The organism is Streptomyces sp. NBC_00510 (genome assembly GCA_036013505.1).
In the GTDB taxonomy this organism is placed as follows: Bacteria; Actinomycetota; Actinomycetes; order Streptomycetales; family Streptomycetaceae; genus Actinacidiphila.
In genome coordinates this window covers 8,943,021-9,863,750 of record CP107851.1, presented here as the reverse complement: position 1 = coordinate 9,863,750, position 920,730 = coordinate 8,943,021, and the positions used below count along the sequence as shown (strand labels likewise).

Annotated in this window: 810 protein-coding genes, 2 tRNA genes and 27 pseudogenes (1 of these 839 cut by a window edge); 449 read left to right on the top strand and 390 right to left on the bottom strand. The window is 72.4% G+C overall.

Going from position 1 to position 920,730, the window contains the following annotated elements; all coding sequences use genetic code 11:
- The 3 genes from OG937_44980 to OG937_44970 form a co-directional block, all read right to left on the bottom strand.
- Positions 1-196 carry the beginning of an IS256 family transposase gene (locus tag OG937_44980; protein ID WUD78367.1) on the bottom strand. It extends 1,058 nt beyond the left edge of the window, so the window shows 196 of its 1,254 coding nt (coding positions 1-196); the start codon lies at positions 194-196; the stop codon falls past the left edge of the window.
- A 217-nt stretch (positions 197-413) separates the two neighbouring features.
- A complete protein-coding gene (locus OG937_44975) occupies positions 414-1,427 on the bottom strand; it encodes a helix-turn-helix domain-containing protein (protein ID WUD78366.1) in 1,014 nt (337 codons plus the stop codon).
- 337 nt (positions 1,428-1,764) lie between these two features.
- Entirely contained in the window at positions 1,765-1,986 is a 222-nt protein-coding gene (locus OG937_44970) for a hypothetical protein (GenBank protein ID WUD78365.1), read from the bottom strand.
- Positions 1,987-2,540: 554 nt separating this feature from the next.
- Between OG937_44970 and OG937_44965 the strand changes: the two genes are divergently transcribed.
- Positions 2,541-2,912, top strand: a complete 372-nt coding sequence (locus tag OG937_44965) for a hypothetical protein (protein WUD79077.1) — start codon at positions 2,541-2,543, stop codon at positions 2,910-2,912.
- A 274-nt stretch (positions 2,913-3,186) separates the two neighbouring features.
- Complete coding sequence (locus tag OG937_44960) at positions 3,187-3,726, top strand: phosphate-starvation-inducible PsiE family protein (protein WUD78364.1); 540 nt, start codon at positions 3,187-3,189, stop codon at positions 3,724-3,726.
- Here the strand turns inward: OG937_44960 and OG937_44955 are convergent.
- The 5 genes and pseudogenes from OG937_44955 to OG937_44935 all read right to left on the bottom strand — a co-directional run bounded on the left by OG937_44955 (position 3,700) and on the right by OG937_44935 (position 10,063).
- Positions 3,700-5,874 carry an FUSC family protein gene (locus OG937_44955; protein WUD78363.1) on the bottom strand — a complete coding sequence of 725 codons (2,175 nt, stop codon included), beginning with the start codon at positions 5,872-5,874 and terminating at the stop codon, positions 3,700-3,702. The two genes, OG937_44960 and OG937_44955, sit on opposite strands and share 27 nt — an antisense overlap.
- Positions 5,875-6,184: 310 nt before the next feature.
- Positions 6,185-7,346, bottom strand: a pseudogene (locus OG937_44950) (glutathione-independent formaldehyde dehydrogenase).
- Between the two features lie 310 nt (positions 7,347-7,656).
- Complete coding sequence (locus OG937_44945; protein ID WUD78362.1) at positions 7,657-8,700, bottom strand: hypothetical protein; 1,044 nt, start codon at positions 8,698-8,700, stop codon at positions 7,657-7,659.
- Between the two features lie 496 nt (positions 8,701-9,196).
- Positions 9,197-9,586 (bottom strand): annotated as a pseudogene (locus tag OG937_44940) (cyclic nucleotide-binding protein).
- A gap of 63 nt (positions 9,587-9,649) precedes the next feature.
- The gene (locus OG937_44935) at positions 9,650-10,063 is read right to left on the bottom strand and encodes a hypothetical protein (GenBank protein ID WUD78361.1); all 414 of its coding nucleotides are present in this window, start codon (positions 10,061-10,063) and stop codon (positions 9,650-9,652) included.
- 5 nt (positions 10,064-10,068) lie between these two features.
- Here OG937_44935 and OG937_44930 point away from each other — a divergent pair.
- Together OG937_44930 and OG937_44925 are read left to right on the top strand one after the other, a co-directional pair.
- Positions 10,069-10,314 (top strand): annotated as a pseudogene (locus OG937_44930) (winged helix-turn-helix domain-containing protein).
- Positions 10,311-11,666 (top strand): HAMP domain-containing histidine kinase, encoded by a 1,356-nt coding sequence (locus tag OG937_44925; protein WUD78360.1) that lies wholly within the window; start codon positions 10,311-10,313, stop codon positions 11,664-11,666. The pseudogene OG937_44930 and the gene OG937_44925 overlap by 4 nt, the downstream one beginning before the upstream one ends.
- A 50-nt stretch (positions 11,667-11,716) precedes the next feature.
- On the opposite strand, the pseudogene OG937_44920 reads toward OG937_44925, so the two are convergent.
- The 3 genes and pseudogenes from OG937_44920 to OG937_44910 form a co-directional block, all read right to left on the bottom strand.
- Positions 11,717-12,725 (bottom strand): annotated as a pseudogene (locus tag OG937_44920) (UvrD-helicase domain-containing protein).
- 1 nt (position 12,726) lies between these two features.
- On the bottom strand, positions 12,727-13,689 hold the full coding sequence (locus OG937_44915; GenBank protein WUD78359.1) for an IS481 family transposase: 963 nt from the start codon (positions 13,687-13,689) through the stop codon (positions 12,727-12,729).
- A gap of 51 nt (positions 13,690-13,740) precedes the next feature.
- Positions 13,741-14,985: an IS701 family transposase gene (locus tag OG937_44910; GenBank protein ID WUD79076.1), complete on the bottom strand. Its 1,245-nt coding sequence runs from the start codon at positions 14,983-14,985 to the stop codon at positions 13,741-13,743.
- Between the two features lie 155 nt (positions 14,986-15,140).
- On the opposite strand from OG937_44910, the gene OG937_44905 reads away from it, so the two are divergent.
- Positions 15,141-16,067 (top strand): phosphotransferase, encoded by a 927-nt coding sequence (locus tag OG937_44905; GenBank protein ID WUD78358.1) that lies wholly within the window; start codon positions 15,141-15,143, stop codon positions 16,065-16,067.
- An 872-nt stretch (positions 16,068-16,939) separates the two neighbouring features.
- On the opposite strand, the gene OG937_44900 is transcribed toward OG937_44905, so the two are convergent.
- A complete protein-coding gene (locus tag OG937_44900; protein WUD78357.1) occupies positions 16,940-17,374 on the bottom strand; it encodes an SUKH-4 family immunity protein in 435 nt (144 codons plus the stop codon).
- A 942-nt stretch (positions 17,375-18,316) separates the two neighbouring features.
- Here OG937_44900 and OG937_44895 point away from each other — a divergent pair.
- Entirely contained in the window at positions 18,317-18,658 is a 342-nt protein-coding gene (locus OG937_44895) for a hypothetical protein (protein WUD78356.1), read from the top strand.
- A gap of 190 nt (positions 18,659-18,848) precedes the next feature.
- On the opposite strand, the gene OG937_44890 is transcribed toward OG937_44895, so the two are convergent.
- Positions 18,849-19,619: an SDR family oxidoreductase gene (locus OG937_44890; GenBank protein ID WUD78355.1), complete on the bottom strand. Its 771-nt coding sequence runs from the start codon at positions 19,617-19,619 to the stop codon at positions 18,849-18,851.
- Positions 19,620-19,978: 359 nt separating this feature from the next.
- A complete protein-coding gene (locus tag OG937_44885) occupies positions 19,979-20,584 on the bottom strand; it encodes a TetR/AcrR family transcriptional regulator (protein WUD78354.1) in 606 nt (201 codons plus the stop codon).
- A gap of 200 nt (positions 20,585-20,784) precedes the next feature.
- Between OG937_44885 and OG937_44880 the strand changes: the two genes are divergently transcribed.
- From OG937_44880 to OG937_44855, 6 genes are all read left to right on the top strand, one after another.
- Positions 20,785-20,955 (top strand): tautomerase family protein, encoded by a 171-nt coding sequence (locus OG937_44880; protein WUD78353.1) that lies wholly within the window; start codon positions 20,785-20,787, stop codon positions 20,953-20,955.
- A gap of 173 nt (positions 20,956-21,128) precedes the next feature.
- Complete coding sequence (locus tag OG937_44875; GenBank protein WUD78352.1) at positions 21,129-22,535, top strand: amidase; 1,407 nt, start codon at positions 21,129-21,131, stop codon at positions 22,533-22,535.
- A 357-nt stretch (positions 22,536-22,892) separates the two neighbouring features.
- Positions 22,893-23,396, top strand: a complete 504-nt coding sequence (locus OG937_44870; protein ID WUD78351.1) for a helix-turn-helix transcriptional regulator — start codon at positions 22,893-22,895, stop codon at positions 23,394-23,396.
- A gap of 97 nt (positions 23,397-23,493) precedes the next feature.
- Positions 23,494-24,036: a hypothetical protein gene (locus OG937_44865; GenBank protein ID WUD78350.1), complete on the top strand. Its 543-nt coding sequence runs from the start codon at positions 23,494-23,496 to the stop codon at positions 24,034-24,036.
- 1,206 nt (positions 24,037-25,242) lie between these two features.
- Positions 25,243-26,160 (top strand): helix-turn-helix domain-containing protein, encoded by a 918-nt coding sequence (locus OG937_44860; protein WUD78349.1) that lies wholly within the window; start codon positions 25,243-25,245, stop codon positions 26,158-26,160.
- 332 nt (positions 26,161-26,492) lie between these two features.
- Complete coding sequence (locus OG937_44855) at positions 26,493-27,734, top strand: hypothetical protein (GenBank protein ID WUD78348.1); 1,242 nt, start codon at positions 26,493-26,495, stop codon at positions 27,732-27,734.
- A gap of 220 nt (positions 27,735-27,954) precedes the next feature.
- Here OG937_44855 and OG937_44850 read toward each other — a convergent pair whose 3' ends face one another.
- Positions 27,955-28,425 carry a DUF4241 domain-containing protein gene (locus tag OG937_44850; GenBank protein ID WUD78347.1) on the bottom strand — a complete coding sequence of 157 codons (471 nt, stop codon included), beginning with the start codon at positions 28,423-28,425 and terminating at the stop codon, positions 27,955-27,957.
- A gap of 508 nt (positions 28,426-28,933) precedes the next feature.
- On the opposite strand from OG937_44850, the gene OG937_44845 reads away from it, so the two are divergent.
- The 4 genes from OG937_44845 to OG937_44830 all read left to right on the top strand — a co-directional run bounded on the left by OG937_44845 (position 28,934) and on the right by OG937_44830 (position 33,830).
- On the top strand, positions 28,934-29,407 hold the full coding sequence (locus tag OG937_44845) for a VOC family protein (GenBank protein ID WUD78346.1): 474 nt from the start codon (positions 28,934-28,936) through the stop codon (positions 29,405-29,407).
- A 236-nt stretch (positions 29,408-29,643) separates the two neighbouring features.
- A complete protein-coding gene (locus OG937_44840) occupies positions 29,644-31,074 on the top strand; it encodes an NAD(P)/FAD-dependent oxidoreductase (GenBank protein WUD78345.1) in 1,431 nt (476 codons plus the stop codon).
- 455 nt (positions 31,075-31,529) lie between these two features.
- Positions 31,530-32,726 carry an epoxide hydrolase gene (locus tag OG937_44835; protein ID WUD78344.1) on the top strand — a complete coding sequence of 399 codons (1,197 nt, stop codon included), beginning with the start codon at positions 31,530-31,532 and terminating at the stop codon, positions 32,724-32,726.
- Positions 32,727-33,146: 420 nt separating this feature from the next.
- Positions 33,147-33,830, top strand: coding sequence for a hypothetical protein (locus OG937_44830; GenBank protein WUD78343.1), 684 nt, complete (start codon positions 33,147-33,149; stop codon positions 33,828-33,830).
- Positions 33,831-33,847: 17 nt separating this feature from the next.
- Here the strand turns inward: OG937_44830 and OG937_44825 are convergent, their stop codons facing one another.
- The gene (locus OG937_44825; GenBank protein WUD78342.1) at positions 33,848-34,327 is read right to left on the bottom strand and encodes a MarR family transcriptional regulator; all 480 of its coding nucleotides are present in this window, start codon (positions 34,325-34,327) and stop codon (positions 33,848-33,850) included.
- A gap of 511 nt (positions 34,328-34,838) precedes the next feature.
- On the opposite strand from OG937_44825, the gene OG937_44820 reads away from it, so the two are divergent.
- The 6 genes from OG937_44820 (at position 34,839) to OG937_44795 (ending at position 41,424) form a co-directional block, all read left to right on the top strand.
- On the top strand, positions 34,839-35,813 hold the full coding sequence (locus OG937_44820; protein ID WUD78341.1) for an alpha/beta hydrolase: 975 nt from the start codon (positions 34,839-34,841) through the stop codon (positions 35,811-35,813).
- 555 nt (positions 35,814-36,368) lie between these two features.
- A complete protein-coding gene (locus OG937_44815; protein ID WUD78340.1) occupies positions 36,369-36,641 on the top strand; it encodes a hypothetical protein in 273 nt (90 codons plus the stop codon).
- Positions 36,642-36,846: 205 nt separating this feature from the next.
- Positions 36,847-39,627, top strand: coding sequence for an AAA family ATPase (locus OG937_44810; protein ID WUD78339.1), 2,781 nt, complete (start codon positions 36,847-36,849; stop codon positions 39,625-39,627).
- Between the two features lie 80 nt (positions 39,628-39,707).
- Entirely contained in the window at positions 39,708-40,424 is a 717-nt protein-coding gene (locus OG937_44805) for an alpha/beta hydrolase (protein WUD78338.1), read from the top strand.
- 158 nt (positions 40,425-40,582) lie between these two features.
- Positions 40,583-40,717, top strand: a complete 135-nt coding sequence (locus OG937_44800; GenBank protein ID WUD78337.1) for a hypothetical protein — start codon at positions 40,583-40,585, stop codon at positions 40,715-40,717.
- Between the two features lie 374 nt (positions 40,718-41,091).
- The gene (locus OG937_44795) at positions 41,092-41,424 is read left to right on the top strand and encodes a hypothetical protein (protein WUD78336.1); all 333 of its coding nucleotides are present in this window, start codon (positions 41,092-41,094) and stop codon (positions 41,422-41,424) included.
- Between the two features lie 274 nt (positions 41,425-41,698).
- Here OG937_44795 and OG937_44790 read toward each other — a convergent pair whose 3' ends face one another.
- Entirely contained in the window at positions 41,699-42,277 is a 579-nt protein-coding gene (locus OG937_44790) for a restriction endonuclease (protein WUD78335.1), read from the bottom strand.
- Positions 42,278-42,780: 503 nt separating this feature from the next.
- On the opposite strand from OG937_44790, the gene OG937_44785 reads away from it, so the two are divergent.
- The 4 genes from OG937_44785 to OG937_44770 all read left to right on the top strand — a co-directional run bounded on the left by OG937_44785 (position 42,781) and on the right by OG937_44770 (position 46,848).
- Positions 42,781-43,455, top strand: coding sequence for a hypothetical protein (locus OG937_44785; protein ID WUD78334.1), 675 nt, complete (start codon positions 42,781-42,783; stop codon positions 43,453-43,455).
- A gap of 347 nt (positions 43,456-43,802) precedes the next feature.
- Entirely contained in the window at positions 43,803-44,813 is a 1,011-nt protein-coding gene (locus tag OG937_44780; GenBank protein ID WUD78333.1) for a helix-turn-helix domain-containing protein, read from the top strand.
- A gap of 703 nt (positions 44,814-45,516) precedes the next feature.
- Complete coding sequence (locus OG937_44775; GenBank protein ID WUD78332.1) at positions 45,517-46,518, top strand: helix-turn-helix domain-containing protein; 1,002 nt, start codon at positions 45,517-45,519, stop codon at positions 46,516-46,518.
- Positions 46,519-46,599: 81 nt separating this feature from the next.
- On the top strand, positions 46,600-46,848 hold the full coding sequence (locus OG937_44770; protein ID WUD78331.1) for a hypothetical protein: 249 nt from the start codon (positions 46,600-46,602) through the stop codon (positions 46,846-46,848).
- A 242-nt stretch (positions 46,849-47,090) separates the two neighbouring features.
- On the opposite strand, the gene OG937_44765 is transcribed toward OG937_44770, so the two are convergent.
- From OG937_44765 to OG937_44755, 3 genes are all read right to left on the bottom strand, one after another.
- Positions 47,091-47,288 (bottom strand): hypothetical protein, encoded by a 198-nt coding sequence (locus tag OG937_44765; protein ID WUD78330.1) that lies wholly within the window; start codon positions 47,286-47,288, stop codon positions 47,091-47,093.
- 709 nt (positions 47,289-47,997) lie between these two features.
- Positions 47,998-48,657 (bottom strand): hemerythrin domain-containing protein, encoded by a 660-nt coding sequence (locus OG937_44760; protein ID WUD78329.1) that lies wholly within the window; start codon positions 48,655-48,657, stop codon positions 47,998-48,000.
- A gap of 513 nt (positions 48,658-49,170) precedes the next feature.
- Positions 49,171-49,815, bottom strand: coding sequence for a dihydrofolate reductase family protein (locus OG937_44755; GenBank protein WUD78328.1), 645 nt, complete (start codon positions 49,813-49,815; stop codon positions 49,171-49,173).
- A 555-nt stretch (positions 49,816-50,370) separates the two neighbouring features.
- Here OG937_44755 and OG937_44750 point away from each other — a divergent pair.
- On the top strand, positions 50,371-52,458 hold the full coding sequence (locus tag OG937_44750; GenBank protein ID WUD78327.1) for an NPCBM/NEW2 domain-containing protein: 2,088 nt from the start codon (positions 50,371-50,373) through the stop codon (positions 52,456-52,458).
- Between the two features lie 249 nt (positions 52,459-52,707).
- Here the strand turns inward: OG937_44750 and OG937_44745 are convergent, their stop codons facing one another.
- A complete protein-coding gene (locus OG937_44745) occupies positions 52,708-56,043 on the bottom strand; it encodes a S8 family peptidase (protein WUD78326.1) in 3,336 nt (1,111 codons plus the stop codon).
- A gap of 1,031 nt (positions 56,044-57,074) precedes the next feature.
- On the opposite strand from OG937_44745, the gene OG937_44740 reads away from it, so the two are divergent.
- Both OG937_44740 and OG937_44735 read left to right on the top strand, forming a co-directional pair.
- Entirely contained in the window at positions 57,075-60,869 is a 3,795-nt protein-coding gene (locus tag OG937_44740) for a S8 family serine peptidase (protein ID WUD78325.1), read from the top strand.
- Positions 60,870-61,375: 506 nt separating this feature from the next.
- On the top strand, positions 61,376-62,689 hold the full coding sequence (locus tag OG937_44735; protein ID WUD78324.1) for an AfsR/SARP family transcriptional regulator: 1,314 nt from the start codon (positions 61,376-61,378) through the stop codon (positions 62,687-62,689).
- 159 nt (positions 62,690-62,848) lie between these two features.
- On the opposite strand, the gene OG937_44730 is transcribed toward OG937_44735, so the two are convergent.
- The 4 genes and pseudogenes from OG937_44730 to OG937_44715 form a co-directional block, all read right to left on the bottom strand.
- Positions 62,849-63,214: a DUF2267 domain-containing protein gene (locus OG937_44730; GenBank protein ID WUD78323.1), complete on the bottom strand. Its 366-nt coding sequence runs from the start codon at positions 63,212-63,214 to the stop codon at positions 62,849-62,851.
- A gap of 188 nt (positions 63,215-63,402) precedes the next feature.
- Entirely contained in the window at positions 63,403-63,585 is a 183-nt protein-coding gene (locus tag OG937_44725; protein ID WUD78322.1) for a hypothetical protein, read from the bottom strand.
- A gap of 379 nt (positions 63,586-63,964) precedes the next feature.
- Positions 63,965-64,374: pseudogene (locus OG937_44720) on the bottom strand (GNAT family N-acetyltransferase).
- A gap of 34 nt (positions 64,375-64,408) precedes the next feature.
- Positions 64,409-65,806 (bottom strand): MFS transporter, encoded by a 1,398-nt coding sequence (locus tag OG937_44715; protein ID WUD78321.1) that lies wholly within the window; start codon positions 65,804-65,806, stop codon positions 64,409-64,411.
- 104 nt (positions 65,807-65,910) lie between these two features.
- Between OG937_44715 and OG937_44710 the strand changes: the two genes are divergently transcribed.
- Entirely contained in the window at positions 65,911-66,519 is a 609-nt protein-coding gene (locus OG937_44710) for a TetR/AcrR family transcriptional regulator (protein WUD78320.1), read from the top strand.
- Positions 66,520-66,835: 316 nt separating this feature from the next.
- On the opposite strand, the gene OG937_44705 is transcribed toward OG937_44710, so the two are convergent.
- Positions 66,836-67,810 carry a GlxA family transcriptional regulator gene (locus OG937_44705; protein WUD78319.1) on the bottom strand — a complete coding sequence of 325 codons (975 nt, stop codon included), beginning with the start codon at positions 67,808-67,810 and terminating at the stop codon, positions 66,836-66,838.
- A gap of 97 nt (positions 67,811-67,907) precedes the next feature.
- On the opposite strand from OG937_44705, the gene OG937_44700 reads away from it, so the two are divergent.
- The 3 genes from OG937_44700 (at position 67,908) to OG937_44690 (ending at position 69,738) form a co-directional block, all read left to right on the top strand.
- On the top strand, positions 67,908-68,414 hold the full coding sequence (locus OG937_44700; protein WUD78318.1) for a hypothetical protein: 507 nt from the start codon (positions 67,908-67,910) through the stop codon (positions 68,412-68,414).
- A gap of 40 nt (positions 68,415-68,454) precedes the next feature.
- On the top strand, positions 68,455-68,847 hold the full coding sequence (locus OG937_44695) for a hypothetical protein (protein WUD78317.1): 393 nt from the start codon (positions 68,455-68,457) through the stop codon (positions 68,845-68,847).
- Positions 68,848-69,243: 396 nt separating this feature from the next.
- Positions 69,244-69,738 (top strand): hypothetical protein, encoded by a 495-nt coding sequence (locus OG937_44690; protein WUD78316.1) that lies wholly within the window; start codon positions 69,244-69,246, stop codon positions 69,736-69,738.
- 745 nt (positions 69,739-70,483) lie between these two features.
- Here the strand turns inward: OG937_44690 and OG937_44685 are convergent.
- The 3 genes and pseudogenes from OG937_44685 to OG937_44675 all read right to left on the bottom strand — a co-directional run bounded on the left by OG937_44685 (position 70,484) and on the right by OG937_44675 (position 73,209).
- Positions 70,484-70,810: a hypothetical protein gene (locus OG937_44685; GenBank protein ID WUD78315.1), complete on the bottom strand. Its 327-nt coding sequence runs from the start codon at positions 70,808-70,810 to the stop codon at positions 70,484-70,486.
- Positions 70,811-71,365: 555 nt separating this feature from the next.
- Positions 71,366-71,765: pseudogene (locus tag OG937_44680) on the bottom strand (MFS transporter).
- Between the two features lie 943 nt (positions 71,766-72,708).
- Positions 72,709-73,209 carry a hypothetical protein gene (locus OG937_44675; protein WUD78314.1) on the bottom strand — a complete coding sequence of 167 codons (501 nt, stop codon included), beginning with the start codon at positions 73,207-73,209 and terminating at the stop codon, positions 72,709-72,711.
- 448 nt (positions 73,210-73,657) lie between these two features.
- On the opposite strand from OG937_44675, the gene OG937_44670 reads away from it, so the two are divergent.
- The 3 genes from OG937_44670 (at position 73,658) to OG937_44660 (ending at position 83,576) form a co-directional block, all read left to right on the top strand.
- Complete coding sequence (locus OG937_44670; protein WUD78313.1) at positions 73,658-82,324, top strand: DNRLRE domain-containing protein; 8,667 nt, start codon at positions 73,658-73,660, stop codon at positions 82,322-82,324.
- Positions 82,318-82,860: an SMI1/KNR4 family protein gene (locus OG937_44665; protein ID WUD78312.1), complete on the top strand. Its 543-nt coding sequence runs from the start codon at positions 82,318-82,320 to the stop codon at positions 82,858-82,860. Before OG937_44670 ends, OG937_44665 begins: the two co-directional genes overlap by 7 nt.
- Positions 82,861-83,078: 218 nt before the next feature.
- Positions 83,079-83,576, top strand: a complete 498-nt coding sequence (locus OG937_44660; protein ID WUD78311.1) for a hypothetical protein — start codon at positions 83,079-83,081, stop codon at positions 83,574-83,576.
- A gap of 24 nt (positions 83,577-83,600) precedes the next feature.
- Here OG937_44660 and OG937_44655 read toward each other — a convergent pair whose 3' ends face one another.
- Positions 83,601-84,476, bottom strand: coding sequence for an IS5 family transposase (locus OG937_44655; GenBank protein WUD78310.1), 876 nt, complete (start codon positions 84,474-84,476; stop codon positions 83,601-83,603).
- 189 nt (positions 84,477-84,665) lie between these two features.
- Between OG937_44655 and OG937_44650 the strand changes: the two genes are divergently transcribed.
- Both OG937_44650 and OG937_44645 read left to right on the top strand, forming a co-directional pair.
- Positions 84,666-85,202, top strand: a complete 537-nt coding sequence (locus OG937_44650; protein WUD78309.1) for a hypothetical protein — start codon at positions 84,666-84,668, stop codon at positions 85,200-85,202.
- Positions 85,203-85,239: 37 nt separating this feature from the next.
- Positions 85,240-87,585: a bifunctional polysaccharide deacetylase/glycosyltransferase family 2 protein gene (locus tag OG937_44645; protein WUD78308.1), complete on the top strand. Its 2,346-nt coding sequence runs from the start codon at positions 85,240-85,242 to the stop codon at positions 87,583-87,585.
- A gap of 59 nt (positions 87,586-87,644) precedes the next feature.
- On the opposite strand, the gene OG937_44640 is transcribed toward OG937_44645, so the two are convergent.
- A complete protein-coding gene (locus tag OG937_44640; protein ID WUD78307.1) occupies positions 87,645-88,307 on the bottom strand; it encodes a response regulator transcription factor in 663 nt (220 codons plus the stop codon).
- A complete protein-coding gene (locus OG937_44635; protein ID WUD78306.1) occupies positions 88,304-89,431 on the bottom strand; it encodes a sensor histidine kinase in 1,128 nt (375 codons plus the stop codon). Before OG937_44635 ends, OG937_44640 begins: the two co-directional genes overlap by 4 nt.
- Before the next feature lie 226 nt (positions 89,432-89,657).
- On the opposite strand from OG937_44635, the gene OG937_44630 reads away from it, so the two are divergent.
- Positions 89,658-90,017 carry a DUF6223 family protein gene (locus tag OG937_44630; GenBank protein WUD78305.1) on the top strand — a complete coding sequence of 120 codons (360 nt, stop codon included), beginning with the start codon at positions 89,658-89,660 and terminating at the stop codon, positions 90,015-90,017.
- A 262-nt stretch (positions 90,018-90,279) separates the two neighbouring features.
- Here the strand turns inward: OG937_44630 and OG937_44625 are convergent, their stop codons facing one another.
- Positions 90,280-91,107 carry a helix-turn-helix transcriptional regulator gene (locus tag OG937_44625; protein WUD78304.1) on the bottom strand — a complete coding sequence of 276 codons (828 nt, stop codon included), beginning with the start codon at positions 91,105-91,107 and terminating at the stop codon, positions 90,280-90,282.
- A 239-nt stretch (positions 91,108-91,346) separates the two neighbouring features.
- Between OG937_44625 and OG937_44620 the strand changes: the two genes are divergently transcribed.
- Both OG937_44620 and OG937_44615 read left to right on the top strand, forming a co-directional pair.
- A complete protein-coding gene (locus OG937_44620) occupies positions 91,347-92,102 on the top strand; it encodes an SDR family oxidoreductase (GenBank protein ID WUD78303.1) in 756 nt (251 codons plus the stop codon).
- Positions 92,103-93,037: 935 nt separating this feature from the next.
- Positions 93,038-94,414, top strand: a pseudogene (locus tag OG937_44615) (IS1380 family transposase).
- 801 nt (positions 94,415-95,215) lie between these two features.
- Here OG937_44615 and OG937_44610 read toward each other — a convergent pair.
- From OG937_44610 to OG937_44560, 11 genes and pseudogenes are all read right to left on the bottom strand, one after another.
- The gene (locus OG937_44610) at positions 95,216-95,443 is read right to left on the bottom strand and encodes a hypothetical protein (protein ID WUD78302.1); all 228 of its coding nucleotides are present in this window, start codon (positions 95,441-95,443) and stop codon (positions 95,216-95,218) included.
- Positions 95,444-96,871: 1,428 nt separating this feature from the next.
- On the bottom strand, positions 96,872-97,285 hold the full coding sequence (locus tag OG937_44605; GenBank protein WUD79075.1) for a CoA-binding protein: 414 nt from the start codon (positions 97,283-97,285) through the stop codon (positions 96,872-96,874).
- Between the two features lie 715 nt (positions 97,286-98,000).
- Positions 98,001-99,830, bottom strand: coding sequence for a choline/carnitine O-acyltransferase (locus OG937_44600; protein ID WUD78301.1), 1,830 nt, complete (start codon positions 99,828-99,830; stop codon positions 98,001-98,003).
- Positions 99,827-100,735, bottom strand: coding sequence for a class I SAM-dependent methyltransferase (locus tag OG937_44595; GenBank protein WUD78300.1), 909 nt, complete (start codon positions 100,733-100,735; stop codon positions 99,827-99,829). Before OG937_44595 ends, OG937_44600 begins: the two co-directional genes overlap by 4 nt.
- A 68-nt stretch (positions 100,736-100,803) precedes the next feature.
- A complete protein-coding gene (locus tag OG937_44590) occupies positions 100,804-101,673 on the bottom strand; it encodes an arpA protein (GenBank protein WUD78299.1) in 870 nt (289 codons plus the stop codon).
- 180 nt (positions 101,674-101,853) lie between these two features.
- Positions 101,854-102,542: pseudogene (locus OG937_44585) on the bottom strand (transposase).
- 82 nt (positions 102,543-102,624) lie between these two features.
- The gene (locus OG937_44580; GenBank protein WUD78298.1) at positions 102,625-103,065 is read right to left on the bottom strand and encodes a CBS domain-containing protein; all 441 of its coding nucleotides are present in this window, start codon (positions 103,063-103,065) and stop codon (positions 102,625-102,627) included.
- Between the two features lie 605 nt (positions 103,066-103,670).
- Positions 103,671-104,384 carry a deoxynucleoside kinase gene (locus OG937_44575; protein ID WUD78297.1) on the bottom strand — a complete coding sequence of 238 codons (714 nt, stop codon included), beginning with the start codon at positions 104,382-104,384 and terminating at the stop codon, positions 103,671-103,673.
- Positions 104,385-104,646: 262 nt separating this feature from the next.
- Positions 104,647-104,821, bottom strand: a pseudogene (locus tag OG937_44570) (IS5/IS1182 family transposase).
- A 74-nt stretch (positions 104,822-104,895) separates the two neighbouring features.
- Positions 104,896-105,243, bottom strand: coding sequence for a fic family toxin-antitoxin system, toxin component (locus OG937_44565; GenBank protein WUD79074.1), 348 nt, complete (start codon positions 105,241-105,243; stop codon positions 104,896-104,898).
- Positions 105,244-105,284: 41 nt separating this feature from the next.
- Positions 105,285-105,596: a hypothetical protein gene (locus OG937_44560; GenBank protein WUD78296.1), complete on the bottom strand. Its 312-nt coding sequence runs from the start codon at positions 105,594-105,596 to the stop codon at positions 105,285-105,287.
- A 316-nt stretch (positions 105,597-105,912) separates the two neighbouring features.
- Between OG937_44560 and OG937_44555 the strand changes: the two genes are divergently transcribed.
- Positions 105,913-106,446 (top strand): GNAT family N-acetyltransferase, encoded by a 534-nt coding sequence (locus OG937_44555; protein WUD78295.1) that lies wholly within the window; start codon positions 105,913-105,915, stop codon positions 106,444-106,446.
- 271 nt (positions 106,447-106,717) lie between these two features.
- Here the strand turns inward: OG937_44555 and OG937_44550 are convergent, their stop codons facing one another.
- A complete protein-coding gene (locus tag OG937_44550; GenBank protein ID WUD78294.1) occupies positions 106,718-107,749 on the bottom strand; it encodes an RIO-like kinase in 1,032 nt (343 codons plus the stop codon).
- 626 nt (positions 107,750-108,375) lie between these two features.
- Here OG937_44550 and OG937_44545 point away from each other — a divergent pair.
- Positions 108,376-109,845 carry a DEAD/DEAH box helicase gene (locus tag OG937_44545; GenBank protein ID WUD78293.1) on the top strand — a complete coding sequence of 490 codons (1,470 nt, stop codon included), beginning with the start codon at positions 108,376-108,378 and terminating at the stop codon, positions 109,843-109,845.
- 301 nt (positions 109,846-110,146) lie between these two features.
- Positions 110,147-110,887 (top strand): class I SAM-dependent methyltransferase, encoded by a 741-nt coding sequence (locus OG937_44540; protein WUD78292.1) that lies wholly within the window; start codon positions 110,147-110,149, stop codon positions 110,885-110,887.
- A 136-nt stretch (positions 110,888-111,023) separates the two neighbouring features.
- On the opposite strand, the gene OG937_44535 is transcribed toward OG937_44540, so the two are convergent.
- Positions 111,024-111,614: a TetR/AcrR family transcriptional regulator gene (locus tag OG937_44535; protein WUD78291.1), complete on the bottom strand. Its 591-nt coding sequence runs from the start codon at positions 111,612-111,614 to the stop codon at positions 111,024-111,026.
- 111 nt (positions 111,615-111,725) lie between these two features.
- Here OG937_44535 and OG937_44530 point away from each other — a divergent pair, with 111 nt between their 5' ends.
- Positions 111,726-112,736, top strand: a complete 1,011-nt coding sequence (locus OG937_44530; protein ID WUD79073.1) for an NADP-dependent oxidoreductase — start codon at positions 111,726-111,728, stop codon at positions 112,734-112,736.
- Here the strand turns inward: OG937_44530 and OG937_44525 are convergent.
- Positions 112,733-112,908, bottom strand: a pseudogene (locus tag OG937_44525) (IS982 family transposase). The gene OG937_44530 and the pseudogene OG937_44525 sit on opposite strands and share 4 nt — an antisense overlap.
- A gap of 486 nt (positions 112,909-113,394) precedes the next feature.
- On the opposite strand from OG937_44525, the gene OG937_44520 reads away from it, so the two are divergent.
- Together OG937_44520 and OG937_44515 are read left to right on the top strand one after the other, a co-directional pair.
- A complete protein-coding gene (locus OG937_44520; protein ID WUD78290.1) occupies positions 113,395-113,868 on the top strand; it encodes a VOC family protein in 474 nt (157 codons plus the stop codon).
- Positions 113,869-114,150: 282 nt separating this feature from the next.
- Positions 114,151-115,590 (top strand): NAD(P)/FAD-dependent oxidoreductase, encoded by a 1,440-nt coding sequence (locus OG937_44515; protein WUD78289.1) that lies wholly within the window; start codon positions 114,151-114,153, stop codon positions 115,588-115,590.
- A 181-nt stretch (positions 115,591-115,771) separates the two neighbouring features.
- Here OG937_44515 and OG937_44510 read toward each other — a convergent pair whose 3' ends face one another.
- Complete coding sequence (locus OG937_44510) at positions 115,772-116,437, bottom strand: maleylpyruvate isomerase family mycothiol-dependent enzyme (GenBank protein WUD78288.1); 666 nt, start codon at positions 116,435-116,437, stop codon at positions 115,772-115,774.
- 198 nt (positions 116,438-116,635) lie between these two features.
- On the opposite strand from OG937_44510, the gene OG937_44505 reads away from it, so the two are divergent.
- Positions 116,636-117,244: a helix-turn-helix domain-containing protein gene (locus tag OG937_44505; protein ID WUD78287.1), complete on the top strand. Its 609-nt coding sequence runs from the start codon at positions 116,636-116,638 to the stop codon at positions 117,242-117,244.
- On the top strand, positions 117,241-118,554 hold the full coding sequence (locus tag OG937_44500) for an MFS transporter (GenBank protein ID WUD78286.1): 1,314 nt from the start codon (positions 117,241-117,243) through the stop codon (positions 118,552-118,554). Before OG937_44505 ends, OG937_44500 begins: the two co-directional genes overlap by 4 nt.
- Before the next feature lie 122 nt (positions 118,555-118,676).
- On the opposite strand, the gene OG937_44495 is transcribed toward OG937_44500, so the two are convergent.
- Genes OG937_44495 through OG937_44485 form a run of 3 tightly spaced genes read right to left on the bottom strand, consistent with a single transcriptional unit; the run spans position 118,677 to position 122,113 of the window.
- The gene (locus OG937_44495; GenBank protein ID WUD78285.1) at positions 118,677-119,555 is read right to left on the bottom strand and encodes a methyltransferase domain-containing protein; all 879 of its coding nucleotides are present in this window, start codon (positions 119,553-119,555) and stop codon (positions 118,677-118,679) included.
- Positions 119,556-119,607: 52 nt separating this feature from the next.
- Positions 119,608-120,657 (bottom strand): family 2 encapsulin nanocompartment cargo protein terpene cyclase, encoded by a 1,050-nt coding sequence (locus OG937_44490; GenBank protein ID WUD78284.1) that lies wholly within the window; start codon positions 120,655-120,657, stop codon positions 119,608-119,610.
- Positions 120,658-120,673: 16 nt separating this feature from the next.
- Complete coding sequence (locus OG937_44485) at positions 120,674-122,113, bottom strand: family 2B encapsulin nanocompartment shell protein (GenBank protein WUD78283.1); 1,440 nt, start codon at positions 122,111-122,113, stop codon at positions 120,674-120,676.
- Positions 122,114-122,962: 849 nt separating this feature from the next.
- Between OG937_44485 and OG937_44480 the strand changes: the two genes are divergently transcribed.
- Positions 122,963-123,832, top strand: a complete 870-nt coding sequence (locus OG937_44480; GenBank protein ID WUD78282.1) for an LLM class F420-dependent oxidoreductase — start codon at positions 122,963-122,965, stop codon at positions 123,830-123,832.
- 330 nt (positions 123,833-124,162) lie between these two features.
- On the opposite strand, the gene OG937_44475 is transcribed toward OG937_44480, so the two are convergent.
- The 3 genes from OG937_44475 to OG937_44465 form a co-directional block, all read right to left on the bottom strand.
- Positions 124,163-125,401, bottom strand: a complete 1,239-nt coding sequence (locus OG937_44475) for a serine/threonine-protein phosphatase (protein WUD78281.1) — start codon at positions 125,399-125,401, stop codon at positions 124,163-124,165.
- Positions 125,402-125,793: 392 nt separating this feature from the next.
- Positions 125,794-125,934, bottom strand: a complete 141-nt coding sequence (locus OG937_44470; protein WUD78280.1) for a hypothetical protein — start codon at positions 125,932-125,934, stop codon at positions 125,794-125,796.
- Positions 125,935-126,140: 206 nt separating this feature from the next.
- Complete coding sequence (locus OG937_44465; GenBank protein WUD78279.1) at positions 126,141-127,355, bottom strand: FAD-dependent monooxygenase; 1,215 nt, start codon at positions 127,353-127,355, stop codon at positions 126,141-126,143.
- A 64-nt stretch (positions 127,356-127,419) separates the two neighbouring features.
- Between OG937_44465 and OG937_44460 the strand changes: the two genes are divergently transcribed.
- On the top strand, positions 127,420-128,025 hold the full coding sequence (locus OG937_44460) for a PadR family transcriptional regulator (protein ID WUD78278.1): 606 nt from the start codon (positions 127,420-127,422) through the stop codon (positions 128,023-128,025).
- Positions 128,026-128,052: 27 nt separating this feature from the next.
- On the opposite strand, the gene OG937_44455 is transcribed toward OG937_44460, so the two are convergent.
- The 3 genes and pseudogenes from OG937_44455 to OG937_44445 form a co-directional block, all read right to left on the bottom strand.
- The gene (locus OG937_44455; protein ID WUD79072.1) at positions 128,053-129,411 is read right to left on the bottom strand and encodes a glycoside hydrolase family 47 protein; all 1,359 of its coding nucleotides are present in this window, start codon (positions 129,409-129,411) and stop codon (positions 128,053-128,055) included.
- Positions 129,412-129,597: 186 nt separating this feature from the next.
- Positions 129,598-130,842 (bottom strand): annotated as a pseudogene (locus OG937_44450) (transposase).
- A 181-nt stretch (positions 130,843-131,023) separates the two neighbouring features.
- Positions 131,024-131,986, bottom strand: a complete 963-nt coding sequence (locus tag OG937_44445; GenBank protein WUD78277.1) for a WYL domain-containing protein — start codon at positions 131,984-131,986, stop codon at positions 131,024-131,026.
- Between the two features lie 90 nt (positions 131,987-132,076).
- On the opposite strand from OG937_44445, the gene OG937_44440 reads away from it, so the two are divergent.
- A complete protein-coding gene (locus tag OG937_44440; GenBank protein WUD78276.1) occupies positions 132,077-132,763 on the top strand; it encodes an alpha/beta hydrolase in 687 nt (228 codons plus the stop codon).
- A gap of 88 nt (positions 132,764-132,851) precedes the next feature.
- Here OG937_44440 and OG937_44435 read toward each other — a convergent pair whose 3' ends face one another.
- A complete protein-coding gene (locus OG937_44435) occupies positions 132,852-133,970 on the bottom strand; it encodes an NUDIX domain-containing protein (protein WUD78275.1) in 1,119 nt (372 codons plus the stop codon).
- Between the two features lie 351 nt (positions 133,971-134,321).
- On the opposite strand from OG937_44435, the gene OG937_44430 reads away from it, so the two are divergent.
- Both OG937_44430 and ppsA read left to right on the top strand, forming a co-directional pair.
- A complete protein-coding gene (locus tag OG937_44430; protein WUD78274.1) occupies positions 134,322-136,685 on the top strand; it encodes a glycoside hydrolase family 95 protein in 2,364 nt (787 codons plus the stop codon).
- Between the two features lie 278 nt (positions 136,686-136,963).
- On the top strand, positions 136,964-139,561 hold the full coding sequence (gene ppsA / locus OG937_44425) for a phosphoenolpyruvate synthase (protein WUD78273.1): 2,598 nt from the start codon (positions 136,964-136,966) through the stop codon (positions 139,559-139,561).
- A 73-nt stretch (positions 139,562-139,634) separates the two neighbouring features.
- Here ppsA and OG937_44420 read toward each other — a convergent pair whose 3' ends face one another.
- Positions 139,635-140,633 carry an alpha/beta hydrolase gene (locus OG937_44420; GenBank protein ID WUD78272.1) on the bottom strand — a complete coding sequence of 333 codons (999 nt, stop codon included), beginning with the start codon at positions 140,631-140,633 and terminating at the stop codon, positions 139,635-139,637.
- 49 nt (positions 140,634-140,682) lie between these two features.
- Entirely contained in the window at positions 140,683-141,000 is a 318-nt protein-coding gene (locus tag OG937_44415) for an antibiotic biosynthesis monooxygenase (protein WUD78271.1), read from the bottom strand.
- A 143-nt stretch (positions 141,001-141,143) separates the two neighbouring features.
- Between OG937_44415 and OG937_44410 the strand changes: the two genes are divergently transcribed.
- From OG937_44410 to OG937_44385, 6 genes are all read left to right on the top strand, one after another.
- The gene (locus OG937_44410; GenBank protein ID WUD78270.1) at positions 141,144-142,034 is read left to right on the top strand and encodes an AraC family transcriptional regulator; all 891 of its coding nucleotides are present in this window, start codon (positions 141,144-141,146) and stop codon (positions 142,032-142,034) included.
- A 347-nt stretch (positions 142,035-142,381) separates the two neighbouring features.
- Positions 142,382-143,488 carry a maleylacetate reductase gene (locus OG937_44405; GenBank protein WUD78269.1) on the top strand — a complete coding sequence of 369 codons (1,107 nt, stop codon included), beginning with the start codon at positions 142,382-142,384 and terminating at the stop codon, positions 143,486-143,488.
- Positions 143,481-144,368: a hydroxyquinol 1,2-dioxygenase gene (locus OG937_44400; protein WUD78268.1), complete on the top strand. Its 888-nt coding sequence runs from the start codon at positions 143,481-143,483 to the stop codon at positions 144,366-144,368. Before OG937_44405 ends, OG937_44400 begins: the two co-directional genes overlap by 8 nt.
- On the top strand, positions 144,349-147,270 hold the full coding sequence (locus OG937_44395; protein ID WUD78267.1) for a transcriptional regulator: 2,922 nt from the start codon (positions 144,349-144,351) through the stop codon (positions 147,268-147,270). The genes OG937_44400 and OG937_44395 overlap by 20 nt, the downstream gene beginning before the upstream one ends.
- 106 nt (positions 147,271-147,376) lie before the next feature.
- Positions 147,377-147,856 (top strand): flavin reductase family protein, encoded by a 480-nt coding sequence (locus OG937_44390; protein WUD78266.1) that lies wholly within the window; start codon positions 147,377-147,379, stop codon positions 147,854-147,856.
- 86 nt (positions 147,857-147,942) lie between these two features.
- Positions 147,943-150,198, top strand: a complete 2,256-nt coding sequence (locus tag OG937_44385; GenBank protein WUD78265.1) for a LuxR C-terminal-related transcriptional regulator — start codon at positions 147,943-147,945, stop codon at positions 150,196-150,198.
- Here OG937_44385 and OG937_44380 read toward each other — a convergent pair.
- A complete protein-coding gene (locus tag OG937_44380; protein ID WUD78264.1) occupies positions 150,171-151,685 on the bottom strand; it encodes a 4-hydroxyphenylacetate 3-hydroxylase family protein in 1,515 nt (504 codons plus the stop codon). The two genes, OG937_44385 and OG937_44380, sit on opposite strands and share 28 nt — an antisense overlap.
- 159 nt (positions 151,686-151,844) lie before the next feature.
- On the opposite strand from OG937_44380, the gene OG937_44375 reads away from it, so the two are divergent.
- The 16 genes from OG937_44375 (at position 151,845) to OG937_44300 (ending at position 168,488) form a co-directional block, all read left to right on the top strand.
- Positions 151,845-154,670 (top strand): AAA family ATPase, encoded by a 2,826-nt coding sequence (locus tag OG937_44375; protein ID WUD78263.1) that lies wholly within the window; start codon positions 151,845-151,847, stop codon positions 154,668-154,670.
- A gap of 630 nt (positions 154,671-155,300) precedes the next feature.
- Entirely contained in the window at positions 155,301-155,894 is a 594-nt protein-coding gene (locus OG937_44370) for a malonic semialdehyde reductase (protein WUD79071.1), read from the top strand.
- 232 nt (positions 155,895-156,126) lie between these two features.
- Positions 156,127-156,603 (top strand): cupin domain-containing protein, encoded by a 477-nt coding sequence (locus OG937_44365; GenBank protein WUD78262.1) that lies wholly within the window; start codon positions 156,127-156,129, stop codon positions 156,601-156,603.
- Between the two features lie 47 nt (positions 156,604-156,650).
- The gene (locus tag OG937_44360; GenBank protein ID WUD78261.1) at positions 156,651-157,295 is read left to right on the top strand and encodes an RraA family protein; all 645 of its coding nucleotides are present in this window, start codon (positions 156,651-156,653) and stop codon (positions 157,293-157,295) included.
- Positions 157,296-157,678: 383 nt separating this feature from the next.
- Positions 157,679-158,497: an aldolase/citrate lyase family protein gene (locus OG937_44355; GenBank protein WUD78260.1), complete on the top strand. Its 819-nt coding sequence runs from the start codon at positions 157,679-157,681 to the stop codon at positions 158,495-158,497.
- Entirely contained in the window at positions 158,494-159,225 is a 732-nt protein-coding gene (locus OG937_44350) for a 3-oxoacid CoA-transferase subunit A (protein ID WUD78259.1), read from the top strand. The genes OG937_44355 and OG937_44350 overlap by 4 nt, the downstream gene beginning before the upstream one ends.
- A complete protein-coding gene (locus OG937_44345) occupies positions 159,222-159,884 on the top strand; it encodes a CoA-transferase subunit beta (protein ID WUD78258.1) in 663 nt (220 codons plus the stop codon). Before OG937_44350 ends, OG937_44345 begins: the two co-directional genes overlap by 4 nt.
- Positions 159,881-161,035 carry a thiolase domain-containing protein gene (locus OG937_44340; protein ID WUD78257.1) on the top strand — a complete coding sequence of 385 codons (1,155 nt, stop codon included), beginning with the start codon at positions 159,881-159,883 and terminating at the stop codon, positions 161,033-161,035. The genes OG937_44345 and OG937_44340 overlap by 4 nt, the downstream gene beginning before the upstream one ends.
- A complete protein-coding gene (locus OG937_44335) occupies positions 161,032-161,424 on the top strand; it encodes a Zn-ribbon domain-containing OB-fold protein (GenBank protein WUD78256.1) in 393 nt (130 codons plus the stop codon). Before OG937_44340 ends, OG937_44335 begins: the two co-directional genes overlap by 4 nt.
- Entirely contained in the window at positions 161,421-162,332 is a 912-nt protein-coding gene (locus OG937_44330) for a hypothetical protein (GenBank protein WUD78255.1), read from the top strand. Before OG937_44335 ends, OG937_44330 begins: the two co-directional genes overlap by 4 nt.
- 49 nt (positions 162,333-162,381) lie before the next feature.
- Positions 162,382-163,737 (top strand): MFS transporter, encoded by a 1,356-nt coding sequence (locus OG937_44325; GenBank protein WUD78254.1) that lies wholly within the window; start codon positions 162,382-162,384, stop codon positions 163,735-163,737.
- Positions 163,738-163,758: 21 nt separating this feature from the next.
- Positions 163,759-164,970: a hypothetical protein gene (locus OG937_44320; GenBank protein ID WUD78253.1), complete on the top strand. Its 1,212-nt coding sequence runs from the start codon at positions 163,759-163,761 to the stop codon at positions 164,968-164,970.
- Positions 164,936-165,934: a cyclase family protein gene (locus OG937_44315; protein WUD78252.1), complete on the top strand. Its 999-nt coding sequence runs from the start codon at positions 164,936-164,938 to the stop codon at positions 165,932-165,934. The genes OG937_44320 and OG937_44315 overlap by 35 nt, the downstream gene beginning before the upstream one ends.
- A gap of 32 nt (positions 165,935-165,966) precedes the next feature.
- A complete protein-coding gene (locus OG937_44310; GenBank protein WUD78251.1) occupies positions 165,967-166,911 on the top strand; it encodes a DUF6282 family protein in 945 nt (314 codons plus the stop codon).
- A gap of 59 nt (positions 166,912-166,970) precedes the next feature.
- The gene (locus tag OG937_44305; GenBank protein WUD78250.1) at positions 166,971-167,753 is read left to right on the top strand and encodes a helix-turn-helix domain-containing protein; all 783 of its coding nucleotides are present in this window, start codon (positions 166,971-166,973) and stop codon (positions 167,751-167,753) included.
- 111 nt (positions 167,754-167,864) lie between these two features.
- Positions 167,865-168,488, top strand: coding sequence for an isochorismatase family protein (locus OG937_44300; GenBank protein ID WUD78249.1), 624 nt, complete (start codon positions 167,865-167,867; stop codon positions 168,486-168,488).
- A gap of 64 nt (positions 168,489-168,552) precedes the next feature.
- On the opposite strand, the gene OG937_44295 is transcribed toward OG937_44300, so the two are convergent.
- Complete coding sequence (locus OG937_44295; protein ID WUD78248.1) at positions 168,553-169,728, bottom strand: alpha/beta hydrolase; 1,176 nt, start codon at positions 169,726-169,728, stop codon at positions 168,553-168,555.
- A 287-nt stretch (positions 169,729-170,015) separates the two neighbouring features.
- Here OG937_44295 and OG937_44290 point away from each other — a divergent pair, with 287 nt between their 5' ends.
- On the top strand, positions 170,016-170,492 hold the full coding sequence (locus OG937_44290; protein ID WUD78247.1) for a MarR family winged helix-turn-helix transcriptional regulator: 477 nt from the start codon (positions 170,016-170,018) through the stop codon (positions 170,490-170,492).
- A 4-nt stretch (positions 170,493-170,496) separates the two neighbouring features.
- On the opposite strand, the gene OG937_44285 is transcribed toward OG937_44290, so the two are convergent.
- Positions 170,497-171,276 (bottom strand): SDR family oxidoreductase, encoded by a 780-nt coding sequence (locus tag OG937_44285; GenBank protein WUD78246.1) that lies wholly within the window; start codon positions 171,274-171,276, stop codon positions 170,497-170,499.
- Positions 171,277-171,460: 184 nt separating this feature from the next.
- On the opposite strand from OG937_44285, the gene OG937_44280 reads away from it, so the two are divergent.
- Positions 171,461-172,003, top strand: a complete 543-nt coding sequence (locus OG937_44280; GenBank protein ID WUD78245.1) for a hypothetical protein — start codon at positions 171,461-171,463, stop codon at positions 172,001-172,003.
- 107 nt (positions 172,004-172,110) lie between these two features.
- Positions 172,111-172,638 carry a DinB family protein gene (locus OG937_44275; GenBank protein ID WUD78244.1) on the top strand — a complete coding sequence of 176 codons (528 nt, stop codon included), beginning with the start codon at positions 172,111-172,113 and terminating at the stop codon, positions 172,636-172,638.
- Positions 172,639-172,661: 23 nt separating this feature from the next.
- Here OG937_44275 and OG937_44270 read toward each other — a convergent pair whose 3' ends face one another.
- Complete coding sequence (locus OG937_44270) at positions 172,662-174,170, bottom strand: FGGY family carbohydrate kinase (GenBank protein WUD78243.1); 1,509 nt, start codon at positions 174,168-174,170, stop codon at positions 172,662-172,664.
- A gap of 290 nt (positions 174,171-174,460) precedes the next feature.
- On the opposite strand from OG937_44270, the gene OG937_44265 reads away from it, so the two are divergent.
- Together OG937_44265 and OG937_44260 are read left to right on the top strand one after the other, a co-directional pair.
- Positions 174,461-175,099 carry a hypothetical protein gene (locus OG937_44265; protein ID WUD78242.1) on the top strand — a complete coding sequence of 213 codons (639 nt, stop codon included), beginning with the start codon at positions 174,461-174,463 and terminating at the stop codon, positions 175,097-175,099.
- A 238-nt stretch (positions 175,100-175,337) separates the two neighbouring features.
- Complete coding sequence (locus OG937_44260; protein ID WUD78241.1) at positions 175,338-176,087, top strand: 1-acyl-sn-glycerol-3-phosphate acyltransferase; 750 nt, start codon at positions 175,338-175,340, stop codon at positions 176,085-176,087.
- A 113-nt stretch (positions 176,088-176,200) separates the two neighbouring features.
- Here OG937_44260 and OG937_44255 read toward each other — a convergent pair whose 3' ends face one another.
- Positions 176,201-176,569 carry a hypothetical protein gene (locus tag OG937_44255; protein ID WUD78240.1) on the bottom strand — a complete coding sequence of 123 codons (369 nt, stop codon included), beginning with the start codon at positions 176,567-176,569 and terminating at the stop codon, positions 176,201-176,203.
- 74 nt (positions 176,570-176,643) lie between these two features.
- Between OG937_44255 and OG937_44250 the strand changes: the two genes are divergently transcribed.
- Both OG937_44250 and OG937_44245 read left to right on the top strand, forming a co-directional pair.
- Positions 176,644-177,195: an SDR family NAD(P)-dependent oxidoreductase gene (locus tag OG937_44250; GenBank protein WUD78239.1), complete on the top strand. Its 552-nt coding sequence runs from the start codon at positions 176,644-176,646 to the stop codon at positions 177,193-177,195.
- Between the two features lie 73 nt (positions 177,196-177,268).
- Complete coding sequence (locus OG937_44245) at positions 177,269-177,412, top strand: hypothetical protein (GenBank protein WUD78238.1); 144 nt, start codon at positions 177,269-177,271, stop codon at positions 177,410-177,412.
- Here OG937_44245 and OG937_44240 read toward each other — a convergent pair.
- Positions 177,402-178,130, bottom strand: a complete 729-nt coding sequence (locus tag OG937_44240) for a DinB family protein (GenBank protein ID WUD78237.1) — start codon at positions 178,128-178,130, stop codon at positions 177,402-177,404. The genes OG937_44245 and OG937_44240 overlap by 11 nt on opposite strands.
- Positions 178,131-178,254: 124 nt before the next feature.
- Complete coding sequence (locus OG937_44235; GenBank protein ID WUD78236.1) at positions 178,255-179,280, bottom strand: NlpC/P60 family protein; 1,026 nt, start codon at positions 179,278-179,280, stop codon at positions 178,255-178,257.
- A 422-nt stretch (positions 179,281-179,702) separates the two neighbouring features.
- On the opposite strand from OG937_44235, the gene OG937_44230 reads away from it, so the two are divergent.
- Positions 179,703-180,059, top strand: coding sequence for a hypothetical protein (locus OG937_44230; protein ID WUD78235.1), 357 nt, complete (start codon positions 179,703-179,705; stop codon positions 180,057-180,059).
- 53 nt (positions 180,060-180,112) lie between these two features.
- Positions 180,113-181,177, top strand: a complete 1,065-nt coding sequence (locus tag OG937_44225; protein ID WUD78234.1) for a hypothetical protein — start codon at positions 180,113-180,115, stop codon at positions 181,175-181,177.
- Between the two features lie 98 nt (positions 181,178-181,275).
- On the opposite strand, the gene OG937_44220 is transcribed toward OG937_44225, so the two are convergent.
- Positions 181,276-182,523: a phosphodiester glycosidase family protein gene (locus OG937_44220; GenBank protein WUD78233.1), complete on the bottom strand. Its 1,248-nt coding sequence runs from the start codon at positions 182,521-182,523 to the stop codon at positions 181,276-181,278.
- Between the two features lie 170 nt (positions 182,524-182,693).
- On the opposite strand from OG937_44220, the gene OG937_44215 reads away from it, so the two are divergent.
- Positions 182,694-182,876 carry a DUF6210 family protein gene (locus OG937_44215; GenBank protein ID WUD78232.1) on the top strand — a complete coding sequence of 61 codons (183 nt, stop codon included), beginning with the start codon at positions 182,694-182,696 and terminating at the stop codon, positions 182,874-182,876.
- 139 nt (positions 182,877-183,015) lie between these two features.
- Here the strand turns inward: OG937_44215 and OG937_44210 are convergent, their stop codons facing one another.
- From OG937_44210 to OG937_44165, 10 genes and pseudogenes are all read right to left on the bottom strand, one after another.
- Positions 183,016-183,459, bottom strand: coding sequence for a DUF6210 family protein (locus tag OG937_44210; protein ID WUD78231.1), 444 nt, complete (start codon positions 183,457-183,459; stop codon positions 183,016-183,018).
- 107 nt (positions 183,460-183,566) lie between these two features.
- Entirely contained in the window at positions 183,567-184,202 is a 636-nt protein-coding gene (locus tag OG937_44205) for an NADPH-dependent F420 reductase (protein WUD79070.1), read from the bottom strand.
- 94 nt (positions 184,203-184,296) lie between these two features.
- Positions 184,297-185,049, bottom strand: a complete 753-nt coding sequence (locus tag OG937_44200; protein WUD78230.1) for an SDR family oxidoreductase — start codon at positions 185,047-185,049, stop codon at positions 184,297-184,299.
- Positions 185,050-185,517: 468 nt separating this feature from the next.
- Positions 185,518-186,111, bottom strand: a complete 594-nt coding sequence (locus OG937_44195; GenBank protein ID WUD78229.1) for a TetR/AcrR family transcriptional regulator — start codon at positions 186,109-186,111, stop codon at positions 185,518-185,520.
- Positions 186,112-186,197: 86 nt separating this feature from the next.
- A pseudogene (locus tag OG937_44190) lies at positions 186,198-187,456 on the bottom strand (Ig-like domain-containing protein).
- Complete coding sequence (locus tag OG937_44185; protein ID WUD78228.1) at positions 187,453-188,259, bottom strand: hypothetical protein; 807 nt, start codon at positions 188,257-188,259, stop codon at positions 187,453-187,455. The pseudogene OG937_44190 and the gene OG937_44185 overlap by 4 nt, the downstream one beginning before the upstream one ends.
- 377 nt (positions 188,260-188,636) lie before the next feature.
- Positions 188,637-189,869 (bottom strand): CU044_5270 family protein, encoded by a 1,233-nt coding sequence (locus tag OG937_44180; protein ID WUD78227.1) that lies wholly within the window; start codon positions 189,867-189,869, stop codon positions 188,637-188,639.
- Positions 189,866-190,444 carry a sigma-70 family RNA polymerase sigma factor gene (locus OG937_44175; protein ID WUD78226.1) on the bottom strand — a complete coding sequence of 193 codons (579 nt, stop codon included), beginning with the start codon at positions 190,442-190,444 and terminating at the stop codon, positions 189,866-189,868. Before OG937_44175 ends, OG937_44180 begins: the two co-directional genes overlap by 4 nt.
- Before the next feature lie 220 nt (positions 190,445-190,664).
- On the bottom strand, positions 190,665-191,429 hold the full coding sequence (locus tag OG937_44170) for an SDR family oxidoreductase (GenBank protein WUD78225.1): 765 nt from the start codon (positions 191,427-191,429) through the stop codon (positions 190,665-190,667).
- 109 nt (positions 191,430-191,538) lie between these two features.
- Positions 191,539-193,026 (bottom strand): MFS transporter, encoded by a 1,488-nt coding sequence (locus tag OG937_44165; protein WUD78224.1) that lies wholly within the window; start codon positions 193,024-193,026, stop codon positions 191,539-191,541.
- Positions 193,027-193,332: 306 nt separating this feature from the next.
- Between OG937_44165 and OG937_44160 the strand changes: the two genes are divergently transcribed.
- The gene (locus OG937_44160; GenBank protein WUD78223.1) at positions 193,333-193,953 is read left to right on the top strand and encodes a TetR/AcrR family transcriptional regulator; all 621 of its coding nucleotides are present in this window, start codon (positions 193,333-193,335) and stop codon (positions 193,951-193,953) included.
- Between the two features lie 66 nt (positions 193,954-194,019).
- Here the strand turns inward: OG937_44160 and OG937_44155 are convergent, their stop codons facing one another.
- Both OG937_44155 and OG937_44150 read right to left on the bottom strand, forming a co-directional pair.
- Positions 194,020-194,466 carry a nitroreductase family deazaflavin-dependent oxidoreductase gene (locus OG937_44155; protein WUD78222.1) on the bottom strand — a complete coding sequence of 149 codons (447 nt, stop codon included), beginning with the start codon at positions 194,464-194,466 and terminating at the stop codon, positions 194,020-194,022.
- A gap of 105 nt (positions 194,467-194,571) precedes the next feature.
- Positions 194,572-195,276, bottom strand: a complete 705-nt coding sequence (locus OG937_44150) for a hypothetical protein (GenBank protein WUD78221.1) — start codon at positions 195,274-195,276, stop codon at positions 194,572-194,574.
- A gap of 221 nt (positions 195,277-195,497) precedes the next feature.
- Here OG937_44150 and OG937_44145 point away from each other — a divergent pair, with 221 nt between their 5' ends.
- A complete protein-coding gene (locus tag OG937_44145) occupies positions 195,498-197,120 on the top strand; it encodes a flavin monoamine oxidase family protein (GenBank protein WUD78220.1) in 1,623 nt (540 codons plus the stop codon).
- 80 nt (positions 197,121-197,200) lie between these two features.
- Here the strand turns inward: OG937_44145 and OG937_44140 are convergent, their stop codons facing one another.
- The 9 genes from OG937_44140 to OG937_44100 form a co-directional block, all read right to left on the bottom strand.
- A complete protein-coding gene (locus OG937_44140; GenBank protein ID WUD78219.1) occupies positions 197,201-198,064 on the bottom strand; it encodes a hypothetical protein in 864 nt (287 codons plus the stop codon).
- A 286-nt stretch (positions 198,065-198,350) separates the two neighbouring features.
- Positions 198,351-198,992: a class F sortase gene (locus tag OG937_44135; protein ID WUD78218.1), complete on the bottom strand. Its 642-nt coding sequence runs from the start codon at positions 198,990-198,992 to the stop codon at positions 198,351-198,353.
- A 5-nt stretch (positions 198,993-198,997) separates the two neighbouring features.
- Positions 198,998-199,678, bottom strand: a complete 681-nt coding sequence (locus OG937_44130; GenBank protein WUD78217.1) for a DUF4142 domain-containing protein — start codon at positions 199,676-199,678, stop codon at positions 198,998-199,000.
- Between the two features lie 357 nt (positions 199,679-200,035).
- The gene (locus OG937_44125) at positions 200,036-200,767 is read right to left on the bottom strand and encodes a pyridoxamine 5'-phosphate oxidase family protein (GenBank protein WUD78216.1); all 732 of its coding nucleotides are present in this window, start codon (positions 200,765-200,767) and stop codon (positions 200,036-200,038) included.
- Positions 200,768-200,945: 178 nt separating this feature from the next.
- Positions 200,946-202,217: an MFS transporter gene (locus tag OG937_44120; GenBank protein ID WUD78215.1), complete on the bottom strand. Its 1,272-nt coding sequence runs from the start codon at positions 202,215-202,217 to the stop codon at positions 200,946-200,948.
- Positions 202,214-203,365 (bottom strand): PLP-dependent cysteine synthase family protein, encoded by a 1,152-nt coding sequence (locus tag OG937_44115; protein WUD78214.1) that lies wholly within the window; start codon positions 203,363-203,365, stop codon positions 202,214-202,216. Before OG937_44115 ends, OG937_44120 begins: the two co-directional genes overlap by 4 nt.
- A gap of 115 nt (positions 203,366-203,480) precedes the next feature.
- Positions 203,481-203,921 carry a hypothetical protein gene (locus OG937_44110; protein WUD78213.1) on the bottom strand — a complete coding sequence of 147 codons (441 nt, stop codon included), beginning with the start codon at positions 203,919-203,921 and terminating at the stop codon, positions 203,481-203,483.
- A 61-nt stretch (positions 203,922-203,982) separates the two neighbouring features.
- Complete coding sequence (locus OG937_44105; GenBank protein WUD78212.1) at positions 203,983-206,382, bottom strand: glycoside hydrolase family 65 protein; 2,400 nt, start codon at positions 206,380-206,382, stop codon at positions 203,983-203,985.
- Positions 206,383-206,495: 113 nt separating this feature from the next.
- Complete coding sequence (locus OG937_44100) at positions 206,496-207,377, bottom strand: universal stress protein (protein WUD78211.1); 882 nt, start codon at positions 207,375-207,377, stop codon at positions 206,496-206,498.
- 205 nt (positions 207,378-207,582) lie between these two features.
- On the opposite strand from OG937_44100, the gene OG937_44095 reads away from it, so the two are divergent.
- The gene (locus OG937_44095; protein ID WUD78210.1) at positions 207,583-208,260 is read left to right on the top strand and encodes a CBS domain-containing protein; all 678 of its coding nucleotides are present in this window, start codon (positions 207,583-207,585) and stop codon (positions 208,258-208,260) included.
- Positions 208,261-208,417: 157 nt separating this feature from the next.
- Entirely contained in the window at positions 208,418-208,687 is a 270-nt protein-coding gene (locus OG937_44090; protein WUD78209.1) for an SHOCT domain-containing protein, read from the top strand.
- 35 nt (positions 208,688-208,722) lie between these two features.
- On the opposite strand, the gene OG937_44085 is transcribed toward OG937_44090, so the two are convergent.
- Together OG937_44085 and OG937_44080 are read right to left on the bottom strand one after the other, a co-directional pair.
- Complete coding sequence (locus tag OG937_44085) at positions 208,723-210,156, bottom strand: ATP-binding protein (protein ID WUD78208.1); 1,434 nt, start codon at positions 210,154-210,156, stop codon at positions 208,723-208,725.
- Complete coding sequence (locus OG937_44080) at positions 210,153-210,860, bottom strand: response regulator transcription factor (GenBank protein ID WUD79069.1); 708 nt, start codon at positions 210,858-210,860, stop codon at positions 210,153-210,155. The genes OG937_44085 and OG937_44080 overlap by 4 nt, the downstream gene beginning before the upstream one ends.
- A 185-nt stretch (positions 210,861-211,045) precedes the next feature.
- Here OG937_44080 and OG937_44075 point away from each other — a divergent pair, with 185 nt between their 5' ends.
- The 12 genes and pseudogenes from OG937_44075 to OG937_44020 all read left to right on the top strand — a co-directional run bounded on the left by OG937_44075 (position 211,046) and on the right by OG937_44020 (position 222,103).
- Positions 211,046-212,407 carry a ferredoxin reductase family protein gene (locus OG937_44075; protein ID WUD78207.1) on the top strand — a complete coding sequence of 454 codons (1,362 nt, stop codon included), beginning with the start codon at positions 211,046-211,048 and terminating at the stop codon, positions 212,405-212,407.
- 10 nt (positions 212,408-212,417) lie between these two features.
- Positions 212,418-212,861 carry an FMN-binding protein gene (locus tag OG937_44070; GenBank protein ID WUD78206.1) on the top strand — a complete coding sequence of 148 codons (444 nt, stop codon included), beginning with the start codon at positions 212,418-212,420 and terminating at the stop codon, positions 212,859-212,861.
- Entirely contained in the window at positions 212,854-213,621 is a 768-nt protein-coding gene (locus tag OG937_44065; GenBank protein WUD78205.1) for an FAD:protein FMN transferase, read from the top strand. The genes OG937_44070 and OG937_44065 overlap by 8 nt, the downstream gene beginning before the upstream one ends.
- Positions 213,622-213,770: 149 nt before the next feature.
- The gene (locus OG937_44060; protein ID WUD78204.1) at positions 213,771-214,412 is read left to right on the top strand and encodes a CBS domain-containing protein; all 642 of its coding nucleotides are present in this window, start codon (positions 213,771-213,773) and stop codon (positions 214,410-214,412) included.
- Positions 214,413-214,530: 118 nt separating this feature from the next.
- Positions 214,531-215,598, top strand: a complete 1,068-nt coding sequence (locus tag OG937_44055; GenBank protein ID WUD78203.1) for a zinc-dependent alcohol dehydrogenase family protein — start codon at positions 214,531-214,533, stop codon at positions 215,596-215,598.
- A 25-nt stretch (positions 215,599-215,623) separates the two neighbouring features.
- The gene (locus OG937_44050; protein ID WUD78202.1) at positions 215,624-216,286 is read left to right on the top strand and encodes a pyridoxamine 5'-phosphate oxidase family protein; all 663 of its coding nucleotides are present in this window, start codon (positions 215,624-215,626) and stop codon (positions 216,284-216,286) included.
- A gap of 21 nt (positions 216,287-216,307) precedes the next feature.
- Positions 216,308-217,228, top strand: coding sequence for a universal stress protein (locus tag OG937_44045; protein WUD78201.1), 921 nt, complete (start codon positions 216,308-216,310; stop codon positions 217,226-217,228).
- Positions 217,229-217,592: 364 nt separating this feature from the next.
- Complete coding sequence (locus tag OG937_44040; GenBank protein ID WUD78200.1) at positions 217,593-218,225, top strand: CBS domain-containing protein; 633 nt, start codon at positions 217,593-217,595, stop codon at positions 218,223-218,225.
- 346 nt (positions 218,226-218,571) lie between these two features.
- The gene (locus OG937_44035) at positions 218,572-219,240 is read left to right on the top strand and encodes a pyridoxamine 5'-phosphate oxidase family protein (GenBank protein WUD78199.1); all 669 of its coding nucleotides are present in this window, start codon (positions 218,572-218,574) and stop codon (positions 219,238-219,240) included.
- 118 nt (positions 219,241-219,358) lie between these two features.
- Positions 219,359-219,870 (top strand): annotated as a pseudogene (locus OG937_44030) (response regulator transcription factor).
- A gap of 108 nt (positions 219,871-219,978) precedes the next feature.
- A complete protein-coding gene (locus OG937_44025) occupies positions 219,979-220,953 on the top strand; it encodes a hypothetical protein (GenBank protein WUD78198.1) in 975 nt (324 codons plus the stop codon).
- Positions 220,954-221,476: 523 nt separating this feature from the next.
- Positions 221,477-222,103: a hypothetical protein gene (locus OG937_44020; protein ID WUD78197.1), complete on the top strand. Its 627-nt coding sequence runs from the start codon at positions 221,477-221,479 to the stop codon at positions 222,101-222,103.
- A 90-nt stretch (positions 222,104-222,193) separates the two neighbouring features.
- Here the strand turns inward: OG937_44020 and OG937_44015 are convergent, their stop codons facing one another.
- The 4 genes and pseudogenes from OG937_44015 to OG937_44000 form a co-directional block, all read right to left on the bottom strand.
- The gene (locus tag OG937_44015; protein ID WUD78196.1) at positions 222,194-223,354 is read right to left on the bottom strand and encodes an LLM class flavin-dependent oxidoreductase; all 1,161 of its coding nucleotides are present in this window, start codon (positions 223,352-223,354) and stop codon (positions 222,194-222,196) included.
- Between the two features lie 26 nt (positions 223,355-223,380).
- On the bottom strand, positions 223,381-224,577 hold the full coding sequence (locus tag OG937_44010; GenBank protein WUD78195.1) for an SfnB family sulfur acquisition oxidoreductase: 1,197 nt from the start codon (positions 224,575-224,577) through the stop codon (positions 223,381-223,383).
- The gene (gene ssuE, locus OG937_44005) at positions 224,574-225,131 is read right to left on the bottom strand and encodes an NADPH-dependent FMN reductase (protein WUD78194.1); all 558 of its coding nucleotides are present in this window, start codon (positions 225,129-225,131) and stop codon (positions 224,574-224,576) included. The genes OG937_44010 and ssuE overlap by 4 nt, the downstream gene beginning before the upstream one ends.
- A gap of 65 nt (positions 225,132-225,196) precedes the next feature.
- Positions 225,197-225,379, bottom strand: a pseudogene (locus OG937_44000) (dimethyl sulfone monooxygenase SfnG).
- Between the two features lie 398 nt (positions 225,380-225,777).
- Between OG937_44000 and OG937_43995 the strand changes: the two are divergent.
- The 3 genes and pseudogenes from OG937_43995 (at position 225,778) to OG937_43985 (ending at position 228,306) form a co-directional block, all read left to right on the top strand.
- Positions 225,778-226,686 (top strand): LysR family transcriptional regulator, encoded by a 909-nt coding sequence (locus OG937_43995; GenBank protein ID WUD78193.1) that lies wholly within the window; start codon positions 225,778-225,780, stop codon positions 226,684-226,686.
- A gap of 116 nt (positions 226,687-226,802) precedes the next feature.
- Positions 226,803-227,189 (top strand): annotated as a pseudogene (locus OG937_43990) (ABC transporter ATP-binding protein).
- 52 nt (positions 227,190-227,241) lie between these two features.
- Positions 227,242-228,306 carry an LLM class flavin-dependent oxidoreductase gene (locus OG937_43985; GenBank protein ID WUD78192.1) on the top strand — a complete coding sequence of 355 codons (1,065 nt, stop codon included), beginning with the start codon at positions 227,242-227,244 and terminating at the stop codon, positions 228,304-228,306.
- 48 nt (positions 228,307-228,354) lie between these two features.
- Here OG937_43985 and OG937_43980 read toward each other — a convergent pair whose 3' ends face one another.
- Complete coding sequence (locus tag OG937_43980; protein ID WUD78191.1) at positions 228,355-229,143, bottom strand: SAM-dependent methyltransferase; 789 nt, start codon at positions 229,141-229,143, stop codon at positions 228,355-228,357.
- A gap of 638 nt (positions 229,144-229,781) precedes the next feature.
- Between OG937_43980 and OG937_43975 the strand changes: the two genes are divergently transcribed.
- Both OG937_43975 and OG937_43970 read left to right on the top strand, forming a co-directional pair.
- Positions 229,782-233,360: a S8 family serine peptidase gene (locus OG937_43975; GenBank protein ID WUD78190.1), complete on the top strand. Its 3,579-nt coding sequence runs from the start codon at positions 229,782-229,784 to the stop codon at positions 233,358-233,360.
- A gap of 460 nt (positions 233,361-233,820) precedes the next feature.
- Positions 233,821-237,252 carry a discoidin domain-containing protein gene (locus OG937_43970; protein ID WUD78189.1) on the top strand — a complete coding sequence of 1,144 codons (3,432 nt, stop codon included), beginning with the start codon at positions 233,821-233,823 and terminating at the stop codon, positions 237,250-237,252.
- A gap of 88 nt (positions 237,253-237,340) precedes the next feature.
- On the opposite strand, the gene OG937_43965 is transcribed toward OG937_43970, so the two are convergent.
- A complete protein-coding gene (locus tag OG937_43965; GenBank protein ID WUD78188.1) occupies positions 237,341-238,795 on the bottom strand; it encodes an MFS transporter in 1,455 nt (484 codons plus the stop codon).
- Between the two features lie 165 nt (positions 238,796-238,960).
- On the opposite strand from OG937_43965, the gene OG937_43960 reads away from it, so the two are divergent.
- From OG937_43960 to OG937_43900, 13 genes are all read left to right on the top strand, one after another.
- Positions 238,961-239,401, top strand: a complete 441-nt coding sequence (locus OG937_43960) for a MarR family transcriptional regulator (protein WUD78187.1) — start codon at positions 238,961-238,963, stop codon at positions 239,399-239,401.
- Between the two features lie 166 nt (positions 239,402-239,567).
- Positions 239,568-240,320 carry an SDR family oxidoreductase gene (locus OG937_43955; protein WUD78186.1) on the top strand — a complete coding sequence of 251 codons (753 nt, stop codon included), beginning with the start codon at positions 239,568-239,570 and terminating at the stop codon, positions 240,318-240,320.
- 208 nt (positions 240,321-240,528) lie between these two features.
- The gene (locus OG937_43950) at positions 240,529-241,227 is read left to right on the top strand and encodes an SDR family oxidoreductase (GenBank protein ID WUD78185.1); all 699 of its coding nucleotides are present in this window, start codon (positions 240,529-240,531) and stop codon (positions 241,225-241,227) included.
- A 170-nt stretch (positions 241,228-241,397) separates the two neighbouring features.
- Positions 241,398-241,769 (top strand): ClpX C4-type zinc finger protein, encoded by a 372-nt coding sequence (locus OG937_43945; protein ID WUD78184.1) that lies wholly within the window; start codon positions 241,398-241,400, stop codon positions 241,767-241,769.
- 143 nt (positions 241,770-241,912) lie between these two features.
- Positions 241,913-242,383 (top strand): potassium transporter TrkA, encoded by a 471-nt coding sequence (locus tag OG937_43940; protein WUD78183.1) that lies wholly within the window; start codon positions 241,913-241,915, stop codon positions 242,381-242,383.
- Positions 242,384-242,385: 2 nt separating this feature from the next.
- Positions 242,386-243,624 carry a cation:proton antiporter gene (locus OG937_43935; GenBank protein ID WUD78182.1) on the top strand — a complete coding sequence of 413 codons (1,239 nt, stop codon included), beginning with the start codon at positions 242,386-242,388 and terminating at the stop codon, positions 243,622-243,624.
- Between the two features lie 199 nt (positions 243,625-243,823).
- Positions 243,824-245,050, top strand: a complete 1,227-nt coding sequence (locus OG937_43930) for an MFS transporter (GenBank protein ID WUD78181.1) — start codon at positions 243,824-243,826, stop codon at positions 245,048-245,050.
- A 194-nt stretch (positions 245,051-245,244) separates the two neighbouring features.
- On the top strand, positions 245,245-246,258 hold the full coding sequence (locus tag OG937_43925) for an RNA polymerase subunit sigma-70 (GenBank protein ID WUD78180.1): 1,014 nt from the start codon (positions 245,245-245,247) through the stop codon (positions 246,256-246,258).
- 5 nt (positions 246,259-246,263) lie between these two features.
- Positions 246,264-246,545, top strand: coding sequence for a hypothetical protein (locus OG937_43920; protein WUD78179.1), 282 nt, complete (start codon positions 246,264-246,266; stop codon positions 246,543-246,545).
- Positions 246,546-246,557: 12 nt separating this feature from the next.
- Positions 246,558-247,013, top strand: a complete 456-nt coding sequence (locus tag OG937_43915) for a DUF6069 family protein (GenBank protein ID WUD78178.1) — start codon at positions 246,558-246,560, stop codon at positions 247,011-247,013.
- 126 nt (positions 247,014-247,139) lie between these two features.
- Positions 247,140-247,676, top strand: coding sequence for an NUDIX hydrolase family protein (locus OG937_43910; GenBank protein ID WUD78177.1), 537 nt, complete (start codon positions 247,140-247,142; stop codon positions 247,674-247,676).
- A 189-nt stretch (positions 247,677-247,865) separates the two neighbouring features.
- Positions 247,866-248,891 carry a hypothetical protein gene (locus OG937_43905; GenBank protein ID WUD78176.1) on the top strand — a complete coding sequence of 342 codons (1,026 nt, stop codon included), beginning with the start codon at positions 247,866-247,868 and terminating at the stop codon, positions 248,889-248,891.
- Positions 248,892-248,958: 67 nt separating this feature from the next.
- On the top strand, positions 248,959-249,399 hold the full coding sequence (locus OG937_43900; protein WUD78175.1) for an ATP-binding protein: 441 nt from the start codon (positions 248,959-248,961) through the stop codon (positions 249,397-249,399).
- Positions 249,400-249,484: 85 nt separating this feature from the next.
- On the opposite strand, the pseudogene OG937_43895 reads toward OG937_43900, so the two are convergent.
- Positions 249,485-249,802, bottom strand: a pseudogene (locus OG937_43895) (SDR family NAD(P)-dependent oxidoreductase).
- Between the two features lie 45 nt (positions 249,803-249,847).
- Here OG937_43895 and OG937_43890 point away from each other — a divergent pair.
- Positions 249,848-250,005: pseudogene (locus tag OG937_43890) on the top strand (IS5/IS1182 family transposase).
- Positions 250,006-250,022: 17 nt separating this feature from the next.
- On the opposite strand, the gene OG937_43885 reads toward OG937_43890, so the two are convergent.
- On the bottom strand, positions 250,023-250,607 hold the full coding sequence (locus OG937_43885) for a TetR/AcrR family transcriptional regulator (GenBank protein WUD78174.1): 585 nt from the start codon (positions 250,605-250,607) through the stop codon (positions 250,023-250,025).
- 77 nt (positions 250,608-250,684) lie between these two features.
- On the opposite strand from OG937_43885, the gene OG937_43880 reads away from it, so the two are divergent.
- Positions 250,685-251,464 (top strand): SDR family oxidoreductase, encoded by a 780-nt coding sequence (locus tag OG937_43880; GenBank protein ID WUD78173.1) that lies wholly within the window; start codon positions 250,685-250,687, stop codon positions 251,462-251,464.
- Positions 251,465-251,690: 226 nt separating this feature from the next.
- Here OG937_43880 and OG937_43875 read toward each other — a convergent pair whose 3' ends face one another.
- On the bottom strand, positions 251,691-254,171 hold the full coding sequence (locus OG937_43875) for a tetratricopeptide repeat protein (protein WUD78172.1): 2,481 nt from the start codon (positions 254,169-254,171) through the stop codon (positions 251,691-251,693).
- Positions 254,172-254,349: 178 nt separating this feature from the next.
- On the opposite strand from OG937_43875, the gene OG937_43870 reads away from it, so the two are divergent.
- Positions 254,350-254,805 carry a carboxymuconolactone decarboxylase family protein gene (locus OG937_43870; GenBank protein WUD79068.1) on the top strand — a complete coding sequence of 152 codons (456 nt, stop codon included), beginning with the start codon at positions 254,350-254,352 and terminating at the stop codon, positions 254,803-254,805.
- 527 nt (positions 254,806-255,332) lie between these two features.
- Positions 255,333-255,680 (top strand): hypothetical protein, encoded by a 348-nt coding sequence (locus OG937_43865; protein ID WUD78171.1) that lies wholly within the window; start codon positions 255,333-255,335, stop codon positions 255,678-255,680.
- 111 nt (positions 255,681-255,791) lie between these two features.
- On the opposite strand, the gene chvE is transcribed toward OG937_43865, so the two are convergent.
- The 3 genes from chvE to gguA form a co-directional block, all read right to left on the bottom strand.
- Complete coding sequence (gene chvE, locus OG937_43860; GenBank protein WUD78170.1) at positions 255,792-256,904, bottom strand: sugar ABC transporter substrate-binding protein; 1,113 nt, start codon at positions 256,902-256,904, stop codon at positions 255,792-255,794.
- A 79-nt stretch (positions 256,905-256,983) separates the two neighbouring features.
- Entirely contained in the window at positions 256,984-258,282 is a 1,299-nt protein-coding gene (gene gguB / locus OG937_43855; GenBank protein WUD78169.1) for a sugar ABC transporter permease, read from the bottom strand.
- Positions 258,279-259,826, bottom strand: a complete 1,548-nt coding sequence (gguA, locus tag OG937_43850; GenBank protein WUD78168.1) for a sugar ABC transporter ATP-binding protein — start codon at positions 259,824-259,826, stop codon at positions 258,279-258,281. The genes gguB and gguA overlap by 4 nt, the downstream gene beginning before the upstream one ends.
- 265 nt (positions 259,827-260,091) lie before the next feature.
- Between gguA and OG937_43845 the strand changes: the two genes are divergently transcribed.
- A complete protein-coding gene (locus OG937_43845; GenBank protein WUD78167.1) occupies positions 260,092-261,282 on the top strand; it encodes an ROK family transcriptional regulator in 1,191 nt (396 codons plus the stop codon).
- A gap of 83 nt (positions 261,283-261,365) precedes the next feature.
- Here OG937_43845 and OG937_43840 read toward each other — a convergent pair whose 3' ends face one another.
- The 6 genes from OG937_43840 to OG937_43815 form a co-directional block, all read right to left on the bottom strand.
- Entirely contained in the window at positions 261,366-261,995 is a 630-nt protein-coding gene (locus OG937_43840) for a TetR/AcrR family transcriptional regulator (GenBank protein ID WUD78166.1), read from the bottom strand.
- On the bottom strand, positions 261,995-262,879 hold the full coding sequence (locus OG937_43835; GenBank protein WUD78165.1) for a class I SAM-dependent methyltransferase: 885 nt from the start codon (positions 262,877-262,879) through the stop codon (positions 261,995-261,997). Before OG937_43835 ends, OG937_43840 begins: the two co-directional genes overlap by 1 nt.
- Positions 262,880-262,964: 85 nt before the next feature.
- A complete protein-coding gene (locus OG937_43830) occupies positions 262,965-263,588 on the bottom strand; it encodes a histidine phosphatase family protein (GenBank protein WUD78164.1) in 624 nt (207 codons plus the stop codon).
- Between the two features lie 93 nt (positions 263,589-263,681).
- Entirely contained in the window at positions 263,682-264,521 is an 840-nt protein-coding gene (locus OG937_43825) for an MBL fold metallo-hydrolase (GenBank protein ID WUD78163.1), read from the bottom strand.
- Positions 264,522-264,529: 8 nt separating this feature from the next.
- The gene (locus tag OG937_43820) at positions 264,530-265,045 is read right to left on the bottom strand and encodes a hypothetical protein (GenBank protein WUD78162.1); all 516 of its coding nucleotides are present in this window, start codon (positions 265,043-265,045) and stop codon (positions 264,530-264,532) included.
- A gap of 81 nt (positions 265,046-265,126) precedes the next feature.
- Positions 265,127-266,128, bottom strand: a complete 1,002-nt coding sequence (locus OG937_43815; protein WUD78161.1) for a LuxR family transcriptional regulator — start codon at positions 266,126-266,128, stop codon at positions 265,127-265,129.
- Positions 266,129-266,380: 252 nt separating this feature from the next.
- On the opposite strand from OG937_43815, the gene OG937_43810 reads away from it, so the two are divergent.
- Positions 266,381-270,136, top strand: coding sequence for a S8 family serine peptidase (locus tag OG937_43810; protein ID WUD78160.1), 3,756 nt, complete (start codon positions 266,381-266,383; stop codon positions 270,134-270,136).
- 144 nt (positions 270,137-270,280) lie between these two features.
- Here OG937_43810 and OG937_43805 read toward each other — a convergent pair whose 3' ends face one another.
- The 6 genes from OG937_43805 to OG937_43780 form a co-directional block, all read right to left on the bottom strand.
- Positions 270,281-271,984, bottom strand: coding sequence for an ABC transporter family substrate-binding protein (locus OG937_43805; GenBank protein ID WUD78159.1), 1,704 nt, complete (start codon positions 271,982-271,984; stop codon positions 270,281-270,283).
- Positions 271,985-272,082: 98 nt separating this feature from the next.
- On the bottom strand, positions 272,083-274,197 hold the full coding sequence (locus OG937_43800) for an ABC transporter ATP-binding protein (protein ID WUD78158.1): 2,115 nt from the start codon (positions 274,195-274,197) through the stop codon (positions 272,083-272,085).
- Entirely contained in the window at positions 274,194-275,213 is a 1,020-nt protein-coding gene (locus OG937_43795; protein ID WUD78157.1) for an ABC transporter permease, read from the bottom strand. The genes OG937_43800 and OG937_43795 overlap by 4 nt, the downstream gene beginning before the upstream one ends.
- Positions 275,214-275,249: 36 nt before the next feature.
- The gene (locus OG937_43790) at positions 275,250-276,218 is read right to left on the bottom strand and encodes an ABC transporter permease (protein WUD78156.1); all 969 of its coding nucleotides are present in this window, start codon (positions 276,216-276,218) and stop codon (positions 275,250-275,252) included.
- Between the two features lie 387 nt (positions 276,219-276,605).
- Positions 276,606-279,884 carry a GH92 family glycosyl hydrolase gene (locus OG937_43785; GenBank protein WUD78155.1) on the bottom strand — a complete coding sequence of 1,093 codons (3,279 nt, stop codon included), beginning with the start codon at positions 279,882-279,884 and terminating at the stop codon, positions 276,606-276,608.
- A 768-nt stretch (positions 279,885-280,652) separates the two neighbouring features.
- Positions 280,653-281,384, bottom strand: a complete 732-nt coding sequence (locus tag OG937_43780; protein ID WUD78154.1) for a hypothetical protein — start codon at positions 281,382-281,384, stop codon at positions 280,653-280,655.
- 79 nt (positions 281,385-281,463) lie between these two features.
- On the opposite strand from OG937_43780, the gene OG937_43775 reads away from it, so the two are divergent.
- Positions 281,464-281,985: a GNAT family N-acetyltransferase gene (locus OG937_43775; protein WUD78153.1), complete on the top strand. Its 522-nt coding sequence runs from the start codon at positions 281,464-281,466 to the stop codon at positions 281,983-281,985.
- A gap of 6 nt (positions 281,986-281,991) precedes the next feature.
- On the opposite strand, the gene OG937_43770 is transcribed toward OG937_43775, so the two are convergent.
- Positions 281,992-282,960: an alpha/beta hydrolase gene (locus OG937_43770; protein ID WUD78152.1), complete on the bottom strand. Its 969-nt coding sequence runs from the start codon at positions 282,958-282,960 to the stop codon at positions 281,992-281,994.
- 239 nt (positions 282,961-283,199) lie between these two features.
- On the opposite strand from OG937_43770, the gene OG937_43765 reads away from it, so the two are divergent.
- Positions 283,200-284,114 carry an LLM class flavin-dependent oxidoreductase gene (locus OG937_43765; GenBank protein WUD78151.1) on the top strand — a complete coding sequence of 305 codons (915 nt, stop codon included), beginning with the start codon at positions 283,200-283,202 and terminating at the stop codon, positions 284,112-284,114.
- A 24-nt stretch (positions 284,115-284,138) separates the two neighbouring features.
- On the opposite strand, the gene OG937_43760 is transcribed toward OG937_43765, so the two are convergent.
- Positions 284,139-284,477, bottom strand: a complete 339-nt coding sequence (locus OG937_43760; GenBank protein WUD78150.1) for a macro domain-containing protein — start codon at positions 284,475-284,477, stop codon at positions 284,139-284,141.
- 35 nt (positions 284,478-284,512) lie between these two features.
- On the opposite strand from OG937_43760, the gene OG937_43755 reads away from it, so the two are divergent.
- From OG937_43755 to OG937_43745, 3 genes are all read left to right on the top strand, one after another.
- On the top strand, positions 284,513-285,397 hold the full coding sequence (locus OG937_43755) for a hypothetical protein (protein WUD78149.1): 885 nt from the start codon (positions 284,513-284,515) through the stop codon (positions 285,395-285,397).
- Positions 285,398-285,550: 153 nt separating this feature from the next.
- Positions 285,551-286,702 (top strand): methyltransferase, encoded by a 1,152-nt coding sequence (locus OG937_43750; protein WUD78148.1) that lies wholly within the window; start codon positions 285,551-285,553, stop codon positions 286,700-286,702.
- 50 nt (positions 286,703-286,752) lie between these two features.
- Complete coding sequence (locus tag OG937_43745) at positions 286,753-287,196, top strand: archease (GenBank protein WUD78147.1); 444 nt, start codon at positions 286,753-286,755, stop codon at positions 287,194-287,196.
- A 43-nt stretch (positions 287,197-287,239) separates the two neighbouring features.
- Here OG937_43745 and OG937_43740 read toward each other — a convergent pair whose 3' ends face one another.
- The gene (locus OG937_43740; GenBank protein ID WUD78146.1) at positions 287,240-288,652 is read right to left on the bottom strand and encodes an RtcB family protein; all 1,413 of its coding nucleotides are present in this window, start codon (positions 288,650-288,652) and stop codon (positions 287,240-287,242) included.
- Positions 288,653-288,866: 214 nt separating this feature from the next.
- On the opposite strand from OG937_43740, the gene OG937_43735 reads away from it, so the two are divergent.
- From OG937_43735 to OG937_43710, 6 genes are all read left to right on the top strand, one after another.
- The gene (locus OG937_43735) at positions 288,867-289,223 is read left to right on the top strand and encodes a PRC-barrel domain-containing protein (protein ID WUD78145.1); all 357 of its coding nucleotides are present in this window, start codon (positions 288,867-288,869) and stop codon (positions 289,221-289,223) included.
- Positions 289,224-289,260: 37 nt separating this feature from the next.
- A complete protein-coding gene (locus OG937_43730; GenBank protein WUD78144.1) occupies positions 289,261-289,428 on the top strand; it encodes a hypothetical protein in 168 nt (55 codons plus the stop codon).
- Between the two features lie 129 nt (positions 289,429-289,557).
- Complete coding sequence (locus tag OG937_43725) at positions 289,558-291,438, top strand: transketolase (protein WUD78143.1); 1,881 nt, start codon at positions 289,558-289,560, stop codon at positions 291,436-291,438.
- 334 nt (positions 291,439-291,772) lie between these two features.
- On the top strand, positions 291,773-292,813 hold the full coding sequence (locus OG937_43720; protein WUD78142.1) for a hypothetical protein: 1,041 nt from the start codon (positions 291,773-291,775) through the stop codon (positions 292,811-292,813).
- A gap of 176 nt (positions 292,814-292,989) precedes the next feature.
- On the top strand, positions 292,990-293,439 hold the full coding sequence (locus OG937_43715) for an SRPBCC family protein (protein WUD78141.1): 450 nt from the start codon (positions 292,990-292,992) through the stop codon (positions 293,437-293,439).
- Between the two features lie 145 nt (positions 293,440-293,584).
- A complete protein-coding gene (locus OG937_43710; GenBank protein ID WUD78140.1) occupies positions 293,585-294,025 on the top strand; it encodes an ATP-binding protein in 441 nt (146 codons plus the stop codon).
- A 24-nt stretch (positions 294,026-294,049) separates the two neighbouring features.
- Here OG937_43710 and OG937_43705 read toward each other — a convergent pair whose 3' ends face one another.
- From OG937_43705 to OG937_43670, 8 genes are all read right to left on the bottom strand, one after another.
- Positions 294,050-295,309 carry a hypothetical protein gene (locus OG937_43705; protein WUD78139.1) on the bottom strand — a complete coding sequence of 420 codons (1,260 nt, stop codon included), beginning with the start codon at positions 295,307-295,309 and terminating at the stop codon, positions 294,050-294,052.
- Positions 295,306-296,103: a hypothetical protein gene (locus tag OG937_43700; GenBank protein ID WUD78138.1), complete on the bottom strand. Its 798-nt coding sequence runs from the start codon at positions 296,101-296,103 to the stop codon at positions 295,306-295,308. The genes OG937_43705 and OG937_43700 overlap by 4 nt, the downstream gene beginning before the upstream one ends.
- A 194-nt stretch (positions 296,104-296,297) precedes the next feature.
- Entirely contained in the window at positions 296,298-296,771 is a 474-nt protein-coding gene (locus OG937_43695) for a hypothetical protein (protein WUD78137.1), read from the bottom strand.
- A gap of 103 nt (positions 296,772-296,874) precedes the next feature.
- Positions 296,875-297,123 (bottom strand): hypothetical protein, encoded by a 249-nt coding sequence (locus OG937_43690; protein WUD78136.1) that lies wholly within the window; start codon positions 297,121-297,123, stop codon positions 296,875-296,877.
- 176 nt (positions 297,124-297,299) lie between these two features.
- Positions 297,300-300,158 carry an FAD-binding oxidoreductase gene (locus OG937_43685; protein ID WUD78135.1) on the bottom strand — a complete coding sequence of 953 codons (2,859 nt, stop codon included), beginning with the start codon at positions 300,156-300,158 and terminating at the stop codon, positions 297,300-297,302.
- 42 nt (positions 300,159-300,200) lie between these two features.
- Complete coding sequence (locus OG937_43680) at positions 300,201-301,379, bottom strand: anhydro-N-acetylmuramic acid kinase (protein WUD78134.1); 1,179 nt, start codon at positions 301,377-301,379, stop codon at positions 300,201-300,203.
- 84 nt (positions 301,380-301,463) lie between these two features.
- Complete coding sequence (locus OG937_43675) at positions 301,464-303,050, bottom strand: sodium:solute symporter (protein WUD78133.1); 1,587 nt, start codon at positions 303,048-303,050, stop codon at positions 301,464-301,466.
- Positions 303,051-303,058: 8 nt separating this feature from the next.
- The gene (locus OG937_43670; GenBank protein WUD78132.1) at positions 303,059-304,054 is read right to left on the bottom strand and encodes an ATPase; all 996 of its coding nucleotides are present in this window, start codon (positions 304,052-304,054) and stop codon (positions 303,059-303,061) included.
- A 205-nt stretch (positions 304,055-304,259) separates the two neighbouring features.
- Between OG937_43670 and OG937_43665 the strand changes: the two genes are divergently transcribed.
- The 5 genes from OG937_43665 (at position 304,260) to OG937_43645 (ending at position 309,602) form a co-directional block, all read left to right on the top strand.
- Entirely contained in the window at positions 304,260-305,210 is a 951-nt protein-coding gene (locus OG937_43665; GenBank protein WUD78131.1) for a MurR/RpiR family transcriptional regulator, read from the top strand.
- Positions 305,211-305,268: 58 nt separating this feature from the next.
- Positions 305,269-306,165, top strand: coding sequence for an N-acetylmuramic acid 6-phosphate etherase (gene murQ / locus OG937_43660; protein WUD78130.1), 897 nt, complete (start codon positions 305,269-305,271; stop codon positions 306,163-306,165).
- A 118-nt stretch (positions 306,166-306,283) separates the two neighbouring features.
- On the top strand, positions 306,284-308,662 hold the full coding sequence (locus OG937_43655) for a SpoIIE family protein phosphatase (protein ID WUD78129.1): 2,379 nt from the start codon (positions 306,284-306,286) through the stop codon (positions 308,660-308,662).
- A 102-nt stretch (positions 308,663-308,764) separates the two neighbouring features.
- Positions 308,765-309,139 carry a DUF488 family protein gene (locus OG937_43650; GenBank protein WUD78128.1) on the top strand — a complete coding sequence of 125 codons (375 nt, stop codon included), beginning with the start codon at positions 308,765-308,767 and terminating at the stop codon, positions 309,137-309,139.
- An 82-nt stretch (positions 309,140-309,221) separates the two neighbouring features.
- Entirely contained in the window at positions 309,222-309,602 is a 381-nt protein-coding gene (locus tag OG937_43645) for a thioesterase (protein ID WUD78127.1), read from the top strand.
- Between the two features lie 15 nt (positions 309,603-309,617).
- Here OG937_43645 and OG937_43640 read toward each other — a convergent pair whose 3' ends face one another.
- The 5 genes from OG937_43640 to OG937_43620 all read right to left on the bottom strand — a co-directional run bounded on the left by OG937_43640 (position 309,618) and on the right by OG937_43620 (position 313,622).
- Positions 309,618-310,202 (bottom strand): hypothetical protein, encoded by a 585-nt coding sequence (locus tag OG937_43640; protein WUD78126.1) that lies wholly within the window; start codon positions 310,200-310,202, stop codon positions 309,618-309,620.
- A gap of 78 nt (positions 310,203-310,280) precedes the next feature.
- On the bottom strand, positions 310,281-310,454 hold the full coding sequence (locus OG937_43635) for a hypothetical protein (GenBank protein ID WUD78125.1): 174 nt from the start codon (positions 310,452-310,454) through the stop codon (positions 310,281-310,283).
- Between the two features lie 119 nt (positions 310,455-310,573).
- Entirely contained in the window at positions 310,574-311,359 is a 786-nt protein-coding gene (locus tag OG937_43630; GenBank protein ID WUD78124.1) for an SDR family NAD(P)-dependent oxidoreductase, read from the bottom strand.
- 5 nt (positions 311,360-311,364) lie between these two features.
- Positions 311,365-312,882, bottom strand: coding sequence for an MFS transporter (locus OG937_43625; protein ID WUD78123.1), 1,518 nt, complete (start codon positions 312,880-312,882; stop codon positions 311,365-311,367).
- Between the two features lie 44 nt (positions 312,883-312,926).
- On the bottom strand, positions 312,927-313,622 hold the full coding sequence (locus tag OG937_43620) for a type 1 glutamine amidotransferase domain-containing protein (protein ID WUD78122.1): 696 nt from the start codon (positions 313,620-313,622) through the stop codon (positions 312,927-312,929).
- A 129-nt stretch (positions 313,623-313,751) separates the two neighbouring features.
- Here OG937_43620 and OG937_43615 point away from each other — a divergent pair, with 129 nt between their 5' ends.
- Positions 313,752-314,723 (top strand): LysR family transcriptional regulator, encoded by a 972-nt coding sequence (locus OG937_43615; GenBank protein ID WUD78121.1) that lies wholly within the window; start codon positions 313,752-313,754, stop codon positions 314,721-314,723.
- Positions 314,724-314,783: 60 nt separating this feature from the next.
- Here OG937_43615 and OG937_43610 read toward each other — a convergent pair whose 3' ends face one another.
- Positions 314,784-315,281 (bottom strand): hypothetical protein, encoded by a 498-nt coding sequence (locus OG937_43610; protein WUD78120.1) that lies wholly within the window; start codon positions 315,279-315,281, stop codon positions 314,784-314,786.
- A gap of 224 nt (positions 315,282-315,505) precedes the next feature.
- Between OG937_43610 and OG937_43605 the strand changes: the two genes are divergently transcribed.
- Entirely contained in the window at positions 315,506-319,225 is a 3,720-nt protein-coding gene (locus tag OG937_43605; GenBank protein WUD78119.1) for a S8 family serine peptidase, read from the top strand.
- Between the two features lie 118 nt (positions 319,226-319,343).
- Here OG937_43605 and OG937_43600 read toward each other — a convergent pair whose 3' ends face one another.
- Positions 319,344-319,973: a TetR/AcrR family transcriptional regulator gene (locus OG937_43600; protein ID WUD78118.1), complete on the bottom strand. Its 630-nt coding sequence runs from the start codon at positions 319,971-319,973 to the stop codon at positions 319,344-319,346.
- Between the two features lie 92 nt (positions 319,974-320,065).
- On the opposite strand from OG937_43600, the gene OG937_43595 reads away from it, so the two are divergent.
- Positions 320,066-321,028: a zinc-dependent alcohol dehydrogenase family protein gene (locus OG937_43595; GenBank protein ID WUD78117.1), complete on the top strand. Its 963-nt coding sequence runs from the start codon at positions 320,066-320,068 to the stop codon at positions 321,026-321,028.
- Positions 321,029-321,078: 50 nt separating this feature from the next.
- On the opposite strand, the gene OG937_43590 is transcribed toward OG937_43595, so the two are convergent.
- Complete coding sequence (locus tag OG937_43590; protein ID WUD78116.1) at positions 321,079-321,702, bottom strand: TetR/AcrR family transcriptional regulator; 624 nt, start codon at positions 321,700-321,702, stop codon at positions 321,079-321,081.
- Positions 321,703-321,911: 209 nt separating this feature from the next.
- Between OG937_43590 and OG937_43585 the strand changes: the two genes are divergently transcribed.
- On the top strand, positions 321,912-323,348 hold the full coding sequence (locus OG937_43585; GenBank protein ID WUD78115.1) for an aldehyde dehydrogenase: 1,437 nt from the start codon (positions 321,912-321,914) through the stop codon (positions 323,346-323,348).
- Positions 323,349-323,580: 232 nt separating this feature from the next.
- A complete protein-coding gene (locus tag OG937_43580; protein WUD78114.1) occupies positions 323,581-323,811 on the top strand; it encodes a hypothetical protein in 231 nt (76 codons plus the stop codon).
- 58 nt (positions 323,812-323,869) lie between these two features.
- Here OG937_43580 and OG937_43575 read toward each other — a convergent pair whose 3' ends face one another.
- Together OG937_43575 and OG937_43570 are read right to left on the bottom strand one after the other, a co-directional pair.
- Complete coding sequence (locus OG937_43575) at positions 323,870-327,676, bottom strand: carboxypeptidase regulatory-like domain-containing protein (GenBank protein ID WUD78113.1); 3,807 nt, start codon at positions 327,674-327,676, stop codon at positions 323,870-323,872.
- A gap of 133 nt (positions 327,677-327,809) precedes the next feature.
- The gene (locus OG937_43570; protein WUD78112.1) at positions 327,810-328,361 is read right to left on the bottom strand and encodes an RNA polymerase sigma factor; all 552 of its coding nucleotides are present in this window, start codon (positions 328,359-328,361) and stop codon (positions 327,810-327,812) included.
- Between the two features lie 45 nt (positions 328,362-328,406).
- Between OG937_43570 and OG937_43565 the strand changes: the two genes are divergently transcribed.
- Positions 328,407-329,801: a serine/threonine protein kinase gene (locus OG937_43565; protein ID WUD78111.1), complete on the top strand. Its 1,395-nt coding sequence runs from the start codon at positions 328,407-328,409 to the stop codon at positions 329,799-329,801.
- Between the two features lie 113 nt (positions 329,802-329,914).
- Positions 329,915-330,664, top strand: a complete 750-nt coding sequence (locus tag OG937_43560; GenBank protein ID WUD78110.1) for a DUF4232 domain-containing protein — start codon at positions 329,915-329,917, stop codon at positions 330,662-330,664.
- A 15-nt stretch (positions 330,665-330,679) separates the two neighbouring features.
- On the opposite strand, the gene OG937_43555 is transcribed toward OG937_43560, so the two are convergent.
- Positions 330,680-331,387 (bottom strand): TMEM175 family protein, encoded by a 708-nt coding sequence (locus OG937_43555; protein ID WUD78109.1) that lies wholly within the window; start codon positions 331,385-331,387, stop codon positions 330,680-330,682.
- 159 nt (positions 331,388-331,546) lie between these two features.
- Here OG937_43555 and OG937_43550 point away from each other — a divergent pair.
- The 3 genes and pseudogenes from OG937_43550 (at position 331,547) to OG937_43540 (ending at position 333,908) form a co-directional block, all read left to right on the top strand.
- Positions 331,547-331,979: pseudogene (locus OG937_43550) on the top strand (VOC family protein).
- 80 nt (positions 331,980-332,059) lie between these two features.
- Positions 332,060-332,965, top strand: coding sequence for a LysR family transcriptional regulator (locus OG937_43545; GenBank protein ID WUD78108.1), 906 nt, complete (start codon positions 332,060-332,062; stop codon positions 332,963-332,965).
- A 73-nt stretch (positions 332,966-333,038) separates the two neighbouring features.
- Positions 333,039-333,908, top strand: coding sequence for an alpha/beta hydrolase (locus tag OG937_43540; protein ID WUD78107.1), 870 nt, complete (start codon positions 333,039-333,041; stop codon positions 333,906-333,908).
- Between the two features lie 29 nt (positions 333,909-333,937).
- Here OG937_43540 and OG937_43535 read toward each other — a convergent pair whose 3' ends face one another.
- Entirely contained in the window at positions 333,938-334,546 is a 609-nt protein-coding gene (locus tag OG937_43535; protein WUD78106.1) for an ABATE domain-containing protein, read from the bottom strand.
- 164 nt (positions 334,547-334,710) lie between these two features.
- Here OG937_43535 and OG937_43530 point away from each other — a divergent pair, with 164 nt between their 5' ends.
- The 3 genes and pseudogenes from OG937_43530 (at position 334,711) to OG937_43520 (ending at position 337,588) form a co-directional block, all read left to right on the top strand.
- On the top strand, positions 334,711-335,571 hold the full coding sequence (locus OG937_43530) for a DUF427 domain-containing protein (protein WUD78105.1): 861 nt from the start codon (positions 334,711-334,713) through the stop codon (positions 335,569-335,571).
- 71 nt (positions 335,572-335,642) lie between these two features.
- Positions 335,643-336,359, top strand: coding sequence for an SDR family oxidoreductase (locus tag OG937_43525; protein WUD78104.1), 717 nt, complete (start codon positions 335,643-335,645; stop codon positions 336,357-336,359).
- A 2-nt stretch (positions 336,360-336,361) separates the two neighbouring features.
- Positions 336,362-337,588 (top strand): annotated as a pseudogene (locus OG937_43520) (cytochrome P450).
- Here the strand turns inward: OG937_43520 and OG937_43515 are convergent.
- Entirely contained in the window at positions 337,581-338,234 is a 654-nt protein-coding gene (locus tag OG937_43515; GenBank protein ID WUD78103.1) for a DUF2238 domain-containing protein, read from the bottom strand. The pseudogene OG937_43520 and the gene OG937_43515 overlap by 8 nt on opposite strands.
- 160 nt (positions 338,235-338,394) lie before the next feature.
- On the opposite strand from OG937_43515, the gene OG937_43510 reads away from it, so the two are divergent.
- A complete protein-coding gene (locus OG937_43510) occupies positions 338,395-338,868 on the top strand; it encodes a carboxymuconolactone decarboxylase family protein (GenBank protein WUD78102.1) in 474 nt (157 codons plus the stop codon).
- A 26-nt stretch (positions 338,869-338,894) separates the two neighbouring features.
- On the top strand, positions 338,895-339,818 hold the full coding sequence (locus tag OG937_43505; protein WUD78101.1) for an RNA polymerase sigma-70 factor: 924 nt from the start codon (positions 338,895-338,897) through the stop codon (positions 339,816-339,818).
- A 27-nt stretch (positions 339,819-339,845) separates the two neighbouring features.
- Here OG937_43505 and OG937_43500 read toward each other — a convergent pair whose 3' ends face one another.
- Positions 339,846-340,265 (bottom strand): hypothetical protein, encoded by a 420-nt coding sequence (locus OG937_43500; protein WUD78100.1) that lies wholly within the window; start codon positions 340,263-340,265, stop codon positions 339,846-339,848.
- Positions 340,266-340,326: 61 nt separating this feature from the next.
- Between OG937_43500 and OG937_43495 the strand changes: the two genes are divergently transcribed.
- The 3 genes from OG937_43495 to OG937_43485 are packed head-to-tail and all read left to right on the top strand — an operon-like array spanning position 340,327 to position 342,118.
- Entirely contained in the window at positions 340,327-340,926 is a 600-nt protein-coding gene (locus OG937_43495) for an N-acetyltransferase (GenBank protein WUD78099.1), read from the top strand.
- A gap of 2 nt (positions 340,927-340,928) precedes the next feature.
- Positions 340,929-341,834, top strand: coding sequence for a DMT family transporter (locus OG937_43490; GenBank protein ID WUD79067.1), 906 nt, complete (start codon positions 340,929-340,931; stop codon positions 341,832-341,834).
- Entirely contained in the window at positions 341,780-342,118 is a 339-nt protein-coding gene (locus OG937_43485) for a hypothetical protein (protein ID WUD78098.1), read from the top strand. Before OG937_43490 ends, OG937_43485 begins: the two co-directional genes overlap by 55 nt.
- A gap of 39 nt (positions 342,119-342,157) precedes the next feature.
- Here OG937_43485 and OG937_43480 read toward each other — a convergent pair whose 3' ends face one another.
- Complete coding sequence (locus tag OG937_43480) at positions 342,158-342,652, bottom strand: PaaI family thioesterase (protein WUD78097.1); 495 nt, start codon at positions 342,650-342,652, stop codon at positions 342,158-342,160.
- A 94-nt stretch (positions 342,653-342,746) separates the two neighbouring features.
- Here OG937_43480 and OG937_43475 point away from each other — a divergent pair, with 94 nt between their 5' ends.
- Positions 342,747-343,214 (top strand): helix-turn-helix transcriptional regulator, encoded by a 468-nt coding sequence (locus OG937_43475; protein ID WUD78096.1) that lies wholly within the window; start codon positions 342,747-342,749, stop codon positions 343,212-343,214.
- Between the two features lie 326 nt (positions 343,215-343,540).
- Here OG937_43475 and OG937_43470 read toward each other — a convergent pair whose 3' ends face one another.
- Positions 343,541-344,647, bottom strand: coding sequence for a helix-turn-helix domain-containing protein (locus OG937_43470; GenBank protein WUD78095.1), 1,107 nt, complete (start codon positions 344,645-344,647; stop codon positions 343,541-343,543).
- A 345-nt stretch (positions 344,648-344,992) separates the two neighbouring features.
- Positions 344,993-345,049, bottom strand: a pseudogene (locus OG937_43465) (hypothetical protein).
- Positions 345,050-345,429: 380 nt separating this feature from the next.
- On the opposite strand from OG937_43465, the gene OG937_43460 reads away from it, so the two are divergent.
- Together OG937_43460 and OG937_43455 are read left to right on the top strand one after the other, a co-directional pair.
- Positions 345,430-345,876, top strand: coding sequence for a hypothetical protein (locus OG937_43460; GenBank protein ID WUD78094.1), 447 nt, complete (start codon positions 345,430-345,432; stop codon positions 345,874-345,876).
- A gap of 33 nt (positions 345,877-345,909) precedes the next feature.
- Positions 345,910-347,172: an MFS transporter gene (locus tag OG937_43455; GenBank protein WUD78093.1), complete on the top strand. Its 1,263-nt coding sequence runs from the start codon at positions 345,910-345,912 to the stop codon at positions 347,170-347,172.
- Between the two features lie 104 nt (positions 347,173-347,276).
- On the opposite strand, the gene OG937_43450 is transcribed toward OG937_43455, so the two are convergent.
- The gene (locus OG937_43450) at positions 347,277-348,908 is read right to left on the bottom strand and encodes an FAD-binding oxidoreductase (GenBank protein ID WUD78092.1); all 1,632 of its coding nucleotides are present in this window, start codon (positions 348,906-348,908) and stop codon (positions 347,277-347,279) included.
- Between the two features lie 116 nt (positions 348,909-349,024).
- Between OG937_43450 and OG937_43445 the strand changes: the two genes are divergently transcribed.
- Positions 349,025-349,636, top strand: coding sequence for a TetR/AcrR family transcriptional regulator (locus OG937_43445; GenBank protein ID WUD78091.1), 612 nt, complete (start codon positions 349,025-349,027; stop codon positions 349,634-349,636).
- 33 nt (positions 349,637-349,669) lie between these two features.
- Here the strand turns inward: OG937_43445 and OG937_43440 are convergent, their stop codons facing one another.
- Positions 349,670-350,410, bottom strand: a complete 741-nt coding sequence (locus OG937_43440; protein WUD78090.1) for a sulfite exporter TauE/SafE family protein — start codon at positions 350,408-350,410, stop codon at positions 349,670-349,672.
- A gap of 255 nt (positions 350,411-350,665) precedes the next feature.
- Between OG937_43440 and OG937_43435 the strand changes: the two genes are divergently transcribed.
- From OG937_43435 to OG937_43410, 6 genes are all read left to right on the top strand, one after another.
- Positions 350,666-352,303, top strand: coding sequence for a phosphodiester glycosidase family protein (locus OG937_43435; GenBank protein ID WUD78089.1), 1,638 nt, complete (start codon positions 350,666-350,668; stop codon positions 352,301-352,303).
- A 136-nt stretch (positions 352,304-352,439) separates the two neighbouring features.
- Positions 352,440-353,549 (top strand): serine/threonine-protein phosphatase, encoded by a 1,110-nt coding sequence (locus tag OG937_43430; GenBank protein ID WUD79066.1) that lies wholly within the window; start codon positions 352,440-352,442, stop codon positions 353,547-353,549.
- Positions 353,550-353,591: 42 nt separating this feature from the next.
- The gene (locus tag OG937_43425) at positions 353,592-353,813 is read left to right on the top strand and encodes a hypothetical protein (GenBank protein WUD78088.1); all 222 of its coding nucleotides are present in this window, start codon (positions 353,592-353,594) and stop codon (positions 353,811-353,813) included.
- Between the two features lie 70 nt (positions 353,814-353,883).
- Entirely contained in the window at positions 353,884-354,579 is a 696-nt protein-coding gene (locus OG937_43420) for a TetR/AcrR family transcriptional regulator (protein WUD78087.1), read from the top strand.
- A 41-nt stretch (positions 354,580-354,620) separates the two neighbouring features.
- The gene (locus OG937_43415) at positions 354,621-355,826 is read left to right on the top strand and encodes a cytochrome P450 (protein WUD78086.1); all 1,206 of its coding nucleotides are present in this window, start codon (positions 354,621-354,623) and stop codon (positions 355,824-355,826) included.
- 24 nt (positions 355,827-355,850) lie between these two features.
- Positions 355,851-356,072 carry a ferredoxin gene (locus OG937_43410; GenBank protein WUD78085.1) on the top strand — a complete coding sequence of 74 codons (222 nt, stop codon included), beginning with the start codon at positions 355,851-355,853 and terminating at the stop codon, positions 356,070-356,072.
- A 13-nt stretch (positions 356,073-356,085) separates the two neighbouring features.
- Here the strand turns inward: OG937_43410 and OG937_43405 are convergent, their stop codons facing one another.
- The gene (locus OG937_43405; GenBank protein WUD78084.1) at positions 356,086-357,033 is read right to left on the bottom strand and encodes a N(4)-(beta-N-acetylglucosaminyl)-L-asparaginase; all 948 of its coding nucleotides are present in this window, start codon (positions 357,031-357,033) and stop codon (positions 356,086-356,088) included.
- Positions 357,034-357,722: 689 nt separating this feature from the next.
- On the opposite strand from OG937_43405, the gene OG937_43400 reads away from it, so the two are divergent.
- Positions 357,723-358,631 (top strand): DivIVA domain-containing protein, encoded by a 909-nt coding sequence (locus tag OG937_43400; protein ID WUD78083.1) that lies wholly within the window; start codon positions 357,723-357,725, stop codon positions 358,629-358,631.
- A 107-nt stretch (positions 358,632-358,738) separates the two neighbouring features.
- Here the strand turns inward: OG937_43400 and OG937_43395 are convergent, their stop codons facing one another.
- Entirely contained in the window at positions 358,739-359,485 is a 747-nt protein-coding gene (locus OG937_43395) for a class I SAM-dependent methyltransferase (protein ID WUD78082.1), read from the bottom strand.
- Positions 359,486-359,630: 145 nt separating this feature from the next.
- Here OG937_43395 and glgA point away from each other — a divergent pair, with 145 nt between their 5' ends.
- Together glgA and glgC are read left to right on the top strand one after the other, a co-directional pair.
- Positions 359,631-360,836, top strand: coding sequence for a glycogen synthase (glgA, locus tag OG937_43390; protein ID WUD78081.1), 1,206 nt, complete (start codon positions 359,631-359,633; stop codon positions 360,834-360,836).
- Positions 360,837-360,860: 24 nt separating this feature from the next.
- Positions 360,861-362,078 carry a glucose-1-phosphate adenylyltransferase gene (glgC, locus tag OG937_43385; protein ID WUD78080.1) on the top strand — a complete coding sequence of 406 codons (1,218 nt, stop codon included), beginning with the start codon at positions 360,861-360,863 and terminating at the stop codon, positions 362,076-362,078.
- A 30-nt stretch (positions 362,079-362,108) separates the two neighbouring features.
- Here the strand turns inward: glgC and OG937_43380 are convergent, their stop codons facing one another.
- Positions 362,109-362,552 (bottom strand): hypothetical protein, encoded by a 444-nt coding sequence (locus tag OG937_43380; protein WUD78079.1) that lies wholly within the window; start codon positions 362,550-362,552, stop codon positions 362,109-362,111.
- Positions 362,553-362,845: 293 nt separating this feature from the next.
- Between OG937_43380 and OG937_43375 the strand changes: the two genes are divergently transcribed.
- Both OG937_43375 and OG937_43370 read left to right on the top strand, forming a co-directional pair.
- Complete coding sequence (locus OG937_43375) at positions 362,846-363,871, top strand: permease (protein ID WUD78078.1); 1,026 nt, start codon at positions 362,846-362,848, stop codon at positions 363,869-363,871.
- Complete coding sequence (locus OG937_43370) at positions 363,868-364,614, top strand: TIGR03943 family protein (protein ID WUD78077.1); 747 nt, start codon at positions 363,868-363,870, stop codon at positions 364,612-364,614. Before OG937_43375 ends, OG937_43370 begins: the two co-directional genes overlap by 4 nt.
- Before the next feature lie 14 nt (positions 364,615-364,628).
- Here OG937_43370 and OG937_43365 read toward each other — a convergent pair whose 3' ends face one another.
- The 3 genes from OG937_43365 to OG937_43355 all read right to left on the bottom strand — a co-directional run bounded on the left by OG937_43365 (position 364,629) and on the right by OG937_43355 (position 365,692).
- A complete protein-coding gene (locus OG937_43365; GenBank protein WUD78076.1) occupies positions 364,629-365,048 on the bottom strand; it encodes a PPOX class F420-dependent oxidoreductase in 420 nt (139 codons plus the stop codon).
- Between the two features lie 198 nt (positions 365,049-365,246).
- Complete coding sequence (locus tag OG937_43360) at positions 365,247-365,492, bottom strand: hypothetical protein (protein WUD78075.1); 246 nt, start codon at positions 365,490-365,492, stop codon at positions 365,247-365,249.
- The gene (locus OG937_43355; GenBank protein ID WUD78074.1) at positions 365,489-365,692 is read right to left on the bottom strand and encodes a hypothetical protein; all 204 of its coding nucleotides are present in this window, start codon (positions 365,690-365,692) and stop codon (positions 365,489-365,491) included. Before OG937_43355 ends, OG937_43360 begins: the two co-directional genes overlap by 4 nt.
- Positions 365,693-365,846: 154 nt before the next feature.
- On the opposite strand from OG937_43355, the gene OG937_43350 reads away from it, so the two are divergent.
- Entirely contained in the window at positions 365,847-366,854 is a 1,008-nt protein-coding gene (locus tag OG937_43350; GenBank protein ID WUD78073.1) for a zinc-binding alcohol dehydrogenase family protein, read from the top strand.
- A 75-nt stretch (positions 366,855-366,929) separates the two neighbouring features.
- A complete protein-coding gene (locus OG937_43345) occupies positions 366,930-367,223 on the top strand; it encodes a hypothetical protein (GenBank protein WUD78072.1) in 294 nt (97 codons plus the stop codon).
- 70 nt (positions 367,224-367,293) lie between these two features.
- On the opposite strand, the gene OG937_43340 is transcribed toward OG937_43345, so the two are convergent.
- Entirely contained in the window at positions 367,294-367,755 is a 462-nt protein-coding gene (locus tag OG937_43340; GenBank protein WUD78071.1) for a group III truncated hemoglobin, read from the bottom strand.
- Positions 367,752-368,132: a hypothetical protein gene (locus OG937_43335; GenBank protein WUD79065.1), complete on the bottom strand. Its 381-nt coding sequence runs from the start codon at positions 368,130-368,132 to the stop codon at positions 367,752-367,754. Before OG937_43335 ends, OG937_43340 begins: the two co-directional genes overlap by 4 nt.
- Before the next feature lie 229 nt (positions 368,133-368,361).
- Between OG937_43335 and OG937_43330 the strand changes: the two genes are divergently transcribed.
- The 5 genes from OG937_43330 to OG937_43310 all read left to right on the top strand — a co-directional run bounded on the left by OG937_43330 (position 368,362) and on the right by OG937_43310 (position 370,942).
- A complete protein-coding gene (locus OG937_43330) occupies positions 368,362-368,676 on the top strand; it encodes a hypothetical protein (GenBank protein WUD78070.1) in 315 nt (104 codons plus the stop codon).
- Positions 368,652-369,035, top strand: a complete 384-nt coding sequence (locus OG937_43325) for a class I SAM-dependent methyltransferase (protein WUD78069.1) — start codon at positions 368,652-368,654, stop codon at positions 369,033-369,035. The genes OG937_43330 and OG937_43325 overlap by 25 nt, the downstream gene beginning before the upstream one ends.
- Before the next feature lie 309 nt (positions 369,036-369,344).
- Positions 369,345-369,770: a hypothetical protein gene (locus tag OG937_43320; protein WUD78068.1), complete on the top strand. Its 426-nt coding sequence runs from the start codon at positions 369,345-369,347 to the stop codon at positions 369,768-369,770.
- A gap of 413 nt (positions 369,771-370,183) precedes the next feature.
- Positions 370,184-370,531 carry a S26 family signal peptidase gene (locus OG937_43315; protein WUD78067.1) on the top strand — a complete coding sequence of 116 codons (348 nt, stop codon included), beginning with the start codon at positions 370,184-370,186 and terminating at the stop codon, positions 370,529-370,531.
- Positions 370,532-370,678: 147 nt separating this feature from the next.
- Positions 370,679-370,942: a helix-turn-helix transcriptional regulator gene (locus OG937_43310; protein ID WUD78066.1), complete on the top strand. Its 264-nt coding sequence runs from the start codon at positions 370,679-370,681 to the stop codon at positions 370,940-370,942.
- A gap of 90 nt (positions 370,943-371,032) precedes the next feature.
- On the opposite strand, the gene OG937_43305 is transcribed toward OG937_43310, so the two are convergent.
- Both OG937_43305 and OG937_43300 read right to left on the bottom strand, forming a co-directional pair.
- A complete protein-coding gene (locus tag OG937_43305; GenBank protein ID WUD78065.1) occupies positions 371,033-372,880 on the bottom strand; it encodes a glycoside hydrolase family 15 protein in 1,848 nt (615 codons plus the stop codon).
- 89 nt (positions 372,881-372,969) lie between these two features.
- Complete coding sequence (locus OG937_43300; protein ID WUD78064.1) at positions 372,970-373,569, bottom strand: hypothetical protein; 600 nt, start codon at positions 373,567-373,569, stop codon at positions 372,970-372,972.
- A 167-nt stretch (positions 373,570-373,736) separates the two neighbouring features.
- Between OG937_43300 and OG937_43295 the strand changes: the two genes are divergently transcribed.
- Both OG937_43295 and OG937_43290 read left to right on the top strand, forming a co-directional pair.
- Positions 373,737-373,928, top strand: coding sequence for a hypothetical protein (locus OG937_43295; protein ID WUD78063.1), 192 nt, complete (start codon positions 373,737-373,739; stop codon positions 373,926-373,928).
- Positions 373,929-373,950: 22 nt separating this feature from the next.
- Positions 373,951-375,780, top strand: a complete 1,830-nt coding sequence (locus tag OG937_43290; protein ID WUD78062.1) for a glycoside hydrolase family 15 protein — start codon at positions 373,951-373,953, stop codon at positions 375,778-375,780.
- A 409-nt stretch (positions 375,781-376,189) separates the two neighbouring features.
- Here the strand turns inward: OG937_43290 and OG937_43285 are convergent, their stop codons facing one another.
- On the bottom strand, positions 376,190-376,753 hold the full coding sequence (locus OG937_43285) for a GNAT family N-acetyltransferase (protein WUD78061.1): 564 nt from the start codon (positions 376,751-376,753) through the stop codon (positions 376,190-376,192).
- 187 nt (positions 376,754-376,940) lie between these two features.
- On the opposite strand from OG937_43285, the gene OG937_43280 reads away from it, so the two are divergent.
- Both OG937_43280 and OG937_43275 read left to right on the top strand, forming a co-directional pair.
- Positions 376,941-379,490, top strand: coding sequence for a SpoIIE family protein phosphatase (locus OG937_43280; protein WUD78060.1), 2,550 nt, complete (start codon positions 376,941-376,943; stop codon positions 379,488-379,490).
- 139 nt (positions 379,491-379,629) lie between these two features.
- A complete protein-coding gene (locus OG937_43275) occupies positions 379,630-380,577 on the top strand; it encodes a DUF748 domain-containing protein (protein WUD78059.1) in 948 nt (315 codons plus the stop codon).
- Between the two features lie 27 nt (positions 380,578-380,604).
- Here OG937_43275 and OG937_43270 read toward each other — a convergent pair whose 3' ends face one another.
- Complete coding sequence (locus OG937_43270) at positions 380,605-381,582, bottom strand: alpha/beta hydrolase (GenBank protein WUD78058.1); 978 nt, start codon at positions 381,580-381,582, stop codon at positions 380,605-380,607.
- Between the two features lie 244 nt (positions 381,583-381,826).
- Here OG937_43270 and OG937_43265 point away from each other — a divergent pair, with 244 nt between their 5' ends.
- On the top strand, positions 381,827-382,033 hold the full coding sequence (locus tag OG937_43265; GenBank protein ID WUD78057.1) for a hypothetical protein: 207 nt from the start codon (positions 381,827-381,829) through the stop codon (positions 382,031-382,033).
- Here OG937_43265 and OG937_43260 read toward each other — a convergent pair.
- The 3 genes from OG937_43260 to OG937_43250 all read right to left on the bottom strand — a co-directional run bounded on the left by OG937_43260 (position 381,994) and on the right by OG937_43250 (position 384,740).
- Positions 381,994-382,836, bottom strand: coding sequence for a prephenate dehydratase (locus OG937_43260; GenBank protein ID WUD78056.1), 843 nt, complete (start codon positions 382,834-382,836; stop codon positions 381,994-381,996). The genes OG937_43265 and OG937_43260 overlap by 40 nt on opposite strands.
- A 217-nt stretch (positions 382,837-383,053) precedes the next feature.
- A complete protein-coding gene (locus OG937_43255) occupies positions 383,054-383,755 on the bottom strand; it encodes an SDR family NAD(P)-dependent oxidoreductase (protein ID WUD78055.1) in 702 nt (233 codons plus the stop codon).
- A 112-nt stretch (positions 383,756-383,867) separates the two neighbouring features.
- Entirely contained in the window at positions 383,868-384,740 is an 873-nt protein-coding gene (locus OG937_43250) for an oxidoreductase (GenBank protein WUD78054.1), read from the bottom strand.
- Positions 384,741-384,983: 243 nt separating this feature from the next.
- Here OG937_43250 and OG937_43245 point away from each other — a divergent pair, with 243 nt between their 5' ends.
- Positions 384,984-385,376: a DUF1330 domain-containing protein gene (locus OG937_43245; protein WUD78053.1), complete on the top strand. Its 393-nt coding sequence runs from the start codon at positions 384,984-384,986 to the stop codon at positions 385,374-385,376.
- Positions 385,377-385,383: 7 nt separating this feature from the next.
- Here the strand turns inward: OG937_43245 and OG937_43240 are convergent, their stop codons facing one another.
- Positions 385,384-386,301, bottom strand: coding sequence for a helix-turn-helix transcriptional regulator (locus OG937_43240; GenBank protein WUD78052.1), 918 nt, complete (start codon positions 386,299-386,301; stop codon positions 385,384-385,386).
- 183 nt (positions 386,302-386,484) lie between these two features.
- On the opposite strand from OG937_43240, the gene OG937_43235 reads away from it, so the two are divergent.
- Genes OG937_43235 through OG937_43225 form a run of 3 tightly spaced genes read left to right on the top strand, consistent with a single transcriptional unit; the run spans position 386,485 to position 388,876 of the window.
- Positions 386,485-387,423, top strand: coding sequence for an alpha/beta hydrolase (locus OG937_43235; protein WUD78051.1), 939 nt, complete (start codon positions 386,485-386,487; stop codon positions 387,421-387,423).
- 39 nt (positions 387,424-387,462) lie between these two features.
- On the top strand, positions 387,463-388,125 hold the full coding sequence (locus OG937_43230) for an MBL fold metallo-hydrolase (protein ID WUD78050.1): 663 nt from the start codon (positions 387,463-387,465) through the stop codon (positions 388,123-388,125).
- 28 nt (positions 388,126-388,153) lie between these two features.
- Complete coding sequence (locus OG937_43225; protein WUD78049.1) at positions 388,154-388,876, top strand: hypothetical protein; 723 nt, start codon at positions 388,154-388,156, stop codon at positions 388,874-388,876.
- 2 nt (positions 388,877-388,878) lie between these two features.
- On the opposite strand, the gene OG937_43220 is transcribed toward OG937_43225, so the two are convergent.
- Positions 388,879-389,523, bottom strand: coding sequence for a class I SAM-dependent methyltransferase (locus tag OG937_43220; protein WUD78048.1), 645 nt, complete (start codon positions 389,521-389,523; stop codon positions 388,879-388,881).
- A 70-nt stretch (positions 389,524-389,593) separates the two neighbouring features.
- Here OG937_43220 and OG937_43215 point away from each other — a divergent pair, with 70 nt between their 5' ends.
- Positions 389,594-390,163 (top strand): DinB family protein, encoded by a 570-nt coding sequence (locus OG937_43215; protein ID WUD78047.1) that lies wholly within the window; start codon positions 389,594-389,596, stop codon positions 390,161-390,163.
- Positions 390,164-390,215: 52 nt separating this feature from the next.
- On the opposite strand, the gene OG937_43210 is transcribed toward OG937_43215, so the two are convergent.
- Positions 390,216-391,148 (bottom strand): oxidoreductase, encoded by a 933-nt coding sequence (locus OG937_43210; protein ID WUD78046.1) that lies wholly within the window; start codon positions 391,146-391,148, stop codon positions 390,216-390,218.
- 99 nt (positions 391,149-391,247) lie between these two features.
- Here OG937_43210 and OG937_43205 point away from each other — a divergent pair, with 99 nt between their 5' ends.
- Positions 391,248-391,808: a TetR family transcriptional regulator gene (locus tag OG937_43205; GenBank protein WUD78045.1), complete on the top strand. Its 561-nt coding sequence runs from the start codon at positions 391,248-391,250 to the stop codon at positions 391,806-391,808.
- A gap of 314 nt (positions 391,809-392,122) precedes the next feature.
- Positions 392,123-392,944 (top strand): DUF1684 domain-containing protein, encoded by an 822-nt coding sequence (locus OG937_43200; protein ID WUD78044.1) that lies wholly within the window; start codon positions 392,123-392,125, stop codon positions 392,942-392,944.
- Positions 392,945-392,956: 12 nt separating this feature from the next.
- Here the strand turns inward: OG937_43200 and OG937_43195 are convergent, their stop codons facing one another.
- The 5 genes from OG937_43195 to OG937_43175 all read right to left on the bottom strand — a co-directional run bounded on the left by OG937_43195 (position 392,957) and on the right by OG937_43175 (position 397,513).
- Positions 392,957-394,240, bottom strand: a complete 1,284-nt coding sequence (locus tag OG937_43195) for a M48 family metallopeptidase (GenBank protein ID WUD78043.1) — start codon at positions 394,238-394,240, stop codon at positions 392,957-392,959.
- A gap of 121 nt (positions 394,241-394,361) precedes the next feature.
- A complete protein-coding gene (locus tag OG937_43190; protein WUD78042.1) occupies positions 394,362-395,750 on the bottom strand; it encodes a CoA transferase in 1,389 nt (462 codons plus the stop codon).
- A 30-nt stretch (positions 395,751-395,780) separates the two neighbouring features.
- Positions 395,781-396,644: an acyl-CoA thioesterase II gene (locus OG937_43185; protein ID WUD78041.1), complete on the bottom strand. Its 864-nt coding sequence runs from the start codon at positions 396,642-396,644 to the stop codon at positions 395,781-395,783.
- Between the two features lie 119 nt (positions 396,645-396,763).
- On the bottom strand, positions 396,764-396,991 hold the full coding sequence (locus OG937_43180) for a hypothetical protein (protein ID WUD78040.1): 228 nt from the start codon (positions 396,989-396,991) through the stop codon (positions 396,764-396,766).
- 9 nt (positions 396,992-397,000) lie between these two features.
- Positions 397,001-397,513: a DUF4863 family protein gene (locus OG937_43175; protein ID WUD78039.1), complete on the bottom strand. Its 513-nt coding sequence runs from the start codon at positions 397,511-397,513 to the stop codon at positions 397,001-397,003.
- A gap of 214 nt (positions 397,514-397,727) precedes the next feature.
- On the opposite strand from OG937_43175, the gene OG937_43170 reads away from it, so the two are divergent.
- The gene (locus OG937_43170) at positions 397,728-398,900 is read left to right on the top strand and encodes a serine/threonine-protein phosphatase (protein ID WUD78038.1); all 1,173 of its coding nucleotides are present in this window, start codon (positions 397,728-397,730) and stop codon (positions 398,898-398,900) included.
- A gap of 21 nt (positions 398,901-398,921) precedes the next feature.
- Here OG937_43170 and OG937_43165 read toward each other — a convergent pair whose 3' ends face one another.
- Together OG937_43165 and OG937_43160 are read right to left on the bottom strand one after the other, a co-directional pair.
- The gene (locus OG937_43165) at positions 398,922-399,623 is read right to left on the bottom strand and encodes a nitroreductase family protein (protein WUD78037.1); all 702 of its coding nucleotides are present in this window, start codon (positions 399,621-399,623) and stop codon (positions 398,922-398,924) included.
- A gap of 114 nt (positions 399,624-399,737) precedes the next feature.
- Positions 399,738-400,406, bottom strand: coding sequence for a TetR/AcrR family transcriptional regulator (locus OG937_43160; protein ID WUD78036.1), 669 nt, complete (start codon positions 400,404-400,406; stop codon positions 399,738-399,740).
- 219 nt (positions 400,407-400,625) lie between these two features.
- Between OG937_43160 and OG937_43155 the strand changes: the two genes are divergently transcribed.
- The gene (locus OG937_43155; GenBank protein WUD78035.1) at positions 400,626-401,507 is read left to right on the top strand and encodes an alpha/beta fold hydrolase; all 882 of its coding nucleotides are present in this window, start codon (positions 400,626-400,628) and stop codon (positions 401,505-401,507) included.
- Between the two features lie 86 nt (positions 401,508-401,593).
- Here the strand turns inward: OG937_43155 and OG937_43150 are convergent, their stop codons facing one another.
- Positions 401,594-402,826: an FAD-dependent oxidoreductase gene (locus OG937_43150; protein WUD78034.1), complete on the bottom strand. Its 1,233-nt coding sequence runs from the start codon at positions 402,824-402,826 to the stop codon at positions 401,594-401,596.
- 114 nt (positions 402,827-402,940) lie between these two features.
- Between OG937_43150 and OG937_43145 the strand changes: the two genes are divergently transcribed.
- Positions 402,941-404,164 carry a cytochrome P450 gene (locus OG937_43145; protein ID WUD78033.1) on the top strand — a complete coding sequence of 408 codons (1,224 nt, stop codon included), beginning with the start codon at positions 402,941-402,943 and terminating at the stop codon, positions 404,162-404,164.
- A 101-nt stretch (positions 404,165-404,265) separates the two neighbouring features.
- Here OG937_43145 and OG937_43140 read toward each other — a convergent pair whose 3' ends face one another.
- From OG937_43140 to OG937_43130, 3 genes are all read right to left on the bottom strand, one after another.
- Complete coding sequence (locus OG937_43140) at positions 404,266-404,736, bottom strand: SPW repeat protein (protein WUD78032.1); 471 nt, start codon at positions 404,734-404,736, stop codon at positions 404,266-404,268.
- Positions 404,737-404,878: 142 nt separating this feature from the next.
- Positions 404,879-405,268: a hypothetical protein gene (locus tag OG937_43135; GenBank protein ID WUD78031.1), complete on the bottom strand. Its 390-nt coding sequence runs from the start codon at positions 405,266-405,268 to the stop codon at positions 404,879-404,881.
- A complete protein-coding gene (locus OG937_43130) occupies positions 405,265-405,549 on the bottom strand; it encodes a ribbon-helix-helix domain-containing protein (GenBank protein ID WUD78030.1) in 285 nt (94 codons plus the stop codon). Before OG937_43130 ends, OG937_43135 begins: the two co-directional genes overlap by 4 nt.
- 125 nt (positions 405,550-405,674) lie before the next feature.
- On the opposite strand from OG937_43130, the gene OG937_43125 reads away from it, so the two are divergent.
- The 3 genes from OG937_43125 to OG937_43115 all read left to right on the top strand — a co-directional run bounded on the left by OG937_43125 (position 405,675) and on the right by OG937_43115 (position 407,890).
- The gene (locus OG937_43125; protein WUD78029.1) at positions 405,675-406,340 is read left to right on the top strand and encodes a 1,4-alpha-glucan branching protein; all 666 of its coding nucleotides are present in this window, start codon (positions 405,675-405,677) and stop codon (positions 406,338-406,340) included.
- Between the two features lie 75 nt (positions 406,341-406,415).
- On the top strand, positions 406,416-406,994 hold the full coding sequence (locus OG937_43120; GenBank protein ID WUD78028.1) for a hypothetical protein: 579 nt from the start codon (positions 406,416-406,418) through the stop codon (positions 406,992-406,994).
- Between the two features lie 101 nt (positions 406,995-407,095).
- Positions 407,096-407,890, top strand: coding sequence for an SDR family oxidoreductase (locus OG937_43115; GenBank protein WUD78027.1), 795 nt, complete (start codon positions 407,096-407,098; stop codon positions 407,888-407,890).
- 7 nt (positions 407,891-407,897) lie between these two features.
- Here the strand turns inward: OG937_43115 and OG937_43110 are convergent, their stop codons facing one another.
- On the bottom strand, positions 407,898-408,758 hold the full coding sequence (locus tag OG937_43110; protein WUD78026.1) for a phosphotransferase: 861 nt from the start codon (positions 408,756-408,758) through the stop codon (positions 407,898-407,900).
- 46 nt (positions 408,759-408,804) lie between these two features.
- Between OG937_43110 and OG937_43105 the strand changes: the two are divergent.
- Positions 408,805-409,259: pseudogene (locus OG937_43105) on the top strand (GNAT family N-acetyltransferase).
- Between the two features lie 27 nt (positions 409,260-409,286).
- Here OG937_43105 and OG937_43100 read toward each other — a convergent pair.
- The 4 genes from OG937_43100 to OG937_43085 all read right to left on the bottom strand — a co-directional run bounded on the left by OG937_43100 (position 409,287) and on the right by OG937_43085 (position 413,006).
- Complete coding sequence (locus OG937_43100; GenBank protein ID WUD78025.1) at positions 409,287-409,997, bottom strand: hemerythrin domain-containing protein; 711 nt, start codon at positions 409,995-409,997, stop codon at positions 409,287-409,289.
- Positions 409,998-410,153: 156 nt separating this feature from the next.
- Positions 410,154-410,540: a hypothetical protein gene (locus OG937_43095; protein WUD78024.1), complete on the bottom strand. Its 387-nt coding sequence runs from the start codon at positions 410,538-410,540 to the stop codon at positions 410,154-410,156.
- Positions 410,541-410,637: 97 nt separating this feature from the next.
- Positions 410,638-411,702 carry a dipeptidase gene (locus tag OG937_43090; GenBank protein ID WUD78023.1) on the bottom strand — a complete coding sequence of 355 codons (1,065 nt, stop codon included), beginning with the start codon at positions 411,700-411,702 and terminating at the stop codon, positions 410,638-410,640.
- Positions 411,699-413,006: an amidohydrolase family protein gene (locus tag OG937_43085; GenBank protein ID WUD78022.1), complete on the bottom strand. Its 1,308-nt coding sequence runs from the start codon at positions 413,004-413,006 to the stop codon at positions 411,699-411,701. The genes OG937_43090 and OG937_43085 overlap by 4 nt, the downstream gene beginning before the upstream one ends.
- Before the next feature lie 99 nt (positions 413,007-413,105).
- Here OG937_43085 and OG937_43080 point away from each other — a divergent pair, with 99 nt between their 5' ends.
- Together OG937_43080 and OG937_43075 are read left to right on the top strand one after the other, a co-directional pair.
- Positions 413,106-413,864, top strand: a complete 759-nt coding sequence (locus OG937_43080; GenBank protein WUD78021.1) for an IclR family transcriptional regulator — start codon at positions 413,106-413,108, stop codon at positions 413,862-413,864.
- On the top strand, positions 413,861-414,811 hold the full coding sequence (locus tag OG937_43075; protein ID WUD78020.1) for an NAD(P)-binding domain-containing protein: 951 nt from the start codon (positions 413,861-413,863) through the stop codon (positions 414,809-414,811). Before OG937_43080 ends, OG937_43075 begins: the two co-directional genes overlap by 4 nt.
- Before the next feature lie 13 nt (positions 414,812-414,824).
- On the opposite strand, the gene OG937_43070 is transcribed toward OG937_43075, so the two are convergent.
- Entirely contained in the window at positions 414,825-416,069 is a 1,245-nt protein-coding gene (locus OG937_43070; protein ID WUD78019.1) for a transposase, read from the bottom strand.
- A gap of 183 nt (positions 416,070-416,252) precedes the next feature.
- Here OG937_43070 and OG937_43065 point away from each other — a divergent pair, with 183 nt between their 5' ends.
- The 4 genes from OG937_43065 to OG937_43050 are packed head-to-tail and all read left to right on the top strand — an operon-like array spanning position 416,253 to position 420,366.
- Complete coding sequence (locus tag OG937_43065; protein WUD78018.1) at positions 416,253-417,452, top strand: CoA transferase; 1,200 nt, start codon at positions 416,253-416,255, stop codon at positions 417,450-417,452.
- Positions 417,449-418,318, top strand: a complete 870-nt coding sequence (locus OG937_43060; protein WUD78017.1) for a CoA ester lyase — start codon at positions 417,449-417,451, stop codon at positions 418,316-418,318. Before OG937_43065 ends, OG937_43060 begins: the two co-directional genes overlap by 4 nt.
- Before the next feature lie 57 nt (positions 418,319-418,375).
- On the top strand, positions 418,376-419,008 hold the full coding sequence (locus OG937_43055; GenBank protein WUD78016.1) for a TetR/AcrR family transcriptional regulator: 633 nt from the start codon (positions 418,376-418,378) through the stop codon (positions 419,006-419,008).
- Positions 419,005-420,366 carry an MFS transporter gene (locus tag OG937_43050; protein WUD78015.1) on the top strand — a complete coding sequence of 454 codons (1,362 nt, stop codon included), beginning with the start codon at positions 419,005-419,007 and terminating at the stop codon, positions 420,364-420,366. The genes OG937_43055 and OG937_43050 overlap by 4 nt, the downstream gene beginning before the upstream one ends.
- A gap of 115 nt (positions 420,367-420,481) precedes the next feature.
- Here the strand turns inward: OG937_43050 and OG937_43045 are convergent, their stop codons facing one another.
- The 3 genes from OG937_43045 to OG937_43035 form a co-directional block, all read right to left on the bottom strand.
- On the bottom strand, positions 420,482-423,754 hold the full coding sequence (locus tag OG937_43045; GenBank protein ID WUD78014.1) for a family 78 glycoside hydrolase catalytic domain: 3,273 nt from the start codon (positions 423,752-423,754) through the stop codon (positions 420,482-420,484).
- A gap of 67 nt (positions 423,755-423,821) precedes the next feature.
- Positions 423,822-427,223 (bottom strand): twin-arginine translocation signal domain-containing protein, encoded by a 3,402-nt coding sequence (locus OG937_43040; GenBank protein WUD78013.1) that lies wholly within the window; start codon positions 427,221-427,223, stop codon positions 423,822-423,824.
- A 68-nt stretch (positions 427,224-427,291) separates the two neighbouring features.
- Positions 427,292-429,889 (bottom strand): glycoside hydrolase family 127 protein, encoded by a 2,598-nt coding sequence (locus OG937_43035; GenBank protein ID WUD78012.1) that lies wholly within the window; start codon positions 429,887-429,889, stop codon positions 427,292-427,294.
- Positions 429,890-430,387: 498 nt separating this feature from the next.
- Between OG937_43035 and OG937_43030 the strand changes: the two genes are divergently transcribed.
- Positions 430,388-431,293, top strand: coding sequence for an oxidoreductase (locus tag OG937_43030; GenBank protein WUD78011.1), 906 nt, complete (start codon positions 430,388-430,390; stop codon positions 431,291-431,293).
- 28 nt (positions 431,294-431,321) lie between these two features.
- On the opposite strand, the gene OG937_43025 is transcribed toward OG937_43030, so the two are convergent.
- Positions 431,322-432,248: a universal stress protein gene (locus OG937_43025; protein ID WUD78010.1), complete on the bottom strand. Its 927-nt coding sequence runs from the start codon at positions 432,246-432,248 to the stop codon at positions 431,322-431,324.
- Positions 432,249-432,570: 322 nt separating this feature from the next.
- Between OG937_43025 and OG937_43020 the strand changes: the two genes are divergently transcribed.
- Positions 432,571-433,233, top strand: coding sequence for a pyridoxamine 5'-phosphate oxidase family protein (locus OG937_43020; GenBank protein ID WUD78009.1), 663 nt, complete (start codon positions 432,571-432,573; stop codon positions 433,231-433,233).
- 230 nt (positions 433,234-433,463) lie between these two features.
- Here OG937_43020 and OG937_43015 read toward each other — a convergent pair whose 3' ends face one another.
- Positions 433,464-434,351, bottom strand: a complete 888-nt coding sequence (locus tag OG937_43015; protein ID WUD78008.1) for a universal stress protein — start codon at positions 434,349-434,351, stop codon at positions 433,464-433,466.
- Between the two features lie 100 nt (positions 434,352-434,451).
- Positions 434,452-435,024 (bottom strand): hypothetical protein, encoded by a 573-nt coding sequence (locus tag OG937_43010; protein WUD78007.1) that lies wholly within the window; start codon positions 435,022-435,024, stop codon positions 434,452-434,454.
- Between the two features lie 225 nt (positions 435,025-435,249).
- Here OG937_43010 and OG937_43005 point away from each other — a divergent pair, with 225 nt between their 5' ends.
- Positions 435,250-436,158, top strand: a complete 909-nt coding sequence (locus tag OG937_43005) for an alpha/beta hydrolase (GenBank protein WUD78006.1) — start codon at positions 435,250-435,252, stop codon at positions 436,156-436,158.
- A 198-nt stretch (positions 436,159-436,356) separates the two neighbouring features.
- Here the strand turns inward: OG937_43005 and OG937_43000 are convergent, their stop codons facing one another.
- From OG937_43000 to OG937_42990, 3 genes are all read right to left on the bottom strand, one after another.
- A complete protein-coding gene (locus tag OG937_43000) occupies positions 436,357-437,463 on the bottom strand; it encodes a type III polyketide synthase (GenBank protein ID WUD78005.1) in 1,107 nt (368 codons plus the stop codon).
- A 380-nt stretch (positions 437,464-437,843) separates the two neighbouring features.
- The gene (locus OG937_42995) at positions 437,844-439,049 is read right to left on the bottom strand and encodes a cytochrome P450 (GenBank protein ID WUD78004.1); all 1,206 of its coding nucleotides are present in this window, start codon (positions 439,047-439,049) and stop codon (positions 437,844-437,846) included.
- Between the two features lie 162 nt (positions 439,050-439,211).
- Positions 439,212-439,367 (bottom strand): DUF6131 family protein, encoded by a 156-nt coding sequence (locus OG937_42990; GenBank protein ID WUD78003.1) that lies wholly within the window; start codon positions 439,365-439,367, stop codon positions 439,212-439,214.
- Positions 439,368-440,002: 635 nt separating this feature from the next.
- Here OG937_42990 and OG937_42985 point away from each other — a divergent pair.
- Both OG937_42985 and OG937_42980 read left to right on the top strand, forming a co-directional pair.
- Entirely contained in the window at positions 440,003-441,364 is a 1,362-nt protein-coding gene (locus tag OG937_42985) for a glycoside hydrolase family 16 protein (protein ID WUD79064.1), read from the top strand.
- Between the two features lie 199 nt (positions 441,365-441,563).
- On the top strand, positions 441,564-441,773 hold the full coding sequence (locus tag OG937_42980; GenBank protein WUD78002.1) for a hypothetical protein: 210 nt from the start codon (positions 441,564-441,566) through the stop codon (positions 441,771-441,773).
- Positions 441,774-441,834: 61 nt separating this feature from the next.
- Here OG937_42980 and OG937_42975 read toward each other — a convergent pair whose 3' ends face one another.
- Entirely contained in the window at positions 441,835-441,966 is a 132-nt protein-coding gene (locus OG937_42975; GenBank protein ID WUD78001.1) for a hypothetical protein, read from the bottom strand.
- A gap of 432 nt (positions 441,967-442,398) precedes the next feature.
- On the opposite strand from OG937_42975, the gene OG937_42970 reads away from it, so the two are divergent.
- The gene (locus OG937_42970; GenBank protein WUD78000.1) at positions 442,399-442,671 is read left to right on the top strand and encodes a hypothetical protein; all 273 of its coding nucleotides are present in this window, start codon (positions 442,399-442,401) and stop codon (positions 442,669-442,671) included.
- A 77-nt stretch (positions 442,672-442,748) separates the two neighbouring features.
- Here OG937_42970 and OG937_42965 read toward each other — a convergent pair whose 3' ends face one another.
- Both OG937_42965 and OG937_42960 read right to left on the bottom strand, forming a co-directional pair.
- Entirely contained in the window at positions 442,749-443,276 is a 528-nt protein-coding gene (locus tag OG937_42965) for a GNAT family N-acetyltransferase (GenBank protein ID WUD77999.1), read from the bottom strand.
- 88 nt (positions 443,277-443,364) lie between these two features.
- Positions 443,365-444,231: a GNAT family N-acetyltransferase gene (locus OG937_42960; protein WUD77998.1), complete on the bottom strand. Its 867-nt coding sequence runs from the start codon at positions 444,229-444,231 to the stop codon at positions 443,365-443,367.
- Positions 444,232-444,417: 186 nt separating this feature from the next.
- On the opposite strand from OG937_42960, the gene OG937_42955 reads away from it, so the two are divergent.
- Positions 444,418-445,695, top strand: a complete 1,278-nt coding sequence (locus OG937_42955) for an MFS transporter (GenBank protein WUD77997.1) — start codon at positions 444,418-444,420, stop codon at positions 445,693-445,695.
- 242 nt (positions 445,696-445,937) lie between these two features.
- Here OG937_42955 and OG937_42950 read toward each other — a convergent pair whose 3' ends face one another.
- Complete coding sequence (locus OG937_42950; protein WUD79063.1) at positions 445,938-446,264, bottom strand: hypothetical protein; 327 nt, start codon at positions 446,262-446,264, stop codon at positions 445,938-445,940.
- Between the two features lie 121 nt (positions 446,265-446,385).
- On the opposite strand from OG937_42950, the gene OG937_42945 reads away from it, so the two are divergent.
- On the top strand, positions 446,386-446,610 hold the full coding sequence (locus OG937_42945; GenBank protein ID WUD77996.1) for a hypothetical protein: 225 nt from the start codon (positions 446,386-446,388) through the stop codon (positions 446,608-446,610).
- A gap of 19 nt (positions 446,611-446,629) precedes the next feature.
- Here the strand turns inward: OG937_42945 and OG937_42940 are convergent, their stop codons facing one another.
- A complete protein-coding gene (locus tag OG937_42940; protein ID WUD77995.1) occupies positions 446,630-448,699 on the bottom strand; it encodes a SpoIIE family protein phosphatase in 2,070 nt (689 codons plus the stop codon).
- 189 nt (positions 448,700-448,888) lie between these two features.
- On the opposite strand from OG937_42940, the gene OG937_42935 reads away from it, so the two are divergent.
- Positions 448,889-449,473 carry a type 1 glutamine amidotransferase gene (locus tag OG937_42935; GenBank protein WUD77994.1) on the top strand — a complete coding sequence of 195 codons (585 nt, stop codon included), beginning with the start codon at positions 448,889-448,891 and terminating at the stop codon, positions 449,471-449,473.
- 12 nt (positions 449,474-449,485) lie between these two features.
- Here OG937_42935 and OG937_42930 read toward each other — a convergent pair whose 3' ends face one another.
- Both OG937_42930 and OG937_42925 read right to left on the bottom strand, forming a co-directional pair.
- Entirely contained in the window at positions 449,486-450,145 is a 660-nt protein-coding gene (locus OG937_42930; protein WUD77993.1) for a response regulator transcription factor, read from the bottom strand.
- Complete coding sequence (locus tag OG937_42925; protein WUD77992.1) at positions 450,142-451,098, bottom strand: HAMP domain-containing sensor histidine kinase; 957 nt, start codon at positions 451,096-451,098, stop codon at positions 450,142-450,144. The genes OG937_42930 and OG937_42925 overlap by 4 nt, the downstream gene beginning before the upstream one ends.
- 266 nt (positions 451,099-451,364) lie before the next feature.
- Between OG937_42925 and OG937_42920 the strand changes: the two genes are divergently transcribed.
- Both OG937_42920 and OG937_42915 read left to right on the top strand, forming a co-directional pair.
- Complete coding sequence (locus OG937_42920; protein ID WUD77991.1) at positions 451,365-451,646, top strand: DUF3040 domain-containing protein; 282 nt, start codon at positions 451,365-451,367, stop codon at positions 451,644-451,646.
- A gap of 159 nt (positions 451,647-451,805) precedes the next feature.
- A complete protein-coding gene (locus tag OG937_42915) occupies positions 451,806-453,386 on the top strand; it encodes a multicopper oxidase domain-containing protein (GenBank protein WUD77990.1) in 1,581 nt (526 codons plus the stop codon).
- Between the two features lie 28 nt (positions 453,387-453,414).
- On the opposite strand, the gene OG937_42910 is transcribed toward OG937_42915, so the two are convergent.
- Complete coding sequence (locus tag OG937_42910; protein WUD77989.1) at positions 453,415-454,698, bottom strand: hypothetical protein; 1,284 nt, start codon at positions 454,696-454,698, stop codon at positions 453,415-453,417.
- Between the two features lie 273 nt (positions 454,699-454,971).
- Here OG937_42910 and OG937_42905 point away from each other — a divergent pair, with 273 nt between their 5' ends.
- The 4 genes from OG937_42905 (at position 454,972) to OG937_42890 (ending at position 459,907) form a co-directional block, all read left to right on the top strand.
- Positions 454,972-457,065, top strand: a complete 2,094-nt coding sequence (locus OG937_42905) for a SpoIIE family protein phosphatase (GenBank protein WUD77988.1) — start codon at positions 454,972-454,974, stop codon at positions 457,063-457,065.
- Between the two features lie 125 nt (positions 457,066-457,190).
- Positions 457,191-457,751, top strand: coding sequence for a hemerythrin domain-containing protein (locus OG937_42900; GenBank protein ID WUD77987.1), 561 nt, complete (start codon positions 457,191-457,193; stop codon positions 457,749-457,751).
- A gap of 179 nt (positions 457,752-457,930) precedes the next feature.
- Positions 457,931-458,467: a hypothetical protein gene (locus OG937_42895; GenBank protein WUD77986.1), complete on the top strand. Its 537-nt coding sequence runs from the start codon at positions 457,931-457,933 to the stop codon at positions 458,465-458,467.
- A 93-nt stretch (positions 458,468-458,560) separates the two neighbouring features.
- Positions 458,561-459,907 carry an aromatic acid exporter family protein gene (locus OG937_42890; protein WUD77985.1) on the top strand — a complete coding sequence of 449 codons (1,347 nt, stop codon included), beginning with the start codon at positions 458,561-458,563 and terminating at the stop codon, positions 459,905-459,907.
- 36 nt (positions 459,908-459,943) lie between these two features.
- Here OG937_42890 and OG937_42885 read toward each other — a convergent pair whose 3' ends face one another.
- Both OG937_42885 and OG937_42880 read right to left on the bottom strand, forming a co-directional pair.
- On the bottom strand, positions 459,944-460,771 hold the full coding sequence (locus OG937_42885) for an alpha/beta hydrolase (GenBank protein WUD77984.1): 828 nt from the start codon (positions 460,769-460,771) through the stop codon (positions 459,944-459,946).
- 135 nt (positions 460,772-460,906) lie between these two features.
- Positions 460,907-461,503, bottom strand: coding sequence for a TetR/AcrR family transcriptional regulator (locus OG937_42880; GenBank protein ID WUD77983.1), 597 nt, complete (start codon positions 461,501-461,503; stop codon positions 460,907-460,909).
- A gap of 203 nt (positions 461,504-461,706) precedes the next feature.
- On the opposite strand from OG937_42880, the gene OG937_42875 reads away from it, so the two are divergent.
- Together OG937_42875 and OG937_42870 are read left to right on the top strand one after the other, a co-directional pair.
- Complete coding sequence (locus tag OG937_42875) at positions 461,707-462,621, top strand: NAD(P)-dependent oxidoreductase (protein WUD77982.1); 915 nt, start codon at positions 461,707-461,709, stop codon at positions 462,619-462,621.
- Complete coding sequence (locus tag OG937_42870) at positions 462,618-463,484, top strand: hypothetical protein (GenBank protein WUD77981.1); 867 nt, start codon at positions 462,618-462,620, stop codon at positions 463,482-463,484. Before OG937_42875 ends, OG937_42870 begins: the two co-directional genes overlap by 4 nt.
- 8 nt (positions 463,485-463,492) lie before the next feature.
- Here OG937_42870 and OG937_42865 read toward each other — a convergent pair whose 3' ends face one another.
- Both OG937_42865 and OG937_42860 read right to left on the bottom strand, forming a co-directional pair.
- Positions 463,493-463,894 carry an SsgA family sporulation/cell division regulator gene (locus OG937_42865; GenBank protein WUD77980.1) on the bottom strand — a complete coding sequence of 134 codons (402 nt, stop codon included), beginning with the start codon at positions 463,892-463,894 and terminating at the stop codon, positions 463,493-463,495.
- Positions 463,895-464,045: 151 nt separating this feature from the next.
- Positions 464,046-465,365, bottom strand: a complete 1,320-nt coding sequence (locus OG937_42860; protein ID WUD79062.1) for a serine/threonine-protein phosphatase — start codon at positions 465,363-465,365, stop codon at positions 464,046-464,048.
- A 349-nt stretch (positions 465,366-465,714) separates the two neighbouring features.
- Here OG937_42860 and OG937_42855 point away from each other — a divergent pair, with 349 nt between their 5' ends.
- On the top strand, positions 465,715-467,259 hold the full coding sequence (locus tag OG937_42855; protein ID WUD77979.1) for an FAD-dependent oxidoreductase: 1,545 nt from the start codon (positions 465,715-465,717) through the stop codon (positions 467,257-467,259).
- Between the two features lie 18 nt (positions 467,260-467,277).
- On the opposite strand, the gene OG937_42850 is transcribed toward OG937_42855, so the two are convergent.
- Positions 467,278-470,031, bottom strand: a complete 2,754-nt coding sequence (locus tag OG937_42850; protein ID WUD77978.1) for an AAA family ATPase — start codon at positions 470,029-470,031, stop codon at positions 467,278-467,280.
- An 868-nt stretch (positions 470,032-470,899) separates the two neighbouring features.
- Positions 470,900-471,487, bottom strand: coding sequence for a TetR/AcrR family transcriptional regulator (locus OG937_42845; GenBank protein ID WUD77977.1), 588 nt, complete (start codon positions 471,485-471,487; stop codon positions 470,900-470,902).
- Positions 471,488-471,706: 219 nt separating this feature from the next.
- Here OG937_42845 and OG937_42840 point away from each other — a divergent pair, with 219 nt between their 5' ends.
- Entirely contained in the window at positions 471,707-472,981 is a 1,275-nt protein-coding gene (locus OG937_42840) for an MFS transporter (GenBank protein ID WUD77976.1), read from the top strand.
- A 70-nt stretch (positions 472,982-473,051) separates the two neighbouring features.
- On the opposite strand, the gene OG937_42835 is transcribed toward OG937_42840, so the two are convergent.
- The gene (locus tag OG937_42835) at positions 473,052-473,504 is read right to left on the bottom strand and encodes a lipocalin-like domain-containing protein (GenBank protein WUD77975.1); all 453 of its coding nucleotides are present in this window, start codon (positions 473,502-473,504) and stop codon (positions 473,052-473,054) included.
- Positions 473,505-473,627: 123 nt separating this feature from the next.
- On the opposite strand from OG937_42835, the gene OG937_42830 reads away from it, so the two are divergent.
- Both OG937_42830 and OG937_42825 read left to right on the top strand, forming a co-directional pair.
- Positions 473,628-474,257: a cysteine hydrolase gene (locus OG937_42830; protein ID WUD77974.1), complete on the top strand. Its 630-nt coding sequence runs from the start codon at positions 473,628-473,630 to the stop codon at positions 474,255-474,257.
- A 1-nt stretch (position 474,258) separates the two neighbouring features.
- Positions 474,259-475,836, top strand: coding sequence for an aldehyde dehydrogenase (NADP(+)) (locus OG937_42825; GenBank protein WUD77973.1), 1,578 nt, complete (start codon positions 474,259-474,261; stop codon positions 475,834-475,836).
- Positions 475,837-475,855: 19 nt separating this feature from the next.
- On the opposite strand, the gene OG937_42820 is transcribed toward OG937_42825, so the two are convergent.
- Together OG937_42820 and OG937_42815 are read right to left on the bottom strand one after the other, a co-directional pair.
- Complete coding sequence (locus OG937_42820) at positions 475,856-478,504, bottom strand: tetratricopeptide repeat protein (GenBank protein ID WUD77972.1); 2,649 nt, start codon at positions 478,502-478,504, stop codon at positions 475,856-475,858.
- 62 nt (positions 478,505-478,566) lie between these two features.
- Positions 478,567-479,592 (bottom strand): terpene synthase family protein, encoded by a 1,026-nt coding sequence (locus OG937_42815; protein WUD77971.1) that lies wholly within the window; start codon positions 479,590-479,592, stop codon positions 478,567-478,569.
- A gap of 262 nt (positions 479,593-479,854) precedes the next feature.
- On the opposite strand from OG937_42815, the gene OG937_42810 reads away from it, so the two are divergent.
- From OG937_42810 to OG937_42800, 3 genes are all read left to right on the top strand, one after another.
- The gene (locus OG937_42810) at positions 479,855-480,397 is read left to right on the top strand and encodes a hypothetical protein (protein ID WUD77970.1); all 543 of its coding nucleotides are present in this window, start codon (positions 479,855-479,857) and stop codon (positions 480,395-480,397) included.
- Positions 480,398-480,474: 77 nt separating this feature from the next.
- Entirely contained in the window at positions 480,475-481,254 is a 780-nt protein-coding gene (locus OG937_42805) for a class I SAM-dependent methyltransferase (protein WUD77969.1), read from the top strand.
- Between the two features lie 22 nt (positions 481,255-481,276).
- A complete protein-coding gene (locus OG937_42800) occupies positions 481,277-482,236 on the top strand; it encodes a GNAT family N-acetyltransferase (protein ID WUD77968.1) in 960 nt (319 codons plus the stop codon).
- A gap of 38 nt (positions 482,237-482,274) precedes the next feature.
- Here OG937_42800 and OG937_42795 read toward each other — a convergent pair whose 3' ends face one another.
- Together OG937_42795 and OG937_42790 are read right to left on the bottom strand one after the other, a co-directional pair.
- Entirely contained in the window at positions 482,275-482,541 is a 267-nt protein-coding gene (locus OG937_42795; GenBank protein ID WUD77967.1) for a hypothetical protein, read from the bottom strand.
- A gap of 78 nt (positions 482,542-482,619) precedes the next feature.
- Positions 482,620-483,429: an NAD(P)-dependent oxidoreductase gene (locus OG937_42790; protein WUD77966.1), complete on the bottom strand. Its 810-nt coding sequence runs from the start codon at positions 483,427-483,429 to the stop codon at positions 482,620-482,622.
- A gap of 257 nt (positions 483,430-483,686) precedes the next feature.
- On the opposite strand from OG937_42790, the gene OG937_42785 reads away from it, so the two are divergent.
- The 3 genes from OG937_42785 (at position 483,687) to OG937_42775 (ending at position 488,737) form a co-directional block, all read left to right on the top strand.
- Positions 483,687-484,835, top strand: coding sequence for a hypothetical protein (locus OG937_42785; GenBank protein WUD77965.1), 1,149 nt, complete (start codon positions 483,687-483,689; stop codon positions 484,833-484,835).
- Between the two features lie 80 nt (positions 484,836-484,915).
- Entirely contained in the window at positions 484,916-485,854 is a 939-nt protein-coding gene (locus OG937_42780) for a GNAT family N-acetyltransferase (protein WUD77964.1), read from the top strand.
- Positions 485,855-486,637: 783 nt separating this feature from the next.
- Positions 486,638-488,737: a PhoX family phosphatase gene (locus OG937_42775; GenBank protein WUD77963.1), complete on the top strand. Its 2,100-nt coding sequence runs from the start codon at positions 486,638-486,640 to the stop codon at positions 488,735-488,737.
- A gap of 49 nt (positions 488,738-488,786) precedes the next feature.
- On the opposite strand, the gene OG937_42770 is transcribed toward OG937_42775, so the two are convergent.
- From OG937_42770 to OG937_42735, 8 genes are all read right to left on the bottom strand, one after another.
- The gene (locus OG937_42770) at positions 488,787-489,797 is read right to left on the bottom strand and encodes an LLM class flavin-dependent oxidoreductase (GenBank protein WUD79061.1); all 1,011 of its coding nucleotides are present in this window, start codon (positions 489,795-489,797) and stop codon (positions 488,787-488,789) included.
- Between the two features lie 105 nt (positions 489,798-489,902).
- Complete coding sequence (locus OG937_42765; GenBank protein ID WUD77962.1) at positions 489,903-491,147, bottom strand: cytochrome P450; 1,245 nt, start codon at positions 491,145-491,147, stop codon at positions 489,903-489,905.
- Positions 491,147-492,400, bottom strand: coding sequence for a cytochrome P450 (locus OG937_42760; protein WUD77961.1), 1,254 nt, complete (start codon positions 492,398-492,400; stop codon positions 491,147-491,149). The genes OG937_42765 and OG937_42760 overlap by 1 nt, the downstream gene beginning before the upstream one ends.
- Positions 492,397-493,041 (bottom strand): ATP/GTP-binding protein, encoded by a 645-nt coding sequence (locus tag OG937_42755; protein ID WUD77960.1) that lies wholly within the window; start codon positions 493,039-493,041, stop codon positions 492,397-492,399. The genes OG937_42760 and OG937_42755 overlap by 4 nt, the downstream gene beginning before the upstream one ends.
- Positions 493,022-493,381, bottom strand: a complete 360-nt coding sequence (locus OG937_42750; protein WUD77959.1) for a DUF742 domain-containing protein — start codon at positions 493,379-493,381, stop codon at positions 493,022-493,024. The genes OG937_42755 and OG937_42750 overlap by 20 nt, the downstream gene beginning before the upstream one ends.
- On the bottom strand, positions 493,378-493,821 hold the full coding sequence (locus OG937_42745) for a roadblock/LC7 domain-containing protein (GenBank protein WUD77958.1): 444 nt from the start codon (positions 493,819-493,821) through the stop codon (positions 493,378-493,380). Before OG937_42745 ends, OG937_42750 begins: the two co-directional genes overlap by 4 nt.
- On the bottom strand, positions 493,818-495,350 hold the full coding sequence (locus OG937_42740) for an ATP-binding protein (GenBank protein ID WUD77957.1): 1,533 nt from the start codon (positions 495,348-495,350) through the stop codon (positions 493,818-493,820). The genes OG937_42745 and OG937_42740 overlap by 4 nt, the downstream gene beginning before the upstream one ends.
- Before the next feature lie 460 nt (positions 495,351-495,810).
- Entirely contained in the window at positions 495,811-497,103 is a 1,293-nt protein-coding gene (locus OG937_42735) for an MFS transporter (GenBank protein ID WUD77956.1), read from the bottom strand.
- A 120-nt stretch (positions 497,104-497,223) separates the two neighbouring features.
- Here OG937_42735 and OG937_42730 point away from each other — a divergent pair, with 120 nt between their 5' ends.
- The 3 genes from OG937_42730 (at position 497,224) to OG937_42720 (ending at position 501,913) form a co-directional block, all read left to right on the top strand.
- The gene (locus OG937_42730) at positions 497,224-497,820 is read left to right on the top strand and encodes a TetR/AcrR family transcriptional regulator (protein ID WUD77955.1); all 597 of its coding nucleotides are present in this window, start codon (positions 497,224-497,226) and stop codon (positions 497,818-497,820) included.
- 25 nt (positions 497,821-497,845) lie between these two features.
- On the top strand, positions 497,846-498,811 hold the full coding sequence (locus OG937_42725; GenBank protein ID WUD77954.1) for a phosphotransferase: 966 nt from the start codon (positions 497,846-497,848) through the stop codon (positions 498,809-498,811).
- 195 nt (positions 498,812-499,006) lie between these two features.
- Positions 499,007-501,913 (top strand): M4 family metallopeptidase, encoded by a 2,907-nt coding sequence (locus tag OG937_42720; GenBank protein WUD77953.1) that lies wholly within the window; start codon positions 499,007-499,009, stop codon positions 501,911-501,913.
- Between the two features lie 59 nt (positions 501,914-501,972).
- Here OG937_42720 and OG937_42715 read toward each other — a convergent pair whose 3' ends face one another.
- Positions 501,973-502,899: a hypothetical protein gene (locus OG937_42715; protein ID WUD77952.1), complete on the bottom strand. Its 927-nt coding sequence runs from the start codon at positions 502,897-502,899 to the stop codon at positions 501,973-501,975.
- Positions 502,900-503,028: 129 nt separating this feature from the next.
- On the opposite strand from OG937_42715, the gene lepB reads away from it, so the two are divergent.
- The 4 genes from lepB (at position 503,029) to OG937_42695 (ending at position 507,975) form a co-directional block, all read left to right on the top strand.
- Positions 503,029-503,775 (top strand): signal peptidase I, encoded by a 747-nt coding sequence (gene lepB / locus OG937_42710; GenBank protein ID WUD77951.1) that lies wholly within the window; start codon positions 503,029-503,031, stop codon positions 503,773-503,775.
- A gap of 132 nt (positions 503,776-503,907) precedes the next feature.
- Positions 503,908-504,696, top strand: a complete 789-nt coding sequence (locus tag OG937_42705) for an IclR family transcriptional regulator (GenBank protein ID WUD77950.1) — start codon at positions 503,908-503,910, stop codon at positions 504,694-504,696.
- A gap of 472 nt (positions 504,697-505,168) precedes the next feature.
- A complete protein-coding gene (locus tag OG937_42700; GenBank protein WUD77949.1) occupies positions 505,169-506,431 on the top strand; it encodes a serine/threonine-protein phosphatase in 1,263 nt (420 codons plus the stop codon).
- A 59-nt stretch (positions 506,432-506,490) separates the two neighbouring features.
- A complete protein-coding gene (locus OG937_42695) occupies positions 506,491-507,975 on the top strand; it encodes a serine/threonine-protein phosphatase (GenBank protein ID WUD77948.1) in 1,485 nt (494 codons plus the stop codon).
- A gap of 121 nt (positions 507,976-508,096) precedes the next feature.
- Here OG937_42695 and OG937_42690 read toward each other — a convergent pair whose 3' ends face one another.
- Positions 508,097-511,546 carry a S8 family serine peptidase gene (locus OG937_42690; protein ID WUD77947.1) on the bottom strand — a complete coding sequence of 1,150 codons (3,450 nt, stop codon included), beginning with the start codon at positions 511,544-511,546 and terminating at the stop codon, positions 508,097-508,099.
- Between the two features lie 169 nt (positions 511,547-511,715).
- On the opposite strand from OG937_42690, the gene OG937_42685 reads away from it, so the two are divergent.
- Together OG937_42685 and poxB are read left to right on the top strand one after the other, a co-directional pair.
- Positions 511,716-512,711 carry a LuxR C-terminal-related transcriptional regulator gene (locus tag OG937_42685; protein WUD77946.1) on the top strand — a complete coding sequence of 332 codons (996 nt, stop codon included), beginning with the start codon at positions 511,716-511,718 and terminating at the stop codon, positions 512,709-512,711.
- A 264-nt stretch (positions 512,712-512,975) separates the two neighbouring features.
- Positions 512,976-514,715, top strand: coding sequence for a ubiquinone-dependent pyruvate dehydrogenase (gene poxB / locus OG937_42680; GenBank protein WUD77945.1), 1,740 nt, complete (start codon positions 512,976-512,978; stop codon positions 514,713-514,715).
- 41 nt (positions 514,716-514,756) lie between these two features.
- Here the strand turns inward: poxB and OG937_42675 are convergent, their stop codons facing one another.
- Entirely contained in the window at positions 514,757-515,635 is an 879-nt protein-coding gene (locus OG937_42675; GenBank protein WUD77944.1) for a DMT family transporter, read from the bottom strand.
- A 133-nt stretch (positions 515,636-515,768) separates the two neighbouring features.
- Here OG937_42675 and OG937_42670 point away from each other — a divergent pair, with 133 nt between their 5' ends.
- Complete coding sequence (locus OG937_42670; protein ID WUD77943.1) at positions 515,769-516,209, top strand: GNAT family N-acetyltransferase; 441 nt, start codon at positions 515,769-515,771, stop codon at positions 516,207-516,209.
- A 67-nt stretch (positions 516,210-516,276) separates the two neighbouring features.
- Here OG937_42670 and OG937_42665 read toward each other — a convergent pair whose 3' ends face one another.
- Both OG937_42665 and OG937_42660 read right to left on the bottom strand, forming a co-directional pair.
- A complete protein-coding gene (locus tag OG937_42665) occupies positions 516,277-517,038 on the bottom strand; it encodes an MBL fold metallo-hydrolase (GenBank protein WUD77942.1) in 762 nt (253 codons plus the stop codon).
- Positions 517,039-517,191: 153 nt separating this feature from the next.
- Positions 517,192-517,395, bottom strand: coding sequence for a cold-shock protein (locus tag OG937_42660; protein ID WUD77941.1), 204 nt, complete (start codon positions 517,393-517,395; stop codon positions 517,192-517,194).
- Positions 517,396-517,950: 555 nt separating this feature from the next.
- On the opposite strand from OG937_42660, the pseudogene OG937_42655 reads away from it, so the two are divergent.
- The 9 genes and pseudogenes from OG937_42655 (at position 517,951) to OG937_42615 (ending at position 533,716) form a co-directional block, all read left to right on the top strand.
- Positions 517,951-518,694 (top strand): annotated as a pseudogene (locus OG937_42655) (AfsR/SARP family transcriptional regulator).
- 342 nt (positions 518,695-519,036) lie between these two features.
- Entirely contained in the window at positions 519,037-521,280 is a 2,244-nt protein-coding gene (locus tag OG937_42650) for a TOMM precursor leader peptide-binding protein (GenBank protein WUD77940.1), read from the top strand.
- Positions 521,270-523,192, top strand: coding sequence for a TOMM precursor leader peptide-binding protein (locus tag OG937_42645; protein WUD77939.1), 1,923 nt, complete (start codon positions 521,270-521,272; stop codon positions 523,190-523,192). Before OG937_42650 ends, OG937_42645 begins: the two co-directional genes overlap by 11 nt.
- Positions 523,193-523,243: 51 nt before the next feature.
- Positions 523,244-524,887 (top strand): nitroreductase family protein, encoded by a 1,644-nt coding sequence (locus tag OG937_42640; protein WUD77938.1) that lies wholly within the window; start codon positions 523,244-523,246, stop codon positions 524,885-524,887.
- Positions 524,888-524,943: 56 nt separating this feature from the next.
- Positions 524,944-527,664, top strand: coding sequence for a lantibiotic dehydratase family protein (locus OG937_42635; GenBank protein ID WUD79060.1), 2,721 nt, complete (start codon positions 524,944-524,946; stop codon positions 527,662-527,664).
- Complete coding sequence (locus OG937_42630) at positions 527,661-528,746, top strand: lantibiotic biosynthesis protein (protein ID WUD77937.1); 1,086 nt, start codon at positions 527,661-527,663, stop codon at positions 528,744-528,746. The genes OG937_42635 and OG937_42630 overlap by 4 nt, the downstream gene beginning before the upstream one ends.
- Before the next feature lie 1,373 nt (positions 528,747-530,119).
- Positions 530,120-531,034 carry an ABC transporter ATP-binding protein gene (locus OG937_42625; GenBank protein WUD79059.1) on the top strand — a complete coding sequence of 305 codons (915 nt, stop codon included), beginning with the start codon at positions 530,120-530,122 and terminating at the stop codon, positions 531,032-531,034.
- A gap of 1 nt (position 531,035) precedes the next feature.
- Positions 531,036-531,797 carry an ABC transporter permease gene (locus tag OG937_42620; GenBank protein ID WUD77936.1) on the top strand — a complete coding sequence of 254 codons (762 nt, stop codon included), beginning with the start codon at positions 531,036-531,038 and terminating at the stop codon, positions 531,795-531,797.
- Entirely contained in the window at positions 531,794-533,716 is a 1,923-nt protein-coding gene (locus OG937_42615) for a TOMM precursor leader peptide-binding protein (protein ID WUD79058.1), read from the top strand. The genes OG937_42620 and OG937_42615 overlap by 4 nt, the downstream gene beginning before the upstream one ends.
- Positions 533,717-533,804: 88 nt before the next feature.
- On the opposite strand, the gene OG937_42610 is transcribed toward OG937_42615, so the two are convergent.
- The gene (locus tag OG937_42610) at positions 533,805-533,978 is read right to left on the bottom strand and encodes a thiazolylpeptide-type bacteriocin (protein ID WUD77935.1); all 174 of its coding nucleotides are present in this window, start codon (positions 533,976-533,978) and stop codon (positions 533,805-533,807) included.
- 222 nt (positions 533,979-534,200) lie between these two features.
- On the opposite strand from OG937_42610, the gene OG937_42605 reads away from it, so the two are divergent.
- A complete protein-coding gene (locus OG937_42605) occupies positions 534,201-535,508 on the top strand; it encodes an amidohydrolase (GenBank protein WUD77934.1) in 1,308 nt (435 codons plus the stop codon).
- 272 nt (positions 535,509-535,780) lie between these two features.
- Entirely contained in the window at positions 535,781-536,716 is a 936-nt protein-coding gene (locus OG937_42600; GenBank protein ID WUD77933.1) for a hypothetical protein, read from the top strand.
- On the opposite strand, the gene OG937_42595 is transcribed toward OG937_42600, so the two are convergent.
- Both OG937_42595 and OG937_42590 read right to left on the bottom strand, forming a co-directional pair.
- On the bottom strand, positions 536,681-537,925 hold the full coding sequence (locus OG937_42595; protein WUD77932.1) for a SpoIIE family protein phosphatase: 1,245 nt from the start codon (positions 537,923-537,925) through the stop codon (positions 536,681-536,683). The genes OG937_42600 and OG937_42595 overlap by 36 nt on opposite strands.
- Positions 537,922-539,472, bottom strand: a complete 1,551-nt coding sequence (locus tag OG937_42590) for a CHASE3 domain-containing protein (GenBank protein ID WUD79057.1) — start codon at positions 539,470-539,472, stop codon at positions 537,922-537,924. The genes OG937_42595 and OG937_42590 overlap by 4 nt, the downstream gene beginning before the upstream one ends.
- 238 nt (positions 539,473-539,710) lie before the next feature.
- On the opposite strand from OG937_42590, the gene OG937_42585 reads away from it, so the two are divergent.
- The 11 genes from OG937_42585 (at position 539,711) to OG937_42535 (ending at position 547,540) form a co-directional block, all read left to right on the top strand.
- Positions 539,711-540,091, top strand: coding sequence for a hypothetical protein (locus OG937_42585; GenBank protein ID WUD77931.1), 381 nt, complete (start codon positions 539,711-539,713; stop codon positions 540,089-540,091).
- On the top strand, positions 540,091-540,522 hold the full coding sequence (locus OG937_42580; GenBank protein ID WUD79056.1) for a response regulator: 432 nt from the start codon (positions 540,091-540,093) through the stop codon (positions 540,520-540,522). Before OG937_42585 ends, OG937_42580 begins: the two co-directional genes overlap by 1 nt.
- Positions 540,523-540,626: 104 nt before the next feature.
- Entirely contained in the window at positions 540,627-541,085 is a 459-nt protein-coding gene (locus OG937_42575) for an ATP-binding protein (protein ID WUD77930.1), read from the top strand.
- A 152-nt stretch (positions 541,086-541,237) separates the two neighbouring features.
- Positions 541,238-541,804, top strand: coding sequence for an NAD(P)H-dependent oxidoreductase (locus tag OG937_42570; protein WUD77929.1), 567 nt, complete (start codon positions 541,238-541,240; stop codon positions 541,802-541,804).
- A 54-nt stretch (positions 541,805-541,858) separates the two neighbouring features.
- Positions 541,859-542,713 (top strand): protein phosphatase 2C domain-containing protein, encoded by an 855-nt coding sequence (locus OG937_42565; GenBank protein ID WUD77928.1) that lies wholly within the window; start codon positions 541,859-541,861, stop codon positions 542,711-542,713.
- A gap of 9 nt (positions 542,714-542,722) precedes the next feature.
- Complete coding sequence (locus OG937_42560; protein WUD77927.1) at positions 542,723-543,952, top strand: serine/threonine-protein phosphatase; 1,230 nt, start codon at positions 542,723-542,725, stop codon at positions 543,950-543,952.
- 130 nt (positions 543,953-544,082) lie between these two features.
- A complete protein-coding gene (locus tag OG937_42555; protein WUD77926.1) occupies positions 544,083-544,703 on the top strand; it encodes a DUF1349 domain-containing protein in 621 nt (206 codons plus the stop codon).
- 17 nt (positions 544,704-544,720) lie between these two features.
- On the top strand, positions 544,721-545,080 hold the full coding sequence (locus tag OG937_42550; protein ID WUD77925.1) for a hypothetical protein: 360 nt from the start codon (positions 544,721-544,723) through the stop codon (positions 545,078-545,080).
- A gap of 254 nt (positions 545,081-545,334) precedes the next feature.
- Positions 545,335-545,760, top strand: a complete 426-nt coding sequence (locus tag OG937_42545; GenBank protein ID WUD77924.1) for a hypothetical protein — start codon at positions 545,335-545,337, stop codon at positions 545,758-545,760.
- 317 nt (positions 545,761-546,077) lie between these two features.
- A complete protein-coding gene (locus tag OG937_42540; protein ID WUD77923.1) occupies positions 546,078-546,713 on the top strand; it encodes an aldehyde dehydrogenase family protein in 636 nt (211 codons plus the stop codon).
- Positions 546,710-547,540: an aldehyde dehydrogenase family protein gene (locus OG937_42535; GenBank protein WUD77922.1), complete on the top strand. Its 831-nt coding sequence runs from the start codon at positions 546,710-546,712 to the stop codon at positions 547,538-547,540. The genes OG937_42540 and OG937_42535 overlap by 4 nt, the downstream gene beginning before the upstream one ends.
- Here OG937_42535 and OG937_42530 read toward each other — a convergent pair.
- Positions 547,524-548,174 carry a TetR/AcrR family transcriptional regulator C-terminal ligand-binding domain-containing protein gene (locus OG937_42530; GenBank protein ID WUD77921.1) on the bottom strand — a complete coding sequence of 217 codons (651 nt, stop codon included), beginning with the start codon at positions 548,172-548,174 and terminating at the stop codon, positions 547,524-547,526. The two genes, OG937_42535 and OG937_42530, sit on opposite strands and share 17 nt — an antisense overlap.
- A 158-nt stretch (positions 548,175-548,332) precedes the next feature.
- Here OG937_42530 and OG937_42525 point away from each other — a divergent pair, with 158 nt between their 5' ends.
- Complete coding sequence (locus OG937_42525; GenBank protein ID WUD77920.1) at positions 548,333-549,733, top strand: aldehyde dehydrogenase family protein; 1,401 nt, start codon at positions 548,333-548,335, stop codon at positions 549,731-549,733.
- A gap of 22 nt (positions 549,734-549,755) precedes the next feature.
- Here OG937_42525 and OG937_42520 read toward each other — a convergent pair whose 3' ends face one another.
- The gene (locus OG937_42520) at positions 549,756-550,622 is read right to left on the bottom strand and encodes an alpha/beta hydrolase (GenBank protein WUD77919.1); all 867 of its coding nucleotides are present in this window, start codon (positions 550,620-550,622) and stop codon (positions 549,756-549,758) included.
- 248 nt (positions 550,623-550,870) lie between these two features.
- Here OG937_42520 and OG937_42515 point away from each other — a divergent pair, with 248 nt between their 5' ends.
- Positions 550,871-551,620 carry a hypothetical protein gene (locus tag OG937_42515; protein WUD77918.1) on the top strand — a complete coding sequence of 250 codons (750 nt, stop codon included), beginning with the start codon at positions 550,871-550,873 and terminating at the stop codon, positions 551,618-551,620.
- Between the two features lie 42 nt (positions 551,621-551,662).
- Here OG937_42515 and OG937_42510 read toward each other — a convergent pair whose 3' ends face one another.
- The gene (locus OG937_42510) at positions 551,663-552,586 is read right to left on the bottom strand and encodes an RNA polymerase sigma-70 factor (GenBank protein ID WUD77917.1); all 924 of its coding nucleotides are present in this window, start codon (positions 552,584-552,586) and stop codon (positions 551,663-551,665) included.
- A 436-nt stretch (positions 552,587-553,022) separates the two neighbouring features.
- Here OG937_42510 and lexA point away from each other — a divergent pair, with 436 nt between their 5' ends.
- Positions 553,023-553,721, top strand: a complete 699-nt coding sequence (gene lexA, locus OG937_42505; protein ID WUD77916.1) for a transcriptional repressor LexA — start codon at positions 553,023-553,025, stop codon at positions 553,719-553,721.
- A gap of 20 nt (positions 553,722-553,741) precedes the next feature.
- On the opposite strand, the gene OG937_42500 is transcribed toward lexA, so the two are convergent.
- Together OG937_42500 and hemC are read right to left on the bottom strand one after the other, a co-directional pair.
- Positions 553,742-554,416: a ThuA domain-containing protein gene (locus OG937_42500; protein WUD77915.1), complete on the bottom strand. Its 675-nt coding sequence runs from the start codon at positions 554,414-554,416 to the stop codon at positions 553,742-553,744.
- An 88-nt stretch (positions 554,417-554,504) separates the two neighbouring features.
- Positions 554,505-555,440 carry a hydroxymethylbilane synthase gene (gene hemC, locus OG937_42495; protein ID WUD77914.1) on the bottom strand — a complete coding sequence of 312 codons (936 nt, stop codon included), beginning with the start codon at positions 555,438-555,440 and terminating at the stop codon, positions 554,505-554,507.
- 306 nt (positions 555,441-555,746) lie between these two features.
- Between hemC and OG937_42490 the strand changes: the two genes are divergently transcribed.
- Entirely contained in the window at positions 555,747-557,309 is a 1,563-nt protein-coding gene (locus OG937_42490; GenBank protein WUD79055.1) for a phospholipid carrier-dependent glycosyltransferase, read from the top strand.
- Between the two features lie 48 nt (positions 557,310-557,357).
- On the opposite strand, the gene OG937_42485 is transcribed toward OG937_42490, so the two are convergent.
- Positions 557,358-558,281 carry an SAM-dependent methyltransferase gene (locus OG937_42485; protein WUD77913.1) on the bottom strand — a complete coding sequence of 308 codons (924 nt, stop codon included), beginning with the start codon at positions 558,279-558,281 and terminating at the stop codon, positions 557,358-557,360.
- A 203-nt stretch (positions 558,282-558,484) separates the two neighbouring features.
- Here OG937_42485 and OG937_42480 point away from each other — a divergent pair, with 203 nt between their 5' ends.
- Entirely contained in the window at positions 558,485-559,396 is a 912-nt protein-coding gene (locus OG937_42480; GenBank protein ID WUD77912.1) for an NUDIX hydrolase, read from the top strand.
- Positions 559,393-560,253 (top strand): aminoglycoside phosphotransferase family protein, encoded by an 861-nt coding sequence (locus OG937_42475; GenBank protein WUD77911.1) that lies wholly within the window; start codon positions 559,393-559,395, stop codon positions 560,251-560,253. Before OG937_42480 ends, OG937_42475 begins: the two co-directional genes overlap by 4 nt.
- A 19-nt stretch (positions 560,254-560,272) precedes the next feature.
- On the opposite strand, the gene OG937_42470 is transcribed toward OG937_42475, so the two are convergent.
- On the bottom strand, positions 560,273-561,649 hold the full coding sequence (locus OG937_42470) for an APC family permease (protein ID WUD77910.1): 1,377 nt from the start codon (positions 561,647-561,649) through the stop codon (positions 560,273-560,275).
- Between the two features lie 20 nt (positions 561,650-561,669).
- Positions 561,670-562,545: a carbon-nitrogen hydrolase family protein gene (locus tag OG937_42465; protein ID WUD77909.1), complete on the bottom strand. Its 876-nt coding sequence runs from the start codon at positions 562,543-562,545 to the stop codon at positions 561,670-561,672.
- 101 nt (positions 562,546-562,646) lie between these two features.
- On the opposite strand from OG937_42465, the gene OG937_42460 reads away from it, so the two are divergent.
- Complete coding sequence (locus OG937_42460) at positions 562,647-563,432, top strand: FCD domain-containing protein (protein ID WUD77908.1); 786 nt, start codon at positions 562,647-562,649, stop codon at positions 563,430-563,432.
- 83 nt (positions 563,433-563,515) lie between these two features.
- Positions 563,516-565,093, top strand: coding sequence for a Na+/H+ antiporter (locus tag OG937_42455; GenBank protein WUD77907.1), 1,578 nt, complete (start codon positions 563,516-563,518; stop codon positions 565,091-565,093).
- 15 nt (positions 565,094-565,108) lie between these two features.
- Here the strand turns inward: OG937_42455 and OG937_42450 are convergent, their stop codons facing one another.
- From OG937_42450 to OG937_42425, 6 genes are all read right to left on the bottom strand, one after another.
- Positions 565,109-565,381, bottom strand: coding sequence for a UBP-type zinc finger domain-containing protein (locus OG937_42450; protein ID WUD77906.1), 273 nt, complete (start codon positions 565,379-565,381; stop codon positions 565,109-565,111).
- A 113-nt stretch (positions 565,382-565,494) separates the two neighbouring features.
- Positions 565,495-566,022, bottom strand: coding sequence for a GNAT family N-acetyltransferase (locus OG937_42445; GenBank protein WUD77905.1), 528 nt, complete (start codon positions 566,020-566,022; stop codon positions 565,495-565,497).
- A 106-nt stretch (positions 566,023-566,128) separates the two neighbouring features.
- Complete coding sequence (locus OG937_42440; protein WUD77904.1) at positions 566,129-566,701, bottom strand: peptidase; 573 nt, start codon at positions 566,699-566,701, stop codon at positions 566,129-566,131.
- A gap of 2 nt (positions 566,702-566,703) precedes the next feature.
- Entirely contained in the window at positions 566,704-566,913 is a 210-nt protein-coding gene (locus OG937_42435; GenBank protein ID WUD77903.1) for an HTH domain-containing protein, read from the bottom strand.
- Between the two features lie 87 nt (positions 566,914-567,000).
- Positions 567,001-567,360 (bottom strand): DUF6204 family protein, encoded by a 360-nt coding sequence (locus tag OG937_42430; protein WUD77902.1) that lies wholly within the window; start codon positions 567,358-567,360, stop codon positions 567,001-567,003.
- 348 nt (positions 567,361-567,708) lie between these two features.
- Positions 567,709-568,803: a serine/threonine-protein phosphatase gene (locus OG937_42425; protein ID WUD77901.1), complete on the bottom strand. Its 1,095-nt coding sequence runs from the start codon at positions 568,801-568,803 to the stop codon at positions 567,709-567,711.
- A gap of 203 nt (positions 568,804-569,006) precedes the next feature.
- Between OG937_42425 and OG937_42420 the strand changes: the two genes are divergently transcribed.
- The 9 genes from OG937_42420 to OG937_42380 all read left to right on the top strand — a co-directional run bounded on the left by OG937_42420 (position 569,007) and on the right by OG937_42380 (position 581,726).
- Positions 569,007-569,384, top strand: a complete 378-nt coding sequence (locus OG937_42420) for a DUF2255 family protein (protein WUD77900.1) — start codon at positions 569,007-569,009, stop codon at positions 569,382-569,384.
- Between the two features lies 1 nt (position 569,385).
- Positions 569,386-570,057: an SDR family NAD(P)-dependent oxidoreductase gene (locus OG937_42415; protein ID WUD77899.1), complete on the top strand. Its 672-nt coding sequence runs from the start codon at positions 569,386-569,388 to the stop codon at positions 570,055-570,057.
- A 173-nt stretch (positions 570,058-570,230) separates the two neighbouring features.
- Complete coding sequence (locus OG937_42410) at positions 570,231-570,971, top strand: SDR family oxidoreductase (protein WUD77898.1); 741 nt, start codon at positions 570,231-570,233, stop codon at positions 570,969-570,971.
- 29 nt (positions 570,972-571,000) lie between these two features.
- Complete coding sequence (locus tag OG937_42405) at positions 571,001-572,170, top strand: cysteine desulfurase (GenBank protein WUD77897.1); 1,170 nt, start codon at positions 571,001-571,003, stop codon at positions 572,168-572,170.
- Between the two features lie 94 nt (positions 572,171-572,264).
- Positions 572,265-575,558 carry a formate dehydrogenase-N subunit alpha gene (fdnG, locus tag OG937_42400; GenBank protein ID WUD77896.1) on the top strand — a complete coding sequence of 1,098 codons (3,294 nt, stop codon included), beginning with the start codon at positions 572,265-572,267 and terminating at the stop codon, positions 575,556-575,558.
- Positions 575,555-576,574 carry a 4Fe-4S dicluster domain-containing protein gene (locus OG937_42395; GenBank protein ID WUD77895.1) on the top strand — a complete coding sequence of 340 codons (1,020 nt, stop codon included), beginning with the start codon at positions 575,555-575,557 and terminating at the stop codon, positions 576,572-576,574. Before fdnG ends, OG937_42395 begins: the two co-directional genes overlap by 4 nt.
- The gene (gene nrfD, locus OG937_42390; protein ID WUD77894.1) at positions 576,571-577,590 is read left to right on the top strand and encodes a polysulfide reductase NrfD; all 1,020 of its coding nucleotides are present in this window, start codon (positions 576,571-576,573) and stop codon (positions 577,588-577,590) included. The genes OG937_42395 and nrfD overlap by 4 nt, the downstream gene beginning before the upstream one ends.
- Positions 577,591-578,575: 985 nt before the next feature.
- Complete coding sequence (gene selA / locus OG937_42385) at positions 578,576-579,922, top strand: L-seryl-tRNA(Sec) selenium transferase (GenBank protein ID WUD77893.1); 1,347 nt, start codon at positions 578,576-578,578, stop codon at positions 579,920-579,922.
- A gap of 1 nt (position 579,923) precedes the next feature.
- Positions 579,924-581,726 carry a SelB C-terminal domain-containing protein gene (locus tag OG937_42380; protein WUD77892.1) on the top strand — a complete coding sequence of 601 codons (1,803 nt, stop codon included), beginning with the start codon at positions 579,924-579,926 and terminating at the stop codon, positions 581,724-581,726.
- Positions 581,727-581,747: 21 nt separating this feature from the next.
- Here OG937_42380 and OG937_42375 read toward each other — a convergent pair.
- Positions 581,748-581,841 (bottom strand) — tRNA-Sec (locus tag OG937_42375).
- Between the two features lie 119 nt (positions 581,842-581,960).
- On the opposite strand from OG937_42375, the gene selD reads away from it, so the two are divergent.
- Positions 581,961-582,989 (top strand): selenide, water dikinase SelD, encoded by a 1,029-nt coding sequence (selD, locus tag OG937_42370; protein WUD77891.1) that lies wholly within the window; start codon positions 581,961-581,963, stop codon positions 582,987-582,989.
- An 88-nt stretch (positions 582,990-583,077) separates the two neighbouring features.
- Entirely contained in the window at positions 583,078-584,031 is a 954-nt protein-coding gene (locus OG937_42365) for a serine/threonine dehydratase (protein ID WUD77890.1), read from the top strand.
- Positions 584,032-584,281: 250 nt separating this feature from the next.
- Here the strand turns inward: OG937_42365 and OG937_42360 are convergent, their stop codons facing one another.
- The 5 genes from OG937_42360 to OG937_42340 all read right to left on the bottom strand — a co-directional run bounded on the left by OG937_42360 (position 584,282) and on the right by OG937_42340 (position 587,858).
- On the bottom strand, positions 584,282-584,941 hold the full coding sequence (locus tag OG937_42360) for a TetR/AcrR family transcriptional regulator C-terminal domain-containing protein (GenBank protein WUD77889.1): 660 nt from the start codon (positions 584,939-584,941) through the stop codon (positions 584,282-584,284).
- A gap of 25 nt (positions 584,942-584,966) precedes the next feature.
- Positions 584,967-586,070: a DNA alkylation repair protein gene (locus OG937_42355; GenBank protein WUD77888.1), complete on the bottom strand. Its 1,104-nt coding sequence runs from the start codon at positions 586,068-586,070 to the stop codon at positions 584,967-584,969.
- 21 nt (positions 586,071-586,091) lie between these two features.
- Entirely contained in the window at positions 586,092-586,586 is a 495-nt protein-coding gene (locus tag OG937_42350; protein WUD79054.1) for a helix-turn-helix transcriptional regulator, read from the bottom strand.
- A gap of 99 nt (positions 586,587-586,685) precedes the next feature.
- Positions 586,686-587,045, bottom strand: coding sequence for a nuclear transport factor 2 family protein (locus tag OG937_42345; protein WUD77887.1), 360 nt, complete (start codon positions 587,043-587,045; stop codon positions 586,686-586,688).
- A gap of 27 nt (positions 587,046-587,072) precedes the next feature.
- The gene (locus OG937_42340) at positions 587,073-587,858 is read right to left on the bottom strand and encodes an SDR family oxidoreductase (GenBank protein ID WUD77886.1); all 786 of its coding nucleotides are present in this window, start codon (positions 587,856-587,858) and stop codon (positions 587,073-587,075) included.
- Between the two features lie 160 nt (positions 587,859-588,018).
- On the opposite strand from OG937_42340, the gene OG937_42335 reads away from it, so the two are divergent.
- Entirely contained in the window at positions 588,019-589,287 is a 1,269-nt protein-coding gene (locus OG937_42335; GenBank protein WUD77885.1) for an FAD-dependent oxidoreductase, read from the top strand.
- A 245-nt stretch (positions 589,288-589,532) separates the two neighbouring features.
- On the opposite strand, the gene OG937_42330 is transcribed toward OG937_42335, so the two are convergent.
- Complete coding sequence (locus OG937_42330) at positions 589,533-590,549, bottom strand: Thaumatin pathogenesis-related protein (GenBank protein WUD77884.1); 1,017 nt, start codon at positions 590,547-590,549, stop codon at positions 589,533-589,535.
- Positions 590,550-590,760: 211 nt separating this feature from the next.
- Between OG937_42330 and OG937_42325 the strand changes: the two genes are divergently transcribed.
- Entirely contained in the window at positions 590,761-592,647 is a 1,887-nt protein-coding gene (locus OG937_42325) for a sigma-70 family RNA polymerase sigma factor (protein WUD77883.1), read from the top strand.
- A gap of 227 nt (positions 592,648-592,874) precedes the next feature.
- Here OG937_42325 and OG937_42320 read toward each other — a convergent pair whose 3' ends face one another.
- The 4 genes from OG937_42320 to OG937_42305 are packed head-to-tail and all read right to left on the bottom strand — an operon-like array spanning position 592,875 to position 596,707.
- Positions 592,875-593,873 carry an ABC transporter substrate-binding protein gene (locus OG937_42320; GenBank protein WUD77882.1) on the bottom strand — a complete coding sequence of 333 codons (999 nt, stop codon included), beginning with the start codon at positions 593,871-593,873 and terminating at the stop codon, positions 592,875-592,877.
- An 8-nt stretch (positions 593,874-593,881) separates the two neighbouring features.
- Positions 593,882-594,904, bottom strand: coding sequence for an amidohydrolase (locus OG937_42315; GenBank protein WUD77881.1), 1,023 nt, complete (start codon positions 594,902-594,904; stop codon positions 593,882-593,884).
- Positions 594,894-595,595: a 4-carboxy-4-hydroxy-2-oxoadipate aldolase/oxaloacetate decarboxylase gene (locus OG937_42310; protein WUD77880.1), complete on the bottom strand. Its 702-nt coding sequence runs from the start codon at positions 595,593-595,595 to the stop codon at positions 594,894-594,896. The genes OG937_42315 and OG937_42310 overlap by 11 nt, the downstream gene beginning before the upstream one ends.
- The gene (locus OG937_42305) at positions 595,592-596,707 is read right to left on the bottom strand and encodes a zinc-binding dehydrogenase (GenBank protein ID WUD77879.1); all 1,116 of its coding nucleotides are present in this window, start codon (positions 596,705-596,707) and stop codon (positions 595,592-595,594) included. Before OG937_42305 ends, OG937_42310 begins: the two co-directional genes overlap by 4 nt.
- A 108-nt stretch (positions 596,708-596,815) precedes the next feature.
- On the opposite strand from OG937_42305, the gene OG937_42300 reads away from it, so the two are divergent.
- The gene (locus tag OG937_42300; protein ID WUD77878.1) at positions 596,816-597,766 is read left to right on the top strand and encodes an ABC transporter substrate-binding protein; all 951 of its coding nucleotides are present in this window, start codon (positions 596,816-596,818) and stop codon (positions 597,764-597,766) included.
- A gap of 23 nt (positions 597,767-597,789) precedes the next feature.
- Entirely contained in the window at positions 597,790-598,263 is a 474-nt protein-coding gene (locus OG937_42295) for an RpiB/LacA/LacB family sugar-phosphate isomerase (protein WUD77877.1), read from the top strand.
- Positions 598,264-598,303: 40 nt separating this feature from the next.
- Here OG937_42295 and OG937_42290 read toward each other — a convergent pair whose 3' ends face one another.
- Genes OG937_42290 through OG937_42280 form a run of 3 tightly spaced genes read right to left on the bottom strand, consistent with a single transcriptional unit; the run spans position 598,304 to position 610,128 of the window.
- Positions 598,304-607,681: a hypothetical protein gene (locus OG937_42290; GenBank protein ID WUD77876.1), complete on the bottom strand. Its 9,378-nt coding sequence runs from the start codon at positions 607,679-607,681 to the stop codon at positions 598,304-598,306.
- Positions 607,678-609,795 (bottom strand): serine protease, encoded by a 2,118-nt coding sequence (locus tag OG937_42285; protein ID WUD77875.1) that lies wholly within the window; start codon positions 609,793-609,795, stop codon positions 607,678-607,680. Before OG937_42285 ends, OG937_42290 begins: the two co-directional genes overlap by 4 nt.
- Positions 609,796-609,816: 21 nt before the next feature.
- Complete coding sequence (locus OG937_42280; GenBank protein ID WUD77874.1) at positions 609,817-610,128, bottom strand: hypothetical protein; 312 nt, start codon at positions 610,126-610,128, stop codon at positions 609,817-609,819.
- 372 nt (positions 610,129-610,500) lie between these two features.
- Between OG937_42280 and OG937_42275 the strand changes: the two genes are divergently transcribed.
- Positions 610,501-611,007, top strand: a complete 507-nt coding sequence (locus OG937_42275) for a hypothetical protein (GenBank protein WUD77873.1) — start codon at positions 610,501-610,503, stop codon at positions 611,005-611,007.
- On the opposite strand, the gene OG937_42270 is transcribed toward OG937_42275, so the two are convergent.
- Positions 610,967-611,872, bottom strand: a complete 906-nt coding sequence (locus OG937_42270; protein WUD77872.1) for a LysR family transcriptional regulator — start codon at positions 611,870-611,872, stop codon at positions 610,967-610,969. The genes OG937_42275 and OG937_42270 overlap by 41 nt on opposite strands.
- Positions 611,873-611,985: 113 nt before the next feature.
- On the opposite strand from OG937_42270, the gene OG937_42265 reads away from it, so the two are divergent.
- The gene (locus OG937_42265; protein WUD77871.1) at positions 611,986-613,257 is read left to right on the top strand and encodes an MFS transporter; all 1,272 of its coding nucleotides are present in this window, start codon (positions 611,986-611,988) and stop codon (positions 613,255-613,257) included.
- Positions 613,258-613,348: 91 nt separating this feature from the next.
- Here OG937_42265 and OG937_42260 read toward each other — a convergent pair whose 3' ends face one another.
- From OG937_42260 to OG937_42240, 5 genes are all read right to left on the bottom strand, one after another.
- On the bottom strand, positions 613,349-614,206 hold the full coding sequence (locus tag OG937_42260; protein ID WUD77870.1) for an alpha/beta hydrolase: 858 nt from the start codon (positions 614,204-614,206) through the stop codon (positions 613,349-613,351).
- 27 nt (positions 614,207-614,233) lie between these two features.
- Positions 614,234-615,079, bottom strand: a complete 846-nt coding sequence (locus OG937_42255) for a 3-methyl-2-oxobutanoate hydroxymethyltransferase (GenBank protein WUD77869.1) — start codon at positions 615,077-615,079, stop codon at positions 614,234-614,236.
- 11 nt (positions 615,080-615,090) lie between these two features.
- Positions 615,091-615,591 (bottom strand): 3-methyl-2-oxobutanoate hydroxymethyltransferase, encoded by a 501-nt coding sequence (locus OG937_42250; protein ID WUD77868.1) that lies wholly within the window; start codon positions 615,589-615,591, stop codon positions 615,091-615,093.
- A gap of 1 nt (position 615,592) precedes the next feature.
- On the bottom strand, positions 615,593-616,879 hold the full coding sequence (locus OG937_42245) for an aromatic ring-hydroxylating dioxygenase subunit alpha (GenBank protein ID WUD77867.1): 1,287 nt from the start codon (positions 616,877-616,879) through the stop codon (positions 615,593-615,595).
- 91 nt (positions 616,880-616,970) lie between these two features.
- Positions 616,971-617,294, bottom strand: coding sequence for a (2Fe-2S)-binding protein (locus tag OG937_42240; protein WUD77866.1), 324 nt, complete (start codon positions 617,292-617,294; stop codon positions 616,971-616,973).
- Between the two features lie 142 nt (positions 617,295-617,436).
- Here OG937_42240 and OG937_42235 point away from each other — a divergent pair, with 142 nt between their 5' ends.
- The 11 genes from OG937_42235 to OG937_42185 all read left to right on the top strand — a co-directional run bounded on the left by OG937_42235 (position 617,437) and on the right by OG937_42185 (position 631,652).
- The gene (locus OG937_42235; protein ID WUD77865.1) at positions 617,437-618,198 is read left to right on the top strand and encodes a 2,3-bisphosphoglycerate-dependent phosphoglycerate mutase; all 762 of its coding nucleotides are present in this window, start codon (positions 617,437-617,439) and stop codon (positions 618,196-618,198) included.
- 91 nt (positions 618,199-618,289) lie between these two features.
- Positions 618,290-619,426 (top strand): ethanolamine ammonia lyase-activating protein, encoded by a 1,137-nt coding sequence (locus OG937_42230; protein ID WUD77864.1) that lies wholly within the window; start codon positions 618,290-618,292, stop codon positions 619,424-619,426.
- Positions 619,427-619,454: 28 nt separating this feature from the next.
- The gene (locus OG937_42225) at positions 619,455-621,056 is read left to right on the top strand and encodes an ethanolamine ammonia-lyase reactivating factor EutA (protein WUD77863.1); all 1,602 of its coding nucleotides are present in this window, start codon (positions 619,455-619,457) and stop codon (positions 621,054-621,056) included.
- 315 nt (positions 621,057-621,371) lie between these two features.
- The gene (locus OG937_42220) at positions 621,372-622,481 is read left to right on the top strand and encodes an extracellular solute-binding protein (GenBank protein WUD77862.1); all 1,110 of its coding nucleotides are present in this window, start codon (positions 621,372-621,374) and stop codon (positions 622,479-622,481) included.
- A 48-nt stretch (positions 622,482-622,529) separates the two neighbouring features.
- Entirely contained in the window at positions 622,530-623,639 is a 1,110-nt protein-coding gene (locus OG937_42215; GenBank protein WUD77861.1) for an extracellular solute-binding protein, read from the top strand.
- 6 nt (positions 623,640-623,645) lie between these two features.
- A complete protein-coding gene (locus OG937_42210) occupies positions 623,646-625,451 on the top strand; it encodes an iron ABC transporter permease (protein WUD77860.1) in 1,806 nt (601 codons plus the stop codon).
- 17 nt (positions 625,452-625,468) lie between these two features.
- Entirely contained in the window at positions 625,469-626,605 is a 1,137-nt protein-coding gene (locus tag OG937_42205; protein ID WUD77859.1) for an ABC transporter ATP-binding protein, read from the top strand.
- A 3-nt stretch (positions 626,606-626,608) separates the two neighbouring features.
- Positions 626,609-627,829, top strand: a complete 1,221-nt coding sequence (locus tag OG937_42200; protein ID WUD77858.1) for an MFS transporter — start codon at positions 626,609-626,611, stop codon at positions 627,827-627,829.
- Positions 627,830-627,910: 81 nt separating this feature from the next.
- Positions 627,911-628,978 (top strand): cupin domain-containing protein, encoded by a 1,068-nt coding sequence (locus OG937_42195; GenBank protein WUD77857.1) that lies wholly within the window; start codon positions 627,911-627,913, stop codon positions 628,976-628,978.
- Between the two features lie 16 nt (positions 628,979-628,994).
- Positions 628,995-629,903, top strand: a complete 909-nt coding sequence (locus OG937_42190) for an AAA family ATPase (GenBank protein ID WUD77856.1) — start codon at positions 628,995-628,997, stop codon at positions 629,901-629,903.
- Between the two features lie 228 nt (positions 629,904-630,131).
- Positions 630,132-631,652, top strand: a complete 1,521-nt coding sequence (locus OG937_42185; GenBank protein ID WUD79053.1) for a CehA/McbA family metallohydrolase — start codon at positions 630,132-630,134, stop codon at positions 631,650-631,652.
- A gap of 91 nt (positions 631,653-631,743) precedes the next feature.
- Here OG937_42185 and OG937_42180 read toward each other — a convergent pair whose 3' ends face one another.
- Both OG937_42180 and OG937_42175 read right to left on the bottom strand, forming a co-directional pair.
- A complete protein-coding gene (locus tag OG937_42180; protein ID WUD77855.1) occupies positions 631,744-632,766 on the bottom strand; it encodes a cupin domain-containing protein in 1,023 nt (340 codons plus the stop codon).
- 176 nt (positions 632,767-632,942) lie between these two features.
- A complete protein-coding gene (locus tag OG937_42175) occupies positions 632,943-633,728 on the bottom strand; it encodes a FadR family transcriptional regulator (protein WUD77854.1) in 786 nt (261 codons plus the stop codon).
- Positions 633,729-633,839: 111 nt separating this feature from the next.
- Here OG937_42175 and OG937_42170 point away from each other — a divergent pair, with 111 nt between their 5' ends.
- From OG937_42170 to OG937_42160, 3 genes are read left to right on the top strand one after another with little or no spacing between them, the layout of a single operon-like run.
- The gene (locus OG937_42170) at positions 633,840-634,607 is read left to right on the top strand and encodes a class II aldolase/adducin family protein (GenBank protein ID WUD77853.1); all 768 of its coding nucleotides are present in this window, start codon (positions 633,840-633,842) and stop codon (positions 634,605-634,607) included.
- Positions 634,608-634,620: 13 nt separating this feature from the next.
- Positions 634,621-635,718, top strand: a complete 1,098-nt coding sequence (locus OG937_42165) for a hypothetical protein (protein WUD77852.1) — start codon at positions 634,621-634,623, stop codon at positions 635,716-635,718.
- Positions 635,719-635,769: 51 nt separating this feature from the next.
- A complete protein-coding gene (locus OG937_42160; GenBank protein ID WUD77851.1) occupies positions 635,770-636,165 on the top strand; it encodes a GNAT family N-acetyltransferase in 396 nt (131 codons plus the stop codon).
- Positions 636,166-636,197: 32 nt separating this feature from the next.
- Here the strand turns inward: OG937_42160 and OG937_42155 are convergent, their stop codons facing one another.
- Positions 636,198-636,980 carry a maleylpyruvate isomerase N-terminal domain-containing protein gene (locus OG937_42155; GenBank protein WUD77850.1) on the bottom strand — a complete coding sequence of 261 codons (783 nt, stop codon included), beginning with the start codon at positions 636,978-636,980 and terminating at the stop codon, positions 636,198-636,200.
- Between the two features lie 179 nt (positions 636,981-637,159).
- On the opposite strand from OG937_42155, the gene OG937_42150 reads away from it, so the two are divergent.
- Positions 637,160-638,059 carry a LysR family transcriptional regulator gene (locus tag OG937_42150; protein ID WUD77849.1) on the top strand — a complete coding sequence of 300 codons (900 nt, stop codon included), beginning with the start codon at positions 637,160-637,162 and terminating at the stop codon, positions 638,057-638,059.
- Positions 638,060-638,112: 53 nt separating this feature from the next.
- Here the strand turns inward: OG937_42150 and OG937_42145 are convergent, their stop codons facing one another.
- Together OG937_42145 and OG937_42140 are read right to left on the bottom strand one after the other, a co-directional pair.
- On the bottom strand, positions 638,113-638,865 hold the full coding sequence (locus tag OG937_42145; protein WUD77848.1) for an SDR family oxidoreductase: 753 nt from the start codon (positions 638,863-638,865) through the stop codon (positions 638,113-638,115).
- A gap of 305 nt (positions 638,866-639,170) precedes the next feature.
- Positions 639,171-639,677: a tetratricopeptide repeat protein gene (locus OG937_42140; GenBank protein ID WUD77847.1), complete on the bottom strand. Its 507-nt coding sequence runs from the start codon at positions 639,675-639,677 to the stop codon at positions 639,171-639,173.
- Positions 639,678-640,003: 326 nt separating this feature from the next.
- Here OG937_42140 and OG937_42135 point away from each other — a divergent pair, with 326 nt between their 5' ends.
- Positions 640,004-640,504 carry a lamin tail domain-containing protein gene (locus OG937_42135; GenBank protein WUD77846.1) on the top strand — a complete coding sequence of 167 codons (501 nt, stop codon included), beginning with the start codon at positions 640,004-640,006 and terminating at the stop codon, positions 640,502-640,504.
- 22 nt (positions 640,505-640,526) lie between these two features.
- Here the strand turns inward: OG937_42135 and OG937_42130 are convergent, their stop codons facing one another.
- The 6 genes from OG937_42130 to OG937_42105 all read right to left on the bottom strand — a co-directional run bounded on the left by OG937_42130 (position 640,527) and on the right by OG937_42105 (position 646,487).
- Positions 640,527-641,492 (bottom strand): sigma-70 family RNA polymerase sigma factor, encoded by a 966-nt coding sequence (locus tag OG937_42130; protein ID WUD77845.1) that lies wholly within the window; start codon positions 641,490-641,492, stop codon positions 640,527-640,529.
- Positions 641,493-641,576: 84 nt separating this feature from the next.
- Complete coding sequence (locus OG937_42125; GenBank protein ID WUD77844.1) at positions 641,577-642,344, bottom strand: hypothetical protein; 768 nt, start codon at positions 642,342-642,344, stop codon at positions 641,577-641,579.
- Positions 642,345-642,378: 34 nt separating this feature from the next.
- Positions 642,379-643,152, bottom strand: coding sequence for a MerR family transcriptional regulator (locus OG937_42120; protein ID WUD77843.1), 774 nt, complete (start codon positions 643,150-643,152; stop codon positions 642,379-642,381).
- 146 nt (positions 643,153-643,298) lie between these two features.
- A complete protein-coding gene (locus tag OG937_42115) occupies positions 643,299-643,958 on the bottom strand; it encodes a class I SAM-dependent methyltransferase (GenBank protein ID WUD77842.1) in 660 nt (219 codons plus the stop codon).
- Between the two features lie 25 nt (positions 643,959-643,983).
- Positions 643,984-644,865, bottom strand: a complete 882-nt coding sequence (locus OG937_42110) for a diacylglycerol kinase family protein (GenBank protein ID WUD77841.1) — start codon at positions 644,863-644,865, stop codon at positions 643,984-643,986.
- A 29-nt stretch (positions 644,866-644,894) separates the two neighbouring features.
- Positions 644,895-646,487, bottom strand: coding sequence for an FAD-binding oxidoreductase (locus tag OG937_42105; GenBank protein WUD77840.1), 1,593 nt, complete (start codon positions 646,485-646,487; stop codon positions 644,895-644,897).
- Positions 646,488-646,560: 73 nt separating this feature from the next.
- On the opposite strand from OG937_42105, the gene OG937_42100 reads away from it, so the two are divergent.
- Together OG937_42100 and OG937_42095 are read left to right on the top strand one after the other, a co-directional pair.
- Positions 646,561-647,160 (top strand): TetR/AcrR family transcriptional regulator, encoded by a 600-nt coding sequence (locus OG937_42100; GenBank protein ID WUD77839.1) that lies wholly within the window; start codon positions 646,561-646,563, stop codon positions 647,158-647,160.
- Positions 647,161-647,183: 23 nt separating this feature from the next.
- Entirely contained in the window at positions 647,184-648,746 is a 1,563-nt protein-coding gene (locus OG937_42095; GenBank protein ID WUD79052.1) for a glycerol-3-phosphate dehydrogenase/oxidase, read from the top strand.
- A gap of 13 nt (positions 648,747-648,759) precedes the next feature.
- Here the strand turns inward: OG937_42095 and OG937_42090 are convergent, their stop codons facing one another.
- Positions 648,760-649,386: a TetR/AcrR family transcriptional regulator gene (locus OG937_42090; GenBank protein ID WUD77838.1), complete on the bottom strand. Its 627-nt coding sequence runs from the start codon at positions 649,384-649,386 to the stop codon at positions 648,760-648,762.
- A gap of 144 nt (positions 649,387-649,530) precedes the next feature.
- Between OG937_42090 and OG937_42085 the strand changes: the two genes are divergently transcribed.
- Together OG937_42085 and OG937_42080 are read left to right on the top strand one after the other, a co-directional pair.
- Positions 649,531-650,037 (top strand): ATP-binding protein, encoded by a 507-nt coding sequence (locus OG937_42085; protein WUD77837.1) that lies wholly within the window; start codon positions 649,531-649,533, stop codon positions 650,035-650,037.
- 103 nt (positions 650,038-650,140) lie between these two features.
- Positions 650,141-650,986 carry a thioesterase family protein gene (locus tag OG937_42080; GenBank protein ID WUD79051.1) on the top strand — a complete coding sequence of 282 codons (846 nt, stop codon included), beginning with the start codon at positions 650,141-650,143 and terminating at the stop codon, positions 650,984-650,986.
- A 34-nt stretch (positions 650,987-651,020) separates the two neighbouring features.
- Here OG937_42080 and OG937_42075 read toward each other — a convergent pair whose 3' ends face one another.
- The 4 genes from OG937_42075 to OG937_42060 form a co-directional block, all read right to left on the bottom strand.
- The gene (locus tag OG937_42075; GenBank protein ID WUD77836.1) at positions 651,021-651,971 is read right to left on the bottom strand and encodes an ornithine cyclodeaminase family protein; all 951 of its coding nucleotides are present in this window, start codon (positions 651,969-651,971) and stop codon (positions 651,021-651,023) included.
- Positions 651,968-653,101 carry a pyridoxal phosphate-dependent aminotransferase gene (locus OG937_42070; GenBank protein ID WUD77835.1) on the bottom strand — a complete coding sequence of 378 codons (1,134 nt, stop codon included), beginning with the start codon at positions 653,099-653,101 and terminating at the stop codon, positions 651,968-651,970. Before OG937_42070 ends, OG937_42075 begins: the two co-directional genes overlap by 4 nt.
- A complete protein-coding gene (locus OG937_42065) occupies positions 653,098-653,745 on the bottom strand; it encodes a PAS domain-containing protein (GenBank protein ID WUD77834.1) in 648 nt (215 codons plus the stop codon). The genes OG937_42070 and OG937_42065 overlap by 4 nt, the downstream gene beginning before the upstream one ends.
- A gap of 69 nt (positions 653,746-653,814) precedes the next feature.
- Positions 653,815-654,669 carry a class A beta-lactamase-related serine hydrolase gene (locus OG937_42060; protein ID WUD77833.1) on the bottom strand — a complete coding sequence of 285 codons (855 nt, stop codon included), beginning with the start codon at positions 654,667-654,669 and terminating at the stop codon, positions 653,815-653,817.
- Between the two features lie 547 nt (positions 654,670-655,216).
- Here OG937_42060 and OG937_42055 point away from each other — a divergent pair.
- A complete protein-coding gene (locus tag OG937_42055; GenBank protein ID WUD77832.1) occupies positions 655,217-655,579 on the top strand; it encodes a DUF1330 domain-containing protein in 363 nt (120 codons plus the stop codon).
- 22 nt (positions 655,580-655,601) lie between these two features.
- Here the strand turns inward: OG937_42055 and OG937_42050 are convergent, their stop codons facing one another.
- Positions 655,602-656,279, bottom strand: coding sequence for a FadR family transcriptional regulator (locus tag OG937_42050; protein ID WUD77831.1), 678 nt, complete (start codon positions 656,277-656,279; stop codon positions 655,602-655,604).
- A gap of 3 nt (positions 656,280-656,282) precedes the next feature.
- Between OG937_42050 and OG937_42045 the strand changes: the two genes are divergently transcribed.
- Positions 656,283-657,530, top strand: coding sequence for an MFS transporter (locus tag OG937_42045; GenBank protein WUD77830.1), 1,248 nt, complete (start codon positions 656,283-656,285; stop codon positions 657,528-657,530).
- Between the two features lie 22 nt (positions 657,531-657,552).
- Here the strand turns inward: OG937_42045 and OG937_42040 are convergent, their stop codons facing one another.
- Complete coding sequence (locus OG937_42040; GenBank protein ID WUD77829.1) at positions 657,553-658,245, bottom strand: SDR family NAD(P)-dependent oxidoreductase; 693 nt, start codon at positions 658,243-658,245, stop codon at positions 657,553-657,555.
- 151 nt (positions 658,246-658,396) lie between these two features.
- Between OG937_42040 and OG937_42035 the strand changes: the two genes are divergently transcribed.
- Positions 658,397-658,672: a hypothetical protein gene (locus OG937_42035; protein WUD77828.1), complete on the top strand. Its 276-nt coding sequence runs from the start codon at positions 658,397-658,399 to the stop codon at positions 658,670-658,672.
- A 48-nt stretch (positions 658,673-658,720) separates the two neighbouring features.
- Here the strand turns inward: OG937_42035 and OG937_42030 are convergent, their stop codons facing one another.
- From OG937_42030 to OG937_42020, 3 genes are all read right to left on the bottom strand, one after another.
- On the bottom strand, positions 658,721-660,181 hold the full coding sequence (locus OG937_42030) for a CocE/NonD family hydrolase (protein WUD79050.1): 1,461 nt from the start codon (positions 660,179-660,181) through the stop codon (positions 658,721-658,723).
- Positions 660,182-660,196: 15 nt separating this feature from the next.
- Positions 660,197-660,475, bottom strand: a complete 279-nt coding sequence (locus tag OG937_42025; GenBank protein ID WUD77827.1) for a hypothetical protein — start codon at positions 660,473-660,475, stop codon at positions 660,197-660,199.
- A gap of 123 nt (positions 660,476-660,598) precedes the next feature.
- Positions 660,599-660,892: a hypothetical protein gene (locus OG937_42020; GenBank protein WUD77826.1), complete on the bottom strand. Its 294-nt coding sequence runs from the start codon at positions 660,890-660,892 to the stop codon at positions 660,599-660,601.
- A gap of 16 nt (positions 660,893-660,908) precedes the next feature.
- Here OG937_42020 and OG937_42015 point away from each other — a divergent pair, with 16 nt between their 5' ends.
- Positions 660,909-662,240, top strand: a complete 1,332-nt coding sequence (locus tag OG937_42015; protein WUD77825.1) for an MFS transporter — start codon at positions 660,909-660,911, stop codon at positions 662,238-662,240.
- 108 nt (positions 662,241-662,348) lie between these two features.
- On the opposite strand, the gene OG937_42010 is transcribed toward OG937_42015, so the two are convergent.
- From OG937_42010 to OG937_42000, 3 genes are all read right to left on the bottom strand, one after another.
- On the bottom strand, positions 662,349-662,909 hold the full coding sequence (locus OG937_42010) for a DinB family protein (protein ID WUD77824.1): 561 nt from the start codon (positions 662,907-662,909) through the stop codon (positions 662,349-662,351).
- Positions 662,910-662,974: 65 nt separating this feature from the next.
- On the bottom strand, positions 662,975-663,427 hold the full coding sequence (locus OG937_42005; GenBank protein WUD77823.1) for a MarR family transcriptional regulator: 453 nt from the start codon (positions 663,425-663,427) through the stop codon (positions 662,975-662,977).
- A 42-nt stretch (positions 663,428-663,469) separates the two neighbouring features.
- Complete coding sequence (locus tag OG937_42000) at positions 663,470-664,177, bottom strand: SDR family oxidoreductase (protein ID WUD77822.1); 708 nt, start codon at positions 664,175-664,177, stop codon at positions 663,470-663,472.
- 246 nt (positions 664,178-664,423) lie between these two features.
- Between OG937_42000 and OG937_41995 the strand changes: the two genes are divergently transcribed.
- From OG937_41995 to OG937_41985, 3 genes are all read left to right on the top strand, one after another.
- The gene (locus OG937_41995; protein WUD77821.1) at positions 664,424-664,798 is read left to right on the top strand and encodes a nuclear transport factor 2 family protein; all 375 of its coding nucleotides are present in this window, start codon (positions 664,424-664,426) and stop codon (positions 664,796-664,798) included.
- Between the two features lie 31 nt (positions 664,799-664,829).
- Positions 664,830-665,390 (top strand): hypothetical protein, encoded by a 561-nt coding sequence (locus OG937_41990; GenBank protein ID WUD77820.1) that lies wholly within the window; start codon positions 664,830-664,832, stop codon positions 665,388-665,390.
- A 390-nt stretch (positions 665,391-665,780) separates the two neighbouring features.
- Positions 665,781-667,499, top strand: a complete 1,719-nt coding sequence (locus OG937_41985) for an IMP dehydrogenase (protein WUD77819.1) — start codon at positions 665,781-665,783, stop codon at positions 667,497-667,499.
- A gap of 52 nt (positions 667,500-667,551) precedes the next feature.
- On the opposite strand, the gene OG937_41980 is transcribed toward OG937_41985, so the two are convergent.
- Together OG937_41980 and OG937_41975 are read right to left on the bottom strand one after the other, a co-directional pair.
- A complete protein-coding gene (locus OG937_41980; GenBank protein ID WUD77818.1) occupies positions 667,552-667,947 on the bottom strand; it encodes a GNAT family N-acetyltransferase in 396 nt (131 codons plus the stop codon).
- A gap of 512 nt (positions 667,948-668,459) precedes the next feature.
- Positions 668,460-668,634, bottom strand: a pseudogene (locus tag OG937_41975) (helix-turn-helix domain-containing protein).
- A 269-nt stretch (positions 668,635-668,903) separates the two neighbouring features.
- On the opposite strand from OG937_41975, the gene OG937_41970 reads away from it, so the two are divergent.
- From OG937_41970 to OG937_41955, 4 genes are all read left to right on the top strand, one after another.
- Positions 668,904-671,360, top strand: coding sequence for a SpoIIE family protein phosphatase (locus OG937_41970; GenBank protein ID WUD77817.1), 2,457 nt, complete (start codon positions 668,904-668,906; stop codon positions 671,358-671,360).
- Between the two features lie 397 nt (positions 671,361-671,757).
- On the top strand, positions 671,758-672,663 hold the full coding sequence (locus OG937_41965) for a TIGR03619 family F420-dependent LLM class oxidoreductase (GenBank protein WUD77816.1): 906 nt from the start codon (positions 671,758-671,760) through the stop codon (positions 672,661-672,663).
- 115 nt (positions 672,664-672,778) lie between these two features.
- Positions 672,779-672,997, top strand: a complete 219-nt coding sequence (locus OG937_41960) for a hypothetical protein (GenBank protein ID WUD77815.1) — start codon at positions 672,779-672,781, stop codon at positions 672,995-672,997.
- 217 nt (positions 672,998-673,214) lie between these two features.
- Positions 673,215-673,793 (top strand): TetR/AcrR family transcriptional regulator, encoded by a 579-nt coding sequence (locus OG937_41955; protein WUD77814.1) that lies wholly within the window; start codon positions 673,215-673,217, stop codon positions 673,791-673,793.
- Positions 673,794-673,808: 15 nt separating this feature from the next.
- Here the strand turns inward: OG937_41955 and OG937_41950 are convergent, their stop codons facing one another.
- From OG937_41950 to OG937_41935, 4 genes are all read right to left on the bottom strand, one after another.
- Positions 673,809-674,102 carry a hypothetical protein gene (locus OG937_41950; GenBank protein WUD77813.1) on the bottom strand — a complete coding sequence of 98 codons (294 nt, stop codon included), beginning with the start codon at positions 674,100-674,102 and terminating at the stop codon, positions 673,809-673,811.
- On the bottom strand, positions 674,084-674,254 hold the full coding sequence (locus OG937_41945; GenBank protein WUD77812.1) for a hypothetical protein: 171 nt from the start codon (positions 674,252-674,254) through the stop codon (positions 674,084-674,086). Before OG937_41945 ends, OG937_41950 begins: the two co-directional genes overlap by 19 nt.
- Positions 674,255-674,363: 109 nt before the next feature.
- Positions 674,364-675,821, bottom strand: coding sequence for an IS607 family element RNA-guided endonuclease TnpB (gene tnpB / locus OG937_41940; GenBank protein ID WUD77811.1), 1,458 nt, complete (start codon positions 675,819-675,821; stop codon positions 674,364-674,366).
- A complete protein-coding gene (locus OG937_41935) occupies positions 675,818-676,393 on the bottom strand; it encodes an IS607 family transposase (GenBank protein WUD77810.1) in 576 nt (191 codons plus the stop codon). The genes tnpB and OG937_41935 overlap by 4 nt, the downstream gene beginning before the upstream one ends.
- A 240-nt stretch (positions 676,394-676,633) precedes the next feature.
- Between OG937_41935 and OG937_41930 the strand changes: the two genes are divergently transcribed.
- Both OG937_41930 and OG937_41925 read left to right on the top strand, forming a co-directional pair.
- Entirely contained in the window at positions 676,634-677,218 is a 585-nt protein-coding gene (locus OG937_41930) for a hypothetical protein (GenBank protein ID WUD77809.1), read from the top strand.
- A 120-nt stretch (positions 677,219-677,338) separates the two neighbouring features.
- Positions 677,339-678,550, top strand: a complete 1,212-nt coding sequence (locus OG937_41925; GenBank protein WUD77808.1) for a beta-lactamase family protein — start codon at positions 677,339-677,341, stop codon at positions 678,548-678,550.
- A 70-nt stretch (positions 678,551-678,620) separates the two neighbouring features.
- Here the strand turns inward: OG937_41925 and OG937_41920 are convergent, their stop codons facing one another.
- Positions 678,621-679,982 carry an MFS transporter gene (locus OG937_41920; GenBank protein WUD79049.1) on the bottom strand — a complete coding sequence of 454 codons (1,362 nt, stop codon included), beginning with the start codon at positions 679,980-679,982 and terminating at the stop codon, positions 678,621-678,623.
- A 180-nt stretch (positions 679,983-680,162) separates the two neighbouring features.
- Between OG937_41920 and OG937_41915 the strand changes: the two genes are divergently transcribed.
- Positions 680,163-680,291, top strand: a complete 129-nt coding sequence (locus OG937_41915; protein WUD77807.1) for a hypothetical protein — start codon at positions 680,163-680,165, stop codon at positions 680,289-680,291.
- A gap of 65 nt (positions 680,292-680,356) precedes the next feature.
- On the opposite strand, the gene OG937_41910 is transcribed toward OG937_41915, so the two are convergent.
- The 6 genes from OG937_41910 to OG937_41885 form a co-directional block, all read right to left on the bottom strand.
- A complete protein-coding gene (locus tag OG937_41910) occupies positions 680,357-681,592 on the bottom strand; it encodes a hypothetical protein (GenBank protein WUD77806.1) in 1,236 nt (411 codons plus the stop codon).
- The gene (locus OG937_41905; GenBank protein ID WUD79048.1) at positions 681,589-682,803 is read right to left on the bottom strand and encodes a bifunctional glycosyltransferase family 2/GtrA family protein; all 1,215 of its coding nucleotides are present in this window, start codon (positions 682,801-682,803) and stop codon (positions 681,589-681,591) included. The genes OG937_41910 and OG937_41905 overlap by 4 nt, the downstream gene beginning before the upstream one ends.
- A 136-nt stretch (positions 682,804-682,939) precedes the next feature.
- On the bottom strand, positions 682,940-683,461 hold the full coding sequence (locus OG937_41900; GenBank protein WUD77805.1) for a cellulase: 522 nt from the start codon (positions 683,459-683,461) through the stop codon (positions 682,940-682,942).
- Positions 683,462-683,471: 10 nt separating this feature from the next.
- Positions 683,472-683,981 carry a SigE family RNA polymerase sigma factor gene (locus tag OG937_41895; GenBank protein WUD77804.1) on the bottom strand — a complete coding sequence of 170 codons (510 nt, stop codon included), beginning with the start codon at positions 683,979-683,981 and terminating at the stop codon, positions 683,472-683,474.
- Positions 683,982-684,991: 1,010 nt separating this feature from the next.
- Positions 684,992-685,333 carry a hypothetical protein gene (locus tag OG937_41890; GenBank protein WUD77803.1) on the bottom strand — a complete coding sequence of 114 codons (342 nt, stop codon included), beginning with the start codon at positions 685,331-685,333 and terminating at the stop codon, positions 684,992-684,994.
- A gap of 74 nt (positions 685,334-685,407) precedes the next feature.
- The gene (locus OG937_41885) at positions 685,408-685,779 is read right to left on the bottom strand and encodes a hypothetical protein (GenBank protein ID WUD77802.1); all 372 of its coding nucleotides are present in this window, start codon (positions 685,777-685,779) and stop codon (positions 685,408-685,410) included.
- Positions 685,780-685,937: 158 nt separating this feature from the next.
- Between OG937_41885 and OG937_41880 the strand changes: the two genes are divergently transcribed.
- The 6 genes from OG937_41880 (at position 685,938) to OG937_41855 (ending at position 689,900) form a co-directional block, all read left to right on the top strand.
- On the top strand, positions 685,938-686,348 hold the full coding sequence (locus tag OG937_41880) for a phage holin family protein (protein WUD77801.1): 411 nt from the start codon (positions 685,938-685,940) through the stop codon (positions 686,346-686,348).
- Positions 686,345-686,761, top strand: a complete 417-nt coding sequence (locus OG937_41875; GenBank protein ID WUD77800.1) for a DUF3618 domain-containing protein — start codon at positions 686,345-686,347, stop codon at positions 686,759-686,761. Before OG937_41880 ends, OG937_41875 begins: the two co-directional genes overlap by 4 nt.
- A complete protein-coding gene (locus OG937_41870; protein ID WUD77799.1) occupies positions 686,758-687,024 on the top strand; it encodes a DUF4235 domain-containing protein in 267 nt (88 codons plus the stop codon). The genes OG937_41875 and OG937_41870 overlap by 4 nt, the downstream gene beginning before the upstream one ends.
- Before the next feature lie 712 nt (positions 687,025-687,736).
- Complete coding sequence (locus tag OG937_41865) at positions 687,737-688,450, top strand: STAS domain-containing protein (protein WUD77798.1); 714 nt, start codon at positions 687,737-687,739, stop codon at positions 688,448-688,450.
- Positions 688,451-688,548: 98 nt separating this feature from the next.
- Positions 688,549-688,767, top strand: a complete 219-nt coding sequence (locus OG937_41860; GenBank protein WUD77797.1) for a DUF5133 domain-containing protein — start codon at positions 688,549-688,551, stop codon at positions 688,765-688,767.
- Between the two features lie 41 nt (positions 688,768-688,808).
- The gene (locus tag OG937_41855) at positions 688,809-689,900 is read left to right on the top strand and encodes a glutamate--cysteine ligase (GenBank protein WUD77796.1); all 1,092 of its coding nucleotides are present in this window, start codon (positions 688,809-688,811) and stop codon (positions 689,898-689,900) included.
- A gap of 48 nt (positions 689,901-689,948) precedes the next feature.
- Here the strand turns inward: OG937_41855 and OG937_41850 are convergent, their stop codons facing one another.
- Positions 689,949-691,472, bottom strand: a complete 1,524-nt coding sequence (locus tag OG937_41850; protein ID WUD77795.1) for an aldehyde dehydrogenase family protein — start codon at positions 691,470-691,472, stop codon at positions 689,949-689,951.
- Between the two features lie 173 nt (positions 691,473-691,645).
- On the opposite strand from OG937_41850, the gene OG937_41845 reads away from it, so the two are divergent.
- Together OG937_41845 and OG937_41840 are read left to right on the top strand one after the other, a co-directional pair.
- Complete coding sequence (locus tag OG937_41845) at positions 691,646-692,932, top strand: GAF domain-containing protein (protein WUD77794.1); 1,287 nt, start codon at positions 691,646-691,648, stop codon at positions 692,930-692,932.
- Between the two features lie 91 nt (positions 692,933-693,023).
- On the top strand, positions 693,024-694,076 hold the full coding sequence (locus tag OG937_41840) for a sulfite oxidase (GenBank protein ID WUD79047.1): 1,053 nt from the start codon (positions 693,024-693,026) through the stop codon (positions 694,074-694,076).
- Positions 694,077-694,094: 18 nt separating this feature from the next.
- On the opposite strand, the gene OG937_41835 is transcribed toward OG937_41840, so the two are convergent.
- Positions 694,095-695,219, bottom strand: a complete 1,125-nt coding sequence (locus OG937_41835) for a hypothetical protein (protein WUD77793.1) — start codon at positions 695,217-695,219, stop codon at positions 694,095-694,097.
- A gap of 89 nt (positions 695,220-695,308) precedes the next feature.
- Between OG937_41835 and OG937_41830 the strand changes: the two genes are divergently transcribed.
- The gene (locus OG937_41830; protein ID WUD77792.1) at positions 695,309-696,196 is read left to right on the top strand and encodes a helix-turn-helix transcriptional regulator; all 888 of its coding nucleotides are present in this window, start codon (positions 695,309-695,311) and stop codon (positions 696,194-696,196) included.
- On the opposite strand, the gene OG937_41825 is transcribed toward OG937_41830, so the two are convergent.
- Entirely contained in the window at positions 696,193-696,939 is a 747-nt protein-coding gene (locus tag OG937_41825; GenBank protein ID WUD77791.1) for a GNAT family N-acetyltransferase, read from the bottom strand. The two genes, OG937_41830 and OG937_41825, sit on opposite strands and share 4 nt — an antisense overlap.
- 236 nt (positions 696,940-697,175) lie before the next feature.
- On the opposite strand from OG937_41825, the gene OG937_41820 reads away from it, so the two are divergent.
- Positions 697,176-698,948: an MOSC and FAD-binding oxidoreductase domain-containing protein gene (locus OG937_41820; protein ID WUD77790.1), complete on the top strand. Its 1,773-nt coding sequence runs from the start codon at positions 697,176-697,178 to the stop codon at positions 698,946-698,948.
- 103 nt (positions 698,949-699,051) lie between these two features.
- A complete protein-coding gene (locus tag OG937_41815) occupies positions 699,052-699,903 on the top strand; it encodes a hypothetical protein (GenBank protein ID WUD77789.1) in 852 nt (283 codons plus the stop codon).
- Positions 699,904-700,021: 118 nt separating this feature from the next.
- On the opposite strand, the gene OG937_41810 is transcribed toward OG937_41815, so the two are convergent.
- Together OG937_41810 and OG937_41805 are read right to left on the bottom strand one after the other, a co-directional pair.
- Entirely contained in the window at positions 700,022-702,553 is a 2,532-nt protein-coding gene (locus OG937_41810) for a right-handed parallel beta-helix repeat-containing protein (protein WUD77788.1), read from the bottom strand.
- Between the two features lie 12 nt (positions 702,554-702,565).
- On the bottom strand, positions 702,566-721,804 hold the full coding sequence (locus OG937_41805) for a hypothetical protein (GenBank protein WUD77787.1): 19,239 nt from the start codon (positions 721,802-721,804) through the stop codon (positions 702,566-702,568).
- Between the two features lie 182 nt (positions 721,805-721,986).
- On the opposite strand from OG937_41805, the gene OG937_41800 reads away from it, so the two are divergent.
- Both OG937_41800 and OG937_41795 read left to right on the top strand, forming a co-directional pair.
- Positions 721,987-722,853 (top strand): hypothetical protein, encoded by an 867-nt coding sequence (locus OG937_41800; protein WUD77786.1) that lies wholly within the window; start codon positions 721,987-721,989, stop codon positions 722,851-722,853.
- A gap of 48 nt (positions 722,854-722,901) precedes the next feature.
- Positions 722,902-723,201: a hypothetical protein gene (locus tag OG937_41795; GenBank protein ID WUD77785.1), complete on the top strand. Its 300-nt coding sequence runs from the start codon at positions 722,902-722,904 to the stop codon at positions 723,199-723,201.
- A 106-nt stretch (positions 723,202-723,307) separates the two neighbouring features.
- Here OG937_41795 and OG937_41790 read toward each other — a convergent pair whose 3' ends face one another.
- Genes OG937_41790 through OG937_41780 form a run of 3 tightly spaced genes read right to left on the bottom strand, consistent with a single transcriptional unit; the run spans position 723,308 to position 729,583 of the window.
- Positions 723,308-727,804: an FtsK/SpoIIIE domain-containing protein gene (locus tag OG937_41790; GenBank protein WUD77784.1), complete on the bottom strand. Its 4,497-nt coding sequence runs from the start codon at positions 727,802-727,804 to the stop codon at positions 723,308-723,310.
- Positions 727,805-727,823: 19 nt separating this feature from the next.
- Positions 727,824-728,993 (bottom strand): hypothetical protein, encoded by a 1,170-nt coding sequence (locus OG937_41785; GenBank protein ID WUD77783.1) that lies wholly within the window; start codon positions 728,991-728,993, stop codon positions 727,824-727,826.
- Positions 728,990-729,583, bottom strand: coding sequence for a sigma-70 family RNA polymerase sigma factor (locus OG937_41780; GenBank protein ID WUD77782.1), 594 nt, complete (start codon positions 729,581-729,583; stop codon positions 728,990-728,992). The genes OG937_41785 and OG937_41780 overlap by 4 nt, the downstream gene beginning before the upstream one ends.
- A 172-nt stretch (positions 729,584-729,755) precedes the next feature.
- Between OG937_41780 and OG937_41775 the strand changes: the two genes are divergently transcribed.
- Positions 729,756-730,742: a ricin-type beta-trefoil lectin domain protein gene (locus tag OG937_41775; GenBank protein WUD77781.1), complete on the top strand. Its 987-nt coding sequence runs from the start codon at positions 729,756-729,758 to the stop codon at positions 730,740-730,742.
- A 117-nt stretch (positions 730,743-730,859) separates the two neighbouring features.
- On the opposite strand, the gene OG937_41770 is transcribed toward OG937_41775, so the two are convergent.
- A complete protein-coding gene (locus tag OG937_41770) occupies positions 730,860-731,780 on the bottom strand; it encodes an SIS domain-containing protein (GenBank protein WUD77780.1) in 921 nt (306 codons plus the stop codon).
- 168 nt (positions 731,781-731,948) lie between these two features.
- Positions 731,949-732,737 carry a DeoR/GlpR family DNA-binding transcription regulator gene (locus tag OG937_41765; protein WUD77779.1) on the bottom strand — a complete coding sequence of 263 codons (789 nt, stop codon included), beginning with the start codon at positions 732,735-732,737 and terminating at the stop codon, positions 731,949-731,951.
- Positions 732,738-732,868: 131 nt separating this feature from the next.
- Here OG937_41765 and OG937_41760 point away from each other — a divergent pair, with 131 nt between their 5' ends.
- Entirely contained in the window at positions 732,869-733,702 is an 834-nt protein-coding gene (locus OG937_41760; protein WUD77778.1) for a class II fructose-bisphosphate aldolase, read from the top strand.
- Between the two features lie 25 nt (positions 733,703-733,727).
- Here the strand turns inward: OG937_41760 and OG937_41755 are convergent, their stop codons facing one another.
- Positions 733,728-734,486 (bottom strand): hypothetical protein, encoded by a 759-nt coding sequence (locus tag OG937_41755; GenBank protein WUD77777.1) that lies wholly within the window; start codon positions 734,484-734,486, stop codon positions 733,728-733,730.
- A 149-nt stretch (positions 734,487-734,635) separates the two neighbouring features.
- Between OG937_41755 and OG937_41750 the strand changes: the two genes are divergently transcribed.
- Together OG937_41750 and OG937_41745 are read left to right on the top strand one after the other, a co-directional pair.
- On the top strand, positions 734,636-736,099 hold the full coding sequence (locus OG937_41750) for an MFS transporter (protein WUD77776.1): 1,464 nt from the start codon (positions 734,636-734,638) through the stop codon (positions 736,097-736,099).
- Between the two features lie 124 nt (positions 736,100-736,223).
- The gene (locus tag OG937_41745; GenBank protein ID WUD77775.1) at positions 736,224-737,105 is read left to right on the top strand and encodes a GNAT family N-acetyltransferase; all 882 of its coding nucleotides are present in this window, start codon (positions 736,224-736,226) and stop codon (positions 737,103-737,105) included.
- Between the two features lie 39 nt (positions 737,106-737,144).
- On the opposite strand, the gene OG937_41740 is transcribed toward OG937_41745, so the two are convergent.
- The 3 genes from OG937_41740 to OG937_41730 all read right to left on the bottom strand — a co-directional run bounded on the left by OG937_41740 (position 737,145) and on the right by OG937_41730 (position 739,540).
- Positions 737,145-737,378, bottom strand: a complete 234-nt coding sequence (locus tag OG937_41740) for a hypothetical protein (GenBank protein WUD77774.1) — start codon at positions 737,376-737,378, stop codon at positions 737,145-737,147.
- Positions 737,379-737,807: 429 nt separating this feature from the next.
- Positions 737,808-738,521: an SDR family oxidoreductase gene (locus OG937_41735; protein WUD77773.1), complete on the bottom strand. Its 714-nt coding sequence runs from the start codon at positions 738,519-738,521 to the stop codon at positions 737,808-737,810.
- A gap of 104 nt (positions 738,522-738,625) precedes the next feature.
- Positions 738,626-739,540, bottom strand: coding sequence for a LysR family transcriptional regulator (locus OG937_41730; protein WUD77772.1), 915 nt, complete (start codon positions 739,538-739,540; stop codon positions 738,626-738,628).
- A gap of 203 nt (positions 739,541-739,743) precedes the next feature.
- Here OG937_41730 and OG937_41725 point away from each other — a divergent pair, with 203 nt between their 5' ends.
- Positions 739,744-740,364 (top strand): TetR/AcrR family transcriptional regulator, encoded by a 621-nt coding sequence (locus OG937_41725; GenBank protein ID WUD77771.1) that lies wholly within the window; start codon positions 739,744-739,746, stop codon positions 740,362-740,364.
- A gap of 66 nt (positions 740,365-740,430) precedes the next feature.
- Here OG937_41725 and OG937_41720 read toward each other — a convergent pair whose 3' ends face one another.
- The 8 genes from OG937_41720 to OG937_41685 all read right to left on the bottom strand — a co-directional run bounded on the left by OG937_41720 (position 740,431) and on the right by OG937_41685 (position 749,065).
- The gene (locus OG937_41720; GenBank protein WUD77770.1) at positions 740,431-740,874 is read right to left on the bottom strand and encodes a VOC family protein; all 444 of its coding nucleotides are present in this window, start codon (positions 740,872-740,874) and stop codon (positions 740,431-740,433) included.
- 142 nt (positions 740,875-741,016) lie between these two features.
- On the bottom strand, positions 741,017-741,802 hold the full coding sequence (locus OG937_41715) for an alpha/beta fold hydrolase (GenBank protein WUD77769.1): 786 nt from the start codon (positions 741,800-741,802) through the stop codon (positions 741,017-741,019).
- 70 nt (positions 741,803-741,872) lie between these two features.
- Positions 741,873-742,424: a dihydrofolate reductase family protein gene (locus tag OG937_41710; protein ID WUD77768.1), complete on the bottom strand. Its 552-nt coding sequence runs from the start codon at positions 742,422-742,424 to the stop codon at positions 741,873-741,875.
- Between the two features lie 39 nt (positions 742,425-742,463).
- Entirely contained in the window at positions 742,464-744,080 is a 1,617-nt protein-coding gene (kdpA, locus tag OG937_41705) for a potassium-transporting ATPase subunit KdpA (protein ID WUD79046.1), read from the bottom strand.
- An 8-nt stretch (positions 744,081-744,088) separates the two neighbouring features.
- Complete coding sequence (locus OG937_41700) at positions 744,089-744,931, bottom strand: potassium-transporting ATPase subunit C (GenBank protein ID WUD77767.1); 843 nt, start codon at positions 744,929-744,931, stop codon at positions 744,089-744,091.
- A gap of 2 nt (positions 744,932-744,933) precedes the next feature.
- Complete coding sequence (gene kdpB, locus OG937_41695) at positions 744,934-747,093, bottom strand: potassium-transporting ATPase subunit KdpB (protein ID WUD77766.1); 2,160 nt, start codon at positions 747,091-747,093, stop codon at positions 744,934-744,936.
- A gap of 210 nt (positions 747,094-747,303) precedes the next feature.
- Positions 747,304-748,641: a diaminopimelate decarboxylase gene (lysA, locus tag OG937_41690; protein WUD77765.1), complete on the bottom strand. Its 1,338-nt coding sequence runs from the start codon at positions 748,639-748,641 to the stop codon at positions 747,304-747,306.
- A gap of 13 nt (positions 748,642-748,654) precedes the next feature.
- Entirely contained in the window at positions 748,655-749,065 is a 411-nt protein-coding gene (locus OG937_41685) for a hypothetical protein (protein WUD77764.1), read from the bottom strand.
- Positions 749,066-749,302: 237 nt separating this feature from the next.
- Between OG937_41685 and OG937_41680 the strand changes: the two genes are divergently transcribed.
- From OG937_41680 to OG937_41670, 3 genes are all read left to right on the top strand, one after another.
- Positions 749,303-749,845 carry a universal stress protein gene (locus OG937_41680; protein ID WUD77763.1) on the top strand — a complete coding sequence of 181 codons (543 nt, stop codon included), beginning with the start codon at positions 749,303-749,305 and terminating at the stop codon, positions 749,843-749,845.
- Positions 749,846-750,096: 251 nt separating this feature from the next.
- Positions 750,097-750,762, top strand: coding sequence for a DUF1707 domain-containing protein (locus OG937_41675; protein ID WUD77762.1), 666 nt, complete (start codon positions 750,097-750,099; stop codon positions 750,760-750,762).
- 84 nt (positions 750,763-750,846) lie between these two features.
- Positions 750,847-751,074, top strand: a complete 228-nt coding sequence (locus OG937_41670) for a hypothetical protein (protein ID WUD77761.1) — start codon at positions 750,847-750,849, stop codon at positions 751,072-751,074.
- A gap of 9 nt (positions 751,075-751,083) precedes the next feature.
- Here the strand turns inward: OG937_41670 and OG937_41665 are convergent, their stop codons facing one another.
- Complete coding sequence (locus tag OG937_41665; protein WUD77760.1) at positions 751,084-751,635, bottom strand: helix-turn-helix domain-containing protein; 552 nt, start codon at positions 751,633-751,635, stop codon at positions 751,084-751,086.
- Between the two features lie 68 nt (positions 751,636-751,703).
- Here OG937_41665 and OG937_41660 point away from each other — a divergent pair, with 68 nt between their 5' ends.
- Positions 751,704-752,636: an alpha/beta hydrolase gene (locus tag OG937_41660; GenBank protein ID WUD77759.1), complete on the top strand. Its 933-nt coding sequence runs from the start codon at positions 751,704-751,706 to the stop codon at positions 752,634-752,636.
- Here the strand turns inward: OG937_41660 and OG937_41655 are convergent.
- On the bottom strand, positions 752,633-753,151 hold the full coding sequence (locus OG937_41655) for a GNAT family N-acetyltransferase (protein ID WUD77758.1): 519 nt from the start codon (positions 753,149-753,151) through the stop codon (positions 752,633-752,635). The genes OG937_41660 and OG937_41655 overlap by 4 nt on opposite strands.
- A gap of 102 nt (positions 753,152-753,253) precedes the next feature.
- Between OG937_41655 and OG937_41650 the strand changes: the two genes are divergently transcribed.
- The 4 genes from OG937_41650 (at position 753,254) to OG937_41635 (ending at position 756,268) form a co-directional block, all read left to right on the top strand.
- Positions 753,254-753,655, top strand: a complete 402-nt coding sequence (locus tag OG937_41650; GenBank protein ID WUD77757.1) for a hypothetical protein — start codon at positions 753,254-753,256, stop codon at positions 753,653-753,655.
- A 104-nt stretch (positions 753,656-753,759) separates the two neighbouring features.
- Positions 753,760-754,410 carry a DUF3105 domain-containing protein gene (locus tag OG937_41645; protein ID WUD77756.1) on the top strand — a complete coding sequence of 217 codons (651 nt, stop codon included), beginning with the start codon at positions 753,760-753,762 and terminating at the stop codon, positions 754,408-754,410.
- Entirely contained in the window at positions 754,407-755,045 is a 639-nt protein-coding gene (locus OG937_41640) for a DUF305 domain-containing protein (protein WUD77755.1), read from the top strand. Before OG937_41645 ends, OG937_41640 begins: the two co-directional genes overlap by 4 nt.
- A 212-nt stretch (positions 755,046-755,257) precedes the next feature.
- Entirely contained in the window at positions 755,258-756,268 is a 1,011-nt protein-coding gene (locus tag OG937_41635; protein WUD77754.1) for a cation diffusion facilitator family transporter, read from the top strand.
- Between the two features lie 8 nt (positions 756,269-756,276).
- On the opposite strand, the gene kdpB (OG937_41630) is transcribed toward OG937_41635, so the two are convergent.
- Complete coding sequence (gene kdpB, locus OG937_41630; GenBank protein ID WUD77753.1) at positions 756,277-758,421, bottom strand: potassium-transporting ATPase subunit KdpB; 2,145 nt, start codon at positions 758,419-758,421, stop codon at positions 756,277-756,279.
- Between the two features lie 441 nt (positions 758,422-758,862).
- On the opposite strand from kdpB (OG937_41630), the gene OG937_41625 reads away from it, so the two are divergent.
- Positions 758,863-759,681 carry an SDR family NAD(P)-dependent oxidoreductase gene (locus OG937_41625; GenBank protein ID WUD77752.1) on the top strand — a complete coding sequence of 273 codons (819 nt, stop codon included), beginning with the start codon at positions 758,863-758,865 and terminating at the stop codon, positions 759,679-759,681.
- 192 nt (positions 759,682-759,873) lie between these two features.
- Positions 759,874-760,659, top strand: a complete 786-nt coding sequence (locus OG937_41620) for a GNAT family N-acetyltransferase (GenBank protein WUD77751.1) — start codon at positions 759,874-759,876, stop codon at positions 760,657-760,659.
- Between the two features lie 99 nt (positions 760,660-760,758).
- Here OG937_41620 and OG937_41615 read toward each other — a convergent pair whose 3' ends face one another.
- From OG937_41615 to OG937_41575, 9 genes are all read right to left on the bottom strand, one after another.
- Complete coding sequence (locus tag OG937_41615; GenBank protein ID WUD77750.1) at positions 760,759-761,442, bottom strand: response regulator transcription factor; 684 nt, start codon at positions 761,440-761,442, stop codon at positions 760,759-760,761.
- Positions 761,439-764,003 (bottom strand): DUF4118 domain-containing protein, encoded by a 2,565-nt coding sequence (locus OG937_41610; GenBank protein WUD77749.1) that lies wholly within the window; start codon positions 764,001-764,003, stop codon positions 761,439-761,441. The genes OG937_41615 and OG937_41610 overlap by 4 nt, the downstream gene beginning before the upstream one ends.
- 100 nt (positions 764,004-764,103) lie before the next feature.
- On the bottom strand, positions 764,104-764,727 hold the full coding sequence (gene kdpC / locus OG937_41605) for a potassium-transporting ATPase subunit KdpC (protein WUD77748.1): 624 nt from the start codon (positions 764,725-764,727) through the stop codon (positions 764,104-764,106).
- Between the two features lie 19 nt (positions 764,728-764,746).
- The gene (kdpB, locus tag OG937_41600) at positions 764,747-766,780 is read right to left on the bottom strand and encodes a potassium-transporting ATPase subunit KdpB (GenBank protein WUD79045.1); all 2,034 of its coding nucleotides are present in this window, start codon (positions 766,778-766,780) and stop codon (positions 764,747-764,749) included.
- A gap of 83 nt (positions 766,781-766,863) precedes the next feature.
- A complete protein-coding gene (gene kdpA, locus OG937_41595; GenBank protein WUD77747.1) occupies positions 766,864-768,528 on the bottom strand; it encodes a potassium-transporting ATPase subunit KdpA in 1,665 nt (554 codons plus the stop codon).
- A complete protein-coding gene (kdpF, locus tag OG937_41590) occupies positions 768,528-768,617 on the bottom strand; it encodes a K(+)-transporting ATPase subunit F (protein WUD77746.1) in 90 nt (29 codons plus the stop codon). The genes kdpA (OG937_41595) and kdpF overlap by 1 nt, the downstream gene beginning before the upstream one ends.
- 563 nt (positions 768,618-769,180) lie before the next feature.
- Positions 769,181-770,686: an aldehyde dehydrogenase family protein gene (locus tag OG937_41585; protein ID WUD77745.1), complete on the bottom strand. Its 1,506-nt coding sequence runs from the start codon at positions 770,684-770,686 to the stop codon at positions 769,181-769,183.
- A 112-nt stretch (positions 770,687-770,798) separates the two neighbouring features.
- Positions 770,799-771,818, bottom strand: a complete 1,020-nt coding sequence (locus tag OG937_41580; GenBank protein WUD77744.1) for a helix-turn-helix transcriptional regulator — start codon at positions 771,816-771,818, stop codon at positions 770,799-770,801.
- A gap of 128 nt (positions 771,819-771,946) precedes the next feature.
- On the bottom strand, positions 771,947-774,856 hold the full coding sequence (locus tag OG937_41575; protein ID WUD77743.1) for a M4 family metallopeptidase: 2,910 nt from the start codon (positions 774,854-774,856) through the stop codon (positions 771,947-771,949).
- A 362-nt stretch (positions 774,857-775,218) separates the two neighbouring features.
- On the opposite strand from OG937_41575, the gene OG937_41570 reads away from it, so the two are divergent.
- The 3 genes from OG937_41570 to OG937_41560 all read left to right on the top strand — a co-directional run bounded on the left by OG937_41570 (position 775,219) and on the right by OG937_41560 (position 777,958).
- Positions 775,219-775,971 carry an SDR family oxidoreductase gene (locus OG937_41570; protein WUD77742.1) on the top strand — a complete coding sequence of 251 codons (753 nt, stop codon included), beginning with the start codon at positions 775,219-775,221 and terminating at the stop codon, positions 775,969-775,971.
- A 291-nt stretch (positions 775,972-776,262) separates the two neighbouring features.
- Positions 776,263-777,012, top strand: coding sequence for a glucose 1-dehydrogenase (locus tag OG937_41565; protein WUD77741.1), 750 nt, complete (start codon positions 776,263-776,265; stop codon positions 777,010-777,012).
- Between the two features lie 88 nt (positions 777,013-777,100).
- Positions 777,101-777,958: a TIGR03620 family F420-dependent LLM class oxidoreductase gene (locus OG937_41560; GenBank protein WUD77740.1), complete on the top strand. Its 858-nt coding sequence runs from the start codon at positions 777,101-777,103 to the stop codon at positions 777,956-777,958.
- Positions 777,959-777,970: 12 nt separating this feature from the next.
- On the opposite strand, the gene OG937_41555 is transcribed toward OG937_41560, so the two are convergent.
- The 3 genes from OG937_41555 to OG937_41545 are packed head-to-tail and all read right to left on the bottom strand — an operon-like array spanning position 777,971 to position 779,045.
- Positions 777,971-778,135: a hypothetical protein gene (locus OG937_41555; protein WUD77739.1), complete on the bottom strand. Its 165-nt coding sequence runs from the start codon at positions 778,133-778,135 to the stop codon at positions 777,971-777,973.
- Positions 778,136-778,161: 26 nt separating this feature from the next.
- Positions 778,162-778,764 carry a TetR/AcrR family transcriptional regulator gene (locus OG937_41550; GenBank protein WUD77738.1) on the bottom strand — a complete coding sequence of 201 codons (603 nt, stop codon included), beginning with the start codon at positions 778,762-778,764 and terminating at the stop codon, positions 778,162-778,164.
- Positions 778,765-778,814: 50 nt separating this feature from the next.
- A complete protein-coding gene (locus OG937_41545) occupies positions 778,815-779,045 on the bottom strand; it encodes a hypothetical protein (GenBank protein ID WUD77737.1) in 231 nt (76 codons plus the stop codon).
- A 200-nt stretch (positions 779,046-779,245) separates the two neighbouring features.
- Between OG937_41545 and OG937_41540 the strand changes: the two genes are divergently transcribed.
- The 3 genes from OG937_41540 to OG937_41530 are packed head-to-tail and all read left to right on the top strand — an operon-like array spanning position 779,246 to position 781,691.
- Entirely contained in the window at positions 779,246-780,871 is a 1,626-nt protein-coding gene (locus OG937_41540) for a SulP family inorganic anion transporter (GenBank protein WUD79044.1), read from the top strand.
- Positions 780,868-781,269, top strand: coding sequence for a pyridoxamine 5'-phosphate oxidase family protein (locus OG937_41535; GenBank protein ID WUD77736.1), 402 nt, complete (start codon positions 780,868-780,870; stop codon positions 781,267-781,269). The genes OG937_41540 and OG937_41535 overlap by 4 nt, the downstream gene beginning before the upstream one ends.
- A gap of 11 nt (positions 781,270-781,280) precedes the next feature.
- On the top strand, positions 781,281-781,691 hold the full coding sequence (locus tag OG937_41530) for an ATP-binding protein (GenBank protein ID WUD77735.1): 411 nt from the start codon (positions 781,281-781,283) through the stop codon (positions 781,689-781,691).
- A gap of 13 nt (positions 781,692-781,704) precedes the next feature.
- On the opposite strand, the gene OG937_41525 is transcribed toward OG937_41530, so the two are convergent.
- Both OG937_41525 and OG937_41520 read right to left on the bottom strand, forming a co-directional pair.
- Positions 781,705-781,860, bottom strand: a complete 156-nt coding sequence (locus OG937_41525; GenBank protein WUD77734.1) for a DUF6126 family protein — start codon at positions 781,858-781,860, stop codon at positions 781,705-781,707.
- Positions 781,857-782,249: a metalloregulator ArsR/SmtB family transcription factor gene (locus OG937_41520; GenBank protein ID WUD77733.1), complete on the bottom strand. Its 393-nt coding sequence runs from the start codon at positions 782,247-782,249 to the stop codon at positions 781,857-781,859. Before OG937_41520 ends, OG937_41525 begins: the two co-directional genes overlap by 4 nt.
- 137 nt (positions 782,250-782,386) lie before the next feature.
- Here OG937_41520 and OG937_41515 point away from each other — a divergent pair, with 137 nt between their 5' ends.
- A complete protein-coding gene (locus tag OG937_41515; GenBank protein ID WUD77732.1) occupies positions 782,387-782,896 on the top strand; it encodes a DinB family protein in 510 nt (169 codons plus the stop codon).
- 31 nt (positions 782,897-782,927) lie between these two features.
- Here the strand turns inward: OG937_41515 and OG937_41510 are convergent, their stop codons facing one another.
- Together OG937_41510 and OG937_41505 are read right to left on the bottom strand one after the other, a co-directional pair.
- A complete protein-coding gene (locus OG937_41510) occupies positions 782,928-783,932 on the bottom strand; it encodes an MBL fold metallo-hydrolase (protein ID WUD77731.1) in 1,005 nt (334 codons plus the stop codon).
- Positions 783,933-784,015: 83 nt separating this feature from the next.
- A complete protein-coding gene (locus OG937_41505; protein ID WUD77730.1) occupies positions 784,016-784,912 on the bottom strand; it encodes a class A beta-lactamase-related serine hydrolase in 897 nt (298 codons plus the stop codon).
- Positions 784,913-784,942: 30 nt separating this feature from the next.
- Here OG937_41505 and OG937_41500 point away from each other — a divergent pair, with 30 nt between their 5' ends.
- The 8 genes from OG937_41500 (at position 784,943) to OG937_41465 (ending at position 793,272) form a co-directional block, all read left to right on the top strand.
- On the top strand, positions 784,943-785,914 hold the full coding sequence (locus OG937_41500; protein WUD77729.1) for a LysR family transcriptional regulator: 972 nt from the start codon (positions 784,943-784,945) through the stop codon (positions 785,912-785,914).
- Positions 785,915-786,013: 99 nt separating this feature from the next.
- Positions 786,014-786,823 (top strand): DUF427 domain-containing protein, encoded by an 810-nt coding sequence (locus OG937_41495; protein ID WUD77728.1) that lies wholly within the window; start codon positions 786,014-786,016, stop codon positions 786,821-786,823.
- Between the two features lie 44 nt (positions 786,824-786,867).
- A complete protein-coding gene (locus OG937_41490) occupies positions 786,868-787,380 on the top strand; it encodes a molybdenum cofactor biosysynthesis protein (GenBank protein WUD77727.1) in 513 nt (170 codons plus the stop codon).
- A 131-nt stretch (positions 787,381-787,511) separates the two neighbouring features.
- The gene (locus tag OG937_41485) at positions 787,512-788,465 is read left to right on the top strand and encodes an endonuclease/exonuclease/phosphatase family protein (protein WUD79043.1); all 954 of its coding nucleotides are present in this window, start codon (positions 787,512-787,514) and stop codon (positions 788,463-788,465) included.
- Between the two features lie 411 nt (positions 788,466-788,876).
- Entirely contained in the window at positions 788,877-789,791 is a 915-nt protein-coding gene (locus tag OG937_41480; GenBank protein WUD77726.1) for a hypothetical protein, read from the top strand.
- Positions 789,792-790,007: 216 nt separating this feature from the next.
- On the top strand, positions 790,008-791,582 hold the full coding sequence (locus tag OG937_41475) for an alpha/beta hydrolase (GenBank protein ID WUD77725.1): 1,575 nt from the start codon (positions 790,008-790,010) through the stop codon (positions 791,580-791,582).
- Between the two features lie 136 nt (positions 791,583-791,718).
- The gene (locus OG937_41470) at positions 791,719-792,603 is read left to right on the top strand and encodes a DMT family transporter (GenBank protein WUD77724.1); all 885 of its coding nucleotides are present in this window, start codon (positions 791,719-791,721) and stop codon (positions 792,601-792,603) included.
- Between the two features lie 105 nt (positions 792,604-792,708).
- Positions 792,709-793,272 carry a hypothetical protein gene (locus OG937_41465; GenBank protein ID WUD77723.1) on the top strand — a complete coding sequence of 188 codons (564 nt, stop codon included), beginning with the start codon at positions 792,709-792,711 and terminating at the stop codon, positions 793,270-793,272.
- A gap of 6 nt (positions 793,273-793,278) precedes the next feature.
- Here the strand turns inward: OG937_41465 and OG937_41460 are convergent, their stop codons facing one another.
- Both OG937_41460 and OG937_41455 read right to left on the bottom strand, forming a co-directional pair.
- On the bottom strand, positions 793,279-793,494 hold the full coding sequence (locus tag OG937_41460; protein WUD77722.1) for a hypothetical protein: 216 nt from the start codon (positions 793,492-793,494) through the stop codon (positions 793,279-793,281).
- A 153-nt stretch (positions 793,495-793,647) separates the two neighbouring features.
- Positions 793,648-793,770: a hypothetical protein gene (locus tag OG937_41455; protein ID WUD77721.1), complete on the bottom strand. Its 123-nt coding sequence runs from the start codon at positions 793,768-793,770 to the stop codon at positions 793,648-793,650.
- 370 nt (positions 793,771-794,140) lie between these two features.
- On the opposite strand from OG937_41455, the pseudogene OG937_41450 reads away from it, so the two are divergent.
- Positions 794,141-794,398: pseudogene (locus tag OG937_41450) on the top strand (helix-turn-helix domain-containing protein).
- 264 nt (positions 794,399-794,662) lie between these two features.
- Positions 794,663-795,109: a helix-turn-helix transcriptional regulator gene (locus OG937_41445; GenBank protein WUD77720.1), complete on the top strand. Its 447-nt coding sequence runs from the start codon at positions 794,663-794,665 to the stop codon at positions 795,107-795,109.
- Between the two features lie 126 nt (positions 795,110-795,235).
- Here OG937_41445 and OG937_41440 read toward each other — a convergent pair whose 3' ends face one another.
- Together OG937_41440 and OG937_41435 are read right to left on the bottom strand one after the other, a co-directional pair.
- The gene (locus OG937_41440; GenBank protein ID WUD79042.1) at positions 795,236-795,682 is read right to left on the bottom strand and encodes a nitroreductase family deazaflavin-dependent oxidoreductase; all 447 of its coding nucleotides are present in this window, start codon (positions 795,680-795,682) and stop codon (positions 795,236-795,238) included.
- A 216-nt stretch (positions 795,683-795,898) separates the two neighbouring features.
- A pseudogene (locus tag OG937_41435) lies at positions 795,899-796,399 on the bottom strand (alpha/beta hydrolase).
- Positions 796,400-796,542: 143 nt separating this feature from the next.
- Between OG937_41435 and OG937_41430 the strand changes: the two are divergent.
- Together OG937_41430 and OG937_41425 are read left to right on the top strand one after the other, a co-directional pair.
- Entirely contained in the window at positions 796,543-797,112 is a 570-nt protein-coding gene (locus OG937_41430; GenBank protein WUD77719.1) for a hypothetical protein, read from the top strand.
- Positions 797,113-797,229: 117 nt separating this feature from the next.
- Complete coding sequence (locus tag OG937_41425; GenBank protein WUD77718.1) at positions 797,230-799,035, top strand: S8 family serine peptidase; 1,806 nt, start codon at positions 797,230-797,232, stop codon at positions 799,033-799,035.
- A 126-nt stretch (positions 799,036-799,161) separates the two neighbouring features.
- Here the strand turns inward: OG937_41425 and OG937_41420 are convergent, their stop codons facing one another.
- From OG937_41420 to OG937_41405, 4 genes are all read right to left on the bottom strand, one after another.
- Positions 799,162-799,758 carry a ferredoxin gene (locus OG937_41420; GenBank protein ID WUD77717.1) on the bottom strand — a complete coding sequence of 199 codons (597 nt, stop codon included), beginning with the start codon at positions 799,756-799,758 and terminating at the stop codon, positions 799,162-799,164.
- A 49-nt stretch (positions 799,759-799,807) separates the two neighbouring features.
- Positions 799,808-800,422, bottom strand: coding sequence for a class I SAM-dependent methyltransferase (locus OG937_41415; GenBank protein ID WUD77716.1), 615 nt, complete (start codon positions 800,420-800,422; stop codon positions 799,808-799,810).
- Complete coding sequence (locus tag OG937_41410; protein ID WUD77715.1) at positions 800,385-801,596, bottom strand: serine/threonine-protein phosphatase; 1,212 nt, start codon at positions 801,594-801,596, stop codon at positions 800,385-800,387. The genes OG937_41415 and OG937_41410 overlap by 38 nt, the downstream gene beginning before the upstream one ends.
- Positions 801,597-801,768: 172 nt before the next feature.
- The gene (locus OG937_41405; GenBank protein ID WUD77714.1) at positions 801,769-802,200 is read right to left on the bottom strand and encodes an ATP-binding protein; all 432 of its coding nucleotides are present in this window, start codon (positions 802,198-802,200) and stop codon (positions 801,769-801,771) included.
- A 198-nt stretch (positions 802,201-802,398) separates the two neighbouring features.
- Between OG937_41405 and OG937_41400 the strand changes: the two genes are divergently transcribed.
- The gene (locus tag OG937_41400) at positions 802,399-803,163 is read left to right on the top strand and encodes a DUF2071 domain-containing protein (GenBank protein ID WUD77713.1); all 765 of its coding nucleotides are present in this window, start codon (positions 802,399-802,401) and stop codon (positions 803,161-803,163) included.
- Positions 803,164-803,188: 25 nt separating this feature from the next.
- On the opposite strand, the gene OG937_41395 is transcribed toward OG937_41400, so the two are convergent.
- From OG937_41395 to OG937_41360, 8 genes are read right to left on the bottom strand one after another with little or no spacing between them, the layout of a single operon-like run.
- Positions 803,189-803,587, bottom strand: coding sequence for a gas vesicle protein K (locus OG937_41395; protein ID WUD77712.1), 399 nt, complete (start codon positions 803,585-803,587; stop codon positions 803,189-803,191).
- Positions 803,584-803,799: a gas vesicle protein gene (locus OG937_41390; protein ID WUD77711.1), complete on the bottom strand. Its 216-nt coding sequence runs from the start codon at positions 803,797-803,799 to the stop codon at positions 803,584-803,586. Before OG937_41390 ends, OG937_41395 begins: the two co-directional genes overlap by 4 nt.
- Positions 803,796-804,614, bottom strand: a complete 819-nt coding sequence (locus OG937_41385) for a GvpL/GvpF family gas vesicle protein (protein ID WUD77710.1) — start codon at positions 804,612-804,614, stop codon at positions 803,796-803,798. Before OG937_41385 ends, OG937_41390 begins: the two co-directional genes overlap by 4 nt.
- On the bottom strand, positions 804,607-805,056 hold the full coding sequence (locus tag OG937_41380) for a gas vesicle protein (GenBank protein ID WUD77709.1): 450 nt from the start codon (positions 805,054-805,056) through the stop codon (positions 804,607-804,609). The genes OG937_41385 and OG937_41380 overlap by 8 nt, the downstream gene beginning before the upstream one ends.
- Positions 805,057-805,070: 14 nt before the next feature.
- On the bottom strand, positions 805,071-805,325 hold the full coding sequence (locus OG937_41375; GenBank protein ID WUD77708.1) for a gas vesicle protein GvpG: 255 nt from the start codon (positions 805,323-805,325) through the stop codon (positions 805,071-805,073).
- Positions 805,326-805,340: 15 nt separating this feature from the next.
- On the bottom strand, positions 805,341-806,054 hold the full coding sequence (locus OG937_41370; protein ID WUD79041.1) for a GvpL/GvpF family gas vesicle protein: 714 nt from the start codon (positions 806,052-806,054) through the stop codon (positions 805,341-805,343).
- Positions 806,055-806,056: 2 nt separating this feature from the next.
- Positions 806,057-806,536: a gas vesicle structural protein GvpA gene (gene gvpA, locus OG937_41365; GenBank protein ID WUD77707.1), complete on the bottom strand. Its 480-nt coding sequence runs from the start codon at positions 806,534-806,536 to the stop codon at positions 806,057-806,059.
- 29 nt (positions 806,537-806,565) lie between these two features.
- Positions 806,566-806,928 carry a gas vesicle protein gene (locus OG937_41360; protein WUD77706.1) on the bottom strand — a complete coding sequence of 121 codons (363 nt, stop codon included), beginning with the start codon at positions 806,926-806,928 and terminating at the stop codon, positions 806,566-806,568.
- 126 nt (positions 806,929-807,054) lie between these two features.
- Here OG937_41360 and OG937_41355 point away from each other — a divergent pair, with 126 nt between their 5' ends.
- A complete protein-coding gene (locus tag OG937_41355; protein ID WUD77705.1) occupies positions 807,055-807,810 on the top strand; it encodes a histone protein in 756 nt (251 codons plus the stop codon).
- A gap of 336 nt (positions 807,811-808,146) precedes the next feature.
- Here OG937_41355 and OG937_41350 read toward each other — a convergent pair whose 3' ends face one another.
- Positions 808,147-808,803, bottom strand: a complete 657-nt coding sequence (locus tag OG937_41350; GenBank protein ID WUD77704.1) for a class I SAM-dependent methyltransferase — start codon at positions 808,801-808,803, stop codon at positions 808,147-808,149.
- Between the two features lie 148 nt (positions 808,804-808,951).
- On the opposite strand from OG937_41350, the gene OG937_41345 reads away from it, so the two are divergent.
- Complete coding sequence (locus tag OG937_41345; protein WUD77703.1) at positions 808,952-810,118, top strand: aminotransferase class I/II-fold pyridoxal phosphate-dependent enzyme; 1,167 nt, start codon at positions 808,952-808,954, stop codon at positions 810,116-810,118.
- 155 nt (positions 810,119-810,273) lie between these two features.
- Positions 810,274-811,368 carry an NAD-dependent epimerase/dehydratase family protein gene (locus tag OG937_41340; GenBank protein ID WUD77702.1) on the top strand — a complete coding sequence of 365 codons (1,095 nt, stop codon included), beginning with the start codon at positions 810,274-810,276 and terminating at the stop codon, positions 811,366-811,368.
- A gap of 42 nt (positions 811,369-811,410) precedes the next feature.
- On the opposite strand, the gene OG937_41335 is transcribed toward OG937_41340, so the two are convergent.
- Positions 811,411-812,379 carry a YihY/virulence factor BrkB family protein gene (locus OG937_41335; protein ID WUD77701.1) on the bottom strand — a complete coding sequence of 323 codons (969 nt, stop codon included), beginning with the start codon at positions 812,377-812,379 and terminating at the stop codon, positions 811,411-811,413.
- An 84-nt stretch (positions 812,380-812,463) separates the two neighbouring features.
- The gene (locus OG937_41330; protein WUD77700.1) at positions 812,464-812,985 is read right to left on the bottom strand and encodes a hypothetical protein; all 522 of its coding nucleotides are present in this window, start codon (positions 812,983-812,985) and stop codon (positions 812,464-812,466) included.
- 118 nt (positions 812,986-813,103) lie between these two features.
- Between OG937_41330 and OG937_41325 the strand changes: the two genes are divergently transcribed.
- The 5 genes from OG937_41325 (at position 813,104) to OG937_41305 (ending at position 817,455) form a co-directional block, all read left to right on the top strand.
- Positions 813,104-814,567: a helix-turn-helix domain-containing protein gene (locus OG937_41325; GenBank protein WUD77699.1), complete on the top strand. Its 1,464-nt coding sequence runs from the start codon at positions 813,104-813,106 to the stop codon at positions 814,565-814,567.
- A 104-nt stretch (positions 814,568-814,671) separates the two neighbouring features.
- Positions 814,672-815,187, top strand: coding sequence for a methylated-DNA--[protein]-cysteine S-methyltransferase (locus OG937_41320; GenBank protein WUD77698.1), 516 nt, complete (start codon positions 814,672-814,674; stop codon positions 815,185-815,187).
- 11 nt (positions 815,188-815,198) lie between these two features.
- Positions 815,199-815,939, top strand: coding sequence for a 2OG-Fe(II) oxygenase (locus OG937_41315; GenBank protein ID WUD77697.1), 741 nt, complete (start codon positions 815,199-815,201; stop codon positions 815,937-815,939).
- On the top strand, positions 815,936-816,772 hold the full coding sequence (locus OG937_41310; GenBank protein ID WUD77696.1) for a hypothetical protein: 837 nt from the start codon (positions 815,936-815,938) through the stop codon (positions 816,770-816,772). The genes OG937_41315 and OG937_41310 overlap by 4 nt, the downstream gene beginning before the upstream one ends.
- Positions 816,769-817,455 (top strand): alpha-ketoglutarate-dependent dioxygenase AlkB, encoded by a 687-nt coding sequence (locus OG937_41305; GenBank protein WUD77695.1) that lies wholly within the window; start codon positions 816,769-816,771, stop codon positions 817,453-817,455. Before OG937_41310 ends, OG937_41305 begins: the two co-directional genes overlap by 4 nt.
- Here the strand turns inward: OG937_41305 and OG937_41300 are convergent.
- Positions 817,409-818,623, bottom strand: a complete 1,215-nt coding sequence (locus OG937_41300) for an MFS transporter (protein WUD77694.1) — start codon at positions 818,621-818,623, stop codon at positions 817,409-817,411. The genes OG937_41305 and OG937_41300 overlap by 47 nt on opposite strands.
- 74 nt (positions 818,624-818,697) lie before the next feature.
- Here OG937_41300 and OG937_41295 point away from each other — a divergent pair, with 74 nt between their 5' ends.
- The 3 genes from OG937_41295 to OG937_41285 all read left to right on the top strand — a co-directional run bounded on the left by OG937_41295 (position 818,698) and on the right by OG937_41285 (position 821,149).
- A complete protein-coding gene (locus tag OG937_41295) occupies positions 818,698-819,669 on the top strand; it encodes an ArsR family transcriptional regulator (GenBank protein ID WUD77693.1) in 972 nt (323 codons plus the stop codon).
- A 17-nt stretch (positions 819,670-819,686) separates the two neighbouring features.
- Positions 819,687-820,190 (top strand): Lrp/AsnC family transcriptional regulator, encoded by a 504-nt coding sequence (locus tag OG937_41290; GenBank protein WUD77692.1) that lies wholly within the window; start codon positions 819,687-819,689, stop codon positions 820,188-820,190.
- Between the two features lie 122 nt (positions 820,191-820,312).
- Complete coding sequence (locus tag OG937_41285; GenBank protein WUD77691.1) at positions 820,313-821,149, top strand: amidinotransferase; 837 nt, start codon at positions 820,313-820,315, stop codon at positions 821,147-821,149.
- A gap of 60 nt (positions 821,150-821,209) precedes the next feature.
- Here OG937_41285 and OG937_41280 read toward each other — a convergent pair whose 3' ends face one another.
- Both OG937_41280 and OG937_41275 read right to left on the bottom strand, forming a co-directional pair.
- Entirely contained in the window at positions 821,210-821,629 is a 420-nt protein-coding gene (locus OG937_41280) for a PaaI family thioesterase (protein ID WUD77690.1), read from the bottom strand.
- Between the two features lie 35 nt (positions 821,630-821,664).
- Positions 821,665-823,254 (bottom strand): MFS transporter, encoded by a 1,590-nt coding sequence (locus OG937_41275; GenBank protein ID WUD77689.1) that lies wholly within the window; start codon positions 823,252-823,254, stop codon positions 821,665-821,667.
- Positions 823,255-823,355: 101 nt separating this feature from the next.
- Here OG937_41275 and OG937_41270 point away from each other — a divergent pair, with 101 nt between their 5' ends.
- Entirely contained in the window at positions 823,356-823,841 is a 486-nt protein-coding gene (locus OG937_41270; GenBank protein WUD77688.1) for a helix-turn-helix transcriptional regulator, read from the top strand.
- A gap of 33 nt (positions 823,842-823,874) precedes the next feature.
- Here OG937_41270 and OG937_41265 read toward each other — a convergent pair whose 3' ends face one another.
- Together OG937_41265 and OG937_41260 are read right to left on the bottom strand one after the other, a co-directional pair.
- The gene (locus OG937_41265; protein WUD77687.1) at positions 823,875-824,843 is read right to left on the bottom strand and encodes an SDR family NAD(P)-dependent oxidoreductase; all 969 of its coding nucleotides are present in this window, start codon (positions 824,841-824,843) and stop codon (positions 823,875-823,877) included.
- A 45-nt stretch (positions 824,844-824,888) separates the two neighbouring features.
- Positions 824,889-825,917, bottom strand: coding sequence for a LacI family transcriptional regulator (locus OG937_41260; GenBank protein ID WUD77686.1), 1,029 nt, complete (start codon positions 825,915-825,917; stop codon positions 824,889-824,891).
- A 444-nt stretch (positions 825,918-826,361) separates the two neighbouring features.
- On the opposite strand from OG937_41260, the gene OG937_41255 reads away from it, so the two are divergent.
- The 3 genes from OG937_41255 to OG937_41245 all read left to right on the top strand — a co-directional run bounded on the left by OG937_41255 (position 826,362) and on the right by OG937_41245 (position 830,067).
- Positions 826,362-827,606, top strand: a complete 1,245-nt coding sequence (locus OG937_41255; GenBank protein ID WUD77685.1) for a glycosyl hydrolase — start codon at positions 826,362-826,364, stop codon at positions 827,604-827,606.
- A gap of 133 nt (positions 827,607-827,739) precedes the next feature.
- Positions 827,740-829,143 (top strand): Si-specific NAD(P)(+) transhydrogenase, encoded by a 1,404-nt coding sequence (gene sthA, locus OG937_41250; protein ID WUD77684.1) that lies wholly within the window; start codon positions 827,740-827,742, stop codon positions 829,141-829,143.
- Between the two features lie 147 nt (positions 829,144-829,290).
- On the top strand, positions 829,291-830,067 hold the full coding sequence (locus OG937_41245; GenBank protein WUD77683.1) for a class I SAM-dependent methyltransferase: 777 nt from the start codon (positions 829,291-829,293) through the stop codon (positions 830,065-830,067).
- A 27-nt stretch (positions 830,068-830,094) separates the two neighbouring features.
- Here OG937_41245 and OG937_41240 read toward each other — a convergent pair whose 3' ends face one another.
- The gene (locus OG937_41240) at positions 830,095-830,355 is read right to left on the bottom strand and encodes a hypothetical protein (protein ID WUD77682.1); all 261 of its coding nucleotides are present in this window, start codon (positions 830,353-830,355) and stop codon (positions 830,095-830,097) included.
- Between the two features lie 140 nt (positions 830,356-830,495).
- On the opposite strand from OG937_41240, the gene OG937_41235 reads away from it, so the two are divergent.
- Positions 830,496-831,944, top strand: coding sequence for an alpha/beta fold hydrolase (locus tag OG937_41235; protein ID WUD77681.1), 1,449 nt, complete (start codon positions 830,496-830,498; stop codon positions 831,942-831,944).
- 42 nt (positions 831,945-831,986) lie between these two features.
- Here OG937_41235 and OG937_41230 read toward each other — a convergent pair whose 3' ends face one another.
- Positions 831,987-832,919 carry a 2-dehydropantoate 2-reductase gene (locus OG937_41230; GenBank protein ID WUD77680.1) on the bottom strand — a complete coding sequence of 311 codons (933 nt, stop codon included), beginning with the start codon at positions 832,917-832,919 and terminating at the stop codon, positions 831,987-831,989.
- Between the two features lie 68 nt (positions 832,920-832,987).
- Here OG937_41230 and OG937_41225 point away from each other — a divergent pair, with 68 nt between their 5' ends.
- Entirely contained in the window at positions 832,988-833,620 is a 633-nt protein-coding gene (locus OG937_41225; GenBank protein WUD77679.1) for an ABATE domain-containing protein, read from the top strand.
- Positions 833,621-833,629: 9 nt separating this feature from the next.
- Here the strand turns inward: OG937_41225 and OG937_41220 are convergent, their stop codons facing one another.
- The 3 genes from OG937_41220 to OG937_41210 all read right to left on the bottom strand — a co-directional run bounded on the left by OG937_41220 (position 833,630) and on the right by OG937_41210 (position 836,507).
- Positions 833,630-834,529 carry a LysR family transcriptional regulator gene (locus tag OG937_41220; protein WUD77678.1) on the bottom strand — a complete coding sequence of 300 codons (900 nt, stop codon included), beginning with the start codon at positions 834,527-834,529 and terminating at the stop codon, positions 833,630-833,632.
- Positions 834,530-834,666: 137 nt separating this feature from the next.
- Positions 834,667-835,626 (bottom strand): dehydrogenase, encoded by a 960-nt coding sequence (locus OG937_41215; protein ID WUD77677.1) that lies wholly within the window; start codon positions 835,624-835,626, stop codon positions 834,667-834,669.
- Positions 835,627-836,045: 419 nt separating this feature from the next.
- Positions 836,046-836,507 carry an ATP-binding protein gene (locus tag OG937_41210; GenBank protein ID WUD77676.1) on the bottom strand — a complete coding sequence of 154 codons (462 nt, stop codon included), beginning with the start codon at positions 836,505-836,507 and terminating at the stop codon, positions 836,046-836,048.
- Between the two features lie 173 nt (positions 836,508-836,680).
- On the opposite strand from OG937_41210, the gene OG937_41205 reads away from it, so the two are divergent.
- Positions 836,681-836,917, top strand: coding sequence for a DUF397 domain-containing protein (locus tag OG937_41205; GenBank protein ID WUD77675.1), 237 nt, complete (start codon positions 836,681-836,683; stop codon positions 836,915-836,917).
- A gap of 89 nt (positions 836,918-837,006) precedes the next feature.
- A complete protein-coding gene (locus OG937_41200) occupies positions 837,007-837,915 on the top strand; it encodes a helix-turn-helix domain-containing protein (protein WUD77674.1) in 909 nt (302 codons plus the stop codon).
- Positions 837,916-837,967: 52 nt separating this feature from the next.
- On the opposite strand, the gene OG937_41195 is transcribed toward OG937_41200, so the two are convergent.
- Positions 837,968-838,783 carry an SAM-dependent methyltransferase gene (locus OG937_41195; protein ID WUD77673.1) on the bottom strand — a complete coding sequence of 272 codons (816 nt, stop codon included), beginning with the start codon at positions 838,781-838,783 and terminating at the stop codon, positions 837,968-837,970.
- A 238-nt stretch (positions 838,784-839,021) separates the two neighbouring features.
- On the opposite strand from OG937_41195, the gene OG937_41190 reads away from it, so the two are divergent.
- A complete protein-coding gene (locus tag OG937_41190) occupies positions 839,022-839,309 on the top strand; it encodes a DUF1905 domain-containing protein (GenBank protein ID WUD77672.1) in 288 nt (95 codons plus the stop codon).
- Between the two features lie 24 nt (positions 839,310-839,333).
- Here the strand turns inward: OG937_41190 and OG937_41185 are convergent, their stop codons facing one another.
- Positions 839,334-839,807 (bottom strand): hypothetical protein, encoded by a 474-nt coding sequence (locus OG937_41185; GenBank protein ID WUD77671.1) that lies wholly within the window; start codon positions 839,805-839,807, stop codon positions 839,334-839,336.
- A 122-nt stretch (positions 839,808-839,929) separates the two neighbouring features.
- On the opposite strand from OG937_41185, the gene OG937_41180 reads away from it, so the two are divergent.
- A complete protein-coding gene (locus tag OG937_41180) occupies positions 839,930-840,292 on the top strand; it encodes a VOC family protein (protein ID WUD79040.1) in 363 nt (120 codons plus the stop codon).
- Between the two features lie 70 nt (positions 840,293-840,362).
- Here the strand turns inward: OG937_41180 and OG937_41175 are convergent.
- Positions 840,363-840,437: transfer RNA gene (locus OG937_41175), tRNA-Trp, on the bottom strand.
- A 95-nt stretch (positions 840,438-840,532) separates the two neighbouring features.
- Here OG937_41175 and OG937_41170 point away from each other — a divergent pair.
- A complete protein-coding gene (locus tag OG937_41170; protein ID WUD77670.1) occupies positions 840,533-840,841 on the top strand; it encodes a MarR family transcriptional regulator in 309 nt (102 codons plus the stop codon).
- Positions 840,842-841,686: 845 nt separating this feature from the next.
- Here OG937_41170 and OG937_41165 read toward each other — a convergent pair.
- Together OG937_41165 and OG937_41160 are read right to left on the bottom strand one after the other, a co-directional pair.
- On the bottom strand, positions 841,687-842,271 hold the full coding sequence (locus OG937_41165; GenBank protein ID WUD77669.1) for a DinB family protein: 585 nt from the start codon (positions 842,269-842,271) through the stop codon (positions 841,687-841,689).
- 605 nt (positions 842,272-842,876) lie between these two features.
- Complete coding sequence (locus OG937_41160) at positions 842,877-843,317, bottom strand: hypothetical protein (GenBank protein ID WUD77668.1); 441 nt, start codon at positions 843,315-843,317, stop codon at positions 842,877-842,879.
- A gap of 497 nt (positions 843,318-843,814) precedes the next feature.
- Here OG937_41160 and OG937_41155 point away from each other — a divergent pair, with 497 nt between their 5' ends.
- From OG937_41155 to OG937_41125, 7 genes are all read left to right on the top strand, one after another.
- Positions 843,815-844,093, top strand: coding sequence for a DUF6510 family protein (locus tag OG937_41155; GenBank protein WUD77667.1), 279 nt, complete (start codon positions 843,815-843,817; stop codon positions 844,091-844,093).
- A gap of 79 nt (positions 844,094-844,172) precedes the next feature.
- On the top strand, positions 844,173-844,607 hold the full coding sequence (locus OG937_41150) for a nuclear transport factor 2 family protein (protein ID WUD77666.1): 435 nt from the start codon (positions 844,173-844,175) through the stop codon (positions 844,605-844,607).
- Positions 844,608-844,677: 70 nt separating this feature from the next.
- Entirely contained in the window at positions 844,678-845,874 is a 1,197-nt protein-coding gene (locus OG937_41145) for a serine/threonine-protein phosphatase (protein ID WUD77665.1), read from the top strand.
- Positions 845,875-846,082: 208 nt separating this feature from the next.
- Positions 846,083-846,736 carry a VanZ family protein gene (locus tag OG937_41140; GenBank protein WUD77664.1) on the top strand — a complete coding sequence of 218 codons (654 nt, stop codon included), beginning with the start codon at positions 846,083-846,085 and terminating at the stop codon, positions 846,734-846,736.
- 172 nt (positions 846,737-846,908) lie between these two features.
- Positions 846,909-847,175: a DUF6400 family protein gene (locus OG937_41135; protein WUD77663.1), complete on the top strand. Its 267-nt coding sequence runs from the start codon at positions 846,909-846,911 to the stop codon at positions 847,173-847,175.
- Complete coding sequence (locus tag OG937_41130) at positions 847,162-847,392, top strand: phage terminase large subunit family protein (GenBank protein WUD79039.1); 231 nt, start codon at positions 847,162-847,164, stop codon at positions 847,390-847,392. Before OG937_41135 ends, OG937_41130 begins: the two co-directional genes overlap by 14 nt.
- Positions 847,393-847,507: 115 nt before the next feature.
- Positions 847,508-848,629: a chemotaxis protein gene (locus OG937_41125; protein WUD77662.1), complete on the top strand. Its 1,122-nt coding sequence runs from the start codon at positions 847,508-847,510 to the stop codon at positions 848,627-848,629.
- Between the two features lie 95 nt (positions 848,630-848,724).
- Here the strand turns inward: OG937_41125 and OG937_41120 are convergent, their stop codons facing one another.
- Complete coding sequence (locus tag OG937_41120) at positions 848,725-849,168, bottom strand: SRPBCC family protein (GenBank protein ID WUD77661.1); 444 nt, start codon at positions 849,166-849,168, stop codon at positions 848,725-848,727.
- 215 nt (positions 849,169-849,383) lie between these two features.
- Here OG937_41120 and OG937_41115 point away from each other — a divergent pair, with 215 nt between their 5' ends.
- Positions 849,384-850,901: a S1 family peptidase gene (locus OG937_41115; GenBank protein WUD77660.1), complete on the top strand. Its 1,518-nt coding sequence runs from the start codon at positions 849,384-849,386 to the stop codon at positions 850,899-850,901.
- A gap of 41 nt (positions 850,902-850,942) precedes the next feature.
- Positions 850,943-851,674 (top strand): class I SAM-dependent methyltransferase, encoded by a 732-nt coding sequence (locus OG937_41110; protein WUD77659.1) that lies wholly within the window; start codon positions 850,943-850,945, stop codon positions 851,672-851,674.
- On the opposite strand, the gene OG937_41105 is transcribed toward OG937_41110, so the two are convergent.
- Complete coding sequence (locus OG937_41105) at positions 851,641-852,567, bottom strand: DMT family transporter (protein ID WUD77658.1); 927 nt, start codon at positions 852,565-852,567, stop codon at positions 851,641-851,643. The two genes, OG937_41110 and OG937_41105, sit on opposite strands and share 34 nt — an antisense overlap.
- A gap of 72 nt (positions 852,568-852,639) precedes the next feature.
- Here OG937_41105 and OG937_41100 point away from each other — a divergent pair, with 72 nt between their 5' ends.
- Together OG937_41100 and OG937_41095 are read left to right on the top strand one after the other, a co-directional pair.
- A complete protein-coding gene (locus tag OG937_41100) occupies positions 852,640-853,608 on the top strand; it encodes a LysR substrate-binding domain-containing protein (GenBank protein WUD77657.1) in 969 nt (322 codons plus the stop codon).
- Positions 853,609-853,662: 54 nt separating this feature from the next.
- The gene (locus OG937_41095) at positions 853,663-854,178 is read left to right on the top strand and encodes a DinB family protein (GenBank protein ID WUD77656.1); all 516 of its coding nucleotides are present in this window, start codon (positions 853,663-853,665) and stop codon (positions 854,176-854,178) included.
- A 300-nt stretch (positions 854,179-854,478) separates the two neighbouring features.
- On the opposite strand, the gene OG937_41090 is transcribed toward OG937_41095, so the two are convergent.
- The 3 genes from OG937_41090 to OG937_41080 form a co-directional block, all read right to left on the bottom strand.
- Entirely contained in the window at positions 854,479-855,057 is a 579-nt protein-coding gene (locus OG937_41090; protein WUD77655.1) for a dihydrofolate reductase family protein, read from the bottom strand.
- 68 nt (positions 855,058-855,125) lie between these two features.
- Entirely contained in the window at positions 855,126-856,628 is a 1,503-nt protein-coding gene (locus OG937_41085) for an MFS transporter (protein WUD77654.1), read from the bottom strand.
- Positions 856,629-856,702: 74 nt separating this feature from the next.
- The gene (locus OG937_41080) at positions 856,703-857,674 is read right to left on the bottom strand and encodes an aldo/keto reductase (protein WUD77653.1); all 972 of its coding nucleotides are present in this window, start codon (positions 857,672-857,674) and stop codon (positions 856,703-856,705) included.
- A gap of 276 nt (positions 857,675-857,950) precedes the next feature.
- Here OG937_41080 and OG937_41075 point away from each other — a divergent pair, with 276 nt between their 5' ends.
- The 3 genes from OG937_41075 (at position 857,951) to OG937_41065 (ending at position 862,260) form a co-directional block, all read left to right on the top strand.
- Positions 857,951-858,598: a peptidoglycan-binding protein gene (locus tag OG937_41075; protein WUD77652.1), complete on the top strand. Its 648-nt coding sequence runs from the start codon at positions 857,951-857,953 to the stop codon at positions 858,596-858,598.
- A gap of 76 nt (positions 858,599-858,674) precedes the next feature.
- On the top strand, positions 858,675-859,958 hold the full coding sequence (locus OG937_41070; GenBank protein ID WUD77651.1) for a SpoIIE family protein phosphatase: 1,284 nt from the start codon (positions 858,675-858,677) through the stop codon (positions 859,956-859,958).
- Between the two features lie 106 nt (positions 859,959-860,064).
- Positions 860,065-862,260 carry an FUSC family protein gene (locus OG937_41065; protein WUD77650.1) on the top strand — a complete coding sequence of 732 codons (2,196 nt, stop codon included), beginning with the start codon at positions 860,065-860,067 and terminating at the stop codon, positions 862,258-862,260.
- On the opposite strand, the gene OG937_41060 is transcribed toward OG937_41065, so the two are convergent.
- Positions 862,220-862,732: an HD domain-containing protein gene (locus tag OG937_41060; GenBank protein ID WUD77649.1), complete on the bottom strand. Its 513-nt coding sequence runs from the start codon at positions 862,730-862,732 to the stop codon at positions 862,220-862,222. The two genes, OG937_41065 and OG937_41060, sit on opposite strands and share 41 nt — an antisense overlap.
- A gap of 41 nt (positions 862,733-862,773) precedes the next feature.
- Positions 862,774-863,469 carry a type 1 glutamine amidotransferase domain-containing protein gene (locus tag OG937_41055; GenBank protein ID WUD77648.1) on the bottom strand — a complete coding sequence of 232 codons (696 nt, stop codon included), beginning with the start codon at positions 863,467-863,469 and terminating at the stop codon, positions 862,774-862,776.
- 106 nt (positions 863,470-863,575) lie between these two features.
- Between OG937_41055 and OG937_41050 the strand changes: the two genes are divergently transcribed.
- Positions 863,576-864,538, top strand: a complete 963-nt coding sequence (locus tag OG937_41050; GenBank protein ID WUD77647.1) for a LysR family transcriptional regulator — start codon at positions 863,576-863,578, stop codon at positions 864,536-864,538.
- A gap of 64 nt (positions 864,539-864,602) precedes the next feature.
- The gene (locus OG937_41045) at positions 864,603-865,538 is read left to right on the top strand and encodes a MerR family transcriptional regulator (GenBank protein ID WUD77646.1); all 936 of its coding nucleotides are present in this window, start codon (positions 864,603-864,605) and stop codon (positions 865,536-865,538) included.
- Positions 865,539-865,557: 19 nt separating this feature from the next.
- On the opposite strand, the gene OG937_41040 is transcribed toward OG937_41045, so the two are convergent.
- Positions 865,558-866,127 (bottom strand): PadR family transcriptional regulator, encoded by a 570-nt coding sequence (locus tag OG937_41040; GenBank protein ID WUD77645.1) that lies wholly within the window; start codon positions 866,125-866,127, stop codon positions 865,558-865,560.
- A gap of 140 nt (positions 866,128-866,267) precedes the next feature.
- Here OG937_41040 and OG937_41035 point away from each other — a divergent pair, with 140 nt between their 5' ends.
- Positions 866,268-866,690: a nuclear transport factor 2 family protein gene (locus tag OG937_41035; protein WUD77644.1), complete on the top strand. Its 423-nt coding sequence runs from the start codon at positions 866,268-866,270 to the stop codon at positions 866,688-866,690.
- Positions 866,691-866,739: 49 nt separating this feature from the next.
- Here the strand turns inward: OG937_41035 and OG937_41030 are convergent.
- A pseudogene (locus OG937_41030) lies at positions 866,740-867,171 on the bottom strand (epimerase).
- A gap of 83 nt (positions 867,172-867,254) precedes the next feature.
- Between OG937_41030 and OG937_41025 the strand changes: the two are divergent.
- From OG937_41025 to OG937_41015, 3 genes and pseudogenes are all read left to right on the top strand, one after another.
- Positions 867,255-867,506, top strand: a pseudogene (locus OG937_41025) (WHG domain-containing protein).
- Positions 867,507-867,550: 44 nt separating this feature from the next.
- A complete protein-coding gene (locus OG937_41020; protein ID WUD77643.1) occupies positions 867,551-867,748 on the top strand; it encodes a WHG domain-containing protein in 198 nt (65 codons plus the stop codon).
- 117 nt (positions 867,749-867,865) lie between these two features.
- Positions 867,866-868,876, top strand: coding sequence for a questin oxidase family protein (locus OG937_41015; protein WUD77642.1), 1,011 nt, complete (start codon positions 867,866-867,868; stop codon positions 868,874-868,876).
- A gap of 32 nt (positions 868,877-868,908) precedes the next feature.
- Here the strand turns inward: OG937_41015 and OG937_41010 are convergent, their stop codons facing one another.
- Positions 868,909-869,871 carry a lytic polysaccharide monooxygenase gene (locus tag OG937_41010; GenBank protein ID WUD77641.1) on the bottom strand — a complete coding sequence of 321 codons (963 nt, stop codon included), beginning with the start codon at positions 869,869-869,871 and terminating at the stop codon, positions 868,909-868,911.
- A 186-nt stretch (positions 869,872-870,057) separates the two neighbouring features.
- On the opposite strand from OG937_41010, the gene OG937_41005 reads away from it, so the two are divergent.
- From OG937_41005 to OG937_40960, 10 genes are all read left to right on the top strand, one after another.
- Complete coding sequence (locus tag OG937_41005; protein ID WUD77640.1) at positions 870,058-871,674, top strand: serine/threonine protein kinase; 1,617 nt, start codon at positions 870,058-870,060, stop codon at positions 871,672-871,674.
- A complete protein-coding gene (locus tag OG937_41000; GenBank protein ID WUD77639.1) occupies positions 871,671-872,456 on the top strand; it encodes a hypothetical protein in 786 nt (261 codons plus the stop codon). The genes OG937_41005 and OG937_41000 overlap by 4 nt, the downstream gene beginning before the upstream one ends.
- A gap of 448 nt (positions 872,457-872,904) precedes the next feature.
- Positions 872,905-875,505 (top strand): phosphopantetheine-binding protein, encoded by a 2,601-nt coding sequence (locus tag OG937_40995; GenBank protein ID WUD79038.1) that lies wholly within the window; start codon positions 872,905-872,907, stop codon positions 875,503-875,505.
- A 31-nt stretch (positions 875,506-875,536) separates the two neighbouring features.
- The gene (locus OG937_40990; GenBank protein ID WUD77638.1) at positions 875,537-878,791 is read left to right on the top strand and encodes an amino acid adenylation domain-containing protein; all 3,255 of its coding nucleotides are present in this window, start codon (positions 875,537-875,539) and stop codon (positions 878,789-878,791) included.
- Positions 878,788-879,822, top strand: coding sequence for a TauD/TfdA family dioxygenase (locus tag OG937_40985; GenBank protein WUD77637.1), 1,035 nt, complete (start codon positions 878,788-878,790; stop codon positions 879,820-879,822). The genes OG937_40990 and OG937_40985 overlap by 4 nt, the downstream gene beginning before the upstream one ends.
- Complete coding sequence (sbnB, locus tag OG937_40980) at positions 879,819-880,889, top strand: 2,3-diaminopropionate biosynthesis protein SbnB (GenBank protein ID WUD77636.1); 1,071 nt, start codon at positions 879,819-879,821, stop codon at positions 880,887-880,889. The genes OG937_40985 and sbnB overlap by 4 nt, the downstream gene beginning before the upstream one ends.
- A gap of 226 nt (positions 880,890-881,115) precedes the next feature.
- Complete coding sequence (gene sbnA / locus OG937_40975; protein ID WUD77635.1) at positions 881,116-882,225, top strand: 2,3-diaminopropionate biosynthesis protein SbnA; 1,110 nt, start codon at positions 881,116-881,118, stop codon at positions 882,223-882,225.
- 233 nt (positions 882,226-882,458) lie between these two features.
- On the top strand, positions 882,459-882,881 hold the full coding sequence (locus OG937_40970; protein WUD77634.1) for a hypothetical protein: 423 nt from the start codon (positions 882,459-882,461) through the stop codon (positions 882,879-882,881).
- A gap of 148 nt (positions 882,882-883,029) precedes the next feature.
- Entirely contained in the window at positions 883,030-884,421 is a 1,392-nt protein-coding gene (locus OG937_40965) for a PI-PLC domain-containing protein (protein WUD77633.1), read from the top strand.
- Between the two features lie 2 nt (positions 884,422-884,423).
- Positions 884,424-886,367, top strand: a complete 1,944-nt coding sequence (locus OG937_40960; protein ID WUD77632.1) for a glycoside hydrolase family 5 protein — start codon at positions 884,424-884,426, stop codon at positions 886,365-886,367.
- Positions 886,368-886,428: 61 nt separating this feature from the next.
- On the opposite strand, the gene OG937_40955 is transcribed toward OG937_40960, so the two are convergent.
- Complete coding sequence (locus tag OG937_40955; protein WUD77631.1) at positions 886,429-887,868, bottom strand: family 16 glycosylhydrolase; 1,440 nt, start codon at positions 887,866-887,868, stop codon at positions 886,429-886,431.
- A 231-nt stretch (positions 887,869-888,099) separates the two neighbouring features.
- On the opposite strand from OG937_40955, the gene OG937_40950 reads away from it, so the two are divergent.
- The 4 genes from OG937_40950 to OG937_40935 all read left to right on the top strand — a co-directional run bounded on the left by OG937_40950 (position 888,100) and on the right by OG937_40935 (position 890,864).
- Positions 888,100-888,942 (top strand): GntR family transcriptional regulator, encoded by an 843-nt coding sequence (locus OG937_40950; GenBank protein ID WUD77630.1) that lies wholly within the window; start codon positions 888,100-888,102, stop codon positions 888,940-888,942.
- 99 nt (positions 888,943-889,041) lie between these two features.
- A complete protein-coding gene (locus OG937_40945) occupies positions 889,042-889,644 on the top strand; it encodes a DUF4328 domain-containing protein (GenBank protein ID WUD77629.1) in 603 nt (200 codons plus the stop codon).
- A gap of 14 nt (positions 889,645-889,658) precedes the next feature.
- Positions 889,659-890,393 carry a PhzF family phenazine biosynthesis protein gene (locus tag OG937_40940; GenBank protein ID WUD77628.1) on the top strand — a complete coding sequence of 245 codons (735 nt, stop codon included), beginning with the start codon at positions 889,659-889,661 and terminating at the stop codon, positions 890,391-890,393.
- Positions 890,394-890,423: 30 nt separating this feature from the next.
- Positions 890,424-890,864 carry a DUF5959 family protein gene (locus OG937_40935; protein WUD77627.1) on the top strand — a complete coding sequence of 147 codons (441 nt, stop codon included), beginning with the start codon at positions 890,424-890,426 and terminating at the stop codon, positions 890,862-890,864.
- A 43-nt stretch (positions 890,865-890,907) separates the two neighbouring features.
- Here OG937_40935 and OG937_40930 read toward each other — a convergent pair whose 3' ends face one another.
- Complete coding sequence (locus OG937_40930; GenBank protein WUD79037.1) at positions 890,908-891,984, bottom strand: serine/threonine-protein kinase; 1,077 nt, start codon at positions 891,982-891,984, stop codon at positions 890,908-890,910.
- A gap of 166 nt (positions 891,985-892,150) precedes the next feature.
- On the opposite strand from OG937_40930, the gene OG937_40925 reads away from it, so the two are divergent.
- Positions 892,151-892,606 carry a hypothetical protein gene (locus OG937_40925; protein ID WUD77626.1) on the top strand — a complete coding sequence of 152 codons (456 nt, stop codon included), beginning with the start codon at positions 892,151-892,153 and terminating at the stop codon, positions 892,604-892,606.
- A gap of 11 nt (positions 892,607-892,617) precedes the next feature.
- Here the strand turns inward: OG937_40925 and OG937_40920 are convergent, their stop codons facing one another.
- Positions 892,618-893,001 carry a hypothetical protein gene (locus OG937_40920; protein WUD77625.1) on the bottom strand — a complete coding sequence of 128 codons (384 nt, stop codon included), beginning with the start codon at positions 892,999-893,001 and terminating at the stop codon, positions 892,618-892,620.
- Positions 893,002-893,171: 170 nt separating this feature from the next.
- Between OG937_40920 and sigJ the strand changes: the two genes are divergently transcribed.
- Positions 893,172-894,125 (top strand): RNA polymerase sigma factor SigJ, encoded by a 954-nt coding sequence (gene sigJ / locus OG937_40915; protein ID WUD77624.1) that lies wholly within the window; start codon positions 893,172-893,174, stop codon positions 894,123-894,125.
- 9 nt (positions 894,126-894,134) lie between these two features.
- Here the strand turns inward: sigJ and OG937_40910 are convergent, their stop codons facing one another.
- From OG937_40910 to OG937_40895, 4 genes are all read right to left on the bottom strand, one after another.
- Complete coding sequence (locus OG937_40910) at positions 894,135-894,494, bottom strand: nuclear transport factor 2 family protein (GenBank protein ID WUD77623.1); 360 nt, start codon at positions 894,492-894,494, stop codon at positions 894,135-894,137.
- Positions 894,495-894,596: 102 nt separating this feature from the next.
- Positions 894,597-896,240 carry a M4 family metallopeptidase gene (locus OG937_40905; protein ID WUD77622.1) on the bottom strand — a complete coding sequence of 548 codons (1,644 nt, stop codon included), beginning with the start codon at positions 896,238-896,240 and terminating at the stop codon, positions 894,597-894,599.
- A 239-nt stretch (positions 896,241-896,479) separates the two neighbouring features.
- Positions 896,480-897,262, bottom strand: coding sequence for a crotonase/enoyl-CoA hydratase family protein (locus OG937_40900; protein WUD77621.1), 783 nt, complete (start codon positions 897,260-897,262; stop codon positions 896,480-896,482).
- A 36-nt stretch (positions 897,263-897,298) separates the two neighbouring features.
- Complete coding sequence (locus tag OG937_40895; GenBank protein WUD77620.1) at positions 897,299-898,495, bottom strand: alginate lyase family protein; 1,197 nt, start codon at positions 898,493-898,495, stop codon at positions 897,299-897,301.
- 294 nt (positions 898,496-898,789) lie between these two features.
- Here OG937_40895 and OG937_40890 point away from each other — a divergent pair, with 294 nt between their 5' ends.
- Positions 898,790-899,584, top strand: a complete 795-nt coding sequence (locus OG937_40890) for an oxidoreductase (protein WUD77619.1) — start codon at positions 898,790-898,792, stop codon at positions 899,582-899,584.
- A gap of 121 nt (positions 899,585-899,705) precedes the next feature.
- Here the strand turns inward: OG937_40890 and OG937_40885 are convergent, their stop codons facing one another.
- Positions 899,706-900,143, bottom strand: a complete 438-nt coding sequence (locus tag OG937_40885; GenBank protein ID WUD77618.1) for a subtilase-type protease inhibitor — start codon at positions 900,141-900,143, stop codon at positions 899,706-899,708.
- Between the two features lie 298 nt (positions 900,144-900,441).
- Positions 900,442-902,010, bottom strand: a complete 1,569-nt coding sequence (locus OG937_40880) for a cellulose binding domain-containing protein (GenBank protein WUD77617.1) — start codon at positions 902,008-902,010, stop codon at positions 900,442-900,444.
- A 263-nt stretch (positions 902,011-902,273) separates the two neighbouring features.
- On the opposite strand from OG937_40880, the gene OG937_40875 reads away from it, so the two are divergent.
- The 17 genes from OG937_40875 (at position 902,274) to OG937_40795 (ending at position 919,015) form a co-directional block, all read left to right on the top strand.
- Complete coding sequence (locus tag OG937_40875; protein ID WUD77616.1) at positions 902,274-903,986, top strand: hydrogenase maturation protein; 1,713 nt, start codon at positions 902,274-902,276, stop codon at positions 903,984-903,986.
- A gap of 132 nt (positions 903,987-904,118) precedes the next feature.
- The gene (locus OG937_40870) at positions 904,119-905,204 is read left to right on the top strand and encodes a hydrogenase expression protein HypE (GenBank protein ID WUD77615.1); all 1,086 of its coding nucleotides are present in this window, start codon (positions 904,119-904,121) and stop codon (positions 905,202-905,204) included.
- A gap of 66 nt (positions 905,205-905,270) precedes the next feature.
- The gene (locus OG937_40865; GenBank protein ID WUD77614.1) at positions 905,271-907,055 is read left to right on the top strand and encodes a nickel-dependent hydrogenase large subunit; all 1,785 of its coding nucleotides are present in this window, start codon (positions 905,271-905,273) and stop codon (positions 907,053-907,055) included.
- Positions 907,052-907,573 carry a hypothetical protein gene (locus tag OG937_40860; GenBank protein ID WUD77613.1) on the top strand — a complete coding sequence of 174 codons (522 nt, stop codon included), beginning with the start codon at positions 907,052-907,054 and terminating at the stop codon, positions 907,571-907,573. The genes OG937_40865 and OG937_40860 overlap by 4 nt, the downstream gene beginning before the upstream one ends.
- On the top strand, positions 907,570-908,217 hold the full coding sequence (locus OG937_40855; GenBank protein WUD77612.1) for a DUF5947 family protein: 648 nt from the start codon (positions 907,570-907,572) through the stop codon (positions 908,215-908,217). The genes OG937_40860 and OG937_40855 overlap by 4 nt, the downstream gene beginning before the upstream one ends.
- Positions 908,214-908,864, top strand: a complete 651-nt coding sequence (locus OG937_40850; protein WUD77611.1) for a DUF6084 family protein — start codon at positions 908,214-908,216, stop codon at positions 908,862-908,864. The genes OG937_40855 and OG937_40850 overlap by 4 nt, the downstream gene beginning before the upstream one ends.
- Positions 908,861-910,225: a hypothetical protein gene (locus OG937_40845; GenBank protein ID WUD77610.1), complete on the top strand. Its 1,365-nt coding sequence runs from the start codon at positions 908,861-908,863 to the stop codon at positions 910,223-910,225. The genes OG937_40850 and OG937_40845 overlap by 4 nt, the downstream gene beginning before the upstream one ends.
- Positions 910,222-910,740, top strand: a complete 519-nt coding sequence (locus OG937_40840) for a hydrogenase maturation protease (GenBank protein ID WUD77609.1) — start codon at positions 910,222-910,224, stop codon at positions 910,738-910,740. Before OG937_40845 ends, OG937_40840 begins: the two co-directional genes overlap by 4 nt.
- Positions 910,741-911,053: 313 nt before the next feature.
- A complete protein-coding gene (locus OG937_40835; protein WUD77608.1) occupies positions 911,054-911,452 on the top strand; it encodes a hydrogenase maturation nickel metallochaperone HypA in 399 nt (132 codons plus the stop codon).
- Positions 911,453-911,457: 5 nt separating this feature from the next.
- Complete coding sequence (gene hypB / locus OG937_40830; protein WUD77607.1) at positions 911,458-912,249, top strand: hydrogenase nickel incorporation protein HypB; 792 nt, start codon at positions 911,458-911,460, stop codon at positions 912,247-912,249.
- Positions 912,249-914,642, top strand: coding sequence for a carbamoyltransferase HypF (hypF, locus tag OG937_40825; GenBank protein ID WUD77606.1), 2,394 nt, complete (start codon positions 912,249-912,251; stop codon positions 914,640-914,642). The genes hypB and hypF overlap by 1 nt, the downstream gene beginning before the upstream one ends.
- Entirely contained in the window at positions 914,642-914,938 is a 297-nt protein-coding gene (locus OG937_40820) for a HypC/HybG/HupF family hydrogenase formation chaperone (protein ID WUD77605.1), read from the top strand. The genes hypF and OG937_40820 overlap by 1 nt, the downstream gene beginning before the upstream one ends.
- Entirely contained in the window at positions 914,935-916,059 is a 1,125-nt protein-coding gene (gene hypD, locus OG937_40815) for a hydrogenase formation protein HypD (protein WUD77604.1), read from the top strand. Before OG937_40820 ends, hypD begins: the two co-directional genes overlap by 4 nt.
- A gap of 55 nt (positions 916,060-916,114) precedes the next feature.
- Positions 916,115-917,128 (top strand): hydrogenase expression/formation protein HypE, encoded by a 1,014-nt coding sequence (hypE, locus tag OG937_40810; protein WUD79036.1) that lies wholly within the window; start codon positions 916,115-916,117, stop codon positions 917,126-917,128.
- Between the two features lie 97 nt (positions 917,129-917,225).
- Positions 917,226-917,597 carry a low affinity iron permease family protein gene (locus OG937_40805; protein ID WUD77603.1) on the top strand — a complete coding sequence of 124 codons (372 nt, stop codon included), beginning with the start codon at positions 917,226-917,228 and terminating at the stop codon, positions 917,595-917,597.
- Between the two features lie 277 nt (positions 917,598-917,874).
- Entirely contained in the window at positions 917,875-918,312 is a 438-nt protein-coding gene (locus OG937_40800) for a sortase (GenBank protein ID WUD77602.1), read from the top strand.
- 241 nt (positions 918,313-918,553) lie between these two features.
- Complete coding sequence (locus tag OG937_40795; protein WUD77601.1) at positions 918,554-919,015, top strand: DUF5709 domain-containing protein; 462 nt, start codon at positions 918,554-918,556, stop codon at positions 919,013-919,015.
- A 40-nt stretch (positions 919,016-919,055) separates the two neighbouring features.
- On the opposite strand, the gene OG937_40790 is transcribed toward OG937_40795, so the two are convergent.
- Positions 919,056-920,630: an MFS transporter gene (locus OG937_40790; GenBank protein WUD77600.1), complete on the bottom strand. Its 1,575-nt coding sequence runs from the start codon at positions 920,628-920,630 to the stop codon at positions 919,056-919,058.
- Positions 920,631-920,730 lie beyond the last annotated feature (100 nt).

Here is a 920,730-nt window from a genome sequence, read left to right as displayed (position 1 = left end):
TCCTGGGCCGGTGGTGGCCATTGCGTACGACCAGGCGCCGTCCGCGCTCGTCGGTCTCGGCAGCCAACTCGGCTATGTACTGGTTGACTTCCGCCTCCAACGCGGCGGCCAGCATCCGGCGGGCGCCCTCGCGGACGATCTCATCGATCAGGGAGCCGGACGCGATACTGCCGTCGGCGTTCACTACGCTCAGCACGGGCGTGCCTTCCCGACCCGCGCTGCGAACGCGGGCCTACTCGGAGACCTTCAAGGGATCATCGGGAAGGTACGCCCTCCGCGTGCCTCCCCGCACCGCTCCACAGGTTCCGAGCATTGCTCTGCGCCGAGCCATCCAAGGCCAAGGCCGCAGACGAGCCTGCCTGATCCACGCATGCGCCCGCATCGCGTGGCGCGGATCGGTACGGCAGCACCGATCACCCGCTGTGTTGGTGAGAGGGGAGATCGAAGGCCTGCAAAGGATCAGTCTGCAGGACGCCGGTCTGCCGCCACTCCATGGGAGACACGCCGTAGACCGAACGGAAGGTGCGGCTGAAGTGCGCGTGGCTGGCGAAGCCCCAGCGGTGTGCGACGGCCGCCACGGTCTGCCCCGCGAGTTCCGGGGATACGAGGTCCCTTCGGCATGCCTCGAGTCTGAGGCGCTGGATCCAACGGCCGACGGTCATGGGCTCGTCCTGGAAGAGCTGGTACAGGTAGCGAACGGAGATGTGGTGTTCGGCCGCGAGCGAGGCCGGGCAGAGTGCGGGGTCTTGCAGGTGGGCGCGAATGTAGCTGCGCAGGCGTCCCAACAGGTCCACCTCCGCCGCAGGCGTGGCCGCTTCGTCCTTGATGTTGCCCTGCAGGGCGACCAGGGCCGTCAGCACGTCGACGATCCCCCGCCTGAGGTAGTCCTTCGGAGTCGGCGCGTAGATGCAGTGATCCGTCATCGTGACGAGTCCGTTCACGTACGACGCGAGGATTCCACTGATGCCTTGGCCGGTTGAGTAGGTCCGGCCGGTGGCCAGGCGCAGTGCCGAGTCGGGGAGATCCAGCATCTCGCGCGGGACTGTGACGAGATGCCGTCGTACCGGGCCGGTGAACTCGACGGCGTAGGGCCTGCGGGTATCGAGGATGACGAACTCGCCAGCGGCGACCGGGGTCTCCTGGCCGTCCTGACGCGCGACGCCGGCACCGGTTCGTTGGAGGCTCACCACCAGCGACTCGTCGCCGTCCGCGGCGATGAGCGGCGCGGTCCGGGCCAGCCGTTGCGGGCTTGTCTCGATGACGCCGGCTTGCACGCCCGCCACGCATGCCCGTCGAATGGCGCCATGGATCATGGCCTCTCCCAGGCTACGGACCTCCATCTGGATGAACGCCTGGCCCACGGCGTCTGCCCAATACTCGGTCCGCTCGTCGGGCGGTTTGATGTCAGTGCGGAATGCTTGGATCACGATGCCCTCGCAAATTGCCAGGGAGCCATTGCGTTCCCGAGACCTGCGCAACGCGTCCACGCATCGCGCGACGCCGGGAAGCCCGTACCCTGCCAACGGTAAAGCCCAGCCGCGGTCACCGACCGCCTCCCGGGCGAGACTGCGGGGCACCCCCAGACATGCGATCGGGAAACTGCGGGAAAACCCGGATACCCCGGCCGGCGAGTTGTGCCAGAGTCCGGCGCTGGGAGACCCGAGCCGCGCACGAGGCGATTCGGGCCGCGCTCCGCCCAAGGTGGAGGAGGGCGAAGCCGCGTCCCATTTCTACCTCGTTCACGAGGGTGTCAATCCCGCTGGTTCACAGGCTGGCCATGACCCGGGTGGCTGATTTGTCGCTGGCGTGCCCTTCCAGTGCGGCCCACTCGGCGACGTCGAAGGGCCAGCGCGTGTCGGCGTAGGCGATGACGACGTGGCGGCCGTCCTGCCGGACGGTGTGCTGCGGGTCGCCTGGCTCGCTCCCGGCGGCCACCACAGCGGCGGCCGAAGAAGCGTTGCGGCACTTCAGGCGGGTCTTGGGCATGGTCAGCGCTCCTGCATTCGCTGGTCGATACGGCGGATGATGCTGTGCGGGAGCCTAACCCGGAGGGTGATCAACCTCTTCCGGTAAGCCGCATTCGGCGCAAAATGGCCGTCACCGGCCCGGAGCAGCAGCCCGCGCGGCGAACTGCCCCGGCTTGCACGCTGTCGGTATGCGCGCGATCTGGACCGGCTACGTCAGCTTCCGGCCTGGTCACCATCCCCATCCACCTGTACTCGGCGACCGAGGAGCACGGCACCGGATTCCACCAGGTCCACGTGAGCGACGGAGCCCGCATCCGGCACCGCAGGGTCTGCGAGCGCGAAGACGTAGAGGTCCCGCAGTCGGAGATCGCGCGGCTGGGAGCGCCCCGACGGCCGCACCATCGTGCTCCTCGATGAAGACCTGGCCGCGCTCCCCCTCCCGACGAAGCGCACCGTCGACGTCCTCGGCTTCGTCGACGAGCGAGACGTCGACCCGGTGCTCTACTCCCGCCCCTTCTGGGCGGCGCAGCCGGCGAACAGGGCCAGCGCCCGTACGCGCTCCTGGTCGAAGCGCTGGCCCGGCACGGGACGGTCGCCGTCGCCAAGGTCACCTTGCGCACCCGGGAACGGCTGGCGGTCATTAGGCCACGCCACGGCATGCTCGTGCTCCACACGCTGCTGTGGCCGGAGGAGATCCGCGAACCAGACGACCTGTCCTCGAACGCCCCGGTGACAGACCGGGAACTGGAGCTCGCCGAGCTGCTCATGGACGAGCTCGCCGGAGTGGACATCGCCGCACTGCACGACGACTACGCGGCCGCGCTGGAGCAGCTGGTGGCCGCGAAGATGACCGGCGCAGGCCTGGAAGAGCCCGAGGAGCCCGTGCCGGCCGTGGACCTGATGGCGGCGCTAGAGGCGAGTATCCGGGCGGCAAACAAGCGCTAGCTGTATTGACCGGGAGCGTTGTTCACGCGGGTGATGGGTGGGTGGCCGCCGAGTGCGGTGTGGCAGCGGTGGTGGTTGTAGTGCACGAGGGCACCGCGGGCCTCGTTCGCCGGTAGCCGATTTCCAGGAAACCAAATACCCGGAATTCTAATGAGGCACTGACCCTGCGAATTTATAGGCGATCTGAGCAGGCGTTCAGGGACACGTGGCACCGACGAAATGCTGTCCACCCGTTCGGCAGCACGCCGCGCCTATGGGCCGGGGGACCCCTAGCATGCTGACTGTGCGACTCATTCTCCCGAAGATCGAGGGCGGCGGCCGGCTACAGGGCCTCCTGCAGCTCATCGAGGACGGCATCCATCTCGTCGTCGCGGCGCTCCTCGTGCTGCTGGCGGGGCTTCTGACTGTCGGGGTCGTCCATGACGTCATCAGGTCGATCCAGGGGCCGTACCGCGAGGAGACGGTCGTTCTCTCCGCCCTGGACAACGGCCTTGTGCTGTTCATCGTGGCCGAACTGCTCCACACCGTCCGCCTCACCATCAGGAACCAGACCCTCGACGCGGAGCCGTTCCTCGTCGTCGGCCTGATTGCCGGCATTCGCAAGGTGCTCATCGTGACGGCCGAAGCGGAGAAGTCCTTCCGGTGGAACGTCGAGGGGATCGAACTGCTCATCCTGGCGGGGCTAATCCTCGTGATGGCGACAGCGGGGTACGTGTGGCGGCGCTCGACGCGGCCGGGAGACTACTTCCCGCTTCAGGAAGCGCGGCGCTACCCACCGCCGGCGCCGTCACCCACCCCGGTGAGCGGGGCCTGATCCGTCACCTTCCGCCGCCACGGCTGCCCGCACCCGCTGCTCCTCGCGTGCAGAGCCGACGTCCCGTTCCAGGGGTGTGCGGCTGACGGCCGTCGTGAGGTCCTCCAAGGCCCGCTTCTGCAGTTCCGCCCCGCGCCGCACCACCGTGCTCCGGTCCCCGGCGGCGGCGCCCTCCCACGCGTGGAGCGCCTCCTCCACGCGCCCCCAGTCCGGAATCCGGTGCTCGCGCACGTCGTCTGCCGCCTGCGCGGTGTCCGCCTCCAGGGCCTCGGCGAACCGCTCCGCCTCGGGGATGAAACGGCTGTCGGCCCGCGGGACGTGGCTCTCCATGAGCATCGCCGCCCGGCCGAAACCCTTAAGCGCCTCCTGCGCCTCCTCCGCCTCGCGCGACGTCAGACCCCTGTGGCGGACCGGTTCCTGCCTTGCCCGGTCGTAGGCCTCCTGCCAGGCGGCACGTGCCTCCCTGCTAGCCAACAGTGCCCTGCGCATGTCGGCGCGATGCTCCCGGGTCGGTTCGGCGTAGCTGCGCAGCACCGCGGCCGCGTAGCGGCCGTTGGCGGCGAGCCAGTCCGCAAGCCGGCTCGGCAGCCGGGGCGTCTCCCATGCGGGGAACACCACGTACACCAGCATGGCCAGGGCCCCGCCGAGCAGGGTGAGCACCACCCGCTCCGGGACTGTCTGCTCCCATGCCTGGCCACCCATGCCGAGCAGGAAGACGACGTACGCGGCAGTGAAGCACTGGGAGTAGGCGTAGCCGGTACGGATCAGCGTGTACGACAGGCCCGCCGAGACCACCGCCAGCGCGCCGAGCACGTTGGCGTCCGGGCCGATGATCTGCACCATCCCGGTGGCGAGCGCGACCCCGGCCAGGGTCCCGGCAAGACGGGCCACCGCACGCGCGTACGTCCGGTGGAAGTCCGGCCGCATCACCATCACTGAGGCGATGGGTGCCCAGTAGCCGTGGTGCAGGGGTAGCCAGGCAGCGATCAGATAGCCGAGTGTGGCCACCGCCGCCAGGCGGATGGCGTGCCGCAACACGGGCGAGTCCCGGCGGAGCTCACGGCGGACCGCCCGGACGACGACCGGGAGCAGCCGGAACATTGTCGGACGCACCAGAAACTGGGCGCTCGCGGTGCCGGGCGGCGTGGGCGTCTTCCCGCGCGCGCCGCTCCCGGCGATCTCCAACGCCTCGCCGAGTAGTTCCACGAGCTGCTCGGCGGCCTGCCGGGCGGGCCCCTCCAGCACCTCATGCTCGTCGTCGACACGCAGGACGTCCGCGCTCCCGGGCGGCACCTCGGCGGGAGTGCCGCGGCGGATCGAACGGGCGGCCGCGTCCAGGACGTCGGCGGCCGCATTGAGCAACTCCCGCGCCCGGTCCCGCCCGGGTCCCTCCGACGGGGCGCCGACGTCCGGGTCGGCGAGGGCGGCGACGACCGGCCGAATGCGCTCGGCCAGGCCCCGCGGGCCATGGAGGGCTGGGGGACGGGTGCGGGCCTGTGATGGCGTCACGGCGGCCGCGTCCCGGGCCGTCATCAACGGCTCCGGGTCGAACGGGGCGGTCGGGTCGTGCCGCAGCCGGCGGGCGTAGTCCGCCACGGCGGCCAGGGCGTCGGCGAGCGCGTCACGATGCGCCCCCCACCGGCGGATCGGGAACAGCAAGATCAGCACGGCCTGTGCCACGCCCCCGAGCGCGATGATCCCGGCGTGCTCCAGGGCGCGCCCGACGCTCGTCGGCAGGGTAATGGTCACCAGCATGCTGCCGACGGTCGTGGCTGCGACGATCCCAGCGGTCGATCCGACGGCCCACGCCATCCCTGCGAGAAAGGCCCATATGGCCAGAAGTGGGAGGAACGTCACGAGTCGCCCCGCTGCCAGGTAGCCCACGAAGGTGCTGAGCGCCAGGCCCGCGCCCGCGCCGAGCGCGATCACCTTGCGTGGACGCCAGGTGCGCTGGAAGGTGGCCCCACCCGCGGAGTAGGCACCGAGGGCGGCGGACGCGGCGTACGCAGGGGAAACCAGCCACAGCGCCGGCCCGACGACGATCGCCACCCCAGCAGCCGTGCGCAGCGCGAGCAGGGGCTCCAGCCGCGTCTCCTCGATCGTGAGCCCGGATCGCAGGGCCTCCCCGAAGGCCCGCAGCCACGTCACGGGTGTGAGCCTAGCCGGAACGCCCTGCCGGGTCGCGTCGGCCTGGTTGAGCTGCGGCAGCCGTCAGGCAAGGAAGCCTCCCGCACGGGCCCAGGAACAGGGCGGCGGCAGCCGCTGGGGCGGGGTGCTGCCACTGCGGACACTGCTGGGCGTCCACCGTCCGTTCCACCGGGCCGGAGCGCGGGCGATCGCTGCCGGCTCAGAGCGCAGGCGATCGTCGCCCGTCCAGCCCCGGCCGAAGCCAGGGCGATCGCCACCCGACTCCCGGACCGGCCCGGGGGAACGGCCGGGACGGCGGCCCTCGGGTCCCTTACCCCTTGTGGCCGTTGCCGTGTCCGTTCGGATGCAGGACCACCTTGGTCCAGCCCTCGTCACGGGCGTCGAAGTGCTCATAGGCGGTGGGGGCCTCGTCCAGGCTGAGCTCGTGGGAGACGACGAAGCTCGGCTTTGCCTTCCCGCCGGCGATCAAATCCCGCAGCGCCCGGTTGTACTTCTTCACCGGCGCTTGCCCCGTGCCCATGTGCTGGCCCTTGAACCACATCATGCCGAAGTCGATCGGGACCTTGCCCTGCGCCTCCAACTCCCCCTGGGCCTTGGCACCGCCGGGGTCCTGGGGCAGGAACACGCCCACCACGCCGATGTCGCCCGTGAACCTGACCGAGTCGATCAGTCCGTTGATCGTGAGGCTGGCGTCCTCGTGTCCCTTGGGATCGTGTGCCTGGTAGCCGACGCACTCACAGCCGTTGTCGGCGCCCAGACCGAGCGTGGCCTCCTTGACGACCTCCGCAGGCTCCTGCTCGGCGGTATTGATCGGGATGGCCCCGATCTCCTCCGCCTTGCGCAGCCGGTCGGGCTGGTGGTCGGCTACCCAGACACGGCCGGCGCCCTTGAGGAGGGCTGAGTAGGCCGCCATCAGCCCGACGGGACCGGCCCCGAAGACGATCGTCTGGTCGCCCGGTTTGACGTGGGCCATCTCGGTGGCGTGATAGCCGGTGGGGAAGACGTCGGCGAGCATCACATAGTCGGTCTGCCGGTCGGCGGCGTCCTCGCCCAGACGCAGCGCGTTGAAGTCGCCGTAGGGCACGCGCAGCAGTTCCGCCTGGCCGCCCTGGTAAGGGCCCATGTCGGCGAATCCGTACGCGGCTCCGGCGAGGGCCGGTTCCGGCTGCATGGTCAGGCAGTAGTTGGTCAGACCCCGCTCAGCCGCAGGCGATGTTGAAGGGCAGGACCACATACTGGCCGACCTGGACCTTGCGGACGGCCGAGCCGACCTCCACGACCTGGCCCATGTTCTCGTGTCCCAGGGTGCGGCCAGACTCGAACGAGGTGCGGCCCTCGTACATGTGCAGGTCCGAACCGCAGATGTTGGTGGAGGTGATCTTGACGATGATGTCGCAGGGGTGCTCGATCTTCGCGTCCGGTACGTCCTTCACTGTGACCGTTCGCGGGCCTTCATATACCGCTGCTTTCATGATGGCTTCCTTTGGTGCCGCGGCATGAGCGCAGCACGGCAGGGACGGAGACGGCGCAAAGGGCCTGACTCCCGGGAGTTGGTGCGACGGGGTCCGCGGCTCCGGCATGCCTCTGTGGGCTGTTCACACGGTTCAGATGGAACGGTGGTCCCGCAGTTGGGCCGCCAGGCGGAGCCCCGGCGCTCCGGCGGCGTACCGTCCGAGTCCCCGTCGGCCCATGACGCGAAATAGCCACGCACCGATCGACCAGCGGAATCTTCGGACCCGGACGACCACCAACAAACGACGCATCTCCAACTCAGGTTACCAGCTAGTCACCCTGGTCGTCCTGGAGCATGTGGCGACGTTCCTGTTCGCGCTTGGAGTAGGCGGCTGCCCGGATCGCCTCGTCGCTCTCCAAGCCTGATCCCAGCGCGCCGCCCACGGTGGCGACCGAAGCAACGAACCATGACAACGTCAAGTATTCCGCGGCGTGCAGCGGGGTTCGTGTCACGGAAGCGAACACTTGGCCGTTGATGATGAACAGAGCCCACACCAGGTTGATGACAATCAAACCGCCGTAGCAGACGAGCACCCCGATACCCACGGTCACGACCGTCGAGGCGTTGTAGAGCCTCGCCCTCTGCCTCGCCTCCGGCGAGACCTCTGTTGATCGATGCCACAGCTGCGCGTCGATGATCAGCCAGCCGATCATGAGCCCGACAGACCCGACCATGGCGATCACGAGGCGTGGCGCGCTCAGGTACTCGGCCAGGCTCCAGATGGTGGAGTTCACGGTGGCGACTGCTCCCGTGGCGAGTGCGGCCGCCAGGGCTTTCGACAAGCCCGGCACCAACCGCCACGGCCGGTTGGCGCGGACCATACCGATGAGCACCCTCAGGTGACCGCGCGGCCCGCTGACGACGTACCGAAGATCAGCGGTCTCCTCCTCTTCGACCGGGCCCAGGTGAATAGGCGCGAGACGACTGACGAAGGGCCCGAGCAGCGGCTGATTTTGCGAAGGTCCTCCAGCCCCGGTGGCCCGCGGACCCGCCAAGCCAAGCACGGCTTCTTCCACGGCCCGCAGGGCCCTCGCCTGCAGACGCAAACCCCCCAACGGAGGAAGAGACAGCAGCGCCAAACCGTGTTCGTGACTCAGATCCACAACGAGCTTGCGCCCGTGTGATTGGAGCGGGAGGTCGGTGAGGGCCACAACAATGTCCCAGTTCTCAGCTCTTCCGCGGTCCATGATCCGGCGCATCAAGGTGGGCGGGTCCTCGGTCCCTGCGGTGAAGGGCTCACTGACCACCTCGACGTCGAAACGTCGGCCCTGGCCCGACTTGTCGGCGAGCCGAGTGGGAAGTGTCTGCGCCATGCGCTGCGCGATCTCCGTCGGCGCATCCGGATCCGCCAGGAGAGCTACGACCGTAACGCCCTGAGGCGACACCCGCATGACTGGGCCCTTCTCGTCGGCTGCCCCGTGATCGCAAGTGCCCACAGGATGCCCCCGAGGTGACGTCGACGCCGTGTGACACGCTGGCCCCCGCCAGCAGGTGCAGGAGGTAAGGCCAGATCTCCTCCACCTTGATTCATCGGCATCACCTGCCTCCACGCCATGCTGTTCGTGCTCGTTGAGTCACCGCAGCGTTACGGCTCACACCGGAGTCGTTGCACCCGCTCGCCGGGCACCAGCCCGATGCTGGGTCTACCTCTCCCTCGCTCGGTTCATCCCGTCACATGGAAACCGTCGGCGTTTCGCTGGACGCAGGCCGGCAGGACGCCCGGGGGGTGGGCCGGGCGGCCTACGGGTCGTCAGGGAGAGAGCCAGCGGCAGGACAGGGACCGGCCCGTCACCGGCCGGCGCCCCTGGACTAGGGGCCAGTGGAGCGGACCAGATTTCCCGTCTTTCCCCGGTGCTCGTGCACGAGGCGGATCGCCATGGCACCCTCACCGGTCGCCGAGGCCACCCGCTTGACCGAGCCGCTCCTGACGTCGCCGGCGGCGAAGACCCCGGGAAGGGTGGTCTCCAGCAGCAACGGACCCCGGCCGAGCGAGTCCCACAGGGTCGGGTCGGCCGCCGCCTGGGCGTCGGCGCCGGTGAGGATGAAGCCGTTCTCGTCCAGGGCCAACACGCCCTTGAGCCATTCCGTGTGCGGCCGGGCCCCGATGAACACGAATAGCGCCGCGACCCGCAGCTCCCGGCGCTCACCGCTTGCGTTGTCCTCCACCATCAGCGACTCCAGCTTCTCCTCCCCGGAGGCACGCCCCTTCGCGGGCCGTCGGGCGGAACGCCCGGCCGCGACCTGCTGAAACCCCGGCAGCGGTCAGCGGCCCTGGCCGCCGCGCTGCGGGCGCGGGCGGCGACGCTGCTGAGGCGGCCGGGGAGAGCGTCGGCGCGGCGCAGGGTCCTCGGCGCCGGCGGGAGCGGAGAACAGCGGCGCCGCCGAGAATCCGCCCGCCACGCTTGCGCGCGCGTGCGCCTGCGCCGGAATCGGCGCCGTCGCGGCGGGCTTGGCCGCCGCCGGACGGGGACGAGCGGCGGTCCCCATCGGCTTGGCGTGCGGGATGAGCGGGGCACAGACCTGGCAGACCTCTTCCACCGTCCACACTCGGCCGACCGCGGGGTCATGACGCAGGATCAGCACGACGCCGCCCGCGCACAGCACCTTGGTGTCGCCGTGGGCGGTGCACTGGCGGGCGCGGCAGTGGCAGGCCGCTTCGGGCCGGATAGTGGCCACCCGGGCGTGGGCGGACGCTGGAACTCACGCGTACCGAGTACGCCCTGCTGGAACTGTTCTTGCGTAACCCGCGACGAGTGCTGAGCCCATCGCTGATCTTCGAGGCGGTGTGGGGGTACGACTTCGGTCCCTCGTCCAATGCGCTGTGGGTCTACATCAGTTATCTGCGCGGCAAGTTGGAGGCCGGTGGAGAGCCGCGGCTGCTGCAGACGGTGCGGGGACTGGGCTATGTGCTGCGGGAGGAACCGTGACCCTGCGCAACAGGGTCGCGCTGGCCGGTGGTGCCGTGGTCTGTGCGGCCCTGGTGCTGGCCTCGCTGATCATCTATCCCTCGCTGAGCGACGGTCTGCACCGGCAGAGTGACGACGTGCTGGTGTCCGCCGCTGACCGGGACGCCTCGCAGTTGCTGAAGGAATTCAAGTTCAAGGTCCAGCAGATGGAACGGGAAGGCACACGTCTGACGGTGCCGACCTCACCGGTCACTGTCGGCTCCACGCAGTTGCAGTTCATGGTCCCGCCGGTCGCCCCCGGCCCGGGCGGCGGCTTCATTCCCCTCACCAAGCACGACGTCCAGGTGGCCCTGGGCAAAGCGCCGGCGTATTTCCAGGACGCGGAGTTCGAGGGGCTGAGCTACCGGGTGTACACCGCGCCGCTCACCGACTGGGACGGCGCGCTGGTCCGGGCCTCCATCCGTCAGTCGGTCGTCGGCTCCACCCTGGACCGGCTCACCGCCCTGCTCGCCGTGATCACTGCGGGCGGCACCCTTCTGGCCGCCTTTGGCGCCCGGCTGCTGGCCAGCCGGGTACTGCGCCCGGTGCGGCGGCTCACCGAGACGGTCGAGCACGTAACGGCAACGCAGGATCTGACGGCGCGCATCGACGTGCGGGGCCGCGACGAGATTGCCCGGCTCGCACGCTCCTTCACCGCGATGATGGCGGCAGTGGAGGAATCGGTGAGGGCCCAGCGACGGCTCGTCGCCGACGCGTCGCACGAGCTCCGCACTCCGCTCACGAGCATCACCACCAATCTGGAACTGCTCAGCGAGAGCCCCGGCCTGGCCGATCCGCAGGCCCCTGCCCTCGTCGAACAGGCCCGCACGCAGGCCCAGGAACTCCGGGACCTGGTCAACGACCTGGTGGAGCTCGCCCGCTACGGGCAGCAGGACGTCCACACCGAGGACACCCGCCTCGATCTCCTCGCCGAGCGGGTCGTGGCCCGCACAGTCCGGCGCAGCCCCCGGGTATCGCTCCGCACGGAGCTGGCCGAGTGCCTGGTACATGCCGACCCCGAAGCGTTGGAACGCGCCGTCGGCAACCTCGTCGACAACGCCGTCAAATGGAGCCCGGATGGCGGCGAAGTGCTGATCCAGGTGTCCCCCGACGGCACGCTCACGGTCACCGACCAGGGACCGGGGATCCCGGTGGACGACCTGCCCTTCGTGTTCGACCGGTTCTACCGCTCGCCGTCCGCCCGGTCCCTCCCCGGGTCCGGACTCGGGCTCGCCATTGTCAAACAGGTCGCCGACACCCACGGCGGCACCATCACCGCCGAGCCGCTGGACCACGGCCTCCGCATGCGGCTGTCCCTCCCGCCCCTGGCCTGACCGACCGGGTGGGCGTGCAGTTCGAGGGCGTGACGTTAGTCGGCCACCTGCTAGGGGTTGCCGTCGGGGTGATTGTTGATCCATTCCAGGCCGCCGAGGTCAAGGCGGATGCGTGCGCGGGTGACGGCGACGTAGGCGAGGCGGGCGTCGGCGTCGGCGTCGTCGATCGGGCCGGGCAGGGGGTTTCCGTGCTCGTCGATCTCGTCGCTGTCTTTGGGTGGGTAGAAGTCGTCGGCGATCTCGACCTGGGGCCATTCGCGGCCCTTGGATTTGTGCGCGGTGGAGATCGTCACCTGCGCGTCCTGCTCGCGGACGAGGCGGTTGACCGCGGCCAGGACGGCATCGGTGCCGTGGTGGTCGACGAGGTCGACCAGGGGCTGCAGGTCACTGCCGGCGGGGTCGCGCTCGGCGTAGTCGTGCAGTTGGCCCCAGGAGGTGAACAGCACCAGCTCGGGGTGGCAGGTGCGGCGTCCGTCCTGCAAGTCCCGGGCGGCCAGCGCCAGAGCGCGCAGGGCCTGGCCTCCCCCGACCAGCGCCACTCTGCGGCCCTTGGCGAGGAAGCGCAAAATCTGGGCCATGGCACCGATGTTCCTGCGGCACAGCACCGCGTCCGGCCGGGCCACCTTTCCGACCCTCGGTGGGGATCGCTCGGCTGCCCTCCAGGCGGATCGGGGCGTCGGCGATCGCCAGCCACCGGTTGGCCTCCAGCGCGAGGATGGGACCGAAACGAAAAGACTGCGTCAGCGACAGGGAGATGCCGTCGAAGCCGGTCATGACGTCCTTCGCGCCACGCCAGCCGTAGATGGCCTGCGCGGAATCCCCCACCATGACCAATTGGGCATGGCCGCGCTGGTTGAGCAGCACCTGTTCCAGGACGGGGTTGGTGTCCTGGGCTTCGTCCAGGAGCACGAAGTCGGTGGGGAGTTTCGGGTCGCACAGGGCCCAGATTTTCAGGCAATGATCGTGTTCAAAGCGGACCGCGCCGGTGTCGGGGTGCTGCAGGTCGGCCCAGGCGGCGCGGGCGTAAGGCAGGATGCGGCGGGCGAACTCGGCGTGCATGCTAGCTGTATTGACCCGGAGCGTTGTTCACGCGGGTGATGGGTGGGTGGCCGCCGAGTGCGGTGTGGCAGCGGTGGTGGTTGTAGGTGTGGAGGAAGTCTGTCAGGGCTTCGGTCCGTTCGGTGTTGCTGGTGTAGGGCCGTAGGTAGGCCCATTCGTCGAGCAGGGTGCGGTTGAAGCGTTCGACCTTGCCGTTGGTCTGCGGCCGGTAGGCGCGGGTGAGCTTGCCTGTCGCACCAAGGTCGGCAAGGGCGTGCTGCCAGGCGAAGCTCTTGCGGTAGGGCCAGGCGTTGTCGGTCAGGACCCGCTCGATGCGGTCGATGCCCGAGGCTGCGAAGAACGCCGCGGCCCGGCGTAGAAAGCCTGCGCAGGTGGCGGCCTTCTCGTCTGCGTGGATCTCGCTGTAGGCGAGACGGCTGTGGTCGTCGATGGCGGAGTGGACGTAGTCGAAGCCCATGCTGCCGCGCCGGGGGCGGGCGGCCTGGCGGCCGAGGACCTTGTGGCCGCCGCCGTCGGGGATCCGGCCGAGCTTCTTGACGTCGATGTGGATCAGTTCGCCTGGGCGGTCGCGTTCGTAGCGGCGGATGACCTGGCCGGTGGGCCGGTCCAGGTGGGCCAGCCGGTTCAGGCCGTGGCGGGTGAGGATCCGGTGGACGGTGGAGGCGGGCAGGCCCAGGATCGGGCCGAGACGTGCGGGGCCGAGTTTGTGGGTCTGGCGGAGCCGGCAGACCCGGGCCTCGACGGCCGCCGGGGTTCGATGTGGTGTGGTGCGGGGCCGGCTGGAGCGGTCGGCAAGGCCTGCCTCGCCCTCGGCTCGCCGGCGGCGGCGGCGGACCCATTTGTGGGCTGTGGCGCGGGAGATGTCCATTTCGGCGGCCACATGCGCGACAGGGCGACCTGCGCAGACACGTTCGACCAGCAGCCGCCTGCCGTGAACGGTCAGCCGGGCGTTGCGGTGGGACACGAAGACCTCCGTGTGGTGCAGTCCTAGTACTCCAGCCGTAGATCGTGATGTTCATGCCTGATTCGCAGCTTGTCGTCGGTAATGACTCGCGTGGGCGCGGGCTTGATGGCGACGTCGCCAATGGGACCAGCTCAGCCGGTGAGTCACGTCGTGGACGGTCCGGGCCACGAGCGTGGTGAACAGGCGCTGGATCTCGTTGCAGGTGAGGGGGATTAGGGTGGTTGGTCCGGGGTGCTTGCCGTGCTCGTCAGCTCGGACGACGGCGAGGAAAGCGTGGGCGAGCATGGCGAGGGTGACCCAGCGGTGCCAGGAGTTCCAGCGGCGGACCTGGTGCTCGTCCAGGCCGGCCAGACCCTTGCCGGCCTGGAAGGTCTCCTCGATCGTCCAGCGCCGTCCAGCTACGCGCACGAGCTCGAACAGCGAAACGGGGTGCGGTGAGAAGCAGCGGTAGAAGGCGAGCTCGCCGCTTCGCTGGTTGCGACGGACCAGCATCCACCAGTGCCCGGGCCGCCCGGCCGGGCCCTCGGTATCGAAGACTGCCCAGTCGTAGAACCGCACGCCCTTCGCGCCCGCTCCGGCGGACAATCGCTGCCACGCCCGCTTCGGGATGCGCGTGACCAGGTCCTTCACTGGAAACCTGCCCGCGCGTGTGGTCACTCGGTGGGTGCTGGAAACCGCCAAGACATAGCCGATCGGACGGGCCTCCAGTGCCGCCTGTAGGTGCGGGTTGTCCCCGTAGACCTCATCTCCGGCGACCCAGCGTGCGGGCGTGCCCGCCTTCAGCGCCCGGTCGATCATCTTGGCTGCGAGTTGGGGCTTGGTCGCGAAGGCCAGGTCGCCGGGGATTCCGGCGGTGCGGCATCGCTCGGGGTTGTCGGTCCACGAGCGCGGCACGTACAGGGCCCGGTCAATCGCGGCATGACCGCGCGCTGCGGAGTAGGCCAGGTAGACGGCGACCTGGGCGTTCTCGATCCGGCCGGCGGTGCCGGTGTACTGGCGCTGCACGCCGACGGTCGCGGTTCCCTTCTTCAGGTCTCCGGTCTCGTCAACCACGAGCACTGCCTGGTCGTCGGCGAGGTGCTCAACCACGTAGGCCCGCACGTCGTCGCGGACGGAATCGGCGTTCCACTTCGCGCGGTGCAGCAGGTGCTGCATGCCGTCCGGCGTGGCGTCGCCCGCATGCTCAGCCAGGGTCCAACAGTTCTTCCTCGGCAAGTCGGACAGCAGGCCGAGCACCAGGGCCGTTGCACGGCGACGTGGTTCGACGCGCACGAACCGGCCCGCGATGCGGCCCATCAGCTGATCGAACATCCCCCGCCAACGGGCGGGCACTACGCTGTGACCCGCGACAACCGCTTGATCTTCAGTCTTCACGCACCGATGATCAATGGTGGCGCCACCGCCGTTAGTCGAGCCCACCAGCAAGATCACCGTCAACGGCTGGAGTACTGATGACCGACTTGCGGCAAGCCCACGATGCCGCTCGCGCGATCGCGGTAGCGACCCTCGGGCGCGACCCCGGCGTCATGACCACCGCTGAGAGCAGCTCCCATCACGTGTATGTCAGCTCGGACGTCGTCGTGAAGATCATCGATGCCGACGGCCACTCGCGACTGAACCGAGAGATCACGCTTGCGCCCCACCTGCCAGCCGGCCTGACAGCCCCACTGCTCGGTAGCGGGCTTCACCACCTCGGGACTCGAGACGTTCGCTACGCCTGCTACGCCCGTGTGCCGGGGACGGCTCCCGGTATGGGCATGCCCGGCATCGACGGCGTGACCGCCCGCCTTTTGGCGGAGGAAGCAGTCCAGCGGCTCAACGCACTGCACAGCTGGATGCCCCCGGGCCACGTCGAACGCACACTCAGAGAATCTCTCGACCACGGCGGGTTCACCAGCCGGGCCGCGCTCTTTGCCGAGGTTGAGAGCCTCGCCGCCCTCGACCAGCACGAAACCGTACCTCGCCGTCTGCTCGACGGCCTGACGGCGATCGCGGAGCGGGCACCGCTGCATGCACGAGCAGTTGTCCCGGTTCACGCAGACTGTCACTGGGACAACTGGCTCGCGTGCGACCAAAGCGTGACGGCCCTGCTGGACTTCGAATGGGCTCGCTTCGGCGAACCGGTTGATGACTGGTTCTTCCTGGCCCGCTTCAGCGGGCCGCACATGGAGACCGTACTCGACGTCATCGCCCGCGCAACGACGACCTCTCTGGAAACTCTCCGAGCAGAATGCGAGGTCCGCGAGGCGACTTACCTCGCTTCCGACCTCCGCACCGCGCTGGAACACCCTGATACCTCTGCGCAGATGGCTGCCGCGAGACTCCGTGAACTCGAGGAACTCATCGTAGGACGCTACTGGTGGCAACACACCCAGTGATACCAGCTGTGGCAAGCAATGAACGTCGGCCCATGCCACCGACCGCACGTGTGCGAGCACGGTGTCGACTTTGCCCCGACGAACATGCCAACCATCCCGGCCCAGACTGACTGACACCACTGAAGATCACGATCTACGGCTGGAGTACTAGACAGCTCCACCACACCGGAGGTCTTCGCTTTGATCAAGCCCGGACCGGTGTCAACAACGCCCGTGATCAATACACCTAGGCTGTGCCGTATCACCTGCTGGCTTGCAGGTGCCAGCCGAGGCGTTGCGCAAGGCGAAAGCAGCTTTGGTCCAGCTGTACCGCGCTACCTACACCAGCGCCGCGGCCAAGGATGAGCTTCTCCTGCTCGCAGCAGCCAACCTGCCCCGCGCTCAGGGCGGCGCAGCGCAGCTGACTCACTCGGCGCTTCGGCCACACGAGCAGAGTCGTCCGGGAGCACTCTGGGGGCCCGGCAATGTCGCCCACCCATGCCTCGCGGGTGCGCAAGAGGTACTCGGAAGCCAAATCCCCTGGACTCCACGTGTCATGGCAGAAGCGGCAGGTCGGCCCAATCTCTTCTCCGACAACAAGCGCCCACTGTGTGCAACTTGGGCGCTCCAGCGTGCGGTCTTGGCAGTTCTTCACGTCCCCGCGTAGCCGTCAACCGCCGCTTTGAGAATATGGCCTAACCGGCTCACGTAACAGGCTGACTCCCGCTTCTCGACTTCAGACACCGGCGACGATTACTTGGCCCTAACGGTCAGGTCAAACCCGCGCGTTCGCGACGCGACGACCTCACCGTCTACCGCAGCCAATAGAACGCGCCCACCCTGTCGCCCTTTGCTACCTCGGTTGCATGATTCAAGTTCAATCACAGCAACTTCTAATTCCCAGGATAATCACCGATGGACACATCGGAGATAAAATCACTCCAAAAGGTCCCCTCGGCAATTGCAGGAGGGTCGACACCTCGAACAATCTCTTCCAAACTCTCGGCCGCCATTTCGCATTCCTCAATCTCCGACTCTTCGATATAAAATAAAGACCTGTCGGCAATCCATTGCACGCACTCATTGAAATGCTGGAGTGAGGAATTTGCGAAGACTAGATTATCCAGACTCGCCCCCGCAAAGATAAGACCGGACCCTTTTTGCAGATACACACCCACATGGTGGCGCAGTCGCCAAAATTGGTAGTACACGTTTCCGTCCGTCGATCCGAGTCGCTCCAATCGGTCGTTTGCCTCATAGCTAAAGAAGGCCGCCGGCACCTCCAGCACCAAGCCGTCTCCAGCCACTGCAGTCAATTCAAATTCCATTGCCAACCCGATTCCGGCTCGCGCCCCTAAATCGCCGCGACCCCAAAGGACTCGACACCTATTTCGCGAACAGTATATCTATCGCCTTTTTGAGCTCGGCATTCGCCTTTCCCTGTACGGCTTTGTTCGAATTCCAGTCGAATGACCAACTTACATTCTTTATCCCAGCACTTGCGAGCTTACCAATACAGTTGTGCGAAAACCGTGCTACCCGGCGCCGGAACCGTCATCATCACCAACACCGACGGAGTCGGCTGGAAAAACAAAATCACCATCGGCTGACGAGCACCACTCGGCGCTGCCCCGCGATCGCACCCTCCCGGTCGCCGGGCAGCGCCACGCCGCTGTCACCACCCCGCCGCACGGCCGGGGTCATTCTCGTAGGCTCCCCCGGGCCTCTCAACACATCCGCAGCAGTCTCAAGCAAGGTGGGACACTGCCTGGGCAGGCGCGCACACGATCACAAGACCACTGCCCCTGCTGTCTCAACTCGTCTGCGGCCCACCAGAGAGACACCCCGCCGATCCCATAGATGTCCTGAGACACAACACTGGCGGTGGGGGCGGCGTCTGCCAGGGACCGGCCACGTCATAAAGCTGGGCGGCACGAGGGGGAGTTTGAGTCTGTCGTTTCCCGATCAGTTCAACGTGAAGGCAGTCCTGCAGAAGGACTGGCAGCACGTGCCGTTCGGCACGAATGTACTGGCTGGCCTCATCGGCGGGATTGACACATTCCGTCGTGAGCTGGAGCAGCAGCGCCGTTCGCGCAGTCTGGGGCCAGCGATGCTGGGTGCGTTCTTGTGGGTGGACGATGCCGCGTTGCTACGGCGGATCGCCGAGTATCCGGCGGCGTGTGTGGTGGTGCGCAAGCAGTCGCGGGACAGGCGCCAGCAGGATCGGCTACAGAAGGTGGCGCAGGCGGTCGAACACGCTGCAGGTTTCCGTGTCCGGGCGCTGCCTGAGCTGCAGGAGCTGGGCTTCCACCGGGACGGCAGACCCCCGGCTTGCCAATCAGGAACGGCTCTTCTTCGAGATCTGCGCACAGGCACTGTGGGGCCGGTGCGTAGCCGTCCCCGCCCTCGACGGACTCGTCAACGACTGGCTGGAGCCACTCGCGGCCGCCGAGATCGCCACAGGGACCGACCCCGCCCTGGCCCGCAACCGTGCCAGGCTGGGACTCGGCGCCGTCCGCGGACTGCTGCTCGACCTGCTTGCCACCGGCGACCACGACGGCGTCAACGCGGCAATGGAAGACTTCCTCCGGCTGTACTACAGCCCAAAGTAACCAAGCCTGTGGAGGGCGATGGGACCCGGGGATCAGCTCGGTCTCTTGCCGGTGCGGCCCTTGGCCTCATGGGGCGCCCGCGGTGGGGCCTGGGAGGAGCGAGGGGTGCCGTGCCCCGGTGGTGGGCCGGTGGCGTCGAGTCGGGCTCCGTGGGGCGCGGCTTGAGCGCCTGTGATGTGTCGGGGCGCGGCTACCAGTCCAGGTGTGCGGCGAGGAAGGGCGTGTGGTCGGGTGCGGCCTTGCGTGCGCTGAGGATGGTCTTCGCGCTTTCGCCGACGGGGATGCGGAAGGGGGCCTTGTCGCCCGCGGCGATCGTTGCTGTCACGACGTCGGCGACGTCTTGGACGGAGACGGGTGCCGCGCGGAACGGGCCGATTTTGTCCAGCAGGGGGCGATAGGGGTTGCTGTCGTCGAGGTGGACCTGGGCGCGCTCGGCGCCCCCGGAGGTCACTGCGGGTGGCTGCACGACGTGCACGGACACACCGAAGCGGCCGGTTTCGATGGCGAGGACCTCGGCGAAGGCCTCCAGGGCGTGCTTGGTCGCGCTGTAGGCGCCGATCAGCGGGATCACGAGGCGGCCCTGGATGCTGGACATGAAGATCAGCTGCCCGCTCCCGCGCCGGCGCATCTGGGGCAGGAGGCCCTGCGCGACGCGGAGGGCTCCGAAGGTGTTGAGCTCGAACAGGTCGCCCAGTGCGGCGAGCGGGATCGTCTCGAGCGGTGCTCGCACCGTCGCTCCGGCGTTGCTGAGCAGGACATCGACGTGGCCGGCCTTGGCCAGCGCCTGGTCGACCGAGGCCTGGTCGGTGACATCGAGTGGCAACTTCTGTGCCACCGGCAGGTCTTCGAGCATGGACACGTCGCGGGCCGTGGCGATGACCTCGTGGCCTTGTTCGTGCAGCGCTATCGCGGTGCCCTTCCCGATGCCCCGGGACGCGCCGGTGATGAGTACGCGAGTCATGGATGGAACCTCTCTTTTCACTGGCGGGCGGCCCGTGGTGGGCGGCACGCGACGAAAGACGTCGCCGATCGGCTGCGGTTGCCGGTCACCCGACACCAGATACTATGTAGGTCAACATACATAATTTGCTGGCGTCAAGAACGCGGAGGCCGACCCGGCGATCCGGCGGGGCGCTCGCGGGCACCAGCGCGGTCTGTGCTCCCACGCGCGAGCCGGGCTTCTGGGGGGGTTTCAGGCCGTACGTGGTCATCGCAGCGCAAGGGCGTGGCGGCCGGACACGCCAAGGGGCGGGGACGACGCGGGGTGGCACCTAAGCGGCCCCGCCTGGGGGTGGCGGGCCGGGCCGGTGCCCGCGGGCTTCAGGTGCGGATGCGGTCGGTGCTCTTCGGGGACACGCTCACGGCGTGGCTGACCAGTACGGTGCGTACCGCCTCGTACGGAGTGGGGCTGCGCAGGGCGCGGGAGGTGATCATCGCTCCCTCGATGCCCGCGATCACGGCGTCGGCGAGCACTCTCGCAGGGGCGCGCTCCACGCCGAAGGCGACGAAGTGGAAGGCGAGCCGGTCGGTCATCTGCGAGAAGGCCCTGCGGCCGGTTTCGGCGATGTCGGCCGAGTCCCGCGTGGCGCCCTCGGTGATCAGCGGGGCGACGGCGCAGCCTCGCCCGTAGTCGCTGGCGATCATGCCGTCGCGGCCCAGTTCGACGTAGAGCTCGATCAACTGGCCTGCGGAGGTGGCCTGCCCGGCGGCTCGGTCGATGATCTCGACCTGCTCGAAGGCGTGGGCTTCGGCGGCTTCGATCGCCAGCTGCGTCTTGCCGCCGGGGAAGTGGAAGTAGACCGAGCCGCGGGAGGTACCGCTGAGCTCGAGCACGTCGGAGAAGGCCGTCGCGTTGTAGCCGCGCTGCCGGATCAGCTCCTTGGCGGCCTGCACCATCTTCTGTTTGGCGTCCGTTCGCCTTCCCACTCCCGCACCCTCTCCACGTAGCATGTATGCTGACCTACATAGTATCTGTACGGGGCGGTAAGCCCAAGAGCGCAGCCACCTCGATCGAGGAGGAGCCTCTCGTGCCTTTCGTTGAAGTCTCACCGCCGCCTCATGGCCGGCCTGCCGCTCCGCCTCGATGCAGTCTCGCGGGCGGCGTACGAGGCACTGGTCACCGAACGGTGCAGGAAGCCCAGCCCGGGGACGGCTTCCCGCTCGTCCACCGGCACGACCCCGGCGACATGATCCTCAGCCGCGACTTCCGATTCGATCCCCGCTGCGAGGAGTGGATCGTCGTGTCCATCACGATGACCTTCCCGCTGCCGCAGGCCCTCGGATCGGGGCGGGCATGATCGCGAAGATCCATGGCAGCCCCAGCCGGCTCGGCCGCGCCATGACGGTCACCCGCCAGGTCCTGCACGCCTGACGAGCCCCACTGCCTGCGGCTCACCGAGCCCGGGCGGCACAACAAAGAGCAGACCGGTCTCAACAGGTGGAGCAGACCGGTCTCGGACAGGGATTCATCATGACCACCGATCTCATTCACTTCGACGCGAGCGAACTCGCCGAGCTGATCCGCACCGGGAAGGTGTCTTCCGCCGAGGTGGTCCAGGCGCACCTCGACCGCATCGAGGCCGTCAATCCGCGGCTCAACGCCATCGTCACGCTCGCCGACGGTGCACTGAAGGCCGCAAGGACGGCGGACGAGGAGCTTGCGGCGGGCGGGGACGTGGGGCCGCTGCACGGCGTGCCCTTCACGTCCAAGGACTCCTTCGACACCGCCGGAGTGCTCACCCAGCGCGGTTCGCCGATCTTCGCCGGGCGCATCCCGGACACCGATGCCACCGCGGTGGCGCGCATGAAGCGGGCCGGAGCGATCCTCCTGGCCAAGACCAACCTCCCGGAGTTCTCGTACTGGGTGGAGTCCGACAACCTCCTCACGGGCAGGACGAACAACCCCTGGGACCTCAACCGCTCCTCCGGCGGTTCCAGCGGCGGGGAGTCCGCGGCGATCGCGGCGGGGATGTCGCCGCTGGGACTCGCCACCGACCTGTCCATCTCGGTGCGCGGGCCGGCGGCCGACACCGGTGTCGTGTCCTTCAAGCCGACGCACGGGCGTATCCCCATGACGGGGATCTGGCCGCGCGAGCCGCGCCGTGACTGGCACGTCGGTCCCATGGCCCGCAGCATCCGCGACCTCGCGCTCGCGTACGGGCTGCTGGCCGGCCCCGACGGCGCCGACGGCTTTGCCACCGCCCCCCGCGAGTTCGACGCCGGCCTGGGCGCCTGGCCGGACCGGCCCGTGCGCGTGGGCTGGCTGGTCGACTCCGGACTCGGTCCGACCGACGCAGAGGTCGCGGCAACGGTGCGGGCGGCCGCCGACGCCCTGCAGACAGCCGGAGTACCGGTCGACGCCGTCAACATCCCGGCCCTTGAGCGGGACAACCCTCTCGAACTGTTCAACCTGCAGCACGTCATGGAGGTGAAGCCGGCCTTCCGTCAGGTCACCGCAGGGCACGAAGACCAGATGTTCACCTACTCCAAGACGCTTGCCGCCATGCCCGACACGTCCGTGGAGGACTACGTCCGGGCCGAACAGGGCATCGAGCGGCTCCGGGACGGATTCGCGGAGTACTTCCACCACTACGACATCCTGCTGCTCCCGGTGACGACGATCCCCGCACACGAGCACCAGCTCGGGCAGTTCACCCTCGACGGCCAGACCGTCGGTCCCTTCCACGTGTCGTCAACGACCGTCCCGTTCAACCTGACGGGACTGCCGGCCCTGTCCATGCGGTTCGGCACCAGCAGCGACGGCATGCCGATCGGCGTCCAGCTGGCGGCTACCTGGCACGCGGAGTCGACGATCCTGCACATCGCCTCGCTGCTGGAGACACTCAGCCCGGTCCGCGACCAGCACCCCGCCCTCTGACAACCGGGAGCGAATCCCCACGACTGCACGAAGGGCTCCCACCCCAAAGGGGTGCTACGGCGCCGACTGGAGCATGAAGCAGCCGCGCACCAGTGACCGGTCCCCTTGACGGACAGGCGTGCACGCAGTTCTGCGGTGACACCGGGGCCGAAGCAGCGGTCTGTGCTGGCGGTCCTGGTGACCGGGCCGCCCGCGGGGGCGCCTTGTTGCACGCGGCGTGAAGCCTGCCCGGCCACCTCAACCGCATCGGCCACCTCCGCCACATCGGGCTCCACGGTCACATCTCGGGGACGACGACAGCCTCGCACCCGGCGGCAAAGGTCGTAGGCTTGCGTTAAGCAAGTCTGGAGGTGCGAGGTGCCGGGACCCCGCCGCGGAACCGCCGATGGACCGTGTCCGATCGGACGGGCCGCCGACATCCTGGGCGACCGGTGGACGTTGCTGATCATGCGCAACGCCACCATCGGGATGACGCGCTTCGACGAGTTCAAGGCCGAACTGGACATCGCCGACAACGTCCTGTCCAACCGTCTGCGGCAGCTCGTCGAGTCGGGACTGCTCGCGCGCACCCCTTACCGGCCCGAGGGCGGCGGCCGGACCCGCGAGGAGTACCGGCTGACGCCGGCGGGTGAGGACCTGCTTCCCCTCCTGCACGCCATGATGGTGTGGGGGAACAGCCACAGCGAGTCCGCGTCACCGACGCAGCCGATGCGCCTCGTGCACAGCGTCTGCGGGCAGTCGTTCGAACCCGGCCGCCGCTGCCCGCGCTGCCGCAAGCGGGTGCCGCGCTCCGAGACCGCCTGGGTCAGGCCCTGGCGAAGCGACCTCGCCCAGGTCCTGGGCGCCGCCGGGACCCCGTGAACCACCCCCACAATGCCCGAAATGCTGGCTTTTGTTGAGAGAGTCCGTCCTGCGTCCTAGACTGGCTCCTACAAGACAAGCCAGAAGGGAGCCGGTCATGGTCCACCACACCACGACGACGCACCCCACGATCCGCGCACTCCCCCGCTCCGTCACCCGACTGGAGATCCCGGCCGGAACGAACTACAAGCAGTTCCGGGCCCGCTTCGAGCAGGCCGTCCCACCGCTCGACTACCGGCGCACCTTCGAGCTCGTCACCGAGCAGGCTTCATGGAGCGCCGTACGCCAACTCGCGGACGAGAGCGCGCCACTGGGGTTCATGATCTACTGGAAGTTCGACGCCCAGCCGCTGTTCGGCGTGGCCGGCGACCAGGCCCGCTGCACCGAGTACCTGATGGGCAATCACACCATCGCCGAGCGCATGTACCGGCACGATGCCGGGGCCCTGATGTACGCGCCCCTGCGCACCACGATCCACGAATCCCCCACAGGCGAGGCGGTTTTCGCCATCGACCGCCCCAGCGACACGGTGAGCGCGCTCGGCCGGCCCGAGATCACGGAAGTGGGACGCGAACTGGACCGCAAGGTCGGCGCGCTTCTCGCCCACCTCGGCGTCCCCGTGCCCGACGAACTGACCTGACCAGCCGGCAAGGCCCCTGAGCATTCGGACCGCCGCGCCGGCGGCCGACCTCGGCGCGCTCGCGCGGCCCGCGGCCTCACGCCGGATCCGGGCGAGGACGTGGACCGCGTCACGAGTCGCCGGGTACACAGCGATGTGTGTCCCCGTGGTCACGCCCGCAAGGACGGAACCTGCTCGCCAGTCCACGGCAGATTGGAACTGGAACTGGCACTTCGTTTCCAGGAGCTCGGCCCAGATCTCACGAAGTCGCGCGCTTCCAACCGCTGCAATGCCGATCAAAACGTCGCCGAATGGCTCCCCCGAACACGGCGGCACGCTGCCCGTACCTCACCGACTGGCGAAGGCGCACCCGGGACGGTGCGACATCCGGACAGATCACACAGACACCCGGCCCGGGGCTCGATCCGCCCCGTAGGCACAGTCCGAGCGCCACAGTTCATCGACGCCGGATGCCCGCCCTGGGAAATCGGCCCCTGCATGCTGCGCGCGGCCCCCATCCATCGCTACGGCCTCCCACACGGGGTACGGTCGCACGTCGTGCCGAACGGATACCCCACCGCCCGCAGACGGTGCCGGATGCCAGGACACCTCGATGCCGTGCTCCTGCACCAGGGCTTCCAGGCCGCCGGGGTATCTCTGGCCTCCGATGACGAAGTCCCAGTCGCCACTGGCGCGGCGGCGGAAGGAGCCCAGGACCAGGGCTGTTTCGCCGCGGCGGCCGTCGGTCGCGGCAGGCTCGATGGGGGCTGCCGCGGCCGGTGCGGATTGCTCCCTGATCCCGCCGATGACGTCAGGCGTGTATGCCTCGTTGTTGGTATGTCGCAACGTGTTGTGCCCGTGCGGCGATGACAGCTGCCTGGTTACGGCACCTTCATTGCGTGGGCGGCGTGCCATGCTGGTGGCAGACCCGATCGTCTCCCCGCACCGACCGCATTCAGCAGGGTTTCCCGTCGGCAGTAGCGGACCGCCAGCCCTCACCGGCTCCGGCCGTGCGCGGTCGGTCGGGTGGCCGTTGTGGCTTCACCTCCCCCATCTGGCTGCAGCCGCAATGTGGGTTCGCTGCCAGCTCCTGTCCGGCGTGGGCCAGAGCAGCGTGTCGCTCAGTGACCCGCTGTCACTTTTCCGGAAACGTCCCAGTCCCAGTTCCTGCATGCGGTGCCATGCTGGACACGTGGCTCATGGAGAGGTGAGCACGGGGGTGGGGACATGGATGACCACACGGTGATCGGCCGGGTGACGGCAATCCTCGAAGTGGTTGCAGCGGGATTAGGTTCGTGCTCGCTGGCGCGGCTGGCGGCCGAGACCGGCATCCCCAAGCCGACCGTACGCCGCCTCGCCAACCATCTCGTCGCGGAACGTGTCCTGTCCCGGGACCCGCGGGGCTACCGGCTGGGTGTGCGTCTGGTCGAGTTGGGCAATGCGGCGACCACGCAGCTCGGCACTGCGGAGGCAGCAGCGCCCTTCGTCCATGAACTGCATGAACGGACCCGCCAGATTGCTTGGGTCGCGGCCTTCGACGGCGAGGGGCTGGTCATCCTCGACACGGCTTATCCGCCGGAACACGCCTCCTTGATAGCCGCGACCTGGCGCCCGCGTGTGGTCCTCGGGCCAGCGGCAGTCACCGCCGCTGGGCACCTGCTGCTGTCCCTGCGTCCGTCCGAGGCGGACCAGGTCCTGCGTGGGGGCCTGGCCCGGCTGACCCCGCATACCGTGACCAACCCCCGGCACCTGCAGGGCCGGCTGCAGCGCGTCGCCGACACCGGCATCGCCTACGAACGCGAAGAGACCCAGCTGGGCTGGTGGTGCGGAGCAGCTCTGGTGCGCGCCCCTGCCGGAACCTACGCCTTCGGGTTGATTTCACCGGTGCGTGCAATCCCCATGACCCGCGGTATCACCCAGCTCCGTCGCGCCGCTGAACACCTCCAACGCGAGCTCACGTCCCCGACCGGCCGCCGTGCCATCCCCCCGGCGGTGAAGGCAAGAAGCTCCGCCCTGCCGGCTCCTGTCCGGTTCGGCGTGCTCAGCGCCAACGCCCCTCGTACGGGCGCCGGCACCAGCCCGCCGACCGCGGCAAGGGGCGCCGGCCCGTCCAGTGCCCGCCCAGAATCCTGGCGGCCGCAATGACGTCCGCACCCCCGGCTCCAGGAGCAGCTGCCGTCGGGGGCACAGGGACAACCGGCTGTGAGCCGCCGTGGCCGCTGACGGTGCCGCGGATCACGCCGGCGCCAGAGCTGGAGTCGGCCTGTGCAGGGCCTTCGCTGCCGGCCATCAGCAGCTCAATAGCCGACCGGCAAGCTCACCACACGGCATCCGGCGTTCGGGGGAAGGGAAAGCCGCCCGGCCACCTATGCAACAAGCCGCCCAGCGCGGCATCAAAAGGCACCTGCGTAAAGGTAGATCGTCCGGGTCATGCTCACTGTCAATGAACTCACAACGTGTCACGATCGGGGGGCGAAATGGGGCAGCTGGAGGCCTTGGAGCCGCAGCGGATAGGAAGCATCTTCCGTTCGTTCGAGCCGACCGATTTCCGCCCGGTGATGCGTTGGATACGCAGGCTGCCGCGGTCACGCCGGCCGGCGGCCCGCACGATGATCCGCCTTCTGTACTTTCCGCTGACGGCCAAGACAAAGATCTTGCTGATCAGCGGGGCTTTCGCTGTCACGCTGCTGGGCTTGGCTCAAGCCGGTGGAGTGCTGGGGCCGCCGGCCGGCACGGACAGGCGGTGGGCCCTGAGTTATCTCGGTTCCGACGCCACCGACCTCAGCGGGGTGAGCCTGTCGTTGCTTCAGGACCTGGCCGGCCTGGTCATACTGGCGGTCATCTTCATCACGCCGGTCTTCTGTTGCCAGCAGGTACAGGCGATCGCCGAGTTCGTGCAGATGAACGAACGCAACGGTGGCGCGGCACGCCTGCTCGACGAGCGCTCGATCCGCCGGCTCAACGACTTGGTCCGCAAGACCAACAAGTGGTTCCGGGTACTGGGCCGCAAGCGGGTCTCCGCGCCCATCATGCTGGCCATGGCCATCGGCACCGTATCGCTGTACGCCTTCGTGAACACCCACGGGCTCATGGAGACATGGAACCCGACCGCACTGCCCGACCGCGTGTGGCGCTCGAACGTGTACGACGCCTGGTGGGCCAACTGGCACACGCACCCCGAGATGGCCATCGCCCTGTGCGTGGCCGGCACCTACGCCTTCTACTTCCTGTCCAAGCAGCTGGTGATGGGCGTCGTCTTCACCAGCTACCTGTACCGATCCTGGATCCTGGGCTTCGGGGTGACCCCGAACACGGAATACAACAGCGACGGCTTTCAGGGACTGCGCCCGCTGCGCCGGTTCATGCTGTGGACCTACGGCTCCGCCCTCGCCCATCTGATCGGCCTGCTGATCCTCTTCACCGTCTGGCTGCCGGCAACCCCCTGGATGGTGTTCCTCATCCTGGCGGTGATGATGGTGGACATGGCCGTGATCGTCTATCCATCCTCGATCGGCTACCACTCGGCGCTGGCAGCCAAGCAGGCCTACGTGCAGTCCCTGCACGAACACCACGGCTCCGATGAGAACGTCGACGAGGCCGTGGCAAAGGTCTGGTCCCAGCCGGTGCTCCCGGTGACGACCCGCAAGGCCATGACCGGCATCGCGCTCTACCTGTTCGCCCCCGCAGTACCCGCCCTGTTCGCAGTCCTGTTCCAGTAGCGCCGGGCACGTCCACGCGGTTCGGGACGGCTGCGGCGTCCTCTCCACTTCAGGCACACACAAGCGTGACCCTCTATGGAGGTCATGGAACTGCGCGGCAACCCCAAGGCCCTTGATGGGGATTCTTGAAGGCACCCGGGGATGCCCTTCGTCTCACTCGATCACGTCCTCAAGCGGGTGGGGAAGTTCAGCCCCGCCGAGGCCCGGTGGGCCGCGCCAGTCAAGCCTTGGCACCATGCATGCCGCTGGTTACGACGATCGCTGCCACGTCGCCGGTCTTCGTGCGGCCCAGCCAGACGACGCCGCCCGACTCTGCCGTGAACGTGACCAGATCGGCTCGTAGCGACTCGTCGGTCACCCGCTCGCAGCAGTCGGGCAGCTGTTCGGACTCTCGCGGCACCGGCACGCCGTCCACAAACGCGCGAAACGGCGCGGTCAAGGCCCTCCACGCGCCGGCGTCGGCGAAGCAGCCCACGTTGGCGTCGGAGCCAAAGCCGATCCGCTCACCCGACTGAAGCCGGTCGATGTCGTCGTCGACGCCCAGGCCCATTTCCCACCCGGCCACGGGGTCGTCGCTGATGCACAAGCGGGTCGCGGCGCACTCGACGCCGTCGAAGTGTTCCCCGAAGAATTCGTACGGGCCCGCCGTCCACGCGATCTCCACCCGGTAGGTGCCCGGGGGAATCCGCACCGCCGGCTCCCGTGGAGGCCTCGTCGGTAAGGGCCGGCCCGGCGGGCGGATCCATGAAAGGGGTGCTGTTCGCGATCCTGGGCTTTCAGCGGGGGCAGCGTAGGCGTCGGCGCCGAATGCGCCGCACGCAAGGGGCCCATGTGACGCCAGGGATCCGTACGCGCGGTCGCATCAAGGCGTGGGGAAGGGTGTGTCGCAAAGGGACGTATCCGCTGCGACCTGCGGAAACCCGAGGGATTACCGCCGGTGAAGCATTTTTCGATCAAGAAAATACCTTTGGCAATCGTTAAGTTTGCAAGTGTTGCTTGCGTCAAAGCTAAATGGCGGGTACCTTTCCGGTGTGGGTCGGAGTCGGCGGTAATCGGCTGACCCCCTTGCCCGATCGCATGCCCGTTGTGGCAGCAGGGCTGTACGCGCCGCTGTGCCGGCGCCTTCACATCGATGAACACGTGGCGCAGCGAGTGCTGCCCTTTCGCCATTCAGAAATCCCTATCCGAAGGACGTCCCCGTGGACTTGAAGCTCGAAATGATCGTGCTCCCCGTCTCCGACATCGACCGGGCCAAGGCCTTCTACGAGAAGGTCGGCTTCCGTCTCGACGTCGATTACACGGCCAGTGACGACTTCCGGGTGGTGCACCTGACCCCGCCCGGCTCCGAGTGCTCGATCATCTTCGGCGAGGGGATGACCGGCATCCCGGCGGGCGCGTTCCAGGGCCTGTACCTCATCGTGTCCGACATCAACGAGGCGCACGCAGAGCTCGCGGCTCGCGGCATCGACGTCAACGAGATCTTCCACGACGAAGGTGGTCTCCTCCACCACGGCCACGGGGGCGGCAGGTGCGTCCACGACGGCGAAGGGCAGCGACGCATCACCGGTATGCACCCCGAGCGCGCCTCCTATGGTTCCTACCTGACCTTCAGCGACCCGGACGGCAACGGCTGGGTGCTCCAGGAAGTGAGCAAGCGGCTCCCTGGCCGCTGACCTCGCCCCAGCCGGCCCTCCACCCGATGCCGGACCGGACTGTGCGGTCAGCCGCCGGTCCCCCTGCTACGTCCGGCGCACCACCACCGGCTCACACACCCCGACGGTCGCCACGGGAGTCCGTCGACGGGCTGCCCGCCCCCCTTTCGTCGCAGGCGACCGTGAGCGCGCGCGTGGGCAGTCATCCGGGCCCTGCCATTCCCGACCTGATTCCCCCACACCCGTACGGAGCAGTGATGAACGAGACCACCCGCACTTACGACGTGATCGTCATCGGCGCAGGGCCGGTGGGCGAGAACGTGGCCGAACGCGCTCGTGCCGCCGGGCTGAGCACCGTGATCGTGGAGCGTGAACTGCTGGGCGGCGAGTGCTCGTTCTGGGCCTGCGACCCCAGCAAGGCGCTGCTGCGCCCGGTGGTGGCGCAGGCTGACGCGCGCCGGGTGCCCGGGCTTGGTCGGGCGGTCGCCGGGCCGCTGGACGCCGGGGCGGTCCTGGCTCACCGCGACAAGATGGCCTCCTACTGGAAGGACAAGGACCAGGTCGACTGGCTGGAGTCGGTCGGCGTCGATCTGGTCCGCGGGCACGGCCGGCTCGACGGCCCCCGAACGGTCCGCGTCGAGACCGCCGGCGGGGGCACCGTCGCGCTCTCGGCGCGGCATGCCGTGGCCGTGGCCACCGGCACCTACGCGGCTGTGCCCGCGCTTCCCGGCTTGGACACCGTCCGTGCGTGGACCAGCCGTGAGGCGACCAGTGCCGGCAAGGTCCCCGGACGCCTGGCCATCGTCGGTGGCGGTGTGGTGGCCGTCGAGATGGCCACGGCCTGGCAGGCGCTCGGCTCTGAGGTGACCCTGCTGGTTGCCGGGGACGGGCTGCTGCAGCGGATGGAATCCTTCGTCGGCCGGTTGGTGACGGACGGCCTGCGTGAGGCCGGCGTCGACGTCCGGTTCCAGACCTCCGTGGCCCGCCTGGCGCGTGAGAACGGCGAGGTCCAGATCGCCCTCGCCGACGGCGGGCACCTGGTGGCGGACGAGATCCTGTTCGCCACCGGCCGGGCCCCCAACACCTGGGACCTGGGGCTGGAGACGATAGGTCTCACCCCGGGCGACTGGCTGAAGGTGGACGACACCTTCCGGGTGACCGGCGTCGCCGACGGCTGGTTGTACGCCGTCGGCGACGTCAACCACCGCGCCCTGCTGACCCACCAGGGCAAGTACCAGGCCCGCATCGCCGGGGCCGTCATCGGGGCGCGTGCGGGCGGCGAGGTGGTCGACGACACCCTGTGGGGTGCGCATGTGGCCACCGCCGACCACATGGCCGTTCCGCAGGTGGTCTTCACGCATCCGGAGGTCGCCTCCGTCGGTATGACCACTCACGACGCCGTGGGTTTCGGGCACCGGATCAGGGTGGTCGACTACGACCTGGCGCACGTGGCGGGTGCCCACCAGTACGCCGAGGGGTACCGGGGTCAGGCCCGCATGCTCGTCGACCTCGACCGTGGCACCGTGGCCGGCGTGACGTTCGCCGGGCCCGGCGTGGCAGAACTCGTGCACTCGGCCACTGTCGCTGTCGCCGGCGAGGTGCCGATCGACCGGCTCTGGCATGCCGTGCCCGCCTTCCCCACGATCAGTGAGATCTGGCTGAGGCTGCTGGAGACCCACCGGGGCTGAGGCGCCAGGGCCGGACGTGGGGGTCCCAACGCTTCCGGCGTTCGCCGCCGCACGTTGATTCACCCCGCGTTGCGCTGCCCCGTGCCGTAGAGCCCTTCCTGCGGATCGTTCCGCGCACCTGTCGCGGGATTCACGCCTTCCCCCTGCGCCCTGCCGGGCGACAGTTTGGCAAGGAGCGCGCCGCTGCCGGCAGGTCGTGGGTCGCGTGACTGTCATGACTGTGGCTGCCGCTACCGCGTCACGTTACCTAGGAACGACCCCACCGCCGCTACGGAATCTAGGTCACGTTCCGGATTACCGGGCTTACAGCCCGCGCCCATGATTGAAGTGCGCCGGAAACAGGAGCGGGCCACAAGGCCTCAGCCGGCCGGCGGGATCGCAAGTCGCGGAAATCTCGGCGAACTTCGTGTCGCCCGCCTTTCCTGCTCAATCATTTAGACCTTTGGGAGACCATCATGTCCGTCACCACCGACCGACACGCCATCCGTCCGTTCACCGTCCAGTTCTCCGAGGCGGAGCTCGCGGACCTGCGCGCACGCATCGAGGCGACGCGCTTCCCTGAGAAGGAGACCGTCGAAGACCAGTCTCAGGGCACCCAGCTCGACACGGTGCGCAAGCTCGCGGAGTACTGGGCGAAGGAGTACGACTGGCGCAAGGTCGAGGCGAAGCTGAACTCCTACCCGCAGTTCATCACCGAGATCGACGGGCTGGACATTCACTTCATCCACGTCCGCTCGAAGCACGAGGACGCGCTGCCGGTCATCGTGACGCACGGCTGGCCGGGCTCGGTCGTCGAGCAGCTGAAGATCATCGAGCCGCTGACCAACCCCACCGCCCACGGCGGCGACGCCTCCGACGCCTTCCACGTGGTGATCCCCTCGATGCCGGGCTACGGCTTCTCCGGCAAGCCCGCTGCCAAGGGCTGGGGCCCTGAGCGCATCGCCCGCGCCTGGGGTGAGCTGATGAAGCGCCTGGGCTACACCAAGTACGTCGCGCAGGGCGGCGACTGGGGCGCGATCGTCACCGACCTGATGGGTGCGCAGGAGCCGCAGGGCCTGGCCGGCATCCACACCAACATGCCCAAGGTGATTCCGGCCGACATCGACGCCGCGCTCGCCAAGGGCGACCCGCTGCCCGAAGGCCTGTCGCTGTCCGAGGAGGAGCAGGCCGCGGTCGAGCAGCTCGGCTTCGTCTACCGGCACGTGTACTACGCCTACATGATGGGCGACCGCCCGCAGTCCCTGACCGGGCTGGCGGACTCCCCGGTCGGCCTGGCCTCTTTCATGCTCGACCACGACGCGAAGAGCCTGGCCCTGATCACCCGGGCTTTCGACGGGGTCGACGAGGGCCTGTCCCGCGATGACGTCCTGGACAACATCACGCTGTTCTGGCTGACCAACACGGCGATCTCCGCGGCACGCCTGTACGCGGAGAACACCACCTCGTTCTTCGGCATCAACAACGTCAAGCTCCCGGTCGCCGTCAGCGCCTTCCCCGACGAGCTCTACCAGGCCCCCAAGAGCTGGACCGAGCAGGCCTACCCGAACCTCGTCCACTACAACCGGCTCCCCAAGGGGGGTCACTTCGCCGCCTGGGAGCAGCCGGAGCTGTTCGTGAACGAGGTCCGCACGGGCTTCCGCTCGATGCGCTGACGCATCGGCCCGTGCCCTATCGCGCGCACAGGCCGTAGCCCGGCGGGGCGGCCGAGCGGCTCGGTATCGAGCTGCCCGGCCGCCCCGGGTCACGCGGCCCCGGGCCGTGGACTGCCCCACCGGTGCCTGCGCGCGCCGGACACCACGTCCCTGCACCTGATCGCCGTGCCGTGACCGCCGCACCGGTGATGGCCGCCGCCCATTCCCTTCCACCGAGAAGGGGTTTCTTGTCGGTTTGGAGAAACACATGTCCTCAGCAACAGCGGTGTCCGTTGACACTGCATGCCTGCCGGTCACCACGGACCACGTGAAGGGCCGGCATCGGGGGAAAGCGGCATCCGAACGTCTGCGAGACCTCTGGCCGGCCGGACACGGGCGGCACCGCCGCATCGCAGCGGTCGTCTCCGCACCAGGACGGACATGAACGGCTCCCCCTCCCGCATCGATCCCGTCCACCCGGTCAGGTGCATGGGCGAAGGGGACGGTGGCAGTGCTGTGATCCGGCAAGCGGCCTGCGGGGAGACCGTACTCGCGCGGTTCGACCGTGAGGCCATGCCCTTCCTCGGCCGGCTGTACGCAGCCGCGACGCAGATGGCGTGTGGCCATGCCGACCCCGACGACCTGGTTCAGCGCACCTACCAGCGGGCATTCGAGGCGTTCGAGACGCTGCCCGAGGGAGCCGGCCTGAAAGTCCGGCTGTTCCGGATCCTTGCCGACACCGCGCTCGACGCCTTCGGCGAGCCGAACCGGCCCGGAGGCTTGGTCTTCCAGCCCACGGCAGAACGCCCGCAAGAGGTCTCCGGTGAACCGACCGTGGTCCCTGACGACCACGCGGCCCGGGTCACACAGGCGCTGGACCTGCTGCCCGACGAGGAAGTGTCCGCCGCGCTGCGGCGCCTGCCGGCCGAGGTGCGGATCGTGGTGTACCTGACCGACGCCGAAGACTTCAGCGCCGCCGACGTCGCGGAGATCCTGGGCATCTTCCCGGGCAGTGTGCGATCACGTCTCCGCCACGGACGGAGCCTTCTCCTTGAAACGCTCACGGCCGCCGCCCATCGGCGCGGGCTGCTCGGCGAACTGCGAGATTGTGTCCCTGACGACTGACGTCTCCGCACGGGGACTTACCGGCTTGCGGTGACGTTCGCCGTCAGGCGCTCCAGGACAGCCTTGACATCCGCGGCCTCCGTCGGGGTGAGGCCTGCGGCCTGCCCGATCGTGGCCGGAATGACGCGCGCACGCTTCCGCAGTTCGACGCCCTCTTCGGTGAGGCTGATCTGCACCGAACGCTCGTCGTTCGCTTGGCGCTCGCGCCGGACCAGACCGTGGGCCTGCAGGCGCTTGAGCAGCGGCGTCAAAGTGCCGTAGTCGAGTTGCAGGAGCTTGCCCAGCGATTTGATGGGCAGCGCACCGTGTTCCCACAGCACCAGCATCACCAGGTACTGCGGATAGGTCAGGTCGAACTCTTCCAGCAGGGGCCGGTAGCGGTTGGTCAAGGCCCGCTGCGCCGCGTACAGGGCGAAACACATTTGGTCGTCGAGGAGCAGGCTGACCTCATCGGCCTCCGCCGCCGGCTGCTCAGCGGCGGACTGGTTCTCGCTCATCGCAACTCCTGTCCGCATAATACTTGCGCACTAAACCGTACACCTCACAACTTCCACGCAGGCCATTATATTGCGCGCACTTAAAATTGCCACGCTGGGTCGTAGGACCGGTGCGTGGAGTGGTGCCGAAAAGGGCCGTGTGAATCATGTGCCAGGTCCCGCCTCGCCCGCCAGGGCCCCGGCTTGGCGGGCGATGCTCCGCGGGTGAGCCCCGGCCATCGCCGAGAGGCCGTTGTCTTGCTGCCAAGGCGGCATTGCCGAGGGCGCTGATGTCACCAAGTGCGGCGAGGGCATTCCGCGTCCTTAAGGCGGGCCGCTTCCCGGCGGCGCACGGCCGCATTCAGGGTTCACAGTCACATTACCGATGCCGCAGGGCACGCTTCCGCGGTTGGATCGCAGGCAGCGTCTGTGCGCAGGGCGGGCCGGGGAGACCGGCAGGGGACGCGGCCCGCTACAAATCCGGCTCCCCCAGCCGGCACGGATTCTCTTCTCCCCCCACCAGGAGTACGTGATGCCTGAGTACGTCCCCTTGCAGCAGCCGGTTCTTGAACCGGCTGCTCGCGAGTTCACCGAAGCCACCGCGGCCCCGCCGTTCCCCTTTGATCTGGGACCGGCGGCAGGCCGTAGGGCGCTGGAGAAGGTGCAGGCCGTGGAGCACCACCATCTTGAGGTGGAGGACAGCTGGGTCGCAGTTTCCGGCGGGCCGAAGGGAAGCGTCGCGGTGCGCCTTGTGCGCCCGAGGCAGGCTGACGGGCCGCTGCCCGCCGTCTTGTACATCCACGGCGGCGGCTGGGTCTTCGGGGGCACGCGCACCCACGACCGCCTGGTACGTGAACTGGCCATCGGCGCGCGGGCTGCCGTGGTCTTCCCCGAGTACAGCCTTTCTCCCGAGGCCCGCTACCCCCAGGCGCTGGAAGAGTGCTACGCGGTCGCCCGGTGGGTGTCCCGCCACGGGAGTGAGCACGGCATCGACCCCACACGAGTGGCCGTGGCCGGCGACTCCACGGGCGGCAACCTCAGCGCAGCCCTGACATTGCTGGCCAAGGAACGCGGAGATGTCTCCTTCCGCCATCAGGTGTTGTTCCATCCCGTCACCGACGCGGACTTCGGCACACCCTCCTACCGCCAGTTCGCCGAGGGCTACTTCCTGCGCCGCGATGTCATGCAGTGGTTCTGGGACCAGTACACAACCGACGAACGGCAACGCGCACAGATCACGGCCAGCCCGCTGCGCGCCACCGAGCAGGAGCTCGCCGGCCTGCCCCCGGCCCTGGTCATCACCGCGGAAGCCGACGTCCTGAGGGACGAAGGCGAGGCCTACGCCGAGAAGCTGCGCGCTGCCGGAGTCCCCGTGACCGCGACCCGCTACGAGGCGACCATCCACGACTTCGTCATGCTCAACGCGCTGTCGGCAACCGATGCGGCCCGCAAGGCGGTCGCCCAGGCCGTGGCCACCCTCCGGCAGGCACTTGGCACCGAGAGCTGACTCCAGGCGAGCCTGCGACGCCGTCGCGGTTTGCCACAGCAAGCGGCCTTGCACAACGAACCCTCATCGGCGTTGCCGCTCCGAGAGACCAAGCGCACACGGGACGGGACCTCGCCCGCCATGGCCGGCGAGACGGTGATGCGGATGCCCGGCTGACAGTCCAGGGGAAGCGCACGCCGGGCGCCGCAGTCCAGCAGCCGCGCAACCGCCCCAGTCTCGTCGGGCACCGGGACCCAGACGTTCAAGCCCTACCGGCCGCGCGCCGCGACACCCGGCCGGAGGCGGCCACGGACCCGGTCGACGCGTGACCTGATCACCGATGAGGACGGCCGGCCGTCGTTTGCGACCGCAGGTCTCACCGGCGGAGCGGCTTGGTCCTCCGCAGCAGCACCATGTCCCGCGTCCCGTGTATTCTCCTAGTGCAAACACCGATATGCACTAGTTCAAAGGTCCCTGATCATTTCTGTCTCGCTCTCCACTGCCGATGCGTACGCGGCCGCCAGCCGCACCGTGCCGACCCGGGGCCGAGGACGGACCTGCTGCGACCACGACCTGGTGCCCTCGATCCCCGATGCGGACCACCTCCGCCGCGTTGCCCCCGTCCGCGACGGGACGGCCGCCGCGCCGCCGGTCCTTCACGCCGGCGCCGGTGAACCGCTCTGCGTGCACGGCCCCACCGGTTCCCGTCCGCCGGGCAACACCGGCGAGGAGGCCGGGCTCCCCCTCCGGCCGGAACCGCCGCCGGGGGCCGGCACCCATCGGGCACCCGAGATCGTCGACGACCTCGACATGCCGGTCACCGGCCCAGGCCACCTCGCCGGACGCTGACCGCAGTCCGCACACGGGCCCAGCCCCTGGCCGCCGCCCGGCCGGCGAACGGCCGGCTGCGGCCGCGCACGACTTCGGCCGGCACGGTCGGCCCTACCGCGGTACCCCGTCCAGGCGCTGCACGTCGGCCCCCGCGCCGGGCGCCGCCGAGCAGCCCTGCCCCCATGCCCATCCCCTGGCTCGCGAGAAGAAACGGAGACAAGCAGTGATCGGTAGTGACTCTTCCACACGCGATACGACCAATGCGCTGATCGGTCGGGACCGCGATCTGCACACGATCCGCGAGCTCGCGGGCGTCGGCACCGTAGGCGGAGCCTTGCTGGTCTCGGGGGATGCCGGGGTCGGGAAGACAGCAGTGCTGGACGCCATCGCGGCGGGAGCCCGCGCCGAGGGCGCCCGGGTACTACGAGCCGCCGGTGTGGAGTTCGAGGCGAACTGCAGTTACTCGGGTCTCCACCAGGTCCTGTTCCCCTTCCAGCGCGAGATCGAGGATCTGGAGGTGCCCTTCCGCGAAGCCCTACGCGTGGCACTCGGCTTCGAAAGCGGCTCACCGCCCCAAATGCTGATGGTCTCCAACGCCGTGCTGCTCCTGCTGCAGACGGTCGCGGCCGGAAACCCGCTCGTCCTGGTGATCGACGACCTGCCCTGGCTGGACCAGGCCAGTGCGGCCGTCCTGGGCTTCGTCCGACGACGGGCGGTCGGCATCGGTGTGAGCTTTCTCGCCGCGTCACGTACCGGGGTACAGAGCCTCAACGACTGCGGTGCCCTGCCCGAATACCGGCTGCAGCCGCTGGACGACGAGTCGGCTGCCCGCCTGGTCGCCCACAGGTCCCCCCACCTCGTGCCCAGCGCCCGCCGGCGCCTGCTGACCGTGGCGTGCGGCAATCCGCTCGCCTTGCTGGAACTGCCGTCCGCCCTGCCGACCACGCAAGGGCCCGCAGGCGGCGACGTCCCGCCCGTACTGCCGCTCAGCCAGCGCCTGGAAGAGGTGTTCGGCTCCCGCGTCACCAGCCTGCCGCAGCCCTCCCAGCGCCTGTTGCTGCTTGCCGCGCTGGAAGGTGTCGGGGACCTCGGCGTCCTGCAGGCCGCTTCCAGGCGCACCGATGACGGCTATGACCTGGAGGACCTGGGACCTGCCGAACGCGACCAACTGGTCCACATCGACGAGGTCGCGCGACGGCTGAGGTTCCGCCATCCGCTCATCCGCTCGGTCGTGGTGGAGAACTCCACCAGTAGCCAGCGGCGCGCGGTCCACACGGCGCTGGCCCAGGTCCTGGTGGACCAGCCTGAGCGTCGGGCCTGGCACTTGGGCGAGGCCACCTTGGAGCCGGACGAGAACGTGGCCGCCCTGCTGGAAGACGCGGCGCGTGTCACGCTGCGCCGCGGCGACGCCGTGGGCGGCATGCGCACCCTGCTCCGGGCTGCGGACCTCACACCGCCCGGAGTTGGCCGCAGCCGCCGCCTCGCCACCGCGGCCTACATCGGCGCCGAGGCCACCGGGTCGCTGCACAGCGCCCAAAAGCTCCTGGACGACGCACGGCACACGATCGCGGATCCCAAGAGCTCCTTGCACTCGGCCGCGGCCGCCGCCGTTCTCATCCTGAACAGCGACAGCGACATCGACACCGCGCACACTCTGCTGGTCGACGCGATCGAAGCCGGGACCCACGGGTATGACGCCGCGGACAAGTCGCTCATCGACGCTCTGCACACGCTTGCACTGGTGTGCTTCTTCGGTGCCCGGCCCGAGCTGTGGCAGCCCTACTACCGCGCACTGGACAAGCTGACGCCCAAGGCCCCGCCGGTGCTGTCCGCGCTGGCCAAGACCTTCTCCGACCCCGCCCGCACAGGGGCCGCGGCCTCGGGCGAACTCGACGAACTGATAGCGCAGCTGACCGACGTCACCGACCCGGTCCAGCTCCAGCGAACCGGCTCGGCAGCCCTGTACGTCGACCGCCTCGGCGACGTCCGGGAAGCACAGTGGCGCATGGTCCGCATGGGACGAGACGGCGGTCCGGCACGCCGGCACATGGCCGGACTGATCCACCTCACCCTGGACGACTACCTCACCGGGATGTGGGACGAGGCAGCGCAACTCGCCGAAGAAGGCCTCCAGTTGTGTACCGCCCACGGCTACACAGGTTTTGCCTGGTACTTCCACTACGCCCAGGCCCTCCTGGCCGCTGCCCGAGGCGAGGCCGACCGCGCGGACGCGGCAGCCGAGCAGGTCATTCACTGGGCGACCCGCCGCAAGGCGTTCGGCGCCGCACACTACGCACACCACGCCGCAGGGCTGGCGGCCCTGGGGCGCGGTGACTTCGCCGACGCCTACGAACACGCCACCGCCATCAGCCCCGCCGGCCACCTCGCCTCGCACGCCCCGCACGCGCTATGGGCGACGATGGACCTGGTGGAAGCGGCCATGCGGACCAACCGGCACCAGGAGGCCGCCGCCCACGCCCAGGCCATGCGCGAAGCCGGCATCACCGAACTGTCCTCACGGCACGCCCTGCTCACCCACGCCTGCACCGCCCTGAGCACCACCGACGACGACCAGGCCCTGCAACTGTTCGCCCACGGCCTTGACGTACCCGGCGCCGGGCGGTGGACCTTCGACTTCGCCCGCGTCCAGCTCGCCTACGGCGAACGGCTGCGGCGCGTCAGGGCCACCACCGAATCCAGGGGACCGCTGGCAGCAGCACTGTCCGCCTTCCAACACCTGGGGGCCCATCCCTGGACGGAGCGTGCCGAGACCGAACTACGCGCCGCCGGCTCCGCCAAGCGGAGGCCCAGTGGCGCCAATCCGCACACGCTCACCCCCCAGGAGCTGGAGATCGCCCGGCTGGCGGCCTCGGGCCTGACCAACAAACAGATAGCCGAGCGCCTGTTCCTCTCCCACCGCACCGTGGGCGCCCACCTCTACCAGATCTACCCCAAGCTGGGCATCACCTCCCGAGGCATGCTCCGCGACGCCCTCGAAGCCTGACCCCCCGTCATCTACCTCCTCACACCACCCGAGCAGCAAGAGGCCGGGCCCTGCCACTTCACTTCAGAAAGACCCAGCACGTGAGCACACTTCCCACCCTCGTCCTGGTCCACGGCGCCTGGCACGGCACCTGGTGCTGGCAGCCACTGGCCGAGCAACTCCCCGACCTCGACATACGTACCGTCGCCCTGCCCAGCAGCGGGCAGGACCCGGCAGTCCTGGGGGGCCTGTACGACGACGCGGAGGCGGTGGCCAAGGCCATCGCGGCTGCCGGCGGACCGACCGTGGTGGTCGGCCACTCCTACGGAGGATGCCCTGTCACCGAAGCCGCCGCGGCAGCCGGCAACGTCGAGCGCGTCATCTACCTCAGCGCCCTGATGCAGGACGCCGGCGACTCGGTCCTGTCCCTGGTCGGCGGCGTCTATCCGCCCTACTGGGACGTGCACGAGGAACCCCAGGGCCACGCCGGCCACGGCTACTTCGAAGCGGCCCAGGCTACGCACGTGCTGTACAACGACGTCGAACCGCACCTGGCGCAGCAGGCAACCGCCAAACTCGGCCGCCAGTCCCTGGCATCGGTCACCCAACCCCTCACCCAGGCCGCCTGGCGCACCATCCCCAGCACCTACATCCTGTGCGAGCAGGACCTGGCCATCCCGCTGCCGCTCCAGGAAGCCATGGCCACCCGTGCCCAGCGCACGGTCCGGCTGCGTTCCGGGCACAGCCCGTTCCTCTCCCAGCCGGCCGAACTGGCCCGCATCCTCCGGCAAGAACTCGCCCTCCGGCCACCGCAGTAGTACTCACCTGCAGTCCGGCAGACGCCGGTCACCGTGCCCGGCGATCCGGTCTGCGCGGGTCCGCGATTCCCCACGGCGCAACTCATCGACTGCAGCCACGTGAAGGTCCGCGACGGCCAGGTCGCCAACCTGCCGGTCCACGTCGCCTCGCAGTCACCGTGGACGGCACCCGCGACACCCTCGGCCTGTGGGCCGGCGACCGCAGCGGGGTTTCCCTCCAACCCGGTTACCTCTTCCGGCCCTGCGAACTGGCGGTGTCTGCCGAGTCCTTCAGCATCCAGCGCTGCACGTGAGAACCGGCGGCCCGTGCAGGTTCAAGCGCTCTGTCGACCAGGTCCTCGTGCCGTCAGACTGGGTGTTTGAACCCTCCCCCTGCTGAAGCAGGGGGATTCCTGGCTCAGGAAGCCCCGCAAGTCAGCGACCCGCAAGGTCTTACTCCCTCAACACCAGCCGGGACGGAACCTGCCCGGTTGCGTACGGCACAGCTGAGGTGGCTCGTGCTTGGTTTCTCGCAACGCGCCGTCGCGCCGGCTTGGTTCTCGCTCAGCACCACGCACACGCTACCCGACGGTCTTTCGCCCTGAGGGCGAAACCCCCTTCCTGCCCTGCTCCGCAGGGGTCCGATTCCACCCCAGCCTGAAGGCCGGGGCATCCTCGGAGGAACCTGGTGAGCGAGTTGTGGAGCATGCTGGCCGCGCCAGGCGGAGCGGTGGCGACCACGTTGATCGGTGTCTTCGTCGGCAGTGTGGTCAGCAGGCGCGCTCAGGACCGGCACTGGGTCCGGGAACAGCAGGCGGCTGTTTGCGCACGGGTGCTGCGGGAGTCGTCAACGGTGCTGGTGGATCTCAGCGACATGGAGTCCTCCCGCCCCGAAAGCATCCCGCAAGGTGTGGTCGTGGCGACCAGCATCGACTGGCGACCATGGAACGAGGCACTGAGCATGGTGAAGCTCGTCGCCGACAAGGACATCGCAGAGGCGGCCCATGCCCTGGACGAGTAGATCTGGCGCGTCCACATCGCGGTCAAGCGCGGCCTGGCCCCCGATGAGGACTGGTTCGCATTGCGCTCGCGCATCATTGCCGCACAAGGCGACTTCATCACCGTTTCCCGCCGCAGACTGTCCCTGACAGGGGACCCGCTCCCCCGGCTGTCCGGCAGGCCAGCCCCGGACGACCCCGTCTGGACCCCGTAGGCCGCGCACCCGGGGGCCGACCGGCGCCAGCCGTACCCGCCCGATCGAGAGGTGCAGCCGCGGCGGTGGTGACGGAGTCCTTTCAGCGTCCGGGGTGAGGCTTGCGGTGGGTACCGGACCGGGCGATGTCCAGATCAAGGAACGACGTCAGGGACGTGCCGCTGTTCCAGAATCCGAGCAGGTCGGTGTCGATGAGCGTCAACTGCTGCTTGCTCGCGAACGCGCGGGCCGGGGAGGTGTATTTACAGGAAGCGACGAAGACCGGAACGTCTGCCCCGTGTTCGGCGCGGGCGGTGCCGTTGAACGTCTGGATGTCCCGGCTGCCGACCGAACGGTGCCGGGCGTAGCGCTTGCACTGGATCACGAGTTTCCTGCCATCGGGCAGGTAGCCGATGACGTCGGCGCCCAGGTCGCCGGCGCTGCCTACCCGGCGGACATCGGTGCAGCCGTCCCGGCGGCACAGCATGGTCACGTACTCCTCGAATTCCCGGTCGTTCATCCGCCAGACCTGGTCCAGCGATTGAACGGCTTGTAGCTGCGCCTGTTCTGCCAGCCGGATCCGTTCTGCAGCAGCCTCCCGGCGGCCCGCCCGCACCAGCCCCGCCACCACCGCAACTACAGCCACCGCGACTGACGCCGTCACCAGCCAGACCACAACCATGACCGGTCCCCCTCCCCCAACACCGGTTGACCCCGCGTCCCCTCATCTCTCCCCCGATCCGGTCCCGGCCTACCCCAGCAGGACCGCGCCGACCGCGGCTTCGAGAGGGCCGGCTCCGCCGGCAGGAGACGCTTGTGCTGCCCTCACGCGCACTTCCGCCAGGCGCAGGCCCCTGCGCAGGCGCCGGACAATCTCCTGGATGCTCACGCGCCTCAGTACTCGCTTCGTCCGTCCGACCGCGAAACGAAGGCCCCCAACTACGCGCAATTGCACGTGCCTTCATGGCGCCGGCGTCGTTGTAAAAGAGACCTTGAATAGGGACGGGGATCCAGTACCCCAAGGGCACGGGTCACACTGCTCGACGGCTCCTCGCCGCTCTACGGGGCACCAACAAGGCTGCCACAAGGGGCTCGATACGGGCTGCCTGGCACGCAACAACAACACACATTGACTCGCGGGTAGGTACTATCCGGCAGCACCACCCCATACACACCAGGAGTGTCGTGTCCAACAACAACACCATTCAGGACCGGTATGCGACGCGTCTCGCAGAGGACCTGGACAACAACGCCGGCGAGCAGGAAAAGGTCCGCACGCAGCTCGCGGAACTCCAAAGCCGGCTGGCTCGGCTCGAGCAGGAGCAGGCGTGGTTGGCCCAGCTACAAGGATCGGTGGCCGGCGCCTCAAGCGTGGTCGTGGAGGAAGAACCGGCAGGTGAAGCGTCTGCCGACAAGGCCGAAGAGCCGAAGGTGACGCCCGCCGCCCAGCAGGTGCCGCGTCCCCGCGGGCGAAAGAAGTCGGCCGGTGAGCCGGCGGCCCGAAAGGCCACCAAGAAGACGCCTGCCCCCAAGACGGCCAGGAAGCCGAAGCCCGGCAGCTCACCGTCGAGCACGGAGCCGACGCTGCGCAGCCTGGTCGTGGACATACTGGCGGGAAGCAGCGAACCGCGCATGGTCAGTGAGTTCGTCGACGCCCTGGCCAAGCAGCACCCGCAGCGCGCCACGCCGAGCGCCCCGGTCGTGCGTAACACCCTGGAGGCGCTGGTGGCCAAGGGCCTCGCCGAACGCGCCCGCCGGCAGGGCAGCGTCTTCTACACCCCCATCACACCCTCGGCCACCAACGCCGGTAACGCGGCGGAGGCGTCCGCAGTCGCAGAACCGGTCCCGGCAACAGGCTGACCCCGAACGCGTGTGGCAGGAGGTGGCGGGCCTTCTGCCACAGGCTGTGGATCGACCGATCTTCCGCGGAGCACCGCCATCCCCATCGTGGTTCACCCAGGAGAGCACCGCGAATCCAACCTTGTGCCGTCCGGGCCCGGGCCCGTCCCGGCGGTGCCGCCGTGCGCCGCGGCCCGCTCGCGCAGCCCGATCAGACCCTGCCCCGTGCCCCCGCCCAGCCGACCGCACGGCCACGCAGAGATAAAGGTTCACAATACAGTAAAAGCCGCAAAATGCATCACTTGCCGCAGTACCGTGGAGACCTGTCCCAGCGCGCAGCCCCGCGACCAGTTCTGGAGGAGGCCCGCATGGCAGATCGACTCGACGTGGCGTCGCTGGCTCCCGGCGATCGCGCGGACGCGATCCGTGAATTCTCGTGGTCCATCAACGGCCGCATAGAGGTGGACCTTCCCCCGGACCCGCATCACCTGAGGGCCAGCGCAACCACCAACGCGGTGGGGTCGGTGAAAGTCTCGGAGATCGGCTGGAACGTGGCCCGCCTGCGCCGTGCTACCGCCTCGGTGGACGAGGACATGGAGCCGCACGTTCTCGTCCATCTCCAGGAAGCGGGGGTCTCCGCCTTCCACCAGGGGGGAAGGCAGGGTGTGATCCGGGCGGGAGATCTCGCGGTGCTCGAGAACGCGAAGCCCTACGAGGTCTTTTTCCACGGCACGATGCATTCGGTCCTCGTGCGCGTTCCCACGCACGTCCTGGGGCTTCGGCCCTCCCTGCTCGACCAGGTCACAGCTGTACGACTCAGTTCGCAACGCCCCGTCGTGGGTGCCACAGCAGCGCTTTTCACCCGGCTGGCCCGTAACCGGGCCGCTGTCGGCGAGGCTGAGACCGCCCTGTTCGCACAGCCCTGTGTCGACCTGATCAGGGCTGTGGTCAGCATGATCCCAGGCCGTGACGATCTGGCCAGAGCGCCTCTGAACAGCACACTTCTTCTCCGTGTTCAGGAATACGTCCGCCTCCATTTGGCAGAACCCGACCTGACTGCGGCGCGCATCGCCGCCGAGCATCACGTTTCCGTACGCCAGCTCTACCTGACCCTGTCCCGGGCGGGAATCAGCCTCGGCGAGTGGATAAGGACGCAGCGCCTCGAAGAGTGCAAGAGAGAACTCGCATCGTCGGTGCATCAGTTCATGACGATCGAGGCGATCGCCCACCGGTGGGGGTTCGCCAGCGCGGCCCACTTCAGCCGGGTGTTCAAGGCGGCGTACGGTGTGAGCCCCCGCGAGTTGCGGTGGCAAACATGCGGCAGTCAGACCGGACTTCCACCGGCAACAATGCCTTCCCGCCAGGGAACTCCGGCCTAATCTGCGGGACCGTCACCGGGCCCGACCGGCGGCGAAGAAGGAGCCGCCCGCTAGAGCAGGCCGAAGCCACGAGACACCCGCCCCGAAAGCCCGGGCAATGTAGCAAGCAAGGGGCAGGAGTGGTCACCGCACGACGCTCACCCGTCAGCCCAGGTAATCGAGTGGACAAAGCGCGGCGTCGCCGACTCTCTTACCGTAGGCGGCACACCGGTCGTCGCCTTGCCTATGCGTGCGCGATCTGTCCGATGACCTGTCCTTTCGTGCACGAGCTCAGGTCCGGTTCCCAGCCCCAAGGAGTCGGCCACCGCAGTCCGGGCATTTCAGCGGCGGGACGTGCCGCCGACACCGCGCGGCCCCACGAGGATACATACGCGTTACTTCGCTCAGCGCGATACCGAAAATACAGAGCGTGTCCTCCCCGCTGCCCGTCACGGCAGTGAGACCGAGGGGGCTCCGGCCAAGCCGGTTGACGTCCACGGAACGTGCAACGACATTCGGAGTCGCACGCGGCTGCACGGCGGGAAGCCCGCAGTCTCCGGTTCGCACAGCTGCGGATACCCCACGGACCTGCCCGGACCGCCGTCGGCGATCCCGGGGAAATTTTACGGTGGGCGCAGAGAGGGGCTCCCCGGAGCCTCCTGCCCCGGTCGCGTGCACGCGAGTCCAGGAACCGGATGCCTTCAGTCCCGTTCAGGAGGACATCATGATCGCATTCTGCACAGACATCCAACCGCTCGCCGAGCGGGCCGAGTACTGGAGGGACGCCGTCCATAAGGCGTTCACCCGGCTGGAGATCCGCACCCAGGGGCCGGCCAAGCTCCACGGGGCGATACGCCAGGCCTGCGTCGCCGGCGTCCAGGCGGGCTTCCTCGAGGCGAGCCCGCAACGGATGGCACGCACCGCGCCGCTCATCGCCGCCGACGGCGACGGCTCGCTGATCGTGAGCCTGCAACGCACCGGCGGTAGCGTCGCGGCCCAGGACGGCCGGGAAACGCCGGTGGCCGCCGGGGAACTCGTCATCCTCGACAGCCGTAGGCCCTTCGCCTTGAATTTCAGCGGGCCGGTGCGGCAGCACGTGGCCACGGTCCCACGGCAGCTGCTGGACCTCCCCGACTCGCTCCTGCGCCTGGCCACCGGCCGCAACTACTCCCCCGGCAACGGGATCGGTGGGATCCTCGCCTCCTACATCGACGGGCTCGTGACGACGACGGAACACTGCATCTGCGCACAGGACGCGAAGCGGTTCCTGCGGCAGGGCATCATCGACGTGCTCACCGCCCTGATCGCCCTGGAGGGAAGCTCAGGGGAGCAGGCCACGGTGGAGCGGACCCTGCTGCAGCGCGTCCGCGCGTACATCCGCGCCCACCTGGACGACCCCGCGCTCTCCCCGGCATCGGTCGCGGCCGAGCACCACATCTCCGTCCGCTACCTGTACCAGCTCTTCCAGGACGAGCCCGTGACGGTCGTCCGGTGGATCCAGCGCCTGCGGCTGGACGCCTGCCGCAGGGACCTCGTACGACCGGAACTCGCGAGACACACGGTGGCGGCCATCGCGCACCGGTGGGGCTTCGCCAGCCACGCGCACTTCAGCCGCACCTTCCGTGCCGTCTACGGCCACTCCCCCGCGCAATGGCGGCAGACCGGCATCCCGCAGGCCGTACCCCAGCAGACGACCGGCCCACCATCCCGTCAACCCGACAGGTGACAAACCCGCGGTCACCCGTAGTGCCCAGCCCCTCCTCACCCGACCTGATCTGCCGCGGGGTTCACGCAGGAGGTAGGGGAGGTGCACCAGGAGGCGGTGCCGGTGTTCGGCCGGCTCATCGTGCGCCGGCAGCGCCTGGGGTTCATCAAAGTCCGCCGAGGAACGACCTGGGACGCGGCCACCGTGGGCACACAGGTGCCGGCCGATCAGGTCACCGCCCTCGCACGAGACCCGGCCGTCTGGCGGTACGAGGAGCAGCCGGCCGTCGCCATCACCGCAGTGCTCGGGGACCGGGACATCACCGGGCTGGAGGCAGGCATCGGCGCGTAGCCGGCGCGGCCAAGCGGACTGCAGGGACGCCGCCTTTGAGGCCGTCCACCTGTGGTGTCCGTCGTGGCCCGTGGCCTGGCGGCGCGGCTACCGCTTGCATGGCAGCCTCATCGAGAACCGCCGGCTCTTGGCCGGTGCCCCGGGCCAGGCCGCCCCTGCGGGGGGGCAGAGCCAGGGCAGGACTCAGCCGGTGACACCCAGGCCGGACATCGCAGTGCCATCCACGCCGAACCTCACGTGTGTCACCGGTCGTACTTGTCGGTGTACTGCGGCCCGTCCGTCTCGGCCTTGCATCCCTCACTGTTGGTGGGCATGCCGTGGGAGACCACGAGGGCGTAGGACTGCGGGACGAAGTCGCAGCCCTTGCCAGACCACTGGGACGCAAGGAACGTCCAGCCGACGGCAGCGGCGGCGAGCGTGTACTTCGTCTTGGCGTTCATACGAGATCACGCCTCGGTTACGTAGGGTAATCGTGACCCGACTAGGGGTTATGCGTAAGTATGAACGGATTGCGCTCATATGCGCACCCCGGCCTCGGGACCGGCACACCCCAGGGCAGTCACCGCACGGGGCCCGGAAAGCCGTCGCCGCAGGTCAAGCCGCACGGCGGTACCTGTTGGGGACGCCACCGAGGATGCGGGTGCGCAGGAGACCGCGAACGGGTGGTTTCGTTCGTCTTCGCACCGGCCTCCACCTGGGCGAGGGCCACGACATGGCCGTGGGTGACCAGCGGCAGCAGGTGCCGGCACGCCGAGGTGGAACGCGCCCAGCCCTTGGGCGCTTTGCCGTCGAGGGCAACCACGGCGCAGCCGCCCGGGCGCGGGCGCGACCGGCTGCCCCGTGGCCTTGGTGCCGGTGGCGGCGTGGTGCCGGCCAGCCGGGTAGGCGCCAACCGCCCGGTCCAGGCATCACCGTCCATGGCGCCCAGCACGCGCCGGTCGTCACGGGCGAGGGGGTGCGCCGCCACCCAGGCAGAAGACGGCCGATACCGAGGACCGCCGGCAGTCCGCCCGAGGCCCTGGCACTCCATTCGACGTTCCTGGCAGCACTGCCGTAGGCGGTGGGCAGCTGCGGTTCCCGCCGACGTAGGCGTGCCGCCACCCACCCAGTGCCATCGGGCCGGCGTGGGACCGGCCCGAGCAGGCGTGGTCAGCGGGTGACGCGCGGCGGGGTGGCGGTGCCATGCACCCGCTTGGCGTGCCTGGCGTACAGGCGCGGCGCGAGGAACGGCAGGATCAGCCGCGCGGGCGGCGGAGCCTCGGCGAGGACCGCTTTGATCACCTCGGGGTCGCCCTCGTACATCGCCATGCCGAAGGCGAGCGGCAGGGCCTTCTTCGGCACTTCGCTCATGCCGTGCTCGCCGAGCTGCTTCCACTCGGCCGCGGTGACGTACTTCTCGGCCAGGGGGAGGATCCGCTGCTCCTCCATCGCCATGTGCTCCCGCAGTGCGGCCAGCAGCCGGTCGAAGGCCTCCGCGAGCTCGTGCCCGCCGTGTGCGGTGGACCGCCACTGCGGCAGCAGGCGCAGCGCCTGGCTGTTGGCGGCTTCGATGGTGTGATGCTGCTCCTCCATCAGCGGCACGATGGCCTCGGCCTCGGCCCCGCCCCGCTGCTGCAGCAGCGGCCACAGGATCACGTCCTCGCCCTCATGGTGGAAGTGCAGGAGGCCGCAGACGAGCTCGGCGTGGGCGCCCACGACCTCCGAGCGCTGGACGTCGTACGGCGCGACGTCCCGCACGAGTTGCGGGAGCAGGCCGAATTCACGCCGGATCATGGTGTGGGCCATGTACATGTCTCGCACATCGGCCATGGGTTCGTCGGTGCTCGGGTTCACGGGTCCTCGATCGCTGGTGGAACAGCCGACCTCTGCGGCCGGCGAGGAAAGCCTGATCGCGCAGGACACCGGGTGTATAGAACCTCGGCGCCAACAGGACCTGCCGGGTGGCGAAGGATCCGCGGCCGGCGTGTCGTCCTGCGGCACCACCCTCGCCCTGGCCGGACACCGCCGCTGCCGGATCGGGTCGCCATGCATCCGGCACCCGTGGCGAGAGGGGTCGTGGCCCGGCCGAAGGTCATCACCGAGCTCAGCGACCGGTCCACCTCACAGGCCCAGCCCACTCCCGCCACCGCAGCCATCTTGGACAGACCCAGGACCTGCACCGCCACCTGAGCCGGCGCAACGCCAACGCCACACCCTCCACCGCCACCGCGACGTACTCACCGCCCACCGCGAACCAACGCGCCGGCATCCGCCGCGAGGAGAGCATCCGCCGGAGCGGACGCCCTCTCGCAGCCGCAGCCCGAATCCGGATGGGCCCGGGTGTCAGCGTCGCCAGAACAGGTGGTGCGTCACGCCGCTCGGGCTGGGCACGACCTCCAGGTGGAACCGGTCGAGCAGTTCCTCGGGGGACTCCCACAGGCGCAGTCCCGACCCGAGCTTCACCGGCGCGACCGCCACATGCAGGGTGTCGACGAGGCCGGCGTCAAGGAACGCCCGGATGGTGGTGACCCCGCCGCCAAGGCGCACGTCCCTGCCCTGCGCCGCTTCCCGCGCCCGTTCCAGGACCGTGGCCGGGTCGCCGCCGACGAAGTGGAACGTGGTGTCGGAGAGCGTGAACGAAGGACGCTGGTGGTGGGTCATGACGAACACCGGCGTACGGAACGGAGGCTCCTGCCCCCACCAGCCGCGCCACTCATGGTCGCTCCAGGGCCCGCGCTGGGGCCCGAACTTGTTGCGGCCCATGATCTCGGCGCCGATGTTGCGTGCGAAGTCCCGCGTGAAGTAGTCGTCCAGGCCCCGGCTACCACCGGGGTCGGTGCGCATCGGCCAGCTCGCCGTCGCACCGGCCCAGCCGAACAGCCGCTCGGGACGGTCACAGCCGAACGGCCGCTCCAGGCTCTGGTCCTCACCGGCACCGATCCCGTCACTCGAGACATTGAAGTTCATCACTCTCAGCAGCTGATCCACGATCTTCCTCGCCAGGTCCTGTTCGTCTTCATGTGCGGCAGGCCGCCGCACACGAAGACGTCGAACAGGACACGGCCGGATCGACAGCAGCCCGCAACCTTTTTCAGGGGCTGCGTCAGGACGCAACCCCCCTGCGGTTCGGCGCATGTCGCCAGGTTCGCGTGCACTGCACCGACAGCACCGGCGGCACGGGGTTCGCCACGGTTGAAGCCGTCAGCAGCCAGCACCGGACGTTCGTGCGCGAATGCCCGCAAGCGGGAACACCCCTCGCCCATCCAGCCATACGCCACATCTGACACCAGATCAGGCACGACCTGACGGGACGCTGTTGGGGGGTGCCCCGACCGAGTCCAATCAGTAACTCTTAATTTAGGAATTATTATTGACGCGCGCCGGTAACCGCTGCAGGATCCCTGGAAACAAGATCGCAACAGGCGCGCGGGCATGGAGCGGTCCGGGAACCGGCCGCCGCACCCTCCACCAGGGGGCGGCGCCACGGGCTCACGGCCAGGACGCACCGGCACGCCTGATCGATCGGACAGCGAAGGATCCGATGTGAAACGACATCTCACCGCTCTCCTCGCCCTGGTGACCGGCGCATTGGCCGCGGCCGTGCCCGCGCCCGCCCAGGCCGCCCCGGCCGCCGCCGGCGCAGCCGTCACGGCGCCGGCATCCGCGCAGGTGCTGAGCCCGACGCCGTACATGGGCTGGAACACCTACTACGCGTTCGGTGGCGATCCCACCGAGGCCGAGATCAAGTCGACAGCCGACTTCCTGGTCAGCAGCGGCCTGCGCGACGCCGGCTACCAGTACGTATGGATCGACGGCAACTGGGCGGCACCGACCCCGCGCAGCGCGGCCGGCGACCTGACGCCCAACCCCGCTCAGTTCCCGAACGGGCTGTCGCCGCTGGTCGACTACATCCACTCCAAGGGCCTGAAGGCCGGCATCTACACCGACGCCGGCCCGTACATCCCGGGCAAGTGCGGATTGGGCAGCCACGGCTACTACCAGCGTGACGCGGACCAGTTCGCGGCCTGGAAGTTCGACGCGGTCAAGGTGGACTACCTCTGCGGGATCGCCGCGGACCTCGACCCCAAGACCGTATACACCCAGTTCGCGCAGGCGCTGCGGAACAACGCCAGCAAGCGCCCCATGATCTTCAACCTCTGCAACCCGGTGACCTCCCCGGACTGGGGCAACTACCCCGAAGAGCAGCAGTCGACGTACTCCTGGAGCTACGCCCCGAAGATCGCAGAGTCCTGGCGGACCTACACGGACGTGGGCTTCGTCGACGAGATCAAGTTCAAGGACGTGCTGCGCAACTACGACGCGAACGCGCGGCACCCCGAAGCCGCCGGTCCCGGGCACTTCAACGACCCGGACTACCTCGGGCCCGAACACGGAATGTCCGACGAGGAGTTCCGTACCCAGATGACGCTCTGGTCGGTGGCGGCTGCCCCGCTGGTGATCGGCAGCGATGTCACCAAGCTGGGCAAGACCTCGCTCAGCACTCTCTCCGACCCCGACGTGCTCGCGATCAACCAGGACCCCGCCGTCGTCCAGGCCGTCCGCGTCGGCCCCGCCGGCACGACGGAGACCTGGGTGAAGCGGCTCGCCAACGGTGACCGTGCCGTGGTGCTGCTGAACCGGGGCGACAGCCCGGCGACGCTGACCGCGAAGGCGTCGGCGGTCGGGCTGTCCGGGGACCGGTTCACCCTGAAGAACGCCTGGACCAACCAGGTCACCGAGAGCGCCGGCACCATCAGTGCCGCCGTCCCCGCCCACGGCGCGGCCCTGTTCCGGGTCGGCCGAGCCACGGGCAAGCCCGGTGTCCCGCACGTGGTGGCCGGTCTGCCGCAGGTCACCCAGGTCGGCGGCGACACCGTGCCGGCCGGGACCGCCCCGATGGTCGCCGGCGGCGACCAGGCCCGGGTCGAAGTCACCGTCCGCAACGACGGCGCGCAGCCGGTCTTCACCCCGCGGACCGAGCTGACGGTGCCCGCCGGCTGGACCGCCCGACCCCTCGGCACCGCGCCGAAGCTACTGGACTCCAACCGTTCGGTGACCTTCGCCTTCACCGTGACCCTGCCGGCCACCGCCGCGCCGGGCAGCACCGCGCTGACCGCCACCACGTCGTACGAGGTGATTGGCAAGAAACGGCTGCAGCAGGAGACGACCGCGCCCGTCGTGGTGGCACCGGCCGCACCGGACGGCGACGTCGTGCTGTCCCACCACCAGTGGATCAGCGCCACCAGCGGATGGATGAGCCCCACGGTCGACCTCAGCGTCGGCGGCTGGTCCCCGATCAGCATGCTCGGCCAGGTCCACCCGACCGGTATCGGGGTCGCCTCGCCCTCCACCATCCGCTACTACCTCGGCGACCAGTGCAGCCGGCTCACCACCACCGTCGGCATCGACGACGCGGTGCGCAACGTCGGCCCGGAAGGCGGCACGTCGACCTTCCAGGTCATCGGTGACGGCAAGGTGCTGTTCGACAGCGGTGTCCTGACCCGCGACGACACCCGCCAGGCCGACGTCGACCTGACCGGCGTCCGGGTCCTCGACCTCGTGGTCGGCGACGCCGGCGACGGCGGCTACAACGACCGCGCCAACTGGGCCGGCCTGAACGCCACCTGCTGAACCCCGACGGCCGCGCCCAGGTGACACCACACCTGGGCGCGGCTGATCCGCCACAACACCACGACGCCGTGGCGCGCAGTACGCGCCACGGCGCCGCCATGCCACGACACCAGGCCACCAACCCCGAAACAGGCCGGCCCGGGCTGGTTGCGGGCCCGGTGTGGCCGGAGGTCGTTGCAGTGGCTCCGGTAGGCCGGAACCGCGGCGGGCGTGAGCCCTGGGCCGCGGTTCCGGTCCTGCGGGGGCGGGTTACTTCGTCAGGTAGGCGTCGATGATGGTCTCGTCGACGGTGTTGCCCTGCTTGTCCACGGCTTGGGCCTTGAACGAGACGCTGCCGCCGGCCTTGGGGTTGGTGACCTGGACCCGGCCGTCGCAGACGTTGAGCTTCTGCCAGTTGACTCCCTTGTCGTAGGAGGCCCACACGCTCAGGGACTTGAGGTTCCGGCCCGCAGCGGTGCCGTGGACGGTCACCGGCACCCACGTCTTGCCCCGGGCCTTGCCCGTGTTGTCGAGGGACAGGGCGGGGGTGAAGCGCACGACGGAGGTCGGGAGCTTGGTGATCCCCGGAGCGTACTCGGAGGAGAACGTCCAGCTCGCGGTCAGGCTCGTGGAGACGTCGGCGACCGTGCCGCGCTTGACCGAGGTGGTCAGCCGGTAGTCGGCACGTTCGTTCTCCGCGACATAGAAGACGTCCAACGGGTTGAGGCTGATGTTGACGAGCTCGCCGTTGCGGTAGAGGTACGTTCGCGCGCTCTCGATCGGCGAGTGGTTGTTGCTGAAGTTCCCCTCGCTGTCCGAGAAGAGCGGAAGCCGCCCGTCGATCGCCTCGTCCGCCCGGAGCAGCCCGATGAGTCCGGCGCCCTCCGGGAGATCCGGCCCGAAGACACCGACGTTGAACACGTGCTCGTAGGAGCGCCCGGGCTTGAACGTCCTCGCGAGTGCGTCATAGCTGGACTCGTAGGAGTCGTTCGCGTCGACCTGCATGAAGCCCAGCTGCCACGCGTTGGTCCCCGAGAGCAGGTGCAGGGTGCCGGTGTAGGGCAGGCCGTGTACGGCACCGAGGCCGGCACCGCCCTCGGTGATCGGCGTGACGAACCCGAACTTGCCCTTCGCCGGTGCTCCGAGCTTCACCTGGACCTTGGCGAACTCCCCGGACTTGGCGTGGTGGGTGAAACCGGTGAGGTAGCGGTCACCGGTCGGCTGGTACACCAGGCTGTACTCGTCGTGGCCGTTGACGCCGGTGGCGAAGCTGACCGCGAGCTGCTGGGTCAGTGTGTCGCCCGCGGGCGCCTTGGGGCCGAGGTGGGCGGTGCGGTACTTCGCGAGGGAGCTGGTGAAGACCCCGTATAGGGTGTCGGAGCCGTCGGGCAGCTCGATGCCCGCGCTGAAGTGGCCGAATATCTGCTGGGCGGAACGGTCGGGGACGGTGATGTCGAGCGCCTTGGCGGTGCGTGCGTCCACCGTCACCGTGGTGTCCTGGGTGAGGTCGAGGTTGGGCTGGTTGAACCAGTCACCGCCCTGACTGTAGGTGCCCTCCGGGTCCACGCGGACCATGCTGTTGAGGAAGTACCGGCCCTTGGGGAGACGCACCGAGTACGTGTCGCCGTACAGCACGGCACTGGCGCCCTTGGCGAGCCCCGACAGGCCCTGCAGCTGGGCGTCCCAGGCGGGGGCGGGCGCGGGCTCGCCCTTGCGGTCCAGGGGCTTCACCGTGACGGTGTACATCTCCGACTCGCGGTCCACGGCCAGCGCGGTGCCGACGGTCTGCCCGTCGCCGGTCGCCGTGAGCCGCCCGGTGAAGGCACCGGTCGTGTCACCGCCGAGGCGGGTGTCGGCGGTGACCTTCACGGTCGCCTCGCCGTGCGCCGGGACGGTGACCTGGCCGTCGGTGGTGAACATCCCGGCGGGCGCGGGGGTGCCGTCAGGTCCGGTGGCGTCCACGGTCAGCTTCAGGGTGACCGGGGAGTCGCCCGAGTTGCGGTACGTGAGGTTTTTCGCGAGCGGCTGGTCGTCGGTGTGCGGCCACTGCGCGAGTCCGTACGAGAGCGAGGTCTCGCGGGCGACGACGGTCTGCTTGATCGCCTTGCGCAGGTCGACCCGGCCCGAGCCCTGCTCGAAGGGCGTGTACCCGCCGGGCGTCGTCGAGGAGACCAGCGCGTCCTTGATGTCGTCGCCGGTCCAGTCCGGGTGCTGCTGGGCGAGGATGGCGGCGGCGCCGGCGACGTGCGGGGTGGCCATCGAGGTGCCGTTGAGCGCCATGTAGCCGTCTGCGACGGAAGGGGCGACACTGGCCAGGTAGCTGTCGTGCGCGGCCGCGGCCCCGATGGCCACGCCGGGCGCCGTCAGATCCGGCTTGATGCCGCCGTCACCGACACGCGGGCCGGTGCTGGAGAACGGGGCCAGCTTGTCCTGCTTGTCCACCGCGCCGACGGTGAGGGCGGCGTCGGCGCTGCCCGGCGAGCCGACGGTGCCGGGGCCCTGCTCGCCGGTGTTGCCCGCCGCGATGACGAAGAGGGTTCCGCTCTCGGCCGACAGCCTGTTGACGGCCTCCTCCGCCGGATCGATCTCCGGTGAGTCCCAGGTGCCCAGGCTGAGGTTGACGACGTCCGCCTTCTCGGCGACGGCCCACTCCATGCCCGCGATGATCTGCGACATGCTGCCGCTGCCACTGTCACCGAGGACCTTGCCGCTGAGGATGCGGGCCCCCGGCGCCACACCCTTGTACGTGCCACCGGACTTGGCTCCGGTGCCGGCCGTGATCGACGCGACATGCGTGCCGTGACCGAACCGGTCCTCGGCGTCCGGCGAGTCGGAGAAGTTCCGCTCGACGACGACCTGTCCGGCCAGATCGGGGTGCGTGGTGTCGACACCCGTGTCGAGAACGGCGATACGCGTACCAGTGCCGTCAAAACCGGCCGCCCAAGCCTCCGGGCCGCCGATCTGGGGGACGCTCTTGTCCAGGCTCGCCTGCACGACGCTGTCCAGCCACACCGAGGCGATACCCGGAGCGACGGTGCGCTTCGCGGCGCCGGCCGCCCCGTCGGTGACCGCCGCCCACAGTTCCGCGGTGCCGTTCGCGGGCGCGGCGACGGCGTCGGCGTTGACGCTCGGCAGCGTGCGCTCGACCTTGGCACCGCCGGTGGAGCGCAGCGCCGTCCTGGCCGCCGGACGGGCCGCGTCGTACATCACGATGAGCCGCAGGTCATGGCGCTGCTCGTAGGCCGGCGAGCTCAGTGTGGTGATGTCGAACAGACGCCGGTCCACCCGGCCGCTCTGGACGAGGCTCCGGGCGTCGTCGGGCATGGCGTAGGTGTGGCCGTCGCGGGTCTCCACCCGGATGGGTATGTCCTCCCGGCCCTTGGCGGGACGCGCGGCGACGATCTCGCCCTTCGCGTTCACCGCGATGCGGTCACCGGTGATCAGTGGAATCCACCGGTGCGCGCCGGTCCCGGCCGGAGTCCCCTTGATCTCGGGACCCGTTCCGAAGGCCGAGGCCGAGGCCGAGAGCTGTGCGGCCGACGATGCCGTGCCGGTGGGCGCGGAGAGTGCCAGGGACGCCGACGGGGTAGCGGCGACCAGCAGCATGCTGATTCCCAAGACCGTGCCGAGCGCAGGTCTCTTGGACGTGAATTTCACGGTTTCCTCTCGCTCATTCACCCCGCGCCGACGCGTGGATTTCACGGTGGACTTGGGGTGCGCCGCACAGCGAAGCACCAGTCCCGAGAGGGTGTCAACGGGTTGATCTTGGATAGACGAATGATAAACTGGTCGTCAACCGGTTGGTTATCCACCGCATTAGCGAACTTTTCAACCCCAACCTGCCCGCTGTCCCCGCTTTCAGGCCGGAATCCGCAATTTCCCCGCCCGCCTCTCTCGGTACGGCCGGATTCGAAGAGGTCATTCGGGGAGCGCGCGTCCCAGTAGTGCCGTGTCCGGACCACCGCGTCAGGGCAACGTGCGCTCGCGCCCGACCAAGCCGCCGAACGGTGTCGACGTACCCGCCGAGCTTGGACGCGCCGCGGACCAGTTCGCGGGCGGCGGCGAGGGCGGGCCCATGCAGCGATCCCGGCCGCCCGCGTCCGGGGCCCGGGTCGTAGCCGAGTTCGGCGACGACCGCACACGATGTGCCGAGGCCAGGGCGGTGAAGGCCTGCGCCGGCGCGGCCCCGGTGGCCCGCGGATCAGGCGGCTGCCATGCCGTGGTGGCCGGTACGGTCAAGAACCGGCGCCCGGCCGCCGCCGGCTGCATGTGGGCTTTCGCCGCCCCCCGGTGCCCGTCACCCCGAGCCCGCTGTACCGCCGCTCTGCGGATCCTCGTTCAACGAGATCCTCGGCTTCCTCTTCCTCCCGTCCAGCGGCCGGCGCCCCGATCGGCCGGAATTCCAACGTCCTGTTGGACGTGCTGTGGCTATCCGGGTACGGCCATTCGGGAACTTGCGGGAGGCCGGTCGGGCAGCGCAGATGACCCTTTTGGTCACATGCAGGCATCGGCGCAAAGGTGACATGGCGTCAAAGTGACATGCCGGTGATCTCGACACGACCGGCCGGAAGCGGATTCATTCGTCTTTGGTATTTCGCATATCCGCTGGTTCATTTTCAGTTCGGTTGGGAGCTCCTTTGCCTGCTTCACCTGTACGCGGCCGAAGGCTGACGGCGCTCGGCATCGCCTTGGCGCTGCTGCCGTCGCTCGGCGCGGTCACAGCCTCCGCCACTCAGACCGGTGCCCATACGGCGGACACCGCGCTCCCGGCGGGTGTGGCGATCCGCAAGGACGCCGGCGATCCCCGGACCATCACGTTGATCAACGGCGACAAGGTGACCGTCACGGGCGCCGGCCAGTCCGCGGTCACGTCGCTGGAGGACCCCGAGGGCCGGCCGGTGTCGGCGTACTCCGTCACACACGACGACGAGACCTTCGTGTACCCGCAGGAGGTGCTGCCCTACGTCTCGGCGGGAATCCTCGACGAGGACCTGTTCAATGTCACGCGGCTGCTCGCCGACGGCTACGACGACACGCGTAGCGACCATCTGCCGCTGATCGTCCGCTACGCCGACGCGGCCCGCGCGCGCAGCGCCGCCTCGCTGCCCCAAGGCGCCGTGCGCCTGCGGACGCTGACCAGCCTGCAGGGGGCCGCGGTCGCGCAGAAGCGCGACGAAGCCGGGAAGTTCTGGGACGCGCTCACCAAGAACGTGAACACCTCCGCCCTCGCGCGCAGCAGCACGCTGGGTGGTGCGGTGACCTCCAAGCGCGCCCCGGCCCCGCTGCTCGCCGGCGGTATCCAGCGTGTCTGGCTGGACGGCAAGGTGAAGGCCGATCTGGCCGACTCCGTCGCGCAGATCGGCGCGCCCGAGGCCTGGGAGAGCGGTGACACGGGCCAGGGCGTGGACGTAGCGGTGCTGGACACCGGCGTCGACGCCGGCCATCCCGACCTGGTCGGCCAGGTCGCGGCCGCCGAGAGCTTCGTCCCCGACGAGAGCGTCGTTGACCACCACGGGCACGGCACCCACGTCGCTTCGACCATCGCCGGCACCGGCGCCGCGTCCGACGGCAAGGAGAAGGGCGTCGCCCCCGGAGCCCGCCTGCACGTGGGCAAGGTCCTCGGCAACTCCGGGGCGGGCCAGACCTCCTGGATCCTGGCCGGCATGGAGTGGGCCGTACGGGACCAGCACGCCAAGGTCGTCAGCATGAGCCTGGGCGGCGAGCCGACCGACGGCACCGACCCGATGAGCGAGGCGGTCAACACGCTCAGCGCCGAGACCGGGGCACTGTTCGCGATCGCCGCGGGCAACACCGGCCCGCGAGGAGCGGTCAGTTCACCCGCCGTCGCGGACGCGGCGCTGGCCGTCGGCGCGGTCGACTCCGCCGACCGGCTGGCCTCGTTCTCCAGCCGCGGACCCCGCGTCGGGGACGGCGCGCTCAAGCCGGAGATCACGGCTCCCGGCGTCGGCGTGCTGGCCGCCCGGTCGCAGCACGCGTCGGGTGAGGGCTCATACACCACCATGAGCGGCACGTCCATGGCCACCCCGCACGTCGCGGGCGCCGCCGCCCTCGTCGCGGCCGCGCACCCGGGCTGGACGGGGCAGCAGATCAAGGACGTCCTGGTCAGCACCACCAAGGCCACGCCCGACTACTCCGCCTACGACGCGGGCAACGGCCGCTTGGACGCCGCGGCGGCCGCCAAGGCCGACGTGTACGCCACCGGAGTGGTCGACGCCGTGCAGGAGTGGCCGCCGACGCCGGGGGTGAACGTCGACCGCAAGGTGACGTACACCAACGACGGCGACACTCCGGTCACCCTCGACCTCGCGGTCGAGGCCGGCACGGCCCCCTCCGGCCTGTTCACGCTGTCTGCTCCGCGGGTGACGGTGCCCGCACACGGCACCGCCGCGGTCACCGTCACCGCGCACCCGGACCGCGGCGAGGAGGCCATGCTCTACAACGCCCGGATCGAGGCCGCCGACGGCGGCTTGGTCAAGCTCGCCACGGCCTTCGGTCTCGTCACCACGTACGAGCTGCACGACCTCACGATCGCGGCCAAGGACCGCTCCGGCAAGCCCGTCACCGGCGACTACTGGGTCGTGCTTCAGCAGGGCAACCGACCCGGGATCACCATGGCGGGATTCGTCGCCGGATCCGTGACCGTGACCATGTACTCCGGGCCCTGGTCGGTCGTCGCGGCCATCCCGGTGGAGGGCGCCCATGGTCCGCACTCGCGCGGCCTGGCCCTGGTCGCCGATCCGGAGTTCCGTCTCGACGAGGACGCGACGCTCACTTTTGACGCCTCCAAGACCCGCCGGGTCACCGCGGTCACCCCGAAGGAGTCCGTCACCACCTACATGCGGGTCGACTACAACCGCACGCTCGAGGCCTCCGGCACCCACAAGCTGTCCTTCTACCAGTGGCCCACGTACGACAGCGTCTGGGCGCTGCCCACCGGCGAGAAGGTCGCCGAGGGCGAATTGACCATGCGGACCCGCTGGCGCAACGAGCAGCCCCCGCTGAAGCTCGCCTCCCGGCAGGAGGCCGTCGACGACATCCTCGTACGACGCGGCGCCACCCCGCTGCACAAGGGCACGAGCCGGCTCGACGCGGTCTACGCAGGGCAGGGCGCGGCGGCGGACTACAAGGGCCTGCGGGCCAGCGGGAAGGCCGCTGTCGTGGTCCGCAACGACACGGTCACCGCGAGCGAGCAGGTGGCGGCCGCCGCAGCGGCCGGGGCCAAGCTGCTCATCGTCGTCAACGACGGCGAAGGACGGCTGGACCCCCGCACCCAGGCCACCCCGCCGCTGACCGTCGTCACGGTCGGCAAGGACCAGGGCGACCGCCTGATCCGCCGTGCTTCCGCCCCCGGCGGCACGGAGCTGAAGGTGTTCTCCAACCCCACCACCGAGTACCTGTACGACCTGGCCGACGCCTGGGAGGGCGCGGTGCCGGCGGACACGGTCTACCGGCCCGCAGCCAAGGACCTGGCCAGGATCGACGTCGCGTTCAAGAACTACCGGCAGGCCGATGCCCGCGAGACCCGCTACGCCGTCTGGCCCGACGCGCCAAGCCTCCGCGTCGACACCGAACTCCCGCGCCCGGCGCAGGGAACCCGCACCGACTGGGTCTCCACCGGATCCGGCGTCCGGTGGGCGCAGGCCGCGACGGTGCTCGGCGAGATCAGGATCCTGGCCCCGCCGCGGACCTACAAGGCCGGCACCACCACCTCCGACGAGTGGTTCGCACCCGTCACCCGGCCCCGGATCAACACCTCCTTCCCCGGCACATTCAACTTCCGGCAGGACGACTTGCTCTTCGTGAACGTTCCGGGCTGGGGTGACGCCGGCACCGGTCGCGAGGGTTACGCACTGACCCCGGACGCCCGGGCCACCGCCTCGCTCTACCAGGGGGACACCCTCCTCAATTCCAGCAGTGGTACCTTCACCGTCGCCACCGGTCTGAGGCCCGAGCGGCAGGCGTACCGGTATGTGCTGGAGACCGCCCGCGGCGCATGGGGCAACCCGTTCTCCACGGCGACCCGGACGGAGTGGGACTTCACCTCCGCCGCCGGGGCGCAGTACGAGGGCCGCGCCGTGGCGCTGATCCAGCTCGACTATGCCGTCGACACGGACCGCGACGGCAGAGCGCGACGTGACGCGTCCCTGACCGTCACCGCCGAGCACCCGCCGACGTCCGACCCGGGCCAGGACATACCGCCCTCCTCGGCCATCGGGAAGGTCGGCCTGGAGCTCTCCTACGACAACGGCAAGACCTGGCACAAGGCCAACGTGACGCGCAAGGGAGACGGCTGGCGCACCACCCTCGACGCCCCGAGGAAGGCCTCTCACGTCACCGTTCGCGCCACGGCCGCCGACGACCGGGGGAACGCCGTGCAGCAGACCATCACCAGGGCCTTCGGCCTGAGGTGACCTGAACCGCACACCCGAGTGGGCCCGGGACGGAACACCGTCCCGGGCCCGCTGCGCCGGCCGGAGGGATGCGACTCGATCCGCCACCATCGAGTCGTCACATCCACGCCGGGCACGTCGTCTACCTGGCGTGAACACATGGGAAACCGATGGGTCGCTCGCACTGCCGCGGCTGCCGGTGCGTTCGCCGGCCCAGCCTGGGGCCAAGCTGGGCGCTGCTGCGCGATGGCCGACGCCGCCCGCACCGGCCACTCGTTTCGTGATCGGCATCGGTTGTCGGCCGCAAGGGATTGCCCGTGCCGGGTTCCGGACCTCGATGGCTTCCTTGCCTCAAGAGCGCCCGAGCGGAGACCGGACCGGCCTATCACAACGCGACTGTGCGGCAGGGGCTGTGCACGGGGCACGCGCACACATCGCTGCCGCATCGCTTGTTCCAGGGGATCCGCCGCCCCGCAGCCACCACCGCTGACGAATCGAGGCTGGGATCGAGAGGGAACAGTACCAAGGTGAGCGAACACTTCTGGTTCACGGTGTTGGGCCCAGTACGTGCCCAGCGCGGCTCGACAGAGATCGAACTGGGATCCCGTCAGCAACGCGCGGTCCTTGCGGTGCTCCTGCTGCGGGAGAACGGCCATGCCTCGCTCTCCGAGTTGATCGAGGCGGTATGGGGGACAGCTCCTCCACGTACGGCCGGGCAGACAATCCGCACCTATATACACCGTTTGCGGAAGAGTCTGGGACCGGCCCACGATGCGGGCACCTCGTTCATCGTCTCCGCGGGTGATGGCTATGCGCTGCGGGTCTCCCCGGACCAACTGGATCTAAGTGTGTTCCGTCAGCGGGTTGCGATGGCCGAGGGGGCCGTCGGAACGGGACACCACGCCAGAGCCATAGCTCATCTCCGCGATGCCCTCGACCTGTGGTGCGGAGAACCGCTGGCCGGAATTCCCGGAACGTACGCGATGTCTCAGCGCAACCGCCTTGAGGCGCTGCGCCTCGTCGCAGTCGAGCGACGCATCAACGTGGAATACGAGCTCGGCCGGTTCGGCGAGGCCACCGCGGAGCTTTTCGATCTGGTCGCCAAACACCCCCTGAACGAGAGATTCAGGGAGATGCTGATGTTCTCTCTCTGTAAAACCGGGCGGCAGGCAGAGGCGCTTGCGGTGTACCGAGAGGTGTGGAATCTCCTCTCGGAGGACCTGGGCGCGGAACCCGGCCCCCGGCTGCAGGTCCTCCATGAACGTGTCCGGAGGGCTGACCCCGAATTGTTGGTGTCGGACATATTTCCTGATCCTGAAGTCGGCCCCGCCGTCCCCGGGCCCCCAGCCGGAACCGTCCTCGGGGTGTCACCACCCCGGGCTCCGTCCCCGCCGCCCGCCGACTTGCCGACTGTGGTCGGCCGTGACAACGAATTCGGCCTGATCGACGCCCTGTTGGCAGTCGATGCACAAGGTGATGCCACCATGGCGATCGGCGTGATCGTCGTCATGGCCCGAGCCGGCAGGACCACCCCCGCGGTGGTCTGGGCACACCGGATCGCACATCGGTTTCCCGATGGGCACATATATCTTGATCTGCGCGGATGTGATTCCTCCAGCCCGGCCATGACTCCGATGGAGGCATCCGGATCGATACTCCGGTCCCTCGGGGTCGCCTCGTCGCTGCTCCCGTCCGACTTGGAGGGCCGGATAACGCTTTATCGCACTCTGCTCTCCGGCCGGCGGATACTGCTGGTACTCGACAATGCCCGTGACGCGGAACAGATACGCCCTTTGCTGCCCGGCACGCCGAGTTCGCTGGTGGTCGTCACCAGCGGCTGATCTCCATCTTCGACCTACCCCCGGCGGTGCGGCGTGCGACGTATGTGCCGTCCACCCGTCGGGGTCCGTCCAACGAACGGCGCTGCCTCACTTTCGGTGGTGCCGGAGGGTGGTGAGGCGTCGCCCCATGTCCACATCAACGACCTGGACGCCGAGTCGTCACGTGATCGTCCGGACAACTCCCAGGGGGGAGACGACGGCCAGGACCGTGCAGGCGTCCCAGCGCGCGGTGGCGAGGGTGCCGCCGGTACGAGAGGCGAGGTCGTCGATGAAGCCGCTCCCGGTGAGAGGCTCGACGTCGGGGATCTCGGCGGTGAAGACACGGACCGCCTCGACGGGCAGGCAGCCGGCCAGGGCGACGCGCTCGTCGCCGACCACCTGACGTCCGAGTGCGGCCAGCACCGCGCGTACGGCCTCCTCGGCGCGTTCCCGTGTGGGGTAGGCGCCGTCGTACCGCACCCTCTCCGGCATCTGGGGGAACGTCATGGCCGCGGCGGGCCGTCCCTTGTGAGGCTGGGGGACCATCGGTGACCTCCGTGTGGTGACTCGTGGGCCGACTTCCGGCCGTCCGGCCCCCCCGTCACCCAGAGCGAAAGGTCGCTCGCCCCGCACAGTCCGTACAGAGGCGACCGCCAATCGCGCACACCGTGGGTTCTGCGGGCCCTTCCCATCACCCGAGGGATTCGGCAGGAGCCTCGGCAGGGCCGTCGACTTCACCGTCCCGGGTCCACCGCTTGTGGACCCTGCGGATGCTCGGTCTCCTTCACCAGCTGGATGATCACCTCGGAGTCCGGATTGCCGTAGAGCCCGACGTACTTGCGGTATGCGCGCAGCGCCGTGTCGTCGTCGTCCCAGGCTCCCGTGACGGTCGGGCCACCGGGGTGGTTCCCTGTCAAGTTCTTCAGTGCAACCCGGCGGTGCTGCAGACTCATGCGGCATGGCGGCGGTCACGCTTCAGACCGCGGCCTGCAAGTCCGAGCGGAACGACCGGCCGGCCCCGCGCTGCGGTGAACGCCGGGACGAGGAAGACGGCGGCCGGTTCGAGAAGGAGCACGAGCGGCAGCAGGGCCCGTCCCGCCGGTGTGGATGATCATCAGGAACCCACCAACCACAGCCGGTCGTCCCCTTCGGCCTCTAGGCCGTTGTGCAGGCCACGCCGGGCTGCTCTGCGGGAGCCAGGTGTTCGGCACGCCGCTGTACAGCCGGCCCGCGGCGACGTGCCTTGCATCTGCGCCCTACGGCTTCAGTCGTGCTTACCGGGGGCTGTGCACGGTCCATCACCCGGTACATGCCGATGGAGTCGTGCATGGTGGTGGCGGCGAAGCCGAACTTTTCGTAGAGGTGGCGGGCGGGGCCGTCCGCGATCAGCGAGACGTAGGCGGTCGCGGGGCCCGGTGTTCCAGTTCGTCGGTGAGAGCGGCCATGATGCGCCTGCCGAGGCCGCGTCCTTGGTGTCCGGGGTGAACGCATATGTCGACGATCTGGAACGCGGTACCGCCGTCACCGATGATGCGGCCCATGCCGATCGGCTGCCCCTGATGGTGGACGAGCACGCCGTACCAGGTGTTGGGCAGGGCAAGCGCAACCGCCTCGGGGGCTTTGTCCGAGAGGCCGGCCTCGGTGCGCAGCCGGCGGAAGACCTCGACGGAGGGCACACCGGGACTCAACTCGTAAGGGTCGTACACGCCGGTCTCCTTTCTGGTGCGGGCGGGCTTTGGCCTACTGGTTCTTGGCTGGGATCAGCCACAGAGCGATGACGGCGGAGGCTGCGGCCATGCCCGTGGCGGCGAGAAACGCGTTGTCGAAGCCGGAGGCGGCTTGGGCGCCGGCGTGGACGGCGATGCTCGTGGCGGCGGCGGTGGAGGCGGCCGCGGCTCCGACCGAAGCACCGAACTCGTGGAAGGTGCTGACGATGCCTGACGTGACCCCAGCCTCGTGGGGTGCGACGCTGGCCAGTGCGGTGGCGGAGGCGACGACGAACAGGGCACCCAGTCCCGCCGCGGCGACGCTCACCCCGGTGACCATCGCGGTGGTTCCGGACCAGAGCACCGGTACGAGGAACCCGGCCGCTGCCACGGCCAGGGCGGCCACAGCCAGCAGTCGTGCTCCCATCCGGCCGATCAGGGTGCCGGCGACGGTGGCGGCGGCCATGGTCAGCAGCGCCACCGGCAGGAACAGCACGCCGGTCATCAGGGCGCCGTGGCCCTGGCGGTCCTGGAGGTAGAAGGAGCCGAGGAAGAAGACCCCCACCATCAGCGCGGTGGCGACGGCGATCACGAAGGTGCCCGCCACGACCGGGCGCCGGCCGAGCAGGCGCAGGTCCATCAGCGGTGCGGCCGCCCGGCGTTGCCAGGTGGCGAAGGCGGCGTAGGCGGCGGCTGCTGCGGCAACCAGGGCAATGGTGGCGGCGTTGACCCAGCCGTGGTCGCCGGCACGAATGAGGGCGTAGATGAGGGCACCGGTCGCGGCGGCCACCAGGGCGGCGCCGGGTATGTCGAGCGAGCCGGTGGCCGCGCGCGGCAGGCGGGGCAGGATCCGGGCGAGCAGGACGAAGACGATCACGCCGACGGGGACGTTGATGAAGAAGACCCAGGCCCAGCCAGGGCCTGCGGTGATCAGTCCGCCCATCAGCACGCCGAGGGCGGCTCCCCCGCCACCGAGTGCCGACCAGATGCCCAGCGCGCGGTTGCGTTCGTCGCCGTCGAACAGCCGCACCACCACGGACAGAGCGGCAGGCGAGAGCATCGCGGCGCCCGCCCCCTGGACGATCCGGGCGGTGAGCAGCAGCGGGGCGCCGGTGGCGAGTCCGGCGGCCAGGGATGCGACGGTGAAGACGGCAAGGCCGGCCAGGACGACCCGCTTGGGGCCGAACAGGTCGGCGGCCCGGCCGCCGAGCAGCATCAGGCTGCCGAAGGTGAGGGCGTATCCGCTGACCACCCAGGTCAGTGCCGCGCGGTCCAGGCCGAGTTCGGCGCCCATGTGAGGAAGTGCGATCGCAACGACGGTGACGTCGAGGATCAGCATCAACTGGGCGAGTCCCAGCAGGCCCAGGGCCGGCCAGCGCATCGGATGCGGTGTCTGCGATGCGCTGTGGGTGGTTGTTTCCGTGTCGCTCATGACGCTCAACCCCTCATCACTAAACCGTACAGCGATGTTCAGGTTATACACCTGAGGGGTCCAAACCAAACAGGGTTGTTCGAGTTCTGGGGTATCGTGGGCACATGAGCAGCAAGAACACCACCAAGCGCGCCGACGCTCTGCGCAGCATCGAGGCGATCGTGCAGGCCGCGGCCGAATGCCTCGGGCGCAACCCGGACGCGAGCCTGAGCGAGATCGCGCGCGCCGCGGGTGTGGGCCGGGTGACGCTGTACGCGCACTTCACCTCCCGGGCGGAGGTCGTCGATGCGGCGATGAGCCGCGCCCTCGACCGGGGCAACGAGGTGCTGGACGCAGTCGACCTGACCGGTGATCCGCTGCTCGCCCTGGAGCGCTACATCGAGGCCGGCTGGCACCTGGTGGACCAGGCGCAGGCACTGCTCGTCGCCGCCCAACGGGAGCTCCCCGCAGGACGTATCCGGGAGTTGCACGCCGGACCCGCCGCCCGGGTCGAGGCGCTGATTGCCCGCGGACGGGCCGAGGGCGCCTTTCGTACGGACCTGCCCATCGCCTGGCTGGTCAATGTCCTGCAGGCGGTCATGCACAGCGCGACGGAAGAGATCCGCGCCGGCCGCCTGAACCCAGACCGCGCGGCCAGCCACATCACGGCCACGGCGCTCGCCGCCTTCACACCGCCGGGCACCCCGGTACCCGAGCCCCGCGGCGGAGCGTGACACCGGCGGCCCTCCGCGAAAAGCTCACCGGCAGGTCCAGAATCAGCCCCGGATAGCAGCGTGTACGCATCTGGACGGCGTCCCCGGACGGCTGCCGTTCCCGCACCGCTTCTCATCCAGTTGTCCCCAACCAGCACCCGCGGAAGCCGCCCCCTCGGTCAGCGGCCGCCGGTGGATGTCCGGCGATCGCGCTCGTAGCCCCCGTCGGTCGTCGGGCCCGAGGTGACGGTGCCGCCGAACTGGTCGACCCAGTGCCAGATCCACCCGGCGGGCGGGTCGTGCGGAGAAGAGCCGTGAACGATGAGGTGACTTCGAATTACTTTGCGGAGAGCCTGGTCTGTGTCGCCCGGTAGCGCGATGGCGAGATTCCGTATCGGCTGGTGAAGGCCTGGCGCAGCGTCTCGGTGGAACCGAACCCGCACCGAGTGGCCACGCCTGCCAGCGGAAGCACGGTGGACGCCAGCAGGTGAGCGGCCGCCTCGGTGCGGGCCTTGCGCACGAACCGGGCCGGCGACTGCTCGAGGTGTTCCACGAACAACCGGGTGAGGTGGCGTGTGGTCACACCTGCGCGAGCCGCCAAGGCGGTCACGTTCAGGTCGTGGTCCAGATGGCTCGTTATGTGCTCGACGAGCTGTCGGACCACGTCGTCCCTGGGCGGCGGGGAGGCGGTGAACAGGCTCATCTGTGCCTGGTTTCCCGGCCGCTGCAGGTAGGTGACCAGATCCCGCGCCACTCGGCGAGCGAGCTCGGCACCGTGATCCTCCTCGATAAAGGCAAGCGTGAGATCCAGGGCACTGGTGATGCCCGCCGCCGTATAGACGTTCCCGTCGCGGATGTAAATGGGGTCGGAATCCACGGTGATCTTCGGGTGTTGTGCGGCAAGCCGGGATGCGAACCGCCAGTGCGTGGTGGCGCGGCGCCCGTCCAGCAGTCCGGTGGCGGCCAGGATGCCGGCCCCGGTACACACCGAGGCCACCCGGCGGCTTTCTCCGGCCAGGCGGCGGACGTGGCCGACGAGCCGCTGGTCGGCGGCGGCCCGCTCATGTCCCAGGCCGCCCGATACGATCAAGGTGTCGAGCGGACCGGTGAGTCGTTCAAGGGATTGCTGACTTTGCAATGTCAGGCCCGAGCCACAGGTGATCGGTTTGCCGCCCGGACCTGCCACACTGACGCGATAGGGGCGGGCGGGAGTCCCGATCTGATTCGCCATCCCCAGGCTCGTGGTGACGCAGGCGATGTCCAGCAACTCGGCCGATTCGTACCCGACGATCACGATCAGACGTTCGTCCACGCGGCGACCCTACAGCGAAGAGACAGGCACCCCAGGATTCCGGACATCTCATGGGCCGCCGCCTTCTCGTGGGACCGGCCTGGCCAACAGTGGAGTCATGACCGACACCACCGCTTCGGGTGATCCCTTGATGATCGGCTCCGCTCAGGACGACAAAGCCCCTTCCACCTGCGGACGGGACGGTTCCAAGACCGCCACCGCCGGCGTCGCGGCCATGCTCAAGCACCGATGGCCCACATGGCTCGCCCTCGTGTTGGCGGTCGCCACATTCGCCGACGGCCTCCCGGCTCTGGAGTTCCTGGCGTGGCTCCTCATCGTCATGCCGGTCTGCTACCTGATCTTCGGGGCGCTGCGCGGGGAGCTCCGTAAGGCAGGCGCGCTCGTGCTCCAGACGGCAGGGCTGCTCGGCTTCGGTGCCCTGGCCATGGTGGCGCTGGCAATGGCTCACGGCTTCGGCTGGTACGTCCTGGCAACCGGCTGGCTCGGGCACGCCGCCTGGGATCTGCTCCACCACCGCACCAAGGCGGTTGTCCCCCGGGCGTGGGCGGAGTGGTGCTTCGTCGTCGACCTTCTCGGCGCCGCCGCGATGATCTTCATTCAGTAGCCGTACGGCCCTGGACCGCGACACCCTCGACCCGGACCTGGTGCACACCGAGATCCTCGACGCCGTGGCGGACCTGGCCCATCAGCCCCGCGAGCACCGTCAGGTCGCCCGGCGCATCGCTCTCGGCGTGTCCTTCTCCGGTAGCAGCAGCATGTCCCGGACCCTGGCCAAGCCGAGCGCGTCCACCGACGACCCGCGTGACACGGCGATGAAAGCGTTCGAACGTCTCGGCCTGGAACGGGCCCGGGTGCGCGGAGTCTCGGTCCGCCTCGAGCACGGGGTGGACGCGGCAGGCACACCACAGCAGCTCAGCCTCGACCCCGGGCAGGAGAACAGCCGGCGCCTGGACCCGGTCGACGACCGGGTCAACGCGCGCTTCAGGCCGGGCACCGTCACCCGGGACGCACTCGCCCACCGCCGCCACAACGCCTGACCCTGGCCGACGCCGGTCGGCATCGCGCGGGGCGCTCGTTGAAACTCCCCACTTCGTTGAACGCTGGACGAAGTAGGGCGACATCGGCCTTGCGAATCGAAGAGGCCCTACCCCTCCTGAGGTAGGGCCTCTTGGCCGTCTGCACGGGCCTCTTCGGGCCGCTGCACACGGGCTATCGGCGCATGCTCTCCTTGATCGGGAGCGAGACCGGACGACATACCGTCCTACAGGCGGGATGTCAGGATCCGACGCGGATCGGCCCCGCGTCCGATCGGGTCGTCTTTCTGCTCAGCCCATGCGCGCCTGATGTACCTGGCTTCCGATTGAGCCATGAATGAAGCGATAAGTGGGATTAATTGCCGCTTGTCACTCCATCGAGCTCGAAGGAGACGCACGATGCGTCGTTTCAAGGCAATGGCGCCGGTCGCGGCCACGGCGCTCGCCGCGGTCCTCGCCTACGGACCGCTCGCGCAGGCCACCTCCCCGGACCGCGACCCCGGCCCGCATGGTGACGGCGAGAAGGTCATCAAATTGGACGACTCCGTGAGGGAATTCGCCGCCATCGACGTGGGTGGCCCGGGCATGAGCCTCGGCGACGAGGCCATCGGCTTCTCTGACTTCTTCCAGAACGGTCGCAAGGTGGGCACCGGCGGCTTCGTCTGCACCGTCATCAGCCTCCAGAAGAGTCTGCGGCAGTGCGAATCCACCCTCCGGCTGGCCCAGGGCGACATCACCCTGCAAGGCTTCGCGCCTTTCATCGTCAGCTTCCCGACCAGGTTCACGCTCGCGATCACCGGCGGTACCGGCGCCTACCGCGACGCCCGTGGCTACATGGACGGCGTCAACATCGACTCCTCACATGCCAGGCTGACCGTCCACCTCACCAGGTGACCTCCGGGTACCGCTCGCCACGGCCCGGGGTGCGGCGGAACCGGAACGCAGGGGCGGCCTAACCCCGCCGCACCGCCGCATGACGCTCCGCGTCCGGAAACCGGGACCGGAAGCGAGACCCGCCCGCGCGGGAGCGCGCGCCCGCCGCCGTCACCGTATGCGACAAGCCGAAGGGCCCAGGTCACCGAGGTGACCTCGGCCCTTCGTCCTCTCCAGGCCCTGCGCGCCAAGCAGCACGGCGGCGAGGCCTCGGCTCAACTCCTCATCGATGAAGCCGAAGTGATCGAGGGGAGCTGGTCGCCGCCCAACAGGAAGGCCGGGCACCGGACACGGCGTGAGGCGATGGGTCTGGCAGCAGATGAGGGCAGCGGCGGTTCCCGCGGCGATCGCCGTGGCCGGAAGCACGACAGCGGACCTGGTCACCCAGCTCGGTCAGCCGATCGGCGCCTGACCGATCCGTCTATCCCTCCCAGCCCCGCGCGAGCTCCGACTGCGGAACCTTGCTGTCCTCACGCTCGCAACGGTTCTCGTCACGCGCTCCAGAAGGAAAGGCCCAGGCCGGAGGATGGCTTCCCGACCTGGGCCTTGTGCCGTCCAGCGCAATACAGCCGTCCGTATCCGTCCGCAGCGTCCTCGTCGTCCTTCGCTGTCAGCCGGTTACGGCGCTTGGGGCTGCTCGGCCTTCCCGTTCACCGCGCCTGGCGGTGCGGTGAACGGGCCAACCTGCCCTGGCGAGCACTCGCCATCAGGCCACGCAACGGGCGAAGACCTGCACAGTGCCTGAGGTCTTCGCCTCGTTTTGGAATGTGATCTGCCACTGTGTGGCGCTCATCGCACGGTTGTCCGTCACGTCGATGCTGGCGGAGGACACCTTCCAGCCACCGCTGACGGCATTGGTGCCCGCAGGGCAGGTGACAGTGACGGTCTTGCTTTGGTTGGCCGCAATCGACCCGACCGGACTGTTCACGGTGTCGGGGGACGAGGCGGTCACTTCCACAGCCAGCGCAGGGGACGCCAGGCTAAGCGCCAGGGCGGGGGCGGCGGCCAGAGCGAGGAGCTTGGTGCGGGTCATGGTTCGACCTCCTTGAGTGGCTCGCGCATTCGCAACGAATCGAACGCACGACCACCAGACTGAGCGGGGCGGAGGGGAACCGCCATTCGATACCCCCATAAGAGTGACGAAATGCCTACCATTGTTTATTGATCGTGGCCGAGTGCGAGAAGCAACCGCCGACCGAGCGCTGATGCAAGGCTGTTTGCCTGGCTTCTTTGGCCGGTCCAGCCTGGCGCTTACTCGAACAGTGCCTGGCTCAGGACGGCGCGCATGCGTCGCTGCCCGATGGCGGTCCCGATTTCGGGCCCTGACGGGTCACCGCGCAGGCCTCCGCAGAGGACTACGGTCCGGGTGCTTTGCAGCATGTCCCACATCTGGTCGGTCATCCGCACTGCACCGGCGTCGAGGCTCTGGGTCGCGTGCCCCTGACCGCAGGAGTGGAAGATGCCCTTCCAGGACCGGGATGCGGTGTGGAAGATGGCGAACCAGTCCGAGCGGGCTTCGGGCGGTTGCGGGTGGTGCCATACCGGCCAGACGTTGGCGGTCTCCAGATGGCGCAGGCCTTCGTTCTTTTTACAGCCCCGCTCGCAACCGTGTCACTGCGGCAAGGACTCTGGCAATGACCGACAGAGCCGCCAGAAGCTTAAAGAGTGCTGGGTAGCCGCCAAGGGGTGGCGCAAGGGCGCGGTGGCGAAGGGGGCAAGGCGGCGGCGATGGCGAGAGCGATCACCAGCGGGAGAGAACACGGGGTGAGGGCTAGGGCTGCGGTGGTGGATCCGCCAAGGGCGATGAGGGTGGCGGTGCGGGTGGTGACACTCGTGTGGCGGGCGAGGGTGGCGTAGAGAGTGCGGCCGAGGGTTTGCCCAGCGCCGCCGAGGCCGAGGGCCCAGGCTGCTGTGGTGGTTGAGGTGCCGCGTTCGGTGAGGAGGGGGACGAGGGCGATGACGACGGCGTACATCGCGAACCCGGAGATGATCACGGCCTCGGTCAGACTGCTACGCCGGAGCCTTCCCGCTCATTCGTGCGGGACCGATGACGAGGCGGCCGGACGACCCGGGAACTGCAGCGCTCCGTGCTGTGGCTGTTGCCGGGCCCGCCACGCGGAGCCCACCCTTGATGGCGAGCACAGCACCGGCCCCCAGGCCCTGGAGGTGGCGGTGGGTACAGGCTGTTCCCGTCAGTCCGCGCGTTGTTCGTCCTATCTGCGTTGTGAGCGCAGACCCTGTTCCACCTGGCAAGGGCCACGCAGTATTGCCCGCCTCGGTCGCACTGCCATCACCTATCGCGGCTGCCTGCGTTGGTCCGTCGCGGCCTGACTAACGGTTGTCGGACTGCTGGTGGGCGGCGGGGTCGCAGGGGTTTTGTCGTCGACCGGGGTGGTCGCTGCTGTTGTTGCTCTGACCTGGGTGGCATGGACGTTGCGGATCATGCGACTCGCGCCCACCTCCCCAACCCCTGGTGGCGGCCCGGGGCCAGGTGGCGCTAGCGTCTGCGAGCCGCGTCGACCCAAGCCCTGGCCGCCGGGCGACACCATCGCTCTGCCCTGGCCGGAGGATCCCCCGAACGGGGCTGCCGCGATCGCCTGACGGCCCGCTCGCCAACCGCCGGGCCTACTGCCTGCGGCTGTCAAAGGTGGTACCCAACGCCAAAAGCCCAACGGCCACATCCTCTCCCGCTCACCCCTCCGCGACGTCCTAGAAGCTGAGTCGATGCTCCGGGGCGTCCAGGGCAAGGCTGGCCCAGGCCGGCGCCGCGTTACCCCCGCCGAAGCAGCCGCATGGGCCGCCCGGTGGGATGTACGGGCCTGCGAGCCGTGCAAACCCAATCTGCAGACCACAGGCCGTTAACAGTTTCTGTTCCGCTGTTCCTGGGCGGAAGAGGTCCCTGTGCGGCCGAAACGCGGTTGGTTGCGCACGTCAGGGTGCGGTGGAGGAGGCAGCCGTCCGACAGTTGGCACGGGCGAAGGGCCCCTGAGCGGTGGCTTGTTGAACTGGTTTGCCGTGCAAAACGAGGGTGCACGTGGCAGTGCCGCCGTCTTTTCCGAGGATGACGGAGATGCCGGTGGAGCGGGCGGCAGGATCCAAGTCGGCTTGTTCGTGCCATGGCAGACGGGTGGTGACGGTGCGCAGGCGGCCGTCGGCGCCCGGGTAAGCGATTTGTGCCAGGCCGTGTCCGCTGACGGTGAAGCCCGCGGGGATAGTTGCCGGGCTCCTGCGCTGCGAGGAGGCATCGCCGTCGCTCGAGTGGTTGACGATAACGGTTACTGCAAGCGCAGCGCAGGCGAGGGTGACGATGCCAGCGACGAGGATACGGACTCGGCTGCGCCCTGGGACTACCCGGCCGGCTCCTGCGGCGGCTGCGGCGGCGTCCCTGCTGCTGTCCGGGGCTTTCGTGTCACCGACCGTGTCCGGTTCCATTCCTGGATCTCCTCGCTTACCGATGTGTCTGAATGCCTCGCGGACTGTGCTGCACGTACCGGTGCCGATTACAGCCAATGCCGTCGAGGGGCGCAAGGGCCGGAGTGATAGATGCCGTTCATCCTGTTCAGGGTCAAGTACGCCCCTCAATAAGACATATGGGGATTGCCATGGCTGGCGAGGACGGGGCGAGGGTCAAGAGTTCGTCAACGCCAAGCAATGAAGATCTTTTGATAGACGGACAATCGTCGTGAACTACCGCTCCAGCTACCGGACTTGCGTCGGTTTTATCGATTACGTGAGCCTGCTTGACCCGGACGCTCACATGGTGTGACAGTCCGCTCGCTGATCACGAGTCACTCGTGGTCGAGGCAACATGACGGTCGGTCACGGCCCATTCCGTGGCCTATTTTGTGCTGCCATTTTCCAGTCACTGACAGGAGTTTTGATGGGAAGACGGCTACGAATAGCGGCGACTTTAACTGTCGGCGCATTGCTGGGGTCTGTGGTGCAGACTCCAGCGTTCGCCGTGACGCCTTCGCCCGGCGGACACGGTCCGGGGATCGTGGACTCGGTGAAGAGCTGGTTCGGTGCTGATCGCAAGCTGCCGATGCCGCCGGTGGGTCCGAAGGATGCGATCGCCGATCGACAGAAGCTGCCCGTCGGCAAGAAGCTGCCGGCAGCGCACCGCGTGAAGGAGCTGACGGCCAAGCGGACCCCGTCGGCGCGCTACTGGAAGATGTCCGACGGGCGGACACAGGCCGAGTACGCGGCGGTTCCGCTAAGTTACCACGCGGCTGACGGCTGGAAGGCCATCGATACCGAGGTCACGGGCACCAGCCGCTCGGGGTTCGCGTTCGCCAACACCACGAACCTGGCCCGGACGTACTTCGGTTCACGTAGCGACAACCTGCTGCGGTTCGAAGTGGACGCGAAGCACACGGTCACGCTGGGACTGGCCGGCACCGCCAAGTCCGTCGAGTCGGCGGCGAAGGGCGACACGGTCACCTACCGGGATGCGACCGCGGGTGCGGACTTCGCATACCGGGTCGGGCGCGGTGAGGTCAAGGAGGATATCGTCCTCTCCAAGGCCCCCAGCAGCCCCGTGTCCTTCACTTTCACTCTGAAGACCGACAGTTTGACGCCCCGCCAGAACAAGGATGGCTCGATTTCCCTGTTCGGAGGGGATGAGTCGGGCCGTGCGGTTGCGGTGATCCCGGCCGCCGTGATGTTCCAGGCCCCGAAGAACGCCGACAACGCTGTCATCGATCTCACCCGTGGCCCCGTTTCGCAGAAGCTGACGCGGGACGGCTCAGCCTGGCGGATCACGCTGACACCGGATGCGAAGTGGCTGGCCGCACCAGACCGCCGGTTCCCGGTGACGGTGGACCCGACGATCGTGCTCTCGCCAACGCCGTCGACGTCGCAGGACGTGATGATCGACTCCTCGCAGCCGACGACGAATCTCAACGGTGTCGGCGGGGCCAGCACGGGTAACTGGCAGCTGGGTGTGGGGACGACCGCCACGGGCAAGCTGCGGTCGCTGCTGCAGTTCCCGCTGACCGGTATCCCGGCCGGTTCGAAGATCGATGCGGCGCGGCTGGGGGTCTATTACAACCAGGCGCACACCACCAACTCCAACAGTGTGCCGGTCGAGGCGCACCGGGTGACCGGGGCGTGGACCGCGACAGGTGCCACGTGGAACAGCACGAACGCGTTGTCGGGTGAGCTGTCGGGAACGACGGTGCAACTGGACGACGGGGACGCGGGCACGGCGGCGAACGGCTCGTGGCCGTACTCGACGAACGGCGCCTTCACGCAGTACGCAATCAACCAGGATTACGCGTACAACAAGGACACCATCGCCGGGGCCACCTACACCTGGCAGCCGACGGTGCCGGAGACCGACTCCTATCGGGTGGATGTGCACTCCATCCCGGCGACGGACCGGGCCACCAACGCGCCGTACACGGTGACCTACAACGGCGGGACCTACAACACCACCGTGGACCAGTCCGCGGGCACCGGTGGGGTGTGGACCTCGCTGAACAACGGCGGTGAGCTGTCGTTCTCCAAGGGCACGGCCGGCAAGGTCGTCCTAGGCGACGGACCGGCCTCCGCGACCACCGCGGTCATCGCGGACGCGGTACGACTGGTCAACCCCGCCGTGGTGTCGAAGGCGGCGGGCACGTACGACAAGTGGCACAGCATCCCGGTCACCGACACCGTGCAGAAGTGGGTGGACGGTACCGCCACCAACTACGGATTCATGCTGCAGACCACAAACGAGTCCACCCTCGGCCAAGGCGGTCCGCTCTACGAGGCGGGCGAGTACGGCTACGGCGGCGAGACGGCGGCCTATCCGAAGCTGACGGTGACCTTCGGCCGGGTCGGTGTCGCGGTGAACGCCCCGACGAAGATCCACGCGGATGGTGCGGAACTGTCCTGGCCCGCGTATGTCGACCCGACCCCGGGTGGTCCCACGGGTGACGACCTGGCCGAGTACCAGGTGCACCGCAGTGTCTTCCAGGGCTTCACCCCGACGGCGGCGACACTGGTCGCGCCCGTCGCGGCGGGCACGACGAGCTTCACCGACACCACGGCGGTGCCCACCCCCGCGGACTCCGCCGACGACTTCCACGCGGTGTACTACGAGGTCGCGGTCAAGACGAAGGACGGGACGGTCATCGGCGGTCCGGTCCAGCTCGCGGACCTGCCGAAGGCGGGGCAGACCCGGCAGATCATCCAGTCCGGGACGGGCTACGCCGATACCACGCTGTCGTCGACCCAGCCCACCACCGGGCACGACACCATCTCCAGCGAGGGCGTCAACCAGAACTGGCTGACTGTCGGTAACAACTCCAGCACCTTCGGCAAGACCCGTGCGGTGCTGAAGTTCCCCACCACCTCACTGCCCGCCACCGCCCGGGTGCTGTCGTCGCAGGTACAGGCCTTCTCGACGATCACCACCAACACCGGCGGCGGCTCGGCCGTCTACGAACTCCACGGCCTGACCAAGGACTTCGACGAGGCCACCGGCAGTTGGAACAACTACACCGGTACCACCGCGTGGACCACGGCGGGCGGTGACTACGCCTCCACCGTCTCGGACATCGTCACCACCGTCACCAACGACCCGAAACGTCAGTGGTGGGATGCCACCAGCCTCACCCAGGGCTGGGTCACCAGCCCCTCCTCCAACCACGGCGTGCTGCTCAAGGTCAAGGACGAGACCACCGGTGGCCCGCAGGAACGCTCGGTCTTCCTCTCCTCCGAGACCAGCGAGGCGCAGCTGCGGCCGCAGCTGATGGTCACCTATGTGGATGCGACGACGGCCTCGACGTACTACGCGCCGCAGGTCCCGTCCCGGATGACGCCGGGCACCGCCTATACCGCCGACGTCGACCTGACCAACACCACCAGCACCACGTGGACCGCGGCTGCTCAGCAGCTGTCTTACCGCTGGACCCTGGCGGACGGTACGGACGTCACCAACGGCGGCAACCAGATCAAGACTGCCCTGCCCCAGGACATTCTCCCGGGCCAGACGGTGACGGTCCACGCGCAGGTCAAGGCGCCGACCAACGCCGACTCGGGCCAGCCGACGAACAAGCGGACGGCGTACACGCTGACCTGGGACACCTGGAACAAGACCAACTCCACCTGGAACTCCGCCACCGGCGGTGTGCCGGGCCTCGCGCAAGCGGTCAGGATCGAGGACCCGACCTCTGACGAGATCGGTCTGGAGAAGTTCTACTCCTACACCGGCAAGAGCACCGGCGCGGGCTCGTCGGTCATGAACAACCTGGCCTCGGGTAACAGCGTCTGGCAGTACAACGCGTTCACGAACCCGGGCCGCGGCCTGAGCACGTTCGCCCGGTTCGCCTACAACTCCCTGGACACCTCCGACACGGTGATGGGCCCGGGCTGGTCTGCGCAGGCCGCCGCGCCGATCCGGCTGGGCGCCGCGCTTGACTTCCACCCCAACCCCAACCCCACCGAGGTCACCCTGACCGACGGTGACGGCACGGCGTCGGTGTTCACCAAGCAGGCCGACGGCAGCTTCAAGGCCCCGGCGGGTGTGCATTACAAGCTGGCGATGAAGGGCGGGGTGGACTGCACCCCGGACAAGGACAACACCGCCGACGCCTGGTCGATGACCCGGCCCGACGGGACGCGGTTCTTCTACGACTGCGCCGGCTACGTCACCTCCGTCGTCGACAAGAACGGCAACACCCAGCTCTTCACGTACGAGCACCGCAAGTCCAACAACAAGCCGGTCGAGTTCCTGCAGTACATCACCGACCCGGCCGCCCGGCAGACGCTGACCGTCACCTACTTCAACAAGGGTGACGCCTACCAGTACGTCGACGCCGCGGGTGCGGTCCAGTCGGGCACCAACCTGACCAACCCGAAGATCATCGACCACATCAAGTCGATGACCGACATCTCCGGGCGCCAGTTGACCTTCCTCTACACCACGCAGGGCCTGATGGCCCAGCTCACCGACGGCGCTGGCGCCACGCAGCCGAAGGTGTTCAAGTTCACCTACGACGCCACCCAGGGCGCCAAGAACGTCAAGCTGGTCAAGATCACTGACCCGCGCGGCAACGCCACCAACATGGCGTACTACGCCCCGCAGGCCGGCGACGACCCGAAGTACCACTGGTGGACCAAGACCGTCACCGACCGTCTGAACGGCACCACCGACTTCACCTACGCCGCCGACGGCACCACCCCGGCGTTCACCGACACCTCCGTCAAGGACGCCGAGAACCACACCACGGTTTACATCGCCGACGACTTCGGCCGCCCCGTCCAGACGACGAACGCCAAGTCCCAGACAACGAAGATGAGCTGGGACGCGGACAACAACGTCACCTACCTGGAGGAGGCGAACGGCGCCAAGAGCACGTTCTGCTACGACCAGAAGACGGGCTACCCGCTCTGGCAACGGGACGCGGAGAGCAACAAGAACGGTATTCCGCCCTCGAGCGACTGCGCGCTGGGCACCTACCCCGCCAACGCGTCGAAGTACGAGTACCAAACGCGCCTGGACGGCTTCTCAGCCGACCTGTTCCGCAAGACCTCACCGGAGGGCCGTATCTGGCAGTTCGGTTACGACACTTTCGGCAACCTGAAGACGGTCACCGACCCCAAGGGTGTCGCCACCCCGACGGCCGCTGATTACACCACCTCTTACGAGTACGACGCCTACGGCGAGCTGACCAAGGCAACCGACGCCAACGGTAACCCGACCACCAACAGCGACTTCGGCCCGACTGGTTACCCGAACACGATCACGGACGCCCTCAGCAAGTCGACGACCTACGTATACGACGAGCGCGGCCAGGTCACCCAGGTCACCGACGCCCTCGGCAAGAAGACAACCCAGACCTATGACACCTACGGGCGTCCGATGGTCAAGACGGCACCCAAGGACCAGGCTGCCGGCGTCGTGATCACCACCCCGGCTCCGATCTACGACGCCAACGACAACGTCACCACCACAACCGCGCCGAACGGTGCGGTGACGACGGCGGTGTACGACAACGCGGACCAACTCCTGTCGGACACGGCACCGAAGGACACGCCGACCGGCCCGGAGCGCAAGACCGCCTACACCTACAACAAGACCGGTCACCTGAGGACGATCACCACGCCCAAGGGGACCGCGACGACCGCGGACCCGAACGACTACGTCACGACCCACAACTACGACGAGATCTACCAGCTGTCCTCCGTGGTCAACGCGACCGGCGACAAGATCTCCTACGAGTACGACAACGTCGGCAACCTCGTCACGGTCATCAACCCGAACAAGAACGCGACCGCCGACACCACCGACTACACCAGCAAGACCGCCTACGACCTCAACCACCGGCGCATCTCGCTCACCGACGCGCTGGGCAAGACAAACTCGCGTACCTATGACAAGGACTCGCTCGTCGTCGCCTCCAAGGACGCCGAGAACAACGAGACCCTGATCACCTACGACGAGCGTGGCAAGCAGAGCGAGGTCAAGGTCCCACACCAGGGCACCAGCCCCGGCATCACCTACCGCTCGACCAAATACGAGTACGACCAGATCGGCAACACCACCAAGGTGATCACTCCGCGCGGTGTGACGACGGCGAACACCGAGGACTTCACCTCCAGGACCGAGTACGACGCGCTGAACCGCCCGGTCAAGCAGTTCCAGCCGTACGACCCGGCGGACACCCGCTACAACAATGCGAACGTCTACACCCAGACGTTCTACGACGCGGTGGGCCGGGTCTCCAAGACCTCGATGCCGCCGTCCGAGGGCCAGACGGTCCGCAACGACGCCACGTACACGTACTTCGACAACGGCTGGGCCAAGTCGATGACGGACGCGTGGGACATCGTCACCACCTACGACTACGACGAACTGGGCCAGCAGACCGCGCGGACCCTGACCTCGGCGGGCGGCTCGTCCAACCGCACGATGAACTGGTCGTTCTACCCGGACGGCAAGTTGAAGTCGAAGACCGACGACGGTGTGCCGGTCGGCAGCGCGGTTCCGCTGGTCGACAACACCGACACCCAGAACACCAGCTCCACCGGCACCTGGACCCACGCCAGCCTCCCCGGCCAGCAGGGCTTCGACCACCAGGTCCACGCCGCCGGGACCGGGACGGACGCGTTCACCTGGACGCTGAACATCCCCAAGGACGGCACCTACACCGCTTATGTGCGCTACCCCCAGGTCGCCGGGGCCGCGACGACCGCGAAGTACACGGTCACCAAGTCCGACGGCACGACCACGAACGTGACTCGCGACCAGAGCACGACCGCGGGCACCTGGGTCAGCCTCGGTACCTTCGCCCTCACCCAAGGCAACGCCGCCAAGCTGCAACTGTTCCAGAACAGCGGCGGCGCAGTCGTCGCCGATGGCGTCAAGCTGGTGCGGGACAACTCGGCCGACACCGACAACGAGAAGCACACCTTCGCCTACGCCTATGACGTCAACGGCAACCTGACGTCGATCAACGACACCTCACCCGGTGCGGCGACAGACGCCTACGCCATCGACTACACCGGCCTGGACCAGATCCAGAAGGTCACCGAGGCGCTCGCTGGGCAGGCCAAGAAGACCACCTCCTACACCTACGACGCCAACAGCCAGCCGGAGACGGTCACCCATCCCGACCAGTTCTCCCGCTACACCTACGACGCACGTGACCTGACCCGGACAATCTCCGTCGGCACGACACCCACGGACACCTCCCCCAAGGTCTCGTCGTACACGTACACCGACCGCGGCCAGGTCCTGCAGGAGACCAAGGCCAACAAGAACACCGTCGACTACACCTACTACCTCGACGGAACGACCAAGAGCACCACGGAGAAGAAGGCCAACGGCAACCTGGTCGCATCGCACTCCTACGCCTACGACGCCAACGGCGGCATGGCGCAGGACGTGGCGAGGAAGATGAACGCCGACAACCACGCGGCGTTCCTCGACTCGACCACCGACTACACCTACGACCCGGTCGGCCGGCTCGCCATGTCGGTCAAGACGGGCAACGGTGCGGGCACCGACACCTATGTCCATGACGACAACGCCAACGTCATCAGCCAGACGGTCAAGAACACCACCACGTCCTTCACCTACGACCGCAACCGGGTGCTGAGCTCTTCCGTCTCCGGTACGTCGTTCCAGTACAACTACGACCCTTTCGGCCGCCAGGAGTCGGTCACCAGCAACGGCAAGGTCGTCGGGCGCAGCGTGTACGACGGCTTCGACCACGTAGTCGAGTCCCAGAAGATGGACGGGACCGGCGCGATGAAGTCGACGACGTTCACCTTTGACCCGCTCGACCGCACCCTGTCCAAGACCGCCGACGGCAAGACCACGGACTTCGAATACCTGGGTCTGTCCAGCGAGGTCCTGGACGAGAAGGTCGCCGGCCAGCTGTCCAAGTCCTTCCAGTACAGCCCGTGGGGCGAGCGGCTGTCCCAGGTCAAGCAGAACACCGACGGCACGACCGAGGACTCCTACTACAGCTACAACAGTCACACCGACGTCGAGGCGCTGACCGACAAGAACGGTGACACCAAGGCCACATACGGCTACACCGCCTACGGAAGCGACGACACCTCCGAGTTCACCGGGATCGACAAACCCGACGTCCAGAACCCCACCAAGGAGGACTACAACCCGTACCGGTACAACGGCAAGCGCTGGGACGCCCAGTCCGGCACGTACGACATGGGCTTCCGTGACTACAGCCCAGGCCTCAACCGGTTCACCACTCGGGACATGTACACCGGCGCGCTGGCCGACATGGGCCTCGGCGTCGACCCCTTCACCGGAAACCGCTATGCCTTCGGCGGCGGCAACCCGGTGAGCAACGTCGAAATGGACGGCCACTTCGCCCTCGTCGACGATCTGGCCGAACTCGCCGTCGTGGCCGTCGCGGTCACGGCGATCGTGGCCTACGAGGTCGTGGTGAACGACGAGGACGTGCAGACCGCCATCAGCGACACCATCGACTCGATCTCGGACGGCATCCACGACCTGTTCGAGGACGACGAGCCGGAGCCGGCCCCGACCCCCCGGCCGCGTCCCGCGCCCCGGCCGACGCCCGACACGGACAACAAGCAGCGGTGTGACAGCGAGCCCAAATCCTCCCGCTTCCAGTACCAGCCGCTGGACGGGGCGGGCCGTTCTCAGGGTGCTACCGCGTTGATCTGCCCGAGCGACCTCAAGGCCCCGCTCGCGGACAGGGACACCGGCACGGTGAACGTGTACGGGTTCCCAGACCCCGCGCAGAACACCCCCAGGTCGGGGAAGGGGAACATCTTTGACCGCACGCACATCGTCGGCGACAAGGTGGGCGGCGACTGGGTGAACGAGAACCTGTTCACCGGGTTCTCGCGCATGAACAAGAGCGGCATGCGGCGTTGCGAGATCAAGATGGAGCAGCAGCTCGCGGCCGGAAAGTGGGTCATGTACACGGGCAAGCTCAACTACAGCCACACCACGGGAATACCGGACAGCATCACGATGTCCGCCTACACCGAGGACGGAGTATTGTTCAACAGCGTCTTGGTCCAGAACAGCACGGATTGGCAGACGACATGCTGAGGGTCGAAGAACTGGAGGCCGCGCTTCCGTCGATGACACGGTGGCGTGTGCCTGGTGGGCGCAACGTGGACTGGACCGCCCTCGAGGCGACCCTCGGGACGGCGCTGCCCTCGGACTTCCGCTCTCTGGCGGAGGCGTATCCGGTCTTGGTCGTCGACGACTTCCTGACGGTCTCCGCTCCCCGGCCCGGTGCCGAGGCGTCATGGGCGTCCGCGTCCAGGGAGGACGAGATCCTTCAGGATCTGTACGAGATGGGCGACACCGAGGGCTACGTTCCCTTCCCACAGCCGGGAGGCCTGATCTCCTGGGCGGAGTCCAATTCGGGGGACTCCTTCTACTGGCGGACAAGCCCTGCGGACCCGGACGCCTGGCCCGTGGTCGTCCGCGGAGACAACGGCGACTGGTCGGAGTTCCCGGTCGGCGTTGTCGAGTTTCTGGCCGGCGTGTACGGGCGCACCATCCACGTGCCGGGCATGCCCAGGGACTTTCCCAGCGACGACCCGCAGGTGCTGGGCCTGAGCGATCGCATCGACTGATCGGCAGCTGATCCGCAGGCACATGTGAACAGCGATCGCCCCCGGGGTTCCCGGGGGCGATCGCCATTCAGCGGTTGCGCGACTTTTGTGACCATTTGGGGGCATTAGGGCCTGTTACGAAAGTGGATTTCTGCAAGAATCACCCCTCCCTGCGCGAACGCGGCTCTGGGCAGCGGTGAGCGCCGCCACGCAGCGACTTTCGAACATGGAGCAAGCAGATGGGGTACTGGGGTTCCCTTGTCGTCGTTCGCCATCGGCATCCGCTGGGTGAGGTGGCGGCCTTCACTGACGGGGTGCGCATGGAGCTGCTCCAGGAGCGCGCTGATGACTGGCGGCTCTGGTCATTGGAAGGGCGGACCTCGCTCGATGAGGAGAGTCTCATCGAACTGGTTGACGTCACTGGCCATCCGGTTCTTGCCGGATTCGTCATGGACAGCGACTGCCTTGTGCTGGAAGGCCGGACCAGGGACCAGGAAACCTGGCGCGCATGTCTCGATCGGACAGCTATGTCCGCCTACATGGCAGAGGATGGCCAATCCGTCGACGACTGGTTCTTGGGGCCGGAGGAGGCTGCGGAGCGTGCTGTGGCCTGGGCGCGGGCGGCTGGCCTGACCCCGGCGCCCAAGGCGATCGCCGATGTCCTGTCGAAGCGGTCCGACCCGTTCGTGGAGGATCTGTTCCAGGAGTTCATGGACGGCTTGGGCATTGAGCTCTGAACTGCCGCGGGCGAAGCGTGCCGATCACAGCCACTCGTTGATGGCCGCTACGAGGACAGTGGCCTCGTAGCGGACCGCGAGCTTGTCGTACCGGGTGGCGACGGCGCGGTGTCTTTTGAGGCGGTTGATCCCGCACTCGACTGCATGACGCTCGCGGTGGTCGACCGGGTCGAAATGCGGTGGCCTGCCACCGTGCGAGCCTCGCTTCCTGTGGTTGCGCGCCTGGTCGGCCTTGTCGGGGATGGTGCAGCGGATCCCGCGGCGGCGCAGGTAGCCGCGGTTCTTGCGGGAGGCATACGCCCTGTCCGCCCGCACGCGATCAGGGCGGACACGTGGCCGGCCCGGCCCGATGCGGGGCACACGGACCTTCTTCAGTACGGGTTCGAACTGCGGCGAGTCCCCGCGCTGTCCAGCCGTCACCACGATCGACATGGGCTTCTGACCTTGCTCGACGGCCAGGTGCAGCTTGGTGGTGAATCCGCCGCGCGACCTTCCCAGCCCGTGATCACCAGGCTCGGTGAACAGGCCACCCGGTGGTTCCTTCTGCAGGTCACCCCGCTTCCGGGCCCCGGCCGCATGCTGATGGGCACGGCAGACCGTGGAGTCGACGCTCAGGTCCCACGTGATCGCACCCTTCGCATCGGCCAGAGACTGGAGCCGGGTCAGGACGCGGTGCCAGGTGCCGTCCCGCTGCCATCGGCGGAACAGGTCGTAGACCCGGCCCCACGGCCCGTACTCGACAGGCACGTCCCGCCACGGAACACCGGTCCGGACCCGAAACCGTATGCCGTCGATCAGCCGCCGTCGCGGCCAGACCGGCGGCCACCCCGCCTTCATTCCTTTCGGCAACAACGGCTCCAACACCGCCCACTGCTCGTCCGTACGATCTCCCCGACCCATGAACCGTGATCATCCAGCACTCAAGATCCACTTTCGATACACGGCCTAGGGCTCTGCGCCCACACGATGGGTCGGATCGTGCCTGGGCATGACGAAGCTGATGGGGCTCGTTGACCGCTTTCGGATATGACTTTCCGGAAATAATAGGACGGTCGCTGTGCGGTCGGCCGAGCTGTATCCTCCGCGTTCGTGCAGACCAGCCCCCGTTCCGATACGGCGTCCCGAAGCCGGGCGCGTCACGGCGCGCCCCGCGAGACCGCCGCCACGCGACCTGTCTTCGTCGACCCTTCCGGTCGGCGGCAACGGCGGGTGCGCCGACTCGGCTGGCTGCTGGCTCTGCCCGCCGGCGCGTACGTCGCCCTGCTGCTGAGCGCCGCCCTCGGGGGTCCGACGGTCTCCGCGCCGTATCTTCCGCTCCCCGCGTCCGACCACCGCCCGGGTGTCTCGGGACCCGGCGTCTCCGGGCCCGACCGGGGCTCACCGACCTCGGTGAGCAGCCAGGGCAGCGCGCGACCCAGCCGTGCGGGGACCAGCACGACCGGAGCCGATGCCCGTCCGGCGCCGGCCGCCACGGCGACCGCTGTGGCGGTCACCACGCCTCCGGCCTCGGCGCCCAGCGCCAAGCCCTCCGCCGCGACGACGCCACCGGCTGCCCAGGCGACCCACGGCAAGAGCACGGCCACTCACCCCGCCCCGGCCCACAGCACTGGCGGCGGCCGCCCCTGACCCGGGCAGCCGATCCGCCGTCGAAGAGAGTCCCCCGATGTCGCACGCCCACACCCACGCCGCTACCCCTCGTTCCCGCAGGCGGGGTGACCGTCGGGGAGTCGCCCGCAACGCGCCGCTGCGCACCCACTGGCTGCTGCTGACGGTGCTCGTCCTGACGCTCAGCGCGGCCCTGCTCATCCAGGGCTACACGCAGCACACGTTCGGCATCAGCGATGACTCCGCATCGGCCGGTGGCCCTTCCGACCACGTGCCCGCCGGCGTCACCCACGGCGGTCCGGTGATCGACAGCGCGGCGGCCACGCCCCGCACCGCCCGCCCCCGGCCGCACACCATCGCCCTCACCTTCGACGACGGCCCTGACCCGACGTGGACGCCGAAGATCCTGGACGTGCTGCGACGCCACCACGTCCACGCCACCTTCTTCGTCGTCGGCACCGAGGTCGCCGCGCACCCGGAGGTGGTCCGGCGCATTCTCGCCGAGGGGCATCAGCTCGGCGTCCACACCTTCACGCACGCCGATCTCGCGGGCATCCCTCCCTGGCAGCGCTCGCTCGAGCTGCGTGAGGCCCAGCTGATGCTGGCCGGAGCCACCGGAAACACCAGCTCGCTGCTGCGCCCGCCGTACTCCTCCACCAACGAAGCCCTGGACAACCAGGATTGGGAGGCGATCCGGGCGGCCGGAGCGGATGGCTACCTGACCGTACTGAGCACGCTCGACAGCCAGGACTGGCAGCGGCCGGGGGCGGACCGGATCGTGTCCAACTCCCTGCCTCACGGGACCGCCGGCCAGATCCTGCTCATGCACGACGGCGGCGGGAACCGGGCCCAGACCGTCGCCGCCCTCGACCGGCTGCTGCCGAAGCTCGCCGCCCGCGGTTTCACCGTGACGACCGTCGGTGCCGCCGCGGACGTCCCGACGGCCGTCAAGCCGGTCGCGGCCAAGGACCACTGGCTGGGCCTCGGCCTCATCGCGGCACTCGACGGCAGCGCGTGGGCGCTGCGCATTCTCGGCTGGCTGCTGTACGCGGCCGGAGCGCTCGCGCTGTTGCGCGCCGGTGCGGTGCTGTTCGCCGCCCGGCGTCACATCCGCCGGCGCGGCACCGCGTGGGGGCACCCGGTCACCGCGCCCGTCAGCGTGATCGTGCCCGCCTACAACGAGAGCGCAGGCATCGAGGCCGCGGTCCGTTCGCTGCTTGCCTCCGACCACCCCGTCGAGGTCATCGTGGTGGACGACGGCTCCACGGACGGCACGGCCGACCTCGTGGAAGCGCTGCGTCTCCCCCACGTCCGCGTCATCCGCCAGGCGAATGCCGGCAAACCCGCGGCCCTCAACACCGGGATCGCCGCCGCCTCGCACGACCTGCTCGTCATGGTCGACGGCGACACGGTCTTCGAGCCCGATGCGGTCCGCATGCTGGTGCAACCCCTCGCCGACCCGCGGGTGGGCGCCGTCTCCGGCAACGCCAAGGTCATCAACCGCGGCGGGCTGCTGGGCCGTTGGCAGCACATCGAGTACGTCGTCGGCTTCAACCTCGACCGTCGGCTGTTCGATCTCGCCGAGTGCATGCCCACCGTCCCCGGGGCCGTCGGTGCGTTCCGGCGTGAAGCGCTGCTCCGGGTCGGCGGCGTCAGTGACGCCACGCTCGCCGAGGACACCGACCTGACCATGGCACTGTGCCGGGACGGCTGGCGGGTGGTCTACGAGGAGAACGCGATCGCCTGGACCGAGGCGCCCGCATCCCTCGGGGCGCTGTGGCGGCAGCGTTACCGCTGGTGCTACGGAACATTGCAGGCGATGTGGAAGCACCGGGGCGCCCTCGTCCAGTCCGGCGCGGCAGGCAAGCTGGGCCGGCGCGGCCTGGTGTATCTGCTGCTCTTTCAGGTCCTGCTGCCACTGCTGGCACCGGTCGTCGACATCTTCGCCGTATACGGGCTGATCTTCCTCGACCCGTTCCGCATCCTCGGACTGTGGCTGGCGTTCCTGGCCCTCCAGGCCGCGATGGGCTTCTACGCCTTCCGCCTCGATGGCGAAAGCTCCCGTCCGCTGTGGAGCCTGCCCCTGCAGCAGTTCGTCTACCGCCAACTGATGTACCTCGTGGTCATCCAATCGGTCGTGACCGCGACCGCGGGATCGCGGCTGCGCTGGCAGCGCATGGAGCGCTACGGCAGTCTCTCGGTACCCGTCCAGACGCCGACGCCGGAGCCTGGACCGGCGCAGCCCGTCTCCGCCGCCACCGCCACCGGCCTGGCCGACTCCTGGATCCGCGAGGCCCGCTCCCCCGGAGGTACGGCCGACGTTCCGTACCTCCACAACGGGCAGACACCGGGCCTGAGCCACGAGCACGGCGGACCGCCCTGGGACACCCGACCCGGCTGGTAACCCGTCTGGCAGTTCGGCCCCGTTAGCGTTTGGCCGCCGCCCGGATGCTCTCCTCCACGTCAGGAGTTGCGCGGAGCAATGAGGCCGGATTCGTAGGCCAGTACCACGAGTTGGGCGCGGTCGCGGGTGTGGAGCTTGGTCATGGCCCGGTTGATGTGGGTCTTCGCCGTCAGCGGGCTGATCACCATTCGGTCGGCGATCTGGTCGTTGGACAGCCCCTGCGCGACCAGGACGACGGCCTCGCGTTCGCGGCCGGTCAATTCGGCCAAGCCGGTGTCGGCGACGGCGGAGATCGGCTGGGTAACGTAACGGTTGATCAGCTTGCGGGTGATGGACGGCGCGAGCAGCGCGTCACCGCGGGCGGCGACACGCACAGCGTGCACGAAGTCGTCCGGCACGATGTCCTTCACGAGGAAACCGGCGGCGCCGGCACGCAGCGCGTCCAGGATGTACTCGTCCATCCCGTAGTTGGTGACGATGACCACGTGCACCTGAGCCAGGGCCGGGTCCGCGGCGATGCGCCGGGTGGCCTCGATGCCGTCGACGACCGGCATCTGGATATCAATCAGCACGACGTCGGGCAGGTGCTGTTCGGTCAGCGCCAGGCCCTCCGCGCCGTCGGCGGCCTCGGCCACCACCTCGATGTCGTCTTCGAGGTCGAGGAGTGCGCGGAATCCGCTGCGAATGAGCGGCTGGTCGTCGACCAGCAGGACACGGATCATGAGGTGTGGTCCAGGGGGAGTTCGGCTTGGACGGTGAAGCCGCGCTCGCTGCGCGGCTGCGCGAGCAGCCGTCCGCCGAGGGCGGTGACGCGTTCACGCATGCCGAGCAGACCCAGGCCGTGCTTCGGCACTGTGTCCGGCGTGGCCTTGCCGTCGTCATCGACCTGGATGGCGAGTGAGTCGGCCCGATAGTCGATGCGGACCGACGCGGTCGCGGCGGAGGCGTGCCGGGCGATGTTGGTCAGCGCCTCCTGAACGATCCGGTAGGCGGTCCGGCCCACCGCGGCCGGCAGGTCGGTCCGCGGTCCCTCGATCGTCAGCGTCGTCGCAAGGCCCGCGCTGTTCGCCTGCTCCACCAGCTCCGGGATGTGGTCGAGCCCGCGGGGCGGGGTGGTGTCGTCATCACGCAGCGCCTCCAGGGTGGCGCGCAGTTCCCGGGTCGCCTCACGTCCGGCTTCCTGGATGGCCAGCAGGGCCTCGGACACCTGTTCACCTCGCCTACGAGCGACGTGAACGGCGACCTCGGCCTGCACCTTGATGATCGAGATCTGGTGGGTGAGCGAATCATGCAGCTCCCGCGCGATGTGCAACCGCTCCTCATCCGCACGGCGCCGCGCGGTCTCCTCCCGGGTGCGCTCGGCTTCGTCCGCCCGTCGCTCGGCCTGCCGCAGCGCCTCCCCCGCGGCGAATGCGGCGATCAACCAGGCAACCTCGAGGACGTGGCGGGCCTGTGCCAACGCCTCGCCCGCAGGCCCGTCGTGGAAGACCAGGGCAGTGAGCTGAAGAGCGACCAACATGGTCACGGACGCCGCCACGGTGACGGCTCGGTGCCCGGCCCGCACCGCGCCGTACACCGCGACCAGGTACGGGACGGAGAGCACGTCAAAGCCGGCCGCCTGATACCCCACCGCACACAGCCCGGTAATGACCAGGACGGTCAGCGGAGCGCGGCGACGCGCGGCCAGCGCGAGGCCGCCGGCCGACAGCAGCGCGTAGCCGATCACGTCAGGGCTTGTGCCGGGGTGCGCCTTGGGCAGCCCGGTGCTCAGCAGCAGGGCCGCCACACCGAGGGCGATCGCCCAGTCTCCGACACCGGCCGGGACGCCGAACCGTCCTTTGGTCATGCGCGCACCTTAACCGGGTGTCGCTGCGGGCAAATCCCGCTCGTGGACGAGCGGGACGCCACCGCGCCCGCAGTATCCACACGGTTTCTGCCACATCCGCAGCAGGCGTCTGCGGCACGGGCGGCAGCGCAAAGTGCCTGCGTCTGCTGGACGACCGGCGGTGCGGTCGGCAGACATGCTCAAGGCACAGCGACACCTTGAAATTGCCGTGCAGAAGGGGAGAGACATGAGCGCATCAGACGTCTTGATGGCGGCTGCCGAGGGCGGAGTCATCGGCGATGGGCGGACGGGGGCCAACCTGGCCCTCGGGGTGGGGCTGGTCGGCGTGGCCATCGGCTGGCTGGCCCTCGCCCGTGCCGCCGCACGGATCAGCACCGGCAACGCGCGCACCGGCGCCATGTCGGCCATGGCGGCGGGGCTGGCCGGCACGATCCTGGCAGTGCTGCACCTGGCCACTTCCAGCGGCGGTCCCGGCACCGGCAACGGCCTCGTCGGAGCCATCGCGGCCATCCCATTGGGACTGATCGCCATCCTCCTCGGCCGCCGGGCGCTGACCCGCTCCCGCCGCACCGTACCGACCGGCTGACCACAGCGAATACGAGCGCGGCCGGACACGGTCGGCCGCGCGTCGCGAGACCGCGCCTGATGCCGTAGGCGACGGCACCAAGAGGGAGCACCGCAGCCCCGGAGATCACCGGAGACGGGCGGGGGCGAAAGCCAGTCTCCCGGAGTACTAGTTCAGCGAATAGCCATGGACAACTTTATAGATAGTTTACAATCTCCTCAAAGGATGACCTGCCCCTGCTCAAGGGGATGGCAAAACGGTTCGACAAGGTCTCATAGAAGGCCTAAGAGATCAGGGAGTCCAGCAGTCGCAGGCGTTGCGCAGAATCGGAGCCGTGTGCGGCGCCGAGGAAGACGACGCGCTGCCCGGAATTCTCCCCCACTTCCAAAGTTTCCTCGTTCAGAGTCAGGCGGCCGACCATTGGATGGTCGATCTCGTACACTCCGTGCGTACATCGACTGACTGGGTGGGCGGCCCAGAATCGGGAGAACTCCGAACTCTTAATGCTCAGCTCACCGATCAACTCGGCAAGCTGAGTGTCGTTAGACATGTCAGTGGTGGCCATTCGCAGGTAGGCAGCAACATCCCGGACCTGGTCGGCCCAGTTGACCATGAGGTCGCGCATCGCTGGTTCGAGGACCACCTGTTTGGCCAGGTTGACCCGCTGCCCCTGAGTTAGGCCGAAGAGCGCATAGCCGAGCCGGTTCGCGCCGAGCAGGTCCATATGTCGTCCGACGACCAGTGCCGCTTGCTCACTGTTGCTCCCGACCAGTGCGAGCAACGAGTCGCGGATCTTTTCGGGCCCGAGGTCTCGTTGGGCGAATTGCCCGGGTGAGGCCAGGCGCAGCAGGTGAAGTCGTTCGTTGTCTTTGAGGCGCAGCGCGTTGGCGATCGCTTCCATTACAGATTCGGAAATTTGGTGGCTTTCTCCCTGCTCGATGCGGGCGTAGTAATTCACACTCACACCCGCGAGCAAAGCCACCTCCTCGCGCCGCAGACCCGGAACCCGCCGAACTGTCCCGTATGTCGGAATATCCAACTCGGCAGGGGTCAGCGCCGCCCGCCGCGACCGCAGGAAGTCGCCGAGTTCCATGTTTCGCTGCTCGCTCATGCCCCCATCCTGCGCTTCCACCCTCGGGACAGCCAACCCACCCCATGGGTACCCACAACGTGGTGAGGCGCCGCACCCACCTGTTGGGCCAGTCTCTTGCACATGACCAAGCGGCCCACCTGCGTCACGCGGACCCGTCGCCGACGAGATTGTCGCCGCGCCGCGATGCTGCGTGGCACATGTGTGAGCACGCTGGCACTTGTCCCACCGAACTGCAGTAAATGATTGTGAGGGCACTCATGCATCAGAAGCTCACAGGTCAAGTCGCCCTGGTGACAGGCGGCTCGCGCGGGATGGGGGCAGCCATTGCCGCAAGGCTCGCGGCTGATGGCGCCGACGTGGCATTCAGTTACGCGGCCGACCCTGAGAAGGGCAAGAAGACCCTCGCGGCCATCGAAGCAACCGGCCGTCGCGGATTGGCTGTCCAGGCTGACCAGGCCGACCCCGCACGAGCACAGCATCTCGTCCGCCGAGTCGCCGATCACTTCGGTCGACTCGACATCCTTGTCAATAATGCGGGAGTTCATGTCACGGGAACAGTCGACGCGCCGGATCGCGACCAGAACCAATTCGACCGACAGTTGGCCATCAACCTTCAATCCGTTGTCAGTACGGTGGTCGCCGCGGCGCCCCTCCTGACGACGGGAGGGCGGATCGTCTCCATCGCCTCCAATGGATCCGCCACCACCAGGGTGCCTTTCCCTGGTCTCTCCGACTATCTGGCGACGAAGGCTGCGGTCGTCACCTACACCAAGGGCTGGGCGCGCGATCTCGCCCCACGCGGCATCACCGTCAACGCGATTCAGCCCGGCGCGATAGACACCGATATGAACCCAGCTGATGCGGAAGATGCCTCGTTCGTCACATCACTCACCCCGATGGGGCGGTTCGGGCGCCCCGAGGAGATTGCCGCCGCCGTCTCCTTCCTCGTCGGGCCGGAGGCTGCATTCATCACCGGAGCCAGCCTTCCGGTCGACGGCGGTTTCAGCTGCTGACCACCGCCGGCTTGTTCTTGCAGATCATCGAATTCGGCTGTTCTAACAACCGGACAATGTCCTGATTGCCGAGCAAGAGTCGTTGTGCCAGCGGCACCACATCCATTGACACAGCAACGGCTATCCGATGGCGGCCGAACAATTTGCATCGACCTTTCCGAGGGTCCGCCGACGGAGTCGGCGGACCCTCTCGCGGACCAATGCTGGGGAAGGCACATGCGCTCCCCACCCGAGCGTCGTTCCTCGCTGGATCGAAGAGTGCGTTGTCGAGAGGATAGACAGAAAGTAGTCGCCTCTTGATCAGTCGCGATAGATGTGCTCAAGAATTGCCGCGATCCTGACGTCGGCGCCGGGCCGGGCCGGGCCGCGGGGAGGACGCCGCCGACGGCGAAGCCGAAGTAGGCCCGCGCGTCCATCCTGCGGGACCACGGGAGGCGCCCGCGGATACCGACTCGGACTGGACGCACCGGCTACGAGTCGTCCAAGCTCGCGTGACAGCGTGGGCAGGGCGTCACGTCGGGCATACGGAACGCAATCTCGACCTCACGCGGGGTGAGCCAATCGCCGGCTGCGTCCGGGCAGTCACCGCGGTGGACCACACCACGGAGCGTCCCGCCCCTGGGTACGTGCTGGAGGCGAAAGCCGACTGCAAAGGAGCCCTCGCGTTCTGCTGACGTAGGTGCGGAGGGCTCACCTGACTCTTCGGTCTCGCGGATCTTGGCGTCGACCGCGTCAATCTGTAGCTGCAGGTAGAGGCGGATCACGTGCAAGGCATCCAGATCAGGAGGCAGGTCACCCACATGACAACTCTAACCTCGCGCTTTCAGGAGTGCGGGTGTCCGAGGCTTGATCAAATAAGCGAGGAGTGCTGCTGACCTGGGACGATGGGACTTGTCTAGGGTCCTGTTCGTCGTCAGGAAAGCTGCACTCCTCAGGTGAAGAAGAGTATCGGGTCCTACCCGCATGTCCGTGTCGAGGGCGGCGGTCGTGGGGTGGCCTCCCAAGCGGGTGGTGTGTTGCTCGTCGAAACGCTCCGCAAGACCGGTCTCGACCGGGCGATATCGACAGCGTTGACGCCGTGGCGCAAGCCGCGGGCGGTGCACAACCCGGGCAAGATCCTGCTCGACGTAGCGCTCGCGGTCGCGCTGGGCGGGGACTGCCTGGCCGACGTCGGCATGCTGCGGGCCGAGCCCGCGGTGTTCGGGTCGGTTGCCTCCGACCCGACCGTGTCCCGGCTGATCGACACCCTTGCCGCAGGCGGCGAACGCGCTCTGGCCGCGATCCGCACAGCCCGTGCCCGAGTGCGCGAGCACGTCTGGCAGGTGGCCGGCCCCGCGGCACCGGACGCGGGCGGGCAGGTGACCGTGGACCTGGACGGGGTGCTGGTCATCGCGCACTCCGACAAGCAGGACGCCGCCGCGACGTGGAAGAAGACCTTCGGGCACCACCCGCTGATGGCCTTCGTCGACCACGGCCCGGGCGGATCCGGCGAGCCGGTCGCAGGTCTGCTGCGGCCGGGGAACGCGGGCTCCAACACCGCCGCCGACCACATCGAAGCCGCCCGACTCGCCCTGGCCCAGCTCCCGAAGCGGTTCCGGCGCGGACGGCAGACCCTGATCCGCACCGACTCCGGCGGCGGCACCCACGCGTTCCTGGCCTGGCTCGCCCAGCCGGGCCGGTGGCTGTCGTACTCGGTCGGCATGACCATCACCGAGCAGATTCACCAGGCCGTCCTCAAGGTGCCCGCCTCGGCCTGGACACCGGCCATAGAACCGGGCGGCGAGATCCGCGACGGCGCCTGGATCGCCGAACTCACCGGGAACATCCTCACCGGCTGGCCGAAGGGGATGCGGCTGGTCGTCCGCAAAGAACGACCCCACCCCGGAGCGCAGTTGCGCATCACCGACGCCGACGGCATGCGGCTCACCTGCTTCGCCACCAACACCCCCGACGTCCCGATCGCCGAACTGGAGCTGCGGCACCGCCGACGGGCACGCGCCGAAGACCGCATCCGTGCCGCACGCGCCACCGGCCTACGGAACCTCCCCCTCCACGACACCGCCCAGAACCAGATCTGGCTGGAGATCGTCCAGATCGCCCTGGACCTGCTCGCCTGGATGCCGATGCTCGCCCTCACCGGCCCCGCCCGTTGCTGGGAACCCCGCCGGCTGCGGCTCCGGCTGTTCTCCACCGCCGCCCAACTCGTCACCACCGGACGGCGCCGCATCCTCCGCCTCGCCGCCCACTGACCCTGGACCGACCTGATCACCCAAGCCCTGCACCGCCTCGCAGCCCTGCCGAACCCAGGCTGACCAGCAAACTTCCCACCCCTACGAACGCACCACCCCGACCGGAGCCGTGGAACCCGGCGCCCACCCGACGCGACAGCCGGGCCCACCGCCTGCCCACCACCAGCCCGAACACCGAAACGGCCCGCCAGAAGAAACCGACGGACCGTCACGAAACATCGAGGCTAATGGCGGTCAGTGGGTTGAGCGAGCGGAGCCGGAGGGGCACCCCTTCAGTGACAGCCACTCGGCGACGAAGTGCCCCGCCCGAATCGCTCAGTTGTCAATCGCCTGAGTGAGAATGGCAGTTGCCGCAGGCCCTGTTGTCGGCGGCAACTCGTTATGCGACGCAGTGCCTCTCAAAGCAGATGAAGCTGCGGGGCCGGGCGTGCGGCTGGCTGGGCGCAGGCACGCGGTGCCGGCGGTAGCCCGCACAAGTGGGGCGACCCCGCCGTGGACAGGGCGGTGAACGCCGACGAGGTCGCGCGGAGCGCCCGACCGGTCCTCACCACGTAACCGGACGGGCTGCTGGGCCCGAGGATCCGTGGCCGCGTCTTCGGCATGGCGGGATACCTGATGCCCTTCGCCCAGACCAACAGCTACGTCCAGAGTTTCGGCTTCTGGGGCGGCCGGTGGGAGATGAGCTAGGACGCGATCGATCCCTTCGGATTTCATAAACTGGTGGAGCCCCCCAAGGACACGGGTGGCATCTGCGACCCGAATGCGGGGAACTGCGCCTGAGACATGCGAGTTCCAGTGACACCCCGGTACCGGCCGGCTGGCCAACCGCGCCGGGTGCCGGTGCCAATTCTGCCCGGCACCCGGTCACTGGGCCGCCAGCTGAGCCGCCTGGTAGGCGTCCCACAGCGGCTGCACCACCGTGCACTGACGAGCGGCCCCATCCCGGCACGTGGAGCACGAGGTGGCATGGTCCAGCCACGCCCGGTACGCCGCCTGAACCGCCTGGTTCACCTGCGCCACACGGGCCCGAACCACGGCACCGGGCCCCGAGCCGGTCTCCAGCCAGCGCTCCGTGAACCCGGACTCCCCCATGACCAAAAACTCCTCAACCTCACCGGATCCCGCATCCGGCCGGCCCCAGCAGCAGACCCCCAATGTATCGACACGTTGCCCGGCACATCTCGAACTGTCGCATCATCTGCACATCTCCGGCGACTTGACAGTGCAACTGGCCGGATCCTTTCGCCCCGTACCCCCTGCGGCAACGAGGAACCCGACTCGCGCGATCCCCGCCGGGCAGCACCTAATACGCGAGCACGAGCGCCCGGGCTCCCCCATCCACTCCACCCGCCCCGCGGCCCCGCACCAGACCGGGCGGCCCTCCCACCAGGGCCATCCCCGATCGCGCACAGCAACCCCACCTGACCAAAGCCTCAGCCCCCTGCCCCCAGTGCCGGCACCCTCCCCCGGACCGCCCACACTCACCCTCCGGCGCCGGCAGCCGTGCGGAGCCCGCCATCGTTATGAGACGCCGGCAGCACACGGAACGTGCGGCCACATCAGCACCAGGGCCGGAAAACGCGTCCGAGAATGCTGATAGGGCTCGTTGAAGTTGGTTCTGGCCGCAGTTTGGTGAAAGGCACTGCCCGGGCAAGACCTGGGCCGCCAAAGTGAAGTGCGATCCGGCTCGGCAGGCCGTAGCGTCCTGGGATGAGCAGCTTCAACACGCACCACAGACGGGTCTACGACGAAGGCCTGCCCGCGCGTGTCCGGCATACAAATCTGAGGTCGTGCCTTGTCCACTTCGCGCCTTACGGCTTCCGAGCCACCTATCACCACCTCTGCCTCAGCGCTGGCATTCCCAAGAATCCGGAGAAGGATCCGAACTCGCTGATACGCGCCGTCGCGGAGCTGCACCACGCCCGACAGCTCTGGCTCGCTGACGAACGTGGTGCCTATGCCAACAGCCGCCGGACAAAGCACGTGGCTTTCGGCAGGCGAAAGCAGACCAGTCATGGCGAGGCTGGCAGCGTGGGTGGGGGAACATTGCCTACTGCCCCGAGCCGACGATCCATCCCGGCGAGCCGCTGCCGGTGGTCGTCGAGCGGGTACTCAGTTCGCCGGTCCCGCTCGATGAAGCTCCTGCCCTGACGTGCCGGGTATGCGGAAACCCGAACAACACCAGCGACTGGCACGACGGCCTCCATTGGATCCATCAGCTGTGCAGGCAATGCGGGGTCAGCCTCGCAGTGCAGCCCGCCGACGCACCCGACCCGCAGTTGGCAGCCGATCACGCCCGGCAGTGGATAGAAATCTGGAGGCTGCGCAACGAATCCCCTCGCAATCGGAGCTGAGTTTCCGCACGAAGGTGGCGTCACGGTCAATGCACACGCCGTCTGGTCCATCGACCACAGGGCCACGGCGCAACCTGCCGAAACAACCCGCACCCTGAAAGGGATGCACCCCGGCCGGGCACCCACCTCAGTGATGCGTGATCGCGCCGGGGCCGGCCGGGAAGCGTCAGCCCAGCCCCAGCCGGGGTATCTCCCGCCCCGGGGAACGGTCCATCACCATCAGCAGGCCCGCATCGCGTGTCCTTGCGTAGGCGGCCTCGTCAATGACGTCCAGCTGGAACCAGACCGCCTTGGCACCGATCGCCACCGCCTGGTCCGCGATACCCCCGGCAAGGGCGGAGTTGACGAACACGTCCACCACATCCACCGCAAAAGGGATCTCCGTCAGCGACGCAAAACCCGGCTCGCCGTGCACCGTCTCGGCCTTCGGGTGCACGGGCACCACCCTCTTACCCAGACGCTGCAACTTCCCGGCCACGCGATAAGCGGCCCGTTCGGGATTGTCAGACAAACCCACCACAGCCCACGTATCGCCGGCAGCAGTCAGGATCCGCCTGATCGTCGCGTCATCGCCATACACCGTCATACCCGACACCCCCTGCGCTCCGCACCGCTTACCGCCAAGCACACGATCACGGGAAGAGCCAGGTCCTTGGACTTCGTCTGCCACATGCAACAACCCTAACCCGCCGGAATACTGTATGCAATGACGCGTGCTGAGCTCCCGCCCCGATGAACGGCAGCCGCCCCCGCGCCGATGCATTGGACGGGGCCTCTCCGTGAACGGAACCCAACACCCCACCCGCGCCCGGGCACTGACCCCGCGCACTGTCCCCCACCCCGATGGGTCGCCGCAGGGCCGACTCCCACCCGGCAACACACCACCCGTCGGACCGAGGTACCGGGAGCTTCACCCGGTCAGGAGGCCGCGGCCTGGCCCACTGCAAGGAACCGGCGAACAACCTCACGCACACCTTCGACGAGAAGGCGGCCTCCAGCGCGGCCGTGAGCAGCCCGCCACAACCGATCGCGCGCCTCCCCCTCCAGCGCCACCAACCGAACCGTGCGCCGGCAACAAGCAGTGGCCTTCCCGACAAGGCACAGCGCATCGGGTTGGCCCACGAAGCGCTCGTGGGCGTCAGGCGTAACTCGACTTTGTTCCTCTGCGCCCGGGCCCGGATCACACCCGGAAGAAGCCGGGCCTGCCGTTCCGGGTGGAGTGTGGTGCACGCACACATGGTGCCCGGCCCGGTCCGCCACCCGCTGCGGGCGGCGGACCCATGGGCAAGGTCAGTTCAGGTCCCGGACCGTTCGGAGGCCAGCAGGTCGCACAGTTCGGCCACCGCCTCGCGGAGCCTGTCGGCGAATGCGCGCATCTGGTCGGCCTCCGGCAGCGGTGTGCTCAGGTAGAGGTGGAACCGCTCGGGCAGCAGGACATAGGCGACTCCGATGCAGCGGCTGCTGGTCGACCCGAAGCCGAAGTACTGGATGCTGGCGGACGGGGCGGAGCTGGTGCTCAGGTAGTCGTCCCGCATCGTCAGCCAGCCCGGGGTCCGGTACAGCGCGGGCTGCTCGGTCACTCCCAGCTCTGCCCCGCGCCGGCGCTGGATCAGTTCCAGCTCCCACAGGTGCTGCTCGGGCACCTGCCCTGCCTGACACTCTTTCGCGCGTTCCGCATGCCTGCCTGCGGCGGCCCGGAACGCGGCGCGCCGGGTCGCCGCGTCCGCCGCCGGGTCGTCCATCGCGGTCACGAAGGCGCGCATCTCGGGGGTGACGACGCGCATCGCCTCGGTCCGCCCGTGGCGGTACTGGCGGGTGGCGATCGATTCGTACGTGGCGCCCAGCAGCCCCTTGGCGCGCCAGTGGGCGAGCTGGTAGGCGACCTGGACGAAGGCGTCCGGCGACGCGCCCAGCGCCTTGGCCGTGTTGCTGCCGAAGTCGCTGAAGGAGACGGTGGTGGTGGCGGTGTTCTCCCCGTATGCGGCGAACGCTTCGGCGGCGGAGCGCACCTGGGCGCGCAGGGCGTCGTCCAGCTCGAATACGATGGGCTCCAGGGCCGGTTGGCCCTGGGGGCGGGCTACTGACTGCCGGGACTGCTCCTCGGCCGGGGTGCCGAGCAGGGCATCGGTGAAACTGAGAATGGTGGTGCCGTCCAGCTCGCAGTGTTCGACGTTGATGCCTGCCCGTCCGTCGGCGAACACGATCACGGACACGGCCTTGTCGAACCAGCGGTTGCCGCGGTCTCCGTAGAGCAGCTCGTCGCAGGCGTCCTGGATGTCCGAGGGCGCGAAATCCTCCAGGCAGACGCAGAACAGCGCGGTCTCGATGTCGTCCAGTGCCTGCGCGTTGGACGGGTGGCGGGCGAGGAGGGACTCGCGGGTGGCCGCCCATTCGGCGCGGGCCATGGTGGTGAGGTGGCCCACCGAGGTGTCCGGGCCGGCCGGCTCGGAGCCGGCCTTCATCACGGCGCGCAGGCCGGTCTCGAGGTCGTCCAGGCTGTGCGGGACGCCGTCGGGGCCGAGTACGTCCAGCCGGAACATGCTTCCCCGGTGGAAGACGACGATGTGGCGGGCCCTGGACGGGCCGGGCGACTGCTCGCTGTAGGGGGCGCGGACGATGTCCTGCTGCGCGCCGGGGATCCGGGTGGTGGAGAACAGGAACTTGTTCTGCACCATCGACTGGGGCCGGCCGCGCAGGGTCACCGGCGGGATGAGCTCCTGGTCGAGCTGCCGCTTGTAGTTGAGGGCCGAGGCGATGAGTCCGGCCGCCCGCTCCACCTGCGCCTGGCCGGTGTCCTGGAACAGGAAGAAGAAGTTGGCGTTGAGCGCGATCCGGTCCCTGCGGCCCAGGTAGCGGTACGGCCAGAAGGTGTCGAGCCAGCTGTGGACGCCGTCTGTGGCGTCGTACTCCTCCAGCGCGGCGTGCAGCACCCGGCCGGGGCTGTCAGGCCGCAGGAAGGCGGCCACCTCCGCCTCGGTCGCTGCCAGTTCCTCGGCGGTCAGCAGCGGCGCGCACCACGCGAGGAACCTCTCGCAGCTCGCCTCCAGCGTCGGCAGCGGCACGCGCGGCAGGCCGTCCTCCTGGGCGAAGGTCGCGACCGCTGCGCTTTCCTGACTGGTGTTCAATTCTGCTCTCTTCTCGAATCGTGCGGACCTGTGGTGTCCTCGCGGGAGGCGAGCCCTCCGGCCTGAGGCCCCGGTGTGCCGTCGTCCGGCCGGGAGATGTAGAGCTGTGCGTGGAGCCAGCCTTCCGCCTCCAGACCCCGAGCATCCACCCCGGCGGCCGACATCGTCTCGAGTACGAGGGCCTGTTCCTCCGGGGAGGCGAACCGTCGCTGTTTGAAGGCCTCGTCGACCCGGATCGTTCGGTACCCCAGTTCGGCCAGGGCGCGTTCGACGGGATCGAACGGGAACATCCGGAGCACGAAGTGCGCCATCCAGGGCCTGCGGCCGCCCTGCGCCCGGACCACGTGGGTGAGCGTCCGCTCGGTGACGTATCCGAGGCACCCCGTGGAGATGATCAGGTCCGTCCCGGCGAGCTGGGCGCGCTGCGGGGGCGTGGGGTCGTGCCGCTCCAGGTCGGCTTGCACCACGGCGTCGAGGAATCCGGCCTCGAGCGCGTAGGACAGCGCGCTGCCGGAGGTGTCCAGGCCGACGAAGCGGATGTCCTGCGCGGGCCGCCGGGACCGGGCCAGCTCCCGGTCCCGGGCCAGGAGCTCCGTGCGCGTCCGGGCATCGGCCGTGGTCGCGGCACCGCCTTCCGCGTCGCAGTAGCGCGCGTACAGCTCGTCCATGGTCGCGTCGTACTTCAGCAGGGCGGCGTTGATCCCGTAACTGCAGCCGATGTCCAGTACCTGCGGCACCGCGACGTGCCGGGACTCCCGGTACTCCTTGATGAGCTTGGCGAAGTAGGGCTTGGCGTGTTGCGGCACGCAGTAGCCGAGCGGGCGGAGCTCGCGGAAATAGCTGCGCGGATCGGGCTGGGTGTAGATGTGGTCAAGGGAGACCTTTCCGGTCGTGTCGAAACGCACGGGGCTCTCTTCCTCCGTGGATTGCAGAGTGGGGGAAACGGCCGGCGACTGCGGGATCTCGCCGCCCGTTAGTCCAGCAGCCGGTCGCCCCGTACGGCCCGGCCCTCGGCCGCCAGGTGCTCGGGCAGGACCCGGCCGAAGAGCTGCCGGGTCCGGGCCACGCTCCCGATGACGCCGGGGCGCTCGCTGTAGGCGAAGATCGCGGAGTGGCGCGCGGCCTCGCCGCGCACGGGGCTCACGCGGTGCAGGGAGTAGCGGCCCTTGAACAGCTGCAGGTCGCCCGGTTGCAGGGCGAGCCGCCGGATCACATGCTCGCCCCCGCCGTCCAGCACGTGCCGTACGTCGTCGAAGCACTCGTTCTGGGCGGACCTGATGTTGGGGCAGTACTCGAAGACGCCGCCGGCCTGCGCCTCCTGCGTGAGCATGCTCACGGTGAACTCGTTGGTGTCGAAGTGCCACGGGTGCTCCATGCCCGGCAGGACGACGTTGAGGACCAGTCCGGAGAGCGGGTCGGCCAGCTCGTGCAGCCGAGGGAGTCCGAAGCAGCGGGCGACGAAGTCCTGGAACGCCGTGTCGGAGTAGAGCCGGCTGATGAGGGAGCTCGCGGGGACACGGTCCCGGGCGACGAAGGCGTTGCCCCGCTGGAACGTCCTGCGGCCGGGGTGGTCCTGCGGCAGCTGCGAGTCCACCGCGATGTTGTAGACGTTGACCGTTTCGACGTCGAAGTGCGCCATGGGGGCGATGGCCGAGCACTCCTGCCGCAGGACGTCGCGGAGCGACGGGCGGATGAAGTCGGGGAGGACGGTGCAGCCGAGAGCGGCCAGTTCGCGCCGGGCGTGGGAGACCACCGCCCGCCCTCCGGCGCTGTCGAGTTCTGTCAGGGGATACCGAGCGGTGTCGACCACTTGGTCAAGCGCGATGGCTTTCGAGGTGCTCATGCGACCCTCTCCGCGTGCGGGCAGACCGTCCTGGGGGATGCTCGATCCCCCCTGGCTCGTCGGCAACTCCATCGAGAGGTACCCGGGTTGAAGCTCTCATAGTGGCCGCGACGTTGTCTGTAACACACGACACTGGGTGGTCGAGTCCGCCCAGCCGCCCGGTCGCCGGTCCGCAGGGGTGCAGAGGTTCTTCCACCGGTGCCGGCGGTTCGCTGACCTGACCGCAGCGGGGAGGGCCCGGCGGAAGGCCTCGCCGTCCGCGCCGGAGCCGTCTCGGCAGACGGTCCCGACGCCGGGGTGCCGGCGCAGTCACCGCTCAGGGCGTCGGCGTCGCGGCCCGGGAGTACGTCGACCCGTTCCCCGGTCTCGACGTCGGTCGGAATCGGCGGCGTAGCAGTGGCGGCGCTTGAGCGCGAAGTCGTCGACGCCGACACGCGCGGCAATCGCAGCAGGCGGCGTTAGCCGGGCGGTCGACCGGGAGATCGCCACGGTGTCAGGGGGCGGGAGAGGCGAGGCACCGCCCGCCCCGTTAACTCCATGGCCACTGAGCCGAGTTGGTCGGCGAGTCGGCGTGTGCGCCGCTGGCAGCGTTCGATCAGTCCGGGCAGGACCTGTTCACGGAACGTCTGCTGGGGGCAGCCCAGGACCAGGCAGACCAGGCGCCGGCCCCGTACCGACACCACGACCCGGCCGCCGTCCGCCGGCACATCGGCCTCGGTACGTCGGTGGAAGCCATGCACCCCGAGCGTCGGCTTCCCGCACGCAGGCCACGGCACCGGCTGGTCCCGGGTCCGGATCGACACCCGGATGACCTCGGCCTCGTCCGCCACCCCCTCGACGACCGGCGACGAAGGTCCCGAAGGTGGCAGCGCGCGGTGCGGGCCCGCGGGTCCGTAGGGGCTCCACCGTTTCGCGGGGTCCGGACCTCGATGGGTAAGGCCGCCGCCCCGATCAGGCGTTGACGTACACCCGGGTCACGAATTCCGCGATCTGCGTGTCTGTGAGGTTGCGCGCGAGGTCGGCTTCGCTGATCATGCCGACCAGTTGGTGCCCCTGTTCCGTGTCGATCACCGGCAGACGCTTGATCTGATGCTGCTCCATCACCTGCAATGCCTCATCGGCACCGGCGCTCGCGTCGATCCAGCGCAGGTTTCCGGCAAGGGTTCCCGCCTGTACCGTTGCCGGGTCGATGCCCTCTGCGTCGCACTGGACGACTATGTCGCGGTCGGTGATCAGGCCCGTGAGCCTGTTGTCGTCCCCGCAGATGGGCAGGCATCCGACGTTCAGGTCGCGCATCATCTTTGCCGCTTCCTGAAGCGACTGGTGCGCGCCGACGCATTGGACTCCGCCGGACATGATGTCCCTGGCGGTGAGCTGGTCGTTGCCCTTCATGGCTTTCTCCTTCGCCCGCGAAGGCGGCGCGCGGTCCAGGGTTGCACGTGCCTGCGTTCCTGGCTGTCCGGTCCGGTTGCCAGCGGATGCTCATGAGGCTGCCCGGAGACATCTCGTCGATCGTTTCGTACGCCCTGGCGTCGCTCCGGGCCCCTGCTGCAACCTGTCGTTGAGGGGGAAGGGCGCGCTTTCGAAGGCACCCCTCTTTCCAGGATCGGCTCCGTCCATACGGCTCGCATCTGCAGGGGACCTGTCCTGCTGCGGTCTGTGGCATATGCGTCCCGCGGTGTGGTGCAACCCGGCTCGGCCGTGCGGTGGTGGTCGTCGGGTGTCTTTCACTATCCGCCGGTCAGAGCGGGGGTTCCAGGGCCTGAACAACGACGCCGTGATCCTCACCGGCTGCCGAGTGGCCGCAGCAAGCCGCTGACCCTCACCCAGAAAGCCGAGGCCGCGCTGACGGCGCCGACGGGATCAGTCCGGAAGCACAAGGTCGCGCGGCGGATTGACGTAGCCCCCTCTCGGAGAAAGGCCACGGATCCACCCCCGCTCACAGGGATGGATCCGTGGCCTTTCGGGACGTGGGGCGACTGGAGGGTGTCCGCCGCTCAGGCGCAGACCGCCGCGGGCGTCTCGCATTCGGCGGTCTCGCCGGTGGCATTCGCCCGGTGCCCGACCGCCGCCAGGGCGTCCTTGACCTCCCGCGCCACGCGGGCCGCGTCCTCGGGGTTGTTCACCACATCGGTGTGATTCATGTCGACGACGAGGACCTCGCTGGCCGAGTAGTGCTTGTGCACCCAGTCGTCGTAGCCGGACCACAGCGTCCGGTAGTACTCGACGAGGCTCTCGTCCTGTTCGAAATCTCGGCCCCGCAGCCCGATACGGTGCAGCACCGTCTCGAAGTCCGCCTTGAGATAGACCATGAGATCGGGTGCCTTGCGGTACGGCAGGCCGTCGATCTCGCGCATCATCTCGTCGAGCAGCCCCTCGTACACCCGCATCTCGAGGGAGCTGATCCGGCCCAGGTCGTGGTTGACCTTGGCGAAGTACCAGTCCTCGTAGATGGACCGGTCGAGGACGTTGTCGCCCTGCCTGTACGCCTCCTTGATCGAGGCGAACCGCGTCTGCAGGAAGTAGAGCTGAAGCAGGAAGGGGTACCGCTTGGCCTGGATCTCCTCGGGGCTCGCCGTGTAGAAGAGCGGAAGGATCGGATTGTCTTCCACGCTCTCGTAGAAGACTTCGCTGCCCAGTTCCTTGGCGAGCAGTTCGGCCACACTCGTCTTGCCGATTCCGATCATGCCTCCGACGCAGATCACTGACATACCTCACATCTCCGTGGCGGGTCTTCTGTTCACGGGCGGGTGGGCAGGGCGCCCCAGACCACTTGGACGCGCGTCGGCGGTCACGCGATTCCCGGGATCTTCATGATCAGCGTCGTGTCGTCCCCGTCCGGACCCAGGCCCTGACGCCGGCCGCTCTCCTCGACCGGCCGGCCTGGCCGTTCCGCAGTCGCCACACAGCAACGAGCCGCAGCCCCCCGCGGCCGCCCTGAAGTTTAACTGATCGTTTCAGAATGACGTACGGGAGACGTCGCAGGCAGACGATGCTGCGGGCGAGTTCCGGCAGGCCCTGGCGGAGGCCGGCGCGGCGCTCGTCACGGGTCCGGAGGCGCTTGGACTGTGGAGCCGGGCAGAGGTCCCCTCGACGACCAGCGGATCGCGCCCGGGCCGGATTCGGGCGCGACGCCGCGTCGCGCGATTCAGGAGGCCGACTCCCCGAGCGCGCTCCCGGTACTACACGGTCGAAGGCGCCCCCTCACTTCGGCGAGCTCTTTCAGGCGGTGCCCCATTGGCGAAGTTGCAGGGCGATCTCCTTGACGGACTTCTCGCCGGAGATGGCGTCGCGGACCAGGACAGCGGCGTCCTTGGGCGGGTAGGTCAGGGTGTGGCCGTTCACGCGGAGGAACGCGACTGCGGCGAGCCATCCGAACTGGCCGTTGGAGTGCTCGAGGGCCGGGAGCCTCACCAGGGTGTGGAGCAGCGCGGCAGCCTTGAGCCAGATCGAGCCGTAGACATCCCGGCCCATGGCCTCCGCGCGGTGGCGGGCGACCGCGGCGGGAAGTACTCCCAAGTCGTCGGCCTGCGGGTCGCCGAGAATGTGCTCGGCGACCTGCAGCAGCATCGGCACCTCCGCGTAGATCACCCCGTCGGGGCGGGGTGTGCTCACGCGGCGGTCCCGTGTGCCTGGTCGCCGTCGAGCTCGGCCAGGCGGCGGCCGGCCTCCGCCTCCGCGGAGCGGCGCTCCTCGTTCGGACGTCCGTCCTCCGGCAGGATCTCGGCGAACGCGTCCTTGACGTGGGCGTGCGCCTCCACCGCGGCCTGCAGGAATTCGTTCGGGACGGCGTTGGCGAAGCTGAGGGCGGCCCGGCGGATGTACTCGCGGGTGGACAGGCCCGCGGCCGTGGCCGCACGGCGCACCTGGTCCAGTTCGTCATCGTCCGCGAAGGGGACGTTCATACCCTTGGATGTCGGCATGTACTGACGGTACCGCCAGTACAACCGGGGCGCGAGTGGTTCAGTGCTTCCGGGCCAGGTCCGCACCGTGTCAGGAGAGACGGCGAGACGAACCGCACCCCAGCCCCTCTGCGGATCCGGCCCCGTCCGAGCGGGGAGAGGCCTCCGGGAGGTTCTGCCCGCGGTCGATCCCCCACGACGAACGTCCCGCGCACCCGTCCGCCGTGGGGCCATGGGCGAGGGCCCGCGGCTGTACATGCCCCGAGGTGGGGCGGGCACGGCGTCTGCCGCCCCACCCCGATTACCGTTGCGGCTTTGCCTTCGACAGGATGAACCCATGACCGAGATCCAGACCCCCCGCCTGCTCCTGCGCCGCTGGCAGGACGACGACCTGGTCCCCATGGCCGAGATCAACGGCGACCCGCAGGTGATGCGCTGGGTCGGCGACGGCTCCGTACGCGACCTGGAACATACGGCGGAAGCCATCGAGCGGTGGGAGGAGGAGTGGGACGAGGAGGGCTTCGGTCTCTTCGCCGTCGAGATGCTGGCCTCGGGTGAACTGGCCGGTTTCACCGGCCTGTCCCTGCCGGAATTCCTGCCGGAGGTGATGCCCGAGGTGTCCGTCTGCTGGCGGCTGGGCACGCAGTTCTGGGGTCAGGGCTACGCCTCGGAGGCCGCCCACGCCACGATGGAGTTCGCGCTCCAGGACCGTGGCCTGGAACGCCTGATCGGCATCGCCCGGATCGGCGACGACGCCTCGGAGAACGTCATGCGCAAACTCGGCATGGCGCCGCAACGCGAAACCACGCACCCGGAGTACGGTTTCCCGCTGCGCGTCCACGCCATCGACCTCACCGAATTCCACGCCTGAGCCCGACCGGCCGTCCCCGCCAAGAGGCCGGGACACGCCAGCACAGGCCGCGGTCGGCCACCGGCCTCTATCGACAGCATGCGGTCGACCGGCCTGCGGAGACACCTGGACCGCGACTGCCACACAGCGGCCGGCCCGCAGGCCGTCCCGTGCAAGGCGCGCAGCCCCCGCCGGCGCGGGCCCGGGAGCGGCTCCCGGGCCCGCGTCGCGCGTCGGCGGGTGTCGGCGTGCGTGCCAGGCAACTGGGGACGCGCCGATTCACAGACGACGTTCAGCCCAGCCGTGCGTCAAAGGCCAACGCCCGCGCCAGCTCCTCGACACGCCGCTCGGCGAGGCCCCTGGAGACGAACCAGGCACCCACGTTGCGGACATCGCGCTCCAGGAAGGACAGACCCCGCGGGTTCGCGACGACGTCGACGATCTGCGGCACATCGATGACGACCAGTCGGCCCTCGTGGACAAGGATGTTGTAGGCCGACAGGTCGCCGTGCGCATAGCCGTCACGCGCGAGCACGGACAAGCTGCGGCCCAGTTGCTCCCACAGATCCTCCAGATCGACTTCTTCCGAGCGGAGCTGGGCGAGACGTGGCGCGGCCGTCCCCGACCGGTCGCCGATGAACTCCATCAGGATCTCGGTCCCGAGGATCTGCACGGGGTACGGCACGGCCACCCCCGCCGACCACAGCCGCGACAACGCCGCGAACTCGGCGCCGGCCCACTGGCCGGCGATGGCCTCCTTGCCGAAAGCCGTGCGCTTGGCCATCGCCCGGCTGATCCGGGACTCCTTGTGGGCACGCCCTTCCAGGTATCCGGAGTCGCGGTGGAACATGCGGTGCTGTCCGTCGCGGTAGCGTTTGGCGGCCATCAGGGTGCGGCGGTCGGTTCCGGGCACCGCCCGTTCGATCAGGAAGACGTCGGCCTCTTTGCCGGTCTTGACGATCCCGAGTTCGAAGTCGACGGCGGCCAGGTCCGTCACCACCCACGCGGGGCGCGGCTCGGGGCCCTTCTCGGTCGGGGTCGACCGATCCCAGGTGGACCAGCGGTCACCCTCGGCAGGGCCGTCGGTTGAGGGGCCGGGAGTTGGTTCCTCGAGGATGTCCTCGTCGTCTTCGGCACCGGTCTCGAAGACGGTGGAACCGGCGTCCGCGGTGCTGCGGGCATCCCCGACCGCCGAGGGCCGGCGTGCCGCGTACTCGGGGAAGGCCTCCTCGAAGGCCTCGTCAGCGTCGCGGTGACCACGTCGTCTGGTGCCCTTGGGGCGGATACGGGTGAAGGACTCGCCGTCGGCAAAGCGCTCACGCATGGTGATGATCTCCAGTGGAAGGACCCACCGAACGGAGCGTCAGCGAACGCGCGTCGTCAGCCGGTGGGCAGGTAGCGAGAAAAGGCGTCTGGCGCGCACACACGAGCGCGCCGCGTCAGGGCGGCGTCCACGAAGACGCACCTCCTCTCCCACTACGCCGGGCCGTTATTCACGCCCGGCACTCCAGATCGGCACGATCTTAACCAGCCCCGCACACCGCGCAACCGGTTTTCTCAGGCCCCCGCAGGCACGGCTTGACGATCAATCGCCCCGAGGAGCTGCCGGAGGGGACGACCCCGCATTGCGCGGGCGCTCCCGGGCACCGGGTACGCCGTCGTCCCGGCCGGTCCGGAAGGGCTTCGCCGCGGCTGCGGACGGGCGCCGCCCCGCGCGGGACCGCGGACCGCCGGGGAAATCGGACCGGGCGGGTAAACTCGTGGGGAAGTGCGATCCGCGGACGTCGGTACCCCGGCGCCGGCACGCACGACGCAGCTCGACCCCACGCCGTACGGACGGGACCACCCGCTGTCGGTCACCGTCTTGTCTTCGGCTCGTTCTGGCGACTCCCCGGCCGCGCATCCACCGGGAATTCCCTCGATGCGTGCCCCGTCGAGGAAGGTTCGCCCATGAACCGTACGCCCCGGAACGACCAGCGCTCCGGCCAGACCGGCCGTTCCCGCCCGCAGATTCCCGGCCGCTCCGGCGGCAAGGGGCGCCCCACGTCCCCACAGGGCGAGTTCGCGGCACCCGCGACGACGACCCCGGCCCTGCCGCCGATGACGGCGTTCACCGAGCTCCGGCTCCCGCCGGCCCTGCTGAAGACCCTGACCGACCTCGGCGTGGACGAACCGTTCCCCATCCAGGCCGCCACCCTGCCGGACGCGCTGGCCGGCCGGGACGTGCTCGGCCGGGGACGCACCGGCTCGGGCAAGACCCTGGCCTTCGGCCTGCCGCTCCTGACCCGTACAGCCGGGCAGCGTGCCGAGCCCAAGCGGCCCCGCGCACTGGTCCTGGTGCCCACCCGTGAACTGGCGCAGCAGGTCACCGAAGCACTCACCCCCTACGCCCGGGCGCTGGACCTCAGGCTCGCCACCGTGGTCGGCGGCCTCTCGATCGGCCGGCAGGTCGGAGCGATCCGGGCGGGGGCCGAGGTCGTCGTCGCCACGCCCGGACGTCTGAGCGACCTCGTCGCGCGCCGTGACTGCCACCTGGACCACGTGCGGATCACGGTCCTGGACGAGGCGGACCAGATGGCCGACCTGGGGTTCATGCCGCAGGTCACCGAGCTGCTGGACCAGGTGCGGGCCGGCGGCCAGCGGATGCTGTTCTCGGCCACCCTCGACAACAACATCGACCTCCTGGTCCGTCGCTACCTGACCGATCCGGTGGTCCACTCGGTCGACCCCTCGGCCGCGACCGTCGTCGCCATGGAACACCACGTGCTGTACGTCCACGCCGCCGACAAGTACGCCACCGCCACCGAGATCGCCGCCCGTGACGGCCGGGTGATCATGTTCCTGGACACCAAGCACGCGGTCGACCAGTTCACCAGGCACCTCGAGGGTTCCGGTGTCGCGGCGGCGGGCCTGCACAGCGGGAAGTCCCAGCCGCAGCGCACCCGGGCCCTCGCCCGGTTCAAGAACGGCGAGGTGACGACCCTGGTGGCCACCAACGTCGCCGCCCGCGGCATTCACATCGACGACCTGGACCTCGTAGTCAACGTCGATCCTCCCGGTGACGCCAAGGACTACCTCCACCGCGGCGGGCGGACCGCGCGGGCCGGCCGGTCCGGCCGGGTGGTGACCCTCGTGACCACTCACCAGCGCCCCGACATGACCCGGCTCATGTCCGACGCGGGCATCCGGCCGACGGTCACCCAGGTGCGTTCCGGCGACGCGGCGCTGAGCCGGATCACCGGGGCCAAGGCCCCGTCCGGCGTTCCCGTCGCCGGCGCACCGGCCGCGCAGGCGCCGGCACGCGGTGGCGCCCCGTTCCGCGGCCTGGGCACACGCCCCGGCCGGGAGTCGCGCAAAACGGCCGAGGCCCGCCAGATGGCCGCGGCCCGCGAGGCCGCCCGCATCCGCCGGGGCAACTGACCCCACGCACGCTGCGCCGGCCCACCCGTCGACGCGCCGCCATTCGGCGTGCTCGTCCGGAGGCGGGCGTCCGGCAAGCGGCATCGGTACGAAGGCCGTCGAGCAGGAACGCGACGCCGCGGCGCCAGACATCGGGTGCGGCGCTCGCGGAGGCACGGGCGAGTAGGGCGTTGGTCGACGCTCTGCACACGGCGATGCGTTCCGACTTCGCCGCGAACAGAGCGCCGGGGCAGCGGCGTTCACCGAGAAGACGGCTCCATCAGCAGAGGTCGGTGGTGAGCGACGGGGCATACTGTCCGTCGTGACGACGTATGACCACATCGGCGCGACCTACAGTCACACGCGGCGACCGGATCCCCGGATCGCTGCCCAAATCCACGAGGCGCTCGGCGATGCCGCCACCGTCATCAACGTGGGTGCCGGCGCCGGCTCCTACGAACCACCGGCAACGGTGCTGGCGGTTGAACCCAGTTCCTTGATGATCGCCCAACGCCCGACCGGATTCGCGCGGGCCCTGCAGGCATCGGCGGAGTCGATTCCCATCGCCGACGACTCGGCCGACGCGGTGATGGCGCTGCTGACCGTGCACCACTGGACCGACCTGGAAGCCGGCATCGGGGAACTCCTTCGGATCGCCCGGCAGCGCGTCGTCGTCTTCACGTGGGACCAGGACATCTTCCGCAGGTTCTGGCTGCTGGACGAATACCTGCCAGAGGTGGCCGCGTTCGACGGCAGACGGGCCGTCCCGATCGACCGGATGGTTGCGCTGCTCGGAGGCGCGCGCATCGAGACGGTCCCGGTCCCGCACGACTGCACCGACGGATTCGGCGCCGCCTTCTGGCGCCGACCTGAGGCGTACCTCAACCCGAAAGTGCGATCCGGCATATCGATGCTCGCCCAGACCGGTGAGGAGGTCCTCCGCCCGGGCCTGGCCCGGCTGTCCAGCGACCTGTCTTCCGGGCTGTGGCACGAACGCCATGCTGACCTGCTGAACCGCGAAACGCTCGACGTGGGCTACCGACTTCTCGTAGCCGACCTGTAGGAACAGGCGGGGGCAGGTCCGTGCCTTCCGCCCGGATCGCCTGCCAACTGTGCGACATCGGCGTATGAGCGGTCGTGGTTCGCCTCCCGCGATGCGAAAGGCCGAGTTCGCCGGCTCGCGTACGCGACGAATCCAGCTACGGGCGGGAGGGCGGCGTTCCCCCCTCGGCATCGCTGCTCGCTGCGCTGGTGAGGATCGCGCTTGCGACAACGTCGAAGAGGTGATCGGCGCGTGGCGCGAGCGAGGGTTGATCGCCGAGCCAGGCGAGCGCCGCTACCAGGGCGAACACATCGTCGCCGTCCATGTCGGTCCGCGCGGTGCCGGCGGCCTGGGCACGGGTGAGGAGCCGCGCGCCGGCCGCGCGCAGCGTGACGCACGACGCGTGGAGTGCGGACTCGGTGTCCTCGATGGCGGCTGCCATCAGCACCACAGCGCCCCGGTACTCGGTTGTCCACGCGACGCAGTCGCGCAGCCACGATACGAGGGCGTCGTCGGGCGAGCCGGCCGTTTCGAGGGCGCCTGCCTTGGCGGTCAGCTCGTCGAAGCTCGTGCGGAGCAGGGCGTCGAGCAGCGCCTCGCGCGTCGGGAAGTGACGGAGCAGCGTCGCGAGTCCGACATCGGCCCTGCGCGCGATGTCGCGCAGTGACACGTCGACGCCTTGCTCGGTGATGGCGGTGCCCGCTACTGCGAGCAGGTGGTCGCGGTTCTTCCTGGCGTCGGCCCGCATCTGCCCCCCTTGACTATCCGGATCAGTGGTCCATATATTCGGATCAGTGGTCCGGTTATGTGGATCGCTGATCCGAATGAGTCTATCCCGCAGCGCGGGCAGGAGAGAACGATGCCGAAACACACGATGAGGGCGGTCCGGCTCCATGAGCACGGCGGTCCTGAGGTTCTGCGGTACGACGAGGTGCCGATGCCCGAGCCGGGGCCGGGTGAGGTGCTCGTTCGTGTGCACGCGGTCGGCGTCAATCCCCCCGACTGGTACCTGCGCGACGGGATGTCCAACCTGCCTCCGGAGGTGAGGCCGAAGTTCAGCCTGCCCGTGATTCCGGGGACGGACCTGTCGGGCGTCGTCGAGGCCGTCGCCGCGGATGTGGACGGCTTCTCCGTCGGGGACGAGGTCTTCGGTCTCCTTCGCTTCCCCAGCTTCGACGGCAGCACCTACGCCGAGTACGTGGCCGCGCCCGCGTCGGACCTCGCGCTCAAGCCGGCCGGCATCGATCACGTGCACGCCGCCGGGGCGCCCATGGCCGGGCTCACGGCGTGGCAGTTCCTGATCGAGCTCGGACACGATCACCCGTCGCCCTTCCAGGCGGCGCAGCACCGTCCGGTGCCACTCGACGCCGACACGACGGTGCTCGTCAACGGCGCCGCGGGGGGCGTGGGACACTTCGCGCTTCAGCTGGCGAAATGGAAGGGTGCACGGGTCATCGCGGTGGCGTCGGGCGCACACGAATCCTTCCTGCGCGAACTCGGCGCCGACGAGTTCATCGACTACACCAAGAACCGTCCCGAGGAACTCGTGCACGACGTCGACCTCGTTCTCGACGCCGTCGGCGGCCCCCACAGCAAGCGCTTCCTGCACACGCTCAAGCGCGGCGGCTCCCAGTTCCCCGTGTTCTTCGGCGAATTCGACGAAGAGGAGACCGCGAAGCTGGGCGTCACCGTCACGGGCACCCAGGTCCGCTCGAACGGCGCGCAGCTTGCCGAACTGGCACGCCTGCTCGAGGCGGGCACGGTCCGCGTCGCGATCGACAGCACGTTTGCGCTCACGGATGCCCGAGCCGCGCACGAACGCGCCGCCCGAGGGCACATCCGGGGGAAGATCGTGCTCACAGTCGCTTAGGAACGAGCCGTTTCACCGACGCGCAGGTGGTTGTGCCCGATGGCGGCGGTCAGGCGAGGAGTCGCTGCAGGACGCGGACAGCCACGCCGCCGGGTGTGCAGCCGCGGTGGCGTTCGAGGTCGTTCCGGCCCCTGAGGGTGTCGTTGACCGACTCGATCAACTGCCGCAGCGGATTGAACAGCTGCGCTCCGGTCCGTTCGGGTTCGCCCGTGCGGGCCGGAGCGCAGCGGGTGCACATTCGTCAGCTGTGCCAGTCGGCGTTCGGACTCGCGTCGTAGTGATGCCGGTCGCCGATCGGTGTCCGGCCCGGGCGGTGGGCGGTCAGCCGGGTCCAGGCGTCCAGGTTGCCGATCCGGACGGCAAGGTTGCACAACGCCAGGGAGGACCGTGAGCCGGGTTGGCTGTGCTCACGAAGAACCGCCGGCCCAGGCCACCCGGAGCTGAGCGCTTTTTGATATTCCTGGCGCCTGAAAGACGGCGGATTCGATATTCGCCTCCGAAGCACCCACCACTCATTACTCGGCGATGGGGCTGGGGGGACCTGCCAGTACCTGGACCAGCAGGCCAGGGCCAAGGCAGGCCTGCTGGACCGCTCCGGGGCGCCCTTTCGGCTGGTTCTCTGGGATGCACGCAGTCGTCAAGAACCAAGGATTTCCCCATGAACCTGAAGCTCGAAATGATCGTGCTGCCCGTCTCCGACACCGACCGGGCCAAGGCCTTCTACGAGAAGGTCGGATTCCGCCTGGACGTCGACTACACGGCCAACGAGGAATTCCGGGTCGTGCACTTCACGCCGCCCGGCTCCGAGTGCTCGATCATTTTCGGCGAGGGAATGACTCCTATCGCACCCGGCTCGTTCCAGGGCCTGTATCTCATCGTCTCCGACATCGAGGAGGCCCACGCGGAGCTCGTCGGCCGCGGCATCGAGGTCAGCGAGATCTTCCACGACGCCGGCGGGCTGCTGTACCACGGCCACGAGGGCGGGGACGTCACTTACGACCGTGTCGGCCAGAAGCAGCTGGCCGGGCTGCATCCCGAGCGCGCCTCCTACGGCTCCTTCCTCACCTTCAGCGACCCGGACGGCAACGGATGGGTGCTCCAGGAGGTCTCGCAGCGCCTCCCCGGCCGCTGACCGCCCCACGAAGCCACCGCAGGCTGGCACCGGACCGCCGGGCGAGCGCAAGGGTTGCTCTCCGCCGCCCGGCGGTCCGGTGCGGCGGGCGCCGAGAGACGGCTTCGCCGCCGTGGTCGCCCCATCCCGTGACCGCCCCGTCGACCCCGTGTGGTGCGGCGGCCCCGACGCCGTCCGGCAACGGGGGAACGGCGAACGCGGCCGCAATGGACCTTGGACGCCGGAGTGTCCGACCGAGTCACCGAAGCAATGAGGAACGCAACAGTGAGGAACGCAGCAGTGATGAACGAGACAACCCGCACCTACGACGTGATCGTCATCGGTGGGGGGCCGGTCGGCGAGAACGTGGCCGAACGCGCCCGCGCCGCAGGGCTCAGCGCCGTGATCGTGGAACGCGAACTCCTCGGCGGTGAGTGCTCGTTCTGGGCCTGCGACCCGAGCAAGGCACTGCTCCGGCCGGTGGTGGTGCGGGCTGACGCGAGCCGCGTACCCGGACTCGACCCGGCGGTGGCCGGCCCGCTGGACGTCGAGGCGGTCCTCGCACACCGCGACAAGATGTCCTCGTACTGGAAGGACGAGGACCAGGTCGACTGGCTGAACTCGGTCTCCGTCGACCTCGTACGCGGCCACGGCCGCCTCACCGGCCCCAAGCAGGTGGCCGTGCAGACCCCTGAGGGCGACACCATCGCCCTGGCCGCCCGGCACGCCGTCGCCGTCTCCACCGGCACCCGCGCCGCCCTGCCCCCGATCCCCGGACTCGACACCGTCCGCCCCTGGACCAGCCGCGAGGCCACCAGCGCCGACAAGGTGCCCGGCCGCCTCGCCGTCGTCGGAGGCGGTGTGGTCGCCGTCGAGATGGCCACCGTCTGGCAGGCGCTCGGTTCCCAGGTCACCATGCTCGTCCTCGACGACGGACTCCTCGAGCGAATGGAGCCGTTCGCCGGCGAACTGGTCACCGACGGACTGCGCGAAGCGGGCGTCGACATCCGCTTCAACACCAGCGTCACCTCCTTGGCCCGCGAGGGCGGCGAAGACGGCGAGTTGCGGATCACGCTCTCCGACGGCGGGCAGCTGGCCGCGGACGAGATCCTGCTGGCGACCGGCCGCGCCCCGCAGACCCGCGACGTCGGCCTGGAGACCGTCGGTCTCACCCCCGGCGACTGGCTGACCGTCGACGACACCTTCCGCGTCACCGGCGTCGACGGCGACTGGCTCTACGCCGTCGGCGACGTCAACCGCCGCGCGCTGATGACGCATCAGGGCAAGTACCAGGCCCGGATCGCCGGCACCGTCATCGGCGCCCGCGCAAAGGGAGAGCCCATCGACGACGCCCCCTGGGGCACGCATGTCGCCACCGCCGACCACGCGGCCGTCCCCCAGGTCGTCTTCACCACCCCCGAGGTCGCCTCCGTCGGCCTGACCAGCCGCGAGGCCGAGCGGAGCGGGCGCCGCATCGAGGTCGTCGACTACGACCTCGCCCACGTCGCCGGCGCCCACCAGTACGGCGAGGACTACCGCGGCAGGGCCCGCATGCTCGTCGACACCGACCGCAACACCGTGGTGGGCGTCACCTTCGCCGGCCCCGGCGTAGGGGAACTGGTGCACTCGGCCACCATCGCGGTCGCCGGCGAGGTGCCCCTCGACCGGCTCTGGCACGCCGTCCCCGCCTTCCCGACCCTCGGCGAAGTCTGGCTGCGTCTGCTGGAGACCTACCGCGGCTGAGTACGCTCCGGCCGGCATGCGGGGGCGGTTCTGGCCCCCGCCGGCTGACTCGGTCGCGTCCAGGTGAGGAGCGATCCTCCTCTCCCGGTGGCCGGTGGCGCTGCGGGGGCTCGTGAAGCCCCCGCAGCGCCCGCGTACGGAGCGGGAAGCACTCCACACGTGGGAGGGTCGGGGCATCGGATCACGCTGTCCCGCAGCGACTGCGGAGGAGTTCCACACCGGGGCCTGCGAGGTCGTCGCAGTAGGTCGCGCGCCCGGTCGTGGCCATGATCAGGGCCATGGTGGGGCCGGACACGAGCGGCCCGGAACCGGTGGCGAACGGGCCGTCGTCCGCGACGAGTCGCAGTCCGCCGATGCGGCCCTTGGCAAGGACCACGAGGTCCGAACCCTGGTAGTACTCGGCGACCTGCGTGACGACCTGGACCGGATAGTCGTGCCGGATACCCAGCGGGCGCCGGATGTCCTCTCCGTGCACGATCGTTTCACCCAGCATCGCCATGGCAGGCAAGGGAGGCTTGGTGGTGCTCGGGACGACATGCCGGAATCGCTCGAGGGTCTCGGCCGGAGTCGTACCCAACTGCTCGGCCAGCCGCATGGCCACCTGTTTGTCGAAGTCGAACCTGCAGCGGATCACTCCCGCCATCCAGCGCACGGCATTGAGGCTCGCGCCCGCGGTCAGGTGGGCCAGCACCTCACGTACCGTCAAGCCGGTGCACAACGACGGCGTTGCCCAACGCTCGTCCGTCAGATCTGCGAGATCGGCCGCCAGCGCCGCTCGCTCGGCGTGGATCAGGGGCCAGACCCCGGTCCCGCGGCTGCGGTCTGCTGTCAGTCCCGGATCGGTCATATGGCCAGGTCTCCTGTCACGGGTCGCGCTCTGCGGCAACGGCATTCACCAAGGAGACTCCGGCTCCAGCGCAAAGTCATCGCCCGTGCGCGGCCTATCCTCCGGCACCCGTACCTGGATCTCCCGCGCACCGGCAGCGGCCCGGAACGGAGATGTGAGACTTGACTCTCACAATATGTGAGAGGAGACTCTCACGTCATGGATGCCGGTAACCGTCTGGGCGATGTCGAGATCACCGATCCGCGGGCGATGCGGGCGCTGGCGCACCCGGTGCGGCTGGCGATCCTCGAACGCCTTCAGCGGCACGGGCCGGCGACGGCGACACAACTCGCGCCCGGTGTGGGGGCGACCCCGTCGGTGACCAGCTGGCATCTGCGGCATCTGGCGGGCTTCGGGCTGGTCCGCGATGCCGAGCCCGGCCCGGACCGTCGCCAGCGGCGGTGGGAGGCGGTGGCGCGCGGCTTCCGGTTCGAGGCGCCGGAGGACCCGGAGGACGAGGAGGGCAGGACTGCCGCGCGAGTCCTGTCCCGGGAGATGTTCGTGCGCTCCGCGGACCTGGCGAACCGGTGGGCTGCCGAGGTCGAGCCCGATCTCGAACCGGAGTGGCTGCGGCGTGCGGGTCTGGCCAACACCCGCGTCGTCGTCTCCGCCGACGAACTCGCCGCCATCGAGGACGCGATCGAACGCGTCCTCGCGCCCTACGTGACGCGTGACGAGGCCGCGCGTCCGGCCGACGCCCGCGGCGTCCGGCTGCTGCGTTACGCCCTGCCCGAGGGCGCCGAGGAGCAGACCGGCAGGACGTCATGAGCGCCGCGGACCAGGCCGTACCCATACCGCTCTGGCGTGACCAGAGGTTCCGTCGTTTCTGGGCCGGCCAGTCGGTCTCGCAGTTCGGCGACCGGATCACCGAACTGGCCCTGCCGCTGATCGCGGTGGGGGCGCTGCACGCCTCGGCCCATCAGGTGGCGTGGCTGACCGCGCTCATCTGGGCCCCGAACCTGCTCGGGACCGTCCTCGGTGCCTGGGTCGACCATCGCGTCCACAAACGGCGCCTGATGGTTCTCGCCGACCTGGCGCGCGCCGCAGTACTGCTCTCCCTCCCCGCTGCCTATCTGCTGGAGGCGGTGACGCTGGGGCAGTTGTACGCCGTGGCGCTACTGACGGGCGCCGCAGCGGTGCTGTTCAACACCGCCTATCCGCCGTTCTTCGCCCACCTGGTGCCCCGGTCCTCCTACGTGGACGCGAACAGCAAGCTCAGTACCAGCCGGTCGGCGTCATACGTCGCCGGCCCGGCGATCGGTGGTGCTCTGGTCCAGGCGCTGACCGCTCCCGTCGCCGTCGTCGTCGACGCCCTGACGTTCCTCGCGTCCGCGATTCTGGTCGGTCGGGTATCGATCGCCGAACCGCCGACCGTCCCTGACCGAGCGACACCCCCGCTGCTGCGGCGTGCCAGGGAGGGACTGGCGTTCGTCATCCGTCACCCGGTGCTGCGGGCGAGTCTCGGGTGCGTGGCGACCATCAACTTCTTCACCTTCGTCACGGGCACCGGACTGATGGTGCTGTTCGCCAGCCGGAACCTCGGACTGACCGCCGGAGTCATCGGCATGGCGTTCGGGATCGGCGCCACCGGCTCGCTCCTTGGCGCGGTGATCGCGCCGAAGGTCTCGCGAAAGCTCGGCATCGGCCGCACCATCGCCGTGGGCGCGGTGTTGTTCCCGGCACCGATCGCCATCGGCGCTGCCGCGGGCGGTCCCCTGTGGGCTCGCGTCGGAGCCTTGGCCCTGGCCCAGTTCCTCTCCGGCGTCGGCGTCATGCTCTTCGACGTCAACCTCAACTCCCTTCAGGCGGCGGTGATCCCCGATGGCATGCGCAGCCGGGTGGCGGGCGCGTACAGCACGATCAACTACGGCGTACGCCCTGTGGGCGCCGTCCTCGGCGGCCTCCTCGCCACCCTCATCGGCCTCCGGGTGACCCTCCTCGTCGCCGCCGTCGGCGGAGCGCTGTCGCTGCTCTGGCTGCTGCACTCGCCGATACCACGCATCCACTCCCTGACCCCCGACCATCCGGTCACTCCGGACAGCGGCACGGACCGGGACGCGCAACCATCGCCTACCTGACCCGCTACCGAAGCATCCGGGTCCGAGCGTGGGCCCCGCTGCCGAAACGGCTGCCCCTCACCGGCGCGATGGTCAAGCGCCGGTGAGGGGCGGTTGCCCGTGGGTGTCGCCGTGTAGAAGGGTCAGACCCGGTCGGCCGCGATGAGCAGGTACTGGAAGCTGCCGTTGCGGTAGGCGGTCAGGAACGTGTCCTCGATGCCGGTGACCAGGTGGTCCGCCTGCTTGCGCAGCTCCCAGTAGGGGATCGCGGCCTCGGTCAGGTCCTCCACGTGGACCGGTACCAGCCGGTGGCGCGCCATCGCCCGGAAGTACGCGGAGCGCGGGTGGATGTCGCAGATGTAGTGCGCGTTGATCAGGGACACCTCACGCGAGGCCTGACCGTAGGTGTCGTTGTAGCAGCCGGTGACGGTCACGTACCGTCCGCCGCGGCGCAGCAGACGGGCGTGCTCGGCGAACAGCAGGTCCAGCTCGACGTACATGGTGGACTCGTTGTTCCAGGACGCCGCGTACCCGCCGGTCTCGAAGCCCGTGTCGAGCATGTTGCGGTGGTGGTAGCGGACCTTGTCGTCGATGCCCCGGGCACGGGCCTGGTCGTTGGCGAAGTCAGCCTGTTTGGTGGAGAGGGTGACCCCGTCGGCGTGGCAGCCGTAGCGAAGATGCGCCACGACACTGCCGCCGCCCCGTCCGCAGCCGGCGTCGAAGACGCGGTCGGCCGCGGAGAGGTTCCCCAGGTTGGAGGCGAGCAGTTCGGCCTGGGCGTGCTCCAGGCGGTGCAGTTCGGCGGTGATGCGCTTGCGCCGCCGGCCGGGATCGGGTTCGTCGAGGACCGAGGTGTCGGCCTCACCGATGCCGTAGTGGTGGTGGTACAGGTCGTCGATCTTTCCGAGTTCGAGGTTGACCGGGTTCTCCTCGGCGTTCCAGTAGTCCGCGATCCGGCTCTGGTAGGTGGACTGGGCCGGGACCGGAAGGACCGCGGGCCGGACGGCAGGGGCGTGGGTCAACTGTTGCTCCTCGTGGTGCAGGTGCCATGTGCCGGTGGGTCACAGGCGGCGGTTACCAGTAGTCGGGCAGGTGGTAGCGGTGGCTGTTGGTGGCGTGCCACTCGTGGTTGCCGGACACCCAGGCGGCGAGCCCCCGGGCGTAGCGCTCCACGAGGGGCGAGGTGGCGGAGAGCAGGGCCGATTCCTCTTCGAAGGCCGCCATGATCGTGTTGTGGATCTCGACCGACCGGAGGTAGGCGGCCTTCAGCCCGCACCGCTCGTTGGCGGCGACGACCTGGGGCAGGTTGAGGTGTGCCGGGTCGCTGGCCAGCTCCTTGGTGAAGGAGTACAGGTCGTTGACGATCGTCGTGGCGTTGCAGGCCAGGGCCGTGATCCGCTGGATCTCGGGGCGGGCGTAGGCCTGCTCGGGCAGTTCGTAGCCGTCCACGGCGTCCACGATGGACAGGCACGGGCGGAAGTTGTTGAACTGCCGCATCACGAGGTACTCCCAGACCTTCGGCACGTAGCGGGTCTCCGCCCAGGCGGCCTCGGCCAGGTAGCCCAGGTGCAGCCGGGCGACGTCATGCACGAACCGGTCGGTCTGGCTGGGTGTGGCCAGGACGGCGAAGTCCCGCAGCGCGAGGTGGTAGGAGCGCAGCGGGCCGTCCGCCCGGACACCTTGCCGCCACTCCTCCTCCAGTGCGGGGGTGCCGTGGTACGGGTCGAGTGCCGACTGGGCGATGACCAGTCGTCCGCCGAGGCCCTTGCGCGCGCCCCCGCGGCCCTCGTCCTCCTCGCAGTAGCAGGAGTCGACGATGTTCTCGGCGAGCAGCAGCTTGCCGGCGGCGGTGAGACGCTCCAGGTCGGCGGCCCCCGGGTGCTGGAGCACGACGGCACGGCCGAACTGGAAGCCGGCGAAGTCGCCCTGCCAGGCCGCCGGGAACAGGTCGTTGGCGCGGGCCCAGGCCTCCACGCGCAGGTCGACCTCCTGCACCTTCTCCGGGTCGGCGGGCACCGCGGGCCGGTACAGCAGCCCGGGGATCGCGCCGTGGCGCCGCGCTCTCGCGCTCCGGGCGGGGCTGGGGGGTCCGGGCAGGGTGAAGGCGGTGGGGTGTGTGGTCACGGGGTGCTCCAGGCCGTCATTCGGGGAGCCGGCCGACCTGGACGTTCTCCAGGATCCCTGCCGCGTCGGGCACGAGGATGGCCAGCGAGTAGTAGGCGGTGACGAGGTAGCTGATGATCGCGGCGGAGTCGATGCCCATGAACCGGACGTTCAGGCCCGGCTGGTACTCCTCCGGGATGCCGGTCTGGTGCAGGCCGACGACGCCCTGGTCGGCCTCGCCGGTGCGCAACGCGATGATGCTGGTGGTCTGGTCGTCACTGATCGGGATCTTGCCGCAGGGCAGGATCGGGACCCCGCGCCACGCCGGCACGTCGTGGCCGTCGAGGCTCGCGGTGCCGGGCATCAGGCCGCGCCGGTTGCACTGCCGGAAGAAGGCGGCGATCGCCTTGGGGTGGGCGAGGAAGACCTTCGTCTTGCGGCGCATCGACAGCAGCTCGTCCATGTCGTCCGGGACCGGCGGGCCGGCGAAGGTGCTGACCCGCTGGCCGTAGTCGACGTTGTGCAGGAGGCCGAACTCCCGGTTGTTGACCAGCTCCCACTCCTGGCGCTCGCGGATCTCCTCGACGGTCAGGCGCAGTTGCTGCTCGGTCTGGTCCATCGGGTCGTTGTAGAGGTCGGCGACGCGGCTGTGGAGCCGCAGGACGGTCTGGGTGAGGGACAACTGGTACTCGCGCGGGGCGAGGTCGTAGTCCACGAAGCCGCCCGTCAGCGTCGGCTCGCCCACGTGGCCGGCCTGCACCGGGACGTCGGCCTCGCCCTTGCGGTTCATCGGCCGGTGCTGCCGGTCGACGTAGGACCGCAGATGCGCGCCGAGGGAGGGCGCCCGCTGCGTGAGGTCCTCGACGGCGGCCCAGGGCATCGCGAGGACCACCCCGGCCGTCTCGGCCCGCACCGAGGCCGACCACAGCGGGTCGGGCTGTCCCACGGCCTCGTCGCCCAGTTGGTCGCCGTCCGTGACGACCCCGATGATCCCCTCGTCGCCGTACTTGCCGCAGGTGTAGCGCGTGAACCGGCCGTGGACGACCAGGTACACCTCCGTCACGGGCTGGCCGGCCTCGAAGAGCACCTGTCCGGCGCGCACCTCCTGGGGCCGGAAGTGGCCGGCGATCTCCCGCAGGACGTCCGTGTCGGGGTAGCCGCGCAGGATCGGCAACTCCGTGAGCGACTGCGGGATGACGCGGATGTCGTCGCTCCCGTTGTGCTCGAAGTGCACACGGCCACGGTTCGTGCGCAGTTGGAGGCGCCGGTTGACCCGGTACGTGCCGCCCTTGACGTCCACCCACGGCAGGGCCTTCAGCAGCCACCGCGAGGTGATGGCCTGCATCTGCGGTTCGGACTTGGTGGTCGTGGCGAGCTGGCGTGCCGCGCGGGTGCTCAGACTGGTGAGCTGCTCGGCCGCGGGATCAGCGGCGGGTTCTTCGACGGCGGGACCGGTGGCGCTGTCCAGTGTGGACACATTCCCTCCAGCAGGGCTGGTGAACGAACACGGGGCGACCGCCGCGGTCGGTGACGACGTGACGGCGGCGACCCCGTGATCCACTCAATCAGGACGGTCCGGGCGCGGGGTACGGCGTGAACGGGGCGGATCAGCGCTCCGGGGGTGGCAAACCTGCTGTTGGGGGCGGGGGTGGCCGACAGTGTGCTCCTGCGCCTCCGGACCGCTTCCGTGAGCCGTGTGACATCACCCTCCGGAGAAGATTCACCACCACGAAACCACCGCCAAAACACCCGGGACAACAAAACACCGATGCACCTCGCCCCTGATGCCGCCCCGCGCCCCCGCCCAGCCGCCGAAGACCGACGGCGCCCCGGCGAACGTCGGGCCTGGCCGAGGAATCGATCTCCCTGGACTTCTACGCCGGGCACGGCTTCGGTGCGGAGATCGAGCTGATCCCCTCCGGCCGAACCTGCCGCCCTGCGCGCTGCGGCCCTTGGCAATACGGTCGAGCGAATGCGGAACGGTTCAGATGGAGCGTCAAGAAGGCGCGTCGCGATATGACGGCGCTCACCACCGGCTGACGGGCCGACGGGAGAATCCATGAAGGCCAACCATGGCGCCGAAGTTCTATCCTGCGACGTGACGTCGTCCTTCTGCTGATCCCCGCAAGGCACCCACGAGGGCCCGCCGGCTCACCGGCGGACCCGTCGCGTTCGACCGAGCCGGCTGCGGGGGGGGAACATCACGCGGACACCGGCGGTGGCCTCGTCCGTCCAGGTGACGCGACACGCCGCCTCCACGCGCTGCGTGCCACGTCACCCGAACGCGTCCGCGCTTCGCACCTAGGGTGACGCCAGGAGGTGGCGGATGCGAGTGGGGTTGCACGCGCTCGGCATCGGTGACGGTGCCCGCCCGGAGGTCATCAGGACGGTGGCCACAGCCGCGGAGACGCACGGCTTCGCCAGGCTCTGGTGCGGCGAGCACGTGGTGCTCGTGGACGCACCCGCCTCCCGCTACCCCTACTCCCCGGACGGCCGGATCGCCGTACCCGCGGACGCGGACTGGCTGGACCCGCTGCTCGCCCTCAGCTACGCGGCGGCCGTCACCAGCCGGATCGGGCTCGCCACCGGCGTGCTCCTGCTGCCGGAGCACAACCCGGTCGTGGTCGCCAAACAGGCCGCCACACTTGACGTCCTCTCAGCCGGACGCTTCTGCCTCGGGGTCGGGGCCGGCTGGTCGGCCGAGGAGTTCGCGGCACTCGGGGTCCCCTTCGCCGGGCGCGGGCGGCGCGCCGAAGAGTACCTCGCCGCGATGCGCGCCCTCTGGACCGAGGATCCGGCCTCCTTCGCAGGCGAGTTCACCCGCTTCGACGCGATCCGGGTCAACCCGAAGCCGCTGCGCGGTGGCCGGCTCCCGGTCGTGGTCGGCGGCCACAGCGACGCCGCCCTGCGCCGCGCGGTCAGGCACGCCGACGGCTGGTACGGCTTCAACGTCCCGGTGGCCGACGTCGGCTCGTGTGTGGCCGTCCTCGCCGACGAGTGCACCCGCCAAGGTCGCGCCTTCGACGAGCTCACGGTTGCCGTCGCGTTGAGTGACGGCACGCCGGAGCACCTGCCCGCCCTCACCGAAGCGGGCGTCTCGGAACTCGTCGTCGTCGGCGCGCCCCCGCCTGCTCCCGACGCGGCGGCCACCTGGGTCGCGGAACTCGCCCGGACGTGGATCATCCGGAATGAGTGACCGTGTTCGGTCACCGCGCTGACCGGCTGACCCCAGCCCTCCACGCGCAAGCCTCGTGAACCGGAGCCCGCACACCAACAAGGCTGCCGACCGACAAGCCTTCCGGGGTTGCGAAGCCGACGCGCGACCCCGTACACCCCATGGGCGGTGCGTCAGATGCGTCCTTCTGCGAAGAGCCGCACCAAAACCTCCATGGCCGGACCCTGCGCTGGACGGACCGGACGATAATGCCGGGACGTCGATCCGCGGTCCCCGCCGGTGGACCGTGGTGACCGACCAGTCCCCGTCGTCAGAGCCCCGGCACCGGCACCGTCCAGGAGAGCTCGCTGATCACGGCTGCTGCCTTCTGCGGCCGGCGGAGGCTTTCTCGATGTCTGCGCCGGAGCTGACGTGCCGCTGGGTCTCCTGGGGGCCGTGCCAGTCCAGGCACATCACGGTGGCATCGTCTTCGAGCTGGCCGCCGGCGGCTTCCCGGACTGCGGACGTCAGCGTCAGCGCGGTCTCGCGTGGATGCAGGTCCCGGGTGCGCTCCAACAGGGCAAGCAGGTCGACCTTCTGCCCATGGCGTTCGAGCATGCCGTCGGTCAGCATGAGCAGACGGTCGCCGGGGCGCAGATCGATGTCCTGAACCCGGTAAGGGTGCGGCGCGTACACGGAGAGCCCGAAGGGATGGTCCACCTCGCAGGTGATCACCTCCGCGACCCCCTTGCGTACGTGCAGTGGCCAGGGGTGACCGGCGTTGACGAGCTGGGCCTGCCCGGTGTGGAGGTTGATCCGCAGGAGCTGCCCGGTGGCGTGACCCTGGCCGTGGTCGGCCAGGGCCTGGTCGGCCCGACGGGCCTGCTCGGCCAGGCCGGCTCCTGCACGGCGCGCGCCGCGCAGAGCACCCACCAGGACCGTGGCGGCCAGGGCGGCGTCGATGTCGTGCCCCATGGGGTCGGTCACCGACAAGTGCAGGATGTCCCGATCCACGGTGTAGTCGAACGTGTCGCCACTGAGGTCTTCGGAGGGCTCCAGACTCCCGCACAGGGTGAACTGCGCGGCCTCGCAGGACAGCGACGCGGGCAGCAGCTGATACTGGATCTCTGCTGCCAGGGTCGGGGGCCTGGAGCGTTTGCCCCAGGTGTAGAAGTCGGTGAAGCGCCCGTTGGCGATCACGACATAGGCCAGGGCATGGGCGGCTTCCCCGACGACATCAAGGACATCTTCACCGCAGTCAGTCGGCAGGAGCAGCTCCAGCAGTCCAATGGCGTCCCCCCGGTTGGTGACCGGTACGATCATTCGCTGTCCGCGGCTCGTCGCCTCTTGATACAGCCGCTGGGTACGGATCACCTGCTCGTAGACGCTGCCGAACAGGGGGATCCGTTCCGCTTCCCTCTCACCCCCCGCTGCCCCGGCGGTGGACAGCCGCGCCACCGCCTTGCCCGTCAGGTCCACGATGAGGAAAGAGACCTTCGTAGCCTGAAAACGCCGCCGCAGGTCCTCCGCGACCACGTCGACAGCATCCGCCGGCGCCGCTGTCTCGGCCGCCGTCAGCAGCCGGGGAAGTCCACTCTTTCCAGCACTCACGGCCGCGGTCCCTTCGACCAGCCCTCTCACACCAGCTTGGCCACCGCAGCGGTGAGCGTCAATCTGTGCCCGCTCACGGCAGAAGTCGGCACAGGGAACTCCGCGGGTCCCTCAGGCATCAACCGCAACAGGGGCCCCAGCCGGCCCTGCCTGTCGGAGTCACCAGCCACCCCGCGACCGGCGCCTACGACGGTGAGCAGCGTCCGGTCCCTATGGCAGGCGTCGCCGAATCCCTCTGGCTTCGGCCCGGGGTCGGGCATCCGAAGTTGTCCAAGGGACAGGTCTGCTCAGCTCGCCACGAGGATGCCGACTTCGGCGTCGGTGGCCGAATGGCTGCGGATCAGGTTGCCGCAGAGCCCGGCCGTCGAGGCCGTGGCCCGGCCCCTTGCGTGTCACGCTCGCCAGGAGCGGATGCGTTCGGCGGCGGCGAACACGTCGACCTTGCCGCTGACGATGTCGCGGGCGAGCTCCACCGGGGCGCAGGGCGCGTTGAGGGTGTGGCCGCCGGCCGTCATGTAGGCCACCGCGGCCATCGCGCCGAGCAAGGCGTTGCGAGCGGGGAGGGGCGGAGATGGACAGCAGCGAGCCCACAGCAAGAGTCACCCTGCGTTGCATGACGGCCATATTCAGTAGCCGACCGGGTGATCTCTCCCCCCGGGCGCCGATCGGCCGGGGCATCAGCGCGCCTGACGATCGGGACGTGGACCGGGGCGGCGGTCGGCTCAGCCGGTTCCGGCCGTCACGCCACCGGGGCGTCGAAGTCGATCGGGTACCGGAACTGCCAGGCGTTCTTCTCGGGCTTCATCAGCTTGAACATCGTCGGCAGCAGCGCGTCGCGGATCACCCGCGCGACCGGGCCGGCCGCCTTGCGGGCGTTGGTGCGGGCGGTCTCCTTGATGATCCGCTCCACCCTGGGCCAGCGCAGTTCCTCGTAGCGGGCCAACGCCTGAGGCAGGGGCAGGTCGCGCAGGCAGCGGGCGAGTTCGACGGAACTCTCCGCGGCGAGCGAGGCGCCCTGGCCGGAGCTGGAGGAGGGCGCATGGGCGGCGTCCCCGGTGAGGACCATCCGGCCGCGGCTCCAGCGCACCGGCTGCGGCATGCTCTCGGTGCTGCCGGCGAAGAGCATGGTCTTCGGGTCGGTGGCCGCCAGCATCCGTCCGGCCGGGGTGGCGTCGCCTTCGCAGACCTTCGCCAGGTGTTCCAGCCAGTGGGCGCCGCCGCGCTCGCGCTGCTCGTTGACCGAGAGCGGCTGGGCCACCGGCAGGTTGATGAACCACAGGCCCGTGCCGTCGGCGAAGACCTGCCAGGCGAAGAAGCAGCGCTTGCCGAAGGTCATGTGCATCATGCCGTCGGTGGGCGCGACGCCGGCGTCGGCGACCATGGCGCCGAACCCGGCCGTGCCCGCGAACTGCGGTGCGGAGGCGGTCGGGTCGATCAGGCCGCGGACCGTGGAGCGCAGTCCGTCCGCGCCGATGAGCACGTCCGCGGTCGCCGTGCTGCCGTTCGCGAAGCGCGCGGTGACACCGTCGGCGTCCTCGCTCGCGTCGACGATGCGTCTGCCGTAGACGGTGGCCACGCCCCGCTCCTGGGCGGCCTCGCGCAAGGTACGGAACAGCTCCGCGCGGAACACGAAGCGCGTCGGATCGATACCGGGCAGCGTGCCGAACTCGGCCAGCTTCCTGCCGTTCCAGCTCTGCAGCACCATGCCGTTCATCTCGGTGCTGACCGCGCGGATCGCGTCGCCCACGCCGATCGCGTCGAACGCCTGGAATCCGTTCGGCGCCAGTCCCATGCCGCCGCCGACCTCGTCGGCCGGGCCTTCGTACGCCTCGAAGACCGTCGCCTCGATGCCCGCCTGCTGGAGCGCCATCGCGGTGACGGGACCGGCGATGCCGCCGCCGATGACCAGTGCGGATCGGACCTTGCCGTTCGTGGTGCCAGTCGAGTTCGTCATGACTTGATAGTTGCACTGCAACTAGTCTCCGGTCAACTAGTTCGACCGTGGGTAGCATCGAGCCATGAGCACTGCGCCCCGGAGTTCCCCCCTCGCCCTGACCGTCCTGGCCCTGCTGCACTACAAGCCGCTGCATCCCTACGGCATCCAGCGGCTGCTCAAGGAATGGGGCAAGGACCAGGTCGTCAACGTCGGTCAGCGGGCCGGCCTGTACCGGACCATGGAGCGCCTGCTCGCCGCCGGGCTGATCGCCGTCCGCGAGACGGGCCGGGACGCGCAGTACCCGGAGCGCACGGTCTACGAGGTCACCGAGGCGGGCAGCGAGACGGCGCACCGCTGGCTCGACGAGATGCTCTCCACGCCGAAGCAGGAGTTCCCCGAGTTTCCCGCCGCACTGTCGCTGATCATGATGCTGACGCCGGAGGCACTGCGGGATGCGCTCGGCCGCCGCGCCGAAGCCCTGGAGGCCGCCCTCACGAAGCACGACGCGGACCTCGCCCGGGAAGCGGACAGCGGGCTGCCGCGGATCGCGACGCTGGAGCTGGGGTACGTGCGCACGATGACGGCGGCGGAGCTGGCATGGGTCCGGGGCGTCCTGGCCGATTTCGCCGACGGACGCCTGGCCTGGTCACCCGAGGAACTGCTCGCACACGCGGGCGATGACGGGTGATCACCGGGGCGGCCGGGCAGTGCCGCGTCACTTCCCGGCAGGGCCTCCGGTGCCGGGGTCCAGCAGCCCGCGCAGGACGTTGCCCTCCGTCGTCAGATAGCTGGAGCGGTAGTCGAAACGGCGCGCCCGGGCGAACAGCAGGAAGTAGTACTTGGCGTTCTCGCTGAACCAGTACGCCGGGGTCAGGTCCCCCAGCTTCATCGGGGACGCCGTCACGTCCCGGACGACCGTGTAGCCGTTGGGGACCTTGCAGTAGCGCTCCTGGCGGCCGAACATCTCGCGGGCGCGGGCGCGGTACAGCTCCTTCCCGGTGGTGAGCCACAGGAGCAGGCAGGAGTTGGCATACTCCGGGCGCAGCGGATAGGACGGGTCGATCGCGCGCAGGGTGCGGTAGTCGAAGAGGTCCGGCGGCAGGCGGAAGGTGTCGAGCGCGGCGGTCCAGCTGTCGAGGTAGCTCTCGCCGCCGGCGAGGCGGCCGCTCTGGGCGAGCAGGCCGGCGTAGAAGGCGGTCAGCCCGGACTCGACGTGGCCGGCGGGGCGGCCCGTGGCCATCTGCGCCTGCCGGAACCACAGCCGCCCGGTGTCCCGGTCGGCGAGGTACCTGAAGATCCCGGCGGTCAGCGTGGTGTACCAGGTGTGCAGTTCCTCGTCGCCGTACAGCGCCCAGCCGTGCCACAGACTCTCGTAGAAGGAGTCGACCGGCGGATCGAGGGTGGCGGTGGTACCGGTCCACGCCCCGGTCTCGACGTTCATGCTGGTGCCCACGAGGTCCAGCCGCGAGCGGCGTTCGTAGACGGCACGCAGCGCCCGCTTGGCCGCACCGTAGTACGAGCGGTCGCCGGTGAGCCGGGACAACTCCCCGAACTCGGTGATGCAGCTGCCGATCTCGGCGAGGTAGTTGACCCGGCCGCCGACCGCGCCCGTGGAGAGGTTGACGTAGCGGTAGGGGGCGCCCGTGGGCGACTTGACGAAGGCGGGCATCAGCCGGTCCGCGAGGTCGCGGGCCAGATCCAGCAGCACGGGTTCCCTGGTCGCCAGGTACCCCGACAGCAGCCCGCCGACCAGCCGGATGATCGATTCGAAGACCTGGACCGGCACGTCCTGATCGAGGACGAGTTCGTTGCGCACCCAGTGGACGGCCGCGGCCAGGTCCTCGTCCAGCTCCATCAGGTACAGCGTGTCGAGCGCCTCGACGATCGTCAGGCCGAACGTGTGACCCCGGGCGAAGAAGTCCGCACCGCAGCCACGCAGCGGCCGCAGCTCGTCACGGCCCCAGGCCAGCCGTCGGTAGGCGTCCCATGCGCGGCGGAACGAGGCGACGACCTCCTCACCCAGGTCCGCGTACGGATCGGACGCGGCGTCGGCAGCCGCACCGGCCAAGGGCACAGCCGGAACGGCGGCGACCGGCGTCAAGGCGGCGACGGCACTCAGGAGCCTGCGTCGTGACACTCCATCAGGACCCGTGAAAGTTCTCATAACCGCACACATGCCCCAAAGGCGCGATCCTCTTTCCCGGCCCTACGGGACATCACCACATTGACGGGACATCCTTCCGTTGACAACCTCCCCGCCCTATAGGACGGGGATTCCTGGCTCACGTGGGCTGGGGACCAGCGGTCCACCAGCGCTTACACGATCGGCACCAGCCGGGTTGAGACCAGCCCGGACCAGCATCACGCGGGCGGAGTTCTTGTCCCTGGGAGACACGGCTCCGCACGCGGTGCAGGTATAGGTACGTTCCAAAAGAGGAAGTGCGTGCTTGGTTCTCGCTCCGCACGACGCACAATCCATGGTGGTGTGCGCGGGATGCACCAGGCGGACGTCCCGCCCGTGCTTGCGGCCCATCTCGATCAGAGCCGTCTTCGTGGCCCCGATCGCCGCGTCCGCCGCCTTGCGCGCCATCGTGGTCTTCGCGAGGAACTTCGGCCGGAAGTCCTCCACCGCGAGCACGTCATGGTCGGTCACGACGCGCTTGGCCCACTTGCGGGCAGTGTCCTGCCGCCGACGCGCCACCTTCTTGTACAGCTTCGCCGCCTGATGCCTGGCCTTGCGGTAGCCCCTGGACCCAGCCTGCCCACGAGCAGGCTTACGGCGAGCCATCATCTTCTGGTACCGCGCGAGACGCTGCACGGCGGTCTTCCCGTGCTAAGCGTGCGGCAGGTCGTGGGCGTCGCTGGTGGTGGTCGCGGTCTCACGCACGCCCCAGTCCACGCCGATCACAGCGCCGGTGGCAGGCAGCGGCTCAGGGGCAGTGGCCACGACGAACGAGGCATACCAGTGGCCGAGGCTGTCCCGGTACACCCGCACCGACGTGGGCTGGCTGGGCAGGTCGCGGGACCACACCACCGACACGACGATGCCGCCGGCCAGGTGCAGGCGTCCGTCCTTGAGCCTAAAACCGCGGGTGGTGTAGTTCAGCGACGGGGCGGCCTCGCGCTTGCGCTTGATGCGGGGCATCCCGGCCCGCTGCCTCATCGGCAGCCTCGCCGCGATGTCCTTGATCGCTTTGGTGCGGGATATGGCGAAGTCCCGGATGACCTGCTGCTGCGGCACCGAGCTGCCCTCCCGCAGCCACGCCATCGACCGCCGCGCCTCGGTCAGCATCCTGTCCAGCTGCGCGGGACCGCACGTGGCCTTCTGCTCGGAGGTCTTGTTCAGGCCGTGGACCTTGCGGGACACCGCCACACACTCGTTCCACACCCACCGGCAACGCGCCCACTCCGCCTCCAGACCGGCACCCGCCGACGACGACACCCGCAGCCGATAGGTGAACCGGGCATACCCCGACCCCTGCCCGGCCACCACCGCCGTCGTCATGCCCGGGAATCTAACAGCCCCCACCGACAACGAAGGAGAGCGCAGGTCAGAACAGACACGCAGAGAGCTCCGCCGCTTCGCGGCTCCCACTCAAGGACCCATTCCGCCACGGCCTGAAGGCCAGGGCACCCTGGGAGAAATCAGGTGACCGGCTCAAGCGGCGACGCCGGCCCCGTAGCGGTCAGGAGCTTTCCGCCACCGCGGCGGCGAGACGCGCCACGAGCGCCGCAACCGCGGCACGCAGCTCTTCCCCGCCCTCGACGCGGAAGGCGAACGGCACCCTTGCCAGCCATTCCTGCGCGTACATGTCCGGGTTGCGGGTGCTGCCGACCAGCACGCATCCCTCCCCCGAGGGCTCCAGGCGCCCCATGGGCGGCCGGATCCACGGGGCCACCTCGGCCAGGGGCGCGTCGAACACCACGCGAGTGGAGAACTCCCACCCCAGACCCAGGTTCTCCTCGAGCGCCGCCACCGGGTCCAGGCCCTCGGGCGGCTCGAACCCGTGCCCGGTCGGCCGGACCGCACGGATCCGGTCGAGCCGGTAGGTGCGGATCGCGTCCGCACGATGGGAGTGGCACAGCACGTACCAGCGCCCGTAGCGGACGACGATGGACCAGGGATCCACCTCCGCCTCCCACTCGTTGCCGGCCTCACTGCGGTACGTGACCGACACGCGCCGCCGGGCCGCGACGGCGTCGACGAGTTCGCTGGTGATGGCCGGATCGGGGCGCGCCGCGTACGGGTCCCCTGCGGTCGACGCGTACTCCCGCAGGAGCGCCGCCTGTTGGCCGACGCTCTCCGGAAGCGCCTTGACGACCTTGCCCAGGGCGGTGCCGACCAGGTCGTCGGTGTCGGCCACGGCCGGCTGGGCGCCGAGCACCGCCATCACCAGGCCGAGGGCCTCGGACTGCGTGAAGTGCACCGGAGGCAGCCTCGTCCCGCGGCCCAGCCGGTACCCGCCGTGCGGCCCCCGGGCCGACTCCACGGGGATGCCGGCCTCCCGGAGGATCCCGACGTACCGGCGCGCGGCGCGCTCGGTGACGCCCAGCCGTACGGCGAGTTCGCCGGCCGTCGTACCGGGGCGGGTCTGGAGGATCTCCAGGGCGCGCAGCGCCCGCGCGGTGGGGCTGAGGTCGTTCGGCACGGGAGCAGGTTAATCCGAATGAACCGGCAGTGGATCGTCCGGATCTCCTCCTACGGTGGCGTCCACGAAGTTGGAGAAGGGAAACCGACCATGGACATCCTGCTCATCGGCGGCCTGTGGCTGAACGGATCCGTGTGGGGCCGCGTCGCGCCCGCGCTGGAATCGCTCGGCCATCGCCCCGTGCCGCTCACCCTCCCGGGCCAGGGGGACGGCTCCGTGTCCGCCACCCTCGACGACCAGTTGGCGACGGTGCTCGCCGCGGTGGACGCCGCACCCGGCAAGCCGCTGGTGGTGGGGCATTCCGCCGCCTCCACGCTGGCCTGGCTGGCTGCCGACCGGCGGCCGGAGCGGGTCGCCAAGGTCGCCCTCATCGGTGGTTTCCCGACCGCCGACGGTCAGCCGTACGCCGACTTCTTCGAGGTGACCGACGGCGTCATGCCCTTCCCCGGCTGGGGCCCCTTCGAGGGGCCGGACGCCGCCGACCTCGACGACGGGGCCAGGCGAGAGCTGGCGGCCGCCGCGATCCCGGTGCCCGCAGGCGTGTCCAAGGCAGTGGTGCGACTGACGGACGAACGGAGGTTCGACGTCCCGGTCGTGGTCGTATGCCCCGAGTTCACGCCCCCGCAGGCGCAGGAGTGGATCAGCGCCGGTGACATCCCGGAACTCGCCCGGGCCAAGCACGTCGACTTCGCCGACATCGAATCGGGCCACTGGCCCATGATCACCCAGCCCGCCGAACTGGCCCGGATCCTGGCCCGGGCAGCCGACGCGGCCTGACGGGGGGTCCACCGGGCCCGGACGCAGACCGGCGGAGATCATCCGGACCGCGGTGACCAAGGGTGACCCGCCGAGCTGCAACGAGAACTCATACGTCGCGGCGGGCCCGCACGGCCCCGGTTCCCCACAGGGGATGGAGCCGGGCGGGTGGGTGCTCGATCGGCAGGTCGGGGCGCCAGGTGGTCAGGCACTGGGCACTGGGGACGAACAGGCCGTTCGGGAGCCGGTCGAGCGGCCACCACCGCCAGTCGCCCACGCTCTCGCCGGGTTGGTCACCCGGCTCGCCGTCCCATGCGGTGATCACCGCGGCCACGGTCGCCCGCAGCATGCCCTGGGCCTCGTCCAGGAGCAGGCCGAGCAGCTCGACGTCCTCCTCGCGTACGGTGCAGCCGGTTTCCTCCTTCACCTCGCGGGCGGCGGTGCCGGCGAGGGACTCCCCCCTTTCCACCGAACCCCCGGGCAGCTCCCACGTACCCCGCCGGTGCCGGCCCAGCAGAAGACCGCGGGGGCCGTGGAGGATCGCCCCGACGCCGAGGGCGGTGTTCGGCGGCGGCGGGCCGGTGGTGCGGGGGCGGCTGGTGGCCCGGATGCGCCGACGTACGCGGAACAGGCGGCAGGACGTCGGGACACCCTCTTCCGGCGCGTCCAGGACCTCGATCCGCTCGACGACGAAGCCGTGCTCCTCCAGCAGGTCCCGCCACAACTCCGGTGTCAGGACCCACATCTGCACGATGAGCTGCCCGCCGCCCGCCAGGGGCAGGATCTGCGGGCGGGCCGTGACGGTGTCCGAGGGGCCCTGGCCGTCGGAGGCGGTGTGCAGGACCGAGAACACCAGCCTGCCGCCCGGTGCCAGCGCGTCCGCGACGGCGGGCAGCAGCCGGCGCGGGTCGACGTACGCGAAACCGTGGACGGAGTAGATCACCTCGTACGGATCCGCCCGCCGCAGATGGTCGACCGCGTCGGCCAGGATCAGGCGCAGCCCGGGTACGGCGGAGTAGCGTGCGGCGGCGCGCTCGTACTGGGTGGGCGAGGCTTCGACGGCGTCGACGTCGGCACCGTGCGCACGGACCAGATGGGCGGCATGCCTGGCCAGGCCCGAGCCCCCGTCCGGCCAGAAGCCCCAGGAGATGTCGTCCGCGTCGGGAACGTCGGTGCCCCTGGCCACGTGGTGGGCCCCGTAGGCGGTCCAGGCGTCGGCGTTCGTCACTTCCGCAGGATCCACAGTGCTGTTCTTACCCACGGTGCGGCCGCGCCTGCCCATGACGGCCATTCGACACCACACCACGCGCCGCCGTCGATGAGCGTGCGTGCCCTGGAACCCGACGAGCCGTCAGAACGCCTTCATCGTCGCACCGTAGACATCCGACCTACTCGCGTCACGGAGCCTCGAACCTCGCGCCAGAGATGGGGATATCACGGACTAAAAGTCCATAAGATCAACAGCGACAAGGGCAAAGGTCGGGTTAATTTGGCACCAGCCGTTGACATGGGCGAAACAAGTTGATTATTTATGAATACTTTTCGTGGGCTGCTGTGACCCTGGAAGGGAACCCTTGCCGTGTCCGCTTCTTCCCGACGTGACTTCCTCCGCCTGGCCGGCGCCACCAGTGGTGCTCTCGCCCTGTCGAGCGGCCTCTACCCGTTCGCCGCACATGCCGCTCCCGCCCGTCCGACCAGCGTGGACATCGTCCCGGAGGGGAAGGCCACGTCGATCTGGTACCGCACGCCCGCCAACGAGGCGCGCATCATCCAGGAGGCACTGCCGGTCGGCAACGGCCGGCTGGGCGCGCTCGTCGGCGGCGATCCGGCGGACGACTTCCTCTACCTGACCGACGGCGCGTTCTGGACCGGCGGCACCAACGACACCCTGACCGACGACGGCCAGTTGCCGTACGGTCCGGACGACTTCGGCAGCTTCGGCCTCCTGGCCAAGCTCCGGATCGCGTTGCCCGGCCACTCCGGCAAGGCGGTGAGCAAGTACCGTCGCCGGCTCGACCTGAGCAACGGCGTGGTCTCCGCGGAGTACCTGCACGAGGGCAACCTCCACCGGCGCGAGGTGTACGCCAGCCATCCGGACGACGTGGTCGTCGTCCGGCTCAGCGGCGGGCCGCACACCGGTACGGTCTCGCTGGCCGGCACGCACGGCGAGACCACCGCGGGCGGCAGCGGGAACGTGTCGTTCGCCGGGACGCTGAAGAACGGTCTGCGCTACGCGGCGGCGGTGACCGCGGTCAGCGCGTCGGGCCGGGTCAGTGTGGAGGGCGACAAACTGTCCTTCGCCGGGTGCCGGGAGCTGCTGATCGTGGTGTGCGGCGGCACCGACTACTCCCCCGACGCCGCGAAGAAGTTCCGCGAGCCGGGCACCGATCCCCTCGCGGTGGCCCGCGCCAAGATCGCCGCCGCGGCGAAGGTGTCCGAGAACGAGCTGCTCAAGACCCACGTGTCCGACTACCACCGGCTCTACAACCGGTTCAGCATCGACCTGGGCGAGTCGTCGGCGCTGCAGCGGTCCCTGGACTCCTGGTCGCGCATCGCCGTGAGGTACACCGACGCGACCACGCCGGACCCGGAACTGGAGGCCGCCTACGTCCAATACGGCCGCTACCTGACGATCACCGGCTCCCGCGACTGGCTGCCGATGAACCTGCAGGGCATCTGGGTGCACAACAACAACCCGGACTGGTACGCCGATTACCACACCGACATCAACGTCCAGATGAACTACTGGCTGGCCGACCCGGCCGGCCTGGGCGAGAACGCGTACGCCCTCGCCCGGTACTGCGTGTCCCAGCTGCCGGTCTGGACCGACGTCACCAAGCGGCTGTACAACGACGAACGCAACCGGTTCCGCAACAGCACGGGGAAGATCGCCGGCTGGGCGGTCGCGTTCTCCACCAACATCCACGGCGGCAGCGGCTGGGCCTGGCACCCCTCCGGCAACGCCTGGCTGTGCAACTCCCTGTGGCGGCACTACGAGTACAGCCAGGACCGCGCCTACCTGGAGCTGATCTACCCCGTCCTGAAGGGGGCCGCGGAGTTCTGGCAGGCGCGCCTGATCAGCACGACGGTCACCGGGACGGACGGCACGTCCCAACAGGTCCTGATCGACGACACCTCCTGGTCCCCGGAGCACGGTCCGGACGGGAAGGGCAACACCTACGGGCAGGAACTGGCGTGGGAGCTCTTCGAGGAGTTCAAGGCCGCCTCCCGCGTGCTCCACCGGGACACCGAGCTGGCCGCCGAGCTGAGCGCGATGCAGGCCAAGCTCTACCTGCCCCGGGTCAGCCCGAAGACCGGCTGGCTCGAGGAGTGGATGACCCCCGACAACCTCGGCGAGGTCACGCACCGGCACCTGTCTCCGCTGATCGGCTTCTACCCGGGCGACCGGATAGCCGCCGACACCAGCCCGCCGGAGCTGCTCGAAGGGGTCCGTGCCCTGCTCACCGCGCGCGGCATGGACAGTTTCGGCTGGGCGTGCGCGTGGCGGTCGCTGTGCTGGTCCCGGCTGAAGGACGCGGAGAAGGCCTACCAGCTGTACCTGACGGTCCTGCGGCCGTCCATCACCAACGGCAACGGCACCTCGGCCAACTGGTTCGACATGTACAGCCAGGGCAGCTACACGATCTTCCAGATCGACGCGAACCTGGGCGGTGCCACCGCCGCGCTGGAGATGATCCTCTACTCGCGGCCGGGCGTCATCGAGCTGCTGCCCGCACTCCCCCAGGCCTGGGCGGCCAAGGGTTCCGTGACCGGCGTCGGCGCCCGCGGCGGCTTCGAGGTGGACCTGTCCTGGCGCAACGGCAAGGTGACCGAGGCGACCGTCCGCAGCACCGGCGGGACCGCCACCGAGCTGCGCGCCGGCGCCTTCCGCAAGCAGCTCACCCTCAAGCCCGGCAAGTCCGTGACGATACACATCCCCTAGCCACGGTCTTCGCGACGGCCTGCCGGTTCCCCCGGCGGGCCGTTTCGCATTCCAGGTTCCGTTCCGCGGCCGCATCCGTGGGCCGGTGGGACGTCCGGCCGGTTCCAGCGGACGGGAAAAAGCAAAGGCAAGGAGAAGTCTCTCCTTGCCACTCTCAAGGTATAGCGCACCGGGGGGCTTGCGGCAAGGCCCGGGGGGTGGCGCACAATCGTCGGCCGAGGCCACAACCTGCGGAAATGAGGGCACGACGTGCGTGTGTTGTCGACGGAGGTATCGCGTTGAGCGAGCAGTACGTGATCGATCTGCACGAGGTCGACGAGACGCGGGTCGCGGTCGTCGGCGGCAAGGGCGCGCACCTGGGCGGGCTGTCGCGGATCGACGGCATCCGCGTGCCGGACGGCTTCTGCGTGACGACGGACGCCTTCCGGCGGATCATGGCGGAAGCCCCGTCGATCGACGACCGGCTCGATGAGCTGTCGCGCCTGGACCCGGACGACCACGAGGCGATCCGCACGCTCAGCGCGCAGATCCGCCGGGCCATCGAAGGGATCGCCATCCCGGACGATCTCGCGGCGGCGATCGCCCGCCCGCTCACCCGGCTCGGCGAGCAGGCCGCCTACGCCGTGCGGTCCAGCGCGACGGCGGAGGACCTGCCGACGGCCTCCTTCGCCGGCCAGCAGGACACCTATCTGAACGTCGTGGGGCCGGCGGCGATCCTCCGGCACGTCAGCCGGTGCTGGGCCTCGCTGTTCACCGAGCGGGCCGTGACCTACCGGCGGCGCAACGGCATCGACCACCGTACGGTCCACATGGCCGTGGTCGTGCAGCAGATGGTGTTCCCGCACGCGGCCGGCATCCTGTTCACGGCCGACCCCGTCACGGGCAACCGGAAGCTCGCCACCGTGGACGCCGGCTTCGGCCTCGGCGAGGCCCTGGTCTCCGGCCTGGTGAACCCGGACGTCTTCACGGTGCGGGACGGCGAAGTCGTCACCAAGGCGATCGCCGCCAAACAACGTGCCGTTCACGCCCTGCCGACCGGCGGCACGCACGAAGTGGCCATCGACGCGCAGCGGCAGGAGCAGCCGGCGCTGACGGATGCGCAGGTCGTACGGCTCGTGCAGCTCGGGCGGCGGATCGAAGCGCACTTCGGCCGCCCGCAGGACATCGAATGGTGCCTGGTCGACGACTCCTTCCAGATCGTTCAGAGCCGGCCGATCACGACGCTGTTCCCCATCCCCGAGGCCGGGGACGAGGAGAACCACGTCTACGTATCCGTCGGCCATCAGCAGATGATGACCGACCCCATGAAGCCCCTGGGGCTGTCCATGTGGCAGCTGACGGCCATGGCGCCGATGCACACGGCCGGCGGGAGGCTGTTCGTCGACGCCACCCGGCGCCTGGCCTCGCCCGCGAGCCGCGCCGCCCTCCTGGACGTCATGGGGAAGGGCGATCCACTGGTCAGGGACGCTCTGGAGACCGTCCTCGACCGCGACGACTTCGTCCCGTCACTCCCGGACGCACCTCCCGGCGGGCTCCCGTTCGGCGCTGCTCCCGCCCCGATCGCGACCGATCCGGCCATCGTCACCGAGCTGATCGAGCGCAGCCAGGTGTCCATCGCCGCCCTGGAGCGCGACATCCAGGCGAAGACCGGCCCGGCGCTGTTCGACTTCCTGCTGGAGGCCTTCGAGGAGCACAAGCGGGCCCTCGGTGATCCGCTGAACATGCAGGCGATCATGGCGGGGATGGAGGCCACCTGGTGGCTCAACGACAAGCTGCAGGAGTGGCTGGGCGAGAAGAACGCGGCTGACACGCTCACGCTGTCCGCCCCCGACAACATCACGTCGGAGATGGGACTGGCGCTGCTCGACGTCGCGGACGTGATCCGCCCGCACGCGCAGGTGGTGGCGTTCCTGCAGGGCGTGCAGGACGAGAGCTTCCTGGACGAGCTGCCGAAACTCGCCGGGGGGACCGAGGCACGCGACGCCATCGAGGGCTACCTCGACCGGTACGGCATGCGCTGCGTCGCCGAGATCGACATCACGAGGCCGCGCTGGCGCGAGCGCCCCACCACGCTCGTGCCCGTGATCCTCGACAACGTCAGGAACTTCGAGCCGGGCGCCGCCGAGCGGCGCTTCGAGGAAGGCCGGCAGAAGGCGCAGGAGAAGGAACAGGACGTGCTGGCACGCCTGCGGGCCCTGCCGGACGGGGACCGGAAGGCCGACGAGGCCAAGCGGATGATCGACCGGGTCCGAACTTTCATCGGGTACCGGGAGTACCCGAAGTACGGCATCGTCAGCCGCTACTTCGTCTACAAGCGGGCCCTGCTGGAGGAGGCCGAACGCCTCGTGCAGGCCGGCGTGCTCGCCGAGAAGGAGGACGTCTTCTACCTCACGTTCCAGGAATTCCACGACGTCGTGCGCTCGCACCAGGTGGACGCCCGGCTCATCCAACAGCGCAAGGACGCGTTCCGGTCGTACCAGGCGCTCACACCGCCCCGGGTCCTCACATCGGACGGCGAGGCCCTCACCGGGGCGTACCGGCGCGACGACGTGCCGCCCGGCGCCCTGATCGGCGTACCGGTCTCCGCCGGGACCGTCGAGGGGAGGGCCCGCGTCATCCTCGACATGGCGGAGGCCGATCTCGAGGCGGGCGACATCCTGGTCACGACCTTCACGGACCCCAGCTGGTCGCCGCTGTTCGTCGCCATCGCGGGCCTGGTGACCGAGGTGGGCGGTCTGATGACACATGGCGCGGTGATCGCCCGGGAGTACGGCCTGCCGGCCGTCGTGGGCGTGGAGCAGGCCACCCGGCGGATCCGGGACGGACAGCGGATCCGCGTGCACGGAACCGACGGGTGCGTCGAGATCCTGCCGTGACGGAGAGGGGGTGGTGCGCCGGGATTCCGGCGCACAACCCCCCGCACCCATTTCGGGACCCACGCGTGCGGCGTTACGCGGCGGGGTGGGGGGACAGGAGCCGGGCGAGCCAGTCGGTGCGGGTCCGGCGGGCCGTGGCCGAGATGCGCGCCTGCGGGTACAGGGCGTCGAAGCCGTGGAAACCGCCTGCCCAGACGTGGAGTTCGGCTTGGCCGCCGGCCGCCCAGATGCGGGTGGCGTAGTCGGTGTCCTCGTCGCGGAAGACCTCGGCGGAGCCGGTGTCGACGTAGGTGGTCGGCAGGCTTGAGAGGTCGTCGGCCAGCGCGGGCGAGACGTACGGGGACACCTCGTCGTCGGTGCGGTCACCGAGGACCGCGCGCCATCCGAACGCGTTCATCTCCCGGGTCCAGACGCCGGGCCCGCCGGAGTACTGGCGGCTGGAGGCGGTGGTGTCGCGGTGGTCGAGCATGGGGCAGATCAGCATCTGGGCGGCGATGGCGGGGGTGCCGAGGTCGCGGGCCATCAGGGTGACTCCGGCCGCGAGTCCGCCGCCCGCGCTGGCGCCGGCGACGACGATCCGGGCGGGGTCGATGCCCAGTTCCTCGGCATGTTCGGAGATCCAGAACAGCCCCTGGTAGCAGTCCTCGACGAGGGTGGTGCCGGTGGCCTCGGGGGCGAGCCGGTAGTCCACGGAGGCGACGACCGCGCCGAAGGTGTCGAGCCACTCCAGCGGGATGTCGATCTGTGAGAACCGGTCGCCCATGACCATCCCGCCGCCGTGCATCCAGTAGATGCAGGGTGCGGCCGTGCTGCGATCGGTGTTCGCGGGGCTGAACACCGACAGGGGAAGAGGGGTACCGTCCTCGGCCGGCACGGTGATCTCGCGCCGGTCGATCCGACGGTGGGCGGTGAGGGAGTCGACGGGTGGCGACGGCATCCGGCGCAGTTGCGCGAGTACCTCCGGGCTGAGCTGGGACATCAGCGGCATGTCGGCCAGGAGATCGCGCAGTTCGGGGTCCAGGGCGGGTCGCGGCGTGGTCGTGGAGGTGGTCGCGGGCATGCTCGTGGTCATGGTCGTGGGCCTTTCGTGGGGTGGTGACGGACGCAGCGGCGTCCCGGCTTCAGAAGGCGGCCTTGCCGCGGACCGGGACGTAGTCGGTGTATGCGGGCTCTTCGGCCAGCAGTCCGTCGATCTGCGCCACGATGGCCTGGGCGGCCTCGCCGGCGAAGATCCGGTGGTGGTCCTCCTCGCTGGTCCATCCCTCGGTGACGTGGACGACGTCGGGATCGGAGGCGGAACGGGAGACGAGGTAGACGAGGCAGTGTTCGCTCGCGCCGGGGCTGCCCTCGTTCAGCCCGGTCAGCAGCAGGTCCACCAGCCGGTCGCCCGTTCCGGGCCTGGCGGTCAGGGTGGCGTTGAAGCCGTACTGCACAATCATCGATTCCTTCTTCCCGGTGATGGAGTGGAGTGGTTCCATTCAACCGAGCTGACCTGCGGAAACGTTAGAACGATGCTCGCTCGTCCTTGCACGTTCCTCTCATTCGGGGGAGCTGCCGCACGCAGTGGTGCTGCAATGGGCGCATGCCCTTCGAAGAGCTCCGCACCCTGCTGGCCCGGCACGCCCGCTCCGACTCGACCACGGACATCGACGGCGTCCTGGTCTCGAGGGTGGACCGGCCGGATCCGCCGGCGCCCTCGACGTCCGGCACGGTGCTCGCGGTCATCGCCCAGGGCGCCAAACGCCTCGCGCTGGGCGACCGGGTCTACGAGTACGGACCCGGGCAGTACCTGGTCGCATCCGTCGACCTGCCCGTGACCGGGCAGTTCACCCAGGCGGACCCCGACCGGCCGGCGTTGGGCTTCGGGCTGACGCTGGAACCGTCCGCCGTCGCCGAGTTGCTGTTGCAGGCCGGCCCGGGGGACATCCCCCGGGCCGGCGGGGGCGCCCCGTCGGGGATCGCCGTCAGCGACGCCCCGGCGCCGCTGCTGGACGCGGTGGTCCGGCTGTTGCGCCTGCTCGACGAACCCCGTGACCGCGCCGTGCTGGCCCCGCTGGTCAAGCGCGAGATCCTGTGGCGTCTGATGACCGGCGAGCAGGGTGCGGCGGTGCGCCAGCTCGGCCTGGCCGACAGCGGCCTCAGCCACGTCTCCCGGGCCGTGCGCTGGATCCGCGAGCACTATGCCGAGCCGTTCCGGGTCGAGGACGTGGCGCGTCGCTCCGGGATGAGCGTCTCCGCCTTCTACCGCAACTTCCAGGCGGTGACGGCGATGAGCCCGATCCAGTTCCAGAAGCAGATCCGGCTGCAGGAGGCACGGCTGCTGCTCGCCACCCACCCGGGCGACGTCACCGGAGTCGGCCAACGCGTCGGGTACGACAACCTCTCGCAGTTCAGCCGCGAGTACCACCGCCAGTTCGGCGCTCCCCCGAGCCGGGACGCCGCCCGCATGCGGAACACCGCGCAGACCCCGTAGGCGCGCAAGGGAGCGGGGACGAGGGCCTGTTGGGGCCGCCGGTGGGCGGTGCGCCATCGGCGGCCCGGCCTTGCTCGGTACTTGACCGCTGTCGGAACCGGAGCCTTTCCGTCGTCCGTGCCCACGGTGGCGTTTCCGCTGCACTCCTCCGTGGGCGGCCCGCACGCCGCGCGCATCACCAGTATGGGTGATATCCGCTGCGGTCCCCGGATCCAGGGAGCCGGCCGTTCGTCGCGTGAATGGGGTAATCGGCGCCGTGCGCGCGCGATCGCGCGAAACATTCATTGACGCATCACTGCGCGGCCGATGAGACTCCATTTCCGGTAAAGAATGTGCAAGGGGCAACTATGAAGTCGTTCGTGCATAGAGGACAGATCACGAAAGTGGTCTTCGGCAGCGGAACGCGCAAGGGGCTCGCCGACGAGGTCAGGGCGCTGGGACGCGGCCGGGCCCTCGTGCTGTGCACCCCCGGCCAGACCGACCAGGCCCGGGAGGTGAGCGGGCTCCTCGGCCCGGTCGCCGCCGGGGTGTTCGACCAGGCGGCCGCGCACACGCCCGTACCGGTCACCGAGAAGGCGGTCGACGCGGCCCGCGCGGCCGGCGCGGACTGCCTGGTCGCGGTGGGCGGCGGCTCGGCCATCGGGCTCGGCAAGGCCGTCGCGCTGCGCACCGGGCTGCCGCAGCTCGCCCTTCCCACCACCTACGCGGGTTCGGAGATGACCCCGATCCTGGGCGAGACCCAGGGCGGTGCGAAGACCACCCGGCGGCTGCCGGAGATCCTGCTCGACACGGTCGTGTACGACGTCGACCTCACCATGACCCTGCCCCCGCACGTCGCCGCGGTCAGCGGGCTCAACGCCATGGCGCACGCCGTGGAGGCGCTGTACGCCCAGGACGGCGACCCGCTCGCCTTCCTCACCGCCGGTGAAGCCCTGGACGCCCTGGCCGCGGCCCTGCCGGCGATCCTCCGGGATCCCGCGGACACCGAGGCGCGCGCCGCCGCGCTGTACGGGGCCTGGCTGGCGGGGACCTGTCTGGGCACCGTCGGCATGGCCCTGCACCACAAGGTGTGCCATGTCCTGGGCGGTTCCTTCGGCCTGCCGCACGCGGAGACCCACGCCGTCGTGCTGCCGCACGTCATCGCGTACAACGCCCCGGCGGCCGGGGCGGCCATGGCCCGGATCGGCCGGGCGCTGCCCGGCGCCGACCCCGCCACGGCGGTCTTCGGCTTCGCGGGCGGCATCGGCGCGCCCCGGGCGCTGCGTGACCTCGGCATGCCCGAGTCGGGCATCGGCGAGGCCGCCGACCTGATCGTCCGGGACGGCTACTGGAATCCGCGGCCGGTGCGGCGGGACGCCGTGCGCGACCTCCTGCAACGGGCCTGGGCGGGCGAACCGCCGCGCCGGGCCGCTTCCGACCATTCCTCCGACCCGACGGGAGCCCGTCATGCGTGACCTCACCGATTCCACCATCACCGAGGCCGTCGTCTCCACGGTCAGCGGCGCGAAGGACGACCGCCTCGCCGAGATCCTCGAGTGCCTGGTCCGGCACGCGCACGACTTCGTCCGTGAGACCGGCCTGACCGAGCAGGAGTGGGCACGCGGCGTGGACTTCCTCACGCGTACGGGGCAGAAGTGCACCTCCACGCGGCAGGAGTTCATCCTGCTGTCCGACGTGCTGGGGATCACGATGCTGGTCGACGCGCTCGGCAACCGGCGGGCGCAGGGATCGACGCAGAACAGCGTCCTCGGTCCCTTCTTCCGTGACGACCGCCCGCAGGCGGCCGACGGCGCCGACATCTCCGAGGGGCTGCCGGGCACGCCCTTGTTCTTCGAGGGACTGGTGACCGACGACCACGGCGCGCCGGTCGCGAACGCGGAGATCGACGTCTGGCACAGCGACGCGGACGGCCACTACGACGTGGACGTCCCCGGCCTGTCCGACCCGGCCATGCGCGCCCTGCTGCGCACCGACGGCGAGGGGCGCTTCCGCTTCCGTTCGATCCGCCCGTCGAGCTACCCCATCCCCGACGACGGTCCGGTGGGCGAGATGATGCGGGCCACCGGCCGGTCCGTGATGCGGCCGGCGCATCTGCACGTCATGATCGCCGCCGAGGGGTTCCAGCGCGTGACCACGATGCTGTTCCCCTCCGACGACCTGTACCTCGACCAGGACCCGGTCTTCGGCGTCAAGCAGTCGCTGGTGACGCAGTACGCGAGCCACCCGGCCGGCACCGGTCCGTACGGCACGCGGACCGACCAGCCGTACACGCTGCTCCGTCACACCTTCGTGCTCGAGCCGGGACGGTCGGCTCATGACCCACGGCCTTCCTGACGGGCGGCGCCCGGCCCTGCCGGACCTGCCGGCGCACGTCGTGCCCCGGCCGCGGGTGACCCGCCGCATCCTTCAGGCGCTGGCGGGTCATCCGGTGCTGGTCGTCGCGGCCTCCGCCGGGGCGGGCAAGACCACCGCGGTGCTCCAGGCGGCACGGGCCCTGCCGGGCCCGGCCGCCTGGATCCCCCTGGGCGGGCTCCCCGCCGGGGACGGCACCGGTGAGGTGCTCCGCGCCCGTCTGGCGGAGGCGGTGTCCGCCGCCGGCGCGGGGCCGCCCGTGCTCGTGGTCGACGGGCTGGAGCACGTCGCGGGCCGGTCCACGGCCGAGGAGGCGCTCACCGCGCTCGTCGTGGAACCGCCGCGGGGGCTGCGGCTGGTGCTCGTCACGCGCGCGGAGCCGCCCCAGGGCGTCGGAGGGCTCGCTGACGTCCATCGCGTGGCGTTCCTCGACGACACCGACCTCGCCTTCGACGTCTCCGAGGCGGCCCGCGCCCTGCGTCGCACCGGGCAGGACGGCCAGGCGCACTCCCGGGTGCGGACCACCGGGGGCTGGGTCACCGGTGTCCTGCACGACTGGTGGGCCACGGACCCCGCGGCCGCGCCGGGCAGACTCGACCTGCTCTCCTCCGACCTGCTGCGGCAACTCACCGAGAACGAGACGGCGCTGCTCGTGGCCACCAGCGTGCTGGACGAGGTGACCGCCGAGTCCGCCAACGCGCTGGGGCTGTACGGGCCGGACCGGGTCATGGCCTCCCTCCGCCACCGCCGGCTGCCGCTGACCTGGTCCCGCGACGGCACCTGCATGCGGGCGCTGCCACGGTTCCGTCAGTACCTGCGCAAACGCGCCGATGCCATGGAGGAGGGCGCCCGGCGCGAGCTGAGACGCCGGCACGCCGCATTGCTGGAGACGGCGGGCCGTCACGAGGACGCCGTCACCGAACTGCTGATGGCCGGGGAGTCGGCGGCCGCCCGGCGCGCCGCAGAACAGGTCCTGCCCGGCATCCTGGACCGGCTGGACCTGACCACGGCCGAGAGCTGGCTCGACCGGATGCGGCCGGTGCCCGGGCCGCCCGCCCCGGGGCTGGCGTCCGCCGCGCTGCGCGTCGCGTTCGGCCGTGAGCAGTGCTGGCGCGGGCTGCGGCTGGCCGACCACCACGGACGGTCCTGGTGGGGCCGGCTGCCCGAACAGCCCGGCGGCAGCGAGGACCTGGCGCTGCTGGTGTGGTGCTTCTGGCACGCGGGCAGGCTCGACGAGGCCCGGCGGATGCTGCAGGTGATGCCCCCCGGCCGCCACCGCGACATCGCCGCCGCCCTCATGTCGCTGGCGGACGGCGGCCCCCTCACCCCGCTCCCGCACCTGCGGGCCGACGCCGCGGGCCCGGTCGAGGTCATGCTGATGCGGATCGCCTACATGGGCGGACGGCTCGCCGAGCTCCAGGACGATCCCGCCCCGCGCGGTGCCTGGCGCCGGGCGACCGGCGCCCCGTGGACCGTCGCCGCGCTCCGCGCGACCGGCCGCATCTCCCAGGCCGGCGAGATGTACGCGTCCCTCGGGGACGGCCCCCGGCCGGTGTGGCTGACCGCCATCGACGACGTGGAGCTGATGGCCGACCTCGGACGGCGCGAGGAGGCCTGGGCCGCGCTGGCGGCCGGGCGCCCGGCCATCGCCGCGACCGGCTCCCGCGTGTACGAGATCCTCAGCCTGCTGCTGGAGGCCAAGCTCGCGCTGCGGCTCGACCGCGACCTGGCGCGGGCCGCCCGGGCGCTGACTGCGGCCGGCCGTCGGGGCAGCGCCCGCTACGCCTTCACCGGAGAACTGTCCGGCACGTGGCGCGGCCTGCAACTGCTCCTGGCGGGCCGGGACCAGGAGGCGGCCCGCCAACTGGCCGACGCGGTCGCCGACATGACCGCGGGCGACCGGCTGCTGGAACTGCCCACCGCAGCGGTCTACTTGAGCGAGGCGATGTGGCGCGCCGGTGACATGGAGGCCGCGGACGCCGCGGCCGACCTGGCCCTGGGGGTGGCCGCCGCCCAAGGCGGCCGCCATCTGCTGCTGCAGGCGCTGGACGACATGCCGGCGGTCGCCGTGCGCAGGGCCGACGCCGAGCCCTCGCACTCCTCGCCCTGGCACGAGCTGGTGGCGGCGCGGTCCTCCGGCCCGGCGCTCAGCACCCCCGCCGCACCGCGTCTGGTCCTCGAGGAGTTCGGGGCGGTCCGGCTGTCCGTGGACGGGCGGGAGGTGCACCCGCGCCTGGCCAAGAGCACCGAGCTGCTGGCGTTCCTGCTGGCCAGGCCCGCCGCGACCGCGCGGCGCCCGCTGCTGCTGAGCGCCTTGTTCCCCGGCCGGAGCGACGCCGCGGGGCGCAGCTACCTGCGGCAGGCGGTGTACCGGCTGCGGGAGGTGCTTCCGGAAGGTCTGGCGCTCCTGCAGGACGGTGACGTCTACCGGCTGACGCCCGAGGTGTCCGCGGCGGGCTCCTCGGGCACCTTCCGGCGGCTGCTGGCCGAGGCCGGCAGGCAGGACGGCGAGCACCGGTTCCACACCCTGCTGCAGGCGCTGCGGACCGCGGGGCGCGGCCCGTACTTCGAGGGCGTGTCCACACCGTGGCTGGACGCCCGGCGCGAGGAACTGGCGGCCGCGCTCATCCAGGCGCAGGTCGACGCCGGCGCCGTCGCCCTGCGCCTGGGCCGGATCCGTGAGACGCGGGAGCTGGCGGGAGCGGCGCTGGAACGTGATCCGTACCGTGAGCAGGCCTGGCGGCTGGCGCTGGCCGGCGCCGAGGCGGCCGGGGACGACGACGAACTCATCGAGCTGTACCGGGGTTACCTGCGGGCCATGGCCGATCTCGGCGTGCGCCCGTCGGAAGAGATGAGACGCCTGGTCGAGCGGCTGCGCCGATGAGCCGTGAACCCCCGGCCACACTGCGGTTTCCCTCCTATTAACAGGTGGCGGCGCACAGTTCACCACGTCCACCAGGGCTCGGCACACTCCTTCCCGGAGGTCTCCCATGACTGAAACCCTCGACATGACCGTCGCCTTCCGCGCCACGATGGGACGCCTGGCCACCGGGGTCAGCGTCATCACCACGCGGACCGCAAGCACCCCCGTGGGCATGACGGCCAGTGCGGTCTCCGCACTGTCGCTGGACCCGCTGCAGCTGATCGTGTGCATCGGCAACCACCTGTTCACCCGCACCGCGATCGCCGAGCACGGACGCTTCGCCGTCAACGTCCTGGGCGAGGACTGCGAACACCTGGCCCGCACCTTCTCCGCTCCGGTGAAGGACCGCTTCGCGGGCGTGAGCGTCGACGAGGACCACGGCGTGCCGGTGCTCAAGGACGCGATCGCCACGATGGTCTGCGACGTCTCCCAGGCGCTGCCCGGCGGCGACCACACCATCTTCGTCGGCGATGTCCGGCACTTCGAGCACAAGGCGCAGGCCCGTCCGCTGCTCTATTTCGCGGGCGGATTCGGCGTCCTGAGCTAGGTCCTGTCGTCACAGTCCCCCCGGTGCCCGGTGCCGTGTCGTGCCCGCCGGGCACCGGGGACCCTAACGGCCCGGTGGGAGGCTCCTTGAACACCATTGCCGAGTACAAGCTCCACCCGCCCGCGCGGCCACGGCAGTTCGTGCCGCGGCCGCGGCTGCTGCGTCGTCTGGACGCCGCGGTGGAGCCCGTGGTCGTCGTCTCGGCGCCGCCGGGCGCCGGGAAGAGCGTGCTGCTCGCCGACTGGGCCCGCGCCCTCCAGGCCCGTGACGGCCAGGTGGCGTGGCTGGAGCTGGACGCGTACGACAACACCCCGGCGCGGCTGTGGGCCGGGATCCTCACGGCGCTCCGCCCGTTCCGGCCGGGGCTGCCCACTCCCCCGCCCGCCGCGGCATGGACGCTGGAGGTCTGGGTCGAGGACCTGCTGCCCCGCATCCTGGCGGCGCCGGCGGGCGGATCGCCGCTCACCCTGGTGCTGGACGGGGTGGAGTGGCTCACCGACCAGGCGGCCCTGCGCTGCCTGGGGGACTTCCTGACCGCGCTTCCCGCCGGCATGCGGGCCGTGCTGGCCACCCGCCACCTCCCCGGGGCGCCGGTGCCGGCGCTGCGCGCCCGGGGGCTCGCCGCCGACCTCGCAGCGGACGAACTGCGCTTCACCCCCGAGGAGACGGCCGCCCTGCTGGCGAGCCGCTCCGGCGGCCCGGTGGACGAGCGGAGCGTGCGCGAGCTGTACCACCTGACCGAGGGATGGGCGGCGGGCCTGTGCATGCTGGGGCGCACGCGCGCCGGGTCCGCGGCCGACGCCCGTCCCGGCGGGCCTGCCGTCGACGGCGCCCGCGCGGTCGCCGACTACCTCGGCACCGAGGTCCTGGACCGGCTCACCACCGAGCAGCGCGCCTTCCTGCTGCGCACCAGCGTCCTGGACGAACTGAGCCCGGAGTCCTGTCATGCCGTCACGGGCAGCGACCGCGCCGGAGTGCTGCTGCGCGACCTCGCGCGGACCGTGCAACTGCTCGTGCCCTCGGGTACGGCTGCGGGGGCCTACCGGCACCACCCGGCGTTGCGCGCGCTGCTGACCGGGGTCCTGGCCACCGAGCAGCCCGGTGGGGCCGCGGCACTGCACCACGCGGCCGGGCACTGGTACGGCGAGCGGCGTCGGACGACGCCCGCCGTACGGCACTTCGTGCAGGCCGGCGACACCCCCGGCGCGCTGGCGGCCGTCCTGCAGGCCTGGGAGGAGACCCTGGCCGCGGGCCGGACCGCGGACGTCGCACGGTGGCTGCGCATGCTGCCGGCTCGCGCGGTCCGCGCCGACGCCCGGCTGTGTGTCGTGGCGGCGATGACCGCGTTGTGCGAGGGCGATCCCGAGGCGGCCGAGCGGTGGCTCGACGTGGCGAAGGCCCGGCCGTGCGGGCCGGGCACCGTGGGGGAAGGGGGAACGGTGGCGCAGGCGGGGGCCGTTGCCCGTGCCCTCGTCCGCTGTCTGCGGGGGGAGGGCCCCGCTCAGGTCCGGCTCGACGGGGCGGACGTGCGCCGTCCCGCCGCGCTGACCGCCTGGCGGGCGCTGGCCTGCGTCGCCCAGGGCACCGCACTGCTGTGGCAGGGGCGTACGCAGGAGGCGGACGCCCGCCTGGCCGAGGCGGTCCGCGACGCGCACGGCGCTCGGCACTCGCTGGTCCTGGTCCGCGCCCTGGGCTCGCGGGCCCTGTGCGCGTATCTGGACGGGAACCGGGAACGGGCGCGCACCCTGGTGGAGCAGGCGCTGGAAACGGCCCGTGCCGAGGGTCTGACCGGCCACTTCACCGCGGCGCCCGCCCATCTGTGCCATGCGGGACTGCTGTTGGAGGACCTTGCCCGCGCCGAGGCCGCCGATGCCCTGTCCGGCGCGACACGGGCGCTGACGGCGACCGTCCACGGCGGCGAGCCGCACTTGTGGGCGCTGGCCGGCGTCGTCGCGTCGGGTCTGCCGCGCGGCGTTCGCGGCGCCGTCCCCGTGTCCGTGCCTGAGGAAGGCGGTGCCGTTCCGGAGGTGCTGGGCGGTCTGCTCGCGCGCCTTGGCACGGCACGGCCCGAGCCGGCCACAGCAGCAGCACCGGTGCCGCGAGCGCAGGACCTGTCCCCCGGGGAACGCCGCATCCTGCGCGCCTTGTGCGGTCCGCTGACGCTGCGGGAGATCGCCGCCGAGCTGCATGTGTCCCGCAACACCGTGAAGACCCAGGTCAGTTCCCTCTTCCGGAAGCTCGACGCGCACAGCCGCAGCGGCGCGGTGGCCCGGGCCCGGGAGTGCGGCGTGCTGCATCCCGGGCCCGGCACCTCCTACGACGCGTCCTGCCGGCGGGCGTAATCCGCCTGGGCCGTGTACGCGGTGTCCTTCTCCTCGGCGGGACCGTCGATGCCGCACACCTTCCGGGCGAGGTCGGCGATGGGCCCGCTCGGGGACAGTTCGGCGCGCTTCATGGTGAGCGTGCGGATCGCCAGCAGCGGCGTGCCGTTGAAGTTCTCGAAGGTGCTGATGCGGTCGCCCCAGTCGGACAGGAACAGGTCACGGATCACCCGGCTGATCTTCAGCCGGTCGTGCGGCCTGCCGACCGGGCCGGTCTGCAGTGCCTCCAGCCAGGGCCGCAGCTCCGGGCGCTGCCACTGCCCCTCGGTGGGGAAGATCAGCGAGGCGCGCCCGGCCAGGTCGATCACCTCGTTGACCATGCGGGCGATGTTCTCCAGGTAGTACGCCCTGCCGTAGTCGAACATCAGGACGTTCGGCTTGTACAGGCCGCCCGGGGTGGTGAAGCCCTCGTCCTCGCAGGCGAGCACATGGGCCTTCAGCGTCTGGTGGAACCCGGCGAACTGCGAGATGCGCGCCTGCACCGGGGGCAGCTGGTAGGTGCCGATGTGCTCGGTGATCAGCAGGGTCAGTCCGAGCATCAGCTCGGCGCGCACCATCTGCCGCACGAGCGCCTGGTAGTGCAGCCAGTCGAAGACGCGCTGCGGGTACAGCGCGGCGTGCTGGGGGTTGCCGATGTGGAACACCCGGTCCCAGGGGATCAGCACGTCCTCGAAGAGGATGACGCTGTCGAGCTCGTCGCCCTGCGAGGCGAGCGGGTGCTCGACGTCCTCGCCGTCGCGGACGTTGCTCTCCCGGCAGATGATGGTGACGCCGGGCGCGTTGGGCGGGACCGCGCCGAAGATGACCTGCTCCGGCTGGATGCCCGGGCGGTAGAACACGCCGATGTGGATCCAGTCGCCGAAGGCCGCGCCCGTGCCGATGGCCTTGACGCCCCGCACGGTGATGCCCTCGTCGGAGGTGGCCACGACCTTCAGCGCGGGCGATTCCGCCTGGGCGGACTCACGGGAACGGTCGGTCTGCGGGTCCACGAACGCCGGCGTCGTGTTGAGGTCGCCGTCCCGTGCCTGCCGCCAGAAGTCGAGGATCCCCGCGGTGAGGTCCCGGCCGTCGGTCCCCACGGCCTGGCTGCTCCAGGGCTCGGGGTCGTCGACGTAGGTCAGCAGGACGTAGTTGTTGACGTCGGGGGTGCGCGGGGTGGCGCCGCCGCCCAGCTCGTGCAGCACGGTCTCGATGTAGCGCCGCTTGCGCTTCAGGTCGTCCTTGCTGCGGTGCTGGAACCACGTCATGGACCGGCGGACACCGTCCTCGTCCACGAACGTCATGACGTCCTGGAGGTCCGGGCGGTGGTGCAGGTCGTAGAACTCGGCGATCCGCCGGGCGTACGCCCTGGTCTTCGGGTGCGTGGCGACGTTGTCGACGAGCTCGTCGCCCACCCACACCTTCCGGCCGTCGTCGAGTGCCGCCAGGTATTCCTTGCCTGTACGCACGTCGTGCTCCTTTCCGGGACACGGGATCTGGATGGAATGCAGCCTGCGCCCCAACGGGGTGAGAGCGAGCCCCGCCGCGGCACATCACCCCGGGTGAAACCGCCGGTCACAGGCCCTCCGGCATTGAGGAGGCCCGGTCCCGTGCGGCACGATTGCGGCATGCACGATGCGGTCTCCCGGACGACGCACTCCCCCCACCTGAGGGGCCGCGACGACGAGATCGCCGCCCTGCGCGCGGCCCTGGACGGGGTGCTCCGCGGGGAAGGCGCGTGCGTGCTCGTGGAGGGCGCGTCCGGCACCGGCAAGAGCGGACTGCTGACCCACCTGGGAGAGCTGGCGGGCGCGGCCGGGTTCGACGTCCTGTGGGTACGGGCCGACGAGCTCGACCAGTACGCCCCACTGGCCGCGCTGTACGCCGCGGTGCACGGCCCCTCCGCCGGCGCCGGCCGGGCCCCCGACGCCACCGGCGACCGGCGGCTGTGGCTGCTGGACGGCATCACCGACGCCCTGGAGGACCGCGCGCAGCGCGCCCCGGTGGCGGTCCTCGTCGACGACGCGCAATGGGCGGACCCGGCCACCTTGTTCGCCCTGCGGACGCTGCCCGGGCGGCTGGCGGCCTCCCGGGTCCTGTGGGTGATCGCCGTACGCTCCGGCACCGAACGGACCGACGTCACCCGGATGAGCCGTACGCTGCGAGACCGGGGGGCGCGCGGGCTGACCCTCGGGCCGCTCCCGCCCGTGGCGCTGCGGCAGCTGGCGGCGGACGTCCTCGGGGCGGCGCCCACCCCCGCCCTGTCCCGGCTGCTGGACGGCAGCGCGGGCAACCCCTTCCTGGCGATCGAACTCCTGCGCTCGCTGCGCGACGCCGACGCCGTCGGCATCCATGACGGCACCGCGACCCCTCTGACCCAGGAGATGCCCGCCGGATTCCGGCGCAGCGTCCAGCAGCGGCTGGACCGGCTCCCCGAGGACGCACGGCATCTGCTGCAGATCGGCTCGGTGCTGGGCCGCGCGTTCGACCTCGGCGTCGTCGCCCGGATGCTCGGCAGGCCCGTCGGCGGGCTGCTGTCCGCCGTGGACAGCGTCCTGGGCGCACAACTGCTGGTCAGCGCGGGCCGCCGGTTCGCCTTCCGGCACGACCTGATCCGGCAGGCCGTCCACGACGACCTCCCGCTGCCCGTGCGCGTGGCCCTGCACCGGGAGGCCGCCGACGCCCTGCGCGACGGCGGCGGCGACCGGGCGGAGATCGCCTGGCACCTCGTCCTCGCCGGCGGCACCATCGACGACGCGTCCGTGCACACCCTGACCACCGCGGTCCGGGAGCTGTCGCGGACCGTCCCCGGATCCGCCGCCGACCTCGCACGTCAGGCGGCGGACCTGCTGCCCGCCCACGACCCGCGGCGCGTCGAACTGCTCACCCACGCGGCCGAACTGCTCGGCTGGACCCGGCGGGTCAACGAGGCCCTCGAACTGGTCGACGCCACCATCTCCGACGGACTGCGACCCGCCCAGGAGGCCGCGCTCCGGCTGGTCGGCGGCGAGATCCACCAGGCGGCGGGCGACGACGCGGCCGCGATGAGCCATCTGCGGCGGGCCCTGGAGCTGCCCGACCTCCCGCAGGACCTGCGCGTCCGGCTGCTCAAGGCCAAGGCGACCGCCCACATCCACCGCCGCGAGATCGCGGCCGCGGAGGAGACGGACACCGGGCTGGTCGAGGCGGCGTACCGCAGCGCCGACCCGGCCGTCGTCGTCAGCGCCATGGTCTTCCAGTCGCAGACCGCCTTCTACCGCGGCCACCTGGCCCGCGCCCTCGAACTCGCCGAGAACGCATCCGGACGGGCCGCCACGACCGCCGACGGCCTGCGGCTGCGGCCGCCCCGCATCCCGGCGCTGTGGCTCGCCATCGTGATGCTGTCCACCGACCGGCTGGAGGACGCCCCGCGGGTACTGCGCGAGGGCCAGCGCTCCGCCGAATCCCTCGGCCTGGGCTGGTCACTGCCCCACTGGCACGCCTGCCGGGCCATCGCCCTGCTGGAAGGCGGCGCCCTGGACGACGCGGCCGTGGAGGCCGAAGCCTGCCTCACCGTCGCCGCGGAGCTGGAGACGGCCCGCGCGGTGCCCCTGGTCCGCGCCCTCCTGGCCCTGGTCGACACCGCGCGCGGCGACCTCGCCCAGGCCGGTGCGCATCTGCGGGCCGCGACGGCGGCCGCATCGGGCGGCACCCCGTACGGCCCGTGGACGGCGCTCGCCCACGCCCGCCTCCTGCAGGCCCAGGGCCACGGCACGGCGGCGGCCGAGGCACTCGGCGCCTTCTTCCACGCGGGCGACCGTACGGCCTGGCTGCTCTGTCTGCCCCCCGGCCACTGGCCGGCCCTGGCGCGTACGGCGCTGCGCGGCGGCGACCGGGCGACGGCCGAGGCGGTGGCCACGGTCGTGCGCGCCGTGGCCGAGGAGAACGGCGGCCAGGACGTCGTCCTGGCCGTACGGGACCACATCGACGGGCTCCTCCACGACGACCCCGCGGCACTGGGGGCGGCCGTCGCCGGGCACCGTCTCGGGGGCCGCCTCCCGGCGGTTGCCGCGGCACACGAGGACCTGGGCACCCTCCTGGCCGCACACGGCCGCACCGATGCGGCGGTCGCGTCGCTGGAGGAGGCCGCGCGGCTCACGGCCGCGGCCGGGGCCCTCCACGACAACGAGCGCGTCCGCCGCCTCCTGCGGGACCTCGGCGTACGCGCCTCCGGGATGCCCCGCCGCGCGGCCGCCACCTCCGGCTGGGACAGCCTGACCGAGTCCGAGCTGAAGGTGGTGCCCCTCGTCGCGGAGGGACTCACCAACCGGGCCATCGCCGACCGCCTCTACCTGTCCGTCCACACGGTCAACACCCACCTGAAGCACGTCTTCACCAAGCTGGGCATCAACACCCGCGTGGAACTGACCCGGTTGGCGGTGGAACGGACCCGCGTCGGCACCGACCGGACCTGACCGCGGCCTGATCGCGGCCTGATCGCGGCCTCACCGCGCGGGCCGCCAAGATCCCTTGAATGGGCGATGCCCGCCCATGCCCCTCCTCCCGATGCTGGTGGCGGGGCAGGCCTCCGGTCCGGTGGCCGCCCCACTCAGTTCCGGGAGTGAGGGACCATGACGACCGCGCGCGGATACCGCGGCTCTCTCCAGGGCATCGTGGCGGCCGGCGCGGCACCCCACGGCTACACCCTGGCCCTGTGGACGGCCACCGCCGTGACCGCGTCCGCACGGGACACACCGTCCGGCGCGGAGGTGCTGGCGCTGCTCACCGGCGCCACGCTCACCTACGTCGCGGTGGGGGCCGCCGCCCACGGCGGCCCCGGGCGTCCCCTGGCCCGCACGGCACCACCGGCCGGCCCCGTCTGGGCCGCACTGCACCTGCCCACGGTCGCCCTCGGCGCCGTGCTCAGCTCTCTGCTGGCGCACGTCCTGTCCGGCCCCCTGCTGTGGGGCCTGGTGGGGGCCACCGCCACCGGCGTGTACCTGCTCGGCGCGGGCGCCCAGTTCTGGTGGGCCAGGACCGTACGGCGCCTCTCACCCCCGTCAACCGGACCGACCGTACCGACCGTACCGACCCGAGGAACCGCCATGACGCTCGTACTCGACCCCGCCGCACAGGACCTGCTCTTCCGTGAGGCCCGCACCGCCAACACCTTCACCGACGCCCCGGTCACCGACGAGCAGGTCCAGGACATCTACGACCTGGTCAAGTACGGCCCGACCTCCATGAACCAGCAGCCGCTGCGGGTGGTCCTGGTCCGTTCCGAGGACGCCCGCGCGCGTCTGGTGCAGCACCTGGCCGAGGGCAACAAGAAGAAGACCGCGACCGCGCCGCTGGTCGCCCTGCTCGCCGCCGACAACGAGTTCCATCAGGAACTGCCCGCAGTCTTCCCGCACTTCCCGCAGGCCAAGGACGTGTTCTTCGCCGAGCGCGCGGTCCGCGAGCGCTCCGCCGCCCTGAACGCCGCACTGCAGGTGGGCTACTTCATCGTCGGCGTCCGCGCCGCCGGGCTCGCCGCCGGCCCGATGACCGGCTTCGACGCCGACGCGATCAACAAGGAGTTCTTCCCCGACGGCGACCACTCCGTCCTCGCCGTCGTCAACATCGGCAACCCGGGCACGGACGCGTGGTTCGCGCGCAACCCGCGACTGGCCTACGACGAGGTCGTCAGCACCGTCTGACGCCGGGCACGAGGATGGGCGTGCTCAAGCCCCCGGGGCCGATCCCGGGGGCTTGAGCCATTTCGCGCGGGCCGAATTCAGCCCGATCGTCAGTCGACAGCAAACCAGGCGGAGGGGCCGATTCCGCTTTAGGATCCTCGATGGGTCGGCTGCCGCAGTGGATTCGCATTCCGGAACCCTTCGTATTGCGCGCCGCACATCGCAGAATTCGAACAGGAATAGGAGAGCCGCCATGACCCCGATGGCGTTCCGTCGTGGCATTCTCGCTTTCGGCCTCACCATGGCGGCTGTCGCCGCATGCGCCCCCGCGGCGAAGGTCGGCAACGGCGAGGCGCCGGCTGCCGTCGTCGCTCCGGAAACGTCCATGCGGCCGACCGACAAGCTGTCCGTCCTGCTCGAGCAGGCACTCCCGAACGTCAAGGGCAAGACGTTCACCTCAGCGGTCGTCGACTACCCGCCCGATGGGAGTACGCCCCCGCATCGGCACGGGGATGCCTTCGTCTACGCCTACGTGCTCAAGGGCACGGTGCGCAGTCAGCTCGCCGGAGAGCCGGTTCACACCTACCGCAAGGGTGAGTACTGGGTCGAGCCGCCGGGCGCCCACCACGTGCTGTCGGAGAACGCCAGCCGAACGGAGCCCGCGCAGTTGCTGGTCGTCTTCATCAGCAACACGGGGGATGCGATCAAGGTCGACGATCCGTCGAGCTAAGGCATCGGTTGCGGTCGGCACCGCCACGGCAAGCTCGGAGGAGAAGCATGAGCAGCCATGACGACGCGGATTACGCGGCCAGGGCGGCACGGCTGGGCTGCGCCACGCTGGTGGACGCGATGGGCCGGGTCCACAGCCATCGCGCGCACATCCTCGCCCTGTCCAGCCCTGATCCCTCCAGGACGCTGTTCGGACCGGCCGTCACCATCGCGTACCTGCCCTACCGCGACGATCTGCCGCAGGCCGGGATCGGCTTCGGTGAACTCTTCGACCAGGCGGTCGGCGACGACCCGGCCGGTAAGGTCCTCGTGCTGTCCAGCGGCGGGTACCCGGACATCTCGCACGGTGGCGGTACGAAACTGTCCCGGGTCAAGCGTCACAAGCTCGCCGGTGTGCTGGCGGACGGCAGGCTGCGGGACTTCGCCCAACTGCGCGACCACGGCTTCGCGTCATGGTGCCGGGGCGAGGCGACGCGCTGGGGCGGCGACGTCGTCATGCCGTACGCGGCCGGCGTCGCCGTCGAAGTCGCGGGGGTGTGCATCACTCCCGGTGATTACGTCTTCGCCGACGCGGCGGGAGCCGTGGTCATCCCTCAGGCCGGCTTGGAGCGGGTGTTCCAGGAGGCGGCCAAGGTCGAAGCCGAGGACGCCGAGTCCGTCGCCCGGCTCCTCGACGAACGCCCACCCCGGTAGCGGCGCAGGTTCCCGGCGGCCGCAGGCCACACGTCCGGCGCCCGTGCCTGTCGCACCGTCGGGCAGGTCGCCTCGGTACCGCAGACTGCGACAGGTCGCGCAAACGGACCGGCGCGACGGCTGACCGCCGTCATCGCCGGCACGCACCGCGAACGAGGTTCTGCCTGCGTGCTGTCATCGACGCCCGGGCCGGCTCCCGCCAACGGCCGGGTCCCGCTCGCCGCCTGCGGCGCGAGCGGACTTGACGTGCCGTTCGGCCCGTGGACGGCCGTGGCCTGACCCGGATGCGGCCGTCGTTCCGGCAATTTTTCGATCCCGTCCTCTCCCTTGCCCGGTCGGGCCATCGGTGCCATGCTGCGTATCGCGAACAGGGTGTTCGCAATATGAACTCGCTCTGGCACCGCTCATCGACGGAGATCGTGATCATGTTCCAGCAGCTGTTGAAGTCAGCCGGCCCGCCCGTGGTCGGCACGTTCGTCAAGATCCCCTCACTGGAGATCGCCGAGATCATCGGCACGGCGGGGTTCGACTTCGTCGTGATCGACACGGAGCACGCCCTGCTCTCGGTCCGCGACGTGTACTCCCTGGTGGTGCTCTACTCCCGGATGGACGTCGCGCCGCTGGTCCGGATCACCGACCACGGATACGGCGACGCCCAGCGCTACCTCGACGCGGGAGCGGCCGGGATCCTGGTTCCCCACGTCTCCAACGCCGCGCAGGCGGAGACGACGATGAAGCAGTTCCTGTTCCCCCCCGCCGGTACGCGGGGGATGGGACTGGCAGCCCGGGCCGGATTGTGGGGCAGCATCAGCGGCGGGGCGGCCGAGTACGTGCGCGCGGGTCAAGAGGACGTCGCACGGATCGCGATGGTCGAGGAGCGGGAGGCGGTCGAGGACATCGAGGCGATCCTCACCGTCCCCGGCGTGGACGCCGTGTTCATCGGGCCCGGTGACCTCTCGCTGAGCCTCGGGGTGCCCGGCGGCTCGCCGGCCGTGCACGACGCCGTGACCAGGTCGATCAAGGCCGCGGTCCGCGCGGGCGTCCCGGTCGGCACCGTGGCCCAGGGCGAGGAGCAGATCCGCTTGCGGGCCGAACAGGGCTGCCGGTTCATCCTGGTCGGCAACGACACCGGGATGATCTCCGGAGCCGCCCGGCGGACGCTGTCACAGGCGCAGGACGCCCTGCCGGTGGCCGTCCGATGATCGACAAGATCCGGCCCAGTGCCGCAGACTCCCTGACCCGCATCCGCAGCGGAGCGTCCGTCGCCATCGGAGGGTTCGGCCAGACCGGCGTGCCCGTCGACCTGATCGACGCGCTCTGCGACCGCGATGTGCGCGAGTTGCACGTCATCGCCAACAACGGCGGCCGGGGACTGCCCGGCGAGCGCGGGATCGGCAGGCTGCTCAAGGAGAACCGGGTCCGCAGGCTCTCCTGCTCCTTCCCGGTCAACCCCGACTTCTTCCGGCGGTACTTCGCCGGCGACGTCGAGATCGAACTCGTGCCGCAGGGCACCCTCGCCGAGCGGCTGCGTGCCGGAGGTTCGGGCCTCGGCGGGTTCTACACCCCGACCGCGGCCGGGACGATGCTCGCCGACGGCGGTTTCGTGGTCCGTTACGGCGAAGGGGGCGTGGCGCAGGAGACGCTGACGGAGAAGGAGAGCCGGGTGATCGACGGCCGTACCTACGTGCTCGAGGCGCCGTTGCGCCCGGATTTCGCCCTGGTGAAGGCGCACGTGGCGGACCGGTACGGCAACCTCCGGTTCCGGCTCGGTGCCCGCAACTTCAACCCGCTGGCCGCGATGGCCGCCCGCACCACGATCGTGCAGGCCGACCACGTCGAACGCGGCGGATCCCTGCCGCCCGACGACATCCACCTGCCGGGTCCCTTCGTGGACCACGTCGTGGAAACCACAGGGGAGCCGGTGCGATGACCACCACACAGCAGGGCCTGACCAGGGCGGAACTGGCCCGCCGCGTGGCCGACGACCTGGTGGACGGCTGGTGCGTGAACGTGGGCATCGGTGCGCCGCTGCTCCTGCCGGAACAGACCACGCCCGGAAGGGAGATCGTCTACCACAGCGAGCACGGACTGCTGGGCGTCGGCCCGGCGCCGCAGGGCACGCCGGACCCCGATGTCACCGACGCGGGCAAGAACCCCGTCACACTGCTCGAGGGTGCGGCCTCCTTCGACTCGTCGCTGTCCTTCGCCATCGCCAGAGGCGGCCGGTTGGACCTGTGCGTTCTCGGTGCGCTGCAGGTCGGTGAGAACGGCGACCTGGCGAACTGGCTGGTCCCCGGCGGCAGCCCCGGGGTGGGCGGCGCGATGGACCTGGTGGCCGGCGCCCGTCGCGTCTGGGTGATGATGACCCATCTCGACAAGCACGGAGAACCCAAGCTACGCAAGCGGTGCAGCTTCCCGCTCACCGGACCGGGCGTGGTCGACCGCGTCTACACCGACCTGGCCGTGTTCGAGTTCGTCGACGGCGTCCTGACGCTGCGCGAGTGCGCCCCCGGCATCACCCCGGACCACGTCGCCGCAGCCACCGAGGCGACCCACACCGTCGATCTGCGAGGGGGCCAAACCGCATGACCAGGCAGGTGTCCGTACGCATAGCCGGTGCCTTCGAGCATCCCTTGCGCAAGATCCCCGACCGGACCGTGCCACAGGTGATCGCGGAGGTCGCCTACGGCGCGCTCGGCGACGCCGGGCTCGGTCTGGCGGACGTCGACGGCTTCTTCTGTTCGGAGGTCCCCGGGCTCGGCTCGATCGCGATGGCCGACCACCTCGGACTGACGGACCTGTCCTATGTGGACGTCACGGAGGCCGGCGGCGCCTCCTACCCCATGCACGTCGGACACGCCGCAGCCGCCGTGGCGAGCGGCAAGTGCCATGTGGCCCTGGTCGCCATGGCCGGACTCCCGCTGGGCGGTGGCGGCACCACCGGCGGTGCCCGTGGTCCCGAGCACCCCTATGAGGCGGGGTACGGCATCACCGTGCCTGCCGGATACGCCCTGGCGGCACGCCGGCACATGCACGAATACGGCACCACCTCCGAACAGCTCGCGGAGATCAAGGTGGCGGCCGCGCACCACGCGCAGCACAACCCGCATGCGCTGCTGCGCAAGCCGGTCACGATCGAGGAGGTGGTCAACTCCCCGATGATCTCGGACCCGTTGCGCCGGCTGGACTGCTGCGTGACCACCGACGGCGGCGGCGCACTGGTCGTCGTGTCCGAGGAGGTCGCCCGCACGCTCCCCCGCCGCACGGTGAAGGTCCTGGGACACGGCGAGACGGTGAAGCACAGCGCGATCGGCCGGATCGACCTCACCCACACCGGCGCCGCGGTGTCCGGGCCACGCGCGTTCAGCGAGGCGCGGCTGACGCCGCAGGACGTCGACTACGTCTCGATCTACGACTCCTTCACCATCACCGTGCTGATGAGCCTGGAGGACCTCGGCTTCTGCGAGAAGGGCAAGGGGGGCGCCTTCGTCACCGACGGCACCCTGCGCGCCGACGGCCGGCTGCCGTTCAACACCGATGGCGGCGGCCTGTGCAACAACCATCCGGATTCCCGCGGCGGCATGATCCGCACCATCGAGGCCGTCCGCCAGTTGCGCGGTGAGGCGGCACCGGAGGTCCAGGTGCCGGACTGCCGGATCGCACTGGTCCAGGGCCACGGCGGCAATCTCGGCTTCCGTACCGCGGCGGCAACCCTGTTGCTCGGATCGGAGGACGCATGACCCCGCACGACCCGGTCCTCTCCCGCCTGGAGGAAGGGCTGGCCGAGGGCCGGCTGGAACTCCCCCGCTGCACCGGCTGCGGCACGCTCGTCTGGTACCCGCGCGCCCGCTGCCCGCACTGCATGTCGGACGGCCTCGCCTGGGAGGCGTTGTCCGGCACCGGCACCGTCCACTCCTACACCGTCAACCACCGCGGTCAGGGCGACCACGCCGGAAAGGGTCCCTTCGTCATCGCCTACGTCGAACTGACGGAAGGCCCTCGTGTCCTGTCCCACCTGGACGTCGACCCGGACTCGCTGCGTGTCGGCACGCCCGTGCGGCTCAGCCGGGGGCTCGACCAGGAAGGACGCCTGCACCTGCGTTTCGAGCACCTCGAGGAGAACCCGTGACCTACACCAAGGACGATCCGCGCTCCGCACTGTCCGCGAGGACACCCCAGAGGTCCGGCGAGGCGATCGCCGCACCGGAGTTCCTCGACTTCTCCGTCACCGCCCCCGACGCCGTCACCGAGGCGGGCAGCCGGCAGTGGATCGTCCGGGGCCAGAACTTCGTACTGATCCACACCCAGCCCGAGCCCGGCGACACGATCTTCTCGGCCGAGCTGGCGTCGGAACAGGTCGTGCTGCTGATCGACGGGAACAGCTCGCTGCGCGGCTCCGGATCGGGCGAGGAGCACGCGGTCGACGGTCCGGCACTGGTCGTCGTCCCGCCCGGTTCCAGTGAGATCGTCAGCACGGGCACCGGACCGATCGTGCAACTGATCCAGTCCGACGAGGTCGAGTGGGCGAAACGGGCGGCCAACGCCGACCGGTACGCCGAGCCGCACCCGCGGGTCGCGCCGCTGGAGCCGTGGCCGGAGCCGGTCGGCGGCTACCGCTGGCGCACCTACCTGATGGCCGACGTGCCGGAGGACCCGCAGCGTTTCGGCCGGCTCTTCCGCACCCGCGCCTTCATGGTCGGGTTCTTCAAGCCGGGCGACGGTCCCCGTGATCCGCACCGGCTCTCGCCGCACACCCACGACGACTTCGAACAGTGCAGCCTGGTCGTCGCGGGCACCTACATCCACCACATCCAGACGCCGTGGGGCCCCGACGCCACGGCCTGGCGGCCGGAGGACCACGCCCGCGTCGGCAGCCCCTCGGTCGCCATCATCCCGCCGCCCACCGTGCACACCTCGCAGGCCATCGGGTCCGGCGTCAACCACCTGATCGACATCTTCGCCGGCCCGCGCCACGACTTCTCCGCACAGCCCGGCTGGGTGCTCAACGCCGACGAGTACCCCGCCCCGGTCAACTGACCCCGGCCCACCAGACACCGTGCCTTCAGCGCCGAAGGGACCCCTTGCCATGTCCTCCACCACCGAAGTCAAGGCCAGATCGACCGACTCCGACCTACGGGCCCGCAGACGGCGGGCGATCACCAGCGCCTGGGCCGGTTTCGCCGTCGACTCCTACTCCATCTACGTGGCGTCGACGGCCCTGCTGCCCGCCATGGTCTACTTCCAGTCGAACCTCTCCCCCAGCCAGCTCTCGGTGTTCGTCGGCATGACCTTCGCCGCGACCCTGATCGGCCGGCCGATCGGCGCCCTGCTGTTCGGTCACTTCGCGGACCGGATCGGCCGGCGCAAGGTCGGGTCGATCACCATCTACGGGTTCGGCACGATCTCCCTGCTCATCGCGCTGCTGCCGGGCGCCGAGGTGGTCGGCCCCACGCTGGCCACGACGCTGCTGATCGGGCTGCGTTTCATCGAAGGCATCTTCCTCGGCGGGGAGTACACCGCCGCCACGCCGATGGCCCTGGAGTACGCACCCCAGGGGCGCCGGGGATTCACCGGCGCGCTGATCCAGTGCTCGGCCAGCGGCGGCCCGTTCTTCGTGGCCATGCTCACCTCTATCGTCCTGCTGTTCGCGCCGAACGCCGGGCTGCACTCGCCGTACGTCCAGTGGGGCTGGCGGATCCCGTTCTTCATCGGCGCCCTGCTGTCCTGGGGGGTCGCCTGGTTCCTGCGCCGGCGGGTCGAGGACTCGGACGTCTACAAGGAGACGGCACGGTCCAAGTCGCCGTTGCGCGACATGCTCAAGGGCTCGTCCGGCCGGGCGTTCCTGCAGTCCTACCTCATCATGACCGGCGTCTTCTTCGCGGTGAACATGCTCGGCAGCGTCATGCCGCAGCTGCTGCTGTCCAACGAGGGCTACACCGCGTCCGACCTCGCGCACACCCAGCTGATCAACGCGTGGCCGGGCATGGCGACCTACCTCTTCTACGGCTGGCTGAGCGACCGGATCGGCCGCAAGCGGGCGCTCTACATCGCCGCGACGACCACGGTCCTGCTGACGCCGGTCACGCTCACCCTGATGGGCAGCGGGAACGTGCACGGCTGGCTCGGGCTGACCGCCCTGGCCTCGCTGACGAATGTGTTCATCGTCGGCTCGCTGGGCGTGCTGCCGGCCTACATCAACGAGCGCTTCGCCACCGCGGTCCGATCGTCGGGCTGGGGAGTCGCGTACAGCACCGCGGTCGTCATCCCCGCGTTCTTCTCCTACTACCAGCTGTGGCTGGCCCATCTCGTGCCCTTCCACTACACCGCGGGAATCCTCTCCGCGTTCGGCGGACTGATCATCCTGTCGGCCGTCATGGCCGGGCCGGAGACCCGCGGGGTCGACCTGAACACGGTGGGCGAACGAGCCGGCGCCACGGCATGACACTCCCCACGAAGGCCAGGTATGCGCCCGGACAGGAAATCCACGCCCGTCGCCGTAGCCGTCTTCGTCCTGCAGACCGCGGGCAGCGGTGTGGCGGTGTACGGCATCCCGGTCTACATCGCGGCGTTCCTCCGCTCGGGCACGGTGAGCGCGGCCGGGCTGTCCCTGGCGAGTACCGGGTTCTTCGTGGTGGGCGCCCTGACCGGGCCGTTGTTCGCCCGGCTCGGACAGCGCAGGCCGAACCTGGTGATGCTGGGCGCGGTGCTGGGCGGGACGGCGGCCATCACGGCGATGGCCGTCCGTCCCACCGGGATCGTCGTCATCGCCGCGTTCTCGACGCTGGGCGCCGTCTTCAGCGGCGGACTCGTCGTGGTGGGGACGATAGTGCTGGTGCGGGTCTTCGACGGCAGGCCCTCGGCCGGGATGGCACTGGCGACCTCCGGGTCCTCGGCGGGCGGCATCCTGGTCTCTCCGGTGCTGGCACTGCTGCTGACCACCCAGGCGGCCCTCACCCGGTCGTTCCTGGCGATCGCGGTGGGGTTCCTGGTGATCGGCTGCGGCGCGCTGGCGCTCGGCTCCTGGGCGACGGCACGGCCCTCGCCGGTGCGTGCGCCCGTCGTCCCGGCGAGTCCGGTGCGGCTGCTCCGGCACTGGCCGTTGGTCGTGGCGTTCAGTCTGGTCAGCGCCTCGCAACTGGGCGCGACCTCGTACATCGTGGCGACCGGGCTGTCCCGGGACTTCACCGGCGCGCGCATGGCGGTCTCGGTCGCGACCGCGGCGGCCGTCGCCTCGCGGTGGATCGGCAGCGCCGGCATCCGGCGGCTGGGCCTGCACCGCTGGACGGTGACCAGCTTCTGCGCGCAGGCCGTCGGGGTCGCCCTGGTCGGGGTGGCGCCGTACGGGTGGGTCCTGTTCCTCGGGGCCGTGCTGATCGGGCAGAGCCTGGGCATCACCATCCTGATCCGGTCGCAGGTGATCGTGGAGCTGTTCGGGATCGACGACTTCGCCCGGAAGTTCGCCCAGTTCCAGACGTGGACCAGTCTGGGTTCCGCGGCCGGGCCGCTGGTCCTCGGCCAGATCTACTCGACCACGCAGGACTACGTCCTCGCGTACCTCACGTTGTTCGTGCTCAACGCGGTGGCGGTGCCGTTCCTGCTGCCGTGGATGCGCACGCCCCGACCCCGACCCTGGAGAACCGATGAAGTCCGGCACCCCGACCGTTCCGCGATATGAGGAGCTGCTGCGCCGCACCGACGCCCCGCCGGGGTCGTCGTGGCACGTGTTCGGCCCGGGCGACCAGCTCGGCACGCTGAACTTCCTCACCCCGCAGACGGCCCTGGACGGCGCGGCGCTCGTCCGGCGCGGCCGGGTGTTCAACCTGGACTATCCGCTGAACACGTTCGTGCCCAGCCTGGCCGGCACGCGGCCGCCGACCGCGCACCACATCTTCGCCAACAACCCCCATCACCGGGACGACTGGCTGGACTCGTTCTACCTGCAGTCCACCTCCCAGGTGGACGGGCTGCGGCACATCCGCCACCCCCGGCACGGCTTCTACGGGGGCGTCGAGGAGTCCGACATCGACGTGGGCACTCCCTCGCTGGGCATCCAGCTCCTCGCCGAGAAGGGCATCGTGGGCCGGGGCGTCCTGCTCGACGCCGTGCGCTGGTTCGACAGCATCGGTGAACCGCTGGCGCCCGACGCGCCGCGGGGCATCACACCGTCCGAACTCGACGCCATGGCCCTGCACTTCGGGGTCGAGTTCCGCCCGGGCGACATCCTGCTGCTCCACACCGGATGGGCCGGGCACTGGCTGAACTCCACACCGGAGCAGCGCGCGGCGCGCACCGGCAGCCCGGGCCTGCACCAGTCGGAGGAGATGCTCGCGTGGCTGTGGGACCACCGGATCTCCGTCGCCGCGTCGGACAACGGCGGGCTGGAGTCGTTCCCGGTCGATCCGGGCTCCGGCTGGGTGGACCCGGACGAACCGCCGCCCCTGCGCGGCCCCTCCCACAACGGCATGATGCACCGCCCGCTGATCGCGCTGCTCGGCCTGATCATCGGCGAGCTGTGGCAGCTCGGCGAACTGGCCGAGGACTGCGCCGCGGACGGGGTCTACGAGTTCCTGCTGACGGCCAAGCCGCTCAACCTCCTGGGAGGGGTCGGATCACCGCCCAACGCGCTGGCTGTCAAGTAGCCCTGCCCCGAACACAAGACAAGGACGAACGCATGACGCAGACCGTGAACGAACTGTGGGACCCGACGCTGGACGCCGACCGGCTCCAGGCCGACCCCGAGGTGGACGAGTTGCTCACCGGCGCCGTCGACCTGCACACCCACCCCGGCCCCAGTCCGTTCCCCCGCCGGATGTCCATCATCGACGCGGCCACCGACGCCGCCTCCCTCGGATTCCGCGCCCTGGTGGCCAAGTCGCACCACCACAGCATGCAGACCGACATCCTCGCGCTGGAACAGGCCGGGCTGCAGGACATCCCGGTCAAGGTCTACGGGGGCGTCGCGCTCAACCACACGGTCGGCGGGCTCAACCCCTACGCCGTCGAACTGGCCCTGCGCATGGGCGGCAAGGTCGTGTGGTTCCCGACCATCGCCTCCCGGGCGCACCTGGAGTTCCACGCGCACCACCACAGCGGCTTCCCGGTCGCGGGCGTACCGCTGCGGGAGAACGAGCCGATCAGCGTGCTCGACGGGTCCGGCAGGCTCAACGCCGCCACCCACGACATCCTCGACGTGATCGCGGCCGAGTCCGCCATCCTCAACTGCGGGCACCTGCCGGCCGACGAGATCGACGTGCTGATCCCGGGCGCGCTCGAGGCGGGCGTGACGCGGATCGTGGTCAGCCATCCCGACTTCGTCCTCGGCGCCTCGTCCTCGAGCATCGGCGACTGGTGCCGCAAGGGCGCCTTCGTGGAGCACTGCCTGGCGATGCTGGTCGGCCGGGAACCGAAGGCCGAGCCGTTCGGCCGGATCGCCGAGTTCTACCGGGCGGCCGGTCCCGGCCGGACGATCCTCTCCTCCGACCTCGGGCAGAAGGGCAATCCGCTGCCGGTCACCGCGTACCGCAGGATGGTCCGGGTGCTGCTGGACCAGGGCGTGGCACCCGACGACATCAGGTCGATGACGGGAGGAAACGCCGCTCAACTGCTGTCCATTTGAACCCCGAGCCGGTCGCTCGGTAGAGTCCGCTCGACGTGCAAGCGACGTGAGGAGCGGGCTTGACCAGCGGGGGCGGTACCGGCGACATCCAGGCGGTGCACCGCGTCGCGGAAATCCTGCGGCTGTTCACCCTCAACAAGCCGAAGGTCACCGTCGCCGAGGCCGCCGCGCAGATCGGCCTCAACCGGACCACCCTGCACCGCTACTTCACCTCGATGGTCCTCGACGAGATCCTCGAACGCGCGCCGGACGACGCGTCGGCGTACATGCCCGGGCGCCTGCTGCTGCAGCTCGGCGCCGTCGCCCAGGGCCAGCGGCGGGTGCTGGACATCGCTCCTCGTCACATGGACACGTTGTCGGTCGAGACCGGCCGGTCGGTGGTGCTGTCCTTGTGGGGCGCGTCCGGTCCCGTGGTCTCGCTCGTCTCGGAGGCCGGCACCCACCCGATCCTGATCACCGTCCGGATCGGCTCGACCCTGGGGTCCGACTCGGCGCAGACCCGCCTCTTCGTCGCGCTGTCCAAGGACGAGGAGAGGGTGAAGAGGTACCTGGCCCGGATTCCGGACGAGGCGCGGACGACGCTCGAGGGCACGCTGGAGCCGTGCCGGTCCCGCGGCCTCAGCCGGATCCGGGTGCCCTCGATCGACGGCGTGGTACTGGCCGCGGCCGTCTTCGACGAACACGACGTCGCCGCCACGGTGGCCTTGGTGGGCACCACCTCCTCATTGCCGGAGCACGCGACGGAGATGGAGTCGGCGCTCCTGCGGACGGCCGCCGCCATCACCGAGGAGCTGGGCGGCTCCGGTACCCGCGACGCGGCACTGGGCGACCCGGGCGTCTGAGCCTGTCGCTCGGCCGCTTGCACACGGCCGGGGCGCGAGTTAGCGTCGAATATAGTCACTTATGTTGACTATCGAGGTGTGTCCATCTCTCCGGCTGCAGGAGCGTGCACCATGCCGGACAACAAGTTCCATGAGTTCCTGACCCCCGACAACAGCGCCCTCGTCCTGGTCGACCACCAGGTGGGCCTCTACAGCGGCGTGCGGGACACCGGTCTGCTGGAGCTCAAGCACAACGTGGTGGCCTTGGCGAAGGCGGCACAGGTGCTCGGGGTCCCGACCGTCGTCACCACCACCTCCGCGGACAGCCTGTGGGGTCCGCTGATCGGCGAACTGGCCGAAGTGCTGCCCGACGGGACCAAGGTCATCGACCGCAGCACGGTCAACGCCTGGCACGACGACCGGGTGCGTGAGCGCATCACGTCCACCGGACGCGGCAAACTCATCTTCTCGGGCATCTCATTGGAGGTGTGCGCGACGCTGCCCGCCATCGCGGCCGCCGCGGAGGGCTACGACACCTACGTCGCGCTCGACGCGTCCGGGACGTTCTCCGGCGCCAAGCGGGAGGCCGGCCTCATCCGGCTCCAGCAGGCGGGTGTCATCGTCAGTGACTACGCCACGCTGATGGTCGAGATCCTCGGCGACAACGCCTCGGCCAAGGCCGCCGAGGTGTACGCGGCCCTCGACATGCCGTTCGCCGTGCTCGTCGGCCAGATCTCCGCCGCGTACGGCACGTAGCGCCGCGCGTCTTGTCCCGGTGCCGCCATCGGCCCCGGCACCGGGATGACGCATGTCGGCTCGGCTACTCGCCGGTCTGCTGCCGCAGCCGCTCGTCGAGCCAGGCACGAGCCACGCCCCAGGCGTGCCCGTCCGGGTCGATCACGTCGAAGTGGTCCGCTCCGGGTGACACGACGAGCGTGACGTCCGCTCCCTTGGCCGTGGCCGCTTGCGCGTAGGTCTCCGCGTAGGCCGGCGGGATCACCTCGTCGGCCGAGCCGTGGATGACCAGGACCGGGACCCCGCCGTCGGCGAGTTCGACGGGGGAAGCGACCGCGTACCGGTCGGCGTGTTCCGCGACGCTCCCGCCGAGCAGCAGGCGGACGATGCCGTCCCCTGCCTGGGCCGCCACCGCCGGCCACACGTCGGTGTGGGACGGCGGCGGCGCGTTGGGCGGGACGTCGGCATCGGAGTCCGTCATCCCGTTGCCGAGTGCCACCGAGTCGGCGTGGACCAGGTCCAGCACGCCGGCCAGCGACACCACTGCGATGGGCTTGATCCTGGGACGCGCGCCGGGAACGCCGTCCGGCAGGGCGGAGCGGTGCGCGACCCATGTGGCCAGGTGCCCGCCCGCCGAGTGTCCGACCACCAGAACACGGCTCGCGTCGACCGCCGGGTCGAGGTGGGCGACGGCGTCCACGGCCGCCGCCATGTCGTCGAACGTCCCCGGCCACCCGCCGCCGGGTTCGCCGATCCTGCGGTACTCCACGTTCCAGACGGCGTAGCCGTGTGCCACGAGGTCCTCGGCCAGCGGTACGACCTGCCGGCGGTCGAACATGGCCGTCCACCATCCGCCGTGCACCAGGACCACGACGGGGAAGGGCCCGTCGCCCTCGGGGAGGTACAGCTCCCCGAGCTGGGACGGCTCGGGTCCGTACGCGACGGTCCGCACGGCTCGGGAGCCGTCGGCCGCGTCGTCGTAGCGCACACCGCTGTCCGCGCTGACGAGCCGGTCGATCGTGGCGAAGAACGCGGCGATCTCGGGGAGGTTGCCCCCCTTCGCGCGTGACTCGTCGAAGGCCAGGGCGTCCGCCCATTCGACGACGTCCAGCCAGGTGTCGTCGGCGACGCGCACCAGGCGTGCGCCGATGAAGCCCCTGCGGTCCTTGCGGAACGCCGACAGCATGCCGGAGCGCGCCGACAGCATGTCCGACGTCCTGTCCGGTGCGACGACGAACGTCGTCAGCTCGATCACAGACATCCTCAGCTCCTGACGGGTGATGCACGGAACACGATTAGTGAGCAAACTTGATAGTCACTGATCTTGACTATTCAACCTTAGGTGTCCGCGGGGACGGCGGCAAGCGAGAGCGGAGGCAGGGAGGAGGGCCGTGCGTCATGTGCGTGGTCATCCACCGCGGTGAACACACGGGCGGTGCGCCCCGGATGCACAGCGGGCACCCGGCGAGGCCGCCACACTACGATCGACCATAGTGAGGGACTCCAGACGCAAAGGGGTGGCCGGCCGTGCGGCGCAGTGAACGGAAGGTGACGGATCCCGACATCGGGATCATGTCCGCACGCCTGCTCTTCTCGGTCCAGAAGGAACTCTTCGAGAAGCTCGCCGAACAGGGCCATCCCGAGCTGCGCCCCCAGCACGGCGCGGTGCTGGGATACATCGACGAAGAGGGCAGCCGGGCGACGGAACTGTCCCGGCTGTCCGGGGCCCACAAACAGGTCATCGGCAATCTGATCGACGAACTCGAAGCCCTGGACTACGTGGAGCGCCGCCCGGACCCCAGTGACAGGCGCGCGAAACTGATCGTGCCCACCGCCCTGGGACGCGACCAGATGCGCAAGTCCGACGCCATCGTGGCCGCCATCGAGGAGCGTCACGCCGAGGAGATCGGCAAGCAGGAGTACGCACGCTTCAAGGACGCGTTCCGGCGGATCACCACACTCCAGACCGAGCAGTTCGACGAGGTCACGACACCCCGGCGGCGGCGCCCGGCGGCCGGGGACTGACCGTCTACAGGCGGGCGGCCATCCCGCCGTCTATCGCGAGCGCGGCTCCGGTGATGAACCCGGTCTCGTCGCTCAGCAGGAACGCCGCGAACGCGGCTATCTCCTCCGCCCGGGCCATCCGCCCGAGCGGGTGCATCGCTTCGGCCGAGCGCCAGGAGTCCTCCGGTGCCAGGTCCGGGTCGGCCCGCGCAAGAGCCCGCGACAAGGGCGTGTCGACGCCGCCGGTGACCAGGGCGTTGACCCGGACGCCGGCCGCGGCCGCGTCCAGCGCAGCCGACTGGGTGAGTCCTATGACGCCATGCTTGGCCGCGTTGTAGGGGGCCATGTGCGGGTAGGCGGCGACGCCGCAGACGGAGGCGTTGTTCAGGATCGCGCCCCCGCCGCTCGCCTGGAGCGCGGGTATCTCGTACTTCAGGGCGTAGAAGACGCTGGTGAGGTTCAGCTCCAGGTCCGCGTGCCAGGCCCCGCTGTCGACCTCGGTGACCCTGCCGTCCGCGGTGGGGGCGCCCGCGTTGTTGAACGCGCCGTCGAGCCTGCCGTACCGGCTCAGCGCCTGCCCGACCGCCTCCTCCACATCGGCCTCCACGGTCACGTCGGTGGGTACGAAGGTCGCCTCGCCTCCGGCGGCCTTGATGTCGGCCGCCAGCGCCTCACCGACCTCCCGGCCGCGTGCCGCGAGGACGAGCTTCGCGCCCTCGCCCGCGACGCGCTCCGCCGTCGCCCAGCCCATGCCCGAGGTGGCCCCGGTGATCAGGATGACCTTCTCTGCGAAACGTGCGTACACGATCACTCCCATGGCCGGTCGGGCCGGAAGGTGGAACTCCCACGCGAAACAGAAAGTAATAAGTCTTGATTGTCGCAATTTGTACCATTGAGGCTAAACCGCTTCGCGCCCGGCGGCAACCCTGCCGAAACCGCTCCACCGCCCTAGGCTGACTGTTGTAGGGCAAGCCAGAAGGGAGCAGGTCATGGCCGACAACGCCACGACGACGCACCCCGCGACCCACGCACTCCCCCGCTCCGTCACACGACTGGAGATCCCGGTCGGAGAGGACTACGAGGACTTCCGCGCCCGTTACGAACAGGCCGTTCCCCCGCTCGACTACCAGCGCACCTTCGAACTGGTCACCGAAAGGGCGACGTGGAGCGCCGTGCGCGACCTGGCGGACGAGAACGCGCCACTGGGGTTCATGATCTACTGGAAGTTCGACGCCCAGCCGCTGTTCGGCGTGGCCGGCGACCAGGCCCGCTGCACCGAGTACCTGATGGGCAACCACGTCATCGCCGAGCGCATGTACCGGCACGATGCCGGGGCCCTCATGTACGCCCCCCTGCGCACCACGATCCACGAATCCCCCTCCGGGGAGGTGCTGTTCGCGATCGACCGCCCCAGCGACACGGTCGCCGCGCTCGGGCGGCCCGAGATCACCGACGTGGGACGCGAGCTGGACCGCAAGGTCGGAGACCTCCTGCGTCATCTCGGCGCCCCCGTGCCCGAGGAGCTGACCTGACCAGGCGGCGCTCGTAGGTCCCCGGCTCGCGCTGTCGTACCCCCGGCGTAACATCCGCCCGGAGTCGGGATTGCGGTGTGCGGTGTGCGGCTGACGGAGGCGCGTGGATGACGAGCACGACGGCGGAAGCCGAATTCGACGCCCTCAAAGGCGCCCTGGACCGGCAGCGGCAGCATGTCCTCGGGATCCTCGCCGGCCTCTCGGAGGACGACCTGCGGCGGCCGGTACTGCCCAGCGGCTGGAGCTGCCTGGCCCTGGTGCGCCATCTGACCCTGGACGTCGAACGCTTCTGGTTCTCCGGCGTCATCGCGGGCGAGCCGGCTGTGGCCCGGCAGCTCACGGCGGGGGCGCAGGCACACTGGTCCGTGCCCGGGACGATGAGTGCCGAGGTAGTCTTCGCCGACTACCGGGCGGCCGTCGAGCGCGCGGACGCCGTCCTGGCCTCCACGGCACTCGAACAGCCGCCTGCCGCCTGGCCCGAGGAGATCTGGCCCGACTGGCGGCTGCCCGACGTGCGCCACATCCTGATCCACGTGCTCACCGAGGTCGCCTGTCACAGCGGCCACTTGGACGCCGCCCGCGAACTGATCGACGGCACGACCTGGCTCGGCGGCGACCCCTACGCCCGTGACTGACCGCAGCGGGGTGTGACGGCCCGTCAGGAAGTCGAGGGGTCCGACCCGGCGCCCGCGATTCCCGCGGCGTCACGCTGGAGGCGGGCGAGGGCGTGGACCGTGTCGCGGGTCGCCGGGTACAGGCCCCGGTAGAGGCTGTGCAGCCTGTCGTACGCAGCCTCCGTGGCCGGGTCCGGTACGCACTGCTCCTGGACGGGGTTCCACGTCGCGGTGGCCGTTCCACCGTCCCATTGGGCGGCGAGCCGGGCGGCCCCGTAGGCGGCTCCGACGGTGACGCTGGGGATGTCCTGGGGCAGCCCGGTGACGTCGGAGACGATCTGCGTCCAGAGCCTGCCCTGCGTGCCCCCGCCGACCGCGACGACCCGCTCGATGTCGGCGCCCGCCTGGCACATGGCCTCGATGTTGTGGCGCACGCCGTGAGCGGTGGCCTCCAGTGCGGCCCGGTACAGGTCGCCGCGGGTGTGCTCGACGGTCAGACCGGCGATCACCCCGCGAGCGTCGGGGTCGGCGATCGGTGTCCGCTCACCGGCGAAGTACGGGAGCATCGCGAGCCCGCGCGCGCCGACGCCGCTGTCCGCGGCCTCCGCCAGCAGGTCCGCGCGGTCGGCTGAGCCGAACAGGCCGCGCAGCCACTCGGTGACCGCGCCGGAGGTGGCCATGCCGCCGGCGAGTGAGCGCGTGCCCGGGAAGGCGCCGACGGTGCTCCACAATTCGGGCACGCGCAGTTGCCCGGTGACGGTGGCGATGAGGAACATCGTCGTGCCGTACATGAGCATCAGGTCGCCCGGTCGGGTCGCGTCGACGCTGACGGCCTCGGCCCAGGCGTCGATCGTTCCGGTGAGGACGGGTGTGCCCGGCGGGAGCCCGGTTGCCGCTGCCGCCCCGGCCGTCACCGTGCCGGCCTGGTCACCGGGCCAGCGAAGCTCGGGCAGTTCCGCGTGCGGCCACACCGCGTCCACCCAGGGGCGGTACCACTCCTGCGCCCGGGTGTCGTAGAAGGGGACCGACTGGCTTGCCGAGTGGTGGTCGAGCACGTAGGCGCCGGTGAGCCGATGGGCGAGGAAGGAGGCCGGCATGAACAGCCGCCGTGCGGCGCCGAACACCTCGGGCTCGTGCTCGGCCACCCAGGCCACCTTCGGCCCCACCGCCTGTGTGGACAGCACGCTGCCGCAGCGGTCGAGGACGGCGCGGCGGCCGAGTTCGGCGTCGAGCCGGGCGATCTGCGCGACGGCCCGCGTGTCCACGCCGTACAGGACGGCCGGACGCAGCGGCCGGTTCGCGGCGTCGGCCAGAGCGACGCAGGGGCCCATGCCGCTGACGCCGACCGCCTCCACGCGCGTACCGCCGGACAGGAGGTCGCGGGTGATGCCGCAGAACTCCCGCCACCACACCTCGGGGTCCATCTCGACGTGTCCTGGTCTCGGGCGGGAGACGGTGTGCGTGCGAACGGCGGTCGCGATCACCGTGCCCGATGCGTCGACCAGGACGCCCTTGCTGCTGGATGTGCCGACGTCGACACCGAGAAAGGCCATACCTGCATGTCACCACACGGGTGGGCCGTGACACCGAAAACGCGGTCCTGCTGTGGACAGGTGCGCATCATTCGTCGCCGGCCCCGCCTCCCGCGTCCCGGCCGCACCCTTCGCGTCGCGCGCCGAAGGCGCCCTGCCCGCTTGCCCGGATAGCGGCCCGAGTCGTCGGCGGGGACATCGGGCGGAGGCGACGGGCCAGGCTGCACACGGCCGCCCGGCCGGCCGCCTCCGCCCGTCGGCTCCGGTAAGTCGGGGGACGGAGCGCCGCGGGCCTGGTAGAACAGGCGCCGATGGGCATCCGGGAGCGCGACCGCAAGGTGTACCGGCCGCTGCGGCGGGCCGGCCTCGAGGTGATCCCGAACGCCGTGCCGGACGGCACGATGCCGTTCGTCCACGGGTACGCGACCGAGGACGTGGACGGCAGCTTCTCCCACCCGTACGACACCCCACGTCTCGTCGAGCGGCTCAACGAGGACTGGTACGACCTCGCCGTCGCCTCAGGACTTTTCGACCATCGCCGCGAATTCCTCGTCCAGCTTCCGCAGGGCGCCCGAACGCACCAGGCCGCCCTGTGGAACCTGCACAACGGCAGCCACGTCGCGCCGGCGGTCTGGTCGCGGGTCCGGCTCCTGGAGCGCTGGGACATCATGGGACGGGGCGCGGCATCGGCGTTCCTCGGTGTCCACGCGGGCCACCCCGGCTTCGCCATGATGGCGCTCGACGGCAGCGTGTACCTCTGTGCCTCGACGGGCGAGGTCGGCGTCGACGTGCTCACGGTGCGCCACCCGGACCGCTCGGAGAACGTCCTGCGGCACCTGGAGTGGATCGTGCTTGACGACAGCCCGTACGTCATCCGCGAGTTCAAGGAGCGGATCGCCGTCTGGCTCGCCGGCCGCACACCGGACGCCGTCGGCCTTCCGGGCGGCTGACGCCGCAATCCAGGGGGCGGCAGGCCGGGGGCGGGGGCGACGGCCGGGAGGCAAGTTGATCGTTGCACCACACACCCATTAGGCTCTTGCCTAATCAAGTAAATTGTCGGACGTGCAGGGCGCTCCCGGCGAACGGTGAGCCGACGAGGACGCCTGACACGCCACCGGTCTGCCACGCACCGGGGAACGACAGGAACGAGCGGCCGGTCAGCGCCGCGCATGTGAGGGAGGAACCGGGGTGTCCGGCAGATCACACAGCCCCTACGGCTTCTGGTACCGGCTGGCCGCGGGCATCGCGAAACCCGTGCTGTTCGTCCTCGTCAGGCGCCGGTGGCGCGGGCACGAGCACATACCCGCCGAGGGCGGTTTCATCACCGCCGTCAACCACATCTCGTACTTCGACCCGCTCACCTACGGGCACTTCCAGTACAACAGCGGTCGGCCGCCCCGGCTTCTCGCCAAGGCATCCCTCTTCACCATCCCTTTCGTCGGCACGGTGCTGCGCAAGACCGGCCAGATCCCCGTCCACCGTGGAACCGCCGACGCCGCGCTGGCGCTCCGTGACGCGATCGCCGCCGTCAACGAGGGCGAGTGCGTCGCGGTCTACCCGGAGGGCACCGTCACGCGCGACCCGCACCTGTGGCCGATGGCCGCCAAGACCGGTGCGGCACGCATCGCGCTGACGACCGGCGCGCCCGTCATCCCGGTCGCCCAGTGGGGCGCGCACCGGATCGCACCGCCTTACGCGCGCGGGGGACGCGGCAACCGCCGGGTGTGGCTGGTACCCCGCCAGACCGTGCACGTCGTGGCGGGACCCCCGGTCGACCTCAGCCGCCACCACGGCAAGGAGCTCACGCCGGGCGTTCTGAAGGACGCCACGGAGGACATCATGACCGCCATCACCGCGCTCCTCGCCGACATCCGCGCCGAGCAGCCGCCCGCCGAACGCCACAGCGTGCGCCGTGCGGCACGCCGGCGCGCCGAGTGACCCGCAACGCTGCGGGGCCGCGCGCAGCGGCAACGGGTACTGCCCGCAGGTGAGTTGGGCGCCGGCCGTGTCGTGATCGCCGCCAACCGGTCGCTCACGGCACGCCACGTGCGCTATTCGCGGCCCCGCCCCCGCGCCGGGGTGCGCGCCGTCACGATGGGCTCGAGCAGCCGCCGCGGGGTGTTGATCGCACTGGAGACGGGATCGTCGTCGGTCCCCTGAGGCTGGAAGCCCGGTCCGGGTTCCATGCGGACTTCCGGGACCGGGACGGCCGCACCGCATTCCTGGCAGCGTCCATCGGGGTCGAGGAGACCCCCGTCGAGGTCATGGCGGATGAGGCGCTTGGTTCCGTTCGGGGAGTAGGCCGGGGCGAGCTGCGCAGCCGCGAGCATGTGGTCGAAGGGCTTACCGCGGCCCCGGCAGCCCTCCAGAAGCTCTTCGACGGCACGAACACGGGCAAGCTCCTCGTGCGCGTCGGCCACCCCTGACCCACCGGTGCCGCGCGGGCCGCCCGGCCGTCCGTGGCGCATCGCCCACTGCAATGAAGAGGTCGATCATGTCGTCCGTACTCATCACCGGCGCGTCCAAAGGCATCGGGCGGGCCATCGCCGTCGAGCAGGCGGCTCGGGGCCATCGCGTGATCGCCACCGCACGCCGCCCGGAGACGCTGGCCGACCTCCCCGCCGACCGGCGCCTGCGGCTCGACGTCACCGATCAGGAGAGCGTCGACCAGGCCGTCCAGGACGCCGGCGAGGTCGACGTCCTGATCAGCAACGCCGGGGAGACGGTACGCGCGCCCCTGGAGAGCGTGCCGCTCTCGGAGGTCGAGCGGCTCTTCCGGCTCAACACCCTCGGAGCGCTGCGGGTGGCGCAGGCGGTGCTGCCCGCCATGCGCGAAAAGGGGGCGGGTCGTCTCGTGTTCGTCTCCAGCATCCAGGGGCGCCTGGTGCTGCCGATGATCGGCCCCTACGGCGCCAGCAAGTGGGCGCTGGAGGCGCTCGCCGAGACGCTCGCCATCGAGACGGGTCACTTCGGCATCAAGGTGAGCGTCGTGCAGACCGGCGCCGTCTCCTCGGGGGGGCGGGGAGCGCGCCAAGGTCTTCCTTAAGGAGGACGATCCCTATGCCCCGCTCTACGCGGCCCTGCCCGTCCTCCGAGGTGAGCTCATCACCCCCGAGGACGTGGCCGCCGCGGTGGCCGACACGATCGAACAGCCCGCGCCTGCGCTGCGCGTGCCGGTCGGCGCGCCTGCCGAGCAGGTGTTGCGGGCCCGCAAGGAGGCCCCGGAGAACGAGCCCTTCCTGACGGCGAAGATCAACTGGTAAGGGTCCCGGAGGCACCCTTGGCCCGCCACAGGTCGCGGAGCAGGGCGATCTCGGCCATGTGGTGGATGAGTTCCAGGTTGCCGCCCGCCAGCACGCCGACGAACGGCTCGTCGGGGTCGGAGCCGTACGGGTACTGCGAGAAGCCGATCGTGTCGAGCTGCTCGTCGGTGACGGTGGCGACGCTCTCGCGCCAGCGGTCGATCACCGCCCAGAACCGCTGGAGTGCCACGGCCGCGGAGGGCGTGAAGTCCACGAGCAGCTTGGGCTCGTGCCGCCGTTGGCCGAAGGTCCACTCCCATCCGCCCGCGAAGCAGAAGTGCATGTGCCCCAGGCGCCACGCGATGGTCGTGACCGGTGTCCGGTCGGGCTCCGGCGGGCCGGTGTGGGCCAGGACCTGCTCGACCCGTTCGACGCTCACGCTCCAGTCCTCGGCGATCTTGTCGACGGTCATGCCTCCTGCGGCCTGCCGGGCCACCTCCGCGTACTCGCTCGCCGGGATGTCCGGGGCGCCCAGGTCCAGCACCCACTCCCCCGGACCGAACGCCCTGGGTGTCGTCGCCTCACCCCGGCGCCGGATCGACCAGCAACCGGGCACGGGCTCCCACAGGTACTCCTCGTCGCCGAGCCCCGCGAGCCGCACCTGGGCCATCTCCCGGGCGTGGTCGAACTGGTCGAGCAGCAAGCCCAGCCGGTCGGTCCGCGCGCCCTCTGTCGGCATGTGTCCGGCTCCCTCCGCGGTCGCGTTTCGTCACTGCGCCCAGGCGAAGCTAACGGCTCACTTCACGGGACGCGACTGATTTCCCGGCCCGTGCCCTCAGCGCTCGGCGCAGGGCACAAGGCGCTCAGATGCGGACGCCGAACTGGAACGGCATGTTGTTGATGGACTCGTAGCGCACGAGCGTGCCGGTGCGCGGCGCGTGCAGGACCATGCCGTTGCCCGCGTAGAGGCCCACGTGATGCAGGTCGCCGTAGAAGAGGACGAGGTCGCCGGGCGCGAGTTGGCTCATCGACAGACGGGTGCCCGCGTTGGCCTGCAACTGGGAAGGCCGCGGTATGTGTGCGCCGGCCTGGGCGTAGGCCCAGGAGGTGAGGCCGGAGCAGTCGAAGGCATTGGGACCGGACGCGCCGTAGACGTACGGCAGGTTGAGCTTGGTCTTGGCCGCGGCGAGGGCGGCGGCGGCGAGGGAGGAGGCCGGGGTGTCGTTGCCCAGGTCGACGCGCTCGTTGGAGCGGTTGGCGCGGGCGTCGGCGGCGGCGAGGGAAGCGCGCTGTGAGGCGGTCAGCGAGTTGAGGAGCTTCTGCGCCTCGGCGAGCTTCGCCTGGACTTCCTTCTTCTTCTTGCCCAGCTCGGTGCGGGTCTCGTCGAGCTCGTTGAGCTTGCTCGCGGCCTCCGCCTTCTGCTGGTTGAGGGTGCGCTTCTTCTCCGCGATCTGCTGGAGCGCCTCGGCCTGCTTGGTGCTCAGCTGGTCGAGGGTGGACGCCTTGTCGAGGTAGGTGTCCGGGTCGGCGGAGAGGAAGAGCTGGAGCGTCGGGTCGATGCCGCCGCTGCGGTACTGGGCGCTGGCCAGGGTGCCGAGGTCGTCCTGGAGGTCGTTGAGCTCCGACTGCTCGCGGGCCACCTCGTCCTGCAGGTCCTCGACCTGCTTCTGCAGCTTCTGCTGCTTCTCCTTGGCGCCGTTGAACTTCTCGGTCGCCTGCTCGGCCTGCTCGTAGAGACCGTCGACCTTGGCCTTGACGCTCTTGACGGACGGCTTGGCCGGCGCGGCCTGGGCTGCCTGCGCGGACAGGGCGACGGCTGCGGCGGCGGTCGCGGTGAGCACGGTGACACGTGTGCGACCGGCCTGCTTGGGACGACGGTGGGACGCCACTGGCGCGAGCTCCTTCTTCCTCCGGCCGCCTGGCGCACGCGTACGGCACTTGAGAATCGGCGGGAACCTCCGCCGCCATCCCGAATGGATGACCGACCGGTCAGAGGTTCGAGTCACGACACTAATCATTGATTCGCGACCGAATCAAACCCCTGGAGGGAAAAGGCCGTCCAGCCACTATTTCTTTACCCGCACCATCCTTCTCCACCGATGTGGCGCAGGTCACACCCCGAAAAGTTGCCTCAATATCGGGCGCATTTCAGCCACATCGGCATCGGCCCCGGATACGCGCCATCAATACCCCTGACGGGTTTCCCGCATTCGGGCCGCCGTGAATTCCGTCTTTCCGGTGACCGGCGTCGGGTCCGTGCAGGGCGGGCGGTAGCCTCTTCTCTGTCCGCGAAGGAGGGGGGATCCACCAAGTGAAGTCCTTGGGAAGCCTGTTGCTGTCGGCGGGGACATCCGCCGCCATGTTCGTCACCTGGGTCTACGGGACGTTCTCCGGTGGCATGGACGTACGGGAGACCTGCGAACTCGTCGCGGGCGAGCGTTACGATCCCGACTACAGAGCAGCACACTTCCAGGAGTTCGCCCAGGTCTTTCCCCTGCACAACAAATGCAACGCCTCATACGACCTGGTTCCGGGATGGGTCAACGCGGCCATCCTCGTCCTGGCTCTGGCGACCGTGGTGCTTCTGGGCAAGGCCAGCGCGGGGACCGTCAACCATTTCAGGTACCGTCGACGCGCAACGGCACCCTCTGTCCCCGCCGGCAGCTGACCATCACATGTGCGCAAGGGGCTGTGTCAGTGCCCCGCCGCATACTGACGCCCATGCAGATGACGGAGCACACACTCGCTCAGGCATGGCAGCGGACGGTCGCGGGTTCCGACCTGCTCGACGACGCCATGCTCCCGCCGATCGGCACGTCCCCCGACCAGTACGCACAGCGCGCGGGCCACCGTGGCGGCCTCCTCCTCGTCCTGGACGAGGACGGCACGGTGCACGGCTACAACGGCCCCTACCAGGAGGTCTTCGCCACCCGGGACGTGGACCGAGTGCTGTACTACGCCGCCGAGCAAGCGGTCCGTCACCTCGCCGAGCACATCGTGGCCCGCTCCCCCGGCCAGGGCCCCGTCGGCAACCTCGTCGCCGGGCAGGCGAAGATGCTGGAGGAGATCAATCCCGCCTGGGGAAGCCGATTCCGCAGCGGCGGCGTGGACGGAACACGGGCACGCCCGTGCGGACGCGACCCGCTGGAAGGCCTCGCCTGGATCGCCCGGACCTGGCAGGATCAGGACCCGTACACCAACCTCGTCTTCTTCCGCGGCGAGGACGTCAGCGCCGAGGAGATCGCGCTGCTGTACGGAGCCGACCCGGAGCATGTCGCCGACGGGACACGTCGGTCGGACCTGCACCGCATCGACGGCCACGGCCGTGACCACTGGGACACCGCCTGGAAGTCCTGCTGCTTCGGGCAGGCGGGCGACTGGGCGTTCCTGATGTACCACGAGACGCCGCCCGGCAACCGGGCCGGCAGAGCGGCACTCTCCCGGCTCGGGGTCACCGAGACGGTGTGCCTGAGCGCCTGCTCCGCGAAGGCCATCTACACCTTCGACTACACGCGCGACGGCGACCGTGTCGACGACGACTGGGGCGCACTGGAACTGATCTGGTACCACCGGGGCCAGGCCCCCTACTACCGGGGCGGCCGGCTCGACTTTCTCAACCAGGCCATACGCCGTGCCGAACTGGACCACCCCGAGCTGACCGACGCGTTCGAACTGTACTTCCACGCCCTGGACGACGCGCTCGGTCTGCGACTTCCCCAAAAGGACATCGAGGAGGGAACGGTCCGGGCCGCGCTGTGGGCACCCCCGGACGAGGGCCGGGGTTGAGGGCCCGGCAGGTCCGGCGCCCGGGACGCCGACTCCGCCGGCCCGGCGCGCCCGCGCGTGCACCCGGGCAGCGGCGACGCCACCCGGGTGCGGCCGGGTCAGTCGCGCGAGAACAGCCCGATGCCTTCGGGAATCGCGCGCTCGGCGCCGCCCGTGGGATGGTTCCGGACGACCGGCGCGCCGGACACGGGGTCACGGGTCACGAGGGTGGAGGAGCCGCCGCCGTCCAGGTTCACGCCGTCTTCGGCGCCCACGGCCTGGAAGACTCCGGCCAGTTCGGCGACCGTCAGTCCGGCGCCCGCCTCCGCGCTGCCGTCCAGCACCAGGAGGTGGAGCAACCGGCCGTTGTCGCCGATGGCGGCTCCGGTCCTGGTCGCCACGGCCTTGTCGTCCAGGCCGGGCAGCGGCGCGCCGTCGCGCAGGACGGGGTACCCGCCGACGGCGAACTTCAGCCGCTTGCCGCTGGTGCTCCGCAGCTTGTCGGAGACGTGGACGCGCTCGCCCACCCGGAGCGTACGGAGTGCCGCCGCCCCGCCCTCGCGGCCGACCAGGACCACCGTGCCGGGTTCGATGGCGCCGGCGCCGATCGTGTCGGACCCGGAGACCACCCGGCCGTCCCGCACGGTCACCTCATAGGCGTCCGTGGTGCAGGCGGCAGCGCGCAGGGTGTCGGTGCCGCACACGGCGCGCCGGCGCGACACGTCTCCCCACCGCGAGTCGAAGGCACCGATCCCGCCTTCGGGGATCGCGTACTGGTTCAGCCCCTCGAGGTCGAACCGCTTGCCCTTCTGGGCCCGTACCGTGCCGTCGAGGGTGAGCTCGTCCAGCCGCGCCTTGTGGTTGTAGCCGACGCCGATGACATCGCGGGTCGACGTCCCGGGGGGCAGACCCGGCCCGAAGCGCTGACCGTTCGGTACGGCCGCCTTGAGCGCCACACCGTCGGAGATCGCCGGTCCGACCGCGGAGCCGGTCGCCTGGACGCCAGGGTGCTGCGTCTCGTCGATGTTGAAGAAGTCGGCGTTGACACCGGCCACCGCGCCCTGTGCCGCGGCCAGTTGGGACAGCTTGGCGCGGGAGGCGACCTTCCCCGGTGAGAGCAGGCCCACCGAGACATGGCGGTCGCGCAGATCGGCGGTGACCACATGGCCGGTGACCGTGCCGTGCGACGCGGTCACCGAGAAGGACTGGTAGGTGATGCCCGGCGCGATCGTCACGCCGTCCGCCACCCGGACCCGCTCGACGGCGTCCGCCTGGCCTGCCCCTGCGCCGAACAGCATCGTCGTCGTCGTGATCAACGCCGCCGCGGAAACGGCTGCCCCGCGGACCCGACCGATCGTTCTCGTCATCTGATGTCCCGTCGTATGTGCGTGCATGACGCACGAGTACTGGCGGAGCCATCAGAAGGGGCTTGAAAGACGTGCTGGTGGCAATTTCCTGACGGGTCGACGAATCCTGGCGGGCCGTGGGCTACATCTCGTCCGCCGCAGGGGTGTTCAGGTCGTTGAGCTCGCGGCCGGTGACCCTGAAGACCGGGGCCATGAGTTCCCGGCGCTTCGCCTTCCTCGCTCCCGACGGCACCACGGAGGAGCCGCATCCCCTGCGGCTGGACGAGAGCCGGATCCGTGAGGCCGACGAGGCCTGGGTACCGGTGATCACACCGGACGGCCCCGCGGTGCTGGTGTGGTTCAACTCGGACTGAACGCCGCGATCAGCCATTCGCCTTGTGCTCGCTGAACCAGGCCCCGCCGGCGCACGGTTGTTCTCCGGTCGAGCGAAACGCCGCTCGGCGACCGACTCAGGCGTCCTGATCTGGTCCACCCACCGACGTTTGGGATCGTCTAATCGGAGTTCTCCCACACGAGTACCCCGGGGCCATCCGGTGTCACGACCGGAACCCACGCCTCGTCCACCTCGGAGAGCCGGGATTCGTCGAGCATCAGCGGCGCAGGGAAGACGTCGTCCCGGTTCGCGGAGCCGAAGACGTGGAAGGCGACCGCTGCCCTCAGCCGATCGAGCAGGTCCGCCGGCCAGTCCAGCCCTCTGGCACCGGTTCCCTGCAGCTCCCCGACGAAGATCTCCTTCAGCTCGTCGTCCAGCCCCCGCCCGAAGACCGGGATCAGGAAACCTTCTTGCTCGTACTGGATGCAGCCGTACCCCCCACCCTGGTTCTGGTAGACCACGCCGGTAGGTGCCGCCACGATGACGAAGACCCAGCCCTGACCGGAACCCGTGTCAAGAGGGTCAAGGAAGATGTGCCGCTTGCCACCACCTGCATCGGTCATGATCAGGAGGATCGCACAGAAGTGCGTGGGGACATGGACGAGGTGACCGTCTTCACGACGCGGGGCGCCCAGGTGAAGTAACCGAACCACCTCGCCCGACGTCCTGTTCAGAACCGGACGAGGTCGAGCGTGGGGAGCGGTCCACCCGGGAACTGCTGGAGCGCGCCGCCCCTGGCGAGGCCGCCGAGGTCGATCACGGCGAACCCGGCGGATTCCAGCAGCCGGCTGACGACGGCCCGGGCTTCGGGTGCGTCGCCGGAGACGAACTGGACGCGCCGGCCGCCTTCGCGGTGCGGATCCGCGGCGAGGAGCGCGGGCCGCCAGGTGTTGAGGGTCTTCACCACGCGGGCACCCGGGAGAAGGTCCTGGACCACCTCGCTCGACGTGCTGCCGTGCAGGTCCGCGGGTACGAAGTCGGGGGCTTGCAGGGGGTTGTTGGTGTCGATGACGATCCGGTCGTTCCACGGTCCCAGCCCGGCGACCGCCCCGGGGATGGACCGCCAGGGGACGGAGAGCAGCACCACGTCGTGCTGGGCGGCCTCGGCTACGGTGCCGGCCGAGGAACGGGGTCCGAAGTGTTCGACGAGCGACGAGAGGGACCCGGGCCCCCTGCTGTTGCTGAAGACCACCTCGTGGCCACCGCGGAGGAAGGCGGTGGCGGACGCTTGGGCGATGGCGCCCGCGCCGATGAATCCGATGCGCATGGTGACTGCTGCTCTCTGTGGTTGGTCGGTCCCTGGGATGGGCGGGGACTGACGCGGCGTGTTGCGCGCCGTCGCCGGTCCCCGCCGCTGGTCGTGCGTCCGGGCGGCCGTAAGCCGTCGCCGGCCGCGGCACTCATGCCGAGAAGCCGCCGTCGACGAGCAGCATCGCGCCCGTGACGAAGGTGGCGTCGGGGCCGACGAGGAAGGAGATCGCCCCCGCGACCTCCTCGGGCCGTCCGAAGCGGCCGAGCGCGTTCATGGAGCGCTGGATGTCGGCGAACGGTCCGGTGTCGGAGTTCATGTCGGTGCCGACCGAACCGACCTGCACGGAGTTGACGGTGATCCCCCGAGGGCCGAGGTCCCTGGACCAGCCGCGGGTGTAAGCGTCCACGGCGGCCTTCGTCGCCGCGTAGTCGCCGAGTCCCTGGAAGGGCGCGCGGTCGGCGGCCGTCGAACTCATGGAGACGATCCGGCCGCCTTCGCCCATCACCCGGACCGCGGCGCGTGTGGTGGCGACGAGGCCCTGGACGTTGATGGCGAACTGGCGGTCGAAGGAGTCCACGTCGATGCCCTCGGCGTCCACCTGGCCGGTCACGAACACGCCGGCGTTGTTGACGAGGATGTCGAGGCGGCCGAACGAGTTCATCACCAAGTCGACCAGGTGCGCGGCCTGTTCGGAATCGGACTGGTCCGCGGCGAAGGCGGCGCCGCGCACTCCGTGCGCCTCGATCGCCTTCACCACCTCCTGGGCCTTCTCGGCCGACGCCTGGTAGCTGATGCCGACGTCGGCGCCCTCACGGGCGAGCCGGACGGCCGTCGCGGCGCCGATACCGCGGGATCCGCCCGTGATCAGCGCGACCTTGCCGGTCAGTGCTCTGTCGGTCATGGGTCCTCCTGTCCCCGGCCACGCCGTGGCCGGGTTCGCATGAGTGGTGGTGGGGCCGGCCAAGTCGCCGGACAGGCGCCTGTCCCGACGGGGCGGCGCCGACGCGCGAGGAGGTGCGGTCCGCAGGTCGCGGCGGCGATGCACGGCCCGCGCGAGGGTTCGCGCTCACGTTCGCGGATGCGGTGCGATCCGTCCGTGAGGCTCCCCGGATGTTTTATTGAGCGTGCGCTCAATATATAGCTCCGGCCATCGGGCCTGTCAAACACCCGGGACATGCCGGGCGAGGGGGCTGGTCCGGGGTGCGCCGCGCGCTCGCTCGGCAACCTGCCGGCGAGGACCCCCGCAACGCCCTGCGGGCGGGGGTGGGTGGACGCAGACGCCTCTGCGTGGGCGCCCCCACGGGTACGGACGGACCGCACCCCTCGGCCCGTCGCCGGGTCGAGGGGTGCGGGAATCACCGCCTGCGGCTCATGCCTCCCAGGGCAGCCGGCGCATCGCCAGGTCGACGAGGCTCAACAGCGTTCCGCGGTCGGCGCCGGATGCCGCCTCGACGGCGATGCCTTCGGCGAGGGCGACCACGTACCGTGCGGCGACGCGGCCGTCGACGCCCGCGGGAAGCTCTCCGCTCGCCTGGGCCACGGCGAGGCGTTCGGCGAGCATGACCTGGGCGGCCTTGCGGCGGGCGCAGAGGTCCTCGGCGACCTCGCGGGACTCGTCACTGGTGGCGAGCGCCCCCTGCACCAGCAGGCAGCCGGCCGGAGTGGCCTCTCCGGTGGCGCTCTCCGCGGCTCCGGTGAGCCAGCGGCGGATGACCTCCCGGACGCTGTCCGCCTCGAGGCCGTCCGGGCCGTAGGAGAAGACGGTGGCGACGTACCGGTCGACGACCTGCTTGAACAGTCCGGCCTTCGACCCGAAGGCGGCATAGATGCTGCCCGGCTTCAGGCCGGTCGCTTCGGTGAGGTCGGCCATGGTCGTGCCTTCGTAGCCCTTGGCCCAGAAGACGTTCAGCGCCGCCTGCAGGACCTCGTCGACTTCGAACTGGCGGGGTCGCCCCCTGGCCATGACTCACCTCCGAATTGTGAAGTGCCCGTTCAATATAACGCGTGCCGTCTGCACCGGGCCATCGGCGGCCGGCCCGGCAGGCGTACCTACGCGAGGGCCGAGCCGGCCTTCCACTGCTCCCAGGGCATGTTCCAGCCGTTGAGGCCGTTGTCGGGCGCGATGGTGTGGTCGTGGGAGTGCTTGACGACGACCACGTCGCCGATGAGGGAGTTGCTGTAGAACCACGCCGCGTCCTGCCCGGAGTCGCCGCCGCCTTGGACGTCGTTCAGGCCCACGCAGCCGTGGCTGACGTTGGAGTTCCCGAAGACGGAGTCGTCCGCCCAGTAGTTGCCGTGGATGAAGGTGCCGGAGGTGGACAGGCGCATCGCGTGCGGGACATCGGGGATGTCGTACTCCCCCGCGTATCCCACGGTGGCGCCGTCCATGCGGGTGGAGATGAGCTTCTGGGAGATCACCATCTGCCCGTTGTACGTGGTGCTGCCCGGTGCGCCGGAGGTGATCGCGATCGTGCGGACGGTGCTGCCGTCGCGCTCGACGCGCATGGTGTGGGCGGCGGCGTCGACGGTGGAGACCTGACGGCGGCCGACGGTGAAGCGGACCGTCTTGTCCTGGGTCCCGTAGGCGTTCGCGGCGCCCTTCACGCCGTCCAGGCGCAGGCTCAGGGTGACCTCGGTGTGCGCCTTCCAGTACGTCTGCGGACGCAGGTCCAGGCGCTGGTCGCCGAACCAGTGGCCGACGACCTCCTGGCCGCCGTCGCTGGTGACGCGTATGCCGCGTTCGACGGCCGCCTTGTCGGTGACCGGCTTGTTGAAGGTCAGCGACACGGGCATGCCGACGCCGACGGTCGAACCGTCCTCGGGGTGAAGGTGCCGATGAGGCGCTCGTCCTTCGTGAGCGTGGTGAAGGACAGGCGCCGGGTCTGCGTCCGGCCGGCTTCGTCCGAGGCGTGGACGACGAGCCGGTACGAGGTGCCGTGGGCCAGGGTGCCGTCCGGGGACCAGCGGCGGTGGTCGGCGGCCACGGTGCCGCGTACCGGATCTCCGGCCGCGGTGGTGAGGGTGACGGACGAGATCTTCCCGCCGGAGACCTCGACGTCGCCCGCGCTGCGGACGGATGCGTGCCGCTCGCCGTCGGCGGCGCCCGTGGTGAGGCGGAAGGCGGCCGACGCGGCCCGCAGCTCGGGCGAGGAGGCCGCGGACGGCGCCGTCCCTTGCGCGGCGGGCGCGGCGGCGGGCTGCTGGCCCGCGCAGGCGGTGAGCACCGACGCCCCGGCGACGGCAAGGGCGATCACGGTGCGGTGGGGAAGGGACGACACGCTTACTCCTGTGGACCGCGGAACTGTCATCGGGCGAGAGAGGCCGCGTCGCCCATGACGACGACGGGGTGGTCGGCGGGCTCGAGGGCCCGCAGCAACTGCTTCATGTGCGACTTGGAGAGGCTGACGCAGGCATGCGTGGGGCCGCCGTGGTCGACGTGGATCCATATCCCGCCGCCGCGGTTCGCGCCCATCGGCTGGGCGCCGTTCATCGGCGACGTACCGGGCTGGCGGTTGTAGTTGATGGCGATGACGTAGTCGAAGGAACCCGCGAGCGACTCGCCCTCGAAGCCGACGCCGCTGATGGAGAAACCTCCGGAACGGTGGTAAGGCAGCTTGGTGCCGGGGTCGGCCAGGAGTCCGCCGGCGTCGGTGAGACCGAACACCCCTATGGGGCTGTGCAGGTCGCCGGCGTAGTGCTCGTCGGTCCAGCCCTTGTAGCCGTTGTGCGCGGCCCATTCCGCACCCGGACGCCAGCCGCCGTCGACACGCTCCCAGAGCACGACCTTCGAGGACGACGACTTCTTGCCGGCTCCCGTGACCAGGACGACCTGCCGGGTGCGGGCCGGGATCTGCGACAGGGTCTTGGGGCCGAGCCCCGGCAGTTGGGCGGGGTACTGCGGCTTCGGGGGCTGCGGCGACACCGTCGTCCGCGGTGTGGCGGGGGCGCCCGCCGGCTGACCGGTCGCCGGGTCGGGGGCGTCCTGGACGACGGAGGCCGTCTCGGGGGAAGGGGTGGGGTTCGCCTCGGGTACGTGCTGATAGGCGGCGATGCCGAGCGAGGAGACGATGACCGCCGCGGTCGCGGATATGTAGGGCCTGTGGAGGCGCATGGGTGCTGGCTTTCTCACGAGGGCGGGAAGTCGGGGGCGGCCCCGTGGCGGGGCGCGCGGTTCCGGCCGGGGACCGGATGGTGTCGGTGGGCGATGCGGCATGCCGGGCATCGCCGCCCGTGTCATGGGCGCGGCCCTGGGCCGCGAAGGGGGTCTCACACCCGTTCAACCGGGCGGACTCCAGTTCGGGTTGCCCGGATGTCGGGGACCCGGGCCGGGACGCCGGGGACACGGGACATGCCGGTCATGCGGGCCGGCGCCCCGGGAACCGCCGCGTCGACTCAGCGGCGGATCCCCGGGTCCGTCAGTCGGTGCTCGACGGGGCGAGTCACCTTTGTGCGTGCTCCTGGTGGGCCGAGGAGAGCTCGGCCGCGAGCTCAGCTGCGGGCGTTCTTCGGCACGGTGATCTGGTGCTCGCCCCAGCTCATCCGGGTGGTCGCGTTGTAGTTCACCGTCGTACCGGCGCCGAGCCCGGCTTCCTTGGCCCGGGCGGACGGTTCGGCCAGTACGAGCACGTCACTGAGCATGGCGCCGGTGGACGGATCCACGATCAGCCGCTCCCGCGTCGTGCCCAGCGGTCCCGGGTAGCTGATGGGGAAGTCGACCCCGACACCCTCGCGTCCCAGGGGATCGGTGACCTGCCCGGTCACCCGGACTCCGGGCAGCTCCGCCATCACCCGGTACGCGGCCGCCCGGACGCCGGGCTTCACGGGCATCGTGATGAGGTTGCCCGCCTGGCGCAGGATCCAGGCGCTGCGCGCCGAGGCGCCGGTGTCGGCGCCGCCGTCCTGCGCGTACAGCCGCTCCAGGTGGCGGCGTAGTTCCGCGCTGGTGGAGGGCAGTGCGCGCAGGTCCTTGTACGTGACGTTGTGCGGGCCGACGGCGTAGATCTTGTCGTCGACGTTCGTCCTCATGACCATGGGCCGCCGCCCGGTGCCCATCACGGTGCTGAGCCTGCCGGTCCCGTTCTTCTTCCCGACCTCGAACTCCACCGTGCCGGGCGAGCCCGCGGCCTGCCAGCGGGCCTTGTCGGCCGCGGTCCGGGGCTCGGTCACGGAGTCCAGGCCGGAGACCATCAGGCTCCCGGTTCCGGGCCGCACGCCCACCGACCACTCGTCGGTCGACGCGCTGCGCACGGCGAAGAGGTGGCCTTCCTCACCGGCGACGTCCACGTTCTCCGAGCGCGTGGTCGTCTGCCAGTACGTTCCCTCGGCGACCGAGGTCTCCGCCTGCTTGGCCGCGCTGAGCAGCTCGATGTGGCCGTCGACACGGATGTCCGCGCCGGTGCCCGGGACCTCCGTTCCGGTGGAGGACCGCGGCTGGGCGGCCTGCCCATCCGCCGGCTCCTGCCAGTCGAGCGTGCTCACGGCCACCACGGACGCCGCCACCGCTGCCAGGGCCACCGCTCCCAGCGGCCGGAACCCGCTCCTGCGGCGCGGCGCGAGGAAGCGTGCCGCGGGGCCGTCCGTCGCTCCGGCGACGATGCGGGCGAGGTCCTCCCGCTTCCGGACGGGGTCCACGAGCCGGGACGGGTCCATTTCGTCGGGCCGTGCGTCCGCGAGCACCTTCATGACGTCGGGCCGCCCGGACGGCTTGTGGGTGTTCTTCACGCGGGTGCTCCTTGGCGGTGAGTGGGGTACGAGGTCTCTGCGGAGGGCTCGGACGGCGGCTCTGCCACGGGCTCTGCCTGAGGCGCCGCGTCCAGGGCCTTCTCCAGTCGGCGGCGCGCCCGGAACAGCCGGACGGTCAGCGTCGCGGTGGTGCAGTCCAGGACCTGGGCCGCTTCCTTGGCGCTCAGGCCGTGCCAGGCGATCAGCGTCAGCAGTTCCCGGTCGGCCTCGGGCAGGCTCGCGAGGGCCTGCAGCGCGTCGTGCCGGTCGGTGACCTGCGCCGCGACGTCACCGGTGTCGGTCCGGGCGCCGCTGCTGATGCGCTGTGCCTCCTCGGCGGCCAGGAGGTACTGGTGGGCGTCCCGGCGACGCAGTTCGCGCACCAGGTTGCGGGCCACGCCCAGGAGCCACGGCAGTGCCGGATGAGGGATGTCCCGCACCCGCCGCCAGGCGACGGTGAACGTCTCGCTGGTGATGTCCTCCCCTACCTGCCGTCCGACCAGGCTGGTGGCGTAGGCAAGGACACGCGGATAGCACTCCTCGTAGACGTCCCTGAAGCGTTGGGCATGTGTCACGCGCCGTCCCCTCATCTCGGCTCTCTCACCATGCAGTGAGCGCCGCGGCGCGTTTCTTACATCCCGGATCGAGAAATTCCGTCGATGTGGTCCACATCACGCCGGAGAATCGGACCCTGACACCGACTGACCCGGAAAGCGGCGTGAAGGCGGGGATCCGCCGCCCCCCAGCCATCGGGGGCGGCGGATCCCCGCCTTCACGCACCGCCGGTCCCGGCGGTCAGTAGCCCGCGGTCAGGGCGCCGTCGATGGCGAGGGCCGCGCCGGTGATGAACGGGCTCTCGTCGCTGAGCAGGAATGCGGCGAACGCGGCGATCTCCGCCTCGTCCGCGGCGCGGCCGGTCGGCTGCTGGTTGAGGAGGGCGCTCGCGGCCTCCGGGTTGCTTGCGGTGAAGCCCTGCCACAGGGGGGTGTTGACCAGGCCGGTCACCAGGGCGTTGACCCGCACGCCGCTCTTGGCCGCGTCGAGCGCTGTGGAACGGGTGAGGCCCACGACGCCGTGCTTGGCGGCCGCGTAGGCGGCGGCGCCCGGGTCGCCCACCACGCCTACGACGGAGGCGTTGTTGACGATGGAGCCGCCGCCGCTGGCGACGATCGCCGGGATCTCGTGCTTGAGGCTGTGGAAGACGCTGGTCAGGTTGAGGGCGATGACGCTGTCCCAGAAGGACGCGTCGATGTCCCCGATCGCGCCCTGGCTGTTGCCCCCTCCCGCGTTGTTGAAGGCACCGTGAAGACCGCCGAATTCCGTGACGGCGACATCGACCAGGTGGGCGACCTCCTCCTCGACGGTCACGTCCGTCGGGACGAACAGGGCCGTACCTCCTTCCCGGGTGATCTCCGCCACGGTCGCCTCGCCGCGCTCCTTGTCGCGGGCTCCGATGAGCACGGTCGCCCCCTCGGACGCGGCGCGCTTCGCGAAGGCCGCGCCCATGCCGGAGGTGCCTCCGGTGACGATGACGACCTTGGACTGCAGGCGGTGGGACATGGGGTCTCCTTTCGTTGCCCGGCATGGCACGCGAAGGTCACGGGATGCCGGGGGTGGGTGTTCGCGGGATACGGAGCCGCGGGCTTCGCCGGTTGCTCCGTCCCGCTGGTCAGTGGACGGGTGCCGGTGTTCCCGGGGCTTCCGCCGTGGCGGGGGTCGCGCTGTGGCCCGGGCGGGGGGCGTTGACCGCGACGAGTGAGAACAGGGCGGACAGGAGCAGGAATCCGGTGGCCCACCAGAAGGCCGTGCTGAATCCGTGGACCAGCGCGGCATCGGTCACCGCTCGGCCGTGGCCACCGTGTCCGTGGGTGGCGAGGTAGGCGGTGGTGGAGCCGGCGGCGACGGTGTTGAGCAGGGCGGTGCCGATCGAGCCGCCGACCTGCTGCGAGGTGCCGACCATGGCGGAGGCGACGCCCGCGTCCTGGGGGGCGACCCCGTGGGTGCCCAGGCTCATGGCGGGCATGAAGGCGGTGCCGATGCCGAGGCCGGTGATGATCTCGGCGACGGCGAGCAGGGCGTAGGAGCTGTCCGCGTCCAGCAGGGCGAGCAGGAGCACACCGACCGCGCTGACGAGGTAGCCGGCGGTCATCAGCAACCCGGGGCGCATCCTCGCGGACAGGCGGGTGCCGAGGACCATGGAGCCGAAGCCCTGTGCGACTCCCAGCGGCACGAACGCCAAGCCGGCCGCGATCGGGGAGTACCCCTTGACCAGCTGCAGGTAGTAGCTGAGGAAGAGGAACATGCCGAACATGCTCATCACGCCGAAGGCGACCGACAGGTAGGCGCCGGCGCGGTTGCGTCCGGTCAGCACGTGCAGCGGGAGGAGCGGCGACCTGATCCTGCTCTGCGTGATCAGGAAGGCCAGGAGCAGCACCACGCCGGCGAGGAGCATGGTGACGGTGACGCCGGAGCCCCAGCCGCGGCTCTCGGCCTCGGAGAAGCCGAAGACCAGGGCAACCAGCCCGAGCGTGGCGAGGACGGCGCCTGGTACGTCGATGCGGCTGCCCTTCTGCGCGTCGGGGATGTCGTGCACCACGGTGAGGGCGCCGATGATGCCGATGACGGCGAACGGGATGTTGACGAACATCGACCAGCGCCAGTTCAGGTACTCGGTGAGGACCCCGCCCAGGAGCAGGCCGAGGACACCGCCTGCGGTGGCGATGGCCCCGTAGATGCCGAAGGCCTTGGCTCGTTCCCTGGCGTCGGTGAAGGTCAGGGAGATCAGGGCGAGTGCGGCGGGCGCCAGCAGTGCGCCGAAGACGCCTTGTCCGGCCCGGGCGACGAGCAGGGTGCCGAGGTTGGCCGCGGCGCCACCCAGTGCGGAGGCCAAGGCGAAGCCGACGAGGCCGATGGTGAAGGTCCGCTTGCGGCCCAGCAGGTCGCCCAGGCGGCCGCCCACGATGAGCAGGCCGCCGAAGGCCAGGCCGTAGGCGGTGATGACCCACTGGCGGCCGCCGTCGGAGAAGTGCAGGGCCTGCTGGGCGGAGGGCAGTGCGATGTTCATGACGGCGCTGTCCAGGAACACCATCAGCTGGGCGATGGAGATGAAGAGCAGCGCCGCCCAGCGGCGCGGATGGGGATGGCTTGGTGCAGGCATGGGAAGGGGGATCTCTCGTGCGGGAGGAGGGGGTGAGGGGAGCATCGGGAAGCGGCGCCCTGTGACGGCACCGCCCCGAGGCCATGTGGGGGGGCCGGTCAGCGCGGTGTGCGGGGGACTCCATGGACGTCGCCCCGCCCCGCCGGCGTAAGCGGACCGGGTGGTCATGTTGACCGTAACACGGAAGCGGACCGGGTGGTCATGTTGACCGTAACACGGAAGCGGACCGGGTGGTCATGTTGCCGGTCACAATGTGACCGGGCGGTCCGGTTGTTCTACAGTGGCCCCGGAAGAGCGGAGGACGTCATGACGAACCCGGCAGCCAAGCCGATGCGCAGCGACGCCGCGCGCAGCAGGAAACTGCTGGTGAGCGCCGCGTCCGAGGCATTCGCCGAGCACGGCACGGAGGTGTCCGTGGCCCAGATCGCGGAGCGGGCGGGGATCGGCAAGGGAACCGTGTTCCGGCACTTCCCCACGAAGGACGATCTTCTGGCGGCGATCGTCTGCGAGAAGATGCACGCCCTCGCCGCGACCGGTGAGCACCTCACACAGGCCGAGGACCCGGCGGAGGGGCTGCGCGAATTCATGAGCGCCGCCGTCGAGCTGCAGGTCCAGGACCGCGCCTTCTGCCAGGTCGTCCACGGGGTGGCCGATGATCACGCCGAGGTGCGCGAGAGCCAGGAACGGGTGAGCGCCGTCACCGAGGCCCTGACCGACCGGGCCCGCCGGCACGGTGCCGTCCGCCAGGACATGACCGGGCAGGACGTCATGCTGCTGATGAGCGGGATCCCCCTGACCGTCTCACGTGTGCACACGACGCAACCGCACCTGTGGCGGCGCTACCTGCGCCTGGTCTTCGACGGCATGCAGACCGGCGACGGCCCGGTGCTGCCGGGCCCGCCGCCCCACGCCGGGACCCCGGACTGACGCCGCCGGCACACGGACAACGGCCGCCGCCCCCTCGTGGGGCGGCGGCCGTCGAGGCGGGGCAGGTCAGTGGGGTGCGGCCGCCGGCTCCAGGACGAAGACCGGGATCTCCCGGTCGGTGTTCTTCTGGTACTCCGCGTAGTCGGGCCACGCCTCCACCGCACGGTCCCACCACGCGGCGCGCTCGTCGCCAGTGACCTCACGGGCCGTCATGTCCTGGCGCACGGGGCCGTCCTGCAGTTCCACCCGGGGGTCGGCGACCAGGTTGTGGTACCAGACCGGGTGCTGGGGGGCGCCGCCCTTGGAGGCCACGACCGCGTAGCTGCCGTCGTGCTCCACGCGCATGAGCGGTGTCTTGCGGATCCTGCCGGACTTGGCGCCCAGCGTCGTCAGCACGATCACGGGCTTGCCCCGCAGCGTGGTCCCGTCGGTCCCTCCGGAACCCTCGTACAGCTCGACCTGGTCCCGGACCCATTGCTCGGGGCTCGGCTGGTACTCACCGACCAAAGGCACGTCGTTCTCCCATCTCGGCATGCGACATCGACAACCTCAACATCCTCACCCACCTCGCACCTTCCCGGCGGCAGCCCCGCTTCGCGCCGCCGGTACCGCCGGCGATCACCCGGATGGCGGCCGCGCGCCCGGCGGGAGCGCGAGCCGAGCGGCGGCGTCGGGCAGGCCCGCCGGTTGCGGGAGCACGTCGCCGCACGGGAGCGGATCGCGTGAAGCACCGCCCGCGCAGGCGGCCACTGCCTCGTACAGGCCATCGAACCCGGTCTCCAGGGGACCGAGTTCCACGAGGCCGGGGAGACCGATGGTCTTCTGACCGGGACACCGTTCGTCGAGCACGCGGGTGGGTAGCACGTAGAAGGTCCACTGGCCGAGGTCGAGCGGGTCAAGGGTCTGCTTCTCCTGGTGGCGCAACAGGCAGAAGACGTACACGTCCGAGTGACGCAGTGCATCCACCGAAGTGGTGTTCGTCGGGGCGTCCCAGCCGCATGCCGGTGCGATGGAGAACGAGATCCGGGAAAGCCGGGATTGCGCCCACGACTGCAGGTACGCCGCCGATTTGACCTCGACGCGCCATCCCGCGGGCGTACGGATGTCGACGGAGTCCCATTCGGTGCGAGTACCGTCCGCAACGCCCAAGGCCGTGGCGACGAGATACTCGGCCAGGACGCCTCGCATGGTGTTGTTGGCCAGGTCGGAACACGCCCAGCGCCAGAACTCGCCGAGGGTCGCGACGGATGCGCCGTCGGCCCTGATCGGCTCGCTGCCACTGCGGCGCCGGATGACCTGCGCGCCAAGCCCGACACGGTCCATGCTCTTCCCGCCGTCCGCCCACTGCCGTAACGGCGACAGAAGTACCACAGCCTGCGGTGCTCCACCGGGTGGCGGCTCCGCGGACCCCTTTCGGCTGGGTTTCGCGTCCGTTCACACACCCGCGGCACGCGAAATCGCTCTGTCATGTTCCGGCCACGCCATCCGTAACAGGCCGCCCTGAAGATCGGCGTGCACACCGGCAGATCGAGAGAGGGCGACTCATGACACAGGGGCAGCCGACAGGACTCGACCGCAGGGGATTTCTGCGCGCCGTCGGCATCACCGGCGGCGCCGGGGCGATGTTCGCCACCATGGGCGCGCTGGGGCTCGCGCCGACCGCCGAGGCGGCCGGACGCGGCGCCGACTTCCGCGCGCCGAGCGCGGCCGACTTCCACCTCACCGGACGCAGGGCGGGCAAGGTCGTCGTCCTGGGCGCGGGCCTGGCCGGGCTGACGGCCGCGTACGAACTGGGCAAGGCCGGATACGACTGTACGATCCTGGAGCCGCGCGACCGGCCCGGCGGCCGCAACTACACCGTGCGCGGCGGGGACACCCACACCGACCTCGACGGGCGTACCCAGACCGCCCGGTTCTCCCAGGGCCAGTACCTCAACGCCGGGCCGGCCCGGCTGGCCCAGTGGATGGTCACCCTCGACTACTGCCGGGAACTCGGCGTCCCCATCGAGGTCTTCACCAACGCCAACGCCGACGCGTACATCTACCACGAGTCAGCGGGCATGCCGCCCGGGCAGCCGGTGCGGTACCGCACCGCCAAGGCCGACACCTTCGGGTACGTCAGCGAACTCCTCGCCAAGGCCACCGACCAGGGCGCGCTGGACCAGGAACTGACCGCCCAGGACAAGGAGCGGCTGCTGTCGTTCCTGGAGGGCTTCGGCGAGATCGGCGGACGGGCCGAGGGCTGGGCGTACACCGGCGGTGCCAACCGGGGCTTCACCACCTGGCCCGGCGCCGCCGGCACCCCCGGGAGCCTGCTCGGTGACCTGCCCACGGCCTCCGAGGTCTTCGCCTCGGGTGTCGGGCGGCACTTCGCGTTCGAGTTCGAGTACGACCAGGCGATGCTGATGTTCCAGCCGGTCGGCGGCATGGACCGGATACCCGGGGCCTTCGCCCGCGCCATCGGCGATCACCGGATCCGCTACGGCTGCCAGGCCACGTCGCTGGTGCAGTCGGCCGGCGGCGTCACCGTCGGCTACATCGACCCCACCGGACGGCAGCGGCAGGTCGAGGCGGACTACTGCGTCGCGGCCATGCCGCCCCATCTGCTCGCCAAACTGCCGCACAACCTCGGTCCCGACGTGCAGACCGCGCTCACCACCATCCGCCCCTCGTCGGCCGGCAAGATCGGCCTGGAGTACCGTAGCCGCTGGTGGGAGACCGACCACCGCATCTACGGCGGCATCACCGAGACCGACCTGGATCTGTCCCACATCTGGTACCCGTCCTACGGTCACCACGGCAAGCGCGGCGTCATCGTCGGCTACTACAACACCGGGGCCAACGCCGACGCCTACGCCGCGCTGACCCCCGCCGGGCGTGAGGCCCGCGCGGTCATGCAGGGCGTGAAGATCCACGGCGAGAAGTACCGGAGCGAGTTGGCGAACTCCTTCTCCATCGCCTGGAAGCGCGTCCGCCACCTCGAAGGCGCCTGGCACAGCATCCCGGGCGGCACCGACGCCGCCGTCTACAGACCCCTGAACGAACCCACCGGACGCGTCCTGTACGCCGGCGACTGGCTGTCCTACATGGACGCCTGGCAGCACGGCGCCATCCTCTCCGCCCGCAAGGCCGTCACCGCGTTGCACAGCCGGGCCCTGAAGGCCTGACCGCCCGTCGCCACGGGCAGAGGCGCTCGGCCGGGGAAACCCGGCCGAGCGCCCGTCCACGCCGCTCGCGGCCTACTTCGTCAGGTAGGCGTCGACGATCGTCTCGGTGACGGTGTTGCCCTGGCGGTCGGCCGCCTCCGCCTTGAACGAGACGGTGCCGCCCGCCTTGGGGTCGGTGACCTCCACCCGCCGTCGCGGACGGCCGTCTTCTCCCAATGGGCGCCCTTGTCGTCGGAGACCCACACCTTGAGGGACTTCAGGTTCCGTCCCTCGGCGGCGCCCTCCACGGTGACCGGCACCCGCACCTTGGCCCGCGCCCTGCCCGTGTTGTCCAGGGACAGCGCGGGGGTGAAGCGCACGACGGAGGTGGGGATCTCGGTGATCCCGTCCGCGTACGCGGAGGAGAACCTCCAGGACGCGGTCATGCTCGTGGAGACGTCGGCCGCCGCGCCGCGGGTGACGGGGGCGGTGAGCCGGTAGTCGGCCCGCGCGTTGTCGGCGACGTAGAAGCAGTCGAAGGGGTAGATGCTCTGGTAGACCAGCTCGCCGTTCCGGTACAGGGTCGTCAGCGCGCTCTCGTAGGGCGAGTTGTTGTCGCTGAAGTTGCCGCTGCCGTCGGAGAACAGCGGGACCCTCCCGAGGAGCGCCTCGCCGTTGCGGACCAGCCCGGCGCCTTCCGGCAGGGAGGGGCCCGAAGACGCCGACGTTGAACACGTGTTCGTAGGAGCGTCCCGGCTTGAACGTCCGGGCCGCGGCCTCGTAGCCGGTCTCGTAGGAGTCATGGGCGTCCACCTGGGTGAACAGCAGCGTCCAGGGGTGCCCGCCGACAGCAGGTGGAGGGTGCCGGTGTTCGGAAGCGGGCGCTCGATGCCGAGGCCGCTGCCGCCGTCCGTGACCGGTGTGACGAACCCGAGCTTGCCCTTGGCCGCCGCTCCGACCTTCATCGTGACGTCGGCCGGCGCGTGGTGTGCTGGGTGAAGCCGGTCAGGTACGTGTCGCACGTGGGCCGGTACACCAGGGTGTAGTCGTCGCGTCCCTGGACGCCACGCTCGGCTTCGGACGAGTCACCCCGGGCCCGTTGTTCGCTCGACACGGAGGAGCTGACCACGCGCAGACCGGGCCAAGGCAGGGTGCGCCTGGTGTGGCGTCCCGCGACCGGCAGGTGGCACATACGGGGCCATTGATGGGCGGCTCGGTTGCCCGGGCACTACGCTCAGCCATCAGCTCCGGCTACCCCCACCGCATGCTCGGGCGAAGCGGGCCGGGGGTGCGTTCTTCGGTCGGCGTTGCGTACAGAACTAGGTTGCGTTCGTAGCGGCGTGCCGCGCGATCGTAGGGACCGGCGCATGTGATCAAAGCCAGCCGGTGGGGGCCGGCGCGTGTGAAGAGGTCACGTGGCAGATGCTCCTGCTGGTACGTGCGCCGGGCGGTGACCCGATACAGGCGTACCTTGGCGTCCGCTCCTGTCACTGTGATGGGGCCTCCCACGGGTATGTCGTACAGTGCGGCGAAGGTGCCCAGCCCGTCTTCGCGGCTGTCGACATGACCCGCTATCAAGACCGTGCCGGTCGCCGCGCCCAGCGGAGCCCCCAGTGCCCACCATCCGCCGGTGTGGAGGTTTTCCGGCAGGTCGAGAGCACCGTCGGCCCGGGCGGCGACAGGTACGACGACGGCGTCGAGACCGGCTGGGCCATGGATGCGGGTGGGTGGCGACGCCTCTTGGCCGTCAAAGGCGGGGCGGTGCACACCGACGGGCAGGGTGCCCGAGTCGGTGACGCCCAGTTGTGGCGTCGTCCACGTCAGCCAGCCGGCGGCCGCCGCGCTCAGACCGCAAAGTGTCATCACAGCGGCGGCCGACCGGTGGCGTTCCACGGGTTCTAGCTCTTCCCGGCCGTTCGGCGGCGGATGCGCAGGAGCCAGGCCGCTCCGCCGGCGGTGAGCAACGCGCCTCCGGCCACGCCGACCAGGCCCGCGGTGGTGGCCGAGCCTTGCGCGGCGGCGAACTGGCCCCCTGATCCAGCGTGGACCATGCCGGTGCCCGAGGGGGCGTGGCAGGTGCCGCCGCGGACCATGTCCAGGTGCATCGCCACCACCGGACGGGCGCTGCGGGCGGCTGCCACCACTTCGGCGTTGCTCCCCGCCTTGATCTCCTGGTCGATCAACGCGAGGGTCTCGCGGTGCCCGACGTCCTCGGTGCTGAGCCATGCCGCGTCGTACGCCGGGCTGCCCGCCTTCGCCTGCACCTCGGCCAGCCCCTTGTCCTGCGCGGTGGATGTGGACGGCGGCAGCGTCACCTTCAGCTTGCCCGCGAGCATTTTCACATCCGCGTCGAGCTTGCTGTGGTCTTGGACGAGCACCTCGCCGACCTGCTTCACGCACTCGGTCGTCGCGTGACCCTGTGCGTCGTTCCCAGCCGCGATCTCGGCGAGGTTCCCTTGGTGGATCTGCGTCAGGAACGTCGTGTCCTGGTCGGTCAGCCCCGCAGCGAACGCCTGGGGCGTTGCTATGCCGGACAATGCCGCCGCTGCCACGGCGGCAGCAAGCAGTCGTGTACGCATCGGTACTGCTCCCTTCGAGCCGGTGGGGCTGCAAGGCGGCACCACACCGGTGGTCAGAACGGGGCGCATGGCACAGCGCCCCCGCACAGATGGCTGCCACCCCGGCACCCAGCCGTACCGATGAAGTCCGGTGGGTCACCCGTCGAGCCGATGTGCGCGTGCTCTGGCCGTGAACGACCGCCCAGCCGCATCGCCGGTGCATCGCCAGACGGTGATCCTTGTGAGTCCGCCGGTCGTGTCGCCAGCGCGAACCGATTCGGACTCCGACTTCAGGACGAGGAGCAGCCCACGGCCGGTCTGCGGGACCACCCGGAGCCCCGGGCGACGGTGCGTCGCCCGGGGCCTCACACGCCCGCGTTACTCGGCGTGCCGCGGCGCCTGGTCCTCGGCCGCCGGCAGTGACCGGATGGCGCGGCCGCTCACCTCGCGCGGCACGACGCGGATCCACAGCTCCCGCGTTCCCCCGGCCCAGGGCTCGGCCCCGGGACGCCGGGCGAGGGACTCCACGACGGCGGCGTCGGTGATCCGGTCGGCGGTGCCCGCCACCAGGACGCTCCAGCCGACACGGCTCACCTCGTCGACATGGTCGGTCTCGAAGGCGAGCTTCGTGCCGGACGCGACCGCTGCCGCGCCGGCCGGATCCGTCCGGTAAACGACCGTTCGCCCATCCACCAGGAAGTTGACCGGCACCAGTACGGGAGGGTCGTCCCCGGTGTCCGGCTCCGGAGCATGGGCCACCCGGCCGATTCCGTGCGTGCCCAGCCGTTCCCAGCACTCCTCCTCGGACAGCCGCTGCAGCACCGGACGGGCCGCCGGCCCACCCCGTCCCGGCGGCGCCTCGCGCGAGCCGAGCGCCAGCTCCTCGTACGACACCCCCAGCACGGCGGCCAGCCGCATCAGCGCGGCGGGGTCGAAACCGGTGCCCAGCTCCTCGACCTGCCGCAGGTACACGATCGACATCCCGGCCCTGGTGGCCAGCTCCTCGCGGGACATGCCCAGCTGCTCCCGCCGCACCGCGACGCGGCCGGCCACGCTCTCACCGTCGAAGGAGCCGCCGCCCGCCGAGCCGGGCCGGTCCGGACCACCCATCACTGCCGCTCACCACCTTCGTCCCGTCTCCCTTCAGCGCAGCAGACCCATCGGCAGCCCGCCAGTCCAGGGACGGGGCCCTTCGGCCCTGACGACGGGCCGTCCGGCCCCGGAGGACGGCCCCGGCTGGACGCGCGGAGCCGTCCCCGGCCGGAAACGCCCGGGAGGCGGTGGGCGGTCAGGCGAGGGCGGGTTCGCGCTTGACCGGGGCGAGTCCCCCGGCCCGGGACAGGAGCTGGACGCAGGCGGCACAGAGCAGGCCGGTCATGGTCAGCGTCAGCCAGGGGAGCCACGGCTTGCCGCTGTGGTCGGCGAGGTCCCAGATGGCGCCGGTGGCGAGGTTGCCCAGGGTGATGCCCAGGCCGGAGACGGTGTTGTACCAGCCGTAGTGCGTGGCGACGAGGCGCTCTCCGGAGAGGGTGACGATGGTGTCCATCTCGAAGGGGTAGACCACCGCGGAGCCCACGGCCAGGACCGCGACGGCGATCACGAGCAGGGCCACCGCGAGACCCGCGTCGAACGTCCCGCCGGACGGGTCGGGGCTCACGGCCAGGGGCGTGAAGGCCAGACCCATGAGGAGGATCCCGCCGACGATGGCCTGCGGTCCGGTCCAGCGGGCACGGACCCACCCGGTGATGCGGAGCTGGCCGAGGACCGACACGACCGCCGAGACGATGAACAGGCCGCTGGTGACGGCCTGTCCGCCGGTGCCGAGGAGTGCGTGGGCCTGCAGGGGCAGGGCCAGGTAGACCTGGAAGGACAGCACGTACGAGCCGACCATGGCCAGGGAGAACAGCATGAACGGCCGGTTGCCCAGCACCTGCCGCCAGGAGCCGAGGACGCCGGCCGCCGCGCCGGGGCCGGCGCCGCGTTCCGGCCGCCGGTCGGGCAGGGCCCGGCACTGCAGGACGGTCAGCACGGCGAAGACGGCCGCGGCCGTCAGGCACACGGCGCGGAAGTCCAGGGCGAGCAGGGCCAGGCCGACCAGCGGGCCGATCAGGACGCCCGCCTGGTAGAAGACGTTGAACAGGGCGAAGCCCTCCACCCGCCGATCCCCGGCCTCCACGGCCAGATAGGCGCGGACCGCCGGGTTGAACAGCGCGCCGGCGAACCCCGCGGCGGCCGAGGCCGCGACCAGCGCGGGCAGGGAGTCGACCAGCCCCAGCAGCGCGAAGCCGAAGGTGCGCAGGGTGCAGCCGATGACGATGGGTGCCTTGTAGCCGAAGCGGTCGGCGATGGTGCCGCCGAGCACGAACATGCCCTGCTGGGAGAAGTTCCGTACGCCCAGGACGAGGCCGACGGCCCAGGCGGCCAGGCCGAGGCCGCCGGCCAGGTGGTCGGCGAGGTAGGGCATGAGCATGTAGAAGCCCAGGTTGATGGCGAACTGGTTGGCCATCAGCAGCCGGGCCGGGGTGTCGAAGGAGCGGGCCTGCCGCCACAGCCCCCTCACCGGGCGGCCTCGAAGGACACGCCGCCGAGTTCGCCGTCGGGCGCGTCGGCCAGTGGGTCCACCACGGTGGTGCAGCGGGTCCAGCGGTCGACCACCGTCTCGCCCGGCTGGGCGATCTCCTGCGGGTGCTCGGCCGGTTCGTGGTGGAGCAGGCCGTGGTCCCGGCAGTAGGCGTCGTCGAAGACGGTGCCGACGTAGCGTTGGGGGCCGTCGGGGAAGATCGTCACGATCCGGGTCTCGGCCGGCAGCGTACGGGCCAGCCAGCGGGAGACCAGGGCCACCGCACCGACGCTCCAGCCGCCGGTGGCGTAGTGGTCGCGGGCGAGGCGCCGGCAGGCCCACACCGCCTCGCCGGCGGCGACCCAGTGCACCTCGTCGAAGGCCGGGTAGTCGACGTTGCGGGGATGGATGCTGCTGCCCAGACCCCGCATGAGCCGGGCGGCGGGCGGCTGGCCGAAGATCGTCGACCCCGTGGTGTCGACACCGACCAGCCGCAGGTGCGGGAAGAACGCGCGCAGCCGGCCGCTTACCCCGGCCGAGTGTCCTCCGGTGCCGACACTGGCGACCAGCACGTCGATGCGGCCGAGCTGGGCGACGAGTTCGTGGGCGAGGGCCGCGTAGGCGGCGACGTTGTCCGGATTGTGGTACTGGTCCGGGCACCAGGCGCTCGGATCGGCGGCCAGGAGGTCCCGCACCCTGTCGCGGCGGGCCTGCTGCCAGCCGCCGAGGGCGTGCGGTTCGGCGACGATGTCGACGGTCGCTCCGTAGGCGGTGAGCAGGGAGACCATGGACGGTTCCATGCCGGGGTCGGTGACCGCCGTGACCGCGTGTCCGTGCACGGCCCCCGCGAGGGCGAGCCCGAGGCCGAGCGTGCCGCTGGTGGACTCCACGATGCGGGCACCGGGGAGGAGTTCGCCGCGAGCGCGGGCCGCCTCGATCATGTACAGCGCGGAGCGGTCCTTGATGCCGCCGGGGTTGAAGCCCTCGAGTTTGGCCCAGAAGCCGCGGCCGTCGGGGACGAAGGGCGATCCGACCCACAGCACGGGCGTGTTGCCGACCAGCCCGGCCGGAGTGCGGCGCGGGGGCGCGGTGGCGGCGAGGAGTTCGGCCGGGGACGCGGGCGTGCCGGGGTGAGGGAGGGTGCTCATACGGTTTTCTCCTGCGGCCGTCGCCGTGGCGCGGCCGTTGCTCGTACGGATCCGGGGGCGCGTGGAGCCGTGCCCGCTGCGCGGTGCGCGGTGCGGCGGGCGGGCTGGGGCCCTGTCAGGTCCGCGATACGCAGAGCAGACTCAGTGTTCCGGGGCCGGAACGGGTGGGTGCGCAGGGCCGTCCGGCGCCGGTGGCCCCGGCCTCATGGGGGTGGATGGCCGGCGCCGGTACGGGAGGTGCCGCCCCGATGCCGGAAACCGTGGGGGTGTCGGCCAGTCGGGGGCGGGGATCGGGGAGCCGGTCGAGGGCGACTCCGCACAGGGCGTGGTGGTCGGCCGGCGGTCCGTCGCCGCGGGCGACGTCCTGGTCCGGGCGTGTCGCGGTGTCCTGTGGCTGGCACGGGGCCGCCGCGGCGGGACCGGCGGTGAGGGTGTCGCGACCCGTGCGGTCCGGCCCGTGCGCGCAGGCCACCAGGTGGATGCTCGTGAACACGAGCACGCCCAGCAGCAGGAGCACTCCGCGAAAGGAGATGCGCCGACCCGCTCGCCACGTCATGTCACGAATCGTAGTCGATCAGTTGCCCTGTGCTGCAAAGGGCCCGCGCTGCGGACCCATTTCATCGGGCCGGCAGGTCGAGCAGGCGGAAGCGACCGGGCGGGACGGACCAGGTCCGGCCGCCGAGGCGGATGCGGACCGGTGCCCCCGCGGAGGCGGGGACGGCGACGCTGATGCGGCCTCCGTCGACGTGGATCCGCACACCCCAGTGACCGCGGTAGCGGACTGTGAAAGCGAAGCGCGACAGCTGCGGCAGCGGCGCCGGATCGAGCCACAGGGCGTCCTCACGGGCTTCCAGGCCCGTCAGGCCGCGCTGGACGAGGTCGAGGGTGCCGGCCATGGCGCCCAGGTGGATGCCTTCCTCGGTGGTGCCGCCCTGGACGTCGGTGACGTCCCCGAGCAGTGCCTCCTGCGCGCAGGACCATGCGTCGGCCCGATGGGCCCGGGCCAGCACCCAGGCGTGCACGACTCCGCTGAGGGTGGATCCGTGGCTGGTGCGCCGCAGGTAGTGGTCGACCGTGGACCGCCACGTACCGTCGTCCAGCAGATACCCCAGACGCCCGAACAGGCGGTGCAGTTCGGTGGGAGGGAACAGGTAGCCCAGCATGAGCACGTCGGCCTGCTTGGACGCCTGGTAGCGGTTGACCGAGTCCCCCTCGGCCTCCAGGATCCGGTCCAGCCGGCGGATGTCCCCGTACCGGGCCCGGTAGCCCGCCCAGTCCAGTTCCTCCAGCCCGTCGTAGCCGGCGAACTGGCTGATCACGCCGGCGTGCCAGGGGACGTACAACTTGCGCGAGACGTCCTCCCAGCGGTCCGACTCCTCCGGGCCGAGGCCCGTCCGCTCGCGGAGTTCGTCGCGGCGCGGCGCGGGGAGGGTCCGCCACAGCTCCAGGGTCCGGTCCAGTACCCAGGCGGCGGTGACGTTGGTGTAGGTGTTGTCGTCGACTCCGGGCGTCGCGGAGCCGGGGTTGGCGTCGTGGTACTCGTCGGGTCCGACGACGCCGCGGATGCGGTAGCGGCCGCCGGTGTCGCAGTCGGGGTCCCAGGTGGCGCGGCAGGCCCAGAAGCGCGCGATCTGCAACAGCATCTCGGCGCCCTTGGTGTACAGGAACTCCGTGTCGCCGGTGGCCTGGCCGTACCGCCAGATGTTGTAGGCCACGGCGGAGCCGACGTGGTGCTGGAGCCGGGTGTGGTCCGGCAGCCAGCGTCCCGAGCGCGGGTTGAGGTGGAGGGTCTGGGTCTCCTCGCGTCCGTCGCTGCCGCTCTGCCACGGGTACATCGCTCCCGTGCACCCGGCCTGTTCCGCCGCCCGGCACGCCTCCTCCAGACGGCGGTGGCGGTACTCCAGCAGCCCCCGGGACACCTCGGGGAAGTGCAGGTCGAGGTAGGGCAGGACGAAGAGCTCGTCCCAGAAGACGTGTCCGCGGTAGGCCTCTCCGTGCAGTCCCCTGGCGGGCACGCCCACGTCCAGCCCGGCGGTGTGCGGGGAGAGGGTCTGCAGGACGTGGAAGGTGTGCAGCCGCAGGATCCGTCCGGCGTCGCCGGATACGTCCAGGCCTGCGCGGCGCCACAGCCGCGCCCAGGCGGCGGCGTGCGTGGCGAGGAGGCCGGCGAAGTCCGGGGCCCGTTCGACGCGGTCGAGGGCGGCGTGCAGCGGGTCACTGATCGCCGGGTCCCGGGTGGTGTGCAGGGCCACGGTCTTCTCGACGACGGCCGGCCGGTCCGGCGCGACCGGGACGGTCAGCCGGTGGACCGCGGCGCGCTCCCCCGCCTCCAGTGAGCGGGCGGCCGCCGGATGCGTCATGGCGCGTGTACGGACGGCGAGCGCGATGCCGATGTCGGAGGCGCTCGTACGGCACCGCAGCCAGACCGTGTCCGGTTCGGAGGTCCCGGTGTGCGTCCGGGTGAGGTGACGGCCGTTCAGGTCCCGGTAGCGGGCGACCCCCGCGTTGCCGACGTCGCCGTCGAGCGCGGACTCGACCTCCAGGTCCGCGGACCAGTCGCCCTCCGCGCGGAAGACGGTGCGCAGTGCGGCGAGGTGCGGGTCGTGCATGTGCACCAGCCGGGTCTGCTCGACGGCGAGGATCCGCCCGCGCGGGTCACGCAGCCGGAACGCCCGCGTCAGGGTGGCCCGTTGGAGGTCGAGGTCCTGCCGGTGCTCCAGCAGCGAACCGTCGTCGGGGGTGAACCAGGCCCCGCCGTCCCCGAGCCTGAACCGCAGGGGCAGCCAGTTCGGCAGGTTGACCAGGTCCTCGTTCTGCACTTTCCGCCCGGCGACGGTGGAGTGGAGCCGGTTGTAGCAGCCGGCGGCGTAGGTGCCGGGGTAGTGGTGGGGGCCGGCCACGGTCTCCGGGGCGGCGCCGCGGGTGGCGAAGTAGCCGTTGCCCAGGGTGCACAGCGCCTCGCGCAGGCGCTCCTGGGCGGGGTCGTACCCCTCGTACGACCAGGTCCACTCCCCCATCGTCTCCCCTCTCCGGGATCCGGCGGCACGGGACGGTTCGGCAGGGCCTTCCCGTCCAGTCTCCCCTGGATGCACCGGGCCCGCCCGAGGAGCGGGACGGCGGCACGCGCAGGTCACACGGGCTGAGGGACGACGGCGACCGGGCACGGGGCGTGGTGGAGCATCGCGTGGTTGACGGGGCCCAGTTGAAGCCCGAACGCACTGTCGCGGCGGCGGGCGCCGACGACCAGCAGGTCGGCGTCGTCCAGTGTCTCGAGCAGGACCTTGCGGGCATGCCCCTCGCCCGTGTGCCGGCGGTGGCGAACCCCTGGGTGGGCGGCCGCCGCGGCGCGCAGGGCCTGGTCGAGGTGCTCCTCGGCGCGGCGCCGGTGTGCCGTGACGGCTTCGTCCTCGTAGCCGATCCACTCGGCTCCCTCGCCCAGAACCATCCGCCAGGCATGGACCGCCCGCACCCCGCAGCCATGCAACTCGGCCTCGGAGAAGGCGAATTCCACGGCCGCGACGGAGTTCTCGTCCGGGCCCACGCCGAGCACGATCCAGTGCTCGCCGTCGCGGGCTCCGCTTTCGTCGCGGTCACCCCGCACCACGACCACCGGGCACTCCGCACGGCCGGCGAGGGTCAGGCCGACGGAGCCCAGCAGCAGGCCCGCCATCTCGCCGCGGCCGCGGTGGCCCACCACGAGTGCGCTGGCACGGGTCCCCTCGCGCAGCAGTCCGTACGTGGTGTCCTCCGCCAGTACCTCTGCCGAGACCTCCAGGCCCGGACGGCGCAAGCGGGCCCGTTCCGCCGCGGACTCGGCGATCTGCCGGGTGAGCTCCTGCTCCTCGGTGGGTTTCCGGGTGGAGGCGAGTGCCCGTCCCTCGTACCGCTCCCACAAGGAGGCGTGGACGATCCGCAGCGGAAGGCCGCGCACTGATGCCTCGTCCGCGGCCCAGTCGACCGCTTCCAGGGCGGAGTCCGAGCCGTCGGTTCCCACGACCAGGGGAAGCGCCATGACCTCCACCGCCTCTCGATGCTGTGGTCGCCGTGTTGCCGCCGACACTGCCGGGCGCGGACCGGTACGCCCATGGGCCGCTCGGCCCGTCCGGAGGGACACCCGGCCGTGGCGGTGACCCCACCGGCCCATGTCGGGCCCCGGTGGACGCGACCGACAGTGGGACCGGACCGTACAGGACCAACCGCGCAGGGAGGCGGGGACGATGTACCACCGCAACGTCGGCGATCTGATGACCAAGGCGGTCGTATCGGTACGGCCGGACACGTCGTTCAAGGAGATCGCGAGGCTGCTCGCGGAACACGACGTCACCGCCGTCCCCGTCGTGGACGAAGGGGACCGCCCGGTGGGCGTGGTGTCGGAGGCCGACTTGCTGCGCAAGGAGGCGGGGCTGCCGGACCCGGCCGGCCTGCTGCCCGCCCGGCACCCGCGCCCGGGCGAGCGTTCCCGCATCGCCGCCACGACCGCGGAGGGGCTGATGAGCAGTCCGCCGACCGTCGCGCGGCCGGAGTGGTCCGTGGTCGAGGCGGCCCGGGTGATGGAGCGTCGAGGGGTGAAGCGACTGCCCGTGGTCGACGGGACGGGCCGGCTGGTCGGGGTGGTCAGCCGCACCGACCTGCTGCGGGTCTTCCTCCGCAGGGACCGCGCCATCCGTGAGGAGATCACCGGTGAGCTGCTGGTGAAAACCCTGGGACTTGCGCCCGACGCCGTGACCGTCCAGGTGGCCGAGGGGAAGGTCACCCTCGAGGGCGTGGTGGACCGCCGCAGCCTCGTGCCGGTGGTCCTGGAGCTGTGCCGCGGCGTGGACGGCGTCGTCGACGTCGAGGCGAGACTGGGTTGCAAGGCCGACGACACCGTCCACCCTGCCCCCGCGCACCGGTGAACCGTGCCGGCGAAGGTCGTGGGTCGGAGGGCCGGCCGGCAGGCCCCGTCCGCATGCAGGGGTGCCCACCGGCTTGACGACACCCACGGGCGAGCCGTCGACGCCACGCCCCACGGCGTCACCGACGACCGGCTGCGCACCATGTGAGGAGCACGCCATGTTTGTCTACGACCACATGAACGGCTGGGGCTGGGCCCTGATGTCGCTCGGCTGGCTGGTGCTGCTGGTCCTCGTCGGCCTGGCGGTGGCCGTGCTGGTGCGGCGCACCGCCGACGGCGGTCCCGGCCGGGCTCCCGACCGGCGTGACCCGAGTCCGCGGGAACTCCTGGCCGAGCGGTACGCCCGCGGCGAGATCGACGACGAGGAGTACCGGCGGAGGCTGGAGGTGCTGGAGCGAGCCGCCGGTCACGGGCAGGAGTCGAGGTGACCGAACGCGGCTCGCGGGCAAGATCCACACGGTGGTCAGCCGGACACGACGGGAAGCGTCACCCGGAAGGCGGTGTGCCCGGGGCGGCTGGTGACCTCGACGGTGCCGTGGTGGGCGGTGACGATCGCGTGGACGATCGCGAGTCCGAGGCCGGTACTGCCCGTGCTGCGTGAACGGGCCTGGTCGGCACGGACGAAGCGGGTGAAGACCTCGGGCTGGAGTTCCGCCGGGATCCCGGGCCCGTCGTCGCTGACGGTGAGACGTGCGCCGTCGGCGTCCGAGGCGAGGGCGACCGTCACTTCCGTACCGGCCGGAGTGTGGGTGCGGGCGTTGGCCAGGAGGTTCACGAGGGCCTGCTGGAGACGGTGGCCGTCCCCGGGCACCACGACGGGCTCCTCCGGAAGGTCCAGGGACCAGCGGTGGCCCGGTCCCGCGGCGCGGGCGTCGTCGACGGCGTCGAGGACGAGCCGGGTCAGGTCGACCCGTTCGTGCTCGAGCGGGCGTCCCGCATCGAGACGGGCCAGGAGCAGGAGGTCGTCGACGAGGTGCGTCATGCGCTGCGACTCGGACTGGATGCGTTCGAGGGCGTGGCGGATGCCGGCCGGGACGGGGCCCCGGTGGCGAAGGGCGAGTTCGGCGTGGCCCCTGATGTTCGCGACGGGGGTGCGCAGTTCGTGGCTGGCGTCGGCGGCGAAGTGCCGGAGCCGTTCCTCGCCGGCTTGGCGCCGGACCAGGGCGTCCTCCACGTGCCCGAGCATGTGGTTGAGCGCGGCGGCGACCCGGCCGACCTCGGTGCGCGGGTCGGTGTCCGGCAGGGGCGTTGGCATGGCGAACTCGCCACTGGCCAGGGGCAGCCGGGTGACACCGGACGCGTGCTCGGTGACCCGGTGCAGGGGGCGCAGGCTGACCCGGACCCACAGGGTCCCGGCGACGCCCGTGGCGAGGAGCGCCGCGCCGAAGACCACGGCTTCCACGGCTTCGAGGCGGTGCAGCGTCGCTTCCACGGGGTGCAGGGGGAGACCGGTGAGCAGGACGTCGCCGTCGTCGCCGCGGACCGCCGTGACGCGGTAGGCACCGAGCGAGGCGATGCGGATGCTGTGTCCCCTTCCGTCGACCGGGACGCCGGTCAGGGCATGTCGGTCTCCGGCGGAGAGCGCCAGGGGGCGGTCGGCCGCGTCGTCGACCACGGCGGCATGGGTCACGTCGCCACCCAGCAGGCGGGCACCGAAGGTCGCGTCGGCCTGCCCCCGGGTGTCGGGGCGGTTGTCCGCGTCGGGCGTCCTCTCGTGCTCCAGGCTGGCCGCGAAGCGCCCGCCGGCGGCGGTGAGCTGCTCGTCCAGTCGTCCCAGCAGGAAGCCCTGGAGCGCGAGGACCGTGGTGACGCCCACGGCGGCGCACGCCACGGCCAGCAGGACGAGGAGCCCGGCGGTGAGCTGTCCCCGCAGGGTGCGGAGCGGAAGCCGTCTCATGGTGCCTCGGACTTGAGGACGTATCCGACGCCCCGGACCGTGTGGATCATCGGGGGCCGTCCCGCGTCGATCTTCTTGCGCAGATAGCTGATGTAGAGCTCGACGACGTGGGCCTGGCCACCGAAGTCGTACGCCCAGACCCGGTCGAGGATCCGGCTCTTGGAGAGCACCCGGCGCGGATTGCGCATGAGGAACCGCAGCAGCTCGAACTCGGTCCGGGACAGTTCGACCAGGGTGCCGGCCCGGCGGACCTCCCGAGCCTCCTCGTCCATCGTGAGGTCGCCGACCACCAGCCGGTCCACGTCGGTCCCGGCGGTCATCCCGGCCCTGCGGAGCAGACCGCGCAGCCGGGCGATGACCTCCTCGAGGCTGTAGGGCTTGGTGACGTAGTCGTCGCCGCCCGCCGTGATGCCGGCGACGCGGTCCTCGACCGCGTCGCGGGCCGTCAGGAACAGCACGCACACGCGGTCGGCGTCGCGCCGCAGCTCGCGCAGGACGTGCAGGCCGTCGGCGTCGGGCAGCATCCAGTCCAGGACGACCGCGTCGGGGCGGAAGTCGCGGGCGGTCGCGAGCGCGGACGCCCCGTCGGCGGCCGTCCGCACCTGGCAGCCCTCTCCGGCCAGGGCGGCGGAGAGCACGTCGGTGACATCGGGCTCGTCGTCGACGACCAGGACGCGCACCGGGCTCCCGTCGGGCCGGTGCATGCCGGGGGGTGCTGTGCGGCTCTCTTCCATGGTGAGTACAGCATCCCTCGCGCACGTGCCCCGGAGGCCCCGGGGAACCTCTGCGTTTCCTCTGAGTTCCCGCTGGGCGGCCCGGATCAGAGGAAACACAGAGGTTCGGTGGCGATGCTGGGGCGCCCGACGACGATGACGCTCCTGGGAGCCCCATGGCCACCACCTCCACCACCGCCCGCACCGGTCGCGGACTGCACCACCGGCGGCCGCGCCGCAGCCTCGTCCCGCTGCTCGCGCCGCTCGCGATCTGGGCGGGTGCCGCGGGGGTACTGGCGCTGTGGTGGTCCGACACGACCTCGGTGGTCGGCCCGGCGGGGTGGCTGACCGGTGCGGGCCGCATCACCGGCCTCCTGGCCGGATACGCCTGCGCGGTCCTGCTCGTCCTGATGGCCCGCGTCCCCCTCCTCGACCACGGTGTCGGCACCGACCGGCTCGCCCGCTGGCACGCCTGGGGCGGTCGCTGCACCGTCTCGCTGGCCCTCGCCCACACTCTGCTGATCGTCTGGGGCTACGCCGCGGCCTCGCACACCTCCTTCCTGGCTCAGACCACGACAGTCGTCCTGGACTATCCGGACCTGCTCAAGGGCACCGCCGGATTCCTGCTGTTCGTCGTCACGGGCGCGCTCTCCGCGCGTGCGGCCCGCCGGAGGATGAGCTACGAGGCCTGGCACTACCTGCACTTCGCCACCTACCTCGCGGTCTTCCTCGCCTTCGGGCACCAGCTGTCCAACGGAGCGGACTTCGTCGGGAACCGGGCAGCCCAGGCCGCCTGGTACGCCCTCTACCTCGGCGCCGCCGTCCTGGTCGCCTGGTACCGCTTCGCCGTCCCGCTGCGGCGCGGGCTCCGCCACGGGCTCACGGTCGTCGCCGTCCACCCGGAGGCACCCGGGATCGTGTCCGTCCACCTCACCGGTGAGCACCTGGACGAGCTGGCGGGTGTGCCGGGACAGTTCCTGCGCTGGCGCTTCCTCACCCGCGGGCTGTGGTGGACCGCCAACCCGTACTCCCTGTCCGCCCCGGCCCACCCTCGGCACCTGCGCATCACCGTGAAGTCCGCGGGCGGCCACAGCGGCGCCCTGGCCCGGCTCACCCCGGGCACCCGCGTATGGGCGGAAGGTCCCTACGGCGGCTTCACCGCGGACCGCCGCACCGCTTCGAGCGTCCTCCTCCTGGCGGGAGGCGTCGGCATCACCCCGCTGCGGGTCCTCTTCGAGACCCTGCCCGGTCAGGTGACCCTCGTCTACCGGGCACGCCGTCCGGAGGACCTCGCCCTGCGGAGCGAACTCGACGCGATAGCGCACAGGCGTGGCGCCACGGTCCACTACGTGGTGGACGACCCCGCGCGGTACCACTCACCGCTGACCGCGCAGGCGCTGTCCGCCCTCGTCCCCGGGCTGGCCGGTCACGACGTCTACCTCTGCGGCCCGCCGGCCATGGCGGAGGCCGCCGTACGGGCCCTGCGCGCCGCGGGTGTGCCCGCCCGCCGGATCCACCACGAGTCGTTCGCGTTCTGAGGAGAACCGCATGCGCCGCGCCGTGCTCACCACCACCGGGACCAGCGCCCTCATCGCCGGGATGCTCCTCCTCAAACCCCACCAGCCGTCCGTGGTGGCGGGTGGTCCGGATCCCTCGGCGGACTCGCCCACGCCCCGGCGGTCGGAGCCCGCGTCCGCGGGCGCCCACGGCGCCGCCACCGGCACCTTCACCGGTGCGCCCGTCGACACCCCGTACGGGACCGTGCAGGTGGCCGCCGTGCTCGCCGAGGGGAAGATCACCACCGTCCGGGTGCTCCAGGCGCCGGAGGGCAACGGCAGGGACCGGCAGATCGCCGCCTACGCCCTGCCCCGTCTGACGCAGGAGGCCCTCGGCGCCCAGAGCGCCCGCATCGACGCCGTGTCCGGGGCGAGCTACACCAGCCAGGGGTACGTCCGGTCCCTGCAGAGCGCTCTGGACCAGGCCCGTGCGTAACCCCGCCTCCGGCCTGCACCACGTCGAACACGTCATGGGCACCGTCTTCTCCTTCGACGTCCGGGACCGGGCCACGTCCGCCATCCGCCACGCCCTCGACCGTGCCGTCCGCCATCTGCACACCGTGGACGCCGTGTTCTCCACGTACCGTCCCGACAGCGCCGTCAGCAGGCTCGGCCGCGGCGAGATCGGCCTCGCCGACTGTCCGGGCGAGGTGCGCGACGTGCTGGAGCTGTGCGCCCGGGCGAGCCACGAGACGGACGGCTGGTTCAGCATCACGGCCCGCGGCACCCTCGACCCCTCGGGCCTCGTCAAGGGGTGGGCCGCCGAGAACGCCTCCCGGATGCTCCACGAGGCCGGCGCGCACCACACCTGCGTCAACGGCGGCGGCGACATCCGCCTCCGGGGCCAAGCGGCCCCCGGCACACCTTGGCACATCGGCATTGCCGACCCGCTGCGCCCAGGGGTGCCACTCGCCGTCGTGACCGCGAGCGGGGACCTGGCCATCGCCACGTCGGGCACCGCGGAGCGGGGCGCCCACATCCTCGTCCCGCACGACGCCACCCCGGCCACCGAGCTGGTCTCCCTCACGGTCATCGGACCGGCCCTGACGATGACCGACGCCTACGCCACCGCGGCCTTCGCGCGCGGCAACGCATCCCAGGCCTGGCTGGAGGCCCTGGACGGATACGAGGCGCTCGCCGTCCTCCCCGACGGCCGCACATGGCGAACGTCCGGATTCGGCAACCACGTCCCCTGAGCGGCGACCGCGCTGATCCGCGCGCCGGGTGGCCGGGAGGCGAGGGGCATTGGGCCCGCCCACGGGGCCAAGTGGCCCCATGGCAGCGGTTGCCGACGCGCCCCAGACTGGGTGCGGGAGGTCTTCCGTCCTCGTCGAAGGAGGCGGCCATGAACGCCAACCGGCATCCGGCGACCGTCGGCGACGTGATGACGCGCAAGGTCGTCGCGGTCGCCCTGGGCACGTCGTTCAAGGAGATCGTGCGGACCCTGGAGCAGTGGAAGGTCAGCGCCCTGCCCGTGGTGGCCGACGGGACCCGGGTCGTCGGCGTGGTCTCCGAGGCGGATCTGCTGCGCAAGGAGGAACACCGCGAGGACGACGCCCCGCCGGTCGGCACAGGCCCGGACAAGGCGGCCGCGGTCACCTGCGAGCAGCTGATGACGGCCCCGGCGGTCACCGTGCGCGAGGACGAACCGCTGGCGCGGGCGGCGCGGACGATGGCCGTGCACCATGTGAAGCGGCTGCCGGTGGTCGACGCCGACGGCTCGCTGCGGGGCGTGGTGAGCCGGGGCGACCTGCTCAAGGTGTTCCTGCGGACGGACGAGGAGATCACCCGTGACGTGCGGGACGTCCTCGCGGGCGAACTCCTGCCGGGCGCATGGCAGTTGGTGGAGATCGAAGCCACCGACGGAATCGTCACGGTGAGCGGCCTGCTCGCCGACCGCTCGCTTGTCCCGGTCGTGGCACGGATCGTGCGCTCGGTCGAGGGTGTCGTGGACGTGCGCTTCGACCTCACCTCGAGCCGCGTGTGAGGTGCCCTAGACGGCGACCGTCGGACCCCCCGACGGACCCGACCGGCCCAAGCGGACGCCGGGCGCCCCGCAACACGCTTGCAGCAGCACACGACTCCGTCCGAAGGAGGGGAAGGCCATGAAGGCGTGGGTTTTCCAGGAGCCCGGGCAGGCGCGCTGGCAGGAGGTGCCGGATCCGGACGTCGAGGACTCCGGCGACGCGATCGTCCGCGTCGACTCGGTCACCATCTGCGGCACCGATCTGCACATCCTCAAGGGTGACGTGCCCGATGTACGCCCCGGCACCGTGCTGGGGCACGAGGCGGTCGGCGAGGTCGTCGAAACCGGTCCCGCTGTCACGACGGTGCGTCCCGGCGACCGGGTCCTGATCTCCTGCATCTGCGGGTGCGGCCGGTGCCGCTTCTGCCGCGAGGGCGCCTACGGGCAGTGCCTGGGCGGTGGAGGATGGGTGCTGGGGCACCTGATCGACGGGACGCAGGCCGAGTACGTGCGCGTGCCGTTCGCCGACGTCTCCCTCCACCCTCTGCCCGTCTCGGTGGGCAACCAGGACGCGGTGCTGCTCGCCGACGTCTTCCCCACGGCATACGAGGTGGGTGTCCTCAACGGCCACGTGCGGCCCGGGGACAACGTGGCCGTCGTCGGCACCGGACCCATCGGACTGGCCGCGATCGCCACGGCGCGTCTCTACTCCCCCGACCGGATCATCGCGATCGACCTGGCGGAGGCCCGGCTGGACGCGGCCAAGCGCCTGGGGGCCGAAGCCGTCGCCAACGCCGGCGAGCAACCCGAACGGCTGGTCCACGACCTGACCGAGGGACTCGGCGCCGACGTCGTGATCGAGGCGGTGGGACTGCCCGAGAGCTTCGAACTGTGCTCGCGCATCGTGCGGCCGGGCGGCCACCTCGCCAACGTCGGCGTCCACGGCGCGCCGGCCAGGCTCCACCTGGAGGACCTGTGGAGCAGGAACGTGACGATCACGACGGGATTGGTCGACACGTTCTCCACCCCGGTCCTGCTGCGGATGATGGCGGCAGGACGCCTTCCGGCCTCGTCCCTCGTCACCCACACCTTCGAACTCCACGACATGGCGGAGGCCTACGACGTGTTCGGCCGGGCGGCCGACACCGGGGCGCTCAAGGTCGTGCTGGGCGGCCCGCAGCACACGGCGGTGGCGCTCGCCGGCTGAGCACCGAGGAAAGGACCGAGCGGTCATGACGAAGCACCCGACAGCCACCGCGCCCGGGGACGTCGGCCGGCGCATCGCGATGCGCCGTGCGGAACTGGGTCTGTCGCAGGAGGATGTGGCGCGCCGCACGGGCATCGCCACGGGCTACCTGCGGTACGTGGAACAGGACTCCACCGCCGCTCCGGGCGTCGCGACGCTGCGCGGCCTGGCCATGGCGCTGGACACCAGCGTTTCCGCGCTCAGCGGGGGCGGGGCCGATCTGCCGCCGGGTCGCGGGCAGGCCGCACTCCGCGCCGAACTGGTCGAACTGGGCGGCGCGGAGTGCTGGAGACTGCTGTCCACGCACGGGGTCGGCAGGCTCGCCCTGTCCATGCCGGACGGGCTCACCGTCCTGCCGGTCAACTACAGCGTCGACGAGGGCACGATCGCCTTCCGCACCTCCCCTGCAGCGACCCCCGCGGAGGCCTCCGACACCAGGTGCGCCTTCGAGGTGGACGAGGTGGACGACGCCCTGAGCCAGGGCTGGAGCGTCCTCGTCCGTGGCATGGCGCACACCGTGACCGACCCCGCGGGCCTCCGGCGGCTCGACGACCGGGCGTACACGGGGCCGTGGGCCGGCTGGGATCGCGACCTGTGGGTGCGGATCACCCCGGCGACCATAACGGGGCGCCGCATCATGGTCGGCTGACATGACGGCAAGGGGACGGGGATGACCGGCACCGGATACGGAGCGGAGCTGCTCCGCCCACCGCACGGGGACGTCGTCGTGGGGTTCGACGGGTCGGATCCCGCCGTACGCGCCTTGGACGTTGCCGCCGCCGAGGCACACCGGCGGGACACCGCGCTGCGGATCGTGCTCGGCCTGCCGTGGCCCGATCCGGGCGAGGTCGGATTCGGCCTGGACGCCGATCGTGAGCGCGCGCGGGGCGAAGCGGCCCGTACGGTCCTGGACGTGGCCGCCGCACGCATGGAGGACCGGCACCCGGGGCTGTCCGTCGCGCTGGAGCAGGCGGCCGAGCCGGCTGCCTCCGCGCTGGTCCGCCTGGGCCGGACCGCGGCCCTGACCGTCGTCGGCACCCGCGGCCGTGGCGGCTTCGCCGGGCTGCTCCTGGGTTCCGTCAGCCTGCGGGTGGCCGCCCACACCGCCGGCCCGCTGATGGTCGTCCGCGGCGAGGACACGGCCGCCCGGCGCGGGCTGCTGCACGACAAGGTGCTGCTCGGTCTGGAGGACGAAAGCGACGCTGAGGCCGCCCTGTTCGCCTTCGAGGAGGCCGGACGACGCAGCGCAAGACTTCGGGTGCTGCATACGTGGACCCACCCGCACATCTCCCTGGGCGAGTGGCCCGTTTCCCGCGGCCAGGACCTGGCCTCCCAGGCCCGCCAGCACAAGGAACTCGCCCGGTTCGCCGTGTCCAAGGTCGCCGAACGCTTCCCCGATGTCGCCGTGCGCGTGGACTCCGTTCCAGGACACGCTGCGGCCGCCCTGGTGGAGGCGAGCCGCGCGGCGGACGTGCTGGTGGTCGGCGCCCACCGGCGGGAGACCCGTCCGTTGGGGCTGCACCTGGGCCCGGTCACCCATGCCGTACTGCATCACGCGCACTGCCCCGTCGTCCTGGTCCCGATCGGCTGACCGCCGGGTCCCCCGTCGTGCGGTCTGACGCCTTCGGTACCGGCCGGGCCCCGACAAGGGGCCGGTAGGCCCCTGCGGACGCCGGGTTCCGGGGCACAGGATGTAGGCGAGGGCCGCCGCCAGGGCCGCCCGGTCGACTCCCGCCACATCACCTCGACGGGCTGCATCACGGAGGTGCCGGCCCAGGCGCGGCAGGGCCTGATGGAGTTCGGCTCTGCGAGGCAGATCCGGCCTTCGGCCGGGCCGTGTCCCGCCATGTGCCCCACCGCCCGCCGCAGACCCGCACCCGTCTGCTGGACCTCTACGGGCCCGGGCAGCGGAACCCCACGCTGCCTGCCCGGGCCCATCCCGCGAGGAGGAACTGATGCACGGCAGCCCCCACATCGTCAGCGACGTGATGACCCGGTCCGTCGTCGCCGTCGGCCGGAACGCGTCGTTCAAGGAGATCGTCATGACGATGGGGCGCTGGAAGGTCAGCGCCCTGCCCGTACTGGAGGGCGAGGGCCGGGTCGTCGGTGTGGTCTCCGAGGCCGACCTGCTGCCCAAGGAGGAGTACCGCGACAGCGCCCCTTCCCGCGACGAGCAGATGCGACGGCTGCCGGATCTGGGCAAGGCCGGCGCCACCACCGCCGACGAGCTGATGAGCGCCCCCGCCGTGTGCGTGCACAGCGACGCCACGCTGGCCCAGGCGGCGCGCGCCATGGCGTTCCGCAACGTCAAGCGCCTGCCGGTCATCGACGGTGAGGGCATGCTGTGCGGCATCGTCAGCCGGGGCGACCTGCTGAAAGTCTTCCTGCGACCGGACGAGGAGATCGCCGAGGAGGTCAACCGCGAGATCGCCGGGTACCTCTTCCCCGGCGAACCCTCGTCGGTGCGGGCACGCGTCGACGGGGGCGTCGTCCACTTTTCCGGCGCGCCGGGCGACCCGTCCCTGGTTCCCGTGGCGTCACGGTTCGCACGTGCCGTGGAGGGCGTCGTCGACGCCGTGTGGGACTGACCTACGCCGCACGCGTTCGGCAGGGATGGTCGGGCCCGCCGCCACCCATCCCGCCCACGCCTCCTCGACATCGGTCCCGCGTCGCAACGGATTGCGCCGCCACCGCCGGAAGTTCACGCGGCCCATGGCCGCACCTCCTTTCCCCGCGACGGCGGTCGCCGAAGCCTAAGTCGAGGAGCACGGGCCGAAGAGCCCGATCGAGTGGGCGAGCAGGCCGTTCTCACCGGCTGTGGGGCCCGTTCGGCCCTGTCTCCGCGGCCGCCGGCGGACGACCATCGGAAGGGTCCGACCCCGCACGCGGCAGTGCGCGGTCTCTCGGAGCCTCGGGACGAAGGACGTGAGCAGCATGGCACGGAACCCGTTTCCGGCCGCCCCTGGTGACATGGGGCGCCGTGTGGCCAAACGGCGCGACGAGCTGGGCCTGACCCGTGAGGAGGTCGCGGCCCGGGCCGGCATGGCCACCAGTTATCTGCGGTTCATCGAGGAACAGTCCACCGCGGCTCCCGGTCCGGGAACGCTGGGCACCCTCGCGGCCGTCCTGGACACGACGGTCGTCGCGCTCAACGGAGGTGAGGCCGACCTTCCGCCCGGCCGCCTCGGACGCGCCTCGTCCCACGCACGCCTGGTGGAACTCTCCGCCGAGGAGTGCTGGTCGCGCCTGGACGGCCACGGTGTGGGCCGGATCGCGGTGACCACTCCCGGTCGCGAGGCCATCCTGCCCGTGAACTACACCGTCGTCGACCGGTCCGTCGTCTTCAGGACCGCCCCCGGTTCCGGGCCGGCCGGGGTCACCGGAACGGAGGTCGTCTTCGAGGTGGACCACGTGGACGAGGCGCTCAGTCAGGGCTGGAGCGTCCTGGTGCGCGGCAGGGCCAGGCGTGTCGAGGACCCGGAGGCGGTACGGCACCTCGCCCGGCAGGCGTACAGCGGTCCGTGGCCGGGCGACGACGACCGCAGCGAGTGGGTGCGGATCGAGGCGGGAACGGTGAGCGGCCGACGCATCGACGTCCCCTGACCTGCCCGCTCCGCTGCGATGGGTCGATTCGGCCCTGGCGCACCCGGTCCTCGACGGTGACGATCACCGGAACGCGGGACAACAGCACGGCACACACAGGGCAGGGGCCGGCACGGTCGGCCACGCACTCGCCCGCGGCCCGGCACTGCGGCCGGACGTGGCGATGCTCGACGTGCACCTTCCAGACGGCGACGGCATCGGCGTCTGCCGGGAGCTGCGCTCGCGTATGCCGGGGCTGGCCTGCCTGATGCTGACGTCCTTCGACGACGGCGCCCTGCTGGACGCGATCATGGCCGGTGCCGGCCACGTGCTGAAGCGGATCAGTCGATACGCGACCCGGCGACCACCGCCCGGCTGATGAACAGCCTCCCTCACCAAGAAGAACCGGCGAGTCCACGGGATGAGACAGTGGCCGCGCTCACCCCACGCGAGCGGGAGATCCAGGAGCTGATCGGCGAGGGACTGACGAACCGGCGGACCGGGCCGCGGCTGTCCCTGTCGGAGAAGGCGGTCAACAACCACATCTCCCGGATGCCGGCCAAGCTCGGCGTCGAGCGCCGCATCCAGGCCGCCGTGCTCGCCACCCAGCACCAGCCCGGCCCCCCGTGCCGAGGCCGAGCCCCGCGGTGAGTCGTGCCGAGTGGCCCCGGCCTCCGGGACGACCGGCCCCTCACCCGACGCAGTGGCGGAGCCGCAACCTGGAACCGGATCCCGTTCCCGGTCCGGGAGGAGAGCGCCATGATGCCCACGAACCTCGACGGGGCCACGCTGGAGAGACTCGTCTCCGCCGCCGTCGCCGCACCGTCCTTCCACAACAGCCAGCCGTGGCGCTTCCGGCTGGAGCCGGACACCGCCACGATCCTGGTCCGTGCCGCGGGTGAGCGCGGCCTGCGTGAGGCCGACCCCCTGGGCAGGGCGCTGCACGTGTCCGTCGGTGCCGCGGTGTTCAACCTGCGGGTCGCGGTCGCCCACTTCGGCTGGGAACCCGTCGTCCGGTTGCTGCCCGTCCCGGCGCAGCCGGACCTACTGGCCTCGGTACGACTGGCCGGGCCGCCCCGCAGCGGTGGTGGGCACCACGCGGACCTGTACCAGGCGTTGTGGCGCCGGCACAGCAGCCGCGCTCCCTTCTCGTCGCAGCGGCCTCCGGGACCGGTCATCGCCGAACTGACGGACGCCGCCCAGGCGGAGGGGGCGAGGCTCCACCTTCCGGACGCCGCGGAGACGCGACGGCTGCTGCGGCTGACCGAGGAGGCGGAGCAGCGTGGTGTCATCGACCCCGCGCGCCGCGCGGAGAGCCGGAGCTGGATCCGCGACGACGCTCCGGACGGCCTGCCGCCGACGGCCCTCGGCCCGCGGGACGCCTCGGCCCAGCTGCCCATGCGGGATTTCTCCGCGCTCCGCCCGGAGAACCAGCCGCCCTCCGCGGTCTTCGAGCGGCAACCCTTGATCGCGGTGCTGTCCACCGCTCACGACCGGCGCGCGGACTGGCTGCGGGCCGGCCAGGCACTGGAGCACGTCCTGCTGGTGGCCACGGCGCACCGGGTACGGGCGTCCCTGCTGCACCAGGCGCTGGAGTGGCCCGACCTTCGCTGGGCGCTGCGCAGCGCGGAAGGCGGGCCTGGACACGTCCAGATGCTGGTCCGACTCGGATACGGCCCTCAGGGCCCGGCAAGCCCGCGCATGTCAGCGACGGAGGTCGTGGAGGGGACGTGACGTTCCGGCTGCCTGCCGAGCGGCACGCTCCACTCCAGGTGCGTTCCCCAGGGCGGCCGCCGGCGGGCGGTGAACGACCCGCCGGGCTTCCCGCCCGCTGCACCGGGTTCGGCAGTCCGCTACGGCGGCCGCCTTCGGGCAGCCCCGTCCCGTCGTCGGCCACGGCGGCGGGACGTCGGTGTCGATGAGGCCGTATGCGCCGTGGCGGGGTGAACTCGAGGGCGGCCACCGCCTCCTCGACCGCCTCGGCGATGCGCACGCGCAGTCCCTGACGGGTCGGTCCCGCGGAGGCGCGATGGCCGGCGGTAACTGTCCTTCGCGACGCGACCGGAGCGTGGTGGCCCCGCGGAGGCCGACCGCGGTGAAGCACGAGGGACCCCAACCGGGCGCCGCAGCAGGGACGTTCGGCCCCATGCCGATGGGCCTTCGGCCCACGGCGGACCTCCCCTGCCACGCAGGACAGTGAACACGCAACGAAATCCACCAGGTTAACCCTCCTCCCGGATCGGAAGGGATCAGCACCATGGCCATCCAAGGACACCCCCAGCGGCACACCGGCCTGCGCCTCCCCGCACGGCGCAAGGCGGGCACCGGCACCGCACCGTCCGGCGAGGCTGCTGCCACGTCCGCCACGGCCGTCCGCGCCTACGTCTTCGCGGTCCTGCGCGTCCTGACCGGGTTCGTCTTCCTGTGGGCCTTCCTCGACAAGGCCTTCGGTCTCAGCTACGCCACCGGCTCCGGCAAGGGCTGGATCGACGGTGGCTCGCCGACCCGGGGGTTCCTCAGCGGCGTCGCGGCCGGCCCGCTGCGGTCCGCCTTCCACGCCTGGGCGGGTGCCGGCTGGGCGGACTGGCTGTTCATGCTCGGTCTGCTCGGCATCGGCGTCGCCGTCACGACCGGTGTGGCGCTGCGGATCTCCGCCGTGGCCGGCACCGCGATGATGGCCCTGATGTGGGTCGCCGAGTGGCCCCCGGCCCGGCACCTGGCCGACGGATCGCCCAGCATGTCGGCCAACCCCTTCGCCGACTACCACCTCGTCTACGCGGTCGTACTGGTCGCCCTTGCCGCCGCCTCCGCCGGCACCACCTGGGGTCTGGGCCGCGTCTGGGCCCGGCTGCCCCTGGTCCGCGACCACGCCTGGCTCCGCTGACACCCACCGCAATGCCCGCCACCGGCCCGGAGAGCTCCGCTCCCCGGGCCCTGACGGCTTGCGAGAAGGTGGCCGGCGCTCAGGGGGGGATCACGGTGTTCTTCCGGCGTCCGCGAAGGGAATCTGCGCCGAGTCGGCCGCCGGGCTGCCGAAGGGGTGCCGCCACAGGCCCTGTGCCTGGAGTTTCGGCAGGACCCCCTCTCCGAACCAGTACGCCTCCTCCAGGTGCGGATAGCCGGAGAGGATGAACTCCTCGATGCCGAGGGCGTGGTACTCCTTGATCCGCTCGGCGACCTCGTCGTGACTGCCGACCAGCGCAGTACCCGCGCCACCGCGCACCAGGCCGATGCCCGCCCACAGGTTGGGGTGGACCACCAGGCGGTCCCGGCTGCCGCCGCGGTGCAGATCGAGCATGCGCCGCTGGCCTTCGGACTCGCTGCGGGACAGTCCGGCCTGGACGGCCGCGACTGTCTGCGGGTCGAAACCGTCCAGGAGCCGGTCGGCCTCGGCCCAGGCCTGCTCGGAGGTGTCGCGCGTGATGACGTGCAACCGGATGCCGAAGCGCAGGGTGCGTCCCTGTCCGGCCGCCAGGCCCCGGATCCAGGCGATCTTCTCGGCGACCTGCGCGGGCGGCTCGCCCCAGGTCAGGTAGACGTCGGCGTGCCGGGCGGCGACCTCGCCGGCCACCGGTGAGGAACCCCCGAAGTACACCTCGGGAACCGGGTCGGGCACCCTGGCGAGCTTCGCGCCCTCGACCTGGAGGTGCTCACCGCGAAGGTCGACGGACTTGCCCTCCCACAGCCCCTTCACGACCTCCAGGAACTCACCGGTGCGGCGGTACCGCGCGTCCTTGTCCAGGAAGTCGCCGTACGCCCGCTGCTCATGGCTCTCGCCCCCGGTGACGACGTTGAGGAGCAGCCGTCCGCCGGTCTGGCGCTGGAAGGTGGACGCCATCTGGGCGGCGAGCGTCGGCGAGACGAAGCCGGGCCGGAAGGCCACCAGGAACTTCAGCCGTTCCGTGTGCTGGCTGACCATGGCCGTGGTGAGCCAGGCGTCCTCGCACCACGCGCCCGTGGGGGTGAGCGCGCCGGCGAAGCCGAGGTCCTCCGCGGCGCGGGCGATCTGGCTCAGGTAGGCGACCGTCGGCGGTCGGTCGCGGCCGGACCGGGTGGCCGGGGTGCCGTGGCCGCCTCCGACGACGTGGCGGCTGTCGCCGTTGGTGGGCAGGAACCAGTGGAAGGTGAGGGACACGTGGACTCTCCGATCGGGGTGGTCCGTCACAGCAGGCCGTGGCGGGGCGGCCTGGTGCCGTTGAGCACGTACCGGCCGATGTGCTGGACCTTCCAGCGGGACGGGTCGTGCAGGGTGTGGGTGCGGGCGTCGCGCCAGTGACGGTGCAGGCCCAGGGAGTCGAGTGCCGACCGGGTGCCGGAGACCTCGAAGAGGGCGCTCGCGACCTCCACCGCGGCTTCGGCCGCCGTCACCTTGGCCGCGGCCACCGCGATCGAGGCCTCGGCGGCCGAGGTCTCGGTCAGGTCGGCACGCGCTGCGTCCACGGCCTTCGCCGCGGCGGCCAGGAGCGCGTCGGCGGCCCGTACCCGGATGGCCAGTTCCCCGAACCGTTGGATGAGCAGCGGGTCCTCGGCGGCGGTCTCGTGCCCCTCCTCGACGCTTTCGAACCAGGGGCGGCTCTTGGTGCGGACGAACTCCACGGCCTCCGCCAGCGCGCCGGCGGCGATCCCCGCGTCGATGGCGGTGTGCAGCAACTGGGCCACGGCGCCGTGCAGTTGCGGGCCCCGGAAGGTGAGGTGGTGGGGCACGACCCGTTCGGCGGGAACGGGCACCGACTCCAGGCGTACGGTGCCGCTGGCGGTCGTGCGCTGCCCCATGCCGTCCCAGTCGTCCACGACGGTGAGACCGGGCGCGTCACGCGGCACGTACGCCACGTGGAGGTCGCCGTCGTCGGCGCGGGCGAGGACGGGGATCCAGTCGGCGAACAGGGCGCCGGTGGAGTAGTGCTTGACGCCGTCGAGCGCGTACGTGCCGTCCGGCAGCCGGGTGAGCCGGGTCCGGATGTCCTGCACGTGCCGGGTGCCCGCTTCGGACTGGGCGTTGCCGAACCGCTTTCCGCGCAGCACTTCACGGAAGAAGAACTCCCTCTGCTCTCGGGTGCCCTGCCGGCGCAGCACGTTGACGTACACGAAGTGGCTCTGCGGGATCTGGGCGAGACTGGGATCGGCGGCGGCCAGCAGGTGGAAGATGCCAGCGAGCGTCCCGGTGCTGACGTCCGCGCCGCCGAACTCGGCGGGCACGGTCACCGCGAGGAGGCCGGAGGCGGACAGCCGTTCCAGCTCCGGGCGCGGGAGCCTGCGCCGTGCGTCCCGCTCGGCGGCGCCCTTGCGGAAGTCGGCGGCGAGTGCGGCGGCGACGGCGAGTGCGGCAGCGTCGTCGGCGATGGTGGTCGCGGCGCTCATCCGGTGGCCGCCAGGAAGGTGGGGTGGCCACCGAGCGCACGCGAGAACTGGTCCGTGACCTGACGCAGTGCCTCGGCCGAGGCGGGGGCCACGGTCAGCGTGCCGTCGTCGCCCACGGTGAGGTCCTTGTCGAGGGTGAACCAGCCCGGTGTGATGTGCGCGGGGTTCATGGAGCTCAGCACGGGGCGCAGGGCGTAGTCGATGGCCAGGACGTGGGCGGTGGTGCCGCCGGTGGCCAGCGGGAGGACGGTCTTGCCCGCGAGTGCGTACTGCGGGAGCAGGTCGAGCAGCGACTTCAGCAGCCCGGAGTAGGCGGCCTTGTAGACGGGGGTGCCGATCACGACGCCGTCCGCCCGGGCGAAGAGGGCCACGGCCTCGACGATCGCCGGATGGCCGAAGTCGGCGTGCAGCAGGGCCTCGGCCGGGAGTGTGCGGACGTCCAGCGGGATCACTTCGTGCCCCTGGGCGGTGAGCCGGTCGTCCAGGTGGCGCAGCAGCCGCGCGGTGCGGGACGTTGCGGAGGGGCTTCCGGAGACGGACAGGACGGTGGCCATACCGGGACCTTCCAGGTGTCGGGGCGGGGTCAGTGGGCGGTGCCGGTGAGGACGGCCGTAGCCGGCATGTAGCGGACCCGGCTGAGCGCGTAGTCGAACCCGTTGTCCTCCGCGAGCACGGCCAGTTCGCGGTTGTAGTCGTAACCCCAGTCGGTGCGCTGTTCAATGGTGCTGGTGACCAGTCCGCCGCTGACGTTCGGCACCCAGTAGGCGAAACGGACGGGGTCGGTCGAGGGCGGTGCGGGCATGGGGGTCTCCTGGCGAAGGTGCGCACGGATCAGTGCGTGTGAGGGCGGTGAGGATTCGTCGACTGGAATTCAGGCGCGCGGGAAAGACGGTCCCGGGCGGGCCGCGATCACGGCAGAGGACGGCCGCGGAAGGAATTCACGGAGAGGTCGACGTGCGTGCGAGGGTTTCCCTCGGGCGCGTTCAGGCCCGGCGGCGACAGAAGGAGCTGGAGACACGCTGGAGGTCGACATGGCGTCGCCGCGTGAGGTCCTGTCGCTTCATGTCTTCGATGGAACAGCAGGAACTCCGGCCGGTCAAGAACGCCCGGATGCGATTCCACATGCTGAGAGACGGTATTCACGAGGCTGTGACAGGGATTCCCTTGAACCCGGCCGGCGGCCGACGGCACTCTCGTGCCGTGCGCATCGAACAGCTCGAGTACATCGCCGCCGTCACACGGTCCGGATCGCTGCGGCGTGCCGCCGAGGAACTGCACCTGTCCCAGCCCGCGCTCAGTGAGACCGTACGGAACCTGGAGCGGGAGCTCGGGGTGGACCTGCTGGAACGCAAGCGGTCGGGGGCGAAGATCAGCGACGAGGGCAGGGAGCTGCTGCCCCACATCCTGAGCGTGCTGGACGCGGTCGACCGGCTCCGTGGGGCGGCCGGGGAGCAGCACCGCGTCAGCCGCATGATCCGGCTCGGCACGGTCAACAGCGCCACCGTCCCGTTGCTCATCCCGACCGTGCGCGAGTTCCGGGCCTCGCACCCGGTCACCCAGGTCGAGGTGGTCGGCGCGCAGCAGGCGGACATCCACCGCGGGCTGCTGGAGGGTGGCTTCGACCTGGGGCTGGTGAACTACCTGCGGGGCGACGACATGCCGCCGGGCATCGAGTCCACCGAGCTCCTGCGCGGCCGTCCCGTGGTGTGCATCCGTCCCGACAGTCCGCTGGCGGCGCTGGACGCGGTCGACACCGAGAGCCTCCTGGGCGAGCCGCTGGTCGTGATGCGGTCCGGGTACGTCATGCACCGTTTCGTGCACCGTCTGCTCGGCGGGCGGACGCCGTCCTTCTCGTACTCCACCGACGGTGCGGAGATGGGAAAGCTGATGGTCGCCGAGGGTCTGGGCGCCGCCGTGCTACCGGACTTCAGTGTCGTCGGCGACCCCCTCGAGCGCAGCGGCGCGATCACGGTGCGTCCCCTGGCGGGGGACACGACGGAGGTGCTGCTGGTGGTGCAGCGCCGCCACTCCGGCTCCGTCCCGCGCGCCGTCCGGGATCTCCACGGGATGTTCGTGGGCAACGCCCGGGCGTGCGGTGCCTCCTCGTGACGTGACACGGGGCGGCCTTGACACTCCCGGGGCCCGACGACGTACGTTGAACCGACATCGACCGGACGGGTGGAGGCCCGCTGCGCGCCTTCAGGGTCGGCGACCGGCGCTCCCGGCTGGCCAGGGCCCGCGAGCTCCTCGACCGGGTGGCGCTGCCCGCCTCGACCCTGGACCGACGCCCGGCCGAGCTGTCCGGCGGGCAGCGGCAGCGCGTGGCGATCGCGCGTGCCCTCGCCCTCTCCCCTGACCTGGTGGTGTGCGACGAGCCGGTGTCCGCGCTCGACGTGTCCGTCCAGGCCCAGGTGCTCGATCTGCTCGCCGAGCTCCAGGCCGACACGGCGGTGGCCTACCTGTTCATCTCGCACGACCTGGCAGTGGTGCGGCAGATCGCGCACGAGGTCGCCGTCATGCGGTCCGGGCGCATCGTCGAGACCGGGACGGCCGAGGAGTTGTTCGCCCGCCCCCGCCACCCGTACACCCGCGAACTGCTCGCGGCGATCCCGGGCGGGCCCCGCCCCTCCGCCGCCGAGCCCACCACGCCGTGAGGAGGCACCCATGACCAACCCCAGGATCACCTCCCTGGCGTTCCTCACTCCGGGGAACTTCGAGGACGACGATCCGTACACCGGTCTGGAGCACACGCTGCAGCTGTTCGAGTACGGCGAACGGCTCGGTTTCGACGGCGCCTGGATCCGGCAGCGCCACCTCGAACACGGTGTGGGCTCGGCCGCGGTGTTCCTCGCCGCGGCCGGGCAGCGCACCCGGCGGGTCGAGCTCGGGACTGCGGTCATCCCGATCGGGTACGAGAGCCCGTTCCGGCTCGCCGAGGACCTGTCGCTGGCCGACGTGCTGTCCCAGGGACGGCTCCAGGCCGGTTTCAGCACCGGCATGCCCCACGCCGAGCTGCTCGGCGACCTGGTGCACGACGGCGACTGGCGCAGCCTGGACCTGTCGTACGGCAGGATCGCCCGTCTCGTCGACAACCTGCGCGGCCACTACCTCGGCGGCCCGGACACGGTGATCCAGTCGCCCGGCAACGCCCAGCGTCCGCGGCTGCAACCGCACAACCCCGCGCTGGTGGACCGGATCTGGTACGGCGCCGGCAGCGTGCGTTCGGTCCGCTGGGCCGCCGGGAACGGCCTGAACCTGTTGTCCGGCAACATCGTCAGCAGCGAGGGCACCGACGACTTCGCGACGGCCCAGTCGAACCTGCTCTCCGAGTACCGGCGCGCCCTCGACGGCGCCCGGCCGGCGGCGCGCGTGGCTGTGGGGCGTGTGATCGTGCCTTTGGACAGCGCCGACGCGGTCACCCGTGCCCGCTACGAGCGTTATGCGGCCGGCCGGCGCGAGCGCACCCTGGCCCCGCGGGCCTTCGGCCCGAAGCAGATCCTGTTCGCTCCCGATGTGGTCGGGACCGCCGAACAGATCCTGGAACGGTTGGCCGCGGACCCCGTCCTCGCGTCGGTGACCGAGCTGCGGCTGGAACTGCCGTACGAGTTCCACCGCGAGGAGTACGAGCAGATCCTGCACGACGTACGGCACCTGGTCGCACCCGACCTGGGGTGGCGGCCCGCCGAAGACGATCTGCCCGCCGGACGGCCGCTCCCGGCCGGACGGTGACGCCGCGGCCCGGCCGGACCGCGTCTCGTACCGTTGCGGGCTCGGGCGTCACGGGACGCGGGCGACTCCTGCGTAGATCCCGCTGTCCTCGTCGGACGGCGCCGGGGAGGTCCTGAACCACTCCGGGGCCGTCACCAGGCCGGGGGCGACGAGGTCCAGGCCGTCGAAGAAGCGGGCGACTTCCGGGCGCGTACGGAAGCCGAGGCGGATGCCGCCCTTGGCGTACTCGGCGGTGACCTGTTCGGCGAGCTCCGGGAAGAGATCGGACGCGGCGTGGGACAGGACGAGGTAACTGCCCGGCGGCAGCGCGGCCAGCAGGGGGCGCACGATGCTGTGGGCATCCTGCTCGTCGGGGACGAAGTGCAGCAGCGCGATGAGCGAGAGCGCGACGGGGCGTGTGAAGTCCAGGACGCCCCGCGCGTGCTCGACGATCTCCTCCGGCCGCCGGACGTCGGCCTCGAGGAAGTCCGTGACGCCCTCGGGGCGGCCCGCCAGCAGCGCCTGTGCGTGGTGCAGCACGAGGGGATCGTTGTCCGTGTAGACGACCTTCGCCGCCGGTATCACGTGCTGGACGATCTGGTGCAGGTTGGGTTCGGTGGGGATGCCCGAGCCGATGTCGAGGAACTGGTCGACGCCCTGCGCGGCGAGCCAGGCGGCGGCCCGTTGCATGAACTGCCGGTTCTGCCGGGCCGCGTCACGCGCCTCGGGCGGCAGCCTTTCGCCGACGGCCTCGTCGACGGGGTAGTTGTCCTTGCCGCCCAGCAGCCAGTCGTACACGCGCGCCGGGTGGGCCCTGCTGGTGTCGATCCGCGGTGAGTGGGGGGTGCCGGTCGTCATGACGCACTCCATCGCGCGAGGGGAGTCGGTCGTGCTGTCGATCGCGGCAGTCTCGCACACCATGTCGTACGCGAACACGGGCAGTTGGCCGGGGTGGCCCCGTCCCCGCGGCTTTGGTGTCACAAATGGCGACATCTTCGGGAGCTCCCGAATTCACGGCACAACGGTGGGAGCATTCATTCCCGTCCTCGAAACTTTCGGGGAAAGCGGGGCCCCGGTCGCGTCGGCGGTCGAGTTCTTTTGTTTCCGGTCGGTAAATTTCGCGGACACTCCCCCGGGCCCTTAACCCGCAGGTCACCCGGGCCTCCTGAGGCTCCCTCACCCGGCCGCCGCAACCAGGCCCATCCGACCCGAAAACAGAGAACGCTACATTCCGATAGCCTCAGGTTCAAGCTCTTTACACGCCCTCTTCAGTGGTGATCGAATTCGTGCAATCATCCACGCTGGAGGGCAATGTGAGACCCCCTTCTACCCGAAGATATGCGGCGGCCGTGGCTGCTGCCGTTGTCGTCGCTCTCGTCACCCCTGGAGCGGCGAACAGCGTTCCTCCCTCCCCGTCGGCCACGGCGACACCCGCAACCGCCGAGGCACAACGCACGCCCGCACGGGTCACGTTGGTCACCGGTGACAAGGTGACGATGTCTCAGGGACCGAAGGGCACCGCGCCCGCGGTGGAGGTCGAGCGCGCGCCGGGGGCCACGGGCTCGGTGCGCGTCGCCACCGAGGGCGGGGACACCTACGTGTTCCCCGACGAGGCGGTGGCGTACATCGCGAAGGGGCTGCTCGACAAGCAACTCTTCAACGTCACACAGCTGATAGCCCAGGGTTACGACGACGCGCACCTCAGCGCGCTCCCCCTGATCGTCACCCGCACCGAGGGCGCCGCCACCCTCACGTCCCGCTCCCCGGCGCTGCCGGGGGCCGAGACCACGCGCAGCCTTCCCTCGGTCCGCGGCGAGGCGGTCCGCACCCGGCGGTCGAAGGCGGCGGCTTTCTGGTCGGCCCTCACCGGTACCGCGCGGGCCGACGCCGAGGAGGCCGCGGCGGCGCCGCGGTTCTCCGCCGGCGTCGACAAGGTGTGGCTCGACGGCAAGGCGAAGGCGACGCTCGCCGACACCACGGCTCAGGTCGGGGCGCCCGCCGCCTGGGCCGCGGGAGGCACGGGGGCCGGGGTGCGGGTGGCCGTCCTCGACACCGGGGTGGACGCCACCCATCCGGACCTGGTGGACCGCGTCGTGGCGTCCCGCAGCTTCGTCCCGGACGGGAACGTCGTCGACCGGAACGGGCACGGCACCCACACGGCGTCCACCGTCGCCGGGACGGGCGCCGCTTCCGGCGGCAAGGAGCGGGGGGTCGCCCCCGGCGCCGACCTGCTGGTAGGCAAGGTCCTCGACGACAGCGGATCCGGGACCATTTCGGGGATCATCGCCGGGATGGAGTGGGCGGCGCGGACCGAGCACGCCAAGGTGGTCAGCATGAGCCTGGGCGTCAGCGGCTGGCACACCCAGGACGATCCGTTGAGCCAGGCCGTCAACCGGCTGAGCGCCGAGACGGGTGCGCTCTTCGTCATCGCCGCCGGCAACGACGGGCCCGGTGCCTACAGTGTGGCGGCGCCGGGGACGGCGGACGCCGCACTCACCGTCGGCGCGGTGGACGCGTCCGACCACCTCGCCGAGTTCTCCAGCGCCGGACCCCGCATGAACGGCGACGCCATCAAGCCCGACATGACCGCCCCCGGCGTGGACGTGCTGGCGGCGCGCTCGCAGTACATGGAGTGGGGCGAGGGCTTCTACCGGGTCGACAGCGGCACGTCCATGGCCACGCCCCATGTCGCCGGGGCGGCCGTCCTCCTGGCGCAGAAGCACCCGCGGTGGACGGGCCGGCAGATCAAGGACGCCCTGATGGGCACCAGCGTGCCGACCCCCGACTACAGCCCCTACCGGGCGGGCACCGGCCGGCTGAACGTGGCCGCCGCCTACAACCAGGACCAGGTCATCGCGACCGGGTCGGTCGACGCGGGGCTGGTGCGGTGGTCGCCCGGTGCGCAGCGGCAGCCGGTCAAGCGGCAGATCACCTACGCCAACACCACCGACCGCCCGATCACCTTGCAGCTCTCCGTCGACCGCGGCGACTCCCCGGCACAGGTGTTCGCGTTGTCCGGCGACCGCGTCACGGTGCCGGCGAACGGCACCGCCACCGCCGAGGTCGTGGTGAACCCGAAGGGCCTCGCGGCGGGTCAGTACGCCGCCCGGGTCACGGCACGCCTCGCGGGCGGTGAAGTCCACACGGCGGTCGGGGTCTCCGTCGAGTCCGAGAAGTACGACCTCACCATCCGCCTGAAGGACCGCTCCGGCCGGCCCGTGAGCGGCGAGGTCGAGATCCGGAGCGCGGACGGCGGTTCCACCTACCTGTGGGTTCCCGACGGGTCGCTGACCAGCCGCTGGGCGCCCGGTTCGTACATGGTCGCGTCGCTCGCGGACGTGCGGGGTCTCCACGGGCCCCACTCCCTCGGGCTCGCGGTGCTGACGGCCCCCGAGATCGAGCTCACCGGCGACCGATCCGTGGTGCTCGACGCCTCCCGGGCCCGCCAGGTCAAGGTGGCGACACCGCAGCCGACCAGCGTGGTGAGCAGCAGGATCGACCTGTACCGCTCCTTCACCTCAGGCACTCCCACTCCCGGCGACGGGAGCGCCCTGCGCGAGCGGATCTGGCCCTCGGCGACGTACGACAGCCTGTGGGCGCTGCCGACCAAGGACAAGGTGCGCAAGGGCAGCTTCGTCTTCACCACCAGGATCCGCGCCGAGCAGCGGCCCCTGGAGATCACCTACCGGGGCCACCGGCTCGACGACCCCCTCGTGCAGCCCGGTTCCCGGCCGCTGCGGGACGGCACCTCGCGCCTGGACGCCGTCTTCGCCGGCACCGGCACGCGGGCCGAGTACGCCGGCGTGTCCGCCCGCGGCCGGGCCGTGGTGGTCCGCGACAGCGACGCCGTGACCCCCGCCGATCAGGCCGCGGCGGCGCGGACCGCCGGTGCGGCGCTGCTCCTGGTGGTCAACGACCGTGAGGGCCGCGGCAGCGGCTGGTACGGCGACCCGGACAAGGTGACGACCGGACGGCTCCCGGTCGCCTCGCTGTCCCTGGACGAAGGGGAGGCGCTGATCAAGGAGGCCACCGCCGCGGGCAGGAAGGGTGTGCGGCTGGCGGTCGAGGCGCATCCCGCGCCGAAGTACCTGTACGACCTGGTCGACCAGCACCTCGGAGGGATTCCCGCGGATCCCTCCGCCAGGACGGACGCCCGCAGCCTCGCGCGCGTCGACGTCGACTTCACCCCGCCTCCCGGGCGGCAGGTCACCGAGTCGCGGCTGGACTTCCCGTCGTACGACTACCCGCCGTACAACGGGTTCTCGCCCAACGCGCTCCCCGCCGAGGTGGCCGCCCCCGGGCGGCGCACCGACTGGGTCACCGCCGGGGTCACCTGGCAGCAGAACGCCGCACTGGACGGCTGGGGCGGCTCGTCGACGGACCTGGTGACCTACCGGGCGGGCAGCGTGCAGAAGGACCGCTGGTTCGGGCCGATCACCCGGCCTCGCATGGTCACCTCCGACCTCCCCTACCGGGGCGACAACGCGATGAGCGCCTACATCCAGGGGTTCGGCGACGCGGGGTCGGCGCACAGCGGCGGGTCGGGCATGTACCAGGCGATCTCCTTCTACCAGGGCGACCGGCAGCTGACCCACATGGAGGGCTTCCCCTGGTTCGGCGTCGGTGACCTGGCGCCCGAGAAGCTCCCGTACCGGCTGGTCGTCGACACCAAGGGCGACACCGCGCTCAGCCCCTACTCCACCGCCACCCGCACCGAGTGGCGCTTCAGCTCCGGTGCCCCGGAGGGTGTGCAGGCCGTCCCGTTGGTGCAGTTGGACTACGGCACGGCACTGGACGCCGAGGGCCGGGCGCAGCGCAGGACGGAACTCTCCGTCACTCCGGTGGTGCTCGGCAGCTCGGCCGCCGGGGACGCGGTCTCCTCGGTCCGGCTGGAGGTCTCCTACGACGACGGCACGACCTGGCTGGGGCAGGGGCTCAAGCAGAAGAAGGGCACCTGGCAGGCGGCCCTGAACGCGCCGCACCGGGCCGGCTACGTGTCGATCCGCGTCACCGCCGAGCAGCGCAACGGCGGCGGAGTCACCCAGACCGTCACCCGGGCCTTCGGCCTGAAGTGACACCGTGAGGGGCCGGTGCCCGGCACGACATCGTGCCGGGCACCGGCCCTTTCGCGTGCCCGAAGCCGGCGATCTTGCGTAGAGCACTCAATAAATTGCGTTCCCTCCGAGCATGCGTCACGCCGACGCCGGCTCATCCGACGGCCGTCCTGAAGGTCTACCAGGGTCTATGCCGCCATGGCTCACAGACCCACGCACGCAAGCGCTCCGCAAGTGACGCAAGCACGACTCGGCCTCAACTACCCCTGAATTACAAGCTGTTGACAAACCCGAGACGTACGAGAAACCTAATGACGCGGTTTCCGCAAGAAGTTGACTGACTCACTCAATTGGCGTGCATGGCCGGCTCTCATGTCGGGACGGTCCCCTTCGGTCCCCGCTTCCCCTGCTTCTCCTGCTCCCCCTGGTTCCTCCTCGCCCGGCTGCCGCGCTCCCCGCCCCCCACGGAATAGAGGACCCCATGAATTGGAGACCCCTCGGCCGACGGTCGCTGTCCGCCGCCGTCCTGGCCGGGCTCATGACGGTCGGGCTGTTACCGATCTCCGCCAGCGCCCAGGCAGCCCCCACGGCCTCGGACGCTGCCGCCGCCGACGTCAACCTCGCCCTCGGCCGCCCTGCCACGGCGGGCGGTTCCCTCGGCGCGTACCCGGCCGGGAACACCACCGACGGCGCCCAGGCCTCCTACTGGGAGGGCCCGGCCGGCTCCTTCCCCCAGTGGGTGCAGGTCGACCTCGGCGCCACCCGTGCCGTCGACCGGATCGTGCTCAAACTGCCCTCCGGCTGGGAGACCCGGACGCAGACGCTCTCCCTGCAGAGCAGCACCGACGGATCCTCGTTCACCACGCTCTCCGCCTCCGCCGGCCGGGTGTTCAACCCGGCCCAGGCCAACACCGTCGCCGTGGACCTGAGCTCACCCGTCAACGGCCGGTACGTCCGCGTCAACGTCACCGGCAACACCGGCTGGAACGCCGCGCAGCTCTCCGAGCTGGAGGTCTACGGAGAGGACGGCGGCAGCACCGACCCGCCGCCCACCGGCACCAACCTGGCGCGCAACAAGCCGGTCGAGGCCACGTCGTCGACGCAGACCTACGTCGCCGCCAACGCCACCGACGACTCCACCTCCACCTACTGGGAGGCGGCCGGCCACCCGGCGGACCTCACCGTGAAGCTCGGCTCCGCCGCGGACGTCACCGCCGTGGTGGTCAAGCTCAACCCGGACCCGGTGTGGGGCGCCAGGACCCAGGGCATCCAGGTGCTGGGCCGCGGGGCGTCCGACACCGGCTTCACCTCGCTGCGCGACCGCGCGGACTACGCCTTCAGCCCGGGAACGGGCAACGCGGTGACCATCCCGGTCAGCGGCCGCTGGGCCGACGTGCGCCTGCGGTTCTCCTCCAACACCGGCGCGCCCGGCGGGCAGGTCGCCGAGTTCCAGGTCGTCGGCACCGCGGCACCCGCGCCCGACCTCACCGTCACGGGCCTGACCTGGTCACCGGCCGCCCCGTCGGAGCGGGACCCGGTCACCGTGAACGCCGGGGTCCGCAACGCCGGCACCGCGCGCTCGGCCGCGACGACCGTGGACGTCAGCGTGGAGGGCACGGTCGCCGGCAGCGCCGACGTGCCCGCCCTCGACCCGGGTGCGTCCGCCACCGTCGCCGTCTCCACCGGCACCCGCGCGGCCGGCAGCTACGCCGTCTCCACGGTGGTCGACCCGCGCAACACGGTCGCCGAGCTGGACGACACCAACAACAGCCGGAACGCCGCGGACCGGCTGGTCGTCAGCCAGGCCCCCGGCCCCGACCTCGAGGTGACCTCCATCGCCACGAACCCGGCGAATCCGGCCGTGGGCGCGTCCGTCTCCTTCACCGTCGCCGTGCACAACCGCGGCATCACCGCCGCCGCGGCGGGTTCGGTGACCCGGCTCCAGGCCGGCACCACCACGCTGAACGGCACGACCGGTCAGGTCGCGGCCGGTGCCACGGTCAACGTGGCGATCAGCGGCACCTGGACGGCGACCGCCGGCGGGGCCACGCTCACCGCCACCGCGGACGCCACCGGGGTCGTCACCGAGACCAACGAGAACAACAACGTGCTCGCCAAGTCCCTCGTCGTCGGACGCGGCGCCGCCCTGCCGTACACCGAGTACGAGGCCGAGGACGGCCGCTACCAGGGCACCCTGCTCACCGCCGACGCCAAGCGGACCTTCGGGCACACGAACTTCGCCACCGAGTCCTCGGGCCGCAAGTCCGTCCGCCTCGACTCCGGCGGCCAGTACGTCGAGTTCACCTCCACCACGTCCACCAACTCCATCGTGGTGCGCAACTCCATCCCCGACGCCTCCGCGGGCGGCGGAGCCGACGCCACCATCAGCCTGTACGCCGACGGCACGTTCGTGCAGAAGCTGAACCTGTCCTCCAAGCACAGCTGGCTGTACGGCAGCACCGACGACCCGGAGGGGCTGACCAACCGGCCCGGCGGCGACGCGCGGCGGCTGTTCGACGAGGCGCACGCGCTGCTGTCGCGCACGTACCCGCAGGGCACCACGTTCCGTCTGCAGCGCGACGCGGGCGACTCGGCGGCCTACTACGTCATCGACCTGATCGACCTGGAGCAGGTGGCTCCCCCGCTGAGCAAGCCGGCCAACTGCACCTCGATCACCGAGTACGGGGCCGTCCCCGGCGACGGGCTCGACGACACCGACGCCATCCAGCGGGCGGTCACCGCCGACCAGAACGGCCAGATCTCCTGCGTGTGGATCCCGGCCGGGCAGTGGCGGCAGGAGCAGAAGATCCTCACCGACGACCCGCTCAACCGCGGCCAGTACAACCAGGTGGGCATCAAGGACGTCACCATCCGCGGCGCGGGCATGTGGCACTCCCAGCTCTACACCCTGACCCCGCCGCAGAACGCCGGCGGCATCAACCACCCGCACGAGGGCAACTTCGGCTTCGACATCGACGGCAACACCCAGATCTCCGACATCGCCATCTTCGGCTCGGGCACCATCCGCGGCGGCGACGGCAACGCCGAGGGCGGCGTCGGCCTCAACGGGCGCTTCGGCAAGGACACGAAGATCACCAACGTGTGGATCGAGCACGCCAACGTCGGCGTCTGGGTCGGCCGTGACTACTCCAACATCCCCGAACTGTGGGGCCCCGGCGACGGACTGGAGTTCACCGGGGTGCGGATCCGCGACACCTACGCCGACGGCATCAACTTCGCCAACGGCACCCGCAACTCCACCGTCTACAACTCCTCGTTCCGCAACACCGGCGACGACGCGCTGGCGGTGTGGGCCAGCAAGTACGTCAAGGACACCTCCGTCGACGTCGGCCACGACAACCACTTCCGCAACAACACCGTCCAGTTGCCCTGGCGGGCCAACGGCATCGCGGTCTACGGCGGCTACGGCAACACCATCGAGAACAACATCGTCTCCGACACGATGAACTACCCGGGCATCATGCTCGCCACCGACCACGACCCGATCCCCTTCTCCGGTCAGACCACCATCTCGGGCAACGCCCTGTACCGGACGGGCGGCGCGTTCTGGGGCGAGGCGCAGGAGTTCGGCGCCATCACGCTCTTCGCCCAGGGCACGGACATCCCGGGCGTGACCATCCGGGACACCGAGATCCACGACTCGACCTACGACGGCATCCAGTTCAAGACGGGCGGCGGCTCCATGCCCGGCGTCAAGGTCACCGACGTCCGCATCGACAACTCCGTCAATGGCTCCGGCATCCTCGCGATGAGCGGCGCCCGCGGCAGTGCCACCCTGACCAACGTCACGATCACGAACTCGGCCCAGGGCAACGTACTGATCGAGCCCGGCTCCCAGTTCACCATCACCGGATCGCCGAACGGCGCGTCCGCGGCACGCAGGTCCGTCTGAAACCGGCGGGGTCCCCGGCTCACCGCGAGCCGGGGACCCCGCATGCCGCCGCCGCACCGCACGCCCTGCGGTTCGGCGGTGCGGCGGTTCAGCCGTCCAGCGCCGCCTTGCGGAGCCCGGGGGCCGGCGCGGCCTCGGCGTCGCCCGACGCGGCGCGGGCGGCCGGGATGGCCATGGCGACGAGCGCGGCGACCAGCGCGATGCCGCAGCCGATCACCAGGCCGGTGCGGAAGCCGTTCTCGGAGGTGAAGGTGTAGCCGCCCACGGTCGTGGTCATCTGGGAGAGGACGACACCGATCACGGCGGCGCCCACCGAGGTGCCCAGCGAACGCATCAGGGCGTTGAAGCCGTTGGCGGCGGCGGTCTCCGACAGCGGGACCGAACCCATGATCAGGGCGGGCATCGATCCGTACGCGAGTCCCACGCCGCTGTTGACGACCATGACCGCCAGCATCAGACCCCAGGCGGAGCCCGTCAGCACCAGCGACAGGCCGTACCCGGCGGCGAGGACCAGGGCGCCGCACATCAGGGTGAACTTGGGGCCGCGGGCGTTGGTCAGCTTGCCGCCCAGGGGAGAGACGATCATCATCATGATGCCGCCCGGCAGGAGCCACAGACCCGCCGCGAGCATGGACTGGCCGAGGCCGTAGCCGGTCGCCTTCGGGAACTGCAGCAGCTGCGGGACGACCAGCATCCCGGCGTACATGCCGAAGCCCACGAAGACCGAGGCCAGGTTGGTGATCAGCACCCGGGGCCGGGCCGTGGTCCGCAGGTCGACCAGCGGGTCGCGGGTGCGCAGTTCCCACCAGCCCCAGCCGGCGAGCACGACGACGGCGGCACCGAACAGGCCGAGCGTGGTCGCCGAACCCCAGCCCCAGTCGGCACCCTTGGAGACGGCGAGCAGCAGGCAGACCAGTCCGACGCCGAGGCCGAGCGCGCCGGGCACGTCGAAACGCTGGCCCTTGGCGCCGGCGGGAACCTCGGGGATGAAGAACCAGATCAGCACCGCGACGACGGCGGCCAGGCCCGCAGAGCCCCAGAAGAGCACGCGCCAGTCGGCGTACTGGGCGATCGCGGCGGCGATCGGCAGGCCCAGACCGCCGCCGATGCCCATGGAGGCGCTGACCAGGGCGATGGAGGAGCTGAGCTTCTCCGCGGGGACCACGTCACGGAGCAGGGCGATGCCGAGCGGCACCATGCCCATGCCCATGCCCTGCAGACCCCGTCCGACGATCATCGGCGTGACGGAGGACGACAGGGCGCACACCACCGAGCCCGCCACGAGCGGCACCGAGCAGACGACCAGCATGCGCCGCTTGCCCACCAGGTCGCCGAGGCGCCCGAAGACGGGCACGCACACGGCGGCCACCAGAAGGGTGGCGGTGATCACCCAGGCGGCGTTCGAGGACGAGGTGTGCAGGATCTGCGGCAGCTCCGTCAGCAGCGGGGTGACGAGCGTCTGCATGATCGCGGCGGTGATGCCGGCGAGGGCCAGCGTGGCGACCACGCCCCCTGCACGGGCTTTGGGTTGTGGGGCGTTCATGACGGCACTCCTCGCCTGACGGTCCTGCGTTCGGGATCGATGTGCATCGTACATAGGAAGTGCATCACGCACATGATGTGGCTGGTGCACGCGCTGTGCGAGGATGACAGCGGGCGCCGCACACGCACACCGGCGGCCCGGCGGACGGCAGGAGGCGGAAGACGTATGGGCAGGTCCACCCACGAGGTCGAGTACGAGCAGATGCTCCTCAGCCGCCACGAACTGCTGCGCCACAGGTCCGGCGCCCTGGACCGCAGCGCCTACATCCTCCTCAGCCGCATCCGGGTCCAGGGACCCATGTCGATCGGCGAGCTGAGCGAGGCCTTCGCGCTCGACGCCTCGACCCTCAACCGGCAGACCGCCGCGGCCATGCGCGCCGGGCTCGTGGAACGCATCCCCGACCCGGAAGGCGGCATGGCGCGCAAGTTCCGCATCACGCCCCAGGGCGCCCGCATGCTGGACGAGGAACGCGACGCCATCATCGGCGGCCTGGACAAGGTCATGGCCGACTGGCCGGACCAGGACATCGCCGCCTTCGCCTCCTACCTCAGGCGCTTCAACACCGACATCGAACGCCTCGCCGGACGGCCCTGGCCCCGTCCCTGAACCGCCTGGCGCCCGGCCGGCGGACCGCCAACCCACCTCGCCGACACGATATTTGACGGGTCAAGCACTCCTCGATTTACTTGACGCAGCAATCACTTCTGCGACCGGTCCGGCTCGCCCGCGCCGCCACCCGCGGAAGTACCCGTCATTCCTTGGAGGTTGCGCAATGGGACGTCTACTGGGCCGCGCCGCACTCGTCACCGGTTCGACGAGCGGCATCGGCCGTGCGGTCGCGGAAGCCCTGGCACGCGAGGGCGCCACCGTCGTGGTCACCGGGCGCAGCACGGAGCGCGGTGCCGGGGTCGTCGAGGGGATCACGGCGCAGGGGGGCCGGGCGCACTTCGTCCAGGCCGATCTGGCGGTGGGCGGTGCGGAGGTCCGGCGGCTGGCGCAGGAGGCGTCGGCGGTCGCGGGCGGGCCGATCGACATCCTGGTGAACAACGCCGCCTACCTGGTGCCGCCGCAGTCGATGACGGAGGCGACCGAGGAGCAGATCGACGAGGCGCTGGCGGTCAACGTCAAGGTCCCGTTCCTGCTGACGGCCGCGCTGGTGCCCGCCATGGTGGAGCGCGGCGCCGGATCGGTGATCAACGTGGGGTCGATCAACGGCGTCGTCGGCATGGACTTCGCCGCGCTCTACGGCGCCACCAAGGCCGGCCTGCACTCGCTCACCAAGTCCTGGGCGGTCGAACTGGCCTCCAAGGGCGTGCGGGTCAACACCGTCGCCCCCGGCCCGACCGTCACCGAGGCCAACGAGGTCTACCGCACCCTGCTGGAGAAGCTCGCCCAGAACTACCCCGCCAAGCGGCCGGGCACCGCCCAGGAGGTCGCCGCCGCGGTGGTCTTCCTCGCCGGCGATGACGCCGCCCACATCCACGGCGCCACCCTCCCGATCGACGGCGGCGCTCTCGCCCTCTGAGGCGGACACCCAGGCCCCGCCTCCGGCCCCTTCTCCGGCCCCACCTGCGGTTTCGCGGGTGGGGCTGCGTCGTCACCACGGTCGGCGACCCCTGACTTTCATTATTAAATTCAGATGCTAGCCTGGAACCGCCGCGGACCCCGAAGGGCCGCGTGCCCGAGCTGTGTCCGGTGCCCTGCCGAGAGGGCGTGTCGCAAAGGAAAGCCGTATGGACATCAAGGGATCCGTCGCCCTGGTGACGGGAGCCAACCGAGGGATCGGGCACGCGTTCGCCCGGGCGCTCCTGGAGCACGGCGCGGCCAAGGTCTACGCCGGCGTCCGCGACCCGAAGAGCGTGACCGATCCGGACCTCGTCCCGCTGCGGCTGGACGTGACGGACGAGGCGCAGATAGCCGCGGCCGCCGAGGCGGCGGGCGACGTCTCCCTCGTGGTCAACAACGCCGGCATCGGCGGCGCGACCACCGGGCTGCTGTCGGGTGGCCTCGACGGCGCGCGGCAGGCGATGGAGGTCAACTACTTCGGCACCTGGGCGGTGTCCCGGGCCTTCGCCCCGGTGCTGGCCCGCAACGGCGGTGGGGCGCTGGTGAACATGCTGTCGCTGGCCTCCTGGGTCGGGCAGCCACAGTTCCCCGGCTACGCCGCGTCCAAGGCCGCGCAGTGGTCGCTGACGGACGCCCTGCGCAAGGGCCTGCACGACCAGGGCACCCTGGTCGTCGGTGTGCACTGCGGATTCGTGGACACCGACCTGAGCGCGTGGACGGACGCGCCGAAGATCAGCGCCGCCAGCGTGGCGGAACTGACCATGGAGGCCCTGACCCACGACCGGTTCGAGGTCCTCGCCGACGAGCAGGCGCGAAGCGTCAAGGCCGCCCTGTCCCAGCCCCCGACCGTGGGGCCCGCGGCCTGATCCGGCCGGCCCCGGTCCCGCCGCGCGGCAGGGTCGGGGCCGCCGCCATCGGAGGTGACACCTCCTCATCCGCCCTGCACCGGCGGGGAGATGGCGCACGCGAACGGCTTGTCAGGGTTTCCCTGACGCCCTACGGTGTCAGGGAAACCCTGACAACCCAGGAGTGAGCCGTGCCCCCCTCTGGCATCCAGGACGAATTCACCCGGTGCTCCTTCTGCGGCAAGCCGGACCGCGAGGTCGAGAAGCTGGTCGCGGGCGCGGGCGTGCAGATCTGCAACGAATGCGTGGCGCTGTCCGCGTCGATCATCGACGGGAGCCTGGGCACTCCGCCGGGGCCTCCCCTGCCGCTGTGGGCGTCGCTGACCGACGCGGAGATGCTGGGCCACATCCCGCGCGTCGCCGCGCACATCGACCAGGCCGAGGCCGATCTGCGCTCGTGGGTGCAGGAACTGCGGCGCCGCGGTGTCACCTGGACCCGGATCGGCGAAGCCCTCGGGATCACCCGGCAGTCCGCGTGGGAACGGTTCTCCGGCGAGGAGTGACCGCCACCGCCCCCTGCTGCCCGGCCACGCGACCGACGCGTTCGGAATAGAACGCTCCGGATGAACGTAATAGGGATGTAAAAGTCGCTGGTCAAAAGCACACCGTCCACGGTGGTGGAGTGCGGGTCGCCTGGGAGGCAGGAGTGGGCATACGGCGGACGACCCTTCCGGGCATCGGCACGCAGTACGACGTGACCACACGGACCGGGCGGAACCTGTCGGTGGTGGTCCACCAGGACGGGCGCAGGTTCCTCGGCTTCTACGAGGCCGACGATCCCGACGCGTGCGGGATGTCGGTCCCACTGGAAGCCGACGAGGCCGCCGGGCTGGCGCGGTTGCTGGACCCGACACCGCTGGAGGCGGTGCGGACGGAGGGCATCGGGCTGGTCACCGAGCAGATCCCGGTGGACTCCAGGTCGCCGTACGCGGGACGGCCGCTGGGTGCCACCCGCGCGCGGACACTGACCGGGGCCTCCGTCGTGGCCGTGATGCGGCGGACCACCGCGCACCCCTCCCCCGGACCGGACTTCCGGCTGGCGATCGGCGACACGCTCGTGGTGGTCGGCACGCGTGAGGGCGTGGACGCGCTGGCCGCGATCGTGGCGGGGCAGTGACGATGCACGACACCACCGCGCTGCTCATCGAGCTGGGCGCCGTCATCCTCGGGCTGGGCCTCATCGGGCGCTTCGCCGGCCGGATGGGGCTGTCGCCCGTACCGCTCTACCTGCTGGCCGGACTGGCCTTCGGGCACGGCGGCATCGTGCCCCTGTCGGCGAGCGCGGACTTCATCTCCGTGGGGGCGGAGATCGGCGTGATCCTGCTGCTCCTGCTGCTCGGCCTGGAGTACAGCGCGTCGGAACTGGTCACCAATCTGCGCGCGCAGTACCCGTCGGGGGTCGTGGACTTCGTCCTCAACGCGGTACCCGGCGCGGTGGCGGCGCTGTTGCTGGGGTGGGGGCCGGTGGCCGCCGTCGCGCTGGCAGGTGTCACCTGGATCTCCTCGTCCGGTGTCATCGCGAAGGTGCTCACCGACCTCGGCCGGCTCGGCAACCGCGAGACGCCCGTGGTGCTCGGCGTCCTCGTCATCGAGGACCTGGCCATGGCGGTCTACCTGCCGCTGCTGACCACCCTGCTGGCGGGCCTGGGCCTGGCGGCCGGGGGCGTGACGCTGGCGATCGCCCTCGGCACCGTGGGCACGGTGCTGTACCTGGCGTTGCGCCACGGCCGTCTGCTCAGCAAGGCGGTCTCCTCCGACAACCCCGAGATGCTGCTGCTGGTCGTGCTCGGCCTGGCGCTGGTGGTGGCGGGCATCACCCAGAAACTGCAGGTGTCGGCGGCCGTCGGGGCGTTCCTGGTGGGCATCGCCCTGTCCGGTGAGGTCGCGGCGGGAGCGGGACGTCTGCTCACACCGTTGCGCGATCTGTTCGCCGCCGTCTTCTTCGTGTTCTTCGGGCTCTCCACCGATCCGGCGGCGATCCCACCCGTGCTGCTCCCGGCGCTGGCCCTGGCGCTGGTCACCACGGGAACCAAGATCGTCACGGGCTGGTACGCCGCCCGGCGGGCGGGCATCCATGCGCGGGGCAGACTGCGGGCGGGTGGCGCGCTCGTCGCACGCGGGGAGTTCTCCATCGTCATCGCGGGCCTCGCCGTCGCCACACAGCCCCGTATCGGCCCCCTGGCCACCGCGTACGTCCTGATCCTGGTCGTCGTCGGGCCCCTGGCGGCCCGCTACACCGAACCCGCGGTCACCGCGCTCGGCCGGCGGCTGCGGCGTGACGCCTTCGCGCCTCCGCTGCCGGGGGCCGTCGAGGCGTTCGAGGTGACGCCGCCCGAGGACTCCCCCGCCCGGCGGTGACGGCGGTCATCTCCATCAGAGATGACAGATATCGTGATGCATCTTCCGCACGAGGGAAGTAATCGTCCGGTCGGGGCGCTGCAGCATGCATCCGAGCGGCGCGAGGAGTTGCTCGGTCGCCACTCCACCCGCCCGAACCGCACCTCCGGTTCCCGACACGAGAAGGTCCCTCGTGTCCGCTCCCCGCACGATCAGGTCCGTGCGTCGTCCGGCGCCCGCCGGGGCCGCCCACGGCGTTCCGGGATGGCTGGTCGGGCTGCTGGCCGTCGCCTCCGGGATGACCGTCGCCAACCTCTACTACGCCCAGCCGCTGCTGGCGTCGCTGAGCACGGTCTTCCACCTCGGTCCGGCAGCGGCCGGCACGTTGATCACGGTGACCCAGATCGGCTACGTGGTCGGCATGGTCTTCCTGGTCCCGCTCGGCGACCGGCTGGAGAAGCGCCGACTGGTCACCGTGCTGCTGACCGTCACCACGGTCTCCTTGGCGGTGGCGGGTTTCGCCACGAGCTTCCCGATGCTCCTCATCGCGTCCCTGGTCAGCGGTGCCACCTCCGTCGTCGCGCAGATCCTGGTGCCGTTCGCGGCGAGCCTCGCGCCCGACCGCGCCCGCGGCCGCATCGTCGGGCGGGTGATGAGCGGACTGCTCGCCGGGATCCTGCTGTCCCGCACCGTCAGCAGCCTGGTATCCGACCTCGCGGGCTGGCGCTACGTCTACCTCGGCTCCGCGGTCCTGATGGCGCTCCTGGCCGTGGCGCTGCGCGCCGCCCTGCCGCAGCACGCCCCGACGACCTCCCTGTCGTACGGGCGGGTCCTGCGTTCGACGGTGCAGTTGGTGCGGACGCATCCGGCGTTGCGACGCCGGGGGCTGTACCAGGCGGCCATGTTCGGCGCGTTCAGCGTCTTCTGGACCCCCGTCTCCTTCCTCCTCACCGGCCCGTTCCACTACTCGCCGATCGGCGTCGCGGTCTTCGCGCTCGTGGGCGCGGCGGGTGCCGCGGTGGCACCGCTGGCGGGCCGCTGGGCGGACCGCAGCCTCGTCCGCCCGGTCACGGGGATCGCCCTCGGCGTCGCGGCCGTGGCCTTCGCCGTCGCGGGCTTCGGGCAGCACAGCATCATCCTGATCGCCTTCGCCGCGGTCCTGATCGACATGGCCGTGCAGACCTCGCTCATCCTCGGGCAGCACACGATCTACCAGCTCGACGCCGCCGCACGGTCGCGGCTGAACAGCGCCTTCATCGCGATCTTCTTCGTGGGGGGCGCGCTCGGGTCGCAACTCGGGGCGCTGGCCTACCACGCGGACGGCTGGACGGCGGTCAGCGTCCTCGGTGCGGCGCTGCCCCTGATCGGCCTCGGCTACTGGGCGACGGAGCGTCGCGCCGCCCGCAAGGGCGCGAAGGCCGCGACCGCGCAGGCCCCCTCCCGGTAACGCGTCCGGCAGTCTCCACGAAGTGACCATTCGTCAGGCGTGGCCTTCGGGTCCTTGGTTCGGAGCCGCGAAGCGGCGGAGTTCCCTGCGTGTCCGTGCCATGCCATGCCATGCCGACCGACCCTGGTGATGAGTTGTCGCGCCCGCACCCGTCACACCTACGACGAGGCACGACGAGACGGAAGGATGACGTGATGAGTGCGGACACGCGACTGGAGGAGCTGGGCGGGAGCGGTCTGGGCGGGAGCGGTCTTGGCGAGGTCGACGAGCCGGCGTTCTCGGGGCTGGCGGAGCGGCACCGGCGGGAGCTGCACGTGCACTGCTACCGGATGCTCGGGTCGTTCGAGGACGCCGAGGACACCGTGCAGGAGACGTTCCTCCGTGCCTGGCGGCGGCGGGAGACCTTCGAGGGGCGGTCGACGTTCCGCGCCTGGCTGTACCGGATCGCCACCAACGCCTGCCTGGACCTGCTCGCCAAGCGCCGCCCGGAGCCCGCGACCGGCGGCGAGGTGCTGTGGTTGCAGCCCTACCCGGACCGGCTGCTCGACGAGCTGCCCGCGGCCGACGCCGACGAGCCGGAGACCGTCGCCGTCGCGCGGGAGACGATCGAGCTGGCGTACCTCGTCGCCGTCCAGCACCTCGCGCCGCGCCCGCGCGCCGTACTCATCCTGCGCGACGTGCTCGGCTGGCCGGCGAAGGAGGTCGCGGAGCTCCTCGGCGACTCCGTCCACTCCGTCAACAGCGCGCTGCAGCGGGCCCGCGCCGGCATGCGGGAGCACCTGCCCGCCGAGCGGCAGGACTGGAGCGGCGGCGCCGAGGACTCCGGGACGCGCGAGCTGGTACGTCGCTTCACCGACGCCAGCGTGGCCACGGACGTCGACCGGCTCGCCGACATGCTCCGTGACGACGTCCGCTGCTCGATGCCGCCCACGCCGGGCCTGTCCCTGGGCCGCGACGCGGTGGTGACCGGCTGGGTCGAGGACGGCTTCGAGGGCATGCGGGGACTGCGCGGCGTCCCCACGTCGGTGAACCGGCAGCCCGCCGTCGCCTTCTACCTGTGGAACGAGCGCGAGGGCGCCTGCCTCCCGCTGACGCTCGACGTCCTGCGCGTCACCGGCGGGGTGATCACCGAGATCGTCATCTTCCACGCCGACCGGTTCCCGCGGCTCGGGCTGCCGGAGCGCCTGCCGGCGGACGGCACGGAGTAGTCCCGGTGCGGACGCTCGCGCTGCGCGGTGGCGCCCGTGTCGCGGTGGTCGTGGCGGAATGGTGCGACGCGTTCGGTGTCGTCACCCGCGGGCGGGTGCAGCTGGAGCCGCGTGACGGCGAGCCCGGGCCCGTCCTCGGACGCGACGCCGCGTTCTGGCTTCGCGGCACCGGCGTCCGCGCCCTGCGCAACCCCGGCCGTCGCACGGCGAGGGTGCGCATCGTCACCCCCCAGGGCCGGGACCCTCACCTGCCGGTCAACACACCCCGTACGCCAGTTCCCGAATGACGGAGGAACGACATGAACACCATGAAGGACACCGGGGTCGTCGCGGGCCCGGCGTCGGGCCGGACCAGCCACACCCACGGAATCCGCAGGCTCGCCGGCACCGGCTTCATTGCCGCGCTCGCAGCGATGGTGGCCACCACCCTCGCCGCTGCGCTCGCCCAGGCCGTCGGCGTCGGCTTCGAGGTCCCCGATGGCGGCGAGACGATCCCGTTGTCCGGGTTCGCCGTGGTGACCGGCTTCTTCTCGGTCGTGGGCATCGTCATCGCCGTCGCTCTTCTTCATTGGAGCGCTCGCCCCGCCGAGCGATTCGTGTGGACGGCAGTGTCGCTGACCGCGATCTCGCTGGTCCCGCCCCTCCTGTCCGGGGCGGACACCGCGACCACCACCGCCCTCATCGGGCTGCACCTCGTCCCTGCGACGGTCATGATCCCCACCCTGGCGCGGAGCCTGGGCACCCGGACCGATTGACGATCCCGCAACCGAGCGACGCGCGGCGCAAGGGCGTGCGCGAGCGCACCAACGTGGGTCGAACAGGTTCGCGGCGCACGCCGGCGATCACCCCCACGTGGCCTGCTCTCCGCGTACGATCACCCGATGGCCGACATGACCGAAACCACGCCCGGCTGGCTGTCTCCGGACGACCTGGAGCTGACCCGCGCACGCATGCCGATCCTGTACGTCGACGCCGTGCCCGTGCGGGTCGACGACAGCGGGGAGGTGACACACATCGGTCTCCTCCTGCGCATCGGACCGGACGGGAACGTCAGCCGCGCCCTCGTCTCCGGGCGGGTGCTCCACCACGAGCGTGTCCGCGAGGCGCTCATCCGCCACCTGGAGAAGGACCTCGGGCCCATGGCGCTGCCCCGCATCCCGGTCTCGCCGCAGCCCTTCACCATCGCCGAGTACTTCCCGACGCAGGGTGTGACGCCCTTCCACGACCCCCGGCAGCACGCGGTGTCCCTGGCCTACGTCGTCCCGGTGGCGGGCGACTGCCACCCCCGGCAGGACGCCCTCGACCTGGTGTGGTTCACCCCGCAGGAGGCGTCCTCGCCGCAGTTGCAGCAGGAGATGCAGGGCGGGCAGGGCGTTCTGCTCCGGCAGGCCCTCGCCCACGTCGGCTGCCTCACCTGAGTCCGTGGCGGCCCGGGCGGTCCACCGCCCGCGCCGCCACACGCACGAGGGGCCACCGCGCGGGTACGGGCACGCTCCAGCGGGTACGGGCACGCTCAAGGGGGGCCGGCACCGGTTGCCGGCACACACCGATCCGCGCGGGCCCCGGCCGCCGCCCGGCCACAGGGGCCCCGTCCGGGAGGCACCCTGATGAAGCTGTCGTTCCTGCAACCGCTGTTCGACCGGCCGGGCCCGTGGGCGAGCGCCTACCTGGACACCTCCCGGGACGTCGCGGATCCCGACCGGGTCATCGCACGGCGCTGGCGGCACCTGCGTGACGACCTCACCGCCCACGGCGCCGACCCCGCCACCGTCCACGCCCTGCACGCCGCGGTGGGCATGGACGACGACCTGCCCGGACGGCACGGCCAGGCCCTGTTCGCCACCCGTGGGGAGCTCGTGCTCGCCGCGGAGCTGCCCGAACCGCCCGTGCACGACACCGCCGACCTCGACGACCTGCCCGACGCCCTGCCCCTGGTGGTGCAGCGCGCCCCGGACCTCCCCTACCTGGCGCTGTTCGTCGGCCGCACCGAGGACGGCGGCGGCATCCAGGTCGCCGCCCAGACCGAGCGCTGGCCGGCCGGACGCATCGACACGGATCCGGCCGTCCGGCAGACCGTCCCGGCCGAGGACTGGCAGCGGACCGCGCCCCGGCTCGCCAGGGACCTGACCGACCTCGCCGACCGCGGCGCCGCCGAGGTGCTCGTGCTGGGGCGGGATCCCGGCGACCCCCGGACCGCCGGTGTCCTGGTCGACCACATGCCGGAACGCCTGGGGAACGCCCTCGTCACGGTCGGCACCGGCAACCCCGGCGGCACTCCCGACCGGGCCCTGCTGGAGGAGCACCTCGCCCGCGAGCTCGGCGGCCGCCTCAACGCCGCGGACCAGGCCCGCCTGGAGGCGTATCTGATGCAGCGCGCCCAGGACCGCGCCGCCTGCGAGGGCACCGGAGCCGTCGTCGCGGCACTGGGGCGCGCGGACGCCGAGGCCGTCCTGGTCAACGATCCCCCGCCGCTTCCCGGGCACCTGTGGGCGGGACCCGGGGAACCCGCCGGAGCCGCCCTGCTGCGTGCCGCGGCGTGTACCGGTGCCGAGCTGGTGGTCGTGCCCCGCGGAACCCTCGCCCTGGACGACGGGGTCGGTGTCCTGCTGCGCCGCCGCGACCCCGGCGCGTAGCCCCCGGCCTGCGGAATCGCCGGTGACCCGCCCGTGTTGTACCTGGAGGTACAACGAGAGGGATGGGATGGATACCGTCGACGCAGGGCAGCGGCCGGGCCGGCAGTCCCTGCCGGCCGAATCAGAAAGCTGGGCGCTCTCCTACCGGCCCGAAGCCCCCGCAGAAGCCCGCAAACTCACCAAGGAAGCTCTGCACCGCTGGAAGGTGCCGGCAGCCGCTGCCGACGAGATCCTGCTGGTCGTCTCGGAGCTCGTCACGAACGCCTTCGAATATGCCCGGCCGCCCATCGTGCTCCACCTGGACCGCGACCGGAGCACCGGGCAGGTCCGCGTGGAGGTCACCGACGGCGGACCGGCCGCCTCCGTCGGGGAATGGGCCGCCAGCTGCGGGGCCTGCGAACACGGCCGTGGCCTGACCATCGTGGACCAGGTGGCCTCGGCGCACGGCGACCGCTGGGAGACCGGCCGCTCCACCCACTGGGCCGAACTCGCTCCCGCCGCCGCCTGACCCCCGGCGGCATCGTACGGCGCGGGGTCCGCACCGGATCCCGCGCCCGCGTACGCGGGCGGCGACCGCCACCGGAGGCGGGCGCTCAGCCCTGCGCGGTGGGGCGTACGACGAGTTCGTTGACGTCGACGTCCGCGGGCCGGTCGATGGCGAAGGCGATGGCGTCGGCGATGGCGGACGCCGGGATCGCCAACCGCTCGGCGGCCGCGTGGGCGGCGGCCCGGGCCTCCTCGGATCCGCCGCGGTCGGTCAGCTCGCTCCGGGTGAAGCCGGGGCTGACGACCGTGACGCGGACGTCCCGGCTCTCCTGGCGCAGCCCCTCGGAGAGCGCGGCGACGGCGAACTTGGTGGCGCGGTAGACCGCCGCCGTCGGGTCCACCCGGTGGCCGGACACGGACGAGAGCGGGTCTTCACCGAGCTGACGACCCAGGCCGACGCCGATGAGGACCTGAATTGGGCGGTCTCGGTGGACTGCACCATCGTGCGCACGCATCAGCACGCGGCCGGGGCCCGTGGAAAAGGGCTCCGGCCGGCGAGCCCCACGACCATGCCACCGGCCGCTCCCGCAGAGGACTGAGCACCAAGGTCTGCCGCGCCGCAGACGGGAACTGCCGGCTCCAGGATCAAGAAATAGGCAGTGCGATGCTGTCGATCGCGGCGTCGGCGATTCGGTTCCTGGTCTTCACGTCGACCCCTGCCTTGGCGAGCGCTTCGAGCCCGCGATGCGTGGTGAGGATCAGTCCGCCGAGCGCCTCGGCGTCGGCGGCCGGATCCAGGTGCCCGGCGCGCTGCGCCTGCTCGACAAGCTGGCGGCAGCTGTCGAGCAGCACTTCGAACGCCGCGAGTGACCTGGTCGCGATGGCCTCGTTCTCCGACGCCAGTTCGGCCGTGGCCTTGGCCAGCAGACAGCCGGGCTGACCGGTGTGGTCGTCCGGCGCCGTGAGCCATTTGCGGAGGCGGTCGAGGGCCTGGTCCTCCGGGCCTTCGAGCAGGGCTGCGGCGCCCTCGTCGGAGTTTGCGCAGTACTCCTCGAATATTCGCTGGAACAGGGCCTCCTTGTCGCCGAACGCGCCGTAGAGGCTTCCCTTGCTGAGCCCTGTCGCGCGGGAGAGATCGTCGACCGAGGTTCCGTGGTAGCCGGTTTCGTTGAACTGCCGATGCACAGCGGCCAGGACGTCTTGCTCGCTGAATTTCCGTGGTCGCCCCATGCCTCCATGGTAGGCCGTTCTGAACCATCGGTCCAGATCTTCTGGACGTTCGGTCCAGAACCTGTATATTGGACCGTATGTTCAGAACTGGCACTTCACCCGACACCACCGAGTTCGCAGGAAAGCGCGCGATCGTCACGGGAGGCAGTCGCGGAATCGGCGCGGCCATCGTGCAGCGGCTGCTCGACGGCGGCGCGACCGTCGTCACCACTGCGCGTAACGCCTCCGACGAGACGCCGAAGGCCGCCACCTTCATTCAGGGCGACATCGGCACGCTCGCGGGTGTGCGGGCATTCACTGCGGCAGCGCTCGACGTACTCGGCGGCGTCGACATCGTGGTCAACAACGCGGCGGCGGCACGCGCCCACATCGGGGGCGTCTCATCCATCCCCGATGAGGAATGGATCGACGCACTCGACCTCAACTACCTGTCCGCCGTGAGGGTCAACAACGCGCTGCTGCCGGCGCTGCGCGAGGCCGGGTCGGGCAGCGTGATCGTCAACATCTCATCGGGAGCGGCCCTCACGCCGGCGCCGCCATTGGCTCACTACGGTGCGGCCAAGGCCGCCCTTAACACCTACAGCAAAGCGCTCGCTTCCGAGCTCGCGCCTGCCGGAATCCGCGTCACCACGATCATCCCCGGCAACGTGCTCACCCCGGGCGCCGACGCGATCCGCCAGAACTTCGCCGACGCGATGGACGTCCCGCTTGCCGCCACCACAGCGGGCATCCCTCTGGGTCGTCCCGGAGACCCGCGCGACATCGCCGAGGCCGTCGCCTACCTCGCATCGGACCGGGCTCAGTGGGTCACCGGAGTGAGCCTGACAGTCGACGGCGGTGAACTCCCCCTCATCTAGCTCCCGGTCCGGTCAGCCTCTTGTACGGTCCACAACGACCCCGGCGGCGCGAAAGCTGTCCCACGCCGCCGGGCGTCAGGTCGAGCAGTTGACCGGCAACGCGCCCGACGTCAGGTTCTCCTTCGCCGCCAACACCCCGGTATCGCTGAGCATCGGCAGGGAGTCCGTCACGTCGAAACCGTCCTCGGGCCTCCCCTACGTCCCCGCCGCGACCTGTCGCCCCGCGTCAGGCGCCCGGGACCAGCTCGCGCAGGATCGCCTGTCCGGCCCCGCGGTGCTGGGCGGCGGCGGACGGATCCGTGGCGTCGAGCACCGCGGCGATCCCCTCGTGGGCCAGCGCTTCCTCGTACCGGTGCCCCACCCGGGGGGCGAGGTCGAGCGCCTGCCGGTGCAGCCGCAGGGCCTCCTCCGGCAGACCGGCCAACCGGCAGGTCTCGGCGTAGCCGTTGAGGAAGTGGATCTTCCACTGCTCCTCGAAGAGCTCGTCGAGCAGCGCGAAGGCCTCGCGATGGCTGGCCAGCGCCTCCTCGTAGCGGCCCATCCGTCGCAGGGCGACACCCAGGCAGTTCAGGCACCAGGCCTCGTTGTGCCGGTGCCCGTCCTCACGGGCCAGCGCGAGGGCGTGGTGCAGGTGGTCGGAGGCGGGTCCGGGTTCCTCGCGCGCGATGGCCACCCCGAGGGTGATGAGCGCGGTGAGCGCCGGCGGCCACGCGGGGTCGGCGTGCGGGATCGCCAGCGCTTCGCGGGCCAGGCGCGCCGCTTCCTCGCGGTGCCCCAGCTGCAGCACGGCCCAGGCCTCGTAGGCGGTGGCGTGGGCCGTGCCCATCGGGCAGTCGACGTCCGCGTACAGCTTCCCCGCCAGGCGGAACAACTCCAGCGGCTCCTCGACGTACCCCTGGTCCCACCCCAGGTAGCCGCGCCGCATGGTCAGTTCGGCCTCGGCCCGGACGTCCCCCGCCTCCGCCACCAGGGCGGTGGCCGCCTCGTACGCGGCACCGGCCTCCGCCATCCGGCCCGCGTTGTAGCGTGCGAAGCCCAGATCGCTGTGCGCCTCCCCGAGTTGCCGCGGGTCGCCCAGGCGCCGGGCGGCGGCCAGCGAGCCCTCGAAGAGGGTGTTGAGCTGTGTGGTGCCGCAGCGCCGGGCGAAGTAGGACCTCATGAAGCGCGGCAGTTCGCACACATGGGCGTCGGCCCCGGCGGCGAGGGCCGCCTCGAAGGCGGCCAGCAGATTGGTGTACTCGGCGCCGAACCAGGCGAGGGCGGTGTACTTGTCGGTGAACCGCGGCAGCTCCGCGGGGGCCGGGCCCGCGCAGGCCTCCCGGCTGCGGGACGGGAAGGGCATGGTGGCGTCGGCGGCGGCCGCCGCGTGCACGTAGTAGTCGAGCACCCGGCCCCGTGCCCGCTCCCGCTCGGCCGCCGGGTCCTGCTCGGTGGTGGCCCGAAGTGCGTGCCGGTGCACCAGGTCGTGCAGCCGGTAGCGGCCGGGGGCGGGCTGCTGCACCAGGTGCGCGTCGAGCAGGTCCTCGAGCATCACCCGGGTGTCGCACAGCGGCAAGTCCGCGAGGGCGGCCGCGACGTACTCGTCGAAGGTCGACCCCGGCAGCAGGCTCAGCAGGCGGAACAGGCGGCGCTGGGCACGGTCCAGCTGGTTCACCGACATGGCGAACGCGGTGTCGAACTCGGTCGGGCCCTCGGACATCCGCTCCACGAGGATGCCCACGGTCCAGCCCGGCCGGTGCCTCAGCCGCGCCGCGGCCAGCCGCAGGGCCAGCGGCAGGTTGCCGCACAGCCGCAGCACTTCTGCCGCCGCCTGCGGTTCGCGGGCCAGCCGCCCGCCGGACCCGTCGGGCTCGCCGCTGGCGCGGGCGAGCAGTTCGGTGCTCTCCTGCGGGGTCAGCACGTCCAGCGAGACGGGTGGCACCTCCTCCAGGCCGAGCAGCCGGTTGCGGCTGGTGACCAGGGCGACAGACGGGCCCGCACCCGGCAGCAGCGGGCGGACCTGGGCGGCGTCCGCGGCGTTGTCGAGGACCACGACGGCCCGCCGGTGAGCCAGTTCCGAGCGCCAGCAGGCGGCCAGTTGCTCGACGCCTTCCTGCGGGATCCTCTCGGAGGGCACGTCGAGCGCCGCGAGCAGCGCCCGCAGCGCGGGGTCCGGGTCGAGCGGCCGCCGGCCCTCGGTGAACCCGTGCAGGTCCAGGTAGAGCTGGGCGTCGGGATAGTCGGCGGCCAGGCGGTGCGCGGTGTGCACCGCCAGGCAGGTCTTGCCGACGCCCGCCATGCCGTCGACGGCGACCACCCTGCTGCTGCCGACCGCGGCGAGCACGGCGGCGAGTTCGTCCCGGCGTCCGGTGAAGTCGGGGGCGTCACGCGGCAGATCGTTGCGGGGCGGACGCGGAGCCGACGCGAGCGGCGTCGGGGGGTGGACCTGGCGGCTGGTCCTCGGGGGCGCGGGCAGCGGGTTGGAGGCCCGTTCCCACAGGGGGCGCAGCGGGCGCGGGTCGCGTGCGACGAGGCGGCAGAGCGCGACCACGGCGGGCCAGGGCGGCACGGTCCGGCCGGTGAGGTAGCGCGACAGTGACGACGAGCTCAGGCCCGTGTCCCGCGCCAGGGCCCGTACACCGCGTCCGGACAGCTCCTGGAGCATGCGGAGCCGGGCGGCCAGCTCCTCCGGTGGGTCGGCCTCCGCCGTCCGTTGCTGCGCAACCACCCGTCCCCCGCCTTCCTGTCCCGCCCCGGAAGAACGCCTCCGGGCCGCATCGCCGCTGTACAAGGCCGTTCCGGCTGTCCCACGGTGTCCCACCGCCGTCGTCATGGCAAGTTCCAGGCGCTGTCATGGAGTCACGCCCCGGGGAGCGGGGCACCGAAGCGGAAGAGGGAGAACCATGATGCAGTCCCGTATGCAGAACCCGGCCGCCGTCCTGCCCGGTGCGATGCAGCCCATCCAGGAGCTGATCAAGGCCGTGCACTCCGGTGGGGTGGACGGGCAGACGCTGGAACTGGTGCATCTGCGGGTCAGTCAGATCAACGGCTGCAGCGCCTGCGTCGACGGCGGGGCGAAGACGGCCCGCAAGGCCGGGGTGAGCGACGAGCGTCTGGCGACGGTCGCCGCGTGGCGGGAGGCCCCGTACTTCAGCGAGGAGGAGCGGGCGGCGCTGGCGCTGGCCGAGGCCGCCACGCGGCTGGCCGACCGGCCCGAGGCGGTCGGTGACGAGGTGTGGGACGCGGCCGCCACCTACTTCGACGAGAAGCAGCTCGCCGCGATCGTCCTGATGATCGGCGTGACCAACCTGTTCAACCGGCTCAACGCCACGACCCGGCAGATCGCCGGCGCCTGGGGATGAGGGGCGCGCCGTCCGGTCCCGGGCCGCGTCCACGACGCGCCGCCCGGGACCGGCGTGCCCGGCCGTCTGGGCCTCGCTGTCCCCGGCCGAGGCCTGAGCCGGGTCCCGCGGGGCGGCCGGCCGCTGTCACACCGGCGGGGGCTGTCCGGTCAGGAGGGAGATGGCTCAACTTCTTCTCGCGTCCCACCCGGGCACGACCAATGATTGAACCCTCCCCCTGCTGAAGCAGGGGGATTCCTGGCTCAGGAAGCCCCGCAGGTCAGCGACCCGCAAGGTCTTACTCCCTCAACACCAGCCGGGACGGAACCTGCCCGGTTGTGTACGGCAAAGCTGAGGTGGCTCGTGCTTGGTTCTCGCAACGCGCCGTCGCGCTGGCTTGGTTCTCGCTCAGCACGACACGCACACTACCCGCCGGTCTTTCGCCCTGGGGGCGAAACCCTCTTTCCTGCTCTGCTCCGCAGGTGTCCGATTCCTCCTCGGCCTGAAGGCCGGGGCATCCTCGGAGGAACCTGGTGAGGAGGCGCGCCATGCTGCAGATCACCAGTGCCGTGTCGGCGATCGGGGGAACACGTGGACACGACCAGGAGTACGCCCTCACGCCACGGCGCCCGCACGCGACCGCGTGTCGCGCCACCTCGGCGGACAAATGGCTGGTGGGGTTCAGGGTCCGCACCCGCGGCCCCGCGGCCACCTGGCTCTACTACGTGGTGGACCATGCGGACGACGCGATCGCCGCGAAGGAGGCGGCCATCACCCTGGCCGGTGACGAGATCGACGTCCCGTGCCTGCACGGGCTCGACGGCGTCGGGAGGACGGAGATCCGGCTCATCCACGACGACGGGATCGGACCGCGGCGGCTGCTGCGCTGCCCTTGACCTGGCTCCCGTGGCGGCGGTGTCCTCCGGCGCCGGGAACGCGGCTGCCGCCGGTGCCCCGGACGTGGTCCGGGGCACCGGCGGCAGTGTCGTGCGCGACTGCTCCGTGAGCTACTTCGTGAGCGGGGAGAGCTTCGGGTCGTTGGCGTAGGCCTCGGCCGCGTTTTCCTTGGTCACGATGACCGGCGGGAGCAGGTACGACGGGACGACCTTGCTGCCGTTGTTGTACGACTTGGTGTCGTTGATCGTCGGCTTGCCGCCCGTCTGCAGGGCCTGGACCATCTTGATGGTCTCGGCGACGAGCTTGCGGGTGTCCTTGTTGATGGTGGAGTACTGCTCGCCCGCCATGATCGACTTCACCGACTCGACCTCGGAGTCCTGACCGGTGACGACCGGGACCGGCTTGCCGGCGCCCTTCACCGAGGTGATGATCGCCCGGGCGAGGGTGTCGTTCGGCGAGAGCACGCCGTCGAGCGTCTTCTTGCCGTTGTAGGTGGAGTTCAGCAGCGAGTCCATGCGGCTCTGGGCGTTCTCCGCCTTCCAGCCCTGGGTCGCGGTCTGCTTGATGTCGGTCTGACCGGAACCGACAACGATGTCGCCCTTGTCGATGGCGGGCTTCAGCACCTCCATCGCGCCGTCGAAGAACACCTTCGAGTTGTTGTCGTCCGGCGAACCGGAGAACAGCTCGATCGTGTAGGGGCCCTTCGCCTTCTTCGCCTTCATGCCGTCCAGCAGCGCCTGGCCCTGCAGCTGGCCGACCTTGAAGTTGTCGAACGCGATGTAGTAGTCGACGTCCGGGGTGTTGGTGATGAGGCGGTCGTAGGCGATGATCGTCGCACCGGCCTGCTTGGCCTGCGCCACCTGGGTGGACAGCTGCGAGGCGTCGGTCGCACCGATGACGATGACCTTCGCGCCCTTGGTCACCATGGAGGAGATCTGCGCCTGCTGGTCCGCGACGGTGGTCGAGGCGCCCGCGTACTGCACGTCGGCCTTGAAGCCGGCGTCCTTCAGGCCGTTGGTGAACAGGTCACCGGCGAGCACCCAGTTCTCCGAGGTCTTCGCGGGCAGCGCGACACCGACCAGGGCGTCCTTCGCGAAGCCGCCCTTGGCGTCGCTGGTGTCCTTGCCGGTGGAGCCCTCGCGTTCGTTGGAGCACGCCGTGCCCAGGGCGAGCAGCGCGGCGGCGCCGATCACGGCGATGCCTCTGGTGATGGTTCTGCGCATGTGGGTTGTGCCCTTTCCTGGTGATGCGGGGAGAATCGAGCGCCGCCCTGATGCGGCACCCTGGATTACTGCCGGTCGGTCAGCCTGCGACCGGAGCCTTGTCGGGGTCGGAGGCCTGGTTCGGCGGGTCGACCGGTGTGGACGTCTCGTTCTGGCGGAACGGACGCATCAGGGTGCCGATGATCGAGAAGCGCCCCTGGCTCTTGCTGTAGACGTCGAAGGCGACGGCGAGGAGGAGGACCAGGCCCTTGATGATCTGGACCATGTCCGAGCCGACGCCCTCCAGTTGGAGACCGTTGTTGAGCAGCGCCATGACGAGACCGCCGACGATGGAGCCGCTGATGGTGCCGAGGCCGCCGGAGACGGCGGCGCCGCCGATGAACACGGCCGCGATGGCGTCGAGTTCCCAGCTCAGACCGTCCTGAGGGCCGGACGCCGCGGACCGTGCCACGAAGATCATGCCGGCGAGCGCGGCCAGCACGGACATGTTCATCATGACGAGGAAGTTGACGCGCCGGAGCTTCACGCCGGACAGTTCGGCCGCGCGGGAGTTGCCTCCGACGGCGTAGATGTGCCGGCCTCCGACGGTGTTGCGGGTGTAGTACGAGTAGGCGAGCACCAGGGCGATCAGGATGATGCCGGAGATCGGGAAGCTGGTGCCGACGCGGCCGCCGGCGAAGCGCAGCGTCGCGAAGATGATGACGCCCACCATCACGGCCAGGCGGATCCCCGTGACCCACAGCGGCGCGGAGTCGGCGTGCATGGCGCGCCGGGTCTGCCGGGCCTGCCACTCGCGCCAGGCCACGCCCGCGCAGGCGACCAGACCGAGGAGGAGGGTCAGGTTGTTGTAGCCGGTGTCCGGGCCCACTTCGGGCAGGAAGCCGGCGCCGATGTCACGGAATCCGGTGGGGACCGGCACGGTGTCGGCGTTGCCGATGTACTGGTTGCCGCCGCGGAACAGGAGCATGCCCGCCAGGGTGACGATGAACGCCGGCACCCCCACGTAGGCGACCCAGAAGCCCTGCCAGGCACCGATCGCCGCGCCGACGAGCAGGCCGAGCAGGATCCCCAGGGGCCAGGGGAGCGAGTGCTCCTGCATCGTCTTGGCGACCACGATCCCGGTGAACGCCGCCACCGAGCCGACGGAGAGGTCGATGTGCCCGGCGACGATCACCATCAGCATGCCGATGGCCAGGATCAGGATGTAGGAGTACTGGCTGACCACGGCGATGAGGTTGCCGGAGGTCAGGGTCAGGCCTCCCGTCCAGATCTGGAACAGGAGCACGATCGCGACGAGCGTGGCGATCATCCCGAACTGGCGGGCGTTGGAGGTCGAGCCTCCGAAGAGGTTCTTCTGCAGGTCTGTGATGCGGCTCATGGGCTCGGTGTCTTCTTCATAGAGGTCATCTGTTTCATGAGGAGTTCCGGGTTCGCGTCGCGGCGTGTCACCTCACCGGTGATGGCGCCTTCGAACACGGTGTAGATGCGGTCGCAGAGTCCGATGAGCTCGGGCAGCTCCGAGGAGATGACGACGACGCCCTTGCCCTGGTCGACCAGCCGCTGGATGATCCCGTAGATCTCGTACTTGGCGCCCACGTCGATCCCGCGGGTGGGCTCGTCGAGGATGAGCAGGTCGGGGTCGGTGAACATCCACTTGGCGAGGACGACCTTCTGCTGGTTGCCGCCGGAGAGCTTCACGACCTCCTCGTCCACGCTGGGGGTCTTGATCCTCAGGTTCTGCCGGTACTCCTCGGCGATCCGGTGCTCGCTCACCGGGTCGATGACCTGGTGGCGGGAGATCTTCGACAGCTTGGCGGCGACCATCGAGGTCTTGATGTCGTCCAGCAGGTTGAGGCCGACCGACTTTCGGTCCTCGCTGACGTAGGCGAGGCCGTGCCGGATGGCCTCCGACACGGTCTTGAGGTGGATCTCCTTGCCGTCCTTGAAGACCCGTCCCGACAGGAACGTGCCGTAGGAGCGGCCGAACAGGCTCATCGCCAGTTCGGTGCGCCCGGCGCCCATGAGGCCGGCGAAGCCGACGATCTCACCGCGCCGCACCGTGAAGCTGGACCCCTTGCACACGAGCCGTTCCTCGGATGCGGGGTGCCGCACGGTCCAGTCGCGGACCTCGAAGAACACCTCGCCGATGTCGGGCGTGTGGTCGGGGAACCGGCTGTCGAGTTCGCGGCCGACCATGCCGCGCACGATGCGGTCCTCGTTCACGCCGTCGGCCTCGACGTCGAGGCTCTCGATCGTCCGGCCGTCGCGCAGGATGGTGATGGTGTCGGCGACCGCCTCGATCTCGTTCAGCTTGTGGGAGATCATGATCGAGGTGATGCCACGGTCCCGGAAGCCGCGCAGCAGGTCGAGCAGGTGCTGCGAGTCGGTCTCGTTCAGGGCCGCGGTCGGCTCGTCGAGGATGAGCAGCTTCACGTCCTTGGCGAACGCCTTGGCGATCTCGACGAGTTGCTGCTTGCCGACGCCGATGTCCTTGACGAGCGTGTCCGGGTCCTCCTTGAGGCCGACCCGCTCCATCAGCTCCACCGCCCGGTGCTGCGCGGCCCTCCAGTCGATCGAGCCGCGTTTGCGCGGCTCGTTGCCGAGGAAGATGTTCTCCGTGATCGACATGCCGGGGACCAGCGCCAGTTCCTGGTGGATGATGACGATGCCGGCCTGCTCGCTGGCCCGGATGTCGTGGAACCTCACGGTGTCGCCGCGGTAGACGATCTCGCCGGTGTAACTGCCGTGCGGGTGGACCCCGCTCAGCACCTTCATGAGGGTGGACTTGCCTGCGCCGTTCTCGCCGCAGATCGCGTGGATCTCCCCCTCCTTCACCACCAGGTTGACGTCCGCGAGCGCCGTCACGCCGGGGAACGTCTTGGTGATGGACCGCATCTCCAGCAGCATCGGGGCGCGGCTCATGCGCGGAGCTCCACGCTGCGGACGCCGCGACAATCACGCGGGCCCGCCTCCCCTGGGATGCGACATTTCGTGGACATCAACTTGCCTCCGATGACACTGCGCCGTGCCTCCATGCCGGACCTGTTACGGCTTGGGCACCGGACTTTAAATCCATTTGTTTTACTAAGTCAACGCCCTTGAGCGGTATCGTCATTGCGGTAAGAGAGGAACGCGTGTGCGGCAAGCAGGAACAAACCTCCCCAAAGTCGGGCGGTACAACCGGGCGGTGGTCCTGGACCAGATCCAACTCGCCGACGGCATCAGCCGGGTCGAGATCGCCCAGAAGACGGGGCTGACCCCGCAGACCGTCTCGGGGATCGTGCGCCGTCTGCTGGACGAGGGGATCGTCCGGGAGGACGGGGCCAGTCGTGGCGCGGGCGGCGGCAAACCCCGTACCACCCTGCGGGTCAACGCGGACGCGGGCAACGCGGTCGGTCTCGTCTTCGACCCGGTCGAACTCACCTGCTCCGTGGTCGACCTGCTCGGCCGGCCGCTGGTCGTCAGACGGCACCCCACTCCCCCCGGCACCGATCCGACGCACGTGGTGGCCGCCATGGCCGACCTGGTCGCCGAGGTGCTCGCCGAGGCGGACGTGCCGCGCGCCAACGTCCTGGGGCTGGGCCTCGCCACCCCCGGGCCGATCGACCAGCGCAGCGGCATGATCGTCGCCCCGCCCCAGCTCGCGCACTGGACGCGCGTCCCGCTGCAGCAGATGCTCAGTGACGCCACCGGTCTTCCCGTGACGCTCGACAACGACGCCACGGCCGCCGCGGTCGGCGAGCGCTGGTCCGGCGCGGGCCGGGGCGTGGCGAACTTCGCCTACCTGTTCTTCGGCACCGGCATCGGCGGCGGTCTGGTCCTCAACCACCAGGTCTACCGGGGCGGTTCGCTCAACGCCGGCGAGTTCGGCCACTCGACGGTGCTGTCGGACGGGCCGGAGTGCTACTGCGGCAACCGGGGCTGCCTGGAAGGGCTGGCCAACCCGTCCGCGATCGTGGCCGAGACGCACCGCCGCCTCACCGACAAGCCCGGCGGCAGCGTGCTGTCCCCGGCGTACGACCGGGACCCGGCCTCCGTCGACCACGCCGCGGTCCAGCGCGCGGCCGGAGCCGGCGACCCGATCGCGGCCGCGGTCGTCGACGAGGCCGCGCGTCACGTGGCCACGGTCGCCGTGACCATCGCCAACTTCATCGACGTGGACCTCATCATCCTCGGCGGCCACGGCATCCAGCACGTGGAGTCCCGCTACGTCGACGCCGTCGCCTCCGCGCTGGCCTCACGACCCCTGGCCCGGCACATCCGCGTCGTCCAGGTCGCGGCCTCCCCCCTCGGCGCGGACGCGGCCGTCGTGGGCAGCGCCGCACTCGTGCTGCACGCCACGTACTCGCCGCAGTTGTCGTCGCTTGTGCTGGACTGAGGTGGGCGGGCTTCAGGGCGACGAAGGATCAGGTCGGCGCGCCGGCGCGCCGATGAGGCGCTCGACCGCCGCGACGGCGGGCTTCAGGGCGACGAAGGATCAGGTCGGCGCGCCGGCGCGCCGATGAGGCGCTCGACCGCCGCGACGTAGGCGGCGTGGTCCAGTTCGGGATCCCAGGCGGTCTGCAGCGCCAGCCCCTGGTAGATCGCGACGAACACCCGGGCCAGGCCGTCGGCGGGCCACGCGGCGTCCAGCTCGCCGCGCTCCTGGGCCGCCCGGACCAGGTCGGTGACGACGGCGCGGGGACGGTCCACACCCTCGCGCGCCACCGCGTGCACCCGGGGTGCCCGCAGGGCCTCGGCCCAGATCTGGACGCCGAGTTGCACGCGCTGCCGCTCGTCGGAGCCGGCGAGTGAGCGCAGCAGCTCCAGGTAGCCTCCGGCGACCTCGCTGAGGGCGTCGGCGGTGTGCCCGGCGGGGTCGTCCAGGTGCAGTCGGCGGGCCTGGTCGTCGTGCCACCGGTCCGCGATGGCCACGACCATGGCGTCCTTGTCGGCGAAGTAGCGGTAGACCAGGCCGGCGCTGAATCCGGACTCGGCCGCGATGTCCTGGATGGTGGTGCGGTGGAAGCCCGTACGGGCGAAGCAGCGGGCGGCGGCGTCGAGGATCTGCGCGCGCCGCGCCCGCAGGTGCTCCTCACTGACCTTGGGCATCACTTCACCTCGGCCTGGGCGATCCGGTAGAAGGGCGCGGCCGGCTCGTGCCGCCCCAGGGGCTCCAGGTACCGCCCGGCGGCCTCCCTCGCCGACCGGTCCAGGGTGAGCTCCAGCCCCCGCTCGGTCAGGTACGCCGGGAGCTCGTCCGGGAGGAAGCCGAAGGTGAAGGGTTCCCCGGCCGTACGCACCGTGTCCGCCCAGGCGGTGACGCCGTCGAAGTCACCGGTGCCGTCCAGGGCCCTCCGGTCCATGTAGGTGAGGACGATCCGGCTCCCGGGCGCCAGCGTCGTGGAGAGCGCCGTCAGCGTGGCGTGCACCGACGGCGCGTCGAGGTAGTTCGTCACGCCCTCCCATACCACCACCGCGCGGTCGTCGCCCAGTCCCGCCTCGCGCAGGGCGTCGCCGAGGTCCTGGTGCATCAGGTCCACGGGAACGAAGCGGATGCCCTCGCCCGGCCGGCCCGCCCGGGCGGACCAGGTGGCGGCCAGCCCCCGCTTGACCGCCTGCGTTGCCGGGTGGTCGACCTCCAGGACGGTGACGCCGCGCGCCGCGTCGAGGCGGAAGGCCCGGCTGTCGTAGCCGGCGCCCAGCAGGACGAGTTGCCGGGCGCCGTGTTCCAGGGCGTCCACGACCAGGTCGTCGATCAGCCGGGTGCGGACCACGGCCGAGGCGCGCGGACCTGCGGGCCAGCGCCGGTCGATCCACCGCTCGAGGAAGCCCGCCACGCCCGGACAGCGGGCGATCGTCACGGCCAGGCGGTAGCCGGGACCGAGGCACGAGGCGGCGTACGGGTCCGTGAACAGGCGCGGCCCCCGGCGCACCGACTCCAGTGCCCGGAAGAGCGCGACGTGCTGCGCGGTGCGGCTGGGTGTGCTCTGCATGGCTCCATCATAATGAATGCACATCCATTTTTTATCCAGGGCAGCGGACGGCCTCCGGCGGCCCTGACGCGGCCGGTCCGCGCCCTCACATCCGCAGCTCGGGCGGGAAGCCGGTCCAGCGCAGCTCCGCAGGGAGGTGACGGGTGTCGTTCTGGACCAGGACCGAGACGGGCCGCCCCGGCGCGTAGCGGATGACGGTCAGGGCCGCGTTGCCCTGGTTGACCCCGAGCCACCGCCACGGCGGGGCGTCCATGGCATGCCTCACCAGCCAGCCGACCAGGAAGTTGTGGGTGACGACCAGTTCGTGACGCTCCTGATCGCCCTCGACGGGACCGGTGAACTGCTCGAGCGCGCGCAGGGCCAGCGACGGACCGAGCGCGCGCTCCTGCGCCGTGGCGCCGTCGAGGAAGCGCAAGAGGTGGTCGGCGCTGTCCGGGGGCAGTTCGTCCCGCCGCGGGAAGTACGGGACGTAGTCGCCGGCGGTCTCCGAGGCGCGCAGGACGGCACCGTCCAGGTGCTCCCCGATCAGGGCGGCGGTCTGCGCGGCCCTGGGCAGGGGGCCGTGATGGACCACGGATATCGGGTGGTCCGCCAGCCGGCGGCCGAGCAGGGCGGCCTGGCGGCGCCCGTCGTCCGACAGCCCGCTCTCGTCCGGCACGGCCTCCCCGTGCCGGACGAGGTACAGGTAACGCGTGGCCACAGCCGTCATGCCCGGGCTCCTTCGTGATGCTTCATGATCGAGTGGGTCGTCCCTGGGCACGACGCCCCCGCTGCCGTTCCGGTTCCGGTCCGGGCGGCGGCGTCAGGGCAGGAGGGCGAGGGCGCTGTACCAGACCGGGCCCGGGTTGAGGCGGTCCGGGTGGAGTTGCAGCATCCGGTCGTAGAACGTGCGGGGGCGGGGTTCCTCCGCCAGCAGGCGCTGGGCGTCGAGCAGGTAGTCGCGGGTCTGCCGCAGGATCACGGGGTCGTCGGGCAGGGCCTTGTCCTTGTGGCCGGCCACGACCGCGCGCGGGTGCAGCGCGAGGACGGTGCCGATCGCGGCGAGCCACTTGTTGATGCCGCCGCCGGCGCTTTCCCGGAGGTACTGGTGGACCCCGTTGTAGGCCACGTCACCGGCCACGACCAGGCCGATCGACGGGACGTGCAGGACGGTCGTGTCGTCGGTGTCGGTGTGGCCGGTCTCCACCACGCGCGGCGGGTGCCCCTCCAGGGTGAACCCGTCGTCCGGGACCACCCGGTAGACCACGGGGCTGTCCGGGATGAGTCCGGGGAAGTCCACGTCCCACCTGGTCCGGCGGCCCTCGGTGGCCTGCCTGTGCATCAGCTCGATGGTGCCCTCGGTGGCGTACGGGACCGCCCCGGGGAAGCGTCGCAGCAGCAGATCGGTGCCGAACCAGTGGTCACCGTGACCGTGGGTGGCGTAGACGTACGTCAGTCGTCTGCCGGAGCGTTCGATCCAGTCCCCGACACCGCGCACCTGCTCACGGGTGAACGGCGGGTCGACGAGGACCGCTTCCGCGTCGCCGAGGACCAGCGTCGAGGTCAGCGGCGAGGAGAAGATCGGGCTCCCGTCGGGCAACCGGGGGCCCTGGGCGCGGCGCAACCCGTCACACACGAAGGTGTCGTAGCGCAGATCCGTCATGGTCGGGGTCAGCCGAGCCCGGCAGGCACCGGCGCCTCCATCAGTGTCAGCAGGTGGGCGACCTTGTGGTCCAGTTCCAGGCCCACTCGGGCGATCTCCTCGCTGCCGTAACTGCCGAAGTGGGAACTCGGCTTGTCGATCACGAATCGCGGTGCGTCGGCGCTGCGGTAGATCTCGGTGCGGAGCGGCGCGTGCATCATGGCGGAGGGATCGTGGCGGAACATCCGCTCGGCGATGGCGTAGTTGCCCATCAGGTACATCACGAACGGCGTCGTGTCCCCGGCGATGCCCATGAGCGCCGATCCGTTGTCCCTCCAGAAGATCATGAATCCGTGGGGCGCGTTCCCCTCGGCCAGCGCGAGGGCGCTCTCCCAGGAGCCGCCGGACCGGACGAGGTCCCGGATCTCATCGGCCCGGTACTGCGGCACCAGGGACTCGTAGCGCCGCACGGCCTCCTCGAACGTCCCGGGCAGGGGGACGTCGAACCTGGTGACGCCGTAGTCGACCGTTCGCGCCTCGGACACCTGGACCACCTCGGACGGCACGGCACACCGCCGTGCCCTCCTCCCATCCTCCCTCCGCGGCGCGGCGGCGCAACTCCGCGCTCACACCCAGTTGCGCCGGGCCGCCGCGACGCCGGCGCCGAACCGGTTGGTGGTGCCCAGTTCCGTGTAGAGGTCCTGGATGCGCCGGCGCAGTGTCCGCGTCGATATCCCGAACTGGCGGGCGATGGCGTCGTCCTTGACCCCGGCGGCGAAGAGGGCGAGCAGGTTCCGCTCCTCGTCGGTGGGATTGCGCACCTGTTCGCCGGGGGTGGAGGGCTGCGGCGCCGGCGGCGGCTGCGAGCTCGGCCCGCTCAGTGAGGCGGCACCGGCCCAGTAGTGCTCGAAGAGCTCGGTCAGGGCTTCGAGCAAGGGGGGCGCCTCGGTGTAGAGGGTGTCGGTGCTGTCGGGGCCCAGGCTCAACGACACCATGGCCGCCGAGCGGTCCGCCATGGTCAGCTTGACGGGCAGCGAGGACACGACCCTGGCCTCCTCGCCGCGTGAGACCAGGCTGCCCAGCTCCTGCCCCCCGCCGTCCTCGTCGAAGCTGGCGGCCGCGTAGACGACCCGCACCCGTACGCCGCGCCGTACGGCGGCCTCGTCGAGCGGCCCGTTCGGAGCGAACAGGAAGGGGGGTCGGGCCAGGCCGCACATCTCGTACTTGGCGGCCTGGTGCAAACGGTAGTAGCAGTCCCCGACTTCCTCCGGGCCGCTGATCGTCCGTGTGGCGGGTTCGCCGGCGCTGGACCGCCTGGCCTCGTCGAACAGCGCGCCGAGCGGCCCGGTGGCGTCGCGTACGGCGGCCAGTTGGCGTTCGCGGGACTCCACCAGTGTCCGCAGCGCGTGACGCGGATCCACGGTCAGGTACTCCCCCGAGGAGCGGCGGCTGAGCAGCCCGGAGTGGTGCAGGCGTTCCAGCAGGGCCACCGCCGCTCCGGTGCCCAGCCCGAACGCCGCGGTGACGTCGTCGGCCGTACCGCCACCGTGTGCGAGCAGTTCGCGGTAGACGGCCTCCGCCCCCGCGTCGAGTCCGACCAGCTCCAAGGGTGCGGCGCCTTCCGTCATCGTTCTCCACCTCTGACCTTTGTGCACGCGAGCGAACTGACGTCATGTCAGCAACGTGTGATGGATGTGCCGCGGTGCGGCGGCCGCTCACACCGTGCAGTGTGTCTCGCTTGCCGATCATTGCGCCGCTTTGCGCCGTGTCCACTTGGTGACATGGCACAGAAGTGCCAAAGGGCCGCCTTTACAGCGATGCGAACGGATGGCTGACTGCGTTCCACCCCACCCCATCGAGTCCATGAGGTTCCCTTGCGCATGCCTCCGTCCCGCAGACGCGGGCTGACAGCCGCCGTCGCAGCACTGGTGGTGCTGACGGCCACGGGTCCGGCCGCATCGGCCGACCCCTCGGCGACGTCCCCCTCCCCCGCCGCGACCGGTGCCGCTCCCGCTGCCGTGCGCACCGTCACGCTGATCACCGGCGACAAGGTCACCGTCACCGGGGACGGCCGGGCCCAGGCCGTCACCTCGGTCACCGACCCGCACGGCAGGACCGGCGGCGCCCACGTGATGTCGGTGGGCACCGACACCTACGTGTACCCCGACGCAGCGGTCCCCTACATCGCGTCAGGAGCCCTGGACGAGGGGCTCTTCAACGTCACCGCGCTGCTGAAGGACGGCTACGACGACGCGCGCAGCGACCGGCTGCCGCTCATCGTCACGTACACCGACGCCGCCGCCCGCTCCCGCAGCGCGAAGACCCCGGAGGGCGCGCGCAGGACCCTGACCCTCAGCAGCATCCAGGGCGCGGCGATCTCCGCCGAGCACGAGCGGGCCGCGGACTTCTGGTCCTCCCTGACCGGGGGTGCCGACGCGAAGGCCGCCGCGGCCGCGAATACGGCGGACGGCGGACGGCTCGCCGGCGGCATCGCCAAGGTGTGGCTGGACGGCAAGGTCAAGGCCACGCTGTCGGACACCACGGCGCAGATCGGTGCCCCGGAGGTCTGGGCCGGCGGGGACACCGGGCAGGGCGTGGACGTCGCCGTCCTGGACACCGGCATCGACGCCGCGCACCCGGACTTCGCCGGCCGCATAGCCGCGACGGAGAGCTTCGTGCCCGGCGCGGACGTCACCGACCGGCACGGCCACGGCACTCACGTCGCCTCCACCGTCGCCGGGACCGGCGCCGCCTCCGGTGGCACCGAGAAGGGCGTCGCCCCGGGCGCGTCCCTGCACATCGGCAAGGTCCTGGACGACTTCGGCAGCGGCCAGGACTCCTGGATCCTGGCCGGCATGGAATGGGCCGCCCGCGACCAGCACGCCAAGGTCGTCAGCATGAGCCTGGGCGGCGACGCCACCGACGGCACCGACCCGCTGAGCGAGGCCGTGAACCGGCTCAGCGAGGAGACCGGGGCGCTGTTCGTCATCGCGGCGGGCAACTCCGGCCCTGCGCCCTACACCGTGAGCGCCCCCGGTGCCGCCGACGCCGCGCTGACGGTCGGCGCGGTCAACGGCCCCGGCAAGGGCGTGGACCAGCTGGCGGAGTTCTCCAGCCGCGGCCCCCGCGTGGGCGACAACGCCGTCAAGCCCGACCTGACCGGCCCGGGGGTGAACGTGCTGGCCGCGCGCTCGCAGTACGCCCCTGAGGGCGAGGGCGCGTACCAGACGATGAGCGGCACCTCCATGGCGACGCCCCACGTGGCGGGCGCCGCGGCCCTGCTGGCCGCCAAGCACCCGGACTGGACGGGGCAGCAGCTCAAGGCCGCCCTGATCAGCACCACCGCGAGCACCCAGCGGTTCAGCCCCTTCGAGGCGGGCAGCGGGCGCGTGGACGTCGCCGCCGCCGTGAAGGCCACGCTGGTCGCCTCCGGCGACGCGTACGCGCAGACGCACTACCCGTACACGCCGGGTCAGACGGTCCGCAAGGACGTCACCTACACCAACTCCGGCGCCGCACCGGTCACCGTGGACCTGTCCCTGAGCCCGGGCCAGCTGCCCGAGGGCCTGTTCACGCTGACCGAACCGCGGCTGACCGTGCCCGCCCAGGGCACCGCCTCCGTCGGCGTGATCACCCACCTCGACGCGGCCGAGGACAACGGCGCCTACTCCACCCGCCTCGTCGCCACCGGCGCCGACGGCACGGCACTGGCCCGCACGACGGTCGGGGTGAACAAGGAGGGCCGGCGGGTCAACCTGACTTTCACCGCCAAGGACCGGCACGGCAAGGCCCTGCCCGGCACCCTCATCCTGAAGGACGTGGAGCGCAACACCGCCCCCAAGGCGTTCGCCGTCGACGCCTCGGGCCGCATCGACCTGCGCCTGTCCCCGAGCACCTACTCCGCGTGGCTGAACGCGGACGTGCCCGGCATCGACGGTACGCACACGCTGGGCTTCGCGATGTTCTCCGCCCCGCAGATCGACCTCGACGCCGACCGCACCGTGCGGTTCGACGCCGCGAGCCTGCGCAAGGCGGCCGCCGTCACACCGCAGCCGACCGCCAACGAGTTCATGCGCGTGGACCAGTACCGCACCAACGGCGACCTGTTCCCGTTCCTGGACAGCTACATGCCCGAGTACTGGCGCTACGACAGCCTCTGGGTGACCCCGACGCCGAAGGTCACGAAGGGCTCGTACCACTTCGCGACCCGCTGGCGGCAGATCCAGCCGCCGCTGACCTTCTCCTCCGGCTCGCAGACCTACGACGACGTCACCCTCCAGAGCATGTCCCCCAAGCTGCGGGAGGGCACGGGCACCTACCGCGCGGTCTGGGCCGGTGACGGCTCCGCCGCGGACTTCCGCAAGCTCAAGGTGCGCGGCCAGGTGGCGGTCGTCCGCCGCAGCGACACGGTGTCCGCCCCGGACCAGGCCGCCGCGGCGGCGAAGGCCGGCGCACGGCAGCTGCTGATCCTGAACGACGGCTACGGCAAGTTCGACCCCTGGGCCGACCTGCCCGACGCCGCCCCTCTGCCGGTGGCCTCACTCGGCACCGACGACAGCGCACGACTGCTGAGCCGGCTCCGCAAGCCCGGCACGGCGACGCTGAAGGTGGTCTCGCACCCGTACCCGCGCTACGCGTACGACCTGATCCGCCACCACGACGGAGCGGTCCCGAAGGACCCGTCCTACCGTCCCCGTCCCGGCGACCTGGCCCGCATCGACGAGTCGTTCCGCAACAGCACGCAGGCCGAGGCCGTGGCGTACCGCGAGGACGTGTCGCTCATCTTCAACCGGCCCACGCTCATCCAGGCGACGCGGGTCGCGGCCCAGGGCACCCTCACCTCGTGGGTCTCGGCGGGCGACGACGCCCGCTGGATCTCCTCCGCCGCGATGCGCGACCTCGGCCAGCGGGGCGTGACGCGCACCTACAAGGCGCGCAGCACGAACAACGAGACCTGGTTCTCGGCGATCCAGCACCCGCGGGTGCTCAACGACGGCATCAGCTGGACGGCCCCCTACCGGGTGGGCGACATCATCAGCACGTCCGTGCTGCCGGCCTGGGGCGACTCGGGCGGTCACGCGGGCGTCGCCTGGGTGGACGGCAACACCTCGAAGATCTCGCTGTACCAGGGCGACCAGCTCCTCGGCGAGGACTACAACGAGCGGATCGTGACCGCCGAGGGGCTGTCACCGGACCCGCAGCCCTACCGGATCGTGGTGGAGGGCGAGCGGAACGTGCCGGACCGTCCGTACTCGACCCGCACCCGCACCGAGTGGGGATTCACCTCGAGCACGACGGACTACTCGGCCATCACGCCCCTGCCGCTGGTGCAGCTCGACTACGCGGTGGCCACCGACCTGTCCGGCAAGGCCCAGCGGCGCACCGGGCTGACGGTCACCGCCTCGCACCTGAAGGGCGCGGCGGGCGCGGGGGCGATCCGCACCGTGACCCTCGAGGTGTCGTACGACGACGGCGCCACCTGGCGCAAGGCGACGCTGCGGCAGTCGGGCGGCGGCTGGAAGGCGCAGCTCGACGCGCCGTCCCGGGCCCGCTTCGCGAGCCTGCGGACGACGGCGCGGGACGCGAAGGGGAACAGCGTCGGCCAGACCCTGATCCGCGCCTTCGGCGTCAAGTAGCCGACGGCGGTACGGACGAAGGGCCCTTGTCCCCGGTGCACCGGGGACAAGGGCCCTTCGTGGGGTGTCGGCTCGGGTCGGGGCCGACGCGACGCGGGAGGCGTTGAGGAGGGGGTCGTCCTCCCGCGCCGCGGTCCAGTGGGGTTACTCGGTGAAGCCGATCCGGGTCCAGTCGGTGTCCTGGAAACCGAAGGCGCCGTAGTTGGCCACGTCGGACTTGGTCGCGACGATCTGCGGGCGCTGGTAGAGCGGCAGGTTCGCGGCCAGCTTCCACAGCCCGGCGTCGGCCGCGTCGAGGTCGGCGAGGTAGGCGGAGTGGCCGACCTCGGTGCCCGCCTTGTGCATGTCGGCGTCGATCCCGGCGGTGCCGATGCGCGAGTAGTTCTGGCCGACGTTGCCGTGCTTGGGGGAGACGAATGACGCCGCGCCGTTGGTCAGCGGGAAGAACGGCACGGAGCCGATGCCGCTGAACAGCGTAAGGTCGAACTTCCCGGCGCTGACGTCGTTGAAGAAGTCGTCGCTCGGCTTGACCTTGGTGTCGAGCTTGATGCCCACGTTCTTGAGCATCGCCGTGAACAGCTGTGCCTCGTTGGCGGCGATGGGCGTGCCCGACGGGATGGTCAGCGTCAGCTCCAGCGGCTTGCCGTCCTTCTCACGGACGTCGCCGTGCGGTTTCCAGCCCGCCGCGTCCAGTTGCCGCCCCGCCGCGGTGGGGTCGTAGCGGCCGAGGGAGCCGGCGTTGTCCTTGTAGGCGACGTCGTTGTTGACGAGGAAGTGGTTGTCCAGGGGCTGGGCCGGGAAGGGCAGGCCGTTGAGGTCGGCCTTCCCGATGGCCTGGCGGTCCAGTGCCATGAACAGGGCCCGGCGGACACGGACGTCCTTCAGCAGCGGGCTCGCGCCGTTGACCACCATCTGCCGCAGGTTGGGGGCGCCCGCCACGCGGATGGAGGTGTGCGGCACCTTCTGCGCCTGCTTGTAGGCGGCCACGTCGGGCCCGATGTCCTCGACGTCGATCTCGCCCGAGGCGAAGGCCCCGGGTGTCGACGCAGCGTCCAGGGTACGGAAGTTGATGCCGTCGAGCACCGGCTTCGGGCCCCACCAGTGGGGGTCGCGGACCTCGGAGACGACCTTGGTCGTCGGGTCCATCCTGCTGACCTTGAACGGGCCCGCGGTGACCGGGATCCGGTTCTTGTACCCGGCGTCGAACTTCTGCGGGGTGTCGATCTGCGATGCCGGGTACAGCGGCGAGAACAGCGTCTGCCATTCGGAGAACGGTGTGGCGTAGGTGACGACGACGTGCCGCGCGTCGCTTCCCTCGGCGACCGAGGAGATCTGCTCGTAGCCGGAGGTGCTGACGGGGGTGTACTTGGGGTTCTTCCCGTTCTGCGCCTGCCAGTCCGCGCGGAAGTCCTTCCAGGTGATGGGTGTGCCGTCGGACCACCGGGCCCTGGGGTTGACCGCGTACGTGGTGACCTGCCTACCGTGCTTGACGGCGGTGCTCACCTTGCTGAGGTAGTTCGGGTTGGGGGTCCGCTTGTTGTCGGGGGTGCTGTGGAAGAGCGACGGCAGCAGGGGGGCCATCGTCGTGGTCACGGCGACGGTGTTCTGCGAGGCCGCGTTGAGGCTGTTCCACTGGGTGGAGTACTCGTCGACGGGGAAGTTGAGGGTGCCGCCCTGCCGGAGTGCCGCGGTGTCGACGGGGTTGATCTGGTTGAGGGTCGCCTTCGGCGGGGCCTTGGGCGCCGACGAGCTCGCGCCGCCATTGCCGCTTCCGCACGCGGTGGCGCCGGCGAGGAGACCCGCGGACACCACGACTGCCGTGGCCAGCTTTACGGACTTTCGGTTCAACTGGGCTCTCCTTGTGGGTTCCGTGGGTCGGGTGTCCGCCGGGCAGGACGGCCGGGGGTGCGTCACAGGCCGGGGGTGCGTCACAGGCCGGGGTCGCTTCACAGGACCTCCAGGGCGGCCGCGTGGTGGCAGGCGGCGGTGTGGTCCTCGCCCAGGGACCCGGCGGCGGGGTCCTCGGTGTCGCACCGCCGGGCCTCGGCGGGCCCGAGCTGCAGGTACTTGGGGCAGCGGGTGCGGAACCGGCATCCCGAGGGGGTGTCCGCGGGGCTGGGCAGGTCGCCCTGGAGGATGATCCGCCGGCGCTGCCGCTCCTTGCGGGGGTCGGGCAGCGGCACGGCCGACAGCAGTGCCTGGGTGTAGGGGTGGGCCGGACGGGCGAAGACGTCCTCGACGTCGCCGGCCTCGACGATGCGGCCGAGGTACATGACGGCGACACGGTCGGCGATGTGCCGGATGACCGACAGGTCGTGCGCGATGAACAGGTAGCTCAGGCCGAGTTCGGCCTGCAGCTCGTCGAGGAGGTTGATCACCCCGGCCTGGACCGAGACGTCCAGCGCGGAGACCGGCTCGTCCAGTACGACCAGCTTGGGGTCCAGGGCCAGCGCCCGGGCGATGCCGATCCGCTGTCGCTGTCCGCCGGAGAACTCGGCGGGGTAGCGCTCGGCGTGCTCGGGCAGCAGTCCGACGAGGCGGAGCAGTTCGGGGACCCGCCCGGCGATGCGTTCCCGGTCCCAGCCGTGGGTGCGCAGCGGCTCGGCCAGGATGTCGCCGATCGGCATGCGGGAGTCCAGTGACGCCATCGGGTCCTGGAACACCACCTGGAGGTCCCGGCGCAGCTCCCGCCGCGCCTTCCCGTCCAGTTGCCCGACGTCCCTGCCGAGGACGGCCACGGTGCCGCCGCGTTGCCCGGCGAGGTCGAGGATCTGCAGCATGGTGGTGGTCTTGCCGCAGCCCGACTCGCCGACCAGCGCGAGGGTCTCGCCCTGGCGGATGTCGAAGTCCACGCCGTCGACGGCGCGCACCGTGCCCACCCGGTGCTTGAAGACCGCACCCTTGAGGAGCGGGAAGTGCTTGGTGAGGTGGGTGACCCGCAGCACCTCGGGCCGTTCGGCGCGCGGGGGTCCGCCGGGCCGCCGCGGTGAGGCGGGGGTGGGGAACATGCCCGGGGACGGGATCCCGCCGGGCGTGTCGATCTCGGGTGCGCGGTGGCACGCCGTGGCGTGACCGGCTCCGGTCGCCACGGTCCGCAGACCGGGTTCCTCGGTACGGCAGCGGTCCACGGCCACCGGGCAGCGCGCCGCGAAGGGACAGCCTGCCGGCAGGTCCACCATCGACGGCGGCGTGCCCTCGATGGGGGTGAGGGCCGTCCGGTCCCCGATGTCGAGCCGCGGCACCGAACCGAGCAGGCCGATGGTGTAGGGCATGCGGGGGGTGGCGAACAGTTCGTCGGCGGTCCCGGTCTCCACCGGCTTGCCGGCGTACATGACGACCACCCGGTCGGCCATGCCGGCCACCACGCCGAGGTCGTGGGTGATCAGGAGGATCGCGGCTCCGGTGACCTCCTGGGCCTTGCCCAGGACCTCCAGCACCTGCGCCTGGATGGTGACGTCGAGCGCCGTGGTGGGCTCGTCGGCGATGATCACCTCGGGGTCGTTGGCGATGGCCATGGCGATCATCGCCCGCTGGCGCATGCCGCCGGAGAACTCGTGCGGGAAGGCGTCGACGCGCCGCCTCGGGTCGGGGATGCCCACCAGGTCCAGCAGTTCCAGGGCCCGTTCGCGGGCCTGGGCGGCGGTGAGGTCCTGGTGGATCCGCAGGGCTTCCACCAGTTGGGTGCCGATGGAGAAGACGGGGGTGAGCGCCGAGAGCGGGTCCTGGAAGACCATGCCGATGTCACGGCCGCGGATGGCGGACATCCGGCGGTCCGGCAGTCCGAGCAGCTCGCGGCCCTTGAGGCGTACGGAGCCGGTGACCTCCGCGTCGTCCGGGAGCAGGCCGAGCACGGCGGTGGCCATGACGGACTTGCCGGAGCCGGACTCGCCGACGACGGCGAGGGTCTCCCCGGCGCGGAGCGTGAAGTCCACCCCGCGGACCGCCTGCACCCGTCCGGCCTCGCCGGGGAAGGACACCCGCAGGTCGCGCACGGTCAGGACCGGGTCGCCGGAGGCCGGCCGCGGGGTGGGGACGCCGGGGGCGGCGATGGGGACGGTCACGACGTGACTCCTTCCTCGGTGGGTGCGGCGGTGATGACCGCGGCTGAGGGCTTGCGGCGCGGGACCTGCCGGGCCTTCGCGTGCCGGTAGGTGGGCGCGCCCGGCCGGGCACGCCCCCGGGACTTCGCTCCCCGTGCCGTCGGGTCGAAGGCGTCCCGCAGCCCGTCACCGATGAACGCGACGGAGAGGCCGATCAGGACGAGGAAGGCGGCGGGGAAGAAGAACAGCCACGGGGAGGTGTTGGCGTCCGGCGTTCCGGCGGCGATGAGGGTGCCGAGCGACACGTCGGGCGCCTGGATGCCGAACCCGAAGTAGGACAGCGAGGTCTCGCCGAGCACGATCGCGCCCACCTGGACGGTCGCGTCGATGATGAGGATCGAGGCCGCGTTGGGGAGGATGTGCCGGAAGATGATGACCAGCGGGTGGACGCCCATGTAGCGCGCGGCGAGGACGTACTCCCGTTCCCGCAGGGTCCGGGTCATGCTCCGCACCACCCGACCGGTGATCATCCAGCCGAACGCCGCGAGCAGGACCACGAAGAACAGCCAGGTCCCGTGCTGGAACGCCGGTGACAGGACCGCGAGCAGCAGGAACGCGGGGATCACCAGCATCAGGTCGAGGAACCACATCAGGACGCGGTCGGTCCAGCCGCCGAAGTAGCCGGCCGAGGCACCCACCACCGCGGCGATCAGCGTCGTGAGCGGCCCTCCGACGAGTCCGACGACCAGTGACTTCTGCAGGCCCCTCAAGGTGAGCGCGAACAGGTCCTGGCCCGAGTGGGTCGTGCCGAACCAGTGCGCGGCCCCGGGCCCGGTGTCCAGGCTGGCGAAGTCGTTGTCGTGGTACGTCCAGTGCAGGAACGGCGGTACGGCGTACGCCAGGAGCACCAGGGCGATCACCAGGGCGATGCCCACCAGGGCCAGCCGGTTGCGGGCGAAGCGGGCGAGGACGAGCGCGCCGCGGCTCCTGGTCCGGTGTGGCGCCGCCGTCCCGGCGGCAGTTGCGGGGGTGGTCATGAGGGAATCTCCTCGAGTCGGTCGACGTGGGCCGTCTCAGGTGCGGACCCGAGGGTCGAGCGCCGCGTAGACGAGGTCGGAGAGCAGTCCCGCGATCAGGACGATGCCGGCGGTGAAGATCGCCACGGCGGCGACCGCGTTGACGTCGTTGCTGGTGATGGAGTCGACCAGCCACTCCCCCATGCCGTGCCATCCGTAGATCTCCTCGGTGAAGGTGGCCCCGGTGAACAGCAGCACGACGTTGTAGACCACCAGCGGCATCACGGGGATGACCGCGGTGCGCAGTCCATGCCGCAGGACCGCCTGACGCCGCCGGAGCCCCTTGGCGCGGGCCGTCCGCAGGAAGTCGCTGCCCAGGACGTCGAGCATCGTGCTGCGCTGGTAGCGGCTGAAGAACGGGATCTGGGCGAGCAGCAGCGTCAGGGTCGGCAGCACGAGGTGTTCGAGGTTGTTGAGGACGACCGGGAGGGTGCCGTGCACCTTCGGGTCGTACATCCCGATGTACTGCACCAGCGGCCCGTCGCCCGCGGTGTCCAGGGTCCGCAGTCCGACCGCGATCACCACGACCGGGGTGGCCAGCAGGACGTAGGAGACGATCGTCGACACCCGGTCGGAGGGCCGGTACTGCCGCAGTGCGTTCCAGGCGCCGACCGCGACGCCGCCGACGGCCCCCAGGACGGTCGCGACGAAGAGGAGCTCGGTGCTGACCAGGACGCGGCGGCCCAGCTCGGTGTTGACCGATGCGCCGGCGTAGGTCCTGCCGAAATTGCCGTGCAGCACGATCCCGGTCAGCCAGCGCCAATACCGGAGGTACACGGGCGTGTGCGGGTCGAGGTTGTAGGCGTGCAGGATCGCGTAGATCGAGTGCAGGGGCGGCCGGGGATTCTTCGACAGGTAGTTGATGTCGGGGTGGAGGGTGAAGGAGGCGAGAAAGTACGTCGCGCTGGCCGCGATGAACACCAGGATTGCGTAGTTGCCGAGGCGGCGCAGTAGGTAACGGCCCAATGTGCTTTCTCCTTCGCGTGGCACGCCCTGTGACCAGGGCCGCACCGGCTCCTACGGGGGCGTGACCCGGGTTCGGCAGCGCTACCCGGATGTCGCCGTATCGGAGCGGGGAAACAATGGAGCGTCGCGGTGGGACGGCTCGGGAAATATCCTCCTGCCGCCCGTGTCCATATGAGGCAATACGCGCACAAAGAATTGGCAATACGCATTGCGGGACGGAATTCCGGGAAAAGGGTTCCAGGCCGGGCCGAATTCCCTCTATGAGGTGCGCCACCTTATGTGATGTTGATATGGCGCCGATGCGGCGGCGCCGTTCCGGGCAGCACGAAGGGCGGGCGCGGAGTCGGCTCCGCGCCCGCCCCTGGGGTCTTCCGGGGTCTTCCCGCGTCAGTCCACCGCGAGGGTGAAGACGTGGAGGTCCGTGTTCTCCGGGAGCTTCACGCTCGTGATGGTCTTGCCGTCCGGTGCCGGGAAGGGCTTGGTGGCGAAGACGTACGTGGCCACCGGGTCCTTGTCCGCGCCCGCGACGTTGCGGTAGGCGGTCTTGGCGACGACCTCGTTGCCGAACTTGACGCTGCCTCCGCCGCCTCCCACGGTCCAGTCGGTGAAGGACAGGTCGACGGTACCGGTGCTGCCGTCGGTGTAGGTGACCGTCGCCGTCGTCTGCTGGTCGCCGTTGACGGCGCTGCCGACGAACGACAACCGCGAGGCGGGCGTGGCCAGTTCGATGGTCTGGCCGGTCGCCGAGGCGTTGTCGGGGCGGCCGGCGGGGGAATCCGGCCAGGTGAACGCGAGGCCTCCGGTGACCGTGCCCTGCGTCCCGCCGGTGAGGCCGGCCGCGGCGAGCGCCTGACGGGAGTAGCTCCAGCCGCCGCCGTCGTAGTCCGCCTCGTCGTGGTCACCGGCGTCGTCCGAGACGCCCGTGCTGTTGTACGCCGCGATGAGGGAACCGGGGGCGGCCACCGTCAGGGACACCGGCTGCTCGTACGAGGTGTCCCCGTAGCTCACGGCCACCTTGGCGTCGTAGAAGCCCTGCTTGACGTCGCCGGCGGTGGACAGGGTGATCTCCTGGGAGCCGTCCGTGAACTCCCCCTCCGCGGGCGACGCCGTGACGCCGTCGGGCACCTCGACGCGGAAGCGCACCTTCGGTGCGGCGCCGCCGCGCAGAGACAGGGCGCGGATGCCGACCTCGGTGCCGCCGCCCGGGGCGATCGTCGCCGTGGTCGGGCCGACGCCGACCTGGTGCGGCTGCTCACCCTCCCGGAACGAGGGCGGCGCGTCGGCCGCGTCCGCTCCCCAGGTGCGGTCCGCGGTACGCGACAGCGTGTAGTCGAGCCTGCCACCGTCCTCGACGAAGGAGGCGGGCAGCCACGGCCGGTCACTGGCGCGGCCGTTGACCTTCAGTGACCGGACGTACGGCGCGTCGGCCGCCGCGCCCGCCGCGCGGATGGAGATGTCGTTGCCGGCCGGGCGGTCGATCTCGATCCGCGGGAACAGCGGGGAGCCCAGGACGAGTTCGGCGCGGGAGGGCACCTGCGGGTACATGCCGAGTGCCGAGAAGACGTACCAGGACGACATCGCGCCGAGGTCGTCGTTGCCGGGGATGCCGCCCGGCTGCGTGGACCACAGGGCGCTCATCGCGGCCCGCACGGTCTCCTGCGTCTTGTAGGGTGCGCCGGCGTAGGCGTAGAGGTACGGCACGTTGATCGACGGCTCGTTGTCCATTTCCGACTTCTCGCCGCCGCTGCCGGTGAAGGCCCACTTGCCGTCCGCCGTGTGGAAGAACGCGTCCAGCCGGTCGAGGGCCTCGCCGCGGCCGCCCATCGCGGCGAACAGCCCGGCCGGGTCGTGCTGCACCATCCAGGTGTACTGGGCGGCCGTGCCCTCGACGAAGCCGTTTCCGGTGGCCGGCGTGAACCCGGTGACCCAGCTGCCGTCGGCCGCGCGGTTGGCGATGTAGCCGCCGCTCGGGTCGGCGGCGAGGTTGAAGTTGTTCTGCCACCACTGGGAGCGCCGGGCGAAGTCGGCGGCAGTGTGCTTCCGGCCCGCGGCCGAGGCGAGCTGCGAGAGGGCGAAGTCGGCGCCCGACATCTCCAGCGTCTCGGCGGCGCCGCCCCAGGCGTTGGAGACGGACGGCATGTAGTGCAGCTTCAGGTACTTGTCCAGGGACGGGCGCTGGCCCACGGAGAGGATCGGCTTGCCCACCGGCGACAGGTCGCGCTCCGTCGGCACGGTCGCGGCCTTCACCAGGGAGTCCAGTGCGCCGCGCAGGTCGAAGTCCGTGCCGCCGAAGGCCCGGATCCCGGCGAGGGCGGCCGGTGACGGGTCGCCGTTCATGACGTGCGTGCCGGAGGCGCCGTGCAGCCAGCGGTCCCAGACGCCGCCGTTCTGCTCGGCGAGCTCGTACAGGGACTGGGCGATGTCCGAACCGGTGCGCGGGCTCAGCAGGGTGAGCAGCTGCACCTGCGAGCGGTAGACGTCCCAGCCGGAGAAGGTGCCGTACTGCGCCTGGTGGCCGCGGGCCACCGTGTGGACCTCGCCGTCGCTGCCGCGGTATCTGCGGTCGGTGTCGCTGATGACGTTGGGGTGGATCAGCGCGTGGTAGAGGGCGGTGTAGAAGGTGCTGCGCTCGGCGTCCGTGCCACCGCCCACCTTGATCGCGCCCAGCCGGTCGCGCCACGCGCGACCGGCCGCGTCCCGTACCGAGTCGAAGGAGCGGTGCCGCGGGTTCTCGGCGGCGAGGTTGGCCTCGGCGCCTGCCTGGCTCACGTACGAGATGCCGACCTTGACGTTCACCGGTCCGCTGCCGGGCGCGAACTCCACCCAGCCGCCGGCGCCCTTGCCCGCGACCGGCGTCCCGCCGTGGGAGAAGCCTCCCGTGCCGCCCGAGGCGGTGGTGGAGCCGGGGGTCACCTTGTCGTCCTGCCAGGTGCCGGTCGCCTTGAAGGAGCGGTCGAAGCGGGCGGTGAAGTAGAGGGTGTAGTAGGAGCGCTGGCCCTCCGGGTCGAGGTAGCCGCAGAAGTTCCCGGAGGTGACCGAGCCGGAGACGGTACGGGCCTGTGGGTCGATGGTCACGGTGGAGTCCGTGGACCCGACCTCGGAGTTGGCGGTGCGGATCAGCATCGAGGCGGGCTTGTCCGCGGGGAAGGTGAAGCGGCCGGAGCCGGTGCGCGCGGTGGCCGACAGGTCCGCCGTCACGCCGGAGGACAGGCCGACCTTGTAGCGGCCCGGCTCGGCGGCCTCGTCGGCGTGCTTGAAGTCCGCGGCGTACACCGCGTCCTTGGTGTCCGCGGCGGGCGAGGTGGTGACCTCCCCGGCGTACGGGAGGAACGGGATGTCGCCGCTGCCGCCCGCGCAGCCGGTGCCCGACATGTGGGTGAGGCTGAAGCCCCGGATGCGGGTCGCGTCGTAGTGGTAACCACCGGGCGCCGTGGTGCGGGTGGCGTCGCCGCGGGTGGTCTCGGGGCTCCAGGACAGCATGCCGAGGGGGACGACGGCGCCGGGGAAGACGTTGCCGCCGTTCTTGGTGCCGATCAGGGGGTCGACGTAGGCGGTGGGGTCCTGCACGAGATCGGGTGGCGGCGCGGCGGGCGCCGCGAGGGCGGGAGTGGCACCGCCGACCGCCAGGACGGCGGCCAGCAGAACGGACGTCGTACGCAAACGCATGACGCGGCCCTTCTTCTCTCGGACGGGTCGCGCTCCACGGGTCACACAAGCCGCGGGGACAGTAGCGTGCCCCACCGGTGCGCCGGAAGACCGCCTCGGGTGCACGTCAACTCCCTTGACATCGTTGCCTTCTCAGCCGGTATAGTCATGCCCAGCTCAAATGACAACGTTGTCGCGCACCACGGTTCCACAAGCCCCCCACGCCCGCAGCGCCCTCCCCCGCATCCCTGACGCCGCATGGCACAGACGGACTCGCCATCCCCCGCTCTCCAGCCACCGCCGCTCGCCCGACGGACCGCCCGGGCGGCTGATCAAACCCGCAGCCGGAGCCCCACCGTCCCCCGAGTCTTCGTTCGGCTCGGCGCCGGTCGCCAGAGGCGTGACGGAGCCCGGGAGCATATCCAGCTGCCCGGGCTCCTGTGGTGCCACCCAATTGCGCACGCCGGCGGCGTTTAAGAGTCGCGGATCATTCTGAGATCGACGTGTTCTACCTTTGAACTACCGCGCCATGGAAGAGGCGCAGAGGGGAGTTGAACCCCCATCCATCGATGATCGTCCGCGCTCGGTCGATCCGGCGTTCGGCGGCGAATGCTGAGACTGGAGCGAGAGTCTGAGATTGACGGGGCTGCCTCTACCGGTTGGGCCACCCCGGCGCGTTGTGCCGGGGGAGGGATTCGAACCCCCACTGATACCCCTGATCAGCTTCAACATCAGTTTCAGCTTGCGCTCTCGGCGCACCCCCCGCTCTCACGAGGGGCGTTGATGGGGCTACCCGAACAGGTAGCCGAAGACCGCCTCCCCCACGCGCTGGTCGGTGACGTCCGCGCCGTTGGCCTCCTCGCGGGCGAACTTGACGGCCTGCTGCAGCTTCTCGACCCTGGCGAGCAGTTCGTTCACGCGCCGCGCCGGCAGCGCGCCGGAGAACTTCACGGTCGTCCAGTACCCCACGGGCACGTCCTCGTAGTACACCTCGACCTGGGCCGGGTGCTTCTCCGTGGCCTCGGCCTTCACGTGGTTGCGCGGGACCTTCTTCGTGCGGATCGTCCGCACCGGGTCGGTCTTCCAGCAGTCCGTCGACGGGTCGGGGTTCCACGACTCGGACGCGTCCAGGACCGGCAGCTTGCGCACGAACGTGTGCAGGTCGGTGAGCTGCTTCTCCAGGAAGAGCAGGTACGGGACGGGGACCTGCGCGAGCAGCGCCCTCCCGTCCACCACCACGTCGGCGGCCGCGGTCCGGTTGGCCCAGTCCTTCGTCGCCGTCACGTCGAAGAGCCGCGTCAGGGTGTCCCCGACCGCGTGCAGGACGTCCTCCGCCTTCACCTGGACCCGGGTGGACTCCGGGGGCAGTTGCTCGCCCTCCTCGTCCTTCGGCTGGTACGTCCGCGAGATCCCGGCGAGCAACGCGGGCTTCTGGACGTCGTGATGGGCCTGGGTCAGTTCCTGGAGTGACTTGGACTTGACGCCCTTTTCCACGGCGATGATCTGATTGAGCTTCGGCACGTCAGCGAAATTAGCAGCGTCCGCCCGTACACACACCCGATTTTCGGGCCCCACGGCGACGCATCGGTATCGTCGCCGTATGCCCGAACTGATCGCGCCGACCACCCGTCTGCATTCCGCCTGGCTCGAGGCGCGGGACGAATGGGGTCCCGGCCCGCACGAGGACGGCTTCGGGCTGGAGCCGTCCGACGAGGTCGACTCGCCGGACGGGTTCGCGGCTTGGGTGACGATGCTGGCCGGGCAGTCGGGGCCGGAGGCGGTGCAGGCGGGCCGCGGCTGCTGGTACCGGTGGATCGTCGAGGGCGACCGGGTGCACGGGGGCATCGCCCTGCGGCGGGGGCCCGACGACTACGTGCTGCGGTTCGGCCACATCGGCTACGGCATCCGGCCCTCCTCGCGCCGCCGCGGGCTGGCCACCTGGGCCCTCGGCCGGATGCTCCACGAGGCGCGCGGGCTCGGACCGGACCGGGTGCTGATCGTCTGCGAGGCGGCGAACACCGCCTCCGCCAGGACGATCGAGCGCAACGGCGGCGTGCTCGAGGGTGTCGAGGAGGCCGGGCCGGGTGACGCCGTACGACGCTACCTGGTCACGATCGCCTGACGCGGCTCAGGGGTGCAGCGCCCGCTGCAGGGCCTCGACGGCCAGCGTGCGCGCGACGACGGTCGCCTTGGAGTCCCGGAGGCTGTCGAGCATGAGGAAGTCGTGGACCATGCCGAGCACCCGCACCGCGGTGACGTCCACGCCCGCCTCGCGCAGCTTGGCGGCGTAGGCCTCGCCCTCGTCGCGCAGGACGTCGGCCTCGTCGGTGATGACCAGGGTGGTGGGGAGGCCGCGCAGCTGCTCGACGTCGGCGCGCAGCGGGGACGCGTAGATCTCGGCGCGCTGCCCTGGGTCGCTGGTGTAGGCGTCCCAGAACCACTTCATCCCGTCGCGGGTGAGGTAGTAGCCCTCGGCGAACTGCTGGTAGGACGGCGTGTCGAAGTTGGCGTCGGTCACGGGGTAGAGCAGCACCTGGGCCGCCAGGTCGATGTCGCCGCGTTCCTTCGCCATCAGCGCGAAGACGGCCGACATGTTGCCGCCGACCGAGTCGCCGCAGACGGCCATCCGTGACGCGTCCAGCTTCCGGTCCTCGCCGTTGTTCAGGATCCACTTCCCGACCGCGTAGTTCTGCTCGATCTGGGTGGGGTACTTCGCCTCGGGGGCCAGGTCGTAGACGGGGAAGACCACGGCGGCGTTCGTGCCGACCGCGAGCTCGCGCACCAGTCGGTCGTGGGTGTTCTCGTCGCCGAACACCCATCCGGCGCCGTGGATGTAGAACACGACCGGGAGGGTTTCCGTCGCCCCTTCGGGACGGATGACGCGGGCACGGACGCTGCCGTACTGTCCGGCGTCGACGGTCACCCACTCCTCGTCCACCGCGGGCTTGGGCACGCCCTCGCCCGCCTGCAGGTCGTCGAGGATCTCGCGGCCGTCCGCCGGCGCGACCTCGTAGATGCGCGGGTGCTGTGCGGTCGCGTCCGCCAGTTCCTTGGCCGCGGGTTCCAGGACGGGTGCCGCGGACGGGGATTCGGGCATGGTGGGCCTCCTGCCTGAGAGGTGCCGTTCATGGGCAGCGGAAGCGGTCGCAAGGACCGTGCCGGCCGCTTTTCCATCGTCCCTCGGCGATTTCGCGCCGCAACTCCGGGAATTTCCGCGGTCGCAGAGCGCTCATGCGCGGGGCACACGCTGTCACTCCGCCGTGCGTGGACGTCCGGCGGCGTGGTGTCTCGTGCCCGGCGGACTCCGTTCCCTACGATGCGCGGGTGCGATGCGCGATGTCCATTCCGCAGTTCCACGCGGACGGCGATTTCGATCCGGCCGCCTTCCGCGTCTTCCTGACGCGCGTCGAGGAGTTGGGGTTCGACAGTGCCTGGACACAGGAACAGACGCTGGGCACGATGCCGCAGCTCGCCCCGCTCGAGACGATGACCTTCGCCGCCGCGTGCACCGAGCGCCTGCGCCTGGGGTGCGTGGTCTTCGTGTCCACGCTGCACAGTCCGGTGCACCTGGCGAAGAGCATCGGTTCGCTGGACCAGCTGAGCCGGAGCCGGATCGAGGTGGGATTCGGCACGGGAGGCCCGCATCGGCCCTTCGCGGCGTTCGGCGTCGACCCGGAACGTTATGTGGCCCGCTTCTACGAGGGCATGGAGGTCATGACCCGCCTGTGGCGTGAACCCCGGGTCGACTTCTCCGGGGAATTCTGGCGGTTGAGCGACGCGGCGATGGAACCGAAACCGTTCCAGAAGCCCTTTCCCCCAGTGTGGTTCGGCGGCAGCGGGCGCACCGCGCTGCGCCGCGCCGTGATGAGTCCGGGGCTCTTCACCGGCTTCTTCGGCGCGGGTCAGGTCCGGACGGAGAAGTTCGCCGAGCAGGTCGCGATCGTGCGGCAGGCGCTGGCCGAGTGCGGCAGGCCGGTGGACGGCTTCGGGATCGCCAAGCGCGTCTACATCGCGGTGGACGACGACTCCCGGCGCGCCCGCGCCCGGATCGACGCCGAACTGGCGGCGCTATACATGCGCAAGTCCCCCGAGATCGAGGCCGCCGCGATCGCGGGGACCCCCGCGGAGTGCGTCCGGGCGCTGCGTGAGGTCGTCGCCGCCGGTGCGGAGCTCATCCTGTTCACGCCCCTGTTCGCGCAGGCCGAGCACGCCGAGCGCCTGGCCGCCGAGGTCCTGCCGGAGCTCGTCTGACGCACCCGCCATGGCGAGCCCCCGCTACGAACCGAGCGCGGCGGCCGGCAGATCGCGGGTCGCGCGGTCGCAGGCCACGAGCCTGGTCTGCCGGACCCGGCTCTGCGACGCCCGGAGGGCGGAGACGGCGATCCGCGCCGCTTCCTCCGCCGGACGGTCGTGAACGCCGGTGGCGATCGCGGGGAACATGATGCGCGTGGCCCCGAGCTCGTCCGCGACCTCCGGGCAACGCCGGTAGCAGGAGGCGAGGACGTCGGCCTCTCCGTGGTCGCCGCCTTCCCGGACCGGGCCGACCGTGTGGATCACGTGCCTGACGGGCGGGTCGTTCGCCGAATTGTTGTATGGTCCAAGGCCATTGATCATTGGACAAATCTTTACCTCCCTGGGGGGAACCTTTCATGCACATTCGTCGCCTTCTGGCGATCACGGCTACGACCGGCACGCTCGCGCTCGGTCTCGCGGCCTGTGGCGACTCCGCGAAGGAGGAGCCGAAGGCCGCATCGACGCAGGTCTCCGTCAAGCCGGCGGAGAAGAAGGTGTCCCCCGTCGAAGCCTTGCGGAACGGCATCAAGGCGGTGGGGCAGCAGGGGTCCGCGAAGGTCGCCGTCGACTCCGTCGACACGGAGGTGGGCACCACCAAGTCCGAGGGCACCTTGAGCTGGAAGAAGGGCTCCGAAGGGGCCGAGGTGAGCGTGGACGCCGCTTCCGACCCCGACCTGCAGGACATGGCCGGCCCGGACGGCAAGGTGCACCTGACGATGGCGGACGGCACCGTGTACCTCCCGGTCGAGGGGCCGTTGCTCGAGGCCACTGGCGGCAAGAAGTGGCTGAAGCTCGAGGGCACCTCCGCGGAGGACAACCCGGCCAAGGACCTGCCGCACGGCCCCGCCGCGGCCCTTGCGGCCCTGTCGGCCGCGACGGACCTCGCCGCGGCCGGCGAGGAGCGGGTGGCCGGCGCCGCGGCGACCCGTTACACGGGCACCGTGGACCTCGGGAAGTTCGCCGCGGACACCGCTGTCCTTGAGCTCATCACCAAGGACGAGCGCGACACGTACATCGATCAACTGCACGCCACCGGCTTCGGGAACACCGTCAAGGTCGAGGCGTGGATCGGCGCCGGCGACCTCGCCGTCAAGACCGTGGAGTCCGGCAAGACCGCCAAGGGCCCTGCCAAACTGACGATCGCGTACTCCGGCTATGGCAGGACCTCCGCCATCAAGGCGCCTCCGGCCAAGGACGTCGCCACGTTCGCCGAGATGATCCAGAACGCCGCCCAGGGCTGACCCCTGGCGTCGGTGGGTGCGCCGTGACCGCGTGCACCCACCGACGGAGTGGGCCCGGTCGTCGGCGCGGACCCCTTCGTACGACCTGCGGCCCCGGGAGCCCGGGAGCCGGTAGCCCGGGGCTGCCCGGGCAGCCCGTACCCTGAGGGGGCGATGAACCTCTTCAGCACGCCGTGGGGCGCACTCGAACTGACCCGATTCCCCGCGGAGCCGCGGGAGACCCTGCGGGCGTGGGACGCCGCGGACGACTACCTGTTGCGGCACCTCGCGGAAAGCGGGACGGACCTGACGGGCACGACCGTCGTCCTGGGAGACCGCTGGGGGGCGCTGGCGACGGCGCTGGCGGCACACCGCCCCACGCAGATCACGGACTCCCACCTCGGGCAGCAGGCCACGCGGGCGAACCTGCGGCGCAACGCGCCGGACGCCGAGGTGCGGATGCTGACCACCCGCGACGAGACTCCGGCGCGCATCGACGTGCTGCTCGTCCGGGTGCCCAAGAGCCTCGCGCTGCTGGAGGACCAGCTGCACCGGCTGGCCCCCGCACTGCACCCCGGCACCGTCGTCCTGGGCGCGGGCATGGTCACCGAGATCCACACGTCCACGCTGCGGCTCTTCGAGCGGATCATCGGGCCGACCCGCACCTCGCTGGCGGTGCGCAAGGCCCGGCTGATCTTCGGCACCCCCGATCCGGCGGCGGCCCCCGGGGCGAACCCGTGGCCCCTGCGGTACGCGCTGCCCGACGGCATCGGCCTCCTGTCCGGCCGGACCGTCACCAACCACGCGGGCGTGTTCTGCGCCGACCACCTCGACATCGGCACGCGTTTCCTGCTCGAGCACCTGCCGGACCGCAAGGGCCCGGACCGTGTGGTCGACCTGGGCTGCGGCAACGGCGTGGTCGGCACCGCGGTGGCGCTGGCGAACCCCGACAGCGACGTGCTGTTCGTGGACGAGTCGCACCAGGCCGTCGCCTCCGCCGAGGAGACCTTCCACGACAACGTGGGCCCCGGGGGCAAAGCCCGGTTCCTCGTCGGGGACGCCGCCGACGCCGTGGCCGCCGTCCGGCCCGACGGCGCCGACCTCGTCCTCAACAACCCGCCGTTCCACTCCCACCAGGCGGTCACCGCCGCGACCGCCCACCGCATGTTCGTCACCGCCCGGTCCGCGCTGCGGCCCGGCGGTGAGCTGCTGGTCATCGGGAACCGGCATCTGGGCTACCACACGCGCCTGCGGCGGCTCTTCGGGAACTGCGAGGTCGTCGCCTCGAACCCGAAGTTCGTGGTGCTGCGGGCCGTCAAGCGCTGACGCCGGGCCGCCGGAGTCATGAGGCCGCGTGAACCGGGCAGGCGATCCTCATGGTGGACGAGACGTACGGCGGCGGACCGGAGGCGGGCGGACACCGTGCGGTACCGCACACCGCCGATGTGCGGATAGAGGCGTGGGGGCCCACCAGGGAGCAGTGCCTGGTCGAGGCGGTGCTGGGCCTGGTCGAGTGCTTCGCGGACGTCGCCGGGGTGCGGCCGGCACGCGTGCGGCGGATCCCGGTCGCCGACGCCGCCGACGACGACCTGCTGGCGGACCTGCTGGACGAGGTCATCTTCCGGCTCGAGGTACACGGGGAGGTCCCCGTCGACGTCGAGGCGGAGTCGGACGCCGACGGGCTGGACGTACGGATGGCGATGGCCGACGTGGGGTCGGTCGAGGTCACCGGCGCGGTGCCGAAGGCGGTCTCGCTGGGCGAGCTCCACCTGGCGCCCGGCCCGTACGGATGGACCTGCGCGGCGACGGTGGACGTCTGAACGGCGGCGGTGGACGTCCGGCCGCCAGCGGTCCGCGGAGGGCCTAACCCTTCACCACGCCCAGGGGCACCAGGCGGACGACCTTGCGGCACAGTCCGGCGCCCTCGCTCGCCTCCACCACCGCCGAGACGTCCTTGTACGCCTCGGGCGTCTCCTCGGCGAGGCCGCGCCAGGACGAGGCGCGGACCGCGATCCCGCGGGCCTCCAGCCGGGCCCGCAGCTCCCTGCCGCTGACGCCCCGCGCGGCCTGGTGCCGGCTCTTCTCCCGGCCCGCCCCGTGACAGGTCGAGTGGAAGGCGTCGCCACGGGGAACGCCGGTGAGGACGTACGAGCAGGTGCCCATGGTGCCGGGGATGAGCACGGGCTGGCCGACGCCGCGCAGGTCGGCGGGCAGGTCCGGGTGACCGGGCGGGAGCGCACGGGTGGCGCCCTTGCGGTGGACGCAGAGGGTGCGCCGCGTGCCCTCCACGTCGTGCTCCTCGATCTTCGCGAGGTTGTGGGACACGTCGTAGACGAGGGCCAGACGGACGCCCGCCTCGCGGCGGAAGACGCGGCGGGACAGCTCGCCGAGGAGCTGGCGGTTGGCCCGGGCATAGTTGGCCGCGGCCGCCATCGCGCCGAGGTAGGCGCGGCCTTCGGGCGATTCCACGGGAACGCAGGCGAGCTGCCGGTCGGGGACCTCGATGCCGTACCGCCGCATGGTCCGGTCCATCGCCCGCACGTGGTCGGAGCAGATCTGGTGCCCCAGCCCCCGGGAACCGCAGTGGATCATCACGCAGACCTGGCCGAGCGCGAGGCCGAAAGCGGCGGCGACCGCTTCGTCGTACACCTCGGCGACCTCCTGCACCTCGAGGAAGTGGTTGCCCGAGCCGAGGCTGCCGACCTGCCCGAGGCCGCGTTCCCTGGCGCGTGCGCTCACCTGTCCGGGGTCGGCGTCGGCCACGGTGCCCTCGTCCTCGCACCGCCGCAGGTCGCCGTCCTCGCCGTGACCCTCCTCCACGGCGTAGCGGGACCCGCCCGTCAGCACGCGTTCCAGCCGGCGGTCGCTGCCCAGGTGCCAGACGGCTCCGGTGACGGCGCCGCGGGGTGTGTCCTGGCCCAGTCCGTCCATGATCGCGGGCAGGGCGGGTCCGACCGTCCGCCGGTCGCAGTCGGCCGCCATCAGGCGCACGCCGCAGGAGATGTCGAAGCCCACCCCGCCCGGGGAGACCACACCGCCGTCGGCGACGTCGGTCGCGGCCACGCCTCCGATGGGGAAGCCGTAGCCCCAGTGGACGTCGGGCATGGCGTAGGAGGCGCCGACGATGCCCGGCAGCGTCGCCACGTTGACGACCTGCTCCAAGGCCTTCTCGGCATGACTGAGCAGGTCGCGCGAGGCGAACACGACGCCGGGTACGCGCATCCGCGCGCGCGGGGCGATGCGGAAACGGTAGGGGCCCTCTTCCACGACATCCATCACAGCCTCCGGGGCCGGTGGCCGGTCAACGCCCCCTATGTGTCGCGTTGCCGCGTGCGACGGCGGTAAACGGAGCCCCGGCCGGATCCGGATTCCGGACGTAGCATGAGGAAAAGGGCCGGTGCGCTGTCACAAGCGACGACCCGTAAGGGCGATCCCGGTGCGTCCGCGCCGGGGCACGGTGCCGAATCGGCGCTCCACCAAGGAGCAGCGCATGATCCATTCAGCCGATATCCGCGAGTGGCGCGACCGCGACGTCATCGACCCCAAGGGGCACAAGATCGGCGCGCTGGAGGCGATCTACGTCGACACCGCCACCGACGAGCCGGCGGTGGCCACGGTGCGCACCGGTCTGCCCACACGGCAGCGACTGGTCTTCGTCCCCCTCGACGAGGCGGTCGTGGGGCCCGGTTACGTCAAGGTCACCCAGTCCAAGGGGCTGGTGAAGAAGGGTCCGTCCATCGGGACGGACGACGTCCTGCCCGCAGAGCAGGAAGGGGAGATCTTCCAGTACTACGACATGGCCTACCACCCGGGCGCCGGCGGCGAACGGAAGCTCGCCCGCCGCTGAACGCCTCGCCCCGCCGCGCCAAGGAGGTGTTTCGGCCATGGCGCTCTTCCTGTTCCTGCTTCTGGTGGCCGTGGTCCTCGGGCTCATCGGCGTGGTCGCCGAGGGTCTGCTGTACCTGCTGGTCATCGGCATCGTCGTGCTCGTGCTCGACCTGGTGTACGTCGTCGTGAAATGGCGGCGTTCGCGCCGTGGGCTTCTGCGCTGAGACCGGCTCGGAGGCTCTGGACCCGATGTGCGTGCAGCCGGAACCCATGGGGGGAGCACACTTCAGCGCCCGGGCGGGGTAGCAGACATCAGGTACGCAGAGTCCTCCGCGCGAAGTAGGGAATCCGTCATGACGGACCAGAAAGCCGCCGCCCGCCCGATCGGGCCCGACAGCGACCTGGAACAGGTCTTCGAACTCGCCCAGCAGCTCCGGGTGGACTCCGTGCGGGCCAGCACGGCGGCCGGCTCGGGCCACCCGACGTCCAGCCTGTCCGCCGCCGACCTGATGGCCGTGCTGATGTCACGTCACCTGCGGTACGACTGGCAGCAGCCCGAGAACCCGGCCAACGACCACCTCATCTTCTCCAAGGGACACGCCTCTCCCCTGCTGTACGCGATGTTCCACGCCGCGGGTGCCGTGGACGAGCACGAACTCATGACGACCTACCGCACCTTCGGAGCCCGCCTCCAGGGCCACCCCACCCCCGTCCTGCCCTGGGTGGACGTGGCGACCGGATCGCTGGGCCAGGGCATCGCCTACGGCGTGGGCATCGCCACGGCGGGCCGCGACCTGGAGCACGAGCCGTACCGGGTGTGGGTGTTGTGCGGCGACAGCGAGATGGCCGAGGGCTCGGTCTGGGAGGCCCTGGACAAGGCGGGTCAGCGGCTGCTGCCCAACTTCGTCGCGATCGTCGACGTCAACCGGCTCGGCCAGCGCGGCCCCACCGAACTGCAGTGGGACACCGAGGCGTACGCCCGCCGCGTCGAGGCCTTCGGCTGCCGCGCCCTCGTCGTCGACGGGCACGACCTCCAGGCCGTCGACCGGGCGTTGGCCACCGCGGCCGACGGGCAGGCGCCCACCGTCATCGTCGCCAGGACCGTCAAGGGCCAGGGCGTCCCCGAGGTCGCCGACATCGAGGGCTGGCACGGCAAGCCCCTGCCGCCGGACCTCGCGGAGCACGCCATCGAGGAACTCGGGGGCGTGCGTCACCTGACGGTCCGCGGCCCGCGGCCGCCCGAGGCCGCGCCGCGCCCGCCGATGGCCGCGACGACGCCCATGGACCTGCCGCGCTTCCAGCTCGGGGACAAGGTCGCCACCCGGGTCGCCTTCGGCAAGGCGCTCGTCGCCGTCGGCGCCCGCCCCGACGTCGTGGTCCTGGACGCCGAGGTCGGCAACTCCACGCACGCGGAGGACTTCGGCAAGGCCTACCCCGACCGGTACTTCGAGACGTACATCGCCGAGCAACAGATGATCGCCTCGGCCGTCGGCATGGCCGTGCGCGGCTACCGCCCGTACGCGGCGACCTTCGCGGCCTTCCTCACCCGGGCCCACGACTTCATCCGCATGGCGGCCATCTCGCAGATCTCGATGGCCCTCTCCGGCAGTCACTGCGGCGTGGAGATCGGCGCCGACGGCCCCTCCCAGATGGGCGTGGAGGACCTGTCGATGATGCGCGCGGTCCACGGTTCCACCGTGCTCTACCCCAGCGACGCCACCTCCGCCGCGGCGCTGACGGCGGCCCAGGCCGACCTCGACGGCATCTCCTACCTGCGCACCACCCGCGGGGCCTATCCCGTGCTGTACGGGCCCGACGAGACCTTCCCCGTGGGCGGTTCCAAGACCCTGCGCCAGTCCGGCGACGACCGGGTCACCCTCGTCGGCGCGGGGGTCACCCTGCACGAGTGCCTCGCCGCGGCCGACGCGCTGGCCGCCGACGGCATCCCGGCCCGCGTGATCGACCTGTACTCGGTCAAGCCCGTGGACGCCGACGCCCTCGAGCGCGCCTCCCGCGACACCGGCGCCCTCGTCGTCGCCGAGGACCACCACCCCGAGGGCGGCCTGGGCGAGGCCGTCCTGTCCGCCCTCGCCGCGCGGCGCCAGGGCCCGGCCTTCGCCCACCTGGCCGTCCGTGACCTGCCCGGCTCCGGCACCGCGGAGGAACTCCTGGACGCCGCCGGCATCTCCCGCACGCACATCGCCGAGGCGGCCAGGCGTCTGACCTCGGGATGACCCCCGCCTCGACCGGTACGGGCACCGGCGGCCGCCGTCACGGGTGACGGCGGCCGCCGCCGTACCGGCGCGGGCCCGCCCTCGGGGCGTCCCGTCACCTGTACGGGCTAACCGGAGCGCCGGCCGGGGCACCCCCGCGCAGCTCACCGGGACCGGCGCCGGGCACTGACACGCGCCCCCGGCCCGCCGTGCCGCCGCGTGCGACGAGCCCGCCTCGCCGGGCGATCTTCCTCCGCTTCGCCCACGCTGGTGCCGGTGCCCGCCCCACCCGGCGGCGCCGCCGCACGCCAGGGCGGCCTTCACGGCCGCCACGACACCCCACGAGGGAGCAGGCATGACATTGACGACGGATGCGCTCATACCCGCGCTCGAGGATGTGCGGGAGGCACACGCCGCGGTGGTCGACCGGTTCCGGACCGACATGGCCGTCACCCCCGTCGGTCCCCATCGGCAGACCCTGGAACGTCATGCCGCCCAGACCCAGCACCACATCGCCCGCATCGACACCCACGTCCGTGAGATGCGGCCGCGCCACCTCCTGCGGGACACCGCCGACATGGTCCGCACCGCGTCGGCGGGCGCGTTCCACACGGCCATGGCGCCCCTGCACATCGGCACCCGCATGGTCCGCGGCGTCCTGCCGGGGCGCGGGCAGGCCGACGAGCACCAGCTGCTGAGGAACACCGAGGCCGAGTACACCGCCACCGCGCGGGCCCTCGCGGCCTGCCGGGCGGGCGAGAGCATCGCCACCCTGGCCCAGGACGACCGTGCCGCCGCGCTGCTGACCACGCTGCGCCGGCAGGACGAGCAGCTCCTGCGCGACCTGGAGTCCAGCGTCGAGGAACAGGCCCTGGCGGTGGCCACCACGGCGGCCGGCAACGGCCACCACGCCCACGGGGCGGCCGGTCTGGCCGACGCCGCCGTCCGGACGCTCCGCACCACCGCCCAACGGCTCCAGGCCGTCTGGACCGCCGGGCAGCCGGCGCACCGTCCCGCCGCCGGCGCACCGCGCCCGGCCGGGAAGGCCCACGCCCCCGTGGCCCGAAACGTGGACCTCCCGCTGGCGGACTACGACCGGCTCCCCGTCGCCGAGATCATCCAGCGGCTGCGCATCTTCTCGCAGGCCGACCTCTCCGTCATCGAGGACTACGAACGGGAGCACGGCGACCGGGTCGGCATCCTCAACGCCATCGAGAACCTGCGCGCCAACCAACCCTGGCCCGGCTACGACACCATGAGCCCGGACCAGATCACCGCGCGGCTGCGCGGCGCCGAACCGCTGCAGGCCCGGCAGGCCATGGACTACGAGCGGCAGCACCGCGGGCGCCCCGACGTCATCAGCGCCGCCAAGCAGCGCACCCGCGCCGCCGTCTGAGCCGGAGCTCCACGAGGTCCCCGCCGTGGCGCCACGGCGGGGACCCTCCCATGCCCCCACGGACCCGGCCGGCCGTGCCCGGAGCGCTGTTTGGCACCGCCTCGTACGGGCAGGCGCCACCACCGAGAAGCGGAAGCCCGCATCCCGAAGCGGATGCCGACCCGAAAGGTGGGCACATGTCGACGGTTGAGGAGTCGGTCGAGGTCGCGGTGCCGGTCACGACGGCGTACAACCAGTGGACGCAGTTCGAGGAGTTCCCCCACTTCATGGAGGGGGTGGAGCGCATCGACCAGCGCACGCCGACCCTGACGCACTGGGTCGCGAAGGTCGACGGCATCACGCGCGAGTTCGACGCCGAGATCAGCGAGCAGATCCCGGACGAGCGGGTCGCCTGGACCACGGTCGGCGGCGACGTCCACCAGGCGGGAGTCGTCACCTTCCACCGCCTGGACGACCGGCACACCAAGGTCATGCTGCAGCTCGAGCACCAACCGCACGGCGTGGCCGACACGGTGGCCGACAAGCTCGGCGTCGTCAGGCGCCAGGCCAAGGGCGACCTCAAGCGCTTCAAGGCGTACATCGAGGCCCGCGGCATCGAGAGCGGCTCCTGGCGCGGTGCGGTCTAGAAGCGCCGCCCGGAGCGAGCCCCCGACGCGCGGGTCCCGGACACCGATCGGTGTCCGGGACCCGCGCCGTCCTTCGCGCCGCAATGCGCGGCGGCAAGCGGGGTAGGCGTACTTCTGCCACCAACGAGCAGAAGGGAGCTCTCCGATGGCCGACTCGTCGATGAAGGCCGTCGGCTGGGCGCGGTCGTTCCCCGTCTCCGGCGGGGTGCGGTCCGGCCGGCGGTGGACGCGGCAGCACCTCGCCACTCTGGACTGGACGAAGGACGCGCCGGACACGGTCGACGACATCCTGCTGGCCGTGTCGGAGCTCGTCACGAACGCGCACGTCCACGCCCACAGCGACGCCGAGGTCGTCCTCACCTGGGACAGCCGCTGCCTGCACGTCAGCGTCCACGATGACGACGACACGGTGCCCGCCCCGCGCGACGCCGACGCGGACGCCACCGGCGGGCGCGGGCTCGCCATCGTGGACGGTCTCGCCGACCACTGGCACACGCACGCCCAGCACCACGGCAAGACGATAACGGCGTGCTTCACGCCGCCCGGCCGCGAGGACCCCGGTCCGGACGATTCAGCCGAGCGCTGACGCCGCTGCCGCTGCCGCTGCCGCTCAACTATTGGGCGGTGGGGCGACGATCGCAAGGACGCCCTTGGCGACCGTCGTCCGCGTTCCGTCGTGTTCCTGGTAGAGAACTCCGCTGTTGCAGTGGGCCTGTGAGTCGTCGTGTGTCGCCGGGCCGACGCAGTCCGGAATGCGCAAGAGCACCGTGGTGTGATCGTCGAGCCTGCGCAGCATGGTGGCAGAGTCGGTGCCGGCACTCACCCACTTGCCGCCGTCCAGCCGCCACAGGGACGACGGGTGGTGCAGGACCTGGGTGTCGTTGGCCGCGCGCTCGCTGTCGTCGCAGGTCCAGGACGTGATCGTGGCGTACAGGTGGCCGTCGAAGGCCCACCACAGGTCGTTGACCTCCACGCCTCCGGTCACGCCCGGCACGAACCCCGGTGGCAGTGCAGCGGTCATGTCGGTGGCGGTGGCCTTGCCCTGGCTGTCCAGGAGGGAGATGGGGAAGGGAGCCGGGCACGCACCGGGGTTGGTACGCGCCGCCACCGCGATGTGCTCCTGGCCGTCGGTGCGAGCGGCTGCGGCGGGCATGTAGGCGTTTGATTCGAAGAGCGGGAAGGACACCTCTCCCCCACCGTCGGCGTCGACGAGCCGGAGATCCATGGCAGTGCCGCCGCTACTCGTGGTGGCGTACTGAGCCGTGAGCACCCGGGTGGGCGTGCCCGCGAGGAGCCCGGGCAGCCATGTGCTGCCGTTGCCGGCGAACGGGGACGGCTCCGTGCGCGCGGAATGCGCGCCGTCCATGGCGAAGCGGAGCATGCCCGCGCCTTGTTCACCGGCCGAACCCAGGGTGAGGGCGAGTACGTCCCCCTCCCCGACAGGGGCGAGGTCGTAGCAGTGGGCGCAGGACAGGCGCCGTACCTGCCCGGTGGCGGCATTGACGGCGATCAGACGCGTGTCCTCGGGACGGTCCAGGAAGGCGTCGTCGGAGAGGAACGCCACGTAACGGCCGTCGTATGTCCACGCCACCTTGTTGTGCTGCGGGTCGGCCAGGTCGAAGACCCGGCTCACCTCGGCCGCCGGCCGTCCACCGCGCATCAGCACGAAACGCGTCGGGGTGATGTATGCGTACGCCGGTCCCCGCGGCGCCGGCGCTTGGGCGTTGCGGCCCCCGGCCCCGGCCCCGTCCCCGCTGTCGGCGGCGAACCGCGGAACCAGGACGGCCACGATCACCGTGCAGATCACCACGATGGCGACCAGAGCCGCCAACCGGCCGATCGTCACCCCCTGGGTGCGCCGGCCACTCATCGCGAGGTGTCACTCCCGGACGTGGTGACGGCGTGCCAGCCGTCCGGGCCCTCCCGGTACGCCGATCGGTAACGGGCGGACGGGCCTCCGGCGGCGGACGAGCGCACGGGAGCCGTCAGGGTGAAAGGCTTGCCGTGGCGGTCGACGCGCTGGGTGAAGTCGCCGTGGGAGGTGGCGACGACGAGTTCGAGGGAGAAGGAGCAGTGGTGGCGCCGGCTGCTGACGCCGACGCTGAACGTCACCTGCTCACCCGGGCGCAGGCGGAGGGTCTTCTCGTCGAAGTAGTTGCGTCCCGTGGGGACGAGTCCGCCCGCGGTCCGGGCCCGCAGTTCGGGAATGGGGTCGGCGTCGTCGAGGTCGAAACCCAGGGCCACGGTGTTTCCCTCTCCTTGCGAATACCCCTCGAAGTACGTCCCGTCGAGCGGCGCCGTGCACCTCTTCCGCATGGTGACGTCGCTGATCGTCACTTCGTCCGCGTCATGGCCCCGCAAGGTGAAGGTGATGGTGCCCGAACCGACCACCGTCGCCTGGTGGCCGGACCGCCAGGCATCAAAAGCGGCGGAATCGGATGCGACGTCCGTGTTGAATTGCCGGAGTTCGGCAGGGCTCATGCTCAGTGGGTCGGGCAGCACGAAGTCTTTGCCGGCCAGGTCACTGACCGGGCCGGTGACTCCGCCGACGACCACCGGCGGCGAGGCTGAGGACGCGGGTGTGGTTCGGTCGTTCGACGAACCGCCGGTGTGAACCGCCATGACGACGCCGACGGTGGCGGCCATCGCGGCGACCAGGATCACCACGGCGGTCCCGGCACTGACCGTCCTAGGCCGGGCGTCTCCTCGGTCCGCGGCCGGGTACCCGCCGACGATGACGGTCTGGGCGGAACCTACCGCGACCGCGTGGCTCCGGGCCTCGACATGGGTGGTCGCCGGGCTCGCAGCGAACGGAGTCCGTGTGGGCCCGCGATCAGGCTCGGCGGCGGCCGGTTCGGTCAGCCCTGGGTCCGAACCGGCGCCTGAGGGGGGACCAGGCTCACACTCCCATTGACGACACCCGCGGCGACGGACCCTTGTTCGGCATGTATGTCCACGTCGCCTTGGACGTGGAGACCGCCGTCCCAGGTCGAGCCGGCGACCGCTTGGCCCGGGCCCATCGACAGCAGCTCACGCAGCACCCGGGCCGCCTGCTCCTGCTCTGTGCCCCGCAATTGCTGCAGCAGGGTACGGACCCGGTCCCGCCATTCCGTCTCATGACGTGACAGCGCCGCGCCGTCCTCGGACCCGGCCCCCAAGGCGTCAGCGGTGGCGTCGAGTTCTGCGAGCGCGCCTTCCTCCCTCTGCGCGTCGCCGCGTCCGAACCAGCGTCCGAGACCAGCCCGCAGGGTCGACCACGCGTCGGTGCCGGCGGCCTGTGCCACGGCTGTGCCGGCCGTCGCGGCCAGCGCCAGGAGTTCCTCGGACAGCACGGCATCCCCCATTTGTCGCTTGCCGGCTTCGTACGGGAAAACCGTAGCCGCCCCGGCCGCCCCGCACAGCGGAACACGCGTTACCGGGTGGCACCCGCTCGGGTCAGGGGTGGAACGGGTCCGATGAGTGGGTGAGCGGAGCGTTGTGCACGGACGCCGAGTTGTACGTCCAGCGGTCGGCGTGGGCCTGCTCGCGGCGGGCCTGCTCGATGAGCAGGCCGTCCACGTTCTCCGTGCGGCGGTTGCTGCGGCGCAGGAGTTTGACGACCAGGTACGTCACGAAGGACGCGAGCAGGAGCAGGAGAATCCCGAGTTCGACCACAGCAGCTCTCCCCCGTGTGTCGACAGCCACGTGACCTGCATCGTATCCGCGGAACGGTGGCTTGTCCCTCCCGCTTGAGCCTCATTTGAGCTTGCGGGAAACCCGGTTGGCGTCGGAAGGCCGCACGCACGCTCCACGCGGAGGTGGTCGGGCGCACCGCGGACGGGTCGTGCCTGCCGGGGCTGGGCGGGCACTGGGCCCGCCCGTCAGGCGGTCGCCTCGTCCAGCAGTTCCAGGACGTGCCGGTAGGGGCGGCCGGTGGCGCGGGTCATGCCCATCTCGCAGGTGCGGTTGCAGGAGGCGTAGGCGTCGTACGTCCCGGCGGTGATCTCCGCCGCCTGGGCGGCCGTCGCGGACTCCGTGACCTCGGGGTGGAGCAGTCCGCGGTCCCCGGCGAAGGCGCAGCAGCCCCAGTTGTCGGGGACGGTGACCTTGTCGCTGACCGCGGCCGCGACCTGGCGCAGGGCGGCGTCGATGCCCAGGTGGACGGTGGAGCAGGTGGGGTGCAGGGCCATGGTGCCCATGCGGCGCGGGGCGGGCAGGGCGGGGAGCAGGTGCTCGGCGGTGAAGGCGACGCTGTCGACGAAGCGCAGGGCCGAGAACCGGGCGCGGTCGGACTCCGGGAGGGTCTCGGCGAGTTGCTCGAGACCATGGGTGCAGGAGGATGCGTCGCACACGACCGGCAGCCGCCCGCCGTCGCTGGCCTCCCACAGTGCCTCAAGGGTCCGGCCGGCCATGGTGCGGTGCCCGTCGGTGTAGCCCTTGGACTGCCACGGTGTGCCGCAGCACAGGCCGGTCAGGCCGTCCGGCACCGTGACCTGGACGCCGGCGCGTTCGCACAGCCGCAGGAAGGCGGCGGCCGCGCCGCCGGAGTCCCCTTCGGGGGCGAAGACGCTGCCGATGCAGGCGGCGAAGAACACCGCCCGCGCCCCTTCGGGGTGCCTGGGGGCCGGGCGGGCCGGGCCGCCGCGCGGGATGTCGCCGGACCAGGTGGGCACCAGCTCCGTCGCCCCGAGCTTGCGGACCGCGCCGGTGGCGGCGCGGGTGACCGGGGTGGGCAGGACGTGGGCGGTGTTGAGGGCGGCGCGCACACCGGTGACGGCGCTCCCCCAGTGCCGGGCGGTGGTGTTGCCGAAGCGCTGGGCGGTGGGGCTGTGGCGCTGCGCGCGCAGGCGCTTCATGACCGCGCCGGTGTCGATCGTGACGGGGCAGGCGGTGACGCACAGGCTGTCGGCCGCGCAGCTGTCGACGGCCGCGTAGGCGTAGTCCGCCTCCAGGGCGCGGCGGCGCTCCTCGTCGCCGGCGGCGGTGGCCAGGGCGATCTCGCGCTGCAGGGCGATGCGTTGCCGGGGTGTGGTGGTGACGTCGGCGGTCGGGCAGACCGGCTCGCAGTAGCCGCACTCCACGCACGCGTCGACGGCCGGGTCGACCGCGGGCACGCTCTTCAGGTCGCGCAGGTGCGCGGCCGGGTCGTCGGTCAGCAGGACGCCGGGGTTGAGGACGTCGTGGGGGTCGCAGAGCCGCTTCAGCTCGCGCATGACCTCGTAGAGCTCGTCGCCGTACTGGCGGTGGACGAAGGGGGCCATGGCGCGGCCGGTGCCGTGCTCGGCCTTGAGGGTGCCGCCGGCGTCCAGGACGAGGTCGACCATCGCGTCGGTGAAGCGGGCGTAGCGCTCGGTCTCGGCGCGGGTGTCGAAGTCCTGGGTGAGCATGAAGTGCAGGTTGCCGTCGCGGGCGTGGCCGAAGATGACCGCGTCCTGGTAGCCGTACCGGTCGAACAGGCCGATCAGGCTTTCGCAGGTGCCGGTCAGCCGTTCCATGGGCACCGCGATGTCCTCCAGGAGCGCGGTCGTCCCGGCCGGCCGTGCCCCGGCGACGGCCGTGTACAGGCCCTTGCGCAGGTGCCAGAGCCGGCCGCGCACGGCCGCGTCGCGGGTGAGCGCGGACCCGGTGACCGCGGGCAGCCGGTCCAGGACCGGCTGGGCGGCGGCCACGGTCGCGTCGAGCGCTTCGGCGCTGTCCTCGGCGAACTCCACCAGTAGGGCGGCGTGCCGTTCCACCCGCAGCCCGCGCAGTTCCTCGACGGGGTCGGCGGCCTGCTGTGCGACGCGCAGGGAGGCGGCGTCGAGGAGTTCGGCGGTGCGGGCGCCGGCGGCCAGCAGCGCGGGCAGGGCGTCGGTCGCCTCGGCGAGGCCCGGCAGGATCAGCAGGCCGGTGGCGGTGTGCGGGAGCAGGGGGACGGTGCGGAAGACGGCCTCGCCGACGAAGCCGAGGGTGCCCTCGCTGCCGATCATCAGGTGGGCGAGGACGTCGGCGGGGTCGGTGTGGTCGAGGAACGAGTTGAGCCCGTACCCCATGGTGTTCTTCATCGCGAACAGCCGCTCGATGGTGGCGCGGGAGGCGGCCGAGCCGCGGACCCGGTCGCGCAGCCGCAGCAGCCCGGCGTGGAGGCCGGGCTCGTGGGCGCGCAGTGCGGCGTCCGCGTCGGGGGCGGCGGTGTCGACGACGGTGCCGGACGGCAGCACGAACTGCAGCGACTCCATGGTGCGGTAGGCGTTGTCCTGGGTGCCGCAGTTCATGCCGCTGGAGTTGTTGGCGACGAGCCCGCCGATGGTGCAGGCGCTCTCGCTGGCCGGGTCGGGGCCGAGGCGGCGGCCGTGCCGGGCGAGCCGCGCGTTGGCCTGGCGCACGGTGAGTCCCGGCTGCAGCCGGATGCGCAGGCCCTCGTCGAGGACCTCCGCGGAGCGCCAGTGCGTGCGGACGTCCACCAGGACGCCGTCGCCGCCGGCCTGCCCCGCCAGGCTCGTGCCACCGGAGCGCAGTGTGAGCGGTATCCCGGCCCTGCGCGCCCCGGCCATGAGCGCGCCGACCTCGGCGGTGGAGGCGGCGCGCACCACGGCCTGCGGTGTGAAGAGGTACGGCGAGGCGTCGTGGGCGGCCGCGACCCTGCGGGGCACGTCGATGGAGACCCGGGAGGGGTCGGCCACGCACGCCGTCAGCCACGCGGCCGGGCCGGGGTCGGCGGTGCGGGACGTGGTGGCGGGGGTGGCGGCGGAGGTGCTCATGGTTCCTCGGGTACGACGGTACGACGCGGCGGCGGCGGACGGTCAGTGGGCGGGGTCGGTGATCCGCAGCAGGCGGGGCGGCTGTGCTGCGGGTTCGGGCAGACGCAACGGGGCCAGGCCGGGGGTGATGCTGCCCAGCACCGTGGCGCGGCGGGCGCCGGTGCCCGAGGTGAGGGTGCCGGGCAGGCCGTGGACGGTAAGGAAGCCGAGCACGGCGAAGGCGAGGGCCTCCTTGGCGTCGGAGGGCAGGCCCAGGTCGTCGCTGGGGCGCAACGTCACGCCGGGCAATTCCTCGCCGATCATGCGCATCAGCACCGGGTTGCGGGCGCCTCCGCCGGAGACGACGAGGCTGGTGACCCCGTGCGCCCGGCAGGCGTCGGCGACGGTGACGGCGGTGAGCCTGGTCAGGGTGGCGAGGACGTCGTCGGTGCCGGGCGCGGGCACGGCGGCCAGGGCCCGCTGCAGGTACGGCAGGTGGAAGAGTTCCTTGCCGGTGCTCTTCGGTGCGGGCCTGCGGTAGTAGGGGTCGTCGAGGAGGACCTTGAGCAGATCGGGGTCGGTGCGTCCGGCCGCGGCGCGGCGGCCGTCCTCGTCGTAGGCGGCGGCGCCGCCGGTGAAGTGGCGTACGGCCGCGTCCAGCAGCGCGTTCGCGGGGCCGGTGTCGAAGGCCAGGGGCTCGGCGCCGGGGGCGACGACGGTGATGTTGGCGATGCCGCCGAGGTTGAGCGCGGCGGGCACTCCCGGGAGCCCGCGCAGCAGCAGGGTGTCGGTCATCCCGACCAGCGGGGCGCCCTGGCCGCCGGCGGCGACGTCCCTGCTGCGCAGGTCGGACACCACCGGCAGCCCGGTGGCCTCGGCGATCCAGGCCGGCTGGCCCAGTTGCAGGGTGCCGCGGACGGTGCCGTCCTCGACCCAGTGGTGCATCGTCTGGCCGTGGGACACGACGAGGTCGGCGGCGCCCGCGCACAGCTCGTCGAGCGCGCGTGCCGCGGCGTCGGCGAAGGCCTGGCCGATGCCGGTGTCCAGCGCGCACACGGCCTGGGTGGTCGTCGTCGCTGGCGGCAGGGTCGCGCTGATCAGGTCCCGCAGGTCGTCGGCGTAGGGCACGGACAGATGACCGAGCGGCCGCATGAGCAGGGTCTCGCCGTCCAGGGTGAGGTCGGCGGCGGCCGCCTCGATGGCGTCGTACGAGGTGCCCGACATCAGGCCGATCACACGCATGGCTTCTCCCAACTGTGGTGTCCGGGGCGGTCGTGTGGTGCCCGGGGTGGGGGCCGCCCGTCGGCGGCCCCCACCCCGGGGGCCTCACTCGAGGCCGGCGCCCGCCGCAACACGACCGGAGCCGGAGCCGGACCCGGGGCCGCCGTCGGTCAGCTCGACCTCGCGCACCTCGCGGACCTCGGGGGCCTTGTGGAACAGGCTCATCACACCGCCGATGACCAGGGTGATCAGCACGCCGATCGGCACCAGCCACTGGGCGGCGATGGCGGTCGGCACCGTCGCGCCCGCCACGGTGACGTCGATCTTCACCGAGCGCACGATGTAGGTCATCACGCCGACCGTGACCAGGAACGCGACGACCGCGTCGACCTCGTTGGCGCGCCTGATGATCCGGCCGAGCAGGAAGGCGCCGAGCAGCGCCCCGTAGGTGTAGCCCGCGATGGTCAGACCGGTCAGGTAGACGTTGCCGGTGCTGGTGCTGAAGGCACAGGCGAAGATGGCCATCAGCACGGCCCACACCAGCGTCATCACCCGCGCGAGCTTGAGCAGCGACTCCTCCGACGGGGTGCTGCGGAAGAAGCTGTGGATGATGTCGGCGACGGTCGAGTTGGACATGGAGTTCAGCGCCGAGGACAGCGAGCCCATCGCCGCGCCGAGGATGCCGGCCACGAGCAGGCCGGAGATCACCACGGGCAGCCCGTGCAGGATGAAGTTCGGGTAGAGGTTGTCGGAGCTGTGCAGACCCAGCTCGGAGAAGCTCTTGCCCTTGTTGTACGACCACAGCAGCGCGCCGACGAGCGAGAAGGCGGCGAACTGGAGGGTGACGAAGACACCGGAGGCGATCATGGCCTTCTGGCCGTCGCGCAGCGAGCGGGTGGCCAGGACGCGCTGGACGATCAGCTGGTCGGACCCGTGGCTTGCCATCGCGAAGATGGCGCCACCGATGATCGCGGTCGGCAGGGCGAACGGGCTGGTGAGGACGTGCGCCAGGTCGAAGTTGGTGTCGAACAGCTTGAAGTGGCCCGAGTGCAGGGCGTCGGAGAAGCCGCTGCCGCCGACGTGGCCGGAGAGCACGGCGATGGCGAGGATGGCACCGCCCAGGTACAGGCCCATCTGGATGGCGTCGGTCCAGATGACCGCCTTGATGCCGCCGAGGTAGGTGTAGACGACGGTGATCACCGTGAGGACGATGATGATCAGGCGGTAACCGGCGTGCACGCCGAACTCGTCGAGCAGCAGCTTGATCGGGATCGCGGAGGCGAACAGGCGGACGCCCTCGGCGAGGAGGCGGGTGAAGACGAAGGTCACCGAGGCGAGTCCTTGCAGCTTCAGCCCGAATCTGCTGCCCAGGTACTGGTAGGCGCTGACGAACCCGCCGCGCTTGTACAGGGGGATCAGCACGGTGGCGACGACCACGCGGCCGATGACGTAGCCGAGGGCGAGTTCGACGTTGCCGAAGCCCTGACCGCTGTAGGCGCCGCCGGGCACGCTGATGACGGTCAGCACGCTGGTCTCGGTGGCCACCACGGAGAAGGAGACGGTCCACCAGGGCATGTGCCCTTCGCCGACGAAGTAGTCCTTCGCCGTTTTCTGCCGTCCGGCCAGTCGCAGTCCGATCCAGGCGATGGCGATCAGATAGACGACGATCACGACGAGGTCGAGTTGGCGCACGCTCGCTCCTAAGCAGCGGCCGGCGGGATCACCGGCGTGGTGGGGACAGTGGGTGACGTCGTCCGGCGGACTCGGACGACGTGGGGTTCATGCGGCACGGTGGCGTCCCGTGCCAGCAGGCGCGCGCCGTCCAGCGGGTCCCCGAGCGGGGGCCGCGGACTCAGCGGTGGCGCGGAGCCCTCGAGCATCGCGCGCAGCGGCGCCATGAGCGGTTCGCCGAGGCCGGTCAGCCCGCCGGTGACGGTGACGGGCAGGACCTCCCCGGTGATCCGGGCGGCGGCCGCGAGCACGGCCTCGCCCAGTGCGGTGGCGGCGTCCCGGACGATCACCCCGGCGACGGCGTCACCCGATGCGGCGGCGTGGGACACGTCCGGGGCGAAGGAGGCCGCGGTCCGGGCGGGGTTGCCGCCGGCCGCGAGAGCCGCGGGCAGCGCGTCGGGGTCGCCGAAGCGCCGGGTGGCGGCGGCCAGCAGCGTGGTGTCCGGGCCGCGTCCGTCGTGGGCGCGGAGTGCAGCCCGCAGGCCGGTCACCCCGATCCACGCGCCGCTGCCCTCGTCGCCGAGCCAGGGCCCCCAGCCGTCGACGCGGGCGTACGAGCCGTCCTCGCCGATGCCGATGGCGACGGAGCCGGTGCCGATGGCCAGCACCACGCCCGTACGGCCGCCCAGGGCGCCCGCGTGGGCGGTGACGGCGTCACTGGTGACGGCGACCTCGTCCGCGGGCAGGTCCTGGAGGAGCAGTTCGGCCAGGGTGCGGGCGGCCTCCGGGGCCGCGGCCGCTCCGGCGGCGCCGACGCAGACGGCGGCGAGCCGGCCCGGGGCGTACCCCTCGATCAGCGGCAGGACGGCGGCGCGCACGGCGGCGCGCGCCGCTTCGACGCCGCCCTCTGCAGCGAGTCCCGGGGCCCCCGGAACCTCGTGGACGGGACCGACGGTGCCGTCCGTGCCGGTGAGCACGGCACGGCAGCCCGTCTTCCCCAGGTCCACAGCCACTGCTGCTGTCATGCGGCACGCCCTTGTGTCGTACGGGATCCGGCACGTCGGGTGGTCACGGTGGGTGGTGACCGGCGCGGATCGCGGTGCAGCGAGTATCGGAAGGCAGACGTCCGTATGTCAATAAGTAACTTTACGAAATGCATCACGTAAATTTTTGACGCGATCGACGGGGCGTGGTTACGCTGACGCCACCCACTCAGGAGGGAACCCATCCATGGCCTCCCAGGACCCGACCCGCACCTCCGCGCAGCCGGCCCAGGAGTCCGCCACCGGCGGCGACACCCTGGCGCGCATCCGCGCGGCCCTGCCCGGCCTGGCGCCCTCCGAGCGACGGGTGGCCGAGGCCGTCCTGGCCGATCCGGCACAGGCGGCGGAGCTGTCCATCAGCGCCCTCGCCGAACGGGCCACCACCTCGGTCGCCACGGTCATGCGGTTCTGCCGGACGATGAAACTGGGCAACTACCCGCAACTGCGGCTGGCGCTGGCCGCGGCCGCAGCCCGCGAGCACGCGCTCGGCGGCGAGCGCCCGACCCCGGGCACCGACATCAGCGCCACCGACACCCTCGAACAGATCGTCCACAAGATCGTCTACAACGAGGTCCGCGCCCTGGAGGACTCCGGGGCCGGACTGGACATCGAAGCGCTCGGCCGCGCCGTCGACGCCGTCGCGGGCGCCCGGCGCGTGGACATCTTCGGCATCGGCGCCAGCGCCTTCGTCGGCCAGGACCTGCACCAGAAGCTGCACCGCATCGGCCACATGGCGTTCATCTGGACCGACCGCCACGCGGCCCTGACCGCCGCCGCCCTGCTCGGCCCCGGCGACGTGGCCCTGGCCATCTCCCACTCCGGGGAGACCGAGGACACCGTCGAGCCCCTCCAGGCGGCCGCCGAACGCGGCGCCACCACCATCGCCCTCACCAACGTCCCGGGCTCCACCCTCGCCGACGGCGCCGACCTGGTGCTCGCCACCTGCGCCCGCGAGACCCCCTTCCGGTCCGGCGCGACCGTCAGCCGGATCGCCCAACTCGCTGTGATCGACTGCCTGTTCGTCGGCGTCGCCCAGCGCTCCTACGACGCCACGACCGCGGCGCTGCAGAAGACCTACGGGGCCGTGCAACGCCGCAGGCGCCCGCAGCCCCAGCGCCGCACCCCGGCGGACGACTGACCGCCGGCCCCGCACCACACCCCGGCACCACCAGCACCACCGAAAGGACGACCGCGCCGTGGACCTCAGCACACTCGGCACCGAGACCCGCAACGAGCGGACCGCCGAACTGGACCGGATGCCGGTCTCCGAACTCCTGTCCGTGATGAACGCCGAGGACCAGACCGTCGCCCTCGCCGTCCGCGAGGCCCTCCCCGAGATCGGCACCGCCGTCGAGGCCATCACCGAGTCCCTGCGCCGCGGCGGCCGCCTGATCTACCTCGGCGCCGGCACCAGCGGCCGCATCGGCCTGCTCGACGCCGTCGAGTGCCCGCCGACCTTCGGCACCGCGCCCGAGCAGGTCGTGGGCCTGCTCTCCGGCGGCCCCGGCGCGTTCATCGTCGCCGTCGAGGGTGCCGAGGACGAGCCCGCCAGGGCGATCGCCGACCTGGACGAGATCGGCGTCGGCGACCGGGACACCGTCGTCGGCCTCGCCGCGAGCGGCCGCACCCCGTACGTCATCGGCGGCCTCAAGCACGCCGCGACGCGGGGCGCCGTCACCGTCTCCGTGGCCTGCAACCGCGACGCCCTCGTCAGCCGCTACGCCGACGTTCCGATCGAGGTGCCCACCGGCCCGGAGATCCTCACCGGCTCCACCCGGCTCAAGGGCGGCACCGCGGAGAAGATGGTCTGCAACATGCTCTCCACCGCCGCGATGGTCCGCCTCGGCAAGGTCTACGGGAACCTCATGGTCGACGTGCGCGCCACCAACAACAAGCTCGTCGACCGCGCCCGGCGCATGGTCGTGCAGGCCACCGGCGCCGACCCCGACATCGCCGCCGAGGCCCTGAGCGCCGCGGGCGGCCACGCCAAGACGGCCATCGTGATGCTGCTGACCGGCGCCTCCGCCGAGGAGGCCGCCCGGCGCATCGAGGAGGCCCACGGCGACACCCGTACCGCCGCGGGCCAGGCCTGACCTCAGACCCGGCCCCGGGCCCGTCACGAGCACAGGGGAATCTGCCGCCCATCACAGCGGTTCTCCCTCTGAGGAGGCGAGCCTGCTCGCCCATGGCCATGGACGAGACGATCCCCATATGCACGCAGCGGAATCGGGGGGCACACACCGGAGTCCGGAAGCGCACCGAGGGGCGGTCATCTCCGTCGACCCCGAGGGCCGCGTCGACGGATGGAGCGCGGGGGCCGAGAGCATCCTCGGCTACCGCAGGGACGAGGTGATCGGCCGGCCCGCACTGGACCTCGCCGACGACGACGCGCGCCAGGCCCTGGCGATCGGCCTGACCGGCCGCCGCTGGGAGAACCGGGCCGTGCTCCGGGACAAGGCGGGCCGTCCCGTGGAGGTGGACGTGCTGATCCGGCCGGCGTCCGCGGACGGCAGGTCCACCGTCTGGTTCGTCAGCGGGCCGTCCGGTCCGGCGGCGGACGACGACAGCGGCGGCGGCGGCGGCGGCGGCGGCGGCATGGTGGAGCGGGCTTGGTCCCAGTCGTCCGCCGCCATCGTCGTGTGGTCACCAGGACTGCGCCTGCTGTGGGCGAACGAACGCACCTGCCGGCTGTTCAACGCCGACGTCGACCGCATGCGGGGACGCCGGCTCACGGAGATCCTCACCCCCGACAGCCAGCACTACGCCGTCGAGGAAGCGCTCCGCCGCGCCCGCGACACCGGAACGACACAGTACGTCGTCACCCACGAGCAGGTGCCCGGGGAGAAGCGGCCCCATGAATGGGCCCTCCACATCGACCCTCTCCGGGACGAGGACGGCACCGTGGTGGGCCTGTGCTCCATGGCACGCGACAACTCCGCGGAATTCTGGGCCCGCCGGCGCCTGATCCTCCTCAACGACGCCCGCCGCAGCATCGGGCTCTCCCTCGACGTGGGAAGCACGGCCCAGGAGCTCACCGAGCTCGCGGTGCCCGACCTCGCCGACGTCGCCATGGTGCATCTGCTGCCTCGGGCGCTCGGAGCCGGCGGTGCCGCCTCGCGCGACCCGGTGGAGGTCCGGCTCGTGGCGGCGAGCGGCCGCGCGCTGCCCCCGGCCTCACCCTCCTGGCACGTGGTGGACCGCCGGTCCCTGCCCGGTCGCGCCCTGTCCGAGCGCAGAGCCGTACGGGTCGACCTGCCGCACGAGGCCGCGGCCTGGGCCGGGCGGGAGGGCGGCTTCGACCGGGACGCGCGCGGAGGGGCCATCTGCGTGCCGCTGACGGCCCGGGGCGGCACCCTGGGGGTGGTGACGTTCCTGCGCCGCGGGGCGGCGTTCGACTCCGACGACCTGCTGCTCGCCGAGGAACTGGCCGCCACGACCGCCATCTCCGTCGACAACGCCCGCAATTTCCAGCGCGAGCACAGTACCGCCCTGACGCTGCAGCAGAGCCTGCTGCCCAGGGAACCACCCGCCCAGAACGCGGTCGACGCCGCCTACGGCTACCGGCCCGCCGACCTCGCCGCGGGGGTGGGCGGCGACTGGTTCGACGTGATCCCGCTGTCCGGCGCACGCGTCGCCCTGGTCATGGGCGACGTCGTCGGGCACGGGGTGCGTGCGGCCGCGACGATGGGACGCCTGCGCTCGGTCGTACGTACCCTCGCCGACATCGACCTCCCGCCGGAGGAGCTGCTCACCCGCCTCGACGACATCGTGAACCGGCTGGACCAGGAGACGGAGGCCAACGCCCCCGATCCGGAGGTCGGGGCGTCGGTCCTCTACGCGGTGTACGACCCCGTCTCGCGCCGGTGCCGGATGGCCCGGGCCGCCCACGTGGAACCGCTGCTGGTGCTGCCGGACGGCACGAGCCGCCGGGTGGAACTCCCGGAGGGACCTCCGCTGGGCCTCGGGGGGCTCCCGTTCGAGTCGGCCGAGGTCACCCTGCCCGAGGACTGCCTGCTCGTCCTGTTCACCGACGGGCTGGTCAAATCCCGGCACCAGGACCTCGACGAGGGGATCGCCAGGCTGCAGACGTCCCTCGCCGCGGCCACGTCCTCGATCACGGCGGTCTGCGACGACATCATGGGCGCCCTGCTGCCCGGGGACGGCAGCGACGACGCCGCGCTGCTGGTCGCGCGCCCCCGCGCACTGGGCGCGGCCGACGTCGCCCACTGGGACGTACCGGCCGATCCTTCCGCCGTCGCGGCGGTACGCGAGGAGGCGACCGCGAAACTCGCCGCCTGGGGGCTGGAGGACCGGGCGTTCGCCACCGAGCTCATCGTCAGCGAGCTGGTCACCAACGCCCTGCGGCACGGACGCGCCCCCATCCGCCTGCGGCTCATCAAGGACCGTTCCCTGATCTGCGAGGTCACCGACGGGAGCAACGCCGCCCCTCACCTGCGCCGGGCGCGCACCTTCGACGAGGGCGGCCGCGGACTCTTCCTGGTGGCTCAGCTGTCCTCCCGCTGGGGCAGCCGGCCGACGGAACTCGGGAAGATCATCTGGTCGGAACAGCAGCTGGACCAGGCAGGCTGAGCCCGGCCGTGGCCGCCGCCCTTCCGGACGGGCCGCGGCGCCGCACCGCCGATAGAGTGAAGATCGCGGGGGGGTACCTCGACCGGGGAAGGTGACGAGGCCATGGCCGGACGGTTCGGCTACCGGAGGATCTACGAGGACGCCTCGTCCCAGGAGGGCAAACGCGTCCTCGTCGACCGGCTGTGGCCCCGGGGCGTGAGCAAGGAGCGGGCGCACCTCGACGAGTGGCTCCGCGACGTGGCACCGTCGGCCGACCTCCGTCACTGGTACCACCACGACACGGAACGCTTCCCCGAGTTCCGCGAACGCTACATCGCCGAACTGGAGGACCCCGATCACCGGCCGGCCGTCGAGCACCTGCGCGACCTCGCCGCCCATGACAAGGTCACCTTGCTCACCGCCACCAAGGACGTCGACCACAGCGAGGCGGCAGTGCTCGCCCGGTGGCTGGACACCGCGGGGTCCGAGGGCCGCTAGTCGCCCACCCCGGCGTCGAGTTGGAGGTCCGCTCGGACGTGGCTTCCGGGAAGCAGGGCGGTGGCGGTACTAGCGTGGTGGCATGCGCTACGAGGTGACCGATGCCGACACCGCGACGACGTTGGGCAGCGGCGACGTACCCGTCCTGTCCACACCGCAGCTCGTCGCCTGGCTTGAGGCGGAGACGGTGCACGCCGCGGCGCCCTTCACGGCGGCGGGACAGACGACGGTGGGGACGGCACTGCGGATCCGGCACGTCCGCGCCACACCGGTCGGCGGCAAGGTCGACGTCTTCGCCGAGCCCCCGCCCTCCCCCACCGGCCGGCGCCTCACCTTCCGGGTGCGGGCCGTCGACGACTGGGGCCGGCTCGTCGCGACGGGCGAGATCGACCGTGCCGTCGTCGACAGGGAACGTTTCCTTGCGGCCGCGCTTGATCCGGAGCACCCCGCCGAGCCGTCCTGACGCGGCGGGCGTGCCTCAGCGCGGGAGCCGGTCCAGGAACTGCTGCGGGGTGATCGCGGAGCCGCCCTCGAACGACACGACGGGAACGACCTCGTCGTCGTACCAGACGACCGGCATCCCCACGACGCCGAAGGAAGCGAAGCCGCCGGCCGCGTCCCCCGCCCAGCTCAGGTACGTGTCGTCGGTGACCTTGCGGTCGAAGTCGGCGGACCTCAGTCCCTCGACGCGGCTCGCCAGCGAGAGCAGCACCGGTGTCTCGGAGAAGCGGTCGTTCACGGGCGGGAAGGGCTGCTCGGCGAGGAGCACCGACAGGTAGTCGATGAACTGCCTCTGCCCCGCGTCGCTCGCCGCGGCGAGCGCGCCCAGGCCGCGCTGGGAGCCGATGCCGCCCACCGTGTCGTCGATCTCCGCCGCGAAGTGGAACTTCAGGACCGTGCCGCCCTCGTCGGCGGTCCGCCGCATGGTGCCGAGCAGACTCTCCGCCATGGTGTGGCTGGGCCGGTCGCGCAGTTCGAGGAACACCTGGAGGTCATGGGCGCTGTCCGGGTCCCCGTAGTACACCGTGCCGCCGCCGGCGCCCGTCGTGTTCGCCGGATTCATGCTTCGAGCCTCCCACACATGGCCGGACGGCACGACCGGGCCCCGGCCACCGCCCGGTGGCTTCGTCACGGCTGGTCGTCAGTGCTTGAAGACGTCCTTGGTCCTCTCCTTCGCGCCCCGCATCTTCCCGCGCGATTCGAGGGCGGCGCCCTTGGCCGCGAGCGTTTCCTTGTGCACCGCGTGGGCCGCCTTCCGCACGGTCTTCCCCACGACCTGTTCCATCTTCGCCTTGGCTTTCTCTCCGGCGCTCATCTCGGCACCTCCACGGCCTCTCAACCGGCGCGTGCCCGTGGGGCGGGGGTCGAAACCACGCCTGCCGGTCGGACGACCCCGGCACCGGCACCGGCAGGCCGACCGACCGACCGACCGGGTCAGAGCAGCGACGCGGTCACCGCGGCGAGGCGCCGGCGGTACTCCGTGTCGTAGGCCTCGGCGGCCGCCCGGGCCTCCTTCTCGCCCTCGAAGTACCGCCCTGTGACGCCCGCCAGCGCGGGAGCGTCGACCAGGCGCCGCGTGGCCGCGACGCCCTGCTCCAGGGAGTCGACGACGTCCATCCCCGAGCGCCGGGACATGGCGGTGGGCATGAAGGTCGCCGGGTGCACGCTGTTGACGGTGATGCCGGTGCCGGAGAGTTCATCGGCGAGGTCGAGGCCGTGGCAGATGAGCGCCAGCTTGGAGCGGCAGTAGGCGGCGACGTCGGTGTAGTCGCGGGTGAGTTCGGGGTCGTCGAGGTCGAGCGGCTGCTGGCCGATGGAGGCGACGTTCACGATCCGGGAGGGTGCCGCGCGGTGGAGCAGGGGGAGGAGTTCCCGGGTCAGCATCATCGGTGCCAGGTAGTTGACGGCGAGGCGTAGTTCGTGTCCGTCGGCGGAGGTCTGCCGCCGGGTGCCCTCCGCGTGGAAGCCGATGCCGGCGTTGTTGACGAGCACGTCCAGCCGGTCGTGCCGGGCGGCGATGCCGGCGGCCAGGCGCCGGACTTCGGCGAGGGAGGAAAGGTCGGCCCGGTGGGGCTCGCCACCGGTGGCCGCGGCGACCTCGGCGAGGCGATCGGGGTCGCGGCCGTGCAGCAGCAGGGTGTGCCCGCCGTCGGCGGCGAGGTCCTCCGCGAGGGCGCGGCCGAGCCCGTCGGAGGCGCCGGTGATGAGGATCGTGGCCATGTCGTTCACCTTTCTGGTCCGGGGACAACCTGGGTGCCCTCCGGGGGAGTGGAAATGGGGGTGAGGGGCCGGACCGGTCCGGCAGTGCTCACCTCCTGCGCGTCGTGGCGCGAGACGATGCCGCCGCCGGGCGTGGTCATGCCGAAGCGGGCGAACGCCGCAACGAGAACGAACGCGCCTGCGGCCAGGGCGAAGCAGAGCGTGAAGCGGCTCTCGGCGGGTGCGTGGCCCGGGGGTCCGGCGGCCACGAGGGTGGCCACCAGGGCGCCGGCCAGCGAACTGCCCACGGAACGGGCGACGGAGTTGACGCCGTTGGCGGCCCCGGTGTGCTCCGGCGGCACTGCGGTGAGCAAGGCCGCGGGCAGCGCGGTGAAGCCGAAGGCGATGGCGACGCCCACGAGCACGGCGGCCCCGACGACCAGGGCGCCCCTGCCGTGGGCGGTCGCCGACAGCGCGAACCCGACGGCGCCCACCGCCGCGCCCATGGCCAGGGTGCGTCGCGGTCCGGTCCGGCGTACCAGGAGGCCGCCGAGCCGGGCGGCGGCAAGCGAGGCCAGCGCGGGCGGCAGGAGGTACTGGACCGAGGCACGCAGGACGGAGGCCCCGAAGCCGTACCCGGCGGCGGGCGGTATCTGCACCAGCGCCGAGACGAGGATGAACTGCGAGAACATGGCGTATCCGAGCAGCAACCCGGCCAGGTTGGCGAAGAGCACCGGCCGGTGGACGAGCATCCGCACGTCCACCAGCGGATCGGCCGCGGCCCGCTCCACCCGGATCCAGGCGGCCGCCGCCAGGGCGCCCGCAGCGAGGCAGCCCAGAGTGGGCGCGGAGGTCCAGCCCCACACCGTGCCGCGGGACAGCGGGAGCATCAGCAGGACGAGCGTCGTGGCCAGGCCCAGCGCTCCGAGCCAGTCGAGGCGTCCGCCGGTCGTCACGCGCGACGGCGGGACGACGGCGGCGACCGCTGCCAGGCTGAGCGCGGACATCGCGGCCGCCAGCCAGAAGACGCGGTGGTAGTCGGGCGCGGGTCCTGTGGTGAGGAGGCCGGCGCCCACCAGCGCCAGGCCGTTGCCGAAGGCGAGGGTGCCGCTGACCGTGCCCATCGCCGCGGGCAGGCGCCTGGCGGGCAGTTCGTCGCGGAGCACGGCCTGGGCCAGCGGGAACACCGCGGTGGACGCGCCCTGCAAGGCACGTCCCGCTATGAGCAGGGGCAGTGTCGCGGAGAGGGCGGCCAGGACCGAGCCGATCAGGGTGAGGGCAAGTGCGCCGAGCAGGACGGGTCGTCTTCCGTACTGGTCGCCGGCCCTGCCGAGCAGGGGTGTGCACACGGCGGCCGACAGCAGGGTCGCGGTGGTGAGCCAGCTGACGTCGGCGGCCGAGGCGTTCAGGTCCCGCTGGACGGTGCCGAGGACCGGCACCACCAGGGTCTGCATCATCGAGACGACCATGGCGCCGAGACCGAGGGCGGCGACGAGGCCACGGCCCGGGTCCGCCGTGACCGGGAGCACCGGAGGTGTTCGCATGAGGTGGGTACTTCCGTGGGTCTTTCCGTGGGTGGGCGCGCCGGTCAGCCGAGGGTCTTCAGCACTGCGGCGGCCAGCGCGGCGGAGGACGCCGGGTTCTGCCCGGTGTGCAGGCCGCGGTCGACGACGACGTGCGGGGCCCAGGGCTCGCCCGCCGAGTAGTCGGCGCCGAGCGCGACGAGCCGGTCCTGGAGCAGCCATTCCAGCCGGTCGGCCAGCCCGGTCTGCTTCTCCTCGGCGGCGCTGAAGCCGGTGAGGCGGTAGCCGGCGAACGGCGACACGCCGTCGGAGTCCCGGGCGGCGAGCAGGGCGGCCACCCCGTGGCAGACCGCGGCCAGCGGGGTGCCCTGCGCGAGGACGGTGCGCAGCAGCCGGGCGGAGTCGGCGTCCCCGGCGAGGTCCTGCATCGGGCCGTGGCCGCCCACGTAGAAGACGGCGGCGTAGTGGGCCGGGTCGACGTCCGCCAGAACCAGCGGGGTGTGCAGTGCGGTGACGGCCCGCAGGGCCGCGGTCGCGGCGGCGGCGCCCGCCGGACCGCCGTTGAGTTCGGGCGCGAGGCTGACGGGGTCGGCGGTGGGGACGACGCCGCCGGGGGTGGCCACGGCCACCCGGTGGCCGGCCTCGGTGAAGGCGCGGTAGGGCGCCGTGAGCTCTTCGGCCCAGAAGCCCGTGGGGTGCTCGGTGCCATCGGCCAGCGTCAGGTGATCGGCGCCGGTCACCACGAGAAGGATCTCTGCCATGTCTGCGTACTTCCTGGTCTCCGCCCAGGTACGGCCGTGGCGGGATGTGCGGGGCCGCCGGTTGACCGGCGGCGGAACGTTCCCGACCCTAGGTCGCACAGCCATCGGCCAACCAATAGGATCCTCGACATGGCTCATCAGAATGCCGATGGGAACGCAGCCCGCCCCGACGACGGCGGGACGGCTGCCGCCCCGCCCCCCGGCGCGCCTCTGGACCTGGGGCTGCTGCGCACGTTCCTCGCGGTGTACCGGGCCGGTTCCCTCACGACGGCCGCCCGGATGCTGCGCATCTCGCAGCCCACCGTGACCGCGCAGGTGCGTGCGCTGGAGCAGCAGCTCGACCGGCAGCTCTTCGAGCGGCTCCCGCGGGGCGTGGCCGCCACATCCGTGGCCGACGAACTGGCCGGGCAGGTCGCCGGGCCGCTGGACGCGCTGGCCGAGGTCGCCGGCCGTGGTCGTCCGGACCCGGAGGCGCCCCCGGAACCGGTGCACCTGGCGGGGCCGGCGGAGATGGTGTCCGTCCGGGCGCTGCCCGTCCTCGCGCCGCTGGCGGCCCGGGGCGTCCTGCTGCGCATCACGACCGGCCTCGCCGAGGACCTGCTCGAGGGCCTGCACGGCGGCCGCTTCGACCTCGTCCTGTCGGCGGTGCGGCCGCGGGGCCGCTCCCTGGCCGCCGTCCCGCTGATGGACGAGGAGTTCGTCCTGGTGACGACGCCGGAATGGGCCGCCGGGATCGGGCGGCTCACCTGCGACGACCCCGACCCGCTGCGCGAGGTCCCGCTGGTGGCGTACGCCGAGGACCTGCCCATCCTGCGCCGCTACTGGCGCCACGTCTTCCGTACGCGTCTGACCGCCCGGCCCGCCGTCGTCGTCCCGGACCTGCGCGGGGTGCTCGCCGCCGTCGTCGCGGGAGGAGGTGCGACGGTGCTCCCCCGCTACCTGTGCGAGACGGAGCTGGCGTCCGGCGCGCTCGTGGAGTTGCTGACGCCGGAGGACCCGCCCATCAACACCGGCTTCCTGGTCGGACGGGCGGGCGCGCCCGTCCGCGCGCCGGTCACCGCCGTACGCGAACGGCTCCTGGAGGCCGCCCGCGACTGGTGACGGGCGACGCCGTTGCCCGTCTGGATGCGGCAACGCGCAGCCCCGGCACCGTAGGTGAGGTCATGTCAGGGAGCGGCCGGAGTGCGGATCCGCCAGGAGCACCACGCGGCCGGCCTCGGGGTCGAACCCGAGCACGGGGTTCCCGTCGTCGCCCTCGGCGGACATGAGCACCGGCTTGCCGAGCCGGCGGCCGACGGCGCGGAGGAAGGCGCACAGGACGTCCACGCCCCCTTGGCCCTGGAGCTCGCGGAGGTCGACGTCGAAGCCGACTTCGGCGGCCGAGAACACCCGGAAGATCGCCAGCACGCCCGGGACCGGTGAGACCTGCAACGTCGCTGTCTCCGCGGCCTCCTGACGTGCCAGCGCCTCCGCAGCGCGGGGCAGGGGCCCGGTGACGCTCCCCTCCGCGTACGACCACGCCCATCCGCGCGACCGGACCAGATCGAACACCGCCTGCCAGTCGTCTGCCGTGGTGCCGGGCACGCAGCCGTCCGGCAGAGCCCCCATCACGTCGGGGTCGAAGAAATCCTGGACGTCGTCCCACAGCAGATCCGGCACCGCACCATGCGGCCCGCGCGCACGTCCCGGCCGCACCTTGGTTACGCCGTGTCCCCGAACTCCCGGTCATAGCGGGTCTTGTCGGCACACGGCGGCGTTCGGGCGGCTTCGTGATGACACAACTGTGCCATGGCACAAGAGCGACGCCCCGGGCCCTTGAGCGGGGGCGGGGGCGGCTCGAAGATCAATGGCCGTCCACTCTTCACATGGCTTGAGGAGTTTCCTTGCCCACGGTTCACATCCCCCGGACCAGGTCCGGGGCGATCACGCTCGGCGTGGTCGCCGCCCTGGCACTCGGGGTCATACCGGCCACGGCCGCCGTATCCGCGGACCCCGCCGGTCGCGGGCCCGCCGCCGGCGCCGCACAACGGCCACCCGGCAACGGCGGCACGCACACCGTCACCCTCATCACCGGCGACAAGGTGACGATCGGCACCGCCGCCGACGGCACCACCATCCGGTCCTTCCAAGGCGCGAACGGCACCACCACCGCTTTCCACCGGGCGGTGGTCGACGGGGCCACCTACGTGTACCCCGACGCCGTCCTGCCCTACGTCAGCACCGGGAAGCTCGACAAGCAGCTGTTCAACGTGACCCAGCTGATCGCCGACGGTTACGACGACGCGCACTCCTCCCGGCTGCCGCTCATCGTGAGCTACACCGACGCCGCGGCCAAGTCCCGGACCTTGCCGAAGATGGCGGGCTCCAGCGACGTCCACCGGCTGGACAGCATCCAGGGCGCGGCCCTCGCGCAGAACCGCAAGCAGGCTCCGGCGTTCTGGTCGGCGCTGACCGGTGGCGCCGGTGCGGCAGCCCGGTCGGCGAAGCCGGCCTTCGCGGGCGGTGTCGCCAAGGTCTGGCTCGACGGCAAGGTGAAGGCCGACCTGGCCGACTCGACCGCCCAGATCGGCGCGGACAAGGTCTGGGCGGAGGGCAACACCGGCGAGGGCGTCAAGGTCGCGGTGCTCGACACCGGAGTCGACGCCGAACACCCCGACCTCGTCGACCGGATCGACACCAGCGCCAGCTTCATCCCGGACGAGCAGGACACCCTCGACTACCAGGGCCACGGCACCCACGTCGCCTCGACGATCGCCGGCACCGGCAGCGCCTCCGACGGCAAGGAGCGGGGCGTCGCCCCCGGCGTCCGCCTGGACATCGGCAAGGTGCTCAACAGCGAGGGAAGCGGCCAGGAGTCCTGGATCATCGCGGGCATGGAATGGGCCGCCCGGGACCAGAAGGCCAGGATCATCAGCATGAGCCTGGGCGGCGGCGGTGACCACACCGACCCCATGAGCCAGGCGGTCGACCGGCTCAGCCGCGAGACCGGCGCGCTGTTCGTCATCGCGGCGGGCAACAGCGGCCCGCACACCATCGGCAGCCCCGGTGCCGCGGACTCCGCGCTGACCGTCGGCGCCGTGGACTCCGCGGACCGGCTCGCCGACTTCTCCAGCACCGGCCCGCGTGACGGCGACGCCGGGCTGAAGCCGGAGATCACCGCGCCCGGCGTCGACATCCTGGCGGCCCGCTCCCACTACAAGCGGGGCTCGGGCTACTACACCACGATGAGCGGTACCTCGATGGCGACCCCGCACGTCGCCGGTGCCGCCGCGCTGCTCGCCGCCGCCCACCCGGACTGGACCGGCCCGCAGTTGAAGGAGGCGCTGGTCAGCAGCGCCAAGGCCACCCCCGCGTACTCCCCGTACGAGGCCGGTGCCGGCCGGCTGGACGCGCCGGCGGCCGTCCACACCTCGGTCTTCGCGACCGTCAGCGCCTTCTCCGGCTTCCACGCCTGGCCCCAGAAGGCCGGTGAGACCGACGTCCAGAAGGTGACGTACACCAACACCGGCGACGCACCGGTCAGTCTGGACCTGGCGATCGACTCGAAGGCCCCGGCAGGGCTGTTCACGCTCTCCGAGGACAAGGTCACCATCCCGGCGCACGGCACGGCCTCGGTCTCCCTGACCGCGGACCTGGACCGGCTGCCGCTCGACCAGTCGATCAGCGGCATGATCACCGGCACCGACGGCACCGGCACGGTCCGGGCCAAGACGCTGATCGGCGCCGCCAAGGAAGGCCGGCGGCAGACCCTGACCGTCACCGCCAAGGACCGGTCGGGCAAGCCGCTGGCCGGCCGGGTCATGCTCACCGCCGAGGGCCTCTTCACGACGATCGACCTCGACGCGTCCGGCACCGGCACGGCGCGGCTGCCCGTCGGCACCTACAGCGGCTGGCTCACCGCGGACGTCCAGGGGGCCAACGGCCCGCACTCCCTGGGCATGGCGCTGCTCGCCTTCAACGACGTGCAGCTGGACCAGGACCGGTCCGTCACCCTCGACGGCCGCAAGATGCGTCAGATCCTGGCGCGTGCCCCGCAGCGGACCACCGCCGTCGCCCCGCGCCTGGACGTCCACCGGTCCTTCGGTGACAGCCTGGTCGAGTCGTCCATGCTGCCCAACGAGACCTACGACAGCATCTGGGCGCTCCCGACCGGCAAGAAGGTCACCGACGGCGAGTTCGAGTTCGGTGCCCGCTTCCGCCTGGAGCAGCCGGCGCTGACCGTGGGCACGGCCTCCAGGACCTACGCCGACCCGCTGGTCAAGCGCGGGGCCAAGCCGCTGCCGGCCGGTACCCGGACGCTCACGGCGGTGTACGCCGGTGAGGGCACGGCCGCGGAACTGGCCCGCACGAACGTCCGCGGCAAGGCCGTGGTGGTGCGGGGCGGTGACCCGTCCGGAATCCAGGCGCAGGCGGAGGCCGCAGCGACGGCGGGCGCGCAGGTGCTCGTCGTCGTCAACGACGGCATCGGCCGGCTGCGGCCCTGGGACGAGGGCCCCTGGAGCCCGGAGAGCCCGGCGCCGCTGACGGTGGCGACCCTCGACGCCGACCAGGGCGCCGACCTGATCGGCGCGCTCGGGCACGGCGCGGTCAAGCTGAAGGTCACCTCGAACCCCACGACCGACTACGTCTACGACGTGGTGCACCACTGGTCCGGCGCGGTACCGACGGACCCGACCTGGCGCGTCACGCAGCGCGAGCTGGGCAAGGTGGACGTCTCGTTCCGCAACCACCGCCAGGGCAAGGCGATGGAGTTCCGCCCCGACGTCTGGCGCGGCTGGGTGGTCGGCAACCAGCTCACCGCTCCCGCCCAGGGCGACCGGACCGACTGGGTCACCGCCGACGCCAGTTGGCTGGACGACGCCTTCATCCTGAGCGAGACGGGGCAGCACTCGATGGACGTGCTGCGCTACCCGGCCGGGAAGACCGCCGAGGTCAGCTGGTTCGGGCCGATCCAGCGCCCCCGGATGGGCCCCATCGGCTACCAGCCGGTGCGCTACCTCGACGGGGTCTACATCCCCGCACCCGGCTGGGGCGACTCCGGCTCCGGCCACGTCGGCGAGGCCTACGGCAACTACGACGTCAAGGACTGGATGTCGCTCTACCAGGGCGACCGCCAGCTCAACTGGGGCAACGCCGAGTACCTGCCGATCACCGGACTCGCCCCCGAGCGGCTGCCCTACCGGCTGGTCGTCGACAACGACCGGGCGGCCTGGACCCACCCGTACTCGACGCACACGCTGACCGAGTGGAACTTCACCTCCGCGGCCACCGGGCCCGAGTCGGCGGTGTCCCTGCCGCTGATCCAGCTCGACTACGGCGTGGACACCGACAGGGCCGGCCGGGCGGACCGGCACGCCAAGCTGACGGTGACCGCCTCGCACCTGCCCGGTACGACCGCCGCCATCGGGAAGCCCTCGCTGGAGGTCTCCTACGACGACGGGAAGACCTGGCAGCGGGCCGACCTGGACCGCAGCGGTAGCGGCTGGCGGGCGGGCCTGCGCGCCCCGAAGTCCGCGGGCTTCGCCACGCTCCGGGTCACCGCCCGGGACAACGCGGGCAACACCGTCTCGCAGACGATCACCCGGGCCTTCGGCCTGCGCTGACGCCCCGGCAGTACACCCGACGGGCGGGACCGCGGCCAGCGGCCCCGCCCGTCGGCGTTCCCGGGCGGCCCCGTCGTGTGCATGCCGCGCGTCGAGCGTCGACCCCGCTCGTCCCCGGTCAGCCGTCGGCCGGTGCCGCGGGCGCCAGTCGCGCCGCCGGCGGTAGCGGTGCGTGCCGGGGGCAGGCTTCGAACGCCTGGATCACCAGCCCCGCAAAGCGTCGGGAGGCCGCGACCTGGGTCGCGGTCGATGCGGTGTGGATCCCCTTGTTGGCCATGAGGACGAGGATGAGGTCGTCCAGGACGAAGTCGGCCCGCAGGCGCCCTGCGTCCTTGGCCCGCCGGGCCAGTCCGGCGACCGCTTTCACCGTGTACTCGCGTCCCCCGGCATCCGGCATCCCCGGGAAGGCCGACAGGAAGGCCTCGGTGAAGCCCCGATCGCGTGCGTGCAGCTCACAGATCTTCTCGATCACCAGGCACAGGCCACGCCACGGATCGGGATCCGCGCACCCCTCGTCGACGATGGCGCGACATGCGTGCAGTTGGTCCGCGAAGGCCTCGGCGACCAGCATCTGCTTGGTCGGGAAACGCCGGTACAAGGTGGCAGGTCCCACCCCGGCTCGCCGCGCGATCTCCCGCATCGGCACCTCCAGGCCGCCGGCCGAGAACAGCGCTCGGGCCGCGTCGAGGATGCGGTCGCGGTTGTCCATCGCGTCGGACCGCAGCTTCTGAGGCACTTGGTCGGTCACCCGTCTCACTTTATCCAAACGGACGGGGGCGTCCGATTACCGTCCACGACGTGGAGCCCGCCGAGAGGCGGTCCGAGAACAGGGAGACGACATTGAAGGCAATCGCGATCGGGACGTTCGGAGGTCCTGAGGGTCTGACCGTGGTCGACCTGCCGGTACCCTCACCTGCTGCCGGGCAGGTGCTGATCGCCACCGAGGCGGTGGGCGTCGGTGGTGTCGACGCCGTGATCCGGAGCGGGGCTCTGGCCGCCTACGGATTCACGGAGGGCTCCATCCCGGGCAGCGAGGTGGCGGGCACCGTGACCGCGGTCGGCGACGGCGTCGACGCCTCGTGGATCGGCCGGCGGGTGTGGGGCTCCACCGGCACCGGCGGAGGCTACGTCGAACAGGCCGTCGTACCGGTCGCGCAGATCCTTCCCCTGCCCGGCGACCTGTCCGTCGTCGACGCGGTGACGCTCGGCAGTGCCGGCGCGGTGGCGCACTTCGGGCTTCGCCACGCCCATTTCACCCCCGGGGAGACCGTCTTGGTGCGTGGCGCGTCCGGCAGCATCGGGATCACGGCGGTGCAGCTCGCGGCTCGCGGTGGTGCCGCCGCGGTGGCGGTCACGACATCGTCGGCGGAGCGCGGCGAGCGGCTGCGCCGTCTCGGGGCGACCCACGTGCTGGACCGCTCCGGCGACGGAGGGAAGGAGGCTCCCGCGGGCTATGACGTCATCATCGACATCGTGGCCGGTGAGGACATGCCGTCGTTCCTCGACAGGCTCAACCCGAACGGCCGCATGGTGGCCGTCGGCGCCGTCGCAGGTCAGCCGCCCGCGGACTTCGGCGCGAAGCTCATGGCGGCGTTCCAGAAGTCGTTGTCCTTCGCCACTTTCAGCGCAGCCACCGTCAACCGGGCCGACCTGCGTGCGGTGCGCGGCGAGCAGTTCGCCGCGGCCGGTCGCGGCGAGATCACAACGGTGGTGCACGAGGTGCTGCCACTGTGCGAAGCCGTGCTGGCGCACCGGAAGATGGACGCGGGCGAGGTGTTCGGCAGGATCGTGCTGACGCCGTAGTCGAAGGTTTCGACTACGGGACTGCCACGCGTCGAGGCGCGGGCACGAGGTCAACGGCCCTCGGGCGGCGGGCCGGCGCCGAACGCGGCGACGGCGTCGAAGAAGTGGAGCGCCTGGTCGACGAAGTCCTCCCGGGAGAACGCGAGGCCGCCGTCCACCCAGTTGAGCAGGATCTGGTTGACCCCGCCGACCACGGCCATGGCCATCGCGGTCACGTCGGTGCCGGCGGCGGCCCAGTCCTCGCGGAGCAGGGACTCCACCAGCGAGGCGAGCCGTCGCATGCCGCGGCGTCGTTCGGCGGCGGCGAGCGGTCCGCCGGCGAGTGACTCGACCAGTTTGATGCGGCCCTTGCGCGGGTCGTCGACCACGCCGCCGGCCAGGACGTCGAGCATGCCGCGGGCCCGGTCGCGGCGCGTACCGCCCGCGGCGAGGGCCGTCCGGCACCTGGCGGCCTCGTCCTGCTGGATCTCCTCGAGGATCGCGGCGAGCAGTTCGTCGAGGGAGGCGAAGCTCTCCGTGAAGTAGCGGTCGGGCAGGTGGCAGTGGCGGAGCACCGCGCGCATCGAGGTCCCGCCGTAACCCTGGGTGGAGAACAGCTCGATGGCCGCGTCCATGATGCGGCGCCGCCGCGCCGCGACGCGCTCCTCGGCGGTCATGCCGCCGTACTTCCTCATGCGGTCACCCCGATCCACATCTGAGGGCAGATGCCAGCAGATAGGAGTATTCTCGGCCATCAGTTGCGAAAAGAACGCTTCCCACGCGGCGGAAGCCGCCACCGGCCGCTCGACGGCCGGCTGGACGGACGCACGCCGGCTTCCTGCCGCGCCGGATCATCCGAAGCCGGGTGAAGACGGCCCGGCCGCAGCCGGAAGAAGTACCCATCATGGATGTGAAACGCCTGTTCATCGGGGGGCAGTGGACGACACCGGCCGGTAGCCGGACGATCACCGCCGCGTCCGCCAGCACCGGCGCGTACCTGGGCTCGGTGCCCGAGGCCGTGGACCCGGACGTCGACGACGCCGTGCGGGCGGCCCGTGCCGCCTTCGACGCCCCCGGCGGGTGGCCGCGGTGGGAGCCCGAGCGCCGCGCGTCGGTCATGCTGCGGCTCGCCGACGCGCTCGAGGCCCGGAGCCACCTGACGGCGAGCACGGTCAGCGCGCAGAACGGCATGCCGATCTCCACGGCCGAGCCCTTCGAGGGGACGGTCCCGGCCGCCCTGCTGCGCTACTACGCGGGCCTCGCCACCGGGGCGCCCCTCGAGGAACGCCGCGCCGGGCTGCCCGGCGGCAGCACCCTGGTCCGCAGGGAACCCGTGGGGGTGGTCGCCGCGATCATGACCTGGAACTTCCCGCAGACCATCGCCTTCTTCAAGATCGCGCCCGCGCTGGCCGCCGGCTGCACCCTGGTGCTCAAGCCGGCGCCGGAGACCGTGCTCGACTCGATGGTCCTGGCGGACGCGATCGAGGAGGCGGGCCTCCCCGACGGGGTCGTCAACATCGTGCCCGGCGGCCCCGCCGTGGGCGCGTACCTGGTCTCCCACCCCGGGGTCGACAAGGTCTCGTTCACGGGGTCGACCGCGGCGGGACGGCAGGTCGCGGTCGCGTGCGCGTCGCTGCTGCGCCCGGTGACGCTGGAACTGGGCGGCAAGTCCGCCGCGGTCGTCCTCGACGACGCCGACCTGGACTCGCTGACCGAGCCGTTCTTCATGGCCGGCCTGCTGAACAACGGCCAGACCTGCTTCGCCAGTACGAGGATCCTGGCCCCCGCCAACCGCTACGGCGAGGTGGTCGAGTTCTGCACGGCGATGGCGGGCGGTGCCGTCGTGGGCGACGCCCTGGACCGCACCACGCAGATCGGCCCGCTCGTCAGCGCCAGGCAGCGCGACCGTGTGGAGGGCTACATCGCCAGGGGTCTGCGCGAGGGCGCCCGGCTGACGACGGGCGGCGGCCGGCCGGCCGATCTCGACCGGGGCTGGTTCGTCCAGCCGACCGTCTTCGCCGACGTCGACAACGCCTCGGTCATCGCGCAGGAGGAGATCTTCGGGCCGGTCCTGTCGATCACGCCGTACGACGGCGAGGACGAGGCCGTCGGACTCGCCAACGACTCCCCGTACGGCCTCGCGGGCACGGTCTGGACCGCCGATCCCGAGCACGGCACGCGCGTCGCCCGCCGCATCCGCAGCGGCACGGTGGGGATCAACGGTTACGTGCCCGACCTCGCCGCCCCCTACGGGGGCGTGAAGGCCAGCGGCCTCGGCCGGGAGCTGGGCCCGGAGGGGCTCCAGGCGTACCAGGAGTTGCAGTCCGTCTACCAGCCGTGATGCCCGCGCCATGGCGCGGTGGACCTCACAGGCCCGGCCATCGTCACCTCCTTGACAGGTGACGATCGCCTGTGCGAACGTCGGCAGCAGCCGCGGTGGTGCCCGACTCCGCCGATCCCCCACCGGAGGGTTCCCGTGAAAGTGCTCAGCGTCATGAAAGTGGCCACGGTGGCCGTGGCCGTCGTCACCATCGCCTGCGGGTGCTTCCTCCAGGTCTTCTGAGGACGGCACCGTGAGAGAGAGGACCGGCATGCCGAACACGCAGAAGGCCGTCAAGGTCGTCAAGGTCGTGAAGGTGGTCAAGGCCACGGACAACGGCGCGGTGACGCGCCACGCCCGCTTCGGCGCCCTGCCCGAACGCGTCCGGCCCGAGGAAACCACCGAGGTGGTGCCCATCGTGGAGCGGTACCCGTCGCAGGACCACTACGACCACGAGAAGTGGCTCACCTGCAGGTGGGTCTAACAGCAGACGCCGCGCCCCCGGCCGGACCACAGTCCGGCCGGGGGCGTGGCGATGTGGCCTACGGGGTGCGCCCCTTCGTGACGTGCAGGGACACCGGGACCGGCGCCAGCCAGTACGGTGTGTCGCTGCGCATCACCAGGGACGCCGTCCGGTCCGCCGGCCCGCGGATCCCGCGGGCGTCCGCCGTGACGGTGAACGTCGCCCGCTCGCCGGGCCGCAGGGTCAGACGGACCGGGCTCTCCGACAGCCAGCCCACGTCCGTCTCGGTCCCGTCCCAGCCCGGCAGTTCCTCCACGGTGGCCACCGGCACGGGGAAGCGGCTCTGGTCGCTGCCGCCCACCCGGTACATGCCGGGGGCGCCGCCGCCGCGGTACACGGCGGTCGTGGTGCGGGGCAACGCGGACCAGGTGCCGCTGCCGGGGTCGTAGGCGTAGCCCTCCGGGGTCAGGACCCTGTTGACGCCGACCCGCTTGAAGCCGCCGGACACCAGGAGCCGCCCGTCGGCGGCGGCGTAGGCGGCCGTCGCCAGGCCCACGGGCATGTCCGTGAGGGGCTGCCAGGCGTCGGAGCCCGGGTCGTAGACGTACGCCGCGGCCGTCTCCACGTACTCGTGGGTGCCGCCCGCGCAATAGAGCTTGCCGCTGATGGCGCCGCACGAGGCCCAGCTGATCGACTGCGGGTAGTCCGCGGCCCTGGCCCACCTGCCGGAGGCCGGGTCGAAGACGTACACGGTGCTCGCGCACTCGGTGTTGGTGCAGCCGCCGACGACGTACAGCCGCCCGTCGAGGACGGCTCCCGCCGCGCCGTAGTGGCCCTGGGGAACGGCCGGGCCCTTCACCCAGGTGTTCCGCGCCGTGTCGTACACCTGCAGGGTGCGGCTGACCGTCTCCTGCGGGCCCCAGCCGCCGACCGCGTAGAGACGGCCGTCGATGATCCCGTGGGCGGTGGCCTGCCGGGGTTCGGGCGCGGGGGCGCCGCGGGTCCAGGTGCCCGCCGACGGGTCGTGGACGTACAGGTCGGCGGTGGGGGTGGAGCCGTCGGAGCCGAGGGCGGAGTACAGCCTGCCGCGGTAGGTCTCCACCGCGTTGTCCATCACCGGGACGGGGAGGTCCGGCAGGGTACGCCAGGCGGTGGCCGGGGGCACGGAGCCCGGGCCGGTGCCGGTGCGTTCGCCGATGCGGAGCGTGGCGGGGGCGGTGCCGGTGTTGCGCACGGTCACCTTCCGGGCCGCCTTGCCGCCGGGTGCGGTGGTGGTGTCGATCCGGGTGGTGCCGACCGACAGCCGGCCCGCCGCGAGGGAGAAGGAGGCCTTGACGGCCCGGTCCGGCCGGACGGTCACGGTACGGGACGCCGTCCGGTAGGCGGGCTTGGCGGCGGTGACGGCGCGGCTGCCGCCACCGGGGACGAACAGCCGGTAGAGGCCGTCACCGGTGCGCGGGTCGCCGGTGGTGGCGGTGGTCGGCGCGGAGGGGCCGTGGGCACCGCCGCGCACCACCGCGCCGACAAGTCCCCGTCCGGTGTTGGCGTCGGTGACCGTGCCGGTGACCACTCCCCCGCGCACGGGGGTGAGGATCCGCCGGCTGACCGTCACGTCGTCGACGGCCCAGAGCATGCCGGGCCCGGTGAAGTGGAAGCGCAGCCGCACCGCGCGCTCGCCGGCGTAGGCGGTCAGCGGGACGTCGACGCGGCCGCTGCTCCACAGCTGGTCCTGGTGCCACACCGTCGTCCAGGTCCTGCCGCCGTCGTCGCTGACGTCGACGTCGCCGCTCTGTTCCGCGGAACCCTGGTAGTCGGTGGCGAAGGCCAGCGCGGGATCGCCCGTGCCGCTGAAGTCATAGGCAGGGCTGATCAGTTGGGTGTCCAGTGCGGTGTCCCAGCCGGCGTGGTCGTTGTCCGCGACGGCGAAGGCGCCTGAGCCGCCCGTGGTGTTGCCGCGGCCGCCCGGATCGTCGAACGCCCAGCCGTGGGCGGTGCCGGCGGCGTCGGCGACGCTCCAGCCCTCGGGTGCCCCGGCAGTGGAGTCGAAGGGCTGCGTGTCGAGGGTGCGCACCGTCAGGCGGTAGGCGGGGTTGCCGGTCGCCCAGGTGTCCGCGGGCAGCGCCAGGCGCAGGCCGCGGTCGGCGGAGCCCACCGTCACCTGCCGTACCAGGGACCGGTAGTGGGAGTCGTCGCTGACGACCCGGAGGGTGTAGGTGTGGTTCTCGGGGAGGTCGAGGCGGTACGCGCCGGTGGAGGCGTCGGACCAGACCGGGGCGCCCGGGACGCCGTCCACGGTGATCTTCGCGTGGAGCGGCCAGCCGTGCCCGGACCCGTCGGTGACGGTGCCCGAGACCCGGTGGGTCGGCAGTTTGCGCAGGACGACGTCCCGGGGCAGCGCCGCGCCGTCGGTGACGTCGACGTCCGCGGCCTGCCCGGGCGCATAGCCGTACGCCTCGACCCGGACGTCGTGCCGGCCGGCGGGCAGCGGCAAGCGGTAGCGGCCGCGGGCGTCGGTGGTGGCGCGGAAGATGCCCGCGGTCACCACCGCCGCGGGCACGGGCGCGCCGCTGCGCCGGTCGGTGACCGTGCCCGTCACGGTGCCGTGCGGCCCCATCCGGAAGGCCCCCGTGCCGTCGGGGGTGCCCAGGCCGGTGGGCCCGTCGTAACCGGGGCCCGCGGCACACAGGTATGCCGGGGAGCACCGGCCGTTGGCGCCGGAGGTGACGTCGTGCAGTCCGGCGCCGCCGGAGGCGTACGGGTAGGTGTTGGGGTAGGTTCCGGCGACCGGGGCGTCGGCGGTGGCGTAGACGCCGGCGATGATCGGCGCGGAGGCGCTGGTGCCGCCCGCCACGCCCCAGCCGCCGCCGCTGTAACTGTCGTAGACGGCGACACCGGTGGCCGGGTCGGCCACGGCGGATACGTCGGCGACCGTGCGCCCCGGGCAGCCGGTGTCCTTCTGGAAGGCGGGCTTGGGCTCGTAGCGGGAGCAACCGGACCCGGTTCCGGCCCCGTCGTGGCTCCACACCGACTCCGCCCAGCCGCGGGCGGTGCCGACGTCCCGCGTGAGGGTGGTGCCGCCGACCGCGGTCACGTGGGGGGACGCGGCCGGGTAGGCGACGCCGTAGCGGGAGTCCCCTGACGAGGCGACGACGGCGACACCGGGGTGGTCGTAGTGGACGTCGGCCGCGGACTCACCCGGGTCCTCGGGGAAGAACGCGTAGTTGGAGCCGTAGGAGTTGGAGACGTATCCCGCGCCGAGCGCCACGGCCTGGTCGACGGCGGCACCGAGGTCGTCGATACCGGCGGAGTCGGCCTCGACGAGCAGGATCCGGGCGTTCGGGGCGACGGCGGAGACCATGTCCAGGTCGAGGGAGATCTCCCCGGCCCAGCCGGGGTCGGGGTCCGGGTACTGGGTACCGCCGCGCTGGTCGACCTTGGTGAAGCAGCCGTCGGCGGTGGTGCAGGCGGGCAGCCCGTACTGCGCCCGGTAGAGGGCGAGGTCGGCCTCGGCGTTCGGGTTGTCGAAAGCGTCGACGACGGCGATGGTCCGGCCCGCCCCGCCGTCGGCGGGCAGGCCGTAGGCGCTGCGCAGGTCGGCGGGCCCGAAGCCCTCCGGGTCCTGCCCGGCCGCCCGCGCGCCCTTGCGCGCGGGGACGTCGGTGCGGCGCAGTCCGAAGCAGGTGAACTCGTGCGGCTTGGGCGTACCGCAGAGCGGCTCGACGTGGCCTCCCGGCGTCTGCGCGGACGTGGGCGGCGCCGTGGTCCGCCCGCCCTCTGCGGCCAGGGCCTGGGCGGGGACGCCGAGCGCGGCGAGGACGGCGGCGCTCAGCAGCCCGGCGCCGAGGGACAGCCGTCTGCGCCGGTGGGGCGGACGGCTCGGGAACATGGACAAATCGCAACTCCTGTCGGCATCCTCGGGCGGCGGCACACACCGCCCCCGGATGGGTGAGTTGCGCGAAGTCCGGCGGAAGTTCCGGGTCCGGCGGGGGAATTTCCCGCGAACCGCGGTCCCGGACGTCTCAGGCCGTGTCCACCAGCCACTGCCGGACCTGTCTGCGCGCCTTGTGCAGCCGCGACTTCACCGTCCCGAGCGGGATGCCGAGGCGCTCCTCGATCTCGCGGTACTCCATCTGGCAGATGTCGCGGTACACCAGCGGTGCGACCAGTTCTGGGCCGGTTGCCTCCAGCCGCTCGAGGGCCTCCAGCAGGTCGAGCCGGGTCCCGGCGACCACGCTGGTCCTGCGCGGGTCGGGCGTGTCGGCCTCGGCCGCGGAGAGGGGCTGCTCGGCGCGTCGCCGTTTGAGTTCGCGGTACTTCTGGCGCGAGCAGTTGGCGACGACCGTGTACAGCCAGGTGTGGAAGAGGCTGCGCCCCTCGAAGGAGCCGATGCTGCGGGCGACTTGGAACAGCACGTCCTGGGCGGCCTCCTCGGCGTCCTCGCGGTGGGGCAGGAAGCGCCCGCAGCGGCGCAGGACCTCGGGCCGGATCCGCGCGAGGAGCAGTTCCAGGGCCGCGGCGTCCCCGGCCGCCGCCCGCGCGGCGAGCTCCTCCGTCTCCTGGGCGGGCGTCACAGGGGTCCTCCTCGGTCCTTCTCGGGGTCGGTGCATGATAGGCACATGCCCCCACCTCAGCAGATCGGCCGCTACCGGCTGGTGCGACCTGTCGGTTCGGGGGCGTTCGCGATGGTGTGGCTGGCCCATGACGACTCGCTCGACGCGCCCGTCGCCGTCAAGGTGATGGCCGAGAACTGGGCCTACCGCCTGGACCTGCGCGAGCGCTTCCTCTCCGAGGCCCGGCTGCTGCGCAAGGCCGCGTCCAGCCGGCTCGTGCAGGTCTTCGACATCGGGGAACTGCCCGACGAGCGGCCGTACTTCGTGATGGAGTACGCCGACGGGGGCACCCTGGACGACCTCCTCGGCCAGGGACGGCCGGCCTTGGCCGAGGCGCTGCGGCTGACGGCGGAGGCCGCCCGCGGTGTCGCGGCGCTGCACGAGGCGGGCGTCGTACACCGCGACATCAAGCCTTCCAATGTGCTGATCACCGGGGCGCGGGAGGGTCAGGAGCGGGTGCTCGTGGCCGACCTCGGCCTGGCGAAGGCTCTCGCCCAGGCCTCCGGTCTGACGATGGCCGCCGGTTCGGCCGGTTACATGGCGCCCGAACAGGCCCGCCCGGACGGGGGCATCGACGTGCGCGCCGATGTGTACGGCCTGGGGGCCCTGCTGTACCACCTGGTCACGGGCTCGGTGCCCGGCCCCGCGGGCAAGGTCGTACGGCCCAGCCGAGTGCGCCCGGACGTCCCGGCGGCCGTGGAGCGGGCGGTGCTGCGCGCCCTGGAGCCGGACCGGCGCAAGCGCTGGCCCAGCGCGTCGCGCTTCGCCGACGAACTGGACGTGCTGGCCGCCCGGTCCGCCGGCCACCAGGAAGGCCGGCCGCGCCGGCGGCGTGGGCGGACCTTGGTGATCGCCCTGTGCGCCGCGGCGCTCGCGGCCGCCGGCACCGGCCTCGCCGCCTCGCGTTCCGGGGCGCCGCAGAAAGCGCCGCCGACGACGGTCAGCGACGCCACCGGCCGGATCCGGGTGGAGGTCCCCGCGGGCTGGGGCCGTGAACTCGTCCGCGGCGGCTGGAGCCCCGGGGTGCTGGGGCTTCCCGACGCCCATGAGCCGGCCCTCCTGGTCGCGGGGGACGTGAGGAGCTGGCAGGACCTGGGCTCCGGCGTCGACGGCGTGTTCGTCGGGCTGAGCGAGCGGGGCGACCTCACCGCGCGGGTGGGTGCCATCCGGCACGGCGGCTGCCGTTACCGGGGCAGCCGCGGCTACGGGACCGAAGGCTCGCCGGGATGGAGCGGGCGGGTCCGCCACTGGACCGGCTGCGGCGCGGAGGGCGGCTCGATCGACGAGATCAGCCTCACCCGGACGGGTGCCGCGCAGCCCCAGGTGTACGTGCAGATCCGGCAGGACGGCGGCCCCGACCTGACCGACGATGTCCTCGGCGGTCTGCGGATCACCGGGTGAGCCACGCCACGGATCGCCGAGAACTTCCGCCGCCCGCGGTGCATCTCACCAGGAGTACAGGATGCGGACCCGGCACAGGCACCAGGCGGCGCCCTGCCGAGGAGGACGGAGACATGCACGTGGCCCAGCACGAGACAAGGCCCATCGAGCGGCTCGACCGGAGCGCGACGCCGGCCGGCCGGCGCACCGGCCGCAGCGCAGTCGTCCCGCTGCTCGCGGGCGGGCTCGTCCTGGCGGCGGCCCTGACCGGCTGTGGGGGCGGCGGCGGGAACGGCACCGCGAGCGCCCCGCAGACCCTCCCCGGCTCGGCCGGTCCGGCGAGCGGGGATCCCGCGAGCAGTGGACCGCCGACCTCCACCACGCCCTCCGAGGACACCGCCGGCTCCGCCCCCGCGGCGCACCCGCCGTCCCCCACCGCCTCCACGCCGCCGCAGGCCGGCGGGCGCTGCCACACCTCGGACCTCAGCGCGTCGATCGGCCGCAACGACCCCGGCGCGGGCCAGGAGAACTTCCCGGTCGTCCTCACCAACCGCTCCGCTCGCACCTGCACGGTCTACGGCTTCCCGGGCGTGGCCTTCGTCAACGCCGCCGGGGAACAGGTGACCGTGGACCCGGAGCGCGCCACGGGTCAGCCGGCACGGCGGGTCTCGCTGGCGCCGGGGGCCAGTGCCTGGTCGGCGATGTCCTTCTCCAACCCGGCCATCACGGGCGTGACCACGGTGACCCCGGCGGCGGTGCTGGTCACCCCGCCGGACGAGACCGTCTCCCTGAAGGTGCCGTGGACCGGCGGCAAGGTCTCCAACACCGGCAAGGCGTCCGTGCCCCGTCTGGGGCCCTTCCAGCCGGGCAGCGGACCCGCGTGACGGGTGCGGCGCGGCTCATCGCCGCCGGGCGGCCCCGAAGAGCCGGCCGAGGGGGCCTTCGTGGAGGCCCTCGCTGGTGAGGGCGTGGTAGATGATCACCACGGCGATGCACACCAGCCCCACCACGGGGGCGATGAACCAGCCGCCGATGCCGCAGACCACGTACAGGACGAGGCCGGTCAGCGGCCGGGTCCGCTGCGAGCGGAGGTAGCCGGGCGACACACCGGGCTCGAGCAGTTCCGGATGGTCGCACAGATAGCCGAACACCCCCCACCACGGCGCCGACATGACGGCCGCGACCAGCGCGTACAGGACGACCGCGACGCGCTGGTCGTGACGGTCCCCCGCATCGCCGAACGCGTCACCGAGGACCGCGGTGGGGAACGGCACGATGACGGCGCTGAACAAGATGGCGAGGTTGATCCACAGCAGGCCGACGTCCATGCGGCGGATCAGACGGAAGAGCCCGTGGTGGTTGAGCCAGATGACGCCGACGTAGACGAACGAGACGAGGAACGCCACGTACGCCGGCCACTTGCCGGCGAGCCCCGGCACGAGTTCGCCGGGCCCGTGGTCCGGATCGTAGAGGTCGAGGACGAGCAGCGTGATCACGATGGCGAAGACGGCGTCACTGAAACCCTCGACCCGGCTGGTGTCCGCCAGGCGCATGCCGTCGTCGGCGGCCGGGCCTGACGGAACATCACGATCCGGTGGGTTTGCCATGGTGTGATCGTAGGCGCCGGGGTACGGAGGCGGCGGAGGCCGCGCAGCATGTTGGTCGTGGGGGCGCCGGCGCGGGATTCTCGCTTTCTTCGCTGGTCATTCGAGGTGCGCATGCCCCATCGGTGGCGATTCGCCACGGCGTTGATCAAAGATGGACTGATGGATTACAGCTTCGAGGTCGTCATCGTGCCGGTGAGTGACGTCGACCGGTCGTCGGTGTTCTACACGGAGCGCGCCGGCTTCACCCTCGACGTCGACTACGCGCCCGGCGACGGCTTCCGTGTCGTGCAGCTGACACCGCCGGGATCGGCGTGCTCCGTGCAGATCGGGGTCGGTCTCACCGATGCCGTCCCGGGGTCGCTGCGCAACCTCCACCTGGTCGTCGATGACGTCGAGCGGGCCCGCCGGGATCTCGCCGAGCGGGGCGTGACGGTCGGCGAGGTCCGGCACAAGTGGCCCTTCGACGGGTGAGGGCGGTTTCCGGCCCGGGCCGGACCCCGAGCGCCGTGACTACGCCAGTTTCGTCGACTTCGCCGACCCGGACGGCAACACCTGGGTGGTGCAGGAGCGCGGTTTCCACCGGGCGGCGTAAAGCCGGGGCGCACCGCCACGGAGAAATCCGGGCGATTTTCGGCTTATGGACGTTTCGAACAGTTCGGATAGATTTTAGACATGGCGACACTGCGGGCGCTGGAGTGCCTGGTGGCCCTGGTCGACGAGGGTTCGGTCACACGGGCCGCGGCCTCCCTGCACATGTCCCAGCCGGCGCTCTCCCACCAGATCGCGGCGCTGGAGCGGGAACTGGGCACATCCGTGGTCGAGCGGCTGGCCCGCGGTGTGCGGGTGACGGCGGCCGGCCGTGCCGCGGCCGAGGAGGCCCGGATCGCCCTGGCGGCCGCGACCCGGGCCGTCCGGATCGGACGGCAGGTCGGCGCGGGCAGCGGCGGGCGGCTGCGGATCGCCTGCGCGGAGACCATGACCGCGTGGCTCCTCGTACCGGTACTGCGCCGCTGGCGCTCGCACCGGCCCGAGGTCCGGCTGGAACTGGCGGAGTTCAGCAGCGCCGACCGCATGGTGGAGCACCTGATGAACGGGGCCACCGACCTGGTGGTGGGACCGGAACCCACCGCGACCACGGCGCACGCGGAGGTGCTGGGGCGGGAGGAGATGGTGGTGGTCACCTTCCCCGGCCACCCCTTCGCCGCGCGGGCATCGGTCGCGGTCAAGGAGCTCGCCGACGAGCCCTTCGTCCACTACGACCCGGACAACGGGATGGCGGTCTGGGTGGACCGGTTCGTCACCTCGCACCAGGTGACCCTGAGTCCCGTGCTGCGCACGCGCAGTCCGCGCACCGCCGCCCAGCTCGCGGGAGCGGGCATGGGGGTGAGCCTGGTGCCGGTGTCGGCCCTGGCCGGCCGTCCCGCGGCGGTGGTCCGGCGGCTGGAGCCCCGCGTCCACCGCGACATCGTGGCCCTCACGATGACGCCCTCGGACGCCCTGGTCCGGCGGTTCATCGCCGACCTGCGCAGCCGGGGGCTCCCGAACGTGGACACGGCCGCCGCGCTCCCGACCGCATAGCCCCGCCCGGCCCCGCCGCCGCCGGAGCCCGCCCCCACAACAGCAACCGATCACAGCGCCGAGGAGGTCAGAGATGACCCGCACCGTCCACTACCGCACCACCGAGGTCAACGGCCTGGAGGTCTTCCACCGGGAGGCCGGTGACCCCCGGGGCGCCCGTCCTGGTGCTGCTCCACGGGTTCCCGACGAGCTCGGCATGTTCCGGAACCTGATCCCCGCCCTCGCCGACCGCCACCGCGTGATCGCCCCCGACCACATCGGCTTCGGCCAGTCGGCCATGCCGGCGGCGACGGACTTCCCGTACACCTTCGACGCCCTCACCGAGGTGACCGCCGGGCTGCTCGAACAGCTCGGTGTGGACCGCTTCGCCGTGTACGTCCAGGACTACGGCGCCCCCATCGGATGGCGGCTGGCGCTGGCGGACCCGCGGCGGATCACCGCTGTCGTCAGCCAGAGCGGCAACGCGTACACGGAGGGGTTCGTCATGCCCTTCTGGGACGGGCTGTTCGCCTACGCCAAGGACCCGAACCCCGAGACGGAGGCGCCGGTGCGCGGCGCGCTGACCCTGGAGGTCACCCGCTGGCAGTACCTGAACGGGGTGGCCGACCCCAGCCTGGTCAGTCCCGACAACTGGGTCCACGACCAGGCGCTCCTGGACCGGCCGGGCAACGCCGAGATCCAGCTGAGCCTGTTCCGCGACTACCCGCGCAACGTCGACATGTACCCGGCGGTCCACCAGTACTTCAGGGACTCCCAGGTCCCGCTGCTGGCCGTGTGGGGCGAGCACGACGAGATCTTCGGGCCCGACGGTGCCCGCGCCTTCCGGCACGACCTGCCGGACGCCGAGGTGCACCTGGTGGAGTCCGGGCACTTCGCGCTGGAGAGCCATCTGGAGCCCATCACGGAGTACATCCGGGGCTTCCTGGACCGGGTCCCGGTCTGAGCGGCGGGTCGCCGCCCCGGGCCGGCAGCTCATCCGGCCGGGGTGCGGCCGGAACGGTTGCGTTCGTAGTGACGTGCGACGCGGGTCCGGTTGCCGCAGATGTTGCTCGCGCACCACTTGCGGCGCCTGTTCCCCGCCAGGAACAGCATCGAGCACTCCGGGTTGGCGCAGCGCCGCAGGAGCCGCAGCCGGTCCGGGCTGCCCAGCAGCGCCACGGCCTCGCCCGCGATCACGGCGAGGGCGGCGTTCCCGCCGTACTCGGTGTGCCGCCGGACGGTCTCCCGGAGTCCTTCGCCGGTGACGACGAGCCGGGGGCTGACGGGCGCGGAGGAGGCCGCGGCATTGATGTCCTCCACCGCGGCGGGATCCACCGGCCGGCCCTCCAGGTGCGCGTCGAACGCCTCCCGGACGGCCGCGCGGAGCCTGCGGGTCGCCACCGGATCGGGGGCGGGGCCCGGCGGGAGCCTCCTCGCCTGGATCTCCCACCAGGCAGCGGCCGCGGCAGGGGTCCCGATCAGGTCGGCGGCCGGCTCCCGGGCGGTCTTCACCGTGTCGGCGAGGTCCAATACGACCAGGGGCTCCCCGCCCATGGGGAAACCCGCGGCCTGCAGCTCCTCGATCCCCACACGAACGCCCACAGATGAAAGATATGCATTAGAGCACCGGGAATCCAGCGGATCCCGGACCGTCGAATTACGACGTGATCGCCCCCAAAAGACGAATCCTTGATCGCTTGTTCCGCGTCACTAACGGTTCTAGCGTCGAAGTATCCATTACGACCTCCGACGAGGAAGGAAGAGCCATGGGACTGTCCTGGCAGCAGGGACCGCTCTCCACCACCCGGATCGGACACTTCCTGGTGCCCGATCCGCTCCCCGAGCGCATGCTCTTCGCCGAGCGCCTGCGACGCCGCATGCGGGTCCGGTTCGCGGGCGAGTGGATCGCCGACAGCGAGGACGTGGTGCTGCTCCACGAGCCGGGCCGCTATCCGGTCGCGTACTTCCCGCGCTCCGATGTCCTGCCCGAGGCGCTGGTCGCCGGGGACCACGTCACGCGGCACAAGGACCTGGGGGACACCGCCTGGTTCGCGGTACGCGCCGGCGGGCGGACGGCCGAGCGCGCCGCCTGGGAACTGGTCGCGCTCCCGGAGCGCGCGGGCGACCTCAAGGGGCGGATCGCCTTCGCCTGGCGGGCGATGGACGCCTTCTACGAGGAGGACGACCGCATCCTCGGCCACGCCGCGGACGCGTACCACCGCATCGACATCCGCACCACCTCGCGCACGCTGGAGGTCCGCTCCGAAGGCCGTGTCGTGGCCCGGTCCGAGCATCCCGTGGTGCTGTACGAGTCGGGTTTCGCGCCCCGGTGGTACGTGCCGCGCGCGGACGTCGACGAGAGCGCGCTGACGCCCGCCGAGGACCGGACCTTCTGCCCGTACAAGGGGATCGCCGCCTACTACGACATCGGCGGTGCCCGGAAGGCGGCGTGGTCGTACCGCGACGCCTACCCCGAGGTCGGCCGCATCGACGACCTGGTCTCCTTCGAACCGGACAAGGTCGAGGTCACCCTCTACGGCAAGCGGCTGGAGCCTGAGCCGGGCCAGCAGGTGATCCCGCACGGCGTGGACCGCGGCCTGGACGCCGATGAGGCCCGCGGCCGCTAGGCACGGCGCCCGGCACGGTCGCCCGCACACCGGCGCACCCCCACACACGACGAGATCAAGGAGAGAGTCCCATGACGGCTTCCCTGCAGGACAGGACCGTCCTGGTGGTGGGCCGCGGCAGCGGCATCGCCCGGGCGGTCGCCGACGCGGCGCTCGCCGAGGGCGCGCACGTCGTCGCCGCCGGGCGGACACCGGGCGACCTCGAGGACGCCTACAAGGGCACGGACGTCACCGTACGGCGGGTCGACCTCACCGACGAGGGCACGATCGCCGCGCTCGCCGAGGACCTCGGCAGCGTCGACCACGTGGTCTCCACGGCGTCCGCCCGGGCCCGGGGGAAGGTGAGCGAACTGACCCCCGAGGCGATCATCCTGTCCTTCCACACCAAGGTGGTCGGGCCGATCATGCTGGCCAAGCACTTCGCCCCGCGCATGCCCGAGGACGGATCCTTCGTCCTGTTCTCGGGCGTCGCCGCCCTCGAACCCGACCCGGGCTTCCTCGGGGTCGCCGCCACCAACGGCTCGGTCAACACCGTCACCCGGTCGCTGGCCGTCGAGCTCGCCCCGATCCGCGTCAACGCCGTGTCCCCCGGCACCATCGACACCGGCGCCTGGGACGGACTCGGCGACGAGGGGAAGTCCGAGCTCTTCGCCCGCCTGTCCGGCAGCAACCCCGCCCGCCGGATCGGCACGCCGCAGGACGTCGCCCAGGCCGTGGTGTTCGCGATGACCAACACCTTCATGACCGGGGTCTCCCTCGCGGTCGACGGCGGCCAGCCGCTGGTGTGACGATGACCGATCAACGCCACTTTTCCTTCGTCCTCGACCCCAACGGCCGGGCCCTGCACACCGAAAGTGCCGCGCTGCGTGCCCGCGGCGCGGTGACGAAGGTGCTGCTGCCCGGCGGCGTCGAGGCGTGGTCGGTGAACAGCCACGCCGCGCTGGAGCACCTGCTCACCGACCCGCGGGTGTCCAAGGACCCCCAACGGCACTGGCCGCGCTTCGCGTCGGGCGGGATCACCCCCCCGTGGCCGCTGTACGCGTGGGTGGCGGTGCGCAACATGTTCACTGCCTACGGCGACGACCACCGGCGGCTGCGGCGGCTGGTGGCACCGGCGTTCACCCCGCGCCGGACCGCGGCGATGCGCCCGCGGATCCAGCGGATCGTCGACGCCGCGCTGGACGGGCTGCCCGCCGCGGCGCGCGACGGGGTGGCCGACCTGCGCAGGCACTTCGCGTACCCGATCCCGGTACGGGTCATCACCGAACTGATGGGCGTGCCCGAGGGCGAGACGGCCACCGGACTGCGGGGGTGCATCGACAACCTCTTCACCACCTCCCTCGGGGCGGCCGAGGCAGCCGCCAACCACCGGTAGACCTACGCGCTGCTGGACGAACTCGTCGCCCTGCGCCGCAGGAAGCCCGGCGACGACCTGACCAGCGCCCTGATCGCCGCGGAGGACGACGACGAGCACCTCACCGGCGCCGAGGTGACCGACACGCTGCTGCTGATCATCGCCGCCGGGCACGAGACGACGGTGAACCTCCTCGACAACGCCTGCTTCGCCCTCCTGACCTCCCCGGCCCAGCTCGACGCCGTCCGTGCCGGGCGGGCCACCTGGGGCGACGTGATCGAGGAGAGCCTGCGCCGGGACGCACCCGTCGCGCACCTGCCCCTGCGCTACGCGGTGGAGGACATCCACGTGGCGGGGAGGACCATCGCCAAGGGCGACGCGATCCTCGCCTCGTACGCCGCCGCCGGCCGTGACCCCGGCCGGCACGGACCGACCGCAGACGACTTCGACGTCACCCGTTCCGACAAGGACCACCTCGCCTTCGGGCACGGTGTCCACTACTGCCTCGGCGCCCCACTGGCCCGCCTGGAGGCCGCCATGGCCCTGCCCGCGCTCTTCGAGCGCCACCCCGCGATGGCGCTGGCCGAGGAACCCGGCGCCCTGGAGCCGGTGACGTCGTTCATCGCCAACGGGCACGCCCGGCTGCCGGTCACCCTCACCTGAGCCGCCCGGCGCCGCGCGGCGCGAGGACGTCCAGCTGCCGGTCGTGGAGCCCGCTGAGCAGCAGCAGCGACAGCACGGCACCGACCAGGGCGCAGAACATGTCCCACTGGGTGTCCCAGACGTCCCCCTGCGTGGCGAGGAACGCGTCCGCGGCGTCCCCGCCAATCAACGCGGCCCACCACTCCAGCAGTTCGAAGAACGCGCTGAACGCCATGCAGGCGCAGACGGTGAGCGGCGCCAGCCACCGGCTGCCGCGCAGCGGAGAGGTGCGGACGAGGATCTCGCGGACGAGCACGGCAGGGACGAAGCCCTGCATGAGGTGGCCGATCCGGTCGTACGGGTTGCGCGACAGGTCCAGGGTGTCGCGCAGCCACTCCCCGAACGGGACCTGGGCGTAGGTGTAGTGACCGCCCACCGACAGGACCAAGGCGTGCAGGGCCAGCAACGCGCACAGCAGCCCGGTCAGCGGGAACCGGCGCCGCAGGGCGACCGCGAGCGGCAGCCCGATCACGATCCAGAAGGTCTCCAGCACCCATGTGCCGCGCTCACGGGGATGGATTCCGGACACCACGAGGGCGGCGAGCGCGAAACCGGCGGCCAGCACGGGCAGCCCGACGCGCCGGACGGGGACGGTGAGGTCTGTCATGTCCACCAGGGTCGCGGGGCGCGGCACACGGGCGCATGAGTACGCCTACTCAATCCTGAGACGCGGCTCACACCGGACCGTGTCACTGGCGTCGGGGCTGCCTCGTCCCAAGGGGTGGAGCCGTGGACGACACGGACGGCGGACACCGGAGGAGCACACCATGGACGCGCGACTGGACTACCTGGCCGACCCGACCGCGGGCAAGGCCTTCAAGCACTTCATGGCGGTGGGCAGGTCGTTCAAGGAGTCGTCGCTGCCGGCCGCGACGCAGGAACTGGTGGCGCTGCGGGTGAGCCAGATCAACGGCTGCGGCGCCTGCATCGACATGCACACCAAGGAGGCCGCCGCCGCGGGCGAGACCCCGGTGCGGCTCCACCTGGTCGCGGCATGGCGGGAGGCCACGGTCTTCACCGAGGCCGAACGTGCCGCGCTGGAGCTGGCGGAGGAGGGCACGCGGGTCGCGGACGGCGGCGGCGGAGTCGGCGACGAGGTGTGGGAGCGCGCCGCACGGCACTACGACAAGGAGCAGCTCACCGCCCTGGTGATCCTGGTCTCGTTCATGAACGCCGTGAACCGGCTGAACGTCATCGCCCGGCAGCCGGCCGGCGACTACGAGCCCGGCCGGTTCCACTGAACACGACCAGGGGAAGGGGATCCGGCATGGGCAAGGTGGAGGAGTTCGAGGAGCTGCGGCCGCTGCTGTTCTCGATCGCCTACCGGATCCTGGGCAGCGTGGGCGAGGCCGAGGACGCGGTGCAGGAGGCGTGGCTGCGCTTCGACGGCTCGCCGACCCGGCCCGTGTCGGTCAAGGCGTTCCTGTCGGCCACGGTGACCCGGATCTCGATCGACGTGCTGCGCTCCGCGCGGGTGCGGCGGGAGGCGTACGTCGGGCCGTGGTTCCCCGAGCCGCTGCTGAGCGATCCGTACCAGGATCCGGCGCGGTCGGCGGAGCTCGCCGACTCGGTGTCGATGGCCGCGCTCCTGCTGCTGGAGCGGCTCAGCCCGCTCGAGCGGTCGGTGTTCGTGCTGCGGGAGGTGTTCGGCTTCGGCTTCGACGAGGTCGCCCAGGCGGTCGGGCGCTCGGAGGCGGCGTGCCGTCAGCTTGCGGTGCGGGCGCGACGGCACATGGAGGCGGGGCGGCCGCGGTTCGCGGCGGACCGCCGGGCACGGCAGGAACTGGCGCGGCGGTTCTTCGACGCGTTGAAGGACGGCGACGTCGACGCGCTGCGGGACCTGCTCGCCGCCGACGTGCAGCTCGTCGGGGACGGCGGCGGCAGGGCCCCTCAGCTGGCGCGGGCCGTCGTCGGCGCGGAGAACGTGGCCCGGGTGCTGGGCACGGTCTTCCCCTGGCTGATCCGGATCGACGTGACGTTCGAGCCGCGCGAGGTCAACGGCCAGCCCGGAGCGGTCTTCCGCGACCGCGACGGCAAGGTCCTGCACACCCTGGCCCTCGACGTGCTCGACGGGCGGATCCAGGCCATCCGCACGGTGCTCAACCCCGACAAGCTCGGCCACCTCGGTCCGGTCGCCGACGCCTGGGCGGTGCACCGGGAGGTGAAGCGGGCGCGCAGGCAGGGGAACTGACGGCACTGACCCGGGCGGGTCGGGTCGTCAGGGCCGGCGCGGCCCGATGAGCGCGGCCTCCAGGGCCTCACCCGTCATCTCGACGACGACGGCGGCGTCCCGCATTCCCGCCGGAAGGTGCGCGTACTCCTCGGCCCGGCACACGACGACGCCGTCGCTCGGGTCGAGGACGACCGCGCCGAGCCGGGAGACGAGTTCCGCGACGATCCCGAACACCCCGCCGGTGTGCGGGCGCGAGACCATGATGTCGCGCTCGCCGACGTAGACCTCGGCCTCACCGCCGTCCGCGGCCCGCACCAGGAAGTACAGCCCCTCGTCCGAGGCCGCGGTGAGCCGCGGATCCCCGACAGCGTGCGGCTCCAGGACGGCCCGCACCAACGCGCCGTCGACGGGCACGGGCACCTCCGCACCGTCGACGAACGTGAAGATCAGCGGACTCCACCCCACGACGACCCCTCCCCGCTCAAAACCGTGTGCGCCGGCCGGGACGGGAACCTACCCTCCGGGCATGGGTCTTCGCGAAGAGCTTCCGGACGACGCCGAGTCCGTACGTCAGGTCCACCTGCGGGCCTTCGGCCACGACCACGGCCCGGTCGTGGCCGATCTGGTCGACACCCTGCGAGGGAGCGTCACGCCCACGGACGGTCTCTCGCTGGTCGCCGAACACGACGGCCGGGTCGTCGGGCACGTGATGTTCACCCGCAGCCTGCTGGACGCCCCCCGGCGCCTGGTCGAGGTACAGGTCCTCAGCCCGCTGGCCGTCCTGCCCGAGCACCAAGGGACCGGGATCGGCGGGGCCTTGGTCCGGCACGGATTGCGGACGCTCGCCGAGCGGGCGGTCCCCGTCGTCTTCGTCGAGGGCGACCCCGCCTACTACGCGCGCCTCGGGTTCCTGCCCGGCGGCGACCACGGCTTCCGCAAGCCGTCCCTGCGCATCCCGGACGGTGCCTTCCAGACGATGGCGCTCCCCGCGTACGAACCCTGGATGACGGGCACCCTGGTCTACGCCGAGGCGTTCTGGCGGCACGACGCGGTCGGCCTCCGCGACCCGGCAGCACGGGAAAACCACGTGCCGCGCGGCGACCGGTCGTCGACGATCCGCCCGTGACCATGATGACCGCCGACAGGACGGAACGCGGCCCGTCCACCCGGGCCTCACTGACCGCGCTGGCGGGACGCGCCTACGGCGCGATCCCGCCCACGGCACTGGTCCTGCTCGGCATCGTCAGCGTCCAGGTGGGCTCGGCGTTGGCCAAGCACCTGTTCAGCGCGGTGGGCAGTTTCGGGACGGTCGCGTTGCGGCTGTTCTTCGCGGCGGCGGTGCTGATGCTGTTGTGGCGGCCGTCGCTGCGCATGAGCCGTCGCACGTGGACGGTGGTGCTCGGCTACGGCGTGACACTCGGCCTGATGAACCTGTGCTTCTACCTGGCGCTGGCCCGGATCCCGCTGGGGATCGCGGTGACCGTCGAGTTCCTCGGGCCGCTGGCGGTGGCCCTGGCGGGATCGAGGCGATGGCTCGACGCGTTCTGGGCCCTGCTCGCGGCCGGCGGTGTGGTCCTGCTGATGGAGGGACGCGGCGAACTCGACCTCGCCGGTTTCCTGTTCGCCCTCGCCGCGGGGACGTGCTGGGGCTTGTACATCCTGGTCGGCGCGGCGCTGGGCCGCCACACCACGGAAGGCAATGGCCTGGCCCTGGGCATGGCCGTCGCGGCCCTGGTGGCCGTGCCGTTCGGTGTGGCCGACAGCGGAACGGCGCTGATCCAGCCGTGGGTCCTGGTCGCGGGGCTCGGCGTGGCACTGCTGTCGTCGGTGATTCCGTACTCGCTCGACCTGGAGGCCCTGCGCAGGATCCCACCGCGCGTGTTCGGCATCCTGATGAGCCTCGAACCGGCGATGGCGGCCCTCATCGGCTTCGTCGTGCTCCATGAGTCGCTGCACTGGGTGCAGTGGATCGCGGTGCTGTGCGTGGTGGCCGCATCGGCCGGCGCCGCCCGCGGCACCACCCCGGAGGCCTGACCGCCCCATCCGCCATCGCCACTGCGCCGACCGAGCCCCGCGTCGTCGCCGGCGCGGATCACGGTGAGCACGTCGTCTTCGCGCTCTCGCTGCGACTGTCGGCGGCGCTCGCCGGGGCCGAGCCGTCCCGGCTGCGGGAGGTCGCCGTGGCGTGGGCCGGGCAGCGCGCGGCGGACGGTGAGGTCATCGAACCGGACGTCGCCCGGGCGATCGTGGATGATGTGGCCGCCCTCGTCGGCGAGGCCGGACGCCGTGGCGAGGGCGTCCACTGCCGGGTCGGGTAGCCGGCAGTGGACGCCCGCCGTCCCCGGCCCCCGGACCGGTCAGCGCGCGGGGACGGGGAAGAGCATGCAGCTGCTCGTGGCGTGGGCGAGCAGGCGGTCCGTCGCGTCGAACAGCTCGGCCTGGGCGAGGGCGGTGCGGCGGCCCTGGTTGAGGACGGTGCCGACGGCGCGCACCTTGCCGGTGTCGACGGTGATCGGGCGCAGGAACTTCAGGTTCAGGTCGAGCGAGGTGTAGCCCATGCCCTCCGGGAGGACGGACTGCACGGCGCAGCCGGCGGCCGAGTCGAGGAGGGTGGCGTAGACGCCGCCGTGGACGCTGCCGATGGGGTTGTAGTGCTCCTCCCCCGGTTCCATGGCGAAGACCGCCCGGCCCTCCTCGACCTCCTCCAGGGTGAACCCGAGGGTCGAGGCGATGGGCGGTGCGGGAAGGCGCCCGGCCAGCACGTCGCGGAGGAACTCCAGACCGCTCGTGCGGCCGACCGCGGCCGCGGAGACCCTGGGGTCCCCCCATTCGAACGTACGCGACCTCGCCATTGGACGTGCCCTCCCTGACCTACTGACTTCGACATCCGAAGTTAGCCAGCCGCACCTCTGGATGTCAATGCCGAAGCCAGCCTACGATGACCGCATGACCTGGCTGGAGACCGGTACCGAGAACTGCACGGTGCAGCGCACCCTCGACCTCGTCGGCGAGAAGTGGTCGCTGCTGGTGCTGCGCGACGCCATGAACGGGGTACGCCGCTTCGACGACTTCCGCCGTCACATGGGGCTGTCCGAGGCGGTGCTCGCGGACCGGCTGCGCAAGCTGGTCGCCGCGGGCATCCTGGACACCGTCCCGTACCGCGAGCCGGGCAGCCGTACCCGCAACGAGTACCGGCTCACGTCCAAGGGCTGGGACCTGTGGCCCGCGATGATCGCCCTCAAGCAGTGGGGCGACCGCTACACCGCCGACCCGGAGGGCCCGCCCCTGGAGGTCCGCCACCGCGACTGCGACGAGCCCGTCGAGGCGGTCGTCGTCTGCGCGGGGGGCCACGACGCGCTCGCCCCCCGGCAGGCCTACACCCGGCCCGGCGCCTCCGCCCGCATGCGGGGCTGAACAGCGCGCGACGGCGATGGGTCACAAAAGCACCGCGTCCTCGTGGTCGGCCGTGGTGGGCGTCGACACCCTCTCCCCCGAACCCCCGTACCCCCCGCCGAGGGCGTCGACGTCCAAGCCACCGATCGGGACACTCCCCCGGTCCCTGATGGCCCACGAGCGCGAAGCCGGACAGGACGGGGCATCCCCGCCCTCTCCCGCTTCGGGCACTGGCTCCGTTCCCGGCGCCGTGACGATGCTGGCAGGGCAGGTGGCCGGTACACATTGCCGGTTCCCGGCAGTCTTGACGCCTTGTTGACGGCCTGTTGACGGCGCAACCTTTTGCGCTAGAGCGGTTGGTCGGGCCAGCCGAGCAGCCGGGCGCCCATCGCCGCGGTCTCCAGGGTGTAGCGGTGCAGCGGATCGCCCGGGTCGTAGCCGGTCAGCACCTTGATCCGCTCCAGGCGGTACGTGAACGTCCGCACCCCGAGGCCCAGTCGACGCGCCGCCTCCGCGTTGACGTGCCCGGCCTCCGCGTGCGCGGTGATCGTCTCCAGCAGCGGTCCGGCCCCGCCCCGGGCCTGCTCCAGCGGCCCCAGCACGGTGCGGACGAGGTCGGCCATGGCGGCCCGGTCCCGCATCAGCACGGGGAAGACCAGCAGTTCCTCGGCGCGCAGCACGGGGGGATGCAGGCGCAACCGGTCGGCGACGTCCAGTGCCCCGAGGGCCTCCTCGTAGCTGCGCACGATGCCGCTCGTGCCGGAGTGGGTGCGGCCGACCGCCACCCGGCGGGCCGCCCCGTACCCGGGCCCGGGGCGCAGCGCCGTGTCGGCGAACGCCTCGAAGACGGCACGCTCGCTGCCGGGGGCGATGCACACCAGCCGGCCGTCCTTTCCGGCCACCAGGACGTCGCGGTCGCCGAAGCGGCCCGCCAGTTCCCGCTCGATGCGCCGCACCGCGGGCTGGCTGTCCTCGTACGCGTCCACGCCGCGCGCCACCGCCACCGCGTGCCCGCGGCCCAGCCGCAGCCCGAACCGCTCGGCGCGCTCGGCGAGCCGTCCCGGGTCGCTGCGCCCGTACAGCAGGTCGTCGACGAACTCCCTCCGGGCCGCCTCCTCCTGGCGGACCAGGAGCCGCTGGGCGCGTTCGTGGCCCTCGCCGAGCGCGACCACCGCGGCGTCGAGGGCGGTCAGCACCGCCTCGCCGGCCCGCTGCACCTCGGTGGCGGTGTCGGCGGCGGCCACGCCCCGCAGCGAGCCCCACGCGTCGCGGGTCGCCGTCAGGTAGGCGCCGACGAGGTCGCGCAGCCCGTACCCCCGACCGCCCGTACGCTCACCGCAGGCGCGGAGCGCGTCCAGCTCGTCCCGTCGCAGCCGCCGGCCCGTCCCCGAGACCTCCCCCAGCACGCGTGCGTACGCCGCGAGTTCCTCCTCCGGTACGCCTACGCCCCGCATGGCCGCGTCTCCTCTCCAGGCACCCGTCGTTGCCGTCCCCCGGCAGCCTGGACCGTACCAACCCTGCCCGGTCCTGTGATCATCGCCCTCGCCTCGGACGACGTACCGGACCGGGGCCAACTACCCACCCACGCCCCCGACTTGACGTACGGCCGTTCGAGGGACGATGATCTCCGCACACTCCCCAGGTCTCCCCCCGTGGCCTGGGGAGTGCCGCGTTCAGCCGTCCGCACCTCCGGCGAGGAGGTCCCCGGAGGCGGTGCGCCGGTAGACCACGCGCCGGTCGACACGGGTGCCGGTGACCAGTCCGGCATCCCGCAGCACCGCCAGGTGGCCGCCGACGGTGCCGAGGGACAGGCCGAGGTGGGCGGCGAGTTCGCTGGTGGTGGCGGGGCGCTCCAGTTCGTGGAGGATCGCCGCGCGGCCGGTGCCGATCAGCCGTCCCAGAGCGGGCCCGGGTTCCGCGCGTTCCGCGGCCGCGGCGGCTCCGCGGGCCGGGTAGACCAGCGCGTACGACGCCGGGCGGCGCCTCGCACAGCCACGTGCCCCGGGACACGGCGGCGACCGGTACGAACAGCATGCCCTCGTCGCCGACGACCCGGTCCGGGGAGCCCCGGTGGCTGAAGCGGATCGCGTCCGCGCCGACCCAGGCGCTGTGCCGGCTCATGTGCTCCAGGGCGCGCGGCCAGCCGTAGGCGGCGAGCAGCCCTGCCCGGTAGGTGACGTCCCGCTCCAGCAGGGCACGGCGGCGCGGCCAGTCGGGAGCGACGTGCGCGGTCCAGGTGCGCCGGAAGAGCTCGGCGGTCCTGGCGGCCCAGCCGCGTCCGGTCAGCCAGTCGAGGTCGTGCTCCTTCCAGCTCTGCGCCACCGACTTCTCCAGCTCGGCGCGCACCTGCGCGTCGGGCACCCGGGCCACCTCGGCCAGTTCGCCGTCGATGGCGGTCCGCATGCCGCCCGCCGGCGGCAGGACGATGTGCGCCGGCATCCACTTCGTGGACGCCAGCAGCCGCACCAGGCCCTTCGCGAAGGGGTCGGCGTCGAGCGCGGTGCGGAACGCGCCATGGTGGCGGTCGTACCAGGAGGCCAGCCACGGGTCGCAGTACCCGGCGCCCAGCACGCGCAGCGACGCCAAGGTCTCGGCCAGCGGCGACAGGGCGAACCGGGACCGCGACAGGGCCAGCGGACTCAGCCGCAACAAGGTCATCTTTCGCCTCCCGCCGAAACGATAGTGCCCCGCCCGGCGCCTCCCGCAGACTCCGCCCGTGCTCGCATCCCTTCCGCCGCACCGGGACTTCCGCTGGTTCCTCACCGCCCAGACGGTGTCCCTGCTCGGCACCGCGATGGCCCCCGTCGCCCTGGCGTTCGCGGTCCTCGACGCCTCGGCCGCCCTCGGCGACCTCGGTGTCGTCCTCACCGCGTACATGGTGCCGCTGCTGGTGTTCCTGCTCGTCGGGGGCGCCACGGCCGACCGTCTGCCGCGCCGCACGGTGCTGGTGGCGGCGAACCTCGGTTCGGCCGTCACCCAGGGCGCCGTCGCCGCGCTGCTGCTGACCGGGCGGTACGCCCTGTGGCCGGTGGCCGCGCTCGGGTTCCTCAACGGCGTCCTCGCCGCCTTCACCACGCCCGCGCTGCGCGGCATCGTGCCCGAACTCGTCCCCGGGGACCGGATCCGGCAGGCGAACGCGCTGCTGGGCTCGGCACGCAACGTCACGAAGATCCTCGGGCCGAGCCTGTCCGGCGTCCTGGCGGCGTCCGTCGGCGGCGGACCGGCCATCGCCTTCGACGCGCTGACCTACCTCCTCGCCGCCGGGTGCCTCACCCGCCTGTCGTCCCTCACCGCCCCCACCGCCGCACGTCGTCCCTCGGGTCTGCTCGCCGACATCCGCGAGGGCTGGGCCGCGTACCGCCGGATCCGCTGGGTGTGGACGGTGTCGCTGTGCTTCTGCGTGGTCAACCTGGTGCAGGTCGGCACCTGGCAGATCCTGGGCCCGGTGCTCACCCGGCAGATCGCCGACGAGGCCGCCTGGGGCTTCGTGCTCAGCGCACGCGGCGCCGGACTGCTGGTGATGAGCACGCTGATGTACCGGCTGGCGGCCCGTTACCTGCTGCGGCTGGGTGTGCTGGCGGGTGTGCTCGGCGCGCTGCCCCTGCTCGCGCTCGGTGCGCACCTGGGTGCCCCGTGGCTGATCGCCGCCGCCTTCACCGCCGGGCTGGGCTCGTCGGTCGCGGGCGTCGGCTGGGACACTTCCCTCCAGGAGCACGTTCCGTCCGGCACCCTGTCGCGTGTGTCGTCCTTCGACGACCTGCTGTCCTACGTCGCCATTCCCATCGGCCAGCTCAGCGTGGGGCCGCTCGCCGACCGCATCGGGGGGTTCCGGGTCGCCGCGGCCGCCGGAGTCGTGTACGCCGCCGCAGCCCTGGCGCCGATGGCCTCCGCGGCCGTACGCCGCCTCCCCCACGGCCGCCCGGCCGCCGCGCCCACCGACCCGGCCCCGGCGGCGCCGCCCGAGCCGATCGGGCGTTGACGGCTCCGACCGCGCACGGGAGGGCGCTATGCGGTGAGCCACAGGGGCAGCGCCACTCGGTTGTGCCGGCTGCTCACTGCCTACCCACGAGCAGCCCGCCGCTGTCAGCGCGCCGGCAGCAGGACACCCGGGTTGAGGATGCCCGCCGGGTCCAGGGCGGACTTGGCGGCGCTGAGGGCGGCGGCGAAGGGGTCGGGGCGCTGGGTGTCGTACCAGGGGCGGTGGTCGCGGCCGACGGCGTGGTGGTGGGTGATCGTGCCGCCGTGGTCGGCGATGGCCTGGGAGACGGCGGACTTGATGTCGTCCCACTGGGCGACCGTGCTGCCCCAGCGGCCCGCGGCGTAGACGCCGAAGTAGGGGGCGGGCCCGTCGGGGTGGACGTGGCTGAACCGGCAGGTGACCACTCCGGTGCCGCAGGTGGTGCGGATCGCCTCGTTCGCGGCGAGGGTGACCGCCGCGTGGAGTTCCCCGAACCGGTCCCAGGTGCAGGCGGTCTCGAAGGTCTCCACGACCAGGGACTGCTGGGCCAGGGCGTCGCGCTGGTAGGGCATGCGGAGGAAGGACGAGCGCCAGGACCGGTCGGTCCCGGCGCCTCCGCCCCCGCCCGCGTCGGCGTCGCCGCCCGCGCCGGTGTCGGTGTGCCGGGCCGGCTCGGGCACGTGGCCGCCGTGGTCGCGGCACAGTTCCAGGGCCCGGTCCATCCAAGGTCCCAACGGGTGGTCGGCGGACTCGAAGGCCAGGATCAGGACGCTGCCGCCCGTGGTGACGCCCGCGTTGACGAGTGCCTCGGCGGGGTCCAGCAGGCGGCAGTTCGACGGGTGGAGCCCGGACTGGGCCAGGGCGCGGGTGGCGGTGACGGCGTCCGTGAAGTCGGCGAAGTGGACGGAGGCGTTCGCCCGCCACCGGGGGCGTCGCTGAAGGCGCATCCAGGCCTCGGTGATGATCCCGAGGGTTCCCTCCGAACCGAGGAACATCCGGTCGGGCGAGGGCCCCGCGCCCGAGGCGGGCAGTCGCCTCGACTCGCCGGTGCCGGACGGGGTCACGACGCGCAGTGCCTGCGTCAGGTCGTCGATGTGGGTGTAGAGGGTGGCGTAGTGGCCGCCCGCCCGGGTGGCCAGCCAGCCGCCGAGGGTGGAGTACTCGAATGACTGCGGGAAGTGGCGCAGCGTCAGGCCGGAGGGCTGCAGCTGGTCCTCCAGGTGCGGGCCGAGCACGCCCGCCTGGATGCGGGCCGACCGGCTCACGGGGTCGGTCTCCAGGACGCGGTCGAGGCGCTCCATGTCGAGCGTCACCGCTGGGCGTCCGTCGGGGAGGCGGGGTTCCACGCCGCCGACGACGGAGCTGCCGCCGCCGAAGGGGATGACGGCGATCCCCTCGCGGGAGCACCAGTCGAGGAGGTCGACGACGTCCTGCTCGGTGCGGGGGCGGGCGACGAGGTCGGGGGCGTGGCGCAGGTCGCCGTGGAGGTTGCGGACGACGTCCCGGAAGGCCTTGCCGTGGGTGTGCGCGGCGCGGTCGTGCGGGGTGTCGGAGCACAGGTGGGCCAGCGACGGCGGGGCCTTAAGCCGTACCGGCGGCAGGGCGAGGGAGGCAACGTCCGGAGGAAGGTGGACGGTGAGGTCGGCGTCCGGGAGCAGTCCGGCCACCCGCCCGGTCAGGGCGGTGCGTTCGGCGCCCCGCACCGCGTCCTCGACGGTGCCCCATCCCCACCACGACCGTGTGCCCGTGCGCGTCATGCGTGTCCCGCCCTTCGCCTCTCCTCGATATGACCGATGGGTAAATTACCACTGGGTCATATCGTTGGGAGGGGTGAACTGACCTCGCGGTCAGTTCGTTGCCTACAATCACGGGCGTGGCGAGCGCGAGAACCCGTACCGCCGGGACCAAGGGCGTGCCCCGCGCCGAGCGCGAGGAGCAACTGCTGACCGCGGCCGTCGAGGAGTTCGGCCGCCGTGGCTACGGCGGTGCGTCGATGGCGGCCATCGCCGAGCGGGTCGGGGTCACCAAGCCGCTGCTGTACCAGTACTTCGGGTCCAAGGACGCGCTGTACGCCGCGGCCTTGGAGCGGGTCGCCGGCTCGCTGACGCGCGCGCTCACCGACGCGCTGGTCCCGGGCGTCACCTCGCTGGGGACGCCGTTGTCCGTGCTGCGCGCGATCTTCAACACGCTGGAGGGGCAGCGCCACGCCTGGTTCGTGCTCTACGACCGGACGTTGCCCGCCACGGGTCCGCTGCGCGCGGCGGCCGAGCGCCACCGCACCGCCATCGACGGGCTGGCGGCCGCGGGCAGCGCGGAGTTCCTCGCCGCCCGCGGGATCGGGGACCCGCTGGACTCCGACGCGCTCAAGCACCTGTGGACCGGCACCGTCAGCACCATGGTCACCTGGTGGATCCACCATCCCGGCGAGTCCGCGCAGGCGATGGCGGAGCGCTGCCGGCGGCTGATCACCGCGATCGTCACCTGAGCCGCAACGCCCCGCCCCCGCCATGCGGACCGCTCAGAGGGTGACGAGCCGTACCGCCGCGAGGAGGGTCAGGGCGACGGTGACGCGCTCGAAGACCTTCGGGCTGATGCGGCTGATGGTCGCGCGGCCGGCGGCGGCCCCCGCCAGCACCGCCGGGGCGGCCATCGCGCCGAAGGCCAGCGTGTCGGGCGTGATCAGCCCCAGGGCGACGCTGAAGGGCACCTTGAAGGCGTTGAGCAGCAGGAAGAACCAGGCGCTGGTGCCGAGGAAGCCCAGCATCGGCAGCCCCACGGCCAGGAAGTAGAGCGCCATGATGGGGCCCGCCGCGTTGGCCGTCATCGTGGCGAAGCCCGCGAGGATCCCGGCGCCCGCGGCGACGGCCCTGTGCTGGGCGACCGGGTCGTCCGGGCCCCGGCGCCGGCTCCACCAGTGGACGGCGAGCATCAGCAGCAGCAGCGCGCCGATGAGTTCCCGCATCCGCGTGTCGTCGATCCGGTCGACGACCAGCGCGCCCAGCAGCACCCCGGCCACCACCCACGGGAAGAGCCGCACCAGCCGCCCCCAGTCGGCGTGCCGGCGGTAGGCGGCCACGGCCACCACGTCGCCGACCAGGAGCAGCGGCAGCAGCACGCCGGTGGACAGCTTGGCCGGCAGCACCAGCGCGAACAGCGCCACCCCCACCGTCCCGGCGCCGGACACCCCGGTCTTGGAGTAGCCGACGAGGAAGAGGGCGAGCAGCGCCACGGCCCACTGCGCCGGGTCGAGCGAGGGCATCAGGGCCGCCGGGGGACGGAGGGTACGAAGGTCACGCCATGTTCTTACCTGTCCCCCACGCCGCCGCTGCGACCGGGGTGGGTCCGGCGGCGCGGCCGCGCGCAACTGCGACCTGCTCGCGCTCGGTTGTCACCGAGGGTTCCCCGAGGGGCCGTCGTCGCGTGGGCCGCCCGTACCCGTGCGGGTCTGTGATGACATCAAGGACCGGGCCGCGCCAGGCGCCGCCCTCGGTGGAACCCAACGTCAGGAGAGCGTATGTCCGTCACAGCCGCCGAACCGCGCGACAGGTCGAGCCGGGTGGGGCAGACCGCGCGGAGGGGGGCGGTGTTCGCCGCCGCCCTCACGCTGGTCGCCGTCGTCCCGACGACCGTCGCGGGGGCGCAGTCGCCCGCCGTTACCGGCACGCACGGGATCGCGTGGACGACGCAGCAGGTGGCGCCCGGTCTGCAGGTCCGCAGCGGCGTGCTGCGGGACCCCTCGGCCGCCGGGGTGTGGACGGTCACCGTGCAGGCCCCCGCCGTCAACCGGCTGACGGGAGCCGCCACCTGGGCTCCGCTGGGTGACCGCGCCTGGGCCGACGCGACCGCCGCGCGGCTGCGGGCGGCCGGGTTCGAGCCGCGGCTGGAGTCGGTGGAGTGGGACACCTACGCCGACACCCCGCGCGGTGTGATGGGCTGGCAGGTCCGGGTCGGCCGGTACGCCACGCAGGCCGAGGCGGGCCCGGCGAACACCGCGGTCACGGCCGCCGGTTTCCGTACGTCGACGGAGTGGACCGGTTACGACGGACGGCAGGCCGCCAACGGCGAGCGCATCCACGTTGCCGTGGTGGACCCGGCGCGGCTGCGCGGGTCGGTCGAGGTGAGCGACGGCGGCAACGTCGCCGACCGGGAGAAGACCTCCGCGGTCGCCGGCCGGCTGGGGTCGCTGCTCGGCGTCAACGGCGGCTTCTTCATCACCTCGGACGCCGACGGCGTCCAGGGCACCGTCGCGGGTCTGTCCGCGGTGGACGGCCGGCTGGAGTCGTTGGCGGTCGGCTCGCGTGCGGCGCTCGTCCTCGGCGACGGCGGGCGGCGGCCGCGGATCGCGGACCTGTCCACCACGGTCACCGTGCGGGCCGGCTCCGCCCGGTACGCGGTGCAGGGCATCAACCGCGTGCCGGGCAAGGTCCGCAACTGCGGCCGCCCCGGCGGCGTCCCGACCGAGCAGCCCCGCCACGACACGACCTGCACCCTGGCCGACGACCTGGTGGAGTTCACCCCCGCCTTCCGCACGACGCTGCCCACGGGCAGCGGTGTGCAGGTGGAGCTCGACGCGCACGGGACCGTACTCTCCACCGGCGCCCGCGGCGGCTCCGTCCCCGAGCGCGGCACGGTGCTGCAGGGCACCGGCGCGGCGGCGACGTGGCTGACAGAGCACGTGCGGACCGGCAAGCGGCTGGTCGTGCGGGAGGTCGTCCGGGACGCCGAGGGGCGCCAGGTCAAGCTCGGTCCCGGCGACAGCATCGTGAGCGCGGCGCCCACCCTGGTGGAGGACGGCCGCGTCCACATCGACGCGACCACCGAGGGCACCCTGGACCCGCTGGACCTGTCGTTCGGTTTCGCGTGGTCCAACGTGCGCCAGCCGCGGACGATGGCCGGCATCGACCGGCGGGGCCGTCTGCTGCTGGTCACCGTGGACGGGCGGCAGCCCGGGGTGAGCGAGGGCTTCACCCTCGGCGAGGCGGCGCGGTTCATGCGGTCGCTGGGCGCGGTGCAGGCCCTCAACCTGGACGGCGGCGGCTCGTCGGCGATGGTGGTCGAGGGCGCCCTGGTCAATGTCCCGTCCGACGCCACCGGTGAGCGCGCCGTCGGCGACACCATCCAGGTCCTGCCGGGTCGCCACGGCCAGGACTGACAAGGGCCGGCACCGCCAGGCCGCCCCTGACGACCTCCGACCACCCCGGGCCGCGCTCCGGGGTGGTCGGCTGGTCCGTCCGGCCGGAAGGACGACCTTCCTTCTCTTTTGCCCCGGTATGATGCGCTTCGTGATCATGTCCGGATGGCCGCGGCGCCGACGCGCCCGCCTCGACGGCCGCTGGGAGGCTCCCTGGCTGTCCCCGGTGATCCTGAGCGTGCTCATCGCCGCCCTGGCGTTCGCCACCCCGCGCGAAATCGCGATCAGCCGCCTGCTGCCCGTCGCGCCCGCCCTGGCCGCCGCGATGTGGCCGGTGCTGCCGACCGTGCTGCTGGGCGCGTTCTGCCTGCTGGTCATGGTGGGCCTGAGCTTCGTCTACACCGACCTGGGCACCCCGTACACCGGGGCCGCGATCGTCGCGGTCACCCTGGCGGCGGCGTACGCCAGCCACGTGCGGATCCAGCGCGAGGAGGCGCTCTTCCACGCCCGGATGGTCGCCGACGCGGCGCAGACGGTACTGCTGCGGCCGCTGCCGCGGCGCATCCAGGGCCTGGAGATCGAGTCGCTGTACCTGGCGGCACAGGAGCAGGCGCGCATCGGCGGCGACTTCTACGAGGTGGCCGACACCTCCCACGGCGTGCGGCTGCTCATCGGCGACGTGCGCGGCAAAGGGCTGTCCGCCGTGGGCGCGGCCTCCGCGCTCAGCAGCTGCTTCCGCGAGGCGGCACACGACGAGCCGGACCTGCGGGGCATCGTCCGCCGTCTGGAGACCAGCATCATCCGGCACAGCTCCGGCTATCCCGGCCCGGACCTGCCGGAGCGCTTCGCCACCGCCGTGATCGCCGAGATCCCGCACGGCGGCGGCCGCCTGCGACTGCTCAACTGCGGGCATCCTCCGCCGATCCTCATGCACGCCGGCCGCATCCGGGTGCTGGAGCCGACCGCCGCCTCCCCACCGCTGAACCTCGCCGACCTCATCGGGGACACGTACGTCGTGGACACCCACGCCTTCACCGCCGGCGACCAGCTGGTGCTCTACACCGACGGCGTCACCGAGACCCGCGACCGCGCCGGGGCGTTCTTCGCGCTGCCGGACTGGCTGCGGCGCCAGAGCCCCGCAGCGCCCCGCGAACTGCTGGACCGGCTGCACCGGGAACTGGTGCACTACAGCGGCGGGCGGCTGGAGGACGACATCGCCGCCCTGGCCCTGCGCTCGCCGCACGTCGCGAGCCGCGACGCCCCGTAAATCCCTGTCGCGCGGACACGGCCCGGCCCTACGCTCACCGCCATGCCCCGACCTCACGGATTCTCCTACCACCGGCGCGGCGACGGCACCGTGGTCGTCACCCACGGCGCGCACACCGCCGCCGTCCTGCGCGGGGAACGTGCGGAGCGGTTCCTGGAGGAAGTGGAGCGCGGTGACGCCCAGCTGGTGATGGCCCGCTGGACCGGCAACTACAAACGGGGCAACGAGCGCACCGCCCGCGCCCATCCCCGCAACCACGGCTGACCCGCCGCGGCGGGCCCACCGTCGCCGTACACAAAATGTACAGATTGATGTCGTTTTGTAGACTTTCCTCATGGAACGTCGTCGGCCGGCGGATGCCGGATCCGCGACCACGGTGGGCGCACCGCGGGTGAGCCTGCGCGCGCAGCAGCGGCACCTGACCCGCAACCGGGTCCTGGACGGGGCGGTCGAGGTCTTCGCCGCCAAGTCGTTCGTCGCCGCCACCATGGAGGACATCGCCCGCGCCGCCGGGGTCACCCGGGCCACGGTGTACGCGCACTTCCGCGGCAAGGCGGAGGTCATCGCCGCCCTGACGGACCGGGTGTACCAGGTCACCGACGGCCTGTACGCCGAGCTGGCCGCCGTCCCGAAATGGACCCGCTCCGGCGTCCGCGACTGGCTGGAGCAGGCGGCGGCGAACTGGCGGGCGCTCGCGCCGACCATCCGCGTACTGCTGGCCGCCACCCTGTCCGCGGCCGGTGACGACGGCAGCGCCCGCGACCGCTACCTGGCGGCGCACGAACGCTACGTCACCCTGCTGACGGCCCCGCCCCGGCGCTGGCAGGGCGTCACCCCCGCGCAGGCACGGCAGCGGGCCCTGATGGCGGTGCTCCAGACCGGGTCGTTCCTCACCGCCTGGATCGCCGGCGGCCTGCCGGTCGACCCCGACGACCCGCTGGAACTCCTCGCCGACGACCTGTGCCACCTGCTGCGCCCCGCCCTCGCCGACCGGCCCGCCGCGCCCCGGCGTCCCCGCGGGCCGTCGTGAGGACCGGACCCGACTCCCCGAGCTCACTGGAGGCATGCGCCATGGCCGCGACCGAGCCCCGAAACTACCCCTTCACCGAAGCCGACCGCCTGACCGTCGACCCGGCCTTCGCCGAACTGCGCAAGGACGAGCCGCTGTGCCGGGTCCGGTTCCCCTACGGGGAGGCCGCCTGGCTGGTCACCCGGTACGAGGACGTCAGGACCGTCCTGGGCGACCCCCGGTTCAGCCGGGCCGAGGCCGTCCACCGCGACGAGCCGCGCCTGCGGCCGCACCGGGGCCTGGAGGGCAGCATCCTGGACCTCGACCCCCCGGACCACACCCGGCTGCGGCGCATCGTGGCCAAGGCCTTCACCGCCCGGCACATCGAGTGCCTGCGGCCCCGCACCGAGCAGATCGCGGCCGAACTGGCCGACGGCATGGTCGCGCGCGGCGCGCCGGCCGACCTCGTCGCGGACTTCGCCCTGCCGCTGCCGGTCACCGTCATCTGCGAACTGCTCGGCGTCCCCCTGGCCGACCGGGCCGACTTCCGCACCTGGTCCGACGCGCTGCTGTCCACCACGAAGTACACCCCGCGGGAGGTCCAGGACTGCACCGACGCCCTGATGGCCTACATGGCCGGCCTGATCGCCGAACGCCGCGCCGCGCCGCACGACGACCTCCTCGGCACCCTCGTCGACGCCCGCGACAACGACGAACGGCTGTCGGAACGGGAACTGCAGGTCCTGGCGATCTCCCTGCTCGTCGCGGGCCACGAGACCACCGCCTCGCAGATCCCCAACTTCGTCTACACGCTGCTCACCCACCCCGGGCAGCTCGCGGCACTGCGCGCCGACCCCGGTCTGGTCCCCGGCGCCGTCGAGGAGCTCATGCGCTACGTCCCCCTGGGCAACGGCGCGGGCATGCCCCGCTACGCGCTGGACGACGTCGAGCTCAGCGGCGGCACCGTACGCGCCGGGGAGGCGGTGGTCGTCTGCCCCGTGTCGGCCAACCGCGACGAAACGGTGTACACCGACCCCGACCGGCTCGACGTGCTGCGCCAGGAGGCCTCCCACGTCGGGTTCGGGCACGGACCGCACCACTGCCTGGGCGCCCAGCTGGCCCGCATGGAGCTGCAGGTGGCCCTGCGCACCCTGCTCGACCGGATGCCCGGACTGCGCCTCGCCGGACCGGACGAGAGCGTCGTGTGGAAGTCGGGCGTCGCCCTGCGCGGGCCCGAGCGGATGCCGGTCATCTGGGACCGGACCTGACGACAACACCGGAGGACACGCATCATGACCTGGCACATCGAGGTGGACCGGAACACCTGCATCGGCACCGGCTCCTGCGCCGGAATCGCCCCCGGGCATTTCGAGCTCCGCGACTGCAAGTCCTGCCCCAGGCACCCGACGGCCGAACCGGACGAGCTCCTGATCGACGCCGCGGAGTCCTGCCCGGTGGAGGCCATCACCATCCGGGACGCGACCAGCGGGGAACTGATCGCGCCCCAGCCGTAGGCCCGAACGGCCCTCAGACCAGCGTGCGCGGGCGGAGCTCCGGCTCGGTGGAGGCGTCGGTCATCACGGCGTAGACGCTGCCCTCCTGCCCGGCCGCGCCACCGTGCCGCCCGTCCGGGGTGAGCGCCAGTGCCCGCAGCTCGGACCGGTACTCGTCGGGCAGGCCGGCCGCCTCCTCCAGGGCGACCCGGCACGCGTCGGCGGGCTCCTTGCCCAGCGCCAGCAGGTCGACCACCGTACGCGCCGTCCCTCCGCGCAGGCTCAGCTCGCCGCGGCCGGTGCACGCCGCCCCGCCACCGCGCAGGTCGCACCAGTTGCCCGCCCCCGGGACGGCGGAGTCCCCCACCCGTCCCGGGTACTTGAAGGGGTAGCCGGAGGTCGAGACGCCCACGCACATCTCGCCGTGCGCGTCCAGGGCGATGATGTTGATCGTCCCCCACGGCCCCTCGTGCGGCGCCATCCGCCGCACGAGCTCCAGCGCCGCCCGCCGGTAGCGGTGGTCACCGTCCACGGCCGGGGTGTTCTCCCCCTCCACCGCCTCGGCCGCGGTCAGCAGCTGCTCGCGCCACATGGCCCGGGACTCCTCGGTCAGCAGTTCGGCGCCCTCGAACCCGTTCTCCCGCGCGAACAGCGCCGCGCCCTCCCCCACCAGCAGGCAGTGCTGCGGCAGCCGCTCCATCACCGCGCGCGCCACCGATATGGGGTTGGGGAACCCGCGCAGCGCGCCGACCGCGCCGAACCTGCGGTCCGAGCCCGTCATCACCGACGCGTCCAGCTCGACCACGCCCTGCGCGTTGGGCAGCCCACCGGTGCCGACGTAGTGGTCGGTGAGGTTGTCCTCGCAGCGGCGCATCGCCGCCTCGACGGCGTCCAGCGCCGTCCCGCCGCGCCGCAGGGCGTCCATCCCGGCCGCCAGTCCGACCTCGCTGCGCTCGCTTCCGATGATGACGGGCTGCGTCATGGGATCCCCTTCGCTGGTGGGTCGGGCCGTGCGGGCGCCGGCGGGCCCCGGCACCCGCGACGAGCTGGTACGACGTCGTCGCGAGCCTAGTCCCGGGCTCGCGCGGGCCGGACAGGGGCCGGGTGCTGCCGCGGGGGCGCGCAGTTCGTCGCGGATCCGGCCCACGGAGGCATGCCGGCCGGTGCGGTCCTCGTCGGGCAGCCCGCCGGTGCCGTCCAGGAGGACAGGCCCCACCGCCGTACCGCCGCGTCGGCAGGTCGCCGGTCGCCGGTCGCCGCGACGGCGGAACGGCCCCCGGCCGCGGGCGGATCCGCGCAGCGCCTGGTACACCGTTCGGCCCATCCCGAGAGGGAACAACCACGCCCCTTCGCCCCCACCCGGCATCTCCATGCGCATCCCGTACCCAGGCCCCGGGGGCCCGTATTCACCCGTCCGGCCCTTTCGCCGAGCGCGGAGGGAAATCCACGCTGTCTGCGGACGCGGTGACAACGCGGATGATCACAGTTGCCACTGCGCCGCCCGTAGTTGCGCCATCCACGCCGTTCGCCCGGGTCCCACGATCGGCGCAGGTGACACCGCCCGCACCGCCCCCGCGCGGTTTTCCCGGGCTGCCCCGGCCCGGCCCGCCGCCCAAGCTGGAGTTGACGGATGCGGTCAGGACTTGTCGACGAAGACCTCGAGGTGAGCAGATGGCACAGACGCCGATTACCCCCGAGAACGTGCGCAGGATGCAGTTCACCACCGTCCGCCTCCGCGAGGCCTACGACGAGCGCGAGGTCGACGACTTCCTGGACGAGGTGCAGTCCGAGCTGACCCGGCTGCTGCGGCTCAACCAGGACCTGCGCGCCGCGCTCTCCTCCGTCGAGTCCGCCGCCAGGCAGCCGGAGGAGCCCGAACTCGAGGTGGCGTCGGCACCGGAACCGGCCCCCGAACCGGAGCCGGAACCCGAACCCCAGGCGGCGCCCGAACCCGTCCCCGTCCCCGTCCCCGCCGCCGAGGTGGCGGAGCCCACGCGGCTCGCCGAGCCCGCGGAAGCCGAGGAGGCCACGGAAGGGCAGTCCGGGTTCGCCGTCGACAGCACGGCCCGCCTGCTCGCCCTGGCCGAACGCACCGCCGAGCAGGCCGTCGCCGAGGCCCGCGCCGAGGCCCACAAGATCGTCGGCGAGGCCCTCGGGCAAGCCGAGAGCCTGCGCCGGGACGCCCGCGACCGGGCCCTGGCCCTCGAGCACGAGGCCCGCGAGAAGCACCGTCAGGCGATGACCACCCTGGCCTCCGCCCGCACGGCGCTACAGCGCAAGGTCGAGGACCTCCGCACCTTCGAGAACGCCTACCGCACCCGCCTGACCGCCCACATGCAGTCCCAGCTGCGCCGCCTCGACCGGGACCTCGCCCGTTCCCTCGCGCCGCCCCCCGCTCCCCCGACGGTCTCCCTCACCCGCGCCACCGCCAAGCGCGCCGCGGAAGCCCGGCCCGTCCCCCCGGCGCCCACCCCGGCCATGGCCACCGCCCCGGACCCGGCCGCCTCACCGGCTCCGGCCCCGGCCCCGGACACCGCCACCCTCACCACCGCGGGCTCCCTGAGCGGCGAGGAGGACTAGGAGGAGTTCCGGAACGCGATCGACGTCGAACCGGCAGTCAGGCATGTGCGCCCAGTCCACCATTCCGGCATTGAACCGTGCCGGGGCAGTGGGGGGAGGCGACCCGGTCACCCTTCGGCGGCGGGGAGCCGGTAGACGGAGACGTGGGAGCGTGACTCGGCGGTGAACTCGGCCCCGTGCCAGTCGGCGTGGCGGGACTCCAGCGTGAATCCGGCCAGCTGGGCCATGAGGTCGAGCTCCGAGGGCCAGATGTAACGGTGCGGGGAACGGAACAGCCGGGTCGGCTCGCCGTCGGCGAACCGGAAGTGGTGCGAGACGACCTGCTGCCCCAGGACGTCGTAGGTGTCCAGACCGATGTAGCCGGATTCGGAGTGGAAGACGACCGCCTGCTGGCCGGGTGGCAGCTTGCGCAGCTCGGGGACCCACAGTTCGATCACGAAGCGCCCGCCCGGCTCGAGATGGCGGGCGGCGTTGCGGAAGCACGCGACCTGTGCGGCCTGGGTGAGCAGGTTCGAGATGGTGTTGTAGACGAGGTACACGAGCCGGAAGGTGCCCGCGGCGCGGGCGGCGGTCATGTCGCCGGTGACGACCGGGATCGTCGCGTCGTCCGCCTTGGTGCGCAGTCGGTCGATCATCGGCTGTGACAGCTCGATGCCGCTGACGGGTACGCCTCGCCGCGCGAGCGGCACGGCCACGCGGCCGGTACCGACGGCGAACTCGAGCGCCCATCCACCGTCGGCGAGTCCGGCCAGGCGGTCCACGACCGGCCCCAGTACGTCCGGGGCGAACATGCCGGTGCCGGGGGTGTCGTAGTTCCGGGCGATCTCCTCGCCCCAGATCTCGTCCTGTCGCATGCGCCCGACGATCCACGAAGCGGGCGGCGAAGTCGAAGGAATTCCGCGCGGGGCATCACGCGGCGAAAGGCGGGGAAGACGGATCGAACACCGTTCTGCGGGGCATGGATGTCCCAACACGGCGACGGGACCCGGGGAGGCGCCCGTGAAGGTGGCACTGCTCACGCGGGAGTTCCCGCCGTACGTCTACGGCGGGGCGGGCGTCCACGTGGAGTTCCTGGCGCGCGAGCTACGGTCCCTGACGGACCTTCAGGTCCATTGCTGGGCCGGGGCGGACGGCGCGGACGCGACGCGCGGCACGGACGACGCGGACGGCCCCGGCGTCAGCCGGCATGCCGCCGCCGCGGAGCTCGGGGGCGCGAACGAGGCGTTGCGCAGCCTGTCGGTCGACCTTTCGATGGCCGCCGCGCTGGCCGGCCAGGACCTGGTGCACTCGCACACCTGGTACGCCAACCTCGCCGGCCACCTGGCCAAACTGCTGTACGGCGTCCCGCACGTGATGACCGCCCACTCCCTCGAACCGCTGCGCCCCTGGAAGGCCGAGCAGCTCGGCGGCGGCTACGCCCTCTCCAGCTGGGCGGAGCGGACGGCGGTCGAGGCCGCCGACGGCGTCATCGCCGTCTCGCACGGGATGCGCGCGGACATCCTGCGGAGCTACCCGGCGCTCGACCCGGCGCGTGTGCACGTGGTCCACAACGGCATCGACACACGCCTGTACCGGCCGGACGAGTCCACGGGGGCGCTGACCGCGCACGGCGTCGACCCGGGCCGCCCGTACGCGCTGTTCGTCGGCCGGATCACACGGCAGAAGGGGGTCCCGCACCTGCTGCGGGCCGCCCGGCGGATCGATCCGGACCTGCAGATCGTGCTGTGCGCCGGGGCACCCGACACCCCGGCCATCGACCGCGAGTTCCGCGAACTGGTGGAGGAACTGCGGGCCGTACGCGGCGGGGTGATCTGGATCCCGCAGATGCTGCCGCGCCCCGAGGTGGTGCAACTGCTCACGCACGCCGCGGTGTTCGTGTGCCCGTCGGTCTACGAACCGCTGGGCATCGTGAACCTGGAGGCGATGGCGTGCGGCACCCCGGTGGTCGCCTCGGCGGTGGGCGGGATCCCCGAGGTGGTGGAGGACGGGGTGACCGGGCTCCTGGTGCCGTACGAGGAGAAGGACCCGGAGGCCTTCGAGGCGGGGCTGGCCGCTGCGGTCGGCGCGCTGGCCGGCGATCCCGCGGCGGCGGCGCGGATGGGGGCGGCGGGACGCGAGCGGGCGGTGGCGGAGTTCGGCTGGGACGCGGTGGCCCGCCGCACCATGAGCCTGTACGAGGAGATCTGCACGTCACAAGGGCGGTAGCGGCAGGCGGCAAAGGGGGCAGGGATGCGCGGCGGACCTTCGGTGCTGGGAATCGTGCTCGCGGGCGGCGAGGGCAAGCGGCTGATGCCGCTGACCGCCGACCGCGCCAAACCGGCGGTGCCGTTCGGCGGCGCCTACCGGCTGGTGGACTTCGTCCTGTCCAACCTCGTCAACGGCGACATCATGCGCATCTGCGTGCTGACGCAGTACAAGTCGCACTCCCTGGACCGGCACATCACCACCACCTGGCGGATGTCGAACCTGCTGGGCAACTACGTCACCCCCGTCCCGGCGCAGCAGCGGCTGGGCCCGCGGTGGTTCCTCGGCAGCGCGGACGCCATCTACCAGTCGCTGAACCTGGTGTACGACGAGCAGCCCGACTACATCGTCGTGTTCGGCGCCGACCACGTGTACCGCATGGACCCCCGGCAGATGCTGCGCCAGCACATCGAGGCGGGCGCGGGCGCCACGGTCGCCGGCATCCGCATCCCTCGTGACCAGGCCTCCTCGTTCGGGATCATCACCCCGGGACCGGGTGGGGTGCGGGTGGAGCGGTTCCTGGAGAAGCCCGCCGATCCGCCGGGCCTGCCCGGTGACCCCGACCGGGTGTACGCCTCGATGGGCAACTACGTGTTCACCACCAAGGTGCTGCTGGACGCGCTGGCCCAGGACGCCGAGGACGACTCCTCCGTGCACGACATGGGCGGCAGCATCATCCCGCTGCTGACCGCCAAGGGGCAGGTGCAGGTCTACGACTTCGACGACAACCACGTGCCCGGCGAGACCGCCCGCGACCACGGCTACTGGCGGGACGTGGGCACGCTGGACGCCTACTACGACTCCCACCAGGACCTGATCTCGGTCCACCCGGTCTTCAACCTCTACAACGACCAGTGGCCGCTGTACACGCACTCGCTGCGGCTGCCCCCGGCGAAGTTCGTGGCCGGCGGGATCGCGGGCGAGTCGATGGTCAGCCCGGGCTGCATCATCTCCGGGCAGGTCACGCAGTCCGTGCTGTCGCCGGGGGTCGTGGTGGAGGAGGGCGCGGTGGTGCAGGGGTCGGTGCTGCACGACAACGTCCGCATCGGGCGCGGCGCGGTCGTGCGCCGCGCCATCCTCGACAAGAACGTCGTCGTGCCCGCCGGCGCCACCGTGGGCGTCAACCCGGAGCGTGACCGCGAGCTCTACCACGCCTCCGCCAACGGCGTCATCGCGCTGGGCAAGGGGCAGCGCGTGCTTTGACGGGGCGGCCGGGCCGGGCGCGGGCCGGAGTCACACCGGGGTACGGCCCGGCACCGGCGTCCCTTGCAGCGGGGTGCCCGGGTGGAGTTGCCCGGTGACGAGGGTGACGGCGGCCGCGGCGCCGGCCAGCAGCCCCAGGGCGGCCACCAGGAAGCGATGGTCCTGTTCGAGCAGGTCCTCGTACTCCGCTCGGGGCACCTCGACGACCTCGTGACCCGGCCTGTCGGTCCGCACGGCGTGGTAGCGGCCGTCTGCCGCCTCGCCTGCCCGCAGCGAGCCCTGGACGAGGACCGTCGCCACGATGAGCGCGATCCCCGCGGCGAAGACCGCGGCCAGGGCCACCTGGACGGTCCCCGGCAGGCAGCGCAGGGCGAGCCACTGCAGCGCGCGGTTGCCCCGGGCGTCCACCCCGCGCGCGGTCAGGGCGAGCGCCCGTACGGCCGCACCGAGCAGCAGCGAGCAACGCGAGGGCACCGCCCAGCACCGGGCCGCCGTCGCCCGGCCATGACGATCCGGGCAGGAAGGTGAGCAGCCCCGCCACTTGGCAGAACGCCCCCAGGGCCAGCGCCGCGCCCGCGTGCACGATGAAACTCGCCTTCACGGCGGTCGCCGCCCCTCCCCCGTTGCCGCTGCTTTCGCCGCCATCGTAGGACTGCTCGCACCAAGGCTGCGCAAAGTCCTGGCGGGGCATGAGACGGCATGACGGGCCACGGCGTATGGAGGGTGCAGTTCTTCACGTCCCCCTGCCCGCCGGAGGTAGCACGCCCGTGACCGTCACCAAGGATGCCCCGGCGCCGGCCGGGACCGCACGGCAGGACGCCGGGCGGCCGGATCCGGAACAGGGGTGGCGGGTCAGTTCGCCGCTGGTGCTGACGTTGCTGCTGCTCGTCGCCCTGATGCTGCAGGGACCGGTCCGCGGGGCGTTGTCCGCGCCGGTGATGCAGAGCTGGATGACCGTGTTCGTGGCGGTGGTGGTGCAGGCACTGCCGTTCCTGGTGCTGGGCGTCGTGCTCTCGGCGGTGCTCGCGGTGTGCGTCCCGCCGTCGTTCTTCGCGCGGGCGCTGCCGCGCCGGACCGCGGTGGCGGTGCCGGTGGCGGGCGTGGCGGGGGCGGTCCTGCCGGGTTGCGAGTGCGCGTCGGTGCCGGTCGCGGGGGCGATGGTGCGGCGGGGGGTGGCTCCGGCGGCGGCGCTGACGTTCCTGCTGTCCGCGCCGGCGATCAACCCGGTGGTGCTGACCGCCACGGCCGTGGCCTTCCCGAACGAACCGCGCATGGTGGTCGCCCGGTTCGTCGCGAGCCTGTTGGTGGCCTGCGCCATGGGCTGGCTGTGGCAGCGTCTGGGGCACGCCGACCGGTTGCGCCCCGCGGCGCACCCGTCGGCCGAGGGGCAGGGCAAGGGCGCGGCGTTCTGGGGTTCGGTGCGGCACGACGTGATGCACGCCGGCGGGTTCCTGGTGGTCGGGGCGATGGCGGCGGCCACGCTCAAGTCCTTCGTGCCCGAGGACGTCCTGCGGCTGGCGTCGGGCAACCCGGTGGTGTCCGTGCTCGCACTTGCGGTGCTCGCGGTGGTGCTGTCGATCTGTTCGGAGGCCGACGCGTTCGTGGCCGCGTCCTTGTCGCAGTTCTCCCTCACCGCCCGGCTGGTGTTCCTCGTCGTGGGGCCGATGATCGACCTGAAGCTCTTCGCGCTGCAGGCGGGCGCGTTCGGACGCGCGTTCGCGGTGCGGTTCGCGCCCGCCACCTTCGCCGTGGCCGTCGTGGTGGCGTCCCTGACCGGGGCGGTGCTGCTGTGAACCGGGAGGCACAGGCCGCCGTGCTGCTCCTGACCGGGGTGGCGATGCTCCACGCCGGGCTCAGCGACCTCTACCTGCGCTACGTCAAGGCCGGTCTGCAGCCGCTGCTGCTGGCGGCCGGCGCCGTGCTGGTCGTCGCCGCCCTGGCGACCGTCTGGTACGAACTGCGCCGCCCCCGCCGCGCGCGCCGCACCGAGCCGGGCTCGGACGAGGGGCACGCGCACGACGCGGGGCATGCGCACCCGCACCGCGAGCCGAAGGTCGCGTGGCTGCTGGTGCTGCCGCTCGTCGCGCTCGTCCTGGTCGCCCCGCCCGCCCTGGGCTCCTACTCCGCCGCCCGGACCGGCACGTCCGTCCCGCGCCCCTTCGGATTTCCCGCCCTGCCCGCGGGGGACCCGCTGCGGATGGAGACCGCCGACTACGCCGGCCGTGCGGTCTACGACCACGGGCGGTCCCTGAGTGGCCGTCAGGTCACCCTCACCGGTTTCGTCAGCATCGGCCGCGACGGCACCCCGTACCTGACCCGCATGGTGCTGAACTGCTGCGCGGCCGACGCCCGCCCGGTCAAGATCGGCCTGACCGGGCAGGTGCCGCCCGTCCTGCGGCCGGACTCCTGGCTGGACGTCACCGGGACCTACACCGCGCACCGGGCGAAGGACCCGGTCAACGACGGTCCCATCCCGTTCCTGGACGTGAGCCGGGCCCGGCCGGTGCGGGCGCCGGCGGAGCCGTACGAAGGCTGACGCACCGGCCCCGGTCAGCCCGGCTGGCTGCTGTCCTTCAGCGTGCCCCAGCCGTGCCAGCGCTCGATCTCGATCAGGCCGCTCACGCGCTCGCGGTCCCGCTGCGGATAGGCGCGGCCCAGGTACTGCTGGGCCAGCCGGTCGATGTCGGCGAGGCCGCTGTCCTCGCGCAGTTCGGCGACGCGCCCGACCAGGGTGACGTGGGTGTACCAGTTCCCGTCGTCCAGGACCGTGAGGGTGACCCGGGGGTCGTTGCGCATGTGCTCCAGACGCTTGCGGCCACCGTCCATGTTGACCAGGACCCGGCCGTCGTCCCAGAGGTACCAGGTGGCCGTGGACACCGGCTGGCCGTCGGCCCTCAGCGTCGTGATCACGGCCGGGTTGGGCTTCTTCAGCATCTCGATCGCGGCCGGGGGAAGCGGGGGCTTGGACACGGGAACTCCTTCTCGGTGATCTTCGGCGCTGCGCCCTCACCGTGCCACATCGCGCCCGGCCGGACGGCGGCCCGGACCCGGCGCGCCCCGCGGTGTCCGTCGAAGGGGCGCGCCCCGGGCGCGTCAGCAGAACCAGCGGTCCTGGACCCAGCCGTGGCGGTTGATGTCGCCGTAGGCGAACCCGTGGGCCCAGTCGCCCTACTTGCTCTCGACGGTGAAGGTCCGGCCCTTGTAGAGGGTGCCCGTCCAGGCGCCCGGCGGGGCGGTGCGGACGTACAGGTCCTGGGCACGGACGGTCTCGCGCCGGCCGGTCGTCCCGTCGGCGGCCCGGGCGAACTGGCGGAGCTCATGGGGGAGTTCAACTGGTGCTCGTCGACTGGTGCGCGCTGCGCCGCGAGGAGCCGCCGTAGCCGGTGGCCTGCCGTTTCGCGGCGGGGGGCTCACGTCCACACGCCGGGGCCGGCCCCGCGCCATTCGACGAGGTCCGGGTCGGCCAGGTCGATGGCGTCGGGATCGAGGCCGGCGCGCCGCAGGAACTCCTGGAAGTCGCGGAGGTGGTACGCGATCCCCAGGATCTCGCCGTCCACGCGGACGCGCCGGCCGCCGCCCATCGATGGCGGCATCACGATGACGCGACGCTGCATGCCGTAAGGATGACCCGTCCGGCCCTGCCCCGCATCCCGGCCGCCGGGCCGGGCCCCGGGAACGGCACCCGGATGGTCCGGCCGCCGCTGCCGGGGACGGACGGGCGTGACAGGCTGGCCGGAACCCGTCAGCGCACCGAGGGAGCCTGCGGCCATGACCGAACGGACGATGCGGGCCGTCGCCTCCTACCGGGGCCTGCCCGTGGAGGACCCCGACAGCCTCGTGGACGTCGAGGTACCGGTGCCGGAACCCGAGCCCCGTGACGTACTGGTGCGGGTGCGGGCGGTGTCGGTCAATCCCGTCGACATCAAGGTCCGCGGCGGGCTGCCCGCCTCCGACCGGCCCCGCATCCTCGGCTTCGACGCCGCGGGCGTGGTCGAGGCGGTGGGTGAGGGGGTGACCACCCTTCAGGTGGGGGACGAGGTCTGGTACGCCGGGGACCTCACCCGCGCCGGCAGCAACGCCGAGTTCCAGGTCGTCGACGAGCGCCTCGTGGCCCGCATGCCGCGCAGCCTCGGCTTCGCGGAGGCCGCCGCCCTGCCCCTGACCGGCATCACCGCCTGGGAGACCCTGTTCGACCGGTTCACCCTCGACGCCAGGTCCACCGGCACCCTGCTGGCGCTGGGCGGCGCCGGCGGTGTGGGCTCGATCCTCATCCAGCTGGCGAAACAACTGACCGACCTGCGGGTGCTGGCCTCGGCCGGCCGGCCCGAGACGGCGCAGTGGGTCACCGGGCTCGGGGCCGACGCCGTGGTCGACCACCACGACCTCGCCGCGACCGCCGCCGCGGCGGCCCCGGAGGGCGTCGACTACCTGCTCTCCCCGCACTCCGCCGGCAACATCGGGACCTACGCCCGGATCATGCGGCCGGGCGGGCACATCACGGCGATCGACGAGCCCGAGGGGCTGGACCTGCTGCCGCTGAAGGCCAAGAGCATCGCGTGGCACTGGGAGTTGATGTTCACCCGGCCGATGTTCCGGACCCCCGACATGATCGAGCACAAGAACCTGCTGCAGAAGATCGCGGCCCTGGTGGACGACGGCCGCATCCGCAGCACCGTCACCACGACCATCGAGGACTTCTCGGCCGCCGGGCTGCGCCGCGCCCACGAGATGGTGGAATCCGGCCGGAGCATCGGCAAGGTCGTCGTCACCCGCTGACAGCTCCCCGGCGGCGGACGCGGTACTTCTCCGGCGCCGCCGCCACGGCAGCTCTCGGAACCTTAGGCTCTGACCGTGATCAATCTCCAGGTCCGCAGCGAGAGCGGCACGATCGAGGCTCGCGCCAAGCATGGGGTCTCCTGGGGGCCGGAGCTGGCCGGTCTCGACCAGTCGGCGTTTCCCATGCTGGGACACCTGTTGCCCTACGCGGACACGGTTTTCAACAGCCGCCAGGTGGCCACCCTGCTGGACGAGGTACCGCGGCTGCCGCCGGGCGTGGTCACCGATGCGTTCGCGCGTGAGCTCGTGGACCTTGGCCGGAGGGTCCTCGACGGACAGCACCTGTACCTGTGGTTCCTCGGCGACTGAGACGACAAGTCCCCGGCCGGCGACAGCCTGATGCGGGGGGCACCCGCCGCCGGGTCGGCCGACGCGGTGCCTAGAGCGCTTCGCCGCCGTCGTGGCGGCGGATGGTGACGTACTCGCTCGCGTCGCGGCCGGCCAGCCGGCGCTGGAGGGATCCGGCGACGCGGCCGGCCTGCCGCTTGGCGAGTTCGGCCTTCTCACCGTGGAAGAGCCCGTCCACCGTCAGGGTCCACAGCGCCAGCCAGCGGGCGAAGTGCGCGGGGCTCAGCGGGGCCATGCGGTGCAGGGCCAGATGCGGGGCCAGCGCGTTGCGCCGGTACCGGCCGGCCGCGAACAGCACCGACTCCCAGAAGTCACACATGACCGGCAGATGCGCGTCCAGGTCCATCCGGGCCACCTCGGTGAAGACCGGCCCGATCAGGGGATCGGCGAAGGCCCGGCGGTAGAAGGCGGTCACCAGCCGTTCCACGTCCGCACGGTCCGCGAGGTCACGACCCGTCCCGCCCTCCACGGCGACGGGCCCGGGCGCGCTCACAGCCGCTCCAGGACGAGCGCCACGCCGCATCCTGCCAGGCACAGTGCCTTGACCACCTCGAGCGCGACGTACCGCAGGTGCGCGCGGCTGCGCGGGCCGGTCTCCCCGGCGAGGACGGCGGCCGTGCGGCGGTTCAACGCGGGCCGGACCACGAGCAGTTGTGCCAGGAGCACGGCAACGGCCCCCGCGCCCAGGCCCAGCGCCACCGGCCCCGGCACCTCCCACGCCACCGCCACGGCGGCGATCGCCGCGAGCACGGCCTCGACGCGGTTCAGCGCACGGAAGACGATCCGTCCGATGCCCAGGCCCAGGGGCACGGTGATCCCCTCGGCGCGGAACTTGAGGGGCGCTTCCAGGAACGAGATCCCGAGCACCATCCCCAGCCACACGAAGACCGCGGCCACCTGCGCCAGGACGGCGCCGGCGTTCACCGGGCCCTCCGCTCGGGGTGGCGCCGGGCGGTGCGCACGGGATGCCGTCGGATGCGGTGAAGGTCCATGTCCTCACCCTAGCCTAAATTTGCATTTCAGATGCACATTTGAGTCGGCCGTCACAATCTCCTCAACCCGCTTGGGGAACAGGCGGATCGGCGCCGAGAATGGTCCGATGACCTCGCCCGATCTGCTGCCCGACCACCGGCTCGAGCGCACCGCCGTCGTCGCCAACAACACCATGAACCGCGAGCGGGGTCTGACCGGCGCCAACAGCTACGCCCGCGAGCTCGGCTTCGACCCGGTCGGCCACCTGCTGGCGCGCACCCCCGAGCCGCGCTGGCTCGACCTGTGCAGCGGGGAAGGGCTGGCCCTGCGGGAGGCCGCAGGCCGCCTGCCGGCGACGGCGCGGCTGACCGGCGTCGACCTGGTGGGACCCTGGCACCGGCGCCCCTGCCGCCCGCCGTGGAGCTGGTCACGGCATCGGTGACGGACTGGGAGCCCACCGCCCCGTACGACCTGATCACCTGCGTGCACGGCCTCCACTACGTCGGCGACCGGCTCGCGACTCTCCCCCGCGCCGCAGGCTGGCTCCGGCCCGGCGGTCTGCTGACCGCGCACCTCGACCCCGCCTCGATCCGCTGGGCGGACGGCGGCCCCGCCGGACGGTTCGTCCTGGCCGCCCTGCGGGCCGAGGGGTTCGCCTACAGCGCGCGCCACCACCGCCTCGCGCTCACCGGGCCACGCACCGTCCGCCTCCCCCTGCACTACGTCGGCGCCGACCCGGACGCGGGACCCAACTACACCGGCCAGCCCGCCGTCGCCGCCCACTACCGGCGCGCCGGCTGAGCCACGGGCTGCCCGCGCCCCGAGCGGCGACGTTCCTGTCAAGTCCCGAAATCCAGCGACATGACACGTGAGCGGCGGCACGGCTTACTGGACACATCAGCACTTCTCCGGCTCACGGAAGAGAACACGTCGTCGGCGACGACAACGCCACCAACGCCGGCTGACGACTCCCCGGCCCGCCAGGGCCTGCCGGAGGCACGGGCCGCAACGGCCCGCCGCGGACGGGGGCGGAGGTCCTCACGCCCTCCTCGGACCTCCGCCCTTCCGCGACACCCCTCCCCGCACTCCTCCCGGAAAGAAGCACCTGCCATGTCCAGGCACACACTGCAGCGGCCCGTCGCCCTGGTGATGGCCGCCCTGGCGGTCGCCGCCGGCACCACGGGTGCCGCACACCTGACCCACACCTCCGCCGACCGCCCCGCCCCGTGCTCACGGGAAGGGATTCCCGGGGGCGACAAGGGCGCGGCGGGTCCGGGCGGCCTGCCCGGCCTGCCCGTAGCGGCGGCCGCGTCCGGATGCGCCGTGCCCGGCGCCCTGCCGGACAAGCCCGAGGACCAGCTGTCCGTCGTCGACAAGACCCGGATCGTGGTGCTCATGGCCACCGGCGAGGCCCGCGGTTCCGAGGTGGCGGCACAGTACAGGGTCTCCGAGGACCAGGTCGCGACCTGGAAGGCGCAGCTGCTCATGGGCGACTGGTTCGGGCTCCTGCTCCCCGACGCCCGCCCCACCCTCTGACCGCCCCACCTCGCACGGCGGGGACCCGGTGGGGCCTCCGCGAAGCCCTGGGGCCGGCCGCCACGCCGGGCCGTGAAGGACTCGCCCGCGGGTCCTTCCTTCCGGTCGCGTCCATGGCCGCTCCCCGCGCGCCGGCCGAGGCGTTCCGTCCGGGCCGGTACGGCGGCGCCCAAGCCCGCCGCGTGCGGCGAGGACGGCTTCACGCCCGACGGGCCCCGACGGTGCGGGCGCCCGACGTCAGCCCGGCCCGAAGGCGCCCATGCCGCGCCCCCTCCCCCAACACGGCGCGGTTCACCCGGCAGGTGAACCGCGCCCTCTTGCATGCCGCCGCCGGATCATCGACCGACCGCACGTCATCCAAGGCGCGGAAATATCCGGTTGGCCAACGGAGCGGTGTGCGTCACCATCGCCCCATGGGAGCACTGGACGCGGTGGCGGGCAGGTTGGCCGGCGGGGCGAGCGTCGAGTTCCGGCCCAGCGGCTATTCGATGGTCCCCTTGATACGCAGCCGCGGGCTGGTGACCGTCGCCCCGGCCGACCCGTCGAAGCTCGAGGTCGGCGACATCGTGCTCGCCCGTGTCGCGGGCACGGTGTACCTGCACCTGGTGTCCGCGGTGGACCCGGCCAGGAAGCGGGTGCAGATCAGCAACAACCGGGGCCATGTCAACGGCTGGACCGGATACGGCCGGGTCCACGGGATCTGCACGGCGGTCGACGGCGTCCCCCGCCCTCGCACGGCGGGCAAGGTCCTCGCCTCGTGACACGCCTGTGACAGTCGGCGGACGGGGTCATGACGTCGCAGCGCGAAGGTGGTCCATAGAGGGCAAAACGCCTTAATCGGACATCGACCTCCTGCTTCCGAGGGCGTGAGCAGGGACCGCAGCCGCCGAACCGCCGAAGGACACCCCATGAGCTCCGCACCCGCCACGCCCCAGGCCGACCCCAGCCCCGACACAGACACCGCTGAGACCAGCGGCGACGTCCCCGAACTCGCCCCCCGCGAACGCGAGACCCTCCGCCACATCGCCGCGGGCCGCACCTACCTCCAGACCGCCCGCCACATGGGACTGTCCAAGCACACCGTCGACGCCTACCTCCGCCGCATCCGCGCCAAGCTCGGCATCTACAGCACCGCCGAACTCACCCGCACCGCCATCGCCCTCGGACTGTGACCCCTTCCGCACGGAAGGTGACCGCACCCGGGCGGCGGGCGCGGTGCCGCCGCGGCGACACCGACCCCGCGACCACGCCGGCACCACGGATCACGACGTCGCACCCGCCTCCTCGTGCGCGGCACGCCGCGCACGCGCCAGGTTCACGCCGCTGGCGATGATCCCGATGTGGCTGAACGCCTGCGGGTGGTTGCCCGCGAACTCCCCCGTCGTGGGGTCGATCTGCTCCGACATCAGCCCGAGCGGGCTCGCCCGGCCGCACAGCGAGGCGTACAGCTCCTCGGCCTCCTCGATCCTGCCCTGGCCGGTCAGGTTGTCGACGAGCCAGAAGCTGCACAGGACGAAGGCCCCCTCGTCACCGGGGAGGCCGTCCGGCGACTCGTCGTGGAGGTAGCGGTGGAGCAGTCCGCCGCCGGCCGAGAGACGGTCGGCGATCGCCGCGGCGGTGGCGACCACGCGCGGATGGCCGACGGGGACGACCTGCCGCAGCGGGAGCGCGAGCAGGCTGGCGTCGAGTCCACCGCCGCCGTCCAGGTACCGGCCGAGGGTCCGCGCGTCCTCGTCCCAGGAGCGCTCGAGGATCAGCCGGCGCAGTTCGTCCGCGGAGGCCCGCCACGCGGCGGTCCGCCCGGGCAGGCCGAGCCGCTCGCCGATCGATGCCGCCCGGTCGAGGGCCACCTGGCACATCCCCGCGGAGTAGGTGAACACCCGGCCTTCGCTGCGCACCTCCCAGATGCCCTGGTCGGGTTCCCGCCAGGCCCGGTCGGCGGTCTCCGCGAGCCGGCACAGGCCGCTCCGCAGGGCGGGCCCGAGGGCGCCGCCGGCGAGCAGCCACTGGTCCGCGCAGTCCAGCACCTCGCCGTAGACGTCGTGCTGACGCTGGTCGGCGGCTCCGTTGCCCCACCGTACGGGGGCCGAGCGCCGGTAGCCCTCCAGCCCGGGGTCCTCGACCTCGCCGGGCACCGGGCAGCCGTCGACGTCGTACATGATGCGGGGCCGCCGGCTGTGCTCGAACGCGTCCAGGACCCAGCCGAGGAACGCGTCCGCCTCGCCGCGGAAGCCGATGCGGCGCATGGCGAACACGGTGAAGGCGGCGTCGCGGATCCAGGTGTAGCGGTAGTCCCAGTTGCGGATCCCGCCGACCGGCGCGGGAAGGGAGGACGTGGGCGCCGCGACCAGGGAGCCGTTCGCCCAGTCGTCGCACAGCTTCAGAGTGATCGCGGACCGGCGGACCAGGGGTTCCTCGGGGCCGTCGTAGGCGAAGTCGGTCATCCAGCGCCGCCAGGCGTCGGCGGTGCCGGCCACCATCGCCTCGGCGTCGAACCGGTGGTGCCGGTGGAAGCGGCCCCAGGACAGCACCAGGTCGAGGCGCTCGCCCTGCCGCAGGTCATGGGCGCTGTGCAGGGACTCCAGCGGACGGCTGGAGCGCAGGTGCAGCCGCAGGTCCGGCCGGCGCGGCACGCGGACCTCCAGTCCGCTGAACAGCGCCTGGGCCTGCGCACCGCCGCGCGGTTCGACGTCGACGCGCAGGCGCACGCGGCCGTCGAGGACGACGGCCGAGCGGACGAGTTCGCCGCGGTCGGCGGGGGCGTCGTCGGTCAGGTCGGCGCCGGAGCGCAGCACCAGCGCGTCGGTGACGCGCACCGTGCCGGTGGGGCAGCGCAGTTCGGTGACGAGGACGCCGGTGTCGGGCCCGTAGCGCTGGCGGGCCTCCCGCAGTTCCTCCGGCGCCACGGTGAAGTGCCCGCCGCGGGCGGGGTCGAGCAGGCCGCAGAAAAGGGGTGCGGCGTCGAACCGGGGCAGGCACAGCCACGGGAGGGAGCCGTCGAGGCCGACGAGGGCCGCCGTCCTGCCGTCACCGATGAGGCCGAAGTCCTCGAGCGGCAGGTAGCCGTCGTGCCTGCGCACCTGCCGGAACGGCGGATCCAGTTCGAGCATGCCGCCTCGCTTCCACGCGACTTCGACCGACCCGGATTGCCGCGGGCCGCCAAGCCGGCTGCGCGAAAGGGGGGTTGGGTTCGCCGGGGTCAGGAGTCGTCGGCGTGGAGGTTCTTGACCTTGATCCAGTCACGGCTGCGGCGACCCGGAAGGTACGTGCTGGTCAACCGCTTCGCCACCACACCGTCATACCCCTCCTGACGGATGTAGTGCAACGCCTCACTCGCCATCGCCGGCCAGTACGGCGGCACCACCACATGCGGCCCCGACACCCCCAGATCATCCAGCAACGCCCGCCGCGCCGTGTACGGCGAATGCAACACCGGCTCCCCCAAGTGCAGGATGTCGTACACCACCAACTGCGCCGGCATCGCCTCCGCCGCCTCCGCCACCGCCGCCGGATGCCGCAGACTCATCCGCCGCTGCAACCGCTCCACCGACACCCCACCATGCTTCCCCAACGCCACGATCTCCCCGTCCAGCACCCCCACCAGACCCGGCGGCAACAACCCCGGCAACCCCCGCAACTCCGGATACCCCGCCGTCACGTCCTGCCCGATCCCCGACACCAACCGCACCTGGCCGTCCCCCGGCAGGTACACCAGCACCCGGGCACCGTTGAACAACGGCTCGAAACCGTACTCCGCCTCCGCCCCCGACCCCGGCAACGGCCCCGCCACCGCCAGCATCGGCGACCACCCGGGCAACTCCGCCCGAGCCACAGAATCCGCAGGAACGCGCGTACTCATATACACCAGCATCCCCCCACACCCCCCGACCGGCGAATTCAGACACCACGGACCCCCGCACACCCGCGTACCCGGTCGCCCGTCGCCGGCCGCGGCACACTGGAGGCATGGACGCAGACGGCGGGGCCGGTCCGGCCAGGGGCCGCGTGACGGCCGGTCCCGCGGGCGCCTGTGCCTGGACCTCCGCCCGGATGTCGTGGCAGGCCGGGGACGTCGGGAGGGCCCCGGCCGAACTCGCGGCGCGGGGCGCGGCGTTCGAGCCGCGCACGGCGTACGGCAACGGCCGGCCGGTCCGCTGAGCCACCGTCCGTGGGAGCCGCCATGAGTTCGACCGCGATCGCAGACTACGCACTGATCTCCGACCGGCACTCCGCCGCGCTGGTGAGCCGGGACGGCTCCGTCGACTGGTTGTGCTTCCCCCGGTTCGACAGCCCCTCGGTCTTCGCGCGGCTGCTGGACGGCGCGGCCGGTCACTGGTCGGTCCGGCCGTCGGTCCCGTACGAGGCGACGCGGACCTACGTGGACCGGTCCATGGTGCTGGAGACCACCTTCCGCACCGCCTCGGGAACGGTCACGCTCACGGACGCCCTGCTGACCGGCCCGGACGGCGACGAGCACAGCCTCGGGGCCGGCGCACCGCACCTGCTGGCCCGCAGGCTGACCTGTGCCGAGGGCGAGGTGCCGGTGGAGACGACGTACCGCCCGCGACCGGAGTACGGGCTCGTCGCGCCGATCCTGTCGGGGACCGCGGGCGGGGTCACGTCCCGGGGAGGGGCCGAGTGGCTGGTGCTGACCACTCCGTACCGCATGGACTTCGCGGACGCCACGGCCAACGGCGCCTTCACCCTGCGGGCCGGCGAGTCCGTCTGCTTCGGCCTGCACCGTTCGACGCTCGAGGAGCCCCCGGCCCATGTCTGGACGCAGGAGGAGCTGTCCGGCCGCCTGGACTCCACCATCGCGGCATGGCAGTCGTGGTCGGACATGCACCAGGCCTACGACGGGCCCTGGCGCGACCTGGTGCACCACAGCGGCCGGGTGCTGCAGGCGCTGTCGTTCCAGCCCAGCGGCGCCATCATCGCCGCCGCGACCACCTCGCTGCCGGAGGGCGTGGGCGGCGAACGCAACTGGGACTACCGCTACACCTGGGTCAGGGACGCCTGCCTGACCATGGAGGCCCTGTGGGTGGCGGCCTGCCCCGACGAGGCGCACGACTTCTTCGCCTTCCTGGCGACCGCCGCGCCGTCGCTGAGCGAGGACCGGACACTGCAGATCATGTTCGGCGTGGGCGGCGAGCACGACCTGAGCGAGCGCACCCTCCCCCACCTGCGAGGATGGCGGAACAGCCGGCCGGTGCGGGTGGGCAACGGAGCGTGGTGCCAGCAGCAGATCGACGTCTACGGCGAGCTCCTCGAGGCCGCGTACCGCCTCTCGGACCAGTTGCACCGGATCGACGACGACACCCGGCGTTTCCTCGTCGCGTGCGCGGACGCCGCGGCGGAGCGCTGGACCGAGAAGGACCAGGGAATCTGGGAGGTCCGTGGCGAGCCCCGCCACTTCCTGTACTCCAAGGTCATGTGCTGGGCGGCACTGGACCGGGCGGTGCGGCTCGCCGAACGCCTGGGCGCGCGCCGGGACAAGGTGGCGGACTGGCGGAGGACCCGGGAGGAGATCCACCGGACCGTGCTGCGGGAGGGCTGGAACGAGGAGGCGGGCGCCTTCACGCAGTACTTCGGCTCGACCGCCCTCGACGCGTCGAACCTGATGATGCCGATCGTCGGTTTCCTGCCCGCCGGCGACCCGCGGATCCGCGCCACCATCGACGCGACGGAGCGGAGGCTCACCGACGCCGCGGGGCTGGTCTACCGGTACCGCACCGCGGAGGGGGTGGACGGCCTCGCCGGCGAGGAGGGCACCTTCCTGCTGTGCACCTTCTGGCTGGCCCAGGCGCTGGCCCTGTCGGGCCAGGCCGAACGCGCCAGCGACGTCTTCGCCCGGGCGGCGGCGTACGTCAACGACGTGGGCCTCCTGGCGGAGGAGATCGACCCGGCCACCGGTGAACTGCTCGGCAACTTCCCCCAGGCGTTCAGCCACATCGGCCTGGTCAACGCCGCCTGGGCGATCAGTGAGGCCCGGCAGCCCATCGCCGCATGACGATCCGTCAGGAGGCTTCTTCCGTGGTGGAATCGCCCGGGGGCGGAGGCATGACACACGAAGCGGGCCCGGGGCCGTTCATCGAGGGCCACTCCGGGGCCCCGGGCCGCTGACCACATCAGACACCCGTCGAGGGGTTCCTGCGAGCCGGACTGACCCACCCGGGCTCAACCGGCCACGGCCACACGCGGTGTGACGGGGTGTCCGGAGCCAATCGGCACCCCGGGGTCCTTTGGCACGATCGGCGCCGGCCGGGAAGGGGGGCCAGGCCGGCGCCGGATCGAAGCGGGGCCGTTCTCCTGCTCGGCGGCACTCCGTGGGGGCGGACCGCTCCGCGTCCCCGTGGAGTCCTGTGGCAGGTCTCCCGCGCCTGGTCCAACCGTGAACCGGAAGCGGTCATTCCCCGTCGTCATTCCCCGTCGCGTCCGGTGCCCGGGTGACGCGTCTCCCAGTCGGTGGCGAGCAGACCGAACAGCAGGTCGTCGGTCCACTCCCCCTTGATCCAGGTGTGGGCCGGGCGACGGCCCTCCGGCCGGAACCCGACACGCTCCAGCAGACGCGCCGAGGCGGTGTTCCGCGCGTCGCACTCGGCGGAGACGCGGTGCAGGCCGCTCACGGTGAAGAGCCGGTCCAGCAGCGCGGTGACGGCCTCGGCGGCGTAGCCGTGGCCCTGGTGCGCGCGGGCGAGGGTGAAACCGAGGTCGGCCTGCATCCGGTTGTCGTGCAGGCACACGCCGATGTCGCCGATCAGCTCGCCGGTGGCGGCGAGCTCCACCGCGTACTGGAACCAGCCGGGCTCCTCCGGATCCCCCGCGGCGAACCGCGCGACGAGGTCCGCGGCCGCCTGAGGGGACACCGGCTCGCTCCAGCCCTGGTAGCGGGCGACGGCGGGGTCGGACCGGTAGGCGGCCAGGGCCGGCGCGTCAGCGGGGCCGAATCGGCGTACGCGCAGCCGGGAGGTCTCCGGGAACATGCCCGCGATGCTCTCATGCCGGGGCACCCCTGCCGATGCCCTCCCAGGGCCTCGCCCGGCGCCCGCCCCGCCCGTTGCGTTGGTGCTCACCCGTCACAGGCACGATGCTGGTCAGTGGATGCCCTGGCCGAGCCCGGTTCCCCCGCCCCCGCGGGGGAAAGAACCTAGCGAGGGCGAGATGACTGCCATGGAGCCACTTCCCAGCGCCGCCGGTGGACAGCCGGAATCCCTGGGCACCGACGGCGGCACCGCCTACACCGCGTCCGCCACGCTCGACGACCACGGGATCGTCACCGGCTGGAGCGCCCAGGCCCACCATCTGCTCGGCCACACGCCCGCCGAGATCATCGGTCATCCCGCCACGCTGTTGCTCGCCGAACCCCCGCCGCACGCGCCGCCCCCTTCCACGCCGCGCTGGGCCGGGACCCTCGCGCTCCGCCACCGGGACGGACACACCCTGCGCCTGCGCCTGCTCGCCCACCACCGCGAGACCTCCGGCCGGCCACCGGACGACACCGGGCCCGGGCACAACGGCGACGGGCACGACAGGAGCGGCTGGCTCGTCGTCGCGGCGGTCCCCGGGACCCCCGGCGACCCGCCGGCGCACGACGCGGTGTGCGGCTGGGCGTTCACCCAGTCCCCCTGCCCGCAGGCCGTCTTCGACACCGGGCTGCGGCTGACGCGGGCCAACGCCGCCTTCGAGGACACCCTGGGTCTGCGCGAAGCCGAGATGCGCGGCCTACGGCTGGCCGACCTCGCCCCCGGTGACACGGCCCGGCAGACGGAGGCCCACATGCGGAGCGTCCTGACCAGCGGACGCCCGCAGCACGCCCCGGCCCCCTTCACCGCGGAAGGCTCCACCGCCGCCGGAGACGACGGCGGCCCGGGCACCGCGCCGGGGGACACCGACCGGGCGCGGGACGGGACCGGCGCGGGTGACGGCGCCGACGGGGAACACGCCCTGCACGCGACCCTCACCCCGCTCGCCGACCCCGCGGGGACGGTGCGCGGGGTGGTGCTCACCACCCACCCGGCCGCTGAGGACCCCGAGGTGCGGCGCCGTTCGAACCTCCTGCACGACGCCGCGACCCGCATCGGCACGACCCTGGACACCACCCGCACCGCCCAGGAGCTCACCGACCTCGTGGTGCCAGAGCTCGCCGACTACGCCGCCGTCGACCTGATCGAGCCCTCCACCGGCGCCCGGGCCGCCGGGTCGGACGGTCCGGTGACGGTGACCCGCACCGCCGCCAGGTCCATCCTGCCCGGCACCCCCGAGGCCCTCATCGCCCTCGGCGACACCGCGACCTACCCCCCGGGGTCCCCTCCCGCGCAGACGCTGGCCACCGGCAAGGCCGCGCTGTACGACATCACCGAGGCCACCCTCGCCCGCTGGGCGGCCCAGGACCCCCGGGCCGCGTGGATCCGCGAGGCGGGCACCCACTCGGTCATCGCGATCCCCCTCACGGCCGGCGGCGGCACCCTCGGGCTGGCCGTCTTCAGCCGCCACCGCAACCCGGTCCCCTTCACCGCCGACGACCTCGCCCTCACCGAGAAGCTCGCCCATCAGGCCGCCACCGCGATCCACAACGCCCGCCGCTACGCCCGGGAGCGCACGACGACGATGACGCTGCAGCGCAGCCTGCTGCCGCACACCCTGCCCGAGCAGGACGCCCTGGACATCGCCACGCGCTACCTGCCCGCGACGACGCACGCCGGGGTGGGCGGCGACTGGTTCGACGTGATCCCCCTGTCCGGCGCCCGTGTCGCCCTCGTGGTCGGCGACGTCGTCGGGCACGGCATCCGCGCGTCGGCCACGATGGGGCGGCTGCGCACCGCGGTGCGCACCCTCGCCGACGTGGACCTGCCACCGGACGAGCTCCTCACCCACCTCGACGACCTGGTGATCCACCTCTGCTCCGACGACGCCGGGGAGGACCAGGACGCGGAGACCGCGGGCGGGATCGGCACCACGTGCCTGTACGCGGTGTACGACCCGATCACGCGCCAGTGCAACCTCGCCCGCGCGGGGCACCCTCCGCCCGCCGTGGTGACCCCCGACCACGCCGTCCACTTCCTGGACGTCCCCGCCGGCCCCCCGCTGGGCCTGGGCGGCCTCCCGTTCGAGACGATGACCACGAACCTCCCCGAGGGCACGGTCCTCGCCCTCTACACCAACGGGCTGCTGGACCCGCACCACAACGACATCGACCAGTCCCTGGACAAGATGTTCACAGCCCTCGCGCACCCGGCCTCGTCGCTGGACACGGTCTGCGACCGGGTCCTGACCACCCTCATCACGCACCGCCCGACCGACGACATCGCCCTCCTGGTCGCCCGGACCCGCACGCTGCCCTCCGACCACATCGCCACCTGGCAGCTGCCCAACGACCCCGCCACCGTCGCGCACGCCCGCCACCACACCACGTCGCAGCTGACGACGTGGGGCCTGGAGGAGACCTCGTTCACCACCGAACTGCTCGTCAGCGAGCTGGTCACCAACGCCATCCGCTACGGCAAGCCGCCCATCCAGCTGCGCCTGATCCACAACAACACGGCGCTCATCACCGAGGTCACGGACACGAGCAACACCACCCCGCACCTGCGCCGTGCCCGCACGTACGACGAGGGCGGGCGGGGTCTGCTCCTCGTGGCGCAGCTCGCCCAGCAGTGGGGCACCCGTCACCATCCGCGCGGCAAGACGATCTGGACCGAACAGGTCCTGACGCCCGCCTGACGACCACAGCCGCACATACCCCCACCCCGTATTCCCGTGCCGCCCTCATATACCTTGGCACATACCCCCAGGGGGTATAGCGTGGAGCGACGCGCCCACCCGGCACGCGTCCCCATGCCACGGCACCCACGGAGCAGCCTTGAACACCGGAACGAAGATCACCGCGTTCGCCGTCGCCCTGGCGGCCTCGTTCGGCACCGCCTACGGCGTGGGTGCGGCCTTCGACCCGGTCCGCCCACCGGCCGCCGGCGCGAACGCGCCGGGGCCGGGACACGCGCATGACACCGCCGACGACGAGGGCGCCGCCCAGCCCGCGGGAGGCCTGGCGATCAGCGAGGCGGGCTACACCCTCGACCTCCGCACGCCACACGTCGGTTTCGGTCGCCCGGCCGAACTGCGCTTCCTCATACGCGACGCCGACGGTCACCCGCTCACCTCGTACCGGCGGGCCCACGAGAAGGAGCTGCACCTGATCGTCGTCTCACGCGACCTGACGTCCTACCGCCATCTGCATCCGGTCCGGGCCGCCGACGGCACGTGGAGCACCCCCGTCAGCCTCCCCCGCGCCGGGGACCACCGGATCTTCGCCGACTTCACCCCCGCCGCGAAGGGCAGCCGGAACCTCACGCTGGGCGCGGACCTCTCCGTGGCCGGGGACCACCGGCCCGGCAGCCCCGCGCCGGTCTCCCGGACGGCGACCGTGGACGGCTACACCGTGACGCTCCACGGCGGCCTGCAACCCGGCGCCGCGCGGGAGCTCCGGCTGACGGTGACGAAGGACGGCCGCCAGGTCACCGACCTGCAGCCGTACCTCGGTGCGTACGGCCACCTGGTCGCCCTGCGCGCCGGCGACCTGGCGTATCTGCATGTGCACCCGGGCGGCGCCCCGGGCGACGGCGCGACCGCGCCCGGGCCGGACGTCTCCTTCACCGCCACGGCCCCGAGCGCGGGCACGTACCGCCTCTTCCTGGACTTCAAGCACCAAGGGACGGTCCGCACCGCCGCGTTCACGGTCACGGCCGGTCCGGAGGACGGCCATGCCGGCACGGACGGCGGCGGGACGGGCGGCCACGACCACGGCCACTGACGTCGGGCGTGGCTCGCGGCAGGCCGCTCAGCCGGAGCGGCGCCGCAGGCGACGGGCGCCGAGGAAGGCGGCCGCGCCGGCGGCCAACGCGCCCCCGGCGGCGCCGGCCAGAGCGCCGACGCCCGGCCGGTGCTCGCCGGACCCGGTGTCGGCCAGCGCCGGGCGGCCGGACTCGGCGGCGGTGGCGGCCTGGAGGATCAGGTCGGCGACGGCGTCGGGCCGGGCGATCAGGGACACGTGGCAGGTGTCGAGCTCCACGGTGTGGGAGTGGGCGCGCTCCGCCTGGAAGCGCTCCTGGTCCGGGTTGATCGTCATGTCCTGGCGGCCGACGAGGGCCCAGGACGGGATCGTCTTCCAGGCCGCGACCTTGGCCTTCTCCGAGAACGCGGTGGTGGCCGCGGGCCGCTGGGTGACCGCCAGCAGGTTCGCCTGGCTCTCCGGCAGGCAGGCGGCGAACACCGGGTGCACCTTGTCGCGCTTGAGGTAGAGGTCGGTACCGCTGACTCCCCCGCCGGCCCGGAACGGCACGGACTTGGTGGCGGTGCCCAGCGCGCTGGGGAACCGCTCGGACAGCGACATCCCGCTCTCACCGACGTCGGGCATCAGCGCGGAGACGTACACCAGCGACTTCACCTGGGGGTTCCCCGCCGCGGCGGAGCTGATCACCGCGCCGCCGTAGGAGTGGCCCGCCAGGACGATGGGGCCCTTGATGCTCTCCAGTACGGAGGCGATGTAGGTGGAGTCGCTGTACAGCCCGCGCAGCGGGTTCGCGGGGGCGATGACGGGGTAGCCGCGGCTTTCGAGCCGTTCGATCACCCCGTTCCAGCTGGAGGCGTCCGCGAACGCCCCGTGGATCAGGACCACCGTCGGCCTCGTCCCGGTCGTGTCCCCGTCCGCGGCGGCCGGGGCCGCGGCGGACGCGCAGAAGGCCAGGGCGCAGCCGGCCGCGGCGACGTGGGCGCGGCGTATGCGACGCCGCGAGCGGGAATCCAGAGTTGCCGCCATGCCGTATCTCGCTTTCCTCGGTGCTCAGGGCGGGGGCCCTACGGCACCTGAGTGTTCACGGCTCGGCGGCGACAGGCCCGGCCGCGTATGCCGACCGGGTCACGGCCATGGGCCGTCGGGGTGAAAGCCGCCCCGAGGGGGTGTGCGGCCCGCGGGGCGCACCGCGCGGCCGGGCTGCGGGGGCGGTTCCGGGTCGGACGGCGACGGCCTCGTCCATCTCTTCCTCCGCCTCACGCCCGACCACATGAGGGAGCGCGGGGGCTGCCGCGGCACCCGGCTGGCGACGCTCTTCCTGCTCGGCACGTCGACCGCCGGCCGCCGCATCGCGGTAATGGAGCGCAGCTACAACGCGGCCGCCGGGACGCTGCGCGCCATCGGCGGAGTCCTCGTGCCGAGGAGCCGGATCCTGCGTCAGTCGTGGTCCAGGAAGCGGTGCGGATGTGCCGGGTAGACGCCCATGATCCGCACCTCGGAGGAGAAGAAGCGCAGTTCCTCCAGGGCCAGGGCCACGCTGCTCTCCTCCGGGTGGCCCTCGATCTCGATGTAGAAGCGGCTGGCCTTCAGCCCCGCGCCCACCTGGTAGCTCTCGATCTTGGTGAGGTTCACCGCGTTGCTGGAGAAGCCGCCGAGCGCCTTGTAGAGCGCGCTCGGGATGTTGCGCACCGAGAAGAAGAGGCTGGTCATCATCGGCGTGCCCGAGTCCGGCGGGAACACGGCGTCGCGCGAGAGGACGACGAAGCGGGTGGTGTTGTCGGAGGTGTCCTCCACGCCGCCGCGCAGCACCTGGAGCCCGTACAGGTCCGCCGCGCCGGGCGGGGCGAGCGCCGCGTGCCGCGGGTCGCCGAGCTCCGCGACCTCGCGGGCGGCGCCCGCGGTGTCGTCGCTCACCAGCGTCTGCCAGCCGCCCTCGCGGATGATCTTCCGGCACTGCCCCAGGGCGTGCACATGGCTGCGGACGCACACGACGTCCTCCAGCGTGGCCCCGGGCACGCCCATCAGGTCGAAGCGGATCGGCAGGAAGTACTCCGCGATGATCGAGAGGTCCGCCTCCGGCAGCAGGTGGTGGACGTCCGCGACGCGACCGGCGGCGGAGTTGTCCACGGGGATCACGGCCAGCTCCGCGCTCCCCACCGCGACCGCCTCCAGCGCCTGCTCGAACGTCGTGCAGGGCAGCTCCCGGCTCTCGGGGTACAGCCTGCGGGCCGCGGCGGCGGAATTCGATCCGGGTTCTCCCTGGTAGGCGATGGTCACCATGTGCGCGTCGGTATCTCCGGATCGGTGGGCGGTGCGTGCGGCGGGGCCGTCCTCGCATGCTACTGCGCGCCGCGCGCGCACCTCGTTCCCGTCCGAGGGCCGGACGGCCGTGGCCGGACCGGGACCCCGGCTCGCCCCGGGCGCGGGCGGGTGGCCCACGGGCGGCCCCCACCACCCGTGGGTTCCGCGCCGGCCCCGGCGGCCGGCGCGGAGATCATCACCACGGCAACTGCGCGGTGAGGTCGCCGAAGGTGCCGGTCGGGCCGTCCGGGCCGACCGTGGCGTAGCGCACGATCGCCTCGGCGCCCTCCTCCGGGGTCTGGATGCCGTGCCCGCTCAGACCGTGCAGGTCGGTGGCGCTGAACCCGGGCTCGACGGCGTTGACGCGCATGTGGGGCAGGCCCTTGGCGTACTGCACCGTGAGCATGTTCACCGCCGCCTTCGACGCGGAGTAGACGGGCGTGACGTACCGCGACTCGTTCTTCCCGGGGTCGAGGACCGTACCGAAGGAGCCGAGCCCGCTGCTGGCGTTGACGATGACCGGCTCGGCGGACTCCCCCAGCAGGGGGAGGAAGGCGTGCGTCACGCGCACCAGGCCGACGACGTTGACGTCGAGGACGGTCGCCATGTGGGCGCCGGAGGCCTCCGCGGCGCCGACCATGCCCTCGAAGACACCCGCGTTGTTCACCAGGACGTCGAGCCGGCCCTCGCGGCGCCGCAGCTCCTCGGCCGCCGCGGTCACGGAGGCCTCGTCGGTGACGTCGAGCAGGAGCAGCTCCGCGCCGAGCTCGTCGGCGGCCGCGCGTCCGCGGGCGGCGTCCCGGGAGCCGATGTAGACGGTGTGCCCGAGCTTGATCAGACGGCGGGCGGTCTCGCGGCCGAGGCCCTTGTTGCCGCCGGTGACGAGCGTGATGGTCATGGGGTGCTCCCTTGCTGGTGCTCGTGACGCGCGGGTGACCGCGCGCCGACGTGTCGGGGGGTGTGGTGGGAAACGGTGGGGGGTGGGCGGGGTGGCGTGAGTGTGGCGCCGTTCAGCCGGCGATGCCGTCGAGTTCCGCGACGGCGTCGGCAGGCAGTTCCAGGGCGGCCGCGGCGACGTTCTCGCGCAGGTGCGCGAGCGAGGACGTCCCGGGGATCAGGACGGTGGTCGCCGACCGGCGGAGCAGCCAGGCGAGGGCGACCTGCTGCGGCGACGCGCCCAACCGGGCCGCCACGCCCGCGAGTTCGCCCGACTGGAACGGGGTGAAGCCGCCGAGCGGGAAGAAGGAGGCGAAGGCGATGCCTTCGGCCGCGCACCGGTCGACGAGGGCGTCGTCCTGCCGCTTGACCAGGTTGTAGAGGTTCTGCACGGCCACGACGGGGGCGATGGACTGCGCCTCGGTCAGCTGGGCGTCGGAGACCCCGCTGAGGCCGAGGTGCCGGATCAGGCCCTGCTCGCGCAGTTCCGCGAGGGCGCCGAACTCCTCGGCGATCGGGTCGTCGCCGGTGCCCTCCACGGAGCCGAGGCGCAGGTAGACCACGTCGAGGGTGTCGAGCCGCAGGCGCCGGAGGTTCTCGTGCACCTGGGCCTTGAGGTCGTCGGGCGCCAGGGAGGGGATCCAGCCGCCGGTGCCGTCGCGGCGTGCGCCGACCTTGGTGGCGATGCGCAGGGCGTCAGGATAGGGGTGCAGCGCCTCCTTGATGAGCTCGTTGACCACCGCGGGACCGTAGAAGTCGCTGGTGTCGATGTGGGTGATCCCCCGCTCGACCGCCTCCCGCAGCACGGCGAGGGCCTGGTCGCGGTCCTTCGGGGGACCGAAGACACCGGGACCGGCCAGTTGCATGGCGCCGTAGCCCATGCGGCTGATGACGAGGTCGTCCGCGAGCCGCAGCGCACCACCGGGGAGATTCCTGGCATTGCTCATGTGTCGCCTTTCGCGCAGTGGTGTGGGGGGGGGACGAACCGGCTGGCTCCGGCCGCCCTCCACTGTGCGCGGCGTGGGGCGCGGGTGGCAGTGCCCCGCTGTTCCTGGGGGTGAGGGGACCAGCCACCTCACCCGCCAGGACGCATCCCGGCGTCCGTGCGGCGCGTCGCGCGGCGATCCGGCCGGTCCGTCACGTCGCCTGGTCACGACGACCGGCGACGGCACCCACCCGGAAGGCCCGACATGAGCACGTACCTGATCAACCACCTGCGCATCCCCGGCGGCGTCCCGAACGACGAGGGCCTGACCTACCTGGAGCGCGTCGACGCCACGTTGCGGCCCTACGGCGGCACGTGGCTCGCGAACGGTGAGCCGACCGTGGTGGAGGGCGCCTGGCCCGGCCTGGTCGTCCTGCTGGAGTTCCCCGACCGGGCCGCGGCCCAGGACTGGTACAACTCGCCCGAGTACCAGGAGATCCTGCCGCTGCGCACCCGCAACGCGATCTCCGACCTCGTGCTGATCGACGGTCTTCCCGCGGACTACACCGTCGCGGGCTTCGCCCGGCAGGTCCGGGCGTCGGTCGCCGGTGCGTCCGGCGCATCGGGTGCATCCGGTGCGTCCGGTGCGGACGGCTGACGCAGGCTCAGAGGCGCCCTGGCCGGGGCGGGTCGATCCCGCCCCGCTGGTGTGCCCGGTCCCCGGCCTCGTTCGCGCCCGGCTGCCCGGCCGTCCACGAGGCCAGGATGCGCAGGGCGTCGTACGACGGGCTGCCGGGCTCGGCGGTCAGCACCATGAGGCGCTGACCCGAGCCGTCGGGACTGCTCCAGGTGTCGCAGTCGAGCGTGAGGTCACCGACCAGGCGGTGCCGGTAGTGCTTGGTGCCGTAGCTGGTGGTGATGACGCGGTGCTCCGCCCACCAGGTGCGGAAGTCGGCGTCCTGGACCGACAACTCGCCGACGAGACGCGCCAGTTCGGGATCGTCGGACTCTGCGGCGGCCTGCATGCGCAGGGCGGCGACGGCGTCGCGGGCATCGTGCTCCCACTGCCGGTGCATGCCGCGGACGGTCGGGTGCGTGAAGAGCAGGTGCACGTAGTTGCGCCGGCCCGGCGGGACCGCCGAGAAGTCGGTGTACAGGGCCGCGGCGGCGTCGTTCCAGGCCAGGACGTCCAGCCGCTTGCCGAGGACGACGGCGGGCGTCGCCGTGAGCTGGTCGAGCAGACGCCGCATCGCGGGCCTCACGCCCTGCGCGGGACGGCGGCGCCGCGGCTGCGCGTCGGCCTTGCCGGCGAGCTCGTACAGGTACCTCTGCTGGTCGTCGTCAAGGCGCAGCGCACGGGCCAGCGGGGCGAGGACCGAAGCCGACGCCCGGACGCGGCCCTGCTCGAGCCGTGTGTAGTAGTCGACGCTGATCGCGGCGAGCTGCGCGACCTCCTCACGGCGCAGGCCCGCGACCTTGCGCCCGGAATCCGCCGGCGGCAGACCGCATTCGTCCGGTGCCAGTTGCGCCCGGCGGGCTTTCAGGAAGGCTCCGAGTTCGCGAGGGCCAGATGCCGCAGTCATGTGCCCCATTCTCCCGCGCGCTCCCCCTGCTGTGAGGGGGCACGTTTCTTCCCCGGCAGGAACCCGCCTCTTTTGCCCACCCCGGCCGGGACGGATGGTCGAGAGGTGCCCGGCACCGTTCCGGGCGGCAGAGGGCCCGCCGAACGGGCGCGGCCCGCCACGACAGCGAACACGGAGCACCCTGTGGCCAAGACCACCGTCACCTTCGACAGCGCCGGCATCCCGCTCGCCGGCCACCTCTACACCCCCGACCACTCCCCCGACGAGCAGGGCCCGCGGCCCGCGATCGTCGTCGGCCACCCCGGCACCGGCGTGAAGGAACAGGCCGCCGGCCTCTACGCGCGGCGCCTGGCCGAGAAGGGCTTCGTCACGCTCGCCTTCGACGCGGCCCACCAGGGCGAGAGCGGCGGCGAACCCCGCGGCCTGGAGGACCCCGCCCACCGTGTGGAGGACCTCAAGGCGGCCGTCTCCTACCTCACGACCCGAGGCGACGTTGACGCCGGGCGCATCGGCGCCTTGGGCATCTGCGCCTCCGGCGGCTACGTCCTCCCCGCAGCGGCCGGTGACCGGCGGATCAAGGCCGTCGGCACCGTCAGCGCGGTCGACGTCTCCCGCCAGTTCCGCCTGGGGGCGGACGGGACCCAGGACGCGGCCGTGTTCCAGGGCATGCTGGAGGCCGCTGCCGGCGCACGTACCGCCGAGGCCCGCGGCGAGGAGCCGCCCGTCCTGACCTTGTTCCCCGACACCGCGGACCAGGCCCGCGCACTGGGCGGGGAACACGGGGTCGAGGGCTTCGACTACTACCGCACGCCGCGCGCCCGGCACCCCCGGGCGGCCGACTTCTTCACCTGGTCGAGCGTCGACAGGATGGCGGCCTTCGACGCCTTCGCCGCCGTCCCGCTCATGGGCCCGCGCCCCCTGCTGATGGTCGTGGGGTCCCGCGCGGTCACCGCCTGGATGAGCGTCGACGCGTTCCAGCGCGCCACCGGCCCCAAGGAGTTGCACTGGATCGACGGCGCGAGTCACGTCGACCTCTACGACCGGGAGCGGTACGTCGACCCCGCGGTCGAGAAGCTCGCCGGCTTCTTCACCCGGAACCTGGGCCCTGCCGCGGGCCACTGACCCCGGCGCCCGGGCCGGGTGCGCCGGTAGGGTCCACGCATGCGTGAAGTGGCGACCGGCGTCTGGCACTGGCAGACGCCGCACCCGGAGTGGACGCCGGACGAGCGGTGGCCGCGGGAGGTGTCGTCGTACGCCGTCGACGACGGCACCCGGCTGCTCCTCCTCGACCCGCTGTCCGTGCCGCCCTGGCTCCTCGCGCTCGCCGCCGACCGGGAGCCGGTCGTGGTGCTCACCGCTCCCTGGCACGAGCGCGGCACGCGGAGCCTGGTCGAGCGCCTCGACGCGCCGGTGTTCACTCCCCCGCCCGACACCGCCGACGACCTCGTGCGGAAGTTCGGCGTCACGCGCGAACAGGCCGGTGACGGCAGCCCCGACCTCGCCTGGCTGCACACCGGCGACGGCGGCCATGGCCGCCTGTACACCGCGGGCGACCGACTCCCGGCGGGGATCGTGGCGTTCGCCGGGAGGGAGCACAACGACCTGGTCCTGTGGGACGGCCGTGTGCGGGCCGTCATCCCCGGCGACACCCTGGTCGACTTCGGCCGCGGGCTGCAGATCAACGACTGGCTGCGGGACGGCGTCACGCGCGAGCAGGTGGTCCAGCGCCTGCGGCCGCTGCTCGCCCTCCCGGTCGAGCTCGTGCTCCCCGCACACGGCGCGCCAGCCGACCGGGCCGCACTGGAGCGTGCGCTGTCCCTCTGACCTCACCCCGGTCCGGCACAATGCGCGCGTGATCCTGGACGCCATCGACGCCGTGGACTGGTCGGCGATACCCAACCCGACGTCGTGGCCGGGCGACGAGCCCGCACGCGTCGCCGACGCGCTGCGGCGGCTGACCGTGTCGACCACGGCCAACGAGACAGGGAGTGCGGCGGCGGCACTGGGGGGCAGCGGCTTCACCTGCGGCCACGCCGCCATGGTGTTCCCCGCGGCCTACCCCGCCACGGCGATCCTGCTGGACCTCGTCGAGCACGGCCGGCGCCCGCGCATCAAGGACGTGGCCCTCTCCCTCGTGTTCGACGCACTGTGCTTCTCCCCGCTCGCCGGCCACAACCGCGTGGACACGCCCTACGGCACCGACGTCCCGCTCTGCTGCGCCATCGCGCGGCAGATCCGCAGCCGTGCCGGCGCCCTCCTCGCGTACGGCATCCACGGGAAGCACCTACTGGCGCAGGCCGCACTCCACTGGCGGCTGGCCGTTGAGGAGTCCGAGCCGCAACCCGACGGCACCACGACCGCCTTGGCGGTCCTCGAAGGCAAGCCCTTCGACACACCGGCCGAAGCAGAAGTGCACACGACGGGGCCGCAGAAGACGTTTCCGGCCGTGCGCGTCGAGTCGCTGACGGCGGATGCCTCCGGCGCGGCGTACGTACGACTGGCGCACGCACCGTCCAGCGTGCTGTCGCCGGGGTGCGTCCTCTACGACGCCGAGTGCGGACTTCGCGAGCACTGAACTCACCCGTCGCGGCGTGCGAAGAGGATCCCCCCGAGCCTGCTCTCGGCCGAGGTGAGCGTCATCTGCGACTCCACGGTGAACCCGGCGTCGCCGAGCCACGCGGCCATGCGGTCGGGCCGGCGCAGGTGGACGCGGATCTTCATCGGGTGGCCGCCGTAGCCCTGCGTCTTCAGTCGCGTGCCCTCGCCTGCATGGAAGGCGAGCAGGAGCGGGCCGCCCGGCCGCAGGGCGCGCCGGAAGTGCGTGAGGACGGCGCCGACCGCGTCGTCGGGGACGTGGATCAGGGAGTACCAGGCGACCAGGCCCGCCACCGAGCCGTCGGGAAGGTCAAGGTCCGTCATGGACCCGACGTCGAACCGCAGGCCGGGGTGTTCGCGCCGGGCCACTTGGATCATCGCGGGCGACAGGTCGATCCCGAAGGCGTCCACGCCCAGTCCGTTCAGGTGGGCCGTGATCCTCCCGGACCCGCATCCGACGTCCGCGACCGGCCCTCCGCCACTGCTCTTGACCAGGTCGGCGAAGAGCGCCAGGACCGCGCGCTCGTAGGGTGTTTCGTCCATGAGGCCGCGGAGCTGTTCGGCGTAGTCCTCGGCGACGGTGTCGTAAGACGTCCGGGTGTCCGCGAGCCAGTCGTCGGTGTCCATGGCCGGCCACGGTAGTTCACCGGGGGAACGGGTTCTCGGGCGGCACCCGCGCCCGGTAGGTTCGGTTGCCGTGACCGACGACGCGTGGGAGATCGGCCGGAGCCCGGCCGGGGGGCCGGAGCCACCGCTCGCCGGGGGCGAGGCCGCGACGCTGCTGGGCTCGCTGGAGCGGCAGCGCGCGACCTTCGCGTGGAAGTGCGGCGGCCTGGACGCGGCGGGCCTGCGGGCGACGGTCGGTGCTTCGTCGGTGACGCTGGGCGGCCTGCTGAAGCACCTGGCGCACTGCGAGGACGCCTCGTTCTCCCGGAAGTTCCTCGGGCGGGAGCCGGGTGCGCCGTGGGACACGGTGGACTGGCGCGCCGACCCCGAGTGGGACTGGCACTCCGCGGCGCAGGACGGCCCCGAACAGCTCATGGCGCTCTGGCAGGACGCGGTCGCCTGCTCCCGCCGCGTGGTCCGCGAGGCCCTGGCGGTGGGCGACCTCGGGCAGTTGGGCCGATACACCACCGCTGACGGGCGGTCACCGAGCCTGCGGCGCATCCTCGTCGACCTCATCGAGGAGTACGCGCGGCACGTCGGGCACGCCGACCTCATCCGGGAGTCCGTCGACGGGCTCGTCGGCGAGGACCCGCCGGGCTGACGGACCGCGGCGGGCGACGCGGCGGCGGGCGGACGATGCGACGCGGCGGCGCTCAGGCGGGGAACCGTACGCCCGTGAGCCGCTCGCTCTCCGTCCACAGCCGCTCGCCCTCGGCCGGGTCGTCCGCGCCGCGCGGCAGCCGTACCGGAACGGGGGTTCCGGAGGTCTGGTCGCGTCCGGCGGGGCCGAGGAACTGCCCGCTGCGGACGTCGGGGCTGGTGGCGGCGTACAGCGACGGCCAGGCCGCGCCTTCGGGCGACCCCATCAGCGCCCGCGAGGCGACGGCGACGGCCATCCGGGCGAGCGGGCCGCTGCTGTGCCGCTGCAGGTTCGTCATCGCCGAACCGGGATGGACGACGACCGCCTCGACGGAGGTGCCCGCCAGGCGGCGCGCCAGTTCCCGGGTGAACACGACGTTGGCGCGCTTGGACTTGGCGTAGGCGCCCATCGCTCCGTACCGGCGCTCGCTGTTGAGGTCGTCGAGCCGGCCGCTGCGCCATCGCGCGGCGACGGCGCTGACGGTCACGACGCGGGCCGCCTGCGACCGGAGCAGGGCCGGCATGAGCCCGGCGGTGAGGGCGAAGTGGCCGAGGTGGTTGGTACCGAAGGTCAGCTCGAAGCCGTCGGTGGTGGTGCGGCGCTCGGACACGTTCATGACGCCCGCGTTGTTGATCAGCAGGTCGACCGCCCCCGGCCCCGCGGCCAGCCGCTCGCCCGCCCGCCGGATCGAGGCGAGGCTGCCGAGGTCGACGACGACCGTGCCGACGTCGGCGCCGGGCTGCTCCGCGGCGAGGGCGGCCGCCGCCGCCTCGAGCGTGTCCTGGCTGCGTCCGGCGAGGATCACGCGGGCGCCGTGGCCTGCGAGCACGCGCGCGGTCTCCAGGCCGATGCCGCTGTTCCCGCCCGTGATGAGGGCGGTGCGGCCGCGCTGGTCGGCGATGGCGCCGGGGGTCCAGTGGGGGGTGGCGGCGGTGGTGGCGGGCATGCCCGTACTCCTATCAAGTGAACGTTCATTTAGTAGCTCGACAGTGCCCCGCCCCTGGCCGAGTTGTCAAATGAACGTTCAATAGCCGAGGATGCGTGCATGCGCACACGTGATCCGGAGCTGAAGCGGCGGCTGCTGCTGGAGGCGGCGCTGACCGAGTTCGCCGAGTACGGCGTCGCCGGGGCACGGGTCGACCGGATCGCCGGACGCGCCGGGGTGAGCCCCGGCCTGACCTACTCCTTCTTCGACGGGAAGGAGGGCCTGTTCGAGGCCGTCTACGACGCCGTCGTCGAACAGGCCGTCGCCGGCATCCCCATCGACGCCGACGACCTGCCCGGCTACGCCGGCCGCCTCTACGACGCGGGCCTCGACCACCCCGAGGTCATGCGCTTCGTGGCCTGGTACGCCCTCGAGCGCGGCGACGGCCGCGAGGTCCGGCCCGTCGTGGCCGCGTCCATGGCCGACAAGGTCGCCGCGGTCGAGGACGCGCAGCGGCGCGGCACCGTCACCGACCGCATGGGCGCGGGCGAACTCCTCGCCCTCGTCCTCGTCGTCGCCAACATGTGGCAGCGCCAAGGGGAGGACGTCCGCTCCCTGGTCCCGGCACCGGAGCGCAGGAGGGTCGTCGTGGAGTCGGTGCGGCAGCTCGTCACCCCCTGATCCGACGTCCGTACGCGTCGAGGGGCGCGAGTCACCCGCGCGCACCCTCCCTACACGGCACGGAGGTTGACCCCTGCCCGTCCTGACGCCGCGCTCACGACACGCGGCGCCCCCCACCCCGTCCGGCGCAATCGCGACGGCCTCCGGCCTGCGCGGCGATCGCCCACGGGGCAGCCTGGGAAGCGGAGCCCGCCCGGTCGTCCTCGCACGCCGACCGGGCGGGCCGCCGCGTCGGGGGCAGCCGGGATGACCTCGCGGGCCGCGGCGGTTGTACGGGGCGGAGAAGTACACCGCCACGCGAGGGAGCTGCGGACATGACCGCTCAGGACGTCGAACGCACCGGCTTCACCGAGCAGTGGGAGCGCTGGCACCGCGGCAAGGAGGAGGTGCTCGCCGGTCCGCACGGCTTCCTGGCGATCACGAGCCTGCGCTGGCTGGGACCGCGACCGGAACGCTTCGAGGACGCCCCCGGCACCTGGTCGGTCGCCGACGGCCACGTGGTGGTCGAGCTCGGCGACGGCGAGGAGTTGACCGTCGACGGTGCGCCGGTGCGCGGCCGGTACGACTTCGGCGTGATCGGCGAGCGCGACGGTGTCCACGCCGGCTTCGGCGACGCCGTCATCGAGGTCGCCAAGCGCGGCGGGCACGACATCCTGCGCCCACGCCACCCGGACAACCCGCTGCGCACCGGCTTCACCGGGACGCCCGCCTACGCGCCCGATCCCCGCTGGGTCCGTGAGGGCCGGTTCGTGCCCTACGACGCCCCGCGTCCGGTGACCGTGGGAGCGACGGTGGAGGGCCTGGAGCACGTCTACGACTCTCCGGGCCAGGTGGAGTTCGACGTGGACGGCGCGACGTACCGGCTCACCGTCTTCAACGGCTCGCGGCCGGGCGCCCTCATGGCGCTGTTCACGGACGCGACGTCCGGGGTGACCACCTACGCGGCGAACCGCTCCCTGCAGATCGACCCGCCGGACGCCGGGGGCGGGGTGAGCCTGGACTTCAACCGGGCGGCCAACCTGCCCTGCGCGTACACCGACCTCGCCACCTGCCCCCTCCCGCCCGCCGGCAACCGGCTGCCGTTCGCCGTCGAGGCGGGCGAGAGGATCCCCCTGGAGCGGGGCGGCCGGGCCTGAACCCGGGGTCGCTCAGCCGCGCAGGACCTCCCGGCCGAGCCGGCGGCGGGCCGGGTCCAGCGCGGCGTCGACCTCCTTGTTCCGCGCGACGTCCAGCACGACGGCGGCCCGATGGTGCTCCCGGCGCTCCACGGCGGCGCGGCGCAGGTGGGTCGGCGGGTGCGTCTGGTCCTCGGCGTGGGCGGTCAGCGCGGACAGCCGGCGCCGCCGCTCCAGCTCGTGCACGGGAATCGACGCCACGTACTCCTTGAGCCGCTCCCAGACCGCCTCGTCGGGTTCCCTGTCGGCGCCGCGTGTGGCGCGGTGCACGGTGCCGGCGGTGACGTACTGCTGGTCGAGCCAGAAGGAGACGGCATCGGCGAGCAGCAGGACGTCGAGCCCCCCGATGGCAGCCTCCGTCGAGCCGATCTGCGCTTCGAGATCGTCCGCGAGGTACTCGGCCTGCTGACTGGCGCGCAGGGTCAGGTGTGCCAGGACGTGCAGGAGCAGCAGCACGGCGGAAGCGGGTACGAACATGAGCAGCCGTGCGGCGATCTCGATCATTCCCAGGCCGCTGGTGTCCTGCTGCGGACGCAACAGCACGTACCACTCGACGAGCGTGCGGTGAGCGGAACCTATGACGAGCGTCTGGCTGGTGTCGCCGTTGACGAAGTGACCGAACTCGTGGCCGAGCAGGCCGACCCGCTGCTGCGGGGTCAGCACCTCCCACAGCCCGAGTCCGATCGTCAGCACCTTGCGACGGCGCAGGCCGACCGCCTGGACAGAGGCGTTGACCTGGGCGTCCACCACGACCACGTCCGCCCGTGGCGCTCCGAGGGCGTCGGCCACCTCGTCCAGCAGCGCGTAGAGCGCCGGCGCGTCCGCCCGGTGCAGCCGGTCCCCGTGCCGCGGCATCCGCCCCAGCCGCGGACGCATCAGCCATGCCAGGCCCAGCAACAGGACGCCCAGCACGGCGGGGATGATCGCCCGCCGGCCCGTCGCCAGGAGGCACACACCGGCGCCGGCCACGGCCAGCGTCAGCAGGTGCACGAGGCCGGCGATCGCGTAGGCGCCGACGTATGCCGCGCCCCGGCCGGGCCTCGGCGGCCGTTCCGAGGTCATCCTGGCGAACAGTTCCTCGCCGTACGCCCGCGACAGGCGCCGGCGCAACGCGTCGATGGGGCCGTCGTGCTCCTCGTCGTCCTCGTTCCCGCCCCGCACGTTCCAGTCGCACGCCGCGCACCAGACGACGAACCGGTCGTCCGCCGTCAGCCGCTGCCCGCACTGCGGGCACGGTCTTCCCCGGCCTGTCTCCATGCCGCCCCTCCCCTTGATCATCTCCAGCCGGGGCATCGTAGTGGCGGTCCGGGCACTCCGCGCGCGTGGGGCAGGCCACCGCCCGCCCCCGGGCGAAGGGTTCACCCGGGGTCCGTGTGGTTCACCGCCAGACCGGAAGATCCGTGCCCCAGCGCCCCGGGGGGCGGGTCCAGTCCGCCGGGGCGCCGTGGTAGCCCAGGGGCGGGAGGGCGTGGACCAGGCGTCCGTAGGCGGAGTCGGCGACGGCGAGCCGGCGCGTGGGGTCGTGGTCCCCATCGGATCCGGTTCCGGTCCGCGCGTCGCCGGGGCCGATGCCGTGCGTCAGCCAGGAGGCCGTGGCCGTCAGCGACAGCCGCAGCAGCCTTCCGCCGCCGTGGCGGCGGGCGTCGGCCAGGGCGCGCAGGACCGCCGCGGCCAGCAGGTAGCCGGTGCCGTGGTCGAGGGCCTGGGCGGGGAGGACGCCCGGGCGGCCGTCCGGTCCGGCCTCGATCGAGGCGATGCCGCAGCGCGCCTGCACCAGGCTGTCGAAGCCGCGCCGCCCCGCCCAGGGACCGGACCGCTCCCAGGCGCGGAGCTGGGCGACGACCAGCCCCGGCCGTCGCTCGCGCAGCGCCTCCGGCGAGAGGCCGAATCGGTCCAGTGCGCCGGGGCGGTAGCCGGTCACGACCACGTCGGCGGAGGCGAGGAGTTCCTCGAGGACCGTCCGGTCGGGACCGGAGAGGTCGAGCCGCGCCGACCGCTTCCCGAAGCCGGTGTCGGCGTGGGCCGACTCGTCCTCCGGCAGACGGGGGCTGTCCACCCGCAGCACGTCCGCGCCCAGCAGTGCCAGCGTGCGCGTGGCGACCGGTCCGGCGATGACCCGCGTCAGGTCGAGCACGCGGACGCCCGCCGCGGGCAGCCCCGCCGGAGGCAGGGGGCGCACCGCAGCGTCGTCGGTGCGCTCGGTCTCCACGAGCGGCTGCGTCGCCGGGCCCGGGTCCCGTACGGCGACGGCCAGTCCGCCCGCCGCGTAGACGGTCTCCTCGACCTCCGCGGCCGTGCGCCCGGCCAGCTCGTCCGCCAGCCGTCGGGCCAGGGCGTCCTCGTCGCCGCCGTCGCCACCGCCGGGAAGGCCGAGGGCGGCGGTCAACCGGGCGCGGTGGTGCGGGTAGTTGGCATGGGTGCGCACCCACCCGTCCGCGGTGCGCCAGAAGCCGGACAGCGGAGCGAAGGACGTGGCCGCCCGGCCGTCGATCCGCAGATGCCGCTCGCTCACGAACGCGGTGGCCACCGCCCCCTCGTCGACCAGCACCGGGGGCGGCGGCCCACCGGAGCGCAACGCGAGCAGCTCTGCGGCGGCGAGGGAGCAGACCCCGACCGTGGCCCGGGCCATCCGGCGTACCGGCAACCGGGCGGGCAGCACCCCGGCCACCTCCCGGTACGCCACGTGTTCCGCCCGCTCGGGGGCGCCGCCGAGGGCCTCCCAGGCGTCGGCGGTCGGGCGGTCGGTCGGCTGCTGCTGCTGCTGCATCGTGTCGTTCCTTCCTCGGAGGGCGGCCGTTCAGCGGGGCGGGCGCCGCCGGTACAGCCCCTCCTGCACGACGGAGGCGACCAGGCGGCCGTCCCGGGTGAAGAACTGACCCCGGGCCAGGCCCCGGGACGACGCGTACGTCGGGCTCTCCATGGCGAACAGCAGCCACTCGTCGGCGCGGAACGGCCGGTGGAACCACACGGCGTGGTCGAGCGACGCGGCCTGCCGCACGCCGGGGTGGTCGGCGTAGGGCAGGCCGGCCGTCGCGAGCAGCCGGATGTCGGAGAAGTAGGTCAGGGCGCAGGCGTGCAGCAACGGCCCTCCTGACAGGGCGTCGCGGGTGCGGACCCACAACTGCTGGCGCGGTCCCTGCCCGATGCTGGGCAGTCCCTTGTCGGGGTCGCCCACGCAGCGGGACTCCAGGACGGCCTCGAAGACGGACACCCCCCGGCGCGCACGCCGGAGCTCCCACAGTTCGGGCAGTCCCTCGGGCCCGGGCGCCACGGGCGCGTCCGCCTGGTGCTCGTCGCTGTCCTCCGGGCGGTGGAAGGAGGCGGAGAGGCTGAAGATGGCCTCGCCGTCCTGGATCGCGACCACCCGCCGGGTGGCGAAGGAGCGTCCGTCCCGGGTCCGGTCGACCTCGTAGACGATGGGCCGGTCGGTGCGGCCCGCGCGGATGAAGTAACCGTGCAGGGAGTGGACGAGCAGGTCAGGGGCGGGCAGGGTCGAGCCCGCCGCGATCAGCGACTGCGCCGCGACCTGGCCGCCGAAGGCCCGGGGCGGCATCCCGGCGTGGCAGAAGCCGCGGTAGAGGTTCTCCTCCAGCCGCTCCAGGGTCAGCAGTTCCGTGAACGAGGTGGCCGTCTCGGCGGGGTCCGGGACGTTCTGCTGCATGGGTCCACCGCCAGGGTGCGTACGGCCGGGCGCTCACCGCTCGCCCACTTCTGTGCATGACGCACATGGTAGGGCCGCCGACCTGCGCGGACCCGGCGGGGTCGGACCGGCCTCACCGGTCACCGGCGGTGCGGGGCCCAGCGGTTGAGGGTGGTGCCGTCCGCGGCCAGGGTGAGCCAGGTGCCGTCGCCCAGCGCGACGGGGTGGTCGCCCTGGTCCGGATCCTGGTCCGGGTAGGCGACCGGGCCGAGCGGGCACGCCGGGATGGTCGCCGGACCATCGGGCGCGGCGTGCCGCCGCACATGCCCGGCGGTGGCCTGACGTCGTCGGAGTTCCCCGGGATCCACACCCGCACCCTAGTGCCCGCGCGGCGCGGTGATGTCGTACGAGATGCGCCCGGCGGGCAGGTAGAACAGCGCGATGAGGGCGCCGCCGCGGACCTCGGGGTAGTGGTGGCTGCCGGGGGCGGGGGCGGTCCAGCCCGGCCCCTGCCAGCCGCTGGGACCGGCGAGCTGCGCGTCCCGGTCGACGGGCGCCACGAGGTTGATCTCGCCGTAGGGGTGGGCGTGGTACTGGCCCCGGTAGGGGGCCTGGCTGTTCATGTACACCGCGGTGATGCTGAAGTACTGCGTCTCAGCCGAGGGCGGTGCGATGAGGCTGCGCCGGTAGTTCGGGCCGTCGACCTCGGCGTTCGCGGCCCAGCCCTCCTCGACGCCGAGCTTGATCAGGCGCGAGAGGTGTCCGTACAGCCCGCTGTGCGGACCGTGGGTGTCGTTCAGCCAGCCCTCGAGTTCCTTGCCCGCGGTGCGGTTCCTGACCGCGTCCAGGAACGGGATGCTGCGCTCGACGAGCTCGCGTTGGTGATCCATCGTCCGTCCTCCTCGGCGCCCGGGGTGGCCGTCGCACCCCGTCGATGCCAGCGTGGCAGCGAGTTTCGTTATAGTCAATAGCTGTAACGAAACGCCGATCCGGACGGAATCCCCGCACGTCGATCAGCGTTACAGTTCCTATCTGTAATGAATTTTCCCCTGTGACCCGTCTCCCCCGTCGTGGGGCGGCGGGCCGGCCGAGGAGGCGAGGCCCGTGCACGAGCCCATCAAGCGTGCGGGGAGCCATCACACCCATGGCCGTACGGCGCTCCGCGGGCGGAAGCGGTCCAGGTCCTGGCGGGCGTGGCGGGCATGGCGGCTGTCCGAGGTCGGCACCCCCGTCGCACTCGTGCTGATCATCACGACGATCGGTTTCCTCGCGCCCTCCGACGTGCACCTGGCTTCCCTGCTCATCGCCGCGCCCGCCCTGATGGCGGCGATCTCGACGGCGCGCGCCACCACCGGGGTGGCCGCGCTGTCACTGGCGGCCGCGGTGACCTGCGACGTCCACGACGGCCTGCTCCGCTCCCCCGTCCTGCCGACGCATGTCGCCGCCCTGCTGGTGGTCTCCGTCTTCCTCATCGCGTTCTGCAACACCCGCGACCGCAACCGCCGGGAGGCGAGCCAGCTGCGGGCGATCTCCGAGGCGGCGCAGCAGGTCGTCCTGCGGCCCCTCCCCCGGCGGATCGAGGGCCTGCGGGTCGCCTCGGTGTACCGGGCGGCCGAGACGATGGCCGAGGTCGGAGGCGACCTGTACGCCGCGGCTCGGACGCCGTACGGCACCCGGCTCCTCATCGGCGACGTCAAGGGCAAGGGCCTGCAGGCGCTCGACGACACGGCGGCACTGCTCGGCGCCTTCCGCGAGGCGGTGCACCAGCACCCCACCCTGCCCGGCCTGGCCGCGGCGCTGGAGGGCAGCGTGCGCCGGCACGTGGCCGAGGCGTCCGAGGCCGACGCCGACGCGCCGGAGCGGTTCATCACCGCACTGCTGGTGGAGTTCCCGGCCGGCGGGGGCCTCGTGCGCACGGTCAGCTGCGGGCACCCGTTGCCGCTGCTGCTGCGCGACGGCCGCATCACCGCCCTCGCGGGCCCGGCGCCCGCGCCGCCGCTCGGCCTGGCCGGCCTCGACCCCGCCGCGTACCGCGTGGACCGCTTCCCGCTCGCCCCGGGCGACCTGCTCCTGCTCTACACCGACGGCCTCGCCGAGGCCCGGGACCGCTCGGGCGCCTTCTACTCCGTGGCCGACCTCGGGATCCCCCGGGACACGGCCTTGCGCGACCCGGAATCCCTGCTCCAGGAAGTCCTGGCGGACCTGCTCCGCCACACGGATGGGCGGCTCAATGACGACGTGGCGCTGGTGGCCGTGCAGTGCCCGCCCGCGGGCTGACGCATGGCTGCGCCGTCCCGCTCAGGAAGCCGGACCGTCCGGCTCGATGCGGGCACCGTCAGCGTCCGGCGGCCACAGGGGCTCGGGCACCCGGGCCCCGAACGACGCGCCCCACCGGTTGCGCGACGAGACCTCGTGGACCGGACGCCGGTTGGCGGCGACCCCCCAGCGGCCCAGTGGATACCCGAACGCCAGCATCGCGATCATCCGCCAGCCGTCCGCGGTGGGCACGCCCAGCAGGTCGCAGACGGTGTCGGCCTCGTAGCGCAGGACCGTGGTCAGCACACTGCCGATGCCCTCGGCCCGCGCGGCCAGCAGCGAACTCCAGATGGCCGGGTAGATGTTCGCGCCGCCGTGGTCGTCCACCGCGAAGACGAAGACCAGCAGGGGGATCTCGGCGAAGTGCTCGACGAAGTGGTCCCCGGAGCTCTTGATGCGCCCCAGGGACTGCGCCCGCCGTGCGGGGTCCTCGTGCGGTGCCGTACCGAGCCTGCCGGCCTCGATGTCGGCGTACTCCCGCTGCCGGCAGGACGCGTAGAGCTCGGCGAGCCGCGCCTTGAGCCCGGGGTCGTCGACGGCGAGGAAGTGCCAGCGTTGCGTGTTGCCGCCGTTGGGCGCCCGGATCGCGGCGTCCAGGATCCGGCACTGGCTCTCCATCGGGATGGGATCCGGCTTCATGCGCCGCATGATCCGGGTCGTGTAGAGCGCTTCGTAGACGTCCACCGGTCAACTCCCAGGGCGCGAGCGGCAGTTACGTTACAGATATTCACTGTAACATGAACGGATACCGACCGCCCGCGCCCCGGACCGCCCCGGCCCGCACCGCGCCCGGCCGGATCAGGCGGAGCCGGCGGGGCGCACCGCGATGGCGGGCCAGACGGTGGCGACGAGGCGGTCCGGGATGTCCGCACCGGAACCACCGGTACGCAGGTAGTCCGCGAAGTAGCTGCCGAAGCAGAGGGTCACGACGGTGTCGAGGTCGACGTCCTCACGGACCTCGCCGCGCTCGCGGAGCCGCCGCAGGGTCTGCACCAACTCGTCGCACCGGGGCCCCACTCCGTGCTCGCGCAGCTGCTCCAGCAGGCCGGGCGCGCGTTCGACCTCCGCCATGAAGTTGCCGTGCAGGGCCATCGCGCCCTTGTTGTGGTACCGCGGATCGAGGCGGCGCACGGCCTCACGGAAGGCCTCGACCGCGGTCAGCGCGTCCATGTCGACGTCCGGGTACGCCTCGCGCTGGGCGCGGAGTCCGTACCGGAGGGCGTCGACGACCAGGTCGTACTTGTTCGCCCAACGCCGGTACAGCGTGGGCCGCGTGACCCCGGCGTCGGCGACGATGTCCCCGATGGTCATCTGCGCGTACCCGTCGGCGACCAGCCGCTTGCGCGTCGCCCGGATGATCGCCTCCTCGATCGCCGGGTCCCGCGGCCGGCCACCGACCCGCGAGCCGGCGCCGCGGTCGGCCCCCTTGTCGTCCTTGGCGCTTCCGGTGCGGTCGTCGCCGCTCATCCGCGGTCCTCTCTGTGCCCGGACGCGGCCCCATGCCATCGATTGCGGGCATTACATTACATAAGTGTAATGTAATGGGCCCTCATTTCACCACGCGGACGCCCCTCGCACGAGGGTGCGGGCGCCGCGCCGGTGGGGGTGCCGAGCGGGGGCGCCGCAGCTATCGTACCGACTGGACGGTATGAGCCGATCCCCCGCGAGCCCCCAAGGAGCCCCCGCATGCCGCGCGCGAAGTCCAACGGTATAGAGCTCGAGTACGACACATTCGGCGGCGCCGGCGATCCGGCGCTGCTGCTCGTCATGGGCCTCGGTGCGCAAATGACCCTGTGGCGGCCGGAGTTCTGCTCCGCGCTCGCGGACCGCGGCTTCTTCGTCGTGCGCTACGACAACCGCGACGCGGGCCTGTCGACCGGTCTCGACGAGCACCCCGTCCCGGACATCGGCGCCGTACTGTCGGGCGACCCCTCCAGCGTCCCCTATCTGCTGGGCGACATGGCGGACGACGCCGTGGGGCTGCTGGACGCGCTGGACATCCCGGCCGCGCACGTCGTCGGCGCCTCGATGGGCGGCATGATCGCCCAGCAGCTGACGATCGACCACCCCGACCGGGTGCTGTCGCTGTGCTCGATCATGTCCACCACCGGTGACCGGTCGGTCGGCCGCGCCTCGGCGGAGGCCATCGCCGCGATGCCCGGCTCGAACGGCGTCCCCCTGACGCGCGAGGCCGTCATCGACGAGGGGGTGCACAGGTCGGCCGTGATCGGCTCCCCCGCCTACCCGCCGGCTCCGCGGGAGCTGCGCGAGCGCATGACCGCCGCCTACGACCGCGCGTACCGCCCGGAGGGCTACGTGCGCCAGTACGCCGCGATCCTCGCCTCTCCGGACCGCACGCCGGGCCTGCGGTCGGTGGCGGTACCGACGGTGGTCGTGCACGGCGAGCAGGACCCCCTGATCGACCACAGCGGCGGGCGGGCGACGGCGGCCGCGGTCCCCGGCAGCGAACTGCTGCTGATCCCGGGCATGGGCCACGACCTGCCGGAGCAGGTGTGGCCGGCGGTCGTCGACGCGATCGCCCGCAACGCCGCCAGGGCCACCGCCTGAACCCGGACACCCGGAGCGGTCGCGCCTGGCGCCGGGTCGGCCTGCCGTCTGCGGCCGGCCCGTCGGAGCCGGCCGGGACACCGCACCTACCGCACCGACGCCGCCGGCGGGCGCTCGCGCAGGGCGCCGTAGCCGATGAAGTACGCCGGCACCCGCTTGAGCCAGGGTGTGGAGTTGAGCAGGCCGGCGAGCCGCCCCGCGCGGTCGGCGTCGCCGAGCGGTGAGCGTCCGGCCAGCACCGGGGCGACGAAGCGGCGGTGGGCCAGGCGCTGCAGGGCCTGCGTGGCGGCCGTGGTCGGCCACCGGCGGAGCTGTACGCCGCGGACGTCCCGCAGCCCGACGCTGCCGCGGCGCAGCGGCTCCACGAGATGGCGCGCGGTGGCGACGGCGTCCTCGACGGCGAGGTTGATGCCGATCCCGAAGACCGGCGACATCGCGTGGGCGGCGTCGCCGATGCACAGCAGCCCCGGGCGGTGCCAGCGCTCCAGCCGGTCGCAGCGCACGTCGAGGAGCTTCACCTCGTCCCAGGAGCGCACCGCGCGCACGCGGTCGCCCAGCCACGGCACCGCGGCCGAGTACGCGGCGAGGAAACGGTCGAGGCCCGCGGCACGGCGGTCGGCGTCGCTGCCCTTGGGGATCAGCGCGGCGCACTGCCAGTACTCCCCCCGGTCGATCATCGCGGTGAGGAAGCGGTCGCCGACTCCCGCCACCAGCCCCTGCGGGTCGCCCGGGTGCCGCGGCACCCGGAACCACCACGCGTCCATCGGACAGCCGAATTCCCGCAGGCCCAGTTCCGGCCGCGACCTTGCCAGTGACCCGCGGCCGTCGCAGGCCACGGTCAGGGTGGCCCGCAGTTCGCCGCCGCCGCCGTCCGCGGTGCGGTACCGCACGCCGGTGATCCGGCCGCGCTCCTCGAGGAAGGAGGTCGCCTCGGTGCCCATGCGCAGGGTGAACGTCGGCTCGCGGCGGGCCTCGTCCGCGAGGAGGGCGAGCAGGTCCCACTGCGGCACCATCGCCACGTAGTTGTACGGGCCCCGCAGCGTGCCGACGTCCGAGACGGTGACCAGGGACCGCCCGGGGCCGATCGGCAACTGGACGGTGGTGACGCGGCGTTGCGGCAGGGCGGCGAAGCGCTCGGCGAGGCCGAGTTCGTCCAGCAGGGCGAGGGTCGAGGGGTGCACGGTGTCGCCGCGGAAGTCGCGCAGGAAGTCGCCGTGCTTCTCCAGGACGGTGACCTCCACCCCCGCCCTGGCCAGCAGCAGGGCGAGCACCATGCCCGCCGGGCCGCCGCCCACCACGCAGCAGGTGGTCCGTTCCATCGCAGCCCGCCCTCCGCCGTCATCCTCATCCCGGCCCCGATATAACGGGACATATTATCCTTGAACGGTGCACATTGATGCCGTCATGAGGTGCCACGCACTCCCGGAGGCCTGATGAGCCAGCAGCCGGTCACCCTGCCCTTCACCGATCCGGCCTTCGTCGCCGATCCCTTCCCCCTCTACCAGGAGCTACGCCAGGAGGGCCCGGTGCGCCGCGCGGTCATCCAGGGCGAGCTGGAGGCCTGGCTGGTCACCCGGTACGAGGACGGCCTGGCGGCCCTGACCGATCCACGGCTGAGCAGCGACGTCCGCGACGCCGCGGACCCGCGGCTCATGGCGCGGCTGCCCACCACCGAGCGCGAGTCGATGATCCGCACGATGCTGCGCGCCGACCCGCCCGACCACACCCGGCTGCGCCGGCTGGTCTCCAAGGCGTTCACCGCCCGCCGGGTGGCCGAGCTGGAGCCGCGGGTCCAGGCCGTCACCGACGAGCTCCTCGACGCGATCGTCCCGGCCGGGCGCGCCGACCTGGTCGAGGACTTCGCGCTGCCGCTGCCGGTCACGGTCATCAGCGAACTGCTCGGCGTGCCCGTCTCCGACCGCTACGACTTCCAGCGGTGGACCGACGACATGGTCCTCCAGGGCCCCCGGCCGCCGGACCCGGCCAAGATCGAGGCGGCCTGGAAGCAGATGCACGGCTACCTCACGGCCCTGCTGGACGCCAAGCGGGCGCACCCCGGGGACGACCTGCTGAGCGCGCTGATCGCCACCCACGACGACGAGCAGCGGCTGGACCGGCACGAACTGATCGCGATGGCCTTCCTGCTCCTGGTCGCCGGGTACATCACCACCGTCAACCTCATCGGCAACGGCATCGCGGCGCTGCTCACCCACCCGGACCAGCTGCGCATGCTGCGCGAGGACCCTGGGCTGCTGCCCGGCGCGATCGAGGAGTTCCTGCGGTACGACGGGCCGGTCAACCCCGGCATCGCGCGCTTCGCCCGCGAGGACCTGACCATCGCGGGGGTGGCGATCCCGCGGGGCGCGACGGTGGTGGTCGCCTCCGCCATCGCCGACCGCGACCCGGCGCGGTTCGGCGACCCGGACCGCCTGGACATCACCCGGGAGGACAACGCCCACCTCGCCTTCGGGCACGGCATCCACTACTGCCTGGGGGCGCCGCTGGCCCGGCTGGAGGGCAGGATCGCCATCGGCACCGCCCTGCGCCGGCTGCCCGGACTCGCGCTGGCCGTTCCGCCCGGGGAGCTGCGCTGGCGGCCGCGGGTGCTGCGCGGCCCCTCGCGGTTGCCCGTCACCTTCGGTTCCACCGACAGCTGAGGCCGGGGCGCCCGGACCGGGCGCCGGCCGTGTCCGCACGCGTACCGCCGGGCGAGCCGTACAGGAGGCTCGCCCGGCGGGGCGGATTCGGCGGGAGCCGGTCAGATGCGTGAGCCTCCGGTGGGGCCCCTCATGTCCGAGGACTTCCCCCGGCCCGTGCCCGGCCGCATCGAGGACGCCGCCAGCGCGAGCGCCAGAGCGATGACGCCGACCACCACGTTGTTGACGATCGTGCGCGTCGTGCTGACGTTCCCCGCGATGCACCACGGCGAGATGATCGTCCACAGGCCGATGATGGCGGCGGCCCACGCCATGGAGTGCGTGCGCTCGAACGCCCTGCCCACGCCGCCCATGAGCATGGCGTACGCGATGCCGGCTATCAGGTTGCCGACGGCTATCGTCGACAGGCCGTTGAAGCCCACGATCCAGGGGGACGCCGCCAGGTAGGTGCCGGTCACCAGGCCCATGGCCTCGATCGCCTGGCCCCGGTTGGTGGCGGTCGTCCGTTCGTACTCCGCGCGCAGCGCCAGCAGGTCGGGGTGCTGCTCGATACTCGGTCGCGTAGAGGCCATCTAAACCATCCCCACTCATTTCGGACGTTTCACCCCACACTTACCCACGATGCGGCGGTCGAGACGTGGAGATTCACGCGGGACGGTACGAGCGGCCCGGAACGCCCTGGTCACGCGGTCCAGGAGCGTGCGACGGGGCGGGTCAGACGATCTGCTCGGTGTCGATCCGGGCGTCCACGCGCTTGTAGGCGTCGGGCTGCTGGGTGAGCACCGGAAGACCGGTGGACAGCGCCAGGTGCGCGGCGTGGGCGGTGGCGATGTCCGTCGCGCGCTCGTGGGCGATCTGCGCGACGGACCAGCAGGTGGCCTCGCCGAGCGCCCGGAAGACGAAGCACGGCGCCGCCAGGGCGTCCTGGAGGCGTTCGTACACCTCGCCGAGGACCGACTCGGTCAGGCCCTGCGCGAAGGGCACCGCCGGGACGTACAGCGGCACCGCGGTCTGCGCCGAGCGGATGACCCGGGCGACCATGTACGGCCGTCCCAGGGCGAGGGCCCGGACGGCGGTGTGGTCGAGGATGTACCCGCCGCTCACGCCGCCTGACCCGGGTCCGCGGGAGGAGCGGTCTCGAAGCCGCGCCGCGCGTCGGCGGAGGCGACGGCCTCGAGGGCGGCCTCCCACTCGCCGGGGTGGTCCTGGCGGGCCCGTGCGGCGAGCCAGTCGACGGCGCGCAGGGCGCGTTCGGTGCGCTGGAGCCGTTCGGTGACGGCCGCCTCGATGAACGCGGACCGGTTGCCGCCGGGGCCACCGGCCAGCTTGTCGACCGCGGCGACGGTGTCCTCGTCGAGGGTGATGGTGACCTTCTGCTTCGCCATACGGTCACCATACCGATGTATGGCCGCACGGGGGACGATCGTCACCCGACCGGACGAACCACGTGTCGGACCCGGATGGGACGATGTCCCCGCAGTAACGGACTCAGGGGAAGGCTGCACCGGCCATGTCGCTCATCCACCACACGACGCTGACGCCGACCAAGCTGGAGCTGCTCACGCAGTGGCTCCCCCGGCAGCCCTGGTACGCGGGCACGGGACGGGCGCCGGAGCTCGTGAAGGCGGGCGGTTTCCGCCTGGACGACCCCCTGGGCGAGGTCGGGGTGGAGTTCATGGTGGTCACCGACCAGGACGGCGCCGCGTACCACGTGCCCATGGCCTACCGCGGCGCGCCGCTGGCCGGCGCCGAGAACGCGCTCATCGGCACCACGGAGCACGGGGTACTGGGCAAGCGCTGGATCTACGACGGCGCGCACGACCCGGTCGTGGTGGCCCAGTTGACCGCCCTGGTACGAGGTGAGGCCGAGGCGCAGGCCCAGAGCCTCAGCGACACGCCCGACCCGACTGTCGCCCGCCACTACGCCGGCCCGGTGGACGCCGCCGTGTCCGGCGCCGGATCCGTGACCGACGGCCCGGAGGCCACGACCGACGTCACCCTCGACGCGGGCCCGGCCGGGCGCCTGGTCCTCCGCGTGACGCGGGCGCTGCGCCCCGGCGCTGTCGACGGCACCGCGGGCGGCGCGCTCGGTCACGTCGACGCCCGCTGGCAGCAGCCGGACGGCACCGAGGCCCGAGCGGTCTTCGCCGCCCTCAGGAAGGCCGCCGCCGGCTGAGCGGCGGGGCGACTGAGCCACGGCGCCGATCGCCGAACTGCCGTGCGCGCAGGGCGCTTTCGGTAATCTCCCGCCATGAAGATCATGGGGGGTGTGGCGGTGGGAGCCGTCTTCGGGACGGTCACCTCGCTCGTCAACGCGCTGTCGTCGCCGTACACCGAACTCGGGGCCCCGGTCACCGGCACCCTCTGGGGCGGCGCGGCCAAGGTGCTGAGCCTGCTGCTGGACGCGGGCTGGTCCTGGGCCGCCCTCGCGGTGGCCGCGGGCCTGCTCGCCGGGACCCCCGCCCGCGGCATGCCGGCCGGACCGCTGGCGCTGGTCGCCGCCACAGCGACGTACTCCGCGATGGACCACCTCCTCGTGAACGCGGGCAGTGACGTCCTCATCTGGGCGGTGGTCGCGGTGTTCTTCGGACCGTTCCTCGGCATGACGGGCGCGGCCATCCGGCGGCCCGGCCTGACCGGCCTCCTGGCCGCGTTGACGGTGCCGGTCGGTGCCGCCGTCCAGATGGTCGTACTGCCGCCCCGGCCGCATATGACGGTGACCCCGGCGATCGCCGTGGCCGAGGCCCTGGTCTGGACGGCCGCGGCGGCAGGCGCGGCGTGGGCCGTCCACCGCTTCCTCGCCGAGCGGCGTGCCGTCAGGACCGGGTGACGGCCCCTGCTCACCGAGCGGGGGGAGGCCGCCTGGCGGAGACTGGGGAGAGCACGGTCGTGCCGCCGTGATCGTCGAACGGGTCGCCCCAGGGAGCGGACATGCGCATCGACCTCACCGGACGGACCGCCTTGGTGACGGCATCGACGCAGGGCATCGGAGCGGCCATCGCGGCCGGGCTCGCACGGGCCGGAGCCCGCGTGGGCGTCAACGGCCGCGACCCGGACCGGGTGGACCAGGCCCTCAAGCAGCTGCGCGACGAGGTACCGGACGGCGAGTTCGTCGCCGTCGGAGCCGACGTGGCCACCGACGAGGGCGCCGAACGGGCCCGCGAGGCCGTGCCGGACGTCGACATCCTCATCAACAACCTCGGCGTCTACGGCGCCAGGGACGCACTCGAGATCGACGACGCCGAGTGGCGCCGGTACTTCGAGGTCAACGTCCTGTCCGCCGTCCGCCTGACCCGGATGTACATGCCGCGGATGCTGGAGCGGGATTGGGGCCGCATCCAGTACATCTCCAGCGAGTCCGGCATTGCGATCCCCGTCGAGATGATCCAGTACGGCATGACGAAGACGGCGATGCTCGCCCTCGGGCGCGGCTTCGCCAAGAAGGCCGCGGGTTCGGGCGTCACGGTGAACTCGGTCCTGGTCGGGCCGACCCGTACCGCGGGGGTGGAGGAGTTCGTCCGGGGGCTCGTCGGCAGCGAGTTGCCCTGGGAGGAGGCGCAGCGCGCCTTCATGCGCGAGCACCGCCCGCAGTCGCTGCTGCAACGCCTCATCGAGCCGGCGGAGATCGCCAACATGGTGGTCTACCTCAGCTCCGACCTCGCCTCGGCCACCACCGGCGGCGCCGTGCGCGTCGACGGGGGCTGCGTGGACGCCATCATCCCCTGAGGCGGCGTCAGGCGCCGGGTCGCGTCATCCGTGCCGTGCGCTCCAGCCAGGCGGCCGTGACCGAGCTGTGTCGCTCGACGACCTCCTCCGGTTCCCCGTTGAGGAGGGCGAAGGCCACCTGCTCCAGGCCGAAGGTGAGGTACCACGTCCACGCGCGGTGCAGGGTCGGCCGGTCGACGGCCGCCGCCACCTTGTCCCAGCCGTGCCAGGCCAGGCAGGCGGCGTCGACGGCCGGGTCGAACGGCTGGGCGAGGTCCCAGTCCAGCACGCCGACCACGCGGCCGTCGTCGCTCCAGTGCAGGTTGCCGCCGGCCAGGTCGCCGTGGACCAGGGACGGTTCGACCGGGGGAAGGTCCAGGGCGGCGCCCACTCGGCGGCGCGCCTCGGACCGCCACGTGCGCGGCAGCCGGGGAACGACGTCGCGCTCCATCATCTCGGCCCACCGGTCACCGCCCGCGTATTCGTGCGCGGCGCCCAGCAGGCCCTGGAGGTCGCGGCAGTCCACGCCCTTCAGTGCCCGCAGCAGCCCCGCGAGGTGTTCCGGCTCCCCACCCCCGCCCCGTGGTGCGGGCGTTCCTCCCACCCAGGACAGCGCGACAGCGGTGTGCCCCGCCACCCGGACCACGTCGGACAGCGGGCGCGGCACGGCGAAGGGCAGGTCCAGGGCGCCCAGGCGGCGCAGCAGCTCCATGCGCCGGGACAGCGCCGCGACCGCGGTGGCGTTCCTGGCGACGCGCACGACCGCGACGCCCGGAAGCAGCACCACATGGTGCGAGCCACCGACCGCGAGGGTCGCGCCGCGCAGGTCGCGTCCCGGCAGCAGGGCCGCGGCGACGCTCAGCAGTTCCTCGGGCACGTGATCGGACATCACCGCAGCGTAGGGCCCCCGCGCGTGACGCGATAGCCTTTCGATCATGGCGGACTGGGACATACGGCCGGCTGCGGCCACGGACGTCGAGGCGGTGGCGGAGCTGCGCGCCGTGGTGATGCGGGCCGACCTGGAGCGACTCGGGCGGTACGACGAGCACCGCGTGCGGCAGCGCCTGCGGGACGCCTTCGCGCCGGAGCACACCTGGGTCATCGACGTGGGCGGCGCTGTCGCCGGCTGCGTCGCCCTGCGGCCCGCCGGGGACGCCCACTGGCTGGAGCACTTCTACCTGGACCCGCGTCTGCAGGGCGGCGGCATCGGCACGGCCGTACTGCGGGAGCTGCTGGAGCGGTGCGACCGGGACGGCGTCCCGGTCAGGCTGAACGTGCTGCGGGCAGCGCGGCCCGGCGGCTGTACGAGCGGCACGGGTTCACCGTCGACACCGAGGATCCGGTCGACGTGTTCATGGTGCGCGAGCCCGCCGCCGTGTGCGGCGGTTGATCCCCGGGTGTCGCCGGAGCGATCCGGTCAGCCGCGCGGGCGCTCGACGCGCCGTCCGACACGGGGCGGCCTGGCCGTTCCGTTCAGCTTCTTGGCATAGGCGCGGTACCGCCTGCGGCAGCGCATCGGCATGAGCACACGGACGCGCAGCGGGGCGCCCTTCAGGAGCCCCTTCATGACGACCGGGTCGCCCTCGTAGAGGGTCATCCCGAACCGCGGGTCCAGCCGGTCACGGGGCGTCATGGACGTGCCGTGGCCCCCGAGTTCGGCCCACTCCGCGGCCGTGATGTGCCGCTCGGCCGGCGGCAGGATCGTCTCCTCCTCCAGCCGCATGTGCTCGAACGCGATGCGGTTCAGCCGGTCGGTGATCCCGGCGACCGCCGCTCCCTGCGCGGAGGAACCGCCGACGCGCCAGGCCCGGACCGCCCCGGCCAGTTCGCCGCAGACGGCGTGCAGCTGCTCGTGCTGCGCCTCCATCACGTGCACCAGCGGGACGAGTTCGTCGCTGACGCGCTCCAGGAGCCGGGGCCACAGCCCGATGTCCTCGCCTTCGTGGTGCCCGATGAGCGCGGAGAGCATGATGTCGAGGTGCTCGGCCACGACGCGGGCCCGCGCCAGGTCGCCGTCGGCGACGCCCCGCACCAGCGCGGGCGTCAGCCCGAACTCCCGGCGGAACATTGTGTGCACGACGTGCATCTCCTGGACGTTGGCCATCGGCACGGCGTTGCCGGTGCTCATCTGCTCTTCCCGGTCGAACACGTTGCACGGCGGCCCCGGGCACGGCGAAGGCCCGCATCACCCGGAAGCCAGATACTTGCTTCATCAAGTACATAACCGGCCCGCCGCGCATGTCAACCCGGCCCCGACCGTCCCGGCCCCGCCGTGGAGTAGTGGTCACTGGGTGGGCATGCCGCCGTGAGGACTGTTGACCACCAGGGACACCGATCCCTCGACGAGGTAAGGGTGCCCCGGGAAGTAGTCGACGTGGAGGTGACCGCCGTCGGTGGCGGTGCCCATGGCGTGGAGATTGTCCGCGAGGATTTCCCTGGCAGCGGGGTCACCGCTGATCACGAGGATCCGCCGCGCGGCGTCCACCTCGATCCGCACCCCTGGACCGGCCGCCGCCCTGACGTCGGCCCCCACCAGGGCGTCGCGGCCCGCTGGTGACGTGGCCCCGATGAAGCCACGGGCACCGGCCACCGCGTCCGCCAGGGCTGCCAGTTCTTCCGCGGACGCAGTGAGATCCACTTCTCCGTACACCGGATCGACAGTCAGTCGCACGCGCAGGACTCCTTCACGGTCGGGCCTGGTCCCTCATCGCACACCCTCCGTCCCACTCCGGCCGGACTTTCGTTTCCGTCCACCGGGCCCGGGCCGGCTACGCCCAGACGCGGGACGCGTAGTCCAGGAAGTTGCGGCCGAGGATCTTCTCGATGCGCTCGGAGCGGTAGCCGCGGCGTTCCAGGAGACGGACGAGTTCCCGGAACTGGTCGACGCCACGGAGGTCGACGACGAACGGGTAGGTGTCGGCGCGCTCGCCCGCGGCACCGACGCCCGCCTCGCGGCGCCGGCCGACGTGTTCGGCGAGGGCGGTGCGGTAGGCGTCGAGGTCATCGACGGGGGTGATGGTGCCGTCGGTGCCGATGCCGACGTGGTCCTCGCCGCAGACGTTGACCGCGTGGTCGATGTGCTCCACGACGTCGGCGGCACGGGCGTGGCCGGAAGGGTTGAGGAAGGGCATGAAGTAGATGCCCACGAAGCCGCCGCGGGAGGCCACGAGGCGGAGTTCCTCGTCGGTCTTGTTGCGGGGCAGGTCGGTGAGGGCCCGGCAGCCGGTGTGGTTGATGGAGACGGGCTGCCGGGAGGTCTTGGCGGCCTCCAAGCAGGTGCGTTCGCCGCTGTGGGAGAGGTCGACCATCACGTGCTGCTCGTTGAGCGCCTCGACGACCTCGTGGCCGAAGGGGGTCAGGCCCCGGTTGGCGGGGGCCATCGATCCGTCGCCGATGTGGTTGGCCTGGTTGTACGTCAGCTGGATGACGCGGACGCCCGCCTCGGCGAAGGTGGCGACGCGTCCGGGGTCCTCGCCGACGGCCACGGCGTTCTGGAAGCCGTAGATGACGCCGATCCTGCCGTCGGCGTGGGCGCGGTGGACGTCGGCGACGGTGCGGACCTTGGTGAGGTCGGCCGGGTGGTCGCCGATGATGGCGTCCCAGACGTCGATCTCGCGCAGGGTGTGCTCGTACGGGGGCAGGTCGCCCATCGTGTAGCCGAGGGTGATGTTGACGGCGGTGAGGCCGCAGGCGTGGGCGTCGGCGAGGGCGCGGGCGTCGATGGTGAGCTGGTCGCTGGAGGGGTTGAGGTGGGCCGCGGCTTCGGCGGACGCGGGGGCGTTGGGGTTGTCGAGCTGACCCAGCGCGTTGACGATCACGGGGGTGGGGTTCACCGGCGCTCCTCGAACTCGGCGCGGTCGAAGCGGTGTCCGCGCTTGACGGTCAGGGTGACGCTGCGCAGGTTGGCGATGTCGCGCAGCGGATCCTCGTCCAGGACGACGAAGTTGGCCAGCTTTCCGGGTTCGACGCTGCCCATGGAGTCCTCGGTGCCGGCGGCACGGGCGCCGATGAGCGTGGCCGAGCGCAGGACGTCCGCGCTGGGGATGCCGCAGCGTTCGACGAGGAAGGCCAGTTCGTCGTGGAGGGCCGGGAAGGCGGCCCCGGGGGCGGTCTCGTGGTCGGTGCCGGTGGAGATGGCCACGCCCGCCCGGTGGGCCTGGGCGGTGACGGCGGCGGCGAGCGCGGTGTTCGCGCGGGCCCGGGCGGCGTCCTCGGGTCCCCCGCCGGCCAGTTCGTCGCTCTCCCACATGCAGGCGGTGGCGTCCAGGACGGTGCCGCGCCGGCGCATGAGGGCGAAGAGCCGGTCCAGGTGCGGGTCGTCCCCGGCGGTGAACCGGGCGTGGTCGACGGGGGGTTTGCTCTTGTAGCTGGTGAGCCCGTCGGGGGTGCCCTCGAAGGCGAGCAGGGTGACGTGGGAGACCGTGTCGACACCGGCGGCGACGACCTGGCCGGGCGTCGCCGGGAACACGGTGGCGTGCGCCCAGACGGGGATGCCCTGGCGGTGGGCCTCGGCGGTGACGGCGGCGACCAGGTCCGCGTCGAGGTCCGCGTAGACCTTGATGGCCGCGGCGTACGTACCGCGGGCCATGGCGACCGCGAGGGGCAGGTCGGTGGCGGCGGTGACGGCCTGCATCCAGGGCACCTCGCCGGGCACGGCGCCCTGGGAGACCTGGTGGGTGCGCGGGTCGTCGAAGAACCCGGGGCCCGCCATCAGGGCGGCGTAGCGGATGTCGGGGCCGGGGATCTCGCCGACGAGGGTGGCACGGGCGAGGTCGCCGATCTGCCGCAGGTCGTCGGCCATGTCCCGGACGGCGGTGATGCCGCTGTGGACGTGACGGCGCAACGCCGCCTCGGCCGCGGGACGGTCGGGCGGGGTGGCGAGGTGCTGGTGGGTGTCGATCAGCCCGGGGATGACGAAGCGTCCGTCGAGGTCGAAAACCCGGGCGCCCTCGGGGAGCCGGGAGGCGAGGTCGGCGTCGGGCGCGACCGCGGTGACCTTCTGCCCGTCGGTGACGATGGTCGCGGGCCGGGGCGGCCGGCCGGTGCCGTCGAAGAGGGTCGCGCCGCGGTAGACCGCGGTCGTGCCCGCGGCGGGCGCCGCGTAGGGGGTGGGGGCGCCCTGGGACTGGTCGGCCATGCTCACCTCGACTGTTGCAACCTGCGTAACATCTGTATCGTCTGGGGAAACGCTCGGTACTGTACTGCAGCCGCCGGAGATCGAGAAGGAGTGGCCGCGATGCCCGAGGCCCCGCGTACCGCGGTGGACAAGGCGCTCGACCTCGTCGAGGCCGTCACCCGTGCGCCGCGCCCCGTCCGCCTGACGGACCTGGCCGGCGAGGTCGGCCTGCACCGCGCGACGGCCTACCGGATCCTGCTGGACCTGGTGCGCAGGGGCTGGGTGCTGCGGGCGGGTGACCGTTATCTGCCCGGCACCGCGGTGCTGCGGATGTCGGCGGCCGCGGCGGGGAACTCACTGAACGCCCTGGCCCGCCCGGTGCTGCAGGAGCTGTCCGACCTCACGGGGATGATGGTCAACCTGCAGGTGCTGGAGGCCGACCGGGCCCGGGTGATCGACGTCGTCCGGCCGGGGCGCCTGGCCATGATCAGCCACTTGCTGGGCGAGGCGCTGCCGGTGCACCGCTTCGCCGGGCCGCTGGCGCTGGTCGCGGCACTCGACCCGGCGGCACGCGCGCCCTACTTGCGTCCCGCCGAGGCCGAAGGGCACCCGCTCGACGGGGACGACGGACTGCTGGCCGACATCGCACGGACGGCGCGGACGGGGGTGGCCGTGGAGCGCGGACGCAACGAGAAGCTGGTCGCCTCGATCAGCCGCGCCGTGACGCCCGGCCCGGGCGCCCCCGTCTGCGCGCTCACCGTCGTCGGGCCGGACGCGGAGTTCGGTCGGGCCCGGCTGCCCGCCCTGGAGCAGGCGCTGCGTGACGCCACCGACGAGCTCCGGCGCATTCTGACCGATCCTCAGGGAGCCACGTCATGAGCGGTCTCCTCGTCCTCGACCGGGCGCAGACCCGGGCCGCGCTCGACGCCCGCCGCGTCGTCGACGCCGTGGCCACGGCCCTCGTCGCGATCAGCCGCGGCGAGGTGTCGGCGCCGCCGCGGATCGCGGCGCGCACCCCGGCCGGGTTGCTGGGCGCGATGCCGGGCCATGTTCCGGGGCTGGGCCTGGCGGCGAAGCTGGTGTCGGTCTTCGGCGATCCGGCGCTGCCCGGGCGCAGTGCGCACCGGGGCATGGTCGCGTTGTTCGACGATCACGACGGGCGCCCGTTGGCCCTGATGGACGCCGAGTCGCTGACGGCGGTGCGCACCGCCGCGGCGGCCACGATCGGGGCGCGGGCGCTGGCCCGCCCCGGGGCGCTGCGCCACACGGTGGTCGGCACCGGGGCCCAGGCCCGCGCCCAGATCGACCTGCTGGCGGAACTCCATCCGGCCGCGGAGGTCGTGGTCGCCGGCCGTGATCCGCGGGGCGCCCGGGAGGCCGCGGCCCGCCATCCCGGGGCGCGCGTGGCGGAGGGCATCGAGGAGGCGGTGCGCGGGGCAGACGTCGTCTTCTGCTGCACCGGGGCGACGCGTCCGGTCGTACGCCGCTCGTGGCTCGCGCCGGGCACGCTCGTGAGCTCCGTCGGCGGTTCCCACGGCCCCGAACTCGACGCGGAGACCGTACGGGACGCCGCGCTGTTCGCCGAGTGGCCCGGCGCCGCCGGCTCCCCTCCCCCGGCCGGGGCCCACGAACTGCAGGGACTCTCCCCCGGCCGCGAGGTCGTCCTTCTCGGCTCCGTGCTCGCCGGTGACCACCCCGGACGCGGCGAGGCCGGCGGGCTGACCGTCTTCAAGTCCACGGGGCACGCGGCGCTGGACGTGGCCGCCGCCCATGTCGTCCACGCCGTCGCGCGTGCGGAGGGACTGGGCACGACCGTGGACATTTGACATCCTCCCCGTCCTAAGGGACGGGGATTCCTGGCTCACGTGGGCTGGGGACCAGCGGTCCTCCAGCGCTTACACGATCGGCACCAGCCGGGTTGAGACCAGCCCGGACCAGCATCACGCGTGCGGAGTTCTTGTCCCTGGGGGACACGGCTCCGCACGCGGTGCAGGTGTAGGTACGTTCCGAGAGTGGCAGTGCGTGCTTGGTTCTCGCTCCGCACGACGCGCAGTCCATGGTGGTGTGCGCGGGATGCACCAGGCGGACGTCCCGCCCGTGCTTGCGGCCCATCTCGATCAGCGCCGTCTTCGTGGCGCCGATCGCGGCGTCCGCCGCCTTGCGGGCCATGGTGGTCCGGCTGAGGAACTTCGGCCGGAAGTCCTCGACCGCGATCGCGTCGTGGTCGCGCACGACGTGCTTGGCCCACTTGCGGGCGGTGTCCTGCCGCTGCCGCGCCACCTTCTTGTGCAGCTTCGCCGCCTGATGCCTGGCCTTGCGGTAGCCCCTGGACGCGCCCTGCCCACGAGCAGGCTTACGGCGAGCCATCATCTTCTGGTACCGCGCGAGACGCTGCACGGCGGTCTTCCCGTGCTGAGCGTGCGGCAGGTCGTGGGCGTCGCTGGTGGTGGTCGCGGTCTCACGCACGCCCCAGTCCACGCCGATCACAGCGCCGGTGGCAGGCAGCGGCTCAGGGGCAGTGGCCACGACGAACGAGGCATACCAGTGGCCGAGGCTGTCCCGGTACACCCGCACCGACGTGGGGACTGCGGGCAGGTCGCGGGACCACACCACCGACACGACGAGGCCGCCGGCCAGGTGCAGGCGTCCGTCCTTGAGCCTAAAACCGCGGGTGGTGTAGTTCAGCGACGGGGCGGCCTCGCGCTTGCGCTTGATGCGGGGCATCCCGGCCCGCTGCCTCATCGGCAGCCTCGCCGCGATGTCCTTCAACGCTTTGGTGCGGGATATGGCGAAGTCCCGGATGACCTGCTGCTGCGGCACCGAGCTGCCCTCCCGCAGCCACGCCATCGACCGCCGCGCCTCGGTCAGCATCCTGTCGAGCTGCGCGGGACCGCACGTGGCCTTCTGCTCGGAGGTCTTGTTCAGGCCGTGGACCTTGCGGGACACAGCCACGCACTCGTTCCACACCCACCGGCAACGCGCCCACTCCGCCTCCAGACCGGCACCCGCCGACGACGACACCCGCAGCCGATAGGTGAACCGGGCATACCCCGACCCCTGCGCGGCCACCACCGCCGTCGTCATGCCCGGGAACCTAACAGCCCCCACTGACAACGAAAGAGAACGCAGCTCAGAACCGACACGCAGAGAACTCCGCCGCTTCACGGCTCCCACCCAAGCACCAACACCTCCCCGGCCTGAAAGCCCGGGCACCCTGGGAGACACCATGTGCACGATTCCTACCGCAAGAGACCAGGAGCGCGAGCCTTGCAGCAGTCACAGCAGCCGTCACAGCACCGGGCACAGCGGCAGCCACTGGACGGCGTGACCGTCGTCTCCCTGGAGCAGGCCGTCGCCGCGCCGTTCGCGACCCGTCAGCTGGCGGACCTCGGCGCACGGGTGATCAAGGTCGAGCGGCCGGGCGGCGACTTCGCGCGGGAGTACGACAAGGCCGCCAAGGGTGAGTCCGCGTACTTCGTCTGGTGCAACCGCGGCAAGGAGAGCGTGGTCCTGGACCTCAAGGAGGAGGGCGACCGCGCGCTGCTCGACCGGATCCTGGCGGCGGCCGACGTCTTCGTGCAGAACCTCGCCCCCGGTGCCGCCGAGCGGCTGGGCCTGGGCGCGGAGGCGCTGCGCGCGCGGCATCCGCGGCTGATCTGGTGCGGTGTGTCGGGCTACGGCGACGACGGGCCCTACGCGGCGAAGAAGGCGTTCGACCTGCTGGTGCAGTGCGAGTCGGGGCTGGTGTCGCTGACGGGCACGCCGGGGAGCCCCGCGCGGGCCGGGATCTCCATCGCCGACATCGCGGCCGGGATGTACGCGTACACCGGCGTCCTGACCGCACTGTACGAGCGTGAACGCACCGGCGAGGGCAGCGCCTTCGACGTGGCGATGCTCGACGCGCTCGGCGAGTGGCTGGGGCAGCCCCTCTTCCACGGCCTGTACGGGAGCGCGCCGCTGACCCGCAGCGGCGCCCGGCACCCGTCGATCTCGCCGTACGGCCACTACCGGGCGGGCGACGGCGGGGAGGTGTTCGTCAGCGTGCAGAGCGACCGCGACTGGGTCGCTCTGTGCGAGAAGGTGCTGGAGCGGCCCGGGCTGGTCCGTGATCCGCGGTTCGCGGACAATCCGCTGCGCCACGCCCACGACGACGAGCTCACCGCGATCCTCGAGGAGGACTTCGCCGCCTTCACCGCCGACGAGGTCCTGGAGCGCCTGGACGGCGCCGGGATCGCGAACGCCCGGTTGCGGTCGGTCGCGGAGTTCGCGGCTCACCCGCAGCTCGAAGCCCGCGACCGCTGGCGGGAGTTCGGTACGCCGTCCGGCCCGCTGCGCGGGCTGCTGCCGCCGGTGACGGTACGCGGACGGGAGGCCGTGATGGGGGCGGTGCCGGCGCTGGGCGAGCAGACGGACGCCGTTCGCGCCGAGTTCTCCGGCGCGCGGGAAGGGACGGAGGGCGGCCGGTGAGCGACCACGCGGCGATCCGCTCGATGCTGTCGGTGCCGGGCATCAGGGAGCGATTCATCGACAAGGCCGAACAGGTCCGGGCCGACGCGGTCCTGTTCGACCTGGAGGACTCGGTCGCCGCCGCCGACAAGGCCGCGGCGCGTGCCCTGGTCGCGGCCCGGTTGCCGGCGTTCCCCAAGCGGGGGCGGCTGCTGTACGTACGCCCGAACGCGCTGGACACCGGCCTGCTGGAACTCGACCTGGACGCGGTGACCGGGCCGGGTCTGGACGGCGTCCACCTGCCCAAGGTGGAGTCCGCGGAGACGCTGCGCACCGCCGACCACTACCTCACGCTGCTGGAGCGGGTGCGCGGGCTGGAGCCGGGACGGATCCGCATCATCGCGTGGATCGAGTCGGCGCTCGGGCTGACGCGGGTCGAGGAGGTCAGCCGGGCGACCCCGCGGCTGGCGGCCCTCTCCCTCGGCGCCGAGGACTTCACGGCCTCGCTCGGGGTGCAGCGCACCCGTGAGGCGCGCGAACTGGAGCACCCACGGGCACGGCTGGCCGTCGCCGCGGCGGCCGCCGGCATCGGCGCGATGGACGGCCCCGAGTCCGACTACCGCGACACGGAGCACTTCGAACGGCAGGCCCGCCACGCCCGCTCGCTGGGATTCCGGGGGAAGTACTGCATCCACCCGGACCAAGTGGCCGTCGCCAACCGGGTGTTCCTGCCGTCGCGCGAGGAGGTCGCCTGGGCCCGCCGGGTGGTGGCCGCCTACGAGGAGGGCGAACGGCAGGGGCTGGGGGCCGTGGGCCTGGACGGCTCGATGGTCGACCGGCCGGTGTACCTGCGGGCGGTGGCGGTGCTGGAGCGCTCGGCGGGCTGAGCCCCCGCGAGCCCGGGCCGTAGACAGTGTCTACGGGCTGCTGGTAGACACTGCCCCATGACCGATGGCGGCTCCCTGCGGGAGCGACTTGTCGATGCCGGCGTGGACCTCGTACTGGCCGGGGGCACCGCGTCGGTGGGGCTGCGCGAGATCGCCCGCCGGGCGGGGGTCTCGCACGGCGCGCCGCGCCGCTACTTCCCCACGCACGATTCCCTGCTGTCCGCGATCGCCCGGCGCGGCTTCGAGGAGCTGCACGCCCGCTTCGCGAGCGCGACCGCTGACGCGACCACACCGCGCGCCCGGCTGGCGGCCGCCGCACGGGCGTACGTCGGGTACGCGCTGGACCACCGCGGCATGTTCGAGCTGATGTTCCGTCACGACCTGCTGGACGGCGCGCCGCAGGGGGACAGCGGTCCGCGGCTGCGGGAGACGTCACTGCCCCTGTTCGGGGCCCTCGTCGAGCTCGTCACCCGGTGCCGGGCGCAGGACCCCGCTGCGGCCGCCACCGCGCCGCCCGCCCCGGTGACGGCCGCCGCCCTTTGGTCGAACCTGCACGGGCTCGTCCAACTGTGGACCTGGGGCAGCCTCCAGGTCGTCCTGGGCGCCGACGACCCGGGCGAGGAGTCGCTGCGCCACGAGCAACTCCTCGTAGCCGTCCTCGACGCCCACCTCGGGCCGGTGCCCGCGTGATCTCCCCCGCGCGGCAGCGGCTCGCGCTGGCGGCCAGCGCCGCAGGGGCCGCGATCGTCGCCCTCGACGGTGGTGTCCTGTTGGTGGCACAGCCCAGCCTGCAGCGGGATCTCGGCGCGAGCGTGGCCGAGGTCCAGTGGACCAGCACGGGCTACCTGGTGGCGGTGGCGGCGCTGCTCGTGCTCGCGGGCCGGCTCGGGGACCGCTACGGGCACCGGCGCCTGCTCTGCGCCGGGGTGCTGGGTTTCGGGGCGGCGTCGGCCGGGATCGCCGTCGCGGGCGGCGTCGGGTGGGTCATCGCCCTGCGCGTCGCCCAGGGCGTGTTCGGCGCGCTCCTGCAACCCGCGACGCTGGCACTGCTGCGGCTGGCCTACCCCGAGGACCGGCTGGGACGGCCGATCGCCGTCCGGACGAGCGCGCTCGCGGTGGCCGCGGGTGCCGGTCCCGTCCTCGGCGGGCTCGTCGTGGCGCACCTGGGATGGCGCGCGGTGTTCTGGATCAACGTCCCCCTCGCGCTCGCGATCGCCGTGCTCACGCTCGCCGTCCGGGTGCCCGTGCCGCGGCGGCCGGACGAGGGCGGAGGGAGGGTCGGCACGGCCGGGGCGGCCCTGCTCGCGCTGGCGCTCGCGGCCCTCGTCCACGCGCTGGCGGGCATACCCGAGCGGGGGTGGACGGGTGCCGGTACGGTGCTCGAACTCCTCGCCGTGGCGGGCGCCGTCGCGGTGCTCACCGTGTACGAGCGGCGCGCACGGCATCCCAACGTACCCCGCGCGGTGGCTCGTTCGGTACCCGTGACGGCTTCCGTCGCCATCCTGCTGGTGACGACCGCGGGGCTGTTCGGCACGTTGTTCCGGGCCACGTTCTACCTTCAGGACGTGCTGCGTCTCGACCCGCTGGCCACGGGCCTGAGGGTGCTCCCGCTGACGGCACTCATGGTGCTCGGCACACCCGTCGCGAGCGCCGCGCTGCGCCGCTACGGCCCGCGCCGCACCGCCCTGTGCGGCACGCTCCTGGTCGTCCTGGGCATCTCGCTGCTCTCGCGGTCCGGGCCGGGCAGCACGTGGGCCGCCATGGCCGCCGCGTTCGCCGTGCTCGGCGCGGGCTTCGCCACCGTCATGGTGACCGCCACCGCCTCCGTGGTCGGCGACGCACCGCCCGGGTACGCCGGGGTCGTCGGGGGCCTGAAGCAGACGGCGATGAACGTCGGCCCGACCCTCGGCATCGCGGTCGCGGCCGGCACGACGGGCACGGCCGGGATGCCGGGCGCGACGATGAGCACCACCCTCGTCCTCCTCGCCGGGCTCGCCGCCCTCGGCCTGCTCCCGGCGTCGCTGCTGCCCCGGCCCGCGAGGGCATAGGCCTCGCCGACCGCCCCACCGCCTGGGAGACGTCGAGGACCATTGCTGAACGCCGCCGCCCCGGCCGGCCGCACGGGGAGGTGCGGCCGGCCGGGGCGCGTCGTACGGGCCGGGGTCAGGCGCCTTCGCGGTAGGTCGAGGTGAACGTCCAGTCGCCGGAGCCGACTTCGTAGATCCGCTCCCCGTCGGCGGAGCGGACGAAGCGGGCGCCCTTGGGCGCGGCCACGTCACCTGAGGTCACCGGCACGTGCACCTCGGCCGTGGTGCCCGCGGGCACGGTGAGCCGCAGCCGGTACGCGTCCCCGTTCAGGCGCCAGGAGGTGCTGACGGTGCCGTACGGGGTGCGGTACGACCCGGAGGCGGAGGTGAGGCCGGCGACGAGGGCCGGGTCGACGAGGAGTTCGCGGTAGCCGATGGAGCCGGGCGCCTGCTGGATGCCCGCGAGCCTGCCGGTGAACCAGGCGTCGATCGCGCCCAGCATGAAGTGGTTCTGCGACTGGCCGGGGCCGCCGTCCCAGCTCTCGCCGAGCGTGGTGTTGCCGTGCAGCACCTGGTAGCCGTAGCTGGGGCTGGTGGTCTGGGTGGCGATCCGGCCGACGACGTCGTCGTGCCCGGACTCCGAGAGCACCCGGAAGGCGGCGGGCAGCGAGATCTCCCCCAGGTTCAGGTGGAAGTCCGCCGCCTCGACGCTCGCGACGAAGTGGCCGAGCAGCCGGTCGCGCTGGTCGGCCGGGACGGCTCCCATGTCGAGGGCGAGCGCCTCGGCGCCGTGCCCGCCGCCGCCGAAGGTGCCCTTCGCGGGGTCGTAGTACTTGTCCGCGAGGGCCTTGGCGCTGGCGTCGGCCTTGGCCCGGTACCCGGCCGCGGCGTCCTGGTCACCGAGGAGCGCGGCGATGCGGCTCATGGCGTCGACGACGCGCCAGTAGCCGTAGGTGCCGGCCACCGCGCGGGGGAAGGTGGTGTCCGGGGTGAACCAGTCGCCGAGGCCGTAGTCGAGGATGCCGCCGGAGACCTTCTCCTCCAGGAAGGTCACGTACTTCCGCATCTGCGGGTAGTACGTGGCGAGGGTCTCCTGGTCGCCGTAGGTGGTGTAGAGCTGCCACGGCACGAGGACGAAGGCGCCGCCCCAGTTGGAGTCGTTGCGGTAGCCGCCGGGCAGGGCCGTGTACTCCGGGGTGGTGGAGGTGATCAGGCCCTCGGGCGTCTGGCCGTCGGCCATGTCACGGACGATCTTGCGGAGCTGGGACTCCATGTCGTAGTTGGCGGCGAGGGTGGGGAAGACGAGCTGGTCCTGCTCCAGCCAGCCGAGCTTCTCGCGGCTCGGGCAGTCGGTGAGGACGCTCATCATGTTGCCCTCGATGGAGCGGCGGATGATGGAGTGGATGCCGTTGACCAGGTCGTTGGAGCTGGTGAAGTCACCGGCCGAGGTGTTGTCGGTGTGCAGGACCTTGCCGCGGACGGTCACCGTGGCCCCGGCGGGCAGGCCCTTCAGCTCCAGGTAGCGGAAGCCGTGGTAGCCGTACTCGGGGTGCCAGGTCTCGGCGCCGGAGCCGCTGGTGGTGTAGCTGTCCCACAGGGGCCCGCCGACGTTGCTGATGGACTGGAAGGCGTGACCGTCCTTAAGGCTCTCGGCGGGCACGATGCGGACGGTGGTGCCGGCGGGTGCCCGCACCGTGACCTCGGGCCAGCCGGCGATGTTCCTGCCCAGGTCGAAGACCCGGCTGCCCTCGGCGCCGGGCACCTCCGTGCCGGTGAGGGTCTCGACGACCCGGATCGGTTCGGTCTCGCGGGCGCTGAGCCGGGCGGGCGCGTCGGCGGTGCCGGGACCGGCGACGGTCACGGCCTTGTCCCAGCCGGCGCGGCTGCCGCGGGGTTCGTCCCAGTGCGGGACGGCGCGGCGCGCGTCGTAGTCCTCGCCGCCGTACCAGTTGGAGGAGGTGGTGGGGCCGAGCGTGGTCCGCCAGTCGTCGCCGCTGCTGATGCGGCGCACGGTGCCGTCGGCGAGGGTGACCTCCAGCTGGGCGATCAGCTTGGGGTCGCTGATGTTCCCGTAGAGCTTGCGGTAGCGGTCCGCGGTGCTGACGACGTTGGAGATGCCGTTGCCGAGGGAGACTCCGACGGTGTTGCCGCCGGTGCGCAGCAGGTCGGTGACGTCGTAGGTGGCGTACTGGACGCGCTTGGTGAAGGTGGTGTTGGCGGGTTCGAGGACGGCGTCGCCGACCTGTCTGCCGTTGATGGTGGCGTCGTAGATGCCGAGGCCCGAAACGTACAGGCGGGCGCTGCGCACGTGCTTCGGCAGGGCGAAGTCCTTGGTGAACAGCGGTAGTCCGGACGGCAGCCAGGGCTTCGGCGGCTGCTGGCCGGTGACGGCCGCGGCCTGGGTGAAGGGCCCGGTGGAGGTGTCGGCGGTGGCGAGGGTGTAGTCGGTGGGGAAGCCGGGGACGCGGCCGTCGTCGGTGAGGACGTCGGCGCGGGGGTAGAGGGCGACCTCGTCGAAGGTCTTCACGGACTTCAGGTCGAGGGTGAGCGTCACGGGCTGCTGGGAGACGTCCGGTCCGGTGTGCGCGGCGCTGGAGTAGCCGGCGGCGGTCTGGAGGGCGCTGTTGGGCAGGCCGTCCACGGCGAGGGCCGGTTCCCAAGTCTTGCGGAGGGTGTTGGACTCGGATGCGGTGACGGCGGCGCCCTTGGCGAGGCCCGCGGTGCCGGCGGCGGCGTCGCGGACGTCGATCTCGCCGAGCTGGAGGCGCCAAGTGCGGTCCGGGAAGTCCTCCTGCAGGGGCAGGCCGAGGCGGGTGACGTCGAGGCGGAGGTAGCGGGCCGTGGTGCGGGGCAGTTTGACGACCACGGGGGTGACGTCGCGCTTGCCCAGCTGCCAGTCGGCGTTGGTGATCCAGTCGGCCTGCCAGTCGCTGCTCTTGGTCAGGCCCGTCTCGAAGGACGCGGGCGTGCTCCAGTCGGCGGCGTGGTCCGCGCCGTGGGAGCCCGCGGCGGACCAGAGCATGACGCGCCAGTAGACCCGGGTGCGGGAGCCGAGCTGCTTGCCGGCGTAGACGGTCTGCGGGACGGCGGAGGCGACCTTGCCGGAGTCCCACAGGTCGGGGCGGCCCCGCCGGAGCCTGGTGGGCGAGGTGGCGGCCTGGACCCGGTAGGCGGTCTGGACGAGCCCCGGTGAGCGGCCGGTGAGGGCCCAGCTCAGTTCGGGGGTGGTGTCGTCGATGCCGAGGGCCTGGGTGAGCTTCTGGGTGCGCAGGGTGGTCGCGGTCAGCGAGGCGGGCGCGCCGGCCTCCGCGGTGACGGCGGTGGGCAGGATCGTGACGAGCGCGGTGAGACCGGTCGCGACGGCGAGGGCCGGGGTACGCCGGGTGCCTGCGCGCGGGGGTCGGGGCATGCGGGTGCTCCTTGACGGCGGTGCGGTGGGCGGGTGCTGCGGGTTCGCCGCTGCGGGGGACGGCACGTCAGATCCGGCGCAGGGTGGTGGTGACCTCGCGGTACGGCCGCAGGGTCACCGGGCCGAGGAGTCCGGACGGCAGGGGCTTGTTGCGCTCGTTCGAGAGGGTGTTGGACACCCGCACCGTGAGGGTGTTCCGGCCCGCGCGCAGCAGCTCCGTCACGTCGGTGGTGTACGGGGCCCACGGCAGCGGGGGCAGTTCGGTCCCGTTGACGGTGACCGAGGCGACCTCCCTGACCTGGCCGAGGTCGAGGCGGAAGCCCCGGCCGTCGAGGGTTCCGGCGTCGAGGACGAGTTCGGTGGTGTAGGTGCCGCTGCCGGAGAACAGCGGTTCCACGGTCGTCCAGCTGCCGAGCGGGCCCGTGACCGGCGTGGCTCCGGCGCGCTGCAGGGTGAGCGTCCAGTCGCCGTCCACGGGGAGCGGGGCGAGCGGGTCGGTGACGCTTACCGTGCCCCGGTAGGTGCGTCCGCCGTCGGTGCCGGTGAGGACGTGGTCGCCGGGTGCGTCGAGGACGGCGGTGACGCGCAGGGTCTGACCCGCGGCCTTGACGGAGGTGATGGACGCGGCGGGCAGGGTGCTGTCCGTGAGGTGCGGACCTTCCTTCGCGCCGGCGCGCACGACGACGGCGAGGGTCTCGTACGGGGCGAGCCGCAGCGGCAGGCGGATGCCACCGTGCTTCTGCTCCCGGTGGACGGGCGCGGGCCGCACGGTGCCGGTGACGGGGTCCCAGAGTTCGGGGGCGCCGGTGGCGGGGAGCACGGCGACGGTGTCGACCTGCACGGCGCTCTCGTTGTTGAGGAGGAAGGCGACGTCCTTGCCGCGGGTGGTGCGCAGCACCCGTACGGCCGGCGCCCGCGGTTCGAGGACGGCCGCCGCGACTCCCGCGTCCCGCGCCGCGTCCCCGAGGGCGGCGGTGTCCGCGACGCGGACGGCGGTTCCCGCGCCGACACGGTGGCTGCCGGGGACGGCGTCGCCGAAGAGGCCGTTCAGCGCGCGCTCCAGGGTGCGGTCGCGTCCGCCGGCGTCTTCCTGGGGCAGGGTGCCGACGGCGACGACGGTGCCGCCCTGCCGGGCGAAGGCTTCGAGGCGGGTGACGGCGGCGGCGTCGAGGGTCGGGGTGACGGGGAGGACGGCCAGGTCGTAGCCCGCCTCGCCGACGACGAGCCGTCCCTGGTGGACGCGGGCGTGGGCGAGCAGCTCCGGGTCCCCGGAGAGGGCGCCCTCATGGACGAGGTCGAAGTCGACCTGGGCGCTCTCCAGTGCGTACGCCGCGTCGGTGAAGGCGCCGTCGACCTCGCCCTGGCGGGTGGTGCCGCGCCACTGCTCGGCGGCCCGCTGCGGCTGGATCAGGGCGGTGCGGGCGCCGGAGGTGCCGCGGGCGACCTCCATGACGCGGCCGATCCAGTCGGCGATCGGCTCCATCGCCCACCACCAGGGCGCGCGCGGCCCGAACGGCGGCGGGAAGAAGACACGTTGCTCGTCGGTCCACAGTGCGTGCAGCACGGTGAGGTTGACGCCGCGGGCGGCGTTCGCCCCGACCAGCGCCCGCACGAAGTCGGGCGCGACCTGCCAGCCCATGTTGCCGAAGCATTCCAGCAGGGCCCGGTCGCGGCCCATCTGGTGGGCGACGCTGACCGGGTTGCGCGGGATCATGGTGGGCTGTCCGGCCACGTACTCGGCGGTGATGATGTCGCCGCCGGGCACCTGCGCCCACTGGTGGACCTTGTGCAGGTCGCCGGTGGAGACGATCCGCTTGGAGGGCGAGGTCTCGTCGTACAGCGGGTTGGTGATGAGTGCGACGCCGCGCTCGGCGTACCACTGGGACTGCTTGCGGAAGTAGCCGGCGAAGCGGTCCGAGACGGCCTGCCAGTAGCGGCCCCGGGTGATGCGGCCGGTGCGGCCGAGGTCGTCGAAGGCCGTCGCGTAGGCGGTGCCGGGCTCGGTTCCGGTCTTCCGCAGGGCCGCGGCCAGGGTGGGCGACCACGGGAGGCGCTTGAAGTGCGCCTCGGCGGAGGCGAAGAACGGCTCGTCGTCCCAGAAGCCGGGGATGACGTTGCCGAAGTAGCGGGCGAACCTGCGGTGGTACTCGCCGGGCACGATGTCGAGGAACAGCTCCACCGGCTCGTCGTCGAGGAGGTCGACGTAGCTGCGGCTGTAGCCCTGGGAGTCGTCGACCAGCGGGGTGCCGCCGAACACGTCGATCAGCCAGTCGCCCTCGGGGACGCGCCAGGTGCGGCCTTCGCCGAGTTCCCCGGTGAGTTCGACGACCTGGTCGCTGGAGGTGGCGCCGACCGGGCGGGCGGCGGCCGCGGCGGGGGTCGCGGCGCCGGCGGGCGGGATCCGGGCAGGGAAGTCGCCCGCGGCGGCGGGGTCGCCGAAGGCGGTCCGGGTGTAGAGGGCGGCGCCGTCGGCCGCGGTCACGACCAGGCTCGCCCACAGGGCGCGCTGCGTCCCGGTGGCACGGACGCCGGCACCGCCGGCGGGGTGCGTGGTGTCGGTGACGGTGCCCTTGGCCTTGCCGTCGAGGGTCACGGTCAGGGTGGGGCCGCTGACGGTCACGGCGAGGGTGTGGAACTTGGTCTTGTTGAAGCCGTCGGTGCGGGTGGAGCGGGCGAGTTCGACGGGGTCCCGGTCCTTCGCGAGGAGCGACACGGTGACCACGCCGGTCTGGTCGAACTCGACGGCGTAGCCCGCGGTGCCGTCGGCGATGGCGCGTACGACGACTCCGGCGGACACCTGGTCGGCCCGGCCGCTGCCGGTGACGGTGTAGTCGCGCCACTCCTCTCCCCCGCGCAGCACGGCCGCGCCGCCCAGGACCGCGGCGTCGGCGACCAGCGAGGTGGTGTCCACGCCGACGCCGGTGGTGGTGCGCAGGTCGACGGTGGCAGGTCCGGAGACGACGGTGCTCGACCGCCACAGGGCCTTGAGCCGCAGGTCGGGTCGGGGCTTGTAGGTGCGCGAGCCGACCTGGCCGCCCTTGACGATGTACTCGCCGGATCGGCCGCTGGGAAAGTGGTCGTCGTTGAAGATCCACACCCGCATGCCGGTCTTCTCGGCGGTCTGCAGGACGTGGCCGACGATCGCGAACCATTCCTCGGTGAAGAAGACCGGTTGCATCTCCGCGTTGTCGAACGGGAAGAGGACGACCTCGTACATCCCCTTGTCCCGCAGGTCCGCCATCTGGGCGTCGACGAGCTCCGGGGTGACGGGGCCGTTCCAGTACCAGTAGACCGTCGGGCGGCTGTCCTTGGCGGGGTCGGCGAAGCGGGCGGGCGACCAGGTCGTCCCCGTCGCGCCGTGGTGCTGCTGCGCGGCGTACGCCGGGAGGGGCAGGCCGGACGCCAGCGCGGCTCCGGTCACCCCTGCGGCGACCACGAAACGGCGTCTGGACAGGGGAAGTTCAGGCATGGCGGTACTCCGTGAGGTGAGGGCGGGTGCAGGCGGATGGGCGGGCCGTGGCGCTCGCGCCGGCCGTGTCAGGGGGCCGCGAGGGCGGCGACGTCGGCGGGCGCCAGGGCGCGGTTGTGCAGCCTGAAGCCGGCGACCGCACCGGTGAGGTAGGGGTGCGTGGGGTTCTGCGAGCGGCCGAGGTAGTTGTGCGTGGTCGTGCCGAGCAGCAGCGGACTCGCGGCCATCGCCGCGTTGCGGCCGGCTTCGGCGCCGTCGACGTAGAGGATGCCGGTGCCGTCGCCGAGGGTGAGCGCGACGTGGGTCCAGCGGCCGGTGGGCAGGGGTGCGGCGGCGTCGATGACGTCCTCGGCCTCCATGCCGGCGATCTTCAGGGCGGCCCGGGCGCGTCCCGCGCCGGTGCGCGGGGTGAGGAACAGATAGGTGTCCTTGTGGTAGCCCAGGTCGAAGACGCGGGCGGAGTTGACCAGGACGTCCACCCGTACCCACATGCTGACGGTCAGCTCGGACAGCCCGGCGGGCAGGGCGGGGGCCAGCGCGACGTGGCCCCCGGCGCCGTCGAGGGCGACGGCGGTCCGGCCGCCCGGCCCGTCCGCGGTCCAGGAGGCGCCCGCGGTGAGCGTCGCAGGGGCGAAGGTCCGGGTGGCGTCGGCGGCGCTGGTGCCGGTGCCCTCGTCGAGGGGGTAGCGGGCGACGTCCCGCTCGCGGCCGGCGCGGGGGGCGACCGCCCAGTAGACCGTGTAGTTCTCATGGTGGACCTGGTGGAACGGCTTCAGGGTGACCGCGCCGCCGGCCGCCTCGGCGGTGAACGCGCCGTCGCCGCCGCGCACGGGCCGCAGGGACTCCGGCCGGATCTCGGGGATGGTGTTCAGTTCCGTCGGGCCGTAGGCGCCGGCCAGCACGAGCGGACCGTACGACACCGAGCGCACCTGCGGGTTGTCGGGCGCGGGGCGCCACACGGGTTCGCGGGGCAGGGTGAGTTCGACCGTGTCCCCGGCCCGCCAGCGCCGGTCGAGGGTGAGGTGGCTGCCGGGCTCGACGCGGCCCGTGTAGGGGCGTCCGGCCACGCGTACCCGGGCCCGCCCCCGGCCGTCCGCCAGCCAGCCCGGTATCCGGACCTTGAGCGCGAAACGGCCGCCGCCCTCGGCGACGGTGATGCGCACGGTGTCCTCGGAGACGGCGTGCTGACGGATCGTCACCCCGTCCGTCGCCCCGTGGGGCCGCCAGTCCGCCTCGGAGGGGATGAAGAGGTTGACGTAGAGCGCGTCGCGGGACTGGAAGTAGATGCTGTCCGCGAACTTGGTGTGGGTCTCCAGACCGGTGCCGTGGTCGCAGGAGAAGTTGTCGTAGTCGCCGCTGTAGCTGCCGGGCGCCGCGCCGAGCCCACCCTTGGGCTGCCGGTGGGAACCGGCCCACAGCCCGGTGTAGTACGTGACGAAGCCGTGCTCGGAGTCGGGGTCCTGCTCGCCCAGCATCTGGTTGTACAGGGTCCACTCGTAGTGGTCCATGTAGGCGGTGCGGGACGGCTCGTGCAGGAACAGCTGCCGGCCGAGCTTGAGCATGTTGTAGCTGTTGCAGTTCTCGCAGGTGTTCTCCGACAGACGGCTGACGATCTCGTCCGGGGGCCCGAAGAACTCCAGGTTGGAGTTGCCGCCGATGGCGTACGTGTGGTGCTCCACGACGGTGTGCCAGAAGGCGCGCGCGATGTCGAGGTAGCGGCGCTCCCCGGTGGCCTCGTAGCCGAACGGCGCACCGACGACCTTGGCGATCTCGGTGTTGGCGTGGCGGCCGGCGAGTTCGTCGCGTCCGGCGGCGAGCGGCGCGTAGAGCTCCTCGTGGTCGAAGCGGCGGGCGGTGCGCAGGTGCGCGGGGTCGCCGCTGACGAGGTGGAGGCGGGTCAGGACGTCGTTCATCCCGCCGAACTCCACCTTGAGCACGGACTGCATGCGCTCGTACGGCAGCGGCGCGGTCCGCGCGTCCGCCCAGGCGGCCATCCCCAGCAGCACGGTCATGGCCTGCCGGTTGCCGCTGAGGGTGTACTGGTCGAGCAGCCCGGCCATGATCTTGTGCAGGGTGTAGTACGGCGCCCAGGGCTTGCCGCCCGCCTCCAAGCTGTCGAAGACCGACTCGGGGAAGGCCGACAGGTAGCCGTCGTGGAACCCGGCGGCGGGCGCGGCCGCCTGGCACTCGGCGAGCGCGGCGACGAGGACGCGGGCCTTGTCGGCGTAGACCTGGTCGTCGGTCTGGGCGTGGGCCTGGGCGAGCGCGGACAGCAGGTGCCCGGTGGTGTGGCCGCGCAGTTGGACGTCCGGGGCCTCCCAGCCGCCGCAGGGCTCGGCGGACGAGGGCAGTCCGACGTTGCGGCGGAAGGTGTGCAGGAGCCGGTCGACGTCGACGAAGCGCAGGTAGGCGCAGGTGCGCAGCATGTTGTCGAGGAACGGGCTGTCCAGCAGGCGCACGGCGGACAGCGGCAGCGGGTCGAGCTTCGGACGCGCCGCGGGCACCGGCCCGCTCCGGAGAGCGCCCGCCCGCTCGGGGGCGCTCGGCGCAGCGGCGGCCGGGGTCGCCTGGACCGCCTGCGTGGCAGCCGTGAGGGTCGCGGCCGCGGCGACGCCGGCAGTCAGCACGTTGCGGCGGGACGGCTGGGACGGGGGTGGTGCGGACATTCTCGGAACTCCTTCCGGGCGCGGAGGAGTACCACCGGTCGGCGGTTGTCCGGCGGCATGCGGCCGTGGAACGCGGTTGCCGGGCAGCCCGATGCCCGGCCACTGGCCTGAGAGCGAATGAATCGTTTTTAGAGCCAGCGGCAACCTAGGGTGACTCCGCGGAGACCGTCAAGAGTGACAGGTCAAACCACTGCCTGTGGGGACCAGGCTGCCGACGGACCGTCACAAAGCCTTGCAGAAGGGGTGACAGGGTGACGGCAAGCCGCCTCGCGAGGGCGGGACGGCGGCTTCAGGTGCCGGGCGTCTTGTCGCGGTGGCCGCCGCCGCGTATGTTCCTCCCCGTCATGTACTGAATCGTTCAAGTACGGAGGCGGAACGGCAAGCGCGGTCAGTGCGCCGCACCGGGGGTTCGCGGGTGGCGGTGGCCGTCCCGGCCCGCTCACCGGCGACGGAAGACGTCGGGGGATACTCCAGGCCGGCGAAAGGAAACAGTCACCCATGACCACTGGCAGGATCTCCGCGGCCGCCGCCGGCACCTGGCTCCTCGGCGACATGAAGGTGAACCGGATCGGCTTCGGCGCGATGCGGCTGACCGGCAGCGCCGCCTTCCACCTCGGCACGCCCAGCGACCGTGACCGCGCGATCGGCGTGCTGCGCCGCGCCGTCGAGCTCGGCGTCGACCACATCGACACCGCCGCCTTCTACTTCTCACGGCTGCGTTCGGCCAACGAGCTCATCAACTCGGCCCTGGCGCCGTACCCGGAGGACCTGGTCATCGCCACCAAGGTGGGGCCCGCACGGGACGCCTCCGGGGAGTGGGCCACCGCCGCCCGTCCCGACCAGCTGCGCGGCCAGGTCGAGGAGAACCTGCGGCAGCTCGGCCGCGACCACCTCGACCTGGTCAACCTCCGCTTCATGGGCGGCACTTCCGTCGCCGAGCACTTCGGCGCCCTGGCCGAGCTGCGCGAGGCCGGGCTCGTCCGCCACCTGGGGCTGTCCAACGTCCGTCCCGAGCACCTGGCCGCGGCACGGGCCATCGCCCCCGTGGTGTGCGTCCAGAACCGCTACGGCGTCGACGCGCGCGAGAGCGACGACCTGCTGCGGGAATGCGGTGCCCAGGGCATCGCATTCGTGCCCTTCTTCTCCATCGCCGGCGGGGGCCGCGAGCAGGGGCCCGGCGCCGGCGGTGCCGAGAGCGACGCGGTGCTCGCCGTCGCGGCCGCCCACGGTGTCTCGCCCGCGCAGGTGCGGCTGGCGTGGACGCTCGCGCAGGGCGACCACGTGCTCGCCATCCCGGGGACCGGCGATCCGGAGCACCTGGCCGACAACCTGGCGGCGGGCGCGCTGCGGCTGGCGGACGAGGAGACGGCGCTCATCGACGCGGTGGGCCGCCCCACCCGCTGACCCGGGACGGCCTCGGGCGTGACGACCGTCAGTCGTGCGGGACGACCGCCACGGGCGCCTTGGCATGGTGCAGCACCGCATGGGTCACCGGGCCGATGTGCAGGCCGGCAACCGCGTGCCGGACACGGCGGCCGACGACGACCAGTGAGGCGTCGGCCGCCGCCTCGACCAGATGGTGCGCCGCCCCGCCGACCAGGGAGTGCTCCACGACCTCGACGGCGGGGTACTTGGCCCGCCACGGCGCCAGCGCCTGCGTGAGCGCCTTCGCCTGGGCGTCGGTCAGCTCGTGCTCCAGGTCCAGGGCGATCGCCGCGGGGTTGAAACCGTAGGAGCCCGGCAGGTTCCAGCCGTGGACGACGCGCAGGCCCGTCCCGCGCAGCACGGCGGCCTCGAAGGCGAAGGCCAGCAGATCGTCGTGGGGACGGGCCAGGTCGATGCCCAGCACCACGTCACGGAAGGGCGTGTACTCCGAGACCAGCCCGTCGAGGTCCGGCCGGTGCTCGTCCTTGCCCGTCTCACCGGCCCGTACGAGGACGACCGGGCGGACGGCCTGCGCGACGGTCGCGGAGGCCACGGAGCCGACGAGGAAACCGGCGAGCGCGCCGAGGCCCCGGGAGCCGAGCACCAGCAGCTCCGACTCCTCGGCGGCGGCCGCGAGGGCCGCCGCGGGCTGCCCGCTCACGAGCCCGGCGGAGATCTCCAGATCCGGGTGACGCCCGGCGAGCTCGTCCGCGGCGTCGCGCGGCACGGACTCGGCCCACTGCCGCTGGGCGTCGGGATCCACCGCGGCCACCGCCCCGGCCAGCGGGGCGTAGGCGGACGTGTACGGCTGCCAGTCGTGGACGTGCACGAGCCTCAGGGGCAGTCCGCGGCGCAGTGCCTCGCGGGCGGCCCAGTCCGCGGCGGCCAGGCTCTCGGGTGATCCGTCGAGACCGGCGGTGACCGTACGGGACATGACGTGCCTCCTGGCGAACGGGACGAAGGGCGTGGGCTGTTCGCCCCCAGCTTCCCGCCGGCGACGGGCCTCCGGCAGGGGCCCGCCGGGCCCGTCCGGGGGCCGACCGGCCCATGGGCGAGGGCATGCGCCGCCCGGGACAGTGGGAGCAGGTCACCGCTGTGATCAAGCGTACGGGGCGTGTACCGGCGCGGTGGCGGGGGGTGGCGGCCGTACCTGTGCCCGTCGGTCCGGCCCGGACGCCGTCCCAGCGGCGCCGCCGCGCCGGCCGCGGGACCCTGGAGGGGACGCATCCGCGACGTACGGAAGGACGTGACCGGTCATGACGCAGCAGGACGCGGCCGCCGCGGCCGGGGACATCGGGCGCCGGATCGCGAGCCGCCGGGAGGAACTGGGCCTGTCCCTGGAGGAGACGGCGGAACGCGCCGGCATCGCCCCGGGCTATCTGCGGTACGTGGAGCAGGAGCCGACCGCGGCGCCGGGCAGCTCCACCCTGCACGGGCTGGCCACGGCGCTGGGGACGAGCGTGTCCGCGCTGAGCGGCGGCGAGGCGGAGCTGCCGCCCGGCCGGGGACGCGCGGCGGGCCGGGCGTCACTGGTGGAACTCGGCCCCGGCGAGTGCTGGGCGCTGCTGTCCACGCACGGGGTCGGCAGGATCGGGCTGGACACGCCCGACGGGCTGGCGATCCTGCCGGTCAACTACACGGTCGCCGACGGCGTGATCGCCTTCCGCACCCATCCCGGGGCCACGCCCGCGGCGGCCGCGGACACCAGGTGCGCCTTCGAGGTCGACCAGGTCGACGAGGCCCTCAGCCAGGGCTGGAGCGTGCTCGTCCGCGGTGTCGCCTCCGCCGTCACCGACCCGGGGGCCGTGCGCCGGCTGGCGGAGCGCGAGTACGCCGGCCCCTGGGCGGGCGGCGACCGCGACCTGTGGATCCGCGTCGTCCCGGCGAGCGTGACCGGACGCCGCATCCTGGTCGGCTGAGCACGTTCCTCACCGCCGACCGCCCGAGCACCCCGGCCACCGCTCCGCGGAACGCATGTGCAGCGCCGCGCGGCCGGGCGCGGGGCGGCGCGCCCGGTGCGGACGGCCAGCCCGCCCTGCGGGCTGCGAGTGCAGCGGGCCCCGCGCGGGCCACCACCACGACCTGCCGGACCCGGACGTCCCGGCGAAGGCACCCCGGGCGCCCCATCATGGAGCGCCGCGCACCGCCCTCACCGTGCGGCGGCGGAGCCGCGCACCACGGCGACCGGGCAGTGCGCGTGGTGCAGGACCGCCTGGCTGACGGAGCCGAGCACCAGCCCGGAGAAACCGCCGCGTCCGCGTGCGCCGACGACGAGCAGCTGCGCGGTCCGGCTCTCCTCGATGAGGGTCTCGCGGGTCGCGCCACGCACCGTTTTCGTGCGGACCGCGACTCCGGGGTAGCGCTCCCGCCGTCCCGCGATCGTCTCGGCCACCAGGCGTTCCTCGGTGCGGGCGAGTTCGCCCGGCTCGCTCGCGTACGGCATCGCGGGGTCCTGGGGCGGCGGTACGGGCGTGTGCCACGGGGTCCACGCGTGCAGGGCGAGGAGTTCGGCGCCGCGCAACGCGGCCTCGGCGAAGGCGAAGTCGACGGCGTCCGCGCCGGCCGGGGAACCGTCGACGCCCAGCAGGACCGGACCGCCTGCGGCCGGCTGCTCCCGGACCACCAGGACCGGGCACTGGCCGTGCGCGGCGAGGTGCACCGCCGTAGAGCCCAGCATCAGGCCGACGAAGCCGCCCATGCCGCGGGATCCCACGACGACCAGTTCCGCGGCGCGCGACTGGGCCTCCAGCACGGTGAGGGGTTCCCCGGTCACCACGGCGTGGGTCACGTCCACCTCCGGTGCCGCGCGCCCGGCGCGTTCCACGGCCTCCGCCACCACCCGCTGCGCGGCGTTCCGCAGGCCGCCCTCGGACGGGCCCAGGGCCGGGGGTCCCAGCGGCACGTGCATGGCCGGCCACAGAAAGGCGTGCACCACCCGCAGTCCGGCGCCGCGCCATGCGGCCTCCCGGGCCGCCGTCTCCACCGCGGCAAGGCTCGAGGCCGAGCCGTCCGCTCCTACGACCACCAGACCGCTCACCGCGCCTCCTCGTCCGCCCTGCCCGTCGTCCGCCGCCGGTTTCCCCGCGGCGCCGGCCGACGTCCGGGCCCCGCGCGCCGGTCAAGGGGGCTGTCGGGGATCAGGCCCTGCGGTGACCCCATGAGGGGCCGCTTTCCTCCCACTCGCGGCCCCAGGCCGCGGCGCGCCGGCGGTCGATCCGCAGGCGGACGACCCAGCGCCCGGCGAGGACCAGCGCGCAGGCGCCCGCGGCGGCGACCGAGCCGAAGACGACGCCCTGGGCCTCGGCCTGCGCGGGGGTGAGCCGGTTCTGCTGCAGCCGGCCGTTCGCGTCCAGCCAGACGGACGTGGTGGATCCCGCGGGACTGCCCGGTTCGACGCGGGCCTGACCGGTTCGGGCGGAGCCGTCGGACGCGGTCCACCGGACGGTGGTGAGGACCTTTCCGATGGAGCCGGTGTACGGGTTCTCCACGGCCTTCGCGGCGTCCTCGGTCAGGACGGCCGTCGCCAGGTGGGTGCCCTGGCTCCGCCGCAGTTCGGACTGCTCCACCGCGGCCGCCGTGGCCGCCCCGGCCGCCGGGGCCCCGGCGGCGATCAGCAGGGCCGCCGCCACGCCCGTCCAGGCCTCCAGGACATCGGACCGTCGCCGCAGCGGATTGCGGCGCCAGCGCCAGAACACCGCCCTGCCGCTCATGGCCGTGCTCCCTTCCCTGTCCGACGACCGTCGCACGCGCCGGCACTGCCGCAGCAGGGGCCACACGGATCATTTCCGCCGCAGGAGGGGGCCGACCGGCCCCTGTGCGCGTACGCGGCCGGCCCGCCGCCGGGTTGTGACGACCGTCACTCGCCGGCGATCGAACTTGCCGCGCCGCCCCGCGTCCTGTCGGTGTCCTCGACACCTTCCGGATACGGAGCAGCGATGCCCACCCCCCTGACCGACCCCCTGTCCCCCGGCACCCACACCTTCGAGGTGGACGGGGTGGCCCAGCGTTACCACGTCCACGGCACCGGACCGGTGTGCATCGCGCACTCCGGCGGGCCGGGCGTGTTCTGGGAGTACCTGCGCATGCCCGAGGTCGAACGCCACCTGACGGTCGTCTACCCGGAGCCGGTCGGCACCGGCGGCTCGGGCCGTCTCCCCTCGCACCCGCACGGCTACACCCGTGAGCGCTACAGCCGGTTCCTGGACGCGCTCGTCGACCACCTGGGCACCCCGCGCGTGCACCTGCTGGGGCATTCGCACGGCGGCTTCGTCGTCCAGTACCACGCGCTGCACCGGCCCGCGCGTGTCGCCGGGATCGTCCTGTACGACAGCGCGCCGGTCACCGGCCCCGAGCACGGCGCCGAGGCGATGCGCATGGTGGAGGAGTTCGCCGCCCGGCACGCCGGTCACCCCGGTCTGGCGGAGGTCCTGGAAGCCTTCCAGAAGGTGTCCGCCATCTCCGACGACGCGGGTATGACGGCGGTCCTCAAGGGGCTGCTGCCCGCCTACTTCGCGGACTACTGGGGCCGGGAGGAGGAGTTCGCGCCCTTGAGCGCCGCGGTGTCGGGCACCCACATCTCGGGGCTGGGCGAGGACCTCGTCCCCGATGCCGTCGACGACCGCGGGCGGTTGGGGTCCCTCAGCGTGCCGGCGCTGGTCGTGGTGGGCCGGTACGACGTGGTCTGCGGGATGCGCTGGGCCGGTGAACTGCACGAGCTGATCCCCCAATCGGAGCTGCTGGTCCTGGAGGACAGCGGGCACTTCGGCCACATCGAGGAGCCCGGTCGCTTCGCGGAGGCCGTGGTGGGCTTCGTGACCGCCCGCGAGCGCGCGGTCCCCGCGTGACGGGCCCCGCGTGACGGGCCCCGCGTGACGGGCCCCGCGTGACGGGCCCGGAGAAACGGGCGCGACGCGACGGCCGCGCGGCCGTCGCGTCGCAAGGCTGAACGGGCCTCACCCGGCCGGTGGGGCCGGGCCGGCGGATGGGGGGACGCCGTGGCGTCCCGGCCACCGCCGGCCCGGACCGTCACCGGGGCCGCAGCCTCAGGTGATGACGTCGTACTCCCCGTAGGAGTGCTGGGGCGTCATCGTGGCGTCGAGCCCGTTGGTGACCCAGGTCCCCAGGACCATCTCCGCGGTGATGCCCGGGCCGAAGCCCGCCAGCAGTCCGCGGTGCCCGTCGAGGGCGGAGCCCTCCTCGAACATCCGGTACAGGGCGTCGAGGACGACGGCGCTCGCGATGTTGCCGTACTCGGTCAGCGTGGCCCGGCTGAAGCGGAACGACTCCGGCGGGACACCGAGGAAGCGGCAGAGGTCGTCCAGGATCCGGGGACCGCCGGCGTGGATGATGTAGTAGTCCAGCTTGGCGGCGTTCCACGTGTGGTCCTCCGCGACCTGGCGCAGCACCGGTGCCAGGGGCTCCATGGTGCCGGGTACGCGCTTGTCGAGCTGGAAGTGGAAGCCCGTCTGGCGCACCGCGTAGGAGATCCACTCCTCGGTGTTCGGGATGAGGTAGGAGGCGTTGCGCTCCAGCCGCATCCCGGTGCCACCGCTGCCCCGGACGACGGCGGCGGCGATGCCGTCGCCGAACAGCCCGTTGGACAGCAGCGTTCCGACGCTGAGGTCCGTGGGCTGGTAGCACAGCGAGCAGAACTCGCATGCCACGATGAGGGCGTTGGCCTCCGGGTACGCGGTGCAGAAGTCATGGGCGCGGTTGATGGCCGCGCCTCCTGCCGCACAACCGAGCTGCGCGATGGGCAGTTGACGGGTGTCGTGGCGGAATCCCATCTTGTTGATGAGCCACGCCGTCAGCGACGGCATCATGAAGCCCGTGCACGAGACGTACACGATGATGTCGATCTCGTCGGGCTCCAACTCGGCCTGGTCCAGCGCCTGTCGTATGACGGCCGGTACCCGTGCCTTCGACTCCGCCTCGTAGATCTGGCTGCGTACGTCGAAGCCCGGATGTTTGAGCACCTCTTCGATCGGCTGGATCAGGTGCCGCTTCTGAACGCCCGTGTTCTCAATGAGCCTGAGGGTCAGGCCGAGTTGCGGGTGGTCCTTGTGCAGCCGTCGTGCCAGCTCAAGCGTTTGTTCGCAGGTGATAACGTTGTCGGGAACCGAGATCACCGGCTTGCACAGAACAGCCATGCGTGGCTCCATTTCCTGCCCCTCGGCGGGCTATGGTCCATGTGGCGCGCTGCTCCGGGATTTCCGGAGCAGGCCCGTACCTGTCACGAAAATGCGGTAGGGGGTACGAGCGCATTCATGTGCGCGCCCACAGAAGGCCTGACGTTCACGAGGTCCCGGCAAAAGACGGTTCACAAAGGGGGACCGGCTGCTGTCGAAGTGGGATTCATGGCCTGTTCAGATTTGCGTCCACCAGGAAAACGTACGTCACTTGGGCGGATTCCGCATGTCGGAGCGGCCTGCACCCGCCGTCACGAGGGAGAACGGGACGGAACCGGCCCCGCACCCGTGCGGGTGCGGGGCCGGAACGGAGGACGGAGCGGGGGGTCGCAGCGGACAGCTCACCAGGCGACGTGCAGGGCCACCGGGTAGCGCCAGATCGACGTGGCGCTCCAGCGCACCTCGTCGGCGGGCTTGGCCAGCCTCAGGTCCGGGAAGCGGCGCAGCAGCTCCCTGAAGGCCACCTGGAGCTCCATGGTCGCCAGCGGCGCGCCGAGGCAGTGGTGACCGCCCCAGCCGAAGGTCATGTGGGGCGTGCCGGTGCGGTCCAGGTCCAGCTCGTCGGGGCGGTCGAACTTCTCCGGGTCACGGTTCGCGGTCAGGTACGAGACGTGGACGACGTCGCCGGCCCGGATCAGCACGCCGCCCATCTCCACGTCCTCGACGGCGATCCGCGGGATGCCGACGCCCTTGCGGAACGGGATGTACCTCAGCATCTCCTCGATGGCCTGCGGGATGCGGTCCGGCTGCTCGCGCAGCATGGCCAGCTCGCGCGGGCGGGTGAGCAGGGTGTAGGCGATGTTGCCGATCTCGTTCGACGTGGTGTCCTGGCCCGTGATGAGCAGGACCATGGCCATGACGGCGAGTTCCTTGTCGTTGAGGATCTCGTCCCCGTCACGGGCGGTGGCCAGCACACTGACCAGGTCGTCGCCCGGGCGGGCGCGCCGTTCGGCGGTGAGCTTGGTGAAGTACTCCCGCAGGTAGGCCTTGGAGTGGACGGCGTTGTCCCGGTTGTCGGGGCTGAAGTCCATCATGGTGCGGGCGTGGCCCCGCAGCTCCCAGCTGTCCTCGTCGGGGATGTCGAGCACCTCGCAGATGGCGGCCAGCGGGAGCGGCGCCGCCAGGTGCTCCACGAGGTCGGCCGGGGAGCCGCTCTCCTCCATGCCGTCGAGCAGTTCGGCGACGACGCGCTCGATGCTGGTGCGCATGTGCTCGACGTTCCGGGGCGTGAAACCCTTGGAGACCAGCGAGCGCAGCCGGCTGCTGTCCGGCGGGTCCATCACGTTGATGGCCTCGTCCTGGACGATCGGCTCCGGCGTCATGCGGGGGAAGTCCTTGCCGACGACGGCGGCGCGGCTGAAACGCCGGTCGGTCGTCACGGTCCGCACGTCCTCGTACCGCGTGACGAGCCAGGCCTCACCCTCACCGTGCGGCAGCTTGATGCGGGAGATCTGCTCGTTCTCCAGGAAGTGCTTCAGCTGCGGGTCGAACTCGAGGGCTTCGGCGAAGTCGAAGGGGCAGTTGTGCGCGGAGGAACCGGATTCCATGCGAATACTCCAGTGCACCTGGGCGTCGGGGGGACATATCACAACCAATCCCCCGCGCGCGCAGGTGACCACTGCAGGCAGCCCATCCGGGCGACCCGTGCCCATGAGGGTGCCGCGCCCTCGGGGACACAGGGCGCGGCACGTGCTCGGGCTCACCGGCCGTCAGTAGTAGTGGCGGCGCCCCGCGACGGCGTGTCCCATGGCACCCAGGACCCAGAGCACGAGGCCGATGACCACGAGGATGGCTCCCAGGGTCCACAGGATGGAGATTCCGGCGAGGAATCCGATGATGAGCAGGATGATACCGAGGATGATCATGTTGTACTCCCTTGCGCGGCCCTGGTCGCCGTTGCCCTGTGCCGGGCCGGTGGCACCGGGGGTGCGAGCCCCGGGGCGGTGACCGCACGGTGCGCGGTCACGCCGGGCCTCGCTCAGCCGGGACCGGCCGTCGGCGTCGCCTGCCGTCCACGCCTCCGACGTGAACCTGCCGGCATCGCATTCACCCCCATTCGTACACGGATCGGCTACCCAGGTCTCCGCGTTTCATGACCGCCGCATTCGGCCGGGGTGGTGTCCGCCGGGGCCGTCGCCCTGGCTCTGAGAGCGCTCTCAGCAGCGCGAACGCGGTCGACAGGACATCCTGGCCACGCCATCAGCCGCCCCCAACACCCGCCCTCCGGCTGTCTTTTCCCGCCCGCGGCACGACCCGGCCCACCCTCGGTCGGCGCCACTGACTCCAAGCAGTGAAGGCAGGAAACCGCGCGCGACTTCTTTTGTTCCATGTATTGACCGCGGTTCCCCCTGGCGGGAAGGTGTTCCCGCCACATGAGAGCGCTCTCAGACGCTCTCCACCCGGAACCGCACCCTTCCCCGGCACCGATCCCGAGGAGGCATCACCCGTGACCGCGCGTACGACCACCGGCAGGCGGTACGCCGCCAGACCGCTCACCCTGATGGTGGCCGCTGCAGCCACCGTCGCCGCGCTCTGCCTGGGCCTGCTCGGCTCGGCCAGGGCCTCCGTCCCGCCGGCACCGTCCGGCTGGACCACCGTCTGGAGCGACGACTTCAGCGGGGCCGCCAACACCCTCCCGTCGAATGACAACTGGATCATCGACACCGGCACCAGCTACCCCGGCGGCGCCGCGAACTGGGGAACCGGCGAGGTGCAGACCTACACCTCCAGCACCGCCAACCTCCGCCAGGACGGCTCGGGCAACCTGCGCATCACCCCGATCCGGGACTCCGCGGGGAACTGGACCTCCGGGCGCGTCGAGACCCGCCGCAGCGACTTCGAGCCCCCGTCGGGCGGCAAGCTCCGCATCGAGTCCCGCATCCAGATGCCGAACGTCACCGGCGCGGCCGCGGCGGGCTACTGGCCGGCCTTCTGGACGCTGGGCGCGCCGTACCGGGGCAACTACTGGAACTGGCCGTCCATCGGCGAGTTCGACCTGATGGAGAACGTGAACGGCGTCAACCAGGTCTGGGGCACGCTCCACTGCGGCACCAACCCGGGCGGCCCCTGCAACGAGACCAGCGGCCTCGGCACCACCCGGGCCTGCCCCGGCAGCGCCTGCCAGGGCAACTTCCACACCTTCGCCTTCGAGTGGGACCGCAGCGTCAGCCCCCAGCAACTGCGCTGGTACGTCGACGGGGTCCAGTTCCACTCGGTGAACGCGAGCCAGATGGACGCGTCCACCTGGAACGCGGCCACGGGCCACGGCCACTTCATCCTGCTGAACGTCGCGATGGGCGGGGCATTCCCCGACCCGGTGGCGGGGTACAAGACGCCGACGGCCTCCACGGTCTCGGGCGTACCCATGCTGGTCGACTACGTCGCCGTCTACAGCTCCGGCGGCGGCAGCACGCAACCCCCGACCTCTCCCCCGCCGACCGGGGGCACGGGCAGCGCCTACGGCACCCTCCAGGCCGAGTCGTACACGCAGCAGTCCGGCACGACCGTCGAGACGACGACGGACAGCGGCGGCGGCCAGAACCTGGCGTCGCTCGCGAACGGCGACTGGGCGCTCTACTCCGGCGTCGACTTCGGGACGACCACGGCCCGGCAGTTCAAGGCCCGGGTCGCCTCCGGGGCCGCGGGCGGCGTCAGCGGCCTGGTCGAGGTCCGGCTGGACAGCCGGAGCAACGCCCCGATCGGCAGCTTCTCCGTCGCCAACACGGGCGGCTGGCAGAGCTGGACGACGATCCCGGCGAACATCTCGGGCATCACCGGCAAGCACGACGTGTACCTGACGTTCACCAGCGGCCAGCCGGCCGACTTCGTGAACGTCAACTGGTTCACCTTCAGCACCACCTGACCCTACGCCGCCCGCGGTGTCCCCGGCCGGCTCCGGCCCGGCCGGGGACACCGCGCGGGCGGCACCCTGCGCCACGGCACGCACAGGGCGGCAGGGCGTGCCGACGGCCGTGTCAAGCCCCGGCCACGGCAACCAAGCTTCGCCGGGTGGTGGCAAACGGCACCTGTGCGGCGCCCCGGAGTGCCGACATGCTGTTCCCATGTGGATGTTCCTGGTGCCCCTCGTCCTGGTCGTGGCGCTCGCTTCCTGGGTCGGCTGGAAATCCCGCCGGCACGGCGAGCATCCCTATCGCGACGGCGCAGCCATGTCACGGGACGTACGGGACGCCCGCCGCGACATGCACGCCTGGAAAGCGGGGTCCCTGGGACACAGCGGCGAGGACATCTCGTGGATGAAGAGGCGTTCCTGACCCGCGGCCCCAGCCGCGCGTCCGCGCCTTCCGGGCGGGCCGCAGGCCGCGGGCCTGAGCCTCAGGCCAGGAACGCCGCGGAAACGAGGACCATGGCCCCACCGGCGGCTCCGGCACCCACGAGCAGGGCGAGCACGGCGTACGCCCTGTCCCGCACCGAACGGGCGAGCGCGACGGGGAGCAGGACACCCACGCACAGGCAACAGCCCCGCCATGGACGCTCTCGGCCAGTGGCCACGGGCACACAGACCCATGAGGAAGGCGGCCATGACCCATGAGGAGCCCGAGTTGACCAACGCGTGCCAGCCGCCCGGTGCGACACCCTGACCGAAGGACGTCAACGCTCCCCCGATCAGACCGACCGACGAAGCGAGCGCGGCCACCGGCCACGCACGGAGGCCGGTTGAGCGGCGGACGGTCATCTGCGCCGGGGACTCAAGTACGGACAAAGCGGCACTTCCCATCGAGTTGCGTCAAGCGAGGTCGCAGGTAGTCGAGATGGGCCACCGGGATGTGACAGCCTGGAGCCTGCGGATCGACGGCGGCTCGACTGCCGCCGGAGGAAAGCGGGATGTGCCGATGCGCGGACAACACACTGAGCGCACAGGATGGCAGGATCCTGACCGTGAACCCAGACCTCGGACCGGGTGAGGCCGACCGTATCCTGGACGACGCTCTCCGCCTCGTTCACGCACAGGTGCCGGAACTCGTCGCCGAACGCGTAGTGGAGGGCGAGACCGCCTTCCGGCTCCACATCGAAGGGAGCCTCGAAGCGGTTGACGTCGACTGCCAGGCGGGCGGTCAGCCTGTGTTCATCGTCTCCGACGAGTACTCGTGGATTCAGGCGAACGATGCCACCACGACCGCCCGGGCCATCCTCGATCTCCTCAAGGCGTAAGCACGGTGGCGCCGGCTGCCGCTGCGAGCCGGCCGGCCTGCCGGCAGCCAGGTGAACGCCACCACCAGGGCGGCCGCTCAATCCGCAAGCACGACCTCGGATCGCAGGACCGAGTACACGACCATGTCGCGCCACTTCCCGGCACGGAAACAGGCCCCGCGCTGCACACCCTCGCGCGTGAAACCGGCCGACTCCAAGGCCCGCTGCTCCGCGACGTTGGCGACGTCGGTACTCGCCTCGACCCGGTTGACCCTGGTGTGCGAGAAGAGGTACTCGGCCAGCTGACGCTGGGCATGCTTGCCGTATCCCTTGCCGCGCTCCGCCGCCAGCAGCGCGATGCCGATGTTCCAGCACGGTGAAGCCGGGCCGAGCATGACTTGGTGCCACTGCACCTCACCCACGAAGCAGTCGTCCTTCCCGACGACGGCGAGCCTGCCCCCCTCCTGGGAGAGGAAGCCCTTCTCCGACCACTGCCGACGGAGGGCCCTCGGGTTGCGGTGACCGAAGAAGGCCGACTCCGCCGCCTCGTCCGGGTCCTCGAAGAGACGTTCCAGCAGGTCCAGGTCGCGCTCGACTATGGGACGCAGACGCACGGGATTCGACATGGCGGCCAGATTAGCGCCGCGAAAGTTTGCAGGCAGCATCGAGTCGGCGGCGGACCTGCCCTTCGGGGATCCCCTCGGAATTGATCATCTAGGCGTCGCGGCGTCGGTCCCGCACCTCGGGGAGTCGCCGGAAGCCGGCTGACGTGTAGGTGGCGACGGCGGCGACATTGGAGCTCGGGGTGCAGACGATCGCGCTCGACGAACCCAGCCCCTGGAGTGCGGCGGCCGCGGCGAGGGTGATCGCCTTGCCCTGGCCGTGGCCGCGGTGTTCCCGGTCCACGCCCATCGGCTCGAGCAGCCCGGGCTTGCCCGGACCGGCCGACCACACCGTCACCGCCGCCACCGCGTGGCCCTGGTCGTCGTACGCCACCAGGCACCGGGCGTCGGCGTACGGCAGTCCGGCGGCCATCGCATGCCAGCGCTCCTCCGTGAACGTCGACCGGTCGAACGACGCCCGCTGCACGGCGGCCCGCACGTGCGCCTGCTCCGGCCGGACCACTTCGATCCGCACGCCCGGGTCCTCCACCGGTTCCGTGAGGTCGCGGCGCAGCGGCGTCCACGGCTCGTCGGGGTTCCAGCCGTCCTCGGAGAGCAGATCGTGGACCAGTGCACCCTTGGGTGCCTCGACGTACGCCTTCCCCTCCGCCAGTACGCCGCGCTCCGGCTCGGTCACGTCCGCGACCAGTTGCCGCGCCAGCTCCTCGTCCCGCCGGGCGTCCGGGGCGATCGTCATCCGCAACAGCTCGGGCCCGTCCAGCAGCCCGACGGCGAGAATCCTTCCGTCCCGGCTCCAGGTCCGGACCGCCGCGGCCGTCGCCTCCGCACCGAACCGCCAGTACCAGCCCAGATCCCCCGGATGCAGCTGCATCGGCGCCCCGTCGTACTGCCACTCCCGCAGCACGCCCACGGCCTCGCCCAACCCGTCGACTCCCGGCGTGCCCAATACGATCGCCATGCCCCCGATCCCACACCACCGCGCGGACAGCTCGCATCTGGTTTCCGCCCGGCCGGCAGGGCGAGCCCGCGACGCCGGCCCTGCTCGCCGACGGCTCGGTCGATCGTCTCCCCCGCAACTCCACCGTGTCGTCGAGCGAACGGAAGGCCTCAGTGACGGCATGAGGGGCTCCTCTAAGCTCCTCGCATGACGGCCCGTCAAAACTCCCTGGTCAATCAGGAATCCGCACCTCCATCGAAAGCGCTGTGGCGCAACCGGGACTACGTGGGGTGGTGGGTCGGTGAGACGGTGTCGGGTTTCGGTACCGCTCTGTCGGCCTTTGCGTATCCGCTTCTGATTCTCACCGTGACCGGATCCGCAGCGAGTGCGGGTATCGTCGGCTCGACCGTGAGCATCGGCGCTCTCACGACGATGCTGGTCGGCGGCTCGCTCGCCGACCGCCATTCACGGCGGATGCTTCTGCTGGCGGGCTCGCTGCTCCAGGCTGTCGCGGTCGGCTCCGTCTGCTGGGCCGTGGCCTTCGACCATGTCAATGTTGCGTATGTTGCTGCGATGGGACTGTTTCAGGGCTTTGTCGGGGGACTGACCTCCGGTGCGTCTCGTCCGGCCCTTCGGCGAATCGTGCCGCCAGAGCAGCTTCCGACGGCCTTCTCGCAGATGCAGGGTCGCGACATGGCGGTCAGACTGGCTGCGCCTCCTACTGGGGGCTTCCTGTTCTCCCTTGCTCGTTGGGTGCCGTTCCTCGGGGACGCCGTCTCCTTCCTTGTGAGTGCCCTGGGCGTGCTGTTGATCCGTCAGCCGCTGGGGCCGGACGTCAGGGAAGCGCGGAGGGAGTCCGTCGTGGCAAGCATCCGCATGGGACTCGCATACATACTCCGTGATGCCTATTTGCGGTTCCTGACCATCTACACCGCCACGTTCAACGCAGCGGTGGCCGGCATGTTCCTCCTGGTGATCGTGCTGGTACGTGGTCACGGTGGCGGCCCGATGCTTGTGGGCTGGGTGAATTCGATCGGTGCTGTCGGAGGTCTCGCCGGAGCCGTGTTCGCAGGCCGTGTCACCAGGCGCTTTCACGGCCGTGCCATCGTGATCCTGCTCTCGTGGGTCAGTGTCGTGGTCTTCGCGGCGATCGGGGTCGTCCCCCTGCCGTGGCTGATAGGTGTGCTGGTGGCCGTACTGCTGTTCCTGGTGTCGCCGATCAACGTCATCTTCGCCACGTACGAGACCCGGATGATCCCGGACGAACTCATGGGCCGGGTCAGCAGCGCGATCGACTTCGGCGCCTCCTCACTGCGATGGCTCGGCCCCCTCTCCGCGGGAATCCTGTCATCCGCGTTCGGCCCGACCACCGCAATGCTGCTCCTGACGGCAGTGGTCGCCCTTGTGGCCGTGGGTACTCAAGTCGCCCGCGGACTGCGCGTGCTGGACGTGCCTATCGGTGACGTACGACCCGGCAGCATCTGACGGCCGGCCCGCCGTCCACTCGAGCGCCTGCGCCGAGGAACGAGGTCAGCGACATGCGGTCATCGCCCAGTTCGGAGGGTGCGCTGCGCTGATCCTCCATCAGCCCACAACTCGGTGATCGCACCCGCGACGAGTTCCACATGCCACCGGCTCGGTGGACGAGCGACAAGCTCCATGCCCACGATGTACATCTGCCTCGGACCGACCATGGACTCGTGCAAGCTTGTTCGGCGCACCGCCGGTCACAGACCCGGCACGTCACTCCTCGACGCCCGGAGCCAGCGCCCGTCCTGGAATTCCACCGGCACGTCGTCCATGGACGGGTCGATCCCGCGGCCCTCCAACTCCTCGAACCACCGGTCGCGCTGGCACTCGGGCAGGCGCTGACCGCACCACGGGCAGAATTCGATCGTGATGACGGCGCTGCCGCCGTCGTGGATGATCAGGCCGTACTCCTGGAACTTCGCGGTGAAGCCGACGAGCGCGTCGGGACAGTCGAAGGCGTCGGCGTGCTGGTCGCAGTGCCAGTTCACGTGGGTGGTCATGGCTTCACAACAGTGCTCGGTCACGGGCACAGCATCTCTCCTACGACCGGTCTCCCGGAAACGGGGGTCACCACCGTCATGGCTAGGGTGGGCGGCTCCACGGCGACCGACCGATCGTCCGCGGTACCGGAGGAGGGGACCTGCGATGAATGCTGGGCTGAGGGCGGCCTACGACCTCGGGTTGGGTGTGGCCCTGCTGCTGGTGGCGCTCAACGTGGGCGATGCGGCGGGGCGGCTTCACCGCTGTGTGGCGCGTCATCCGAGGGCCGGCGCCGTCCTCGCTCCCCCGGTGCTGAGGGCCGTGGGTGCGGTCCTGGGCCTGATCGGGACGACGATCGGCGCGGTCCGTCTGGTTCATGCCGCGGCATAGGTGCTGACCGCGACGTCGGTCACGCATCCTTCGGGCGCGCGATGAGGAGGGCCACGTCGTCGCGGTCGGCGGGGTGGCGCAGGGCGGCGAGGAGGCGGTCGCAGGTTTGCTCGACCGGTTCGTCGGGGGCGTCCAGGAGGCGGAGGAGGTCGTCGAGGCGCTCGTCGATGGCGCGGTCGCGGGTCTCGACCAGGCCGTCGGTGTAGAGGACGAGGCGGTCCCCCGGGACGAGGTCGACGGTGGTGCTCTCGAAGGGCACGCCGCCGACCCCCAGGGGGGTGCCGGTGGGCAGTTCGAGCAGTTCCGGGCGCTTGCCCGCGCGGACGACGACCGGGGGCAGGTGGCCGGCGTTGGAGAGGTGGCAGACTCCGCGACCGGGGTCGTGGACCGCGTAGACGCAGGTCGCGATGTAGGGGTCCAGCCCGTGGGTGATCCGGTCGAGGTGGCCGAGGACTTGGGCGGGGTCGAGGTCGAGGCCCGCGAGGGTGGAGGTGGCGGTGCGCAGGCGTCCCATGGTGGTGGCCGCGGGGACGCCGCTGCCCATGACGTCGCCGATGACGAGGGCGACCCTGCCGTCGTCGAAGGGGATCACGTCGTACCAGTCGCCGCCGACCTCGTTGCTGGCCTGCGCCGCGCAGTAGCGGGCGGCGAGTTCAAGGCGGGGGTGGGCCGACGGAAGTCGCGGGAGGAGGCTGCGCTGCAGGGTCTCGGCGGTGCTGCGCAGCTGCTGGTGGAGGCGGGCGTTGTCGATGGACACGGCGGCGCGGGAGGCCAGTTCGCAGGCGAGGGTCTGGTCGTCCTCGTCGAAGGGTTGCGGGGTGCGGGCGCGGGCCAGGCCCAGGACGCCGAGGATCCGGCCGCGGGCGATGAGCGGTACCGCCATGGCCGTGTGGACGCCCGCCCGGGCCAGCAGCGTGGCGGCGTCGGGGTCGCGGGCGATGCGCACCAGGCTCCGCTCGTCGGCGTGGGTGATCAGGCCGGGGCGGCCGGTGTCCAGGCATCGGGCGGCCAGGTGGTCGGGGCCGTAGGAGACGAGGCGGCCGGGCCGGCCGAAGGCCTCGGCCGCCTCACTGGCCTCGGTGCACTTGGAGGAGAGCGCGCGGAAGCGGGGGCGGTCGTGGCCGGGCTCGCCGCCGTCGTCGCGCAGCGCGGAGTCGAGGACGTCGACGGCGGCGAAGTCGGCGAGTTCGGGGACGACGACGTCGGCGAGTTCCCGGGCGGTGTCCTCCACGTCCAGGGACGTGCCGATGCGGGCGGAGCTGTCGGCGATCACGGCGAGGCGCGCCCGGGCGCGGTCGGCCTCCTGGGCGGAACGGTGCCGGTCGGTGACGTCCACCACGGAGGTGGCGATGCCCAGGACGTGCCCGTTCCCGTCCTCCAGCCGGAAGTAGGACACCGACCAGGCGCGGTCGGTGGCGGGGTCCGCTGGCGTGCGGCCGACGACGTACCGGTCGACGATCGGGGTGCCCGTCCGCAGGACCTGCCGGATCGCGTCCTCCGCCATGCGGAACCTGGCCCCGGGGAGCACCTCGCGGAAGGGGCGCCCGATGTGGTCGCCCTCGGCGAGGCCGTGCATCTCGGCGAGGGCGGGGTTGACGGAGAGGTAGCGCAGGTCGGTGTCGAGCACGGCGAGCCCGATCGGGGACTGGGAGACCAGCTGGAGGGAGAGGGCCAAGCCGCGTTCCAGGCGCTGCAGTACGGGCCGGTCGGTGGCGATCCCCAGGGCGTAGACGCGGCCGCGGCTGTCCGTGAGGCGGACGTTGCGGAACTCCGCCAGCCGGGTGCTGCCGTCCTTGTGGCGCACGGGGAACGCTCCCGACCAGCTGCGGCCGGTCTCCAGCACCTCCGCGAACAGCCTCATGGCGTCGCCGCGGTGCTCGGGGCGGACGAGCAGCGGCGCGGCGTACCGGCCGACGGCCTCGCCCGCGGTGTAGCCGAACAGTTGTTCCGCCTGCGGGCTCCACATGTCGATGCGCCCGTCCGACTCGAGCAGCACCGCGGCGACTCCCAGGAGGTCCATGAGTCCGCTGGGGCCGAGTGCCCTGGCCTCGAGCTGATCGGCCCCGAGCGGTGGCCGCGCTTCGCTCATCGCAGGCTCCCTCTTCGCCCGCCCCCTGGCCGATCCCTTCCGCTTTCCGTCCGTCCGCCTACCCCGACTCCGGCGAGTGAGTCCTGCTCGTGGATGCCTCCGGCGGCCCCCGGTGACCGGGTTTCCCGGGCCCGCTCCCGGGCAGGCGCCCTTATCGCACGAGAAGCACACAGAAGAGGGAAAAAACCCATGGCTGCAGATTTCGCGGGCGGCCGCCGCGTCCTGGCGGTCGTCTCCAACTACGGGGTCGAGCAGGACGAGCTGGTCGTCCCCGTCGAGCACCTCCGTGACAAGGGCGCCGAGGTCACCGTCGCCGCGACGCGCCGCGACGCCGTACGCACCCTGGTCGGGGACAAGGATCCCGGCAAGGTCGTGGAGCCGGACGTCACCCTCGACGAGGTGGATCCCGCCGGTTTCGACCTGCTGCTCATCCCCGGCGGCACGATCAACGCCGACAACCTACGCCTCCAGGGGAAGGCGATGGACGTCGTGCGGGCGTTCGCCTCGTCGGGGCGTCCGATCGCGGCGATCTGCCACGGTCCGTGGGCGCTCGTGGAGGCGGGCGTCGCGAAGGGGAAGACGCTGACCTCGTACGCCTCGGTGCGGACCGACCTGCTCAACGCGGGTGCCGTGTCCTGGGTCGACGAACCCGTGGTGAGCGACGCCTCCGCGGGGTACCCGTTGGTCACCTCGCGCACGCCGGAAGACCTGGACGCCTTCCTGGGCGAGGTCGACAAGCTCCTCGTCGGGTCCGCCGGGTCCGTCGGCTCCTGAGCGCCGTCGTGGTCAGGGCTCGATGAGCCCGGCCCGGATCGCGTAGCGCGTGAGTTCCAGTCGGTCGCGCAGGCCGAGCTTCTGCAGGAGGTTGGCGCGGTGACGCTCGACCGTCTTGACGCTGATGAACAGCAGGCCGGCGATCTCCTGGGACGTGTGGCCCTCGGCGACGAGCTTGAGGATCTCCTCCTCGCGTTCGGTGATGGCCCGGGCGGGCAGGGGCTCGCCCTGGCGGGCACGTTCGAGGTAGGTGCGGATCAGGGTGGTGACGGCGCCGGGGTAGATGAAGGGCTCGTCGCGCACGGCGGCCCTGCAGGCCTCGACCAGGTCGCGGTCGGCGACGGACTTCAGGACGTACCCGCTGGCCCCGGCTTTGAGGGCCTCGAAGAAGTACTGCTCGTTGTCGTACATGGTCAGGATGAGGATGCGCAGGTCGGGGCGGAGCCTGCTCAGTTCCCGCGCGGCCTGCAGGCCGGTCATCCGGGGCATCGCGATGTCCAGGACGGCCAGGTCGACCTGCTCCCCGCGGGCCTTGGCGACGGCCTCGGCGCCGTCACCGGCCTCGGCGACGACGGTCAGGTCGGGTTCGCCGTCGAGGATCAGCCGGACGCCCCGCCGCACCAGCGCGTGGTCGTCGGCGAGGAGGATCCGGGTGGGCGGCGGGGCGGTCATCGCGGGCCGTCCGACGCCGGAGCGGGTACGCCGAGGCGGACGTCGGTGCCGCCGCCGGGGGCGGCACCGACCGCCAGGCGGGCGCCGATGAGCAGGGCGCGTTCGCGCATGCCGCGCATCCCGGCGCCCTCGGGGACCTCGCCGATGCCTTTGCCGTTGTCCCTGATCAGGAGTTCGGCCCCGCCGCCGGGAACGGCGCCCAGGTGGATCTCCACCCGGTCCGCGCAGGAGTGGCGGGCCGCGTTGGTGACCGCCTCCTGGGCGACCCGGTAGAGCACCAGCTCGGTCTCGTGGTCGAACGCGGGGAGCGCGGGGCCGAAGCGGTCCACGACCGTGAGTCCGGGGGCGGTGAACTCGCCGGCCAGGGCGCGCAGGGCACTGTGCAGGCCGAGTTCCTCCAGGACGCCGGGGCGCAGGCGGCGCGCGATGCGGCGGATCTCGTCGAGTCCGGCGCGGGTGGTCTCCTGCACCTGCCGCAGGTCGTCCTTGAGGGGATCGGGGGCCAGGTCGGCGCTGCGTCCCAGTTGCAGGACGACGGCGGTGAGGGTCTGGCCGACCTCGTCGTGGAGCTCCTGGGCGATGCGCTGCCGTTCGTCCTCCTGGGCGGACAGCACGCGGGCACTGGTGGTGGCGCGCTCGGACTCCAGGCGGTCGAGCATGGTGTTGAAGGTCGTGATCAATGCGGCCATCTCCCCCGATCCGGTGACGGCGGGGCGGCCCCCAGGGCGGAGCAGGTCGGCGGAGTTCATCGCCCGACTCAGCCGCTGCAGCGGTGCGAGCCCGACCCGGAGCAGCAGGGCGTTGGCGACGAGCATCGCGACCAGTCCCACGCCCAGCACCAGCGCTTCGCCCAGCAGCACGGGGGTGGAGACCGTGACGGGGCCGAGCAGGAGAACCGTGGCGACGACCAGCACCGCGCCGTTCAGCAGGAAGATCCGCCAGTACAGCGACATGGTCCCGCCTTCCTCGGGGGCTTTCCTCCACTGTCCCCGCCGCCATCGCCGTGACGTCCTGCGCGTGCCCTGCCGCGCTGCTCCCGCCGTGGGTGGTGGGTACCCGGGTCCCGCTTCCAGCCTGCGCCGGGCCGGGGGGCCGCCGCCATCGGGGCCGGCACCCATTTCCGCGCCCCGGGATTGGGTGCCGGCCCCGATGGTTCCGTGCGTGTGCGCGGGCGACGGTGGAGGGGACAGGGCCCACCCGGCTCCGGGAGGAGGACACCATGCCGTACCGACACAAGGCCATCGAGGACATCGAGGCCGAGACCCGGCGCACCGACCCCCGCTTCGCCGAGGGGTTGCGCACCGGGCGCCCGTGCGCGCCGCGCGAGTACCGGCGGCGGCTGGGCTGGTTCCTGCTGGCGGTGGCGCTCGCCTGGATCCTCGTCGGCATCGTGCTCCCGCAGGGGCTGCTGATGGCGGCCGGACTGGTCCTGGCCGGAATCGCCGCGGGTGTCCTGGACCCCCGCCACGACACCGTGGGAGGGGGCCGCAGGCGGGCGTGACCCAGGCGCGTGGCGGACCGGATCGGGGGCCGGACGGGTGGCGGGCCGCTCCGAAGGTTGTTCGCGGGGCCCGCGTGTGGCGCCGTCGCGTGCGGCTCCGGCGGGCTATTGTGACGCCGACCAATAAATTGCGCAAATCGTCACATTTTGGAGCCCTACGTGATCGAAGGCATCGGCAGGCGCCGCTTTCTCGCCGCGGGGGCGGCCGTCGTCGGGGCGGGCGCGACGAGCAGGGCCTGGGCGGGCACACCGCTCGCCGATGTACCACCGGGCGGGATCCTGCGGAGCAAGGTTCGGCTCCCGCGCCCGTACCAGGTACCCCTGCCGGTCCCGCCGGTCCTCGAGCCCATGTTGCGGACCGCGACGACCGACTACTACCAGATGACCCAGCGCGTGGCGAAACTGGAGATCCTCCCGGGACTGCGCACCAGCTGCTGGACGTATGACGGCCTCTTCCCCGGCCCCACGCTCGTCTCCCGCTCGGGGCGCCGCGCGATCGTCACGCACCGCAACGAGCTGCCCCAGCCGACCGTGGTCCACCTGCACGGCGGCCACACGCCCTCCGACAGCGACGGTTACCCGATCGACCTGACGATGCCCGTCGGCAGCAGCATGTCGTACGCCGACGCGATGGAGGGCATGCCGGAGATGCACGGTTCCTCCGGCCAGCTCAGCCACGGCCAGCGCAGCTACACGTATCCGATGCTGCAGCGCGCGGCGACGCTCTGGTACCACGACCACCGCATGGGCTACACCGGCCCGTCGGTGTACCGCGGACTGGCCGGGTTCCACCTCCTGACCGACGACGAGGAGGACCAGCTCGACCTGCCGCGCGGCTCCCGCGACATCCCGCTGCTGCTCGCGGACCGGGCGTTCGCCGAGAACGGGGCGCTGATGTACCCCGCGGCCGACTCCGGCATGCACAAGCCCGGCGTCGTGCACGCGCACCACTTCGGCATGATGGGCGACGTCATCCTGGTCAACGGCGCCCCGTGGCCCGTGCACCGGGTCAAGCGGCAGCGCTACCGGCTGCGGTTCCTCAACGGCTGCAACGTCCGGGACTTCCGCCTGGAGCTGGACCCCCCGCCGCCGGGCGGCAAGGGCCTGCTGCAGATCGGCAGCGACGGCGGACTGCTGGGCAGCCCGCTGGCGCACGACAGCCTGCGCATGGCCCCCGCCGAACGTTTCGACGTCATCGTGGACTTCGCCCGCTACCGGCCCGGCACCAAGGTGCGCCTGGTCAACCGGTACGGCAGCGGCAGCACCGCGCAGGTCATGCGCTTCGACGTCTCGCCGTCGTCCCGGAAGCCGCACGACGACACCCACATCCCCAAGCGGCTGTCGCGCTACCCGGCCACCGTCCTCGACCCCCGCAAGGCCGTGGCGCACCGGACCTTCGCCTTCCGGCACTCGCGGGACGGCTGGACGATCAACGGCCTGCCGTACAAGCCCGGGCGCGCGCTGGCCCAGGTGAAGCTCGGCACGATCGAGATCTGGAAGTTCACCTCGGTGTTCTTCCATTCGGTGCACGTGCACCTGGACGCCTTCCGCGTGCTGTCCCGCAACGGCAAGAAGCCGGGCGCGTTCGACGCGGGCTGGAAGGACACGGTGGCGACGGGCCCGGGCGAGACCGTCGAGGTGGCGGTCCGCTTCACCGACTACGCCGGCAAGTTCATGATCCACTGCCACAACCTCGAGCACGAGGACATGGCGATGATGGCCGACTTCACCACGCATTGAGGCACGGCGACCCCGGCCCGGCCGCGTCCTAGGACGCGGCCGGGCCGGACGGCTGTCCGGGGGCGGTGCCGCCGGGCGGGGGGCTCTCCCCTCCCGGCGGACCGGGGGTGCCGGGGGCCGGGCTCTGCGGAACGGGGCCCGTGCCGGGCGGCGGGGACTGCGGGGCGGTCCTGCCCTGTTCCCCCGTCGGTGTGGAGGGGCCCGTCGAACCGCCGCCCTCGTCCGGGGCGGCCGGTGAGCCGCCCTGCGGCGACCCGGACGGGCTGCCGGACGGGCTGCCGGTCGGCGCGTTCTGCGGGGGTGTGGTCCGCTCGTCGCCGGAGGCCTTGCCGTCGCCGCTGTCGCGGGTGAACCACTCGCCGGTGCCCGGGTCGCGGACCACGAACTTCTTCACCGGCTCGGGCGCCGGGGCCACCACCACCGTCCTCGACGGCTGGTAACCCGGCCACGCCCGGCCGACGGTCCTGGCGCCGTCCCTCTGCTCGACCGGACCGGTCAGCGGATTGCCGCAGGCGCAGCGCACCCGGGGCATCCCCCGGTCGTCCACCAGGACCGCGGTCCCGGCCTGCAGCACCGACTGGAAGGCGGTGGGCCTGCGGTCGCGGTAGCCGTGGTTGGTGACCCTCGTGTCCGCGCGGAGCTGGAGCGGGGTCAGGCCCCGCAGGTACGCCGGGACACCCGCGGGCGTGAGGCCCAGCACCGAGGCGAACGCCCTGTTCTTCGACGGATCCGACGACAGGGTGCTGATCTGCTTCTCCACGTCGCAGCTGGCGGCGTCGCGCGTGCCGCCGTACAGACCGGGCATGCCGCCGCTGTAGACCTGCCGTACGGTGCCCCCCGTCGTCGAGGGGGTCGGCAGTGCCGGTGTCGCCGAGGGCGCGGCGGTCTCCTCGGCCGTCGACCCCGTGAACGGGTTCGGTCCCGCGCTGCCCGCCGTCTGCAGGAACAGCTCGCCCTGCTTCCCGCCCGAGACGCCGCCGGGCCGGGTGAACACCACGGCCAGTGCCACCGCCGCCACCACCGCCGCGGTGATCGCGGCCACCTTGGGCACCGAGCGCCACCAGGGCCGTTCGTGTCCTCCGCCGTCCCCGCCGCCGTCTCCCCCGCCCCCGCCCCCTCCGCCGCCGTCGTCCGGTGGTCCACCCGGTGGCGGGGGCGGTCCGCCCACGACGACCGTCGGCGTCCGGCGCCGCCGTCCGGGCGAGTCCCGGTCCTGGCCGGGTGCCCTCGCCTCGTCGGTCCCGTCCGGTCCGGACAGCGGGCCCGAGGGCGGGCCCTCGGGGCGGGCGAGCGAGGGCGGTAGAACGCTCACAGGGCTTTCCTCCACTCGTCCCGGGCCGGCACCCCGGCCGGACGGCGTCGCCGGTCGCTTCAGAAGCCCCACCTGTTGACCATTGTGTGCGTCCCCCTCACAGTCCCCGCAAGCCGACGCCCGCCGGGGACGGCGCGTCCGGGCGGCCCCGGGAGGGGCGCTTGCGAGGGGTGCGCCGCCGCGTCTTCGGGGGGACCATGGAATCGCGTCGGCACGGGCGAGAGGGGACGGCGGACCGACCGGCCGGAACGGCAGGCGGAAGAGGCGCCCACCATGAGCGACACGGATCGGTACACGACCGGCCCGGAGCGGCTGGACGGGGTCTCGACGAGCCCGAGCGGGCTGATGGACCTCCTGGGTGTGGCCGCGGTGCTCCTGGAGGGCGACGGCCGGGTGGACATGTGGAGCCCGCAGGCCGAGGCGCTGTTCGGCTACACCGCGGAGGAGGCCGTCGGCCAGTACGCCGCCCACCTGCTGGTCCACGACGCGCAACGCAAGCTCGTCATCGGGCTGTTCTCCGAGATCATGAAGACCGGCGAGAGCTGGGCGGGGTCCTTCCCGGTGCGCCGCAAGGACGGCAGCCGGCGGCTGGTGGAGTTCCGCAACATGCGGCTGATGGACAGCCTCGGCGACTACTACATCCTCGGGCTCGCCACCGACCAGTCCACCATGCGCGAGGTGGAGCAGGAGGTCGCCCTGTCCACGCGGCTGATCTCGCAGTCGCCGATCGGCATCGCCGTGCTGGACACCGGCTTGCGGTACCTCAGCCTCAACCCCGCGCTGGCGCGGTTCCACGGCACCTCGGTCCAGGACCACCTGGGAAGGCCGTTCCGCAGCGTCCTCCCGGGCCACGACTACCGGGCGGTGGAGGCGGAGATGCGGCAGGTGCTGGCGTCGGGGGTGCCGATGGTCGACCGCTACACCGTCGGCCGGACCCCGTCCGACCCGCGCAGCGAGCACGCCTGGGCGGTGTCCCTCTACCGGCTGGAGGACCACCGCGGGCACGTGCTGGGCCTCGCCGAGGTCGTCGTCGACATCACCGAGCGGCACCGCGCGGCCGCGGAGGCCGACCGGGCCCGGCGGCGGCTGGCGATGATCGCCGACGGCTCCGCTCGCATCGGCACCGCCCTGGAGGTCGAGCCGACGGTACGGGAACTCGTCGAGGTCGTCGTGCCCGACCTGGCGGACCTGGCGGCGGTCGACATCCTCGACAGCGTCCTGGACCAGCGCGCCCCCGCCGGCCGGCAGGACCCGCCGGTGTTCCGCTCCCTGGCGATCAGGGCCGCCTACGCCACGGAGGCGGCCCGCGCCGTCCCGGCCCCGGGCGAGGTCGTCACGTACCACGCGGAGCATCTCTCCGCCCAGTGCGTGCGCACGCTCCGCCCGCACATGATCGCCCACGCCGGTCAGCACGACCTCGAGCGCATCACCCCCGACCCCGAATCGGCGCGGCTCCTCGCCGACGCCGGTGTGCACTCGTGCATGGCGATCCCGCTCATCGCCCGCGGCGAGGTCCTGGGCGTGCTGGGCATGAGCCGGGCCCGTACGCACGCTTCCTTCGACGAGGACGACCTGACCCTCGCCTGCGAGCTGGCCGCGCGTGCGGCCGTGTGCATCGACAACGCCCGCTGGTACCAGCAGGTGCGCAACACCGCCGAGACCCTGCAGCGCAGCCTCCTCCCGGAGCCGCAGCCGTACCATCCCGGTCTGGAGGTCGCCGCCCGCTACCGGCCCGCGCAGGCCAGGAGCAAGGTGGGCGGGGACTGGTACGACGTCATCCCGCTCGACGACGAGCGGACCGCGCTGGTCGTCGGCGACGTCATGGGCAGCGGCATCGACGCCGCCACGACCATGGGGCGGCTGCGCACCGCCACCTCGACACTGGCCGAGCTCGACCTGGACCCGGCCACGGTGCTGGGCCACCTCGACAAGATCACGCGCGGCCTCGACCCGTACATCGCGACGTGCGTGTACGCCCTGTACGACGCGCGCACGGCCGAGTGCCACCTGGCGACCGCCGGGCACCTGCCCCCGGTCCTGGTGCACGGCGACGGCTCCCCCGAACTGCTCGACCTGCCGACGGGGACGCCCCTGGGCGTCGGCGGCGTGCCGTTCGAGAGCACGAGCATCACGCTCGCGCCCGGGGACCGTCTCGTGCTGTACACCGACGGGCTCGTGGAGACCCGCGACGACCCGATCGACGAGCGCCTCGAACTGCTCCTGACCCTGCTCCGCACACCGGACGCCTCGGTGGAGGAGACCTGCGACCGGCTCCTGCGGGAGCTGAGGGGCGCCGACGACCACGACGACGTCGCCCTCCTGATCGCCCGCGCGGACCCGCACCGCCGGCCGCGGGGGCGCCTGTGATCAGGTGCCGCCGGGCGGGTGGTGACCGCGTCCCCGGGTGGGCTCGGCACCGGCAGGGTGGAATGCATGGGGTTCGGCCCCGGCGCACGCCCGGGCCGTACTGCCGCACGGAAAGGCGTGAGGGAATGGGACACGGCGGAAACGTGATCGCTGAGCTGCTGGCCGACCACCGCGAGGTCGAGGAGATCTTCGACCGCATGCAGTCGATGTCGACCGGCGACCCGGCGCTGCGGGAGCTGGTGGACGAGGTGACCATCGAGCTGGTGCGGCACTCGGTGGCGGAGGAGCAGTACCTCTACCCTGCCGTCCGCGAGCACGTCGAGGGCGGGGACCGCATCGCGGACAAGGAGATCGCGGACCACGCCAGGATCGAGGAACTGCTGAAGGAGCTGGAGCAGCTGCCACCGAACGACGGCCGGTTCCACCCCCTGCTGATGCGGCTGATGGACGAGGTCACCGCGCACGTCCAGGACGAGGAGGGCACGCTCTTCCCCGGGCTCAGCAGCGCCTGTTCCCCCGAGGCGCTCGACGACCTGGGCGACAAGGTGCGCCGCGCCAAGTCCCTCGCCCCCACCCGGCCCCACCCGGCGGCACCGCACACCCCTCCCGCCAACAAGCTCCTCGCCCCGGGCGCGGGCCTCGTCGACCGGGCCCGCGACTTCGTGAGCGGCCGCGGCCGGTCCTGACCTCCGGCCGCAGGGGCGGCGGCGCAGGGTCCCCGTTCCTCCGGGAACCCTGCGCCGGGTCCTCGCCCGGAGCCGGCGTGATGCGGCTCATGTCGCGAAAGCACGACTTTGCGTACGCTGGCCGCGCCGCGCGCCGGACGGGCGCGGCACCCACGCGCACGGAGGACGGTTCGTTCGGCATGCACAGTGAGTTCTCGTCGGTCATCGCCGCGGCCACCCGGTGGCTGCTGGCCGCCTATCCGGCGACCGGCGGAGCCCTCAGCCGTGCGCTGGCCGAGGCGCAGGCCCGCCAGGCCGCCATGGTCGCCGCCGCCCTGCGCTACCCGACGGCGGTGGACGCCGCCCTGCTCGGACTGCTGCCGCCCGGCGGCGCCGACGGGCTGGACCGGGTCGCCGGCGCCGGGGTCGTCGACGAGGACGCCGCAGACGTCGAGGCCGGCTGGCGCACCTGGGTGGACGAGGTCGTCGTGAGCTGGGCGGCCTGCCTGCTCGCCGACCCGGAGCTGGCCGCCTCCGCGGTGACGGCCCTCGCGGCCACCGAACACGGTGCCTCCCTCGCCGGTGACGCCCTCCGGCTCACCACCCCCGGCGCCCACGACCGCGCGGCGGCCGCCCTCCTGCGCCACCCGGACCTGGTGGCCCCGATAGCGGGCCTGCACCGCGCGGAACTGACGGCACTGCTGGAGGCGGCGCCGCTCGACAGCTTCCCGGCGTAGCCACCGGTTCCTGCGGCGGCCCCGACCCGATGCCCGGGGACCGGGAGCGACATCCGCAGGTATACGCGGTTTTTGTTCGGGAAAAGGCAGAAGATGCCTATATGTGATGCCGTGACCTGGTTGGCCCGCCGCAGCCGGGACCCGGTGGTCACCCTGACGGCGCGGGCCACCGTCGCCGCGACCATCTCCTACGTGATCGCCGTGCACGTCAGTAGCGAGTCTGCCCCGCTGACGGCGCCGCTCACCGCCCTGCTCGTCGTGCAGGTGACGCTCTACTCCACGCTCACCACCGGCATCCGCCGGGTGAACTCCGTGGTGGTCGGTGTGCTGATCGCCGTCGGGTTCAGCGCGCTGGTCGGCCTGACGTGGTGGAGCCTGGGGCTGATCATCCTCGCGGCGCTGGCCATCGGGCAGTTCGTGCGGGTCGAGGAGTTCGTCAACGAGGTGGCCATCAGCGCGATGCTGGTGCTCGGGGTGAGCCAGTTGACGGAGCAGGCATGGGACCGCGTGCTGGAGACCCTCATCGGGGCAGGGGTGGGCCTGCTGCTCAACGTGCTGTTCGCGCCGCCCGTGTGGGTGGGGACCGCCGGGGCGTCGATCGAGGACCTCGCCCGCCGTATGCGTCATCTCCTGCTGTGCTGCGCCGAGGAACTGGACTCCCCCGCCGCGGTGGAGCGTGCCGCGGCACGGCTGCACGAGGCGCGGCGGCTGGACCAGGACGTCGCCGAGGTGGACGCCGCGCTGCGCCGGGCCGAGGACAGCCTGCGGCTCAATCCCCGGGTCAGGGAAGCGCTGTTGTCGCGGGTGGTGCTGCGGACCGGTCTCGACACCCTGGAGATCTGCGTGGTGGTCCTGCGCGTCCTGGCGCGGTCGCTGACCGATCTCGCCAAGCGGCGCGGCGCGGACGAGCCGCTGTTCGACCGCGATGTGGCGGTCGCCCTGGAGGAGCTCTTCGCCCACCTCGGCGGGGCGCTCGTCAGCTTCGCCGTCCTGGTGACCACGCAGGTCAGCAGCAACGCGGAGGAGGCCGAGGCCCGGCTGGCCGCGGAGCTCGCGGCGGCCCGCGCGAGCCGGGAGAAGGCCGCCGACATGCTGCTCGACCGCGTGCGGCAGCATCCGGGGGCCTGGCAACTGCACGGGTCCCTGCTCGCCGAGGTGGACCGCATCCTGGACGAGCTGGCCCTGGAGCACCGTTCCCACCGGCTGATGGAGGAGCTCGACGAGGCCGCCCGGGCGCAGCAGGACCGCTTCGCCGTGCTGGCCGGGCTCCGGCTGGTGGCCCGCGGTGAACGCGTCCGGCGCCGCCGTCACGGGCGGGGTGCGCCCGGCGGGGAGACGCGGACCGGACCGCCGCCGGTGCCCTCGGCCCGGGCGGACCGGCCGGGCCGGGCGCCGGGGGACCGGAGTCGTGCGGCGCGCGACCGGTCGCGCTCGGGGTGACGCGGGTCAGGGCGCGGGCGCGGCGCCGCGGACGGCTCAGCCGCGCGCGAAGTCCAGCAGGTCGGCGTTGAACCGCTCGGCGAACTTGGGCACCATCGCCAGCCCGTGCGGGGCTCCCTCGTACACCTTGTAAACCGCTCCCTTGACCAGCTTCGAGCTCTTGGCACCGGCAGCCACGATGGGCACGATCTGGTCGTCGTCGCCGTGCACGATCAGCGTGGGGACGTCGATCTTCTTGAGGTCCTCGGTGGTGTCCGTCTCGGAGAACGCCTTGACGCAGTCGTAGGCGCCCTTGATGCCCACCGTCATGCTCCACAGCCAGAACTCGTCGCGGGTGCCCTGGCTGACGGTCGAGCCTTCGCGGTTCGCGCCGTAGAACGCGGCGCTGAGGTCCCTGTAGAACTGGGACCTGTCCGTGGCCACGCCCTCGCGGATCTCGTCGAAGACCTCGATCGGAAGGCCCTCGGGATTGGCCTGCGTCTTCAGCATCAGCGGGGGGATCGCGCCCACCAGCACCGCCTTGGCGACCCTGCCCGTCCCGTGCCGGCCCATGTAGCGGGTGACCTCGCCGCCACCGGTCGAGTGCCCGACCAGGATGACGTCGCGCAGGTCGAGTTCCTCGATCACGGCCGCCAGGTCGTCGGCGTAGGTGTCGAGGTCGTTGCCCTCCCAGGGCTGACCGGAACGCCCACCGCCACGACGGTCGTGGGCGACGCCCCGGAAACCGTGGTCCACCATCCACTTCAACTGCGGGTCCCAGGCGTCCGCGGTCAGCGGCCATCCGTGGGAGAACACGACGGGTTGCCCGGTCCCCCAGTCCTTGAAGAAGATCTGGGTCCCGTCCTTCGCTGTTGCATACGGCATGATCCTGAGTCCTTCTCGCTCCAGGGGAACGCAGGGTTCCGGGGTTGCCCATACCCAAGCCCGACCCCGACCGGGATGAGTACGCCGTTGGTCAAACCGTAGTGCCGGGGCGGAGTCCCGGCGCGTCGAGACGGCTCAGCGCTCCGGTGCCACGGAGGCGTCCAGCAGCGGGCCGAGTTCACGGGCCACGGTGGTCAGGGCGCGTACGTCGCGCTCCGCCCTGGCGATGACGACGGCGCCCTCGACGGCGCTGATCATCAGCGTCGCCAGCGACGCCGCCCGCCCGGCCGGCACACCCATCTCCTCCAGTGCCCCGGCGACGGGCCCGGTCCAGGTCGCGAAGGCGGCGGCCGCCGCGGTACGGGTGGCCTCGGAGGTCCCGGCGCAGTCGACCGTGGCGGCCGCGACGGGGCAGCCGGCGTCGTAGCCGGAGGTCAGGAACTCGTCCGTCCACTGGCCGACCATGGCGGTGAACAGCCCGCCGGGAGTCGGCTCGGGCAGGGCGGCGAGGAAGCGGGCCACGCGGTTGCCGGCGTAGCGGCCGGCCCAGCCGACGGCCTCGTTGACCATCTGTTCCTTGCCGCCAGGGAAGTAGTACTGCAGCGACCCGCGGGGCGCCTGCGCGTGGGCGGCGACCTCGCGCATGCCCGTCGCCGTGACGCCGCCGCGGCGGATCAGCTGTGCGGCGCTGAAGACCATGCGCTCGCGGGGACCCCGCTCGGAACCGGTCATCGCCGACCTCCCACCGTCTGCCCTTCTGCCCGCCCGCGCAAGGGGTGGCGGCCCTGCCCCGGTGCGCGCCGGCCCGGCGACGCAGTTCGCGCACGCGGGCCGGCGTCCGGCGCCGGGGTCTATTATGACCGCTGTCATAGCGTGTATGACAGCCGTCATAACGCGCGGGTCGAGCGGTCGGACGGCCGGGACGGCGGTGGGCAGTGGACGTGGGATTCATCGGCCTGGGGATCATGGGGCAGCCCATGGCGCTCCGTCTGGCCGGTTCGGGGACGCCGCTGGTGGTCTGGAACCGCACCGCCGCCCGGTGCGCCCCGCTGCGCGCGGCCGGGGCCGAGGTCGCGGACGGGCCCGGCGAGGTCTTCGACCGGGCCCGCGTGGTGGTTCTGATGCTCGCCGACGGCGCCGCCGTCGACGCCGTCCTCGGTCGCGGCACCCCGGACTTCGCCGCGCGTGTGGCCGGGCACGTCGTCGTCCACATGGGCACCACCTCGCCCGCGTACTCGCGCGGGCTGGAGGCCGCCGTCCGCGCGGCGGGCGGCCGCTATGTCGAGGCTCCCGTCTCCGGCTCCCGCAAGCCCGCCGAGGCGGGGCAGCTCGTGGCGATGCTCGCCGGGGATCCCGCGGCGGTGGAGGAAGTGCGGCCGCTGCTCGCGCCGATGTCCCGGGAGTCCTTCGCCTGCGGTCCGGTGCCCGGCGCGCTGCTGATGAAGCTTTCGGTCAACCTCTTCCTGATCACGATGGTCACCGGGCTCACCGAGGCGTTCCACTTCGCGGAGCGGCAGGGCCTGGACACCGGGCAGTTCCTCTCCGTCCTGGACGCCGGGCCCATGGCCAGCGCCGTGTCGCGGATGAAGGCGCCCAAGCTGAGGGAGCGCGACTTCTCCGCGCAGGCCGCCGCGGCGGACGTGCTGCACAACAACCGCCTCATCGCCGAGGCGGCCCGCGCGTCCGGCCTGGCCTCGCCGCTGCTGGACGTCTGCCACGCCCTCTTCGACGAGACCGTGGAACAGGGCGACGGACGCGCGGACATGGTGGCCGTCCTGCGGGCGATCGAAGCCCGCACGGACGTCGCCGGCGACCTGGTCGCCGAGGTACGGGGCGGAGGCGTCCGGTGAGCCGGATCGTGACGCCCTCGGAGGCCGCCGTCACCGCCCGGCGCATGTGGCGGCTCGCCGAACCGGTGCACGCCGTCACCTACTTCACGCCCGAGGCACGCGCCGCGTACGAGGACGCGGGGCTGCGAGGTTACTGGCGCGGTTACTTCGCCGGTCGCGCGGCCCCCCTCGGCCCGGTGGGCCCGGAGCCCGTCGTGGCCGCCTTCTTCGGCTTCGCGCCCGCCATGGTGGCCCGCGCGCTGCCCGGCGTGTGGGCACTCGCCCCGCCCGAGCGCGCCTTGGAGGCGCGGCGGCGCGGTGCGGGCGCCGCGCTGCGGCGGCTGCTGGCGGGGCAGGAGACGGCGGTGGCGGAGGCGGTGGACCTGCTGGCTCCGGTCGTCGCCGGCCTCGACGTCGCGGGGCGGGTGCTCGCCGCCGCGAATACGGCGCTCCCCTTCCCCGGCGACCCGGTCGACGCGCTCTGGCACCAGGCCACGCTGCTGCGCGAGCACCGCGGGGACGGTCATGTCGCGGCGCTCGTCGCGGCCGGGCTGGACGGGTGCGAGGCGCTGGTGCTGCGCACGGGCATCGACCTGCCGCGTACGGAACTGCAGCCGCACCGCGGGTGGACCGACGAGCAGTGGGCCGGCGCAGCGGCCCGTCTCACCGCCCTCGGCCTGCTCGGCGCGGACGGCGCCGCGACCGCCGCGGGGCGGGAGGCCCACCGCGCGCTGGAGGAGGCCACCGACCGCGCCGCCGGGCGGCCCTGGGAAGCCTCGGCACCCGAGGCCGTCGAGCGCCTGGTCACCGTGCTGTCCGCTGCGGCGCGGGCCTGCGCGGGGGCGCTGCCGTACCCGAACCCGATGGGCGTGCCCGCTCCCTGAGGAACGCCTCAGGCCGAGAGGAGCCCTGCGATGCAGGCGTCCCAGTCGATGTGGCCGCCCTCGGTGCCGAGCGGGACGAGTTCCGCGGTCGCGGCCAGGAACCGGGCGAGTTCACCTGTGGCGACCTGCAGGACGGCCGTGCCGCCGGGGGCCGCGAGGGTGATCAGGGTGTGGGCGTGGTCGCCGGGTTCGACGTGCACGTCGCCGTCCCCGGCGGAGGCCGCGAGCCCGGCCAACAGCAGCTCGCGGGAGAGCACCCACTCCGCCTCGTCGGCACCGTCGCCGTGGCCGAAGCGCATCCGCACGATGTAGGGGTCGTCGGAACGGTACCGGCAGTCCGCCGACAGATCGAGGAACCGCCGGGTCCCGATGATCAGCCGCAGGGACAGGTGTTCCGTGAGTGCTCGCATGGACGCCCCCTCGTGGGCCCGGTTCGGCCGCGTTCGCCGTTCAGCAGCATGTCGTTGCCGTGCGTTTGCCCCGTGACGCATGGTCCGGGCCGGGGCGACGGGAAAGATTTCGTGAAGGCTCGCCCTGGACGACCGACTCCGGGGTGCCCGGTCAGGAGCGCCGGTCCTGCGCCATGACGTCGGCGGGTCCGGGGAGTTCACCGCCGATCGCGGGGACCGGGTCCGGGGCTCCGTCCGTCGGGCGCAACGGCAGCGGTACCCCGGCGACGGCCGCCGCCCGTTCGGTGCTGTCCGGGGAGCAGCCCAGCCATGCGCAGAACAGCACGGTCGCGTCGTCCTGGAATTCGCCGACCTGGTGGTCCGAGACCCGGCGCATGAGACGGCACAGGGTCTCGGGGAGGGGCAACCGGTCGGCGTGGTGGCGGATGAGGAAGTCCAGGAATCCGGAGAGCCCGAACTCCCCGCCGGTGGTGGTACGGGCCTCCGGGATGCCGTCGGTGTAGAACACGAGGCGGTCGCCCGGCTCCAGTTGCTCACGGCACACCTGCGGTGCCACGCCCAGTCCCAGGCCCATGGGGTCGCCGGGCGAGCAGGCGAGTTCGGCGACCCAGCGCCCGCCCCGGATGAGGATCGGCGGGTGGTGGCCGCGGTTGACCCATTCGAAAAGACCGGTGCCCGTGTCGAGCCGGGCGACGACGCCGGTGGCGTAGCGCGTCCCCTCGAACTGCTCGACCAGCACCTTCTCGATCTCCTCGGTGACCTCGACCAGTTCCGCGTGGCGGCGGCGGGCGTTGCGGCTCGCGCCCATGGCGAGGCTCGCGGTCAGGCCGGCCGCCGTGTCGTGCCCCATCGCGTCGAAGATCGACAGATGGACCAGCGGGCCGTCGAGCGCGTAGTCGAAGGCGTCGCCTCCGACCCGGTAGGCGGGTTCCAGCGCCGCGGAGATGACGACCCGGCCGTCCGAGTACGAACGGGGTGGCAGCAGGCGCCACTGCATCTCGGCGGCCACGTTCATGGTCTCGGTGCGCACCGTGCGGGCGTACGCGTCGCTGTAGTCGCGCTTGGCGGTGACGATGAGCGCCACCGCGTCGGCCAGCGACTGCACGTCCTCGCGGGTGCGGTCGTCGTCCCCCTCGGTGGTGACGCGGAGCAGGCCCAGCCGCTCGGAACCGCCCAGCAGGGGTGCCCACCAGCGGCACTTGCCGGGGCACGCGGAGACAGCGGGGAGCAGCCGGCCGTACTGGAAGGCGCGGCCGGGCACCGTGCCCTCGATCCGCAACTCTGAGCTGTGGTTGCGGTGGCCGCACTCGCCCGCCCCCTCCTCGGCGAGGTTGCGCAGCACATGGCGCTGGAGGTCGGAGAGGTAGATCGTGACGTGGGCGAGGCCGGCGGGTTCCGCGTGCTCGGCCACCTTCGCCGGCAACTGTTCCAGGGCCATCAAGTGGCTTTCGGCCAGCAGGCCCGCCAGCATCCGGCGACTGCGCCGATCCCTGTCCTGAACCGTCACCCTTGCTCCTCGCCGCCCGTCGGCGGGTCCGGGGTTCCGGCGACCTCGCCCGGGCCGGGTGGCCCCCGCCTCGAACCTTTCCCATCGTACGCATACCACCTATAGGTGACGTAACGGACACCTTCCGTCACGCATGGGCCGTGACCGGGGCGCCGGGCGCGGCGATGACGTACGGCGGTACGCATGGCCGGGCGCGCGGCGGACCGCCGTTACGTAGCTTGACGGACGCCTTTCGGCGGCTTTCGCCCTAGTTTTTGCTGTGTCCGCGGCCGGGGGCCGGGCGACCGCGGACGGGTCGACTCGGAGGTCTGGGATGACGGCATACGACTACATCGTCGTCGGTGGCGGGACCGCGGGGTGCGTGCTCGCCGCGCGGCTCTCGGAGGACGGGCGGGCCCGGGTGCTGCTCCTCGAGGCGGGGCCGGCCCGGGCGGCGAAGCGCTCGGCCGCGCCGCCGCGGTGGATGCGGTTGATCGGCAGCGGGATGGACTGGGGCGACCGGACCGTGGCGCAGCGCGGGGCCGGCAGCGCCGTGCTGCCCTATCCGCGCGGGAAGGCGCTGGGCGGATCGAGCAGCATCAACGCCATGGTCCACCTGCGGGGGCACCGGGCCGGCTACGACGCGTGGGAGAAGGCCGGCGCGACCGGCTGGAACTTCGGCACCCTGCTGCCCTACCTGCGCCGCAGCGAGCGGGCGGCGGGGCGCGACCCGGAGTTCCGCGGCACCGAGGGCCCCATGCGGGTCGCGCCGCCGCACCGGGTCCACCCGCTGTCCCCCGCGTGCCTCAGCGCCGTTCAGGCGGCGGGTCACCCCATCAGCACCGACCTCAACGGCCGCCACCAGCAGGGCGGCGGGTGGCTGGACCTGAACATCGTCGACGGGGCCCGGCAGAGCGCCGCCGACGCCTACCTGCGGCCGGTGCTGCACCGGCCGGGCCTGACCGTGGTCACCGGGGCGCAGGTCCACCGGCTCCTGCTGCACCACGGGCGGTGCACGGGCGTGGAGTACAGCCGTGACGGGGTGCTCGAACGGGCCGAGGCCAACCTGGAGGTCGTCCTCACCGCCGGCGCGGTCGGCTCGCCGCACCTGCTCATGCTCTCGGGCGTCGGGCCGCCCGACGAGCTGCGGTCCCACGGCATCGGCGTGGAGGCGGACCTCCGCGAGGTCGGGAGCAATCTGCACGACCACCCCGTCACGGTCGTCAACTTCTCCGCGGCCCGGACGGTGCCCACGCCGACGGGCCCCGCGTTCGACGCCGCCGCGGCCCTGTGCAGCACCCATGCCGACACCGCCCCCGACATCCAGGTGCTGTTCCTGTGCGCGCCGTACGTGCCGCCGCCGCTGGAGGGCGCGGAGAACGGCTACAGCTTCGTGGTGGGCCTGATGACGCCCCGCAGCCGGGGCTCGGTCCGGCTGGCCGGGGCCGACCCGCGCTCCGCGCCGCTGGTCGACCCGAACTTCCTGTCCGCGCGTTCCGACGTGGAGAGCCTGATCAGGGGGGTGCGCATGGCCCAGGAGATCGGCAGCGAGCAGGTGCTGAAGGTATGGCGGAAGGAGGAGGTCCTGCCGGGGCCCGCCGCGTTCAGCCACGGACTCCTGGAGGACTACGTACGGCGCAGCGTCGGCAGTTTCTACCACCCGGGGGGCACCTGCCGCATGGGGTCCGACGACCATGCCGTCGTCGACCCCGAGCTGCGGGTGAACGGGGTGTCCGGGCTGCGGGTCGCCGACGCGTCGGTGATGCCGTCCGCGGTGTCCGCGCACCCCAACGCGACCGTGCTGGCCGTCGCGGAACGGGCGGCCGACCTCATCAGGGGCGAGGGGGGCGACGGCCTGACCGGGCGGGCCGCCGCGTGACCGGTGCCCCGTCCGGCTTCAGGACCCCGGTGGGAAGAAGCGGGCCAGCTGGCTGCGCGAGGTGACGCCGAGCTTGGGGAAGATCCGCGTCAGGTGGGTGCTGACCGTCCGGTGGGACACGTAGAGCCGTGCGCCGATCTCCTTGTTGGACAGGCCCTCGGCGGCCAGCATCGCGATCTGCAGTTCCTGCGGCGTGAGCCGGTCGGCTGCCCGGGGCGACCGCTGACGGGTGGTCTCGCCGGTGGCCTCCAGTTCCTGCCGCGCGCGGCGGCTCCATGCCGCGGCTCCCAGGTCGTCGAAGGTGTCGCGGGCGGCCCTGAGCGGTGCGCGGGACTCCAGGACGCGGCGCTGTCTGCGCAGCCACTCGCCGTACGCGAGCCGCAGGCGCGCCCGCTCCAGCGACCAGCCCGTGAGGTCCGCCTCCAGGGCGGACGCGAAGGCGGCCTCGCCCTCTTCCTCCCCGGCCAGGACCGCCCGGGCGTGGCGCGCGGCCAGCCGCACGCGGGCCGCGGGCGTCCGGCGGGCCAGCGGCGCGAGCCGCTCCAGGACCCCTCGCGCGTCGTCCTTCTCGCCGCAGTGCGCGGCCGCCTCGGCGAGGTCGCCCACGGTCCACAGGGCGGTCATCACGTGGTGCCCGGCGTCGGCCGGGTCGGTCAGCCGGCGCAACTGGGCGTACGCCTGCACGTGGTCCCCGCTGCAGGACAGTGCCGTCCCGCGCGCCATGCGCACCGTCGCGTGCAGCAAGGGGGAGTTCAGCCGGACGGCGATGGCCCGGGCCTGCCCGATCAGCCGGTGGGCGGCCGCCGCGTCGTCGCGCAGGGCGGCGAGGCAGCCGAGCACGGCGAGCGCCGTCGCCTCCCATTCGGGCTGACCGGTCTCCCGGGCGAGCCTGCGGGCCTCGTCGGCGTCCAGCCGCGCCGGATCGCAACGGCCCGTGGCCGCGCGTCCCGAGGCGCGCAGGGCCAGCGCCTCCGCCAGCGGTGCCAGCCGCCCCTGGTGCCTGAGCCGTTCGACGGCCGCGGTGAGGAAGGGGTCCGCGCGTTCGGGCGCGCCGACGCACCACAGCGCGCGGGCCGTCGTGTGCAGCGCCGCGGCGTCGTCCGTCCGCCGGGCCACGGCGCGGGCCGCTTCGAGCACCGAGGAGGCGCGCTCCACCGGCGCGGCCTGCGCGGCGATCAGCACCATGGCGGCGCCCCCGGTGTCGCACCGGCCGTCCCGCTCGGCGGCCAGCCGGTCGGCGGTGCGCAGGACCTCCCCGTGGAGCGCGGACTCCCCGTTCCCGCGGTAGAGGTGGGCGGCAGCGGCGCTCGTCAGCCGGACCGACAGGGCCGTCTCGCCGTCGGCGCGCATGCGTTCGGCCGTACGGAGCAGCGTCCGGACGGCGACCGGCTCCCGGCCCCCGCAGACGGTGAGCGACTCGGAGATCCACAGCAGGCGGGCCGTGTCCTTGCCGGTCAGCTCCAGCCGCTCGATGGTGCGCACCAGGCGACGGACGAGGTCGCGTCGGCCGAGGCCGACGGCCAGCTCCGCGCTGCGCAGCATGAGGTCGACCTGTCGGCCGCCGTCGGAGGTGAAGGCGGCGGCGTGCTCGAAGGCGTGCACGGCGGCGACGACGGCGCCGCGTCGCAGCGCGTGGTCGCCGCACCGCTCCAGTCCCCGCGCGACGGCCCCGTCCGGGGGAAGGGTGGAGGCCGCCAAGTGCCAGATGCCGAGGTCGGGACGGCCGGTGTGGACCGCCGCGAGCGCGGCGTGCACGGCGTTGCGCTGCGTGACGGACGCGGCCTGGTGGATCGCGGAGCGGACCAGGGGGTGCCGGAAGCGCACGGCGTGCCGGTCGACACGGACGAGACCCGCGTCCACCGCGGGCACGAGTCCGTCGACGGTGACGGGGGCCCCGGACACGGCGCCGGCCGCGGTCAGGACGTCACCCGTCGCCGCCTCGGCGTCGAGCGCGGCGGCGAGCAGCAGGGTGCGCGTGGCGTCCGGGAGTTCCAGGATCCGGGTCTCGAACGCGCGCTGCAGATTGACGGTCAGCGGGAGCCAGCGGGGGATGACCGCGACGGATTCCAGGCCCTCGGCCGCCAGGGGGAGTTCGACGAGGGCCAGTGGATTGCCGTCGGCCTCCTCCAGCAACCGTGCGCGGACGAAGGGCGCGAGTGCCGGCGCGCCGGCGTCCAGCAGCCGCGCGGCGTGGTCGGCGTCGAGCCGGCCGACCGGCATCTCCTCGACGCCTTCCCATGCGGGCGCCTCCGTCTCGCCCTGGGTGGCGGCGGCCAGCAGCACCACGGGGTCCGAGGACAGCCGTCGGGAGACGAAGGCGAGCAGGTCGCTGGTGGACCGGTCGAGCCACTGGAGGTCGTCGACGAGCAGGAGCAGCGGGCGGTCGGAGGCGCACTCGGCGAGGAGGTCGAGCACGGCGAGGGCGATGCGGAAGGGCTCGGGGCGGCCCACGTCGTGGAGGCCGACCGCGGCCAGCAGCGTCTCGCGCTGGGGCTCCGGGAGGCGGCCGGTCTCCGGGAGCACCGGGCGCAGCAGTTGGTGGAGTCCGGCGAACGGCAGGTGGGACTCGGACTGCACGCCGGCCAGGCCGAGCACCCGCCGTCCCTGCTCCGCCGCCCGTTCCTGGGCGAGCGCCAGCAGCGTCGTCTTGCCGATCCCCACCTCGCCGCGCAGCACCAGGGCGCCGCCGCGGCCGTCCGCGGGGCGCAGGAGGGCGTCAATCGCCTCGGTCTCGGCCTGTCTGCCGATCAGGGAGGGGATCCGTGTCGCCATGGTCCGCCCTCGCGGTATCCCGATACTCGTACACGAACCACCGTACAAGGGGATGAAAGGGTTCATTCTTCCGCTTTTGACGGACAGTCCGGGGGGACGTCCTCCGCGGACGCGGCCCTGTCGCGCCCGGCGCGGCTGTCGGCGTAGCGGCCGGCAGTGGCGGACCAGGCGGCGGCGGCCAAGTGCGGCACCGGCCAGGCGGTCGACGACCCGGCGCGCGAGCGGCAGGTACTGTCGGCCGCGGCGGCCCCGGGCACGGGACCTCGGGGCGGACCCCGCGGCGGTCCAGCGGGTCTTTCGCCGGACCAGATCGAGGCGAACAAGGTCGTCCGGCACGGGTTGCTGCGGCTCTGGGAGCGTGACCCGTCGTTGCGCCCGCGCGAGCGGCCCGACCTGACGACGGAGGTCCCCACGCCTGGACGCGGTGGGACGCAGCCCTGGTGCGTGCCGTCACGGCGGCCCAGCTCCAGCGCACCGGTCCGCGCTGCGCGGCCGGCACCCGGCGGGCGGTGTCGGAGGAAGCGGCCGCCGCCCGGCTGGACGCCCTGCACCGGAAGGGCCTTCCGCGGGCCCTGCCCACGCCTGCGCGGACCCGGAGGACGCCGCCGCACGCACGCACTGAGTGAGAGACCGCCCCCGCGACCCGCACGTCCGTCCCCGGACCCCACGAGGACGCGCGACGCGCCGCCCCGCAGCAACGCCCGGCCGTCCGCGGGCAACGCCCTGACGTGCGGGGACGCGGGAGTCGCCCTGCGGTCAAGGGCCGGCCTAGCGGGTGCCGCCGCGTCCCGCTCACGGCGGCCATGCGGCCGGCCGCCGCCGGTGCGGCCGAGGGCGGCGGAACGGGCGTCCGGCCCGGCCGGTTCGGTCAGGCCTCTGCGGGTACATGGGCGTCCTTCAGGCGCCCGGCGACCGTCGTCAGGAACTCGTCGGACAGCTCCGGGTCGGCGACCGCGCGCGAGATCAGCAGCGCGCCGACCAGGGCGCTGAGGGTGAGCATCGCGTCGGCACGCGCCTCGCCGGGGTCGTCGCCCTGCGCCGCCTCACCGATGAGCGCGAGGTAGCTGCGGACCTGCTTCTCGTACGCCTCCTGCAACTCCGCCTCGCCGCGACCGGCCGCGGCGCCCAGGGTCACCAGGGCGCAGCCGGTGCCGGGCGCGTCCCGGTGGCGGGCGCTGAGGTAGGCGTCGATCAGCCCCGAGCGGGGTTCATCGGGGTCCCGGCGGGCGGCCTCGGCCATCTTCGCCTCGCCGTCGGCCAGCGCCAGCGCCGCCGCCTGACCCATCAGGTCCTCGCGCGAGGCGAAGTGCTTGTAGAACCCGCCGTGGGTCAGTCCGGCCTCGTTCATGAGGTCCGCGACGCCGGGTCGGGTCATGCCCTCCTCGCGGATCCGGCGGGCGGCGATCCGCAGGACCTTCTCGCGCGACTCGGCCTTCGCTGCCTGCGAGTGACCCATCGCATGACCTCCCGGGTGTGCGTCGGGCTGACCCGACCCAATGTGGATGACGGACATCATACACCCCTCCCGGAACCCCCCCGGGGCTTTGACATGCAGGATGACACGCATCATCCTGCATGTGTGGATGACATCAATCATCCAGACCTCGGCACGAGCCTCCACCGGAGCAGGCCCGCCGCCTCTCCCCTCCCGCCCGCGAACCCTCCGCGAGGACCCATGACCACCGCAGCAACCCGCCCGGACGTCAAGCGGGGAACCCTCCCCGTCTTCGCCACGGCGACGGCGATCACGGTCGCCAACATCTACTTCACCCAGCCCCTCCTCGACCAGATCGCCCGCGGCTTCGGCATCTCCGCGTCCGCCGCCGGCCTCGTGGCCACGGCAGGACAGATCGGCTACGCGCTGGGGATCGTGGCCGTCGTCCCGCTCGCGGACAGGGCCCGGCTGCGCCGACTGTCCAGGGTCCTGCTGGCGGTGACCGCCGTCGCGCTCCTGGGGGGCGCCCTGGCTCCGTCCGTCGCCCTGCTGGGGATGGCGACCCTCGTGCTCTCGGCGAGCACCGTGCTCCCGCAGGTGATCATGCCCACGGTCGCGTCGATGGCCGCCCCCGGCCAGGCCGGGCGGGTCCTGGGGGCGGTCGGCACGGGGCTGACGATGGGCGCCCTGCTCTCGCGCACCGCCTCCGGGCTCATCGCCCAGGCCGCGGGCACCTGGCGGGCCGGCTTCCTCGTCGCCGCAGCGGCCACGGCGGCGCTGCTACTGGTCCTCCCCCGCTACATGCCGGCCGGGCGCCCGCCGGGGGCCGCGGCCTCCGGCGGCTACGGGAGCCTGCTCGCCTCACTCCCCCGACTGCTCGTGGACCACGCCCCGTTGCGCCTGTCGGCCGCACTGGGGGCGACGGCGTTCGCCTCCTTCTCGGCCTTCTGGTCCACGCTCGCCTTCCACCTCACCGCGCCGCCGATCGGGCTGGGCCCCGCCGTGGTCGGCCTCTTCGGCCTGTGCAGCGTGCCGGGCGCCCTGGCCGCCCGCTACTCGGGGCGGCTCACCGACCGGTGGGGGCCGCTGGGGGTCAACGCCCTCGCCGTCGCCTCGGCACTGGCCGCCTTCGTGCTGTTCGGGGTCGCGGGGCGGTCGCTCGTCGTCCTCGCCGTCGGCTGCAACCTCCTCGGCTACGGGGTGACGAGCGGTCAGATAGCCAACCAGGCACGCATCTTCACCGCCGGGCCGGAGATCCGGGGGCGGCTCAACACGGTGTACATGTTCGCGGTCTTCGGTGGCGGCGCCACGGGTTCCGCCGTCGCCGGGGTGCTCTTCTCCGCCTTCGGCTGGCGTGGCGTGGTGGCGGGCGGCCTGGGCTTCCTGCTCCTCGCGTGCCTGACGCTCGCCTGGCACGGCCTCCGCGCCCGCCACACGGCCCCCCGGCACAGCGACGACGCCGGCCCCGGACAGGCCGACGCGGACGCCTCCGCCACCCCCGCCCTGCGGGGATGACCACACCCGACCCCCCGCGGAGCGCGGGCCCCACCGCCCGCGCTCCGCACCCCCCTCCCCGGGGCCGCCACTACCGCCCGTCGCGCTCCCAGGTCAGGACGCCGGTGCGCAGCGCCCCCCAGATCCTGGCGGCGCCGGGCAGGCTCAGCCGGAGCCTGCGGCCGTCCAGGTCGGCGATCCGCGTCTGGGAACCGCCCACCCAGTTGGGGAACAGGCTCAGCTCGACGTGGTGGACGACCGTGTCCCCGGCCGGGACCTCGAAGGTGCCGGCGTACGCGAGGTAGCCCGCGGCCGCCGCGGTCAGTTCCTCCGGCAGCCCTTCCTCGAGCCGCCCGTGACGGAAGCCCGGCCGCCCGACCCGCATGATCTGGGCCGCCATGTGGCCGTCCGGCCCGTACGTGATCAGCCCCCGGGGCCGCGGCCCGAAGGGCTCGACGACCTCCCCGGTCCCGACGTCGGCGGCCTCGTAGGACACCAGACGCCAGGCGCCGATCAGGGATGTGCGCAGTTCATCGGGGGTCATCGCCGTACCTCGCTCACGTGCCGGGCGCCCGGGGGCGCCGTCCTTGACTTTCAGGATGACGAGAGTAATCCTGAATGAGGAATGAGGATGATGCAAATAATCCAGATTGGGAAAGGACCCGTCATGACCGACACCTACGACCCCACGCGCACCGCGATCCTGCTGGTCGACCCCTACAACGACTTCCTGTCGGAGGGAGGCAAGGTCTGGCCCGCGCTGGAGGGCGTCGCCACCGAGGTCGGCCTGCTCGACAACCTCCGCGCCGTCGTCGGAGCGGGGCGCGCGGCGGGCCACAAGGTCTTCTTCGTCCCCCACCGCCGCTGGCAGGAGGGCGACTACGAGGACTGGGAGCACCCCAACCCCACGCACCGCATCATCCAGGAGCGGCACACCTTCGCCCTCGGCACCTGGGGCGGCGAGTTCCACCCCGACTTCCGGCCCGCCGACGGCGAGGTGGTCATCCAGGAGCACTGGTCGCAGAGCGGGTTCGCCAACACCGACCTGGACTTCCGGCTCAAGCAGCACGGCATCACGCACGTGATCGTCGTCGGCCTGCTCGCCAACACCTGCATCGAGTCCACCGGGCGCTTCGCCATGGAGCTCGGCTACCACGTGACGCTCGTCCGCGACGCCACCGCGGCCTACCGCCCCGAGATGATGCACGCCGCCCACGAGCTCAACGGCCCCACCTACGCCCACTCCATCACCACCACCGCCGACCTGCTGGGGACCCTGGAGAACGGAGACCACTGACATGCGACTGACCGGAGAGATGCTGATAGGCGCGTCGTCCGTCCCCGCGTCCGAAGGCACGATGAAGGCCCTCGACCCGGCGACCGGCGAACTGGTCGGACCGGAGTTCGCGCTCGGCGGGGCGGCCGAGGTCGACCGCGCCGCCCGCCTGGCCGACGAGGCCTACGACACCTACAACCGCACCGGCCTCACGGAGCGCGCCGCCTTCCTGGAGCTGGTCGCGGACCGGCTGGACGGGATCAAGGGCGAACTGGCCGAGCGGGCGGCGCTGGAGACGGGCCTTCCGGCCGCGCAGCTGGAGGCCGAGGCGGCCAAGGCCGCCGGGCAGTTCCGGCAGTTCGCCGACGTGGTGCGGCAGGGCCGGTTCCGGCAGGCCGCCGTCGACCCGGCCCAGCCCGATCGGCAGCCCAGGCCGCGCATGGACCACCGCATGCAGAAGATCGCGATCGGTCCGGTGGCCGTCTTCGGCGCGAGCAACTTCCCGATCTCGTACTCGGTCGCCGGCGGCGACACCGCCGCCGCGCTCGCGGCGGGCTGCCCGGTGATCCTCAAGGCCCACAACGCCCACCCCGGCGCCTCTGAACTGATGGGCCGCGTCATCCAGGGCGCCGTCGCCGACTCCGGGCTGCACGAGGGCGTGTTCTCGATGGTCCGCGGAGCGGGCAACGCGATCGGCGAGGCCCTGGTGGACCACCCGCTGGTCAAGGCGGTCACCTTCACCGGCTCCGAGGGCGGCGGCATGGCCCTGTACCGCCGGGCCCAGCTGCGCCCCGACCCGATCCCGGTCTTCGCCGAGATGACCAGCGTCAACCCGACCTTCGTCCTGCCGGCGGCGCTGGAGGCGCGCGGCGGCGAGATCGGCGACGGCTTCGCCGAGCGCATGCTCGTCAACGTCGGCCAGGCCTGCCTGAAGCCGGCCGTGCTGCTCGCCGTCGACGGCCCGGGCTACGCCGCGATGCGCGAGGCAGCCGCGGCACGGGTGAGCGCGATGGGCGCGCGGACGATGCTCACCCCCGGCATCCACGACGCGTACGGCCGCGGGGCGCAGCGCCTGCGCGACTCCGGGGCCGCGACCGTGACGGTCGGCCCGGAGCCCGAGGGCGCCCACGAGGGCCGCGCACAGCTCCTCGAGGTCGACGGCGACCGGTTCCTGGCCGAACCCGCGCTGGCCGAGGAGGTCTTCGGACCGGCCGCGCTGCTGGTCCGGCTGTCCGGCGTCGAGCAGATGACGCAGGTGGCCCGGAGCTTCCGCGGCCAGCTGTCGGCGACGATGCACCTCGAGGAGGAGGACCACCCGCAGGCCGCGCGCCTGCTGCCGGTCCTGGAGCGCCGTACCGGCCGGATCGTGGTGAACGCCTTCGCCCACCCGCAGGAGGTCGGCCACGCCACCATCCACGGCGGCCCGTTCCCGGCCACCACCGACAGCCGCTTCACCTCGGTCGGCATGAGCGCGATCGACCGCTTCCTGCGGCCCGTCACCTACCAGGGTTTCCCGGACGCGCTGCTCCCCGAGGCGCTGGTCCCGGCCAACCCGCTGGGGCTGTGGCGGCTGGTCGACGGGCAGGTCACCCGCGACTGAACCGCCGGGCGCGACCCCGTCACGGGAAGCGGGCGAGTTCCTCCCGGGTACGGGCGATCCAGGGGTGGTCCTCGCCGAGGTGGCGCACGCGGTCCTGGAGGACCTGGCGCAGCAGGCGGGCGGCGCGTGGGGCGTCGCCCACGGCGCCGACCGAGCAGGCGTGGGCGTTGCGGCTGTTGAGGGTGGAGGGGTGGTCGTCGCCGAGGACGCGGGTGCGGTCCTGGACGAGGATCTCCAGCAGGTCCGCGGCCTCGCCGTGCCGGCCGGTGGCGGCCAGGCAGCGGGCACGCCCGCCGCGTGCGGTGAGCGTCTGGGGGTGGTCGTCGCCCAGGCGCTCGCGGCAGTCGCCGACGAGCTGTTCGTACCGGGCCGTCGCCTCGGCCGCCCGGCCCGCCCTCAGGACGCAGCGGGCGTGGGCGGCGCGGACCGCGAACAACTGGGGGTGCCCGTCGTCGAGGATCTCGCCGCTCTCGGTCAGCAGCGCGCCGAGAAGCCGTACGGCCTCCTCGGCCGCCCCGGCCTCGCTGAGGAAGACCGCCTCGTAGCGCCGCCACAGCAACGGGATCGGGCTGTCCGGCCCGTGCACGGCGGCTCCGCGACCGTCCTCGATCAGGTCGCTGAGAAGTGCCGATGCGCGGCCGGGGTCGCCGGCCTCGCCCAGGAACCGGGCGTGACCGTGCCGGGAGGCGAGGGTGTCCGGGTGGAGCGGGTCGAGGACCTTCAGGCAGTCCTGGAGGAGTTCCCCGAACAGCCCGGCGGCGCGGGCGGCATGCCCCGCCTCGCCGAGGAAGTGGGCGTGGTGGCGGCGGTTGTTGAGGGTGTAGGGGTGGTACGGGCCCTGGGTGCGTGACCGGTCGGCGACCAGGCTGTCGAAGAGCCGGGCGGCCTGTGCGGGGCGGCCCGCGTCGCCCAGCAGGTAGGCGTAGCCGTACCGGCTGCTGAGGGTGTGCGGGTGGTCGGCGCCCAGCAGGCGGGTCCGGTCGGCCAGCACGGACTGGAACTCGGCGACCGCCTCCTCGAGCCGTCCGGTCTCGCCGAGGAACAGCGCCAGGTTGTTGCGGCTGTTGAGGGTGTGGGAGTGCTCGCGGCCGAGGATGCGCGTGCGGTCCTCGATGACGCCGCGCAGCAGGTCGACGGCCTCGGCGGGGTGGCCGGCCATGCCGACGTAACGGGCGTGGGAGTTGCGGTTCTCCAGCGTCTCCTTGACGTCGGGACCGCCGCCCCGCTCGGCCTCTGCGACCAGTTCGCGGTACAGGTCCGCCGCGCGCCGGGGATCTCCGGCCTCCCCCACGCACGTGGCGTACCACTGCCGGGGCAACTGCCCGGGATCGGCACCGGCCTTGTCGAAGGCGGCCATGGCGTGGTGCAGGTCGCCGCGCTGGTAGGCGGTCGCGCCGATGTCCAGGGCGCGCACCGGGTCGGCGTGGTCGATGAGGATCTCCCACACGGCGTCCGGGATGCGCGGCGGCGGCACCTGCTCGTCCAGGGTCTGGTGCAGGTAGTCGAAGGCCAGGTAGGCGCCGTCGTCGCGGGGCAGCAGCAGGCTGGAGGTGGCGTGCAGGGGGTCGGTGGCCCAGCGCAGTGCCTCCTCCCACGCCTCCGGCCGCAGGCTGGTGCCGCCGCGCAGGTCCAGGTGGATCTCGTGCAGGCGGCGCAGCACGCCCTCGGGCAGCGGCTGGTGGTAGCCCGCGCGCCGGGCGTCCACAGCCCCTGCGACGAGGGCGGCTGCCCGCGGACGGGCGCCGGCCGCCCACGCGTTGCTGAAGTCGTCGAGCAACTGGGGCGCCGCGGCGAGGTACTCGGCCACCCCGCGGCTGCCGGACCGGGCGTCGTTGACGGCGGCCCTGATCCTCGGGTCGTCGGTGTGGTGCCGGGCCCGGGCCAGCTCCGCCTCGCTCCACGTACGGTCCACCCGCACGACCGAGGCCAGCCGCAGCACCTCGCGCCCCGAGCGCAGCACGTCGCCGCCGGGCTCGTCGTCGGCGGCGGAGCGCGCGCCGAAGCGGATGTGCTGACGCGCGCTCATGGTCGCCACGACGGCGACCCGCGCCGGCCCGGCCTCCAGCAGCCGCTGTACGTGACCTGCCGTCAGCCCGCCCGCGCCGAGGTAGTTCTCCAGGTCGTCCAGCCACACCACGGCCTGCTTCAGCCGTGGCACGGTGTCCGCGAGGGCCACCATCGCCTCACGGCTGTCCGGGACGACCAGCCGGTAGCGCGGGAAGTGCTTGCGCACCACCTCGTAGGCCAGGCGTGTCTTGCCCGCCGTGGAGTCCCCCACCAGCAGCAGGAAGCCCTGCCCCCCGCTCAGCACCGCCTCCGCCTGCGGCATGGCGTCCCGGCCGACGAACACCGGGACACGGCCGAAGCCCGCCGTCCCGCCGCCGCCCGGCGCGGCCGGGTGGACGCCGAGACCGATGGGGTCGTCCACGTCCGCCACCAGCGGCGCCGTGCCGCGCCGGGAGATCCGCAGCAGGCCCGGCAGCGCCCGCCTGCGGCCCGCCGACTGCTCCAGCGCCCTGCCCCCCGAGGCGGCCACGGTCTCCGTCGCCGCCCCGGCGACCGCTCCCGCCGGGCCGAACAGCAGGGTCAGGGCGGGCCGGGCCAGACCGGCGAACACCCTGAGCAGGTAACCCGCCGCGCCCGTGGTGCGGTCCCTCCCGGCAGCCATCGCGTACTCCCCCGTTCCCCCGGTCCTCCCCTGCCGTGGTGCATTCCCGGTGGCGCCGCCGGCTACCCACCGGGGGCGCGGTAGCGGGCGGAGGCCAGGGAGAAGTCGAGGAAGCCGCGGGCCCAGGCGTGGATGCCGTCCGCGTACTGGCAGACCGCCGCCAGCTGCCCCGGGGTGAGGTCGGTCGCGAGGGCGGTGGCGTACAGGTCGCGTGTCGCGGTGCGCAGGGCGGCGACGCGGCGGGCGTGCCACAGCCGCGTCTCGTCGATCGCCTCGTCCAGCGTCAGGCCGTGGTGGTGGCGCAGGACGAGGACCAGGTTGGTGGTCTCCCCCGAGCGCAGCTCCTTCTCCACCGAGAACAGGTCGTTGGTCCAGCCGATGACATCGGCGGCGGCCTCGCGCAGCGCGCGGCAGGCCGGCGAGAACCAGATCGCCGGGGGCAGTTCCGCCTCCTGGGCGTACTCGATGAGGTCGAAGCACCAGCCGGTCGCGCCGGAGACCCGCCGCCAGGAGACGTAGGCCTCGGGGGTGGGCACCTCGTCGCCGGCGCGGATCCGGATCATGTCCTGGTTGGTGCGGATCCACCCGAGCAGGTGACGGCGGAAACGGTCGCCCCAGGCGGGCCCCATGGCGCCGGTCACCCGCGGCAGGAGTTCGCCCAGGACGCGGACGGCCGGCGGCGCCGACGCGGGGACCTCCCACCCGCAGCCGCCGACGGCCCGTGCCATGGCCTCCAGTTCCGCGCCGGTCCCCGTGGACGGGCCGACGTCGCTGCCGTCGTCGACGGCGAACATCCACAGCGTCAGCCGGGCCAGCTCCGTCAGACGGGCCGGGGTCGCCCATGGCCACACGTGCGCGGCCATGGCGACCTGCCGTTCCCGGCCGGCCTGCCCCGAGGCCGGCGCGGACAGCAACCCGGCCCGCCGCGCCCAGGCCATGACGTGCGGCTCCACCTGCCGCAGGCCGGGGTTGAGCAGCGACGGGCCCGGTACGCGGACGGGCACCCCGGCCCGGCCCCGTGCGGTCCCGCTGTGCGCGGCCCATGCCCCCGGGCCGTCGATACGGACGAACGCAGATGTCTTCCCCACCGGATTCCCCCCTTCCCGGGCCGTCGGCGACCCGGGCAAGGACTACGACTTCCAGCCATCCCCGTCCCGGTTCCTACCCAGCGTTCGACTTCCGGACGCCCGGAACGGGCAGCCGGCGTCAGGGCTCCGTCGAAACCGGGCGGACGGGAACCCGGTCCGTCCACGATGCGTCATGATCCGGGCGGGCACCGACCGTCAGCACCGTTCGCGTTCGCCTTCGTGTTCACCTTCGTGTCCACGTTCACGTTCATCAAGGAGAGAAGTGCACAGACACCGCCGCCCGTACTCCGCCGCCGTGGCCGCCGCGCTCCTGGCCGCCCTGCTGGGTGCCTGCGGGAGCCCGGACTCCGGCGCCGTGGCCGGATCGGGACCGTCGGCCGCCGCTTCCGCCGGCACCCGCACCCCGGTCGCGAAGGCGGACCCGCCCGTCACCGGAGCGCTGGACGACCACCGGCACGTGGCGCGCAGGACGGCCCCCGCGCGGCGCCCGCACATGGTGCAGCGATGCACCGACCGCACCCGGCGGGTGAAGCACACCTCCTCGAAGGGTTCCGGCAAGCGCAAGTCGACCCGGACCTGGTACACCACCGAGCACTACCAGGACTGCCGGAAGGTCCAGCAGGGCACCGAGTCCTACACCCGTGTGGTGTCGGCGGAACGCTGGTGCGTCGAACTGGACGACGTCGGCGGCGACCGCACCCGGGACGACGTCTGGTACAAGGTGGACTCCACGACCTACGGTACGGCCGTCCGCGCCGAGGAGGGCACCCCGATGTCCTTCACCCCCCTGGCGTCCGGCTGCTGACGGCGCACCGCCGGGCGGCGCCGGGCCCGGCGTAATCAGGATGCGCTCCGCCCGGCGCCTCTGCCATCCTCGCGCCCATGTCCACGTTCCAAGATCTCCTCGCCGAAGGGGAGGCCGTCCCGACCGAGGGATGGGACTTCTCCTGGTTCACCGGCCGCGCCACCGAGCAGCGCCCGTCCTGGGGCTACACCGGGCTCCTCGCCGAACGGACGGCGCGGGCCGAGGCCGTGCTCGACATCCAGACCGGCGGCGGGGAGGTCCTGGCGACCGTGCCGACCGCCCCACCGGTGGTCGCGGCGACGGAGTCCTGGGCGCCCAACCTGGAGATCGCCCGCCGCAACCTGGCGCCCTTGGGCGCCACCGTCGTCGAGGCCGATGACACGGCCGACCTGCCCTTCCCCGACGGCCACTTCGACCTGGTCGTCAGCCGGCATCCGGTGGTGACCCGCTGGGACGAGGTACGGCGGGTGCTGCGTCCCCGGGGCACCTACCTGTCCCAGCAGGTCGGCGCCGGCTCGGTGCGGGAGCTGACGGACTACCTGATGGGGCCCCGGCCGGTCGCCACGCACACACGGGACCCCTTCACGACCACGGCCGGCTCCAGCGGGGTCGAGGCCACCGCACGCGCCGAAGCGGCGGGCCTGGAGGTCGTGGACCTGCGCCAGGAGGCACTGCGCATGGAGTTCCACGACATCGCCGCCGTGGTCCACTTCCTGCGCAAGGTCATCTGGATCGTGCCCGGCTTCACGGTGGACGCCTACCGCGAGCAGCTGGCGCGGCTGCACGACTTCATGGAGCGGCACGGACCCTTCGTGGCGTACTCGCAGCGCTATCTGATCGAGGCCCGCAAGGGCTGACCACCGGAAGGAAGACACCCCCGTGATCGCGCCGACCACCAGGCCGTTCGCGGCGTCCGACGTCGATGCCGCGTCCGGCCTGCTCGCCGCCCGCCACCGCCGCGACCTCGCCCGGGACACCGCGCTCGACCCGGGTTTCACCCAACCGGCCGCCTGCGCCGCCCTGCTGCGGGACGCCTGGGAGCAGGGCGCGCGGGGCGCGGTCGCGGAGACGGCGGACGGCAGGCCCGCCGGGTACCTCCTCGCCGTACCCGGCGACGACGGCCGGGGACGGCACGTCTGGACGGGGCCCGGGCACTACGCGGCACGCGACGAGGACGTACTGCGCGGGCTCTACGCGGACCTGTCGGGTCCGTGGCTCGCCGACGGGCGGCTGCACCACTACGCCGTCGCGGCCGCCGGTGACCTGCCGGTCTGGCTGTCGCAGTGCTTCGCGTACGAGCAGGTCCACGCCGTGACGGACCTGGCGGCGGGGGCGGGCGGCTGCCACGACGACGTGCGCGCCGCGGGGCCGTCGGACCTCGCCGCGCTGGAGCCGCTGTTCCGCCTGGTCGCCGACGCGCACGCGGGCCCGCCGGTCTTCGCCTTCATCGAGCCGTCCTTCTACGAGGGCCTGCGCCCGGGCCACTTGGAGCTGCTGGAGGACCCCGCCGTGTCGTACTGGCTCGCCGAGGGGCCGGAAGGGGTCCGGGGCTTCTGCGTCATGCGGCCGGTGCCCGAGGACGAGGTCTCGCTGACGGCGCCGCGCGGCTCGGTCGAACTGCTCCTCGCCGCGACCGTTCCGGAGTACCGCGGCAGCGGTGTGGGACGCCGGCTCACCGAGCACGCCTTCGCGGACGCCGCCCGGCGCGGGTTCCGCGTGTGCGTGACGGACTGGCGGGCGGCGAACCCGCTGTCCTCGGCGTTCTGGCCGCGTCGCGGCTTCCGTCCCGTCGCCCACCGGCTGCACCGCCTCCTCGACCCGCGGCTGCTGCGGGGCTGACCTCGCGCGGGGCCCACGCCGAGGAGGCGACCGGGTGGTCACTCGACGACGCCGAAGTCCTCCGGGAACGTCTCCAGGAACGCGCGGCGACGGGGGTCGGCCTCGGCTGCCGCCATCGCCTCGAGCACGTCGAGCAACTCGGCCCGCTGTGCTTCCGACATGCGGTCGACCACGGCCGCGACGCCCTCCAGTGCCGTCACGGCGTCGTCCTCGTCCATCTGTTCGTCGTCCGTGCCGTCGATGAACCAGGTGACGTCCACGAGCGCCTCCGCCAGGGCGTGGGTCAGCGAAGGGTACTGAGGCATGGGCGTGTTCTCCCCGGAGATGGTGGCTGCGGTGTTCTCCGGTATCCCATCACAGGCCTCTGACAACATTCTTCCGGGTCAGCGTCGAAGGTGCGCGAGCGTGACCTCGGGCAGGGCGTACGGGCCGCCCTGGGGCGCGGCCGGGTCCGGTACGGCGTCGCCGTCCGCGGTGGTGAGGCGCGAGGCGTGCTGCTCGGCGTCGTCGACGGGGGTGTAGCCGAGCACCGACGGGTCGGGGAGTTCCCAGAAGCGGCGGGTGTTGGCGGAGACGGCGTACGCCGTGGCGTAGCGCACGCCGGGCGGCGCGGTGAGCGCGGCCCGGATCCAGCCGACGGCGTCGCGGTGGCTGAGCCAGGTCGCCAGGTGGCGGGGCTCGCCGGGTTCCGCCTCGAAGCTGCCGATGCGCAGGCAGATGACGGAGAGCCCGAACTTGTCGGCGTAGAGCCGTCCCAGCGCCTCGACGGCCGCCTTGCTGACCCCGTACAGGCCGTCGGGGCGCACCGGTTCGTCCGGAGCGGTGCGGTGCCCGGCGGGGTAGAAACCGGTGACGCGGTTGCTCCCGGCCAGCACGACGCGCCGGATGCCACCGCACCGGGCGGCTTCCAGGACGTGGTGGGTGCCGAGGACGTTGGCCTCCAGGAGGTCGGCCAGCGGGGCCTCGTCGGGGATGCCGCCGAGGTGCAGGACCCGGTCGACGCCCACCAGGGCGGACCGCACGGCGTCGGCGTCGCGCAGGTCGACGGTGTGCACCTCCTCGTTCGCGGCTTCCGCGACCAGCGGGACCCGGTCGAGCAGGACCAGCCGTGCCGACTCCCCGCGCAGTGCGGCGCGCGCCACGGAGCCGATGGTGCCCGCCGCGCCCGTGATCGCCAGCGCTCCCGCCGTCATGGGCAACTCCCCTTCCTCCGAGGCCCGTTCCATCGCGCACCGATCATTCCACGGGGCTGGTGACGGTTTTCCCTGACGGGGCGTCATTCACTTTCCGTTGGCATGGCGTTCCCGTGCGGTTTCGCAAGGCGGGCACGCCGGGGGCGGATTGGCGCGGGCCCATGGGGGACCGTTTATGCTCTGCTCCGTCATTGGATAGTTGTGAACTCAACCACGTTTGGCCGTCGAGGGGACAGCGCGCCATGAACCGTCCGGGGATGTCGATCAATCAAGTGCGGATAGCCGTGGCCTTGCTCAGCCTCGCGCTGTTCTCCCAGACGGCGTTCTGGCTGCTCTACGACATCGTTGTCCGCGGTCTGCCGGGCGCCTGGTCGCTGTGGACCACCGGATGGGTGCCGGGGCTGTCGGCGACCTCCTCGCTCGACCTCGGCCTGGCGGCGCTGCAGCTCTGCGCCGGTCTGGCGGCGCTGTTCCGCACCCGCGGCGCGGGCGGCCTGCTGGTGACCGCGTGCACCGTGACCCTCGGCTTCCGCCTCCCCGCGGTCTGGTACCTGCTGCTCGACTCGCCCTCCGACCCGTGGTTCGGCACCCTGAAGGGTGCCTCGCTGAACGCCGTGGGCAGCACCGCCGTCCTCGCCGTGGTGCTCACGCTCATCCTGGGAGCGCTCCTCCTGCTCGCCCGGCACATGGAGTACGAGGCCGCCGCCGCGGACGCGGTGACGGGCGGCATCCGCCCGGTGAAGGTGACGGCCACCGCCTCCGGGCTGCTGCTCGCGGTGCTCAACGTCTTCTACATCGGCCGGAACGCGGTGACGGCCGTTCAGGTGGGGCCGGGTGTGCTCAGCGACCTGATCGTCGGCAAGGGCAGCGGGCGGGCGATCCTCGCGGTGCCGTCGCCGTACCAGTGGGTGTGCCTGACCGTGCTGTGCGGGGCCGGCATGCTGCTCGCGGCCCGGCGGCGACCCACCGCCCCGGGCTTCTCGGTGGGCCTGTCGCTCTTCATGATGCCGTCGGCCTTCACGGAGCTGTGGGGCTACGCGGTCGGCACGATGCCCGTGACCGCCGTGGACACCTCGCAGAGCCTGCTGGAATTCGTCGGTTCCGCGGCGGTGGTGGCCCTGATCGTCGGCGACGTCCGCCGCGACCGCCGGCCCGACGACGCCGACCTCGACGTCATGGCGCCCGCGGTGCCGACGGGGGTCGCGGCGGCCGCAACGGCCGTACGAACCGCCCCCGCCACGCTCGCCACACCGTCCGTACCGGCCGTACCGGCCGCACCCACCGCCGAGGACGCCGACGCGACGGAGGAGGCCGGCGGGGCCGTGGAAGTCACCGTCCCCGCCCAGCGCGACACAGACGCCGACGCCGAAGCCGACCGTCCGGCGACCGAGGCTGCCGACGCCTGACACGGACACCGTCCCCGCCGGACCGGCTCCGCCGCGAAAAACATTTGCGCGGGGCCGGCACCGGTACCGACAGTTGCGGCATGCCCATCACCGTACGGCCGGCCGCCCCCGAGGACGCGCCCGTCATCTGCGAGTTGCTCAACGCCGTCGACGTCGTGGAGCTCGGGCAGCCCGAGACCGACCTGGGGACGGTCGAGTCGTCACTGGTCCACCCCGAGGCCGACCTGGAACGCAACTCCTGGCTGGTCTTCGAGGACGGCGTGCCCGTCGCGTTCGGGCTGCTGTGGGACGACTCCGGCGCCGAACGCATCGACGTCGACCACTACGTCCTGACCGCGCACCAGGAGGCCGGGGAGCGGCTGCTGGACCTCCTGGAGGACCGGGCCGCCGAGCGCGCCGCGGAGAACGGCGTGGCCCGGGCCGTCGTCCATCTCGCCCTGAACACCGCGCCCACCATGGACACGTCCCGCCTGACGCGGCGCGGCTGGAAGACCGTACGGCGCTACCACGTGCTGACCCGCCCGCTGTCCGCGGCCGCGGACACCGTCCCCGAGCCGCCGCCTGGGCTGACGCTGCGCGACTGCGCGGAGGAGGCCGACCGGCGCCGCGCCCACGAACTCCTGCAGGAGACCTTCGCGGAGCACTTCGACCACCAGCGCCGCACCTACCCGCAGTGGCTGGACGACCTCGGCTCGGGCATCGACTGGTCCCTGGTGTGGATCGCCTCGCTGGAGGGCGCGGGGGACGTCGGCGTGGCGCTGACCCGTGACGACCGCGCGGCCATGGCGTGGATCCGCAGCCTCGGGGTGCGCAAGGAGGCGCGGGGCCGGGGCGTCGCCGGCCACCTGCTGCGCCACGCCTTCGGGGTCTACGCCGCCCGCGGCCGCGACACCCTCGGCCTGGGGGTGGACACCGACAACACCACGGGGGCCCTGCGCCTGTACACCGCGCACGGCATGGGTCTGCACTTCGCGGTGGACACCTGGGAGGTGACGCTGCCCGCGGCCGCCCGGGCGTGAGCGGGGCGGGCCGGGGCCGGTGAGGACGGACCCCGCCCGGTGAACTCGCCCTCCGCGCCGGGCTGTCCGCGTCGGCCGGGCACCGACCGCTCCCGGCCGTCCCGCCACGGGAAGTGCCCGTCGCCCGCCTGGACGCCCGGCGCGGCGTCCGGGAACAGTTCCGCCACCTCGGGCATCGCGGGCGGTGGTGCGCGCACGTCGTACTCCCCTGCCAGTACGAGCACCGGTCCCGCGAAGCGGGCGAGCGCCGTAAGCGTGCTCTCCGGTTCCCAGGCGCCCTCCGAGCCGAAGACGGCCGCCGCCGCGTCGTACCAGGGTTCGCCCTGCCGGGGCCGGGCCGTGGCCGGCAGCGCGTCCGTGCCGATGTCGAGACCGACGTGGCGGGCGGCGTGCAGCGCCGCCAGGCAGGTCGACGGTGTCGGGGCCGCGGTGCGCGCGCAGCGCCTCGACGTCGTCGACGGGGCGGTCGCAGCGGTGGCTCGTGGTGTCCCGCGAGGCGTCCGCCCCGCCGGTGCGCGGTGGAGCCCGCCGAGGTCGCGCAGGTGGGCGGAAGCCCGCACCGCTCCCCCGGGCAGGCCGATCACGGGCGGGCACTCCTGGTCGCCGCACAAGCAAGCGTCGTGCCGTCGGGAGCCGCGACCCGTCCGCGGCCTCCGCCCGGCGCCATCCCCGGGCCGCGCTCACCGGTTCATGCGCGGTTCACGTTCCGGCCACCCCCGCGAGAACAGGGTTCTTTACCGTCCCTTGGGATTCGCTATACCGGAACATAGACTTGGAGGCACTGTGCGGCCGCACAGACTTCTTCCGCTGCTCCCCCGCCACGACGGTGGCAGGTCCGCCCTCACCTGCCGGTTCAAGTGCGGTGACGCCTGCGCCCACGAGGCCCCGAACACCAGCGGCAACGCCTACCTCGGCGACGTCGTCGCCGACGCCCTCTCCCGCCGCACCATGCTGCGGACCGGCGCCGTGGTCACCCTGGCCGCCGCCGCAGGAGGCATAGCCGTCACGTCCGGCACCGATGTGGCCGCCGCCGCCCCCGAACCGAAGCACGGGGGCCACGGCGGTCACGGCGGCACCGTCGACCCCGACGCCGCCAAGGGCCTGCGCTTCCGGCCCGTCGAGCCGAACACCGTGGACGCCCTCGTCGTCCCCGAGGGCTACGCGCAGAGCGTCGTGATCCGCTGGGGCGACCCCATCCTGCGCGGCGCCCCCGCGTTCGACCAGGCGCGGCAGACCGCCGCGGCGCAGGCCGGCCAGTTCGGCTACAACAACGACTTCCTGCACCTGTTCGACCTGCCCGGTGAGCGTGGCCGTCAGGTACTCGTCGCCAACCACGAGTACACCGACGAGATCCTCATGTTCCCGGGCTACGACGCGGCCGACCCCACCCGCGAGCAGGTCGAGATCGCGTGGGCCGCGCACGGCCTCAGCGTGGTCGTGGTCGAGGAGGACCGGCACTCCGGCCGCCTGTACCCGGTGAACCGGCACGGCCTGAACCGGCGGGTCCACACCAAGACGGCCTTCCGGCTGACCGGCCCCGCCGCGGGCAGCCCCCTGCTGCGCACCAAGGCCGACCCCACCGGCACGAAGGTCCTCGGCACCCTCAACAACTGCGCCGGCGGCACCACCCCGTGGGGCACCGTGCTCTCGGGCGAGGAGAACTTCAACCAGTACTTCGGCAACGCGGCCTCGGTCACCGACCCGGTCACCGCGGAGCGGCTGAAGCGCTATGGCATCGCCGGCGCGGCCAGCGAGCGCAAGTGGGAACGGTTCGACGACCGCTTCGACCTGGCCAAGGAGCCCAACGAGGTCAACCGCTTCGGCTGGATCGTGGAACTCGACCCCTTCGACGCGGACTCGACGCCGCGCAAGCACACCGCCCTCGGCCGCTTCAAGCACGAGGCCGCGCAGCCCCGGCTCACGGACGACGGCCGCCCCGTCGTCTACATGGGCGACGACGAGCGCTTTGACTACATGTACAAGTTCGTGGCGAGCAAGGCGATGCGGCACGGCACCGGACGGGCCGTCCGCGAGCACAACCTGTCGCTGCTGGACGAGGGCACGCTCTACGTCGCCAGGCTCACCGGCGACAGCCCGGCCGCGGAGTTCGACGGCAGCGGGAAGCTGCCCTCGGACGGCGAGTTCGACGGCTCCGGCGAGTGGATCAAGCTGGCGAGCGGCACCACCTCCTTCGTGGAGGGCATGACCGCCGAGGAGGTCTACCTCTTCACCCGGATGGCGGCGGACAAGGCCGGCGCCACGAAGATGGACCGCCCCGAGGACGTCGAGCCCAGCCCGCGCACCGGTCGCGTCTACGTGGCGCTGACCAACAACACCAACCGCGGCAAGGCCGGCTCCGCCGGCCCCGACGAGGCCAACCCGCGGAGCAACAACAAGCACGGGCACGTGCTGGAGCTGGCGGAGTTCTTCGACGACCCGGCCGCCGACCGCTTCGCGTGGCGGCTGTTCCTGGTCGCCGGAGACCCCTCGGACCCCGCCACCTACTTCGCCGGCTTCCCGAAGGACGACGTCAGCCCGATCTCCTGCCCGGACAACGTGGCCTTCGACCCGCACGGCAACCTGTGGATCTCCACCGACGGCGCGCCGGGCACCCTCGGCACCCACGACGCCCTCTTCGGCGTCGCGGTCAAGGGTGACAAGCGTGGTCAGGTCCGGCAGTTCCTGAGCGTGCCCAAGGGCGCCGAGACCTGTGGCCCGATCGTCCAGGACCAGCGCGTCCTGGTCGCGGTGCAGCACCCCGGCGAGACCGACGGCTCCACGTACGAGAACCCGTCCTCGCGCTGGCCGGACGGTGGCAAGCGGATCCCCCGCCCCTCCGTCGTCGTGGTGTGGCGCAAGGACGGCCGCGACATCGGCGTGTGACGCCACGGCCCCGCCCGGCGTGCCGGGCGGGGCCGCTCCGCGGTGGCCGTCAGGGGGCCGGGGCCGCCGGACGGCCGAGGGCCGGTCCGAGCCGGGTGGCGATGTCGGTGAGGATCTGCACGTAGTCCTCGGGTTCGAAGGCGAACGGCAGTGCGAAGGCGACCTCGTCGACCTCGCGGAAGGCCCCGTGCGCGGAGAGCCGCTCCGCGATCTCCTGCGAGGTGCCGACCAGGTCGGGGGCGAACAGCAGCCGCCCGGGCCCCTGCGGGCCGGCGGTGCGCGGCAGCCGGCGGCGGGCGTACTCCAGGTACTTCTCGCGCTGGCCGGCCGAGGCGCTGTCGGTGGGGACGACGACCAGTCCCTGGGAGACCCGGGCCCGTTCCCCGTCGGGGTGTGCGGCCCGGAAGGCGCGGATGTGGGACAGCTGGATCGCCGCGAAGTCCTCGGACTCCTCCGCCTTGACCACGCTGCTCGTCAGGAGGTTCATCCCGTGCTCCCCGGCCCACCGCGCCGAGCGCAGGCTCCCGCCGCCGTACCACATGCGGTCGCCGAGCCCCGGGGAGTACGGCTGGACGCGGTCGGAGAAGACCTCGAAGCCCTCGGTGCCGCTGAAGGCGGTGGCCGGCTCGCCCCGGACGAAGCCCAGCAGGCGCTGCACCCGGGTGTAGGAGAAGTCCTCCTGGCCTGCGGTGTCCGGGTAGAGGGCGCCGCGGACCTCGTCGAAGTGCATCGGCGGGCCGACGCTGACGCCCGGGTTGAGGCGGCCGCCGGACAGCAGGTCCACCGTCGCCAGGTCCTCGGCCAGTCGCAGCGGGTTCTCCCATCCCAGCGGGATGACGGCCGTGCCCAGTTCGATGCGGCTGGTGCGCTGCGAGGCGGCGGCAAGGACGGCCACCGGCGAGGAGATGCCGAACTGCAGGTGGCGGTGGCGCACCCACGCGCTGTCGAAGCCCAGTCGCTCGCCCAGCTGGATCATCTCGAGCGTCGTCTCGTGCCCGCGCCGTGGATCGGTCTCGTCGAACAGCCCGATGGTCAGGAAGCCCAGCTTGCGCAGCGGCATGCCGTACGACGGCACGGAGCCCTCCTCGTCGCGGGGTCGGACGGGACCGGCACCGCCCCGCTCCGGCTCGAGCGGGGCGGGACGGTGCCGGACACCGACGGTAGGTCAGTTCACGGTGACCGGCAGCTCGTACAGGTCGTTCTGGGTGACCACGGGCTTGTTCCGCAGCTCCGTCGCCGGCACCGCCAGGTCGAGCTTGGGGAAGCGCTCGAACAGGGCGGGCAGTGCCACCGAGGCCTCCAGCCGGGACAGCGCGGCGCCCGGGCACACGTGCGGGCCGTGGCCGAAGGCGATGTGCCGGATGGGGTGCTCGCGGGTGATGTCGAAGACGCCGGCGCTCGGACCGTGCTGCTTCTCGTCGCCGCCGATCGCCGCGTAGGAGACGATCAGCGCCTCGCCCTTGGCGATGACCTTGTCACCGACGGGGACGTCCTCGGTGGCGAAGCGGATCAGCACGTGCGAGGTGGGCGTGGAGTGGCGCAGCGTCTCCTCCACCACCGACTCCCAGCTCGCCTTGCCCTCCCGCACCAGCGCGAGCTGGTCGGGGTGGGTGAGCAGGTTGACGACCGCGTTCACGATGAGGGAGATCGTGGTCTCGTGGCCCGCGGCGATCATCAGCTGCAGGGTGCTCTGGATCTCCGCGTCGGTGAGGTGGTCACCGTCCTCGGAGGCCGCGATGAGCGCGCTGGTCAGGTCGTCGCCGGGCTCGGCGCGCCGGTCGGCGACGGTCTTGGCCATCAGGGTCGCGAGCTCGCCGAGGGTGGCGATGACCTCGTCGGGCGGGGTCTGGGTGGAGAAGAACTTCTCGAACAGCACCTTCAGGCGCGGCAGGTGGGCCTCGTCGATGCCCATCAGCTCCTGCACGACGTACATCGGCAGCGGGTAGGCGAAGGTGGCCTTCAGGTCCAGCACCTCGCCCTCACGTGCCGCCTCCTCGACGCGCTCCAGGAGACCGGCCGTCAGCTCCTCGATGCGGGCCCGCATCTGCTCGACGCGGCGGGGGGTGAGCGCCTGGGCGACCAGGGCGCGCAGCCGGCGGTGGTCGGCGCCGTCCACGGTGAGCATGGAGCGGCCGGGGTTGGCCAGGCCGATCAGCGCCCAGTCGGCGGGTATCTCACCGCGGGTGAAGGCGTCCCAGTGGGCGATGTCCTTCACCAGCCGCGGGTCGGTCAGCAGCGCGCGGGCCTCGGCATGGTGCGTCACGGCCCACACCGGCACCCCGCCGGGCAGGACGACCGCGGCCAGCGGGCCCTCCTCGCGCAGCGCGGCGCTCTCGGCGACCAGGTCGCCCACCAGCGGGTCCAGCACGATCGGGGAGGCCGCGCGGTGGCCGGTGACCGGGCATTCCATCAGAGTTCTCCTAGCACGGGGGTGGGTGTGAAACGCACGGGGAGCTTGGTCATGCCCCGCAGCCACGGGGACGGACGGCGCACCAGTTCGGCGGGGTCGACCGCCAGTTCGAGGTCGGGCAGCCGGTCCAGCAGCACCTCGATGCCGGTGCGGGCGATGGCCTCGGCGATCTCCTGCGCCGGGAACGGGCAGCGGTGCTCACCGTGGCCGAAGGAGAACCAGGCGTTGTTGCCGTTGGTGGAGGCCCCGGCCTCCAGGTGCACCTGAGGGTCGGCGTTGGCCGCGGCGAAGCCGAGGATGAGCAGGTCGCCGGAGGCGATCTGGCGCCCGCCGAGCCGGGTGTCGCGGCTGGCCCACCGCCCGGCGATGTTCTGGCTGGGGGTGTCCTCCCACAGGACCTCGTTCATGGCCTGCCCGACGCTGTTCCGGCCGCCGGTGAACGAGGCGGCGAAGCGGTCGTCGGTGAGCATCAGCCGCAGCGAGTTGCCGATCCAGTCCGCGGTGGGCTGGTGCCCGGCCACGGTCATCACCATCAGGTCCTGCACGATCTCCTCGTCGGAGAAGTCGTACCGGTCGGCGAGCATCCGCGAGACCACGTCCGCGCCCGGCTGCTCCTTCTTCGCCTCGAGCAGCTCGGTCATCGCGGAGTAGACGTACATCTGGCCGGCGATGGCGTCCGCGCCGCCGTCGACCAGGTCCTTGACCGCCTTCACCAGGCGGGGGCCCTGCTCCTCGGGGAAGCCGTAGAGCCGGGCCAGCACGCGCACCGGGAGCAGCATCGCGAACTCGTCGAGGATGTCCGCCGTGCCGCTGCCGCAGAAGGTGTCGACCAGCCCGTCGGCGTAGCGCTCGGCGTGACGGCGCAGTTCGACCGCGTCGATGGCCTCCATGGCGTTGCCCATCATCGCGGCGCGCTGCCGGTGCCGCTCGCCCACGGTGTAGAGGATCGACGGCTGCTTGCGCCCGATCATGGGCAGCAGCGGCCAGTCGTCGGGGATGCGGTCCCACTGGTTCCACAAGTCCGAGTCGCGGCTGAAGAGCACCGGGTCGCCGGTGACGTGCAGCAGTTCCCGGTAGCCCAGCACGAGCCAGGCCGGTATGCCGCCGTCGAGCTCCACGGGGGCCAGGGCCCCGTGCTCGCGGCGCAACTCCCGGTACAGGGCGGCCGGTTCGACGTGGAAGCGCGGACCGCTGAACGGCACCGCCCCGGCGAACGGGCAGGCGCCGGCGGCCGCGGAGGGCTGACTGGTCACGGGGCGGTCCTCTCCCGGGGGCGCGGGCGGGCGCCGGACAGGGTCTGCAGGTGCTGGACGAGGGTGATGAGGACGTCCTTGGAGGACTGCCGGGACCGCGCGTCGCAGTCCACCAGCGGCACCCCGTCCGCCAGCGACAGCGCGTCGCGGACCTGTTCCTCGGTGTGCTTCGGCCCGCCGAAGTCGTTGCGGGCCACCACGAACGGGGTGCCGTGGTGCTCCAGGCGGTCGATGGCGTACCAGGAGTCGTCCAGCCGACGGGTGTCGACCAGCACCACCGCGCCGAGCGTGCCGGAGAACAGCCGGTCCCACAGGAACCAGAACCGTTCCTGCCCGGGTGCGCCGAACAGGTAGAGCACGGTGCGCGCGTTGACGCTGATCCGGCCGAAGTCGAAGGCCACGGTGGTGGAGGTCTTCGCCCCCACACCGGCGAGGTCGTCGACCCCGGCACCGGCCTGCGTCATGGTCTCCTCGGTGTTCAGCGGACGGATCTCGCTGACCGAGCGGACCATGGTCGTCTTCCCGACGCCGAACCCACCGGTGATGACGATCTTCAGCCCGTTGTCGGCGCTCGCGTCGAGCGGCGCCCGCGGCCCCGGCGGGCCGGGAACGAGGCCGGGGTCAGAGGTTGCGTAGTCCAACGAGCACCTGCTCCAGGATCTCGGGGTCCGGCAGTTGAGCCGCCGTCCGGGCGGTACGGGGGTGCCGGGCGCTGATCCGGCCGGTGTCCAGCAGGTCGCACAGCAGCACCTGGGTGATGCCGACCGGGAGTCCCAGGTCGGCGGCGAGCTCCACGACGGCGGTGGGCCGGCGGCAGATCCGCAGGATCGCCGCGTGCTCGGACTGCATCCCCGGGACCGGATCGCATTCGGCGACCACCAGGGTCACCAGGTCGAACGCGTCGGACGCGGGCCGGCTGCGGCCCGACGTGAGGGTGTACAGCCGGTCCGGATCCTCCTCCCGGCCCGGGCGGGGTGTCATGCGCCGTCGCCGTCCTCACCGGGCACCTCGCGCGGGGGCGCGCTCAGGTGCTCACCGAGCTGTTCGACCAGCTCGTGCATGTTGTGACCGATCAGGCCGACCTCGGCGTCGTCGGCGGCGACGACCGCGAGGTGGGCGCCGTCACCGGCCTCGACGATGAACAGGATCCCGCCGTAGAACTCGGCCATGGCCTGCCGCACGCCGCCGCTGCCGTCGCCGAACTCCATGGACGCGCCCTGCGACAGGCTCTGGATGCCGGCGGAGATCGCCGCGAGCTGGTCCGCCTGGTCCACCGAGAGCTCGGGGGTGCGGCACAGCTTGAGCCCGTCCCGGGACAGGACCAGGGCGTGGCGGGCACCCGGGGTGCGCTCCAGCAGGTTCTCCAGCAGCCAGTTGAGCCGCTCGTCCGTACTGGTGTGGCCGGTGGCCGGTGCGGTCATCGCGCGTCGCTTTCTGGGGATGGGGCCGTCGCGTTGTGCTCGTCGCGGTCCGCGCCGGGCGCGGACGCGGGTGACGGGTGGTCGGGGGCGGGTGCGGGTGCGGCGGGGGTGGTGCCGTGCACCGCGCTGCGGAACGTGCTGAACCGTGCGGCCCGTTCGGCCGCCGTGCCGTGGCCGCCGGAGCTCGAACCGGTCCGTGCGGCGGGCCGGTCGTGGCCGGCGGAGGACAGCGTCTGGCCGCGGCGGCGCTTGGGCAGGCCGCTCTCACCCAGGGCCGGCGCCGTGCGCCGGGCCTCCTCGTCGCGGTCGGACGTCTCGGCGGGGGCCGGGACGGACGGGGCGGCGGCCGGGGCCTCCGGGGGCAGGACGGGCTCGGCGTCGGGACCGGCGTCCATGCCGGGACGCGGGACGGTGAGCATCTCCTGCGGGATCATCATGACCGCGCCGGTGCCACCGCGGGCCGAGGGCCGGAAGGACACCGTCAGCCCGTGCTTGCGGGCCAGCCGGCCGACGACCGTCAGCCCGAGCCTGGTCCCGGACAGGCCGGTCAGGTCCCCGGACCCGGCCGCCACGGCGCTCTGCGCCCGGCGCAGCGCGACCTCCCCCATGACCAGACCGCTGTCCTCGACCGTGATGACCGCGCCCGCGGGCACCTCCTCCACGTACACGTGGACCTCGGCGGTGGGCGGGGAGAAGTTGGCGGCGTTGTCCATGAGTTCGGCCAGCGCGTGCATCACGCCCTCGGCGGCGTGGCCGACGACGGCGACCTCGCTGGTGGAGTGGAGCCGCACCCGCTGGTAGCCGGCGATACGCCCCATCGCGCCGCGCAGGATCGACTCCATCCGGATCGGCTTGGCCCACCGGCGTCCGGAACGGGCCCCGGTCAGCACGGCGATGCTGTCGGCGAGGCGGCCGGCCTGGGCGGTGCGGTGGTCCAGGTGCAGCAGGTCGTGCAGCACGGCCGGGTCGCTGTGGCGGTGCTCCATCTGCCGCAGGTCGGCCAGCATTCCGGTGGCCAGCGCCTGCATGCGTCCCGCGGCGTTGGCACCGACGGCCATCGCCGCGGCGCGGCGCGACTCGCTCGTCCCGACCCGGTCGGCGATCAGGGCCAGCATGCGGCGCTGCGGGCCGGTCAGCGGCTCCCGCACCCCGGTGAGTACCCGGTCCACGGTCTCACCGGCGGCGATCCGGCCGACGGCGGCCGGCAGCAGCTCGTCGGCGAATCGTTCCGCCTCGGCCCGTAGCGCGTCGAGCTGTCCGGCGAGGCGCCGGGCCCGCCAGCGCTCCTGCGCCGCCACGGCCACGGCGCAGGCCAGCGCCAGGATCCCGGCGGCCGCGCCGATCACCGCGGGGGCACGCAGCGACCCGGGGGCGGCGACCACCAGCCACACGGCGACCGGGACGGTGACCACCAGGGGCACCGCCAGGGCCCGCGCCAGGTACGCGAACGGAGCGCGCTGCTCACGCCGCCGTGCCGGGATGCGCAGGCGCCCGGTCCGCGGGCGCGGGAGCGCGGTCTGCGCTGTCATCGATCAGGACCTCGGGGCCGTACGGACGGATGGGATGGGCGAAGCGGAATCCAACAAAAACGGGCACCACCGCGAACACGATTCCCGGACGGGCTCCGTGTTGGCGGGGAACTCGCGGTCACTATATGCGAGTTGCCAGCGGTGTTGATCAATGCGCCGATGACATTTGTTGGCTGGTGAGGATATGTGAGGTTGCCGCGGCACGCCGGCGCCCGAGCGAGGGGGAACCGGCGCCTCCGCTCCCCGCGGGCGCCGCCACCGCCGCGTCCACCGCCGCCACGGCTCCTCGGTGCCGCTGACCACGTCGTTCGCCATACCGAACGGGCCGGGGTCACAGCACGCGCCCGGCGGTCGGCGGCCGGGACCCCGCCGGGCGCGGACCGCGGGCGGCGGGAACCTGACGGCGTGTCCACTGTGCGACATGTCGCAAGCGCGCCACGCCGTTCGCCCTCGGCCCTCCTCAACCCGTGACCGAGGCGCCCCCGGCGCCGGCCGCGCGGCGCGCGGCTTCCGCGTCCGCCTCCGGCTCCGCTTCCACCTCCAGGGGCACGCCCGCGCGGACGAACCGCGCGGCGACGGCGACGACCAGAGCGAGGACCAGGGCTCCCGCACCCATGAGGAACAGCGTCCGGTGGTCCTGACCGGTCCGGGCGAAGACGTAGGAGTAGAGGTAGGCGGAGAGGGCCAGCGACAGCGCTCCGGCGACGGTCGCCTTGCCCCATGCCGCCGACTGCGCCTCGGGGTGCCGCGGTACGAGTTCGTGGACGCGGCCCAGCACGACGGGCACCACCCCGGGCGGGAAGGAGCCGATGACCACGCTCAGCACCGCGATCTCGGGCAGGCCGTGCGCCGCGGCGAGCGCGGCGAGGGCCCCCGCCTGCACCAGGGTGATCAACAGCAGGGCCCTGGCGAAACCGAGGCGGTCGCCGAGGAGGCCGTAGAGGGTGGGCCCGACGAGGGCGCCGAGCCCGTACAGGATCCAGATCATGGAGCCGCCGGCGGAACCGCGGCCCAGGCCCCGGCTGACGAAGTCGGCGAGGAACGCCATGGCCGGGGTGAGACCCATCGAGATCAGCGCGTACTCCACGAGCAGCAGCCGCAGCCGCGGCGAGCGCGCGGGCTTCCGCTCCCCCGGCACCGGCCCCGGCGCCGCTGGGACCGCGGACGGCGACGGGGCGGCGGCCGGCGTCGGCCAGCCGTTCCAGCTCAGTACGGTGAGGAGCGCGCACAGGACGGCCAGCCCCGCCCAGGTCCCGCGCAGTCCGAGGTGCAGCAGCAGGGGCACCAGGGTCCCCGTGGCGGCGATGCCGACACCGAGCCCCGCGAAGATCGCCCCGCCCGCCAGCCCGCGCCGCTCCCCCTTCAGGTACGGGAGCACGGCACCGGCCACCCGCACCATGATCACGCCGCCGGCGAGCCCCGAGGCCAGGCGCCAGAGGAAGAACCACGGCACCGAGACGGGAACGCTGCAGGCCAGCAGCGCGAGCGTGGCGAGCGCCATCATCCACCGCAGGGCCCGGCGGTCGCCCAGCCGGCGCCCCACCCACCGGGCGCTCAGCGCGCCCGCCAGGTAGCCGGCGAGGTTGGCCGCGCCCAGGTACGCCACCGCGGACGGGGAGAACCAGTGGGCGTTGATCAGTTCGGGCACCAGAGGCGTGTAGGCGAACCGGGCGAGGCCGATGCCGACGAAGCTGGCGCTCGCGCCCGCCGCTATGGCCCGCCATGCGGCGGGTCCCGGTGGTGTGGTGGTCATGTGCTCGCTTCCGCCTTCCGCCCGGTCCGTCAGCAGTCCGGGCCATCTTTGACAACCCCGTCATGTTTGACAGCCTTGCAAACTTTGACGGAGCCGTCAAAGATGAATTACCGTGGGCGCATGGCTGGACGGCGTCAGTTCGATGAGCAGCACACCCTGGGCCGGATCCTGGACGTCTTCTGGAACCAGGGGTACGGAGCGACCTCCATGCAGGACCTGGCGACCGCCACGGGCGTGCAGCGCGGCTCGCTCTACAACGCGTACCGCGACAAGGAGACGCTGTTCCTGCGCGTCTTCCAGGACTACGCCGGCGCCTTCGTCGCCGAGGCCGCCGCCACGCTGGACCAGCCGGACGTCCGGCGGGCGCTGGAGGACTTCTTCGACTTCACCATCGCCTCCATGACCCACGGCACCCCCGCCCGCGGCTGCCTGTCGACCAAGACCGCCACCGACACCCAGGCGGACGCCGAACCCATCCGGGCCGCGATCCGCGGCCTGCTGGACCGGCTCGAGGGCGTCATGGCCGAACGGCTCTCCCGCGGCGACGCGGCCGGCCTGCTCGCCGTCCCTCCCACCGAGGCCGCGCGGGTCCTGGTCACCATGACCCGCGGCACCGTCGTCATCGAGCGCGTCTACCAGGACGCGGACCGGCTCCGGGCCACCGCGAGGTCCCTGATCACGATGGTGCTCGGCGCACGGCAGCAGGCCACCGCCTGATCAACGGGCCCGGTAGGGTGCCCTGATGACGGCGACGGAGGAGAACGAGCCCGGCTGGACGGCCACCCGCGCCTGGGTGCAGCGGCACCTGCGCGACGGGGAACACCTCGAGTCCGCGGAGCGGCTCCGCGGCGGCTGGACCTCGCAGATGCGCCGCCTGCGGGTCACGGGGCCGGGAGGCGGACGCCAGTTGGTGCTGCGTTCCTTCGTGAAGCCCTTCTACCTCCGGCACGCGGAGGGCCTGCTCACCCGTGAGGCGCGGATCCTGGCGCTGCTCGGCCCGACCGCCGTCCCCGCCGCCGAGTTCCACGCCGTCGACGCGACGGCGGAGCACTGCGACCATCCGTCGCTGCTCATGTCCCTCCTCCCGGGGGAGGTACGCCTGGAGGACACGGACGCAGGGGCGCGGGCGTGGCTGCTGGCCCGTCAACTCGTCCGCGTCCACGGGCTCGACGTCGGCGAGACGGACCGGCCCCGCACCTACCAGGCCTGGACGGCGCCTGAGCGCGTCCGCCCGCCCGAGGCCACGAGCCGTCCGGACCTGTGGGCCCGCGCGGTGGACGTCATACGCCGTGACCCGCCCGCCCACGAAGGCCTGTTCCTGCACCGCGACTTCCACCCGGGCAACGTCCTGTTCTCCGGGCACGGCGGCCACCTGCGCATCTCCGGCGTCGTCGACTGGGTCGAGACCTCCTGGGGTCCCGCCGACCTCGACGTGGCCCACTGCGCCACGGCACTCGCGCTGTTGCACGGACCAGGGGCAGGACTGCGCTTCGCCGACCTCTACACCGCCGCGGGCGGCCGGCTGGCGGCCTCCCCCGGCGCCCACCTCTACTGGCGGCTCCTGGACGCCCTCGCCTTCGCACCCGACGCCGAGAAGGTCGCCGTCCCCTGGCGCGAACTCGGCCGCACCGACCTCACCCCGGCGACGCTCGCGACGCGCCTGGAGACCTACGTCGCGGCGCTGCTCGCCCGCTACGGCGACGCCTGACCCAACAGGCAGGCGTCCGGTGCCGGACACCGTTCCCATCTGTGCAACTGCGCGTACTCCCCCCGGCTTTCGTCTTGTCACCCGGGTGTGATCACCACGAGGGTGCAGGGCGAGCCGCGGGCGCGAAGGTGCGCCGTGCATCCGATGTCCCACTACCGAGCCCGGGTCACTCCGGGCTGCCGGAGGCATTCGTCCATGTCAACACGCATACGGCCCAGACCGGTTCACCGATCCGGCCGCACCGGCCTGTCCGTCCTGCTCGCCGCCGCCGTCGCCCTGGGCGTCACCGGCCTGACCGGCCCCGCCCACGCCGCCGACCCCACCACCGGCACCGGTACCGGGGCGGTGCCCGCGCCGCAGCCGGCCACCGACACCCCCGCCCTGATCGACGGCCTCGCCGACGCGGCCGACGCCTCCGTACCCGCCGCCACCGCCGCCCGCACCCACCTGGCAGGCCACCGGAACCGCTACCGCATCCCCGCCCCCGACCGCGACCTGACCACCGACGCCGTCACCACCGACGCCGACGGCACCGAGACCGTCCGCCTGGGCCAGAAGTACCACGGCATCCCCGTCCTGGGCGCCCAGTACGTCGTCCGCATGAACCACAAGAACGGCAAACGCACCGTCACCGGCACCTCCGGCTCCTACTTCACCGCCCTCGACCTCGACACCACGCACCCCACCCTCCCCGCCCCCACCGCCGTGCAGCGTGCCGTGCGTCAGGTGGAGGACTCCCTCGCCCGCGGGCCGCGCGCAACAGGCGGCGGGGCCGCACCGTCCCGGTCCGCGGCCACGGCCGCTCTGACCGGCACCGACCGCGGGCTGACCGTGCTGCCCACCGGCAAGGGCGTGCTCGCCCGCCACGTCACCGTGCGCGGCACCGACCCGGCCACCGGCGCGCCCGTGGTCCAGGAGGTCTACGTCGACGCCGCCACCGGCGTCCTCCGCTTCGAGGCCGGCGCGCTGCGCACCCTCACGGCCGCGGCACCCGCCACCGCAGCGGCAGGGAACGGCACTTCGACGAGAGCCGCGACATCCACCGCTCCCGCGACCGCGCCGGTGGGCGTCACCGGCAGCGGCAGGCTGCTGAACGGCACCACCGTGCCGCTGAACCTCAGCAAGGACGCCGCCACCGGTCAGTACCTGCTGCGCGACACCGCGCACATGGCCGACAGCAAGACCCACAACGTCATCCAGACCTGGGACGCCTCCAGCCTGTGGTGGATGGACCTCGACGGCGGGTGGCCGGAAGGCGTGGTCCCGTTCGCGATGCCGACCACGAAGGCGCCGCAGGAGATGACCGACAGCGGGGCGGTGGACGCCCACTGGGCGGCCGGGAAGGTGTACGAGTTCTACCGCGGCACCTTCCGGCGCGACAGCCTCGACGACGAGGGCATGGCCATCAACTCCCTCGTCGGCGTCACCGCCGAACTCGGCTACCCCTGGGTGAACGCCTTCTGGGACGGCAGCAAGATGGTGTACGGCACCGGTGACGACGAGTACCGCTCCCTCGCCTCCGACCTGGACGTCGTCGGCCACGAGATGACGCACGGCGTCGTCGAGCACACCGCCGACCTCGTCTACGCCGGCCAGTCCGGCGCCATGAACGAGGCCATCGCCGACTACCTCGGCAACGCCATCGACGTCACCGTCAGCCGCACGCGCATGGACGACCCGGACGCCGGTCTGATCGGCGGCGACCTGTGCCGCACGCTGACGCCGAAGGAGTGCGCCTTCCGCGACCTCAACGACGGCGCGGGCACCGGGGACTTCATCAGCATGCCGCTCGGCTCGCGCAACGACCAGGGAGGTGTGCACCTGAACTCGCACATCTTCGGCGGCGCGCTGTGGGACATCCGCGAGAGCCTCGGCGGCGAACTCGCCGACAAAATCGTCTACAAGGCCCTCACCTCCTACATCACCCCCCTCGACGGCTTCACCGAGGGCCGTGACGCGGTCATCGCCGCCGCCAAGTCCCTGCACGTCAAGGGCGACCGCCTGGCCAAGGTGAAGAAGGCCTTCGACGCCCACGGCATCGTCCCCGGCTGGGAGCAGAACCTCGGCCTCGACAGCGACGTCCTGCTCGGCCGGCTCGGCACCCTGGAGACCGGTCTCGCCAACGACATCGGCCCCGCCACGGGCGGCGGCTGGTGGGCGGTCCCCCGCTCCAGCGCCGACAGCGCGGCCCCGTACGCCGTGTGGACCGGCCGCACCGACGGCAAGGCCAAGGCCCGCCAGGTCTCACCGGAGGACGGCCGCTACCACCTCAGCCCCGTCACCGACGGCAAGCGCGTGGTGTGGCTCGCCGTCGGCGACACCTACGACCTCATGTCCGCCCCCGTGACCGGCGGCCCGGCGAAGCGGCTCTACAGCACCGCCTCCGCCTCGATCGGCAGCCTGAGCATGGACGGCGACACGGTCGCCTGGTACGAGAACGACGACCAGGCCCACACCACCCTCCGCTACCTCAAGGGCTCCGACCCCGCGCCGCGCACCGTCCCGCTGAACCGCCCCGACGCCACCGCCGGCGACGCGGACGTCCGGGCCGAGTCGCCCTCCGTGAAGGACGGGCGCATCGCGTACACCGTCAGCGGCTGGTGGGGCGACGACCCCGGCCACCGGCGTGCCGTCGTCGACGTCTACGACACGCGGACGGGCAGGACCGCCCTCGGTACCCCGGGCCGCGCGGTGTGGACCAGCCCGCCCGTGGCGACCTCCTCCGGCGTGTACTGGCTCGCCGACGAGGACCCCTTCGACGAGGGGCAGTCGGCCCTGCGCAGGAGCGGCCTCGACGGCACAGGCACCACGGACGTCATCCGCGCGACCTCGTCCGCGACCATTGGGGCCTGGACCCTGACCGCGTCGGACACGGCCGTCACGCTCACGGTCGACCCGATGTCCCCGACGGGCCTGCCGTACCTGGACACGAAGCTCTACCAGTACACGGCCAAGGGCGCGCCGCTGGGCCGCGTCTCGTGCGCCCCGGGCCGGCAGACGCACGCGGTGGCCGCCACCGGCGGCCGTGTGCTGTGGCTGGACACGACCACCACGTCCTTCGACCTGGTGACCCGCGACCGCCCGGCAGGCGACTGCCGCTGACGGTACGTCCGGTGGGCCGGCGGCGCACGCCGGCCCCGGCCCACCGGGAACGGGAGCCGTCAGCGCGGCATCGGCAGCTCCACCAGAGCGGCGAGTTCGGCGCGCGTCGCCGGCCGGAGCGTCGACAGGACCCGGCGGGCCACGGGCAGCCCGGCCTCGCCGGATCCGTCCAGGTTCACGGTGTGGACCAGGCCGTCGCGAGGCAGCCGCAGTTCGCGGGTGGGATGGTCGCCGCCGTGGACGATCAGCAGGCGGCCGCCCCCGTCGTCGCGGCAGTGGATCTCCTGGCCGAACGGGACGGGGCAGCCGCGCGCGTCGACGCGCCGTGTGTCGTGTCCGGCACGTTCGACCTGGAGGCCCAGGGCCGGCGAGCCGGCGCTCTCGTAGCGGGCGCCGAAACCGTCGGCGCTCGCACCCCCGACGTGCAGCGTGTAACCGGGCGGCGGGTCGCCGACGCGCAGCAGGGCGCGGTCCACCCCGTTGGCGCTCAGCCACGCGTCGAGGGTGGGCGGGCGCGCGGCGTCCCAGGCGGCGTACGCCCCGCCCGCCGCGAGGACGGCGGCCGCGGCGAGGGCGGTCAGCCGGGCCCTGGCGCCGGGCAGGAGGAACGCGGCGGCGAGCGCGTGACAGGTCCCTCCGGCGGTGAACAGCACGCCCCAGTCCGCCAGGTGGTCGACCTGGTGGAGCACCACCGCCACGGCGAACGCACCACCGGTGCCGGACGCGTACACCCCGGCCGTCCAGGCCCACAGCCCCGCCGCCCGGCGGGTGAGCGGCACGACGCTCCGGGCGGCCCTGCCCAGGCCCGCGAGCAGCGTCGCCGCCAGGGCCGCCCCGCAGGCGAGCACGATCGCCAGGACCGCCGGCCTGCCGAGGAACAGCGCGAAGAGCACCGCCTGGAACTGGACGCCGGTCAGGGCCCAGCCCACGCACCAGACCGCCGCCAGATGTGCCGCCACAGCGGTCGCGTCGCTCTTCCCGATCATGTCCATTCACCACGCGCGGGCCGGTGTCCCGGTTCCCTCGCCCGCGGGAGGGTGCGGCGGGAACTCCTGATCGTTCAGGTGTACGGGCACGCACCGCGCCCGTCGTACCGACACCGTGGAGGAGCAGGCATGACCGCTGGAGAGGACGGCCGGACGGGGTTCCGCGGCACCGGCGAGGACGCACCGGAGGCGCCGGCCCGCCGGAGACGGCCCCGAAGGGTCCGGGCGCAGCGTCCCTGGTGGCAGGAGCTGCCGATCCTGGTCGTCGTGGCACTGGTCATGGCGCTGGGGATCAAGACCTTCTTCGTGCAGGCCTTCTCCATCCCCTCGGGTTCCATGCAGAACACCCTGCAGGTGGGCGACCGGGTCCTGGTCGACAAGCTCACCCCGTGGTTCGGGGCGACCCCGCAGCGCGGCGAGGTGGTCGTCTTCCGCGATCCCGGCGGCTGGCTGCGCGGCCAGCCGCAGCAGAGCGGCGGCAACGTGATCACGAAGGCGTTCGCGTTCATCGGACTGGCGCCCTCCTCCGACGAGCGGGACCTCATCAAGCGCGTGATCGCGGTCGGCGGCGACACCGTGGAGTGCGAGCGCGGCGAGCCGGTCACGGTGAACGGGAAGCCGCTGGACGAGCCGTACGTCTACCCCGGCGCCACGCCGTGCGACGACCTCCCGGTCGGAAAGGTCACGGTCCCCGAGGGCCACCTGTGGGTGATGGGCGACCACCGCGACGCCTCGTGGGACTCACGCGCCCACGTGAACGAACCCGGAGGGGGCTTCGTGCCCCTGGACGACGTGGTAGGCCGCGCCTTCGTCGTCGCCTGGCCGGTGCCACGGTGGTCCACGCTGCCGGTGCCCGCGACCTTCGACCGGTCCTGACCTGCGGCGGCCCGGTCCCGCACGGCAAGGCCCGCCTTGCTTGACCCCTCGCGGCACGGCACCGACAGTAGGGAGGTGCCACGATGCGGGACCGCTTCCCGCCATGCGAGGACGAGAGAAGGCGATGCGCCCATGAGCGCTGATCGCGATCGCAACGGGGCGGCGAACGGCTCCGTGCAGGTGGTCCGGAAGTCCGCCGAGATCCTGGACTGCTTCTCCGTGACCACCCCCCGCCTCCAGGCCTCGGAGATCGTCCGCAGGACCGGGCTGCCGTCCTCCACCGTCGCGCGCATCCTGCGCACGCTCGTCCGGGAGAACCTCCTCCAGCGCGAGGGGACCGTTTACAGCATCGGTCTGCGGGTGATCGCCTGGTCGGCCGCGGCCACCGCCGCCTCAGACCTCATCGCCACGGCCAGACCCCTCGTGACGGCCCTGCGGGACCGGTGCGGCGAGTGCTGCGGCCTGCAGGTCCGGCAGGGCGGCAGGCGCGTCACCGTGATCTGGGCGCAGTCGACGCACTCGATCGTCTACCGGGGCCACGTCGGCCAGGTCATGCCCCTGCAGCCCAGCGCGGCGGGCAAGGTCTTCATGGCCTTCGACGCGGAGGTCCTCGCCCTCGTCCTGGACGAGGGCCTGACGGCCCGTACCCCGCGGACCGTGGTGGACCCGGCGGTCCTGCGGGGGCAGCTCGAGGAGGTCAGGGAGCAGGGCTGGGCGTTCTCCGAGGAGGAGCTCGAGCCCGGCCTGAACTCACTGGCCGTCCCGGTCCGCTCCAGCGACGGCCGGGTGATCGCCGCGGTGAGCCTCGGGGGACCCTCGCACCGCCTCACCTCTGCCCGGGCCAAGGACCTCGCGGTCCAGGCGATCGACTGCGCGTCGGCCATCGCCGAGGGGCGGATGTGGCGGGGCAACGACGGCTAGGCCGCACCCGCCGCGTCCCGGCGCCGACCCGGTTGCCTTGACGATGTCCCATGCGGGTCGCACAGTGGATACCGCATTGCGGCAATGGCTTCCACGATGCGGCAAAGTGAGGACGGTGGAGCCATGATCCAGACGAGTCCGCGCGCCTGCCGGTGCCCGGACACAGCCGGTACCGGCTCCGTTCACGCGCCCCTGGCACCCGGCGGTGCCGGATGCCCCGTCACGGACCGGCGGCTGCCGGTGTTACCGCCCGCCCCGTACGGCCCCGCCCGGGCGGCCGTGTCCCAGGCCGCCGCGCAGGCCGCAGGCCGCCCTTGACCGTACCGGCCGACCGGCCGGATCCCCACCGGGCCGGGTGACGTCCCGTCCGTCCGCAGGGACGCGGCCACGCGTTCCCACCGTGCCGGAAGGCGCAGGCGCACTGCACGCGTCCCGTCCGCGCACGGCGTACGAACCACCCGCAGGACCCCCCATGAATCTCTTCTCTTCCCCCGTCCCGACAACAGCGCAGGCAGGGCCCCGCATCCGCCCATCCGGAGCGCGCCTCGCCGGCGGACGGGGGAGGCACCTCGGGCGCACCGGCCGGGCCGGCGAGCGCGTCCCGAAGCCGGGCATCCACACCCAGGTGTCCCTGCCGGCCGGACTGATCGCGGCGATCACCCTGGCCGGGTCCCTCGCCCCCGTGGCCATCCACCTGTCCCCGCTGCTGGTGGCCGCCCCCACCTCCACGGCCGCGTTCGCACGCGCCCGGTTCACCGCGTTCGTGGCCCTCGTCGCCAGCGCCGCGATGCTGGTCGTCGACCGCCACGACGGGCTGCTGCACTCGTCGGTCCTGCCCATCCACATCGGTGCGCTGCTGGCGGTCTCCGGGTTCGTCATCGCCGCGCGCACGCTGCACGACCGCGACCTGAGGGAACTCAACGAGGTGCGGGCGGTGTCCGAGGCGGCCCAGCGGGTGCTGCTGCGGCCGATCCCGCCACGCATGGGCCCGCTGCGGGTCGCCTCCGTCTACCGTGCGGCCGCCGCGCACGCCCTGGTGGGCGGGGACCTGTTCGGCGCCGCCCGCACCGGAGGGACGACGAGGTTCCTGATCGGCGACGTCCGCGGCAAGGGGCTGCCGGCCGTGGAGGACGCGTCCGTCCTCCTCTGCGCGTTCCGCGAGGCCGCCCACCACCACGCCACCCTGCCCGGGCTGGCGGCCTCGCTGGAACTCAGCGTCGAAAGGCATCTGGCCCAGCTCACCGAGGCCGACCCCGAGGCCGGTGAGCGCTTCGTCACCGCCCTCCTGGTGGAGGTGCCCGACGACACAGACGTCGTACGGGTCGTCAGCTGCGGGCACCCGCCGCCGCTGGTGCGGCACTGCGGCCGGGTCACCACCCTGGAGGCGCACCGGCCCGCACCGCCCTTCGGGCTGGCGGGCGACGCCCCGGACGACTACCGCCTCGACACCTTCGCGTTCGGAGCCGGTGACACCCTCCTGCTGTACACCGACGGTGCCATCGAGGCCCGGGACGCCTCGGGCGGCTTCTACCCGCTCCACGAACGGGCCGGCACCTGGAGCTGGGAGGCGCCGGACGAACTGCTGCGGAACGTCGGCGAGGAGCTGGACGCCCACACCGGGCGGCACCTCGACGACGACCTCGCGATGGTGGCGGTGCAGCGCCCGTGCGTGCCGGGCGCCGGTCAGGCTCCGCCCGCGCCCCGGTCGCCCCATCCGGCGGAGGCCGCCCCGTGAACGGCGGGCGGACGGTGCGGGCGAACGGACACACCGGTCACGGCAGGGTGCTGGCGAGCATGACCGCGCTCCGGTTCCCGTGGGGCATCGGCCCCCTGCTGCTCCTCGGCTACCTCGGGGCCATCTGCGCGGTCCAGCTGGAGGCGTCCTCGGGCGGCCTCGTCCGATGGTCGGAGTACTCGGCGTTCGTGCCCCTCGTGGCAGCCTCCCTGCTGCCCGTCAGGCGCACCTTCGTCATCGGCGCCGCCACGCTCGCCGCCAGCGTGGTGATCTACGGCTTCGCGATCCACGGAGTGTCGGTGGGCGGCCGGACCGTGGTCATCCTGGCGGCCGCGCTGTCCTTCGCCCTCAGCCTCGTCCTGTGCCGGGTCCGCCTGTGGCTGCAGGGCCGGCAGTGCGCGGCCGCGGGGTCGTGCTTCCCCGCGGAACCCGCCGTCACGGCGTCGGCGGAACCCTCGCACAACGGGGGCGAGACCGCCCCGGCGCCCCCCGACGGCCTTCCGGTCACGTCCCTGCCGCGGTCGGCGGCGGTGGAGGTCGTCGGCCGCTGCCTGCCCGCCTGCGACCATTCCGGGCCGAGTGCCCACTGGCTCGACGCCATCCCGCTGCCCGGCGCCCGGGTCGCCCTCGTGGCCGGCTCGGTCTCCGCCGAGGACGGGTCGGCGGCGGGCGAGGCGGCCGCCGAACTGCGGGCGGCGGTGCGCACGCTGGCCGACATCGACCTCCAGCCGGACGAGTTGCTCACCCATCTCGACGACGTGCTCGGCCGGCTGCGCCCCGCGGGCACGGGCGTCAGTGCCGCCTGCCTGTACGCGGTCTACGACCCCGTGTCCGGCCGGTGTTCGCTCGCCGGCGCCGGACACCCCGCGCCGGTCGTCCTCACTCCCGACGGCGCGGTCACGACGGTCGCGCTCCCGCCGTCCCGGCCGCTGGGGAAGGCGCGGCCGTCCTCCGAGGCCACCGAGCTGGACCTGCCGGCGGGCAGTCTCCTGCTGGTGCACACCGACACCCGCCTCGGCGGGCCGGCCACCGAGGAACTGCTGCGCACCCTCACCAGCGTCCGGCAGGAAGGCCCCACCCTCGACGCCGTGTGCCGCTCCGTCCTGCGCGCGCTGCCCGAGGCCGACCGGCCCCGCACCGCCGTCCTCGCCGCCCGTACCCGCACCTTCGACAGCTGCGCCGTCGCCACCTGGGACCTGACGGCCGACCCCGCCGCCGTCTCCCACGCGCGCAAGCACGTGGCGGGGAAGCTGGCCGCCTGGGGGCTCCCGGACGCCACACCGACGACGGAACTCATCGTCAGCGAACTCGTCACCAACGCCATCCGCCACGCCCTTCCGCCGGTCCGGCTCCGTCTCATCCGCCACGACGACGGCCTGACCTGCGAAGTCTCCGACAGCAGCAGCACCACGCCGCACCTGCGGCGGGCCCGCACCCTCGACGAGAGCGGCCGCGGACTGTTCATCGTCGCCCAGCTCACCCAGCGCTGGGGCTGCCGCCACACCCAGGAGGGCAAGACCATCTGGGCCAAACAGCCCTGCTGAGCCGTCATCGCCGTCGCGGCACGGAACGGCCGCCGGAACGTGGAATGAGGAACGACGAACGTGGCGGTCCCACGCCCGGGGAGCCCGGGCGCGGGACCGCCGTGTCAGCCGCTCGCAGGAATCACTTCCGTACGGTGAACTCCCCCGTCAGCGCGCCGAGCCTGACGCTGTAGGTGCCGGCCGTGCCACGGCGCACGGTGAAGTCGACGCGGACGTCGTGCCCGGCCCGGACACGGACCGTGCTGCGCTGCTCGACCGCGTCCCCGACCAGGAGCACGGCCTCGTAGTCACCCGTCCGCTCGCCGACGTTCTTGACACGGGCGGAGACGTGCACCGCCTTGCCGGGCCGGGCGCCGTGCGGGGTCACGGACAGCCCGCTCAGCGCGAAGACCGGTTCCGGGCCCGCGACCCGGTCGTGGACGAAGACGTCGTACCGGCGGTTGGTGTCGTCGGCGACGAGGTTCGTCGCGGCGCTCTCGAACGCCACGTACCGCCCGTCCCCGCTGAGGGAGGGGAGGTCGGACGCGCCGTCGGCCTCCGCCCCCTCCAGACCGGTGGACACGCGCTCGGTCGTGCCGGCCGTGCGGTCGCGGACGAAGACGTCCAGCTGCCGGTTGGTGTCGACGGTGGCGAGGTTGGTCGCGTAGCTGTAGAAGGCGACCTTGCTGCCGTCGTCGCTCAGCGCGGGTGCGAAGGCCCAGTCGTCGGCCGGGGACTCGGCGGAGTTCACGGAGACCTGCTCGGAGGTGCCGGTCCGCAGGTCCTGGGTGAAGAGCTGCCAGTTGTTGGTGAAGGCGACGACCCGGCCGTCGGCGCTGATGACGGGACCGGTGTTCTCGCCGGGCCGCGGACCGGGCACCAGGGTGGTCGTGCCGGTCTGCGTGTCGCGGACGAAGACGTCGAGCTCGCCGTCGGTGTCGCCGGGCACCAGGTTGCCCGCGGCGCTCTGGAAGGCGACGTAGCGTCCGTCGGCGCTGACCGACTGCTCCCTGGAGGCGCCGTCGCCGGGCGCGCCGCCGGGGGCCTGCGAGATCCGGCTGGTGGTACCGGTCTGCCGGTCGCGGACGAAGACGTCGGTGGTGTTGTTGGTGTCGCCGGGCACCAGGTTGTCGGCGTCGCTGTTGAACACCGCGTAGCGTCCGTCGGCGCTGAGGGCGGGGGCGGAGGACAGTCCGTTGCCCTGGGTGCCGTCGGAGGCGACGGACACGCGTTCCGTGGTGCCGGTCCTGCGGTCGTGCACGAAACCGTCGGTCTGTTGGTTGGTGTCGCCGGGCACGAGGTTGGTCGCGCCGCTGTTGAAGCCGACCCACCGCGCGTCGGCGCTGAGCGTGGGCGTCAGGGAGAAGCTGTCCGCCTGGGCGCCGTCGGAGGCGACCGACACGCGCTCGGTCTCCCCGGTGTGGAGGTCGGTGACGAAGACGTCGAGTTCGCCGTTGGTGTCGCCGGAGGCGAAGTTGGAGGCCGGGCTGGCGAAGGCCACCGCGGAACCGTCGGCGCTCAGCTTGGGCCACCACGCCTCGTGGTTGCCCTGCTTGCCCTCGGAGGTCAGCGACACGCGTTCGGTCGCGGACGGCCGGGGCAGTCGCAGGGCGGCGCGGGCCGCAGGACCCGATCCGCGGACGACGACCCGTACGGGCTTGGAGCGGGAGATCCCCGGCGCGTTCGCGGACACCTCGTAGGCGCCGACGGGGACGTCGCGGATGGTGTAGCGGCCCTCGCGGTCGGTCGTCGCCTTCAGCGGGTCGGGGACGTCGAGGACGGTGACCGTCGCCCCGGGCACCGTGGAGCCCGTCGGTCCGAAGGTGACCCGGCCGGTGATCACCCCGCGGCGGGTCGGGTCGAGCCGCGGGGAGACGTCGGTGTAGCGGTCGGCCCGCACCCGCGCGGTGAACTCCTGCGCCACGTAGCCGAAGCGGGTGAGCCGCAGTTCGTGCGTACCGGCCGCGAGGCGCAGCTCGAAGCGGCCGTCGGCACCGGTGGTGATGGTGCGTCCGGTGCCGGTGAGGGTGACGGTGACACCCGCCAGCGGACGGCCGGTCCTGGCGTCCTCGACCGTGCCGCGCACGCCGCTGCGCAGCGCGGCCTCCTTCACCGCGGCGTAGGCGTCGATGCGGCCCCAGCCGTAGCGCGGGTTGGGGCGCGCGCCGTAGCGCTGGTCGAAGAAGGAGGTACCGGTGAGGATGCCGAGGGCGTCGTCGACGGTGAGGCCGGGGCGGGCCTGGAGCATCAGCGCGACCGTGCCGGACACGTGCGGCGTGGCCATGGAGGTGCCGCTGAGCAGCCCGTACTCGCCGCCCGGCAGGGTGGACAGGACGTCGACACCGGGGGCGGAGACGTCGGGCACCACGTACGACTGCGGCCATTCGGCGGGCGCGTCGATCCAGTCGCTGCGGTCGACGACCTCGCCGCAGGAGAAGTCCGCCACGTCGTCGGCGTCGTCGGTGGCGCCGACGGACACGGCCTCGTACACGTTCCCGGGGCTGGCGGAGCCGCTGACGCACTGGTTGCCGATGGCGAAGGACGGGAACACGCCGGCGCGGTAGATGTTCCGGGTGGGCTCGATCAGTTCGTCCGCGTAGCCCTCGGCACCGAGGGACATGCTGACGACGTCGGCGGGTTCACCGGCGGGCCTGCCCTGCGCGTCGTACGGGGCGATCGCCCACTCCATGCCCGCGATGACCTGGGCGAGCGTACCGGAGCCTCCGGGGATGATCAGTCCGGCCATGAGGTCGGCGCCCGGTGCGACGCCGATCGCGGTGCCCGAGGCGTCGCCGCCCGCGATGGTGCCGGCGACGTGGGTGCCGTGGAAGCTGCTGTCGTGCGGGAGGGAGGCGACGGGCTCACCGCTCCCGCTGAACTCCAGCCAGCCGCCCGGGTGGGCGGGGTCCTTGGCGTCGTCGGTGGTGAGCTTCCCGGCGAGGTCGGGGTGGTCGATGTCGACGCCGGTGTCCAGGACGGCGACGCGCACGCCCTCGCCGGTGGGCCCCTGTTCGGCGCGCACCTTGTCGACGCCGATCTTCGTCAGGCCCCAGGTGCTCGGCGCGGCGGCCGCCGCGCGGGTCGCCTTGGCGTCCTCGTCCGGCTCGGCGGGGGGCGCCTGGAGGGTGAAGTTGGGGATGATGTGGTCGACCGGGGCGAGGGAGGCGAGCTCCTGGAGGGTCTGCGGCGTGACCTTCACCAGGACCATGTTCTTGAGCCAGAATGTGTTCAGCACCTGGTCGCCGCGCGACCGCACGAGGTCCACGACCGGGGACTGCACGGACCGCGCGCTGCGCGTGAGTTCGTCCCGCACCGCACCCGGGTCCGCGCCCTGCCCGGGCAGTCCGGCGCGGTCGCGCAGCACCACGGCCGCCTCGACGCGTCCGTCACCCCGTGCCCGGACGGCGTCCATCCTGCGCAGCAGCGTGGGGTCGATCTTCTCCCGGCCGGCCTTCACCGGGCCCGGCGCCGCCGGACCGTTCTCCTGTGCCGCGGCCGGGAGCGCCGTGAGCAGCAGCGTGCACAACCCGAGGGCCGGCAACCAGGCGCGGTGGCGCCGTTGTCGGAGCGAGCGGCGGTCGGGCAGCGGCATGAGCGCTCCTTCGTGCGACGTGTGTCCACGTCCTCGAACCCGAATGTCGACGTACCGCGGGGAACGCTGACATCCGGTTCACCGGGCTGACAAGATGATCGCGGGGCGACTTCCCGTCAGGTGACGGGAGTACGACACATGAAGAGAGCGCGAAGGCGGACCGCGGACCATGCTCGAATCCATCGGCCTGAGCCGGCAGGACGAATCGGTGTACGAGTCCCTCGTGCGCCGGGTGCACGCCACGGTCGCCGACCTGGCCCACGACTGCCGGCTGCCCGCTCCCACGACGCGGCGCAGCGTGCGGTCGCTGGTCTCCCTCGGTCTCGCCGTGCGCTCCACCGGACGCCCCGTCACCTACGCCGCGGTCTCACCGGACAGCGCCCTGGAAGCCGTACTGCGCGACAGGGAACGGGCGTTGAACGACGTGCGCTCCCATGTCTCCGGCCTGATGGACCTGTACCGCGCGGGCACGCGCTTCGTGAACCCCGGGGAGCTCGTCGAGGTCGTCTCGGGGCGGGACGACGTCAACCGCCGCTGGGCACAACTCCAGCAGAGCACGCGCACGCAGGTCCGGGGCTTCGACCGGCCACCGTACGCCTCGGTCGAGGAGCACACCGAGCCCAACCCGATCGAGCTCGAACTGCTCAAGCGCGGCGTCGCCTACCGCGTCATCTACGACAGCACCGTGCTCGCCCTGCCCGGCTGGCTCGCGGACGTCACCGTCGGCGTCCGGCACGGCGAGCAGGCCCGGGTCGCGGCCGGCCTGCCGATGAAGCTGGCCATCTCCGACGACCGGCTGGCCATCATCCCCCTGCTGCGCCCCGGCGACGACGCGGTGACGGCGTCCTACCTGATCCACCCCTCTCCCCTGCTCGACGCGCTGATCGCCCTCTTCGAGGCGGTGTGGGAGCGCGCGGTGCAGGTACGCCTCCCGGCGAACGGCGCCTCCCCGGGAAGGCTGGAGCCGGCGCCGGACGGGCTGTCCGCCGAGGAGGCGAAACTGCTGACGCTGCTCGCCGCGGGCGCCACCGACAAATCGGCCGGCCGCGCCCTGGGCTGGAGCGAACGGACCGTCCAGCGCCACGTCACCCGGCTCATGCAGCGCTTCGGCGCCCAGACGCGTTTCCAGATCGCCATGGAGGCCACCCGCCGCGGGTGGATCTGACAGGGCTTCGGCCGACGACCCGGGGCCCCATGGCCTTCGGAAGGCCGCGGCAGCCGCCGTCGCCTGCGCCGTCACCCCGCCTCGACACGTCGTGGCATCGGCTCCGGCCCCGCGCTCCGGCGCCTCCCGCGCCGCGTCCCGGCGAGAACCTGCCGATCCTCCGAGCGCCGTGTCGCTTCCCGCGGACCGGACGGGATGTCACAAAATGTCCGGGGTGCCGCGGGCACCGCAGATGTTCCCCCGACGAGCCGCCAGGGAGTCCTCTTGGGTACCACCGTCGCAGATGTCATGGTCGCGGCTCTCGCGTCCTCCGGTGTACGGCGGGTGTACGGCCTGCCGGGGGACTCGCTGAACGGCTTCACCGACGCCCTGCGCCGCAACGGGACCGTCGCGTGGGCCCACGTGCGGCACGAGGAGACCGCCGCCTTCGCCGCGGCGGGCGAGGCCGCGGTCACCGGGCGGCTCGCGGTGGCGGCGGGCAGTTGCGGACCGGGGAACCTGCACCTCATCAACGGGCTGTTCGACGCCCAGCGCAGCCGTGTGCCGGTGCTGGCGATCGCCGCGCACATCCCGCGGGCCGAGATCGGCGGCGAGTACTTCCAGGAGACGCATCCGCAGGAGCTGTTCCGCGAGTGCAGCGTCTACCGCGAGATGGCGAGCCTGCCGGAGCAGGTCCCGCGGTTGCTGCGCATCGCGATGCGCTCGGCGCTGGAGCGCAGGGGCGTCGCGGTGCTGGTGATCCCGGGCGAGCTGTTCCTGGCCGGCATCGACCTGCCCGTCCCGCCCCGGCCCGTGGTCGGGACCTCCTCGCACGTACGACCGGACGACGCCGCCCTGGCCCGCGCCGCGGAGGTCCTCAACAGGGCGGAAAGGGTCACCATCCTCGGCGGCGCGGGCTGCCACGACGCGCACGACGAGGCGGTGGCCCTGGCCGACGCCCTGAAGGCGCCGATGGTGCACGCGCTGCGCGGCAAGGAGTTCCTGGAGCACGACAACCCGTACGACGTGGGGCTGACCGGCCTGATCGGCTACAGCTCCGGCTACCGGGCGATGGAGCACTGCGACGCGCTGCTGATGCTCGGCACCGACTTCCCGTACCGCCAGTTCTACCCGGGCCCCGACGTGCCGGTCGTCCAGGTCGACGTGCGCGGCGAGCACATCGGGCGGCGCACCGACGTCGACGTCCCGCTGGTCGGCACCGTCAAGGACACCGCCGCCGCGCTGCTCCCGCTGCTCCGTCCCCGGGCCGACCGGTCCTTCGCCGACCGGATGACCGGCCACTACCGGAAGGTGCGCGGCCGGCTGGACCACCTCGCGGCGGCCGGTCCTTCGGACTCCCCCATGCACCCCCAGCACGTCGCCGCCACCGTCGACAAGCTCACCACCCCGGACGCCGTCTTCACCGCCGACGTCGGCACCCCCACGGTGTGGGCGGCCCGCTACCTGACGATGAACGGCCACCGGCGGCTCATCGGCTCGTTCAACCACGGCACGATGGCCAACGCCCTGCCGCACGCCATCGGCGTCCAGGCGTCCCATCCGGGACGCCAGGTCGTGGCCCTGTGCGGGGACGGCGGCCTGAGCATGCTCCTCGGGGAGCTGCTCACACTCCGTCAACTGGACCTGCCCGTCAAGATCGTGGTCTTCAACAACACCGCGCTCTCCTTCGTGGAGCTGGAGATGAAGGCCGCGGGCATCGTCAACTTCGGCACCGACCTGGGCGAGGCGGACTACGCCGAAGTCGCCCGGGCGGCGGGGCTGTTCGGTGCCCGGGCCGAACAGCCGGGTCAGCTCGCCGAGGCGCTCTCGGCCGCGCTCGACCACGACGGCCCCGCCCTGGTCGACGCCCGTACCGCGCGCCACGAGCTGTCGCTGCCCCCGAAGATCACCTATGGCCAGCTCAAGGGGTTCACCCTCTTCGCGACCCGCACGATCCTGTCCGGGCGGGCGGACGAGATCGTGGAGCTGGCGAAGACCAATCTGCGGGATCTCGGCTTCGACTGAACGCGAGGCGGGGGCCCCCGCGGACGCCCGCCGGGTGCCGCTCAGCGGGGTGCGTCCGGCCCCACCAACGTGCGGACGAGCGGGACCCGGACCAGGACGAACGCGCCCGCCACCACGAGCAGCGCGCCCAGCAGCATGGGCAGGAGCCACCAGCCTCCCCGCAGCTGCTCCTCGAACACCGTCACGCCCAGCGCGAGGCTCACGGTCGCGTCCCCCAGCGTCAGCGCGGGCTGGGAGGCCACCAGGGGCCCGGACTGCATGGCGTTCTCCAGGAGGAAGACGGCCGCGACCCCGACCAGCGCGAACCCGTACGTCTGCCACACGGTGAAGAAGGCGGCCGCCCCGTCGGTGGCCCACACCTGCGTGGCGTCCTTCAGGAGCCCGGCGGTCAGCGCGTAGCAGATGGCGGCCGACAGGCCGAAGCAGGCGGCGCGCACGCGGCCCTCGGGACGCCGGACGGCGGTGCCGACGAGCACCAGGACGGCGGCGGCACAACTCGGCACCGCCATCGCCCACAGGCCGGTGCGCGGCCGGTCGACCCCGCCGCTCGGTGACGCGGCCCACAGCCCCACGCCCAGCCCCACCACCATGGCGGCGACGGCGGCCCAGCCACGCGGCGGGAGCCGGCGGCGCAGCACCAGGCCGCCGATGAACAGGGCGAAGGGCAACTCCAGGACGAACAGCGGCTGGACGAGCGAGAGCGCGCCGTTGAGCAGGGCCAGGGCCTGGAACGCGGCCGCCGCGATCACCGCGCCGAATCCGGCGAGCCACACGGGCTTGCGCAGCAGTTCGCCCATGAGGGCCGGACGCAGCCCCACCGAGAGCGGGACCGTGCGGGCCGCGTAGCGCTGGAGCACGGTGGCCAGGGCGTTGCTGACGGCCGCGAGCAGCGCGAACAACACGGCAAGGGTGGTCTGCACCAGGGCTCTCCTCCGGATCCCGGCCCACGCTAACCGCTGCGCTCCCCCACCGCGCCGCGCGACGCGTCGCAGGCCCTCCGGCCTCCGGCAAATGCGGTTGACGCCGCTCGCCGTCCACCGGTTTCCTGCTGCGATGTCGACCCTTCGCATCGAACGGCCCCACGGCGACGCCATGCTCGAGGACTGGCGGTTCGTCCACAACACGATCATCCCCACCGGCCCGCTCTCCCTCGACGACGTGCGCGAGCGATCGCAGCGCAACCACCTGGAGGTCGCCTACCTCGGTGACGCCGTCGTGGGCTGCACGACCGTGCGGCCGCCCACCGGGGAGGAGGGCACGGCCACGGTCATCGCCCGGGTGCTGCCCGACCACCGGGGGCAGGGCTTCGGCATGCGGCTCTACACCCGGGGGATCGACCGGGCGCGCGAGTTGGGCGCGGTGGCGGTCGAGACGGTCGTCCTGGCATCCAACACCGAGGGGCTGCGTTTCGCGGAGGCGCGGGGCTTCGTCGAGGTCGAACGCTACGTGCTGCCCGGGGACACCATCGCCTACGTCACCCTGCGGCTGGCCTGAGGCCCGTACCCGCGCACGTACCCGCGGCCCGTGCCCGATCCGCCGGGCTGACCCCGGCAGAGCACGGTCAGGAGCGGTCCGCGGGAGCGCTGCGGCGCAGGTAGCGCTCCGCCACCTCGCGCAGCCGGTCACGGCCGAAGCTCCGCCCGTGGCCGGGGTGGACGACGGAGACGTCCAGGTCGGCGAGGAAGGCCGCGGTGCGCCGGTAGGCCGGCACGTCGGACTCGGGCAGGTCGTCGACGAGGTAGCCGTCGTAGACGGCGTCGCCGGAGTACAGCGCCCCCGTCCGCTCCTCGAGGAGGGCGACGGAGCCCGGCGTGTGCCCCGGCAGGTGGAGGACGGTGAGGGTGCGGTCGCCGAGGTCGATCCGCTCGTCCCCGCTCAGGGTGCGGGTGAGGGTCACCGGGCCGATGCCGTAGCTGCCGGGGTCGTACCCGGGGCCGGGCAGGGCGTCGAGGAGGAGGTCGGGGAAGGACGCGCCCACGTCCTCGGTGCCGAGCCGTTCGGCGAGTTCGGGCCCGTACAGGCTCGCCGGCACGCCGCGCGCCAGAGCCGCGGCGTCCGCGGTGTGGGCGACGCGCTCGGGGAACTCGCGGGCGCCGCCGACGTGGTCGAGGTGTGCGTGGGTGAGGAGCAGCAGCGGGTCCCTCGCGAAGACGTCCGGAAGCTCCCGGCGCAGGGGCACCACCCCGAGACCGGCGTCCACGACGAGGTCGCGTTCGGAGCCGCGCAGCCACCACACGTTGGCCTTCACGATCTGGTGGGCGTGCGGCTCACTGACGCGGACGATTCCGTCCTCGACGTCGCGTCGCTCGTACCAGTGCGTCATACCGCCCCAGTGTCCTCGCCCCGGACGCCGGCCCGGAGGCGGGGTCCACAGGTGGGGCAGGCGCGGGACCGCAGACGGGGACGGGGTGGCCGGGCCTCCCCGGCAGCCATGTGCGCGCTGCCGGTGACGACCCGGCCACCCCGGTCGTGGACCTCAGTTGCGGATGATGTTCTCCGCCTGCGGTCCCTTCTGTCCCTGGGTGACGTCGAACGTCACGGCCTCACCCTCGACCAGTTCGCGGTAGCCGTTGCCGGCGATGTTCGAATAGTGCGCGAACACATCGGGGCCACCTCCGTCCTGTGCGATGAAGCCGAAGCCCTTTTCCGAGTTGAACCACTTCACGACGCCTGTCGCCACCGCGTCCATCCTTCACGTGCCAGCCGCCGAGCCACGCCGACTGCGTGACCCGGAGTCGCCTCCTGACGGAGACGGCCACGGAGCCCTCTTTACCCGACGCAGGGCGTTTTTACGCCGGGTCCTCGCATCTGTACGTCCCCTGCCGCAACGGACCGCCCCGCGGCGGGCACCCTGGGCCCCCGCCCGGCGGGCGGACCGCGCGTGGGCGCAGGCACGAAAGGGCCGTGATTCCCCAGGCCGCTCCGCACCGACTTCCGCACATTCGTGGAGCAATGCCCGAAGTCCCGGAGGAGCCCGGCGGACTTTTTCACGGCACCGGGTCGACACGCGTAGATGTTTTAGGTTAAATGGTGCATACGCAGCCGCGGCAATCCCTCGGGGAAGGCCTTGCGGGCCCCTTGTGACGAGTTCGTGTGCGTGATACGTTCCCGGCGTCAGCGGGGAGTGTGGGCGGAAATGCATAAAAGGCAATCTGTCGACCGTGTCCAAGAAGCGTCCGGTGATCTCGGACCGAACACGTTATTAGATTCGGACGAATTCAGTCCGAAGTTCCTCATGCTCGGACCGGTGAGGATAGCGGACGGCGGCAACGTCATTGCACTTCAGCCGTCGAAGCCCGCAAATCTCCTCGCGGCTCTCCTTTTGCATCCCAATTCCACGGTGTCCGCCGAATTCCTGCAGCGGGTGGTCTGGGGCGAGGAGCGCCCCGTCAGCGCCAGGTCGGCCCTGCACACCTGCGTGCAGCGATTACGGCAGCTCTTCACCAAGTACGGCATCGCCGGCACCCTCATCGAGGCCGTCCCCGGGGGCTACCGGATCGGCGCGGACGCCGGCTCGCTGGACCTGATCGCCTTCCGCGACCTGCTGCGCGTGGCCGACGAGACGTCCGGCCCGGAGCGGGAGCTGCACATCCTGCGGACCGCGCTGGCCCTCTGGCAGGGGCCGCTGCTGGCCAACATCCACTCCGACATCCTCCAGCGCGAGGTCGTACCCCGGCTGACCGAGGAGCGGCTGCGCGCCATGGAGCGGGTCTTCGACCTGGAGCTCGCGCTGGGCCGCAGCCGCCAGGTGCTGTCCGAGCTCTGGCCGGTGGCCCGCTCCCACCCGGCGCACGAACCCTTCTGGGCACAGCTCGTCGAGGCGCTCCACCGCACCGGGCGGCGTGCCGAGGCGCTGTGCGAGTACCGGGTGGTGAAGGAGTACCTGCGCACCGAGCTCGGTGTCGACCCCGGGGCCGCCCTGCAGCGGCTGGAGCTCGCGGTGCTGCGCGGCGAGGACCTCTCCGCCGGCCCTCCCGGGCGTTACCGCCCGCATTCCGGCGCCAATGGTCGAGACCATTCCCGGGGTGGTTCCGATATCACCCCCACCGCACCTCCGACCGGAAAGCCTTTGCTGTCCCGGGGCGCCGCGCAGGTCCTCGAAACGCTCGTCGGGGCGGGCCTCCTGGAGGAGGGACCGGACGGCCACTACCGAATGCACGACTCTCTCCGGATTCTCGCCCGCGGGGCGATGGAATTACGGACGGAGGCGTCCGGTCCCGATATGTCCTCCACTCTTTGAACGCCGTTCCCCGGTGGTTCGGGAATGTTACCGCCGGTATCCGTTGTCCGCTGACCGCGTCCGAATGGGAGTAATGACGGCATGACCGCTGCGTACGAGGAAGTCGCGCATTCGTATCCCCGTATCCGCCGTGATGTCCTTTTCACCGAGACTCCGGACGGTGTCGTATTCCATAACGCCCACGGTGGATTCAATCTGCGGGGCAGATCGGCCTACCGGTTCGCCACGCTGGTCGTTCCCCACCTGAACGGGACGAACCGGGTCGAGGAGATCTGCGCGGGCCTGGGCGAGCGGCAGCAGGCCATGGTGGGTGAGCTGGTGGGCGCCCTGTACGGCAGGGGCTTCGCCCGCGACGTCCTCCCGGGCAGCGACGGCCTCGACGAACTGGCTCCCGAGGTGGCGGAGCGCTTCGCGGCGCAGGTCGACTACATCGACCACTACGCCGGGGAGGCCGGGAGCCGGTTCCGGCGCTTCCGCGACACCCGCGTCGCGGTGCTGGGCGACGACCCGGTGGCCCGGTGGTGCGCGCTGAGCCTGGTCCGCAACGGCTGCGCCGCGCTCGCGCTCCCGGCCGCCACGGGCCCGGGCGCCGACCCCTTCGCCGAGGCGCTGCGCGAGGTGACGGGGCTGGAGGGCGAGGGCTGTCCCGTGGAGGTCGTCCGGTGGGACGTGACGGGCGACGACGGCTGGGACGACCTCGCCGGCTACGACGTGGTCCTGACCACCGGGGCCCCCGGGGCCGCCCTGCGGCTGCTCGAGGCCGGGGTACCCGAGGGCGTGCGCCTGCTGCCCGCCTGGACCTTCGGCGACCAGGCGGTCGTGGGCCCGGTCATGACGGCCGGAACGCAGGGGTGCTGGTCCTGTGCCGCGCTGCGCCTGGGCGCCAACGGCGAGCCCGGCGCGGCCGCCGACCTGTGGAGCGCGGTGCGCCTGGACGACCCCGAGCAGGCGGAGCAGGGGCGGATCTCCGGTCCGCCCGCGGCGATGCTCGGCAACCTGCTGGCGTACGAGGTGTTCCGGCTGGTCACCGGCGTACTCACCCCGGAGACCGAGGGACGCCTGGTGCTGCAGGACCTGGACTCCCTCGACGTGGTCACCGAACCCCTGCTGCCGCACCCGCGTTGCCCGTTCTGCCGGGAGGACGAGGAACCGGCAGGCGAGGACGCGCTCACCGTCGGGGACCTGACGGGCGGACAGGACCTGCGCGAGACCGGGCCCCGGGAGGTGACGCCCGAGGCCGACGCGGACGCGGCCCTGGCCGCGCTCGACGCCCGTTCGGTGCTGACCCACCCGCGTGCCGGGGTGTTCGGCGCCTTCACCGACGACGGATGGGAGCAGACCCCGCTCAAGGCGGGGACGGTCAGGCTGGCCGTGGGGCACGGCGACCCGCGCGAGATCACCGCGTTCGACGTGCACCACGTCGCCGGGGCCCGGCTGCGGGCGCTGTACCGGGCCGCGGAGGTGTACGCCGAACACGTCGTCCCCCAGCGGGGGGTCGTGGCGGGCGCCGCGCTGGAGGTGGCGCGCGAGAAGTGGCCCCTGCTGGCCCCGGCCGCGCTGGACATCGCCTCGGGCACCGGCGCGACCGCGGACGCGGTGCGCGCCTGGGTCCCGGCCGCGTCCCTCGGCGAGGCCCGTACCGCGCTGGTGCCGGCGGCGGCGGTGCGGACGTTCGGCGGCCACAACCACGAAAGGCTGTTCGTGCCGACCTCCGCCGGGTCCGCCGCGGGACCGTCCCCGTCGCGGGCCGCGGTGCGCGCCCTGTACTCGGCGGTGGCCTTCCACACGCTGACCGCCGCGCTGCGGTCCCGCTGCACCGTGGCCCTGACGGGCCCGCAGTGGGCCGCCGACGACGCGGAGGTGGTCTTCCTGCGCCGTTCGGCGGCGAACCTCGGGCTGGCGGCCGAACTGCTGGAGCTGGGCGGCCCCGGCGGCGCCGCCCCGGTGATGTTCGCCCGCGCCGAGGACCCGCACACCGGACGCGTGCTCTGGGCGGTCGACGCCGCCCCCACCCCGCGCGAGGGCGCGGTCGGCGCGCTGCGGGACCTCCTCGGTCAGGTGCAGCTCGGCCGGGACGAGGCGCCGGCCGCGCCCCTCGACACCGGTGACCCCTTCCTGGGGGACCTCGACCCCATGGCCGTCGCCGTCACCGGGGAGGCCGGCGAGGGCGGCACGGCGGCCGCCGACGGCGCCGAAGTGCTGCGTTGCCTGCGGGAACGCGGCCTCGACGCCCTTGTCGTCGCCACCGGTTCGGCCGACCTGCGGTCGGCCGGTGTCCACGTCGCCCGGGTCCTGCTGACGCGCGGGGCCGTGGATGCCCTCTGACGTGAGCGTGCGGCCGCCCGCCGCCGGCGTCGTGGAGGGGCTGCTGGGCGACGGCCTGCGCCGCCACCCGGGTGCCGCGGCGCCGCCGCGGGTCACCTTGCTCGGCTTCCGCGACGAGCAGCGGGTCCCCGCCGGTGAGGCGCCGGGCTCCGCCGCGCCGGTGCACCTGTACGGTCACCACGCCCTGGTGGGACCGGTGACCGGCACGGACGGGGCGGCGGCGTGCACGCGCTGCCTGGCGCGGCGGTGGCAGGCCGTACGGCCCGGAATCCTGCGCGACGCCCTCGAACTCGGGTCCGACACGCGGCCGACGGGGCCGTGGCCGTTCACCACCGCCTTCGCGATGGACGCCGTCGCCGCGCTCCTCGCCGCCGCCACGGAGCCCGCCCGGAGGACGGGGACGGCGGGCCGCTATCCCGTCGTCCACCTCCTGGACCTGGAGAGCCTGGAGGTCAACCGGGCCGTCGTCGTCCCCGACGCCGAGTGCCCGGACTGCGACCGGCGCGTCCCCGACTCCGCCGAGGGCGCGACCCTCACGCCCCGCAGCGTGCCCAAGGCGGATCCCTCCGGCTTCCGCGGCCGGCCGATCGAGGCGTACGACCTCCCGCTGGAGGCCTTCGTCAACCCGGTGACGGGGATGCTGGGGCCGTCGGTGGCCCCGGATCTGACCTCGGCGTCGACCGCCTCCACCGTGGGCGCCTTCACCCTGCGCTCGGGCGCGTACCTGCGGGAGTCCTACTGGGGCGGCCACACCGGCAGTTACGCCCGCAGCGTGCGGGTCGGGGTGCTGGAGGGCATGGAACGGCTGGCCGGGATGCGGGCCCGCGGCAAGCGGACCACCGTCGTGGCCCCGCTGACCGCACTCGGCGACGACGCACTCGACCCGCGGACCTGCGGGGTCTATTCGGACGCCTTCTACCGGGCCCAGCACATCGTGCGGCCGTTCGCGCCCGACCGGCCGATTCCGTGGGTGTGGGGGTACTCGCTGCGCGACCGGCGCCCGCTGCTGGTCCCCGAGGTGCTGGCGTACTACCACGCACCCGGCGGCCTGGAGAACCGCTTCGTGCAGGAGAGCTCCAACGGCTGTGCCTCCGGCGGCAGTCTGGAGGAGGCCGTGCTCTTCGGCCTGATGGAGGCCGTCGAACGGGACGCCTTCCTCATCGCCTGGTACGCCGGGCTGCCGCTGCGGGAGATCGACCCGGCCACCAGCGGCCGCGGCGCTACCCGGCACATGGTCGACCGGCTGGCGATGTACGGCTACCGCGCCCGCTTCTTCGACACGCGGATCACCTTCCCCGTCCCTGTGGTCACCGCCGTCGCGCAACGCGTGGACGAGGGCACGGGTGCGCTGTGCTTCGGTGCCGGGGCGGCCTGGGACCCCGAGGCGGCCCTCGCCGCGGGCCTGTCGGAGATCGCCACCGACGCCGTCAAGCTGCGCCGCCGCACCGAGCGGGACCACGACCGGCTGGCCGCGATGGCGGCGGACTTCGGCACGGTCCACGTGCTCCACGACCATCCGCTGATGTACGGGCTGCCGGAGATGGCCCGGCACGCCGCCTTCCTGCTGGACCGGGAGGAGCGGGCCGCGACGGCGCCGCTCGCCGTGGCCGACCTGCGGACCGGCCGCCCACCGGCCGCGGACCTGCGCGAGGACCTGGAGGCCGCCGTGGCCGCGGTCACCGCGCGCGGGTTCGACGTCGTCGTGGTGGACCAGACGATGCCGGAGCAGCGGGACGCCGGCCTGCACACGGCCTCCGTCCTGGTGCCCGGGCTGGTCCCGATCGACTTCGGCTGGCACCGCCAGCGCGCCCTGCACATGCCCCGGCTGCGCACCGCCCCGCGCGAGGCCGGGTTCACCGACCACGACCTGCGGACCGACGAGCTGAACCTCGCCCCGCACCCCTTCCCGTGAACCGCCGCCCGCGCACAACGGCAGGACAGCCGCCGACAGAGAGGACCGGACATGGGGCACACCCATGAGTACGCGACCGCGGTGATGCGGCGCGGCAGGGTCGCGATGGAGCCCGCCGACTTCGTACCCGACTGGGTGGACCGGCCCAGGAAGGAGAAGTTCTACCCGGGCGCCGAGCGCTTCCCGCTGCCCGACGGGGACTTCCCCGACGACGCGGGCGTCGGCCGGGGCCTGTCCGGGCCGCACGGCGACGCCCCGTTCAGCCTGCCGCTGCTGGGTGGCATGCTGCGCGATTCGTACGGGCTGGTCGGCCGCCGCCTGGCGGTCCAGGCCAACACCGACCTGGGCACGCTGCCGATGTACACCCAGGCCAACTGGTCGCGGGGCACGGCCTCCGGCGGCGGACTGTACCCGGTGGGGGTGCACTGGGTCAGCGGTGCCTCCGGCCCGATGACACCGGGCGTGTACCACTACGCGCCCTCGCACCACGCCGTGCACCGGCTGCTCACGGGCGACGTGTCGGGCGAGGTCCGCGCCGCGGTCGGGGACGCCCGGCTGCACCGGGACACCGACCAGTTCCTCGTCCTCGGTGTGAAGTTCTGGCAGAACTCCTTCAAGTACAACAGCTTCAGCTACCACGTGGTGACCATGGACACCGGGGCGCTGTTGCAGACCTGGCGGATGTGGGCGCAGGCCCGCGGGCTGCGGATCGACCCGGTGCTGTGGTTCGACGAGCCGCGCTTGGGCCGGCTGCTGGGGGCGGAGGCGGACGACGAGGGGGTGTTCGCCGTCGTGCCGCTGCGCTGGGACGGGCCGGCCCCCGCGGCCGCGAGCGCGGTGGTCACCTCCGGGGTCCGCCGGGTCGAGCAGGAACGGTCACGGCGCGTGCTGGCCTTCGAGACCGTGCGGCAGGTGCACCGCGCCACGCTCGACGGCGCGTCGGTCCGTCCGGCGCCGGACGCGCTGCAGGACGCGGCGGCCCCCGCCGTGCCGCCCGGCGGACAGCGGCGACCGCTGCCGCCCGCCGCACCGATGGAGCTGAGCGTGCGCCGCGCGCTGCGGGAGCGGCGCAGCAGCTTCGGGCGGTTCACCGGCATCCGTCCGCTGTCGGGGGAGCATCTGGCCGCCGCGCTGGAGGCGGCGGAGGCGGGTGCGGCGCTGGCGACCGACGTCACCCCGGCCGGGAGCCCGCGGCTGGCCTCGCTGTACGTCTTCGTCAACCACGTCGAGGGCGTCGCGCAGGGCGTGTACGCGTACGACGGCGGGACGGGGGAGCTGAGGCTGCTGAAGCAGGGATCGCCGGGCGCCTTCCTGCAGGCCCACTACTTCCTCAACAACTACAACCTGGAGCAGGCCGCCGCCGTGATCGTGCCGGCCGTCCGCACCCACGCCGTCCTCGACGCCGCCGGGGACCGGGGCTACCGGCTCGTCAGCGCCGCGATCGGCGCGGCCGCGCAGGCGGTCTACACGGCCACCGCGGCTTCGGGCACCGCCTGCGGTGTGGCGCTCGGCTTCGACAGCGTCGCCTTCGCCGAGGAGCTCGGGCTCACGGGCACCGGGGAACTCCCGCTGCTGCTGATGCTCGTCGGCCACGAGCGGCCGCGCCCCGCCGACTTCCGCTACGAGCTCGTGCCGTCGGCGCGGAGCCGCGACGCACGGGGCGAGCAGGTCGGCCGGGAGGACGGGGCACGGTGAGCATCTCACTCGAACGGCCCGCCGCCCCGCGGGCGGCGGCCCTTTCCCCGCGCTTCATGCTGCGGCTGGCCGGTCTGCCGGTCGAGGCCGCGCAGCGCCTGCGCAGCGCGGACGCGCGCCGGTGGGCCGACCACGTCCTGGACGAGGAGCACCGGCTCGCCGAGGCCGGCGCCCGGCTGAGCGACCCGCTGGCCGCGCTCGTGGCGGACAACGAGGACGACGCGATGCGCCGCGAGGTGCTGCGGCTGCGCCGCGCCGTGTTCAACAACCGCCTCCCGCAGGACGGGCCGGGCGCCCTCGCGCTCGCTGCCCGGCTGGACGGCCCGACCGGCACGGAGCTGCTGGCCTGGTTGCGCGCCCGGCAGGCGTGGGAGCAACAGCGCGCTGCAGGCGCGGTCGTACTGGCGGATGCCTTCGCCGAGGGACGCGCGGAACTGCGCCGACTGGCAGCCGGGGAACAGCTGCGGACGGGGCTGCTGCTGGCCTCGCCGACCCTGGACGGGCAGCTCGACGCCTACATCCGCGGCGACGCGGCCGCGGCCGGCAAACGGGGCCGGAAGATCGAGCGGTCGCTGCTCGCGTACCTCTACCGCACCGCCTGCAAGACCAGCCCGTTCAGCACTTTCACCGGGGTCGCCGTCGGCGAGTTCCGGGCGGACGGCGTGGACGGCGCGGACGCCTCGTCCGGCGGGAGCGTCCGCGTCGCCGAACGCTGGACCGGGCACGCCCGGCTCAACGTCGTGGTGCTGCGGCGGCTCGCCGAGGCGATCGCCGCCGACCCCGGGCGCCGCGGCGACCTGCTGGTCTCCCTGGCCTCGGGCTGGGAACTGGACGACGAGCGGGTCCGCTTCGTACGGCGTTCGGTGACCGCGGGCGACGACTCCGCCGCCGTCAGCTTCGACGCGGCACGCGACCGGCTGTTCTTCCTCCGCCGCAGCGGCGTCCTGGAGGGTCTGCTCGGCCTGCTGCGCGAGCGGACGCGGCTGCGCCACCGGGAGCTGGCGGCCTGGCTGCGCACGGAACGCGGAGCGACCGCCGAGGACGCCGAGCGCTACCTGTCGGCGCTGCTGCAGCTCGGCATGGTGCAGCTCAACTCCCTCCACCCGGACGTCCACAGCCGCGACCCGCTGCGGGACTTCCAGGAGGCGCTGCGCGAGGTCGGCCGGCCGTGGGCGACCGGGCTCGCCGAGCGGCTGGAGGGGACCGCGGCCGGCGTCGCCGCGTACGCCGGCGCGCCGCTGGACCGGCGGCGCGAGCTGCTGACCGGCTTGCGCCGCGAACTGCCCGCCGTCGTGGAGTCGCTGGGCGCGTCCACCACGACGCTGCCGCAGACCCTGCTGTACGAGGACGCGCGCGCCGCGGACGGGCCCGTCACCGCGGACCTGCGGCAGTGGACGGAACTGGCCGAGGGCCCGCTCCGCTCGCTCGCCCGCGTGCTGCCCGCCTTCGACGTCTCCCTGGCGCAGCGGCTGACCTTCAAGGGCTTCTTCCTGGCCCGGTACGGCCGGGGCGGCCGTTGCGACGACCTGCTGAGACTGGTCCACGACTTCCACGAGGACCTGTTCGAGCAGTATCTGCTCTTCACGTCCCAGCGCCCGCCGCACGACAGCCGGGAGGGCCACCAGCCGGAGGAGAACTGGCTGGGCCTGCCCCAGATCACCGCGCTGGACCGGGCCCGCGCCGCCTTCGTGGAGGGCATGCGGGAACGCTGGCGGAACCGGGACGCGGACGCGGCGGAACTGCGCGTCGACGAGGAGCTCGTCGACGCGGTCGCGGGCGAACTCGCGCCGCTCCCGGGCGGGTTCGCCCCGCAGAGCCACTTCGTCCAGCTCGCCGACCGTGCCGTGGACCCGCTGGTCGTCCTCAACGGGTCCTACGGCGGTCTGTGCTTCCCCTTCACGCGCTTCACCCACTGCTTCGACACCGCCGGGGACTCCCCCGGTCTGTCGGAGCGACTGCTCACGACGCTGCGCGCCGCGCAGCCCGAGGGCGCGGTCTTCGCCGAGATCACCGCGGGCTCGGCGACCACCAACCTCAACCTGCACGGCCGCCTGACGGACTACCAGATCCTGTGCCCCGGGGAGACCGGTTCGGCGCCGCCGGAGGGTCGCATCCACCTCGACGACCTCTTCGTGGAGCACGACACCTCCGAGGACCGGCTGGTCGTGCGCTCGCGCAGGCTCGGCAAGGAGGTGATCCCGCTCTACCTGGGCTACCTGGTGCCGATGGTGCTCCCCGAGATCCCGCGCACCCTGCTGCTGCTCTCCCCCACCTCCAAGACGGCCCTCGACGTGTGGACCGGCGTCCCCGAGGCGCCCGCCGTCGACGGGGTGACGACCCGGCCGAGGGTCCGCCACGGCTCCGTGGTGCTCAGCCGGCGCCGCTGGACCGCCGACGCCACGGCGCTGCCGCGGCGTCCGGCCGGGGAGGACGACGCCGGCTGGTTCCTGCGGTGGCAGCGCTGGCGCCGCCGGCACGGCGTCCCCGCCCGGGCCTTCGCGACGGTACTGCCCGGCGCCGCAGCACCCGCGGGCTGGGCGGGCGGCTCCAAGCCGCATTACGTCGACTTCGACAGCCCGCTGTCGCTGCTGGCCCTCGAGGGCCTGGTGAAGGACCCCGAGGGTCGGGTCGTGCTGGAGGAGATGCTGCCGGCCGAGGACGACCTGCACGTCACCTCGGACCGGGGCCGGCACGTCGCGGAGCTCGCGGTGGAGCTCTTCCCCACCGGCCCGGCACATCCCGTACCCGACGAGGAAGGACATGGTGAGCGGGCATGACCTCACCCGCCCGGACCGGCCCCGCGGCCCCCGGCAGCCCCGGCGCGCCCGGCGACTGGCAGGCCCTGCACGTCTTCTACGCGGCGAGCCCGCGGCCGTTCCTCCTGGACTGCGTCAGGCCGCTGGTCGACGAACTAAGCCGGGACGGGCTGCTCTCCGGCTGGTTCTTCATCAACTACTGGCTGCAGGGTCCGCACGTCCGGCTGCGGCTGAAGCCCTCGTCGGCGGCCGCGGACGCCGAGGTGCGCGACCGGGCGCTGGCCGCGGTGCAGCACTTCCTCACCACGCGCCCGGCGCTGTACGAGGTCAAGGCCGGTTTCCTCGCCGACCTCTACAACACCCTGTTCGAGCTGGAGTACCCGCAGGAGCAGCGTGAGAGGCTGCTCGGCCCGGACGGCCGGATGCTGCTGCGGGACAACAACTCGGTGAGCTTCGAGCCGTACGAGCCGGAGTACGGCAAGTACGGCGGCCCGGCGGGAGTCGCCCTGGCGGAGTGGCACTTCCAGCGCTCCAGCGACCTGGTCATCGAGGCGCTGCGCACGATGAACCTGCACGTCCGCACGGTGCTGCTGGGGACGGCCGCGCAGCTGATGATGGTGATGTCCGCGTCCTTCCTCGACGACGACGAGGAGCTGGCGCACTTCCTGGAGCGCTACCACGCCTTCTGGGACGGCGCCTTCTCCGAGACCAACTTCACGGCCCGCAAGGGCTACGACCGTGCCTACGAGGACATGGGCGCGGAACTCGGCCGCCGCTTCACCGCCGTCAGGGCGGCCATCGCGGGCGGCGCGGAGGAGGAACTGCCGGCGTTCCTGCGGGGCTGGGCGCTGCACTGCCGCGAACTGGCCGGGCGGGTGCGGCAGCTGGCGGCCGGCGGCGAGCTGGTGTTCCGGCGCTGGAGCGGGGGCGATGAGTTCGGCATCGGCGACGAGCGGCACGCGCTGGCGATGCTCATGTCCCCGTACATGCACATGACCAACAACCGGCTCTCGGTGACCATCCGCGACGAGGCGTTCCTCGCCTACGTGCTCGCCCGCACCCTGCGCGAGGGCGCTGCCGCGGCGCCGGGAGGGACCGGATGACAGCTCCCGGCATGCTGGAGGCGCGGCCGCGGCGGCGCCCGGACCTGCGCGTCGGCCCCGCGGTGCTGCGCGGGGCCGTGGAGATCCACCCGGTCAAGGACCCGGTCAGCGGCCGCCGTCACGAGCTGCGGGCCAAGGAGTTCTTCGTCCTGGACCACCTCGACGGCGAGCGCACCCTGGCCCAGGTCGGCGACGCGTACGCCACGCGTTTCGGGGCCCGTCTCGGCGAGGCCCAGTGGCGGCAGTTGCTCGGCCTGCTGTACGGGCGGCAGCTGCTGGCCGGCGCGGAGGCCGCGGCCCCGGCGGGGGCGGGCGGACCGGCGGGCGGACCGGCACCGAAGGGCGCGCTGACCGGCCGGTCCACGGTGCTGAACGGGCACGTCCGCATGGTCTCCGACGCCGGGGCGCTCATCGAGGACCTGCACCGGCGCACCGCCTTCGCCCGCACACCGCTCTTCCTGGGCACGGTGGTGCTGCTGGTGTGCGCGATGATGATCCATTTGGCCGCGGAGTTCGGCACACTGGTGCGCGACATGAACCAACTGGCCCACCACCCGCCGCTGTTGATGGCCATGGGCGTCGGACTCTGGGTCAGCATGGCCCTGCACGAGCTGGCGCACGGCCTGGTGGGCCGTGCCTTCGGAGGCACCGTCACGGAGATCGGGCTGCGCTGGCGGCTGCCGGTGACGTACATGTACTGCCTGGTGCAGGACGTGCCGTTCTTCGCCCGGCGCCGCCACCAGGTGGCGACCGCCGCCGCCGGACCGGCCATGAACCTCGCCCTGCTCCTGCCGCTCTGGCCGCTGTGGACGTGGGCACCGCCCGGGGCCCTGCACTCCGCGCTCGGCGGGGCGCTGCTGGTGGGCCTGGTCTTCGCGTTCGCCAACCTCGTGCCGCTGTCCCCGCTGGACGGCTACAAGCTGCTCGGGTACGGCCTGGGCGTGGAGCAACTCGCCGCGGGCAGCCGCGCCTACCTGGGTGCCGCCGTCGCGGGCCGGTTCGGCCGCGGCCCGGGCGCCGGCGCCTACCCACCGCGGGCGCGTGCCGTCTACACCGCGTACGGCCTGCTGGCCGGGGCCCTGACAACGGGGGCCGCCGCGCTGCTCCTGCTCTGGGCCTCCAGGACACTGGCCGACCGCTACGGCGCCGTGGCCGGCTCGGCCCCGGTGCTCCTCCTCCTGGCCGCCGTCGTGCTGTGGCGGCTGGGCCTGGCCGCGCGCGCCAGGCGTGTGCAGCACACACCGCCGGACGGGGACCAGGCCGCGCGGGAGTCCGCGCGGCCACCCGGGACCGCGCCTGCCGTGACCGCGGATCCGCCGCGCGTCCCGGCCGGCGACGACCATCACCCAGCAAGGGAACCAAGGGAACAAGTGATGACGCCAGTGCAACCGGCCGCCGAGGCCGTGGTGATCGACGACGTGCGCAAGCGCTACGGCGACGTACAGGCCGTGGACGGGGTGTCGCTCACCGTGCGCCGCGGGGAGTTCTTCGGCATCCTCGGGCCGAACGGCGCCGGGAAGACCACGCTCATCGAGATGGTCGAGGGACTGCGCCGCGCCGACGGCGGGAGCGTGTCGGTGCTCGGCTCGTCCCCGTGGCCGCGCAACACCGGCCTGCTGCGGCGGCTCGGCGTCCAGACCCAGGCCTCCGCGTTCTTCACCCGGCTGTCCGCGCTGGAGCACCTGCGCACCGTCGCCACCCTCTACGGCCTCGGCCCCGAGGCCGCGGACCGCGCGCTGAAGGAGGTGGGCCTGACCGAGCAGGGCAACGCCCGCGTCGACGACCTGTCCGGTGGACAGCGCCAGCGCCTGGCCATCGCCACCGCCCTCGTCCACGAGCCCGAGCTGATCATGCTGGACGAGCCGACGGCCGCCCTCGACCCGGAGGCCCGGCGCTCGCTGTGGAGCCTGCTGCGGGGCCTGAAGGGCGAGGGGCGCACCATCGTCCACACCACGCACCACCTGGACGAGGCCGAGGCCCTCTGCGACCGGGTGGCGATCATGGCCCATGGCAGGGTCATCGCCCTGGACACGCCCGCCAACCTCGTCCGTTCGCTCAAGGCGCCGACCCGCGTCCTGGTGCCCGCCGACCGCATCTCCGTAGAACGCGCCCTGGCCATCGAGGGCGTGGAGCGCGCCGAGGTGGAGAACGGCGAGGTCGTCATGGAGACCCACGTCGCCGGCCAGGTGATCGTCGCAGTGAACGAGATCGCCGGGGCCGACGCGGTGCAGACCCGCACCGCCACACTGGAGGACGCCTACCTCGCCCTGACCGGATCGGAGCACTGACGTGAGCGCGTACGCCGCACTGACCCGGGCCAACTACCGCGCCGCGGTCAGGGACCGGACCACCGTCTTCTTCACCTTCGCCTTCCCCCTGCTCTTCCTGATCGTCTTCGGCCTGATCTTCAAGGGGCAGACCGTCCAGGACGACGGCCCCCCGTACATCGACTACATCGCCCCCGGTGTGCTGTCGTGGGGCGTCGGCAACGCGGCGATGTTCGGCGTGGCCTTCACGCTGATGCACTGGCGCCGCGACGACATCCTGCGGCTGATCTGGCGCACACCCGCCTCCCTGTCGTCGGTGCTGGCGTCCCGTTACGCCGTGGCCGTCGGCGTGGGGCTGGCGCAGGCGGCGCTGTTCATCGGCGTGGCGCTGCTGCCGATGTTCGGGCTCCACCTGGCGTCGGGCTGGCCGCTGGTGATCCCGGTGCTGGTGCTCGGCATCACCGCGTTCATGGCGCTGGGGCTGGTCGTCGGGAGTCTCGCCGACACGCCCGAGGCCGTGGCGGCGATCGCCAACTGCATCATGGTGCCGATGGCGTTCCTGTCCGGTTCGTTCTTCCCGGCCGACCTGATGCCGGGCTGGGTGCGCGACCTGTCGCTCGCCCTGCCGCTGCGCTACTTCAACGACGGCGTCCTCGGCGTGCTCTCCGACACCCACCACGGCAGCGCCTCCGACTACGCCCTCGCGTGCGCCGGACTCATCGGATTCGCGGCGCTGTTCGCGCTGATCGCCGCCAGGACCTTCCGTTGGAGCAGCCGCGGATGACCGCCGACCTCGCCCCCACGACGGCGCCGCCCGCGGCGCTGATGGACACCGCGGCCCGCGCGCTGCGCGAAGCCCTCGCCGGACGCCACCCCGCGGCGCCGCCCCTCGTGGTGCCGCTCGGCACCGCCGACACCCTCGGACCCGGGCGCGATCCGCACCACGCCGAGCGCCCGGCCGCCACGATCCACCTCACCTGGGACGCCGTGCTCATCGGCCCCTGGCGCGGCACCGACCCCGCGGAGCGGGCGTGCGGCCAGTGCCTGGCCATGCGCTGGCAGCGGCTGCGCACCCGTTCGGAGCGCGAGGCCTGGGAGACCGGCACGGCCACGCGGGCGGCGGGCGACTGGCCCGCCCTGCCGGGCTACGTGGTGGACGCAGTCTCCTCCCTGTACGAGCGCGCCCTGACCGCCGGCCCGTCCGGGCCGCTGCCCCGCGTCACCCGGCTGGACCTGGCGACCCTCCAGGTCACCTCGGTGCCCCTGCTGGGCGAGCCGCTGTGCCCGCACTGCGTCCCGGAGGACGGGACCGCGGCGGCGGAGCCGGTGACGGCCCCGGTACCCCGGCCCAAGCCGTCCCCGGAGACGTACCGGCTGCGCTCCCCGCGCTCGTACGCGCTGCCGGCCGACGCGCTGGCCAACCCGGTGTGCGGGGTCCTCGGCGCCACCACCTGGACCGACGTCAAGTCGCCGACGACCGCGCCGGTCGCCGGGAGCGTCTTCATGCGCGGCTACGCGGGCCTGACCGACGTCACGTGGAGCGGCCAGGCCAACTCCTTCCGGGCCAGCCGCGACCTGGCGTTCCTGGAGGGCCTGGAGCGTTACGCGGGCACCCACCGGCGGCGCCGCGGGCCGCTGCTGACCGAGGCGTACGACGTGCTCGGCGACCGGGCGCTGGACCCGCGCGAATGCGGCCTGTACGCGCCGGAGACCTATCGCAACGACCCGATGCTGAGCCCCTTCGCGCCGGACCGCCCCATCCCGTGGGTACGGGGCTGGTCGCTGCGCGACGAGCGGCCGGTCCTCGTCCCGGCCCGGCTCGTCCACTACAGCGCGGGCCTGGCGGCGGACAACTTCGTCTTCGAGTGCTCCAACGGCTGCGCGATCGGCAGCTGCCTGGAGGAGGCGGTCCTGTTCGGGCTGCTGGAACTCATCGAGCGGGACTCCTTCCTGCTCGGCTGGTACGGCAACGCCCGGCCGACGGAGATCGACCTGGGCTCCTGCACCCGCGGGGCCACCCGCGCCATGGTCGACCGGGCCGCCCTGCAGGGCTACGACGTGCACGTCTTCGACAGCCGTGTGGACCTGCCGGTGCCGGTCGCCACCGGGCTCGCGGTGCGCCGCGACGGCGGGCCCGGCACGCTGGCCTTCGCCGCGGGGGCCGCCTTCGACCCGGAGACCGCCGTGGAGTCGGCGGTGGCGGAGATCCTCACCTACATCCCCCACCTGCCGGGGCAGGTCCGCGAGCGCCCGGAGGAACTGGCCGCCATGGCGCGGGACTTCGGTCTCGTCCGGCGCCTGCCCGACCACGCCGCGCTCTTCGGGCTGCCCGAGATGGCGGAGCACGCCGCGTCCTATCTGCGGCCGGCCGCCGTACGTCCGCTGGGCGAGTTGTACGCGGACTGGGAGCGGCGCCTGCCGCGCACCGGTGACCTCCTCGACGACCTCATGCTGTGCCGGGACGCCCTCACCGGGGCGGGCTTCGACGTGATCGTCGTCGACCAGACGACGCCGGAGCAGGAACGGATGGGGCTGCGCACCGTGTCCACCCTGGTCCCGGGGCTGCTGCCGATCGACTTCGGCTGGACACGTCAGCGCGCCCTGCACATGCCCAGGCTGCGCACGGCGTTCCGCCGGGCCGGGCTGCGGGGAACGGACCTCGGCGAGGACGAACTGCGGCGCGTCCCGCACCCGTTCCCCTGAGCCTGCCCCGCCCGCACCGAGCACGGCAAAGCCCTCTGCGCGGCGGCGCGAGCCGCGGCGCAGAGGGCGATGACCAGGATCCGGAGGATCAGGCGGTGCAGCTGGTGGTGCTGGTGGTGCTGGAGCAAGTGCTGGTGCTCGAGCAGCTGGTGGACGAGCCCAGCATGACCTCGCTCGCGTCCGAGTAGTCGGTGATCTCGAAGGTCTCGGACTCCAGCTCGAGGATCTCCTGGGCGAGCGACTCCAGCGAGTTCTGCGGCATCGTGTCTCCTCCTGAGGGAACGGGCCGGTCGGCCCATGGGTGAACGCGACGACAAGGGCGCGGCTCGGGGCGCCGGTCGCGGACGACCGCACACCCTTGCGCCGTACCCGGGTTCCTTTCTAACGGGGTCCGCTGGCAGATCCGTGCGCGTCCCGCTGTCACCCCGCTGTCAGCCGTCCGGCGGCCGTGCCGCCCCGAACACCTCATCGACGGGAGTGAGTTGTGACCCCCTCCGCGAACGGCCCGTACCGCCCGGTCCTCGACGGCCTGCCCCGGATCCTGCGGCCCACCGTGGCCGACTACCTCGACCTGCACCGGCATCCCGAGCTGTCCGGTGCGGAGGAGCGCACCGCGGCGCGGCACGCGGAACGCCTGCGTGACGCCGGGCTCGAGGTCACCACCGGCGTCGGCGGGCACGGCGTGGTCGGCGTGCTCCGCAACGGGCCCGGCCCGGTGGTGATGCTGCGCGCCGAACTGGACGCGCTGCCGGTCCGGGAGGCCACCGGTCTGCCGTACGCCAGCGAGGCCGTCGCCCTCGACGGCGAGGGCCGCCCGGTGCCCGTGATGCACGCGTGCGGCCACGACCTGCACCTGGCGTGCCTCGGCGGTACGGCGGCGCTGCTCGCCGGCGCCACCGCTCACTGGTCGGGCACCCTGGTGACGGTCGGCCAGCCCGCGGAGGAGACCCTCGACGGGGCCCGCGCCATGCTGGAGGACGGCCTGTACACCCGCTTCCCGGTCCCCGACGTCGTCCTGGCCCAGCACACCGCGCCGCTGCCGGCCGGGATGGTCGCCCACGCGCACGGACCGGTGCTGGCGGGCAGCCGGCTGCTCGAGGTCGTCGTGCACGGCTCGGGCGGCCACGCGGCCAGCCCGCACCTGGCGGTGGACCCCGTGGTCGCCGCGGCCGCGATCGTGCTGCGGCTGCAGACCGTGGTGTCGCGGGAGACCAGTCCGGCCGAGCAGGTGGTGCTGACGGTGGGCTCGCTCCACGCGGGCACCCGGGGCAACGTCGTACCCGCCTCGGCGACGCTGGAGGTCTCGGTGCGCGCGTTCGGCGACGAGGCGCTGGAGCGTGTGACGGCGGCCGTGCACCGCATCGTCGCCGCCGAGTGCGCGGCCTCCGGCTGCCCGCGCGAACCCTCCGTCCGGGTCCTCTCGCGGTCGCAGCCCACGCTTCCGGACCCCGGCACCGCCGCCGCCGTGCGGCACGCTCACGAGCGGACCCTCGGCGCCGCACGCGTCGCCGTCTGGCCCGCGTCCACGGCCACCGAGGACTTCCCGCTGTACGGCCCGGCCGGGGCCGGTCTGCACGGCGCGACCGGGGTGCGCACCGCCTACTGGATGCTCGGGTGCGTCGGCCCGGAGCAGTGGGCGCGGACCCCGGGTACGGGCGCCGCGGCCAAGATGGCGGCCCTGCCGCCGAACCACTCCCCCGGGTTCCGTCCCGATCCGCGGCTGGCCGTCCCCGCGGGCGTGACCACGCTGACGGCGGCCGCACTGGCGCAGCTGGCGGAGCCGGCGCGGTGAGGACGCGGTGACGACGCAACCAGCCGCCACCAGCGCGGAATTCGCCGCTCCAGCCCCCGGAGCCGTACCGGCGCGGCCGTGACCGATCGGGTGCTCTCCGCAACGATCTCGTCAAAGGATCTTGACTTGCGGGCACGCGGGGCCCTGAATAGGACGGCGCCCGCCCGTCTCCGGGGAGGCACAGCAGTCGATCCGGGGAATGAGGAGGGTGCGGTGTCGATGAGGGGTGGAGGTACGGATTGAAGACGCAGAGGAAGGTACGCAGAACGGGAGTGCTCGACGTCGGGTGCCACAGCGCCCTGCTCACGATCGTGGAACGACGGGCCGACTCGCCGCTGGAACCGGTGCTGGCACGCAAGGTGCGGCTGCGGCTGCACGAGACGCTCGACGCGGCGGGACGGCTCGACAGGTCGGGGGTGCGCAGTGTCCAGCACGCGGTGGCGCTGACCCTGGCGGCCGACGGGGGGCATTCGCTGCCCTCGGTGTACGCCTTCGCCACCTCCGTCATCCGGGACGCGCCGAACCGCGACGAGGTCATCGCGCAGGTGGCGCGGACCACGGGCATGCGGCTGCGGGTGCTGTCGGGCGAGGAGGAGGCCCGGCTGGCCTACGTGGCCGCCCGCCAGTGGGCGGGCGGGGACGGAGGGCCGCTGCTGGTGCTCGACATCGGGGGCGGTACGCTGGAGATCGCGGCCGGCACCGGGGAGCAGCCGCACGCGGTCCACTCGCTCCCCCTCGGAGCCCGCGCCGTCAACCGCCGCTGGGACCTGGTGGACGCCGTCACCTCCAAGCGGCGGCTGCACGAGGTCCGTGACCGTCTACGCGCGTCGGTCGGCGAGCTGGGCGACGCCCTGCCGCGGGCGCCGCGGGACGGACGGGTGCTGGCCTCCTCCAAAACGTTCACCCAGCTGGCACGGCTCGCGGCCGCCCGCGGCACGTCCGACGAGGGCCCGGACCGGCTGACGCTGAAGCAGGTGCGGGAGATCGTGCCCGTCCTGGCCGCGAAGGGCCCGGCGGGGCGCGCCAAGCTCCCGGGCATCTCACGTCACCGCGCGGGTCAGTCGCTGGCGGGGGCGCTGGTGGCCGAGACCCTGATGGAGATGTGCGGGGTGGACAGCGTGGAGATCTGCCCCTGGTCCACGCGCGAGGGGCTGCTCCTGGAGCGCCTGGAGTCAGTGGCCCCGGCCGTTCACCGCCGCGCCGGCTGAACCGTCGGCGGGCACGGCCGCGCCGTCACCCGCCGCGCCCCAGTCCAGGCGCAGCACCGCCAGGTCGTCCGTGTGGCGTTCCTCGTCCAGGTCACGGACCTGACCGATCAGCGCGTCGAGGTGCGCGTCGGGCGCCGTCACGGAGGTCCGGGCCAGCAGGCGCAGCAGCCCCTCCGCGCCGAGCCGCTCACCGCCGGGGCCGGCATGGCCTTCGATGAGGCCGTCGGTGTAGAGCGTCAGGGTGCCCCGCTCCGGCAGGTCCAAGGCCGTGGCGGGCCACTGGTCCAGGCCCGGCGCGATGCCGAGGGCGACGCCGTGGGCCGCCTCGACCGGTCGCGTGACGCCGCCGGTGGTCAGCAGGGGCTCGTGATGCCCGGCCAGGTGCACCGTGGCCCGGGACGCGGCGAAGTCCAGGGTGAGCAGGGTGCACGTGGTGAACAGGTCGGGGTGCGAACGCTCCGCGACCAGCATGCGCTCCAGCAGGCGCAGGAGTTCCGGGCCGCGGTGGCCGCCCAGGGTCAGCGCGCGCCAGGCGATGCGCAGGCAGACGCCGAGTGCCGCGGCGTCGGGGCCGTGGCCGCTGACGTCGCCGATCACGGCGTGGACGCGCCCGTCGTCGGTCTGCACGACGTCGAGGAAGTCGCCGCCCAGCAGGGCGCTCTCCCGCCCGGGGAGGTAGCGGCTGGTGGCGGTGACGGCGGGGGTGGCCAGCAGGGGCTGCGGCAGCAGGCCCCGTTCGAGGCGGGCGTTCTCCTGTGCCCGCAGCCCTCCGGCCTGCAGGTCGGCGCCGGCCCGTTCGGCCTGCTTGCGCTGGACGGCGTAGCGCACGGCGCGCTGCAGGAGTTCCGGTTCGACCTTGCCCTTGACGAGGTAGTCCTGGGCGCCGGTGGCCAGGGCCTCGGAACCGGCCTGCCCCTCGGCCAGGCCCGTCAGGACGATGACGGCGGTGTTCGGGTCGGCGCGCTGGATCTCGGCTACGGCACCGGGGCCCGCGGCGTCGGGCAGGTGCAGGTCGAGCAGGACGCAGTCGGCGGCCCGCGCGGACAACTCGAAGCAGGCGTCCGCCAGGGTCTTGTGCCAGACGAGCGTGTACCGCAGCGAGGTGTCGGCGAGCATCTCGGTCACCAGCAGGGCGTCGCCGGCGTCGTCCTCGACGAGCAGGATCCGGTGGTGCGTGACGGGGGTGAGCGGCGTGGGGGGTGTCGTCACGGTCGGGGCTCCCCCGTGCCTCCGGCGTCGTCCGCCGCGGCGGACGCGGTTCCGGACTCCTGCCCGGGGTCGGGCCCCTGTGCGGGGAGGGTGAAGGCGATGCGGGTACCGGGGCCGTACTCCGGGTCGATGCCGATGGTGCCGCCGTGGAACTCGACGATCTTCTTGCACATGGCCAGCCCGATCCCGTTGCCGGGATAGGCGTCCTTGGTGTGCAGCCGCTGGAAGATCACGAAGACCTTCTCGGCGAACTCGGGGTCGATGCCGATGCCGTTGTCGGTGACGGAGAACCGCCACAGGTCGCCGTCGCGCCGGGCCGCGACGTGGATCCGCGGTGCCCGGTCGGGGTGGCGGAACTTCACCGCGTTGGAGATCAGGTTCTGCCAGAGCATGCCCAGTTGCGTGGTGTCGCCGACGACGGTGGGCAGCGGGTCGCGGGTGATCTCGGCGCCGGACTCCTCCAGGGCGACGCTCAGCGCCTCCTCCGTCGCGCCGGCGATCCGCTCGAGGTCCACGGTGCCCTGCTGGTTGTGGACCCGGCCCACCCGGGAGAACGCCAGCAGGTCGTTGATGAGGGTCTGCATGCGGTTCGCGCCGTCGACGGCGAACGCGATGTACTGGTCGGCCCGCTCGTCCAGCTGCTCCCCGTAGCGGCGCTGCAGGAGCTGGGTGAAGCTCGACACCTTCCGCAGCGGCTCCTGCAGGTCGTGCGAGGCGACGTAGGCGAACTGCTCCAGCTCGGCGTTGGAGCGCTTGAGGTCGGCGGACTGCTCGTCGAGGAGCTGCCGGGCCCGCTCGGCGAAGGAGAGCTCCTCCGCGAGCCGGCGCCGCATGCCCTCCACGTCCCCGCCGAGCCGGCGCAGGTCGGCCGGGCCGTTCACGGTGATGGGGTGGTCGAAGCGGCCCCGCGTCACGTGCCGGACCTCGGTGCCCAGCAGCTCCAGGGGCCGGGTGATACCGCGGCGCAGGCCCTCGAAGACGAGCACGGCCAGCAGCACGATGACGGCGGCGATGGCGGTGAACACCACGTTGCGCAGCCGCACGGCGGCGTCGAGCTGGGTGCCGGCGGTGATGCGGGCCTGCCGCAGGTGCTCCTGCTGGGAGCCGAGGGCGTCGCGGACCCGGTCGAAGGCGGCCCTGCCCTCGTCGGCCCGCTCGGTGGCGAGCGGCACCGGCTCCCCCGGCGTGGCCGAGGCGGAGGCGACGGGCCGCGCGATCAGCCCCTGCCAGGCGGTGCCCGCGTCCACGACGGCGTCGAGGTCGTCGCGGGCCCGCGCGTCGCCCTGGACGAGGGGACGCAGCCGGTCGAGGGCGGTCCGCTCGTCCGCCAGCCCCTGGGTGTACGGGTCGAGGAACTCCCGCTGCCCGCTGAGCCCGTAACCGCGGACACCGGTCTCCTGGTTCACCAGCGCCGCTTCCAGCCGGACCGAGTTGACCAGGGCCGGGGAGCGCACGTCGACCAACTGATCGGTCAGGGCCGAGCTGCGGTCCAGCGCCCAGATGCCGAGCGCGCCGAGCGCGGCGAGCACGGCGAGGGCGAGGCTCACCCCCACCCGGAGCCACCGCCGGGTGGTCCACGCCGACAGCCGGCCCGGGCCCCGGGCGTCATCGGGCACGCGCGCCGCCTCCGGCCCGCCGGCCGCCTGCACGATCGTCTCGCCCGTTGCCACGCTGTGCGCCCTCCGCTTCGCTCGCCGCCGCCGGATGCCCGAGGGCGGAACCACTGTATCGGCCACCCGACAACACTTGTTGTCGTGCGATTGTGCAGGTCCTAAGGTGGGGGCCATGCCTGGCACCCACTTCGCTCCGCGCCTGCCGGAGGACGAGCTCGCCGCCCTGGCGATCGGCGCGGTCGACGACCTCGCCCGGCGCCTTGCGCGTCGTGCCCTCCGCCCGCTCGCCGTCCCCGGGGCCACCGACGACGGTACCGAAGCCCGCGGAGACGCCCTGGCGTACCTGTACACGCTCAGCCTCCTCCAGCAGGCGGTCGAGCACCTGGAGAACCAGGCGGCCGAGCAGGCGGCCGCCGCAGGTGCCGGATACCCCCAGATCGGCCGGGCCTGCAACATCAGCCGCCAGGGCGCCCGCCGCCGCTGGCCCGGCCTGGTGACCAGCGACACCCCCCACCGTCCCCCGCGGCGCACCGACCCGACCCGGAGCCAATGATGATGATCGCCCCCGCCCGCCCCCACGACGTGCTGCTGGTCGAGGACGACCCCGCGGACGCCATGCTGATCGGGGACGCCCTCGCCGAGCGCGGTGCCCGCAACCTGACCCAGGTCGAGGACGGCCTCGCGGCGCTGGAGTACCTGCGCGACCCGGCCAACCGGCTCCCCGACCTGATCGTCCTCGACCTCAACATGCCGCGGATGAACGGCCACGAGCTGCTCTCGATCCTCAAGAACGACGAGGAACTGCGCGCGGTCCCGGTGGTCGTCCTCACCACCTCCGCGGCGCCCGACGACGTGGCCGGCGCCTACCGGCAGCACGCCAACGCGTACGTCACCAAGCCGGTCAACCTGGACGACTTCGAGCGCGCCGTGCACAGCATCGACGCCTTCTACCTGGACACCGTCACCAAGCTCCCCCGCCAGTGAACGTGACCGGAAGCGGATGAGCGTCAGTCGCGGAAACCGGGGTAGACGGACGGCTGGCCGCGCCTGAGCGCGGCCGTCCGGTAAGCAGTACGAAAGGCACCACCATGGAACCGAGGCTGGACGGCCACCCCGCCCACCTGGCCGACTGGCCGTGCATCCACGCCGGATTCGCGCACGAGGGCGACTCGGAGGCGATCTCCGCGGCGCGGCGCTTCACCGGCGGGTTCCTCGCCCGCGTCCAGGGTGAGCACGGCGTCCCGGTACCGGTGGAGACGGTCGAGACCGCACAGCTCGTCGTCAGCGAGCTCATCACCAACACCTGCAAGTACGCTCCGGGCCCCGGTCTGCTCGACCTCGAGGTGGACGTCGACACGGCGACGCTGCTGGTGTCCGTGTGGGACACCAGCAGCGCCCTGCCCCTGGCCCGCGCCGCCGAGCCGGGACGGATCGGCCAGCACGGCCTGGAGATCATCCTGGCCCTGTGCGAGGGCTACGACGTGCAGCGGCAGCCGGTGGGCAAGCGCATCACGGTCCGCATCTCCCTGGAGCCCCGGACCCGCTGAGCCGCGGCACGCCCCGCCGTCACGGCGATCGGGTGAACCCCCGGCCCCGCCGGATTCACCGGCGGGCGCGCATGGAAGGTGCCTCACGCGCCGGTCCGCCGCCTCCGGCGCCCCGCCCGGCCACCGGAACAGGACCGTCCAGGAGCAACGCCATGACCAGGATCGCCATCATCCTCGGCAGCACACGCCCCAGGCGCCTCGGCGAGGCCGTCGCCCGGTGGGTGTACGAGAACGCCGCGCTGCGCGGCGACGCCGAGTACGAACTGGTGGACGTCGCCGACTACGACCTCCCGCTGCTCGACGAACCGCTGCCGCCGTCACTGGGCCAGTACAGCCGGCCGCACACCTTCGCGTGGGCGGAGAAGATCGGCTCCTTCGACGGCTACGTCTTCGTGACGGCCGAGTACAACCACTCGATCCCGGGGGCGCTCAAAAACGCCATCGACTACCTCTTCGCCGAGTGGAACAACAAGGCGGCCGGGTTCGTCGCGTACGGCAGCGTCGGCGGCAGCCGCGCGGTGGAGCACCTGCGGCTGGTGATGGCCGAACTGCGGGTGGCCACCGTGCGTGCGCAGGTGGCGCTCTCCCTCTTCCGCGACTTCGCCGACATGAGCCGCTTCGAGCCCGGCCCGCGCCGCGCGGGCGAGCTCGGCGTCGTCCTCGACGAGGTCCTGGCCTGGACCAAGGCCCTGGAGCCGCTGCGCCACACGCCGTCCTGACCCAGGTCCCGCCCCGCCCCTCCCGTACCGCACGGCCCCTCGTAGGGTCCTGTCATGCACGGACGACAGGGGGGCGGTACGCCGGCGTGCGAACGCTGCGGTGGGACGGTGGCCCCGGACGGTTACTGCTGGGACTGCGGCGTCGCCCAGGCGGCGTTCCGGTCGCGGGTGGAGGTCACCGCGGGCGGCGCGGCGGGCGTCAGCGACCGGGGGAAGCGGCGTGAGGTGAACGCCGACGCGATGGCCGTGACCACGGCCGGCGCGTGGACGATCGGCGTGGTGTGCGACGGGGTGTCCATGTCACCCCGGTCCGAACGGGCCGCCAGGCTCGCGGCCGAGGTCGCCTCGGACGCGCTGGCCTCGGCGTTGCGGGCGGGGACCGTGCCGGAGGTCGCGCTCGAGGACGCCACCCTGCGCGCGGGACGCGCGGTCGCGGCACTCGCGGTGGCACCGGAGGAGGCACCGGCCTGCACCTTCGTCGCGGGCGTCGCCGGTCCGGGCGGCCTGTGGTGCGCGTGGATCGGTGACAGCCGCGCGTACTGGCTGCCGGACGAGGGCCTGGCCATCGCGCTGACCGAGGACGACACCGGCGAACTCGACGCCCTGACCGGCTGGCTGGGCGCCGGGAGCGGCGAGCCCGTACCGCGGGTGCGCAGCGGCCGGCCCGCCGTGCCCGGCCGCCTCCTGCTGTGCACCGACGGGCTGTGGCGGTACCTCCCCGGCGCGGAGGCGCTGCGGGACCGGCTGGCTTCCGCACCCGGCTCCCGGGGCGGCGGCGGGCCGCTGGACGGCGCGCGCTCACTGGTCGGGTACGCGCTCGACGCCGGCGGGCACGACAACGTGACGGCGCTGCTCCTCCCGGTCCCCGCCGACGTCCCGCCACGGGCGGGGGCGACGGGAGGGGTGTAAGCAAGAGGTATGCGTTTTGCACCACGCGCAGGCACGTACTGGTCCGCCGAGCGGAACCCTGCCCTGATCGCGGTCCCGGTGCTGCTGATCGTGGCGATCGTCATCAGCGACCTCGTGATCCCCACGGAGGGCCACCTGGGTCCGCTGCTGGTGGTGGCGCCGGCACTGACCGCGTCGTTCGGCGGGCTCCGGCTCACCGCCCTCATCGGGGGTCTGGCGGTGGCGGCGCTGACCGTGGTGTCGGTGGCCGACGGCACCATCACCACGTCGTACCGGCAGAGCGAGATCATCGCGCTCGTCCTCGTCTCGGCCTTCACCGTGCTCTTCTGCCGGCTGCGCGAACGGCACCAGGCCGAGCTGCAGCAGGTGCGCTCGGTGGCGGAAGCCGCCCAGCAGGTCGTCCTGCAGCCCCTGCCGGAGCGCATCGGCCCGCTGCGGATCGCCTTCGACTACCAGGCCGCCGAGGACCAGGCCCGGATCGGCGGCGACCTGTACGCGGCGGTGCGTACGCCCGGCGGCACCCGGCTGCTCATCGGGGACGTCCGCGGCAAGGGCCTGCCCGCGATCGGCGACGCCTCGCTGCTGCTCGGAGCGTTCCGCAGCGTCGCCTACCGGGCCCCGCCGCTGCCCGCGATGTACGCGCACCTGGAGGCGACGGTGTCCTGGAAGGCCGCGCAGGGCTGCGCCGACGGCCTGGAGGAGGACACGGCGATCGAGTCGTTCATCACCGCGATCCTCGTCGACTTCCCCGACGACCGTCCCGAGGTCCGCATCCTCAACTGCGGCCACCCGTCCCCTTTCCGACTGGCCGCCGACGGCCTCGCGCCCCTCGACCCGACGCAGCCCGCGCCGCCCATCGGCCTGGGGCTGCTGCAGCCCTCGCACCCGGGCGTGGACACCTTCCCCTTCGCGCCCGGCGACATGCTGCTGCTCTACACCGACGGCGTCACCGAGGCCCGTGACGCGTCCGGCCGTTTCTACCCCCTCGCCGAGCGCATCGCGTCGTGGCCGGGTCAGCAGACCCCGGAGGACCTGGTGCGGCACGTACGCGAGGACCTCCTCGTGTACTGCGGGGGCCGACTCGGCGACGACGCGGCGTTGATCACCGTACGGCGGGAGCCGCTGGGGCTCGGCCTGTCGTACGAACCACGGGCGGTCGACGGGCCCTCGGCCCTGTCCGGCGGCCCGGAACCCGGTCCCCCCACGAGGGTGCCGCCCTTCGGCCCCGAGCGGGAATGACCCGCCCCCGCGCCCCGTCACCCCCGTCCGTGTCCCGCTGTCGGAGCGCTGATCTACGCTGGGGCCGCCCATGCGACCGGCGGCCCCGACGCACCCTGCCCAGGGGCCCGCCCGACCGGAAGGACGGTCCATGAACGAGCAGCGCCCGATCGACTGGGACGAGCCCACGTGGCTCAACACCCCGCAGGAGGCCGCGGCGGACGGATCGGGGATGCTCGTCACCACCCGTGACCGCAGCGACTTCTGGCGCACCACCGCTTACGGCTTCGTACGCGACGACGGGCACGCCCTGCTCACCGCCTTCCCGGGGGACACCTCGATGGAGGTGACCTTCCGCGCGGACTTCGACACGCTGTACGACCAGGCCGGGCTCATGATCCGCGTCGACGCCGAGAACTGGGTCAAGGCCGGGATCGAGATGTCCGACGGCGTGCCACACCTCGGCGCGGTGGTGACCCGCGGGGTGTCCGACTGGTCGCTCGCGCCGGTGCCCGACTGGGCCGGACACGCGGTGACCGTGCGCGCCAGCCGTTCCGGTGACGCCGTCACGATCCGTGCCCGCCGCGACGACGGTCCCTGGCGGCTGGTCCGGCTGGCGCCGCTCGCCCCGGACGCCGCCGCCACCGCGGGGCCCTTCTGCTGCTCGCCCGAACGCGCGGGGCTGCGCGTGGCCTTCACCGGTTTCACCCGGGGCGCGGCCGACTCGGCCCTGCACGTGGAGCCGCAGCAGGCGGGCGCCGGGGACCACTGAGGGCGGGTGAGGAGGCGATGGGGTTCGTGGGCGGGATCTGGCGGGTGCTGAGCGACGGGGAACCCGTCGGGGACATCACGATCGAGGAGGCCGACTTCCCCTGGTTGTCGGGGCGGTTCGAGCCCACCCCGGCGTTCGACCGGGTCCGGCCGCTGTTCGCACGCGAGCTGGCCCTGATGCAGTCGGCGATGACCGCGCCGGCCGAGGAGGACGAGCCCTGGGCCGCGTGGGAGGCGGCGTACGGCGAGGTCCGGCGTCAGGTGTCGCTGCACTCGCCCTCGGGGCCCGTGGCCGAGTTCCTGCTGCACATCGAGGACGACCAGGCCTGGTTCCGCTGGAGTGACGAGCCCTTCGACGACGACTCGCCGAGCGACTGACGTCCCCGCCCCCGGCACCCCTTCCCCCTGAGCCTGGTAGTGGCACTACCAGGCTCGCTGCTTGACGTCACGACCTGGCGGTCGCAGCGTGGGGAGCGTGGACGAATAGTGGCAAAGGCAACATTTCGAACATCACCTACTTGACTGTGGGACCTCACAACCCGCAGAGCGGTGGGGCGCCGCTCTTACTGTCCGGCGCTGTGGCCTTTGAACCTCGTCCACGCCCAGGAACCGACCGGGCTAGGAGAGTTCTCATGCGTATTTCCAAGTGGCCCCTCGCCGCAATGGCAGGCCTCGCACTCGCCCTTGGGGGTGCGGCCTCAGCGGCCGTCGCGGCACCGACGAGCTCACCGGCCTCAGCGGTCAGCTACGCCGAACACGGCGGTGGCGGCGGCGGTGGCGGCGGCCACGGCGGTGGTGGCGGTGGCGGCCACGGCGGTGGCGGCTACGGCGGCGGCGGTTACGGTGGCGGCGGTTACGACCGCGGCGGCTGGGGCGGCGGCTACGACCACGGCTACGGCGGTGGCTGGGGCGGCGGCTACGACCACGGCGGCGGCGGTGGCGGCGGTCACGGCGGCGGTGGCGGCGGTCACGGCGGCGGTGGCGGCGGTCACGGCGGCGGTGGCGGTGGCGGCCACGGCGGTGGCGGCGGCAACGGCGGCGGCGGTGGCGGCCGGTAACACCCCGACCGGGGACCGGTCCCCAACCAGCCCCCGACACTGGCCGAACATCTGGCGACCGGCCACAGCAGGCCTCTGACCAGCGACTGGACGGTCGCGCACCTCACGGAAGCGGAAGCCGCGCCCACGGGAGACCGGTGGGCGCGGCTTCCGCTCTTCGCGCCTTCGTGCCCCGGCACATCACTTCCGTGCGCCGAATCGCCCGATAAGGAATGTTTCCCGTGAAACATTCCTTACGTACTATATTGACACTGTGCTCATATCGCCGGATCCGGCCGATGGGGTGGCGGCGGTCCGGCCGACCTCAGGGAAACGCCATGTTCGACCTGTCCTCAGCAGTCTCCGCGGGAACCGGCCAGGGCTTCTACATCGGCGGCCGCTGGGTCTCCCCCAGCGGGACCCGCCGCACCCCCATCGTCTCCCCCTCCACGGAGGAGGAGTTGCTGCACGTGCCGCTCGCGGACACCCGGGACGTCGAACGCGCGGTCGCCGCCGCGCGCACGGCCTTCGACGAGGGTCCCTGGCCGCGGATGTCCGCGCCCGAACGCGCCACGCACCTCAGACAGCTGGCCGACCAGGTGCGCCGGCGGCTGCCACTGCTGGCGCGCCTCTGGACGGCCCAGGTCGGGGCGCCGGTCGCCTTCGCCGAGGGACTCGTCCAGGCCGGTGAGGGCCGCTTCGACTACTTCGCCAAGCTCGCCGGCTCGTACGCGTTCGAGGACCGCCGTCCCACCTCCCGGGGGCACGCCCGCGTGACCCGTGAACCCGTCGGCGTCGCAGCGCTGTTCTCCCCCTGGAACGCCACCTTCAACATCTTCGCGCACAAGATCCCCGCGGCCCTGGCGGCAGGCTGCACGGTGGTCGTGAAGTCGCCGCCGGAGAGCCCGCTGGACGCCCTGGTGATCGCCGAGTGCGCCGAGGCGGCCGGGTTGCCGCCGGGGTCCTCAACGTGATCACGGCGGATCGCGAGGGGTCGCGGGCGCTGGTGGCCTCCCCCGGCGTGGACAAGATCAGCTTCACCGGCAGCGTGCCGACGGGCCGTGCCGTCGCCACGGCCGCACTGGAGCGCTTCGCCCGGGTCACCCTCGAGTTGGGCGGCAAGTCCGCCGCGATCCTGCTCGACGACGTCGACCTGCAGGACACCCTCGACACCCTCACCCCGCTGAGCATGCCCTTCGCCGGACAAATCTGCTTCGCCCAGACCCGCATCCTCGCGCCGCGCTCCAGGATCGCGGAGGTCGTCGGGGCGTACGCCGACCGCGTGCGCCTGCTCAGGGTCGGCGACCCCTGGAGCCGTACGACGCAGGTCGGCCCCGTCCTCAACGCCCGGCAGCTGCGACGCGTCCTGGGCTACATCGACAGCGGCCGCCGCGAGGGCGCGAGGGTGGTGACCGGCGGCGGACGCAGCCCGGGCCACGAGCACGGCCACTACGTGCTGCCCACGGTGTTCGCCGACGTCGAGCCCGGGATGACGATCGCCCGCGAGGAGATCTTCGGCCCGGTCGTGACCGTCCAGGCGTACGAGGACGTCGACGAGGCGGTGGCGATCGCCAACGCAACCGACTTCGGCCTCAGCGGCAGCGTCCACGGCGCCGATCCCGAACGCGCCTACCAGGTCGCACGCCGGGTGACGACCGGCCAGCTGAGCGTCAACGGATTCGAACTGGCACCCTCGGTCCCGTTCGGCGGCCGGAAGTCCTCGGGCCTGGGGCGCGAGGGCGGCCCCGAGGGGCTGGAGGCCTACCTGGAGACCAAGGCCGTCTTCATGCCGGGTCCGTGACATGGCCGCCGACGCCGTGCAGCAGATTGCGCACGATGGTCTCCGCGAACCCCTCGCTGACGGGGTGGTCGGCCACCAGGAGCCGGAAGTAGCAGGCCCCCCACAGTTGGTCGATCAGCACCTGCGGATCGATGTCCGCCGCCAGCTGGCCCCGGTCCCGCGCCCGCTCCAGGACGGCGGCCATGCGCGCGCGGCGCGGCCCGGAGTAGCGCTCGCGGAACAGTTCGCCGAGAGGGGGATCGGTCTGGGCGCAGCCGATGAGCTCGGACACGACCCGTCCCGCGGGGGTGCCGCACAGGTGCCGCACGAACTTCCGCATGTGGGCCGTCAGGTCCGCCTCGATGTCGCCGGTGTCCTCGAAGACCAGACGCTCGTCGACGACGGCGACGTAGGCGTCGAGGGCCAGCGCGCCCCGCGACGGCCACCACTTGTGGATGGTCATCCGGCTCGCCCCGGAGCGCCGCGCCACCTTCTCGACCGTGAAGGCGGCCATGCCCTCGGCGAGGAGCAGTTCGCGCGCGGCCGCGAGCACCTCGCCGCGGACCAGGGCGGCCGGCCGGCGGCCCTGCCCGGGCCGCGGCGCCTCGTCGGTCCCCTTGGCCGCCCGGGCGCCCGCTCCGCGCGCTGCGCTCATTCCCGGCTCCGTCCTGCGGTCGGCCCGCCCGCCCCGCGGTGGAGCGCCCCGTGCGGGCCGATCACGGAAATCACTGCCAACGAGCCTATATCGGGCATCCCGTCGATTCCCCGGAGCGACAGGACCGTCCCGGACCCGGACTCCGAGAGGAACACTCGATGATCGTGTACGACAGGCTGTACATCGGTGGTGCCTGGACCGCCCCGGCGCATCCCGGGCTGCTGGACATCCGCTCACCCCACGACCGCTCCCTGATCGGCCGCGCCGCCCAGGCCGCGCCGGGCGACGCCGACGCCGCCGTCGCCACGGCGCGCGCCGCCTTCAACAGCGGGCCGTGGCCGCACCTGGACCCCAAGGAACGGCAGGAGGTGATCCGGCGGGTGAACGGGCTGCGCGAGGAGCGTGCGCAGGAGGCGGCCGCGCGGGTTTCCGCCGCGACCGGGACGCCCCGCCGGTCCACCGACGCCGAGCAGGCCTCCCTCACGCGGCGGGTCGACGCCTGCCTCAAGGCCGCCGAGGAGCTCGGCTGGGAGGAGGTCGTCCATCCCTGTGACCCCAGCCCGGGGTTCGACACCATCGTGCGGCGCGATCCCGTCGGCGTGGTCGCGGCGGTCATCCCCTGGCACTGCCCGTTCTCGGCCGCCACGGCGCGGCTGACCCCGGCCCTCCTGGCGGGCAACACCGTCATCCTGAAGGTCACGCCGGAGAACTCGCTGGGCATGGGGCTGCTGGCCGAGCTGTACGCCGAGGCCGGGCTGCCCGAGGGCGCGCTGAGCGTACTGCCCGCCGACCGGGACACCGGCGAGTACCTGGTCGCCCACCCGGACGTCGACGCGATCGCCTTCACCGGCTCGGCCCGGGCCGGCCGCCGCGTCGCCGCCCTCGCCGGCGAGCAGCTCAAGCGGGTCCGGCTGGAACTGGGCGGCAAGGCGGCCGCGATCGTCCTGGACGACGCCGACGTCCCGCGGACGGTGCGGGGGCTGTTCACGTCGCCCGGCGACGACGGCGGGACGTGCGCCGCGCTGACCCGCGTCCTCGCCCCGCGCCGCCGGTACGAGGAGGTCGTCGCGGCGGTCGAGGAAACCGTCACGTCCCTGAAGGTCGGTGACCCGGTGGCACCGGACACCCGCATCGGGCCGATGGCCGGCCGCGAGCGGCAACAGCGCGTGATGTCGTACATCGAGCTGGGCATCGAGGAAGGCGCCCGGCTGGTGACCGGCGGTCCCCGTGTCCCCGCCGGCCTGGAGGAGGGCTACTACGTGGCACCGACGCTCTTCGCGGACGTCGACCCCCGCATGCGCATCGCCCAGGACGAGGTCTCCGGCCCGGTGGTCACGGTCATCCCTCACAACGGGGACGACGACGCGGTACGGATCGCCGACGACTGCGAGTACCGCGTGTCCGGCGGAGTGTGGTCCACCGACCCCGAACGCGCCGTCGCCGTCGCGCGCCGGCTGCGCACCGGCCCGGTGACCGTCAACGGAGCCCCGGCGGGCCTCGACGGGACGGCCGGCGTCGACGCGTACGTCGGGCACCGGACGATCACCCGGCCCCGCTGAGGGCACCCGGGCCACCGGGGGGTCAGGGCACGACGCGGCCGAGGAAGCCCCGCACGTACCCGGCGACGGCGTCCAGGTGGCTCTCCAGGGCGAAGTGCCCGGTGTCGAGGAGGTGCACCTCGGCCTCGGGCAGGTCGCCGAGGAAGGCGCGGGCTCCGGCCGGGGCGTAGACCTCGTCGTTCGCGCCCCACACGGCCACCAGCGGCACCTGACTGGCCCTGAAGTACTCGTGCAGCGCCGGGTGGAGGTCCACGTCCCGCGTGTGGTCGCGGAACAGCCGCAGCTGGATCTCGTCGTTGCCGGGACGCTGCAGGAGCGCGACGTCGTGGGCCCAGGTGTCCGGGCTGACCAGGCCCGGGTCGGGGACGCCGTTGAGGTACCGCCAGCGGACGGCGTCCGGGGTGAGGGCGTAGCGCACGGCCTTCTCGTTCCCCGGTGACGGGTCGGCGGCGTAGGCCCGCACGTCGGACCAGAAGGAGTCGACGAGGCCCTCCGCGTAGGCGTTGCCGTTCTGCGTGACGATCCCGGTGATCCGCGCCGGGGCGCGCAGTGCCAGGCGCCAGCCGATCGCCGCCCCGTAGCCGTGGACGTACAGCGCGTGCCGTCCGACGCCCAGCCGGTCCAGCAGGGCGGCCGTCACGCCGGCGAGGGCGTCGAAGGAGTAGGGGAAGTCCTGCAGGGACGGCATCGAGGACCGGCCGAAGCCGATGTGGTCGGGCGCGACGACCCGGTAGCGGTCCGCGAGCAGCGGGATGAGGTGCCGGAACATGTGGGAGCTGGCGGGGAAGCCGTGCAGCAGGACGACGACGGGGGCGTCGCGGGGGCCCGCCTCGCGGTAGAAGACCTCCCGGTCCGCGACGGCGGCCGTGAGGTGGTGGACCGCGACCATCTCTGACCTCCTGGGAGTACGACCTTCCTGTCGCATGCCACGTCGGGCACGGGAATCACGTTCCGGCGGACGGATTCACGCGGTTGCTGCTCCGTGCTCCGGCAGGGGCTCCGGCAGGCATGCGATTCGGCCCCCGCGCCACAGCACCGGGGCGCAGGCGGGGTGAGTAGCCGTACTCATGCCCGCGGGCCGACCGGGCGGGAGGATGGCAGCAACGAACCCTCGGACGCAGGAGGTTGGAGACGGCCATGGGGAGATTCCTCGGCGCGGTGCTGGCGCTGGCGGTGACCGCGGGGGCGCTGGCACTGGTCTACGCGGTGGGCGCGCCGCTGCCGGTGGTCCTGGGCGTGGGCGCCGGGGTGCTGTGCCTGCTGTGGCTGCTGGTGCTGCTCACGGTGCCGTGGAACATCTACTTCCGGGCGCACGCGGTGCTGGCCGAGATCGCCGTGAGCCGGGAGAAGGGCCTGGTGGTCCCCCAGGCGCGGGACGCCGAGGCCGCGCGGATCGCCCGGACGATGCTGCGGGTCGCCCTGGCGGGGCATCTGCTGACGACGGCCGGGGTGGTGGCGGTGACGCTTGCGACCGGTCACGGCGCGGGGTACTGGGTCGCCGGGTTCTTCCTGCTCAGCACGGTGTTCCGCCCGGCGGGCGCGTGGTTCGGGCAGCTGCGGAAGCGGCTGGGCACGCTGCTGAAGGACGTCACCTACCCACGCGATGACGTACTGGAGCTTAAGAAGGGCGTCGAGCGCACGGACAGCGGCATCAAGGTCCTGGAGGAGAAGGCCGAGGAGCAGTACCGGGCCCTGGCGGAGCTGCGGCGCACGGTGGACGTGCTGGGCGTGTCGGCGTACGAGCGGGCCGAGGACACCGACCGCCGGATCACCGCGCTGGCACGCGAGTTCGAGGCCACGGTCAACCGGCTCACGGACAACGAGGAGATCATCACGGGTCTCAAGGCCTTCCTCCGGCTGCTGCGGGCGGGCGACGCGACCGCCTGACCGGAGGCGTGACGGTCTCCACCTGCGGCCGAGGGCCCGGTCCTACGCGGACGGCGCGTCCGGGCCCGCCGCCGAGGAGCTGAAGCCGGTCAGCTTCGCCGGGTTGAGCACCCACATGAGCTGGTCGATGCCCTGCTCGGAGGCGCTGATGGCCAGCAGGGCCATCGGCGTGCCGGCCTGGGACACGAGCGCCGCGGTCTGCCCGTTCGCCTCGACCCACGCCACCTCGGTGTCGGGCCAGAAGCGCGGGGCGAAGGCGGTGATGAACTTCGCCACCTTGGCGCTGCCGACCACGGGGAACTTGGAGGCGTTGCGCACAGCGCCACCGCCGTCGCCGTAGTTCACCACGTCCGTGGCGAGCAGCTTCTCCAGGCCGGCCAGGTCGCCCGCCCTGGCCGCCGCCACGAACGCCTCGAGGAGCCGGCGGTGCTCCGCGGTCCCCACCTGTTCGCGCCGCCCGGCGGCGATGTGCTTGCGGGCGCGGCTGACGAGCTGGCGGGAGTTGGCCTCGCTCAGGTCCAGCACGGTGGCGATCTCCCGGTACGGGTAGTCGAACGCCTCGCGCAGCACGTACGCCGCCCGCTCGGTGGGCGTCAGCCGCTCCAGCAGGAGCAGGACCGCGAACTCCACCGCCTCGCCGCGCTCGGCACCGAGCACGGGGTCGGCGCGCGTGTCGACCGGCTCCGGGAGCCAGGGCCCGACATAGCCCTCGCGCCGCACGCGGGCGGACTGGGTGACGTTGATCGCCAGGCGGGTCGTCGCGGTGGTCAGGAACGCGGTGGGATTCTCCACGGCGTCGCGGTCGGCGGCCTGCCACCGCAGCCAGACGTCCTGGACGACGTCCTCGGCCTCCGCGGCGCTGCCGAGCATCCGGTAGGCGATGCCGAACAATCGGGGGCGCAGGGCCGTGAACACCTCCGCGGCCTCGTCGAGCGAGCCGTCGCGTTCCGCGTCGCCTGGCTGCATCGTCGCGTTTTCCTCCACCGTCAGATCCGCCCGACTGCCCGTTCCAGCCTACACAGACGGCGATTTCCTCCGGGCCCGGGGGCACTTCGCCCGGGCCCTTTCCGCGCAGTTGAGAAGCGCCGTCACCGTACGGCAGGCATTTCCCGCGCCGCGCCCGAATTGCCGTGGCGGGCCCGCGGGGGCCCTTCCCACCGGGTCGGGGAATTCCGGAGCCATTGCGGACCCCATTCCGGTCGCGGCCGCCGGGCGCACGGGCCCCAAAATCTGACCGGGCAGCGTCTCCGTTTGTGACAGCCGGATTCCGCCGGTGATCCCGGCCGGTTCCGCGCGGCGTGCTCACGGATCTTCACGGAATTTCGCACACGCGTTCCAAAAAGGCCGCGGAGCAGGGTAACGTTACGTATCGCAGCAAGATCCGCACAGGGAGGGACGGGGCATGGAGCCCACCACTACGACAGTGCGCCGTGGGCGCCCGCAGGGCTCGGACAACCCCGGCCCCGACGGGCTGACCAATCGTCAGACCCGTATCGTCGAGGCGATCCTGGGCTCGGTGGAGAGCCGCGGTTTCCCGCCGTCGATGCGCGAGATCGGTGAGGCCGTGGGGCTGGCGAGCACGTCCTCGGTCGCCCACCAGCTGGCGGTGCTGCAGCGCAAGGGCGTGCTCGAGCAGGATCCGCACCGGCCCCGCGCCTACCGCGTGCGGTGCTCCTGGCCGTCCCAGCACGGCTCGGAGCCGGGTGCGGAGCCCGTCAGCGCCTCCCCGTCCGCGCGCGTGCCGGTGATCGGCCGGATCGCGGCCGGCACGCCGATCCTCGCCGAGGAGCAGGTCGACGAGGTCTTCGTACTCCCGCGGCAGATCGTCGGCGCGGGCGAGCTGTTCGCCCTCAAGGTCGTCGGCGACTCCATGACGGGCGTCGCGATCTGCGACGGCGACTGGGTCACGGTGCGCAGCCAGGACGCCGCCGACCACGGCGACATCGTGGCCGCGATGATCGACGGCGAGGCCACCGTCAAGCGGCTCAAGCACGAGGGCGACCGGGTCTGGCTCATGCCGCACAACCCCGCCTACGACCCGATCCCCGGCGAGGAGGCGGTCATCCTGGGCAAGGTGGTCGCCGTGCTGCGACGCCTCTGAGGCCGGGCGTCGACGCCCGCTCAGTCCGTCGCCCCGGGCAGCACCGACCGGAGCCCGCCCAGCAGATGGGCCCGGAAGCCCGCATCGTGGTAGGCCTGCGCGGAGTGCCCCAGCGCGGTGTAGAAGACGGGCCCTCCGCCGTACTCGTGGCACCACACCAGCGGATGGTCCGCGCCCATCGAGCCGCCCGTGTACGAGGACTCGTCCGCGGAGGCCAGGACCCGCACCCCGGGGCGGGGGCTGCGGTCGAAGTCGTACCACTCGTCGGTGACCTTCCACGCCGCGCCCAGGTGCGCGGTGGCCGGATGGGCGGCGTCCTCGACGAGGACCGTGCCCGCCTGCAGGGGCGGGTGCCCCGTGAAGCGCGCGCCCAGCAGCTCCCCGTAGTAGGGCCAGTCGTACTCCGTACAGGCGGCGGCGTGCACGCCCATGAACCCCGCGCCGTCGGCGTGGTGCGCCGCGAGGGCGGCCCGGCCCGCGTCGCTGAGCACCTCCCCGCTGGTGGAGAGGAACACCACGGCGTCGTAGGCGCGCAGGCCGGCCCCCTCGAAGTCCTCGGGCCGTTCGGTGGCGTCCACCCGGAAGCCGTGCCCGGCTCCCAGCTCGGTGAGGGCCCTGACGCCGTCGGGGATCGACTCGTGCCGGTAGTCGGTGGTGCGGGTGTAGACGAGCACACGGGGGTCGCGGCGGGACAATCGGCTCTCCCAGGACGGTGACGGACGACGGGCAGCGCCCACCAGTCTCCCCGGCGCGGTCCGGGCGTCGACGGCGGCCCGGGTCCCGTCAGTGGCCGATGCTGTCGATCAGCTCGCGGGCACCCTGCCGCAGCAGCGCCACCGCGACCGACGTCCCGAGGGTGGCGGGGTCCAGCGGTCCTGCCCATTCGTGGGCGTCGAGGACGGTCTTGCCGTCCGGGGAGAAGACCCGGGCCCGGAGCGAGAGCCGGCCGTCGCGTTCGGCGTGGGCGTAGCCGGCGATGGGGCTGTTGCAGTGGCCCTGCAGGACGTGGAGGAACATCCGCTCCGCCGTGGTCTCCCGGTGCGCGGCCGGGTCGCCGAGGTCGCTCACGACGTCGATCGTCTCGGCGTCGCCCTCCCGGCACTGCAGGGCGAGGACGCCGGCGCCGATCGGCGGGATCATCGTCTCGACCGGGAGCACCTCGCTGATCACGTCGGTCCTGCCGATCCGCTCGAGCCCGGACACGGCCAGCAGCAGCGCGTCCGCGTCGCCCGCCGCGAGCTTCTCCAGGCGGCGGTTGGCGTTGCCCCGCATGGGGACGCAGGTGAGGTGCGGGTGCGAGGCCATGATCTGCGCGATGCGGCGTACGGAGGAGGTGCCGATGCGCGTGCCGGGCGGGAGCCGGTCGAGGGTCAGGCCGCCGGGGTGCACCAGGGCGTCGCGGATGTCGTCCCGCTTGAGGAAGGCGGCGAAGACCGTCCCGGCGGGCAGCGGCCGGTCGGCGGGGACGTCCTTCACGCAGTGGACGGCCAGGTCGGCCCGGCCCTCCAGCAGCGTGGCGTCGACCTCCTTGGTGAACGCGCCCTTGCCGCCGAGCCGGGCCAGGTCGCCCATCCAGCGGTCACCGGACGTGGTGACGGGCACGACCTCCGTCCGGATGCCGGGGTGGAGCGCCGCCAGTTCCGCGCGTACGCGCTCGACCTGGGCCAGCGCCATCGGGGAGGAACGGGAGACGATGCGGATCAGCTCGGGGACTGCCATGCGCCCACGGTACGGCGTCCGGCACGCGTCCCGCGCAACACCCCGAACCCCACGCGCCGTGACGAGGGCGGGGCTAGTGTGTCCCGCGGCGCCCACCGGGAGGGCGCCGGCGCGGAGCGGTGGCGCCACAGGGACAGGCGACGGGGTAAGCGCACGATGACGCAGGAACGACCCTCGCCCGCCGCGCTGTCCCCCGAACCGGCGACGCCCACCACCATCGCCACGGTGCCGGTGCGCCGGTTCCCGGCCGGTCTGCGCCACCGGCGTCCGCTCTACGTCCTGGCCGTGCTCGTGCTCCTGGCGCAGATGGCGTTCGCGATGGTCACCACGGCCGTCCAGCAGACGCCGACCATCGACGAGCCGGTGTACCTGGGCACCGCGACGGTCTATCTGCGCGAGCACAGCCTGCGCTTCAACCCCGAACACCCGCCGCTCGGCAAACTCGTCATCGCCGGTGGTCTGGCGTTCGCCCACCCCCACCTCGACCCGGCCTTCGAAGGCGACCAGACGGAACTCGGCCGCAGCGTGCTCTACGAGTCGGGCAACGACCCCTGGCGCCTGATGCTGGCGGCCCGGCTGCCGATGATCGCGCTGACCCTGCTGTTCGGGCTGGTGGTGCTCGCGTTCGCGCGCGATCTCACCGGGCCCGCCGGGGGGCTGCTCGCGCTCGCCCTGTACGCGTTCTCGCCGGACGTCATCGCGCACGGCTCGCTCGCCACCCTCGACGTCCCGGCGGCCGGTTTCCTGCTGACGTCGGTGTGGGCGCTGTGGCGGGCCCGGGACCGTCCCCGGCGGTACCTGCCGCTCGCCGGTGCGGCGTTGGGCGCGGCGGTCGCCACGCGGATGAGCACGCTCCCCGCGGTGCCCGTCCTGTTGCTCCTGGCAGCGCTGTCGGTGTGGCACCTGGCTGCGCGGGGCGCGGAGCGGCCCGGCACCGCCCGGTCGCTGCGGCGTGCCGCGATCGCGGCGGGCGGGGTCGGGCTCGTCGCCGTCGCGGTGGTGTGGGCGGCCTACCTCGTCGTCGACCCGCGTCTGCGCTGGACCGCGCCGGACACCCTGCCGGCGCTGCACGGACTGCGGGGCTGGGCCGTGGACGCGCTCCCGCTCCCCCGGGCGTACCGGGACGGGATGGCCGTCCAGTTCGGCTTCGAGGACTCGACGTTCGAGGGCTTCCTCTTCGGCCGCCACTACCGCGGGGGGCTCTGGTACTACCTGCCCGCCGCGGTGCTGGTGAAGACTCCGCTCGGGATGCTCGCCCTGTGGCTCGCCGGAACCGCCGTGCTGCTCGCCCACCCCCGGCTGCGCCCCGCCGCCCCGTACCTGCTCGTCCCGGCGGCCGTGCTGACGGCCGCCGCCATGACCGGCTCACGGGACTTCGGCGTCCGCTACGTGGTCTTCCTGCCGATGTTGGGTGCGGTCGCCGCGGCCTGCGTCACCGCCCTGCGGCGGCGGTGGGCGGACGTGGCGGCGGCGGCCCTCGTCGCCTTCGTCGCCGTCAGCTCGCTGCGGACCTTCCCGTACTACCTGCAGTACTCCAACGAGGCCTTCGGCGGCACGTCCAGGACCCATCTGCGCCTGCACGACTCCAACGTCGACTGGGGCCAGGACCTGGGCCGCCTCGCGGACCGGCTCCGCGACCGCTACCCCGGCGAGCGGGTCTGGCTGGTCTACAAGGGCAGCGGGGTCCCCGCCCACTACGGCATCCACGCCGCCGATCCGCGCCAGGTCCCCGAGGACCAGGTCCACGGGCTGCTCGTGGTGTCGGACTCCTCGGTCGCGAAGGCGGAGGGGCGGCTGGCCGAGCTCATCGCCGGCAGCGAGCCGATCGACGAGGTGGGGCACTCGATCACGATCTACCGCCGCGGCTGACGACCGCGCCGCCCCCGTCCGCGAGGGGCGGCGCCGGGCACGGCGAGGTCAGGGCTTGCGGGCCACCACGGCGTAGACGTTGATGTCCGCGTCGGTGACGTCGGTGATGCTCCGGTAGCGGATCGCGTCGATGTCCTCGAGGCCCTCGATGAACTCCGGCGAGGCGTCGGCGTGGGTGGCGAGGGTGTCGTCGACGTCGTCCGGGCGCCAGTGGTGGACGGGGACGAGCCCGGGCTCGACGATCTCCAGGCCGTTGTCCGTGACGAAGCGCAGGACCTCTGCGTGCTCGCGGAGCACGAAGGAGAAGCCGCGGTCCTGGTAGGTCTTGGCGACCTTGGCGATCTGTTCCGCGTTGAGGTCGGAGGTGAGGTGGCTCAGCACGACGTGGCTGCCCGAGGGCAGCGCGTCGACGAGGTGCTTGACGATGCCGTACGCCTCGTCGTCCTCGACGAAGTGCAGGACGGCGACGAGCACGAGCGCGACGGGCTCGGTGAAGTCCAGCGTGCCGGCCGCCTGGCGCAGGATCGCGGCGGGGTCGCGCAGGTCCGCGTCGATGTAGTCGGTCCGCCCCTCCGGGCCGCTGGTCAGCAGGGCGCGCGCGTGGGCCAGGACGACGGGGTCGTTGTCGACGTACACGACCCGCGCCTCGGGGGCGATCCGCTGCGCGATCTGGTGCACGTTCTCCTGCGTGGGCAGTCCGGTGCCGATGTCGAGGAACTGGCGTGTGCCGGTCTCCCCCGCGATGTGGTTCACCGCGCGGCGCAGGAAGTCCCGGTTGTGCCGCACGTCCAGGTAGCCCCGGGGATTGGCGGCCAGCGCGGCCGCGGCCGCCTCGCGGTCGACGGGGTAGTTGTCCTTGCCGCCGAGGAAGACGTCGTAGACGCGCGCCGGATGCGCCTTGGAGGTGTCGATCCGCCGGCGGAGCTGCTCGGCGGAGTCGTAGTCGTCGGGAGCGTCACTGCCGCTGCTCATGGCCATCCCCTGGAGACTCGAATACGCGATCTGATCTGCACACAACTTAGCTGGTGAAACGGCGAGTTGGCGCCACCCCCGCCCACTCGTGCGGGCGGTCCGGGCAGGAGCGCGCAGAAAGGCCGGAACCTGCCCTCCCGTTGGCCGTCCCCGCTCGTTGACCTTGGTGACCGCACACCCCCGGAGCTCCCCTGGAGGCTCGCTTGACGTCGATCCACGACGGTGCACCGGCCGCCGGTGAACCGCGCAACGCCTCGGTGCTCATCCACAACGACCGGGGCGAGTACCTCCTGCACCTGCGCGACCACCGCCCGGACATCCGGAACCCCGGCGCCTGGTCACTGCTCGGCGGCGGCCGTGAGCCGGGCGACGTGTCCCTGGAGGCGACCGCCCGGCGTGCACTGCGCGAGGAGGCGGGGCTCGACCTGCCCGCGCTGCGCGCCTTCGCGGTGGAGCACGTCCACGAGCCGGACGGTTCGCTCCTGCCGGTCCAGGTGTTCACCGGCCGCTGGAACGGCGATCCCGACGCCCTGGAGCTGACCGAAGGCGTCCTGCTGCGCTGGTTCCGGCCCGAGGTCATGCCGCGGCTGCGGTTGGGCCACGCGACCCTGGAGCTCGTCCGCCGGCACGCCGGCCTGGCCGTGCCGCCCGGCACCGGGGCCCCGGCGGCCGGGCGGGGCGTCCTCCACATCGTCGGCGCGCACCTGTACCTGGAGAACGCCGGGGGCGAGGTCCTGCTCGGACTACGGCACCCCGACTCCGCCTTCGCCGGTGGCGAGTGGCACTTCCCCGCCGGGCACTGCGAGCAGGAGAGCGCCGTCGCGTGCCTGGTCCGCGAGGCGGACGAGGAGACGGGCCTGCGGATCAGGCCGGAGGACGCCGAGTTCGCGCACGCCGTGCACCTCATCGACGCGACGGGCGGCCGCCCCCGGCTGCAACTCGTCTTCCGCGTACGCCGCTGGCAGGGCGAACCGGTGGTCCGCGAGCCCGACAAGTGCCTGTCCTGGCGCTGGTGGCACCCGGACGCCCTCCCCGAACGCCTCGTGCCGTACACCCGCGCCGCGATCGAGGGCATCCGGGCCGGCCGCCGCTACACCGAGTCGGGCTGGGCGTGACCTGCGGACCGGGCCTGCCGGAACCCGAGGTGCGGCGGTTCGCGGAACGCGCGCTCGGCCCGATCGAACGGTGGACGGACACGTCCTGGCCCCGCGAGAGCAGTCGGGTGTGGCGGGTCCGCGGCGCGGACGGCCTCGTCGGCTACGTCAAAATCCACCAGAACGACCGGTTCCACAGCCGGGAGGTGACCGCCTACCGGACCTGGGTGCCGACCCTGGGGGCCGCCACGCCACGCCTGGTGGCGGCCGACGAACGGCTGCGCGCGGTCGTCGTGACCGCCGTCCCCGGACGCCCGCTCCACGTCGGCGTCCGGCCCCCGGAGGAGGAACGGGCGGTCTTCGTCCGCATCGGCGCGCTCGCCGCCGCCGTCCACGGCAGCGCACCGCCACGGCCCTCCTCCGGGGACAAGGGGCCTGCCACGGGGAAGCTCGACCTGCACCTGGACGGCGCCCGTTCCCACCTGGCCCCTGGTGACGAGGAGTTCGTCCGCGCGCTGACGGCCCGGACAGGCGCGCTTCCCGCTCTCGACCTGGTGCCCACGCACGGCGACTTCCAACCGCGCAACCTGTTGTGGTCGGGCCGGCTCGCCGTGATCGACTTCGAGCGCAGCGAGCCGCAACCGGCGCTCCGTGACTTCGTACGGCTCTCCGACGCCTGGTCCGGCCGACCGGACCTCCACGAGGCCTTCCTGACCGGCTACGGGCGGGAGCTCACCCCGCTCGAGCACGAACGCCTGGCTGTCGACTCCGCCCTCGACGCCGTCTCGGGCATCCGGTACGGCGCCGCGCACGACGATCCCGAGGTCCTCGAACGCGGCCTGCGCACCCTCGCCCGGCTCCGCGCGGCCGGCCACTGACCCGCCGGCGCCGGGCGGCTCAGGCGTCGGCCGTGCTCTCCCGCTCGTCGAAGCTGAGCTCGGGCGGCGGGGTGCGGAAGCCGCGGGTCAGGTAGGCGAGGTAGGCGACGCCGAGGGCGAGCCAGATGGCGCCGAGGGTGAGGGCCTTGCCGTCGAGGTGGAACAGGAGCCAGAGGTCGATCAGGGCGCCGACGGCGGGGACGACGGCGTAGCCGAACAGGCCCACGTGCTCGCCCGCGCGGCGCTTGCGCAGGTACGTCGCGATCACGCTGAGGTTGACGAAGGTGAAGGCGGTGAAGGCGCCGAAGTTGATGAAGGAGGTGGAGGTGGCGACGTCCAGGCGGAGGGCGATCAGCCCGACCACGCCGGTCAGGAGGATGTTGAAGGCCGGCGTCAGGTGGCGGGGGTGGAGGTAGCCGAACACCTTGCGCGGCAGGACGTCGTCGCGGCCCATGGCGTACAGCAGGCGGGAGGTGCTGGCCTGGGCGGCGACGCCGGAGGCGAACTGGGCGACGACGAGTCCGGCGAGGAAGACGGACGAGAAGAGGTCGCCGCCGATGGTCCTGGCGATCTCGAAGGCGGCCGAACTGGGGTCGTCGAACCGGCTGCCGGGGTGGGCGAGCTGGGTGGTGTAGGCGAGCGCGATAAAAATGCCGCCGCCGATGAGGGCGGTGAGCATGATCGCGCGGGGCATGGTCCTGCGGGGCTCGACGGTCTCCTCGGTGAGCGTGGTGACGGCGTCGAAGCCGAGGAAGGAGTACGCCGCGATGGCCGCGCCGCCGGAGATCCCGGCCAGCGTGGTGGCGTCGTTGTGGAACGGCCCGGTGCTGAACAGGCCCCCGGCGCCCTCGATGTGGAAGACGTGCCGCAGCGAGAGCAGCGCGAAGATGACGATGACGAGGATCTGGAACGCCATCAGCAGGGAGTTGGCCCGGTCCGCGGCCTGGATGCCGAGCAGGTTGAGCGCGGTGGTGGTGAGGATGAAGGCGAGGATCCACACCCACATCGGCACGCCGGGCCACTGCGCCTGCAGGTAGGCGCCGCCGATCAGCCAGATGACCATGGGCAGGAAGAAGTAGTCCAGGAGCGTGGCCCAGCCGACGAGGAAGCCGGCCCGTCCGTCGATGGAGCGCCGTACGTAGGTGTAGGCGGAGCCGGCGACGGGGTGCTCGGCGGCCATCTTCCCGTAGCTGTAGGCGGTGAAGAGCATGGCGACGAGTGCCAGGGCGTACGCGGTGGGGACCGCGCCGCCGGTCTTCTCCGCCACGACGCCGAAGGTGCCGAGCACGATCAGCGGGGTCATGTAGGCCAGGCCGAAGGAGACGACGGCTCTGAGTCCGAGGGTGCGGGACAGCGCGGGGGCCGTGGTCGCGGCGCGCGCGGCGTGGTCGGTCATCGTGGGGCTCCGGGGATGGTTCAGCCGCGGCGGGCGGGGCGCCAGCTGCGAGGGTCTATGCGCCCGTCGTACAGGGGGAGTTCGAGGGGGCGGTCGGTGTCGGTGAACTGGGACCACATGCGGTTGAGGCCGGCCGTGCCGTAGGTGCGGACGCGGGTCACGTCGTCCAGGTCCAGGACGTCGGTGAGGGCGGTGGAGGCGCTGTCGGGCGCCTCGGTGCGGACGCGTCCCTCGGGGTCGACGACGAGGCTGCGGCCGGTGCCGAGGGGGCCGGCGGTGTTGACGCTGACCACGTAGACCTGGTTGGTGATGGCGTTGGCGCGGGCCAGGACGAGTTCCTGGGCGCGGTCGCCGGTCGTGGTCATGACCGGGTTGACGATGACCTCGGCGCCCATCCAGGCCAGGTGCCGGGCGACCTCGGGGAACCACGCGTCGTAGCAGATGGAGAATCCGACGCGGCCGGCCTCGGGGATGTCGAAGACCACGAACCGGTCGCCCGGGGTGTAGGGCTCGCGGGGCCGCCAGGGGAAGACCTTGCGGTAGTGCGCGACGAGCCGCCCCTCGGGCGAGAAGGCGAGCGCGGTGTTGAACAGCTCGCCGTCCGGGCCGCGTTCGCAGATGCTGCCGGGCAGCAGCCACACGCCCAGGTCCCCGGCGATCTCGCCGAGCTCCCGTACGAGGCGTCCGTCCAGCGGCTGCGCGCAATCGCGCAGGTGCCGCTCCGTGTCCTGCGGCCCGCCGTCCACGCCGAACAGGTGCAGCTCGGGGAAGGCCAGCAGTCGGGTCTGCGGGAAGCGCGCCAGCAGGGTCCCCGCCTCTGCCGCGAAGCCGGACGAGGGTTCCCCGGCGGGGCGGGGCCCGGCCTGGGCGAGGGTCACGGGAAGGGGTCGGGACATGGTGCACCTGCTTCGTTCGAGTGCTGAGGAAATTAGAGCATTCTGATCAGATAAACAAGAGTGCTCAAGGTGAGATGTTTTCCGGTACTACAGTCGGTCCCATGCCCGACACGGAGAACCGGACCGGCCAGGTCACGGCAGCCGCCGGCCCACCGCTGAGCACCCCGGCCCTCGGCGGCATCCGCCGTCTGTCCGCGCTGGACACCGTCCGCGCCCGGATAGCCATGGCCATCGACCTGGGCCTGCTCGCCCCCGGGGAGCGGTTGCCCGCCGCCGGCGAGATCGCCGCGGCGCTGGACGTCGGGGAGATCACGGTGCGCCGGGCCCTGGTGGCCCTGTGCGACGACGGGCTGCTGGAGCGCCGCCGCGGCCGCAACGGCGGCACACTGGTCGCCCGGCAACCGGCGAAGGGCTCGGTCAGCGCCGTCGGCAGCTACCGCTCCGACACCGACGCGGTGCGCCGGCTGATCGACCACCGGCTGGTCCTGGAGTGCGGCATCGCCCACCTCGCCGCCGGCCACGCCGACGACTCCGCGCTGCGCGAACTGGAGCACCTGGTCGACCTCATGGACGCGGTGACCGGCTGGGCCGAGTTCCACCGCCATGACGAGGAGTTCCACCTCGCCGTCGCCTCCGCCACCGGGACACCGTCGGTCGTCGTCCCGTACGCGGCCGTCGTCCGCGAGCTTTACCGGTACTACCTGCCCTACCCGCTCGACGCGCTGCGCGCCTCCAACGCCGAGCACCGGGCCCTGGTCCGCGCCCTGCGGCAGGGTGACCGCGCGACGGCCGCCGCGGTCGCCCAGGTACACGTCGAGGCGCTGCACCGGACGATGTTCATCGGTCTCCCCGAGGCCGCGCCGGGAGCCGCCACCACCGAGGACTGAGGCCCGGCCGCGTCGCCAGTGCACACCAGTACAGTCGAGCCACACGTGCGGCGCGTGCCGCCACAGGGGTGGAGGAGACGTCCGTGGAGGGGCTGGCGCTCGTCGCGCTCATGGTCGGTGCGGTGCTGGTCACCGCCGTCGCCCGGCGTCTGGGGGTGTCTCCCCCGCTGCTGCTGGTCGCCGTCGGCCTGTGCGCGTCCTTCGTGCCGGGCATCCCCGCGTACGCCATCGAGCCCGAGCTGGTGATGGTGCTGGTCCTGCCCCCGCTGCTGTACTCCTCGGCGCGGGAGAGTTCCTACCTGCGCTTCCGGGAGAACCTGCGCCCCATCGGGCTGCTGGCCGTGGGACTGGTGCTGTTCACCACGGTGGTGATCGGCTACACCGCGTTCTGGCTGGTGCCGGGGCTGCCGCTGGGCCCGGCGCTGGTGCTCGGCGCGGTGCTGTCGCCGCCCGACGCGGTCGCGGCGACCTCCATCGGACGCCGGCTGGGGCTGCCGCGCCGGCTGCTGACCGTGCTCGGCGGCGAGAGCCTGGTGAACGACGCCACCGCGCTGACGGCCTACCGCGTGGCCATCGCGTCTGTGGCCGGCGCCGGCTACACCCTCCTGCAGGGCGTCGGGGTCTTCCTGATGGCGGCCGTCGGGGGCTCGCTGATCGGTCTGGCGATCGGCTGGCTGGCCCGCATCGGGCACCGGTTCCTGCCCGGGGACCTGGCCAGCGCGCTCGGGCTGCTCGTGCCGTTCCTCGCCTACCTCGTCGGCGAGGAGGCGCACACCTCGGGGGTACTGGCCGTGGTCGTGGCCGGCCTGTACCTGGGACACCGGTCCCCGGACGTGGAGGCGACCTCCCGGCTGCAGGTGTACGCGGTCTGGAACGCCCTGGACACGGTGCTGGAAGCCCTCGTCTTCGCATTGATCGGCCTGCAGGTGCGGGGCATCGTCGACACGGTGGACACGGGCGTGGGGCGGCTGGTGGCCGCCGGTGCCGCGCTGACGGCGGTGACCGTCCTCGCGCGCGTCGTGTGGGTCTACCCCGCGACCTACCTGCCACGGCTGGTGTTCCCGCGGATCCGGGCGCGCGATCCGTATCCCGTGTGGCAGTACCCGGTCGTGCTCTCCTGGGCGGGCATGCGCGGCGTGGTCTCGCTGGCCGCGGCCTTCGCCGTGCCGGAGACCACCGACAGCGGCGCACCGTTCCCCGGGCGCGACGAGATCCTGTTCCTGACCTTCTTCGTCACGGTCGCCACGCTGCTGCTGCACGGGATGACGCTGCCCCCGCTCATCCGGCGGCTCGGCATCTGCAACAAGGAGGCGTACGAGGACGCCCTGGCCGAGGCGAGCGCCCAGCACAGTGCCGCCCGGGCGGCACTGGCGCGCCTGCAGGAGCTGGCCGGGGACAAGCGCTCCCACCAGGCCGTGCTGGAGAACCTGCGGCAGACCGCGGAGGCCCGCCGCAACGCCGCCTGGGAACGGCTGGGCGGCCCGACCGGCGGGGGCGCCGAGCCGCCGAGCGTGGCCTACCGGCGGTTGCGCCGCGCGATGCTGGAGGCCGAACGGCAGGAGTTCGTGCGCTTCCGCGACGAACGGCTCATCGACGACGAGGTGCTGCGCCGCGTCATGCGCGAACTGGATCTGGAGGAGGCGGCGCTGCAGCGCGAGTAGCCGTGGGCCCGGGCCTCAGTCCATCGACTCGTGGACGAAGCACCAGCGCCAGTTCTCGCCCGGCTGGTAGGAGCGGATCACGGGGTGGCCGGTGGCCTCGTAGTGCCCGGTGGCGTGCCGGCCCGGCGAGCTGTCGCAGCATCCGATGTGGCCGCAGGTGAGGCACAGCCGCAGATGGACCCAGTCGTGGTGTCCGGCGGCCAGGCAGTCGGCGCAGCCGTCGACCGGCGGCGCGGCCGCGACGTCGGCCGGGGCCTGCTCGAGATCGGGACATGCTGCTGTCGTCACGCCGGCCCCCTGTGCCGTCTGCGGATCACTGCCGATGGACGCCCCAGGCTACGTCAAGCGCACGCCGTGCGCGATCAGCGTGCCGGGGCGTCCCACCGTGGCGGGCCCGCGGCTCAGTCGAGGAGTTCGCCCTCCAGGAGGCCCATGGTGAACATGTCGTACCACCGGCCGTCGCGCCGGAAGACCTGGCGCAGCCGGCCCTCCTCGACGAAGCCGACCTTCCGGTAGACGTGGTGCGCCGCCTCGTTCTCGGTCACGACGGTGAGCGAGATCTTGTGCAGGCGCATCTTCTCGAAGCCGTAGCGGCACATCGTGCGCATGGCGTCGGTGGCGTAGCCGCGGCCCCAGTACTCCTTCTCGCCGAGGTAGATGTCGAGTTCGGCGCATCCGGTCTCGGGCTCGGCGTCGCGCAGCCGCACCAGGCCGATGAGCCGGCCGTCCTCCTGCACCTCGATCCCGTGGAGCACGTCGCCGTAAGCGTTGCGGGGCCGCTCCTCCATGCGCTTCCTCACCTGTGCGAGGGGCTGGGCGTAGCCGTCGTCCATCCAGCGCATGACCTCGGGGTCGTGGTTCCAGCGCCACAGCGCATCGGCGTCCGCGGGCTCCATCGGGCGCAACTTCACCAGTCGTCCGGGCACCATGGGGGCGGCCCTCCTTCGGGTCGGCATGATCGACGTCGTGGAACCCGAAAGGGTTAGCACGGCCGCCGTCGGCCGCTCAACCGATTTGCCCGCCGGGAGCGGGCGTTCAGCTCGCCTCCGCCCTGCCCTGGCCGTCCGCCGCGAGCACGCGCTCGACATCGGCCCACGACGCCCCGTGCTCGGCGAGGACGTCCGCGACCACGCCGGGGCCGATGGTGAGGGCGAGCAGGACGTGCTCGTCGCCGATGTGACGGTCGCCCCGGGCCACGGCGGAGCGCAGGGAGCGCTCCAGGACGCCCTTGGCCCCGCGGGTGAAGGGCCGTCGTCCGGCGGGCCGCCACCGCCGGGGCCCGCGGCGGGCGGCGAGGGCCCCGGCGCCGTGGGCGTCCTCCACGCGGGCGACGATCGCGGCGACGTCGATGCCGAGCCCGGCGAGCGCCTCGGCGTCGGCCCGTGAGACCCCGCCGCGCCGCCGGGTCTCCCCCAGCGCCTCCTCCAGGGCCTCGCGGCGCCGGTCGACGCCGAGCGCGGCCAGGGCCGAGGAGGCCCGGGTGCCCTCCAGGTCGAGCAGCGACAGCAGCAGGTGCTCCTCGCCGATCGTCGGGTCGCCCGCCCGTTCGGCGTGCCCGACCGCGCCCTCGACGACCTCGCGCGCGCTCTTCGTGAACCTCTCGAACATCCTCAATGCCTCCCGTACTTCTTGTGCACGGCCTGCCTGCTGACGCCGAGTTCGTGGGCGATCTCCTGCCACGACCACCCCTGCGCCCGCGCGCTCCTGACTTGTACGGTCTCCAGCTGCTCCAGCAGCCGCCGCAGCGCGGCGACGGCCCGCAGCCCGACCCTCGGATCGCGGTCGCCCGCCCGCTCGGCGAGATCGGTTGCCTCGGTCATGTCTGTCAATTTACGTTGACAGACATGACGACGTCAACCCTGGTTGACAGCGGACCGTGGACGCGGGGCGGGGACGGGGTCGGGACCTCAGGCGTGCCCTTGCGCGGCGGCGCGGCGCTGCCGCTTGCCCAGCGGCGCCTGGGAGAGGTCCTCGGCCTGGGACCTGAGGTTCTTGTAGCCGTAGCCGCGCTCGTCCAGCCACGCCCTGGCCGCATCCTCCGCGCGTTCGGTCGCGTCGAGGATGTCCTCCTCCGCCTCGCCGGAGTCCACGAAGCGGAAGGTGAAGGCGGGGCGTGCCGCGACGTCGTAGCTGAGGTGGCCCTCGGGGGTGAAGGCGGCGTGCAGGACGTCGTGTTCCGGTGCGCGGGCGAGGAGTTCGGCGCGCTGCTCGGCGGTGAGTCCGTCGAAGGCGCCGCGGACGGTGACGCGGAAGGTGCGTGTGCTCATCCGCCGACCTTAAGCAGCGGGCTCCGTCCGGCTCCACCGCATTTCACGGGGCCGGTGCGCGGCGCCGCGGGACCGCGCGGGGGAGGCGTCCCGCGGCGGCGCGCCCGCACGGTCAGCCGGTGGTGGACAGTGGCTGGGCGGTGGCGTTCCGGGAGGTGGGACGCGGGCCGCGCAGGCCGGTGAGGCCGGTGAGGCCGGTGAGGCCGATCATGGCGGTGGCGAAGCGGCCTGTCCGGCGGGCCGGCCGAGAGCGGCGGCAGGGTTGTTCTCCGTCGTGGAGCGGGGCCGAGGCGGTCGGCGACTCGCCCGGAGGGCAAGGGACCGCTCGAGAGCCGGGCGGGCGCCGCCTCAGCTGTCGCGCGTCACCGCGAGGAACGCCATGTCGTCGTCGGTCGGACCGCCCGCGTGCCGGTGCACGTCGTCGAGCAGCGCCTCCAGCAACTCGGCCGGACCGCCGCGCTCCACCCCGGCCAGCCGCGCCAGCGGGTCGTAGAAGCGCCCCTTGGAGTCGCGGGCCTCGGTGAGGCCGTCCGTGCACAGCAGCAAAGTCGAACCCGGCGGGAACGGCACCGTGTCCACCACGGCCTCTCCTTCCCCCAGGCCCTCCACCAGCAGCAGCCCGTACTGCGAGGGCTCGGCGGCGCGCACCTTTCCGCGCCGCAGCAGCAGCGGTGCCGGGTGACCGAGGTTCACCAACCGGACGTGGTCGCCGCCGTGCGGGAACTCGGCCAGGACCGCGGTGGCGAACCACTCCAGTTGCTCGCCCTCCTCGCGCCGGCCCACCTCCCGCCACAGGGCCCGCATCATCTGCCCCGCCACGTCCGCCAGGGTCGCCTGCTCGTCGGCCGCCATCCGGAAGCTGCCGAGGACCAGCGTCGCCTCCTCCACGGCGTCCAGACCCTTGCCCCGTACGTCCCCGAGGATGCAGCGCAGCCCGTACGGCGTGTCCTGGACGGCGTACAGGTCCCCGCCGATCTCGGCCTCCGCCTCCGCCGCCTCGTAGCGGGTCGCGATCCGCAGGTCCCGGACCCGCGCGGGCGGTTCGGGGAGCACCGCCCGCTGGACGGCCGCGGTGATCGAGCGGGCGGAGCGCAACCGGTCCTCACGCGCCTCCAGCAGCCGGTTGATGAACACCGCGACCACGGCGACCAGCGAGACGGTCAGCAGCTCGCTCATCCCGCTCAGCCCCCGCAGCCGGCCGAAGTGGGCCAGGATCGCCGCGTCCGCGACGATCGCCGCCAGACCGACCACCATGGTGCCCTGCATCGACAGCAGCGGGGCCGCGAGCACGGGGGCGACGGAGTAGAACGACGCGCTCGTGTACTGCGTCGGGGTGAGGAAGTCCACGACGAGGCCGCCGACGAGCACCACGACCGGGAGCAGCCGTACGTACCAGCCCACCTCGGCCGGGCCACCGAAGATCTCGTCGTCGGCCCTCCCCACGCACCCTCCCGGTATCTCCCGCTGGCGATCCCTACACGCTCCCCGGCAATCGCCCCCGCAGCCACCGCAGGCCCTCCCGTGGAGTGAACCGCCCGGTCAGGTACCCGTCTGGCCCCACGCGGCTACAGGCGGGGGCCGAAATTGTCGATCATTGCAGCAGGACGCACGGACCTGGTTCCCGCCACCGCCGAGGAGTCGCGCCGATGACGACGTGGACGAAGGACGAACTGGACCGCATCGAGCACGCCGACGAGCTGGCCATCGCGCCGCGGCGCGACCCCGGCATGCTGGACCCGCCGACCACCATCTGGGTGGTGCGCGACGGAGCCGACCTGTACGTACGGGCCTACCGCGGGCGCGGCGGCACCTGGTTCCGCGCCGCGCAGGCGCGGCACGAGGGCCGGATCACCGCCGGCGGCGTCGAGCGGGACGTCACCTTCGTCGAGGTCGACGACCCGGACGTCAACGAACGCCTCGACGCCGCCTACCGCGGCAAGTACGGCCACTACAGCGCGGAGTACGTGGAGCCCATGGTGGCCGGGACCGCGCGCGCCGCGACGCTCAAGCTCGTGCCGCGCTGACATGACGACCATGGTCATCGTCGGGGCGGGGCAGGGTCTGGGCGCCGCCGCGGCGCGCCAGTTCGGCTGCGACGGCTTCGACGTCGCGCTCGTCGCCCGCGACCAGGACCGCGTGGACTGCCTGGCAGCCGACCTGGACAAGGACGGCGTGACCGCGCGGGGGTTCGCCGCCGATGTCCGCGACCCGGTCGCCCTCGGGGCCGCGCTGGACGCCGCCGCGGCCGCGCTCGGGCCGATCGAGGTCCTGCAGTACAGTCCCGCGCCGCACAGGGACTTCATGAAGCCCCTCCTGGACAGCACGCCCGCCGACTTCGCGGGGCCGCTGGAGTTCTCCCTGTACGGCGTGGTCACCGCCGTCCACGCGGTGCTGCCCGACATGCGCTTCCTGGGCCGCGGCACGATCCTCCTCGTCAACGGAGGCAGTGCGGTACGGCCGCTGCCGGCCCGCGCGGGGACCTCAGTGGCGTACGCGGCCGAGACCGCCTACGCGCGGATGCTGCACGACACGCTGGCCGCCGAGGCCATCCACGTCGCGCAGATGATCATCCCCGGGGTCATCGCGCCCGGGCACCCGAGGAACGATCCGGCCGCGCTGGCGCGCGCCCTGTGGGCGATCCACCGGGAACGGACCGGGTTCCGGCACTTCGCGGGCGTCCTGGAGGGCGAGGGCTGAACGACGGCGCGGGTGACCACCGGGCCGCAGCGGCGGCCGTCCCGAACGGGTGTCCCGAACGGCCGTCCCGGCGGCGAGCCGACTTCGGGGGTGACGGTACGTGAGGTAGACAACCAGCGCGGACACGGAGCGTGTGTGCCCGCCGCTCACGTCGCCGCCCCGAGGAGCCAACCGTGACCCAGGAGTTCTCCGGATCCACCGCCCTCGTCACGGGCGCCACCGCAGGGATCGGGCGGGGGGTCGCGCTGCGGCTGGCGGCGCTGGGCGCCGAGGTCGTCGTCCACGGGCGGGACACGGAGCGCGGTGCGGAGGTCGTCGCGGAGGTGGCGGACGCGGGCGGGCGCGCCCGGTTCGTCGCCGCCGACCTGTCCGACCCCGGCGACGTGCTGCGCCTCGCCGAGGCGGCGGGCGCGGTGGACGTGCTGGTCAACAACGCGGGGATCTACCGGTTCGCGGGCGCCGCCGACACCACGGCCGGGATGTTCGACCTCCACATGGCCGTCAACGCCCGTGCACCCCTGCTGCTGGTCGGGGCCCTCGCGCCCGGCATGGCCGCGCGCGGCCGGGGCGCCGTCGTCAACCTGAGCACCCTGGCGGCGAGCGTCCCCGCCCGCGGGGCCGCCGCCTACGGGGCCTCCAAGGCGGCGCTGGAACTCATGACCCGCGTGTGGGCCGACGAGTTCGGCGCCCGCGGGGTACGCGTGAACGCCGTGGCCTCCGGTCCGGTCCGCACCCCCGGAACCGTCGGGATGGGCGAGGACGCGCTCGCGGCCGTCGCGCGGAACACCGTCCTGGGCCGGGTCGCCGAGGTCGACGAGATCGTCGAGGCGATCGTCTTCCTGGCCTCGGACCGCGCGGGGTACGTCACCGGCGCCGTCCTGGACGCGTACGGCGGTCAGCCGGCGATCGGCTGACGGCACCCCCTCTGGAAGGACCCTCACCCATGAAGGTGCCGCCGCATCCCGGCCTCGGCGGGGACTCCGTCTACCTGGACCACAACGCCACCACGCCCGTCGACCCGAGGGTGGTGGAGGCGATGGGGCCCTGCCTCACCACCGGGTTCGGCAACCCCTCCAGCGGGCACGCCTGGGCCGCGGAGCCGGCCGCGGCGCTGGCGCGGGCGCGCCGCCAGGTCGCGGCGCTCATCGGGGCGACCGCGGAGGGGATCGTGTTCACCGGGTCGGGGTCCGAGGCGGACAACCTCGCCCTGCGCGGCGCGGTGCTCGCCGCGGGTACCGACCGTCCGCACGTGATCACCCAGGTCACCGAGCACCCGGCGGTGGTGGAGACCTGCCGCGCGCTGCGGCGGCTGCACGGGGTGCGGGTGACGTACCTGCCGGTGGACCGGGAGGGCCGGGTCGCCCCGGCCGCGCTGGCCGCGGCCCTCACCGGGCGCACCGTGCTGGTCTCCGTCATGGCCGCCAACAACGAGACCGGCACCCTCCAGCCCGTCGCGGAACTCGCCCGGCTCGCCCGCGCCCGGGGCGCGCTGTTCCACTGCGACGCCGCCCAGGCCGCCGGGAAGGTCCCGCTGGACGTGCGCGGGCTGGGGGTGGACCTGCTGACGGTGGTGGGGCACAAGATGTACGCGCCGAAGGGGGTCGCAGCCCTGTACGTGCGCCCCGGGCTCCGCCTGGAGCCCCTGGTGTACGGGGGCGGGCAGGAGGGCGGGCTGCGGGCCGGCACCGAGAACGTCGCCCTCGCGGTGGCGCTGGGGGCCGCCGCCGACCTGGCGGCCGCCGAACTCGCCGACGGCGGGCCCGCGCGTGCCGAGGCGTTGCGCGACCGCCTGCACCAGGGCCTGACGCGGGCGCTGCCCGGCCGGGTCCACCTCAACGGGTCCGTCCGCCACCGCCTGCCCACCACGCTGAACGTCAGCATCGACGGCGTCCCGGCGCACGAGCTGCTCGCCTCGGTGCCCCGGCTGGCGGCGTCCACCGGCTCGGCCTGCCACAGCGGCAGCCGTACCGCGTCCCCGGTGCTGCGCGCGATGGGCCTGGACGACGCCCGTGCCCAGACCGCCGTACGCCTGTCGGTGGGGCGCTGGACCACCGCGGACGACGTCGACCGTGCCACCGGGCTGCTCGCCGCGGCCGTCGGCGCCCTCGCCTGAGACGGGGGCCGCCACGGACTTGCGGGCGGCCCCCCGAGCGGTAGCGTCGAAAAGGCGAACGAAGGGCACGGCCCCCGCACGAAGGAGCACGCGGATGGGCGTGAAACGGTGGATCGAGGCATGGCCGGTGTACCGGCAGCTCACCGGGACGGACCCGCTGGGCCGGGGAAAGGCCGCGCAGTCGGCCCGCTCGGCCACGCTCGGGGCCCGCACGGAGAGCGCCGACCGGGTCGTGGGCTCTGTGTGCCCATACTGCGCCGTGGGCTGCGCGCAGCGTGTGTACGTCAAGGACGAGAAGGTCGTCCAGATCGAGGGCGACCCCGACAGCCCGATCTCCCGCGGCCGGCTGTGCCCGAAGGGCTCGGCCAGCAAGCAATTGGTCACCGGGCCCCAGCGGGAGCAGCGGGTGCTCTACCGCCCGCCGTACGGCACCGCCTGGCAGGAGCTGGACCTGGACACGGCCATGGACATGGTGGCCGACCGGGTGCTCGACGCACGGCGCAAGGGCTGGCAGGACACGGACGCGGACGGCAGGACGCTGCGCCGCACCATGGGCCTGGCCAGTCTCGGCGGGGCGACGCTGGACAACGAGGAGAACTACCTCATCAAGAAGTTGTTCACCGCCCTGGGCGCCCTGCAGATCGAGAACCAGGCCCGCATTTGACACTCCGCCACGGTTCCCGGTCTGGGAGCCTCGTTCGGACGTGGCGGCGCCACCGACTACCAGCAGGACCTGGTCAACTCCGACTGCATCGTCATCATGGGATCCAACATGGCCGAGGCCCATCCGGTCGGGTTCCAGTGGGTCATCGAGGCCAAGGCGCGCGGCGCCAGGGTCATCCACATCGACCCGCGGTTCACGCGGACGAGCGCGCACGCGGACCAGCACGTCACGATCCGGGCCGGCACCGACATCGCGTTCCTCGGCGGCGTGATCAACCACGTCCTCACGCACGACCTCGACTTCCGGGAGTACGTGGAGGCGTACACCAACGCGCCCTTCCTGCTGGGCGAGCGCTACCAGGACACCGAGGACCTGGACGGGCTGTTCAGCGGGTACGACCCGCACACCGCCGCGTATGACGCGTCGAGCTGGACGTACGCGAGCGTCCCGGCGGAGGCCAAGCCGGGTCACCATGCGAAGGAGACCTGCGAGCCCTACCAGCACGGCGCCAAGGGCCCGTTCGTCGAGCACGCCACCGGCCGGATCGCATCCGACCCCACCCTGGAGCACCCGCGCTGCGTGTTCCAGGTCCTCAAGCGGCACTTCTCCCGCTACACCCCCGAGATGGTGGAGCGGATCTGCGGCGTGCCCCAGGAGCTGTTCCTCCAGGTGTGCCGGGCCTGGACGGAGAACTCCGGCCGGGACCGCACCACCGCACTGGTGTACAGCGTCGGCTGGACCCAGCACTCGGTGGGCGCCCAGTACATCCGGGCCGGGTCGATCATCCAGCTGCTGCTGGGCAACATCGGCCGCCCGGGCGGCGGGATCTTCGCGCTGCGCGGACACGCCAGCATCCAGGGCTCCACCGACGTGCCCACGCTGTTCAACCTGCTGCCGGGCTACCTGCCGATGCCGAACGTCACCCACGAGGACCTGGCCACGTACCTCGACGGCATCCGAGGCCGTGGGCAGAAGGGCTTCTGGGGCAACGCCGACGCCTACACGGTCTCGCTGCTCAAGGAGTACTGGGGCGACGCCGCGACCGCGGAGAACGACTACTGCTTCGACTACCTGCCCCGGATCAACGGTGACCACGGCACCTACCGCACCGCGATGGACATGGTCGACGGCGGGAAGGTCTTCGGCTACTTCCTGCTCGGGCAGAACCCCGCGGTCGGCTCGGCCCACGGCCGGCTGCAGCGCCTGGGCATGGCGAACCTCGACTGGCTGGTCGTCCGCGACCTCACCATGATCGAGAGCGCCACGTTCTGGAAGGACGCGCCGGAGATCGAGACCGGGGAGATCGCCACCGAGCGGTGCCGCACCGAGGTGTTCTTCTTCCCGGCCGCCTCGCACGTGGAGAAGGCCGGCACCTTCACGCAGACGCAGCGGATGCTCCAGTGGCGCGACCAGGCCGTCGAACCGTCCGGGGACCAGCGGTCGGAGCTGTGGTTCTTCCACCAACTGGGCGTGTTGCTGAAGGAGAAGCTGGCCGGCTCGGCCGACGAGCGCGACCGCCCCCTGCTGGACCTGGCCTGGGACTACGAGACGGAGGGCGACGAGCCGTCCCCGGCGGACGTGCTGCGCCACATCAACGGCATCGACCTGCGCACCGGCCGGACGGTCGACGGCTACCTCGACCTGAAGGCCGACGGCACCACCGCCTGCGGCTGCTGGATCTACAGCGGCGTCTACGCGAACGAGACCAACCAGTCCCGGCGCCGGACCTCCCGCTTCGAGACGGGCCCGTACGACGCCGAATGGGGCTGGACATGGCCCCTCAACCGCAGGGTGCTCTACAACCGCGCCTCCGCCGACCCGCAGGGGCGGCCCTGGAGCGAGCGGAAGAAGCTGGTCTGGTGGGAAGCGGAGGCCGGTGAGTGGACCGGCCACGACACCCCGGACTTCGAGAGGAACAAGCCGCCGGACTACCGGGCGCCGGAGGGCGCGTCGGGCGTCGAGGCGCTCGACGGCGACGACCCGTTCATCATGATGCGCGACGGGAAGGGCTGGCTGTTCGCCCCGGCCGGGCTCGCGGACGGCCCGCTGCCCACGCACTACGAGCCGCACGAGTCGCCGATGCGCAACCTGCTCTACGGCCAGCAGGGCAACCCGGTGCGCAAGGTCTACGGTCGCCCCGACAACCCGTCCAATCCGGCCCCGCCCGAGGCGCACTCCGAGGTGTTCCCGTACGTGTTCACCGCGGCACGGCTGACCGAGCACCACACGGCGGGCGCGATGAGCCGGCAGCTGCCCTATCTGGCGGAACTCCAGCCGGAGTTGTTCGTGGAGGTCTCGCCGGAGCTGGCGGCCGAGCGCGGGCTGCGCCACCTGGACTGGGCCCATGTGATCACCAGCAGGACCGCGGTCGACGCGCGCGTGATGGTGACCGACCGGATGGCGCCGCTGCGCGTCGACGGACGGGTCGTCCACCAGGTCTGGATGCCCTACCACTGGGGCCAGACCGGGCTCACCACGGGCGACGTGGTCAACGACCTGATCGGCGTGGTGGCCGACCCGAACGTGTTCATCCAGGAGAGCAAGGTGCTGACCTGCGACGTCCGGCCCGGGCGGCGCCCGCGGGGGCCCGAACTGCTCGCGTACGTCGAGGACTACCGCCGCCGCGCCGAGATCACGCCGGAGACCGGCACCCGCATAGCGACGGCCGGCGGCCGCGCCGAGCGGGCGCACCTCGAACCGGACCCGCCGGAGGAGCCGTCATGACGCAGGACAACAGCTTCTACGGGCCGCTCGCGGACCCCGCCGAGGACGCCGGCCACCGCGACCACCCGCCCCGTATGGGCTTCTTCACCGACACCTCCGTGTGCATCGGCTGCAAGGCGTGCGAGGTGGCCTGCAAGGAGTGGAACGCCATCCCCGAGGACGGCATCGACCTGCTGGGCATGTCGTTCGACAACACCGGCATGCTCGGCGCGAGTTCGTGGCGGCACGTCGCCTTCATCGAGCAGCAGCGCCCGCTCGGCCGCCAGGACGCGGGGCTGGCGGGGCTGCCCGTGGGCCCGTCCGCGACGGAGGCGACGGAGGAGGTGGTGGCCGACGCCCTGGAAGTCGCGAAGCGCGGTGGCGGCGACCTGGGCACGGCCCCGGTGGACCTGGGCTTCCCCTCCTTCGACCTGCCGGGCGCCGGGACGGGCGCGGAGGCCCGTACCGAGTTCCGCTGGCTGATGTCCTCGGACGTGTGCAAGCACTGCACGCACGCCGGCTGCCTGGACGTGTGCCCCACCGGCGCGCTGTTCCGCACCGAGTTCGGCACGGTCGTCGTCCAGCCCGACATCTGCAACGGCTGCGGCTACTGTGTGTCCGGCTGCCCGTACGGCGTCATCGACCGGCGGCCCGACGACGGCCGGGCCTGGAAGTGCACCATGTGCTACGACCGGCTCCGCGACGGCATGGAACCGGCGTGCGCCAAGGCCTGCCCCACCGACTCCATCCAGTACGGCCCCCTTGACGAGCTGCGCGAACGCGCCGACCGGCGCCTGGAGACGCTGCACGAAGCGGGGGTGCCCGAGGCCCAGCTGTACGGACGCGACCCCGGCGACGGGGTCGGCGGGGACGGCGCGTTCTTCCTGCTGCTCGACGACCCGGAGGTGTACGGGTTCCCGCCGGACCCGGTCGTGCCGACCCGCGACCTGGCCTCGATGTGGAAGCACGCGGGCGTTGCGGCGTCGGCGCTGCTCGCGGCCTCGGCCGCGGTGTTCCTCGGCGGGCGGCGGCGGTGAGCGGCGACCGGGCCGCACGGCACGGCCGGGGCGGCCGCGACGACGACGGGAGCCGCGAGCGCCCCATGGTGCCGCGGGCCACGTTCCGCTCGTACTACGGGCGTCCGGTGCTCAAGCCGCCGGTGTGGGAGTGGAAGATCCCCGCCTACCTGTTCACCGGCGGGCTGTCGGCCGGCGCCGCGCTGCTCGCGGCGGGCGCGGACCTGACGCGGCGTCCCGAGCTGGCCCGGGCGGGCCGGGTCGGCGGCTTCGGCGCCCTGCTCGCGAGCATGTACCTGCTCGTCGCGGACCTCGGGCGGCCGGAGCGCTTCCACCACATGCTGCGGGTCGCCAAGCCGAGTTCGCCGATGTCGGTGGGCACCTGGATCCTCGTCGCGTACGGGCCGGGGAGCGCCCTGGCAGCCGCGGCCGAGGTGCTGCCGGCGGGTGTGCGCGCCACGCTGCCCGGGAAGCTGCTCCGCGCGGCCGCGCGCCCGGCCGGACTGTCGGCGGCCCTCCTCGCGCCGGGCGTCGCCTCGTACACGGCCGTGCTCCTGTCGCAGACGGCCGTACCGGCGTGGCACGACGCCCGTCGCGAGCTGCCGTTCGTCTTCACCGGCTCGGCGGCCGCGAGCGGCGCGGGCCTGGGCATGCTCCTGGCCCCCGTGGCCGAGGCGGGCCCCGCGCGGCGGCTCGGCGTGGTCGGTGCGGCGGCCGAGGTCGTCGCCTCCCGGCTGATCGACCGGCGCCCGGGCCTGGTGACGGAGGCGTACACCACCGGCCGGCCGCACCGCCTGCGCAAGGCGTCCGAGTACCTCACCCTGGGCGGTGCGCTCACCGCGCTGACCCTCGCCCGGCGCAGCCGCGTCTGCGCCGCCGTGGGCGGACTGGCCCTGATGGCGGGCAGCGTGCTGCAGCGCTTCGGCACCTTCGAGGCGGGCGTCACCTCCACGAAGGACCCCGCCTACGTGGTGAAGCCCCAGCGCGAACGCCTCCAGGCACGCGCCGAGGACGAGAACGCCTCCGGCGGGGGGTGAGCCCGGGGGTGCCCCGGTTGTTGTGTGCGGGTTGTTTGCCCCTGCGGCGGGCGTCCACCCGCCCTCCCGCCCGATTGCCCGGCACGGTCAGTGACCGCCTCGCGGCGTGCGTGGTGGGCCGGGGGCGGGGCCTCCGGGGCTGCACGTCCTGGACTGGGTTATTTACGTGCATGACGGGCGGTACTTGTTGTGCCGTCTCTGCCGCACACAAATATCCCGCAGCGTCCAGAACATCCACCCCTCCAACCCCGCCCCCTCCGTATCGCTGGGCGACTGACGGCCGGAGGGTGGTGAGGAGCGGTCCGGGGTTGCCGCACCTGCCTTACTGAACGCCCACGGCCGTCCGGCACCGTGGGCCAGAGGGGCTTTCGGGGCGCTCGGGCCGATGCAGGCGGAAGGGTGACCGGGCGCCAGGTCGGCCGTTCGCTGGAGGTCAGGGGTGCGCCCCCCGGCGCTCGCCGTGACGCAGGCAACCCTGCGGGAGGTGCCCCCGGCCACCGATGCGTGCACCCTTGCTCGGCCTGCGGCCGGGGGACCCCCCTGGTGGGCTCAGCTCCCGGCGGTGCGGGGAGGGGCGCCCCCCCATCACCCCCCACCGGCCGTTGGTCGCCCGCGATACGGAGGGGGCGGGGGAGTTGGGGGCACCCCCGGCCGAAGGCTGGGGGAGGGTGGGCGTTCTGGACGCTGACGTGTATTTGTTGTGCGGCATCCGGGGCCCGACCCGGACCGCCCGCCATGCACATAAATATGCGGTCCAGAATGCCCAGCCCCGCAGGCCCCGACCCCGGCCCACCACGAACCGCGCGCAGGCCCGCACCAACCGCGCCGGGCAATCGGGCGGGAGGGTGGGCAACCCCCACGCCAACCACAACGCACCCGCACACGACAACCGGGCCCCGGGAACCGCGCCGGTGTGGCGGGAGCGCCCCGCGGCCGCGGCCGCCGTACCCTTGGCCGCAGCCAGGCCAGAGCGAAGGTGCTGCTGATGGACCGCGACCAGACCTCCACCGCTCCCTCCCCGCCCGCCGACGCGCGCCGCCGGGTGCCGCGCACGGACACGCTGCTCGCCGATCCCCGGCTCGCCGCGGCCGCGGAGCGGCTCGGGCGGACCGTGGTCAAGGAGGTGGTGGCCGGGGTCCAGGAGCGGGTGCGGTCCGGGGAGGTCCCCGTCGACGAACTCGCCGAGCGGGCCGTCGCGGCGCTCCCGGCGACCGCCGCCGGGCTGCGTCCGGTGCTCAACGCCACCGGCGTGCTGCTGCACACGAACCTCGGTCGTGCCCCGCTGTCGGGGGCGGCCCGCGACGCGGTGCTGGCCGCCTCCGGGACGACGGACGTGGAGCTGGACCTCGCCACCGGCGCGCGCTCCCGCAGGGGGCGTTCGGCACTGGAGGCGCTGCTGCGGCAGGTGCCCGCCGCCGAGGCGGCCCATGTGGTCAACAACGGCGCCGCGGCGCTGGTGCTGGCGGCCACGGCCCTCGCGCAGGGCCGGGAGATCGTCGTCAGCCGCGGTGAGCTGGTGGAGATCGGGGACGGCTTCCGGCTGCCCGACCTGCTGGTCTCCACCGGCGCCCGGCTGCGCGAGGTGGGGACGACCAATCGGTCCGCGCCGGAGGACTACGCCGCGGCCGTGGGGCCGGACACCGGGTTCATCCTGAAGGTGCACCCCTCCAACTTCCGCATCACCGGCTTCACCCGGGACGTGCCCGTCGCGGACCTGGCGCGGCTCGGCGTGCCCGTGGTGGCCGACATCGGTTCCGGCCTGCTGGTCCCCGACCCGGTGCTGCCGGACGAACCCGACGCGACGAGCCGGCTGCGCGCGGGGGCGTCCCTGGTCACCGCCAGCGGCGACAAGCTGCTGGGCGGACCGCAGTGCGGCCTCGTGCTGGGCCGCGCCGACCTGGTGCGCAGGCTGGCCCGCCACCCGCTGGCCCGTGCGCTGCGTGTGGACAAGCTGACCCTGGCGGCCCTGGAGGCGACCGTCCGCGGCCCCGCCACCCCGACCCGGACGGCGCTGCACGCCGACCCCGCACGGCTGCGGGACCGCGCCGGACGTCTCGCCGCCAGGCTGCGCGCCGACGGGTTCGACAGCCACGCGTGCGACACGCTGGCGGTCGTCGGCGGTGGCGGTGCCCCCGGCGTCACCCTGCCGAGCGCCGCCGTGTCGCTGCCCGCCGCGTACGCGGTCCTGCTGCGACGGGCCGATCCCGCCGTGATGGCCCGTGTGGAGGAGGGCCGGTGCCTGCTCGATCTGCGGGCGGTGCCGGAGGAGGCGGACGAGGAACTGGCGGTGGCCGTGCGCCGGGCCGGCATCCTGCCGGGGACGGGGGGCTGACGTGCACGTCGTCGCCACCGCGGGCCACGTCGACCACGGCAAGTCCGCGCTGCTGCGGGCCCTGACCGGGATGGAGCCCGACCGCTGGGCGGAGGAGCGGCGGCGCGGCATGACACTGGACCTCGGGTTCGTGTGGACGCGGCTCCCCGGCGCGGGGGACCTGGCCTTCGTGGACGTACCCGGCCACGAGCGCCTGGTGGGCAACATGCTGGCCGGTGTCGGCCCGGTTCCCGCGGTGCTCTTCGTGGTCGCCGCCGACCAGGGCTGGCAGCCGCAGTCCGAGGAGCACCTCGCCGTCCTGGACGCCCTCGGCGTGCGACACGGCGTCCTGGCCGTCTCCCGCTGCGACCTGGCCGACCCCGACGCGGCGCGCAAGGAGGCCGGGGCCCGCATCGCGGAGTCCTCGCTCGGCGACGTGGAGTGCGTGGCCGTCAGCCCCGTCACCGGCGCCGGGCTCGACGAACTGCGGGCGGCCCTGGTCCGGCTGGCGGGCGGGCTGCCCGCCCCCGATCCGGCGGCGGACGTACGGCTGTGGGTCGACCGCGCGTTCACCGTGCGGGGCCGGGGCACGGTCGTCACCGGCACGCTCGCGGCGGGCACCGTCCGGGTCGGCGACCACCTCCATCTCGCCCGTGACGGACGGCCGTTGCGCGTACGGGGCCTGGAGTCCCTGAAGGAGCCGAGGCAGGACGTGGGCGCGGTCGCCCGGGTGGCGGTCAACGTCACCGGGCCCGCAGCGGGCGACCTGCGGCGCGGGGACGCGCTCCTCACCCCGGACCGCTGGCTGACCACCGACCTCGTCGACGTGCGGCTGCGCGGCGACCCCTCCGGCGACCTGCCCCGCGAACTCATGCTGCACGCCGGCTCGGCCGCCGTGCCGGTGACGGTCCGTCCGCTCGGCGACGACAGTGCGCGCCTGCGGCTGGCGACGGCGCTGCCCCTGCGGGTCGCCGACACGGCCCTGTTGCGCGACCCGGGGCGGCACCGCATCCCCGCGGGGCTCACCGTCCTCGACGTCCGTCCGCCCCGGCTGACCCGCCGTGGCGCGGCGGCGGCGCGGGCCGCCGAACTCCGGTCCGCCGCCGGGGTAGCGGACGGGGCGGCGGAACTGCGCCGCCGTGGCCTGGTCCGGCGCGCGGAACTGCTCGCCATGGGGGTCCCGGCACCGGGCGACCCGGTGGCGGGCGACTGGCTGGCGGACCCGGAACGCTGGGCGGCGCTGCGCGAGCGGCTGCGGGAGGCGGTCGAGGAGCACGCCGTACGGCATCCCCTGGAGCCGGGCATGCCCTTGGAGGCGGCCCGCAAGGCGCTCGGCCTGCCGGACCGCTCGCTGGTGGAGGCACTCGCCTCGGCCGTACCGGGCCTGCGGCACGGCGACGGCAGGCTGTACGGGAGCCACGCGCGCCCGACGCTGCCGCCCGCCGCCCAAGCCGCCGTCGAGGCGGTGCGCGCCGATCTGGCACGTACGCCGTTCCGCGCGCCGGAGGCCGAACGGCTGGAGCGGCTCGGGCTGACCCCGAAGCTCCTCGCGGCGGCCGAATCGGCGGGTGCGCTGCTGAGGATCGGCGAGGGCATCGTGCTGCTGCCGGGCGCGGACGCACGGGCGGCGGCCGTACTGGCCGGGCTGGAGCAGCCGTTCACCGCGAGCGAGGCGCGCAGGGCCCTGGACACCACCCGGCGCGTCGTCATCCCCCTGCTGGAGCACCTGGACCGGCAGGGCCGCACCGTCCGGCTGGACGGTGCCGTCCGCCGCTGCCGCGGGGCGGACGCCGCGAAAGCGCCGGGCGAGCCCGATGAGGGGTGAGACACCGGGGCGGGCCGGCCCGCGGAGACGGACGGGAATCGAACCCGCCTGCCCGAGTTGCTCGGACACCTCGGTTTTGAAGACCGGGAGGGCCACCAGGCACCCTTACGTCTCCCCGCCGGACCGGAGGCCCATGGAACAGCCGCCCACCACCCAAGTCAACCCGCCACACGGCGATGTCACCCGGGCCCGCGCGACCACGCCCGACCCCACAGCGGAAGGACAACAGCAGCCATGACGGGAACCGGCGTCCGGCAGGACAGCGTGCGGCTGACGCAGTACGCCCACGGCGGTGGCTGCGCCTGCAAGATCCCCCCGGGTGAACTGGAGCAGATGGTGGCGGGGCTGTCCCCCGAGGGCATGGCGGGCGCCCTCGGGGCCGACCTGCTCGTCGGCCTGGACACCGGCGACGACGCCGCCGTGGTCCGGCTGCCCGGCGGATCCGGCGCGCGGGCGGTGGTGACCACCGCCGACTTCTTCACCCCGGTGGTCGACGATCCGTACGACTGGGGCCGGATCGCCGCCGCCAACGCCCTTTCCGACGTCTACGCCATGGGCGGCACCCCGCTGGTGGCGGTCAACCTCCTGTGCTGGCCGCGGGACGTCCTGCCGCTGGAACTGGCCCGGGAGGTGCTGCGCGGGGGGCTGGACGTCGCGGCCGAGGCGGGCTGCGCCGTGGGCGGCGGGCACAGCGTCGACGACCCGGAACCGAAGTACGGCATGGCCGTCACCGGCACCGCCGACCCGGACCGCCTGCTGCGCAACGACACCGGCCGGCCCGGTGTGCCGCTGTCGCTGACCAAGCCCCTGGGACTGGGCGTCCTCAACAACCGCCACAAGACGACCGGCGAGGTCTTCGCGCAGGCCGTGCAGACCATGACCACGCTCAACCGGGACGCCGCCGAGCGGGCACTGGCGGCGGGCGCGGTGTGCGCGACCGACGTGACCGGCTTCGGGCTCCTGGGCCACCTGTACAAGCTCGCCCGCGCCTCCGGGGTGAGCGCCGTCGTCCACGCCTCGGCGGTCCCGTACCTCGACGGCGCCCGGGAGGCCGCGACGGACGGCTACGTCAGCGGCGGCACGCGCCGCAACCTGGACTGGGTCGCCCCGCACACCGACTTCGGCGGCGCCGACGAGGTGACCCGGTTGTTGCTGGCGGACGCCCAGACCTCCGGCGGCCTGCTGGTGGCCGGGGAGGTGCCCGGTGCCCCCGTCATCGGGGAGCTGGTACCGGCCGGTGAGCACCGGCTCGTCGTCCGCTGATCGTCCCGCCCGCGGCCCGATCTGCCGGAACAGTGGTTGTTACACTGTTTCTCCGGACGACGACTCCATCACCCGCCCGGAGAGAACCGTGACCATCACCCACGCCGACGTACGGGCCGCGGCCGCCCGCATCTCCGGGCACATCCGCCCCGTCACGCTCGCCCCGGTGGACCAGGGGGCGTTCGGCGCCGCCGTACAGGGCGTGCTGGCCCTGGAGTTCATGCAGCACACGGGGTCGTACAAGGCGCGCGGAGCGTTCAACTTCGTCCGGAGCCACGTCGAGCGGGACGCCATGCCCGAGGCCGGCGTGGTCATCGCCTCCGGCGGCAACGCGGGACTGGCCTGCGCCTGGGCAGCGGCCCGGCACGGCGTGCCCGCCACGGTGTTCGTCCCCGAGACGGCACCGGCGGTCAAGATCGGGAAGCTGCGCGAACTCGGCGCGGACGTCCGCCGGGCGGGCAGCGAGTACGCCGAGGCCCTGGAGGCCTCGCAGAAGTACGCCGCCGAGAGCGGCGCCCTGGAGTCCCACGCCTACGACCATCCGCTGATCGCGGCCGGGGCGGGGACCCTGATGGAGGAGATCGTCGCGGCGCTCCCCGGCCTGGACAGCGTGGTCGTGGCGGTCGGCGGCGGCGGGCTCCTCACCGGGGTCGCCGCGTCCGCGCTGGAGCACGGGGTACGTGTGGTGGCGGCCGAGCCCGAGGGTTCGTGCGCGCTGCACGCGGCCGTCGCCGCCGGCGAGGTGGTGGACGTACCCGTACGGTCCGTCGCGGCGGACTCCCTGGGCGCGCGCCGGGCCTCCCGCATGGCCCTGGAGTGGGCACTGAAGGACGACGTGCGCTCCGTCCTCGTCCCCGACGAGGCGATCGTCGCGGCCCGCCGCACGCTGTGGGACCACCGCCGCCTCGCCGTCGAGCACGGCGCCGCGACCGCCCTCGCCGCCCTCGCCTGCGGCGCCCACCGGCCCGCCCCCGGGGAGCGCGTCGCCGTCATCCTCTGCGGGGCCAACACCGATCCGTCCGACCTGACGCGCGCCTCCTGAGGACCCGGGGCCGCAGCCTGCCGTAGTGACGTACGACGGCCGGCCGACGGCGCCGATCCGAACCTCGCGGATCCCTCCGGGCACACGCCCATGGACGCGGCGCGGATATACCGCCACGAACCGGCGGCGTGCCTGCTGCTGCGGCACATGCGCGGGTGGCGGCGTGCGGTGGCGCGGCGCGGCCGCGTGGGCCGGCCGTGACGACTGCGCGAAAGGTGACCGCGTACGCCCGCGCCGCGCCCGCGGGCCGTCAGCGGTGCCCGGCCGGGAGGTGCTCGGTGCGGGCGGCGTGGATGAGGGCGCGCAAGGCCTCGTAGTAGACCTCGTGGTCGACCAGGGCGGGGAGGACGACGTTCATCGCACCGGTCAGCGTGGGGAAGTCCTCGGGGTCGAGCGCGGCCAGGGCCGTGCGGGCGGAGGCGACGACCTTCTTCTCGTCGCGGTGGTCGCCGAAGGCGACGGCGCCGAGGGTGAGCAGGTAGAGCCTGCGGTAGACACGGATGGCCGTCGCGGCGTCCATGCCGGCGGCGACGCTGTGGGCCATCTGCGGTTCGACGAGCCGGCCCAGCATCTGCGGGCCCAGCCAGGACCGGCCGGCGCGCAGCGCCACCAGTCCCGGGTGCCGGGCGAGCAGGCGGTACAGGCCGGTGAAGCGGGTCTCCGTCGCGGCGGCCCAGTCGCCCTCCAGCGGCACCAGGGCGAGCGACGCGGCGACGTGGTCGGCGCAGGCGCTCAGCAGCCCGTCAAAGTCGCCGCAGCGCCGGAAGACCGTGGCGTGCGAGACGCCGAGGCGCGTGGCCACGGCGCGGAAACTGAGCCCGGCGGGACCGTCGTCGTCGATGACGGCGAGCGCCGTCTCCGCGACGGCGTCCAGGGTCGGCTGCTCGACGGCCGCCTGCTTCCTCTTCACGCGCGACAGCGTATCGAGCGGTGTGTCAGACGGTGGCGACGTCGAAGCGCACCTTGCCGCGCGGCTCGCCGTTGACCTGCAGTTCGAGGGAGTGCTCCCCGGGGTGGAAGACCCGGGTGCTGATCGGCTTGAAGGAGCGGGTGCCGGTGTGCTCGCTCCGCTCCCCCGGCTGGAGGGTGCGGGTCGTCAGCTTGTAGACCTTGGGCGCCGTGGTGCCGTTGGCCTTGCGGTAGTGCACGACGTAGTCGACGACGAGGCGGAGCGGCGTGTCACCCTGGTTCTCCAGGGTGAAGGCGAAGCGCAGTTCCCCGCCCACGGCGACGACGGGCCGGGCCACGGAGGGCCCTTCGACGGTCAGGCCCGTGGCGGGCTCGAACCCCAGCAGTGCCAGGGCTCCCTGGTCGCCGCGCTTGACGGCGGTGCGCAGCGCGTGGCGGACGAGCCGGGGCGTGTGCGGGTCGGGGGCCACCGACCACCGCCGGGCCGTCTCCACGGCCAGGTCCACCCGGGCGTGGCTGATGTCGTTGACGTGGTTGGCGACGGACCTGCGGACGTACTCCGAGGGGTCCTTGTAGAGGGCGCCGAGGATCGGCAGGGTCGCCTCGGGCCGGGCGAGGATCGCCGGTACGCGCACCGCCCACGGCAGGCGGGGGCGGGTTCCCTCGCTGGCCAGGCGGCGTACGTGCTCGTCGGGGTGTTCGGTCCACCGGGTGACGACGGCGAGCGCCCGGTCGAGGTCGGCGTTGAGCAGGCGGCGGATGGCGAACTCGGCGGTCAGGCGCGGGGTCAGGTCCGCCAGCAGGTGGAGTCCGTCCTCGAAGGCCGTGCCCTCAAGGGTGCCGGAGGCGAGGGCGGCGACCGCCTCGGTGACCGGCCAGATCATCCAGCCGGTGAAGCACGGGTCGGGCAGCGCGGCCCGTACGACGGCCTCCAGGGCTGCGGGATCCGTCGGGCCGGAGGCGAGCATCGCGTCCCGGACGAGGTCGCTGCGTTCACGCAGTGCCAGGCCGTCGAGCGCCGGAAGGGTGTCGCGCACCGCGGCGGCCATCGGTGCCGGGCCGGCCGCCGCCAGGCAGTCGGCGAGTCCGGCGACGGCGGCGGGGCCGAGCAGTTCGTCCGCGGTGGGCACGGGACCTCTTCCTCCGGTGGGTCAGGTACGGTCGCGGCCCGCGTAGCGGGCGCGCATGATCTCGCTCGCGGCAGGCCCCGCGGCGTAGACGAAGGCCTCGCTGTCGTCGAGCCGCCGGCCCGTGGCGGCGTCGACCACGACCGGCTCGACCTCCTCGCCGGTCTCCGCGTCGACCAGGATCATGCTGCGCTGCTTCGGCGCCAGGCGGGAGTTGCCCCATGCGGCGAGGGCCACGACGACCGGGCGCAGCGAGCGGCCGAGGTCGGTGAGGAGGTACTCGTAGCGGGTCGGGTGGGTCTGGTACGGCCGCCGTTCCAGCAGCCCGTCCTCGACGAGGGTCTTCAGGCGGGTGGTGAGCATGCTCGACGAGATGCCGAGGTTCTCCTGGAACTGGTCGAAGCGGGTGTACCCGTCGAAGGCGTCGTGCAGGATGAGCAGCGTCCACCACTCGCCGACGTGCCCGACGGTCGTCGACAGCGGGCACTCACGGTCCTCCAGCCGGATGCGGCTCACCATGTCGACCACCTCCGCGCGGTTGGTGCCAGGGTCGGCGTACGCTGTGGCTTTCATGTTAGCAGCAACCTTGGCACCACCCGTCGGGCACGGCCCCGGGGGTCAGGCCCCGATCACCAGGCGTTCGATGAGGCCGTCGCGCAGGGCGAACCTGTAGCGCAGGTCGACGGTGCCGCCGGGGAAGTTCCCCTCGAGGTGCTGGAGGGCGACGTAGTGGTGGGCGTCGGCGCGCTCGGCGCCGGTCAGTTCCGTGGTGTAGGTGTACTCGCTCGCCGCGGTCTCCAGCCATTCCCGGATCGCCGCCGTGCCGTGCCGTGTCGCGCCCTCGTCCGTCACGACCGCGTCGCCGGTGAAGGCCGAGAGGGCGGTGGCGGTGTCGCGGACGCGGTGGGCGGCCAGGTAACGGGTGATCACCTCGGGGAGGCCGGTGGTGGGGATGGACTGCGGGCCGGTGGTGTTCATCGTGGTCCTTCCAGGGGAGGGGGTCGGTCAGAGGGTGGGGACGGTGCCGCCGTCGATGACGTGTTCGGCGCCGACGATGGCCGACGCGCGGTCGGAGACGAGGAAGGCCACCAGCTCGGCGACCTCCGCGGGTTCGTTGGGCCGTCCGAGGGGGATGCCGCCGAGGGAGTCCATCAGGCGACCGAGGGCGGCCTCGGTCGAGATGCCCGCCTCGCGGGCGATGCGGTCGACGAGGGCGTCCGCGGCCGCCGTCCGGACGAAGCCCGGCGAGACGGTGTTGACGCGGACCCCGTGCGGCGCGACCTCGTTCGCCAGGCCCTTGCTGTAGGTCGCCAGGGCGGCCTTGGCCGCGGCGTAGGCGAGGGTGCCGTTCCACAACGGCATGCGGCGCTGGATCGAGGTGACGTGGACGACGGCGCCCCCACCGGACTCGATCATGCCGGGGAGAAGTCCGCGGTCGAGGCGGACGGCGGCGAGGAGGTTGGTGTTCAGCTCCTTCGCCCAGTCGTCCTCGTCCAGCGCCGCGAAGCCCCCGGCAGGCGCCTCGGAGTGGCCGAGGTTGTTGACGAGGACGTCCACCCCGCCCACGCGGTCGATGACTTCGCGAACGACGGCGGCGGCCCCCTCGGGGGTGGTCAGGTCCGCCGCGACGAAGGTCTTCGGGTCGGCGTCCGCCGGCTCGCGGCGGGCCGTCACCAGGACGGTCGCACCGGCCTGGGCCAGCCGGCGGGCGATGGCCGCGCCGACGCCTTTGGTGCCTCCGGTGACCAGGGCACGGCGGCCGGCGAGGGATTCGTTCGGGGCGACGCTCACACTGCACTCCGGGTGACTGCTAGAACAGAAGTTATGGCTTCGACCTTAGCAGCTACTCGGGACGCCGCCACCCCTCCGCCTTCGAACAACCCCACGGCGGACCGTCTATTGGTATAATGGTCTGACATTAATGCGGTACCGGGAACCGGGAGGGGCCACAGTGGGCAGCGGAACGCTGATCGTGGGCGCGAGTCAGGCCGGTCTCCAATTGGCTGTCTCGCTACGGCAGTTGGGCGACACCTCAGCCATCACCCTGGTGGGCGAGGAGGAGCACGCCCCCTACCAGCGGCCCCCGCTGTCGAAGGAGTTCCTCGCCGGGGAGGTGGGGCCGGAATCGCTCGCCTTCCGTGCGCCCTCCTTCTACGCCGACGCGGGCATCGACCTCGTGAGCGGCGAGCGCGTCACTGAGGTGTCGCTGGCCGCCGGGGACCGTCCGGGATCGGGCACCGCGGTCACCGCGAACGGGCGCACGCTGCGCTTCGGCCGGCTGGCCCTCACCGTGGGGTCGAGCCCGCGCCGGCTGACGGTGCCGGGCTCCGGGCTCGGCGGGATCTGCTACCTGCGCGACCGTGACGACGCGTCGGCCCTGCGGTCACGGCTCGGCACGGCGTCGCGGGTCGTCATCGTCGGCGGGGGCTTCATCGGCCTGGAGGCCGCGGCGGTGGCCCGGGCGCTCGGCAGGGACGTGACCGTCGTCGAGGCGGCACCACGGCTCATCCCCCGCGCCGTGGCGCCGGTCGTCTCGGAGTTCTACCGGCAGGCCCATCTGCGCCGCGGCACGGACGTCCTGCTCTCCCGCGCGGTGTCCGCGTTCGAGGGGGCCGACGGCAAGGTCGGCGCGGTGCTCCTGGCCGACGGCACCCGCGTGCCGGCCGACCTCGTCCTCGTCGGCGTCGGCGTCGTCCCCCGTACCGAACTCGCCGAGCAGTTGGGCCTGGAGTGCGACAACGGCATCCTGGTCGACGCCCACGCCCGCACCAGCGAACCGCTGGTGGCCGCCGCCGGGGACTGCACCGTCCAGCCCCACCCGACGACCGGCGAGGGCAGGGTCCGCCTGGAGTCCGTGCAGAACGCGGTCGCGCAGGCGACCGTGGCCGCCTCCACGCTGCTCGGCAGGCCGCGGGAGACCAGGAGCGTGCCGTGGTTCTGGTCCCACCAAGGCGACCTCAAACTGCAGATCGCCGGGCTCTCCACCGGATACGACACGCACGTGCTGCGGGGCGAGCCCGGTAGCGAACGCTTCTCGGTCCTCTACTACCGGCGCGGCCGGCTGCTGGCGGCCGACGCGGTCAACAGCCCGGCCGACTACATGGCGGTGCGCAAGGCGCTCTCGCAGGACGCGACCATCCCCCCGTCCCGGGCCGAGGACACCGGGACACCGCTCAAGTCGCTGATCACCGCGCCTCCCGAGGTGCTGAAGTCCGCCTGACGCGCCGTCCGCGTCACGTACGGCCGTACCTCTGAAGGGCCCGGCACCGGTCGACAGGGTTCCTGGCCGGAAGGCACGCGCGCCCGTGCCGAGGCGGCGGCCGGGGCGGGCGACCGGGTCGTGGTCACCGTCCCGCTCAAGGCCGTACCCCAGGTGCCGCACGCCCGGCTCCGGGAGGACCCGGGCAGCCCGGACGGCCTCACCGAGCTGCGCCGTGCCCTCGACGCCGCATAGCGCGGCGCGGGCTACCCCGTGGTGCCGAAGGTCACCCGGTAGTCGCACCTGCCCTTGCACGCCATGGTCGCCGCGTCGTCGTAGGCGTACGAGTACGCGTACGGCGCGGCGTCCTTGAAGACCCGGGTGTAGTCGACGGGCCACTTCGACGGCACGCAGTGCTCGCGGCCCGCCCAGGCACCGCGGCAGCAGTAGACGTCGCCGCCGAAGGCCGCGCAGGGCGGCTTGCAGCCGATCACCTGCCCGCCGGCCTTCGCCTGCATGGCGGCCGGGCAGTCGACCGGCTCGGTGCACGCCCCGCGGTAGCAGCCGTCGGGGCTGACCGGGTCGCGGGTGGTGGTGTGGGAGATGTTGATGTACATCGGCAGGTTGGCGCCGTCGACCATGCTGACGTCGTAGAAGTCCATCCCCGCGTAGGCGTCGAAGCTGAACTCCCCCAGCGTGGTGGGCGGGTTGGGCCCGGTGCACACGGATGTGCAGTCCCCGGTACGGCAGGGCCCCGCTGCCGTGGAGTCGCATCCCGTCCGGCCCCAGATGCGGCCGCCCCAGCCGTCCGGCACCGTGAGCGAGGTGCCCTGCCGGGGGGCGAGCCGGCGTCCCCGTGGGTAGGCCGGCGAGTCGGTGACGACCGCCCAGACCGTTTCCTGCGTGCGGTTGACCAGGGTGATCAGCCGTGTGCCGGGCGGGGCGGTGGCGGCGGGCGTCCGTCGCGTCCCGGGGGCCTTCGTGGCGGTACCGGCCGTAGGGCCGGGCGTTCCCGAAGGACGGGCGCTCCGTGAGGGGAGCGTGGCCGAGGGCGAGGGCGACGCGGACGGACGCGTCCCGCGTGACGGGGCGGCGGACGTGCCATGGGCCGTGGTGGCTCCGCGCCCACCTTCGGCCGTCGCCCCGCCGGGCCGGAACGGTGACAGCGTGCCCCCGGCGATCAGCGCCGTGACGACGATCCCGGCCGCCGCGAGCACCGCGACGGCCGCCCACCGTCCGCGCCCGGTCCTGGATCCGGTTCCGTGCCGGCTGTGTCGTGCCATTCTTGTGCCTTCCTCGTCCTCGCCTGGTGCGTACGCACGTATCGGGGACCGCCGGAGCCACCGGCGGACAACACAAATCCGCTGACGGACCCTGCGGGATTTGTGTTGTCCGGGCGCGCGCGGCCCGTCTCCTCTACGTGGAGGCATCGCGGCCGCCGGGCGGCCGCGCGGTAGTGGACAGCGAGACCAAGTAGGGAAGAGTGGGGCCAACATGCGCAAGACGCACCGGAGCGGACCCGGCGCCGGGGTGGTGGTGGGGGCACGCTCGGGCGATCGGCAGGCCCTCGACCGGCTGGTGGCGGAGTGCCTGCCGCTGGTCTACAACATCGTCGGACGGGCGCTGGACGGCCATGCCGACGTCGACGACGTCGTACAGGAGACGCTGTTGCGCATGGTGCGGGGGCTGTCGGAGCTGCGGGACCCGGCGGCGTTCCGGTCCTGGATGGTGGCGATCACGATCCGGCAGGTCCGCGACCGTGAGCGGGACCGTGCCGTGGCCCGGCACCGCAGCGCCGGCCTGGAGGACGCCGAGCGCATACCGGACCCGGCCCTGGACTTCGCGGGGCTGACGATCCTGCGCCTCGGGCTCACCGAGCAGCGCCGTGAGGTCGCCGAGGCCACCCGGTGGCTGGACGAGGACGACCGGGAGCTGCTGTCGCTGTGGTGGCTGGAGGAGACCGGGGAACTGGACCGGGCCGACCTCGCCGCCGCGCTCGGCCTGTCGGACCGGCACGCGGCGGTACGGGTGCAGCGCATGAAGAAGCAGATGGAGGCCTCCCGCGTGGTCGTCCGGGCGCTGGCCGCGGCGCCCGGCTGCGGCGAGTTGCGGGCGACGGCCGCGACCTGGGACGGCGTGCCGAGCCCGCTGTGGCGCAAGCGGTTCGCCCGGCACATCCGCGGGTGCGGTGTCTGCGGCGGGATGGAGGAGGGGCTGCTCCCCATGGACCGGCTGCTCAGTGGGCTGCCACTGCTCGCGGTGCCGCCGGCGCTGGACCCGGGGCGGATGGTCGCCGCGGTGACCGGGCAGGCCGGGACCGGGCCGGCACCGGTGCCCCGTCCGGCCGCGCGCGGCGCCCACCGGGCCACCGGCCGGGCCGCGTCGCGCGGGCTGCGGACCCCCGTCCTCGGCGGGGCGGCCGTCGCGGCGGTGGTGGCCGCGGCGCTGGTCGCCACCCGGCTCCTGACCGGTCCGTCGCCGGCGCCGCAGGCGGACGCGCTCCCGGCGGCCTCCGCCCCGGCGACGGCCACGGCCTCGCCCCGCTCCCCCAGCCCGTCGCCCTCGCCGAGCCCCTCCAAGAAGCCCACGAAGAAGGCCCCGTCACCGAAGCCGACCCGGCAGGCACCCGCGGTGCGGGTCGCCTCGTCCGGCAAGAAGGGCGTCGGCGTGTGGACCTTCCCGGGCGTGGGCAAGGCCCTCGCCTCGTCCGGTGCGAGCTGGTACTACACCTGGTCAACGGGCCACCAGGACGTCGCCTCGCCCCCGTCGGGCCGCTTCGTTCCCATGATCTGGGGGCCCGCCTCCGTCACCGCGGACTCCCTGGCCCAGGCGAAGGCGCAGGGCCCGTACCTGCTCGGCTTCAACGAGCCCGACATGGCCCAGCAGTCGAACATGTCGGTGGAGCAGGCCCTGACCGTGTGGCCGCGGCTGATGGACGCCGGCCGGATCCTGGGCAGCCCGGCCGTCGCAACCAACGGCGCCACCCCCGGCGGCTGGCTCGACCGCTTCATGTCGGGCGCCGCTGCCAAGGGCTACCGCGTCGACTTCGTCACCCTGCACTGGTACGGCGGCGACTTCCGCTCCGCGGAGGCCGTGTCGCAGCTGACGTCGTATCTGGAGGCGGTCCACCAGCGCTACCACAAGCCGATCTGGCTGACCGAGTACGCCCTGATCGACTTCTCCCACGGCACCCGTTTCCCCACCCCGGACCAGCAGGCCGCCTTCGTCACCGCCTCCACCAAGGCCCTGGAGGCGCTCCCCTACGTACAGCGCTACGCCTGGTTCGGCCTCGGCGCCGACCCGGCCAAACCCAGCAGCGGCCTGTTCACCGACGGCACCCACACGACCCCCGCGGGCCGCGCCTTCCAGGCGGCGGGCTGATCCGCCACGCGTGAAGGCCGCGCCGGCGACCAGGGGGGGTGTGGTCGCGGCGCGGCCGTACTGCTCGGGTTCCCGGGTGAGGCGGGTTCATGCAGCCGGTTCCGGAAAAGGGAACCTCCGCCCGGACGAGGGAGGTCGGGGGAACCGGACGAACAACGGGACCTTCGTGGAGTACCTCACCGCGGGACTGGACGTGGCGCGCCTGCTCACGGACCTGGACCCCACCCTCAGATGACCGCCGCCTCCAGCGACTCCGGGGCGAAGAGCTCCTCCGGGGTCCAGCGGCGGCGGGAGAGGCCCTGCTCGTGGTGGTAGCGCAGGAAGGTGGCCAGGGTGTCGCGGTTGGCGCCGAGCCCGTACGACCAGTAGTCGCGGCCCAACAGGGCTCTGGCCTCCTCCAGTTGCGGGGTGAGCCAGGGCAGCATGAAGCGCAGCGCCGAGGTGTCGTAGAGGGTGGCGTACGCGGCGTCCTTGGCGGCGAGCAGCGCCTTGTGGAGGGACTGGGCGACCCAGGGGTGGCGGTCGTACACGTCGCGGCGGACGACGACCACGTGCATGATCGGGAAGATCCCCGTGGCCGCGTGGTACTCCTTCTCGGCGGTGACGACGTCGGGGAAGACACGGCGCACCCGGGGGTCTCCGGCGCTGAAGGGACCGGGGACGCGGGGCGTGCACAGGGCGTCGATCTCCCCGGCGGCGAGGAGTTCGGAGAGGGTACGGCCCTGCGCGACGCGCTCGACCCGCACCGTGCCGGGGAGGTCGACCGCGGCCTTCTCGACGCGGCCGGGGGTCTCCTGGCCGCCCGTGACGTAGGTGACGGAGTCGAAGGGCACGCCGTGCCGGTCGGCGAGGATGCCGCGCATCCACACGCAGGCGGTGAGCTGGAACTCGGGGGTGCCGACGCGCTTGCCGCGCAGGTCCTCGGGGCCGGTGATGCCGGAGTCGGCGTGGCAGTACAGCGCACCGTGCCGGAACATGCGGGAGGTGAAGACCGGCAGGGCCACGAAGGGCGAGGGCTCGGTGCCGTCGCCGAGGGACAGGACGTACGAGGAGAGCGACATCTCGGCGACCTCGAACTCGCGGTGCCGCATCATCCGGAAGAAGGTCTCCTCCACGGGCAGCCGCAGGTAGGTCAGGTCGATGCCGTCGGGGCGGATCGTGCCCTCCTCCAGGGCGCGGGTGCGGTCGTAGTCGCCGCAGGCGAAGGTGAGGTGCAGTCGGGTCATGGTGCGGGCTACCTGCCTTCCGCTGTGAGCCGGGCGTCCAGCCGCGGGTAGACGCGCCGGGCGTTGCCCTCGTAGACCTTGCGCAGTTGCTCGTCGTTGAGGCCGGCCCGGTCGACGTACTGCTTGGTGTCGTCCCAGGCGATGCCGGTGGCGGGGTCGACGCCGCGGACGGCGCCGAGCATCTCCGAGGCGAACAGGATGTTGCCGGTGTCCACGACCCGGTGGAGCAGGTCGATGCCGGGCTGGTGGTAGACGCAGGTGTCGAACCAGACGTTCTTCATGACGTGTTCGGCGGGGTCGGGGCGGCCGAGGCGGACGGCCAGGCCCCGGTAGCGGCCCCAGTGGTATGGGACGGCGCCGCCGCCGTGCGGCACGACGAAGCGCAGCGCGGGGAAGCGGGCGAAGAGGTCTCCCTCCACGAACTGCATGAAGGCGGAGGTGTCGGCGTTGAGGTAGTGCGCGCCGAGGGCGTGGAAGGCGGGGTTGCAGGAGGCCGACACGTGGATCATCGCGGGGACGTCCAGTTCGGTCATGGCCTCGTAGAGGGGGTACCAGTACGGGTCGGTGAGCGGCGGTGAGGTCCAGTGTCCGCCCGAGGGATCGGGGTTGAGGTTGCAGCCGACGAACCCGAGGCCGGTGACGCAGCGGCGCAGCTCGGCGACGGCGTCGTCGAGCGGGCCGCCGGGGGTCTGGGGCAGCTGGCACACTCCGGCGAAGTGCCGGGGGAAGAGGGTGGTGACGCGGTGGACGAGGTCGTTGTTCGCGCGGGCCCAGTCGCGGGCGGTGGCGGGGTCGGGGACGTGGTGCTCCATCCCCGAGGCCTTCGGGGACAGGAGCATGAGGTCGGCGCCGCGTTCGCGGAGCAGCTTCAGCTGGTGGTTCTCGATGCTCACCCGGACGGCGTCGTCGCTGATGGCGGTGGGCGCCGGGACGGGGAGTGCGGGATCGCGGAGCCGGGCGAGCTGGGCGTCGCGGTAGGCCTGGTGCTGCGGCGGGGCGGTGGTGTAGTGGCCGTGGACGTCAATGATCACCGGTGGCCTCCTGGTCGGCGTCGGCGTAGGTCAGGCCCTTGCGGGCGAGGCGGTCGCGCATGGCGTTGACGTCGAGCCCGAGTTCGCCGTTCGCGTAGCGTTCGCGGGTGCCCGCCTCCTTCTCCTCGCGGGCGCGGGAGGCCGCCAGCACGTCGGCGGCGCGCAGCCGGGGGACAACGACCACGCCGTCGTCGTCGGCGACGATCACGTCTCCCGGGGCGACGTGCTGCCCGGCGCACACCACGGGGAGGTTGACGTCGCCGAGGGTCTCCTTGACGGTGCCGAAGGCGCTGATGTGCCGTGCCCAGACGGGGAAGCCCATCCGCTGCAGGTCGGCGACGTCGCGGCAGCCGGCGTCGATGACGACGCCGCGCACCCCGCGGGCGGCGACGGAGGTGGCGAGCAGGTCCCCGAAGTACCCCGCTTCCGAGGGGGAGGTGGGGGCGACGACGAGGACGTCGCCGTCGCGGCACTGCTCGACCGCGACGTGGATCATCCAGTTGTCGCCCGGCGGCACGGCGACGGTGACGGCGGTGCCGGCGATGTGCGCGCCCGGCCAGACGGGGCGCAGCGCCGGGGAGAGCAGCCCGGTGCGCCCCTGGGCCTCGTGGACGGTGGCGACGCCGTACGCGGCGAGGGCGTCGGCGGTGGCGCGGTCGGCGCGGCGGGGGTTGCGGACGACGACGCTCATGCCGCCGCCCACGGCAGCAGGGAGACGTGCACGGCGTCCTCGCCCGTCTCCCCGCCGACGGTCCTGATGGCGCGGTCGGCCTCGGCGAGCGGGAAGCTGTGGGTGCTCAGCTTCTCCAGGGGGAAGCGTCCGGACGCGAGCTGTTCGAGGGCGAGTTCGCAGGAGCGGTAGCTGTGGCCGCGGGCGCTCTTGAGGCTGATGGACTTCTCGGTGAGCTTCTTCATGGGGAAGTCGGGGAAGGCGGCGAGTTCACCCTGGACGACCATGACGCCCTCGCGGCGCTTGAGCGCGTCGATGCCGAGGAGGACGGGTGCGGTGCCGGCGCCCGCGGTGCAGTCCAGGACGACGTCGACGCCGCGGCCGCCGGTGATCTCCAGCACGCGGGTGAGGGCGTCCTCCCGCTGGACGTCGACGACGTGGTCGGCGCCGAGTTCACGGGCGAGGGAGAGCCGCGCGGCGTCGCGGGTGGTGCCGGTGACGACGACGGTGGCGGCGCCGGCCTGCTTGCAGGCGACGACCTGGGACAGGCCCTGTTGCCCGGGCCCCTGGATGAGGACGGTGGAGGCGTAGCCGACGCCCGCGGTGACCAGGGCCCATTCGATGCCGTTGGACAACGGCGTGACCAGTCCGGCGAGTTCGGCGGAGACCCCGTCGGGGACGCGGTGCGTCACGGCGTTCCAGGGCAGGTAGAGGTACTGGGCGAAGCCGCCCCACAGGTGGTAGGGGTGGTCGGCCGAGGTGTAGCCGTAGCGGCGGGCGTCGGGGTTGGTGCGCCAGTCGGTGGCCTCGCAGTGCCGGTACTCGCCGCGGTGGCACCATTCGCAGCGGAAGCAGCCGACGTAGTGCTCGGCGAAGACGCGGTCGCCCTCGCGCAGGCCCTTGCGCTCGGTGAAGGTGCGGCCGGCCCTCGCGATGACGCCGACGTTCTCGTGGCCCATGATCACGGGATCGGCGAAGGGCGGCTTGCGGTACATCTTCACGTCGGTGCCGCAGATGCCCGCGACCTCGACCTTCAACAGGGCTCCGTCGTCAGGGACGTCGGGCATCGCGAACTCGCGCACCTCGGTCGTGCCCGGGCCCGTCCTGACCGCCGCCAGCACCTTTTCGGCCATGGCCTCTCCTCGTGTAGGGGGCTGTTCGCGAGGCACCTTAGCCTATGGCCTTATGGTCTGACCATGGTACCTTTCTCTGCGTCAGGAAGCATCAGAAGGGCGGACGGTATGGACGGGACACCGCGGCTCAGGACGGTCACGCGCACGCAGGGCAACAACGAGGCGCTCAAGACCGGCGCCGTCACCCCGCACGGCTTCCGCTTCGACTTCGAGGAGGTGCCCGTCCTCGTCGACGCCTTCCGGCGCATGGTCCGCGGGCTGGAGTTCGACGTCAGCGAGATGGCGCTCACCACCTACCTCGTGGCGAAGGCGCACGGCGCACGGTTCACGGCCGTCCCCGCCTTCCTCGTCCGCGGTTTCCACCACGGCGCGATCCACCACGACCCCGCTTCGGACGTCCGCGGGCCCAAGGACCTGGAGGGCCGCCGGGTCGGCGTGAGCCGCGGCTACACGGTCACCACGGGCGTGTGGGCGCGGGCCGTCCTGCGGGACGAGTACGGGGTCGACCTCAGCCGGGTGACCTGGGTGCTCTCCGGTGACGAGCACGTCGCCGACTACCGGCCGCCGGCCAACGTCGTCCCGATGGAACCGGGACGCTCCCTGGAGGAGATGCTGCTCGCCGGCGAACTCGCCGCCGTCATCGGGCCGCCCCCGAAGTCGCCCGCCCTGGCGCCGCTGATCCCCGACCCGCAGGAGGCGGGCTTCACGGCCCTGCGCGAACGCGGACTCTACCCGGTCAACCACCTCGTCGTCGTCAAGGACGAACTCCTCGCCGCACGGCCCGAACTGGGTGCCGCGGTCTTCGACGCCTTCGCGCGCGCCAAGTCGCGCTACGTCGAGGGGCTGCGGGACGGCACCCCCGGCTCCGGCACGGCGACGGACCGCATGTACCGCCGGGTCATGGAGACCACCGGCGCCGACCCGCTGCCGTACGGCATCGAGCCCAACAGGGCGGTGCTGGAGGAACTGCTGCGGCACGCGGTGGACCAGCGCATCCTGGACCGCGCGGTGCCGCTCGACGGCCTGTTCGCCGAGACCACCCGCGACCTGACCGCCTGACGTCCCCCGAAGGAGGAGACACGGTGCGCATCGCCATCGCCGGGGACCACAACGGGGTCGCCCTCAAGGCCCGGCTGACCGCCTGGCTCACCGCCCGCGGCCACACCGTCGACGACCGCGGCAGCCACAGCGCCGAGACCGTCGACTACCCGCCGCTGTGCGCGGACGTCTGCGACCGGGTCGTCGCCGGCGCCGCCGACCGCGGCATCGTCCTGGGCGGCAGCGGCCTGGGCGAGACCGTCGCCTGCAACAAGGTCCCCGGCATCCGGGCGGGCCTGTGCCACGACGTGTGGAGCACCCGCATCTCGCGGGGGAACAACGACTCCAACGTGCTCGTGCTGGCGGCGATGGTGCTCACCGCCGACCTGGCCGAGGAGATCGTGGCGGCCTGGCTGGAGACCCCGTTCAAGGGCGGGGTGCACCAGCGCCGCGTCGAGCAGATCGCCGCCCTGGAGCGGCGCCCCTCCCCCACGGTGCCGGGATCCCCGGGGGCCTGACCGTTCGCAGACCCCCGGACAGCTGCGGCGCCGCACACGGTCAGTCGGGGGACGGACCCGAGGTGCTGTGAAGGTTGCGCAGCACCCGCCGTGCCAGGTCGCCCTCGGACCCGAACGGTGGTGCCACCACCGGAAGCAGGGTGAGCGGAACGGCGTCATTGACCACGTGATCGGCCAGCGCCCGAAGCTGTTCGCGCTGCCGCCCGAGCAGCGTCGGCTGAGCGGTCGCGTGACCGGACGGAGGCAGCAAGGTCCTGGCCCACGTCGCCGGCCCGGCCAGAACAGTCGCGTCCCGCAGGAGCTCCTCAGCCGATTCGAGTTCGCCGACGGCGGCGAGCAACGAACGGGCGACGGGTGCCAGAGCGTTCTCGACGTTGCGCAGCACCGGTTTGGTGAGCATCGCCCTGCAGAATTCACGCAACTGCCGTACCTGCCGGGGCTCAAGCTCACGAGCCAGGGAGAGCGCGCGCAGCCGGACCCACGCACCGCCGAGATGATGCACCTCGGGCTCCCCCACCCACGCTGTGGCAAGCTGCTCGGTGTGCAGGCTGGCCGCCGCACGTCGGCCGATCTGGTGCAGATACAGCACGACCACCGGATCCCAGTCCCGGTCCCGGCCGGCGAGCGCGTCCATCACGAGCGCCCCGGCGAGCAGGGGGGCGGCATCCATCTCCTCGTCACCGATCAGGTTGAAGACGGCCCGGCCGTGGGCGGCCATCCAACGAGTGGTCACCTCGCGGAGCTGCCGCACGTCCACCTCGGCTCCGTCGACCAGGTCCCCGGCAAGGCGTACCACCGCCTCGGTCGGCGCGTCGCCGGTGACTCCGCCCCTACCCTCCCGGTACCAGCGGCGGTACTCGTCGAACCGGCCGAGGGCGGCACCGGGGCTGCCGTCCTCGACGATCGCCTGGTGCGCCACCGTCAGCCAACGAGGGAGATCGAGGGTGACTCGCCGGCTGTTCGCGTCCACCGTCGTCACCGACGGCTGGCCCCCTCGGTCGACGGTGTCGACTTCGGTCAGACGGGAGGTCCCCGGCGTCAATTCCGGGTCGGTGGACACATAGGACATCAGGATCGGAGGCATCTCGAGTCTGGCGATGTACCGCCACGTGCCGTCCCCGGCAGGCCGTGGACGTCCCTCGCCCAGCACGAGCCGGAGGGACTGGCCCAGCTGCAAGCGCCTGAGCTGGTGGGAGACGGCCGGGCGGGTGTTGACGGACAGGCTGCCGTCGGGGCGGAGCCGCGCCGTCAACCGGTTGGCGCGTGCCAGGTTGGCCAGCAGGTCCCCGGCCGCGACGTCCCGTACCCACGAGGCCTGGTCGGCCCCCAGCCAGTGGAGCCTGGAGGTGGCCACGTCCCGGCACACCACGCCGACGGCTGCCCCGTCGATCGCCACCTCGGCCTCCAGCACGACGACCACGTCCTGGGGTCCCGCGTCGCCGGCCGACTCGGCCAGTCCCGACTGCCGCACACCTTGCTCGTCCACCCGCCACCAGAGCACGAGGGGGCGGCTGCGCGTCGCTCCGTCCAAGGCCGCGGCCACCTGCCCGGCGAGCGTCGTGGGAACGCCGAGGACCGCCTCGTCGAGGGAGACCGAGTACACCGCCGCGCCGGACCGGAGCAGCAGTTGCCGACCCGACGCGGCGAGCAGTTCCGTTCGCACCTGCCGGGCACGCGGCCAGAAGCCCGACGGCTGCCGTTCCCGCGAGACGGTCACCACGGGCCGGTCGATGCCGACACTGTGCACGGTGACGGGGAGTTGCCCGTCGAAGGCCTCGAGCAGGTTCCGTCGGCCGGAATCATGCGCGAGTCGCCGGTGCAGCCAGTCGTACCCCGGCCAGTTGCGGTCCCCCCGGGGCGCGACCCGCACCTCCACATCGGGCAGTCCGGCCACGGTCAGCCGGCCGTGCTCGTCCGCCATGAGCAGCACGGTGTCACCTGGCCGGACCGATCCGGCCGTGTACGGCTCCACGTCGTTGCGGGCGTCGAGCCATACTGCCTCGACACCCTGCAGCGCGGTCAGTGCGGTCCTGTCGAGCGGGTAGACCAGTCTCCCCTGCCCGTCCGCAAGGTGGAGCGCCCCGCCTCCACGGTCGGTACCTCGCACCGGCAGCAGGACCCGGGCGTCACGGTCGTCACGGGGCAGCGCTCCGGTCACCGTGGTCCGCCAGGACGTGAGCACCAAGGACTCCTGACTCGCCTCCCAGCCGTGGGCGTCCTGTGAAGAGTCGTCCTGGGACAGACCGATCTGGTCCCCGGGGGCGAAGGCCGGCCAGTCCAGCCCGGTGAGGGCGGTACGGCCTTCCGCTGTGACGAGCGCACCGCGGATCTCCACCAAGCGCCCCGGCCCGAGTTCCACCCAGACGCCCCCGCCGTCGGCGGACACGCCGGCCACGGTCAGGGGGCGCTCGCGTGCGGGTCCGTCCAGCAGTTCGCCGGCGGGAAAGCCGAAGGCGGCGAGTCGGTCCGGCCCGTACCGCAGCGTCCAGCCGGCGTCGTCATCGAAGGCGACGCCGTCGAACAGGAGGCTGCCGGGGCTGACTTCATACGGTCCGACGATCCGATCCCCGCGGGCGTGCCCTGTGTACCGGTCATGGTGCTGCCACCGGAGCGCGGCGCACGCTCTGGCGATGCTGCCGGCCGTGGTGTAGGTGAATGACATCCGGGCCCACGGCATGGGGAGGGTGTCGCGCTCCCCCCGCGGCTCCCCGGGCAACACGCGAGGCCGCACCTCCGCGGGCCGGTCGGCGTCGCGCCGCACCAGGCGGGCGACACGCGCCTCGTTCGGGGAAGCCAGTCGGAGCTCAACCGAGCCGTCGCGCGATTCCCTCAACCAGCAGATCTTGGGATGGGGAGCGGCAAGGACCTCGGCTCCGGCACCGTTCACCGGCGACGCCTGCACATCGGGCAGGCCGGACACCACGAACCCGGACCCCATGTCGCGACGGCGCTCCGGTGAGTTCCGCCGCAACAGGTCCGACTTGGGGAAGACAACCGCGGCGCGGCCCTTCGCTCCGACGTAGGACTGGTCGGCGGGCAGCGCGGTCGTCAGGACCACCCGTCGTGCGTCGTCGAGTACGAGGCGGACCACCGAGCCGTGTCGGGCTTCCTCCGCGCCGACCACACCGGCCGTACCGTAGAGGACACCCGGCGCGATCTCCAGACGTCCCGCACCACGGGTGGCGACCCTGCCGAACACCGCGTAGCAGGAGCCACCACGACTCGCGAGATAGCTGACGAGGGTCTCGGGCCGCCGCGCCGGGCCGTCCTTGATCGAGCCGTGACGCACGCCCTTCCGGTTGGGGGCGGTGAGCCGGACGAGCATCACGACCTCCGCCTTCTCCACGTCCAGCCCCCGGGCGAGCAGTCTGGCGAGGGTGCTCTCGCGGAAGGAGAACTCCCGCCGGTTCACGCGGACGGAGAGGTCTTCGGTGTTGAGGGCGTCAGGAATGCCGAAGATCACGGTGAGCTCGTTGCTGGTCTGCTCGATCTGTCGGGCCGTCAGAAAGACGCGGTCCTTGTCCCTGAGTCCGGCTCCGTCCGCTCGGACGGCCTGGAACATCCGTTCCCGGCCACCGGTGGAGATCGCCGTCTCGTTGTCGAACCTGGCCAGGATCCGGCGCCGCACCAGACCCGTCTCGCCGCTCTGCCGCAACTGCTCGAGCACCAGTTTCCGACTGTCGTCGTCGAGGGTCGCGGGGAACGGGACCCATTCCGCGCTGCGGAACGGGTCGTCGCCGCGACGCCGCCCCGCCTGCGCCCTCATCACCCGCAAGGTCCCCGTGGCCACGCCGACCTCGACGTCGAGCAGGTGCAGATACTGCTGGCGCCGCTCGTCGACGATCTGCGTGACGTACCTGGGGCGGATGTCACGCCAGGCGATGACCATGACGGGGTCACCGCCGTCGTCGGCCGCCACGAAGCTCGCGGCCTCGATGCGGTCACCGTGGAACAGCGGCGGCAGTCCGCGCCGGTCCGGGGTGCCCGCGACGCTCAGTCTGCCCGCCGGCACAGCGACGGTCCACCCGTATCCCCACTCGAAGACGTGGGCGTCCAACTGGGCCGTAGGAGGGGACACGTAGTAGAGGGCATCGGCAAAGGGCCGGCTCACGTCGCCTGCGGTGACCTCCTGATGCATCAGGCGCATGAACTCGGGCAGAGTCTTCGGGGTGGCCGTGGCATACGACGCGGCGTATCCGTCCCCGTGCGGCACGAGCCTCACCCGGACGCCCAGGGTGCGGTAGGGCACCCCGGCGACCGCGGGCTCCTCACCCGGCAGCAGGGGAAGCCGGGCGGAGAGCTTGCCGTCGGGCCCCGGGGGCCTGAGGCCGCCCGTGATGTCGACGTGCGTCTTGGCAAGACTCCCCGTCACGTGATCGTGCCCCGCCGCGAGGAATCGCTGCCATCGCCCGGCGTGGTCGACCTGCTGTACGCGGCGGGGGGCCGAAGCCGAGCGTGCACGGAGGGAGAAGGTGCGGCGCGCGCGGACGCGGTCCCCCCGGCCGGAGCGCGACGGGGTGAGATCCAGCCGGACGCCCACGACCTGGGCGTCGCCGACGTCCTCACGGAACGACGAGCCGCCGAACAGCACCACCGAGTCCTTGCGGGTGCGCACCGCCACGGTGCGCATCGTGATGGGCCGGCGGTCGAGCAGTGTGACGTCAGCGGTGGCCAGGTCCAGCCGGCGGATGGCGTCTCCGCCGGCCGCGGGGCGGCGCACCAGCACGGGTCGTGTCGGGTGCTGGTAAAGATCGGCGGTACCGTCGGAACCGACGAAGACCTCGGGTCCGTCGACATCCGCTCCGGTCCGCACCTCGAACAGGGCGCGTACGGTGATCTCCCTCGGAGAGAACCGGAAAGTCCACTGCGCACCGTCACGCGTGCCGACGAACGTCTGGCCCACCAACTGGGCGATCGTCGCGCCCAGGTGCTCCTGGGGGAGCTCGACGTAATGGACCTGGTCGCCGAAGCGGCACCACGTGCCGTAGATCGTGTCCCCGCCCTGTCCCGGCGCGGAGGCGCGCGCGACGACCACACCTTCCGCCACGTCGGCCGACGAGACCTGCCGGCGGACCTCCGCCGTGTCCGCGCCGTCCGTGTGGACGCGCGTGGCGAGCTCCTCGACCGTCATGGCCGAGCCCGGTGGCCGCGGCACCGGCAACTTGTACACCCGGACCACGTCGGCGGCCCGGCCGCTGACCATGCCGCCGGCCGACCTCCCCACCTCTTCTGGATTCAGCAAGGTCAGCGAGTCGGTCTCCAGCCGCACGGCGACCCCGGTCGACGTGGTCGCCCACACCAGCGCGTTCTCGAGACTGTGCGAGAAGATCCGCCGGAGCGTCACCCGGGCGCCGACGGCCACACCGCACACCTCCTCGAACCGCTCCACCGTCGGGAAGTGCCGGTCCTTCACCCCGCTGACGGGTACCAGCGTGACCGTGACCTCGGCCAAGCGAGCCTGCCGCTCGCTCCACGGGGCGGTGATCACGTAGGCGCGCTGCGGGCCGCCCTCCGCTCCGCGTGCCACGACCGCGGGGGGAAAGCCTTCGGGAGGATCGACCTCGATTCTGTATCCGCGGTCGCTCTTGGTGGCGATGGTGAATTCGTGCTCGTTGCCGCTGAACAGGCGTAGCCACCGTACGTTCCGGCTGTCGTCGGCGGTGACCCGCAGACGCGGCCCCCCGGTGGCAGCCCGGTCCACTTGCAGGATGACCCCTCCCGGCTGCCCGTCGAGCAGTGCGGCGACGGCCTCGGGGTCCTCCCAGTCGGCGTCGGTGAGGCGGTAGAGGAAGCCCGGCCGGGTGACGAACAGATCGCCACCCGCGTGGACCAGCCGTGCTCCTTCGGGAGAGTCGAGTTCCTTGACGATCAGTTCGCTGAGCGAGCGCTCGACCGGCACCCAGTGCCGGAGTTCACCGTCCCACCGGACGGGAACGGTCACCGGCCCCCCACCCTGCCCGCTGAACGCCCGTGACAGATCGGGATCCCAGCGTCGGCGAACCGAGTCGGCCACCGCACCGTCACCGTTCGGATACACCGCACCGCTGACACCGTCCACCTCGACCCGTAGCCACGGACGTGTCATCCGTACCGTGGCCGTGCGCACTTCACCGGGCTCGGGCTCGGGCCACGGCAAGCGCCGGACGGAGACCACGGCGGCCGGCCCCCCGCGGATCTCCGCGGCCACGACGTCACCGGTCCGCACTCCGAGACCTTCAGGAGCCCCGTCGTACGGCAACGGGGTGCCGAGCCCGGCGTTCAGCCAGACACGGGCGTCCTCGACCTCCGTTACGACGGCGAAGACCGTGCGCACCGACTTCGTGATCTCCTGCAGCATCTGCTGCCGGTACCGCTCGCTGGGGAACAGGTCGTGAACCCGGCCGGTGCGCCTCGGGCTCCGCACCGTCGCCGGACTCACCACGTCGAGCAGATAGGAGATCTCCTCCGCTCGGAAGCGGTCCGTGGCCGTTGCGGCCACGATCAGTTCCGGTACACCCTCGCCCCGTCGGTGGCGCCGGTCCGTCAGCGGCACGCGTGTTCCGCTCAGAAGCGGTCGCAGCTGTGTGCGGGCCCACAACGCGTGCGCGCGCTCCAGCACGGGCACGCGCTCCGACTCCTGATGCGCCGATGCCGCGATGCCGTCCAGATACCGGCGTATGGCCAGCTCCCGGTTGACGGCCGCATCTCTCTCCCGGCGGACTTCCGAGACGCCCCACAACGTCAGCTGCTGCCCCCGGTACTGTCTCTGGCGGTAGATCGTTTCCAGGGCACGCAGACGCAGGCGGTCGGTGGCCTCCCGCGCCAGGCCGACGGAGCCGGCGAGCTGCTCCAGCAGCATCTCGATGTGACGGGGCGTGGACGAGCCGAATTCCATGATTGCATCGACCGTCGCCCCGTGCACCGAGGACAGGAGTCTCTCGTAGTCCACACCGCCGCCCGGTACGGCAGGTGCGAGCAATCGGATCATGATGGCCCGTACGTCGAGCGACAGTTCCTCACGGCGCTGCACGGCGTGGATGCGGTCGAGCCAGTCCTCGATCCATTCGCGGTACCCGTCCGAGGCCACGGCCTGGTGATCCTGCAGGAGTGCCACCAACCGCAGCGCGCGCATCGTGATCGGCGCGCTGTCGACGCGTGCCCAGCCCTCGAGGTCGGGGGTGGACTCACGCCACACCTGAAGGGGATACCGGGGCGACAGCAGCAACCGCTCGGCACGCACAGTGTTGACGGTGACCGCCTCGGGATCGTCTCCGGCCCGTCGCAGGCGCGGCTCGTACAACTTCCGCAGTCCATCCCGCTGGCCGTACCAGTCCAGGTCCAGCTGCGGCCACCGACTGCCCACCGGGTCCGGCCAGTCGGCCGGGTATATCTCCTTCAGCAATTGCGCCGTCGGCATCAGGTCCGGCGTCCACAACCCTCGGGTCAGCGACACCGAACGGGTCCGCACCGGCTCCGCGGCAGTGCCCGGCTGTTGCCGTGCTCGCTCCTTCTCGAGCTTCCCGCGACGCCGCGACTCCTGCTGCTTGAGGGCACGAAACTGCGTCAAAAGCAGACTGAGCCGGTCCAGCCCCGCCATCAGCACGCGCAGCGCCAGGGGCGGGTCGCCCAGGAACCAGCGCCCGGGCCCCTCTTCCGGGCGGATGGCGCTGGACTCCACCCAGGCGCGGCGGATCCACATCGTGCAGATGGCGCCGACTGCTTGGCGCGCCAGTCGTGCGGACTGTTCGTTGTCCTCGAGGTCGGCCGACGCGTCGTCCTCCAGCACACGGGCCGCGAAGGCGGCGAATCGTCGGGGATCGACCCGGGGATCGTGGCCGGCCCCGGTCTCCTGGAGAACCCGGTACACATGCCAGACAAGGGAGGCGAGCGCCGGACCGAGCGGGTGGTCGCCGGTGTACTCGCCGAGCTCCAGGTCGGTGAGCAGCGTCGCCTGGTCACGGAGAACGTCGACGGTGTGGAGCACCAGGGCGGTCAGGTGATCGTGCTCCTGCTCCTCCCTGGCCTCGGGCAGTGCGGCAAGCAGGGACACCGACAGGGATGCGGCCGCGAGCAGGCGCACGAGGGGTTCCGAGGGCCCCGAAGACCCGAAGCGGAACGCAGGTCCGTTCCTGCGCATGTGGTCCCAGCCGTCGTGCCACCGGTCGACCCACGGCGAGCAGACGGTCGAGCCGGCCCGTTCGCCGGTCTCATCGACCGGCGCCTCGTCGACCACGACACGGCTGCCCGGCGCCCGGCTCAGTTGGTGGAGCAGTGAGAGGTGTTCCGTCGCACGGGTCGTCATCCTGCCGACGTGCACCGTCACCGTCTCTCCCGGTGTCCGTCGCGGCGTCCGCCACCAGCGTGCCAGACGTGCCGCGGCCCCCGCCGGGTCCACCTCGGCGGCGAGCGACCACAGCACCGACTGCCACAGCACCGCTCCCATCGCGTCCCAGGCTCCATTGGTGTGCCCGGTCAGCAGGGCGTAGAACTCGGCGCACGCCGACGTGTCATGACGCCTGGCGCGGGCCCACAGTGCCAGATCGTCTCCGGTGACCGCCTCCGTTTCCAGTTCGGCCACCGACGGCGGGTCCTCTGTGTCGGGATGACCGAACCAGAGGCGGGAGAGCGCGTCCAGCAGGTCCGGCTGCAGGTGCGGAGCGCCCCTGCCGTCGAGCCACAGGTTGCGCCAGACCTCGTCGCGTGCCTGAGGGTCGGCTCGGCCCGAGGCCTCGACCGCTGTCAGCAGCGCCAAACGGCCGTACTCACCCCGCAGCGCGGCCGCGGCGACCGGGTCCGCGTTCTCCCCGAGCCAGTCCTGTGCCGCCGACGTGGGGCGACGGCGGGTCAGTTCGGCGAGCGCGATCACCGTGACGGTGGGCACGATGTGGTCGTTCAGATCGTGGTAAGGCGGGCTGGGATCGGGACCCAGTGCCCCCCTTGGCTCCTCGGCGAGGGGCTTCGTGATGTCCTTCAGCAGTACGCGGCGCGCTCCGTCGGCATCCTGGATCACCGCCCCTAGAACCGTGCCCAGGTGGGCGGCCAACGGATGATCCGTCGTGGCGAGCACTGCCTCGCACAGCTCGCCGATGCGCCGTCCCAGCTCGGCGTCGCCGTACCCCGACTGGGTCCTGCCCTCCTCGACGCGTTCGGCGGCCCGTTCCCTCCGCTCCGCAGCGACCTCGGCCCCCTCGGGGCCCGGAGCTCCGTCGGCGGTTGCCGCCGTGCGGTCGGCCAACCGCCCGTGAGCGGTCAGCAGCGGACGCAACGCGTAGAGCTGCAGCCAGGAGGGTGACGACTTGAGCGCCTCCGCCGCGTCCAAGAGGTCGGCCCGCTCCGCGTCGGTGCGGCGAAGGACACCCAGCGTGTCGAGGAATGCGTGGGTGTCGGCCGGCGACAGACGCATCGCCGTACAGAAGTACCAGTCCGCGAGCAGGCTCATCCCATCGCTTCCTTTCCTGGCAGCGGAGGCCACATCGCCATCCGCATCTGGTGCGTCAATTCGGCGAGGTCCGGGTCCGTCTCGCTCCGGTCGACGGTGAACCCGGCCACACGGCGCGACTCCACGCTCAGGGCGGCAAGAGTCCTCACGGCGGACTCCGTCAGGGGCCTGCGTCCCAGCACCGCCCACCAGGCCTGTGACGCCTGGGGCACAGCGGTTCCCCCGTTGAGCAGGTGGTACTGCTCCGCCCTGAGGGCCGCGACGACGGTCCCGGCCGAGGCGTGGGAAAGGAACTCGGCCGCCGGGCGGTCCGACGCCAGGTAGTCGGCCAGTTCCTGGACTGACTGGCAGCGTCCGTTGGCAGCCGCCTCTCGCCATGCGCCGACATCGCCGGCTCCCGTGCGCAGCAGTCCGAGCAGAACGGACTCGACGATCCGGCGGTCCCGGAACAGGCGCGGCACCCGCGACGGCGGGTCCACCTCGGGCACGGCTTCCAGCCAGATCGTGACGTGGTCGTCGATCCCGGCCACCGCGGAGAGCGAGGCCCACCGTGTGCGACCGGATCGGTGCGCCGCGTGCCGGCGGAGGAGAGCGGGAAAGTAGCGCGGAGCGAAGTCGCGGACGAGACCCAGCGCATGGGCCTCACGCTCCGGCGGCCCCCAGGCCGCGCTGCGGTTCAGCATCTCCACGACCGCACTGGCCACCGCCATCGGATCCGTCTGCGGTGGCAACGGTTCACCGTCGTACGGGCAGGGAGGTGCGGCCAAGGTACGCATCTGCATCTCCGCGGCGACGGTCGCCATCAACCGGTGCCCGTCGGGCTCCGCTGTTCCGTGCGCAGCCGTGCCGGACGACTCGTCAGGGGGCTCACCAGGACGTATCAAGGTCAGAACCTCCACCCGCTCGCCGGTCCGCCCGGCGCGGAGGTCACGGCCGATGTGCGTGGCGGTAGCGATCGCATCGACGGCCTGCTCCGCCTCCACCAGCACGACGACGGACGCGTCAGGGGCAGCCGCACGTATCTGGGCCCGGACCTCCCGGACCGACCTGGCACCCGTCGGCCCTCGTAGGTGGACGCCGACGGGCCATGGCACCACGAAGCCGGTCACCGCCGAAGTGGCGGGCAGGTCGCGCAGCGCGGTCTCGGCGTCCACCACGCGCCACGAGCGTTCCGGAAAGTCCCTGGCGGGACCGCTGCCACGCCGGACCGGCCCTTCCTCGACCGCCGACAGCGCCGCCGCGAGCGCGGTACCCGGCCGAGCCGCCACCACATTGGTGGCCGGACCTCGTTCCAGACACAACAGCGCGCCGAGGTCGGCGAGGTGGGCATCGTTCACCGGGCACGGACCGCCACCGGGGATCCAGTCCACCGGCAGCCGGTAGGCACGCAGCCCGGGCAGGGCGGGAGAGGGTGCCGGCCGCGGCTGCGCCCGTGGGACGGTCGCGTCGGGCAGGGCTGCGGGATCGATGCCCAGCATGTCGCTCAGACGTCGGCCATCGGCGTCCTGCGCGTCTTTCAGGGCAAGGTCGAGGCGTGCTCCGGTCAACCGGGCCAGACCCTCTTTGAAGTCGTGCTCGGTGACGATCCCGATGATGCGGTCCGCAGCCCACACCGCGGCTCCGGACATCGCCTCCCAGGGCGAACCGTCCGAGGACCGAGCCGGAGCCCCGCTCAGCGTGATCTCGAGCGTCCCGCTGCGTCGGTTCGACAACGGCGCGACACGGCCGAACGCCTGGTGCAGGTCACGGAATCTCTTGTTGTCCCCGTCCTTGCGCAGCTTCCACTTCGGGAAGCCCGCGGTGTGCACCTCGATCTCCTCGTGACCGGCCCCCAGACGAGCGAAACCCGCCGGGACGGCGACGGTTGGACGTTCATGGTCGAGAGTCAGCAAGGCGAGATCGCGCGTGTTGTCCAACCACTCGACGGTGCTGAGCGACTTCCACTGTTCGGGCTGATCTGCGTCAAAGCGAACCGCGACCATTTCCGCGTCCGCGACGACATGCGCCGCCGTCAACACACGTGAGCGTGAGATCTGGTAACCCGACCCGCGTCTTTCCCCGTCGGAAAGCAGGACGATGATCTCCGCGACCTGGCCGACGTGAAACGTACTCACCGGTCACCGCCGAGCCACGGACTATTTCTCGTCGTCGACCGCCGCACCGCCGATGAGGGCCGGATCGTCCGGTGTCGCCGCGAAGACGGGTAGCAGGGTCAACCGCATGGTCTGTGTGGACACGTTCTTCCGCTGCGAGCCGACTCCGGCGTCGAATACCCAGAACTTGACCTTCACATTGGGGTCGCGAACCTTCTCCACCCCGACCGTCAGTTCGAGTTCCACCTTCTCGGCCTTGAACCTGAGGTCCTTGTGCTCTCCGCCCCAAGCTGCCCGAGTGAGCTCCGACCGCAGCTTCCAGATCACATCCGCCAACTCAACCGCGTCGTCCACCGATCCCCCATGCTGTTGCGCCCCGTCCATGCTGACCAGGAACTGACGTGAATTCAAGGGCCCGTACACCGGTATCCGTTGGCGAATGCCAGAACATGGTCAGGTCCAGGCATCATAGCCCTCATCGGGATGTCATTCGGCGGTATCCACTGATTGCCCGCGCGGGAAGAATGGTGGCTACAACCCTCGCGGGCAGTGTTCGGCGGAGGGCCGATGAGTGCATCCCGCCGTTCACCCGCTGCCGCACCGTCCGCACCCCCCGCTCCGGTGGCGCGGTGCGGGGTCCGGCGCGTTACTGGAAGGTATGCACGCGACGACCGGCACTCCCTCCACCCGGCGCGACGGCGCGCCCGACCGTGGCGCGGTGATCCCGTGACGGCCCGCAACGGTTTCGGACCCGTGCACGGGGTGCTGTGCGGGGCGGCCGCGGGCGCGGCGGGCACGACGGCGCTCAACACCGTGGGCTACCTGGACATGCTGCTGCGCGGCCGCGCCGCCAGCTCCGCCCCGGCGACCACCGTCGAGCGGCTCTCCGAGTCCACGCACGTACCGATCCCCGGCGACGACGGCGCCCGCCGCAACCGCATCTCCTCGCTGGGCGCCCTCACGGGCATCGCGGCCGGGGCGGGCATGGGCGCGACGCTCGGGCTGGCCGTGGGCTGCGGCTGGCGCCCGGCCACGGCCGTGCTGACGGCGACGGCGACCGTGGGAGCGCTGATCGGCACCAACGGCCCCATGACCGTGCTGCGCGTGACCGATCCGCGCACCTGGTCGCGGTCGGACTGGATCTCCGACCTCGTGCCGCACGTGGCGTACGCCCTGGTCACCACGGCCGTCCTCACGGGGCTCCGGGCGGGACGCGTACGAACCGGCCGATGAGCGCCAGCAGCGCCATGAGCGCGGCGCCGGGCCGGCGCACCGAGGAGTAGGCGACCCCCAGCGACCACTCGAGGGGCCCGTCCGCGACGGGGCGCACGCACACGCCCGGGTCGTCCGCGGCGACCGCGAAGGACGGCATGATGGCCACGCCGAGGCCCTGCCGGACGTAGTCGGCGGTCATGGTGATGTCGGTGACCTCGATGACCACGAAGCGCTCCAGGCCTGCGGCGGCGAACGCCCGATCGACGACCAGGCGGTTCCCGAAGCCCACGGGCGAGTCGATGAAGCGCTCCCCCACCAGGTCGGCGAGGTCCACCGAGGATCCGGCTCCAGCCGGATGGCCGGCGGGCAGGACCGCCGTGAGCGGCACCGTGGCCAGCGACCGGACGGTCAGCCCGGCCGGCGGCCTGCCGGGCAGCGAGACGAACGCGACGTCCAGCTCACCGTCGACGAGGCCCTGGACGAGGCCCGCGGTACCGCCGATCGACGCGCTGAGGCGGATGCCGACCCGGGGATGGTCGGCGTGGAAGCGGCCGAAGAGCCCCGGCAGGTCGATGAGGGCGATGGAGGTCATCGTGCCGACCCGTACGGTGCCGCGCAGCCCCCCGGCGACCTGGCCGACGGCGTCCCGGGCCGCCTGCGCGGCGGCCAGTGTCGCCCGGGCCTCGGGGAGCAAGGCCTCCCCGGCGGCGGTGAGGGCGACCTGCTTGGACGTGCGCTCGAACAGCGGCGCCCCCAGCTCGTGCTCCAGGGCCCGCACGGCCGCTGACACCCCGGACTGCACCACGTGCAGCCGGCGGGCGGCGCGCGTGAAGTTCAGCTCCTCGGCGACGGCGAGGAAGTACTCGAGGTGGCGGAGCTCCATGACTGACCATCCATCAGATTGATCGATGCAAGCACGAATCATCGTTGGACGCGATGGTACCGCCCGACGCACTCTTTGAGCGTTCAATCATTTCGTCTGCTCAGGAGAAGATTGTGTCCCCCCAGACGGCCACCGCTCGGCACGCCGGCAGGCCCGCCCCCCGCGCCGGCGTCACCGCCCGCCCTCCCGTCCGCTCCGACCGCCGGCGCCCCCTCGGGCACGGCTCCGGCTTCTGGGTCATCGCCTTCGCCTTCCTCGTGGCCATGGCCTTCACCGCCGTCCCGGCCCCGCTGTGGGCGCTCTACCAGGCCCGTGAGGGCTTCTCCACCTTCATGGTCACGGTCGCCTTCGCCGCCTACGCGGTCGGGGTCGTCGTGAGCCTCTTCCTCGCCGGGCACGTCTCCGACTGGCTCGGCCGGCGCCGCGTCCTGCTGACCGCCGTGATCGTCGAGGGCCTCTCGGCGGTGATGTTCCTGACGTCCACGTCGCTCGGGGTCGTGATCGCCGCCCGCGTCGTCTCCGGGCTGGGCGTCGGGATGATCACCGCCACGGCCACCGCGCACCTGTCGGAGCTACACACCACCGCGCGGCCGCATGCGGGACGGGGCCGCTCCGACCTGATCTCCACCACCGCCAACATGGGCGGCTTCGCGGTGGGCCCGCTGCTGTCCGGACTGCTCGCCCAGTACGCGGGCGCGCCGCTGCGCACCCCGTACCTGGTCTTCCTCGGACTGCTGCTGCTCGCCGCCGCGGGTGTGGCGCTCGTACCGGAGACCGTGGAACGGGCCGAGGAGCGACCCGCCTACCGTCCGCAGCGCGTCACGGTCCCCCCGGCGGCGCGCCCGGCGTTCTTCGCCGCCTGCGGGGCGACCCTGGCGGCCTTCGCGGTGCTGGGCCTGTTCACCTCGGTGGGGCCCTCGTTCGTCGCCGGTACGCTGCACCACCCGTCGCGCGCGCTGGCCGGTCTGGTGCCGTTCCTGGACTTCGGTTGCGCGGCCGGCGCGCAGGCGCTGCTGCTGCGGGTCGGCGCCCGGCGTCAGCTGGCGACCGGCCTCACCTCGATGGTCACCGGACTGGCCGCGGTGACCGCCGCCGTGTGGCTGCCGAGCTTCGGCCTGTTCCTGGCCGGCGGCATGACCGCCGGTGCCGGTGCCGGCGTGCTCTTCAAGGGCACCGTGTCCACGGTCGTCTCCCTGGCGGAGCCGCGCCGCCGCGGCGAGGCCCTCGCGGGCCTGTTCCTGGCCGCGTACATCGGCTTGGCGGTGCCCGTCCTCGGGCTCGGCGTGGGCACGCTGTACGTCTCGCAGCGGCTGGCGCTCCTCGGTTTCGCCGCCGTGCTGATCGCGATCTGCGCGATCGTCAGCCGCCGCCTCCTGCGCCGCTGAGCACAGCCGAGGGGCCGGGCGGGCCCCCACGGAGATACGGGGGCCCGCCCGGCCGGTGCCCGGCACCACGCCGATGACGCCGCGACGGCCGTCACCCGCCGTCCGCGCCGCCCAGGAACCCCAGCACCCGGTCCGCCGCGGTCACCGCCGTCTGCTCCGCGACCGGGACGTCCCAGAACTCCGAGCGCGTCAGGCACTCCTGGAGGTAGCGGGCCGCCGAGGGCGCGTGGGAGTCGTCCTGGCCGGGGACGACCAGGGCCGGGACGTCGAGCAGGAGCAGGTCCTCGGGCTCGGGGCCGGGGACCGTGTCGCGGTCGAAGAGCAGCCGGGCCGACCCGGCGACGGTCACCCGGTACCGCTCGGGGTCGGTGCGGGCGTAGGCGTCGGCGAACTCCGCGTCGCCGCGGATGACATGGGCCCACGGTCCGACGCGTGGGTCCGCGGTGAAACCGGCACCGGTGGTCCTGGCGAGGTCGACGACCCCGCCGAGCCCGTGCTCGGCGGCGTACGCGAGGTGGCGCTCGAAGCGGGCGTGCTGCTTCATCCGGTAGCTCACCCCGCCCGCCGGGGAGTACAGCACCATGCCCAGCACCCGTTCCGGGTGGGCCACCGCGAGCGCGGCCGCGGTCGAGCAGCCGACGCAGCCGCCCATCAGGTGGGCCCGCGCGATGCCGAGGTGGTCGAGGAGGCCGCGGCCCTGGGCGGCGTAGGCCGCCCAGGACAGGCGCTCGACCCGGCCGCCGGAGCGCCCGGACTCGCGCCGGTCGAAGGTGATGCAGGTGTACCGCTCCGTGAGCCGGTCGAGCAGCCGCAGCCTCCGGTACACCCCGACCGTCCGCCAGCCCTCCAGGCTGGAGTCGAAGCCGCCGGGCGAGAACATCAGCAGCGGCGGCCCTGAGCCGGCCGTCTCGTAGCGCGTGGGGATCCCGTCGATGACGGCGGTGGGCATGCGCGGCGGTCCTCTCGGTGGTGCGGGTCAGCCGGCGGGCGGGACGGCGGGCGGCACGGGCACGCCGCCGGGGATCTGCCGGGCCGCGCGGACGTCCGCCGCGTACGCGGTGATCGCGTCGAGCGTGACGGCGGCGACGTTGGCGTACGTCTCGGGCGGGTCGTCGATGGCGTCCGCGGAGTAGCCGATGGCCGCGTGGGCCATCCGCATCCGGCCGTCGAGCCAGGGGCCGCCGCCGAATCCGCCGACGACCGGGACCGAGACGGCGGCGGCGACGGCGGCGCCGACGACGGGTCCGGAGTTGGTGAAGTTGAGCAGCGCGGCGCCGGCGTCCTCCAGCCGTCTGGCCTCGGCGACGAGGGCGTCGGTCATCTCCTCCGGCACTTGGTCGGCGGCCGAGGGGACCGCCCGGTACGCGACCCCGTAGCGCAGTGCGGTCTGGGGCGTGATGCCGAACTGGGCGAACACCGGGATGCCGGCGCGGGTGACGGCCTCCACCGCCTCCAGGAAGTCCGGGGCGCCGTCGAGTTTGACCATGTCGACGCCCGCCTCCTTCACGAAGCGGATCGCCGCCCGTACGGCGCTGCCGGTGCCCTCCTGGAGCGGGCCGAAGGGGAAGTCGGCGCTGAGCAGGGCCCTGCTGACGCCGCGCCGGACGGCCTTGGCGACGACGAGCATCTCGTCCATCGTGATCTCCAGGGGGTTGGCGTGCCCCCACAGGTTGACCCCGACCGTGTCGCCGACGGAGACCAGGTCGACCCCGGCCCGGTCCACGATGCGCGCCATCTGGTGGTCCCAGGCGACGACGCAGACGATCTTGCGGCCCTCCTCCTTCATGCGCCGCAGATCGCGCAGGCTGGTCTTGCCGGGCATGCCACGTCCTCCTAGACCCTGAGTGCGGTGAGCAGTTCGAAGACGTCGCCCTCGTCGGCGGAGAGCAGCAGCACCCGCGCGTAGGGGCGCAGCGCCGCGACGGCGTCGTCGGCCTCGAAGCCGTCGCCGAGGACGACGCCCGCGGTGGTGATGCCGTGCTGCCAGCAGAAGCGGCCGATGGTCGCGGCCGTGGCCCGGCCGCCGTCCTCGGTGGCGAGGACGACGACGACGTCGCTGCCGTCCAGGACCGCGGGCAGCGACGCGGGCGTGCCGTCGAGGGCGTGCAGCAGGGGGTCGTCGGTCCCGGCCGGGCGGGGGCCGCCGCCGGTGTAGAACCGGGCGTGGGCCCAGGGGTGTTCGGCCAGCCGGCGGGCGACGGCGGTCGCCCGGCCGTCCAGCCCGATGACGCGGGCGGCGCGGGCCGGCGCGATGGGCACGCGGATCCTGAACCGGGCCTCGCCGGCGGAGGCCGCCCGCGCGCTCTCGCTCGGGTACACGGTGGGCGCCGCCATGTCAGACCGAGGCCTGGGGGACGCCGGGGGTGACCTTGACCGCGTCGCGGCAGGAGTCGAGGAAGGACTCCGCCTGCGGCAGGACCACCGCCGCCGAGCGGACCCGCTGGTGCTCGGGGTCCACGCCGGGCGGTGTCACCCCCTGGTCCCGCAGGGCGAGCGCGGCCTTGCGGAGCTTCTGGCGGGCCTTGATGATCCCGCTGTCGGCGGGGACGAGCCGCTCGCGGGTGCGGTCCACGACCGGGCCCATGCTCTCCTGGAGCGAGGCGTCCTGCATGGCGATGCCGGCCACGCCGGAGTAGGTGTCGCCGCGGCGCTGGGCCTCACGGTCGATCAGGTAGTCGTTGTCCATGTTGGCGACGGGCCGGTAGGTGCCGGGGATGTTCTTGCTGTGGACGCCGTGGCCGTCGGCCATCGCCTGCCGCTCGGTGTCGGTGAGGGCGCGGACGGGGTGGTAGTCGAAGGAGTAGGTCCAGCAGTTCTCGTCGTCGATCGGCACCCAGAAGTGGCCGTGCACGGGGTGGTCGCCGCGGGGCGGCACCATCGTGAAGGCCGGCATCACCCAGGGCGTGATGCGCCAGTAGTAGGTGCCCTCCTCGGCGTTGCGACGGGCACCGACGAAGAGTCCCCCTTCGCTGTCGGCGACCTCGAAGAAGGGCTTGGTGTCCTTCATGTTGTACTCGTTGCCCTTGGCGCCCTTGAACAGCGGGTCGGTCTTCAGCCCGCCGGAGTGCAGGAACGTCACGTGGCTGGAGTCGATGCCGCCCTCGAAGGCCTGCAGCCAGTTGCACTGCTGCCAGCGCTTGGAGGTGTAGGTCTGCTCGGCCGGCACGTGGCACCACTCGAACTCGGGCAGCGGCGGCTGGGTGGCCTTGTCGCCCATGTACGTCCACAGCACGTCGCCGATCCTGACCAGCGGGTACGAGGTGAGCTGGACGTTCTGGCAGAAGCTGCTGTTGTCGGCCTCGGAGGGGACCTCCACGCACTGGCCGGTGACGTCGTACTTCCAGCCGTGGTACGGGCAGCGCAGCCCGGAGCCCTCGTTGCGGCCGAACCAGAGGGAGGCGCCGCGGTGCGCGCAGAACTCGTCGATCAGGCCGTAGCGTCCCTCGCTGTCGCGGAAGGCGACCATGCGTTCCGACAGCAGCTTCACGCGCACCGGCGGGCAGTCGTCCTCGGGGAGCTCCTCGGCGAGCAGTGCGGGGATCCAGTACTGCCGGAACAGCTCGCCCATGGGCGTGCCGGGGCCGGTCTGCGTGAGGAGCTCGTTGATGTCTTTTCTGAGCACGGCCGTTTCCCTTTCGGAACTGACCGCCGGGCGGCGGCGGATCGGTGGGTGAGCGTGCGGTGCGGCAGCGCCGGCCGGGCCGGCCGGGCGGTCAGGGCTGCTGCGGGGGGATGTCGACGGTCAGTCCGCCGAGGTCCTGGGTGACGCGGATCTGGCAGGCCAGACGGCTGGTGTCGCGCCGCTCCTCGACGGCGAGGTCGAGGAGGTCGTCCTCCATCCCGCCGGGCGGGCCGACCAGGGCCGCGAACTCCTCGCGGACCCACACGTGGCAGGTCGCGCAGGACTGGTTGCCGCCGCATTCCGCGACGATCCCGGGGACACCGTTCCTGACCGCGGCCGACATGACCGAGTCACCGACCGCCGCGTCGACGGTGTATTCGGGACCGTCACTGCCGACGAAGATCACCTTGGGCACGGTCCCTCTTTCTCTCGTGGTGGGACATTGCCGAAGCGATGGACAGGCCGAAAGACCATGGCCATCGGTTCATGGTCTGTCCATTAGACCAGATGCCGTGAGAACGAAACAAGGGACCGTCGCGCGGGCCACAATCGGCGCCATGCGAACACTGGTCCTGCTCCGCCACGGCGAGAGCGAATGGAACGCGGAGAACCGGTTCACCGGCTGGGTCGACGTCGGCCTGACGGCGCGCGGCGAGGAACAGGCCCGGCATAGCGGCCGGTTGCTCCGCGAGACGGGACTGCTCCCGGACGCGCTGCACACCTCGGTGCTGACCCGCGCGGTGCGCACCGGCGCGCTCACCACGGCGGCGGCCGGCCGCCCCGGCGTACCGGCGACGCACCACTGGCGGCTGAACGAACGTCACTACGGCGCGCTCCAGGGCCGCGCCAAGCACGAGACGCTGCGCCGCTACGGCGAGGAGCGGTTCCGGCACTGGCGCCGCTCGTACGACGGCACCCCGCCGCCGATCGCACCGGGCGACCCATGGGACACCTGCGACGATCCCCGCTACGCGCACCTGCCACCCGCCCTGCTGCCGCGCACCGAGTCGCTGGCGGACGTCACGGAACGCCTGCTGCCGCACTGGCGCGACGCGGTCGTGCCCGATCTCCGCGCCGGGCGTACGGTCTTGGTCGTCGCCCACAGCAACTCCCTGCGGGCACTGGTCGCCCACCTGGACAGACTCGGCCGCGAGGAGGTGACGGCACTGAACATCCCGACCGGGAACCCGCTGGTCTACGGCCTGGACGAGGACCTCCGACCGGTCCTGCGCGGGGGTCGTTACCTCGGTCCGGGCGCCGCCGCGGCCGCCGCGGAGGTGGCCGGGCAGGGGCGCGAACCCAGTGCGACACAGCGTTGACGGGCTTTCACGGTGGACTTATGGTTCTACCAATCTGCCACCCACTCAGCCCACTCAGTGATGTGAGAGCCGAACCACGAAGGGCCGACGCATGGCCAAGGACGCGATCGTCAACGAGAAACTGGCGGCCAAGTTCGCCACGGAGAAGGAATCCCCCTACACCCGCTGGGTCGCCGCCGAAGGGCTGGACATCATCGCCGCCCACTACGTGCCCGACCTGCGCACGGTCGAGCTGAAGCCGTGGGAACGGCGCGGCGGGCGCGGCGTGTTCATCAACCACGAGGCCACCCGGACCTCGAACGACTGCTACGTGTGCGAGATCCCGGCGGGCGGGAGGCTGGCGCCCCAGCGGCAGCTGTTCGAGGAGATGATCCTCGTCCTCGACGGACAGGGCTCGACACGGGTCTGGAACGACGCCGGCGCCGAGGTCACCTTCGAGTGGCAGGGCGGGTCGATCTTCGCGATCCCGCTCAACGCCCACCACCAGCACTTCAACGGCTCCGGCCGGAAGACCGCACGCTTCGTCTCCTCCACGAACCTGCCGCCGGTGATCAACCTCTACGGGGACGCCGACTTCGTCTTCCACACCCCCAGGGACTTCACCGACCGCTTCGCCGGCGAGCCGGACTACTTCTCCCCCAAGGGCGAGCAGAAGGGCCTGCTGCTGGACACCAACTTCGTCGCGGACGCGGTCAACCTGCCGCTGGTCGAGGCGAAGGAGCGCGGTGCGGGCGGCGGTCACATCCGCTTCGCGATGGCCAAGGGCTCGATGAACAGCCACATATCGCAGTTCCCGACCGCCACCTACAAGAAGGGCCACCGGCACGGCCCAGGCGCCCACGTGATCATCCTGTCCGGCGAGGGCTACAGCCTGATGTGGCCCGAGGGCGAGGAGCCGCGGCGCTACGAGTGGGGTCCCGGCTCGCTGATCGTGCCGCCCAACATGTGGTTCCACCAGCACTTCAACACCGGCCCGGAACCCGCCCGCTACCTGGCCTTCAAGCACGAGGTGGTCTCGGTGCGCAACGCCCAGGGCGTGCCCAAGGCCTGGATCAGCCGGCGCATCGGCGGCGACCAGATCGACTACGCCGACGAGTCGCCCTTCGTGCGCGAGACCTTCCGCGAGGCACTGTCCAAGCACGGCATGGAGCCACGGATGGACGCCGTGTACGAGGCGGAGATCGCCACGCTGCCGCCCGCGCCGACCGGGGAATCCGTCTCCGCCTGACGACCGACACAGCCAAGGAGCGGGAACCGTGCGGCACTCCGGTGACCACAGCGACGACGACGGGGTGCGCACGGTCCACTCGGCGCACACCCCCGCCCACGACCACGTGCACGACGACGACGTGGCCGGCGCCCTGGAGGACAACCCGATCTGGCGGCAGGACAACGTCACGCTGCACAGCGTCGGGATGGACATCGGGTCGTCGGGCACCCAGGTGGTCTTCTCCCGGCTGCACCTGCGCCGGATCGGGGAGGACCTGACGAGCCGGTACCTGGTGGTCCGCAGGGACACCGTGTACCGGTCCCCCGTCGAACTGACCCCGTACGCGAGCGCCGAGCACATCGACGCCGGTGCGCTCGGCGCGATCATCGACAAGGCCTACCACGACGCGGCCGTGGACCCCGCGGACGTCGACACCGGGGTGGTGATCCTCACCGGCGAGGCGCTGCGCCGGCGCAACGCGGAGGCCGTCGCGGGCGTGCTGGCCGAGCGCGGCGGCGAACTGGTGACCGCGACGGCGGGCCACCACATGGAGGCCATGCTCGCCGCGTACGGATCGGGCGCGGCGCAGGCCTCCTACGACCGCGGACAGCGCATCCTCAACGTCGACATCGGCGGCGGGACGACCAAGCTCGCCGTGGTCGACCGCGGGCAGGTGGTGGCCACCGCCGCCGTGCACGTCGGCGGGCGGCTGCAGGTGACCGACGAACGGGGCCGTCTCGTACGGCTCGATCCGGCGGGCCGCCGGCACGCGGCCCGCGCGGGGTACGGCTGGGAACTCGGCGACACCGTGCAGGACGCCGAGTCCGAGCGGGTGGCGGAGACGATGGCCGACGCCCTCGTCTCCCTGCTGACCGCTCCCGGCGATCCGCCTCCCCCGGACGCCGGCCGGCTGTACCTGACCGATCCCCTGCCGGACGCCGGTCCCTTCGACGGGGTGATGTTCTCCGGCGGCGTCGCGGAGTACGTGTACGACCGGGAGCGGCGGGGGTTCGGCGACCTCGGCCGCCCGCTCGGCCGTGCGCTGCGCCGCCGGGTCGAGGACGGCGCGCTGCCCTTCCCGCTGCTGCCGCCCGGCGAGTGCATCCGCGCCACGGCGCTCGGGGCCTCGGAGTACAGCGTCCAGCTCAGCGGCAACACCGGGTGCGTCACCGATCCCGGTGCGCTGCTGCCACGCCGCAACCTGCAGGTGGTCAGGCCGGTGTACGAGCTCGGGGAGACCGTCGACCCCGAGGCGGTCGCCGCCGCGGTCCGCCGCCGGCTGGTCGCGCTGGACGCGGGGCGCGACGACGCCGACGTCGCCCTCGCGATGTCGTGGAGCGGGCCGCCGGGCCACGACCGGCTGCTGCCCTTCGCCCGCGGCATCCGCGACGGCCTGGCGGAACGCATCGACCGCGGACTGCCGGTGTACGTGATGCTCGACGGGGACGTCGCCATGACGCTCGGCCGGCTGCTGCGCGACGAACTCGACGTGGCCGTGGACGTGCTGGTCGTCGACGGGCTGAACCTGCGGGACTTCGACTGGATCGACATCGGGCGGATGCGCCACCCGTCCGGCACGGTGCCGGTGACGATCAAGTCCCTGGTGTTCGGCGAGGACCCCTACCAGGGGGGCTTTGCCGACGCTTGACGGTGCGTCAACCCCGACCGGTAACAATAACGTAACATCCAAGTCCGATGGTTAGACCATAAGACCTAACCTCCTGTTTCATGCAGGGACAGACCCGGCTACCGGAAGGTGACACCGATGTGTGACAGCGGCCGGCCGGGCCGGCGGACCGAAGGGCCCGGCGGCCACCGGGCGTCGTCCCCGACCGGCCGCCACCGGTCGTGAAGGACCCGTCCCGCTGACCGCGGGCCCGCCCCCGGTCCCCTCCCCCCACGGCTTTGCGCTCATCCGACTGCTCTTGACGACCCCGTCCGGCTTTCGTCCAAGGAGTGTGCGATGCGTCATGGTGCCCTCACCGCCGGCCTCCTGGCCGCCGGCCTCGTCCTCGCCGGCTGCGGCTCCGCGCCCACCACGACGGGGGCGGGCGGCCCCGCACCCGAAGGGGCCGACCCCTACGCCGACTACGCCGCGCTGACCGGCAGCCGGCGCACCGAGAAGCTGCTCGCCGACGCCCGCTCCGAGGGCGGGGTGCTGGACCTCTACACCTCCAACACCGACATCCAGGACCTCGTCGACGGCTTCGAGAAGGCCTACCCCGCCATCAAGGTCCGGGCGTTCCGCGCCAACTCCGAGACCGTCCTGCAGCGGGCGCTCCAGGAGAACCAGGCGGGCAAGCCGCAGAACGACGTCGTGGACACCAACGACCTGGAGCTGCGCGCCCTGGACTCCCAGCACCTGCTCACGCCCTACGACGGGCCGGCCGAGCAGGGTCTGAGGGACGCCGCAAAGGAGTTCGGCGGCTGGACCGCCGAGCGCTTCAACGCCTTCGTCGTCGGCTGGAACACCGACCAGGTCCCGGCCGGCCAGGAGCCGAAGGACTTCGCCGACCTCGCCGACCCCCGGTGGAAGGGCAGGCTCTCCGTCGAGATCGGCGACTGGGACTGGTACGCGTCGATGCACACCTACCTCACCGACGAGAAGGGCATGAGCCCCTCCGCCGTCGACGACCTCTTCCGGCGCATCGCCGCCAACGTCAAGGTCACCAAGGGCCACACCGTGCAGGGCGAACTGCTCAGCGCGGGCCAGTTCTCCGTGGCCCTGTCCGTCTACTCCCACACGATCGACAAGGCCGCCCGCAAGGGCGCGCCCGTGACGTACAAGCCGGTCGTCGAACCGGTGATCCTGCGGCCCAACGGCGTGGGACTGATGGCCCACCCGCGCCACCCCGCCGCGGCGCTGCTGTGGACCGACTGGGTGCTCAGCGAGGGCCAGAAGGTCATCGCCGGGTCCCTGCGCATCCCGGCCGCGAAGGCCGTCGAGGGCTTCAAGGACCCGATCCCGCCGGGCACCACCACGTACAGCCTCTCCAAGACCGCCGAGACCGACAGCAAGAAGTGGAACGACGCCTACGACGCGCTGCTGCGCGGCGTCCCCGCGACCGGCTGACCGCACACCCACACCCCCTCTCGCACCCTCGATACAGGAGAGCTCCACATGAGGACCCGCAACTCGACTCTCGCCGTGGCCGGACTGCTGGTCGCGGCCGTCACCACAGGGTGCGGCGGCGCCGTCCCGGGCGCTTCCAACAGCCAGGCCGAGTCCGTCTACTCCCAGATCGCCGGGCTGCCCAAGGAGCAGCAGGTCGCCAAGGCCAGGGAACTCGCGGGGAAGGAAGGGAGAGTGCTCTCCCTCTACACCTCGATGACGGCGGACATCGCCACCCCCATAGGCAAGGCCTTCGAGAAGAAGTACGGCATCCACGTCAGCGTCTTCCGCGGCAACTCCGAGACGGTGCTGCAGCGCACGCTCCAGGAGGAGAAGGCCAACCGGCCGGGCGCCGACGCCGTCGAGACCAACTTCCTCGAGATGACCGCGCTCGCCGACAACGGCTACCTCGTCAAGTTCAACGGCTCCGCCCTCGACAAGGTGGAGAAGGCCGGCACGTTCGACCAGTGGACGGCCAGCCGGCTCAACGTCTTCCAGCCCGCCTGGAACACCGAGCTGATCAAGCCCGCCGACGAACCGCAGAGCTGGGAGGACCTGGCCCGGCCCAAGTACAAGGGCAAGATCACCCTGGAGCTCAGCGACAGCGACTGGTTCGAGAACGTCACCAAGTACTGGCTGGCGCACGGCAAGACCCAGGCCGAGGTCGACACGCTCTGGAAGCAGATCGCGGCCAACTCCAAGGTCGCCAAGGGCCACACCACGATGATGCAGTTCCTCACCGCCGGCCAGACCCCGATGGAGGCGATGAACTACACCTACATCACCTACCGGGCCACCCAGGAGGGCGCCCCCGTCACCTACCTCCCGCAGGGCGGCGTGTCGAAGATCCCCGCGTTCGCCCGGCCCAACGGCGTCGGCATGATCAAGGGTGCCCAGCACCCCGCCGCCGCCTGGCTGTTCTACCACTGGCTGCTCACCGACGGGCAGAAGGAGCTGGTCAAGCTGGGCCTGACCCCCTCCACCAAGGTGCCCGGCGACAAGAGCCTCGACGGCCTCACCCTCGTCCCCTTCGACGTCGAGGGACTGAGCAAGGACGACGGCAGCTGGGACAAGAAGTACGACGCGCTGCTGCGCGGCGCCGCCACGGTGGGGAACTGACCGCCGATGACCCTCGTACCCGCACCCGCCGCGTCCCGGGACGACGACCGGGCCCCCGGGACGGACACCGTCCCCGAGCCGGCCGGCACCGCCGGACCGGGCCGCCTCGCCCGGCTGCTGAGGCGTCCGCTGTCCCTGCAGGGCCTGCTGGTCGGCGCGGCCGTCGTGATCGTCGGCTACCTCGCCGTCGTCCCGCTGGGCTACCTGGTCCACGACACCTTCCTGAGCGCCGACGGCGCGGGGGTGTCCGTCTCGGCCTTCTCCCGTGCCTACGGGGGCAACTCGCAGGCCGGCTCGATGATGCTGAACTCGCTGTGGTTCGCCTTCGGCTCGGCCGCGCTCGCCCTCGTGCTCGGCACCGTGCTCGCCTACGTCCAGGTGCGCACCGACACCCCGTTCAAGGGGCTGTTCTTCGCCGCCTCGCTGGTACCGCTCATCGTGCCCGGCATCCTCTACGCCACCTCCTGGATCTTCCTCGGCGACCCGTCGAGCGGCGTGCTCAACTCCCTGGTGTTCAAGCCCCTGTTCGGCACCACGCCGATCAACATCTTCAGCGTGTGGGGCATGATCTGGGTGCAGGGGCTGCACCTCGCCCCCGTCGCGTTCCTGCTGATGGTGGCCGCCTTCCGGGCGATGGACCCCTCGCTGGAGGAGTCGGCCGCCATGTCGGGGGCCGGCCGGCTCACCGTGCTGCGGCGCGTCACCGTCCCGCTGCTGCGCCCGGCGATGATCTCGGCGGCGCTGCTGATGTTCGTGCAGTCGCTGGAGAGCTTCGAGGTGCCCGGCCTGCTCGGACTGCAGAACGGCATCTACGTCTTCACCAGCCGGATCTACTTCGTGCTGCGCTCCTACCCCGCCGACTACGGTGCCGCCGGGGCCTACGCGATCGGCCTGCTGGTCATCGCCGCGGCGGGGGTGCTGGTCTCCGGCTGGCTGCAGCGCTCCTCGCGCAACTTCCAGACGGTCACCGGCAAGGCGTTCCGGCCCCGCCCGGTGGAACTGGGGCGCGCCCGGCCGTTCGTGGGCGCCGCCGTGATCGGCTACTTCCTGCTCACGGTCGTCCTGCCGGTCGCCGTCCTGGTCTACGCGAGCCTGCTCAAGTACTACACCGCTCCCTCCCGGAAGACGTTCGGCTCGATGACGCTGGACAACTACCGCGAGGTCGCCGACATGCCGCTGGCGTTCACGGCGCTGAAGAACTCGCTCATCGTCGGGGTGGGCGCCGCGACCGTGGTCATGGTGCTCACCGCGATCGTCTCCTGGGTCGTGCTGCGCACCAAGGCGCCGGGCCGGCGGCTGCTGGACCTGCTGGCCTTCACGCCCATCGTCATCCCCGGCCTGGTCCTGGGCCTCGCGCTGTCCTTCGTCTACCTGCGGATGCCGCTGCCGATCTACGGCACGCTGCTCATCCTGCTGGTGTCGTACTGCACGCGCTACCTGCCCTACGGCATGCGCTACGCGTCGTCGGCGATGGCCCAGATGTCGCCGGAACTGGAGGAGTCCGCGGCGGTGTCCGGGGCCTCGTGGTTCCAGACCTTCCGGCGGGTGCTGCTGCCGCTGATGAGCAGCGGCATCCTCGCCGGCTGGGTCTACATCCTGGTGGTCTCCTTCCGGGAGTTGTCCAGCACCATCCTGCTGTACAGCCCGGGCAAGGAAGTGCTGTCGGTGCTGATCTGGGAGCAGTTCGAGAACGGCCAGTTCACCACGCTCGCCGCGCTCGGCGTCTGCATGGTCGTGCTCCTCGTCCTGCTCGTCTCCATTGCCTACCGTCTCGGCGCCCGCTTCGGGCTGCAGGGCGACTCCGCGAACTAGCGATAGGAATCACAGGGATGCTGACGGTCGAATCCCTCAAGAAGAGCTACGAGGAAACCGGGGGACGCGCCTCCCGCCGCAAGGCCGCCGAGGGCACGCGGGTCTACGCGGTCGGCGGGGTCGACTTCGAGGTCCACGACGGCGAACTGTTCACGCTGCTCGGCCCCTCCGGGTGCGGCAAGACGACGACGCTGCGCTCGGTCGCGGGCCTGGAGCGGCCGACCGAGGGCCGGGTCACCCTCGGCGGCCGGGTGCTGTTCGACGCGCGGCAGGGCGTCAACCTGCGCGCCAACCGCCGCGGCTTCGGCATGGTCTTCCAGTCGTACGCCATCTGGCCGCACATGACGGTCTTCAAGAACGTCTCGTTCCCGCTGGAGGTCATGCCGCGCGCGAAGCGCCCGGGACGGCAGGAGATCGAGGAGCGGGTGCAGCAGGTCCTCGAGGTCATCGAGCTGGGCGCGTACGCCGGGCGGCCGGCCACCAAGCTCTCCGGCGGCCAGCAGCAGCGCCTGGCGCTGGCCCGCGCCCTGGTGACCCGGCCCGAGCTGATGCTGCTGGACGAACCGCTGTCCAACCTGGACGCCAAGCTCCGCGAGTCCATGCGCTTCGAGCTGAAGCGGCTGCAGCGCGAGCTGAACCTCACCGCGATCTACGTGACCCACGACCAGTCCGAGGCGCTGGTGATGTCGAACCGGATCGCGGTGATGAACGAGGGCCGCATCGAGCAGATCGGCAAGCCCCGCGAGATCTACACCAAGCCGGCCACCCGCTTCGTCGCCGAGTTCATCGGCACGTCCAACTTCATCGAGGCGAAGGTGGTGGGCGTGGACGGCGACGAGGTCGTGGTCGACACCGCGCCGGGCAGGCTGGTCGCCCGGAAGGTGGAGCGGGTCCCCTCGGTGGGGGACACGGTGCTGATCTCGATCCGCCCGGAGTGCGTCGACCTGTCCACCGACCGGCGCGGCGACGTCCCCAACGAGCTGTCCGGCCGGGTGCTGACCCGCGCGTTCATGGGGGACGTCGTCGACCACATCGTCGGGGTGGGGGACCTGGAGATCCGCAACCGCTCCAACCCCAACCTGTCGATCCCGCCGGGCACCGAGGTCCACTTCTCCATCGCCCCGGACAAGGTCACCCTGGTCCCGGTCGACTGACCGATGGCGATACCCGAGGTACTGCGCAACCGCGACTTCGACCTCTACTGGGGCGGCGTCGTCCTCTCCCAGATCGGGACGAGGGGCGCCGTCGCCGCCAACCTCTACCAGGTGTACGAGCTCACCGGGTCCACCGCGCAGGTGGGCCTGGTGGGTCTGGCCCAGGCCGTGGCGCTGCTGCTGCTCTCCCCCGTCGGCGGGATCTACGCCGACCGCCTCGACCGGCGCAGGCTGCTCCAGGCGACGCAGGCGCTGGCGCTGCTGGTCTCGGCGGGCCTGGCGGCGCTCACCCTGACCGGTGCCGCGACCGTGGGGACCGTCGTCGTGTCGTCGCTGCTCGCCACGGCCGCGGCGACCTTCGACCAGCCGGCGCGGCAGGCGCTCATCCCCGCGATGGTGCCGCGCGACCGCCTGGTCGACGCCTTCGCCCTGCTCAACCCCTCGCGGGAACTGGCGATCCTGGTCGGGCCCGCCTTCGCCGGTGTGCTGATCGCGCTGGGCGGACCGGGGGCGGTGTACGTCTTCGACGCCGTGACGTACGCCGTGCTCGTCGTCGTCCTCGCGCTGCTGCGGGTGCCGCCGCTCGCGGTCGACGGCAGGCGGCGGCCCCTGCTGGAGAGCCTGCGGGAGGGCGTGGGCCACGTCTCCGGGCGGCCGGTGGTCTGGCAGTTGATGGGGCTGGACCTGGCGGCCACCGTCTTCGGCGCGTACCGGGTGCTGCTGCCCGCCTTCGCCGCGGACGTCCTGCACGTCGGCGCCACCGGGTACGGGCTGCTGTCCGCCGCCCCCTCGGCGGGCGCTCTGATCGGGTCGGCGTGGGTGTTCCGGCTGGTGCGCACGGCCCGGTCGGGTCGCATCGTGCTGTGGGGCACGGCCACGTACGGGCTGGCCGTCGTGGGCCTCGCCCAGGCACGGGTGTTCCCCGTGGCGCTGCTGGCGGCGGTCGCGCTCGGCGCCGCGGACGCGGTGGCGACCACGGTCCGCCACGCCGCGGTGCAGTTGGAGACCCCGGACGAGCTGCGCGGCCGGGTCTCGGCGATCTACCAGATGTGCTCCCGGGGCGGACCCGCGCTCGGTGACACGGCGATGGGCGCCTTCGCCGGCGCCGTCGGGCCGGTGGCCGCGCTCACCGTCGGCGGACTCGTGCCCGCCCTCGCCTCCGGGCTCAGCGCGGCACGCAGCCGTACCGTCCGCGAGTACAGCGTGGCCGGGGCCACCGGCTGACCCGCTCCCCTGTTCCCTTCCCCGCGCGTACGTGCAAGCGCACGTCGGCGCTTCGTCCGTCCACTCCAGTCGGGAGGCACGTTGAGTACCCGTACCACCACCGGGGTCACCCATTACCACGTCCAGAAACGCCGCCGGGCCGAGTTCATCGAGCGATGGCGGGACAACCACCGCACCGTCGTCGCCCTGGATGACGTCACGATGCACCCCACCGCACGGGGCAGCCGGGTCGGCGTCTACACCGGCGCCGACGGCGACCGACCCACCCGCACCATGGACGCCCTCGCCCACGAGTTCGAGCCGGGGACGACGACCACCGTGCACCGGCACTCCTGGGACGCCATGGTGTTCGTCGTCGCCGGGCACGGCTGGACCGAGATCGACGGCGAGCGCGTCGACTGGGGCCCCGGCGACTCCCTCCACCTGCCCGCCTGGTCCTGGCACCGCAGCGGCAACGACGGCGGCACGACGGCGCGTTACCTGACCTTCTCCAGCGAACCGCTGCTGGAGACCATGGGCATGGCCGTCATCGAGGACGCGGGGCACACCCCCGTCGCCGAACTGCCGCCGCGCCCGCCGTACTCCCCCGGCCACGACGGCGCCGACCCGTACGCCGCCCGCCTGCGCCGGCTCGCCCGCGACCAGGAGGCCCGCCGCTCCGGGCGGCTGCACACCGCCTGGGACGAGCTGGAGCTGCGCAACACCCCGCGCGGCACCCGCACCACCTTCCTCCTGGACCGGGCCATCGGCTACCAGGCGTCCGGCATCACGATGGCGATGTTCGAGATCGGCCCGGGCCGCGCCCAGTCGATGCACCGCCACCCGGGCGAGGCGTGGCTGTACGTCGTGGAGGGCAGCGGCGAGAGCTACCTGGGCACCGAACCCGAGGGCGGGGAGCGGCACCCGTGGAAGAAGGGCGACATCATCGTCGTCGACCACTTCCTGTGGCACCAGCACGTCAACACCGATCCGGAGCGGACGGCGAAGGTCGTACGGATCCACATGTTCGACAGCCTGCTGGAGACGATGCGGGCGCTGTGCGATCCGCTGGTCCTCTTCGAGGAGCCGCCGGACCACATCCGCGACGCGCAGGCCGGCGACCCCTCGACCGTCGAGTGGCCGGCGCTCGAACGCCCCACCTGGCCGTGAGAGGGGAGCGCACGCGGTGACCACCGCACTGCCGCACGGCGTGGCCGGGATCCACGCCCTGCCCGCCGACCACCACGACGGGCCGTGGGACTCCGTGATCACCGACCCACGGGTCAAGGAGCGGCTGCTCGCGACCGCCGTCCTCGTGCTCCGGCACGGGCGGCGGCTCGCGGGCTCCCCCGTGGCCCCGCACGGGCTCGTGGTGCTCGCCGGGCCTCCGGGCACGGGCAAGACGACGCTCGCGCAGGGCGTCGCCCAGGCCGCGGCCCGGACGCTCGCGCCGCACGGCGCGACCACCCTGGTGGAGGTCGATCCGCACGCCTTCCCCAGCGAACTGCTCGGCGAGAGCCAGCGGGCGGTGTCCCGGCTCTTCCACGACACCCTGCCCGAGCTGGCGGCCCGCCGGCCGCACACCTTGGTGCTCGTCGACGAGGTCGAGGCCCTCGCGGTGCGCCGGCACGCCGCGTCCTTCGACACCAATCCGGTGGACGTGCACCGCGCCACCGACGCCGTCCTCAGCGGCCTGGACGCGCTGCGGGCCCGGCGTCCCGGGACGCTGCTGGTGGTGACGACCAACTTCGCCGAGGCGGTGGACGACGCCTTTCTGTCGCGGGCCGACCTGGTCGTGCGCACCGCGCTGCCGGACGCGTCGGTGGTGCCGCTCATCGTGGCCGATTCGCTGCGCGCACTGGCCGCGCAGTGGCCCGAGTTGCGGCCGCTGGCCGAGGATCCGGCGGTGCACGCGCGGGTGGGCAAGCTGCTGACGGGCCTGGACGGGCGGCGGATCCGCAAGACCGTGCACGGCGCGCTCGCGCTGCGCCTGGAGACGGCGCGTGACCCCGCCTCGCTGCGCGTCGAGGACCTGCTCGCCGCCGCGGAGGAGGCGGCGGCCGGGGCGGAGGCGGGGCCGGCGCGGCGCCCCTGAGCCGGGGTCCCGGGCGGTCCGGGATTCAGGCCGGCGTCGCCGGGGGTTCCCCGCGCTCTGCCCGGCGTTCACCCGGGCGGAGGAGTGTGCCGGAGTCCGTGCATAAACCACCCGTTCGGGAGAGCCGCCGTGTGCCAGCCTGGATCCCGTGAACACCGTCACGAACCGTCCCCGACCCCGCACGGGACGGGCGCCGGGACGTCCGGCCTGGGCCGCCGGGCCCTGCTGATGGCGAGCGGGATCGCCGGCGCGGCGGGCGCCCTGACGCTCGCGCCCGTCACCTTCGCCGAGGCGGCCGAGGCCGGTGCGCCCGAGGGCGGCGAGGTCACCAAGGTGATCACCGGTCACCTCGGCACCGGAGTGGCCGACTTCGTGTACCTGCCGGTCGAGGTCCCGCGCGGCGTCCACCAGATCTCGGTCTCGTACACCTACGACAAGCCGTCGGTGCCGGCCGGCACGCCGGGCAACTCCTGCGACATCGGCGTCTTCGACGAGCGCGGCACCGCGCTGGGCGGCCGGGGCTTCCGCGGCTGGTCGGGCGGGGCGCGCACGTCGTTCGTCGTCAACAGCGACAGCACCACGCCCGGTTACCTGCCGGGGCCGGTGAACCAGGGCACGTGGCACATCGTGCTGGGCCCCTACCAGGTCGCCCCGCAGGGCATGGAGTACTCGGTGAGCGTGACCCTGCGGTACGGCGCCCCGGGGGCGCCCTTCGTGCCGTCCTATCCCGCCGAGCGTGCCAAGGGCCGCGGCCGGGCCTGGTACCGGGGCGACGCGCACCTGCACACCGTGCACTCCGACGGGAAGCGGCTGCCGTCGGAGGTGGCGGCCGGGGCACGGCAGGCGGGCCTGGACTTCATCGTCTCCACCGACCACAACACCTCCTCGGCGCACGGCGTGTGGGGCGAGTACGCGGGACCCGACCTGCTGATCGTCACCGGCGAGGAGGTCACCACGCGCAACGGCCACTGGCTGGCGCTGGGCCTGGAGCCGGGCACGTGGATCGACTGGCGCTACCGGGCCCGCGACGACGCGTTCTCCCGCTTCGCCCGCCAGGTCCACCGCCAGGGCGGACTCGTCGTCCCGGCCCACCCGTACTGCCCGTACGTGGGCTGCCAGTGGAAGTTCGGCTACGAGGACGCCGACGCGGTCGAAGTGTGGAACGGCCCCTGGACCTACGACGACGAGTCGGCGGTCGACACCTGGGACGCCATGCTCGGCACCGCGATGCGAACCGGGAACGACTGGCTGCCGGCCGTCGGCAACAGCGATGCCCACAGCGTCCCGCAGGTCATCGGCCTGCCGCAGACGGTGGTGTACGCCGAGGACCTCAACCGCAGGGCCGTGCTGACCGGCATCCGCGAGGGCCGGACGTACGTCGCCGAGTCCTCCTCGGTGACCCTCGCCTTCACCGCCACCGGCGGCGGCCGGCAGGCCGGCATCGCGCAGACGCTGCGGCTCCGCGCGGACGCGCCGGTCGACGTGCGCCTGGAGGTCTCCGGCGTCCCGAACGGCACCGTACGGTTCATCACCGACGAGGGCCAGATGCACCAGGAGTCGCTGGACGCGAGCGGGTCGGGCACGGTCGTCTGGCGCACCACCGCCTCGCTCGCAGCGTACGTGCGGGCCGAGGTGCGTCACCCCAAGGCCGACGGCACGCCCGGCAAGGGCAACACGATGGCCCCCGACCTGCAGTGGGGTGCCATGGCCGCGCTGACCAACCCCATCATCCTGCGCCTGAAGGACTGACGTTCGGGCGCTCCGGCCCCGTGGCCGCCCCGGCCCCGCACCGCCTCGTGCGCGGTGCGGGGCCGGGGCCGTCGTGCGTGGTGGGCGGCCGTCAGTCCCGCCGCGCCGCGGTGTGACCGGGGGTGTACCCGGGGGCGTCCTCGAGGAAGTGGACCGTGTCGTAGCCGAGGTGCTTGAACACCCGGTTCTGCGCCGACAGCAGCCGCAGCGGCGTGCCGTCGTGGGCGAAGAGCTGGCAGACGTGGTTCTGCGGCACGTACAGGGTGTCGCCCTTGGTGATCTCGTGCCGGGTGGGTTCGAGGGCGACGCGGGCGTAGTACTTCTCGGCGATCTCGGCCTCGACCTCCCACTGGAGGGCGTAGCCGCCGCCGTCGAGGACGTAGAGGACCTCGTCGGCCATCTTCCAGTACCTGCCGGAGCGGCCGCCCTCGGGGATGTCGAGCTCGAAGGCGTCGACGGAGAAGATGCGGGCGTCGGTGCGCTCGGGCGAGGACATCACCCGGACCCTGCCGAGCGGGGTGTCCTCCCAGACGGTGTCCGCGAGGCCGATCACCTTCTTGCGGTCCGCGACGCCCGGGGTCCAGATCCGGGACCAGTCCTCGCGGGGGCCGAACTCGGCCTCGCGCTCGACCGGACCGCTGCGGCCCTGCTGCAGCAGGCCCATGAACATCCAGGTGCTCTTGGCCTTCACGACGAGGGCGGTGGCGGTCTCGTCGTAGGGGTTGAAGTGGCGGTGGACGGAGTCGGTGTGGACGAAGACCAGGTCGTCCTCGCTCCAGTCGTACCGCTGGTCGTCGTGGATCTCGTAGCCGCGGCCCTGGAGGATGTAGAAGGCGGCCTCGTTCTGGTGGCCGTGCCCGTGGTTGCTGGACCGCGGGGGGAGTTCGACGAAGTGCACCTGGATCGTCTGGGTCAGGAACTCCTCGTCGCCGGGACCGACCCGCCACCAGGTGCGGGACTGTTCGCTGTCGCCGGAGTGGCCCACCTTCGCGTCGTCGACGACGACGGAGTCGTCGCGGACCCGCTTGACGGCGAGCTGTTGCCGGCGGAACTCGCCGAGTCCGTACGTCTGCGAGGTCAGACCGCGGACGAAGACTCGTCCCTTCTTGCCCATGGATCCTCCTGTGATGACAGCGCTCCAATGGCCTAACCATAATACCTGTGAGCCAAGCCAGACCAGTGCCCCGGCGGATCCCGCCCAGCACCCCCGGGCACACGAAAGCGCCCCGGACCCTCCCTCAGGTCCGGGGCGCTCCCCCGCCGGTGCCGCCCGTCCGGGCCGCGCGGCGGTCAGCCGTCGCCGTCCTCCTTCACGCGGGACGCCGTCCGCTCCAGGTGGGTGCGCATGATCCGGCCCGCCGCCTCCAGGTCGCGCGCCGCGACCGCCTCGACGAACTCGCGGTGCTCCTTGGAGCCCCGCCTGCCCATGGCCGGCTCGACGGACTGCGCCTCGCGCAGGCTCATCAGCAGCGGCCCGTGGAAGGACTGCACGAGCATCACGATCGCCGGGTTGTGCGTCGCGGCCGCGACCCGGATGTGGAAGGCAGCGGAGAGCTCCATGGAGTACTCGCCCCGCTTGAGGGCCTCGGCGTGCTGGTCGCACATCGCGCGGAGCTCGGCGATGTCCTCGTCCGTGGCGCGCTCGACGATCAGCGGGACGATCCCCAGCTCGAAGACCAGCCGCGCCTCGGTGACCTGGGCGGCGGTCAGCGGCGAGAGGCTCAGCAGGTCGGCGAGGCCCTCGCTCACCCGGCGCGAGGTCGGCGCGGTCACGAAGGTGCCGCCGCGGGCGCCGACGCGGATCTCGACGAGCCCGCTCGCCTCCAGGATGCGCAATGCCTCGCGCACGGTCACGCGGCTGACACCGAAGTGCACGCACAGTTCGCGTTCGCTGGGCAGCCGGTCGCCGGGCTTGAGCCGTTCCTCCTTCAGCAGGAGGCGGATCTGCTCGACGATCACCTGGGAGACACGGCTGGAGGAGACGGTCTTGAACAGGTCGTCGGGCACGGGGATCGGCCTGGCGGACGTCCCCTCGGCGGTCACGGCGTCCGGAGACTGGCTGGGTCGCGATGGCATGAGCGCATTCTCCCACGGTGAACGGCCTTGTTGACGGCTTCCCGACTAACGGATTAACGTCATACCAAAATACCAATGAACCGAGGGGGACGCCCATGACCGGGACGGACGATGAGTGAGCGGCCGGCGTCCTCCCTCGATGCGCTGCGCGAGCGGGTGGCCGAGGCGTGCCGCGTCCTGGCCGTGACCGGCCTGGTGGAGCACATCCTCGGCCACGTGAGCGCCCGCACCGGGCCGGAGACCTTCCTCGTGCGCGGCCGCGGCCCGCAGGAGCGCGGACTCGCGTTCACCGTCGTCGAGGACGTCCAGGAGGTCGGCCTCGACGGCACCGGCAAGGTCCCCGACGGCTGGACGGCGCCCGGCGAACTGCCCATCCACAGCGAGGTGATGCGGGCCCGCCGCGAGGTCACCGCCGTCGTCCACGCCCATCCGCCCGCGGTCGTCGCCGCGTCCGTCGCCGGGCTCCCCTGGCTCCCGGTCGTCGGCTCCTACGACATCCCCGCCGCACGGCTCGCCCACGACGGCATCCCCGTCTGGCCCCGCTCGGCGCTGGTGCGCCGCCGTGACCTCGCCGAGCAGATGACCGGCGCCCTCGGGGACCGACCGGTCGTGGTCCTGCGGGGGCACGGACTGGTCTCCGTCGGCACCGGCGATCCCGCCCATGCCGTCGCGGCCGCCGTCACGCAGGCCCTGGCCGTGGACGCGCTGGCGAGGACGAGCCTGGCCGTCGCCGCCACCGGCGCCCCGCTGCGGGCGATCCCCGACGAGGACCTGGCCGAACTGCCCGACCTCGGGCCGTCGTTCAACGTCTCGGCCATGTGGCGCCATCTGGCGGCACGCGCCGCCCACGAAGGACCCCCGGTGCCCCTGCGGCCCTGACGACCGGAGGATCATGCTCGTCCTCGACAACCACGTGACCGCCGCCGTGCTGACCATGCCCGACGTCGTCCGCGCGCTGGAGGACTCCTACCGGGACCTGGCCACCGGCGACGGCGTGTGCCGGCCCCGGATCGACCTCCGCCTGCCGGTCGACGACCACCGGGTCTACCAGTGGGGCACGATGGAGGGCGGCTCCGCCCGCACCGGCTACGTCGCCATCCGCATGAAGTCCGACGTGCTCCTGGAGACCGGCACCGGCGACCGCCGCACCCAGGAGAAGTACTGCGTGCGCCCGGGGCGCTTCTGCGGTCTGGTGCTGCTCCTCGACGCGCGCACCGGCGAACCGCTCGCCCTGCTCAACGACGGCCTCCTGCAGCACCTCCGGGTGGGCGCCGACTCCGCCGTCGGCGCCCGGTTCGCCGCCCGTGCGGACGCCTGCGTCCTGGGCCTGTTCGGCTCGGGCGGCATGGCGCGCAGCCACGTCGAGGCCTTCCTCACCGTGCGCCCCCTGGAGCGCGTCCAGGTGTACAGCCCGACCCGGGCCCACCGCGAGCGCTTCGCCGCCGAGATGCGCGAGCGGCACGGCCTGGACGTCGTCGCCGTCGACGGCCCCGGGGCGGTGTACGAGGGCGCGGACATCGTCGCCGGCTGCACCGACGCGGTCGGGGAGGTCGTCCACGGCCGCGAACTGCGCCCGGGCACCCACGTGACCTGCATCGGCGGCCGCCTCGACGCGCGGGCCCGCGAACGCTTCGACGTCTGGCTGCGGCTCGGCACCGCGGGCACCCCCGACGACCTCCCCGCCTGGGCCACCGAGGAGGAGTACGTGGCCTACCGGGCCCGCCCTGGCGCCCCGGTCTGGGGGCTCCACTCCCACGGGAAGGGCTCGCGCCGGCCGCCGCGGGGTGCCCGCGTGGTGCTCCTCGACGACGTCCTCACGGGCCGCGCCCACGCCCGGGACGACGACGAGCAGGTGACGTTCTCCGAGCGCGGCAACATCCAGGGCGCGCAGTTCCACGCCGTCGCGTCCGTCGTCTACGAACGCGCCCGCGAACGCGGGCTCGGCCACGAGATACCCACCGCCTGGCTGCTGCAGGACATCCGTGACTGAGGTCTTGGCCGAGGGCGGCGCGGCCGCCGGGCGGTGCTCTAGGCTCGCGCCATGTCGATCTCCTACGAGTGGCGGGGCGACTTCGACAACGCGGCCCTCAACGCCCTCCATTCGGAGGGTTTCGACGATCGGAGCCCGGATGTCGACTGGCTGTCCCGCGTCCACCGCCACAGCCTCGGATGGGTCTGCGCACGGCACGACGGCGACCTCGTCGGCTTCGTGAACGTCGCCTGGGACGGCGGCCTCCACGCGTTCATCCTGGACACGGTGGTCGCGGCGCACTCCCGCCGCTCGGGGATCGGGGCCGGACTGGTGGCCGAGGCGGCTCGGCAGGCCCGCGCGGCCGCGTGCGCATGGCTGCACGTCGACTTCGAGGACGACCTGCGGTCGTTCTACCTCGACGCCTGCGGGTTCAGGCCCACAGCCGCAGGCCTCGTCGCCCTCTGAGGTGATCCGGCCGCGGGCACGCCGCCAAGCGGTCAGTAGCCGGGGAAGAGCGCGCGCAGGTCGTCCAGGGTGACGCCGTCGCGCGCTGTCACGGCGTCCCGGGGGTGGTTCCGGCCGTAGACGAGGCGGAGCACCGCCTCGGACGGTCCGGACACCGCTCCCGAGGGTTCGGCCCCCTCGCAGGGGAGGATGTGCAGCTCGGAACCGAGGGCCAGGCACAGGGTGCGCTCGGGGTCGGTGAGTTCCACCGCGATCTGGCGCGGGCCGAGCCGGGTGAGGGTGTCCCCGTCGCGGCTGCGCGAGGCGACCATGTCGACCCGGTCCCACAGCAGCGCCACCTCGGGTGCCGGGATGGCGGCGGCCTCGTCCAGCCCCACCTCCACGTCCCAGGTGTGCACGGACTGCTCCGACAGCCAGTAGCCGGTGAAGTCCGTGAAGCCGACCGGACCGGTGAAGTACGGCACCGTCACCGACGCGCGCACCCCGGCGTCGAAGGAGTCCAGCAGCCGCAGCAAGTCGGATTCCGCCTCGTGCCACGCGTCGCGCTGCGCGACCGGCCTCAGGGGGATCCACCGCTCGTACACGTCGGTGATGTCCTCCCGGGAGGGCCTGGTGAGGTCCCCGGTGAGACCGCGGCGCACGGCCGCGGTGCACAACTCGGCCCCCGTGCCCAGGTGGACCAGCACCTGCGCGATGCTCCACCCTTCGGCGAACGAGGGCCGGAGCAGTTCCTCACCGGTGAGGCCGCCGACCGTGGCGCCCAGGCGCCGCGAGACCGTGTGCATCGCCGCGAGTCGGACGTCGGCGGTGTCCATGGACTTCCTCCTCACGAGGTCGCTCCGTACGGCCGGGAGGTCGTGCGCCCCCTTCTCCCAGGCAACCTCGCGCGTCCCCCGATCCCAAGCGGGTGGCCATGCGCGCCCCCGAAGGACGCCATAAGCAGCGCTTCTGCCGGTTCGTGGCAGGGGCGCGGACGGCATGGTGCGATGGGCGCATGGACATGCGGGAGCTGCGCGCGTACGTCGCGGTGGTCGAGGAGGGGGCGCTGTCGGCGGCGGCACGCCGGCTGCACCTGAGCCAGCCGGCCCTGTCCCAGACCATCGGCGGACTGGAACGGCACCTCGGGGTGAAGCTGCTCGTGCGCAGCAGCACCGGGGTGCGGCCGACGGACGCGGGGGCGACCCTCCTGGGGGAGGCGCGGGCCGTGATCGCCCGGCACGACCAGGCGGTGCGGGCGATGGCGCGGCACACGGGCGTGGGCGGCGGGGTGCTCCGGATCGGCATCCCGCTCGAACTGCCGACGGGACTGCTCGTCGCCCCGCTCGCGGAACTGGCCGAGGAGTTCCCGGAGACCCTGGTGCAGGCCCGGCACCTGTCCACGGCGGAGCAGCTCGCCGCGCTGCAGGCCGGGGAGCTGGACGTGGCGCTGCTGCGGGAGCGGCCCGCCGGGCCCGGGTTCGACGCCCAGCTCGTCGTCCGTGAGCGGCTGGGCGTGCTGCTCGCCGCCGAACAGGCCGCGGAGCTGGCCGGCCCGGACGGCATCGCGCTGGAGGCCCTCGCGGGCCTGCCGTGGGTGGGCTTCCCGCGTTCCGGCAGCCCCGCCTGGTACGACGAGCTGACGGCAATCCTGCGCAGTCACGGTCTCGACCTGGGCCCGGACGCCCCCGAGGGGCAGAAGCTGATCGCCGAGGTGAAGCTGGCCGCCGTCAGCGCGGGCCACGCCTTCGCGCTGGCGCCGCCGGACTGGTCGCAGCCGATCCCGGAGAACGTCGCCTGGTCGCCCCTGGTGGGCCACCCGCTGATCCGGCGGACGTGGGCGGTGTGGCCGGCCACCTCCCGGCGGCGCGACCTGGGACGGCTGATCGCCGCGTTCGAGCAGCCCACGGGGGCCTGAGGGCCGCGCGCGGGGGCACGGCCCTCAGGGTGCGGCGACGCCGCCGGCGGAGGTCAGACCGCCGTGCGCCCGCCGTCCACGGGGAGCACCACGCCGTGCACGAAGCTCGCCGCGTCGCTGGCCAGATAGGCGATGGCCTCGGCGATCTCCTCCGGTGCCGCGGGCCGCCCGGCCGGCGCCTGGGAGGCGAGAGCCGCGAGGTCCTCCCCCATCCCGGAGGTGCCCTCGGTCCGGGTCGGCCCCGGCTCCACCGCGTTCACCCGGACCCCGCGCGGTCCGTACTCGGCCGCCCACGACTTGGTGAGCAGGTTCAGGGCCGCCTTGCTGGACCCGTACAGCGCCATGCCCGCGGCGCCGTAGTCGGCGACCATGGTGCTGACGTTGACGATCGCGCCGCGGCCGCGCCCGGCCATCGCGGGCGCGAGCTCGGCGACCAGGTAGAACGGCGCCTTGACGTTGAGGGCGTAGACGGTGTCGACGTCGCTCTCCGGTGTCCGCTCCGTCGGCCCGAACGGGTAGACGCCCGCGTTGTTCACCAGGATGTCGACCCTGCCCCCGCCGAGCGCCACCGCCTCGCGGGCGAGCGCCCGGGCCGACCGGGCGTCCCCCAGGTCGCCCGCGACGAAGTCGGCCTTCCCGCCGCGCCCCCTGATCGCGGCGACCACTGCCTCACCCCGTCCGCCGTCGCGGCCGGAGACCAGTACGTGCGCGCCCCGCCCGGCGAGCGTCACCGCGGTCGCGGCGCCGATCCCGCTGGTCGCCCCGGTCACGAGGGCGACGTCGCCGCCCAGGTGTGCTGAAGTCATGTTCCAACCCTGTTCTCTTCCGAGCGCTCTGTGCGCCGTGCCGAATTCCGGATGATCACGTCGCGCACGAGGCACGTCGTGACCGCCTGGAAGAGCACGGGGAGGACACCGGCGATTCCGTAGCGCCCATCGGCGGATGCTATGACCGGCATCATCGCCGCCTACCGCACTGATTCCGCCGCCGGGCGCCGAGTTGGCCTGCGGCACGGCGTCACCACCCCACGTCGACGGAGGCCTTCAACGGCGTGCCGGTGGCGGGCGTCCGTTCCGGCGTGTGGCGCGCGGGAGCCCCGCCCGCCCAGGGTTCACAAGGTGGCGTCGAGATCCTCGGCGTAGTAGGCGACGGCCTGCCGGTAGCGTGCGATGTCCGGGTCGGAGCTGCTGTCCGCCAGCAGCGTCAGCAGGAGCCGCATGGCCTCGCGGTGTCCGCCGGTGTTGTACAGGGCCATCGCCAGGAAGGTCCGCAGCGCGCCGTCGTGGGGGAAGTCGATGAGGGCCACGCGCAACAGGCGGACGGCCTCGTCGTACCGCCCGAGGATCCGGTAGGTGCTGCCCAGGCCCAGCAGCGCGCCGCGCCGGTCGTCCTCCGACAGCCCCGTGCCGCGCAGGGCCTGCTCGTAGAAGGGCACCGCCTCCGCCTCCAGGCCCAGTACGTCGTGCGCCCACGCCGCCTGGTAGGCCACCTCCGCGTCCCCCGGGAACCGCTCCGCGAGGGCGACCAGCCGCTCCCTCGCCGCCTCCGCCTCCCCGCGCTCGCGCAGCCCCACCGCGGCCGCCAGCAGTTCGTCCCGCCCGTGATCGTTCTCGTTCATGCGCACATCCTGGCAGCCCCGCGCCGCGGCGATGCACGACCCCGGCACCCGCGACTATCCGAAGGAATACGCCCGTTGTCGACCGGTTGCTTCGCTTCGGACGCCAAGTCACCGGAAGCCCGGCTCCGGTTCGCCTCGAATGGTTTGATACCTCGCAAGACGCCGACGGGGGGCCGGAAACCCGGCACAGGCGGGCGGTTCGGCGCGCATGGTCCGCGCTCCCGGTGGGGCGGAGGGTCCCGGAACTCACCTTCCACGAAGGGCGCAGTTCCGACGCGCCGCGCACGTGCCCCGCGCGCGGCCCCGTCCCAACAGGGGGGATTCCCATGACCAAGCACGTCCGTATCGGCGTGGCCGCGTTCGCCGCGGCCTGTGCGACCGCCGTCCTCATACCGGTCCAGGCACACGCCGCCGAGTACAGCTCCGCCCTCAAGATCCGCGGGGCGCAGTACGACGCGCCCGGACGGGACTCCAACAACTGCTCCTCCGGCAACACCCGCGCGGAATACCTGACGATCAGGAACTACTCGGCCTCGGCGACGGTCAACCTCAAGGGCTACGTCGTCAAGGACGCCACGGGCAACCGCTTCGCCTTCACCGCGAACCACTACCTCCAGCCCGGCGACTACGTGAAGCTCCGCGGCGGCCACGGCACGGACTCCGACAAGAACAACGTGGCCTACCGCGCCAATTGCAACTTCATGTGGAACAACGACGGCGACACGATCTACCTCTACAAGCCCTCCGGCAGCCGCTCCGACGTCCACGCGTACACCAAGCGCGGCTCCGACGCGGACGGCGACGGCTACATCCGCTTCCACAGCTGAGGCGCGGCCACCCCGCCCCGGCTCACGCGGCCGCGGCGCCCGGTATGGGCACGGGGCGGGGGTGGTGGAGCCGCAGGCCGTCGACCCGGCCCGCGGCGTCGTGGGTCATCAGCCAGGCGACGGCGGGCGGGCAGTGCCCGGGGTTGTCCGGCGGGTTGACGATGTCCATCTCCCAGACGGTCAGCGAGCGCCCGGCGACGGCGTGCACGAGGCGCTGGCGGACCCCGGCGGTCAGGTCGGAGTCCATGCCGCGGATCAGCAGGCCCCTGCCCCCCACCCGCTCCCTCCCGCTGAACAGGCCGACCTCGGGTGACCAGCGTTCCCGCAGGAAGCCGGCGAAGTGGCCGCGTTCGGCCGCGGCCAGGGTCTCGTGGGCCTCGGTCCTGCTGGCCCTGGTGCGCCGGACGCTGTCGTCGTGGGCGCCGTCCGCGGTGTCGGCGAGTGCCTGGGCGAGCTTGGCCCGGGCCTGGCTGAGCCGGCTGCGGACGGTGCCGACGGGAAGCCCGCAGGCCGAGGCGATCTGCTCGTACGAGCTGACGCCAGTAGTGAAGTGGCGCAGTACCAGCGGCAGCCGCAGCGTCGGGGAGAGCTGCTCGATGGCCTCCCAGATCCAGTCCCGCAGCGCGGCGGACTCCAGCCACCGCTCGGGGCCGGAGTCCGCCGCGCGCAGGACGAGGTCGTCGACCGGGCTGGTGGGGACCGTGCCGCGCAGCAGGGAGCGGGCGTTGTTGCGGACGATCATCCGCAGCCACGGCCCCACCGCGGCGGGATCGCGGACGTCGCCCACGCGGCGCAGCGCCGTCAGCGAGGCGTCCTGCAGCACGTCGTCCACGTCGGGCCCCGGGCCCAGGACGCTCAGGGCGACGGCGCGCATGCCGGCCCGGTGACGCTCCAGGAGCAGACCGAGCGCCGTGACGTCACCCGCCTGCGCGGCCCGGGTGAGCGCCACGTCCTCGGCACGGGCTGCCACGGATTCGTCCAAGCCCATCGCGTCCCTTCCGGCGTTCGTCCCTCTCCAGCGGATGCTACGGCGTCACCGCGGCCACCCGGAAACGCCTCCGCACGGGAGGCCTCAGGGGCCCGCCGGGGGCAGCACGGCCGCACGGCGGCACACGACGGACCACGTGGCCTGTGCGGGAGCGGCGCCCTGCGGCAGCCGGCGGGTTCCGGAGAGGAAGGTCACCGTGCGCCGGCCCTCCAGGTGGCACCAGACGGACATCTCCGACAGGCCCCCGGCCACGGGCTGCTCGTAGAAGTACCACCGGGTGGTGACGTGCCGGTCGTCGCCGAGGAAGGGCTGCTGGAGGAAGCGCTGGGCGCCCGGTGGCAGGTTGCCGAGGAAGTCCCGGGCCTCCCGGGTGAGCTCGGGTTCGGCGCCCTGGGCGCCCTCGGCGTCGGCTGCCGCGGGGGAGTGCGTGGGCGCCGCCCGTCCTGAGAGCAGCGAGGCGGCGGCCCCCAGACCTGCGGCGCGTGCCGTGGGAGTCGCCGGGCCGCTCCGGAAGGGCCGGGTGACGAAGGAGTCCGGGTCGAGCCGGAGGGTGCGCACCGAGGAACCCGGGCCGTCGGCGGGTTCTGCCACGCCGAGGCCGTCGGTGCCGAGCACCACGGCCTGGACCCCGCCGCCGGCCGCCGCGTGCGCCCACCACTCAAGGACGGTGCCCGTGCCGTGCGTCATGCGCGCGCGGACGTATTCGGGCAGCAGGGCCCAGTAGTGGTGCCGGTCGGGACCCGGGGAGACGCTGAGATCACCGGGCCGGTGCAGCCGTCCCCGCGGCGCTCCGGCCGCCCCGCCCGGACCGCGTGAGAGCGGTCCGCCCGGCCCTCGCGTCATCCCGTCCATCGGTCTCCCTCCCCCAACCGGCCGACGTTCCAGCCTAGTCGGCCTCGCGGACCTCCTCCACGTACCGCAGCAGGGCCCGCATCCGGTCCGGGGGCCACGGCAGGTTCCGCGCGAGTTCCTCCCCGCGCTCGTCCCACAGCTTCCGCGCGGCGGCCCTGGTCGCCTCGCCGTCCTCCCCCGCGGCGTGGAAGCCGCTCCCCACGGCGTCCCAGCGGCCGACCAGGGCCCTGACCTCCGGGTCGTCGGCGTGGGTGCCCGCCTCGACGTGCGACAGCAGCGCCTCCACGAGCCCGGTCCACTCGGTCCTCGCGGCCTCGACGCCCTCCGGGCCGATCTCGGCCCGTCGCGCGGCCAGTTGCTCCCGCTGCCCGGCGGTGAAGTGGGTCTCGAACACGGACATCAACTCCAAGGTCGTCATGAACTGTTCGGGATCGGGCATCGACGTCTCCTCGATCCGCCCGAGGAGCCCGCGGAGCTGCGCGGTGAGCTGCCGGATCCGCCCGGCATGCGCCTCCAGCGCGGTCAGCTGGGCGGTCAGCAGGTCGCGCATCGACCCCAGGTCCTCCCCGCTGTCCGCGAGGACGCGCTGGATCTCGTCCAGCGGCAGCCCGAGCGCGCGCAGTGCCCGCACCCGGTAGAGCCGGCGCACGTCCCGCTCGGTGTAGCGGCGGTGTCCGGCGGCGGTGCGTGCACTCGCCCCGAGCAGGCCGATCTCGTCGTAGTGGCGCAGCGTGCGGATGGTCGTGCCGGTGGCGCGGGCCACCTCGCCGATGCTCCACAGACGCCGGTCGTCGTCGTTCCCGATCACGCCGACCACGCTATGACCTCCCGTTACGGCCGGTTCAAGCCCGCCGCGCGGGCTCTGGCAGGATGAGGCGGTGTTCGACTTCGCCGGCGAGCAGTTCGAGGTCAACCACTCCGGTCGACTGGTTCGATCAGGAACGGGCCCGGCCGTCAGGGGCGTTCGGGTTTCTCCGCGAGGAACGTGGCGACGGCGCGCTTCGCGCCCGCGCCGGGCTCCTGCACCAGGCGTGCCGTGACGGTGAGACCGGCCTCCTCGATCAGAGCGGCGATCCGCGGGGCGGGCAGCATGTGGAGCCCGTACGAGACCGGGTGGCCGCCGTACGCGTGCTCCGGGCGCAGGTGCTCGTCCTCGCCCACCCAGCCGGCGAGCATCAGGTGGCCACCGGGTGCCAGGACGCGGCGGAACTCGGCGAAGACGACGGGCAGCAGTTCGGGCGGCGTGTGGTGGGTGGAGTAGTACGCGAGGACGCCGCCCAGTTCGCCGTCGCCGATGTCGAGCGCGGTCATGGACCCCACGGTGAAGCGCAGGTGCGGGTGGGCCCGCCGGGCCAGCTCGACCATGCGTGGCGACAGGTCGACCCCGTACGCGGGCACCCCCTGTCCGGCGAGGTGCGCCGTCACGTACCCGGGGCCGCATCCCAGGTCCGCCAGTGGGCCCCGGCCGGCCGTGCGCACGGTCTCGGCGAAGGCGGCCAGCATGGCGCGGGAGAGCGGGTCGAGTCCGTCCGGGGTGCTGACCTGTGCGGCGTAGTCGGCGGCGACGGTGTCGTACGACTCCCGGACCGCGGCGAGGTAGGCGTCTTCGGGCACCGGGCGAGCCTACCCACGGCGGGGATCAGCACAGCACCCGGAGTGCTCCCGGGCGGATCCGCGCGGTGACCGGGAGGGCGGCCTCCACCTCGCCGTCCGCGCCGTACGGGACCGCGCGGTCGGCCTCGATGCGGATCTCCTTGCCGCGCACGATCTCGACCTCGGGGCGCTCGACGTGCGCACCGGTCTTGAGCTCGTTCATCAGCGTGAAGAAGAGCCGGCGCGGCGCGTCGTGGATCATGACGACGTCGAGCAGCCCGTCGTCGACCCGGGCACCGGGCGCGATGGCCCGGCCGGAGCCGTAGTAACCGGAGTTGGCGGCGACGACGGTGTAGCCGCGGCGTTCGTGGACGACGCCGTCGACGGTGACGCGGTAGGCGGCGGCGCGCCAGCCGGCCACCGCGCGCAGCCCGCCGGCGTAGTAGGAGGCCGGACCGCGCAGCAGCCGGGCGGTGTTGGCGTGGTGGTTGGCGACCGCGTCGACGCCTGCGTAGACGCTGCCGAGGACGACGGTCCGGTCGTGGACGGCCGACTCGACCTCGATGGTGTCGACGGCGCGCGGCTCGTCGCGGAGCAGGATCCGGGCGAGTTCGGCGGGCCCGGAGGGCAGGCCGAGGGCGCGCGCGAAGTCGTTGCCCCGGCCTGCGGGGACGAGGCCGAGGACGGTGCCGGTCCCGCTGAGGGCGCCGCCGATGCCGCCCACGATGCCGTCGCCGCCGACGGCGAGGACGACGCGGCCGCGCTCGCCGGCCCGGCGCGCCAGGTCCTGGGCGTGCCGGAGGCTGTCGCTGTACGCGGTCTCCAGCTCCGCGCCCGCCTCCCGCAGCAGTTTCGCCAGCGGGAGGAGGGCTGCCGCCCCGGTGGAGCCCCCGGCGGTGGGGTTGACGACGGCCGTGAACTGTCGCATGGGTGTGCCTCCGGGGGCGGCGGGCGGGGTCAGCGGGTGGGCAGCAGGATGCCGGGGTTGAGGAGCCCGTCGGGGTCGAGCGCGTCCTTGACGGCGCGCAGGGCCTCGATGCCGAGCGGACCCGCTTCGCGGACGTACCAGTCGCGGTGGTCGGTGCCCACGCCGTGGTGGTGGGTGATGGTGCCGCCCGCGGCGAGGACGGCCTCGTTGGCGGCCTCCTTGGCGGGGGTCCAGTGCGCCACGGGGTCCTCGCCCTGCGCCGAGACGACGGTGAAGTAGAGCGAGGCGCCGTTCTCGTAGACGTGGGAGATGTGGCACATCACCAGCGGCGGGGTGCCGGCCGCGGCCAGCGTCGCGGTGAGCGCCTCGCGCACGGATTCGTACAGCTCGGGGATCCGGGACCAGAAGGTGGCGGTCTCCAGGGTCTCGGCGAAGGCGCCCGCGTCGAGCAGCGAGTCCCGCAGGTAGGGGGCGGAGTACCGGCCGTGGGCCCAGCGCTCGCCGGGCTCCTCGCCCAGGTACGCGCCGCCGCACTCGCGCAGTACGGCCGCGGCCTGCTCCCGGCGCAGGGCGGTGTCCTCCGCTGTGCCCTCGTAACCGGCGATCGCCGTGCAGCCCGCGGACGCGGCCCCGTCCGAGCCGATCGCGTCGGGCTGGGCGAGGCCGACCATCGTCTCGGTCTCGTCGGACAGCCGCAGCACCGTGGGGCGGGGGCCGTCCTGGGCGAGCCGGCGCAGGGCCGCGGCGCCCTCGGCGAAGGAGGCGAAGCGCCAGCCCTCGTAGACCTTGACCTGGGGAAGCGGGCGGATCCGCACCGTCACGGAGGTGATGACGCCCAGCGCGCCCTCGGAGCCGAGGATCAGCTGGCGCAGGTCGGGGCCGGCCGCGGAGCGGGGGGCCCGGCCGGCGTCGAGGGTGCCCTGCGGGGTGGCGACGGTCAGACCCAGCACCATCTCGTCGAAGCGGCCGTAGCCCGCGGAGGCCTGGCCGCTGGAGCGGGCGGCGGCGAATCCGCCGATGGTGGCCCACTCGTAGGACTGTGGGAAGTGGCCCAGGGTGAAGCCCTGTTCGGCCAGGAGCGCCTCGGCCTCGGGGGCGCGCAGCCCCGGCTGCAGGATCGCGGTCCGCGAGACGGGGTCCAGCGACAGCAGACGGTTCATGCGGCGCAGGTCCAGGGCGACGAAGGGGCGCCGCCCCTGCGGGGCGAGGCCTCCGACGACGGAGGTGCCGCCGCCGAAGGGGACGACGGCGAGGCCGTGTTCGGCGCAGACGGCGAGGACGGCCAGGACCTCGTCGTGGCCGGCGGGCAGCACGACGGCCGCCGGGGTGTCGTCGACGTCGCCGCCGCGGATGCGCAGCAGGTCGGGGGTGGACTTGCCGCGCGTGTGGCGGATCCGGGTCTCGGCGTCCGTGCGCACGTGGACCGGGTCGCCCACGCAGTCGGCGAGGTCCTGCCGGGCCTCGTCGGTGAGGGGGGACCCGGGTACGGCGATGTCCTGCAGGGCGGCGGGTTCCGCGCCGCGGGGTTTGACGCCCAGCAGATCGCGCAGCAGGCCGATCACGGTGTCGGGCAGCGGGGCCGCTTTGGCCGGGTCGCCCCAGCCGCTCCACAACATGTCCACGGGCTCGTCCTCACCGGTCGTTTCTGGGGGTGCCGTCTCCTGCGTCCCCCCACAGGGCGTTACACTGTGACACATGGCGCCTATTCGTCACAACACCTCGGACAGCGATCCGGTGCTCGACGCGGTCCGCGACTGCGTCCTGGCCGTCGGCGTCCGCCGCACGACCCTGACCGACGTGGCCCGCCGGGCCGGCGTGTCCCGCATGACGCTCTACCGGCGGTGGCCCGACGTGCGCACGCTCGTCGGCGACCTGATGACCCGTGAGTGGGTCTCGGTCGCGGTGGACGCGATGCCCGAGCGGCACGAGGGCACCAGCATCCGGACGTACATGGTCGAGGGGCTGGTGGCGGGAGTGCGTGCCTTCCGCCGCCACCCGCTGTTCGTCAAGATCCTCGACGTCGACCCCGAACTGCTCCTCCCCTATGTGCTGGACCGCCGCGGCGCCAGCCAGGACGCACTGCTGGAACGGATCGCCGCCGCCCTGGAGGAGGGCCACGCCGACGGCTCGGTCCGCGCCGGCCACGTCACCCGGCAGGCCCGTTCCGTGCTGCTGGTCGTCCAGTCGTTCACGCTCTCGTTGCGCACCATGACCGACGAGGACGACCCCGACCTGACCTCCGCGGCCTTCCTCGGGGAGCTGCGGGACATCCTGGAGAGGACCCTCGCCCCATGAGCCCCATGAGCCCCATGAGCCCCATGAGTCCCGTGAGCAGCCCGGCCCCCTCCCCCGTATCCTCGCTCAGCGCCGCGCGGCGCGCCCGCGAGCTGGCGGAACTGGCCGCCGGCGAGCAGGTGGACGTCCTGGTCGTCGGCCTCGGCGCCACCGGCGCGGGCGCGGCCCTCGACGCGGCGTCCCGCGGGCTGTCGGTCGCCGCGATCGACGCCCACGACCTGGCCTTCGGCACCTCCCGGTGGAGCTCCAAGCTGATCCACGGCGGCCTGCGCTACCTGGCTTCCGGCCAGTTGGACGTCGCGTACGAGAGCGCGGTGGAGCGCGGCGTGCTGATGGAGCGCACCGCCCCCCACCTCGTCCGCGCCCAGCCCTTCGTGCTGCCGCTGACCCCGCTGGTCTCGCGCGGGCAGGCCGCACTGGCCTGGTCCGGTTTCCGGGCCGGCGACGCGCTGCGCCTGTCGGCGCGGACGGCGCGGGCCACGCTCCCGGCGCCGCGCCGGCTGTCCGCGGTGGAGACCCGGCACCTCGCCCCCGCCCTGCGCACCGCGGGGCTGCGCGGCGGCCTGCTGTCCTGGGACGGCCAACTCGCGGACGACGCCCGCCTGGTGACCGCGATCGCCCGGACCGCCGCGGTGCACGGGGCGCGGATCCTGACACGGGTGCGCGCGGTCTCGCTCAGCGGCTCGGGCGCCGTCGTACGCGACGAGCTGACCGGCGAGGAGCACACGGTCCGGGCCCGCGCGGTGGTCAACGCCTCCGGCGTGTGGGCGGGCGGCCTGGTCGACGGCGTACGGCTGCGTCCGTCCCGGGGCACGCACCTGGTCCTGCGCTCGGAGGGCCTCGGCGGCCTGCCCGCGGGCCTGCACATACCGATCCCCGGGGAGTCCAACCGGTTCGTGCTCGTCCTGCCGCAGGGCGACGGCCGGGTGTACGTGGGACTCACCGACGAGCCGGTCGACGGAGCCGTCCCCGACGTGCCGGAGGTGCCCGAGACGGACATCGGCTTCCTGCTCGACGTGCTCGGCACGGCGCTCGACGTCCCCGTCCACCGCGACGACGTGGTGGGGGCGTTCGCCGGGCTGCGCCCGCTGCTCGACACCTCCGCCGACGGCTCGGGCCGTACCGCCGACATCTCGCGCAAGCACGCGGTGCTCACCTCCGCCGAGGGCGTGGTGACCGTCGTCGGCGGCAAGCTCACGACCTACCGCCGCATGGCCCAGGACGCCGTCGACGCGGCCGTCACGGCCCGCGGGCTCGGCGCCGCTCCCTGCCGCACCACGTCGCTGCCGCTCGTGGGCGCCGCGGCGCCGCACGTGCTCACCGGTCTGCGGGCCCCGCGCCGCCTGGTGCAGCGCTACGGCACCGAGGCCCCCGCCGTGCACGCCCTCGGGGCCGCCGATCCCGCCCTGCGGGAGCCGGTCGTGCCCGGTCACCCCGTCACGCGCGCGGAGCTGGTGTGGGCCGTGCGCCACGAGGGGGCGCTCGACACCGGCGACCTCCTCGACCGGCGCACCCGCGTGGGCCTCGTACCGGCCGACCGTGAGACGGCCCTGAAGGCGGCGGAGGAGGCACTGGCCGGGGCGTGAACCCGGCCCGGGGTCACGGGACGGCGGCGGCCCCCGGGGCGCGGTCCGGGGCACGCCAGCCGGCTTCGAGGCGGTCGAGGAGCGTGCGGAACGTGGGGTCCACACGCTCCTCCTCACCATCCGCGAGGAATGCGAGCAGGAGCCCGAAGACGGCGTCCACCAGGAGGGATGCCTCGATGCGCGCACGCTCCCCTGCCATGCCCAGGCCCTCGAAGACAGGGGCGAGGAGCTCGGTCCACTCGGTGACCAGTCCGTACATGTGGGGGCCGTGGCGCTCGGGTCTCAGCATGGCGGCGGCCATCAACTCGAAGTACAGGGGCAACAGCGCAAGGCGCTCGGGGCTGCGGATCTCCCGCCACAGCGCCTCCGCCAGGCGTCGCATCCCCTCCGCGTCCCGGGGCGTGCCGGCCACCGCGAGGACCTCGCGGAAGCGCAGGATCGGCCGGCTCGCGTCCAGGGCGAGTGCCTCGGCGACCAGGCGATCCTTGCTGCCGAAGTAGTAGAGGAGCATCCGGTCGCTGGTGCCCAGCGCCTTGGCCATCGGCCGCAGGGACAGATCCGCCAGGCCGTGCGCGACCACGTACTCCCGCACACGGTCGAGGAGTTCCCGCCGCTTGTCGGCATCGGCCCGTCGCGGCATGACACCCTCCCGAAGTCCGTATTGATCACTTTTGCCAGCTTATTTACCGTAGCACCCGCTACATGTATATTTAATAGATGTAGCGGGTGCTACAGGAAAGACTCTCGCGCCTCGCACTCCCGACAGCGGAAGGGAATGATCACCATGGCCGCCCAGGCCATCGGCACAGACGGGACGCGCACCCCCGCGTCCTGGCTCGCCCGGCAGCTCAGGCTGTGGTCACGCACCCTGGAGCCCGTGCGCCCCCTGCACGCTCCGGCCGGACGCGCCTCCGCCCGGGACGCCTCCTGGCCGCTGGAGCACGAGCTGGCCTCGGTGGGCCGCGCCCGCAGGCTGGCCACGGCGCAGGTGCATGCATGGGGCCTTGGCGACCTCGCGGATACGGCGGAACTCCTGGTCAGCGAACTGGTCACCAACGCCCTGCGGCACGCGCGCGGTCCGGTGCGGATGAACCTGCGCGTCGCGGAGAGGCACCTGCGCTGCGAGGTCGAGGACATCAGCTCCCGGGCCGCGGTCCGGCGCGTCGCGGACACCGAGGCGGAGGGCGGACGCGGCATGGAGATCCTGGACCTGCTCAGCGACGCCTGGGGCTCCGACCGGACGGCGACCGGCAAGACGACGTGGTTCGAACTGTCGCTGGCCGCCGCCTGAAGGGACGCCCGCGAAGCCTCCCCTCCCACCGGTGCCGTGACACCGGACTTACCCACCAGTAGCCTCTATCCCGTCGTCAGCGGGCGGGAGAGCAGCGGTGAGCATGCCGGACCACAGTGATGTCGAGGCCTTCTTCGAGCGGGTGGCGGACGAGCGCTTCGTCCCGACCGGGTACACGCGCGGCCCCTGGGACGCCGCGAGCCAGCACGCCGGGCCGCCCGCGGCCCTGCTCGGCCGCGCGGTGCAGACGCGTCCGGGCGCCCGCGAGGACATGCGCCTGGTCCGGATCACCTTCGAGATCCACAGCCCGGTGCCGCTCGTCCCGCTCACCGTGACCACCCGTGTGCTGCGCGAGGGGCGCAGCGTGGAACTGGTCGAGGCCTCCCTGTCGCCCGACGGGGGCGCCGAGATCATGCGGGCGCGGGCCCTGCGCATCCGCACCGCGCCCGGCACCGTCCCCGCCGCGGGCCCCGCCACGGATCCCGGCGACGCCGCCCCGGAACCCCCGCCGTTCCCCGGACCCGCGCAGGCCCGACCCGAGCCGTTCTTCCCCGTGCCGTGGGACACCGGCTACCACACGGCCATGGAGACCCGCTTCGCCGCCGGTTCCTTCCTCGACCGCGGCCCCGCCACCTGCTGGCTGCGGATGCGCGTCCCGCTCGTCGCGGGCGAGAAGACCGCTCCCCTGGACCGTGTCCTGATCGCGGCGGACTCCGGCAACGGCGTGAGCAACGTGCTGGACTTCTCCGAGCACCTCTTCGTCAACCCCGACCTCACCGTCCACCTCCACCGCCACCCCGCCGGCGAGTGGGTCTGCCTCGATGCCCGCACCACCGTCGACCCGTACGGAGTGGGCATGGCCGAGGCCTCGCTCCACGACGAACAGGGCCCCATCGGCCGCAGCGTGCAGAGCTTGTTCGTCGCCCCGCGTCGCGGCGCCTCGGCCTGACCCCACCCCGGGTAAGCGGTCGTCCGACGGGACGTCAGCCGAGGAGTTCCCGGACCACCGCCGAGGCGACGGCGGCGTCGAGGGCCCCGACGCCCGTGAGGTCGGCGATCGTCACGGTGGCTTCCGTGCGGTCCCTGCGGTCCGAAGGGGTGCGGAGCAGGGCCCCGAGGGGGACGTCGGCGTCCTGCGGGACCGCACCCGCGCGCACGGCGTGCGCGAGGTCGCCGTGGTGGAGGCACTGCTCGTGGTCGTCCGTGGCGATGACGCCGGCGAGGGCGAAGAGCGCGGGCGGCAGCTCGTTCTTGTACGGCATGTCCGCGCCGACGGCGGTGACGTGCGCGCCGGGGCGGACCGCGTCGGCGTCCAGCACCGGGGAAGTGGCGGGCGTGGCGGTGACGACGATGTCGGCGCCCGCGGCCTCCGCGGCGGAGGCGGGGCCGGCGCTCAACCCGTGTGCGGCCAGGTGCTCGCAGAGGGCGGCCGTCCGGCGCGCGTCGCGGCCGTGGACGAGGACCCGGCCGACGGGGCGCAGCATCGCCAGCCACCGCACCTGCAGCCGGGCCTGCTCGCCGGTGCCGAACACCCCCACGCTGCGGGCGTCGGGGCGGGCCAGGGCGTGGCCGGCGAGGGCTCCGGCGGCTGCCGTGCGCCAGGCCGTGAGGCGTCCGCCGTCGTCGAGGACGGCGCGGACCCGGCCGGTGTGGGCGCTGATGACGCAGACCAGGCCGTGGTTGACGGGTTCGCCGTGCTCCGGGTTGCGGTAGGAGCCGGAGGCGATCTTCACGGTGAAGTCGTCGGACCCGTCGATCCAGCCCGTCTTCACGTGGCAGTCGCCGTCCGCGGCGGGGAACGTCAGATGGGTGGGCGGCGGTACGGTGGTGCGGCCGGCCGCGTGGGCGATCAGCGCGGCACGGACCGCGTCCAGCACCAGCGCGGGCCGCGCGGCGGCCTCGATCTCCTCGGGGCCCAGGACGGGGACGGTCATCGGCGTGCTCGCAGCCAGCCGGCGAGGGCGTCGAGTCCGGGGGCCGGGTCGCGGCGCCCGACGCCGACGCGGAAGCGGTCGGCGGGCGTCTCGGTGAGCTCGGAGCGGTAGATGCTCGCGGGCAGCAGCAGGACCCCGGCCTGCTCGACGAGTTCGGTGCAGAAGTGTTCCACGCCGTCGGCGCCGAGGTAGCGGGGGTAGGCGACGCAGCCGCCGTCCGGGGCGCGCCAGCTGAACAAGGCGTCGAACTCGGCGAAGAAGGCGTCGAAGAGCGGGAGGTTGGCGGCGATCAGGGCTCGGTTGCGGTCCAGGATCCGGTCGCGCGCCTTGAGGGCGATCCGGGCGAGCACCTCGCTCGGCGCGGCGTTGCAGATCGTGGTGTAGTGCTTGGCCCGCTCCAGGCGCGAGCGCAACTCCCGGTCCCGGCAGGCGATCCAGCCGATCCGCAGCCCGGGCAGCCCGAGCGACTTGGACGTCACGTTCAGCGACAGCGCCCGTTCCGACAGGTCGGCGGCCTGGGGCAGGGTGCGGGCCGGGTCGCGTTCGAGGCCCCGGTAGACCTCGTCGCTGAACAGGTGGATGCCGCGCTCGTCGCAGAGCTCGGTCAGGCGCGCGAAGTCGGCGGCGTCGATGACCTTGCCGGTCGGGTTGTTGGGGAAGTTGACGGACACGACGCGGGTGGTGGGGCGGAGCGCCGCGGCCACCCGGTCCACGTCCAGGGCCCAGTCCCGCTCGGGGTCGAGCGGCACGCCCGTCACCTCGCACAGGGAGAGCGGCACGGTCTCCGCGGCCTGGTAGTTGGGGGTGACGACGACGGCGTGGTCGCCGGGGCCGAGGAGCACCTGCATCGCGAGGTAGAGCGCCTCCTCCGCGCCTGCGAAGCAGATCACGTCGTCGGCGCCCGCCCGTTCGTACGTTCCGGCGATCGCCTCGCGCAGCCCGGGGTCGCCGAAGGTCCGGGTGTAGCCGAGGGAGAGCGTCTCCCAGGCGTGCCGGTCCTCGGCGTCGGCGAGTTCCAGCAGTTCGGGGAGGGTCATGGACTGCGCGTCCGAGGCGGTCAGATGGTGACGGACGGTGAACTCCCAGCGGGAGAAGTACGTTTCCAGCCGGAAGTCGGGAAGTCGGCTCACGGGTGCTTCCTCTGCGCTTTGAGATCGGCGAGCAGGGCGTAGACGGTGGAGCGGGACGCCTGCAGGGCGCCGGCCACGACGGGCACGGCGCGGCGCATCGCGAACACCCCGGCCCGGTCGAGCTCCTCGAGGATCGCGAGGCGGTCCTCGCGGCCGAGGCGTTCCACCGGGCAGCCCCGGTCACGGGTGTAGGTGCCGACGGTCCGCTGCACGTGCTCGGTCCAGTCCTGCTCGAAGAGCGGCTCGGGGTGCGGCACGGTGGGCGCGGCGAAGGCGGAGAGCACGGAGGCCGCCTGCTCCAGCGGGGTCCGGTCGAGGTTGACGCACAGCACCGCGGAGGGCTCGCCGTCGCCGTCCCGCAGGACCGCGCTGACGGACGAGAGCCGGCGCCCGTCGGCGAGCGGCTTCTCGTACGGGCCGTACACGTCGTGCGCCGACGGGTCCAGCCGCTCCAGCTCGCCCAGCAGCGAGGGGTCGCCGGCGGTACGCCGCGACATGGGGTTCCAGATGCCCAGCACGCGGTCGTCGGCCACGTCGTGCAGGACCACCTCGGCGTACGGGCTCAGCAGCAGGGCCACGGCCTGGCAGACCGGGGCCCACTGCCGCACCCGGGGGTCGTTCTCGTCGAGTCGCGCCTTCTCCATGGCTGGACTGTACGTCCAGACTGGACATTCAGTCCAGCCGTTGCGTGGAGGGGCGGACGCGGCGCGCTCCTAGGCCGCGTCGAGGTCCTGGTGGACCGCCCGGGAGACGCCCTCGATGGTGGCGATGCCGGAGGCCATCGTCGCGTCGTCGTCGGTGAGGACGGTGATGCTGTAGTCGTGCCCGCCGCCGGTGAAGGCGCCCAGGCTGTGCACCCGCCAACCGTGGGTGGCGCGGGAGAGCCAGCCGTTCTTGACGTGGACGACCGCGGATTCCGGGGCGCCCGCGGGGGTGCCCCAGCGCTGGGAGGGGACGACCTCGTTCATCAGCTTGAGGGCGTAGGCGCGCGCGTTGTCGCCGAGCACGGCGTTCGGCGCCGTGAGCAGGTCCATCAGCTTCTGCTCGTCCCCGGCGGTGATCTGGGTGAGACCCCAGGCCCCGGCGCCGTCCGGCACGGTGTGGCTCATCCCCGCAGCGGACAGGAAGTCGTCGACCTTGGTGACGCCGAGCTGCTTCCACAGCGCGGTCGTGGCGTCGTTGTCCGACTTCGTGATCATGGCGGTGGCGAGCCCGGCCTCACGGGAGGTGAGGTGGCGGTGGTGCTGCTGTGCGTCCCGGAGCAGGGTCGCCAGGACGGTGACCTTGACCGTGCTGGCGGAGTCGAAGTGCTGGTCCGCGCGGAGCGTGCACGACGTGCCGGTCGTGCGGTCGTGCACGGAAACGGCCGTGCGGGCGGTGCCGCCCTCCAGCGCCGACGTGATGTCCCGCTGCAGTTTCGCGGCCAGTCCGGGCGCCGCCGAGCTGCAGCTCACCTGGGGCGTCGCGGCGGCGGCCTCCGCCGTCGCGGCTCCTGCCGCCACGGGGACCGCCACGCCTGCGAGGACCGCGGCGGCCGTGGCGCGCCGGGATATTCGGGTATGACCCATGTCACTCCGTCCATCGGGTTGCTGCCGGCCGGGCTGACTGCCCAGTGTGGGCGGACGGTTGGGCAGAACGGGATGTGACGTCGACTACGTCCGGCCGGGGCCGCGACGGCCCCGGCGGGGCCCGTCGCGGCCACGTCCCCGGGTGGCCGGACGGTTCACCGGGACGCACCCGGGGGCCGACGCGCGGCCGTGGCGTGACGCCGTTCCGCGCCGCCGCCTTGGCGTGCCGGATGCACCAACTCTCGTGACGCGACGTGTCGTTGTCAGCCGGTCGGCCAGACGGAAGCGGCCGCCGCAAGCCGTCGCCGCCACCCGGGAGGGCGACCGTCACCCCGGCCGCCGGCGATCTCCCCAGGGGTGCCGTTGCGCCGGGCCTCGTAGCCTCGTCCGAACCATGCCGATATGACCCGAATGTGATGAAGCTCGCACGCCCCTCATTACCTCCGGCGTCATCGACCGGCCCGCACGGGCCCGGCAGGATCAAGGACGTCCGGCAGGACGCACACCGGACACCACGCACCACGGACCACGACCCCAGGGAGCATCCATGACCGCCTACGCCGTCGGCCACCTTCGTCCCGCGCAGCCCCACGAGGAGGTCTTCACCTATATGGAGCGCATCCAGGACACTCTGGACCCTTTCGGCGGCCGCTTCATCGTCCACGGCGCGACCGTGGAGGTCGTCGAGGGGCGGTGGCCCGGGACGATCGTCCTGATCGAGTTCCCGGACATGGACCGGGCACGGGCCTGGTACGGGTCGAACGCCTACCAGGAGATCCTTCCGCTCCGCACGCGCCATCTCGAGGGCGAGGTCATCCTCGTCAACGGCGTCGGACCCGGCTACGACGTCACGAAGACCGCCGCACGACTCAGGGAGGAAGCCACGCGGACGGGCGCGTTGCCGGCCTGACGGGCCGCAGGCCCGGGCGGGTTCAGCCGCCGAACCGGCAGCCCGAGGTGTGGGAGGCGGCTTCACCGGCCGCCAAGGCCGCGTCGCCTGCGCGGACTGCGTCCAGCAGACGCGCGTGGTCCATGTAGTCCTCCGGGCGCAGCGCAGGGGCGCCGAAGTGCTCCTTCAGCGAGTCCCTGACGACCTGGCCCAGGTCCGCGTAGAGCTCGGCCAGCACCTCGTTGTGCGAGGCGGCCACCACGGCCAGGTGGAAGGCGCTGTCCGCGTCCACGAAGGCGTCCCGGTCACCCGAGGCCCACGCGTGTTCCCGCTGGTCCAGCAGCGTGTCGAGGCGGGCGAGGTCGTCCTCCGTGCGGCGCGTCGCGGCCAGGCCGGCCGCGGCCGACTCCAGGGCGCCGCGCACCTCGGTCACGTCCCGCTGCCCGGCTTCCTCGAAGCGGCGCTGCATCACCCCCGCGAGCTCGCTGGTCGCCGCGACGTACGTCCCCGAGCCGTGGCGTATGTCCAGCAGCCCGTTGTGGGCGAGCGCGCGGACGGCCTCGCGGACGGTGTTGCGGGCCACGCCCAGTTGCCGGACGAGTTCCGGCTCGGTCGGGATGCGCGAGCCCACCGGCCAGGCCCCGGAGGTGATCTGGCGGCGCAGTCCGGACACGACCTGCTCGAAGAGCCCGGACGGACGTGGCACGGGACGTAGACTCATCCCATGATTATACGCCGGAGGGTTCCGAGCCGTTCCGCGGAACGGCGGAACCCGGGACGGCCCCGTGCCCGCACCGGCGGCCTGGCGGTGGTGGCGCTGCTCCTGGTGGCCTTCAACCTCCGCCCCGCCGTCACGAGCCTCGGGCCCGTCCTGGCAGAAGCGCGCGCCGCCCTCGGGATGAGCGGAGCCGTCGCCGGGCTGCTCACTTCCGTGCCGGCGCTCTGCTTCGCCCTGGTCGGCTTCGCCGCGCCCGGGCTCGCCCGCCGGTACGGGCCCTCGGCGGTCGTGGCGGCGGGCACGGCCGTGGTCGCCGTGGGCCTGGTGCTGCGGCCCCTCGCCGGGGGCACCGCGCTGTTCCTGGCGCTCAGCGCAGTCGCGCTCGCCGGGATCGCCGTGGCCAACGTGCTGCTGCCGGTGGTGGTCAAGCAGCGCTTCCCCGATCAGGTCGGCCGTATGACCGGCCTGTACTCCATGGCCCTCAACCTGGGTGCCTCGGTCGCGGCGGCCGCCACCGTGCCGCTGTCCGGGGCTTTCGGCGGCGACTGGCGGTGGGGGCTGGGGGCCTGGGGCGTGGTCGCCGCCGTCGCCGTGCCCCCGTGGCTCGTGCTGGCGCGCGTCCGTACGGCGGACCGGACGCCGCAACCCGCACCCGGGCCACCCGGCGCCGGGTCCGGACCCGGCGTGCGGATGACCCGCTCCCCCACGGCATGGGCGCTGGCCGCGTACTTCGGCCTGCAGGCCGGTGCCGCCTACGTCGTCATCGGCTGGCTGCCCCAGGTGTTCCGGGACGCGGGGCTGTCGGCCGGGACCGCGGGCCTGTTGTTCGCCGTCACCTCACTGCTGGGCGTGCCGCTGTCCTTCGCGCTCTCGGCCCTCGCGGGGCGGCTGCGGCGGCAGAGCGGCATCGCGGTCGTGCTCGGGGTGTTCGGGCTGGCCGGGTACGCGGGGCTGTGGGCGGCACCGGCTGCCGCGCCGTGGGTGTGGGCCGTGCTGCTGGGCGTCGCCAACTGCTCCTTCCCGCTGGCCCTGACGATGATCGGGTTGCGCGGCCGGAACAGCGCGACGGTGGTGCGGCTCTCCGCCTTCGCGCAGAGCGCCGGCTACCTGCTGTCGATCCCCGTCCCGTTCCTGGTCGGCGCGCTCTACGAGCACACCGGCGGCTGGCGGGTCCCGCTGGTCCTCATGGCCGTCCTGATGGTGGCGCAGCTGGTCGCCGGCCTGCTCGCGGGGCGGGACCGCAACGTGGGCTGACCGGCGGCGCCGACCGCGGGGATCACCAGGGCAGGGCGCCGTCCGGCCCGGAGAAGGTGCCGGTGGGACCGTCCGGGCCGAGGGTCGCCAGCCGGACGATCGCCTCGGCGCCCTCCCCGACCGTCCCGTTGCCCGTTCCGAACGGGTCGGCCCCGGTCAGCCCGGGCTCGGCGGCGTTGACACGCAGGCCGGGCAGGGCCTTGGCGTACTGCACCGTGAGCATGTTCAGCGCCGCCTTCGACGACGCGAATACCGGCAGGAGGATGCGGGCCTCCGGGCGGCCCGGGTCGGTGACCAGGCCGAACGAGCCGAACGCCGAGCTCACGTTGACGATGACGGGTGCCTGGGATACCGCCAGCAGGGGCAGGAAGGCATGCGTCATCCGCACGACGCCGAAGACGTTGGTCTCGAAGACGTGGCGCATGACGGCCGCCGTGACCTCCTCGGCCCCGCGCATGCCTTCGAACGCCCCGGCGCCGTTGACCAGGACGTCGAGCCGGCCCTCCCGGCGGGTGAGGTCGGCCGCGGCCGCCGTGACGGAGGCGTCGTCGGTCACGTCGAGGGGGACGAAGTGGGCGCCGAGCTCGTCGGCGGCCGCACGGCCGCGGCTCTCGTCGCGGCCGCCGACGTGCACGGTGTGCCCCAGCTCGATCAGCCGTCGGGCGGTCTCCCGGCCGAGGCCCCTGGTGCCTCCGGTGATCAGTGAGACGGTCATGGGTCTCCCCTGCGCTGTGCGGATCTTCTGTCGCCGCAGGGATCCGTACCGCGTATGGGTCCCGTCAACGCCGCTTCCCGGGGATCCGCCCTGTCGCCGGCGTTGACGACGCCCGGCGGGGTGGCGCCGGAAGAGCGCGGGGAGTGGGTCGGTGCGCGGGTTCGCGGGGGCGTCGCTGGTCGCGGTACTGGCGGCGTGCGCGATGATCGGGCTCGGCCTCTGTCTCGCCCTGGTCCCGGCCCGTACGACGCGCTTCCTCAACAAGGCGTTCGCCGTGGTCCCGGCGATCGGCGGCCGGCACCGGCGCCTGCAGCGCCTCGTCGCCACGGCGGTCGGCGTGGCCCTCGTCCTGTACGGCATGTACTTCGCCGACCACGTCCTCGCGGGCGGCCGGATCCTGTGGCAGCACGTGGACACGAGCACGTGAACCCGTGGGCCCCGCGGTTCCTCCGCGCCGCGGGGCCCACGCCCGCCGTCACGGCGCCTGCCGCGCGCTCCGGGGTACGAAGGGGAGCAGCAGGTAGGAGGGGTGGGCGGGGCCCGAGACGAGGGTGGTCGTGCCGGTGAAGACCTCGTCCGGGCGGTCGTCGGGGTCGTTGTGCAGGAAGATGCCGTGTCCTTTCATCGGTACGCCGTAGGTGCTGGGCCAGGGGCCGTCGCCGGGCAGTTCGAAGTCGCGTCCCATGACGGTGAGGGCGAAGCGATGGCCGGCGGGCACCACGACGGAGGTGGGCCAGATCTCGACGTCCAGTGCGACGACCTCGCCCGGCGTGAGCGGCTGGGGACGGTCGTGGGTGTGCCAGGGCCGGTACGGCAGGCTGCGCCCGGGGTCGGTTGCACGGTGGGAGGCCCTCAGCCAGCCCGCTCCGATCACGCCCGCGGGATCGAGTCCGCTGACGAAGGTGACGTCCTTCCCGTCCGAGTCGAGCACCCGCAGGGTGAGGAACAGGTCCGCGTCGGCCGTCGTGGAGGCGATGTGGAGGCGGGCGGCCGCGGGCCCGGTGATCTCGGCGTCCTCGGGGAACGGCTCGGTGGTGAAGGTCAGTCCGTCACCGGCCGCGTCGAAGTCGGCGCTCCGCTCCTGCGGGACCGCCTCCGTGCTCAAGGCCATCGTGCCCGGCTGCAGGTGGAGTTCGGTCCACCGGGTCCGCGCCAGGGGCCATTCCTGCTCCTGACGCCGCTCGAACGTCCCGTCCACGTGACGGACGTTCAGCTGGACGGGCGGCTGCCGGTCCCAGCCGGTGTCCTCGTCCTTCAGGAAGTGGCCGAAGAAGCGCTTCTGCAGGGCCACGCCGTAGTCGGTGTAGAACTCCGCGAAGTGCTCCAGGCCGTGCACCTCCAGCCACTTCTGCGCCGAGCCTGCGCGGGCGAACCCTTCGAAGCCGCCCCGGGTGTGCAGGTGGTGCGACCAGTTGGTGGCGGAGAGCACGGGCACGGTGATCTTCCCGAGGTCCGGTGAGCGCTCCCGGTAGTAGGTGTCGTCCAGGGGGCGGGAGAGCAGTTCGGCGGGGGCGTCGGTGCGGAGCCCCACCAGCTCCGGCTCCGGACGCGTGCCCGGGCCCGCCACATACGCGCCGGTGGTGGGGTTGCGCGCGCCGCGCTCGCCGACGCCGTGCTGCACCGAGGCGACCTGAACGGGGTACCACACGGAGGTGAAGGTGTTGAGGATCCCGCCGTGGCGGGCGAACTCCCGGTAGAGGTCACTGGCCCCCTCCCAGGGGCAGATGGCCGCCAGGTGCGGTGGCCGGAGCGCCGCCACCTGCCACTGGTTCACCGCGTAGTACGAGATGCCGAGCAGGCCCACCTTGCCGTTGCTCCACGGCCGGGTGCCCGCCCACTCGATGCAGGCGCGGTAGTCCTCGGTCTCCCGCGGGGAAAAGATGTCGAGGACGCCGGGGGAACGCCCGGCTCCGCGCGAGTCCACGCGGACGCACACGTACCCGTCCGGCACTCACTTCTCGGGGTCGACGGTCTCCCAGTTCTGGTACCGGTTGGACGAACCGGCGGTCACGTCCGGGTACTTGGCGGACAGCGGCCCCCACATGCCCGGGTAGCCCTCCTGGAAGGCCAGTCCCTTGGCGTAGGGCCCGTGGGTCATGATCACGGGATGGCGTCCCTCCGTCACGGGACGCAAGACGTCGGCCCGCAGCACCACTCCGTCGTCCATCGGGATCGGGACGTCCCAGTCGATGCGCATGCCGTCCCGGACCTCGCTGCTGTGGCTTCCCATCGTGCTCTCCGTTCGTCGGCGGGCGTTGAACGCCCCTTGCGGACGACGGGAAGGCCCCGCCGCGCGAGGCCGCGCGGCGGGACTCCCGTCGGAAGTCGGTGCTGGCGCCGGCCCCGGTGTCCCTCAGCCCAGGATCGTGGCGGCCTGGGCCGATTTGACGGCCGCGTCCGACCACAGTGCGCTGTCCCAGACGGACGTCATGCGGGTGATCAGGCGGTCGCGGCCCAGTTCGAGGACGGTGGCGCCCAGCGGCAGCCGGGTGCGGCTGATCCACTCGAAGGCGCCGCCGCGGGCGCTTCCCACGACATGGCGCACCGTGACGCCGCGCCCGTAGGGCAGGGTCGGCAGCGTGCGGGCGAAGAAGGCTGCCGCCCGCTCCCGGCGACTCCCTGTCGTCGTCCCCCAAGGAATCCTCACGTGATCGACGGACCCCTTGCGAAGGCTGCTCCCGCCCCGACTTCCCCCCCGGCCCCTCACGCGCGCCTGTGTCGCCCTCGGCTTCGCGATGCTGTGCGTCTCGTACATGGTCAACGCGATGGACCGGCAGGTCTTCTATCCCCTGCTGCCGGAGATCCGTGCGGAGTTCGGGTTCTCCCTCGACCAAGGAGGGCTGCTCGCGACCGGTTTCACCCTCGGCTTGGCCCTCGTGGGGCTTCCCACGAGCTATCTGATGGACCGGCTCGGCCGCAAAAGCGTCATCGTGATGAGCGTCGTCGTCTACTCGCTGGGCACCTTGGCGATCCCGCTCGCCGCCGGTTTCGCGGACATGGGCGCCTACCGGCTGGTCTCCGGCGTGGGCGAGGGCATGCAGGCCACCGCCCTGTACGCCGTCATCGGTGCCTACTTCTTCCACCGCAGGGCGGTCGCCGCCGGCGTCGTCGGCGTCGTCGGCGTCGCCTTCGGCGCGGGCGTCTTCCTCGGCCCCCTGATCGGCAATGGCCTCGCCGGTACCTGGGGCGGCTGGCGCGGCCCGTTCTACCTGTTCGCGGCCGTCGGCCTCGGGATCGCCCTGCTCATCGCCGCCACCGTGAGCCGCACCATGACCGAGGCGGTCACCGGCACCGGGACCGGGACCGGTACGTCGGTCGGCCGCTTCGACCACGTGCCGGCCAGTCCGTACAACCGCAACACGCTCGGCATGGGCGTCGCCTGCGCCGTGACCGGACTGGTGAACTACGGCTTCCTGGGGCTCTACCCGACGTTCCTGCGCGAGCACCTCGGACTCGACGCCGGGCAGGCGGCGCCGGCCGTCTCCTTCTTCGGCTTCGGCTTCGGCTTCGGCTTCGGCTTCGGCTTCGGCGCCATGATGGCGCTGCCGGCCGGCTGGCTCGGCGACCGCGTCAACCAGCGTCTCCTGCTGGCCGTCGGCTTCGTGACCACGTCCGGCACCGCGGCGCTGGCCTACCAGTACGCCACGTCAGCCCCGGCCCAGTACGCCCTCGCCTTCCTCATGGGCACCTTCGCCAGCGGCATCCTCTTCACCAACTGCACGACCGCCATGCAGCGCGCGGTGCGCCCCGAGCTCGTCGGCCGGGGCTCGGGACCGTTCATGCTGACCTACTACGTGCCGGCGGCCTTCTCCGGGCTGCTCTTCGCCCGGCTCGTCGACGCGCTCGGCTGGGGCGGCGCAGGACTCTGGCAACTCACCGTCCTGCCCCTGCTGGGCCTCGCCGGGCTCGCCCTGGTCGACACCTCCAGGATGGTCGTACCGGGCCGGGCGGCCGTCCGGGGTGGTAGGACGGGGCCGGCAGGACGGGGCCGGTAGTCCCGGACCAAGAGGACGGCGGCCACCGCGTGATCACCCGCGGGTGTGCGGACTCCCGCAGATCGCGCGGTGGCCCCCCGGGCCGGGGAGGAAGGGCTCAGGCCCCTGTCACTGGCCCACCCTGCCGTCGACGCACTCGCGCAACAGGTCGGCGTGCCCGCAGTGCCGGGCGTACTCCTCGATCCGGTGCACCAGCAGCTCCCTGATGGCGATCCCGTCCTTCCCCACGCGCTCCCCCAGGTCGGGATGCGCCGCGAGCGCCGCGTCGGTTGCGGCCTGCTCGCGTTCCAGATCGCGGTACGCGGCATCGACCACGGCCTGGTCGGCGACGGCGTCGTCGAAGTCCGCGTCCCGCCTGCCGTACAGCTTCGGCAGCGGTTCGCCGTCGCTGATCCAGTTGCGCCAGTCCCGTTCCACCTCGGCGAGGTGCCGGACGAGGCCGAGCAGCGACATCGTCGACGGTGGGACCGAACGACGGGCCAGTTGCTCCGGGTCCAGGTCCTGGCACTTCATCCGCAGAGTCATGCGGTAGCTCGTCAGGTAGTCCTGAAGGGTGGCAAGCTCACCGTCCGGACCGGGGCCTTCGCTGTCGCGGGGGTCGTCGTCCGGGTCGACCCACATGTCGGGGTAGACGGTTGCCCGGGTCCATCGTGGCGCTTGGTCGCTCATGCCCCGCATGGTGGTCCGTGACGGCCCGGGTGCGCCACCGAGTTTGTGCCGCCGGACGCCGGCCGTCAGCCGAGGTGCTCGGCGACGCTTTCGAACTGGACGGCCATGCTCGAGAGGGAGGCGGAGTCGACGTGGTCCATGACGCGCCTGCGCGAACTGGCCAGGAGCGACGGATAGGCGGCCTCCAGCCGTGCCAGCCCGCCGGACGTCAAGGTCGCCACGCTCCCCCGCGCGTCCACCTCGTGCCGGCGCTTGGCCACCCAGCCGCGCGCCTTGAGGGAGTCGACCACCCGTGAGATGCGGCTGGCCGACAGTCGGGTGAGCTCGGCCAGGTCGATCATCCGCAGTTCGCGGTCCTTGGCCTCGGACAGGAACATCAGCACCGAGTACTCGGACAGCGTCAGCCCGGTCGACTTCAGAAGGTCGTCATCCAGAGCCTTCGGCAACGCGGTCATCACGCGCTGCAGGGCACGCCAGAAGCGCTCTTCTTCTGCGTCCAGGGGAGCATCCGCCGTCATTGCGACAGCTTAACCCGCCGGTATACCGCCTACAGCCTCCCGTCACCAGGGAAGCGCGCCCTTGCGGTCGAAGTAGCCGCCGGTCGGGCCGTCGGGGCCGACGAGCGCCATGCGGACGATGACCTCGGCGCCCTCCTCGACCGTCTGGAAGCCGGTGTTGCCGTTCAGGTCGGTCTTGGTGAAGCCCGGCTCCACCGAGTTGATCCGGAAGTCCGGCAGCGCCTTCGCGTACTGGACGGTGATCATGTTCACGGCCAGCTTCGACGCCGGGTAGTCCAGGCCCGGGAACATGTGGGCGGGCTGGTCGGGGTCCGTGACGTGGTGCAGCGAGGCCAGGCCGCTGCTGACGTTGACCACGGCCGGGGCGGTGGACTTCCGGAGCAGCGGCACGAACGCGTGGAGGACCCGCACGACGCCGAAGACGTTGGTGTCGAAGGTCGTCCTCATCGCGTCGGCGGTGGTCTCCACGGTGGGCACGACGCTGTTGTCCGGCCGGCGCACCTCGATGCCGGCGTTGTTGATCAGCACGTCCAGGCCGCCACCGGCCTCGATCGTCCGCGCGGCGGCCGCGACCGACCCGTCGTCCGTCACGTCGAGCCGGACGAAGGACGCCCCCAGCCGGTCGGCGGCCAGTCGGCCCCGCTCGGCATCGCGGGCGCCGATCCACACGGTGTGTCCCTCCGCGATCAGGCGTCGCGCCGTCTCGTACCCCAGCCCCTTGTTGGCCCCGGTGATCAGTGTCGTCGTCATGGTGTCGCTCCCGTCTCGGTGTTCGTTCTACGACGCCTCCAGATTGCGGCGGGGCGGGGCGGGCAGGGAGTCGTCCCGTTTTCCTGGGACTCGCGGTACCAGCGTGCTCGCCGCTCGCGCCGCGGTCCGCGGGCTGTGACGAGGTCCACAGGCCACCGGAGGCCGTACCGGACCCTGGAGTCCGGTACGGTCGATGCATCCGGACCCAAGGGTCCACATAACCCCTCCCCCGAAGGAGCACCTGGGATGACACGCGCCCGCATCAGCGAAGCCCTCCGGGCACTGGTCTTCGAGCCCGAGCCCGGCGTCGCACTGGACGAGGTCCTCGACCGGTACTACGCCCCCGACTACACCCACCGCAGCGACGGCGACGTCCTGACCCGCGAGGAGTTCGCGGCCATGGTCGCCGGCATCCGCCCCCGGATCACCGGCGGCACGGTGACCGTCATCGACGAGGTCGGCGACGGCACGACGTACGCCGAACGGCACGTCTTCCACCTCACCCTGACCGACGGCTCCACCCAGCACCGCGAGATCGCGATCTTCGGCACCCACGCCGGGGACGGCCGCTTCTCGCACCTGAGCGAGACCGGCTTCGACCTCCCCGCCGAAGCCCGCTGACGCCCCCGACCACCCACCCCAGGAGCACACCATGCCCCGCCTGACCGACCCGGACCCGGCGTCCTTCCCCGACGACGTCCGTCAGTACCTGACGGCGCTGCCGCCGGACCCCATGGTCAAGATGATGTCCCACTCGGCCGGCACCGTGAAACCGTTCGTGGAGCTCGCCCGGGCCCAGTTCACCTCCCTGCGCCTCCCGGCCCGTTCACGCGAACTCGTGATCCTCACGGTCGCCGAGTACACCGACTGCGCCTTCGTCGCGGCCCAGCACGAACCCATGGCGCAGGCCGCCGGTGTCGACGAGCCGACCCGCCGGCTCATCCGGGCCCGGGACCTGGACAACCCCGCCATCCCCCTCCCCGACCGCGCCCTGCTCCGCCTCACCGCCGAAGTGGTGCGGCAGCCCCGCGTCAGCGACGAGGTGTTCGACCTGGCGCGGTCCTTCCTCAGCGAGCGCGAGTTCGTCGAGGTCCTTCAAGTGGCGGGCTACTACTGGTCGTTCGGCCGAATCGCCACCGTTCTGGACGTCGAGGTGACCACGGTCTACGGCGACGAGGTCCTGGACGCCCCGACGGACGCCGACAGCGCCTGAGACGTCGATTCCCCGAGCACACGCGGGGATACTTACGGCGTGCTGCTGACATCGATCGCCGAGATGGCCGAGGAGCCGCTCCTGCTGGAGCCGGCCGACCGCCGGGTCGAGTGGGAGACCAACACCTGGTGCCTGTCCGCGGAGGTGGACGACCGGCGGTCGGTCTCGGCAAGGAATTCCTCAACGACCGGGAACCGGGCCTGGTCGCCTGGCCGGACCTTGACGTCGTGGGCGACCGGTCGGAGCCACCGTCGCCCGAGCGGGAGGCGGCGCCTCTTCCCGTATGGGTGAGCAGCGTCGGGCCGGTCGCGCACTGATCCTCGCACGCCGCCCCAGCGCCTCGACCTGACCTTGGGAAAGGCCGGGTGCGGTACGATCGCGCATGGCGTCATGGAAGTCAGCGCCTGTGCAACACCGTGCGGATTCCGGTCTGTCGTGCCTTCGCTGTCGATTCGGCCGCGCGCGTGTGCACCGACCCGCCGGGTGTGCCCGCTCTCAGGATCTCCAGAGCGCATCCTTCCGACCGTGCGCTACCGGCCGGCGTCGATCCGCACTGCCGGCGCGAGCCTCGCCCATCGGTCGTCGACCGGTGCGCAGGCCCTTTTTGGAGACGACGTGAAAATCCTCCCCGAGATTTCCCGCACGCTGAGTGAGTACCTCCTCATTCCGGGCCTGACCACGGAAGACTGCACGCCGGACAACGTGGATCTCGGGGCGCCCCTGGTGCGTCACCGGGTCGGCGAGGAGCCGGGGATCCGGGTCGCCACCCCCATGGTTAGCGCCATCATGCAGGCGGTGTCGTCACCGACGCTGGCGGTGGCGCTGGCGCAGGTCGGCGGGTTGTCGTTCATCCACCAGAACCAGCAGGTCGAGGACCAGGCCGCGGACGTGCGGACGGTGAAGCGGCACAAGGCCGGCTTCCGGACCAGCGACGTGACCGTGGCGTCGCAGACGCCTCTCAGCGAGGTGGCACGGCAGTTGTCCGACACCGAGCAGGGCGTGGCCGTGGTGACGGAGAACGGGGAACCGGACGGCGAGTTCCTGGGGATCATCAGCCTCGACGACTTCCACCTGGAACGTCACGGAACCGCCGAGGCCGCCGGCAACCGGATGCGGGGCCGTGACGATCTGGTCACCGCGCCGGCCTCGATTTCGCTGTCCGAGGCGAACGAGCTGATCTGGCATCACCACCTGGACGTTCTGCCGCTGCTCGAGGACGGCCGGGCCGTCTCCCTGGTGCTCAAGAGGGACTATCAGGCCCACAAGACGTATCACCGCGCGAGCGTGGACGGCGAGAAGCGTCTGCGGGTGGGCGCCGGCATCAATTCCCGTGACTTCAAGGACCGTATTCCCGCTCTGCTGGAAGCCGGCGCGGATGTGCTGTGCCTGGACTCCTCCGACGGCTATTCCGTGTACCAGGCGAAGACCCTCGAATTCGCGCGGGAGACGTACGGTGACGACGTTTTCGTCGGCGCGGGGAACGTCGTCGACGGCCGGGCCTTCCGTTACCTGGCCGATGCGGGCGCGGCGTTCGTGAAGGTCGGGATCGGCGGCGGGGCCATCTGCACCACCCGCGCGCAGAAGGGCATCGGCCGCGGGCAGGCCTCCGCACTGCTCGACGTGGTCGAGGCGCGCGACGCCTACGCCCAGGAGACCGGGGTGTACGTGCCGCTGTGCTGCGACGGGGGCCTGCTCAACGACTCGCACATGGCGATGGCGCTGGCGATGGGGGCGGACTTCATCATGCTCGGCCGCTACTTCGCCCGGCTCGACGAGAGCCCGTCGCCGAAGCTGCAGATCGGCGGCCAGTGGTACAAGGAGTACTGGGGTGAGGGCTCACGGCGCGCGCAGAACGCGGCCCGCTACGGCCAGCGCGGCCAGATGGTCTTCGAAGAGGGCGTCGACGGCTACGTGCCCTACGCCGGCAGCCTGTACGACAACGTGGAACGGACCCGGGCGAAGCTCACCTCGACGATGATCAGCTGCGGGTCGACGAACCTGCGGGAGTTCCACCGCGACGCGGTGCTCGTCCCGGTGTCCGCGGAGTCCTTCAAGCAGACCGGCGCCGAGGTGCAGTTGCGCCGGCCCGCCGTCCACTCCGGGGAGTGATCCCACCGGCCCGTGCCCCGGCCCTCACCAGGGCCGGGGCACGGGGCCGTCCTCACGCGGGCAGGGTGAAGAGCCGGTACGCGGACACCGTCGTGAAGCCGAAGCGCCGGTACAGGGGTTCACCGGCGGGGCTGGCCGCGAGGGCGGCGGAATGCATCCCGCGGTCGCGTCCCACGCGCAGGGCAGCGGCCGTCAGGGCGCCGCCGATTCCACGGCGGCGGTGGGACCCGGCGACGTGGACGAGGAAGATCCCCGCGTGGCCGTGGGCCGTGATCACCACGGTCGTACCGACGATGCGACCGTCGAGCACCGCGGCGAGCCGTACGACGTCCGCGTTGTCGGAGCGCTGCGCCTCGATGCGCACCATGTCGGCCTCGAGGGCCTGCGGGACGCCCATCGAGGTGCTGTAGGTGCGGACGAACTCCGCCAGGCGGGCGGGCTCCTCCACCGTCTCGATCCGCAGGCCGCCGGTCGTTCCCCGGCCTCGACGAGCCGGTCGAGCGGCCGGACCATCACCGGGACGGAGCCGAATTCGACGAGTCCGTGACGGGCGAGCTCGGCCGCCGTTCCCTCCGGGCTGTCGGGACCCACCCACCACCACCAGGGGACGTCGGCGAGCCGGGTCCTGGCCGTGGCGGCCGCCCGCCCGACCACGTCCGGGGAGAGGGTCCGGACCACGCCGTTGAACTGGGGGGTCGCGAGTCCGCTGCGGTAGTAGTCGAGGTCCCCCTCGCCGCGCTCCGCCTCGCCCCACCCGAGCAGGTACTGGCGGAAGTTGGCGGTCACCCGGGTCAGGTCCACGCCGTCCCCGTGCACAGGCGTCTCCGCCGGAATTCGTCTGTCTGTCATCCTCGTTGCTTTCGCCGTCAGGGTGCCGTGTGCCGGAGCATCCGGAGTTGTCGGGCTTCGTGGGACCGGGGACCGGCGCGCTTCGCTCACAGCTCCGGCGCGCTCAGCCGGTCCCTGTTCCAGCCGGAGGTAGTAGTCCGTGCTGATCCCGGCGAGCATCGCGACCTCTTCCCGTCGCAGACCCTCGACCCCGACGCGTCCCTTGGGTGCCGATGCCGACGTCCTCCGGCCGGACCAGGCGCCTGCGAGCCCGCAGGAACTCACCCAGCGCATTCGAAGCGTCCATACCGACGACCGTAACCCCGCTCCGCGCGCACGTGCCTGGCCCCCTTGGTACCAGGCACGACGGGCCAAACGGCCCGCACGAGGTGTTCACCCCGGGGCGGCGGCGCCGTCACCGTCCGTACCGGCGTGACCCTCGCAGCAGGTCGGGCACGTGTCGGCGGGTCTCGGTAGCCTGAGTTGTGGTGCGGCCGTGAGCCGGCAGGCGTCTCGCGGGCGCCCGGGGCATCCCGGGACAGCCGGGATCGTCACCTTGCGTGACAGGACATGAGAATGGGCAATCCCTCCGAGGCTCCCTACGGACGCCGCCCCACGGGATCGTCCGGCGACGAGGACGTCGCCGGATTCGTCCTCGATGACGGCGGCGTCGTCTCCGCGTGGAGTGCCGCCGCCGAGCGGCTCTTCGGCTGCCGCGCCGCGGACGTCGTCGGACGCCCGGCAGCCGAGTTGTGGCCGGAGGCGTTCGCCGGACCCCCGGGGCATGCCGACGGAGCACCCGGGCGGACGTCCTCCTCGGGCCGTCGTGCCGTGCTCGCGCGCCGCCGTGACGGCGGCCCCCCCGACGTCGTCCTCCACATGTCGCCGTTGCTCGAGCCGGGAGGGCGCGACGGCGGGGGCACCGTGGTCATCGCGGTCCCGGCAACCCCTTCGGCCCTCGCGGAGGGCGAGGCGATCCTGGAGGCCCTCTTCACCCAGGCACCCATCGGCATCGCCGTGTACGACCGGAACCTGCGCTTCGTACGGGTCAACGCCGCCCTGGAACGCATCCACGGGTTCCCCGCGGAGAAGGCCCTGGGCCGGCCCGTCAGCGAGGTCCTCCCCGGACTCGACGCCATGGCGATCGAGCGCAGGCTCAAAGGGGTCCTGGAGAGCGGCCGGCCGGTCGTCAACGCCGTCCACCAAGGGCGCACCTCGGCCGATCCGCACCGGGACCACGTCTGGCACGTCTCCTCCGTCGTCCTGACCGCGCCGGACGGCGACGTCCTCGGGGTCACCGACCTGATCATCGACATCACGGACCGCCACCGGACCAAGGAGCGTCTGGCGCTCCTCGACGAGGCCGCGATGCGCATCGGCACCACGCTGGACATGCGGTGCACGGCGGAGGAACTCGTGGACGTGCTGGTTCCGCGGCTCGCCGACGTGGCGACGATCGACCTCCTCGACGACGTCATGGAGGGCGCGGAACCGGAGCCGATGGGCTCCGGGCCCGTCGCGCTGCGTTCCCTCGCCCGCACGGCCGTCGACCCGGACGTCATCAGCGCGCTCCGGAACCCCGGGGAACGGCAGGACTATCCCCCCGACTCACCGCACGTGCAGAGCCTCGCCGACGGCCGGCCGCGGCTGATCCCCGTCGTCGACCTCAGTGCCCCCTGGCTGCGGGACACCGCCGACCAGCGGGTCAAGGCGATGCTCACGTACGGGATCGACTCCTTGATCCTCGTACCGCTGCGCGCGCGGGACGCGACCCTGGGCCTGGTGCACCTGTACCGGGGGCACGGCACGGAACCCTTCGAACCCGACGACCTCGTCCTCGCCCAGGACATCGTCGCGCGCGCCGCCATCTGCCTGGACAACGCCCGCCGCTACACCAACGAGCACACGGCCGCCCTCACCCTCCACGCGAGCATGCTGCCGCGCAGCGTCCCGGAGCAGAGCGCGGTCGAGGTGGCGCAGCACTACCGGCCGTCGCGGGTGCACGCGGGGGTGAGCGGCGACTGGTTCGACGTGATCCCGCTGTCCGGTGCCAGGGTCGCCCTGGTCGTCGGCGCGGTGCCCGGCACGGGTTTCCAGGCGGCGGCGTGCATGGGGCACATCTGCTCCGCGATCCGCACGCTGGCCCAAGTGGACCTCACCCCGGACGAGTTGCTCGGCCAGATCGACGACATGGTGCCGCGGCTCCTGGAGCGCGAGCACTCCACCGGGTTGGCGCCCGTGGTAGAGGCCCTGAAGGGCTCGACCTGCCTGTACGCCGTCTACGACCCCGTCTCGCGGCGGTGCGTGATGGCCAGTGCCGGACACCCCCCGCCGGCCGTCGTCGGCCGGACCGGGGACGTGGTGATCCCCGATGTGCCGGTCAACAACCCCCTCGGCCAGGGGGACCCGGTGTTCGAGCCGCTGGACCTGGAACTCGCCGAAGGCAGCACCCTGGTGTTCTCCAGCCACAGCCTCCAGCGCGCCACGGACACGTCCGAGACGCTCGCCGCCCGCCTCAGCACCGTCGTCGCCGACCGGGCCCGCCCGATCGAGGAGACGTGCCGCGCCATCTCCGACCTGGTCGCCGCCCAGCTCACGGTGGAGGACGGCCTGGCCCTGCTGCTGGCCCGGACCCGCCCCCTCGACCCGGGGAAGCTGGCCACGTGGACCGTGCCCCCCGTCCCGGCGGCCGTCGGCGACATGCGCTCGCTGGTGCTGCGGCAGCTCGACCTGTGGGGGCTGGAACACCTGGCCTTCGCCACCGAACTCATCGTCAGCGAGCTCATCACCAACGCCATCCGGCACGGGCACGACCCGATCCGGCTGCGCCTGATCCTCGACCGGACACTCATCTGCGAGGTCAGCGACGCGGCGAGCACGTCGCCCCACATCCGCCGGGCGGCCACCACCGACGAGGGCGGACGCGGGCTCTTCCTGGTGGCGCAGTGCTCCCATCGCTGGGGCACCCGGTACGCCCTGGTCGGCAAGACCATCTGGGCCGAGCAGACCCTGGAGCCCGTAGCGGCCGCCTGAACACCGGGGCCACAGCACAGGGGCGTGGCGACGCGGAGCGCGGCCGGTCAGCGGTCAGCCGCTGTCCCTGCGACTGCATGGGGGAGAGTCCTCCCACATCACGTTCCCGGGAGGCCGCGTGGAGGCGCGGCCTCCCCGGTGCGGCTGTTCCCCGGGTGATCCCCACTGGGCACGCCCCCGGTCCCCGGTGGCAGTGCCCCGGCGGTCCTGGGAGCAGGGGGGACCAGTCGCCTCGTCATCACGGTGACGGGTGGTCCCGGCACTCCCAGGAACACCGGTGCCTTCACCCCCGGACGGCGGGACAGCAGGCTGGGCACGGCCTACGGCTTCGCCGCGGGCTCCTGACGTGGGAAACGGCCGTGTCCGGCATGCCTTCCAAGGCGAACGAAGGGTTTCCATGAAGATCGGGTTTGCGCTTCCGTACCTGCACAACGTGGCCCACCAGGTCGACCGGGCGGCCGAGTTCGCCCGGGAGGCGGAGAAGGCCGGTGCGGCCAGCCTGTGGGCGGGCGACCGGCACTTCGCCGCCGTCGACCCCACGATCGGGGCCACCGGTCCCGGCACCACGATCCCGGTGGAGTACCGGACCGCGGCCGACCCCTTCGTGCTGCTCGGTGTCGCGGCGGCGGCGACCGAGCAGGTGCGGTTGGGCACCAACGTCCTCATCGCGCCGGTCTACGCACCCGCACAGCTCGCCCGCAGTCTGACCACGATCGACCGGATCAGCGGCGGGCGGCTCATCCCCGGCTTCGGCGTCGGCTGGTCGCCCGAGGAATTCGCGGCGGCGAACGTGGACTTCACCAAGCGCGGCGCCCGGACCGACGAGATGCTGGACGCACTCGAGCTGCTCTGGACCCAGGACCCGGTGGAATACCACGGCCGCCACCTGGAGCTTCCGCTGCAGTACGCGCCGTTGAAGCCCGTGCAGAAGCCCCGCCCTCCCTTCTACCTCGGTGCGCCGAGCGGGGCCCCCGCCGCGCTCAAGCGCATCGGGGAGCGCGCGGACGGCTGGCTGCCGGCGTGCGTCGCGCCCGTCTTCGTGGACGCCGACACGGTGCTGGCGCAGCGCGCCCTGATCGACGAGTTCGCCGGTGCGGCGGGACGCGACCCTTCGCTGCTGGACACGGTCATGCGGGTCAACGTCGTGGAGGGGACCCCGCTGACGCGGGTCGCGGACGCCATCAAGTCGCTCGCCGACCGGACGGGCATCCAGCACTTCATGGTGGAGTCCATGTCCCTCCCCCACGTCGACGCCTCGCTCGAACTCGTCACGGATCTGCTGCCGCTCGTCCGGCGCGGCTGATCCCACGCCCGTCACCCTGCGCGATTCACCCGTTCGGCGGCCTCTCGGTCGCGGCTTCGGGGCGGGCGGCGTCTCATGAGCGTGACCGCATACGCGTTCGAGTGGGAGGTCGCCGATGTACGACATGCGCGCCGAACCCATAGCGACGGAAACCGGATCCGCCCAGTTGTGGCACGTGCTCCGGCTTGACGGAAGCACCCTGTGCGGCCGTGCGCTCGCCGGCAGGCCCGTTCCGGCACCCGACGACGACTACCGCGACGAGTACTGCACCCCCTGCATGACGGCGGTCGCCACAGCGGCGTCCCGCCGCGGCAGGGTCCGCCCCATGGTCTGAATCCCCCCTCGCACCCCCGGCCGACAGGGTTGGACCTGTCGGCCGCCCACTTTTCATTTAATTGCGTACGCACACACGTCACGCGCACACGACACAACAGCCCGACAACGCTGCCTGCCGCCTCGATTTCCGGCGAAACGGACTCCGGGGTCCGATATCATGGCCGCCGGACCCAAGGGGCCGAGCCCCTCATCGAACCAGACAGGCCACCCGTCCCATGAGCCCTGCGAACCCGCCCGACCCGGACCGGCAGACCTCCACGCCACCGCGACGGGCGGACGCCCGCCGCAACCACGAACGCGTGGTCGCCGCCGCGGTCGACGTCTTCCGCGAACGCGGCACCCTGGCCACCGTCCCCCAGATCGCGGCGCGGGCCCAGGTCGGCAAGGCGACCGTCTACCGGAGCTTCCCCACCAAAGAGGACCTGCTGGAGACGATCACCCGGCTGAGTCTGGAGGAGCTCGAGCGACGCACCGCGGCAGCCCAGGACGAACCCGGCCCCGACGAGGCCTTCCGCCGCCATGTCCGCGAACTCTTCGACGTCCTGGCCCGCGACCGCCTGCTCGCCGAGCGCCTGGCGGACGGGGCGTCCCCGGCCGCCGTGTCGGTCCTGGAGTCGCTGACCAAAGCCATGGAGACCGCGCGTGCGGCGGGGACGCTGCGCGAGGACACCACGCCACTGGATCTGCGGGTGCTCCTGTGCGGCGCGGCCCTGCAGCTGGTGCGGCTCGAGGAACGTGAACCGTCGGTCTGGCACCGCTACGCGGACATGGTGCTCCGGGCACTCGGCCGCTGACCGCGACAGGACGCCTCAACGACCGTCCGGGGTACGGAGGCTGCCGCGGACCTGTTCGAGGAAGCGACGGGCGGCCGGGCCGCCCGCGTCTCCCCCGGGAGAGACGAGGTCGACGCGGCGCCGCAGCCGGAGCGCGGCCGCGGAGCGTGAGCTCGACGGAAAGTCCCGGCCCTCCGGTACCAACGCGATCCCCGAGCCCACGGCGACCAGGTCGATGACCGGGGGCCATTCGTCGACCTGGACGCGGATCGCCCAGTCGGACGGGGTGTCGACGAAGCGCGCGGGCCACCTCAGACGGTACGCAGCCACCGCCGCAGCTCCAGCCGGTCCAGGTCCGGCAGTTCGAGGCCGAGCAGGACGAACTCCGCCTCGTGCACGAACCGCAGGGCGTCCAGGGGCCGGCCGACCCTGCCCACGGTGTGGCCGCGCTGGGCGAGGGCCGTGCCGGGTGCGTGGGCCATACGGCCTCGTCCTCAACCGGTAGCGCGTGCATCCGTGGACCGCTGCCGTTGCTCAGAGCCTCAGCGGCTCTCAGCATTCCGGGCATTTCTGCCTGGAAGGTCCGTCACATCACCAAAGCGTGAGGGCTTCGGCTTGAGGACGGTCTCTCGCTTCTGTCTGCCGCTGGTGCGGCAGGGTTGCGCCACCTGCCCGCCCCGCCTCCGCCTTGTGGCGGGGGCGGGTGGCGCGGGTCTTACGGTCGGCTCCACGAGGCTTCGACACCACCGGGGCGGTGTCCTGGTCTCCGGCCACTCCGGTACCAGTCATGCAGGCCGCCGCGAGTGCGGCAAGGTTGAGTGCGGCGTTGTCGTCCCGGTCGACGACCAGGTGGCAGGCGTCGCATTCGTAGGTCCGGACGTGCAGCGGCAGCTTGGCTTTCACCGCGCCGCACCCGGAGCAGGTCTTGGAGGACGGGTACCAGCGGTCGGCGGCCACGATGTGGGTGGCGTGGCGCTGGCGGGTCTTGTAGGTGAGCTGGCGGCGGATCTCGCCGAACCCGGCGTCGGCGATCCGGCGGGCGAGGCGCCGGTTGCGGAGCATCCCGGCAACGTTGAGGTCCTCGACCACGATCGTGCTGTACTCGGCGGCAACGCTCGTGGTGAGCTTGTGCAGGGCGTCCGCGCGGAGGTTCGCGACCCGGTGGTGCACGCGGTTGCGGGCGGCGTTGGCTTTCTCCCAGCGGCGGGAGGGTTGCTGTCCGGTGCGCCGGTCGGGGCCCTGGCGTCGGGAGACGACGCGGGAGGCGCGGCACAGCTGCTTGAGCGCGGTGTCGTAGTGCTTGGGGTTGGCGACGGTGCGGATCTCGCCCGTGCTGTCCGCCATCACCGCGAGGGCCTTGACTCCGAGGTCGATCCCGACCGCTGTGTCCGGACGCTTGACTCGCTCGATGTCCCGCTTCACCTCCACCTGGAAGGAGACGAACCAGCGCCCGCGCTCGTGTCGCACAGTCGCAGACAGGATCCGCGCCGTCCCGGCCTGGACGCGGGCGAGGAGCTTGAGGGTGGGCTCGTGGGTACGGATCGTGCCCAGCCTCGGCAGCGTCACATGCCGGCCGTCGGCGTCCACGCGGATCGTGCCGGTGGTGAACCGGCAGGCAAGGCGAGCCTTCCGCTTCGACTTGAACCGCGGCGCACCCATCCGGGCGCCCTTGCGCTTGCCGTTCTTCGACTTCGCGTAGTTGTCGAACGCCGCCGACGCGTTCGCCAGACCGGTGGAGTACGCCTCTTTGGAGTTCTCCTCCCACCAGTCCGCGAACCTGGGGTCGGTGTGCTTGGCCTCGTTGAACGCCTTCCGCAGCGACGGCAGCGACCACGGCCGCCACTGCGTTAGCGCGGCCTCGGGGACGCCGTAGGACTCCTCCGCGCGGCGCTGCCACCACGAGGCGGTCACCCAGCCAACAGCCCAGTTGTACGCCGCGCGGGCCGCGCCGCAGTGCGAACGCAGCGTACGCTCCTGGACGGCGTTCGGGTCCAGAGCGAAGCGGTACGCCTGCGCCACGAACCCGGACTGCGGCCGGAACTTCTTCACTCGGAGGCCTCGCCGGTTGCCACAGCCACCGCGCGAGCGGCCCGGTTCTTCGCCGCCCGCCGCCCGTACAGACGCGCACACATCGACGTCAGCACCTCGGTGATGTCGCGCACCAAGTCATCTGCTGTCTCGGTGGGGTCGAGGACGACTAGGCGCCGCCCGGACGCCGACAGGACCGCTTCGAGGTGCTCGACGCCGAACCGGGCCAGCCGGTCGCGGTGCTCGACCACGATCACAGCCGCCTGTGGGTCGGACAGAACCCGGTGCAGCTTGCGGCGCCGCCCGTTCAGCCCCGAGCCGACCTCGGTCACGACCTCCGCAACCGGCAGGCCGAGACCGGTGGCCCCCTGGACCACGCGGGCCACCTGCCGGTCAAGGTCCGGCTTCTGGTCCGCCGACGAAACCCGGCAGTACGCCACGACGCGGCCGGACGTCTCCGAGGCGGGCTCGTCGACCAGCCACGTGCCGGATGGCGTCTGGCGCACTGGGACCGGCATACGGCCCTCTTTCGCCCACGCCCACGCGGTCTGGTAGTGCACGCCGTTGCGTGCCGCCCACTCGGAAAGCTTCACGCGTCAAGATAGCGGATGAGAAAGGCTGAGATTCACTAACGAATCACGCAACAGCTGGCGGCCCCCCTGTCCGTGCAGTGGCGGTTCCGACCTGGCGGGTGGTGCACCACCGCCGACCGGGAAAGTCTGCGCGTTCTGTCAACCGATCTTCGCCGAAACGCGGTCTGGGAGGTGGAGGGGGCATGTGAGCCCCCGGTGCGTTCGTTTGACAGTCTGCAAGGAGTCTCGTCCATGACCCGGATGAAGAAGTTAGCGGCGGCCACGATGACGGCGGCCCTTCTGTCAGGGGTGCCGACAGTGGCCTACGCGATGACGCCGTCCACGGCGTCCGCGGGTACGTCACAGGCCACCGCGGCCGCCGGCGCCCCCGCCACGAAGGGCGGGTGGGCGAGGGTCGTGTCGCCCGGTGAGCGCGTCCACGCGGCTCCCGGGGTGGTCCTGTGGCTCACCGAGGAGGGCAAGCACTGGTCCACGCCCAACCAGCCGGACCAGTTCCGCAGCGTGGTCGACGGCAACATCGATCCCACGCGGCCCAGCGTGAGCCTGCAAGCCGAACCGGTGGGCGACCGGTACTTCCTGTCCGGGGTGTACGTCATCCCGGACGACGCCGCCGACGCGGCCGACGCGGCCACGGTCAGGGTCGTCACCGGTCTCGGGACGGTCACCGGCACCGTCGTCCGGCTGCCCGGACACCCCGGCTGGGGCGCCTGGTACGCCACCAGCCCGCTTCCTTCGTCCCTCCCGCTGCCGGGGAGCCCCTTCATACGCAGCGTCACCGTCTTCGACGCGGGCCACCGCCCCCTCGCCACCCTGGCCATCGGCTGACGCCTGGCCACCGGCAGGGACCCGGCACGATCCGGGTCCCCGCGTTCCCGGGCCCGCAGTCGCCGCGTAAGGCGGCGGCGCCCCCCACCGGTCACCTGCTCCTCGATCAGAAAGTCCACCATGCGCATCAAGAACGCGGGCATCGTGCTCGCAGGCTGCACCGCGACGGCCGTCCTGGCCGCCACCCCCGCCGGCGCCGCCACCTCCTCCCTCCCCGCCCCTTCCGTCAGCGCCGTCCTCGACGTGCAGAAGCAGGCGATGGCCAACGGTGCCCCGGGTGCCCTGACCCGTATCGACTCCGGCAGCACGAGCTACCGCATCTCGTCCGGGCAGGCGGACACCGTCGCCCGCACCGCGATGGACGCCGACCGCCGGTTCCGGGTGGGCAGCGTCAGCAAGTCCTTCACCACGGTGGTGCTGATGCAGCTGGTCGCCGAGGGGCGTATCGACCTCGACGCACCGGCGAACACCTACCTGGCCCAGCCGCTGCCGGACGACCGGATCACCGTGCGGCACCTGCTCAGCCACCGCAGCGGCCTGTGGGACTACACCAACGACATGTTCGACTCCACCGTCCCGGGCTTCGAATCGGTACGGAACAAGGTGTTCACCTACCAGGAACTGATCGACCTGTCGACGGCCCACCAGCCGACCAACGAGCCCGGCGCGGCCTACAGCTACTCCAACACCAACTTCGTCGTCCTGGGGCAACTCATCGAGCACGTCACCGGCGTGCCGATGGCCACCCAGTACCAGCGGCGCATCTTCCAGCCCCTGAACCTGAAGAACACCACCTACGTCCACCCGCAGACCACCATCTCCGGCTCCTACGCCCACGGTTACCTCCGCCCCGACGACGCCACGCTGCCGCTGGTGGACTCCACCGAACAGACCGTCTCCTGGGCGCAGTCCGCCGGCGCGGTCATCTCCAACGCCAACGACCTCAACCGGTTCTTCTCCGCACTGGTCTCCGGCACGCTCGTACCCGCCGCCCAACTCCAGCAGATGATGACCATGGTCCCCGTCAACGCCGACGGCACCCAGTCCTACGGGCTGGGCCTGCGCGCCAGGAAGCTGTCCTGCGGCGTCACCGTGTACGGCCACACCGGCACCGTCCAGGGCTTCTACACCTACGCGTTCACCACCGCCGACGGCAAGCGCAGCATGACGTCCATGGCCAACACCTCCAACAACGGAACCGTCAACACCATCCTCGGCGGCACGCTGGAAGCCGCCTTCTGCGGCACCACCTCCGCCAAGGCGCTCACCGCCAAGTCCTCCGAGGGCGAGACGTTCACCGAGGACATAGCCCCGCAGGTCGTCCGCCGCTGACCGACCGTCGTGCTCCCGATCCCGGCGCCGCGTCCGGGATCGGGGGCCGCTCAGCTCGGTGGGGGCGGTACTACGCCTGCGGCACCACGCCCTCGGCCGGCGACCGTGCGGGCGGCGGCGCCGGGTCGCCGGCCGCCTCCTCGGCGCGGCTGAGCGCGGTGTTCCTGGTGTCGGGCATGAGGACGTAGGTGACGAGGGAGACCAGCGCGCACGCCGAGACGTACCAGAAGAAGGCCGTCTCGTGACCGGCGTCCTTGAACCACAGCGCCACGTACTCCGCGGTGCCGCCGAACAGGGCGTTGGCGATCGCGTACGGCAGCGCCACGCCCAGCGCCCGGACCCGGGTCGGGAACAGTTCGGCCTTCACCGCGGCGTTGATCGAGGTGTAGCCGGTGACGATCACCAGCGCGAGCAGCGAGAGGCCGAGCGCAGGCCAGTACGAGGAGGCCGAGCCGAGCGCCGTCATGATCGGGTAGGTGCCGAAGGTGCACCCCACGGCGAAGGTGATCAGCAGCGGTCGGCGGCCGATCCGGTCCGACAGCGCACCGGCCAGGGGCTGGAGCAGCGCGAAGACGAAGAGCGCGGTGAAACTGACCAGCGTCGCGGTGTTCTTGGCCATGCCGGCGCTGCCGATGAGGTACTTGGTGAGGTAGGTGGTGTACGTGTAGTACGCGACGGTGCCGCCCAGGGTGAGCCCCATGACCAGCAGCGCCTGACGCCGGTGCTGCCACAGCAGCCGGAGCGAGCCGCGGGCATCGTCCTGTGTGCCGGCCTCCTCGGCGAAGGCGTCGGTCTCCTCGAGCCTGCGCCGGATCCAGAAGACGACAAGGGCGAAGACCGCGCCCAGCAGGAAGGGGACGCGCCAGCCCCAGTCGTGCAACTGGTCCGTGGTCAGCACGTGCTGGAGGGTGATCAGGATCGCCAGGCCCAGGAGCTGTCCCGCCGTCATCGACACGTACTGGAAGGACGAGCCGAGACCGCGCCGGTTGCGGGCCGACGCCTCGGTGAGGTAGGTCGCGCTGGCCGCGTACTCACCGCCGATGCTCAGGCCCTGCAGCAATCGCGCGAGCAGCAGGACGAGCGCGCCGGCGTAGCCGGCCTGACCGTACGTCGGCGCGACCGCGATCAGCAGGGCGGCGACGGACATCATGGTGACGGTGAGGGTCAGCGCGCTCTTGCGGCCGTGCCGGTCGGCGGCGCGGCCCAGTACCCAGCCCCCGACGGGACGCATGAGGAAGCCGACCGCGAAGATGCCGGCGGTGTTCATCAGCTGGGTGGTCGGGTTGTCGCCGGGGAAGAAGGAGTCGGCGAAGTAAAGGGCGAAGCTGGCGTAGACGAACCAGTCGTACCACTCGACGAGATTGCCCAGCGAGCCTCCCGCGAGGGCGAGGCGGCGCTTGCCGCGCTGCTCGGCGGACGGGGGCGCGGGCATGGCGGAAGTCGGCGACATCGGCGGCTCCAGAGGGAAAGGCCCTGATGGGGGACGGGGCGAAGTGCCCAGAACGTGGGGGTTCCGCGCCTCGCCCGGACAAGGTCCGGTGCCCAGATCTAACGTCGCGCCAGGAATCCGGGTCACGGCTGCCCGGCTGCCCGGGGGCCCGTCGGCGCGGTCGTGCTCGCGTACCTGGTGGTCGCCGCCGAGCTCGGGCGAGCGCTGGATCACCACCATGGCCGCGTCGTCGCGCAGCGGCCCGCCGACGTGGTGGACCAGGTCGTCGCGGAGGTGTTTCAGCAGGGCTGACCCACATGCGTCGCATGCCCCGTGCGACCCGGATAGCACGGATGACGCGGCCCCGCCGCCGCGGGCTACGGAACGCCCAGCTCGAAAAGCACGTATCCGGCGTACGAGCCGGAGGCCAGCGCGGCGAAGCCCAGCAGCGCGGCCCGCGCGGCGGGCCGGGTGCGGGCGAGGGCCAGCGCGGGCGGCACGAACAGCGGGAAGGCGGGCAGCAGGTAGCGCGAGACGTTGCCGAAGATCTGCTGCGTGCCCAGGACGGTGACGACGGTGAGGACCGTGTACACGACCAGGACGAGCGGCGGACGCAGCCGCACGAGGGCCGGGATCAGGGCGAGGGCGAGCACGACGACGCAGACCCCGACGATGTCCTCGACCGGACACGCGGACAGGTAGTCGAAACGGCCCACCGGTACCGAGGTGAAGACCTCGAAGGTGTGCCTGCCCCAGTCGAAGGTGTGGGCCCAGGCGCCCTCCTGCAGCCTGAAGTAGCCCGCGGGATCGCCCATCCGGTGGCCCACCCAGCCGAGGTAGCCGGACAGACCGAGCGGGGCGACCACGATCGCGGTCAGCGGACGCGCCACGCCGTCCGCGCGCGGCCGCCGCAGGGCGAGCAGTCCGGCCAGGACGAGGGCGCCGATCAGCGCGGTGGCGGTGGGCCGGGCCAGGCCCGCGGTGAAGGTGAGCAGGCCGGCGGTGAGCCAGCGGCGGCTCATGACCGCGTGGCAGGCCCATACCGCCAGGGCGACGTACAGGGACTCCGAGTAGCCGGACCACTCGGTGCCGGAGCCCGGCCACACCGCCCACAGACCGGCCGCGCAGAGCCCGGCGCGGTGGCCGCCGAGGCGGGCGGTGACGGCGTACACGCCGAGGGCGGCGACGAAGGAGGCGAGGACGGAGACCAGCATCCCGGCCCCGTACGGGCCGAGGCCGGTCACCTCGGAGGCCAGACGCATCGCGGCCGGGTAGAGCGGGAAGAAGGCCGCCGAGTTGCCCTGCAGGGTGATCGGGCCGGTCGCCCCCGGTACGGGGACCAGCGCCGGATCGTATCCGTGGGTGGCTATCTGCTGGTACCACCAGCCGTCCCAGCTGGCGAGGACGTCCCAGGGGTGGGCGCCGCCGCCGAAGCGCGGGTTCTTGGCGCGGAAGTCGCCGGTGTGGTCCAGCAGGTACAGGAAGACGGCGAAGCCGGCGAGCTTGAGCGTGCCGTAGACGGCGACGGCGCGCCCCCAGCGGGCGGTGCGGGAGGGCTCCTCACGCGGGCCGGCGGTGGCCGTGGCCGGGGCGGCGGCGAGCGTGCTGGTCATGAGGGGGTGGTTTCCGTCCGGCGGTCGCGCCGGCCGCGGAAGACCCAGGACCGGAAGAGGAGGAAGCGCAGGAGCGTGGTGGCCAGGTTGGCGACGACGAGCACGGTGAGTTCGGCCCGGCGGCTGACGGCCGGCGCCGCATGGTGCAGGGCGGTCAGCGCGCCGCTGGTGAGCCCGAGGCCGACGAGGAACGCCAGCAGTCCGCGCGCATGGTGGCGTACGGCGCCGGAGCGGCCGCGTACGCCGAAGGTGAGGCGGCGGTTGGCTGCGGTGTTGGCGAGGGCGCAGGCCAGCAGCGCCAGGGCGTTGGCGGCCTGGGGGCCCGCGGGTGGCCGCAGCGCCGCGTAGAGCAGCAGGTAGCCGAGGGTGCTGACGGCACCGACGGCCGCAAAACGCAGCAACTGGGAGAGGAGCCCGGCCTGGGTCTCGGTGCCCGCGCGGCCGTGGCGCAGTTCGGCGAGCGGGAGCCGGCCGGTGGCGAGCGCGCGGCCGATGCGTGCGATGCCACGGAGGTCGGCCAGGGCGGTCGGGACGATGCGCACCCGGCTGTCGGGATCGTCGACCCAGTCGACGGGGACCTCGTGGATGCGCAGCCCTGCGCGTTCGGCGATGACGAGGAGTTCGGTGTCGAAGAACCAGCCCGAGTCCTGGACCAGGGGCAGCAGCCGCTCGGCGACGTCGCCGCGCACGGCCTTGAAGCCGCACTGGGCGTCGGAGAAGCGCACGGCGAGCGTCGAGCGCAGCAGGACGTTGTAGCAGCGGGAGACGATCTCCCGCTTCGGTCCGCGCACGACCCGGGAACCGCGGGCCAGGCGGGTGCCGATGGCGATGTCGGAGTGCCCGGATATCAGCGGCGCGACCAACGGGAGCAGCGCCGCGAGGTCGGTGGAGAGGTCCACGTCCAGGTAGGCCAGCACCGGTGCGGGCGACTGCGACCAGGCGGCGCGCAGCGCCCGTCCGCGCCCCTTGTCCGCCAGCCGCGTCCACGCCACCTCGGGCAGCTCCGACGCGAGGCGCGCGGCGATCCGCGGGGTGCGGTCCGTGCTGGCGTTGTCGGCGACGGTGATGCGGAAGGCGTACGGGAAGGTGTCGCGCAGGTGCGCGTGGAGGCGCCGGACGGACGGCTCCAGGTCCTTCTCCTCGTTGTGCACGGGAACCACGACGTCGAGGACGGGATCGGCGTGGCGGGCCGGGAGGGGTGCACGCTCCATCACGGCGACCGGTCGGTCTTTCCTCATGTTCTGTCCGCTTCTGTTCACTGGTGCAGGGCATGCCGAAGGCAGGCGGGACGGGCGGGAGGCGGCCCGGGACGGGGTGTTCGCGAAGGGGTGTCCGGGCGGCCCGGGATCAGGGAGTCGAAGTTCCGCTGGGCGGAGGGCTTCCGGTCGGCGGACTCGTGGCGGTGCTCGTGGCCGTCCCGGTCGGGGGGCCGCCGTACGGGTCGGCGCCGGTGGACCGGCTGCCGGGATGCTCTCCGGTGCCGCTGTACGGGGGCGAGGGCGTGTCCGTGGGCGCGTCCGAACCGGTCGCGGAGGAGTAGGCACCGCCCTCCCCCATGGCCGGGGAGGCCGGGCTCGTGCTCGCCGCACCGTCGGGGCTCGGAGAGAGCGTTCCGGTCACCCGCGGGGTGCCGGCCGGCTGCGGGGCCGGGACGGCGGGCTCGTTCGCGGCGAAGGCACCCGGCAGCAGGGCCAGTCCGACGGCGAGGCCGGCCACCGCGACGGCCGACCCGCCGGCCCGCCAGGCGGCGCGGGCGCGGCGGCGGGCCCGTAGGCCGTCGCGCAGCCGTTCCCGGTGCCGGGGCTCAAGGGGGGTGTACTGCTCGGAGTCGCGCAGCATGCGCGACAGCTCGCGCTCGAAGTGGTCCATCGCTTCTCCTTCAGCCCACCGGCTCGATGGCGTCCGACAGGATCCGGCGCAGTCGTGCCACGCCCCGTGCCGCGTGGGACCGGGCGGTGCCGAGGGGGCACCCCAGGGCCTCCGCGACCTGCGCCTCCGGCAGGTCCTGGTAGTAGCGGAGCACCACCGCGGCACGCTGCCCGGCCGGCAGCTGGCTCAGCGCGGCCTCCAGCCGGGACCGCTCCGCAACGGCGGCGGAGACGTCGCCGACGGCGGGCGGTTCCGGCAGGTGCTCGACGGGGCGCTCCCCCCACCAACGCCGCCGGGCCGAGCGGGCCGCGGCCCGGGCCATCACCTTGCGCACGTACGCCTCGGGTGCCTGGTCCGCGACGCGCGGCCAGGCGAACCACAGCTTGACCAGGGCCTCTTGCAGCAGGTCCTCGGCGCGGTGCCGGTCACCCCCGGTGAGCAGCCGGGCAAGGTGGAACAGGGCGGACCACCGGGCTGCCATGAACTCGTCGAACCCCCCATCGGTCCGGGAATCCCCCATCAGCACCGCCCCCTGGTCTCGCCACGCCCTTACGTCATGGGAAAGACGCCGGGGGGCGGCCCGCTATGCAGGTGAGGCCTGTGATCCGGGTCACGCGGGCGGGAACAGGAGGAGGCCACGCGGCAGGCGAGGGCGTCGTCGTCCTCGGCCGGTACGACGTGGACCGGGGCAGGACCGCGACTCCGGCGGGGCGTATGGGGTGGCGGTCGGAAGGCCGACGCCGTACGGCCGGCCGCGCGCGGCGCAGCGCCCGATCCAACGGCTGCCGGTCACCGAAGGGCGCGCCCGCGTCGGGGCCGTTCAGCGGGAGGGCATGGCGCGCCGGCCGGGCCATGGCCTCCGGGTCGGGCGGCCGGTCCGCGGAGTGCCGGATGGCCACCGTGTCAGACCGGCAGCCCCTTGCGGGCGCGGCGTTCCAGCGTGCGGCGGCGGCGTTCGGCCGCGACGGCCGCAGCTCCTCCTCGCGGCGCCTGTTGTACCCGGGGGGTTACACCGTGAACAGGCACAGTCCGCACACGTAGCCGCCCTCGGGGCCTTCGATCACCAGGTTCCTCCGAGGATGCCCCGGCCTGCAGGCCGGTGAGGAATGTGGGTTTCGCCCCCAGCGCGAAAGACCGTCGAGTAGCGTGGGTGTGGTGCTGAGCGAGAGCCAAGCCGGCGCGACGGCGCGTTGCGAGGACCAAGCACGAGCCACCACAGCTTTGCCGCACACAACCGGGCAGGTTCCGTCCGGGCTGGTGTTGAGGGAGTAAGACCTTGCGGGTCGCTGACCTGCGGGGCTTCCTGAGCCAGGAATCCCCCTGCTTCAGCAGGGGGAGGGTTCAAGGGTTCCAGGCAACGCTCGCAGTCCATCGTCCAGTCGAACCCCATCGCTACGGTCGCGGGCCAGCGGTTCCGGCGAGGTCGCGGACACCGCGCACGCCGTCAGAGCCTGACGCTGCGCCGGCTGACGGGGACGCCGTCGCCGTCGACCCAGCCGAGGTCCAGCCGGCGGAACTCCGTGTGGCTGATCATGCGGGTGGTGGTGTCGGCGGAGCCGCACTGGGCGCCGATCTCCCGGCCCTGGCCGCCGTCCTCGCCGTCGTCGGTGGCGAGGTAGAGGGGTCGTCGACCTCCTTGGTGACGAGGGCGTCGACCTCCCAGCCGCGCCCGACCCGGTGGACGGTGATCACGGCGTGGCCGACGCGCCCGGAGTCGTACACGGCGAGCCGTACGCTCCGGCCGCCGTCGCGGTGCGGCGTCCAGCTGTCCGCGGCCTGTACGGAGGGCGCCACGGCCACCAGCATCGCCACGGACAGGACGGGCACAGCGACAGGGCGGACACGCACGACCAGGTCGGATGCGACGGCCACCGGTCCGCGGCCGCCCCATCCAAACCCCCGGACCCCGGCCGGGCCCCGGCGCGGCACGCCGGGCGGGCCCGTGATCACTCCGCTGGCGGGTCCCCCGCCGAACGGGCCAGCAGCACGAGCGCGGCCGCTCCGGCCACGGCGGCGGCCGTGCCCGCGGAGCGGAAACCGTGCGAGGAGCGCCAGGACAGGACCGACCAGCGCGACCCGGCGGACAGCAGTGAGCCCACGCTCAGCCACGAACCGGTGGACAGCAGCGACAGGGCGGAACCGATGGACCCCGCGGAGAGGGCGCTGCCGACTGAGCCGACGGACAGCACCGAGCCGACGGAGCCGATGGAGAGCACGGAGCCCGCCGAGCCGATGGAGAGCACCGAGTCCTTGGACCACAGGGACAGGGCGGAGCCCCGGCAGGACGAGCCCGGCTGCGGCATGGAGGTTGTCTTCATGGTCCCCATCCTGCCGAACGCGGCGTGATCCGGTGGGGCCTGAGGTCACGTCAGGAGGGGACGGTGATCGCGCGTGAGCCGGTGCGGACCGGGAAGGCGCGCAGTGAGGGGGCGAGCGGAAGACGGGACGTGGTACAGACGGAGGCAGGTGAAGGCCCGTGTGCGCGACCGAGCACCGCGGTGGCGGTGACGAACGGGTGGGCGAACTGGTGTCCCGCGCGTCGGAGCAGCTGTCGCGATTGGTACGCGAGGAAATGCGGCTGGCCCAGGCGGAGATGGCCCGGAAGGGCCGCCGCTTCGGCCGGGGCGGCGGTCTGTTCGGCGGGGCGGGCCTCTTCGCGGTCCTGATGCTGCAGGGGCTCGCCGTCGCCGCCGTCGCGGGCCTGGCGCTCGCGCTGCCGGTGTGGGCGGCGGCGCTGGTCGTCACGGGAGTCCTGGCCCTGGTCGCGGCGGTACTGGCCGCGGCGGGCCGCAGGCAGTTCGGCCGGGCGGCCCCGCCCGCGCCGGAGGCCACCATCGACAGCGTCAAGGCCGACATCGCGGAACTCAAGGAAAGGGCACACCGATGACGAGCGACAAGTCACCGACGACCGACGAACTGCGTGAGCGCGTCGAGGCGACGCGCGAGGAACTGGGCCGCACCGTCGCGGCGCTGACGGCGAAGACCGACGTCAAGGGCCGGCTGGGGGGCCGGGCCGGCCAGGCCGGCGCCAAGGCGCACGAGGCGGCGTCCCGGATGGGCGAGTTGGTCCGGGAGAAGACCCCGGAGCCGGCCCGGGACAAGGCCGTCAAGGCGGCTCGGCACATGCGGCTCCAGGCGGTCCACGCCGGGCGGCTGGCCCGCGCGAAGGCCCCGGCGGTACGAGCGCGTGCCGGCCGGACCGCACGCGCCGCCCGGTCCCATCGCGCGCCCCTGCTGGGCGCCGGCGCGGCGATGGGGGTGTTGCTGTTGGTGCGCCGCGCCAGGAGGAGGCGCGGGTGAAGGCGTCGAAAATCGTCTACAAGCCCGTGGGCCTGACCCTGGGCGCGGTCTCCGGGCTGATCGCCGGCGCGTTGTTCAAGCGGGCGTGGAAGACCCTAGGCCACGAACAGGACGCGCCCGACGCCACCGACGAGGACCGCTCCTGGGCCGAGGTGCTCACCGCGGCGGCGCTGCAAGGCGCGATCTTCGCCTTCGTCAAGGCGGCGGTCGACCGCGGGGGCGCGACCGTCACCCGGCGTCTCACCGGTGTCTGGCCGGGCTGAGGTTCACGTCGCGCGGGCGGTCTCCCGCAGCCGGGCGCCCTGGCGGGAACACCCCGCGGCCCCTGCCCACCGTTGGCTGCCAGGCCCCCCCCCCGGGGCGGACGTTGCTGCACCCGCCGGTTGTCAGTGGCGGCCCCTACGGTGGTGGGTGTCCCCATCCGTGTGGCTTCTCGGAACCGGACTCCCGGAGGGCCGGCTCTGTGGCGGGGCCGGCCTCCCACCGCCTCTTCGACACCCATCTGTTCTGGGTCGGGCACCTGCACAACTGCGCGCATCCGGGTCGGTGGGCCCGAGCGGCTCGCGGCCGCCGCCCTGTCGGCGGAGCAGGGGCCGTGCGGTCCCGTGCGCCAGGATCACGACCGCGGGCGGCCACCTGATCAACCACGGCGGGTACTCCTCCCGGAACCCCGCGGGCGGGGCCACCCTGCCCGTGAACCGCCTGGACAGGCTCGCTCAGGCCCCGGCTCCCTGAGCCCCGCCCCCTCGGTGCCCGCGTACGACCGCCGACCGGGAGGGCGGCCCCGTCGCGACGCGCGGACGGACGCTCCCGGCACACCGGGCGCCAACCCGCCCTCCAGCACATATCATGCCGATGTCACCCCTTTGCCCGGAAATGTTCATGCGGGCCTCCGGGTGTCGTTCACGTTTTCCGATCACTCCACGCCGAGATGGTGCACGCACCGGCGAGCAGCGAAAGTGCAGGAGGTACGGCATGTCGGACCGGTTTCCCGATCTGCGGGTGCACTCCGTTCCCGCGGGACCCGAACTCGCCGGGCAGCACGAGTCCCATACGCGCCTGACCATCCTGCTCAGTCCCCGCGGCGCGGCGCGCACCGAAGCCGTCCTGATCGGCGAGCTCGACGCCGCGACCGCGCCGGAAGTGCGCCACGCCCTCTTCGCCGCCCTGGAGGCGGGGGACGGCCTCGACCTGGACCTGCGCGACGTCACCGGTTGCGACGGCGCGGGGCTGAACGCCCTGCTGGAGCTGCGCAACCGCGCCATGGCCGCGCACCGGACGCTGACCGTGACCGCCGTGAGCGACACCGTCCTGCGGCTGCTCGACCTCACCGGCAACCGCGGCGCGCTCACCCCGTCCCGCCCGTCGGCCCATCGGCTCGGCGCGGACGTCCGGCGCCTGTACACGGCGGTGTGCCTGGCCCTGCTGGACGCGGGCCTGCCGCTCGCACAGCACACGGGCGGCGAGGACCGTCCCGTCGTGGAGGCGGGGCCGCGGGGCGTGGTCGTGCGCTGGGGCACCCTCCTCGGCACCGATGTGACGGCGCGGCATGCGGCCGGGCCGCACCGCCGCCCGCTCCACAGGGCGGTGCTGGACGCGCTGGCCCTCGCCGGGTTCCGCACGGTCGAGGACCGCACGGCGACCCGCGAGATCATCGTCACCGCCCTGCCGGAGCGGACCCGCCGCTGATCCCGCACCGCGCTCCCCCTGCGTGCCCGGACGAAGCCGGGGTAGGCGGCAGCCAGGTACGCGGCTTGACCCCATGAACCGCCCCGCAGGAGGACGATGTGCTGCTGGCCCACCCCGCCGTGCTGAACGACCTGGTCGACCGTTACGAGACGCTGAGGATGCTCGGCCCTGGGGACCCCGAGGTGCGCCGCCGGATGGCGGACGTCTCGTACACGCTGTGCGTGGCGACCGGCACGCGGGACGTCGACACGGCGCTGATCGCGGCGCGGCTGCGGCTGCCGGGGGCCCGCCCGGAGGACGATTCGGTGCTTGCCTGAGTCGCGTCCGCGTCCCCCGCGGCCGCCGGGAAGGAGAAGCGTTGCGCACGGTCGGTGTGGAGGAGGAACTCCTGCTGCTGGACGCGGAGTCCGGGGAGCCGCGGGCGTTGTCGACGGCGGTGCTGGCGTCGGCCCGCCGTGACGGCACGGCGGGCCGCCAGGTGTTCGAGGCGGAACTGCAGCGTCAGCAGGTGGAGTTCGCCACCCGGCCGCAGTCGCGGATGGAGGACCTGGCGGCGGAGATCGTGCGGTGGCGGGCGGAGGCGGCACGGCACGCTGAGGAGTCCGGTGGCGCGGTGGCGGCGCTGGCGACGTCGCCGTTGCCGGTGAGCCCACAGCTGAGCACCGGGGAGCGGTACGGGTGGCTGCGGGAGCGGTACGGGCTGACCGCGCAGGAGCAGCTGACGTGTGGCTGTCACGTCCATGTGTCGGTGGAGTCCGACGAGGAGGGCGTCGCGGTCCTGGACCGGATCCGCTGCTGGCTGCCGGTGTTGCTGGCGCTCAGCGGGAACTCGCCGTTCTGGCAGGGCCGGGACAGCGGCTACGCGAGCTACCGCAGCCGGGTGTGGGGCAGGTGGCCGTCGGCCGGTCCGGTGGAGCCGTTCGGTTCCGCCGCCGCCTACCACGAGCTGGTGCGGTCCATGATCGCCACCGGCGCGCTGCGCGATGAGGGCATGGTGTACTTCGACGCCCGGCTGTCGCACACCTACCCCACCGTCGAGGTCCGCGTCGCGGACGTGTGCCTGGACGCGTCCGGTACCGCGTTGCTGGCGACGTTGGTGCGGGCGCTGGTGGAGACCGCGGCCCGCGCGTGGCGGGCCGGTGAGCCGCCGTCGGCGCACGGCGTGGCCCTGCTGCGGCTGGCGACCTGGCGGGCGGCCCGCGAGGGCATCGACGGCCGCCTGGTCCACCCGGTGACCATGGAGCCCGCCCCGGCCGAGGCCGTGGTCCGCGCGCTGTTCGACCGCGTACGCGACGCCCTGGAGGACAACGGCGACCTGGTCCCCGCGCAGGACGCCCTCGCCGGACTCCTCAAGACCGGCAACGGTGCCCGCGTCCAACGCGACCTGCTGCGCCGCACCGGCGACCTCCGCGAAGTCGCCGCGGCCTGCGTCCGCCTCACCCACACCTGACAGGGGTGCCTGGCCCTGCCGGGCCAGGCACCCCTGTCAGGTGGCGGCCTAGAAGAAGCCGAGCTTCTTCGGGGAGTAGCTGACCAGCAGGTTCTTGGTCTGCTGGTAGTGGTCGAGCATCATCTTGTGCGTCTCGCGGCCGATGCCCGACTGCTTGTAGCCGCCGAAGGCGGCATGCGCCGGGTAGGCGTGGTAACAGTTGGTCCACACCCGGCCCGCCTGGATCGCGCGGCCTGCGCGGTAGGCGGTGCTGCCGTCGCGGGTCCACACGCCGGCGCCGAGGCCGTAGAGGGTGTCGTTGGCGGTGGCGATGGCGTCGTCGAAGTCGCCGAAGGAGGTGACGGCGACGACGGGGCCGAAAATCTCCTCCTGGAAGACGCGCATGCGGTTGTCGCCCTCGAGGATGGTCGGCCGGACGTAGTAGCCGCCGGCCAGTTCGCCGCCCAGGTCGGCGCGTTCGCCGCCGGTGAGGACCTTGGCGCCTTCCTGCTGGCCGATGTCGAAGTAGGAGAGGATCTTCTCCAGCTGGTCGTTGGAGGCCTGGGCGCCGATCATGGTGGAGATGTCCAGCGGGTGGCCCTGGACGATCTTCTCGGTGCGGGTGACGGCCGCCTCGAGGAAGGCGTTGTAGTGGCCGCCCTGGATCAGCGCGCGGGACGGGCAGGTGCAGACCTCGCCCTGGTTGAGGGCGAACATCGTGAAGCCCTCGAGCGCCTTGTCGTAGAAGTCGTCGTCGGCGCTGGAGACGTCGTCGAAGAAGATGTTGGGGCTCTTGCCGCCCAGCTCCAGGGTGACGGGCCTCAGGTTCTGCGAGGCGTACTGCATGATGAGCCGGCCGGTGGTGGTCTCGCCGGTGAAGGCGACCTTGGCGACGCGCGGGCTGGAGGCGAGCGGCTTGCCGGCCTCGACGCCGAAGCCGTTGACGATGTTGACCACGCCGGGCGGCAGCAGGTCGGCGATCAGGCTCATCCAGAAGTGGATGGAGGCCGGGGTCTGTTCGGCCGGCTTGATGACGACGGCGTTGCCCGCGGCGAGGGCCGGGGCGAGCTTCCACGTCGCCATCAGGATCGGGAAGTTCCAGGGGATGATCTGCGCGACGACGCCCAGGGGCTCGTGGAAGTGGTACGCGACGGTGTCGTCGTCGATCTCGGCGAGGCTGCCCTCCTGGGCGCGGATGGCACCCGCGAAGTAGCGGAAGTGGTCGATGGCCAGCGGGATGTCGGCGGCGAGGGTCTCCCGGACCGGCTTGCCGTTCTCCCAGCTCTCGGCGACCGCCAGTTCCTCCAGGTGCGCCTCCATGCGGTCCGCGATCCTGTTGAGGATGTTGGCCCGCTCGGTCACCGACGTACGGCCCCACGCCGGCGCGGCCGCGTGGGCGGCGTCGAGGGCCCGCTCGACGTCCTCGGCGGTGCCGCGGGCGACCTCGGTGAAGGTCTCGCCGGTGACCGGGGTCGGGTTCTCGAAGTACTCGCCGCGGGCGGGCGGCACGTACTCGCCGCCGATCCAGTGGTCGTAGCGGGGCTGGTACTTCATGATCGCGTCGTCGGAGCCGGGGTTGGCGTACCGGGTCATGGGGCGGCCTCCCATTGCGAGCCGCCCGCTCCGTTGCGGACGGCGTTCGACGCGACCGTAGGACACCCAAGGTTGCAACAGGGTTGCGGCGGAGCGCCACCGCGGAACTACACTCGGCAGCACCCCACCCGGTGCCGCCGGGCACCGGTCCGTGCCTACTTCCGGGGACGGCCATGACAGTCTCGTACGCGGCGTCCTACGCGGCCTGGCCGCCGGGAACCGATCCGGACCTCCTACGGCGGGACGTGGCGCGCGCCCACGAGGAGTTCCTGACGACGGGTCGCCCGCCGCGGCCGGTGCGCGACGTCGTCCGCGACTCCTGGCAGCGCTCGCTCAGCCGCGGCGTGGACCCGGAGGCCGACGGCCCCCGCTCCCCCGGGCTCGGCGCCGCGGAGCTGCGGGACTACCGGCGGCAGCACCCGATGGCGGCCGTGCTGCCCGTCGTGCGCAGCCTGCTCGTCGAACCGGCGCAGGACAGCGCCCAGTTGGTGGCGGTCGGCGACGAGCACGCCCGGTTGCTGTGGGTCGAGGGGACCCCGGGGCTGGCGGCGCGGGCCGAACGGATCGGCTTCGTCGAGGGCGCGGAGTGGGCCGAGGACGCGGCCGGCACCAACGCACCCGGCACCGCGGTCGCGCTCGGGCGGCCCCTGCAGATCTACGCGGGCGAGCACTTCATCCGTCCGGTGCACCCGTGGAGCTGCTCGGCGGCCCCGGTCCGCGACCCGGACACCGGCGCGGTGATCGGCGTCATCGACCTGACGGGCGGGGACCACATCGCGGCGCCGCACGCACTGGCCCTGGTGCGGGCCACCGTGGCGGCGGCGGAGGCCGAACTGCGGCTGCTGCGGCTGCGCGGCGTGCTGCCGGCAGCCCCGGCACCGGGGACCGCGACGGCACGGCTGGAGGTGCTGGCCCGCGACCGGGCGCGGCTGACCTCCCCGTACGGCACGGTCGAACTGAGCCCGCGCCATTCGGAGATCGTCTTCCTGCTGGCCCGACATCCCCGGGGGCTGGGCGCCGACGCGCTGGCGGTCCGGCTGCACGAGCAAGAATCGGCCCAGGTCACCATGCGGGCCGAGATGTCGCGGCTGCGCCGGCTGCTCGGCCCGCAGGTGCTGGGCTCGCGCCCGTACCGGCTGCTGCTGCCGACCACCACGGACGCGGACGAGGTCCGGGCCCTCCTCGCGCGCGGCGCCCACCGCCGGGCCCTGGCCCGCTACCCCGGGGCGCTGCTGCCCGCTTCGGATGCCCCGGCCATCGTCGACGCGCGCGAGGAACTCCACTGCGGGCTGCGCCGCGCCCTGCGCGACCGGGGCGACGCCAGGCTGCTGCTCGACTGGCTGGACCGGCCGGGCAACCACGACGACGTCGACCTGCTGCAGGCGGCGCTGCGCGCCCTGCCCCGCGAGTCGCCGCGGCGTCCGGTGCTGCGCGCGCTGCTCGACCGTGCCCGGCAGTGACCTGCCGGGGCACACTGGTGGGGTGGATGATCCGAACATCGCGCACGTGAGCGCCGCGTCCCGGCTGGCCGACCCGGCCGAGGGCATCGGCATGGACGAACTGGGCCTGGCGGCCCGCAACCACGCACTCCCCCTGGAGGCCCTGCGCTACGAGGTCACACCACCCGGCCTGCACTACGTACTGGTCCACTTCGACATCCCGCCGGCCGACGCCAGGACCTGGCGGCTCACCGTCGGCGGCAAGGTCCGCACCCCGCTGGAACTGTCCATGGACGACCTGCGCCGGTATCCGGCCGTCACGCACCGGGTCACCATGGAGTGCGCGGGCAACGGCCGTGCCGGACTGACCCCGCGGCCGGTCAGCCAGCCCTGGCTGACCGAGGCGGTGGGGACTGCCGACTGGACGGGCGTGCCGCTGCGCACGCTGCTGCGGGAGGCGGGCGTGGAACCCGACGCCGTCGAGGCGGTCTTCACCGGCGCCGACCACGGTGTGGAGCGCGGGGTCGAGCAGGACTACCAGCGCTCGCTGACGGTCGCGGCCGCGACCGCCGAGGACCCCGAGGTCCTGGTGGCGTACGCCATGAACGGCGCACCCCTGCCGCCGCAGCACGGCCACCCCGTCCGGCTGGTCGTCCCCGGCTGGTACGGCATGGCGCACGTGAAGTGGCTGCACGACATCACCCTCACCGACACCCCGTTCACCGGCTTCCAGCAGTCCGTCGCGTACCGCATCCGGCAGGAGCCCGACGAGCCGGGCGAGCCGGTGACCCGGATCGCGCCGCGCGCCCTCATGGTGCCGCCCGGCTTCCCCGACTTCATGACGCGCACCCGCGTCGTCCGGCCGGGCCCGCAGCGCCTGGAGGGCCGGGCGTGGTCCGGCCGCGCGCCGGTCGTCGGCGTCGAGACGAGCACGGACGGCGGCCACACCTGGCAGGCGGCCGCACTCGGCGACGAGGGCCACCCCTGGGCCTGGCGGCACTGGCACACCACCTGGGAGGCGACGCCCGGCGACCACGTGCTCAGCGTCCGCGCCACCGACGCGGAGGGCCACACCCAGCCGCTGGAACAGCCCTGGAACCGCGGCGGCTTCGCCAACAACCTCGTCCAGCGCGTACCGGTGCTGTGCCTGGAAGCCGGCGCCTGAGGTCCGCGCGGCGCGGGGTCACCCGTCGAAGTGCAGCCAGTCGACGGCGTCGTGGGACAGGGGGCCCAGGCCACCGCGGTCGGTGGCCGCGGCCCGTACGTCGAACCGGTCCTCCCTCCAGCCTTTCGAGACGCTCAGGACGAGCCCGGGTGCCACGTGGAAACGCCTGGCCGCCCGGGGCTCGAAGGGCCGGAGGGGAACCGGGCGCAGTTCCCGGGTGAGCGGCTCGACCTGTACTCCGGTGATGCCGTGCGCCATCGCCACGTAGTCGGCGCCCATCGCGGCTTCGTAGAGCGCGAACTGGAGGAGGAAGCCGCTGAGCAGTTCGCGTTCGGCGACCGGCGGTTCGTCGTGCACCCTGTACCAGACGGTCGGATCGTCCTCGGGCTCGCCGGGCGTCCACGGCGTGGACCAGTGGAACCCTCCTTGGTTCTCGACGCCGATGACGCGCATGTCGCCGCAGCGGTCGGTCTCGCGACGGGGGTCCTCGACGATGCGGTTCTGGACGCCCAGGACGCCGGGGCGCCGTACGGCCAGCCGGTAGAGCTGCGTGAGCGCGGTGGGCAGGTCGGTGGAGCCGCCCGGTACGAACGGCGGCTTCGCGGCGCCGTCGGTGGCCGGGTACCAGCCCGTGACGAACCGCTCCAGCGCGAGGGCACGGTCGCCGTTCACCTCGTCCAGCCACTCCAGGCCGGGGCGGGCCGCGACGGGGCGCGGCGGGCGGACCCGGTCGAGCAGCGCCCTGCTGAGGGACGTCTGCAGCCGTACCGTGCAGTCGTCGAGTTCGTACACGGTGGCGCCGGGCGGGAGGTGCGAACCGATCACTTCGGCGTGGCCCGTGCCGAGGTGGAGCAGGCCCTCGTCCACGCGGGCCATCAGATGGAAACCGGGCGGATCCCAGAGCCGCTCCAGCACCGGAGCCGGCGCGGGGCCGAGCAGCCGGATCTCCTGGGCGTTCCACACACCGCTGCGCCCCGGTACGTCCCCCGCGTCCACGATGATCAGCGTCCCGGCGGAGCCTATGGTCATCGTCGCGCCGCCGACCGGAAGGTCCTCGGCGCCGGAGGTGGCGCCGATCAGCGCCCGTGCCTGCCCGTCGTCGAGCACGTCCCCAAGGGCGGGACCCGGGTTCTCGTCAGCCATGCGCCATGGTCCCAGACGGTCACGGCCGGGCCGTTCCTGGGGGCGGCAGGGCCAGGCACGGGGGCGGGGGGCGAACTAGCGTGGGGCGCATGGACGGCTCGAATGTGATCGGTGACTTCCTGCGGGCCCGGAGGGAACTCGTCCGGCCCGAGGACGTCGGCCTGGGCGGCGGTGGGCTGCGGCGCGTGCCGGGGCTACGGCGCGAGGAGGTCGCGATGCTCGCGGGCATCAGCTCGGACTACTACCTCCGGCTGGAGCAGGGGCGGGACCGCAATCCGTCCGTGCAGGTCCTGGAGTCGCTCGCGGGCGTGCTGCGGCTGGACGCCGACGCGACGGCCTACCTGATCGGGCTGGTCGGACCCAAGCCGCGCAGGACCAGGCGCCCCGCCCAGGAGAAGGTGCCGGGGCACATCATCCAGTTGCTCGGCCAGTTGCCGATGCCGGCACTCGTGCAGGGGAGGTACCTCGACGTCCTGGCCGCGAACGCCCTGGCGCGGGCGCTGTCGCCGAACAACGTGCCGGGGGTGAACCGGCTCCGCGCGGCGTTCCTGGACCCGGAGGAGCGGGAGCTGCACCGGGACTGGCAGACCGCCACGGTGAACGCGGTGGCGAGTCTGCGCGCGGTGGCCGGGCCCGATCCCGACGACCCCCGGCTGGCCGCGCTCGTGGGCGAGCTTTCGCTGAAGAGCGACCGTTTCCGGAAGCTGTGGGCGCGCCACGACGTGCACCGGCGCGAGGGCACGCTCGCGCGGATGCGGCACCCGCAGGTCGGCGACATGGACCTGTACCGGGAGAAGCTGAGCGTCAACGGCGCCGAGGGCCAGGTCCTGGTGATCTACCACGCCGAGCCGGGTTCGGAGGCGGCGCGCTCGCTGGCCCTGCTCGGGTCGCTGGCCGCCGGCACCGCCGACGGGACCGTCCGACCCGCGGCCCCCGCCCGGGCGGGCGAGGACCGGGAGCGGACAGACCGGGGTTAGGCCCGGCCTCCCGGTGCGCGGACCAGCAGGAACAGGGTGCGACGGCGGTGGCTGAAGCCGATCGACTCGTAGAGCCGTACCGCGTTGGTGTTGCTCGCGGCGGCGTGCAGCAGCGGGGTGTCCCCGCGCTCCTTGATGCCCGCCGCGACGGCGCTCATCAGGCGGGTCGCCAGGCCGCGGCCGCGGTGGTCCGGGTCGGTGCAGACGGCGCTGATCTCCGTCCAGCCGGGCGGCTGGATGCGCTCCCCGGCCATGGCGATCAGCCGGCCGTCCTCCCGGATGCCCAGGTACGTGCCGAGTTCGAGGGTCTTCGGCAGGAAGGGGCCGGGCCGCGTGCGGGCGATCAGGTCCATGACGTCGTCGACGTCGGCGGGGCCGAGGCGTACGGCCTCCGGGGCGTGCTCGGCGCGGAGTGCGGTGTCGACCATCTGCATGCCCTCGCCGCCCTCCACGACCTCCCAGTCCTCGGGGATCACCGGTGAGCCGGTGACCAGGGCGGTACCGCCGGGGCCGAGCAACCGGGCCAGGTCGTCCCAGGCGGCGGGGTCGGCCGGGTCGGCGAGGCCCGCGAAGACGGACACGTCGGACCGGTAACGGGCGGCTCGGCCGCGGACCTCGGCGAATCCGGCGTGCGGGCCGGTGAGGGCGGCCCACACCGGGTTGTCCAGGGCAGGTGCGGCGTCGGCCCGGGCGGGCTCGCCATCGGACTCCGCGGGGTGGGCGTGATCAACGGTGGTGGACATGGGTGGTGCTGGTCTCCGTCCATCGAGGGGCCGGCGGCTGTCGGGTGGGTCAACACCGTCGTGCCCGCCCGCAATCCCGGCCGCCAGGGCCGGGATCCCCACCCTAGGCGGTGGTGATCGCGGGGCACCGCCCGCCCCGGGGGGCCGGGGACCGTCCCCTCGGCCGGGTTGCGCGGCACGATGGGCGTAATACGGTGGCCGGGAGGCGGGGGCTCGCGCTACGAGGGAGATGGCGCATGGCCACACTGGTCGCCGTGAGCGTCGGTATGCCCAATAACGTGCCGTGGCAGGGCCGGACGACGTACACGGGCGTCTGGAAGGAGCCGGTCTCCGGGCCGCGCGTGGTCCGGCGGCTCAACATCGACGGCGACGGGCAGGGCGACCTCGGCGGGCACGGCGGGGAGCAGCGGGCGGTGCTGGTGTACCAGCTGGACTCGTACCGCCACTGGCAGAAGGAGCTCGGGCGGGACGACCTGACCTTCGGCAACTTCGGCGAGAACTTCACCGTGGACGGGCTGCCCGACGACGAGGTGTGCATCGGGGACCGGTACCGCATCGGCGGCGCGGTCTTCGAGGTCACGCAGCCGCGCGTGACCTGCTACCGGGTCGGAATGCGCATGGCGGAGCCCAGGATGGCCGCGCTGCTGGTGGCCCACCGGCGCCCCGGCTTCTACCTGCGGGTGCTGGAAGAGGGTGAGGTCGCCGCGGGCGACGACATCGTCAAGCTCGGGACCGGGCCGGAGGCGATGACGGTCGCCGACATCGACGCGCTGCTGTACCTGCCCGGGCATCCCCGGGACCAGGTCGAGCGCGCCCTGCGCATCCCGGCGTTGAGCCCGGGGTGGCAGGCGTCGATGCGGGCGCTGCTCGACGCCCCGGCGGGGGACGGGGGCGGCGCGGCGGGCAACCCCGGGCTGACCGGCACGGCGGCCCCTCCCCCGGCGTGGCCGGGCTTCCGCCCGCTACGGGTGGCCCGGGTCCGGGACGAGAGCAGCAGCATCTTCTCGCTGACGCTGGCCGCGCAGGACGGCCGTCCGCTGCCGGCCGGGATGCCGGGCCAGTTCCTCACCGTCCGTATGCGGCCTGACGCCGACGGGCCGCCGCTGATCCGCACGTACTCCCTGTCGGGGCGGCCCGGCGCGGCGGAGTACCGGATCAGCGTCAAGCAGGAGCCGCACGGCGCGGGCAGCGGCTTCCTACGCCGGCACGTGCGGGAGGGCGACCTGCTGGACGTCGCCGCGCCGCGCGGCACCTTCGTCCTCGGGGAGGGCGACACGCCGGTGGTGCTGCTCTCCGCGGGGGTGGGCGCCACACCGGTGATGGCGATGCTGTACGCGCTGGCCGACGCGTGCGGCCGGCGCGAGGTGTGGTGGCTGCACGTGGCGCGCGACGGCGAGAGCCATCCGTTCGCCGCGGAGTCCCGGGCCCTGGTGGGAAAGATGGCGGGCGCGCACGCCTACATCGCCTACAGCAGGCCGCGCGCGAGCGACCGTGCGGGCGCGGACTACACCGGGGCGGGCCGGCTCGACACGGCGCGGATCGCCGCGCTGGACCTGCCGCCGGACGCGGACGCCTACATCTGCGGACCGCAGGGCTTCATGGACGACATGGCGGAGGCGCTGGCAGCGGGAGGACTGGCCGCGGACCGCATCCACCGGGAGACGTTCGGCGCGCTGTCCTCGATCAACCCCGGCGTGGTCGACGCGACGGCCCGCACCCCGCACCCGCCCGCTGCCCCTCCCGGCGAGCCGACGGGACCATCGGTGTCCTTCGCCCGCAGCGGCCTGAGCGTGCCGTGGCACCCGGCGTACGGCACGCTCCTCGAACTCGCGGAGGCGTGCGACGTGCCGACCCGCTGGTCGTGCCGCACCGGGGTCTGCCACACCTGCGAGACCCAGGTCCTGACGGGCGGTGTCGCATACGCGCCGGAGCCCGTCGACGAACCCGCCGAGGGCAACGCCCTCATCTGCTGCTCGCAGCCGCGCACGGACCTGGTGCTCGACCTGTAGGAACGCCCCGCCCCGCAGCCCCGAATCCGCGTTGACGTGCGTGTTCGCATGCCACACAGTGGTGCGGCCCCGACCGGGGCGCACGACTTCAGGGGCGGACCACATGACGACGACGGACGAGTACCTCGGTCTTTGCGCCGACCTCCACGCCGCGGGCGGCCACGCGGCGGTGCGCAGGACCGCCCGGGAAGGGCTGCGGCAGGACCCCACATCCGCCGACCTCCACTGCTGGCTGGCCCTCGGGCACGTCGGCGAGGACGAGGACGACCACGACGACGAGGCGGAGAAGGCCTTCCGGGCGGGTCTGGAACTCTCCCCCGACCACCTCGGACTGCTCGCCGGGTACGCCGAGTTCTGCCTCGCCGCCGACGCGTTCGAGCACCCGGGGCGGGCCGCCCGCGCGCGGACCCTGCTGGAACGGCTCGAGCGCCTCGCGCCCGGCGCCCCGGAGACCGAGCGCGCCCAGGCGGCGCTGCGGTGGTCGCAGCGCTCGTGGTGGGAGGACGTCCGCATGCAGGCGGCGGCCGCCCAGCTGGAGCAGGGCAGCGCCCAGGCGCAGAGCGACGACCTCGCGTACGCCCTGCGCGACAGCACGGCGGAGGAGGCCCGGCACCGCGCCGAGGCATGGTCGCGGGGCCGGCCGGAGGACCACCGGGCCGCCGTGCTGGCGGCCACGCTCGCCGAACTGTCCGGCCCGGCGAAGGCGCCCCTTCGACTGCTCGCCCGCCACCGGGCGCCTGCCTGGGCGGCCGCAGCCGTCCTCGCCTACGGCACGAACGCGCTGCTGCGCTCGCTGGACCTCGCCCACGGGCTGGTCGTGTGGGGCTGGGCGTGGCTCCTGCCGGTCTTCGTCCTCGACCGCAGGCTCTCCGCAGCGCGCCGCCGAGCCCAGGAGCACGTGGTGGCCCGGATGGAGACCCGCCTGACCCCCACCGCGCCCGCCCCCGGCGACTGAGGCCTCCCCCGGGGATCGGCCACGGGCCGCGAGCTGCGCGAGGTCCTGGGCCACCAGGACACGAGTGTCCCGCGTCCCGAGAACACGCGCCAGGATCCGCCGGGCAGACCCCCCGCGGTCAGCCGCGGGTCGCGGGCTGGGGGAGGTCCTGGTCCTGCAGGGCCATGAGCTGGTCCGCGGTCGGGTCGTCCAGCTCGGCGACGCGCTGCGCCTGCCGTTCGGTCATCTCCTGGAACATCTGGCGCGCGGAACGGCCGTTGCCGAAGCCCTCGCCGCGCGGGAGGAGCTCGAAGAGACGGGTGAGCTCCTCGCGGGCGGCGGGGGTGAGTTCGTACTGGTGCTCCGCGGCCTGGTACTCGACGATCGAGACCAGTTCGTCCGCGGCGTAGTCCTCGAAGAGGAGCGTGCGGCCGAATCGGGAGGACAGGCCCGGGTTCGAGCTGATGAAGCGGTCCATGTCGCCCGGGTAGCCGGCGGCGATGACGACGACGTCGTCGCGGTGGTCCTCCATGAGCTTGACCAGGGTGGCGACGGCCTCCGTGCCGAAGTCGTTCCCGGCCCCGACCGGGGCGAGGGTGTAGGCCTCGTCGATGAAGAGCACGCCGCCCAGCGCGCGGTTGAAGGCGGCGGTGGTCTTGGGGCCGGTGTGGCCGACGTACTCGCCGACCAGGGCCGTACGGTCGACCTCCACGAGGTGGCCCTCGCGCAGCAGTCCGAGGGCCTTCAGGAGCCTGCCGTACAGGCGGGCCACGGTGGTCTTGCCGGTGCCGGGGTTGCCCGCGAAGATCAGGTGCCGGCTGAGCGGCGGGGCGGGCAGCCCGGCCTCCTCGCGGCGCCGGACCGTCTGCATCAGCTTCACCAGCGAGCCGACGTCGCGCTTGACGCGGTCGAGGCCGACGAGGGCGTTCAGCTCGCCCAGCAGGTCCTCCAGGGTCTCCTCGGGCTCTTCCTCGTCGTAGGCGGCGGCGGGCGGGCGCGTCCCTGCCGGCGGGGCGCCGGGTACGCCAGGGGCGGCGGGCACCGCCGGGGCGGCCGCGGGTTCTCCGAACGTCAGCGGGACGCCGTCCGCGGTGCAGTCGTCGAGCTGCGGGGCCGCTCCCTCGTCCGTGCCAAGCGCGTCCGCGCAGTCGCGGATCCGGCAGTGCCGGAGGACGGGATCCGCCCCCGCGCCCACGTGGAGCGCGGGGAAGCCGGAGCCGGACACGTCGAGGGAGGTGAAGGTGCCTCCCGCGCCCTCGGCGAGGAAGACGCCGTTCTTGGCGGGCCGGTCGATGCGCAGGTCCGCGACCGTGGAGCGGGCCCCGGTCCACACGACGACGCCGGAGCCCGCGCAGTCCTCCACCGAGCCGCCGTTGACGGTGGCTTCGGCTCCCTTGTCCACGACGACGCCCGCCGCGCCCGCCCCGGTGACCCGTATGCCGGTGAGGACCGCGGTACCGCCGGTCGCGACCCGCACCCCGATGTCCTTGGTGCCGGTGACCGTGGTGTGCTCGACCCTGCTCTCGGAGGCCGAGCCGATGCCGATGCCCGTCGCGACGTCGTCGATGCGGCAGCCGGTGACCGTCGCCACGGCCTGCTCGTCCACGGCGACGCCGGTCATGGCCACGTTCCTGATCCCGCAGTCCGCGAGTTCGAGGCGGGCCTCGCCCGCCGCGTGGACGCCGTGCTCGGCGCAGTCGCGGACGAGGCAGTCGGTCAGCTGCCCGGTGGCCGTGCCGGACAGGTGGACGGCGCTGAAGGCGCTGCGGTCGATCCGGCAGTCCGCGAGGCGGGCCTGCGCGGCGCCCGTGACCAGCAGCCCGTTGGCGCCGGCGTCCGCGACGGCGCAGCCCTGCGCGTTGAGCACGCCGTTGTCCTGGACGACCACCCCGCTGGCGGAGGCGCCGCGGATCCGGCAGTCGGTGAGCTCGGCGCGCGCCGTGCCGGTCACGTGCACACCCGCCGCGCCGGGCGACTCGATCCGCAGTTCGCCGGCCGTGGCCTCGGCGGCCTCCTCCAGCAGCAGCCCGGCCCGGCCGGTGCCGGTCAGCGTGGAGTCGGCGAGCCGCAGGCGTGCGCTGCCGCGCAGCCGGACGCCCGAGCCCGTCGTACGGTCCAGGCGCAGCCGGGCCGCGTCCAGCCGGGCCGTACCCGACAGCACGACGCCCGTGCCGTCCACGCCCGTGACGCTGGTGTCCTCGACCCGGGCGCGGACCGCCCCGGCCAGGTGCAGGCCGGCCAGCCGGGCGCGTTCGAGGCGGCAGCGCCGCAGGATCAGGGCGGTCGTCCCGCTCTCCTCGTCCTCCGGGCCGCGGGCCTGGATGCGGCCGCCCTCGACGGCGCAGTCCTCCAGCACCAGCCCGGCACCGGGCGAGACGGCGATCGCGGGGGCCCCGTCGTCGGCGCCCCACACGGTGACGCCGTGCACGGCGCAGTCCGGGCCGTCGACGGTCAGCGCGGGCCGGTCCCCCGGCGGCGCGGCCAGCACGACGCTCCCCCGGCCGTGCTCGGCGGTGAGCACGACGGCGCGGTCCAGCACCACGGCCTCGGTCCAGGTGCCCGGGGCGATCACCACGACGTCGCCGGGGGCGGCGGCGCGCACCGCGTCGGCGATCCGGTGGAAGGCCCCCCGGCCGCCTTGACCTTTCGGGGCCACGGTGTGACGCGTCATGTTCCGGATCCTCTACTGCTTCTGCTGGGTGCCGGCCGGTGGTGCCTGGTACCAGGACGGGTTGATGCTCGCACGGTACGCACCGGTCAGGTAAACCGACTGGATCGACTTCTCGAAGATCTTGAAGGGTAGCTGGATCCAGAAGTCCGTGAAGCCCTGACGGTGGAAGAGCCGGCTGCCGCCGCCCAGCACCACCACGTTCTTCACCAGGGCAGTGGAGGCCGCGGTGGTCAGCGCCGCGGTGGCGTTGATGCCGCCGTCCAGGAAGGCGTCCGCGCCGCTGAGCTTGACCGTGGTCCCGTCGGCGTTGCTCACGCCCCACACGGCGGCGTTCATGGCGCCGTTGACCCACCCCGAGACCACGCTGGTGCCCGCGCTGAAGGTGAAGTCGTAGATCCCGCCGCGCCAGCGGGTGGGGGTCTCGTTCCCGGCCCACTCGTTGGTCCAGGTCTTGTCGTGGTTGAACGGCCTGCGCTGCGGGTGCTTGCCGCCGTCGATGTTGGCCAGGGTCGCCTTGAGGTTGCCGGAGTTACGGAACCAGGGAATCCGGTTCTCGTGCGCCGCGATGCCGAGACCGGTCTTGACGCCCGAGGACACGGCGGCGTTGGCGAAGGCTTTCAGCGCGTCCTGACCGGTGAACGGCTTGTTCTGAGCCGCCGCCACGATGCCGTTCACGATCAGGTTGGCGCCGAACTCCAGCACGAACTCCTGGCCGAACTCCACGGCGGCCTTGTACGCCACCGTCCGCCAGTACGGTTCGTAGCGGGCCTCGCGGAGCGCCGCACCGGAGCCATCGGGTACCACCGTGCCGGACCACGGCATGCGCTGGGCCTCGCGGATCCGGCGCCCCCAGCCGCGGATCTCGGTCAGCGGCCCGCAGTAGTCGTACTCGTTGCCGACCAGCCGCATCTGGCCGAAGGGGCCCCGGCGCTCCCAGACGAGACCGCTGTCGGTGCGCTGGGCGACGAGGCGGCCGTCGGCGTCGTAGCGGTTCCACTGGCCGCGCCAGGCGTCGGTCTCCAGGTAGCCGGTGACGGTGCCGTCGGCGCCCCTTTCGGCCTTGCGCTCACGGACGACGGACTCGTGGTCGAACTCCTTCCAGACCGAGTGCGGGGTCGCGGCCGCCGGATCGTACTCGCGCACCCGCAGCGGACCGCCGAGGCCCACCGGGACCTCGCGGAGCCTGACGGTGGCGCCTTCGGTGCCGGGCAGCGGCCGCAGCTCGTCACGGAAGTGGCGCGCACCGCGCGACCACTGGTCCTGCCAGGACGTGCCGTTCCACCAGCTGCGCACCTGCAGCCCGGGGCCGGGGTCGATCCGGTTCCCGGTCCGGTCGTACGCCGCCGTCAGCCAGCGGTTGTCGTCGGCCGGGTCGCGCCAGGCCTCCACGTAGCGGCCCTTGTCGAGCATGCGGCGCTCGCGGACCAGGCGGCCGGTGGCGTCGCGGTCACGGAAGGAGTCGTCCCAGGCCAGCTTCGGGTCGCTGGAGCCGCGGAAGAACTTGCGGGTGCCGGAGGGGCCCAGGGAGGTGCCCTCGGCGTTCACCTCCCGCCACGTCCACTTCGCGGAGTCCGTCTTCCCCACACCCTCGATGAAGCTGTTCGCGGTGCCGTTGGGGTTCGGCTGCCGCATCCCGGTCAGGTTGCCGTGCGCGTCACGGGTGACCCAGGTGCCGTGGCCGGCGGGGGTGTCCACGGCCCGCGGGGTGGTGTACTCGCGCACCACCCCGCCGGGGAGGCCCTCGCGGGCGACGTGGCGGGCGCCCAGGGCGTCGCGGAACTCGTCCTGCCACAGGAGGCCGGTGGCCGCCGGGTCCTGCGGCACGCGGTAGCCCCGCGACTGCCCGGCCTCCCACGGCTGGTGCGCCGCGGCCGCGGGTTCGTACGCGGGACGGCCGGCGTGGTCGCCGACCTTGATCGTCGTGCCGTCGTGCAGCTTGGTCGTCAGGCGCGCGAAGTCGCCGTTCGCGGTCAGGTCGAGGATTCCGCCGTCCAGCCCGACGTACCGCACACCCGAGGTCCCCTCGCCGGTCGCGGTGCCGATCGGCCGCTTCTCCCAGGTGAACAGCTGGTGGGCGTTGTCGCCGAGCACATGGGCGTACCCGCCCTCCGCGTGCCGCGCACCCGGCAGCCCGGCCTTGCGGACCCAGACGGGCGGGCGCTGCTCGCGCCACCGCTCGGTGACCAGCAGGTGGCCGTCGACGACCTCGGCCTTGCCGACCTCCTTGCCGTGCGGGGACTGGCGCTGCCAGGTCCCGTCGGTCCTCCACCCGCCGGGCGCACCGGCGTCCTGCACGAGCTTGTGCTCCTCGTACTGGCCCGCGTGCTCCGGCAGGCGGCCCATGCCCCACTTGCGCTGGACGAGGGTCCGCCCGTCGTCGGCGAGGTCGGTCCAGCCGGAGTCGAACCGGTCCGGGCTCCGGGGGCCCTCGGCGAGTTCCTCGCCGGCGCCGTCGAAGCGGTGCCAGCGCAGCTCGCCGTTCCCGTTCCGCAGCGCCAGCGTGTGGCCCGTGCCGTTGGCGTGCTTCTGCAGGCCGGCCTGGTACTCGTGGACGACGTCGCCGCGTCCGTCGAGGTCGCGCCAGCCGGTGCCCGCGGTGTCGTACTGACGGACCCCCGAGCCGGAGAGGGCGGCCTCGTCGCCCCAGCGCGCCCAGCTCGTACGGGGGTTGGTCCGGCCGAACGCGATGCTGTCGGTGCGGCGGGAGGAGTCGAGGAGCCCGCCGCCGGGCAGCACACGGCGCTCGAAGACGGGAACCGGAGCCCCGGTCGCGCTGAGCAGCACCACCCTGCCGTTCGCGGCACCCGTCAGATCGGCCTTGCCGTGGTGGAAGACGCCCAGGGGGGCGCCATCGGGGCCCCCGGTACGGGCCCACGTGCCACTCCGGTGGTCCAGGACGTACTGGTACGGGGTCGTCCTGCCCTTGTCGAGGACGTTGAAGCCCTGCCGGGCGACCACGCCGTTCGGGTCCAGCTCGAGGAACTCTCCGCGGCGCGCTCCGCCGGGCAGCGTGCACTCGATCCGCACACCGCCCGTCGGCTGCCCGGTGGCGTTCCAGTGCCGCAGGCGGTTGCCCGCGGGGTCCTCCAGCCAGTGCGCGCCGTTCGGCGCGTCCGCGCTCGGCGCCCGCGTGACGAGGACGCGTCCGCCCGCCCCGTCCGGCAGCGGGGTGCCGTGGGCGGTCAGGGCGCCGCCCAGGTCGTGGCGGGCGAAGGAACCGTGGGCCGCGGTGACCTGGTGGCCGCCGCCGGGCAGCGGGGTGACCTCCCGGACCAGGTCCCCGGTCGTGCCGTGGAACACCTGGTGGCCGCCCCCGGGCCGGGCGATCTCGATGTGGCCGTTCCCGTGGACGGTGACGGCCCGCTGGGGGTCGGGCGCGAACGCGTCGTCCAGCCACCGCTGTCCCCCGCCCGCGGCCTGGTCCAGGTGGCCCGCCGGTTCGCCGCCGCGGCCGGTGAGGCGCAGGCCGTCGCCGGTGAAGGCGCCGTCGGCCGCGAACGTCCGATAGCCGGTGGCGTGGGTGACACGGAAACCGCCGTCGCCGGGCAGGGCCTGGACCCGCTCGGGCAGGGCGGCGCCCGTGGCGTCGGTGAGCCGGTGGCCGCCCGCGGCGTCCGGGACGACGAAGCGGGCGCCGCGCCCGGTCGCCGGGTCGGCGAGTGCCGTCCCGGTCTCGACCGGACGGGCCTGGGCGTCGTGGAGCACGGTCCGCCCCGTGGTGCCGTCGATCGTACGGAGCCGGCCGCCGCCGACGTCCATCACACGCTCGGTCAGCGGATTGCCCAGGCCGTCCGTGAGACGCAGCCCGCCGGAGCCGTCCGCGACCGCGACCCTGGCCCCGCGGGTCCCGTCCGCCGGGTCCGCGAGGGCGGTCCCGGCGTCCTGCCAGCGGCCGTCCGGGGTGTAGCGGGATGTCGCGCCGGTCCCGTCGTCGATGATCCGGAAACCGGCGCCCCCGGGAAAGGCGGTGACGTCGCCGCGCTGCGGGACGCCGAGGGCGTTCGTCAGCGTGTGGGTGCCCGCACCGTCGCGGGCCAGGAACAGGTCACCGCGTCCGCCGTCCGCGCGGGTGAGCGACACTCCGCTCTCCTGGAGCCGGCCGGCCCCGTCGTGGCGTACGGACGCACCGCTGACGTCGTTGGTGATCCGGAAACCGGCGCCGTCGCCCAGGGGGGTCACCGTGCGGGGCACGTCGCGCCCCTGGACGTCGGTGACGCGGGTGGTGCCGTCCTCACGCACCAGCACGAGGTCTCCCTCGGCCGGCGCCCCGTCCGCTCCCCGCAGCCGCAGGCCCTCGTCGATCGGGCGGCCGCTCGTGCGGAAGCGCGTGGTTCCGCCGGTACGGATGTCGGTGACGCGGACCGCCCCGTCCTCCAGCGGTTCCGCGAGGTGGTGCTCGGCGTCCGGGCCGGTGAGGCGGACCGCCACGGGGCGGCCGCGGCCGTTGAGATCGGTGTGCAGCCGCAGGCCGTTCGGGACCTCGGCCGCGTTCCGCAGCGGCACCTCCTGGGCGGTCCTGACGCCCGACTCGTTGTAGCGGACCACCGTGTCCGACGCGGTGTGCCGCACGTCGAACCCGCCGCCACGGAAGGCAACCGTCCGGCCCTCGTCGGGCTCGAGCCCACGGCCGAGGACGCGGTGGCTGACGCTGCCGTCGCCGGCCTCGACGCGCTCGATGACCAGTCCGTTGTTCCCCTCGATGCCGGAGTCGCTCAACTCGACCCGGGTGACGCTCCCTTCGGGGTTCCCGGGCAGTTCACTCAGCCTGCCGGCGCCGGGGGTCGCGCCGCGGTCGACGGCGGCCCGCTCGTTGAAGCCCCGGATCCGGTTCTCGACCTGGTGCGGGTCGATCCCCTGGTCCCGCAGGCCGTCGATCGCGGACGTGACCCGGTCGCGGGCCGCCAGCGTGTCGGAGCGCAGTTGCTCCTCGATCGTGCTGAGCCCCTGGGATGTGCTCGCCTCCCCGTGCGACAGCGCGTCCTCCGCACTGCCGAGGTCCTGCCGGGCCCGGGTCAGATCGTCCCAGCCCTCCCGGCGGGGATCCCCCTCGCGGCCGAGGAGTTCCTCCACCCGGCGGTAGTCCTCGGCCCAGGGGACGTCGTCGGTGCCGCGCCCTGCGGCCGCCGGGGCGGGGGCCGGCGTTGCCGGTACGTCGTTCCCCGCGAGCAGGCGCAGGGCGCCGGCCTGGCGTTCGGTGTCGGTGAGCGCGTCCTGGAGCCGCAGGCGGGTCGCCTGCGTGAGGTCGTCGCCGGCCAGGACGGCACGGACGCGGGTCGCCAGGTCTTCGAGGGCGGCCACGCCGCGGCCGTGTCCCGTGCCGAACGCGCCGTGCTCCTGCAGCAGCCGGTAGGCGCCGCTCTCGGACCGGGCCTGGACCAGCACGCGCTCGACACCGGCGGCGCCCGGTGCACCACGGTGAGCGGTCAGGAAGTCGTCGGCGGCCGCGGTCAGTTCGTCAAGCGCCGTGATCCGCCCGGCGAGGTCCGTCCCGTGCACGTCGTGGAGCTCGGCCATCCGGCGTTCGACGGCGTCGATCGCCGAACCGGAGCCGGACGTCTGCGTCTTGAAGACGGCCGGGTCGAGCAGGTCGCGTTCCCCCGTGCCGCCACCCGGTGCGATCACGTCGTCCGAGGCGGCGGTGAGGTGCGGCACGTGGACGTGGTCGTGGCTCGCGACCTGGCTGTGGATGAGATCCAGGTAGCGCGGGCGCAGTCCGCCCTGGGACAGACCCTCCAGGGCGGCGTTGTGGTAGTTGCCCATCAGGCTGCCGTCGACCTCGGGCCGATGCCCGGCCGTGGTGTCCCGGTACTCGTCCCGCAGACCCAGCTGATGGCCCAGCTCATGGGCGAGATCCTGCTCCGTGGCATCAACCCGCCACTGATGCTGGTTCATCGCCCCCTGCGGCCGCCCCACGGTCACGTTCAGATGAGCATCAGCGGCGTTGCCCGCGACCCGCTCCAGCGTGACGTGCAGAACACTGCCGTCACGCAACGTCTCACCAGGGTAGTTGAAGACCCGCTCCACACCGTTCAGCGCACGGTCCCACAGCGCGTCCACCTCGGCCGGCGACAGACCCTCACCGGCCAGCCGCACCCGCACCGTCAGATCCGTGACCGAACGCCCACCGACCTCGAACCTCCGGACGTCATAACCGGCCTGCACCTCGTACCGCGGCGCATGAGCGCCACCACCCCGCGGCGTCGACACCGGATCCACCCACGAATGCTTCACCGAGTTCGGCGCCGCCGCACCACGCGCCGCATCCCAGCCCGCGTCCAGCGTCAGATCCACCCGACCCGCACCCGGAACCGAACCATGGAAGACGTCGTCCACCACACCGGCAGACACGGAACCGCTCCTGGGCGACACGCCGTTGGAGTCGCTTCGGACGGGGAACGACTTGTCCCCGCTCTCCAGACGTACCGTCACTGTCTCCGTACCGGAGCCGTGCACGACGGCGTGGCGCACGTCCTGCTGGAGCCGCCCGAGCGTGTCCAGCAGATCCTCCGGCGGGAAACGCCTCTTCAGCACCTCGAGCAGGCTGTCCTCCGAGACACCCAGCTCCTGCGCCAGGTTCCTGAAGTGACCACGGTTGTTGTTCCAGCCCGTCGTGGCGTTGCCCGGGCCCACGTGGATGGAGTTGTCCGCGGTCAGGATGGACGGTCCGTGCTCGTCGATCAGGTCCTGGGCGGCCTTCGACCGCGCGGTCAGGTGGAAGTCGCTGCCCTTGATCGTGACCGACGACCCGCCCGGCACCCGCGTCTCGTGGCCAGAGGTGAGGACCACGTTCAGGTGGACGGCCACCTCCGCCTGCGTCCCGCCGTCCTTGACCGTGACCACGATCGGCCGGGAGATGAGGTTGTTGCCCCCGTTGTTACGGGTCTCCACGCCGAACTCGAAGCCCCCGAGCGTACGGCGCGCGTCCCCGGGCCTTCCGCCGCCCCCGCCGATGATGACGTCCAGCACCCCGTCCCCGGTCAGCCGCGTGGAGCCCGCGGCAGCCGGGGCGGCCGCCGAGACGGACTGCGGCAGGTGCTTGTTGATGCCGCCGACCAGGGCGTTCCGGGTGTCGATAGACATCTGGACGAGCTGCTTGAAGGTGTCGTTGACGCCGCCGGTCGCCGAGCGAACCGCCGTGAACTCGCCCTTCAGGAGCGTGGTGAGTTCACTCCCCTTCATCACCCGGAGTTCCGTGCCGTCCAGCCGGATGTCGTGGAAGGCGATCGCCGCCAGGTTCTTCCCCACGTGCTGGTCCTTCGTCAGGACGTGAGGGTGGTGCAGCTTGAGGTAGTGCTCCATCTGCTCGGTCCACGTCTTGGGGTTCGCATGACTCTGCGTGAGGCCCGTGAGGAGCGACCGCGAGTCGTCGCCGACTTCCAGGGCGATCCGCTCGCCGTCGGTGACCAGGGCCAGGCCCGAGTCGAAGACAACGGCCTGGTTCTCCCGCCCCTGCCACAGGTGACGGCGGTTCTTGACGAGGCTGTCGAGGAGGCGTTCTCCCTCCCTGGCCTCGTAACTGACGGCCCTTCCGGAGACCTCGCCGAACCTGATGTCCTTCTCCAGGCCGAGGGAGTTGGCCGGGTCGACACGGACGAACGTGTTGGGCTCGGGGAAGTAGACCGTCCGCGCGTCGGTCTTCGCCATCGCGTCGCGCACGGCCAGGTCGAGGTCGGCGGCGTTCTTCGCGGCACCCCCGGGGAGGGTGTAACCACCGCTCACCATCTCGGGGGCGAACCCGTCGTTCTGCGCGCTCAAGGACTCGATCTTCGCCGCCGCGCGCTCGAAGAGCGGCTCGCCTCCGACGACCATGCTCTTGACGTCGGCGTCACCGACGTGCAGGTACACCTCTCCCCCGGCGTTCAGTTTGACCTTGTCGAGCATGCCACGGGTGAGGTCGTCGCGGACGACGGCCTCACGCAGCGCACCGTAGGGAATCTCCTTCTGGGCGCCGGCCTCCACCAGCTTGGGATCGGGCTGGCGCCACGTGAAGCCGGTGACGGAGACCTCAAAGTTGCCTTCCTGCTCCCACTGCTGGGCGAACGTGCGCACCGTGTCGGCGATCTCGGTTTCCTTGCCGGCGCGCCCGTTCACACCGATGACCAGACCCAGCCGCTCACCCAGGACCGACTCATCCGTGAACGCCGTCCCGTACGTCTTCGCCAGCGTGAGCAGATCGGTGTCCGGGGTCGCGATGACGGTGGCCACGAAACGCGTCCCGTCACCGCCCTGGAGCCCGCCCTTGGCCGCACCGTCGTACTGGGCCACCGGCTTCAACCGGTAGTGGCTTGCGATGTCGCCGTAGCCGTCGGTGAATCGCACGGCGTCGGTCTGCTTCGTGAAGGTGGGCGGGACGGCTGCGGGCCGCGCGGGATTCGGCTTGGCCTTCTTCGGCGCCTGGGGGGCGATCCCGTCGACCGCGTCGACGTCGGCGTGCGGCACAGGGACGTGATCGTGACTGACCACCTGGGCGTGAATGAGGTCCAGGTAGCGGGGGCGCAGCCCGCCCTGCGACAGATCCTCAGGGGCCGCGTTGTGGTAGTTGCCCATGAGACTGCCGTCGACCTCCGGGCGGTGCCCGGCGGTGGTGTCCCGGTACTCGTCCCGCAGACCCAATTGGTGGCCCAGCTCGTGCGCGAGATCCTGCTCGGTGGCGTCGATCCGCCACTGGTGCTGGTTCATCGCGCCCCGCGAACCACCGACATTCACGTTGAGGTGGGCGTCGGAGGCGTTGCCCGTGACGCGCTCCAGCGTGACGTGCAGAACACTCTCATCGCGCAGCACCGCACCAGGACGGTTGAAGACCCGCTCCACACCCGACACCGCACGGTCCCACAACGCGTCCACCTGGGACGGCGACAGACCGTCACCGGCCAGCCGCACCCGCACGGTGAGGTCCGTGACCGAACGCCCACCGACCTCGAACCTGCGCACGTCGTAACCGGCCTGCACCTCGTACCGCGGAGCATGGGCGCCACCGCCCCGCGGCGTCGACACCGGATCCACCCACGAATGCTTCACCGAGTTCGGCGCCGCCGCACCACGCGCCGCATCCCAGCCCGCGTCCAGCGTCAGATCCACCCGACCCGCGCCAGAACCGGCACCGAGGAAGAAGTCGTCCGCCACACCGGTCGGCGCGTCGACCGCCCGCGCCGACACACCCGGGGACTTGCCCTGGACCGGGAACGACTTGTCGCCCCGGAACTCCACCGTGATGACCTCGGAGGCGGAGGCATGGACGATGGCGCGCTCCACGTCCCGCTGGAACAGCGCGACGGTGTCGAGCAGCTCGCCCGGCGGGAAACGGCTGTCGAGCGCCTTGACCAGGCTGTCCCTCGTGATGCCGAGTTCGTCCGCCAGGTTCTTGAGGTGACCGCCCCTGTTGTCCCAACCGGTCTTGGCGTTGCTCGGCCCCACATGGATGGAGTTGTCCGCGGTCAGAGCGGACGGCCCGGACCTGTCGATGAGGTCCTGAGCGGCCTTCGACCGCGCGGTCAGATGGAAGTCCGACGCGTTGAGCGTGACCGCCGTTCCGTCGAGCCTCCCGCTCGGGGTGACCATCACATTGAGGTGGACGGCCACCTGGACCGACTTGTCCCCCTCGGTGACCGTCATCAGCACGGGCCGCGAGATGAGGTTCGTGCTCCCCGTGTCCCGGACCCTTCCGAACTCGAAGCCGCCGAGCGTACGGCGGGAGCCGTCGACCGTGCTCGATCCCGTGATGCTGTCCAGGATCCGGACGGCGTCCGGGGTCAGCCGGCCTCCGCCCGTACCGGCGCCCGCGTGAGCGGCCGTGGACGTACTCGCGGCCGGGGCGGACGGGGGGACGGACTGCGGCAGGTTCCTGTTGATGCCGTCGACCAGGGCGTTACGGGTGTCGACGGCCATGTCGAGCAGTTGCTTGACGGCACCCGGGTGGTCGCCGGCCACCTTCTTGAGCGCGTCCGCCTCTGCCGGAAGTGCCTTTCCGAGCTCCTTGCGCGTCAGGGTCTTGAGGGCCGTGATGCCGTCCGCCTGGATGTCGTGGAAGGCGATGGCCGCCAGGCTCTTCCCGAGGTTCGCGTCCTTCACGAGCACGTCCGGGTGGTGCAGCTTGATGTAGCGCTCGATCTGCTCGGTCCAGGTCTTCGAGTTCGCGTGGCTCTGGGTCAGCCCGTTGAGGATCGACCGCGGGTGGTCCCCCACCTCCTTGGCGATCCGCTCCCCGTCCGTGACCAGAGCGAGATGCGAATCGAAGACGAAGCCCTGGTTCTCCCGCCCCTGCCAGAGGTAACCGCGGTTCTTGAGGGAGCTGTCGAGGAGCCGCTCCCCCTCCCTGGCCTCGTAGCTGATGGACTTTCCGGAGATCTCGCCGAACCGGATGTCCTTCTCGAGGCCGAGTTTCGGGTCGACACGGACGAACGTGTTGGGCTCGGGGAAGTAGATCGCCCGCGTGTCGGTCTTCGCCATCGCGTCGCGCACGGCCAGGTCGAGATCCGCGGCGTTCTTCGCGGCACCCCCGGGGAGGGTGTAACCACCGCTCACCATTTCCGGAGGAAGCTTGTTGTCGGCGCTCAGCGATTCGATCTTCGCGGCGGCACGCTCGAAGAGCGGCTTCCCACCGATGACCATGCTCTTGACGTCGGCGTCACCGACGTGCAGGTACACCTCTCCCTCGGCGTTCACCTTCAGCTTGTCGAGCATGCCCCGGGTGAGATCGTCACGGATGACCGCCTCGCGGAGCGCGCCGAACGGCACCATCTTCTGGCCGCCGTCCTTCAACAGGTTGGGGTTCCGCTGCTCCCAGGTGAAACCGCTGACGGAAACCGAGAAGTCGCCCTCCTTCTCCCACTGCTGAGCGAACTTCCGCACGGCGTCGACGATGTCGGCGTCCCTGCCCACCTGTCCGTTCACACCGATCACGAGGCCCAGCCGCTCGCCGAGGGACTGCTTGCCGAATGCCGTCCCGTACGTCTGCGCCAGCTTCAGCAGATCCGTGTCCGGGGTCGCGATGACCGTGGCGACGAAGCGCGTCCCCTCACCGCCCTGGAGCGCGCCCTTGGCCGCACCGTCGTACTGGGCCACCGGCGTCAGCCGGTAATTGTCCACGATGTCGCTGAAGCTTGCGCTGAAGCGCCCGGCGTCCGTCTGCCGCGTGAACGTGGCCGGGTCGACCGCCACCCGCGAGGTACCCGCCTTGGCCTTGGCCTTGCCCTTGTCGGGTGCGTGGGGGGCGACCGCGTCCACCGCGTCGACGCCGACGTGCGGCACGTGGACGTGGTCGTGGCTCGCCACCTGGGTGTGGATGAGGTCGAGGTAGCGGCCACGCAGCCCGCCCTGGGACAGACCCTCGGGCGCGGCATTGTGGTAGTTGCCCATCAGGCTGCCGTCGACCTCGGGCCGATGCCCGGCCGTGGTGTCCCGGTACTCGTCCCGCAGACCCAGCTGATGGCCCAACTCGTGCGCCAGATCCTGCTCCGTGGCATCGACCCGCCACTGATGCTGGTTCATCGCCCCCTGCGGCCGCCCCACCCTCACATTCAGATGAGCGTCCGACGCATTGCCCGCGACCCGCTCCAGCGTCACGTGCAGAACACTGCCGTCACGCAACGTCTCACCAGGACGGTTGAAGACCCGCTCCACACCGGACACCGCACGATCCCACAACGCGTCGACCTGAGTCGCCGAAAGCCCCTCATCGGCCAGGCGCACCCTCACCGTCAGATCCGTGACCGAACGGTCCCCCAACTCGAAGCGCCGCACGTCATAACCCGCGCGCACCTCATACCGCGGCGCATGCGCACCACCACCCCGCGGCGTCGACACCGGATCCACCCACGAATGCTTCACCGTGTTCGGCACCGAAGCACCACGCGCCACATCCCAACCGGGATCCAGCGTCAGATCCACCCGCCCCGCACCCGGAACCGAACCATGGAAGACGTCGTCCACCACACCGGCAGGCACGGAACCGCTCCTGGGCGACACGCCGTTGGAGTCGCTTCGGACGGGGAACGACTTGTCGCCCTGGAAGTGGACCCGCACGTCCTCCGCGCCGGAGCCGTGGACGACGGCGCGCTCCACGTCGTCCTGGAACCGGTGGATCGTATCGACCAGTCCGCTCGGCGGGAACCGGTTGTCGAGTGCCTCGATGAGCTTCTGTTCCGAGACGCCGAGGGCCTGTGCGAGGTTCCTGGTGTTGCCCGGCCTGCTGTTCCAGCCGGACTTGGCGTTGCTCGGCCCCACGTGGATGGACTTCGACGCGGTGTCGCTGGACGGGCCGTGCAGGTCGATCAGGTTCTGGTCGGTGTGCGGTCGCGCGGTGAGGTGGTACTTGCTCCCGGTGATCGTGACTTCCGTCGTGTTCGCGAGCTTCTTGCCCGCCACCGTCACGTCGGCCTCGTTGCCCGAGCTGAGCATGACGTTCAGGTGGACGGCCACCTCCGCTTCCGTCTCGCCGTCCTTGACCGTGACCACGATCGGCCGTGACACGAGGTTCTTGCCGTCGTTGCTGCGGGTGCCCGCGCCGAACTCGAAACCGCCGAGCGTACGGCGCTCGTCACCGTTGCGGCCGCCCGTGCCGACGACGACGTTCAGGATCTGGTCATCGGTCAGCTTCGCGGAGCCCCCAGAGGCGGACGGTGCCGCCGGGGAGACGAACGAGGCGTCGCCGGACCGCTCGACGCGCAAGGCCGTACCGGTGAAGAGGTCCGCCCTGGGCGCACCGCTCTCGTCGAGGAGCGAAGCCGTGAAGCGGAGGTCCTCGTAGTTCTCGTGTACTTCGTCGGCCACGCCGCCGGACTTGCTCCCGCCCGGCGCGGGCGGCGTGTCGGGACCGCCCGGGTGGCCGCTCACCGGCCCGGGCGCGTGGGCCGGCGCGGGCCCGGGGCCACCCGTACCGGCCGGGTGGGTCCCACCGGATCCGGGGGGCGCCGGGGGCGCGGGGTGCACTCCGGAGGCGGAGGCCGCGGCGCCTGGTCGCGCGCTGTGGACCTCGACCGTGAACGAGAGCCCCTTGTCCTTGGCGAACTGCTCCAGCTGCAGCTTCTGCGCCTGCAGTCCAGCCGGGTTGAAGCCGTCGTTCACGAGCACGACGCGGTCGAGGTCGTCCCACTTCACGCCACCGTGGAGCTGGGCCTCGAAGTACCTGTTGAGCTTCCCCTCGAGCTTCCCGGCATCGCGCAGGCCGCGGAACGCACTGTCGTACTGGAAGTCGGTCGCCTCGGCGAAGGCGAGCCGGACCAGCACCTCGGGGCCGTGGTTGAGCAGCGGCAGCATATTGCCTCGCCCGGTGACGCTCAGGGCGCCCTCCAGGCCCTGGCCGAAGCTGTCCGCAGGCGTGAACGTGGCCCGTTCCATCAAGTTGGGCTTGAGGTGGAAGACCGCCTGCCCGTACATCTTCACGCCGCTGGGCCGGTACTTGGAGGTGAGGGCGGCGTAGTTCGGGAGGTCCACGAGGTCGGCAGCGGTCGGGGCGAACGCCTTGCCGCCCTGGCCCGGGTAGATCCCGGAGGCCTCCGTCGTCCGCTTCACGGACGCCGGCAGGCCGAGGGCCTCTTCCGTGTTGCCGCGCGTGACGTAGTACCCGGCCCCGGCGTTGTCGATCTCCCATGCGTTGCGGAGCAGCTGCTGGTCCGCGGTCATCGCGTCCAGCAGCGTCCCGCCGCCCGGCAGTTGGTTGCCGAGCTTGAGGTTCACCGTGAGCGAGAGCTCGTCCTGCAGATGCTTGTGGACCTTCGTGATGAGTTCACCGGCCTCCGCCCCGTCAAGCCGGTAGCCCTTCGCCCACTCCCACTCGTCGCCGCGCAGCTTGGTGGTCAGCTGGTCCGTGTCCGCCGCGAGCGTGCGGATGGCGCGCCGTTCGGCCATGACGATCGCGGAGAGCTGCGGCATGCGCAGGTTCCGCAGTTCCGTTCGGCCTTCGAGGGCCTGGAACAGCCGCGTGTTCTCGTCGAACGACTTCTGCTGCTGCAGCAGCACCGACTTCAGCGCGTCGTCGTGCTCCGCGCGCGCCAGCCCCTTGGTCAGGATGTCCTGGTGGGCCTTGAGATCGCCCTCGTAGGCCTCCTTGCCCTGGCCCTTGGGCCAGCCGTGGGCCGACTGCGGTTCGCTCAGCCAGTGGGCCACCGTCAGGTCCTGACCGCTGGGCACCAGGGCGTGGCTGAGCTTCCCGCCCTCCAGCGGGGTGACGACGTGGGTCGCCGACGGGACGTGGTCCACGGACTGCACGATTCCCTCGGGAGCCGGGGGCACCGCGTCGCCCCGGCCCTTGAGGTGCAGCAGCGAACGCAGACCGTCCGGAAGGCGCGGCGCGCCGCCGCCGAGGCCGTGGCCGGTGTAGGACTGCACCTCGGGGAGCGGTGCTCCGCCGGTCAGGTCGTTCCAGTGGGCCTCGGCCCGGGCCAGCGCGGCGTCGGCCTGCGTGACCTGCTGCCACGACTCGAGGTAGCGGAAGCCGTCGACCTCGGCGGAGGTGCCGACGCCGTCCACGTAGCGCGTCTGCAGGTCGTCGCGGATCGTGCGGGCGTTGATCAGCTCGCGGCGGGCGTCGGTGATGGCGGCCGACGCGTCGATCTCCGACAGGTCGTCCGTGAAGTTCCCGCGCACGCCGCCGTGGTCCGATCCGGTGCCGGTGGTGTCCAGGGTGCCGCCGGGCGGCTTGCCCTTGCCCTTGTCCCCCGCCACGAGCGGCGCGTCCGTGACATCGGCCGTCACGTCGCGCACCGCCCTGCCGGCCGAGCCATCGGGCACCGCCGGCCGCGCGTCGAGCACCGCGTTCATGAACCCGTCGGTGAACCGGCCCGCGTCGGTGTGCCACAGCGGCAGGTTCCGGGCCGCGTACAGATAGGCGTTCTCCAGCTGTGCCGCCGTGATCCGGTGCTCCTCCACGACGTGCGTCCCGCCCGCCGGGGCCCCGTCGGCGGTGCCGCGGACAGCACCGAGCTCGCCCGGCGCACCCGGGCCCAGGGGCACCGGCGCGTCCCGGCCCGGCAGCAGGACCGTCAGCGAACGCGCGCCCGTCGAACCGTCGGTCCCCAGGACCAGCCGGATGTCGGCCGCGGGGTCGGCGATCGCGTGCTCCAGGTGCTGCCGCACCGGCCGAGTGTCGTCCATGAACCGTGCGAGGTCGTCCCCGCCGGTGCCGACGTGGACGCCGCCCCCGCCCGTCCCCGGGTGCACGGGTGACGGGGGACCGGACGGCAGGTCGTCCAGCGACGAGCGGAACAGGCCCATCTCGTCCAGCATGTCGTCGATCTCGCCGAACATGTGCTGCACGTCGGACGGGTACTGCACCGGGGACGGCGGCAGGTGACCGGCGGAATCCCCCGCGGCCGACCCGCCGGGGCTCGGCACCGGCTCCGGCACGCTGTCGACGGAACCCCGCCCGATCCCGGAGAGCGAGTCGTCGGCGGCGGGCACCGTTACGGACGGTCCCGGCAGATCGGACAGTCCCGGACGGAGCGTGCCGTACGTCTCGCCCAGCTGACGCGACAGCTGGCGTCCCGCGTCGTCACCCGAGTTGAGGATGGTGTGCGTGATCATCTTCTCGAACTGCTCGAGGATCTCGAGACGTTCCCGCTGCGGAACCGTCTTGACATTGCCGTCGATCAGGGGACGCTGGTGGTCGAAGAGCACGAAGGTCTTCGCCTGGTCGGTGGCGCCTTGGACCCCGTCCGGGTCGACACGCCGCCAGTCCTCCACCTCCCCGAAGGCGTCCTGGTACCGGATCGTGTCGTCGGCGGTCAGCTTGGCCACGGGCGACGTGCCGTCCGCCCAGTGCCAGGCGCCGTCGCGGCGCAGCATCGTGTCGACGAGACGGTACGGGGCCGCCACCCACAGGTCCGCGACGGACTTGCCGAGCGCGGCGGACACGAAGCCCTCCGCGAACCGCACGCAGTTGTAGCGGAACAGGTCGTACACGGCACCGGAGTTGGCCATCGCGTACCGGTACCCGTCGAACAGCTGCGCCGCCGTGATCCGGTAGGTGCCCAGTACGCGGACGTGCCCGGAGACCAGGTATTCGGCGTCGTTGACGATGGCACCCGGGTTGCCGAAGAGGTGTCCTTCCTCCGGATAGAAGCCGATCGTGAGCGGCTTGCGCTCGCCCGGCAGCATCACGGCCACCATGGCGTGGCCGACGTCGTCGGAGAACTCGCGCCACGTACGGCCTCCGGGGCTGGCCACGAGGGCCACTTCGATGTTCGCCGCGGGGTTGTCGATGGACTGTTCCACGTGCTGCCGCAGCGGGCGGATCAGGTCGACGAACTCCGAGAAGCCGTCCAGGTCCTCGGTCCCGTGCTCACCGACCGGGGAGCCGGGTACCGAGTCGTCGTCCATGTCCAGGTGCGAACGCATCGGTGCGCCGGTGTCGTCCAGGTCCACGTCATCGAGCCCGTCGAGCAGGCCGCTCTCGGGCCGCGGCGGCCGCGGCGGGACGGGCGGTGCGTGGTGCCCGCCGGGCCCGGGGCTGGTGGGCGCGTCGTGCGTGAGGTCGGTGTCCCTGACACCGCCGGGGAGGTGCCCGCGTTCCGGGCCTGCAAGGTGCACGGCCAGCTGGTCGGCCTGGGCCCGGATGTCGACCTTGGTGAAGGCCGCGCCGCGGAGGTCCTCCAGCACCTGGCGTGCGGCGGTGACGGCCTCCACCGTCACCGCGCCGGATCCCATCTTGCCCAGCTTCAGGTTGACCTCGTGGAACAGTTCCGCCTGATGCGAGTGCACGCGCCCGCCGCCCGACCCGGTCGCCGGTGCCGGGGCGGGGTCCTGACGCAGCGGCACCGCGACGTGTCCGTCGCCGCTGACGGCCGCCTTGCCGTGCGTGCCCGGGGTGGCGACCACGTCGTCGGTGCTGCGCGCGGGCGCGCCGGCGAAGGCGTGCCCCGTGTCGGCGTCCACGGCCTTCCCCGTTCCGGGAGCGCCGGCGAAGGCGGGCCCGTCGACGGGGCGGACGCCGCGGCCGTCGTCGAGGAGGTCGAGCGCGGAGCGGGCCGCGTCCTTGGGCGGTGTCCCGTGCACGCCGCCCTTGGGCAGGCCGGGAGCAGGGACGCCGTGGGCGGTGGAACCGGGCACGGTGTCGGTGACCACGGAGCCGGGACGGCCGCTGCCGGCGGGCCGCACGATCTCGTCCAGGGCCATATGCGCCTGGTTGGCGCGTGCGGCCCCGGCGACGTTGTCGCCGAGGTCGGCCCCGATGTGCGAGGGCACCGGGTTGTTCGGCGTCCCCTTGGCGCCGCCCGACAGCAGGTCGAACACCGAGCCTCCGGCGGCGCCGGTGCCGCTCTGGTGCCCGGGGACCCCGGTGAGCGGGCCGTGGGCGCCGCCCGTTCCGCCCGGAGCCGCGAGCAGGTCGTGCACCCCGGCTCCGCTCGGCGGCGCCGGGACGCCGGTCAGCGCGGAGTGCGCGGCGCCCGTCCCCGCGCCCGGGGCGCCGGGGGCGGCGAGCAGGTCGTGGAGCCCTGTGGCGCCGGGGGCGGGAGCGGGTACTCCGGTGAGGGCGGTGTGCAGCGCGCCGGTCCCGCCGGGCGGTGCCGTCAGGACGCCCGTCGGGCCCTGCGCGAGCAGGTTGCCCCCGTTGCCCTTGGCGACGAGGGCGGCGACGTCCACGCCTTCGTGTACGACCGGGGTCCCGGCGGAGCCGGGCACGTACAGGCCGGAGGAGTGCGTCACATGGCCGCCCGGGGCAGCCGCGCTCACCCCGAGTCCCCCGCTCATCTGGCCGGGCGCCGCGTCCATGGCGTCGATCCTCATCCGGCTCATCTGTGTACCGGCGATGTCGACCACGTCGTCCATGTGCCGCACTGCCCGGAATCCCGCCGTCGAGTTGTCGAACACGGCGTTCGCACCGTGCACCGCGACGGGGTTGACCGTGCCGACCCGCAGCCCCGTCAGGTCGACGGTGCTGACGGGCGCCACGGAGAAGGAGGACGGGCGGACGGAGGTGTGAGTGTCGGCGAAGTTGCCGAAGCGCAGGTTCTCCAGGTCCATGCGGGCCATGTTGATGTTGGCGTGCCCGAGGTCCAGGTGCGGGGTCGCGCCGTGCGGGCCCATCGGCACGGTGCTCGCGGTGTGCGCGACCGTGCCGCCCACCGGCAGGTCCCACACGCCGCGGCCCATGACGCCGCGGTCCCAGAAGCCCATGCGCAGGGCGCCCTTCAGCCCGTACTCCGCGATGTCGGTGTGCGTCACGGGCAGGATCAGGCGCGTCCACTTGCCGCCGCCCATCTGGCTGCTCCAGGTCTCCTGGGCGAAGATCCGGAAGTTCTGCCAAGCCCCGGGGGCGCCGGCCCGTACGGCCGACCCCCACCCGCGCACCACCACGGGGATGGAGCGGACGCCCTGCACGACGACGAGCCCGCCCTTGACGAACACCGAGCCGGCGAGCGCGGGCACGTTGTGGAAGTTCTGCATGACCCACAGCCCGCCCTCGCGCACCCAGGTCAGGCTGATCCGCGCGACGTCCCGCAGACCGGTGAAGACAGTGGCGAACCGGAACCCGGTGACCAGGTCCTTCAGGGACAGGAAGCCGTTGCGTCCCCACTGGAGGACGGCCTTGAAGCCGGACTTGATGAGGCCGCCGATGGCGAAGATCGGCAGCGCCTTCGTGGTGGGGGCGATGATGCCGAGCCCGGCGAGGAACAGGTCGAGGAAACCGATGTCGCCGCGGGCGAAATCGATGGCCGCCTTCACGAACAACGTCATGTTGACGCCGAGGGCGAGCAGGGCGACCGGACCGCCGAAGATCAGCGCCGGGACGATGAGGATGATCGCCAGGATCTGGAACATCTCCCAGAAGACCTGGCAGTCCGAGATCGGCAGCCGGATGTCGGAGGCGTTCCTGATGGAATTCGCGGTGGTGTTGCCCACGTCGGCGAGCTCCGTGCCCGCGCTTTCGGCGGTCTGCCGGTGGACCTCCACCTGCGGGTCGTCCTTCGCCAGGCCGCGTGCGGCCGACAGGGCGCCGTCGGCCCGCCGCTGGGCATCCTCGATGTGGTTCGCCCAGGCACTGAGGTTCTGGGAGACCTCCCAGAAGGAGTCGGCCACGTCGTTGATGTGGTTGCGCAGCCTGTCGTCGACCTTGCCCCGCAACGCGTCGGCGGTCTTCCCCGCGAAGACACTGCTGTCCGCCGTGTTCATCACCTGGTCGATGGCCTTCGCGATGGACCTCGCCTGCGTGCCGATCTTGACCAGGTCATCGACCAGCAGACGGATCTGGACCGGGTCTCCGGGGGTCGGATCCCCGTGGAGGCCGAGAACGTTCCAGTCGCTCGGGCGAGGCATGTGAGGGATCCCTCCCAGTTCGGAGCGGAGGAGCACGGCGGAGCTCTCCACGTGGACCACGCTCGGGGCACGTCTGTGGTTCATGTGACGTGGGTCAAACCCGCGCGCGGCGGTGAACCGGCGGGGGGCGTGGTGCGTGGTCGTGGTGACCGGATTCTCCAAGGACCGTCCGGAGGTCCCCTGTGCCCGAGATCAAAATCGACTACGACGTCCTCAACGCGGCCAAGCGCGACCTGGACGCCCTGGCGGGCGAGATCGACCCGCTCATCACCAAGGGCGTCTTCGGCCGCCTCGGCTCGGGCAGCGGTGAGGCGGAGGCGATCCTCGGGCACGAGGGCGTCGCCAGTGCGATGTCGCTCTTCCACACCAATGCGAGCAGCACCATGAAACGCGCGGACAAGGGCCTGAAGGAGCTGGCCGGCGCCTTCGGCGGCGTGGGCGAGGCGTTCCGCGAGTTCGACCGCGAGCTGGGCGCCGAGATGGGTGTGATGAGCGCCAATCTGCACGTTCAGAACTGGCGGCAGCAGAAGGACCTGTGGGACTACAAGCAGAACCACCTCAAGGAGTGCGAGGGGCCCGGCAAACTGCCGGACTTCTGCTCCGCCACGAATCCCGGTGACACGCCGCCCGACTTCCACGTCGACACGCCGAACGGTTCGATCGACTCCCACGTGGAGGTCGACAAGGACGGCAAGGTCATCAAGGAAGTGACCACCGTCAAGTACGACGGCAGCGAGTACACCTCCACCACCAACTACAACGGTCCGAGCTACACGACGGACACCAAGTATCCCGACGGCAGCACCTCGCACACGGTGGCCAACATCAACGGCGACGGCAGCGGCTCCATGACCGTCACCGGCAGCGACGGCAGCCACACCGAGTACACCCGCGGCCCCAAGGGCGCCGACGGGAAGGCACCGGAGTGGACGTGGTCCGGCGGCGACAAGCCGGGCGGCGGCCCCGAAGACCCGAAGAACCCCAACAACCCGGACACTCATCCGCAGAATCCGGGTACCCACGGCGGCACCAACCCCAGGATCGCCTGATCGGGTACACCACCCCCAGGCCGGTCATCACAACAGAAAGGCGACGCAATGCCTGCGATTCACATCGTTCCCGAGGACGTCCGGCAGCGGGCGGCGACTCACGCGGCCACCTGCCAGGAGTGGATGACCCGGCTCGGGAGCCTGAAGGGGCAGGTCGAGAGCATGCTCAACGACGAGCTGGTGCTGCCCCAGGCCAGCCCCGCCATCCGTGACGCCTACGAGCAGTTCACGGGAAGCCTCACCCAGGCCATCCACGGCCTGGAGAACTTCGGTGAGGCGTTCACCTCGATCGCCAAGGGCGCCGAGGACTTCGACACCCAGGTCGCGAACAACTTCAACAAGAAGTAGGGGACGCGCGCGAAGGGCCGGGCGGGAGTCGTCTCCCGCCCGGCCCTTCGCGGTGTCCGGGGCCCGTGCCGTGGCCCGCACCGCGGTGCGGGCCACGGCACGGGCGTCACTCCGTGCGGAGCGAGGTCAGCGGCACCTGGAGCGCCATCACCTCGTTGCCCGGCCCCGCGGTCCAGCCGCGGCCCGCGTGGGGTGCCACCCGGGTGACGGCGTGCGGCAGCCGCACACCGATCAGGTCGCCCTCGGTGGTGCTCTTCGGGCCGAGCAGCAGACCGCGGCGGGCCTTGCGGGCGCTGGACATCCAGCCGCTCATGCCGCCCTGGACACCGTCGGCGGTCGCGGCGTAGACGAGGCCGAGGCCCTGGTCGCGGCCGGACACCGTGATCTCCTTGAGGAGCTTGTCCGCGCCGGACATCGCCAGCAGGTCGGCGTCGTCGACCATCACCACCCGCGGGCCGGGCAGCGCGGCGAGCGCGGAGCGCACCGCCTCCTCGGTCGGTTCGGTGTCGGTGATGACGCGGACCGTGGTGTGCCGGCTGAGTCCGCGCAGCGGGGACTCGCGCGGGGTGAGGACGACCAGCGAGGTACCCCCGGCGAGCAGCGAGACCGCCAGCGAGGCCAGCGTGTTGCTGCGCCCGGACCCGGTGGGGCCGATGACGCCGAACACCGCGGACGCGCCCGCGAGGTCCACGCCGACCGGCTCTCCCCCGTCGCCGCCGATGCCCAGCAGGCCCCACAGGGGCCGCCGCTGCCCGGCGGGCACCTTGTCGTAGACGTCGGCGAACTCCGCCGACCGCGGCAGCGAGGCCACCGTGAAGGGGCGCCGAGCCTGCGGCACCCGCGCGTCGCGCTTGAGTGCCGCGGCCCCGATCTTGCGCAGCGCCTCGACCTGCTCGGTGCCGCCGCCAGGGGCGAGCAGCGCGATCTGGGTCTCGGTGCCGGTCAGGACGTGCCAGCCGCGGCCGGGCGGGATCTCCGCCGGCAGCTTGCCGGGCTTCATGCCGACGGCCTGAACGTCGGAGCGGTCGCCGGGCCGCAGGAGCAGCCGGTGGTCGTTGTGCGCAGCCATGCGGCCGCTGAGCAGGGAGCGTTCGGAGGTGCCGACGAAGTGGATACCGGCGCCGGCGCCTTCGCGCACCAGGCGGACCATGTCCTGGTACATGTGGCTGTACTCGTGCTCGTCGAGCATGGCCGACAGGGCGTCCCAGCCGTCGACGAGCAGCAGGATGTGCGCGGGGCGTTCGGCCTTCGGGAGCACCTTGCGCAGCTCGTCGATGCCGGTGGCGCTGTGCTGCTGCGCCAGTTCCTGGCGGTTGACGAGTTCCTGGTTGAGGCGGCGCAGCAGCCGTTCCAGCCGCTCGGTGTCGTGGCGGGGGACGACCGCGCCGCAGTGCGGGAGGGTGGTGAGCGCGGCCAGGCCGCCGCCGGCCGCGTCGATGCCGTAGAAGTGCACGTCGGCGGTGCTCTGGTGGCGGGCGGCGGAGCCGGCCAGGGTGCGCAGCACCTGGGTGCGGCCGGAGCGCGGGGCGCCGATGACGTACAGGTGGCCGAAGCTGCTGAGGTCGGCCGCGGCCACGTGGCGCTGCTGCAGCTGCGGCACGTCCTCCAGGGCGTACGGGATGAGCAGGCGTCCCTCGCGGACGGGGTTCATCGCGTCGAGGTCGTCGAGCAGGACCCGGCGTTCCAGCGCGGGCAGCCAGGGACTCGGCTGCGGGGTGTAGTCCTCGAGCCGGTCGGCGGCCCCGCGGATCTCGTCCACCAGCACCTGCAGGTCGGTGGGGGCGGGCGCCTGGACGCTCTGGGTGAGGACGACCTCGGACGCCGCCGGCGCCGCGGCCCGGCCGAGCGCGTCCCAGGACAGCTCCGACGCCACGACGGGCTTGCGGGTGCCGCTTTCGGCCTCGGTCTCCTCGGCGGACTTCGGGCGCGGGCGCTCGGCGCCCACCCACGCGGTCTGGAAGGGGTCCGCGGACTTGGGGCCTCGCCTGACGAGGGCACGGCCGGGGGTGGTGGCGGAGATGTCGACGGCGTCGTTGACGTCGATGACGTCCTGGCTCTCGGACTGGTCGGTGACCCGCAGCGCGATCCGGAGGTTGGTGTTGGCGCGGATGTCGGCGGTGACCACACCGGCGGGACGCTGGGTGGCCAGGATCAGGTGGATGCCGAGCGACCGTCCGCGCTGGGCGATGCTGATGAGTCCGGGGACGAAGTCGGGCACCTCGCGCACCAGGGTGGCGAACTCGTCGATGACCAGCAGGAGCCGCGGAAGCGGCGCGAGCGTGGGGTCGGCGGCGCGCTTGGCCTGGTACTCGGGGAGGTCCTTGGCGTCGGCCGCCGCCAGGACGTGCTCACGCCGCATCAGCTCGGCGCCCAGCGACTCCAAGGCGCGCTCGACCAGGTGGGCGTCGAGGTCGGTGACCATGCCGAGGGTGTGCGGCAGGTTCGCGCACTCCTTGAAGGCGCTGCCGCCCTTGTAGTCGACGAGAACGAAGGCCAGTTCGTCGGGCCGGTTGGCGGCGGCCAGGGAGGCGACGAAGGTCTGCAGCAGCTCGGACTTTCCGGAGCCGGTGGTACCGGCGACCAGTCCGTGCGGGCCGTCCTGGACGAGGTCGAGGGAGAACGGGCCCTCGAAGCCGCTGCCGAGCACGAAGGAGGTGGCGGCGGGACGGGACCGCCAGCCCGCCAGGATCTTCTCGGCGCTGGGCGGTTCCTGGTTCAGCAGGTCCAGCAGCTTCACGCGCTGCGGGAGTCCCGCGTCGTGCTCGGGGCTGACGTCGCGGACCGGCGCCACCGCGCGGGCAAGCTGCTCGCACCACTCGGGCGTGACCTGGTCCGCGCGGACCCCCGGGATCTCGGGCGTGCCGGGACGCTTGACGGTGAGCCGGCCGGCCTCGGCGAGCACCACTCCGGTGCTCTCCTCGGGCAGCAGCCGCTCCTGCTCGTCGAGGCACAGGCTGAAGACACGCGCGGCCGGGCCTTCGGTGAGGACCTGGACCATGCCGGGCACGTCGCGCAGCCGCCGGGCGCCGTCGGCGATCACCAGGACGTCGGGGCCGACGAGGACGCCGTTGCGGTCGGAGCTCGTGGCCCGCTTGCGCACCTGGATCTGCGCGACCAGTTCCGACACGCGGGCCGCGGTCGACTCGGGGTCGTTGCCGATCAGGACGAGCGGGCCCCCGGGCGCGGCGGGCCGCACGTGCGGCAGCCAGCGCACCCAGGCCCAGTCGCCGGCGCGGCTGGAATCGGTGAGCAGCACGATCCGCAGGTCGCGGGGGCTGTGCAGCACCGCCGCCTGCACGGCCATCCAGCGGGCGAGCGGCTGCACCTCGGCGGCGGGGCCGGCCACGCCCACCACGCCGTGGCCGGTGAGGTCCATGCCGATGGGGGCGTCGGGGATGTTCCAGCGGATGGTGCGGTGGTTCTCGTCGCGGGCGGGGTCCTCGAGTTCGCGCAGCGAGGGCTGGTCGGCGGTGCCCAGCCGCAGCACGAGGTGGTCGGGGTCGTGGCGGCGCCGCTCCCACAGCCGGCTGCCCGGCCCGGTGGCCATCAGGGCGACGGCGGCGGGGTCGGGGGCGGTGACCTGGCGTATCCGGCGCTCGCGGGCGACGGCCTCGCGGACACCGTCCTCGACGACGGTGCGGCGCCGGTTGTACTGCCGGTCCGCCTCCTCGTACTCCTTGCGGGCCGTGCGGCGGCCGGTGACCCAGTTGGAGACCATCATCATCGGGCCGAGCAGGATGAAGGCGAGGAAGTAGTACGACTTGAAGATGGCGACCATGAAGAAGCCCATGATCACCGGGGCGATCATCATGGCCGCGGGGAAGGGCCGCTTGGCGGGGGGCGAGGGCGGCGAGGGCAGCCGCACCCGCTCGCCGTCCAGGTGCGGGGCGATGCGCGGCGGGCGGTTGTAGTCGATGCCGAAGCCGTCCGCGGACTCGGTGACGGCGGCGTCCGCCTCGACCGGAGCGCTCATCCTCAGCAGGACGGAGCCGACGGTCAGGTCCTCGCCGGGCGGCCACGGCACCAGCTGTCCCTGGGCGGCGGTGCGCTCGGTGGTGACCTTGTGCGGGCGGGTGCGGCGCAGCGCGGTGACCGCGTCGTCGGGCGGGGGCGCGGCGACCCGGCCGCGCACCTCGTCGCCGGGCGCGGTGCCGGTGCGGTGCCAGTGCGCGGAGCCGTCGGCGCCTACCGTCACCCACAACCCGCCCGCGGGGACGCCATGGCCTTCGAGGCGGATCGCGCACAGCGGTCCGGAGCCGATCTCATGGCTGCCGAACCCGAGCAGCCAAGTGCGTCCGGCCTGCGGTCCGGAGACCACGTGGACCTCGGCGAGCACCGGCCCGGTGTCGGTCTCCGCGGCGACCCGCACCCGGTCGGGGTCCGTTCCGGCGGAGCCGAGGCCCAGGACGCCGCCTTCGCGCAGTCCCGCCGAGGCGACGGGCGCGTCCGGGTCGAGCCGGCGGCCGTCGAGGTAGAGGTCGCGGGTGCGCGTCCCGTCCACGGCCTCGGCGAGGTCCGCGACGGTGGTGCGCGGTGGCAGCCCTACGAGGTGGTCGCGGCGCGCACCGTCCGCGCCGTCGACGGTGGTGATGGTGAGGTTCACGGTCTTCCCAGTTCGGGCGTCACGAGGACGAGGAGCGTGCGGTGGCGGCGGAGACGCCCGCCGGTCCGAATGCGGTCGGCTCGGCGAGGTCGCCGTCCTCGTCGCCGTGTTCGGTGGCGGCGGGGGCGGGCTCGGGGCGGGGGGCGGCCGGGGCGTGCCCGGGGCGGGGGGCGGTCGCGGAGACGGCCATGGCGGTGGGCGGGAGTCCGGTCTCGACGAGGTCGTCGTCGGCCGACAGGATGCCGAGCGCCTTCGGCCGGTTCGTACCGGAGCCACCGTCGTCCCCCGGGACGGGCGGCAGGGTGCGTACCAGCCGGGCGACGGCGCGGGCCAGGGGCAGCGCGTCGACGGTGAGGGCGGGCGGGCCGCCGTGCAGGCGCAGGTGACCGTCCCGGTCCGCTTCCAGGATCAGGGTGCTGTGGTGGGCCACGCCCAGGGTGAGCAGGCGCACGCGGGCCGGCCGGTTGCGCTCCGGTGCCTCGGCGCTCACGGCGTAGCCGGCGTCGAGCCGTTCGAAGACGTCGGTCGGGCCGTCGTGCCGGGGGTGCACCCCGGCGCCGACCACGACGCGGCCGGCGGGGAGGCGGGCGTCGAGCTGGGCGGCGAGGGCCTGGAGGACCGCGCGGGCGGTGCGCCGCTCGCCGGTGACGGAGACCGCCGGGGGAACGGCCGTCAGGTCGAGGAGCACCGCGTCGGTACCGGCCCTGCCGAGGCAGACGAGCACGGGGGCCTCGCCGCCGTGGCCGGTCTCCGGTGCGGTGCCGAGGTCGGCGCGGCTGATCCACCACAGGCGCGGTTCGGCCGCGTCGCGGGCCCAGGGTTCGGGCAGCGCGCCCTCGCCGTGGCCGTGGGCGACGTACACGCCGACGACGTCGGAGCCGAGGAGCGTCGCGTACGGCCGGGCGCCCGGCCGTTCGGCGGCGGCGCGGCGCAGCGCGGTCGCGGCGTCCGTCCAGCCGGAGGCGTCGCGCAGGAGGCGGGTGAGCACACGCAGGCCGCCGCGGTGCCGCAGTTGCGTGCGGACGGGCGTGGCGAAGGCGCGCGCGGCCGTCGTCAGTTCGCGCACGACGCGGCGGCGCAGCGCGCCCCAGCCCCCGTTGCGGCGGACGAGCCAGTGCGCCACCACGACGAGGAGGATCAGCAGGCCGATGAGCGCGATGAGCCGGGTCCAGCCGGCGGGGACGTTCACGCGGCCACTCCGTCCACGCCGCGGCGGGCGAGTTCGGCCCTCAGGGCCCGCACTCCGTGGTGGGTCCGGGACTTGACGGTGCCCCGCGGCACGCCCATCTCGGCGGCGGCGTCGGCCCCGGTCTGGTCCATCACGTGCACCCGGACCACGGCCTCGCGGTGCGCGGGCGGCAGGGCGCTCAGCGCGGCGAGGAGCACGGAACGGTCCTCGACGAGACCGGCGTGGTCGCCGGCGTGGTCGAGCGCGGTGCCCGCGAAGTCCGCGGCGGTGATGCCGACGGGCACGGAGCGGTCGCGACGGCGGTGGTCGACGACCAGGTTACGGGCGACCCGGAAGAGCCACATACGGACCGGACGCTCGTGGACGTCCAGCCGCCCGGCGCGCTGCAGGGCACGCAGCAGAGTCTCCTGCAGCACGTCCTCCGCGGCATGCACGTCGCGGCCCATGAGGCCGGTGACGAACCTCCGGAGACTGTCCCGCTCGGCGATGATCAGGCTGGCGACAGCACTGTGTTCGTCGGCGCCGCCGGTGTCGTGGTCCGCGAGGATGTCCGCCTCGCCCTCACGACAGTCGGACTCGTTCACACACATGGCGTAAAGATTAAGCTGCTGAACGAGATGCTCTGACCACAGTGTTGGCGCATATTCGATCATTCGCTGTCACACTTGGTGAAATCTTAAACTATTGTTCACCTTGCCGAAATCGAAGGGCGGACGCGCGCCCTACGCTTCCGCGCAGATTCCCGAGCCGACAGGAGACCACGTGCCTCCCCATCCCGATCCACGGGACCCCGAGGTTCTCGACGGGGCCACGCCCCGTTTCGCGGACACCTTCGCCCGACGCCCCTCGCTGCCGCACCGGCGGCTGCTGCCGGACAGGCGGGCGTGGAGCGTACTGGCGACCACGTCGGCCGTCATCGGCTGCGCGGTGCTGGTCGTGCCCTTGATGGCGCGAATTGACGTGCTGCCCGACGGGGGTGGCAAGGGTGACCCGGTGGCGGCCGTCGAGCCCAGCGCTTCGCAGAGCGGTGTCCTGCCGGCGTCGCCCGGCACGAACGGAATCAAGGGCTCCCCCGCCGGAGGTGGCAACGTCCCGCCGGCCTCCGGGTCCCAGGGAGGCACGAACGCCGGCAGTGCGGCGGGCGGGACCGGCGGCACCGGCGGCGGCCTTCCGGCAGTGGGCGGTGAACCCGGCAGCACCGGAGGCGGCGGGAGCAGCGGGAGCGGCGGGAGCGGCGGCGGTTCGGCCACCGGCGGCGGTTCGACCTCCGGCGGTTCCGGCGGTTCCGGCTCGTCGGGCTCCACATCGGGTTCGTCGGCCGGCCAGCCCACGCCCAGCAAGACGCAGCAGCCCGCCACCGTGCCCGGCGTGCGGATCCGCAGTTCGGAGAGCGGCCGCTGCATCGCGGTCAGCGGCGCGAAGAACAGCACCGGCCGCGACGGCGCCCGGCTGCAGATCCAGGACTGCGACGGCGGCGCCTGGCAGAAGTGGGACTTCCGTTCCGACGGGACCGTACGCGCCTTCGGCATGTGCATGGACCTGGCCGGCGCCTCGTTCACGGACGGTGCGGTCATACAACTGGCCCGCTGCAACGGCGGGTGGGCCCAGCAGTTCAGGCTCAACACGTCCAGCGACCTGACGAACAAGAACAAGTGCGTCGACGTGCTCGACAAGGGCACGTCCGCCGGCACCCCGCTCCAGCTGTGGACGTGCTACGGGACGAAGAACCAGAAGTGGTACAAGTCCTGACAAACCTCACATGACAGACCGCACATGATGCCGTCCCCGCCCCTCTTCGGGGCGGGGACGGCGTTCGGGTTACGGCGGACGGGGTCGGGGGTCGGGGGACGTAGGTCGGCCCGGCCGTCAGCCCAGGCCGTCCGCCAGCACCACCGAGCGCGTCAGGTGGCGGGGCGCGTCCGGGTCGAGGCCGCGTGCGGCACCGAGCGCGGCGGCCAGCCGCTGGACGACGACCAGATCGGCCAGCGGGTCGCGCCCCAGGGCCACCAGGCGTCCACCGGTGCGGTCGATCTCCCCCGCCAGCCCCGCCGGGAGGTCCGCGGGGTCGCCGAACCACCAGGCCACCCGGCCGGGCCCGGTGACGCTGATCGGGCCGTGCCGGTACTCCATGACCGGGTACGCCTCCGTCCAGGCGCCGGCCGCCTCCCGCATCTTGAGCGCCGCCTCCTGCGCGACGCCGTAGGCCCAGCCGCGGCCCAGGAAGGTGAACTGCTCGGCCTCCAGCAGCCCGTCGGGCAGCGGCACGGCGAGCGCCGCCTCCGCCTGGGCGGCCAGTCCGGCGAGGTCCTCCCCCAGCAGGGCCCGCAGCAGGACGAGTTCGGTGGTGGCGAAGCGCGTCTGGACGACCGAGGTCTCATCGGCGAAGTCCAGCACCACCGCCGCGTCGGCCAGTTCCATGACCGGGGTGGCGGGATCGGCGGTGACGGCCACCGTGGGGGTGGTGCCGCGCAGCCGGGTCAGCACCTCCAGCACCTCGGTCGTCGTGCCGGACCGGGTGAGGGCGACGACCCGGTCGTACGCCCGGCCGGCCGGCATCTCCGAAGCGGCGAAGGCGTCCGTCTCTCCCTGCCCCGCGGACTCGCGGAGCACGGCGTAGGCGTGGGCCATGAACCACGAGGTGCCGCAGCCCACGACCGCCACCCGTTCACCGGCCCGGGGCATCGCGGCGCGCCACGCCGTCTCCTCCCCGTCGCCCGCGAGCGCGACGGCGCGGCGCCAGCACTCCGGCTGGGTCCGTATCTCGGTCTCGGTCCTGCTCTCGCTCATCGATGGACTCCGTCCCTGTCCGGCGGCCCTTGACACCGAGCACACCCGGTCGAGCATCATGTGTGAAGTTGTTCGACTCTAGCAATTTTCCTGCAGAAAATTGCATGCTGCTTCATACGGTGGCGGGACGGTGGAAGGGGGAGACGGCCCGTGCGACGGCAGGCCCGGTCAGGCGCGGACGACCTCCACGCCGGCCGCCGCGAAGGGCTCGGTGAGCGCGGCCGGAGCGGTCCCGTCCGTCACCAGGACGTCGACCTCCTCCACCGGGCAGATCCGCGCGAAGGCCCGCTTCCCCAGCTTGGAGGCGTCGGCGACGACCACGACCCGCTCGGCGCGTCGGGCGAGGGCACGGTTGATGCTCGCCTCGCCCTCGTGCCGGGCCGCCGCGCCATGGGTGACGTCGATGGCGTCCACGCCGAGGAAGACCAGGTCGAGGGTGAGCTGCGCGAGGAGTTCCGCGGCCAGCGGCCCGATCAGCTCGTACGAGGCCGGCCGGGCGACGCCGCCGGTCACCACCAGCTTCACGTGCCGCCGGACGGCCAGTTCACCGGCGATGTTCAGCGCGTTGGTGACGACCGTCAGGGCGGTCTCGGTGCCGCTGTCGGCGAGGTCGGCGCGCGCGGCGAGGGCGCGGGCGACCTCGGTGGTCGTGGTGCCGCCGTTGAGCCCGACCACCGTGCCCGGCTTCACCAGGGCCGCCGCCGCCCGGGCGATGCGCTCCTTCTCCGGGGCGTTGCGGGCGGCCTTGTAACGCAGCGGCAGGTCATAGGCGATCGCGTTGATCACCGCGCCGCCGTGGGTACGGGTGACCATGTTCTGCCGGGCCAGTTCGTCCAGGTCGCGCCGGATCGTCGCGGCGGACACCGCCAGTTCGGCCGCTGCGGCCTCGACCTCGACGCTCCCGTCGCGGGTCAGCATCTCCAGCAGCGCGCTCCATCGGGCCTGTGGTCCCGCCATCTCCTCGCCCCCTGTCGGTGGGTGTGCCGGCCCGGTGCCGCACCCACGCACGGCAGCGCACATTTCTGCGCCTTTCCCGGATCGAACCATCATGTTCACGCAACATCATTCCATCGAGAGGTCGCCGCGTCATGCCGCTGGTCCCCACCGCCGAACTCGTCCGCGCGGCGCACGCCGACCGACGCGGGATCGGCGCCTTCAACGTCATCACCCTGGAGCACGCCGAGGCGGTCGTCGCCGGCGCGGAGGCGGCCGGACGCCCCGCGGTCTGCCAGATCAGCGAGAACGCGGTCCGTTTCCACGGTGGTTCCCTCGCCCCGATCGCCCGCGCGACCGCCGCGGTGGCCGAGTCGGCCGCGGTCCCCGTGGGCCTCCACCTCGACCACGTCACCGACGAGGCCCTGCTGCGCCGTGCCGCGGACTGCGGCTTCGGCTCCGTGATGTACGACGCGTCCGCCCTCCCCCACGACCGCAACGTCGCCGCCACCCGCGCCGCGGCGGACTGGGCGCACGACCGCGGCCTGTGGCTGGAGGCCGAACTCGGCGAGATAGGCGGCAAGGACGGCGTGCACGCCCCAGGGGCCCGCACCGACCCCGACGAGGCCGCCGCCTTCGTGGCCACCACCGGGATCGACGCCCTCGCGGTCGCCGTCGGCAGCTCGCACGCCATGACGACCCGCACGGCACGGCTCGACCACGACCTGATCGCCCGTCTCCGGGGTGCGGTGCCCGTCCCGCTGGTCCTGCACGGCTCCACCGGCGTCCCCGACGACGAACTGCGCCGCGCCGTCGCCGGGGGCATGGTCAAGATCAACATCGGTACGGCACTCAACATCGCCTTCACCGGCGCGGTGCGCGGCTTCCTTTCGGCCGACTCCGCCACCGTCGACCCGCGCCGCTACCTCTCCTCCGCGCGCACGCAGATGGCCGCGGCCGTCGAGAGCGCCCTGCGGGTCCTCGGCTGACGCCGGACGCCGGACGGCGGACGGGTCAGCGCCGGCCCGCCGCCTGGAGTTGCCGGAGCGTCCAACCGCGCCCCCGCGCGTCCAGCGGGCGCGTGGCGGCGGTGAACAACTCCGCGGCACGCCGGTAGGAGAGCCGCCCGCGGCCGGTGCGGAACAGCGGCCCGTCGACCCGCCCGAGGGCGAGCAGTGGCAGCAGCCGGGCCGATCCGTCCCCCCAGTGCAGCGGCACCCCGGTGCGCTCGCGGGTGCGGCGGCCCGGCAGGTCGAGGTCGTCGACGTTCAGCGCGAGCAGCCGTTCGATGGTCGCGCCGGTCTCGTGGAGCAGATGCCAGAACGCCTGCTCCCGCAGCGGCGCGGACAGCCGGAGCACCTCGCGCACCTGGTCGGCGCCGAGTCCGGCCCCGGCTCGGCGTGCCTTCGGCACGGGCAGCGCCCGCAGGCCCTCCGTGGGGTCGCCCGACAGCCAGCCCTGCGCGCACCACCACGTCACGGCGCTGCAGAGCACCGACAGTTCACGGTTGGCGGTGCGGGCGCCGACCGCCGCTGACCGTGCCGTGAAGGCCTCGCGTAGTCGCCGCGCGGTGCCCGGCGCGTCGAGCAGGGCCAGCGGGACCGCCGGGGGCTCGGCGTTGCGGCGCCCCCCGCCGACGGGCAGGGGGCGGTCGACGAGCCCCCACGTCCAGGTGGCCAGCGCGATCCGGTAGACCCGCCGCGAGCCTGCGCCCAGCCCGGAGGCGGCGAGGAAGCGGTCGACAGCGACGACGTACTCCACCGGCTGGGTCATGCGATGGCCCTCCCCTGTCGATCCCGAGATCGACCGCAGTAAATCACTCTGCGGTGCGAACTGGAGCCATCCTAAGTTGATTCGACCCGACTCAATAATTTTTTTCGCGGGCCTGGCGTGTCGCCGCGCGCCCCCTGCACGCTGCGCCCATGGCACTCGATCTCCGCCCCGCGGTCCTGCGCGAACGCGACTTCCGGCGCTTCTTCATCGGCTACACCACCTCGCTGTTCGGATCGTCGATGGCGTCCGTCGCACTGGCCTTCGCGGTCCTGGAAACGGGCGGCGGGGGCACCGAGCTCGGCCTGGTCCTCGCGGCCCGGATCCTGCCGCTGGTGCTGGTCCTGCTCGCCGGCGGCGTCCTCACCGACCGGTGGGGCAGCCGGCAGGTGATGCTCGCCGCGGACGTCACCCGCTGCCTCACCCAGGCCGGCCTCGCCCTGACCCTCCTCGGCGGCGATCCCCACATGGCCACGCTGATCGCGCTGGTCGTCGTCTGGGGCGCGGCCGAGGCCCTGTTCACCCCGGCTCTCGACGCACTCGTCCCCCGCATCGTGCCGGGTGACGCGCTCTCCGACGGCAACGCGCTGCTCGGCGTGGCCCGATCGGCGGCCTCCATCGCGGGCCCGGCGATCGCGGGCGTCCTGACGGCGGTCGCGGGCGCCTCCGCGGTCCTCGCCGTGGACGCCGTCAGCTACGGGGTGAGCGTCGTCGCCCTGCTCCTGCTTCCGCGGACCGTCCGGGCCGCGGGGCCGGCCTCGTCCTTCGCCGCGGAGCTGCGCGAGGGCTGGACGGAGTTCCGCTCCCGGACCTGGCTGTGGGTCACCTCGGTCCACGTCTGCCTGTTCAACCTCTTCGTGTGGGCGCCGTTCCTCGTCCTCGGGCCGCTGGTCGCCCAGCGGAATCTCGGCGGGCCGACTTCCTGGGGCCTGGTCATGGCCCTGTACGGGGCGGGAGCGGTGGCGGGGGGCGTGGCGATGCTGGGGCGCCGGCCCCGCCGGCCGCTGTTCGTGGGCACGGCCGCCACCCTGGGCTGGGCCATGCCGTCGGCCGCCCTCGCCACCGGGCTGCCGCTGCCGTGGATCTGCGCCGCCGCGCTGGCGGCCGGAGTCGGCTCGGCCGTGTGCGGCACCCTCTACGCCACGGCCACGCAGTCCCAGGTGCCGCCCGGTGCGCTCGCCCGGGTCAGCGCCTACGGCACCTTCGGCGCCTTCGCGCTCGGGCCGGTGGGCCTCGCGGCGGCCGGCCCGGTGTCCGTCCTGTTCGGCGTCGCGGGGGTGCTGGGCTTCGGCGCGGTCTGGCAACTCGCGGCCGTGGCCCTGGTCCTGACGCTTCCCGCCGTACGGGCGGCCCTCCCGCGGCCCGGGACGGCGGCCCCGGCCCCCGGCCCCCGGCGGGGAACAGGGCGTGGGCAGCCCCTCCCCCTCGTCCTGAGCCCTGCGGGGCCCGGCCGACCCCGCCGGCGCCGTAGCCGGTCTCGTCGTTCCAGCCTCCCGGCCCGTCGACGAGGCCGAAGGGCCGCCCCCGGGCCCGGTGACGAAGCCGTCGAGGGAGACCGCGATGTCCCGGGCCGACGGATCCGAATGCGGTTGCCGTCGACCTGTGGGAACCGTTAGCGTCCCCCAGCCGACCGGGTGTCACCGGCCGGCTTCGTCGACGAGGAGGTGTGCGGCACATGCGCAGGAGTGCTCGGCAGTCGGTCCCGCGTTCCCTTTCCCACCTCCTCACGACGGAGACACCTTGTCGATGCGCATCACCCCACTGACCGATCCCGCTCACGGCCCGTCCGGCTTCCGGCTGGCGTGGCTGGCGAGCGACGCGGACGCCATTCCTCTCGGATCGGCGTTCCTGCGCCTGTTCAGCGGTCCCGGGCAGGAACACCTCACCGAGCTGAAGCTCCACGTCCATCCGGTCGAGCGGCGCCGCGGCGTCGGCTCGCGGCTGCTCGCCGCGGCCGTGGCTGCTGCCCGGGCGGACGGCCGGCGTTGCGTCATCGCCCAGGCCGAGGCCGGTTCGCCCGGCGACCGTTTCCTCCCGGCACAGGGTTTCCGCAAGGCCCTCACGCTGACGTTCACCCGGCTGCCGATGGCCGACGTGGACATCAGTGCCCTCGGTGAACTCGTCGAGCGTCCACACCCCGGATACCGGCTGGCGTCGTGGCACGGGACCGCGCCCGATGACCTCGCCACGACGTTCGCCGCGTCACGACGGGCCATGGACGACATGCCGATGGACGACGTCGCCTACGGCACGGTGGCCTGGGACGTGGACCGGGTCCGTGCTGCCGCCCAAGCCGTCGAGGCGCGAGGGGAGTTGCTGCACACCGTCGTGGCCGTCGACGATTCGGACGGCTCCATCGCCGGGTTCACCGAGCTGGTCGTCCCCGGCGACGGCAAGGGTGACGGCCAGCACTACGGCACCGCGGTCCTGCCCGAGCACCGGGGACACGGCCTGGGCCGGTGGATGAAGGCCGAGTCGATCCGGCAGGCGCGCGAGCGCCACCCCGGACTCGACGGTCTGCTGACCGATACCGCCGACGGCAACCGGCCCATGCGGAACATCAACGACGCGCTGGGCTACCGACCCACGCACCAGGCGATCGAGTACCAGCTCGACCTGTAGGGCGCCGGGACGGGGCGCGGGCTCCTCCCTCGCCCCATCTCAGACGAGCTGCAGCAGGCAGCCCGCCGTGAAGACCGCGACGAGCAGGAGCGCGGCGAAAGCCGTCGTCAGCGCGACGGATGCCGCCTGGTCGCCGTCTTCGCCGTCCCGCCGGGGGCGGTCCAGGGGCAGGTCGGCCCAGCAGATACCGGCGCCGGGGCGGACCGTCAGGCCGTGGTCCGACGCGAGGGCGGCGATTATCGGCAGGCCCCGGCCGTGTTCGTCCGGCGGCACGGCCTCCCTGTCGCCGGACGAACACGGCGCCGCGTCGGTGACCTCGATCCCGCGGGGCGCGGCGTCCCTCCCCCAGGACGAGGCGCAGCTCGGCGGGCGAGGTGCCGTGCGTGACGGCGTTGGTGACCAGCTCGGAGACGACCAGGAGGGCGTCGTCCGCGGCCTCCTCCGGCATCTCCGGCAGGTCCAGGGCGCTGCGCACCTGCCGCCGAAGGGTGCCGAGCTCGCGCGGGTCGTGCCGGACGGGGAAGCACAGGACGGCGTCGCGTGCCCGCCCGTGGCGCAGCCGCCACGGGCGGGCAGCCGCGGGCAGGACGTCCAGGAGTCGTTCCAGGCCGTACCTGGCCGGACGGCCCGGTGGGCACGCCACGACCGGCGTCCTCCGCGGCGGAAGGCCCTGCCTCCCACCACGGCGGAGGCCGCCGCACGTCAGCGGCCCGCGCTCTGGCCGCCGTCGACCGGGAGCACCACACCGGTCACGAAGGGCGCCCTCTCCAGGTACAGGACGGCCTCGACGATGTCGTCGATCTCGCCCATGCGCCCCACCGGGTGCAGGCCCGCCAGCATCTCGTGGGTCTCCACCGGGTGCATCGGGGTCTTGATCGTCCCCAGCGCCACCGCGTTCGCCCGGATGCCCTGCGTCGCGTACTCGGTCGCCAGCGCCCGGGTCGCCGACTGCAGGCCGCCCTTCGTCAGCGACGCCAGCACCGACGTCACCTTCGCGTCCGGCTGGTCACCGAGGCTGCTGGAGATCTGGACGACGTGTCCCCCGCCCTGCTGGAGCATCCGCTCCACCGCCAGCTGCGTGACGCGGAAGAAGCCGTCCAGGTTCACCGCCATCACCGCCCGGTAGTCCTCCTCGGTGTACTCCGTGAACGGCTTCGCCACGAAGATCCCCGCGTTGTTGACCAGCGTGTCCACCCGGCCGAACCGCTCCACCGCCGTCGCGATCACCCGCTCCGCGGTGCCCCGCTCCGCGATGTCCCCCCGCACCGACACCACCCCCGGGTCCGCCGAGTCGCCGATGTTCCGCGACGTGGCCACCACCGCGTACCCCAGCTTCCGGTACGCCTCGACCAGAGCGGCACCGATGCCCTGCGACGCACCGGTGACGACCGCGACCTTCTGACCCTCAACGCTCATGACCTGCTCCCGATGGATGGGGTGGGGACTGCGCCGGCGAGATAGCCGACCGGTCACCTACAACGGCGAGGACCGAGCGACAATTCCGGCATACAGCCGAAAATCTATCGCTTGTAGGGATCTCCGTCGGGGAGCCAGACGCCCGGGCCGTGGATGCCGAGGTCGCCCACGCCCTCGGCCAGGGCGTCCACCACGGCCAGCACCGAGTCGCGGACCTCGTCGGCGCGCCACACCAGCGACCAGGTCCAGTAGACCTCGGGCGCGATCACCGGCCGTTTGACCAGGTCCGGGGGGAGCGGGGTGGTCTGGCCCTTGGGGGAGTTGACGACCGGACCGCGGCAGCGGCGGACGTGGTCGAAGAACCCGCTGCCGGTGATCCCGCCATCGGAGGTACGGATCGTGCGGGCCCCCGTGTCGGCGGCGAAACGCTCCGCGTAGACGTTCCACGACTGCCAGGTGGTGGTGTCGTCGTCGAGGAGGACGACGGTGTCCTCGGCCCGGACGGCACTGGTGTCGTCGCCGGTGGAGACCGCGTAGAGCAGATCCGCGCCCAGGAGCCGGGACCGCAGGCCGCACCGCTCCAGGTCCGCCGTCTGCACCCAGCAGATCGCGAGGTCCAGGCCGCCCTCGGCCACCCGGGCGGCCTGGGTGTGGGAGGGCCCGATCCACGCGTCCACGTGCAGCCGGGCCACCGCGGACGCACGGGCCGCCAGGTCGGCGGGGAGCCAGTTGGTGTAGCCGAGCCGCACCGCCTCCGAGCCGGCCAGCTGCTTGGCGCGGCGCCCCACGTCGTCGGCGCGCTCCAGCAGCGCCCGGACGTGCGGCAGCAGCGCCGAGCCCGCGGGGGTGATCGACACCGAGCGGCGGTCGCGGTCGAAGAGCCTGACCCCCAGGTCGCGTTCGAGCGCCTTGATCTGCTGGGACAGTGAAGGCCCGGCGATCAGGAGCCGTTCGGCCGCCCTCCCGAAGTTCAGCTCCTCGGCGACCGCGACGAAATACCGAAGTTGACGCAGCTCCACGCCGCCATGCTAGGGCCTGGCCTGCTGGATCTCCGCCACGGGGGGCGTGTGGGAGTCGCAGCCTCGCAGCAGGGAGGAAACCGGTCCTGGCGCGCGCCCCGCCGGCGCGCCCAGGATGGGGGCCGGTCGGGATTCCCGGCCGGGGGAAGCAGGGGGACCGGCCGGTCGACGACACAATAGTCGATCGGTCGTATACTGCTGTCATGGGACGCACAAGTGATGCCAGGGAGAAGATCATCACTGCCGCGCAGACGCTCATCGAGCAGCGCGGCTACTCCGCGCTGGGGGTGGCCGAGATCTGCAAGGCGGCCGGGGTGCCCAAGGGCAGCTTCTACTACTTCTTCGAGTCCAAGGAAGCCCTCGCCCTGACCGTCATCGACGAGCACTGGGCGGCGCAGAGGCGCGAGTGGACCCGCATCCTGGGCGCCGACGAGGCACCCCTGGAGCGGCTGCGCCGGCTGTTCGAGGCGACCGAGGAGAGCCAGCACGCGGGCCAGCAGTCCTGCGGCACGGTCTCCGGGTGCATGTTCGGCAACCTGACGCTGGAGATGAGCAACCAGACCGAGTCCATCCGCGGACGGCTGCAGGAGATCTTCGAGACGCAGGTCGACATGATCGACGAGGTCGTCACCGAGGCCCGTGAGCGGGGCGATGTCACCGTCGCCGACACCCACGCGGCCGCGGCGTCGATCGTCGCCCAGCTCGAGGGACAGGTGCTCTTCGCCAAGCTGTACAACGACACCGGGCGCCTCAGCCCGCTGTGGACGAACTGCCTGGCCATCCTCGGCGTGACCGGGCCTCAGAAGGCCGTCGCCACCGTGTGAAGGTTCTGGCGCCGCGGGCGCGGCGCGCGCCCGCGGTGCGGAACCGTACGGCGCCAGGAGCGGAGGTCAGCGGCCCGGCAGCCGCTCCGTGATCTCCTGGAACACCCATTCGTTGCCGTCGGGGTCGTTGAACGACGCGAAGGAGCAGTAGCTGCGTCGCTCCGCGTCGGCGCCGGACACGCGTCCTTCCGTCCCGGCACGGTGGAAGATCCCCCCGGCGTCATGGAACGGTTCGCTCACCTCGACCCCGCGCCCCACGAGCTCCTCGCGGGCGGCGACCACGTCCTCCACGATCAGGTGGAGGCCCTGGACCGAGCCGGGCGCCGCCGAGCTGACCCCGGTGCCGAAGATGACCGAGCAGAGCGAGCCGGGCGGGGTCACCTGGACCACGCGGAAGTCCTCGCCGGTGGTGAGGTCCGCGTCCAGCCGCCAGCCGAGGCCCACGTAGAAGTCCTTGGCCCGGTCGACGTCGGCGACGGGCACCACCACGACCTCGAGTTTCATGTCCACAGGGGTTGCTCCTTTCCCTTGCCCCGTCCGGCGTGCGGGGGCACGTCGGACGTCCACGGTCCGCGGGGATGATCCCTACCCCCGCGCCCCCACGTGCGGACGGGGCGGACGGGAGCGCCACCGCGTTGGCGGTGCGGCGTCCCTAGCGGGCGAGGAAGGGAAGCAGCGCGGCCGTCACGTCGGCGGGGGCGTCCATGGCGACGAGGTGGGCCGCGGCCGGGAACTCGGCCAGGGTGGCGCCGGGGATCGTGGCGGCGTAGCGGCGGGCGATGTCCTGGAAGTCCGGCACGTCGAGGAGGCCGATGCCGATCAGGGTGGGCACGGAGAGGGCCGCGACGTCGCCGTCCGCGCGGCCCTGTGAGTGCGCCTCGACCGTGCCCTGGTGGATCAACGCCGTCCGCAGCGGCCCACGCAGCCGGTCGGCCGCCCCGGCGGGGACCTCGTCCCATCCGCGGGCCGGGCCGCGCAGCCACATGTCCAGGTTGACGCGGACCGCGGCCTCGTGGTCGCCCGCCGCGAGCGCCTCGGTCTCGGCCTCGTCGTAGGCGATCATCTGCGGCGACCAGTCGTACCCCGGCCACGGCGGGGAGAAGACGGCCAGGGAGTGGACGCGTCCGGGGTGGGCGAGCGCGAAGTCGAGTGCCACGCGGCCGCCGAAGGACGCGCCGACCACGCGGGCGCGGTCGAGGCCGAAGTGGTCCAGGACGCGGCGCAGGTCGTCGTGTTCGCTGAACGGGCCGGCCGGTGGTGGGGACTGGCCGAAGCCGCGCAAGTCGTAGCGGATGACGGTGTGGTGCTGCGCGAGGCCGGGCACGACCCCGTCCCACATCCGGTGGTCGGCGACGCCGGCGTGCACGAGGACGACGGGCGGCCCGTCCCCCGTCACCGTGCAGGCGAGACGTCCGAGTTCGTCGGCGAGTATGAGCATCCGCAGATGCTCGCACGGAAGTGCGCCGCGCCGCGCATCGCAGGCACCGGCACCGGCACCGGCACCGGCCTCAGCGCGTCATGTACGTGAGGTAGGCGAACTGGCCGACCCGCTCGACGCCCGTCAGCCGCAGCCGGGCCGAGGTCAGCCGCCTCGGCAGCAGCGGTGCGCCGGCGCCGAGGGTGACCGGGGCGACGCCCAGGATCAGGTCGTGCAGCAGCCCGTGATCGGCGAAGGAGCCGACCAGTTCACCGCCGCCCACCAGCCAGATGTTCCGGCCCCCGGCGGCGGTGGTCATGGCCTCGTGGACGGGGCGGACGTCGTCGCGCACGAAGGTGACGTCCGCCCCGGGGACGGCGGGCAGGTCCCGGTGGGTGAAGACCCAGGCCGGGGTGGTGCCGTAGTACTCGGTCCACTTCCCGGGCCGCTCCAGGAGCCGGTCGTGGTCCAGGATCCACTCGTACGTGGTCGCGCCCATCGCGAAGGCCCCGACGCCGGCGAAGAAGGCCCTGAAGCGCTCGAAGCCCTCCCCCTCGACCTCGAAGAGCCAGTCGAGGGAGCCGTCCGGGTCGGCGATGAAGCCGTCGAGGCTGGTCGCGGTGAAGTACTGGGTCCTCGTCACCCCCTCAGCTTCGCATCGGGGGGTGACCGACCGTCGGCACTACAGCAGTCCCTCCGCCACCGGGCCGAGGGACAGAACGGGCAGGAAGTTCAGCAGGGCGAGGATCAGGGCGGCGCCGGTGGCCAGGACGACGAAGTTGACCCCGTGCGGGCGCAGCGTGCCGACCGTGACCACACCGGCCCGCTGGCGCGCGAGGCGTCCCGCCAGGGCGAGGACGAACACCACGGGGACGTAGCGGCCGATCAGCATGGCGACGACCATCAGCAGGTTGTGCAGGTCGGTGGCGCCGTTGAAGCCGGCCATCGCGCTGCCGTTGCTGGCCGTGTTGCTGGTGTACGCGTAGACGAGTTCGGTCAGGCCGTGCGGGCCGGGGTTGCCCATCGAGGAGCGCCCGCCGGGCAGGGCGACGGCGATGGCCGAGCACACCAGGATCGCGGTGGGCGCGACGAGCGCGTAGAGCACGACGTACCGCATCTCCCCGGTACCGATCCGCTTGCGCAGGTACTCGGGCGTGCGGCCGACCATCAGGCCGCCGACGAAGACCGCGACGAGGACGGCCACGAGCAGTCCGTACAGGCCGCTCCCGGTGCCGCCGGGCGCGATCTCGCCGAGCATCATGCCCGCCAGCAGGACGCCGCCGCCGAGGCTGGAGAAGCTGTCGTACGAGGAGTTGGCGGCGCCGTCCGCCGAGGCCGTGGCCGACACGCCGAACAGGGTGCTCGCCGGGACGCCGAACCGGGTCTCGGTACCCTCGGTCTGGCCGCCCACCGCGGCGCTGACGGTGCCGGTGTGGGCGCTCTGGGCGAGGTTGGCGGCGGCCAGCAGCAGGCCGAAGAGGATGCCCACCACCGCGAGGAGGGTCCAGCTCTGCTTCAGGCTGCCGACGAGCCGGCCGTAGGTGCGGATCAGGGCGGTCGGGATGAGGAGCATGAGCACGATCTCGAGCGTGTTGCTCCACGCCGAGGGGTTCTCCAGGGGGTGGGCGCTGTTGGCGTTGAAGACACCGCCGCCGTCGCCCGACATCAGCTTGATGGACTCCCACGAGCCGACGGGGGCGGCGAGCTGGTCGCTCCCCGACAGGTGCTGCGGCACGCCGAGGGCGATCAGCAGGAGTCCGGAGACGACCGCGAGGGGCAGGAAGACGCGGAAGACGCTGCGGACGAGGTCGACCCAGAAGTTGCCGAGCCGGTCGGTGTCGCGCCGGACCAGCCCGCGGACGAGGGCCAGCGCGACGCAGATGCCGACCGCGCCGGAGGCGAACGCCTGGGTGCCCAGGCCCGCCATGACGGCGAGATGGCCGGTGGTGGACTCGCCCGCGTAGTTCTGCCAGCTGGTGTTGGTGGTGAAGCTGACGGCGGTGTGCAGGGCGAGCCGCCACGGCATGCCGTCGCGGCCGAGCGACCACGGCAGCCGGTCCTGCAGGGTGAACAGGGCGAACAGGGCGGCGATGCTCACGGCCGAGAAGGCCAGCAGCGCGAACAGGTAGTGCCGCCAGTCCTGTTCCTTGTCGGGGTCGACGCCGCACAGGCGGTAGAGGGCGCGCTCGGGTCCCAGGTGGCGGCCGCCCTCGAGGGCGCGTGCCATGTGGTCGCCGAGCGGGACGTGGAGGCCCACCACGACGGCGATGACGAGGGAAGCCTGGATCCAGCCGTACATGTCTGCTCTCACGCTCCGCGCGTCGGGTGGGTGCGGTCCAGGGCGGCGTTGAGCTCGACGACGTTGACGGCGGGCTCGCCGAGCACGCCGAGGGCGCGGCCGGTGGTGTACTTCGCGATCAGGGCGCGCACGGTGTCCTCGCCGACCGCCCGCTCGCGGGCGACGCGGGGTGCCTGGAGGCCCGCGTACGCGGCGCTGATGTCGGGGTCGAGGCCGCTGCCGCTCGCGGTGACCGCGTCGGCGGGGACCTCGGGGCGGGCCGGGGCGTCGCCGCGTACGGGGGTGACGACGGCGCGGGTGTAGTCGGCGCCGGGTTCCGCGCAGCGGACGGCCACGTGCTCGTAGGCCGTGAGGAACGGCCGGGCGGGGCAGGGCTGGTTGAGGCTGACGACGCGGGTCACGCGGCCCGTGGTGCCGCCCTGGCGGAAGACGCCGAGCACGGCGCCGACGCCGTCGGGAGTGCAGTAGGGGCGCGAACCGTCGACGTGCTCCCGCTCGCCGACCGTCTTGCTGCGCGAGCACACCTGGGTGAGCAGGCTGGGCTTGTCGGGGGTGTCGACGACGCTCTCGGCGCCCTGGTTGCCGGCGCCGGAGGCCGCGGTGTCGTAGCCGTCGCCCGCGTTGGAGGGGCGCGACTGGAAGTAGCCGGGCAGCGGGTCGCCCTGGGCGTCGGCGTAGGCCCTGCCGATGAGCGTGTCGCGTGACGAGGCGTCACGCAGGCCCGGCACTTGGGCGAGCAGCGTCATGCCGAGGGGGTAGGTCAGTCCGACGAGGAGGGTGAGCGCGAGCACCATGCGGACGGCCGCGAGGTGGTGCGCGGCCCAGCGGGGCAGCGTGGAGGTATCAGCCATGGTCAGATCCCCGGGATGAACTGGACGAGGGCGACGTCGATGAGCTTGATCGCGAGGAACGGCACGACCACCCCGCCGAGGCCGTATACCCACAGGTTGCGGGTGAGCAGCGCCGAGGCACTGCTGGGCCGGTAGCGGACGCCCCGCAGGGCGAGCGGGATCAGCGCGACGATGACGACGGCGTTGAAGACGACGGCAGACAGGATCGCCGAGGCGGGCGAGTGCAGCCGCATGATGTTCACGGAGTCGAGGGCCGGGTAGACCCCGCCGAACATCGCGGGGAGGATCGCGAAGTACTTGGCGATGTCGTTGGCGATCGAGAAGGCCGTCAGCGCGCCACGGGTGATGAGGAGTTGCTTGCCGATCTCGACGATCTCCACGATCTTCGTGGGGTCGGAGTCGAGGTCGACCATGTTGCCGGCCTCCTTGGCGGCCGAGGTGCCGGTGTTCATGGCGACGCCCACGTCCGCCTGGGCCAGTGCCGGGGCATCGTTGGTGCCGTCGCCGGTCATGGCGACGAGGTGGCCGCCGGCCTGCTCGTGCTTGATCAGGGCGAGCTTGTCCTCGGGGGTCGCCTCGGCGAGGAAGTCGTCCACGCCCGCCTCCTCGGCGATGGCGCGGGCGGTCACCGGGTTGTCGCCGGTGATCATCACGGTGCGGATGCCCATCCGGCGCATCTCCTCGAAGCGTTCGCGCAGCCCGGGCTTGACGACGTCCTTGAGGTGGATGACGCCCAGGACGCGCGCGGGGCCGCCACCTGCCGGGAGTTCGGCGACGGCGAGCGGCGTCCCGCCCGCGGCGGACACCTGCTCGACGTACACGTCCATGCCCGCGGGGACCGTGCCGCCCTCGTCGCGGACCCAGGCGGCGACCGCGGCGGCGGCACCCTTGCGCAGCTTCCTGCCTCCGGGGAGGTCCACCCCGGACATGCGGGTGGTGGCGCTGAAGGCCACCCACCGGGCGTCGGGCAGGTCGATCTCGTCGGCCTTGTGGTGGGACAGCGCGTAGTGCTCGCGGGCGTGGGCGACGATGGAGCGTCCCTCTGGGGTCCGGTCGGCGAGGCTCGACAGCAGCGCGGACCGGGCGAACTGTTCCGGCTCGACGGCCCCGACCGGCAGGAAGGCGCTCGCCTGCCGGTTGCCGTAGGTGATGGTGCCGGTCTTGTCGAGCAGGAGCGTGTTCACGTCGCCCGCGGCCTCGACGGCACGGCCGGAGGAGGCCAGGACGTTGCGCTGCACCAGGCGGTCCATTCCCGCGATGCCGATGGCCGACAGCAGGGCGCCGATCGTCGTCGGGATGAGGCAGACGAGCAGCGAGACCAGGACGATGCCGGTGACGCCGTCGGCGGTCATCGCCGCGCTGTCGGGGGCGGCGCCCATGAAGCCCTTGGAGAAGATCGCCATGGGCTGCAGGGTGACGACGGCGACCAGGAAGACGAAGGTCAGCATGACGAGCAGCAAGTTGAGGGCGAGCTCGTTCGGCGTCTTCTGCCGGTTGGCGCCCTCGACCAGGCCGATCATCCGGTCCAGGAAGCTGCGTCCGGACTCCTGGGTGATGCGTACGACGATGCGGTCGGACAGCACCTTGGTGCCGCCTGTGACGGCCGAGCGGTCGCCGCCCGCCTCGCGGATGACGGGTGCGGACTCGCCGGTGATGGCGGACTCGTCGACGCTGGCGACGCCCTCGACGACGTCGCCGTCACCAGGGATCGTCTCCCCGGCCTCGACGACGATGGTGTCACCGCGGCGCAGCGCGATGGCGTGCACCACCTTCTCGCCGTCCTCCGTCAGCCGGCGGGCGGTGGTCAACTTGCGCATGCGGCGCAACGAGTCGGCCTGGGCCTTGCCGCGGCTCTCGGCGACGGCCTCGGCGAGGTTGCCGAAGACGACGGTCAGCCAGAGCCACACCGTGATCAGCCAGCCGAACACGGTCGGATGGACGAGGGCCAGCCCGGTGGTCAGGGCCGCGCCGACCTCGGTGACGAACATGATCGGGTTGCGGACCAGCGTCACCGGGTTGAGCTTGCGCAGGGCGTCGGGAAGGGCGAGCCACAGCTGTCCGGGGTCGAGCAGTCCTGCGCCGACACGGCGCTTCCCGTCGGCCTCGGGGGGAAGGGCGGGGCTTTCACGGTCCGGTCTGACGGGTGCGGGTGCGGTGGTCATCGGATTCCCTCCGCGACGATCAGGCGGACGGTGTACTCCACACTCACCGGACTCTCTCTTCTCGTGGATCGGGACCCGTGGACCGGGCCTCTTGGAACGGAAATGGGCATGGCGCACCTCCGGGCAGGGGGACGCGGGGACATCACCTGCCCGGAGGGCGTTCGGACGGCGTCGTGGACGCCTGGTCGTGGGGCCTTGGGGGCCCGGGGCTCAGAGCCCGATGTCGCGGTTGCGGAAGTCGGCCAGCGACTCGCGGCGGACCAGCAGCCGGGCCCGGCCCTCGTGGACCGCGACGACCGGCGGACGGCCGACGAGGTTGTACGTGGACGCCATCGACAGGTGGTAGGCGCCCGCGACCGGCACCGCCAGCAGGTCCCCGGGCCGGACGTCGGCCGGGAGGGGCACCGCGGAGGCGAGGATGTCACCGGCCTCGCAGTGCCGCCCGACCACGGTCATCAGGGCCGGCTCCTCCGTGGAGTGACGGCCGATCAGCCGGGGGCTGTAGCGCACCCCGTACAGCGCGGGCCGGGGGTTGTCGCTCATGCCGCCGTCGACGGCCACGAAGGTCTGTCCGCCGGTGCGCTTGACCGACAGCACGTGGTACAGCGCGACACCGGCGGGGCCCACGATCGCGCGGCCGGGCTCCACCGTCAGCCGCGGCACCGCCAGCCCGGCGGCCGCGCAGCCCTCGGCGAGCTCGGCGCGTATCCGCGCGGACAGCGTCGTCAGGTCCATCGCCGCCTCGCCCGGCCGGTAGGCGACCGCGTGCCCGCCGCCCAGGTCCAGCTCCGGCAGCGTGACGCCGTGCTGCCTGCGTACGGCGGCCAGCAGCCCGACCAGCCGGCGCACGGCCGCGAGGTACGGCTTGACGCTGCTGATCTGCGAGCCCAGGTGGCAGTGGAGACCCACCAGTTCCAGTCGCGGCTGCTCCAGCACGCGCGCGATGGCGTGCTGCGCCGATCCGTCGGCCAGGGACAGCCCGAACTTCTGGTCGTCGGTGCCGGTGCGCACCGCGTTGTGGTGACCGGCGGCGATGCCCGGCACGATGCGGAGCAGCACCTTCTGCCGGTCCCCCGGCGGGACGTGGGCGGCCAGCCGGGCGATCTCGCCGGTGCTGTCGATCACGATCCGGCCCACGCCGAGGCGGAGCGCCGTGGCCAGGTCCTCCGGGCTCTTGGCGTTGCCATGGAGCAGGATGCGCTCCGGCGGGAAGCCGGTGACGACCGCGAGCTCGAGCTCCCCGGCCGAGCAGACGTCGAGGCCGAGGCCCTCCTCGTCCACCCAGTGGGCCATGGCACGGCACATGAAGGCCTTGGCGGCGTACAGCACGTCGCCGTCGGGGAAGGCCGCGCGGTAGGCGCGGCAGCGGTCGCGTACCTCGCCCTCGTCCAGGACGTAGGCGGGGGTGCCGAAGCGTTCGGCGATCTCCGTGAGGGCGACCCCGCCCACGGTGACCTCACCGTGGGGGGCGGAGGAGGCGGACGCGGGCCACACCGACAGGTCGGCGTCGGGGTACGCGGTCTCCAGGTGCTCGGTGACGAGAGTCATGACGGCGCTCCTTTCAGCCGATCCACAGGGCCAGGGCGTCGACCAGCGCGACCGCGCCGGTGACCCTGAGGACCCCGAGAGTCTGGGGGTCGAGCCGGCGACCGGTCTCCTCCGGTACGTCCGACACGGCGGGTGCGGCGAACTGCGGGTCCACGGTCAGTGCCGTGACGCCGAGCGGCCGGGCCAGCGACCGCAGCGCGGATTCCGACAGGGTGATCCACTGCTGGTCGGGGCCGAGCGTCTCGGTGAGGCGCTCGGTGGTGGTGAAGCCGACGGCCGTGCGGCCGCCCAGGGGCGTGCGGAACATACGCGCGACGCATCCCACGGGTCCCGGCCGGACGGGGACGTACAACGTCTCCCGGTGTCGTCCGGCCGGGGACGGATCCGAAGGCTCGGGGTCGTCCCCGTACATGAGCTCTGTCATGGTTTCCTCCTGCTGCGGCACCTGCTGCGGTTCCTGGGGCGCCCCGGCCGGGGCCGGCGGTCCGGGACGCACCAGGGACGCTATGCCCGCCGTCCGGGGGGTGGGTGCGATCCCTGACGCGACGTTTACGGCGAGCGCGCGAACGTTAACGGCGCGGGTCGCGGGGGCGGGGCGGACGGCGTCAGGATCGCGACAAGGACCCCTGGTCCGCGCGTTTCCGGGCGTTTCATGGAAGGCATGAGTGAGGTCCGCGAAGAGTGCGTCGTCGTCGGCGTCAGCGGCTCCCCCGGGAGCGTGGCGGCGCTGCGCCGGGCCGCCGAGGAGGCCCGGCGGCGGGAGTGCGTGCTGACCGTGGTCACCGCCTGGGAGGCGGCCTGGGACGGTGCCGGTGCGACCCAGAGCCGGTGGCCGCCGCCCCCGCCGGACCCCGACCGGTGGCGCCGGCTGGCCCGGCGCCGGCTCCTCATGGCCCTGGACGTCGCCTTCGACGGCGACCTGCCGCTGGACCCCCCGCTGCGTCCGGTCCTCGCGCTGGGCCGCCCGGGACCGGCGCTGGTGGAGGTGGCAGGCGAGGGCGCGGGACTGCTCGTGATCGGTGCCGGTGCCCACGGCCCCTGGCGGCGGCTCTTCGCGCCGTCCGTCGCGGCCCACTGCTTCACGCACGCCCGCTGCCCGGTCCTGGCCGTGCCGTCCGCGCCCGGACTGCCCTCGGGCCGGGGTGGCGGGAGCGGCCGGCGGTTCGGTGCCAGGTGGCGCCGGGACGGATTCGTCACCCCCTGAGCCCTGCACCACGTGGGTCACCGCCGTCAGGGCCTTGCCCTGCGCCGGTCCAACGCCGCACCCAGCGCGGCGGGTTGGAAAGCGGTCAGCGGCACGCGCCGGCCAGGGCCGCGCCCGGGACCGGCACCACGCGGAGGAGGACGGCGGTCCGCGGGTACGGGCTTGGCTCGCGACCAGGACGCGATATAGCGTTAGTTCGCGACCTGTGTATCGCGTCTCACCGAAGCCGCCGACCAGAACGGGGTGGGGACATGCCGGAAGAGATCCCGCCCGCGGGTGGGCCGTCCGCTACGGGCGCGCCGCTCGCGCCGCCCCCGTTGCGGGCCTCGCACGCGGACCGGGACCGGGTGGTGGACGTCCTGACCGTGGCCGCGGGCGACGGACGGCTGTCCGCCGACGAGTTGGACGAGCGCCTGGAGGCCGCCCTGTCGGCCCGTACGCTCGACGAACTGGCACCGCTCACCGCCGACCTTCCGGCGGCCGCGGGGGTGCCGGGCGTGGCGGCCGCGGACGTCAAGGACGTGGTCCGGGTCGACCACCGCGGGGGTTCGTTCCGCCGCGTCGACCGGTGGGTCGTGCCACGGCGCATGGAGGTCCGGTCCGAGTGGGGCGAGGTGCTGCTCGACTTCACCCGCGCCGTGATCACGCAGGACACCCTCCGCATCGACGTGGACGTCCGCGGCGGCTCCCTGGTACTGGTGACGCGGCCCGGGATCGTGGTGGACGCCGACGCGCTGACCGTCAGCTTCGGCAAGGTGGACATCCGGCCGGCGGCCGGCCCGGCGACACCCGTGGCCCTGCGCGTGGAGCTGGTGGGTGAGCTGGAGTTCGGGCAGGTGCGGGCGCGTGCGCCGCGGCGGACGTTCCTGCGGTGGCTCTTCCGCCGTCCCGCCGCGCTCCCGGCGCTCACCGGCTGATCCGGCGCGCGGCCACGGTGCGGGCGCCCCCGGTCCGGCCGTCTCGTCCCGCGGCGGGACCGGAGCCCGCGATACTGACCGACGATGAGCCTCCGCATGGTGCCCCTGCGCTTCGGCATGCCCTACGGCGCGCCCTCCACCGGTCCGTCACGGGAGGTCTACGTCCCTCCCGTCGAGGCGGGGGACGACGGGTTCAGCGAACTGATCTTCGCGGCCGAGACCGTGGCGATCTGCGTCGTCGCCGCGCTGTTGGTCGTCTTCCTGGTGACGGACCGCCGGTCCCCCAAGCGGCGGGCCCGCCACCGCCGTTGACGCCGGCGGTCAGGCCGGAGCGCCCGGGCCCCGGGACTCCTCGGCGGGGAACAGGATCGGGCTGACGAGGTGTCGCGTCCGCCCGGGCGCCGGACCGTTGGCCAGACGGGGCAGCAGGACCCGCCGCAGGTCGGCGATGAGTGCGGCGCGTTCCTCGTCGCTCAGCCAGAGCGCGTGCTGCCGGTAGCCCACGAGGTCGGCGGCCGGGTCGGCGCCGTCCCGGTCGAGGTAGGCGTTGAACTCGGCCATCAGCGCCGCCATGGCGACCGCGAAGACCCTGCGGTGGTCCTCCCGTGACACCGACGCCGCCGTCTCCGCGTCGACCACGGCCCGTTCGCGGCGGAGCCGGTAGTGGCGCTCGACGGCGCCGCGCACCCGCTGTTCGTCCTCGACCTCGAGCACTCCCCCGTCCGCGAGGAGACCGACGTGGCGGTAGACGGTGGCCTTGGAGACGTCCGGCAGCAGGTCGCACAACTGCGACGTGGTGAGCGTCCGGTTCCCCGACATGGCGTGCACGATGCGCAGCCGCACGGGGTGCAGCAGCAGGTCGACCGTGTCCATGGACGTACGATCTCACGTCGGATACCTTTCTCAAAGTTGAGAACGTAGAGTGTATGGGAGGAGACCGGATGACCCGCCAGCCGCACACCGAGGACCGGCCCGGCACCACCGTCCCCGGGGCGCCGCCGCTCGGACGGCTTCACGACGTCGACGGCGGGCGGTTGCTGCTGCACCGCTCCGGCACCGGCGGCCCCGCCGTGGTGCTCGTGCCCGGCGCGGGCATGGTCGGCCTGGACTACGTGAACCTCCACGACCGCGTCGCCGCCCTCACCACGTCCGTCCTCTACGACCGCGGCGGCACCGGCTGGAGCATCCCCGTGCCGCTCCCCCGCACGGCGGCCGACGTCACCGGTGAACTGCACGCCCTGCTCCACACGGCCGAAGTCCCCGGTCCGTACCTCTTGGTCGGCCACTCACTGGGCGCCGCCTACGCCCGCCGCTTCGCGCAGCGGTACCCCGGCGAGGTGGCGGGGCTCCTCCTGCTGGACCCCTTCCACGAGGACATGTACGCACGGGCGTCGCAGGAGATCCGCGACAAGGTGGAACGGATGCGGAGCGCCGAACTCCCCGAAGCGACGCAGGAGCAGATCGAGCAGTCACGGGCCGCCCTCGCGCGGCACTTCGCGCGCTGGCCGGACGGCGTCCGCGAACCGCTCGCCGAATACCACCTCACCCGGTGGCGGACCGGCTGGGACGAGGACAGGAACGTACACGACGTCGTCGCCGGCGAACTGCGCGACGCCCCCGCCCTCCCCGACGTACCGCTGATCGTGCTGTCCGCGATGGGCGTCGACCCCACCCAGGCCCACCTGTGGTCCGAGGACACCGTGCGCGAGATGAACGCCGCCAAACTCGACCTCCACGCACGCCTCGCCGCCTCCGTCCCCCGCGGCGAGCACCGCGTCATCGGCGACGCCGGGCACGGCTGGCTCCACGAAGAACGACCCGACGCGGTCCTGGAGGCACTGCGGGACCTCCTGCGCTCCGCGCGGGCGGCCTAACGCGGGGCGCCGAACTCCATGCGCCAGTCGTTGCTGCGCATCAAGGTGCCGCTGCCCCTGGGGTACTCGAAGTCGCAGGCGCCGCGCAGGGTGAACCCAAGTCGGCGGCACAGGGCGTTCGACGGAGCGTTCCGCACGGACGGGAAGGCGTGCAGCGCGTGGGGAGCCCCCGGGGTGCGGGCGGCCTCGCGCACGACGGCGATCAGCGCGGCACCGGCCGCGGCGGCGATGCCCCTGCCCTGGTACGGCGGCAGGACGTTCCACCCGGTTTCGTAGACCGGTTCGCCCTGCCAGTCCCGGCGGTGGTACGCGATGCTGCCCACCGGCTCGTCGCCGAGGAGCACGGCGTACATGCGGCCCAGCCCGGCTTCCGGCAGGGCCAGGTAGCGCTCGTGCCGGGCGAGCAGCCGCTCCTCGGGCTCCGGGCCTCCGACGTGCCGCCGCATCTCCGGGGTGTTGATCCGCCGCAGGAGCGGAAGGGCCGCCTCCGACCAGGGCTCCAGGTGAACGTCCATGCGGAGCAGCCTGTCAGGGCCCCGTGGCGCCCTGCACCTCGGTTTCCCCGGGGGCGCACCCGGCGCGGGTACGGCGCGTGGCGGCAGGTACGATCTGCCGCGATGCGCAGTGACGGAGGAGCCGGCCGAGGCGGTGCGATACCCGCCCGCCTGAGCGGTGTTGTCCTCGTCCTGTGCGGGCTGTTCGCCGCCCTCACGGTCTGCGGCCACTCCGGGGCGCCGGACGACGCGTACGGCCCCGCGCGGACCCTCGTCTCCTCGCACGTCGCGTACGTCGCCGACGAGGTGTGCACGGACGGCCATGACCCCGGCAGGCGCGGCAACGGCTGTTCCCCAGCGGAGCACACTCCGGTGACCCTGGGCTCCGCGCCCCTGCCGGGCCTCGCCGGCGCGGAACCGCCGTCGGTGTGGCCGCCCGCGGTCGCCGCCGCGGGACTGCGTGCGCCGTCCCCCGGCACCGTGCGCTCCCTCGACCTGCACATGCTCCAGATCCAGCGGACGTAGAAGGGCCGACCGCGCCGGCGGCGACCGCCGGTGCGCGCCGTACGTCATCCGACCCTTCACCAGCACCGCCGTGTCACCGACGCGGCGGGGAATCAGGACATGCCATGGGTTCCCCCCATTCCAAGGCCAGGGCCACCGACCGCCGTGCGCGCGTCGAGGAGATACGCCGCCAGGAGCAGGCCCGCGAACGCCGCAACCGGATCATCACCATCACCGCCTGCACGGCCATCCTCGTCGGGCTGGTCGGTGGCGGCGTCTACCTGGTCAACTCCGCCGGCGACGACGGCGGGGACAGCGGGAAGACCGCGGCCGCCGGCTCCATCAGCGGGGAGAAGACGTGGTCCGGGCTCACGCAGAACCACGTGAACAAGACCGTCGACTACCCCATGAGCCCGCCCGCCGGCGGCGACCACAACCCCGTCTGGCAGAACTGCAACGGCGACGTCTACGACAAGCCCGTCACCAATGAGAACGCCGTGCACGCCCTGGAGCACGGCGCGGTGTGGGTCACGTACACCGACAAGGCGTCGGACGCCGACGTCAAGACGCTCGGCGCCCGCGTCTCGAAGACCCCGTATTCCCTCATGAGCCCCTACGCGGACCAGGCCTCACCGATCACCCTCACCGCGTGGGGCCACCAGTTGGGCGTCACCAAGGCCGACGATCCGCGCGTGGCGACGTTCTTCGACACCTATGTGCAGGGCGACCAGACCCCCGAGCCCGGCGCACCCTGCACCGGGGGCAAGGCCTCGTGACCGCCGCCCGGGGCGCGGGCAGGCCGCTGCTCGCGCTCGCCGGCGCCATGGCGCTGGTCGTGGTCGCGGCCCTGGCCTTCACCCTGCTCACGGCACGGCCCAGCAGCGGGGGCACCCCGGCCACGGACTCACCCGACGCCGGCTTCGCACGCGACATGGCGATCCACCACCAGCAGGCGGTGGAGATGTCCCTGATCGTCCGCGACCGCACGGACGACGAGGACGTCCGCAGGCTCGCCTACGACGTCATCAACACCCAGGCCAACCAGCGCGGCATGCTGCTCGGCTGGCTGGACGTCTGGGGGCTGCCCAAGTCGTCGTCGAAGCCGCCCATGACGTGGATGGGCCACGACATGGCCTACGCGCCCCACGACGGGTCGCTGATGCCGGGCATGGCCACGGACACCGAACTGCGACGGCTCGACGCGGCCCGGGGCAAGGCCGCCGCGGTCCTCTACCTCCACCTGCTCACCGCCCACCACAAGGGCGGCGTGGAGATGGCCGCCGCGGCCGCCGACCTCGCCCGGACCGACCAGGTACGGCGCTTGGCGGCGGGCATGGTCCAGGGCCAGGAGGCGGAGATACGCCTGATGGCCGACATGCTCGCGGCCCGCGGCACGAGCCCGAACGCCTGACCCCGCCGGGGGCGCTCCCGGAGGCCGCCCGCCTCCGGGGCCCCCGGCGGTCCCGCGTCCGGAGCCGGCCGCGTCGTGATCGGCCGGGCGTCGGTGCAGGTCACCGCCGTCTTATCGAAGTTGACAACGGTCACCGGTGCAGTCTTTGCCGATCGGCGTGCCGATGTGTTTCCCTGCGGGTGTCGTACCTGGAACGGGGAGGTCGCCGCACCATGAACGCGCACGATCACGAGCATGGGCATGGGCATGGGCATGGACACGGTCACGGGGTGGCCGAGAACGCCGACCGGCGCTGGCTGGGGCTCGCGCTGGGGCTGATCGCCGGCTTCATGGCCGTCGAAGTCGTCGTCGGTCTGCTGGTGGGGTCCCTCGCGCTGCTCTCCGACGCCGCGCACATGCTCACCGACGCCGCATCGATCGTGCTGGCGCTCGTCGCGATGCGGCTGGCGGCGCGCCCGGCGCGGGGCGGTTTCACGTACGGGCTCAAGCGCGCCGAGATCCTCTCGGCGCAGGCGAACGGCATCACCCTGCTGCTGCTCGCCGCGTGGCTGGCGTACGAGGCGGTGCGGCGGCTTGTCTCGCCGCCCGACGTGGCGGGCGGCCCGGTGCTGGTCACCGCGCTGGCCGGAGTGGTCGTCAACGTCGGCGCGGCATGGTGCCTGTCGCGGGCCAACCGCACGTCCCTCAACGTCGAGGGCGCGTTCCAGCACGTGCTGAACGACCTGTACGCCTTCATCGGCACCGCCGTGGCGGGCCTGGTCGTCCTGCTGACCGGATTCGTCCGCGCCGACGCCATCGCGACGCTCGTGGTGGTCGGCCTGATGCTCAAGGCGGGGTGCGGGCTGGTGCGCGACTCCGGGCGGATCTTCCTGGAGGCGGCCCCGGCAGGGCTGGACCCGGACGAGGTGGGCGACCGGCTCGCCGCCCACGACGCCGTCACCGAGGTCCACGACCTGCACATCTGGACCATCACCTCCGGCCAGCCCGCCCTGTCGGCGCACGTCCTGGTCGAGCCGGGCGGTGACTGCCATGCCGTCCGGCGCGACCTGGAGCACCTGCTCGGCTCGGACTACGGGCTCACCCACACCACCCTGCAGGTCGACCACGCGCCCGCCGAACTCCTCACCGTGGGCGGTGCCCCGGACGCCGCGGCCGGTAGGGCGGACGGCCACTGCGGCGAGGCGCACGGGCCGGTGCACCGCGCCGCGCCGCACGGGCACTGACCCACCGCTCAGCCGAGGCCCGGCACGAACTGCACCACGGCCATGTCGATGAGCTTGATGCCCAGGAACGGCAGGGCCAGCCCGCCGAGTCCGTACACCAGCAGGTTGCGCCGCAGCAGGTCGCCCGCCGAGGACGGCGTGTAGCGGACGCCGCGCAGCGCCAGCGGGATCAGCGCCACGATGATGAGGGCGTTGAAGATGATCGCCGAGGTGATCGCGGACGCCGGGCTGTGCAGCCGCATGATGTTGAGGGCGGACAGCCCGGGATAGGTCGCCGCGAACATCGCGGGGATGATCGCGAAGTACTTCGCCACGTCGTTGACGATGGAGAAGGTCGTCAGGGCACCCCGGGTGATGAGCAGCTGCTTGCCGACCTCGACGATCTCGATCAGCTTGGTGGGGTCGGAGTCCAGGTCCACCATGTTCCCGGCCTCCTTGGCGGCCGAGGTGCCGGTGTTCATGGCCACGCCCACGTCGGCCTGGGCCAGCGCCGGGGCGTCGTTGGTGCCGTCACCGGTCATCGCGACCAGGTTGCCGCCGGCCTGCTCCCGCTTGATGAGGGCCAGCTTGTCCTCCGGGGTCGCCTCGGCGAGGACGTCGTCGACGCCGGCCTCGTCGGCGATGGCGCGCGCGGTGAGCGGGTTGTCCCCGGTGACCATCACCGTGCGGATGCCCATCCGCCGCAGTTCCGCGAAGCGTTCGCGGATGCCGTCCTTGACGACGTCCTTGAGGTGGACGACACCGAGGACCCGCGCGCCGTTCCAGTCGTCGAGGGCCACCAGCAGGGGGGTGCCGCCCGAGGCGCCGATGGCGTCCACCAGGTGGCCGGCCTCCTCGGGGACGTGGCCGCCGCGACCGGTGACCCAGCCGGCCACCGTGCCGGCCGCGCCCTTGCGCACGGAGGCGCCCGCGCCATCCTCCCAGCGCAGGTCGACCCCGCTCATGCGGGTGCGGGCGGTGAAGGGCACGAAGCGGGTCTGTCCGAGCTCGCCTTCCGACGGGGCGCGCAGCCCGTACCGTTCCTTGGCCAGGATGACGATGGAGCGGCCTTCGGGGGTCTCGTCGGCGAGGCTGGAGACCTGCGCGGCCTGCGCGAGCTGCATGGCGTCGACGCCGGTGAGCGGGATGAACGCGGCGGCCCGGCGGTTGCCGAACGTGATGGTGCCGGTCTTGTCCAGCAGCAGGGTGGAGACGTCGCCGGCGGCCTCGACGGCGCGCCCGGACATCGCCAGGACGTTGCGCTGCACGAGGCGGTCCATGCCGGCGATGCCGATCGCCGACAGCAGCGCGCCGATCGTCGTCGGGATCAGGGTGACCAGCAGGGCCACGAGGACGACGGTGCTCTGCGCCGCGTCCGCGTAGGCGGCCATCGGCTGGAGGGTGACGACGACCAGGATGAAGACGATCGTGAGCGAGGCCAGCAGGATGTTGAGGGCGATCTCGTTGGGCGTCTTCTGCCGGGTGGCGCCCTCGACCAGGGCGATCATGCGGTCGAGGAAGGTCCGGCCCGGGCGGGAGGTGACGCGCACGACGATGCGGTCGGAGAGCACCTTCGTGCCGCCGGTGACCCCCGAACGGTCGCCGCCCGCCTCCCGGATCACCGGGGCGGACTCGCCCGTGATGGCCGACTCGTCGACGGCGGCGATCCCGTCGACGACCTCGCCGTCGCCCGGCACGGTCTCCCCGGCCTCGACGAGGACGACGTCGAACGGCTTCAGCTCGGCGGCGGGGATCGTCCGCTCGGTGTGGTCACGGCCGTAGGGGCGCCAGCCGGTCAGCCGCCGGGCGACGGTGTCGGTCCTGGTGCGGCGCAGCGACTCGGCCTGGGCCTTGCCGCGGCCCTCGGCCACGGCCTCCGCCAGGTTGGCGAAGACGACGGTGAGCCAGAGCCAGGCGCTGATCACCCAGGCGAAGACGCTCGGGTGCACAACCGCCGAGGCGGTGGTCAGCGCGGCGCCGGTCTCGACGACGAACAGGACGGGGTTGCGCACCATGCGGCGGGGGTCGAGCTTGCGCAGCGCCTCGGGCAAGGCCTCCAGGAGCAGGCGGGGATCCAGCAGGCCGGCGGACACCTTGCGCCTGCCGCCGGGGCGTACGGGCGGCTGCGTGGGCGGGGCCGGGGTGCGGTCGGTCGAGGGAGCCAGGGGCTGCATGCTCGGGGTGCCTTCTGCTGGTCTGTTCACCGGTGGACGGTCACCAGCACACCGTCGCCGGGAGGACCGCGGCACGCTCCTGACAGGTCCTTTGCGGTACGGGAGGGCGATTCTGACGCGGCGTTGACGTGCCCGTACGCGCGCCGGTGACGCCGCCACGGCGAGCGGGCGGGGCGCGCGTCAGGGCGTCGTCAGGAATCGCCGCCGGTCCTTGTCCGCGGATCCGCCGCGGCATTGGATGAGGTGTGTGAACAGCGGTCCGCGCCATGACGACCGGCCACCCCATCGGGTGCCGCCGGTACCGCGCGCTGTCCTCCCGCCGGGGTCCTGAGGGCGCCGGTGTCCCGTGGCCGCCCCTGGCGGCCACCCCTGTTCCCCGTACGCGAGCGCCGTCACCCGTGTGTCCGGCGCGATGTGGCGTACCGATCCACGGAGTGGTCCATGTCTGCGTCCTTCGTCCCCGTCGTCCCCCCGCGCACCGCCCTGGTCACCGGGGCGACGTCCGGCATCGGGTGGGAGACCGCCCGGCTGCTCGCCGAGCGGGGCTGCACGGTCATCGTCCACGGTCGCGACACGGAGTCGGCGCACCATGCGGTGGAGCGGCTGGTGGCGGCCGGCACCGAACGCGTCCGGCTGCGCCTGGCGGTCGCCGACTTCACCCGGCTCTCCGAGGTCCGCCACCTGGCGGCCACCGTGCGGGGCCTGCATCCCGCGCTGGACGTCCTCGTCAACAACGCCGCGGTCGTCGCGCCGGAGCGCCACACCCTCACGGCCGACGGCCATGAGATCTCCTTCCAGGTGAACTTCCTTGCGGCCTACCTGCTCACCCGTGAGCTGGCGGGCCCGCTGACGGCGCGCCCCGGCGCCCGGGTGGTCAACGTGTCGTCCGCGACGCACCGGTCGGCCTCCCTGGCGTGGAGCGACCTGAACCGTTCCCGCCGCTACTCGCGGCACGCCGCGTACGCCCAGTCGCAACTGGCCCTCACCGTCTTCGCCCGGGCGGCCGCGCCCGCCGGCGTCACGGCCGTCAGCGTGCACCCGGGGGTGTGCGAGACGCGTCTGCTGCCGCTGTACGCGCACGAGGGCGAGCCCGCCGCAGAGGGCGCCGCGCGGGTGGCCCGGCTGTGCGACCCGGAGACCGAACTCGTCCCGGGCGCCTACTACGACCGGGCCGCGCTCGCCCCGGCCGCCCGGACCGCGGTCGAGGACCGCACGGTGCGCCGTCTGTGCAAGGTCGCCGACCTGCTCGTCACCGCCTGAAGGGAGGACCACCGTGTCGAAGCGTGCCCGCAAGAAGAGGGCCAGGCGCAAGAAGGGCGCCGGCCACGGCAACAAGCCCGGCCAGGGCTGATGTCCTCACGGCGGTGCGGACCGCAGGGTCGACGACCCCGGTCCGCACCGCCGTCCGTTTCGCAGCACGTACCACGGCGTACGCGGAAGGTGTGGTCACCGGTGATCGAAGTCCCCTCCCTGGACGGCTGGTTCCCCTCCGGGGTGCCCGGGCCCGTGGCCCTCGCGGAGCACGTGAAGGCGACCGGCAACGGGCAGTGGTGGGCCGACCGGGCGGTCGGGCCCCGCGCGGTCGCGGTGGCGTGCGCGGACCACGTGCTGCTGGAGGGCGATCCCCGGTACGTCGACCCGGACGCGCTCGCTGCCCTGGGGCACGACGGCTACGTCCTGGCGCGCCCGCGTTTCCTGCCGGTCCTGGGGGCGGCGTTCGACCGGATCGTGCCCTGGGAGCGGATGATCTGGGTGCAGTCGCGGCCGGTGCCGCGGAGGCTGCCGCCGCGGGACGTGGTGGTGCGCAGGCTGGCGCCGGGTGACGGAGCGGCCGTGGTCGGCGCGGGCGACGACGCCGCCTGGATCACCCGCAGTTGGGGCGGTGCGCACGGGCTCGCCGCGTCGGGCCACGCGTGGGGGGCGTTCCGCTCGGGACGCCTGGTCTCGCTGGCGTGCACGTACTTCCTCGGCGGCGTGTACGAGGACCTCGCGGTCGTCACGCTGCGGGGACACCGCCGCGAGGGCCTGGCGCTCGCCTGCCTGTCGGGCCTGTGCGGCGACGTCGCGGCCCGCGGTCGCACAGCCAGCTGGACGTGCTCGCGCGGGAACCGGCCCAGCCGGCGGCTGGCCTGGACGGCGGGTTTCCGGCTGTTCGGCGAGTACGTCCACTATGGCGTCGGGCGGCCCGCGGGAGCGGGCCGCCCGGGTGGGATCACGCGCGCCGTCAAGGCACGTTGACCGCCGGCCCGGCCCGCTCCGACGCGGGCGTCGCGGGATGACGACGAACGAGCGCACCCCGCCTGGTGGACGCCACCGGGCGGGGTGCGGTGCGTCGGCTCAGGGCTCGAAGCGGTAGCCCATGCCCGGCACGGTGATCAGGTGGCGCGGGTGGGCGGGGTCCGGCTCCAGCTTGTGCCGGAGGGTGGCGAGGTAGACCCGCAGGTAGTTGGTGCGTTTCTCGTTGCCCGGGCCCCATACGTCGCGCAGCAGCTGGCGCCCGGTAATCAGGCGCCCGGGGTTGCGCAGCAGCGGGGCGAGCAGCCGCCACTCGGTGGGCGTGAGCCGCGGGGCCGCGCCCTTGCCGGAGCGGCGTTCGACGGTGAACGCGCCCAGGTCGACCCGGTAGTCCGCGATCGTGACCGTCTCCGGCTCCTCCAGGACGGGCGGGCGGCGCAGCACGGCGCGCAGCCGGGCCGCCAGCTCGTCCATGGAGAACGGCTTGGTGACGAAGTCGTCGGCCCCCGCGTCCAGCGCCTCGACCTTGTCGGCCGGCCCGGTCCGCCCGGACAGCACGATGATGGGCAGCGGGCTCCAGGCGCGCACGCCGTGGATGATGTCGGTGCCGGACATGTCGGGCAGGCCGAGGTCGAGGATGAGGGCGTCGGGCGGCTGCCGGGACACCAGCAGCAGTGCCGTGGTGCCGTCGGGGGCGGTGGCGACGGCATAGTGACGTGCCGTCAGGTTGATGTCCAGCGCCTTCAGGATCTGCGGTTCGTCGTCGACGATCAGGACGCGCCTCATGTCAGCGCCTCCTCCCCGCCGACGGGGGCGGCGGGTACGTCGGCCGGACCGCCGGCGGTGGGCAGGGACAGGACCATGGTGAGACCTCCGCCAGGGGTGTCCTCGGGGGTGAGGGTGCCGCCCATGGCCTCGGTCAGGCCGCGCGAGAGGGCGAGCCCGAGGCCGAGGCCGGTGGTGTTGTCGGTGTCGCCGAGCCGCTGGAAGGGTTCGAAGACCCTTTCCCGGTCGGCGGGTCGGAGGCCGGGGCCGCGGTCCGCGACACGCAGCTCGATGCGCGGGCCGAGGGCACTGGCGCTGACCAGGACAGCGGTGCCTTCCGGGGCGTACCGCTGGGCGTTGGTCACCAGGTTGGCGATGACGCGTTCCAGGAGCGGCGGGTCGGCCAGCGCGAATGGTACGTCCGCCAGGCCCCGGGTGGTGACGGGGACCGTGCTCTCGGCCAGGCTGTCGAGGGCGAGCGAGGCCGCTTCGGCCACGGAGGCCGGCTCGAGGGCCAGGCTGAGCGCGCCGGCCTGCAGCCGGCTCATGTCGAGGAGGTTGTCCACCAGCCGGTTGAGCCGGTCCAGGGACACCTCCGCGGTGACCAGCAGTTCCTCCTGGTCCTCGGCGGAGAACTCGACCTCCCGGCTGCGCAGCGAGCTGACGGCCGCCCAGGCGCCGGCCAGCGGGGTGCGCAGGTCGTGGCTGACCGCCGCGAGCAGCGCCGTCCGCATGCGGTCGGCCGCCCTGACGGGCTCCACCTCGGCGGCGGCCTCGGCCAGCCGGGCCCGTTCCAGCGCGGAGGCCACGTGCCCGGCGAAGGCGATGAGCACACGCCGCTCCGAGGCCGCCAGGCGGCGGCCGCGCAGGACGAGGACGTCGTCCGGTCCGACGGGCACGGCCACCACGCCGTCCGCGGGGTCGTCCACCGGCGCCGCCCCGCCGTCGGAGCCGTGCACGAGCTCGGCCGACTCCATGCCGAAGGCCTCCCGCGTACGGTGCAGCAGGGCCTCGACGGCCTGGTCGCCGCGCAGGATGCTCCCGGCGAGGGAGGACAGCGTCTCGGCCTCGGCGGTGGCGTTGGCCGCGCGTCTGGACAGCCGCAGCGAGCGGTCCACGATCGTCGCGACGGTCACGGCGACGAGCGCGAAGACGGCCAGCGCCAGCATGTTGTTGGTCTCGCCGATGGTGAACCGGCCGATGGGCGGTATGAAGTAGTAGTTCAGCAGCAGGGACGCGGTCAGGGACGCGAGCAGCGCGGAGACGACGCCGCCGATGCAGGCGACGCCGACCACGGTCAGCAGGAAGAGCAGCGCCTCGCTGGTGAGGTTCAGGTGGCCCCGGCTGTTGGCGAGCACCGCGGTGAGCAGGGCGGGCAGGACGAATCCCGCGACGGGGCCCGCCACCTTCCGCGCCGTGGGCAGCGAGCTGCCGGTGGCGGGCAGGAGGCGGCCGCGTCCCGCGCGCTCGTGGGTGACCATGTGGACGTCGATGTCGCCGGAGCGTTCCACGATGGTCTCGCCGACCCCGCGCCCGGTGAGGAACTGGGACAGCCTCCCGCGCCGGCTGGTACCCATCACCAGCTGGGTGGCGCTCTCGGCCCGCGCGAAGTCCAGCAGGGCATCGGGGACGTGGTCGCCGACGACGGAATGGAAGGTGCCGCCGAGGCTCTCCACCAGGGCCCGCTGTTTGGCCAGCGCGGCGGGCGAGGCGTCGGCCAGTCCGTCGCTGCGCACGATGTGGACGGCGAGCAGGTCGCCACCGGCGGACCGAGCGGCGATCCGGGCGGCGCGGCGGATGAGGGTCGCGCCCTCCGGGCCGCCGGTCACGGCGACCACCACGCGCTCCCGGGTCTCCCAGACGCGTCCGATGCCGTGCTCGGAGCGGTACTTCTGCAGCGCCTCGTCCACGCGTCCGGCGACCCAGAGCAGGGCGAGTTCGCGCAGCGCGGTGAGGTTGCCGACGCGGAAGTAGTTCGACAGGGCCGCGTCGACCTTCTCCGGTGCGTAGACGTTGCCGTGGGCCATCCGGCGGCGCAGGGCCTCGGCGGGCATGTCGACGAGCTCGATCTGGTCGGCGCGGCGGACGACCTCGTCCGGGACGGTCTCCCGCTGGGGCACGCCGGTGATCTTCTCGACGACGTCGTTGAGCGACTCCAGGTGCTGGATGTTGACGGCGGTGATCACGTCGATCCCCGCCCTGAGGAGCACCTCGATGTCCTGCCAGCGCTTGGCGTGGCGGCCGCCGGGGATGTTGGTGTGGGCCATCTCGTCGACGAGTGCCACCTGCGGTGCGCGGGCGAGGACGGCGTCGAGGTCCATCTCGGTGAAGACGGTGCCCCGGTAATCGCGTTCCGCGCGGGGCACGACCTCCAGACCGTCGAGCATCTCCTCCGTGAGCGGCCGCTTGTGGCACTCGACGTACCCCACGACGACGTCGGTGCCTCGGGCGCCCCGGCGGCGTGCCTCGTCGAGCATGCGGTAGGTCTTCCCGACTCCGGGGGCCGCCCCGAGGAAGACCTTGAGTCTGCCGGGCCGTCCGTGGGGAGTGCCGGCCGGGGCCGGGACGACTGGCTGCGTCACCGGGAGTCCTTCCTTGTACGGGTGTCACGCCGCCCGGCGGCGCAGGTGGTCCCTGCGCCGCCGGGCGGCGTGGTACGGGCGGTTCGGTGGTGACGGGACGTCACTTCAGCTCGGTGAGCGCCTGGTTGAGTTCCACCACGTTGACGCGCTCCGCGCCGAGGAAGCCGAGGGTCCGGCCCTGGACGTGGTCCTCCACCAGCTTGCGCACGGTGGCGGCGTCCAGGCCGCGGGCCTGGGCGACCCGCTCGACCTGCTCGCGGGCGTACTCGGGCGAGATGTGGGGGTCGAGGCCGGAGCCGGAGGCCGTGACGGCGTCGACCGGCACGTCCTCGGGGGCGACGCCGTCGAACTCGGCGACCGCGGCCCGGCGTTCCTTGATGGTCTTCACCAGATCCTCGTCGTTCGGGCCGAGGTTGGAGGCGCCGGTGACCAGCGGGTCGTAGCCGCCGGGTCGCGGCTGGAACCACTTCGGGTCCGGCTGGGCGACCTCTTCGGCGTCGTCCGGGTCCTTCTTGGGGAGGGTGAAGTTCTGGCCGATGAGGCTGGAACCGACGGTCTTGCCGTCCTGGGTGATCCTGGAGCCGTTGGCCTGGTCGGAGAACGCCGCCTGGGCGACGCCGGTGACGGCCAGCGGGTATGCGATGCCCAGGAGCACCGTGAACACCAGCAGCATCCGCAGGGCGGCCACGTGGTTGCGGACCACGGTGGGCAGGGAGCCGAACATGATGGGTTGCCTTCTTCTGTCAGCTGAGGCCGGGGATGAACTGGATGATCAGGTCGATCGCCTTGATGCCGACGAACGGCAGCACGAGACCGCCCAGGCCGTAGACCCAGATGTTGCGGGTCAGCAGCGCGGAGGCCGACGACGGCCGGTAGCGCACGCCGCGCAGGGCGAGCGGGATCAGCACGACGATGATCAGGGCGTTGAAGATGATCGCCGAGGAGATCGCCGACGTCGGGCTGTGCAGCTGCATGATGTTGAGCTTGTCCAGACCCGGGTAGGCGATCGCGAACATCGCGGGGATGATCGCGAAGTACTTCGCCACGTCGTTGGCGATGGAGAAGGTGGTCAGCGCGCCGCGGGTGATGAGCAGCTGCTTGCCGATCTCCACGATCTCGATCAGCTTGGTGGGGTTGGAGTCCAGGTCCACCATGTTCCCGGCCTCCTTGGCGGCCGAGGTGCCGGTGTTCATGGCCACGCCCACGTCGGCCTGGGCCAGCGCCGGGGCGTCGTTGGTGCCGTCACCGGTCATCGCGACGAGCTTGCCTCCCGCCTGCTCCCGCTTGATCAGCGCCATCTTGTCCTCGGGCGTCGCCTCCGCCAGGAAGTCGTCGACCCCCGCCTCGTCCGCGATCGCCTTGGCCGTCAGCGGGTTGTCACCGGTGATCATCACCGTGCGGATGCCCATCCGCCGCAGCTCGTCGAACCGCTCCCGCATGCCCTCCTTGACCACGTCCTTCAGGTGGATGACACCCAGCACGCGGGCCGCGCCGTCCTCCTTGACCGCCACGACGAGCGGCGTACCGCCCGACTGCGAGATGCGGTCGACCATGGACTGCACCTCCTCGCCGGCCCGGCCGCCGTTCTCGGCGACCCACGCGGTCACCGCGGACGCGGCTCCCTTGCGGACCTGGCGGCCGTCGATGTCGACGCCGGACATGCGGGTCTGCGCGGTGAAGGGCACGAACTCGGCGTGGCCGAGCTCGCCCTCGTGGCGGGCCCGCAGACCGTACTTCTCCTTCGCCAGGACGACGACGGAACGGCCCTCGGGCGTCTCGTCGGCCAGTGAGGACAGCTGCGCCGCGTCGGCGAGCTCCGCGTCCCCGACACCGCCGACCGGGAGGAACTCCGCGGCCTGGCGGTTGCCGAGCGTGATGGTGCCGGTCTTGTCGAGCAGCAGGGTGTTCACGTCGCCGGCGGCCTCGACGGCGCGGCCGGACATGGCGAGCACGTTGCGCTGCACCAGGCGGTCCATGCCGGCGATGCCGATCGCCGACAGAAGACCGCCGATCGTCGTCGGGATGAGCGCGACGACGAGCGCGGCGAGGATGACGATGCTCTGCTCGGCGCCCGCGTAGATCGCGAACGGCTGCAGGGTGACGACCGCGAGCAGGAAGACGATGGTCAGCGAGGCCAGCAGAATGTTCAGCGCGATCTCGTTGGGCGTCTTCTGCCGGGCCGCACCCTCCACCAGGGCGATCATCCGGTCGATGAAGGTCTCACCGGGCTTGGAGGTGATGCGCACGACGATCCGGTCCGACAGCACCTTCGTGCCGCCCGTGACCGCGCTGCGGTCACCACCGGACTCCCGGATGACCGGGGCCGACTCACCGGTGATCGCCGACTCGTCCACCGACGCGACGCCTTCGACGACATCGCCGTCACCGGGGATGATCTGCCCGGCCTCGACGACCACGTGGTCGCCCAGCTTCAGGCCGGAGGCCGGGGCCTCCTCCTCACGGAGCGAGGTGGCCCCCGGCCGCCAGTCGATCAGCCGGCGGGCGACGGTGTGGGTCTTCGTCCGCCGCAGGGTCTCGGCCTGCGCTTTGCCGCGGCCCTCCGCGACGGCCTCGGAGAGGTTGGCGAAGATCACGGTCAGCCAGAGCCACACGGTGATGACCCAGGCGAAGACGCTCGGGTCCTTGATCGCCGAGAGGGTGGTCAGGACCGCGCCGACCTCGACCACGAACATGACCGGGTTCTTGATCATGACCCGGGGGTCGAGCTTCTTGACCGCGTCCGGCAGCGAGGTGAGGAGCTGCTTCGGGTCCATCATGCCGCCGGAGACCCGGTGCGGCTGCTGCGGCTCGGTCGGGGCGCCCCCCGGCGACGCGGGGGGTTCGAGGGTGGTCAGGGACATCAGGACAGACCTTCCGCGAGCGGACCCAGCGCCAGGGCCGGGAAGTAGGTGAGGCCGACGACGATCAGGATCACGGCCGTCAGCAGGCCGACGAACTGCGGCCGGTGGGTGGGCAGCGTGCCCGCCGTGGCCGGCACCGGCTGCTGCCGGGCCAGGGAGCCGGCCAGCGCCAGGACGAACACGATCGGCAGGAAGCGGCCGAACAGCATGGCCAGGCCGAGCGCGGTGTTGTACCAGTCGGTGTTGACGGTCAGGCCCGCGAAGGCCGAGCCGTTGTTGTTGGCGGCCGAGGTGAAGGCGTACAGCACCTCGGAGAAGCCGTGCGCACCGGAGTTGAGCATGCCCGCACGCTGACCCGGCATCGCCATGGCGAGGCCGGCACCGATCAGGACGATCGCCGGGGTGGTGAGGATGTACAGGGAGGCGAACTTCATCTCCCGGCCGCCGAGCTTCTTGCCCAGGTACTCCGGGGTGCGGCCGACCATCAGACCGGCCACGAAGACCGCGATGATCGCCAGGATGAGGATGCCGTAGAGACCGGAGCCGGTACCACCGGGGGCGATCTCACCGAGCATCATGTTGAAGATCGTCATCCCGCCGCCGATCGGCGAGTACGAATCGTGGAAGGAGTTGACCGCGCCCGTGGAGGTGAGCGTTGTCGACGCCGCGAACAGCGCCGACCCCCACACACCGAACCGCTGCTCCTTGCCCTCCATCATGCCGCCCGCCAAGTGGCCGGCCTGGCTGCTCACGCTGTGCAGCTCGTTCACCGTGATGATGGCGACCGATGCGGCCCAGATCACGCCCATCACGGCGATGATCGCGTAGCCCTGGCGGTTGTCGCCGACCATGCGGCCGAAGGTGCGCGGCAGGGAGGTGGCGATCACCAGCAGGAGGTAGATCTCCAGCCAGTTGGTGAAGGGGTTGGGGCTCTCGAAGGGGTGGGCGGAGTTGGCGTTGTAGAAGCCGCCGCCGTTGGTGCCCAGCTCCTTGATGACCTCCTGGGAGGCCACCGGGCCACCGGTCATGCTCTGGTGGTCGCCGACCAGGGTCGAGATCGACTCGACGCCGTGGAAGTTCTGCACCACGCCGCCGGCGACCAGCACGATCGCGAAGACGAAGGCGAGCGGGAGCAGCACGCGCACGACGATCCGGGTGAGGTCCACCCAGAAGTTGCCGATGCGGTCGGTCTTCTTGCGGGTGAAGCCCCGGATCAGGGCGGCGACGACGGCGATGCCGACGGCGGCCGACACGAAGTTCTGCACCGCGAGACCGGACATCTGCACCAGGTGGCCCATCGTGGACTCACCGGAGTAGGACTGCCAGTTGGTGTTGGTGACGAAGGAGGCGGCCGTGTTGAAGGACACGCCGGGCGTCACCGCGGGCATGCCTATGGACAGCAGCAGGTGGTTCTGCAGCCGCATGAAGCCGTAGAGGAAGAGGACGGAGACGGCCGAGAAGGCCAGCACGCTCCGCAGGTAGACGGACCACTTCTGGTCCGCGTCGCCGTCGACCCCGCCGAGGCGGTACGCGAAGCGCTCGACGCGAAGGTGCTTGGCGGAGGTGAGGGTGTGGGCCATGTAGTCGCCCAGCGGCCGGTAGGTCAGGGCCAGCGCGCCGACCAGCGCGAGGATCTGGAGCCAGCCCGCGAGGGTGTCGTTCACTAGAACTTCTCCGGGTAGATCAGTGCCAGCACCAGGTAACCGACCAGGGCCACGGCGACGACGAGTCCGACGACGTTTTCGATGCTCACAGCCGCTCCGCCCCCTTGGCCACGAGGCCGAGCACGGCGAAGACAGCGACGGTGAGGACGATGAAGGCCACATCTGGCATGCGGAGACACCCCGGAAGTCGTGTGGGGACGATGCCGCGTACCCGGTCGGGACCGCGGCGCCGGTGAAAAACCGGTGTACGTAGCGAAGCGCCCCGCAGTGCCCCCGACGAGCTTCGTTAGCGGGTTCCTGACGCGGCCCCGGAGCGGCTTGACGGCACTTTGACGCCGCCCGGCCGAACGGGTGACGGGGGTGACGTGGCGCGTCGGCGCGATCGAGCGGTGCGGTCGGGCGGGGCTCAGAGCCCCGGTACCCACTCCTCGGGCGGCGGCGGGCTGTAGCGGGCGCCCAGGTGACGGCCCGGGCGTCGCTGTAGACGCCCTTCACCCGGAAGTTCTCCAGGTCCTCGGACCGGACGACCGTGCGCACATGGCGGCGCGTGTTGCCGCGGTGGTACCCGACCGCGTGGAACCGGCCGTAGCCGGGATCCCACCGGGTGGGGAGGAGCCACAGCTCGACCCCGGCGGAGAAGCGGTTTTCCCGCTCAGAACCGCACGTAGACGTTCTTCGGCTGGGTGTAGGACTCCAGCTCCTCGATGCCCTCCTCCCGGCCGACGCCCGAGTTCTTCACCCCGCCGAAGGCGGTCCCGGGGATGTGCGCGGAACTGGCGTTGATCCACACGTAGCCGGTGCGCAGGTCGCGGGCCGCGGCCATGGCGGTGTGCAGGTCGGTGGTCCAGACGCTGGCGGTCAGGCCGTACGGCAGGGCGTTGGCCTCGGCGATCGCCTGGTCGTACGCGTCGAAGGGCGCCGCCACCAGCACCGGCCCGAAGATCTCCTCCCGGAACAGCGGCCCGGAGGGGCCGGCGTGGGCCGCGAAGAGGGTGGGCCGTACGTAGTAGCCGGGCCGGTGCGGGGCGCTGCCGCCCGCGACGAGGCGGAGGGCGGGGTCGGACAGTCCCGCCCGGATGTAGGAGGTCACCTTGCGGTAATGCTCCTCGGAGACCAGGGGGCCGATGTCCGTGGTGGGGTCCGCCGGGTCGCCGAGGCGCATGGCATCCATCCGCCTGCCCACTTCCTTGACGACGCGCTCGTACAGGGAGCGATGGACCAGCAGGCGTGATGTGGAGCCGCAGCTCTGGCCCTGCCAGGTGAAGTTCATGCCCGCCATCGCGCCGTCCACGGCCGCGTGCACATCGGCGTCGGCGAAGACGATCAGCGGGTTCTTGCCGCCCAGTTCGAGGGTGACCGTCTTGACCGCGGAGCTCGCCGCGCGCGCCTGGACGCGGCGTCCCGTGATGGACGAGCCCGTGAACGCGATGCGCGGGACGTCGGGGTGGGTCACCAGCCGTTCGCCCGCCACGGAGCCCAGGCCCGGCACGATGTTCAGGACCCCGGGCGGTACGAGGCCCGCGGCCAGTTCACCCAGCCGCAGGGCGGACAGCGAGGTCGCCTCGGCGGGCTTCAGGACGACGGTGTTGCCGGCGAGGAGCGGCGCGGCGATGCGGGCGGCCGCGAACATCAGGGGATGGTTCCACGGGATAATCCGCCCGACGACGCCGAAGGGGTCGCGCAGCGTGTAGTCGAGGGCGTCGTGGTCGGCCATGGGGACGGTCTCGCCGCGCAGTTGGAGGGCGAGTCCGGCGAAGTAGCGCAGCTGGGCGGCGGCGACGCGGAAGTCGCCCCGCATGACCGCGACCGGGCTGCCGTTGTCGATGGTGTCGATCCAGGCCAGTTCCTCGCCGTGCTCCTCGATCGCCTCCGCGAGGGCGACCAGCACCCGCGCCCGGTCCGTCACGGAGGTGGCCCCCCACGCGGGCGCCGCCGTTCGGGCCGCCTCCACCGCGTCGTCCACGTCGACGATGCCGCCGAGGGGTATCCGGGTCACCACCGTCTCGTCCGCGGGATTGATCACGTCCAGGGTCTGGCCCGAGGCCGCGTCGGTCGCCTCCCCGCCGATCAGCATGTGCCAGGGCCGGTCCACGATCTCGCCCGCGGCCGGTCGTGCGCCGGCCGTGCCGTACGGATTCGACAGCTCCGAAATGCGCATACACTCCAGGTTTGCACCCGTATGTGCCGTATACAGTGATTGAACGTTTTATATCGGCAAACACCGTGTATAGCGCAGCCCAAACGGCCGGGGAGGGCCGCGGGCGGCCGGCTCAGCCGTCGAGCCAACCGCGTTCATGGGCGAGGAGCGCGATCTGGAACCGCGTCCGGGCGCCGAGGGCGGTGCCCGCCTCGCTGACGTGCTTCTGCACCGTCCGGCGGCTCACGCCCAGCACCCTGGCGATGGCGTCGTCCTTCATCCCCGTGGCCATGAGGTGGAGGATCTCCCGGGTCCGTTCGTCGGTCTCCACGGTCTCCCGCTCACGGCGCGCGACGGGCCAGTCCTGGCGGCTCTCCAGTGAGACCGGTGTCGCGCGTTCCCAGATGCCCTCGAAGAGCGCGACGCACACCTCGATCAGGGCCGGGGAGTGCACCACCAGCGATCCCGCCGAGGGCCGGTCGCCGTGGAGCGGGAGGAGGGCGGCGGTCCGGTCGAACAGCGCCAGCTTGACGGGGAGCCGGGTACCGAGGCGGAACTCACCGCCCACCGCGGTGCCGCGCAGCGCGGTCTCCAGGGACACCTCGTCGGTGAAGCCGTCGGCCTCGTACACCGACCGCAGCCGTACGCCCGGGGCGACGGCGGTGCGGTCCGGGTCCCGGTGGCCCGAGTCGTCCTCGGTCCCGGTCACGTAGGGCGGCTTGGCCAGGTGCAGCACCTCGTTCCTGCTGCCCTTCAGCAGGTACGCGTAACGGGCCGCGACCTCGTCGCCGTGCTCCAGGACCTCCACCAGGTTCGGCGCGCCGGGGTGCGCGACGGAGCGGTAGAGCTCGTCGAGCTGCTCCATGAACAGCTCGGTACGGGCCAGTTCGCTCCGCCGGCGGGCGAGCAGGGAACCCAGTGAGGAGCGCGGCGGGCCGGCCTTCCAGCGCGGGGACCCGCCGGGGATGCGGATGACCAGGAGCTCGTCCTCGAGACCCCGCAGCGCCCGTTCGGCCTCGTCGGCGGACGTGCCGACCGCCTCGGCCACCGCGGCGGCGTCCGCCGAGGGGTGGCTCACCAGGTACTCCAGGACCCGGCCGCCCAGGGGGCCCAGCCCCGTCCCCGCCCAAGGACCGCCCGATGAGACATCCATGCAGCCTGCCACCCCTGTACGTCCGCGCCCCGCATGATGATCGTACGCCTCGCGGAAAGACCGGCGGGGGCCCGGTCCGGCGTGCGCCGGTCCGGGCCCCCGTCGGGGTGGTGCGGTGTCGCGGCCGCTCAGCGGCAGGTGCCCGCGGGGCCGGCCCGGGTCACCAGGTCGGTGTCCGTGGTGGTGGTGTCCATCCACAGGACGCGGCTGCCGGTGCCTGCGGCGGCGTTCGACTGCTGGCCCTTGCTGCAGGAGACCCGGCCCAGCGGGGTGCCCTGCGGGGTGAACTGGTAGAGCTTGGCCAGCGAGTCGTTGTAGTCGTCGAAGACCTGTGAGAACGAGGCGTACACGGTCAGCGTGACCGCGGTGTCCGACGCCGTGAGGCCGAACGCCCGGACGGGGCGCGGGCCCTTCTCCGCGATGACGTCGGTGACGGTGGAACCGTCGACGGACGCCCGGCGCAGGGTGGTGAAGTCGTCGTCGGTGTAGTCGGTGTCGATCAGCCAGTACACCCCGGCAGCGGTGATCACCGGCGTGCTGATCCACTCTGGCTGCGAGGGCGCGCCAAGGGTGGCGGTCTTCCCGGTCCTGGTGTCGAAGACCTCCACGACGACCCCGTAGGTGCCGTCGAACAGACCGTCGTGGATGTACGCGATGCGCCCGTCCTTGACGGCGGGCTCGACGGCCTGGTTGTAGTCCCGGCCGAGCGGCACCTGACGCGGCGTGGTGTCGCCGCCCTTCAGGTACAGGACCTGCTGCAGCGAGGTCGCCTCGTCACGGCGGGACCAGGCGACCGTGTCGCCGTCCACGCTCAGGCCGCTGATCTCCGAGGTGGTGCTGTACAGCGTCTTGACGGCGCCGCCGCCCACGGGCGCGGACAGGATGTCGTAGGTGTGCAGCCAGGGGTCGTCGCCGGGGACGTCGCCGACCGCCACCCACACCACGCGCTTGCCGTCGGTGACCGGGCTGAGGTGGGAGCGTCCGTCGACCGGGGAGATCCGGCGGGGCTTGCCCTTGCCGTCGGTGCGGCCGGTCCACACGGCGTACGGCTCGGTGCCGTCGGCGCTGGACTTGGGGGCGGCCCACCAGTCGCCGTGGGCGCTGGGGCTGTTGCCGGTGCCGACGTACTGCATCAGGGTGCCGAGCCTGCCCATCAGCACGTCGCTGTCGAGGCCGAGGTCCTGCTCCCAGCCGGGGACGATGCCGTGGGCGTCGAAGGCCTTCTTCACCTTGGCCAGGCGGTCGCCCTTGACGTGCAGCGACTTGGCGGCGGCGATGACCGCGTCACGGCCCTCGTCGAAGCCGTCGAGGGGGGTGATGTAGGAGGTGAGGGCCTTGTAGACGATTCTGTCGGCGAGTTCGCCGCCGAGGCTCTCACGGATGTCCCACAGCGAGCCGCTGAAGATCGTGGAGTTGACGTGCACTCCGCCGTTGTCGTAGGACGAGCCGAGGGGCAGCCCGAGGAAGCCCTTCGTGGTGGCGCCGTCGTTGAGGTCGCGGAATGCGCAGTCCTTCGGCGCCCGGGTCCGGCAGAGGTCGCCGCCGATGAGGCCGGCCTCGGGGTCGGTCATGGAGGTGCGGTTGACGGTGACGTCGATGACGTTGCCGAAGTAGTCGGCGATGGCCTCGTTCATGGCGCCGGACTGACCGGCGTAGACGAGGTCGGCGGTGTGCTCGACGACGCCGTGCGTCATCTCGTGGCCGACGACGTCCAGGTCGGAGGCGAGGGAGCGGTACTCGTCGTCACCGGTGCCGTACACCATCTTGGTGTGGTCCCAGAACGCGTTGACGAACGGCGAGCCGAAGTCCGTCACGCCGACCAGGGAGTTGATGGCCATGCCCTTGCCGTCGAGGCTGTCGCGCCCGAAGGTGCCGCGGTAGAACTCGTACACCTTCCCGGCCGCCCAGTGGGCGTCCACCGCCCCGCTGTCGGTCATCTCCTGCGGCGCATTCGTGGTCGGCATCGCGAACGGCACGACGCTCTCCGGCCACTGGCCCGACACGTCCTGGTACCAGACGCTGGAGGCGTCCCAGGTCTGGATGACGTTGTGGCTCGTGCTGTCGGCCATGTGCGCGGTGTCGCGCATCAGGTACTGACCGGTGGCGGCGTCCTTGCTGAGGTTCAGCGGCACGGTGGTGCCGCTGAGCAGGATGCCGCTGCCGGTGACGCCCGCCGATCCGGTCGCGGCCGCGGGCGCGCCGCCCCGCATCGAGGTGCCGCTGCGCATGGACGTGCCGCTGCGGTGCGTGGCGCCGCCGGCGGAGCCGGTGGGCGCGAACGTGGGCAGGCCGCCGTACTCGAAGACCGCGACTCCGGTGGCGGCGTCGACGTAGACCTCCTGGACCACGGGCGCGCCGGTGGCCGGGTCGGTGCCGCGCACGGTGACGTGGCGGGCGAGCACGCCCTTGCCGGTGGGCAGCACGGTCAGCCCGCGGTCGGTGCCGGTCAGGTCGTCCTTGGCGCTCTTGGCGTGCGCGGGACGGTATCCGCCCTTCGCCAGCTCCGCGCGCACCTGACGCACCGCGCCCTGCACGGCGGTGGGGGCGGGGAGGGTGGGGCGGGTAGTGTCGAGGTCGAGGGCGGTGAAGTAGGAGCCGGAGGTGCCGGTGACGGTGCGTTTGCCGTCCTTGTGGTTCATGCGGACGACGTACTGGGCGCCCAGGACGGGGATGCCGCGGTACTTCTGGCCCAGGCGGACGGTCTCGGTGCCGTCGGCGTCGGTGGTGACGGCGTCGGTGGTCAGGTCGCGGTCGGGGGCGGGGATGCGGTAGCGGTCCCGGTGGCCTGCCAGGTGGGTGCGGGCGGCGGTGGCGGCGGGCACGGAGGCGTCGGCCGCGTCGGCGAGGCCGTCGATCAGGGCGGGGGTGTCGGTGGCCGGCTGCGGCGCGGGCACCGCCCCGGTGCCGGTGGTGGGGTCGGCGGCGTGGGCGGGGCCGGTCAGGCCGGTGACGCCCAGGGCGACGGCGGCGGCGAGCAGGACGGACAGGCCGGTGCGGCCGGATCGGTGAACCGGTCTGGGCCGTATGCGTGTTGACATGGACGAATGCCTCCGGCAGCCCGGAGTGACCCGGGCTCGGTAGTGGGACATCGGATGCACGGCGCACCTTCGCGCCCGCGGCTCGCCCTGCACCCTCGTGGTGATCACACCCGGGTGACAAGACGAAAGCCGGGGGGAGTACGCGCAGTTGCACAGATGCGAAGCCGGAGGGCGGGCAGAGGGCGCCGAAGTGCCCGGTGTGGTCCCGGTTCCGGAGGAACGGCCGCTTCGTACGGCCCTGACACCCTCGTCGCGTACGCCCCGCGGACTTCCCCGGGCTCCGGCACCCGGGCGCCCGCACCCGCCGTGCGGCGGCGGCCGGGCCGCCGGATACTGCTCACGAGCGACGCTGGAGGCCGGCAATGGGGCGTTTCGACGGGAAGACCGCGGTGGTCACCGGTGGGACCAGCGGCATCGGGCTGGCCGCCGCCGAGCGCCTGGCCGCGGAGGGCGCGCATGTCTTCCTCACCGGCCGCCGGGAGCCGGAACTGCGCGGCGCGGTCGCGGCGATCGGCCCGGACAGGGCCACCGGTGTGCGCGGCGACGTCGCCGTCCCCGCCGACCTGGACCGGCTGTTCGCCCAGGTCGAGGCCGCCGGACGGCGCATCGACGTCCTCTTCGCCAACGCGGGCGGCGGCAGGCTGGCCCGCCTGGAGGACGTGACGGAGCAGGACTTCGACGACACCTTCGGGGCGAACGTGAAGGGCGTGCTCTTCACCGTCCAGAAGGCGCTGCCGCTCCTCAACGACGGCGCCTCGGTCATCCTCACCGGCTCGACGGCGGGCAGCGGCGGGGCCGAGGGGTTCACCGTCTACAGCGCCTCCAAGGCCGCCGTGCGCTCCTTCGCCAGGACCTGGGCCAACGAGCTCAAGGGCCGGGCCATCCGGGTGAACACCCTGAGCCCCGGACCGGTCGAGACCCCGGGGATCAACAGCCTGGCCCCCGACCCCGAGCAGAACCGCCGCCTGCTGGACACCCTGGTCGGCACGGTGCCGCTCGGCCGCATGGGCCGGCCCGAGGAGGTCGCCGATGCGGTCGCCTTCCTCGCCTCCGACGAGAGCACCTTCGTCACCGGGGTGGAGCTCTTCGTCGACGGCGGCCAGCAGCAGGTGTGAGCCCGCTCCTCCCCCGCTTCCCCCGCTCCGCGAGGCCGCTTCTCAGGCCGTGAAGACCCAATGGTTCCGTACCGTGCGGTCCAGATCCTCCGGAAAGGCGGCGCTTGACACTCCCCGCGGGTCGACTTAGTTTCGTATCGACCACTACATAACTCGCCACCCCCACCCCCTCCTCGCGGCCTCCCGAACGGGGCACGAGGAATACCGGAGGGAGTCCCCTGCGGCGATATGTAACAGATCTTGTTACGTCGGGGGCCGTGGCGATCACTCATCGCGATTCGGAGCAACACCATGGGACAGCTTGACGGCAGGACCGCCATCGTCACGGGCGGCACCAGCGGCATCGGCCTGGCCACCGCGCGGCGGTTCGCCGCCGAGGGCGCGCACGTGTTCGTCACCGGCCGCCGCAAGGACGCGCTCGACGCCGCCGTGGCGGAGATCGGACCCCGGGCCACCGGTGTCCACAGCGACGTCTCGGACCTGGCCGGTCTCGACCGGCTCTACGCCGCGGTCGCCCAGCAGGGGCGGCGCATCGACGTGCTCTTCGCCAACGCGGGCGGTGGCAGCTTCTCCACCCTGGAGCAGGTCACCGAGCAGCACTTCGACGAGATCTTCGCGACCAACGTCAAGGGCCTGCTCTTCACCGTGCAGAAGGCGCTGCCGCTGCTCAACGACGGCGCCTCGGTCATCCTCACCGGCTCCACCGCGGGCTCGGTCGGCAACGAGGCCTTCGGCGTCTACGGGGCGTCCAAGGCGGCGGTGCGCTCCTTCGCCCGGACCTGGGCAGCCGAGCTCAGGGGCCGCTCGATCCGGGTCAACTCCATCAGCCCCGGCACGATCGACACACCCGGCATCGACGGCCTCGCAGCCGACGCCGAGCAGAGGGCGCAGCTCAAGGGCTTCCTCGTCGGCCAGATCCCGCTCGGCCGGATGGGCCGGCCCGAGGAGGTCGCCGCCGCGGCCGTCTTCCTCGCCTCCGACGAGAGCACCTTCATCACCGGCATCGAGCTCTTCGTCGACGGCGGCACCAACCAGGTCTGACCGTCACCGAGGCCTCCCCGTCCGCGGTGGGGAGGCCTCGGCGCCAGCCGTACGCACCGGCACCACCAGCACAGACGGGACACACGCGATGGACATGGGACGGACAGGGATCTGGAGCATCGAGCTGCGCACGGCCGATCCGGGAGCGATCGAGGACGCCGCAGCCGAACTCGACGCGATGGGCTGGGGTGCCTTGTGGATCCCGGGACTCGGCGGCGGCGACATCCTCGGCGACTCGGAACGGCTGCTCCGCGCCACCCGCACCGCGCGCGTCGCGGTCGGAGTGCTCAGCATCTGGCGCCACCGGGCAGCGGAGATGGCTGCGGGACACGCGCGGCTGCAGCAGCGGTACGACCGCCGGCTCCTCCTCGGCCTCGGCGTCAGCGACGCGGCAGCCGCACGCGGCGCGGGGCACCCCTACCGGCCGCTGTCGGACATGGACGCCTACCTGGACGAGCTCGACGGCGCCCCGGCCCCCGTACGGGCCGAGGAGCGCGTCATGGCCGCGCTGGGGCCGAAGATGGTCCGGCTCGCGGGACGACGCACCGCGGGTGTGCACCCGTTCATGGTCACCCCCGAGCACTCGGCGGCGGCCAGGGAACTGCTCGGACCCGGCCCCCTCCTGGCGCCCTATCAGGCGGTCGTGCCGGAGCGCGACCCTGCCAGGGCCCGTGCCGCCGCCCGGGACTTCCTCGGGGCGTTCCTCGCCATGGATCACTACGCCCGCAGCCTGCTCCGCCAGGGCTTCACCGAGGACGACCTGGCCGGCGGCGGCAGCGACCGGCTCATCGACGCCGTCGTGGCCTGGGGGGACACCGAGGCCATCGGCGCCCGCGTCCGCGCCCACCACCAGGCCGGCGCCGATCACGTCTGCCTCCACGTCATCACCGCGGACTCCGCCCTCCCGCTGGCGCGGTGGCGGGAACTCGCCGCCCTCGCCCGCTGAGCCAGGGGCCGGTCAGCGCCGCTGGGCGAGCGTGTCGCGGAGCACGTCGGCGATGGGCTTGGTGTTGACGCTGCCCGCGATCCGCTCCGACGCGGCCGCCGGGCCGTCGTCACGCTGGTCCATCGCCGTCCACGTGAGCACGTGGGCGGCGATGGTCAGCCTGGTGTTGGCGCTCACGCCCGCGGACCTCCCCTTCGGCGGTGTCAGCCGGCCGCCGGCTCCGCGGGCCAGGCGCCCAACGCGAGATCGACGACCCGGTGCAGTTCCTCACGGGTCGCGCCGCCCGCGGCCTGCACGGCGACGCCCTGGTACACCGCGATGAAGTAGCGGGCGAGATCGGCCGGATCGGCGTCGGCGGGCAGTTCCCCGTCCGCCCGCGCCTTCTCCAGCCTCAGCCGGAGCGCCGCCTCGCCGGCCGCCCGGCGGGCGGTGAGTTCCGCGCGCACGGTCTCCGACCCGGGCGACGCGGCGAGGCCTCCCTGAACGGTGAGGCAGCCCGGAGGACAGTCGGGCCGGGTCGTGGCGTCCGCGGCGCCGTGCAGCAGCCGCTCGACGACGCGGCGCGTGTCGGACTCGGCGAACGCCTCGCGGATGTAGCGGGCAGGGCCGTCGGCGTAGTGGTCGAGGACCCGCTTGAACAGCTCCTCCTTGTTGCCGAAGGCGCCGTACAGGCTCGGCGGGTTGATGCCCATGGCCCGGGTCAGGTCCGAGATCCCGGTGCCCTCGTAGCCTTGGCGCCAGAACACCTCGAGCGCCCGGTCCAGCACTTCGTCGACGTCGAAGGCGCGCGGCCGTCCTCCCGCCATGGTGGCCTCCTGCCCGGCGATCTGTAACGACCGTTATGATACCGCGCCGGTCAGGGGCGCGGGAGGCGGGCCGGCGCCGCCCGCCCGATCCGCAGCAGCCCCGACGCGTCCATGCGGGTCTTGGCGAGGAACTCCATCCTCTGCAGGACGGCCAGCATCAGCCTGCCGAGCTCCCGCGGATCGGCCCCCGGATCCAGGTCTCCCTCCCGCTGCGCCTCCTCGACGCACGCGGGTTCGCCAGGGACGCCGCCGGAGGGTCCGGCCGGCCCTCGGATCCACAAATTGCAAAAATCTTCAATTCGCTACATGATGATCCCGCTGTGCCGTAACGGGAAACGCGGGGCACGGCTGCGGGCCGTTCCCGGCAACCGGCCGGGGCGAGGGACGACGGGGCCGGTGTCTTCGCACGGTGACTTGGCTGGCAGGGCGAATCTGGGGCTCCGTACGCGCGTTGCTGCCCGCGCGGGGCGATCTGACGGCGATGCGGCGGCAGCCCCGCCGCGACCTGCTCGCCGGATTGACCGTGGCGGTGGTGGCCCTGCCGCTCGCGCTGGCGTTCGGAGTCTCCTCAGGGCTCGGGGCGGAGGCCGGACTGGCCACGGCTGTGGTGGCGGGGTCGGTGGCGGCCCTGTTCGGCGGATCGAACGTGCAGGTCTCCGGGCCGACCGGGGCGATGACCGTAGTGCTGGTCCCCATCGTCGCCCGGTACGGGCCCGGCGGGGTCCTGACCGTGGGCCTGATGGCCGGTGCGCTGCTCATCGGGCTGGCCCTGCTGCGCGCCGGCCGGTACATGCGCTACGTGCCGGCGCCCGTCGTGGAGGGCTTCACCCTCGGGATCGCGTGTGTGATCGGGCTGCAGCAGGTGCCGGCGGCCCTCGGGGTGCCCACGCCGGACGGCGAGAAGGCCGCGGCCGTGGCCCTGCGGGCCGTACGGGAGTTCCTGGCCCACCCCCACTGGGCGTCCCTCGCGCTCTCGGCGGCGGTGGCCGGCACCATCTTGGCGGGTGCCAGGTGGCGCCCGCGCCTGCCGTTCTCGTTGCCGGCCGTCGTCGTGGTCACGATCGCCGCCGAGGCCGCGGACCTTCCGGTGGCACACATCGGGCACCTGCCGTCCGGCCTGCCCGCGCCTTCCCTGGGGTTCCTCGACCCGGGCGCGCTCCCCTCACTGCTGGCACCGGCCGTGGCGGTCGCGGCCCTGGCCGCCCTGGAGTCGCTGCTGTCGGCGACCGTCGCGGACGGGATGACGCGCGGACAGTGCCACGACCCGGACCGGGAATTGTTCGGCCAGGGCCTGGCGAACCTGGTCGTCCCGCTGTTCGGCGGGGTGCCGGCCACGGCGGCGATCGCCCGCACCGCCGTCAACGTCCGTACCGGAGCGGGCTCGCGGCTGGCCGCGCTGACCCACGCCGCCGTCCTGGCGGTGATCGTCTTCGTCGCCGCTCCGCTGGTGGGGAGCATCCCGCTGGCGGCGCTAGCAGGGGTGCTGCTCGCCACCGCGATCCGGATGGTCGAGGTCGGATCGCTGCGAGCGATGGCCCGGGCGACCCGCGCCGACGGCGCGGTCCTGCTGCTGACCGCGGCCGCGACGCTGGCCGTGGACCTGACGTACGCGGTCGTCATCGGGCTGGTGGTGGCCGGGGCCCTGGCGCTGCGCGCGGTGGCGCGGCAGGTCCGGCTGGATCGGGTGCCGCTGCACGAGGGTCCGGCGGACGGGCACGGCGCCGGGGAACACGCCCTGCTCGCCGAGCACATCGTGGCCTTCCGCATCGACGGACCCCTGTTCTTCGCCGCCGCCCACCGTTCCCTGCTCGAACTCACCGAGGTCGCCGACGTGTCGGTGGTCATCCTGCGGCTCTCCCGCGTCACCCACGTCGACGCCACCGGCGCCCTGGTCCTCAAGGACGCCATCGAGCGGCTGAACCGCCGCGGCATCACGGTGCTGGCGTCCGGCCTCCGGCCCGGACAGCGGCACGCGCTGGACGCGCTGGGCGTGCTGGACGCGCTGCGGGACGCGGACCTGGTGCACGCCACGGCCCCGGAGGCCGTCCGCGCGGCCCGCGCCCGGTTGCACCGGGCCGGTGTGCTGCGGGGGGAGGCCGCCGGATGAGTCCCGCGTCCCGCATGACCGACCTGACCGGGGCGGAGGCGCTGTGGCTGCTGGAAGGGGCCGGCAGCGGCCGCCTGGTGTACCTGCTGCGCGGCACGGTGGTCGTCCGCCCCGCCGTACACGTCCTGGAGTACGGCGCGCTCGTCGTCCGCGCACCCGTCCCGCTCACCGCGGTGACGCAGGGCGGCGACGTGACGTACCACTGCGACCGGTTCCACCGGGCCTCGGGCACCGGCTGGTCGGTCACGGCCACCGGACCCGCCCAGGACCTCAGCGACGCCCACGAGGCCGCCCACTACCGGCGCACGCTCAGCGGCTGGGTCCACGGCCCGCACGACACCCTGCTGCGGATCCACCCCCTCACGCTCCAGGGGCACCGGCTCGGCGGCGCCCGGTGACCGCTCGCGCCATGCTGCAGCGCCGCCATGTGCTGACCCTCCCGACGGCGCCCCTGTCCGTGACCGTGGCCCGCAGGACGGGCGAGTACGTCTACACCTCCTGGGGCGTCGGCCCGGGCGACGCGGTGCTGGGCCGGGCCCTGCTGATCCTCAGCGAACTGGTCGCGAACAGCGTCCGGCACGCCGCCGGGGTCTCCCCCAGCCTGGACGTCGTCTACGCGACGGGCGGCGGGGTGCTCGCCCTCGCCGTGTACGACCTGCATCCCCACCGGCCGGACCTGCTCCGCGCCGCCGCGACCGGAGGCGGGCTGGCCATGGTCGCCGAGGTCACCGCCGAATGCGGGGGCACCGCCGCGGTGCTCCCCGACCCCGGCACCGGCGGCAAGGGCATATGGGTCACCCTGCCGCTGCACACGGCGTGAACCCGTGGCCCCCTCACTTGGGAGCGTGCTGCCCCAGGTAGAACAGCAGGGTGATGAAACCGGCGATGAAGTGGGTGACGAAGACGTAGACGAGGACGCGCAGCAGCCCCGCCCGCTGCTTGTACTTCTCGCCGCTCGTGTCCCTACCGGAGCCGGTCCCGGCGCTCACGCGGCGTCACCGGCCTTGCCGGGCGGGCCGGGCGGGCCGGGCGTACGGACGGCGGGGCCTTCCTCGGTCTGCTTCAGCTCGGCCAGCAGGTCCTGCTGCCCGGTCAGCAGCTCCGTGAGGATCCTGCGGGCCGCCCGGAGCAGTTCCGCCACGTCGCCGCCCGCCAGCTCGTACACCACGGTGGAGCCGGTGCGCGTGGCGGTCACGATGCCGGAGCGGCGCAGTACGGCGAGCTGCTGGGAGAGGCTGGAGGGCTCGATCTCCATGGCGTTGAGGAGGTCCCGCACCGGCTTGGGCCCGTCCTGCAGGAGTTCCAGGACGCGGATGCGCACGGGGTGCCCGAGCATGCGGAAGAACTCCGCCTTGGCCTGGTAGAGCGGAACCTGCACCCGGACCACCCGTACCTTCTGGAGAGATTCGCCAATTGAAGAACTCTTCAATCCTAGCCCACCGTGATGCGGGGGCCTGGCGCGAGGCCGGGGTGAGAGCCTGGCCTCCACGACCGCGACGCAGGAAGTGGGCATCAGTGACCGACGACGACCGCGTGGGCCCGCCGCTGCTCGGCGGGGAGCGCGAGACGCTCCGGGCGTTCCTCGACTACCACCGGGCCACGCTGGCCATGAAGTGCCGGGGGCTCACGGACGAGGAACTGCGGCGGCAGTCGATGCCTCCGTCCACGCTCTCGCTGCTCGGGCTCGTCCGGCACATGGCGGAGGTGGAACGCGCCTGGTTCCGCCGGGTGTTCGAGGACAACGACGCGCCCATGGTCTGGTCCGACAGGATCGACTTCCAGGCGGCCTACGACGCGAGCGCGTCCACCCGCGCCGAGGCCTTCACGGCCTGGGAGGCCGAGGTGGCGAACTCCCGGCGGATCGAGGAGGCGGCCGGGTCCCTGGACCTGGCCGGGCACCAGCCGCGCTGGGGCGAGGACGTCTCCCTGCGGATGGTCATGGTGCACGTGCTCCTGGAGTACGGCCGTCACAACGGGCACGCGGACTTCCTCCGCGAGGGCGTCGACGGCGCCGTAGGGGCCTGACCGGCCCCGCGCGCGGTCCGGGAACCGGCCGTCAGGGAACCGGCCGCATGTCCGCGCCGTAGAGGGTGCGGTAGTCGGGGACGACGACGCGCGTCGCGGGCGACTCGCGGCGGACCTGCGCGGTGAAGGCCCCGACGTCCGCCGACGGGTCGGGCCTCGGCTCCAGGTCCAGCGGCCGCTCGAAGTCGTCCCAGTGCACGGGCACGACGACGCCGGGGTCGCCGAGCGCCCGCAGCAACCGGGGGACGTACTGGTGCGTCGAGGCGCTGGTCGGTACGGCGACCATGGCCAGGTCCGGGCGCAGTCCCCGGGCCGCGCGCTCGCTGAAGTCACTGGCGCCCATCAGGAACGCCGAGGGCCCCTCGGCACCTGCCGTGACCTGGAAGGCGAGGGTGTCGCCCTCAGGAAGGTCGGCGATGGTCTCCGGGCGGGCCGGGGGCGGTGCGGCGTGCCTGCCGGGGGCGAAGTAGGAGTACCCCTTGTTCCGGCTGTGGAGGCTCGCGACGACCTCCACCACGATGCCGTCGAAGTCCAGCACTTCGCCGCCCTTCACCACCGAGATCCGCGCCGGGTCGACGCCGAGGGCGACCAGCAGGTGGTAGGTGGTCTCCGTGCCGACGACCCGGGCGCCGGTGGAGGAGGCGATGTACGGCACGTCGGCGAGGTGGTCCCAGTGCGAGTGGCTGACGAGCACGAGTTCGGGGTGGCCGACGCGCTCCCGGACCGCGGCCTCATCGGTCCGCAGCCGGGTGGCGGGGTCGAAGGCCCCGGTGAAGAGCCCGGTGGGGAACCGTGTGACGTAAGGGTCGAAGAGCACGGTCCGGCCGGAGACGTCGATGCGCCAGCCCGCGGTGCCCAGCCAGCGGAAGGTCGCCGCGCCGGCGTCCGGGGCCCCGCGCCGGGCCGCGGGTGCCGCCGCTGCCGCCGTGGACACCGTGCCCGGCAGCAGCGGGGTGGTCGCGGACAGCGCGGCACCCCGCAGCATCGTGCGCCGTCCGAACCTCTTCACGTCTCGTGCGTCACTGTCGTCGCTCATGGCCTCAGAAGATCAAGGCAGGGGCGCCCGCGTCCAAGACCGGAATTCCGCACGCCTGATACGCGATCCACTATGAGTGCAGGTCAGCGGCGGTTGGCCCGCAGGAAGTCCACCGCGATCCGGGCGGCCGCGCCGATCGCGGAGTCCACCGCGGGGCGTACCGCGGTCAGTTCGCGGGTGCGGGCGAAGACGGCGACCGCGTAGCGCCCGCCGTCCGGGTGGCCGACGACCCCCGCCTCCAGGTGCAGACCGGGCAGCGTGCCGGTCTTGGCGGCCACCGTCACCTCGCCGGGGAAGCCGGAGACCATCCGGTGCCGGAAGACCTGCCGGCCCATCAGCTCCCTGACCCAGGCGCAGGCCTGCGGCGGGCCGGCCTCGTCTCGCCAGATGAGCCCGAGCAGCCGGGTGATCTCCCGGGGCGTGCCGGCGTTGGTCCGCGTGGGGTCCAGGACGGCCAGCCGTCGCTTCCGTTCCTCCGGCAGGGCGGGCCAACGGGCCGCGAACTCCGCTTCGGTGCCGGCCCCGACGTCGGCGAGCATCGACTCCAGGACGTCCCGGGGGCCGCCCACGAGCCGGATGCCGGTGAGCCCGAGCTCCTCGACGAGGAGCCGTACGGTGTCCAGTCCGATCCGGGCCAGCAGCAGGTCCGCCGCGGTGTTGTCGCTGACCGACATCGCGAAGTGGGCGAGATCGCGGAGCGAGAGTTCGACGTCGTCGGCGCATCCCGCGGTACCCCAGCCGCCGAGCCGGTCGGCCTCGGTGACCCGTACGCGCTCACGGGGGTCGAGCTGGCCGGCGGCCACCTGGCGGGCGAACTCCAGCACCAGGAGGATCTTCACGACCGACGCGAGGACGACGGGCTCGTCCGCGCCGACGGCGACCTCGGCCGTGTCGCCGGCTCCCGCACCGACCGCTACGGCGTGCAGCAGCCCTTCGGCGCCCGCCGCCGCGAACACCTCCCGGATGTCCTCCTCGACCATCAACAGCCTCCTCGCGTAGGGTCCTTGATCGTGGATCTCTTGCGCCACCTGCGTATCTTCGTCGCCGTCGCGGAGGAACTGCACTTCGGCCGCGCCGCCGACCGGCTGGGCACGGCACAGCCGCCGGTCAGCCAGGCGGTGCGCGCGCTGGAGCGGGAGCTCGGTGCGGAGCTGTTCGACCGGTCGCGGCGCCGTACCGCGCTGACCTCGGCGGGGACGCTGCTGCTGGAGGAGGCGAGGGAACTCCTGGCCCGTGAGGACCGCCTGCGGGCCCTGGCGCGGCGTGCCGCCGACGGGGGCCTGGGCACCCTGCGGGCGGCCGTACCCACCGGCACCACGGCGGCGGTGGTCTCCGCGCTGCTCGCCGCGTGCACGGAGCACGCGCCGGGTCTGGCGGTCGATCTGCGGGAGGCGACCACCGCGGAGCAGCTACGGCTCCTCGGTGCGGGCGGCCTCGACGTCGGCCTCGTCCACCGCCCGGTGGAGGCGGCCGGACTGCGGCTCGGCCCGGAGGTCGCCTTCGACCTGGGAGTCGTCCTCCCCCGTGCCTCGCCGGTGGCCCGCGGTCCGCAGGTGTCCCTCGCCGATCTGTCCGGCCAGGATCTCGTGGTGTTCCCGCGCGACGAGGCTCCCGGCTGGTACGACCGGCTGCTGGAGGGCTGCCGCGCGGCGGGCTTCGTCCCCGGTGGCGTCCGGCACGCCTCGAGCCCCGAGTTCCTGCTCGCCCTCGTCGCGGCGGGCGGCGGCGTCGCCTTCGACCAGGGCGCCGCGGCCCGCAGGGAGCCACGCGTGGCCTGGCGGCCGCTGTCCGGACGTCCCCTCGCCCGCCGGATCGGCGGCGCCTGGCCCGCCGGCCCCTCCGCGCACCCCGCGGCCCCGCGCTTCGCGGCGCTCGCCGCGCGCGTGCTGGCCCGGCACGGTGCGGTGGCCCACGAGCGCCGCGCAGGCCCGTCGGCCCCGCCGGACGGGCCGCCACGGCCGTGGTCGGTGGTGTTCGGCTGAGACGGCGGCGTGCCCCGGGCACGGCCGGGGTGGCCGATCACGCGGACGCCGGAGAAGCTGGGCGTACGGAAGCCCGTGAACGGACCGAGGTGATCACCGATGGCGGACGAGAGCGTGAACCATCCGGGTCTGATCGTCCCGGTCGGCCACGTCGAACCCGTCCCACGGCGCATCCGGGCGCTGGTCGGGGGCCGTACCGTTTTCGACACCCGGCATGCCATGTACGTGTGGGAGTGGCCCGGCTATCCGCAGTACAGCATCCCGGTCAAGGACCTGACCGAGGGGGTGCTCACCGACGACGGCCGGGCCGGCCGGCTGGGCCCCGGCCCGGCACGCCGCCACTCGCTGCGCGTCGGCTCCGAGGTCCGCGAGGGCGCGGCCTGGGTCTGGGACGAAGGCGCCCCGGACCGACTGCTGGGCACCGCGCGCTTCCGCTGGGAGGCCCTCGACGCCTGGTACGAGGAGGACGAGCAGGTCTTCGTCCACCCGCGGAGCCCCTACACCCGCGTGGACGCCCTGCGCTCCTCCAGCAGCGTCCGTGTGGAGATCGACGGCACCGTCCTCGCCGACGCGCCGCACGCGGTGACGCTGTTCGAGACCGGCCTGCCGACCCGCTACTACGTCGAGCGCGTGCACGTCGACTGGACCCGACTGCGTCCCTCCGACACGGTCACGCGCTGCCCGTACAAGGGCACGACGAGCGGCTACTGGTCGTTCGACGGCGACGTCGCCACCCACAAGGACATCGCCTGGGCGTACGACTTCCCCACGGTGGCGTGCGCCCCCGTCGCGGGGATGGTCGCGTTCTACAACGAGCACGTGGACCTGTACGTCGACGGCGCGCCGCTCCCCCGCCCCACCGCGATGTCCCGGGCGGAGTGGGACCGGCGTCGCCTCGGAAAGCCCTGAAACGCCCGCGCCGGGCACGGCGGGCGGCGAATTAGGCTGGCCGCATGTCTCAGCAGGTCGAAGTCGTGCAATTGCTGGTGTCGCCCGCGCACCGGTACACGGGGCGGCCGTCGGAGGGGCCGTCGGCGGCGCCGGACGGGGAGCTCGTGCGGAGCGCCGAGGTGCGGAGCGGGCTCGGGCTCGTGGGCGACCGCTACTACGCGCGGCCGGCCCATCGGAACGCCGCCGTCACCCTCATGGCGGCGGAGAGCCTGCCGCTGGACATCGCCCCGGAGACCGACCTGCGGCACACCCGCCGCAACGTGCTGCTCCGCGGCGTCGACATCGACGCTTACGTGGGCACGACCGTGTCCCTGGACACCGGGGCGGGGCCCGTCCTGTTCGCGGTGCGGCGCCCCGCCCGGCCCTGCGCCTGGATGGACGCCGTCATCGGTCCGGGGGCGCAGCGCGCGCTGCGCGGCAAGGGCGGGGTGCGGTGCACGCCGCTGAGCGACGGCGTGCTAACGCTGGGGCCGGCGGAGTTCCGGGTCGTGGAGGACGAGAGGGAGACGGCGTAGCGGGGGTGTGCCGGCCCCGTCACGGGGTGCCACGGGAACCGGATCCCGCGGCCCGGCGTCGTTGCTGCGTGCGATCACTGAGGCGGACGGTTCACGAGCGGGCGGATCACGGGCGGATGGATCAGGGGCGGATGGACGCGGCGGGGAACGGCCGCGGATGGCGCGGCCCGCGGCGGTGGGACGGGCTCCTGGTGGCGCTTCCGCTCCTGCTGGCGCTGCTGCTCGTGTGCCACGCCTCGGTGCCGAACGGCCCCGGCCGGTGGGGGAGCCTGCTGGAGACGTTCCTGCCGTGGCTGGGGCTCGGCATCCCGTTGCTGCTGTGCGCGGCCCTGTTGCGGCGCTCGGGAGTCGCCCTGTGCGCGCTCCTGGTACCGCTGGCGGCATGGCTCGCGGTCTTCGGTGATCCGCTGGGCCCGCGCGGCGGTTCCGGGGACGACCCCGTCGCGGTGCAGCACAACGTCAGTGACGAGAACGCCGATCCGGCGGGTACGGCCGGGCAACTGGTGGCGGCGGAACCGGACTTGATCGCCCTCCAGGAGCTGACGCCGGCCCTGCTGCCGGACTTCGGCGCCGTCCTGGACGCGGCCTTCCCCCATCACGTGCGCTTCGGCACGGTCGGGCTGTGGTCCCGGTATCCCCTGGTGGACGGGCGCAGGATCGACATCCGGCCCGCGGACCTCGGCGAGGACTGGGACCGGGGCCTACGGGCGACCGCCTGGATGCCGCAGGGGGACGTCGCCGTGTACGTGGCCCACCTGCCCTCGCTCCGCCTCGGCCCGTCCGGGTTCGGTTCCGGCAGGCGGGACGAGAGCGCGGCCCTCCTCGGCGCCGCGATCGCGGCCGAGCGGCTGGACCGGGTGATCCTGCTCGGGGACCTCAACGGCACGGTCGAGGACCGCGGGCTCGCCCCGCTCACCTCGCGGCTGGACGCCCCGGAGTCGGGGCTGGCGTTCAGCTGGCCGGGGCGGTTCCCGCTGGCCCGGATCGACCAGGTCCTGGCGCGGTCCGCGACGGTCTCGGACGTACGGACCCTGCCGGCGACCGGGAGCGACCACCTGCCCGTCGCGGCCCGCATCCGGTTCTGATCGCGGGCGGTCGAATCCCGTTCCCGGACACGGGCCTGACGACCCGTCCGAGGTGGGGCGGACTTCGCTCCGCAGCCATGTCGGGGCACGGCAAAGCGCACTGACGAAGTGTCAGCCAATGTGGGGTCCGATGCCCCGAGACTCCACCGCCCTGCTGCCGCAAGATTAGCTGATGCCTCGTCACCCGGTTGGACATCTCTTCACATTTTTCTTATTCGGGCCATCACGCCGCCCCTGACCTGCATGAACGTCCCGGCTGCGGCACGGCCCCACCCCATTCGGCCCTACCCCTCCGCCGGTCTCGGGGTGCGGAGCGGCTGCGGATGATCGCCATATAGGTCTCGAGGACGCGCTGGCAGTCGTGCCGGGGGCCACATCCCGCCTGCCCCGTCCACAAGGAGGTTCAGCTCCATGCGTGGTGCTCGCATCCTGGCGATGGCGACGATGACCGCTGCGGCGGTCGTCCTTCCGAACGCGCAGGCCTTCGCCGTGGTCGACGTCAACGTCGCCCAGAACGGACGCTCCGTCACCGTCACCGCCAGTTCGGAGGTTTGCCAGGCGCCCGGCGCGATGGTGAACGCCAACGCCTTCCCGTCCGGCCTGCTGCGCAACGCCCTGTCCCTCAGCGCGGCGACCCCGGGCGGCCCCCTGACCGGCACGTTCACGATTCCCGACGACGCGCCGGCCAACACGTACACCATCACCGTCAGCTGCATGATCGGCCCGAAGTCCGACCAGGGCAGCGTCGGCACCCTGACCGTTCCGACTACGACCAGCACGGAGGGTGACCGCGACGGCGGAACCACCACGGAGAACAACGGCACCAACACGAACAACAACACCAACAACAACAACAACTACGACAACGACGACGAGTACGGGGACGACTACGAGGACGACTACGGCAACTACGGCCGTGGCCACAGCCGCGACAAGTGCTCGTGGGGCGGGCAGGGCCGGGGCGGCCACGGCGGCCGGGGTGACGACCGCGGTGACGACGACAACGGCCGCGGCGGCTACGGCGACCGGGGTGGCAACGGCGACCGCGGCGGCTACGGCGACCGGGGACGCGACCACGACCGCAAGTGCTACAAGAAGCGTCACCACGGCCACGACCGTGACAACGACCGGGACAACGACAACGACTACGGCAACGACAATGACAACGACAACGACAACAACGGCGGCGCGCCCGACACCGGCTTCGGCGGTTCGACCGGCATGAACACCGCCGAGAGCCTCACCGGCGCCTCCCTCCTCGCCGCCGCGGCGGCGGGCGGCGTGTTCCTCCTGCGCCGGCGTCGCACGCAGGGTGGCGAGGCCTGACCCTCCCGCATCCCCGCGCACGGCACTCCGCCCCGGGCCCGCACACGGGCCCGGGGCGGGCTGCTGTCCGCCGCCGGCCGGCCGTACCGTACCGCCCCCGTCACGGCCCGGGCCCGCCCGCCCGCGGTTCACTCCACCGGGCTACGCGAACGCTCCCGCCGGACACGCTGCGTGGTGCACTGATCACGCACCGGAAGGTGAAGGAGAGACGTGGCGATGAAGGCAGCCCGGACCACCGGCCCCATATCCCCCGGACCCCGGCGCGGGCTCCACCACGCGGCGCTCGTCGCGCTCTGGGCCTGCGCACTCCTGCTGACCGCCTGCTCGGCCGGTCCGCCGGGGCGGAGCGCGGGGCACGGCCCCGCGGGGCCGCCGGGCACCGCCGCCGCTGCGACCGTTCCTCCCGCACTGGCCGGCTACTACCGGCAGAGGCTCGACTGGAAACCCTGCACGGACGAGCCGTCGTTCCAGTGCGCCACCCTGCGGGCCCCGCTGGACTACGCCCGTCCGTCGGCGGGCGACATCCGGCTGACCGCCACCCGCAAGCAGGCCATCGGGACCGCCTCCCAGCGCATCGGGTCGCTGCTCTTCAACCCCGGCGGCCCCGGCGAACCCGCGATCACCTCGCTCTGGTCCTACGCCGGGACCTTCTCAGCAGCCGTACGGACCGCATACGACCTGGTCGCGGTCGACCCGCGCGGGGTCGGCGACAGCACCCCGGTGCGCTGCGGCACCGGTACGGCCGGCACCCCTGCGGGGGTGCGGGGCCTGCCCGGCGCTGACGCGCCGGACTTCGCCGCGGCCGACGAGTCGGCACGCGACACCGCCGCCGCGTGCGAGCGCGGCGCGGGGCGTCTGCTGTCCCACGTGGGCACGCTCGACTCGGCCCGGGACATGGAACTCGTGCGCGCCCTCCTCGACGACGAGCGGCTGCACTACCTCGGCTTCTCCTACGGCTCCTACCTCGGTGCGAGCTACGCCGACCTCTTCCCGTCCCACGTCGGCCGCATGGTGCTGGACGGCGCCGTCGACCCCACGCTCGACGGCGTCCACAGCCTCCTGGGACAGGCCCGGGGCTACCAGATCGCCTGGGACTCCTTCGCCGCCGACTGCGCCGCCCGCCCGGCCTGCCCCGTGGGTCACTCCGCCGCCGAGGCAGGCCGCACCCTCGACGCCCTGGTCGAGGCCCTCGACCGGAGCCCGTTGCGGCAGGGCAAGGACGTCGTGGTCGACGGCGACGCCCTCATCAGCGCGGTCACCACGGCGCTCATGGCGCCCGCGTGGGAGAAGCTGCGCGCCGCGCTCGGCGAGGTGCGCTCCGGGGGCACCACCACCGTGCAGGAACTGGGCGGGGCCTTCGACGACTCCGGTTTCAGCGGTGACGCGTACGTCGCGATCAGCTGCCTCAGCGGCACCCTGGGACCACGGGCCACGCCCGCGCAGGCACGCGCGGCGTTCCCCGCGTTCGTCCGCGCCTCGCCCCGCTTCGGCACGTACTTCGCGGACCAGCTGTCCACCTGCGCCCACTGGCCGGTCCCCGCGGACCAGCCTGCCGGTGCCCTCACCGCGTCCGGCGCCGCGCCGATCCTGGTCGTCGGCACCACCCGCGACCCGGCGACCCCCTACTCCGAAGCGCGGACCCTGGCCCGCCTGCTCTCCTCGGGCCGGCTCCTCACCTACGACGGCGACGGGCACACCGCCTACCTCAGGTCGGTCGGCTGCGTCGACGACGCCGTCGACGGCTACCTGACCCGGGGCCAGTTGCCGCCCGCCGGCACGGTCTGCGCCTGACGTCCCCGACAAGGGTTCGGGGGCGGCTCGGGGTGGACCCTGATGCCCCGGGGGCGGCGCGCACGATGTGCTGGAGGCCCGCGCCACCACCCCCGCACACCAGGAGGAGCCCCATGCCCGTTCCGAGGGCGCTCGCATGAACCCCGGCGTGCTGTCCCTGGCGGCGGCCCTGCTGTCGGCGGTCTGCTACGCGACGGCGGCGGTCGCCCAGGAACGTACGGCCGCCGCCGGGCGGAAGCCGACGGGCGGCCTGTGGACGCTGGCGCTGGTCCTCCAGGCGGCCGGGGCGGGGCTGCACGCGGTCGCCCTGCGGTACGGGTCGCTGACCGTGGTCCAGGCACTGGGCGCGCTGACCCTCGTACTGGCGCTGCCGCTGCACGCCGCCCTCGGCCGGCGCCGCGTGCGGCCCCGGGAGTGGCGCGGGGCCGGGCTGACCGTCCTGGGGCTGGTCGCCCTTCTGCTGTCCACGGCGCCGCCCGGTACGGAACGGGCACTGGGTGGTGCCGAGTTGGTCCTACTGGCCGCGATCACGGCGGCGGCGGCGCTGGCGCTGACCCGGGTCCCGTGGGGGGCCGACCGCTCCGTGGTGCGCGCGCTGCGCTTCGCGACGGCGGCGGGCGCGGCGTTCGGGATCGCCTCGTGCCTGACCCAGGGCCTGGTGGTGCACCTGGCCGCGAGCGGGCTCGGAGCGGCCGTCGCCGACCCGATGCTCCTGGTGGCGGCCGGCTGCACCGGTGTCCTGGCGACCGCGGGGATGGTGTGGTCGCAGGAGGCGTACCGGGGTGGGCTGGGCGTCGCGCTGGCAGCGGTCACGTTGGCGAACCCCCTGGTCGCGGGGTGCGTCGGTGTCCTGCTGCTCGGCGAGGGTTTCCGGGGCGGCTCGGTGGGCCTGGCGGTGGCCCTGGCGGGGGCGGTGGCGGCGGGGCGGGGCGTGGTGGTCCTGTCCCGGCCGGCACCCCCGGCGGGCCGTACGCACCGGGTCCCCGGTCCGCGGGCGGCGTCGCCCGCGGTCGCCGACTAGTCGGCGGCCAGGGGGGCGAATTCCCGGCGGGCGGTGGCCCCGTGGGTGCAGCATGTCGGCAGTCCGGTCGAGGCCGGGCCGCGCGCCTCGTCCGAGGGGGGTCCCATGTTGCTCTGCACCTGTCCTGCCGTGCTGCCGTCCCGGTGCCGCCCGTGCGCGCACACCCTTCCGCGGCTGGCCGCCTCCGCGCTGATGGTGCTCGCCGTACTCGTCTCGGCCTGCGCGGGGTTCGCCGTGCACCGGGCGGAGCGCGCGCAGGCCCTGGCCGAACGGGGCCACCGGCACCTCGTGGAGGGCACCGCGCTGACCTCGACGGGGCCGGTCTTCCATGAGCACGGCATGCGGTCGTTACCGCCGGTGAGCGCCGGCTGGGAGTACCCGCACGGCCGTTCGCACACCGGACGGGTCCCGGTGGGGCGGCCCGTCGAGGCGGGCGAGCCGGTGCGGATCTGGGTGGACGACCGGGGCTCGCCAGCGCCGGAACCCCGCAGTACGGCCGGAGCGCGGGGCGCGGGCCTGGTGCTGGGCGTCACGTGCTTCCTGCTGTGGTCGGCCGTGGCCTGGGGCGTGCACCATGCCGTGGGCGCACTCGTGCTGCGCGGGCGGCTGAGGGCGTGGAAGCGGGAGTGGGCACGCGTCGAGCCGGTGTGGTCCGGCCGGGCACGCTGACCGGCGTCAGCGGAAGAGCCGCAGCACCCGCAGGCCTCTGACGTGGTCCTCGCCGGGGCCCGCCCTGAGTTCCTCCGGGGGTTTCCAGTCGGCGTGCAGGGCGGCCCAGAAGTCGGTCCACGCCTGGGTCTCCGTCGGCCCGCGCCCGACCGCGTCGGTTCCCGGACAGGTGACCACGTAACCGTCGCCGTCCTGCCGGATCGTCACCGCTGGCTCGACCATGGCCACCTCGCGTCCCGGTGCACCCGAATCACGTCAAGGGTCACCCGGTCGGCGCCGACGCGCAACAGCGCTCCGCGTGGGCCGTCCGGGGGACCCGGCAGCGGCCCACCGCGCCCCCGGGCACCGGGGGCGCGGCGGTATCCGCCGGCGCCGTCACCCGGCCAGGGCCACGCGGCGGAAGCCCTCGGCGAGGTAGCGCAGCCGTCTCACCACGTAGGCGAAGACCGGGCGGAAGGCCGGGACGGTGCTCCCCGGCCGGTAGGACGTGTCGCTCATCTCGGGCGACCCTTCTGGACGTGCACGGTGTGCGTCGGGGGTGGGTGTCAGTACGGGAGGGGCTTTCCGGACGGTGTCCGCAGGTCGATCGGAGGGCGCGACGGCGCCGGCTTCTTCGGTCGCTGGACGCGGATGCGGCGCATGGTCATCACTCCTTCGGAAACGCGGCCCGTGGTGGGCGGACCCTTCCAGTCCTACGCCGTGGGCACTGCTGCCCGCGTCAGGGAACGTCCCTGAAGCCACCCCTATGCCCGGCTTGTCCCTCCTCCCATGGGGTGAGTCACGCGTCAGGGTGCGTCGTGGCTGCTCAGGGGGGCCGCGGGGCGGAAACGGAGATGTCCCTCACAAGCGGCCAGACCGGCAATCAAGCGAGCCGTCCGGTGCGATCACCGAGGTCATCAGCGGGGAGTTCGGCATCTCACGGCCCGCCGTGTCCCAGCACCTGAGGGTCCCGCGGGAGAACGGCTTCGCCGTCGTGCGGGCGGAGGGGACCCGGAGGCTCTACGCCGTCCAGGCCGCGCCGCTGCGTGAGGTCGACGCATGGCTGGAGCGCTTCCGCGGCTTCCGGGAGCAGCCACGAGATCAACGCCGTCCACCGCTCGACCGGCAGCCGGGAGGTCTCCGGTGAGGAGGCGCGCACGGTGCCGCTGCGCCGTACGTACGACGCCCCGGTCGAGGACGTGTGGGACGCCTGCACTCCCCGCCGGCGTTGCCCTGCAGCCGGCACCGGCCGCCGAGCCGCAGATCGCCGGTGACCGGCAGGAACCGTGGCCGCCGCGGTCACCGCCACGACCGGCTTCTACGTCCCGGCACGGCCCGCGTAGCCCGTCCCCCCGGTGCGGCGTTTGCCCCGCCCGACCTCTCGGTTTAAAGTCGAAACCGGGAGAGGGCGATGCAGAAGAAGGACTTCAGTGACGGACCGTGCCCGGTCGCGCGGACCCTGGGCGTCGTCGGCGACTGGTGGTCGCTGCTGATCGTCAGGGACGCGCTCAACGGGGTGCGCCGGTTCAACGACTTCCACCGCGGCCTGGGCTGCGCCAAGAACATCCTGAGCAGCCGTCTCACCAAGCTGGTGGAGCACGGGGTGCTGCGCACGGTGCCCGCCTCGGACGGGAGTCCGTACCGGGAGTACGAACTCACCGAGGAGGGCAAGGGCCTGCGGCTCGTGCTGCTCGCCCTGCGCCAGTGGGGCGAGGCCAACCTCTTCGAGCCCGGGGAGGAGCGGACCACCGTCGTGGACCGGGCGACCGGTCGCCCGGTGGCCCCGCTGGGGATGCACGACGCCGACGGCCGGCCGCTCGGGCCCGACGACGTCGAGTTGCGGACGCCGGCGCCCTGACGACCCGCGGGGTGCCGGACCGCGACGGGGGAAACGCGGTCCGGCACCCGCACCGCACGTCTGTCCGCGATGGTGCCGTTCATGCGCACCGGGCCGCGCCCGGTGCGCATGGCCCCCGCGCCGCGCTCAGTGGGGTCGGGCCGCCGGCTCCAGGACGAAGACCGGGATCTCGCGCTCGGTCTTCTTCTGGTAGTCCGCGTAGTCGGGGAAGGCCTCGACGGCCCGGTCCCACCACAGGGCCTTCTCCTCTCCGGACACCTCACGCGCCGTCATGTCCTGGCGCCGGAGGCCGTCCTGGAGCTCGACCCGGGGGTCGGAGACCACGTTGTGGTACCAGACCGGGTTCTTGGGGGCGCCGCCCAGCGAGGCGACCACGGCGTACCGTCCGCCGTGCTCCACCCGCATCAGGGGCGTCTTGCGGATCTTCCCGCTCTTCGCGCCGCGGGTCGTCAGGATGACCACGGGCAGGTCCCGCATCGTGGTCCCCTCGGTGCCCCCGGAACTCTCGTACCGCTCGACCTGCTCGCGCGCCCACGTCTGCGGGCTCGGTTCGTACTCGCCCTCCAATGGCACGGGCTCCTCCTCGGTCTCGGTGGTGCTGTCCCGTCCCATCCTCCCTCGCCCGCCGCCTCGTTGCGACGCACACCCCACCGCGTGCGCGTGCTCACCCGGCCGCGTCGCGCAGCAACGGCCGCAGGGAGTGCGCGAGTTCGACCTGGTGCGTGAGGTAGGGGGCGTGCGCGCCGGGGAAGTCGACGGTCGCCGCCAGACCCCCCGTTCGAAGGCCCGGCCGAACCGGGCGCGCACCTTGCCGGGATCCGAGCTCACCGACAGGAACGGGGGCTCGTGGACGATGGCCGCCCGCACCGTCTCCGGGTGGCGCAGCGCGAGGTTGAGCAGGATCACCGCCCCGCTCCCGGACCCCGGGGCGGCCGCCGCGGGGTCGCCGAGGCCGCGGAGCGGCCCGGCGGCGTCGTCGGCCTGCTCGCCGATGGACATCGAGGTCCGTCGCGGCGGACGCGGACTGCGCGGGTTCCCCCTGCGGTCGTAGGAGACGACGGTGAACTCGTCGGCGAGCGTCTCGGCCGTCCTGGCCCACACACCCGAGTCGCCGCCCGCCCCGGAGATGCACACGAGGGGCAGCCCCTGGCCGCGGCGCTCGCGGTGGAGGGCGACCGCGCCGACCTCGATCAGATGCCCATGGGGAGGGTCTTCCCGCCGCGGCGCTCCTCCGGCGTGGGCCGTCCGGGTGAGGCGGCCGCGAAGAGGTCGGTGCAGCTCGGCTGCCATGCACCCTCTGGTGGCGGTATGTCACGAGAAGCGCTTTTCGTCCGGTGGTGATTTGCTGCGCATGGCGGCGGACCGGTTCTGGGAGCCCCCTCCACGGAGCCGCCGTCTCATCCCTTTCCCGTCACAGCTCAAGGAGGAGCTTGATGTCGGTCTACACCCCCCAGCAGTACGGTCAGCAGCTGCAGCAGCCGCACTGGCAGCAGTCCGGTCAGCAGCAGTCGCAGCCGTGGGCAGGCCAGCAGGGCTACGGACAGCAGGGCATCGGCCAGCCGTTCATGGGTCTGCAGGGCTACGGGCAGCAGCACTTCGGCCAGCCCGGAATCGGGCAGGGCCAGCAGCAGCTGCCGCTGCTGGTGACCGAGCTGTCGCTGCGCTGTGCGGCCACCGCGGTCAACGCCGTGGTCGAGCAGGTGCGCATCGACCCGCAGATCATGATGGGCATCCAGGCGCAGGGCCAGATCCCCCCGCACGCCTGGAGCAGCGTGCTCACCGAGTGCGCCCGCCGCATCGCGCCGGTCGTGCACAGCGCGCTGAGCCAGATCGCCCAGGGCCAGTCCCCGTTCGGCCAGTACGGCCAGCAGTTCGGCCAGCAGTTCAGCCAGTACGGCCAGTTCCCGGGCCAGTTCCAGAACGGTCAGTTCCAGAACGGCCAGTCCCCGTACGGGCAGTCGCCGTACGGGCAGCACGTCGGTCAGATGCCGCTCGGCATCTGAGCGGTCTCCCGGTCGGCCGGGGCGGCCCCTGCGGCTGCCCCGGCCGACCGGGCCGTCCGGCCGCGGCAGCGGCGCGGTGTGGTCCAACGCAAGGTGATCGGTGAAGGCGGAAGCGTGATGAGTGAGCAGCAGGGCAACGGCGGCATGGCGAAGGGACACGGCGGCGCCAAGGGCGGCCGCAAGCCCGGTGCCGGATCGGAAGCCGGCGGGGCGAACGGACCGGTCACGGGACCGGGCGGGACGAAACAGGGCCCCGAGCACTACATGGGGATGGCGGGGACGCACGCCGGGCACCCGGGCCGCGCGGGCTGGGGCCGGTACCTGGTGGCGCCCCGGCCGGCCCCCTGGCTGACCGCGGGCGTGCCGCCCGTCGAGGCCTCGGCGCTGTTCACGCTGCTCGAGGAGGATCCGGAGGTGGAGGTGGTCGCCCAGGTGCACCCCTCCCGCTCCCGCGGCCTGGAGGCGATCGCCGAACCCCACCCGGTGTGCCCCCCGGTGGCCGTGGTGACGATGCCCCACGAACGTGCGCGGGCGCTGGCCGCCAACCCCCAGGTGGTGGTCGAGGCCGACCAGCCGCTCGCCTACGCGCCGGCCCCCGCGGGGCGGCCGGCCGCCTGGGCCGTGGACCCGGCGATGGAGGTCACCCTCCAGGAGCCGCCGCGCATCACGGTGCGCGTGACGAGTCGCGGTCAGGGCGTACCCGACGCGCAGGTGTGGGCGACGGGCACCGGCGCGACGGCGTACGCCGTCACCGGCGCCGACGGCCGGGCGCAGCTCGTCCTGCCGGCGGACACCCCTGCGACCCTCCGGTCCCTGTACGTGCGCCCGGCGGGCGACCACTGGCCGGTGCGCACCGGCCGCCCCTTCCCGGACGACGACACCCTGTCCGGCGCCGAGGTGGAGGTGGTGGTCCGCTCCCTGGCGGAGACCTTCGAGGGCTTCCCGGACCGGCCGCTCACCGGCTGGGGCTGGCAGGCGATGCGCCTGCACGAGATCCCCCCGACCTACCGCGGCCACGGCGTCTCCGTGGCCCTGCTGGACTCCGGCGTCGACACCTCGCACCCGGACCTGAAGGACACCGTCCGCTCCGGCGCCGACTTCACCCCCGCCGCCGACGACGCGGGCTGGCGGACGGACGCGACCGGGCACGGCACCCGCTGCGCCGGGATCGTGGCCGCCGCCGACAACCGCACCGGGGTCACCGGCATCGCGGCGGACGCCACGGTGCACGCCCTCAAACTGTTCCCCGGCGGCCGCGTCGCCGACCTGCTGCGCGCGGTGGACCACTGCATCTCCCACGACATCGACGTCGCGCAGATCAACGTCACCTACGACCAGCCCTCGCAGCTGGCGGCGTGGAAGCTGATGGACGCGCACGCGGCGGGCATCGCCGTCATCGCCCCGGCGGGCGACACCTCAGGTGCGCTCAGCCCGCTCGCCGCCCTGCCCACCGTGCTGGCCGCGGGCGCCCTCGCGCACACCGGCACCTACCCGCCGGACAGCCCGGCGGCCGCCACCCAGCCTCCGTGGCCCGGTCCGTACCCGGCGCCCTTCACGCCCACCGGGCCCGGCGTCGACCTCACCGCGCCCGGAACCGCGATCGTCACCACGGCGCTCGGCGCCACCTACACGGTCGCCGAGGGCACCGCCATCGCGGCGGCCCATCTCACCGGACTGGCCGCGTTGCTGCTCGCCCACCACGAGCAGCTGCGGGCGGCGCCGCACCCCCGCGGCGCCGCCCGCACGGACCAGCTGATGGCCCTGCTCCGCGGTGCCAGCCGGCCGCTGCCCGTCACCGAACCGCTCCGCGTCGGCGCCGGGCTGCCCGACGCCCCGACCGCGCTCGGTCTCGCCGCCTCGACGGCGGCGACGTTCGACGCGTCCGCCGACCCCCTGGCGACGGGCTCGCCCTCCCCCAACTGAGGCGCGCCCCGCACACCGGGCGGTGGTCCGGTCCCGTCTCCCGGGCCACCGCCCGCTAACGCCCCGCCGGCGCGTGCGCATCGTTCCGCTGCTCGTCCACGCGCCGTACGTGGCGTCGGGGCGGGCTCACAGCCGCGGCAGGGCCTCCCAGCGACGGCGGGGACGGCGGAGGTCGAGCCAGAGGACGTAGCCGCGCAGATAGGTCTCCAGACCGTCGTCGAGGTAGGCGACGAAGTCACGGTGGCCGCGAACGGCGTCCTGATAGTGCGGCCGGTACCTGAGCGCGGCGTTGTCGCCCCACTCGGGATGCGCGTCGGCGCCCCAGTCGGCCGCGATCGCCACCGCCCACTCACGGACCCGGCCCCGGTCGCGCCACCAGGCGCGGACGAGGTCGGGGGTCCAGTGCTCGTCGCCGTCCCAGCCGTATCCGCTGTACAGCTCCAGGCGGGCGGCCGCGACGAGGGCCTCCGTCTCGGCCTCGTTCACCGGCTGGCGGAAGACGAACTCCGTCCCGAAGCCACCCCCCAGGTCGTCGTCGTAGGCGATGTGGCGCGGGGCGTCGAGCCGGCCGGTCGCCATCGAGTCGGTGGCCGCGCCGTAGAAGGGGCCGGGGACGTTGCGCCAGTTGCGGTCGGCCCAGGCGCCGGTGAAGACCTCCCGGCCCGGCTCCTCGGCGGCCAGCAGGCGCCGGGCCGTGGGCAGCGGATCCCAGTGGGCGTGCACGGCGTCTCCTCCCCGTCCGTCGACGGCAGCGAGTATCGCGGGCGGACGGTCAGAGCGCCGCACCGGGGGTGCGGGCGACGATCAGCACGACGGAGCGGTCGCCGATCCGGACGACGCGGGCGACCGGCGCGTGCAGGCCCGAGGCGACCGCCAGGTCCGCGGCGTCCCGTGCCGTCACCGGGAGCGGCAGGTCGCGTGCGACGAGCGACGCGAAGCGGCCGGAGGCCCGGAAGCCGGACGCGAGGGGGAGGCTGTACCCGACACGGCCACCGGGCCGCAGGGCGCGCCGCCAGTCGGCGAGGGCCCGCCCACCGAGGAAGTGCAGGGACGACGCGCACAGGACCAGGTCGAGCGCACGGTCGGCGCAGGGCAGCGGCACGGCGTCCGCGACCCGCCAGTCGATCGCCCCGGGAGCAGCCTGGCGCTCGGCGCGCGCCCGGCCCGCGGCGATCATGGCCGCGGAGACGTCCACGGCCAGCACCGCGGGGTCGGCGGACGAACGGGAGCGGGCGAGCGTCAGGGCCACCGCCCCGGTGCCGCAGGCCACGTCGGCCACCCGCCGGTCCACCGGCGTGGGGTCCACCAGCTCGATCAGGGCCGCGGCGACAGCGTCGTGATGGTCGTCGTCATAGTCCGCGGCCAGCAGGTCGAACGCCTGACTCATCGGCGTCCGCTGCCGTGTCGACTCCGGCGTGGGCCCGTGCATGCGGTGGCGGTCCTCCCAGGGCGTCGCGCACGATCGCGACGACGGCCATGTCGTCCTGCAGCGGGGCGGAGACGTGGGCCAGCAGGTCCTCGGTCATCTCCCGTACGAGCTGGTCGGGGCCCCGGTCGCCCCACTCCGCGACCCGGCTGATGAGCGGGTAGAACTCCCCGTCGCCGTTCCGGGCCTCGGTCACACCGTCGGTGTAGAGCAGCAGCCGGTCGCCGGGGGCGAAGGTGAAGGTGGTGGGAGCGTAGCCGCTCCCGGTCAGTCCGCCGAGGCCCAGCGGGGGCGCCGGTTCGGGGACGTCGAGGGTGGTGACGGTTCCGTCGTGGAGGAGGATCGGCGGCAGGTGGCCGCAGCTGACCACGTGCACGTACGGCTCGTCGTCGGGGATCTCGACGACGGCGGCGGTGACGAAGCGCTCCCCGACGTCGGTTTCGCTCGGCTCGTCCCACGCCTGGGTCAGCTCCCAGCGGACGCTGCCCTCCAGCAACTCCATCAGCTCCGCCAAGGGCGCCTGCCGGTGCGCGGAGGCGCGGAACGCCCCGAGGACGGTCTCGGTGTCGCCGATGGAACCCAGTCCCTTGCCCCGCACGTCGCCGATGAGCAGGCGGGTGGCCCGCGCCGTGCGGGCGACGGCGTACAGGTCGCCGCCGATGCGGTCGCCGTCGCCGGCGCTGCGGTACGCCGTGGCGATGGACACCGGCCCGGCTTGGCGCGGCAGCGGCCGCAGCACCACGCCCTGGGTCGCCTGGGACACCTCGCGCAGCTCGGCGAGCTCACGTCTGCGGCGCTCGCGCAGGGCGCTGATGAGGACGAGCAGCAAGGAGAGCAGCACCAGGGAACCGAGCTGGACGAGGACGTTCTCGGTGAGGAGCGTGTGCCGCTCGGCGCCCGCGGCGACGAGTGCGAGCACCGCCGCGAGCCCCGTCAGGGCGCCGCGTACGGCTCCGGCGAACGCGGAGGCCAGCGCGACCGGGATGACCAGCACATGGGCGAGGTGGATGTCCTTGGGGACGAAGTGGTCGGCGACCGGCACCGCCGTGATGATCGCGACCATCACGGCGAGGAAGACCCTGCAACCCGATCCGATGGGATCCTGCATCGCCGAGAGACGGGACCCGAGCTCCATGCGGGTGCCTCCCTTCCCGCACCCGGGCCGGGTGCGACCACGACAAGCCCTCGCTCTACGCGATCTCAACATACGGGCTTTTCGTTTTCTTCCGGACAAAATTCTCGTACGAGAATCCATCATCCGACGTCCGGAGGCGTGGGCGGGAGACCCACGGGCACTTCCCGCGGGCTCAGGCGGCCAGCAGATCCGCCCAGCGCCCGCCGCCACGGCTGCGGGTACCGACGCCGGAACCGATGCCGAGGCTGTCGACGATGGCGGCTCCACGGCCGTGCTCGCCGGGGCCGCGGCCGGCGGCCCAGGCGCCGTGCCACGGCGCGGGCCCGCCGTCCGTGACCTCGACGCGGATGATCGCCGTGCCGTCGACCTCGCCGCGGCGCAGGCGCAGGGCGACCGGGGGCAGCGCGTGCTCCACGGCGTTGGTCACCAGTTCCGATACGACGAGGACGGCGTCGTGGACGGCCTCCTCCGGCACCGACCAGCCGGTCAGCACGGTGCGCGCGGTGCGTCGCGCGACGGCGACGGCCACGGCACGGTGCTCCAGCTCGCACACGTACACGTCGGTACGGCCGGCCGATGACGAGGTGGCGTACCAGTGCGTCATGTCCATCACTCCCCACGCCGAAGGGCTGCTCCGCAGCGTCACCGGTATGGGGAAGGGCCCCCGGTCCGTCCCCAACGGATGCGGGGCCCCGGCACCCGCTCACAGGGTGTACCCCGCAGTGACCTCCTGAACCCCACGTGTCACAGCGGTCGCTCAACGCCTCCCGGAGGCCCGTGACCCGTCTGCGATGCTGGTCGCGTGCCGCCCCCGCAGACCACCCCCGAACCGATCACCGCGGACCCGCCCGACGTCGCCGCCGGCCCGCTGCTCACCCAGTCGTGGCTCGACCTGGCCTTCCTCCACTGGGCGGCCGACCCCGCCGACATCGCGCCGCTCCTGCCGGCCGGCACCGTCCCCGACACCCTCGACGGCGTCACCTACGTCGGCCTCGTCGCCTTCCGCATGCACCGCGTCGGCTGGTTCCGCCTCCCGGGCGTCCCCTACCTGGGCACCTTCCCCGAGACGAACGTCCGGCTGTACTCCGTGGACGCCCACGGGCGGCGCGGTGTCGTCTTCCGGTCGCTCGACGCGTCCCGGCTGATACCGGTGGCGGTCGCGCGCGCCGCGTTCCGCCTGCCGTACCTGTGGTCGCGGATGGCGATCCGCCGCGACGGCGACACCCTCACGTACACCAGCACGCGCCGCTGGCCGGGCCCGCGCGGGGCGCACTCGCGCATCACCGTGCGCGTCGGCGAGCCCGTCGCGGAACCCACCGAGCTCGAACACTTCCTCACCGCGCGCTGGGGTCTGCACAACACCTTCTTCGAGCGGCAGCTGTACCTGCCGAACTCCCACCCCCGCTGGCCGCTCCACCGCGCCGAACTGCTCGACTGCGACGAGAGCCTGATCACGGCCGCGGGCCTGCCCGCCCCCGTGGGCCCCCCGGTCAGCGTCCTGTACTCCCCCGGCGTCCCCGTCCGCTTCGGCCGCCCCTCCCGCCCGGGCGGCATCCCCACGCCCTGAGGCCTTGCGGCTCCGGGGCCGCGGCTCAGTCGGGCGGGAGGAGCGTGCCCAGGGGCCCGAGGTCGAGGTTGAGGTCGGACATGGACAGGCCGTACTGCACGCACAGGCCTTCCATGCGGTCGTGGAGGATCATCAGGGTGGCGCCGAGGCGCTCTTCCTCCTCCTCGGTGAGGTCGCCCGCGTCGACGCGGTGGAGTGCCTGGCGTTCCATGAGCTGGCGGAGGAGTTCGACGAGGGTCAGGACGAGCTTCATCAGGTCGCGTTCGACCGTGTCGGGGTCGGTGCTGATGCGGCGCGCGGGGCAGGGGGACGGGCTGTCGCGCGGGACGGCGGGGAGCAGGCGGAAGGCGCGGGCGGCGGCGTCGGCGACCTCGCCGAGGCGGTCCGGGGGGTGGTCGTCGCCGGGGGGTGCCGGGGGTGTCATGGGCCGGGCCCCGGGCCCCACGGGGAGGGGTTGCGTTCGCTGACGGAGACGATCAGGGCCCGCAGGGAGATGCGGACGAGGTCGATGTCGGCGATGGAGAGCACCACGTCGCCAGTGAGGACGACGCCGCCGCTCAGGAGGCGGTCGAGCAGGTCGACGAGGGCCACCTGACGCTCCGCCAGAGGTTCGGGGGCCCGGTCGGCGGCGGTCATGGCGGCGCGTCCGCCACGTCCGCCACGTCCGCGTCGGGGAGGGCGGCGAACGAGTACGGGGCCCAGGGGCCGGTGACGTCGACGCGCACCCCGGGCAGTCCTTCGCCGGCGGCGAGGACGCGGGTGCGGAAGGCCTCGGCCCGTTCGTCCGCGAGGAGGAAGGCGTCGTTGAGGACGTTCTCCCCCGCGTCGGCGGCGAGTTGCCCCTGCTGCACACGGTGCCGGGCGTGCCCGGTGGCCAGTTCGCGGCCGATCGCCCCGACGCGTGCGGCGGCTTCCTCCGCCGCGCGGTAGGCCTCGTCGCGGGAATGCCGCTGGGCGCGGCGGGCACGCAGATAGGCGCGGCCGGGGCTGAGGTCCTCGCCGGCGCCGGCGGTACCGGCGGTCCCCGCGGACGCAGCCCCCGCCGTGGCCTCCACGTAGATCTTGACCCCCCATTCGAGATGTCCTGCGAGCCGCTCCAGGACCCGCGTGAACGCCGCGTCGTCGTCCCGCAGCACGGCCAGGACGCGTGCGTCGTCCAGGTAGACCGTGGCCAGCCGCAGGGGCAGCACCGTGGTGTGCGCCGAGAGCGCCTCGATGACGGTGTGGTGGGCGCGGGCGACGGCCTCCAGCCAGTCCAGGTCCTCCAGGTGCCGGCGGAGGGCGTCCTCCCGGAAGTCCGCGGCGGGCACCGGGCTGACGGCCGCGGCCAGCGGACCGGACGTCACGAGCCGCACCGGTGCCCCGGCGACGCCCGTCAGCGCGTCCAGGACTCCCTCCGGAACGCCGCCGCCGCGCAGCACGGCGTACGCGTAGCTGACCCGGTCATCCATCGTCCGTCCCGGGGTCGCCGCCGCGGCGGTGCGTCGCCGAGGAGGACCGCGTGCGGTGGCGGGAGGCCACGCTGCCCCGCGGCGTGTCCGTCAGCTCCCGCCCTTCCTTCAGCGCCTCGATCTCCTCGCGCAGCCGGCGGTTCTCCTGCGCGAGCGAACTCTCCCCGTGGGCACGGGAGGACAGCGACGGATCGTGCTCCCACCAGTCGATGCCCATCTCCTTGGCCTTGTCGACGGAGGCCACCAGCAGCCGCAGCTTGATGGTGAGCAGTTCGATGTCGAGCAGGTTGATCTGGATGTCGCCGGCGATGACGATGCCCTTGTCCAGGACCCGCTCGAGGATGTCCGCCAGGTTGGCCGAGGACCCCTGCCCCTGGGCGTACGACTGGGGACCGGCCCTCGTGGGATACGAGCCGAGCCGGCCCGCCGGGGAATCCGTCACTGCGTCACCTCGTCTCAGGGCGCGGGCTCACCGCGCCGGAAGGCCGCGATCTCGTCGAGGCGGTCGAGCAGTTCCTCCTCGCGGGCCTCGAAGGTCTCCTCGTCGATCCGTCCGGCGAGGAGTTCCTTCTCCAGGGCGGCGAGTTCGCGTTCGACGGGCTCGGGGTCGTAGTACTCCTGCTCGGCGGCCTCCAGTACGCGCTCGACCACCCAACCCACCCCGCGCACCGGCGCCAGGGGGAGGGTGACGATCTGGGTGAACAGTCCCATGGGGGCCACTCCCTCTCACACGAAGCTGTACGGGGGCAGCGGTCCGAGCAGCCGGAAGTCGCACTCCTCGCCCACCTGGTTGGCAAGGCTCAGTTGCGTGGCCAGGAACATCTCCTCCTTGCTGTCGTCCACCAGGAAGGAGACGCTGAGGAAGTCCTGTCCGCCCGGCGCGGAGGCCACGTCGTCGCGGACGAAGGGGCGCAGCGCCTCGACGATCCCCGCCCCGAGGGCCTGCTGGCGGGCCTGCACCTCGTTGGCGAGCAACTCGCCCAGCATCAGCGGCACGTCGGGGGAAGCGGCTCCGCCGCGGATCTCCTCGTTCAGCCGGCGTGCCTCGTCGTTCTCCTCCAGGACCCGGCGCAGCAGGGAGTCCTCGTCCCACGAGACCTTCAGGTGGTACTCGGCGCAGCCCTGCAGGTTCTTCAGCTGCTCCCGGTACTCCACCGCACGCTCCTCCAGCGCGGTCTTCACAGCCTCATCGTCGGGTGCCGTGAAGCCGAAGCGCAGTGGCAGCACGGCACCGTCGGCCATCAGCCGTTCCTGCACCTCCTGATGGGCGAGCACGTCCCTGCGCCGGGGACGCAGGTCCTCGGGGGCCTCGCTCACGACCGCGGAGAGCTCGGCGTTCGTCACCGTGCGCAACTCCTGGCCCGATCCGCCGACGGCCGTGAGGCCGTCCAGGCGCAACGGGTGGTCCTTCGCGGTGATGGAGTAGACGTAGACGGCCATGGTCATTCCCTCTCCCGCCGGGAAGCCCGCCCGGTGCTCCTGCGCCGCGGCTGCCGGGGCTCCTCCTCGTACTCCGCCTCCTCCTCTTCGGGCTCTTCCTCGTACTCGTCCTCCTCCTCGTCCTCGTCGCCGCCCTTCAGGGCGCCGGTCACGGCATCCACGGCGCCGGAGAGCGCGCCCTTCGACTTGCCCTTCGCGCCGCTCTCGGTGATCTCGCCGACGAGGTCCGTGAGCTGGGTGGGCTGTTTCCGGCCGGACTCCAGGTCGAGACGGTTGCACGCCTCGGCGAAGCGCAGATAGGTGTCGACGCTGGCCACGACGATGCGGGCGTCGATCTTCAGGATCTCGATGCCCACCAGGGACACGCGGATGAACACGTCGATGACGAGTCCTCGGTCCAGGATGAGCTCCAGGACGTCGTAGAGGCTCCCCCCGCCACCACCCCTCGACATGCCGCCCCCGCTCTGCGGCACCACGGTCATGGCGCCTCCCTTCAGCGCCTTGTGTCGGGTCAGGAGCGTCGGTCGATCTGCCCCCGCGTGTAACGGCGTGTCCGCTCGTACGCCACCAGGTCTCCTTCCTCGTCCAACGTCACGTGGTACGTGGCCATCACACTGGTCGTCTGGGGCACGCGCTCCAGTTCCAGCACCTCGACGTCCGCTTCCCAGCCGTCTTCGGTCGGTTTCACCGCAGAAACGGATTCCGGCCTGCGACCGAGGAGTTCGGAGAGTTGCTCGGACGCGGACCGCATGGCCCAGGCCGCCGAACGTTTGCGGGGCCGCCGGGACCGCTCGGCGCTCGGACGCCGTGCCGTGCCTTCGCTCCGGGTGGAGCGCGGGCCCCTTCCGGGGTCGCTCTTGTCGCTTGCGGCCATCCACTTCTCCGGCTCTGGAGCGGCGCCACCCCTACAACAAAACGTACTATTTCAGCATATACACCTCACAAGGTGCGCGGCGACGGGTCGCCTCCCGCAGGGCGCAACTCCCGAAGGGAACAAGTGATGAAGGACTCGACCAGGCTCGCTCTGGCTGCCGCGGTAGCGGGCGGCTACGTTCTCGGTCGCACCAAGAAGGGGCGGCTCGCCCTCGGAATGGCGACCTTTCTCGCCGGTCGCCGCGCCGGACTCGATCCGCAACAGTTGGTGACCGAGGGTATTCACAAACTCAAGGACCTGCCTCAGGTCGCCCAGCTCAAGGAACAGGTGGGCGGAGAACTGATGGACGCCGGGCGCAAGGCGGTCGTCGCTGTCGCGGACCGGAAGCTCGCGGATCTCGCAGGGACCTTGCACGACCGTACGGCCCGCATCGGCAGCAAGAAGGAGAAGCGCGAGGACGAGGAACCGGACGAGGAGGAAGAGGAGTACGGACCGGAGGACGAGGAGGAGGAAGAGGAAGAACCCGAGGAAGAAGAAGAGGAACTCGAGGACGAGGAACCCGAGGAGGAAGAAGAGGAGGAAGAAGAGGAGGAAGAAGAGCCGGAGGCGGAGGAGCAGGCCCCTCGGCGCCGTCGCCCGGCCAAGCGCCAGGCCCCCAGGCCACCGGTGCGCAAGACCGCGGCCAAGAAGGCGCCCGCCAAGAGGACCCCTACCCCTGCCAAGAAGGCACAGCCGGCGAAGAAGTCCGCCGCCAAGAAGACCGCGGCGCCGGCCGGGAAGAGGGTGGCGAAGAAGACTGCAGCACCTGCGAGGAAGTCCGCCGCGAAGAAGACGGCCGCCAAGAAGTCGACGGCCAAGAAGGCGTCCACACGGCGGAGGTAGCCCTATCGCCGTAACAGCACAGGACACCGGTATGGCACAGACTGCCGGCCTGGATCGATCGACTGCTGACGGCTCCGTCGGCTTCGTCGGGGCCCGAATGGAGAACCTGGCCGGCGGGCGACAAAGTCTCGACGCTGACAACGAGTTGATGCATCGTCCGGCGCTCTGCACTGACCCACATCGTCCTCAGCTGGCATGCCCAAGGCCGCGGTCTGCGGCTCGACTTCAAGCACTTGCAGCGGTGCGTGACGGCGCGTGCCGCTGACATCCCGTCACTCCGCCCCCACCCACAATGCCCTGGCGGGCCGTGGTCGGCACGGCCCGCCGCGCGTCGTGTCACCGCTCCAGGCGGCGGATTTCCAGGGTGTTGTCCACACGCGTCGTGGGCCGTCCGTCGGGGTCGTTCTGGACGCGCTCGTGCTCGTCGGTCAGCAGCACGTCCCACTCCTCCTCGGCAAGCTCGAGGCTCCGCAGCACCTCCTCCGGCGTCGGGAAGTGCACCTCAGGGTGCGGCTCGGTCTGCCAGGCCGGGAACCCGGAGTGCCCGACGACGAGCAGCACTCCGCCGGGTGCCACGGCCGCCGCCGCGGCGCGCAGGATGCGCTCGCGGGGCATGTCGTTCGGCGAGTGCAGGAACTGCGCGGAGACCAGGTCGTAGGTTCCCCCGGGGAACGTCTCGGACAGGTCGTGCCGTTGCCAGTCGATGGCGCCGTCGGGGATGCCCTCGGCCGTCGCGTGGGCGGCGGCACGCTCCAGGGCGACGCGGGAGATGTCGACGGCGGTGACCCGCCACCCCTGCCGGGCCAGCCAGACCGCGTCGGCGCCCTCGCCGCAGCCCAGGTCGAGCGCCGTACCGGGCTTCAGGCGCCCGACCTCGCGGACCAGGACGTTGTTGGCCTTTCCGCTCCAGACACGGTCGCTCCCGGCGTACCGGGCGTCCCAGAACTCCGCCTCGGATGCGGCGCCGGTCGCGCTGGTGGTGCCGTCGGTCATGGATGTCGTCTCCTCCGTGCCGTGGATGTGGACCTGCCCCGACCTTGCGGCCCCGCGCGCTCGCCGGGCAAGCCTTCTTGCCGGTTCGGCAACTCGTCCGCAGCCCGTCCTCTGCCCCGGCGGCAGGCCGGCACCTATGTTTGGTGTCATGGACACCGCGCCGAATGACGACCACCCCCTGCGCCGCCTCACGCTCGACCAGCTCCGGCGCCGGACGAGCATGAAGTGGCGCACCCATCCGGAGGATGTGCTGCCCCTGTGGGTGGCGGAGATGGACGTGCCGCTGGCCGGGCCCGTGGCCCGCGCGCTCACGGAGGCGATCGCGGTCGGCGACACGGGGTATCCGGCGGGCACCGCGTACGCGGAGGCGCTGGCGGACTTCGCCCGTGAGCGGTGGGGCTGGGACGGTCTGGCCGTGGAGCGCGCCTCCATCGTGCCCGACGTGATGCTGGGTGTCGTCGAGATGCTGAAGCTCGTCACGGACCCCGGGGACCCGGTGATCGTCAACTGCCCGGTGTACCCGCCGTTCTACCAGTTCGTGACGCACATGGACCGCCGCGTGGTGGAGACCCCGTTCGGCTCCGGCCTGCGGCTGGACCTCGCGGCGCTGGAGGAGGCCTTCGCCCGGTCCACGGCCGGCGGCGGCCGGGCCGCCTACCTGCTGTGCAGCCCGCACAATCCGACCGGCACGGTGCACACCGCCGAGGAGCTGTCCGCGGTGGCGGCGCTGGCCGGGTCGTACGGGGTGCGGGTCGTGGTGGACGAGATCCACGCGCCTCTGGTGACCGCCGAGGCGGCCTTCGTGCCGTACCTGAGCGTGCCCGGCGGCGAGAGCGGCCTGTCGCTGATGTCCGCGTCGAAGGCGTGGAACCTGGCCGGTCTGAAGGCGGCCCTCGCCCTGGCCGGGGCCGCCGCGGCGGACGACCTGGCGCGCATGCCGGAGGAGGTCGGTCACGGGCCGAGCCACCTGGGCGTCATCGCCCACACGGCGGCGCTGCGCGACGGCGGCCCGTGGCTCGACGCCGTCCTGGACGACCTCGCGCACAACCGGCGGCTGCTCGCCGGGCTGCTGGCCGAGCACCTGCCGTCCGTCGGCTACCGGCCGGCCCCGGGCACCTACCTGGCCTGGCTGGACTGCCGGGAGCTGGGCCTGGGCGACGACCCGGCCGCCGCCTTCCTCGCCCGGGGGCGGGTCGCCCTCAGCGCGGGGCCGGACTTCGGCACGGGCGGCGACGGGCACGTACGGCTGAACCTCGCGACGACGCCCGAGGTGCTGACGGAGGCGGTGCGCCGGATGGCGAAGGCGCTCGGCTGACGGCCGCCGCGGCCGAGGCCTGAAACGTCCCTCGCCGGGTAGCCGCCCCGACAGACCGAGGCAGGCATCGGACGAGGCCGCCGTGACGCCGGACGGCGCGGTCCGGCACCGCACGGTGCCCGGGCGCTCCCGGCGGCCCCAGGGAGGCGAGGAACGTGACGGACGACTCCACGCCCGGGAGCGGCGGCGGCCTGCGCGTCGTCGTCGTAGGGGCGACCGGAAACGTCGGAACGAGCCTGGTGCGGGCTCTCGGCGAGGACCAGGCGGTGACCGAGATCGTCGGCATCGCCCGCAGGATCCCCGAGGACTGGCAGCCCGCCCGTACCTCGTGGGTGCACGCCGACCTGGGCGACGACAGGACGCGCCTGGTGGAGCACTTCCGCGGTGCCGACGCCGTCGTGCACCTGGCCTGGCTGCTGCAGCCCACCCACGACCCCGCGATCACGTGGCGCACCAACGTCCTGGGCAGCATCCGCGTCTTCGAGGCGGCCGCGGCGGCCGGTGTGCCGGCCCTGGTGCACGCCTCGTCGGTGGCGGCGTACTCGCCCGGCCCGAAGCGGTACCCGGTCGACGAGTCGTGGCCCACGCACGGCTGGCCGGGGGCCGCGTATTCCCGGGAGAAGGCGTACGTAGAGCGCTACCTCGACACCTTCGAGCGGGAGAACCCACGCCTGCGCGTGGTGCGGATGCGACCGGGCTTCATCTTCAAACGGGAGTCCGCCGCTCAGCAACGCAGGCTGTTCGCGGGACCGTTCCTGCCGAACCGGCTCGTACGGCCCCGCCTGGTGCCGGTCGTCCCGGACCTGCGTGGTCTGCGCTTCCAGGCGCTGCACTCCGACGACGCGGCCGAGGCCTACCGGGCGGCGCTGCACCGTCCCGTGCGGGGCGCCTTCAACCTTGCGGCCGATCCACCGCTGGACGCGGGTGAACTCGCCACGCTGCTCGGGGCGCAGGTCGTCCGCATGCCGCGGGGCGCGGTACGGGCGGCGCTGGCCGGGGCCTGGCGGCTGCACCTGGTGCCGTCGTCGCCCGGCCTGTTCGACGCGGTCGTCAGACTGCCGCTGATGAACACCGCGCGGGCCCGCCGCGAGCTGGGCTGGGAGCCCCGCCACACCGCCACGCAGGCGATCGAGGAGTTCCTCGCGGGCCTGCGCGAGGGCGCGGGTGACACCTCCACCGCCCCACTGGCACCGGGCGGGGCCGGCAGCCGGCTCCATGAGGTCGCGACCGGCGTCGGCTCACGGCCGTGACGGTCCGTGGCCGTGACGGCGTAGCGGCCGGACGGCGTCCCGTCATCGCCCTTCCTCGGCGTGGAGGCGCTCGGTGTCCTGCGGTTCGGCCTTGGGCACTGTCTCGTCCGGACTGTCGTCCGGGCCCCCGTCCGGGCGCGCCCGCGCCCGTTCGAGCTCGGCGTTGAACTCCAGGCCGAGGAGGACGGCGATGTTCGAGATCCACAGCCAGACGAGGAAGACGATGATCGCCGCCAGGCTGCCGTAGAGCCGGTTGTAGTTGCTGAAGTTGGACACGTAGAAGCTGAAGAGAGCGGAGGCGGCGGCCCAGATGACCACGGCCAGGATGCTGCCGGGGCTCACCCATCGGAAGCCGCCGTGCTTCACGTTGGGCGCGGCCCAGTACAGCAGCGCGAGGACCAGAGTGAACAGCAGGAGCATCACGGGCCATTTGGCGATCCCCCACACGCCGAGCGCGGCGTCGCCGACTCCCAGCACCTGACCCGCCCTGCGGGCCAGGACTCCGGTGAGGACCACGCCGAGCGCGATGAGCGCCGTCACCACCAACAGCACCACGGGAATGACGAATCGGGCGGCCAGGGTCTTCCACACGGGCCTGCCCTCGTCGATGTCGTAGAGGGCGTTGGCGGCCCGCATGAAGGTCGCCACGTAGCCGGAGGACGACCACACGGCGACCACGACGCCGATCGCGAGGGCGAGTCCCCCGCGGCCGACGCCGTGCTGCAACTGCCCGAGCACACCGGTCAGCGTGTCGCGCACCGGTCCGGGCGCGAGCCCGCTCGCGTTGACGATCAGGGGTTTGACGCTGGGGCCGCCCAGCAGGCCGACGACCGAGACCATGACGAGGAGGGCCGGGAAGACCGACAGGACGGCGTAGTAGGTCAGCGCCGCAGCCCAGTCGGTCAGGTGGTCCGCCCAGAACTCCTTGACCGTGCGCCGGAGCACCACGCGCCAGGACTCCTGGGGGAGCTCGGTCGGCTTGCTGACGCCGGTCTGCGGGTGGCGGGCCATGCGCGATCACTCTCCTCAGGGCACACGTCCCCCACAGGAAACAGCGGCAAACCGCCTCATAAGGTATGAACGACGCACCGGCCCTCAGTGCTGGAGCGCGACCTTCGCCGCCACGATGACCAGGCCCAGCACCAGGTTCACGATCCCCACCGACACCACCGCCCAGCGGGAGGCGCCCACCCGGATGACGGCCGCGCTGGCCCACACGACCTGCTGGACGACGGCGATGGTCAGGGCCAGCCAGGCCGCGCCCTCCAGCCCGAGCCCCAGCAGGGGGCTCACCGCGACCGCCGTCGCCGGCAGCAGCGCGGCCTGCACGATCGGCCACTCGCGGACGCACACCTGGCGGATCTCGTGCCAGGTGATCCTCCCCCCGCGCAACCGGTCGCCGACGAAGCCCGCGTAGACGTGGGCGGCCCAGAACACCAGGCCCGTGCAGATCAGCAGCAGCACCAGCTCCAGCCGCGGGTACGGCCCCGCCGAGCCGGCCCCGGCCACCACCGAGGCGGCCAGCAGCGATCCGTAGACGGCGCCCGTGTAGTTGGCGCGTCCCGTGCCGGGAGCCTCCCGGCCGGCGAGGTCCCGCGGGGCGGAGCCGGCTGTCACCCCTTCAGGATCACCGAGGCGACCCGCCCCCGCACGGCCGTGCCGAGGCGGCCGCGCCCGGAACGTGACGTCCGAATCCCGCCAGCGCCCCGCCCCCGCGATGCCGCACAGTGGAGGGGTGACGAACGACGCGACCGACGAGGACAGCAGGTACGAGGCGGTGTGCAGCCGCGACGCGCGCTTCGACGGCGAGTTCTTCTTCGCGGTGGCGACGACGGGGATCTACTGCCGCCCCAGTTGCCCGGCGGTCACGCCCAAGCGGCGCAACGTCCGCTTCTTCCGAACGGCGGCGGCCGCCCAGGGGTCCGGTTTCCGCGCCTGCCGCAGGTGTCGTCCGGACGCGGTGCCGGGGTCCGCGGCGTGGAACGCGCGGGCCGACGTGGTGGGCCGTGCGATGCGGCTGATCGGCGACGGTGTCGTCGACCGGGAAGGCGTCGCCGGGCTGGCCGCACGGCTCGGCTACAGCGCCCGGCAGGTGCAACGGCAGCTCAACGCCGAGGTGGGGGCGGGTCCGATCGCCCTCGCGCGTGCGCAGCGGGCGCACACCGCCCGGATCCTGCTGCAGACCACGGACATGCAGGCCGCGGAGATCGCCTTCGCGGCCGGCTTCGCGAGCGTACGGCAGTTCAACGACACCGTCCGCGAGGTGTACGCGCTCACGCCGACCGCACTGCGGCAGGCGCGCCCCGCCCGGCACGCGGCCGCCGACGCCGCCGCCGGGGTGCCGCTGCGGCTGGCGTACCGGGGGCCGTACGACACCGGACAAATCTTCGACTACCTGGCGGCGCGCGCGATCACCGGCGTCGAGGAGGTCACGGGGACCCGCGGCCGGCGTGTCTACCGGCGCACCCTCCGACTGCCGCACGGGCCCGCGGTCGCCGAGGTCGAGGAGGCGGCGCCCGGCAGGGGCGGTGACTGGCTCGAGTCCCGGCTGCACATGACCGGGCTCCGCGACCTGACCACCGGGACGCAGCGGGTGCGGCGCCTGTTCGACCTGGACGCCGATCCGTACGCGGTCGCGGAACGGCTGTCCGCGGACCCGTCGCTGGGGGCCCTGGCCCGCGCCCGCCCCGGGCTGCGCGCTCCCGGGGCGGCGGACCCGCACGAACTGGCGGTGCGGGCGGTGCTCGGGCAGCAGGTCTCCGTGGCGGCGGGACGCCGGCTCGGCGCGGCCCTGGTCGCCGCCCACGGCGAGCCGCTGGCGGCACCGAGCGGTGGCCTGACGCATCTGTTCCCCGACGCGGACGCCCTCGCCCGGGCGTCGCTGGAGGCGGTCGGCATGCCGGAGGCCCGGCGGGAGACGCTGCGCGGCCTGGCCCGCGCCCTCGCCGTCGGCGAGGTCGTCCTCGACCCGGGCGCGGACCGGGACGGCGCGGAGAAGGGCCTGCTCGCGCTGCGCGGCATCGGGCCGTGGACGGCCGGCTACATCCGGATGCGCGCCCTGGGCGATCCCGACGTGCTGCTGGAGGGCGACGTCGCCGTGCGCGCGGGGGCCGCGCGTGCCGGTGTGCCACTGGAGGACGCCGAGGGCTGGCGGCCGTGGCGCACCTACGCGATGCACCTGCTGTGGAGCGCCGGTTGACCGGGAGACAGCGGGAATGCGACGTCCGAATCCCGCCGGACATCGGTGATGAACCACCGCAGAATCGTAGATGTCACTGAAAGTGCGAGGAAAGGGAAAGACCGATGACGGTCTACATGACGCTCGACAGCCCGCTGGGCGAACTGCTGCTGGTCGGCGAGGAGTCGCCCACCGCGAAGGGCGGCACCGCGCTCTCCTCGCTGTCCGTGCCGGACCAGAAGGGCGGCGTCCTCGCGGCGGACCTGGCGGACGGCGCGCGTGCCGACGACGCCGCGTTCACCGAGATCGCCCGCCAGCTGCGGGCGTACTTCGCCGGCGAACTGACCGACTTCGACATCGAGTTCACCACCGCCGGCACCACCTTCCAGCAGCAGGTGTGGAAGGCCTTGGAGACCATCGGCTACGGCACCACGCTGACCTACGCGGACGTCGCCGACGCGATGGGCATCCCCCGGACCTCGTCGCGCGCGGTCGGCACCGCGATCGGCCGCAATCCGCTGCTCGTCGTCCGTCCCTGCCACCGCGTGCTCGGCGCCAAGGGCGCGATCACCGGCTACGCGGGCGGGGTGGAGCGCAAGCGCCTGCTGCTGGACCTCGAGGCCGGGCACGGTACGGCGTGAGGACGACGGCCATGACCACCACCGCCGCCGCACCGCCCACGACACCCCTGCCCGAGCGGGTCGACGCCGAGGACTGGCCCGCGCTCACCGCCGGACTCGACGCCCACGGGGGCGCCCTGACGGCCCGTCCGGTCCTCTCCCCCGCAGAGTGCCGGGCCGTCGCCGCGCTCTACGACGAGCCCGTGCGGTTCCGCTCGACCGTCGACATGGCACGGCACCGCTTCGGCTCGGGCCAGTACCGCTACTTCGCGTACCCCGTCCCGGAGCCGGTGCGGGCCCTGAGGGCGGCCTTCTACCCGCGGCTGCTGCCGATCGCCCGCGACTGGGCGGCCCGGCTCCGGCAGCCCGCGCCCTGGCCGGACACCCTCGACGCGTGGCTGGCCATGTGCCACGCCGCCGGCCAGACGCGGCCGACCCCGATCCTGCTGCGCTACGGCGCGGGCGACTGGAACGCGCTCCACCGCGACCTGTACGGGGACCTCGTCTTCCCGCTCCAGGTCGTGATCGGGCTCGACGCCCCCGGCGAGGACTACGCCGGCGGCGAGTTCCTGATGACGGAGCAGCGGCCGCGGGCGCAGACCCGGGGCTCGTCCACCACCCTGCCCCAGGGCCACGCGCTGGTCTTCACCACCCGCGACCGGCCCGTACGCTCGGCCCGCGGCTGGTCCGCCGGCCCGATGCGGCACGGGGTGAGCACCGTGCGCGCCGGCCGCCGCCACACCCTGGGCCTGGTCTTCCACGACGCGACGTGACCACGTACGTGCTGACCGGCCCGGACGGGCGGCCGTACCGCAGCGCGGTCCCGGGGGCGCTCGGCGGGCATCGGCGCGGCCGGCTGTACGGCCGCCTCGACTGCCCGGCAGCGCAGAAGGCCATCGCGCGCGGCGGATACGTGCGGGAGCGGGTGTTCTTCGCGGACGAGGCCACGGCGGTCGCCGCGGGATACCGGCCCTGCGCCCGCTGCCTGCCCGGGCGGTACCGACAATGGAAGGCGACACCGACGGAGCGGAACGCCATGACCCACCCCGACGCACCCGCCGCGGCACCGGCCTCGCCGCTGGTCACGCCCGAGGGGCTCGCCGTGCTCGACGGCGTGCCGGCGCCGCCGCCGCACACCGGGGCCGAACTCACCGCCCTGCTCGGCCTGCTCGGTGACGCCCGCCCGCGCGTGGGCGCCGTCGCCGTCGGCCACAGCCGGGACGCCGCCTCCCGTGCCGCCGCCGGGGCCTTCGCCGCAGCGTGGCGCGCGTCCGGCGGCACCGTGGTGGCCGTCGTGGACTGGCCCGAACGGGCGGCGTCCTGGCTGCGGGCCGCCGGGCGGCTGACCGCGCCGGCGCCGGACGCCTGGGTGGTGGCCGCTGCGCCCGCCGGGTGGGCGCAGCTGGCCCGCCGTCTGCGGCACAGTACGCCGTGGGACCCGGCCCGTACGTACGGCTTCGCCTCCCTGGGCGACGCGCGCGTGGTGGCCGCCGCGGGCGCGGAGACGCTCCAGGGCCTGCGCGGCGCGACCGCCGACGGCGGGACCTGGTGCGTGGACCGGGGCCGGGTGACCGCGGCCGCCCCGGGGAAGGGCGGTGCCCGGTGAGCGCGCTCATCCCGCGTCCCCGGCTGCAGGTGGCGCCGGGCGCGGTGCACGTGCCGGGCTGGCTCACCCTGGACCAGCAGCGGGAGCTGGTCGTCGCGTGCCGCGCCTGGGCCATGGGCCCGGTCCCGATCCGGCACACCCGCCTCCCCCGCGGCGGGGTGATGTCGGTGCGCACGGTCTGCATCGGCTGGCACTGGCAGCCCTATCGCTACACCCGTACCGCTGGCGACGTGAACGGCGCGCGGGTGGCCCCCTTCCCCGACTGGATGGTGGACCTGGGCCGCCGCGCCCTGGTCGAGGCGTACGAGGACCCGGCGGCAGGTGACGGCTACACCCCGGACACCGCGCTGATCAACTTCTACGACGGCGACGCCAAGCTCGGCATGCACCAGGACAAGGACGAGCGCAGCGCCGCCCCCGTCGTGTCGCTGACCATCGGCGACACCTGTGTGTTCCGCTTCGGGAACACCGAGAGCCGCAACCGCCCCTACACGGACCTGGAGCTGGCCTCCGGCGACCTGTTCGTCTTCGGCGGCCCGTCCCGCTTCGCCTACCACGCGGTGCCGAAGGTCCACCCGGGCACGGGTGACCCGGCCACGGGTCTCGCCTCCGGCCGGCTGAACATCACGATGCGCGTCACGGGACTGGACGACGGGACGCGGGGGCGGGCGCCGCGGCGTTGACGGCGTCCGCGGCGCCAGGGCGCAGGCCGGGGGCCAGCACCAGGGTGACGGCAACGGAGACCGCGGCCATGACCGTCATCGCGGTGGCCGGGGAGGTGTGCTGGGCGACGGCACCGGCCAGCGCGGCGCCCAGGCCCTGGCAGGCGAGCATGCCCGAGGAGTGCAGCCCGAGGGCGTGACCGCTGAGTTCGTCCGGGGTGAGGGCCATCAGCCGCTCCTGCAGCAGCAGGCTCGCCGCGTAGCCGACGGAGGCGACGGCGACGACGGACGCCGCCAGGGGCAGCGCCGGGTGCAGGGCGAAGAGCAGGTAGGGGGCCGCGAGCAGCAGTCGCAGCGCGGCGCCCGCGCGTTCGCGCCACCACGGCGGGACGAACCGGCCGGCCATCGTGTCGCCGGCGAGCATGCCGCAGGCCGCGGCGGCCAGGAGCAGCCCGGCGTGGTCGGGCGCATAGGGCACGAAGAGCGACTCGCAGCCGACGATCAGGCCGTTGGGAACCCAGAGCGCCAGGTACACATAGCGGCGCGGCCGGGCCGACCACAGCAGTACGTTGGTCCGCCAGGTCTCGGCCGCCGAGGGGCGGCCGCCCGCGCGCGGGGGCCTGGGGCGCAGTCCGGTCAGGGCGGCGGCCGCGGCCGTGAGGTAGAGCGCCGCACCGGCGAGCAGGACGCCGCGGGGGGAGAGTGCGGCCAGCAGCAGGCCGCCGGCGGCGAAGCCGCAGATCTGCATGGTGCCGGTCGCCATGTTCAGCACGGAACGGCCCAGCAGGAAGCCGCCCTTGGGCAGGACCTCGTGGAGCAGTCCGTAGCGCACTCCGCCGCCCAGTGACGCCACCAGGCCTTCGACGGCCAGGATGACGAAGACGGCCCACATCGGCAGACCGGGGACGGCCAGAACGGCGGTGCCCAGGGCGAAGAGCAGGGCGACCGCCGTGAGCGCGGCACGCGGCGGCAGCCGGTCGGCCGCCGACAGCAGTGTCGTCGCGCCCACCACCTGCGCGAGGGACGGGCCGAACATGGCGACGGCGGACAGCAGCGGCGAGCCCGTGGCGTCGTAGACCAGGGTGCTCAGGGCCAGCCCGCTCACCGTCTGCGCCGCGACCTGTCCGGTGGAGACCAGGAAGAGCGGGGTGAACTCCCGTGTGCGGAAGAGTTCTTGGTAGGTGCGCATGGACCTGAGTCTCGGCGGCGGCGCATCGGGCGGTTAATGTTTCGCGCAGGCGCGAAAGGTGAGGAGTGCGGGGCATGGGCTGGTGGCTGGTCGACGCGGAGACGCTGGTGGCGAGCCGTTTCGTCGTCTCCCCGCTGGCCGAGGCCGTCGCGGCCCTGAAGCTGCTCGACCGGGGCACGGCCGCGCACCCCGGGGAGCGCGCCTGGCTGGACGCGCACCTGGCCGCGTACCGGGAGCGGCTGGCCGCCGACCCGGTGACCGGGCTGCTGGTGCGCGCCGCCCTGGGGCGCGCCTGGAACGCGGACTTCCTGACCCCCACGCCCAGCGGCGAGGGCAGCCCGGGCTTCGAGGAGGAGCTGACGCGGATCCGGGAGACCCCGCCGGAGGCCGCCCGTGAGCATCTGGCGGTGTCGCTGGGCGGACCGCTCCCCGGGCTGCTGCGCCGCGCGGACCTGCCGGAGCGTGCGGCGGACGTCGTCGCCTGGGTGTGGACGCACACGGTGCTGCCGGACTGGCCGCGCCGCCGGCGGGTCATCGAGGCCGACATCGTGGCGCGTACCGCCCAGTTGGGCCGGGGCGGCTGGGCGGAGGCGCTGGACGACATGCGCCGGGGGATGCGCTGGCTCGGTGAGGGCCGGTTGCAGATCAACACGCGGGAGTACCCGCCGCGCGACCTGTCCGGTGCCCGGCTCATGTTCGTGCCCGTCACCCCGCGCACCGGCTGGGTGTCCTGGGACGAGCACGTACGGTACGCGGTGGTGTACCCGTGCTCGGGGGCGCTGGCCGAGGCGGGGCGGCAGCGGGTCCCCGAGGCGCTGGGCGCGCTGCTCGGTCCGGCGCGCGCCGCGGTCCTGATGCTGCTCGCGACCCCGATGAGCACGACGCAACTGGTGGCCCTGACCGGCCAGGGGCTCGGCTCGGTGGGACGTCATCTGAGGGTTCTGCTCGACGCCCGTCTGGTGCGGCGGCGGCGCGCGGGGCGTTCCGTGCTCTACTACCGAACGGAGACCGGCGACGCCCTGGTCGCGGCCCAGCAGGACGGCTGAGGGAAGGAGCACCGGGCATGGTCCACAGACCCGTGCCGTTCGACGAACTCGACCGCAAGATCGTCGCGGCCCTGATCGTGAACGCCAGGACGAGCTTCGCGGAGATCGGCGCGGACATCGGCCTGTCGGCGACGGCCGTCAAGCGGCGGGTGGACCGGCTGCGCGAGTCCGGGATCATCACGGGTTTCACCGCCACCGTCCGGCCCGCCGCGCTGGGCTGGCGCACGGAGGCGTACGTGGAGGTGTACTGCGAGGGCGCGGCGCCGCCCCGGCGGCTGGCCGAGGTCGTCAGGAACCACCCGGAGATCACGGCGGCCATGACGGTGACGGGCGGCGCGGACGCCCTGCTGCACGTGCGGGCCACCGACGTCGAGCACTTCGAGGAGGTCCTGGAGCGGATCAGGACCGAGCCCTTCATCCGGAAGACGATCAGCTACATGGTGCTGTCGCACCTGCTGCCGGAGAGCCCGGAGGCGGGGGCGGGGCGGTCCGCCGCGGAAAGCGCAACGGACCTGCGCTGACGGGCCCTTCGACGCAGCATCGCTGCGCCTGTGCGCAGCGTCCCGATCTTGTCGCCCGCGGCCTGCGCTTCCTACCGTTGAGCCATCCCCTGGCCGTCCCGCAGGAAGCGGAGGAGTTCGCCGTGCCCGAGAACCGTGTGGCCCGCCCCCGGCGTTATCTGGTCTGCCCGCCCGAGTACTTCGACGTGCGCTACGCGATCAACCCTTGGATGCGGGAGGGCGTGCGGGTCGACACCGCGCTCGCCCGGGAGCAGTGGGCCGCGCTGGTGCGGACCTACCGGGAGCACGGCCACACGGTGGAGTCCGTCGGGCCGGTCGCGGGGCTGCCCGACATGGTGTTCGCCGCCAACTCGGCGCTGGTGGTGGAGGGGCGGGTGTTCGGCTCGTCGTTCCACGCGCCCGAACGGCGCCCGGAGGCCGACGAGTACGCGGCCTGGTTCAAGGCAGCGGGTTTCGAGGTGCACCGCCCGGAGTCGGTCTGCGAGGGCGAGGGCGACCTGGTGCCGGTCGGCGGGTTCGTCCTGGCGGGTACGGGCTTCCGCACCGTCCGGGCGGCGCACCACGAGGTGCAGGAGTTCTTCGGCGTGCCGACGATCGGCCTGCAGTTGACGGACCCGCGCTTCTACCACCTGGACACCGCGCTGTTCGTCCTGGACGACGGGGCCGGCGGCGGCGAGGCGAACATCGCGTACCACCCGGAGGCCTTCTCCCCCGGCAGCCGTGAGGTGCTGCGCCGGATGTTCCCGGACGCGGTCGTCGTCACCGCGGACGACGCGCTGGCGTTCGGCCTCAACTCGGTGTCGGACGGGCGGCACGTGTTCGTGGCGCCCGCGGCGACGGGGCTGGTCGAGCAGCTCGCCGGGCGGGGCTACGTGCCCGTCCCCGTCGACCTCACGGAGTTCCACAAGGCCGGCGGGGGCATCAAGTGCTGCACGCAGGAGCTCCGCCCGGCGGTCTGACGTCCGTGGTCCCTGCCCGGGTGACGGCCCGGGATGAGGGCCCTGGACGACGCCCCGGGGTCACTGCGCGGGCAGCGACCGGTTGAACAGCCGTACCTGCCCGCGGGCGATGGTCCGGCCCTCGGCGTCCGTGATCACCACCAGCCACAGCTGCAGGCTCCGACCCTGCTGCAGGGGTGTGCCGCGGACGTCGAGGCGGCCCTTGACGTACGGGAGCAGGAAGTCGGTCTGGTTGCTCACGCCGACGGCGAACCGGCCCTCGGAGCGCACCGCGTGGGAGGCGCCGACGCTCGCCACGCTCTCGATGACGGTGGTGTGGAGGCCGCCGTGGGTGATCCCCCACGGGGTGTGGTGGTCCTCGGTGACCTCCAGGTGGGCGGTAACCTCCTGCGCGCTGATCGCGTCGAAGCGCAGCCCGACGGCGCGCAGGAAGGCACCGGCGGCCTCCGGGTCGAGGGCGGGGCCGGTCGTCTCCGTCATCGTGACTCTCCTGTTCGTCCTGGACGTGCGCGGGGTCAGTGGGCCTGCGGGGCGGGACGGTTGGCGATGAGCGCGAGGGCCGCGACGGCGGCGACCGCCAGGCCGACGCCCGGGATGAGCACGGCCAGGTGCAGGGCTCCGGTGAAGGCGTCGCCGACGGCCGAGGTGACGGTGTCGCGGAGCGCCGCCGGCAGCGTGGAGCCCTGGGCTCCGGTGCCGACGGCCTGGGTCACCTGCTCGGCGAGGCCGGACGGGACGCCCCGGTCGGCGAGTTCGCCGGGCAGCCGGGAAGCGAGGCCGCTGGTCAGCACGGTGCCCGTGACGGTCGCCCCGAGCGTGCCGCCGACCTGACGGAAGAGGTTGACGGTGCCGCTGGCCATGCCGCCGTCGGTGTGCGGCACGCTGATGACGGCCACGGCCGTGCTCGGCGGCAGGACCAGGCCCGCACCGGCCCCGAACATCGCCATCAGCACCGCGAGCACGGGTATGGACGCGGTGGGGGTCTGGGCGGTCATCAGCAGCGCCCCGGCCGCGGCGAGCGCCGCTCCCGCGCCGAGGGTGGCCTTGAAGCCGATCCGGCGCGCGATCCCCGCGGCGACGTAGCTGACCAGCACGTAGGAACCCATGATCGGCAGCAGCAGGAGTCCCGCGTCGAGGATGGACTCGTGCCGGATCCGCTCGAAGTACAGCACCTGCGCGAAGGCGGTGGCCACGAAGGCGTACTGGGCGATCATCGCGACGACGTTGGCCGTGGCGAAGGAGCGGCCGCGGAAGAGCCCGAGCTTCAGCATGGGCGTACGGGTGCGCGCCTCGTGCACGACGAAGGCGACGAGCGCCGCGGCCGCGACGGCGAAGGCCGTGATCGCCTTGGCCGTGCCGAAGCCGGTGTGGCCGCCCTCGATCAGGCCGTAGTTCAGCGCGCCGATGGACGCGACCGCGAGCACCAGGCCCGGCGGGTCGAGGTGGCGTCCGGCCTGCCGGCTCTCGGTGACGAATCGGGGCGTGAGGACCAGCACCAGGACGGCGAGGACCACGTTGACCAGGAACACCGCGTGCCAGGACCAGTGCTCCAGGATCAGCCCGGCGGCCACGGGGCCGAAGGCGAGGCCGATGCCGGAGACGGCGACCCAGATGCCGACGGCCCGGGTGCGGGCGTGCGGCTCGGCGAACATGTGCGTCACAAGGGACAGGCTGTTCGGCAGGATCGCGGCGCCACCGAGGCCCATGAGGGCCTGGCCGGCGATGACGCCTGCGGCGCCGGAGGCCAGCGAGGTGACCAGGCTGCCCGCGCCGAGCAGCAGCATGCCGAGGGCGAACACGCGGCGACGGCCGAAGCGGTCGCCGACGGTGCCGGCGGCGAGCACGAAGCTGGCGACCATCATCGAGTAGATGCCGGCGATCCACACGAACGCCGCACCCGACACTCGAAGGTCCTGTTGGAGCGGGGCGAGGACCGCGACGGTCTGGGTGATGTTCACGAACATCGCCATCTGGCCGAGGCTCGCGACGACGAAGCCGATCCAGCGCTTCCTCGACTCCCCCGGGTCCGGTGTCCTCGCGGTGGTCCCTGCTGTGGTCGCACCCACGGTCACGTCCTTGGCCGCGGCGGCGCTCGTGCTCGTCATGAACGGTTCCCTCCTGAGCTGAGTCCGCATTTCGAACCTAGCTGCGGAGCGAACGCTACCAGCCCTGAGTTCTTTCTGCGAACTCAGGTAGGATCCGGACCATGGAATACCTCGACCAGGACGTCTCCAACTGCTCCGTCGGCCGTGCCATCGGCCTCGTGGGCGACTCCTGGGTGCTGCTGGTCCTTCGCGAGGTCACTCGCGGGGTCAGGCGCTTCAGCGACATCCAGGAGCACCTGGGCGTGTCCCGCTCGGTGCTGACCGACCGGCTGAACGGCCTGGTCGCCCAGGGGCTGCTCGAACAGCGCGCGTACCGGGAGCCCGGCGCCCGGAGCCGCTCCGAGTACGTGCTCACCGAGAAGGGCCGCGACCTGTACCCGCTGATCACCGCCCTGCGGCAGTGGGGCGACAAGTACCTCGCCGACCCCGAGGGGCCCTCCCTCCTGACCACCCACCACGACTGCGGCGCGCCCGTCCGGGCCCGGCTGGTCTGCGACGAGGGCCATGTGATCGACGCCCCGGAAGAGGTCGACCGCCGCCCCGGCCCCAGCGCCCGGTTCCGCCCCACCGCGGGCGCGACGGCCTGAGACCGGCCGCGCGGCGCCCGGGGGCGGGGGCGTTCAGGCGCCCGCGGCGAACGCGTCGACGCCGGTCAGCTCCGCGGACAGCCGCCACAGGCGCGCGGCCTGCTCGGGGTCGGCGGCGTGGTCGCGGACCCCGCCGGTGAGCCCGTCCGCGTCCTCGGTGAGGCGTTCCGCCACGTCGCAGTCCTCGCAGTAGAGACCGCCCCTGCCGGCGAGCATCGGTGACGTGGCGGCCCAGACCTGGGTCGCCGCGCCCTGCTGCGGTGTCTTGAGCGCCGGATCGGCGGGGTTGCCCTCCGCGTCGATCCAGCCCGCGGCGACCCTCTCCTCCAGCGGGACGTGACGGGCCAGGTCCGTGAGGATCACGCCCGGGTGCACCGAGAACGCCCGTACACCCGCCTCCCGGCCCAGCCGGTCCAGCTCGACGGCGAACAGCGCGTTCGCGGTCTTCGCCTGCCCGTACGCCGCCCACTTGTCGTAGTCGCGCTCGAACATGACGTCGTCCCAGCGGATGCCCGAAAGCTGATGGCCCTGCGAGGACACCGAGACCACGCGCCCACCACGCCTGGCGAGCGCCGGCCACAACCGGTTGACCAGGGCGTGGTGCCCGAGGTGGTTGGTGGCGAACTGCGCCTCCCAGCCCGGGCCCACCCGGGTCTCCGGGCAGGCCATGATCCCGGCGTTGCCGATCAGCAGGTCGATGCCGCGGCCGGAGGCGAGGAAGCGCTCGGAGAAGCCGCGGACGCTGTCGAGGTCGGCGAGGTCGAGCGCGTCCGCCTCCGTTCCGCCGATCCCCACGAGGGCCTCCCTTGCTACTTCGGGACGCCGGGCGGCCACCACGACGTGGGCGCCCGCGCCGGCGAGGGCGCGTGTGGTCTCCCGTCCGAGGCCCGCGTGACCACCGGTGACGACTGCGAGCTTCCCGGTGAGGTCGATCCCGCGCAGCACCTCCCGCGCGATCGTGCGGGCACCGAATCCGGTTCCGATCCTGGTCTGAGCTGTCATGCCCCCACGCTCGGAGCTGGAGTGCGCTCCAGGGCAAGTGCGCGCTCAGCCGCGCGGCGGCGCCGTGCTGTCGCGGACGACGAGTGCCGGCGTCGGCTGGGCCACGTCGCGGGCCGGGCGGCCGCCGAGCAGGCAGACCAGTTCCGCCGCCGCACGCCGCCCGAAGGCCGTCGCGTCGCGGTCCAGGGCGGTCAGGCGCGGATGCGTGGCCCGGCAGAGCGCCGAGTCCTCCCAGGCGACGACCGACAGGTCGCGCGGTACGGACAGGCCCATGCTGAGGGCCACAGCGGCGCCCGCGACCGCCATCACGTCGTTGTCGTAGATGATCGCCGTGGGCGGCTCGGGGCCGGCCAGCGCGAGGCAGGTGGCCTCGGCGCCCTGACCCTCGGAGTAGTCGGTGGTGACGGAGCGGACGCCGGACATCCCCAGGCGCGCGGCCCCAGACCGCAGCGAGCCGATGCGGCGCGTGGTGTGCGCCAGGCCGGCCAGGCCCGCGACGTGTACGACACGGCGGTGGCCCAGCCCCGCCAGGTGGTCGACGATCGCGCCCATGGCAGCCGCGTCGTCCACCCGGACGGTGGAGATCACCGGGTACGCGACCGGCTCGTGCGGTTCACGGTCTACGTCGCGGCCGCCGACCACCACGGCGGGCAGGCCCAGGGCGTCCAGGAGGGCCGGCCGGGGATCGCCGATCCGCGGGTCCACGACGATGACCCCGTCGACCCGCTGCTCGGCCCACCACCTGCGGTAGACCGCGCACTCCTCCTCGGCGTCCGCCACCACCCGGAAGAGCAGGCCGAGGTGGCGTTCGGACAGCACCTCCTGGATGCCCGAGACGAGCTGGAGGAAGAACGACTCGATGCCCAGCGAGCTCGCCGGGCGGGCGAGCACCAGGCCCACGGTGGCGGCGCCCTCCCCCGACAGGGCCCGCGCGGCGGTGCTGGCCCGCCAGCCGAGCTGGTCGGCGACCCGGCGCACACGCCAGCGGGTGGTCTCGGAGACCCCGGGGCGGTCGTTGAGGGCGAAGGACACGGCGCTCTCCGAGACGCCCGCCCGCCGGGCGATGTCCTTCATCGTGGGGCGCCGTGCGGGGACGCGCCGGCCGGTCCGGGCAGCGGGCGGCGGCTCCACCGGTGGCTCGTGCGCCGCGATCGTGGGCCCCCTCGGATCTTCCGCCTGACGTCGTACGCGCCGGGCCCCGGGCGGCGCGACGCGGGGACCAGTATCCCCCAGCCCGGGAGGGTTGGGCACTAAAGCGCTTGAGCGGCGGGGTTCTAAAGCGCATTAGCGCTGACGCCCGAATTCCCTTTGCACACCGTTGACCTGCGACTTCGCGGCCCCAAAACGTAGGTGAGAGAGGCGAGTTGACTTTCCCGGAGCGCGGTGTCACCTTGTCGTGGGCGCCGGCGGCGACTCCCCCAGCCGCGCCGATCACGGGACGGACATCCCCCGACCGCCCCGCGACCACCGGTTCCGCCGCCGCGCGCCCACCCCAGCTCGTACAATCACGGGACCGCCATGACACCGCGCTTCGGCGTCAACTACACGCCCAGCCAGGGCTGGTTCCACCACTGGCTCGACTTCGACCTCGACGCCGTCCGCGCCGATCTGGAGTCCATCGCCCGCCTCGGCCTGGACCACATCCGGGTCTTCCCGCTGTGGCCGCTGTTCCAGCCCAACCGCACCCTGATCCGGCCGCGCGCCGTGGAGCAGCTGGTCGCGCTGGTCGACGCCGCAGCCGAGCACGGCCTGGACGTCAACGTGGACGGGTTGCAGGGCCACCTGTCGAGCTTCGACTTCCTGCCCTCCTGGACGGCCGCCTGGCACCGCCGGAACATCTTCACCGACCCGGACGTCGTCGCCGCCGAGGCCGAGTACCTGCGCACGCTCGCCGCCGCGCTCGCCGACCGGCCCAACTTCCTCGGCATGACCGTGGGCAACGAGATCAACCAGTTCTCCGGCCCGCCGCACCCGGACCCGGACCCCATCGGCCCGGCCGAGGCGGAGGCCTGGCTGCGCCTGATGCTCGACGCGTGCGAGCGCGGCGCCCCCGGCAAGCTCCACCTGCACGCCGAGTACGACGCCGCCTGGTACCAGGACGACCACGCCTTCACCCCCGCGCAGGCCGCCCGCCTCGGCTTCGCGACCGCGGTCCACTCCTGGGTCTTCAACGGAACGGCCCAGCGCCACGGCCACGCGGGCGCGGCCACCGAGCACCACGCCGCGTACCTGATCGAACTGTCGAAGGCCTGGGCCACCGATCCGCACCGCCCGGTCTGGCTCCAGGAGGTCGGCGCCCCCGCGCCGGTGGTGCCGCCCGAGCACGCGGCGGCGTTCGCCACCGCCACCGTCGCGGGCGCCCTGGACTGCGAGGACGTGTGGGGGGTGACCTGGTGGTGCTCGCACGACGTCGCCCGGTCCCTCGCCGACTTCCCCGAACTCGAGTACACCCTCGGGCTCCTCACCAACGACCGCGAGGTCAAGCCGGCGGGCACCGCCGTGGCCCGCGCCGTGGCGGAGCTGCGCGACCGGGGGTACGCGCCGCGGCCGCGGACGACCGCGCTCGTCGTCGACGTGGGCGACGCCCTGACGGCGCCCCGCCGGGCCGGATGCGCCCCCGGCGGCGAGGTATTCGAGGCGTGGGCCGCGCTGACCGCCCGGGGCGTACGGCCCGCCCTGGTGCTCGCCGACCGGGCCGCGGACGCGGCACACCTGGCCGCCCGCGGCATCACCGAGGTCGTCACGCCCGCCCAGGCCCGCTGAGCCCCCCGTGCCCCGTCCCCCGGCGGGCCCCCGGTCACGGGTCCCGCACCCGTGCCCGGGGGCTCGGGGACGTCACCGGCCGCATCTCCGGCAACCCTTTCCCGGGGACGCCGTGGCCTGACAGACTCGTCCGGTGACCGAATTCGACCTGCTCGTCATCGGATCCGGCCCGGGTGGCCAGAAGGCCGCCATCGCCGCGGCCAAGCTGGGCCGCCGGGTCGCCGTCGTCGACCGCCCCGACATGGTCGGCGGGGTCTCCATCCACTCCGGCACCATCCCGTCGAAGACGCTTCGCGAGGCCGTGCTCTACCTGACCGGGCTCACCCAGCGGGACCTGTACGGCCAGAGTTACCGCCTCAAGGAGGACATCACCATCGCGGACCTCACCGCGCGCACCCAGCACGTGGTGAGCCGCGAGGTGGACGTGATCCGCAGTCAGCTCTCCCGCAACCGCGTCACCATGCTCACCGGGACCGGCCGCTTCATGGACGACCACACGGTCGCCGTGGAGGACCCCTCCGGCCGCGAGGTGCTGGTCACCGCCGGGAACATCGTCATCGCCACCGGGACGCGCCCGGCCCGACCGTCGACCGTGGAGTTCGACGACCGCACGGTGATGGACTCCGACAGCGTGCTCAACCTGGACCGGGTCCCGCGCTCCATGGTCATCGTCGGCGCCGGCGTCATCGGCATCGAGTACGCCTCGATGTTCGCCGCGCTGGGCAGCAAGGTGACGGTGGTCGAACAGCGTGACGGGATGCTGGACTTCTGCGACGTCGAGGTGGTCGAGGCGCTCAAGTACCACCTGCGGGACCTCGCCGTCACCTTCCGCTTCGGCGAGACGGTGGCGGCCGTGGAGCGGCATGCGACGGGCGCGCTGACCGTCCTGCAGAGCGGGAAGAAGATCCCCGCGGACGCCGTCATGTACTCGGCCGGGCGGCAGGGCCTCACCGACGCCCTCGACCTCGGCAAGGCGGGCCTCACCGCGGACAAGCGGGGCCGGATATCCGTGGACGAGCACTACCGCACCTCCGTGCCGCACATCTACGCCGTCGGCGACGTCATCGGCTTCCCGGCGCTCGCGGCCACCTCCATGGAGCAGGGCAGGCTCGCGGCGTACCACGCCTGCGGCGAACCGGTGAACGCGATGCACGGCCTGCAGCCGATCGGCATCTACACGATCCCGGAGATCAGCTTCGTCGGCCGTACGGAGGACCAGCTCACCGACGACAACGTGCCCTTCGAGGTGGGCATCTCGCGCTACCGCGAGCTGGCCCGCGGCCAGATCATCGGCGACTCGCACGGCATGCTGAAGCTGCTGGTGTCGACGGAGGACCGCACGCTGCTCGGCGTCCACTGCTTCGGCACCGGTGCCACGGAGCTGCTGCACATCGGCCAGGCGGTGATGGGCTGCGGCGGCACGGTCGACTACCTGGTCGACGCCGTGTTCAACTACCCGACCCTCGCCGAGTCGTACAAGGTGGCCGCCCTCGACGCCACCAACAAGCTCCGCCAGATCAACCGCCTCACCGGCTGACGCCGGGCCGTCGTGTGCGGGGCGCCCCGGCCGGGGCGCCCCGCACCGGTACCACCCGTTCGGAGGGGGAACGCGAGGGCGCTGCGTGGCAGCCTCCCGAGAGGGACGAAGAACGCGTCCCCCGTGACCCCCGAGGGAGTACCCGCCATGGCCACCAGGAAGAACCTCCGGGCCGACCGGACGAGCCTCACCCACAAGGTCGGCTACGCCCTCCGGCACCCCACGCGGGTCGCCGGGTACGCGCGCCGGGCCGCTCGGGACCGCTGGCTCGCGCACCGGCACCGCGACCACGTGGCGTACTACCGGGCCGTCATGGCCAGCGACACCGCCCGGGACCCCGAGGCCGCCGTCGGCAGCGGCAGCCACGACCGCTGGCTGGCGCTGGGCGCGATGCAGTTCGACTACCTGCGCGAGCACGGCCTGTCGCCCCGGCACCGGCTGCTGGACATCGGGTGCGGCAACCTGCGGGCGGGCTGGCGCCTCATCGAGCACCTCGACGCCGGCCACTACTACGGCATCGACATCTCCCCCGACATCCTGATCGCCGCCAAGCGCACCGTGACCGCGCAGGGCCTGCAGCGCAAGCTGCCGTACCTCACGCTCACCCACGACCTGACCTTCGACTTCCTGCCGGACCGCCACTTCGACGTGGTCCACGCGCACAGCGTCTTCTCCCACTCGCCCCTGGAGGTCATCGACGAGTGCCTGGCCCACGTGGCGCGGATCCTGGCCCCGGGCGGGTGGTTCGACTTCACGTTCGACCGCACCGAGGGGAAGGAACACCACGTGCTGCGCGAGGACTTCTACTACCGCACCGAGACGCTGGTCGGCCTGGCCGCCCGGCACGAGCTGCGCGCCCGCTTCATGGACGACTGGGAACTGCGCGGCCACGGACAGTCGAAGATCCGCGTCTACGCGGGCTGAGCCGGGCCGGGACGCCGTCGGCCGTCGTCAGGGGGCCTCCGCGGCCTCCTGTTCGGCGCGCTTGCCGGCCACGTGCTCGACGAGGTCGCGCACGGTGCCCATCCGCTCGACCTCGTCGGCCAGCAGCATCACACCGACCTCGCGCTCGACGGCGTCCGCGGCACGCTGCTTGGCCCGGTCGCCCAGGCGCAACTGGGCGAAGGTCGTGTCCGGCCCGATCTCCTCCGGCGCCACGTCCGCGCATCCGGCGACCACCTTGCGCACGATCCCGGCGACGTCCTCGGTCATGTTCCCTCTCCCCTCCGGTGACTGCCCGATACGTCTACCCCGCCGGCGGCCGATGACGGCACCGGTGCGCCGGGCCGTTCGGGGGAACGGCAGGTGTCGTGGTGCGGCGTGCCGGGGCGCGCCTCGTACGTTCGGCTGGCATGACGCACCTTCCGCACGACCCCGCCCCCGCGCCCACCCGTCGCACCGCGCTGGCCGGGCTCGCGGCAGGGGCCGGGGCCCTGGCGGCCGCCGGGTGCACGCCCTCGGGCGCCTCCCCCGCGGGCCCGCCTTCGCCCGGCGGTCCGGGAACGGGGCCCGGGTCCGGGTCCGGGCGGACGTCGGCCTCCGCTGCGGGTCCCGTGGGCGGTGCCACCCCCGGGGTGATGGCCCTCTTCGACGACCCCGCCTACGACTTCAGCGCGCTGCTGGCCCTCGGCGCCTGCGGCTACGGCTCCGCAGAGGTCGGCGAGGTGCTCACCGCCGTGAACGCCGTCACCACGGCGGGGGTGTCGGCGCAGTCGTACACCCGCACCTTCAGGGAACTGGGCGACCGGCTGCTGACGACGCCGAGGGGCAGCATGCCCGGGCGCCAGACGACACGGTTCCGGACGCTGCGGGCGGCCCAGTACTACGGCCAGGCGCTGTTCTTCGTCCTCGGCTCCGAGGACCCGGGCGACGAGGAGCGGCTCTACCGTGCCGGGCGCCGCGCCTGGGACGCCTTCTGCGAGCGCTGCGATCCGGCCCCGGTGACGGCGGGCGTGGCCTACGGGAGGACGCGGATGCCGGTGTGGTTCTTCCGGCCGGAAGGGGCGGAACGGCGGCGGCCCACCGTGATCCTGACCAATGGCAGCGACGGCCAGAACGTCGACATGTGGACCTACGGCGTGTCAGCGGCCCTGGACCGCGGCTGGAACGCGCTCGTCTACGACGGCCCGGGACAGGGCCATGTGCTCTTCGTGGAGGAGGTCGTCTTCACCCCGCGCTGGGAGAAGGTCGTCACCCCGCTGGTGGACTGGCTGACCGCCCGCTCCGACGTGGACCCCGGCCGGATCGCCCTGACCGGTCTGAGCATGGGCGGCAACCTGGCGCCCCGGGCGGCGGCCTTCGAGCACCGGATCGCCGCCCTGGTGGCGATGCCCGGCTGTGTGTCCCCCTGGCTGGCCTTCCCCCGGGAGGTCAGGGAGATCCTCACCGCCGACAAGGAACGGACCAACGCCGTCTGGAACAAGGAGGTCGTCCCGGCGCTGAGCCCGTCCGAGGCGGCGACGCTCAAGAAGCGCTTCGAACCCTTCTCGGTCCCGGCGATGACCGAGGCGCGGGAGGGCAGGATGTTCACCGACTTCTTCACCCCCGCCCGGCTCATCGCCTCACTGGACGTCAGCGATGTGCTGGGCCGGATCAAGGCGCCCACCCTGGTGCTGGACTACGAGTTCGAACAGTTCTACCCCGGGCAGCCGCGCCGGCTGTACGACGGGCTCACCGCCCCGAAGGACTACGTGAAACTGACGGCGGCCACCGGGGCGCAGCTGCACTGCTCCCCGATGGCCCCCCAGCAGCACTGCGAGGTCGTCTTCGACTGGCTGCAGGACAGGCTCTCGGTGCGCTGACCGGGGGCGTGGCGACCGGCGACCGGCCGCCCCGTTCGGCGGTCACCCCACGCGCGGCCGGCCCGGCACATAGGGCGCGAGGATGTCGGCCACGGTGCGGTTGCGGGGCGTGGGGACGCCCAGTTCGCGGCCGAGGTCGGCGACGCCTCCGCTGAGCCACGGCAGTTCCAGGCGGTTGCCCTGCTCCAGGTCGTTGTGCATGGAGGAGGTCATCGCGGCTGGCAGCGTGTCGCAGAAGGCCAGTTGCTCGTCGACGAAGGACTCGTCGAGGTGCACGCCCGAGGCCCGGCCGACGGCGACGACCTCCGCCATGACGTCCCGCAGCAGCGACCGCGTCGCGGGATCGGCGCGGACGACGCCGATCGGCTGGCGCACGGCCGAGGTGGTGCCCGACAGGCCCGTGAGGAACACGAACTTCTGCCACACGACCCGCGCGATGTCGGCGCTGACCTCCGCGTCGACGCCGGCCTTCCCGCACACCTCGCGGAACTCCTCCGCCCGGGCGGCCCCTTCTCCGTCGTACGGGCCGAAGACCAGCTTCTGCATCGTCCCGCGGTGGGAGACGACGCCGGGTTCCTCGATGACGGCGGAGATGTAGCAGACCCCGCCCCACACGGCCTCGGGCGGCAGGTGCCGGCGCAGGACCGTGTCCTTCCGGACGCCGTTCTGGAGGGAGATCACCCGCGCGCCCGCCTCGGCGAGGCCGCGCAGCCGGGTGGCGACGTCCTCGGTGTCCCACAGCTTGACCGCGACCAGCACGACGTCGGCGGGACCGACGTCGCCGATGTCCGGCACGAACAGGTCGGCCGGTGCCCGGAACTCCCCCAGCGGACTGCGGACGGCCAGCCCGCCGTTGGCCCGGATCGCCTCCAGATGCCGACCGCGGGCGACGAAGGTGACCTCGTTGCCCGCCTCCGCGAGGCGGGTGCCGAAGTAGCCCCCCACTCCGCCCGCTCCCACGACCGCGATGCGCATGGCGTGCTCCCTTCCCGGCCCGGCCTGGCCGATGGCTTGGTAACCGCCTTCAAGGTTACTATGAACACATGAGCGAGCGCGCACCGGCCACGGGGACCCTGGCCACTCCCCGCACCCGCGTCACGGCCAAGGTCCGTGCGCTGCGCTTCGACGCGGGCTCCCTCTCGCTCGACCTCGTCGCCACCGTCGGCCGCCGCCCCAGCACCCCCGTGGAGCGGCTCGGCGATCACGACCGCCTCCGCGACTGGTGCGGCGGCGTCGGACTGACCCTGCGGGACGGGGAGGACGCGACGGCCCTGCTCGACGCACTCCACGAGCTGCGCGCCGCCGCCACCGACGTCGCCACCGCGGTCGTCGACGGCCGCACGCCGCGAGCGGAGTGCGTGGGCCTGCTCAACGACCTGGCCCGCGTCGAGCCGCCCGCGCCCTTCCTCCGCGTCGACGCGCAAGGGCGTCCGAGCGCCGGGACGGAACCGCTGTCGGCCGCCCAGTTGCTCTCCGCCGTCGCCCGGGACCTGATCGCGCTGGTCACCGAGCCGCGCCTGCGGGACCGGCTGCGCACCTGCGCCGCGGAGATCTGCGGCATGCTCTACCTCGACCCCGGCAACGGGAAGCCGCGCAAGTGGTGCTCCATGGAGCGCTGCGGCAACAACGCGAAGGCCGCCCGGCACCGGCACCGTGCCTCCGCGCCCACCCCGTAGCCCCACCGACTACGGCGACACCGGCTGGGCGAAGGCGGCGATGAAACGGCCGAGGTCACGCCGGTGCGAACTGGACGGCCACACCGCCCAGGTCCTGCGGACCAGGGGATCTCCCACCAGGGGCGACCACACGACCGTTTCGGGGATCGGCTGCGCCCAGTTCGGCGGGGCCAGCGCGAACGCCCGTCCGGTGATCACGGCCGCCAGCTTCACCTCCGCGATCAGCGGCTCCCCCGCGCCCGCCTCGGGACCCACGTCCAGCCCGTGGCTGCGCAGCACCGAGGTCAGCTCGTCCCACCACGCGGGGCTCCCGGCGCGGGGGAAGCCCACCCACTCCAGCCCCGCCAGGCACTCCAGGCGGACGCCGTGCGGTCCGGCGAGTTCGGCCGCCTGGTCGGCCCCGAGCAGCACCCCGAGGTTCTCCCGGACCACCAGCATCGCGTCGAACTCGGGCCCTGCCGGGCGCTCACGCGTCAGGCCGACGTCGAGCTCGTCCGCGTGCAGCGCCTCCAGCTGGGCCGCCGTGGACAGATGACGGGCCTGCACCCGGGTGTCGGGGTAGGCCCGGGACAACTCGGTGAGCACGGGGGTCAGCAGGTCGGGCGGCAGCTCCAGCGGGATGCCCAGCCGCAGGGTGCCCCCGCCCTGCGTCGTCAGGGCCGCCATCGTCCGCACGGCCTGGTCGTGGCGCGCGAGCACGGAGCGCGCCTCGGAGAGCAGGACCGCCCCGGCCTCCGTCGTCCGTACGCCGGAACTGGACCGCACCAGGAGTTTGACGCCGAGTTGACGCTCCAGCGCGGTGACGGTCTGCGACAGCGCCGACTGGCTCACGTGCAGCCGCCGCGCCGCGGCGGACATCCCGCCCTCCTCGGCCACGGCGACGAAGACACGCAGCTCCCGCAGTTCCATCCGGCCATCCCACCACGCGGCGCCGGAACGACGTCCCGACAGGCCAGGCGATTTCCCGATCGGGGAACACGCCGACCCCTGGGGGTGATTCGCCGGGCCGACCGGCCCCCGGGATGTTTCCCGGGGGCCGCCACCGCTCAGCGCGCGGCGGCCATCAGCGGCAGGACGTTCACCAGGGACTCACCGCCCGCGTAGCGGGCCAGCTGCTGCGCGATGAAGGCGAGGGAGGTGGGCGTGAAGGCGTCGGTGAAGGCCCCGACGTGCGGTGTGATGAGGACGCCGGGCAGGTACCAGAGCGGGTGACCGCTGGGCAGCGGCTCGGGCGCGGTGACGTCCAGGGCGGCGCGCAGCCGCCCGCGTCCGGCTTCCCGCACCAGCGCCCGCGTGTCGACGAGTTCCCCCCTGGCCACGTTGACCAGGACGGCCCCGTCCTTCATCAGGGCCAGGCGGGAGCCGTCCATCAGGTCGCGGGTCTCGTCCGTCAGGGGCGCGCACAGCACGACGGCGTCGGCGGAGGGGAGCAGCCCGGGCAGGTCCGCGAACCCGTGCACATGGCCGTCCGCGGTGTCGCGCGCGGTACGTGCCAGCCGGACCACCCGGCAGCCGAACGGGGCGAGCCTGGCGGCCACGGCCCTTCCGACCGCGCCCTGGCCGACGATCAGGACCTCCTTGCCGGACAACGTGGGGAAGACGCGGGGCTGCCACTGACCCAGGGCGTGCCGGCGGGAGAAGTCGTCGAGACCGCGCCCCGCGGCCAGCAGCAGCGTCACCGCCAGCTCGGCCGTGGCCTCGCCGTGCACGCCGTTGGCCGTGGCGACGCGGGTGCCGGAGGGAAGGAGTCCCAGGAAGGGGGCGAGGTAGTCGTGCCCGGAGCTGAGGACCTGGAGGACCTCCAGCCGCTCGGCGTGGGGCAGCAGCCGGTCGAGGATCTGGTGCTGCTTGGCCGGGACGGGCGGGACGACGACGAACCGTACGTCCCGGGGATCGGAGGGGAAGGCCGAGAGGCCGTCCCAGAAGTGGTACGACAGGCCGTCGGGCAGCGGTCCGGCGAATTCACCGGACCGATAGGGGAGCCAGACCGCGCGGCTTTCTTGCATGATTCGCTGTGCTTTTCTGTGGAGCTCGGAGAACGGGCGTGCCACGCCGGGTGCCCCGGGGCTTCGTTCTTCAGAGCAGGGGCCCTTCCGTCGCGGACGGACGCGTCCGCGGGCCCGGAGAATCTGACATCGTTGTCAAGACGTGAACCTTCCGAACGCTAGCACACCTGACGAAAGGGCCATTGGCGGCGATCGACGGGAAACGGCGGCGCGTCAACAAAAGGTGAATTCCTTTCCCGGGAAAGGCAAAGACGCCAGTCATCGACCGCCCTCGGGGAGCGCATGCGTCCTCCCGGCCGCGCGGAGCGGCGAACCGTCAGGCCGCGGCGAGGCATCCCCCCGGCGCCCCGCCGCGGCGCTTCCGGCCCCCGTTCCCCCGCCCCACGGCGTCCGGTCTGCGGGACGCCGCGGGGCGGAAGTCACATGGGCGCGGAGATCAGCGCCCAGACGGACTTGCCCGCCTCGTCGGGCGGTGTCCACCCCCAGGACTCGCTGAGCGAGTCGATGATGTGCAGCCCCCGCCCGGTCTCGGCGAACCAGTCCGGTTCCTTCACCACCGGGACGCCCATGCCGGGGTCGGCGACCGTACAGAGCACGGACTCGTCGCGGCGGAGCAGGCCCAGCCAGACCGGCCGGCTCGACAACGGCGCGTACGCCGGGTCGTCGAGGCCGTAGCGCACGGCGTTGGTCAACATCTCCGACACCACGATCGAGGCCGTGTCGACGATCGCGAGCATCCCCCAGTTGCTCAGGGTGGCACGCGTGAACTGCCGTGCGGAACCTGCGGCGTGGAGGTCACCGCTCAGGCCGCAGGCGGCAAAGCGTGACGCTGAGTCCTCGGTCAGGCCGTAGTCGAGGGGGATCGCCGGATGCGTGGTCATCGGGAACTCCGCAGAGCTGTCGGGCGGGGGGCGCGGTGCTGTCTGCGTCCACCACTATCCCCGCCGGATCCCTACCCGTGCAAGCACATCTGCAATTACAGTCGTAAGTGCAAGGGTAAGTACATCTGCACGTGCATCTGCACGTGCAGATGGCCCGTCAAGGAGGCGTAGCCATGCGGGAGTTCGACAACGGCGTACCGGCCACCGACATCGAGGGCGCGGTCTGGAGGAAGAGCGGCCGGAGCAACCCCAGCGGCAACTGCGTCGAGCTGGCGGCGCTGCCCGGTGGGGGCTTCGCGATGCGCAACTCCCGCCACCCGGGCGGACCTGCGCTCATCTACACGCGCGCGGAGATCGAGGCCTTCCTCGGCGGCGTGAAGGACGGGGACTTCGATGACATGACGGGCTGACAAAACGTCGGCATGCCATAAGATGCGGCTGTATTCGGGCGCCACTCAGTGAGACACTGACGGTCCGCCCAGTCACCACGGGAGCCGGCATGACCGCGACGCGGCCGAGCAACGAACCGTCGATAAGGCAGTACCTGGAGCACCCGCGCGGTGGTCCGACGGTGCTGCGCATCGTGCTCGGCACCCAGCTGCGGAGGCTGAGGGAGTCCCGGGGCATCACCCGCGAAGCGGCGGGTGACGCGATCCGCGGCTCCCACGCCAAGATCAGCCGTCTCGAACTGGGCCGCGTCGGCTACAAGGAGCGTGACGTCGCCGACCTCCTCACCCTCTACGGCGTGACCGACGAGACCGAGCGCGCGGACTGCCTCAAGCTCGCCCACCAGGCCAACACGCCCGGCTGGTGGCACCGGTACGCCGATGTGCTCCCCGGCTGGTTCGAGACGCTCGTGGGCCTCGAGGAGGCCGCCTCCGTCATCCGTACGTACGAGGTGCAGTTCATCCCCGGTCTGCTGCAGACCGAGGAGTACGCCCGCGCCGTCATCCGGCTGGGGCACCCCAGGGCGTCCGGGGTCGAGGTCGAGCGCCGGGTCGCGCTGCGCATGGAGCGCCAGCGCCTGCTGAACGGACCCAACGCGCCCCGGCTGTGGGCGGTCGTGGACGAGGCGGCGCTGCGCCGTCCGCTGGGCGGCGCCGAGGCGATGTCGCGCCAGCTGGAGCGGCTCATCGAGGCGGCCGCGATGCCGAACGTGACGCTGCAGGTGGCGCCGTTCAGCGTCGGCGGCCTCGCCACCGCGGGCGGACCGGTCACGATCCTGCGTTTCCTGGAGCCGGACCTGCCCGACATCGTCTACCTGGAGCAGCTCACCAGCTCGCTGTACCTGGACAAGCAGGACGACGTCGACAACTACCTGGCCGTCATGGACCGGCTCAGCGCCGAGGCCGAGCCCCCGGTGCGGACGCCGGACTTCCTGCGCGACTTCCTCAAGCAGCTGTCGTGAGCTGACGCGGGTCCCCGGGCCGGCCCTTCCGGCCCCGGGACCCCTGACGTCCTCAGGCCTTGTGGCCGACCCCGCCGAACTCGATCCACTCCTGGGTGGCCTGCCGCGGCGCCAGGTCGGTGTCGGGGCGCCAGGTGGACACCTCGACAAGCCCCGGCTCCAGGATCCGCAGACCGTCGAGGAAGCCCTCGACGTCGCTCTCCTGACGGACCCGGCCCCAGTTGCCCTGGGTGCTGGCGTCCATGAACTCGGTGACGAAGTCGCGCACCGCCTTGTCCTCGCTGACCAGCTGGCACACCACGAGGAAGCTGCCCGGCGCCAGCCGCTCCGCGACGCGCCTGACCAGGCCCGCCGGGTCGTCCTCGTCGGGGATGCAGTGCAGCACCGAGACGAAGAGGGCGGCGACCGGCTGGCTGAAGTCGATCAGCCGCTCCACCTCGGAGTGGCCGAAGATGCCGTCGGTGTCACGGAAGTCGGCCTGGATGACGGCCGTGTTCTCGTTCTCCTCCAGCAGCGCACGACCGTGCGCCAGCACGATCGGGTCGTTGTCGACGTAGACGACCCGCGCGGCCGGGTCGACGCGCTGGGCGACCTGGTGGACGTTGTCCTGCGTCGGCAGGCCGGACCCGTGGTCCAGGAACTGGCGTATCCCGTACTCGCGGGCGAGCACGCCCACGACGCGCTGCAGGAACCTGCGGTTGTTGACCGCGAGTTCCTTGGTGCTCGGGACGACCTTGAGCAGCTCCTCGGAGGCCTCACGATCGATGGCGTAGTTGTCCTTGCCGCCGAGCAGGAAGTCGTACATCCGGGCGACGCTGGGAATCCCGGTGTCGATCGCGGTCGGCAGCGGCTCTCGCTCCTGGCTCATCCGGCCCCTCACAGTCCTGCCCACGCCCTGAACGCGGGGTGATCGCGGAATCCCATTCTAGGCTCAAGTCACCTTGTTGCCCTGCGGTTTCACCCATGGGAAGTGAATTGATCGCCAACATGTTTGACTCCTGAAACACCATCAGTCACCGCGCTACCGGACTTATCCCCCTCCCTTCCGGGGCACCGCCTGTACGCTGAGGCGGTCCGGCCACCCTGCCACGAACGGGACCGACCCCATGGAGCTCGTCTTCGCCGGCCGTGTGATCGAGTGGCGCGGACCATCGCCGTACTACTTCGCGACCGTGCCGGAGGAGGAGTCCGAGCACATCCGCGAGGTGGCCGCGATGGCCACCTACGGCTGGGGCGTCATCCCCGTCGAGGCCCGCATCGGCGACACCACCTTCACGACGTCGCTCTTCCCCAAGGACGGCGGTTACCTGCTGCCGCTGAAGGTCGCCGTGCGCAGGCCCCAGGGCATCGCGGCCGGGGACGACGTGACCGTGGAGATGACGGTCCGCCTCTGAAGTGGCGGCGACGCCCCACGCGGTTCAGTCCGGTTGCGCGCGGGCCGCCGTCAGGAACGCCAGCTGCGGCTCGCGCACGTGGGCGTGCAACGGCACCTCGGTGTACGCGTACTCGCGCCACAGCACCTGGTCGACCGCGGTCCCGTAGGCCCAGGCACGCCCGTAGAACTCGGCCGGGAAGACGACCGCGATCATCCGTTCGCACACCCACAGCCGGTCGATCAGCCCCAAGGCCGCCGCCCGCCACTCCGACGTCGCGGCCGCCTCCCAGTCCCGTGCGTCCTGCCGCTGCTCGGCCAGGCGTATCGCCTGCTGGGCCAGGTCGATGAACTCCCGCAGCAGCTCCAGCCGTTCCGTCCGCCGCGCCTCCGCCACGTCCGCCTCCCGGCGCATGGCCTCGCTCCGGCCGGCCTGCCGGCCCGCGGTGATCTGGGCCGGGAAGGAGAAGCCGCCCCCGAGCGCGACACCGAGCAATGACGTCCACACCTGCGCTTCCACGGCGCACACCCAACCCGAACCGCCGCCGGTCGGCGCAGGCCGTACGCTCCGTTCCGCGCGAAACGTGGACAACGCCCCCGGCACCGCTGCAGACTGCGGCCGTGCGATCACGAACCCTGGGCATGTGGTGGGGCACCGCCATGGAGGCACCGGATCCCGCCGCCCTCGCGGCGTTCTACGGCGAGCTGCTCGGGTGGCCCGTCGTGCACGAGGAACCGGGCACGTCCGTCGTCGCCGCGCCCGAGGGTCCGACCTACCTCGTGTTCCAGCAGGCCACCGACTACCGGGCCCCCACGTGGCCGCCCGCCGACGGCGACCAGCGGCCCATGATGCACTTCGACTTCCAGGTCGGCGACCTCGACACCGCCGTCGCCGACGCGGTCGCGCTCGGCGCCTCGCTCGCCGGCCGCCAACCCCAGGAGAACGTCCGCGTCCTCCTCGACCCGGCCGGTCACCCCTTCTGCCTCTGCCTGGACGAGGGTTAGGCCGTCAGGTGTCCGGTCCTCCCACGGTCGCCCAGGTGGCCCGGGGGAGTTCCGCTGACGAGGACGTTTGCAGGGGCGGCAGGATTCGAACCTGCGGCGTGCGGGTTTGGAGTCCGCTGCTCTGGCCGGGCTGAGCTACACCCCTTCGGTGGCTCCACCTTGACATGTGCGGCAGTGGGCGGGCCACGCAATTTCCTGGGTGACGAAGGCCGGTCAGACGCCCGGGTGTTCATAGCCGTCGTGGTTGCGCTGGGCGGACGCCACCCCCTCGACCCCATGGCCCTGGACACCGGCACGCTCGCCCTGTTCGTCGGCTTCGCCGCCGCCGTACAGGACCGCCTCGCCGCCGACGGCTTCGGCGACCTGCGCTGTTCCCACGGCTACTTGTTCCGGCACCTCGTCGGGGCGGAGCCGACGGTCGGCGCGCTCGCGGAGCGGCTGGGGATGACCCAGCAGGGCGCGTCCAAGGCCGCGGCCGAGCTCGAGCGCCTGGGGTACGCCGAGCGGAGCCCGCCCCGGGTGACGCGCGGGTCCGCCTCGTACGGCTGACCGGGCACGGGCGCGAGGCCGTCGCCGCGGCATGCCGCGCCCGGTCGGCACTGGAGGAACGCCTGCGTGAGCGCTGCGGGGCGGACCGGCCGGCGGAGGGGCGCGACCTGCTCGCCACCCTGTTGGACGAGCTCGGCGGCGGCGTGGGTGGAGAGCGGTCTGAGGGCCCGGCGATAGAGCCGTGCGGAGGTGCAGTGGTCGCTGGTTCGCTGTGCTTCGGTGCTGTACCGAGGCGTGTCAGAAAGCATCCCTCCACCACCGATGGGTGGGCCGGCCGTAGGTGTCCAGGTATTGCCGTTGGATGATCGACTGGTCCAACTGCTCGACGATGAGACGCAACTCGCGAGCCGTCTTGGAGGGAAGCGCAGACATCGCGCACTCCAGGACGTCCCGCTCATCAGCGGGCTCGGGACAGCAGTCAGGGTAGCCACAGCGATCGGCGAAGAGCGCAGGAAGCCGGCCCCGAGGGGCCTGCGCGACGCTCGACCAGCGTGAGAGAGCCTGCCCGATGAGCCCTGGACGCAGTCGCGTTCGTTCCAGTTGAATGATCTGTGCCTGGGCCGGCCCCGAGAGGCGACCGATCTTGGAGTAGCCGCCCATCCATGGGGCGAACACCCGGTTCTGCGCTCTTAGGCGCGATGGGCGCCTACGCGGCATGACCCTTTCGGTTGATCCTCATGCACGCAGTCTCTCACCACTCCGGGGCGAGCGGCATGGGATGAGGCTCCGATCCCGTGAATCACCGGTCGTCTCTGCCGCCCACATTCAGGAACCAGACGCTTCGATGGATCAGCACCCACGACCGGCATCATGCCGCACGAACATCACGTCACGTGAGACAACCTCTAAGCCTTGATTGGTACGGCCGACCTGGCGGCCTGCTCGATCTTCGCGCGGTAGGCTGCACGGGCTTCCTCGTCGATCTGCTTCTCGAGTTCGGCGCGCAACCCGGTCCGGCCGTCGAGGCCCTCGCGCAGGATATCCGCGTGCCCGGCATGCCGGATGGACTCGGCGAGGACATGGGCCATGATGGCGAACAGGTTCGTGTTGGGATAAGGCTCCGGCCACCACGGCACGTGGCCGGGGGCGTCGAGGGGAAGCTCGTTGATCGTCGCGTCCGAGTGTTCCCACGTGCGCCGGTAGAACCCGATGATCTGATCGCGGGTCTCGTCCTCGGTCGCCCACAGATCGCTGCCGTTGGAGTCCTGCCACTGGGGCAGCGGTTCCGGGGAAGGGCGGTCGAAGACCTCGCCGAAGTACCTGGCCTCGACGGTGGCCACGTGTTTGACCAGGCCGAGGAGGTTGGTCCCGGTCGCTGTCAAAGGTCGGCGGGCGTCGTATTCGGACAAGCCGTCGAGTTTCCAGAGCAGCGCCTTGCGGTCCCGCCGCAGTCTCCCGTGCAGGTTGTCTTTCGCGAATTCATCGATCATGCGGCATGAGCCTGCCATGGGCTGCTCGTGGTCTCAAGATCCCGTACGTGGTCCGCAAGGACTGGCAGAGCCGAAGCCTGGCCATGGCTGCCCTGACCTGATAGAAGAAGCTCGCGAAACTCGCCACGTGAGACAACCTCTTGGCCTCGGTCGAGCTCAGCAACAAGTGCCTCAAGGATCCCGACGAATTCCGCGGCCGGGATCTCGACAGCGAAGACCTTTCCCACGTGCTCGGGATGCTCGCCTGGGTGCTCCTCACGCCAAGACTGCGACGTGATCACCAGCTTGTCCTCGTCACGGAAGAGGAAGGCTCGCAAGTTGTCGGCCGTAGGCCCCCCCCCACCGGCCGGCGGCCCAAAGATCCACTCGGCGCAGTGCCGAGTCGGAGGGGTCGCCGATCTCCACAGCGAACCTGAGCTTGTCCCCCACAAGTACTGTCACCGGCGCACCTTCGCAGACTCGTCGCGTCAAGCATGACGATTTGTGGCAGCGAGCGGTTCCAGCAGCCGAGCTGATCCGGGGCCGTTCGTGGCCGCTGATGTCATCGTTGGATGTCAGCGGAACAGTGGACCGTAAGCTTCCCGCGGCTCGGTTGGTCTCTGGATCTACCCGCTCACGATCATGAACATTGAGAGCGGCAAGCCAATGAGCCCGCCGATGGCGAAGAGGCCACCGATGAGCCGTAGAAACCATGCAGGCGCCGCTGTTGCCCGTTGCTGCGATTCCGGCCGGCCCTCCAGGCCGGTCACAACCAAGTCGTGCAAGCGAGCGGACCACTTCCTCGTCGCCAGCAGGCCGCCGCCGACGATGGCGAGCAAGCTCCAGACGAGCAGAAATGGGCCCGGCCCGGGCCCCGTCCGGCTCGCGATGGTCATCACCCGTGCATCCTCACCTTTCCCACAGAGCACCTCGGGCAGGCGCAAACGTCGCTGGAAGGAGAGCCACTTCACTGCCCGGTTCGGGTCCAGGACGACAGCCCCTTGGTCCCCGGACACGTCGCGGATCTGCTGAAGGGTCCACCCCGGGGGTAGCTGCGTGTCCGCCACCCAACGATGATCTCACCCGCCGAGCGTCGGTCGTCGCTGAGGGACGCCGAGGCGAGGCGAGTGACGGAGTTCTCTAGATGGCCAGGAGTGCGGCGAGCACCACAGCCGCGGTTGCGGAGAAGATCCGCGGTTTCCTCCAGCCAGGTCCGGAAGCCTGGCGGGTCAGCTCCCAGACGGCGACCAGAACGCCACCCAGGCCCAGCGCGCTCCTCACAAGGAAGACGACGGCGTGCACGGCTCCTCCAGCGGCGTCGAACGGACGGGCAGGCTACCTCCTGTGGTGGTCGCGCGATTCCCCGGGCCTCAGTACGGAAGACGACGTACGCCGCGTCGTGGCCTGGATGGCTTGGCCGCGGCTTTGACCAGTGGCAACACCCCCCTGTGGAGTCATGCTCAAAGCTCACGGCGGCCCCGTTGACCCTGGTGCACCGCGCGGGGCGGGCTGCGCGTGCATAGGGTGGGTGGCGCTGGGGCGGCCGGGGCGACGGGAGGCTGGGATGAGCGCACAGGGCACGGACGCGTACACCGACGGCAACGCGCTGGCCGGGCCGCTCCGGGAGATCTTCGCGGTGGACATGACGGCTGCCGAGGGCCGCTGCGTGGGCTGCGGGCGGAGCGGGCCGGTGGCCACACTGCGGGTGTACGACCACTCCCCCGGGCTGGTGGCCCGCTGTCCCGGGTGCGACACCGTGATCCTGAGGTTGGTGCGCGGGCCGTCCGCCGCGTGGCTGGACCTGCGGGGCTCGGTGAGCATGCGCATCCCGCTCCCCGAGTGACGTCGCCGGGCCCGCAACCGGCCCGGTCGACCGCCGCACGGGTCTTGGCTCTTCGTGCCGTATGCCCAACACTGTGCCGATGACGACGCGAGCGGAGTGGGAGACCCTGCTGGACCGGCTGGCCGTCGACGAGCTGATCAGTGGCTACGCGGCGGCCGTCGACGACGGCGACTGGACGGCGTACGTCGCGCTCTTCGCCCCGGACGGCCGGGCCGATTACTCGTCCGCGGGCGGCATCGCCGGACCCGCCACCGAGGTCGCCGACTGGCTCGCCTCGACGATGCGCCTGTTCCCCGTGCGCCAGCACCTGGTCGTCAACCGCCGGATCGCCCTCGACCCGCCGTCCGCCGTGGCGCACGCCGACTACGTCAACCCCATGCGGCTCGGCGAAGCGGGGGCGGGCCCGACCGCCCCCAACTTCGTGTGCGGCGGCCGCTACACCTTCGGTCTGCGGCACACCGGGACGGGCTGGCGGATCGCGGAGGTGCTCGTCCGGGAGAAGTGGCGCTCCTGAGGCGGGGGGCCGGAGCGGGCGGAGGGCGTACGAGCGGGCAGGGCCACGGACGCGGGTGTATCCAAGAGTCATGGATGTTGCACGACGCCTGGAACAGTGGGGGCGGTCGTGGCGGCCCGGGCATCTGCTGGTGGCCGCCATGCTCACGCTGATCCTGATGGTCACCGTCGTGGACATCATGTCACCGCCCGACGTCCATCTGGGGCCGTTCCTGGTCGCCGCCCCCGCGATCACCGCTTCGTTCGCGGGGGCCAGGACGACCGCGGTCGTCGGCGGCGTCGCGGTGGTCGCGCAGGTCCTCGTGGCGGCGGTGCGCACGACGCCCCTGGACCTCAACCACTCGGCGCAGATCGCCACCCTGGCCCTGATGTCGGTGCTGGCAACCTTCTTCGCCCATCTGCGCGTGAAGCACGAGCAGCAGGTGACCCGGCTGCGCTCGGTGGCGGAGACCGCGCAGCGGGTGCTGCTGCGGCCCATCCCCCGGCGCATCGGGCCGCTGCGCATCGCCTCGGTCTACCTCGCCGCGGAGGCGGAGGCACAGATCGGAGGGGACCTGTACGCGGCCGTGCGCACGGACACCGGGACCCGGGTGATCGTGGGGGACGTCCGCGGCAAGGGCATGGAGGCGGTGAACGAGGCCGCCCTGACCCTGGGCGCCTTCCGCGCCGTGGCGCACCGCCAGGCGGAATTGCCGGCGCTGGTCCTGTGGCTGGAACAGGCGATCTCCTCCGACCTCACCGACCCCGCTGCGGAGGCCGGGCCGGCCGAGGACGAGGCGGAGTCCTTCGTCACCGCGGTCGTCGCCGACATCCCGGACGACGAGCCGGTGGTCCACCTCGTCACCTGCGGTCATCCCCCGCCGCTGCGGCTCCGCGAAGGCCGGGTGACCCCGCTCGACATGCCGGCGCCCGCGCCGCCGCTGGGGCTGACGCAGTTCGCCGGCGGGGAGCCCTCGGTGCGCACGTTCGCCTTCGAGCCGGGCGACACCCTTCTGCTGTACACCGACGGGGTCGTCGAGGCGCGCGACGTGGCCGGGGCGTTCTACCCGCTGACCGGGCGGCTCGCGGGGCAGCCGGCCGGTGATCCCGAGGCGCTGGTGGAACGGCTGTGCACGGACCTGCTGGCCTACGCGGGCGGCTGCCTCGGCGACGACGCGGCCGTGCTGGCGATCAGCCGGTCGCCGGCCCTGGTGGCGGCGACGGGGCGCGCGGGCGGTCGCCCGCCCTCGGCACCGCCGCCTCCCCAGCAGGCGGCGCCCCCGGGGTGAACGCCCTTGACCGCCGCGGAGAGCCGCGGTCACCCGGCATTCCGGGGGGCGCTCGGGGTATCCGGTCTGTGACACGGGGAGACCACGACCGGAACAGACCAGAAGAGGGGGGAAGTCCGTGGCTCGGTTGGCGTTGCGCGGGCGTTCGTCGGAGGCAAGGCAAGAGGGGCGGCGGTCACCACTGGCCTCGCTGGCCCGGTGGGCGGCGATGGCGCTGGCGTTCGTGGCGATGGTCGCGTTCGGGGCGGTGCTGGCCCGCGCGACGCTGGTGCCGTCGTACGCCTCGGAGGGTCTCGCGCACGCGAACATGCACCCCGGCGCCTCGCTGCGCCAGTACTACGAGCGGTACACGGTGGCGGGCGCCGTACGGCAGGTCGGTGGGAACGTGCTGCTGGGCATGCCCTTCGGCGTTCTGCTCCCGGTGCTGGCACCGAAGGCGCGCGGGGCGCTGCGCGTGGTGGTGACGACGGGCCTGGTGATGATCCTCGTGGAGCTGGCGCAGGGCGCGGTGGTGCAGGGCCGCGCTTTCGACATCGATGACGTGATCATGAACACCACCGGTGCCCTGCTGGGCTACCTGCTCTTCGGGCGTCGCCTCGGCCGGGCCGTGCACGCCGTCCGCCCTGCGGCCCCCGCCCAGGCCGCGGCCCCGGCGGCGAAGCCCGCGGGCGGTACGAGGACGTCGAGGATCACGAAGGCGTTCGGGACGCGCGGGAGCGGCACGGCCGGGAAGTCGGAGAAGTCCGGGAAGTCCGGCAAAACGGCGAAGGCCGGCAAGGGCGCCAAGGCCGCGCAGGCGGCGCCCCGCAAGTCGTTCCTGTCCTTCGGGACGGTGCGCCGCAAGGCCGCCCGGCGCTCCTGAACGGGGCCCGGGCACCCACCCGGGCCACCTGGCGCTCCGCCGCTGGTACGTCCCTGACCAGCGGCGGAGCCGCATGGAGTTCGTCACATCGGGGCCGGAAAGGCTTTCCCCCGAGCACGACCCTTTGTTACACAGAGTGGATTCATCCCCGATTGCCCCGGGAGCGAGCGACATGAACGACGACGACATCCCGGACCGCCTCCACGCGTTCGAGCTGGACTTCACCGACCACGAGACCCGCCGCCGGGCCGAGGTCCTCGCCGCCCTCGGCGACGACTGGGACCCGGTCGCCGTGCTGCGCGAGGAGGATGCGGCGTACCGGCTGCTCTACTCCGGCCTCGACGACGAGCAGGAGGCGGTGTACCGCACGCTCGTGGCGGCGGGCGTGCTGCCGCCCCGTGAGGGGTCCGGGGAGGACGACGGTGCTGCTTCCGATTGATCCCACGGCCGACCCCGGCCGCCGGGCGTGGGTCCCCTGCCCGCGCTGCGAGGACCACCGGGAGTGCTCCACCTGCGCCGCGGGCCGCAACTGCCCCGACCACTGGCGCTACTTGCTGTCGAACAAGGGGCCCGTGGTGCATCTGCAGTGTCCCGGCTGCACCCACATGTGGGCCTGGGACTCCGGTTTCGGCGCGCACCACCGCAACGGGGCCTGAACGCCGCGCGGCCGGGCCCTCCCCGGCAGGCGGCGGCCCGGCTGGTGTGCGAGGCTCGGGGTGTGGGCTGCCCCCGTCCGCGGGGAGCAACCGCGGACCCCTCAGGGAGGCGATCATGGAAACCGATGCCCTGACGGCCGGCACCCTGCGAGCACTGCGCGCGACCAGGCCGTATCCGGCGGTGTCGCTGACCATGCCGACGCACCGGCGCGAACCGGACAACGCCCAGGACGCCGTACGGCTGCGCAATCTGCTCGCCGAGGCCGAGCGCCGGATCGAGCACGATCCGGAGGCGTCCCGCCGGTCGCGGATGGCCATCAAGACGCAGCTGAAGGCCGCCGCCGCCGAAGTGGACCTGCGCTACTCGCTGGACGGGCTCGTCATGTACGCCACGGAACGGGACCACCAGATCTGGACGCTGCCCCGGGCCGTCCCCGAGCGCGTGGTGCTCAGCGACAGCTTCCTGACCCGCAACCTGGTCGCCGCGAAGGCCAGGGCCCTCCCGTACTGGGTGCTCACGGTGGCGGCCGACCGGGCGACCTTGTGGAGCGGCAGCGGCCAGTCGCTGCACCCCCAGGACGCGCAGGGCTTCCCCATGGAGCCGGACCCCGTGCAGTGGGACCCCGAGCGGCAGGAGCAGGTCGGGGACCACCCGAGCACCTTCCGGGACGAGGAGACGCGGCGCTTCCTGCGGTCCGTCGACGGCGCCCTGGCCTCCCTCCTGGCCGCCGACGGCCGGCCGCTGTACCTGGTGGGCCTGCCGGACGCGGTCGCCCTGCTCAAGGAGGTCGGCACCGCAGCGGACGCCGCGGTGGCCGTCGTGCACAAGGGCGGCCTGGCCAACGGCCCCGCGCAGACGCTGCTTCAGGAACTCGCCCCGGCGCAGAAGGAGTTCGCCGAGCGGGAGACGGAACGGACCGGCCGCAGGCTGGTGGACGCCCGCAGTCGCAGGACCTTCGCGGCCGGGCTGGACGAGGTGTGGGAGTCCGTGTGCGAGGGCCGCGCCGAACTCGTCGTGGTCGAGGAGGACTTCCAGCGCACGGTGCGCCTGAGCGACGGTCACCTCACCCCGGTGGACGGTGACGGCCCGGAGGCGGGCGGCTTCGAGGACGGCATCCGCGAGGACATCGTGGACGAGTTGGTGGAGGCGGCGCTCGACAAGGGTGCCGAGGTCCGCTTCGTGGCGCCGGACAGCCTCGCCGAGCACGACCGGATCGCGGCGGTGCTGCGCTACTGAGCCCCGGCCGGGACGTCACCCGGGGCCGCTGTCGGCGGCGCGGCCCCGGTGACCCCGTGTCAGGCGTGTCAGGGTGTCAGGGGATCGGTGAGCGGTCAGGACGCCTCGACGGCGGCCTTGATCCGCTGCCCGAACGCCGAGGCGTCCTTGCGTGCGGCACTCAGGGCCAGGCCGACCAGCAGCTTCCCGAGACCGTGCCCCTCCAGGTGGTTGAAGATCCGCACCCGGGTGGTGGTCTCGGAGACCGGCTGCAGGTCGTAACCGCCCTCGGCGGTGACCAGGTTCTTCGACTGCTCGGTCCAGCGGATCCGGTTGGGCGGGTCGAACTCGGTGATCCGGAACTCCCGGTGGGACTTCATCCCGGCGTCCTTCACGATGCTGGTGAACACCGTGCCGACCGCCGTCGGGGCGTCGGGCGTACGCAGGATCTCCTGCACCCGGGGGCTGAACTTGGGGTCGTTGCGCCCGTCGGCGAGGAAGGCGAAGACCTCCGCCACGGGACGGTCGACCTCGACGACCGCCTCGAATTGACCGCCCATGTCACTCCTTGATGGCTCGTTGGATCGCCGGCTCCGCCGACCCGGCCACGATAGAGCGCCTCGCCACCCCGGGCACGTCCGCGCGTTCCGGATCGTCGCCGCGCGCGGTGAGCGCTGCGGCTCCCCCGCACGTATGGAAGGCCGGGTCCCCTCTCGGGACCCGCGGCAGTCAATGCCGGTGACCTGCAGGTACGGAAGCGGATGTAGGGGGCACGTTGAGGCGCACACGGCGTCAGGTGCAGCGCGCGCTGCGGCTCGTGGCCGTCGCGGGAGTGGTCTGCGGCGGAGTGATGATGTCGCAGGCATTCGGGGCGGCCCCCGACGGCACGCGGACCGGGAGCGGCAGCCAGGTGCTGGACGCCCCGGACGGCGCGCAGGGCGGGCAGGGCGGGCAGGGCGCGGCGGACGCCGCGGGCCTGGCCAGAGACCTGGCGGCGCGCCTCGGCGACGCCCGGACCGGCGGGAGCTGGGTGGACGCCGAGGGCCTCCCGGTGGTCGCCGTGACGGACCAGGACACCGCGGCCGAGGTCGCCAGGGCGGGCGCCCGGGCAGAGGTCGTCCGCTACAGCATGCGCGACCTGAAGGACGCGGCCGGCGAACTGCGCGAGGCCCCCCGCGTACCCGGAACCGCCTGGTCGGTCGACCCGGTCTCCAACGAGGTCCTGGTGCTGGCCGACAGCACGGTCTCCGCCGACGAGTGGGCGCGCCTGCAGTCCGTCGCGGACGGCATCGGCGGGCAGGTCCGCATGGAGCGCACCGGGGCCGACTTCACGACCAGGACCGCGGGGGCCGCGCCGATCCTGACCCGGGGCAGCCGCTGTTCCGCGGGCTTCAACGTCACCAACGGGACGACCGACTTCATCCTGACGGCCGGTCACTGCGGCCCGCCGGGCACCGCCTGGTTCGCCGACAACCAGGGGACCAGGCCCGTCGGCACCACCGTCTCGACCTCCTTCCCCGGCGGCGACTTCTCGCTCGTGCAGTACCAGAACGACGGCTCGGACCACAGCAGCGTCGTCGGGGTCGGCGCGGGCCGCGTGGTCCGGATCACCGGCGCGGCCGACCCGTTCGTGGGGCAGGAGGTCTTCCGCAGCGGCAGCACCTCGGGGCTGCACTCCGGTCAGGTGACCGGCCTGAACGCGACGGTCAACTACCCCGAGGGGACGGTCAGCGGTCTCATACAGACCTCCGTGTGCGCCGAGCCCGGCGACAGCGGCGGCCCGTTGTTCGCGCAGGGCTTCGCACTCGGGATCACCTCGGGCGGCAGCGGCGACTGCACGGCGGGCGGCATCACCTTCTTCCAGCCGGTGAGCTCGGCAATGGCGGCGCTCGGCGTGAGCCTGCCGCGCGCCACGGACAGCGGTGACGCCCCGGCGCCGGCCGCCGGTGGCGACGCGCCGGGCGCGGCGCCGGCCGCCTCCGCCGGTGCGCCCACCCGTGAGGCGGGCGGGGGCACGGGGGGCGGCTCCGGCGGCACAGGCGGCTCCGGCAACGGTCAGGGCGCGCAGCAGGCGGCCCCGGGGGCCCCCGCCGCCCCGACGGCCCCGGGTGGCGCGCCGGTCTACCCGGGGACCGCGAGCGATCAGACGTCGCTGGGCGCGATCGGCAGCGGGGGCGGCATCGGCCCCGGTCTGCTGATCGTCGCCGTCAGCTGCCTCGCGTTCCTGGCCACGCGGTGGATCCGTCCCGCCGCGGGAGCCGGCCGAGGCTACGGCTCCGGACGCTGGGACTGACCGGCCACCGCGAGCGGGCCGGGGCGGAGGATCATGGAGGTATGACCACTTCACCTCGCGCCCGCGCCTTCGACCGGGCTGCCGGACGGTACGCCGCGAACCGCCCCTCGTACCCGCCGGCCCTCCTCGACGCCGTGGAGGAGCTGGCGGGCCACCGGCTGCGCGGTGCCCTGGTCGCCGACGTGGGTGCGGGGACGGGCATCGCCACCGCGCTGCTGCACGACCGCGGCGCCCGGGTGGTGGCCGTGGAGCCGGGCGGCGGCATGGCCGCGGAGCTGCGCCGCAACCTGCCGGACGTCGCTCTCGTGCGCGGGGACGGCGACCGGTTGCCACTGGCCTCCGGCGCCTTCGACTTCGTGACGTACGCGCAGGCCTGGCACTGGACCGATCCGCGGGGGTCGGTGCCGGAGGCGCTGCGGGTGCTGCGGCCGGGCGGCGCGTTCGCGCTGTGGCGCAACGACCCCGACATGTCGGTGCCGTGGATCGCCGCCGAGCAGGAGCGGCTGGGCGGCTTCTTCGGAAAACTGTCCCATCCCCGCTCGGGGCGGCTGCCGGACGGGCCGGGTTTCGCCGAGCACCGGCTGCCCTGGTCCCGGCGGGTGCCCGTCGAGGTGCATCTGGCGAACCTCGGTACCCAGTCGGCCTTCCTGGTGCTCGGCGAGGAACGCGCCGACGCCTTCCTCGCCGCCGAACGGGAGCGCCTGCTGCGGCACTTCGCGGACGGCGTGGTCGAGGAGCACTACGTCGTGACCTTGGTCCTCGCGATCCGCTGACGCCCGGCCCGGCCGGCCCCGGACGCCCCGGGCCGCCCGCGGTTGATCAGGACGACGCCCGCGATGCCGATCGCCCCGCCCGTCAGTTCGGTGGGCCGGGGGGTCTCGCCGAGCCACACGAAGGCGACGAGGAGGGCCACCGGCGGTACGAGGTACAGGGCCGCCGTGGAGGTCGCGAGGCTGAGCCGGGCGACCGCGTACCCCCAGATCACGAAGCCCAGCGCGGACGGCAGCAGGCCGAGGTAGACCGCCGAGGCGAGGGCGGAGCCGGGCGCGTGGGCCGCCGCCCGCACGGTGCCGGGGGCGAGCGGCAGCAGCATCAGGGTGCCGGCCCACATGGCGTAGCACGCGACCTCCAGCCCGGTGTGGCGGCGCAGCAGCGGTTTGGTGGCGGCGTGGTAGACGCCCTGGACGACGGCGGCGCCGAGGACGACGAGCGCACCCGCGGTGAAGTGCGCGCCGCCGCGGGCGAGGGCGATGACGGCGGCCCCGCCGATCGCCACGAGGCTGCCCGCGACGACGGTGCGGGTCAGCGGTTCGCTGAGGAAGGCCGTCGCGAGGAGCACGCTGAAGGTGGGGGCGATGCCGACCAGCAGGCTGGCGGTGCCCGCGGGGACGTGGACCTCGCCCCAGTTGAGCAGCAGTTGGTACGCGGCCATGCCGGTCAGGCCGCACAACGCGATGAGCGGGAGGTCGCGCCGCCGCGGCCGGCGGACGCCGAGCAGGGGTGCGGCCACGGCGAGCGCGGCGGACGCCACGGCCAGCCGCAGGATGGACAGGCCGGCGACCCCCAGCCCCTCCAGGCCGACGCGGATGGCGGGGAACGCCGAGGCCCACAGCACGACGGTGCCGGCAAGGGCGAGGACGCGGGGCGAGGGGGCGGGAGGCTTCACGTGTCCCACTGTCCCGACTAGGATGGAAAAGGTCCAGTTACTCTTTCTTTCGTAAACGAGAAGGTGAGCTTTATGCTCGACGTCCGCCGGCTGAGCCTGCTGCGGGCCTTCTCGGTGCACGGCACGGTCGCCGCCACCGCCGAGGCGCTGCATCTGACCGGCCCCGCCGTCTCCCAGCAACTCGCCGCGCTGGAGCGGGAGACCGGGGTCCCGGTCCTGGAGAAGCGGGGCCGCACGCTGCGGCTGACCCCGGCCGGGCGGCTGCTGGTGGAGCACGCGGAGGTGATCCTCGGCGATCTCGCCTCCGCCGAGGCAGCGTTGGACAGGCTCCGCGGGGGCGCCGGCGGCCCCGTCCGCGTCGCCGCCTTCCCGTCCGCGGCGCGCACCCTGCTGCCGGAGGTGTGGCGGCTGCTCGCCGACGGCGATGCCGGCGGCGGTGAGGGTGCGGGCGCGAGTGCCGGGGCGGGTGCCGGCGCCCTTGCTCCGACCAGGCTCAGGATCGCCGAGCACGAACCCGGCGCGGCGGTGGAGCTGCTGCGGCGCCGCGAGGCCGACATCGCCGTCGTCCACGCGTACAGCCTGCTGCCGCGCGAGGTGCCCGCCGGCTGCGAGCAGCACCATCTGATGGAGGACCCGGTGCTGCTCGCCGTTCCTCCCGCGCTCGCCGCCGAACACGGCCTGGCCCCGGGCGAGGCCCTCGACCTGGCGCTCCTCGCCGGGCAGGATTGGCTCATGCCCGGGCCGGACACCTCCTGCCACGAACTGACCCGGCGGGCCTGCGGCGCGGCCGGATTCGTGCCCCGGCCGGTCGCACTGGCCAGTGACTTCTCGGTCCTCACCGCCCTCGTGGCGGCCGGTGCGGGTGTGGCGCTCGTCCCGCGGCTGGCACTGCCCGCCGCCCTGGACGGCGTCAGCCTGCACCCGCCCGCGCACCCGGTGACCCGTACGGTCTCGGCGCTGCTGGCCGCCGGCACCGCGGGGCAGCCGCCGTTGCGCCGCGTGCTGGAGTGTCTGGTGGCCGCGGCGGGGCGCCACGCCTAGCGTGGGCGGAGCGGCACCGGGGGACCGCCCGGCACAGGAACCGAGGGAGCACGCATGAAGAGCGCAGATCTGCTCGCCGACGCCTTCGGCAGGATCCAGGAAACCGTGCACGAGGCCGTCGACGGCATGCCCCTGGACGCCCTGCACGCGCGGCCCGACGAGGGGGCGAACTCGATCGCCTGGTTGATCTGGCACCTGACGCGCATTCAGGACGACCACGTGGCCGGCGTCGCGGGCACCGAGCAGCTGTGGACCACCGGCGGCTGGGCCGACCGCTTCGGCCTGCCCTTCGCGCCGTACGACACCGGCTACGGCCACCGCCCCAAGGACGTCGCCGCGCTGCGCGTTGAGTCGGGCGAGCTGCTGACCGGCTATCACGACGCGGTGTACGAGCACACCCTGGGCTACCTGCGGACGCTGCGCGAGACGGACTTCCCGCGCGTCGTCGACACCAGCTGGGATCCGCCGGTGACGCTCGCGGTACGGCTGGTCAGCGTGGTGTCGGACGACCTGCAGCACGCCGGGCAGGCCGCGTTCCTGCGCGGCTGCGTGGAACGCGGCGCGCTCTAGGTCGTGTCGTCACATGAGCTCCCCCAGCTACCGCTGGGAGGTGCCCCCACCGCCCGGAGGGCGGGCCCCGCGGCTCCCCCAGCTCCGCTGGGAGGTGCCCCCAGGTGCGGTGCATCGCAAGGCGGAGAGTCGTCCTCGTAGTGGGCTACTCGGACGATTCGACAACTCCCCCGGGCCGAAGGCTGGGGGAGTGCCGTGCCTGGGGGCACCTCCCAGCGTCAGCTGGGGGAGCGTCGCGGGGTGGGGGCACCCCCGGCCGAAGGTTGGGGGAGGGCATGTGACGACACGGCCTAGCGGCGGTCAGGCGCCCGGTCCGGCGTCGGCGCGGTCGTACTGCAGCAGCACGACCCCGTTGCCGAAGGTCTGCGTCCCGGCGAGCCGGAGGGCGGTGAGCGTGTCGGAGTCGGGGAAGACCGACCTGCCGCGGCCCAGCACGACCGGGTGGACGTAGATCCGGTACTCGTCGACCAGTCCCAGCCGCAGGAACGAGGCGGCGAGGTCGGCACCGCCGAGCATCAGGTCGCCGCCCGGCCGCGCCTTGAGCTCCATGACCTCCTCGGCGACGACGTCGCGCACGATCGTGGCGTTCCAGTCGGCCCGCTCCAGGGTCCGCGAGTACACGACCTTCGGCATGTCGCGCCAGATCCCGGCGAACTCGGCGACGGCGGGGCTGCTCTCCGGATCCGCGTCGGCCGTGGGCCAGTAGGCGGCCATGAGCTCGTGTGTGACGCGGCCGCTCAGGAAGCCGCCCATCGTCTTCAGCCGCTCGTTCATGTGGAGGTGCAGTTCCTCGTCCACGCGGTGCCAGTCGATCTCACGGCCGGGTCCCTCGAAGTAGCCGTCGAGGGACACCGCCATCTGCAGGATGATCTTTCGCACGGGGGTCCTCCCCTGGGTTGCCAACGACCCACCGGACGATACGCCCCCGTGGCCGCCGGGGACGCCCTTCACGGGCGCGCGCCGGCGGTGCCGGAGGTGGTCCCCGCAGGTTCCTCGACGGCGCTGAGCGGGACGGCCAGGGACTCCAGGCTGCGCCGCTCGGCGCGTACGCCGATGGCCGCCTCGACCAGGCCCGCAAGGGTCATCAGGGCCGCGCCGAGGCAGAAGGCGAGGGTGGTGTCGCCGGGCTCGCCGCTGCCGACCAGGCCGTTGAAGAGCAGGGGGCCGGTGATGCCGCCGAGGGCGGTGCCGACGGCGTAGAAGAAGGCGATGCACAGCGCCCGGGTCTCCAGTGGGAAGATCTCGCTGACCGTCAGGTAGGCCGCGCTGGCGCCCGCGGAAGCGAGGAACAGCACCGCGGTCCAGCAGGCCGTCATGGTGACCGCGCTGAGGGCGCCCTGCTGGAACAGCCAGGCGGTGCCGAACAGGAGCAGGCCGGAGCCGACGTAGCTGCCGGTGATCATCGGCTTGCGGCCCACGGAGTCGAAGAGGTGACCGAGCAACAGCGGGCCGAGGAAGTTGCCGACCGCGATGACGGCGAAGTAGTAGCCGGTGTCGCCGTTCGGCACGTCGAAGAAGGTCGTGAGGATGACCGCGTAGCCGAAGGTGACGGCGTTGTAGAGGAAGGCCTGGCCCGAGAAGAGCGCGAGGCCGAGCAGGGTGCGGCGCGGGTACTCGCGGGTGACGGTGCGGGCGATGGTGAGGAAGCCCAGTTCGCCGCGCGGGCGGATGAGGATGCTCTCGCCCGGCTCCGGCAGGGGCTTGCCGCTCTCCTCTGCCACCGTGCGCTCGACGTCGGCGACCAGGCGCTCGGCCTCCTCCGCCCGGCCGTGGGTGAACAACCAGCGCGGGCTCTCCGGCACGTGACGGCGCACCAGCAGGATGACCAGCCCCAGGACGACGCCGATGCCGAAGGCGAGCCGCCAGCCGACGTCGCCGGCGAACAGCGAGGTGTCCAGCAGGGCGATGGACGCGAACGCGCCCACGGCGGCGCCGATCCAGAAGCTGCCGTTGATGATCAGGTCGATCCGGCCGCGCACCCGGGCCGGGATCAGCTCGTCGATCGCCGAGTTGATGGCGGCGTACTCGCCGCCGATGCCGAAGCCGGTGAAGAAGCGGCACAGGATGAAGAACCAGGCGGTCCACGACACAGCGGTGACCGCCGTGGCCGCGAGGTAGACGGCCAGGGTCACCATGAACAGCTTCTTGCGGCCGAGCCGGTCGGTCAGCCTGCCGAAGAACAGCGCGCCCAGGCAGGCCCCCGCGACGTACACCGCGGCCGCCAGCGTGGTGACCTGGGCGGTGCTGATGTCGATGCCGCTGCCCTGCTCGGCGAGCCGGCCCGCCATGTTGCCGACGATGGTGACCTCGAGGCCGTCGAGGATCCACACGGTGCCCAGGCCGATGACGATGCGCCAGTGCCAGCGGGTCCACGGCAACCGGTCCAGCCGGGCCGGCACATCGGTCCGCAACGCTCCCGGCGGGTCGGCGTGAGCCGTCGACGCTGGCATGGCCACCTCCGTGAACGAGCCGTTCTGTCCGGAAGCGCGCCTTCCCCCACCGGGGGCGTTCATGCTGCGGGCGGTCAGCCGTAGAAGTTGCGCTCCCAGCGGTGCCGGGCGAGGACCGCGAGTTGTTCCGGCGTCAGGGGGCGGCCGTCGCTCAGCGCGGTGTTGCGCTCGACGTTGCGCACCGACCGCATGCCGGGGATGACGGTGGAGACCGCGGGGGCGCTCAGCACGAACCGCAGGGCGGTCTCCGCCAAGTCGTCGGGGTCGATGCCGAGGTCGGCGACGATGGCGTCCACGCGCCGCTCCACCTGCGCGGGGCGGTCGTCACGGAAGTAGCGGTTGCGGAAGTCCCCTTCGGGGAAGGTGGTCCCGGCGGTGATCCGGCCGGTCAGGCCGCCCTCGTCGAGGGCCACCCGGACGATGACGCCGACCCCGTGCTCCTGGCAGGCGGGGAGCAGCGCGTCCGCCGGTGCCTGGTCGAAGACGTTGTAGATCACCTGCACCGTGTCCACGACCCCGCTGCGGACCAGGGCGAGGGCGTTGTCCGGCTCGTGGTCGTTGACCGACACCCCGAAGAGCCGGATCTTGCCCTCCTTCTTCAGGTCGGCGACGGTCTCCGCCCAGTCCCCGCGGCCGACCCACTCGTCGCTCCAGACGTGGAACTGGAGCACGTCGAAGTGGTCGAGCCCGGCGGCCCGCAGGCTGGTCTCGAGGCTCTCGCGGATGTGGTCGCCGGGGAACGCCTCCGCCGGGTCCACGCCGTCGGGGGCGGGCCACAGGCGGTTCTTCGGCGGGACCTTGGTGGCCACGAGGATCTCGTCACCGGCCCGGGCGCGGTCGCGGACTACGCGTCCGACGATGCGCTCGCTCTCGCCGTAGCCGCGTGCGGTGTCGATGAGGTTCACCCCGAGGTCGACGGCCCGGTTCAGGGCGCGCAGGGACTCGTCCTCGGTCGCGCCCACCCACGCGGACGCGCCGATCCCCCAGGCTCCGTAGCCGATCTCCGACACCCGCAGCCCGCTGCGTCCCAGGTCCCGGTAGCGCACAGTCGTCCTCCACTCGGTGCCGTCACCCGCGGAGCGGTCTCCGCAGCCACGACGATAGGCGACCGGCCCGCACAAGGTCATCAGGGTTCCTTCGCGGCGCCGTCGGCGGTGACCGCGCGCATACCCCAACGGGGCCCGGGGCGCGGCGCATTCGGCGATTCCGGGCGTTCGGACCACCGGCGGGTCCTAGCGTGGTCGGCCCAGTACGGATGACGGGGGGAGAACAGGGGGACCGCTGTGCCGAACCCGTCCGGCGGAGGACCGCCGCGGCGCCGCATGGTCGAGCCGACGCGTGTCATCACCGCGCGGGAGACGCCCGGAGGGCCGGACGAGCCGTGGGAGGAGTCCCTCGGCCTGTTCCGCCCCGCCGGCGGTGCCGCCCCGCCCCGGGACGGCGGTCCTGACACCCAGCCGCTGCCCCGCACCGGGCCGCCCCCGCGACGGGCCGCGGACCTCCGGGCCGGCACCCGCACGGCACCGCCCCGGCGCTCCCCCCGCACCCCGCGCGCGCTGCGCGTCGCGCTGCTCACCGGCACCGGCGGCGCCGCCGGATTCGCGCTCGCCCTCGCCCTGTTCTCCCCCGGCGTCCTCCACCCCGGTACGCCGCAGGGCGCCGCCCCCGCCTCCCCCTCCGCACCCGGCGCGCCCACGGCCGCCGGTCCCGGCTCGCCCGGTGCGGGCGCGATCGGCGGGGTGCTCCGGCAGGGCGACACCGGACCGGCCGTCAGCGAGCTCCAGGCCCGGCTGCTGCGGATCCCGGATGTCTACGCGGACGGTGCCGTCGACGGCCGCTTCGACGGGCGCCTCGCCGCGGCCGTCGCCCGTTTCCAGGTCTGGTACGGCGTCCGCGGCGACGAGAGCGGCGAGTACGGCGACGCCACGCGCCGCGACCTGGAGTCCCGTACGTCGTTCGCCTCGGGCTGAACCCGCCGCCGCGCGGGCCCACCGGGCGGCCCGTTCGCGACAGGTGAGGAGGCCGAACGCCTTATAGATTGGTTGCGTGGCCCTGCCGGACACGGGGGACGACGAGCACGCCGTGGCGACACCGCAGATCGACTACGCGGCGCTGTTCGCGGCGACCCCGAGCCCGTACCTGGTACTGAACGCGGCGCTGGTGATCGTGGGCGTCAACCAGGCGTACCTGGCGGCGACCAAACGCACCCGGGACGACCTGATCGGCCAGTACATCTTCGACGCGTTCCCCGACAACCCGGACGACCCGCTGGCCGACGGGGTGCGCAACCTCAGCGCCTCCCTGCAGCGGGCCCTGACCTGCCGCGAGCCCGACACGATGGCGCTGCAGAAGTACGACATCCCGGTGATGACCGATCCCGGGAGGTTCGAGGAGCGCTGGTGGAGCCCGATCAACACCCCCGTCCTCGGGCCGGACGGCAACGTCGCATGGATCATCCACCGGGTGGAGGACGTGACCTCGTTCGTCCAGGCCCGCCGCCACCGGCACGGGCTGCAGGGCTCGGACCTGAGCGAGCGCGAGCAGGCGATGGAGGCCGAGCTCTACGCGCGGGCCCGGGAGCTGCAGCGCCTCAACGACCAGTTGCGCGAGGCCCACGCCCGCGAACGGCAGGTCGCCCTCACGCTGCAGGAGGCCATGCTCCACTCGCCGGACCTGAACCAGCACGAGGACATCGCGGTGCGCTACCTGCCGGCCGCCGGCTCGCTGAACGTGTGCGGCGACTGGTACGACGTGGTCAACCTCTCGGCGAACTGCTACGCGGTGGCGGTCGGCGACGTCGTGGGCCACGGCCTGGAGGCCGCCAGCGTCATGGGGATGCTGCGCAGCGCGCTGAGCGCGGCCATGCGCACCGTCGACGGTCCCGCCAAGGCACTTGAGGTCGTCGGCCTGTACGCACGCTGCGTCGAGGGTGCCGTGGCCACCACCGCCGTCAGCGCGCTGATCGACAAGGAGCGGCAGACGATCAGCTACAGCAGCGCCGGGCATCCGCCGCCCGTGCTGCTCCACGGCGACGGCACCTGCGAGCTGCTGGACCAGGCCACAGACCCGCCCCTGGGTGCCCGCCCCGCCCACGTCGCCCGACCGCAGGCGTCTTTGTCGTACCGCCCGGGGGACACGCTGGTGCTCTACACCGACGGCCTGATCGAGCGCCGCAGGGAGGACATCTACACGGGCCTGGCCCGGCTGACCTCCGCGCTCGCCGATACGCCCGGGCTCGGCGCCGAGCGGCTCGCGGACGCCCTGCTGGCGCGGCTCGGCGTTACCGGAGGCGCGGCCGACGACATCGCGCTGGTCACCCTGCGCCTGTGAGGCGCGGGCGGGGCCGGACCGCGCGGTGGCCGGGGGGTCCGGCCCGGCCTACCGTGATCTGAAGGGGTCCGGCGTGTCGTGGACCTGAGGAACGAGGAGGCCGCGGGTGCCCGGTCGCGGTGCGCTGGAGTGGCTGCGGGCCCGTGATCCGGGCCTCCGGGCGGTGCGTCGTTCGGTGCGGGTGACCCTCGTGGCGTGCCTGAGCTTCTACGTCGCGCGCTACGGCTTCGGCGAGCCGGTCGTCGCCATCTACGCCCTCTTCGGCGCCGTGGCCTCCGGTGGCCTGTCCTACGTGCCCGGTACGCCGGTCGAGCGCGCCCGCACCCTGCTGGCCGCGCTGCCGGTGGCCGCGTTGCTGATCGCCCTGGGCACGGCACTGGCCGTCAGCGACTGGACGGCGGCGCTGGGGATGCTCGGGGTCGGGTTCGCGGTGACGTACGCGGGCGTGGGCGGACCCAAGCTGGTGGGGCTCGCCAACGGGCTGCAGCTGTTCTACATCCTGCCGTGCTTCCCCCCGTACCAGCCGGAGTCGCTGGGCCTGCGCCTGTGCGGCCTGGTGGTCGGCGTGCTGCTGATGGCCGCCGCCGAGGTGTGGGTGTGGCCGGATCCGTCACCGGGCCGCTACCAGGACCGGCTCGCCCACGCGTGCGAGACCGCGGCGAAGGCGCTGCAGTCGCTGGCCCTCGAGCCGCCGGTGGTGACCGAGCGACTGGAACGCCTGCTGGAGACGGCGCAGCAGTTGCGCATGAGCCACGTGCCGAAGGACGAGCGCCCGGCGTCGGCGGGGGCACGCGACCGGGCGCTGTGCCAGGGGGCCGCGTACCTGCGGCACCTGCTGGCGCAGACCGGGCAGTTGGCCGAGGACGCGGCGGAGCGCACACCGGCCCCCGACGCCGCCCGGTCGCGGATGCTGCTGGCCTCGGCCACCGCCTGCCACAGCGCCGCCCGGGCGCTGAAGGGCGAGGCCCCGGCGCCGCTGGTCGCCCCGTGCGCGGCCGCCGCGGCGGCCTTCGAGGAGCACCGGGTCCACCGGCCGGTGTCCGGAGGGACCTCCGCCACGACGGTGCGGGACGGGGCGATCGCGCTCGACATCGCGTACACCGCGGCCTTCCTGGTCACCTCCGTGCGGATCGCGCTCGGCGCGCCGGTGCCGCCCGACACGACACGGCCCGAGGAGCGGCTGGGGCCGTTCTGGTACGCGGGGCAGTCGCCGGTCGCCCTGTACGGGCACCGGATGCGGGCCCATCTCACGCCGCGCTCGGTCTACTTCCAGAACGCCGTGCGCATCGCACTGGCCCTCGCCGCGGCGCGGCTGATCGCGGGCGGGCTCGACCTGTCGCACGGCTTCTGGGCGCTCCTGACCACGTTGACGGTGATGCGCACCAGCGCCGCCGGCACCCGTACGACCGTGGTCCCCGCGGTGCGGGGCACGCTGGTGGGGGCCGGGGTGGCCGCGCTGCTGCTGTTGCTCGTGGGCGACCACACGCCGGTGTACGCGGTCATGATGGCGCCCGTGTTCTTCCTCGCGTTCACGGCGGGGCCGGTGCTCGGTCTCGGCTGGGGCCAGGCGTTCTTCACGGTCGCGGTGGCCTCCGCCTTCACACAGATCGCCCCCTCGGGTCCGGAGCTCGCCGCGTTCCGGATCGCGGACGTGGTGACGGGTGCCCTGACCGGCATCGTCGTCGGGCTGCTGGCCTGGCCGCGGGGCGGCACGGGCGAGCTGGGGCGGGCCTGTTCGCGGCTGCTGGACCAGGGCACCCTGGCGGTCACCCGGATCACCGAGTGCATCACCGGGACCGGGACGGTGGGCGACGCGCTGTCCAGGGCCCGGCTCGCCCAGCTGATCGCGGAGGCGAGCTACGCGCAGTTCGCCACCGAACGCGACACCCCCGGTGCAGGACCCGCGCTGCCGACGGACTTCCAGGCGATCATGCTGGCCGGGAACCGGGTCCTCACCATGGGGCAGACCCTGGTCGACCACTGCCCGCCGGGCGCGCTGGCCGCGTGGCCGCTCAGCGCCGCGCACCTGCGGGACGCGGCGCACCATCTGCGGCTGACCACACTGCCGCTGACGTACGACCTGCGCTCGGGCACGATGCGTCCGGCACCCGTCGAGTCCCCGCTGCGGAGCGTGCCGACGGACCGCACGGTCATCGCGGACGTCTGCGCCGCCTCGGGCGGCCGGGCACCGGACCCGCTGCTGTACTACGCCGTCGACGCCGCGATCTGGCTGGCCAGCCTGCAGCGGGTGGTCACCGCGATCAGCCGGCCGGCGGAAGATCCGGCAGCAGTGCCGGGTTGACGACCGCGAGGATCGTGGCGACGTCCTCGCGGGGCACCGCGGGCCACAGGATCGCCCGGGCCCCGCGGTACTTGGCGGCCAGCCGCAGCCGCTGCGCCTCGTCGAGGCGTGCGGCCCGGTCCGGGTGGCTGTTGTGGGCGTTGTCCGCGATCTTCACCAGGGCCGCGTCCCGGCCGGCGGCGATCCGGCGCAGTTTGTCCTCGTAGGGCACGCCCAGCTGGTTGGTGACCTGCTCGACGATGCCGACGACCCGCTCCGGGACGCCGGCGGCGCGCAGCCGGCCGGCGGTCCAGGGGGTGTCCTCGATGACGTCGTGCAGGAGTCCGGCCATCTGGAGGTCCGGGCCGAAGGCGGCGAGCCCCGCCGCGACCGCCCGGACGTGCTCGATGTAGGGCACGCCGATGCGGTCGGTCTGGCCCTCGTGCGCCAGGCGCGCCAGGGCCTCGGCGTCGGCCACGCTGTTCAACTTCATGGCAGCCCATCCTCGGGGACGCCGGGCGGCCCGGTCCAGCCTCAGCCCAGCGCGGCGAGCAGGCGCTCGGCCAGCGGGCCGGAGGATGCCGGGTTCTGACCGGTGATCAGGTTGCGGTCGGTCACCACGTGGGGCGTCCACGGCTCGCCCTCCTGGAAGTCCGCGCCGAGGGCGACCAGACGGTCCTGCAGGAGCCAGGGGGCACGGCCGGCGAGCCCTCCCTGGATCTCCTCGGCGTTGGTGAAGCCGGTCAGCCGGTAGCCCGCGAACGGCCAGCCGCCGTCCGCGCCTTCGGCGGCGAGCAGGGCCGCGGGGCCGTGGCAGACGACGCCGAGCGGCTTGCCCGAGCCGAGCGCGGCGGTCAGCAGGCGTCCGGAGACCGGGTCGACGGCGAGGTCCTCCATCGGTCCGTGCCCGCCGGGGTAGAACACGGCGGCGTAGTCGTCGAGGTCCGCCTCCTCCAGCTTGATCGGGCGCCGCAGCACCGTCATCGCCTCCAGTTCCTCGGCGACGGCCCGGGCGCCCTCCTCCCCGCCGTTGAACTCGGCGGCCAGGCTCCCCCGGTCCACTGCCGGCACGACGCCACCCGGGGTGGCCACCACGACCTCGTGACCCGCGGCGGTGAGGACCCGGTAGGGGGTCACGGCCTCCTCGGCCCAGAAGCCGGTGGGGTGCTCGGTGCCGTCGGACAGCGTCCAGGACGAGGCGCCGGTCAGGACGAACAGGATCTTCGCCATGTCAGGTCTCCTTGGTGTGCTCGGTTGCCACCGGACCGCGTCGGAGCGGGCCGGACGGCTCGACGGTAGGGCGGACCTCCCATTGGCATCCAATAGGATCGCCATCATGAGCCATACGGTTTCCAATGGGTTGCCGGGAATACGCCCGGGGCACGGGGGCGGGAGCGCGGGAGGCGGATCGCTGGACCTGACGCTGCTGCGCACCTTCCTGGCGGTGCACCGGGCCGGTTCCTTCACCGCGGCCGCGCGGCTCCTGGGCCTCTCCCAGCCGACGGTGACGACCCAGATCCGTACGCTCGAAGGCCGGCTGGACCGCGATCTCTTCGAACGGCTGCCCCGCGGCGTCGCCGCCACGCCCTTCGCCGACGAGCTCGCCGGTCGGGTGGCCGGGCCGCTCGACGCGCTCGCCGCCGTCGCCGACCGCGGGCACGGCGACGCGGACCTCCCCGCCGAGCCGGTCCGCCTCGGCGGCCCCGCGGAGCTGCTGTGCGAGCGCGTGCTGCCCGCGCTCGCACCGCTCGTCGAGCGCGGCGTACGGCTGCGGATCGGCACCGGGCTCACCGACGTCCTGCTGGAGTCGCTGCGGGCCGGGCAGCACGACCTGGTGATCTCCACGCACCGCCCGCGCGGGCGCCTGCTCAGCGCCGTGCCCCTGATGGACGAGGAGTTCGTGCTGGTGGCCGCCCCGTCCCGGGCCGCCCGGCTGGACGTGGCCTCTGGCGGGCCCGGCGCGCTGAGCGGCGTCCCGCTCGTCTCGTACGCCGAGGACCTGCCGATCGCGCGCCGCTACTGGCGCCATGTGTTCGGCCGCCGTCTCACCGGCCAGGCCGCCGTGACCGTCCCGGACCTGCGCGGCGCGCTCGCCACCGTCGCCGCGGGCGCGGGCTTCACCGTCCTCCCCCGCTACCTGTGCGCCGCCGCCCTGGCGGAGGGCACCCTGGTCCCGCTGCTCGACCCCGACGACCCGCCCATCAACACCGCCTACCTCGTCCAGCGCCCGGGCGCCGACCACCACCCGCACCTCGGCCTCGTCCGCGACCTGCTGCTGCGCGAGGCCCGCTCCTGGTGAGGCGCGCCGCCGCCGGGGGCGCATGCTTGAGTCTCCCGCGGCGGGAGACCCCAGGATGGCGGACATGGACGACGACACCCTCCACACCATCGGTGACCTGGCCCGGCTGACCGGTCTGACCGTGAAGACCATCCGGTACTGGTCGGACACCGGAGTGGTGCCGCCGACCGATCGGACACCCGCCGGCTACCGGCTCTACGACCGGGCCGCGCTGGACCGTCTGGCCCTCGTGCGCACGCTGCGCGACCTCGGCATCGACCTCGCGGCCGTCCACTCCATCCTGGACAGGAAGGTCACCGTCGCCGAGGTCGCCGCGGCCCACGCCGAGGCGCTGGAGGTGCAGATCCGCACCCTGCGGGTCCGCCAGGCGGTGCTGCGCACGGTCGCGGGGCGCGGGGCCTCACCACAGGAGACGGAACTGATGCACCGACTCGCCACCCTCTCGGACCGTGAACGCCGCCGCCTCGTCGACGAGTTCGTCGACGACATCGTGAGCGGCATCGACGTCGACCCCGGTTTCCCGGCCATGATGCGCGCCGCGATGCCCGAACTCCCCGACGACGCCTCGCCGGAGCAGGTGGGCGCCTGGGTGGAGCTGGCCGAGCTGATCCAGGACGAGGACTTCAGGGCCGGCGTCCGCCGCGCCGTCGCCGACCAGAGCCGTGCCCTCGCGGAGGGTGGGCGGCCGGACCCGGCGGCGGCCCGCCGGACGGCCGAGTTGCTGCGGGAGCGTGCGGGCGGCGCCGTGGCGGCGGGCATCGGCCCGGCCTCGTCGGCGGCCCGCCCTGTCGTGGAGGAACTCGTCCGCGCGTACGCGGAGTTGTCTGGCCGGGCGGACGGCCCGGAGTTCCGGGGATGGCTGGCCGAGCGGCTGGAGATCTCGCACGACTCCCGTTACGAGCGCTACTGGCAGCTGCTGGCGCGGGTGGGCGGCCAGGAGGCACCGCCCGCACTGGCCCCGGCGGTCGCGTGGCTGACGGCCGCCCTGCGGGCGGGATGAGGCCGGGCGTGGCGGGCCGTCAGCGTTCCTCGGCGACGCGGGCCCGCTGCCGCAGGACTTCGGCGGCCCGCCGGCACCAGTCCCGGTTGCCCTCCTCGAAGGCCAGGCCCCGCAGGCAGGTGAGGTAGGGGCCGACGCGGCGGCCGCGGCCGAGGAACTCCTCCTCGGTGCGGTCGCCGCGCATCCGTGCGAGGAGCCGCTCGAACAGCTCGATCTTGGCGTCGGCGAAGGCGGCCCGCTCGCCGAGCCGGGCGATCAGCTCCCCGGCGTCGACCACGTCCGCGGCCTGCACCGCCACGAGCAGGTCGTCGCGGATGAAGGAGGGTTTGCCGACCGCCGCCGCGAACCGTTCCAGCTCGGCGACCCCGCCCTCGGTGACGTGGAAGAGACGCTTGTTGGGCCGGCTGTCCTGGACGACCTCACGGCCCGCGATCAGCCCCTCCTTCTCGAGCCTGGTCAGTTCGGCGTAGAGCTGCTGCGGAAGGGCGTGCCAGAAGTTCGCCACCCCGATGTCGAACGCCTTCGTCAGCTCGTAGCCGCTGAGTTCCCCGTCCAGGAGTGCGGCCAGGACCGCGTGCCGCAGGGCCATCCCGGCTCCCCTTCCGTCCGTCGTCACGTCTGTCCCGCCGTGCCGTGCTCTTCCGCGTGACCGCTCCTCATGATACTCAAGAAACTGAGTAATCAATTTTCTGAGTATCGACGTCCGGAGCCGGACGACCAGGAGGAGCCATGACAGCCGCCGACCGCTTCCGGTCCGCCGTCGAGCGCCGCGATCTCAGCGCGCTGGACGAACTGTTCCACGACGACATCCGCCTCTACAGCCCGGTGAAGTTCACCCCGTTCGAGGGCAAGCCCATGGTGCTGGGGCTCTTCGGCGTCCTGCTGCGCACCTTCGAGGACTTCCACTACGTGGGAACCCTCGACGGCACGGTCGAGACGAGCGCCGACGGCACCGAGGCACCGTCGACGGTGCTGGTGTTCCGAGCCACCGTGGGCGGCAGGAGCATCCACGGCATCGACCTGCTGCAGGTCGACGAGGCGGGCCTGGTCAAGGAGTTCACCGTGATGGTGCGCCCGCAGTCCGCGGTGCACGCGCTCGGGGAGGCCGTCCTGGCCGGCCTCGTCGCCGACGGTCTCGCCCCGGCCCCGTAAGGCGACGGCCCCGTAAGGGGACGGCCCCGGCGCCGGGAGGGCGCCGCCGTCACGTGGCCGCGAGCAGTCCGCGGTACCAGGCGACGGTGGCGTCGAGCGCCTCACCGAGCGGTGCCGGCCTCGCGCCGAAGGCCCGCTCGAAGGCCGAGGAGTCCATGATCTGCGGCTCGGCGTGCTGGTAGAACGTCTCGGCGTACTCGGCCATGAACTCCTCGCCGAAGGGCCCGAAGGGCCGCGGCTCGTCGAGGACGACGACCTTCAGCGGCTGCCCGACGCGCTCCTCGACCATCCGGTGCACCTCGCGGATGGTCACCGCGGGCGCCGTGGGCAGGTGCCACACGCGGCCGTCACCCTCGGGCCGTTCGCCGAGGGTGGCCAGGCCCGCCGCGAGGTCGCGGATGTAGGTGTGGCTGTGCGGCAGGTCGATGTCGCCGAGGGCCGGGACCTCGCCGCCGGTGAGCGCCCCGGGGAACACCGCGCCGACTGTCCGGACCGGCCCTCTACCGCTACTTCGCGAGCCGCGACGAGCTGCTGAGCGCGCTGATCCGCGACGCCTACGACGACGTGGCGACCGTCGTCACCCGGGCCGCCGAGTCCGCCACCGGGCCCACCCCCCGGTCGCGCCTGCACGCGCTGGCCGAGGCGTACCGCGCGTGGGCGGTCCGCCAACCCCACCGCTACCTGCTGGTCCAGGGCACGCCCGTCCCCGGCTACACCGCCCCGGCCGACACCGTGGAGCGCGCCAGGGCGGCCCTGGGATCCTTCCTGGGGGTCTTCGCCACGGCCTCCCCCACCGCGGCCGTCCTCCCCGTCGTCGAGGAGATGGACAGCTGGGCACGCCGCGACGACGCCGTCGTCACGTGGGTGACCACCCACGCCGGGGAGCGCGCCGCGGCGGCCCCGGTGTGCCCCTGGCGGGCGCCGTGCTCGCCTGGTCCCACCTGCACGGCGCCGTCGGCCTGGAGACGGCCGGCCAGTTCGCGGGCATGGGCCACAGCGGCGCCACGCTCCTGACCGCCCAGATCGACTCCCTGGCGGACTCCTTCGGGCTCGCCTGAGCCCGGGCCGAACGGGTCCGAACGGCTCCGAAGGGCTCCGAGGACGGCGCGACCTAGGCCCGGTCCTACGTCTGCGGCCTGTTACGCCGCCGCCGCGCCCCGCCTACTGTCCTGGCCATGGATACGACAGGGACCCTGGACGAGGCGCTCCAGCGACTGCACGGATCGGGGCCCGAACGGCTCGGACGGCTCACCAACCACGCGCCGATGGCCGTGCAGGCCCTCGCCGCCCACGGACAGGCCCGTTCGGTGCACCGCTGGCTCGACCTGTACGCGCGCAAGCTCGAGGAGTTCCCGTCCGGCGCCGAGCCGGTCACGGCCGGCAACTGGCGTGCCGCGCTCGGCGATCCGCGCCGGGCCGCCGACTGGATCGGCTACTTCGGGCGCGAGATCGCCGAGCACCCCTGGCGGGAGGTGCTCACACTGTGGTGGCCCCGCCTCCTGCCCGGCATGTACGGCGGCTCGACGCACCCGGTGATCCGGGTGGGCCACGCCGTACGCACCCTGCTGGCCGGCGAGAGCACCGGACCCCGTCTGGCCGAACTCGCCCACGGCCTCGGCTACTGGGCGGCCCGCCACCACCCCGTCGCGGACCTCGCACCGCTGCCCGGCGCGGGCAGCGCCGCCGCCGCCCTCGACGCGGTCGTGCCCCTCGCCGTACGGGACGGCGGCTTCCCGGCCCGGCTCGGCCGCGTCACGGGCCTGCCGGTGTGGGCGGCGGCGGTCACGGACCCGGACGAGGCCCGCACCCGGCTCACCGAACTGGTGCGGGCGGCCACCCACCGGTACGCCACCCACGGCCACGGCGAGGAGACGATGCTGGTCCACGCGGCCACTGCCCCCAACGCCGTCCTGCGCACCCTGCCCGCGCTCCCGCGCGCCCTGTGGGTGCCCAGCCTGCGGGCCGCCTGGACGGCCTCCGCCGCGGTGACCGCGATGTACGCACCGGACGCGCCGGTCGCGTACACCCCGCCCGGCCCCGTCACGTCCGAGGAGGTCTTCGAACGGGCCCTGGAGCACGGCGACGAACACGTCATCAAACTGGCCGACACCGCCCTCGACGTCGGCGACGGACCGGCCCTGGCGGCCGCCCTGCGCTCCATCGAGCTGAGCGAACCGCTGAGGTAGGCGGCGGTCCGGCGGGGCTACGACGACAGGGCCTAACGGCCCCGGGTGCCCGGCGAGCGGCGCAGCCGGAACAGCAGGGCGATCGCGGCCATGCCGCCGAGCAGGGTGGCGCTGCCCAGGGCCAGCAGGGTGCGCCCCGGTCCCTCGCTCTCGGCGGCCACGGGCTGGGTGGCCGGGGTACGCACGGCGTCCCGCGGGGAGGCCTGGGCGGCCGACGGGGATCCGGCCGCCCGGGCGGCGGAGGGGGACGCGGTGCCCTTTGATGCCGTGGCCTCGGGCGTCGCGGAGGCCGCGGTCGCCGGGGGCTTCGCCGACTTGGCCGGCTTCGCGGGCTTGGCCGGTGCCTTGGCCGCGGCGGCCGGGAAGACGACGTCGGAGCACGAGTAGTACGTGTCGGGTGTCGAGGAGTTCTGCCAGATCGTGAAGAGGACGTGGTGCCCGGTGCGGTTCGAGGGCAGCCGTCCGCCGATGCGGTAGGCGCCGCCGGACACGGGCGGGTCGGTGACCTTCACGAAGGGGTCGCTCGCCAGCGACGACCAGGTCAGCGGACGGGTCGGGTCGTAGCCCTCCTTCGTGAGGTACAGCCGGAACGTGCCCTGGTGCGGGATGGTCGTCCCGTACGCCATGGTGAAGGCGGCGCCCGGCGTCAGCCGGGTGGCCGGCCAGTCGGAGCGCGGCAGGTCGAGGCCGCGGAAGGCGGCCAGCCCGCCGCTGCACAGCTTCCCGTCCGGGATCACCTGGCGGTCGCGGCCCGCGACCCCGGCGACGCGGAGGTTGTCCCAGTCCGCGAACGGCCGGCTCCCGCCGTTGGCGGCTGCGGCGGCCCGGCAGGCGGCCGTCCCCACGTACTGTCCGCTTCCGGACGCGCACGCCGCGGCACGGCTGACCGGGGACACCGGCGCGCCGTGGGCGGCCGCCGGTCCCGCCAGGGCCAGCGGCAGCAACGCGGCCGTGCCTGCGACGACGGAGCTGAGCACGTGGCGCGATGGGGCCATGCCGGCCGCCTTCCCTGTTGCCGTTCGGTGGATCGGAACGCACGTCCCCCCGTAGTACGGACGGTCGGCGGGGGGTGTTCAGCCGGGTGGGGGGTTCCCCGGGAACCGGTCGCGGAGGAATCGTGTCTGTTGAGGAAAAGTCGACGCGGTCGCCGGCACCGCGCCACATGCAGGGGGGACAAGTGAATGAGCGGCTGGAGGGCTCCGGGGTACACCGAGGCCAGAGAACTGGGCTCGGGCGGCAGCGGTCGCGTGGTGCTCGCGTCCCATGACGCCACGTCAACGCCCGTCGCGATCAAGTACCTGAGCGACGAACTGCGGGGTGACCCGGAGTTCCTGCAGGAGTTCCGAGCCGAGGCGCAGCTGCTGGGAGGTCTCCACACTCCATATGTCGCCAGTCTGTACGAGTACGTGGAGGGTCCCGCAGGCGCAGCCATCGTCATGGAACTGGTCGACGGCTTGGCACTGAGGGCGTTACTCCGCCAGGAAGGAGCCACCGGGCCCGAAGCAGCCCTGGTGGTGCTCAAGGGGTCGTTGCTCGGCCTCGCCACCGCCCACCGCACCGGTGTGGTGCACCGCGACTACAAACCGGAGAACGTCCTGGTCGCGGCGGACGGATCGTCGAAGCTGGTCGACTTCGGTATCGCCCTGCGCACCGGGACCAAGGGGGCCGTGGCGGGAACGCCCGCCTACATGGCCCCCGAGCAGTGGAACGGGCGCCCGGCATCGCCCGCGACCGACGTGTACGCGGCGACCGCGACGTTCTACGAGTGCCTGACCGGCCGCAAGCCGTTCCAGGGTGAGAACTTCGCCGAGCTGGCCGTGCAGCACATCGAAGCGCCGGTACCGGTCGAGCAGGCACCGGAGCCGGTGCGTGAACTGATCCTCCGCGGGATGGCGAAGGACCCGGCGCAGCGTCCGGCGGACGCCGAGGCGTTCGTGGCGGAACTGGAGGTGATCGCGGGAGCGGCATACGGGAACGACTGGGAGGAGCGAGGGCAGCGCAGGCTCGCCGCGCTCGCGGCGTTGTTGCCGCTTCTCTTCCCGTCGGCGGGACCCCGGCCGGGGACGGTCGACCTGGCCACGACCGTGGTCGGTGGCGGCGCACAGCGCCTGACACGTCAGGGCATGCTCGCCGCGGTGGGCGGTGTGATCATCGCGGGGCTGCTGACCTTCGCCGCGGTGGCCTCGGGTGAGGACCCGCGTCAGACGACCGCCAACTGGACAGGGGAAACGACGAGAGCGACCCCGCGCGGCACCTCCGAAGCGCCGGGGACGACGGCTCCGCCGGGCAGTCCCTCGCCCGGCTCCCCGAGCCCGTCGGCCTCCACGTCGGAGAGCGCCTCGGCCTCCACCGGGGCGACCGCCGTCACCACGCCGACCGCGCCGACGCCGACCACGACGGCCTCGGCCACGGCTTCCGCGTCCGTGACGACCACGCCGACGGTGTCGCCCTCGGCGTCGACCACACCCCCGGTGAGCGTGAGCGACGTCTCGGTCACCTCGCTCGCCCAGACGGGTGTATTCAGTGCCTCGGCCACGATCCAGCTGCGCACCAGTGACGCACGCCCCGTGACCGTCACGGTGACCTGGTACACGAGCGACGCGAAGGGGGAGCCCGGCACCGCCGACGGCGCACAGACCTTCACCCGCAGCGGTTCCACCTCGTACTCCTTCACCGCCGACCACACGTTCCCGCGGAGCAGCGGCTGTTGGTTCGGCGCGGTCGCCACCACCGACCCCGCGGCGGCCAACGGGCAGTCGTTCCAGCAGATCCTCGCCCGTAGTTGCGTGATCACGTGAACGGGTCCCGCGACCTCCCCCCGGAGGACACCGAGCGCACCTTCCGTCTGGGCCCCACGGACGCGGCGCCGAACGACGCGACCCCCCAGGACGCGAGGCCGCACGGCACGGCGCCGCAAGACGCGGATCCCGAGTACAGCGCGACCGTCCTCGCCGAGCACTGGGCGCCGTCGACACTGCCGACGGCACGGCTCGAGTCCGTGGTCAGCGCCGAGGGAACGGTGCCGACGGTGAAGGCCGGCCCCACCGTCGTCCTGCCGGACCGGGTCGAGGGCGAGGTCATGCGGTTCGGGCCCGGCGTCACACCCGCCGCGGCGTCCCGGGCCAACGTCGCGGCCGAGGTGTGGCGGGGCCGGATCATCCCGCTTCCGCCGCCCGGACCGCGTCGTCGCAGGTGGCCGCGGCGGTACGCACTGGCCGGAGCGGTGCTGGTGGCGGTGCTCGTGTTCCTGGCCTGGCAGCGCTTCGGTCCGGGCCTCGAGGTGAAGCGGGTGACGGTGACCCCGTCCCCGTCGGCGCCCGCGTGCGACACGACCGTCGACCTCGTCGCCGTCGTCACGACCAACGGCCGCCCGGGCACGATCGGTTACCGCTGGCTACGCAACGACGGCACCTCCTCCGACGTGCTGTACGAAGAGGTTCCCCGCGGCCGCCACGAGGCGCGGCTGCACCTGCTGTGGACCTTCCGCGGTCACGGCACGTACCGGGCGCAGGCGGAACTGCGCATCACCACCCCCGGCCACCGCGCCGTCACGACGGGTTTCTCGTACGACTGCCCGTGACCCCCGCGACCACCGAGCCCGCCCGCGCAGCCTGTGCGCGGGCGGGCTCGGTCATATGACGAGGCCTCAGCACCTAACCGTCGCCTTTTAACTCTCTTGACTGGGACGACCACTCTCGGTAGCGCTTATCGCATCTCCGCGACTTTCCCGCAACCTTGCGAATCGGTGGTTTTTCCGCCTTTCAAGAACGGTACTCGTCGATTCATCGCGACTTCCCGAGCATTTGCGCAGTCCAGGGCCGCGACATACCACTTCGATCATCTTCGAGTGGCAGTCCGAACGAGGACGGCGGAGACTACGAGGAGCGACATATGGTTGTATGGCGAGAGAAGAGCTCACGACCGCATGGCTTCCGGATTACTCGCTCCGGCCCATAGCCGGGGCAAGAGGGACACCGGGTACCGGCCTTACCGGCCGCCCGTGGTCGACTTTTCCTCAAGGAGCTCACATCGTGGAAAAATCTGCAGAGGTCCTGGCGTCGGATCCCGCTTCGGATCCCGATGAATCTTCAACCACCGGGCGCCCCTACACCGCCCCGGCCGACGGCACGGAAAGGATCCTCGCCGACATACTGGCGGGCATCGTGCACACGGACCGGGTGTCGGTCGACAGCCATTTCTTCACGGAAATGGGTGCCGACTCCCTGGTGATGGCACATTTCTGCGCCCGGGTGCGGAAGCACCAGGACCTGCCGTCCGTGTCGATGAAGGACATCTACCGGTACCCGACGATCAGAAGTCTCGCGACGGCCCTGGCGGACGCCCCGCCGGTCGGCGCCCAGACCCCCGCCACCTCGGCCCTCGCCGACGTGCCGCTCCCGGAGCCGATCCAGGTGGCGGCGGCGAGGGGCACGCCGCGCTACGTGTTCTGCGGCGTGCTGCAGGCACTGTTCTTCCTGGGCTACTCCTACCTCGCCGCGCTCGTGGTGACGCGCGGGGCGGAGTGGATATCCGCCGGCACGAGCCCCTTCGACACCTATCTGCGGTCCGTGGAGTTCGGCGGCGCGGCCTTCGCGGGCGTCTGCGTCCTGCCGGTCGCGGGCAAGTGGCTCCTGGTCGGGCGGTGGAAGCCGCAGGAGATCCGCATCTGGAGCCTGGCGTACTTCCGGTTCTGGTGCGTGCGGACCCTGATCCGGGCGAACCCCATGGTGCTGTTCGTCGGTTCACCGCTGTACGTGCTGTACCTGCGGGCGCTGGGCGCGCGAATAGGCCGCGGCGTGGCCATCTTCTCCAAGCACGTCCCGGTCTGCGCCGACCTGCTGACCATCGGCGACGGCACGGTGATCCGCAAGGACTCCTACTTCTCCTGCTACCGGGGACACTCGGGGGTCATCCAGACCGGTCCGGTCACCCTCGGCAGGGAAGTGCTGATCGGCGAGGTGACCGTGCTCGACATCGGCACCTCCATGGGCGACGGCGCCCAGCTCGGCCACGCCTCCTCGCTCCACAGCGGCCAGGCGGTCCCCGCCGGCGAGCGCTGGCACGGCTCCCCCGCCCAGCCGGGCGCGGCGGACTACCGCGTGGTCGCGCCGGTGGAGTGCGGCAGGAGCCGCCGTGTCACCTACTGCCTGACGCAGCTGCTGATCCTCCTGGCCGCCTGGATCCCGGTCGCGGTCGGCGGGGTGGCGATCCTCCTCGCGGTGATCCCGCGCCTGGACCTCCTGCTGGAACCGGGCCCGGTGGCCCTCACGACGTGGACCTTCTACGCCGACGCCCTCGCCGCCTCCTTCGTCCTCTTCTGCGGGGCGTTGCTGGTGGGCCTCCTCGTCGTGGTCACCGTGCCGCGGCTGCTGCACCCGCTCGTGAAGCCGGACACGGTCCACCCGCTGTACGGGTTCCGCTACGGGCTCCACCGCACCATCGGCCTCCTCACCAACCGGAAGTTCTTCCGCGTCCTTTTCGGTGACAGTTCCGCCGTCGTGCACTACCTGCGCGCCATCGGGTACGACCTGTCGCCGGTGGAACAGACCGGCTCGAATTTCGGTACCGAGGTGAAGCACGAGAATCCGTACCTGAGCAAGGTCGGCAGCGGCACCATGGTCGCCGACGGACTGTCCATCATGAATGCGGACTACTCGAGCACCTCTTTCCGCGTCACCCGGACGGCGATCGGCCCGCACAATTTCCTGGGCAACCACATCGCCTATCCGCCCCAGGGCAGGACCGGCGAGAACTGCCTGCTGGCGACCAAGGTCATGGTCCCCGTCGAGGGGCCGGTCCGGGAGAACGTCGGACTGCTGGGCTCGCCCAGCTTCGAGATTCCCCGCACGGTGGACCGCGACAGCAAATTCGACCACCTGAAGGACGGCGACGGGTTCCACCGCCTGCTGTCGGACAAGAACAAGCACAACACCGGCACCGCGGTGCTCCACCTGCTGCTGCAGTGGCTGCTGCTCTTCCTGGTGGCGCTGACCGCGTCCGTCGCCGCCGACCTCTACCCCATGTACGGCGCCGCCGCGGTCGCGGTCGCGAACGTCGTGGTCCTGGTGGTCACCGTCACCTACATCGTGCTCGGCGAGCGCATCGTCACCAGGTTCCGCGGGCTGCGGCCGCTGTACTGCTCGATCTACGACCTCGACTTCTGGCGGCACGAACGCTACTGGAAGGTCACGGCCGCGACGGAGTACCTGAACGTCCTCAACGGCACCCCGTTCAAGAACGTCGTCTGGCGTCTGCTCGGCGTGCGGATCGGGCGCCGGGTCTTCGACGACGGCCTCTTCCTCCCGGAGCGTTCCCTGGCCGCCATCGGCGACGACTGCACCCTCAACGCGGGCACCGTCATCCAGAGCCACTCCCAGGAGGACGGCGCCTTCAAGTCCGACCACAGCACGCTGGGTGCCGGCTGCACCCTCGGGGTCGGCGCCCTCGTCCACTACGGGGTGACCGTCGGCGACGGCGCCGTGATCGCCCCGGACTCCTTCGTCATGAAGGGCGAGGAACTCCCCGCGCTCGCCCGGTGGGGCGGCAACCCCGCCCGGGAGATGCCCGAGAACCCGAAGACCCCGGACAGCGGCGGCGATCGCGCCACCGCGCTGATCAGCGGTGTGTAGTCCCGTGGAAACCGCGAGTGGAGGCAAGTCGATGGACATGGCAGCGCATGCCGGACGGGAGTTCTGGCGCGGAGTGCTCGTCAAGGGCGGGTTCACCGCGATCCCCCGCTGGACTCCCGAACCGGCCACCGGCGCCGCCGAGCACGTGGTGGCGGTCCCCGACGGCCTCACGGCGTCCGTGCGCCGTGTGGCGGAGGAGGTCGCCGTCCCGGTGGGCTCGGTGCTGCTGGCCGCGCACGCCAAGGTGCTGGCAGCCCTCGCCGGCGAGGCCGACGTCGTGACCGGTTACGTCGCCGCGGGCGGTGCGGTGCTGCCGTGCCGGCTGTCGGCGGGTCCCGGCTCGTGGCGGTCCCTGCTGCTGGACGCGCACGGCGCCGAGTCGCAACTGCTGGCCTTCCAGGACTTCCCGGTCGACGCGCTCCGCAAGGAGCTCGACCTGGCCGAGCCGCTGTTCGAGACGGTCTTCGACCTGTCCGGCGGTGGTGTCGAGCTCACCCCCGGCACCGTGCTCTGGGTCGGAGCCTCGGACCGCGGCGGCCGGCTCTCGCTGCGGCTGCGCTACGCCAACGATGTCATGGACGAGGACGCCGCGGCCCGCGTCGCCGGCTACCACGTGGCCGCCCTGGCGCGGATCGCCGCCGACCTGGACGCCGAGCACACCCGCAAGAGCCTGCTGTCGGCGGAGGAGAACCGGCTGCAGGTCACCGGGATGGCCGGACCGCGCAGGAAGCTGCCGGACCGGCGGATGCACGAGCTGTTCGAGGAGCGGGTCCGCGCGCACCCGGAGGCGGTCGCGGCCGTCCACGGGGACCGCCAGTGGACCTACGGCGACCTCAACGCCCGCGCGAACCGCCTGGCGCACGCCCTCCTGGCGCGTGGTCTGGAGCGCGAGGGCGTGGTCGCGGTGGTCACCGAGCGGAACCTGGACTGGCTGGCGGCCGTGCTGGCGGTCTTCAAGGCCGGCGGCGCCTACCTGCCGATCGAGCCGCACTTCCCGGCCGGGCGGATCAGGAACACCCTGGCCCGGGCCGAGTGCCGCCTGGCGCTGACCGAGCGCGGCAGCACCGCCACGCTGGACGAGGCGCTGTCCGCGCTCCCCGAGGTGCAGCGGCTGCCGGTCGAGGACGCCTACGCCGAGGACCACCCGAGCGAGGACCCCGGCGTGGCCGTCGCCCGCGACCAGCTGGCGTACATCTACTTCACCTCCGGCTCGACCGGGGAGCCCAAGGGCGCCATGTGCGAGCACGCGGGGTTCCTCAACCACCTCTACGCCAAGATCGACGACCTCGGCATCGGCGAGGGGCAGGTGGTGGCGCAGACCGCCCCGCAGTGCTTCGACATCTCGCTGTGGCAGCTGGTCTCGGCGCTGCTCGTCGGCGGACGCACCCTGCTGGTGGAGCAGGAGACGATCCTGGACGCCGACCGCTTCCTCGACAAGGTCGTCGAGGGCCGGGCGAACGTCCTCCAGCTCGTCCCCTCCTACCTGGACGTCGTCCTGTCCGCCCTGGAGCGGCAGCCGCGCGAACTGCCGGACCTGCGCTGCGTGTCGGTGACCGGCGAGGCCCTGAAGAAGGACCTCATCGGGCGCTGGTTCGCCGTGCGGCCCGGCGTGAAGCTGGTCAACGCCTACGGGCTGACCGAGACCAGCGACGACACCAACCACGCGGTGATGGACCGGGTCCCGGACACCGACTGGGTGCCGCTGGGCCGGCCCGTCAACAACGTGCGGGTGTACGTCGTCGACGAGCACCTGTCCCCGGTGCCGCTGGGCGCGCCCGGTCTGGTCGTCTTCTCCGGGGTCTGCGTGGGCCGCGGCTACATCAACGACCCCGAGCGCACCCGGCAGGCGTACCTGACCGACCCCCACCACTCCGGAGAGCGGCTGTACCGCGGCGGCGACTACGGTCGCTGGCACCCGGACGGCACGCTGGAGTTCCTCGGCCGCAAGGACCACCAGGTCAAGATCCGCGGTTTCCGCATCGAGATCGGCGAGATCGAGAACACCCTGGTCCGTGCGCCGGGGGTGCGCGACGGCGCGGTCGTCGTCAGCGACGACGGCAGCCAGCTGGTCGCCTTCTACTCGGGCCCCGCGCCCGCGGAGGCGGACGTGCTGCGCGAGCACCTGGCGGCTTCCCTGCCCGCCTACATGGTGCCCGCGGCCTTCCACTGGAAGGAGAGCCTGCCGCTGACCGCCAACAGCAAGATCGACCGCAAGGCCCTGACGGCGCTCGCCACGGAGGAGACCTCCGAGCGGGACTCCGCCGGGACGGACGTGCAGGTCCCCGGCACCCCCGCCGAACTGCGCCTGGCGAGGGCGTGGGCGACGGTGCTCGGCATCCCGCAGGAGCGGATCGGGCGCCGGGACCACTTCTTCGACCGCGGCGGCACCTCGCTTTCCGCCGTACGGCTGGCGATCCTGCTGGACCGCGCGATCTCCCTCAAGGACGTCACCGCGCACCCGGTCCTCGCCGACCTCGCCGAGGTGGTCGACGGCCGGACGACGCGCCGGCCCGGACTGCTGCAGGCCCTGTCGGAGCCGGACTGCGAGCCGCACGGCGCCCTGGTGTGCTTCCCGTACGCCGGTGGCAACGCGGTGAACTTCCAGCCGCTGGCCGCGGCCCTGCGGCCCGCCGGCTGCGCGGTCTACGCCGTCGAACTGCCCGGCCACGACCCGGCCGCCCGCGACGAGGACTTCGCGCCGATGGCGCAGGTGGTCGACGCGGTGGTCGAGGAGATCGCCGGCCGCGGACTGTCCCGGATCCTGCTGTGGGGCCACTCCTCGGGCACCGCCCTCGCGGTGGAGACCGCCCGGCGGCTGCGGGAGCGGGGCGTGGAGGTCCAGCGCGTGTTCCTCGGCGCGCAGCTGCTCGGCGACTCCGCCGGGCGCCGTGCCGCCGCCGACGCGCTGACCGGCCGCAGCGACGCCGACATCGCCGCGGAACTGAGCGGCGACGGCGGTTACGGCCAGCTCGCCGAGCTGGACAGGGCCCGTGCCGGGCACGTGGCCGCCGCCTACCGCCACGACTGCGTGGCGGCCCACCGATACTTCGCCGACGCGTTGGACTCCGCACCGCCGGTGCGGCTGTCCACGCCGGTCACCGTGGTCGTCGCCGCCGACGACCCGTACACGGCGGACCACTCCCGCCGGTACCGCGAGTGGCAGCTGCTGGCCGAGCACGTCGACCTGTACGAGCTCGCCCGCGGCGGTCACCACTTCCCCCGCACCTGCCCGGACGAGGTGGCGCAGGCGGTCCTGCGCGCCGCCGAACTCCTGGCCTCCCCATGAACGGCAACCGAGAGGAGACGCAGTTGTCGACCTCAGCTTCCCCTCCGTCCCTGCTCGACCTCGAGCTGCGGCCCGGCTCACCCCCGATCCTGCGCACCGGGGCCGTCCAGGACCCGGCGGGCTGGGCCGACGGGCACCGCGACGCGCTGCGCGCGGTCGTCGCCGAGCACGGCTCGGTCCTGATCCGCGGTCTCGGGCTCACCGACGCGGACAAGGCCGCAGGCGTCGTCAAGCGACTGGCCGGCCGACTGACCGCAGAGAAGGAGGCCTTCGCGTCCCGGCGGACCTACGCCGACGGCCTGTACTCCTCCTCCAACTGGCCGCCCAACCAGCCGATGTGCATGCATCATGAACTCAGCTACCGGCTCGAGTTCCCCGGCATGATGATGTTCGCCTGCCTGACCGCGCCGGAGAAGGGCGGGGCGACGGCGGTGGCCGACGCGCCGACCGTGCTCGAGGCGCTTCCGTCCGAGCTGGTCCAGCGCTTCGAGCGCGAGGGCTGGCTGCTCACCCGCAGCTACAACGACGAGATCGGGGCGACCGTCGCCGAGGCCTTCGGCACCGACGACCGCTCCGCCGTCGAGGACTACTGCCGCGCCAACGCCATCGCCTTCGAGTGGCAGCCGGACGGGGCCCTGCGCACCCGCCAGCGGCGCAGTGCCGTGGTGCGCCACCCGGTCACGGGCCGGCGCTGCTGGTTCAACCAGATCGCGTTCCTCAACGAATGGACGATGGACCCCGAGGTGCACGAGTACCTCGTGGACATGTACGGCGCCGAGGGCCTGCCGTTCAACACCCGCTTCGGCAACGGCGACCCGATCGGCACGGACGTCGTCCAGCTGCTCAACACCGTTTACGAGGCGAACACCGCCCGCGAGCCCTGGCAGACGGGCGACCTGATGCTCGTCGACAACATCCGCACCGCGCACAGCCGCGAGGCCTACGAGGGCTCCCGTGAAGTGCTGGTCGGCATGGCCGACGCGGTGCGCCTGGCCGACTGCTCCCCGACCGTCGAGGTGACCACCGCATGACCAGCAACCGCTCCGCCGCACAGGGTTCCACGCCCTCCGGGCCTCTCACCGTACCGCCGTTCGCGGTGGTCCCCGGTGTCCAGGTCCAGCGAGCGCTGCACGGGCGCGAGAAGCAGATCACGGAGCTCGTGGAGACCACCTACCGGCTGCACTCCGCCGGTGACTCGGTGAACCCGCCGTCGTACTTCCTGCGGTTCCCCGACCGCCCCACGGCCCGGATCATCGCCCTGCCCGCCTCGATCGGCGGCGACGTGCGCGTGGACGGCCTGAAGTGGATCTCCAGCTTCCCGGAGAACGTGGCGGCGGGGATCCCCCGCGCCTCGGCGGTGCTGATCCTCAACGACCACGACACCGGCTACCCCATCGCGTGCCTGGAGAGCTCCATCATCAGCGCCACCAGGACGGCGGCGATGGCGGCCCTGGCCGCCGACCGGCTGAGCCGCCCCGACCGGCGCCCGAAGCGCGTCGGATTCTTCGGGACGGGACTGATCGCCCGTTACATCCACACCTACCTGGTGGGCACCGGATGGCACTTCGACGAGATCGGCGTGCACGACCTGTCCACCGAGAGCGCGAAGGGCTTCCGCGGCTACGTCGAGCAAACGGGCGCCCCGGGACGCATCACCCTGTACGAGGACCCCGAGCAGCTCATCCGCTCGAGCGACCTGGTGGTCTTCGCCACCGTCGCCGGTGAGCCCCACGTACGGGACATGACCTGGTTCGGGCACAAGCCGCTCGTGCTGCACATGTCGCTGCGCGACCTCACGCCGGAGATCGTGCTCGGCTCGACCAACGTGGTCGACGACGTCGAGCACTGCCTGAAGGCGGACACGTCGCCGCACCTGGCGGAGCAGCGCACGGGCAACCGGGACTTCCTGGCCGGCACGCTGGACGACGTGATCGCCGGACGGGTGGCGCTCCGCGAGGACCGGCCCGTGGTGTTCTCGCCCTTCGGCCTCGGAGTCCTCGACCTCGCGGTCGGCAAGTACGTCTACGACGAGGTGGCGCGTTCCGGCGAGCTGCGCGTCGTCGACGACTTCTTCCACGAACTGCGCCGGTACGGATGAACGGCCGCGACCCCGCCCCCACGAACCCAGGCCCCCGGACCTGGGCCCGGGCCCCCGACGGAGGGGCGGGAACCACGGCGACGGACGACAAGGAGCCGCATGCGGACGCACCTCCGGGAAAGACCAACGGTCCAGCCACGCAAGCTCATCAGTGCAGGACACAGCGGCCGCTGACGCGCTGCTCCCCCGTCTCGACGGGAGAGGCGCTGCAGATGAGGAGGCCATCGTGACAGTCATATCCGTTCCCCAGGCCTTCAACGAGGAAGAGCTCTTCGTCGACCTCGAGTCGATCTTCGGGCAACCGCTCTTCCTGAAGTGCGAGGGCTTCAACTTCGCCGGTTCGATCAAGCTCAAAGCCGCGACCGAGATGGTGGAGACCGCCGAGCGGGAGGGGATCCTGACTCCGGAGTCGATCCTGGTCGAGTCCTCGTCCGGCAACCTGGGCGTGGCCCTGAGCATGATCGCCGCCAGCAAGGGCTACCGGTTCCTGTGCGTCACCGACGCACGGTGCAACCTGTCGACCCGGCTCCTGATGAAGGCCCTGGGCAGCCAGGTGCACATCATCTCGGGCCCCGACGCCCACGGCGGCTACCTCGGCGCGCGGCTGGACTTCGTCCGCGCGCTGTGCGCCTCGGACGACCGGTACGTGTGGCTCAGCCAGTACACCAACCCGGGCAACTGGCGGGCGCACTACCGGACGACCGCTCCGGAGATCGCACGGCAGTTCCCTGAGGTCGACGTCGTGTTCGTCGGGGCCGGCACCACGGGAACGCTGATGGGCTGCGCCCGCTGGTTCCGTGAGTGGTCCCGGCCGGTGAAGGTCGTCGCGGTGGACAGCGTCGGCTCCGTGACGTTCGGCGGGGCCCCGGGCCGGCGGATGATCCCCGGGCTGGGCATGAGCGTCCACCCGCCGCTGCTCGACGAGTCCTTCGTCGACGAGGTCGTCCTGGTCGAGGAGGCGGACACCATCCGCGCCTGCCACCGGCTGGCCCGCCGCGGCTTCCTGTTCGGCGGCTCGACGGGCACCGTGGTCAGCGGCGCGATGAGCTGGCTCGAGAAGAACGGCGCCCCCGGCCTCACGTCGGTGGCGATCGCGCCGGACCTCGGCGAGCGCTACCTCGACACGATCTACCAGAGCAACTGGCTGCAGGACCTGTACGGCGAGGACGTCCTCGAACCCGACGAGCGGGCCGACACGTCCTGGGCCGACCCCGCCTGGGCGGCGGCGGCCGAAGCCGCGTGGGCCAACGCCCCCGCGGCACCCCCCGCCGAACTCGAGCCCGAACCCGAACCGGCGAGGACGCCGTCGGTCTCACCCGACGGTCAACTGCACTGACGGCCGGGCGGCGACGCCGCCCCCGTCGATCGCGTGCTGCTGCGGCGGTCCCCGACCGCCGCAGCAGCACGTTCCGCGTCGGGCCGGGTTCCGCAAGAGGCATTCGGGCCGCCTGCACTGAGTAGTTCCGCCGCGCGGAAATGAGCACGCGTGCTCATCCCCCGCCCAGGAGCATCGCCGTAGCCTCGTGAGCACGGTCGGTAACGACACCTGGGACCAAGGGGGAACCTACGATGATCCGCCGCGCCGCCACCGCTCTGGCACTCTCCGCCGCCTCCCTGCTGATCGCCGCGGGGGTCGTCACCGCCACCGGCCCGCAGTCCGAGGCCTCGACCGAAGCCTGGGTGGGGCCTGGCGTCGTCAAGGCCTGGGTGGGCCCCGGAGCCGTCACCGAAGCCTGGGTCGGACCCGGCGTCGTCAAGGCCTGGGTCGGCCCCGGAGCCGCCACCGAAGCCTGGGTCGGACCCGGCGTCGTCAAGGCCTGGGTCGGCCCCGGAGCCGCCACCGAAGCCTGGGTCGGACCCGGCGTCGTCAAGGCCTGGGTCGGCCCCGGAGCCGCCACCGAAGCCTGGGTCGGACCCGGCGTCGTCAAGGCCTGGGTCGGCCCCGGAGCCGCCACCGAAGCCTGGGTCGGACCCGGCGTCGTCGAAGCCTGAGCCGGTCCGGGCGGCACCGGGAGCCGGATGACGCGCCGGTCCGCACGACGTGAAGGCGGGCGCCGTCGACGACGCCCGCATCCCCGTCCGGAACCGGCGCCCCAGGCCCAACACGCCCTTACATGGCAAGCGTTACCGGTGGTATGTCATGCGCATGACTACCTCTCGAAGCGCTCGCTTCGTCTCCCTGCCCCGCGCAGGCGCGGTGGCGGCCGCGGTCCTCGCGGTGACCGTTCCCGGGCTGCCACCGGCGGCCGGCGCGCCCGCGCCCGGCGGCACCCTCTCCGTACAGAGCGCCGTGAACGGCCTCAACGCCTCCGACAGCGGCGGCACCGTGGCGCTGCACCGGCCCAAGGGTAACGAGGACCGCCAGCAGTGGACGGCCGTCGCCGTGTCCGGAGGGCAGGAACTGCGCAGCACCGACGACGCGAGTCACTGCCTCGGCCGTTCCGGCGCCGACGCGGCGATCGTGGCGTGCGGCGGCGCGAGCGCGGCCTGGGAGATCACGGCGGCCGGCGACGGCACGTACGCCCTGGGCGTGCCCGGCACCTCCGACCGCCTCACCCTGGGCGACGCGCCGAGCGGGGGCGTATACCCCGAGCGGCCGCGCGTGGGCGCCGCGGGCCCGCTGTCCCGGTGGTACCTCACACCCGTCCCGCTCCCCCGGGCCGCCATGCCGCCCGCCGACCAGCGCACCCTTGACCAGGTCACCTTCCTCACCGCGCACAACGCCTACGCCAACGGCGTCGACGGCGGCTTCGCCCCGCCCTTCGTGAACCTCTTCCCCAACCAGTCGCGCGGCATCTCGCAGCAACTCGACGACGGCGTCCGCGGCTTCATGATGGACATCCACCAGACCCCGGACGGCGCGATCCTCTGTCACAACAGCTGCACGCTGGTCAGCCGTCCCGTCGCCCTCTGGGTGGACCTGCAACGGATGGTCGACTTCCTCCGGCAGCACCCGGGGCAGTTCGTCACCGTCTTCCTGGAGGACTACGTCTCCCCCGAGGTGCTGCGCTCCGAGCTCTCCCGGGTGAACGGTCTGTACGACGTCCTGTACCGCCCCGACCAGGACGGCGTACGGGAGCACGGCTGGCCCACCATGGCCGACCTGGCCGCGCGCGGCAAGCAGCTGATGATCTTCACCGACCGGACCCGCGGCTCCGACACCGGCCTCAAGCGCGACAGCTTCGGCGTGCTGTACCAGCAGGAGTGGACCGTGGAGAACTACTGGTCGATGGGCTCCGGCGCGAGCACCTCCGACTGGTCCTGCTACAGCCGCTGGTACGGCGCCGGGGTCAACGTCCCGCTCACCCGCGAGGAGCCCGGTTTCCGGCCGCTGTTCGTCATGAACCACTTCCGGGACACGACCATCGCCGGCACCGCGTCCACCGACAACGGCAAGCTGCTCAACCGCACCCAGAACTTCTGCGAGCCCGCGGCCCGCAAGAAGCCCACGTACGTGGCCGTCGACCGCTACGACCTCGGCTCGCCGAAGAGCGCGGTCGACCAGCTCAACACCTACACCGTGGTGCCGTAGCCGTGGCCGCGACGTTACCGCGCCGGCCCCTCACGGCCGTGGCCGCCGCGCTCGTCACCCTCATCGGCCTACTCACCCCCACGACCGCGCTCGCGCGGGACCCGGAGCCCTCGGTCCCCGCCGCCCCCGCGGCGCCGGCCACCGCACTCGCCGCGTCCTGGACCCCGCCGCTCAGCACCCGCGGGCGTTACATCGTCGACGCCGACGGCAACCGCTTCAAGCTCACGTCCGGCAACTGGCACGGCGCCAGCGGCACCTGGAACGGCTCGGGCGATCCGGCCGACCCCGCGAACCACCACGCCGGCGAGGACTCCGGCCGCATGCCGCTCGGCCTCGACCGGGCGCCGATCGCCGAGATCCTCTCCGGCTTCGCCGAACTCGGCATCAACAGCGTCCGGCTGCCGTTCTCCGGCGAGATGATCCACGACACCGTCCCCGTCACCGACACGGCTGTCGCGGCCAACCCCCAACTGCGCGGCAGGACACCGCTGCAGGTGTACGACGCCGTGGTCGCCGCCCTCACGGACGCGGGCTTCGCCGTCATCCTCAACAACCACACCAACACCACCCGCTGGTGCTGCGGCGTGGACGGCAACGAGCGCTGGAACGCCTCTCAGTCCACCGCCGCCTGGGAGGACGACTGGCTGTCCATGGTCCGCCGCTACCGCGACAACAAGCGCGTCGTCGGAGCCGACCTGTACAACGAGGTGCGCCGTTCGGTCTGGGACGACCCCAACTGGGGCCTCGGGGACGACCACGACTGGTTCGCCGCCTCGCAGCACCTGGGCGACCGCATCCTCCAGGAGGCCAACCCCGACCTGCTGGTCATCGTCGAGGGCATCAACTGGACGGGCCTGCCCGTCGACGGCCTCCCCCACGACCGCCCCACCCTCGAACCCGTCCAGCGGCTGTCCCACACCCTCGTCCGGTCCGGGAAGCTGGTGTACTCCGCGCACTTCTACGGCTACACCGGCCCCCGCCACAGCGGCGCCACCGGCATGGGCGAGACCCACGACCCGCGCTACAGCGACCTCGGGCGCGACGAGCTGTACGCGGAGCTGCGCCGGCAGGCCTTCTACGTGTCGTCGGACACCGGCCGGCACTACACGGCACCGCTGTGGATCAGCGAGTTCGGCGTCGGCGGCCGGGACGAGACCAACGAGAAGTCCCGCGCGTGGTTCGCGAACTTCACCGACTTCCTGATCCAGACCGACACCGACTTCGCCTACTGGCCGCTGGTCGGCTGGCACGAGAACCGCCACGGCAACGGCTGGGCGCTCCTGCACTGGGACGCCGCCGGCCACCGGATGGGCCTGTACGACGGCGACGACTGGCGGGCCGCCGCCTGGTCCCGGCTCGTCGGCAGCCCCGGCCGCACCGGGTACGTGGCCCCCGTCGCCCGCTGGTCGATGCTCGGCCCGGACCACGGCGACTTCGTGCAGAGCCTGCGCATGCGGGCCCGTCCCGACTGGGACCCCGGCGCACGCAAGGCGGCGTGCCCGGACGGGCAGCGGCTGATCGGGCTGGCCCACACCGGCAACCGCGGTCTGTGCACCGACACCGGCGCCGGGGACCTGTGGGCATCCTCGGGCGCGTACCAGGTCGTCACGGACGAGCGGTACGTCCCGTCGGGCGGGGACTGGGCGTCGGGCTACACCAAGCTGCAGTGCCCGGCCGGTTCGTTCCTCGTCGGCTACGCCGTCCGCGGCGCCGCCGTCTCCAGCGCGCTGTGCGCCACCGCGGGCACGGCCCTGGGCGGCGGCGGGCGCACCGTGTGGTTCGACCGGGGTGACAACCGCCCCGCGTCGGGTGCCGGCGGGGACTTCGGTCACGGCAGCTACAAGGGCCAGTGCGCGGACGGCGAGTACGCGGCGGGCATCGCCTACACCGGCCGCTTCGGTTCCTCCCGCACGCCGGACGCGTTGTACTGCCGGTCGCTTCCGTAGGGGCGGTCCGTGCCGCCGCCCACCGCGCCCCTGTGGCGGTGGGCGGCGGCACGGGGCCCGGTCAGCTGCCCGGGACGGTGTCGGTGAAGACGGTGCCCGCGGTGCGGTAGGCGGCCACCTTGGCGGCGACCTGGGCCGGGGTCAGCACCTGGTCCTTGACGAAGTAGACGTAGTCCACCTGCTGGTTGTAGGAGCGCGAGGTGCTGCCCGTCTGGCCGGCGAGGTCGATGAGCCAGTGGTTGAAGTCGATCCACTGGCCGGTCTCGGGCAGGTAGGGCTCGCCGTGGGTGCCGAAGACCTGGCCGTCGATGTAGTAGGTGATGGCGTTGTTGTCGATGGTGAACTGAAGGTCGTGCCAGCCCTCGTAGCTCTGGCGGTTCTCCGAGTGGGTGTTGACCGCGTTCCACGGGTCCGGGTTGTAGGTCTCCCAGGACGTCGTGTACATGATGTTGCTCGGCTCGCCCCAGCCGCCGTTGGGCAGGTACTCGAAGTCCTGCTCGCTGTAGTTCGGGTCCATCGGGGCGTTGAGCGGCGTGAAGGCGAAGAAGGTCTGCACGACGTGGTCCCCGTCGGGACCGCCGGTCGGGGTGTCGTTGAAGCGCACCCGGGCGGCGTAGGTGCCGTTGCGGAACTTGCGGGCGCTGGTCTGGATCTCGCTCTCCTTGGTGCCGGCGGCGGTGCCGTCGGTGGTGAGGCGCAGGTTCATGACCTTGTTGCTTCCGGTGCCCGCCACGAAGGTGACGTCCTGGGGGGACCATGTGGCGCCCGGCACGCCGGGGCCGCCCTGGCCCGACTTCACGGTCCAGCCGTGGCTCTGCAGCGCGGGGTCGCTGCTCGAGGTGTAGCTGAAGTCGTCGAAGAGCGCGGGCGCGTTGGGGTCGGTGGGCGGCGTGGTCGGCGGATCCGTGGGTGGCGTCGTGGGGTCGTTGCCGGCGGGCGCGGTGCCCCAGACGACCGAGCCGCCGCGCTGCACGGTGACCTTGTCCCAGTCCGCGTACGACGTCTGGGAGCCGTTGAACGAGTAGTCGTCGGACTGGGTCAGGCGCTGCCAGTCCGCGCGGTAGAAGCGCAGCTGCATGTCGCCGGTGTTCTGCCCGGGGGCGAGCGATCCCGCGCCGGAGGTGAAGCCGATCTCCAGGTAACGGTCGGCGGTGGCGGTGGGGTTGGCGAGGGTGCCGAAGGTACCGGTGATGTTGGCGCACCCCTTGACCGCCCAGGAGCACGCGAAGCGGTACGCGGTGGTGGGGCTGTCGGCCTTGAAGTAGTAGCGCAGGGTCACCTCGCCGAGCGGCACGGACGAGGTGCCCTGGTTGGTGATCTCGAACCAGGGCTCGCTCTGGTCCGCGGTGGCCCCGGACGCGCTCGTCCGGTATTGCGCGGTGAGCGTGGCCGCCGCGGCGGACGCGGGCAGTGCGACGAGCCCGGCGCAGGCGAGACCCGCCGTCGCACAGGCGGCCACGGCGGTGCGGACCCGGGCGGTGGTGCGGAACGGTCCTGACATGGGGACCCCTTCCAGTCGGGTGGAGCGCGTGGGGGAGGGCTTACCACTTGGCAACTGGTCTTCCACTGGTAAGGGAAGGTGGCATAGACCAGATGAGGGGTCAAGTCCCATGACAGGAAGGGAATTCGGGACGCCGACGGCTCAAGCGATGGCGGAAGGCTGGAGAACTGGTCAGCAACTGGATAGCCTCGGACACACGGCATTGCACGGCCACGGAGAAGGGCGGGGCGCATGACGGGTGAGGCACCGCGGTCACCGCTGAAACGGGAACGGGTCCGCGACCACCTCCTGGAACTCGTGGAGTCCCAGGCACCGGGCACCCCGATCCCCTCGGAGCGCGCCCTGTGCGAGCGGCTCGACGTCTCCCGCCCCACCGTGCGCTCGGCCGTCGACGAACTGGTCACCACCGGCCTGCTCGTCCGGCGCCACGGGAGCGGCATGTTCGTCGCCCCCGCGAAGATCACCCAGGAACTCGCCCAAGGGGAGAACGCCTTCAGCCTGCCGCAGGCCTCCGGCCACTGGCTCAGCCGCGTCCTGGAGTTCGCCACGGTACGGGCCGGCGCCCGCGTCGGCCGCAAGCTCCGCGTGTCGCCCGCCGCGGAGATCGTCTACATCGCCCGCCTCCGCCTCGTCGACGGCGAGCCGATGGCCGTCGAGTACCTGCACGTACCGGCCGACCTGGTGCCGGGGCTGCGCGCCGCCGACATGGAGTCCGGGGACTTCTACGCGTACCTGCGCGAGCGGCACGGCGTCCACGTGCACGAGGCCGTCCAGTCCATCGAACCCACTGTCGCCAACGAGGAGGAGGCCCGGCTGCTGCACGTGCCGGTGCTCTCCCCCGCGCTCCTCTTCGACCGCCTCACCAGTGACGCCGCCGGCCGCCCCGTGGAGTACGTGCACTCCCTCTACCGCGGCGACCGCTACCGCATCGTCTCGCGCCTCTCCCTCGCCGGCTCCGCGCCCGCGGGCCTGCCCGTTCCGGCCGGACACCACCCGGGCATGCCCCCCGACGAACGCGCCGCCCCGGCCGGCACGCTCGCCCACGTGGTGGGGGACGTACAGCCCCGCGGATGAGGGCCCGCAACCCGTACACACGTGCGGCCCTCAACCCCTATGATCACTCCGCTCCCGTGTCCACCGGAGCCGCGCACGACCCGAGACAGGCCATCCACGATGTCCAGCAAGCCCCCCAAATCCCCTTTGCTGCCCGCCCGCTGCGCGCAGGCGGCGATAGCCGCGGCCGCCGTCCTGGACGTGTTCCGGGCGATATACCTGCGGAACAGCGTCCTGCATCCGACGGACGCGACTCGGCACACCTCGGCCCTGTTGTCCCAGGTCTTCATCTATGCGATCGAGCTCGCGATCGTGCTCTTCCTCGTGTGGCTCGCACGGGCACGGCACAACGCGCAGGCGCTGTCCCCGCAGGCCCAGGTCCCGACCCGGGGCTGGACGATCGGCGCCTGGTTCGTCCCGCTGGTCAACCTCTTCGCCCCACGGCAATTCCTCCTCGACATCGCGCGCGCGAGTTCGACGGCCTGGCAGGAGCCGAAGGACAGAAGGCTGGTCAACTTCTGGTGGGCGGCATGGCTCGGGCACGTGCTCGCCCTCCTGGTGACCGGCAATCTGGTACCGGGGTCGCTGGCCCTCCTCCTCATCGCGGAGACGTGCATGATTGCCGCGGCCGTGCTGCTGGACATCCTCATCGAGCGCATTACCACGCTCCAGAGCGCCGCGCTCGGTGCCTCGGTTCCCCTCTCCCCCGTCACGCAGTCATGAGGCAGGCTGCATCCATGACCGGCTACGACATAGTGCGGGTCTTCTGCGGACCCGACGGCGGTCACGGCGACCGGCTGGCCGTGGTGCGTGACGGGAGTACCGTCTCCGACGAGCAGGACCGCGTCGCGTTCGCCCGGCGATCGGGCTTCGCCGAGACCGTGTTCGTGGACGACCCCGAGCGGGGCATCATCGACATCCGCTCCGCGGACGGACGGCTGCCCTTCGCCGGCTCCCCCTGCATGGGCACCGCCTGGCTGCTGGACGCCCCGGAACTGATCACCCCGGCGGGGGTCGTGGGCGTGCGCCTCGACGGCGAGTTCACCTGGCTGGAGGCCAGCCCCGCCTGGGCCCCGCACCGCACCCTGCGGCAGTACGACTCGCCGGAGGAAGTGGACGCCCTGCCCGTACCGCCGCCCGGCGAGTGGGTCTACGCCTGGGCCTGGGAGGACGAGGCCGCCGGACGCGTCCGCGCCCGAGGCTTCCCAGGTCGCGGCGACGGCGTCGACGAGGTCGAGGCCACCGGCTCGGCCGCGCTCCTCCTCACAGACCGCCTCGACCGCTCCCTCAACATCGCCCAGGGCCGCGGCTCCCAGATCCTCACCGCCCCCGCACCGGACGGCCTGGTCGAACTCGGCGGCCGCGTCCACCTGGAGCGCGCCATCCCGGGCACCCCCACACGCACCCGCCCCGCGATCACCCTCGGCACACCGACCTCCTCCCGCCGCCGTATCCACCTGCTCGACCTCTGACCCATGGCCGGGGACCGGACGGTGGACCTCATGTCCCTGACCGACGGGGAGAGCCGTCTCCTCGTCCGGGTGCTGGGGCGGCACATGCCCGGTGTGCTGCCCTGGCACGACGTCCTGGACGCGGAGATCACCGTGACGAGCGGGTTCGCGCAGGGACGCCTGGAAGTGTGCCTCGATCCAGGCGACCTGGACGGCTTCTCCGAAGTCCTGGTCGCGCTCGTCGCCGGAGACGATGCCCGCTGGATGGACGACGGGCGCAGCCCCGGGATCCGGTTCGAACACACCGGAGGGAAAGGGTACGTCTCGGTCGTCGTGACGGACGCCGCCGTATCCGGCACGTCGGTCCGCATCCCGGTAAGGCTGGCCGACGGCTGGGCCGATGAGCACCTCGAGCGCCTGCGGCGGGTGCGCGAGGCATGGCCCCGTGAGGTGGTGGAGACCTCACCGAACGCCTACGAGTGGCGTCGTTGACACGTGCGGCGCGTCGTCGGCTGTAAGACCTCCCCGAGGTCCGTCAGTGAAGGGGGAAGCCGTCCATCCCGCCGAGCCGGCGGATCTCCTCCAGCGGGAACGGGGTCTGCCTGCTCTGACGCTGGAACGAGAGGTTGAAGTCGGACATCACCGCGGCGACTGGCGCGTGCCGGGCGAGGATCGCCGCGGCCACCTCCGGGATCCCCGTGGGGCGGTTGCCCTCCGCGTAGGCGCGCACCAGCGCGTAGCGGCCCTCCCGGTCCTCCCTCCGGAATCCGAACAGGGCGGTGACCAGCCAGTTCACCAGGTATGTGGCGGTGTAACAACGGTCGTAGACCTGGTGCCGGTCGAAGAAGTCGGCTTCCACCTGCGAGAGTTCGAACCCGGAGGACAGGGCGAGGCCGTAGTCCGCGAAGTACAGGCGCCGGCCGTCGGTCAGGATGTTCTCGAAGTGCGCGTCGAAGTGCAGGAGTCCGTGGCTGTTCATGAACGAGGTGCCGGACGCCAGTTCCCTCTCCACCATGGCGCAGGCCCGGTCGGCGGTCTCGTCCCCCGCTTCGATCTGGGTGCCCAGCCACTGGTGCAGGTTCTGCGGGATGTACTCCAGGAAGAGCGCGACGCTCGCCGAGGACTGCTGGAGCGCCTCGATCCGGCGGCGCACCTGCGGTCCGCCGCCCCAGTAGGCGACGGCCCTTTCGATGTCGGCCAGTTCTTCGGGCAGGGGCGTCGAGTCCGGCAGCACCCGCCAGTGGTACATCAGGGGGAAGCCCTCGTGTTCCGCCGCCAGAACCCAGTTCGTCGTCATGGTGTGCACGGCGAGCTCGCGCCAGGCCCCGAAGCCCGTCGCGCCGATGGTGCCGACGCCGTACTGGCAGAAGACGGGCACCTCGAACAGATTCGCCGTGGACCGGACGTGCTCGGGTTGCCTCTCCAGATCGGTGAGCGGCACCCGCTTGACGAAGACCGGGGTTCCGGCGACCTCCAGCAGGGCCGCCTTCCCGCCGATGCCGGACCCGAGCGGCACGGCCGTGTCGACGAGCTCGCGTAGGGCGCGGTCACTGCGCAGGGCCAGGGAGGTGGAGACGGCACCATGGGCGGCCAGGCGCCCACCACGCGACATGTCGGGGCACTTCACCGCAGCCTCCACCTTCGCCTTCCCGCCGAGCGCAACGACCGCACTCTACGGGACGCCCGACGACGGAATTTGGGGGGACCCGGCGCCTCGGCGGACCACCGCCGGGGAAAATCCCTGGCCCCGGCGTTCCGCCCCGTCGCATGATGCCCGCATGGCCGAACGGTTGCGGAACAGCGCATGGCAGTACGTCGCGGGGATCGTGCCCGTCGAGGACCTGCCGATGCTGGCGGCGCACGCGCTCGTGGACGGCGACGATTCGCCGGCACTGCGGGAGCTCGCCGGGCTGTCGCGCCGCGACGACACGGACGTGATCCGCGAGCTGTACCGACGGGCCCTGAGCGAGCTGGGCATCCCGGTGCCGGACGAGGAGACCGCCGGCAGGCGGGCGCTCCTCGATCGTGCGCGGGCGCTCGTCCGGGGTGAGCTGACCGCGGTCGAGGTGGCGTGCGGGCTCTACGCGGCCGCGGCGGACACGCCGGAGGAGACGCACTTCCTCGAAACCGCCGCCTGGTACAGCGAGTGGCTCGACCCCGCGCAACTGCCCGGCTGGGAGCGTGAGCTGCGCGCCGCGGGCCTCAGCTTGGTGACGTCCGCCGGTCGGCCGTGATCGCGGGCCGGCTACGGCCGTCGGGCGTAGAACACGTGTCCCAGCGCCAGCACGCTCAGGCCGAACATCAGGACGCCCAGGGGGACATGGAGCGACGGTATGTGGGCGATGCCCATCACCACCTGTGCCGAGGCGAGGACGAGGAAGCCGGAGGCGTACAGGATGGGGCGGGGCGATCCGCCGCCCGGCCGCCACGCGAGGATCGCGGCGAGCACGTACAGCATCGACGCGCCGTACATCACGCGCGCTCCCACACTGTGCAGCGCCTCGCCGTGGGACGAAGACAGCAGAATTCCGGCGGTGACCGCCTGGAAGAAGATCGCCGCGGTCTGCAGGACGATAGCGAGCTGGAGGAACGTGAGGCTGCGGTGTTCTGCTGTTGTCTGTGTGGCCATGACGCGGTCCCTCTTCTGTCGCACGGGTGCGGATCGGTACTGTCCCGTCAGTCCGACGACCTGGGCCCGTGAACTGTCAGGCGGGGCACCGGCCTGACGAACGGGGGCGGTGTCCCGTCGAAGTGGCGAGAGCGGATTCGGACAGGACGAACCAGGGAGCGGTTGCAACCATGAGCACCCCATCGCAGCCAGGGCACGACCGGACCGAGCCGGACCTGGCCGCGGTCGTCGGCGAGCGGCGCCATCTCATCAACCTCGCCTACCGGCTGCTCGGATCGCTGGCCGAGGCCGAGGACGCCGTGCAGGAGACCTACGCCCGCTGGTACGCGATGTCGCGGCAGCAGCAGGAGGCCATCGAGTCGCCCGGCGCCTGGCTGACGACGGTGGCCAGTCGCGTCTGCCTGGACCTGCTCGGCTCGGCCCGCGTCCGGCGCGAGCGCTACGTCGGCTCCTGGATACCCGAGCCGCTGCCCGACCGTTCGGAGTGGACCGGCGGGCCTGCCGTCGGGGCCGGGGCGGAGTCGGCCGACCCCGCCGACCGGGTCACCCTGGACGAGTCGGTGACCATGGCCTTCCTGGTCGTGCTGGAGTCGATGACGCCGGCCGAACGCGTGGCGTTCGTCCTGCACGACGTCTTCCGGTTCCCCTTCCCCGAGGTCGCCGGGATCGTCGGCCGGACGCCGGCGGCCTGCCGGCAGCTGGCGTACTCGGCCCGCCGGCGTGTTCGCGACGCGCGGGACCCGGCGGTGCCGGCTGCCGGACAGGCCGGTGTGGTGCGGCACTTCAAGGAGGCCTGGGAGGCCGCGGACATCAAGGCCCTCGTCGGCCTCCTCGACCCCGGTGCCACGATGGTCGCGGACGGGGGCGGGCTGGTCGGCACCGTCCTGCGCCCGGTCGAAGGCGGCGAGCGCATCGCCCAGTACCTGGTCCACATCGCCGCCAGGTCGCCGGGGCTGACGCTCCTGGAGCGGACGGTCAACGGCCGGCCCGGCCTGGTGGCCCAGCACGCCGGGGTCACCGTCACCGTGGCGGCGTTCGGCGTCACCGGCGGCCGCGTCACCCGCATCTGGGCGGTCCGCAACCCGGACAAGCTCCGGCCGTGGACGGCGAGCGGATCCGCCTGACGACGCCGCTCAGGCGACGTCCGCGCTGCCCTCGCGGTAGACCTTCGCCGAGGCGATGCGGCCGTCCCGGAGTTCGTAGAAGGCGGCGATGGGGCAGGTGCGGCGCTCGCCGCGGTAGGTGAGGGTCTCGGTCATCTGGCAGGCCGCGCGGTCGCCCGCGGCGATGAGGTCGTGCACCTCCAGCGTGGGGAGCAGCCCGCGCATCGCCTCGTCGAAGAGACCGGTCAGCGCGGCGCGGCCGCGCACCGTGGTGGTGCCGGTGATCCACACGGCGTCGTCGGTGAAGCCGGCGAGGAGCGTGTCCAGGTCGCGTGCGTTGAAGGCCGCTACGTGCGCGTGTATCGCCGCCGCGGCGTCAGTGGTGGTCACGGGTGCCAGTGTGCCAGGGCCCCGCGGGACCGACCTGGCAGTGGTCGGTCCCGCGGGGCGGGTGGTGCGGTCACGGCGTCGGTGCCGGTCCCGGCGTCGGTGTCAGTTGACGTTGACGGCGGACCAAGCGGCGGCCACGGCGGTGTACTCGGCGCTCGACGCGCCGTAGAGGTCGGTGGCGGCCTTGAGGGTGGCGGTGCGGGCGCCCGCGTAGTTGGTGCCGGAGGTCATGTAGACCGTGAGGGCGCGGTACCAGATCTTGCCGAGCTTGTCGCGGCCGATGCCGCCCATCGTGGAGCCGTTGCAGGTGGGGCTGTCGTAGCTGACGCCGTTGATGGTCCTGGCGCCGCTGCCCTCGGCCAGCAGGTAGGCGAAGTGGTTGGCGACGCCGGAGGAGTAGTGGACGTCGAGGTTGCCGACGCCCGAGCTCCAGCAGTCGGCGGAACTGCCGTCCTTGGAGGGCTTGTCCATGAAGCGCAGCGCTGCCTTGCCGAAGCCGGACTTCACGATGCGCTCGCCGATGAGGTAGTCCCCGGTGTCGGAGGCGTTGCCCGCGTACCACTCCACCAGCGTGCCGAAGATGTCCGAGGTGGCCTCGTTGAGGCCGCCGGACTCCCCGGAGTAGGTGAGGCCCGCGGTCCGCGAGGTGACCCCGTGGGACATCTCGTGCCCGGCGACGTCGAGGGCGACCAGCGGCCCGAAGGTGGTGCCGTCACCGTCGCCGTAGGTCATGCAGAAGCAGCTGTCGTCCCAGAAGGCGTTGTTGTAGTTGTTGCCGTAGTGGACGCGGTTGTACGAGCCCTTGCCGTCGCCGGCGATGCCGCTGCGGCCGTGGACGGTCTTGTAGTAGTCCCAGGTCTCGTCGGTGCCGTACTGGGCGTCGACGGCGGCCGTCGCGCGGTCGGCGGTGGTGCCGGTGCCCCAGTGGTTGTCGGCGTCGGTGAAGAGGACCGCGGGGGCCCGGGAGAAGCAGATGCCGAAGATGCACAGGTCGGTCTTGTTCTGCGCGTCGCCGGTGTAGGTGTTGCCGCGGGTGGGGTCCTTCAGCTGGTAGGTGCTGCCGCTGAGGGTGGTCTCCAGGGACACGGTGCCGCCGTACAGGGACTTGCCGTCCCCGGCGGCGGTCTCCAGGGCGTCCCAGGCGTCGATGCGGGCGCCGGTGAGGGCGTCGGTGAGGACGATGCGGGCGGCGGGGTTGCCCAGGCTGTCGAGGCCGACGGCGGTGGTGCGCCAGGCCAGCCGGGGCGTGCCGTGCAGCGCGTCGACGACGAGCTGCGGCTTGGCCTTGGCCTGCCGGAACGTGGTCCCGCGGTGGGCGGAACGGAGCGCGGCCAGGCCCTTGTCGGCGGCGGTCGCGGCCTTGACGGCGGGGGTGGTGCTCGGGACGGCGAGGTCGGAGCGGGTGGCCCGCTCGGCGCCCTCGTAGGCACCGCCCGGGGCGAGGTGGACGACGAGGTCGCCGCCGAGGACCGGCAGTCCGCGGTAGGTCCGGTCGTAGCGGACGTGCTGGGCGCCGTCCGTGTCGGTGACGACGTCGCGGACGGTACGGCCCTGCGCGGACGTGAGGGAAAGCCGGCCGGCGTTGGCCGTGACGGCGGCGTCGGCGCGGGCGACGCCGGTGGCCCGGGAGGGGAGGTCACGTCCGGACGCGGACGCCGCGGAGGGCGTCAGGAGGGCGGCCGTGACGGCGGTCGCGGCGAGCGCCGCGGATATGGCGGTCGCGGCACGTCTGGTGCTGGGCTGCATCGTGCTCCTCTGGTGGGGGGCGTGCGCGGTCCCCGCATCTGCGTCCGGCCACGGTGGGGCGGGCCCGGGTGCGGAGGTGAGGCGGTGCCAGATTTAAGTGCCCATGACATACGGATGTCCAGAGCGCGTCCGTGGTCCACACACGGGAACCGGCCGAACCACACACGGCGGACACGCGATGGGCGCGGGTCAGGCGGACGACCGGCGCGGATCGGCCCCCGTCGGACGTTCCGCGCCGGTCAGCTCACCTCGAACGCGCCGTGCCTCCCGGCCCCCGCCGAGAAGCGCGCCGCGCCCTCCCCCGCTTCCGCGAGGGACACCCGGCCGTGCCGCAACTCGGCCTCGAGCGCGGCCGTTTCCCCCAGCCCCTCGGCCTCCAGCACCGCGAGCCGGTCGTGCCGTACGCAGGTCTGCGGGAAGGCCGCGATCTCCGCGGCGAGCCCCTCGGCGGCGGCGCGCGCCCCGCCGGCCGGGACGACCCGGTTGACCAGACCCATGGCGTACGCCTCGGCAGCGTCGACCGGACGGCCCGTCAGGATCAGGTCCATCGCGCGGGAGGTGCCGATCAGCCTCGGCAGCCGTACCGTCCCGCCGTCGATCAGGGGCACGCCCCAGCGCCGGCAGAACACCCCGAGCACGGCGTCCTCCTCGGCGACCCGCAGGTCGCACCAGAGGGCCAGTTCCAGGCCGCCGGCCACCGCGTGACCCGAGATCGCCGCGATGACCGGCTTGCCCAGCCGCAGGCGGGTGGGCCCCATCGGGCCGTCACCGCCGTCCCCGCTTTCCCCCACGTCGGTCACCTCGTTGCCGCGCGGGGTGCCGATGGCCTTGAGGTCGGCACCCGCACAGAAGGTGCCGCCCTCGCCCCACAACACGGCGACCGAGGTGCCGGGGTCGGCGTCGAACTCGCGGAAGGCGTCGGCCAGCTCGCGCGCCGTCGGGCCGTCGACGGCGTTGCGCGCCTCGGGGCGCGAGAGCACCACCGTGGTGACGGGTCCGCTGCGCTCGACACGTACGGGCATGGCCTGTTCCCTCCGCCGCCGGTCACCTCTGCCTGGTCAGGAGAGGTTATCGCCGTGGGTCAGGGTCTCCCAGGCGACGAAGAGGTTGTTGCTGCCGGCCGGGCGCTGGGACTCGGTGAGCGCCTGGGTGTTGGTCATGGCGTAGCCGAGCCGGTTGTGGATCGCGTTGTAGCCGACCTCGGTGACCGGTCCGAGCCCCAGGTTGAGGTGCCCGCCGCACAGCCAGGACGGCACGGCCTCGCCCCGCTGGTACTTGGACTGGAAGCCCAGCGCCTGCCGGAGCCGTTCGCCGACCTGCGGGTAGAGGTCCTCGCCCTGGATGCGGCTGGTCTCCGCGACGTGCGAGATCGACGAGATGCCGTAGCCGGTGTGCGTGAAGTCGCGGCAGGTCTCCTGGGTCAGACCGGTCACGAAGGTGGACTGGCCCTGCCAGTAGCCGACGATCTCGTCGCGGGTGTCGAGCCCGCTGCCGGGCACGGTCTTGGGCAGCGCGCCGTCGGTGTCCAGGTAGACGTACGCGGCGACCCGGTTGAGGTAGCGGGTCACGGCCTTGTCGTACGAGGTGCGGTCGTCGAGGAAGACGGAGATGCCGACGGCGGCCTCCATCATGCTGAGTTCCCAGTTGCCGTTGCTCTTCGAGCCGTTGATGACCTCGGGGAGGTAGACGTTGCGCAGCATGGTGGCGAAGCGGTTCACGTTCGGCCAGCCGGTGTACGTGTAGCGGATGATCTCCGCCGCGCGCGGCCACACCGAGCCCGCCCAGCCGGTCTGCAGCGGGGCGTTGCTGTTGGTGTGGTCGGTGATGGTGGCCGACCAGGCGTCCATCAGCTGGATCGCCTTCTGCGCGTACTTGGCGTCACGGGTGATGTACCAGGCCAGCGCGTTGGTGTAGGCGGCGATCGCGTCCTCGCGCTCGTCGGTGCAGCCGTAGTTGGGGTTGGAGTAGGAGCCGCACTCGACGACCGCGCGCGGCTTGGGGGTGCGCGACTGCGAGGCGTACGCCGACGCCATCATCTGGTCGTACGCGCCCTTCCAGGGCTGCGCTCCGGCCTGCACCTTGCCGCGTGCGAAGTCGAGTTGGGCTCGGCTGACCAGGACGCCGGGGTGGCTGAAGGCAGCCGGCGCGGCGTCGGCCCGACCGCTGCCGGGCAACGCGGTCAGGAGGGCGGCGACCAGCGCCGCGACGAGGGCGAAGACGCCCTTGGTGAGGAGACCTTGTGACCTGTGGGACATGGGGGGACGCCTTCCCAGGAGACGGCATGTTCACATGGGTGAACCATGGATGCACCCGTGAACACTGCGATTGACGGATGACGGTAGGACTAGACCAATGCCCCGTCAAGTCCCCTGTCGTGCACGGCTGATACCTGCTACCGCGACGCGCACGGCTCCGCGGTGCCGGCGGGGCGTGAGGACACGTATCTGACCCACCCTCACACCCGGCCTCCGCCCGGCGGCGCTCCGATGGCGGGCCCTCCTCCCCTCCCCCAGGCTCGATACACATGCGCCCATCCCGAAGGGGTCCCCATGGAACTGCAGCTTCAGGGCAAGGTCGCGGTGGTCACCGGAGCCGGACGGGGCATCGGCCTGACGGTGACGGAGACGCTCGCGCGTGAGGGCGTGCGCGTCGTCGCGGGCAGCCGCAGCGTCACCCCGCAGACGCGAGCCCTCCAGGACGCCTACGAGGTGACCCCCGTGGCCGTCGACCTCTCCACCCCGGACGGCCCCGCCGAGCTCGTACGGCAGGCCGCGGAACGCTACGGAGCCGTCGACATCCTGGTCAACAACGTAGGCTCCGGGACGTCCCGCAGCAGCTTCCTGGAGGTGGACGACGCGGAGTGGCGGCGCGTCTTCGAGATCTCCTTCTTCAGCGCGGTCCGCGCCACCCGCGCCGCACTCCCCCACATGGTGGCGGCGGGCGGCGGCGCGATCGTGAACATCACGTCCGTCAACGCGCGCCTCCCCTTCCCCATGGTCGTGGACTACTCGGCCGCCAAGGCCGCGCTGGCGAACCTGACGAAGTCACTGTCCGAGGAGTTCGCCCCGCGGGGCGTCCGCGTCAACGCGGTCGCCCCCGGTCCCGTCCGCACGCCCTTCTGGACCGCCCCCGGGGCCTTCGCCGACCAGACGGCCGCGGCGGCCGGGACCAGCGCCCAGGAGGCCCTGGACGAGGTCGTGCCGCGCACCATGGGCATCTCCACGGGGCGGGTCACCGAGCCCGAGGAGGTCGCCGCCCTGGTCGCCTTCCTCGCCTCGCCCGTCGCGGGCAACATCACGGGCGCCGAGTTCACCATCGACGGCGGCCAGATCAAGACGACCTGACACCCCGCCACAGCGGCAACACGGAAAACAGGGGCGGCCGACCCCGTCCCACGAGTCGGCCGCCCCCTCACAGGGCTCTCCCCCACGGTGAACCCCGTGGCCTTGGTTCACGGCATCGGCGTCAGAAGGCGAAGACGCCGGCCGTGTCGCTGCCGCGCAGCATGCACGGGTTGCCGAAGGTCTGCGCGAAGGTGACGCGCCGGCCTTCCCAGACCCCGTCGGCGGTGACCACGACCGGGTCCCACACCCGGGTGCAGGTCACGCCCCCGGCGCCGGCCGTCATCGCCGCGAAGTCCCCGTGGACCGCGGTGAGCTCCGCGCAGGCGGCCACCGGGTCCGGGTGGTCCCCGTACGGGGTGGGCTTGCACCGCAGCACGACCGCGCGCTGTATCGTCGCCGTCGCGGGGTCTTCCCCCTTCCCCACGGACAGGACGAGCGCGGACGGCGCGTACAGGCTCGTCGCCCCGGTCGGACGGGCCTCCGCCGAGCCGGCCGCGACCCCCGCCGAACACACCGCCGCCACCAGGGCCAGGCAGGTCCCCACCGCACTGAACCGCATAGCGAACACTCCTTCGGCACTTGATCCGGATATCGGACGTCGAGGAGTCTTGTGCATCGAACGCCCGCTCGTCACATCGCTCCGCGACTTTCGGTCACCGGTTGTTCACAATGCGTACTATCCGTTGTGTCGCACTTGCGGTGGGCTGGGCGTCCGGGTGAATGGACTCAGCGGAGCCGGGGCCTCCGTGAAAGCGCCTTCACGGATCGACACATCGTCTCCACATCGGCCGGAAAGCAGCGGGCCGCCGCCGTGTTCTCCACACGACGGCGGCCCGTGGGGGCGGTCCCGAGGGGTGCTAGCCCGTGTAGCCCGCGAAGATCCGTGAGAACTCGTACGGGGACTGCGGGATGTTGGTGCACATGTAGAGCGCGCCGGTGCAGGCGTTGCGGTCCCGGGTCGTCTCCCAGAAGGCGAGCAGACCAAGGTGCTTGCCCTGGGCGAAGCTCACCAACTGGCGGGCGTCGGCCTGGTCGTAGATCCGGCCGTCGTCGTTCTGCCCGAGCATCGGGGTGACGCCCACCATCGCCCACAGCTGGGCGTCGGACTTGCCGGGGTAGAGCGACTTGAGCTGGGTGAAGGTGCTATTGGCCGCCTGGATCGCCGCGTCGCCGTAGTCGGCGCTGCGGTAGTAGTCCATCGCCATGATGTTGACGACGTCGAGGTTCACCCCGGCGTCCCGGGCCGAGCGCACGACGCCCAGACCGTCCGCCGTGAGCCCCTCCGGCAGGACGGGCAGGGTGAGCGATATCCGCAGCCCCGGGTGGGCCTGCTGGAGGCGGGCCAGTGCCTGGGAGCGGCGGGCGACGGACGCCGGGTCGGCAGTGGCGGCGCCCTCGATGTCGAAGTCGGCGTACGTCAGGCCGTAGGCGTTGACCACCGCGTTGTACTCGGCGTACAACGCGTCGACGGAGCCGCAGGCCTGCGCGAGTTCGATGCCGCTGGCACCGCCGAAGGAGATCTTGACGTCACCGCCGGCCGCGCGGATCGCGTCGATCTGGTCCTTGTTCCAGGCGTCGCGCGGGTCATAGGCGTTGAACCACATCGCCTTGCAGGACGAGGCGGTGATGAAGGCCATCGTGAAGCTCTTCAGGCCGCCGGCCGAGGACAGCGTGGTGAGGCTGGGCGTCGGCCAGGCGCCCATGTCGACGTACGGCGCGGTTCGCACGCCGCCCGGGGGCGGGTTGGTGCCGCCGGAGGTGGTCGTGCCGCTGACGGCGGTGCTGTACGCGGAGGTGTTGCCCGCCGCGTCCTTGGCGCGGACCCGGAAGGAGTAGCCGGTGCTCGCCTGCAGCCCGCCGGCGGTGTACGAGGTGCCGGTCACGGCGACGGGCACGCCGCCGTCCCGGGAGACCTCGTAGCCGGCGACGCTGCCGGAGTTGTCGGTGGAGGCCGTCCAGCGGACGGTGAGGGAGGAGGAGGTGGCCGAGCCGACGCTCACCCCGCCGGGGACGCTGGGCGCGGTGGTGTCCGGTCCGCCGCCGGTGCCCGTGCAGGACCCGCCGTTGAGCTTGCAGTTCGCGGGCGCCCCGGTGCCCGAGGAGACCCAGCCGAAGGCAGCGGTCGCGCCGGGCGCGAGGGTGCCGTTGTAGTCGCGGTTCTTGAAGGTGTAGTGACTGCCGCTCTGGGTCATCAGGGTGTCCCAGTACGAGCCGACGCTCGTCCCGGACGGCAGGTCGAACTCGACGGTCCATCCACTGAGCGTGGTGGTGCCGCCGTTGGTGATCGTGTACTGCCCCTGGTATCCGGTCTCCCAGGTGGACGTCTTGACGAATGCCGCGCTCGGCGCCGCCGCGGCGGCGGGCGGGGCGAGGAGCAGGACGAGCGCTCCGACGAGCGCGGTGACCAGGGCCAGAGTTCTTCGCATCCGGGCCTCCCGTGGGGGGAACGCGCAGTTGGTCTGCACCAAATGCATCTGGTGTAGACCTATCGAGTTGATGCGTTCGCGTCAATACGCGGAACGGTCCGGGATCGCGGAGCCACACCCCCTGAGTGGCGGCCGCCCGGTGGCAACCGGGTGAACCGCAGCCGGGCCGCACCCGCGGACACCCGCGGGGCAGGCATCATCGCTGAAGGCCGGGGCCGGTGCTCCCCCCTCCCCGATCGTGCCGGGCGGCCCGGGAGGTCGTCATGCACATCCTGCTCATGGCGTCGGCGTTCAACAGCCTGACGCAGCGCATGTACGCGGAACTCGGCGAGCTGGGCCACACCGTCGCCGTGGAGGTGACACCGGACGGCGACGCCATGCGCACGGCGCTCGCCCGCCACGAGCCGGAACTCGTCGTGGCACCCATGCTCAAGGCGGCGATCCCCGCGGACGTCAGGACCGCCCGCACCTGCCTCGTCGTGCACCCGGGACCACCCGGCGACCGCGGCCCCGCCTCCCTGGACCGTGCCGTCCAGGAGGGCGTCGCCGCATGGGGCGTGACGGTCCTGCAGGCCGAGGAGGAGATGGACGCGGGTCCGGTCTGGGCCGCGGTGGACTGCGCGGTGCCCCCGGTCGGCAAGAGCGACCTGTACCGGGGCGAGATCTCGGACGCCGCCGTGGAGGCCGTCCTGCTGGCCGTCGACCGGTTCGCGACGGGCGCGTACGTCCCGCGGCAGCAGGGCGACCCGGCCCTCGGAGCGGTCGTCCGCATCCGCCCCGCCCTCGGCCAGGACGAGCGCCGCATCGACTGGGCCGCCGACCCGACCACGACCGTGCTGCGCAAGCTGCGCGCCGCCGACTCGCGGCCCGGCGTCCTGGACGAGCTCCTCGGCGCCCGCTGGTTCCTGCACGGCGGCCACCCCGAGGACCGGCTGCGCGGCGAGCCGGGGCGGCTGCTGGCCACCCGCGCGGGCGCGGTCTGCCGGGCCACCCGCGACGGCGCCGTGTGGATCCCCCGGCTGCGGCCCCGTCCTGCCCCCGGCGGCCCGCCCACCTTCGCGCTGCCCGCCGTCACCGCCCTCGGCGCGCTCCTGCCGCCGCTGCCGGAGGAACCGTTGCCCCCGGAGCTCGCCGGCGACCGTGCCACCTGGGCCGACATCCGCTACCGCGAGGACGGCGCGGCGGGCGTCCTGTCGTTCACGTTCGCGGGCGGCGCGATGTCCGCCGCCGACTGCCGCCGGCTCCTCGCTGCGTACCGCCACGCCTGCACGCGGCCCACCTCGGTGCTCGTGCTGGGCGGCGCCCGGGACGTCTTCTCCAACGGCATCGACCTCAAGGCCATCGAGGCCGCCGCGGACCCGGGCGCCGAGTCCTGGGCCAACATCACCGCCATCGACGACCTGGTCGAGGCGGTCCTGACCACCACCGACCGCCTGGTGGTCGCCGCGCTCGGCGGCAACGCGGGCGCGGGCGGCGTGATGCTCGCCCTCGCCGCCGACGAGGTCTGGTGCCGCCAGGGCGCGGTGCTCAACCCGCACTACCGCCTGATGGGCCTGTACGGCTCCGAGTACTGGACGTACACCCTGCCCCGCCGGGTCGGCCCCGCCATGACCGCGCGCCTGACGGAGCAGGCGCTCCCGGTCGGCGCGGCCGCCGCCCTGCGGATCGGCCTGGTGGACCGGCTGCTGATGTGCGGCCCGCAGGAGTTCGGCGCCGACGTCGCCCGCCTCGCGGCCCGCCTGGCCCGTACGGCCGGGACCCAGCCCAGGATCGTCGCCAAGAAGGCGGAGGCCGAGCGCCGCGAGGCGGAGCGCCCCCTGGCGTCCCACCGCGCCGAGGAGCTGTCCCGCATGCGCGAGGCCTTCTTCGACCCCCGATCCCCGTACCACGCCCTCCGCTCCGCCTTCGTCCACCGTCGCACCCCCGCCGGCACCCCACCGCACCTGCGGGAGGCGCCGGCGGCCTCCTGCCCCTGAGGCGCGGCCGCGCGAATGGCGGGGCGGTCACCGTATTGGCCCTCTTCGACGTCCCCTCCCGGCGAGCCACTCGCTATCAAGGGGGATAGATGCCTTTATGTGGCATTTGTCGCTCGATGAGGAGGCATCCCGATGGATGCGACTGCTTCGACCAAGAACGACGCCGCGCGTACCCCGGCAGCCGGGGACGAGCAGGCCCCGATCCACATTCTCTGGATCAACGCGGGGCTCAGTTGCGACGGCGACTCGGTGTCGCTGACCGCCGCGACGTTGCCCAGCATCGAGGAGATCGTCCTGGGCGGCCTTCCCGGGCTCCCCAAGATCCAGGTGCACTGGCCGCTGATCGACTTCGAGTGCGGTCCGGTCGGGGGCGCCGACACCTTCATCGAGTGGTTCTTCAAGGCCGAACGCGGCGAGATCGAGCCGTTCGTCCTGGTCGTCGAGGGGTCCGTCCCCAACGAGGCGATCAAGGCGGAGGGCTACTGGTGCGGTTTCGGCGACAACCCCGAGACGGGCCAGCCGATCACCACCAGCGAGTGGATCGACCGGCTCGCGCCCAAGGCCCTGGCCGTGGTCGCCATCGGCACGTGTGCCACCTACGGGGGCATCCACGCCATGGAGGGCAACCCGACCGGCGCCATGGGCGTGCCGGACTACCTGGGCTGGGAGTGGAAGTCCAAGGCGGGCATCCCGATCGTCTGCGTGCCCGGCTGCCCCATCCAGCCGGACAACTTCGCCGAGACGCTGACGTACCTGCTCTACCAGGCGGCCGGCTCCGCGCCGATGATCCCGCTGGACGACAAGCTGCGCCCGGCCTGGCTGTTCGGCGCGACCGTGCACGAGGGCTGCGACCGGGCGGGCTACTACGAGCAGGGGCAGTTCGCCGACCGCTACGACTCGCCGCAGTGCCTGGTGAAGATCGGCTGCTGGGGCCCGGTCGTGAAGTGCAACGTCCCCAAGCGCGGCTGGATGGACGGCATCGGCGGCTGCCCCAACGTCGGCGGCATCTGCATCGCCTGCACCATGCCCGGCTTCCCGGACATGTTCATGCCGTTCATGGACGAACCCCCCGGCGCGCGGCTGTCCAGCACCGCCAGCGGCGCGTACGGCGCGGCGATCCGGCGGCTGCGGTCCATCACGGCCAGGACCGTGGACAAGGAGCCCAAGTGGCGTCACACCGGCCGGAAGCTCACCACCGGCTACAAGGCGCCCTGGTGACCTCACGGCACCGCCCCGGCCACTGACCATCCCACTCCCCCGCTTGACGAAGGGCACGCACACACCATGGCTCCGAAGACGAAGACGGCCGGAGACGGCAGTGGCCTGATGGAGATGTCCTGGGATCCGATCACCCGGATCGTGGGCAGCCTCGGCATCCACACGAAGATCGACTTCAAGCAGAAGCGCGTCGCGGAGTGTTACAGCACCTCGTCGGTCTTCCGCGGCTACAGCGTCTTCATGCGGGGCAAGGACCCCCGCGACGCGCACTTCATCACCAGCCGGATCTGCGGCATCTGCGGCGACAACCACGCCACCTGCTCGGTCTACACGCAGAACATGGCGTACGGGGTGAAGCCGCCGCACCTCGGCGAGTGGATCATCAACCTCGGCGAGTCCGCGGAGTACATGTTCGACCACAACATCTTCCAGGAGAACCTGGTCGGGGTCGACTACTGCGAGAAGATGGTCCGCGAGACCAACCCGGGCGTCCTGGAGCAGGCCAACCGCACCGAGGCCCCACACGCCGCCGAGCACGGCTACCGCACCATCGGCGACATCATGCGCTCCCTCAACCCGCTCGAGGGCGAGTTCTACCGCGAGGCGCTGCAGGTCAGCCGGTACACCCGCGAGATGTTCTGCCTGATGGAGGGCCGGCACGTCCACCCCTCCACCCTCTACGCGGGCGGCGTCGGCACCATCGCGTCGGTGCAGCTGTTCACCGACTACCTCACCCGGCTGATGCGGTACGTGGAGTTCATGAAGCGCGTCGTGCCGCTCCATGACGACCTCTTCGACTTCTTCTACGAGGCCCTGCCCGGCTACGAGGAGGTCGGCCGCCGCCGCATCATGCTCGGCTGCTGGGGCGCCCTCAACGACCCGGACCACTGCGACTTCACTTACGCCAACATGACCGACTGGGGACGGAAGATGTTCGTCTCCCCCGGCATCGTGGTGGACGGGAAGCTGGTCACCAACGACCTCACGCAGATCAACCTGGGCATCCGCATCCTGCTGGGCAGCTCCTACTACCAGGACTGGGAGGGCCAGGAGCAGTTCGTCACCCACGACCCGCTCGGCAACCCGGTCGACCCGCGGCACCCGTGGAACCAGCACACCATCCCCGCGCCCCAGAAGCGCGACTTCGACGACAAGTACAGCTGGGTGATGTCCCCGCGCTGGTTCGACGGCAAGGACTACCTGGCGCTGGACACCGGCGGCGGCCCGCTCGCCCGCCTGTGGTCCACCGCGCTCAACGGCCTGGTCGACATGGGGTACGTGAAGGCCACCGGGCACAGCGTGGTGATCAACCTGCCCAGGACGCTGACCAAGCCGGAGACCACCTTCGAGTGGAAGATCCCGCAGTGGAGCAACGCCCTGGAGCGCAACCGGGCCCGCACCTACTTCCAGGCCTACTCCGCCGCCTGCGCCCTGTACTTCTGCGAGAAGGCGCTGGACGAGGTCCGCGCCGGCCGCACCCAGACCTGGGAGAAGTTCGAGGTCCCGGACGAGAGCATCGGCGTGGGCTTTACCGAGGCCGTGCGCGGTGTGCTCTCGCACCACATGGTCATCCGCGACGGCAAGATCGCCAACTACCACCCGTACCCGCCCACCCCGTGGAACGCCAGCGTGCGCGACACCTACGGCACCCCGGGCCCGTACGAGGACGCGGTGCAGAACACCCCGATCTTCGAGGAGAACTCCCCGGAGAACTTCAAGGGCATCGACATCATGCGGACCGTGCGCAGCTTCGACCCGTGTCTGCCGTGCGGCGTCCACATGTACGTCGGCGGCGGGCGCACCGTGGAGAAGCTCCACGTCCCCACCGGTCTGAGCGGCATGGCCGGATGAGCGCGGAGCAGACGGCGCGGCGCGTCGAGGAGATCCTCGACGCGTTCGCGGCCTCCGGCGACGGCGAGACGGCACGCGCCGCCGAGGAACTGGTGCGCACCCTCATGGAGTTCTACGGCGCGGGCCTGACCCGCGCCGTCACGCTCCTCAAGAACGGCACGGCCGACCCGCTCGCCGTGCTGATCGCCGACGAGATGGTGGCGGGTCTGCTGACCCTGCACGACCTGCACCCCGAGGACACCCTCACCCGGGTCGGCCGCGCCGTGGAAGCGGCGCGCGCCGGGGCGACGGTGGGCATCGAGCACTTCGACCCCGATACCGGCACGCTGCGGCTGAACGCCCGCGAGGACGGCGGCTGCGGCTGCCCCAGCACCATGGACGCCACCCGGCAGCGCATCGAGGCCGCGCTGTCCTGCTTCGCGCCCGAGGTGACGGTGGTCGAGATGCCGCGCTCCGGCCCGGCGGCGGGCGAACCGGCGCTGCTGCAGATCGGCAACCGTCCGCCGGGGGCGCCGTGAGCCCGCGGACCCCCGCGGCCGGACTGCGCCGTTTCGTGGCGCCCCGCCAGCCCGCGGTCGAGCGCTGCGAGCTGTGCGGGGTGGAGCTGACGGGCCCCCACCGGCACCTGGTCGACACCGGCAAGCGCGCGCTGTCCTGCGCCTGCGTGCCGTGCGCGCTGCTCTTCGAACGGCCCGGCGCCGGCGGTGGCCGCTTCGCCTCCGTGCCCGACCGGGTGCTCGGCGACCCGGGCTCGGTGCCCGGCACGGCCTCCTGGCAGCGGCTGCGCATCCCCGTCTCGGTCGCCTTCTTCTTCCACAACTCGGTGCTCGACCGGCCGGTGGTCCTCTACCCGAGCCCGGCCGGCGCCACCGAGAGCGAGGTCGACCCCGGCACCTGGCGGGCGGTGTTCGGCGACTCGCCACTGGCGGCCGCGCTGCGGCCGGACGTGGAGGCGCTGCTGGTCCGCCGGGACGGCGACGGGGGCGACGGCGGCGAGTGCTTCCTCCTCCCGATCGACCGCGCCTACGAGCTGGTGGGCCGGCTGCGCCTGAACTGGCAGGGGTTCGACGGCGGTTCCGGCGCCCGCGCCGAACTGGCCGCCTTCTTCGACGACGTACGACAGCGGGCCGCACCGGTGCCGCGGGAGGGGTTGCCGACGTGACCGAGCTGGACTTCGCCTGCACGGGCGTACGAGCGGACCGGTACGCCGCCGGACCGACGCTGGTCTTCCGGCTGCGCATCACCGCCCCCGGTGGGGAACGGGTGCACGCCCTCGCGCTGCGCTGCCAGTTGCGCATCGAACCGGCGCAGCGGGCGTACGGCGACGCCGAGGCGCAGGGCCTCGGCGACCTGTTCGGCGAGCGCGAGCGGTGGGGCAGCACGCTGCAGCCGATGCAGTTCGCCCAGGTGTCGCTGATGGTGCCGGGCTTCACCGGCGAGACCGAGGTGGACCTGCCGGTGCCGTGCACCTACGACATGGACGTCGCCTCGACGAAGTACTTCGAGGCCCTGGAGGACGGCGAGGCGCCGCTGCTGCTGCTCTTCTCCGGCACCGCCTTCCTCGGCCCGGCCGGCTTCCAGGTGCAGCCGGTGCCCTGGGACAAGGAGGCCGTATGCCGCATGCCGGTGGCGGTGTGGCGCGAGACCATCGACGCCCACTTCCCGGGGTGCGGCTGGATCCGGCTCCCGCGTACGGCGCTGGAGTCGCTGCGGTCCTTCCGCAGCGCGCACGCGCTGCCCTCCTGGGAGGCCACCGTCGAGGCCCTGCTCGCCGGCGCCGCCGCCCCGGCGGGGGGTGCCGCCCGGTGACGGCCGCCACGGAACGCTTCGCGACGGCCCGTCAGGCCGCCGACGCCGTCCTGTTCGAGGGCTACGTTCTCTACCCGTACCGGGCGTCCTCGGCGAAGAACCGGATGCGCTGGCAGTTCGGGGTGCTCGTGCCCCCGGTGTGGGCGGACGCGTCCGGCGAACCCGTCCTCCAGCGGACCCAGATCCTCATGGAGCCGCGCGCGGACGCCGCGCTCCACGCGGAGCTGCGCTTCCTGCACGCCCAGCGGCGCACGGTGGAACGGATCCTGATCGACGGCGGGTTCGAGCCCACCGACGAACTCCAGCTGCCGGACCGGGTGCTGGTCCCGTGGGACGAGGGCGTGGAGGAACGCGTCGAGGTGTCCGTCGACATCGCGGCGCTGACCGCCGAGGACGTCGTCCTGCCCTTCACCGTCCCCGCGACGGAGGAGAGCGAGATCGTCACCGGCGCCGACGGCACCCCCACCGGGCGTGTCCTGCGCCGCCGGGCACGCCTGGAGGGGGTCCTGCGGATCTCCGCCGAGGAACTGCCCGGCCCCTACCGGGTGCTGAGGCTCACCGCCGTCGCGGAGAACACCGGGTCCGCCCTGGCCTCCAGCCGGGAGGAGGCGCTGCCGCACTCGCTGGTCTCGGCCCATCTGATGCTGGGTCTGACCTCCGGCTACTTCGTGTCGATGACGGACCCGCCGGAGTGGGCGAAGGCCGCCGTCGCCGAGTGCCGCAACGAGAACACCTGGCCGGTGCTGGCGGGCGACCACGGCGCGGCGAACGTGGTGCTCTCCTCCCCCATCATCCTGGAGGACCATCCGCGGATCGCCCCGGAGAGCCCGGGGGCGCTCTACGACGCCACCGAGATCGACGAGATCCTGGCGCTGCGCACCGCCTCCCTCACCGACGAGGAGAAGCGGCAGGCGCGCGGTACCGACGACCGGGCCGCCGCGGTGATCGACCTGGCCGAGTCCATGCCGCCGGAGGTGATGGAGCGTCTGCACGGGGCCGTGCGCGCGCTGCGCGAGGTCACCGCTCCGGCAGGCCCGCCCGTCGCGGTTCCCGAGACCCCCTGGTGGGACCCCGGCGCCGACGCCTCGGTCGACCCGGCCCGGGACCGCGTGATGGTCGGTGACACCTGGGTGGCCGCGGGCAGCCGGGTCGTACTGCAGCCGGGACGGCGGCGCACCGACGCACAGGACCTGTTCCTGCACGGGCGCAGCGCCCAGGTGGAGGCGGTGCTGCACGACGTGGACGGCGGGGTGCACCTCGCGGTCACCGTCGACGGCGACCCCGGCGCGGAGATCCGCCGTGAACAGGGCCGCTTCCTGTACTTCCAGCCCGACGAACTCGCTCCCCTGGAGGACGTGTGAGCACGGGCGGTGTGCTGGTCGCCGGCATCGGCAACATCTTCCTGGGCGACGACGGCTTCGGCGTCGAAGTGGTGCGCCGGTTGTCCGGGCACCCGCTGCCCGACGGCGTCCATGTCACCGACACCGGCGTGCGGGGCGTGCACCTGGCCTACCAGCTCCTCGACGGGTACCGCAGCGTGGTCCTCGTCGACGCCGTCGCGCGCGGCGGCTCCCCCGGCACGCTGCACCTCATCGAGGCTCCGCCGCCCGGCGGCGACGGCCCGGGCGAGGCCCTCGTGGACGGGCACCGGATGACCCCGGACACCGTACTGGCGCTGCTCGACACCCTCAGCGCCGGGACGGGTGCCCCCAGGCCCTCCCGGGTCCTGGTGGTGGGCTGCGAGCCGGCCTGCCTGGAGGAGGGCATCGGTCTGAGCGCTCCCGTGGCCGCCGCCGTGGACGAGGCCGTGCGCCTGGTGCTGCGGGTCGTCGGCGAGGAGTGCGACCGGCCCGCGGACCCGCACGCGGTGGCCTGACCGGCCCGCCGCGACCACAGATCCCGGCAACGAGCAGAAAGGAGCACCCCGCCATGTGGAAGATCGCCCTGAGCGCGGTGGGCGCGGCCGTGGCCGCCCTCGCCTTGTCCCGCGTCCTGCCCGACGTGAAGCGCTACCTGCACATCCGGTCCATGTGAGGCCGAACGGGTAGGCCGTCGCCGGCCCGGCGGCGTGGCGGACCGGGTGCCCCGGGCGCCGGGCTTTCAATGAGCCGCGTCAGCCGCCGGCACCGCCCACCGGGCGCGACGGCAGCCGGGGCCCGGCCGGCACCCGCACACCGGAGAAGAGACCGATGCACGAGATGTCCATCGCAGTGGCGGTGGTGGAGCAGGTCGAGGAGGCCGCCGCCCGGCTCGCGGACGGCACGGGGGCGGCGCCCTCCGCGGAGTCCGTCCACCTGGAGGTCGGCGAACTCGCCGGCGTCGTGGCGGACGCCCTCGCCTTCAGCTTCGACCTCGCCTGCACCGGCACCGTACTGGAGGGCGCGGCCCTCACCACCGAGACCGTCCCCGGCCGGGCCCGCTGCGCGCGCTGCGCGCGGGACTGGCCCACCGGCATGCCCCCGCGGCTGACCTGTCCCGGCTGTGACAGCGCGGCGACGGAGCTGCTGTCCGGCCGTGAACTGCGGATCACCGAGGTGCGGTGGGCCGCGCAGCGCCGGCCGGCCGCCACACTCCCCGAGGAGCGCTGAGGACCATGTGCAAAGTGACAGATCTGCGGCAGTCCGTGCTCGCCAGGAACGACCGCGGCGCACAGGACCTGCGCCGGGAACTCGCCGCACGCGGGACCGTCATGGTGAACCTGCTGTCGAGCCCGGGCAGCGGCAAGACGGCTCTGCTGGAGTCGGAACTGGGGCTGGCCCGGCTGCGGGGGGTGCCGGTGGCGGCGCTCACCGCCGACCTCGCCACCGAGAACGACGCGACCCGGCTGGCCCGCTCCGGTGCCCCGGTGCGGCAGGTGCTCACCGACGGGCTGTGCCACCTGGAGTCGGCGATGGTGCGGTCGCAGGTGGACTCCTGGCTGCCGGAGGGCACGCACCTGCTGTTCGTGGAGAACGTCGGCAACCTCGTCTGCCCCGCCTCGTACGATCTCGGCGAGTCACTGCGCGTGGTGCTGGCCTCGGTCACCGAGGGCGAGGACAAGCCGCTGAAGTATCCGACGGCCTTCGGCCTGGCGCATCTGGTGATCGTGACGAAATACGACATCGCCGAGGCGGTCGGCTTCGACGAGGCGGCCTTCCTGGCGGCCGTCGCCCAGGTGAACCCGGGCGTGGAGGTGCTCGTCACGTCCACACGGGACGGCGACGGCGCGGGCGTGCTGCTGGAGCGGGCGCTGGCCGTGCACGCGGGGGCCGCTGTGCACCGTCCGGTGATGGCGCGCACCGCCGTGGAGAACGGCCACGCGCACGGGCACACCCATGCGCACCCGCACGAACACCCGCACCAGGACGCCGCCGGGCACACCCACTCCGTGGGCCACACGCACTGATGCCGGGTCAGCCGGGGCCCGCGGCCCGGACCGCGCAGCGCCGCAGGGTGCTGGTCCGGGGGGTCGTGCAGGGAGTCGGCTTCCGGCCGTTCGTGTTCGGTCTGGCCCGTGAGCTGGGGCTCGCGGGCCACGTCGGCAACACCGGCGACGGGGTGGTCGCCGAGGTCGAGGGCGCCCCCGGCGCCGTGGCGTCCTTCTGCACACGGATCGGCTCCGAAGCGCCGCCGCTGGCGGTGGTGGAGTCGGTGCACCATCATCTGCTCCCCCTCGCGGGCGGCACGGACTTCACCATCAGCCCCTCGCGCCCCGGCGACGCGGCCTCCCGCACCCTGGTCTCCCCCGACACCGCCACCTGCGAGGCGTGCCTGGCCGAGCTGCGCGACCCCGCCGACCGCCGCCACCGGCACCCGTTCATCACCTGCACGCACTGCGGGCCGCGCTTCACGATCGTCACCGGCCTGCCGTACGACCGGCCCCACACCACGATGGCCCGGTTCCCGATGTGCGCGACGTGCCGGGACGAGTACGAGGACCCCGCCGACCGCCGCTTCCACGCTCAGCCCGTCTCCTGCCACGACTGCGGTCCCCGGCTGCGGCTGGTCGTGCCCGGCGCGGAAGGCACGGACGGCGCGGACGGCACGACATGGCAGGGCGAACCGCTCACGGAGGCACGGCGGCTGCTGGCGGTGGGCGCGATCGTCGCGGTGAAGGGCCTGGGCGGCTACCACCTGGCCTGCGACGCGGGCAACGAGGAGAGCGTGCGGCTGCTGCGGGCCCGCAAGGACCGCGGCGACAAGCCGTTCGCCCTGATGGCGCGGGACGTCGCGGACGTGGAGCGGCTGGCCCACGTCGGCCCGGCGGAGCGGGAGTTGCTGACCGGCACACGCCGGCCGATCGTCCTGCTGCGCCGGCGCGCGGGGGTGCGCGAGGTCGCGGAGGCCGTGGCGCCGCGGGTCGCCGACCTCGGGGTCATGCTGCCGTACACGCCGATCCACCATCTGCTGCTGGGACTGCCGGGCGATCCCCCGGGGCCCCGGCTGCTCGTGATGACCAGCGGCAACCTGGGCGGGGAGCCCATCGTCACCGACGACGAGCAGGCCCTGGAACGTCTGGCGGGCCTGGCCGACGCGTGGCTGACGCACGACCGGCCCATCCATGTGCCGTGCGACGACTCGGTGGTGCGGATCTGCGACGGCGAGGAACTGCCCGTGCGGCGCTCGCGCGGCTACGCGCCCTTCCCGGTACCCCTGCCCGTGCAGGTGGCGCCGGCGCTCGCCGTAGGCGGCGACCTGAAGAACACCTTCTGCGTGGGCGAGGGACGGCACGCCTGGCTGTCGGCCCACGTCGGCGACATGGACGACCTGGCGACGCTGACCGCCTTCACGGCCGCCGAACGCCAGTTGGAGGAGATCACCGGGGTCAGGCCCGTGCTCCTGGCTGCGGACCGGCACCCCGGCTACCGCTCGGTGGGCTGGGCACGGCGCTCCGCGGGCGAGCGGCCGCTGCGGCAGGTGCAGCACCACCACGCGCACGTCGCGGCGGCGATGGCCGAGGCGGGGCTGGACGGGACGCGCCCGGTGATCGGCGTCGCCTTCGACGGGACGGGCCACGGCGACGACGGCGCGGTGTGGGGCGGTGAGTTCCTGCTCGCCGACTACGACGGCTTCCGGCGGCCCGCGCACCTGGCGTACGTGCCGCTGCCCGGCGGGGACGCGGCGGTGCGCCGCCCCTACCGGATGGCGCTGGCGCATCTGCGGGCGGCCGGTCTGCCCTGGGCGCCGGAACTGCCGTGCACGGCCGCCTGCCCGGAGGACGAACGGGCGCTGCTGGCAACCCAGTTGGAGCGGGGGCTGCACTGCGTCCCGACCTCCAGCATGGGCCGGCTCTTCGACGCCGTCGCCTCGCTGGCCGGGGTGTGTCACGAAGCGGGGTACGAGGCGCAGGCCGCCGTCGAGCTGGAGGCCGCGGCGGTGGCGGCGGGCCAACTGCCCGCGGAGGGCTACTCCTTCACGCTGCGCATCGGCGCCGGCGCCGACGGAGCGACCGCCTGCGACCCGGGCCCGGTGCTGGCGGCCGTCGTCGCCGACCTGCACGCGGGCGTGCCCGCCGGGGTGGTCGCCGGGCGCTTCCACCGGGCGGTGGCCGACCTGGTGCGCCGGGTGTGCGCGGCCGTACGGGAGGCGCAGGGCACCACGACGGTGGCGCTCAGCGGCGGCGTCTTCGCCAACGCTCTGCTGTCCTCCGCGTGCGCTCGGGACCTGCGCGAGGACGGGTTCACGGTGCTGCGCCACCGGCTCGTACCGCCCAACGACGGAGGCCTGGCGCTCGGCCAGTTGGTCGTCGCCGCACGCGGCGGCCCCACGGACCCCCACCCACAGCGAGGAGACAGCTGATGTGCCTGGCGGTACCCGGCAAGGTGCTGGAGATCGAGGAACGGGACGGCACCAAGATGGCGGTCGTCGACTTCGGCGGCGTGGTGAAGGACGTGTGCCTGGAGTACCTGCCCGACCTCCAGGTCGGCGAGTACGCCATCGTCCACGTCGGCTTCGCGTTGCAGCGGCTGGACGAGGAGTCGGCGCGGCAGACGCTCGCCCTCTTCGGGAACCTCGGGCTGCTGGAGGAGGAGTTCGGCGACCCCTGGCAGCAGGCGGCCGCCGAGGCGGGAACGACGGCGGAGGCGGAGCGGTGAAGTACATCGACGAGTTCCAGGACCCGGAGCTGGCCCGGAGACTGCTGGACGACATCCACGCGACCGTGACCAGGCCCTGGGCGCTGATGGAGGTGTGCGGCGGCCAGACCCACACCATCATCCGGCACGGCATCGACCAGCTCCTGCCGAAGCAGGTGGAGCTCATCCACGGCCCCGGCTGCCCGGTCTGCGTGACCCCGCTGGAGGTCATCGACAAGGCACTGGAGATCGCCTCCCGCCCCGGGGTGATCTTCTGCTCCTTCGGCGACATGCTCCGCGTCCCCGGCACCGGACGCGACCTCTTCGGCGTCCGCGGCGAGGGCGGTGACGTGCGCGTCGTCTACTCCCCGCTGGACGCGCTGCGGATCGCCCGGGAGAACCCGGACCGCGAGGTCGTCTTCTTCGGCATCGGCTTCGAGACCACCGCCCCGCCCAACGCGATGACGGTGTACCAGGCCCGGAAGCTCGGCATCGCCAACTTCAGCCTGCTGGTGTCCCACGTCCGCGTCCCCCCGGCGATCGAGGCGATCATGCGCTCGTCGGACTGCCGCGTGCAGGGGTTCCTGGCGGCCGGTCATGTGTGCAGCGTGATGGGGACGGAGGAGTACCCGGAGCTGGCGGACGGGTTCGGTGTGCCGATCGTCGTCACCGGCTTCGAGCCGCTGGACATCCTGGAGGGCGTGCGCCGCGCGGTGCGCCAGCTGGAGCGCGGCGAGTACCGGGTGGAGAACGCCTACCCCCGCGCCGTGCGCCCGGAGGGCAACCCGGCGGCGAAGGCGATGCTCGCGGACGTCTTCGAGGTCACCGACCGCGCCTGGCGCGGCATCGGCGTCATCCCCGACAGCGGATGGCGGCTGTCGGAGCGGTACCGGGAGTACGACGCCGAGCACCGGTTCTCCGTCACGGGCATCACCACGCGGGAGCCGGCCGCCTGCCGCAGCGGCGAGGTCCTGCAGGGCCTGATCAAGCCGCACGAGTGCGAGGCGTTCGGCGGTGTCTGCACGCCCCGCACGCCTCTGGGCGCCACGATGGTCTCCAGCGAGGGGGCCTGCGCCGCGTACTACCTCTACCGCCGGCTCGGCGGGACCAGCGCACCCCTGGAGGCGAGCCCCGTTGGCTGACATCGCAGAGACCCTCGCCGCCCCGGACTTCTCCGGCTGGACCTGCCCGGCGCCGCTGCGCGACCAGCCGCGGGTGGTGATGGGCCACGGCGGCGGGGGCGCGCTGTCCGCGGAACTCGTCCGGTACGTCTTCGCCCCCGCCTTCGGCGGCGAGGTGCTGGCCGGGCTCGCCGACTCCGCGGCCGTTACGCTGGGCGGGGCCCGGCTGGCGTTCTCCACCGACTCGTACGTGGTGCGGCCGCTGTTCTTCCCCGGCGGCAGCATCGGCGACCTCGCCGTCAACGGCACGGTCAACGACCTGGCGATGAGCGGGGCCAGGGCCGCCTACCTCTCCTGCGGCTTCATCCTGGAGGAGGGGGTGGAGATGCCGCTGGTGGCGCGGGTCGCCGAGGCGCTCGGCGCGGCCGCGCGCACCGCGGGGGTGGAGGTCGTCACCGGTGACACCAAGGTCGTCGAGGCCGGCCACGGCGACGGGCTGTACGTCAACACCGCCGGCATCGGCCTGATCCCCGACGGTGTCGACATCCGTCCGCAGCGTGCGGCGCCGGGCGACGTGGTCATCGTCAGCGGGGAGATCGGGGCGCACGGCGTCGCCGTGATGAGCGTGCGCGAGGGCCTGGAGTTCGGGGTCGAGATCGAGAGCGACACGGCGGCGCTCGGCGGGCTCGTCGAGGCCGTGCTCCGCGTCACGACGGACGTGCACGTGCTGCGCGACCCGACGCGTGGCGGTCTGGCGGCCGCCCTCAACGAGATCGCGGCCGCCTCGGGTGTCGGTGTCGTCCTGCAGGAGCGGGCGGTGCCCGTGCCACCCGCGGTGGCCAACGCCTGCGCGGTGCTGGGCCTGGACCCGATGTACGTCGCCAACGAGGGCAGGCTCGTCGCCTTCGTGCCCCGCGCGGTGGCCGAGGAGGTGCTGGCCGCGATGCGCGCGCATCCACTGGGCGCGGACGCGGCCGTCATCGGGGAGTGCGTGGCGGACCACGCGGGCATGGTCGTCGCCCGTACGGGCCTGGGCGGGACGCGGGTGGTGGACCTGCCGCTGGGTGAGCAGTTGCCGCGCATCTGCTGACCGCGGACCGGATCCGGCCGGTCCGCGGATGCGGGCCGGCCGAGCACGTCCCGCGCACCGCACCGCCCATCGTCGACGAGCCCCCCGGGAGGACGGCGTGACGTTCCGGCATCCGGCGGAGCGGACCGACGAGGAAGGCGGGCGGGGCCGGTTCGAGCGGCTCGCCGAGGCGACGTCCAACTTCACGGCGTCGCCGCTCTTCTACTGCGTCTGCCTGCTCCTGGTGGCCGGCTTCCTCGTCGTCCACGCCCTCGGGCTGCCCTTGAAGTGGCAGCTGTTCGCCGCGGATCTGATGACGGCGGTCACCCTGCTGCTGCTCGCCCTGCTCAAGAACGCCGAACGCCGCGCCGAGCACGCCGTCCAGCGCAAGCTGGACGCGATCGCCGCCGCCCTGCTGGAGCAGGGCGGCAGCTCCCACGAGGCACGGGACGCGCTGCGTGAGGTGATCGGCCTCCACGAGGAAGCGTGACCGCCCCCATTTTCTGATGCTCCGTCAATCTCGTTTCGGCAGAACATCTCTGTCGGTCCGTCACCTGATTGCGGGTAAGGCAGGACACTTTCGCGGGCGATCGCCCGCATGGCGCGTGACCTGCGGTGACGTGGCGAGCCGGGGCTGCGCGGGGACGCTTTCGGCGCCGTGAGCACCGCTTTCGGGTGGCAGGCCCCACGCGGTGCTGTTTTGCTCCGCGTGGAGCGGACGTCCTGGGACCGCTCCTCTCTCTGCCCGTTCGACCTGGAGCTGCCTCATGCCTACAACACGCGTTCTTGGCGGCGTCGCCATGGCCGCGGCCGTCATCGGTCTCACCGTTCCCACCGCCTCCGCCTCGGCCCCTGCCTACGACCTCCCCAATGCATGGGTCACCCCCTACTACGCCGTCCCCGGAATGCGGCTGATGGTCACGACCACGGCCTGCGGCCGTGACGCCACCTACTCCAAGGGCCAGTCCGAAGCCGGCGGCCAGGTCAACCTGCTGCCCCTGGGCAGGCGCGGCGGCCTGCTCGCCGGCAGCTTCCGGGTACCGAAGCACACCCGGCCGGGCTGGTACACCGTGACGCTGCGGTGCCCGCCGCGCACCCAGACCACCGCCTCCTTCCGGGTGGTCAGGGGCTTCGCGCACGGGTTCTCCGGCCTCGACTGCGACGACGACTTCGGTCCCGTCGGACGGCGGTCCGCCCGCCGCTGACCCCCGGTGCCCGGGTCTTCGGACCGCCGCCCCGGCCGCCGTGAAGGATGACGGTGGCGCGGCCGGGGCGGCGGGGGCGCGGGACGGCGGGTGAAGGTCCAAAGAACGCTCCCGCACCGACCTTTTTCACCCTTCCGGGTGGCGATCGGCGTCCGGACGGAAGAGTGTGGAGGGAAAGAGGGGGCGCGCGGCCCGCGAGACGGCGCCGAGGCGGTGGCGGCGCGTGAGCGAGGAGACGGACATGCGAGAGAACGAGATGGGTGACGAGGTCTACCAGCCGGACGGGTCAGAGGTACAGGACGACGCCGGGCTGCTGGAGCCCGAGGACACCCTGGACTACCACGGTGTCGACCAGATTCTCGACGAGGGCTACTCACCGCCGGAGCGGCCCTGGGCGGTGAACAAGCCCGCCATCACCGCGGCGGGCCGCCTGCAGGGCGAGACGCTCGACGAACGCCTGGCCGAGGAGCTCCCGGACCTGCCGGTCCCCGACGGGGACGGCATCGGGGACGCGTGGGACACCGACGGGGAGCTGATCGACGGCGAGGTCGGGGGCCCGCGCGCCGGGCGCCTGGTCGCCCCCGACGAGGGCGCGCACTACGAGACCGAGGGCATGGTCGCCCAGGACATCGGCATCGACGGGGCGGCCGCCTCCGCCGAGGAGGCCGCGATGCATCTCGTACCGGAGTCCGAGGAGTACTGACCCCTCCTGACCCGGTCCCGTCGGGACCCGGTCGCGCGGGTCACCCGGCCGGGGGGCTGTCCTTGCGCATGTCGGGCCCGCCGCCGGTCACCGTCCCGCATGCGGACTCCTCGCCGCTCTGCAGGGGCGGAGCGCCGATGGCGCAGTAGTGCTTGCACGCCGGAGCCGGCTTGGCCGGCTCCTCGGGGGTCTCGCGGAGCACGTCGGAGCGGATGCCGAACCAGGCGAGGAGCGAGCCCACCACGAGCATCCCGGCGCAGATCGTGACGGCGACCCGGAACCCGTGGCCGAAGGCGGCCGGGTCCTCGTAGTCGTCGCCGGAGAGCCCGGCCATGAGCGGCAGGGCGGCCACCGCGAGGAGGCCCGCCGCACGGGCCACGGCGTTGTTCACCCCGGACGCGGTGCCCGCGAGCCGTACCTCGGCGGCGCCCAGGACGGTGGCGGTGAGCGGGGCGACCGTGGTCGCCAGGCCCAGGGCGAAGACGCACACCGCGGGCAGGACGTCGGCGACGTACGAGGTGTCCGCGCCGATCCGCAGCATCAGCAGCAGGCCGACGGCGGAGATCGCCGGCCCGACCGTCATGGGGATCCGCGGCCCGATGCGCTCGGCGAGCCGGCCCGCGCGCTCGGACAGCGCCAGCATGATGACGGTGATGGGCAGCAGCGCCGTCCCGGAGGCCAGGGGGGAGTACCCGGCCTCGGTCTGCAGCTCGAGCACCAGGAAGAAGAACAGGCCGCCGAGCGCCGCGTAGACCGCGAAGGTGACCAGGTTCGCGGCGGTGAACTGGCGGTTCGAGAAGAGCCTCGGCGGCAGCATCGGGTGCGGGCTGCGCCGCTCGGTCACCACGAACCCGGCGAACGCGGCCAGGCCCGCCACGCCGGAGACGCAGACGGCGGCGATGTCCGGGTGGCTTCCGCCCGCGGAGATCAGGGCGTAGGTGACCCCGGCGAGGCCGACCGCACCGAGCACGGCACCCGCGACGTCGAAGCCGCCGGTGACGCTCTCGTCGCGGCTCTCCGGGACGTGCCGGGATGCGACCGCGATGACCAGGACGGCCAGCGGGAGGTTGATGAAGAACACCCAGCGCCAGCTGACGGCGTCGACCAGCCAGCCGCCGAGCAGCGGCCCCAGCGCCCCCGCGATGCCGCCCAGGCCCGACCACACGCCGATCGCTCGGGCCCGGTCCTGGGACGCGAAGGACGCCTGGATCAGGGCCAGCGACCCGGGGGTGAGCAGCGCCCCGCCGACACCCTGCAGGGCGCGGGCGGCGATCAGCACCTCGATGCTGGGGGCGATGCCGCACAGCAGGGAGGCCAGCGCGAACCAGACCGTGCCGATCATGAAGACCTTGCGCCGCCCGAAGCGGTCGCCGAGCGAGCCGCCCAGCAGGATGAGCGCGGCGAGGGTCAGGGTGTAGGCGTTGATCGTCCACTGGAGGCCGGCGAGCGTGGCGCCGAGCTCCTTGCCGATCGTCGGGAGGGCGACGTTGACGACGGTGCCGTCGAGGAGGGTCATGCCCGAGCCCAGGACCACCGCCGCGAGGACCCATCGCCCGCTCGCCCCGCCCAGCGTCAGCGTCCCGGCCCGGTCCGTCGCGCCCGCGGCTTCCGTCATCCCAGCCTCCGCCATCCCCCGCCGTCCCCCGCGGGTCGTCACCGAATCTACTCCGGGGGCCGGGGTATCGCGTGGCGGTGGGATCCGTCCACGGACTACC

Bases quoted from the DNA above. Each gene is read 5' to 3' on its own strand.
- OG937_43330 (WUD78070.1), top strand. From the start codon at position 368,362: ATGACCTCGCCCGATCTGCTGCCCGACCACCGGCTCGAGCGCACCGCC.
- kdpB (WUD77766.1), bottom strand. From the start codon at position 747,093: ATGACCACCGCACCCGCACCCGTCAGACCGGACCGTGAAAGCCCCGCC.
- OG937_44045 (WUD78201.1), top strand. From the start codon at position 216,308: ATGACCGGCACCGGATACGGAGCGGAGCTGCTCCGCCCACCGCACGGG.
- OG937_43510 (WUD78102.1), top strand. From the start codon at position 338,395: ATGGACGCGCGACTGGACTACCTGGCCGACCCGACCGCGGGCAAGGCC.
- OG937_42735 (WUD77956.1), bottom strand. From the start codon at position 497,103: ATGACCACCACACCACCGGGACCCGCCGCATGGCGGGCCATAGCGGCG.
- OG937_41300 (WUD77694.1), bottom strand. From the start codon at position 818,623: ATGCGCACCTACCAAGAACTCTTCCGCACACGGGAGTTCACCCCGCTC.
- OG937_41850 (WUD77795.1), bottom strand. From the start codon at position 691,472: ATGACCCGGTACGCCAACCCCGGCTCCGACGACGCGATCATGAAGTAC.
- OG937_43970 (WUD78189.1), top strand. From the start codon at position 233,821: ATGAATTGGAGACCCCTCGGCCGACGGTCGCTGTCCGCCGCCGTCCTG.
- OG937_40890 (WUD77619.1), top strand. From the start codon at position 898,790: ATGGAACTGCAGCTTCAGGGCAAGGTCGCGGTGGTCACCGGAGCCGGA.
- OG937_43825 (WUD78163.1), bottom strand. From the start codon at position 264,521: ATGACGGATCTGCGCTACGACACCTTCGTGTGTGACGGGTTGCGCCGC.
- OG937_44665 (WUD78312.1), top strand. From the start codon at position 82,318: ATGCTGAGGGTCGAAGAACTGGAGGCCGCGCTTCCGTCGATGACACGG.
- OG937_44270 (WUD78243.1), bottom strand. From the start codon at position 174,170: ATGGCCTTTCTCGGTGTCGACGTCGGCACATCCAGCAGCAAGGGCGTC.
- OG937_43430 (WUD79066.1), top strand. From the start codon at position 352,440: ATGTCCGGATGGCCGCGGCGCCGACGCGCCCGCCTCGACGGCCGCTGG.
- OG937_42645 (WUD77939.1), top strand. From the start codon at position 521,270: ATGCCCTCTGACGTGAGCGTGCGGCCGCCCGCCGCCGGCGTCGTGGAG.
- OG937_44095 (WUD78210.1), top strand. From the start codon at position 207,583: ATGTACCACCGCAACGTCGGCGATCTGATGACCAAGGCGGTCGTATCG.
- OG937_43655 (WUD78129.1), top strand. From the start codon at position 306,284: ATGCACGCAGCGGAATCGGGGGGCACACACCGGAGTCCGGAAGCGCAC.
- OG937_42330 (WUD77884.1), bottom strand. From the start codon at position 590,549: ATGGCACGACACAGCCGGCACGGAACCGGATCCAGGACCGGGCGCGGA.
- OG937_42705 (WUD77950.1), top strand. From the start codon at position 503,908: ATGAGCGCTGATCGCGATCGCAACGGGGCGGCGAACGGCTCCGTGCAG.
- OG937_44200 (WUD78230.1), bottom strand. From the start codon at position 185,049: ATGACCGACAGAGCACTGACCGGCAAGGTCGCGCTGATCACGGGCGGA.
- OG937_42565 (WUD77928.1), top strand. From the start codon at position 541,859: ATGCACGGACGACAGGGGGGCGGTACGCCGGCGTGCGAACGCTGCGGT.
- OG937_44360 (WUD78261.1), top strand. From the start codon at position 156,651: ATGAGCAGCCATGACGACGCGGATTACGCGGCCAGGGCGGCACGGCTG.
- OG937_43740 (WUD78146.1), bottom strand. From the start codon at position 288,652: ATGGATGTCGTGGAAGAGGGCCCCTACCGTTTCCGCATCGCCCCGCGC.
- OG937_41825 (WUD77791.1), bottom strand. From the start codon at position 696,939: ATGTCCACCACCGTTGATCACGCCCACCCCGCGGAGTCCGATGGCGAG.
- OG937_41490 (WUD77727.1), top strand. From the start codon at position 786,868: ATGTCTCAGCAGGTCGAAGTCGTGCAATTGCTGGTGTCGCCCGCGCAC.
- OG937_41045 (WUD77646.1), top strand. From the start codon at position 864,603: ATGGACGACGACACCCTCCACACCATCGGTGACCTGGCCCGGCTGACC.
- OG937_43245 (WUD78053.1), top strand. From the start codon at position 384,984: ATGAGCACGTACCTGATCAACCACCTGCGCATCCCCGGCGGCGTCCCG.
- OG937_43590 (WUD78116.1), bottom strand. From the start codon at position 321,702: ATGAGGAAGTACGGCGGCATGACCGCCGAGGAGCGCGTCGCGGCGCGG.
- OG937_43665 (WUD78131.1), top strand. From the start codon at position 304,260: ATGGCCTCCCAGGACCCGACCCGCACCTCCGCGCAGCCGGCCCAGGAG.
- OG937_42220 (WUD77862.1), top strand. From the start codon at position 621,372: ATGCGTCATGGTGCCCTCACCGCCGGCCTCCTGGCCGCCGGCCTCGTC.
- OG937_43085 (WUD78022.1), bottom strand. From the start codon at position 413,006: ATGGCCGACCAGTCCCAGGGCGCCCCCACCCCCTACGCGGCGCCCGCC.
- OG937_43120 (WUD78028.1), top strand. From the start codon at position 406,416: ATGAAGATCATGGGGGGTGTGGCGGTGGGAGCCGTCTTCGGGACGGTC.
- OG937_44195 (WUD78229.1), bottom strand. From the start codon at position 186,111: ATGGCCAGGGGGCGACCCCGCCAGTTCGAAGTCGACGAGGTCCTGCAG.
- OG937_42920 (WUD77991.1), top strand. From the start codon at position 451,365: ATGCCGTACCGACACAAGGCCATCGAGGACATCGAGGCCGAGACCCGG.
- OG937_44710 (WUD78320.1), top strand. From the start codon at position 65,911: ATGAGCAGCAAGAACACCACCAAGCGCGCCGACGCTCTGCGCAGCATC.
- gvpA (WUD77707.1), bottom strand. From the start codon at position 806,536: ATGACCGTGGTGCCGCAGAGCGGGGGCGGCATGTCGAGGGGTGGTGGC.
- OG937_42885 (WUD77984.1), bottom strand. From the start codon at position 460,771: ATGCCGTATGCAACAGCGAAGGACGGGACCCAGATCTTCTTCAAGGAC.
- OG937_43395 (WUD78082.1), bottom strand. From the start codon at position 359,485: ATGCGACAGGACGAGATCTGGGGCGAGGAGATCGCCCGGAACTACGAC.
- OG937_43440 (WUD78090.1), bottom strand. From the start codon at position 350,410: ATGCCCTCGCTCGACCCGGCGCAGTGGGCCGTGGCGCTGCTCGCCCTC.
- OG937_44335 (WUD78256.1), top strand. From the start codon at position 161,032: ATGACCCCGCACGACCCGGTCCTCTCCCGCCTGGAGGAAGGGCTGGCC.
- OG937_42135 (WUD77846.1), top strand. From the start codon at position 640,004: ATGACCAAGCACGTCCGTATCGGCGTGGCCGCGTTCGCCGCGGCCTGT.
- OG937_42125 (WUD77844.1), bottom strand. From the start codon at position 642,344: ATGGACGGGATGACGCGAGGGCCGGGCGGACCGCTCTCACGCGGTCCG.
- OG937_40865 (WUD77614.1), top strand. From the start codon at position 905,271: ATGGCTCCGAAGACGAAGACGGCCGGAGACGGCAGTGGCCTGATGGAG.
- OG937_43040 (WUD78013.1), bottom strand. From the start codon at position 427,223: ATGCCTGAACTTCCCCTGTCCAGACGCCGTTTCGTGGTCGCCGCAGGG.
- OG937_44355 (WUD78260.1), top strand. From the start codon at position 157,679: ATGAACTCGCTCTGGCACCGCTCATCGACGGAGATCGTGATCATGTTC.
- OG937_43955 (WUD78186.1), top strand. From the start codon at position 239,568: ATGGGACGTCTACTGGGCCGCGCCGCACTCGTCACCGGTTCGACGAGC.
- OG937_41840 (WUD79047.1), top strand. From the start codon at position 693,024: ATGGACGAACTGGGCCTGGCGGCCCGCAACCACGCACTCCCCCTGGAG.
- OG937_44295 (WUD78248.1), bottom strand. From the start codon at position 169,728: ATGTCTGTGATCGAGCTGACGACGTTCGTCGTCGCACCGGACAGGACG.
- OG937_42235 (WUD77865.1), top strand. From the start codon at position 617,437: ATGCGAACACTGGTCCTGCTCCGCCACGGCGAGAGCGAATGGAACGCG.
- OG937_44500 (WUD78286.1), top strand. From the start codon at position 117,241: ATGAGCGCCGCGGACCAGGCCGTACCCATACCGCTCTGGCGTGACCAG.
- OG937_43160 (WUD78036.1), bottom strand. From the start codon at position 400,406: ATGAGCGGCGACGACCGCACCGGAAGCGCCAAGGACGACAAGGGGGCC.
- OG937_42935 (WUD77994.1), top strand. From the start codon at position 448,889: ATGGCTGCAGATTTCGCGGGCGGCCGCCGCGTCCTGGCGGTCGTCTCC.
- OG937_43220 (WUD78048.1), bottom strand. From the start codon at position 389,523: ATGGACACCGACGACTGGCTCGCGGACACCCGGACGTCTTACGACACC.
- OG937_43260 (WUD78056.1), bottom strand. From the start codon at position 382,836: ATGGTGACCATCGCCTACCAGGGAGAACCCGGATCGAATTCCGCCGCC.
- OG937_44730 (WUD78323.1), bottom strand. From the start codon at position 63,214: ATGGTCCCCCAGCCTCACAAGGGACGGCCCGCCGCGGCCATGACGTTC.
- OG937_43150 (WUD78034.1), bottom strand. From the start codon at position 402,826: ATGGAACGGACCACCTGCTGCGTGGTGGGCGGCGGCCCGGCGGGCATG.
- OG937_44840 (WUD78345.1), top strand. From the start codon at position 29,644: ATGAACGAGACCACCCGCACTTACGACGTGATCGTCATCGGCGCAGGG.
- OG937_40905 (WUD77622.1), bottom strand. From the start codon at position 896,240: ATGCAGCCCAGCACCAGACGTGCCGCGACCGCCATATCCGCGGCGCTC.
- OG937_43885 (WUD78174.1), bottom strand. From the start codon at position 250,607: ATGGGGCGACCACGGAAATTCAGCGAGCAAGACGTCCTGGCCGCTGTG.
- OG937_40870 (WUD77615.1), top strand. From the start codon at position 904,119: ATGGATGCGACTGCTTCGACCAAGAACGACGCCGCGCGTACCCCGGCA.
- OG937_41685 (WUD77764.1), bottom strand. From the start codon at position 749,065: ATGACAGAGCTCATGTACGGGGACGACCCCGAGCCTTCGGATCCGTCC.
- OG937_40900 (WUD77621.1), bottom strand. From the start codon at position 897,262: ATGCCCGTACGTGTCGAGCGCAGCGGACCCGTCACCACGGTGGTGCTC.
- OG937_42445 (WUD77905.1), bottom strand. From the start codon at position 566,022: ATGGTGCCCGGACGACTGGTGAAGTTGCGCCCGATGGAGCCCGCGGAC.
- OG937_44555 (WUD78295.1), top strand. From the start codon at position 105,913: ATGACCGAGATCCAGACCCCCCGCCTGCTCCTGCGCCGCTGGCAGGAC.
- OG937_41875 (WUD77800.1), top strand. From the start codon at position 686,345: ATGACGAGCGACAAGTCACCGACGACCGACGAACTGCGTGAGCGCGTC.
- OG937_40990 (WUD77638.1), top strand. From the start codon at position 875,537: ATGGACATGGCAGCGCATGCCGGACGGGAGTTCTGGCGCGGAGTGCTC.
- OG937_41280 (WUD77690.1), bottom strand. From the start codon at position 821,629: ATGACGGAGACGACCGGCCCCGCCCTCGACCCGGAGGCCGCCGGTGCC.
- OG937_41560 (WUD77740.1), top strand. From the start codon at position 777,101: ATGGACATGGGACGGACAGGGATCTGGAGCATCGAGCTGCGCACGGCC.
- OG937_42350 (WUD79054.1), bottom strand. From the start codon at position 586,586: ATGGTGAGCCGCATCCGGCTGGAGGACCGTGAGTGCCCGCTGTCGACG.
- OG937_41270 (WUD77688.1), top strand. From the start codon at position 823,356: ATGGAATACCTCGACCAGGACGTCTCCAACTGCTCCGTCGGCCGTGCC.
- OG937_44400 (WUD78268.1), top strand. From the start codon at position 143,481: ATGCGTGACCTCACCGATTCCACCATCACCGAGGCCGTCGTCTCCACG.
- OG937_44085 (WUD78208.1), bottom strand. From the start codon at position 210,156: ATGAGACGGCTTCCGCTCCGCACCCTGCGGGGACAGCTCACCGCCGGG.
- OG937_42960 (WUD77998.1), bottom strand. From the start codon at position 444,231: ATGGCGATCGTATTGGGCACGCCGGGAGTCGACGGGTTGGGCGAGGCC.
- OG937_43645 (WUD78127.1), top strand. From the start codon at position 309,222: ATGCGCTACGAGGTGACCGATGCCGACACCGCGACGACGTTGGGCAGC.
- OG937_41350 (WUD77704.1), bottom strand. From the start codon at position 808,803: ATGACCGACGGCACCACCAGCGCGACCGGCGCCGCATCCGAGGCGGAG.
- OG937_44760 (WUD78329.1), bottom strand. From the start codon at position 48,657: ATGGCCGATGTGCGAGACATGTACATGGCCCACACCATGATCCGGCGT.
- OG937_41265 (WUD77687.1), bottom strand. From the start codon at position 824,843: ATGACAGCTCAGACCAGGATCGGAACCGGATTCGGTGCCCGCACGATC.
- OG937_42005 (WUD77823.1), bottom strand. From the start codon at position 663,427: ATGACGGCGGATGCTCCCCTGGACGCAGAAGAAGAGCGCTTCTGGCGT.
- OG937_43835 (WUD78165.1), bottom strand. From the start codon at position 262,879: ATGCAGAGCACACCCAGCCGCACCGCGCAGCACGTCGCGCTCTTCCGG.
- OG937_41210 (WUD77676.1), bottom strand. From the start codon at position 836,507: ATGACCACGCATCCGGCGATCCCCCTCGACTACGGCCTGACCGAGGAC.
- OG937_43210 (WUD78046.1), bottom strand. From the start codon at position 391,148: ATGCCCGCCACCACCGCCGCCACCCCCCACTGGACCCCCGGCGCCATC.
- OG937_43815 (WUD78161.1), bottom strand. From the start codon at position 266,128: ATGACGGAAGGCGCCGCACCCTTGGAGCTGGTCGGACTCGACGCGGGG.
- OG937_40920 (WUD77625.1), bottom strand. From the start codon at position 893,001: ATGGCCACACAGACAACAGCAGAACACCGCAGCCTCACGTTCCTCCAG.
- selD (WUD77891.1), top strand. From the start codon at position 581,961: ATGACGGGAACCGGCGTCCGGCAGGACAGCGTGCGGCTGACGCAGTAC.
- OG937_43925 (WUD78180.1), top strand. From the start codon at position 245,245: ATGAGTGCGGACACGCGACTGGAGGAGCTGGGCGGGAGCGGTCTGGGC.
- OG937_42515 (WUD77918.1), top strand. From the start codon at position 550,871: ATGGGGAGATTCCTCGGCGCGGTGCTGGCGCTGGCGGTGACCGCGGGG.
- OG937_43250 (WUD78054.1), bottom strand. From the start codon at position 384,740: ATGAGCAATGCCAGGAATCTCCCCGGTGGTGCGCTGCGGCTCGCGGAC.
- OG937_43615 (WUD78121.1), top strand. From the start codon at position 313,752: ATGGCTCATCAGAATGCCGATGGGAACGCAGCCCGCCCCGACGACGGC.
- OG937_44530 (WUD79073.1), top strand. From the start codon at position 111,726: ATGCCGAAACACACGATGAGGGCGGTCCGGCTCCATGAGCACGGCGGT.
- OG937_44265 (WUD78242.1), top strand. From the start codon at position 174,461: ATGGGCATCCGGGAGCGCGACCGCAAGGTGTACCGGCCGCTGCGGCGG.
- OG937_42320 (WUD77882.1), bottom strand. From the start codon at position 593,873: ATGACCCGACTGCACCTCACCTTCGCCTGCGGCGACTACGACCGCACC.
- OG937_42695 (WUD77948.1), top strand. From the start codon at position 506,491: ATGACCGCGCTCCGGTTCCCGTGGGGCATCGGCCCCCTGCTGCTCCTC.
- OG937_41650 (WUD77757.1), top strand. From the start codon at position 753,254: ATGCGCAGTGACGGAGGAGCCGGCCGAGGCGGTGCGATACCCGCCCGC.
- OG937_44315 (WUD78252.1), top strand. From the start codon at position 164,936: ATGAAGTCCGGCACCCCGACCGTTCCGCGATATGAGGAGCTGCTGCGC.
- sbnB (WUD77636.1), top strand. From the start codon at position 879,819: ATGACCAGCAACCGCTCCGCCGCACAGGGTTCCACGCCCTCCGGGCCT.
- OG937_40790 (WUD77600.1), bottom strand. From the start codon at position 920,630: ATGACGGAAGCCGCGGGCGCGACGGACCGGGCCGGGACGCTGACGCTG.
- OG937_42160 (WUD77851.1), top strand. From the start codon at position 635,770: ATGTCGATCTCCTACGAGTGGCGGGGCGACTTCGACAACGCGGCCCTC.
- OG937_43585 (WUD78115.1), top strand. From the start codon at position 321,912: ATGGATGTGAAACGCCTGTTCATCGGGGGGCAGTGGACGACACCGGCC.
- OG937_42720 (WUD77953.1), top strand. From the start codon at position 499,007: ATGTCAACACGCATACGGCCCAGACCGGTTCACCGATCCGGCCGCACC.
- OG937_41370 (WUD79041.1), bottom strand. From the start codon at position 806,054: ATGGCCGTCTACGTCTACTCCATCACCGCGAAGGACCACCCGTTGCGC.
- OG937_41075 (WUD77652.1), top strand. From the start codon at position 857,951: ATGGTCGAGCCGACGCGTGTCATCACCGCGCGGGAGACGCCCGGAGGG.
- OG937_44125 (WUD78216.1), bottom strand. From the start codon at position 200,767: ATGGGTGGTCCGGACCGGCCCGGCTCGGCGGGCGGCGGCTCCTTCGAC.
- OG937_40820 (WUD77605.1), top strand. From the start codon at position 914,642: ATGTGCCTGGCGGTACCCGGCAAGGTGCTGGAGATCGAGGAACGGGAC.
- OG937_41990 (WUD77820.1), top strand. From the start codon at position 664,830: ATGCCCCGCCTGACCGACCCGGACCCGGCGTCCTTCCCCGACGACGTC.
- OG937_41100 (WUD77657.1), top strand. From the start codon at position 852,640: ATGCTCGACGTCCGCCGGCTGAGCCTGCTGCGGGCCTTCTCGGTGCAC.
- OG937_42555 (WUD77926.1), top strand. From the start codon at position 544,083: ATGAACGAGCAGCGCCCGATCGACTGGGACGAGCCCACGTGGCTCAAC.
- OG937_43110 (WUD78026.1), bottom strand. From the start codon at position 408,758: ATGTCCGATCACGTGCCCGAGGAACTGCTGAGCGTCGCCGCGGCCCTG.
- OG937_41965 (WUD77816.1), top strand. From the start codon at position 671,758: ATGAAGATCGGGTTTGCGCTTCCGTACCTGCACAACGTGGCCCACCAG.
- OG937_42940 (WUD77995.1), bottom strand. From the start codon at position 448,699: ATGAGCGAAGCGCGGCCACCGCTCGGGGCCGATCAGCTCGAGGCCAGG.
- OG937_44660 (WUD78311.1), top strand. From the start codon at position 83,079: ATGGGGTACTGGGGTTCCCTTGTCGTCGTTCGCCATCGGCATCCGCTG.
- OG937_41865 (WUD77798.1), top strand. From the start codon at position 687,737: ATGTCGGACCGGTTTCCCGATCTGCGGGTGCACTCCGTTCCCGCGGGA.
- OG937_41430 (WUD77719.1), top strand. From the start codon at position 796,543: ATGTCGGTCTACACCCCCCAGCAGTACGGTCAGCAGCTGCAGCAGCCG.
- OG937_43765 (WUD78151.1), top strand. From the start codon at position 283,200: ATGTCCATTCCGCAGTTCCACGCGGACGGCGATTTCGATCCGGCCGCC.
- OG937_41110 (WUD77659.1), top strand. From the start codon at position 850,943: ATGACCACTTCACCTCGCGCCCGCGCCTTCGACCGGGCTGCCGGACGG.
- OG937_43265 (WUD78057.1), top strand. From the start codon at position 381,827: ATGAGGGAGCGCGGGGGCTGCCGCGGCACCCGGCTGGCGACGCTCTTC.
- OG937_43750 (WUD78148.1), top strand. From the start codon at position 285,551: ATGAACCTCTTCAGCACGCCGTGGGGCGCACTCGAACTGACCCGATTC.
- OG937_40800 (WUD77602.1), top strand. From the start codon at position 917,875: ATGCCTACAACACGCGTTCTTGGCGGCGTCGCCATGGCCGCGGCCGTC.
- OG937_44775 (WUD78332.1), top strand. From the start codon at position 45,517: ATGATCGCATTCTGCACAGACATCCAACCGCTCGCCGAGCGGGCCGAG.
- OG937_40955 (WUD77631.1), bottom strand. From the start codon at position 887,868: ATGTCAGGACCGTTCCGCACCACCGCCCGGGTCCGCACCGCCGTGGCC.
- OG937_41760 (WUD77778.1), top strand. From the start codon at position 732,869: ATGCCGCTGGTCCCCACCGCCGAACTCGTCCGCGCGGCGCACGCCGAC.
- OG937_41985 (WUD77819.1), top strand. From the start codon at position 665,781: ATGGAAGTCAGCGCCTGTGCAACACCGTGCGGATTCCGGTCTGTCGTG.
- OG937_42895 (WUD77986.1), top strand. From the start codon at position 457,931: ATGCACAGTGAGTTCTCGTCGGTCATCGCCGCGGCCACCCGGTGGCTG.
- OG937_42860 (WUD79062.1), bottom strand. From the start codon at position 465,365: ATGCTGGCGGGCCTGCTGGCCGAAAGCCACTTGATGGCCCTGGAACAG.
- OG937_41675 (WUD77762.1), top strand. From the start codon at position 750,097: ATGCCGGAAGAGATCCCGCCCGCGGGTGGGCCGTCCGCTACGGGCGCG.
- OG937_42670 (WUD77943.1), top strand. From the start codon at position 515,769: ATGTCGACCCTTCGCATCGAACGGCCCCACGGCGACGCCATGCTCGAG.
- OG937_44865 (WUD78350.1), top strand. From the start codon at position 23,494: ATGGTCCACCACACCACGACGACGCACCCCACGATCCGCGCACTCCCC.
- OG937_41465 (WUD77723.1), top strand. From the start codon at position 792,709: ATGTTGCTCTGCACCTGTCCTGCCGTGCTGCCGTCCCGGTGCCGCCCG.
- OG937_42025 (WUD77827.1), bottom strand. From the start codon at position 660,475: ATGGGAAGCCACAGCAGCGAGGTCCGGGACGGCATGCGCATCGACTGG.
- OG937_44075 (WUD78207.1), top strand. From the start codon at position 211,046: ATGGCCACCACCTCCACCACCGCCCGCACCGGTCGCGGACTGCACCAC.
- OG937_42850 (WUD77978.1), bottom strand. From the start codon at position 470,031: ATGGCGACACGGATCCCCTCCCTGATCGGCAGACAGGCCGAGACCGAG.
- OG937_43405 (WUD78084.1), bottom strand. From the start codon at position 357,033: ATGACGCAGCCCGTCATCATCGGAAGCGAGCGCAGCGAGGTCGGACTG.
- OG937_41320 (WUD77698.1), top strand. From the start codon at position 814,672: ATGACGGTCTACATGACGCTCGACAGCCCGCTGGGCGAACTGCTGCTG.
- OG937_42470 (WUD77910.1), bottom strand. From the start codon at position 561,649: ATGACCGACCACGCCGCGCGCGCCGCGACCACGGCCCCCGCGCTGTCC.
- OG937_44640 (WUD78307.1), bottom strand. From the start codon at position 88,307: ATGATCCGTGTCCTGCTGGTCGACGACCAGCCGCTCATTCGCAGCGGA.
- OG937_42060 (WUD77833.1), bottom strand. From the start codon at position 654,669: ATGGGTCATACCCGAATATCCCGGCGCGCCACGGCCGCCGCGGTCCTC.
- OG937_43880 (WUD78173.1), top strand. From the start codon at position 250,685: ATGTTCAGAACTGGCACTTCACCCGACACCACCGAGTTCGCAGGAAAG.
- OG937_44550 (WUD78294.1), bottom strand. From the start codon at position 107,749: ATGCGTGAGCGCTTTGCCGACGGCGAGTCCTTCACCCGTATCCGCCCC.
- OG937_42485 (WUD77913.1), bottom strand. From the start codon at position 558,281: ATGAGCAGCGGCAGTGACGCTCCCGACGACTACGACTCCGCCGAGCAG.
- OG937_44025 (WUD78198.1), top strand. From the start codon at position 219,979: ATGATGCCCACGAACCTCGACGGGGCCACGCTGGAGAGACTCGTCTCC.
- OG937_43435 (WUD78089.1), top strand. From the start codon at position 350,666: ATGTCCGTCACAGCCGCCGAACCGCGCGACAGGTCGAGCCGGGTGGGG.
- OG937_43495 (WUD78099.1), top strand. From the start codon at position 340,327: ATGGGTCTTCGCGAAGAGCTTCCGGACGACGCCGAGTCCGTACGTCAG.
- OG937_42325 (WUD77883.1), top strand. From the start codon at position 590,761: ATGCGCAAGACGCACCGGAGCGGACCCGGCGCCGGGGTGGTGGTGGGG.
- OG937_43470 (WUD78095.1), bottom strand. From the start codon at position 344,647: ATGCGGGGCGTAGGCGTACCGGAGGAGGAACTCGCGGCGTACGCACGC.
- OG937_42490 (WUD79055.1), top strand. From the start codon at position 555,747: ATGGCGTTCGCGATGGTCACCACGGCCGTCCAGCAGACGCCGACCATC.
- OG937_42585 (WUD77931.1), top strand. From the start codon at position 539,711: ATGCCTGGCACCCACTTCGCTCCGCGCCTGCCGGAGGACGAGCTCGCC.
- OG937_44410 (WUD78270.1), top strand. From the start codon at position 141,144: ATGCCCTTCGAAGAGCTCCGCACCCTGCTGGCCCGGCACGCCCGCTCC.
- OG937_42750 (WUD77959.1), bottom strand. From the start codon at position 493,381: ATGACACCCCGCCCGGGCCGGGAGGAGGATCCGGACCGGCTGTACACC.
- OG937_44465 (WUD78279.1), bottom strand. From the start codon at position 127,355: ATGACGAACTCGACTGGCACCACGAACGGCAAGGTCCGATCCGCACTG.
- OG937_41565 (WUD77741.1), top strand. From the start codon at position 776,263: ATGGGACAGCTTGACGGCAGGACCGCCATCGTCACGGGCGGCACCAGC.
- OG937_41665 (WUD77760.1), bottom strand. From the start codon at position 751,635: ATGGACACGGTCGACCTGCTGCTGCACCCCGTGCGGCTGCGCATCGTG.
- OG937_44780 (WUD78333.1), top strand. From the start codon at position 43,803: ATGGCAGATCGACTCGACGTGGCGTCGCTGGCTCCCGGCGATCGCGCG.
- OG937_43295 (WUD78063.1), top strand. From the start codon at position 373,737: ATGGACGCAGACGGCGGGGCCGGTCCGGCCAGGGGCCGCGTGACGGCC.
- OG937_41580 (WUD77744.1), bottom strand. From the start codon at position 771,818: ATGGATGTCTCATCGGGCGGTCCTTGGGCGGGGACGGGGCTGGGCCCC.
- OG937_44830 (WUD78343.1), top strand. From the start codon at position 33,147: ATGAACGGCTCCCCCTCCCGCATCGATCCCGTCCACCCGGTCAGGTGC.
- OG937_42770 (WUD79061.1), bottom strand. From the start codon at position 489,797: ATGCCGCTGCGCAAGCTGGGCTTCCTGACCATCGGGCTGTTCGACGAG.
- OG937_43195 (WUD78043.1), bottom strand. From the start codon at position 394,240: ATGGAGACAGGCCGGGGAAGACCGTGCCCGCAGTGCGGGCAGCGGCTG.
- OG937_44090 (WUD78209.1), top strand. From the start codon at position 208,418: ATGTTTGTCTACGACCACATGAACGGCTGGGGCTGGGCCCTGATGTCG.
- OG937_41150 (WUD77666.1), top strand. From the start codon at position 844,173: ATGACGACGCGAGCGGAGTGGGAGACCCTGCTGGACCGGCTGGCCGTC.
- OG937_44240 (WUD78237.1), bottom strand. From the start codon at position 178,130: ATGCCGACAGAGGGCGCGCGGACCGACCGGCTGGGCTTGCTGCTCGAC.
- OG937_44210 (WUD78231.1), bottom strand. From the start codon at position 183,459: ATGACCGATGCAGGTGGTGGCAAGCGGCACATCTTCCTTGACCCTCTT.
- OG937_43905 (WUD78176.1), top strand. From the start codon at position 247,866: ATGAAGCTGTCGTTCCTGCAACCGCTGTTCGACCGGCCGGGCCCGTGG.
- lexA (WUD77916.1), top strand. From the start codon at position 553,023: ATGGAGCCCACCACTACGACAGTGCGCCGTGGGCGCCCGCAGGGCTCG.
- OG937_42545 (WUD77924.1), top strand. From the start codon at position 545,335: ATGCGTATTTCCAAGTGGCCCCTCGCCGCAATGGCAGGCCTCGCACTC.
- OG937_42175 (WUD77854.1), bottom strand. From the start codon at position 633,728: ATGCCATCGCGACCCAGCCAGTCTCCGGACGCCGTGACCGCCGAGGGG.
- OG937_44300 (WUD78249.1), top strand. From the start codon at position 167,865: ATGCCGGACAACAAGTTCCATGAGTTCCTGACCCCCGACAACAGCGCC.
- OG937_41635 (WUD77754.1), top strand. From the start codon at position 755,258: ATGAACGCGCACGATCACGAGCATGGGCATGGGCATGGGCATGGACAC.
- OG937_43555 (WUD78109.1), bottom strand. From the start codon at position 331,387: ATGGCAAACCCACCGGATCGTGATGTTCCGTCAGGCCCGGCCGCCGAC.
- chvE (WUD78170.1), bottom strand. From the start codon at position 256,904: ATGCGCAGAACCATCACCAGAGGCATCGCCGTGATCGGCGCCGCCGCG.
- selA (WUD77893.1), top strand. From the start codon at position 578,576: ATGGACCGCGACCAGACCTCCACCGCTCCCTCCCCGCCCGCCGACGCG.
- OG937_44220 (WUD78233.1), bottom strand. From the start codon at position 182,523: ATGACGAGAACGATCGGTCGGGTCCGCGGGGCAGCCGTTTCCGCGGCG.
- OG937_41945 (WUD77812.1), bottom strand. From the start codon at position 674,254: ATGGCCCACGCACCCGGCACGGCCCTCGCCCAGCGCGGCCACACCGTG.
- OG937_44350 (WUD78259.1), top strand. From the start codon at position 158,494: ATGATCGACAAGATCCGGCCCAGTGCCGCAGACTCCCTGACCCGCATC.
- OG937_42745 (WUD77958.1), bottom strand. From the start codon at position 493,821: ATGACCGCACCGGCCACCGGCCACACCAGTACGGACGAGCGGCTCAAC.
- OG937_44050 (WUD78202.1), top strand. From the start codon at position 215,624: ATGACGAAGCACCCGACAGCCACCGCGCCCGGGGACGTCGGCCGGCGC.
- OG937_40950 (WUD77630.1), top strand. From the start codon at position 888,100: ATGACGGGTGAGGCACCGCGGTCACCGCTGAAACGGGAACGGGTCCGC.
- OG937_43190 (WUD78042.1), bottom strand. From the start codon at position 395,750: ATGCAGCAGCAGCAGCAGCCGACCGACCGCCCGACCGCCGACGCCTGG.
- OG937_40880 (WUD77617.1), bottom strand. From the start codon at position 902,010: ATGCGAAGAACTCTGGCCCTGGTCACCGCGCTCGTCGGAGCGCTCGTC.
- OG937_41460 (WUD77722.1), bottom strand. From the start codon at position 793,494: ATGGTCGAGCCAGCGGTGACGATCCGGCAGGACGGCGACGGTTACGTG.
- OG937_42640 (WUD77938.1), top strand. From the start codon at position 523,244: ATGGGGCACACCCATGAGTACGCGACCGCGGTGATGCGGCGCGGCAGG.
- OG937_41575 (WUD77743.1), bottom strand. From the start codon at position 774,856: ATGTCAACACGCATACGGCCCAGACCGGTTCACCGATCCGGCCGCACC.
- OG937_41895 (WUD77804.1), bottom strand. From the start codon at position 683,981: ATGGGGGATTCCCGGACCGATGGGGGGTTCGACGAGTTCATGGCAGCC.
- OG937_43300 (WUD78064.1), bottom strand. From the start codon at position 373,569: ATGCTGGCGGTGGCGGGGCCGTTGCCGGGGTCGGGGGCGGAGGCGGAG.
- OG937_41680 (WUD77763.1), top strand. From the start codon at position 749,303: ATGAGTGAGGTCCGCGAAGAGTGCGTCGTCGTCGGCGTCAGCGGCTCC.
- OG937_42000 (WUD77822.1), bottom strand. From the start codon at position 664,177: ATGACGACGACACTGATCACCGGGGCCAACAAGGGGCTGGGGTACGAG.
- OG937_44150 (WUD78221.1), bottom strand. From the start codon at position 195,276: ATGGACCGTGTCGGGCTTGGCGCGCAGGTCATCCGGCGCCGCAGTGGC.
- OG937_42260 (WUD77870.1), bottom strand. From the start codon at position 614,206: ATGCCCACCGCCGTCATCGACGGGATCCCCACGCGCTACGAGACGGCC.
- OG937_42685 (WUD77946.1), top strand. From the start codon at position 511,716: ATGCTCGAATCCATCGGCCTGAGCCGGCAGGACGAATCGGTGTACGAG.
- OG937_41085 (WUD77654.1), bottom strand. From the start codon at position 856,628: ATGCCAGCGTCGACGGCTCACGCCGACCCGCCGGGAGCGTTGCGGACC.
- OG937_41445 (WUD77720.1), top strand. From the start codon at position 794,663: ATGCAGAAGAAGGACTTCAGTGACGGACCGTGCCCGGTCGCGCGGACC.
- OG937_42300 (WUD77878.1), top strand. From the start codon at position 596,816: ATGGACGGGACACCGCGGCTCAGGACGGTCACGCGCACGCAGGGCAAC.
- OG937_44685 (WUD78315.1), bottom strand. From the start codon at position 70,810: ATGACCCGCACCAAGCTCCTCGCTCTGGCCGCCGCCCCCGCCCTGGCG.
- OG937_42085 (WUD77837.1), top strand. From the start codon at position 649,531: ATGGCCGCCCAGGCCATCGGCACAGACGGGACGCGCACCCCCGCGTCC.
- OG937_42055 (WUD77832.1), top strand. From the start codon at position 655,217: ATGACCGCCTACGCCGTCGGCCACCTTCGTCCCGCGCAGCCCCACGAG.
- OG937_44405 (WUD78269.1), top strand. From the start codon at position 142,382: ATGAAGTCGTTCGTGCATAGAGGACAGATCACGAAAGTGGTCTTCGGC.
- OG937_42880 (WUD77983.1), bottom strand. From the start codon at position 461,503: ATGACCGGTTCCGAGCGGGGTCCCCGCGAGCGCATGGTCTTCAGCGCC.
- OG937_42780 (WUD77964.1), top strand. From the start codon at position 484,916: ATGCCCATCACCGTACGGCCGGCCGCCCCCGAGGACGCGCCCGTCATC.
- OG937_42845 (WUD77977.1), bottom strand. From the start codon at position 471,487: ATGGGTCACTCGCAGGCAGCGAAGGCCGAGTCGCGCGAGAAGGTCCTG.
- OG937_42420 (WUD77900.1), top strand. From the start codon at position 569,007: ATGACGACGTGGACGAAGGACGAACTGGACCGCATCGAGCACGCCGAC.
- OG937_43640 (WUD78126.1), bottom strand. From the start codon at position 310,202: ATGAATCCGGCGAACACGACGGGCGCCGGCGGCGGCACGGTGTACTAC.
- OG937_44580 (WUD78298.1), bottom strand. From the start codon at position 103,065: ATGAAGGGCAACGACCAGCTCACCGCCAGGGACATCATGTCCGGCGGA.
- OG937_40925 (WUD77626.1), top strand. From the start codon at position 892,151: ATGGCCGAACGGTTGCGGAACAGCGCATGGCAGTACGTCGCGGGGATC.
- OG937_42080 (WUD79051.1), top strand. From the start codon at position 650,141: ATGCCGGACCACAGTGATGTCGAGGCCTTCTTCGAGCGGGTGGCGGAC.
- OG937_42570 (WUD77929.1), top strand. From the start codon at position 541,238: ATGACCAGGATCGCCATCATCCTCGGCAGCACACGCCCCAGGCGCCTC.
- OG937_43620 (WUD78122.1), bottom strand. From the start codon at position 313,622: ATGGCAGAGATCCTTCTCGTGGTGACCGGCGCCGATCACCTGACGCTG.
- OG937_42530 (WUD77921.1), bottom strand. From the start codon at position 548,174: ATGAGCGCAGCGCGCGGAGCGGGCGCCCGGGCGGCCAAGGGGACCGAC.
- OG937_44825 (WUD78342.1), bottom strand. From the start codon at position 34,327: ATGAGCGAGAACCAGTCCGCCGCTGAGCAGCCGGCGGCGGAGGCCGAT.
- OG937_43005 (WUD78006.1), top strand. From the start codon at position 435,250: ATGCCCACCCCCCTGACCGACCCCCTGTCCCCCGGCACCCACACCTTC.
- OG937_42520 (WUD77919.1), bottom strand. From the start codon at position 550,622: ATGGTCGCGGTCCACCACCTCACGGCCGCCGTCGCGGACCGGGAGGTC.
- OG937_41455 (WUD77721.1), bottom strand. From the start codon at position 793,770: ATGAGCGACACGTCCTACCGGCCGGGGAGCACCGTCCCGGCCTTCCGC.
- OG937_42250 (WUD77868.1), bottom strand. From the start codon at position 615,591: ATGGCGGCGCCCACCGTGTACCCGAGCGAGAGCGCGCGGGCGGCCTCC.
- OG937_42930 (WUD77993.1), bottom strand. From the start codon at position 450,145: ATGACCGCCCCGCCGCCCACCCGGATCCTCCTCGCCGACGACCACGCG.
- OG937_41505 (WUD77730.1), bottom strand. From the start codon at position 784,912: ATGGTCGAGGAGGACATCCGGGAGGTGTTCGCGGCGGCGGGCGCCGAA.
- OG937_41095 (WUD77656.1), top strand. From the start codon at position 853,663: ATGAAGAGCGCAGATCTGCTCGCCGACGCCTTCGGCAGGATCCAGGAA.
- OG937_43320 (WUD78068.1), top strand. From the start codon at position 369,345: ATGTCCAGGCACACACTGCAGCGGCCCGTCGCCCTGGTGATGGCCGCC.
- OG937_44010 (WUD78195.1), bottom strand. From the start codon at position 224,577: ATGAGCGCCGCGACCACCATCGCCGACGACGCTGCCGCACTCGCCGTC.
- OG937_43025 (WUD78010.1), bottom strand. From the start codon at position 432,248: ATGTCCCGTACGGTCACCGCCGGTCTCGACGGATCACCCGAGAGCCTG.
- OG937_41345 (WUD77703.1), top strand. From the start codon at position 808,952: ATGGACACCGCGCCGAATGACGACCACCCCCTGCGCCGCCTCACGCTC.
- OG937_41215 (WUD77677.1), bottom strand. From the start codon at position 835,626: ATGCAAGAAAGCCGCGCGGTCTGGCTCCCCTATCGGTCCGGTGAATTC.
- OG937_44560 (WUD78296.1), bottom strand. From the start codon at position 105,596: ATGCCGACATCCAAGGGTATGAACGTCCCCTTCGCGGACGATGACGAA.
- OG937_42095 (WUD79052.1), top strand. From the start codon at position 647,184: ATGAGTCCCGTGAGCAGCCCGGCCCCCTCCCCCGTATCCTCGCTCAGC.
- OG937_44545 (WUD78293.1), top strand. From the start codon at position 108,376: ATGAACCGTACGCCCCGGAACGACCAGCGCTCCGGCCAGACCGGCCGT.
- OG937_41195 (WUD77673.1), bottom strand. From the start codon at position 838,783: ATGAGCCAGGAGCGAGAGCCGCTGCCGACCGCGATCGACACCGGGATT.
- OG937_42270 (WUD77872.1), bottom strand. From the start codon at position 611,872: ATGGAGCTCCGCCACCTCGAGTACTTCCTCGCCGTCGCCGAGGAGCTG.
- OG937_43910 (WUD78177.1), top strand. From the start codon at position 247,140: ATGGCCGACATGACCGAAACCACGCCCGGCTGGCTGTCTCCGGACGAC.
- OG937_41255 (WUD77685.1), top strand. From the start codon at position 826,362: ATGACACCGCGCTTCGGCGTCAACTACACGCCCAGCCAGGGCTGGTTC.
- OG937_44420 (WUD78272.1), bottom strand. From the start codon at position 140,633: ATGACCACGAGCATGCCCGCGACCACCTCCACGACCACGCCGCGACCC.
- OG937_42430 (WUD77902.1), bottom strand. From the start codon at position 567,360: ATGAGCACACGCACCTTCCGCGTCACCGTCCGCGGCGCCTTCGACGGA.
- OG937_42290 (WUD77876.1), bottom strand. From the start codon at position 607,681: ATGAGCCTGCTCGCGGACTGGTACTTCTGTACGGCGATGCGTCTGTCG.
- OG937_42865 (WUD77980.1), bottom strand. From the start codon at position 463,894: ATGCGAGCACTCACGGAACACCTGTCCCTGCGGCTGATCATCGGGACC.
- OG937_42905 (WUD77988.1), top strand. From the start codon at position 454,972: ATGAGCGACACGGATCGGTACACGACCGGCCCGGAGCGGCTGGACGGG.
- OG937_43045 (WUD78014.1), bottom strand. From the start codon at position 423,754: ATGCCCCGACCCCCGCGCGCAGGCACCCGGCGTACCCCGGCCCTCGCC.
- OG937_44670 (WUD78313.1), top strand. From the start codon at position 73,658: ATGGGAAGACGGCTACGAATAGCGGCGACTTTAACTGTCGGCGCATTG.
- OG937_44130 (WUD78217.1), bottom strand. From the start codon at position 199,678: ATGCGTACACGACTGCTTGCTGCCGCCGTGGCAGCGGCGGCATTGTCC.
- OG937_43650 (WUD78128.1), top strand. From the start codon at position 308,765: ATGGCCGGACGGTTCGGCTACCGGAGGATCTACGAGGACGCCTCGTCC.
- ssuE (WUD78194.1), bottom strand. From the start codon at position 225,131: ATGGCCACCGTCCTGTCCGTCTCCGGAAGCCCCTCCGCAACGTCCCGC.
- OG937_41810 (WUD77788.1), bottom strand. From the start codon at position 702,553: ATGACGCGTCACACCGTGGCCCCGAAAGGTCAAGGCGGCCGGGGGGCC.
- OG937_43680 (WUD78134.1), bottom strand. From the start codon at position 301,379: ATGCGTGTGATCGGCCTGATGTCGGGCACCTCGTACGACGCCATCGAG.
- OG937_42185 (WUD79053.1), top strand. From the start codon at position 630,132: ATGGCGAGCGGGATCGCCGGCGCGGCGGGCGCCCTGACGCTCGCGCCC.
- OG937_43810 (WUD78160.1), top strand. From the start codon at position 266,381: ATGCCTCCGTCCCGCAGACGCGGGCTGACAGCCGCCGTCGCAGCACTG.
- OG937_41495 (WUD77728.1), top strand. From the start codon at position 786,014: ATGGCGGACGAGAGCGTGAACCATCCGGGTCTGATCGTCCCGGTCGGC.
- OG937_44310 (WUD78251.1), top strand. From the start codon at position 165,967: ATGACGCAGACCGTGAACGAACTGTGGGACCCGACGCTGGACGCCGAC.
- OG937_41390 (WUD77711.1), bottom strand. From the start codon at position 803,799: ATGACCGCCGCCGACCGGGCCCCCGAACCTCTGGCGGAGCGTCAGGTG.
- OG937_44610 (WUD78302.1), bottom strand. From the start codon at position 95,443: ATGGGGGAGTCCGGGTTCACGGAGCGCTGGCTGGAGACCGGCTCGGGG.
- OG937_41780 (WUD77782.1), bottom strand. From the start codon at position 729,583: ATGTGTGTGAACGAGTCCGACTGTCGTGAGGGCGAGGCGGACATCCTC.
- OG937_43785 (WUD78155.1), bottom strand. From the start codon at position 279,884: ATGCGTTTGCGTACGACGTCCGTTCTGCTGGCCGCCGTCCTGGCGGTC.
- OG937_42145 (WUD77848.1), bottom strand. From the start codon at position 638,865: ATGACTTCAGCACACCTGGGCGGCGACGTCGCCCTCGTGACCGGGGCG.
- OG937_41485 (WUD79043.1), top strand. From the start codon at position 787,512: ATGGACGCGGCGGGGAACGGCCGCGGATGGCGCGGCCCGCGGCGGTGG.
- OG937_44170 (WUD78225.1), bottom strand. From the start codon at position 191,429: ATGTCCCACCGCCTGCAGTCCAAGGTCGTCATCGTCACCGGAGGCACC.
- OG937_43130 (WUD78030.1), bottom strand. From the start codon at position 405,549: ATGGCGAAGCAGAAGGTCACCATCACCCTCGACGAGGACACCGTCGCC.
- OG937_41275 (WUD77689.1), bottom strand. From the start codon at position 823,254: ATGACGAGCACGAGCGCCGCCGCGGCCAAGGACGTGACCGTGGGTGCG.
- OG937_44945 (WUD78362.1), bottom strand. From the start codon at position 8,700: ATGGCGCAGACACTTCCCACTCGGCTCGCCGACAAGTCGGGCCAGGGC.
- OG937_42075 (WUD77836.1), bottom strand. From the start codon at position 651,971: ATGACCGTCCCCGTCCTGGGCCCCGAGGAGATCGAGGCCGCCGCGCGG.
- OG937_41240 (WUD77682.1), bottom strand. From the start codon at position 830,355: ATGACCGAGGACGTCGCCGGGATCGTGCGCAAGGTGGTCGCCGGATGC.
- OG937_43710 (WUD78140.1), top strand. From the start codon at position 293,585: ATGGCCGACTCGTCGATGAAGGCCGTCGGCTGGGCGCGGTCGTTCCCC.
- OG937_43975 (WUD78190.1), top strand. From the start codon at position 229,782: ATGTCTCAGGGACCGAAGGGCACCGCGCCCGCGGTGGAGGTCGAGCGC.
- OG937_43020 (WUD78009.1), top strand. From the start codon at position 432,571: ATGACGCAGCAGGACGCGGCCGCCGCGGCCGGGGACATCGGGCGCCGG.
- OG937_41530 (WUD77735.1), top strand. From the start codon at position 781,281: ATGCTGCAGCGCCGCCATGTGCTGACCCTCCCGACGGCGCCCCTGTCC.
- OG937_41200 (WUD77674.1), top strand. From the start codon at position 837,007: ATGACCGCGACGCGGCCGAGCAACGAACCGTCGATAAGGCAGTACCTG.
- OG937_41235 (WUD77681.1), top strand. From the start codon at position 830,496: ATGACGCACCTTCCGCACGACCCCGCCCCCGCGCCCACCCGTCGCACC.
- OG937_41055 (WUD77648.1), bottom strand. From the start codon at position 863,469: ATGGCGAAGATCCTGTTCGTCCTGACCGGCGCCTCGTCCTGGACGCTG.
- OG937_41925 (WUD77808.1), top strand. From the start codon at position 677,339: ATGCGCATCAAGAACGCGGGCATCGTGCTCGCAGGCTGCACCGCGACG.
- OG937_43560 (WUD78110.1), top strand. From the start codon at position 329,915: ATGCACGTGGCCCAGCACGAGACAAGGCCCATCGAGCGGCTCGACCGG.
- OG937_41960 (WUD77815.1), top strand. From the start codon at position 672,779: ATGTACGACATGCGCGCCGAACCCATAGCGACGGAAACCGGATCCGCC.
- OG937_43115 (WUD78027.1), top strand. From the start codon at position 407,096: ATGCGCATCGACCTCACCGGACGGACCGCCTTGGTGACGGCATCGACG.
- OG937_42040 (WUD77829.1), bottom strand. From the start codon at position 658,245: ATGACCGTCTCACTGATCACCGGAGGCACCAGGGGCCTCGGCCGGGAG.
- OG937_42550 (WUD77925.1), top strand. From the start codon at position 544,721: ATGGGGTTCGTGGGCGGGATCTGGCGGGTGCTGAGCGACGGGGAACCC.
- OG937_44480 (WUD78282.1), top strand. From the start codon at position 122,963: ATGCGAGTGGGGTTGCACGCGCTCGGCATCGGTGACGGTGCCCGCCCG.
- OG937_43705 (WUD78139.1), bottom strand. From the start codon at position 295,309: ATGAGTGGCCGGCGCACCCAGGGGGTGACGATCGGCCGGTTGGCGGCT.
- kdpC (WUD77748.1), bottom strand. From the start codon at position 764,727: ATGTTCGGCTCCCTGCCCACCGTGGTCCGCAACCACGTGGCCGCCCTG.
- OG937_44060 (WUD78204.1), top strand. From the start codon at position 213,771: ATGAACGCCAACCGGCATCCGGCGACCGTCGGCGACGTGATGACGCGC.
- OG937_44505 (WUD78287.1), top strand. From the start codon at position 116,636: ATGGATGCCGGTAACCGTCTGGGCGATGTCGAGATCACCGATCCGCGG.
- OG937_41355 (WUD77705.1), top strand. From the start codon at position 807,055: ATGAAGGACTCGACCAGGCTCGCTCTGGCTGCCGCGGTAGCGGGCGGC.
- OG937_44370 (WUD79071.1), top strand. From the start codon at position 155,301: ATGACGCTCGTACTCGACCCCGCCGCACAGGACCTGCTCTTCCGTGAG.
- hypF (WUD77606.1), top strand. From the start codon at position 912,249: ATGCCGGGTCAGCCGGGGCCCGCGGCCCGGACCGCGCAGCGCCGCAGG.
- OG937_43290 (WUD78062.1), top strand. From the start codon at position 373,951: ATGAGTTCGACCGCGATCGCAGACTACGCACTGATCTCCGACCGGCAC.
- OG937_43145 (WUD78033.1), top strand. From the start codon at position 402,941: ATGAGCCAGCAGCCGGTCACCCTGCCCTTCACCGATCCGGCCTTCGTC.
- OG937_42210 (WUD77860.1), top strand. From the start codon at position 623,646: ATGACCCTCGTACCCGCACCCGCCGCGTCCCGGGACGACGACCGGGCC.
- OG937_44375 (WUD78263.1), top strand. From the start codon at position 151,845: ATGCACGATGCGGTCTCCCGGACGACGCACTCCCCCCACCTGAGGGGC.
- OG937_43730 (WUD78144.1), top strand. From the start codon at position 289,261: ATGGCGCTCTTCCTGTTCCTGCTTCTGGTGGCCGTGGTCCTCGGGCTC.
- OG937_41765 (WUD77779.1), bottom strand. From the start codon at position 732,737: ATGGCGGGACCACAGGCCCGATGGAGCGCGCTGCTGGAGATGCTGACC.
- OG937_41395 (WUD77712.1), bottom strand. From the start codon at position 803,587: ATGACACCCCCGGCACCCCCCGGCGACGACCACCCCCCGGACCGCCTC.
- OG937_43915 (WUD78178.1), top strand. From the start codon at position 246,558: ATGAACACCATGAAGGACACCGGGGTCGTCGCGGGCCCGGCGTCGGGC.
- OG937_42395 (WUD77895.1), top strand. From the start codon at position 575,555: ATGACGCAGGACAACAGCTTCTACGGGCCGCTCGCGGACCCCGCCGAG.
- OG937_42990 (WUD78003.1), bottom strand. From the start codon at position 439,367: ATGATCATCCTCGGTATCATCCTGCTCATCATCGGATTCCTCGCCGGA.
- OG937_41660 (WUD77759.1), top strand. From the start codon at position 751,704: ATGACCCGCCAGCCGCACACCGAGGACCGGCCCGGCACCACCGTCCCC.
- OG937_43100 (WUD78025.1), bottom strand. From the start codon at position 409,997: ATGAGCACCGGCAACGCCGTGCCGATGGCCAACGTCCAGGAGATGCAC.
- OG937_41145 (WUD77665.1), top strand. From the start codon at position 844,678: ATGGATGTTGCACGACGCCTGGAACAGTGGGGGCGGTCGTGGCGGCCC.
- OG937_43530 (WUD78105.1), top strand. From the start codon at position 334,711: ATGGGACTGTCCTGGCAGCAGGGACCGCTCTCCACCACCCGGATCGGA.
- OG937_44280 (WUD78245.1), top strand. From the start codon at position 171,461: ATGGCCGACAACGCCACGACGACGCACCCCGCGACCCACGCACTCCCC.
- OG937_42715 (WUD77952.1), bottom strand. From the start codon at position 502,899: ATGATCGGGAAGAGCGACGCGACCGCTGTGGCGGCACATCTGGCGGCG.
- OG937_41405 (WUD77714.1), bottom strand. From the start codon at position 802,200: ATGACGCACTGGTACGCCACCTCGTCATCGGCCGGCCGTACCGACGTG.
- OG937_43480 (WUD78097.1), bottom strand. From the start codon at position 342,652: ATGGCGAGGTCGCGTACGTTCGAATGGGGGGACCCCAGGGTCTCCGCG.
- OG937_42110 (WUD77841.1), bottom strand. From the start codon at position 644,865: ATGCGACAGTTCACGGCCGTCGTCAACCCCACCGCCGGGGGCTCCACC.
- OG937_42820 (WUD77972.1), bottom strand. From the start codon at position 478,504: ATGGCTGCCGGGAGGGACCGCACCACGGGCGCGGCGGGTTACCTGCTC.
- OG937_44520 (WUD78290.1), top strand. From the start codon at position 113,395: ATGAACCTGAAGCTCGAAATGATCGTGCTGCCCGTCTCCGACACCGAC.
- OG937_42305 (WUD77879.1), bottom strand. From the start codon at position 596,707: ATGGCCGAAAAGGTGCTGGCGGCGGTCAGGACGGGCCCGGGCACGACC.
- OG937_41480 (WUD77726.1), top strand. From the start codon at position 788,877: ATGCGTGGTGCTCGCATCCTGGCGATGGCGACGATGACCGCTGCGGCG.
- OG937_44635 (WUD78306.1), bottom strand. From the start codon at position 89,431: ATGACCAAAGGACGGTTCGGCGTCCCGGCCGGTGTCGGAGACTGGGCG.
- OG937_42200 (WUD77858.1), top strand. From the start codon at position 626,609: ATGGCGATACCCGAGGTACTGCGCAACCGCGACTTCGACCTCTACTGG.
- OG937_44715 (WUD78321.1), bottom strand. From the start codon at position 65,806: ATGAGCGACACGGAAACAACCACCCACAGCGCATCGCAGACACCGCAT.
- OG937_43450 (WUD78092.1), bottom strand. From the start codon at position 348,908: ATGACGCGCACGGGCACACGGTCGTGGTGGGGATGGGGCACCGTCGAG.
- lepB (WUD77951.1), top strand. From the start codon at position 503,029: ATGACCGCTGGAGAGGACGGCCGGACGGGGTTCCGCGGCACCGGCGAG.
- OG937_41475 (WUD77725.1), top strand. From the start codon at position 790,008: ATGAAGGCAGCCCGGACCACCGGCCCCATATCCCCCGGACCCCGGCGC.
- OG937_42045 (WUD77830.1), top strand. From the start codon at position 656,283: ATGATTATACGCCGGAGGGTTCCGAGCCGTTCCGCGGAACGGCGGAAC.
- OG937_44275 (WUD78244.1), top strand. From the start codon at position 172,111: ATGACGAGCACGACGGCGGAAGCCGAATTCGACGCCCTCAAAGGCGCC.
- OG937_43725 (WUD78143.1), top strand. From the start codon at position 289,558: ATGACGGACCAGAAAGCCGCCGCCCGCCCGATCGGGCCCGACAGCGAC.
- OG937_44020 (WUD78197.1), top strand. From the start codon at position 221,477: ATGGCCATCCAAGGACACCCCCAGCGGCACACCGGCCTGCGCCTCCCC.
- OG937_44575 (WUD78297.1), bottom strand. From the start codon at position 104,384: ATGTCAGTGATCTGCGTCGGAGGCATGATCGGAATCGGCAAGACGAGT.
- OG937_42690 (WUD77947.1), bottom strand. From the start codon at position 511,546: ATGCCGCTGCCCGACCGCCGCTCGCTCCGACAACGGCGCCACCGCGCC.
- OG937_41735 (WUD77773.1), bottom strand. From the start codon at position 738,521: ATGAGCGTTGAGGGTCAGAAGGTCGCGGTCGTCACCGGTGCGTCGCAG.
- OG937_43240 (WUD78052.1), bottom strand. From the start codon at position 386,301: ATGACTGCGGCATCTGGCCCTCGCGAACTCGGAGCCTTCCTGAAAGCC.
- OG937_43635 (WUD78125.1), bottom strand. From the start codon at position 310,454: ATGAGCGCCGGAGAGAAAGCCAAGGCGAAGATGGAACAGGTCGTGGGG.
- OG937_41335 (WUD77701.1), bottom strand. From the start codon at position 812,379: ATGGCCCGCCACCCGCAGACCGGCGTCAGCAAGCCGACCGAGCTCCCC.
- gguB (WUD78169.1), bottom strand. From the start codon at position 258,282: ATGAGCCGCATCACAGACCTGCAGAAGAACCTCTTCGGAGGCTCGACC.
- OG937_42630 (WUD77937.1), top strand. From the start codon at position 527,661: ATGACCTCACCCGCCCGGACCGGCCCCGCGGCCCCCGGCAGCCCCGGC.
- OG937_42725 (WUD77954.1), top strand. From the start codon at position 497,846: ATGACGGCGACGGAGGAGAACGAGCCCGGCTGGACGGCCACCCGCGCC.
- OG937_44655 (WUD78310.1), bottom strand. From the start codon at position 84,476: ATGGGTCGGGGAGATCGTACGGACGAGCAGTGGGCGGTGTTGGAGCCG.
- OG937_43335 (WUD79065.1), bottom strand. From the start codon at position 368,132: ATGGTGCTCGGGATCTCGTTCCTGGAAGCGCCCCTCAAGTTCCGCGCC.
- OG937_42965 (WUD77999.1), bottom strand. From the start codon at position 443,276: ATGTCGAATCCCGTGCGTCTGCGTCCCATAGTCGAGCGCGACCTGGAC.
- OG937_44225 (WUD78234.1), top strand. From the start codon at position 180,113: ATGCAGATGACGGAGCACACACTCGCTCAGGCATGGCAGCGGACGGTC.
- OG937_42980 (WUD78002.1), top strand. From the start codon at position 441,564: ATGTGGATGTTCCTGGTGCCCCTCGTCCTGGTCGTGGCGCTCGCTTCC.
- OG937_41725 (WUD77771.1), top strand. From the start codon at position 739,744: ATGGGACGCACAAGTGATGCCAGGGAGAAGATCATCACTGCCGCGCAG.
- OG937_42580 (WUD79056.1), top strand. From the start codon at position 540,091: ATGATGATCGCCCCCGCCCGCCCCCACGACGTGCTGCTGGTCGAGGAC.
- OG937_41670 (WUD77761.1), top strand. From the start codon at position 750,847: ATGAGCCTCCGCATGGTGCCCCTGCGCTTCGGCATGCCCTACGGCGCG.
- glgC (WUD78080.1), top strand. From the start codon at position 360,861: ATGCGCGGCGGACCTTCGGTGCTGGGAATCGTGCTCGCGGGCGGCGAG.
- OG937_41260 (WUD77686.1), bottom strand. From the start codon at position 825,917: ATGAAGGACATCGCCCGGCGGGCGGGCGTCTCGGAGAGCGCCGTGTCC.
- OG937_44645 (WUD78308.1), top strand. From the start codon at position 85,240: ATGTCGCACGCCCACACCCACGCCGCTACCCCTCGTTCCCGCAGGCGG.
- OG937_42665 (WUD77942.1), bottom strand. From the start codon at position 517,038: ATGACGCACTGGTACGAGCGACGCGACGTCGAGGACGGAATCGTCCGC.
- OG937_44630 (WUD78305.1), top strand. From the start codon at position 89,658: ATGAGCGCATCAGACGTCTTGATGGCGGCTGCCGAGGGCGGAGTCATC.
- OG937_40860 (WUD77613.1), top strand. From the start codon at position 907,052: ATGAGCGCGGAGCAGACGGCGCGGCGCGTCGAGGAGATCCTCGACGCG.
- OG937_43410 (WUD78085.1), top strand. From the start codon at position 355,851: ATGACCTGGCACATCGAGGTGGACCGGAACACCTGCATCGGCACCGGC.
- OG937_42625 (WUD79059.1), top strand. From the start codon at position 530,120: ATGACGCCAGTGCAACCGGCCGCCGAGGCCGTGGTGATCGACGACGTG.
- OG937_41830 (WUD77792.1), top strand. From the start codon at position 695,309: ATGGACGGCTCGAATGTGATCGGTGACTTCCTGCGGGCCCGGAGGGAA.
- OG937_43870 (WUD79068.1), top strand. From the start codon at position 254,350: ATGCAGTCCCGTATGCAGAACCCGGCCGCCGTCCTGCCCGGTGCGATG.
- OG937_41585 (WUD77745.1), bottom strand. From the start codon at position 770,686: ATGCGCATTTCGGAGCTGTCGAATCCGTACGGCACGGCCGGCGCACGA.
- OG937_44875 (WUD78352.1), top strand. From the start codon at position 21,129: ATGACCACCGATCTCATTCACTTCGACGCGAGCGAACTCGCCGAGCTG.
- hypB (WUD77607.1), top strand. From the start codon at position 911,458: ATGTGCAAAGTGACAGATCTGCGGCAGTCCGTGCTCGCCAGGAACGAC.
- OG937_42460 (WUD77908.1), top strand. From the start codon at position 562,647: ATGCCCGACACGGAGAACCGGACCGGCCAGGTCACGGCAGCCGCCGGC.
- OG937_43080 (WUD78021.1), top strand. From the start codon at position 413,106: ATGCCCGAGGCCCCGCGTACCGCGGTGGACAAGGCGCTCGACCTCGTC.
- OG937_41155 (WUD77667.1), top strand. From the start codon at position 843,815: ATGAGCGCACAGGGCACGGACGCGTACACCGACGGCAACGCGCTGGCC.
- OG937_42415 (WUD77899.1), top strand. From the start codon at position 569,386: ATGACGACCATGGTCATCGTCGGGGCGGGGCAGGGTCTGGGCGCCGCC.
- OG937_40945 (WUD77629.1), top strand. From the start codon at position 889,042: ATGTCCAGCAAGCCCCCCAAATCCCCTTTGCTGCCCGCCCGCTGCGCG.
- OG937_41550 (WUD77738.1), bottom strand. From the start codon at position 778,764: ATGGCGGGAGGACGGCCGCGCGCCTTCGACGTCGACGAAGTGCTGGAC.
- OG937_41015 (WUD77642.1), top strand. From the start codon at position 867,866: ATGGATACGACAGGGACCCTGGACGAGGCGCTCCAGCGACTGCACGGA.
- OG937_43865 (WUD78171.1), top strand. From the start codon at position 255,333: ATGCTGCAGATCACCAGTGCCGTGTCGGCGATCGGGGGAACACGTGGA.
- OG937_43270 (WUD78058.1), bottom strand. From the start codon at position 381,582: ATGGCGGCAACTCTGGATTCCCGCTCGCGGCGTCGCATACGCCGCGCC.
- OG937_44900 (WUD78357.1), bottom strand. From the start codon at position 17,374: ATGGAATTTGAATTGACTGCAGTGGCTGGAGACGGCTTGGTGCTGGAG.
- OG937_41035 (WUD77644.1), top strand. From the start codon at position 866,268: ATGACAGCCGCCGACCGCTTCCGGTCCGCCGTCGAGCGCCGCGATCTC.
- OG937_43415 (WUD78086.1), top strand. From the start codon at position 354,621: ATGGCCGCGACCGAGCCCCGAAACTACCCCTTCACCGAAGCCGACCGC.
- OG937_41645 (WUD77756.1), top strand. From the start codon at position 753,760: ATGGGTTCCCCCCATTCCAAGGCCAGGGCCACCGACCGCCGTGCGCGC.
- OG937_44320 (WUD78253.1), top strand. From the start codon at position 163,759: ATGCGCCCGGACAGGAAATCCACGCCCGTCGCCGTAGCCGTCTTCGTC.
- OG937_44395 (WUD78267.1), top strand. From the start codon at position 144,349: ATGACCCACGGCCTTCCTGACGGGCGGCGCCCGGCCCTGCCGGACCTG.
- OG937_41205 (WUD77675.1), top strand. From the start codon at position 836,681: ATGCGGGAGTTCGACAACGGCGTACCGGCCACCGACATCGAGGGCGCG.
- OG937_41655 (WUD77758.1), bottom strand. From the start codon at position 753,151: ATGGACGTTCACCTGGAGCCCTGGTCGGAGGCGGCCCTTCCGCTCCTG.
- OG937_42795 (WUD77967.1), bottom strand. From the start codon at position 482,541: ATGCCTCAGTACCCTTCGCTGACCCACGCCCTGGCGGAGGCGCTCGTG.
- OG937_42150 (WUD77849.1), top strand. From the start codon at position 637,160: ATGGACATGCGGGAGCTGCGCGCGTACGTCGCGGTGGTCGAGGAGGGG.
- OG937_41970 (WUD77817.1), top strand. From the start codon at position 668,904: ATGGGCAATCCCTCCGAGGCTCCCTACGGACGCCGCCCCACGGGATCG.
- OG937_43200 (WUD78044.1), top strand. From the start codon at position 392,123: ATGACCGCTCAGGACGTCGAACGCACCGGCTTCACCGAGCAGTGGGAG.
- OG937_42215 (WUD77861.1), top strand. From the start codon at position 622,530: ATGAGGACCCGCAACTCGACTCTCGCCGTGGCCGGACTGCTGGTCGCG.
- OG937_41140 (WUD77664.1), top strand. From the start codon at position 846,083: ATGGCGCTGGCGTTCGTGGCGATGGTCGCGTTCGGGGCGGTGCTGGCC.
- OG937_43840 (WUD78166.1), bottom strand. From the start codon at position 261,995: ATGCCCAAGGTCAGTGAGGAGCACCTGCGGGCGCGGCGCGCGCAGATC.
- OG937_41535 (WUD77736.1), top strand. From the start codon at position 780,868: ATGAGTCCCGCGTCCCGCATGACCGACCTGACCGGGGCGGAGGCGCTG.
- OG937_43505 (WUD78101.1), top strand. From the start codon at position 338,895: ATGGGCAAGGTGGAGGAGTTCGAGGAGCTGCGGCCGCTGCTGTTCTCG.
- OG937_41385 (WUD77710.1), bottom strand. From the start codon at position 804,614: ATGGATGACCGGGTCAGCTACGCGTACGCCGTGCTGCGCGGCGGCGGC.
- OG937_44855 (WUD78348.1), top strand. From the start codon at position 26,493: ATGGGGCAGCTGGAGGCCTTGGAGCCGCAGCGGATAGGAAGCATCTTC.
- OG937_41910 (WUD77806.1), bottom strand. From the start codon at position 681,592: ATGACCAGCACGCTCGCCGCCGCCCCGGCCACGGCCACCGCCGGCCCG.
- OG937_42050 (WUD77831.1), bottom strand. From the start codon at position 656,279: ATGAGTCTACGTCCCGTGCCACGTCCGTCCGGGCTCTTCGAGCAGGTC.
- OG937_41470 (WUD77724.1), top strand. From the start codon at position 791,719: ATGAACCCCGGCGTGCTGTCCCTGGCGGCGGCCCTGCTGTCGGCGGTC.
- OG937_44675 (WUD78314.1), bottom strand. From the start codon at position 73,209: ATGGAACCGGACACGGTCGGTGACACGAAAGCCCCGGACAGCAGCAGG.
- OG937_44110 (WUD78213.1), bottom strand. From the start codon at position 203,921: ATGACGTGGCGAGCGGGTCGGCGCATCTCCTTTCGCGGAGTGCTCCTG.
- OG937_42825 (WUD77973.1), top strand. From the start codon at position 474,259: ATGCGACTGACCGGAGAGATGCTGATAGGCGCGTCGTCCGTCCCCGCG.
- OG937_43205 (WUD78045.1), top strand. From the start codon at position 391,248: ATGCGCACACGTGATCCGGAGCTGAAGCGGCGGCTGCTGCTGGAGGCG.
- OG937_42615 (WUD79058.1), top strand. From the start codon at position 531,794: ATGACCGCCGACCTCGCCCCCACGACGGCGCCGCCCGCGGCGCTGATG.
- OG937_41315 (WUD77697.1), top strand. From the start codon at position 815,199: ATGACCACCACCGCCGCCGCACCGCCCACGACACCCCTGCCCGAGCGG.
- OG937_43935 (WUD78182.1), top strand. From the start codon at position 242,386: ATGCACGACACCACCGCGCTGCTCATCGAGCTGGGCGCCGTCATCCTC.
- OG937_42700 (WUD77949.1), top strand. From the start codon at position 505,169: ATGAATCTCTTCTCTTCCCCCGTCCCGACAACAGCGCAGGCAGGGCCC.
- OG937_43075 (WUD78020.1), top strand. From the start codon at position 413,861: ATGAGCGGTCTCCTCGTCCTCGACCGGGCGCAGACCCGGGCCGCGCTC.
- OG937_41805 (WUD77787.1), bottom strand. From the start codon at position 721,804: ATGCCTCGCCCGAGCGACTGGAACGTTCTCGGCCTCCACGGGGATCCG.
- OG937_44690 (WUD78316.1), top strand. From the start codon at position 69,244: ATGCGTCGTTTCAAGGCAATGGCGCCGGTCGCGGCCACGGCGCTCGCC.
- OG937_43670 (WUD78132.1), bottom strand. From the start codon at position 304,054: ATGACAGCAGCAGTGGCTGTGGACCTGGGGAAGACGGGCTGCCGTGCC.
- OG937_41845 (WUD77794.1), top strand. From the start codon at position 691,646: ATGACAGTCTCGTACGCGGCGTCCTACGCGGCCTGGCCGCCGGGAACC.
- OG937_44415 (WUD78271.1), bottom strand. From the start codon at position 141,000: ATGATTGTGCAGTACGGCTTCAACGCCACCCTGACCGCCAGGCCCGGA.
- OG937_41930 (WUD77809.1), top strand. From the start codon at position 676,634: ATGAAGAAGTTAGCGGCGGCCACGATGACGGCGGCCCTTCTGTCAGGG.
- OG937_40795 (WUD77601.1), top strand. From the start codon at position 918,554: ATGCGAGAGAACGAGATGGGTGACGAGGTCTACCAGCCGGACGGGTCA.
- OG937_41135 (WUD77663.1), top strand. From the start codon at position 846,909: ATGAACGACGACGACATCCCGGACCGCCTCCACGCGTTCGAGCTGGAC.
- OG937_44105 (WUD78212.1), bottom strand. From the start codon at position 206,382: ATGGGGGAGTGGACCTGGTCGTACGAGGGGTACGACCCCGCCCAGGAG.
- OG937_44165 (WUD78224.1), bottom strand. From the start codon at position 193,026: ATGCCTGCACCAAGCCATCCCCATCCGCGCCGCTGGGCGGCGCTGCTC.
- OG937_41750 (WUD77776.1), top strand. From the start codon at position 734,636: ATGGCACTCGATCTCCGCCCCGCGGTCCTGCGCGAACGCGACTTCCGG.
- OG937_44790 (WUD78335.1), bottom strand. From the start codon at position 42,277: ATGGTTGTGGTCTGGCTGGTGACGGCGTCAGTCGCGGTGGCTGTAGTT.
- OG937_43950 (WUD78185.1), top strand. From the start codon at position 240,529: ATGGACATCAAGGGATCCGTCGCCCTGGTGACGGGAGCCAACCGAGGG.
- OG937_43625 (WUD78123.1), bottom strand. From the start codon at position 312,882: ATGCGAACACCTCCGGTGCTCCCGGTCACGGCGGACCCGGGCCGTGGC.
- OG937_43575 (WUD78113.1), bottom strand. From the start codon at position 327,676: ATGTTCCCGAGCCGTCCGCCCCACCGGCGCAGACGGCTGTCCCTCGGC.
- OG937_43185 (WUD78041.1), bottom strand. From the start codon at position 396,644: ATGCAGCAGAACGTCCCGGACCCCGCCGAGACGGCCACCTCGTTCACG.
- OG937_40875 (WUD77616.1), top strand. From the start codon at position 902,274: ATGCACATCCTGCTCATGGCGTCGGCGTTCAACAGCCTGACGCAGCGC.
- OG937_43230 (WUD78050.1), top strand. From the start codon at position 387,463: ATGCGTGAAGTGGCGACCGGCGTCTGGCACTGGCAGACGCCGCACCCG.
- OG937_43685 (WUD78135.1), bottom strand. From the start codon at position 300,158: ATGAGCACCTCCGCCGCCACCCCCGCCACCACGTCCCGCACCGCCGAC.
- OG937_44890 (WUD78355.1), bottom strand. From the start codon at position 19,619: ATGACTCGCGTACTCATCACCGGCGCGTCCCGGGGCATCGGGAAGGGC.
- OG937_41885 (WUD77802.1), bottom strand. From the start codon at position 685,779: ATGAAGACAACCTCCATGCCGCAGCCGGGCTCGTCCTGCCGGGGCTCC.
- OG937_44860 (WUD78349.1), top strand. From the start codon at position 25,243: ATGGATGACCACACGGTGATCGGCCGGGTGACGGCAATCCTCGAAGTG.
- OG937_43525 (WUD78104.1), top strand. From the start codon at position 335,643: ATGACGGCTTCCCTGCAGGACAGGACCGTCCTGGTGGTGGGCCGCGGC.
- OG937_43565 (WUD78111.1), top strand. From the start codon at position 328,407: ATGCCCCCACCTCAGCAGATCGGCCGCTACCGGCTGGTGCGACCTGTC.
- lysA (WUD77765.1), bottom strand. From the start codon at position 748,641: ATGACTCTCGTCACCGAGCACCTGGAGACCGCGTACCCCGACGCCGAC.
- OG937_43420 (WUD78087.1), top strand. From the start codon at position 353,884: ATGGAACGTCGTCGGCCGGCGGATGCCGGATCCGCGACCACGGTGGGC.
- OG937_44590 (WUD78299.1), bottom strand. From the start codon at position 101,673: ATGAGCACCTCGAAAGCCATCGCGCTTGACCAAGTGGTCGACACCGCT.
- OG937_40930 (WUD79037.1), bottom strand. From the start codon at position 891,984: ATGTCGCGTGGTGGGCGCCTGGCCGCCCATGGTGCCGTCTCCACCTCC.
- OG937_44115 (WUD78214.1), bottom strand. From the start codon at position 203,365: ATGAGCACCCTCCCTCACCCCGGCACGCCCGCGTCCCCGGCCGAACTC.
- OG937_44820 (WUD78341.1), top strand. From the start codon at position 34,839: ATGCCTGAGTACGTCCCCTTGCAGCAGCCGGTTCTTGAACCGGCTGCT.
- OG937_43545 (WUD78108.1), top strand. From the start codon at position 332,060: ATGGCGACACTGCGGGCGCTGGAGTGCCTGGTGGCCCTGGTCGACGAG.
- OG937_42830 (WUD77974.1), top strand. From the start codon at position 473,628: ATGACCGACACCTACGACCCCACGCGCACCGCGATCCTGCTGGTCGAC.
- OG937_44910 (WUD79076.1), bottom strand. From the start codon at position 14,985: ATGGGCCGCATCGCGGGCCGGTTCGTGCGCGTCGAACCACGTCGCCGT.
- sigJ (WUD77624.1), top strand. From the start codon at position 893,172: ATGAGCACCCCATCGCAGCCAGGGCACGACCGGACCGAGCCGGACCTG.
- OG937_43540 (WUD78107.1), top strand. From the start codon at position 333,039: ATGACCCGCACCGTCCACTACCGCACCACCGAGGTCAACGGCCTGGAG.
- OG937_42785 (WUD77965.1), top strand. From the start codon at position 483,687: ATGTCGATCAATCAAGTGCGGATAGCCGTGGCCTTGCTCAGCCTCGCG.
- OG937_42925 (WUD77992.1), bottom strand. From the start codon at position 451,098: ATGTCGCTGTACTGGCGGATCTTCCTGCTGAACGGCGCGGTGCTGGTC.
- OG937_43735 (WUD78145.1), top strand. From the start codon at position 288,867: ATGATCCATTCAGCCGATATCCGCGAGTGGCGCGACCGCGACGTCATC.
- OG937_40895 (WUD77620.1), bottom strand. From the start codon at position 898,495: ATGTCCCACAGGTCACAAGGTCTCCTCACCAAGGGCGTCTTCGCCCTC.
- OG937_44100 (WUD78211.1), bottom strand. From the start codon at position 207,377: ATGGCGCTTCCCCTGGTCGTGGGAACCGACGGCTCGGACTCCGCCCTG.
- OG937_42790 (WUD77966.1), bottom strand. From the start codon at position 483,429: ATGACGGCGGGAGCGCTGGCGATCACGGGCGCGGCGGGCACCATCGGC.
- OG937_42560 (WUD77927.1), top strand. From the start codon at position 542,723: ATGCGTTTTGCACCACGCGCAGGCACGTACTGGTCCGCCGAGCGGAAC.
- OG937_42610 (WUD77935.1), bottom strand. From the start codon at position 533,978: ATGCCGCAGAACTCGCTGGAGTCGCTCGCCCAGGAGATCCTCGAGCTG.
- OG937_42840 (WUD77976.1), top strand. From the start codon at position 471,707: ATGACCACCGCAGCAACCCGCCCGGACGTCAAGCGGGGAACCCTCCCC.
- OG937_44055 (WUD78203.1), top strand. From the start codon at position 214,531: ATGAAGGCGTGGGTTTTCCAGGAGCCCGGGCAGGCGCGCTGGCAGGAG.
- OG937_40965 (WUD77633.1), top strand. From the start codon at position 883,030: ATGCGCATGACTACCTCTCGAAGCGCTCGCTTCGTCTCCCTGCCCCGC.
- OG937_44140 (WUD78219.1), bottom strand. From the start codon at position 198,064: ATGAAGGTCGGAGCGGCGGCCAAGGGCAAGCTCGGGTTCGTCACACCG.
- OG937_42945 (WUD77996.1), top strand. From the start codon at position 446,386: ATGAATGCTGGGCTGAGGGCGGCCTACGACCTCGGGTTGGGTGTGGCC.
- OG937_43070 (WUD78019.1), bottom strand. From the start codon at position 416,069: ATGACGACGGCGGTGGTGGCCGCGCAGGGGTCGGGGTATGCCCGGTTC.
- OG937_44835 (WUD78344.1), top strand. From the start codon at position 31,530: ATGTCCGTCACCACCGACCGACACGCCATCCGTCCGTTCACCGTCCAG.
- OG937_42180 (WUD77855.1), bottom strand. From the start codon at position 632,766: ATGGGCAAGAAGGGACGAGTCTTCGTCCGCGGTCTGACCTCGCAGACG.
- OG937_44040 (WUD78200.1), top strand. From the start codon at position 217,593: ATGCACGGCAGCCCCCACATCGTCAGCGACGTGATGACCCGGTCCGTC.
- OG937_44250 (WUD78239.1), top strand. From the start codon at position 176,644: ATGTCGTCCGTACTCATCACCGGCGCGTCCAAAGGCATCGGGCGGGCC.
- OG937_43475 (WUD78096.1), top strand. From the start codon at position 342,747: ATGACCTGGCTGGAGACCGGTACCGAGAACTGCACGGTGCAGCGCACC.
- OG937_44970 (WUD78365.1), bottom strand. From the start codon at position 1,986: ATGCCCAAGACCCGCCTGAAGTGCCGCAACGCTTCTTCGGCCGCCGCT.
- OG937_42435 (WUD77903.1), bottom strand. From the start codon at position 566,913: ATGACCGAGGCAACCGATCTCGCCGAGCGGGCGGGCGACCGCGATCCG.
- OG937_43830 (WUD78164.1), bottom strand. From the start codon at position 263,588: ATGACGGCTGTGGCCACGCGTTACCTGTACCTCGTCCGGCACGGGGAG.
- OG937_42090 (WUD77838.1), bottom strand. From the start codon at position 649,386: ATGCCGCGACGGGCCGATGCCGACAAGCGGCGGGAACTCCTCGACCGT.
- OG937_42170 (WUD77853.1), top strand. From the start codon at position 633,840: ATGAGTGAGCGGCCGGCGTCCTCCCTCGATGCGCTGCGCGAGCGGGTG.
- OG937_41005 (WUD77640.1), top strand. From the start codon at position 870,058: ATGAGCGGCTGGAGGGCTCCGGGGTACACCGAGGCCAGAGAACTGGGC.
- hemC (WUD77914.1), bottom strand. From the start codon at position 555,440: ATGGCAGTCCCCGAGCTGATCCGCATCGTCTCCCGTTCCTCCCCGATG.
- OG937_41510 (WUD77731.1), bottom strand. From the start codon at position 783,932: ATGAGCGACGACAGTGACGCACGAGACGTGAAGAGGTTCGGACGGCGC.
- OG937_42955 (WUD77997.1), top strand. From the start codon at position 444,418: ATGACGGCCCGTCAAAACTCCCTGGTCAATCAGGAATCCGCACCTCCA.
- OG937_42065 (WUD77834.1), bottom strand. From the start codon at position 653,745: ATGGAGAAGGCGCGACTCGACGAGAACGACCCCCGGGTGCGGCAGTGG.
- OG937_42835 (WUD77975.1), bottom strand. From the start codon at position 473,504: ATGACCCCCGATGAACTGCGCACATCCCTGATCGGCGCCTGGCGTCTG.
- OG937_42465 (WUD77909.1), bottom strand. From the start codon at position 562,545: ATGTCCCGACCCCTTCCCGTGACCCTCGCCCAGGCCGGGCCCCGCCCC.
- OG937_43755 (WUD78149.1), top strand. From the start codon at position 284,513: ATGCACATTCGTCGCCTTCTGGCGATCACGGCTACGACCGGCACGCTC.
- OG937_44620 (WUD78303.1), top strand. From the start codon at position 91,347: ATGCATCAGAAGCTCACAGGTCAAGTCGCCCTGGTGACAGGCGGCTCG.
- OG937_44145 (WUD78220.1), top strand. From the start codon at position 195,498: ATGACACAGGGGCAGCCGACAGGACTCGACCGCAGGGGATTTCTGCGC.
- OG937_42100 (WUD77839.1), top strand. From the start codon at position 646,561: ATGGCGCCTATTCGTCACAACACCTCGGACAGCGATCCGGTGCTCGAC.
- OG937_41120 (WUD77661.1), bottom strand. From the start codon at position 849,168: ATGGGCGGTCAATTCGAGGCGGTCGTCGAGGTCGACCGTCCCGTGGCG.
- OG937_41905 (WUD79048.1), bottom strand. From the start codon at position 682,803: ATGGAGCGTGCACCCCTCCCGGCCCGCCACGCCGATCCCGTCCTCGAC.
- kdpB (WUD79045.1), bottom strand. From the start codon at position 766,780: ATGATGGACCCGAAGCAGCTCCTCACCTCGCTGCCGGACGCGGTCAAG.
- OG937_41245 (WUD77683.1), top strand. From the start codon at position 829,291: ATGGCCACCAGGAAGAACCTCCGGGCCGACCGGACGAGCCTCACCCAC.
- OG937_41820 (WUD77790.1), top strand. From the start codon at position 697,176: ATGGCCACACTGGTCGCCGTGAGCGTCGGTATGCCCAATAACGTGCCG.
- OG937_44185 (WUD78228.1), bottom strand. From the start codon at position 188,259: ATGCGCCTCCACAGGCCCTACATATCCGCGACCGCGGCGGTCATCGTC.
- OG937_43980 (WUD78191.1), bottom strand. From the start codon at position 229,143: ATGACGACCGGCACCCCCCACTCACCGCGGATCGACACCAGCAGGGCC.
- OG937_44535 (WUD78291.1), bottom strand. From the start codon at position 111,614: ATGCGGGCCGACGCCAGGAAGAACCGCGACCACCTGCTCGCAGTAGCG.
- OG937_42165 (WUD77852.1), top strand. From the start codon at position 634,621: ATGCTCGTCCTCGACAACCACGTGACCGCCGCCGTGCTGACCATGCCC.
- OG937_42255 (WUD77869.1), bottom strand. From the start codon at position 615,079: ATGCCCGGCAAGACCAGCCTGCGCGATCTGCGGCGCATGAAGGAGGAG.
- OG937_43355 (WUD78074.1), bottom strand. From the start codon at position 365,692: ATGCAGCGTCGCGTCATCGTGATGCCGCCATCGATGGGCGGCGGCCGG.
- OG937_41835 (WUD77793.1), bottom strand. From the start codon at position 695,219: ATGGCTGACGAGAACCCGGGTCCCGCCCTTGGGGACGTGCTCGACGAC.
- OG937_44565 (WUD79074.1), bottom strand. From the start codon at position 105,243: ATGCTGCTGCAGGTCGCCGAGCACATTCTCGGCGACCCGCAGGCCGAC.
- OG937_42995 (WUD78004.1), bottom strand. From the start codon at position 439,049: ATGGAATCCGGTTCCTCCGCGCACAACTGCCCCTTCGACTTCGCCGAA.
- OG937_43900 (WUD78175.1), top strand. From the start codon at position 248,959: ATGGATACCGTCGACGCAGGGCAGCGGCCGGGCCGGCAGTCCCTGCCG.
- OG937_41625 (WUD77752.1), top strand. From the start codon at position 758,863: ATGTCTGCGTCCTTCGTCCCCGTCGTCCCCCCGCGCACCGCCCTGGTC.
- OG937_42510 (WUD77917.1), bottom strand. From the start codon at position 552,586: ATGCAGCCAGGCGACGCGGAACGCGACGGCTCGCTCGACGAGGCCGCG.
- OG937_42140 (WUD77847.1), bottom strand. From the start codon at position 639,677: ATGAACGAGAACGATCACGGGCGGGACGAACTGCTGGCGGCCGCGGTG.
- OG937_44070 (WUD78206.1), top strand. From the start codon at position 212,418: ATGCGCCGCGCCGTGCTCACCACCACCGGGACCAGCGCCCTCATCGCC.
- OG937_44510 (WUD78288.1), bottom strand. From the start codon at position 116,437: ATGACCGATCCGGGACTGACAGCAGACCGCAGCCGCGGGACCGGGGTC.
- OG937_43795 (WUD78157.1), bottom strand. From the start codon at position 275,213: ATGACCACCCCCGCAACTGCCGCCGGGACGGCGGCGCCACACCGGACC.
- OG937_42405 (WUD77897.1), top strand. From the start codon at position 571,001: ATGAAGGTGCCGCCGCATCCCGGCCTCGGCGGGGACTCCGTCTACCTG.
- OG937_42440 (WUD77904.1), bottom strand. From the start codon at position 566,701: ATGTTCGAGAGGTTCACGAAGAGCGCGCGCGAGGTCGTCGAGGGCGCG.
- OG937_41125 (WUD77662.1), top strand. From the start codon at position 847,508: ATGGAAACCGATGCCCTGACGGCCGGCACCCTGCGAGCACTGCGCGCG.
- OG937_41700 (WUD77767.1), bottom strand. From the start codon at position 744,931: ATGGCTGATACCTCCACGCTGCCCCGCTGGGCCGCGCACCACCTCGCG.
- OG937_42740 (WUD77957.1), bottom strand. From the start codon at position 495,350: ATGACAGCGCAGACCGCGCTCCCGCGCCCGCGGACCGGGCGCCTGCGC.
- OG937_43745 (WUD78147.1), top strand. From the start codon at position 286,753: ATGGTGGACGAGACGTACGGCGGCGGACCGGAGGCGGGCGGACACCGT.
- OG937_44700 (WUD78318.1), top strand. From the start codon at position 67,908: ATGACCGACACCACCGCTTCGGGTGATCCCTTGATGATCGGCTCCGCT.
- OG937_41165 (WUD77669.1), bottom strand. From the start codon at position 842,271: ATGATCGATGAATTCGCGAAAGACAACCTGCACGGGAGACTGCGGCGG.
- OG937_43965 (WUD78188.1), bottom strand. From the start codon at position 238,795: ATGAACGCCCCACAACCCAAAGCCCGTGCAGGGGGCGTGGTCGCCACG.
- OG937_43125 (WUD78029.1), top strand. From the start codon at position 405,675: ATGTCGCTCATCCACCACACGACGCTGACGCCGACCAAGCTGGAGCTG.
- kdpA (WUD79046.1), bottom strand. From the start codon at position 744,080: ATGTACGGCTGGATCCAGGCTTCCCTCGTCATCGCCGTCGTGGTGGGC.
- kdpB (WUD77753.1), bottom strand. From the start codon at position 758,421: ATGCAGCCCCTGGCTCCCTCGACCGACCGCACCCCGGCCCCGCCCACG.
- OG937_42730 (WUD77955.1), top strand. From the start codon at position 497,224: ATGGCTGGACGGCGTCAGTTCGATGAGCAGCACACCCTGGGCCGGATC.
- OG937_41040 (WUD77645.1), bottom strand. From the start codon at position 866,127: ATGGCCCTGCGGCACGCGGTCCTGGCCGCACTCCTGGACGGGGAACTC.
- OG937_43175 (WUD78039.1), bottom strand. From the start codon at position 397,513: ATGGATCACCAACGCGAGCTCGTCGAGCGCAGCATCCCGTTCCTGGAC.
- OG937_41295 (WUD77693.1), top strand. From the start codon at position 818,698: ATGGGCTGGTGGCTGGTCGACGCGGAGACGCTGGTGGCGAGCCGTTTC.
- OG937_42310 (WUD77880.1), bottom strand. From the start codon at position 595,595: ATGAGCGTCGTCGTCCGCAACCCCCGCCGCGCCGACCGCGCCACCGCC.
- OG937_44340 (WUD78257.1), top strand. From the start codon at position 159,881: ATGACCAGGCAGGTGTCCGTACGCATAGCCGGTGCCTTCGAGCATCCC.
- OG937_43310 (WUD78066.1), top strand. From the start codon at position 370,679: ATGAGCTCCGCACCCGCCACGCCCCAGGCCGACCCCAGCCCCGACACA.
- OG937_41225 (WUD77679.1), top strand. From the start codon at position 832,988: ATGAGCGAGCGCGCACCGGCCACGGGGACCCTGGCCACTCCCCGCACC.
- OG937_41180 (WUD79040.1), top strand. From the start codon at position 839,930: ATGTGGTGGGGCACCGCCATGGAGGCACCGGATCCCGCCGCCCTCGCG.
- OG937_43775 (WUD78153.1), top strand. From the start codon at position 281,464: ATGCCCGAACTGATCGCGCCGACCACCCGTCTGCATTCCGCCTGGCTC.
- OG937_41375 (WUD77708.1), bottom strand. From the start codon at position 805,325: ATGGGACTGTTCACCCAGATCGTCACCCTCCCCCTGGCGCCGGTGCGC.
- OG937_42540 (WUD77923.1), top strand. From the start codon at position 546,078: ATGTTCGACCTGTCCTCAGCAGTCTCCGCGGGAACCGGCCAGGGCTTC.
- OG937_44905 (WUD78358.1), top strand. From the start codon at position 15,141: ATGACCGACTTGCGGCAAGCCCACGATGCCGCTCGCGCGATCGCGGTA.
- OG937_43000 (WUD78005.1), bottom strand. From the start codon at position 437,463: ATGGCTGTTCTGTGCAAGCCGGTGATCTCGGTTCCCGACAACGTTATC.
- OG937_44470 (WUD78280.1), bottom strand. From the start codon at position 125,934: ATGGCCGCGGTGGCCTACATGACGGCCGGCGGCCACACCCTCAACGCG.
- OG937_43140 (WUD78032.1), bottom strand. From the start codon at position 404,736: ATGGCCTCTACGCGACCGAGTATCGAGCAGCACCCCGACCTGCTGGCG.
- OG937_43425 (WUD78088.1), top strand. From the start codon at position 353,592: ATGCCCCGACCTCACGGATTCTCCTACCACCGGCGCGGCGACGGCACC.
- OG937_43515 (WUD78103.1), bottom strand. From the start codon at position 338,234: ATGACAGACCTCACCGTCCCCGTCCGGCGCGTCGGGCTGCCCGTGCTG.
- OG937_44745 (WUD78326.1), bottom strand. From the start codon at position 56,043: ATGCTGCTGGTCGCCGCTACCCCGTCGGCGTCCCTGGCACTCTCCGCG.
- OG937_42855 (WUD77979.1), top strand. From the start codon at position 465,715: ATGACGGCATACGACTACATCGTCGTCGGTGGCGGGACCGCGGGGTGC.
- OG937_42650 (WUD77940.1), top strand. From the start codon at position 519,037: ATGACCGCTGCGTACGAGGAAGTCGCGCATTCGTATCCCCGTATCCGC.
- OG937_41955 (WUD77814.1), top strand. From the start codon at position 673,215: ATGAGCCCTGCGAACCCGCCCGACCCGGACCGGCAGACCTCCACGCCA.
- OG937_43305 (WUD78065.1), bottom strand. From the start codon at position 372,880: ATGCTCGAACTGGATCCGCCGTTCCGGCAGGTGCGCAGGCACGACGGC.
- OG937_41010 (WUD77641.1), bottom strand. From the start codon at position 869,871: ATGGCCCCATCGCGCCACGTGCTCAGCTCCGTCGTCGCAGGCACGGCC.
- OG937_44625 (WUD78304.1), bottom strand. From the start codon at position 91,107: ATGAGCGAGCAGCGAAACATGGAACTCGGCGACTTCCTGCGGTCGCGG.
- OG937_41900 (WUD77805.1), bottom strand. From the start codon at position 683,461: ATGGACCACTTCGAGCGCGAGCTGTCGCGCATGCTGCGCGACTCCGAG.
- gguA (WUD78168.1), bottom strand. From the start codon at position 259,826: ATGAGCCGCGCCCCGATGCTGCTGGAGATGCGGTCCATCACCAAGACG.
- OG937_42890 (WUD77985.1), top strand. From the start codon at position 458,561: ATGCCTATATGTGATGCCGTGACCTGGTTGGCCCGCCGCAGCCGGGAC.
- OG937_44390 (WUD78266.1), top strand. From the start codon at position 147,377: ATGACTGAAACCCTCGACATGACCGTCGCCTTCCGCGCCACGATGGGA.
- OG937_43960 (WUD78187.1), top strand. From the start codon at position 238,961: ATGGGCAGGTCCACCCACGAGGTCGAGTACGAGCAGATGCTCCTCAGC.
- OG937_41230 (WUD77680.1), bottom strand. From the start codon at position 832,919: ATGCGCATCGCGGTCGTGGGAGCGGGCGGAGTGGGGGGCTACTTCGGC.
- OG937_43715 (WUD78141.1), top strand. From the start codon at position 292,990: ATGTCGACGGTTGAGGAGTCGGTCGAGGTCGCGGTGCCGGTCACGACG.
- OG937_41770 (WUD77780.1), bottom strand. From the start codon at position 731,780: ATGAGCGAGAGCAGGACCGAGACCGAGATACGGACCCAGCCGGAGTGC.
- OG937_44080 (WUD79069.1), bottom strand. From the start codon at position 210,860: ATGCACCGGCCCGACGGGAGCCCGGTGCGCGTCCTGGTCGTCGACGAC.
- OG937_43155 (WUD78035.1), top strand. From the start codon at position 400,626: ATGCCGCGCGCGAAGTCCAACGGTATAGAGCTCGAGTACGACACATTC.
- OG937_44345 (WUD78258.1), top strand. From the start codon at position 159,222: ATGACCACCACACAGCAGGGCCTGACCAGGGCGGAACTGGCCCGCCGC.
- OG937_42155 (WUD77850.1), bottom strand. From the start codon at position 636,980: ATGGACACCGCCGACGTCCGACTCGCGGCGATGCACACGGTCTCGCGG.
- OG937_44365 (WUD78262.1), top strand. From the start codon at position 156,127: ATGACCCCGATGGCGTTCCGTCGTGGCATTCTCGCTTTCGGCCTCACC.
- OG937_41220 (WUD77678.1), bottom strand. From the start codon at position 834,529: ATGGAACTGCGGGAGCTGCGTGTCTTCGTCGCCGTGGCCGAGGAGGGC.
- OG937_44325 (WUD78254.1), top strand. From the start codon at position 162,382: ATGTCCTCCACCACCGAAGTCAAGGCCAGATCGACCGACTCCGACCTA.
- OG937_44035 (WUD78199.1), top strand. From the start codon at position 218,572: ATGGCACGGAACCCGTTTCCGGCCGCCCCTGGTGACATGGGGCGCCGT.
- OG937_41715 (WUD77769.1), bottom strand. From the start codon at position 741,802: ATGCTCATACTCGCCGACGAACTCGGACGTCTCGCCTGCACGGTGACG.
- OG937_42765 (WUD77962.1), bottom strand. From the start codon at position 491,147: ATGGAATGCCCGGTCACCGGCCACCGCGCGGCCTCCCCGATCGTGCTG.
- OG937_43035 (WUD78012.1), bottom strand. From the start codon at position 429,889: ATGTCCGCACCACCCCCGTCCCAGCCGTCCCGCCGCAACGTGCTGACT.
- OG937_43030 (WUD78011.1), top strand. From the start codon at position 430,388: ATGACCACTGGCAGGATCTCCGCGGCCGCCGCCGGCACCTGGCTCCTC.
- OG937_43350 (WUD78073.1), top strand. From the start codon at position 365,847: ATGACCGAACGGACGATGCGGGCCGTCGCCTCCTACCGGGGCCTGCCC.
- OG937_44440 (WUD78276.1), top strand. From the start codon at position 132,077: ATGGACATCCTGCTCATCGGCGGCCTGTGGCTGAACGGATCCGTGTGG.
- OG937_43490 (WUD79067.1), top strand. From the start codon at position 340,929: ATGATGACCGCCGACAGGACGGAACGCGGCCCGTCCACCCGGGCCTCA.
- OG937_42805 (WUD77969.1), top strand. From the start codon at position 480,475: ATGTCCACGTTCCAAGATCTCCTCGCCGAAGGGGAGGCCGTCCCGACC.
- OG937_44515 (WUD78289.1), top strand. From the start codon at position 114,151: ATGAACGAGACAACCCGCACCTACGACGTGATCGTCATCGGTGGGGGG.
- OG937_40940 (WUD77628.1), top strand. From the start codon at position 889,659: ATGACCGGCTACGACATAGTGCGGGTCTTCTGCGGACCCGACGGCGGT.
- OG937_43630 (WUD78124.1), bottom strand. From the start codon at position 311,359: ATGGCCACGATCCTCATCACCGGCGCCTCCGACGGGCTCGGCCGCGCC.
- OG937_42900 (WUD77987.1), top strand. From the start codon at position 457,191: ATGGGACACGGCGGAAACGTGATCGCTGAGCTGCTGGCCGACCACCGC.
- OG937_43315 (WUD78067.1), top strand. From the start codon at position 370,184: ATGGGAGCACTGGACGCGGTGGCGGGCAGGTTGGCCGGCGGGGCGAGC.
- OG937_41755 (WUD77777.1), bottom strand. From the start codon at position 734,486: ATGACCCAGCCGGTGGAGTACGTCGTCGCTGTCGACCGCTTCCTCGCC.
- OG937_42985 (WUD79064.1), top strand. From the start codon at position 440,003: ATGGTGGCCGCTGCAGCCACCGTCGCCGCGCTCTGCCTGGGCCTGCTC.
- OG937_40935 (WUD77627.1), top strand. From the start codon at position 890,424: ATGTCCCTGACCGACGGGGAGAGCCGTCTCCTCGTCCGGGTGCTGGGG.
- OG937_43400 (WUD78083.1), top strand. From the start codon at position 357,723: ATGGCACAGACGCCGATTACCCCCGAGAACGTGCGCAGGATGCAGTTC.
- OG937_44765 (WUD78330.1), bottom strand. From the start codon at position 47,288: ATGAACGCCAAGACGAAGTACACGCTCGCCGCCGCTGCCGTCGGCTGG.
- OG937_43770 (WUD78152.1), bottom strand. From the start codon at position 282,960: ATGCCCGAATCCCCGTCCGCGGCACCCGTCCTGGAACCCGCGGCCAAG.
- OG937_43255 (WUD78055.1), bottom strand. From the start codon at position 383,755: ATGACCATCACGCTCGTCACCGGCGGCAACAAGGGCCTCGGCCGCGAG.
- OG937_41570 (WUD77742.1), top strand. From the start codon at position 775,219: ATGGGGCGTTTCGACGGGAAGACCGCGGTGGTCACCGGTGGGACCAGC.
- OG937_41815 (WUD77789.1), top strand. From the start codon at position 699,052: ATGACGACGACGGACGAGTACCTCGGTCTTTGCGCCGACCTCCACGCC.
- OG937_41050 (WUD77647.1), top strand. From the start codon at position 863,576: ATGAGCCATACGGTTTCCAATGGGTTGCCGGGAATACGCCCGGGGCAC.
- OG937_43280 (WUD78060.1), top strand. From the start codon at position 376,941: ATGGAGCCACTTCCCAGCGCCGCCGGTGGACAGCCGGAATCCCTGGGC.
- OG937_43985 (WUD78192.1), top strand. From the start codon at position 227,242: ATGACCAACCCCAGGATCACCTCCCTGGCGTTCCTCACTCCGGGGAAC.
- OG937_43720 (WUD78142.1), top strand. From the start codon at position 291,773: ATGACATTGACGACGGATGCGCTCATACCCGCGCTCGAGGATGTGCGG.
- OG937_41795 (WUD77785.1), top strand. From the start codon at position 722,902: ATGCCTGCGATTCACATCGTTCCCGAGGACGTCCGGCAGCGGGCGGCG.
- OG937_41190 (WUD77672.1), top strand. From the start codon at position 839,022: ATGGAGCTCGTCTTCGCCGGCCGTGTGATCGAGTGGCGCGGACCATCG.
- OG937_42635 (WUD79060.1), top strand. From the start codon at position 524,944: ATGCTGCGGCTGGCCGGTCTGCCGGTCGAGGCCGCGCAGCGCCTGCGC.
- OG937_40985 (WUD77637.1), top strand. From the start codon at position 878,788: ATGAACGGCAACCGAGAGGAGACGCAGTTGTCGACCTCAGCTTCCCCT.
- OG937_42345 (WUD77887.1), bottom strand. From the start codon at position 587,045: ATGAACACCACCGGCCCGCAGTCCATCCCCACCACCGGCCTCCCCGAG.
- OG937_40970 (WUD77634.1), top strand. From the start codon at position 882,459: ATGATCCGCCGCGCCGCCACCGCTCTGGCACTCTCCGCCGCCTCCCTG.
- OG937_42010 (WUD77824.1), bottom strand. From the start codon at position 662,909: ATGAGCGACCAAGCGCCACGATGGACCCGGGCAACCGTCTACCCCGAC.
- OG937_43760 (WUD78150.1), bottom strand. From the start codon at position 284,477: ATGATCAATGGCCTTGGACCATACAACAATTCGGCGAACGACCCGCCC.
- OG937_41995 (WUD77821.1), top strand. From the start codon at position 664,424: ATGACACGCGCCCGCATCAGCGAAGCCCTCCGGGCACTGGTCTTCGAG.
- OG937_41425 (WUD77718.1), top strand. From the start codon at position 797,230: ATGAGTGAGCAGCAGGGCAACGGCGGCATGGCGAAGGGACACGGCGGC.
- OG937_41415 (WUD77716.1), bottom strand. From the start codon at position 800,422: ATGAGTCAGGCGTTCGACCTGCTGGCCGCGGACTATGACGACGACCAT.
- OG937_40885 (WUD77618.1), bottom strand. From the start codon at position 900,143: ATGCGGTTCAGTGCGGTGGGGACCTGCCTGGCCCTGGTGGCGGCGGTG.
- OG937_44160 (WUD78223.1), top strand. From the start codon at position 193,333: ATGACGAACCCGGCAGCCAAGCCGATGCGCAGCGACGCCGCGCGCAGC.
- OG937_44960 (WUD78364.1), top strand. From the start codon at position 3,187: ATGCTGACTGTGCGACTCATTCTCCCGAAGATCGAGGGCGGCGGCCGG.
- OG937_42205 (WUD77859.1), top strand. From the start codon at position 625,469: ATGCTGACGGTCGAATCCCTCAAGAAGAGCTACGAGGAAACCGGGGGA.
- OG937_43010 (WUD78007.1), bottom strand. From the start codon at position 435,024: ATGAGCGGCAGGGCGGTGTTCTGGCGCTGGCGCCGCAATCCGCTGCGG.
- OG937_43285 (WUD78061.1), bottom strand. From the start codon at position 376,753: ATGTTCCCGGAGACCTCCCGGCTGCGCGTACGCCGATTCGGCCCCGCT.
- OG937_40835 (WUD77608.1), top strand. From the start codon at position 911,054: ATGCACGAGATGTCCATCGCAGTGGCGGTGGTGGAGCAGGTCGAGGAG.
- OG937_42230 (WUD77864.1), top strand. From the start codon at position 618,290: ATGGCCAAGGACGCGATCGTCAACGAGAAACTGGCGGCCAAGTTCGCC.
- OG937_41615 (WUD77750.1), bottom strand. From the start codon at position 761,442: ATGAGGCGCGTCCTGATCGTCGACGACGAACCGCAGATCCTGAAGGCG.
- OG937_41360 (WUD77706.1), bottom strand. From the start codon at position 806,928: ATGGCCGCAAGCGACAAGAGCGACCCCGGAAGGGGCCCGCGCTCCACC.
- OG937_41920 (WUD79049.1), bottom strand. From the start codon at position 679,982: ATGCCCGCGCCCCCGTCCGCCGAGCAGCGCGGCAAGCGCCGCCTCGCC.
- OG937_41290 (WUD77692.1), top strand. From the start codon at position 819,687: ATGGTCCACAGACCCGTGCCGTTCGACGAACTCGACCGCAAGATCGTC.
- OG937_42525 (WUD77920.1), top strand. From the start codon at position 548,333: ATGATCGTGTACGACAGGCTGTACATCGGTGGTGCCTGGACCGCCCCG.
- OG937_42575 (WUD77930.1), top strand. From the start codon at position 540,627: ATGGAACCGAGGCTGGACGGCCACCCCGCCCACCTGGCCGACTGGCCG.
- OG937_41540 (WUD79044.1), top strand. From the start codon at position 779,246: ATGCGGCGGCAGCCCCGCCGCGACCTGCTCGCCGGATTGACCGTGGCG.
- OG937_41410 (WUD77715.1), bottom strand. From the start codon at position 801,596: ATGGAGCTCGGGTCCCGTCTCTCGGCGATGCAGGATCCCATCGGATCG.
- OG937_44460 (WUD78278.1), top strand. From the start codon at position 127,420: ATGAGCACTGCGCCCCGGAGTTCCCCCCTCGCCCTGACCGTCCTGGCC.
- OG937_42130 (WUD77845.1), bottom strand. From the start codon at position 641,492: ATGGGCTTGGACGAATCCGTGGCAGCCCGTGCCGAGGACGTGGCGCTC.
- OG937_41060 (WUD77649.1), bottom strand. From the start codon at position 862,732: ATGAAGTTGAACAGCGTGGCCGACGCCGAGGCCCTGGCGCGCCTGGCG.
- OG937_43055 (WUD78016.1), top strand. From the start codon at position 418,376: ATGACCGATGGCGGCTCCCTGCGGGAGCGACTTGTCGATGCCGGCGTG.